The sequence below is a fragment of the Nostoc sp. UIC 10890 genome, from assembly GCF_054786515.1.
The window spans coordinates 4,222,202-5,144,947 of record NZ_JBSGKF010000001.1 but is presented as its reverse complement, the minus strand read 5'-3'; the positions used below and the strand labels follow the sequence as shown (position 1 = coordinate 5,144,947).

The 922,746-nt window shown below is 41.5% G+C and carries 764 protein-coding genes, 11 tRNA genes, 3 rRNA genes and 17 pseudogenes (1 of these 795 running past the window's edge); 403 read left to right on the top strand and 392 right to left on the bottom strand.

Annotation, left to right across the window (positions count from 1 at the left end; translation table 11 throughout):
- Nucleotides 1–27: 27 nt before the first annotated feature.
- The gene (uvrA, locus tag ACWATR_RS21230; RefSeq protein WP_460336673.1) at nt 28–2,988 is read right to left on the bottom strand and encodes an excinuclease ABC subunit UvrA; all 2,961 of its coding nucleotides are present in this window, start codon (nt 2,986–2,988) and stop codon (nt 28–30) included.
- Nucleotides 2,989–3,170: 182 nt separating this feature from the next.
- Between uvrA and ACWATR_RS21225 the strand changes: the two genes are divergently transcribed.
- Nucleotides 3,171–3,938 (top strand): Uma2 family endonuclease, encoded by a 768-nt coding sequence (locus ACWATR_RS21225; RefSeq protein ID WP_460336670.1) that lies wholly within the window; start codon nt 3,171–3,173, stop codon nt 3,936–3,938.
- Between the two features lie 109 nt (nt 3,939–4,047).
- Nucleotides 4,048–4,176 (top strand): hypothetical protein, encoded by a 129-nt coding sequence (locus ACWATR_RS21220; protein ID WP_460336668.1) that lies wholly within the window; start codon nt 4,048–4,050, stop codon nt 4,174–4,176.
- Here ACWATR_RS21220 and ACWATR_RS21215 read toward each other — a convergent pair.
- From ACWATR_RS21215 to ACWATR_RS21200, 4 genes are all read right to left on the bottom strand, one after another.
- Complete coding sequence (locus ACWATR_RS21215) at nt 4,142–4,531, bottom strand: VOC family protein (RefSeq protein ID WP_420759842.1); 390 nt, start codon at nt 4,529–4,531, stop codon at nt 4,142–4,144. The two genes, ACWATR_RS21220 and ACWATR_RS21215, sit on opposite strands and share 35 nt — an antisense overlap.
- Nucleotides 4,532–4,665: 134 nt before the next feature.
- Nucleotides 4,666–5,202: a GAF domain-containing protein gene (locus ACWATR_RS21210; protein WP_460336664.1), complete on the bottom strand. Its 537-nt coding sequence runs from the start codon at nt 5,200–5,202 to the stop codon at nt 4,666–4,668.
- A gap of 1,190 nt (nt 5,203–6,392) precedes the next feature.
- On the bottom strand, nt 6,393–7,577 hold the full coding sequence (locus ACWATR_RS21205; protein ID WP_194041009.1) for an NAD(P)H-quinone oxidoreductase subunit H: 1,185 nt from the start codon (nt 7,575–7,577) through the stop codon (nt 6,393–6,395).
- Nucleotides 7,578–7,976: 399 nt separating this feature from the next.
- Nucleotides 7,977–8,792 (bottom strand): ester cyclase, encoded by an 816-nt coding sequence (locus ACWATR_RS21200; RefSeq protein WP_460336660.1) that lies wholly within the window; start codon nt 8,790–8,792, stop codon nt 7,977–7,979.
- A gap of 468 nt (nt 8,793–9,260) precedes the next feature.
- Between ACWATR_RS21200 and ACWATR_RS21195 the strand changes: the two genes are divergently transcribed.
- The 3 genes from ACWATR_RS21195 to ACWATR_RS21185 all read left to right on the top strand — a co-directional run bounded on the left by ACWATR_RS21195 (nt 9,261) and on the right by ACWATR_RS21185 (nt 10,967).
- Nucleotides 9,261–9,476, top strand: coding sequence for a hypothetical protein (locus tag ACWATR_RS21195; protein WP_460336657.1), 216 nt, complete (start codon nt 9,261–9,263; stop codon nt 9,474–9,476).
- A gap of 262 nt (nt 9,477–9,738) precedes the next feature.
- Nucleotides 9,739–10,632: a 16S rRNA (cytosine(1402)-N(4))-methyltransferase RsmH gene (gene rsmH / locus ACWATR_RS21190; RefSeq protein ID WP_460336654.1), complete on the top strand. Its 894-nt coding sequence runs from the start codon at nt 9,739–9,741 to the stop codon at nt 10,630–10,632.
- 128 nt (nt 10,633–10,760) lie between these two features.
- Nucleotides 10,761–10,967: a glycogen debranching protein gene (locus ACWATR_RS21185; protein WP_179065182.1), complete on the top strand. Its 207-nt coding sequence runs from the start codon at nt 10,761–10,763 to the stop codon at nt 10,965–10,967.
- Between the two features lie 282 nt (nt 10,968–11,249).
- Here the strand turns inward: ACWATR_RS21185 and ACWATR_RS21180 are convergent, their stop codons facing one another.
- Nucleotides 11,250–11,396, bottom strand: a complete 147-nt coding sequence (locus ACWATR_RS21180; RefSeq protein ID WP_460336651.1) for a hypothetical protein — start codon at nt 11,394–11,396, stop codon at nt 11,250–11,252.
- Between the two features lie 48 nt (nt 11,397–11,444).
- Between ACWATR_RS21180 and ACWATR_RS21175 the strand changes: the two genes are divergently transcribed.
- Together ACWATR_RS21175 and ACWATR_RS21170 are read left to right on the top strand one after the other, a co-directional pair.
- Nucleotides 11,445–11,999: a methylmalonic aciduria and homocystinuria type D protein gene (locus tag ACWATR_RS21175; RefSeq protein WP_460336648.1), complete on the top strand. Its 555-nt coding sequence runs from the start codon at nt 11,445–11,447 to the stop codon at nt 11,997–11,999.
- A 180-nt stretch (nt 12,000–12,179) separates the two neighbouring features.
- On the top strand, nt 12,180–13,133 hold the full coding sequence (locus ACWATR_RS21170; RefSeq protein ID WP_460340579.1) for a heme-dependent oxidative N-demethylase family protein: 954 nt from the start codon (nt 12,180–12,182) through the stop codon (nt 13,131–13,133).
- On the opposite strand, the gene ACWATR_RS21165 is transcribed toward ACWATR_RS21170, so the two are convergent.
- The 3 genes from ACWATR_RS21165 to ACWATR_RS21155 all read right to left on the bottom strand — a co-directional run bounded on the left by ACWATR_RS21165 (nt 13,043) and on the right by ACWATR_RS21155 (nt 16,338).
- Nucleotides 13,043–13,732 (bottom strand): leucine-rich repeat domain-containing protein, encoded by a 690-nt coding sequence (locus ACWATR_RS21165; RefSeq protein ID WP_460340576.1) that lies wholly within the window; start codon nt 13,730–13,732, stop codon nt 13,043–13,045. The two genes, ACWATR_RS21170 and ACWATR_RS21165, sit on opposite strands and share 91 nt — an antisense overlap.
- A gap of 286 nt (nt 13,733–14,018) precedes the next feature.
- Nucleotides 14,019–15,035, bottom strand: a complete 1,017-nt coding sequence (locus ACWATR_RS21160; RefSeq protein WP_460336645.1) for a potassium channel family protein — start codon at nt 15,033–15,035, stop codon at nt 14,019–14,021.
- A gap of 94 nt (nt 15,036–15,129) precedes the next feature.
- Nucleotides 15,130–16,338 carry an RNA-guided endonuclease InsQ/TnpB family protein gene (locus tag ACWATR_RS21155; RefSeq protein ID WP_460336641.1) on the bottom strand — a complete coding sequence of 403 codons (1,209 nt, stop codon included), beginning with the start codon at nt 16,336–16,338 and terminating at the stop codon, nt 15,130–15,132.
- Between the two features lie 478 nt (nt 16,339–16,816).
- On the opposite strand from ACWATR_RS21155, the gene ACWATR_RS21150 reads away from it, so the two are divergent.
- The 3 genes from ACWATR_RS21150 to ACWATR_RS21140 all read left to right on the top strand — a co-directional run bounded on the left by ACWATR_RS21150 (nt 16,817) and on the right by ACWATR_RS21140 (nt 20,290).
- Nucleotides 16,817–18,604, top strand: coding sequence for an ABC transporter substrate-binding protein (locus ACWATR_RS21150; RefSeq protein WP_460336638.1), 1,788 nt, complete (start codon nt 16,817–16,819; stop codon nt 18,602–18,604).
- Nucleotides 18,605–18,818: 214 nt separating this feature from the next.
- Entirely contained in the window at nt 18,819–19,211 is a 393-nt protein-coding gene (locus ACWATR_RS21145; RefSeq protein WP_435024248.1) for a carboxymuconolactone decarboxylase family protein, read from the top strand.
- Between the two features lie 263 nt (nt 19,212–19,474).
- Entirely contained in the window at nt 19,475–20,290 is an 816-nt protein-coding gene (locus tag ACWATR_RS21140; RefSeq protein WP_460336635.1) for an alpha/beta fold hydrolase, read from the top strand.
- Nucleotides 20,291–20,331: 41 nt separating this feature from the next.
- Here ACWATR_RS21140 and ACWATR_RS21135 read toward each other — a convergent pair whose 3' ends face one another.
- From ACWATR_RS21135 to ACWATR_RS21125, 3 genes are all read right to left on the bottom strand, one after another.
- Nucleotides 20,332–21,918, bottom strand: coding sequence for a hydantoinase B/oxoprolinase family protein (locus ACWATR_RS21135; protein WP_460336632.1), 1,587 nt, complete (start codon nt 21,916–21,918; stop codon nt 20,332–20,334).
- A gap of 89 nt (nt 21,919–22,007) precedes the next feature.
- Complete coding sequence (locus ACWATR_RS21130) at nt 22,008–24,128, bottom strand: hydantoinase/oxoprolinase family protein (protein ID WP_460336629.1); 2,121 nt, start codon at nt 24,126–24,128, stop codon at nt 22,008–22,010.
- A 580-nt stretch (nt 24,129–24,708) separates the two neighbouring features.
- Complete coding sequence (locus ACWATR_RS21125) at nt 24,709–25,149, bottom strand: Crp/Fnr family transcriptional regulator (RefSeq protein WP_069074674.1); 441 nt, start codon at nt 25,147–25,149, stop codon at nt 24,709–24,711.
- Between the two features lie 584 nt (nt 25,150–25,733).
- Here ACWATR_RS21125 and ACWATR_RS21120 point away from each other — a divergent pair.
- Nucleotides 25,734–26,405 carry a cadmium resistance transporter gene (locus tag ACWATR_RS21120; RefSeq protein WP_460336626.1) on the top strand — a complete coding sequence of 224 codons (672 nt, stop codon included), beginning with the start codon at nt 25,734–25,736 and terminating at the stop codon, nt 26,403–26,405.
- Nucleotides 26,406–26,675: 270 nt separating this feature from the next.
- Nucleotides 26,676–27,284 carry a pentapeptide repeat-containing protein gene (locus tag ACWATR_RS21115; RefSeq protein ID WP_460340573.1) on the top strand — a complete coding sequence of 203 codons (609 nt, stop codon included), beginning with the start codon at nt 26,676–26,678 and terminating at the stop codon, nt 27,282–27,284.
- A gap of 195 nt (nt 27,285–27,479) precedes the next feature.
- Here ACWATR_RS21115 and ACWATR_RS21110 read toward each other — a convergent pair whose 3' ends face one another.
- Nucleotides 27,480–29,165, bottom strand: a complete 1,686-nt coding sequence (locus ACWATR_RS21110; protein ID WP_460336623.1) for a SulP family inorganic anion transporter — start codon at nt 29,163–29,165, stop codon at nt 27,480–27,482.
- Nucleotides 29,166–29,502: 337 nt separating this feature from the next.
- On the opposite strand from ACWATR_RS21110, the gene ACWATR_RS21105 reads away from it, so the two are divergent.
- From ACWATR_RS21105 to ACWATR_RS21050, 12 genes and pseudogenes are all read left to right on the top strand, one after another.
- A complete protein-coding gene (locus ACWATR_RS21105; protein WP_334852939.1) occupies nt 29,503–29,667 on the top strand; it encodes a hypothetical protein in 165 nt (54 codons plus the stop codon).
- Between the two features lie 107 nt (nt 29,668–29,774).
- A complete protein-coding gene (locus ACWATR_RS21100) occupies nt 29,775–29,981 on the top strand; it encodes a type II toxin-antitoxin system HicB family antitoxin (protein WP_460336619.1) in 207 nt (68 codons plus the stop codon).
- On the top strand, nt 29,978–30,190 hold the full coding sequence (locus ACWATR_RS21095; protein WP_460336616.1) for a type II toxin-antitoxin system HicA family toxin: 213 nt from the start codon (nt 29,978–29,980) through the stop codon (nt 30,188–30,190). The genes ACWATR_RS21100 and ACWATR_RS21095 overlap by 4 nt, the downstream gene beginning before the upstream one ends.
- Before the next feature lie 154 nt (nt 30,191–30,344).
- The gene (locus tag ACWATR_RS21090; protein ID WP_190911601.1) at nt 30,345–30,554 is read left to right on the top strand and encodes a hypothetical protein; all 210 of its coding nucleotides are present in this window, start codon (nt 30,345–30,347) and stop codon (nt 30,552–30,554) included.
- 24 nt (nt 30,555–30,578) lie between these two features.
- Nucleotides 30,579–30,803, top strand: coding sequence for a hypothetical protein (locus tag ACWATR_RS21085; protein ID WP_322701757.1), 225 nt, complete (start codon nt 30,579–30,581; stop codon nt 30,801–30,803).
- Between the two features lie 182 nt (nt 30,804–30,985).
- Nucleotides 30,986–32,752, top strand: coding sequence for a DnaJ domain-containing protein (locus tag ACWATR_RS21080; RefSeq protein ID WP_460336612.1), 1,767 nt, complete (start codon nt 30,986–30,988; stop codon nt 32,750–32,752).
- Between the two features lie 133 nt (nt 32,753–32,885).
- Complete coding sequence (locus tag ACWATR_RS21075) at nt 32,886–34,049, top strand: NADH:flavin oxidoreductase/NADH oxidase family protein (protein WP_460336610.1); 1,164 nt, start codon at nt 32,886–32,888, stop codon at nt 34,047–34,049.
- 165 nt (nt 34,050–34,214) lie between these two features.
- Nucleotides 34,215–34,373 (top strand): annotated as a pseudogene (locus ACWATR_RS21070) (ATP-binding protein); the annotation flags it as partial.
- A 617-nt stretch (nt 34,374–34,990) separates the two neighbouring features.
- Nucleotides 34,991–36,442, top strand: a complete 1,452-nt coding sequence (locus ACWATR_RS21065) for a glycoside hydrolase 100 family protein (RefSeq protein ID WP_460340570.1) — start codon at nt 34,991–34,993, stop codon at nt 36,440–36,442.
- 386 nt (nt 36,443–36,828) lie between these two features.
- A complete protein-coding gene (locus ACWATR_RS21060; RefSeq protein ID WP_460336607.1) occupies nt 36,829–38,013 on the top strand; it encodes a HEAT repeat domain-containing protein in 1,185 nt (394 codons plus the stop codon).
- 420 nt (nt 38,014–38,433) lie between these two features.
- Nucleotides 38,434–39,867 carry a 16S rRNA (cytosine(967)-C(5))-methyltransferase gene (locus ACWATR_RS21055; protein ID WP_460336604.1) on the top strand — a complete coding sequence of 478 codons (1,434 nt, stop codon included), beginning with the start codon at nt 38,434–38,436 and terminating at the stop codon, nt 39,865–39,867.
- Nucleotides 39,868–39,924: 57 nt separating this feature from the next.
- Nucleotides 39,925–40,347 carry a tellurite resistance TerB family protein gene (locus tag ACWATR_RS21050; RefSeq protein WP_181928518.1) on the top strand — a complete coding sequence of 141 codons (423 nt, stop codon included), beginning with the start codon at nt 39,925–39,927 and terminating at the stop codon, nt 40,345–40,347.
- A gap of 69 nt (nt 40,348–40,416) precedes the next feature.
- Here ACWATR_RS21050 and psb35 read toward each other — a convergent pair whose 3' ends face one another.
- Both psb35 and ACWATR_RS21040 read right to left on the bottom strand, forming a co-directional pair.
- Entirely contained in the window at nt 40,417–40,644 is a 228-nt protein-coding gene (psb35, locus tag ACWATR_RS21045) for a photosystem II assembly protein Psb35 (protein WP_181928519.1), read from the bottom strand.
- A 444-nt stretch (nt 40,645–41,088) separates the two neighbouring features.
- The gene (locus tag ACWATR_RS21040) at nt 41,089–43,452 is read right to left on the bottom strand and encodes a transglycosylase domain-containing protein (protein WP_460336600.1); all 2,364 of its coding nucleotides are present in this window, start codon (nt 43,450–43,452) and stop codon (nt 41,089–41,091) included.
- A 270-nt stretch (nt 43,453–43,722) separates the two neighbouring features.
- Here ACWATR_RS21040 and folK point away from each other — a divergent pair, with 270 nt between their 5' ends.
- The 5 genes from folK (at nt 43,723) to ACWATR_RS21015 (ending at nt 47,075) form a co-directional block, all read left to right on the top strand.
- Nucleotides 43,723–44,238, top strand: a complete 516-nt coding sequence (gene folK / locus ACWATR_RS21035; RefSeq protein WP_460336597.1) for a 2-amino-4-hydroxy-6-hydroxymethyldihydropteridine diphosphokinase — start codon at nt 43,723–43,725, stop codon at nt 44,236–44,238.
- Between the two features lie 68 nt (nt 44,239–44,306).
- Nucleotides 44,307–44,855, top strand: coding sequence for an NUDIX hydrolase (locus tag ACWATR_RS21030; protein ID WP_069074689.1), 549 nt, complete (start codon nt 44,307–44,309; stop codon nt 44,853–44,855).
- Nucleotides 44,856–44,862: 7 nt separating this feature from the next.
- Nucleotides 44,863–45,708 carry an ADP-ribosylglycohydrolase family protein gene (locus tag ACWATR_RS21025; protein WP_460336593.1) on the top strand — a complete coding sequence of 282 codons (846 nt, stop codon included), beginning with the start codon at nt 44,863–44,865 and terminating at the stop codon, nt 45,706–45,708.
- A gap of 331 nt (nt 45,709–46,039) precedes the next feature.
- Nucleotides 46,040–46,843, top strand: coding sequence for a prohibitin family protein (locus ACWATR_RS21020; protein WP_460336589.1), 804 nt, complete (start codon nt 46,040–46,042; stop codon nt 46,841–46,843).
- Between the two features lie 58 nt (nt 46,844–46,901).
- On the top strand, nt 46,902–47,075 hold the full coding sequence (locus ACWATR_RS21015) for a hypothetical protein (protein ID WP_460336586.1): 174 nt from the start codon (nt 46,902–46,904) through the stop codon (nt 47,073–47,075).
- Nucleotides 47,076–47,170: 95 nt separating this feature from the next.
- Here ACWATR_RS21015 and ACWATR_RS21010 read toward each other — a convergent pair whose 3' ends face one another.
- Complete coding sequence (locus ACWATR_RS21010) at nt 47,171–47,632, bottom strand: hypothetical protein (RefSeq protein WP_460336582.1); 462 nt, start codon at nt 47,630–47,632, stop codon at nt 47,171–47,173.
- A 479-nt stretch (nt 47,633–48,111) separates the two neighbouring features.
- Between ACWATR_RS21010 and ACWATR_RS21005 the strand changes: the two genes are divergently transcribed.
- Complete coding sequence (locus ACWATR_RS21005) at nt 48,112–48,384, top strand: hypothetical protein (RefSeq protein WP_460336579.1); 273 nt, start codon at nt 48,112–48,114, stop codon at nt 48,382–48,384.
- A 90-nt stretch (nt 48,385–48,474) separates the two neighbouring features.
- On the opposite strand, the gene ACWATR_RS21000 is transcribed toward ACWATR_RS21005, so the two are convergent.
- On the bottom strand, nt 48,475–49,029 hold the full coding sequence (locus ACWATR_RS21000; protein ID WP_460336576.1) for a DUF1634 domain-containing protein: 555 nt from the start codon (nt 49,027–49,029) through the stop codon (nt 48,475–48,477).
- A gap of 1 nt (nt 49,030) precedes the next feature.
- On the bottom strand, nt 49,031–49,867 hold the full coding sequence (locus ACWATR_RS20995; protein ID WP_460336573.1) for a sulfite exporter TauE/SafE family protein: 837 nt from the start codon (nt 49,865–49,867) through the stop codon (nt 49,031–49,033).
- Nucleotides 49,868–50,061: 194 nt separating this feature from the next.
- Here ACWATR_RS20995 and ACWATR_RS20990 point away from each other — a divergent pair, with 194 nt between their 5' ends.
- Complete coding sequence (locus ACWATR_RS20990) at nt 50,062–50,970, top strand: peptidoglycan-binding protein (protein ID WP_460336570.1); 909 nt, start codon at nt 50,062–50,064, stop codon at nt 50,968–50,970.
- A 189-nt stretch (nt 50,971–51,159) separates the two neighbouring features.
- Here ACWATR_RS20990 and hemJ read toward each other — a convergent pair whose 3' ends face one another.
- From hemJ to psbQ, 6 genes and pseudogenes are all read right to left on the bottom strand, one after another.
- On the bottom strand, nt 51,160–51,741 hold the full coding sequence (gene hemJ / locus ACWATR_RS20985) for a protoporphyrinogen oxidase HemJ (RefSeq protein ID WP_460336567.1): 582 nt from the start codon (nt 51,739–51,741) through the stop codon (nt 51,160–51,162).
- Nucleotides 51,742–51,938: 197 nt separating this feature from the next.
- Nucleotides 51,939–52,790 carry an alpha/beta fold hydrolase gene (locus ACWATR_RS20980; RefSeq protein ID WP_460336564.1) on the bottom strand — a complete coding sequence of 284 codons (852 nt, stop codon included), beginning with the start codon at nt 52,788–52,790 and terminating at the stop codon, nt 51,939–51,941.
- Nucleotides 52,791–52,938: 148 nt separating this feature from the next.
- Nucleotides 52,939–53,679: pseudogene (locus ACWATR_RS20975) on the bottom strand (NAD(P)/FAD-dependent oxidoreductase); the annotation flags it as partial.
- An 85-nt stretch (nt 53,680–53,764) separates the two neighbouring features.
- Nucleotides 53,765–55,336, bottom strand: coding sequence for a group II intron reverse transcriptase/maturase (locus tag ACWATR_RS20970; RefSeq protein ID WP_460336561.1), 1,572 nt, complete (start codon nt 55,334–55,336; stop codon nt 53,765–53,767).
- A 563-nt stretch (nt 55,337–55,899) separates the two neighbouring features.
- Nucleotides 55,900–56,256, bottom strand: a pseudogene (locus ACWATR_RS20965) (NAD(P)/FAD-dependent oxidoreductase); the annotation flags it as partial.
- Between the two features lie 96 nt (nt 56,257–56,352).
- Nucleotides 56,353–56,808 carry a photosystem II protein PsbQ gene (psbQ, locus tag ACWATR_RS20960; RefSeq protein ID WP_460336558.1) on the bottom strand — a complete coding sequence of 152 codons (456 nt, stop codon included), beginning with the start codon at nt 56,806–56,808 and terminating at the stop codon, nt 56,353–56,355.
- 361 nt (nt 56,809–57,169) lie between these two features.
- On the opposite strand from psbQ, the gene ACWATR_RS20955 reads away from it, so the two are divergent.
- Nucleotides 57,170–57,598, top strand: coding sequence for a hypothetical protein (locus tag ACWATR_RS20955; protein WP_460336555.1), 429 nt, complete (start codon nt 57,170–57,172; stop codon nt 57,596–57,598).
- Between the two features lie 89 nt (nt 57,599–57,687).
- Here ACWATR_RS20955 and ACWATR_RS20950 read toward each other — a convergent pair whose 3' ends face one another.
- From ACWATR_RS20950 to ACWATR_RS20910, 9 genes are all read right to left on the bottom strand, one after another.
- Nucleotides 57,688–58,182, bottom strand: coding sequence for a hypothetical protein (locus tag ACWATR_RS20950; RefSeq protein ID WP_460336552.1), 495 nt, complete (start codon nt 58,180–58,182; stop codon nt 57,688–57,690).
- Nucleotides 58,183–58,277: 95 nt separating this feature from the next.
- Nucleotides 58,278–58,349, bottom strand: a complete 72-nt coding sequence (locus ACWATR_RS20945; protein ID WP_460340567.1) for a hypothetical protein — start codon at nt 58,347–58,349, stop codon at nt 58,278–58,280.
- On the bottom strand, nt 58,346–58,576 hold the full coding sequence (locus ACWATR_RS20940; RefSeq protein WP_460336549.1) for a hypothetical protein: 231 nt from the start codon (nt 58,574–58,576) through the stop codon (nt 58,346–58,348). The genes ACWATR_RS20945 and ACWATR_RS20940 overlap by 4 nt, the downstream gene beginning before the upstream one ends.
- A 301-nt stretch (nt 58,577–58,877) precedes the next feature.
- Entirely contained in the window at nt 58,878–60,371 is a 1,494-nt protein-coding gene (locus ACWATR_RS20935) for a catalase (RefSeq protein ID WP_460336546.1), read from the bottom strand.
- A 354-nt stretch (nt 60,372–60,725) separates the two neighbouring features.
- Nucleotides 60,726–62,099: an alkaline phosphatase family protein gene (locus tag ACWATR_RS20930; protein WP_460336543.1), complete on the bottom strand. Its 1,374-nt coding sequence runs from the start codon at nt 62,097–62,099 to the stop codon at nt 60,726–60,728.
- 15 nt (nt 62,100–62,114) lie between these two features.
- The gene (gene eboE / locus ACWATR_RS20925; RefSeq protein ID WP_460336540.1) at nt 62,115–63,341 is read right to left on the bottom strand and encodes a metabolite traffic protein EboE; all 1,227 of its coding nucleotides are present in this window, start codon (nt 63,339–63,341) and stop codon (nt 62,115–62,117) included.
- A 368-nt stretch (nt 63,342–63,709) separates the two neighbouring features.
- Nucleotides 63,710–64,642: a UbiA-like protein EboC gene (gene eboC, locus ACWATR_RS20920; protein ID WP_460336537.1), complete on the bottom strand. Its 933-nt coding sequence runs from the start codon at nt 64,640–64,642 to the stop codon at nt 63,710–63,712.
- A gap of 152 nt (nt 64,643–64,794) precedes the next feature.
- Nucleotides 64,795–65,757 carry a TatD family hydrolase gene (locus ACWATR_RS20915; RefSeq protein ID WP_460336534.1) on the bottom strand — a complete coding sequence of 321 codons (963 nt, stop codon included), beginning with the start codon at nt 65,755–65,757 and terminating at the stop codon, nt 64,795–64,797.
- Nucleotides 65,758–65,864: 107 nt separating this feature from the next.
- The gene (locus ACWATR_RS20910) at nt 65,865–66,746 is read right to left on the bottom strand and encodes an EboA family metabolite traffic protein (protein ID WP_460336531.1); all 882 of its coding nucleotides are present in this window, start codon (nt 66,744–66,746) and stop codon (nt 65,865–65,867) included.
- A 471-nt stretch (nt 66,747–67,217) separates the two neighbouring features.
- Here ACWATR_RS20910 and ACWATR_RS20905 point away from each other — a divergent pair, with 471 nt between their 5' ends.
- A complete protein-coding gene (locus ACWATR_RS20905) occupies nt 67,218–68,420 on the top strand; it encodes a 3-dehydroquinate synthase (RefSeq protein ID WP_460336528.1) in 1,203 nt (400 codons plus the stop codon).
- Between the two features lie 450 nt (nt 68,421–68,870).
- Here the strand turns inward: ACWATR_RS20905 and ACWATR_RS20900 are convergent, their stop codons facing one another.
- Nucleotides 68,871–69,569: a YdcF family protein gene (locus ACWATR_RS20900; RefSeq protein WP_460336525.1), complete on the bottom strand. Its 699-nt coding sequence runs from the start codon at nt 69,567–69,569 to the stop codon at nt 68,871–68,873.
- A 311-nt stretch (nt 69,570–69,880) separates the two neighbouring features.
- Here ACWATR_RS20900 and ctpB point away from each other — a divergent pair, with 311 nt between their 5' ends.
- Entirely contained in the window at nt 69,881–71,221 is a 1,341-nt protein-coding gene (gene ctpB, locus ACWATR_RS20895; protein ID WP_460336522.1) for a carboxyl-terminal processing protease CtpB, read from the top strand.
- Between the two features lie 108 nt (nt 71,222–71,329).
- Nucleotides 71,330–72,298 (top strand): glycosyltransferase family 2 protein, encoded by a 969-nt coding sequence (locus ACWATR_RS20890; RefSeq protein WP_460336519.1) that lies wholly within the window; start codon nt 71,330–71,332, stop codon nt 72,296–72,298.
- A 59-nt stretch (nt 72,299–72,357) separates the two neighbouring features.
- On the opposite strand, the gene ACWATR_RS20885 is transcribed toward ACWATR_RS20890, so the two are convergent.
- Nucleotides 72,358–77,754: a M10 family metallopeptidase C-terminal domain-containing protein gene (locus tag ACWATR_RS20885; RefSeq protein WP_460336516.1), complete on the bottom strand. Its 5,397-nt coding sequence runs from the start codon at nt 77,752–77,754 to the stop codon at nt 72,358–72,360.
- A 740-nt stretch (nt 77,755–78,494) separates the two neighbouring features.
- Here ACWATR_RS20885 and ACWATR_RS20880 point away from each other — a divergent pair.
- The gene (locus ACWATR_RS20880; protein WP_460336513.1) at nt 78,495–82,130 is read left to right on the top strand and encodes an NB-ARC domain-containing protein; all 3,636 of its coding nucleotides are present in this window, start codon (nt 78,495–78,497) and stop codon (nt 82,128–82,130) included.
- Here ACWATR_RS20880 and ACWATR_RS20875 read toward each other — a convergent pair.
- A complete protein-coding gene (locus ACWATR_RS20875; protein WP_460336510.1) occupies nt 82,113–82,688 on the bottom strand; it encodes a Uma2 family endonuclease in 576 nt (191 codons plus the stop codon). The genes ACWATR_RS20880 and ACWATR_RS20875 overlap by 18 nt on opposite strands.
- Before the next feature lie 278 nt (nt 82,689–82,966).
- Between ACWATR_RS20875 and ACWATR_RS20870 the strand changes: the two genes are divergently transcribed.
- Complete coding sequence (locus tag ACWATR_RS20870; RefSeq protein ID WP_460336507.1) at nt 82,967–83,662, top strand: response regulator transcription factor; 696 nt, start codon at nt 82,967–82,969, stop codon at nt 83,660–83,662.
- A 607-nt stretch (nt 83,663–84,269) separates the two neighbouring features.
- Here ACWATR_RS20870 and ACWATR_RS20865 read toward each other — a convergent pair.
- The gene (locus ACWATR_RS20865) at nt 84,270–84,554 is read right to left on the bottom strand and encodes an Npun_R1517 family heterocyst differentiation transcriptional regulator (RefSeq protein WP_012408225.1); all 285 of its coding nucleotides are present in this window, start codon (nt 84,552–84,554) and stop codon (nt 84,270–84,272) included.
- A gap of 868 nt (nt 84,555–85,422) precedes the next feature.
- On the opposite strand from ACWATR_RS20865, the gene ndhM reads away from it, so the two are divergent.
- From ndhM to ACWATR_RS20845, 4 genes are all read left to right on the top strand, one after another.
- Nucleotides 85,423–85,782, top strand: coding sequence for an NAD(P)H-quinone oxidoreductase subunit M (ndhM, locus tag ACWATR_RS20860; protein WP_229459698.1), 360 nt, complete (start codon nt 85,423–85,425; stop codon nt 85,780–85,782).
- A gap of 587 nt (nt 85,783–86,369) precedes the next feature.
- Nucleotides 86,370–88,661, top strand: coding sequence for a protein phosphatase 2C domain-containing protein (locus ACWATR_RS20855; RefSeq protein WP_460336503.1), 2,292 nt, complete (start codon nt 86,370–86,372; stop codon nt 88,659–88,661).
- 337 nt (nt 88,662–88,998) lie between these two features.
- Nucleotides 88,999–90,576: a CHAT domain-containing protein gene (locus ACWATR_RS20850; protein ID WP_460336500.1), complete on the top strand. Its 1,578-nt coding sequence runs from the start codon at nt 88,999–89,001 to the stop codon at nt 90,574–90,576.
- 148 nt (nt 90,577–90,724) lie between these two features.
- The gene (locus ACWATR_RS20845; RefSeq protein WP_460336498.1) at nt 90,725–91,372 is read left to right on the top strand and encodes a hypothetical protein; all 648 of its coding nucleotides are present in this window, start codon (nt 90,725–90,727) and stop codon (nt 91,370–91,372) included.
- 348 nt (nt 91,373–91,720) lie between these two features.
- On the opposite strand, the gene ACWATR_RS20840 is transcribed toward ACWATR_RS20845, so the two are convergent.
- Complete coding sequence (locus ACWATR_RS20840; RefSeq protein WP_460336496.1) at nt 91,721–93,103, bottom strand: PrsW family glutamic-type intramembrane protease; 1,383 nt, start codon at nt 93,101–93,103, stop codon at nt 91,721–91,723.
- A 440-nt stretch (nt 93,104–93,543) separates the two neighbouring features.
- On the bottom strand, nt 93,544–94,146 hold the full coding sequence (locus tag ACWATR_RS20835) for a DJ-1/PfpI family protein (protein ID WP_460336494.1): 603 nt from the start codon (nt 94,144–94,146) through the stop codon (nt 93,544–93,546).
- Between the two features lie 436 nt (nt 94,147–94,582).
- Here ACWATR_RS20835 and ACWATR_RS20830 point away from each other — a divergent pair, with 436 nt between their 5' ends.
- The 5 genes from ACWATR_RS20830 (at nt 94,583) to ACWATR_RS20810 (ending at nt 98,446) form a co-directional block, all read left to right on the top strand.
- Nucleotides 94,583–95,932: a PAS domain-containing sensor histidine kinase gene (locus tag ACWATR_RS20830; protein WP_460336491.1), complete on the top strand. Its 1,350-nt coding sequence runs from the start codon at nt 94,583–94,585 to the stop codon at nt 95,930–95,932.
- 249 nt (nt 95,933–96,181) lie between these two features.
- Nucleotides 96,182–96,619, top strand: a complete 438-nt coding sequence (locus tag ACWATR_RS20825) for an RrF2 family transcriptional regulator (protein WP_181928574.1) — start codon at nt 96,182–96,184, stop codon at nt 96,617–96,619.
- Nucleotides 96,620–96,681: 62 nt separating this feature from the next.
- Nucleotides 96,682–97,074 carry an Alr5209 family pentapeptide repeat protein gene (locus tag ACWATR_RS20820; protein ID WP_460336488.1) on the top strand — a complete coding sequence of 131 codons (393 nt, stop codon included), beginning with the start codon at nt 96,682–96,684 and terminating at the stop codon, nt 97,072–97,074.
- Nucleotides 97,075–97,175: 101 nt separating this feature from the next.
- Nucleotides 97,176–97,661, top strand: a complete 486-nt coding sequence (locus ACWATR_RS20815; protein WP_460336485.1) for a DUF2243 domain-containing protein — start codon at nt 97,176–97,178, stop codon at nt 97,659–97,661.
- Between the two features lie 176 nt (nt 97,662–97,837).
- Nucleotides 97,838–98,446, top strand: a complete 609-nt coding sequence (locus tag ACWATR_RS20810) for a DUF4129 domain-containing protein (protein WP_460336482.1) — start codon at nt 97,838–97,840, stop codon at nt 98,444–98,446.
- A 58-nt stretch (nt 98,447–98,504) separates the two neighbouring features.
- Here the strand turns inward: ACWATR_RS20810 and ACWATR_RS20805 are convergent, their stop codons facing one another.
- Together ACWATR_RS20805 and ACWATR_RS20800 are read right to left on the bottom strand one after the other, a co-directional pair.
- The gene (locus tag ACWATR_RS20805; protein WP_460336479.1) at nt 98,505–99,788 is read right to left on the bottom strand and encodes an acetylornithine/succinylornithine family transaminase; all 1,284 of its coding nucleotides are present in this window, start codon (nt 99,786–99,788) and stop codon (nt 98,505–98,507) included.
- A gap of 284 nt (nt 99,789–100,072) precedes the next feature.
- Nucleotides 100,073–100,499 (bottom strand): annotated as a pseudogene (locus tag ACWATR_RS20800) (IS110 family transposase); the annotation flags it as partial.
- A gap of 122 nt (nt 100,500–100,621) precedes the next feature.
- On the opposite strand from ACWATR_RS20800, the gene ACWATR_RS20795 reads away from it, so the two are divergent.
- The gene (locus ACWATR_RS20795; protein ID WP_460336477.1) at nt 100,622–101,041 is read left to right on the top strand and encodes a hypothetical protein; all 420 of its coding nucleotides are present in this window, start codon (nt 100,622–100,624) and stop codon (nt 101,039–101,041) included.
- 199 nt (nt 101,042–101,240) lie between these two features.
- Here the strand turns inward: ACWATR_RS20795 and ACWATR_RS20790 are convergent, their stop codons facing one another.
- From ACWATR_RS20790 to ACWATR_RS20780, 3 genes are all read right to left on the bottom strand, one after another.
- Nucleotides 101,241–101,903 (bottom strand): nuclear transport factor 2 family protein, encoded by a 663-nt coding sequence (locus ACWATR_RS20790; protein ID WP_460336474.1) that lies wholly within the window; start codon nt 101,901–101,903, stop codon nt 101,241–101,243.
- Between the two features lie 423 nt (nt 101,904–102,326).
- Nucleotides 102,327–107,753, bottom strand: coding sequence for a trifunctional serine/threonine-protein kinase/ATP-binding protein/sensor histidine kinase (locus ACWATR_RS20785; protein ID WP_460336472.1), 5,427 nt, complete (start codon nt 107,751–107,753; stop codon nt 102,327–102,329).
- 175 nt (nt 107,754–107,928) lie between these two features.
- Complete coding sequence (locus ACWATR_RS20780; RefSeq protein ID WP_460336470.1) at nt 107,929–108,465, bottom strand: nucleotidyltransferase family protein; 537 nt, start codon at nt 108,463–108,465, stop codon at nt 107,929–107,931.
- A gap of 194 nt (nt 108,466–108,659) precedes the next feature.
- Between ACWATR_RS20780 and ACWATR_RS20775 the strand changes: the two genes are divergently transcribed.
- On the top strand, nt 108,660–109,928 hold the full coding sequence (locus ACWATR_RS20775; RefSeq protein WP_460336467.1) for a plasmid pRiA4b ORF-3 family protein: 1,269 nt from the start codon (nt 108,660–108,662) through the stop codon (nt 109,926–109,928).
- Between the two features lie 414 nt (nt 109,929–110,342).
- Nucleotides 110,343–111,020, top strand: a complete 678-nt coding sequence (gene cobO / locus ACWATR_RS20770) for a cob(I)yrinic acid a,c-diamide adenosyltransferase (RefSeq protein ID WP_460336464.1) — start codon at nt 110,343–110,345, stop codon at nt 111,018–111,020.
- 292 nt (nt 111,021–111,312) lie between these two features.
- Here cobO and ACWATR_RS20765 read toward each other — a convergent pair whose 3' ends face one another.
- Nucleotides 111,313–112,143, bottom strand: a complete 831-nt coding sequence (locus ACWATR_RS20765) for a peptidoglycan-binding domain-containing protein (RefSeq protein WP_460336461.1) — start codon at nt 112,141–112,143, stop codon at nt 111,313–111,315.
- A 209-nt stretch (nt 112,144–112,352) separates the two neighbouring features.
- The gene (locus tag ACWATR_RS20760; protein WP_460336458.1) at nt 112,353–113,117 is read right to left on the bottom strand and encodes a hypothetical protein; all 765 of its coding nucleotides are present in this window, start codon (nt 113,115–113,117) and stop codon (nt 112,353–112,355) included.
- A gap of 459 nt (nt 113,118–113,576) precedes the next feature.
- Between ACWATR_RS20760 and ACWATR_RS20755 the strand changes: the two genes are divergently transcribed.
- Both ACWATR_RS20755 and ACWATR_RS20750 read left to right on the top strand, forming a co-directional pair.
- Complete coding sequence (locus ACWATR_RS20755) at nt 113,577–115,013, top strand: NB-ARC domain-containing protein (protein ID WP_460336455.1); 1,437 nt, start codon at nt 113,577–113,579, stop codon at nt 115,011–115,013.
- Nucleotides 115,014–115,404: 391 nt separating this feature from the next.
- A complete protein-coding gene (locus ACWATR_RS20750) occupies nt 115,405–121,527 on the top strand; it encodes a trifunctional serine/threonine-protein kinase/ATP-binding protein/sensor histidine kinase (protein WP_460336452.1) in 6,123 nt (2,040 codons plus the stop codon).
- Nucleotides 121,528–121,548: 21 nt separating this feature from the next.
- Here the strand turns inward: ACWATR_RS20750 and ACWATR_RS20745 are convergent, their stop codons facing one another.
- Complete coding sequence (locus ACWATR_RS20745) at nt 121,549–122,091, bottom strand: 2'-5' RNA ligase family protein (RefSeq protein WP_460336449.1); 543 nt, start codon at nt 122,089–122,091, stop codon at nt 121,549–121,551.
- 226 nt (nt 122,092–122,317) lie between these two features.
- Entirely contained in the window at nt 122,318–125,188 is a 2,871-nt protein-coding gene (locus ACWATR_RS20740; protein WP_460336446.1) for a choice-of-anchor D domain-containing protein, read from the bottom strand.
- Between the two features lie 1,046 nt (nt 125,189–126,234).
- Here ACWATR_RS20740 and thiD point away from each other — a divergent pair.
- The 3 genes from thiD (at nt 126,235) to ACWATR_RS20725 (ending at nt 128,666) form a co-directional block, all read left to right on the top strand.
- Complete coding sequence (gene thiD / locus ACWATR_RS20735) at nt 126,235–127,062, top strand: bifunctional hydroxymethylpyrimidine kinase/phosphomethylpyrimidine kinase (protein ID WP_460336444.1); 828 nt, start codon at nt 126,235–126,237, stop codon at nt 127,060–127,062.
- Between the two features lie 172 nt (nt 127,063–127,234).
- Nucleotides 127,235–127,843, top strand: coding sequence for a hypothetical protein (locus ACWATR_RS20730; protein ID WP_460336441.1), 609 nt, complete (start codon nt 127,235–127,237; stop codon nt 127,841–127,843).
- A gap of 484 nt (nt 127,844–128,327) precedes the next feature.
- Entirely contained in the window at nt 128,328–128,666 is a 339-nt protein-coding gene (locus tag ACWATR_RS20725) for a P-II family nitrogen regulator (RefSeq protein WP_012410794.1), read from the top strand.
- 125 nt (nt 128,667–128,791) lie between these two features.
- Here ACWATR_RS20725 and rdgB read toward each other — a convergent pair whose 3' ends face one another.
- From rdgB to ACWATR_RS20690, 7 genes are all read right to left on the bottom strand, one after another.
- Nucleotides 128,792–129,370, bottom strand: coding sequence for an RdgB/HAM1 family non-canonical purine NTP pyrophosphatase (gene rdgB, locus ACWATR_RS20720; protein ID WP_460336438.1), 579 nt, complete (start codon nt 129,368–129,370; stop codon nt 128,792–128,794).
- 86 nt (nt 129,371–129,456) lie between these two features.
- Nucleotides 129,457–130,893 (bottom strand): phosphoglucomutase/phosphomannomutase family protein, encoded by a 1,437-nt coding sequence (locus ACWATR_RS20715; RefSeq protein ID WP_460336435.1) that lies wholly within the window; start codon nt 130,891–130,893, stop codon nt 129,457–129,459.
- Nucleotides 130,894–131,135: 242 nt separating this feature from the next.
- Nucleotides 131,136–131,474 carry a hypothetical protein gene (locus tag ACWATR_RS20710; protein WP_460336433.1) on the bottom strand — a complete coding sequence of 113 codons (339 nt, stop codon included), beginning with the start codon at nt 131,472–131,474 and terminating at the stop codon, nt 131,136–131,138.
- Between the two features lie 167 nt (nt 131,475–131,641).
- A complete protein-coding gene (gene fcmC / locus ACWATR_RS20705; RefSeq protein WP_460336430.1) occupies nt 131,642–132,121 on the bottom strand; it encodes a filament morphology membrane protein FcmC in 480 nt (159 codons plus the stop codon).
- Between the two features lie 5 nt (nt 132,122–132,126).
- Complete coding sequence (fcmB, locus tag ACWATR_RS20700; RefSeq protein WP_069068970.1) at nt 132,127–133,284, bottom strand: filament morphology actin-like protein FcmB; 1,158 nt, start codon at nt 133,282–133,284, stop codon at nt 132,127–132,129.
- Between the two features lie 240 nt (nt 133,285–133,524).
- A complete protein-coding gene (locus ACWATR_RS20695; protein ID WP_460336427.1) occupies nt 133,525–134,148 on the bottom strand; it encodes a DedA family protein in 624 nt (207 codons plus the stop codon).
- 487 nt (nt 134,149–134,635) lie between these two features.
- Nucleotides 134,636–135,718 carry a Gfo/Idh/MocA family protein gene (locus ACWATR_RS20690; protein WP_069068972.1) on the bottom strand — a complete coding sequence of 361 codons (1,083 nt, stop codon included), beginning with the start codon at nt 135,716–135,718 and terminating at the stop codon, nt 134,636–134,638.
- Nucleotides 135,719–136,057: 339 nt separating this feature from the next.
- Here ACWATR_RS20690 and queC point away from each other — a divergent pair, with 339 nt between their 5' ends.
- Nucleotides 136,058–136,735, top strand: a complete 678-nt coding sequence (gene queC, locus ACWATR_RS20685) for a 7-cyano-7-deazaguanine synthase QueC (RefSeq protein ID WP_460336423.1) — start codon at nt 136,058–136,060, stop codon at nt 136,733–136,735.
- A gap of 126 nt (nt 136,736–136,861) precedes the next feature.
- Here queC and ACWATR_RS20680 read toward each other — a convergent pair whose 3' ends face one another.
- On the bottom strand, nt 136,862–138,256 hold the full coding sequence (locus tag ACWATR_RS20680) for a hemolysin family protein (protein ID WP_460336420.1): 1,395 nt from the start codon (nt 138,254–138,256) through the stop codon (nt 136,862–136,864).
- 114 nt (nt 138,257–138,370) lie between these two features.
- Nucleotides 138,371–139,072 carry a hypothetical protein gene (locus tag ACWATR_RS20675; protein WP_460336417.1) on the bottom strand — a complete coding sequence of 234 codons (702 nt, stop codon included), beginning with the start codon at nt 139,070–139,072 and terminating at the stop codon, nt 138,371–138,373.
- A gap of 297 nt (nt 139,073–139,369) precedes the next feature.
- On the opposite strand from ACWATR_RS20675, the gene ACWATR_RS20670 reads away from it, so the two are divergent.
- A tRNA-Ile gene (locus tag ACWATR_RS20670) sits at nt 139,370–139,442 on the top strand.
- 136 nt (nt 139,443–139,578) lie between these two features.
- On the opposite strand, the gene ACWATR_RS20665 is transcribed toward ACWATR_RS20670, so the two are convergent.
- Complete coding sequence (locus ACWATR_RS20665) at nt 139,579–140,013, bottom strand: hypothetical protein (protein ID WP_460336414.1); 435 nt, start codon at nt 140,011–140,013, stop codon at nt 139,579–139,581.
- 106 nt (nt 140,014–140,119) lie between these two features.
- Between ACWATR_RS20665 and pyrE the strand changes: the two genes are divergently transcribed.
- From pyrE to ACWATR_RS20650, 3 genes are all read left to right on the top strand, one after another.
- Nucleotides 140,120–140,743 carry an orotate phosphoribosyltransferase gene (gene pyrE / locus ACWATR_RS20660; protein WP_460336411.1) on the top strand — a complete coding sequence of 208 codons (624 nt, stop codon included), beginning with the start codon at nt 140,120–140,122 and terminating at the stop codon, nt 140,741–140,743.
- Between the two features lie 506 nt (nt 140,744–141,249).
- On the top strand, nt 141,250–144,381 hold the full coding sequence (locus ACWATR_RS20655; RefSeq protein WP_460336408.1) for a response regulator: 3,132 nt from the start codon (nt 141,250–141,252) through the stop codon (nt 144,379–144,381).
- Entirely contained in the window at nt 144,374–145,336 is a 963-nt protein-coding gene (locus tag ACWATR_RS20650) for a GGDEF domain-containing response regulator (RefSeq protein ID WP_460336406.1), read from the top strand. Before ACWATR_RS20655 ends, ACWATR_RS20650 begins: the two co-directional genes overlap by 8 nt.
- Before the next feature lie 85 nt (nt 145,337–145,421).
- Here the strand turns inward: ACWATR_RS20650 and ACWATR_RS20645 are convergent.
- Nucleotides 145,422–145,493 (bottom strand) — tRNA-Thr (locus ACWATR_RS20645).
- A gap of 396 nt (nt 145,494–145,889) precedes the next feature.
- Between ACWATR_RS20645 and argF the strand changes: the two genes are divergently transcribed.
- The 9 genes from argF (at nt 145,890) to ACWATR_RS20600 (ending at nt 155,783) form a co-directional block, all read left to right on the top strand.
- The gene (gene argF / locus ACWATR_RS20640; protein ID WP_460336403.1) at nt 145,890–146,810 is read left to right on the top strand and encodes an ornithine carbamoyltransferase; all 921 of its coding nucleotides are present in this window, start codon (nt 145,890–145,892) and stop codon (nt 146,808–146,810) included.
- Nucleotides 146,811–147,024: 214 nt separating this feature from the next.
- A complete protein-coding gene (gene lexA, locus ACWATR_RS20635; RefSeq protein WP_334986538.1) occupies nt 147,025–147,630 on the top strand; it encodes a transcriptional repressor LexA in 606 nt (201 codons plus the stop codon).
- 82 nt (nt 147,631–147,712) lie between these two features.
- Nucleotides 147,713–149,191, top strand: coding sequence for a DNA phosphorothioation system restriction enzyme (locus ACWATR_RS20630; RefSeq protein WP_460336399.1), 1,479 nt, complete (start codon nt 147,713–147,715; stop codon nt 149,189–149,191).
- A 327-nt stretch (nt 149,192–149,518) separates the two neighbouring features.
- On the top strand, nt 149,519–149,692 hold the full coding sequence (locus tag ACWATR_RS20625) for a hypothetical protein (RefSeq protein WP_460336396.1): 174 nt from the start codon (nt 149,519–149,521) through the stop codon (nt 149,690–149,692).
- Nucleotides 149,689–151,761: an AAA family ATPase gene (locus ACWATR_RS20620; RefSeq protein WP_460336393.1), complete on the top strand. Its 2,073-nt coding sequence runs from the start codon at nt 149,689–149,691 to the stop codon at nt 151,759–151,761. The genes ACWATR_RS20625 and ACWATR_RS20620 overlap by 4 nt, the downstream gene beginning before the upstream one ends.
- 65 nt (nt 151,762–151,826) lie before the next feature.
- A complete protein-coding gene (locus ACWATR_RS20615) occupies nt 151,827–152,396 on the top strand; it encodes a Uma2 family endonuclease (protein ID WP_460336390.1) in 570 nt (189 codons plus the stop codon).
- Between the two features lie 204 nt (nt 152,397–152,600).
- On the top strand, nt 152,601–153,080 hold the full coding sequence (locus ACWATR_RS20610; RefSeq protein ID WP_460336387.1) for a DNA phosphorothioation-associated protein 4: 480 nt from the start codon (nt 152,601–152,603) through the stop codon (nt 153,078–153,080).
- Between the two features lie 13 nt (nt 153,081–153,093).
- The gene (locus tag ACWATR_RS20605; RefSeq protein ID WP_460336384.1) at nt 153,094–154,824 is read left to right on the top strand and encodes a ParB N-terminal domain-containing protein; all 1,731 of its coding nucleotides are present in this window, start codon (nt 153,094–153,096) and stop codon (nt 154,822–154,824) included.
- Nucleotides 154,825–154,838: 14 nt separating this feature from the next.
- Entirely contained in the window at nt 154,839–155,783 is a 945-nt protein-coding gene (locus ACWATR_RS20600; RefSeq protein ID WP_460336381.1) for an HNH endonuclease, read from the top strand.
- Nucleotides 155,784–155,870: 87 nt separating this feature from the next.
- Here the strand turns inward: ACWATR_RS20600 and ACWATR_RS20595 are convergent, their stop codons facing one another.
- Nucleotides 155,871–157,469 (bottom strand): DGQHR domain-containing protein, encoded by a 1,599-nt coding sequence (locus tag ACWATR_RS20595; RefSeq protein ID WP_460336378.1) that lies wholly within the window; start codon nt 157,467–157,469, stop codon nt 155,871–155,873.
- Nucleotides 157,470–157,640: 171 nt separating this feature from the next.
- On the opposite strand from ACWATR_RS20595, the gene dndC reads away from it, so the two are divergent.
- The 3 genes from dndC (at nt 157,641) to dndD (ending at nt 162,138) form a co-directional block, all read left to right on the top strand.
- Nucleotides 157,641–159,263: a DNA phosphorothioation system sulfurtransferase DndC gene (dndC, locus tag ACWATR_RS20590; protein ID WP_460336375.1), complete on the top strand. Its 1,623-nt coding sequence runs from the start codon at nt 157,641–157,643 to the stop codon at nt 159,261–159,263.
- A gap of 75 nt (nt 159,264–159,338) precedes the next feature.
- The gene (locus ACWATR_RS20585) at nt 159,339–159,959 is read left to right on the top strand and encodes a Uma2 family endonuclease (protein ID WP_460336372.1); all 621 of its coding nucleotides are present in this window, start codon (nt 159,339–159,341) and stop codon (nt 159,957–159,959) included.
- A 193-nt stretch (nt 159,960–160,152) separates the two neighbouring features.
- Entirely contained in the window at nt 160,153–162,138 is a 1,986-nt protein-coding gene (gene dndD, locus ACWATR_RS20580; RefSeq protein ID WP_460336369.1) for a DNA sulfur modification protein DndD, read from the top strand.
- A 35-nt stretch (nt 162,139–162,173) separates the two neighbouring features.
- Here dndD and ACWATR_RS20575 read toward each other — a convergent pair whose 3' ends face one another.
- Nucleotides 162,174–162,530 carry a four helix bundle protein gene (locus ACWATR_RS20575; RefSeq protein ID WP_460336366.1) on the bottom strand — a complete coding sequence of 119 codons (357 nt, stop codon included), beginning with the start codon at nt 162,528–162,530 and terminating at the stop codon, nt 162,174–162,176.
- Nucleotides 162,531–162,635: 105 nt separating this feature from the next.
- Between ACWATR_RS20575 and dndE the strand changes: the two genes are divergently transcribed.
- The 7 genes from dndE to ACWATR_RS20540 all read left to right on the top strand — a co-directional run bounded on the left by dndE (nt 162,636) and on the right by ACWATR_RS20540 (nt 168,439).
- Entirely contained in the window at nt 162,636–163,022 is a 387-nt protein-coding gene (gene dndE / locus ACWATR_RS20570; protein ID WP_460336363.1) for a DNA sulfur modification protein DndE, read from the top strand.
- 70 nt (nt 163,023–163,092) lie between these two features.
- Nucleotides 163,093–164,550: a DNA phosphorothioation-associated putative methyltransferase gene (locus tag ACWATR_RS20565; protein WP_460336360.1), complete on the top strand. Its 1,458-nt coding sequence runs from the start codon at nt 163,093–163,095 to the stop codon at nt 164,548–164,550.
- Between the two features lie 242 nt (nt 164,551–164,792).
- Nucleotides 164,793–166,085 carry an AmpG family muropeptide MFS transporter gene (locus ACWATR_RS20560; protein WP_460336357.1) on the top strand — a complete coding sequence of 431 codons (1,293 nt, stop codon included), beginning with the start codon at nt 164,793–164,795 and terminating at the stop codon, nt 166,083–166,085.
- Nucleotides 166,070–166,492 (top strand): hypothetical protein, encoded by a 423-nt coding sequence (locus ACWATR_RS20555; protein ID WP_069068991.1) that lies wholly within the window; start codon nt 166,070–166,072, stop codon nt 166,490–166,492. The genes ACWATR_RS20560 and ACWATR_RS20555 overlap by 16 nt, the downstream gene beginning before the upstream one ends.
- 257 nt (nt 166,493–166,749) lie before the next feature.
- A complete protein-coding gene (locus ACWATR_RS20550; protein ID WP_322638745.1) occupies nt 166,750–166,941 on the top strand; it encodes a hypothetical protein in 192 nt (63 codons plus the stop codon).
- Nucleotides 166,942–166,957: 16 nt separating this feature from the next.
- Nucleotides 166,958–167,506: a GNAT family N-acetyltransferase gene (locus ACWATR_RS20545; RefSeq protein WP_460336353.1), complete on the top strand. Its 549-nt coding sequence runs from the start codon at nt 166,958–166,960 to the stop codon at nt 167,504–167,506.
- A gap of 174 nt (nt 167,507–167,680) precedes the next feature.
- Nucleotides 167,681–168,439, top strand: coding sequence for a HEAT repeat domain-containing protein (locus tag ACWATR_RS20540; protein ID WP_069068994.1), 759 nt, complete (start codon nt 167,681–167,683; stop codon nt 168,437–168,439).
- Between the two features lie 133 nt (nt 168,440–168,572).
- Here ACWATR_RS20540 and ACWATR_RS20535 read toward each other — a convergent pair whose 3' ends face one another.
- The 9 genes from ACWATR_RS20535 to ACWATR_RS20495 all read right to left on the bottom strand — a co-directional run bounded on the left by ACWATR_RS20535 (nt 168,573) and on the right by ACWATR_RS20495 (nt 181,977).
- Nucleotides 168,573–168,980 carry a phosphomannose isomerase type II C-terminal cupin domain gene (locus ACWATR_RS20535; protein ID WP_181928464.1) on the bottom strand — a complete coding sequence of 136 codons (408 nt, stop codon included), beginning with the start codon at nt 168,978–168,980 and terminating at the stop codon, nt 168,573–168,575.
- A 174-nt stretch (nt 168,981–169,154) separates the two neighbouring features.
- Nucleotides 169,155–170,498 carry a PQQ-dependent sugar dehydrogenase gene (locus tag ACWATR_RS20530; protein WP_460336348.1) on the bottom strand — a complete coding sequence of 448 codons (1,344 nt, stop codon included), beginning with the start codon at nt 170,496–170,498 and terminating at the stop codon, nt 169,155–169,157.
- 220 nt (nt 170,499–170,718) lie between these two features.
- Entirely contained in the window at nt 170,719–171,930 is a 1,212-nt protein-coding gene (locus ACWATR_RS20525) for an EAL domain-containing response regulator (RefSeq protein ID WP_460336345.1), read from the bottom strand.
- Nucleotides 171,931–171,956: 26 nt separating this feature from the next.
- Nucleotides 171,957–173,123 (bottom strand): ATP-binding protein, encoded by a 1,167-nt coding sequence (locus tag ACWATR_RS20520; protein WP_460336342.1) that lies wholly within the window; start codon nt 173,121–173,123, stop codon nt 171,957–171,959.
- 236 nt (nt 173,124–173,359) lie between these two features.
- A complete protein-coding gene (locus ACWATR_RS20515) occupies nt 173,360–176,125 on the bottom strand; it encodes a family 10 glycosylhydrolase (protein WP_460336339.1) in 2,766 nt (921 codons plus the stop codon).
- Between the two features lie 233 nt (nt 176,126–176,358).
- Nucleotides 176,359–177,492 carry a mechanosensitive ion channel family protein gene (locus ACWATR_RS20510; RefSeq protein ID WP_460336336.1) on the bottom strand — a complete coding sequence of 378 codons (1,134 nt, stop codon included), beginning with the start codon at nt 177,490–177,492 and terminating at the stop codon, nt 176,359–176,361.
- Nucleotides 177,493–177,497: 5 nt separating this feature from the next.
- Nucleotides 177,498–178,595, bottom strand: a complete 1,098-nt coding sequence (locus ACWATR_RS20505; RefSeq protein WP_460336333.1) for a mechanosensitive ion channel family protein — start codon at nt 178,593–178,595, stop codon at nt 177,498–177,500.
- A 1,141-nt stretch (nt 178,596–179,736) separates the two neighbouring features.
- Nucleotides 179,737–181,062: a TIGR03279 family radical SAM protein gene (locus ACWATR_RS20500; RefSeq protein WP_460340564.1), complete on the bottom strand. Its 1,326-nt coding sequence runs from the start codon at nt 181,060–181,062 to the stop codon at nt 179,737–179,739.
- 90 nt (nt 181,063–181,152) lie between these two features.
- Nucleotides 181,153–181,977, bottom strand: coding sequence for an undecaprenyl-diphosphate phosphatase (locus ACWATR_RS20495; protein ID WP_460336330.1), 825 nt, complete (start codon nt 181,975–181,977; stop codon nt 181,153–181,155).
- Between the two features lie 447 nt (nt 181,978–182,424).
- On the opposite strand from ACWATR_RS20495, the gene ACWATR_RS20490 reads away from it, so the two are divergent.
- From ACWATR_RS20490 to nadB, 3 genes are all read left to right on the top strand, one after another.
- Nucleotides 182,425–183,204 (top strand): DUF3120 domain-containing protein, encoded by a 780-nt coding sequence (locus ACWATR_RS20490; RefSeq protein WP_460336327.1) that lies wholly within the window; start codon nt 182,425–182,427, stop codon nt 183,202–183,204.
- Between the two features lie 557 nt (nt 183,205–183,761).
- Entirely contained in the window at nt 183,762–184,190 is a 429-nt protein-coding gene (psbU, locus tag ACWATR_RS20485; RefSeq protein WP_069069002.1) for a photosystem II complex extrinsic protein PsbU, read from the top strand.
- 150 nt (nt 184,191–184,340) lie between these two features.
- Entirely contained in the window at nt 184,341–186,017 is a 1,677-nt protein-coding gene (gene nadB / locus ACWATR_RS20480) for an L-aspartate oxidase (protein WP_460336325.1), read from the top strand.
- Nucleotides 186,018–187,291: 1,274 nt separating this feature from the next.
- On the opposite strand, the gene ACWATR_RS20475 is transcribed toward nadB, so the two are convergent.
- The 3 genes from ACWATR_RS20475 to btpA all read right to left on the bottom strand — a co-directional run bounded on the left by ACWATR_RS20475 (nt 187,292) and on the right by btpA (nt 192,169).
- The gene (locus tag ACWATR_RS20475; protein ID WP_460336323.1) at nt 187,292–189,496 is read right to left on the bottom strand and encodes a CHASE2 domain-containing protein; all 2,205 of its coding nucleotides are present in this window, start codon (nt 189,494–189,496) and stop codon (nt 187,292–187,294) included.
- Nucleotides 189,497–190,192: 696 nt separating this feature from the next.
- Nucleotides 190,193–191,176: a vitamin K epoxide reductase family protein gene (locus ACWATR_RS20470; protein ID WP_460336320.1), complete on the bottom strand. Its 984-nt coding sequence runs from the start codon at nt 191,174–191,176 to the stop codon at nt 190,193–190,195.
- 144 nt (nt 191,177–191,320) lie between these two features.
- Nucleotides 191,321–192,169, bottom strand: a complete 849-nt coding sequence (gene btpA, locus ACWATR_RS20465) for a photosystem I biogenesis protein BtpA (RefSeq protein WP_460336317.1) — start codon at nt 192,167–192,169, stop codon at nt 191,321–191,323.
- 758 nt (nt 192,170–192,927) lie between these two features.
- On the opposite strand from btpA, the gene rimO reads away from it, so the two are divergent.
- Complete coding sequence (gene rimO, locus ACWATR_RS20460) at nt 192,928–194,247, top strand: 30S ribosomal protein S12 methylthiotransferase RimO (RefSeq protein ID WP_460336314.1); 1,320 nt, start codon at nt 192,928–192,930, stop codon at nt 194,245–194,247.
- Nucleotides 194,248–194,521: 274 nt separating this feature from the next.
- Entirely contained in the window at nt 194,522–196,036 is a 1,515-nt protein-coding gene (locus tag ACWATR_RS20455) for a DEAD/DEAH box helicase (RefSeq protein WP_460340561.1), read from the top strand.
- A 300-nt stretch (nt 196,037–196,336) separates the two neighbouring features.
- On the opposite strand, the gene ACWATR_RS20450 is transcribed toward ACWATR_RS20455, so the two are convergent.
- Genes ACWATR_RS20450 through ACWATR_RS20440 form a run of 3 tightly spaced genes read right to left on the bottom strand, consistent with a single transcriptional unit; the run spans nt 196,337 to nt 197,776 of the window.
- On the bottom strand, nt 196,337–197,284 hold the full coding sequence (locus ACWATR_RS20450) for an aldo/keto reductase (RefSeq protein ID WP_460336311.1): 948 nt from the start codon (nt 197,282–197,284) through the stop codon (nt 196,337–196,339).
- Between the two features lie 20 nt (nt 197,285–197,304).
- Nucleotides 197,305–197,502 (bottom strand): hypothetical protein, encoded by a 198-nt coding sequence (locus ACWATR_RS20445; RefSeq protein ID WP_460336308.1) that lies wholly within the window; start codon nt 197,500–197,502, stop codon nt 197,305–197,307.
- 49 nt (nt 197,503–197,551) lie between these two features.
- Nucleotides 197,552–197,776 (bottom strand): hypothetical protein, encoded by a 225-nt coding sequence (locus ACWATR_RS20440; RefSeq protein WP_334769345.1) that lies wholly within the window; start codon nt 197,774–197,776, stop codon nt 197,552–197,554.
- Between the two features lie 510 nt (nt 197,777–198,286).
- Between ACWATR_RS20440 and ACWATR_RS20435 the strand changes: the two genes are divergently transcribed.
- The 3 genes from ACWATR_RS20435 to ACWATR_RS20425 all read left to right on the top strand — a co-directional run bounded on the left by ACWATR_RS20435 (nt 198,287) and on the right by ACWATR_RS20425 (nt 201,366).
- Complete coding sequence (locus ACWATR_RS20435) at nt 198,287–199,261, top strand: protein kinase domain-containing protein (protein ID WP_460336305.1); 975 nt, start codon at nt 198,287–198,289, stop codon at nt 199,259–199,261.
- Nucleotides 199,262–199,291: 30 nt separating this feature from the next.
- Nucleotides 199,292–199,960: a vWA domain-containing protein gene (locus ACWATR_RS20430; RefSeq protein ID WP_460336302.1), complete on the top strand. Its 669-nt coding sequence runs from the start codon at nt 199,292–199,294 to the stop codon at nt 199,958–199,960.
- Between the two features lie 119 nt (nt 199,961–200,079).
- Nucleotides 200,080–201,366 carry a PP2C family serine/threonine-protein phosphatase gene (locus tag ACWATR_RS20425; protein WP_460336299.1) on the top strand — a complete coding sequence of 429 codons (1,287 nt, stop codon included), beginning with the start codon at nt 200,080–200,082 and terminating at the stop codon, nt 201,364–201,366.
- 146 nt (nt 201,367–201,512) lie between these two features.
- Here ACWATR_RS20425 and ACWATR_RS20420 read toward each other — a convergent pair whose 3' ends face one another.
- Complete coding sequence (locus ACWATR_RS20420; protein ID WP_460336296.1) at nt 201,513–202,322, bottom strand: Rpn family recombination-promoting nuclease/putative transposase; 810 nt, start codon at nt 202,320–202,322, stop codon at nt 201,513–201,515.
- A 234-nt stretch (nt 202,323–202,556) separates the two neighbouring features.
- Between ACWATR_RS20420 and ACWATR_RS20415 the strand changes: the two genes are divergently transcribed.
- From ACWATR_RS20415 to ACWATR_RS20400, 4 genes are all read left to right on the top strand, one after another.
- Entirely contained in the window at nt 202,557–203,990 is a 1,434-nt protein-coding gene (locus ACWATR_RS20415; RefSeq protein ID WP_289798714.1) for a BCD family MFS transporter, read from the top strand.
- A 77-nt stretch (nt 203,991–204,067) separates the two neighbouring features.
- Nucleotides 204,068–204,874, top strand: coding sequence for an inositol monophosphatase family protein (locus ACWATR_RS20410; RefSeq protein ID WP_460336292.1), 807 nt, complete (start codon nt 204,068–204,070; stop codon nt 204,872–204,874).
- Nucleotides 204,875–205,090: 216 nt separating this feature from the next.
- The gene (locus tag ACWATR_RS20405; protein ID WP_322638754.1) at nt 205,091–205,663 is read left to right on the top strand and encodes a hypothetical protein; all 573 of its coding nucleotides are present in this window, start codon (nt 205,091–205,093) and stop codon (nt 205,661–205,663) included.
- Between the two features lie 245 nt (nt 205,664–205,908).
- Nucleotides 205,909–206,865 (top strand): MDR/zinc-dependent alcohol dehydrogenase-like family protein, encoded by a 957-nt coding sequence (locus ACWATR_RS20400; RefSeq protein ID WP_460336288.1) that lies wholly within the window; start codon nt 205,909–205,911, stop codon nt 206,863–206,865.
- A gap of 66 nt (nt 206,866–206,931) precedes the next feature.
- On the opposite strand, the gene ACWATR_RS20395 is transcribed toward ACWATR_RS20400, so the two are convergent.
- The 4 genes from ACWATR_RS20395 to petP form a co-directional block, all read right to left on the bottom strand.
- Nucleotides 206,932–207,219, bottom strand: a complete 288-nt coding sequence (locus tag ACWATR_RS20395; RefSeq protein ID WP_069069020.1) for a hypothetical protein — start codon at nt 207,217–207,219, stop codon at nt 206,932–206,934.
- 83 nt (nt 207,220–207,302) lie between these two features.
- On the bottom strand, nt 207,303–208,340 hold the full coding sequence (chlG, locus tag ACWATR_RS20390) for a chlorophyll synthase ChlG (RefSeq protein ID WP_460336285.1): 1,038 nt from the start codon (nt 208,338–208,340) through the stop codon (nt 207,303–207,305).
- 158 nt (nt 208,341–208,498) lie between these two features.
- Nucleotides 208,499–209,599 carry a Get3/ArsA fold putative tail anchor-mediating ATPase NosAFP gene (locus ACWATR_RS20385; protein WP_460336282.1) on the bottom strand — a complete coding sequence of 367 codons (1,101 nt, stop codon included), beginning with the start codon at nt 209,597–209,599 and terminating at the stop codon, nt 208,499–208,501.
- Nucleotides 209,600–209,719: 120 nt separating this feature from the next.
- Complete coding sequence (petP, locus tag ACWATR_RS20380; RefSeq protein ID WP_460336279.1) at nt 209,720–209,911, bottom strand: cytochrome b6f subunit PetP; 192 nt, start codon at nt 209,909–209,911, stop codon at nt 209,720–209,722.
- Between the two features lie 172 nt (nt 209,912–210,083).
- Here petP and ACWATR_RS20375 point away from each other — a divergent pair, with 172 nt between their 5' ends.
- The 26 genes from ACWATR_RS20375 (at nt 210,084) to rfbD (ending at nt 238,290) form a co-directional block, all read left to right on the top strand.
- Entirely contained in the window at nt 210,084–210,206 is a 123-nt protein-coding gene (locus ACWATR_RS20375) for a hypothetical protein (RefSeq protein WP_460336277.1), read from the top strand.
- Nucleotides 210,207–210,224: 18 nt separating this feature from the next.
- The gene (locus ACWATR_RS20370) at nt 210,225–210,980 is read left to right on the top strand and encodes a Uma2 family endonuclease (RefSeq protein WP_460336274.1); all 756 of its coding nucleotides are present in this window, start codon (nt 210,225–210,227) and stop codon (nt 210,978–210,980) included.
- A gap of 161 nt (nt 210,981–211,141) precedes the next feature.
- A complete protein-coding gene (locus ACWATR_RS20365; protein WP_460336271.1) occupies nt 211,142–211,987 on the top strand; it encodes an ABC transporter permease in 846 nt (281 codons plus the stop codon).
- 49 nt (nt 211,988–212,036) lie between these two features.
- Entirely contained in the window at nt 212,037–213,419 is a 1,383-nt protein-coding gene (locus tag ACWATR_RS20360; RefSeq protein WP_460336268.1) for an ABC transporter ATP-binding protein, read from the top strand.
- Nucleotides 213,420–213,447: 28 nt separating this feature from the next.
- On the top strand, nt 213,448–214,197 hold the full coding sequence (locus tag ACWATR_RS20355) for a class I SAM-dependent methyltransferase (RefSeq protein ID WP_460336265.1): 750 nt from the start codon (nt 213,448–213,450) through the stop codon (nt 214,195–214,197).
- Between the two features lie 8 nt (nt 214,198–214,205).
- Nucleotides 214,206–214,889 (top strand): acetyltransferase, encoded by a 684-nt coding sequence (locus ACWATR_RS20350; RefSeq protein WP_460336262.1) that lies wholly within the window; start codon nt 214,206–214,208, stop codon nt 214,887–214,889.
- A 4-nt stretch (nt 214,890–214,893) separates the two neighbouring features.
- Nucleotides 214,894–215,808 carry a hypothetical protein gene (locus ACWATR_RS20345; protein WP_460336259.1) on the top strand — a complete coding sequence of 305 codons (915 nt, stop codon included), beginning with the start codon at nt 214,894–214,896 and terminating at the stop codon, nt 215,806–215,808.
- A gap of 13 nt (nt 215,809–215,821) precedes the next feature.
- Nucleotides 215,822–216,829: a hypothetical protein gene (locus tag ACWATR_RS20340; protein ID WP_460336256.1), complete on the top strand. Its 1,008-nt coding sequence runs from the start codon at nt 215,822–215,824 to the stop codon at nt 216,827–216,829.
- Nucleotides 216,826–217,239 (top strand): sugar 3,4-ketoisomerase, encoded by a 414-nt coding sequence (locus tag ACWATR_RS20335; protein ID WP_460336253.1) that lies wholly within the window; start codon nt 216,826–216,828, stop codon nt 217,237–217,239. Before ACWATR_RS20340 ends, ACWATR_RS20335 begins: the two co-directional genes overlap by 4 nt.
- 5 nt (nt 217,240–217,244) lie before the next feature.
- A complete protein-coding gene (locus ACWATR_RS20330; RefSeq protein ID WP_460336250.1) occupies nt 217,245–218,339 on the top strand; it encodes a DegT/DnrJ/EryC1/StrS family aminotransferase in 1,095 nt (364 codons plus the stop codon).
- A gap of 1 nt (nt 218,340) precedes the next feature.
- Nucleotides 218,341–218,808 carry a hypothetical protein gene (locus tag ACWATR_RS20325; protein WP_460336247.1) on the top strand — a complete coding sequence of 156 codons (468 nt, stop codon included), beginning with the start codon at nt 218,341–218,343 and terminating at the stop codon, nt 218,806–218,808.
- Between the two features lie 5 nt (nt 218,809–218,813).
- Nucleotides 218,814–222,005, top strand: a complete 3,192-nt coding sequence (locus ACWATR_RS20320; RefSeq protein WP_460336244.1) for a glycosyltransferase — start codon at nt 218,814–218,816, stop codon at nt 222,003–222,005.
- The gene (locus ACWATR_RS20315; RefSeq protein WP_460336241.1) at nt 222,002–223,351 is read left to right on the top strand and encodes a glycosyltransferase family 4 protein; all 1,350 of its coding nucleotides are present in this window, start codon (nt 222,002–222,004) and stop codon (nt 223,349–223,351) included. The genes ACWATR_RS20320 and ACWATR_RS20315 overlap by 4 nt, the downstream gene beginning before the upstream one ends.
- Nucleotides 223,342–224,682 carry a glycosyltransferase family 4 protein gene (locus ACWATR_RS20310; protein WP_460336238.1) on the top strand — a complete coding sequence of 447 codons (1,341 nt, stop codon included), beginning with the start codon at nt 223,342–223,344 and terminating at the stop codon, nt 224,680–224,682. Before ACWATR_RS20315 ends, ACWATR_RS20310 begins: the two co-directional genes overlap by 10 nt.
- A gap of 220 nt (nt 224,683–224,902) precedes the next feature.
- Nucleotides 224,903–225,724, top strand: coding sequence for a class I SAM-dependent methyltransferase (locus tag ACWATR_RS20305; RefSeq protein ID WP_460336235.1), 822 nt, complete (start codon nt 224,903–224,905; stop codon nt 225,722–225,724).
- Between the two features lie 207 nt (nt 225,725–225,931).
- Nucleotides 225,932–228,169: a hypothetical protein gene (locus ACWATR_RS20300; protein ID WP_460336232.1), complete on the top strand. Its 2,238-nt coding sequence runs from the start codon at nt 225,932–225,934 to the stop codon at nt 228,167–228,169.
- A gap of 33 nt (nt 228,170–228,202) precedes the next feature.
- Entirely contained in the window at nt 228,203–228,961 is a 759-nt protein-coding gene (locus ACWATR_RS20295) for a class I SAM-dependent methyltransferase (protein ID WP_069069036.1), read from the top strand.
- A gap of 3 nt (nt 228,962–228,964) precedes the next feature.
- Nucleotides 228,965–229,702, top strand: coding sequence for a class I SAM-dependent methyltransferase (locus ACWATR_RS20290; RefSeq protein WP_460336228.1), 738 nt, complete (start codon nt 228,965–228,967; stop codon nt 229,700–229,702).
- Nucleotides 229,703–229,737: 35 nt separating this feature from the next.
- Entirely contained in the window at nt 229,738–231,183 is a 1,446-nt protein-coding gene (locus ACWATR_RS20285; protein WP_460336225.1) for a glycosyltransferase, read from the top strand.
- Between the two features lie 31 nt (nt 231,184–231,214).
- A complete protein-coding gene (locus tag ACWATR_RS20280) occupies nt 231,215–232,132 on the top strand; it encodes an NAD-dependent epimerase/dehydratase family protein (RefSeq protein ID WP_460336222.1) in 918 nt (305 codons plus the stop codon).
- Between the two features lie 193 nt (nt 232,133–232,325).
- A complete protein-coding gene (locus tag ACWATR_RS20275; RefSeq protein ID WP_460336219.1) occupies nt 232,326–233,354 on the top strand; it encodes a glycosyltransferase in 1,029 nt (342 codons plus the stop codon).
- Nucleotides 233,351–234,235, top strand: a complete 885-nt coding sequence (locus ACWATR_RS20270) for a glycosyltransferase family 2 protein (RefSeq protein WP_460336216.1) — start codon at nt 233,351–233,353, stop codon at nt 234,233–234,235. The genes ACWATR_RS20275 and ACWATR_RS20270 overlap by 4 nt, the downstream gene beginning before the upstream one ends.
- 51 nt (nt 234,236–234,286) lie before the next feature.
- Nucleotides 234,287–235,357 (top strand): glycosyltransferase family 4 protein, encoded by a 1,071-nt coding sequence (locus tag ACWATR_RS20265; RefSeq protein WP_460336213.1) that lies wholly within the window; start codon nt 234,287–234,289, stop codon nt 235,355–235,357.
- A 97-nt stretch (nt 235,358–235,454) separates the two neighbouring features.
- Nucleotides 235,455–236,531: a glucose-1-phosphate thymidylyltransferase gene (locus tag ACWATR_RS20260; protein ID WP_460336210.1), complete on the top strand. Its 1,077-nt coding sequence runs from the start codon at nt 235,455–235,457 to the stop codon at nt 236,529–236,531.
- A 104-nt stretch (nt 236,532–236,635) separates the two neighbouring features.
- Nucleotides 236,636–237,181: a dTDP-4-dehydrorhamnose 3,5-epimerase gene (gene rfbC, locus ACWATR_RS20255; RefSeq protein ID WP_460336207.1), complete on the top strand. Its 546-nt coding sequence runs from the start codon at nt 236,636–236,638 to the stop codon at nt 237,179–237,181.
- A 218-nt stretch (nt 237,182–237,399) separates the two neighbouring features.
- On the top strand, nt 237,400–238,290 hold the full coding sequence (gene rfbD, locus ACWATR_RS20250) for a dTDP-4-dehydrorhamnose reductase (protein ID WP_460336204.1): 891 nt from the start codon (nt 237,400–237,402) through the stop codon (nt 238,288–238,290).
- Nucleotides 238,291–238,374: 84 nt separating this feature from the next.
- Here rfbD and ACWATR_RS20245 read toward each other — a convergent pair whose 3' ends face one another.
- Nucleotides 238,375–239,109 carry a 2-phosphosulfolactate phosphatase family protein gene (locus tag ACWATR_RS20245; RefSeq protein WP_460336201.1) on the bottom strand — a complete coding sequence of 245 codons (735 nt, stop codon included), beginning with the start codon at nt 239,107–239,109 and terminating at the stop codon, nt 238,375–238,377.
- Between the two features lie 449 nt (nt 239,110–239,558).
- On the opposite strand from ACWATR_RS20245, the gene ACWATR_RS20240 reads away from it, so the two are divergent.
- Both ACWATR_RS20240 and ACWATR_RS20235 read left to right on the top strand, forming a co-directional pair.
- Complete coding sequence (locus ACWATR_RS20240; protein ID WP_069069046.1) at nt 239,559–239,978, top strand: BlaI/MecI/CopY family transcriptional regulator; 420 nt, start codon at nt 239,559–239,561, stop codon at nt 239,976–239,978.
- Nucleotides 239,978–240,817, top strand: coding sequence for a M56 family metallopeptidase (locus tag ACWATR_RS20235; RefSeq protein WP_460340557.1), 840 nt, complete (start codon nt 239,978–239,980; stop codon nt 240,815–240,817). The genes ACWATR_RS20240 and ACWATR_RS20235 overlap by 1 nt, the downstream gene beginning before the upstream one ends.
- 421 nt (nt 240,818–241,238) lie before the next feature.
- Here ACWATR_RS20235 and ACWATR_RS20230 read toward each other — a convergent pair whose 3' ends face one another.
- The 9 genes from ACWATR_RS20230 to psbD form a co-directional block, all read right to left on the bottom strand.
- Complete coding sequence (locus ACWATR_RS20230; protein WP_460336198.1) at nt 241,239–243,755, bottom strand: ATP-binding protein; 2,517 nt, start codon at nt 243,753–243,755, stop codon at nt 241,239–241,241.
- Between the two features lie 2 nt (nt 243,756–243,757).
- A complete protein-coding gene (locus ACWATR_RS20225; protein ID WP_460336194.1) occupies nt 243,758–244,834 on the bottom strand; it encodes an AAA family ATPase in 1,077 nt (358 codons plus the stop codon).
- Between the two features lie 285 nt (nt 244,835–245,119).
- The gene (locus ACWATR_RS20220; RefSeq protein WP_460336191.1) at nt 245,120–245,992 is read right to left on the bottom strand and encodes a 6-carboxytetrahydropterin synthase; all 873 of its coding nucleotides are present in this window, start codon (nt 245,990–245,992) and stop codon (nt 245,120–245,122) included.
- A gap of 139 nt (nt 245,993–246,131) precedes the next feature.
- The gene (locus ACWATR_RS20215; protein WP_069069050.1) at nt 246,132–246,833 is read right to left on the bottom strand and encodes a J domain-containing protein; all 702 of its coding nucleotides are present in this window, start codon (nt 246,831–246,833) and stop codon (nt 246,132–246,134) included.
- Nucleotides 246,834–246,848: 15 nt separating this feature from the next.
- Entirely contained in the window at nt 246,849–247,811 is a 963-nt protein-coding gene (gene cysK / locus ACWATR_RS20210; protein ID WP_460336187.1) for a cysteine synthase A, read from the bottom strand.
- A 77-nt stretch (nt 247,812–247,888) separates the two neighbouring features.
- The gene (locus tag ACWATR_RS20205; RefSeq protein ID WP_460336184.1) at nt 247,889–248,326 is read right to left on the bottom strand and encodes an Rrf2 family transcriptional regulator; all 438 of its coding nucleotides are present in this window, start codon (nt 248,324–248,326) and stop codon (nt 247,889–247,891) included.
- Nucleotides 248,327–248,667: 341 nt separating this feature from the next.
- Nucleotides 248,668–250,374, bottom strand: a complete 1,707-nt coding sequence (locus ACWATR_RS20200) for an iron uptake porin (protein WP_460336181.1) — start codon at nt 250,372–250,374, stop codon at nt 248,668–248,670.
- A gap of 562 nt (nt 250,375–250,936) precedes the next feature.
- Nucleotides 250,937–251,218 carry a 4a-hydroxytetrahydrobiopterin dehydratase gene (locus tag ACWATR_RS20195; protein ID WP_069069054.1) on the bottom strand — a complete coding sequence of 94 codons (282 nt, stop codon included), beginning with the start codon at nt 251,216–251,218 and terminating at the stop codon, nt 250,937–250,939.
- A gap of 773 nt (nt 251,219–251,991) precedes the next feature.
- Nucleotides 251,992–253,047, bottom strand: coding sequence for a photosystem II D2 protein (photosystem q(a) protein) (gene psbD / locus ACWATR_RS20190; protein WP_179066789.1), 1,056 nt, complete (start codon nt 253,045–253,047; stop codon nt 251,992–251,994).
- A gap of 351 nt (nt 253,048–253,398) precedes the next feature.
- Between psbD and ACWATR_RS20185 the strand changes: the two genes are divergently transcribed.
- The 4 genes from ACWATR_RS20185 (at nt 253,399) to ACWATR_RS20170 (ending at nt 255,390) form a co-directional block, all read left to right on the top strand.
- Nucleotides 253,399–253,671, top strand: a complete 273-nt coding sequence (locus tag ACWATR_RS20185) for a hypothetical protein (RefSeq protein ID WP_012410874.1) — start codon at nt 253,399–253,401, stop codon at nt 253,669–253,671.
- Nucleotides 253,672–253,684: 13 nt separating this feature from the next.
- The gene (locus ACWATR_RS20180; protein WP_069073620.1) at nt 253,685–254,362 is read left to right on the top strand and encodes an ABC transporter ATP-binding protein; all 678 of its coding nucleotides are present in this window, start codon (nt 253,685–253,687) and stop codon (nt 254,360–254,362) included.
- 260 nt (nt 254,363–254,622) lie between these two features.
- Nucleotides 254,623–255,174, top strand: a complete 552-nt coding sequence (locus tag ACWATR_RS20175; protein ID WP_069073619.1) for an NYN domain-containing protein — start codon at nt 254,623–254,625, stop codon at nt 255,172–255,174.
- Nucleotides 255,175–255,318: 144 nt separating this feature from the next.
- Nucleotides 255,319–255,390 (top strand) — tRNA-Asn (locus tag ACWATR_RS20170).
- A gap of 17 nt (nt 255,391–255,407) precedes the next feature.
- On the opposite strand, the gene ACWATR_RS20165 is transcribed toward ACWATR_RS20170, so the two are convergent.
- From ACWATR_RS20165 to ACWATR_RS20155, 3 genes are all read right to left on the bottom strand, one after another.
- Nucleotides 255,408–255,614, bottom strand: a complete 207-nt coding sequence (locus tag ACWATR_RS20165) for a hypothetical protein (protein ID WP_460336174.1) — start codon at nt 255,612–255,614, stop codon at nt 255,408–255,410.
- Between the two features lie 163 nt (nt 255,615–255,777).
- Nucleotides 255,778–256,773 carry a PrsW family intramembrane metalloprotease gene (locus ACWATR_RS20160; RefSeq protein ID WP_460336171.1) on the bottom strand — a complete coding sequence of 332 codons (996 nt, stop codon included), beginning with the start codon at nt 256,771–256,773 and terminating at the stop codon, nt 255,778–255,780.
- Nucleotides 256,766–257,686 (bottom strand): class I SAM-dependent methyltransferase, encoded by a 921-nt coding sequence (locus ACWATR_RS20155; RefSeq protein ID WP_460336168.1) that lies wholly within the window; start codon nt 257,684–257,686, stop codon nt 256,766–256,768. The genes ACWATR_RS20160 and ACWATR_RS20155 overlap by 8 nt, the downstream gene beginning before the upstream one ends.
- A 305-nt stretch (nt 257,687–257,991) precedes the next feature.
- On the opposite strand from ACWATR_RS20155, the gene mscL reads away from it, so the two are divergent.
- Complete coding sequence (gene mscL, locus ACWATR_RS20150) at nt 257,992–258,423, top strand: large conductance mechanosensitive channel protein MscL (RefSeq protein ID WP_460336165.1); 432 nt, start codon at nt 257,992–257,994, stop codon at nt 258,421–258,423.
- Nucleotides 258,424–258,636: 213 nt separating this feature from the next.
- Here the strand turns inward: mscL and ACWATR_RS20145 are convergent, their stop codons facing one another.
- The gene (locus tag ACWATR_RS20145; protein WP_460336162.1) at nt 258,637–260,316 is read right to left on the bottom strand and encodes a DUF3352 domain-containing protein; all 1,680 of its coding nucleotides are present in this window, start codon (nt 260,314–260,316) and stop codon (nt 258,637–258,639) included.
- A gap of 550 nt (nt 260,317–260,866) precedes the next feature.
- Between ACWATR_RS20145 and ACWATR_RS20140 the strand changes: the two genes are divergently transcribed.
- The 3 genes from ACWATR_RS20140 to ACWATR_RS20130 all read left to right on the top strand — a co-directional run bounded on the left by ACWATR_RS20140 (nt 260,867) and on the right by ACWATR_RS20130 (nt 266,208).
- The gene (locus tag ACWATR_RS20140) at nt 260,867–263,506 is read left to right on the top strand and encodes a M1 family aminopeptidase (RefSeq protein ID WP_460336159.1); all 2,640 of its coding nucleotides are present in this window, start codon (nt 260,867–260,869) and stop codon (nt 263,504–263,506) included.
- 574 nt (nt 263,507–264,080) lie between these two features.
- Nucleotides 264,081–265,805 carry an ABC1 kinase family protein gene (locus tag ACWATR_RS20135; RefSeq protein WP_460336156.1) on the top strand — a complete coding sequence of 575 codons (1,725 nt, stop codon included), beginning with the start codon at nt 264,081–264,083 and terminating at the stop codon, nt 265,803–265,805.
- A gap of 28 nt (nt 265,806–265,833) precedes the next feature.
- The gene (locus ACWATR_RS20130) at nt 265,834–266,208 is read left to right on the top strand and encodes a hypothetical protein (protein WP_069073612.1); all 375 of its coding nucleotides are present in this window, start codon (nt 265,834–265,836) and stop codon (nt 266,206–266,208) included.
- A gap of 335 nt (nt 266,209–266,543) precedes the next feature.
- On the opposite strand, the gene ACWATR_RS20125 is transcribed toward ACWATR_RS20130, so the two are convergent.
- The 8 genes from ACWATR_RS20125 to ACWATR_RS20090 form a co-directional block, all read right to left on the bottom strand.
- Nucleotides 266,544–267,578 carry an Npun_R2821/Npun_R2822 family protein gene (locus tag ACWATR_RS20125; RefSeq protein ID WP_460336151.1) on the bottom strand — a complete coding sequence of 345 codons (1,035 nt, stop codon included), beginning with the start codon at nt 267,576–267,578 and terminating at the stop codon, nt 266,544–266,546.
- A gap of 16 nt (nt 267,579–267,594) precedes the next feature.
- Nucleotides 267,595–268,485: an Npun_R2821/Npun_R2822 family protein gene (locus ACWATR_RS20120; protein WP_460336148.1), complete on the bottom strand. Its 891-nt coding sequence runs from the start codon at nt 268,483–268,485 to the stop codon at nt 267,595–267,597.
- Nucleotides 268,486–268,488: 3 nt separating this feature from the next.
- Nucleotides 268,489–269,469: an Npun_R2821/Npun_R2822 family protein gene (locus ACWATR_RS20115; RefSeq protein WP_460336145.1), complete on the bottom strand. Its 981-nt coding sequence runs from the start codon at nt 269,467–269,469 to the stop codon at nt 268,489–268,491.
- 3 nt (nt 269,470–269,472) lie between these two features.
- Nucleotides 269,473–270,432, bottom strand: coding sequence for a glycosyltransferase family 10 domain-containing protein (locus tag ACWATR_RS20110; protein WP_460336142.1), 960 nt, complete (start codon nt 270,430–270,432; stop codon nt 269,473–269,475).
- 56 nt (nt 270,433–270,488) lie between these two features.
- On the bottom strand, nt 270,489–271,700 hold the full coding sequence (locus ACWATR_RS20105) for a glycosyltransferase family 4 protein (RefSeq protein ID WP_460336139.1): 1,212 nt from the start codon (nt 271,698–271,700) through the stop codon (nt 270,489–270,491).
- 5 nt (nt 271,701–271,705) lie between these two features.
- Nucleotides 271,706–274,024, bottom strand: a complete 2,319-nt coding sequence (locus tag ACWATR_RS20100; protein WP_460336136.1) for an ABC transporter ATP-binding protein — start codon at nt 274,022–274,024, stop codon at nt 271,706–271,708.
- A gap of 167 nt (nt 274,025–274,191) precedes the next feature.
- Nucleotides 274,192–275,355, bottom strand: a complete 1,164-nt coding sequence (locus tag ACWATR_RS20095; protein ID WP_460336133.1) for a glycosyltransferase family 4 protein — start codon at nt 275,353–275,355, stop codon at nt 274,192–274,194.
- Between the two features lie 131 nt (nt 275,356–275,486).
- Complete coding sequence (locus ACWATR_RS20090; RefSeq protein ID WP_460336130.1) at nt 275,487–276,329, bottom strand: hypothetical protein; 843 nt, start codon at nt 276,327–276,329, stop codon at nt 275,487–275,489.
- Between the two features lie 405 nt (nt 276,330–276,734).
- Between ACWATR_RS20090 and gloB the strand changes: the two genes are divergently transcribed.
- The 3 genes from gloB to ACWATR_RS20075 all read left to right on the top strand — a co-directional run bounded on the left by gloB (nt 276,735) and on the right by ACWATR_RS20075 (nt 280,909).
- Entirely contained in the window at nt 276,735–277,508 is a 774-nt protein-coding gene (gloB, locus tag ACWATR_RS20085; protein WP_460336127.1) for a hydroxyacylglutathione hydrolase, read from the top strand.
- 203 nt (nt 277,509–277,711) lie between these two features.
- The gene (gene rplI, locus ACWATR_RS20080) at nt 277,712–278,170 is read left to right on the top strand and encodes a 50S ribosomal protein L9 (RefSeq protein WP_185585640.1); all 459 of its coding nucleotides are present in this window, start codon (nt 277,712–277,714) and stop codon (nt 278,168–278,170) included.
- Between the two features lie 108 nt (nt 278,171–278,278).
- The gene (locus ACWATR_RS20075; RefSeq protein ID WP_460336123.1) at nt 278,279–280,909 is read left to right on the top strand and encodes a replicative DNA helicase; all 2,631 of its coding nucleotides are present in this window, start codon (nt 278,279–278,281) and stop codon (nt 280,907–280,909) included.
- A 148-nt stretch (nt 280,910–281,057) separates the two neighbouring features.
- On the opposite strand, the gene ACWATR_RS20070 is transcribed toward ACWATR_RS20075, so the two are convergent.
- Nucleotides 281,058–281,579 carry an FKBP-type peptidyl-prolyl cis-trans isomerase gene (locus tag ACWATR_RS20070; protein WP_084227332.1) on the bottom strand — a complete coding sequence of 174 codons (522 nt, stop codon included), beginning with the start codon at nt 281,577–281,579 and terminating at the stop codon, nt 281,058–281,060.
- Nucleotides 281,580–281,657: 78 nt separating this feature from the next.
- Nucleotides 281,658–281,981, bottom strand: a complete 324-nt coding sequence (locus ACWATR_RS20065) for a phasin family protein (protein WP_069073600.1) — start codon at nt 281,979–281,981, stop codon at nt 281,658–281,660.
- Nucleotides 281,982–282,113: 132 nt separating this feature from the next.
- Between ACWATR_RS20065 and ACWATR_RS20060 the strand changes: the two genes are divergently transcribed.
- On the top strand, nt 282,114–282,422 hold the full coding sequence (locus ACWATR_RS20060; RefSeq protein WP_181928389.1) for a TIGR03792 family protein: 309 nt from the start codon (nt 282,114–282,116) through the stop codon (nt 282,420–282,422).
- 412 nt (nt 282,423–282,834) lie between these two features.
- On the opposite strand, the gene ACWATR_RS20055 is transcribed toward ACWATR_RS20060, so the two are convergent.
- A complete protein-coding gene (locus ACWATR_RS20055) occupies nt 282,835–283,245 on the bottom strand; it encodes a 2TM domain-containing protein (RefSeq protein ID WP_460336118.1) in 411 nt (136 codons plus the stop codon).
- Between the two features lie 502 nt (nt 283,246–283,747).
- Between ACWATR_RS20055 and ACWATR_RS20050 the strand changes: the two genes are divergently transcribed.
- Both ACWATR_RS20050 and ACWATR_RS20045 read left to right on the top strand, forming a co-directional pair.
- On the top strand, nt 283,748–284,632 hold the full coding sequence (locus ACWATR_RS20050) for a ParA family protein (protein ID WP_460336115.1): 885 nt from the start codon (nt 283,748–283,750) through the stop codon (nt 284,630–284,632).
- Between the two features lie 327 nt (nt 284,633–284,959).
- A complete protein-coding gene (locus ACWATR_RS20045) occupies nt 284,960–288,343 on the top strand; it encodes an EAL domain-containing protein (protein ID WP_460336112.1) in 3,384 nt (1,127 codons plus the stop codon).
- 73 nt (nt 288,344–288,416) lie between these two features.
- On the opposite strand, the gene ACWATR_RS20040 is transcribed toward ACWATR_RS20045, so the two are convergent.
- Both ACWATR_RS20040 and ACWATR_RS20035 read right to left on the bottom strand, forming a co-directional pair.
- Nucleotides 288,417–289,568, bottom strand: coding sequence for a histidine decarboxylase (locus ACWATR_RS20040; protein WP_460336110.1), 1,152 nt, complete (start codon nt 289,566–289,568; stop codon nt 288,417–288,419).
- Nucleotides 289,569–290,163: 595 nt separating this feature from the next.
- Complete coding sequence (locus ACWATR_RS20035; protein ID WP_460336107.1) at nt 290,164–291,948, bottom strand: ShlB/FhaC/HecB family hemolysin secretion/activation protein; 1,785 nt, start codon at nt 291,946–291,948, stop codon at nt 290,164–290,166.
- A gap of 157 nt (nt 291,949–292,105) precedes the next feature.
- Between ACWATR_RS20035 and ACWATR_RS20030 the strand changes: the two genes are divergently transcribed.
- Nucleotides 292,106–292,249, top strand: coding sequence for a hypothetical protein (locus ACWATR_RS20030; RefSeq protein WP_460336104.1), 144 nt, complete (start codon nt 292,106–292,108; stop codon nt 292,247–292,249).
- 131 nt (nt 292,250–292,380) lie between these two features.
- Here ACWATR_RS20030 and ACWATR_RS20025 read toward each other — a convergent pair whose 3' ends face one another.
- Complete coding sequence (locus ACWATR_RS20025) at nt 292,381–294,156, bottom strand: SWIM zinc finger family protein (protein WP_460340554.1); 1,776 nt, start codon at nt 294,154–294,156, stop codon at nt 292,381–292,383.
- 58 nt (nt 294,157–294,214) lie between these two features.
- Complete coding sequence (locus tag ACWATR_RS20020; RefSeq protein ID WP_460336102.1) at nt 294,215–294,460, bottom strand: hypothetical protein; 246 nt, start codon at nt 294,458–294,460, stop codon at nt 294,215–294,217.
- A gap of 587 nt (nt 294,461–295,047) precedes the next feature.
- On the opposite strand from ACWATR_RS20020, the gene lpdA reads away from it, so the two are divergent.
- From lpdA to ACWATR_RS20000, 4 genes are all read left to right on the top strand, one after another.
- Nucleotides 295,048–296,472 (top strand): dihydrolipoyl dehydrogenase, encoded by a 1,425-nt coding sequence (lpdA, locus tag ACWATR_RS20015; RefSeq protein WP_181928382.1) that lies wholly within the window; start codon nt 295,048–295,050, stop codon nt 296,470–296,472.
- 97 nt (nt 296,473–296,569) lie between these two features.
- On the top strand, nt 296,570–297,460 hold the full coding sequence (trpC, locus tag ACWATR_RS20010; RefSeq protein WP_460336099.1) for an indole-3-glycerol phosphate synthase TrpC: 891 nt from the start codon (nt 296,570–296,572) through the stop codon (nt 297,458–297,460).
- A gap of 251 nt (nt 297,461–297,711) precedes the next feature.
- Nucleotides 297,712–297,963: a DUF5340 domain-containing protein gene (locus ACWATR_RS20005; protein ID WP_069072137.1), complete on the top strand. Its 252-nt coding sequence runs from the start codon at nt 297,712–297,714 to the stop codon at nt 297,961–297,963.
- Between the two features lie 488 nt (nt 297,964–298,451).
- Entirely contained in the window at nt 298,452–299,120 is a 669-nt protein-coding gene (locus ACWATR_RS20000; protein ID WP_460336096.1) for a carbonic anhydrase, read from the top strand.
- A gap of 193 nt (nt 299,121–299,313) precedes the next feature.
- On the opposite strand, the gene ACWATR_RS19995 is transcribed toward ACWATR_RS20000, so the two are convergent.
- Nucleotides 299,314–299,472 carry a YqaE/Pmp3 family membrane protein gene (locus ACWATR_RS19995; RefSeq protein WP_069072139.1) on the bottom strand — a complete coding sequence of 53 codons (159 nt, stop codon included), beginning with the start codon at nt 299,470–299,472 and terminating at the stop codon, nt 299,314–299,316.
- A 141-nt stretch (nt 299,473–299,613) separates the two neighbouring features.
- Nucleotides 299,614–299,961: a translation initiation factor gene (locus tag ACWATR_RS19990; RefSeq protein ID WP_420760710.1), complete on the bottom strand. Its 348-nt coding sequence runs from the start codon at nt 299,959–299,961 to the stop codon at nt 299,614–299,616.
- 248 nt (nt 299,962–300,209) lie between these two features.
- Between ACWATR_RS19990 and trpB the strand changes: the two genes are divergently transcribed.
- The 6 genes from trpB (at nt 300,210) to ACWATR_RS19960 (ending at nt 305,558) form a co-directional block, all read left to right on the top strand.
- Nucleotides 300,210–301,445, top strand: a complete 1,236-nt coding sequence (trpB, locus tag ACWATR_RS19985) for a tryptophan synthase subunit beta (protein ID WP_460336091.1) — start codon at nt 300,210–300,212, stop codon at nt 301,443–301,445.
- A gap of 28 nt (nt 301,446–301,473) precedes the next feature.
- Nucleotides 301,474–302,613, top strand: coding sequence for a class I SAM-dependent methyltransferase (locus ACWATR_RS19980; RefSeq protein ID WP_460336088.1), 1,140 nt, complete (start codon nt 301,474–301,476; stop codon nt 302,611–302,613).
- A gap of 151 nt (nt 302,614–302,764) precedes the next feature.
- Nucleotides 302,765–303,052: a hypothetical protein gene (locus tag ACWATR_RS19975; protein ID WP_069072143.1), complete on the top strand. Its 288-nt coding sequence runs from the start codon at nt 302,765–302,767 to the stop codon at nt 303,050–303,052.
- 232 nt (nt 303,053–303,284) lie between these two features.
- On the top strand, nt 303,285–303,821 hold the full coding sequence (locus ACWATR_RS19970; protein ID WP_460336085.1) for a CAP domain-containing protein: 537 nt from the start codon (nt 303,285–303,287) through the stop codon (nt 303,819–303,821).
- Between the two features lie 469 nt (nt 303,822–304,290).
- Nucleotides 304,291–304,839 (top strand): CAP domain-containing protein, encoded by a 549-nt coding sequence (locus ACWATR_RS19965; RefSeq protein ID WP_460336082.1) that lies wholly within the window; start codon nt 304,291–304,293, stop codon nt 304,837–304,839.
- Nucleotides 304,840–304,928: 89 nt separating this feature from the next.
- Complete coding sequence (locus ACWATR_RS19960; protein ID WP_460336079.1) at nt 304,929–305,558, top strand: ribonuclease D; 630 nt, start codon at nt 304,929–304,931, stop codon at nt 305,556–305,558.
- A gap of 370 nt (nt 305,559–305,928) precedes the next feature.
- Here the strand turns inward: ACWATR_RS19960 and ACWATR_RS19955 are convergent.
- Nucleotides 305,929–306,375 (bottom strand): annotated as a pseudogene (locus ACWATR_RS19955) (rhodanese-like domain-containing protein); the annotation flags it as partial.
- A 315-nt stretch (nt 306,376–306,690) separates the two neighbouring features.
- Nucleotides 306,691–309,048, bottom strand: a complete 2,358-nt coding sequence (locus ACWATR_RS19950; protein ID WP_460336076.1) for an NACHT domain-containing protein — start codon at nt 309,046–309,048, stop codon at nt 306,691–306,693.
- Between the two features lie 545 nt (nt 309,049–309,593).
- Here ACWATR_RS19950 and ACWATR_RS19945 point away from each other — a divergent pair.
- Complete coding sequence (locus ACWATR_RS19945; RefSeq protein ID WP_460340550.1) at nt 309,594–310,313, top strand: response regulator transcription factor; 720 nt, start codon at nt 309,594–309,596, stop codon at nt 310,311–310,313.
- A gap of 148 nt (nt 310,314–310,461) precedes the next feature.
- Nucleotides 310,462–310,893: a protein rep gene (locus tag ACWATR_RS19940; protein WP_460336073.1), complete on the top strand. Its 432-nt coding sequence runs from the start codon at nt 310,462–310,464 to the stop codon at nt 310,891–310,893.
- Here ACWATR_RS19940 and pdxA read toward each other — a convergent pair.
- Nucleotides 310,788–311,867 carry a 4-hydroxythreonine-4-phosphate dehydrogenase PdxA gene (gene pdxA, locus ACWATR_RS19935; RefSeq protein ID WP_460336070.1) on the bottom strand — a complete coding sequence of 360 codons (1,080 nt, stop codon included), beginning with the start codon at nt 311,865–311,867 and terminating at the stop codon, nt 310,788–310,790. The genes ACWATR_RS19940 and pdxA overlap by 106 nt on opposite strands.
- Before the next feature lie 206 nt (nt 311,868–312,073).
- Between pdxA and petM the strand changes: the two genes are divergently transcribed.
- The 7 genes from petM (at nt 312,074) to ACWATR_RS19900 (ending at nt 317,245) form a co-directional block, all read left to right on the top strand.
- Nucleotides 312,074–312,178 (top strand): cytochrome b6-f complex subunit PetM, encoded by a 105-nt coding sequence (gene petM, locus ACWATR_RS19930; protein WP_069072151.1) that lies wholly within the window; start codon nt 312,074–312,076, stop codon nt 312,176–312,178.
- A gap of 261 nt (nt 312,179–312,439) precedes the next feature.
- Nucleotides 312,440–313,438, top strand: coding sequence for an SDR family oxidoreductase (locus ACWATR_RS19925; RefSeq protein ID WP_460336066.1), 999 nt, complete (start codon nt 312,440–312,442; stop codon nt 313,436–313,438).
- A 130-nt stretch (nt 313,439–313,568) separates the two neighbouring features.
- Nucleotides 313,569–314,486, top strand: a complete 918-nt coding sequence (locus tag ACWATR_RS19920; protein WP_069072153.1) for an NAD(+) kinase — start codon at nt 313,569–313,571, stop codon at nt 314,484–314,486.
- A 311-nt stretch (nt 314,487–314,797) separates the two neighbouring features.
- Nucleotides 314,798–315,484: a response regulator transcription factor NblR gene (gene nblR, locus ACWATR_RS19915; protein ID WP_460336062.1), complete on the top strand. Its 687-nt coding sequence runs from the start codon at nt 314,798–314,800 to the stop codon at nt 315,482–315,484.
- A 159-nt stretch (nt 315,485–315,643) separates the two neighbouring features.
- On the top strand, nt 315,644–316,150 hold the full coding sequence (locus ACWATR_RS19910; protein WP_460336059.1) for a DUF192 domain-containing protein: 507 nt from the start codon (nt 315,644–315,646) through the stop codon (nt 316,148–316,150).
- A 513-nt stretch (nt 316,151–316,663) separates the two neighbouring features.
- On the top strand, nt 316,664–316,891 hold the full coding sequence (locus ACWATR_RS19905; protein WP_460336056.1) for a DUF2949 domain-containing protein: 228 nt from the start codon (nt 316,664–316,666) through the stop codon (nt 316,889–316,891).
- 210 nt (nt 316,892–317,101) lie between these two features.
- The gene (locus tag ACWATR_RS19900) at nt 317,102–317,245 is read left to right on the top strand and encodes a hypothetical protein (protein ID WP_460336053.1); all 144 of its coding nucleotides are present in this window, start codon (nt 317,102–317,104) and stop codon (nt 317,243–317,245) included.
- A gap of 56 nt (nt 317,246–317,301) precedes the next feature.
- Here the strand turns inward: ACWATR_RS19900 and ACWATR_RS19895 are convergent, their stop codons facing one another.
- Entirely contained in the window at nt 317,302–318,453 is a 1,152-nt protein-coding gene (locus tag ACWATR_RS19895; RefSeq protein WP_460336050.1) for a pyridoxal-phosphate-dependent aminotransferase family protein, read from the bottom strand.
- A 569-nt stretch (nt 318,454–319,022) separates the two neighbouring features.
- Here ACWATR_RS19895 and ACWATR_RS19890 point away from each other — a divergent pair.
- A complete protein-coding gene (locus ACWATR_RS19890; protein WP_460336047.1) occupies nt 319,023–319,220 on the top strand; it encodes a hypothetical protein in 198 nt (65 codons plus the stop codon).
- Nucleotides 319,221–319,722: 502 nt separating this feature from the next.
- Here the strand turns inward: ACWATR_RS19890 and ACWATR_RS19885 are convergent.
- A complete protein-coding gene (locus ACWATR_RS19885; protein ID WP_460336044.1) occupies nt 319,723–320,121 on the bottom strand; it encodes an ankyrin repeat domain-containing protein in 399 nt (132 codons plus the stop codon).
- Nucleotides 320,122–320,265: 144 nt separating this feature from the next.
- Nucleotides 320,266–322,887, bottom strand: a complete 2,622-nt coding sequence (leuS, locus tag ACWATR_RS19880; RefSeq protein ID WP_460336041.1) for a leucine--tRNA ligase — start codon at nt 322,885–322,887, stop codon at nt 320,266–320,268.
- A gap of 156 nt (nt 322,888–323,043) precedes the next feature.
- Between leuS and ACWATR_RS19875 the strand changes: the two genes are divergently transcribed.
- Nucleotides 323,044–323,499, top strand: coding sequence for a gamma-glutamylcyclotransferase family protein (locus ACWATR_RS19875; RefSeq protein ID WP_460336038.1), 456 nt, complete (start codon nt 323,044–323,046; stop codon nt 323,497–323,499).
- A gap of 16 nt (nt 323,500–323,515) precedes the next feature.
- Here ACWATR_RS19875 and ACWATR_RS19870 read toward each other — a convergent pair whose 3' ends face one another.
- The 3 genes from ACWATR_RS19870 to ACWATR_RS19860 all read right to left on the bottom strand — a co-directional run bounded on the left by ACWATR_RS19870 (nt 323,516) and on the right by ACWATR_RS19860 (nt 325,465).
- Complete coding sequence (locus ACWATR_RS19870; RefSeq protein ID WP_460336035.1) at nt 323,516–324,130, bottom strand: anti-sigma factor family protein; 615 nt, start codon at nt 324,128–324,130, stop codon at nt 323,516–323,518.
- A 157-nt stretch (nt 324,131–324,287) separates the two neighbouring features.
- Nucleotides 324,288–324,944, bottom strand: coding sequence for a sigma-70 family RNA polymerase sigma factor (locus tag ACWATR_RS19865; RefSeq protein ID WP_181928358.1), 657 nt, complete (start codon nt 324,942–324,944; stop codon nt 324,288–324,290).
- A 368-nt stretch (nt 324,945–325,312) separates the two neighbouring features.
- Nucleotides 325,313–325,465 carry a hypothetical protein gene (locus tag ACWATR_RS19860; RefSeq protein ID WP_460336031.1) on the bottom strand — a complete coding sequence of 51 codons (153 nt, stop codon included), beginning with the start codon at nt 325,463–325,465 and terminating at the stop codon, nt 325,313–325,315.
- 696 nt (nt 325,466–326,161) lie between these two features.
- On the opposite strand from ACWATR_RS19860, the gene ACWATR_RS19855 reads away from it, so the two are divergent.
- Nucleotides 326,162–326,794, top strand: a complete 633-nt coding sequence (locus tag ACWATR_RS19855) for a L,D-transpeptidase (RefSeq protein ID WP_460340547.1) — start codon at nt 326,162–326,164, stop codon at nt 326,792–326,794.
- Between the two features lie 279 nt (nt 326,795–327,073).
- On the opposite strand, the gene ACWATR_RS19850 is transcribed toward ACWATR_RS19855, so the two are convergent.
- From ACWATR_RS19850 to ACWATR_RS19815, 8 genes are all read right to left on the bottom strand, one after another.
- Complete coding sequence (locus ACWATR_RS19850) at nt 327,074–327,613, bottom strand: late competence development ComFB family protein (protein WP_179068053.1); 540 nt, start codon at nt 327,611–327,613, stop codon at nt 327,074–327,076.
- 121 nt (nt 327,614–327,734) lie between these two features.
- Nucleotides 327,735–328,670 (bottom strand): M23 family metallopeptidase, encoded by a 936-nt coding sequence (locus tag ACWATR_RS19845; RefSeq protein WP_460336028.1) that lies wholly within the window; start codon nt 328,668–328,670, stop codon nt 327,735–327,737.
- 599 nt (nt 328,671–329,269) lie between these two features.
- Nucleotides 329,270–329,968, bottom strand: a complete 699-nt coding sequence (locus tag ACWATR_RS19840) for a DevA family ABC transporter ATP-binding protein (RefSeq protein ID WP_460336025.1) — start codon at nt 329,966–329,968, stop codon at nt 329,270–329,272.
- Nucleotides 329,969–330,036: 68 nt separating this feature from the next.
- Nucleotides 330,037–331,209 (bottom strand): ABC transporter permease DevC, encoded by a 1,173-nt coding sequence (gene devC / locus ACWATR_RS19835; RefSeq protein ID WP_460336023.1) that lies wholly within the window; start codon nt 331,207–331,209, stop codon nt 330,037–330,039.
- Between the two features lie 207 nt (nt 331,210–331,416).
- Nucleotides 331,417–332,613: an ABC exporter membrane fusion protein gene (locus ACWATR_RS19830; protein ID WP_460340544.1), complete on the bottom strand. Its 1,197-nt coding sequence runs from the start codon at nt 332,611–332,613 to the stop codon at nt 331,417–331,419.
- Between the two features lie 702 nt (nt 332,614–333,315).
- The gene (locus ACWATR_RS19825; protein ID WP_460336020.1) at nt 333,316–334,020 is read right to left on the bottom strand and encodes a DevA family ABC transporter ATP-binding protein; all 705 of its coding nucleotides are present in this window, start codon (nt 334,018–334,020) and stop codon (nt 333,316–333,318) included.
- A gap of 176 nt (nt 334,021–334,196) precedes the next feature.
- Nucleotides 334,197–335,372 carry an ABC transporter permease DevC gene (gene devC, locus ACWATR_RS19820; protein WP_460336017.1) on the bottom strand — a complete coding sequence of 392 codons (1,176 nt, stop codon included), beginning with the start codon at nt 335,370–335,372 and terminating at the stop codon, nt 334,197–334,199.
- A complete protein-coding gene (locus ACWATR_RS19815) occupies nt 335,369–336,676 on the bottom strand; it encodes an ABC exporter membrane fusion protein (RefSeq protein ID WP_460336014.1) in 1,308 nt (435 codons plus the stop codon). The genes devC (ACWATR_RS19820) and ACWATR_RS19815 overlap by 4 nt, the downstream gene beginning before the upstream one ends.
- Nucleotides 336,677–337,025: 349 nt before the next feature.
- On the opposite strand from ACWATR_RS19815, the gene ACWATR_RS19810 reads away from it, so the two are divergent.
- Nucleotides 337,026–337,640, top strand: coding sequence for a TetR/AcrR family transcriptional regulator (locus ACWATR_RS19810; protein ID WP_460336011.1), 615 nt, complete (start codon nt 337,026–337,028; stop codon nt 337,638–337,640).
- A gap of 265 nt (nt 337,641–337,905) precedes the next feature.
- Here the strand turns inward: ACWATR_RS19810 and infC are convergent, their stop codons facing one another.
- On the bottom strand, nt 337,906–338,418 hold the full coding sequence (infC, locus tag ACWATR_RS19805; protein WP_181928348.1) for a translation initiation factor IF-3: 513 nt from the start codon (nt 338,416–338,418) through the stop codon (nt 337,906–337,908).
- Between the two features lie 215 nt (nt 338,419–338,633).
- On the opposite strand from infC, the gene ACWATR_RS19800 reads away from it, so the two are divergent.
- Complete coding sequence (locus ACWATR_RS19800; protein ID WP_460336008.1) at nt 338,634–339,965, top strand: DEAD/DEAH box helicase; 1,332 nt, start codon at nt 338,634–338,636, stop codon at nt 339,963–339,965.
- A 184-nt stretch (nt 339,966–340,149) separates the two neighbouring features.
- Here ACWATR_RS19800 and dnaG read toward each other — a convergent pair whose 3' ends face one another.
- Nucleotides 340,150–342,114, bottom strand: coding sequence for a DNA primase (gene dnaG / locus ACWATR_RS19795; protein ID WP_460340541.1), 1,965 nt, complete (start codon nt 342,112–342,114; stop codon nt 340,150–340,152).
- Nucleotides 342,115–342,279: 165 nt separating this feature from the next.
- Between dnaG and tftA the strand changes: the two genes are divergently transcribed.
- A complete protein-coding gene (gene tftA, locus ACWATR_RS19790; RefSeq protein WP_460336005.1) occupies nt 342,280–343,632 on the top strand; it encodes a hormogonium tapered terminus morphoprotein TftA in 1,353 nt (450 codons plus the stop codon).
- 158 nt (nt 343,633–343,790) lie between these two features.
- Here the strand turns inward: tftA and ACWATR_RS19785 are convergent, their stop codons facing one another.
- Entirely contained in the window at nt 343,791–345,635 is a 1,845-nt protein-coding gene (locus tag ACWATR_RS19785) for a tetratricopeptide repeat protein (protein ID WP_460336002.1), read from the bottom strand.
- Between the two features lie 180 nt (nt 345,636–345,815).
- Between ACWATR_RS19785 and ACWATR_RS19780 the strand changes: the two genes are divergently transcribed.
- Nucleotides 345,816–346,478: a class I SAM-dependent methyltransferase gene (locus ACWATR_RS19780; RefSeq protein ID WP_460335999.1), complete on the top strand. Its 663-nt coding sequence runs from the start codon at nt 345,816–345,818 to the stop codon at nt 346,476–346,478.
- Nucleotides 346,479–346,544: 66 nt separating this feature from the next.
- Here the strand turns inward: ACWATR_RS19780 and ACWATR_RS19775 are convergent, their stop codons facing one another.
- The 4 genes from ACWATR_RS19775 to ACWATR_RS19760 all read right to left on the bottom strand — a co-directional run bounded on the left by ACWATR_RS19775 (nt 346,545) and on the right by ACWATR_RS19760 (nt 354,217).
- The gene (locus ACWATR_RS19775) at nt 346,545–347,951 is read right to left on the bottom strand and encodes a family 2B encapsulin nanocompartment shell protein (protein ID WP_460335996.1); all 1,407 of its coding nucleotides are present in this window, start codon (nt 347,949–347,951) and stop codon (nt 346,545–346,547) included.
- Between the two features lie 277 nt (nt 347,952–348,228).
- Nucleotides 348,229–349,632, bottom strand: a complete 1,404-nt coding sequence (locus ACWATR_RS19770; RefSeq protein WP_460335993.1) for a family 2B encapsulin nanocompartment shell protein — start codon at nt 349,630–349,632, stop codon at nt 348,229–348,231.
- A 96-nt stretch (nt 349,633–349,728) separates the two neighbouring features.
- Nucleotides 349,729–351,960 carry a family 2 encapsulin nanocompartment cargo protein terpene cyclase gene (locus ACWATR_RS19765; protein ID WP_460335990.1) on the bottom strand — a complete coding sequence of 744 codons (2,232 nt, stop codon included), beginning with the start codon at nt 351,958–351,960 and terminating at the stop codon, nt 349,729–349,731.
- Nucleotides 351,961–353,140: 1,180 nt separating this feature from the next.
- Complete coding sequence (locus tag ACWATR_RS19760; protein WP_069072181.1) at nt 353,141–354,217, bottom strand: PIN/TRAM domain-containing protein; 1,077 nt, start codon at nt 354,215–354,217, stop codon at nt 353,141–353,143.
- Between the two features lie 257 nt (nt 354,218–354,474).
- Between ACWATR_RS19760 and hemW the strand changes: the two genes are divergently transcribed.
- The 4 genes from hemW (at nt 354,475) to ACWATR_RS19740 (ending at nt 358,245) form a co-directional block, all read left to right on the top strand.
- Nucleotides 354,475–355,656 carry a radical SAM family heme chaperone HemW gene (gene hemW, locus ACWATR_RS19755; protein ID WP_460335986.1) on the top strand — a complete coding sequence of 394 codons (1,182 nt, stop codon included), beginning with the start codon at nt 354,475–354,477 and terminating at the stop codon, nt 355,654–355,656.
- A 10-nt stretch (nt 355,657–355,666) separates the two neighbouring features.
- Entirely contained in the window at nt 355,667–356,554 is an 888-nt protein-coding gene (locus ACWATR_RS19750) for a sugar phosphate nucleotidyltransferase (protein ID WP_460335983.1), read from the top strand.
- A gap of 109 nt (nt 356,555–356,663) precedes the next feature.
- On the top strand, nt 356,664–357,785 hold the full coding sequence (locus tag ACWATR_RS19745) for a THUMP domain-containing class I SAM-dependent RNA methyltransferase (RefSeq protein ID WP_460335980.1): 1,122 nt from the start codon (nt 356,664–356,666) through the stop codon (nt 357,783–357,785).
- 193 nt (nt 357,786–357,978) lie between these two features.
- Nucleotides 357,979–358,245, top strand: a complete 267-nt coding sequence (locus tag ACWATR_RS19740) for a hypothetical protein (RefSeq protein ID WP_069072185.1) — start codon at nt 357,979–357,981, stop codon at nt 358,243–358,245.
- A 292-nt stretch (nt 358,246–358,537) separates the two neighbouring features.
- On the opposite strand, the gene ACWATR_RS19735 is transcribed toward ACWATR_RS19740, so the two are convergent.
- The 3 genes from ACWATR_RS19735 to ACWATR_RS19725 all read right to left on the bottom strand — a co-directional run bounded on the left by ACWATR_RS19735 (nt 358,538) and on the right by ACWATR_RS19725 (nt 361,369).
- Nucleotides 358,538–359,185 (bottom strand): PEP-CTERM sorting domain-containing protein, encoded by a 648-nt coding sequence (locus tag ACWATR_RS19735; protein WP_460335976.1) that lies wholly within the window; start codon nt 359,183–359,185, stop codon nt 358,538–358,540.
- 383 nt (nt 359,186–359,568) lie between these two features.
- The gene (locus ACWATR_RS19730) at nt 359,569–361,173 is read right to left on the bottom strand and encodes an NAD(P)/FAD-dependent oxidoreductase (RefSeq protein ID WP_460335973.1); all 1,605 of its coding nucleotides are present in this window, start codon (nt 361,171–361,173) and stop codon (nt 359,569–359,571) included.
- A gap of 67 nt (nt 361,174–361,240) precedes the next feature.
- Complete coding sequence (locus ACWATR_RS19725; RefSeq protein WP_460335970.1) at nt 361,241–361,369, bottom strand: hypothetical protein; 129 nt, start codon at nt 361,367–361,369, stop codon at nt 361,241–361,243.
- 102 nt (nt 361,370–361,471) lie between these two features.
- Between ACWATR_RS19725 and ACWATR_RS19720 the strand changes: the two genes are divergently transcribed.
- Nucleotides 361,472–362,692, top strand: a complete 1,221-nt coding sequence (locus ACWATR_RS19720) for a hypothetical protein (protein ID WP_460335967.1) — start codon at nt 361,472–361,474, stop codon at nt 362,690–362,692.
- On the opposite strand, the pseudogene ACWATR_RS19715 reads toward ACWATR_RS19720, so the two are convergent.
- The 6 genes and pseudogenes from ACWATR_RS19715 to ACWATR_RS19690 form a co-directional block, all read right to left on the bottom strand.
- Nucleotides 362,689–362,943 (bottom strand): annotated as a pseudogene (locus ACWATR_RS19715) (hypothetical protein); the annotation flags it as partial. The gene ACWATR_RS19720 and the pseudogene ACWATR_RS19715 sit on opposite strands and share 4 nt — an antisense overlap.
- Before the next feature lie 62 nt (nt 362,944–363,005).
- On the bottom strand, nt 363,006–364,031 hold the full coding sequence (locus tag ACWATR_RS19710) for a S66 peptidase family protein (protein WP_460335964.1): 1,026 nt from the start codon (nt 364,029–364,031) through the stop codon (nt 363,006–363,008).
- Nucleotides 364,032–364,130: 99 nt separating this feature from the next.
- Entirely contained in the window at nt 364,131–366,572 is a 2,442-nt protein-coding gene (locus tag ACWATR_RS19705; RefSeq protein ID WP_460335961.1) for a dynamin family protein, read from the bottom strand.
- A 773-nt stretch (nt 366,573–367,345) separates the two neighbouring features.
- The gene (locus ACWATR_RS19700) at nt 367,346–368,329 is read right to left on the bottom strand and encodes a polysaccharide deacetylase family protein (RefSeq protein ID WP_460335958.1); all 984 of its coding nucleotides are present in this window, start codon (nt 368,327–368,329) and stop codon (nt 367,346–367,348) included.
- A 491-nt stretch (nt 368,330–368,820) separates the two neighbouring features.
- Nucleotides 368,821–369,705 carry an aspartoacylase gene (locus ACWATR_RS19695; protein ID WP_460335955.1) on the bottom strand — a complete coding sequence of 295 codons (885 nt, stop codon included), beginning with the start codon at nt 369,703–369,705 and terminating at the stop codon, nt 368,821–368,823.
- A gap of 52 nt (nt 369,706–369,757) precedes the next feature.
- The gene (locus ACWATR_RS19690; protein ID WP_460335952.1) at nt 369,758–370,813 is read right to left on the bottom strand and encodes a glutathione S-transferase family protein; all 1,056 of its coding nucleotides are present in this window, start codon (nt 370,811–370,813) and stop codon (nt 369,758–369,760) included.
- Between the two features lie 728 nt (nt 370,814–371,541).
- Here ACWATR_RS19690 and ACWATR_RS19685 point away from each other — a divergent pair.
- The gene (locus ACWATR_RS19685; protein WP_460335949.1) at nt 371,542–373,644 is read left to right on the top strand and encodes a vWA domain-containing protein; all 2,103 of its coding nucleotides are present in this window, start codon (nt 371,542–371,544) and stop codon (nt 373,642–373,644) included.
- A 222-nt stretch (nt 373,645–373,866) separates the two neighbouring features.
- On the opposite strand, the gene ACWATR_RS19680 is transcribed toward ACWATR_RS19685, so the two are convergent.
- Nucleotides 373,867–376,398, bottom strand: a complete 2,532-nt coding sequence (locus tag ACWATR_RS19680) for a VIT domain-containing protein (protein WP_460335946.1) — start codon at nt 376,396–376,398, stop codon at nt 373,867–373,869.
- A 290-nt stretch (nt 376,399–376,688) separates the two neighbouring features.
- Between ACWATR_RS19680 and ACWATR_RS19675 the strand changes: the two genes are divergently transcribed.
- The 3 genes from ACWATR_RS19675 to ACWATR_RS19665 all read left to right on the top strand — a co-directional run bounded on the left by ACWATR_RS19675 (nt 376,689) and on the right by ACWATR_RS19665 (nt 381,395).
- On the top strand, nt 376,689–379,394 hold the full coding sequence (locus ACWATR_RS19675; RefSeq protein WP_460335943.1) for an AAA family ATPase: 2,706 nt from the start codon (nt 376,689–376,691) through the stop codon (nt 379,392–379,394).
- A gap of 146 nt (nt 379,395–379,540) precedes the next feature.
- Nucleotides 379,541–379,885 (top strand): hypothetical protein, encoded by a 345-nt coding sequence (locus tag ACWATR_RS19670; protein ID WP_460335941.1) that lies wholly within the window; start codon nt 379,541–379,543, stop codon nt 379,883–379,885.
- A 4-nt stretch (nt 379,886–379,889) separates the two neighbouring features.
- Nucleotides 379,890–381,395: an NB-ARC domain-containing protein gene (locus tag ACWATR_RS19665; RefSeq protein WP_460335939.1), complete on the top strand. Its 1,506-nt coding sequence runs from the start codon at nt 379,890–379,892 to the stop codon at nt 381,393–381,395.
- Nucleotides 381,396–381,781: 386 nt separating this feature from the next.
- Here the strand turns inward: ACWATR_RS19665 and ACWATR_RS19660 are convergent, their stop codons facing one another.
- The 4 genes from ACWATR_RS19660 to ACWATR_RS19645 all read right to left on the bottom strand — a co-directional run bounded on the left by ACWATR_RS19660 (nt 381,782) and on the right by ACWATR_RS19645 (nt 387,068).
- The gene (locus tag ACWATR_RS19660; RefSeq protein WP_460335936.1) at nt 381,782–384,016 is read right to left on the bottom strand and encodes a glycoside hydrolase; all 2,235 of its coding nucleotides are present in this window, start codon (nt 384,014–384,016) and stop codon (nt 381,782–381,784) included.
- Nucleotides 384,017–384,094: 78 nt separating this feature from the next.
- The gene (locus tag ACWATR_RS19655; RefSeq protein ID WP_012408256.1) at nt 384,095–384,325 is read right to left on the bottom strand and encodes a NifU family protein; all 231 of its coding nucleotides are present in this window, start codon (nt 384,323–384,325) and stop codon (nt 384,095–384,097) included.
- A gap of 566 nt (nt 384,326–384,891) precedes the next feature.
- Nucleotides 384,892–386,658 carry an ATP-binding protein gene (locus ACWATR_RS19650; RefSeq protein ID WP_460335931.1) on the bottom strand — a complete coding sequence of 589 codons (1,767 nt, stop codon included), beginning with the start codon at nt 386,656–386,658 and terminating at the stop codon, nt 384,892–384,894.
- 173 nt (nt 386,659–386,831) lie between these two features.
- Nucleotides 386,832–387,068, bottom strand: coding sequence for a hypothetical protein (locus tag ACWATR_RS19645; RefSeq protein ID WP_181928319.1), 237 nt, complete (start codon nt 387,066–387,068; stop codon nt 386,832–386,834).
- Nucleotides 387,069–387,755: 687 nt separating this feature from the next.
- On the opposite strand from ACWATR_RS19645, the gene lepA reads away from it, so the two are divergent.
- The 7 genes from lepA (at nt 387,756) to ACWATR_RS19610 (ending at nt 401,436) form a co-directional block, all read left to right on the top strand.
- The gene (gene lepA, locus ACWATR_RS19640; RefSeq protein ID WP_460335927.1) at nt 387,756–389,567 is read left to right on the top strand and encodes a translation elongation factor 4; all 1,812 of its coding nucleotides are present in this window, start codon (nt 387,756–387,758) and stop codon (nt 389,565–389,567) included.
- Nucleotides 389,568–389,861: 294 nt separating this feature from the next.
- Nucleotides 389,862–392,528 (top strand): PAS domain S-box protein, encoded by a 2,667-nt coding sequence (locus ACWATR_RS19635; protein ID WP_460335924.1) that lies wholly within the window; start codon nt 389,862–389,864, stop codon nt 392,526–392,528.
- Nucleotides 392,529–392,688: 160 nt separating this feature from the next.
- Complete coding sequence (locus ACWATR_RS19630; protein WP_460335921.1) at nt 392,689–393,876, top strand: glycosyltransferase family 4 protein; 1,188 nt, start codon at nt 392,689–392,691, stop codon at nt 393,874–393,876.
- A gap of 596 nt (nt 393,877–394,472) precedes the next feature.
- Complete coding sequence (locus tag ACWATR_RS19625) at nt 394,473–397,010, top strand: 3-keto-alpha-glucoside-1,2-lyase-like domain-containing protein (protein ID WP_460335918.1); 2,538 nt, start codon at nt 394,473–394,475, stop codon at nt 397,008–397,010.
- A gap of 41 nt (nt 397,011–397,051) precedes the next feature.
- On the top strand, nt 397,052–397,336 hold the full coding sequence (locus tag ACWATR_RS19620) for a hypothetical protein (RefSeq protein WP_460335915.1): 285 nt from the start codon (nt 397,052–397,054) through the stop codon (nt 397,334–397,336).
- Nucleotides 397,337–397,558: 222 nt separating this feature from the next.
- Nucleotides 397,559–399,511, top strand: a complete 1,953-nt coding sequence (locus tag ACWATR_RS19615; RefSeq protein WP_460335912.1) for a LysM peptidoglycan-binding domain-containing protein — start codon at nt 397,559–397,561, stop codon at nt 399,509–399,511.
- Between the two features lie 869 nt (nt 399,512–400,380).
- Entirely contained in the window at nt 400,381–401,436 is a 1,056-nt protein-coding gene (locus ACWATR_RS19610) for a cyanophycinase (RefSeq protein ID WP_460335910.1), read from the top strand.
- A gap of 138 nt (nt 401,437–401,574) precedes the next feature.
- Here ACWATR_RS19610 and ACWATR_RS19605 read toward each other — a convergent pair whose 3' ends face one another.
- Entirely contained in the window at nt 401,575–402,315 is a 741-nt protein-coding gene (locus ACWATR_RS19605) for an SDR family oxidoreductase (RefSeq protein WP_460335907.1), read from the bottom strand.
- 308 nt (nt 402,316–402,623) lie between these two features.
- Here ACWATR_RS19605 and ACWATR_RS19600 point away from each other — a divergent pair, with 308 nt between their 5' ends.
- Entirely contained in the window at nt 402,624–403,580 is a 957-nt protein-coding gene (locus ACWATR_RS19600) for an aldo/keto reductase (RefSeq protein WP_460335904.1), read from the top strand.
- Nucleotides 403,581–403,658: 78 nt separating this feature from the next.
- On the opposite strand, the gene ACWATR_RS19595 is transcribed toward ACWATR_RS19600, so the two are convergent.
- Nucleotides 403,659–404,315 carry a class I SAM-dependent methyltransferase gene (locus ACWATR_RS19595; RefSeq protein ID WP_460335901.1) on the bottom strand — a complete coding sequence of 219 codons (657 nt, stop codon included), beginning with the start codon at nt 404,313–404,315 and terminating at the stop codon, nt 403,659–403,661.
- Nucleotides 404,316–404,884: 569 nt separating this feature from the next.
- Nucleotides 404,885–405,145 carry a hypothetical protein gene (locus tag ACWATR_RS19590; protein WP_069069950.1) on the bottom strand — a complete coding sequence of 87 codons (261 nt, stop codon included), beginning with the start codon at nt 405,143–405,145 and terminating at the stop codon, nt 404,885–404,887.
- Nucleotides 405,146–406,130: 985 nt separating this feature from the next.
- Here ACWATR_RS19590 and ACWATR_RS19585 point away from each other — a divergent pair.
- Nucleotides 406,131–408,182 carry a tetratricopeptide repeat protein gene (locus ACWATR_RS19585; protein ID WP_460335896.1) on the top strand — a complete coding sequence of 684 codons (2,052 nt, stop codon included), beginning with the start codon at nt 406,131–406,133 and terminating at the stop codon, nt 408,180–408,182.
- Nucleotides 408,183–408,213: 31 nt separating this feature from the next.
- Here the strand turns inward: ACWATR_RS19585 and ACWATR_RS19580 are convergent, their stop codons facing one another.
- From ACWATR_RS19580 to ACWATR_RS19570, 3 genes are all read right to left on the bottom strand, one after another.
- Nucleotides 408,214–408,972, bottom strand: a complete 759-nt coding sequence (locus tag ACWATR_RS19580; RefSeq protein ID WP_460335892.1) for a hypothetical protein — start codon at nt 408,970–408,972, stop codon at nt 408,214–408,216.
- Nucleotides 408,973–409,100: 128 nt separating this feature from the next.
- Entirely contained in the window at nt 409,101–410,633 is a 1,533-nt protein-coding gene (locus tag ACWATR_RS19575; protein WP_460340538.1) for a DUF1565 domain-containing protein, read from the bottom strand.
- A gap of 574 nt (nt 410,634–411,207) precedes the next feature.
- Nucleotides 411,208–413,403 carry a GUN4 domain-containing protein gene (locus tag ACWATR_RS19570; RefSeq protein ID WP_460335889.1) on the bottom strand — a complete coding sequence of 732 codons (2,196 nt, stop codon included), beginning with the start codon at nt 413,401–413,403 and terminating at the stop codon, nt 411,208–411,210.
- Between the two features lie 135 nt (nt 413,404–413,538).
- Here ACWATR_RS19570 and pip point away from each other — a divergent pair, with 135 nt between their 5' ends.
- Nucleotides 413,539–414,486 (top strand): prolyl aminopeptidase, encoded by a 948-nt coding sequence (gene pip, locus ACWATR_RS19565; RefSeq protein WP_460335886.1) that lies wholly within the window; start codon nt 413,539–413,541, stop codon nt 414,484–414,486.
- Nucleotides 414,487–414,598: 112 nt separating this feature from the next.
- On the opposite strand, the gene ACWATR_RS19560 is transcribed toward pip, so the two are convergent.
- Both ACWATR_RS19560 and mrdA read right to left on the bottom strand, forming a co-directional pair.
- A complete protein-coding gene (locus ACWATR_RS19560) occupies nt 414,599–415,036 on the bottom strand; it encodes an NUDIX hydrolase (RefSeq protein ID WP_069069944.1) in 438 nt (145 codons plus the stop codon).
- 269 nt (nt 415,037–415,305) lie between these two features.
- The gene (mrdA, locus tag ACWATR_RS19555; RefSeq protein WP_460335882.1) at nt 415,306–417,129 is read right to left on the bottom strand and encodes a penicillin-binding protein 2; all 1,824 of its coding nucleotides are present in this window, start codon (nt 417,127–417,129) and stop codon (nt 415,306–415,308) included.
- 291 nt (nt 417,130–417,420) lie between these two features.
- Here mrdA and ACWATR_RS19550 point away from each other — a divergent pair, with 291 nt between their 5' ends.
- Nucleotides 417,421–418,548 (top strand): ABC transporter ATP-binding protein, encoded by a 1,128-nt coding sequence (locus ACWATR_RS19550; RefSeq protein ID WP_460335879.1) that lies wholly within the window; start codon nt 417,421–417,423, stop codon nt 418,546–418,548.
- 263 nt (nt 418,549–418,811) lie between these two features.
- Here the strand turns inward: ACWATR_RS19550 and ACWATR_RS19545 are convergent, their stop codons facing one another.
- From ACWATR_RS19545 to ACWATR_RS19530, 4 genes and pseudogenes are all read right to left on the bottom strand, one after another.
- A complete protein-coding gene (locus ACWATR_RS19545) occupies nt 418,812–420,824 on the bottom strand; it encodes a PAS domain-containing sensor histidine kinase (RefSeq protein WP_460335875.1) in 2,013 nt (670 codons plus the stop codon).
- Nucleotides 420,825–420,954: 130 nt separating this feature from the next.
- Nucleotides 420,955–426,780, bottom strand: a complete 5,826-nt coding sequence (locus tag ACWATR_RS19540) for an AAA family ATPase (RefSeq protein ID WP_460335872.1) — start codon at nt 426,778–426,780, stop codon at nt 420,955–420,957.
- A gap of 497 nt (nt 426,781–427,277) precedes the next feature.
- Nucleotides 427,278–432,707, bottom strand: coding sequence for a trifunctional serine/threonine-protein kinase/ATP-binding protein/sensor histidine kinase (locus ACWATR_RS19535; protein ID WP_460340535.1), 5,430 nt, complete (start codon nt 432,705–432,707; stop codon nt 427,278–427,280).
- Between the two features lie 90 nt (nt 432,708–432,797).
- Nucleotides 432,798–432,947: pseudogene (locus ACWATR_RS19530) on the bottom strand (ATP-binding protein); the annotation flags it as partial.
- A 545-nt stretch (nt 432,948–433,492) separates the two neighbouring features.
- Here ACWATR_RS19530 and ACWATR_RS19525 point away from each other — a divergent pair.
- Genes ACWATR_RS19525 through ACWATR_RS19515 form a run of 3 tightly spaced genes read left to right on the top strand, consistent with a single transcriptional unit; the run spans nt 433,493 to nt 436,266 of the window.
- Nucleotides 433,493–434,578, top strand: coding sequence for an ABC transporter substrate-binding protein (locus ACWATR_RS19525; RefSeq protein WP_460335868.1), 1,086 nt, complete (start codon nt 433,493–433,495; stop codon nt 434,576–434,578).
- A 35-nt stretch (nt 434,579–434,613) separates the two neighbouring features.
- Entirely contained in the window at nt 434,614–435,507 is an 894-nt protein-coding gene (locus ACWATR_RS19520; protein WP_460340532.1) for an ABC transporter permease, read from the top strand.
- A 54-nt stretch (nt 435,508–435,561) separates the two neighbouring features.
- The gene (locus ACWATR_RS19515; protein WP_460335864.1) at nt 435,562–436,266 is read left to right on the top strand and encodes a Uma2 family endonuclease; all 705 of its coding nucleotides are present in this window, start codon (nt 435,562–435,564) and stop codon (nt 436,264–436,266) included.
- Nucleotides 436,267–436,394: 128 nt separating this feature from the next.
- Here ACWATR_RS19515 and ACWATR_RS19510 read toward each other — a convergent pair whose 3' ends face one another.
- From ACWATR_RS19510 to ACWATR_RS19475, 8 genes are all read right to left on the bottom strand, one after another.
- On the bottom strand, nt 436,395–440,021 hold the full coding sequence (locus ACWATR_RS19510) for a hybrid sensor histidine kinase/response regulator (protein ID WP_460335861.1): 3,627 nt from the start codon (nt 440,019–440,021) through the stop codon (nt 436,395–436,397).
- A gap of 62 nt (nt 440,022–440,083) precedes the next feature.
- Entirely contained in the window at nt 440,084–440,308 is a 225-nt protein-coding gene (locus ACWATR_RS19505; protein WP_460340529.1) for a four helix bundle protein, read from the bottom strand.
- 261 nt (nt 440,309–440,569) lie between these two features.
- Nucleotides 440,570–443,878 (bottom strand): GAF domain-containing protein, encoded by a 3,309-nt coding sequence (locus tag ACWATR_RS19500; RefSeq protein WP_460335858.1) that lies wholly within the window; start codon nt 443,876–443,878, stop codon nt 440,570–440,572.
- Between the two features lie 126 nt (nt 443,879–444,004).
- Nucleotides 444,005–444,478, bottom strand: a complete 474-nt coding sequence (locus ACWATR_RS19495; RefSeq protein WP_460335855.1) for a chemotaxis protein CheW — start codon at nt 444,476–444,478, stop codon at nt 444,005–444,007.
- Between the two features lie 125 nt (nt 444,479–444,603).
- Entirely contained in the window at nt 444,604–444,966 is a 363-nt protein-coding gene (locus tag ACWATR_RS19490; protein ID WP_460335852.1) for a response regulator transcription factor, read from the bottom strand.
- Nucleotides 444,967–445,474: 508 nt separating this feature from the next.
- Entirely contained in the window at nt 445,475–446,674 is a 1,200-nt protein-coding gene (locus ACWATR_RS19485; RefSeq protein ID WP_460335849.1) for a response regulator, read from the bottom strand.
- A 527-nt stretch (nt 446,675–447,201) separates the two neighbouring features.
- A complete protein-coding gene (gene murQ, locus ACWATR_RS19480; RefSeq protein ID WP_069074893.1) occupies nt 447,202–448,128 on the bottom strand; it encodes an N-acetylmuramic acid 6-phosphate etherase in 927 nt (308 codons plus the stop codon).
- A gap of 109 nt (nt 448,129–448,237) precedes the next feature.
- The gene (locus tag ACWATR_RS19475) at nt 448,238–448,666 is read right to left on the bottom strand and encodes a DUF3110 domain-containing protein (protein WP_435027334.1); all 429 of its coding nucleotides are present in this window, start codon (nt 448,664–448,666) and stop codon (nt 448,238–448,240) included.
- Between the two features lie 265 nt (nt 448,667–448,931).
- Between ACWATR_RS19475 and ACWATR_RS19470 the strand changes: the two genes are divergently transcribed.
- Nucleotides 448,932–454,868: a translocation/assembly module TamB domain-containing protein gene (locus tag ACWATR_RS19470; protein WP_460335843.1), complete on the top strand. Its 5,937-nt coding sequence runs from the start codon at nt 448,932–448,934 to the stop codon at nt 454,866–454,868.
- 129 nt (nt 454,869–454,997) lie between these two features.
- Here ACWATR_RS19470 and ACWATR_RS19465 read toward each other — a convergent pair whose 3' ends face one another.
- Nucleotides 454,998–455,927 carry a carbohydrate ABC transporter permease gene (locus ACWATR_RS19465; protein ID WP_460335840.1) on the bottom strand — a complete coding sequence of 310 codons (930 nt, stop codon included), beginning with the start codon at nt 455,925–455,927 and terminating at the stop codon, nt 454,998–455,000.
- 159 nt (nt 455,928–456,086) lie between these two features.
- Here ACWATR_RS19465 and ACWATR_RS19460 point away from each other — a divergent pair, with 159 nt between their 5' ends.
- Nucleotides 456,087–456,752, top strand: a complete 666-nt coding sequence (locus tag ACWATR_RS19460; RefSeq protein ID WP_460335837.1) for a GIY-YIG nuclease family protein — start codon at nt 456,087–456,089, stop codon at nt 456,750–456,752.
- A gap of 85 nt (nt 456,753–456,837) precedes the next feature.
- Here the strand turns inward: ACWATR_RS19460 and ACWATR_RS19455 are convergent, their stop codons facing one another.
- From ACWATR_RS19455 to ACWATR_RS19430, 6 genes are all read right to left on the bottom strand, one after another.
- Nucleotides 456,838–457,629, bottom strand: coding sequence for an ABC transporter ATP-binding protein (locus tag ACWATR_RS19455; protein ID WP_460335834.1), 792 nt, complete (start codon nt 457,627–457,629; stop codon nt 456,838–456,840).
- A 199-nt stretch (nt 457,630–457,828) separates the two neighbouring features.
- Nucleotides 457,829–457,946, bottom strand: a 5S ribosomal RNA gene (gene rrf, locus ACWATR_RS19450).
- Nucleotides 457,947–458,102: 156 nt separating this feature from the next.
- Nucleotides 458,103–460,992 (bottom strand): 23S ribosomal RNA (locus ACWATR_RS19445).
- Between the two features lie 253 nt (nt 460,993–461,245).
- Nucleotides 461,246–461,318, bottom strand: a tRNA-Ala gene (locus tag ACWATR_RS19440).
- An 88-nt stretch (nt 461,319–461,406) separates the two neighbouring features.
- Nucleotides 461,407–461,480, bottom strand: a tRNA-Ile gene (locus ACWATR_RS19435).
- A gap of 123 nt (nt 461,481–461,603) precedes the next feature.
- Nucleotides 461,604–463,092 (bottom strand): 16S ribosomal RNA (locus tag ACWATR_RS19430).
- Together the 16S, 23S and 5S rRNA genes with 2 tRNA genes alongside form the textbook arrangement of a ribosomal RNA operon.
- 314 nt (nt 463,093–463,406) lie before the next feature.
- Between ACWATR_RS19430 and glyQ the strand changes: the two genes are divergently transcribed.
- The 4 genes from glyQ to ACWATR_RS19410 all read left to right on the top strand — a co-directional run bounded on the left by glyQ (nt 463,407) and on the right by ACWATR_RS19410 (nt 469,029).
- The gene (gene glyQ / locus ACWATR_RS19425) at nt 463,407–464,306 is read left to right on the top strand and encodes a glycine--tRNA ligase subunit alpha (protein ID WP_460335831.1); all 900 of its coding nucleotides are present in this window, start codon (nt 463,407–463,409) and stop codon (nt 464,304–464,306) included.
- Nucleotides 464,307–464,798: 492 nt separating this feature from the next.
- Nucleotides 464,799–467,153: a ComEC/Rec2 family competence protein gene (locus ACWATR_RS19420; RefSeq protein ID WP_460335828.1), complete on the top strand. Its 2,355-nt coding sequence runs from the start codon at nt 464,799–464,801 to the stop codon at nt 467,151–467,153.
- Between the two features lie 42 nt (nt 467,154–467,195).
- Nucleotides 467,196–467,666 (top strand): NADAR family protein, encoded by a 471-nt coding sequence (locus tag ACWATR_RS19415; protein ID WP_460335825.1) that lies wholly within the window; start codon nt 467,196–467,198, stop codon nt 467,664–467,666.
- 262 nt (nt 467,667–467,928) lie between these two features.
- Nucleotides 467,929–469,029 (top strand): tetratricopeptide repeat protein, encoded by a 1,101-nt coding sequence (locus ACWATR_RS19410; RefSeq protein ID WP_069074244.1) that lies wholly within the window; start codon nt 467,929–467,931, stop codon nt 469,027–469,029.
- A 41-nt stretch (nt 469,030–469,070) separates the two neighbouring features.
- Here the strand turns inward: ACWATR_RS19410 and ACWATR_RS19405 are convergent, their stop codons facing one another.
- Nucleotides 469,071–469,757, bottom strand: a complete 687-nt coding sequence (locus ACWATR_RS19405) for a phosphoribosyltransferase (RefSeq protein ID WP_460335821.1) — start codon at nt 469,755–469,757, stop codon at nt 469,071–469,073.
- Between the two features lie 192 nt (nt 469,758–469,949).
- On the opposite strand from ACWATR_RS19405, the gene ACWATR_RS19400 reads away from it, so the two are divergent.
- Complete coding sequence (locus ACWATR_RS19400; protein WP_460335818.1) at nt 469,950–470,630, top strand: uracil-DNA glycosylase; 681 nt, start codon at nt 469,950–469,952, stop codon at nt 470,628–470,630.
- Between the two features lie 98 nt (nt 470,631–470,728).
- On the opposite strand, the gene ACWATR_RS19395 is transcribed toward ACWATR_RS19400, so the two are convergent.
- The 3 genes from ACWATR_RS19395 to hetZ all read right to left on the bottom strand — a co-directional run bounded on the left by ACWATR_RS19395 (nt 470,729) and on the right by hetZ (nt 475,538).
- Complete coding sequence (locus ACWATR_RS19395) at nt 470,729–473,032, bottom strand: transglutaminase TgpA family protein (protein ID WP_460335815.1); 2,304 nt, start codon at nt 473,030–473,032, stop codon at nt 470,729–470,731.
- A 330-nt stretch (nt 473,033–473,362) separates the two neighbouring features.
- Nucleotides 473,363–474,340, bottom strand: a complete 978-nt coding sequence (locus tag ACWATR_RS19390; protein ID WP_069074248.1) for a PatU — start codon at nt 474,338–474,340, stop codon at nt 473,363–473,365.
- Entirely contained in the window at nt 474,333–475,538 is a 1,206-nt protein-coding gene (gene hetZ / locus ACWATR_RS19385; protein ID WP_460335812.1) for a heterocyst differentiation protein HetZ, read from the bottom strand. Before hetZ ends, ACWATR_RS19390 begins: the two co-directional genes overlap by 8 nt.
- 204 nt (nt 475,539–475,742) lie before the next feature.
- Between hetZ and ACWATR_RS19380 the strand changes: the two genes are divergently transcribed.
- The 8 genes from ACWATR_RS19380 (at nt 475,743) to ACWATR_RS19345 (ending at nt 485,251) form a co-directional block, all read left to right on the top strand.
- Nucleotides 475,743–476,216, top strand: a complete 474-nt coding sequence (locus ACWATR_RS19380) for a hypothetical protein (RefSeq protein ID WP_460335809.1) — start codon at nt 475,743–475,745, stop codon at nt 476,214–476,216.
- Between the two features lie 519 nt (nt 476,217–476,735).
- Entirely contained in the window at nt 476,736–477,578 is an 843-nt protein-coding gene (hpsJ-B, locus tag ACWATR_RS19375) for a hormogonium polysaccharide biosynthesis protein HpsJ (protein ID WP_460335806.1), read from the top strand.
- Between the two features lie 90 nt (nt 477,579–477,668).
- Nucleotides 477,669–478,577: a glycosyltransferase family 2 protein gene (locus ACWATR_RS19370; protein ID WP_460335803.1), complete on the top strand. Its 909-nt coding sequence runs from the start codon at nt 477,669–477,671 to the stop codon at nt 478,575–478,577.
- A 533-nt stretch (nt 478,578–479,110) separates the two neighbouring features.
- Nucleotides 479,111–479,875 carry a DUF502 domain-containing protein gene (locus ACWATR_RS19365; protein WP_460335801.1) on the top strand — a complete coding sequence of 255 codons (765 nt, stop codon included), beginning with the start codon at nt 479,111–479,113 and terminating at the stop codon, nt 479,873–479,875.
- Nucleotides 479,876–479,994: 119 nt separating this feature from the next.
- Nucleotides 479,995–480,636: a transcription antitermination factor NusB gene (gene nusB, locus ACWATR_RS19360; protein WP_181928273.1), complete on the top strand. Its 642-nt coding sequence runs from the start codon at nt 479,995–479,997 to the stop codon at nt 480,634–480,636.
- Between the two features lie 253 nt (nt 480,637–480,889).
- A complete protein-coding gene (ftsY, locus tag ACWATR_RS19355; RefSeq protein WP_460335797.1) occupies nt 480,890–482,551 on the top strand; it encodes a signal recognition particle-docking protein FtsY in 1,662 nt (553 codons plus the stop codon).
- A 784-nt stretch (nt 482,552–483,335) separates the two neighbouring features.
- A complete protein-coding gene (locus tag ACWATR_RS19350; protein ID WP_460335794.1) occupies nt 483,336–483,503 on the top strand; it encodes a hypothetical protein in 168 nt (55 codons plus the stop codon).
- A gap of 356 nt (nt 483,504–483,859) precedes the next feature.
- Nucleotides 483,860–485,251, top strand: coding sequence for a PP2C family protein-serine/threonine phosphatase (locus ACWATR_RS19345; protein ID WP_460335792.1), 1,392 nt, complete (start codon nt 483,860–483,862; stop codon nt 485,249–485,251).
- Nucleotides 485,252–486,173: 922 nt separating this feature from the next.
- On the opposite strand, the gene ACWATR_RS19340 is transcribed toward ACWATR_RS19345, so the two are convergent.
- Nucleotides 486,174–487,457: an ankyrin repeat domain-containing protein gene (locus ACWATR_RS19340; RefSeq protein WP_460335789.1), complete on the bottom strand. Its 1,284-nt coding sequence runs from the start codon at nt 487,455–487,457 to the stop codon at nt 486,174–486,176.
- A gap of 298 nt (nt 487,458–487,755) precedes the next feature.
- On the opposite strand from ACWATR_RS19340, the gene ACWATR_RS19335 reads away from it, so the two are divergent.
- From ACWATR_RS19335 to mtnA, 7 genes are all read left to right on the top strand, one after another.
- Nucleotides 487,756–488,226, top strand: a complete 471-nt coding sequence (locus ACWATR_RS19335) for a DUF4079 domain-containing protein (protein ID WP_460335786.1) — start codon at nt 487,756–487,758, stop codon at nt 488,224–488,226.
- A 164-nt stretch (nt 488,227–488,390) separates the two neighbouring features.
- Nucleotides 488,391–488,696: a small RNA NsiR4-regulated ssr1528 family protein gene (locus ACWATR_RS19330; protein WP_069074763.1), complete on the top strand. Its 306-nt coding sequence runs from the start codon at nt 488,391–488,393 to the stop codon at nt 488,694–488,696.
- A gap of 257 nt (nt 488,697–488,953) precedes the next feature.
- Complete coding sequence (locus ACWATR_RS19325) at nt 488,954–489,916, top strand: aldo/keto reductase (protein ID WP_460335781.1); 963 nt, start codon at nt 488,954–488,956, stop codon at nt 489,914–489,916.
- Between the two features lie 290 nt (nt 489,917–490,206).
- Nucleotides 490,207–490,653 carry a hypothetical protein gene (locus ACWATR_RS19320; RefSeq protein ID WP_460335778.1) on the top strand — a complete coding sequence of 149 codons (447 nt, stop codon included), beginning with the start codon at nt 490,207–490,209 and terminating at the stop codon, nt 490,651–490,653.
- Nucleotides 490,654–491,347: 694 nt separating this feature from the next.
- Nucleotides 491,348–493,255 (top strand): 1-deoxy-D-xylulose-5-phosphate synthase, encoded by a 1,908-nt coding sequence (gene dxs / locus ACWATR_RS19315; RefSeq protein WP_460335775.1) that lies wholly within the window; start codon nt 491,348–491,350, stop codon nt 493,253–493,255.
- 357 nt (nt 493,256–493,612) lie between these two features.
- Complete coding sequence (locus tag ACWATR_RS19310; protein ID WP_460335772.1) at nt 493,613–495,943, top strand: beta strand repeat-containing protein; 2,331 nt, start codon at nt 493,613–493,615, stop codon at nt 495,941–495,943.
- A 358-nt stretch (nt 495,944–496,301) separates the two neighbouring features.
- Nucleotides 496,302–497,363, top strand: coding sequence for an S-methyl-5-thioribose-1-phosphate isomerase (gene mtnA / locus ACWATR_RS19305; RefSeq protein ID WP_460335769.1), 1,062 nt, complete (start codon nt 496,302–496,304; stop codon nt 497,361–497,363).
- A 148-nt stretch (nt 497,364–497,511) separates the two neighbouring features.
- On the opposite strand, the gene ACWATR_RS19300 is transcribed toward mtnA, so the two are convergent.
- The 5 genes from ACWATR_RS19300 to ACWATR_RS19280 form a co-directional block, all read right to left on the bottom strand.
- Nucleotides 497,512–497,955 (bottom strand): SRPBCC family protein, encoded by a 444-nt coding sequence (locus tag ACWATR_RS19300; RefSeq protein WP_069072798.1) that lies wholly within the window; start codon nt 497,953–497,955, stop codon nt 497,512–497,514.
- A 126-nt stretch (nt 497,956–498,081) separates the two neighbouring features.
- Nucleotides 498,082–499,521 (bottom strand): 9,9'-di-cis-zeta-carotene desaturase, encoded by a 1,440-nt coding sequence (gene zds / locus ACWATR_RS19295; protein WP_460335765.1) that lies wholly within the window; start codon nt 499,519–499,521, stop codon nt 498,082–498,084.
- Between the two features lie 278 nt (nt 499,522–499,799).
- Entirely contained in the window at nt 499,800–499,964 is a 165-nt protein-coding gene (locus ACWATR_RS19290) for a ribbon-helix-helix domain-containing protein (protein WP_460335762.1), read from the bottom strand.
- Between the two features lie 2,072 nt (nt 499,965–502,036).
- On the bottom strand, nt 502,037–503,662 hold the full coding sequence (locus ACWATR_RS19285) for a DUF6930 domain-containing protein (protein WP_460335759.1): 1,626 nt from the start codon (nt 503,660–503,662) through the stop codon (nt 502,037–502,039).
- 54 nt (nt 503,663–503,716) lie between these two features.
- On the bottom strand, nt 503,717–503,878 hold the full coding sequence (locus tag ACWATR_RS19280; RefSeq protein WP_460335756.1) for a hypothetical protein: 162 nt from the start codon (nt 503,876–503,878) through the stop codon (nt 503,717–503,719).
- Nucleotides 503,879–504,280: 402 nt separating this feature from the next.
- Between ACWATR_RS19280 and ACWATR_RS19275 the strand changes: the two genes are divergently transcribed.
- From ACWATR_RS19275 to ACWATR_RS19265, 3 genes are all read left to right on the top strand, one after another.
- Entirely contained in the window at nt 504,281–504,637 is a 357-nt protein-coding gene (locus ACWATR_RS19275; RefSeq protein WP_069072802.1) for an iron-sulfur cluster assembly accessory protein, read from the top strand.
- Nucleotides 504,638–504,729: 92 nt separating this feature from the next.
- Nucleotides 504,730–505,152: a tetratricopeptide repeat protein gene (locus tag ACWATR_RS19270; protein ID WP_069072803.1), complete on the top strand. Its 423-nt coding sequence runs from the start codon at nt 504,730–504,732 to the stop codon at nt 505,150–505,152.
- Between the two features lie 147 nt (nt 505,153–505,299).
- A complete protein-coding gene (locus ACWATR_RS19265) occupies nt 505,300–505,545 on the top strand; it encodes a hypothetical protein (RefSeq protein WP_181928257.1) in 246 nt (81 codons plus the stop codon).
- A 131-nt stretch (nt 505,546–505,676) separates the two neighbouring features.
- Here the strand turns inward: ACWATR_RS19265 and thyD are convergent, their stop codons facing one another.
- On the bottom strand, nt 505,677–506,597 hold the full coding sequence (gene thyD, locus ACWATR_RS19260) for a thylakoid membrane protein ThyD (protein WP_460335752.1): 921 nt from the start codon (nt 506,595–506,597) through the stop codon (nt 505,677–505,679).
- Nucleotides 506,598–506,962: 365 nt separating this feature from the next.
- Here thyD and ACWATR_RS19255 point away from each other — a divergent pair, with 365 nt between their 5' ends.
- Complete coding sequence (locus ACWATR_RS19255; protein ID WP_181928255.1) at nt 506,963–507,310, top strand: hypothetical protein; 348 nt, start codon at nt 506,963–506,965, stop codon at nt 507,308–507,310.
- 72 nt (nt 507,311–507,382) lie between these two features.
- On the opposite strand, the gene ACWATR_RS19250 is transcribed toward ACWATR_RS19255, so the two are convergent.
- The 6 genes from ACWATR_RS19250 to ACWATR_RS19225 form a co-directional block, all read right to left on the bottom strand.
- Nucleotides 507,383–507,823, bottom strand: a complete 441-nt coding sequence (locus ACWATR_RS19250; RefSeq protein ID WP_069072807.1) for an FHA domain-containing protein — start codon at nt 507,821–507,823, stop codon at nt 507,383–507,385.
- Nucleotides 507,824–508,098: 275 nt separating this feature from the next.
- Complete coding sequence (locus tag ACWATR_RS19245) at nt 508,099–510,606, bottom strand: heavy metal translocating P-type ATPase (RefSeq protein WP_460335749.1); 2,508 nt, start codon at nt 510,604–510,606, stop codon at nt 508,099–508,101.
- Nucleotides 510,607–510,997: 391 nt separating this feature from the next.
- Complete coding sequence (locus tag ACWATR_RS19240) at nt 510,998–511,081, bottom strand: hypothetical protein (protein ID WP_460340526.1); 84 nt, start codon at nt 511,079–511,081, stop codon at nt 510,998–511,000.
- A 296-nt stretch (nt 511,082–511,377) separates the two neighbouring features.
- Nucleotides 511,378–511,644, bottom strand: a complete 267-nt coding sequence (locus ACWATR_RS19235; protein WP_460335746.1) for a TM2 domain-containing protein — start codon at nt 511,642–511,644, stop codon at nt 511,378–511,380.
- A gap of 427 nt (nt 511,645–512,071) precedes the next feature.
- Nucleotides 512,072–512,347 (bottom strand): TM2 domain-containing protein, encoded by a 276-nt coding sequence (locus tag ACWATR_RS19230; protein WP_460335743.1) that lies wholly within the window; start codon nt 512,345–512,347, stop codon nt 512,072–512,074.
- A gap of 555 nt (nt 512,348–512,902) precedes the next feature.
- A complete protein-coding gene (locus ACWATR_RS19225; protein WP_460335740.1) occupies nt 512,903–514,477 on the bottom strand; it encodes a lysostaphin resistance A-like protein in 1,575 nt (524 codons plus the stop codon).
- A gap of 113 nt (nt 514,478–514,590) precedes the next feature.
- Between ACWATR_RS19225 and ACWATR_RS19220 the strand changes: the two genes are divergently transcribed.
- Nucleotides 514,591–515,289 (top strand): Uma2 family endonuclease, encoded by a 699-nt coding sequence (locus ACWATR_RS19220; RefSeq protein WP_460335737.1) that lies wholly within the window; start codon nt 514,591–514,593, stop codon nt 515,287–515,289.
- Nucleotides 515,290–515,385: 96 nt separating this feature from the next.
- Here the strand turns inward: ACWATR_RS19220 and ACWATR_RS19215 are convergent, their stop codons facing one another.
- From ACWATR_RS19215 to sufB, 8 genes are all read right to left on the bottom strand, one after another.
- Complete coding sequence (locus ACWATR_RS19215) at nt 515,386–516,129, bottom strand: hypothetical protein (protein ID WP_460335734.1); 744 nt, start codon at nt 516,127–516,129, stop codon at nt 515,386–515,388.
- A gap of 240 nt (nt 516,130–516,369) precedes the next feature.
- Nucleotides 516,370–517,011 carry a Uma2 family endonuclease gene (locus tag ACWATR_RS19210; RefSeq protein ID WP_460335731.1) on the bottom strand — a complete coding sequence of 214 codons (642 nt, stop codon included), beginning with the start codon at nt 517,009–517,011 and terminating at the stop codon, nt 516,370–516,372.
- Nucleotides 517,012–517,062: 51 nt separating this feature from the next.
- Entirely contained in the window at nt 517,063–517,695 is a 633-nt protein-coding gene (locus tag ACWATR_RS19205) for a Uma2 family endonuclease (protein WP_460335728.1), read from the bottom strand.
- Between the two features lies 1 nt (nt 517,696).
- Nucleotides 517,697–517,903, bottom strand: a complete 207-nt coding sequence (locus ACWATR_RS19200) for a hypothetical protein (protein WP_460335725.1) — start codon at nt 517,901–517,903, stop codon at nt 517,697–517,699.
- A gap of 59 nt (nt 517,904–517,962) precedes the next feature.
- Nucleotides 517,963–519,225, bottom strand: coding sequence for a cysteine desulfurase (locus tag ACWATR_RS19195; protein ID WP_460335722.1), 1,263 nt, complete (start codon nt 519,223–519,225; stop codon nt 517,963–517,965).
- A 32-nt stretch (nt 519,226–519,257) separates the two neighbouring features.
- Nucleotides 519,258–520,625 (bottom strand): Fe-S cluster assembly protein SufD, encoded by a 1,368-nt coding sequence (gene sufD, locus ACWATR_RS19190; RefSeq protein ID WP_460335719.1) that lies wholly within the window; start codon nt 520,623–520,625, stop codon nt 519,258–519,260.
- Nucleotides 520,625–521,416 carry a Fe-S cluster assembly ATPase SufC gene (gene sufC, locus ACWATR_RS19185; RefSeq protein ID WP_460335716.1) on the bottom strand — a complete coding sequence of 264 codons (792 nt, stop codon included), beginning with the start codon at nt 521,414–521,416 and terminating at the stop codon, nt 520,625–520,627. Before sufC ends, sufD begins: the two co-directional genes overlap by 1 nt.
- Before the next feature lie 112 nt (nt 521,417–521,528).
- The gene (sufB, locus tag ACWATR_RS19180; protein WP_460335713.1) at nt 521,529–522,968 is read right to left on the bottom strand and encodes a Fe-S cluster assembly protein SufB; all 1,440 of its coding nucleotides are present in this window, start codon (nt 522,966–522,968) and stop codon (nt 521,529–521,531) included.
- A gap of 238 nt (nt 522,969–523,206) precedes the next feature.
- On the opposite strand from sufB, the gene sufR reads away from it, so the two are divergent.
- The 3 genes from sufR to ACWATR_RS19165 all read left to right on the top strand — a co-directional run bounded on the left by sufR (nt 523,207) and on the right by ACWATR_RS19165 (nt 525,138).
- Nucleotides 523,207–523,890, top strand: coding sequence for an iron-sulfur cluster biosynthesis transcriptional regulator SufR (gene sufR, locus ACWATR_RS19175; protein WP_460335710.1), 684 nt, complete (start codon nt 523,207–523,209; stop codon nt 523,888–523,890).
- 67 nt (nt 523,891–523,957) lie between these two features.
- Nucleotides 523,958–524,218: a hypothetical protein gene (locus ACWATR_RS19170; RefSeq protein WP_460335707.1), complete on the top strand. Its 261-nt coding sequence runs from the start codon at nt 523,958–523,960 to the stop codon at nt 524,216–524,218.
- Nucleotides 524,219–524,679: 461 nt separating this feature from the next.
- The gene (locus ACWATR_RS19165) at nt 524,680–525,138 is read left to right on the top strand and encodes a YbhB/YbcL family Raf kinase inhibitor-like protein (protein ID WP_460335704.1); all 459 of its coding nucleotides are present in this window, start codon (nt 524,680–524,682) and stop codon (nt 525,136–525,138) included.
- 75 nt (nt 525,139–525,213) lie between these two features.
- Here the strand turns inward: ACWATR_RS19165 and ACWATR_RS19160 are convergent, their stop codons facing one another.
- Entirely contained in the window at nt 525,214–525,849 is a 636-nt protein-coding gene (locus ACWATR_RS19160) for a hypothetical protein (RefSeq protein ID WP_069072824.1), read from the bottom strand.
- Nucleotides 525,850–526,200: 351 nt separating this feature from the next.
- The gene (locus ACWATR_RS19155) at nt 526,201–526,539 is read right to left on the bottom strand and encodes a YbjQ family protein (protein ID WP_069072825.1); all 339 of its coding nucleotides are present in this window, start codon (nt 526,537–526,539) and stop codon (nt 526,201–526,203) included.
- Between the two features lie 775 nt (nt 526,540–527,314).
- Between ACWATR_RS19155 and ACWATR_RS19150 the strand changes: the two genes are divergently transcribed.
- Nucleotides 527,315–527,995 carry a tetratricopeptide repeat protein gene (locus tag ACWATR_RS19150; protein WP_460335700.1) on the top strand — a complete coding sequence of 227 codons (681 nt, stop codon included), beginning with the start codon at nt 527,315–527,317 and terminating at the stop codon, nt 527,993–527,995.
- Nucleotides 527,996–528,199: 204 nt separating this feature from the next.
- Here ACWATR_RS19150 and ACWATR_RS19145 read toward each other — a convergent pair whose 3' ends face one another.
- The gene (locus ACWATR_RS19145) at nt 528,200–529,102 is read right to left on the bottom strand and encodes an ABC transporter ATP-binding protein (protein WP_460335697.1); all 903 of its coding nucleotides are present in this window, start codon (nt 529,100–529,102) and stop codon (nt 528,200–528,202) included.
- Nucleotides 529,103–529,251: 149 nt separating this feature from the next.
- Nucleotides 529,252–530,580: a hemolysin family protein gene (locus ACWATR_RS19140; RefSeq protein WP_460335694.1), complete on the bottom strand. Its 1,329-nt coding sequence runs from the start codon at nt 530,578–530,580 to the stop codon at nt 529,252–529,254.
- Nucleotides 530,581–530,820: 240 nt separating this feature from the next.
- Between ACWATR_RS19140 and mfd the strand changes: the two genes are divergently transcribed.
- From mfd to ACWATR_RS19065, 15 genes and pseudogenes are all read left to right on the top strand, one after another.
- A complete protein-coding gene (mfd, locus tag ACWATR_RS19135; protein WP_460335691.1) occupies nt 530,821–534,432 on the top strand; it encodes a transcription-repair coupling factor in 3,612 nt (1,203 codons plus the stop codon).
- 120 nt (nt 534,433–534,552) lie between these two features.
- Entirely contained in the window at nt 534,553–534,765 is a 213-nt protein-coding gene (locus ACWATR_RS19130) for a hypothetical protein (RefSeq protein WP_460335688.1), read from the top strand.
- Nucleotides 534,762–535,025, top strand: coding sequence for a type II toxin-antitoxin system RelE family toxin (locus ACWATR_RS19125; protein ID WP_460335685.1), 264 nt, complete (start codon nt 534,762–534,764; stop codon nt 535,023–535,025). Before ACWATR_RS19130 ends, ACWATR_RS19125 begins: the two co-directional genes overlap by 4 nt.
- An 83-nt stretch (nt 535,026–535,108) precedes the next feature.
- Entirely contained in the window at nt 535,109–535,372 is a 264-nt protein-coding gene (locus tag ACWATR_RS19120) for a hypothetical protein (RefSeq protein WP_420760099.1), read from the top strand.
- Nucleotides 535,356–535,694, top strand: a complete 339-nt coding sequence (locus ACWATR_RS19115; RefSeq protein ID WP_460335682.1) for a type II toxin-antitoxin system RelE/ParE family toxin — start codon at nt 535,356–535,358, stop codon at nt 535,692–535,694. The genes ACWATR_RS19120 and ACWATR_RS19115 overlap by 17 nt, the downstream gene beginning before the upstream one ends.
- A gap of 44 nt (nt 535,695–535,738) precedes the next feature.
- Nucleotides 535,739–535,996: pseudogene (locus ACWATR_RS19110) on the top strand (TRCF domain-containing protein); the annotation flags it as partial.
- A gap of 35 nt (nt 535,997–536,031) precedes the next feature.
- Nucleotides 536,032–536,256 carry a DUF433 domain-containing protein gene (locus tag ACWATR_RS19105; protein ID WP_460335679.1) on the top strand — a complete coding sequence of 75 codons (225 nt, stop codon included), beginning with the start codon at nt 536,032–536,034 and terminating at the stop codon, nt 536,254–536,256.
- On the top strand, nt 536,253–536,495 hold the full coding sequence (locus ACWATR_RS19100) for a DUF5615 family PIN-like protein (RefSeq protein WP_460335676.1): 243 nt from the start codon (nt 536,253–536,255) through the stop codon (nt 536,493–536,495). The genes ACWATR_RS19105 and ACWATR_RS19100 overlap by 4 nt, the downstream gene beginning before the upstream one ends.
- A gap of 163 nt (nt 536,496–536,658) precedes the next feature.
- Nucleotides 536,659–536,979: pseudogene (locus ACWATR_RS19095) on the top strand (TRCF domain-containing protein); the annotation flags it as partial.
- 56 nt (nt 536,980–537,035) lie between these two features.
- Complete coding sequence (locus ACWATR_RS19090; RefSeq protein ID WP_460335673.1) at nt 537,036–537,296, top strand: hypothetical protein; 261 nt, start codon at nt 537,036–537,038, stop codon at nt 537,294–537,296.
- Nucleotides 537,297–537,305: 9 nt separating this feature from the next.
- Nucleotides 537,306–537,686, top strand: coding sequence for a PIN domain-containing protein (locus ACWATR_RS19085; RefSeq protein ID WP_460335670.1), 381 nt, complete (start codon nt 537,306–537,308; stop codon nt 537,684–537,686).
- Nucleotides 537,687–537,893: 207 nt separating this feature from the next.
- On the top strand, nt 537,894–538,499 hold the full coding sequence (locus ACWATR_RS19080; protein ID WP_460335667.1) for a hypothetical protein: 606 nt from the start codon (nt 537,894–537,896) through the stop codon (nt 538,497–538,499).
- 54 nt (nt 538,500–538,553) lie between these two features.
- The gene (locus tag ACWATR_RS19075; protein WP_460335664.1) at nt 538,554–539,543 is read left to right on the top strand and encodes a hypothetical protein; all 990 of its coding nucleotides are present in this window, start codon (nt 538,554–538,556) and stop codon (nt 539,541–539,543) included.
- A gap of 208 nt (nt 539,544–539,751) precedes the next feature.
- A complete protein-coding gene (locus ACWATR_RS19070) occupies nt 539,752–539,955 on the top strand; it encodes a type II toxin-antitoxin system HicB family antitoxin (protein ID WP_104908349.1) in 204 nt (67 codons plus the stop codon).
- A complete protein-coding gene (locus tag ACWATR_RS19065) occupies nt 539,952–540,161 on the top strand; it encodes a type II toxin-antitoxin system HicA family toxin (RefSeq protein WP_460335659.1) in 210 nt (69 codons plus the stop codon). The genes ACWATR_RS19070 and ACWATR_RS19065 overlap by 4 nt, the downstream gene beginning before the upstream one ends.
- Before the next feature lie 7 nt (nt 540,162–540,168).
- Here the strand turns inward: ACWATR_RS19065 and ACWATR_RS19060 are convergent, their stop codons facing one another.
- Nucleotides 540,169–540,639: a DUF29 domain-containing protein gene (locus ACWATR_RS19060; RefSeq protein WP_460335656.1), complete on the bottom strand. Its 471-nt coding sequence runs from the start codon at nt 540,637–540,639 to the stop codon at nt 540,169–540,171.
- 313 nt (nt 540,640–540,952) lie between these two features.
- Nucleotides 540,953–541,324 (bottom strand): hypothetical protein, encoded by a 372-nt coding sequence (locus ACWATR_RS19055; protein WP_420759781.1) that lies wholly within the window; start codon nt 541,322–541,324, stop codon nt 540,953–540,955.
- Nucleotides 541,325–541,861: 537 nt separating this feature from the next.
- Between ACWATR_RS19055 and ACWATR_RS19050 the strand changes: the two genes are divergently transcribed.
- Entirely contained in the window at nt 541,862–543,019 is a 1,158-nt protein-coding gene (locus tag ACWATR_RS19050) for an extracellular solute-binding protein (protein WP_460335652.1), read from the top strand.
- Nucleotides 543,020–543,200: 181 nt separating this feature from the next.
- Here ACWATR_RS19050 and ACWATR_RS19045 read toward each other — a convergent pair whose 3' ends face one another.
- Both ACWATR_RS19045 and ACWATR_RS19040 read right to left on the bottom strand, forming a co-directional pair.
- Entirely contained in the window at nt 543,201–543,749 is a 549-nt protein-coding gene (locus ACWATR_RS19045) for a hypothetical protein (protein ID WP_460335649.1), read from the bottom strand.
- Between the two features lie 68 nt (nt 543,750–543,817).
- A complete protein-coding gene (locus tag ACWATR_RS19040; protein ID WP_460335646.1) occupies nt 543,818–544,594 on the bottom strand; it encodes a class I SAM-dependent methyltransferase in 777 nt (258 codons plus the stop codon).
- 134 nt (nt 544,595–544,728) lie between these two features.
- Here ACWATR_RS19040 and ACWATR_RS19035 point away from each other — a divergent pair, with 134 nt between their 5' ends.
- Both ACWATR_RS19035 and ACWATR_RS19030 read left to right on the top strand, forming a co-directional pair.
- Nucleotides 544,729–545,616, top strand: a complete 888-nt coding sequence (locus ACWATR_RS19035) for a LysR family transcriptional regulator (RefSeq protein WP_460335643.1) — start codon at nt 544,729–544,731, stop codon at nt 545,614–545,616.
- A gap of 173 nt (nt 545,617–545,789) precedes the next feature.
- Nucleotides 545,790–546,413 (top strand): annotated as a pseudogene (locus ACWATR_RS19030) (Uma2 family endonuclease).
- Here ACWATR_RS19030 and ACWATR_RS19025 read toward each other — a convergent pair.
- Nucleotides 546,408–549,020: a U32 family peptidase gene (locus tag ACWATR_RS19025; protein WP_460335640.1), complete on the bottom strand. Its 2,613-nt coding sequence runs from the start codon at nt 549,018–549,020 to the stop codon at nt 546,408–546,410. The pseudogene ACWATR_RS19030 and the gene ACWATR_RS19025 sit on opposite strands and share 6 nt — an antisense overlap.
- A gap of 213 nt (nt 549,021–549,233) precedes the next feature.
- On the opposite strand from ACWATR_RS19025, the gene ACWATR_RS19020 reads away from it, so the two are divergent.
- Nucleotides 549,234–549,392: a type II toxin-antitoxin system TacA family antitoxin gene (locus ACWATR_RS19020; protein WP_460335637.1), complete on the top strand. Its 159-nt coding sequence runs from the start codon at nt 549,234–549,236 to the stop codon at nt 549,390–549,392.
- Between the two features lie 96 nt (nt 549,393–549,488).
- Nucleotides 549,489–550,850 (top strand): hypothetical protein, encoded by a 1,362-nt coding sequence (locus tag ACWATR_RS19015; RefSeq protein WP_460335634.1) that lies wholly within the window; start codon nt 549,489–549,491, stop codon nt 550,848–550,850.
- 44 nt (nt 550,851–550,894) lie between these two features.
- On the opposite strand, the gene ACWATR_RS19010 is transcribed toward ACWATR_RS19015, so the two are convergent.
- The 4 genes from ACWATR_RS19010 to ACWATR_RS18995 form a co-directional block, all read right to left on the bottom strand.
- The gene (locus ACWATR_RS19010; RefSeq protein WP_460335630.1) at nt 550,895–551,536 is read right to left on the bottom strand and encodes a Uma2 family endonuclease; all 642 of its coding nucleotides are present in this window, start codon (nt 551,534–551,536) and stop codon (nt 550,895–550,897) included.
- Between the two features lie 136 nt (nt 551,537–551,672).
- Nucleotides 551,673–553,481: an ABC transporter ATP-binding protein gene (locus ACWATR_RS19005; protein WP_460340523.1), complete on the bottom strand. Its 1,809-nt coding sequence runs from the start codon at nt 553,479–553,481 to the stop codon at nt 551,673–551,675.
- 193 nt (nt 553,482–553,674) lie between these two features.
- Nucleotides 553,675–554,805 carry an aldo/keto reductase gene (locus tag ACWATR_RS19000; protein ID WP_460335627.1) on the bottom strand — a complete coding sequence of 377 codons (1,131 nt, stop codon included), beginning with the start codon at nt 554,803–554,805 and terminating at the stop codon, nt 553,675–553,677.
- A gap of 152 nt (nt 554,806–554,957) precedes the next feature.
- Nucleotides 554,958–555,455 (bottom strand): bifunctional nuclease family protein, encoded by a 498-nt coding sequence (locus tag ACWATR_RS18995; protein WP_094349146.1) that lies wholly within the window; start codon nt 555,453–555,455, stop codon nt 554,958–554,960.
- 340 nt (nt 555,456–555,795) lie between these two features.
- Here ACWATR_RS18995 and ACWATR_RS18990 point away from each other — a divergent pair, with 340 nt between their 5' ends.
- Entirely contained in the window at nt 555,796–556,476 is a 681-nt protein-coding gene (locus ACWATR_RS18990; RefSeq protein ID WP_460335623.1) for a riboflavin synthase, read from the top strand.
- Nucleotides 556,477–556,569: 93 nt separating this feature from the next.
- On the opposite strand, the gene ACWATR_RS18985 is transcribed toward ACWATR_RS18990, so the two are convergent.
- Complete coding sequence (locus ACWATR_RS18985; protein ID WP_460335620.1) at nt 556,570–558,126, bottom strand: peptidoglycan DD-metalloendopeptidase family protein; 1,557 nt, start codon at nt 558,124–558,126, stop codon at nt 556,570–556,572.
- 90 nt (nt 558,127–558,216) lie between these two features.
- A complete protein-coding gene (locus ACWATR_RS18980; RefSeq protein WP_460335617.1) occupies nt 558,217–559,035 on the bottom strand; it encodes a biotin--[acetyl-CoA-carboxylase] ligase in 819 nt (272 codons plus the stop codon).
- A gap of 77 nt (nt 559,036–559,112) precedes the next feature.
- On the opposite strand from ACWATR_RS18980, the gene pgeF reads away from it, so the two are divergent.
- Nucleotides 559,113–559,943 (top strand): peptidoglycan editing factor PgeF, encoded by an 831-nt coding sequence (gene pgeF, locus ACWATR_RS18975; protein ID WP_460335614.1) that lies wholly within the window; start codon nt 559,113–559,115, stop codon nt 559,941–559,943.
- Here pgeF and ACWATR_RS18970 read toward each other — a convergent pair.
- The gene (locus tag ACWATR_RS18970; protein ID WP_460335611.1) at nt 559,876–561,219 is read right to left on the bottom strand and encodes a glycosyltransferase family 87 protein; all 1,344 of its coding nucleotides are present in this window, start codon (nt 561,217–561,219) and stop codon (nt 559,876–559,878) included. The genes pgeF and ACWATR_RS18970 overlap by 68 nt on opposite strands.
- A gap of 322 nt (nt 561,220–561,541) precedes the next feature.
- The gene (csaB, locus tag ACWATR_RS18965; protein ID WP_460340520.1) at nt 561,542–562,585 is read right to left on the bottom strand and encodes a polysaccharide pyruvyl transferase CsaB; all 1,044 of its coding nucleotides are present in this window, start codon (nt 562,583–562,585) and stop codon (nt 561,542–561,544) included.
- A gap of 128 nt (nt 562,586–562,713) precedes the next feature.
- On the opposite strand from csaB, the gene ACWATR_RS18960 reads away from it, so the two are divergent.
- From ACWATR_RS18960 to ACWATR_RS18940, 5 genes are all read left to right on the top strand, one after another.
- Nucleotides 562,714–563,049 carry a DUF2499 domain-containing protein gene (locus ACWATR_RS18960; protein ID WP_460335608.1) on the top strand — a complete coding sequence of 112 codons (336 nt, stop codon included), beginning with the start codon at nt 562,714–562,716 and terminating at the stop codon, nt 563,047–563,049.
- The gene (locus tag ACWATR_RS18955; protein WP_069072857.1) at nt 563,046–563,345 is read left to right on the top strand and encodes a DUF3593 domain-containing protein; all 300 of its coding nucleotides are present in this window, start codon (nt 563,046–563,048) and stop codon (nt 563,343–563,345) included. Before ACWATR_RS18960 ends, ACWATR_RS18955 begins: the two co-directional genes overlap by 4 nt.
- Nucleotides 563,346–563,399: 54 nt before the next feature.
- Nucleotides 563,400–564,173 carry a 1-(5-phosphoribosyl)-5-[(5-phosphoribosylamino)methylideneamino]imidazole-4-carboxamide isomerase gene (hisA, locus tag ACWATR_RS18950; protein WP_420759794.1) on the top strand — a complete coding sequence of 258 codons (774 nt, stop codon included), beginning with the start codon at nt 563,400–563,402 and terminating at the stop codon, nt 564,171–564,173.
- 662 nt (nt 564,174–564,835) lie between these two features.
- Nucleotides 564,836–566,101, top strand: a complete 1,266-nt coding sequence (locus ACWATR_RS18945; protein ID WP_460335602.1) for an MFS transporter — start codon at nt 564,836–564,838, stop codon at nt 566,099–566,101.
- 14 nt (nt 566,102–566,115) lie between these two features.
- The gene (locus tag ACWATR_RS18940; protein ID WP_460335600.1) at nt 566,116–567,075 is read left to right on the top strand and encodes an N-acetylglucosamine kinase; all 960 of its coding nucleotides are present in this window, start codon (nt 566,116–566,118) and stop codon (nt 567,073–567,075) included.
- A 26-nt stretch (nt 567,076–567,101) separates the two neighbouring features.
- Here the strand turns inward: ACWATR_RS18940 and ACWATR_RS18935 are convergent, their stop codons facing one another.
- The gene (locus ACWATR_RS18935; protein WP_460335597.1) at nt 567,102–567,842 is read right to left on the bottom strand and encodes a dienelactone hydrolase family protein; all 741 of its coding nucleotides are present in this window, start codon (nt 567,840–567,842) and stop codon (nt 567,102–567,104) included.
- A 571-nt stretch (nt 567,843–568,413) separates the two neighbouring features.
- Between ACWATR_RS18935 and ACWATR_RS18930 the strand changes: the two genes are divergently transcribed.
- On the top strand, nt 568,414–569,529 hold the full coding sequence (locus ACWATR_RS18930; protein WP_460335594.1) for an RRXRR domain-containing protein: 1,116 nt from the start codon (nt 568,414–568,416) through the stop codon (nt 569,527–569,529).
- A 96-nt stretch (nt 569,530–569,625) separates the two neighbouring features.
- Here ACWATR_RS18930 and ACWATR_RS18925 read toward each other — a convergent pair whose 3' ends face one another.
- A complete protein-coding gene (locus tag ACWATR_RS18925) occupies nt 569,626–570,972 on the bottom strand; it encodes an FGGY-family carbohydrate kinase (protein ID WP_460335591.1) in 1,347 nt (448 codons plus the stop codon).
- Nucleotides 570,973–571,171: 199 nt separating this feature from the next.
- On the opposite strand from ACWATR_RS18925, the gene psaM reads away from it, so the two are divergent.
- Both psaM and ACWATR_RS18915 read left to right on the top strand, forming a co-directional pair.
- Nucleotides 571,172–571,261, top strand: a complete 90-nt coding sequence (psaM, locus tag ACWATR_RS18920; RefSeq protein ID WP_040630342.1) for a photosystem I reaction center subunit XII — start codon at nt 571,172–571,174, stop codon at nt 571,259–571,261.
- 352 nt (nt 571,262–571,613) lie between these two features.
- Nucleotides 571,614–572,024: a slr1601 family putative cell division protein gene (locus ACWATR_RS18915; RefSeq protein WP_460335588.1), complete on the top strand. Its 411-nt coding sequence runs from the start codon at nt 571,614–571,616 to the stop codon at nt 572,022–572,024.
- A 226-nt stretch (nt 572,025–572,250) separates the two neighbouring features.
- Here ACWATR_RS18915 and ACWATR_RS18910 read toward each other — a convergent pair whose 3' ends face one another.
- A complete protein-coding gene (locus tag ACWATR_RS18910; protein WP_460335585.1) occupies nt 572,251–572,970 on the bottom strand; it encodes a tetratricopeptide repeat protein in 720 nt (239 codons plus the stop codon).
- Nucleotides 572,971–573,397: 427 nt separating this feature from the next.
- On the opposite strand from ACWATR_RS18910, the gene ACWATR_RS18905 reads away from it, so the two are divergent.
- Nucleotides 573,398–573,862 (top strand): hypothetical protein, encoded by a 465-nt coding sequence (locus ACWATR_RS18905; protein WP_460335582.1) that lies wholly within the window; start codon nt 573,398–573,400, stop codon nt 573,860–573,862.
- A 6-nt stretch (nt 573,863–573,868) separates the two neighbouring features.
- A complete protein-coding gene (locus tag ACWATR_RS18900) occupies nt 573,869–574,426 on the top strand; it encodes a glutathione S-transferase family protein (RefSeq protein ID WP_460335579.1) in 558 nt (185 codons plus the stop codon).
- A 63-nt stretch (nt 574,427–574,489) separates the two neighbouring features.
- Here ACWATR_RS18900 and ACWATR_RS18895 read toward each other — a convergent pair whose 3' ends face one another.
- From ACWATR_RS18895 to ACWATR_RS18885, 3 genes are all read right to left on the bottom strand, one after another.
- On the bottom strand, nt 574,490–574,981 hold the full coding sequence (locus ACWATR_RS18895; protein ID WP_069072865.1) for a YajQ family cyclic di-GMP-binding protein: 492 nt from the start codon (nt 574,979–574,981) through the stop codon (nt 574,490–574,492).
- 94 nt (nt 574,982–575,075) lie between these two features.
- Nucleotides 575,076–575,474 (bottom strand): MAPEG family protein, encoded by a 399-nt coding sequence (locus ACWATR_RS18890; RefSeq protein ID WP_460335575.1) that lies wholly within the window; start codon nt 575,472–575,474, stop codon nt 575,076–575,078.
- An 88-nt stretch (nt 575,475–575,562) separates the two neighbouring features.
- Nucleotides 575,563–576,066, bottom strand: a complete 504-nt coding sequence (locus tag ACWATR_RS18885) for a DNA recombination-mediator protein A (RefSeq protein WP_460335572.1) — start codon at nt 576,064–576,066, stop codon at nt 575,563–575,565.
- Between the two features lie 213 nt (nt 576,067–576,279).
- Here ACWATR_RS18885 and ACWATR_RS18880 point away from each other — a divergent pair, with 213 nt between their 5' ends.
- Entirely contained in the window at nt 576,280–576,411 is a 132-nt protein-coding gene (locus ACWATR_RS18880) for a hypothetical protein (protein WP_460335569.1), read from the top strand.
- A gap of 41 nt (nt 576,412–576,452) precedes the next feature.
- Here the strand turns inward: ACWATR_RS18880 and ACWATR_RS18875 are convergent, their stop codons facing one another.
- Nucleotides 576,453–577,547: a phosphotransacetylase family protein gene (locus tag ACWATR_RS18875; protein WP_460335566.1), complete on the bottom strand. Its 1,095-nt coding sequence runs from the start codon at nt 577,545–577,547 to the stop codon at nt 576,453–576,455.
- A gap of 497 nt (nt 577,548–578,044) precedes the next feature.
- Here ACWATR_RS18875 and ACWATR_RS18870 point away from each other — a divergent pair, with 497 nt between their 5' ends.
- Complete coding sequence (locus ACWATR_RS18870) at nt 578,045–579,025, top strand: aldo/keto reductase (RefSeq protein WP_460335563.1); 981 nt, start codon at nt 578,045–578,047, stop codon at nt 579,023–579,025.
- 80 nt (nt 579,026–579,105) lie between these two features.
- Here ACWATR_RS18870 and ACWATR_RS18865 read toward each other — a convergent pair whose 3' ends face one another.
- The 4 genes from ACWATR_RS18865 to ACWATR_RS18850 form a co-directional block, all read right to left on the bottom strand.
- A complete protein-coding gene (locus ACWATR_RS18865) occupies nt 579,106–579,483 on the bottom strand; it encodes a response regulator transcription factor (RefSeq protein WP_460335560.1) in 378 nt (125 codons plus the stop codon).
- Between the two features lie 160 nt (nt 579,484–579,643).
- Nucleotides 579,644–583,774 (bottom strand): PAS domain S-box protein, encoded by a 4,131-nt coding sequence (locus ACWATR_RS18860; protein ID WP_460335557.1) that lies wholly within the window; start codon nt 583,772–583,774, stop codon nt 579,644–579,646.
- 13 nt (nt 583,775–583,787) lie between these two features.
- A complete protein-coding gene (locus ACWATR_RS18855; protein ID WP_460335554.1) occupies nt 583,788–585,767 on the bottom strand; it encodes an ATP-binding protein in 1,980 nt (659 codons plus the stop codon).
- Nucleotides 585,754–585,999 (bottom strand): hypothetical protein, encoded by a 246-nt coding sequence (locus tag ACWATR_RS18850; RefSeq protein ID WP_460335551.1) that lies wholly within the window; start codon nt 585,997–585,999, stop codon nt 585,754–585,756. The genes ACWATR_RS18855 and ACWATR_RS18850 overlap by 14 nt, the downstream gene beginning before the upstream one ends.
- 334 nt (nt 586,000–586,333) lie before the next feature.
- Here ACWATR_RS18850 and ACWATR_RS18845 point away from each other — a divergent pair, with 334 nt between their 5' ends.
- Nucleotides 586,334–586,465, top strand: coding sequence for a hypothetical protein (locus ACWATR_RS18845; RefSeq protein ID WP_460335548.1), 132 nt, complete (start codon nt 586,334–586,336; stop codon nt 586,463–586,465).
- A gap of 6 nt (nt 586,466–586,471) precedes the next feature.
- Here ACWATR_RS18845 and ACWATR_RS18840 read toward each other — a convergent pair whose 3' ends face one another.
- Together ACWATR_RS18840 and ACWATR_RS18835 are read right to left on the bottom strand one after the other, a co-directional pair.
- Entirely contained in the window at nt 586,472–586,972 is a 501-nt protein-coding gene (locus ACWATR_RS18840; RefSeq protein WP_460335545.1) for a fatty acid hydroxylase, read from the bottom strand.
- Between the two features lie 1,115 nt (nt 586,973–588,087).
- Nucleotides 588,088–588,267, bottom strand: coding sequence for a CopG family transcriptional regulator (locus ACWATR_RS18835; RefSeq protein ID WP_460335542.1), 180 nt, complete (start codon nt 588,265–588,267; stop codon nt 588,088–588,090).
- A 440-nt stretch (nt 588,268–588,707) separates the two neighbouring features.
- On the opposite strand from ACWATR_RS18835, the gene ACWATR_RS18830 reads away from it, so the two are divergent.
- Nucleotides 588,708–592,307, top strand: coding sequence for a WD40 domain-containing protein (locus tag ACWATR_RS18830; RefSeq protein WP_460335539.1), 3,600 nt, complete (start codon nt 588,708–588,710; stop codon nt 592,305–592,307).
- Between the two features lie 7 nt (nt 592,308–592,314).
- Here the strand turns inward: ACWATR_RS18830 and ACWATR_RS18825 are convergent, their stop codons facing one another.
- From ACWATR_RS18825 to ACWATR_RS18810, 4 genes are read right to left on the bottom strand one after another with little or no spacing between them, the layout of a single operon-like run.
- Complete coding sequence (locus ACWATR_RS18825) at nt 592,315–593,064, bottom strand: SDR family oxidoreductase (protein WP_460335536.1); 750 nt, start codon at nt 593,062–593,064, stop codon at nt 592,315–592,317.
- A gap of 16 nt (nt 593,065–593,080) precedes the next feature.
- Entirely contained in the window at nt 593,081–594,082 is a 1,002-nt protein-coding gene (locus ACWATR_RS18820; protein ID WP_460335533.1) for an SGNH/GDSL hydrolase family protein, read from the bottom strand.
- A 48-nt stretch (nt 594,083–594,130) separates the two neighbouring features.
- Nucleotides 594,131–595,228, bottom strand: a complete 1,098-nt coding sequence (locus ACWATR_RS18815; RefSeq protein WP_460335530.1) for a 3-oxoacyl-ACP synthase III family protein — start codon at nt 595,226–595,228, stop codon at nt 594,131–594,133.
- 13 nt (nt 595,229–595,241) lie between these two features.
- Complete coding sequence (locus tag ACWATR_RS18810) at nt 595,242–596,999, bottom strand: ScyA-related TPP-binding enzyme (protein WP_460335527.1); 1,758 nt, start codon at nt 596,997–596,999, stop codon at nt 595,242–595,244.
- Between the two features lie 172 nt (nt 597,000–597,171).
- Between ACWATR_RS18810 and ACWATR_RS18805 the strand changes: the two genes are divergently transcribed.
- The 3 genes from ACWATR_RS18805 to ACWATR_RS18795 all read left to right on the top strand — a co-directional run bounded on the left by ACWATR_RS18805 (nt 597,172) and on the right by ACWATR_RS18795 (nt 599,210).
- Nucleotides 597,172–597,348, top strand: coding sequence for a hypothetical protein (locus ACWATR_RS18805; protein WP_460335524.1), 177 nt, complete (start codon nt 597,172–597,174; stop codon nt 597,346–597,348).
- 32 nt (nt 597,349–597,380) lie between these two features.
- Nucleotides 597,381–598,082: a haloacid dehalogenase type II gene (locus tag ACWATR_RS18800; RefSeq protein ID WP_460335521.1), complete on the top strand. Its 702-nt coding sequence runs from the start codon at nt 597,381–597,383 to the stop codon at nt 598,080–598,082.
- Nucleotides 598,083–598,340: 258 nt separating this feature from the next.
- On the top strand, nt 598,341–599,210 hold the full coding sequence (locus tag ACWATR_RS18795) for a DUF5895 domain-containing protein (RefSeq protein ID WP_069073730.1): 870 nt from the start codon (nt 598,341–598,343) through the stop codon (nt 599,208–599,210).
- Between the two features lie 113 nt (nt 599,211–599,323).
- Here the strand turns inward: ACWATR_RS18795 and mltA are convergent, their stop codons facing one another.
- Nucleotides 599,324–600,574, bottom strand: a complete 1,251-nt coding sequence (gene mltA / locus ACWATR_RS18790; RefSeq protein ID WP_460340516.1) for a murein transglycosylase A — start codon at nt 600,572–600,574, stop codon at nt 599,324–599,326.
- A gap of 3 nt (nt 600,575–600,577) precedes the next feature.
- Complete coding sequence (locus ACWATR_RS18785; RefSeq protein ID WP_181928189.1) at nt 600,578–600,832, bottom strand: hypothetical protein; 255 nt, start codon at nt 600,830–600,832, stop codon at nt 600,578–600,580.
- Nucleotides 600,833–601,165: 333 nt separating this feature from the next.
- On the opposite strand from ACWATR_RS18785, the gene ACWATR_RS18780 reads away from it, so the two are divergent.
- Together ACWATR_RS18780 and ACWATR_RS18775 are read left to right on the top strand one after the other, a co-directional pair.
- The gene (locus ACWATR_RS18780) at nt 601,166–601,489 is read left to right on the top strand and encodes a DUF4278 domain-containing protein (protein WP_460335516.1); all 324 of its coding nucleotides are present in this window, start codon (nt 601,166–601,168) and stop codon (nt 601,487–601,489) included.
- A gap of 164 nt (nt 601,490–601,653) precedes the next feature.
- Nucleotides 601,654–603,033 (top strand): protein kinase domain-containing protein, encoded by a 1,380-nt coding sequence (locus ACWATR_RS18775; protein ID WP_460335513.1) that lies wholly within the window; start codon nt 601,654–601,656, stop codon nt 603,031–603,033.
- A gap of 44 nt (nt 603,034–603,077) precedes the next feature.
- Here the strand turns inward: ACWATR_RS18775 and ACWATR_RS18770 are convergent, their stop codons facing one another.
- On the bottom strand, nt 603,078–603,992 hold the full coding sequence (locus tag ACWATR_RS18770) for a Tll0287-like domain-containing protein (protein WP_460335510.1): 915 nt from the start codon (nt 603,990–603,992) through the stop codon (nt 603,078–603,080).
- Between the two features lie 180 nt (nt 603,993–604,172).
- On the opposite strand from ACWATR_RS18770, the gene ACWATR_RS18765 reads away from it, so the two are divergent.
- Nucleotides 604,173–605,027, top strand: coding sequence for a phosphate/phosphite/phosphonate ABC transporter substrate-binding protein (locus tag ACWATR_RS18765; protein WP_460335507.1), 855 nt, complete (start codon nt 604,173–604,175; stop codon nt 605,025–605,027).
- Between the two features lie 138 nt (nt 605,028–605,165).
- Here ACWATR_RS18765 and ACWATR_RS18760 read toward each other — a convergent pair whose 3' ends face one another.
- Complete coding sequence (locus tag ACWATR_RS18760; RefSeq protein ID WP_460335504.1) at nt 605,166–605,936, bottom strand: hypothetical protein; 771 nt, start codon at nt 605,934–605,936, stop codon at nt 605,166–605,168.
- An 810-nt stretch (nt 605,937–606,746) separates the two neighbouring features.
- Here ACWATR_RS18760 and ACWATR_RS18755 point away from each other — a divergent pair.
- From ACWATR_RS18755 to ACWATR_RS18735, 5 genes are all read left to right on the top strand, one after another.
- A complete protein-coding gene (locus ACWATR_RS18755; RefSeq protein ID WP_460335501.1) occupies nt 606,747–607,928 on the top strand; it encodes an aldo/keto reductase in 1,182 nt (393 codons plus the stop codon).
- A 333-nt stretch (nt 607,929–608,261) separates the two neighbouring features.
- Nucleotides 608,262–609,863: an alkaline phosphatase D family protein gene (locus ACWATR_RS18750; RefSeq protein WP_460335498.1), complete on the top strand. Its 1,602-nt coding sequence runs from the start codon at nt 608,262–608,264 to the stop codon at nt 609,861–609,863.
- Between the two features lie 170 nt (nt 609,864–610,033).
- The gene (locus tag ACWATR_RS18745; protein ID WP_460335495.1) at nt 610,034–611,293 is read left to right on the top strand and encodes an AAA family ATPase; all 1,260 of its coding nucleotides are present in this window, start codon (nt 610,034–610,036) and stop codon (nt 611,291–611,293) included.
- 8 nt (nt 611,294–611,301) lie between these two features.
- Nucleotides 611,302–611,583: a hypothetical protein gene (locus ACWATR_RS18740; RefSeq protein WP_460335492.1), complete on the top strand. Its 282-nt coding sequence runs from the start codon at nt 611,302–611,304 to the stop codon at nt 611,581–611,583.
- A gap of 42 nt (nt 611,584–611,625) precedes the next feature.
- Nucleotides 611,626–611,826, top strand: a complete 201-nt coding sequence (locus tag ACWATR_RS18735) for a hypothetical protein (RefSeq protein WP_460335489.1) — start codon at nt 611,626–611,628, stop codon at nt 611,824–611,826.
- 54 nt (nt 611,827–611,880) lie between these two features.
- Here the strand turns inward: ACWATR_RS18735 and ACWATR_RS18730 are convergent, their stop codons facing one another.
- Nucleotides 611,881–613,269 carry an ATP-binding protein gene (locus tag ACWATR_RS18730; RefSeq protein WP_460335486.1) on the bottom strand — a complete coding sequence of 463 codons (1,389 nt, stop codon included), beginning with the start codon at nt 613,267–613,269 and terminating at the stop codon, nt 611,881–611,883.
- A 348-nt stretch (nt 613,270–613,617) separates the two neighbouring features.
- Entirely contained in the window at nt 613,618–614,841 is a 1,224-nt protein-coding gene (locus ACWATR_RS18725; RefSeq protein ID WP_460335483.1) for a sensor histidine kinase, read from the bottom strand.
- 571 nt (nt 614,842–615,412) lie between these two features.
- Here ACWATR_RS18725 and mutS point away from each other — a divergent pair.
- Complete coding sequence (mutS, locus tag ACWATR_RS18720; RefSeq protein ID WP_460335480.1) at nt 615,413–618,091, top strand: DNA mismatch repair protein MutS; 2,679 nt, start codon at nt 615,413–615,415, stop codon at nt 618,089–618,091.
- Between the two features lie 71 nt (nt 618,092–618,162).
- Here mutS and ACWATR_RS18715 read toward each other — a convergent pair whose 3' ends face one another.
- Nucleotides 618,163–618,732, bottom strand: a complete 570-nt coding sequence (locus ACWATR_RS18715) for a peptidylprolyl isomerase (RefSeq protein ID WP_460335477.1) — start codon at nt 618,730–618,732, stop codon at nt 618,163–618,165.
- A gap of 120 nt (nt 618,733–618,852) precedes the next feature.
- Nucleotides 618,853–620,835: a primary-amine oxidase gene (locus ACWATR_RS18710; protein WP_460335474.1), complete on the bottom strand. Its 1,983-nt coding sequence runs from the start codon at nt 620,833–620,835 to the stop codon at nt 618,853–618,855.
- 143 nt (nt 620,836–620,978) lie between these two features.
- Here ACWATR_RS18710 and ACWATR_RS18705 point away from each other — a divergent pair, with 143 nt between their 5' ends.
- On the top strand, nt 620,979–621,782 hold the full coding sequence (locus ACWATR_RS18705; protein WP_460335471.1) for a hypothetical protein: 804 nt from the start codon (nt 620,979–620,981) through the stop codon (nt 621,780–621,782).
- Between the two features lie 104 nt (nt 621,783–621,886).
- Here ACWATR_RS18705 and ACWATR_RS18700 read toward each other — a convergent pair whose 3' ends face one another.
- The 8 genes from ACWATR_RS18700 to ACWATR_RS18665 all read right to left on the bottom strand — a co-directional run bounded on the left by ACWATR_RS18700 (nt 621,887) and on the right by ACWATR_RS18665 (nt 630,761).
- Nucleotides 621,887–622,411, bottom strand: coding sequence for a tetratricopeptide repeat protein (locus ACWATR_RS18700; RefSeq protein WP_460335468.1), 525 nt, complete (start codon nt 622,409–622,411; stop codon nt 621,887–621,889).
- A 104-nt stretch (nt 622,412–622,515) separates the two neighbouring features.
- Nucleotides 622,516–623,331 (bottom strand): transporter substrate-binding domain-containing protein, encoded by an 816-nt coding sequence (locus ACWATR_RS18695; protein ID WP_460335465.1) that lies wholly within the window; start codon nt 623,329–623,331, stop codon nt 622,516–622,518.
- Between the two features lie 12 nt (nt 623,332–623,343).
- Nucleotides 623,344–623,700 carry a 50S ribosomal protein L20 gene (rplT, locus tag ACWATR_RS18690; RefSeq protein WP_179065135.1) on the bottom strand — a complete coding sequence of 119 codons (357 nt, stop codon included), beginning with the start codon at nt 623,698–623,700 and terminating at the stop codon, nt 623,344–623,346.
- Between the two features lie 19 nt (nt 623,701–623,719).
- Nucleotides 623,720–623,917 (bottom strand): 50S ribosomal protein L35, encoded by a 198-nt coding sequence (gene rpmI, locus ACWATR_RS18685; protein WP_069069782.1) that lies wholly within the window; start codon nt 623,915–623,917, stop codon nt 623,720–623,722.
- A gap of 608 nt (nt 623,918–624,525) precedes the next feature.
- Nucleotides 624,526–625,260 carry a hypothetical protein gene (locus tag ACWATR_RS18680; protein WP_460335461.1) on the bottom strand — a complete coding sequence of 245 codons (735 nt, stop codon included), beginning with the start codon at nt 625,258–625,260 and terminating at the stop codon, nt 624,526–624,528.
- 110 nt (nt 625,261–625,370) lie between these two features.
- Complete coding sequence (locus ACWATR_RS18675; RefSeq protein ID WP_460335458.1) at nt 625,371–627,827, bottom strand: ATP-dependent helicase; 2,457 nt, start codon at nt 627,825–627,827, stop codon at nt 625,371–625,373.
- 258 nt (nt 627,828–628,085) lie between these two features.
- Nucleotides 628,086–628,859, bottom strand: a complete 774-nt coding sequence (aqpZ, locus tag ACWATR_RS18670) for an aquaporin Z (RefSeq protein ID WP_460335455.1) — start codon at nt 628,857–628,859, stop codon at nt 628,086–628,088.
- Between the two features lie 813 nt (nt 628,860–629,672).
- Entirely contained in the window at nt 629,673–630,761 is a 1,089-nt protein-coding gene (locus ACWATR_RS18665) for a RuBisCO accumulation factor 1 (RefSeq protein ID WP_460335452.1), read from the bottom strand.
- A 341-nt stretch (nt 630,762–631,102) separates the two neighbouring features.
- On the opposite strand from ACWATR_RS18665, the gene ACWATR_RS18660 reads away from it, so the two are divergent.
- The 3 genes from ACWATR_RS18660 (at nt 631,103) to ACWATR_RS18650 (ending at nt 634,236) form a co-directional block, all read left to right on the top strand.
- Entirely contained in the window at nt 631,103–632,059 is a 957-nt protein-coding gene (locus ACWATR_RS18660; protein WP_460335449.1) for a response regulator, read from the top strand.
- An 84-nt stretch (nt 632,060–632,143) separates the two neighbouring features.
- Nucleotides 632,144–632,836, top strand: coding sequence for a bifunctional demethylmenaquinone methyltransferase/2-methoxy-6-polyprenyl-1,4-benzoquinol methylase UbiE (ubiE, locus tag ACWATR_RS18655; RefSeq protein WP_460335446.1), 693 nt, complete (start codon nt 632,144–632,146; stop codon nt 632,834–632,836).
- A gap of 164 nt (nt 632,837–633,000) precedes the next feature.
- Entirely contained in the window at nt 633,001–634,236 is a 1,236-nt protein-coding gene (locus ACWATR_RS18650; protein WP_460335443.1) for a DUF445 domain-containing protein, read from the top strand.
- 175 nt (nt 634,237–634,411) lie between these two features.
- On the opposite strand, the gene ACWATR_RS18645 is transcribed toward ACWATR_RS18650, so the two are convergent.
- A complete protein-coding gene (locus ACWATR_RS18645; protein WP_460335440.1) occupies nt 634,412–634,615 on the bottom strand; it encodes a hypothetical protein in 204 nt (67 codons plus the stop codon).
- A gap of 116 nt (nt 634,616–634,731) precedes the next feature.
- Here ACWATR_RS18645 and ACWATR_RS18640 point away from each other — a divergent pair, with 116 nt between their 5' ends.
- Nucleotides 634,732–635,202, top strand: coding sequence for a hydrogenase maturation protease (locus tag ACWATR_RS18640; RefSeq protein ID WP_460335437.1), 471 nt, complete (start codon nt 634,732–634,734; stop codon nt 635,200–635,202).
- 49 nt (nt 635,203–635,251) lie between these two features.
- Here ACWATR_RS18640 and ACWATR_RS18635 read toward each other — a convergent pair whose 3' ends face one another.
- The 4 genes from ACWATR_RS18635 to lysS form a co-directional block, all read right to left on the bottom strand.
- Nucleotides 635,252–635,626, bottom strand: a complete 375-nt coding sequence (locus ACWATR_RS18635; RefSeq protein WP_460335434.1) for a hypothetical protein — start codon at nt 635,624–635,626, stop codon at nt 635,252–635,254.
- A gap of 18 nt (nt 635,627–635,644) precedes the next feature.
- Nucleotides 635,645–636,931, bottom strand: coding sequence for a SagB/ThcOx family dehydrogenase (locus ACWATR_RS18630; protein WP_460335431.1), 1,287 nt, complete (start codon nt 636,929–636,931; stop codon nt 635,645–635,647).
- Complete coding sequence (locus ACWATR_RS18625; RefSeq protein WP_460335428.1) at nt 636,894–637,382, bottom strand: ankyrin repeat domain-containing protein; 489 nt, start codon at nt 637,380–637,382, stop codon at nt 636,894–636,896. The genes ACWATR_RS18630 and ACWATR_RS18625 overlap by 38 nt, the downstream gene beginning before the upstream one ends.
- A 327-nt stretch (nt 637,383–637,709) precedes the next feature.
- On the bottom strand, nt 637,710–638,849 hold the full coding sequence (gene lysS, locus ACWATR_RS18620; protein WP_460335425.1) for a homocitrate synthase: 1,140 nt from the start codon (nt 638,847–638,849) through the stop codon (nt 637,710–637,712).
- A 429-nt stretch (nt 638,850–639,278) separates the two neighbouring features.
- Between lysS and ACWATR_RS18615 the strand changes: the two genes are divergently transcribed.
- Nucleotides 639,279–639,488, top strand: a complete 210-nt coding sequence (locus ACWATR_RS18615; RefSeq protein ID WP_460335422.1) for a TOBE domain-containing protein — start codon at nt 639,279–639,281, stop codon at nt 639,486–639,488.
- A 50-nt stretch (nt 639,489–639,538) separates the two neighbouring features.
- Here the strand turns inward: ACWATR_RS18615 and ACWATR_RS18610 are convergent, their stop codons facing one another.
- From ACWATR_RS18610 to ACWATR_RS18545, 14 genes and pseudogenes are all read right to left on the bottom strand, one after another.
- The gene (locus ACWATR_RS18610; RefSeq protein WP_460335419.1) at nt 639,539–639,799 is read right to left on the bottom strand and encodes a FeoA family protein; all 261 of its coding nucleotides are present in this window, start codon (nt 639,797–639,799) and stop codon (nt 639,539–639,541) included.
- A gap of 102 nt (nt 639,800–639,901) precedes the next feature.
- The gene (locus ACWATR_RS18605; RefSeq protein ID WP_335195528.1) at nt 639,902–640,201 is read right to left on the bottom strand and encodes a 2Fe-2S iron-sulfur cluster-binding protein; all 300 of its coding nucleotides are present in this window, start codon (nt 640,199–640,201) and stop codon (nt 639,902–639,904) included.
- Nucleotides 640,202–640,444: 243 nt separating this feature from the next.
- Nucleotides 640,445–640,816 (bottom strand): HesB/IscA family protein, encoded by a 372-nt coding sequence (locus ACWATR_RS18600; protein WP_094327427.1) that lies wholly within the window; start codon nt 640,814–640,816, stop codon nt 640,445–640,447.
- Between the two features lie 114 nt (nt 640,817–640,930).
- Nucleotides 640,931–641,737: a HesA/MoeB/ThiF family protein gene (locus tag ACWATR_RS18595; protein ID WP_289794964.1), complete on the bottom strand. Its 807-nt coding sequence runs from the start codon at nt 641,735–641,737 to the stop codon at nt 640,931–640,933.
- A gap of 10 nt (nt 641,738–641,747) precedes the next feature.
- The gene (gene nifW / locus ACWATR_RS18590; protein ID WP_114083655.1) at nt 641,748–642,065 is read right to left on the bottom strand and encodes a nitrogenase-stabilizing/protective protein NifW; all 318 of its coding nucleotides are present in this window, start codon (nt 642,063–642,065) and stop codon (nt 641,748–641,750) included.
- On the bottom strand, nt 642,062–642,262 hold the full coding sequence (locus ACWATR_RS18585; protein WP_323229308.1) for a CCE_0567 family metalloprotein: 201 nt from the start codon (nt 642,260–642,262) through the stop codon (nt 642,062–642,064). The genes nifW and ACWATR_RS18585 overlap by 4 nt, the downstream gene beginning before the upstream one ends.
- Before the next feature lie 133 nt (nt 642,263–642,395).
- Nucleotides 642,396–642,872 carry a NifX-associated nitrogen fixation protein gene (locus tag ACWATR_RS18580; RefSeq protein WP_100900532.1) on the bottom strand — a complete coding sequence of 159 codons (477 nt, stop codon included), beginning with the start codon at nt 642,870–642,872 and terminating at the stop codon, nt 642,396–642,398.
- Nucleotides 642,869–643,282, bottom strand: coding sequence for a nitrogen fixation protein NifX (gene nifX / locus ACWATR_RS18575; protein ID WP_012407194.1), 414 nt, complete (start codon nt 643,280–643,282; stop codon nt 642,869–642,871). The genes ACWATR_RS18580 and nifX overlap by 4 nt, the downstream gene beginning before the upstream one ends.
- 303 nt (nt 643,283–643,585) lie before the next feature.
- The gene (gene nifN / locus ACWATR_RS18570; RefSeq protein ID WP_460335411.1) at nt 643,586–644,923 is read right to left on the bottom strand and encodes a nitrogenase iron-molybdenum cofactor biosynthesis protein NifN; all 1,338 of its coding nucleotides are present in this window, start codon (nt 644,921–644,923) and stop codon (nt 643,586–643,588) included.
- Nucleotides 644,923–645,081 carry a hypothetical protein gene (locus ACWATR_RS18565; RefSeq protein ID WP_420760121.1) on the bottom strand — a complete coding sequence of 53 codons (159 nt, stop codon included), beginning with the start codon at nt 645,079–645,081 and terminating at the stop codon, nt 644,923–644,925. The genes nifN and ACWATR_RS18565 overlap by 1 nt, the downstream gene beginning before the upstream one ends.
- On the bottom strand, nt 645,081–646,463 hold the full coding sequence (nifE, locus tag ACWATR_RS18560; RefSeq protein WP_114083659.1) for a nitrogenase iron-molybdenum cofactor biosynthesis protein NifE: 1,383 nt from the start codon (nt 646,461–646,463) through the stop codon (nt 645,081–645,083). Before nifE ends, ACWATR_RS18565 begins: the two co-directional genes overlap by 1 nt.
- 106 nt (nt 646,464–646,569) lie before the next feature.
- On the bottom strand, nt 646,570–646,917 hold the full coding sequence (locus tag ACWATR_RS18555; RefSeq protein ID WP_460335407.1) for a Mo-dependent nitrogenase C-terminal domain-containing protein: 348 nt from the start codon (nt 646,915–646,917) through the stop codon (nt 646,570–646,572).
- A gap of 125 nt (nt 646,918–647,042) precedes the next feature.
- Nucleotides 647,043–648,578: a nitrogenase molybdenum-iron protein subunit beta gene (gene nifK / locus ACWATR_RS18550; RefSeq protein WP_460335404.1), complete on the bottom strand. Its 1,536-nt coding sequence runs from the start codon at nt 648,576–648,578 to the stop codon at nt 647,043–647,045.
- 206 nt (nt 648,579–648,784) lie between these two features.
- Nucleotides 648,785–648,952, bottom strand: a pseudogene (locus tag ACWATR_RS18545) (nitrogenase molybdenum-iron protein alpha chain); the annotation flags it as partial.
- Nucleotides 648,953–649,062: 110 nt separating this feature from the next.
- On the opposite strand from ACWATR_RS18545, the gene ACWATR_RS18540 reads away from it, so the two are divergent.
- From ACWATR_RS18540 to ACWATR_RS18525, 4 genes are all read left to right on the top strand, one after another.
- A complete protein-coding gene (locus ACWATR_RS18540; RefSeq protein ID WP_460335401.1) occupies nt 649,063–650,481 on the top strand; it encodes a site-specific integrase in 1,419 nt (472 codons plus the stop codon).
- 89 nt (nt 650,482–650,570) lie between these two features.
- Entirely contained in the window at nt 650,571–650,834 is a 264-nt protein-coding gene (locus ACWATR_RS18535) for a hypothetical protein (RefSeq protein ID WP_460335398.1), read from the top strand.
- Nucleotides 650,835–651,299, top strand: coding sequence for a type II toxin-antitoxin system VapC family toxin (locus tag ACWATR_RS18530; RefSeq protein WP_460335395.1), 465 nt, complete (start codon nt 650,835–650,837; stop codon nt 651,297–651,299).
- Between the two features lie 34 nt (nt 651,300–651,333).
- A complete protein-coding gene (locus ACWATR_RS18525) occupies nt 651,334–651,774 on the top strand; it encodes a hypothetical protein (RefSeq protein ID WP_460335392.1) in 441 nt (146 codons plus the stop codon).
- Here the strand turns inward: ACWATR_RS18525 and ACWATR_RS18520 are convergent.
- A pseudogene (locus ACWATR_RS18520) lies at nt 651,771–652,424 on the bottom strand (Uma2 family endonuclease). The gene ACWATR_RS18525 and the pseudogene ACWATR_RS18520 overlap by 4 nt on opposite strands.
- Nucleotides 652,425–652,556: 132 nt before the next feature.
- Here ACWATR_RS18520 and ACWATR_RS18515 point away from each other — a divergent pair.
- A complete protein-coding gene (locus ACWATR_RS18515; RefSeq protein ID WP_460335389.1) occupies nt 652,557–653,354 on the top strand; it encodes a dienelactone hydrolase family protein in 798 nt (265 codons plus the stop codon).
- Between the two features lie 873 nt (nt 653,355–654,227).
- On the opposite strand, the gene ACWATR_RS18510 is transcribed toward ACWATR_RS18515, so the two are convergent.
- Nucleotides 654,228–654,875, bottom strand: a complete 648-nt coding sequence (locus ACWATR_RS18510) for a class I SAM-dependent methyltransferase (protein ID WP_460335386.1) — start codon at nt 654,873–654,875, stop codon at nt 654,228–654,230.
- A 281-nt stretch (nt 654,876–655,156) separates the two neighbouring features.
- Nucleotides 655,157–657,355, bottom strand: a complete 2,199-nt coding sequence (locus tag ACWATR_RS18505; protein ID WP_460335383.1) for an ATP-binding protein — start codon at nt 657,353–657,355, stop codon at nt 655,157–655,159.
- A 493-nt stretch (nt 657,356–657,848) separates the two neighbouring features.
- Between ACWATR_RS18505 and ACWATR_RS18500 the strand changes: the two genes are divergently transcribed.
- Both ACWATR_RS18500 and ACWATR_RS18495 read left to right on the top strand, forming a co-directional pair.
- Nucleotides 657,849–658,082, top strand: a complete 234-nt coding sequence (locus tag ACWATR_RS18500) for an EF-hand domain-containing protein (RefSeq protein ID WP_460335380.1) — start codon at nt 657,849–657,851, stop codon at nt 658,080–658,082.
- Nucleotides 658,083–658,632: 550 nt separating this feature from the next.
- Entirely contained in the window at nt 658,633–659,826 is a 1,194-nt protein-coding gene (locus tag ACWATR_RS18495; protein ID WP_460335377.1) for a calcium-binding protein, read from the top strand.
- 183 nt (nt 659,827–660,009) lie between these two features.
- Here the strand turns inward: ACWATR_RS18495 and ACWATR_RS18490 are convergent, their stop codons facing one another.
- Nucleotides 660,010–660,969: an orange carotenoid protein N-terminal domain-containing protein gene (locus ACWATR_RS18490; RefSeq protein WP_460335374.1), complete on the bottom strand. Its 960-nt coding sequence runs from the start codon at nt 660,967–660,969 to the stop codon at nt 660,010–660,012.
- Between the two features lie 627 nt (nt 660,970–661,596).
- On the bottom strand, nt 661,597–662,250 hold the full coding sequence (locus ACWATR_RS18485) for a TraX family protein (RefSeq protein ID WP_460335371.1): 654 nt from the start codon (nt 662,248–662,250) through the stop codon (nt 661,597–661,599).
- A gap of 169 nt (nt 662,251–662,419) precedes the next feature.
- On the opposite strand from ACWATR_RS18485, the gene ACWATR_RS18480 reads away from it, so the two are divergent.
- The 3 genes from ACWATR_RS18480 (at nt 662,420) to ACWATR_RS18470 (ending at nt 663,335) form a co-directional block, all read left to right on the top strand.
- On the top strand, nt 662,420–662,998 hold the full coding sequence (locus ACWATR_RS18480; RefSeq protein ID WP_460335368.1) for a hypothetical protein: 579 nt from the start codon (nt 662,420–662,422) through the stop codon (nt 662,996–662,998).
- Nucleotides 662,999–663,185: 187 nt separating this feature from the next.
- Nucleotides 663,186–663,261: transfer RNA gene (locus ACWATR_RS18475), tRNA-Met, on the top strand.
- Nucleotides 663,261–663,335, top strand: a tRNA-Met gene (locus ACWATR_RS18470). Before ACWATR_RS18475 ends, ACWATR_RS18470 begins: the two co-directional genes overlap by 1 nt.
- A 586-nt stretch (nt 663,336–663,921) precedes the next feature.
- On the opposite strand, the gene ACWATR_RS18465 is transcribed toward ACWATR_RS18470, so the two are convergent.
- Entirely contained in the window at nt 663,922–664,074 is a 153-nt protein-coding gene (locus ACWATR_RS18465) for a hypothetical protein (protein ID WP_176727130.1), read from the bottom strand.
- Between the two features lie 47 nt (nt 664,075–664,121).
- Between ACWATR_RS18465 and ACWATR_RS18460 the strand changes: the two genes are divergently transcribed.
- From ACWATR_RS18460 to ACWATR_RS18425, 8 genes and pseudogenes are all read left to right on the top strand, one after another.
- Nucleotides 664,122–665,645: a slipin family protein gene (locus ACWATR_RS18460; RefSeq protein ID WP_460340511.1), complete on the top strand. Its 1,524-nt coding sequence runs from the start codon at nt 664,122–664,124 to the stop codon at nt 665,643–665,645.
- Nucleotides 665,646–665,716: 71 nt separating this feature from the next.
- Entirely contained in the window at nt 665,717–667,609 is a 1,893-nt protein-coding gene (locus tag ACWATR_RS18455; protein ID WP_460335365.1) for a DUF4011 domain-containing protein, read from the top strand.
- Between the two features lie 39 nt (nt 667,610–667,648).
- Complete coding sequence (locus ACWATR_RS18450; protein WP_460335362.1) at nt 667,649–671,509, top strand: AAA domain-containing protein; 3,861 nt, start codon at nt 667,649–667,651, stop codon at nt 671,507–671,509.
- A 213-nt stretch (nt 671,510–671,722) separates the two neighbouring features.
- Nucleotides 671,723–672,646: a polyphosphate kinase 2 gene (gene ppk2, locus ACWATR_RS18445; RefSeq protein ID WP_460335359.1), complete on the top strand. Its 924-nt coding sequence runs from the start codon at nt 671,723–671,725 to the stop codon at nt 672,644–672,646.
- A 151-nt stretch (nt 672,647–672,797) separates the two neighbouring features.
- Nucleotides 672,798–673,220 carry a hypothetical protein gene (locus ACWATR_RS18440; RefSeq protein WP_460335356.1) on the top strand — a complete coding sequence of 141 codons (423 nt, stop codon included), beginning with the start codon at nt 672,798–672,800 and terminating at the stop codon, nt 673,218–673,220.
- Nucleotides 673,221–673,482: 262 nt separating this feature from the next.
- Nucleotides 673,483–673,800, top strand: a complete 318-nt coding sequence (locus tag ACWATR_RS18435) for a hypothetical protein (RefSeq protein WP_460335353.1) — start codon at nt 673,483–673,485, stop codon at nt 673,798–673,800.
- The gene (locus tag ACWATR_RS18430; RefSeq protein ID WP_460335350.1) at nt 673,797–674,222 is read left to right on the top strand and encodes a type II toxin-antitoxin system VapC family toxin; all 426 of its coding nucleotides are present in this window, start codon (nt 673,797–673,799) and stop codon (nt 674,220–674,222) included. Before ACWATR_RS18435 ends, ACWATR_RS18430 begins: the two co-directional genes overlap by 4 nt.
- Before the next feature lie 37 nt (nt 674,223–674,259).
- A pseudogene (locus ACWATR_RS18425) lies at nt 674,260–675,320 on the top strand (IS630 family transposase).
- On the opposite strand, the gene ACWATR_RS18420 reads toward ACWATR_RS18425, so the two are convergent.
- Nucleotides 675,317–675,457 (bottom strand): hypothetical protein, encoded by a 141-nt coding sequence (locus ACWATR_RS18420; protein WP_460335347.1) that lies wholly within the window; start codon nt 675,455–675,457, stop codon nt 675,317–675,319. The pseudogene ACWATR_RS18425 and the gene ACWATR_RS18420 sit on opposite strands and share 4 nt — an antisense overlap.
- 487 nt (nt 675,458–675,944) lie before the next feature.
- Between ACWATR_RS18420 and ACWATR_RS18415 the strand changes: the two genes are divergently transcribed.
- Complete coding sequence (locus ACWATR_RS18415) at nt 675,945–677,453, top strand: AAA family ATPase (protein WP_460335344.1); 1,509 nt, start codon at nt 675,945–675,947, stop codon at nt 677,451–677,453.
- A 316-nt stretch (nt 677,454–677,769) separates the two neighbouring features.
- Here the strand turns inward: ACWATR_RS18415 and ACWATR_RS18410 are convergent.
- Nucleotides 677,770–678,324, bottom strand: a pseudogene (locus ACWATR_RS18410) (nitrogenase component 1); the annotation flags it as partial.
- A gap of 397 nt (nt 678,325–678,721) precedes the next feature.
- On the opposite strand from ACWATR_RS18410, the gene ACWATR_RS18405 reads away from it, so the two are divergent.
- Complete coding sequence (locus ACWATR_RS18405) at nt 678,722–678,922, top strand: hypothetical protein (RefSeq protein WP_460335341.1); 201 nt, start codon at nt 678,722–678,724, stop codon at nt 678,920–678,922.
- Between the two features lie 846 nt (nt 678,923–679,768).
- Here ACWATR_RS18405 and ACWATR_RS18400 read toward each other — a convergent pair.
- Nucleotides 679,769–680,155: a HEPN family nuclease gene (locus tag ACWATR_RS18400; RefSeq protein WP_460335338.1), complete on the bottom strand. Its 387-nt coding sequence runs from the start codon at nt 680,153–680,155 to the stop codon at nt 679,769–679,771.
- Nucleotides 680,156–680,270: 115 nt separating this feature from the next.
- Between ACWATR_RS18400 and ACWATR_RS18395 the strand changes: the two genes are divergently transcribed.
- Complete coding sequence (locus ACWATR_RS18395; RefSeq protein WP_460335335.1) at nt 680,271–680,462, top strand: hypothetical protein; 192 nt, start codon at nt 680,271–680,273, stop codon at nt 680,460–680,462.
- 305 nt (nt 680,463–680,767) lie between these two features.
- A complete protein-coding gene (locus ACWATR_RS18390; protein ID WP_460335332.1) occupies nt 680,768–680,890 on the top strand; it encodes a hypothetical protein in 123 nt (40 codons plus the stop codon).
- A 29-nt stretch (nt 680,891–680,919) separates the two neighbouring features.
- On the opposite strand, the gene ACWATR_RS18385 is transcribed toward ACWATR_RS18390, so the two are convergent.
- Together ACWATR_RS18385 and ACWATR_RS18380 are read right to left on the bottom strand one after the other, a co-directional pair.
- On the bottom strand, nt 680,920–681,693 hold the full coding sequence (locus tag ACWATR_RS18385; RefSeq protein WP_460335329.1) for a KilA-N domain-containing protein: 774 nt from the start codon (nt 681,691–681,693) through the stop codon (nt 680,920–680,922).
- 1,177 nt (nt 681,694–682,870) lie between these two features.
- Nucleotides 682,871–683,161: a hypothetical protein gene (locus tag ACWATR_RS18380; protein WP_460335326.1), complete on the bottom strand. Its 291-nt coding sequence runs from the start codon at nt 683,159–683,161 to the stop codon at nt 682,871–682,873.
- A 73-nt stretch (nt 683,162–683,234) separates the two neighbouring features.
- Here ACWATR_RS18380 and ACWATR_RS18375 point away from each other — a divergent pair, with 73 nt between their 5' ends.
- From ACWATR_RS18375 to ACWATR_RS18365, 3 genes are read left to right on the top strand one after another with little or no spacing between them, the layout of a single operon-like run.
- Nucleotides 683,235–683,474: a hypothetical protein gene (locus ACWATR_RS18375; RefSeq protein ID WP_460335323.1), complete on the top strand. Its 240-nt coding sequence runs from the start codon at nt 683,235–683,237 to the stop codon at nt 683,472–683,474.
- Nucleotides 683,475–683,534: 60 nt separating this feature from the next.
- Entirely contained in the window at nt 683,535–683,789 is a 255-nt protein-coding gene (locus ACWATR_RS18370) for a hypothetical protein (RefSeq protein WP_460335320.1), read from the top strand.
- Nucleotides 683,789–684,190, top strand: a complete 402-nt coding sequence (locus ACWATR_RS18365; protein ID WP_460335317.1) for a hypothetical protein — start codon at nt 683,789–683,791, stop codon at nt 684,188–684,190. The genes ACWATR_RS18370 and ACWATR_RS18365 overlap by 1 nt, the downstream gene beginning before the upstream one ends.
- Nucleotides 684,191–684,578: 388 nt before the next feature.
- On the opposite strand, the gene ACWATR_RS18360 is transcribed toward ACWATR_RS18365, so the two are convergent.
- The 8 genes and pseudogenes from ACWATR_RS18360 to nifB all read right to left on the bottom strand — a co-directional run bounded on the left by ACWATR_RS18360 (nt 684,579) and on the right by nifB (nt 693,214).
- Nucleotides 684,579–685,985, bottom strand: coding sequence for a site-specific integrase (locus ACWATR_RS18360; protein ID WP_460335314.1), 1,407 nt, complete (start codon nt 685,983–685,985; stop codon nt 684,579–684,581).
- 98 nt (nt 685,986–686,083) lie between these two features.
- Nucleotides 686,084–686,998 (bottom strand): annotated as a pseudogene (locus ACWATR_RS18355) (nitrogenase component 1); the annotation flags it as partial.
- Between the two features lie 155 nt (nt 686,999–687,153).
- On the bottom strand, nt 687,154–688,038 hold the full coding sequence (gene nifH, locus ACWATR_RS18350) for a nitrogenase iron protein (RefSeq protein ID WP_190932650.1): 885 nt from the start codon (nt 688,036–688,038) through the stop codon (nt 687,154–687,156).
- Between the two features lie 349 nt (nt 688,039–688,387).
- A complete protein-coding gene (locus ACWATR_RS18345) occupies nt 688,388–688,744 on the bottom strand; it encodes a globin domain-containing protein (RefSeq protein WP_460335311.1) in 357 nt (118 codons plus the stop codon).
- A gap of 254 nt (nt 688,745–688,998) precedes the next feature.
- Complete coding sequence (gene nifU / locus ACWATR_RS18340) at nt 688,999–689,898, bottom strand: Fe-S cluster assembly protein NifU (RefSeq protein WP_460335308.1); 900 nt, start codon at nt 689,896–689,898, stop codon at nt 688,999–689,001.
- A gap of 162 nt (nt 689,899–690,060) precedes the next feature.
- Complete coding sequence (nifS, locus tag ACWATR_RS18335; RefSeq protein WP_460335305.1) at nt 690,061–691,269, bottom strand: cysteine desulfurase NifS; 1,209 nt, start codon at nt 691,267–691,269, stop codon at nt 690,061–690,063.
- Nucleotides 691,270–691,296: 27 nt separating this feature from the next.
- Nucleotides 691,297–691,650 (bottom strand): 4Fe-4S binding protein, encoded by a 354-nt coding sequence (locus ACWATR_RS18330; protein WP_460335302.1) that lies wholly within the window; start codon nt 691,648–691,650, stop codon nt 691,297–691,299.
- Between the two features lie 118 nt (nt 691,651–691,768).
- The gene (nifB, locus tag ACWATR_RS18325; protein ID WP_460335299.1) at nt 691,769–693,214 is read right to left on the bottom strand and encodes a nitrogenase cofactor biosynthesis protein NifB; all 1,446 of its coding nucleotides are present in this window, start codon (nt 693,212–693,214) and stop codon (nt 691,769–691,771) included.
- A gap of 1,260 nt (nt 693,215–694,474) precedes the next feature.
- Here nifB and ACWATR_RS18320 point away from each other — a divergent pair.
- Nucleotides 694,475–695,053 (top strand): Uma2 family endonuclease, encoded by a 579-nt coding sequence (locus ACWATR_RS18320; RefSeq protein WP_460335296.1) that lies wholly within the window; start codon nt 694,475–694,477, stop codon nt 695,051–695,053.
- A 22-nt stretch (nt 695,054–695,075) separates the two neighbouring features.
- Here the strand turns inward: ACWATR_RS18320 and ACWATR_RS18315 are convergent, their stop codons facing one another.
- Complete coding sequence (locus ACWATR_RS18315; protein WP_460335293.1) at nt 695,076–695,417, bottom strand: element excision factor XisI family protein; 342 nt, start codon at nt 695,415–695,417, stop codon at nt 695,076–695,078.
- Nucleotides 695,399–695,821 carry a XisH family protein gene (locus ACWATR_RS18310; protein ID WP_460335290.1) on the bottom strand — a complete coding sequence of 141 codons (423 nt, stop codon included), beginning with the start codon at nt 695,819–695,821 and terminating at the stop codon, nt 695,399–695,401. The genes ACWATR_RS18315 and ACWATR_RS18310 overlap by 19 nt, the downstream gene beginning before the upstream one ends.
- Nucleotides 695,822–695,962: 141 nt before the next feature.
- Between ACWATR_RS18310 and ACWATR_RS18305 the strand changes: the two genes are divergently transcribed.
- From ACWATR_RS18305 to ACWATR_RS18295, 3 genes are read left to right on the top strand one after another with little or no spacing between them, the layout of a single operon-like run.
- On the top strand, nt 695,963–696,910 hold the full coding sequence (locus ACWATR_RS18305; protein WP_460335287.1) for an NAD(P)-dependent alcohol dehydrogenase: 948 nt from the start codon (nt 695,963–695,965) through the stop codon (nt 696,908–696,910).
- Nucleotides 696,870–697,151 (top strand): DUF6888 family protein, encoded by a 282-nt coding sequence (locus ACWATR_RS18300; protein ID WP_460335284.1) that lies wholly within the window; start codon nt 696,870–696,872, stop codon nt 697,149–697,151. The genes ACWATR_RS18305 and ACWATR_RS18300 overlap by 41 nt, the downstream gene beginning before the upstream one ends.
- Complete coding sequence (locus ACWATR_RS18295) at nt 697,141–697,374, top strand: DUF6887 family protein (RefSeq protein WP_460335281.1); 234 nt, start codon at nt 697,141–697,143, stop codon at nt 697,372–697,374. Before ACWATR_RS18300 ends, ACWATR_RS18295 begins: the two co-directional genes overlap by 11 nt.
- A gap of 144 nt (nt 697,375–697,518) precedes the next feature.
- Here ACWATR_RS18295 and ACWATR_RS18290 read toward each other — a convergent pair whose 3' ends face one another.
- Nucleotides 697,519–698,328: a tetratricopeptide repeat protein gene (locus ACWATR_RS18290; protein ID WP_460335278.1), complete on the bottom strand. Its 810-nt coding sequence runs from the start codon at nt 698,326–698,328 to the stop codon at nt 697,519–697,521.
- A gap of 183 nt (nt 698,329–698,511) precedes the next feature.
- On the opposite strand from ACWATR_RS18290, the gene ACWATR_RS18285 reads away from it, so the two are divergent.
- The 5 genes from ACWATR_RS18285 to ACWATR_RS18265 all read left to right on the top strand — a co-directional run bounded on the left by ACWATR_RS18285 (nt 698,512) and on the right by ACWATR_RS18265 (nt 700,289).
- Nucleotides 698,512–698,736 (top strand): type II toxin-antitoxin system HicB family antitoxin, encoded by a 225-nt coding sequence (locus ACWATR_RS18285; RefSeq protein WP_460335275.1) that lies wholly within the window; start codon nt 698,512–698,514, stop codon nt 698,734–698,736.
- Between the two features lie 18 nt (nt 698,737–698,754).
- Nucleotides 698,755–698,982, top strand: a complete 228-nt coding sequence (locus ACWATR_RS18280) for a type II toxin-antitoxin system HicB family antitoxin (protein WP_460335273.1) — start codon at nt 698,755–698,757, stop codon at nt 698,980–698,982.
- Between the two features lie 32 nt (nt 698,983–699,014).
- Nucleotides 699,015–699,269, top strand: coding sequence for a hypothetical protein (locus tag ACWATR_RS18275; protein WP_460335270.1), 255 nt, complete (start codon nt 699,015–699,017; stop codon nt 699,267–699,269).
- 9 nt (nt 699,270–699,278) lie between these two features.
- Nucleotides 699,279–699,722: an HNH endonuclease gene (locus ACWATR_RS18270; RefSeq protein ID WP_460335267.1), complete on the top strand. Its 444-nt coding sequence runs from the start codon at nt 699,279–699,281 to the stop codon at nt 699,720–699,722.
- Nucleotides 699,723–699,812: 90 nt separating this feature from the next.
- Complete coding sequence (locus ACWATR_RS18265) at nt 699,813–700,289, top strand: hypothetical protein (RefSeq protein ID WP_460335264.1); 477 nt, start codon at nt 699,813–699,815, stop codon at nt 700,287–700,289.
- 726 nt (nt 700,290–701,015) lie between these two features.
- Here the strand turns inward: ACWATR_RS18265 and ACWATR_RS18260 are convergent.
- Nucleotides 701,016–702,362, bottom strand: coding sequence for an NAD(P)/FAD-dependent oxidoreductase (locus ACWATR_RS18260; RefSeq protein WP_460335261.1), 1,347 nt, complete (start codon nt 702,360–702,362; stop codon nt 701,016–701,018).
- Nucleotides 702,363–703,166: 804 nt separating this feature from the next.
- Here ACWATR_RS18260 and cysE point away from each other — a divergent pair.
- From cysE to ACWATR_RS18215, 9 genes are all read left to right on the top strand, one after another.
- The gene (cysE, locus tag ACWATR_RS18255; protein ID WP_460335258.1) at nt 703,167–703,907 is read left to right on the top strand and encodes a serine O-acetyltransferase; all 741 of its coding nucleotides are present in this window, start codon (nt 703,167–703,169) and stop codon (nt 703,905–703,907) included.
- An 80-nt stretch (nt 703,908–703,987) separates the two neighbouring features.
- Entirely contained in the window at nt 703,988–704,218 is a 231-nt protein-coding gene (locus ACWATR_RS18250) for an Asr1405/Asl0597 family protein (protein ID WP_460335255.1), read from the top strand.
- A 307-nt stretch (nt 704,219–704,525) separates the two neighbouring features.
- Entirely contained in the window at nt 704,526–704,723 is a 198-nt protein-coding gene (locus ACWATR_RS18245) for a DUF2949 domain-containing protein (protein WP_334897333.1), read from the top strand.
- Between the two features lie 371 nt (nt 704,724–705,094).
- A complete protein-coding gene (gene nifV / locus ACWATR_RS18240) occupies nt 705,095–706,228 on the top strand; it encodes a homocitrate synthase (RefSeq protein WP_181928103.1) in 1,134 nt (377 codons plus the stop codon).
- Nucleotides 706,215–706,502, top strand: coding sequence for a nitrogen fixation protein NifZ (locus ACWATR_RS18235; protein WP_069070441.1), 288 nt, complete (start codon nt 706,215–706,217; stop codon nt 706,500–706,502). Before nifV ends, ACWATR_RS18235 begins: the two co-directional genes overlap by 14 nt.
- Complete coding sequence (nifT, locus tag ACWATR_RS18230; RefSeq protein WP_181928102.1) at nt 706,477–706,680, top strand: putative nitrogen fixation protein NifT; 204 nt, start codon at nt 706,477–706,479, stop codon at nt 706,678–706,680. The genes ACWATR_RS18235 and nifT overlap by 26 nt, the downstream gene beginning before the upstream one ends.
- Before the next feature lie 132 nt (nt 706,681–706,812).
- Nucleotides 706,813–707,355, top strand: coding sequence for a (2Fe-2S) ferredoxin domain-containing protein (locus ACWATR_RS18225; protein WP_460335248.1), 543 nt, complete (start codon nt 706,813–706,815; stop codon nt 707,353–707,355).
- Between the two features lie 252 nt (nt 707,356–707,607).
- Complete coding sequence (locus tag ACWATR_RS18220; protein ID WP_460335245.1) at nt 707,608–708,765, top strand: PD-(D/E)XK nuclease family protein; 1,158 nt, start codon at nt 707,608–707,610, stop codon at nt 708,763–708,765.
- 51 nt (nt 708,766–708,816) lie between these two features.
- Nucleotides 708,817–709,401, top strand: a complete 585-nt coding sequence (locus ACWATR_RS18215; protein WP_460335242.1) for a Uma2 family endonuclease — start codon at nt 708,817–708,819, stop codon at nt 709,399–709,401.
- A gap of 45 nt (nt 709,402–709,446) precedes the next feature.
- On the opposite strand, the gene ACWATR_RS18210 is transcribed toward ACWATR_RS18215, so the two are convergent.
- From ACWATR_RS18210 to ACWATR_RS18195, 4 genes are all read right to left on the bottom strand, one after another.
- Complete coding sequence (locus ACWATR_RS18210) at nt 709,447–709,710, bottom strand: type II toxin-antitoxin system RelE family toxin (RefSeq protein WP_460335239.1); 264 nt, start codon at nt 709,708–709,710, stop codon at nt 709,447–709,449.
- Nucleotides 709,707–709,910 (bottom strand): hypothetical protein, encoded by a 204-nt coding sequence (locus ACWATR_RS18205; protein WP_460335236.1) that lies wholly within the window; start codon nt 709,908–709,910, stop codon nt 709,707–709,709. The genes ACWATR_RS18210 and ACWATR_RS18205 overlap by 4 nt, the downstream gene beginning before the upstream one ends.
- Nucleotides 709,911–709,950: 40 nt before the next feature.
- On the bottom strand, nt 709,951–710,172 hold the full coding sequence (locus ACWATR_RS18200) for a type II toxin-antitoxin system Phd/YefM family antitoxin (RefSeq protein WP_460335233.1): 222 nt from the start codon (nt 710,170–710,172) through the stop codon (nt 709,951–709,953).
- A 119-nt stretch (nt 710,173–710,291) separates the two neighbouring features.
- Nucleotides 710,292–711,674, bottom strand: coding sequence for a 1-acyl-sn-glycerol-3-phosphate acyltransferase (locus tag ACWATR_RS18195; RefSeq protein ID WP_460335230.1), 1,383 nt, complete (start codon nt 711,672–711,674; stop codon nt 710,292–710,294).
- Nucleotides 711,675–711,909: 235 nt separating this feature from the next.
- Between ACWATR_RS18195 and ACWATR_RS18190 the strand changes: the two genes are divergently transcribed.
- Together ACWATR_RS18190 and ACWATR_RS18185 are read left to right on the top strand one after the other, a co-directional pair.
- Entirely contained in the window at nt 711,910–713,724 is a 1,815-nt protein-coding gene (locus ACWATR_RS18190) for a proline--tRNA ligase (protein WP_460335227.1), read from the top strand.
- Nucleotides 713,725–714,006: 282 nt separating this feature from the next.
- Nucleotides 714,007–714,618: a GerMN domain-containing protein gene (locus tag ACWATR_RS18185; protein ID WP_460335224.1), complete on the top strand. Its 612-nt coding sequence runs from the start codon at nt 714,007–714,009 to the stop codon at nt 714,616–714,618.
- A 71-nt stretch (nt 714,619–714,689) separates the two neighbouring features.
- Here the strand turns inward: ACWATR_RS18185 and ACWATR_RS18180 are convergent, their stop codons facing one another.
- From ACWATR_RS18180 to efp, 3 genes are all read right to left on the bottom strand, one after another.
- Nucleotides 714,690–715,037, bottom strand: a complete 348-nt coding sequence (locus tag ACWATR_RS18180; RefSeq protein ID WP_190893788.1) for an ArsR/SmtB family transcription factor — start codon at nt 715,035–715,037, stop codon at nt 714,690–714,692.
- A 62-nt stretch (nt 715,038–715,099) separates the two neighbouring features.
- Nucleotides 715,100–715,657 (bottom strand): acetyl-CoA carboxylase biotin carboxyl carrier protein, encoded by a 558-nt coding sequence (gene accB, locus ACWATR_RS18175; RefSeq protein WP_420760816.1) that lies wholly within the window; start codon nt 715,655–715,657, stop codon nt 715,100–715,102.
- Between the two features lie 108 nt (nt 715,658–715,765).
- Nucleotides 715,766–716,323, bottom strand: a complete 558-nt coding sequence (efp, locus tag ACWATR_RS18170; RefSeq protein ID WP_069070428.1) for an elongation factor P — start codon at nt 716,321–716,323, stop codon at nt 715,766–715,768.
- 187 nt (nt 716,324–716,510) lie between these two features.
- On the opposite strand from efp, the gene ACWATR_RS18165 reads away from it, so the two are divergent.
- Nucleotides 716,511–717,617: a peptidylprolyl isomerase gene (locus ACWATR_RS18165; protein ID WP_460335219.1), complete on the top strand. Its 1,107-nt coding sequence runs from the start codon at nt 716,511–716,513 to the stop codon at nt 717,615–717,617.
- Between the two features lie 44 nt (nt 717,618–717,661).
- Here the strand turns inward: ACWATR_RS18165 and ACWATR_RS18160 are convergent, their stop codons facing one another.
- Nucleotides 717,662–718,249: a Uma2 family endonuclease gene (locus ACWATR_RS18160; RefSeq protein WP_460335216.1), complete on the bottom strand. Its 588-nt coding sequence runs from the start codon at nt 718,247–718,249 to the stop codon at nt 717,662–717,664.
- Nucleotides 718,250–718,338: 89 nt separating this feature from the next.
- Here ACWATR_RS18160 and thiL point away from each other — a divergent pair, with 89 nt between their 5' ends.
- A complete protein-coding gene (thiL, locus tag ACWATR_RS18155; protein WP_460335213.1) occupies nt 718,339–719,361 on the top strand; it encodes a thiamine-phosphate kinase in 1,023 nt (340 codons plus the stop codon).
- Nucleotides 719,362–719,429: 68 nt separating this feature from the next.
- Here thiL and ACWATR_RS18150 read toward each other — a convergent pair whose 3' ends face one another.
- Together ACWATR_RS18150 and nadD are read right to left on the bottom strand one after the other, a co-directional pair.
- Nucleotides 719,430–720,443, bottom strand: a complete 1,014-nt coding sequence (locus ACWATR_RS18150) for a type I glyceraldehyde-3-phosphate dehydrogenase (RefSeq protein WP_069070425.1) — start codon at nt 720,441–720,443, stop codon at nt 719,430–719,432.
- A 116-nt stretch (nt 720,444–720,559) separates the two neighbouring features.
- Nucleotides 720,560–721,186, bottom strand: a complete 627-nt coding sequence (gene nadD, locus ACWATR_RS18145; protein WP_435023967.1) for a nicotinate (nicotinamide) nucleotide adenylyltransferase — start codon at nt 721,184–721,186, stop codon at nt 720,560–720,562.
- A 403-nt stretch (nt 721,187–721,589) separates the two neighbouring features.
- Here nadD and murC point away from each other — a divergent pair, with 403 nt between their 5' ends.
- From murC to ACWATR_RS18125, 4 genes are all read left to right on the top strand, one after another.
- A complete protein-coding gene (gene murC, locus ACWATR_RS18140) occupies nt 721,590–723,053 on the top strand; it encodes a UDP-N-acetylmuramate--L-alanine ligase (protein WP_460335209.1) in 1,464 nt (487 codons plus the stop codon).
- Nucleotides 723,054–723,176: 123 nt separating this feature from the next.
- Nucleotides 723,177–724,178 carry a UDP-N-acetylmuramate dehydrogenase gene (murB, locus tag ACWATR_RS18135; RefSeq protein WP_460335206.1) on the top strand — a complete coding sequence of 334 codons (1,002 nt, stop codon included), beginning with the start codon at nt 723,177–723,179 and terminating at the stop codon, nt 724,176–724,178.
- 213 nt (nt 724,179–724,391) lie between these two features.
- The gene (locus ACWATR_RS18130) at nt 724,392–724,739 is read left to right on the top strand and encodes a YbaB/EbfC family nucleoid-associated protein (RefSeq protein WP_069070420.1); all 348 of its coding nucleotides are present in this window, start codon (nt 724,392–724,394) and stop codon (nt 724,737–724,739) included.
- A 90-nt stretch (nt 724,740–724,829) separates the two neighbouring features.
- Nucleotides 724,830–725,309: a low molecular weight protein-tyrosine-phosphatase gene (locus ACWATR_RS18125; RefSeq protein WP_460340508.1), complete on the top strand. Its 480-nt coding sequence runs from the start codon at nt 724,830–724,832 to the stop codon at nt 725,307–725,309.
- A 31-nt stretch (nt 725,310–725,340) separates the two neighbouring features.
- Here the strand turns inward: ACWATR_RS18125 and ACWATR_RS18120 are convergent, their stop codons facing one another.
- The gene (locus tag ACWATR_RS18120) at nt 725,341–726,024 is read right to left on the bottom strand and encodes a response regulator transcription factor (RefSeq protein WP_460335202.1); all 684 of its coding nucleotides are present in this window, start codon (nt 726,022–726,024) and stop codon (nt 725,341–725,343) included.
- A 443-nt stretch (nt 726,025–726,467) separates the two neighbouring features.
- Between ACWATR_RS18120 and smpB the strand changes: the two genes are divergently transcribed.
- Nucleotides 726,468–726,935, top strand: a complete 468-nt coding sequence (smpB, locus tag ACWATR_RS18115; protein WP_069070417.1) for an SsrA-binding protein SmpB — start codon at nt 726,468–726,470, stop codon at nt 726,933–726,935.
- A gap of 180 nt (nt 726,936–727,115) precedes the next feature.
- Entirely contained in the window at nt 727,116–727,394 is a 279-nt protein-coding gene (locus ACWATR_RS18110) for a WGxxGxxG family protein (protein ID WP_460335198.1), read from the top strand.
- Nucleotides 727,395–727,597: 203 nt separating this feature from the next.
- Here the strand turns inward: ACWATR_RS18110 and ACWATR_RS18105 are convergent, their stop codons facing one another.
- On the bottom strand, nt 727,598–729,016 hold the full coding sequence (locus ACWATR_RS18105; RefSeq protein ID WP_460335195.1) for an IctB family putative bicarbonate transporter: 1,419 nt from the start codon (nt 729,014–729,016) through the stop codon (nt 727,598–727,600).
- 453 nt (nt 729,017–729,469) lie between these two features.
- Nucleotides 729,470–731,023 carry a GAF domain-containing sensor histidine kinase gene (locus ACWATR_RS18100; protein WP_460335192.1) on the bottom strand — a complete coding sequence of 518 codons (1,554 nt, stop codon included), beginning with the start codon at nt 731,021–731,023 and terminating at the stop codon, nt 729,470–729,472.
- Between the two features lie 743 nt (nt 731,024–731,766).
- On the opposite strand from ACWATR_RS18100, the gene ACWATR_RS18095 reads away from it, so the two are divergent.
- The 5 genes from ACWATR_RS18095 to ACWATR_RS18075 all read left to right on the top strand — a co-directional run bounded on the left by ACWATR_RS18095 (nt 731,767) and on the right by ACWATR_RS18075 (nt 738,808).
- Nucleotides 731,767–732,960, top strand: a complete 1,194-nt coding sequence (locus tag ACWATR_RS18095; protein WP_460335189.1) for a DegT/DnrJ/EryC1/StrS family aminotransferase — start codon at nt 731,767–731,769, stop codon at nt 732,958–732,960.
- Between the two features lie 145 nt (nt 732,961–733,105).
- On the top strand, nt 733,106–733,999 hold the full coding sequence (gene crtB / locus ACWATR_RS18090) for a cyanoexosortase B (RefSeq protein WP_460340505.1): 894 nt from the start codon (nt 733,106–733,108) through the stop codon (nt 733,997–733,999).
- Between the two features lie 157 nt (nt 734,000–734,156).
- On the top strand, nt 734,157–734,879 hold the full coding sequence (locus ACWATR_RS18085) for a cyanoexosortase B system-associated protein (protein ID WP_460335187.1): 723 nt from the start codon (nt 734,157–734,159) through the stop codon (nt 734,877–734,879).
- 255 nt (nt 734,880–735,134) lie between these two features.
- Nucleotides 735,135–736,472, top strand: coding sequence for a polysaccharide biosynthesis/export family protein (locus ACWATR_RS18080; RefSeq protein WP_460335184.1), 1,338 nt, complete (start codon nt 735,135–735,137; stop codon nt 736,470–736,472).
- 152 nt (nt 736,473–736,624) lie between these two features.
- A complete protein-coding gene (locus tag ACWATR_RS18075) occupies nt 736,625–738,808 on the top strand; it encodes a GumC family protein (protein WP_460335181.1) in 2,184 nt (727 codons plus the stop codon).
- Between the two features lie 90 nt (nt 738,809–738,898).
- On the opposite strand, the gene ACWATR_RS18070 is transcribed toward ACWATR_RS18075, so the two are convergent.
- The 3 genes from ACWATR_RS18070 to ACWATR_RS18060 form a co-directional block, all read right to left on the bottom strand.
- A complete protein-coding gene (locus ACWATR_RS18070; RefSeq protein ID WP_460335178.1) occupies nt 738,899–739,570 on the bottom strand; it encodes a rhomboid family intramembrane serine protease in 672 nt (223 codons plus the stop codon).
- A 125-nt stretch (nt 739,571–739,695) separates the two neighbouring features.
- Nucleotides 739,696–740,415 carry a rhomboid family intramembrane serine protease gene (locus ACWATR_RS18065; protein WP_460335175.1) on the bottom strand — a complete coding sequence of 240 codons (720 nt, stop codon included), beginning with the start codon at nt 740,413–740,415 and terminating at the stop codon, nt 739,696–739,698.
- 94 nt (nt 740,416–740,509) lie between these two features.
- On the bottom strand, nt 740,510–741,298 hold the full coding sequence (locus ACWATR_RS18060; protein WP_460340497.1) for an SDR family oxidoreductase: 789 nt from the start codon (nt 741,296–741,298) through the stop codon (nt 740,510–740,512).
- 137 nt (nt 741,299–741,435) lie between these two features.
- On the opposite strand from ACWATR_RS18060, the gene ACWATR_RS18055 reads away from it, so the two are divergent.
- Nucleotides 741,436–742,056, top strand: a complete 621-nt coding sequence (locus ACWATR_RS18055; RefSeq protein WP_460335172.1) for a tetratricopeptide repeat protein — start codon at nt 741,436–741,438, stop codon at nt 742,054–742,056.
- Between the two features lie 3 nt (nt 742,057–742,059).
- On the opposite strand, the gene ACWATR_RS18050 is transcribed toward ACWATR_RS18055, so the two are convergent.
- Complete coding sequence (locus ACWATR_RS18050) at nt 742,060–742,656, bottom strand: hypothetical protein (protein ID WP_460335169.1); 597 nt, start codon at nt 742,654–742,656, stop codon at nt 742,060–742,062.
- A 649-nt stretch (nt 742,657–743,305) separates the two neighbouring features.
- Between ACWATR_RS18050 and ACWATR_RS18045 the strand changes: the two genes are divergently transcribed.
- The 3 genes from ACWATR_RS18045 (at nt 743,306) to ACWATR_RS18035 (ending at nt 745,822) form a co-directional block, all read left to right on the top strand.
- On the top strand, nt 743,306–743,818 hold the full coding sequence (locus tag ACWATR_RS18045) for a hypothetical protein (RefSeq protein ID WP_460335167.1): 513 nt from the start codon (nt 743,306–743,308) through the stop codon (nt 743,816–743,818).
- A gap of 63 nt (nt 743,819–743,881) precedes the next feature.
- Nucleotides 743,882–744,310 (top strand): hypothetical protein, encoded by a 429-nt coding sequence (locus ACWATR_RS18040; RefSeq protein WP_460335164.1) that lies wholly within the window; start codon nt 743,882–743,884, stop codon nt 744,308–744,310.
- 36 nt (nt 744,311–744,346) lie between these two features.
- On the top strand, nt 744,347–745,822 hold the full coding sequence (locus ACWATR_RS18035) for an ATP-binding cassette domain-containing protein (protein ID WP_460335161.1): 1,476 nt from the start codon (nt 744,347–744,349) through the stop codon (nt 745,820–745,822).
- Nucleotides 745,823–745,909: 87 nt separating this feature from the next.
- Here the strand turns inward: ACWATR_RS18035 and ACWATR_RS18030 are convergent, their stop codons facing one another.
- The gene (locus ACWATR_RS18030) at nt 745,910–746,452 is read right to left on the bottom strand and encodes a DUF4258 domain-containing protein (RefSeq protein WP_460335158.1); all 543 of its coding nucleotides are present in this window, start codon (nt 746,450–746,452) and stop codon (nt 745,910–745,912) included.
- Between the two features lie 464 nt (nt 746,453–746,916).
- Nucleotides 746,917–748,914: an excinuclease ABC subunit UvrB gene (uvrB, locus tag ACWATR_RS18025; protein ID WP_460335155.1), complete on the bottom strand. Its 1,998-nt coding sequence runs from the start codon at nt 748,912–748,914 to the stop codon at nt 746,917–746,919.
- 252 nt (nt 748,915–749,166) lie between these two features.
- Here uvrB and ACWATR_RS18020 point away from each other — a divergent pair, with 252 nt between their 5' ends.
- From ACWATR_RS18020 to ACWATR_RS18010, 3 genes are all read left to right on the top strand, one after another.
- Nucleotides 749,167–749,631, top strand: coding sequence for a hypothetical protein (locus ACWATR_RS18020; RefSeq protein WP_460335152.1), 465 nt, complete (start codon nt 749,167–749,169; stop codon nt 749,629–749,631).
- A gap of 351 nt (nt 749,632–749,982) precedes the next feature.
- A complete protein-coding gene (locus ACWATR_RS18015) occupies nt 749,983–750,165 on the top strand; it encodes a CsbD family protein (protein ID WP_069070399.1) in 183 nt (60 codons plus the stop codon).
- Nucleotides 750,166–750,718: 553 nt separating this feature from the next.
- Nucleotides 750,719–751,357 (top strand): histidine phosphatase family protein, encoded by a 639-nt coding sequence (locus ACWATR_RS18010; protein ID WP_460335147.1) that lies wholly within the window; start codon nt 750,719–750,721, stop codon nt 751,355–751,357.
- Nucleotides 751,358–751,398: 41 nt separating this feature from the next.
- Here ACWATR_RS18010 and ACWATR_RS18005 read toward each other — a convergent pair whose 3' ends face one another.
- Nucleotides 751,399–752,625 carry a cytochrome P450 gene (locus tag ACWATR_RS18005; protein WP_460335144.1) on the bottom strand — a complete coding sequence of 409 codons (1,227 nt, stop codon included), beginning with the start codon at nt 752,623–752,625 and terminating at the stop codon, nt 751,399–751,401.
- A 207-nt stretch (nt 752,626–752,832) separates the two neighbouring features.
- Between ACWATR_RS18005 and ACWATR_RS18000 the strand changes: the two genes are divergently transcribed.
- Complete coding sequence (locus ACWATR_RS18000) at nt 752,833–753,960, top strand: succinylglutamate desuccinylase/aspartoacylase family protein (protein WP_460335141.1); 1,128 nt, start codon at nt 752,833–752,835, stop codon at nt 753,958–753,960.
- Between the two features lie 136 nt (nt 753,961–754,096).
- Here ACWATR_RS18000 and ACWATR_RS17995 read toward each other — a convergent pair whose 3' ends face one another.
- Complete coding sequence (locus tag ACWATR_RS17995; protein ID WP_460335138.1) at nt 754,097–755,194, bottom strand: ATP-dependent 6-phosphofructokinase; 1,098 nt, start codon at nt 755,192–755,194, stop codon at nt 754,097–754,099.
- A 410-nt stretch (nt 755,195–755,604) separates the two neighbouring features.
- Between ACWATR_RS17995 and era the strand changes: the two genes are divergently transcribed.
- The 3 genes from era to ACWATR_RS17980 all read left to right on the top strand — a co-directional run bounded on the left by era (nt 755,605) and on the right by ACWATR_RS17980 (nt 758,075).
- A complete protein-coding gene (gene era, locus ACWATR_RS17990) occupies nt 755,605–756,579 on the top strand; it encodes a GTPase Era (RefSeq protein WP_460335135.1) in 975 nt (324 codons plus the stop codon).
- 97 nt (nt 756,580–756,676) lie between these two features.
- On the top strand, nt 756,677–757,354 hold the full coding sequence (locus tag ACWATR_RS17985) for a response regulator (RefSeq protein WP_460335132.1): 678 nt from the start codon (nt 756,677–756,679) through the stop codon (nt 757,352–757,354).
- A gap of 88 nt (nt 757,355–757,442) precedes the next feature.
- On the top strand, nt 757,443–758,075 hold the full coding sequence (locus tag ACWATR_RS17980; RefSeq protein WP_460335129.1) for a YdeI/OmpD-associated family protein: 633 nt from the start codon (nt 757,443–757,445) through the stop codon (nt 758,073–758,075).
- Between the two features lie 316 nt (nt 758,076–758,391).
- Here the strand turns inward: ACWATR_RS17980 and ACWATR_RS17975 are convergent, their stop codons facing one another.
- Both ACWATR_RS17975 and ACWATR_RS17970 read right to left on the bottom strand, forming a co-directional pair.
- The gene (locus ACWATR_RS17975; protein ID WP_238845542.1) at nt 758,392–758,631 is read right to left on the bottom strand and encodes a hypothetical protein; all 240 of its coding nucleotides are present in this window, start codon (nt 758,629–758,631) and stop codon (nt 758,392–758,394) included.
- A 334-nt stretch (nt 758,632–758,965) separates the two neighbouring features.
- Nucleotides 758,966–759,559 carry a DUF3611 family protein gene (locus ACWATR_RS17970; RefSeq protein WP_460335126.1) on the bottom strand — a complete coding sequence of 198 codons (594 nt, stop codon included), beginning with the start codon at nt 759,557–759,559 and terminating at the stop codon, nt 758,966–758,968.
- A 400-nt stretch (nt 759,560–759,959) separates the two neighbouring features.
- Here ACWATR_RS17970 and ACWATR_RS17965 point away from each other — a divergent pair, with 400 nt between their 5' ends.
- Nucleotides 759,960–760,433: a TspO/MBR family protein gene (locus tag ACWATR_RS17965; protein ID WP_460335123.1), complete on the top strand. Its 474-nt coding sequence runs from the start codon at nt 759,960–759,962 to the stop codon at nt 760,431–760,433.
- Between the two features lie 90 nt (nt 760,434–760,523).
- Nucleotides 760,524–760,997 (top strand): TspO/MBR family protein, encoded by a 474-nt coding sequence (locus ACWATR_RS17960; RefSeq protein WP_460335120.1) that lies wholly within the window; start codon nt 760,524–760,526, stop codon nt 760,995–760,997.
- Between the two features lie 5 nt (nt 760,998–761,002).
- Here the strand turns inward: ACWATR_RS17960 and ACWATR_RS17955 are convergent, their stop codons facing one another.
- Nucleotides 761,003–761,710 (bottom strand): M15 family metallopeptidase, encoded by a 708-nt coding sequence (locus ACWATR_RS17955; RefSeq protein WP_460335117.1) that lies wholly within the window; start codon nt 761,708–761,710, stop codon nt 761,003–761,005.
- Nucleotides 761,711–761,983: 273 nt separating this feature from the next.
- Here ACWATR_RS17955 and ACWATR_RS17950 point away from each other — a divergent pair, with 273 nt between their 5' ends.
- On the top strand, nt 761,984–763,498 hold the full coding sequence (locus ACWATR_RS17950) for an aminotransferase class I/II-fold pyridoxal phosphate-dependent enzyme (protein ID WP_460335114.1): 1,515 nt from the start codon (nt 761,984–761,986) through the stop codon (nt 763,496–763,498).
- Between the two features lie 172 nt (nt 763,499–763,670).
- Here ACWATR_RS17950 and crtH read toward each other — a convergent pair whose 3' ends face one another.
- On the bottom strand, nt 763,671–765,161 hold the full coding sequence (crtH, locus tag ACWATR_RS17945; RefSeq protein WP_460335111.1) for a carotenoid isomerase: 1,491 nt from the start codon (nt 765,159–765,161) through the stop codon (nt 763,671–763,673).
- Nucleotides 765,162–765,520: 359 nt separating this feature from the next.
- On the opposite strand from crtH, the gene upp reads away from it, so the two are divergent.
- The 3 genes from upp (at nt 765,521) to ACWATR_RS17930 (ending at nt 767,007) form a co-directional block, all read left to right on the top strand.
- Nucleotides 765,521–766,171: a uracil phosphoribosyltransferase gene (upp, locus tag ACWATR_RS17940; protein WP_460335108.1), complete on the top strand. Its 651-nt coding sequence runs from the start codon at nt 765,521–765,523 to the stop codon at nt 766,169–766,171.
- Between the two features lie 76 nt (nt 766,172–766,247).
- A complete protein-coding gene (locus tag ACWATR_RS17935) occupies nt 766,248–766,601 on the top strand; it encodes a ssl2009 family thylakoid membrane protein (RefSeq protein WP_069070458.1) in 354 nt (117 codons plus the stop codon).
- A gap of 127 nt (nt 766,602–766,728) precedes the next feature.
- Nucleotides 766,729–767,007, top strand: a complete 279-nt coding sequence (locus ACWATR_RS17930; RefSeq protein ID WP_069070457.1) for a YggT family protein — start codon at nt 766,729–766,731, stop codon at nt 767,005–767,007.
- 217 nt (nt 767,008–767,224) lie between these two features.
- Here ACWATR_RS17930 and ACWATR_RS17925 read toward each other — a convergent pair whose 3' ends face one another.
- The gene (locus tag ACWATR_RS17925) at nt 767,225–767,656 is read right to left on the bottom strand and encodes a biotin carboxylase (protein WP_460335104.1); all 432 of its coding nucleotides are present in this window, start codon (nt 767,654–767,656) and stop codon (nt 767,225–767,227) included.
- 327 nt (nt 767,657–767,983) lie between these two features.
- On the opposite strand from ACWATR_RS17925, the gene ACWATR_RS17920 reads away from it, so the two are divergent.
- Nucleotides 767,984–768,592, top strand: a complete 609-nt coding sequence (locus ACWATR_RS17920) for a hypothetical protein (protein WP_460335101.1) — start codon at nt 767,984–767,986, stop codon at nt 768,590–768,592.
- Nucleotides 768,593–768,657: 65 nt separating this feature from the next.
- On the opposite strand, the gene ACWATR_RS17915 is transcribed toward ACWATR_RS17920, so the two are convergent.
- Both ACWATR_RS17915 and ACWATR_RS17910 read right to left on the bottom strand, forming a co-directional pair.
- Nucleotides 768,658–769,887, bottom strand: coding sequence for an alpha/beta hydrolase (locus tag ACWATR_RS17915; RefSeq protein WP_460335098.1), 1,230 nt, complete (start codon nt 769,885–769,887; stop codon nt 768,658–768,660).
- 100 nt (nt 769,888–769,987) lie between these two features.
- Nucleotides 769,988–770,635 (bottom strand): Uma2 family endonuclease, encoded by a 648-nt coding sequence (locus ACWATR_RS17910; protein WP_460340494.1) that lies wholly within the window; start codon nt 770,633–770,635, stop codon nt 769,988–769,990.
- A 1,796-nt stretch (nt 770,636–772,431) separates the two neighbouring features.
- On the opposite strand from ACWATR_RS17910, the gene ACWATR_RS17905 reads away from it, so the two are divergent.
- The 4 genes from ACWATR_RS17905 (at nt 772,432) to ACWATR_RS17890 (ending at nt 780,142) form a co-directional block, all read left to right on the top strand.
- Nucleotides 772,432–773,031 carry a helix-turn-helix domain-containing protein gene (locus ACWATR_RS17905; RefSeq protein WP_460335095.1) on the top strand — a complete coding sequence of 200 codons (600 nt, stop codon included), beginning with the start codon at nt 772,432–772,434 and terminating at the stop codon, nt 773,029–773,031.
- A 79-nt stretch (nt 773,032–773,110) separates the two neighbouring features.
- Complete coding sequence (locus tag ACWATR_RS17900) at nt 773,111–776,212, top strand: peptidase domain-containing ABC transporter (RefSeq protein WP_460335092.1); 3,102 nt, start codon at nt 773,111–773,113, stop codon at nt 776,210–776,212.
- Between the two features lie 597 nt (nt 776,213–776,809).
- Entirely contained in the window at nt 776,810–778,357 is a 1,548-nt protein-coding gene (locus ACWATR_RS17895) for an HlyD family efflux transporter periplasmic adaptor subunit (RefSeq protein WP_460335089.1), read from the top strand.
- 1,002 nt (nt 778,358–779,359) lie between these two features.
- Nucleotides 779,360–780,142 carry a peptidylprolyl isomerase gene (locus ACWATR_RS17890; RefSeq protein ID WP_460335086.1) on the top strand — a complete coding sequence of 261 codons (783 nt, stop codon included), beginning with the start codon at nt 779,360–779,362 and terminating at the stop codon, nt 780,140–780,142.
- Nucleotides 780,143–780,669: 527 nt separating this feature from the next.
- Here ACWATR_RS17890 and ACWATR_RS17885 read toward each other — a convergent pair.
- From ACWATR_RS17885 to ACWATR_RS17820, 14 genes are all read right to left on the bottom strand, one after another.
- Entirely contained in the window at nt 780,670–780,975 is a 306-nt protein-coding gene (locus ACWATR_RS17885) for a HetP family heterocyst commitment protein (protein ID WP_435025608.1), read from the bottom strand.
- A gap of 104 nt (nt 780,976–781,079) precedes the next feature.
- Complete coding sequence (locus ACWATR_RS17880) at nt 781,080–782,183, bottom strand: T3SS effector HopA1 family protein (protein ID WP_460335083.1); 1,104 nt, start codon at nt 782,181–782,183, stop codon at nt 781,080–781,082.
- 115 nt (nt 782,184–782,298) lie between these two features.
- Complete coding sequence (locus ACWATR_RS17875; protein WP_460335080.1) at nt 782,299–783,465, bottom strand: phosphotransferase; 1,167 nt, start codon at nt 783,463–783,465, stop codon at nt 782,299–782,301.
- A gap of 277 nt (nt 783,466–783,742) precedes the next feature.
- Nucleotides 783,743–783,967, bottom strand: coding sequence for a hypothetical protein (locus tag ACWATR_RS17870; RefSeq protein ID WP_460335076.1), 225 nt, complete (start codon nt 783,965–783,967; stop codon nt 783,743–783,745).
- A gap of 388 nt (nt 783,968–784,355) precedes the next feature.
- Entirely contained in the window at nt 784,356–784,589 is a 234-nt protein-coding gene (locus ACWATR_RS17865) for a hypothetical protein (RefSeq protein ID WP_460335073.1), read from the bottom strand.
- 193 nt (nt 784,590–784,782) lie between these two features.
- Nucleotides 784,783–785,043 carry a hypothetical protein gene (locus ACWATR_RS17860; protein WP_460335070.1) on the bottom strand — a complete coding sequence of 87 codons (261 nt, stop codon included), beginning with the start codon at nt 785,041–785,043 and terminating at the stop codon, nt 784,783–784,785.
- A gap of 156 nt (nt 785,044–785,199) precedes the next feature.
- On the bottom strand, nt 785,200–785,433 hold the full coding sequence (locus ACWATR_RS17855) for a hypothetical protein (protein ID WP_460335067.1): 234 nt from the start codon (nt 785,431–785,433) through the stop codon (nt 785,200–785,202).
- A gap of 156 nt (nt 785,434–785,589) precedes the next feature.
- Nucleotides 785,590–785,823 carry a hypothetical protein gene (locus tag ACWATR_RS17850; RefSeq protein WP_460335064.1) on the bottom strand — a complete coding sequence of 78 codons (234 nt, stop codon included), beginning with the start codon at nt 785,821–785,823 and terminating at the stop codon, nt 785,590–785,592.
- Nucleotides 785,824–785,979: 156 nt separating this feature from the next.
- Nucleotides 785,980–786,213 (bottom strand): hypothetical protein, encoded by a 234-nt coding sequence (locus ACWATR_RS17845; RefSeq protein ID WP_460335064.1) that lies wholly within the window; start codon nt 786,211–786,213, stop codon nt 785,980–785,982.
- 156 nt (nt 786,214–786,369) lie between these two features.
- Nucleotides 786,370–786,603 carry a hypothetical protein gene (locus ACWATR_RS17840; RefSeq protein ID WP_460335064.1) on the bottom strand — a complete coding sequence of 78 codons (234 nt, stop codon included), beginning with the start codon at nt 786,601–786,603 and terminating at the stop codon, nt 786,370–786,372.
- A gap of 156 nt (nt 786,604–786,759) precedes the next feature.
- Nucleotides 786,760–786,993, bottom strand: coding sequence for a hypothetical protein (locus tag ACWATR_RS17835; protein WP_460335061.1), 234 nt, complete (start codon nt 786,991–786,993; stop codon nt 786,760–786,762).
- 604 nt (nt 786,994–787,597) lie between these two features.
- Entirely contained in the window at nt 787,598–787,846 is a 249-nt protein-coding gene (locus ACWATR_RS17830) for a bacteriocin (protein WP_460335058.1), read from the bottom strand.
- 367 nt (nt 787,847–788,213) lie between these two features.
- Entirely contained in the window at nt 788,214–789,773 is a 1,560-nt protein-coding gene (locus ACWATR_RS17825; RefSeq protein ID WP_460335055.1) for a M16 family metallopeptidase, read from the bottom strand.
- Between the two features lie 350 nt (nt 789,774–790,123).
- On the bottom strand, nt 790,124–791,767 hold the full coding sequence (locus ACWATR_RS17820; RefSeq protein WP_460335052.1) for a M16 family metallopeptidase: 1,644 nt from the start codon (nt 791,765–791,767) through the stop codon (nt 790,124–790,126).
- Nucleotides 791,768–791,918: 151 nt separating this feature from the next.
- Between ACWATR_RS17820 and ACWATR_RS17815 the strand changes: the two genes are divergently transcribed.
- Nucleotides 791,919–792,533: a TetR/AcrR family transcriptional regulator gene (locus ACWATR_RS17815; protein WP_460335049.1), complete on the top strand. Its 615-nt coding sequence runs from the start codon at nt 791,919–791,921 to the stop codon at nt 792,531–792,533.
- A gap of 149 nt (nt 792,534–792,682) precedes the next feature.
- Here ACWATR_RS17815 and ACWATR_RS17810 read toward each other — a convergent pair whose 3' ends face one another.
- The 4 genes from ACWATR_RS17810 to ACWATR_RS17795 all read right to left on the bottom strand — a co-directional run bounded on the left by ACWATR_RS17810 (nt 792,683) and on the right by ACWATR_RS17795 (nt 795,921).
- Nucleotides 792,683–793,129 (bottom strand): DUF4332 domain-containing protein, encoded by a 447-nt coding sequence (locus ACWATR_RS17810; RefSeq protein ID WP_460335046.1) that lies wholly within the window; start codon nt 793,127–793,129, stop codon nt 792,683–792,685.
- A 129-nt stretch (nt 793,130–793,258) separates the two neighbouring features.
- On the bottom strand, nt 793,259–793,495 hold the full coding sequence (locus ACWATR_RS17805; protein WP_420759671.1) for a 2Fe-2S iron-sulfur cluster-binding protein: 237 nt from the start codon (nt 793,493–793,495) through the stop codon (nt 793,259–793,261).
- Nucleotides 793,496–793,620: 125 nt separating this feature from the next.
- Nucleotides 793,621–795,105 (bottom strand): cobyric acid synthase CobQ, encoded by a 1,485-nt coding sequence (gene cobQ, locus ACWATR_RS17800; RefSeq protein ID WP_181928010.1) that lies wholly within the window; start codon nt 795,103–795,105, stop codon nt 793,621–793,623.
- 411 nt (nt 795,106–795,516) lie between these two features.
- Nucleotides 795,517–795,921 carry an Npun_F0494 family protein gene (locus ACWATR_RS17795; RefSeq protein WP_069072670.1) on the bottom strand — a complete coding sequence of 135 codons (405 nt, stop codon included), beginning with the start codon at nt 795,919–795,921 and terminating at the stop codon, nt 795,517–795,519.
- Nucleotides 795,922–796,114: 193 nt separating this feature from the next.
- Between ACWATR_RS17795 and ACWATR_RS17790 the strand changes: the two genes are divergently transcribed.
- Entirely contained in the window at nt 796,115–796,552 is a 438-nt protein-coding gene (locus tag ACWATR_RS17790) for a peroxiredoxin (RefSeq protein WP_069072671.1), read from the top strand.
- Between the two features lie 79 nt (nt 796,553–796,631).
- Here the strand turns inward: ACWATR_RS17790 and ACWATR_RS17785 are convergent, their stop codons facing one another.
- From ACWATR_RS17785 to ACWATR_RS17765, 5 genes are all read right to left on the bottom strand, one after another.
- On the bottom strand, nt 796,632–797,030 hold the full coding sequence (locus tag ACWATR_RS17785) for a hypothetical protein (protein ID WP_460335038.1): 399 nt from the start codon (nt 797,028–797,030) through the stop codon (nt 796,632–796,634).
- A 36-nt stretch (nt 797,031–797,066) separates the two neighbouring features.
- Entirely contained in the window at nt 797,067–797,954 is an 888-nt protein-coding gene (locus ACWATR_RS17780) for an ABC transporter permease (RefSeq protein ID WP_460340491.1), read from the bottom strand.
- Between the two features lie 164 nt (nt 797,955–798,118).
- Nucleotides 798,119–799,138 (bottom strand): ABC transporter ATP-binding protein, encoded by a 1,020-nt coding sequence (locus ACWATR_RS17775; protein WP_460335035.1) that lies wholly within the window; start codon nt 799,136–799,138, stop codon nt 798,119–798,121.
- 135 nt (nt 799,139–799,273) lie between these two features.
- On the bottom strand, nt 799,274–800,275 hold the full coding sequence (locus tag ACWATR_RS17770; RefSeq protein ID WP_460335032.1) for a choice-of-anchor A family protein: 1,002 nt from the start codon (nt 800,273–800,275) through the stop codon (nt 799,274–799,276).
- Nucleotides 800,276–800,851: 576 nt separating this feature from the next.
- Nucleotides 800,852–801,349, bottom strand: a complete 498-nt coding sequence (locus tag ACWATR_RS17765) for a pentapeptide repeat-containing protein (RefSeq protein ID WP_460335029.1) — start codon at nt 801,347–801,349, stop codon at nt 800,852–800,854.
- 263 nt (nt 801,350–801,612) lie between these two features.
- Here ACWATR_RS17765 and gcvT point away from each other — a divergent pair, with 263 nt between their 5' ends.
- The 3 genes from gcvT (at nt 801,613) to gcvP (ending at nt 806,381) form a co-directional block, all read left to right on the top strand.
- Complete coding sequence (gene gcvT / locus ACWATR_RS17760; RefSeq protein WP_460340488.1) at nt 801,613–802,749, top strand: glycine cleavage system aminomethyltransferase GcvT; 1,137 nt, start codon at nt 801,613–801,615, stop codon at nt 802,747–802,749.
- A 125-nt stretch (nt 802,750–802,874) separates the two neighbouring features.
- Nucleotides 802,875–803,264, top strand: coding sequence for a glycine cleavage system protein GcvH (gcvH, locus tag ACWATR_RS17755; protein ID WP_069072677.1), 390 nt, complete (start codon nt 802,875–802,877; stop codon nt 803,262–803,264).
- A 177-nt stretch (nt 803,265–803,441) separates the two neighbouring features.
- Entirely contained in the window at nt 803,442–806,381 is a 2,940-nt protein-coding gene (gcvP, locus tag ACWATR_RS17750) for an aminomethyl-transferring glycine dehydrogenase (RefSeq protein WP_460335025.1), read from the top strand.
- A gap of 159 nt (nt 806,382–806,540) precedes the next feature.
- On the opposite strand, the gene ACWATR_RS17745 is transcribed toward gcvP, so the two are convergent.
- The 8 genes from ACWATR_RS17745 to ACWATR_RS17710 form a co-directional block, all read right to left on the bottom strand.
- Nucleotides 806,541–808,130, bottom strand: a complete 1,590-nt coding sequence (locus ACWATR_RS17745; protein ID WP_460335022.1) for an alkaline phosphatase D family protein — start codon at nt 808,128–808,130, stop codon at nt 806,541–806,543.
- Nucleotides 808,131–808,356: 226 nt separating this feature from the next.
- Nucleotides 808,357–808,899 carry a PEP-CTERM sorting domain-containing protein gene (locus ACWATR_RS17740; protein ID WP_460335019.1) on the bottom strand — a complete coding sequence of 181 codons (543 nt, stop codon included), beginning with the start codon at nt 808,897–808,899 and terminating at the stop codon, nt 808,357–808,359.
- 596 nt (nt 808,900–809,495) lie between these two features.
- Nucleotides 809,496–810,368 (bottom strand): SDR family oxidoreductase, encoded by an 873-nt coding sequence (locus ACWATR_RS17735; RefSeq protein WP_460335016.1) that lies wholly within the window; start codon nt 810,366–810,368, stop codon nt 809,496–809,498.
- A gap of 78 nt (nt 810,369–810,446) precedes the next feature.
- Nucleotides 810,447–811,190, bottom strand: coding sequence for a tetratricopeptide repeat protein (locus tag ACWATR_RS17730; RefSeq protein ID WP_460335013.1), 744 nt, complete (start codon nt 811,188–811,190; stop codon nt 810,447–810,449).
- 689 nt (nt 811,191–811,879) lie between these two features.
- The gene (gene crtO / locus ACWATR_RS17725) at nt 811,880–813,628 is read right to left on the bottom strand and encodes a beta-carotene ketolase CrtO (RefSeq protein WP_460340485.1); all 1,749 of its coding nucleotides are present in this window, start codon (nt 813,626–813,628) and stop codon (nt 811,880–811,882) included.
- A gap of 50 nt (nt 813,629–813,678) precedes the next feature.
- Entirely contained in the window at nt 813,679–814,437 is a 759-nt protein-coding gene (locus tag ACWATR_RS17720; protein ID WP_460335010.1) for an LmeA family phospholipid-binding protein, read from the bottom strand.
- A gap of 102 nt (nt 814,438–814,539) precedes the next feature.
- Complete coding sequence (locus tag ACWATR_RS17715; protein ID WP_460335007.1) at nt 814,540–815,916, bottom strand: cytochrome P450; 1,377 nt, start codon at nt 815,914–815,916, stop codon at nt 814,540–814,542.
- A 489-nt stretch (nt 815,917–816,405) separates the two neighbouring features.
- Nucleotides 816,406–817,788 (bottom strand): cytochrome P450, encoded by a 1,383-nt coding sequence (locus ACWATR_RS17710; protein ID WP_460335004.1) that lies wholly within the window; start codon nt 817,786–817,788, stop codon nt 816,406–816,408.
- A gap of 343 nt (nt 817,789–818,131) precedes the next feature.
- On the opposite strand from ACWATR_RS17710, the gene ACWATR_RS17705 reads away from it, so the two are divergent.
- From ACWATR_RS17705 to ACWATR_RS17640, 14 genes are all read left to right on the top strand, one after another.
- Nucleotides 818,132–820,345, top strand: coding sequence for a phosphoketolase family protein (locus ACWATR_RS17705; RefSeq protein WP_460335001.1), 2,214 nt, complete (start codon nt 818,132–818,134; stop codon nt 820,343–820,345).
- Nucleotides 820,346–820,523: 178 nt separating this feature from the next.
- Nucleotides 820,524–821,234, top strand: a complete 711-nt coding sequence (locus ACWATR_RS17700; protein WP_460334998.1) for a hypothetical protein — start codon at nt 820,524–820,526, stop codon at nt 821,232–821,234.
- 3 nt (nt 821,235–821,237) lie between these two features.
- A complete protein-coding gene (locus tag ACWATR_RS17695; RefSeq protein ID WP_460334995.1) occupies nt 821,238–821,414 on the top strand; it encodes a hypothetical protein in 177 nt (58 codons plus the stop codon).
- A 5-nt stretch (nt 821,415–821,419) separates the two neighbouring features.
- Entirely contained in the window at nt 821,420–821,869 is a 450-nt protein-coding gene (locus ACWATR_RS17690; RefSeq protein WP_460334992.1) for a hypothetical protein, read from the top strand.
- The gene (locus tag ACWATR_RS17685) at nt 821,866–822,090 is read left to right on the top strand and encodes an ABC-three component system middle component 6 (RefSeq protein WP_174711759.1); all 225 of its coding nucleotides are present in this window, start codon (nt 821,866–821,868) and stop codon (nt 822,088–822,090) included. Before ACWATR_RS17690 ends, ACWATR_RS17685 begins: the two co-directional genes overlap by 4 nt.
- The gene (locus ACWATR_RS17680) at nt 822,090–823,841 is read left to right on the top strand and encodes an ABC-three component system protein (protein ID WP_460334988.1); all 1,752 of its coding nucleotides are present in this window, start codon (nt 822,090–822,092) and stop codon (nt 823,839–823,841) included. The genes ACWATR_RS17685 and ACWATR_RS17680 overlap by 1 nt, the downstream gene beginning before the upstream one ends.
- Nucleotides 823,842–824,038: 197 nt before the next feature.
- Complete coding sequence (locus tag ACWATR_RS17675; protein WP_460334985.1) at nt 824,039–824,260, top strand: hypothetical protein; 222 nt, start codon at nt 824,039–824,041, stop codon at nt 824,258–824,260.
- Between the two features lie 26 nt (nt 824,261–824,286).
- Nucleotides 824,287–824,880: a Uma2 family endonuclease gene (locus ACWATR_RS17670; RefSeq protein ID WP_460340482.1), complete on the top strand. Its 594-nt coding sequence runs from the start codon at nt 824,287–824,289 to the stop codon at nt 824,878–824,880.
- 27 nt (nt 824,881–824,907) lie between these two features.
- Nucleotides 824,908–825,159: a hypothetical protein gene (locus ACWATR_RS17665; protein ID WP_460334982.1), complete on the top strand. Its 252-nt coding sequence runs from the start codon at nt 824,908–824,910 to the stop codon at nt 825,157–825,159.
- A gap of 220 nt (nt 825,160–825,379) precedes the next feature.
- Complete coding sequence (locus ACWATR_RS17660; protein WP_190890700.1) at nt 825,380–825,967, top strand: LemA family protein; 588 nt, start codon at nt 825,380–825,382, stop codon at nt 825,965–825,967.
- A 6-nt stretch (nt 825,968–825,973) separates the two neighbouring features.
- The gene (locus ACWATR_RS17655) at nt 825,974–827,905 is read left to right on the top strand and encodes a M48 family metallopeptidase (RefSeq protein WP_460334978.1); all 1,932 of its coding nucleotides are present in this window, start codon (nt 825,974–825,976) and stop codon (nt 827,903–827,905) included.
- A gap of 334 nt (nt 827,906–828,239) precedes the next feature.
- Complete coding sequence (locus ACWATR_RS17650) at nt 828,240–828,959, top strand: hypothetical protein (protein ID WP_460334975.1); 720 nt, start codon at nt 828,240–828,242, stop codon at nt 828,957–828,959.
- Nucleotides 828,960–829,300: 341 nt separating this feature from the next.
- Entirely contained in the window at nt 829,301–830,068 is a 768-nt protein-coding gene (locus tag ACWATR_RS17645; protein WP_460334972.1) for a DUF1350 family protein, read from the top strand.
- Nucleotides 830,069–830,222: 154 nt separating this feature from the next.
- The gene (locus ACWATR_RS17640) at nt 830,223–831,359 is read left to right on the top strand and encodes a PP2C family protein-serine/threonine phosphatase (RefSeq protein ID WP_460334969.1); all 1,137 of its coding nucleotides are present in this window, start codon (nt 830,223–830,225) and stop codon (nt 831,357–831,359) included.
- Here ACWATR_RS17640 and ACWATR_RS17635 read toward each other — a convergent pair whose 3' ends face one another.
- The 4 genes from ACWATR_RS17635 to ACWATR_RS17620 form a co-directional block, all read right to left on the bottom strand.
- Nucleotides 831,360–831,686 carry an STAS domain-containing protein gene (locus ACWATR_RS17635; protein ID WP_069073387.1) on the bottom strand — a complete coding sequence of 109 codons (327 nt, stop codon included), beginning with the start codon at nt 831,684–831,686 and terminating at the stop codon, nt 831,360–831,362.
- A gap of 983 nt (nt 831,687–832,669) precedes the next feature.
- Nucleotides 832,670–833,335, bottom strand: a complete 666-nt coding sequence (gene grpE / locus ACWATR_RS17630) for a nucleotide exchange factor GrpE (RefSeq protein ID WP_460340479.1) — start codon at nt 833,333–833,335, stop codon at nt 832,670–832,672.
- 116 nt (nt 833,336–833,451) lie between these two features.
- Entirely contained in the window at nt 833,452–833,943 is a 492-nt protein-coding gene (locus tag ACWATR_RS17625; RefSeq protein ID WP_460334965.1) for a Dps family protein, read from the bottom strand.
- A 136-nt stretch (nt 833,944–834,079) separates the two neighbouring features.
- Entirely contained in the window at nt 834,080–834,343 is a 264-nt protein-coding gene (locus tag ACWATR_RS17620; RefSeq protein ID WP_012410090.1) for a ParB N-terminal domain-containing protein, read from the bottom strand.
- A gap of 115 nt (nt 834,344–834,458) precedes the next feature.
- Between ACWATR_RS17620 and ACWATR_RS17615 the strand changes: the two genes are divergently transcribed.
- Complete coding sequence (locus tag ACWATR_RS17615) at nt 834,459–836,207, top strand: SpoIID/LytB domain-containing protein (RefSeq protein ID WP_460334961.1); 1,749 nt, start codon at nt 834,459–834,461, stop codon at nt 836,205–836,207.
- 602 nt (nt 836,208–836,809) lie between these two features.
- Here the strand turns inward: ACWATR_RS17615 and ACWATR_RS17610 are convergent.
- The gene (locus ACWATR_RS17610; protein ID WP_069073385.1) at nt 836,810–837,109 is read right to left on the bottom strand and encodes a ferredoxin; all 300 of its coding nucleotides are present in this window, start codon (nt 837,107–837,109) and stop codon (nt 836,810–836,812) included.
- Nucleotides 837,110–837,836: 727 nt separating this feature from the next.
- Between ACWATR_RS17610 and ACWATR_RS17605 the strand changes: the two genes are divergently transcribed.
- The 4 genes from ACWATR_RS17605 to ACWATR_RS17590 are packed head-to-tail and all read left to right on the top strand — an operon-like array spanning nt 837,837 to nt 839,997.
- Nucleotides 837,837–838,853, top strand: a complete 1,017-nt coding sequence (locus ACWATR_RS17605; protein ID WP_460334957.1) for a Gfo/Idh/MocA family protein — start codon at nt 837,837–837,839, stop codon at nt 838,851–838,853.
- On the top strand, nt 838,853–839,629 hold the full coding sequence (gene map, locus ACWATR_RS17600) for a type I methionyl aminopeptidase (RefSeq protein ID WP_460334954.1): 777 nt from the start codon (nt 838,853–838,855) through the stop codon (nt 839,627–839,629). Before ACWATR_RS17605 ends, map begins: the two co-directional genes overlap by 1 nt.
- A 33-nt stretch (nt 839,630–839,662) precedes the next feature.
- Entirely contained in the window at nt 839,663–839,830 is a 168-nt protein-coding gene (locus ACWATR_RS17595) for a hypothetical protein (protein WP_460334951.1), read from the top strand.
- Nucleotides 839,800–839,997 carry a hypothetical protein gene (locus ACWATR_RS17590; protein WP_460334948.1) on the top strand — a complete coding sequence of 66 codons (198 nt, stop codon included), beginning with the start codon at nt 839,800–839,802 and terminating at the stop codon, nt 839,995–839,997. The genes ACWATR_RS17595 and ACWATR_RS17590 overlap by 31 nt, the downstream gene beginning before the upstream one ends.
- Before the next feature lie 369 nt (nt 839,998–840,366).
- Here ACWATR_RS17590 and ACWATR_RS17585 read toward each other — a convergent pair whose 3' ends face one another.
- The 3 genes from ACWATR_RS17585 to chlP all read right to left on the bottom strand — a co-directional run bounded on the left by ACWATR_RS17585 (nt 840,367) and on the right by chlP (nt 844,084).
- On the bottom strand, nt 840,367–841,698 hold the full coding sequence (locus ACWATR_RS17585) for a pentapeptide repeat-containing protein (RefSeq protein ID WP_460334944.1): 1,332 nt from the start codon (nt 841,696–841,698) through the stop codon (nt 840,367–840,369).
- A 181-nt stretch (nt 841,699–841,879) separates the two neighbouring features.
- A complete protein-coding gene (locus ACWATR_RS17580; protein WP_460334941.1) occupies nt 841,880–842,719 on the bottom strand; it encodes a GNAT family N-acetyltransferase in 840 nt (279 codons plus the stop codon).
- Nucleotides 842,720–842,863: 144 nt separating this feature from the next.
- On the bottom strand, nt 842,864–844,084 hold the full coding sequence (gene chlP, locus ACWATR_RS17575) for a geranylgeranyl reductase (protein WP_069074865.1): 1,221 nt from the start codon (nt 844,082–844,084) through the stop codon (nt 842,864–842,866).
- A gap of 396 nt (nt 844,085–844,480) precedes the next feature.
- Between chlP and ACWATR_RS17570 the strand changes: the two are divergent.
- Together ACWATR_RS17570 and ACWATR_RS17565 are read left to right on the top strand one after the other, a co-directional pair.
- Nucleotides 844,481–844,926 (top strand): annotated as a pseudogene (locus ACWATR_RS17570) (hypothetical protein).
- 267 nt (nt 844,927–845,193) lie between these two features.
- Entirely contained in the window at nt 845,194–845,592 is a 399-nt protein-coding gene (locus tag ACWATR_RS17565; RefSeq protein ID WP_460334937.1) for an endonuclease domain-containing protein, read from the top strand.
- Nucleotides 845,593–845,647: 55 nt separating this feature from the next.
- Here ACWATR_RS17565 and ACWATR_RS17560 read toward each other — a convergent pair.
- Nucleotides 845,648–846,532 (bottom strand): annotated as a pseudogene (locus ACWATR_RS17560) (ISAzo13 family transposase); the annotation flags it as partial.
- Between the two features lie 315 nt (nt 846,533–846,847).
- Here ACWATR_RS17560 and ACWATR_RS17555 point away from each other — a divergent pair.
- Complete coding sequence (locus ACWATR_RS17555; RefSeq protein ID WP_069073702.1) at nt 846,848–847,864, top strand: sulfate/molybdate ABC transporter ATP-binding protein; 1,017 nt, start codon at nt 846,848–846,850, stop codon at nt 847,862–847,864.
- 147 nt (nt 847,865–848,011) lie between these two features.
- Here the strand turns inward: ACWATR_RS17555 and ACWATR_RS17550 are convergent, their stop codons facing one another.
- On the bottom strand, nt 848,012–850,831 hold the full coding sequence (locus ACWATR_RS17550; protein WP_460334933.1) for a M16 family metallopeptidase: 2,820 nt from the start codon (nt 850,829–850,831) through the stop codon (nt 848,012–848,014).
- A gap of 228 nt (nt 850,832–851,059) precedes the next feature.
- Between ACWATR_RS17550 and ACWATR_RS17545 the strand changes: the two genes are divergently transcribed.
- On the top strand, nt 851,060–851,338 hold the full coding sequence (locus ACWATR_RS17545) for a hypothetical protein (protein WP_460334931.1): 279 nt from the start codon (nt 851,060–851,062) through the stop codon (nt 851,336–851,338).
- A 125-nt stretch (nt 851,339–851,463) separates the two neighbouring features.
- On the opposite strand, the gene hmpF is transcribed toward ACWATR_RS17545, so the two are convergent.
- Nucleotides 851,464–853,224 (bottom strand): pilus motility taxis protein HmpF, encoded by a 1,761-nt coding sequence (gene hmpF / locus ACWATR_RS17540; protein WP_460334928.1) that lies wholly within the window; start codon nt 853,222–853,224, stop codon nt 851,464–851,466.
- 384 nt (nt 853,225–853,608) lie between these two features.
- Here hmpF and ACWATR_RS17535 point away from each other — a divergent pair, with 384 nt between their 5' ends.
- From ACWATR_RS17535 to ACWATR_RS17515, 5 genes are all read left to right on the top strand, one after another.
- Complete coding sequence (locus ACWATR_RS17535) at nt 853,609–854,793, top strand: response regulator (protein WP_460334926.1); 1,185 nt, start codon at nt 853,609–853,611, stop codon at nt 854,791–854,793.
- Nucleotides 854,794–855,037: 244 nt separating this feature from the next.
- Nucleotides 855,038–855,403 carry a response regulator transcription factor gene (locus ACWATR_RS17530; protein WP_069073698.1) on the top strand — a complete coding sequence of 122 codons (366 nt, stop codon included), beginning with the start codon at nt 855,038–855,040 and terminating at the stop codon, nt 855,401–855,403.
- A gap of 13 nt (nt 855,404–855,416) precedes the next feature.
- Nucleotides 855,417–855,947: a chemotaxis protein CheW gene (locus ACWATR_RS17525; RefSeq protein WP_069073697.1), complete on the top strand. Its 531-nt coding sequence runs from the start codon at nt 855,417–855,419 to the stop codon at nt 855,945–855,947.
- 14 nt (nt 855,948–855,961) lie between these two features.
- Nucleotides 855,962–858,907: a methyl-accepting chemotaxis protein gene (locus ACWATR_RS17520; RefSeq protein ID WP_460334922.1), complete on the top strand. Its 2,946-nt coding sequence runs from the start codon at nt 855,962–855,964 to the stop codon at nt 858,905–858,907.
- Nucleotides 858,908–858,998: 91 nt separating this feature from the next.
- Nucleotides 858,999–864,911 carry a hybrid sensor histidine kinase/response regulator gene (locus tag ACWATR_RS17515; RefSeq protein WP_460334919.1) on the top strand — a complete coding sequence of 1,971 codons (5,913 nt, stop codon included), beginning with the start codon at nt 858,999–859,001 and terminating at the stop codon, nt 864,909–864,911.
- Between the two features lie 173 nt (nt 864,912–865,084).
- Here the strand turns inward: ACWATR_RS17515 and ACWATR_RS17510 are convergent, their stop codons facing one another.
- A complete protein-coding gene (locus ACWATR_RS17510; protein ID WP_460334916.1) occupies nt 865,085–866,362 on the bottom strand; it encodes a vanadium-dependent haloperoxidase in 1,278 nt (425 codons plus the stop codon).
- A 313-nt stretch (nt 866,363–866,675) separates the two neighbouring features.
- Here ACWATR_RS17510 and ACWATR_RS17505 point away from each other — a divergent pair, with 313 nt between their 5' ends.
- Nucleotides 866,676–868,745 (top strand): prolyl oligopeptidase family serine peptidase, encoded by a 2,070-nt coding sequence (locus ACWATR_RS17505; RefSeq protein ID WP_460334913.1) that lies wholly within the window; start codon nt 866,676–866,678, stop codon nt 868,743–868,745.
- A 139-nt stretch (nt 868,746–868,884) separates the two neighbouring features.
- On the opposite strand, the gene tilS is transcribed toward ACWATR_RS17505, so the two are convergent.
- Both tilS and ACWATR_RS17495 read right to left on the bottom strand, forming a co-directional pair.
- Nucleotides 868,885–869,880 (bottom strand): tRNA lysidine(34) synthetase TilS, encoded by a 996-nt coding sequence (gene tilS, locus ACWATR_RS17500; RefSeq protein WP_460334910.1) that lies wholly within the window; start codon nt 869,878–869,880, stop codon nt 868,885–868,887.
- A gap of 86 nt (nt 869,881–869,966) precedes the next feature.
- Nucleotides 869,967–870,320 carry a KGK domain-containing protein gene (locus ACWATR_RS17495; RefSeq protein WP_460334907.1) on the bottom strand — a complete coding sequence of 118 codons (354 nt, stop codon included), beginning with the start codon at nt 870,318–870,320 and terminating at the stop codon, nt 869,967–869,969.
- A gap of 388 nt (nt 870,321–870,708) precedes the next feature.
- On the opposite strand from ACWATR_RS17495, the gene nrdJ reads away from it, so the two are divergent.
- Nucleotides 870,709–875,199, top strand: coding sequence for a ribonucleoside-triphosphate reductase, adenosylcobalamin-dependent (gene nrdJ, locus ACWATR_RS17490; RefSeq protein ID WP_460334904.1), 4,491 nt, complete (start codon nt 870,709–870,711; stop codon nt 875,197–875,199).
- A gap of 184 nt (nt 875,200–875,383) precedes the next feature.
- Entirely contained in the window at nt 875,384–875,602 is a 219-nt protein-coding gene (locus ACWATR_RS17485) for a hypothetical protein (protein WP_069072094.1), read from the top strand.
- A 216-nt stretch (nt 875,603–875,818) separates the two neighbouring features.
- Here ACWATR_RS17485 and ACWATR_RS17480 read toward each other — a convergent pair whose 3' ends face one another.
- Nucleotides 875,819–876,334, bottom strand: coding sequence for a hypothetical protein (locus ACWATR_RS17480; protein ID WP_460334901.1), 516 nt, complete (start codon nt 876,332–876,334; stop codon nt 875,819–875,821).
- Between the two features lie 819 nt (nt 876,335–877,153).
- Between ACWATR_RS17480 and ACWATR_RS17475 the strand changes: the two genes are divergently transcribed.
- The 3 genes from ACWATR_RS17475 (at nt 877,154) to ACWATR_RS17465 (ending at nt 880,385) form a co-directional block, all read left to right on the top strand.
- Entirely contained in the window at nt 877,154–878,323 is a 1,170-nt protein-coding gene (locus ACWATR_RS17475) for a pyridoxal phosphate-dependent aminotransferase (RefSeq protein WP_460334898.1), read from the top strand.
- A gap of 291 nt (nt 878,324–878,614) precedes the next feature.
- Nucleotides 878,615–879,052, top strand: a complete 438-nt coding sequence (locus ACWATR_RS17470) for a secondary thiamine-phosphate synthase enzyme YjbQ (protein WP_460334895.1) — start codon at nt 878,615–878,617, stop codon at nt 879,050–879,052.
- A gap of 277 nt (nt 879,053–879,329) precedes the next feature.
- On the top strand, nt 879,330–880,385 hold the full coding sequence (locus tag ACWATR_RS17465; protein ID WP_460334892.1) for a Rieske 2Fe-2S domain-containing protein: 1,056 nt from the start codon (nt 879,330–879,332) through the stop codon (nt 880,383–880,385).
- 1 nt (nt 880,386) lies between these two features.
- Here ACWATR_RS17465 and ACWATR_RS17460 read toward each other — a convergent pair whose 3' ends face one another.
- The 4 genes from ACWATR_RS17460 to ACWATR_RS17445 form a co-directional block, all read right to left on the bottom strand.
- Nucleotides 880,387–881,085 carry an SDR family oxidoreductase gene (locus tag ACWATR_RS17460; protein WP_460334889.1) on the bottom strand — a complete coding sequence of 233 codons (699 nt, stop codon included), beginning with the start codon at nt 881,083–881,085 and terminating at the stop codon, nt 880,387–880,389.
- Nucleotides 881,086–881,474: 389 nt separating this feature from the next.
- Complete coding sequence (locus tag ACWATR_RS17455; RefSeq protein WP_460334886.1) at nt 881,475–884,177, bottom strand: type I secretion system permease/ATPase; 2,703 nt, start codon at nt 884,175–884,177, stop codon at nt 881,475–881,477.
- Entirely contained in the window at nt 884,126–884,908 is a 783-nt protein-coding gene (locus tag ACWATR_RS17450; RefSeq protein WP_420761997.1) for a peptidylprolyl isomerase, read from the bottom strand. The genes ACWATR_RS17455 and ACWATR_RS17450 overlap by 52 nt, the downstream gene beginning before the upstream one ends.
- A gap of 291 nt (nt 884,909–885,199) precedes the next feature.
- Nucleotides 885,200–885,997, bottom strand: a complete 798-nt coding sequence (locus ACWATR_RS17445; protein ID WP_460334882.1) for a TIGR00297 family protein — start codon at nt 885,995–885,997, stop codon at nt 885,200–885,202.
- 594 nt (nt 885,998–886,591) lie between these two features.
- Between ACWATR_RS17445 and ACWATR_RS17440 the strand changes: the two genes are divergently transcribed.
- On the top strand, nt 886,592–887,023 hold the full coding sequence (locus tag ACWATR_RS17440) for a VOC family protein (RefSeq protein WP_460334879.1): 432 nt from the start codon (nt 886,592–886,594) through the stop codon (nt 887,021–887,023).
- Between the two features lie 69 nt (nt 887,024–887,092).
- On the opposite strand, the gene ACWATR_RS17435 is transcribed toward ACWATR_RS17440, so the two are convergent.
- Nucleotides 887,093–887,728, bottom strand: a complete 636-nt coding sequence (locus ACWATR_RS17435) for an esterase/lipase family protein (protein WP_460334876.1) — start codon at nt 887,726–887,728, stop codon at nt 887,093–887,095.
- 505 nt (nt 887,729–888,233) lie between these two features.
- On the opposite strand from ACWATR_RS17435, the gene ACWATR_RS17430 reads away from it, so the two are divergent.
- Nucleotides 888,234–888,758 (top strand): hypothetical protein, encoded by a 525-nt coding sequence (locus ACWATR_RS17430; protein WP_420762000.1) that lies wholly within the window; start codon nt 888,234–888,236, stop codon nt 888,756–888,758.
- Between the two features lie 164 nt (nt 888,759–888,922).
- Here the strand turns inward: ACWATR_RS17430 and ACWATR_RS17425 are convergent, their stop codons facing one another.
- The 5 genes from ACWATR_RS17425 to ACWATR_RS17405 all read right to left on the bottom strand — a co-directional run bounded on the left by ACWATR_RS17425 (nt 888,923) and on the right by ACWATR_RS17405 (nt 894,298).
- Nucleotides 888,923–889,996 carry a tetratricopeptide repeat protein gene (locus ACWATR_RS17425; RefSeq protein ID WP_460334873.1) on the bottom strand — a complete coding sequence of 358 codons (1,074 nt, stop codon included), beginning with the start codon at nt 889,994–889,996 and terminating at the stop codon, nt 888,923–888,925.
- Nucleotides 889,997–890,060: 64 nt separating this feature from the next.
- Nucleotides 890,061–890,831: a 16S rRNA (uracil(1498)-N(3))-methyltransferase gene (locus tag ACWATR_RS17420; protein ID WP_460334870.1), complete on the bottom strand. Its 771-nt coding sequence runs from the start codon at nt 890,829–890,831 to the stop codon at nt 890,061–890,063.
- 13 nt (nt 890,832–890,844) lie between these two features.
- Nucleotides 890,845–891,489, bottom strand: coding sequence for a Uma2 family endonuclease (locus tag ACWATR_RS17415; RefSeq protein ID WP_460334867.1), 645 nt, complete (start codon nt 891,487–891,489; stop codon nt 890,845–890,847).
- 112 nt (nt 891,490–891,601) lie between these two features.
- Nucleotides 891,602–893,518, bottom strand: coding sequence for a sulfite reductase, ferredoxin dependent (gene sir, locus ACWATR_RS17410; protein ID WP_460334864.1), 1,917 nt, complete (start codon nt 893,516–893,518; stop codon nt 891,602–891,604).
- Nucleotides 893,519–893,758: 240 nt separating this feature from the next.
- Nucleotides 893,759–894,298, bottom strand: a complete 540-nt coding sequence (locus tag ACWATR_RS17405) for a hypothetical protein (protein ID WP_460334862.1) — start codon at nt 894,296–894,298, stop codon at nt 893,759–893,761.
- A gap of 394 nt (nt 894,299–894,692) precedes the next feature.
- On the opposite strand from ACWATR_RS17405, the gene ACWATR_RS17400 reads away from it, so the two are divergent.
- Both ACWATR_RS17400 and ACWATR_RS17395 read left to right on the top strand, forming a co-directional pair.
- Nucleotides 894,693–895,634, top strand: coding sequence for an ADP-ribosylglycohydrolase family protein (locus ACWATR_RS17400; RefSeq protein WP_460334859.1), 942 nt, complete (start codon nt 894,693–894,695; stop codon nt 895,632–895,634).
- Nucleotides 895,635–895,721: 87 nt separating this feature from the next.
- Nucleotides 895,722–896,663, top strand: a complete 942-nt coding sequence (locus ACWATR_RS17395) for an ADP-ribosylglycohydrolase family protein (protein WP_460334856.1) — start codon at nt 895,722–895,724, stop codon at nt 896,661–896,663.
- 91 nt (nt 896,664–896,754) lie between these two features.
- Here the strand turns inward: ACWATR_RS17395 and ACWATR_RS17390 are convergent, their stop codons facing one another.
- The 3 genes from ACWATR_RS17390 to ACWATR_RS17380 all read right to left on the bottom strand — a co-directional run bounded on the left by ACWATR_RS17390 (nt 896,755) and on the right by ACWATR_RS17380 (nt 899,427).
- Entirely contained in the window at nt 896,755–897,753 is a 999-nt protein-coding gene (locus ACWATR_RS17390) for a transposase (RefSeq protein ID WP_460334853.1), read from the bottom strand.
- Between the two features lie 21 nt (nt 897,754–897,774).
- On the bottom strand, nt 897,775–898,626 hold the full coding sequence (locus tag ACWATR_RS17385; protein WP_069072113.1) for a hypothetical protein: 852 nt from the start codon (nt 898,624–898,626) through the stop codon (nt 897,775–897,777).
- Between the two features lie 141 nt (nt 898,627–898,767).
- The gene (locus ACWATR_RS17380) at nt 898,768–899,427 is read right to left on the bottom strand and encodes an Npun_F0813 family protein (protein ID WP_460334849.1); all 660 of its coding nucleotides are present in this window, start codon (nt 899,425–899,427) and stop codon (nt 898,768–898,770) included.
- A 493-nt stretch (nt 899,428–899,920) separates the two neighbouring features.
- Here ACWATR_RS17380 and ACWATR_RS17375 point away from each other — a divergent pair.
- Nucleotides 899,921–899,993, top strand: a tRNA-Arg gene (locus ACWATR_RS17375).
- A 69-nt stretch (nt 899,994–900,062) separates the two neighbouring features.
- Entirely contained in the window at nt 900,063–900,719 is a 657-nt protein-coding gene (locus ACWATR_RS17370; RefSeq protein ID WP_460334846.1) for a group I intron-associated PD-(D/E)XK endonuclease, read from the top strand.
- A 30-nt stretch (nt 900,720–900,749) separates the two neighbouring features.
- Here the strand turns inward: ACWATR_RS17370 and ACWATR_RS17365 are convergent.
- From ACWATR_RS17365 to nadA, 3 genes are all read right to left on the bottom strand, one after another.
- Nucleotides 900,750–900,821, bottom strand: a tRNA-Thr gene (locus tag ACWATR_RS17365).
- A gap of 87 nt (nt 900,822–900,908) precedes the next feature.
- Nucleotides 900,909–900,994, bottom strand: a tRNA-Tyr gene (locus tag ACWATR_RS17360).
- 123 nt (nt 900,995–901,117) lie between these two features.
- Entirely contained in the window at nt 901,118–902,092 is a 975-nt protein-coding gene (gene nadA / locus ACWATR_RS17355) for a quinolinate synthase NadA (RefSeq protein ID WP_460334843.1), read from the bottom strand.
- 149 nt (nt 902,093–902,241) lie between these two features.
- Here nadA and ACWATR_RS17350 point away from each other — a divergent pair, with 149 nt between their 5' ends.
- A complete protein-coding gene (locus ACWATR_RS17350) occupies nt 902,242–903,162 on the top strand; it encodes a TIGR04168 family protein (protein WP_460334841.1) in 921 nt (306 codons plus the stop codon).
- Between the two features lie 131 nt (nt 903,163–903,293).
- A tRNA-Ser gene (locus ACWATR_RS17345) sits at nt 903,294–903,378 on the top strand.
- Between the two features lie 51 nt (nt 903,379–903,429).
- Here ACWATR_RS17345 and ACWATR_RS17340 read toward each other — a convergent pair.
- Nucleotides 903,430–903,783 carry a four helix bundle protein gene (locus tag ACWATR_RS17340; protein ID WP_460334838.1) on the bottom strand — a complete coding sequence of 118 codons (354 nt, stop codon included), beginning with the start codon at nt 903,781–903,783 and terminating at the stop codon, nt 903,430–903,432.
- A gap of 82 nt (nt 903,784–903,865) precedes the next feature.
- Nucleotides 903,866–906,172 (bottom strand): NACHT domain-containing protein, encoded by a 2,307-nt coding sequence (locus ACWATR_RS17335; protein ID WP_460334835.1) that lies wholly within the window; start codon nt 906,170–906,172, stop codon nt 903,866–903,868.
- A gap of 160 nt (nt 906,173–906,332) precedes the next feature.
- Here ACWATR_RS17335 and ACWATR_RS17330 point away from each other — a divergent pair, with 160 nt between their 5' ends.
- From ACWATR_RS17330 to ACWATR_RS17310, 5 genes are all read left to right on the top strand, one after another.
- Entirely contained in the window at nt 906,333–906,548 is a 216-nt protein-coding gene (locus ACWATR_RS17330) for a hypothetical protein (protein ID WP_460334832.1), read from the top strand.
- A 593-nt stretch (nt 906,549–907,141) separates the two neighbouring features.
- Nucleotides 907,142–908,722 (top strand): group II intron reverse transcriptase/maturase, encoded by a 1,581-nt coding sequence (locus ACWATR_RS17325; protein ID WP_460331435.1) that lies wholly within the window; start codon nt 907,142–907,144, stop codon nt 908,720–908,722.
- Between the two features lie 180 nt (nt 908,723–908,902).
- Nucleotides 908,903–909,172 carry a hypothetical protein gene (locus tag ACWATR_RS17320; RefSeq protein WP_099099929.1) on the top strand — a complete coding sequence of 90 codons (270 nt, stop codon included), beginning with the start codon at nt 908,903–908,905 and terminating at the stop codon, nt 909,170–909,172.
- On the top strand, nt 909,169–909,630 hold the full coding sequence (locus ACWATR_RS17315; RefSeq protein WP_460334828.1) for a type II toxin-antitoxin system VapC family toxin: 462 nt from the start codon (nt 909,169–909,171) through the stop codon (nt 909,628–909,630). The genes ACWATR_RS17320 and ACWATR_RS17315 overlap by 4 nt, the downstream gene beginning before the upstream one ends.
- 200 nt (nt 909,631–909,830) lie before the next feature.
- Nucleotides 909,831–910,277, top strand: a complete 447-nt coding sequence (locus ACWATR_RS17310; protein ID WP_460334825.1) for an acyl-CoA thioesterase — start codon at nt 909,831–909,833, stop codon at nt 910,275–910,277.
- On the opposite strand, the gene ACWATR_RS17305 is transcribed toward ACWATR_RS17310, so the two are convergent.
- The 3 genes from ACWATR_RS17305 to menA are packed head-to-tail and all read right to left on the bottom strand — an operon-like array spanning nt 910,270 to nt 913,566.
- On the bottom strand, nt 910,270–911,664 hold the full coding sequence (locus tag ACWATR_RS17305; protein WP_460340476.1) for a 2-succinylbenzoate--CoA ligase: 1,395 nt from the start codon (nt 911,662–911,664) through the stop codon (nt 910,270–910,272). The two genes, ACWATR_RS17310 and ACWATR_RS17305, sit on opposite strands and share 8 nt — an antisense overlap.
- A complete protein-coding gene (locus tag ACWATR_RS17300) occupies nt 911,649–912,656 on the bottom strand; it encodes an o-succinylbenzoate synthase (RefSeq protein WP_460334822.1) in 1,008 nt (335 codons plus the stop codon). Before ACWATR_RS17300 ends, ACWATR_RS17305 begins: the two co-directional genes overlap by 16 nt.
- Nucleotides 912,657–912,669: 13 nt before the next feature.
- Nucleotides 912,670–913,566: a 2-carboxy-1,4-naphthoquinone phytyltransferase gene (gene menA / locus ACWATR_RS17295; RefSeq protein ID WP_460334819.1), complete on the bottom strand. Its 897-nt coding sequence runs from the start codon at nt 913,564–913,566 to the stop codon at nt 912,670–912,672.
- Between the two features lie 310 nt (nt 913,567–913,876).
- Between menA and ACWATR_RS17290 the strand changes: the two genes are divergently transcribed.
- Both ACWATR_RS17290 and ACWATR_RS17285 read left to right on the top strand, forming a co-directional pair.
- Nucleotides 913,877–915,292: an isochorismate synthase gene (locus ACWATR_RS17290; protein ID WP_460334816.1), complete on the top strand. Its 1,416-nt coding sequence runs from the start codon at nt 913,877–913,879 to the stop codon at nt 915,290–915,292.
- Nucleotides 915,293–915,372: 80 nt separating this feature from the next.
- Nucleotides 915,373–915,501: a hypothetical protein gene (locus ACWATR_RS17285; RefSeq protein ID WP_460334813.1), complete on the top strand. Its 129-nt coding sequence runs from the start codon at nt 915,373–915,375 to the stop codon at nt 915,499–915,501.
- A 192-nt stretch (nt 915,502–915,693) separates the two neighbouring features.
- Here ACWATR_RS17285 and ACWATR_RS17280 read toward each other — a convergent pair whose 3' ends face one another.
- A complete protein-coding gene (locus tag ACWATR_RS17280; protein WP_460334810.1) occupies nt 915,694–917,001 on the bottom strand; it encodes a glutamate-5-semialdehyde dehydrogenase in 1,308 nt (435 codons plus the stop codon).
- A gap of 410 nt (nt 917,002–917,411) precedes the next feature.
- Here ACWATR_RS17280 and ACWATR_RS17275 point away from each other — a divergent pair, with 410 nt between their 5' ends.
- Nucleotides 917,412–919,400 (top strand): M48 family metalloprotease, encoded by a 1,989-nt coding sequence (locus ACWATR_RS17275; protein ID WP_460334808.1) that lies wholly within the window; start codon nt 917,412–917,414, stop codon nt 919,398–919,400.
- A gap of 355 nt (nt 919,401–919,755) precedes the next feature.
- Here ACWATR_RS17275 and ACWATR_RS17270 read toward each other — a convergent pair whose 3' ends face one another.
- Together ACWATR_RS17270 and ACWATR_RS17265 are read right to left on the bottom strand one after the other, a co-directional pair.
- The gene (locus ACWATR_RS17270; RefSeq protein ID WP_460334805.1) at nt 919,756–920,076 is read right to left on the bottom strand and encodes a hypothetical protein; all 321 of its coding nucleotides are present in this window, start codon (nt 920,074–920,076) and stop codon (nt 919,756–919,758) included.
- Between the two features lie 15 nt (nt 920,077–920,091).
- On the bottom strand, nt 920,092–922,380 hold the full coding sequence (locus tag ACWATR_RS17265) for a PAS domain-containing hybrid sensor histidine kinase/response regulator (RefSeq protein WP_460334801.1): 2,289 nt from the start codon (nt 922,378–922,380) through the stop codon (nt 920,092–920,094).
- Nucleotides 922,381–922,675: 295 nt separating this feature from the next.
- Here ACWATR_RS17265 and ACWATR_RS17260 point away from each other — a divergent pair, with 295 nt between their 5' ends.
- Nucleotides 922,676–922,746, top strand: partial view of an aldehyde dehydrogenase family protein gene (locus tag ACWATR_RS17260; RefSeq protein WP_460334798.1) — the beginning only. Its footprint extends 1,399 nt past the window's final position; only the first 71 of its 1,470 coding nucleotides appear in the window; the start codon lies at nt 922,676–922,678; its stop codon lies beyond the right edge, outside the window.

Genomic DNA, 922,746 nt, shown 5'->3' with positions numbered 1-922,746 from the left:
AGGTGCGTTAGCTTTCACCAAAGCATCCTACGACTTCTTCATTGCTGGATACTGCTGCAACACTTGCTGCAAATATTGCCCAGTATAAGACCTGGGATTTTTTGCAACTTCCTCTGGTGTTCCCACAGCAATTAATTCTCCGCCTTTATCGCCACCTTCTGGCCCCAAATCTATCACCCAGTCAGAACAACGAATTACATCTAAGTTGTGTTCAATGACTAATATTGAATTACCTTTATCTACCAATCGTTGCAACACATCTAACAATTTGTGGACATCGTAAAAAGATAACCCTGTTGTCGGTTCATCTATTAAATAAAGTGTCTTACCTGTGGCACGTCGAGATAGTTCTGTTGCCAATTTTACCCGCTGCGCTTCCCCACCAGATAAGGTTGTCGCAGGTTGTCCTAATTGGACATAACCTAACCCGACATCAAATAAAGTTTGCAAACGTGCGATCGCTTTGGGGATATTCTGAAAAAAGTCTAAACTCTCCTCAACTGTCATTCTCAGGACATCAGAAATAGACTTATCTTTATACTTCACCTGTAACGTTTCGCGGTTGTATCTTGCACCCTTACAAATTTCGCATTGCACGTAAACATCCGGGAGAAAGTTCATTTCAATAACATTCACACCCTGTCCACTACAAGCTTCGCAACGTCCACCTTTAACGTTAAAAGAAAATTGTCCCGGTTTGTAACCCCTAGCTTTGGCTTCTACTGTTTGGGAAAATACATCTCGAATGGCATCGAAAATTCCTGTGTAAGTTGCAGGGTTAGAACGTGGTGTGCGTCCAATGGGAGATTGATCGATAACGATCGCTTTATCAATGGCGTTTAATCCCTGAATTTTATCCAAATGTCTGGGTAAAGGAACTTTCTTTGTTAAATGGTGTTGCAGAGATGGGTACAGTAATTCGTTAATCAGGGTAGATTTGCCAGAACCAGACACACCAGTAATGGAGACAAGTTTACCTAGCGGAATGTCTACATCTATATTTTGTAAATTGTTGCGATGAGCATTTTTAATTCCCAAACTGCGCCCATTTCCTTCTCGGCGTTCTGCTGGCGTGGTAATTACTCGCCTTCCTGATAAATACGCACCCGTCAAAGAATCTTCCGCTGCTAATAACGCCTGAAAATCACCTTGGGCGATAATATTTCCGCCGTGAATTCCTGCACCAGGGCCAATATCAACTATATAGTTAGCGGCACGAATTGTTTCTTCATCGTGTTCAACGACAATTAATGTATTACCCAAATCGCGCAACTTAGTTAAAGTTTTGAGCAATCTGCCATTATCTCGTTGATGCAAACCAATACTCGGTTCATCTAAAACGTAGAGGACTCCCGTTAAACCAGAACCAATTTGCGTTGCTAGACGAATCCGTTGGGCTTCGCCACCGGAAAGGGTCATGGCGGGACGGTCAAGGGTAAGATAATCTAAACCTACATCCAACAAAAATTGCAATCTCGCTTTGATTTCTCTCAGAACTAAATCAGCAATTTGTAACTGGCGATCGCTTAACTTAAATTGCTCAATTCTCTCCCGACAATCCCGAATTGAGACGCTAGTTAATTCTAAAATTCCATATTGACCCAATTTCACTGCCAAGGCTTCCGGTTTTAACCGTTTTCCATGACAAACTTCACAAGGTTGATCAATTAAATACTGCTCTAATTTTTGCTTAACTAATTCCGAACCACCCTCATATTGTCGTTGCAAAATTGGAATAGCACCTTTAAAACTCTGCTTCCTCTGTGCTTCTGCGGCTCGTTCATCTTTCTCTCCAAACAAAATGATTTGCTGCTGTTCTTCTGTTAGCTTGCTCCAATTTGTCTGTAATTCAAACCCATAAATCTGTCCGACGCTATAGAGTAATTCCAGATAATACGAATTATCTTTTTCTGACCAAGGCGCGATCGCAGCATAAACTGGCGCTTCCCAGTCCGGTACGATCAAGTCTGGCGCAAATCTCCTCAAAGTCCCGATTCCGTGACAGTGCGGACAAGCACCATAAGGCGAGTTAAAGGAGAACAATCGCGGCGATAGTTCCTCCATTACCGCGCCATGTTCTGGACAAGCAAAATTTTCCGAAAATACTAATTCTTCTTCTTTGTCATTTGTCATTTGTCCTTTGTCATTTGTTGTTTGGTCTTGGTTATCACTAATGACAGATGACGTAGGCGCTTCGCCTTCCCGCAGGGTATGACTAATGACAATACTGGCAATCCCACCCGATTGCTTGAGACACGTAGACAGAGAATCAACCAAACGCTCCTGAATATCAGCCTTTTTCACCAAACGGTCAATTACCACTTCGATGGTGTGGGTAAAATTTTTATCCAATTCAATCGAATCTGACAGTTCGCGGATCTCGCCATTGATTCGCACGCGGACAAAACCTTGGGATGCCAGACTTGACAAAAGCTTACGGTGTGTGCCTTTTTTACCCCGAACAACGGGTGCAAGAATTTGGAAGCGGGTGCGATCTGGTAATTCCATGATGCGATCGCACATCTCATCGATTGTCTGGGGTGCAATACAGCGATCGCATATCGGACAATGGGGTTCGCCAGCCCGACCAAATAATAGCCGCAAATAGTCGTAAATCTCTGTCACCGTACCGACAGTGGAACGGGGATTATGAGACGTTGACTTTTGGTCAATAGAAATTGCTGGACTTAAACCTTCAATTGCCTCCACATCCGGCTTATCCAACTGTCCTAAAAATTGCCGTGCGTAGGCGCTGAGGGATTCTACGTAACGACGTTGCCCTTCAGCGAAAATGGTGTCAAAGGCTAGAGAAGACTTACCAGAACCAGAAACGCCAGTAAATACAATTAGGCGATCGCGTGGCAATTCCAAGTCAATATTTTTCAGATTATGCTGCCTAGCACCCCGAATCCGAATGGTATTCTGGCTGTTGTGGCTGGGGTTGGGAAGATGTCCATTCAAGGATGCTGCTAGCTGTTGGTCTGACATATTGGGCGGCAAAGAAGGAGTTTCTTATGAAACAGTCCTTAATAATACTATCTTTAATCAGTTTATAGTAGAACAATCGTACTGTTTTAATTAGTTATCATTCCAGATTCATGCCGCAGACATCCTTAAGAGTCTGCTAATTTGGAAGCATCCCGATTAAATATCCTTCTGAGGGCGAAGCTATGGTATTGCAAATCCAACCGCCGACCCAGCCAGAGGTCATCTACCCAGATAGTGACGGACAACCAATTGCTAACAGTACCATACAGTTTGGCTGGATTGTAGAAATTAAGCAGAATATCGAGTGGCTATTTGCTGACGATCCAAATGTATTTGTCGCCGGGGATTTGTTTTGGTATCCAGTAGAGGGACGCAACAAAATTGTTAACGCCCCAGATGTGATGGTGGTATTAGGTAGACCAAAAGGCGTAGGCGTAGCCCGTCGTAGACATCGCTTGTGCTACCAACAATGGAAAGAGGAGGGAATTGCACCGCAAGTAGTGTTTGAAATTCTTTCTCCGAGCAACACCCAAACTGAAATGGACAAGAAATTACTTTTCTACGATCGCTATGGCGTGGAAGAGTACTACATTTACGATCCTGAGAAAAATAATTTGCGTGGATGGTTGCGTAGCGAGGATGGGTTAGATGTCATCCCCCAAATGGAAGATTGGATGAGTCCCCGTTTAAAAATTCGGTTTGCTTTATCAACAGAGGGCTTACAGTTATATCGCCCTGATGGAGAACGGTTTTTAACTTATACAGAAATTTCTCGTCACGCCGAGCAAGAAAGGCAACGAGCTGAACAAGAACGCCAACGGGCAGAACTTGCAGAACAAGCTAGAAGAGATGCCATACCCCGATTATTGCAAATGAATTTGACCATTGAACAGATTGCCCAAGCTTTGGGATTGTCAGTGGAAGAAGTGCGAACCCTTGCTCAGGAGTAAAGCCGTATGCAATGATTAGCAGTTCAGTTAACAGCGTTGGCAGTAGAACCAGAGCCTTGACCAAACAATTTGCAATTCGCAATTCGCAATTCGCAATTGCGAATTGGAAATGACTCGGAACGGAGATTCAGAACTGCGATCGCGTTTTTTTCTGTATCAAGCGATCGTCAGCCCAATCAATCGTGTTCAAAGCAACTTACTACTTAGCCACTCACCAACGACACCAGCACGCCATTGAGATCGCGGACACGAGCAATAGTTTTTCCTCCAGGCTGGGTTTTAGGAGCATCTAATGCTTTTGCACCAGCCCCGATCGCTCTCATGTAAGCGCTACCAACATCAGGAGTGATAAATGATATTTGAATTAATGTCGGTGGTTGTGTAGCGTCGTTAGGATGGCAGCCACCAGGAAATAACTTTTGTGCTTCGCTACTAGAAGAGAAAGCTAATGTGGTGTTTCCGGTTTCGATTTCCGCCCACATAGATTGTCCTTTATCCTGGAGGGTGCGACGAACTAGACCAAAGGCTTTTTCGTAAAACTCAACGGTTTTAACTACATCGTCTACCCAAATAACCGTGTAACCAAATTTCATAATTCTTTCTCCTTATCTAGAAAAAATTGAGGGTTTCAAACCCACGGAGGTGGGTAAAGTCTCGTGTAGACGCGGTTTCTAACCGCCCTTTTAACTACGAATGACAAATGACGAATGACAAATGACGAATTATTTTAACTCTCCAAAATATTGCAATCCGTTGCTAGAGTTTGTGCCCCTGCTTGCATCATTTCTATATCTGATGGTGACCAATCATGAGGCCCTTGACAGTGATGTGCTACTAGCAATCCCCATAATCCTCTGGGGATGACAATTGGTGCAACCAAGTTGGCGCGAACCTGCATATTGCGGAGAAAATCTCGGTGACAAGGCTGGATTGGCTCTAATTCAATATCAGCGATCGCTCTTACCCGTCCTGCTAAGTATAAAGCAGCATACTCGTTGTTAAAACAATCATCTGGGCCAGTGGAACCAAGTATTGAGAATTCTTTAGAACTCAAAGATTCAAAAGTCACTTGTCCTTCCCACTGCCCGTAAAAATAATACAACACCACCCGATCAACCTGAAGCGATTCTCTGAGTTGATTGGTCGTTTGCCGGACTAACTCATCGCGCTGCATTGATCTAACAAGGCGATTGAGCAAATTTTGCAAACCCTGTTCACGGCGATCGCGGCTATGGTTAAATTCGGAGTGAGGATGAATTTGCACGGTTCTAAAATTACGACTAAGTAAATGCTGCTGGACTTATATGGTAATTTATTACACTTTATTTAAATACATTATTGTATTTATAGCAGCAATTCCATTTTAACGAAACATAATCGTAGTCAACCTTTTTAGTAAATTTAAAATAAATTATTAAGAAACTACAATTTTTAATTCGCACCAAAGATAATTCAAAATTATAAATTTAGTATTAAGAATTTTGGAAATTTACAAATAATATGTTTTGTCTTTCCCTAGCTTGAGGCAATAAATATACTTCAAACTCTAATGTAAGAATTTAGTTTGTATTCCTCGTTACAAATATTAGAGGATGTTTGAAAAATCTTTTTCAGGGTAGCAAAACATTTTAGATCCCCCTAATCCCCCTTAAAAAGGGGGACTTTGATTCTGGTTCCCCCCTTAAAAAGCTACGGTGTACACACAAGTCCTAAAAACCTTGTTTGATAGGACTTTCCTCCTTTCCTCGTTCCTCGTTCCCAGTCTCCGACTGGGAATGCATTCATTGAGTCTCTGACTCAATATCTGACTAGAGGCAGAGCCTCTAAATCAGGCATTCCCAGTCGGAGACTGGGAACGAGATCAAACGAGATCAACGAGAAAACAATGAATGGAAAATCAAGCTTTTTTCGACTTGTGTGTACACCGTAGCTTAAAAAGGGGGGGGATCAATAAGGTTAAGCTTCAGAGATACTACGGAAAGTTATTGAGTTATCTAAAAGCTGACTTATTTATATGCAAGTGAGATTTTTAATCGTCAAGTATATTTGCTGATTACTTTATCAAAATGCTTAATTACTTTCTTCAAATACCTAATTGCTTTCTCAAAATACTTAAATGCTTTCTCAAAATGCCTAATTGCTTACTCAAAAGGCTTAAATGCTTTCTCATTTCGGTAGATTTAGCAAGCAAAAGGAGATATTGCTTTCTCAAAAGGCTTAAATGCTTTCTCATTTCGGTAGATTTAGCAAGCAAAAGGAGATATTGCTTTCTCAAAATGCTTAAATGCTTTCTCATTTCGGTAGATTTAGCAATATAACAAAGACGCGATAAATCGCCGTCTCTACAAAGGGCTAATTATTGTAGAGACGGCGATTCATTGCGTCTTAAAAAATTATAAAAAAAGAGCAGTTGCATAATACAACTGCTCTAAAAAATGTTTAGATAGATATTTTCTACCTATCCACAGACCCCATAATTACGTCAACACTACCGAGAATCACCACAATATCTGCAACCTTCATCCCGCGGAGTAAATGTGGAACAATTTGGAGATTGTTAAAATCTGCGGCGCGAATCTTCCAACGTGCAGGGAAGACATTATCATCGCCAACCAAATAAATCCCCAATTCACCTTTACCACTTTCTACACGGGCATAGATTTCACCTTTGGGCATCTTGAAAGTGGGGGAAACTTTTTTACCGATGAATTGGTAATCAAATGCGTCCCACTCAGATTTTTTACCTGCGGCTAGACGTTTTGCTTCCAGATTTTCGTAAGGGCCGCCAGGAAGTCCTTTAATTGCTTGGCGAATAATTTTCACAGATTCGCGCATTTCCCGCATCCGCACTACATAACGGGCAAAGCAATCACCGGCTGTTTCCCACTGCACATCCCAGTCGAAATCGTCGTAGCATTCGTAATGGTCAACTTTCCGCAAATCCCATTGCACGCCAGATGCGCGTAACATTGGGCCAGAAAGTCCCCAGTTAATTGCTTCTTCACGGGTGATAGTCCCAATACCCTCAACACGTCGCCGGAATATGGGGTTATCGGTTACTAAGCGTTCATATTCATCAACTTTAGGTAATAGGTAGTCGCAAAATTCCAGACACTTATCTACCCAACCGTAAGGTAAATCCGCTGCTACTCCACCAACGCGGAAGTAGTTGTTATTCACCATCCGATAACCTGTGGCAGCTTCCCACAAATCATAAATCATCTCCCGTTCCCGGAACTGGTAGAAGAAGGGAGTTTGTGCGCCTACGTCAGCTAGGAAGGGGCCAAACCATAGCAAGTGGTTAGCAATGCGGTTCAACTCCAGCATGATGACGCGGATGTAGCTAGCGCGTTTGGGAACAGCGACACCTGCAAGCTTTTCTGGGGCGTTAACAGTGACAGCTTCGTTGAACATTCCCGCCGCGTAGTCCCACCGACTAACGTAGGGGACGTACATAACATTAGTGCGGTTCTCAGCAATTTTTTCCATTCCCCGGTGCAAATAGCCGATGACTGGTTCACAGTCAACGACATCCTCGCCATCCAGAGTCATGATTAGCCGCAAAACCCCGTGCATTGAGGGGTGGTGTGGCCCCATATTTAGCACCATCGGTTCAGTGCGGGTTTCTAGTCTGGTCATAGATTTCGTGTTCTCCTGTTGTATTCGTGTAGCGTGCCAAAGGCAAAATTTTGAATTGAACCGCGTAGATGCCAACCAGACCCGATTTATCTAGTCTGCCAAGCCAAAGTTAAGCTTGCAGGAGCAATACTTTTAAGAAAACGGCCCTTAAGGCGTCTATAATGTATTGCCCATACAGGGGTATGTTGGAGAGGGAGTGACAGAGGAGGGACTTTACTTGATGTTTAATTTTGTTGCACTTCTTCAACTATTATATGGAAGCTTGATCTGCACTTAATTAAGGCATCGGATTTTTTTATAAGGAAGATGCGGAGAGTGGGGGAGGCGGTGAAACTAGGAACCCAGCCTACCCTTCTTTACGGGAATGGGAAGGGCGAAGCCAAGGCTGGGTGGTTTACATTACCTCAACAAAGCAGCAAAAGGACAAGAACTGGCTGGAAAGTTTTTAGTTGCGAGTTCTTTTCTTTTTGTGAAAACTTGCTTGATGAAAGCCCAGAACTTTTGATATAGAGAACCAGGAGGTTGTATTCCGCCTTCTGGTTGTTTTGACTGAGATAAATTTGCTAATTTGCCACCAGATGTCAATTTGTCTAGAAAGTTATTATTGTCGTAATAGTGTTCTAAAGACAAAATTTTGAGATCATTTGTGATATGAACGACACTTATGCCAATAACCTCAATCATCTGGCCAGTCGGTGCATAATCTTTATATGCACCATGAAAATATCCCCAGTGTCGCCATTTGAAAGTAATGGTTGGTGGTGCTGAATAAATTTCTACTACTTCCCATAAGAAACCATCAGGGAATGCTGTATGAAATAGATTGGTTGAGGTTTCAAAATTTTCCTCAGAAGCTCGATAATGTTGTGTATTGCCAATCAACAGTTTATAAGTACCTGATTGGACTAAATCTGCAACTGTGTATTCAGTGCCACCATTGGTACTCATGCGAAACTTGTCTTGGACAATAGTCAACCATTCAGCAGGATTGGTTTTGAAATTTGCTTCAACATCAAAACTTCGCACTAAATTTTGTACAAGTGCTGCTAGTGAACCTTGAGGGTGATTGTATTTACTTTCACTAGCTAGCTTTTCATTAGAACGAGTGTAGTCTGGCTTTTTACCATAGCGCCATTGAACATTCTGACTATATTCCAGAACTGTATCTCTGTTCTGTAACCAAAGGGGAAGATTATTGTTGTCAATTGAACTCATAAATACCTCTGCCCAAATGTGACTGTGAAACAACTGTCAATACCGATACACACTCAGATTTCGCAGTGATAACCCCTCTAATTTTGCAGTAGTAACCCATACAGTTTTGAGTGCAAGTTGAAGAAATAAACAACTGTGGTATTAGAACTGCTTGCCATTGCATCTACAACAATAATTGCACTATAAAGCCAGTCAACACCAGGGAAGTTCTGGAAGTTAACGATTGTCAAGTTAACTTTGACAAAACAATATACTGCCAGCTTTTATTAGCAATTTTTTCAGCCTTCTCAACAAACAAAAGTATTGTGATTGGCAAAGTTAATTAAAATCACAAAAGATCCTGAAGTTCAGGATTTTTATATGCGTCTTTAGCTAGTGCTTTGAGAAATAGGCAACGAATGAAACAGACATATCGTTACTTCATAGCCGATTCTGTATTATGTGTTTCTTGCGAGTAATTACACCCTAATGAATCAGCAGCAATCAAGAAGTAAACGCAAAGTCATACTAACAACATTAGGATGGCAGCGACTCCAAGAGGCACAGCGAAACTGGGAGAATGAGAAAAATTTTGGTGTCACTTATACCATTGAAGCCTTAAGCGATCGCACAGGGTTAGATTCATCCACAGTTTCTAAGGTGACGGATCGAGAAGCAGGGGTGGATACAATACGGTTCGGATAAGCTTTTTCACTTTCCTTGTGGTCTGGGGAAAGGGGAAGGTGGGGCCCCCTCTGGGGATAAGGGGCGGGGGAAAAGGGTAAAGGATGTATTCAAAACCTTTCTCCTTTAACCGAACCGTATTGGGGGTGGGCAATAAGGCTATGAAGCCTCTCGTACTTAGTCTCTTAGTGGTTTAAAAACTATTTTTAATTAGGAACACACAAAGACACAAACAAAAGAATACATAATTAAAGTTCATCTGTGGTTTTTTGCCCTAAGTCTCATGAATCGTCAGCTAGCTATTGAAGAACCGATATTTTCCCATCTACCAGTGTTACCGCAAGAAGTGATTGCAGGTCTAGCGGTATCTCCAGGAGGTCATTATCTTGATACGACGGTAGGCGGTGGAGGTCACAGCCGCTTGATTTTAGCAGCCGCACCAGATGTAAAATTAACGGCAATTGACCAAGATGAGGATGCTTTAGCAGCAGCGAGGAAAGAATTAGCTGAGTTTGGCGATCGCGTACAATTTATTTACAGCAATTTTGCTGACTACGAATTTCCCCCCAACACTTTCGACGGTATCTTAGCCGATTTGGGGGTAAGTTCTTACCATTTAGACCAAGCAGAAAGGGGTTTCAGCTTTCGCCAAGCCGCGAATTTGGATATGCGAATGGATCGGGGGCGATCGCTAACTGCTGCTGATGTGATTAATAATTGGGATGAAGCAGAATTAGCAGATATTTTCTTTAAGTACGGTGAGGAGAGATTATCGCGGCGCATTGCTCGTCGTATTGTAGAACGGCGACCGTTGCACACGACTACAGAATTAGCTGATGCGATCGCTTCTTCAGTTCCCCCCAAATACCGTTATGGGAGAATTCACCCCGCTACTCGTGTTTTTCAAGCTCTGCGAATTGTCGTTAACGATGAGTTAAAATCTCTCGAAACCTTTTTAGATAAAGCACCAAATGCCCTTGTCCCTGGCGGCAGAATTGCGATTATCAGTTTTCACAGTTTGGAAGACCGTCCGGTGAAGCATGGTTTAAGAAATTCACCTTTATTAAAAGTCTTGACAAAAAAACCAATTATTGCTCAAGAAGAGGAAATTGGGAAAAATCCGCGATCGCGATCGGCCAAACTGAGAATAGCAGAAAAAGTTTTGAGTGTTGAGTAAGAGGAGTAGATTCGATAATTGGGATTAGTTCACTACTTGTTACCAATTTTACTCTATAACTTTTGACTCTAATAGTATTCTAAAATAACGAATAGCTTTTTTCGCTACAGTTTCCGAGGAAATATTCCATGACTATTTGGGTAAATGAGCAAATTGATCCGTCTGGGATGATTCATGCCTGTATTGCCACTTGTAATGAATCTCAAGCCAAAGATTGTCATGATTCTTTTGAGAATAATTTGACTGAGATGCAAAAGGCAGCAGGTTGGGTAGCGCGATTGCGGACTGTCGATTCTTGGGATGAAGTGCCTGTTAATTCTTTAAAACTCAATTAATTGAGTGCTATCGAAACTAGGCTAATAGCTCTAAGTTTTTCCCAGCAGATAAGATTGCCTTTGTCTTTTCTGCTCACCTTTAAGCGAAACTCCGACGCGCTTTGCTTCACCAGACGACTGTTTAACCCAACTTTGCTGACAGTTAGACCATTCTGGTTTTAACTGCAAATTCTCTGAGATGGAGGTCTTTTTTTGGGATTTTGATCGAAGATATTTTAAGAGCGTAAGCGTAGTCCGCCATAGGCATCGCTTGTCTAACACACGCTGCATCTATGCCAATACCTACAGCGATCGCAGCAAATCCCATGAGAACAGGTTAATAAAGGATAAAATTCGGATTAAAATTACCAAATTATTAGCAACTACTTCTAAAAAAAGTAACTTAATATATAAATTAGATGATTTTTCTGAACTTTTAAGAGGTATCATCTATACCGTAGATTAAATTAAAAAACTTGTATAAGCCGAATCAATTTAGTGAACTATCCCAAAGTTTACACTTCGGAGCAAGCCTGTCCCATTAATTTAGTTGGCGAAACAGGACAAGCGGTTCAAATTTCAATTCATGCTCCCAGTCAATATATCTGTGCCAACTGCGAACGGATATTACCAGATTGGAAACGGCAGCCATTTTTACGAGTAGTGATTGTCTTGCAACAATCGCGTTATCAATTAGTCGAAAAAACAGCAGAAGTAGAGTCAGAGAAAGAACGCCTGCGAGAAAAATTTATGAGATTTGGCTGTGATTTAGCATTTAATCTGCGCGATCGCGGCTATTTAACAGACCTAATCGACCCTCGTACAGGCTATCCTTTACTGTCTCATCCCGGAGCAATTCCCCACGATGACACAGCAGTTGTCAAAGCTTTGCTCAACTATCCAGTGATTAAAAATCAATGCCGTGTGTTAATTCATCCCGATTGGGGTGCAGCAGTTTATCCTAGCATCTTGATATCAGAAGCTCCCCCAATTGTGATCGAATGGGTTACAAAAGGCATAGCATCTATGCATGGGTGGAAAGAAATTGATTAGTCATTAGTCATTGGTCATTGGTCATTGGTCATTTGCATGGGTTATTTCTCCCTCATACCTTTATGTATGTTAGAAATGGGTATGTAAAGACGCATAGCAGCACCTGTGTCTCCAAACAAATTCTTCCAGGAAGCTAGGACAGTCGAAGCCTCTAGTAGTGCGGCTTGCTATTTCCCCCTCATGAGTGGACGCTACGAAGTCAAGCCGGGGATGATGGCTTTTGGTTCCTGTTTTGGTAACACTCCGGCTGATCAGCAGGTATTTCAAATTGATGATAATTTTACCCACTACCGTCAGATTAAACTTTTAGCCCGTGGGGAACGGTTGAACAAGTACTACCAAACCTGCAATTATTCTCAGGCTGTGGCAGGTGCGATCGCTCGTTTGATAATTAATCGCCTCACCCAAGAACACCCAAATCATTTTCAGTGCCAAAAGTCAATAGATAACACTGTGGTATTTCACAGCCAACTCACCAAAGAAACCATCTATTTAGATGCAGAGTTGCAGTTACAGAAAGTCGAGGGTAGTCCAGTTTTTCCCACTTACGTCTCTACTCTGGATGCTTTAGCAACGCAGGTACAGGAAGACCTGACAATTATTTGCCGTTCTGCTGATGGTAGCAACTGGCTGAGTGCAGTTCATCTCTGCTATCCTAACCACTGGTCAGCTGAGGAAAAAATTGGCAAGGATTTTGCGACGATACATGCACCTGTGGCTGGGATGGAAAAAATAAATCGGCGAGGGGGTGCGATCGCTCATACAATGATTACCCACAAACCAATGGTGCGCTTTGCTTGGGGTTTGAGTACCGACACTCGCCTTAACCACCATCCCGAACCACCGCCTGGTGTGTCAGTTAGCCAATGGGAAGGTAGAAGCTTTGATTCACAGCATCCCCAGCTTTATCTGCGAATTGAGCGCCAAGTTATTTGGGGAGTACCGGAGTATGCAGCAGCCCTGTTTAGTATTCGTACTTACTTTAGAGATTGTGGCGTAGTGAGAAAAGACCCAGTGTTACGGTCTAAGCTGTATGCTGCAATTCAGTCAATGACACCAGAAGCTTTAGTATACAAAGGTTTGGTAGAAAGTAAAGCTAGTATTTTGGAGTGGCTAGAGAATGCATCAAATTGACAAATAGACTTTGGTTTTACAGGACAATTTTGGGGTAAGATCGAGTTATTCTTAATATTAAGAAAAGTCAATTTTGTCAGAGCGGACAAAGGCTTGATATTGCTGATTTTATTTGAGCCGAGATCGAGAACAATTAAATTAGTCAGAGCAGACAAAGGCTTGATATCGCTGATTTTATTTGAGCCGAGATCAAGAAAAGTCAAATTAGCCAAAGTGGACAAGGGCTTAATCTCACTAATTTGATTCAAATTCAGGGGGAGAATAGTCAAATTATTCAGAGTAGACAAAGACTTGATATCGCTGATTTTATTTGAGCCGAGGTCGAGAACAATTAAATTAGTCAGAGTAGACAAAGGCCTGATATCGCTGATTTTATTTGAGTGGAGCAAAAGATGAGTCAAATTAGTAAGAGTAAACAAAGGCTTGATATCACTGATTTGATTTGATCTCAGGGAAAGAGAAGTCAAATTAGTCAGAGCAGACAAAGGCTTGATATCGCTGATTTTATTTGAGTTGAGGGAGAGAAAAGTCAAATTAGTCAGAGAAGACAAAGGCTTGATATCGCTGATTTCCTTTCCAAAGAGATCAAGATAAGTCAAATGACTCAGCTTTTGGTTAGCCTGATTGCAATTTTTAGTCTGGGCCTTTTCTAGCAGTACCTCAACAGTATGTTTTGTCTGGGGAGGTAAAGTTGATTTCTGCTCACACCAATCTGTAAAGCTTTTGGCAGTTGCCAGAGGAGCAGCAATAGTCTGTGTGGTGTAAAATCCCAAAGTAAAAGTGAATATTGTGGTGATGCTTAATGTAAGTTTTATTGCATGAAGTTATACTTTTAATGTATGCAATTACACTATATATAGATTATTTAAAGCTTGGTATAAAAAACTAGCTACTTTTCGGTCGTCGCAATTTCTGAGAACCAATTGGGCCGAGAATTTGGTTCAGGCTACGCAACTGTTCTGCTGTACCCATACCAATTAGCCGATCGCCTGGCATTAACACCGTATCACCCGTAGGGCCACCGATTAAAGTCCCATCAACACGGCGAATTGCCAGAACTAATGCCCCAGATTGCGATCGCAATCTCGCTTTTTGCAAACTCTGACCCACAAAGGGACAAAAAGCCGGGTCGAGTAAAAATTCTTCCATATACAACTGACGGTCTGCACCTGTCAAAATCCCGTCTACAAAATCCAACACTTGGGGTCTGAGTGCCGCAGCAGCCATCCGTTTCCCGCCAGTAATGTAGGGGGAAATCACTTCATCTGCGCCACCGCGTCGTAACTTCTGCAAAGCTTCTTCTGTACTTGCGCGGGCAATCACCCGAATTTCTGAATTCAGTGTTTTGGCTGATAAAACAATATATAAATTTTCGGCATCGGAAGGGAGTGCTGCAACAATACACATCGCCCGTTCAATACCAACTTTCAGAAGTGTGTCATCTAGGGTAGCGTCACCTTGGTATGCTGTATAACCTTCTAGTTGCGCCCTTTGTACCGATTCCATGTCCGAATCAATCACTACAAAAGGTACGTCTTCTGCCCGAAATTCCTTAGCAATTTGACGACCAGTTCGACTAAATCCACAGATGATGTAATGTTCTGATAGGGATTCCATTAACCGCCTCTGTTGTTGTAGCCGAATTCCTTCTTGAAAGTAGCCTTGAATAATCGCTTCTGTAAATCTATTGACAATGTAACCGATATTGACTACACCCAACAAAATCAGGGCAATTGTAAACAATCGTCCTCGACTACCCAGTGGATGCGTCTCTCCATATCCCACAGTTGCGAGAGTGATAACTGTCATGTAAGCCGCATCTTCCCATGACCAACCCTCCACTAGGCAGTACCACAAAGTGCCAATTAGCAGAACACCGCCAAGAGCGATCGCCCCAGCCATTAACTCCTTTTGGATACGTTTATATTTTTGCTCAAGTGTTGAAAATGACGTAACAATAGTACTTCTAGCCTAATTTTTCTAGTTTTCTAGTGAACTACCCACACTGACCTGACGGTACAGTGTGGGCTTCCTGTCCAGCAGAAAGCGCAGTAGTAGATTTCTTGCGTCCTCTATTACTCCGACTTACATCTGGGCGACAGGCTTTATCCCCCATTCCAGAGGTCAAAATCCGTAGTCCTTCATCTCGAAGGTTAATACTGGCGTTAATATCCCTATCATGCTTAGTTTTGCAATTCTCACAAGTCCAGAATCTTACATCAAGAGGTAAACTACCTTTCTTGTTTAGGCAAACATGACAGGTTTTGGAACTAGGGAAAAATCTATCTACTTCTTGGTAAATCTTTCCTTCCATTTCTGCCTTATATTTCAGCATTGTGCAAAACATTCCCCAACCAACCTGATGGATGGATTTAGCTAGGCAGTGGTTTTGCATCATGCCCTTAATATTAAGATTTTCGACCACAATTACTTGGTTTTCGTTAACTATCCTACGAGATAGTTTGTGCAGAAAATCTTCACGGCAGTTAGTAATTTTTCTGTGAACTCTAGCAACAATATTTCTAGATTTAATACGGTTATTAGAACCTTTCTGCTTTCTAGATAATTGCTGCTGTTTGAGTTTTAAATTTCTCTCATGTCTATTTAGTATTCTAGGATTGTCAAACTTAGATCCATCACTCGTAATAGCAAAATGAGCCAGTCCCAAATCAACACCTATAGCTTTACCATCCGTACTACCAACTGGTTTATCCTTGCCGTCATCAAATAGAATAGCTGCAAAGTATTGGTTAGAACAGTTTTTAGATATAGTTACAGTCTTAACTTTTCCTTCAATAGGTCTATGAATTATTGCTGACACATCCCCTATCTTGGGGAAGGTTAAGTAACTGTCAGCAATCCTTACATTTTGAGGATACTGTATTGACTGTTTATTATGCTTTGACTTGAAGTTCGGATATTTTGCTCTTTTTTCAAAGAAGTTATTAAAAGCCACTCCCAGATTTAAGCAGACTTGTTGTAAGCACTGCGAGTAAGTCAAAGCCAGCCAGTCATGCTCTTTTTTAAGTTGCGGAATTAGCTTTTTGACTTCATATCCAGATAGTCCAAAACCAGTTTCTTTGTATGTTTGGTTCATCAAGTTCAGGCAATAATTCCACAGCCAACGACAAGAACCAAAAGCTTGTGCTAGTGATTGCTGTTGTTGGGCATCTGGATATAATCTGACTTTAACTACCTTTAACATTTAGAGCAAAATCAATTTACTATAAATCATAGTAACACAATATTTTGCTCGTCTCCTCCATGTCCAAATCCATTGATTTCGCTTACGCTCAATATCAGTTAGAGGACTGTCGTCGTGTTTCACGCGCAATTCATCTCACGCTCCCCTGACGGGTGAGACGTGAGGCTTCTTGCTATTTCAGCTAAATAACTGGGCAAGAAGAAATCAAACTAAGTTACGCAACGTAAAATTAATGAAATAGTTACGTTAAATCATCACAAAGACGCGATTTATCGCCGTCAAGACGAAAGACTCATTATTGTAGAGACGGCGATTTATCGCGTCTCTTGCCTTAACCGCCCCAAAACAGCCTTTGTAAAACCAGCTGAAAACACTGCCCAGTGCGTAGGCCTTGCCCCCGCAGGCATCGCCCCAGCTATTAACTGTTCAATACCATACTGTACTGTGTAGATAGTAGCTGTAAGGTAGATAACTAGAGATGATCGCTGCTGTTGTTCGACCTCTGAATTTGGTAGTTGGTTTGCTGCTATCTTGTTGTTTCTTGCTCACAAGCTGTCACCCGACACAGATGAAAAGCAAAGTATCTCAGGTAGCTCAATTAGTTTTAGTTTCGCTAAGTGACCCGACTACTTTTAACTATGCCATTAATGACTCTCCCTACAGTGTTTTTCCTTTAATTTACAAGGGATTGATCGATGAGAATGTTATCACTACCAAATTGGAGCCAGGACTAGCAGAATCTTGGTCAATCTCTGCCGATCAAAAGAGAATTGTTTTTACATTAAAAACAGGTTTAAAATGGTCAGATGGTGAACCTCTCACGGCAGATGATGTAGTCTTTACCTATCGAGATATTTATCTTAATAAAAAAATTCCTACTTTATATAGAGATTTTTTACGTATTGGCAACACAGAAACTTTCCCATCAGTGCAGAAACTAGATGATCTGCGAGTTGAGTTTACTTTTGTGGAACCTTTTGCCCCTTTTTTGAGATATGCCGAAAGACTAGCAATTTTGCCCGCTCATGCCTTGCGTTCTTCTGTATTATCCAATGATGCCAATGGTAATCCTCAGTTTCTTTCAATGTGGGGAACCAATACTGATCCGCAAAAAATTATCTCCAATGGGCCTTACAAAATAGAAAGCTATACTCCTTCTGAACGGGTGATTTTACGACGTAACCCTTATTACTGGCGCAAAGATATTCAAAAAAATCCTCAGCCTTATATTGAACGTATTGTCTGGCAAATTATTGCTTCTACCGAAAATCAGTTACTCAGATTTCGCTCAGGGGAACTGGATAATTTAAATGTGACACCAGCAGTATTTGGCTTACTCAAGAAAGAGGAAAAGCGAGGCAAATACATTATTTACAATGGTGGAACCACTGCGGGTTTTAGCTTTGTGGGTTTCAATCTCAACCAAGCTCGCGATCGCAAAGGTAAGCCTTTTATAGATCCGATTAAATCTCGATGGTTTAATAACTTAGTTTTTAGGCAAGCAGTCGCTTATGCCATTGACCGCAACCGCATGAAAACTAATATCTATCGCGGTTTAGGTGAAATCCAACATTCGCCAATAGCTGTTCAAAGTCCCTATTACTTGTCCCCAGCAGCAGGGTTAAAAGTTTATGATTATAATCCCCAGAAAACCAGGCAGATGTTGTTAGAGGCTGGTTTTAGGTACAACTCCCAAAAAGAACTGTTAGACCAAGATGGAAATCGCGTGCAATTCAATCTCTTGGTGAAATCGGAAGATCAATCAAGAATCGATGCCGCAGTTCAAATCCAACAAGACCTCAGTCAAATTGGTATCAAAGCAAATATGCAGGTAGTCAGTTTTAATGTAGTCTTGCAAAAACTACTCTCTCGTCGAGATTGGGATTGTTATGTAGGTGCGTTTGGTGTTCCTGGTGCAGATGTTGAACCTAACCTTCTATCTTTATTTTGGACTAGTCAAGGCTCATTTCATCAGTTCAACCAAGGTGCTGCACCAGGAAAACCCCCACTCCAAGGATGGGTAGTTTCTGAATGGGAGAGAGAAATTGACAGTCTTTTTAGCGCAGGAGTCAAAGAACTAGACCAGAACAAGCGAAAGGCGATTTATGACAGATTTCAGCAAATCGTTGCTGAACAGTTGCCGATATTCTGCCTTGTGAATCCAATCTCATTTCAGGCAGTGCGTGAACGTGTCAATCCCATCAAGTTTTCTGCCTTGGGGCCAACTTTTTGGAATATTGATGAACTGAAAATCACAGAAAAATAACTAATTCATAATTCGTATAGATCACCCTCGATAACAAGGACGCTACGCCTCTGCAAATTGCCTGTCGCTCATACTCTTGCTCAAGCGTTGAGTACAAAATTTTTTTCACCACCGCCATGCCTTTGAGGTTATATAAGCGTTAGCCTAAGAAGAATTCCCAATCCCCAATTTATCTAGAGTCCCCATAAAAGTTTCAGTTACCCTGAATCAAAACATGACTAAGCTGATCGAATACGAAGAAGCCAGCGACGAAGTACGTGCAGTGTATGATGACATCCGCGTTACACGTCAAAATGACTATATCAATAACTTTTGGAAAGCCATAGCCAACCATCCCCCCACCTTACAACGAACATGGCAAACGCTAAAGGAAGTGATGACCAGCCCTGGTGAGATTGATCCACTAATGCGCGAACTGATTTATATTGCAGTCAGTGCGACCAATGGCTGTGAGTACTGCATTGCCTCGCACACAGCTGCGGCGCGTGCCAAGGGTATGAATGATACTATGTTTGGGGAACTAATGGCGATCGCAGCCACAGCCAACATGACCAATCGCCTCGCCAACGGCTATCAGATTCCGGTAGACGAGAAATTCAAGACATAGTAGTATCGCCTCCTCGGCCATTGGTGTCAACTTAGCGTAAAAGCCAGCCTAGAACTAGCTTTTAGTTTGCCTCGTTCCCAGTCGGAGACTGGGAATGCTCATCGTTGAGGCGGAGCCTCCCTGATTGGCGGCAGAGCCGCAATTGAAGTGCATTTCCAGCCAGAAGCTGGAAACGAGATTTGAAAAGGGTTTTAGCTTAAGTTGACACTAATGCTTCTCGTCTATACCCTACTTAAAAATAAGGTTTAGCAGAATTATTTATTATGCCCAAGGTTCAGATTAACGGGATTGATTTGTTCTACGACATTAAGGGAACGGGTGAGCCTTTGCTATTAATAGCTGGCTTTCTTTGTGATCATGCTTATTGGTCGCTGATTATGCCATCGCTGGTTTCGCAATATCAAGTCATTCGCTTGGATAACCGAGGTATGGGGAGAAGTTCTGCTCCCGAAAGTCCCTATAGTTTGGAACAGATGGCTGATGACATTGCAGGATTGCTTGACCACATCGGAATTAATCAGGTGCATCTAGCTGGTCATTCAATGGGTAGTCAGATAGCCCAAGAACTAGTGTTAGCGCACCCTGAAAAGGTAAAAAGTCTGATGCTACTTTCATCTTTAGCAAAAGGTGATGCATTATTCAACAGCATCATTGAGACTTGGGGCGAACTTCCTAGTAATGTAGACTTAAAACTTTATGAAAAAGTCGTATTGCCCTGGATATTTACAGATGCGTTTTACTCGATTCCTGGAATGATCGAAGGTCTGATTGAATTTGCCATCAGATATCCTTTCCCGCCTGCAACTCATTCGCTCTATCATCACAGCCAAGCCATCCTTGGTAGTGACACAACAAATCTTCTCCAACAAATTCATTGTCCTACCTTAGTTGTGGTTGGTAAACAAGATATTCTCACTCCCCTAAAGTTTTCTCAGCAACTTGCTCAAGGTATTCCCAATGCTGAACTTGTAGTCATCGAACGTGGTGGTCATGGCTTCTTGATTGAATCACCGGATGCTGTGGTTTCAGCTATGCTCAATTTTCTGGGGAAGTTGAAGCTAGCCTATAGCAATTTTTGATTATTTAAACCCAGTCCCCAATCCCTAATCCCCAGTCCCTTTTACGAGCATTTACCAAATCCACCACCGCCAGGAGTTTCTATTACAAAAACATCTCCAGTTTTCATCTCTACTGTTGCTGTGCTGTCTAAATTTTCTTCGGTTCCATTCTGACGTTGTATCCAGTTGCGTCCTACTTTTCCTGCTTCCCCACCATTTAATCCAAAGGGAGAAACGAGACGATGACCAGAAAGAATATTAGCTGTCATCGGTTCTAGAAATCGAATGCGGCGAACAACTCCATTACCACCCAAGTATTTTCCTTTACCACCGCTATCGGGACGAAGACTAAAGCTTTCTAAAAGAACAGGATAACGGGTTTCTAGTACTTCTGGATCGGTCAAGCGGGAGTTCGTCATGTGGGAATGAACACCATCAGTTCCATCAAAATTAATCCCCGCTCCAGAGCCGCCGCAGATAGTTTCATAATATTGATATTGCTCATTACCAAAAGTAAAATTATTCATCGTTCCTTGAGAAGCAGCCATGACACCCAAAGCACCATATAAAGCATCAACAATGGTTTGAGAAGTTTCTACATTACCTGCTACTACTGCTGCGGGATAGGTTGGGTTGAGCATACAGCCAACCGGGATAATAATTTCTAGAGGATTAAGACACCCAGCATTGAGAGGAATATTATCATCAACTAAAGTACGGAAGGCATATAAGACTGCTGCTTGAGTTACAGCTTTGGGAGCATTGAAATTACTATTTAGTTGTAGAGAAGTCCCAGTAAAATCGATGGTAGCGCTGCGGTTTTCTAGGTGAATCGTCACTTTAACTTGAATTTGTGCTCCATTATCCATTTTATAAGTAAATGAGCCATCCTTGAGAACTGCGATCGCACGTCTAACAGACTCCTCAGCATTAGCTTGCACAAATGTCATATAAGCCTGAACAGTATCAAGCTCATATTGTGAAACCATTTTACGAAGTTCTTGAACTCCCCGTTCATTTGCGGCAATTTGTGCTTTGAAATCAGCTATATTTTGGTCAGGGTTACGAGCCGGATAAGTATGATTTGAGAGGTGCTGTCTTACTGAGTTTTCTCGAAAATTTCCCTCTTCAACCAAAAGGAAATTATCAAAGAGAATTCCTTCTTCTTCTACTGTGGTACTGTTGGGAGGCATTGAGCCAGGAGAAATTCCACCGATATCGGCTTGGTGTCCACGAGAAGCAACGAAAAAGATGGGCATGGGGCATTGGGCATTGGGCATTGGGGATGGATTATTTTCACTACTTTCTAAAAATACAGGGGTAATTGCAGTGACATCAGGAAGGTGAGTTCCGCCATTATAGGGGTTATTAGATAGATAGACATTTCCCGGTTTTAGGGTGTCGCCTTTATCATTAATTAAACTACGGACACTTTCACTCATTGAGCCTAAATGTACAGGAATATGGGGGGCATTTGCTACTAATAATCCAGAAGAATCAAAAATAGCGCAGGAGAAATCCAGTCTCTCTTTGATATTCACTGATGTGGCTGTATTTTGTAACACAATTCCCATTTGTTCGGCGATAAATTGATAGAGATTTTTGAATATTTCTAAACGGATGGGATCTGGTTGAGATTTGATGTGCATTTTTGACTCCTTTTTCTAAAAAAACGCAAATATTTCACAAATATAACTGATATTTATTCTCCTCCAAATACAGATTAAGCCTGATGAATTCATCCATATTTACGCTTTACAATCAGATGATTACGTTCAGTTAATCTGGCGTTCCAGTTAGGTTCAACTACAATTGTGCCAATTTTTTCGACGACGATCGCAGGGCCATTAATACTATCTTCTGGTTGCAAATCTTCCCGTCGATAAATAGGAGTATCATGCCATTTGTTATGACTAAACATTCTGACTGTCTCAACATATACGGGAGCTTCATCTAGAAAACGGGTACGAGTAATTAATGCTTCTTCGGGAGTATCCATTTTCTGAATTACTTCTACTGAAGCTGATTCGACAATTAAGTTTTTCTCTAATTGAATAAAACCATAGCGAGATTGATGTTCAATTTCAAACTCTTGTCGCATCATTACCACATTATCGGCAAAATTAACAGTCATAGTAGAGTTAGTTCCCTCATATTTTAAGTTAATTTTTCGGACTATTTCTACTTGACTCAGTGTTTCATCTATTTCACTTCTAGCTTGAGTTTCTAAATATTTCATTAACTGCTGTAATTGAGGGATTAATGCTTGAACTAAAGGTTGTTCTACTCCCCCTTCTCTAATTGCCCGCACATCAGCTAATCCCATTCCATAAGCAGAGAGAACGCCAGCATAAGGATGTAAAAATATTGTTTTCATTCCCAAGGTATCGGCAATTAAACAAGCAACTTGCCCACCTGCACCGCCAAAACAACAAAGCACATATTGGGTAACATCATAACCTCGTTGCAGACTGATTTTTTTAATTGCATTCGCCATATTTTCCACTGCGATCGCAATAAATCCAGCGGCTACTTCTTCGGGAGTAGAATGATTTAATGTAGCGGCTTGAATATCTTGGGCTAATTGTGTAAATTTCTGAATGACAATATCTTTATCTAAAGGTAAATTTCCATCAATTCCAAAAACTGAGGGAAAATATTGTGGGTGAATTTTGCCTAACATCACATTAGCATCAGTAACCGCTAATGGCCCGCCACGCCGATAACAAGCAGGGCCAGGATTTGAGCCAGCAGATTTAGGGCCGACACGATAACTAGAACCATCAAAAAAGAGAATTGAACCACCGCCAGCAGCAATAGTATTAATTGCTAATACAGGAACTCGCATCCGCGCCCCAGCAATTTCCGAATCTAGTTGTCGTTCATACTCTCCTTTAAAGTGGGCAACATCTGTACTGGTTCCACCCATATCAAAGGTAATAACTAACTCGAAACCTGCTCTTTTACTAGTTTGAACTGCGCCAACAATACCGCCAGCCGGGCCACTTAAAATACTATCTTTACCTTGAAATTGTTCGGCTGCGACTAAACCGCCATCAGATTTCATGAACATTAATTTGACTCCGGGTAACTGACTCGCTACTTGGTTGACGTAGCGCCGCAGAATAGGAGTTAAATAAGCATCGACTACTGTTGTATCTCCTCGGCTAACCAACTTCATTAACGGACTAACTTGATGGGATACGGATATCTGCGTAAAGCCGATTTCTTGAGCAAGCTGGGCTATTTGTTGTTCATGATTGGGATAGCGATCGCTGTGCATAAAAACAATCGCACAACTACGAATTCCAGTGTGATAAACTGCTTGTAAGTCACTTTTGACTTGTTCAGTATTTATCGGTATTAATTCATTTCCTTTGGCATCATAGCGTTCATCTATCTCAATCACCTGCTCATAAAGCATGGTTGGTAAAATGATATGGCGAGCAAAGATATTAGGACGATTTTGGTAGCCAATTCGCAGCGCATCTTTAAACCCTTTGGTGATGAGAAGAACGACGCGTAGGACGGAGTCCTTGCCGCAGGCATCGCCTTTTCTTTCTAACAAAGCATTTGTTGCTACTGTTGTCCCCATTTTTACAACTTCTATCGTTTCTGTAGGAATGGGTTCGTTGTTAGCAATACCTATGATATCTCGAATACCTTGGATGGCTGCATCTTGGTATTGTTCAGGATTTTCTGAAAGTAGTTTGTAGACTATAATCCATTGATGATTAGACAAAGGGACAGTTAAAAAACGTTCAGGATGTTTTGAAAGTCCATCTATAATTGCTTGATTATTAGTAACAGCAACTATATCTGTGAATGTTCCACCACGGTCAGCAAAAACCTTCAACATTACTATGTTTCCTCGACACTATAGAGGTAGCATAACAATAGGCAGGAATATTGCTTGAAAGTTTTTTAAGGAAGAATACAGAATTCAGAATTATTTTCCCAGTCTCCAATCTCTAGTACAGCACGGCGTAAAAAAACCACCCATTCCCAATCAACAAAACCCTTACGCTGTCTTAATTTTTAATTTTTAATTTTTAATTCCGCCTTGCGGTACTAGTCCCTAGTTCAAGATTGACTTAACTGATCTCACGGCTACGAAAACATCGCAAGTCTTTCCGATAAGCTCCTGCATTCTCTCGTTTTCATGAATTGTCGTGAGGAAATATAGCGGTTCTCGCTTGGGTGCAGTACAGTTTTGACCTCTCTCCAAACCTCTCTCCTAAAAGGAGAGAGGCTTTGAATCTTACTCCCCTTTCCTTGAAGGAAAGGGGCTGGGGGTTAGGTCTGTATTTCATGCAATTGGGAACCGCTATATCATTAGTACCAAATGACTAATGACCACTGACTAATGACTAAATGGGCGGGTTGCTATACCTTCCACACCTTGAAATGATGGGATTACCGCCGATTTTCGTTGATTATTAACTCCGCAAAGAGGTCACATTCATATCATCATTCAATCTGCGAATCAGACGGGATAATTCACGAATGATATTCACTGCAATTTCGGGAGTTTCTTCGATCGCATCATACAGCTGCTCTTGCGTCAGTTCTAAAAATTCACAAGGTTCCAGAGTCGTTGCGGTGGCGGAACGAGGTTGAGTATCAAATACTGCCATCTCCCCGAAGTATTTTCCCTGTTCCACCTCTGCCAATTGTTTATTGCCAATGTGAACTTTAACTCGACCTGACACGACAATATAGAGCGATCGCCCTTCTTCTCCCTGTCGAAAGATGGTGTAATTAGCTGGAAATGACAATTCGTTCATCACTGAAGTGAGCCGCACAATAAAATCATCCCGCAATTCCTTAAAAATCGGGACTCGCCGGACAAATAATAAACGGTCAACACTGGTTAGCATAATTACAAGTTAAAATCAAACATTACTGTACATCTCAAAACTGAAGTTAGAGGGCGATTAGTCATATTAACCGATGTTGAATGCTAGCTGCCAAGAATATCCCAGGCTTTAGCATCTGACAAGGGTTCTCTTCAATAGGAGCGATGCCTACGGCGGTAAACTACGCTCTTAAACTTCTCAGATACTAACTCAGTATTAGGTATGACGAACTGCTACTTTCCTCCATACGGTTTAGTTGTCATCTAGAAAGCCCAAAACATATAGTCAATTTATTAATCACTTTTATTTATCGTTTTAAAAAACAAGAGTATTTGCTCTTATTTGGTTGAAAGCCATAATATTGACTTCATTAGCTCCCAAGGTACCTTGCTGAGAAAAAAATCACCAATTTGATTAGAGGCGTAGTTTAGCGCTATAGGCATCGCCTCCAAAACTCCTACAAATTGGAAAATTGACTGATTACTAGCGAACCTCGATTGGTTGTCGTTAAGTACAACAGTCACAAAATATCCTGAACTGCATTCACATTGAGAAGCAGAGAAGGATGTAAGACAAACAGCATTGAATTATCGTGAGCAACAATTATGAGTTGGCTAATTAGTACATTAATTATTGGAATTTCTGTCGCTTTTGCAACCACCTTTGACGACAATTTATACTTAACGGCCTTCTTTGGAAAAGTCAATCGCAGCTTTCGTCCTAAGCATATTGTTCTCGGTGAATTTTTGGGATTCACTACTTTAGTTTGTGCTAGTCTCCCTGGTTTCTTCGGCGGTATGCTTATTCCTAGCACCTGGATTGGTTTGCTAGGTTTGCTTCCCATTGCTATCGGTATCAGTAATTTCATCAGTCGAGAACAAGAAGAAGAAACAGTGCAAGCTGTGTCAGTTGACTTAACTCCTACTAAATCTGGACGCCAGAAGAAATCACTATTTGCAACCATCCGCGATCCTCAAACCTACCGCGTTTCGGCTGTCACCATTGCCAATGGAGGAAACAACATTGGGATCTATGTACCGTTGTTTGCTAGCTGCAATCTTCCAAGTTTGGGTGTAATTGTCTGTGTTTGCTATTTCACTGTTGGTACGTGGTGCTTACTCTCTTACAACCTGACTCGTAATCCTCTGATGACACCCGTTCTAACTCGTTATGGTCGGAAAATCTTCCCCTTTGTCTTGATTTACTTGGGACTCTCTATCTTGATTAAAAGTGAAACATATCGACTTTTACCTAGTTTGGCGATGCTTGGGAACTAAGTATGAGGCGATTGCCTACGGCGGTAAACTACTCCTCTAGTGGATGCTCCACGCGCAATTCTTGATGGGTGCAATGTCCCTGATGTAAGCAAAAAAATTCAGCGATCGCTTCCCATCCAAAAAGATTTATTAATCACTTCAATTTATCAATATGAATAACAATAATATTTGCTCTTATCAATCAAGTTATCTAAAGTGAGAATAAAGCAGATTATCGATGGCTCTTATAAAAGCAAGCCCACCAATAGGAATCAGATTATGAAGGAACTAATGAATCAATCAAACTCTAAAAAATTAACTCAGTGGCTCGTCAAAGCAGTGTTTCTGGTACTTGTCGCGGGATTTACTCTGCTTATCCAACCCAGCGCTAGAGCGCAAACACTAACAATACCTACGGAATCTGAACTAGCTCCAGTTGAATCGCCAATGGAGCCTGTGACAGCACCAGTCCTATCCCCAATAGTCTCTGTAGCAGATAACGTTAGACATTTATTACAAACCAATGAATGTGTCGGCTGTAATCTGACTGGAGCAATGTTAAAGGATGCAAACCTGCAAGCGGCAAACTTAGAAGGTGCTAACTTACAAAATGCAGACTTAGAAAGAGCTAACTTACAGCAAACAAACTTGCAAGGGGCTAACTTTCAAGGAGCAGATTTAGGCAAGGTAAACCTTTTGGGAGCAAACCTAGTGGGAGCGAACCTATTTGATGCAGACCTAGAGAAAGCCAACCTCCTAGGAGCTAACCTGCAAACTGCTAACCTACAAAACGCAGACTTGGAAAATACAAATCTGACAAATGCAAACATCCAGGGAGCTAACCTGATGGGTGTTGATTTGGAAGATGCTATCAGACCGGAAGGATTTGCTATTCAGTAATTAAACTGAAGTTGTCCGTACAAATTGAATAAAAGACCTCAAAAGCCTGATTCAATAATGAATACAGGCTTTATTTTAATATTTAAAGGCTCGCGGCGATCGCTCATGTAGAGATGCGATTTATCGTGTCTTGAGAGACCAATTACACCAATAATGAGTCTTTAACCGAACATGATATGATTTAGGACTGCTACATCAGTCATTTAATTCCATCAATTCTTTTGTTTTCAAATCAGTTGCTACAGGTTGAGAACATGCAATCTGAGGAGAGATAGAGCAAATCGCATCTGTGGTTGTTTCAAAACAATTTGATAACCCAATTGTATTTAACAATCCTGTACGTTCTAGTAGTTGTTGGACTTCGGGTTGTAACCCTGTGAGAATTAAGCGGCAATTGTGCCGTTCCAAGTCATGATAAATATCTTCTAAGGCTACTAACCCAGTTGTGTCCATATTTGGCACAAATCGCAACCGGAGAATTAAATACTTTACTTCCGGTTCATCGCGGAGGAAGGTAGCAAACCGTTCAGCAGCACCAAAAAATACGGGGCCATCTACTCGATAAACGGCAATTTCCTTACCTAATTCCAGAGGAGTACCAGGAGGAAATACTTCGGTTTCAGGTATTTTAACTAAGCTTAAATCGCTCATCCGTTTGATGAATAACGCTCCAGCTGCAATCAATCCCACTTCGACAGCGAGAACTAAGTCAAACAAGATTGTCACTAGCCAGGTGAGAATCATCACCGCAAAGTCTGAGTAGGTAGCACGCATCAATAAACCAATGGCTTCCCACTCAATCATCCGCAGGCTAACCACCATCAGAATCCCAGCAAGTGCTGCTAAAGGAATCTGTGCTGCTAGGGGTGCTAAAGTTAAAACGATTATCGCTAAGGCAACACCGTGAATGACCCCAGATAGTCGGGTTTTGCCGCCAGAACGGACATTGACAGCAGTCCGAGCGATCGCACCTGTGGCAGGAATGCCACCAAAAAATGGCACAATCATATTAGCCAAACCTTGACCAATTAATTCGCGATCGCTATTGTGTTTCTCGCTAACAGTCATACCATCAGCCACCACCGCCGATAGCAACGATTCAATACTTCCCAGTGCAGCTAAAGCCAAAGCCGGATTAATTAGTTCCCGAATCACACTAAAATCATTCCAGTGGGGAATACCTTGAGGCATCGGTAAAGATTGAGGAATAGTGCCTATTGTTGGTACATTCAGATGGAAAGAAGATGCGATCGCAGTTGCTAACACCAGCCCTACCAAAGAACCTGGTATTGTCGTATTAATCCTGGGCCATAAAACATTGGTTGCAATCACCACAACTGCTAAAGCAACCGCTGCCCAGTTTAGAGCTTCTACATGAGTTACACTTTGCCAAAGTCCGGGCAAAAAATGTTCGCTACGTGGTAATTTTAAACCAAAGAAATTATTTAACTGACCACAAAAAATAATGACGGCAATACCATTAGTAAAACCTGCCGTCACTGGATAAGGAATAAACTTTACTAACTGTCCAAGTTTGGCAACCCCCAAAGCAATTTGGATAATTCCAGCCATCACCCCAGCAATCCAAACCTTCTCAAGCCCGTACTTGGCGACAATTCCCACCAAAACCACAGCCATTGCACCTGTTGGCCCTGTAATCTGTACTGACGAACCACCAAAAATTGCGGCGACAATTCCCGCCACAATCGCGGTGTAAAGTCCCGCTTTTGGTTCCACACCACTGGCTACCGCAAAGGCTAAAGCTAAAGGCAATGCTACTACTGCTGCTGTTAGTCCTCCCGTGAAATCGCCACGCAGTCCACCAAAAAAGCGACTCAGACGCAAAAGCAGTGGTTCTTTGAGGATATTAGATGTTGCCATATCGTCATTTTCAACTCTTGTACACAATTTCTTGAAGCACACCCAAATGTTATTCTATATTTTCGGTAGAGTTCATCGAGATTGTCGAGAATTCCCCGATTGCGTGGGGGTTTTGGTTCAAGTTCGCCTATTTGCTGATTAATAAAAGCGCAGGCTTATTTGACATAATGGGTATAGTGTGTGTGTCAAGATGGCGATCGTCTCAGTTACAGAAATAAATTTCTGCCTTAATCCAAATAGATGCGAATTTCAGATCGAGATGCAAAGCATACAACCACGGTCGAGATCATTAGTTGAGAAAGCTATAATTTGCTTGGAGTAAAGGTGATGTATCCTTATGCTGACACTTGAGCAAATTGAGTCCGCGATTCTTCAACTGCCACCCAACGAGTATGAGAAGCTAATTCAATGGTTTGCTGATTTAGACTATCAACGGTGGGATGAACAATTAGAGAAAGACATTGCTGATGGCAAACTGGAAGCTTTTGCACAAGAAGCGTAGGCGTAGCCCGTCGTAGACATCGCTGAGTTCGAGGCGGGTAACTATCGAACAATTTAATGCATTTGTTTTATCGAGGAATCGCTTTTATTACAATCACTGGCTTACCTATGAACTTCACAATAGAGATTGAACAAGAAGAGGATGGACGCTTTTTGGCTGAAGTGATTGGTTTTCCTGGTATACTGGCTTACGGTCAGACACCAGAAGAAGCAGTTGCTAGAGTTCAAGCATTAGCTCTGCGTGTGTTAGCAGATAAGCTGGAACATGGAGAAGTAACTCCAGAGCTAGTCAGCGTTTCATTTGCCGCAGCATGAGTGAGTGGTCTAGCACAAAGGCAAAGCGTGTCCTAGCTGCTTTGCTGCGTATTGGTTGGGAGATTAAACGCCAATCAGGTTCGCATAAAATTCTGACACGTCCTGACTGGGTTGATTTTGTGTTTGCCTTTCACGATGGTCAAGAGATTGGGCCTAGGATGTTAGCAAGAATTGCTAAAGTGACAGGTTTAACACCTGAAGATTTGTAATAAAAGTTCTAATTTTAGATAAATAAGCTAGGTTAATTTGAGTATTTCGGCTTTACGAAAAATTCATTCAGTATTTCAGTAAAAGTACAAATGTAAACATAAAAAAAATTTTGTTAATTTGGTTCTAAATCTATTAACTGTAAGCGAAAAAATAATGGCTGAAAAGCGTAAAGAAGATGATATCAAAGAAGCTTCAGGATTCGCAGCAGGCGGAGCCGCAGCAGGTGCAGGAGTGGCAGCTGTGGTTGGTAACATGGGACTGGCAGGAGCATTCGGTGGTATTGCTATTGGAGCAGCCCCAGTCGTAGCTGCTGGTGCTGTAGTTGGACTAGCAGCTTATGGTTTGAAGAAGCTTTTAGACTAAAGAATACAGGAAAGAAATAAACAAATGCTAAACTCTGAAAACTCTAAGGCTATAGGTGCTATCGCAGCAGCTTCATCTGCTGCTGCTGGTCTAGGTTCAATTACAGTAGCTACAATTACTTCTACCGCTCCTGGAATTTTAGGTGTTTTGGGATTTACAACAACGACGGTTGTAGCATTGCCAGCAGCAGGAATTGTAGCTACAGCAGGACTTGCAGCTTATGGAGTAAAAAAAGTCTTTTTTGACTAAGCTGTAGATGGTAAAAATTTGTCAAATATTATAGATAGCCCTCCAGTAAGTTTACTGGAGGGTATTTGCTATTCTAAAAAGACTTTATCTCAACTGAGGAAGGATGAAAATGCGTAGGCGCAACCCGCCGTAGGCATCGCACTCTGCCTTCCTAGTTTGTTCCTCTGCAAAAACAAAAACCAGTGACACAGAATTTTAAAACAGGCGCAGCATTCATTGCAGGCGGAACCATAACAGGTGCTGGTGTTTCCGCAACAGTTGGCGGAATGGGGCTAGCAGGCGGATTTGGCGCTGTTGGAATTGGTGCAACTCCTGTAGTGGCTGCTGGCGCTGTGGCTGGTGCAGCTGCTTATGGCGCTTTTAAAGCCGTAGCAGAAGGAGATGCAGCTGCGATCGCTACAATGGGAATTGGTGCAGTTGGCGGTGCTGGTGTTTATAGCGTCGTCGGTGGTATGGGTTTAGTCGCACCTAAAGTAGGGCTGGCATTTGGGATTGGTGCAGTACCGATGGCAGGAATTGGTGCAATAGTGGGACTTGCCGCCTATGGTATTGCCAAACTATTAGACGAATCGGGAATTAGCGAAACTCCAGCACAGCTTTTTGAGCGGATGGAAGAAAAAGTTTTGCAGATGAGCTACTATTCCGAAGCAGTGATGGAATTAGACGCATTTTTATCTGGTGAGGATCTCAACCAAAAATTTGCTGTTTTGGAAATCGAGGATGAGTTACAAGCACTTAAGGCTAAATTCAAGAAAAAATCAGAATTTGTTACGCCTAAACCTTCTACTCCCAATATTGAACCAGAAAAAATATCTCCGACAACCCAGCTACCTGAAACCTGGAGATGTGTACGCACACTCAAGAGTCACTTAGCGGCAGTTAATGCGATCGCAATCAGTCCTGATGGTACTACCTTAATCAGTGGCAGTGATGACAGACAAGTTAATTTGTGGAACTTGAAAACCGGAAAATGGCTTTACACCTTCTCTGGACAAGCAGAAGCAGTTTTATCTGTTGCTATCAGTCCTGATGGACAGCAGATTGCAAGTGGTAGTGTCGATCGCAAAATCAGCAGTTGGCAGATAGACACAAAAAAATTTCTCCGCACATTCTTTTATTTAAACTCTGCTCATAGTCATAATTGTTTTGTTAACTCAGTAGCCTACAGTTCTGATGGGGCAATTCTTGCTAGTGGTGCTGCCGATAAAACGATTAGAATTTGGGGACGCTACACGGGAACAGTAAAACGCACCTTAAATGGACATTCAGATGCAGTTTTGTCTGTCAGCATTAGTCCCGATGGTAAAATCCTTGCTAGTGGTAGCGCCGATCAAACTATTAGAGTTTGGGATGTCAAAACTTGGCAACAGCGCTATATTCTCACTGAACATTTGGGTGCAGTTAATACAGTTGCCATCAGTCTTAACAGTCAAATTCTGATTAGTGGTAGCACCGACAGCACAATAAAGCTGTGGAATCTCCAAACTGGAGAATTACTTTCTACTCTGACTGGACACTCAAAGGCGGTTTTGTCTGTTGCCATCAGCCCTGATGGAAAAACCCTCGCCAGTGCCAGCCGAGACGGTACAATCAAACTTTGGAACCTGCACACTGGGGAACTACTACAAAATCTTTCTGGGTGTAATCCCGTTGCTTTCAGTCCTGATGGGAAAACGTTGGTAAGTGGCGGTAATGGCGGAAGCATCAAGATTTGGAATGAATTTACCCTCAATTCTGGATTATCTGGGGAATGGTGGGAAGTCTTGGGCGTACATCAGGGCGATCATCACAATGTTGTCAAAGTTGCTTATCTTCGATTAGCAAGGCTGTATCATCCTGATCTTAATAATTCTGCGATCGCAAAAAATTCTATGCAAGCAATTAATCAAGCTTATAAAGAATTCCAGGAGCATTTAAATGCTCACAAATATATTAATTTTGATAAATAAGTTGCCTTACATCCTTCGTTACGACTAGCCGATATAGTGGTGGGTGGTGCGAGAATTGCGATCGCGCCAGAGTTAAACAAGCGCCCTCAATTGCAGTCGTTTATGTTAGCAGTTTATTGATACTAGTCAGAATATGAATAATAATATTACCATCCTTAACCGACCTTTAAAACTAGCCTGTGGGGCAGAATTGCCAAATCGGATAGCTAAAGCTGCCATGAACGAACAGTTAGCTGACGATCAAAACAGCCCCACAAAAGAAATTATCCGCTTGTATAAGCGATGGGCATTGGGAGGAGCCGGTTTAATGATTACCGGTAATGTCATGATTGCTCGGACAGCTTTGGTTTTACCACGTGATGTTGTAATTGAAGATGAACGGGATCTGCCACTTCTCCAAGAATGGGCAGTTGCAAGCATTGCACAAGGTGGTCATATATGGATGCAGATTAATCACCCAGGACGGCAATCACCAATTTATTTATCACCACAACCTGTAGCACCATCATCAATTTCACTACAACTTTCTGATAAAGAATTCGCTCAACCCAGAGCATTAACTGAAGCGGAAATTAAACATCTAATCGAACGTCACATTTATACAGCAAAAATCGCGAAAAAAGCTGGTTTTACTGGTGTACAAATCCATGCTGCTCATGGATATCTAATTAACCAATTTTTATCGCCGCTTTCTAATCAACGTAATGATCACTGGGGAGGAACACCTGAAAAGCGAATGCGTTTCCTTTTAGAAGTATATCAAGGAATACGTAATTCTCTTGGTCAAGATTTTCCGATTAGTGTCAAACTCAACTCCGCCGATTTTCAACGAGGTGGTTTTACTGAAGAAGAATCTATTAATGTTGTCCAAGTTTTAGAACAAGTTGGTGTTGACTTGATAGAAATCTCTGGTGGAACTTATGAAAAGCTGGCGATGATGGGACAGACAGATATTACTCAAAAAGAAAGTACACGCCAACGCGAAGCTTATTTTTTGGAATACGTCCGCAAAGTTCGCTCCTCAATTTCTCTACCAATTATGTTAACTGGTGGTTTTCGTTCAGCCGATGCTATGGCACAAGCAATTGAAGAAAGAAGCGTAGATGTGATTGGTTTAGCACGACCGCTTGCAATTGCACCAAACTTGCCGATTGAACTTCTGACAAATCGAACTAGCGGTATTACGCTACAACCCCAAATAGCACAGACTAATGATCTAGATCAACAAGGAATGCTTGAGATTATTTGGTATACACAACAAATTCATCAATTGGCAGCAGAAGACAAGTCAGCATAAAAATATATACAGTCAAATAAACAACCAACAATATCAGTTTATAGATTAATACTGTTCAGATAAGACCAAAACACTTGTAGAGACGGCGATTTATCGCGTCTTTCAGAGAGCTAAATCTGACTGCTGAACAAGTTTTCAAGGCTGCTTTGGGAGAACAGTAATGAGCATCGCTTCTCTGTTAACTTAATTATCAATGCAATTCAATACACACCACAAACAGGAAAGGTGACTGTTTTCTTATACCGTAGTGACCATTATGCTGTGATTCAGATTCAAAATACTGGTATTGGTATTCCGCAACAGAATCTAACTCGGATTTTTGATCACTCTCGATAGCATTGGTGATCATTCCGTTTGCCGGGATTTGTTGACTTTACTCCCATGACTACCCCATGTCATCTGTCAGTAGGGTAATATATTTAACCCTTAAGAAGTATTGACATATTAAATTTTTTGAGCGCTCATCTTGCATATTTTGACAAAACGTTATAAATTATTAGGTTATAGGGGAATAATATGACTTCTTCGTGTCAAAAACTAATCTTGCTCAGGTAAATATACTGCAACCAGTTTTAACTTCACACAAACCCTAAACAGCACTGAAGATATGTTTTTGTTTCGTAAAGCAAAGATTCCGGGCATACAACGGAACAATAAATAATCTAAAAATATATCTTGTGTGACTGTTTTTAGGAATCATCTTACTACTTGTGGTGGAAAACAACAACTATAATTCACCAAAAAAGTAATAGATTATCAGCAAACTAACTAACAATAAAGTTGCATAAATCTCAGCATATTTATTCGTTATTAGTTGATGATTATTTTGCCAAATTATATTTGCTATTCAAAGAATTGTTTTTGTTATGCTGAGAATAGCAAAATAATAAATGAAGACGCATCTACCACAAATTCACAATCCCAATGGAGTTATTCTGGCGATGCACCTAAACGAATTAGAAACTACTGAAAATTTCAAAGAAGTGGAAGAAGCTTGGCTAGCACTAGAAAAATCAATTCTCTACTATCAGGGACGCCCCGTTGGGACAGTAGCCGCTTACGATGCCTCTGTAGAGGCGCTCAATTACGATCAGTGCTTTGTCCGGGATTTTGTTTCTTCAGCCCTAATTTTTCTAATCAAAGGTAGAACAGATATTGTTCGTAACTTCTTAGAAGAAACCTTAAAGTTACAGCCTAAAGAAAAGGCATTAGATGCCTATAAGCCAGGACGAGGATTAATCCCAGCTAGCTTTAAAGTAGTATCAGAAAATGGACAAGAATATTTAGAAGCAGACTTTGGTGAACATGCGATCGCTAGAGTTACACCCGTAGATTCTTGCCTATGGTGGATTATTTTATTGCGTGCTTATATAGTCGCCACAGATGATTTTTCTCTAGCCTATCAACCTGAATTCCAAAATGGTATCAGGTTAATCATGGAAATCTGCTTGGCGAATCGTTTTGATATGTACCCAACGCTGTTGGTTCCAGATGGCGCTTGTATGATTGACCGTCGTATGGGTATTTATGGGCATCCTTTAGAACTACAAGTTCTCTTTTACACGGCATTGCGTGCATCTCGTGAACTGCTAATTTGTCAAGGAAATTCTGATATTGTTGAAGCCATTGATAATCGTTTACCTCTTTTATGCGCTCATATCCGCCAGCATTATTGGATAGATATTAATCGCCTGAATGCAATTTATCGCTTCAAAAGTGAAGAATATGGCAAGGCTGCTGTTAATCTGTTCAATATATATGTAGATTCTGTTCCCTATTATGAATTAGATAAATGGCTGCCTAAAAAAGGTGGTTATCTAGCGGGTAATGTTGGCCCGTCGCAGCTAGATACTCGCTTCTTTTCACTCGGAAACTTAATGGCAATCATTTCAGACTTAGCCACAGAAGAACAGTCACAAGCGATTATGACTCTCATTGAGGAACGATGGGATGATTTGGTGGGAGATATGCCGATGAAAATTTGTTTCCCAGCTTTGGAACATGAAGAATACAGAATCGTAACTGGATGTGACCCCAAAAATATCCCCTGGTCGTACCATAATGCTGGTAGTTGGCCAGTTTTAATGTGGATGTTGGCAGCGGCGGCGGTGAAAACTAATAGAACAAGTCTTGCACAAAAGGCGATTGAAACTGCCCAAGGACGCCTCAGTACTGATGAATGGCCAGAGTATTACGACGGGAAGAAAGGGCGACTGATTGGGAAACAAGCTCGGAAATATCAAACTTGGACAATTACTGGGTTCTTATTGGCAAAAGAACTAATGGCAAACCCGACTTATTTACCATTAATCAGCTTTGGTAAATTACCAGCAGAACAGGTTTCTAGAGCGTGTGAGTTTGAAATTGCCAGCGTAGAACCATATATGTCTTGATCAGGAAGTTAAAATAATTCGTAATTTCTAATGACCCTTTCTACGAGAAGCTGCGCGTAGCTTGCTTCCCCGTAAGGATACGCGGACTTGCTAACGCTGCGCTAACGTCATTCGTAATTAAAGACACTTCCGGTCGCAATACTGTTCAGTTAAGCACAAAATCCTTGGTAGAGACGCGAAATTTCGCGTCTCTACAGGTCAAAAATCAGTACTAAAAATTCTTAACCCAAGCGTATTGGTTCCAGTCGGAGATTTAAACCCGGATTGAAATAAAACCAACTATAAACAACAATACCACTATAAAAATTTTGGCAAAACTGGCAAAATAACCCAATGTGCTAGTACATTTTATATTCCATTCTAAACAGCAATTATGGATTACTGCTATGTCATTACTAACTCAAGCGTTAGAAGGAATACTAAAATGGGAACAAAAACTTTTTCCATCACAAGTATCACTATTACAACCTGGTCTTTCGGATGCTGAGATAAACCAGATAACTCAAGATTGGCCAATTGAGTTACCAACAGAAGTTCGTGAGCTATATAAATGGAGAAATGGGTCTGGAGCAGATGATATTGGTCAATATAACGGGATTTTTGATGGTTTTACATTTCTTCCTCTACAAGAGATATCAGTAGAATATCAACCAGGTATAGAAGAAAATAGCTGGAAATATCCAAATGATTTTTACCCAAACTCATTGAAGATATTTCTTAGTCCTGAACCAGACCAAGGTTATATTATAGTTAGTAAAGAAGGAAAAATATATTGGATAGAGTTTGGTTGTTGGTGTGATGGATTTTGGGTTTCTCAGATGTATTACACCAGCTTGAAAAATATGATGCTGACTATAGCAGAATATAATGAAAAAAATGACTATGTATGCTCAATTTGGTATAAATCTAGAAAGACAAAGGATGAAGGTCTTAAAATTTGGTATAAATATAATTCATATCACTTTGAAGATTCTGAGATAAAAGATTTATTAAGCCAGCCATCGTGGGAATCAATAAGTCGAATAGTCACAGACTTGATTAAATTTAAAAATCCCAAAATGCGGGAACTTTTAGCACATTTAGTTCAAAAAATAGGCATTAATACTGAAAATTCAGATATTAGACTACTAACCGTAAAACTTATCTATCAAGAAGATGATTGTCAGAGAATAGGATTGAGTATTAAAAAGCTGGAGAATGAATATTGGCAAACTCGCCCAACAAGTAAACTCTCTTTATATCAAAAAGGGCTAATTGAAGTAGAAGATAACGAAATAGACTATTTTATAGATGCTTTAGAAAGTAGCGACGCAACAATTAAACGGACAGTAGCATTTTTACTTTTTATGTTGAATGCTGTAGAAGCATTAATCCAAGCCTTTAAAAATAATGATGCAGGTATTCGTAGAGAGTCTGTATGGGCATTAGGACAAATTGGAGATTCCAGAGCCGCAGAACAACTAATTGAAGCTTTGCAAGACAGTAATGTTGAGGTACGAGAGGCGGCAAGAGAAGCTTATGAAAAAATGATTTTAAAATTTCCAGAAATAGTTAACATATTACCTTTTTAGACAAATGTATGTAGTATTTGCATACAACATAATAACTGTAAGTTTGCTCATTTTGTGACATCTGTGACCATTCCACAAAACCTATATCGTAACCGTTCAGAGGGGTAGAAGAGTTATTTTTTTGGCTAAGGTATTGAAACAAGGGGTAATTAAACCCGGATTTCTCACCACACCTCTTAAAGCCTGCGCTTGTGCAGGGGAGAAGTAAGAAGTAAGAAGTAAGAAGTAAGAAGTAAGAAGTAAGAAGTTTTTACTCATTACTCATTACTCATTACTTCTCTTCTGCTCCATCAAACGCCTTGAGCTTGTGAGAAATGCGGGTTAAACTCGACAATTACAAATTACGAATTACGAATTACGAATTAGTAAAGAGTTAGGAGTTAGAATACAAAAGCTTTCTGACTCCTGAATTATGTTTCCATGACAAACCCCCGTCAACTAGCTTTTATTGCTCTGCGAGATGTTCACAAGGGGGCTTATGCCGATGTTGCCCTAGATAGAGTACTGCAAAAAGTTAATTTGCCTGATAACGATCGCCGCTTATTGACAGAATTGGTTTATGGGAGTGTCAGAAGGCAGCGCACTCTTGATACTCTTATCGATCAAATCGCCACAAAAAAATCTCATCAACAACCGCCAGACCTCCGCACCATCTTACATCTGGGTTTTTACCAGCTGCGCTATCAACAGCGTATTCCCGCCTCAGCTGCTGTTAACACCACCGTCCAACTCGCTAAAGAAAACGGTTTTTCTGGACTAACTGGTTTTGTCAACGGTCTATTACGCCAATATCTTAGAAAAGCAGGGGTGCAAGAGGGCAGAGGGGCAGAGGAGAAAAACTCATTGTTACTCCCCCACTCCCCACTCCCCACTCCCCAGTCCCCAATCCCCCATTTTGATCCGTTACAACTTCCAGAAAACCCAGTGGAACGCTTGGGTATTTTACACAGCTTTCCTGACTGGATGATTCAAGTTTGGTTAGAACAACTGGATTTTTCCGAGACAGAACAACTGTGTGAATGGATGAATCAATCACCAACAATTGATTTGCGTATCAACCCGCTTTGTACTTCCATTGAGGAAGTTGAGGCGGCGTTGCAATCTGCTGGTGTTTTGGTCAGACGGATTCCTCATTTACCCCAAGCTTTACGATTGATTGGTAGTGCAGGGTCAATTCAAAAACTACCTGGTTTCAAAGAGGGTTGGTGGACTGTACAAGATAGTAGTGCCCAATTAGTAAGTCATTTACTCGACCCGCAACCAGGTGAGGTGGTAATTGATGTTTGTGCCGCACCAGGCGGTAAAACAACCCACATTGCGGAGTTAATGGCAGATAAGGGAAAAATTTGGGCTTGCGATCGCACTTCTTCTCGTCTTCGCAAACTCCAAGAAAATTCTCAACGGCTGAATTTACAATCTATTCAAATTTACACTGGCGACAGTCGCCACTTCAACCAATTTCAAAACACCGCAGACCGCGTATTACTCGATGCCCCATGTTCTGGTTTGGGAACCATGCACCGTCATGCTGATGCACGTTGGCGACAGACACCAGAATCAGTCCGCGAACTTTCGGTGCTGCAAAAAGAATTATTAACACATACATCAACTTTTGTCAAACCTGGTGGTGTACTAGTTTATGCCACCTGTACATTGCATCCAGCAGAAAATGAAGAAGTAATTTCGGCATTTTTAACTAAGTCACCTGATTGGCAAATTGAGTCTCCTAGCGGCGTTGAGTTACCTGATTCTGCCCATAGCACGCCTCAAGGTTGGTTTAAAGTCTGGCCCCATCGACAGGACATGGATGGCTTTTTTATGGTGCGCTTAAGAAAAACCAATAATTCCGAGTGAATACTGTTTGGGATTGTACGATTTGGTGGAGGCCTGAATCTACCAGAGGAGGCAGCAATGGTTACCCCTTCCAATGTGAAAAACTTAGTTAAAATCCTGATTGGAGCAGCCTGGATTGATGGCAGAATCCAGCCAGAAGAACGGCAATATCTCCGCGAAATAGCTCAAGCAAAAGGTTTAGCTAACGACCCAGAAATTAAGCCTTGGCTGTACGAATTAGTTCCTGTACAGCCAAAAGAGTGCTATGAATGGGTGCGGGAGTATTTAGGCGATCGCCCCAGCCTGGAAGATTGCGAAAATCTGATTGAAGCTATCAGTGGCTTAATTTATAGCGATGGCGAAGTCGCCGTCGAAGAAGCCAGACTCCTAACGGAACTGCAAGATATAGCGAAGCCGAATGAGTCAACTCAACCGGCTCACACTACACTTCTCAAACAAATTCAAAAGCTTTACCGCCGTTGGGTTGAAGTGCAAAACTAAACAATAGTCAAAAGTCCATAGTCTAATAATTAATGACTAATGACTAATGACTAATAACTAATGACTAAATTATGACTTCGGTTTACCCACACCCGGAGTTTCTTCTTTATCAACTTTAGGCACAAAATCAGGGCGCTCTTTGCTTTCCCAGCCTGCGGGGCGTTTTGAGTTGTACCAAGCTATTGAACCAATGGTTACAGCGGCAATAAAACCAACGACATACACCAAGGTAAAAGCCAAGGGAAAGTGAGGGGCAGCGTCTATCGCTGGTGCTGCCGTTTGCATAAATACATGCATGAGTATATTCTCCAAGGTTAGGTAACAGTACTTAACACACTATAAAATGAGCGTATCACCTAACATCCCCCTGTAGTTTAGTTTGAGCAACTTCATATTGAAGAGAAAAAGGTAGAGGGAGAGAGAGTAGGGAGCAGTGAGCAGGGTGCAGGGTGAAAATTCCTCTCCTCAGCACCCCGCACCCATTGGTGTCAACTTAAGCTAGAAATAGCTTCGCTGTGGGCTTCATAACCCGCCAGAGAATTCATTCTCTGGCTCATAGCTAAAATCTACTGAAGTAGACTGAATATTTTTGGGGATATCTAGTCATCTGAAGATGACTTTCGCTATGATTCTTGGAACTTCAGTTCCTTGCGGGACATAGTTTTTGCGTTAAGTTGACACCAATGCCCCACACCCCGCCTCTTTGCCTCTTTTCAATGCCCCATGCCCATCTTTAACTAATTAGTTCGAAGGTCTAAGTCTATCCCGCCAGGATGGCTGTGACGATGAAGAACCTGAAGAACCAGAACTATTTGCAGGAGAGGAAGATCGCCGAGTTCTTCGAGGCGGGGGAGAATCAGATTCTACTCTTCTAGAGCGTCGCCGTGGAGTGGATGATTCTGAGGAAGAGTTACTAGAACTGGATTCTTCGCTGCGATTGCGCCTTCTCCGTCTTGGGGTATAGTTACTTGGTTGCTGATCTTCTTGAGAATAGCTCCTCCTGCTTCTACGTCTCCTAGATGATCTGCTGCTGTCAGCACTTTCTCCTGAGTCATCATTAGAGGAGATAGAACGATTTAGGATTTGTTTGGGCTTAATAGACTGGGCTTTGATAGTACCTTTGCGACCATCTAACTTGGGTCGTTTGGGAAACTTTTCTACTGGCATCTCCTCTACCGCTTGTTTCATAAATTCGCGCCAGGTGTAAGCCGCGCTACCACTACTGCCATAAGTGGGGCGGTTGTCATCGTTACCTAGCCAAACCCCTGTCACCATCTGGGGAATGTAGCCAATAAACCATAAATCGCGGGCTTCGTCGGAAGTGCCGGTTTTGCCAGCAACCTGTCTATTACCTAATTGAGCAGCAGCACCAGTTCCCGCTTCTACGACGTTGCGTAGCATCCAAGTCATGATGGCAGCACTGTCAGCATCAAGGGCCCGTTTAGGCTTGAAATTAGCTGACCAAATCACCTTACCTTGGCGGTTGAGGATGCGGGTAATGCCATGAGGTTCTGTATGCAAGCCAAGAGTAGCAAAACTGCCATAAGCGCTAGTCAACTCTAACAAATTGACTTCATTTGAACCGAGAGCCAAGGAGTAGGTGGGCTTGAGTTCAGATTTTATCCCCATATCATGGGCAAGTTTAATCGTTGGGGTAAATCCCATATCAATCAACACTTTCACCGCAATCACATTAATCGAACTGGTGAGAGCGTCTCGGATATTCATGGAACCTCGAAACCTTTCGCTATAGTTTTTTGGTTCATATCCATCTACGACAAAGGGTGCATCCTGGTAGGCATCGTAGGGGCTTTTACCGCTAGCGATCGCAGTGGCATAGACAAACCCTTTAAATGTCGATCCTGGCTGCCTTTGTGCCTGGGTAACTCGATTAAACTGGTTTTTGCCAAAGTCTTTTCCCCCCACCATTGCCTTAATTTCACCGTTACGGGGGTCAATGGCCACCATTGCTGCTTGCTTAAAGTTCTCCCAGCGTCCTTGATTTCGTAATGTTTTGGCAACTGCCTCTTCTGCTACTTTTTGCCAAGTCGGGTTTAGCGTGGTTTCTACTACTAAACCCCCACTCGCTAGGACATCAGAAGAAACATACTTCGGTAATTCTTTTTGGATGTAGCTGGTAAAGTAGGGTGATTCTACTTGCACTCGCTTAGGTAAACTACTTTTGAGGGTTAATGACTCCTGAACAGCTGCTTGCCTTTGTTCTGGTGTAATAACTCCATCTTCTTGCATCCGTAGTAATACTAAGTCGCGTCGCCGTTTTGCCGCTTCTGGATTCTTGTCTGGAGCGTACAAGCTAGGAGCAGGAGCTAATCCAGCAATCGTTGCCATTTCCGCTAAAGAAAGCTGGTCTGGCGACTTACTAAAGTATACCCAAGATGCATCTGCTACACCGTAAGCTCCAGCCCCCAAATAAACCAGATTCAGGTAACGCTCTAAAATCTGATCTTTGGTTAATTCTTGCTCCATTTTTTGGGCAAGGCGGACTTCTTTGAGTTTGCGCCAGATTGTCTGCTCTTGTTTCAAAAAGAGAATCCGCGTTAGCTGTTGGGTGATGGTGCTACCACCTTCAACCACACCTTGCGATCGCAAATTATTCAAACCTGCTCTGGCAATCCCTTGCAGATCAACTCCGTTGTGTTCCCTAAATCTTTTATCTTCTGAGGCAATGAAAGCTTTTTTTAAATTATCTGGTATTTGTTCTAGCTTTAGCTGTTCTCTGGTCGCTTCACCTTGTTGTTGTAATATGGTGCCATCGGCAGCTTTGATAGTGAGTGTTTGCTCTCTGAGTACAGCATTCAACTCGGCCTGATTTGGCAAAGTCTGGTCTATTGAATTAATGCCGTAGATCAAAGCAAATATCCCACCACCTATACCCAAGCCTGCCCAAAACCATAAGCGACGATAGAGTGGTTTCCCGCCAGTTGCCTGATTGGCCTTCATCCTAGATGGTAAAATTTTCATTTTGCTCAGTAACTGCCTCGCCTGCGCCAGATGTGCTGGTGGTAAGCTCTCATTTGTTCCTCCTTGTCCAGAGTCACTCAAATTGGTTGGTCTTCGCTTGAACCAGGAGGTAAGCTTCCCCACGTCAGTTCCTCGCTCAAAGTAGTAACTATATAACCACCATCAATCAACTTTGGGGTTAGCGCACCACCATTGTGTTAGTATAATATCCTATAAATAATTAACTAAATTCACCATAAAATAATGTTTTTTAGATTTGGTTAGTTTAGTTTTGTAAAAATGCCGCAATTTTGATAACTATTCTGAATACAAAAGCTATTGGCATTTTCTGCAACAAGCGCAGTAAAGTAGCCGCAAAAACAGCCAGAAAATGGCTCAATTAAGGAGAGTAGGATGCCAACGGCGAGCAACGCCTACACCAAATCCAGACGAAGCGCTCTTGCCCTTGGTAGTAATATCGGCGATTCACAGACGATTTTAGAAGCAGCTATAGAGATTTTAGCCCAAACCCCAGGTATTCTCTTAGAAGCCAAATCCAATTGGTATCAAACTAAAGCCGTCGGGCCACCACAGCCAGACTACCTAAATGGCTGCGTCACGTTGCAGGTAGAGATGCTACCTCAGCAGTTATTAGAAATTTTGTTAGGAATTGAACAACAATTTGGGCGGGTGCGACAGGAACGCTGGGGGCCACGAACCCTGGATTTGGATTTGTTATTATTTGATGACTTTATTGTAGATACACCAAATCTCCAGATTCCCCATCCCCGAATGCGGGATCGGGCCTTTGTGTTAGTACCACTGGCAGAAATTGCCCCAGATTGGGTAGAACCAGTTTCTGGGTGTGTTATTAAAGAACTGCTGAAAGAGGTAGACTGTTCAGATGTACATTTATGGATGGGCAATTAAAATCACCATCCTTAAACGCAGAAGAACGCTGATTTCGCCTCTGTATTCACAGATAATCAGATTTTATTATGCCATTAGGTAGAGAATTACCACAACTACTAAAACAACGCCTGTTTTATAAAGGACGCAAGTTTGATTTTGAAGTTAATCGCTTGCGTTTACCTAATAAATCGGAAGGAGAATGGGAATGTATTCGTCACCCTGGTGGTGCTTTAGCTGTACCGGTGACACCAGAGGGTAAACTTGTGCTGGTGCGCCAGTATCGTTTTGCAATTCAGGGACGAATATTAGAATTTCCGGCGGGAACTGTGGAAGCAAATGAGGAACCTTTAGAGACAATACAGCGTGAGATTGAAGAAGAAACTGGTTATAGTGCCAAAAAATGGGACAAACTAGGCGAATTTTTCTTAGCTCCCGGCTATTCTGATGAAATTATCTATGCTTTTCTGGCGCGAGATTTGGAAAAGCTGGAGACACCACCACCACAAGATGGAGACGAGGATATCGAAACTGTATTTTTGACTCCCGAAGAATTGGAGAAAGCGATTCTGGAGGGAGAACCGGTAGATGCTAAATCAGTTTCTAGCTTTTTTCTGGCGCGTCCGTTTTTAATTTAATACCAATATGCTGCTAGAGTTAGCGATCGCAGATGCTTACGGTGCAGGCTTTGAATATGCTGATGAGATGATTGTTAACAACGATTTGAGTCGATACGTCAAGCATCCGCGTTTTCGACTCATTCCTGGCAGCTATACTGACGATACCCAGATGAGCATTGCCATTGCCGAAGTAATTGTTGCTCAAGCACCGTGGACGCCAGAAGTTTTAGCCGATAGTTTTGTTAGAGCCTTCAAGCGCGATGAGAGGGAAGGTTATTCTCGAAGCTTCTACCATTTTCTGGGAGAAATTCAAGATGGGGAAGAGTTTTTAAGCAAAATTAACCCTGATAGTGACAAAAGCGGAGGGGCAATGCGTGCAGCACCCATTGGCATCTATCCCACACCAGAAAAAGTCATTGAGGCAGCAACAATTCAAGCAGCAATTACCCACAATACACCTGATGGAATCAATGCTGCCGTTGCGGCTGCCCTAATGTCACATTATTTTATCTATCGACTGGGAGCAAAACGCAAATTAGGACTATTTCTCAAAGGTTATGTATCTGGAGAGTGGTCTAAACCTTGGGAAGGTAAAGTCAAGTCCAAAGGCTGGATGAGTGTCAGGGCTGCAATTACTGCGGTGATGCGAAATGACAGCATGAGCGAACTTTTACAAGATTGTATTGCTTTTACCGGGGATGTAGATACAGTAGCGGCAATTGCACTGGCTGCTGGTTCTTGTAGCGAAGAAATTACACAAGACATTCCCCATAATCTTGTCACAGGCTTAGAGAATGGAGCTTACGGTAGAGATTACCTCATTGGGTTGGATAAGCAGCTAATGAGTTTGGTAAACAAAAAAACGAGCTAAATGTAATACATGAGTTAAGGGCAAACTTGCCTTTTCAATACTACGATTTTTCGATATGATTACAGTAATTTAGGTAAAAATAAAGCTAGCCTAATCTTCATTAGCTCCAAGTTGGGGTAGTAAAGTACACATTGGCGGCTTAACTATATACCTGTATATTCAATACATTAACTGCTCAGTCAGGGAGTTACTTATTGGTAATAGTGTTTTGTTACTTAGCTAGAGTGATATCAAAATTGACTTAGAGTCAAAGTTATAAGAGCATGACAGGAAGAAGCTTACAACTCCTAAATATGTGTCTCCATACAAGACGCATACATGTTTCACACAGATGAAAAAAAATACAACTTTTAATAGTGCTGGTAAACTGACTGCTCTTTTGTGCCTGATAACTCTTTTCCTCACGCCTTGTGTGATTGTAAATGCCGGAGAACGTGGTGTATTAATGAAATTTGGCGAAGTCCAAAACCAGATATTAGGAGAAGGACTTCACTTGATTATTCCTGTAGTTAATACTGTGAAAAAGTTGAGTATTCGAGTCCAAAAACAGGAAATTTCGGCTGAAGCTTCTTCCAAAGATTTACAAAATGTTTTCACAGATGTAGCTCTCAATTGGCATGTTATTCCCCAGGAAGTAAATGCCATTTTTCAACAAATTGGAGATGAACAAGATGTAGTTATTCGGATTATTAACCCAGCAGTTGAAGAAGTTCTAAAAGCAGTAATGGCAAAGTATACTGCTGAAGAAATTATTACTAAACGAGGAGAAGTCAAAAGTGGAGTAGATGATGCATTGTCCACACGACTGGGTAGCTATCACGTTGCAGTTGATGATATTTCTCTAGTTCATGTCCATTTTTCAGAACGATTTGGTGAGGCGGTGGAGGCAAAGCAGATTGCTGAACAGGAAGCAAAACAAGCAGAGTTTATCGCCCTGAAAGCAACAAAAGAGGCTGAGGCAAAAGTTAATTTAGCCAAAGGAGAAGCTGAAGCCCACAGATTATTACGCGATGGTTTAACTCCAGAAATATTACAAAGGCAAGCAATAGAGAAATGGAATGGTAAGTTGCCATTAATTGTAAGTAAGGAGGCTCCCAAATTGTTGAACTTAAGTGAAATTTTAAAATTTGATTAAAGTTGATATTGCTTTTTACGAAATATCTGCTAGATATACATAGTAGGGGTTCACAGATGTGCATTGGTGTCAACTTAAGCTAAAAGCCTTTTCAAATCTCGTTTCTAGCCTCTGTGCTGGAAATGCTGCTCTTGGCGGCTCTGCCGCCAGCAAGGGAGGCGGAGCCTCTAAGATGGCATTCCCAGCCGGAGACTGGGAACGAGACACGAACGAGACACGAGACAATATCTAAAAGCTTTTTCTAGACAGGCTTTTGGGTTAAGTTGACACCAATGACATCTGTGAACCCCCATAGTCAATTCCTTTGTAGAAAGGTGATAAACTAAATCAACTGTTAGAGAATAAAATGGGAGAATCGAGAATTTTCAACTGGATCAAGAGCATAATCAACAGGGTATAAACTGTTGAGGAAATTAGGCCAGTGAATAATTCTTTTTTGAGATTATGCTCTTGAGGTTCTTTTTGAAAAATGTCCTTAGAACCGAATTGCATCAAGAGAATTCCCACAATATTAGAGAGCCAGTACCCTATAATTGAACAAGGTAGAAGTAATTTTGGGGAAAGTAAACTACATGCATACCCAAAACCATAAGCTATTGGCAGATTGAATAGTAAGTCATTCCACCAACATAGTGGTGACAACAAATATCCCAGTACCAAGAAAAATCCACCTCTAAGTTTTTTGAAAATGTCTTTTTTGAACTCTTTTGGAGTAGATTGTTGTAATTGCTCTGGCGCTGTATCTCCTGTTACATTCAACTCTTGACTAACGTTTTGGACGCTTTCCATAAAAACCCACTATTCCTATCGTCTTAGTGTAGTTTAGTATATAAACGAAATCAAAGTCTAGTACAAGAGTGATAACATTTTGGCTTTTTGATGCTGAAAGTTTTACCAATGCATAGTTTCAGCAAAATAGAGGTTTAAATCAGCTACAAATTAACAATATCTGATTTCTACCAGAGTTGGATAAGTAAGTTCCCTTCTTGCCTAATCTGGGTTAGTCCTTCGCCACTTGAGCAAAATAAAAGTATTTATATACCATTGAGACAATCAACACTATTTTTAGCTCAATAGATTTGAAAATAAAAATATATCTTCAATAATTATAGCACACCATGAGATCCAACACTGATATTAGAATACCCAAAGCATCCTTATAGGTTGGGTGTTGATTAGTCAAAAGTTTATCTTTTTTAAGATAGACGAAGCCAAAAATTGAACTAATAATAGCTACAATAAAAGTACTGAGTCATCTTAATAAAGACATGACAGATTTTATTCCAAATAACACATTTTTAATAACAGCAATTGTTTTTATAACAATTGCTGTAATTGGGCAATCTAAATTAGGTTTTATTGAAATTAATCCCGGTTGTTTTGGGAGATTATTGGCTCTGTTTATTGGGATTTCGAGCCTATTATATGCTTTAGGATTACTCAATATTTCAACCGGAACCCTTGACGTATTAAGAACTTCTCTGACAGAACAAATTAAACAGAGTATAAGTTCAATAAATGATCTTTTACAAGGATCGTAATAAGGTTAAAAATTTTACTTTTAGGTGAATTTCAATATTCGTGGGTTAGGGGTAAAAACTTAATACAATACCTTAATATTGGAAATATTACTAATAATATGCTCCTACAAGACTGTAAATCAGACTAGCCATTACTAATAAAGTAACAATTACATAGATAAATTCTCGCTGTAGTAGGAAAGCCAATAGGGAAATAAAAACGCGAACAATCGGAGTAGCAATTAGTAGTAAAAGTCCAAGTTGAATAATGCCGCGATAGCTACCTGATATAACTGCTTTTACTACACCTGCTGGTGAGCAAAATTCCAATGGTTCTCCCTGAAAAAAGTGATATCCCGCAGGTTCATTACCGTGATGAATTAAGTAGAGTATACCGCCTAGCAAAACCACAGCACTAGCTATCAAAACGCCATATTTCATGAGGTTACTGAGCAAATTCTCTAATTGCTGTTCACTTAATGTTTTCGTCACGTTCTTGTTAGCATCAATTTCACAGCTATTAGGCAATTGTGCTACTGTACTAGTGCGCTGTTCTAATTGTTCGATATGAGAGTCTTTAACTTCCTGCGGTAAGGTTAGTGTAACCACTCCTTTATCAGGCTGTGCCAGAAATGTCCAGCGAAAGCTACTATTAAATTTATACATTTTACAACCCCCCTATTAAACTGTTGTAGACCATCTTCAAAGCCATTACCACTAGCACAAGACTGAAGATAATTCTCAAAATTTGCGTTTTAGCACCTGTCAGGATTCGTGCGCCCAAGAAAGCACCAGGTAATGCCCCCAACATTACTGGCATAGATAGTCCCGGATCGATGTAGCCTCGTGCTAGGTAAACTCCGGCTGATGCTGCTGCTGTGACACCGATCATAAAATTGCTAGTAGTGGTAGAAACTTTGAAGGGTAGACCCATAGCTTGATCCATCGCCAATACCTTGAATCCCCCGGAACCAATACCAAGCAACCCAGAAAGCACTCCAGCTATTAACATCACACCAAATCCCATTGGTACTGCATGAACTTGGTAAGACATCATTCCATCAGGAGTTGGATAACTGCTATTGAGTTTCAGATAATTTGCGATGGGATCTGCTACTTCAACTTCAGGATGTTCTACTCTGGGTCGTTGTGAAAGGTATGCTGAATAAATGAGGGCGATCGCTAGCACGATAGTTAGGGCTTTCACAGAGACAAGAGTAGCTATCATTGCTCCAGCGATCGCACCGATGGTTGTCGCTACTTCTAAAAACATTCCCAAACGCAAATTGGTATAGCCTTTTTTAATAAAGGTAGACGCTGTACCCAAAGAGGTAGCGATTACAGATACAAGTGAAGCACCAACGGCATATCGAATATCAACACCAAATACTGAGGTTAATAAGGGAACAATTACTACTCCACCTCCTAACCCAGTGAGCGCCCCTAACAAGCCAGCGCTAAATGAACCAATCCAAATTAGTAATGAAAATTCTAAAATAGTCAAATTTAATTCCTCTTTTTTTACATGTATACCAAGATGTAAGGATATTTTTTGTATTCTTTAAAACTTAATTTATAGGTTTGCTACTGACTACAGATATAGCGGTAGAGCTTTTTGGATAAGCGTATAGTTTCAAACATCGTCAATTTTTGTCATGATGTTTATACTTAGCTATAGGTAAATAAAGCAGGTGCAATATGAAACTACAAGATTTTTTGGGAAAAGAGGAGAAATGGGGATTTGAGGCGATCGCTGATGACGCAGACTTAGCTCGTCAGATTCAGATATTGTTAATTGGCTTAGGTTTGCTAGAACCCCCAGCCGATGGGAAATTTGGCCCTGTTTCTGTGATCTCTCTCAAAAAATTTCAAGAATTAATAAAGACTGAAGAGAGTGGCTTTTTAGGAGCAGTCACAGCCAAGAAACTGATTGAAACCAAACCAGATGATCTTCCTAAACCCCCTTTAAAGCTTGGTAATGACATTGCCAGCAAAATTGTAAAATATATGCTCTCCAAGAATTATGAGGTATTCACTAATCCAAAAGAATACAACATTGTTTATGTAGAGGGTATAAATGCAGACTGGACTCTCAACAATGATGCACCCAACGAATTTAATGATCGACGGATTCTCATTGAAGTCGTAAATGGTGTTCCTAAAATCGTAGATCACTGGGAAGCTACTACAGAACCAGGGAAGTACTACACTTATACACCAATGAATTCCAAAGGAGCAGCTAGGATTCAGTTTGGGCAATACAAAGCTTGGGCTGTTGGCACTCACGGTACAGCAGAACCTCACGAAGCATTAGTACAAGTTGGAGATATAACTGTTTGTAGAGATTTCAACAAAGATTTTAAACGGACTGGCGACAAACTTGATACAGGTGATAATTTTTATGTGAATCAGCACTACGGCTTTGATTTTCCCCGAAATGATATTCGCCTTGCTAGTGCGGGTTGTTTAGTGGGGCGTACCCGTGAAGGACATAGAGAGTTTATGGCGATTATTAAACAAGATCGTCGTTATGTCGCTAATCGCAAATATGCTTTCTACACTACCGTGATTCCTGGGGATGATTTACTGAAAACGTTTCCAGGATGAAGTAATTAGTGCTAGGGGCGCACAGTTATCATTTAGAGCTAGGGCGAAATAGAATTCACGGCTATACAAACATAGACGCTTTGCGTCTTCCCACAGGGTAGTCCGCGCAGCCGGACTGAAAAAAATTGAGGGTTTTAAACCCACTGAGGTGGGTTTTGCCTTGTGTAGTTGCAGTTTCTAATCGCCCTTTTAACTTTGTTCTTGTGGTTGCCCTATCTGTGCTGTCAGCTTCTCTTTATCCTGCCTGCGTTTTTTGGCGTAAAGTTGAATAGTGACTGCCATCAAAATAATCATGGCAAAAATAGCCCAAGCAGCGATATCTGTAGGTAGATTATTTTTAAACACAGCCAGCAGGACGATCGCTACTAACATAACTGTAGGCGCTTCATTTAAAGCACGTAATTGCTGACCACTCCAGCGACATTCATCTACTGCTAATTTCTTCATCAGCCGAGCGCAGTAATGATGGTAGCCAATTAAAATAGCGACAAACAGCAGTTTTATATGCAACCAACCCTCTTTTAAAACATCCGGTTCAGTACTTACTAAACCAATTGCCATTGCGATCGTCACGTACATTCCTGGGTTAGTGATGATGTAATAGAGACGCTTTTCCATAATTTGATACTGATTTTTCAGTATCGTTCGCGCTGGCTCAGGTTCAAGGTTCGCTTCAACGTGATAGATAAAAAGACGTACTAAGTAGAACAAACCAGCAAACCAAACTACAAATCCAACAATATGAAAGGCTTTAAACCATGAATAAGCCATGAACTCTAATCTCCTTTACTTGTACTTGTGATGCATTTTTAATGGTAATAAAAAGTTCACAAATGTAGGCGGGGATAACATTGATAAATCTAGCAAAAATCCCAAATTTATTTTTACCACAGATAAATATCTATGATTTATCTGTGTTTATCTGTGGGTTCATTTTTATAATATCGATTTTTGCCAAAGCTATATTATCAATGAGCATCTTTACGACGCACAAAGGGTAAAAGGTCTTCTAAAATCGTCTCGTGGTAGTGTTCTTGAGGATAATGTCCGACGTTATTAAGTTTTATTAATTCGGTATTTGGTGCAGAATTTGCAAAATTTTGAGCAATGTCTACAGGTAGCCAAGGGTCAATCATACCCCATTGAATCAGAATTGGCTGTTGCCATTCTTTAAATCCAGATTGTATTTCTGTCATGGCTGAGTCAAGCTGTAAATTGCGAATACTTGCTAAGAGACTTCGACCAGATGCAGAAGTTTTCAAAAATGGTTTTCGATAAATATCTAAATCTTTATCTTCTATGCGATAACGACTTCCACCTTCTAGCGTTCGGTCAACTAATAGGGGGTCTTGGGTCATTACTTCACCTGCCAAAGGTAAGCCCATTTGTTTAATTTTCCAAGGTAATTTGGCAGCAGTTGAAATTGGTGTATTTAAGATAACTAAATTGGCAATTTGTTCTGGATGACGTAAGGCATATTGTAGTCCTACAGAACCTAAAAAACCTTGGACAACTAAGGAAAAATTTTCCAGTTCTAAAGCTTTAATAAATCCTTCTAAAGCTGTGATAAAAGCATCAGGAGTATAAGCAAAATCTCGTTTTTCTGGTTTTGCAGAAAAGCCGTAACCAATCCAATCAGGAGCGATCGCTCTTGTACCCTGATTCGCCAATGCAGGTATAATATGACGCCAACTGTAACTTTGTGAAACTAAGCCATGTAGCAGCAACACAGGCGCTAAGTCACTTCTGCCGATTGGTAAAGATTCCCGATAAAACCATTCCAGTGAATCTACATTGATTTTATGTTCTGTTATTGACACGTTATTTTCCTATATTGGGCATTTGTCATTTGTCATTTGTCAGGAATTATTATTCTCCCCTGCTCCCCTGCTCCCCTGCTCCCCTGCTCCTCTGCTCCCCTGCTCCCCTGCTCCTCTGCTCCCCTGCTCCCCTGCTCCCCCTGCTCCCTCATCCCCCCATTCCCTGAGAAATAATCATCTCACGAATCGCATAAGCTGTAGCGGGTGCTAGTAAAACGCCGTTGCGATAGTGTCCGGTAGCTAGGAGGATGTTACTAAACCCTGGCAACTTACCAATAACTGGGGCTGGGCGTCCTTCAGGGCGGGGACGTAACCCTGACCAAGTGCGAAGAATACTTGCTGTGGCTAAGTCTGGGCAAAATGCGATCGCTTGTTCTCTAACAGATTCCAGCAGTTCTTGATTTGGCGGTATCTCATCGCCATTGCTGGGAAATTCCACTGTTGCGCCTACCCAATAATCTCCACCACCCACAGGAACAATATGGACATCGTTACCCGTTATCGCTGGCTGAAAATCAGGATTACCTAATGGATACCCGACACGCATTTGCAATGCTTGCCCAAGTACAGGGCGGATATCAATTATCTGATTTAATTTTGCTGTTAGGGGTGTTGAACCTAATCCTGCTGCAATGACAAACCAATCTGCGGTTATTTTTCCTTCTGTAGTCTCAAGTTGATTGCAAAATTCAGGTGTTGAAGTTTGGGCATCCAAAACAGTCACGCCAAATTTGAAAGTTACACCATTTTGCTGGGCAGCTTCAACTAAAGCTAACGTCAGCGCAGTTGGATCGATCTGGCGGTCTTGGGGAGAATAGACAGCGCCAGTAACTTTTTCGTTATTAATGTGAGGACAGATAGTCTGGAGTTTAGCTGTATCCCAAATTTGGTTGAGTCGATGGGGAGTATTATCTCCCGCACCTCTCAGTTAGATCCGGACATGCCCATTTCTGTGCATCCGGCTCCCGATGTTCTTAGCTTGCGCTTTTGCTCATATGCTTGTAATCGTGGCAACTCTCATGAATTGCTTCAAGATTATTTTTCTTCCAGTTGGCATGATTTCCGTCGATGTGATGCAGGTGAACCCGTTCCTCATCGATGAACTTTAAGCCGCAGGATGCACATTTATGGTTTTGCTTCTTAAGAGCTTTAGAGGTTTCGCCATCATAGAGTTTACTGTTGCGTTCGCTCCAGTAGGCTGTATTCCCGTCATAGGGGGATTTTATTCCTTTGACCATGACGTGTTTATTTTCGGAGTAAGGAATCGCCGGAAACGCTTTATCTAGTAATGTTTTGCTAGAATAGCGTGTTTGCTTGGTTTCCTTGTTAAATACCTTGTAAGCTCTTGTTTCGATGTGGTACAGGGAATTCCTGGAGCCGTCCATCTTGCAGTACTTATGGTAATTTCTCCAGCCTCTAACTATTGGAGCCAGCCTTGTGGCTTTTTCCTTAGCACCATAATTCGAGTTGTTGACGATGTGTTTTACTTTCTTACGAAATGCTTTGAAGTTATCCACTGAGGGAGTGCTTTTAAGCTTTCCGTTTTTCTGGACTTTGAAGTGCCAGCCGAGGAAATCAAACCCATCTGTCGCGGCGGTAACTTTGGTTTTCTTTTGGCTTACATTCATTCCGCGTTTGCGGAGGAACTCGCTGATTCTTTCAAGTATCTCTGTCGCATCATCTTCGGGTTGAAGTATAATAACCATGTAATCCGCGTACCGGACTGATGGTTCTTTGATATCATTGTCTGAAGTTTTTTCAGTGATTCTGTGTCCGTGTTTATGATATCTGTGTATACTTTCAATTCCATTAAGCGCGATGTTTGCTAATAGTGGGTTAACCACTCCCCCTTGAGGTGTTCCAAGTTCTGGGAATTCTGGGTTAACTCCAGCCTTGAGGCATCGGAATATTCCGAGTTTTAAGCCTTTTGGGGCAATGAGTTCGTCCATTATTGTTGAGTGGTTAATCCGGTCGAAGCACTTTTCAATATCGAGTTCGATTACTCGTTTTTCTTTTCCATTGCTGATGGAGCGGAGATTCAAGAAGATGTATCTTTGTGCATCCTGAGCAGAGCGCCCAGTTCTAAACCCGTAGCTCCTAGCGTGGAAAGTGGCTTCGTGTGCTGGTTCAAGTGCATATTTTGCTAGGCATTGCCAAGCTCTATCCGCGATGGTAGGTATCTTAAGCATTCTGGTAGTCCCATCTTTCTTAGGGATAGGGATTTCCCGTAGTCTTTGATGCTTCCAATTTTCACTATTCATTTTCAGTAGTTCTTCAAGGTTGAAGCGTTCTTCAAATGTGAGGGATTTCTTACCATCAATACCAGCCGTCTTTTTACCAGCATTTAGCTGAGATACAAGTCTAATTGCAAGAAATCGAGCCGAGGTGGATTTGAGAATAAGCTTTTGGAGTGACCTAGCTTTCCGCTTGTCTCCAACTTGAACCGCTTTGTACACGCGCTTTTGAAGGCGGAAAAGATTTCGGCGGAATTTCTTCCACGGTAAAGCTCTCCAAGATTCACTAGTTTTGCAACTGTGTCTAATCATTTTCTCTTCTGGAGTTTGTGTATTCTGAACACCTCAGACCAATTACGGTCTGTCCTACCCGAATTGTGGGGGTTAGTCCGCTCGTCTGGTCTACATGGGGAACGAATCCGCCCCTAGACCCACAACTCGTTTTTATTCGTTCCCTCGGAGAGATTGATTGTTCCGTTAGATGTAGCCAATTCGACTACTGGATTCCCTAGACTCTTACCGCTATTATTTAGAGATGCGGCGGGAATGAACTCCAGTGAGGTCAGGGGTTTTGGGTTGCGCCCTGTCTGCTGGTAAGTCGTTTTTCTAGGCTCTATTTCATCATGGGAACTCCCTGTTAGCGCCAGTGTCAACCCGCAACGGTTGTCTGATTGCGCCCTGTTCCCAGCTTCGCTCTACAAGAACCGAGCTTGTTCGGCGTGGGCAGATAAGGAGTCAATTCTGAGTCTGAATGGCAAGGCTTGCACTTGCATCTGACCGAGAGTTCAGTCTTTTTAATGACAGTAATCTGCTGTCGGACTGGTTTAGTTATGTACGGACTAGTTACCGTGATTCCCTAAACAACGAATCGCACCTAAATTCCAGCCTTGAGAGTGGCGAATTTCTACAAGCTTTTCCCATGCTGCTAAATTCTCCTCTTGCAAACCCAGACTGAGAATTCCCTGGCGATTAAAAGGAATTTTGCGACCTGTTAAAGCTTCTAACTCAGGAATCAAGGTTTCATAGCGCTGGATGCTAGTTTGTCGCATCTGCCAAGCTTTACCTTTGATTTTTTGGCTGATTACGCCCATCAAAACGCCAAGTGCAGCGCCCGTGGAAGCTTGGGCTGGTGGTTGCCGATCGCAAACTGTAATTTTCAGCCCTTTTACTAGACTCAGTTCGTAAGCGATCGCAGCCCCAACCACACCACAACCGATAATAACTACATTCATGACTTGTGTGCTTTAAGTGAGCAGTTAGAAGTTAGGAGTTAAAAATTCCTAACTCCTAACTCTTAACTCCTGTACAGACGCGATTAATCGCGTCTCCTAACTTTCTTCTGTTTTCGGAAGCAGATCGAGGAATTTGTCAATCTCTGCGAAAGCAGCTTGGGATTGATTCAAGGCAACTAGAGGATTGCTAGCACTAGTAGCTTTATCGAGTTTAACCAGGTCGTTAAAAAAATCTCGTGTTATTTGACGTGCTTTGGGTTGGTCTTTGGGTAGAAGGTTGGGAGTTACATAAGTCAGATTCAGCTTTGCTTCTGTTATCGGGCCATGTATAAAGTTACGCACATTGATCCAATCACCTTTTTTAATCAGGGTTGTCAATTCTTCTGAGCGATCGCGCACAGCTTGAATTTCAGGAACATAAGCCTGAATTTTTTCAAGTTGTACTGCTGTGTAAGTCGGGGGTGCGATCGCAACACCAGGGCCACCACAACTAATCAGGAATGTGGCCAATAGTACTAGAAAAAATGAAAAAATCGAGCGTTGACGCACCATATATTCAACTTAATTGCTTTTGGTTTACCGATTCACAGTGTCATTTTAGATCGCTAGCGCAGTCAATTGTTCTTGTCAGCCAAGGATTTTGCAGAAAATCTTGATATTTTTTCCAAAGGGCAGAGTTCCGTCTGCTTTTGAAGAATTTTTAAGTACAATTACTTAATAGGTGTTAGCCAGTCCCAAAAAGAAGTGATTTTTGGCATCTGTTTAGTAACGAGGATTGTTAGGGAAAGATGATTTAGAGTTGCTAAATATCAAAGCTCTTGATAAGCTGAAACACCAATAATATAAGCCTTCTGGCGGTTTTTCTGTCTTCACATCCTTGAAGATGCCGACGCAATTATAGGAGTGTTTTTTAGTGAACGCAGCTGAACAGGCAACGAACCTTGAACTCGCCAGCAACATTGCTACGGTAGTTAATTTGTTCAAATTCGAGTTTCCTGATGCCAAATCTGATCTCAAACCCTGGAAAAATGACCCGGAAACCAGGGAGTTAGTCGATCCAGATTCTATAGATATTGGCTTTCACTTTCCTGGTATTAGCAAATCTTGGCGAAGTCGTAGTATTTTGATTCAAATCCGATTTTATCAAGATCCCATCAATAATTCCCGGCGTGCGATCGGTGTGGAGATAGCTGGATTTGATCATCGCGGTGAAGCGTGGCGACTTTCTACGGTAGAAAACTGGAATGTTGTCGGCGCATCTTCGCCTTCTGGTGAAATCGAGGATAAGCTCAAACAAATTTGCCGACACATTTTAGAAGTATTTAATAAACCAAGTGGTTGAAGAAGGCAGGAGGCAGGAGAAAACCTCTCCTATTTTCGCGCAGTGTCTCGCTGAAAAGGGAAGAGGTTTTTGCATTTGGATTGGCGGGACTAGCCAAAATAAGAAAAGACTACCAATTTAAAGCTTGGAATAACAAGAATCTCTGCTTCGTCTTTGGAGGAGTAGTAGCTTCCTTTTTTAGAAGCAGCGAGAAGGATTTGAGAGAACAGTGAGCGACTTGCACCCGAACAACCTAAACCTGGCCAAGAGACTTCACTCGTCCATGAATTCGGAACTGGTGTTTCTTTCCATGAACTATAGGTGTAGCGGCGCTCTTTGCTTTTTCTTGAATAGATAGCGTCGTTAAAAAAATCAAGCCCTTCGCGGGAAATGGCATCCGCAGTTGCATTTGATAGTCGAAAGATAGCTGCGCCACAACCCTCTAGAAGACCACTCTCACCGCCAATGTGTATGGCGTAGGTTATCCCAATTTTCGCCGGAATCAAATCACGAAACCAATAGTAGTTAAAAGCCGACCATGCTAGATATACAGTAATAATTATTGAAAAAATGATTGAGATAATGATTTTTAAACCTTTTTTCATTAGCCAAGCAAAGGAGTTGAACAATTAAAAGGTAATTTCCTATCGTAGCAAAGCAAAATAAAGCGATCGCAATTACTGTAAATATTTTCGTTTATCTACTTAATGAGCCTCTGAACTCCGTCAACGAGTCTTTTATCTCCGTCAACGAGTCTTTTAGCTCCGTTCACGAGGCTTTTATCTCCGTTAACGGGTTATAGAGATAGCGATCGTGGTTAATTGCACCATCTGTTACATCACATTCCACAGGATTTGAACCTAAATCCCAAATAGAAGATGTTTGTTTGATGCTAGTAATAATAATTTTTTCATTTTCTTGAATAATCTCAAACTCTTGGTTTTCTCCTAATAGTTCTTTAGGGATTAATAATCCGTTTTCTGTTGCTGTTAATTTCATATTTAATTACCTCGATTTATTTTGTAATTTAATCAAATGAATTTGCTTTAGGGCGGGCAAGATGCCATTGATGTCAACTTAAGTTCAAACGCTTATCCCACAGCCGTTTTACCCCCCTTAATCCCCCCTTATAAAGGGGGGAAACAGGAAATTTTTTCCCTCCCCTTTATAAGGGGAGGGTTAGGGTGGGGTAACGCGGTGAGTGATGGGAAGCCAGAGAACTCAGTATCATATCTTGACAAGGGTTTCACGTTAAGTTGACACCTATAGCAAGATGCCCACCCCACAAAATTGGATAAGGCTACCAGTTTCCTACAGGTTGAGCATCATGAGAAAACATTGATGGATCGATTGAAATGCCCAATCCTTCAGCTACACGACGACCATAAGAAATATCTGCCCGGAAGAAGTGGCAAAGTTGGCGCATTTGGATGTCTTCCCTTGCTTGAGAGAGACTACCGACAATATTTTTAGCAAGACGCTCTTGCTGTTCAGGAGTTAGTAACCGATAGAGATTACCTGCTTGGGTGTAATCGTCGTTTCCTTCACGATGACTGTAACGATCGACTGTGACATCGCCCAAATGACTAGGTGGTTCTGCATAAGCTGGATTTTCTTTGGGCGTACCCTCAGCACTATTCGGTTCATAGTTAGGAACGCTACCGCCGTTGTTTCCCGATGCCATAAAGCCATCTCGCTGATAATGCATCACTGGACATTTGGGCTGGTTAACGGGTAGTTGCTGATAGTTACCACCCAAGCGATAGCGTTGAGCATCTGGGTAAGAAAAAATTCGAGCTTGCAGCATTTTGTCTGGAGAGAAACTAACGCCCGGAACCACTGCACTAGGGCTAAAAGCGGCTTGCTCTACTTCGGCGAAATAATTCTCAGGGTTACGATTTAGCTCTAATATCCCGACTTCAATTAAAGGATATTCCCCTTGTTTCCAAACTTTGGTTAAGTCAAAAGGATTGTCAGGATGTTTTTCCGCTTGCTCTTCAGTCATCACCTGAATACACATCCGCCACTTAGGATAGTCTTTGTTAGCGATCGCCTCAAACAAATCGTGAGTTGCATGATCGGGATCTTCGCCCTTAATCTTGGCTGATTCTTCCTCAGTTAAGGTTTGATGTCCTTGCAGAGTCTTAAAGTGAAATTTGCACCAGACGCGATCGCCTTCAGCATTAATTAAGCTAAAGGTGTGGCTACCAAAACCGTCCATGTGGCGATGGGTTTTGGGAATTCCCCGATCTGAAAAGAGGATCGTCACCTGGTGAAGCGATTCTGGACTGAGTGACCAAAAATCCCACTTTGCATTCTGGTCTTTGCAATTGGTTTGGGGATTGCGCTTTTGGGTATGGATAAAATCAGGAAACTTCAAAGGGTCGCGAATGAAGAAAATAGGGGTATTGTTACCTACAAGATCCCAGTTACCCTCCTCAGTATAAAACTTGAGGGAAAAACCTCTAGGGTCACGCTCGGCATCTGCTGAACCCTTTTCTCCGCCAACTGTCGAAAAGCGCAAGAGAACTTCCGTTTTCTTGCCAATTTCAGAAAAAAGTTTGGCTTTACTGTAGCGGGTAATGTCATTGGTAATAGTCAAAGTACCATGAGCAGCCGCACCTTTAGCGTGAACAACTCTTTCAGGAATACGTTCTCTGTTGAAATGAGCCAGCTTTTCTATGAGGTGGAAATCCTGGATTAATACAGGGCCACGCGCTCCAGCCGTGAGTGAGTTCTGGTTATCGCTAACAGGAATACCATCAGCAGTTGTCAAATTTTGGGGTTCAGTCATGGTTCAAGAAGCTCTCCATGTAAGTTACTCAGATTGCCCACAGTACATTTTAGTCAGTAGATGTATACCTACTGATATAACAAACTAATTCAACGTGAGTTCGATGAACCTCTCCCTCCCAGCCTCCCTCTCCGAAACGGAAAGGGAGGAGCAACGAAAAATTCAGCTTTTTGCTCCCCTCTCCGTGTCGGAGAGGGGTTGGGGGAGAGGTCAAATAAGACTTGTCGAACTCACGTTAATTCATAGTCATTACGAGTTTATATATAAATCATACTCGATATGATTATGAATTACCATAAATTTTTTTGCATTTTGGTAAGATGCAGAGGCAATATACAGCCTCTATGCTGCCTTTCAGGTATTTAAATGTTTGAGAATCAACGAACAAACATCTGTCGCCTCAATTTGATGTTCATTAACGAGGTGAGTTTGATGGGTGATAAATAGAGGCCCTTCATCTGGGGAAGTGGTGATATTACCGTGAGAGCCACGCACCAGGGAAGCATCCAGAGGGATCACATCCATTAAGTAGCGAAAACCTAGTTGTTTCTTAAGTAACTTGAGAGCAATTTTTCCTTGAGGAAATTTAATCTGTGGATCGAGGAAAAGTTCTACAGGATCGTAACCAGGTTTGCGGTGGATATCTACAGTTCTAGCAAAATCAGGCGCTTTTGCATCATCGAGCCAATAATAATAGGTAAACCAAGCGTCAGATTGTGCGATCGCCACTAACTCCCCTGATCTAGGATGATCGAGATGGTAGGCTTGTTTCCCCTCTTCATCCAATACCTGCGCTACGCCTTCAGTCGCTTCTAAAAGCGATCGCACTTTCGGGATATAAGCCGGATCGTTCACATAAACATGAGCAATTTGGTGATCGGCAACCGCAAAGGCAATGCTAGCACCAAAATCAAGCAGTTCTCGCCCTAATTCTTCTCGTATAGCAATTAGTCCATTTTCCCGTAGTACGCGGTTCAAATCTACCGCTTTAGAAACTGGGGTAATGCCATACTCAGAAAGAATAATTACCTGAGTATTACGTGCTTGAAAATATTCAATTAAATCGCCACAAACAGCATCAATTTCTCGCAAATCTGCTTGAATCTGTGTTTGATTGTTGCCGAATTTTTGCAAACAGTAATCTAAATGTGGTAAATAAACTAGTGATAATGTCGGGCTGTAACGTTCCTCAACCCATTTTGCGGAATTGGCAATCCATTGACTAGAACTAATGGTAGTTTTTGGCCCCCAAAAATCGAATAGAGGAAAATTTCCTAAATCAGATTGAATTTGCGATCGCACATCACTAGGATGAGTATAAATATCAGGTAATTTTCTCCCATCTGCGGGATACATTGGGCGCGGCGTAATGGCATAATCTACAGAAGAATACATGTTGTACCACCAAAAAAGGTTGGCACAAGTAAAGTTTGGATCGATTGATTTAGCTATTTCCCAAAGTTTAGGAGCCTGGACTAATTTATTAGATTGTCGCCAAAACTTCACTTCACATTCATCACGAAAATACCAACCATTAGCGACAATTCCATGTTCATCAGGCAATTTTCCTGTTAAATAAGTAGCCTGAACCGAACAAGTTACAGCAGGTAACACTTTTTTGATGGGAACCACTTGCCCTTTATCAGCCCAAGAAGATAAAAACGGCGTATTTTCTCCTAGTAAACTGGGCGTTAACCCCACGACATTTAGAACAACTGTTTTCTGCATAAAATTAATTTCCTCTTAATTTGCGACGAATTCTTTTAATACCCACTCAAATTCTCGCTGAATAGAAGTCAGCATATCTATCTTCATTTCTGACGGCAATACATCCCAAGTGTAAGTTTCAATTTCTAAATGTGAGCAAGCATTATTTGTCTGAAGTAGCTGTAAAACAGTAGAAATATCATCTTGCGTAGATTGCAAAATTTGATAATCATGAATAAAAATTGGCACATGAAAGTGAGTGCGCCATTCTTCAGCTAGAGATTGTTCTAAATATGGTAATGCAGCTATTAAGTCAGGATAGTGATGGAGTGTACCATCACTGCGACGTTCTATTACTTGGTGAAGATAAGTAGATTCTGCAAAAGGACGTAAGCGTTCAACTATTAAGCTACGTTTCTCAACCTCAGCAGGTATTTTTACTTGAATTGCGGCGCTGATTTGAATTTTGCCAATTTTAATTCCTGCCGATTGCAAACGCGCAAATACAGATTGCGGTTCCTCATATTCAACTGAAAAATGGCAGGTATCATAGCAAACACGAACGTGTTCTATAAATTTAGTCTCTGCTAAATGCTGCTCAATATTTAATTTTTCTGATAAGTAGTTACCGCCAATTGGCAATAACCAGTTTTGATAAAAATCAATTACTTCTGAGGTATTTTCAATTAATCCATCAGGCTCAGGTTCTAAATCAATATGTAGTATCTTACCTGTTTCTTCATGGATACGAATCATTTCTGCAACAACTGATGCTATGTTCAAACAACTCTTTTTCAGAACTATCTCGAAAGTTGCTTGGTCTTTTACCCACCAAGGTTTATAGGATAATGGTAATGTAGAAATTCCACCATCAAGTCCTTGAGGTAATAGACTAGCTAAAATATGTGCCAAGTTTAATGTATAATTAACGCGTTCTTGTGTAGACCAATCTGGTGCATAAACTTGATCTTTTACCACCTGCCGATGAAATCCGCCATACGGGAATCCGTTTAAGGTGAAAACATATAAATCTTGTTGAGTCAGCCAAGCTTGAAATTGAGCTAAATTATTACTTTCTAAAAGTTGTTTTGCAGCTAAATCTGATAACCTCAAGCCAATACCAAAAGGTTCTGTAGGCGATAAACGTGACTTGAGTTCGGGAATATAGTTTTCTAAATTGGCGAAAACCTCTAGCCAACTTTCACCAGGATGAATATTACTGCAATAAGTTAAGTGAAAATTATTGTTTTTTGTAATTTTCATTTTCTCGCTTTATCCCTTGTATATGTAATCTGTTTTCTTTGGCTTAAACTATTTCACAAAATACTTGCCACATATTCATGGGTAGGGGCGCACACTTATCATTGGTGTCAACTTAAGCCAAAAATGGCGTACTGATTAGGTGTTGTTCACCCGCCAGCCAGGGAATATAATTAAGAGACTAATTGCTCAAGTCTACTGAAGTAGACTAAAAATTTTCGCGCTATGAAGTCCTCTTCAGAGGACTTTAGCTATGAGACAGGGATTTACAATCCTTGGCGGACGTGAGGTTTCGCGTTAAGTTGACACCAATGCACATTTATATGCCCCTACAGCCGATTAATGGTATTACTGGGTGTGTACATTCAACTTCAAGTAACAGCAAATACTTTTGCTAACTTCATCGAAATTGGTAGCAAGATTAGAACTAATAAACCGTAATACAACCCAGCAAAACCAGATGCAACGGTTGCATCTAAAACTATTAGAGATAAAACGCCTATTCTCACGGCATTGCGGATGTTTTCGGCTATCGGTTCCCGCGCAGCTTTGATAAAGTTAGGTAAGATTCTGATAGCTAATAAAATAGCAAATGGTAGTGCTGCGATCGCAGTGTACTCTTCTAAGAATCCTAAAGCTAAAACTGCCGTCAAGACTATTGCAATTAGCAGTAGCGCTAGTACTCCCGTAATCTTCTTCCCTCCGTGAACTTCACCCTGACTAATTGCAGTGATCGCAGCAATGTAAAGAACAGGAATTAGCGCTAAATACCAACGTTCCCAAACTATTGTGGGTACTGCACTTACACCTAATAATAAGTTACTGCCACGACACAAACCCATATTTAAAGGGCCAAAAAAAGGATGATGTTTGGCAAGTGAATCATATAAAAGGGATGAAAGAGCAATAAATATAGCGATCGCAGCACTCAACCAGGATACTTGAAAAGCAGCTATAATCCCGATGGCAAATAGTATACTCCCCAACAAAGTAGCATTCTGACGAGATACGCGACCACTAGGAATTGCTCTATTTGGTCGCTCTTTTGCATCTAAGTCTGCATCGAAAACATCATTAAAAACTATACCGCCACCATATAAACCAGTTGTAGCCAATAACAACCAAGCTAATGGAATTAGTACAAGAAAATTTGATTCTCCATTAATTAATTGAACAAAAATAATTCCAGAGCCAGAAGCAGCAAAACCAAGAAGAATATCTGCCCAAGCAGTAACAATATTAGCAGGACGCATCAATTCCAGATAACCCCGCCAGCTATGAAAGTTTAAGCTTGCAACATTCACTTATCTGCCTCCGTGCCTATTAATTTCTCAAAACAAACCCGCATATTACAGATGAATCACCGAGAGACTCCATGAGTTACATTGACAACGCAAAGATGAAAATCTATCTTGCAATACCCAATCCCCAATTCCCAATGCCCCCTTATAATTTTCTACTCAATCAACACAAAATCTGAAACTGATTTGATTCCTGGTTCCTGTCCCCGCAACACAGAATTACCACTGAACAGCTGACGCTGATCTACAGATTGAGGATTGAGCCAGTCTGAAGCTTTCATCTGCCCAGTTTGACTGTAAGCCGCTAGGGCATTTTCATAACAAACTGCTTGCACATGTTCTTCGGGAATGCCTCTATCTAACATCAACTGAGCCGTTTTCGGGACTGCCAAAGGATCGCTGATACCCCAATCAGCACTACTATCTACAATGATGCGATCTTGCCCATACTTGCGGACAACTTCTACCATCCTGGCGTTACCCATCTTCGTCTGTGGATAAATCGTAAAAGCTGCCCAAAAACCTCGTCCTAATACTTCTTCAACGGTTTCCTCGTTGTTGTGATCAATAACGACTTGTGAGGGATCTAAGCCATATTCAATACAGCGATCCATACTCTTACTAGCACCAGCCTTTTTATTGCGGTGAGGAGTATGAATTAGTACTAACATATCGAGTTCTTTAGCTAATGCTAACTGTTGACAAAAGTACTTATCTTCTGCTTCTGTCATATCGTCATAGCCAATTTCACCAATGGCAACAACACCTTCTTTACAGGCGTAAAGTGGTAGCAGCTCCATAACTTCTGCTGCTAATGCTTCATTGTTAGCTTCTTTCGGATTTAGTCCAATTGTGCAGTAGTGTTGGATGCCAAACTGACTAGCACGAAACCGTTCCCAGCCCACAAGACTACTGAAGTAGTCTTTAAATGAGCCAGAATTGGTTCGAGGTTGTCCTAACCAAAAAGCTGGTTCAATAACGGCGACAATTCCATATTCCCGCATTACTAAGTAATCGTAAGTAGTACGGGAACACATGTGAATGTGAGGATCGATAAACATCATGGTTTTAATTATTGGGCATTGGGCATTGGGCATTGGGCATGGGGCATTGGGCATGGGGCATTGGGCATTTTCCTTGTCCTCCTCGTCTCCCACGTCTCCCTTGTACAGACGCGATTAATTGCGTTTCTCCCCGCTCTCTTTTATTTGTAAACTGACAAGCGTTAGCGTGCTTCGCCGCAGGTATCGCGGCTAAAACTGCTCCAAGTCAGATTACCTTGTTGAATGGATGACTTTAAATCTGGGTAACGAGAAAGTAATGCTTGTGCTTCGGGTAAAGGAGACTCAGCACAAGCTAAAGCTGCTGCTTCTTGCTCGTGTACATCCCCATTAGCTAGTACTTTTTCCAAATCTGTGATGATAGCGCTATCGGCAAACCGTCCTACAGGTCGCCAAAGTTCTGGCGTAACTGAGCGTTTGGCTGCCCAACGTTCATGGGCATAGGCTGCCAACATCCTTGCCAATTCTGGGTTAGCACGCCGATCTAGACCCCAAATTAGATGCAACGGACTGCCAACAAACACAGCCTTCAGCACCATCTGATTCCAAGCAGCATTGTCTAAATAATCTGCTGGATAAGGGTTACGTAATGCTATGGCTTGGAATACATTACTCATATTACTGCGAATTCCCTCAGCAGTACGGTGGCGATGTAACTCTGGATGTGGTAAGAGCGGCAAACTTTGATAAAGTACAACTAACTCCCCCATATCGGCAGTGGAGAAGACTTGATCAAGCGATCGCACATAGCTCTCAGCATCATCGTGAGGCAAAGCTAAAAGCAAGAGTGTGCGACCTGCTTGATCTACACTCCAATGACCAGGATACCAACCGGGAATCACATCCTGTGCTGCTTCCAAGTCCTGGAATGTTAGCTGCAAATCTTGTTTACCTAGATAACGCGGCACAGCACTAAAAGCTGTAAAAAACACTCGTTCAGCAGCGCCGCTAGCAATCTGTGCCTGCTTCTGTTCCAGCCAAGCCAAACCTTTCTCCGAAACAGATTTTAACAGCCAGTTATGCAGTAACTTGTTTACTTTACTCATGATAAATTCAGGACAAGTTGCCCAACTTTTTTGTGACAACCAAGTATAAAATCTACCACTAAACTTGATATTTTGGGATGAAGCAGTTAGAGAATATACTGATGAGATTATAACTTCACTGAATCTATAAAAATCTCCGAATTTTAAAGAAGCTACTGTAAAGATACCATTTTGATTAGATAAATTCTCAGATTATCTAACGGAAAAAACGTAGAATTCTATGTAATAATGATCTCCAGTGCCAACCTCATATATCAAGTCTAGGCATCAAAAAAATTGTAACCTAATATTATTTTGAACTTTATCTACTAAGTAAATATGCTTCAAATGCATGATTTATTTATTAGTTAATATTTTCTATTGGATAGTTTTATCTTGAAATGTTCAATAAATTATTTGTATTCATTTACTGTTAGCTTCTATTAAAGCTAGTGCATCATTTACAGTTACTTAAAAATCAATAATATTCAAATGGCTATTCAACAAAAGACTGCTCTTAATCTGCAACCAATTAACCAATCTGTCCGTGTGACCTTCAATTATGATGTTCACTTTACTAGAGGTCTATTTCAGTTAGATAATCCTTTACTCGCACAAGTGATCGCCGCAGATGGGGAGGCAACACCAAAACGAGTCCTAGCAGTGGTAGATGGAGGATTTTTACAGTACCAGGATGGATTGCTCAAAAAATTATCAGCCTACGCCCAGCGTTATGAAGATGTACTAACACTGAGCGGTAAACCAATAGTAGTTACCGGTGGAGAAGCAGTTAAGAATGATTCTAGATTTATAGAGCAAATTCATCAACAGATCAATGAATCTGGATTGTGCCGTCACTCCTACGTCTTAGCAATTGGAGGTGGAGCCGTCCTAGACATGGCAGGATACGCAGCAACAACGGCTCATCGAGGAATCCGACTGCTACGAGTACCGACAACAGTATTAGGGCAAAACGATTCGGGTGTCGGGGTAAAAAATGGAATCAATGCCTTCGGCAAGAAAAACTTTTTGGGTACATTCATGCCACCTTATGCTGTCTTGAATGACTTTGATTTTCTCACTAGCCTTGATGATCGAGATTGGCGATCGGGTATTGCAGAAGCAGTGAAAGTAGCGCTGATTAAAGATGCAGACTTCTTCGATTTCATTATGACTAATGCCGATAAATTGGCTAATCGGGACATGAACATAATGGAAAGGCTGATCTATCGTTGTTCACAGTTGCACTTAGAGCATATTGCTGGTGGCGGCGATCCCTTTGAAATGGGTTCATCGCGTCCTTTAGATTTTGGACACTGGGCGGCTCATAAACTAGAGCATTTAACTAATTACAGCCTACGTCACGGTGAAGCTGTAGCGATCGGCATTGCTTTAGATACGACCTATTCATATTTAACAGGTCAATTATTGCAATCTGAGTGGCAAAGGGTTCTAACTACGCTCAAAAAACTAGGCTTTACTTTGTACGTATCAGCACTGACAGAGCAGTTAGATCAACTAGATCATCCGCATTGTATATTTAGGGGGCTTACCGAATTCCGTGAACACTTGGGAGGAAAATTGACAATCACTCTTCTACAAGGAATCGGAGAGGGAATAGAAGTTAACCAGGTAGATTTGTCTTTGTATAAAGATGCTATTTTGATGCTGCAAGATTGGGAAATATTGCATTAATTATCCCTTGGATACAATCAGCAGAAGTGATGTTTAATGACAAGCCTTGTGGGTTCGTGGGTGACGATTGCCTATCGCAATCCTATTTTATTTGTGAAAATCACAAAACTCAGATACCCGATTTGTTAGAGAAGTCGGGTATCTCGTTGTTGACGAATTATTTAGGATTGCTATATTTCAACCTCTGATGCATCTTGGAGTGTTCATATAAAGCAAATTTGATATTGGTTATGAATCCAAATACTATGCAAATACACTAAATTAAAGTTATTGTGAGCTAAAAAAGTTATGATGTCTTCGCTTCCCGTTAACGATGCTCAAAATAATTTGCAAGAGATCATCGACCAAGTTGCAGAGCATATAACCCGCGTAGGCGGATTTTGTATGTGTAGTCGCGACTTCTAGTCACAAAGGCAAGTAATAATTTAGACTTTTCAAACAACCTCTAAGTTATCTCCCCAACCCACCTTGGTGTTCACAATGAAAACCTCGATTTTCCCAAGCTTGCATATCTACTTGGGTAAGTCTTGTCACATTTGAGCATTGCGGTTGAATAATTTGACTTAAAATCGCCCAAAATAAGCTGCGTGTTACATCTAATCCAGTTTTGACCCAAGATTCATTATTGCCAGGAACACCCACCTCTTGAACAATTTCTGGCTCTACCCAAATACCATGAGCGCCCAAAAGAATCTGTGCCATCCATAAGGCTCTGGGTAAGTGACTTTGCGAGGTAATCAACATGACTTTATGCACTCCCCAACGCCGCAGAATTGGAATACCATAATAAAAATTTTCAAAAGTAGAATTCGCGCACTTTTCTAACCAAACGTTTTGTAAACTTGCTAATTTCGCCTGAAAAATTAACAATATACAGGGATCTGGGGAACCATGAGAAATTAAAATTGGGATTTGCGGGTATTGTTTTGCTTGTTGGGCAACATAAGTTTCTCGGCTAATACTACCACCAAGCACAAAGAAGGCATCTACTGGCTGCGAAGAAGCAAAAACTAAGGTTATAGTAGTAAAAATCAGCCAAGCACCCAGGACAACATACAATATACCAGTTAGTTTTTGTAACAATTGCCACAAATTAGCCGATTTTTTTTTAATAGAAATTAATGATTTGATGGTAAATTTGCGTTTCATGACTTAAGTAAGAAAAGCTGATTTAATGACTGTCTAACAAGGCTGCAATTGAGTGAGCAAAGTGCTATCTTATAAAAGTAATCTAGAATGCAAACATGACGCTAACCAAAGTGTCACATAGTAAGTTTTGCCTTCCGGAGAAGGCAAACAAACTGAGAAATGATTGTTAATAACTAATGCAGTATTTCGGCATCATTCAACGATAAAAATGATGAAGGAACATAGTTGATTTTGGGGTATAAAAACTTAAAATTTTCTGGAAAGCCTGATTGCTAAACTGTCAACAACACAATTATTCCAGCTAATTATACATGAACCAATCTGCGAAAAGTTACTCACCGCTCCAAGTAGCCTTGATTGGTGGAGCGATCGCCACGACTGCTACGATGTCAGTGTTCGGCCCCGCTTGGACTCGTGCTGTCCGTGCCTCTCTAACCCTACAAGACAGCCCAAAAGCGATAGTTGACCAAGTTTGGCAACTGGTAAATCATGAATATGTTGATGGTAAATTTAATCAACAAAATTGGCAAGCAACCAGACAAAGCCTGTTGAGCAAAGACTACTCTTCTCGTGAAGAAGCTTATGCTGCCATCCGTGTAGCTTTGCAAACATTGGGAGATCCTTACACTCGGTTCATGGACCCCCAACAGTTTGAAGCCCTGACTAGCCAAACATCTGGGGAAGTCTCTGGCATTGGCATTCGGATGGAACTGAACGAAAAAACTCAGCGGCTAACTGTTGTCGAAGCCATAGAAAATTCTCCGGCGCTGAAATCTGGGATCAAAGCGGGCGATGAAATTTTGGCCATTGATGGCAAACCCACTCTTAAAATGAAAGTGGATGACGCTTCCAAGCTGATTCGCGGCAAAGCGGGTACTCCCATCAATCTCCGGTTGGGACGAAAAGGGCAAAATGCCTTTAATTTAAAACTGACCAGAGCAAATATTGAAGTGCCAACGGTACGTTATACCCTCAAGCAAGAAGGGAATCGTCGCGTTGGCTATATCCGTTTGCGGGAATTTAGCGCCCACGCCGCAGAACAAATGCAACGAGCCATCCGCGATTTGAACAGTAAGAAAGCTGATTCTTATGTCTTGGATTTGCGGGGAAATCCTGGGGGTTTGTTGCAGGCGAGTATTGAAATTGCTCGGATGTGGTACGATGACGGCGGAATTGTCAAGACAGTAGACCGTGTAGGCGGCAGTGAGGAAACTAAAGCCAATCGTACTGCTCTCACAAATCGTCCTTTGGCGGTCTTGGTAGATGGTAATTCAGCGAGTGCTAGTGAAATCCTCACAGGGGCACTCAAGGATAATAAACGCGCGGTAGTCGTTGGTGGTCAAACCTTTGGCAAGGCCTTAGTGCAGTCAGTTCATGAACTCGCAGATGGTTCAGGCTTGGCTGTCACCATTGCCCATTACTACACACCTGCGGGAACGGATATTAACCATAAAGGGATTACACCAGATATCAAGCTAGACTTGACAGAGGCTCAAGAGCGGCAGTTGGCTTCTAATCCAGATTTAATTGGAACTAAGAGTGATCCACAATATGCCCGTGCGATCGCAATTTTATCAAATAACAACTTCGCCCAGCCGCCGGCAAATCAACCCACTCGACCCATGAGCCGCGCTGGTGACTTGAAATTTTAGTATTCCCAAATCAAGATTTTTGGAGTTATAAAAACTCCTTAATTTACCAGTCCAGGATTTTTCTTTGGGAATACTAGGTAGTAATCCCATCTCCAAAATCTCAGATTTATGAATCATCAGCCAGTTGATGCAACCACCGCCACCAGCTTTTTACCAATGGTGTCGGTGGTTGTTCCTATTTATAATGGTGAGGCGGATTTACCAGAGTTAATCAATTGTCTGTTGTCTCAAACCTACCCAAAAGATCGGGTAGAGTACTTGTTGGTGGACAATAATAGTAGCGATCGCACTCTCACCAACCTCAAAACATCTGCCGAAAATTGCCCAATTACAATTCGCCCATTAAGCGAAAACCAAATTCAAAGTTCATACTCTGCTCGTAATACTGGGATTCGCACCGCTACAGGGGAAATTATAGTTTTTACCGATGCAGATTGCCGTCCCCAACCGCAATGGTTAAATGCATTAATTCAGCCTTTTGTCAATAAAGAAGTGGTGATTGTCGCTGGTGAAATTTTGGCACTACCAGGTACAACTCTGCTAGAACAACATGCAGAGCGTCAAGAAACTTTGTCGCAAAAGCATACCCTTAAACATTCCTTTCGTCCCTATGGTCAAACCGCTAATTTGGCGATTCGACGCATTGCCTTAGAAAAAGCGGGTTTATTTCGTCCCTATCTTACCACTGGTGGCGATGCCGATATTTGCTGGCGGATTTTGGGGGAAAATATTGGGCGTTTGGAATTTGCTCCGAATGCGATCGTTCAGCACCGCCATCGCGCTACACTTCAAGAACTGCAAAGTCAATGGCGGCGCTATGGACGCTCAAATCGCTATCTGCACGAACTGCATGGTGTAGATTTAATGCGAGATATGACACCCAAAGAATACGGCTATCGTTTGGCACGTTGGTTACTCAAAGAAATACCAAGAGATATTAAAAAGGCGATTGCGGGTCAAGCCACCCTAGTAGATTTATTAAATACTCCCATTGGTTTGTTCACAGCTAGGGCGCGTACTGCTGGGCAAAGAGACGCCAAGCTGCCAGAGAATGCCAAGATAATTGAGCGACTATGAATCAATACGCTTGGGTTCAGCAAAGCGCAACCCAAACGTATTGGAACAGACACTAATTATTATCCTAGATTTGCGAAATCCCACAGACCAAGGGTATTGGCTTCTACTCCAATGAGTGTGGCTAGAACTTCACCATCCTGTTTACTGATTAGAGTATCGCTGGTATTATTACCAATGCCTTGAGTAATGGTGATCTGTTCAAAGGTCAGACCATTCAATAATCCCAGATAATCGCTACCGACTGTAAAGTTGAAAATGGTGTCAATTCCACTCTCGCTAGCCAGCACGAACATATCACGACCGCTGCCGCCGTACAATGTATCTTCACCCGTTCCACCATTCAGGATGTTGTCGCCGCCTGTAAGATAGTCGTTGCCACCTCTGTTGTAGATCGGCTCCAAGAGATAATTATCTCCCTCCAACTGCGGGATATCGGCATAGAGCAGATCGTTGCCAGCACCACCCTCTAGTGAGTTGTTACCAGCACCACCGTAAAGACGGTCGTCACCGTCATTACCAAAGAGATAATCATCTCCATCCTCCCCTTGCAGGATATCGGCATCGTCGCCACCCTGAAGATTGTCATTACCATTGCCTCCAGCAAGAGTGTCGTTACCTTCTTGACCAAAGAGTTGGTCGTCACCTTCGCTGCCGATGAGTTGGTCATCGCCCAATCCACCTTCTAGATAATCATTATCAGCGCTACCATCCAGAATGTCGTTGCCGCCACCACCGTAGAGTTGGTCATTGCCTAATCCAGCTAAGAGTTGGTCATTACCTAACCCACCATCTAGGTAGTCATCGCCAGTACCTCCATCAAGAATGTCATTCCCTTCTTGACCAGAGAGTAGATCGTTGCCATCGCCTCCTAAGAGATTGTCATCTCCGATTCCACTATATAAGTTGTCATTATCAGCACCGCCGTTGAGGGTGTCGCTACCATCTTGACCGTAGAGGAAATCATTACCGTTACCCCCGGTCAGTTGGTCATTGCCATTTCCACCTTCAAGGTAATCATTGCCAACACTGCCATCAAGGGTATCATCGCCGTCTCGACCATATAGTTGGTCATTGCCGTCGCCACCATCTAATTGATCAGCGCCAGAACCGCCATCTAAGTAGTCATTGCCAGTCTGCCCTAGCAACTTATCAGCATCATCGCCCCCATAGAGGAAGTCTTCGCCGATACCGCCATCGAGGTAGTCACGCCCTTGCTGCCCGAAGAGTTGGTCATCGCCTGTGCCCCCTTCAAGGCGGTCATCGTCATTGCCGCCATCAAGATAGTCCTGACCTGCTTGACCGTAAAGGCGATCGCTACCATCTCTGCCATAGAGATAGTCATCTTCTAAGCCACCATCCACGAAGTCAGCGCCAGCACCACCATCCAGGATATCGTAACCTTGCTGACCGTAGAGGCGATCGTTGCCTTCATTACCATTGAGTTCGTCATTGTCTAACCCACCATCCAGGTAGTCATCACCAGTATTGCCGTTAAGTAAATCATCACCTTGTTGACCGTAAAGGCGATCGCTACCTTCGTTGCCATAAAGTCGGTCATCGTCCGCCCCACCATCGAGGTAGTCATCACCTGCTTGCCCTAAAAGGGTATCTATACCAGTACCTCCGTAGAGAGCGTCATTTCCCGCTCCACCATCGAGGTTGTCATCACCAGCTTGACCGTAAAGTTGATCGTTACCGTCGTTGCCATAAAGTAGGTCGTTATTGTCACCACCATCTACGAGGTCATTACCTAAACCTCCATATAGGGTGTCTTCACCAACTTGACCGTAGAGGCGATCGTTACCGTTGTCGCCATAAAGTTGATCATCTCCGTCCCCTCCATCCAGCAGGTCATTACCTAACCCGCCATATAGGGTGTCTTTATCGGATTGACCATAAAGTTGATCGTCCCCGTCTCCTCCAGTGAGGAAATCCTCGCCGATGCCACCATCGAGGAGGTCATCGCCTGTGCCACCTTCGAGATAGTCATCGCCTTCTTGACCATAAAGTTGGTCATTGCCATTGCCACCATCGAGGTAGTCATCGCCTGTGCCACCTTCGAGATAATCATTGCCAGCATCGCCATTTAAGGTGTCGCTGCCATCTTGACCGTAGAGTTGATCGTTGCTGTCTCCTCCATTGAGGTTGTCATTGCCAGCTTCACCTTTGAGGAGGTCTTCATCGGCTTGACCATATAGTTTGTCGTTGCCATATCCACCGTAAAGGCGATCGCTTCCTGTGCCGCCATCCAGCCAGTCGTCGCCAGCTTCACCATAGATGAGGTCATTGCCACCCAAGCCACTGATGATATTTTTTCCAGCATCGCCGAAGAGTAAATCTTCAAATTCTGAACCTTCTAGGTTTTCGATGGCTTGGAGGCGATCGCCTTTGGCATCTCCAGCCCAACCAGTACCCGTTGTGAGACTAACAGATACACGCGTCGCTGAGGTGAAATAGGAAGCCGTATCGTTGCCTTCTCCACCATTGAGGCGATCGGCATCAGTACCCCCAACTAGGAAATCGTCACCGTTTTCGCCAGAGAGAGTGTCTTTACCACCTTCGCCAAAAATGATGTCGTTGCCATTTCTGGCGTTAACAATGTCATTACCATCTCCAGCGTGGATAATATTGGCTTTGGCATCGCCGATGATTTCATCATTGAAGGCAGAACCGATGACATTTTCAATATTAAAGATTTGGTCAGTACCGCCAAAGCCATCTTTAGCGTAGTTTTGCTCTAAATTAACTATGACTCGGCTAGGATCGCGGCGATAGCTGACGGTATCAATGCGATCGCCTCCGTCAAGGGAGTCATTGCCAGCATTGCCAACTAACAGGTCATTCCCGACTAAGCCGGAGATGCGGTTATTTAGGCTGTTGCCAATTAGAACATCATCAAATCCAGAGCCGATGATATTTTCTAGATTTCGTAGGGTATCTATAGTGCCAAAGCCATCTTTAGCTGTGCCTGCTGCGATCGTAAAGCTTGGCTCTGTGTCGGTAGGTATGAGGCTGGTAGTAACTATGGTTGTGTGGAAAGTTCCGCCGGGATTTCCGTAGTTCTGTGCTTCATCAATATTTACAACTACACTACTGGGGGAGTTGTCGTAGCTGACGGTATCGACTTCAGTTCCACCGTCAAGGTAGTCATTGCCTGCTTCTCCCAGCAGTAGGTCATTGCCAGCATCACCAGACAGATAATCATAGTCAGCACCGCCGTATAGAGTATCAGCGTCAATACCACCGTATATAGTATCAACACCAGCACCACCCACTAGCTCGTCATTGCCAGCATCACCTTTTAGGAGGTCATTGCCATCTTCACCGAAGAGGTTATCATTCCCTGCACCGCCATAAAGACGGTCATTGTCTATACCTCCGTAGAGGCGATCGCTATCAGCACCACCTGTTAGTTCGTCATCGCCAGCATCGCCATAGAGAAAGTCATTCCCGCTTTCACCATAGAGGCTATCATTGCCTAGACCGCCATTTAGAGTGTCATTATCTATACCTCCATAGAGGCGATCGCTGTCGTCACCACCGCTTAGTTCGTCATTGCCAGCATCACCATAGAGGAAGTCATTCCCGCTTTCACCATAGAGGCTATCATTGCCTAGACCACCATTCAGAGTGTCATTATCTATACCTCCATACAGGCGATCTTTGTTATCGCCACCTGCTAACTCATCATTGCCAGCCTCACCATAAAGACTGTCATCACCATCATCGCCGAAGAGTTTGTCATTTGCTGCACCGCCATAAAGGCTATCATTGCCAGCTTTACCTCTCAGAACATCATTACCACCCAAACCTTTGAGGAGATTATTGTATGCGTTACCAGTCAAATTATCCGCAAAGGCTGAACCATCGACGTTTTCAATAGACTGAAGTATATCTCCCTGAGCATCTCCTCCGGTGCCCGTACCCTTGGTCAAGTCTACTGACACTCCTGCACTAGAGTTTGAGTAAGAAGCTGTGTCTAAACCATTTCCTCCATTCAAGGTATCGGCTCCAGCCGCACCAACAAAGTAATCATTTCCATCACCACCTCCAAGGACATTATTGACACCATTGCCAATTAAAGTGTCATTGCCTTTTCCACCGATCGCATTTTCAATCGTGACTCCAAAGGCGATCGCTAGATTATATCTTTCTAGAGGGTCATGGAACGTTTTTCCATCTTTGATGTAGGTAGTTGTGTTGATAGGACCAATTGAACTAAATTGGCCTGCGTTTAAGTTAATCTCAGTTGCTTTTAATTGCTTTAAAGCATCAATGGTGTCAATACCACCACCATCCCAAATCGTCTCCATAAAGGGATGGGTTAAATCATGATATGTATAAGTATTGTTACCACTGCGAGTTTTGAAATTAGCACCATAAAGCGACTGAATGGCAGCAATGTCATAGAGCATGAGAGTTTGAGGCTGGACATCTCTATCTCGCTTGATATTAGGGTCAGCATCTTTATAGTCATAAGACATGATGCTATACAGAACAGAATCTTTATCTTTTGGCAAATACGGTCCAGGGCTAGGAGAACCTCCTGCATCATAGTTTCCAGGATGCTTTAGACCTAGAGCGTGTCCAATTTCATGGGTTAGTGTGAGGAAGCCATAAGAACCTTTTTTTCCAATATTTTCAGGCTGGTTTTCCTTATAATTTTTGTTTAACCAAACATCTCCAAAAGGGAGAAGTTTGAGTGCAGGTAATTGCAAAATCACATCAGAGGCATTCGGTATTTTTGGAAGTTCAGGTAACCCAGGTAATCCAGGTAACCCAGGTATACTAGGCACATCAGGGATAGGAATACTAATATCAGGTACACCAGGTATAGCCAAATTTGCACTGAAGTTGAGAGATGATGAGTTATCATTAGTCAGCGATAAGCTGGATATAATAGGTATAGATTTGATGAACTGCTCAACAAATTCTACCAAAGCATCCCTAATAGCACGTCCAACACTTTCAGCAGTATAAGGCGGCAGCGCACCTCCTGAACCTCCTATATTTGCAGTTCCAAATCGGAGATCAGCGCCATCAACAAGCGGAGTTCCAAAAGTATTTTCTATGAACTTCGTTATTTTATTGGCAAAATCACCCCATAGCCCAACTGCATCTAAATAAGGTTTGATTGCATTAATGTTGACGAAATTACTTAGATTCAGAATGCTATCTGGCTTTTGTACAAATCGAATATCTGCAACCTCAGCCCATAAATTGAGTGCTTCAGCAGCAGCAGCCTTCTGACGAGAATCAAATGCTTTAAAACTAACTGGATCAGGAATACCTCCATCGAGAAATGCGTCTATTGGTGCGCCTAGAATATAGACTGCTGGGATCGCAGGCATAAAGTTGTAAGTAATGGTATTTGAAGACCAACTAGGCTTACCTGGAAAGAATAAATTCTGTATATCACCTTTATTTGCTTGGGGTGGCTTTAAATTATTATCCATTGATTCCATTCCTTGTCTATTTGTGTTTCTAGAATTTTGACTGTGATTGATAATATGCCACTTGCTAAACTGTGGCACTTAAACTTCTCAAACTTCCATTGCAATCATAGAAGTCAGGCTGATAGCACCTTTCCTATACTTTCTCGATCTACTGATCGCACCCCTCCCAAACCCCGATAACTTAAGTGCGATCGCATCGCATCCCGATTTCAAACCATGAGTCAGAAAAAAACAGCAAACGAATAAGCATCGTCGCTCACAACTGCTATGGCTCAACTAGATGAAAAATTTATCGCACTCGAAAATTTTCAGGATTTGGATAAACACTTTACCTGTGTTTAATCTTGGGTATATTTCCGTACTACAACTGAATCACATCAATACTCTACAACCTTGTATAAAATTTTATGGTGAGAAAAAGTCGGGAAAATGTCGGACTTTTTGGTAAATTTACGTAACCTTTCTGGAAAAAATCAACTTTATGGTGTAAATATCGTATCTAAACTGGTATTACCACGTAAATACATTGATAGTTGAAAAAGCGATACCTTCTGATGCATCCGCTACAGGTAGCTTGGTTCTACATCGAAATATGGTGTACCAACACACTGAAGAACTAGCCAAACGTGAAAAGTCAGGTAGAAATGTCAAGTCTTTTTGATAGATTGGCGTAAACTTTATGAAAACCATCAGGTTTATAGTGGGAATATTGTAGTGAACATGTATTACTACAGAAATAAATGACCATTGAAGAAGCGATCGCACTAGTTGAGCAATTATTGGAGCGAGGATGCTTAACGAAAGTACAAAAGATGGTATTTCGCTACGCCTGGGAAGGGAAAACTTACCTAGAAATGGCGCGAGAAGTCAGATATGATCATGGTCACATCAAAGACGTTGGTTCGCAACTATGGCGATCGCTCTCTCAAGCTTTAGATGAAAAAGTTACCAAGAATAATCTGCACGCAGTTTTGAAACGAGCTGCACAACAGCAGAGTGATGCAGATATCTCCCCAAGATTAAACCTCCAACCGCTCAGAAATCGCATCAATTGGGGAGAAGCGATTGACGTTTCCCGCTTCTATGGACGTACCACTGAATTAGAAACCTTAAGCCAATGGATTGTTGGCGATCGCACTCGTCTGATAACTTTATTAGGGATGGGTGGTATTGGTAAAACTACCCTTGCGGTTAAGGTTGCAGAAAATAACCAAGATGCCTTTGAATATGTTTTTTGGCGTTCTCTACGCAATGCACCGCCGATACAAAATATCTTGTTAGACCTAATTAAATTTTTATCTAATCAGCAGGAAGTAAATTTACCCGACACCGACGAAGCACAACTAGCGTTGCTAATAAAATATTTATCTTCATCACGGTGTTTGCTGATATTAGATAACGTTGAAACAATTCTCGTTAGTGGTGTAAATGCTGGCAATTATCGAGAAGGATATGAAAGTTACGGACAGCTATTTCGGTATATCGCCCAAGTATCTCATCAAAGCTGCTTATTATTAACTAGCCGTGAAAAGCTGAAAGGATTGACATTGCAAGAAGGGGAAAATTTACCCATTCGTTCTCTACAAGTTACAGGGTTAAGTCAATTAGAGATCCATGAAATTTTTACAGATAAAGGTTTCTCTGCTTCGCCAGAACATGAGCAGTTATTAACAGCAATTTATAGCGGCAATCCCTTAGCTTTAAAGATAGTTGCAAATACAACCCAAGAATTATTTGCTGGAAATGTCTTGCAATTCTTAGACTGTAATACCTCTGTTTTTGGTGACATTTGGGAACTTTTAGACCAACAATGTCAACGTTTATCTCCTTTAGAAAGGCAGGTTATGTGCTGGTTAGCAATTAATCGAGAAGCAGTTTCTTTAGCTGAATTACAAAACGATATTATACCACAGATATCGACACGAGAACTTATTGAATCACTAGAGTCTTTAAAAGGAAGGTCACTAATTGAAACAAGTCATCCTATTGCTAATCATAGTGTAACTTTTACTCAACAACCTATTGTTATGGAATACACAACAGAAAAATTAGTCGCGGCTGTATTTCATGAAATTACCACAAGTAATATTTCGATTTTTAATTCTTATGCCCTGATTAAAGCAACCGCTAAAGACTATATCCGAGACTCACAGATATGTTTGTTATTAAAACCATTAGCTAATAAACTATTTGCACATTTTGAAAATAAAACTAGACTAGAAAGCTATCTTTATCAATTTATTAGTAAATTACAAAATCATCCTCCAATTCAAACTGGGTATGCTGGAGGAAATCTTTTAAATATACTCTGCCATATCTCAGCAAATTTACAAAATGCCGATTTTTCAAACCTCACCCTTTGGCAAGCATATCTGAAAGATATTAATTTAAATTGCATTAACTTCCAAAATGCTGATTTATCAAAGTCGGTTTTTAGCGAAACTTTTGACAGTATTTTGGCAGTAGCATTTAGTCCCGATGGAAGAATTTTAGCGGCTGGTGGCGTTGCGGGTGAGGTGCAATTATGGCAAGTAGCTGACGGAAAACCACTTTCGAGATGGAAAGCACATTCCTCTTGGATTATTTCACTGGCTTTTAGTCCCAATGGTCAAATACTAGTTACTGGTAGCGATGATCAAAGTGTAAAGCTATGGAATGCTAACACAGGCATTTGCTTAGAAACCTTTCAAGGACATACAAGTTGGGTATTTGATGTAGCTTTTGCTTTGCAACACTGCGCGAACAGTTCAGATAGCCAAATACTTGCCAGCATTGGTGATGAACACACTATTAAATTATGGGATGTCGCCAAAGGTAAACTATTAAGAACTTTTACAGGACACAGCACCCAACCTCACTCCATCGCCTTTAGTCCTGATGGACAAATGCTAGTTAGTAGTGCGAATGACAGCACTATCAGGTTATGGAGTGTATCTACAGGTGAGTTACTCAAAACTTTCCTAGGACAAAGCAATTTTGTACAGGCTGTTGCTTTTAGTCCTGATGGAACAACTATTGCCAGTGTAGGCAATGACTATATTATCCAGTTATGGGATGCGAGAACGGGCGAACTACTCAATACTTTCATACAGGGACATGTTTCTTTTGTACAATCAATCGCCTTTAGCCCTGATGGGAAAACCCTGGCCAGTGCTAGTCATGACAAAATCATCAAGTTGTGGGATGTGGCTGCGGGTATCTGCAAGAAAATTTTGCAAGGACACACTAGCCAAGTTTGGTCAATTGCTTTTAATCCTGATGGGAAAATAATTGCTAGCAGCAGTCAAGACCACACTGTTAAGCTATGGAATACTACGACTGGACAATGTGTAAGAACTTTCAAAGGATACACTAATGCATTTCGATTAATTGCCTTTAGTCCCGATGGGAAAACTTTGCTAAGTGGTAGCGGTGACTGTCAAGTGCGATTGTGGGATATTCAGGCAGGTGCGTGTATGAGGACTTTGGCAGGACATACAAGTTTAGTTGTATCGGTTGCCTTTAGTCCCAATGGTAAAACCTTAGCAAGTGGCAGTACCGTAGTTAAGTTATGGAACTCAAGCACAGGTGAATGTCTCTTGACTTTGCACGGACATAGTAATTGGGTTTGGTCGGTAAATTTTAGTCCTGACGGCAAAACTTTATTGACTGGTAGCGCTGATCGAACTTTAAAATTGTGGGATGTGCAAACGGGTGAGTGTTTAAAAACATTACAAGGTCATACTAATTGGGTTTGGTGTGCTGTTTTTAGTCCTGATGGTCAAACTTTGGCAAGCGCCAGCGGAGACTATACGGCGAAAATCTGGGATATAAATACAGGTGTATGCTTAATCACTCTTAAAGGGCATTGCAATGGTGTATCGTCGATCGCTTTTAGTCCTGATGGTAAAATTGCAGCTACCGCCAGCGATGACCATACTACAAAATTGTGGGATTTAACGATAAATAATAGCGATCGCTTACCATCTGGTGTATGTATCAAAACCTTAGAAGGGCATACCAGTGGTGTTTATTTTGTAGCATTCAGCCCCGATGGTTCACAACTTGCTACAGCCAGTGATGACCATACAGTGAGGATATGGGACGTAAATACTGGAGAATGTCTCAAAATTTTAACAGGACATAGAAATCGGGTGTGGTCAGTGAAATTTAGCCCCGATGGTGAAATGCTTGCAAGTGCGAGTCACGACGAAACGATTAAACTATGGAATGTCAAAACTGGTGCGTGTTACAAAACGCTTCAAGCCCCACGACCTTACGAAGGAATGAATATTGCCGGAGTCAGAGGGTTAACTGAGGCACAGAAAGCTTCGTTAAGAATGTTAGGTGCAATTGAAGTTGAGTCCAAGATTAAGTTATTAGAGAATTCCTTGTAAATTCAAAGTAAAACCTGGTAACACATCTTCTCCCGATAACTGATTTGGCGACAGTAGCACTTCCTTCTCTTTTCCCTGGCGATAAATTTCCACCTGCTTACCTTTGGGGTCAATTAGCCAGCCTAACCGCGCACCATTCTTCATATACTCCTGCATTTTGTCTTGGAGGGACTTGAGGGTGTCGGAATCAGACCGCAGTTCTACTACGAAGTCTGGACAAATGGGAGGAAAAGTCTTTCTTTCTTCAGAAGCCAGTGCTTCCCATCGCGCTAAAGGAATCCAAGCTGCATGAGGTGAACGTAAAGCTCCATTGGGAAGTTGAAACATCGTTGAAGAGTCAAAAGCTTCTCCAGTCCCGTCTTCATCTGTCCAAGTTCCCAAGCGTTGAGTTAATCTGCGATTTCGACTACCAGTTTCTCCACCAGTCGGCGCCATAACTACTAATTCTCCTGATGCGGTGCGCTCTAGTTTAGCATCAGGGTTGACTTGACATAGCTGGTAAAACTGCTCAGAAGTGAGATTGATTAATGGTTCTAGGTTCAGGGTAATAGCAGTCACGTCGCTTCGCTCCGAATTCAAAATTCAAAATTCAAAATTAATGATTCCCATAAATAAATTTAGTTGCTCTGTATGCTTTTCGTTTTTGGTCATCTTGCAGTTTCTTCTGTCTTGATTATGACTATTATGGTTAACCTGTTACCAGATTGGAAGCCAACCTTCCCTAAGTGCGGCTGCAAAGTATCTGTGAGCATGGGTTTCACTTTTAAAACCATACTTTGCACAATGGTTGTCAACTTTCGCTAAATTGGAAAAAGGAAAACTCAAGGAAATCTTAAATGTCAGCACAATTGTTACTGGTGGATGATGAACCAGGGATACGGGAAGCCGTGAAGGATTATTTGCAAGAGAGCGGTTTCAGCGTTCAAGTCGCCAGTAACGCCCTTGAAGGTTGGGAATGGATGCAGATGAATACACCTGACTTAGTGATTTCCGATGTGATGATGCCTCAGGTGGATGGCTATCAGTTCTTGAAGCAACTGCGAGAAGATGCCCGCTTCCAAGCACTCCCAGTAGTGTTTTTAACTGCTAAAGGCATGACAGGCGATCGCATTCAAGGATATCACGCTGGTGTTGATGCCTATCTTCCCAAACCCTTTGATCCAGATGAGTTAGTCGCCATAGTCGAAAATTTGCTAGCCCGCCGCGCTTCTAAGACTACAAGTACAGGAGATGACTCTGAAACCCCTGATCTTGCTGAACTAGCCAATCAGATTGCCCAAATTAAGGCATTGTTAACTCAAAGAAATGCCATTTCTCAATCGCCAGCGCCTTTCAAAATTGATTTGACTCCCAGAGAACAAAGTGTTTTGAACTTGGTCGCCGAAGGGTTGATGAACAAAGAAATCGCCCGTCGCTTAGAAACCAGCGTCCGCAATGTGGAAAAATACGTCAGCCGTTTGTTTAGTAAAACCGGCACCAATAGCCGTACAGAGTTAGTTCGTTTTGCTCTAGAACACGGTCTTGCTAAATAGGTATTGGGGATTGGGTATGGAGAAGAGACAAGGTAGACAAGGAAGAGGGGGAAGACAGGGGAGAGAATTGTTCAATAATTCCCCCCTTGTCCCCCTTGTTCCCCTCATCTCCCCCCTGCTCCCCTACTCCCCTGCCCCTGGGTAATTGGTAATAGGTAACTGGCTGCTAAACCATAACCTATTACCAGTAAGATATAAAACATAAGTATTTCAGCAAACTAGGCACTTAGCTCAAGCAAAAAGCTAAAAGAAAGGTTATTTATTTTTACTTTGGTCTTTTAGGCTTCCATTTGATTCGCGCCTGTTGTCCAATTCCCCATCTGTAAAGACACAGGATTTTATTCTTCCTGCAATGTTTTTATAAAAACTCGGTAAAATGCACCCGGCTGAATTTGCTCTCAGATTCTACCAGTACCCTTTGCTACAAAGTTTTTAATAGCGGAAACTGTTCCTGGGACTTTGTGCTGCTAAATAAGACCTTCAAAAAGTAGAAACCACAATATTTAATGAATCCTACTAGCTGTTTAGTTTTTATGGCAACGGGGATATGGGATCAACATTTGATTTGATACCCAATTCACGTTTTTTCATTACTTAAATTACACCTTTAAGTTGGGGGATTTTCAGCAGCATTACGCAAGCGCATAAGCTGGCGTCGCATTTGAGGAGAGGCTTTAAACTCAGACACTTCCTGTGCTTTAACGGACGCTTGCAGCGTCTCTAGAAAGTCATCAGAACCTTCGGTTAAAGCATCAAGTAGCACCTGTAATAGTTGCTCGCGATCGCTCAATAAACTCTTTTCCTCAATCAACCTGAATTTGAGATGGATTTCGCACTCATAAACACCTACTTCGAGATTATTTATCTGGCGTGGTAATGCTTTGGAGTTCATAGCTATTGAGATTCCTTTACTTGGTTGTCATGAGGGTAAGGAGGTAGATGTCCAGCAAAATTCTTTATATCTCTTTTGAATCCAAAGTGCTTGAATTAAGAATTTTTCTTCATCAATCATCTTTGTATTCCATTTCACTCTCCTGTGTTGTATTTTCAAGCTAGATTTTCAGTGTCTAGATTTTGACGTTTCTGTGCCAGATGTAGCTTATGGTAAGCCATAACTATTATTCAGTTTTTAAGATTCTACACAATAAAGTTTCTGTAAGAAGTTGTTGAACCTTTTTAAAGGTTTTTACATCAACTTTATGTTAACGTCAACAACAGTTTGACTTGTTACTCTAATTTTGGTGTTTATACGTAAGTAAAACCGCTGAAGTTTTGGGAGTTTATTAAAGCCAGCAGTCGATGTAGCCCTATTCAGTGAAATTACTTGATGTACGTTTTTTGCGATAGAAAATTCAGGATAAATTGATGAGCATAATTATTGATTTCAAAACTTTTGTTCTCCACAAAAAAATGTACACAGATCAAATTATTACTGCCAAGTGCTTTCCCCTACTGTCTTTTGGGCTTGATTAGTAAAACAAAATTTAGCAGTAGGTAAGATTAGTACACCAAATAAAAATACTCAGCCCGGAAATTTTTACATAAAAATAATTGGACTACTGTCAGTACTAGCAGTTAACTTTGTCTTCAAGTCATAACAGAAGTAGCACGCTAATCAGTACAGGTGATATTTTTACTTATGCCTATTCAATATACTCTTTTGAAATTGTGTTCAAAGCTTGTAAATTGAGAGCATTCAAGCGCTGAATATAGCGTCTACAATAATTTCAGTGTAATTCACCCAAATCTTACACCCTTTTATGGATAACCCGATGCTGCTCAAGTCCACAACCCGGCATGTCCGCATTTTTGCAGGCGAGATTGACCGGGATGGCGAACTGGTTCCCAGTCAACAAGTCTTAACGTTAGATATTGACCCAGATAACGAATTTAACTGGAATGAAGATGCGCTGCAAAAAGTTTATCGAAAATTTGATGAACTAGTAGAAGCATCTAGTGGCGCAGACCTCACCGACTATAACTTGCGCCGTGTAGGGTCAGACTTAGAGCATTATCTGCGATCGCTCCTGCAACTCGGCGAGATCAGCTACAATCTTTCTGCCCGTGTCACCAACTACAGCATGGGAGTCCCCCAAGTTGCCATTGACGACAAACAATAAGCGAATGAGTTGATGGCAGGCTGGCTGAACCTTTTTAACAATTCAGTTCATCTGCAAAAGTCCACCAAAAACCTAACCCCCTAACCCTCTTACTGACCTGGAAAGGGGGAAAATCCCAAGTCTCTCTCCTACTAGGGGAGAGATTTAGAGAATTTAGAGAGAGATTTTCTTGATACGTCAGGTACTTTTGCCCAAATTATATTTGCTATTCTTAATTCTTAATTAAAGTTAATTGTTGCTATCCTACTTATAAACTAAATAAATACCAACATTATCTGCTTCTTGATGATGGGGTAATTCAGTAAAAGCAAATAGCACAGTTATGCTTGGGTTATGCTTTGGGAACAGGGTTGGAGTTAGTTGCCTTGGCGATGAAGAGTCACAGGGCAATAAAAGCTATGATGAGGCTGTAGGGTTGAGTTGGGAGCGTATTCTTTGGATAAGTAAGTATTAGCACCTGCTGATATCCGCCAGCTAAAATCATCATCTAAAGTCTGGGTATGTCAAGTTTAAGAAAGATGAGCGGTCTAGATTGTCCCTACTAATGTTATTAAAGAAATTGCCAATCGCTGATCGGTGCGAAAACTATGGAAAATGACGCGGCAACGCTCTACTGTCCAAACGAAAATTGTCAGGCTGCCAACCCCCTGACTCATAAGTTTTGCCAGCGATGTTCCACGCCCCTACCTAAAAATTACCTCTGGGCTGTGGTAGATGGCCCAAGTGTGGGTAGCCCTGGAGAAATATTAGCCGATCGCTATTTAGTCGTTGATAAATTTCTTCTTTTAGATACAAAGCCTGGTTTATTATCGCTAACGCCTGAGTTAGATAATTTACAGCCCCTAAGAGCTTACCTGAGACTCATCCCCTACCGTTTACACGTACCACAGGTATACGGTGTGCTTTTTGTAACTGACGGGCCGTCCCATCGAGAAATATTACTCCTAGAAAAACCGCCACTATTAGTAGATGACACTCTCCAACAAGTGCATTTGGGCAGCGAGTTAACCACCGCTTGGCATGATGCTACATCGATGCGCCAACTGAATTGGTTATGGCAAATAGCTCATCTGTGGCAACCTCTTGCGAGTGAAGGTGTCACCTCTAGCTTACTTGACTCATCTGTATTACGGGTAGAAGGATCATTAGTACGTTTGTTGGATTTGCGTTTCGATACCGAAGTATCACCAGAATTGCCCCAATTAGGTGAATTTTGGCAGCAGTTAGTCAAGAATGCTAAACCAGCCATAACTGAATTTGTCGAACGCATCAGCCTTTCCTTAATTCAGGGAGAGATAAACTCAACCGATCAATTAATCGGAGTTTTGGATCGGGGATTGGCACAATTAGGGCGATCGCAAACACCCACGATCAAAATTATCACCAAAACCGACACTGGCCCAAGTCGCCAACGGAACGAAGATGCCTGTAGCCCTCTTAGTGGGACTCTGGTAAGCAAACCACCCCAGCCAACAGCTTTAGCAATTGTCTGTGATGGCATCGGTGGCCACGAGGGTGGCAATGTCGCCTCAAATTTAGCCATTGAAACGATCCAGCAGCAGGTACAGCAACTCACAAAAGTTCCCTACGATCACATAGATCCATCACTGCTGCTGAATGACCTAGACAAGGCAGTGGCAATGGCCAATGACAAAATTAGTCAGCGCAACGACGTTGAAAATCGCCAAGGGCGTCAACGCATGGGCACGACTTTAGTCATGGCATTGCCTGTTGCTCACGAAATGTACATCACCCACGTTGGTGATAGTCGTGCTTACTGGATTACACGTCACGGCTGTTATCAAGTTACCCTCGACGATGATGTTGCCTCCCGCGAAGTGCGGCTAGGTTATGCTATCTACCGTGAAGCCATACAACAAAATTCTGCTGGCTCTCTTGTCCAGGCTTTGGGCATGGGGCCGAGTACTGCATTGCATCCCACATCGGCACGGTTTATGCTCGATGAAGATGCTGTTTTTCTGCTCACATCCGATGGTTTGAGTGATTTTGATCGGGTGGAGGAGTACTGGGAAACAGAAATCTTGCCGATTCTAGTTGGGGAAGCAAATATAGTAAATGTTGCGGATAGATTAGTCGAAATCGCTAATACGAAAAATGGACACGATAATGTCACCATCGCTTTAGTCCACTATCAAGTTCAATACTGGGAACCAGAAATCACCATCCAAGCAGTGATTCCAGAGAGTTATTCTGCTAAAACTGTTGATTTTGCTTCCAGAAAGCCTGACGCAACACTTTTAGGTGGCCAAAACCACAAAACTCAGGTCATTCCCGATACTGAGCCTGCCAAAACGCGCAGTTTACCGCTACAGTGGATAGTTCCGTTAATATTTGTGTTAGCAGCAGGTGCTCTAGGATTATTCGTCAAGCAATTGCGATCGCCATCAGGAGCCTCTCCAGTTTTTTCCAATCCATTACAAACTCAAAACCCTGCCATCGAAGCGACACCCGAAACGCGATCGCTTGCGAAACTTTCTCCTGGTTGGGTAATTAAAACCAACAATGACATCTCCTTGGGAAACAACCAATCACTTCCTCGTGGGACTTTTTTAGAAGTTATTGAGAGAAAATCAAATCCCCAAAGTACTCCTGGGAATTTTTCAGTGTTTATGAAAGTCTGTGCCAATAAAAGCACACAAGCTCCAGCTAATACTAATAACCCAGCACCAACTTCCTCAGTTCCAGCAAATTCAAAACCTTTGCCAGCAACAGTATTACTAGACTCCTCCCAACTGAACCGTTTTGGCGTCTCTGTTTTACAATCAGACGCACCAAGTCCATGTAAAACCGTCACACAACCACCAGATCCAGCCACTCAATCACCTAACACCAGTCCAACTTCATCAAATACTCGATAAACTGGTAAAAACCTGAAATAATAACAGGTAACAATCAGAGTAAAAACTTACAAGGTCAAAAAAGTAGAAAATTTTCACCTTGGAGAATTGTTATCAAAACAGAATTCAGGAGTCAGGAGTCAGAATTCAGAATGAATTATGTACGACTGGTAGATAAATAACCGAGTTTAAGACCCCACCATATTTCTAATTTGGTGCAAAACAATTAATATCGGGTTTAAATCCCCTACTCATTTATTCTGAATTCTGTTAGCGGATAGCTAAGGTTTAGCCCATTCTGGCTTCTGAATTCTTCTTCTATTGAAATTATTTTTGTAGCTTTTAGTTTAATGAATCCATGCCATCCCTGAATTTGGCGATCGCCCGTCTCCGAAATACTGGCACTGACAACTTCGCCATTTGGGTGGTCAAGGCTCCATATCCCAGTGGCTACGTCTTACGTGACTGTGTATGGCCTGTTGAACTCACCCAAGTTTGGCAAGAATGGCAGCAGATGTTTGCTGGTCACGATCGCCTAGATATCTCCCCAAACCCAACATCTCAAAAAGCCAACCCATTCCCCATAGATTGGATTTCCCCCCCTTCAGGTCAAACTACTGGCCCCTACAGCAGTCGTCTGATGCAATACTTGGGAATGAATTTATGGCGCTGGGTATTCGACGGGCAAATTCTTGGGAGTCTAGAACGCAGCCGTGGTATTGCTATGGGTCAGCATACACGTTTGCGCTTTCGACTAGAAATTCGCGACCCGGATCTCATTGCTTTCCCTTGGGAAATTATGCAACGTGAGCCGGGGCAATCGGCTATGTCTCTTTCCCAAGATTTGCTATTTAGTCGCACCAGCAGTGAAGTTGACGCCTTACCGTATTTGCGAACTGACCAAGCTTTAAGTATCCTGCTGGTTTTAGGTCATGATAACAAGAAGCTGCAACTGGAACAAGAAGCTGCTATATTACAGCAAATTCTTGTAGATACGCCTGGTAATTCCCAAAGATATGCACCTTGTGTAGTGAATCAACTCATCCAACCAACTCCACAACAGTTGATTGATCAATTAGAAACCAAAGCATACAATGTTTTCTTTTACGCTGGACATGGTTTGCCAGACCCAGATGGTGGGTTACTGTTTTTGCGACAAGACATGCCCCTCAATGGAATAGAATTGGCGCAAGTATTGACCCGTACAGGTGTGAAACTAGCTGTTTTCAACGCCTGTTGGGGCGCACAACCAGCTGCAATCAATCATCAAGCTATTCCTGCCAGCAGTTTAGCAGAAGTACTGATTCGTCATGGAGTGCCTGCGGTTTTGGGGATGCGCGATGAAATCGCTGACCACGAAAGCCACAGTTTTATTCAAGCCTTTACCGAAGCTTTGCGATCGCACAAGCCAATTGATGAAGCCGTAGCACAGGCTAGACAAGAGTTGTTAACACTGTATAAATTTAATCAACCTGCTTGGACTTTGCCTGTTCTCTACCTGCATCCAGATTTTAATGGCGAACTAATTAAGAATCTGGATGAAGGTATTACTGAACTACCAGATACAGCCATTCCTGATATAGGTTCCCCGCTTCCGACTGCAAGTTTACGATCGCTCACCCCAAAAGGTAAAACCTGGTTACTACGTAATGGAGTCACCCGCATCGGCCGCACGAAAGATAATGATATTGTCATCCCCGAACCATCTGTATCCAAACGCCACGCCGAAATCTTTTGCCGCAATACTCTTACTGATGCTACATTGGTGCGAACTTATTACTTGCAAGATTTTTCCACTTACGGAACAACCTGGTTTTTAGGGCCTAATGGCTGGCAACAAATCCTCCGAGAGGAAGTCCCATTGAAATCGGGAATGCAGGTAAAGTTTGGAAGTGCTAGAGGTGAAACCTGGGAGTTTGTAATTCAAGACTCCTAGCAGAGCTATTGCATAAATGGATTTTAATATTAATCATCAGCTTTTAAAATCTGCTTTTTTTTAGAGAAAAAATCAACAGTTTTTGCGGAAATCTCCTCTGAGAAATTGTAGCTGTCAATACCACCAAATAATCGTGAGATCAGAAAAAATGGCTAATAAAATTAACGGCTCAGACACTTTCTCTTCTTTGCCATCTCAAGTAGATTTAGAGTTATTAGAAACCTTACTCGAACCAGAGGATGCTAACTATCCCTGGAATCCAGGTGATGAAGAATCAGAAGCTTATTTTCAGGAACTAGAACAACAGTTCGGAATGGAAGATTTGCAGGGCGTTGAACTGACGAAGCGATCGCAAGATTTTTACAACCATCTAGATACACTTTGGTCTGGTATTACTGCTACGCCAGACGACAATGACAACCTACAACAGGCAGTAGTACTGAATCTTCAAGAAACATTACGCACTACATTTTCCGCCTGTGTCCCCCAAGCATTGCTCAATACCATCGCCACCAAAGCTGCTGAAATATTTGCTGCTCGCCAATTAATGAGTGAGCAACTAGTTGAGTGCGTTCAGACAGTACTACCAACTTGGGGAACAGAGGATCTTTTAGTTTTGGCTCGTCCTTTTGCTTACGCTATGCGAAGTAGTGAATCACACAATACTGCATCTGCACTCAGTAATCTTAACAATAGCGAATGGGCAGCTTTATCAGAAGTAGAGAAAGCCAAGGTTAGTTTAGCGATCGCTTCTTACGCTTTTACTCAACTCAATAATTCTCAGTCTGAACTATGAATGGGGAATGGGGAATGGGGAATGGGGAATGGGGAATGGGGAATGGGGAATGGGAAAAGAAAAAACTTTTTATCATACGTTGTGTTCGGACAACCCAGGCTTTGCGTTCACTCTGTTTAGACGCGTCTCTTGCAAAGATGTTGGTTTGCACGATGGAGAGGGGCAAAGAAAGAGTCGCAAGTCAAGAATTTTACAGCAGTTCTAATGACTTTTATTTTCGTAGGTATAATTACTCCATTATAGTAGCTAACATTACGCTAATTTTCAAACTAGGCCATCTATCCCAAGAGGTAAATATTTAAGCATTAGGCATTGGTTATTTCCCCATCTCCCCCATCTCTCCCTCTCCTATTTTGGGCCTAGAAATCGGGTAGCAAAATTTTGCGATCGCGTCGGTGACAGCGCCCGTGCTTTGAGAATTGCTGCCATCAAAAAGGCATAAGATAACACCCCAACAACTACCAACAGCAAAGCATTGATTGATCCTGTAGCATTCCAGAGAGCGTGGAGCGCAGAGGCACTAAGATAACCAATAGAAAGTATTTGCCAACTTCTACTGGGTTTAAGAACAGCCAACCCGATAAAATAACCCAGGTAGCCACTATAAGCCATGTGTCCGGCTACAGAGCCTAAAATTCGCGGAATTAGCAGTTGTAAACCCGCGAGTTGACCAGCTGCGCCTATACCCACCTGTGCAGTAACATTTTGAGTGATATCTGGCACATACTGTCCGAGGGTTTCCAAGAGAGTAAAGCCTACAGCAGAAGCCGTTCCCAAGAGAATACCATCTAGAGGTTCCAAGACTCCAATCCGTTCCCGCCAAGGTGAAGGTAATCCACTACCGATAAAATATGCGCCGATTACAGGTAATGCCTTGAGTAATTCCTCCATCAACCCAGCGCCAAAAAACATCCGTACCAACAACTCTGTGAAAGTAATAGATTCTTGGGGTGAGGGCAAGTTTCCAGGAAGAATGCCGCGAAACACGAAGATAAATAGATCCAACACCGGACTTATTAAAATCAGTGTCGTACTTAATGCCGCAGCCATTAGCACCCACCAAGGCTTCTGTTTGCCGCAAAGTTGGTAAACAAAATAGTAGGCAGCGAAGGCGATGTAAGTTGCGACGATCACTTGATTATCTTGGGGCCGACCGACTGTAGCAAACATCAGCACCACAAAAATTACGGTCAGTATTCCCGGTACAAGATAAGCCTTACTTGTTAAATCTTTACCAGTGGAAATAATCGGAAAAAGTTGGGTGAAGCTAACAGAATCTGGCTGCTTTAATTGTGTGTGACCGTGGTAGTTTGTCGCCGAAGGCAGTGGTGTAACTTGGTTCACTGTCGTCGCCGGGGTGAGTAAGGTATACTCGTACTCAAAAACGTATTGCGGCCCATCAGCACCTAGAGAAATGCGATCGCCTGGGTGCAATTCTTGACATTCATACAAGCGCTGTCCATTCAAATAAGTGCCATTAGCACTATTCAAGTCACAAAGCACCCAGCTAAATTTGCTATCTGGGGATACAGAGAGGGGACGAACCACTGCATGACGACGAGATACCATTCGGTATTTCATGGCATCCAAGACAACTTGGCAGCTGGGGTCGCGTCCAATTACCATTTCTTTACTGGGGGGCAGGGAGTAGCGAGATTCTGATCCAGAAGCTGCCCCATTACCAGACACTAGCCGCAGAAATGCATTATGTCTTGCGTTTTTGCCTGTCATCGATAAGAAGTGCGTTTCTAAACTAATTCTTCACATAATTTGGCAGCAGGACTAACCTTAGCCACATTAACAGCAGCATTGCTAAATCCACTATAGCTTCACTTACTGCTAAGAAATTTAAAATTCTAGAAGCAAAATTTCAAATTGTTTCACCCAATGTAAATAAGTATTCCATTTACTGAGAGTTTGTCCTAAACGTGGCTTGTCAGGTGGATAAATCAGATTGTATTGGTGCTTTGCTTTTGACATCCTAGCTGCAAATTCAACCCACGGCAATTTATTAAAAAATAGTAGTTTTTACTGCATTTAGTTCTATTCCAAAAATATATAATTTTCAGTCGTCTGTTGTGAATAAGTAAGGTCTTCTCCCTACGCAAATAGCGTCTCGTAGAGAAGGGGAGACGCTTTAGGGCATAGCGCAGCGTAATGCTACTGATAATTTAAACAACTGTACTCAGTTCTGGGTGTTCAATCTTAGTTCCAAGTACTTTGAGGAATTCTGCCAGCCAACGGGGGTGAGCAGGCCAAGCTGGTGCTGTCACTAAGTTACCGTCCACTATTGCCTCATCAACAGGGATATCGACATAAATTCCTCCAGCACTCTTAACATCTGGACTACAAGCAGGATAACCAGTACATTTCTTACCTTGCAATACATCAGCAGCTGCCAATAACTGCAAGCCGTGGCAGATGGCAGCAATCGGTTTGTTTGTTTGGGCAAAGTAACGGGTGATTTCTAGCACCTGCTGATTTAGGCGGATATATTCTGGTGCCCGTCCTCCGGGAATGATTAAGGCATCATAGGTTGCGGCTTCGACTTCTGCAAAGGTAGCATTCAAAGTAAAATTGTGACCAGGTTTTTCGCTGTAAGTCTGATCTCCTTCAAAGTCGTGAACTGCTGTCCGCACCTTGTCGCCAGCTTTTTTGTCTGGGCAAACTGCATGGACAGTGTGTCCCACCATTTGCAATGCCTGAAAAGGAACCATCACTTCATAGTCTTCTACATAATCGCCAATCAGCATCAAAAGTTTTTTTGCAGCCATATTTTTGTTACCCTCATCTATTAGTCAATAGTCAATAGTCTAAAGTCAATAGTTAATAGTTGTTTCTCACCGTTATACAGAATGAGAGTGCTATTGCTCAGGCTCATTCATGTTTTGGATGGAGAGCTTTTGTTAGCAATGCTTCAAAGAACATCTTATTCTATCGGGCAAGGTAAGAGACGCGATAAATCGCCGTCAAGACAAAGGACTGATTATTGTAAAGACGGCGATTTATCGCGTCTTTGCGAACTAGGGGGTGTCATCAAAAAACCTTATCTGAACCTGATTGTATCCTCTCCTTACGTCTTTGCATCAGCCTTAACTATAAGGGTTCATAAGAACTTGACATAACTGCTAAACTCCAAAAGCTAAGATCCTCTAAGTAGGGAATCTAAAAGAAAACCCAACTTTAGATATCCAAATTAGGAGCAAGAGCGTGAATTTGGACGATTTAGCCTTGCAAATACACAATATGCGGCAACGCGTTGCCCTTTTGCAACGCCAGAGTGAACAGCAAAAAGCACAGGAAGATATTGAACTCGTCACCGCAGTATTCAGAGAAGTTCACCTAGCTTTGGAAGAACTGCAATTAGTTAATGAAGACCTAAAGCAGCAGAATGAAGAATTATCCAACGCTCAACAGGCTTTGGTAGCACAGCGTCAACGCTACCAAGAACTATTTGAGGAAGTACCAGACGCTTATTTTGTCACTGATATAAAAGGGGTAATTCAGGAAGCTAACTCAGCCGCTACCACTCTACTCAACATTTCCAAAAGTTTCCTGTTGGGTAAACTTCTAGAGATTTTTGTGCTTGAGAAAGAAATAATAGCTTTTCATTTGAAACTGAATCATCTGCGCGATCGCACTGAAACCTCAGAGTGGAAAATACAAGAGTGGGAAGTAAACCTGCGACCGCGTGACAAAACACCCATTATTGCTGCGGTTAAGGTGGTTGCTATCCGTAATCAACAAGGTAAGTTAGTTGGTCTGCGCTGGCTAGTGCGGGACATTAGCGAAAGCAAGCGAACCCAAGCCAAGCTGCAATGGGCAGAAGAGGCGATGCGACAAGCACTTGCCAAAGAAAGGCAGTTTAGTGAACTGAAATCCCGCTTGCTCACCACTACATCCCATGAGTTTCGCAACCCTTTGGCTACCATCCACTCTTCTGCGGAATTACTAGAACATTATCGCCATCTCTGGAGCGATGAGCGACAAAATACCCACCTGCGTCGCATTCAAACATCCGTTATGCATATAACCCAGTTGTTGGATGATGTATTGGTGCTGAATCAGGATGAAACAGGCAAGTTAGAGTTTAATCCAACACCTCTGAATTTGGTGGAATTTTGTGGTGATCTCTTAGAAGAATTACAACAGAGCGATCGCTCACAACATGCGATCGCTTTTAGCAGTGAGTACCAATGCACATCAGCTAACTTAGACGCTAAACTACTGCGGCAAATCTTGAGTAATTTATTCTCGAATTGTCTAAAATACTCTCCCATTGGTAGCATAGTTAAATTTTCTGTCACCACTGCTAACGATCAAGCTATATTCCAAACTCAAGATTCTGGTATTGGCATTCCCGCTTCTGACATTGAACATATCTTTGAACCCTTCCATCGCGCTAGTAATGTAGGTAATATCCCAGGAATGGGATTAGGGATGTCCATCGTCAAGCAAGCTGTAGATTTGCATGGCGGCGAGATTATTGTCGAAAGTGCGATCGGCGTGGGAACTAACTTTACAGTCATTTTGCCATTTTCAATAAATTTGCATCTATAGCGGCATTGAGTTGAAGGCTAGACACACTAGGCGTTGAAGCCACTTTCCATTTAGGAAGACTGTACAATAATCAATCACTTTTATTTATTGAATTAAAAAATAAAAGTAATTGCTGCTATGCTGAAAGGTCTTTAAAGTAGAGTTAGCCGGTCAACAATAAGTTGATTGTAAAGTTTTCTTTAGCAATAGCTTAAAGAAACAGACTCAAAGACTTTGTATCTTTAAGTGTGAGTTAAAAATATTACACCTGTGGTGATATCTAATAAATCAGAATACGCGCTTCTCGCTCTGTTAGAGTTGGCAACCTGCTACCCTAAAGGTGAAGCTTTGCAAATTCGAGAAATAGCGGCATTGCAAGACATCCCGAACCGCTATTTGGAACAACTCCTCGCAACATTAAGACGTGGAGGTTTAATTAAGAGTATACGCGGAGCCAAAGGTGGCTATGTTCTGGCGCGAGACCCCCAGAAGATTACAGTATTCGATGCTTTTAGCTGCATGGAAGGGTCAGATATTGTTGTCTCTGATTGTGAGCCGACTCCCAACACGGTAGAAGGTGAACTAATTCAGGAAGTCTGGCAGGAAGCACGTCAGGCCGCTAACTCCGTTTTAGAAAAATATACACTCCAAGACCTTTGCGAACGAAGATCAATGCGACAGCAGAAGGAACTAATGTATTACATTTAAAAAGGATGGAGTGGGAAAATTTTTATCCTTAGTTATAACGACATAAACTGTGAGGCTGTTATATGCCTGAAGTCAATTCTCAACAGCCTATAAATAGTGCCCCTATTCTTGTGGAAAGTTATGCAGCAGGAAAACGGGACTTTAGTAAAGCAGAACTAGGTAATGCTGATTTGCAAGGCATTAACTTGAAAGGTTCTGACCTCAGTTATGCTGACTTGAGTGAAGCTAACCTGAGTGGCGCTAATCTTAGAGGAACTGACTTGAGCTTTGCTGATCTTAGTCAAGCTAATCTGAAGGATGCCGATCTTAGGGGAGCATTGTTGATGTCAGCTAATCTCCGCCAAGCTGATCTCAAAGGAGCGAACCTGGAAAAAGCAGACTACGATCGCAGCACCAATTTTCCCCAAGATTTCGACCCAGTTAAAGTGGGTATGCAGATTAAATCTGAAAATTGATTAAATAAAGTTCACTGCTCCTACTTGCCTCAAGATAGAAGATATTTCTCTCAAAAGAGTTGTATTTTGGTAAAAAAGCCTATCTATCTATGAGGTTGACAATGGAGGCAAAAAGTGAAAACCTCAACCGACGCGCACCACTAATTACTGCTGGAATTTTTCTTGGTGTGGGTCTTGGAGGGTTTATTGATGGAATTTTACTGCATCAGATCCTCCAGTGGCATCACATGCTTAGTCACATTCGACCTCTGACTAACATGGCGAATATAGATTTGAACATGGTATGGGATGGGTTATTTCATACCTTTAATTGGGTATTCACCGTGGTAGGACTTGTGTTGCTATGGCGTGCAGGAGGGCGTGATGATGTTCCTTGGTCATCACAGACCTTTATTGGGTCAATACTTATTGGTACTGGGTTGTTCGATTTGGTTGAAGGTTTAATTGACCACCAAATCCTCGGTATCCATCATGTGAAATCAGGGCCAAATGAGTTAGCTTGGGATCTAGGATTTCTGGCATTCGGTGCGCTACTTGTTGTTATCGGCTGGATAATGATAAAAAAGTCAAGAGTCATTAGTCATTAGTCATTAGTCATTAGTCATTAGTCATTAGTCATTAGTCATTAGTCATTAGTCATTAGTCATTAGTCATTAGGCATTGGGCATGGGGCATAAGCAATATTAATAGTTCTTCTTCCCCTGCCTCCCCTGCCTCCCCTGCTTCCCCACACTCCCCACTCTCCACTCCCCACTCCCCCTCTATGCCTACAGATACTTTTGAAAAAACTAGCTGGAGTTGGCAGCTTTCCCAATTTCAACAACAAGCGGGAGAATGGTGGGAATACCAGTTTTACCGCTTTGGACAGGCTTTGCCAGAATTGCCTACTGGATGGTCGATTAGCCCTTGGCTTGGTGAGTTGCTGAAATTCCTATTTTGGCTGGTACTAGGATTGTTTATAGCTTGGGTGGGCTGGCGATTGTGGCGAGAATTCAGTCCTTATGTATATTCTTGGCTGAATAGAACTGGCAATTTCACTGATTTTCGGGTAAAAACTCGCTCTAATGAGTCATCTATAGCCCTGTTGTTGGAGCGATCGCAACAATTTTACCGTCAGGGGAACTACCGTGAGGCTTGCCGTTGTGTCTATTTAGCGATGTTGCAGCAGTTAGATCAAAATGCGATCGCACCCCACAAACTCAGCCGCACCGATGGAGAATATCTGCAACTGCTGCGATCGGCAGTGACTCCCATACAGCCTTATGAAACTTTAATTACCACTCACGAGCAGTTATGTTTTGGTAATGCCGAGATTTTGCCAGATAATTATGAGCAATGTCGGCAAGCTTATCGGGAAATTTCCCCAGAATGAAAAAGGGGTGCACAGCTAGCTGTGTGCCCCTACTATCTATAATTTTTTTTCAGATTGCCTACTTTGTGAGAGTTGCGATCGCTTTTTCCACAGCTTCCAAGGCAGTCTTTACTTCCGCTTCTGTGACAATTAGCGGTGGTACAAACCGGACAACTTTTGGCCCGGCTGGTACAAGTAATACGCCCTCGTTGATGGCAGCATTGACGACATCGGCTGCGGTTAGCGCAATGTCGGCTCGCAACTCCAAACCGTTGATTAAACCCCAACCCCGAACTTCACTAATGTGTTGAGGATATTTGGCTGCGATCGCTCTCAATCCAGATCGCAATTGTTCGCCCCTATCTTGCACATTCTGCAAAATATTTTCCCGTTCCAATGTCTGGCAAACACTGAGTGCCACACCACACACAAAAGGATTGCCACCAAAGGTGCTGGCGTGTTCCCCTGGTTGAAAAACATCGCAGAATTTCTTGCTCATCATTGCGCCAATGGGGATACCGCCACCTAAGCCTTTAGCACTGGTGAAAATATCCGGTTCAACGCCGAGATGTTCGTAAGCCCATAATTTGCCGCTGCGCCCCATACCAACTTGCACTTCATCGAAAATCAATAAAATGCCAGTTTCATCGCAAATCTGCCGGAGCTTTTTGAAATAAGCAACATCTCCTGGACGCACACCGCCTTCTCCCTGCAATGGCTCGATCAGAATCGCTGCTACCCGATAATCACCTTCATCCAACTCGCTAATTGCCACTTCCACAGCGTTAATATCGTTGTAATTTACGTAGTGGAAACCAGGAACCAAGGGATCAAAATACTTTTGATACTTCGGTTGTCCCGTAGCGGTAATGGTTGCTAAAGTCCGCCCGTGGAAACTGGCATTGGCGGTTAAAATAATTGGTTTTTCAATGTCTAATACTGTGTGGGCATATTTCCGCGCCAGTTTAATTGCGGCTTCGTTAGCTTCAGCTCCAGAGTTGCAGAAAAATACGCGATCGGCACAGGAATGATCAACAAGCCATTTTGCCAATTCACCTTGCTCAGGAATGTAGTACAAATTAGAGACATGGTGCAGCTTTTGGATTTGGCGTGTCACCGCTTCTACCATAACTGGGTGGGCATGTCCTAAAGTACAAGTGGCAATTCCCGCTACAAAGTCTAAATATTCTCGTCCCTGTGTATCCCAAACCCGGCATCCAGCACCCCGTTCTAGGGCTAAGGGAAACCGGCCGTAGGTGGACATGACAGCTTCATTAAAGCTATCTGTATCAAAGGGACTAGATGCTACTGACCCTGAATCTGGGGGGATGGTGGCTTGGTCAACGAGAGTTTGTAGGCTCACTACCGCTCCTCCTGAAAGTTTTTCATTATATAGTTATTTACTAGTTTCCTAGAAATCCCTAAAAATTACTTTTTATTTAGCACAACTCGTACTTCACTCTAACAATTTAGAGGGCAGGGTGCAGGGAGTAAAATTAAATCACCCTGATAAACGCAAAGGTTTACCTTCCGCCTCTGTCAGGGCTAAATCTCCATTTCGTCACACTAGTACAGCACGGCGTAAATAAACCACCCATTCCCAATCAACAAAACCCTTACGCTGTCTTCATTTTTAATTTTTAATTTTTAATTTTTAATTCCGCCTTGCGGTACTAGTGATTTGACCAATTCTCTAAATAACAGCCGCGCTCCTTTGGCTGCAACACGATTCCTGACAAGTTTCACAGGATGGCCCGCAGCTTTTTCAGTGTCTAGCTGTTCACCCAGGAGTTTACCAATATCGTTTTTGAGCCGCGATCGCTTTTGGTTCAATTCTGGTAAACACCCACTGCCAGAGAGACTTACGATACAAATCTGAACCGCCTATGACCTTGGTTTTCTTGCTATCGCCGGAAGCTTCCATTGAGGGAGCAGCGCCCAAAGCTTTTTGGAATCTTCTCAATGAAAGGTGGCGTTTGGTAGGCTTTTTAGAATTTCGCCCCTGGCGTATCCTCACTTCTGGTTTACCATCTGCATCCAAAAATCCCTCAATGGGGTAAATCTGGGAGAGAAGGTGAAAATTCTCCATCATCTACAAACGACTTGGCATAGGCTAGCATTTCTTGGACGATCTACTAGAACAGACTAAACAGGAAATTTACACTATCCTGTCAGAGAAATAGGTGGGGGTCGTCCATGAAGAAATTGATCCAGCGTATTAAAGCGTTACTCCGACGTATGTTCAAGGAGTTTTCATCTAATTCTCAGCAACCATCGCCTGTAATAAATTCTCGCCCATTAGAAACTTCCATTCCAACTGTTTCTCCCCGATGGGAGTCTGGTTTGGTGCTTGTGTGTTCACAATGTGCAAACGAGCAGTCAGGCTCAAGTGCTTCCGAAGACTTAGAAAATTGGTTGAAATCTCGTTTGAAATTTGAGGGTTTATGGGGGGAATTTCGGGTGGTTAGCACCAGTTGCTTAGGGGTTTGTCCCCGAATGGGTATTACTGTTGCTCTTGTAAGTAATAGAAGTCATGGGAATAGTCCATGCTTAATTGTAAATCCTCGGAGCGATCGCGAACTTCTCTACTCATACATCAAGCAGAATAAAGGGTGATTCTAAAGGTCTGCTAACGCTTAAATTAGGATATTCTATGCTGTTTTTATCTCGCACTATGTTTCGGTTAGGTAGCAAAATAAAAAGGGGTGAATATTTAAATTCACCCCTTACTTTTTCTCCTTACCCTTTTCCTAGAACACAAGGGAGGTAAAGAATATTTATCCAAACCATATTAGTGCCATTCATGTCTGAAGAATTATTCTTTTAAATGAGGTATATTTGGTCTGACAAAAGTAGCTGAGGAATTAGTGCTTCTGGCATTAGTGCTTGAAGAAGAAGTAGTTGGGGAACTGAGATTCAAGAAATCGATAAGCTTGAGAGTACGATTACGAATTTTCCAGCGCCCATTTGTTTTGATGACTTTATCTTCATAAGTGCCATTAGCGACATCAATGCTGGTTTCCGAACGTTTGTGAGTCGCATGGAGATAAGAGGTTGCTGTTGCTTTATTATTCTCAACTGAAATGTTTATCGTACCTATTAGGTGTTGGGTAGCTTGATATCCATTTCCTTGAAATACTGAATAGACAAAATCTGCCCAAGAATCTGTCCCATAACGTGTTTCACTTGCGCCATCAGGAAAAATAGCAGTGAGGACTGAATCTTGAGTAAAACAATCCCGATAAATATTCTTTCCTTCTAGTAGATTTCCTCTACCAATAGCGTCAGTTCCCAGCGCATAACAAGATGTTAATTTTTGAATTTCTAATTCTGCATTAGGTTGAGTTGCACTTGCTATTTCAAACCTACCTCCAATAAACAGCACAAGAGCAACTGCAATCACAACTAGAGTTATTCGATTTAACAGAAACGAGATAGCATTTTTAACTATTCGCCCATTGTCTCTTCTTTTTTCCACAGGATAGCCACCTTAATTTTTACTATTTTCGCATCTTGCACTTTACCATAAACTAAATCTTTAGCTGATAGTTGTAGCTCATTAAAATAGCTAAACTATTTGCATAACTTTCTAGCAATTACATTTTGTATACGCCAGAAAATCTGTTTTATAGTGAATGATAAAACTAGGACACGATTTGATGTATACAATTAGTTATAGCAGGTATATGATCAATTTCAGGTATTAATTACAACTAAGTTTATGTAGATTTGATTAAGTAATAAACTTACTACTTACATGGTTTTATTAATAGAGGATAAATTTATGTTATCAATTGTAAGAAAGCAAATATAATAACTATATCAATCCTAAATTATTCGTGATAATTTACCCAAAATTTTAAAAAAATCGGGTTTCTGCGGCTACAACTATCAGAATTCTTTATTCTCCTAAAATAGGAATAGAAATTATAAATTGTGTTCCTTCTCCTAAGACAGATTCACAAGCCAAGCTTCCACCATGATTTTCTACTATAATTTGCCGACTAATAGATAATCCTAATCCCGTACCTTTTCCTACAGATTTGGTAGTAAATAAATTCTCAAAAATAGAGTTTTTAACTTCTTCTGTCATTCCCTTGGCATTATCTTTAATATTAATTACCACGTTTTCGTTATCTACTTGTAGATAAGTTTCTATAGTAATAATATTAGGATGAGTTTCTTGAATTTCTAAAAAACTACGACCTATATTTGCTTCTTCTAAAGCGTCAATTGCATTGGCAATAATATTCATAAACACCTGATTTAATTGTCCCAAATAACATTTTACTGATGGAATATATGCATAATTTTTAACTATTTGAATGGCGGGACGATTATGATCAGCTTTCAGACGATGCTGTAAAATCATTAAAGTACTATCAATACCTTCATGGATATTCGCTAATACTTTAGATGTAGTATCGGCACGAGAAAAAGTACGGAGAGATGTACTAATATTCCGAATACGCTGTGTCCCCACTGTCATACCATCAATCATTTTTGGTAAATCTTTTAGTAGAAAATCTATATCTATTTCTTCGGCTTTTTCTTCAATTTCTGCACCAGGATTTGGGAATTTTTCTCGGTATAGTTGCAGATAATCGATTAAATCTTTAACAATATCTTTTGCTTGGGCAATACTACCTGTAATAAAAGCAATGGGGTTGTTTATTTCGTGTGCAACACCTGCAACTAAATTCCCCAGAGAAGACATTTTTTCACTTTGGATAATTTGTAGTTGCGCCTCTTGTAAATCTTTTATTGACTGTTCTAATTCCTTAGATTTTTCTTGTGCTCTTGTGTATAAGCTGGCATTTTCGATGGCAATAGCCATTTGAGAAACTAAGACTTTTAATACTTCTACCCTTTCTGGAACAAAAGCTCCTGATGATAACTGGTTTTCTAAATAAATAATCCCAGTAAGCTGTGATTGGTACATAATTGGCAAACAAAAAATTGATTTTGTTTGAAATTTCTGAATATAGATATCAAGGTTAAAAGGTTCTGCGAGGATAGCATCATTTAATACAAGATATTGCTGAGTTCGGAAAACGTAATTAATCACAGAGAGCGGTAAATCCTGATAAGTTTCAACAGGAATAGAGCGTAAAACTGTCACCACATTATCAGCAGCATTTCCAGAAGCTTCGATATACAGATGATTGTCTTTAATTAGGAGTAGTACTGCTTTTTGCGCGGCAGCATTTTCTAGTAAAATTTTTATCAGCTTGCCTAACAAATTTTCTAAAACAATTTCATTAGTAATCGCTTGTGAAAACTTAATGAATGCATTAAAATCTAAAAAATCGCTCAAGCTGCTATTGGTAGTAGTGCTAGTGGTAAGATGAATTGTATCTATTTTTGAAGTACTGTTTTCTATAGGAGTAGTTTGTCCTACTAGAAAAACATGCTTTGATTCTAAGTGTTTAACTTTAGCGATCGCACCCCAACGAATATAGGCATAATAGGCTTTAGTTATGTACGTTTGATGAATTAATTCTTTACCTAGAGATTGATAAAATTTTCCAGCTAACTCATAAGCTAAAGCTTCTTCTTGAAGAAAACCGTTTTCTTGAGATTTGGCAATAGAGTGTTCATAGTAGTCCATTGCTTCCAGCTTTTGACCTAAAACCTGATACCGTTCTGCCTCAACGAGATAAAATCTGTGTAAGTGATTCGTAGGAGCATGAGTAGCCCAGAGTTCCATCTTTTGCTGATTAGCTCGGACTTTTTCTAGAATAGCTTGCTTCTCTGCCTCTTTAGCAGTATGATATATTGCCAAGTGAGCTAAAGAATCGTAGAAATAAAACAGTGGAACAACAAACAACCCTGTAACACCACCTAAAGATTTTTCTGCTATCGCAGCATTTTCTACAGCTTTAAAATACTCCCCAAATATATAAGAGAGCATTAGTTTATTAACAAATAAATGGTTAATTGTGTAAAGATCATTTACTTGCTGATGAATTGGTAGCATACTTTGCTCGTCGTAAGCTTCTCCAATTAAACAGTCTACATTTTCAAAACTTCCTTTCAAGTTCAGAACTGTTTGCAAATATACTGAGTTCCAAGTAAAAGCTACTTGTTGCTTGATTTTTTTCAGCGAATCACAATAAGCTATCAGTTCTTTTTCTAGAACCCAAAGTTCCTTACCCAGCCAAAATGAATGATAGGGATAAATGTAACCACAATAGCCAGCATATTCTAAATCTCCAGTTTCCAGACCACTAGAATATCCTGCCATTGATGATGTTAATGTCTCACGAATATGCTCTTTCCAATGCATAACATGAGCGCTAACAACCGTCAGAATTTTAGCCTTGAGTTCTTCAGCATTAAATTGTGATACCAAACGTGAAGCTAATTTACCAAATTCATAGCCAGAATCAATTTCTCCTTGAACTCCACAAAGAAGTAATCCATAAAGACTATAACCATAAGCAGATACAGCCGTATTTCCATATCTTAAGGACAAATTGACCATTTTACAGACAATAATTGGCATCATTGCAGGAGCAGTTTGAAAAGCTGCCGGGAGAACTCCCATTAAGATTCTCATAGCTGCAATCTTGTTAGGATCAGTCATTAATGGTAAGTTAATTAAATCTGCAATGGCTTTACATTTCAAAGAAGCAGCGATTTCATCCATCCCCTGCTGAATATCAGTTGATGTGGGTTCGTCTGGAAAACTTGTTCCTAACAATTGCAGAATTGATACAGCTATCTGAATGGCTTTCAGTTGCTTGCTTTGAATGATAGAAGCAATAATCTGTACTTCATAGACTTTCACTTTATCTAGAAGAACTTTGGCTTTTTGCTGCACCACCTCAGCCCATTGTTGCATCTGCTCAAAATCACCGCCCAGATAAGCTACCTCTGCGGCTCCTTCATATAAACCAATAGTTAAGGTATATTCAGTTTCCCAAGCATCTATATTTAAAAGTTTTATCCCATTTGTGAAGTATTTCAGAGCCGCTTCATAAGCTGTCGAAGCTTTAGCTTTTCGCCCTGCAATTAGATTTAATCGTGCCAATTCAGTTTTTTCAGATTGCTCTATCAGGTTAACAATACCTACATTCAACTGATTGACGATATCAAAAATGTTAGCTTCTATTTCCTCTTTAGGTATATTTTGGAGAAGCAATTGCCCAATTTTCAGGTGAGTAGATTTTTTGAGTTCTTCTGGAATCAATGAATATGCTGCTTGCTGTACTCTATCATGTAAGAACTTATAACCTACCCGTGAAGTGTCGAGATTTAAATTAACTGCTTCTTCTTGATTAAAAACTAAAGGAATACGGTAAGCTTCACTTAAAGGTAGAATTAATCCCGCTTGCAAAGCAGAGTGTAAATCATTAGCTGTCAAAGAAGGTGATTTTTCATTGACTATCGATAAAACATCCAGACTAAATCTGTCACCCACACAAGCTGCTAGTTTTAAAACATCTTGGGTGAAACTTGGTAGTTTTTCAACTCTACTGGCAACTAACTCAACTACATTTTTATCAGTAATTCCAATTGCTTGTATATCCTCTAGACTCCATTGCCATCTAGCATTGGCAAAGTCAAATTTTAGTAAATTTTCTTGATAAAGTGCCTGAATTAGTTGTGTTATGAAAAATGGGTTTCCACCTGTCTTGTTACAAATTAATTCGGCTAATTGAATAATTTTATTGTTAAATAATCTAATGTCGTTATCCTGTTTAGGTTCTCCTTCTTGGAGAGTTTCGGCAACTAGCTTAGTTACGTTTTCTAAATTTAAAGGTTGTAATATAATATTATTAACTACCGTGCCACTATCTTTAATTTCTTCTATTTTTTGAATTAAAGGATGTGCCGAATTAACTTCATTATCTCTATATGCTCCGATAAATAGAAAATATTTGCTATCGGTATCAGTTATGAGCAGTTGGATTAAATTTAATGTGGCTGAATCTGCCCATTGTAAATCATCTAAAAATATGACTAAGGGGTGTTCTTTTTGGGTAAAAACTTGGATAAATTCTTTAAAAACATGATTGAAGCGATTTTGTGATTCTGTTGCCCCAATTTCGGCAACTTCTGGCTGTGTACCAATGATTAATTCTACTTCTGGAATTACGTCAGTAATAACTTTACCATTTGTTCCTAAAGCTGATAGTATTTTATTCCGCCATATTTCTATCTGTTCATTATTTTCTGTCAGCAAATACCGCATCAAATAAGCAAAAGCTTGAATTAAAGAAGCATAAGGTATATTTCGCTTTAATTGGTCAAATTTACCAGAAATAAAGTACCCTTGTCTGCGAGTAATGGGCTTATTAACTTCATTCACTAGAACTGATTTGCCAATACCAGAATAACCAGAAACTAGCATCATTTCACTAGTTCCAGATGTAACGCGCTCAAATGCAGCTAACAGTTCATTGACTTGTTGTTCACGACCATATAATTTTTGAGGGATTAATAACTGACTCAAGATATCTAAACGACCGGGAACAAAATCAGTGATTATTCCCTTGTTTTCTAACTGATTGAGACATGATTCTAAATCTGCTAATAATCCTGTAGCACTTTGATATCTATCTTCCGCATTTTTTGCCATCAGCTTCATCACAATTTCAGAAACGGCGGTAGGAATTTGTGAATTTAATGATTGGGGGTTTATCGCTTGAACTGCAATGTGACTATAAACTACTTCTAGGGGGTCTTGGCTAAAAAATGGTGTTTTATCAGTTAACATTTCATATAAAGTCACACCAAGGGAATAAAAGTCAGTGCGATAATCAAGAATGCGATTCATTCTCCCAGTTTGTTCAGGAGACATATAGGCAAGTGTACCTTCAACGCAGTTAGGGTTATTAAATTGGGGATTTTCTTTATTGAGACGGGAGGCTATACCAAAGTCAGTGAGTTTAACAATACCTGTTTGGGAGTTAATTATGATGTTATTAGGTTTAATATCTTTATGAATAATCTGATTTTTATGTAAATAATCTAAAGCTTTAGTTAGTTGAATAGCAATTTTTAAATGGTTAATTAAGTCAAGTTTTATTGTTTGTAGCAGTTGAGCTAAAGACTGACCACCAAAGTCTTCTAATAATAGTCCTACACGGTTTTCAAAGGTTTCTAGACTGATAGCTTTAACTATATTAGGATGGTCTAAATCTTGCTGAATTTGATACTCATTTTTAATACGAGTAAAGGCTTCGAGAGTCGGATATTCATTTTTAAGCAGCTTGAGGATAACTCGCTGTTGCGTCTTTGGCGTTTGTGCTTGATAAATAATTGTTTGGATTCCTTCGTGGAGAGTCGAGTTGATTTGGTATCCAGTACGATTTGGCATTGATTTTCGACTATAAAGTTACAAAACTAGCATTAACCCCGTTCGGGGTTCTAGTTTAATTATTCCCAATACGTAGAAAATTATTAACATTGTGCTTCTGTATCCAAGGGTTATAAATTAAAAAGCGATTATTTCCTTGTCACCCAAACCAGTTGCTACAACCCGACTGTAACTTTTATGCCAACCGCAGATAAGGACACTTTTGCAAAAACCCAGAGGCTTTATTGTGGGCATCTAAGTTATGAGTATGCGTTGGCGTAGGTCGAATAATGCCACCAAATAGGTCATCTAATCCGTAGGGTGTGAAAAATTGCCATTGACCTTGGGTATCTAGTCGAACTCCCACAGCTGTAGCGGTGTGCAGCCAATCTGTGATGCCATCCTCTGTACTAATGTAGGGTCTGCTACCAAGGCGCCAACGAGCAAAACTGGCTTGATTTTTGACATCAAACTGGTCATGAGGAAATTGTTCTGTGAGAGTCGTCTTTGCTGCTAGTTCTTGAGAACGGTTCCCCTCTATATCAAAGAATGCAATATCAAAATCTTTAATTCCTAACCCACAGTCATTGCCAAAAATTGAAGACCAAACGGTGTTTCGGACTGCGCCACCAGCTAACCACCAGTTAGGTAGATTTAGTTGAGCGATCGCAGGTAATACTGTATTAATACGTGTATCAGCTAAAATTATCTGTAGGCGAGTGTTACTATTCATATCAAATTCCTGGGATTGTCAAGTAGAAGGTGAAAATATTATCATTCACATTTCATTAAACTTACGGTGTTAATAGCCCTGTTGTGATACTTGGTATGTCAATGTTTATCAGGTTAACTTCTGTAGTCATAGTATAAATAAAACAGGTTACACAGAAGGTTAAATTGTGAATTTAGAATTTAGAATTTTTATTTATGGAAGATTTATTTGCGCGACTAGAACGCACACTCAATCCTGAACTGCCTTCTATAACAGAGTCACAACAACAACTCCTACAAGAACTCAGTATTGATGAAAATAAACCCGGTACAATTCTGCATGACTTTCAAATTCTGATAGATTTCTTACAACCAAATGGAGTAGAAGTTAGTAGTGTTAATAACCTTCTACCGCTAAAAGTCCTATCAGAAGTTAATTCTCGGTTAAGTCACCCAATTGAAATTAAACTCAAACGCCCCGTACAGAAATCATACCCATACATTAATGGACTATATCTGTTATTACGCAGTTCTGGAATAGCCCAAATTAGATCCCAAGGGAAGAAGCAGTTTTTAGTTTTAGACGCAGCAACTTTACAATCCTGGTCAAGCCTCAATCCAACAGAACGCTATTTCAACTTATTAGAAGCCTGGTTGATTTGGGGAAATAACGAAGTTTTGGGTGAACATCAAGATTCATTAGGGAATTTATTTCGATGTATTCAACTTTGGCCTCGTGTCTCAGATAAAGGTTTAAAATTTACTAAATATGAAGATCAAAACAATATTAGTTATTATCCCGGTTTGCATAATGTTGCCCTGTTAGAGTTATTTGGATTTTTATCTATCAAACATGGGAAACCACAAGAAGGCAAAGGATGGCGCATAACTAGTTTACAACGCTTGCCCTTTGGAGATGCTCTGTTGCAATTACTATTTCCATTGGGGATACGAGGAGAACTACAGGATGATGTAAATGTGAATTTTGGAAAATTGCAGTCACATTTGCAACCTCTTTTTCCAGAATGGAAACATAATTTACTTGTTCCCAAGCAAGGCTTCACCGATGGGATTTATATTTTCAAAGTATCCCTTTTTAAGGCTTGGCGACGCATTGCTATCCCAGCAAAAAAACCATTAAGCTGGCTAGCAGAGATAATTCTCGATGCTTTTGACTTTGACTACGATCACCTGTACGAGTTTAGTTATAAAGACCGTTTTGGCCGCATAATAAAAATCGGTCATGCCTATATGGAAACACCCCCATTTGCAGACCAAGTGCAGATTGGTGATGTGTCTCTCGAACCAGGTGGTAAAATGACCTATCTTTATGATTTTGGTGACAATTGGAAATTTGATGTGCAGTTAGAAGCAATTAATCCACCTGATAACAAAATCAAAAAAGCAAAAATTTTAGAAGTTCACGGAAATGCACCTCAACAGTATTGGAGTGAGGATGATGAATTGGATGAAGACGAAGAATGAGGGAGATAACAAAGTTTGGGTGATAATTTCATACCAAAGCATCCATAAATCTATAACTACCGATATCAGATATCGTAACCCCTGATAGTTAAGCTAATGCCCTCAGTTTGTAGTTTAACTGATGACTGTATCCAAAGAGAAAATAACAAAGTTTTCTTGGGTAAAGTGCTTTAATTAACATATTAAAATATTTAAAACAGTAATATTAAACTCAAATTATAAGTTCAGTTTGTATATCATATAGTTTTACACACTTGTATGCAAATCATCTTAAAAATGACTAAGACATGATCAATATTTTCCTATAAAATATTAGTGGAGATATTCAACTTATATGATTTAGCTAAAATAAAATTATAAGCATAATTTCGCTTCCTTCTCAAGACTTTTAACAGTTATTTGCATACTAGCTTGATGAAAAACGATACACCACCAGAATTGAACCAAGACCAAGAGATTGGGCGCTTGATTGATGAGGTAATGTCTTCATCTTTGACTGATGAACAGTACCGCAAAAAGATGCAGCGACGCAAAGAAGTGCAAGACAAGCGGATAGCAGAAGCGGTACCAGAAAAAGGGTTAATTATTGTAAATACTGGTAACGGTAAGGGTAAAACTACTGCGGCTTTGGGGATGGTGTTGCGATCGCTCGGTCATGGATATAAAGTAGCGATCATCCAATTTATCAAAGGTAGCTGGGAACCTTCCGAAAAAAGGGTTTTCAGCTATTGGGAAGACCAGATAGAATTTCACGCAATGGGCGAAGGCTTTACCTGGGAAACTCAAGACCGCGATCGCGATCTTGACAAAGCTAGCGCCGCATGGGAAAAATCATTAGAATACATTCGCAACCCAGACTTTCATCTAGTGTTGTTAGACGAAATCAATATCGCCCTCAAAATGGCTTACTTACCAGTAGAAGACGTTTTAGCGGGTTTGGCGCAAAAACCAGCTAATAAACACGTTATACTCACAGGTAGAGGCGCACCACCTGCTTTAATTGAGCGTGCTGACTTAGTAACCGAAATGACTTTAATTAAGCACCCTTTCCGCGATCAAGGTGTTAAAGCGCAACCGGGAATTGAGTATTAAATCAGAATTCTGAATTGTTAAAAAACCAGGTTTCCGACTCAGCAGAGATCAGAAACCTGGTTTTTAATTTTCGGATGTCAAGCTAGTTTTGAGGGTTTGTAGTCAGCACTTAGCACTTTACTTTACATTCTATTTGTTTACCTGACTTTTCACGGAATCTGGAAAACCTCTCTCTAAATCTCTCTCCTAAAAGGAGAGAGACTTTGAATTTCCCCCTTCCCGCATCGGGAAGGGGGTTAGGGGGTTAGGTTAATCGTTACCTTTTCCACATAACGTGAAAAGTCAGATTTGTTTACTTCTTATTCCAGAGACTTAAAAATGCTTGAGAGATGGCTGGGGTAATCTGACTTTGTAAGTGATTGAGTGCATCACGATGATTTTGATTGTTGTCATCATAATAAGTGAATAGATTCGTCAGCTTGACAATCTCAGGATTTTGATCATTTGTTCCCCTCCATTTGTTAGTAACTTTGTGTAAAACGTCCTTGGGTAGATTTTGTTGTAAGTTATTTAGGGCTGCAATGTAAGAAGTATTTTGAGGATTCTTTTTGAATTGAAACAACAAATCTATCAGTCTGAGTTGTGTTTGGGGCTGGGGTTGGGGCTTATTTGTGAGAGTAGGTTGCTGTAGAATTTGACGCTGTTCAATAGTAGCAATGCCATTTTCAGTTAAACCCTGAGATTTCTGAAATTTTCTGACTGCTGTATAAGTAGCCGGCCCATAAAAAGGCCTGTCTGGAGGAATTTCGGCATTGGTTGCAAAACCGTGAAACTTCAATCTATTCTGAAGCCCTTTGACTGTATCTTCCATTACAGTTCGAGTTTCTGAATCAGCGTTACCATTAACCACAAGTTTTTGTGAGTACTGTTTCTGAAACTTTTTAATTGCTTCTTCAGTAGGATCATCTGTCAAGGAGTTGTTATTCCGCTTCCAGGGAGCAAATTTAGTCAGATCCGGCTTAGGATCAATTTCAGGAGCTAAATATCCCAGTCCAATCAATATATGACGGATGACTTCAGGGCTACTAACGGCCATGCTTTTTGGTTCCTTTGCTACTAAACTACCATTTAATGTATCTTGTCTTACAAAAACTAAGTAAGTAGAAATAACTAAATCTAACATTTCTTGTTTGCAAGGCTTTGCAAAAGTTAAGCGATGTGTGATGACAAGCTTCTTTGAGACGTTTGGGGTAGGCGATTACACACCGGGAATTAAAGAAAGAGCGATCGCGATCGCTTATTCTTAACCATTGATGATGATACTACGCAGCAAGGTAGCACAGCTAGCTGTGCTACCCACTAAGCACTTATCAAAATTAATCTGGTGGAGTACTAGCTAGGTAATTGTCTAGCATTAACAACGTATAAAAACTCATTTCCACTCTTAGGTAAGAAAACGAGTGGTTTGTTCTTTCCTGGCGACTGCAATTGAGGAGGAAGTAAAGGGTAAATATCTGGATCTTGGAAATCAACTGTAATCTTCTGAGTAGTACCGTTAACCAAGAAACAAGATGGATTATTACTTCCACTATATTGCTCATACAGAGCATCAAGAACTTTCTTGCGTAATTCCTTAACAGGAGAAACGTAGATAAAGTAACCTTGCTCATCTAGTTCTTTAGCTCTTTCAACTGCTTTGTCTGAATCTAGAAAGAAATCAATCTGAGTATCTTGAATTTTGAGAGGACATTGCTGTAAAGGCTTTCCAGCTACTACACTATATATTTTCTGCCCCAAAGGAGCATCAATACTAAACAATTCTTTGGTAGCAATTTGAGCTTCTCCAGCCTGAAAGTCAAACCAAGCTTTAGTAACTGAACCATCTCCAAGTACTTTGATTAGTCCTGGTACTACTTTTTGATCAAACTCTGCTTTAGTAGCAGGAATCTGAAAATCTGGAGGCAGAGAAAAAGGGGTAGCAATTCCGTATTGGAGTATATCCTTATAGACTTTAACTCCTTGTTCTTGTTGCTCTGAAGTACTGTAAAGACTGGTTACACCTAATACTGTTTTGTCATCTGCGAAAGCCGGACTCAGCCCACCTAGCCAGAGAATAAAAGTGAGGAGAACTATAAAAATGCGACTTAAATTTTTCACTGGATTTTTGAATTAGAAAACTTTTTGTATTTTGCACGTGTAACCCTGCCCTAACAACCGAAGTTAAGGAACTTAAGACATAAACTTAAACTTTTTTAGTCGTCAATATCTCAAAGCTTTAACCAGCAAGGATTTCATCTACCAATAACTTCAGCAAAACTTCTGCTTTCTCTCTGTTAATTCTGCAAAAAAGGTATTTTTAATCAAAATATTCATAATATTTAACAAACCTAATTTCAGGAAAAGCATATCTCATCTTTGTAGCACCCTCTTGAGTGGAGTAGATTTTTGGCGGCATATTATAGGCGCTAACTACTGACTATTACTTTATGAGGACTTACGCAAAACTATACGCGCTCTGGGGTATTCAGGAATTATACTTACCTAAGAATTAGGGTTTCGGCTGTTGTCTGCGTAAGTCCTGTTTATGAATGTATATACAAAACTGAAAGGACAGTAATGAATCCACTACAACGCAGGCGCAAACGGGGTGTTATTCTGACACCTCAAGGATTTCAGAAACTTCAAACGGCGAAATGTCAAGCACAAAGTTGGGAAAACTTAGATAAGCGTTACACTTTGGAAGATTTAAGCGATCGCACTGGCTTAGATCCAGATACACTGATGAAGGTATTTCACTGCCAAGTGGGAGTTGACAAGCAAACTCTAAACACCTGTTTCCGGGCTTTTAATTTATTACTTGAACCCAGTGATTATCAACTACCTCGCACTGATGAAGTAATTAGTAATCAGCATTCAATCCAAAATTTAACTGATTGGGGCGAAGCACCCGATATCTCTGCATTCTTAGGACGCACAGCAGAACTAACGACCCTAAAACACTGGATTCTCAAAGAACACTGCCGAGTAGTGACTTTGTTTGGTATGGATGGGATGGGTAAAACTAGCTTATCGGTAAAGCTAGCAGAGCAAATTCAAGATAAGTTTGAGTTTGTGATTTGGCGCAGTCTTCGCAATGCTCCACCAGTCGAAGATATGTTAGCCGATCTAATTCAAATTTTATCAGAAGGGCAGGAAAATAATTTACCAAAAACTTTAGACGGCAGAATTTCGCAGTTGATTCATTATTTAAAAAACGCTCGTTGTTTATTGATATTAGATAATCTAGAGACAATTTTACAAGATACTTTAGGTAAATATAATATTGGATATTATCGTCAAGGTTATGATGGTTATAGCGAACTCATAAGGCGAGTGGCAGAAACGTTTCATCAAAGCTGCTTAGTGCTTACAACTCAGGAAACACCAAGAAAAATTAGGCATCTGACAGGAGAAAAATTACCTGTTAGGACATTGCAACTAAAAGGCTTACAAGTAATAGAGGTAGAAAAATTATTTAAAGCCAAGGGTGCTTTTTGTGGTTCAAGCAGTGATTGGTATCAACTCACTGAGAGCTATGCAGGTAATCCATTGTTATTAAATTTAGTTTCTTGTAAAATTCACAAGTTATTTGATGGGAATATTTCGGACTTTTTGAACCAAAGAATATTAGTGTTTGGTGAGATTAGCCAGCTTTTAAAAGACTATTTTAACCACCTATCAGATCCAGAAAATATCATTATTAACTGGTTAGCAAGTAATTTTCAGCCAGCTTCATTTTCAGAACTGCGATCGCAAATATCATCTGCCATATCACCACAACAATTACTTGATGCTTTAGAATCTTTACAAGAACGCTGTTTAGTAGATAAAAATGCTACTCTTTTCTCTGTAGCACCGATGGTGAGAGAATATATAAATCATCAATTAATCCAAAACAAAATTAGCTCCAATATCAAATATCGCCAGCGTCCCTCACAAAAATATCGCTCAATGATGACTAGAAAGAAAAACAAACTCTCTTTTCATATTCCAGAGCTTATCCTTATAAAGTAGCAGGGTTAGTCATTAGTCATTAATCATTAGTCATTAGTCATTAGTAGCAATAACCACTGACTTCGATTTTCTCACGGCAATTACAGAAAACTAACTAGCGATCGCGGGAGTATGTTGTCGGACAAGCGATTTTTTCTAGCTGTGGGATGAGTTAATTTTAATTAAGAAGCTGATGAATGTCTCACAATTTATCCACGTAGTAATTTTTACTTATTGATTTTAATAGCTCTATTACTAAAAAAATATAATAGATAACTAATTTTAATCAAAAAAAACATACTCAAAAAAATTGTCCAGATAAATACATTATGATGTTACAAAAAACTGAGTATTGGGAATACTTAATTATTATAGCCATTGAGAATAGATTGTTGGAATGAGGTCAGCATATATGACAATAGAACTAGATTGGACAGTTGTAATCGAAGGATATCAAGTTGTTGAGCAACTTTACTTCAGTTCTAAGACTATTGTCTATCGGGGTATTCGAGATATAGACCTGCGGCCTGTGATCATCAAATACCTAAAACGTGATTATCCATCCTTTAGTGAACTGTTGCAGTTCCGCAATCAGTACACAATCACCAAAAATCTTGACTTACCTGGTGTTGTTCAACCCTACAGTCTAGAAACCTATCGCAATAGCTATGCACTAGTGATGCAAGATTTTGGAGGCATTTCACTTGGGCAATATACTAAAATACAGCCACTAAAATTAAGTGAATTTCTAAAGATCGCTATTCATCTAGCTGATATTCTCAACGGACTCTATCAGCACCGGGTAATCCACAAAGATATCAAGCCGGCCAATATCGTCATTCATCCAGAGACAAAACAAGTTAAGCTGATTGACTTCAGCATCGCTTCTCTGCTGCCCAAAGAAACCCAGGAAATTAAAAATCTTCAGGTCTTGGAAGGTACTCTTGCTTATCTTTCTCCCGAACAAACAGGACGAATGAATCGGGGTATCGACTATCGCAGTGATTTTTATTCCTTGGGGGTGACTTTTTTTGAATTACTCACGGGTCAATTGCCCTTCCAGTCTAATGATCCGATGGAACTGATTCATTGTCACATTGCTAAACAGCCAGAAAAATTAGGAGGCAGGAGGCAGGGGGCAGGGAGCAGGGGGGAAAAGGAGATTCCCGAAGTTCTTTGTGACATTGTAATGAAATTGATGGCGAAAAATGCTGAAGACCGCTATCAGAGTGCATTAGGGCTGAAATATGATTTAGAAATTTGTTTGGCTAAACTCAAGGAAACGGGTAGGATTGAAAGTTTCCCAATTGCCCAACGGGATGTGTGCGATCGCTTCCTCATTCCAGAAAAACTTTATGGTCGTGAAACCGAAGTCGCTACCCTACTGCAAGCCTTTGAACGGATTAGTAGTGGTACTAGAGAAATCATGTTAGTAGTGGGTTTCTCTGGTATCGGCAAAACAGCGATCGTCAATGAAGTCCATAAGCCGATTGTCCGGCAGAGAGGTTACTTTATCAAAGGTAAATTCGACCAGTTTGGGCGGAATATTCCTTTTTCGGCCTTTGTCCTAGCATTACGGGACTTGATGGCGCAACTACTTACCGAAACAGATGCCCAACTAGAACAATGGCAGACGAAAATTCTCTCTGCTTTGGGTGAAAACGGCCAGGTGATTATTGAGGTCATTCCTGAACTCGAACGGATTATTGGTAAGCAACCTCCTACACCTGAACTCTCAGGAAGTGCAGCTCAAAATCGCTTCAATCTGCTGTTCCAAAAGTTTATTCAGGTACTCACAACCCCAGAGCATCCCTTGGTGATTTTTCTGGATGATTTGCAATGGGCAGATTCGGCATCACTGGATCTGATGCAACTACTGATGAGTGAGGCAGAAAATGGCTATCTATTACTCATTGGTGCTTACCGAGATAATGAAGTCTCCCCTGCTCATCCCCTAATGATGGTATTGAACGATATTGGCAAAACTGGAGCGGTAATTAATACTATCAACCTAACTCCCCTCAAGCCATCCGACCTCAATCATTTGATTGCCGATACCCTTAGTTGTCCCCCAACACTAGCAGTACCCTTGGCGGAATTGGTATATCGGAAAACCAAGGGTAATCCCTTTTTCGTCACCCAGTTACTCAAGGCATTGTATGAAGAAAGATTGATTACCTTTGATATTGAGAAGGGTTACTGGCAAGGGGATATTGCTCAAATTCAAGAATTGACGCTCACCGATGATGTTGTCGAGTTTATGGCGCATCAAATCCAAAAGTTGCCTACTTCTACCCAATGTGTCTTAAAACTAGCTGCCTGTATTGGTAACTCTTTTGACCTGGCAACCCTGGCCATTGTCTATGAAAAATCCCCAGATGAAACCGCCGTAGACTTGTGGAGAGGGCTGCAAGAGGGATTGATTTTACCAACCAGTGAAATTTATAAGTTTTTCCAGAAGTCGGGGAATGGGGATTGGGGATTAGGGAATGGGGACTGGGATAATTTGATGGCGGGTCTAAATCCTGCACCAAATTTTGAGGAATTTATACCCAGTCCCGGAGCGTCTTGTCGCCAGACATCGCCTAGATCAGGTGAATCATGCCAATTACCAAATTACAAATTTCTGCACGATCGCGTCCAACAAGCCGCCTACTCTCTCATCCCAGAGGAGCAAAAACAAGCAACTCACCTAAAAATTGGGCAACTACTGCTGAAGAATACAACTCTGGCACAGCAAGACGAAAAACTTTTTGAAATTGTCAACCAATTTAATATTGGCAAAAATCTGATTAGTGAGCGATCGCAGCAGACTGAACTTGCTCAACTAAATCTGCAAGCTGGAAAGAAAGCAAGAGCCGCAACTGCATACACAGCAGCATTTGATTATGTCACCACCGGCATTACCTTACTGACACAGGAACGCTGGCAAACACAATATCAGCTAACTCTGGCTCTTTATGAAACTGCTGCCGAAACTGCTTATTTGTGTGGCAATCTAGAGCAGATGCCACAATTTGCGGCAGTAATTTTGGAAAATGCCAGCACTCTGTTAGATACAGTCAAAGTCTATGAAATCAGAATTCAAGCAGCTCAAGCCCAACATCAATTTCTAGAAGCAGTGCAAATTGCCCTGGAGATTTTGGAGTGTCTCGGAGTCAGTTTTCCTCAGCAACCGAGTGAATCGAATATTGCCCAAGCGTGTGCGGCAACTAACTCAATCTTGGCAGGTAGGCAACCATTAGATTTAATTACTTTACCCCAGATGACGGAGCCGGAAAAGATAGCCGCCATCAGGATTCTTGCAAATGTCTCTTCTTCTGCTTATGTTGTCGCGCCATCTCTTTTACCATTTATTATTCTTGAGCAGGTGAATTTATCGGTTCAATATGGCAATATCTCATACTCAGCAAATGGCTATGCCTACTACGGACTGATGCTATGTGGGGTAATTGGAGATATTGAGTGTGGCTATCAGTTTGCACAACTGGCGTACTTGTTGCTCGAACGGTTAAATGCCAAAGAAATGAAAGCCAGAACCTATGTCGGAGTTCAGTGTAGTGTGTGGCATTGGAAGCAGCCACTCCAAAACACCTTAGCATTTCTCAGAGAAGGCTATCAAAGTGGACTGGAAACAGGAGATTTAGAATCGGCTACCATTTGTGCATTCGTTTACGTCATGCACTCTTGGTTTGTTGGCAAAGAACTGGGTGATCTCAGGCGGGAAAGTGTTGCCTTCCGTGATCAACTGATTCATCTTAAACAGGAAGGTCTTCTCAGCCATTTAACTATTTTTCAGCAAGGGATTTTGAATTTAATTGGCGATGCTCCAAAAGCATGGGAACTGATTGGTAATGCCTTCGATCAAGAGAAAATGTTGCCAATCCTCCAGCGCTCAGGCGATCAAACAGCACTGTGCTATTTCTACGTCAGCAAACTAATCCTCTGCTATACATTTGGTAAGTTTGAGCTAGCAGTTGAAGCTGCGATCGCAATCAAAAATTACTTGGGTGGTGCTACAGGATTATTCCTAGTTCCAGTTTTCCACACATACCACTCTCTGGCACATTTGGCTATCTATGCTGAAGTTTCTCCAGCAGAACAACAATCCATTCAGCAACAGGTAATTGCCAACCAGGAAAAGATCAAAAAATGGGCTGACCATATTCCAGCAAATCACCTGCACAAGTATTATTTAGTGGAAGCGGAATGTCATCGCGTTTTGGGCAATAAAGTTGAAGCGGTTGAATATTATGATTTTGCCATTGCTTTAGCTCAGGAAAATCAATACCTCAATGAAGAAGCTCTAGCCAACGAACTTGCAGCCCGATTTTACTTGGGATGGGGCAAAGAACGAATTGCTCAGGATTATTTACTCAATGCCTACTATGCATACTCTCGTTGGGGAGCAAAAGCCAAGGTTGAGGATTTAGAACGAGACTATCCCCATCTTTTAGCTCCCATTCTGCAACAAGAGAAAATACAGATGATGGCTGATGTCACAATTAGCCCAGATGATAATGGCACTTTCAACTTAAATTATGTCAACTCCACGACATCTGCTAGTAGTGGTGTGTCAGTTGCACTGGATTTAGCAACACTCCTCAAAGCTTCCCACACACTCTCTAGTGAAATTCAGCTAGAAAAACTGCTTTCGACATTGCTGAATGTAGTAATTGAAAATGCTGGAGCAGATAAATGTGTATTGCTATTACTCGAAAAGCAAAGGTTGCTGATTGAGGCAATTACTACAGTTGGCCAATCATCAACAGTAATGCAATCGCTGCCTCTAGAAGACTCACAGGATCTACCGATTTCACTAATTAATAATGTTAAACGCACCTGGCAACCCTCGACTATTATCAATGCAACTACCCATCCTTTATTAATGGGTGATGCCTACATTATTCGTGAACAACCCAAAAGTTTGTTGTGTACACCGATTATTCATCAAGGCAAACTGTTGGGAATTTTGTATTTGGAGAATAGATTAACCACTGGGGTATTTACAAGCGATCGCGTCGAAATCCTGAATCTGCTCTGTACTCAAGCTGCGATCGCTCTGGAGAATGCCCGCCTTTATCAGAAGGCGCAGACTTATGCTCAACAATTGGAGCGATCGCTCGCCCAACAGAAGACCTTGTTTAATGTTGTTACCCAGATGCGAGAATCTTTAGACATGGATGCAATATTTTGTGCTGTCACCCAGAATATTCGTCCCATTCTGAACGCCGATCGAGTGGGAATCTATCAGTTTCATTGTGAATCGGGGTACGAATACGGCGAATTTATTGCCGAAGATGTACTACCTGCATTTCCTTCTGCCTTGGCGATCAAAATTCAAGATCATTGCTTCGGCGAAAACTACGCAACTCTATATAAAGAGGGACGTTTCTGTGCAATGGCAGACATCGAAGCAGATGAAGTGCTAGAGTGCCATCGGGTGATTTTGGAGCAATTCAGTATCAGAGCCTTGCTGGTTGTGCCAATTATGCAAAACAACGAACTTTGGGGACTGCTTTGTATTCACCAATGCGATCAACCTCGTCACTGGCAAACTTCCGAGATTCAATTTGCCCAACAAATTGCTGCCCAAATGGGGGTTGCACTCCAACAGACAGATTTACTAATCAAAACTCGTCAACAGGCAACCCAACTAGAACAGACACTCCAGCATCTCCAAGAAACCCAACTTCAGCTAGTTCAAAATGAAAAGATGTCAGCACTGGGGAACCTCGTTGCCGGAGTTGCCCATGAAATTAATAATCCCGTTGGCTTTATTGCTGGGAACTTGAAACCCGCCCAAGATTATGTGCAAGACTTATTTGGGCTAATTAACTTATATCAAGAAAAGTTACCCAATCCAGGACAAGATTTGGAAGACGAAATTGAGGCAATTGATTTGGATTATATACGGGAAGACTTGCCCAAATTAATCGACTCAATGCAGCTAGGAGTCAATCGCATCAATGAGATTAGTACTAGCCTCCGCACCTTCTCCAGGTCTGATAAGGATTACAAAGTTCCTTTCAACTTACATGATGGCATAGACAGCACCATCTTAATTCTCAAACATCGCCTAAAACCTCATGAACATTACCCCGCAATTGAGGTGGTGAGGGACTATGGCAATTTACCTCAAGTGGAATGCTTTGCAGGCCAGCTAAACCAGGTATTTATGAATCTGCTAGCAAATGCGATCGATGCATTAGAAGAGTCTCATCGGCAGCGCCATTTAGCAAATATTCAAGCAACCCCCCATCAGATTTTAATTCAAACTCGTCTCTCTGAAGATGGAGAACAAGTTTCAATTCGGATTGCCGACAATGGTATCGGCATGACTGAAGAAGTGAAGCAACGGGTATTTGATTACCTGTTCACCACTAAATCTGTGGGTAAAGGAACAGGGTTAGGATTAGCGATCGCTCAACAAATTGTCGTAGAGCGACATGGGGGAACGCTCAAGGTGGATTCTGTTTTAGGACAAGGAACAGAGTTTACAATAATTCTTCCTGTTACGGATGAAACTCACTGAAAGTTAAACCCTAAATTATCATCAAGTCAAAAAAGCAAACTCCGATTTAATATTCCAGCGCTTACCGTCGTGAAGCAACAGTGTTAATTTGTCGGCAGTAAACTCAAAATGCAATTGACGCTTTTCAAATTCTGGCCAAGCAGCTTTAAAGTTCTGCTTTGTTAAATCCCGAAACGCAACCGTTATATGGGGCGTAAAAGGGCGCGTTTTAGAAACCTGGTCAACAATTCCCAAGTTACTTTCTGTATAAGCCATTAAATTAGTTTGCAAAGTCAAAAGTTCTTGACTTCTGACGACATTAATGTATATGACGCGAGGCACAAAGGCATCAAACCCCCTGAGTGTAATTACTAGTGGCTGTTGTTCACGAGCAAACTCCTTCAAGGATGCTTCTAGTAGTGGTAAGTTAGCATCTGCCCATTCAAAGGGCGGTTGCAGGGTAATATGAGGCGGAGACTTTAGCGCTCCACTACTAGAATAGCGATCGGCAAAGTCTTGTTTAATCTGGTTGGCGTAGTCTTGAATGTCCTGGGATGGTAGGAGGGCAATGAAATAACGGCTCATCTATCTATAAATAGCTGTAATTCGTGTATATTGCTACTCAAAAGTACCATCTTTAATTAGATTTTTAGCGATCGCACTACTCAAATGCGACTCATTTAGTATTATCCAAATTGTAGGGGCGCAATATATTTATTGTGCCCCTATAGGTGCAGTCTATTGAATTGAAAACTATCTTGAAAGTGGGTTCATATTTGGATTACACTTCCACTCAGTTGACCGGGCCCAACTATGCTTGAACGATGAAATCGGAAGCAGTCAGAGTAGGCGCACTAGTGAGTTTTGCAAATTGACCCCCACTGCCTAAACCAGCAGCACTGCCATTTTGATTGTATAGTAAATTCCCAGTCAGAGGATCGTAGACAATCACAGCATTACTAGCCGCCCCTAGACTGGTGACTTGAAAATCATTGGCGTTACTAAAACCCGTTCCCACAACAGAAGTAATGGCACCAAAGGTGGTCTTATCCAGAACAATCTTATCTCCTTGAGAGCGGTTGAAGTCAGTGATAGTATCAATACCCACAGCAGCATTAGTAAAGGCAGCATTGGTGTTGTAAAGGAAAGAATCAGCACCTAGACCACCCACAAGAGCATCATTGCCTTGTCCACCAATGAGAAGATCATTGCCATTACCGCCCCGCAGCAGATCATCACCACTTTTCCCATCAATGATGTCATTACCTCCTTGACCATTAATCACATCGTTGGAGTTGTCAAAACCGACGATGTTATTGTTCAAATCATTGAGGAAGGTGACGGTGTTTTTGTTGAAAACGCTAGTTTGAGTGGAGTTGGCATTAATCACATCAAAGTTGTCGGTAAAGTTAGTCTGTCCGTCAAATAGGATATTACCGATGGCGGGTCTTGTTGGTAATGCAACTAAGTTCTCCAGGTTTTCTAACTTAAAGTTTTGCAGAGTGACTTTGGTATTAGCCACATCTTCAAAGGTGACTTCTAAATTGGTGCCGTTTTGAGTTAATTGCAGATTTCTCGCAGTCAAACCAGCCCCAATAAATTGCAAAGTGTCTATTTTCGCAATCACCGCAGCTGAAGGATTTGAGTTAGTACCTACACCACCAAAGTCCGTGATGATGTCATTGCCATTGTTTAATCGGGTGATAAAGGTGTCATTGCCGGCGGTACCATTGATAATTTTGGGTTTAACAGTGCCACTAATAACAAAGTCAAAGGGGCTTTCGTCACTATCGTTGTTGTTTAAACTGAGGCTGCCACTATAGGTACCTGGTGTAGTGGTGTTGAGTGCGACCGATATGGTGGTGGAAGCATTAGCAGCCACACTCGTCAGAAGAGTACCGACCAAACTAAATCCATCGGGAAGTTTGAGGTTACTCAGGCTGAGTGCAGATGTACCGGTGTTCTTGATGGTAAAGGTTTTAGTCAGGGTGTCACCAACAGTGGTGTCGCCAAAATTAATAGCGGTAGTGGTGCCATCTGCAATGTCAACAGTGCCATTGAGAACTTGAATTTCTGGGGCAGGAGCGGGTTTAACTGTGCCACTAATCGCAAAGTCAAAGGGGCTTTCGTCACTATCGTTGTTGTTTAAACTGAGGCTGCCACTATAAGTGCCTGGTGTAGTGGTGTTGAGTGCCACCGATATGGTGGTGGAAGCATTAGCAGCCACACTCGTCGGAAGAGTACCGACCAAACTAAATCCATCGGGAAGTTTGAGGTTACTTAGGCTGAGTGCAGATGTACCGGTGTTCTTGATGGTAAAGGTTTTAGTCAGGGTGTCACCAACAGTGGTGTCGCCAAAATTAATAGCGGTAGTGGTGCCATCTGCAATGTCAACAGTGCCATTGAGAACTTGAATTTCTGGGGCAGTAATAGTGATGCGAGGAGCTTCGTATGCGCCAATATCAATCAATGCAGTACCATTACCATCACCATCCAGAGGAATATTCCCAGTTATGGCATTAAAGACATTGGAACCAGCATCGATCGCAGGACTTCCAGCTTTGAGCGCAAAATTCTTTTTGGCCGCATCAACAAATTGAGGATCTTTACCCAAAATGTTCTGCAATCCCGTAGCTTTTAGATTATCTGAAGCTTGGAATAAATTCGAGTTATAAACAAGGTTGCGATCAAAGGTTATATTTTTGGCGAACTTAATGCTGTTCGCTTTTTGATTGTTGGTTGCGTACAAGATGTTGTTGTAGACACCTACTTTGTCTGAATAAGAAACACCAATCTCTCCATGCTCTTTAAGAACACGACCATTCTGGTAAACTGTGTTGTTGAGGACATCGACATTTGTAGCTTTAAAAATTTCAATGCCTGCACCCCCATTGTTGTAGCTTGTGTTATTTGCAATTAGTGCTTTACCGGTATAGGGTGAGCCGCCTTTAGTCTCCATAGTGGTATCAAGCATAATACCGTGCCCTTCAGTGATTTTGCCTACCACTATCCAGGGAACCAGACTTTGATTATCGTAGACAATGTTGTCTCGAAAAATTATCCTGTAGTCAGTAGTATTGTTATCGAAATTAAAACCGCGAAGTGCGGTGATTCCCTGATTACCATAAGGCGAATACCAAGCGTTTCCAGACACAACATTTTTCTCAACAGTGATGTAGTCTGTATCACTTAATGCAATGCCTCCACCTGCAAAGTTACGGACTGTATTCTCAGCAATGACAATGTGATGAGAATTAGTACCGCCCGCTCCCTGGCTATCTTTCCATGCTGATACATAAATTCCATTAGCATAGGTCAAGGGGTTGTTAACATTATCCTTTTGACTTAAGGCATATTCTAGAGTGATGTTTTCCCGATTGCCCTCTAGCTCAAGTCCTTCAATCCGCACGTAAGATGAACTAAATATATTAATCCCAGTTGTAGTTGTTTTTATCTTAGGCGTATGTCCTGGATAAGCTTTGATGGTTGTCCAGTTGTCTGGTGAGCCATTTTTGTTAAAAATGTTCCCTCCTTTGTCATAAGTGCCATTCATGACGTAGACTGTATCGCCTGTTTTCATCTCATAGAAGGCTTTACCCAAACTGCGAAATGCAGTATCTTCTTTCAAGCCATTATTTTTATCATTGCCTGTTCCAGAAACGTAGTATGTTTTGCCAGCCATTATCTTTACTCCGAATATTTTGTAAGGTGAATTGGTAATAAATTCTCAGCCACTTTCATCAGTTGCTAAGTAGTTATTTGAATGGGTTATCTGTCTGGACTTTTCAAGACAGTCACAGTTGTCCAATCGCGACTAGAAATCGCGTTGGTTCTAGAAACGCTGTTGTAAAATTGAAAATTTTTTCTCCTGTCAACCGTTGATAGTTAAACCAGGGATATCGATACCATCAATCGTCAGGGTTTTGTTGAGGGTAATCGGACGATTAGCGGGTAGACGCTTCGCCTCTTTTGCTTGTTGTCAGACATAGTCTGATTAGCAAGGCTGGATGGAGTCGAATTGAATCGTATCTTCATCTGGAGCAGATGCAATCGCTACTCTTTGCGAGCCAGCTTTAGCATCTGCCATATTCGATACAGCGATCATAATTTTGCATGGTAATTCCTCTGGACTTTATCCGTTGTCTTAGGTCAGGAGATTGCCAAATAGGCATGGTAAAATACACCCCTGACTGATAACTTGGGACTTAAAGTTACAGTGGCCAAAGTTAAATTTTGCTTGAAACTTTAGTAGGTTGACCCCTTAACTTAAGGGGATTAATGTAACAACTGAGTCGAACCTGTTTTTAAGCGGTGTAACTGATATCTTGTTGTGAACTTAGTTAAAAGTAACCTTTACAAACAGCACTTGATATCAGTGAATGCCCGTAATGTGGTAAGTTTTTTTACAACAAAAACAAAAACTCTATGGAAGTGTCGTGGTGAGTCCTGTTAATTTCCTGAGTGATATGGGAATAGAGAGCGCTTTGTGCAAGAATTTGATGAAGTTTCTCTAAAAATTTGAGGACTGGGGATTAGAGATTGGGATTGGGGATTGGGGACTGGGGACTAGTATTTTTTACTCAGCACTCTCTAGTCAGCACTATCAAGTCAGGTTGCCGTAAATGTTTATCGTTGCGATCGGGTAGGAGGGAATAGGGTTTTAGCCTAGAGAGCCAATCTTTGAGATAGTTTGGTTTGATGGCGTTAACTTACTTAATCTTCATAATTATGAATACTGCAATAAACTCCAGAATACCTGTTGCTTTAACCATTGCTGGTTCAGATAGCGGTGGCGGTGCAGGAATTCAAGCCGATTTACGCACCTTTGCTTTTCACTGTGTCCACGGTACTAGCGCTATAACCTGTGTCACGGCACAAAACACTCTAGGAGTGAGGAGGGTTGATGCTATGCCAATGAAGGCTGTTGTAGCGCAAATTCAGGCAGTAGTTGAGGATATTGGCGTACAAGCTGCCAAAACGGGAATGTTGCTCAATCAAGAAATTATCTTTGCTGTTGCCCAGCAGGTGGAAGCTTTACAAATCAATAATCTAGTAGTTGATCCAGTAATGGTGTCACGTACAGGAGCACAATTGATTGATGATGATGCTGTGAAGACTCTGTGCCATACCCTGATTCCCAAGGCGGTTATAATCACGCCCAATCGCTATGAAGCCCAGATTTTGAGCGGTTTACAAATTAATTCCTTGGAGGATATGAAAGCTGCTGCTGAAATTATTCACAAGACTTTAAGGACGAAGGCTGTTTTAGTCAAGGGCGGAGGTATGAAAGGAGATTTACGTGGCGTTGATATCTGGTTTGATGGCGATAAGTTGGAAGTTTTGACTTGCCAGCAAGTAGAGACAAAAAATACCCACGGTACTGGTTGTACACTATCGGCTGCGATCGCTGCTAATCTGGCTAAGGGAAAAGACTTGTGGCAGGCGGTGCAACAAGCAAAGGAGTATGTAACTACTGCACTCACTTACGCTCTAGATATTGGCGAAGGGCAAGGCCCTGTAGGACACTTCTTCCCATTGTTGGGGACTAGGGACTAGGGACTAGGGAAAAGTTTTCTTAATACCCAATCCCCAATCCCCAATCCCCCAATAAAAAATCTTTGCCCTTTCGATATTTTTCTATTATTCTTGGGCATAGTTTCAGGGGTGACTATCTCTGTTAGCATCTCTGTACGATCTAATTACCTTGATTTTTAATACCAAGCCCCCGATGCGAACAACCATAGGTTCTGTTCACAGAAATTCGCCAACACCGACTACTCAAGCCTACCCTCCCTCTGTACCACTATCTGTATACAGGGAATTGTCAACAGAGTTGCAAGCAGCACAGGCGAGGCTAAATGCACTCACCACCCAAAATCAGCAACTAGCACAAGAAAATCAACTATTACGTCAAGAAATTACCAAAGTCGTTGAGTCTTTTTCTCGCTTGCAAAATTTTGTGGATTCCCATGCTACACCTAATTATCATCAAGCTACCCAAGCTGTTAGCGACGTTAAAAATGCCGCCAAACAGCCTGTAACACAAGGGCGTCCACCTCAGCAGGTTTCTCGTTCACATCCACCCGTTGTGCCCAAAGCCGCACCCGAAAAAAGCCGCCGCCAAGACTTTTCTACACCTGTAATGGAAATGAATTTCCCGATACCAGAACAAGTTTTTATAGAAGAACAACAAGTAAGTTATTATTCCACTACTGAGCCAGATGCCAAGGGACTCAATGGTTGGTGGTTAATTATTACCATCTTGTTAATCATGCTTACTGCCTTTAGTGCTGGATATTTCGTTGTGCGTCCCTTGTTTGAACATCAGAAACGTTAGTTGACACTCCCACAGTCAGCAGCAGCAGTCTTTCGGGCTACTATGCAATTTGTCTACAATCACTCTCTAAATATCCAAACAAATCTGCTAAATAGTGGAGTTAATTTATTTTTAGGTTATAAAAGCTACATAAAATGCTAAATTGACAGAAACTTCTTTATGTTAGAAGCTCAAAGATTATCCAAGTTATTGGCACTCTCTGGTCTAAAAATCATGGTGGTTAAAACTACACGAGGCTTTGGCGAATGCTCAGTCGAGCCGTCGCTTATATCTCATCCCTAAAGGGACTGAGTTTTACGCTTACCTAGTGTTTCTCTAAATCTTTGCTGGTTCTCATGTCCCAAACCATCAAGCAAAGCATCTACATTTTAAAAAAGTGGCAATTATTACATATCTTTTAGGAAAAGCACTGCTAGTTACAGCTTCAGACAGCGGATCTGGTTAGATATATAAACGAAGCTAGTAGAAGTCAGGAGTAAAGAAGATGAAAAAAGTAGAAGCTATTATCCGCCCATTTAAGCTAGATGAGGTAAAAATTGCCTTAGTTAACGCTGGTATTGTCGGTATGACTGTTTCTGAAGTCCGGGGGTTCGGACGGCAGAAAGGCCAAACTGAACGGTATCGCGGTTCTGAGTACACCGTTGAGTTTCTGCAAAAACTCAAAGTGGAAATCGTAGTTGACGACAATCAGGTTGATATGGTGGTGGACAAAATTATTGCTGCTGCCCGCACTGGTGAAATTGGTGATGGTAAAATTTTCATCTCGCCTGTTGAACAAGTGATTCGGATTCGTACCGGCGAAAAGAACACTGAAGCAGTTTAAAAAGTTAGGAGTAGAGACGCGATTAATCGCGTCTGTACAAGAGTTATGAGTTGTGAGTCAGGACTAATGAATGAAGATTTAGCATAATTCATAAATCCTAACTCCTAACTTCTAGCTCCTAACTCCTAACTCCTAACTCTCTCTAGTTGCGGAAGTAAAGCTTTAAAAGCCTTCCCTCTATGGCTAATTGACCTTTTTAACTCTTTTGTCATTTCAGCAAAGGTCAATTGCAACTCTTGTACATAAAAAATTGGGTCATAGCCGAAACCACTATCACCACGAGGTGCATGGAGAATTTCGCCGCGACAAATACCTTCAGATTGTAATATGATCGCACCATCAGGACGAGCGATCGCTACTGCACAAACAAATTGAGCTTGCCGATTTTCCTCGTTGCCTAATTCGCTCAATATCCTAGCAATGCGTTCTGAGTCGGTTTTGGCGTAACGTGCAGAATACACCCCTGGTGAGCCATTCAGCGCATCTACTTGCAAGCCTGAATCATCAGCAATTGCCCAGTTTCCCGTAGCTTTAGCAATTTGTGACGCTTTCAGACAAGCATTGGCGGCAAAAGTTTCGCCCGTCTCTTCAATTTCCAATTCTTCAGGTTTGAGGGTTAATTCCCAACCAGAATTTTCCAGATAAGCTTGCATTTCCCGCAACTTACCTGGATTTCCTGTGGCTACTACAAGTAATTTAGTCATTGGTCATTAGTCATTGGTAATTGGTCATTAGTCATTGGTCATTTACCAAGGACAAAGGACAAAGGACTAATGACTAATAATGAATTTTACTCTGCCCACTGTTTCGCCCAAGCAAGAGTTTGATGCACTTGCTCAATTGTCGAGGCTTCGCAGTATAGGCGTAAAACTGGTTCAGTCCCGCTAAATCGAATCATTAACCAGCTTTTATCAGCGAGGCGATACTTGTAGCCGTCAATTGTTTGGCAATCAATCACTGCTTTCCCTGCGATTTCCGTCAATGGTTGGGTTTGCAGTTGTTGCAAAAGACGCGATCGCACTTCCATACTTGCTAAGGGTAAATCAATGCGATCGTATGCTGAGGTAAACCCTGTTTGTTTCTGCAAGTAGCGATAATATTCACCTAAATCCAAACCAGATTCTACAATCGCTTCTAGTACGTACAATGCTGATAATAGGGCATCACGTTCGGGAATATGACTACCATAGCCAATTCCACCCGACTCCTCGCCACCCAGTAAAACTTTTGCTACTAACATTCTGTCAGCGATATATTTATAACCAACTGCGGTCTCAAAGACTGACAGGTTATGTAGTGCTGCTACAAGCGGCATTAAGTCGGAACCACTAACAGTTTTAACTATTTCACCCTTAAAGTCGCGCCGCAGGGTTAAATGGTCGATTAATATCGGGATTAATACTTGAGAACTTAGGAAGTTGGCTTCTCCATCTACTGCTGCAATGCGATCGCAGTCTCCATCAAATACCAACCCCACCGTTAAACCTGATTTATCGGTTTCTCGGTGAGTCTTGATGACTTCAAATAGCTTTGAAAGGTATTTTGGTAAGGGTTCCGGCGCACCGCCACCAAATAGGGGATCGCGTTCTGAGTTGATTTCTTTGACTTGATTGCCTAGTAGTCTCGCCAATCCACTAGCAGCAGCGCCATGCATGACATCGGCAAATAACGTTAATTTACCAGATGCGATCGCTTCTCGAAGTTTGGCAATATCAACTTTACCTTCTAGCGCTTGGGTATAACTGGGCCAAGGATCGAATTTCTCTTGCTTACCTGGGGTAGCTGCTAATGGTACTCCAACCGACAACTGCGCTTCTATCTCTTTTGTGACTTCTGGTGGTACTGATCCACCAAAATAACCCTTGACTTTTAAACCCAAATATGAGCCAGGGTTATGGCTGGCTGTAATTACCAGTGCCCCTAAAGCATTGAGTTCTTTTGCTGCCCAACTATAAGCTGGGGTTGGGGCATAAGTTTCGCTCAGTAGCACATCAAAGCCGACAGCACTGACAGTATCGGCGACAGCACGAGCAAAGTCTTCTGCCATGAATCGGCGATCGTAACCGACAATTATTGTCCGGCTACCCACTGTAGAAAAATACGTATCATATAATACTTTTGCGGCAACTGGCGCGACCAGGGCTAGGCGTTCAAAGGTGAACTCGTCACCAATAACGCCCCGCCAGCCGTCTGTACCAAACTTGATTGAGTTAGCTACAACTGGCATCTAGGTATCCTAACTGTCTACTTGAGGATTCTAGCATTTATACAGTGTGCAGAGTAAAAAAAGAATCTAGTAAAAATATGTACTAATAATATTCAAGACAAAAGTGAGCCAATTTGTGTATTGTACAAATGCAATGTCTAACGATAAACCCGTTTAAGCCTCCCACATTTATAAAGCGAATAGCGTCTTTGTAACATACTGTTTCAAAAAGCTTACACTATTAGAATTGCAGGTATCTATCGTTAACATGAAGCAGACTTGAGGATTCTAGAAAATTGTATATTTAATTCAGGCTGTGTGTCGATAATTTTGTCAAAGACAGTGCCTATCTTCTTACTAGTTCGCTTTGAGGCTCGATTATTATAACCGCCAAAATACTTATTTAACCACTTAGTAATGTAATCTAAGCGAGAATTGCATACTTTTAAATATGGAAATAATTCAGGCGAATTACAACAGACGGATAAAACTGTTTTTACAGAATCATTCCAGAACATCCCAGCATGAAATTTGGCAATATTTTCAGTTTCGGACACGATCAGATTGGCATCAAAGTCCGGTATTTTTAGGTTATTGCTCACAGTTACTATTGGGTAAAATCTGCTGTTTCAGTTATGAGCGATCGCCCCATCTATACAAATCTCAATAATCCCAATATTTCCATATATAAACATTAATAATCCTTAATAGTATTAACTATTAAGGATTGTTAACATGAGCAAAAACTGCTCACAAACTTGATGGTTTCTTAAAAATCATCGAGAAACTGACTAAGGCGACTGATTACGGGGTCAACCTCTTGAGGAGGGGTAGCAACAGTATAAGAAGTATTATTTACTACTTCTAATTGAGTTGGAGACGGAACGAACGAGCGATCGTTGACTATGAGCGCCAGTTGTGCAACTTGTTGAGAAAGTTGCAATAGATGATGTTCCATCGCCTCCAAACGATTAGATCCCTTGGCAAAAAAACGTTCCTCAAGTCCAGCCACTTGACGTTGCAGTTCACCGATTTGTTGATCAATCGGTGTTGTTGCTGCTGTTTGTGGAGCAGGTTGTACAGATTCCGGTACACATAAAGATTGCCACAAGGCTTCTTTACAGAGATCGCTGAAAGTCTTGTCTGGTTGTTTTTCCAAATAACTTTCTACTTGCGCTAACAAGCTTTCATCAGCAAGCTCTGGGTTGAACGTGACGGATTTAACTACCTTTTTTGACCATTGGAACATCAGCTTTATGCCCTAGCAGCGCGATTGGAGGATAATTGTGCCTCTCCATAAATATACTGCCCCAAAGCATTCGCCTGACGGGAAGGTGCTGCTAAATGAGCATTAATCTTTGCTTCTTTGAGTAGACGTTGAACGTCGTCCCAGAAGAACTCACCACCGCCGCCAGTAAGAATCACATCGGTGACGCGTTCTGGCAACCAAGCTAGCACACGGCTACAGATTTCGCGGGAAAACATCTCTGTGAGGTTGGGAAGAAAATCATCTAGGTTGGTGGGCTTGCTAGCGCCTTTAGGACGGTAAAAGCGTTCACCTCTGGGTTTGTTGACTGCGGAAATCAGTGCTAGAGATTGACTATCTGCTCCCTCGATTTCGGCGGACACCAATTCATAAAACTTGTTCATCCCGAAGTCTTCGCTTTTAGAAGCACCTCTGGCAAAACGGAAGTTATCTACCATCAAAAGATCGACGGTTTGGTGTCCAATATCGACGATCGCCACCGATATTTTTGTAAAATCGGGGCTACCAGGACTTTTTTTCGGTTGAGCTTCAGACCACAGCAAGCTGCCGTAACCTTCTGGCATTACCCATACCTTATTGACGTTCAGCGACACAGATTCGCCTCGGAAGTTCAACACATGAGGGCCACCTACTTGGCTAATCAATTGTGCTTTTTCCTTTTCAAATTGCTCCAAGGAAAGAAAAGGCAGACCCAGTACTACTGAGATATCGTCTCTGAGTTTAAAGTAGCCAGCACTTGCTAACACTTTTACCAGTGCAGCTTCTACCTTAGATTGGCCAACTCCTAGATTCGCCCCAAAATCGGCTGCTAGTTGACCAACAGCATATCCATTTCCTTGATACTCCAGCCACAAATCCATTAAGGGATCAGTGGCTCTGGCTTCAAAAACACCACCGCGTACTTGCTCTATTGACATCTGCTTGACGTTGGCAGGTACGAACACCACATTACCGGGTTCGCGACTCACACAAGTTTTTGTGGAAGTTCTGCCTAAGTCAACACTGAGAATGGTTTTTCCCGGAACACCGCCTGTCTTGGGAGGATTATTATTAACAGCATTGATGGGAGTCGATGCTAACGGCTGCCTATTCATCGGTATAGCAGCGGCATTGATTGGGGTAGCGGCGGAAGGTTGGTCTGTCATGAAAGCTCCTAGTTCAAATTTAACTGTAAAAAGTTGTCATGCTCATCTTACAAAAATGCGAGCAACCAGAAATTCTAGGTTGCGTCAAGTGTAGCTAGAAATACGTCAAAAATGAATTCCGGCGATATCTCCGATAAGCTCATGCCTTCGCACATCTAGTATTATTTGGCATAGTGTAGGCGAATTTTGGTCAGATGTAACCCCTGCTTTCACTGCTTTCAAACCAAAAGCGTCCGTGTTTTATCTTCTAGTACGTCTTAACTGGCGCTTGAATATCCAGAAAACAAATGCTAGAGCCAAACCCCCAAGTACGATTTTGGATACAGGAGCAAGGTACTTGTCCACAAGTTCATACTGACTACCCAATATGTATCCTGAGTATGTTAGCAAACCCACCCAAGCAGCGCTACCGAATGTTGTGTAAACCAAAAATGGTAGCAAGGGCATATTGCTCATCCCTGCGGGAACAGAAATCAAGGTGCGGATTCCCGGTACAAGACGACCAATTAATACTGCTGTTCTACCTTGTCGATTAAACCACTCTTTGGCCTTGGTGATATCTTTACTAGATATACCCAACCATTTGCCATACTTGTCAGCCCAACGCTTTAAACGGATTTCGCCCAAAAACTTACCTGGATAGTACCAAATAAGTGCGCCCAATACAGAACCCAAAAGTCCTGCGAAAAACACACCAATGATATTTAGCTTTGCCCCTCCTGGTTGATATGGACTTGCTGTAAATCCAGCTAGTGGCATGATCAATTCTGAAGGAATGGGGGGAAACAGGTTCTCTAGGAACATCAGTAGGGCGATTCCCCAATAGCCAAAATAGTTGATAGTATTAGTTATCCATTCAAGCATTTAGTCAATTCCTGAAATTGCTGCATTATTAAAGTTGGCATCGCAACGGAGAAACAAAGCAAGACGAATGGAAGGTAGTGGTCTGTCCCATTAATTTTGCAAGGTTTGTAGTAAGCACTTAAGTGCTTAAAAATACAGGACTAAAGTCCTTACTACAAACTTTTATAACCCTTCAGAACTAATGGGACAGACTACTACTAGTACAGCACGGCGGAAATAAACCACCCATTCCCAATCAACAAAACCCTTACGCTGTCTTCATTTTTAATTTTTAATTTTTAATTTTTAATTCCGCCTTGCGGTACTAGGTTTTGTTTTCTAATTTTTTAGATCCCCCTTAGTCGCTTTTGTAATCAGGACTTGGGAGGATCTAAAGATTTGATGGCAAATTTAAAAACATATTTTAGATTTTTTTTGAGGTTGTGGCTGTGGGAGAGTAGGGAGAAAATTTTACCTTGTCCCCCTCATCCCCTCATCCCCTCTTGCTCTAGGCTGTCGGTGTCAATGATTGTACCCTTGGTTCCGATTGCCAGTCTAATGGATTCCAAACTCGATCTTCCAGCGCCATCTGTTCAATTAAACTTGCCAGTCTTAGGGCTTTGAGAGCTTGTTCACCACCTACTGAGGGTTGATTGCCACCATGCACACAGTTGACAAAATGTTCTAATTCTGCACTTAAGGGTTGAATGTTGCTGGTGTAGACTTTTTCAATCACACCATCTTGCCTATAAAGTACTTGTCGGTGGTCGGTGAGAGAATTGGCAGCCGTTTGTCGGTGAATCAAAATTTCATTCTTGAGAAAATCTGCCTCAGTAAATGAATTTTTGCAATGGGCGACAATCCGGCGAATTTTTCGGTGGGTGACTTTACTGGCAGTCAGAGTAGCAACAATACCATTGGCAAACCCCAAGGTGGCGGTTACATAATCTAAATAACCAGAGTCTAGGGAGCGAGTACCGCTAGCAGTCAATTTTGTTACTGGGGAAGCAGCTAATTCCAAAAGCAAGTCGATGTCATGGATCATTAAATCCAGTACAACTGAAACATCATTTGCCCGATCTGAGTAGGGACTCATTCTGTGGGCTTCTAGCGCCAGCAATTCTTCTGTTTTCAGCACTTGGCTCAGTTCTTTAAAAGCTGGGTTGAAACGCTCAATATGACCTACTTGCAGGATACACCCAGACTCAGCTGCGGCATTTACTAAAGACTCTGCCTCAGAAATACTGGCTGCGATCGGTTTTTCAATCAAAACATGAATTCCCGCTAACAGACAGTTGATACCCACGGCATAGTGCAGACGGGTGGGAACAGCTACACAAACTGCTTCCACAAGGGGTAGCAGGTCACAGTAATCTTCAAAAAAACGCACCTTGTACTTGCTGGCAGTTTCTAATCCTCGCTCGACGTTAATATCTGCCACTCCGACTAGTTCAACATCTTTCATTGAACTCAGCACGCGAGTGTGGTGTTGTCCCATGTTACCCACTCCAATCACGCCTATGCGGATTGGTCGTGGCTGGTTGCGCTGTGTATATGGATTCGGTTCTGCCACTGACATGCTATTTTGCACTATTATTCTCTCCTCAACCACCAAATTTAGAGACGCTACGGCCGTTGGCGTTTATACTCGAAAGCCGGTTACGATCCGTCTAAAACCATCCAGATGGTAACATAGAGCCTATGTTTATGAAGAATTTCAAAGTTTGTGATCGGTTCCCGTAATCCAAATATCTTTTGTATAGATATTTCGGGTTTGCTTGGGATTTTGCACTTTCTACAAAAAATATATGTCTTTTTATTAGCTTTAAAAAATTCAGTAAGACCTAAGTGTAAATTATCCTTAGTATTGCTTCCTGGGATCTTGTTAAGGTTTGATTTGGCGATTTGAAATCCAAAAGTTGCAATCGAGATGAAAGCTGTAATTCTGTTATCTGGGGGATTGGACTCTTCCACAATTCTGTATAAAGCTAAGGCCGATGGCTGTGAATGTCATGCTATTTCCTTTGATTACCAGCAGCGACACCGACGAGAGTTACAGTCAGCCCTTACTGTTGGTCAAAAGGCTGCGATCGCAAAACATCAGGTAGTTAATTTTGATTTACGACAATGGGGTGGTTCAGCACTTACCGATGACGCCATTGATTTACCCCAGGAGCGATCGCTAGATGAAATGTCTCAAAATATTCCTGTCACTTATGTTCCGGCTCGTAATACCATCTTTTTAAGCTTTGCTCTGGGTTACGCCGAAGCGATCGCAGCAGAGCGTGTCTATATTGGTGTCAACGCCTTAGATTATTCAGGATATCCTGACTGTCGCCCCGATTATATCCAGGCAATGCAGGAAGTCTTTCGCCTGGGAACCAAACAGGGGCGTGAGGGACAACCAATTAATATTGTTGCACCCCTAATAGATTTGAAAAAAACTGAAATCATCCAACTGGGGAACCAATTGGGAGTTCCTTGGGAACTAACTTGGTCTTGCTATGCCGGTGGTGATGTCGCCTGCGGCGTGTGTGATTCTTGTCGCTTGCGGCTAGCAGCTTTTGCCGAATTGGGACTTGTTGATCCAGTGGCCTATGCTTCTTGAGTGAGGAGTGAGGAGTTAAGAGTTAAAATCCAGTACGCTTGGGTTAAAACGCGATAAATCGCCGTCTCTACAAGTGTTTTGGTCTTATCTGAACTATATTGAGTTAAAATCCATAACTCCTAACTCTTAACTCTCAACTCCTAACTCTTCTAACCGTCGCAGTTGAATCTGATGCAGGCGTGGGCCAACAATTGATACCACAGTGAATTCGAGATTTTCATAACAGAAGGTTTCGCCTTTAACAGGAATTTTCTGTAACTGATACAGCAAAAAGCCTCCCAGTGTTTGGTATTCTCTTGTCACGGGTAAATCGAGATGTAAAACTTCGTTGAGGTCTTCAAGGTTAATTTGTGCCTGCACCAAAAATTTCTGCTCATCTAACATCTGAATCAGTAAATCGTCGCTGCTCTCAGGTTCGCCGGCGTCGCCAATGATTTCGGCAATGACATCTTTGATTGTCACTAGTCCCACAGTACCGCCAAATTCATTCACTACCATGACCATAGCGGGTTTCTCTTGCTGCATCATGGGCAAAAGTTCACTCAAGGGCGTATGTTCTGGAACAAACCGGGCGGGACGCATCCAAGGTTGGATCTGTGTCTCTAAACTTAGGTTTCCTACAGCCAAAGGTTGTGCCAAATCTTTAAAATAAACAATGCCGCGAACATCGTCCAAAGATTCACCAATCACGGGATAGCGAGAGTAACCAGTGGAAGCCATTTCCTTGAGTAATGTTTGGAAGGTAGCATCTTTTGGCAGTGTGATAATACTGGTGCGAGGGATCATCACATCTTGGGCCATGACATCCCCAAACTCAAAGACATTATTGAGCAGTTCTCGCTCCGCACGCTGTAAACCAGTAGATCCCCATTCTGTAGAAATAATCAGTTGCAATTCTTCAGGGGTTACAGGTGGTCGCCAGCCTTGACCTGTGTATTGAATGCCAAAAATCCGTAATAAAAAACGAGTTGATTGGTTAAGAATCCAAATGAAGGGGCCAAAAAAACGCACGATCGCTTTTACCGAAGGCCCCAAAAACCTCGCTAGCTGTTCTGAGTACAGCATGGCTAAGGATTTGGGACATAATTCTCCGATCACTATTTGCAAATAGGCAATTAAGAAAAAGGCAATGGGAATTGATAAGGAATGGGCCAGGAAGGTAGTCATCCCACTAGGTAAAGGCCAGGATTTAAACCATGCATTTACCAGCACGACAATCGTACTTTCGCCAATCCATCCCAGTGCCAAACTAGAGAGGGTAATGCCTAACTGGGTGGTAGATAGCAGTCGGTCAATACTGCGTTGTAGCATTTCTACTGCGATCGCTGGAATATCCCCAGCCTTAACTAGCTGGTGAATACGCGATCGCCGCACGCTCACCATCGAAAATTCCGCTGTCACAAAAAAGGCATTTATGGCAATCAGTAGTAGCACTGACAATAACCGTAGCGCCACATCTGTCCAAATTAAATTAGGAAAACCAATCACCACCAAAGCTCGTGTAAAACTCACGCCCTCCATTTAGGGGAATAGGGGAATGGGGAGTGGGGGATATGAGGGGGGACAAGAGAGAATTTACTCCCCTCTCTCCAAGTGCCCCATGCCCAATGCCCCATGCCCAATGCCCAATGCCAATTACCTTTCTACAGGAATATCCAATGCCTCTAGCTTCAATTGTTGAGCGGGATAATCAGTAAGAGCAAGTGATATTTTCTTGACATCATCAAGTAAAGCTGTGGGAATGCTCACTGTACCTGAAAATGCTGGCCCATTTACAGGCAATTCTGTTGGTAAACCCTCTGTACTGGCACTCAAGGTTCGTCCTTTATCATCGCTAACATCTAGAAAACTATAAAGGAAGCGCACAGAATCCTTACCTTTGTTCTGCATTTTCACTTTCAGTAGCAAATCACCACCGGAGTAGCGAAAAGATTCCACAGTCATGGTTACACCCTCACTTTGGGCAGTAACCGGAAAACCTGGCTGGGGTTTTTCTTCAACCACTTCTGGGGTTTTTTCCTCTGGCTTTTGTTTGCTGCTATTGGTTTCTTCATCATCTTCCTCTAGCTTTTCCGATTTAGCAGCCTTGGTCTTACCCTCAATTCGCGCCTTGACAATTTTCAGTATCTCTTCCTCTTTTAATAGCACTAGCCCTCCCTGTTGAGAGCTATTTGCCTTATTGCTGGCAAATTTGGTTGTGGGTCGCCCATCTGGTGTGGTAACGCCTTTAAGTGCTGAACTCCCCAGCTCAAACCCCAGAAGTGCGCTCACAGAACCTGCTCCCATCATCAGGATTAACAAAATCAAAGTAAGAAGTACAGTAGAATTTATTTTCATCGCTGACAAGCTATCACAATAGAATGCTGGTCTATTTAAGAATAGTGAAGCTTTTGACCTCAATCCTTAAAGGAACTTAATCAATATTAGTTTGCACTATATCTATGATCAAATTATGTAGTATAAAAATCTGGTAAACTCTTGTCCAGTATTCACACGTGATAAATTTGTGCTATATTCATGGAATTGGCTAAACTCAGTGCAATGAGGTATTTTCCTCATTCTAAAATTAGCAAATAAGGTTGACATCAGAGTTAAAGTAATTTACTCATAGCAACCCATAACCCAACAAAACAAGCGCCTTTGGCCGATTGGGGAGGCAACGAACTCATAATTCGTCTTCAGGCTGGTTCGATTCCAGCAGGGCGCACTGAATCTTTAAAAAGTAGTAACACAGGGCATTGGGCATGGGGGATAGGCATCGAAACTTGTACTGAGCGTTGCTGAAATGTTGGTTAGTAATTATTATCCCCTGCTCCCTACTCCCTACTCCCTACTCCCCAATCTTACCGAGATGGTAAGGTTTCAAACCTGAATTCAGTTCCTACTCTGAGTTTGTTGCTATTCAAACGAGGAGACATCATCAGTGATGTGTCATAAGGATTTGGTAAATCAGGGGTGCGAATATAAGGATCGTTGCCAACTTGCTGAGTCAAGACATCATGATATAAAGTGTTAACCAACTCAGCATCGCGGGCAATTTCATTTTCTGGGAAAGAACCACCGAAACCAGAACCAGATCCTAGAAATGAGTCTAGCTGGCGTTTGAGGCTGCTATTTTCGTAGAAATTGCGATCGTGACGAAAATAGGCTCGTTCAAATACATCACTCGTAGTTTCAGCTTTCGGTGTTTCCGTTTGGGCAGATGCAACTGAGGGAAAAGCAATACCAGCAGCAAGTAGCACTAATAAACCACCAAGGGGTTTGAATTTTATACGCACGTTTCCCACTCCTCAATTTTTGTTTTGGGCGAATCTTAATTTATGCTTAAGTTCAGAACTCTGATGAGTTCAACCTTTGGTGTAGCACAACTTTTAATGTTTTGTAATGACGTATCCTACTGAAACTCTTACCCACTCAGATATTTGGGCAACCACTGCTGATTTGACCACTTTGCGCCACAAGCTACTAGATTTATTTTGCCAACTTGCTTATCAAGAGGGTGATTTTCTCCTCTCTTCTGGGCTACGTAGTTCTTATTATGTCAACAAGACACAGGTGACACTACATCCTCAAGGGGCTTTGGCAGTTGGACGGCTACTGTTTCCTTTATTACCTTTAGATACACAGGCTGTAGGTGGTTTAACAATGGGGGCTGATCCAATTGTGACAGCAGTAAGTGTAGTTTCTGTTTATGAAAACCGACCGATACCAGCGCTGATTATTCGCAAGGAAGCCAAGGGTTATGGGACGAGAGCTTATATAGAAGGTCCCAGTTTACCAGAAGGTGCAAAAGTAGTAGTTTTGGAAGATGTGGTTACAACTGGACAATCTGCTCTGAAAGCAGTTGAGCGTCTTAAAGATGCAGGTTATAGTGTAAATCTAGTAATTTCACTGGTAGACCGACAGCAAGGAGGAGGTGAGTTGTACCAGTCTGCTGGGTTGAAGTTTGAAACTTTGTTTTCGATTCAAGAAGTTCAGGAACGCTTTCGACAACTTGCGAATTCATAAATAATATAACTTGTACTAATTCGTAATTCGTAATTCTTAATTACGAATTGGTAGAAGTCCTGAATATAAAATAATACGGTTCAGTTAGAGATTAAAATATAAAGTTTAGGACTTACCGCATTAATAAAATATAGCAACTTGAATTAATCGGGTAAAACTTTTTATCCACGTATTCATACACACTTATCCATTCATAAATTAAATGTCGCTATTTCACAAAATGATGTCGCATTTTTTGCTTATAACCCTTGTTATACAAGGGTTATATTTTTTTCAAAAATACTACAAATGGGCATTTTACATAGATGGAGTTAAGCAAAAATTTATATTTAGATAGGAATTTTTGTGTAAATGTAGCCCAACTAGACATCGCTATTTTGAAAAAGCTTTTCATTTACTGAGTATCATTTTTAGCAAATTATTCAAATGATTCAAGGTAATTCACCTTGTGAGAATTTTCAATTTAGATTTACTACTTTTGATTTCCAAAACCGCTTATCTTAGCTATGCAGTCACCAAATCCTATTTCACTCTCCTCGCTGACCCCTTCAGTACTTACGGCTTTAGAAGTGTGCAGTGATGAATCGGTGTATGCTCCGGGCTATATTCAGCCGCATGGAATCTTGCTGATGCTGCAAGAGCCACACCTTAGAATCTTGCAGATTAGTGAAAATGTGGAACAGTTTTTTGGGATTTCGGCAGAAGGATTGCTGGGTCAACCATTGCAACGATTGTTTTCTGGCGATCAAGTGCAACGACTTACTGGGTATCTAGCTCAAGAGAACCTGGAGCTTTGCAATCCGTTTCAACTAAAAACCCGGCGGAGGGTTGCCCAGACTGATTGGCAACGGAAAAATCAGACATTTAGAGGTGTGATGTACCGGATGGTAGATGGGTTGATCCTGGAACTAGAACCTCAGCAATCCAGCAACAGCAACCATTCAACCCAGTTTTATCACCGCCTGCAAGGAGCGATCGCCAATCTCCGTAATGCCACTAACCTAAAAAATATGGCTCAAACCCTTGCCAAAGATGTGAAAGCAATGACTGGGTTTGATCGAGTTATGATCTACCGCTTTAAGGCAGACGATAGTGGTGTGGTGATTGCGGAGCAGAAACAGAGGCATTTAGAAAGCTACTTGGGACTGCACTATATGGCGACAGATATTCCCACGCCAGCCCGCAAGTTGTTTTGCCGCAAGTGGATGCGATTCATTCCCGATGTCAATTACACCCCTATCCCTCTGATTCCCAGCAACCATCCTCTGACGGATACACCCCTCGATCTGAGTAATTCTCTGTTACGAGGAGTGTCTCACTATCACATTGAATACTTACAGAATATGGGGGTTGCTGGGTCGATGACGATTTCGTTGCTCAACGACAAACGCCTCTGGGGATTAATTGCCTGTCACCACTACAGCCCGAAACTAGTGGATTATGAAACTCGTAAAGCCTGTGAATTTTTAGGACAGTTTGCCTCGATTGAACTGGTGCATAAACAAGAACAACAATTGTATTTTTACCGAACACAGGTGAAAAGGATTCAGGATGAACTGCAACAGATGTTATTACAGGAGTCCAATTTTATTGAGCAAGTGTTGAGCCGAAATACTTTTCAATTACTGGAGCTAGTTCATGCTCAAGGAGCGGCGATTTCACTTGATGGTCATCTGACATTAGTTGGTCAAACGCCATCGATTACCCAAGTGCAGGATTTGGTGACGTGGTTGGTGCAACACCAGGAAGAACAAGTGTTTGCGACTGATTCCCTATCACGTTTATATCCAGAAGCGAAGGCATTTAAAGATCAAGCTAGCGGCATTCTCGCAATTTCAATTTTATTCAATCATGTTAAACAAAAGTCTTACCACATTATCTGGTTTCGACCAGAGCAAATCCAGACAGTGAATTGGGTGGGCAACCCCCAAGATACGGTGAAAATCAATGAAATTGGTGAGATGGAATTGTGTCCCCGAAAGTCCTTTGAACTGTGGAAGGAAACTGTGAAAGAAACTTCCTTGTCTTGGGAGATTGCGGAACTGGAAGCCGCTACCGAGATGCGAAATACGCTAATGTTGGCACTGCTGGAGTTTTCCCAGATAGCCCTAGAAGAAGCGGCAGAACAAGCCGCGATCGCCAACCGTGCCAAAAGCCAATTCCTCGCTAAAATGAGCCACGAACTGCGGACTCCTCTCAATGCCATTTTGGGATTTACTCAGTTGATGAACCGCAGCGATAAGATTCCATCTGAGTTTCAGGAAGATTTAGACATCATTAGTCGCAGTGGAGAACACTTGCTAACCTTGATCAACGATGTCTTGGAAATGTCCAAAATTGAAGCGGGTCAGTTACAGCTAACGGAAAATTGTTTCGATTTGCAGCAACTAATCCACTCTATCAGAGATATGGTTGCCCTTAAAGCTTTAGAGAAAGGAATTGATTTGATCGCAGAACAGCATACCAGCGTTCCTCGCTATGTGTATGGTGACGAATCAAAACTGCGCCAAATTCTACTCAACTTATTAAGCAATGCGATCAAATTTACGACAACAGGTAGTGTCACTCTGCGATTAGAAGCTTTGACTGGGAAAGTGGACAGCATCAACTCACTTGATTCAAGAGATACCAATGATTCCAAACCAATTATCACCCTTCATGTCGAAGTTGAAGATACTGGATGTGGTATCGCTCAGTCTGATCTGGAAACTGTGTTTGCAGCCTTTATGCAAACAGAACGAGGTCGCCATACTCAAGGTACAGGTTTAGGCTTATCGATTAGCCGTCAGTTTGCCCGTTTAATGGGTGGTGATATTACAGTGCGAAGTATCTTGGATCAGGGGTCAACTTTTATTTGTGAGGTTTTACTGAGTCTGGGCAACCCAGCAGATATCATCGCGCCGGAAACGACTCGCACTGTTATCGGTCTAGAACCCGGACAACCCACTTATCGCATTCTAGTGGTGGAAGATTTTCAAGAAAATCGTCAGTTGCTCATCAGGCTATTGGAATCAGTTGGGTTCGAGGTCAGTGCTGCCGAGAACGGAAATGAAGCGATCGCTCTCTGGGAAAAATGGCATCCCCACCTGATTTTAATGGACATTCAAATGCCCGTGATGGATGGCTACGAAATTACCCAGCAAATTCGCGGCAGGGAGGTAGGTGAAGAGGTAGTGATTATTGCAGTGACGGCTTATGCCTTTGAGGAAGACTACACCACCAGTATTCAAGCAGGCTGCAACGACCACATCAATAAACCATTTATAGAAGCTATCCTATTTGAGAAGATTGCACACTACTTAGGAGTCCGTTACCGCTACCGCGAAGAAGCTTTATCGGGGTTAGACCAGCAAACTTTAATTCAGAAATCCCTAACAGCCAAAGATTTACAGGTAATGTCGCCAGAGTGGATTATTCAGGTGCATCAAGCAGCTTTGGATCTCAATGATGGCGAACTCTACAATCTCATCGCTCAAATCCCCAACCAGGAGCAAGTTCTCGCCAATGCTCTGAAATATCTAGTAGATAATTTCGAGCTGGAGGCGATCGCAAAGCGCTGCTGCGTTGGCGAAGCCTCTCCGCAAGGAGAAGCGCAGATCGCAAATCTCACCCAAACTCAGTCAAAAGATTATGGCTAATTTACTTAAATCCCCTTCGGAAACGAATATCCTCGTCGTGGACGATACCCCCGATAATCTACGGTTGTTAGCCAAAATATTAGAGTTGCAGGGTTACATCATCCGTAAATCCATCAACGGGAGAATGGCATTACAAGCCGCCGAGCGACATCCACCGGATCTGATTCTGCTTGACATTAATATGCCCGAAATGAATGGGTACGAGGTTTGTCAACAGTTAAAATCATCAAAAACAACAGATCAAATTCCGATTATTTTTATTAGTGCCCTTGATCAAATCAATGATAAAGTGCAGGCTTTTGAATTAGGTGGACAAGACTATATCACTAAGCCATTTCAAGAACTTGAAGTGCTAATGCGAGTCAGAAATCAGTTACTTATCAAACAGCAACACCAACAACTTCTTGAGCAAAATCAACGCCTAGAGCATGAAATTCAGGAACGCTTGAAAGCTGAAGCAGAGGTAAGGCAGCTATCTTTAACTGATGAATTGACAGGGCTATATAATCGACGTGGTTTCTTTTGGCTGGTAAATCAGCAATTCAAAATTGCCCAACGCACACTAATGTTCTGCTGTCTTTTGTTTGTTGATTTAGATGGTTTAAAGCAGATTAATGATTCTCTAGGGCATGAAATCGGAGATAAAATGCTCGTTGACACAGCCGAATTACTAAAGCAATCCTTCCGTGATTCGGATATTATTGCTCGTCTAGGAGGAGATGAGTTTGTCATATTTGTTCCTGTCTGCTCCCGAACTACAGAGGAATTTTATCCTCGACTACAATCAAATATTGATCGCTTTAATCAAGAGCATAATCACTCATACCAACTATCTATAAGTGTTGGTGTGACACAATGCGTCTTAAATGAAAACGTTTCACTAGAACAATTGATCGAAGAGGCTGATAAGCTTATGTATGAGCATAAACGCGCTAAACGCTGGGTAAATCATTAATTGTTCTACTGACAGTAGAAATTATTGACATCCAATTCGTGAGTCTACCATTAATCCGGTAAAAGCTTTCCATTTTTTTAGTCCAAGCCAGCAGCGGGATTTGAACTCGCGACCTTCCGATTACAAGTCGGATGCACTACCACTGTGCTATGCTGGCAAATTTGGGGTTATCTTCAATTAGCAACCACAATTTATTATTGTACCATAAAGAATTTATTTGTCTAGGTGTAATCCCTAAAAAATATTTTCCTGTTCAGAAATTAGGTTAGAAGACCAGAGATTTTGGCAATATTGGGGTTTTTGTGCGTCAAATTTAGTTGCTCTCAAACCTTTGATTGCTGAGGTAAAAACTATTTTCTAAAACCTCTTGCCTCCTGCCCTCTGCCTTTCTTCGGTGATTCTGATCACTGATAAAATTGATAAATTCATAAAAAAAGCTAGCTCAAATCCTGGGCCGGAGGCAAAAATATCTAGTACAGTTCTAAAATTGTATTTTTTTGATCCGGCTGGTAAAGCAACAGAAATATATAATTGTTCTTTACACATCGGAAGCATGGCAGTGTTGATCGGACGAGATTTATTAAGTCTGGCGGACATCAGTCCAACGGAACTTCAAGAACTCCTGCAATTAGCAACTCAACTTAAATCACAACAGTTGAAGTTGCAATGTAATAAAGTTTTGGGGTTGTTGTTCTCCAAAGCTTCAACTCGCACGCGGGTAAGTTTTACAGTAGCAATGTACCAACTTGGTGGACAGGTAATTGATCTCAACCCTAATGTCACTCAAGTTAGTCGCGGCGAACCTTTGCAGGATACGGCGCGGGTGTTAGATCGATATTTGGATATTTTGGCAATTCGCACTTTTGCCCAGCAGGATTTGGAAACTTTTGCTCACTATGCCAATATTCCAGTAATTAATGCACTTACTGATGCAGAACACCCTTGTCAGGTATTAGCTGATTTATTGACGATTCAAGAAAGCTTTAACACCCTTGCTGGGTTAACTTTAACCTACGTGGGTGATGGGAATAATGTGGCTAATTCTCTAATGTTGGGCTGTGCTTTAGTGGGGATGAATGTTAGAATTGCTACCCCTAGTGGATATGAACCAGATTCTAGGATTGTAGAACAAGCAAGAGCGATCGCTAACAACAAAACTGAAGTCCTCCTCACTCACGATCCAGAATTAGCTGCAAAGGGTTCTGCTGTACTTTACACTGATGTTTGGGCAAGTATGGGACAAGAAGCAGAAGCCGATAACCGGATGCCAATTTTCCAGCCTTACCAAATTTCGGAGCAGCTATTGAGCCTTGCTGACCCAGAGGCAATTGTTTTACACTGCTTACCAGCCCATCGCGGTGAAGAAATTACCGAGGCAGTTATTGAAGGCTCCCAATCACGAGTTTGGGAACAGGCAGAAAATCGCCTCCATGCCCAAAAAGCTTTACTTGCAAGTATTTTAGGGGCAGAGTGAGGGAATAGGGCACAGGGGATAGGGTATAGTTTTCTTGCTTGTAACCTGTACCCTCTAACCTGTAACCTGTATGTAATATTCTTATTTGTCAAAAGGCAAAAGAGAAGAAAATAATTTTGCTTTTGCCTTTCATATTTTTACTTTTCTCTTGTTATGGGGAGTTTTTTGTAGTACTAATGTTCTAGAGACATTTATAATTACTTCCCACAAATTTATGGAACGTCTAACTGAAGCTCAACAAGAACTTTACGAATGGTTGGCAGAATATATCAGATCGCACCAGCATTCACCTTCTATTCGGCAAATGATGCAAGCGATGAACCTGAAGTCACCAGCACCAATTCAAAGCCGTTTAGAACATTTACGCACTAAAGGATATATAGAATGGACTGAAGGACAAGCGCGAACGATTCGGATTTTGCGTCCTGTTAAACAAGGTGTACCAATTTTGGGCACGATCGCGGCTGGTGGTTTAATAGAACCGTTTACTGATGCTGTAGATCATTTAGACTTTTCTAATTTTGAGTTACCTCCCCAAACTTATGCTTTGCGTGTAGCTGGCGATAGCATGATTGAAGATTTAATTGCTGATGGCGATGTAGTATTTTTGCGTCCAGTAGCAGAACCAAATCATTTAAAAAATGGCACCATCGTCGCCGCCAGAGTAGATGGATTTGGTACAACATTAAAACGTTTTTATCGCCAAGGCGATCGCGTCACCCTAAAACCAGCAAATCCCAAGTACAATCCCATAGAAGTCAGCGCTATGCAAGTGCAGGTACAAGGTTCACTCATTGGTGTTTGGCGTGGTTACAACTGAATTGGGAATGGGGAATGGGGAATGGGAAAGATAAGTACCAATGACCAATGACCAATGACCAATGACCAATGACTAAATAAATATGTACCTGACGCAAAACCCAGTGCAACAACTGCCCACTTTCCGGTTGAAATTACCTTATGCAAGGGAAAGTAAGGGCAGTTATTATACGCAACCATTACCAGGATGCCCAAGAATGCCTCCATCTCTGCAATTGCGGCAATATCAGCGCCAAGCGATCGCTAGCTGGTTTAGCAACAATGGCAGAGGGACGCTGAAAATGGCTACTGGTAGTGGTAAGACGATTACCGCATTAGCGATCGCTTGTGAATTATATCAGCAGATTAATTTACAAGTTCTGGTTGTGGTATGTCCCTACCGCCATCTTGTTACCCAATGGGCGCGAGAATGTGAAAAATTTAATTTGCAACCCATTTTAGCTTTCGAGAATTTACGCACTTGGCAAAGTCAACTTTCTACGCAAATTTATAATCTGCGTTCTGGTTCTCAACGGTTTGTCACCGTGATTACTACAAACTCCACTTTAATTGGAGATGGGTTTCAGTCTCAACTCAAATATTTTCCCGCCAAAACTTTAATTATTGGGGACGAGGCGCATAATTTAGGCGCACCTAAGTTAGAAGAAAGTTTGCCGCGTAGTGTTGGGTTGAGACTAGCTTTATCTGCCACACCGGAGAGGTATTTTGATGATTTTGGTACGCAATCTTTATTTGATTATTTTGGCCCAGTTCTCCAGCCTGAGTTTACTTTGAGAGATGCGATCGCTCAAGGTGCTTTGGTACATTATCTGTATTATCCGGTGTTGGTGGAGTTAACTGAAGCCGAAAGTATTGCCTATTTAAAGTTAACTAAAAGAATTGGGCGATCGCTACTTTATCGAGATAGAGAAAATGGACAAGCAGGAAGTTTTGAAGACAATGAAGATTTAAAGCCTTTATTGATGCAAAGAGCAAGATTAATTGGTGCGGCGGAAAATAAATTAAATGCTTTGCGGGATTTAATGATTACTCGCCGCGAAACTAGTCACACTCTTTTTTATTGTAGTGATGGTTCCCAAGATGCGGGACAACGTTCATCGCTACGCCAACTTAAAGCTGTTGCTAAAATTCTGGGAGTGGATTTGGGATACAAAGTAAGCACCTATACGGCTCAAACAACTTTACAAGAAAGGGAAATTTTGCGCCATCAATTTGAAAGTGGAGAGTTGCAAGGTTTAGTCGCAATTCGTTGTTTAGATGAAGGTGTAGATATTCCAGCAATTCAAACTGCCGTGATTTTATCAAGTTCTGGTAATCCTCGCCAGTTTATTCAGCGACGGGGGCGAGTTTTACGTCCTCATCCAGCTAAGGAACGCGCAACAATATTTGACATGATTGTTTTGCCACCAGATTTAGATAGAGAAACTATAGAAGTTGAACGTAATTTATTGAAAAAAGAATTACGGCGCTTTGTAGAGTTTGCTGATTTAGCTGATAATGCAGGGGAAGCAAGAATGAAGTTACTTGATTTACAAAAGTGCTATGGTTTATTAGATATTTGATGATGAACTATATAGTTGTATTATTTTGTAAAATTTTTCGAGTTTTGAAAAAAGAAGCATTAAATATGAAATAATAAAATTATGAGTTAGATCATAATGGGATGTAAGTTGCTTTAAAAATTTCACTTACATCCCATTATAATCTAGATTGTTAATATTAATAATAACAGAAGACAATTCAATAATAAAGTCTTTTTTCAAAGAAAATGATAAATTTGAAAAAATAGTGTTGGCAAAATTAAAGATAAGGCTAACAGTGGCTTTACGGAGGTAAATGCAATACTAGAGAAAGTTAAAATATAGAAAAACTAAATTTCCAAACCGAAGATGTCACAAGATGCGAATATCGATGATGTGCAGGAGCCAATAAATAGCGCTTCGCCGGAGGTACGGCGAATTATTGAGCGGGTATGGAAGCTGGAAAAAGGCAGGCTAGATAAGAAGATTAACAGCCATATAAATGATAATATTTTGGACATTATTAAGGAAGAGGTGCGATGAAGCTGACTTCAATCAAGCTATGCAACTTTCGCTCCTTTTATGGTACGACACCAGAGATGCTCCTGGCTGGAGGGGATGTTCAAAACACAACGATTATTCATGGCAATAATGGCTCTGGAAAAACCAGTTTACTAAATGCTTTTACTTGGGTATTGTATGATAAATTTAGTGCAGCATTTGCATCGATAGAGCAGTTAGTTAATAAGCGTGCGATCGCAGAGGCTCAAAAAGGTCAAGCTGTAGAATGTTGGGTAGAAATTGGCTGGGAACATGAAGGTAAACGCTATCGAGTTAAACGCGCCTGTCGGGGTTATAAAAACGAAGGTGATTTTGACGCTGGTAAAACTCAATTAACAATGTGGGTTGGTGCGGATGATGGTAAATGGAATATACCAACTCAGCAACCAGACGATATAATTAATCAAATTTTACCCGCTACTTTACATCAATATTTTTTCTTTGACGGCGAAAGAATTGAAGAAATAGTTCGTTCTGACAAAAAAGCTGAAATTGCTGAAGCGACAAAAATTTTCTTGGGTGTAGAAGTAATCAACCGTTCCATCAGACATTTGGGAGATGCTAAAAAATCTTTAGAAAATGAATTAAAAGCAATTGGTGATTCTGAAACCAAACAACTATTACGACAGCAAGAAAAGATAGAACGGGAACGCGAACGGATTACCAAACGGCAAACGGAAATTAAAGAAGAGTTAGAATATCAACAAACTTTTAAAAAAGAGACAAGTAACCGTTTACGAGAACTTAGCGCAGCTAAAGAATTGCAAGAAAGATGGCAAGATTTAGAATCGCAGAAGACGGCGAATCAAGAAGAATATAAAAAAACAAAGGAAGCGCTAAAAAAAGTTCTCTCTGCGCGGGGTTATACAGTTTTATTGTCGGAAACTACATCCCAGTTTCGAGGAATTATCAATGATTTGAAGCAGCGTGGCGAGTTAACATCAGGAATATCGCGGGAATTTGTGAATGATTTACTCAATTCTCAGCGCTGTATTTGTGGCGCAGAATTACACGAGGGTAATCATTCTCATACTCATGTGAGTACTTGGTTAAATAAAGCAGGTTCCTCAGCGGTAGAAGAAACTGCAATTCGGATGATAGCTCAAGTAGATGAAATTGATAAGCAAGCAATAGGATTTTGGGAAGAGGTTGATAGAGAACAAAGTAGAATTAATCAGTTAAGGCAAAGCATATCTCAAATTGAAGGTGATTTAGACAATATTCAAGAACGGTTGCGAAAAGATGCTAATGAAGAAATTAGCAGTTTACAAAAACGCTTAGATGAAATTGAAAGTAAAATTGATGAATTGAACCGAGAACATGGTGCAAATCAGCAGCAGATTTCTCAACTTACAACTGAGATTGAAGGTTTAAATAAACAAATTGCTAAACAAAAGCTGAATGAAGACAAGCAAACTCTAGCACAGCGACGAATTAACGCTACTCAAGATGCAATCGAACGATTAACGGAAGTTAGAAATCGTCAAGAACAGCAATTTCGTCTGCAATTAGAAAAACGAGTACAAGAGATATTCACAGAGATTTCTGTTACTCCCTATATTCCTAAAATTAGTGAAAAATATGAACTGACATTAGTAGAAAATACTACAGGTATAGAAGCACCAGTTGCAGCATCTACGGGTGAAAATCAAGTTCTCAGTTTATCCTTTATTGCCAGCATCATTGACAAAGTAAGGGAATGGAGTGAGAAACGAAAAATGATGATGATTCCCGATAGTAGCACTTTCCCAATTGTCATGGATTCACCCTTCGGTAGTTTGGATGAGAATTCGCGGCGACACATTGCGAAGACAATTCCCCAATTAGCGAATCAGTTGATAGTTTTAGTTACTAAAACTCAGTGGCGGGGTGAAGTAGAAGCTGAGATGACAAACAGAATTGGTAGAGAATATGTGCTTACGTATTATTCTTCTAAGCCAGATTGCGAACAAGATTATATTGAGTTGGGTGAAGAAAGATATCCTTTGGTGAAACAAAGTCCGAATGAGTTTGAATATACGGAAATTATCGCAGTTGAACGGAATGGGTAATTACTCACGGAGAGGCGCAAAGGTTTTTTCTTGGTTAAATTTGAGAAAAAGAGAGGAATAAAGTTATGGTTGCGAGTTCAGATAGAAATTATATGTCTCCCCAAGAATATCTGGAATGGGAAGAACGCCAAGAAATCAAATATGAATATATTGATGGTGAAGTTTTCGCCATGACTGGGGGTACTCTTCCCCATAATGATATTGCTTTAAACTTAGCTTCAGCGTTAAAAATTCATCTAAGAGGGAGTGAGTGTCTTCCCTTTATGGCAAATGCAAAAGTAGGTGTATCTGAGAAGGGGCCTTTTCATTATCCCGATGTTGTGGTGAGTTGCGATGAACGCGATAAACAAGCTATTCAATTTCTCCAATATCCTTGTTTAATTGTTGAAGTTCTTTCCCCTAGCACAGAAGCTTACGACAGAGGTAAAAAATTTACGCGGTATCGTCGCATTCAGACTTTGCAAGAATACGTCCTTATCGATGCTGAAAAAATTGGTTTAGATTGTTTCCGGTTAAATGATAGAGGACTCTGGGAGTTACATCCTTATGAAGAAGGGGATGAAGTTCATTTAACCAGCGTTAATTTCCGCTTTCCAATATCTTTGGTGTATGAGAATGTTCAATTTCCTATTTGAGTAGACTGTATGATTGTGTATTTTACGAACCAGTTTCGCAAAAAAGGTGCAGAAGACGCAGAGGGAAGAGAGGAAAGATGGACTATGTTAGTAGATAATTTGTTTGTTTAGCGATCGCCTACATACTAGTATAAAATAATGCGGTAAGATGTGCGATCGCTTCTAACTTTCGGTTAAGATAGCTACACCTTAAGTATTATAACAATGGCGGAAACTGGCAGAATCAGGGTTGCTAAAGATAAAGCTGAGTTAGTAAAGGATTTAACATTAACGTCTTCAGATGGTGGAACAGGGCCTTTTCAAACCTATGCTGATGTGATTGTGTTTGCAGCAGCTTTGGGTGTCAAGCATAAAAAGCGGGTGGCTTTGGGTGAAATTTCTAAAAGAGAACCGTCACCAATTGGACAAGAACATTTCTTAATTAAGGGATATGATTTGGTAATCAAACTACTAGCAATTGTTGAAGCTAAAGAACTTAATATTTTATCTTATGAAAACGAAAAATATGAAAATCAACGCATTCGTATGTTTGAAGAATATGCTAATGGTGGGCTTGAGATATTACAACAGGAATTACGAGGGGCAGTAGACTATTCAGAAAGACTGCTTCTAATTTTGATGACTGAAAGATTCAATGAAACGCTACAAGAAGAAACAAGTTTTGACTTAAGTCGTTTTATATAATACAGGAATAAATATGCATAACTTTAAATATAAAGCCGTTCGCATAAGACAAACAAATTCTGGTGATTGGCTGGTACTTTTTGCTGCTTCCGCTATAGAAATTGATATGTGGGCAGGTGTACCACAGAAAAAGAAAATTGGAGAGCAATCAAAAGAAACGACTGGTTTCCAACGGGAAGAAAATAAAAAACGCATCAAAGAAATTAGTGATTTTTATCGTAATGAACAGAATATAATTCAAAATCCTTTACTTTGTGCATTACGTCAAGCAAGTGAATTAGTTATTTTTGAACCAAGTGAAATTGATAATAGTATCACTGAGAGCATTCAACATGGTTTTCTAACTGTAAAAAGTGAATTTTTAGAGAAACTAAGCTTACTAGATTTACTAAGAAGAGTAAAAGCAGATTTAGAGCGTAGAGTCCCAGGACTAGTAACTCAAATAGTCCCTGATAAAATTATATTAGAACTTAAACAACGTGCAGAAATCTTGCATAGTTTTCAGGCTTCACAAGATGAATTTTATGAAAATGATCAAGACATTACTGAAGAATCAGATGATGATGGAGCTTTAGGTCTTTCATTAACTGATGAATCCCATATATTAGATTTTTGGCAAGAGGTTGCTGCTTATATTTCCGTTTTAGAAGAGATAAAAGATAGTTTTAATGAAGACAAATTTCTAGACTATTCAAAAGAAGCAATGATTTCATTTTTACGTCCTATAGTTGTTGTTGATGGACAACATAGGCTTCGAGCAGCGATTAAATCTGTTAAAGAACTAGTCATACAAGATGCATATAAGGAGTTAATAGAAAAAGCAATTATAGATGATAAAATTGAACCAGAAGAAGCTCAAAGAAAAATAGAAGCTGATGCAGCTCGTAAACTGCCAATTTCACTACTTATGAATACAGACCCAGCAGAACAGGTTTTTCAATTTGTAGTTGTAAATCAGAAAGCAACACCGATCAAAACCGCTTTGCTAGGAACAATTATATCTACCAGTCTTTCTAATGAAGAATTGACTAGAGTATCAGATAGGCTTGAGTTAGCAGGGATTAAACTTGAAGAATCAAGAGCAGTAACTTTTCTGACTCGATCTCAAAATAGTCCATTTTATGGTTTAGTTGAAAGGGGACTTGCTTCAGATAGTAAAGACCGTCTAAAATGGAATGTTCTTGCATCTATAGTAAAAATTTTTAGGGAACTAAAAGGAGGTAAACTTTTTCATGAAAGTGTTGATTACGCTGATAAATGGAGACGTTGTTACCTACCTGAATCAAAAATTGTTGAGAATTGGGAAGTTGAAGAGTGTGAAGATGCTTTCAACTACTGGCGTAAGCTTGATGGCTCTTGGAGAGAAGTATTTATATTATTTTGGACTTCAGTACGTGATAAACTAGCTTCTCGAAATAATGATGAAGCATCTCATTACTGGGGTTCTCCAGTTAAGTCAAATATTTTTAACCAAACATCATTGACTATTCTTGCATCAGATTTCTTTCAATTTCTATGTGAACGGGAGATTAAAATCGATAGTACAAATGATATCCCTATTCTTGTTAATCAATGGTTGAAAGATGTTGATCGTGATTACTTTAACCGAGAATGGAATTTAAAAGGAGTGAAAAAAGATGTACCTGGTATTAAAAAAAGGTGGTCAAAGCTTTGGGTGGAATATAGAAAAGACCCACAAAGACTACCAAGATCAACTCAATATCGTGACCCCCTTGGCAATTAAGTTTCATTATAGCTATGGAATTTGCAGAAATTAGCTCTTTTCTTGACACTACAGCAGACAAACTTGAAGCTTCTTGGGATATCACGAGTCTCAGTAATATTGCAAATCAGAGAGTGCCTGACTTTATCATGAGCGGTCGAGGAACTTTACTAAGAGCTGACATACATATATTGTGGACACAGTGGTTTATTGAGTCCATCTGCAATCCAGATATATTTGCTAATTCTTCTCAAGGCTACGCCTACATAGTAAAAACAGTTCAGAAAAGAGTACCTCTTATTTTCCCAGGAATTTCTGAAGATGAGCGAAATAAAATTACAAAATATATTGCGAGATTAGTAGATAAAGAAGTTCAACGGAGAAGAGAGAGAAAACGCATTTCTCTGAGTTTAGAAAATAGAAAAATGTTATGGGATATCTACGGAACAGAACAGCGTTGTTGGATTTGTGGATATACATTTACCACATGGGCTGAAAATAAGTTCTTGGGATATATCAACTATCAGGAAGCTCCTCTTCCTCAGTTTGTTGATTACATGACATTGCATGGTTTAACAGAACGGGATATTTCTGTTGAAGTTGACCATGCCGTACCCTTTTCAAAAGGTGGTAATGAAGAAGATAACCTTCGTATAGCATGTGGTTGGTGCAACTCTCACAAAAGTGATCGAACTTCTTTGTATGATGTTGCACTGAAACCACGTATATTAAATCATACAAAATTGGGAAAGCAAAGTATTCCTCATCCTTTTTGGATTGTTCGACTTTTGTCTGTACGTAGATGCTGCGAATACGAGGGAGGTTGTGAGCAGACTGTAGATAATTCACAGTTGACTGTATTTCCCAGGCATCCTGAAGGTGCAATGAACCCAACAAATCTACGTGTTATTTGCTCTGAGCATGATCCTTTAGGTTCAAATCGTTTTATGAGTAGAACAATTGCAGAACAAGGGCCTTAGAATTTAAGAACTATGATGTTGAATTTGGTTTTGTGTAACTCCACAAAATATTGACAGAATATTGGAAATTATCATTAGATTTGCTAGTTATAAAATCGTTGGAAGTCCTACAGCTTTTGGATCAACAAACTCACCATCAAAACTTATAGTTTTATCTTCTACAGTTCTAGCATCCGCCAAAGCCTTACGAAGTTCAGCACGTTCCATCTGTTCCTGAATTCCACCCAGAATGTAAACCAATAACTTTGCCGCTAAATCTCGTCCAGCAACCTGCACTCGCTTTTTATTTGGGTCATATAAAACCCCATACCAGAGAGATTGGGGATATTCCATACCACTAAAACCACCTTGCTGGTCAAACTTCCGCAGTTTCTTAAAAATATCTTCTAAAGAAAAACCTTTTTTAAAAACCAAAATTCCCAAAGCTTGCGCTAATGCAACTTGAGCAACTGGACGGAAAAGCATATTTCCTTCACCTCCATCTTTCTCAAAGCTGAAGCGCCGTAAAGCTGGTGTATCCTCGTGTTCTAAAATTTTATAACTAGAAAGACTAGCCAAAGAATCAAATAGCTTTTTAAATTCCTCAATTCCCTGCTCAATTTCTTCATCCTCTGGACGCATGGGAATTAAACCTTTCTCCAAGGGTTTCCAGTGAGGAAACTTATGAACTAAATATCGCTCAGACATATCTTGGAGAGCTTGCAAAGTGGTCAAAACTGTAGAATTGGAAGCGACTGTTGCACTATTCCAATTAACACGGGGATTGCGCTCTTGTCGTTGTTCTAATAGTGGATGTGTAACTGCAATTTTTCTAGCAACGATCGCAAAACCATCATCTTCATTCAACTGTGTTAGCTGACCTTTAGTCAAGGGTGCAGCCATCAGGTTGACATGAACAAAAATCGATCTCACCCTTCGCCTCGCCTCAGTGCGAGTTTCCCCAGCCGCTACCGCACAGATGAACTCAATACCAATTTTTTCCTTGGGTAAGTTTTGCAAGTAAGCAAGGTCTACTTGGTACTTTTCTATCAAATCATTGACTGTTATAAAACTGTCATCAGCACCTTTATCTTTTTTATAGCGCTGGAGTTTGCGAGTTTTAATTAACTCCATTAACCCCTGTACACCCATTAATCGGTGTTGACCATCCAGTGCATAAATAGTTACATCATCCTCAGAAATATTTAGCAGACCTACTTTAGCGTCTTTATCTAAGGGGATGAAATCTGTAGTAGACTTTGTGGCGCGTCCTTCACTATCCCACTCAGCAGCTTTAGGATTATCCACCCACGGTTGATTAATTACTACCAGCACTGGCGGAAACTTATGGTTGTGTCGAGCCGCCAAATACTGTACTAGTGGCGCTTGACGTGACCAATCAAGGGGACGTTGTTGAATTTCATCAATACTATCCGCATCAATCTCGACATTATCAGTCTCTGGATTATATTTTTTTTGAAACAGAGGTAAGCCAGAGGCGAAGTGAACCCGACCTGCAAACCATTCCAGTGTAACAGAGCTAACATAAGCCTCAGTACCACCCATTTCGGTTTTTTGAACGAGAATCTGATCTTTTCTCCCTAAAAACTTCTCTAGGAGTAAAGCTAGTACCTGTTTTTCCTTGTTTTCCCGTTCCAGGTATTCTCTAGCTATGTCAGCAGTTGGGTCAGATGCACTATCTTTCATGCTAAATTTTAAAAACAGAATCGTATTATGTAGTTTAATTTTCTAAAAAAGTATATATCACTTCTAAAGTTTTTAAAAACTTTTTTCAACCCACGGAAGTGGATTTTGTCTGTGTTACTGCAAATTCTATTTGTCCAGATATTAAACCAGTGTTTCTAGAGGTAGGGAGAAATGACTACAGCACAACAACCAGAAAATAAAAGTCAGCAAGCACGTACTGTAGCAGAGTTAGTGGACTATATCCAAGCTCTCACCACCGAAATTCAAGAATTGTATTGTTTAGACCAAGTACCTTGGGTTTTAGGCGTGTCTTGGGGAAAAGATTCGAGTGCTGTATTGCAACTTGTTTGGAATGCGATCGCTGCTCTTCCTCCAGAAAAAAGAACTAAAACAATCCATGTTATTACAACAGATACTCAGGTAGAAAATCCAATTGTTTCTGCTTGGGTTCGCACATCCATGCAGCAGCTGGCATCTGCTGCAAAAGAAAGAGAGATGCCAATTGAAACTCATCTGCTTTATCCCGCAGTCAAAGATACCTTTTGGGTAAACTTAATTGGCAAAGGCTATCCTGCGCCGCGTATGCGGTTTCGGTGGTGTACTGAACGGCTGAAAATACAGCCTGCGAATACCTTTATCCGTAATATGGTTCGAGATAATGGTGAAGTAATTCTCGTTTTAGGTATGCGTAAGGCTGAAAGCAACAAACGTGCGACCGTTATGGAAAAGCACGAAAAAGGACGGGTGCGCGATCGCCTGAGTCCTAGATCGAGTTTGATTAACTCTCTCGTTTATACTCCTATCGAAGACTGGCGTAATGATGAAGTATGGCTTTACTTGATGCAGTGGCAGAATCCTTGGGGAGGAAACAACAAAGACTTATTTACTTTGTATCGAGGTGCAACAGCAGATAATGAGTGTCCTCTAGTTGTTGATACTTCTACTCCTAGTTGTGGTGATTCCCGATTTGGCTGTTGGGTTTGCACATTGGTGAGTCAGGATAAATCGATGGAAGCGATGATCCAGAATGATGAAGACAAAGAATGGATGCAACCTCTATTGGATATTCGTAATGAACTAGACATTAAAGAGGACTGGGATAAGAGAGACTTTAGAAGAATTTGGGGTGAAGTCCAACTTTTTGAGCGTAACAAAGATGGGGAAATATCTGTTGAACCAATACCTGGCCCCTATACTAAATATTGGCGAGAACATTGGTTAAGACGATTATTAGAAGCGCAAACAAAAACCCGTCGGACAGCGCCAGAAAATATGCGCGATATCACCCTAATTACTCTAGAAGAAATGAGCGAAATTCGCCGCATTTGGCTAGAAGAAAAACACGAATTTGATGATAGCTTACCCCGGATTTATCAAGAAGTGACTGGCGAAGAATTTCAAGACCCCCGTCCTGGTGCAGACTATAGCCTACTAGGTCGTGATGAATGGATAGTATTAGAAGAAATCTGTGAAGGTGACGCGATGCACTTGGAACTCATGGCGAAATTGTTAGACACAGAACGCCAGTATCGCAAAAAAACTCGTCGCGTAGGAATATACGAAACCCTAGAAAAATGTTTTAATACGAGTTCACGTTCCCCTGAAGATGCGATTAAAAATGCTCGTTTGAAACGGGAATTAAGCGAAGCAGTTAGTCAAGGTGATGTTGCAAAAGTCAAGCAGATGACTTTGGGCGATGTTCCAGCAATCAATGAAGTAGATGAAGGTAAAACTGAAAATGATGAAGAGGTAACTTGGGCAAGTATGAAATTTAAAAAGAAAAATTCAGAATAATAGAAGACGGGAGTCAACCAAACTACTTAAAGAACGCTTGACAAAGTTGGGTTATCTTAAAAAAAGCGAGGTTCTATGATTCAAGCCATACACAAATTAGTAACTTTTGAAGATTTTGCAGCTTGGCGGCCTGAGGGTGGGAGATATGAATTACATGATGGCGTGATTGTTGAAATGGCACAACCAGTGGGAGATCATGAGGATGTTGTTGGTTTCTTGGCACTAGAGATATCTGCTGATATCAAGCGTCTAAATTTACCTTACTTCATTCCAAAAACTGTATTAGTCAAGCCATTTGAAAGTGAATCAGCTTATTCACCAGACATCTTAATAATCAATCGACCAAATTTAGTGAATGAGCCTTTATGGAAAAAAGAATCAACTGTATCTCAAGCTACATCTATTCCCTTAGTAATTGAAGTTGTTAGTACTAATTGGCGAGATGATTACTACAAAAAATTAGCTGATTATGAAGCTATAGGTATTCCCGAATATTGGATTATAGATTATGCGGCTATAGGTGCTAGGAAGTTTATTGGCAATCCTAAGCTGCCGACTATATCCATTTATCAATTAATTGATGGTGAGTACCAAGTTACTCAATTTAAAGGCGATACCCATATTGTCTCGCCTACTTTCCCAGAATTGAATTTAACCGCCGAACAGATTTTTCAAGCTGGAGGTGTGCAAATCTAGCCACGCTTACCAACACAGAGACAGATACAATCGCATTTCTTAACAGTTAGTGATGGTATTATCTATATTTCATAGACAATATTTTTTATCAATGCGTCAGACAAAACCATCTAATTAATTTTATTTGATTCCTTTCATCACAAGCTTTCTGCTTCTGCGATCGCTGTCGAACTCATGTTAATCTTAAAAACTAATGATATTTCTTGAACTAGTATTACAAAACTTTGGCCCCTACAGTGGGAAACAGGTAATCAATCTTAACCCAAAAATTGATGAGGAAAGCTCACACCCAATTATTTTATTAGGTGGGATGAATGGCGGCGGAAAAACCACGCTTATGGATGCCATTCGTCTCGCCCTTTATGGCCCCCGTGCCCAATGTTCTACCCGTGGGAATTTAAGTTATAGTGATTTTCTCAATCAATGTGTTAACAATAAAATAGATCCAGTTTCAGACACCCGAATTGAATTACTTTTTGAACATATTGAAAATGATAAGCCAATAAAATACCGTGTTGTGCGTAGTTGGACAAAAAATCCTAAAGATGGTAAGGATACATTAGGTATTTTAGGCGACAGTGATACATGGCCTGATGCTTTAGTTAATATTTGGGATGAGTATATTGAAAATCTCTTGCCATTAGGTATTTCCAACTTATTTCTCTTTGATGGTGAACAAGTTAAAGAACTCGCAGAACAAGAAACACCACCACCAGTTGTAGTAGACGCAATTCGCGGACTTTTAGGGCTAGAGTTAGCAGATCGTTTAGCAGTTGATTTAGATATCTTAGTTAATCGTAAACTTAAAGAAGTTGGTAATAGTAAGGATTTAGCAAACTTAGAGGAAATTGAAACTAGGTTAACCCAACAACAAGAAGATTATCAAACCACAGAAGAGAAAGTAGAAATTCTCAAAAATCAGGTAGAAGAGTTAGAACAAAAGCAGCAAGAAGCCTTTGATAAATTCATTTCTGAAGGTGGAAAGATTGCAGCAGAACGCAATCAATTAGAACTACAGCAAAATACAAAAACTGCGGAAATTGAACAAGTACGTCAGTCAATGTGTGAATTGGCGGCTGATGTTTTACCTCTAGCATTAATTCCCAATTTGCTTAATCAGGCGCAGACACAGGGAGAAAAGGAATTTCGCCATCAACAAGTACAAATTTCCAAAGATTTGTTACTTGAACGAGATCAGCGTTTACTCGCTTGGCTAAATCAAGTAGATATTTCTCCTATACAAGTTGAAAAAATCCAATCATTTTTAATCCAAGATGTAGATAGTTTATATGTAAAGACTCTCCAGACGGAAGCACCTTGGTTATTAGCTGATGATGAAACTTTAAGTCAGCTAGATAATCTTATATATCACTTACAAAATTCTAGACTTTCTGCAAAAGAGAAGTTAGCTATTCTCAAAAATAAAGAAGAAGAAATCCATACTTTAGAAAGACAAGTGCAAACAGCAGCAGCACCAGAAGATTATACAAAGCTGCGTCAAGCACTAGAATCGGCACAAAATCAAGTTGTTGAAGCTAAAGCAAATTATGAAACAATCCGCCGCCGTTTAGCTGAATTAGAAACTATTATTGCTAAGTCCAAAAAAGAATTAAGTGAATATACAGTAGAAAATATTAAACATAAAAATAGCGAACATATTATTACTTCTGCGGCTAAAGTTCAAAAAACACTCAAGATTTTTCGGGAAAAATTAACTCTGCGAAAACTCAATAAATTAGAGGAGGAAGTTAAAAATTGCTTCCTTTATCTCCTCCATAAATCAGATTTAGTGCATCGTATCACTATTGATACCAAGACTTTCAGTCTTTTGCTTTATGATTTAAATGGTAAACCTGTGCCTAAACATCGTTTATCAGCAGGTGAAAAACAATTACTTGCGATCGCATTCCTCTGGGGTTTAGCCAAAGTCTCTGGACATCGCCTACCAGTAGCAATCGATACGCCACTAGGTAGACTAGACTCTTCTCACCGCAGTAACTTAGTTGAACGTTACTTTCCATCCGCCAGCCACCAAGTGATTTTGTTATCTACGGATACTGAGATTGGAAAGAAAGAAGTAGAAACACTGCGAGAAAATGAAGCGATCGCCCGTGAATACCTGCTCAAATACAACTCCTCCACCCGCCAAACAACTATCCAACCAGGTTACTTTTGGTAATTCGTAATTCGTAATTCGTAATTCGTAATTCGTAGTTATTTACCTTTGAGTCGTTTGGTGGAAGCAACTAGAATTTTGCCAATTTCGTTTGCCTCTTGGAGAAGTAGTTGAAATTTGTGTCTATCCACTAGTTCGGATTCAATTAATATTTCCAACCAGTATTGTGTTTCTCTTGCTTCTTTAAAAGCAATTTCTAATTTATTGATAAAATCTCTATTAGATTGGGCAGACTGTGCTTCTCGAACATTTGCACCAATCGAAGTACCGGAACGAAGTAATTGTTTAGATAGAATTCGATAAACTCCAGGTTTTTCATCTAAAAAGCAACAAGCTTTAACAATTCTTACCGCAAAACTTCTTGTCCAGTCAGTAATGCTACTATTAGTTACCATATTTTTCTTTTAAATCATAATATCTATGTTTCCCGCATCTAAAAGAAAAACTAGAGTCTCAGTCTAAATCAATTACGAATTACGAATTACGAATTACGAATTATTATGGAATCCCCAATCGAAAGAATAAAGCTTTCCCAAACAGCCAAAGACCAACTTACCAAACTTAAGCGCAGCACCAAAATCGACCAATGGAATATCCTATGCCGTTGGGCGTTTTGCCGTTCCCTCGCAGAAGCAACCACACCTTCCCCCGTCCCAATTCCCCAAGATAGCAACGTCGAAATGAGTTGGCGCGTCTTTGGCGGTGAAATGTCTGATATACTCCTTCTCGCCCTCAAGCAACGCTGTCACAATGACGGCTATCCCACCGACAAAGAAACCCTCGCCACCCAATTCCGCTTACATTTACATCGCGGTATTGGCTATTTAGCAGGCGATCCAAATATCAAGAAAATTGAAGATTTAATTGAACTAGCTGTTAAACCTTGAAAGAATATTAGCTGCTAACTGTCTTAATTACGAATTACGAATTACGAATTACGAATTACGAATTAGTATTATGCCTGAAGCGCTAGAAATTGAGCGTCATAGAGCTGCGATCGCTCGCACTGACATATCTCGCCCCGTGCGATTGGCAATAGAAGGGTCAATCCTCAATCAAGACACCACTTTTTTTGACTACGGCTGCGGCTACGGTGGCGATGTCCAGCGAGTAAAAAACTTAGGCTACACCAGTGCAGGTTGGGACCCTTACTACTATCCCGATGTACCACGCACCCCCGCCGATGTAGTTAACCTGGGTTATGTCCTCAACGTTATTGAAGACCCTGAAGAACGCCGTCAAAGCCTCATCCAAGCTTGGGAACTCACTGAGAAAGTTTTAATTGTCGCGGCTCAAATCCTAATTAATGCTCCCAGCAAAACCCAACTTGCTTACAATGATGGCATTGTGACGCGCCGCAATACTTTTCAGAAATATTACGAACAACAAGAACTCAAAACCTATATTGATGAAGTCCTAAATGTAGATGCAGTACCGATCGCACTAGGCGTTTACTTTGTTTTTCGAGACGAAACGGAAAAAGAAAGTTACAAAGCTATCCGCTTCTTTTCTAGCACTTCTACACCGCGAGTCCGCATTCCCACTAAGCGGTTTGAAGACTATCAAGAACAGCTGCAACCATTAATGGCTTTCTTTACCAAGCGCGGTAGACTACCCGTGAAAGGCGAATTGGAAAATGAACAAGAATTACTGAGGGAATTTGGTAACTTCCGCCGTGCATTCGGTGTAGTTTTGCAAGCTACTGATGAGGCTGAATGGGATGCGATCGCTTATCGTCGTTCTCTCGATATCCAAGTTTATCTCGCCCTCACCCACTTTGATAAACGTCCTGCATGGCAAAAGCTAGCCCCAGAAATGCGTCACGATATCAAAGCCTTTTTCAGCAGTTATGAGGAAGCGTGTCTTGTAGCCGATCAAAAGCTTTTCAGTTTAGGTAAACCTGGGGTGATTCAAACTGCTTGCGAAAAAAGCAAAATTGGTAAACACACGCGTGGTGCGCTTTACGTCCATGTTTCGGCATTAGCAGCACTCGATCCCGTACTACGAATTTGTGAAGGTTGCACTAGTCGTACCATTGGGCGTATTGATGAAGCCACATTAATTAAGTATCACACTGATAAACCGCAAATATCCTATCTGTCTTACCCTGAATTCGACACTGATCCCCATCCGGCGTTAAAAGCCAGTATAGGTATTGATTTAAAAACCCTCTTTGTGACTCATCGAGACTACGAAACTAGGGCAAATCCACCGATTTTGCACCGGAAGGAAACATTTGTTACTAGCGACTACCCAGGCTACGAAGAATTTGCTAAACTCACCCAACAAGAACAGGAATTAGGGCTACTTAACCAAAAAAGCGACATTGGTACGCGTGAAGGTTGGGAAAAATGCCTTGCTGCACACAGAGTAGAAATCAGGGGACATCAGGTTTATCCAATTCAGGAAAGTTAAGAAAACGCTGACGCTATAAGGTTATCCTGAATTTGTATTTAACCCAAGTAAATCTTGGTAGTTTGTCATGTTTGGGTAAAATCACACAGCGATGGCGAGTTTCATTCCCTGATAGGGATTAATAGGAACTGCTGCCACTCCGATAATCCAAACCCTTATAGGTACTAGTTACATGATATACTTCTGGATTTCCTCGTTGTATTTTATTGATATTTCCTCAAAAGAGGCAAAAATTTGAAAATATGAGGAAAATTAAATCGCTGCTGGGAGTTTTCGGTAGTCGCAAGATGGCGGCTTTATTATTTTTAGGTTTTTCATCGGGTTTACCGTTATTGTTAATCGGTAATACCTTAAAGGCTTGGATGACTGTAGAAAAGGTAGATTTGGCCGCTATTGGTTGGTTTAGCCTTGCGAGTTTGCCTTATTCCTTAAAGTTTTTATGGTCGCCGTTGGTGGACAGGTTCACCTTGCCAGTTTTGGGACGAAGACGGGGTTGGTTAATTTTGACGCAGATTGCTTTGATTGTAGCGATCGCAGTCATGGCTTTTCAACAACCCAAACAAGCATTACAGCTACTAGCCATCAACGCCATAGTCATCGCTTTTATCAGTGCAACTCAAGATATTGCTGTTGATGCCTACCGTACCGACGTTTTAGAAAAACTAGAAATGGGGGCTGGTGCAGCAGTTTTTATCTTAGGCTATCGAATAGCCCTATTAGTCGCAGGTGCTTTAGCTTTGATACTTGCTGATAATCTGCCTTGGTCATCGGTTTACTTGTTTATGGCAGGGACAATGGTAATTGGTATTCTTGCCACCTTATTCGCACCAGAACCCAAGGAAATTAGCCCTCCAGGTTCTCTAGCTGATGCTGTTATCTTGCCGTTTCAGGAATTTTTTCAGCGTCAAGGGATTATCAAAGCTATTTTAATGCTTGCATTCATCACTCTATACAAGCTAGGTGATGCTTTGTTGAGCAATATGACCACGCCTTTTTTGCTGCAAACTGGTTTTACCAAAACCGACATTGGGGCAATTCAAGTGGGGATGGGGTTAATTGCAACGATTGTTGGCGCTTTAGCAGGTGGTTCAATTTTGAGTGCTATTGGCATCAATAGATCGCTTTGGGTTTTTGGTATTCTACAAGCAGTAAGTAATTTAGCTTACTTTTTTCTAGCATACATCGGTCAAAACTACCAAGCTATGGTACTTGCCATCAACGTAGAACAATTTTGTGGTGGATTGGGGACAGCAGCCTTTGTTGCCTTTTTGATGAGTCTTTGTAACCAGCGGTTTTCCGCAACCCAATATGCTTTATTATCCAGCTTAATGGCTGTCAGCCGCGATATTCTGGCGGCCCCTGGAGGCGCGATCGCTCAAAGCACGGGTTGGCCTATATTTTTCTTAATTACCATCGCCGCCGCTGTACCAGGACTACTTCTATTACCAGTATTTGCCCCCTGGAACCCTCAGCCAGTGGCAATATCCAGACCAGGACTTGAGGACGAAGAAGAGGATATATGGGGAATCAAGTAGTTATTGCTGTCGGCACATTCATCCTCTTACTTACCGGTTTATTACTGGGGTATGTTCTCTCGCAGTTAGTTCTGGGATTTCTAGCATTTAACCTCCTAACTTTTTTCGGAACACTCAGCCTAATTTTAATTTTTGGTACACTTTATTACGTTTTATTTTGGCAGTTGCGAAGAGAACAATCCCGACCATCAACTCCATCAACCATAAATCAAGGGATACCAACCCAGGTAGACGATGGTGGATCTGATAGCTATCTCAAAAACAGGCTAATCGCTAAATTATCTGGTGACACTGCCGCAGCCGAACGATTAATTGAACAGGCAAAGGAAACTTATCCTGGGATGCCGGAGAATTGGTATTGCGAAAGAGTTCTTGACGACTTGGAAAGCGATCGCCAGAGGGAGTAGGGGAAGCAACAAGAGAGGGGAAAAGGTTAAAGGTTAAAGGGAAAAGGAATAAATTTAATCTTTCCCTTTTTCCCCTTACCTTTTTCCCCTTACCCCTTTCCCTTTCCCCCTTACCCATTCCCCTTTACCCTTCTTACCCATGCCCAATTCCCAATGCCCCATTCCCATGTACAAAAAATTGCTAAAATCAATCAAGAATACTTCACAAATCTTCAGCTAGGTTCTCATAAAAGTTCTTAGCTTCTTGCAATTAAAATATGGCTATTTTTCGTCAATACATCGCTCCACTGCTTGTAGTACTGGTATTTGTCTTTGCCCTAGTGGCAGTCAGCGCCCGGATCTTTTTACCGTCCGATATGGCAGCACCCGCACCAATTGAAGAGGTACAAGTAACTTCTCAACGTACTCCAATTGATTTACCTCCAGCAGCACATAACTTAGCTAGCTAAGTCAATAAACATCAGCGTGTCTGAGCAACTATTACCTGGATATATTATTCGCCGTGGCTCCCTTTTGGAGCGATCGCTGCTGCTTAAATTCATGCAGCGAACTTACCAGGATCTTTTTCCCAATGAGGATTTTTCCCACCTAGAGCAAACAGTTAAGCAATACTTTTCTAGCGATACGCCCTTGTGGTGGGTAGAAGAGGAGGGGGAGCAGGGGAGCGGGGGAGCGGGGGAGCAGGGGAGCAATAAAAAATCTCTCTCCTCTGCCCCTCTGCCCCTCTGCCCCTCTGCCCCGATCGCCTGCCTCTGGGTAGGCAATGCTATAGATCAAGTACATGGTAATCGTCATGCTCACATCTTTATCCTCTACGTTGTACCAGAACATCGGCGGCGGGGTATTGGTACAGCCTTGATGCGATATGTGGAAAATTGGGCTATTCAAAGAGGCGATCGCCAAATTGGCCTGCAAGTGTTTCAATCAAACAAACCTGCATTGAATCTTTATAATCAGTTAGGTTATCAAACCCAATCCATCTGGATGGTAAAATTCCTGAGTGCAGAAAAATAAACTCAAGGATAGCGATAATATACTGTTGCATCTGAGTTATGAAGGTTCTCGTTTGGATAAAACTCAACGAGGAAGAAAGGAAAATGTATAAGAACCCAACTAATATATATAAAGCTTTAACTTATTAGCGCGGGGGATTATGTGTTAATCCCTTTTCGGGATTGAAATCAAATTATGTATGACGAAGACGATCTAAGCCTACTCGATATTGAGGAGGAGCTAGAAAGCCCCTTAGATAAAATAGAGCCGCTAACTGCCGAATCAGTTGTGGCCAAGCCCGATCCAGAAGTGATGCTAGCCTTGCTGGAAAATCCCCAGCCTCAGCAAAGAATGTTAGCGGCACGTGCTTTTTGTGATATAGAAGATGCCCGTGCTACCCCCCATCTGATTCGCCTGTTAACTGATACCTGTCCCTTAGTGCGGGTAAGTGCAGCTTATGGCATCGGACGCAATCCCAGTTTAGAAGCAGTGAGTCCGTTAATTGCTCAACTAAACAGTGATTGGAATGGCTACGTGCGTAAAGGTGTAGTTTGGGCTTTAGGAAACTGTCGCGATCGCCGTTCTTTAGCACCCCTAGCAAACGCCTTAAGAACAGACATTTCCGCAGTGCGTTTGTGGGCTGCTAGCGCCTTAGCACAAATGGCAGAAGTGGGTTATGAAGCAGTGATAGGGGCAACACCACCTTTAATCGAAGCCTTAGTCCAAGATCCCGTAGCAGCAGTGCGAAGTAACAGTGCTTGGGCAATTGGTCAACTGTGCCGCGAATTGCCTTCTAATGTAGTTTATGCCACTGCGATCGATGCCCTAATTCAAGCCTTTGCCGAAGATCAAGATTTGGGAGTCAGAGAAGACGCCAAAGCCTCACTATTAGGAGTAGGCGATCCCCGTGGCTTGCAGCTAATTGAAACCTTGGAACAAGAAGGGTGGTTTTGATTGGGCAAAACAGTTCTGAGTGCTGAGTGCTGAGTGCTGAGTGCTGAGTTAGGAGTTAGGAGTTTTCTTTTGTCCCCTTGTCCCCTTGTGTCCCTAATTTCCCCTGCTCCCCTGCTCCCCTGCTCCCCTGCTTTTACTGTCCTTCAGCTACAGGTTTGACTAAATTTAAGTCATAAGGGCGCTCAGTATCATCTTCACCCAGATATTCACCATTTTGAATTTCCAGAATAATTAGCGGAATATGTCCAGGATTTTCTACTTTATGTAGTGTTGCTGCGGGGACATAAGTTGATTCGTTTCGATTCAGTAATATTTCCGCATCGCCACAAGTCACCTTTGCCACACCTGAAACTACAACCCAATGTTCATTGCGATGATAATGAATTTGTGGTTTAATTCCATGCCTGGGCTTGATTTCCACACGACTAATTCTATAGGTTTCTCCCTCCTCGATTACCTCTACCTCACCCCAATATCGTGTACCTGAATGTGGAGACAATTCGTTGATATTTGACTGAGTATTATTTTCATTGGGAGTCATAATTCATTTCTCAACCAGATAAGTATTAGTATTTATCAGTAATTTACCGTAAACGAGATTAACCTGGATAGGGAGGTGCAGTCACAACATCTCTATCGATGACAACTGCTCTAACTTTACTTTAGGCAACAGATCCTATCCGTAAATTTCTAAATGTTTGAAGGCGTGAATTGTTCACTCCCCCGTATACTGAATCCGATAAATTCGATTATTGGCTTCTTCTGTTAGTAATAAACTGCCATCTGGCAATACGAGTAAACCTACAGGCCGTCCCCAAGTGGTTGGTACAGAAGGATTTAGCAAAAATCCTGTGAGAAAGTCTTCGTAGTAGCCAAGCGATCGCCCTTTAGCATCGAAGGGAACAAATACAATTTTATAACCAGTGCCGCGATCGCGATTCCAAGAACCACGAAAAGCAGCAAAAGCACCGTTCTGGTATTTTTTGGGAAACGTTTTACCATCATAAAACTGCAAACCCAATGCTGCGGAGTGCGCCTGGAACAGCACATCTGGCGTTTGAGTCCGGGCGACTAAATCAGGACGTTTACTTTTGTCATCCGTCTTTTGCCGCGGATCGAGGTTGTTGGGTGTTAGATAAGCATAGGGCCAGCCGTAAAATGCCCCTTGTTTAACCCGTGTCAAATAGTCTGGAACCAATTCATCACCGATTCCATCCCGTTCGTTGACAGTGGTATAAAGTTCCTTAGTTACAGGATGAAAGTCTAAACCAACAGGGTTACGCAAGCCGGAAGCGAAAGTTTGCTGCTGGGAACCATCTAAATTCATCACCTGTATTGAAGCTCGTGGCAGGGGTTCCTCGTCTACATTGGTTCCTGAACCAACTGAAACATATAATTTATTGCGATCGGGTGAGACAACGACATTGCGCGTCCAATGGTTGTTATAGCCTTGAGCGGGCAAATCGGCAATTTTTTCTCCCTTACCTGTAATCTGGTTTTGGCCTTGACTATAGGGAAAACGCACCACAGCATCTGTGTTCCCCAGAAAAAACGAATTATCTACGAAAGCCATACCAAAGGGTCTATTGAGTCCGTTTTCCCCACTAGCAAAGGTTTCTCGAACGTCAGCGACACCATCCCCATTGCTGTCACGCAACAGACGAATGCGATTTTGCCCGGTTTCAGTCACGAGTACATCGCCACTGGGGGTTAAAGCTAGCCAGCGTGGCGCATCTAAACCTTCAGCAAAGACGTTTACTGTAAATCCTGGTGGTACTCGCAGCACCGGATTTTGCGGAATCGGCACAACCTCTGGCCGCTTAGAGGCACTTTCTGTTGCGAAGGGTGCTGGTAAATTCTTCAGATTGATTCGGATGGGTGTAGGTGAAAGTGCTTCAGTACGGACAATATTTTTTGGCTGTGTAGGATTTTGTGACGGTTGGGTAGAAGGTACAGAGGTTTGTGGTGTGGGATTATCTAAGGAAGCGCGAGTCTGATTACAGGCTGCTGTCAAGGTCAGTAAAAAAACTGGCAGCAAGAAACGCGCAAGGACTTTCATGGCGGTAGAAACTATACACAATTTTCTTACTTTAGACTTGAGACTTAATAATTGTCGCCAGTCTAAAGTTTGATTTTTCTTAATTAGTTAAGGGATTGTGGATTCGGGACTGGGGAGATGGGGGACAAGAAGGAATTATTGAATAAGTCTCTTCTATTCTTTGTCTCCCTCTCTTCCTTGTCTGCCGTTTTGTCTCTTCTTCATTCACCATGCCCAATATTTAAACATATAAACATTTTTTAGTTAACAAAAAATTTTCAAACTCTGCTGCTGGCAAGGGACGACTAAATAGAAAACCTTGCATAGAGTTACAGTTGTGTTGGCGTAAAAAAGTCAGTTCTGCTTCCGTCTCTACACCTTCAGCAACTACATCTAAATTGAGATTGTGAGCCATTTGAATTAATGCTTTAGTAATGGCTGACTTCTGTGGATCGTTAGCAACATTATGAATAAAGTAACGATCAATTTTTAAGGTGTTAATTGGTAAATTTTTTAGATAAATTAAAGAAGAGTAGCCAGTTCCAAAATCATCGATCGCAATTTTCACACCCAATGATTGCAATTTGCTCATAGTAGAGATCGCACTATTTACATCTTGCATAATCATACTTTCAGTGAGTTCTAGTTCCAAGTAATGTGCTTCCAACTCATTGACAGCTATCAAATTGACGAGGTTATGAATAAAATCTGGTTGATTAAATTCAATTACTGACAGATTTACAGCAACAATCAAGGAATTTATTCCGACATCGCGCCAGCTTTTAATTTGTTGACAGACCCTTTTTAATACCCATTTACCAATAGGAACAATTAAACCTGTAGACTCTGCTAACGGAACAAATTCTGTTGGGTAAATCATCCCCAACTCCGGACTTTGCCAGCGCAATAAACTTTCAGCAGCTACTATCTTCCCAGAAGCAATATCAACTATTGGTTGATAATAAATTTCAAACTCTTGAAATTTATGTTGCTTGATAGCCCGATGTAAGCTAATTTCTAACAACTGCATCTTTGGAGACAAGTTGTTAATTACAGTCTGAGGAGATAAATACCTTTTTAAGGTAGCGTGCTTTTCCAGCCTGTTCATGATGGCACTTAATAACTCAGCCCGAGTGAATGGCTTAGTTATATAGTCATCAGCACCCATATCCATGCCTTGACGGAAGTCAGATTTGGCTGATTTGGCAGTTAGAAAGATGAAGGGAATTGTTGCCGTTGATGGATCTTGACGTAACGTTGTTAGCACGCCATAACCGTCAATTTCTGGCATCATCATATCACAGAGAATTAAATCGGGAACTTCAGAGATAGCCAAATTTACACCGATTCTGCCATTAGCCGCAGCAATAGTTTCAAAATCTTCAGCTTCTAGCAAATCTAAAATGTTTTCACGGACTGCTTCCTCATCTTCTATTATTAAAATTCTTGGCATAATTACCTCAATTTATATTTTATTTTTTAATTAAAAATGACAGTAGACTTTCTACTAAATTCCAGTTTACTTATTACAAAAATTAGCCTTTCTAGATATATGTACACGTTTTTTACAACTGCTATTCCTAATTCAGTACTTAGTATATTACCGATATTACTAGCGCGATCAAAGGATTCAAACAGATATGTTATATTTTCTTCTGGAATACCAATTCCCCAATATTGAATTTCAAATACTGCTTGCCTATGCTGACAAAGGAGACTAAACTTGACAATGCTATCATCTGAGGAATATTTAGTCGCATTTGAGAGCAAGTTAGTCGAGATGCGTCCCAGCAGTTTTTCATCCATGCAGCAGGTTACAGATTTATATTGACTGGTGAAATAAATCAAACGCCGATAGCCCAGATTCATCTGTACTTTTTCTAGTAATTGTCGGCTGTATTTGACCAAGTTGAAGGATGTTGGTCTATACTCTAATTTTCCCGCTTCTGACTTACCGATAATCAACACATCATTCAATATCTCAGTCATGATTATGTGATATTTGGGTGCATTCGTCTGCATTACCTTGGTATCACACTTACAGTAGAAGTCCAAATCCTCCTTAGAAACTCTAATTAGGCGAACAAGTTTGCCTGTCGTATCTTTACGTACTATAGCGCGTGCTAGTAACCATTTGTACTTGAGTAATTGTCTCTCAACGAGAATCTGATATTTTACCTCAAAGGAACCAATACTAGGTTTGTCTTTAGTTTTCTCTATTTTTTGTGCTAATCCTTGAGAGATACTTTCAGGGGTAATATTACCAAGAATCTGACTTTGGTTATCTGTAACTGGCAATAGATCACACTGCTGCTGGCGCAAACGTGAAAATATTGAGGCTATTTCCGAAAATTCTGACACGTCTAATGTTATGACCGAGGTATGGATAACTTCAAAAATATTGGCTGTTTTCAAGCTAGTTCCAGAAGCTACAAGCAGTACCATATCATGCTTGGTGAAGCACCCCACTATCTGCGAAGATGAAGAAATCAAGACACTCTTGCCCCGCGCTACCATCAGTGCGTAGGCGTAGCCCCTCGTAGAGATTGCATCTAATAGTGATGTTTCCGGTACAACCATTGGCAACGAACAGTCAATTATTGACTCTAAGCTTTGTAGCCCGATAAGCTGAGGTAAAGCTTGCATAAATTTTTACGATAGCTATTATCAAATAATAGTTATCTAAAGCTGGTTATCTAAGTATTTTCTAATATTTTGACGCTAAATAAGTAGTAATATTTGGGATAAAAACACTACAAAAAGTGTGTTAAGAATTACAAACCAGCTTATATCCAGCTAGTTGAGGATTGGGCACAATAGGCAGAGGGGCAGGGGGAAGGGTGTATAGGAGAGGAATTTTCCGCCTGCTCCCTGTCTCTTGACTAAGGACGCAGCTGCACTCGTCGTTCGCCGTAACGTAATAGCCTTTCTATGGTTACAAGCCGATTTTCCCAAGCTTTGACTTGATAGGAATTCGACTTAATTTCTTGGCTCATCAATACCCGAAATTGAGACTGGAAACGACTTAGAGAGGCTCTCGCCACTAGTAACTTACTAGGAGAAGGGGAAGCGGCAAGCTGATTTAAAGCACTGCGTAAAACTTCTGCCTGGTTGTTAAAATCTGATATTTTCTGAGCAGGCCTTTGTACTTGGTCATTTTGGAAAATAAATTTCCATTCTCGTTGCAGCGCACTGTAACGGATGGCAGCAGTTTGAAAAGGTTGGCGGTGAGGAATCGGTTCACTTTTTGTGGATTGAACCCTACCTTGGGTACTACTAAAAACTTTTTGTAGATCGTTGTTAAAATTTTCTGCGGCAAAAAGTGCATAACCACTAACTGGCAAATCCCTTACCAATTGGAGTTGATCGAATGCCCCGATTGTTGGCAAAGAAAGTAAGCGAATTCCCGGCACTAATAAGGTAGCTCCCAATTGTTTAGATGCAATCCAGGGTTGGGCCAGTCGTTGGAAGCGAGAAGTGTCTAGAGCATAAGTCATGGGAACAATTAAATCTACATCCCCACGCCTTGCCCAAGTTTCCCAGTTTTGTTGAATTTTCTGAATCCGTTCTGCTTCCTGCAAAGGAAATACTGCAACCGACAAAATCAAATTCGGTTGCTTTTGCCTTAACTGTTGTGATGCTTGGGCGACAAAACTATCAACTTGCTCGGTGCGAAATTTTGTCCACTTTTGCCACAAGTCTGCTTGGCTAGGGGAAATATTCACTGGATCTACGCCAGTAAGTTGCTGAAATTGCGCTCTTGCAGCTTTGCCATAGCCATAGATTCGACCTGCTGATGGGTCTTGGAAAGGATAGCGAATGTAGTCTAGCTGTAGACCATCCACTTTATATTTAGTGACAATTTCTTCATACAGTTTGAGCAAGTACTGCCGCACTTCGGGGTTGGCTGGATCGAAAAATGGCTTACCCTGACCAGCGGGAATCATGTTGCCAAGGTTATCGTAGTTTGCCCAATCGGGATGAGCCGCTAGTACTGGCCCTGGATAATTAGGATTAATGTTGAGAATTTCATTGTGACGTTGGTTCCCAGCAGCAAAAGTCCAAACCCAAGCGTGTAATTCCATGTCTCGCTCATGGGCTAATTTCACCGCCTCTTCCAATGGGTCCCACCCACGAATTAATGGGTTTTGCTCTTTTGCAACTTGGCTCGGATAAATAGTATAGCCAGCGTTAACAGTTTCAAAGAAGACGGTATTAATCCCAGCTTGGGCGAGGCGATCAAAAATCTGTGCCAGCCCCGCCTTGCTCCCAGCACGAACAATTGTGCCCCGATCTAACCAAACTGCGCGAATTTCTGGTTGAGCTAGTTTCCGATCAACAGGAAACTGTTGCCACAAGGTCGTTTTAGCGATTAGCCACTGCTGACGAGCCAGAGCGTAATTTTTTTGAGCAATCAATTGAGGTAAGTTTTTGGCAATTAGCCTTGCTTGTGCCAATGCTTGCTCTTTACTCGTGCCTAGCGATCGCAGTTGGGTTGAGGCTAATTGTAATGGCTGCTCTTTGACATTTGAAGACTGCTTTTCCTCAGATATCGTTTCGCCAACATTGGCTGCATCTGCTAACACTGCTAAATGGGCACTTTCCACCCGACCAATGAGATTTTCTAGCTCTTGCTGGAGGGCGATCGCTTGGTTGTTGTCAATCGGCTCATTGGAGTTGGGTGCCACATCTAAACGCACCGCTTCTTCCAATTGGTCAATAGCCTCCTGGGAAGTTGGGGGTTTGACCATTGGAATCGCTCTAGGGATGGGAGCAGTGGCAGTTTTAGGAGGAGGAGATGAGGGAGATAAATTGCTTCTCTGCCCCCCTGCCCCCCTGCCCCCCTGCTCTCTCGGCGCAGCTGCCACAGTCGTAGAGCAGTTTTGGGAACCTCCTGCTATTTTTTTCATGCGATTTGATGGTGCTGGCGCTGTCAGATAGTGATTGACAGCAGCTTTTAACCAGGCATTATCTAACTCGGCGGCTGAGGCTGTATCTGTTCCCCAACGCCAGCCCAAAAAGGTGGAACGCTCAGTTGTCACGACTGCGGCCGGATTATCTTTGGAATTCCAAACCGCGGGAGATTGAGTACCCATATCGTTAGGAATCACAACGCCGCCGCGCACTTTGCCAAAGAGTTCAGTTTGATTTGCCCATTCTGGAATCTTGGTTTTTGTGGGTTTAATCTGTTCTGTTTCACTGAGGCTGAATCCCCAATAACCTCCCAATAGCGATCGCAATAACTGTCGTACTCCTGGCGATGACAAACTACCTACGGGGCCACTGGCAATCAGGCGTCCTCCCTTACTCATCCATTCTTCGAGAGCGATCGCTTGGGTTGGTGTTAATGTCTCGACGTTTGGCAAAAACAATACTCGGCGATCGCCCCAATCTGCCATACTCTTGACATCATTTATGGGGATTACACAATATTTCACCCCTATTGCCTCTAAGCGATCGCTAATCCCTGTCCATTGATTTGCATTTTCTTGGCCATACACTACGCTTAATACGGGTTCTTCGATTGCTGCCGTTACTGGCAAAATACTCAAAAAATTTAAAATTACAATTTCACAACTTAAAATAAATAATCTTCTAGATTCTTTAATTTTTAAACTTATATCTTTTTGGTTTTCTTGATGCCTCACCAGTCACTCCTCATTTTATTATTAATTGAGTTATTAGTAAGAATTCATTAGTACATACATCTAGGACTCTGGCTTGATTCCTGGTAAGTTTACTGATACTATAGCCTGAATTCCGTAAACCTACTATTAGTCTACCTTTTCCTAAATAAAATAGGATTCCTATAGAAGTACTTAGTGAGTTACTTTCACCAATCTAGCCTATCAAAACCAATAAAAAATGCCAAGATTGATACTCAAATTGTCACGGGCGATTCTACATAAATTGTTGGCTCTTGCAGCGTGAATTTAATTCCATTAGTAACTAGCTTTTTAGAAATTTTTTCATTTGCTAATTCCAACAAGCGTTTGCGTAATTGCAAAGAGTTCTCACTGGAACCCAAAATAAAAAATGTCACTCTTGTTCTAGTTATCTGTTTTTCTGCATTGTTGTGGGTTAAAAAAGTAATACTGGTGCTGCCTGGATCGATACCAAATAGCGAATTAGTACTTTCGACAATTACCTGTTGAACCAGAGCTTGTTCTGGGTCTTGCAGCAAGTCTAAAAAATCGAGGTAGAGCAGCACCATAACTTTCTTGCCTCGTGTAATATTTTCAATTTCTAAGTTTGCCAATATTGAATTGGGAATAATAAACAACGTACTTTTAGCAGCAGCGCGAATTTTGGTTGAACGGATGCCAATTGACTCCACTCGGCCAAATAAACCTTCAGGAATTTGTTGAGATTTCTGTAAACGAATATATTCTCCAGGAACAAAGGGGCGATCTAAATACAACACAATTGTTCCCAACAATTGCTCTAGGGTTTTCTGAGCCGCAAAAGCTACAGCTAATCCACCAATTCCTAATCCAGTTAATAATCCAACTAAATTAAATTGTTGACTTTGGGCAAATGCCAGAACAGCAATAAATCCGATAATTACATTTGCAAAAGTTTCAAATACTAAAAGTAATTCATCTACTTCTCTACCAAATTTCCGTAATATTTCAATTCCATATACTCGAATAAATTGTCGGAATAAACGAGAACATAGCCAAGCGATACTGACAATAACAGCTAAATCAACGATGGGGGAAATAAGTCTGTAGATAGATTCATATTCTACAATCCACGCTAAAGATAATGAAATGAGAATTAAACTACCTGTGATTCTAAATAAGTTTCTAATTGGGTCAATTAAATTGTTATAAATACTGGCTACTTGCTGCGGTGCAAAACGTCGAATAATAATTCGTAAGAATGTAGGAGTATATCTTCCTATCAGTAAAGACAGCAAAATAAAAATTAGAAAGACTCCAAGTCTAGATAGCGCTGATATTGTGCTATCACGTTGAAGAAATTCTAGAATAATCCGTGAAATATTCGTCATTATCTCTAAATTGTAATGGGCGAGTCCACATAGATTGTTGGTTCTTCTATATCAAAAGCAATACCATATTCTTTTAAATACTGAGTCATGCTTTCAGTTGCCATATTTAACAATTGACGACGTAATTCCATAGAGACATCTCCAGAGCCTAAGATAAAGAAAGTAACTTGTGCTTGAGTTTTGTCTGGATCTATGGAATTATTTATGCTCTTAAAAGCCACTTCTGTATTCCGCGAATCAATCCCAAAAATACCATTTGTGCTGTCTAGAATAACTTGGCGAATTAAGGCTCGATCTTCACTACTGAGCGTTCGGTAGAAGGTCAAATACAGAATAGACATGACTTTCTTTGCACCAGTAAAATTTTCAATATTTACTTGAGTCAGGGAACTGTTGGGAACTATCATCACAGTTCCCTTACCGGATGTTCTAATTCGGGTGGATCTTAATCCTATAGATTCAACTCGTCCAAAAGTTCCATCGGGAAGACCAATATAATCATCAATCACGAAAGGGCGATCAAGATAAAGAACAATGCCACCCAAAACTTGCTCTAGGGTTTTTTGAGCAGCAAAGGCTACTGCTAAACCACCGATTCCTAAACTAGCTAGCAATCCTAAAAGATTAATTTGATGTGTTTGAGCATAGGTAAGAATCGCTAAAAAGATAATGATGAGATTGGCAACCCATTTGAAGAGAATCAGTAGCTCACTGCTGATTTTTTGCCCAGTTTTGAAAGCAGCATTTAATAAATAGAAATCAAAGAACTTTTGAAATAATTTAGAGGCTAACCAACTGACTGCGATCGCCAGAGTTAAACTCACAATAATTTCTAATGAGTTTGTCCACTGATTTCTAGGTAAAAAGGATGTAACAACCTCAAAAATTCCAATTACAGCTACCACAATTAATAAGTCTTCATTTGGCTTGATTAACTTTTGGTAAATATCGGTAATTTGGAGAAAACCCAAACGTTTCCAGAGTAAATTTGTCAATGAAATCATGAAACGACCAACTATGAAAATAAAAAGTCCGGCTACTAGCCCTAGTAACCCAATTTGTAAGTCTCTATTTGTGAAAATTTCTGACGAAAAAATATCCATTTCGGAAATTAATGTACAAGTTGCTATCAAGAGCATCCCAAATTGGTAAATCTACTTTCAATCTCTCTACGACACTCTGTCACCAGTTGCTAAGTTCAAACACATTCAGAAAACACGATTAATCATCAGGATTGTTGACCGCTGACCGTTGAAAATCAACAGGGAACAAGCTACATGATTAAATATGCAATCTTTTATGCGTAACAGCTTACAAGCTTGGTAACAAAAGCAAAGACAAAAAATATTGATGGTGGAGATTTATTCGTGTTTTTCCAAAATTGGGATGGTCCCTTGCTATCTGGCTGAACTCCTGGTATAAGTTTTCTCTAGCTGCCTTTTCCTGAGATATCCGCCCTATTTCTTGACAGATTAGATTATCAAATGATATGCTTATCTATGGTCTTAAAGACAAACTTATCACTTAAACTGTCCAAACTACTAAAATATTCTTTGGAGTGAATCTTTTAGCAGTTATTTTAATCGTTTGAATCCTGAGATAAAGATATCCAAAAATAGATGCTGGATAGATATGCTACTGCTATGATGCAGATATTTCGGATAAGGTTAAAATCAGTCATGAGATTTAATTAAGTGTAATAGTGAACAAGAAGCTTACAAATCAAAATTTGTAAACTTTGTGTGTTGCATCCAAATGTATGAATGCCAAAAATTTTTAGCCCAAAGACTTGGACTAGGCAAAGTTAATTTGGTCGGTGAATCGATGAAACTTCGTATTTAGGCTATTCCCTAAATATGACTAACCTTAGAAGCTATCTATCTAAAATTGACCACACAAACACGTGCAGTTTGTGGATTGCCCTCAATTCTATTGGGGCAGGTGGCTAAAGATGGTAAGGATTTAAATTTACCTTGTTTTTGATCAGCTTTTTACCAGAGCTATTTTTATGTTGCTAACCCTAAACTGCTGTACATACCAGCAGCAATGCCCAGTTAGCTAGCATTGGTTAGCTGATTAGCCTAATTGCCTGCACGCTATCGCTAAAATTTACCTGCTGATTTTCAGTCTACACCATAAGGGATCAAAAAACTAGGTTAAAAATGCGTTCTCCAAAGCACTAAGCAAGAAGCTCTTGCAGAACGTAGTTAAATTGTCTAGACTAAAGAGTTAGCAAAATCCAGTTTAAAGAATACAGGTATGGATTAAATCTTCAACTCCTGCTACTGGTAAGATTTTTGTATCTAATTTACACGCTAATTCTTCAATACTCATATCATCTAAAAATACCAATTCACCATGTTTGAGCATTACATTTGGCAGTAAAATTCCTTCTCCCAAATCTTGCCCTTGTAAGTTCAACAGCAAATCATGACCTGTTAGTAAACCCGTGACAGTGATATTTTGTCCCCAATAATCACTGCATAAAGCACGCATATTTACTTCTAAACCTTCAACAGAATTTAAACGTTTCAAGATAGGTTGAAATGCGTTTTCTACTGCGTTGCCTACTACCCAAGTTAATTTTCTCTGAGGATAAACTTTTGACGGTAGTAATTCTGTTGCGGCGGCTGCAAATTGTTTAATAAACAATTGAATAGAACCAACACCGTTATCAATTTGGGGATATTCTTCATACTCAGATTCGCTTGGCAATTCCTCACCTGCAATCAAAAACCATTCATCAGCTAACCAAGCAACGCTGGAACCAAATTTCTGGCGAAATTGCCCTGATAGTGTTTTGACTTGAGAAATCACTTCTTTAGCTTTTTCCCTGGTTACGGGTGTGAGTTCGTCTTCTTGGGGACGGAACCGTGTCAACCCGACTGGCACAACTGCCACCGATGCCACAGTAGGCACTTCACCAGTATGAAAGGACGCTAAATCTTTGAGAGTTTGCTCCAGATGTTTACCATCATTAATACCAGGACAAACAACTACTTGAGCATGAATTTGTAGCCGCCTTTTTTTAAACCACTTGAGTTGCTCTAAGATTTGTCCCGCACGCTGATTTTTCAGCAGCCTAATTCTAACTTCGGGTTCTGTAGCATGAACAGAAACATATAACGGAGACAAGCGCATTTGTTCAATCCGCTGCCATTCTCTTTCTGGCAAGTTGGTGAGGGTAAGATAAGAGCCGTACAAAAAGCTTAGACGGTAATCGTCGTCTTTAAAGTACAAGCTGGTGCGCTTACCTGGTGGTTGTTGGTCGATAAAGCAAAATGGACAGCGGTTATTGCATTGAATTAAACCATCAAATAGGGCTGTTTCAAATTCTAGCCCCAAGTCTTGGTCGTAATCTTTTTCGATTTCTAGGCTATGAGTTTTACCAGCAGCGTCTAAAACTTCTAGTTCCAAGATTTCATCAGCACACAAAAACTGATAATCAATTAAATCGCGGGGACGTGTACCATTGATAGCAACGATCGCATCCCCGGCTTCAAAGCCAATCTCTGCGGCTATTGAGTCTGGAAGAACCTTGGTAATTCGGGCAGGATGAATTGTATTCATGGGGCATGGGGCATGGGGCATGGGGCATGGGGCATTGGTCATTTAGTTTGGACAAATGACTAATGACAAATGACTAATGACTAATAACTATTATCCTTTCCAACCTGCTGCGATCGCAGCTAAAATAGCACTACCGAATGCTAATCTATACCAAACAAAAATCAACGTGTTTTTGGTTTGTAAGTATTTGATCAAAAATGCAATTGATAGGTAGGAAAAAATAAAAGTTGAAATAATCCCTACAATTAACAGTCCAACAATGTTATCTGGCAACTGTTGGGCTTGAAATAAATTGAATATTTTTAGGCTTTTATACAGGGTAGCAATAGTAAGCGTTGGAAACCCTAACAAAAATGAAAATTTCGCTGCTGTATCGCGTTCTAATCCTAAAAATAAGGCAGTTGTCAACGTTGAACCAGAACGAGAAACACCCGGAATCAAAGCAAGTGTTTGTCCCAATCCAACTAAAATACCATCCCGAATCTGCAATGAATCGAAACCTCGCTTGCGAGTGCCAATTTTTTCTGCTAACCCTAGTAAAATCGCCATAATAATTGACATTATGGCAATTATTAATGCACTTTCCGGTAGAATATCTTTTAAAATAAAGCCGGTAATTAAAGCAGGTATTGTTCCTACTGCAATACCAACAAGAATTTTCCATTCCTCACGTTGCCAGTCTTTCTCTTTTAGTGCTTTGATTCCACCTTTGACAATACTAGAAATCAGTGACCAAAAATACCAAACAATTGCTATAACACTGCCAAATTGAATTGCATCAACAAAATCTTTAGAACCTAGTTCTTTCCAACCAAATACCTTTGTCACAATCAGAAGATGTGCAGTGCTGCTGATGGGCAAAAACTCTGTAATCCCTTGAACAATACCCAAAATAAAAGCTTGGATAAACTCCATATACAATTAATACCTTTTTTCTGTTATAGACATAATTGTTTAGATGATGTTCTTTTATATACTCTCTCTTGCACCTACATCTTGTAGAAAATTCAATTTGACTGAATCAATAACATCATCGAAGACGCTGACTATGTTCTTACACCCACCTCAATAAGTCAACGCAATTTTGGTAATTCATCAAACTTTAATATTTAGCGGACTGATACCAGTTCACTTTTTAACTAGCATTCAGCACTGACTCAAAGCCCCACTATCGCTAACAGCACTCCTGAAAGAGGAGTTATGTATATAGTGCAAATTTAATGGATTCGTCTAGTGCAGAACGTTTTGTTTAGTTTGCGCCCGCGCTCCCCGAAATTTCAGTATAATTACAATGCCCCAGGGGGGGATTTTAAAGTGTGATATCTTAAATAAGATAAAGTTTAGTAACAAATATTAAAAACTTTGATTAATAATACATTGTCCTCCTACACTGCTTCTACCCCTTCTATTGATACCGAGTTGAATTTAGCTGACACTGGGCAGAATGGCATCAGGCAACTGGAATCTACACTTTCCTTGTCTCCTTCTCTCCCCTTATCTATTTCTGAGCGACAAACTTGGCTAGTGTTTGCGGCGGCAGTGTTTTTGGTATCAGTGCCAGTATTTATAGAAGCGCCAATAGTGCGATCGCTACCAAATCTGAGTTTAGCGCTTACAGCATTTTGGGTGTGGCTAAGTTTTAGCTTAATGTCACGGACTGCAACCTACGTCTGGGGAGATTTGCTCTTAGGATTTAGCGGTAGTTGGTTAGCAGGAGCGATTTACTGGGGCTGGTTACGTTGGGAACCTTTATGGCATCTGCCAGTGGAATCTATCGGTTTACCGTTTGCTTGCTGGTGTCTAATGAAGAATTGGGGCAAGGTGGGTAGCTGGTTTTATTTAGGTTCTTTACTCGGTACAGCTTTAACAGATGTATATTTTTATCTAGTAGATTTGATGCCCTATTGGCGGCAAATTATGAGAGTAGATGCAGATAGCGCACCGCAAATCTTACAAAATGCCCTCATGCAAGTACAAACACCCTGGGGACAAAGTTGGGCAATAATTCTTGCCTTAGTGCTACTAACAGTCGGGATTTTAGCTTTAGGTCGAAATCAAAGACACTGGTATGCCTTTGGTGGCGCAGTTTTAAGCACAATTTTGGTAGACAGCCTATTTTTGTTAGCTGCGATCGCAGCGTGAACCAGGCCAGAGGTTGTAATCATCGTGTAGCCTTCTCTTATCGAAACTTTTTCCAGCCCAGTCTACAGCACATCAAGAATGAGGCTGTAGATAATTAATTGGTTAAGAAATATTACATAACAGTTCATCACCATCAAGCCTTCTTACTAGGGTTTTCGGTATTAGATATCTGACGGTTTTGTGTCTGCTTGGCAGGTAGAATCAGCCACCCCGAAAAGATTTCGTCTAGCGGGGAATGCTACCAGGATCATGGATAGAAGACTATTGCAGCCATGCGGGCACTCTTCCTCGATGAAAATTTTTGGCAAAATTACAGTCAAACCCAGTAACGGTAAATATTGTGGATATTAATACGCTGTATATTAGTTTCTGATGACTGCTGTGTTAATTAAGCTATCAGCTTTTGTCCTTTGTCCTTTATCCTTTGTTCTTAGCGCTCTCACGTAGACGCATTAGCGACTTCCCGCAGAGTATGACTAATAACTAATGACTAATGACTAATGACCACTGTTAGCTTAAAACTTTTATTGCTGTTTGATGGAAAGAGGTAGAAAATCGTGAAAGGATTGGCGCGTTTATTAACAGTGTTTAGTTTGTTACTTGGTTGCTGGGGATGGTTGGGAACAACTCAGATAGCCCAAGCTGCTAGTTTCAACAGTTTTGCTTTTCCCCAAGTCCCAGTTTTGGCAATTGAGCGGCAGAATCGGGCAGATAAGAAGCTAGGAACGGAATTTGGTAAAAAAATTGATTTGAATAATACCAACGTCCGAGCTTTTCAGCAGTTTCCAGGACTTTATCCCACCCTGGCTAAGAAAATCATCATAAATGCTCCCTACAAAAATGTAGAGGATGTATTGGATCTTCCAGGATTGAGCGATCGCCAAAAACAAACCCTGCAAGCTAACCTCGATAATTTCACCGTGACAGAACTAGAGCCTGCCTTCAATGAGGGAGACGATCGCTTTAACAACGGTATCTACAGATAACTGTATATGCAGTTAATGTAGCAAATAGCAGCCCACTTCTGATTCTAAGAAGTGGGACATGATATGAGTTAGGAGTTAGGAGTTATGAGTTAAAAATTCACAACTCCTAACTCCTAACTTCTAAATACTCACTTCCCCCTACCCATTACCTTGTCTCAGATAGATATTCCTAGCCAATTTGATGTCTTAGTAGTCGGTGCTGGTGCCGCCGGACTCTACACAGCGCTGTGTCTACCAGAATCCCTGCGAGTCGGCTTGATTACCAAAGAAACTGTCACTTTGTCCGCCAGTGATTGGGCACAAGGTGGCATTGCCGCAGCGGTAGCTCCAGAAGATTCTCCTACCTTGCACATTGAAGATACAATCCAGGCGGGTGCAGGTTTATGCGATCGCACCGCTGTAGAATTTCTCGCCCAACATGCCCCTAGCTGTATTCAATCCCTAGTTAACTTGGGGGTAGCTTTTGACCGTCAAGGTCAAGCTTTGGCTTTAACTTTAGAAGCCGCCCATTCTCGCCGCCGTGTACTCCACGCTGCGGACACCACAGGGAGGGAAGTTACTACCACCCTCACCGCTCAAGTATTACGTCGCCAGAATATTCAAGTAATTCAGCAAGCTTTAGCTTTGAGTTTGTGGATTGAACCTGAAACTGGTCGCTGTCACGGAATTAGCCTGTTTTATCAAGGTAAAATCACATGGGTAAGAGCTGGTGCTGTGGTACTAGCAACTGGCGGCGGTGGTCAGGTATTTGCCCAAACTACTAACCCGGCTGTGAGTACAGGTGATGGAGTAGCGATCGCATATCGGGCTGGGGCCATCCTCCGTGATTTAGAATTTGTCCAATTTCACCCCACTGCCCTTACTAAACCTGGTGCTGATCGTTTTCTCATCAGCGAAGCGGTACGCGGCGAGGGGGCACATCTTATCGATAATGAAGGGCGGCGTTTTGCCTTTGACTACCACCCTGCGGGTGAACTCGCACCTAGAGATGTGGTCAGTAGAGCAATTTTCAGCCATTTACAACGTACTGCCCTTGATTTGGCTACTGCCCATGTCTGGTTGGATATGCGCCCCATCCCCGCCGACAAGATTCTTCACCGCTTTCCCAACATCATTAAAGTTTGTCAGCATTGGGGCGTTGATGTCTTCCATGAACCAATTCCAGTAGCACCAGCTGCCCATTACTGGATGGGTGGAATTGTCGCGGATCTAATGAATCGTACAAATATCCCTGGTTTGTACGCAGTGGGTGAAACCGCTAGTACGGGGGTGCATGGGGCAAATCGCCTTGCTAGTAATTCTCTGTTGGAATGTATTGTGTTTGGGGCCCAGATGGGCCAAATTGAGTTGGAAAATATTGGGTTGCCAGCAGAAACATCAGTGCTACCATTACGGAAATTTAGTCCTGATGCCAGTGAGTGGCAGATCCAGCAAGCACAGCTAGAAGTACTAAGAGAGAAGTTACCACGTCTAGTGTGGGAAAGTGCTGGTATTTGTCGGGAACAATCAAAGTTGGAAACTGCGATCGCTACTATTGAATCTTGGCAGCAAGATTTCGCTGCCTTGCCTTTAAGTCAATTCTTGCTTGCTTTACGTCCAGCAGAACCAGCTAGTTTTGACCTACCAGATGTTGAACGGCAATTGGGACTTTGGGCAGAAACCCGCAATTTATTAGATGTAGCTGATTTAATTCTCAAAAGTGCTGCTTTTAGAACCGAAAGCCGAGGCGGACACTACCGTTTAGACTATCCTCAACCAGACCCAAATTGGCAAGTTCACACACTTGTACAAACACATCATTGGTGGAAATCTCCACTATTGTCTTGATTTAAGTTTGCGGTATGTGGTTTCTAGTGAAGGCTTGTAATCTCTTCTATTGTGGTCGCTGCTGCGCGTAGACAGCTTTAAGACAAGGTGCGCTTAGACTCGCTTAAACTGTATATAACTCGCTAATTCTCCCAAAGTAAGAAGATTATATAAACACTATCAACAGAAGCCTGAGCCACTTTGATGCTAAGGGCGATGGAGTATCTCCAACTAAAGGAATGATGCTCAAGACAATAGTTACCTCATCACACTGCTTCACCAGAATCTAAAATTCAAAATTGCCATCAGCGAGTGCCGCTACCATGCTGACTGTCGGGACCACCATAATTTGGTGGAATATACGTGTCTTTTGAATTTTGAGAATTGACTTTGCGGGCGATTAAAGTTTTGTTACTAGTAGCGCCAAAAGTATTAGCACTTGCTGTACTGAATATACCTGTGCAAGTGGCAATTTTCGGTATTAGTATGTAAGCACTTATACAGAATATTATAAACTTTGTGATTCGGAAGTTAGTTTTCATAGCTGCCAGTAAATTTACTAGTTTTTCATTTCAAACGTGCTTTTCTGTCTGTCGTATATTTACTGATATTTTTGAAAAAAATATTTTAACTTTATTAAATTATTGCTGTTAGTGTACAAGTAATTATGGTATTTGCTTATAGATTAACCTTAATTAGCTGGTATTAAATAGTCTTTATACTTAAGTAGTATTCTTAATAAGCTGTTTTTACATCAGTCTAAAGTTAGATATGTTGATGAATGACTGTGAGCATTTTGCTCAATTCACTATTTATTAATAATATCTTAATCTCTTTAAGTATAAACACTATGTTTGCGAAATGAATGGTTTAGGAAAATATTAAATAATACTTATTTTATTGTATAGTTATGATTTTTCTAGAGTAAAGAACTGTAAAGATAAAATAACGTAATACTTATATTGCAAGGATTTTGCAAGCCATGAAATTATGAAATATCGCTATAAACCGAAACAGTACAAGTAGCATATTCACGTGTAAAAAATATTACAATGTGGATTTGTTTTTTTATTTAGCTCTGATGACTAACTCTTTTCTCACCGATGTTCTTGGGTTTAGTCTTCAGGCAGAAAAGCCTTGCTATATCTCTATCTTGGCTAAAAAAACACCTAGCATCAGATATCCCATACTTTTTCAAGATAGTGCTTTGGAGGTATCTCTAGTACACATTCCTAATAAGAAGGTAAAAATTGTAACTAAGTTGAAAATAAATTGGAGACTTGACTCTTGACTAATTAAGCAAACTCGTAGCGATTTTTACCCAGACGCTTGGCACGGTACATTGCTGCATCTGCCTGTTTCATCAAAGTTTCACTGTCTTGACTGTTGTACGGGTAAACACTAATGCCAATACTGGCAGAGACTCGGATTGTATAGCCGTCCAAAACAATTGGCTTGGTAATACTGCTTAAAATTTTCTCGGCGACTTTAGCAGCTATTTGAACATTAGGAATTGCCCGTAAAATCACAGTAAATTCATCGCCACCCAAACGCGAAACTGTATCACTAGAACGTAAAGAGTTGCTGAGTCTTCCAGCGATAGTCATTAGCAAGCGATCGCCCGTCTCGTGCCCCAGGGTATCATTGACTTGCTTAAAGCCATCTAGATCAATAAACAGCAGTCCCAGCAACAAGTTATTGTGTTGGGCCCAATGTAATGACTCGTAAAGTTGTTCAGCAAAGAATTTGCGATTGGATAAACCAGTGAGGGGGTCGTGATACGCTAAATAACGTAAGTGGTCTTCTTTGAGTTTTAATTCATTGTTAGAGCGAAATAGTTCAGCAGCAGTACGCTTCAGCTGATCCTCCATCAGCTTGCGCTGAGTAATATCTCGAATAACCCCAACTAAAAAGAAATTGCCAGCTGAGTCTTTGTGTAGCGATCGCTTAGTGGCAATTTGATGAGTCTGTCCATCTGCATTTGTAAATTCTTCTTCATGTTCCTGGGGCTGCTGAGTCCGAAAAACCAGATTATCCTGTTGTCGAAACACATCAGCTTCATGTTTAGAGAAAAAGTCATAGTCTGACTTTTCAATTAATAACTTTTTTGGATAACCGATAAATCGACAATATGCTTCATTTAAAACAATCCACTGGTGTTGTTCATTTTTCACAAAAATTGGATCAGGAATCGTGTTGATGACGTGATGCAAAAATTCCTTAGAACGTTTCCACTCTTCCTGCATGTGGGCAATATGACTGATCATCCAAATAGCTGAACTGCCAAAGCAAAACAGTGAGGGAATGAGTGGTATCCACCAACCATGCAAGAAAGCAACGTATGCACTTAGGGTAAATACAAAGCAAGAAACTAGGATACTAAGCAGGCTCCTAGTTGCATTTTGCATCCGCCATGTCGTCACGGCTCCTAGATAAGACCAGACAAAAATCCACAAGTATTCCACCAAGTCAGTCCAGACTTTGAGTAATGGTCTTCCATCAACAGCAGCAGAGATTAACTCACTAATAAAATAAGCTTGCAGTTGAATACCAGGTACAGGTTTTGCCGTACCCATTAGACTGCTGGAGTAAGGAATAAATACAAAATCCTGGAGACTGGGTGCGGTGGAGCCAATAAGTATAATCCGATCTTTGATTAAGTTTTCTTGGACTTTATCTGCCAGTACATCTTTCATCGATACCTGGCGAAAACTACAAAATTCTCCAGATGAACTTTGACATTTGGGTTTGGGAAAATTGGTCAAAATTTGGTAGCCTCTAGCATTAGCTCCCACATAAGCACCATCATTAGCCTCAAAACGAGTAAATGCTGCCTTACCCAATTGCAAATACTCAGGATTACTTTTTGCTTTGCTAGGAGTAATATCTTCTGACTCTAAATACAATAAAGCCAGCTTCAGGGCAAAACTTTCGTGTACTTTATTATTGATATGCCAATATAACAAGCTGCGACGTATTTTACCATCAGGGTCATACAGTACGTTATTAAAACCCACTTGGTGGCGACTCAGCCCAGGTGGAGGTAAAACTCCAATGCTTTTATTTTTATCATTTGCCAGTAATTCAATCCCAACCAAGTTAGGCATTGACTTATAAGCATTACGCAGTTCCTTATTCCCAGGCTCCACTGGCAAATTTCTGTAGATATCTAAGCCAATAGCACGGGGTTTGTGGACATTTAATTTTTGCAACAACAGGGCAATCTTCGCATCTGGAATCGGCCATGAACCTACTTCGTCTAAATAGGCTTCATCAATCACTACAATCGTAATACGTTCTTCTGGCGGTTCATTTGGACGTAAGTGAAAAAATTGATCCAAAGCTGCCAACTCCAAAGATTGCAATAATCCGATGGAGCGCAAAAGTAGGACGCAGGCTGCAACGCTGGCCGCAGTAATCAATTCTCTGTGTCCTCGACTAAGCGATTGTTTCAGTTCAAAGATTAACTTTACAAAACGCTTGCCTAGCTGTTGATTCATTCCCATTACCTAGTAGGCAGAAATATTCTCTATCTCCTATAGCTATTAACTATCGGACTAACATAGCTCAAAGAGGAGCTAAATAGAGTTTCTAAGAGTTTTTTCAACTCAGCAAGGTTATTTAAGACATCGTAGTATTTGTGATGTAACACCATACATTGAGGCCAATTATCTGACCAAACGGCAACCGGGACTTTTATAGCGATCAGCACAGATTAATAAATGCCGAAAACCTTGTCTGGTTAAGCTTACTCAATTAAAATTGCACATTTGTGATCAATTAGGTATTTTACTGAGAATTACGGTAACTCCCAACAGACACACCTTTGGGTTCGGCGCTGACATGATTACATCCCAAGGTGGCTCCCAAGTGCTGTAAAAAGAAATTAAAGTATACATTATCTTAAAGTAAATATACTTGATTAATTTCCTTTAGCGTCAGGTGTTTGCAAATAAAATCCGTAGGAAAATTGATAATTGGGTATTGGACAACACTTATTATCAGAGAAGGCAGGAGGCAGAAGGCATAGAGGAAAGAAGTATGAATGAACTATTACCAAAAACAAAAAAGCCAACTGGAAACAGACTTTGCTGTATTCATCCAGTTGACTATTAAATGTAAACTACACCGTACAGCTAGGTTTGTGTTGGCTTCCTAATGGATTGGTAACCACAGATGAAGTCTTTTCAAGTCAATTACTTGAAATACTTGAAGTTACGAGGCCCTGTGTAGGCAGAAACTTTCGCTAGTTCCTCTAAGTTTTGAACTCCGCTATAGCTTTTACCATTGATAATCCAAGTGGGAAAGCCTTCAATTTTTGCGGCTTGACAAACTTCGGGTTGAGCTTTGAGTCCATCGGCAGCGCACTCTACCTTAATATCATTGTTGACTATTTCCTCAGCTTCTTTACCAAAAAGCAGCTTTTGTTCATGACAGTGAGGACACCAGTAAGCACTGTATTGCTTCGCGCCTACTTTCGCTAGATGGCGTGCTAAAGCTATTTCTGCTTCACCAGAAGTAGTGGTAATTCCCCAACCAAATGCTGGGTTAGGTTTGACATTGGGAGTAAAGGAAATTTTTACAGGTTGTCCAGGAGTTCCAGGTGTAACCTGTGATTGATTCACACCAGCATAGACGCCTAAAGTACCAATCAGTGTCACCATGCCGACAATCAGAGCGGTAAATAAGATTTGTCCAATATCCTCCCAAGTCCGACCGATAATCGTCAGTACCAAAAGACTCACAGAGAACAAAGCTGAACCAATACAGTAAGGACAAACAGCTTTGATTTGAGATGCCAGCACGTACATTAAGTAGCCGCTAAAGACAGACATCGCGATCGCACCCACCAGCAGCAACCACCATGTCCAATTTTCCAATTGTTTGCGGCTATTGTTTTCCCCTGATTTAAATACCAAGGGAGCTAAAGCCAATACCACCATACTGATGTATGCCAAAAATCCAAACAAAGCTAACGGCTGACCAAAAACCGTTGCCCAAGGACTGGAAAGCACATCATTACAGCCCTTAGCACCAGCTTCTGCCACACAAGCGGCACTGCCTCCTGTTAACTTTTCTATGGTGAGATAACCTGTGATCAGGGCACCACATCCAGCGATCGCGGCAATCAATGGACGTGACCATTTATGAATCCAAGGAGTAGAACGACGGCGAATCATAAATATTGGGGAATGGGGAATGGGGAATGGGGAACTCGGGGCCCCCTCTGGAGATTAGGGGCAATGGGGAATGGAGAATTGCGGAATGGGGAATAATAATTGTTTGCTTGCTCTCCCTGCTCCCTACTTCCCACTCCCCACTCCCTAAGAATGTAACTTCACTTGTTCTGCTGATTTGCTTTCACCTTTGGAGTTCCAATTGCGACGGGCAGCTTCCACAAATTGACTGACGCGAATAGGGTCAATTGGTTGCTCTATACGTCCGTGACGTTTCAGGGAACTGGAAACTATTACACCATCTGCTGCCTGCATCAATGTATCAATATTTTCCCAATTGGCCCCGCTACCGATGAACACTGGTGTGCCGTTTGCTGCGCCACAAGCTAGTTCCAAATCTTCTAAGTTAGGAGGACTACCAGTAGCCCAACCAGATAAAATCACTGCGTCTGCTAAACCCCTTTCAATGGTGTCTTTCACGGCGACTGTGAGATTTGGAGAACTCAAAGGACGGGCGTGTTTCACCAACACATCGGCCAGGATTTTAACATCAGAACCTAACTCCCGTCGATAACGGAGTAGTTGATGGGCTTCTCCCTCAATTAATCCTTGGTCGGTTGCCATCACCCCTGTGAGGACATTGACGCGGATAAATTGCGCTTGCACACAGCTAGCGATCGCCATTGCACTTTTGCCATCATTTCGCAAAACATTTAAGCCTATAGGCAAAGTCACCAAATTCTGTATCCGCTCCACCACAATGGTCATGGCACTCACAACCACTGGATCGACTTGGTTTTTAGTAAACGGCGCATCGAAAAAATTCTCGACAATCAGCCCGTCAACCCCTCCACTTGCTAGGGCTGCGGCTTCTTGTTCGGCACGGTCAATCACCGCTTTTAGGCTACCTCCCCAACGGGGTGAGGTAGGCAGTGGTAGCAGGTGAACCACGCCAATAATTGGTGAGCGAGTTTTAAATATCTGATATAAGTCCACGTCTTTAATCCGCCTCGCGGAGTCCAGAGTCCAGAATTTTTTGACTATTGAACGCCAGTTCAACACCACTCCCCTGAACAGAGAAAATCTCTATAGGGAGGTGGCTCTTCAACGGGGAAAACCCCGCACGTGACTGGCTCCTCTTGACCCTTGACTCTTGACTTTTCATTAACTAGTCAAATGTGTTTTATGATAGTCGGTTTACTGCCTCCTTCCTAAGATGGAAATTGGCGTGAAACCTCCCATAAGATATGTTAAGATAAAACCTGGCTACAAGAGGAGTTTGCCACTCACTAGACGCAAGGCAGCTTTCCGTGGTTTAGGCGTCTCGTCCGCGCATTGTCGTAGGACTTGCCAATCGCCAGGGTAGCATTACTGCTTTATAGGCGTAGTCGCTTTCGTCGATTTCCCTGAGGGTAGCGACTTCTCACAACAAGCCCTTTGGGCGGCTTCCCGATGGGTAAATTAACAACGCACACGCTGTGGTAATGTAAAATACCAATAGGCGAATTGTTAAAAAAGATTACAAGTGTCAAATGTACCCAAAGACACTTCAATTTACCCTGGGGAACAGATTGATAAAAATATCATAACATGGCCTCTATTTTTATTTATTGATAGGGTCATAAGTCCACGGACAATTACTGACAGTGGAAATCTACTGCATACTGTTATCTGAAGGATAGTGATAGAAAAAAGCGAAATTAGCGCTGCAATGTTTGACTACAAGAAGAAAAAAATGAAGATACTTTCAAAATATGGGTGATAAGCCAACAATTGCCATTTCTCACCTGGGCTGCGAGAAAAATCGAATTGATACAGAACACATGCTGGGAATGCTCGTAGAAGCAGGCTACGGCGTAGATACAAATGAAGAGTTAGCAGATTACGTTATTGTTAATACTTGTAGTTTTATTGAAGCTGCGCGGCAAGAATCTGTCAGAACTTTGGTAGAACTGGCAGAGGCAAATAAAAAGATCGTAATCACTGGCTGTATGGCGCAACACTTCCAAGAACAACTTTTGGAGGAGTTACCCGAAGCAGTAGCCGTAGTGGGTACTGGCGATTATCACAAAATTGTAAATGTAATTGAGCGTGTTGAACTTGGCGAGCGGGTCAAACAGGTTAGTATCGAACCAACCTACATTGCCGACGAGACTACACCGCGCTATCGTACTACAACCGAGGGCGTAGCTTATCTACGGGTTGCAGAAGGATGTGATTATCGTTGTGCATTTTGTATAATTCCTCATCTTCGAGGGAACCAGCGATCGCGTACTATTGAATCTATCGTCGCCGAAGCGGAGCAGTTAGTTAGTCAAGGGGTGAAGGAAATTATTCTAATTTCCCAAATCACCACTAATTACGGTTTGGATATTTACGGTCAGCCAAAATTAGCAGAATTACTTCGCGCTTTGGGGAAAGTAGATATACCGTGGATCAGAATGCACTATGCTTATCCCACGGGACTAACCCCAGATGTGATTGCGGCGATCCAAGAAACACCCAACGTCTTGCCTTACCTGGATTTGCCCTTGCAGCATTCCCATCCAGATATTCTCCGCGCCATGAATCGTCCTTGGCAAGGACGCGTAAATGATGGGATTATAGATCGCATTAAAACGGCGCTACCAACAGCCGTTATGCGGACAACATTTATTGTTGGTTTCCCAGGAGAAACAAGCGAGCATTTTGAGCATCTACTAGAGTTCGTTCAGCGGCATGAATTCGATCATGTTGGTGTCTTCACCTTTTCCTCTGAGGAAGGAACCCCAGCTTACAAACTACCAAATCACTTGCCCCAAGAAGTGATGGACGATCGCCGATACCAACTGATGGAACTCCAGCAACCGATTTCTCAAAAGAAAAATCAACAGGAAGTAGGCAAAATCGTCGATGTCCTGATTGAGCAAGAAAATCCTGAAAGTGGTGAATTAATCGGTCGTTCAGGTAGATTTTCCCCAGAGGTTGATGGTCTAGTGTATGTCAAAGGCCAGGCAAAATTAGGAACCATTGTGCCAATAGCGATTCACCACGCTGATACATACGACCTCTATGGTCAAGTAGTCAATAACTAAATTGTCATTTGTCTTTTGTCCAAAGTCCATTTGTTAAATGACCCTTACAGATTCATCCTTATATTAAGGTCAATGCTGCATTAATAGCAGTTTTCATGAGGGTTTACCTGAAGTTCGGAGACTCACTCGTGAGCATAGTTTCTCCAAAAGTTGAGGCTTTGCTATCGCCCTTGGCTCACTAACTAGCCAATAACTAATGACTAATGACTAATGACTAATGACTAATGACTAAATGACTAATCCAAAAATCCTTACAAAAAATTTAGGAGAATTAATGACTCTTTCATTCCAAGAACTAGGCATTTCCCAAGAACGTGTCGCACAACTAGAAAAAATCGGTTTTACCGAACCCACCAACATTCAAGTCCAAGCAATTCCCCAATTGCTGAATGGTCGTGATGTAGTCGGTCAATCTCAAACAGGAACAGGCAAAACGGCAGCATTTTCACTGCCAATTTTAGAGCGGCTAGATATTAATCAAAGAGCCGTACAAGCCATAGTTTTAACACCAACTCGTGAATTAGCGATGCAAGTTCACGATGCGATAGCGCAATTTATCGGTAATGAAGGATTGCGAGTGTTAGCAATCTACGGTGGTCAATCAATTGACCGTCAAATGTTACAACTCAAACGTGGCGTTCACATGGTCGTGGGTACTCCCGGACGGGTGATCGATTTGCTAGATCGCGGCTGTTTAAAGCTCGATCAAGTGAAGTGGTTTGTGTTAGATGAAGCTGATGAAATGTTGAGCATGGGCTTTATCGACGATGTGATCAAAATCCTCTCACAAGCGCCCGTAGATCGCCAAACAGCTTTATTCTCCGCAACAATGCCACCATCAATTCGGATGTTGGTGAACAAGTTCTTGCGATCACCTGCAACTGTCACCGTTGAGCAGCCAAAAGCCGCTCCCAACAAGATTAATCAAGTAGCTTACTTGATCCCCCGCCACTGGACAAAAGCCAAAGCTTTACAGCCAATTCTGGAAATGGAAGATCCAGAAACAGCTTTAATATTTGTTCGCACCAGACGCACCGCCGCAGAACTCACCAGTCAGTTACAAGGCGCTGGTCATAGTGTCGATGAATACCACGGTGACTTGTCCCAACAAGCGCGGGAACGGTTATTAATCAGATTCCGTAACCGTCAAGTTCGCTGGGTGGTAGCAACTGATATTGCAGCACGAGGGTTAGATGTCGATCAACTCTCCCATGTGATCAACTTCGACTTACCCGATAGCGTAGAAACTTACGTTCACCGCATTGGTCGTACTGGTCGTGCTGGTAAAGAAGGAACAGCAATTTCTTTAGTACAACCATTTGAGCGCCGCAAACAGCAAACATTTGAACGTCATAACCGCCAAAGTTGGCAAGTACTGACGATTCCCACACGCGCCCAGATTGAAGCAAAACACATTCTGAAATTGCAAGAACTGGTGCGGGAAGCTTTGACAGGTGAGCGTTTGGCTTCATTCTTGCCCATTGTCAGCGAATTGATTGAAGAATATGATGCTCAAGCGATCGCCGCAGCTGCACTACAAATCGCTTACGATCAAACTCGCCCCGCTTGGTTAAGTTCAGACGTGGAAATTCCCCAAGAAGAATCCTCTGCTCCCAAACCCAGACTTGGCAAGCGTCGTGAATCATCTTCTAGCGATCGCCCTCGTGCTGCGTGGAAATCAGATAGCAGCAATGGAGATGAAGAAAGACATTCTTCACCCAAGCCCAAACTGCGGACAAGTGGAAGTGGTCGTGAATCTTCTGCATCCCCTAGTAAAAAGCTAGGTTAACCTACAGCTAGGGAATCAGCTTCTTAGTCAACAGTTAATCAATTTTGGATTTTAGATTTTTTCTTCAATCCAAAATCCAAAATTCAAAATCTAAAAATTAGCAGAGTTGAGAGTTAAGAGTCAAGAGTTAAGATTTTGACTTTATACTCTTGACTTTTTGGCTTTTTTAGACCAATACGCTTGGGTTAAGGGTTATTGGTGTAGGTAATTGGTCTTTGAAGACGCGATAAATCGCGTCTCTACATCAGGGTTTTGTTGCTCATTCTGAACTGTATTGTTTTTTGAGACAAATCAAAAATACTACAGCCAAGGACGACTAACTTGTTCTAACTCTCCAATTTCATCGTCGTTCAATCTCCAGCCCAAAGCACCAGCATTTTGTCGCACGTGTTCGGCTGTCTTCACCCCAGCAATGGGAATAACGTTTCCTTGAGAAATTAACCAGTTGAGAGCAACTTGGGCAGGGGTGCGATCGTATTTTTCTCCGAAATTGCGTAGCAAAGATATCACTGGGGCAATTTTTTGTAGACCTTCTTTCTTAAATCGCGCGTCTATTTTCCTCGCACCAGTGGGGGTTTCAGCATTATCAATACTGTACTTTCCAGTGAGTAATCCTTGTGCTAAAGGACTATAAGCCAAGATAGTCACACCCAACTCACGCGCAGTTGTGATAATACCTTGGCTTTCAACTTGACGACTGAGTAAAGAATAACGCACTTGGTTCACAGCTAAAGGTACTCCACGGGCCGCCAATATTTGATGCGCGTCTCGCATTTGCTCTGCTGAGTAATTACTCACACCGACTGCGGCAATTCTGCCCCGCTTCACTTCATCCGCGAGGGCATTCATCAAAGTTTCTTGGCTTAAAAAGAAGGCAAAAGGCCAATGCACTTGATACAGGGCGATTCGCTCTAATTGCAAGCGTTTGAGGCTGGCTGTTAAAGCATCAGAGACGGATTGGCCTGTAAATCGCCACGGTAGAGGGCCAAATTTTGTGGCAATTTGTACAGATTGTTGTGTCTGTTGCAGAAATTCTCCCAAAAATTTCTCTGATAGTCCCATTCCGTAGACTTCGGCAGTATCAAAGAAGGTAACACCAGCTTCTAAGGCTGCGGTAAAGGCTTCTTGTAACTGTTCTGGGCCATAGCGATCGCCATAATTCCAAAATAGTTTATCACCCCAAGCCCAAGTGCCTATGCACAAGGGTGTAACAACTGGGCCATTTTGCCCCAATGTGATGTTTTCCACGGTTGCAAAATTTAATTTATTTACATTTCTTTACTTTTATAGTGTATCGTTACAGACAAGATTGGGTGCGATCGCCACAACTTGGCTACAACTCGTGTTGTGTGTAGGCGTAGCCCGTCGTAGACATCGCGCCTTGCATAAAAATTTAAAACCTGAATCAAACTCGCATAAACAAGATCCCCGACTTCTCGAAGAAGTCGGGGATCTGCGGGTTGCAATTCTCACAAATCAAATAGGATTGCTATTTTTGAGTGTATTTACTTGTATTTATGAATTAGATGATTTATCCTGCTTGGGTTTTTTGATTAATTCCATGTAGACATTAATCTCACTAATTTCGATATCATGCTCAACTCTGGTTACTTTCCATCTTTCCTTTTTTAAGTAAACTTCCTCTCCTACTCTGGGAGTAAATTGGAGATCATAGAACTTTTTGAGAAAATCTTTTTGATTTTCTTCCCACAATATTACTTTGACTGGTTCTTTACTCATTGCTTATGCCTTTTTGATTACTAGATGAAGGTAAGTATTTTGATGACATACATACAGCAAGTTTATCTTACTAATTAAATTGAATAGCGTAGTTAAAACCACATTTTAATATTGATATTTTTATCTGGCTTGATTGCACCCAATAAAGTTACAGTGCAATACCATAGTCTCAGAACTTCATTAATTGCCAGTTGTTGAAGTCTGTCCTGTACAATAACTCTGAATAGTTGATGCAGTATTTTCGTAGCACGATCGTCATCACTCTCCAGAACTAGCTAGAAATTAAACATAAAACACATAGCACATCAGACCTGGCACAGGTGATAAATCAAGGATTTGGCTCATAATTTATAATTAAATGTTATAAAACCTCAGAAATGGGGAAAGATATGTAATAAGAGTGTTGCAGCAGTTCGTAAAACTATTCTGATATCAGGATACCCGTTTGTTAATAGCTGTTATTTTTTATGGTTGGGGAACACTTGCTTTTTTCGAGATAGGAGCTAATTTATGGATGTCTATGATGGAAAAGGTAACAGCCGTAAGTTAGGAGAAAAAGTTGGTGGAGGAGGTCAGGGAAATGTTTATTTAGTTGATTCTGAACCAAATAAAGTCGTCAAGATATTTCATCCAGACAAGTTAAAAGAAAAAGGCACAGAATTTCGAGAAAAAATAGAATTACAAAAAAGTATGACGGAATTAGCCGAACACTCCAATATTGCTTGGCCTAGAATTTTAGTTTTTGATCAAAATGCTCACTATATTGGATATGCAATGAAGAGGGTTGAAGGCATACCTTTGACAAAATTAGCACATCCAATGTTATATGAAAAATCCTTTCCGAATTTAGACCGAATCAACATAGTAAAAATGCTTTTAATATTATTAGATATTGTAGATAAATTACATAAAAATCAGGTTTATATTGGTGATATAAATTTAGGAAATATTATTTGTGATCCGCAGACATTTCAGCCTTCTTTAATCGATGCTGATAGCTATCAAGTTAAAAAAGATAATAAGGTTTATCGCTGTCCTGTTGGTAGACCTGAAATGACTCCGGTAGAACATCATGGCAAGGATTTCCAATATATAACGAGAACAATTGAAAGCGATCTTTTTTCCCTGGCAATTCTTATGTTTCAATGTTTGATGCTTGGCCGACATCCTTATGACAATATTGGTGGTGGAAATCCCGTAGAAAATTTAAAAAATGCTAGTTTTCCCTATGGTGAGGGAGGTGCAAGACCCGGATATGAAGGAGCGATTCCAAAAGGGAATTGGTACAACATTTGGAGTCATTTGACATATAACGTCAAGAGTCTATTTATTCAAACACTAAAGAATGGTGTTAATCAGCCATCGGAACGTGCATCTATTGCAGACTGGAAAGATGCCTTAGAAAAATACTTTCATGCAATGCAAAGAGGATATAATGCCAAAGAAATGAAGCCTAAAGATCCAAAGCAGAGTCAAAATTCCTAAATTTTACTATTAAAAATTGGAGATAATTCAATGCCTACTAATTATTATGACGATCTAATTGACAATCCAACTTCACGCTGCCCATGTATGTTAGTTCTAGACATTAGTGTGAGTATGCGTGGAGAACCAATCAACGAGTTAAACCAGGGAGTTAATCAGTTTATTCAAGCTGTTCTTGAAGATGATTTTGCATCTTATGCCGTTGATGTAGGTATTATTACTTTTGGCGGAACAGCACAAGAAATTGTCCCAATTCAATCTATTCAGAAAGTAGAAGTGCCTACCCTAACTCCTACTGGAAATACGCCTATGGGTGAAGCTATAAATAAAGCAATTCAGGTTCTAGAAAAACGCAAACAAGAATATAAAAAGTCTGGAGTTTCTTACTACCAGCCTTGGTTAGTACTAATGACTGATGGTGAACCAACTGATAATTATCAGGTTGCAGCAACTAAGCTGCGTAAGCTAGCTGAGATGAATAAAATGCTTGTAATTGCAGTTGGTATTGGTGAGCGTTGTAATCTTAGTAAACTTGCTGAATTTTGTTCCTCTGAAAACCCACCCAAACAACTTACAGGTCTAAAGTTTGAAGAATTTTTCAAATGGCTTTCTCAAAGTGTGGGGGAAGTAATTACTAAATCTACTCCCGGAGTGAGTTTTCAAGCAACGCAATCAACTGATGACTGGGAAAGCTTTTAAGTATGCTATTTGAATTTATCAACAGATTGTTTCAGAATCTAAAGACTTGCTTTACTAGGTTATTTTCTCAGAGTTTTCAGAATGTTGATGAGGAGAATTTAGTTAATGGAGATGAGTTAATGGCAGTAGAGCAAAAGATACTATTTAAAGAACCAGAATATAATGACTTTATAAATAGATTTCCCGGAGTTCGTCAGCACATAATAACAAATACGACAGTAGATGGTGTTACTACCTACTACTTAGAAAGTATGAAGCGTTTGAAGGAAATTCAAAAAAAAGAGGGCAAGGAGGTCATACCAGATGAGTGTATAAAATATGCTAAAGATATAAAAAATACAGGTTCTGGCACTGGTAGAAAAAAATCTCCTAAAAAAACGTCATCTCCAACTAAATCTTTATCGGCTGAAGTATCTATCTTGCCTGAGCAAGAAGATACTGAACTTATAAATTATCCTAACTTAAACATTGAACATTCAGATTCTCAAGGAGTCAGTGAGCAAACAGAGAAAACTATTACACAGGAATACGTTAAGCTTGAAAAAGCTACTTCAGAAACATCTGAACCTGCAAGCATTACGCAAGCATTAGGTGGTTCAGAAGAGTTTATAGATATTCAAGAGAATTTGACAACTTGGAAGAAATGGCGAAGGGTCTTTGATGCTGTTGTTGGAAGTTCGCATTTACGGGTCGATCCTCCTATCCCCTGCCAAGATTCAGCATTATCTGTATTGATTCCAAGACCTGTTCTTTTTGTCGCAGATGGCGCTGGAAGCGCAAGATTGTCTCATTTTGGCTCTAGTGCTGTAGTTAGATACTTAAATCGTTTTACAGCATCTATAGAAGATATTAACCAAGAAATATTAGATAAAGATCGACAAGAAGACAGAGAGATTGAAAAAAAATATGCTCATCGTTTTATAAAGTATGCCATTGAAATACTTAAGGAGTTGTCAGAGGAGAAACAGGAATCATTTGATTTGTTTAGATGTACATTGTTAATAACAATAATTGGTATAAATCAATTATTTTGGCTGAAAGTTGGTGATGGTTTTATAGTCGTTGAAAAAGGAGAAAATCTGGAATTGCTTGGGCCTTTAGGTAAAGGTGATTTTGCAAATCAAACTACTTTTTTGACTGAACATCTGACTGAGGAGGATATTCACTACGGTTTTATTGATGTTCAGAATGTTACAGGGGTAGCTGCTTTTACAGATGGTGCTGGGGAAAAGCTTGTTAGTAACGATGGGTTAAAAATATCAGGAGCTTTGAGTAAATTTTTTCAGGGTATCCGTACTAGGGAGTTTACCCAAACTGATCTCAATCAATTTTTGAGTAATAAAGAGATTTGGCAAAGAACAACTGGTGATGATAAGGGTATTGCGATTTTGTCATCTTTGCTGTAGCTCCAACTCCGATGAAGTCATGAGCATCTTAATTTGTCACATTTTGGCGCGATCGCTCTGAAAACCATAAAAAGGCAATGGAGGATTTTAATCAAGCTCTCCTCATTTTGCAAAAATATGACAACAGACGTGAAACGACCATTCTATTATGTGCTTGACTGTGCGGCAAGCTGAACATCTTCTATATCAACATTGAGGTGTTGAGCAATCTGCTCCACATTCATCCCTGTTTTTAATAACAAAGGCACGGTAAGTTTCAACATTTCAGCTTCCCGTTCTTCTCGACCTTCTTCTCGACCTTCGGCTTTCGCTTCTTGATAAACCCTTGTTTGTTCCAAAGTCAGTCCTAGCATAGCTTCAACTTCCTCTCTACTCAACGAAGAAAACTTATAAACGGCGATTGTGGTGATGATGTCTAGTATTTCGTTTTGCGGCAGTGTGTCCGTTTCTTCTAATTTTACTCGCTCAATTAATTGCTTTGCTTGCTGTGCCATCACTTCATCCGATGCTAGAGTCAACTGCATCAAGTTGATACCTATTGGCTGCTGATTAGTCGCGCCTAGCTCATCTAAATAGATTCGCTGCACTTGGTCGCTGTTAAGAAATATTCGATGAGTTTTTTGATCCCTTGGCTCCAAAGAGCGTGATGAAAAAATTACCACACAGAACCAGTCATCGTACTGAGAACGATTCCGGTTCAGGTACATCAGCGACTCAGTAAAGAACCGATGGTAGAGGGCTTCATCCTTTTGAAATTGAACTTCAGCAAAAAAGATTACCTTCGATGTTGCATCCTCTGGAGGTAAAAACACACCATCGATGCGAAAAGCGGTTTCTTTGACTTCAGGTGATTCAAATCGATAGTTTTGCCCTTGAAGAGGAGGGTGATCAACCAGTTCAAAGAGTAACCGAGGAAACCGCTTAAAAATTTGATAGTAAATGGAGTCTCGTTTCACTACTTCATCCTAAAAACCTGATTTCTCACAAGCCATCAAAATTAATCATAACTTGGCTGAAGCATACGCTAATCAAGGTGTTGGTATAACTGGCTGCTAAATAATTGCGATCGCCTCTGGCGGGGCAAAACGCCATCGCAACTTCAACTTTTCGTTCGCTGATTTCGAGCGGGTAGGGTTTATCTTTATTAAAAGAGAGAAATTAAATCCTATAAACTATACGAAAAAGTAGCTATGGCAAGCGGTGAAGTATTTGATACCAAAACAAAATCCCTATCTGTGCCAAGAGTAAACCTGCTGACCATGTTCCGGCTGGGTTTATTTCAGATGGGATTGAGCATGATGTCTATCTTGACTCTGGGGGTACTCAACAGAGTCATGATTCAAGAAATAGCAATTCCGGCGACGCTGGTATCAGTAGTTTTAGCACTGCCTTTATTTGTTGCTCCTTCACGGATCTGGTTTGGCCAGATTTCCGATGCTAAACCTTTATGGGGATACCACCGCACAGCTTATGTTTGGGTGGGTGCGGCAATATTTGCGATCGCAGCATTTTTAGCTGTACAAGTAATGTGGCAGATGAATCTTGCTGGAAATAGTGCAGGTAGTTGGGTATGGACAACCCAAACAATCGGCTGGACAGGACTTTTGGCTTTAGTATTTGCTGTCTACGGTCTAGGAATTTGTGCTAGCGGTACTGCCTTTGCTGCTTTATTGGTGGATATATCTGAAGAAGATAACCGTTCTAAAGTAGTTGGTGTGGTTTGGTCGATGCTAATGGTGGGGATTATTGTTGGGGCGATTATTAGTGCCAGCTTGCTGAAACAGTTAACGCCAGAAGCAACTGTAGAAACCTTGCAGCCAGCAATCAACAGATTGTTTACTATCGTCCCAGCAATTGTATTTGGTTTAGCGATCGCAGCAACATTCGGCGTAGAAAAAAAGTACTCCCAATACTCAACCCGTTCCACACTGGTGAATCGGGAAGATAGCATCACTCTAGGCAATGCTTGGAAAATCTTGACAGCTAGCCCACAAACAGGTATATTCTTCACCTTTTTACTGGTGATGACTATCAGTTTGTTTATGCAAGACCCGATTTTGGAACCCTATGCGGGTCAAGTGTTTAAAATGCCCCTAGCGGAAAGTACCAAATTAAACATTTTTTATGGAACGGGTCTACTGATTGCCTACGGCGTTACGGGCTTTTTTATAGTCCCGCGTTTGGGTAAGCGCAGAACTGCACGTCTAGGCTGTATGTTGGTAGCATTCTGTGCAATATTGCTCGGTATATCAGGATTCACAGCTAACGCAGCAGTTCTCAAACTAGGTTTGGTTTTATTCGGTTTAGCCACAGGTTTCTTAACAACGGCTGCAATTAGCTTGATGTTGGATCTTACCGCAGCGGAAGCCGCAGGTACATTCATTGGGGCATGGGGATTAGCGCAGTCTCTTTCTAGAGGTGTGGCGGTAGTAATCGGAGGTACAGTTTTGGATATTGGACGCCAGCTGTTACCTAGCCCAGAGTTAGCTTATGGACTGGTATTTGCTCTAGAAGCCTTGGGAATGGTGGCATCGATTTGGTTTCTGAATCGGGTGAACGTCACAGAATTTCAAACAAGTGCCAAACAAGCGATCGCATCTGTTTTAGAAAGCGATTTAGACTAAACTGTATAGGGTATAGGGCATGGGGCATTGGGCATGGGAAAAATGACAAATGACAAATGACAAATGACAAATAACCAATGAATGATTTTTGGACAACAATTCTGGATTTTGCCCAAACTACCACTACCAGAGTAGGCAAGCAACTAATGCAAGATTTTGGGCAAGTACAAGCTTCCCAAAAAGCTGATGGTAGTTTGGTGACGCAAGCAGATAAATGGGCAGATCAGGAAATTCGAGATGCGATCGCTTCTAATTTCTCTGGTTACGGTATTTTGAGCGAAGAGAGTGATCAGTCATTTCCCGGTACTGAGTGGTGCTGGGTAATTGATCCTCTCGACGGTACAACCAACTTCACACGCGGCATTCCTCTCTGGACAATATCTCTGGGTTTACTGTATCGAGGCACGCCCATTTTTGGGTATGTTTACGCACCAACCTTGAATCAAGCTTTTCATGGTTTCTGGGCAGGTTCATCTGGTTTGGCAACACCAACAGGAGCATTTCTCAACCACCACCCCATCCACACTAGTATTGATAGTCCCAGCAATAATCACTTTTTTAACCTTTGTTCTCGTAGCACCGCAGTTATCAAAAACGGCTTTCCCTGCAAAATTAGGATGTTGGGTGTAGCCAGCTATAACTTTTTGACAGTTGCCACTGGGGCTACTCTAGGTGGTATTGAGGCGACACCAAAAGTTTGGGATATAGCGGGGGCTTGGGTAATTGTCCAGGCGGCTGGTGGTGTGTGGTCATCACTTAAGTCAGAACCGTTTCCGTTGTCAGCAGGAGAAGATTATAGCGATCGCTCTTTTCCCACCCTTGTTGTCAGTCGTCCCGAATTAGTTCCGGTATTTCAACCTTTTCTCGAAGGTGTAAAAATTTAATTTGCAGATCGTCGACCTGGAAACAGTGATTTTGTCAACTAGCCTAGTGGACAATAGCATAACCGATATTAAACTTAACAAAACCCTAGTTCAACAAAGAATTGAGTATAAATAAAGCTGGTAATAATCCTGATTTAAGTGCAAAACCAGTGTAGTTATTAATTTAAGTAGTGTTGTGACTTTCATTACACTGGTTAATTTAGTATAAAAAATTTTATGTTGTCTAATCTAGATTTAATTCGAGAGTTTGTGCAAAACTCTATTCAAAAAAAAGATATTTTGTTGTCAAATCCTGTTTTGACAGCGCAAACAGTGTATAAAATCAACCAACTGACAGCAAAATCTGAAGGCGTAATTGCCACTGTTCAATTATCTAACACTTTATCTGAATTCTCGATTTCTCCAAAATCAACCCAGTGGGAATTGATCAATCAGGCATTAGCAGAATATAGTTATATCCTCAAAGGAGAAGTAGATAGTCGGGGTTTCTATCAGTATCAATACTGCGAAGTTCCCAAAGGCTATCAGATGAACTGTACTAAATGTGTCATTCTATGGCGAGCCTGGTGGAAATATTGCAAACATAGTTCAAGATCAGGGATTCCGTTAGAACTTCTGATTAGAACACGAGATTCATGGTATCCAATTAGAGATTTAATTATCAGTGATGGACTTCTCTATATCAAAACCTTGGGAAGTGAGATTGCACTTGGCTCAGAAGACTTAGTTACTTGGTTAAGCAAAGTTGATGTAACCAAAATTAAAGAAATACCTTCTACAGAGACATAGGTATGGGTATATCAGTACAAATGTTTGCCCTTATATTTGTAAACATTTTTCAAAGTGATTATGACAACATAATTAGGCAAAGGATTTGACATACTCACCGACCTAAAGGCGCTCTTAAGAAGGAGTAATGAGTAATAAGTAATAAGTAATGAGTAAATACCCATTTTTCATCCACTATGAAACTCATTACTTTAAAGCATTGCGTGAAGCTTTAGGATTCAGACCCAAATATGTGGTGAAAAAGAATGAAAGGACTTTGGCTCGAAAATAACCAGTTGCAATTACGTACAGATATTCCCGTTCCTGAACCGCCACCAGGAGAAGCTTTAGTACGCGTCTTGCGTGCCGGTATCTGTAACACTGACCTGGAATTACTCAGAGGCTACTATCCCTACACTGGTATTTTGGGGCATGAATTTGTCGGCGTCGTTGAACAAGGGCCAGAACACTTAGTTAATAAACGCGTAGTTGGAGAAATCAACGCTGTGTGTGGGCATTGTCGCTTTTGTTGCAGCGGACAATCAACTCACTGCGAAAATCGTACAGTTTTGGGTATTGTCAACCGGAATGGAGCCTTTGGTGAATATCTCTGTTTGCCGATAGAGAATCTGCATCCCGTACCTGAGAATGTGCCAACAGAAGTAGCAACATTTACTGAACCTGTAGCAGCAGCTTTAGAAATTCAGCAGCAAGTGCCATTACATCCAAATAATCGGGTGCTAGTGGTTGGAGATGGCAAACTAGGGCAGTTGGTAGCCCAGACATTAGCCTTAACCGGCTGTGAACTCTTAGCTGTGGGACGTCATCAAGACAAACTGGCTAACTTAGAGGCACGGGGGATTAAAACTGGTTTAGCTAATGCTGTGAAAGATGGATATTTCGATATCTCAGTAGAATGTACTGGCAACCCAGAAGGATTTGCGATCGCCCGACGCGCCCTACGTCCCCGTGGTACGCTTGTACTGAAAAGTACTTATTCTGGCAAACTCAGTCTAGATGCTTCTTCTTTAGTAGTAGATGAAATCACCCTCATCGGTTCTCGTTGTGGCCCCTTTGCCCCAGCCCTTCAGCTACTAGCTACAGGAAAAGTTGACGTGCAACCCCTGATTCATGCCACCTACCCTCTTATTGAAGGGCTTGCAGCTTTTGAACACGCTCAGAGTCGGGGTGTTTTGAAAATATTGTTAGATATTAGTCATTAGTCATTTGTCATTTGTCATTTGTCATTCTCCTTGTGCCCCCAGTCCCCAGTCCCCACTCCCCACTCCCTAATAGAGATAAGGATTGGTCTTCGGTTGATAGTCAGAACAATCGATCGCTTCTTCTGTATTGGCAATATATGGGCGTACAGTACATTTAAGACGATAATTGTCGGTAAAAAATTGGCAACCAGTACAAGGAATTTGATGCATTTGCTTGGCTGTTGTCAAACTATCTCGCGCCGCCGCACAGAGACTCCAAACAACGAGAATAATTACAGTCCAAGCTACAACAAAGCAAATCGGGACTAATAAAGGCTCAATCCCATGAATGAGGAAAGATATCAGTTTAAACACGGTATGTCCTGATACAAATTAGGAGTTAGAAGTATATTACCTCCTAACTCCTAATTTCTAACTTCTCACTATAGAAGTAGAAGTTAAACGCCAGCATGACCCAGCGCTAAACCAGTGACGAGCATTCCTAGAACAAGGAAAGGTTGGGCGCTAGCTTGGTACTTAACATCATTCTTCACGGGGTCGCGCAAGAAATACATATCTTGCAAGGTGATTTGCGGGATGATTAACAGTACTAGTATTGCTGCATACAAATTCTCATGGATGCTGACGAGATAAGCTGCAATCAATCCTTGAAATACATCAATTGTCACCACACAAATCCATGCTGCGGTGGTGATGCCAAACATTACGGGTAGTGAATTTAATCCTAGTTGGCGATCGCCTTCTACACTCTTGAAGTCATTGACAATGGCAATACCCAATCCAGCCAAGCTGTAGAACATTGTCAAAATCACAATTGTGGAATTTAGTTCGCCAAACAAAGCGTGTCCTGTAGACCAAGGTAGGGTGATATAGCTTGCACCCAAGGCATAGCTACCTAGCCAGCCGTTTTGTTTGAGTTTCAGGGGAGGTGCAGAATAAATGTAGGCGATGAAAGAACCGATAATTGCGATCGCTGTAATTGTCGGGAATTCATGACCAGACCACACATCCAGCGCAAATGCCAAACCATAGCCAGCAATCAGTAATACCCAAATCTGAATAATTACCTGGGGTAGGGGAATTGCACCAGAGGGAATCGGGCGATAAGGTTCATTGATGGCATCGATTTCGCGATCGTAGTAATCATTGAGAATTTGGGTGTAACCTGTCATCAATGGCCCAGCCAGTAACATACAGGCTGCTACCTTCAACACATTTTCCAGTGTCCAAGTATAGTTACCAGAAGAAGCCGCACCACAGACTACGCCCCAAATTAGGGGAATCCAGGTGATGGGCTTCATGAGCTGCAAACGGATTTTCCAAATTGAGGTTTCCCCAGCAGATGCACCTTTCATCCCCAGCAGTTGCCTAGTTTTCGCACTGCGATCGCTCGTTGCTATTGCTTGCTCACCGGGATTATTTGCTAATGCCTCAGTTGGGTTGGGGTCTGGGGTAATGGGAGTTGATTCTGACATAATTTTTACTAATTAATTGGGCATTGGGAATTGGGCATTTTGGGCATTGGGAATTGGGCATTTTGGGCATTGGGCATTGGTGATTAAGTTTCTTCCCTATTCCCCAGTCCCTATTCCCCAGTTCCCAGTCCCCAGTCCCCAGTCCCCATTCCCATAACTTAAAACGAAATTATCAAATAATTATTCTGAAACTTTGCTCCAGCAACGGGTCTACCACTCAGAGCCGGGGGTAAGGGGATATTGCGCCGCTGATCTCCTGCTTCCACAGTGACTTCTGGCCCATATTGAGTAAGCTTGACTTGCTTTTTGTCAAATCCTGGCAAGAATAAGCGTACCTGACGATTGTGGATGTCTATTTCAATTGGTTTAGGAGCCTGTAGCGCTTGTGCTTCAAAGTTGGGTAGGGCGTCTATCAATGGTTGCCAGTCACCTGTTGGCGAGTCGGGAACGACGCTCACAGGTAGAGGTATAAATTCCTCTGACAAGTTGACATTCGTTTCAGTAGAAACAAGCAGAACACCACCGACAGTTAAGCCGATTTGTTGAGCGCTACCCCACAAATAACGAGCATTTGCTACCTCAAGAGGATCTCCTGTGGTCACTAAGAAAGCAGCGAGACGCTTAGGATCGGCAAGAGCGGCTCTCCCTTTTTCTAAGAAATTATTGACTTGGTTAGTAGGCCCTGCAAAGTTATCTGCTGTCCAGTTGATATTGAAAAAACTGCTAATCAGCGGTTGAATCAAGGGCGATTCAGTAATCGTCTTCCCCAAATCGGAGTTGACAAACAATTGCCGAAATCGCCGGACATACCAACTCAGAGATTCTGGCAAGCCCAACATTCGCAAGGTTAAAGAGTCACCCGTGCCATCGTAGACGATCGCATCATATTTGCCACTGGCATCATATTCGCGGATAGCATTCAGTGCCAGGGCGTTGTCCATCCCTGGTAATACCACCAGTTCTTGACCAAAAACCTCTTTGAAGATGGGGGTGCGGAGATATTGCGCCTCAAGTTTCTTTACTTCGTCCCAGTTGCGCTCAAGCAGTACAGATGCTTGAAACTGTACCGCGTGTAACTTGGGAGCGATTTCTTGAGGATCGGCAGCAATGGGAGTACCCAGCAAGATTTGCAATGTTGGTTCTGCTTGTCCTGCTAGGAGTACACGCTTGCCTTGACTTGCCAATAATTTGGCTGCGGCGATCGCAATTTTGGTACGAGCGATGCCGCCTTTGCCCAAAAATGTCAATATTAGAGCCATTACTTGATTCCTATTTTCACCGCCGAGCTTTTCAACTCCAACTTAGCACTCAACAAAGACTCTCAGCCTGTGCTTGAGATTTCAGATGCCAAGAAAAACCTGGATCTAAGTTCTTCAAAACTACACAGGTTTAATTTCATCTTCAAAAAACCAAGTGGAAGTATTGTCGTCAAACAGCACCACTACACCGATCCCAGCACCATCGGTGACTTTGTAGCCTTGAATGATACCCACTTGTCCGAGTTTTTTCACAACTGGGGGAGAAACGCGATCGCGCAAACGAAAGACTTTAACCTTTTGTCCGATTTCCATGCCTGATTACACAATTCAGATAAACCAAGTCTCAGTGTAGCGGAATCCGTGACTCTGCTCTCACAAATTCAGTAGAGATGAGGGAGATGAAGAAGAAAATTCTAAACTTCTAACTTCTAACTCCTGACTTAACAGCTTAAAATTAAATCAACAACCAAGCAGGTCAATACCCATGTTTGTCAAGGTGCAACAGGTATCGGAAGCGCAATTGTCCTTGAAACAAGAACGGCTGCGATCGCAACGGTTGGCGGAACATTTGCGATCATTAGGAGTTAATCCAGATAGCTTGAGTTAAGCAACGAAGGTAGTAGTCATGTATCAAACAGATCCACCGCGTCCGCCACAAGAAACCATGCCTACGATGTATGATTTACCCAGTGAATTAGTTGGGGAATCAGGTTTGCCAGATGAATTTCACCGAATTCAGGCTGATTTGCTCAATGAAACTTGTCAACCTCTGACTTATTCATCTGAGGAAATTTTACTTGCTAGCGACTTAAATCTTTACTATGATCCCCGTCATCCTTTGTGGTACAAGCGTCCTGATTGGTACATGGTTTTAGGATTACCTAGTGCTAGCCAACAGCAAGACCTACGCTTAAGTTACGTCATTTGGCAAGAAGGAATTGATCCATTTTTAATAGTTGAATTACTTTCACCAGGTACAGAACAAGAAGATTTAGGAAAAACACTGCGGGAAGTAAACCGACCTCCAACCAAGTGGGAAGTATACGAACGCATTTTGAGGGTTCCTTATTACATTGTCTACGATCGCTATGAAAATCATTTGCGTGCCTTTAAACTCACAGGCACTCGCTATGAAGCAATATCTTTATCAGAGAACCGCTTATGGTTGGAAGAGTTAGAACTCGGATTGGGTCTTTGGCAAGGTTCTTATCAACAGACAACAGGTTTGTGGTTGCGTTGGTATAATGCAGCAGGTTGGGTGCCGACATCAAAAGAAAAAGCTGAACAAGAACGCCAGCGGGCTGAACAAGAATATCAACGGGCAGAGCGATTGGCAGAATATTTGCGATCGCAGGGAGTTGATCCAGATACCTTGAGTTAAGCAAAAAAAGAAAGCAGCGTTGCCAAGATAATTTCGGTACGATTTTATAGTTAATGATGTATTCTCCAAAGAAGACAACGTTACTCTCATGGCTATGAAGCCCTATAAAGAGAAATTTGGTGTATGAGTGGTGAACAAGGAAGCAGGATTTATTACAAACAATGCAAGGATTTGTACGTAAAGCAGCGAGACTGAAGCGCATACTGCCAATCAATCCAAAGTGGTGGACAAAGTTTGACTTGCTGAGAACTTTGGTTAGGCGAGATTTAGAATCACGATATAAGGGTTCTATTTTAGGAAATTTGTGGCCTTTGCTAAATCAACTCTCACAATTGTTAATTTACACTTATGTATTTTCAGTTGTGCTGAAGGTAAAGTTAAGTATCAAAAGCTTACCAGAAAATAACTTCACCTTTGGGTTATGGCTGTTTGCAGGTTTACTTCCTTGGCTTGCTTTTTCAGGGGGTTTAACACAGTCTGCTAGTTCAGTAGTAAAACAGCATAATTTAGTCAAGAAGGTGGTATTTCCCCTAGCTTTGCTACCATTAGTACCAATTTTATCAACATTTATTGAAAGTGCTTTTGGTTTAATAATGTTGATTTTTTTTGTAGCAATAAATGCTCATACTTTACATCCTACCTTGGCATTATTACCCTTGATCTGGCTCACACAGTTATTATTAACAGCAGGTTTAGGCTATTTAACAGCAGGACTAACGGTATTTTTGCGAGATATTCCCCAGACTTTAGCAGTGGTTTTAAATATTTGGATGTATTTGACACCGATTATTTATCCGGCATCGTCAATTCCAGAGGAATGGCGAAGTATGGTATTTTGGCTCAATCCCATGACAGCCATAGTTGAAGTTTATCGTGATTTAATTTTAGTTGGAAAGGTTGAACATTGGGGTGAATGGGGAGTGGCCTCAATAATTTCATTTGTGATGTTTTGTAGCGGATTTTATGTGTATAAACGTTTGCGAACAGCATTTGCTGATGTATTGTGAAACATTGGTGCTTTAATAACTAGAAATTTTGAGGATTGATAATAAAACTATGGGAGAAGAAATTGCAATTTCCCTCAAAAATGTCTCGAAATGTTACAAGCGATATACTCGACCAGCGGATCGGTTAAAAGAAATTTTATTACCAGAAAGAACCTATGCTCAAGAGTTTTGGGCATTGCAAGATGTTTCCTTCCAGGTGGTGAAGGGTGAAACTATAGGCATCATTGGACGTAATGGTGCAGGTAAATCCACTCTGCTCCAAATGATTTGCGGTACTTTAACCCCCAGCAGTGGAGTAGTTCAAGTGAATGGACGTGTTGCTGCCCTGCTGGAATTGGGCGCTGGCTTCAATCCAGAATTCACGGGACGAGAAAACGTCTATATGAATGGGGCAATCATGGGGCTTTCCAGACAAGAGGTGGATAAGCGCTTCCATCAAATTGCTGCTTTTGCTGATATTGGAGATTTTATCGACCAGGCTGTTAAAACCTATTCCAGTGGTATGTATGTCCGGTTGGCTTTTGCCTCAGCGATTCACGTTGACCCAGATATCCTAATTGTGGATGAGGCTTTGGCTGTAGGGGATATGTTTTTTCAGGCGAAGTGCATGGCACGAATGCGGCAGATGATGGAAACAGGGGTGACGGTGCTGTTTGTTAGCCATGATACTAGTTCAGTTAAAAGCCTTTGTCAGCGATGTGCGTTTCTCGAAAAAGGAAAACTGCTGAAAATTGGTAAAGCTTCAGAGGTGGTAGATACTTATATAAGTATTGTTAACAGTGAAATGAATCAGGAGTTGAAGCAACAAGTCGAACTAATAAATAAGAATATTCTAGCTATTAGTCAAAATGAAAAAGCAACGCAAGATAATACTTTAGATCGGCAATCTACTGTATCTGAAATATTTGTTTCTACTGTTCAGGAAGGCAAGTTTGCTGAAGGTGCTCACCGCTACGGTGATGAAAGTGCAAAAATCCTGGATATTAAGCTGCTCAACAGCAAGTATCGTCCTACTGAACAACTTGACTTTAAAGAAGACTTTACTATTCAGGTTTCTATTCTCTTTAAAAAAGACCTACCCTCATTTTGTGTTGGGTATTCATTGAGAGATTTAAAAGGGCAAATGCTGATTGCTTATGTGACTACCGCTAAGAGAATAGAAATGCCTTCAGCAAAAGCAGGAGAAGTTTATGTTATGGAAATAAAAGGTACAAATATTTTAAACTCAGGAGTTTATACGATTACAATCGGTATAGAATTACCTGTATTTATCAATCAACAACATATTTTTATAGATATTATAGAAAATGCTCTTGTTTTTCAATCCAATTTAGCACAAGATCCACTAGATCGTTTTCCAGGTATGGTGTATGCAAATGTAGAATTTGATTTTTTAAAAATAACCAATCCTTTGAATTACACTCACTCATGATCAATTCATAATATTAAATTACTTAAACATGAATGATTACAATAGATTTGCTAATTTGTCATTTGGCGATTTTCAGAAAATGGCAAAAGATGATTCGTTAAGCTGCTATGAAAAAATAGGTTTTCCTAACTCTTACCGACAAGGTAAAGAGCATTTGATATTTGAGGATATTATTAGGAAATTGCCCTTGTTATATACACAGAATAAGGTGGTTCTTGATATTGGGCCTGGTTGTAGTGAATTACCTCTCATGCTGATTGATTTATGTCAAAAAAATGAACACACTTTGATTCTAATTGATTCAGATGAAATGCTATCTCATTTACCCAATGAACCATTTATAAAAAAAATTATTGGTTATTACCCTGATTGTAATGATTTATTTAATAAATATAGAGGTAAAGTAGATGTCATATTAACTTATAGTGTACTACATTATATCTTTGTTGAGTCAAATATATGGAATTTTTTGGATAGCTCCCTTGAATTAATGTCTGATGGCGGGGAGATGCTGATAGGAGATATACCCAATATCTCTAAAAGGAAGCGTTTTTTTAGTAGCAAAAATGGAATTAAATTTCACCAAAATTTTACAGGTAAAGAAGAATTGCCAGAAGTATCATTTAATAAAATTGAACACCATCTAATTGATGACTCCGTAGTTTTAGCTTTAGTTACTAGAGCGAGAAATCAAGGCTTTGATGCCTATATTTTACCTCAAAAATCAGATTTACCGATGGCAAATAGGCGGGAAGATATTCTCATTAGAAAACCTTGATTTAAGTTATGAAAATAAATAAAAATCGCAAATTAATAATTGTGGGTGACAGTGCTTTTGCTGAAGTTGCTTATGAGTATTTTACTTATGATTCAGAATACGAAGTAGTAGCATTTAGCGTAGAAAAAGATTATCTCAAGAAAAATAGTTTATTTGGAATACCTGTAGTTCCTTTTGAATCCATAGAAGAAGTTTATAATCCCCGTGAATATGAGATATTTGTAGCCATTGTCTATACCCAGTTAAATCGGTTAAGAACTAGGCTATGCAAGCAGGCTAAAGATAAAGGATATAGCCTAGCAAGCTACATCAGCAGCAAAGCTTTTATCTGGAGAAATGTCAAATTAGGGGAGCATTGTTTTATATTTGAAAATAATGTTGTTCAAGCATTTGTGCAATTAGGAAATAATGTTGTTCTCTGGAGTGGAAATCATATTGGGCATCATTCAATTATTCAAGATAATTGTTTTTTTTCCTCCCATGTCGTTATTTCTGGTTTTGTTGAGGTGGGAAAAAATTGTTTTTTCGGTGTAAATTCAACTATTAGCAACAATCTCAAAATTGAGAGAGATTGCTGGATTGGGCCTAGTGTGACTATAAGCAAGGATACAAAAGTAGGAGAGATTTACCGTATACCACATATAGAACCTGCAAAGCTAACCACTTATCGCTTCTTCAAACTACCGGAGTAGGTTAATGATTTGGAAAAAGCTGGGATTAGTCTATGTAGCTAATGGGCAAAAGGATTGGGCTATTTCCCATGCTTATATTCCTACTTCCATGATGCTAGATGAGGAAAGGATCAGAGTTTATGTAGCATTTTTAGATAGTTATAAAGTTGGACGTGTTGGATTTGTCGATCTAGAAGCAAGAAACCCACTTCAGATATTAAAAGTTTCTGATAAACCTGTGTTAGATATTGGTCAACCAGGAACCTTTGATGATAATGGTGTCACACCTATTTGCTTATTAAAATATCAAGAGCGTTTGTATTTATATTATGTAGGCTGGCAGTTAGGTGTAAAGGTTCGCTACTTCTTGTTGATGGGTTTAGCAATTAGTGAAGATAATGGCGAAAGTTTTCAAAGATATTCTCAAGTACCGATTTTGGAGAGAAGCGATCGCGAACTTTTTGTACGTACAGCAGCTCATGTTCATCTTGAGGATGGACGGTGGAAAATGTGGTATATAGCTGGTAGCAAATGGATTGATGTTAATGGTAAACAAGTTCCTAGCTACAATATGCGCTACCTAGAATCTAAAAATCAAACCGACTGGGAGAAACAAGGTGCTGTCTGTCTAGATTTAGCTAATGAAGATGAATATGGATTTGGTAGGCCGTTTGTAGTTAAAGAAGATGGTCAATACAAAATGTGGTATTCCATCCGTTATATCAGCAAGGGCTATCGATTAGGATATGCTGAATCCCAAGATGGTCAAACCTGGCTTCGTAAAGATCAGCAAGTTGGTATTGATGTGTCTGATAGTGGTTGGGATTCACAAATGATTAGTATGGCGTGCATCCAAAAAACAAAATACGGCACTTATATGTTTTACAACGGAAATAACTACGGAGAAACAGGATTTGGAGTTGCAATCTTACAGGAGTGAGAGACAAATTACTATGGATATAGCTGAGGAGTATGTAGCAGACAATAGTTCTCTAAAAATTTTCCCTTACTCCGAAGATAACTTTGCTATGTGGGATGAATTTTTAGCTACCGCACCAATGGCTACATTCCTCCAAACTCGTCGCTATCTTTCCTACCATGCTGATCGATTTCAGGATGTATCCTTAATGATTAAGGATGAGAAAAATCGACTAGTCGGTTTATTTCCAGCAGCGGTAGATCCATCTAATAGTAAAAGAGTAGTTAGTCATCCTGGCATCACTTACGGTGGTTTGTTGCATACAGGCAATTTACGCGGTGCAAATATGCTTGAGGCTTTTAAAGCACTGTGGCATTACTATGCTAATTATGGATTTGAAGCACTTCGATATAAGGTAGTGCCGAACATTTACCATCAAGTACCAGCTGCTGATGATTTGTATGCACTTTTTCGTATGGGTGCAGTTCGCTATCGTTGCGATCTTTCCTGTGCTATTGACCTACTAAATCGACCAACATCAACTAAAAGGCGTAGAAGAGGATTAGAGAAAGCACTAAAATATGGAGTTCAAATTAAAGAAGGGGTTGACTTTGTTAAAGATTTTTGGAAATTACTTGAAGATAATCTTGCGAGAAAAATTGGCGCATTACCAGTTCATTCGCTCAATGAAATCATTTACCTTCATTCTCTGTTTCCCAAGAATATCGAGTTTGTCGTGGGATTATATGAGCATGAGGTTGTGGCAGGTATAGTTTTGTTTTCTGGGCCTAAGGTTTTACGCGCCCAGTATATTGGTTCGAGTCAGTTGGGCAATCAAATATGTGCATTAGACTTGCTTTTTGAACACTGCCTAAAAAAAGCGCAATTACAAAGTGCAAGTTATTTTGATTTTGGAACCAGCAACCAAAATGAGGGTCAATATCTGAAAGCTAGCCTTTACCAATTTAAATCAGAATTTGGAGGTGGTGGAGTGGTACAGGAGTTTTATGAAATTCCTCTCGTAGGTCAAGAAGTTATATGAGCCTTGAAAACTGTAAATTAATCGAATTACCCAAAATTACTGATCCCCGTGGTAATCTCACATTTATTGAAGAAAATAGGCATATTCCCTTTGAGTTTAAAAGGGTTTTTTATTTATATGATGTACCTGGTGGTGCTAATCGGGCTGGGCACGCTTTAAAGAATTGTAATCAATTTATAATAGCTATGTCAGGTAGCTTCGATGTAATTTTAAACGATGGATATGAGCAAAAGTGCTATCATTTGAATCGCTCTTATTACGGATTATATATTCCTGCACTAACATGGCGAGAAATTGATAATTTTTCTTCTGGCTCTGTATGCATGGTTTTAGCTTCTAGCGTTTATGATGAGGCTGACTATTACAGAGATTATCAAAAATTTTTAGCATCTGTCCGGGGTGAGCAATAATGAGAGTGTCTTTTCTCAATTTTGAGGCTTCCTATTTGGAACTTCAAGAAGAACTTGATGCGGCTTACCAACGGGTGATGAAAGCTGGCTGGTATATTCTTGGTAGAGAAGTCGAAGCTTTTGAAGCTGAATTTGCTGCTTACTGCCAAACAAAATATTGTATTGGTGTAGGTAATGGTTTAGATGCTTTGCATCTCATCCTGAGAGCAATGAACATCGGTACTGGTGATGAAGTAATTGTGCCAGCCAACACTTATATTGCCACGTGGCTAGCAGTTTCCTACGCTGGAGCAACACCTGTACCAGTGGAACCAGATGAGAGAACGTATAATATTAATCCTCAACTTATTGAAGCTGCAATTACGGAACGCACAAAAGCTATTTTGGTAGTGCATCTTTATGGTCAACCAGCAGACATGGATGCTATAAACACAATTGCACAGCGATATAATCTCAAAGTGATTGAAGATGCTGCTCAAGCTCATGGGGCACGATTTAAGGATCGTCGTGTAGGTAGTTTGGGGGATGCAGCAGGTTTCAGTTTTTATCCTACCAAAAACCTGGGAGCGATCGGCGATGGAGGAGCAGTAACAACGAACGATGTAGATTTAGCTGATAAAGTTCGCTTACTGCATAATTATGGTTCCCGAGTAAAGTATGAAAATGAAATTCAGGGTTACAATAGCCGACTGGATGAATTACAAGCGGCATTCTTAAGAGTGAAACTAACTAAACTAGATGAATGGAATTCTCGTCGCGTTTACATAGCGGAACAATACTTGCAAAGACTAGTCAAAACTGCTAACCTAACCTTGCCTTTTGTACCTAACTGGGCTGAGTCAGTATGGCATTTATTTGTTGTACGTCACCCCAAAAGACACAGCCTAGAGCAACATTTGCGCCAAGCTGGCATTGGTACACTGATTCACTATCCAATTCCACCCCATCTGTCAGGTGCTTATATTGGTAGTGGATGGCATGAAGGAAGTTTTGCGATCGCAGAACAACTAGCCAAGGAAGTTCTGAGTCTACCCTTACATCCCCATCTTACAGAGGAGCAACTATCAATAATTATAAGTTATTTCAACGAGGATTTTTAAAGTGAGTTTTTACTCGTCGTCATTAGTTACTAAAATTTTATCTGAAAAACAGCTAAACAACGTTCAATTCACTTTGCAACTATTATATGCAGATACATTAGATTTTCAGGAATCTCACAGCTTATTAGTTTCAACCATTGTTGGATTTGGTGAGTTTATTGATCTCAAAGTTAGGTTGTCAAAATCACCGCAATACTTACGGATAGACCCTGGCTTTTTATTTTCCCTCCATAAAAATCCTAACTTTGAAATTATCCGTCTTCAAAAAACAGAAGCATTGGAATTGGAGAAAATCAACTGTAATCCAGGGGATAGCTCAATTAATCGCCATCAGATACATATAGATTTTAAAAATCAAGAGACTTGGATGGTATGTGGTTACGATCCTTATTTTGTTTTCCAAAATCCTTTTATTGGGGATGATATTTGTATTAAATTTAGCAGTCAATTGATTTTAGCGATTTTGTAGGAGCTATGTATAATAATTATATTTTGAATATAGAATCTCAAGTAGCTGAATATATTAAATCGGGGGATTTAGAAAGTCCTCTGCGTTTGCTTGTTAACTTTGTCGAAAAAATTATTAGAGATAATCGAGCCACAGCTAAAGTATTTGGTTCGGCAACCTTAGATAAACTATGCCAGCAGATTGGTGCTAAAGCTTTAGAGTATCAAAAACAATTATTGACAATCGACTCACACTCTAATAATAACAACGAAAACATTATATATATAGCTACTGAACTTTATAAAACAGGTGGACACACCGCAGTCTTAGAAGATTTGATTAAAGCGCAGCCGCATAAAAAACACATCATTTTAATTACAGACATATTTAATACAGTTAATCGTAAAATTATTTTAAATAGGTTTTCATCCCTAAATGTACAAATCGAGTGGGCACCACAAAGTAGCTTGTCAGAGAAACTTGTTTGGTTGCAAGATCAGTTAGCAGAAAAGAAATTAAGTCAGGTTTTTTTGTTCAATCATTGGCAAGATGCTGTAGCTATTGCAGCTGTACAACCTAATCTCGTCCAAAAATTATTTTTTTACCATCACTGCGATCATCAACTGTGTTTAGGCTTATATTTATCTCACGCAAAACATATTGACCCACACGCTTTTGGTTTTTACAACTGTCGCCATAATTTGGGTGTTGCTAATACTAAATATATACCTTTGGTAGTTGAAGATTCCGGGACACGTTCAGATGAATTACCATTTATAGCAAATGCCAAACTAAGAACTTGCTCTTCAGGTAGTGGTAACAAGTTTGAGCAAAATTATCCATACAGCTATATTGAAGAAGTTCCAAAAATTCTAGATGTTACCCAAGGAACACATGTACACATTGGAGAACTATCGCATTACGGTTTAGAGCAAATTCGGCGAGGTTTAGAAGAAAGAGGTATTCCCCAAGAATCATTCATTTACATTCCTTGGGTAAAAAGTTTATGGCAGGCAATACATGATCAAAAGATAGATATCTATCTTAATTCTTTCCCTTTAGGTGGTGGGAGAGCATCTATTGAAATTATGGGTTCAGGTACACCATTTATTGGGCATAAAAACTATAATTCTCGTGTATTAAGTGGGATTGATATCGTTTATCCAGAAGCTTTTTTCTGGCAAAAACCTGATGAGTTATATAGTTATTTGCAAGCATTAACTCCTGAGATTTTGAAGGAACAAGCGGCTTATTCTCGAAGGCATTATGAACATTACCATACACCAAAAGTTTTACAACAATGCCTACAAAATTGTAATGAAGAAGAAGAAGGTATGTTTCCACCACCACTAAGAAATTATGCTACAGACGAACTACAAAATTTTATTGATAACGTCAATTCAGATTTAACAAAACAATTTCTAGATATAGTAGATTCGATGTATCCTATTTGGGACACGAGTCAATTTGAACTTGACAAAAGCAAGATATCAGAATTTCTTTACAAATTGACTATTTCTCAGTATGGAGAAGTAACTTCAATGTCTAAATTGCAACAGACTCAAGCAGAGGTAGAAAATTTAAAAGTCGCAATGCTGTCTAAACTGCAACAGACTCAAGCAGAGGTAGAGCAATTAAAAGCTACAATGCTGTCTCAATTACAACAACCTCAATTGCAACAGACTCAAGCAGAGGTAGAGCAATTAAAAGCTACGATGCTTTCTCTGCAACAAACTCAAACAGAGGTAGAGCAATTAAAAGCTACAATGTTATTTAAATTACAACAAACTCAAACAGAGGTAGAGCAATTAAAAGCTACAATGTTATTTAAATTACAACAAACTCAACCGGATATAGAGTACTTAAAAGCTACAATGCTTTCTCTGCAACAAACCCAACCGGATGTAGAGTACTTAAAAGCTACAATGCTTTCTCTGAAACAAACCCAACCGGATGTAGAGTACTTAAAAGCTACGATGTTGTCTAAATTGCAACAATCTGAAGCTGAAGTAGAACATCTAAAAGCTACTATTGCCGCAATACGAAGTAGCAAATTTTGGACAATCCGAACCCAGTGGTTTAAGCTAAAAAGTTTTTTGGGTTTTGTTAAAAAACCAGATAGTGTTGTAAATCTTATAAATCCCACTGTCTCATCAACAGCCTATCAAGTTAAAATATTGCATGATCCTCAGTCAAATCGACCTCGTATAGTTCATGCGATCGCAAATTTTATGACTGGAGGTTCCTCACGTCTTGTAATTGATTTAATTGAACACCTTGGTCATATTTATGAACAGGAAGTAGTTACAAGTTATATTCCTAATCCTCCAAGTTATACTGGATTAACTATTCATAATTTGACTGTAGAGCAAGACATTCTATCATATTTAAACCAGTTTCGCCCTGAAATAGTGCATATACATTTTTGGGGAGATTGTGATACTCCTTGGTATGAAAATGTATTTAATGCCGTTCAAAAATACAATAATTGCAGAGTCGTAGAAAATATTAATACCCCTGTCAAACCTTATTTAATTAAAATTTGTCATAAATACGTCTATGTAAGTAATTATGTTAAAAACACATTTGGACTAGATCATTCTCAACATTTGACTATTTATCCTGGTTCTAATTTTGATATGTTTTCTAGAGAGAACCAGAAAAGTATCCCAAAAGATTGCATTGGTATGGTTTATCGTCTAGAAGCAGATAAGCTAAATGAAAATTCTATTGATGTATTTATTAAGGTAGCTCAAAAAAGACCAAAAACAAAAATATTAATTGTTGGTGGTGGGCTTTTTTTAGAAGTTTATAAAGATGCTGTTAACAAAGCAAAAGTTGCTGATAAATTTACTTTTACAGGCTATGTTGCCTATGAAGAATTACCTTCATTCTACGAACAAATGAGTATTTTTGTTGCACCAGTATGGAAAGAAAGCTTTGGACAAGTTAGCCCTTTTGCGATGAATATGGGTATTCCAGTTGTTGGTTACAACATTGGAGGAATCGCAGAAATTATTAATAATAATGAATTACTTGCTCCTCCTGGGGATAGTAGTAAACTAGCTGAAATTATTATTGATTTATTAGAGAATCGTGAGAAACGATTAAAAATTGGTTCTGCAAATCGCCAAAGGGCACAGGCATTGTTTTCTGTAGAAGCAATGATTAGAAGCTATAGCAGCCTCTACAGTGAGCTTTTACAGGAGAATTTATGAAGGTTGCGATATTTGTTCATTGCTTTTTCCCAGAGCATTTCTATGGCACAGAGACTTACACGTTAGACTTGGCAATAAACCTGCAAAAGCTAGGACATGAACCAATAATAGTTTCTGCAAGATTTCCAGGTGAAGCAAAGATTGATAATGTCATTACATATTATGAATATGATGGTCTACCTGTTTATTGTATAGATAAAAACTATATTCCCAATACTCGAATTAAAGATACTTATTATCAACCAGAAATACGCCAATTATTACGACAACTATTAGTTGATATTCAGCCAGATATTGTTCATGTTACGCACTTAATTAATCATACTGCTATTCTTTTAGAAGTAATTAACGAACTGCAAATTCCTACAGTTGCGACATTAACAGATTTTTATGGTTTCTGCTTTAATAATAAATTAGAAGCAGCTGATGGTTCTCTATGCCTTGGCCCTAACCGTCAAAGGACAAATTGCTTGGCGTGTTTGTTGAAAGCAAGGAGTAGTTTTTCAACAGCAACTTTAGCAGAACGTTATGTAGGGCAATATCCTCAGTCTCTCATAACAGCAAAAGCACTAAATTTATTAATTAAAATTCCTGGCTTTCAACGGGGAGTAATTGCTGGAACCGTACTAGATGTAACTTGTAGACCTGACCTTTTAAGTTATTACTATCGTTATTATCGAGCTGTAATTGCTCCTACTGTATTTCTCCGTAAAGCTTATGTGCGGAATGGGCTAACGGCACCCATTTATGACATCAAATTTGGTATTGATTTGCCAATATTGACAAGATCAACTCGACCAATAAATGCACCGATAAGGTTTGGTTTTATTGGACAGATGACAGTTCATAAAGGAGTAGATATATTAGTTGATGCTTTCTGCCGTCTTCCTTATGGAGCAGCAGAATTATATTTATTCGGTTCAGAAAAGCAAGATCCAGATTACTCGCTTAATTTACACAAAAAAGCAAATGGCTATACTGTAAAATTTTGCGGGACTTTTCCGAAAGAAGAAATGTTAAAAATATTTTCTAATCTAGATTTCTTAGTAATTCCATCCCGTTGGTATGAAAATAGTCCGCTCGTTCTATTAAATTCTTTGGCAAGTCATACACCTGTAATAGTTTCAGATGTAGAAGGAATGACAGAATTTGTTGAAGAAGGCAAAAATGGATATACATTTAAAATGGGTAATGTCCAGGAATTAGAGCAAATAATGCAAAAAATTATTCAGAATCCAGAGACATCATTAAAAATGTCGCAAACAACTGAATACCCACGAACAACTAAGATAATGACTCAAGAAGTTATCAAAGTTTATCAAGATGTATTGCAATCATGCGTATAGCTATCTTGGTGCATCAATTTCTTCCTAAATACTCTGGCGGCACAGAAATTTTAACTTTGCAGATGGCGCGAGAGTTAATGCAAAGAGGACATGAAGTTGCAGTTGTTTGTAGTGAGCCATCTTTGCAAGTAGGAACTTCAGATAAGTTTAGCGTTGAAGATGAATATGAAGGTGTAACTGTTTTGAGGATTTGCATAACTCCTCAAAAAAAGTATCCCATTGTAGCTGACTTTAAGTCTGTAGGACAAGTGGAGATAATTTTGAGTTTTTTAGAAGCTTGGCAAGCAGATTTAGTACATATTAATCATTGCTTGCTTCTCTCCACTGAAGTGATTCCAGCAATTAAATCTATAGGAATGCCTGTAGTTTATTCTGCTACAGACTTTTGGCTGGTTTGTCCAAGCATTCAGTTACTTAAATATAATAATCAGTTATGTCAGGGGCCAGATGCAGATGGTATAGAATGCTTGCGCTGCTATCTGAATAATAGTTCTCAACCAGAAATTATCAAATGGAGTCGCCATTTGTCAGATGAGGTGTTGAAAGCAGGAATGGCGATCGCTTCTAGTTTACACTCAAAATTAGTAACATCTAAGGCTGTGAATGCTTTAAAAGCTTTACCTGAGCGCCAACAGAGGATACTTGAGCATGTAAATTTCGCAGACTTGATTATCGTTCCTACTGATTTAATGCGGGAAATATTTACTCGTAATGGTCTACCTTGTGATAAATTAATCAAATTACCTTACGGTATTGAACCCTTAGCAAAAATAGAGCGATCGCAACCAAGAGATATCGTAAATTTCGGTTTTATTGGTACTCTTTCTCCACACAAAGGTGCAGATTTGCTGATTCAAGCATTTCAACGACTCCAGCAGTCATCAAAAGCCAAACTAATAATTTATGGAAACCTAAGCCATTTACCCAGTTACAGTAAGCATCTTCAGCATTTAGCAGCTAGCAATCCTAATATATTTTTTGCGGGGACATTTCCAGCCTCACAAATGGCCAATGTGCTTGCAGAGGTGGACTTTTTAGTAGTACCATCCAGATGGTATGAAAACACCCCTTTAGTTATATATGCTGCATTGCATCTAGGTTTACCAGTAATCGCCACAGATTTGGGAGGTATGTCTGAGCTAGTAAAAGATGAACACAATGGATTATTATTTGCACTGGGTGACTATTGTCATCTTGCTCAACAAATGCAGCGATGTTTAGACGAGCCAGTGTTAATTGATAATCTACAACGTAATATTCAACTACATCCTAGCAAAACAATGTTTCAATATATTAATGATCTGGAGTATATTTATCAAAGCCTAAAATAGGCTTAAATAAATTTATACACTGCATAGTCACAAGAATGAATATTTTCATTACAGCTTCTAAGCTCGACTTTATCCATTTTTGTCGCAACAGGAATGCCTAAGCTGAAACCTTTGTGAGACAGCAGTTTTACTTTTTTAACTTCATTGATAATCGATGACGTGGAAAAAGTATTAAACCCGTGGATACAGACAACATTTGTAAAAATTACGATCATAAATTATGAATCAGATTGATTATAGCTTAGGCTGTCGTATTTCTGCTGAGGAATGGGCTTGGTTAAATCGTGTAGGTGTTTTTGAAAAGCCAGATTTAACATCTTACGTTGCTCCTTTTCCCCCTCAAGAACTGATGTATAACGTTTCTGGCTTACAGAACCAAAAAGATTTTGCATCCCACGGTGTTGATTTATTTCAAGCATATTCACAAGCTTCACCTATCCCACTAACTGAGTATCAAAATCTTCTAGATTTTGGCTGTGGTTGTGGTAGATTAGCGAGAATGTTCAAAGGACATCCTTATAAAGTGACTGGCTGTGATATCGATTCACGTCATGTAAAGTGGATTAACGACAATCTTAATTACATGACATCAGTAGTAACATCTGTCCATCCTCCCTTACCATTTTCTGATAATCAATTTGATGGAATAATTGCCAATTCTGTATTTACTCACTTGAATGAAATTAGCCAAGATGAATTTTTGAGTGAACTTCACCGCATTTGTATTCCTAATGGATATTTATTGCTATCTATTCACGGAGCGCGTGCGTTGGAGCGATCTGTCAATGAAAAAACGATCCGCGATATGATTTCTGTTGAAGAAAAACTATTCAACAAAGCACGTAATGCTTTTGCGGAAAATCAACATGCTTTTATTTTACAGCAAGGTCATTTAACCACTTCATCTTTTGAATACGGGATCACTTTCATTCCCGAATCATATATTTGGAATCATTGGAGCCGTTGGTTTGAAATAGTTGATTATTGTAAAGGTGCAATCCACTCATGGCAAGATATTGTAGTTCTCAAGCCTCTAAAATAGATACTTAAACTGTTATTAAATATAAATTACTAGTACCGCAAGGCGTAATTCGTAATTGATGGTTTGCAAGGGTTTCAAACATTTAAAATGGGTGGCTTCTTTACGCCGTGCGGTACTAGTTAATGTGGCATAACTAAAATCAATGGATTTTTAATCCTTGTTCAAAAAGATTATTTCTTTAAATGGGAATAAGGCTAAAAAAAAGTCATGGATAACATCTATTTATCCTTCCCCACGATGTATTTAAAAATGAAAAGAAAATATTTACCTTTACTAATTCTCGTTTTAACTTTAGCAACGCTAGGAATTTTACTATTTCAGCGTATTTCCTTAACAGAGCAAACCCCTATCTGGGACGCATTTACTTATGTACAGAAGGCTAAAAACTTTTGGGATACAGTTCATAAATTCCAATTTATTGAACCTCAGACTTGGGTTTCTCCGCTGAATATTGAACCAACAACAAGACCTCCCGGAACGATTCTAATGTCCTATCCGTTTGGTTTCTCGGATAATCCACATGAATTTTTCTTCCGATCGATTTTTTTACCCATTATTTTATTTGTATTAGCACTATGGATAATTGCAAAGCCTTATTGTGTAACTTTAAAAGACCAATGGTTATTAGTTGTTTTATGTTTAGCATTTGCTACGCTACCATTATTTTACCATTTTGAACCCAGTATAGACAGCAGACTTGTTTCACCGACGTACTGGGGACTTGTAGATAACTTTATTGCGTCTGTAGCAGCCCTAGCAACAGCCTTAGTTATACGGGGTGTTCAGAAAGCATCAATACCTTTGACATTTTCTGGAATTATTACCAGTACATTCTGTTTATTTATTAAGCCATCAGGTGGTTTGGTGATGGCTACCATTTTTTTTGTTTGGTCGATATATGGAATTGTGCGATATAAATCGCAACGAAATATTATTATTCGGAAGTATTTAATTTTCAGTATAGTTACATTTATTTGCATCTATGGAATAGGATTATTGCTGGCTTTTACATCTCATTATTTTTCTATTAGAAACATGGTGTATGGCAAGAATGCCGTAACAATATTAAAACAAGAATCAAATATAAATCAAGATTATTTACAATTTTTAATTGCACAAATACACATGTCCTTTGGTTGGCATTGGTTGACATTCATTTTTTTGAGTGTAATATTTAGTTTTTGGAGTATGAGCAAGCAGTCCAATATCAAGCCTTTCAAAGCATTACCAGTAGATTTAATCAGTGCATTGGGTGTTTTGTTAATTGGTTTATGGTTTTGGTTGCTGGGAACTCACCAATCGCAGATTCGTTATTTTTTCCCATTTGCTCTAATTTGTATTGTCTTATTATTTCCAAGAATCAAAAATTTATGTAGTAAAATATCTCATAAATATTTCAAAAGTATGATATTTTCATTGGTTTTTCCAATGTTATTATTGTTATTTTTACTTATTTCTAATCCGCCGATTGAGTTACAACGTATTTTAGGTGTTAACCTCACGTCTGGTTCTTTAGCTAATGAGATAAAGCAAGCTAAATCATTGATAGAAAATGCTAATCAAAAGAAAGTTGATTTAAATGTTTATTCTGTAGGCACAGGTTATGTCACTGGTCTATTTGGAGGTGTTGGTTTGTATGAAAAAATGTTGTATCCTCATCTGAACTCTTTTAATCTTCATTATCCACTAAATTGGATTACTGAATCTACTTTTAAATTTTCTGAGATACTTTCGAGCGATTATTTGCTGATAGATAAACCAATTAGAAATAAACTTAAATCAATTAACATCCTTGAAAATGTAGAAGTGCCAAACTTTGCTATCGAAACTAATCTTTTTCATGCTTGGTTAAGTACTATCAATTATGATGATGCTGGTTTAGCCCTTGAATCGGAGACATCCTTGAGATTGTTAAAAATTATTGACAAAGTAAAACTTGAAACGGCTTTGAATAAATTAAGAGGCAAATATAAATGGAGAAAGGTTTTCCTTGATGCTAACCCGGTCAAATGGATAGATGCTGAAACAGCAAAGGCGCTAATAACTAAAAGCTATCCTGTATTTCGAGATATTCGTTTTGGTAAGCAGTTTACTTTGTTGGGGGCTTTCACTAACCATACAGAGGATGGCTTAACAATTGAACTTGTTTGGCAAAGCCTAAAGGATCAGCCTCTGAAATATTTGAATTTTGTTCATATTCTTGATGCATCAAAAAATATCATATCTCAGGCAGACTATGAGCAAGATGATGCTAAGAGAATGGTCAATAAAGGTACACTATGGCATGACACAGTAAAAATTAAAGCTAATCAACTTAATGGCGCAAAAGCTATTGGTTTAGGCATTTATTTACCACAGTCTACATTATTGGTTACTGATCGTGGCCTAAGTGATTGGAACAAGCATCGTTTACTCCTTAACCTAGATATGAATCAAAGCCAATAAATAGTCAGAGTTAAGATATACAACAAATTAACAATGTCTAAGTTTTTTACAAGAGATCAAGACGATTATTTTGCTCAGTCTTGTCAACAACGATTTAGATGGCAAACCGAAAACGCATTTATTTCTAAGGCAGAACGAAAACTGTTAAACTATTTGCCCATTATCCCAGATTCTCAAGTTTTGGAAGTAGGATGCGGCACTGGTAGCAATTTATTTAACCTGAAAGCTATTGGTAACAATTTTGCCTTTACTGGTATTGATATTAATTATGAGGAAATTGAACTAGCTAAACAAAACTTTCTTGATGCTCATTTTATGGTAGGTGATGCGACTAATGTTCAGCTTCCTGATCAATCTTTTGATTTAGTTTTTTGCCGAGACGTAATTCATCATATTAATCCGTCTGAGCAAATTAAACTGATTCAGGAGATGACTCGGCTCACCAGAGTGGGGGGACAGGTTGTTGTTATTGAATCAAACGGTCTAAATTTTGTCGTTTGGGTTTTTGGCAAGTTGGTTAAAGCTGAAAAATATGTGATAAAGTCTACTCCAAAGCGCATTACTAGGTTAATTCAACAAATAGACAATCTAGAAACTTCTGGGCTTGCACCTAAATTTGTAGAACCTTGGAACTTCTTTCGGTTTATACTACATCATAATTTCGGCTTGCCAAAGCTGGCTGAGAGTAAACTAATTTGTGGTTTGCTTACACAGATGATTCGTTTGTTTAGCAAAATAACCCCTCCTCATAGGTGGGCTTATATGGTTTTCACAATGGTTAGGAAAGACTAAATTATGAGCGTGAATAGTCGGAGCGATCGCGAAAGAGAACATTTTAATGCTTTAGCGACAGATTTGGGAAGTGTTTGGTGGGGATCAATTACCAAAGCAGGACAGCTTCGCCTAGACGAACGAGCCAAATTAGCTATCCGTTACGGTGGTTTAAGCCCTGGTAAAGTTGTGCTGGAGCCTGGTGCTGGCAATGCTGAGTTTACAAAACGTTTGGCTACCTCTGGTGCTACTATCGTGGGGGTTGAGATTTCGCCTAATCAAGTGGCGATCGCCAACGAACGCTTAGTTGACTTTCCTAAAGCCAAAGTGGTAGTGGGAGATATTAACAAGCTCGACTTTCCTGATGGGACATTTGATGCAATTGTAGGGAATGCTGTTCTTCATCATTTTGATTTAATAACTGCACTCCCAGAAATGCTGCGAGTCCTGAAACCTGGGGGATCTTTCTTCTTTACCGAACCCAATATGCTCAATCCTCAAATTGCCGTAGAGAAAAATATTAAGTTTATTGGGCGTGCCTTGCAAAATTCTCCTGATGAAACAGCGTTTTTCCGATGGCAAATTGATTCTATTCTCAAACGCAATGGTTTTAGTCGAATATGGGTCAAACCTTTTGACTTTTTACATCCAGGTGTTCCTGACAGTTTGATTCCATTCTTTCAAAAATTTAGTCATTTCCTCAGCAATATTCCAGTGATTAAAGAAATTGGAGGTTCTCTCCAAATTTATGCTCAACGCTAATCCGAATAAATCAAAAAATTAACAATTGACTATCAATGAACTTTTTAACTTCAATTTCTCATAAAAATTTAAGCAAATCATCTCTTCAAACAAACAATTACAACCTTGAATATTGGCATAAAAAAAATCGTTATTACTATGAGAGTATTGAGTCTCTGTATCGATTTTTAGTACCATCAGGACAACGAGTTTTAGAGATTGGTGCAGGTACTGGTTCATTGTTAAATACAGTTCAACCGAGTTATGGTGTAGGTATTGAGATTGTCCCTGAAGTGTGTCAATCTGCCCAGGAAAAGTTTCCTCATTTATACTTTAAAACAGCTGACATAGAGGATACAGAAATAGAGGAAACTTTTGACTATGTAATCTTGTCAGATACTATTAGCTATTTTGAGGATATTCAAAAAGCTTTTAAGCAAATTCGCTCAGTTTGTACGGATTCAACACGTTTAATTATTAGCTTTCATAACCCTGTCTGGAATCCTATTCTCCAACTTGCCCTTTTTCTAAAGCAAAAAATGCCAACTGTTCCTCTTAACTGGTTAAGTTATCAGGATACAAGTAACTTATTAGAATTATCTGGTTTTGAGATAATCCAGCATGGTTCTAAAGTACTTTTACCTAAAAAAGTTCCAATAATAGCACCATTTTTGAACCGTTTTATCAGTCCCTTGCCAGGATTTAATAAACTCGGTTTAGTGAACTTTATTGTGGCTCGATTAAGTCCTTATGAGTCTAGAATTAAATATCAAACCAGACTAAAAACTTGTTCTGTTATTATTCCAGCACGGAATGAAGCAGGAAATATAGAAAGCTGTGTTACTCGCCTTCCTAAAATGGGTGAACATACAGAGATTATCTTTATTGAAGGTCACTCTCAAGATAATACTTGGGATGAAATTCAAAAAGTACAAGCTAAGTATGGCGAAACAATTGATATTAAAATTCTTCAACAAACAAAAAGAGGAAAAGGAAATGCTGTTAGAGAAGGATTTGCGATAGCTACTGGCGATATCCTAATCATTCTTGATTCTGATCTAACTGTACGCCCAGAAGACTTGCCACACTTTTTTGAAACTTTAGCCTCAAATCGATGCGAATTTGCTAATGGGTGTCGTTTGATCTATCCTTGTTCTAAGGAGGCTATGCCCTTATTAAATCTTTCGGCAAATCGTTTCTTTGCGTTTTTACTTTCTTATCTAATTGATAACCGGATTAAAGATTCCTTATGTGGAACGAAAGCTATATCCAAAGTTAACTATCAAAAAATTGCTGACAATCGCAAATACTTTGGCGATTTCGATCCTTTTGGAGATTTTGACTTGTTGTTTGGAGCATCTAAGCTAAATCTACATATTTCTGATATTCCTGTCCGTTATTACCCCAGAACCTATGGGCGCTCTAATATTCAACACTTTAAAGAAGGTTTATTGCTGTTAAAAATGTGTTTATACGCAGCCAAGAAAATTAAGTTTTATTGAAAAATAGCAAATTCTTAGATTAATTATATTTATGCCTGTTCTAATTATTGGAGGAAATGGGTTTATTGGTTCACATCTCACTAATTTTTTAGTGGCAAAAGAACAATCAATACGAGTCTATAATCGTTCACATAATCCTTACATAAAACCTCTTGATGAAGTTGAATATATTTATGGTGATTTCAACGATCAAGACTTATTAAAAATAGCTTTAAAAAATGTTGATATTGTTTACCAATTGGTTAGCCATACCATTCCTAGTACATCAAATGAAAACCCAATTGGAGATGTAAATTCAAATGTGATTAATACACTCAAATTTTTAGAAATCTGTGTTGAAGCTTCTGTAAGAAAGATTATTTTTCCTTCCTCTGGTGGAACAGTATATGGATTACCAAAGCAGCTTCCTATTTTAGAAACACATCCTACTGAACCAATTTGTTCTTATGGGATTACTAAACTAACTATTGAAAAATATCTCTATTTATATAACTATTTACATGGTCTTGACTATAGTATTCTTCGTATTGCTAACCCCTATGGTCCTGGACAAAATCCTACAGGTAAGCTTGGTGCTATAACCGTTTTTCTGAATCGTATCCTGAAACATTTACCAATTCAAATTTGGGGAAATGGAGAAATAATTAGGGATTATTTATATATTTTAGATGTTGTTCAAGCTCTTTATAATGTTCAAAATCCTAATTTAACTGAAAAAATATTTAATATTGGTAGCGGTCAAGGAGTTTCTCTTAATGATTTGCTGGACACAATTCGTAAAGTGATTGAAAATGACTTTAAAGTGGAGTATATAGAGGGAAGAAAAGTTGATATACCTACAAATGTTCTTGATATTACCAAGGCAAGTACTGTTCTTCAATGGCGACCTAGTGTTCAACTAGAAACTGGCATTCAAGAGACTTGGCAATGGTTAAAAACTTTATCATAATGATGTTGTATCCTCAGAATCTAAATATATTAGTTTAAAGCTTGAAAGAGAGAATAAAGAATAGCAGGGTAAATTAAGAGACTTTTAAATGTCAGATATTAATGATTTTAGAGATTTGGCAAAAAGTTATTAATATATCTGAAGAAAATGTTGTTTGTGCTATTAAAAGGTAAAACTTATATATTCAACTTAAATGCAGGATAAAGAAAAAATTGGTATTGTCTTAGCAACTTATAATCCTCAGCTTGAATATTTTCAGAAACAGATCCAGTCAATTCAAAACCAGACCTGGCACAACTGGGTTTGTCATATTGTTGATGACTGCTCACAACCTGAATATCAAACAGCGATTCAAAAAAATATCGAAAATGATTCACGATTTGTTTGTCATTTTCACAGCCATAACCTGAGACATTACCATAATTTTGAAAGGGGTTTACAATACTGTATTCAAGATCCTAAAATTACAGCGATCGCATTTTCAGATCAAGATGATATTTGGCAAGCAGAAAAATTAGAAATATTACTCAAAACTTTACGCTCAGAACATGCAGTATTAGTTCATTCTGATTTGGAGCTAATAAACAGTGATGACCAAACTATCAATAATTCTACTTGGGATTTTGAAGGACGCCAACCTGAAAAAGCTACGGTGGAATTATTGCTACTTCGCAACGTCGTCACCGGGTGTTCGTTGTTGTTTTGTAGTTCTCTGATTACCGATATTATACCCTTTCCCCAACAAAATGAAATTGGTTGGCATCACGACTGGTGGGTAGCATTGGTTGCAATTCAAAAAGGTAAAATTGGACATATCCGGCAACCATTAGTCTGCTATAGATTCCATACTTCTAATGTGGTGGGAGCAATGCAAAATGCTGGTAACTTTCACACTGAACTGATGCTGTGGTTCCAGAAAAAATATCGTATCGCAGGTAAAAGCTATTTAATTCATAGTAACTTGAGTAAAGCATTTCAAGCTAGATTTTACCAACAATTAAACTCAAGCTGGTCTAATCCTTTTGACGATCGCCGCTTAGATTTTGGTTTTGGTATTCTTAAACTTTGTTACCAAAGCTTCAAAACAGGATATCGTTCTGAAGGCATAGCACTACGAATTTTAATTTTTAAAATCTTATTCGATATCCAACGACTTCAAAACTCTATTTCCAAGGTGTTGCCCATGTTTAAAGTGGCTAAGAGCAATATCCAAAAAAAATGAACCAGCAACAAACTATTTCAGTATCGATTATTTTAGTTAACTATAATGGAGCAGAGATTCTACTAGATTGCTTAAACTCTATACAAAAGTTTATTGATATACCTAACTATGAAATCATTCTTGTAGACAATGCTTCTAGCGATGGTAGCGTTGAATTAGTAGCAGCAAATTACCCCCACATCCGCCTAGTTAAAGAGATAGAAAATCGAGGCTTTGGGGCAGGGAATAATATCGGTGCAAAATTTGCTACTGGAGAATTCTTGTTCTTATTAAATACTGATACTGTACTTATTAGTAATATTCTACCGCATCTAATTCAGTTGATGCAAGCAGACTCACAAGTAGGAATTATTGGGCCAAAATTGCTGAATCCAGACGGAAGCTTACAAATTTCAGTTTCACCAGCGTTAGGAATTAAAGGTGAATATGAAGCTCGTCAAATGCACCAAGCTTATCAAAATGTATCTCAGCAAAGTTTGATTGAGCAAAAATTCCAAGAAATTCAAGAAGTCGATATTGTTGTAGGGGCTGCTTTTTTTATTCGTTCAAGTTTATTTCATGATTTAGGTGGATTTGACGAAAAATTTTTCATGTATTTTGAGGAATCAGATCTATGCCAAAGAGCGCAGTATCGAGGATATAAAATTATCTACACTCCTGATGTATCTTTGATTCATTTGAAAGGATATTCGATTCAAAAGGCTGCTAATATAATGGCTATTGAATATAGACGTAGCCAGATTTATTACTATCAAAAACATCGCCCTTTGTGGGAACAATTAATATTACGTATATATATATTTTATAAATTTTTTGGTGAATTTATAACCACAGCTAATCCTAACAGTCTGAAAATTATCATTTTATTATTTGCCGTGTAAAAATCTGCTGTTAAAATATCTGTATCTAATTAATAAAAATTATTTTTTATTATGCCTGTTCTCGCAAATTTATCTTTTGCACCAACTCAACCAACAGGTTGGTTAAATTATAGCCTGAATTTATTAAAAGAGCTAAAAAATTTAGATATTGACGTATTAAGTCCATTAAAAATATCTGGCATTAAATGTTATTATTCTCCACCAGATATTACGACAGATTTTGGCATAAAAGGGCATTTAAAGCGCCTGATATGGACGCAATTTAAACTGCCGAATATATATCATAAAATGAATTCTACGTTACTATTTTCTCCTATTCCAGAGGCTCCTTTATTTTCTTCTTGTTCTTATATAGTTACTGTTCATGATTTAATTCCTCTTAGATTTCCACAATGGTTTTCTGTGACACAGCAGCTTTATTGCAGCTATTATATTCGTGCTGTAATCAGACAATCAAAACACGTTATTTGTAATTCAATCGCAACTGCTGAAGATTTAAGCAAATTTTTGGGAGTTTCCCAGGAAAAAATAACTGCAATTCCACTAGCTTATGATGTCAAAAATTTTTTTTGCTTGGATTTACCAAAGCAAAATTATTTCCTTTATTTAGGACGGCATAATCCTCACAAAAATCCTGAACGTTTAATTGCCGCTTTTGCGGCATTACCTAACTGTAAAGATTACGAGCTTTGGTTAGCGGGACCCAGCGATCGCCGTTATACTCCAGTTTTAACAGCGCAAGTTGAGAAACTAGGTATAACTAATCAAGTAAAGTTCCTAGACTATATTCCTTACAGCGAATTGCCAAAAATCATCAATCAAGCGATCGCTCTGGTTTTCCCCAGTCTTTGGGAAGGTTTTGGTTTACCTGTCCTCGAAGCAATGGCTTGTGGTACTCCTGTCATTACCTCCAATCTCTCCTCCTTACCAGAAGTGGCCGGAAATGCAGCGATACTTATCAATCCCTACAACGTCGGAGAAATTACAGAGGCGATGCAGGCGATCGCAACTGATTCGGCACTGCGATCGCACCTTTCTAGCCAAGGTATCACTCACTCCCAACAATTCAGTTGGGAAAAAACAGGAAAAGCAACCGTCGAAGTTTTATCCCGCTACTTATGAAAGACAAAATAACACCAGAATTAGATGCGAGAATTTAGGATTTTGTCCAGATTTCAGATTATCTTGACTAATGACTTACAACTAATCCTCAATCCTTATGAAAGCACTAATTCTCTCTGGCGGGAAAGGTACACGTTTACGTCCCCTCACCTATAGCGGAGCAAAACAACTCGTACCAGTTGCGAATAAACCTGTTTTATGGTATGGCATTGAAGAAATGGTCGCGGCTGGTATTACTGATATTGGCATCATCATCAGCCCGGAAACTGGGGCAGAAGTCCAAGGTAAAACCGGAAATGGAGAATACTTTGGAGCGAACATCACCTACATCGTACAAAAACAGCCAGCCGGACTTGCTCACGCCGTCCAAATCGCCCGTCCCTTTTTAGGAGATTCTCCCTTTGTCATGTACTTGGGCGATAACCTGATTCAACTAGGTGAGTTACGTTACTTTCTGCAACAATTTAGCCAACAACAACCAGATGCTTTGATTCTCTTGCGTTCGGTTGCAAACCCTAGCGCCTTTGGTGTGGCTCAGGTCGATGAAACAGGAAGGGTATTACAGTTAATTGAAAAACCCAAAGTTCCTCCTTCAAATCTGGCATTGGTAGGAGTTTATTTCTTTTCTCATCTCATCTTTGATGCGATCGCAAATATCCAACCTTCCACCAGAGGTGAACTAGAAATCACTGATGCTATTCAATACCTAATTAATCAGAATAAGCAGGTTGTAGCCCACAATCTCCAAGGCTGGTGGTTAGACACTGGTAAAAAAGATGACTTATTAGAAGCTAACCGATTGATTCTCGATACATATTTAACAGCATCAGTTATTGGTGAAGTTGATGCCCAAAGTCATATTATTGGGCGAGTCCAAATCGGTGCCAAATCTCAAGTAATTAACTGCACAATTCGGGGGCCAGTAGTCATTGGTAGCAATTGTCATTTAGAAAACTGCTTTATTGGTCCTTATAGTAGTATTGCTAATAACGTGACGCTCATTGATACTGATTTAGAACACAGTGTGATTTTAGAAAGTGCTAAAATTGCCGGAATTCATCAGCGGATAATCGATAGTGTCATTGGACAAAGGGCACAATTGACTCTTGCACCCCGTCGCCCCAAAGCCTTGCGATTTCTAATTGGCGATGACTGTCAAATTGAACTAACTTAAAAACAGGAAAAGCCACAGTCGAAGTGTTCCCTGCTAGCTGTAAAATACAAGCATTAAATTGCTCTCACAATTAACACTGTGGCAGATTACTCGAAATAATATTAATGAGCATTGTACATACCAAAATTCCCGAAGTTATAGAACTCGAACCCCAAGTATTTGCAGACGATCGCGGGTTCTTTTTTGAAGCCTACAACGATCGAAAATTTGCCCAAGAGACTGGTATTGTTACTAACTTTGTTCAAGATAACCACTCTGGCTCAAAACAAAACGTTCTGCGGGGATTACACTACCAAATCCACCAACCCCAAGGTAAACTTGTCCGAGCTATTGTGGGTACTATCTTTGACGTAGCTGTAGATATTAGAAAAAGCTCTCCTACCTTTGGTAAATGGGTAGGTTCTGAACTCAGCGCTCAGAACAAACGCATACTGTGGATACCACCAGGCTTTGCCCACGGCTTTCTCGTGCTTTCAGAAATAGCCGAAGTTCTCTACAAAGCTACAGATTATTACGCACCCCAAGGCGATCGCACAATTCTATGGAACGATCCAGATTTAGCTATAGATTGGCCTCTGAATGCATCACCGATTTTATCAGCTAAAGACCAAGCTGGGAAATCTTTGAGAACTGCTGAAGTATTTGATTAACGTAGTCATTGGTCATTGGTCATTGGTCATTGGTCATTGGTCATTGGTCATTGGTCATTGGTCATTGGTCATTGGTTTTCAGATACCCAGCCTATTGCTATACCCTAAGCTTACTTTTATAGTATGTGGAAAAACTTTGTCTTTCATCGAACTAATTCAAACCAAGTTAAAGAGTGGGCATGGCTTTTCTTGGACAAATGACAAATGACAAATGACTAATGACTAAATCAATTTTGCTGATTGGTAGCAATGGTCAAGTGGGTAAGGAACTAGAACAAATCCTCTCAAGCTATGGCGATGTGATCTCAGTAGCACGCCCAATAGTAGACCTTGCCCAACCCGATAACCTCCGCAACTTTATCAGAGCAAAGCAGCCGCAAATCATCATTAACGCTGCTGCTTATACTGCTGTAGACAAAGCAGAAAGTGAACCCGAACTTGCTACCGCGATTAATGCTACTGCACCCCAAATTCTTGCCCAAGAAAGCCAAAAATTAGGAGCTTTCCTAATTCATATTTCGACCGATTATGTTTTCGATGGTAATGGGTATCGCCCTTACCAGGAAACCGATGCAACTAATCCTTTGAGTATCTATGGTAAAACCAAATTCGCTGGAGAAGAAGCTATTCGGCAAACTTGCGCCCATCACCTCATTCTCCGTACTGCTTGGGTTTATGGAAACTTTGGCAAAAGTAACTTTGTTAAAACCATGCTGCGGCTAGGTGCAGAACGCCAAGAAATCCGTGTTGTCGCGGATCAAATTGGTAGCCCGACTTGGGCGCAAGATATAGCCGCAGTCATAGCCCAGACGATTCCCCAGCTAACTCCAGAAATTAGCGGCACTTATCACTACACTAATAGCGGCGTTGCTAGTTGGTATGACTTTGCTGTTGCCATTGTTGAAGAAGCCCAACAGCTAGGCTTCCCTTTAAAAGTTGAACGTATTGTCCCCATTACAACTGTCGACTATCCAACACCAGCCAGTCGCCCAGCCTATTCTGTGCTTGCTTGTGGAAAAATTTCAGCAATTCTAGGGACTTATCCCCCCCATTGGCGACAAAGACTCAGACAAATGCTCACAGATTTGAAAATAGGGCATGAAGATTAGGGGAGAGGTGACAGGTGACAGGTGACAGGTAATAATCTGTACCCTGTAACCTTTACCCTATTCCCTTCTTCAGTCCCCAGTCCCCTATCCCTTTTTTAAAACTCCCGTTTCATGTTGTATTGGCAAGACATCTAAAATATCAGTTTGAGAACAATATTTTAAATCATCTAAACAGTCAAGACGCAACAATCGTTGACCGTGACTAGCTTGGTGGAATAATCCTAATAAGTTATCTTGCCACTGAGAGTAAAGAGCGATCGCACTAACAACTTCATCATTACCAGCTAGTTCTTCTGGTGATAACTGGGTTTGCTGCAAAATACTATGAGCGATCGCACCTGCACAAACTGTATCCTCTAAAGAAAAACTACCTTCCCAACCAGAACCGACAATCCACACTGTCTCTGGTTGTTTCTCTAGGAGAAATTGCACCACCGCCGCCCGGTTAATCAAGGCTGCTGCTAATAGATTTGGGGAGTCTTGTACCCTTTGTAAGGCACGAGTACCATTGGTGGTACTGATAAATAAGCGACGCCCCTGCACTAATTCTGGTGTGCAGTCGAGGGGAGAGTTTCCTAACTCAAAGCCAGGTACTTTCGCACCGCCGCGTTCTCCAGCCCGCAGGCGTTTTTCAGGGGGCCATTTTTCGCTAACTTCAATTAACTGATCTAAATCGCTGAATACTTGTACAGCTTCGCCTCCAGATGCCAAAACTGTCGCAATTGTGCTAGTGGCTCGCAAGACATCGACTGCGATCGCACATTCTGGCGCTTTATCCGTTGGAGTCAATTCAGGAGTGTGATATACGAATAGCTTCACGCGCTGGATACACCTGCTTTAATACAACTGCCGCAAATAACATTCTACCTAGTTGGTGTCACTAACTATAGTCACAATTGATCTTGGAGCATTTTTTACCATCAAAATACAAAATGTATCTCATTCAATACATAGATGGGAGTCGGTAGAAACGCAATTAATCACGTCTCTACTGGGAGCCGGAAAGAAACCTGCTAGGAGTTTTAACTAAATCTTAAGAGTCCTTAATCCCTAATAAATACTCCAAAAGCCCATTTTTATGCTTTTAGACTTTCAGACTTGCTGCACTATCTTGTAACCTAAAACAAGAACAAAATTTTTAAATGGGGAAAATTTACAGCTTCAAAAAGTTACAGCCCAAAGAGACGGATATCCACTCATTCCCCATTCTCCAGTACAGACGCGATTAATTGCGTTTCTCCCATTCCCCACTCCCCATCGAAATTGCTATGGCACCTTTACCCGACTACCGCCCTAAACAACTATCTTTAGGCCCCTTGGAAGCGGAAATTTTAAATATTATCTGGGAACTTGGTTCAGCCACAGTCAAGGATGTACACGATCGCATCCTCGCCGATCCCAATCGCGAATTAGCGTATACTTCTGTCACCACCGTTTTACGTCGCCTCACTGATAAAGGTTGGCTGGCCTGCGATAAGAAAGAGCGGGCATTCTATTGGCGGCCAATGCTGAGTAAGCAGCAATCAGATGTCATCAAAGCTCATGAGCAGTTACAGCGATTTCTGGCGGTGGGAAATCCTGATGTTATTGCTGCTTTTGCAGATAGCTTAGATGAAGCAGCTAGTGAGCAAATAGCAGCGATCGCCAAACGTATTCAATCTGCACGCCAAGCCAGGGAGGAACAATGATGCATCTAATGATGATTTTAATTGCTTTGGCAGTTGCCTGGTTGTTAAGATCCGCTTGGAATCAACCCCAAGGCAATTGGAGTCTGCGGTGGCAGCGATCGCTATTTTTGTTTCTCTTCCCGCCCTTGCTAATTTTCATGACTGCGATCGCTGTGGTATTCATGGGGCCTCAAGGACAAATGGGCGGGATGTATACAGGCTCAATTAGCTATTTACTAGCATTCATTTATTTGGCATTTTTTGCCATTTCATGCATTAAACTTGCCTTCCAGGGTTGGCAGTCTGTAGAATCTGCCCGTAACTGCCCTTTAGTGAATGTTGGCGATAGACGAGCCAGACTGCTGCAAACGGGCGCGTTGTTTGCAGGTCAAATCGGTTTTTGGCAACCAGAACTCGTGGTTAGTCAAGGATTAGTGCAAACACTCTCACCGGTTCATTTAGAAAGCGTCTTAGCCCATGAGCAAGGGCATCACCATTACAGGGATACATTCTGGTTTTTCTGGCTGGGTTGGGTGCGTTCCTGCACTGCATGGTTGCCAAATACAGAGCCTTTGTGGGAAGAACTTTTAGCTTTGCGCGAACTCCGTGCCGACGGTTATGCAGCATTGCAAGTAGACCCTCTGGTATTAGCGGAATCACTTTTATTAGTAGTTAGTAGCGGCCCCGTCTTATCAGAAATTTGCTGTGCTGCATTAGGTTCCTCTGGTGCAGATCGTTTAGAACAAAGAGTAGAAGCTCTATTAGCACCACCAGAAGCAACCCCAGAAGCTCAATTGCAATCGTGGCATGGCTTTCTGTTGGCGTTTCTGCCTCTACTGACTGTGATATTTCATAGTTAAGTTGAATTTAGCAAGCTACTACAGCACGAAATCGTTATGTTTGTAACGAAAATTATGTTATTTGTAACCAAATCGTGGTGTTTGTAACAAAAATCGTTATATTTGTAACGAAAATCGTAGCGTTGCTAACAAAACTCGTAGTGTTTGTAACGAAAATCGTAGCGTTACTAACGAAACTCGTAGTGTTTGTAACAAAACTCGTAGCGTTGCTAACAAAACTCGTAGTGTTTGTAACGAAAATTGCAATCAAAACAAATTAACAAGCGGTAATTACGAATTACGAATTAAGCTTACTCGGCGTTGCTGAATTAAGGGATGATTCTTGTGGGGTGGGCATCCTGCCCGCCCGGAAATAAAAGGGACGGGCAAGATGCCCATCCCACAAAAATAATAAAATCATCCCGCAAATATGCAACCCCGCTTATTCTTCTTCTAGCAACTGTTCTATATATTTTTGTACCAAAGGCACTTGAAAAGCATTGCCTTCTGGAGTCAAGATTTCTTTTCGCGTTAGTTTGCGGACAACGCCTTTGTCTTGCTGCGTGGGAATTTCCCCGTGGATTATTCGGCGCAGGAGAGAGCGATCGCTCTCTGTTAAACTCTTCCATAATTCCCGAAAATACTGATCGCCTCGCTCCAGCACAACAGGTATAACTTCTTTAACATCCTGTGCAGTAGCTTTTGCTGTATCTGCTTCTCGCCTGTTTCTTCTGATATCACGGTTTAGCAACTCCACCACCTCATAACACACCAACTGAACAAGATAAGGTTGACAGCGAGTAACTTGAATAATTTCATCTACAGCCGTTAGTTCATAGATATCGCTGAAATTCTCTACTGGCTGTTGAATCAAATCGCGGGCTTCTGACTCGTGCAGGTAAGTCATTCGCAAAGCACGGGTGTTAATTAGATAGTCACTCCAGTAATCATCAAGTTCAGATAACTCCTGCGAACCACTAAAAAGTAAAATCCACTTGCGTTGATGTTGCAGCAGGTTACGAATAAAATTGAGTGGCGCACGGCTGCTTGTTGCTTCTACTACCTCACCCAGGCGTTCATATTCATCCAAACAAAGGAGAAATTGCTTACCAGAGTTGTTGCGTTCTATTTCTGCTAACCAAGTTTGCAGCGCGGGAAATGGATCTTCAGCTAGTTTATTCGCATCTGGATTAGGCAAGAATACTTTGCGGGGTAATCGCCGTGCAGCTTCGATAATTTGTTGAGCTAAATTTTCAGCCAATCCTTTTAAGGTTGTAGCTGCTGCTGCTCCTTGTAAATCTACCAGCAAAGGTACAATACCTGAGCCAATTCTATAAGGTAGATATTTCAGCGCTGAGGTTTTCCCTGTCCTCCGCCCTCCATAGAGTAACAGCACTGGCGGTTGCTCAGAAAGTGCCAAAGTTTCAATTTCCCGAAATATATCAATTCGCCCTTTAAAACGATTCTTTGCTGTTTCCGGGTCTAGTGAGTTACCAGCAATATAAACTTGTCGAATCTCTTGCGATCGCTGTGCCTGTTCGTTTAAAGTGCGCTGCGCCGTCTCTAGTATAGTTAGCCAGTTTTGTGCAGTGTTGCCAAAAGAAACAGCAACGCGAGCATCTTTTGCCAAAGCTAGACTTTGCCCCAGGTGGCGTAATGCCTTGATGGGAATGTTCAGTAACTCATATTTACGATAAAGTGAAGTTGCTTCCTCTGATGCCCGTACATTCTGACTAATATCCAAAAATTGGGGCACTACAATGCCAAGTTCTTTTGGTGGTGGTGAGGGAATCCACGCTAGTTGGTTGGCAATCTCCACAATATCGCTCAACCTCTGACAACGGTTGACAATATCTACAGCAATACCAGAAATTGCTTGTGCTGCAACTTTTTGCTGGTTGGTGGAAGAGATTAGATAATTAATAGTCTCACGGGCAGCGATTGGGTTCTTTCGATAAGCCTCTACAATCATCATATCCATAAAAGGCAGAGGCAAAATAATCAATTCATCAAAGCGAGGAGGCAGATATCGCAAACAATTTACCCGCTTTCCATTGCGAGACAATAAGAACAAGGTGAGTATCCACAGTAATTCTCCCAACCAAAAGTAAACCCGCAACACACCTAAAATAAACACCACGACAAACACCACGCTTACCGCCACGACAAACACCACGCCTAACGCCAAGCCTCCTGCCACGCCTCCTGCCACGCCTCCTGCCACGCCTACTGCCACACTTCCCGTCACGCTTCCCGCCATGCCTCCTGCCACGCCTCTCGCCACACCTCCCGCCACGCCTACCGCCACGCCTACCGCCACGAGGAACCCCACGTCTCCCGCCACGAGGAACCCCACGTCTCCCGCCACGGCTCCCGCCACGACGAACGCCACGGCTCCCGCCACGCCTCCTGCCACGACTACCGCCAAGACGAACGCCACGCCGAACGCCACGCCTCCCGCCACGACGAACGCCACGCCTACCGTCACGCCTACCGCCACGCCTACCGCCACGACGAACGCCACGACGAACGCTACGCCTGACAAAAATTGATATGCCAAAAATATGCTAAGGACAGCAGCAAGGAAAATAACTAACTTATTTTTATTACCGCCACGGTCAAAAAACCTTCCTATAAACCAGCCGACCAAAAAAACACAGCTTATAAACCAGTTAAATGACTCACCACTAACCAGAGTGTAAACTGGTGCCACCAGCAATACAGCAAACATTGGGACTACAGCAATTAGCCACCAAACTTGCCCAGCATAGCGATGCAAGCGTCGGTTAGTGCGAAACTCAGCTCGTTTATCAAAAGGGTTATCTCTCGGCTTCAGTTCTGGATGAATATCACGCAGCCAACGTTCAAAGGTAAAAGGTTTGAAGTAAATCCAATACAGCAGGCGCAAGCATTCAGCCACATAATTCCAAAAGCCTGATGCTGAAGACTTGTTACTCATGGCTACTTTATCCCCAACTTGTCACGCACAAAATCCCAAACTTCATCCCAGTGCAGCACACCCACTAAAACCAAAACGAGCAAAAGCAGAATTACCATCCCGATAATCCAGTTGCTCACATCATCAACAGCCCCACCAATAAACTTGGCTATTCTACCCAGGCGCACTGGTAAATCCCAAACTAACCAATGCAGCCATAATTGCCACCACTTTCCTTTTACTTTGGATTTAGAATTTGCAAGCTGTTGGTCAAACTGCTGTTTCGCCCACTTGATTGCCTTGCCTTGTTGACGTGCTTCCCACAAATAGTAACCGGCCAATTGCAACTTATAAGGATGACAATTACCCCATTGCTGGGCATGATTCTGTTCGTCTACACTCAAAGCTGCACCATTAGTAGAGCGACTTGGTAAGCGCGACAGTTCAATAGCCTCATCTGTAGTTAGTTCTTTCAAATAAATAGTGTTACCAAGATTGAAAAAACTAGAGACAAACCGATGCTCGTTAGCATAAACATCCAGTTGTTTACGCGAAGCCACAACTAGCATTAAGGCGTTGCTATCCATCAGCGATCGCAAATTGTCATAAAATCCATTATCAAATTTATCAGGATATTTCAAAAGGCTTTCAAAATCATCCAGACAGAGAACGGGTAGCTTTACTTGCTGTTTCCATTCCTTCACCGCATCTGAAAAAGCTTGACGATTAAGCGGTTTAGTCTTCCAACAATTTTGCAGACTGCGTTGTTGCCATCCCGGAACGTGATTCAGTAAACCTTCAGCTACAGCCTCATAAAAACCCGTTTCAGTTTGGCAATCTACACCCCGTAACGGTAAATAAATAACCACATAACGATCAGTGTTTTGTAATACTCGCTGCTCCCAAGTCCGAACAAAATAATGCAGCAACGAAGATTTACCAATGTGCTTCTCACCAACTATATTTATACTTGTAGGCTGATCGCCCTTCATCCGAGATGCGATCGCGTGTAATTCATCTTTACGACCGACAAACAGCCTGGGATCTTCAATCATCCCCGCAGCCACAAAAGGATTAGAAGGCAGCGCTCCAGAAGTCATGTAAAGCGTTATCCTAGTTTCAGCAATTTAAGTGCAATCACCTAAAACAATACCACTAGTCCCATAATCTCTTTGCAGATCACAAAGACGCGATAAATCACCGTACCAATTTGTAGAGACGGCGATTCATCGCGTCTTGTCTTAAACGTGGTATCTGAGAAAAATATTTATTTGGCAAATGGCCCAATGTTTACTGCTAAGAGTGTAGAACAAACTTTTCTAGCTTGGGCATGGGCATGGGGATGATATAAATTCCCTATGTCCTATGCCTGGATTTTAAATTACTTAAACGCTTGCCAATACTGGCTGATTCATGGTTGTACTGGCTGAGTCTAATTCTGACTCCGTGCAGTAAATTTCACAAGAGTTATTGGGACTTTCAATCAGTTTTACTTTGTAAAGTTTAGCTCCCAATTCCTGAATGGGCGATCGCAGTAAATGACTAATGTAAAGTGCGATATTCTCAGCAGTGGGCACAACTTCGCCAAAATAGGGAATATCTTTGTTTAAAAAGGTGTGATCAAATGGCTCTACCACATAATCTTCTACCACTTGATTCAGGGCACCTAAATCAATAATCATCCCAGTACGTGGGTCAATTTTCCCTTTGACAGTGACTTCTAGATGATAGTTGTGTCCGTGACCGTGGGGACGAGCGCACTTACCATAAATCTCAGTGTTTTCTTCGTTACTGAGCTTAGGATGAGCTAGCCGATGGGCGGCGCTAAAGTGAGTACTGATGGTGAGGTAGGCTTCCATTGCGTTTCCCATATAATCTGCCCAAAGTTCAGGATGTTCAAATAACTGCACACGGACTAAAGGCAAATGAGGTGCTAGCCGCTGCCAGATAATCCGTGCAATATTCTCAGTGGTAGGCAGAGTTTGTTGAAATTCTGCCCACACATCGTTGAGATAAGAGAAGTCCAATTGACTGGTAACTTCCCGTTTAATTACGTGTTTCACATCAGACAAGTTCAGCACCATGCCATATTCATCCAATTCCCCGGTTAGGGAGATAAATAAAACATAGTTATGTCCGTGTCCCGGAAATCTAGAGCAAGCACCAAATTTCTCAATATTCTCGGCTTCACTCAGTTCTGGCAACCAATAACGATGACTTGCTGAAAACTGGGCGCGGCGATTAACAATGCATTGCATGAGTACACTATGAGCAGAATTTAAAATTTCTTAATCTTTTTCTGTTTCCAGCATAAACTAATTTCTTAGTCATTTGTCATTGGTCATTTGTCATTTGTCATTTGTCATTGCCCCATGCCCCATGCCCCATGCCCAATTACTATGTAACAGACGCTTGTGCCTCACAGTGTAATCCCGTAGCTATGCGGAATAGTTCTTGACCTGTGTGCAAATAACGCTCATCGTAATTCAAAGGAAAGTAACCTAATTCTTCGAGTCCATCTGCTACCTGATCGAGGCTGTAGTATAGGTGAGCCGCTGTTCTTGCTAGACTAGGGGGATTTGGTAGGGAGCGAAAAGTACTTTGTGCCTGTTTAAGGTCATCTCGACAGGCTTGTAAGTATTCCTGGAATTCATCTAACAGCTCATCATCAAACGGATCAGCAGCTAATTGCTCCATTTGTTCTTCTAACGAATAAAGAATGTTACAAAGCAAACGATTAACTGGTTGGTAAACTTGGCGCAGCCATTCCTCAACTTGCTCATCAACATCGCGTCCGGTTTTTCGTCTTGTCTGGTGATGCCTTTGCGCTGATGCTGTACGCTGTTGGCGATCGCTATTTAATTTTTGAGAGTCATCTTGCAGTTCTTGGTCATAATTACGGCGATTTTGGTTATCGCCTAAGACCTCATAAGCTGCATTGATGCGGATAATCTGCTCATGATCGGCTGTATCCTGATTACTGTCAGGATGAAATAACTTAACCAAGCGGCGATAAGCAAGCTTAATCTCCGCTTGGCTTGCACTTGGACTAACTTTGAGAGTTTCGTAATGGTTAGAAACGTGCTTAGAATTGACCATTAATTCAATGTATCGTTAACTGACGCTAGTGGCTAATCTTGCCTCCAAGTCTTGGAACAACGGTGTACTCAAATACCTCTCGCCAAAACTGGGCTGAATCATCACAATTAAACGTCCCTTATTTTCTTGACGTTGGGCGACGCGAATTGCTGCACATAAAGCTGCTCCACTAGAAATACCAGATAGTAGCCCTTCTTCTTTTGCTAAACGCCGACTGTATGCGATCGCTTCTTCATCCGTGACAGTAATCACTTCATCAATCAATTTTATCTTTAATACTTGGGGAATAAACCCAGCACCAATTCCCTGGATTTTGTGTGGCCCTGGTCGTCCCCCAGATAAAACAGGGCTATTGGCTGGTTCAACAGCGATCGCTTTAGAATCAGGCTTGCGTGCTTTAATCACCTCCGCTACACCAGTGATCGTACCACCTGTGCCCACCCCTGCCACAATGATATCTACTTGTCCATCAGTATCTTCCCAGATTTCAAGCGCTGTAGTTTCCCGATGTACTTTTGTATTAGCTGGATTGCGGAACTGCTGCAACATATAGGTATTTGGCGTAGTATTAACTATTTGTTGTGCCCGTCCAATTGCTCCACTCATACCTTCCATACCTGGTGTTAGTTCCAGTTCTGCCCCGTATGCCCGCAACATTGCCCGACGCTCCCCACTCATCGTCTCTGGCATTGTCAAAATTAATCGATAACCCTTGGCTGCTGCTGCCATTGCGAGGGCAATTCCTGTGTTTCCAGATGTGGGTTCTACCAATACTGTTTTCCCAGGAGTAATCAGTCCCTCTTCTTCAGCAGCGTTAATCATACTCACCCCAATCCGGTCTTTAACTGATGCTGATGGGTTCATACTTTCCAGCTTGATCACAATTTCCGCAACACATCCTTCTGTTTGAGGAATGCGGTTCAACTGCACTAGGGGTGTACGACCAACCAGTTCTGTAATGTTACGAGCTATTCGCATAATTTAGTCCTTAGTTATTAGTTATTAGTTATTAATTATTGGTCATTCGTTATCAACAAATAACAAATGACTCTTGACTAAATGTAGTACATTATATCCAACTGCCGCCGGGAATCTCGTTTTTCACAAAGATCCTGGAGCGTATATTTTTGCAACACTGAATTTGCCGCGCGACTTGCTTCTTGCCAAATTTCTTCTATAACCGAACTGTCTACTGTTTTGGAATTAACCTTTTCTTCACCAGTCTGCACCTCTAACCCTTCTAAACATTCTAAAATCTCAAAAAGGATGATTTTTCGGGGTTCTCGCGTTAACAGATAGCCACCTTTTGACCCGCGTTGACTCTTGACTATACCCCCACGCCTCAAGGTCGCTAGTAGTTGTTCGAGATAACGATCAGGTATATTTTGTCGTGCTGCAATGTGTCGAATTTGCAGCGGTTCGCCACTTTCGTAATGAGCAGCCATCTCTAATAAGGCGAGAATTGCGTATTCCGATTTACAGGATAGTTCCACAAGTAGCAATAAGTTAGGGGTTATAAATTAGGAGTTAGGAATTAATAGTCATTCAATCTGAATTTTATATTTTTTCTTCAATATAAAATCCCAAGTTCAAAATCCGCAGAGTTAGGATATTAAGCAATATGTAACTTTAATAAAGCCAACTTTAATTAGAAAAGCTCGCTCAGAAAAAGTTACTCACGGCGTAAGTCACTTGTAGAATTCACAACTCCTAACTTTTCTAGTATACTCCGGTTAAATACTGGGGTTTATCCATTGCTGCTACTCAAAACAAAAAGCCCCGCCTGATGGCGGGGAGAAATAGAGTTCAAAATTGTTAGTGGATAGTCAACACTCTAGAAGGTGAAAGTTGTTCTGAGCGTACCGATAATTGCATCGTCATTATCGCTGTTTTGACCAGGAGAGGTCAACCAGATTACACCAGGGGTAACAGAGATGTTATCTGACACGCGATACTTGTAGAAGCCTTCAAAGTGATAAGGTACATCATTACCACTACCAGCAAAAGCTGCTCGGTTACGGGAATAAGGTTCTGCTCCAGCGAAAATACCTAAAACGTTACCCTGTTTACCAAAATCAACTAAAGCAACCCCAGCACCGTAGCTCCAAGCTTCATAATCATCACCTGCACCGAAGCCGGTGACATCATGGTAAGAGACGAAGCCACTAACTGAGAGCTTGTCGCTGGGTCTAAACGCAGCTGACAGACCGTAGGAATTGCTGGAACCTTCACCTAGTAAAGCGTTACCTTGTCCAGTACCTACTGCAACAAGATCTGCGTTTGACGTAGAACCGGAGTTAAATAAATTACCAGCTCCGCCATTATAAGCGTGGACGTAGGTAGCAGCTAAAGCCAAGCGATCGCCTACACTAAAGTTAAACTGTCCTAAAGCTGCATAGTCGCCGTTGGTAAGACCTTGACCAAGACCAGGATTATTCGCTTCTGATGCCAAGTAACCCGCAGTTATTGAACTATTTCCCAAAATACCGCTGTTTTGACCAAAGGGTATGTTGAGCGCTATACCTGCACCACCACCAATCCGATAAATGGGACTTTCAGAAGCAAAGCTAGACAGGGCACCATTACCACCGTCAGTTTGATCGAAAAAGTAGGGGTTGTTAACAGCAGCGTAATGGCTGTGTCGTCCGCCACTAGCTGCGAGGTAAACGTTGGCTGGGCCTATGGGAACTTCATAGGTTAAACGGTCTATTTTGACACTGTTGCCACCATCGCCATTACCGACTTGAAAGGTTTGTGTACCTTCAGCAGTTGCTACAGGAGTATCAAGTAAAAAAGCGTCTGCATTACCAGCAGCAAGACGGGTATGTAAAACATCTCTACCCGTAAAGCTGGTTTGCAAGTCTAAGCGTACTCTGTTTTGGAAGACAGTGTTGTTGTTGTCACCACTAGTACCGCCAAACACATCACTAACAGCAAAAATGGCTTCACCAACTAGTTTGGTGGTAGTGGAGAACTGATTAGCTTCCAATTCAGCAGTCCGCGCTTCTAGGGAATCAACACGACCGCGTAGAGTTGCCAATTCTGCGGAAAATTCTTCTTGTAACCGCTGCAAAGTAGCTAAATCTTGTTTAGTAACCAAATCAGCTGTTGCTGTGGCAATCAATTCGTTAACTCGATCTAAACAGGCATTCAAACCAGCAGCAAATTCATAACGAGTCAAGGCACGATTACCGCGATAAGTAGCATTTGGGTAACCTGCAATACAACCATAGCGTTCAACCAACGACTGCAATGCTTGGAATGCCCAGTCGGTGGGTTGTACGTCGGAAAATTGAGAAACCGATGTTACTTGAGACTGAGAGTTATTTTGATTGCCTTCGTTACTGTAGCGATTAACTTGATCTATAGTTGTTTGCGCCAATATTTCTGGCTGTTGGACAACTTCAGTTGCACTTACTTGTCCGGCTGGCGATACTTCAGTGGTTGTATTTGGGGCGGCAATTGCTGTTGCCGAAACTAACAATGTTGCTCCCAAAACTGCTGGGCTAACCACTAAGGATTTCCACAAAAGATTAGACATCACTTTACTCCTCACACCTTGTTTAGATAATTGGTTTCGTTGCACCTAATTCTCAAAAATGCGACATCTCATTGAAACCTGTGGATGAGGCATAGTAGCCACTACTACAATTTTAGTTTTTGCAAAGCTAATAAACGATTAACTTGAGGTTAAAAACTTATGTGATTAACTTATGCAAAAACATATCTTTATATCATAACATTATAAAACATCTGATCTAGATGGCAAGATTGGAGCGATCGGCTTAATAACTGTCACACATAGTTATCTAAATATCTAAGCAGGGAGTAGAGTTTAGGGCATTTGCTCCTACTTAGCTAAGTTGCTGAAAGCTTTAGACACTTAGCGGATTGTCATCAAAAACAACTTTTTCCACTTAGAGAAAAAATAAATCAACCTAAGTTACGCAATGTAAATTTAATTAAATTGGTTTGCAATAAGCGGCTCCAGCCTTGGAAATAGGGCTAGAGCCGCTTATTACAATCAATTATTCACGCTTACCTACTAAGTTCGCGTCTTGGTTACTTTCAGTCAGTTGGTGCAATATGTCAAAAAAAATTGCTTAGTGAATTTTGGAAATCGCCTGCGCTACATCAAAGTCTGTCTGCGTCAGCCCGCCTGCATCATGTGTTGTGAGTGTAATCTTCACTTTGTTGTAGGAAATCTCTATATCTGGATGATGTCCTGCTGACTCAGCCGGCTCCACCAGCTTATTCACAAATTCAATTGCTTCGATAAAATCTTTGAATGTGCGGGTAATCTGCAACTTAGAGTCTTCAACAGTCCAACCTGACAGAACCTTTGCCTGTTCTTGAATTTCCGCTTCAGTCAGTAGTTGTGCCATATCAAAAAATTCCTACTTATATATCTGTTATATTTTGCATCTGACAAAGGCAAATCCCTTTTATTCTCTACACAGAAAGTATTGGAGGATCGACTAAGGCATAATGCGTGTGTGCATATTTAAATCAGACTTGATAGATGCTGTTGCTCACATCTATTCATGCCCCAAGGTTTGATGCAAGATATTTTTCTTTTTAAGAAAACTTAAACCTATTGGTTTTACCCACAGTAGGCATCGCCATCTAAGTTTTCAAAAGCAAGCATAATAAAACAAAATTAACCTATAAAAAACTATCCGCCCTGATTTAGATCGGTTGGTCTAAGTCAGGGCGGTCTAGCGGGTCTTCAGGTTGCAACCAGACTGCCGGAAGGAACTCCGAGCTTGCCTAGCTACTTGAGCTAACTTAGTATCTCAAAGATAACTAAGGCTAACTTTTAGAGAACAGCCCCGGCACACAGCCGGCTAACTGCAACCTGATGACCCATGCATTTACTACTTTCTATCATGGGCATCACCTCCTTATTGCCTAAGCGGTCTTAGTTTCAAAAGGGCAGAGCATTTACTCTGGGTTTATAACCTTCACCTAACATAACATACAAATTTAGAGTATTAACCATATACATAAAAAAATCCCCCACCTTTTGGTGGGGGATTACTGGAGAATGGGGAAAATTGACGTTTTATTGGCTTATTACAAGAAGATTATTTAATTTGGGAGGTGTCAATTTTCGGCAACCACAACTCTTATTCAGTTTATGGTCGGCTTTTTATTCTTAGAGAGCGTTACCGCGAGGTAGAACTTCCTCAGGGAATACAAATTGTTCGTGGGGTTGATCTTGAGGAGCCATCCAAGCGCGGATACCCTCATTCAGCAAAATGTTTTTGGTATAGAAGGTTTCAAACTCAGGGTCTTCCGCCGCCCGTAATTCTTGGGAGACGAAATCATAAGCCCGTAGGTTGAGTGCTAAACCGACGATGCCGACGGCACTCATCCACAAACCTGTGACTGGCACGAACAACATGAAGAAGTGCAACCAGCGTTTGTTTGAGAAAGCAATACCGAAAATCTGTGACCAGAAACGGTTTGCTGTCACCATTGAGTAGGTTTCTTCAGACTGGGTAGGATTGAAGGCGCGGAAGGTGTTAGCACCATCACCGTCTTCAAACAAGGTATTTTCCACTGTTGCACCATGAATGGCGCACAATAGAGCACCACCCAATACACCCGCAACACCCATCATGTGGAAGGGGTTGAGTGTCCAGTTGTGGAAACCTTGCAGGAATAGTAGGAATCGGAAAATTGCCGCTACGCCAAAGCTGGGTGCAAAGAACCAGCTAGATTGTCCCAAGGGATACATCAGGAATACACTGACGAATACTGCAATGGGAGCAGAAAATGCGAGGGCGTTGTAAGGACGGATACCTACCAGACGGGCAATTTCAAATTGCCGCAACATGAAGCCAATCAAACCAAAGGCTCCGTGCAGTGCCACGAATGGCCACAAACCACCCAATTGAAACCAACGGGTGAGGTTGCCTTGGGCTTCTGGTCCCCACAACAGCAATAGGGAATGTCCCATGCTGTCGGCGGGGGTGGATACTGCCACTGTCAGGAAGTTAGCACCTTCTAGGTATGAGGAGGCTAATCCGTGGGTGTACCAAGAGGTGACGAAGGTTGTGCCGGTCAGCCAACCGCCTAGTGCTAGGAAGGCGCAGGGGAACAATAGTATCCCTGACCAACCTACGAATACGAAGCGATCGCGCTTGAGCCAGTCGTCTAGAACGTCAAACCACCCTCTACTGGGGGCGCGTCCAACTGCGATGGTCATGAGAGCAAATCTCCAAATGTTTATAAGTACAGGTTGTATCTGTATTATAGATGGCTAAATAAAAGCCTTCTATAAGCAGAAAGTTAACCAGGTTGTTAACCAAGTTTACAATTTTTTACACACCTTTAATCATATTAGGTGTAAATCGCTAATTTTTCTAGTGCTTTTGTCATAAAAATTAATTTTTGATTGAGATTGAGGTCGGAAGACAAGAAGGGAATAGGTTACAGGTAACAGATTATTCCCTATCACCTGTTACCTCTCCCCTAATCCCAATCGCCAATACCCATTTTCCTAGAATCAGTCAGCTGACGCTAAAATGAGTCCACAGTTAAATTTGATTATTGCTAAATGTTTACCATCGATTTAAGCATCAGAAACACTGCTTTCCCAATCTCAGTACAACGTAAGTCAGCAGAGGATGCTGAGGCTGTCTATCAGCTAATTTTGGCAGCAATCCGTTCTGGGAACCCTGACATTGTAGAACTCAAGTGTGAGGGCAAGACAGAGAAAAAAATTGCTGTCCGCGCTAGTGAAATTTCTGGGGTGCAGATTGTTCAGAAAGATGGTACAACCCCTGGTGGTGGAAGACCACCAGGCTTTTTCGCTGTAGCTGCTGAGTAACCAAGGTTGACAAATGGCTCAAGTGGGCATTGAGGTCAAGGATTTAAATTTCAGTTGGCCTAATGGAGAGAAAGTTATCAAATCTTGCTCTTTAGAAGTACCCAAGGGTGAGTTTTGGATGCTCTTGGGTACAAATGGCAGCGGAAAATCTACGTTACTGAAACTGCTGGCGGGGTTATTAGCTCCTGAATCTGGTGAAATTCGGGTTTTGCACCCCGTTGGCTTTGTTTTCCAAAATCCAGATCATCAACTAGTGATGCCAACTGTTGGTGCTGATGTGGCTTTTGGATTGGTAGAAGAAAAGTTACCACCTGCTGCTACCAGAGCAAGAGTTGAGGAGGCGCTAGGGGCGGTGAATTTGCTTACCCTGCAACGACGCCCTATCTATGCACTCTCTGGAGGACAGAAACAGCGAGTAGCGATCGCAGGTGCGATCGCTCGCCGCTGTGAAGTCTTATTATTAGATGAACCCACTGCCTTACTAGATCCAGATAGCCAGTTGGATTTAGTTGCTGGTGTTCGCCGCCTTGTCAAAAGCCGAGGTATTACAGCCCTGTGGGTGACACATCGATTAGATGAGTTAAATTACTGTGACGGCGCTTTTTTGCTAGAAAAAGGCTCTCTGGTGGATAGAGGTGAAGCTGAACGCCTTAAACAACGTCTGATGGAGGTACACAGCGAAGCCTCTTAATTGAGTGCTGAGTAACGAGTGCTGAGTGCTGAGTAAGTAAAATTCACTGTACTTAGCACTCCTGAATACTACTAAAAAAGAACTGTAACGCGCCTTTTAAACAAAGGCGCGTTTTAAGTTGGTGCGTCTATCTGAGGTTTGAGTTTTGTGAGGCTGCCGTATTTTTTATTCTGTGTAGCATAGTGTTACAGACTATGCATCAATTATTATAAAACTTATGAATGAATTTTGTTAACTCTAGAAAATTGTGATTAAAAACCATGCCCCGTTCCTTACTCCAAGCCGTTTTGTTAGTGGACGGCTACAATATCATAGGCGCTTGGCCTTGCCTTAAAAAAACGCGTGATAGCGTTGGATTAGAGGCTGCACGGGGCGAACTTGTGGAAGCAATGACCGGTTATAGTGCGTTTCAAGGTTACACAACTCAGATAGTTTTTGATGCCCAATATCAGAACACCTCTAGTAATAAAGAAATTATTACTGAGCTTTTATCTGTTTATTACACTGATTTTGGGCAAACAGCAGATACTTATATCGAAAAATCCTGCGCTTCTTTTCGCCAGCAAATAGCTCAATCTTTGATTTCGCGTGTAATTGTTGCTACATCAGATCGGGCACAGCAGTTGATGATACAAGGGTATGGGGCTGAATGGTTGTCGGCACAACAACTCTGTGGTGAAGTGGAAGCTACCGTCTGCCGGATGCGACAAAAGTATCATACGCGCAAACAATCTAAGAGTAGGTTTTTAGCTAATGCCATTGATGCTAAAGCGCGGCAACGTCTGGCTGAATTACGAATGGGATTACAGTGAATATTTAGTATTTAAGAGTCTCTGCTTAAGTTCCTGAATGGATTTTGGCTGCAAAAGTTATATAGATTAAGCATCTAAAAAAAATATTGGCGAAAGTACTTGCCAAATACTATTTTTAGCCCTAAGATTATAAATCGTGAGTGGTCCTCAGTAGCTCAGTGGTAGAGCGATCGACTGTTAATCGATTGGTCGCTGGTTCGAATCCGGCCTGGGGAGTTTATAAATTTTGAAGTTTAAATTTTCGATTCTAGATTATCCATCAGAAACGTCACTGTCGCTTGGCTGTGACGTTTCTGAATTATGTCTCTTTTGGTGCTTTTCCTAAATTTGGTATTCAAGATCACAAGTAGTTCTGGATCAATAATCTCATAGCGATTTCTGTGTTCACGAAGTGTCTTGGAATGAGAATCGCCACCAAATAGCTGTAGGTCAGCAGTCATCTAACCCACTGGAGTTGTTTGCACATAAACCCCCTAATACAGCACAGCGGAAATAAACCACCCATTCACAATCAACAAAACCCTTACGCTGTCTTAATTTTTAATTTTTAATTTTTAATTTTTAATTCCGCCTTGCGGTACTAGCCTTTTCCTGAATCATATTTTAAAAATATCGACGACGGGCGGAATGTCGCAAATAGCGATAAATGCCCCAAGCTAAAACTCCAAAAAGGAGATTTAGTAAACAGCGACTAAATATAAACCACAAAATATAAGTGTCAAAAAGCTTTGACGGACTCAAAGGACTAATTTTCCTCGCTAAGAGAAACAGACCAAAAATAGCATTTCCACCCAGCATAAGGGCAAAAATTACTAAACTCCTCTGCCAATAACGGCGCTGGATTGTACGGTCGGAAATTAGGGTAATTACGGGTTTACCTTGCACTTTTCGCAGTAATTGTTCCAGTCGCCAAAACATCCACAACAGAAATGGAAAGAAACCATAACTCAGGAAACGTAGGGGTAATGAGTAACCCCAAGCAATAGATAGGACATTAACTAGGGCATGACATATTACAGAATTTAGCCAAGCCCGAAAAATGAACTTTTTGTCTCGATTTAACCGAGTGTGGGAAGAAATATAAATTCCTAATGCGTATCCCCAAGGTGCAGAGAACATCGCGTGAACTGGCGTACCGATAGTACGGTCAAGAATTGATGCTGTACCGTGAAAAAGGTAAATCCAGTTTTCTTCGGCAGTGAATCCAAGGGCAACGGCTATGGTGAAGAGGAAAACCGTAGATGCAAGTAATCGATACCTGCGTTGCAGATAGTAGGTTGGGACAACAACCGCAGCCAATTTGCAGCCTTCTTCAATTGGACCTACTTCTACAAGCTGCCGCAACGCCACACCAAAAAACGTAGACGCGCATCGGCTTGGCGGTAGACATAGCTCAATGTGATACCAGTCTGAAACCCAGTTAGCTACAATTTCAAAAATCCATTCGAGGCTAAGGGCTAAAATACCAGATATTGCCCCGATGATAAAGAACATTAGTAACTTTAACAAAGGTGGGGCAAATGGCACCCGCAAGTAGTAGTAGCCTAGCAGCAGCAAGGGTGGTATTGCTGCCCACAATAGTAGAGATGAATCAACCACTCACCTGAGCGATCGCTGTGCGGTGACGGTGGGTATTGTTGGTGATAGTAGGAGTTTGGAAACCCGCCTCAATAATAGCTTGCTCAATGTCCAAAGCAAAATATTCATCTAAATACGGTTCAGTACTTTTGAGCAAAGTCAAAATGTAGGCTGGCATTTTCTTGTAAACTTCAGATTTAGGATTCATATCCATGATTGCCAAGTAGCCACCCGGACGCAGCACACGCCGCATTTCAGCGAAAATCTGTCTGGTTGCTGACTGGGGTAATTCATGGCACATCAGAAAAATCGAAACTAAATCAAAAGAGGCATCAGGTAGCCCAGTAGATTCAGCTTGGGCATGAAGCCAGTTTATTTTAGCTTGGCGTTGCCCAGCGCGGTAATGAGCAACAGCTAAGAAGTAAGGAGATAAGTCCAAGCCTGTGATTTTGGCATTGGGATAAATTTCTTGCATGGTAAAAGTACTCAGACCCACACCGCAAGCCAAATCTAGGATGTCTTGTGGTTGATTGGGAATTTGAACTTTGAGAATATCGTGATAACTTTGGCGTAGTTTAGCATCTCCTTGCGCTCCAGCATCCTGCCAAATTCCGGCATGGACAGTACGAGCAGCAACTTCTAGCTCCCAAGCGGCTTTCCAACTGAGGTCTCCACCTTCGTAGGCATGGAATGGCCGTAAGTAGTATTCTGGGTAGGAAAGCTGAGGATTTTCTACTTGAGCTAGATCAGCTTTCCAATCACGCGCCTGTAGTGTTTCGACTTCTTGCGTCCAAGGCACACCAATTCTCTCGGCACGTTTAATCATCATTTGTCTAGCTTGATGCTTGGCTAGGTTAGCTAAAGGTTGGATTGCCAATATGCCATTTACCAAGCGGGAAGCTAAACCAAGATTAGTGTTTACAGCAGCAGTCATAAATCAATTTGCATTTAACAGCCTTTTCTACTTATGACATACTTGCTGTACGGCAGTCTAGAAATGAATTGAATTATGTAACGGCAGTCTGCACTCCTTTGGCTTGCCTCAAGCAACAAATATTATAGAAGGTTGACATTTGCAGAGCAGCAAACTTCTGAGAAGATTTAAATGATGCTGGTTTACATTTTATATTTATCAGAGAATTTTATTCAAGACTGGTAAAATTTTGATACTTAGCAACATTTGTCTCAACAAGAATGGCAAAAAACTGAGTGTCAAAGTTCAGCTTATTGGAGTCAAATATGGCCAGAGCAAGAAGAAGATCAAGTGGCTTTTTAAAAGATTTTCAAGAATTTGCCCTTAAAGGCAATGTAGTTGACTTGGCGATCGCCGTCATCATTGGTAGTGCTTTTGGCAAGATTGTCACTTCCTTTGTTGAAGATGTGATCATGCCATTAATTAATCCCTTGGTTAGTTTTAGTGGCAAAGACTGGAGAACAATCACCATTAGTCCAGGAATCAAGATTGGTGAGTTTCTTGGCGCAATAGTTGACTTTGTAATCATTGCCTTAGTTTTATTTGTGGCAATTCAAGCTTTACAAAAATTCAAGAGACAAGAAGAAGTCGCCGATGAACCCCTAGCAGACCCTAACTTTGTAGCTCAGGAAAGATTGACTAGCGCCTTAGATAGGCTCAACCAAACCTTGGAATCTCGGAATAATCAAGTTTTGTGAGTAGGGGTGGGAGTGGGAGGATGAGGGAGCAGAGGAACAGGGAAGTAAGAATTTTAGATTTTGGATTTTAGATTGAAATTTAATCCAAAAGACGCTCTCTACAAAACGCTGCGCGTCGCGTCTTGTAGAGAGCTATGCGTAAAACCTTCTCTACGAGAGGCTTTACGCTACGCTATTGTCAATCCAAAATTTAAAATTGAATTGCCCCATGCCCTACTTCGCAGTAGGCTTGAGAGCTAACAACATTTCCAATTCACTGGTAGATTTATCAGGGCTAGTAGAGGTAAAACCAATACCACGAACAGAACTCAGAATGGTTATGGTATCGGGGTTAGACGAGATAAAACTATTAATCAGGGGTATAGTTTTAGTTTTATCCATATCTAGGTAAAAATAGCCACCATTAGGCTTTTGCAAAGAAGCAGTAACGGCTTTGAAGGCATCGCTATTGTCGAGAGATGGATTCTTGCTATTGGCAACTGCGTCAGCAACAGGGCCACCAACAGCTACAAATACGGTATCTTGATCCAGCCAACCATGTGCTAATAAAGCTCCTTGTCGGGGGATTTGCCACTCAGTTACGTCTTTACCACCGATATTCCTGTTAGCGACGTTAATTTGTTGGGTTTTGGCGAGGGTATCCAATTTTGTTAAGGTGGCTTCGGCAGTTTTGCGATCGCTAGTATCAAATACTAAAGCACCCCCAAAACCAACACTTGCTAATACTCCTTGATTTGATGGAATCGCACCAAAGGCAAATTCCCCATTCATCCAGCCAAAAATATCCTTATCCAGGTCTATATTGACAAATTTCAGTTGTCCTCGTACCTGTTCAAGACCTTGCTTCATTTCTGGATAATCTTTTGACTGTTCTACTAGTGCTTCCCAGCCACGGCTGATGCCATTTCCGCTAACCAAAGCAAAGGTATCAGTGGGAAATTTCCCGACTATATTCCCAGGACTTGATTGATACTGAAATTTATTTAGTTGCGGATCTAAATTAGCGATCGCTTTTACCCGCACTCCTGCATCATCAACACCAACACCCGCCACCACAGATTTTATCTGTTTCAGTTGTGTCAAGGTTTGTGGAGGTAACTGCTTTACCTGCGGATTTCCGGCTGCTAATTGCTGTACCATCCCTGCATAGTCTGGTACATAAATTTGGGCAAGGCTGTTTTTGACATCCACTCCTTTAAGAATGTTGCTTGCACCTTCTTTACTGGCAAAAGAAGACTGTCCCTTAAAGGTGTCAATTGCTTTTTCTACAGCTTGTTTTTCAGGCGCTAATACTAAGTGACTATTATTTAAAACTACACTATAAGTAGGCTTGCCATTTTCTGTAGTTTCGAGAATTTTTTGACCTTGATAGTCAGATTCCTGGAATTTCACCCCCTTTTGTGACTTCAATTTGTTAGCAAAATTCAAGGCACTCAGCTTGTCTTTGATTCCTACCACTATGAGGATATTCTGTTCCTGCTGTAAATTTGTTGGTACACTCGGTGCCCCAGAGGGGACGTTGAACTGTGCAGGTTTCACAGGATTTGGTGGTAATACAGCAATCATGACACCACCAGCCCAAGGCTTTATGTCTTTTTCATAAGAAACGTTACCATCACGGAACATTTGCTTATTGAAATTTTCCAGATTTTTTGCCACCAACTTTTGTGCTTCTGGAGTGCCAAACTGCTGTAATTTTGCCCAACTTTCAGTATCAGTAGTAATATAAGTTGCCATCAATGCTGTTGAAGGTACTACTTTAGCACTACCTAAAGCGTCTGAACTACTTCCTGATGGACCTTTAAAATACGTATAAGTCGCTATACTTCCTGCTACAACAACTACAGCAGCACCAATAGCAGGAATGAGAAACTTTGATTTACTTTCAGGCATTTTATTATCCTCTTTTGCTCAGATTGTCACCGAGATTTATACAAGTGTCATTGTAGAGTTTTCGGATTTATTAATAATTTCCGCTCATTGATCGGTATTTACTGATAAAATTAGTAGTCCTATAAGTTAGCAGTCTAATAATTACTCTCAAAAATACTTCAAAGAGATGATGAGCAAATCCGCAAATGATATGCTGTTCATCTCAAACAAAATAGCCTGATCAACAGCAGCAAGCTATCCTAAGTTATAAGAATAATTAGGAGTATTTGTACTTAATGAGAATCTATCGAGGTGCAAGAGACTCTTGACTCAGTGACAAAAAAGTGCAAAACATCAGAAAAAGTAAATGCGGTAGGGATATGGAAAAAAGTCCAAGGTTCGACAGGCGGACTTCGGAAATTCGGGTGAGATTAATTTCAATCCCCCAATCCCCAAGGTGAGTTATCACCTCTATAATGCCCTGTTAATTTGGGAAATACCACACCGCTATTTTGCCTAACAACATCCAGCCAAGCCAGACTTTTCAGGATTACAAGGTCAGTAAGGATCAATGTCGAAGTCTTATTTTGATACAGATAATAACGGACACAAACCTTTTGAGTTACCGGGAGCAAGACCACAGTACAACCCCGATCGCCCCGGACAGGTAGAGCATATTTTTCTCGATCTCAGCTTGGATATTCCCAAGCAAAGCTATCAGGGTAGTTGTAGCATTCGCCTCTTACCAATCCGTAATGGCATTGATCGTTTGACTTTGGATGCTGTAAACCTGAATATCGAGTCTGTGCAGGTGGACGAGGTGCCACAAAGTTTTGACTACGATGGGGAACAGCTTTCCATTCAACTTTCTGAGGCGACCCAAATTGGTAAACGCTTGCTAATTGCGATCGCCTATTCAGTGGCAAAACCGCAACGCGGTATTTATTTTATTCAACCAGACAAGCATTACCCAAACAAGCCTACGCAAGTTTGGACTCAGGGAGAAGACGAAGACTCTCGCTTTTGGTTCCCCTGCTTCGACTATCCAGGACAACTATCTACTTCGGAAATTCGCGTCCGTGTTCCCAACCCTCTCGTGGCTATTTCTAACGGCGAATTGATTGACACTACAGAAGATGGTGATTACAAAATCTACCATTGGTCACAACAACAAGTCCATCCTACCTACTTGATGGCCTTAGCAGTAGGTGATTTTGCTGAAATTCGGGATGAGTGGAAGGGTAAACCAGTCACCTACTACGTAGAAAAGGGACGGGAGGAAGATGCTAAACGCAGCATGGACAAAACTCCCCGGATGATCGAATTTTTGAGCCAAAAATATGGTTATCCATACCCTTTTCCGAAATACGCCCAAGTTTGCGTCGATGACTTCATCTTTGGCGGCATGGAAAACACCTCCACAACTCTGTTAACAGATAGATGTTTGCTGGATGAACGCGCCGCTTTAGATAACCGCAACACCGAAAGTTTAGTCGTCCACGAACTCGCCCACCAGTGGTTTGGTGATTTGGTGGTGATTAAGCATTGGTCTCATGCTTGGATTAAAGAAGGGATGGCTTCTTACTCTGAGGTGATGTGGACAGAAGAGGAATATAGTTCAGAAGAAGCAGCTTACTATCGTTTATTGGAGGCTCGTCGCTACTTAAGTGAAGATAGTAGCCGTTATCGCCGACCGATGGTAACGCACGTTTACCGAGAAGCTATTGAACTTTACGATCGCCACATCTACGAAAAAGGGTCTTGTGTTTATCACATGATTCGGGCCCAATTGGGAGATGAATTATTTTGGCAAGCTATCCAAACATTTATCCAAGATAATGCTCACAAAACCGTAGAAACAGTAGACTTACTCAGGGCGATTGAAAAAGCTACCGGACGTAATCTTTTGTTCCTCTTTGACCAATACGTTTATCGTGGTGGTCATCCCGATTTTAAAGTGGCCTATTCTTGGGATGGAGATGCTAAGTTAGCAAAAATTACAGTAACTCAAACCCAAGCTGCTGAAGGTAAAAATGGCAGTAAGGATTTGTTTGATTTAAAAATACCTATTGGTTTTGGCTATACGCAAGAAGAAGTTAGGAGTGAGGAGTTAGGAGTTAAAAATAATTCCAAACTCATAACTCCTAACTCACAACTCAAAACTTTCACTGTGCGAGTGAATGAACGTGAACAAAGCTTCTACTTTCCCCTAGAAAATAAGCCCCAATTTATCAGCTTTGATGTTGGAAATAATTACTTAAAAACAGTAGTTTTGGAGTATCCAATATCAGAGTTAAAAGCACAGTTAGAATTTGACCCTGACCCGATTTCACGTGTTTATGCAGCAACAGCTTTGGCGAAAAAAGGCGGGTTAGAAGCTACTATTGCGCTTTCTGCTTCGCTAAAAAATGACCCATTGTGGGGTGTGCGTGTGGAAGTGGCGAAACAACTGGCCAAAATCAACTTAGATCAAGCCTTTGATGGCTTAGTTCCGGCTTTAAAAGATAAAAATGCTTACGTGCGACGATCTGTAGTGGAAGCACTTGCTCAAATTAAAACAGCTGAAAGCTATAAGATTGTGAGAGGGGTTTTACAAAAAGGCGATCCTAGCTACTATGTGGAAGCAGCAGCTTCTCGTGCGATCGGGGCGATCTCATCGGCAAACTTGGAAGAAAAACCCAAAGAAGACAAAGTATTAAAGTTGCTGAAATCTGTTTTAGAAGAGAAGGCGGGTTGGAATGAAATCGTGCGGAGTGGTGCAGTTGCCGGTTTAGCTGAATTCAAAACCTCGGAAACAGCTTTAAATCTGCTCATCGAATACACCAAACTTGGTGTGCCACAACCTTTACGTCTAGCGACAATTCGCACTTTAGGAAAGATTTCTGTAGGTCAAAGTCCGGCTAATTTGGAACGTATTTTAGAAAAATTAACAGAACTAGCCAAAGAAACCTTCTTTTTAACCCAAATAGCTGTAGCCGCAGCGTTAGGACAAATGGAAACACCCAAAGCAGTGGGTATTTTGCGATCGCTCGCTGAACAAACGGCTGATGGGCGTGTGCGTCGCTATGCTGAGGAAGAAATTTCTAAAGTGCAAAAGAATATTGGTTCAGAAAAAAACCTGCGCCAATTGCGTGAAGATTTCGACCAACTCAAACAACAAAACCAGGAATTGAGAAGTCGTTTAGAAAACTTGGAGGCCAAATCTAAATAGCACTACATGATAATTAAAAGTAGCTAATTGGTAATTAGTAATTGTGAAAAATCACTATAGTAGTCCTAAATGATATGTGAGAAAGAATAAAGTCTGTAATGCTTGCAAAATTAGGATTTTTCTATTCGTAAATTCTCATAGATCAGATGGGATTGCTATACCAATTAGCAAGGTGTTAATTGACAGTGTAATTTCTTTGTAGACACATAGAATCTTTTATTTTTCACTGAAATCGCAAGGTATAAATAAAGATAACACCAAGATCCCCGGCTTCCGTGAGAAGCCGGGGATCTTGTATAGGTAAATATTTATATTTATATAAAGTAAAGTTAAGAAAAGATAAAATCATCCAAAACGTGGAAAATAAGTTGTAGTTTTATAAAGTATAATTAAGAAAAAGATAAACATATCTTAGGCAGTGTCAATAAGCTAAAATCGCCTCGAACACTATCCCTGAAGGGTAAGGTTCCAGTTGTTTTAGATAAAAGACTACTAGCTATCTTGAACTTGCAACTAACTTGTGGGTCAGGAAAAAAGCATTGTAAATTTTTCAGTTGAAGAGGCAAAAAAAGGCGTGGGTCAGTATCAACCTGCTCAACTAAAACTCTATAATCCAGATGCGATCGCTCGCTACTATAGTTACCGTCCTTGGCTAGCCTGGGGGCGATTGCTGAGAATTATCTCCTCCTTTGCAGGATTTATATTCAATCTGAAGTGGGACGAATGGCAAGATAAAGTTGAGCAGAACAAGGGTAAACGAGCTATCCAGTTGCGAGAACTGCTCACCCGCCTCGGCCCGACTTTTATTAAGGTTGGTCAAGCCCTCTCTACTAGGCCTGACCTGATACGCAAAGATTTTTTAGAAGAACTGATCAAGTTACAAGACCAGTTACCACCTTTCGATAATGCGATCGCTTACCAGATTATCGAAACTGAACTAGGCCGTCCAATCCACGAGAGCTTTAGCGAACTGTCACCTCATCCAGTAGCGGCTGCTAGCTTGGGTCAAGTATACCGGGGTCGTCTGGTCAGCGGCGAAGAAGTTGCCGTGAAGGTGCAACGCCCCAACTTACACCCGGTAATCACCCGCGACCTATATCTGATGCGTTGGGCAGCAGGTTGGCTAGCTCCTTGGTTGCCTTTAAATCTCGGTCACGACCTAACTTTAATTGTGGACGAGTTTGGCATAAAGTTATTTGAAGAAATTGACTATATTAATGAAGGCCGCAACGCCGAGAAGTTTGCCAGCAATTTCCACAACGACCCACAAGTAAAAGTTCCAGGTATTTACTGGCGTTACACCAACACCCACGTTTTAACCCTGGAATGGATTAACGGCTTCAAGCTGACGGACACTCAACGCATCCGCGAAGCAGGTTTAGACCCAGAAGCGATCATCCAAATTGGTGTTACATCAGGATTGCAACAGCTTTTAGAACACGGCTTTTTCCATGCTGACCCTCATCCCGGCAATTTGTTTGCTGTGTCCGATGGTCGTATGGCTTACATTGATTTCGGCATGATGGATCAGTTGGAGGAAAGTACCAAAGAAACACTGGTAGATGCACTAGTGCATTTGGTAAATAAAGACTACACCGACTTAGCCGAAGACTTTGTAAAATTAGGATTTCTGACTCCAGACACGAATATTTGCCCGATCGTGCCAGCATTAGAAGCAGTGCTAGGAAACGCTATTGGCAAGAATGTCAAGGATTTTAACTTCAAAACTATTACCGATGAATTCTCGGAACTGATGTATGAATATCCTTTCCGAGTCCCGGCAAAGTTTGCTTTGATTATTCGTTCCTTGGTGACTCAGGAAGGTATTGCCCTGAGCCTTAACCCGGATTTCAAAATTATTGAAGTGGGTTATCCCTACATAGCACGGCGGTTGCTGACGGGTGAATCGCCGGAATTACGGCGAAGATTATTGAATGTGTTGTTCAAAGATGGTAAATTTCAGTGGCAACGGTTAGAGAATTTAATTGCGATCGCTCGTACCGATAGCAACTTTGATGTATTGCCCACAGCCCAGATGGGATTCCAATATTTAATCTCGGAAGAAGGGAAGTTTCTGCGGCGACAGCTGGTGCTTGCTCTCACCGAAGATGACCGCCTCCACACCGAAGATGTCCAACGCCTGTGGAACCTGGTTAAAGATGACTTAAAACCAGATCGTTTATTAAATGTAGCGATCGAGATTTTAACAGATTTATCCAGAGAAGGTGCAGCCGCTATTCTCCCAAAATCTACATTCCTTGCGCCTTTTACTGGAAACCAGTCAGCAAGTAAAAACTAAAAACCTTTAATATAAATCAGGAGTTTTAATGTACTATTTTCCTCTACAACCACCCTATTTCCTCTTACTTGTTGGCTTTTTGACAGCATTAACATCTGGTTTGGCATTATCTGGCACTTTAAAAGTAATTGTGCAGAAATGGCCAAGCGAACGAGCAGAGAATACTAAACCACGTTCCTCACTGAAACAATTACTTGTGCCATTTATCGGCATAACTGGTGGCACTTGCCTATTTCTGTCTTCAGGCTTAGAAATATTTGGCTTTCCCTCCACCTTGGCTTTAGGAGTAGGTCTACCAATTAGTTTGTTTACTTGTTTATTAGTTTGGTTGCAGTTGGGAAGTATGATGACCTTTATCGAACGTGAAGGTATGCAATCTTTAGATTTAGATTCTTTTTCTTAGATATGTGAAAAGGTTAGATACCCGAATTATTTGATAATTCAGGTATCTAAAAACCACTAACTTTCAGAACCGAATGGCACTAAGAAAATCCCAAAAGCTTGTGTAGTCTCGTTCCCAGCCTCCAGGCTGGGAATGTATTTAAAGAGGCTCTGCCTCAATTAAAGCTACTGGAGGCGGAGCCTCCCAGAATGCTTTCCCAGCCTAGAGGCTGGGAACCAGTTAGAGCAGGGGATGTATCTTTTCTTAGTGCCATTCCTTTCACAAACTGGATAGGATTGCTTCAACTGAATTATATTAGTTAATCAAGAATGAGAAAAACTCTATTTTGACTTATTTTAACTAGTAATTCTATCCTTAAAATTGCGATAGTTTAGCTTAAAATTGTTGATTCTTTGCTGAATAAAACTACTAGTAGACTTTTGCAGAAGCATTATCTTGCTTGGACGCGTAAAGCTTTGAGGACGTTTTTCTGGTGATTTTAAATAGCGATAATATAAGAAAACATCGCGGTAAGGAATATCAACATCTTCACCCCCACAAAGCCTCACAAAATTTGAAGAAGATATACTCATATAATGTAAATATGTCAACCTCCGCCCTTGGTCGTAGAGGATATTATCTACCACATCAAATTGAGAACCCCAGTGATTACCAGTTGCCTGTTCGCAGTCATGAAAAGCAAAGTTATAATAGGAAATTTTGCTTCTCAACACCATGTAGTTAAATAAAGATTGGTCAGGCGCTAAGAAAGCCATGACATCGGCTTCACCTGCTGCTAATTTTTCAAGTATATCGGCTCTCATCGCTGGAGAAAAAATATTTTTCTTAGTAGCAAACCAACCAGCACAAAATACTTGAGACTGCAAATTATCTGAGTTGAAAATTTGTTGTATCTGCTCTAGCGAACCATCAAAAATAAATTTTAAATCAGACTTATACTGAAAATCATTGACTACCCAATCGTAGTTATCTAATTTTTCATATACATAATCTATAGGCCCCATTAACAAGGTATCTGCATCAAAATAAATAAATCTATCAAATGGGCCATCGATAGCACAAAATTTGCGGTGCATTGGTAGCTCATATAGTTCTGGAAAGCCCCACTCTCGCCAAGTTTTTTGTGCTCTGGGGTAATTTTTCCATATCTGAGTAGCAAAGTTATCCCAGTAAGCTATGGAATCAGAATCTTCAAATAAGGTGACATTATCTCTAGATGCAATCTCTACCTTTACTTTGTCTAATCGCTCATTATATGGAAGTATACAAATAGGAATTTTCCTACCAGCATTAGCTTCTATACTGTTGAGCAACGCAACTAATTGGTCATAGACAACATCATTCGCTAGGATGTAAATGCCATCAATCATTGGGATACTCCTAATATTAAGTACGAGCAGCAACAAAGGGAAATAAACGGCGAGTTAGCTTGGGGATGAAAGCAAATTTACCCTCATGAAGATAGCGATAGTGTTCCCACAATTGCCAATAGGGACTACCAGTTTTCATCCGCGTACCAGCCCAGTGAAGATATTTTAGTCGTTGTCCTCGGTCATAGAGGGCGTAATCTTGCTGTTGGAAATTTTGTGAACCCGCCCAACTACCAGGCCCACCCCCAGGAATTTTAACGAGATTCCCACGTTTTGCAATCAACTTAAGCACAAGATAATTTAAAATTGGTTGGTCTGTAACTCCTTCAGAAAAATCGAAATATTCACGATGTGCTGCACACTCTCGCAAAGTTTCATCCATTTGCTGTTCGGTAATAATTCCTTTTCTCGAAGCCCAAAAACCACTGTTGAAAACGTCTTGAAGTTGGACATCTGAAAAAATTTGCTGCTCTTTTACCAATGGTGAAAAAATATTTCGCAGTTTGTCATTGGCATGATGGTAGTCGCAACAGAAGAAATCAACTTCTGAAAGTTTGTCTAAATTGTCGGCGATTTTTTCAAAAACGACAATATCCGTATCAATATAAATAAACTCGTCTAAAGGGCCAAACCACGCTACTAGCTTACGCATTTTGTTGGGTAAGGCGAGAAAATCTCTATCAAAAATTTCTCCGATGCGTTTGGTAAATTTATCAATAAGTTCTAAATCTGGGAAAATTTGGACATTGTGTAAGGTAGCAAGTTGTTCTGCTACTTTGTGATAATTTTCATTAAATGGTATGAGATAAATGATTACTTCTGGGTCATAGTAACGAATGCTATTGAGTAAAGCGATCGCATTATCGATAACCCGGTCATTGGCAACTATATAAATTCCCCTACTCATAAATTATCCTTGGTTAATTAACTTAAATTTTCGCAAAGCTCTTGTAAATAAATTTGCTACTGGAGCGTCATTATAATTCTTAGGAGGATTTGTAAATACTGGGCGCTTTTCTGGTTCGTGTAGGTAACGATAGTAAAGAAATAAATCTCGATAGGGAAACTCAATATTCTCTCCAGCACAGACTGCTTGATTGATATTAGGAGGAATACCAATGTAATGAAGATAAGTTAGTCGATTACCTTTGTCATAAAGAAGATGTTCCCGTTCCTCAAAGTGCTTAGATGTGGCAGAACATCCTGTTTTTTGATTATCTGGCAGTTGACGAGCAAAGTTATAAATAGAAAGATTAGACCTCATTACCATGTAGTTTATCAATGGTTGTTCGCCAGCACCTTCATACAAAAGTTCCGCCTCACCATTTTGTAAATGGGATATCAGCAAATCTCTTTGTTCTGAGTTAAATATTCCCCGCTTTGCGCCATAGAAGCCGGAACAAAATATTTCGGAATCAATGCGTTTTTGCTCAAAAACTTCTCGTAATTTGGGAGAATTAACATTATATATTTTACTAACGTCTTTAAATTGAAAATCGTAGACAACAAAATCATAACTATCTAGCTTTTCAAACACTGTTGCTAGTGAGTTCATCACCAAAGTGTCTGCATCTAAATAGATAAACTTATCGAATGGCCCATCAAAGGCACAAAAACGACGGTGAGCACCATAAAGACGGGATTTACTGCGATTTAATCGTTCTGGTGCTGCTGAGAGCATAAACTGATCCCAGCGGTTGATTGATTCTAGATCATCGTAAAGAAATACATTAGGGCGTTTAGCTATTTCGTCAGTAATTCGCTGTGTTTGATCATCGAAAGGATAGATACAAACAGGAGTTTCTGGGCCTAAGATAACATCAATACTGTTGAGCAAAGCCACCAATTGATCGAAAACATAATCATTGCCAAGGGTACAAATACCATTCATAATTTATGAGTGTTGATCAACAAAGTTTGACAACCAGTTAAGTAGGTTTAATTTGTGTAAGATAATTTGACGTGCTTCTGCGATCGCATCTTTGGCTGCATACCAAGCATCAGGTGTAGCTGTGACTTCTTTGATGTAGGCAATGCCTTTTTCATCTAAACTGGGCAACCGCAAAAAACTACCCGGTGGCAATAATTTATCAGCAGCCGGGCCACCATAGTAAATTGGTAAACACCAAGCAAGCAAACTATCCCAAAGTTTCTCACTTACATACCAATTATTATCAGCATAATTTTCAATTGCCAGATTGTAATAGTATGGCGCCATGCCATACCATTTGTTACCTAGTTCTCCCGATTTTTTCGCCCATCCTGGTAAGTTACGCCCATACAAATCAAACTTAATGCCACTAGATTGTAGAGACTGCAAAAAGTCTAAACGCTGGCGATGATTAACTGTACGGCTAATTCCTGAAGTAATCCAACTACATGGTGCAACCTTTTGGGGTGGTGGCATTTCATTTAAATCTTGAAAAGAATTTGAGTGGTACCAAATAGCCGGCATATAGTCAGGGGTGGGAGCAAAATCATCGGGACCAGAAATGTAGCCAGAATATTTCTGGGCGTGTTGGTAATTATGATTAGTGATTTCGACAATTTCATCTAAAGGCGGTTCTCTTAGTAAATAAATAATCCGCTCTTTACTTACACCCCGTAGTAGAGAATCAACATTGACTACTGGTTTTTGCTGCTTTTTGCGAAAACTATCTAACCAAGATTTTTGTGGCGATGCTTGGGGAAAATCAAATTGATACATCAGCAGAAAATCTGGTTTTTCTGCTAGTGCTTGCATTTGCATATTGCCCCAAACTCCAAATTGATTCGGGGTTTGTTGCCATAGCCAATCGGCTCTAGTTTCTAAACCTCGATAGCTGCTAATCATACCTACAGTTTTCATAGTCATTTTAGTTATTTGTCATTTGTCATTTGTCATTTGTCATTTGTCATTTGTGATTTTTCTTACACAATCATTTGAGGTAGTAGAGATTCATCAACATAACTAAGGATTTTTGCCGCTCGATTTTCCCAAGAAAACTGCTTGACAAACTCGATGCTATCTGGATAACCATCTACTTTTCTGGGATGAGTTTCTAAAACCCGCTTTAGACTTTCGGCAAATTTGCTGGGGTTATCTGGTTCACACCAAGCTGCGATCGCTTGAGTATCTTGAAACTCAACTAATGAAGGAATTTCTGTCGAGACAATGGGAGTACCAGAGGCGAAGTAGTCAAACAGCTTTAAGGGAGATGTGAAAGTTGCCGCTTTTCCCGAACAATGAGGGTGAGCTAAAACATTGGCTGCTTGTAGCAAAGATGCTAACTCATTATGCAAGACATAGCCCAAAAACTTAATATTATGAATCTGTTTTTCTTTGACTAATTGTTGATAATATTCAACTTCTGTGGGCTTACCACCGGCACAGGCAAATTGCACATGAGGCATTTCTTTAGCTACATCAATTAGTACATCAATACCTTTAAATTGCTGTAGTGCTCCCGCATAAACTACCAATTGTTGGCTTTCATCTCGCAATAGTTTTTGACGCCATTCTGCTGCTTTTTCCGGTTGTCTCTCCATAAATAAGCGATTAAATCCATTATGTAACTTAATCACTTTCTCTGGTGGCATCCCATTTTTAATCATGCTTTCGCGGACAGTTTCTACAACGCTAACAGCAATTTGTAACAGCGGATTGTTGACAATTTCTGGTTCAAATGGCTTGTCTTCATGGTGGTGGTGTTCGTAAATTGCAGGAACGCCATTTCTGATGGCAGCTTTTACAAAATTCCAGTTGCGACTGTGGACAAGTTTAATAGTTGGAAGTATGTGAAATGGTAAATAATATTTGCTGGCAATGGTGTTAGAGTCAGTAAACTTGCTCCGAAAACGATCAATCGGCCAAGGCATGGGTAAGGGAGCAACTTTTAACTTGTCATGGAGATTGTAATATTTAACAAGTTCTGTTGGTGTTTGTCTCGGTTGAAAAGGATGAGCTAAATTAGCTAGATTAAAGGCTTTTGCTCCTTTGTCAGGATATACCAAAACTGTTGAGTATCCCAAGTTAGCGGCGGCGTTAGCTGCATTTGTAGACTGTACTAAGTGAGCCTCTGGCTGTGGCAACTCTTCACCAATAAAAAAAATGTAGTGTTTTTTTACAGCAGTATTTTTCATAAATTTTAGATATTAATACTATTTTCAAACTTTTCTAAATTATCTAGTAGGCTTATCGAATATTCATAACTTTCACTAATTAATTCATTTTGTTCTTCTGTGCTAGATATCAAATTATCAGCGAGAGAACGGAGAGAGCTAAGGATGAGGTTAAGAGAAGTCCGGAACTCAATAGAGATATGATTAAATGCTTCATAATAGGTACTTGTAATATCTTGATTTTGCTCAGGTATTGAGATTAATTGTCCTTTTTTTTGCAAGTTAATAACATCGTCAAAAACATCAATGGTGTTGAGAATTCTCCAAGCTGATTTGTAAGAGTCTTCAATTAATTCTTGGCGCTCTTGAGAATTGTCTACCAAATCATCAAGTAATAAGCGCAGTAACCCAATCATTGAGTTCATCTGCGTCCGAATTTCATGAGAGATGCGAAGCCAGCTTTGATTGTGTTTAGCAGCTTCCGGATATTCTGCAAATTTTTTGGAGTTTAGGCGAATTGCCTTGAGGATTTGTGTCTGAATCAAGTTTTTATTAGGGCGATCGCTAAATTGCATTGAATAAAGGCGTGAATAGTAAGCACCCTTTTTTAAAAGTTCTTCATGGGTTCCTACCTCTACCACCTGTCCTTGATCTAAAACGGCAATTTGATCGGCTTTTTGGACTGTAGAAAGGCGGTGAGCAATTACAAGGGTGGTGCGATCGCGACTCAAATCATCGAGTGCAGCTTGTACTAAACGTTCCGAAACAGTATCTAAAGCGCTAGTGGCTTCATCTAAAATCAGAATTTCGGGATTTTGGACGAGGGCGCGGGCGATCGCTAATCTTTGCCTTTGTCCACCAGATAACATGACGCCGCGATCGCCAATCAAGGTGTCAAATCCTTGAGGCAATTTACTAATAAACTCATAAGCATTTGCTCGCTTGGCTGCTGTAATAATTTCATCCTCAGTAGCCTCTGCTCGCCCGTATGCGATGTTATTCAGTACTGAGTCATTGAAAAGAAAGGTGTCTTGACTGACGATTCCCATCCGCTTTCGCAGGGATACAAGATCAAACTCCCGCAAATCAGTGCCGTCAATGGTAATACTGCCAGCGATCGGGTCATAAAATCTGGGTAAAAGGTCTGCCAAAGTGGATTTACCAGCACCAGAACCACCTACTAATGCTAATGTCGTGCCACGTGGTAAATATAAACTCACATCTTTGAGTACCAACTTTTCATGACCAGGGTAGGCAAAGCAAAGAGAATTAAAAGACACTCCCTCTTCTAATTTTGTGTAGGGAAGCTTACCTTTATCCATGAATGGCTTATCGTGCAGGCTTAAAAACTCATTGGTAACATCCACACTGGCTGCGGTACTGGCAAAGTTGCTGCGAATAGTATTTAACTGAGAAATTAATGGCAGCACTCGCAGCAGCACTAATAAATATGTCAGGAGTACAGTGGAAAGAGAAGAAACCTGGTCAGCAAAAAAGGTTTTGCTCAAAATTACAATTAGCAGTAAAGCTGTAATACCCATCACCTCACTCAGAGGTGTAATCGCTTCCGAATTAACCTGAGATTGGAAATCTGCTAACTCGCGATCGCGAATTAATTTTTTAATCCGTCGATATTCTTTTTCTTCATTTCCCGTAGCCTTTACTAGCCGAATTCCGTTCAGAGTTTCCAGTACAGAAATGGAGTATGCTTTAGACATCTCACTAAGCTGCTTCCCAAAATTTCTAGACCGGGAAATCGCATACTGATTTACTAAAGTCACCAATGACAGCAAAAGCGTAGCAGCAATTGTCAACTGCCAAGAAATTGACAGCAATAAACCAACAAAAACTAGAATTGTGATTCCCAGGATAACTATCCTGACTGTACTGCCGATAGCGCTTGCAGCCCGACCAATTTCTCCACCAAGACGGTTGATTAAATCACCAACTTTCGTTTTTGCGTAATAATCTATATCGATTTCTAATAATAGTCTTAACCCGGTTTCGCGCATATCTGATGTCAGCTTTCGGGTTAAAGAACTAGATGCTAAAGCGCTGGCATAAGTCGCTAAATTCTTTAAAATAATGGTAAATATAATTGCCCCAGCCATTACTCCTATCCGGTAAGGTTCTGGAGTATTATCAAAGGGAGATATCATCGTTTTGAGAATGGGAGGGGCCGTGCTTAAATCTACTTCTTGCCCCACAATTTTTAAAACCACTGGCACAATTAAAGCTGTGCTAATCCCATTAAATAAAGCTCCAGAAAATCCTAACAATATTGTCAGCAGAATCAAACCTGGATAGGGTTTAGCGAATCTTAGTAGTAGTTTTCTGGTAGACATTGGATATTTTTATGCCACTTTCACTTATTAATATTATTCACAAAATAATTGCCAACTAAAGCTAATCATTAAATAAACATGGGACAGGGTACTGGGTACTGGGTACTGGGAAAGAAAATATGATTAAGATTTGGTTGGGTTCCCAATCCCCAATCCCAAATCAAGATTCACAGCCTAGCAATTACTGACTTGAGTGTAGAAGCCATAGCCTCTATGCTATAGTGTTCCACACATCTTTTTCTAGCCTTGATACCTTGCTGATTTGCCGACTCTAAATTCTGAAAAATCAATTGAATTTGTTCAGCAATCTGTTCAGGACAAGCAGGCTCTACTAAATAACCAGTATCACCTAAAATTTTGGGAATATCTCCAACTCGCGTTGATAATACAGGTTTAGCCATTGCCATTCCATCTGTCAACTTCAGGGGAAATTGAGCACGAGTTTCTGGGGTGTCTCGCTGGGGAACGACTACAATATGAGCCGCTGCTACTAAATCAGGCATAACATCAGCTGGATACTTTGGTAATTTGATAATCCAGCGTCCCCACTTTTGTTGGAGTTGCTGATCATAATCATCATAAGGACTACCACCTACAATCACTAGTCTTAAGTCTGGCTGATTAATTTTATCGAGTGCTATAAGCACATCTTCTAGACCTTTATAAGGTCTTGGTGCACCAGGAAACATTAAAATACGATATTCAGATAAACCATAACGATTTCTGCTGGACTCAGCATCATATCGAGCAGGATCAAATAAAGAAGTATCCTTACCATTAGGAACAAATGTACCGCCAAAGCGCTGCTGCAAAAATTTAGTATGCACCGTCACAGCATCAGCGCTACTTACTAAACCTTCCATCCATTTGACGTACAAAGGATGATAAGGATTCCTGAGTGCACCGTCTGTTTTCAACAATTCCCTAGCTAATTGTTTAGGTGTGGGACGATAATGCCAATCATCGCCACCATACCAACTGAGTTCCCAATCATCTATGTCTAAAATTAACGGTTTTCGGCTAAATATTTTATTTAGTAGGGCAACTCCAAAACTCGCTATTTGTGGTTTTATAGCATAAATTATATCTCCATCAATTTTTGGGATAAATTTGCTGACTTCTCCAAAAAAATCTGGGAAATTTTTGCCCGGTAAACTATAAACTTTTAATTCTGATGGTAAATTTCGATATAAGTTATTTCCAAACAAAAACCCCATAATTTCAACTTCATATTCTAAATTTCTTAGGGCTGTTGCTATCAAGTATGCACGCAAAATAGCTGCACTTGATAAATCTGAAACCAATAGCGATATCTTGGAAAACTTTTTCACTATTTTTATACTTATTTTTATGAGGAAGGGGAAGGGGGAAAGGGGAAGGGGAAAAGGTAAAAACCTTGCCCGCAAGTGGCGCGACCTGTTCATCCCTTTCCCCTTTTCCCTTTAACCTTTTCCCCTCTTGTTTATTTAGTGCGCCAAGGATTTGTAACTTGATTCGGTAAAAATACTTTAGCGAATCTATCAAAGATTCTTGTATATAAGGAACGACTAATATTTTTAGCATATTGAGGTCGATAAGGATAGGTGCAGTGTAGAACTTTAATTTGATCCTGAATATTATAAGCATCCTGCCACTTACTGAGATAATTATAGGTGGGTGGTAGAATTTTCATGTGAGGTTGTACAGATGCGATCGCAGATGCAAAAGCCCCTTGATCTTTTAAAAGCAATTTATCTTGGTTATTTTTGACAATCTCAAAATAACGTTGAAATTCATCAAAAAATACCTTGATTACTTCTGTTTTTCTAAAAGCTATCAAACCGCTATTATATTGCACACTATCTGCTTGCAAAGGAAACCCTACAGATTGCAGAATTGGCAAAACATTTGGCAAAAGGTCTTCTTGCTTTCCGCGCAACAAATTTGTAGCTTTAAGAATAGAAGGTTGTACATCTTCAGTTAATAGCAAATCATATTCATCTAAATAGTCAAATACGTCGTTGATATCGGAAAGTAAACAAATATCTGAATCTAGGTAAATCGTTTTATCAAACTCAGAGGCCGCATATAGAGCCAGTTTTGCTTGCCTTGATGCTAAAACAGTATTTTCATTTGCCGGAGCCGGCTTTAAAATTACATTTTTAAAAGCCTTCAAAAAAGGATAAAGTCCTGTAGGAACTTGGTCAATTAGAATAATGATTGGATCTTGATGGAACTTTCTAATTGCCGCCAAAAAATGAATACAATCTTGAAAAGGGTAAAGTCCAGTTAAAATTGTAATAAATCCTCTAGTTTCTGTTGGCATAAATCAAATTAACAATTGTTGTTTAGTTTGGAAATTAGATATGTATTTATTTTTAGGAAATCTTACTCTATTTTTAGTTATAGCCAAATCTGATAGAGTAGAGATAAGCAAAATATAAACCTGACAATTTATTATTTTTAAGCAAAAAAACAATAAAATAAATCTAACTTTATATTTGTAGCTATTCCAGAGAAATTTTACTGATAATTTCATCTGAAGTTGACTTTATTTAAGTAAAAATACCGTCTAAGCACGGTTGTATAATATCATAGTGAATATTGCATATAGCTATAATAAACAAAGTATAAATACTTGATATAGTTTGTGGAAGTAGCACTATTATTCACTGGAATGTAGTATTGCTACTCAAGACCAAATATTTATGTTGTAAGGGAGGCAGAGATAATGCAGGTAATCCGTCTGGAAGCACTCTCAGACAACTACATATTCTTGTTACACGACTACAAACAAAATATTGCCGCTGTTGTCGATCCAGCGGAGGCTCAACCAGTTTTAAAGAAACTGGCAGAATTAAAAGCTGAGTTGGTAGCAATTTTCAACACGCACCACCATAACGATCATGTGGGTGGTAATAAGCAATTAATGGAACAATTCCCCCAACTGATAGTTTATGGAGGAGCCGAGGATCGTGGTAGAATTCCGGGACAGCAGGTGTTTTTGCAACAAGGCGATCGCGTCCAGTTTGCAGACCGCATAGCTGAAGTTATCTTCGTCCCCGGACATACCCGCGCTCACATCGTTTACTACTTTCCCCCCGAAAAAGCTGGTGAGACAGGGGAATTATTTTGTGGTGATACCTTGTTTTCTGGCGGTTGTGGTCGCTTGTTTGAAGGAACACCTACCCAAATGGTGGACTCTTTAAGCAAACTGCGCTCTCTACCCGATGATACGCACGTATGGTGTGCCCACGAATACACCTTAAAAAATCTGCAATTTGCCCTAACTGTGGATAGCGATAACGCCGACTTACAAAAACGCTTCAATGAAGTGAAGGCTTACCGTAGTCGAAGAGAAGCTACAATCCCCTCGCTGCTGGGAGTGGAGAAGCGAACCAATCCCTTTTTACGTTGGGATCAGCCATCATTACAATCAACTGTTAAGAGTAGCGATGGAGTGCAAACCTTCGCGCGGATAAGGGAAATGAGAAATAACTTTTAGGCATTTGGCATTGGGGATTGGGCGTTGGGCATTGGGCATTTCCCAATCTCCATCAATTTTCTCGCGCTAATAGTTGCGATCGCACCCTTCCTTTCGCTACGATCTGTAAGCTTTAGGGTGTAGGCAAAGAAGCTTGGAATACAGCAGTGACATTGTGAGCTATCAAGCCTTACCCAAATTAATCAGATTTTACAGGAAAAACGATGGCGAAACGCGTACAGTTAGTTTTAAATCAAGATATCAGCAAGCTGGGGAAATCTGGCGACTTAGTGGAAGTAGCTCCCGGCTACGCTCGTAATTATCTGATTCCCCAGAAATTGGCAACTAATGCCACTCCTGGTATTCTCAAGCAAGTAGAACGCCGTCGTGAGCAAGAACGTCAACGGCAATTAGAACTCAGACAACAAGCTCTTGAGCAAAAAGAATCTCTTGAAAAAGTTGGTAGCTTGACAATTGCCAAGCAAGTTGGTGAAAACGAAGCAATTTTCGGTACTATCACCAGCCAAGATGTTGCAGATGCAATTAAGGCAGCCACCGGTCAAGAAGTGGATCGGCGTGGAATTACCATCCCCGATATTAACCACCTTGGTACTTACCAAGCCGAAATCAAGCTGCATTCTGATGTAGCGGCACAAGTGGATATTCAAGTCGTCGCTAGTTAACTCAGAAGGGGGACGAGGGAGCAAGAGAAGTAAAAGTAAATCACATTTAACTCTTGTACAGACGCGATTAATCGCGTCTCTAGCAAAATCTCAAAACTAAAATCGTTTATGGCTGAAGAACTGAGTTTTAAAGGCGATGGTAGCGATCGCCTCCCCCCACAAAATATTGAGGCCGAAGAAGCGATTTTGGGGGGTATTTTGCTAGATCCAGAAGCGATTAGTCGAGTTAGCGATCGCCTTCTTCCCGAAGCTTTTTACATTAGCGCTCACAAAGATATTTATCAAGCAGCTGTAAGGCTGCACGCTCAAGGTAAACCCACAGACTTACTCTCAGTCACCAGTTGGCTGACTGACCATGAAATCCTTGCCCGAATTGGTGGCAGAAATAAATTAGCAACTCTGGTAGACCGCACAGTATCAGCCGTTAATATCGACGCCTTAGCAGGGTTGGTGATGGAAAAATACCTGCGGCGACAGTTAATTAAAGCTGGCAATGAAATTGTACATTTGGGTTACGAGACAGAAACCGAGTTACCAACTGTTTTAGATCAGGCAGAACAGAAAGTATTCGGCGTTACTCAAGAACGTCCCCAATCGGGTTTAGTTCATATTTCTGATACTCTAATTAATAATTTCCAGGATATTGAAGATAGAAATCAAGGTATTGCCTTACCTGGGATTCCCTGCGGATTTTACGATTTAGATGCCATGACCAGCGGCTTTCAACGTTCTGATTTGATTATTGTCGCTGGCAGACCATCAATGGGAAAAACAGCATTTTGCTTAAACCTTGCTCACAATATCGCTGCTTCTTATAAATTACCAGTTGCAGTTTTCAGCTTGGAAATGTCAAAAGAGCAATTGACGCAACGGCTATTAGCTAGCGAAGCACAAATTGAAAGTAGTTATCTGCGAACTGGTCGCCTCAGTCAAACACAATGGGAACCTTTAAGCCGTGCTATTGGTATCCTTTCCGAGATGCCAATTTATATTGACGACACGCCGAATATTACAGTTACACAAATGCGTAGTCAAGCAAGAAGATTGCAAGCAGAAGTTGGAACTGAATTAGGATTAATTGTAATAGATTATCTGCAATTGATGGAAGGAGCAGGTGATAATCGAGTTCAAGAATTATCAAAAATTACTCGTCAACTCAAAGGGTTAGCGCGTGAATTATCTGTACCAGTTATTGCTTTATCTCAGTTGAGTCGAGGGGTTGAAGCACGTACAAACAAGCGCCCGATGTTATCTGATTTGAGAGAATCCGGTTGTTTAGCAGGCGATAGTCTGGTGACATTAGCAGATAGCGGACTGCAAGTGCCAATTAAGGAATTAGTAGATAAATCTGGTTTTGCAGTTTGGGCATTGAACGAAGCTACAATGCAGCTAGAAAAAGCAATTGTTAGCAATGCTTTTTCCACTGGTGTAAAGCCTCTGTTTACTTTAACAACTAGATTGGGCCGGAAAATCCGTGCCACAGGTAATCACAAATTTTTAACAATTGATGGCTGGAAAAGACTTGATGAATTAACTCCTAAACAACATCTATGTTTACCCAGACATCTCCCCAGTCCTGGTAAGCAAACTATGACTTATGCCGAAGTCGCATTATTAGGGCATTTAATTGGCGACGGTTGTACATTGCCACGTCATGTCATACAGTACACTACCAGAGAGATAGATTTAGCTCAGAATGTTGCTTTCTTGGCAACAGAAGTTTTTGGAGATTCAATTGTTCCTAGAATTTCACCTGAACGTGGGTGGTATCAAGTTTACTTATCCGCAGCACAACATCTAACTCATCGTGTGAGAAATCCAATAGCCAAATGGCTAGACTCTCTCGGTGTTTTTGGTTTAAGGTCTTATGAAAAATTTGTACCTCAAGAATTGTTCTCACAACCTCAAGAGTCAATAGGTTGCTTTCTAAGACACCTTTGGAGTACAGATGGCTGTATAAAATTGGTTGCAGGAAAAAAGTTAAGACCTATTGCATATTATGCAACGAGTAGCCAGAGACTAGCTTTTGATATACAGACACTTTTGTTAAGACTAGGCATTAATGCAACACTCAGGAAAGTTCCTCAAGTTGGGAAAGGCAGAAATCAACATCATGTAATAATCACTGGTAAGCCCGATCTTCAGTTATTTATTATGCATGTTGGAGCAGTCGGAGAATATAAGCTACATTCACTCCAAGATATTTTTCAACATCTTCAAAACAGTATTCACAACCCTAATAAAGATATAATTCCGAAGGATGTTTGGAAAATAGAGGTTGTACCTGCGATGCAAGCTATTGGCTTCACCACACGGATATTACAAGCCTCCATTGGAGTTTCGTATTGTGGCTCTACTCTTTACAAAGTAAATTTAAGTCGAGAAAGAGCTTTAAAAGTTGGCAACATTGTTCAATCGTCTAAACTGGTTACTCTTGCCAAAAGTGATGTTTATTGGGATGAAATAGTTTCAATTGAATATAGCGGCGAGGAAGAAGTGTTTGACCTCACCGTTCCTGGTTTGCATAATTTTGTTGCAAATAATATTATTGTTCACAACTCCATTGAACAAGACGCTGATTTAGTAATAATGTTATACCGCGATGAATATTACTCTCCCGATACTCCCGATCGCGGCATTGCAGAAGTAATTATAGCTAAACACCGCAACGGGCCTACGGGTACTGCAAAACTTTTGTTCAATCCACAGTTTACAAAGTTTCAAAATTTAAAAATTTGAATGGGGAATTGGGCATTGGGCATTGGGAATGGGAGAGATGAGGGAGATAGTGGAGACAAGGTGACGAAGAGAAGCAGCGAGGCAAAGAAACGATCAAATACTATCTCTGTGTCCCCGTGTCCTCTTCCTCATGCCCCATACCCAATTTTTACTTAACTCCTAGCAATTCCACATCAAACAGTAGAGTGGCGTTGGGAGGAATCACGCCACCAGCACCACGAGCGCCATAACCTAACTCAGAGGGGATGATCAAATTGCGACGACCGCCTACTTTCATAGTGCTAAGTCCTTCATCCCAACCTTTGATTACCTGTCCAATGCCGATTTTAAAGCTGAAGGGTTGGCCGCGATCGCGTGAACTATCAAACTGAGTACCATCTTCTAAAGTGCCAACATAGTGAACTTCAACTGTTTGTCCAGGTTGAGGAGTCGCTCCAGTCCCCTCTTTTAACTCAACATACTTCAATCCAGAAGGAGTGGTTACGGCATTCGCATCAGACATAGTATTACTCGCAATTAAGATATTGTTTTCAGTTACAGTTGTGGGCGCTGACGGTGTTTGAGTTAATTCGGCAGCAATGGCAGTATTCTGTTTACTGCCTACTTGCCCCACAATCAACAGCACAACACACACCAGCATGAACGCCACGCTGAGGAAAATTGGTTTCAAAATCAGTTCTCCTTACTTAAGTATCCTGGCAAAAAGATTACCAACAGGACACATTTAGTTTAAATCACAAAGGGTATTCTAACGCCAAAGCTTATTTTCTAAATCGCGCACTTGCCGCTCTAAACGGTCAATTCTACCCCTTAATTCGTCCACCTCTGACTGGCGAGCCACCCCCAAATCCTGCATCATATTTCGCATTTGCCGCTGCATTTGGACATCCCAGTTTCCCTGTTCCGACTTTAACTGCTGGGCAATATCATCCATTACCGCCTTGGCTTGCTCAGGATTGAGTTTACCGTCTTTAACTAAATCATCGCTGACTTGCCGTAGTTTTTCTGCGACTAAAGACGTTGTTCCAAGACCCACCATCATTAGCTGTTGCAACCAATTGTTGTTGTCCATATTCCCTTCCTCTTACTTATTAACCAGCCGACCCTTGCTCCTGAGTTTAGGCAATCAAGCTATGCTTAAAGCGTAGTTACTCTAGCCTACATCTCTATTTTGGCAAATTAAGAAACACAGGGTTCAAAGGACGTGTTTATAGAACTTCTCAAGTTTAAGGTTGCCCCGGATTTACGGGAATATTTTATCCAGAAGGACGCACAAATTTGGACAACAGCGCTGGCTGAGTATCCAGGATTTCTCGGTAAAGAGGTTTGGATCAGCCCCAATGACTACACAGAAGTTATCCTGATCATTCGTTGGGCAACGCTGGAACAGTGGAAAGCCATACCCCAAGCACATTTGCAGACCATTGAAGACAACTTCATTCAAGCGCTCAGAGAATCATATTTAATTGTGGACTCAGGAGAATATCAAGTACGGAAATTTCCCCATTCATAGGTGAAAGATTACTGCCAACACCTATAAAAAGGCAAAAGGCAAAAGGCAAAAGGCAGGAGGTAGGAGGTAGGAGAGAAAAAGTATTAATTAAAACTGAGAACTAAATACTAATACAGTTAAGTTAAACTTTTTCTCTTTCCCCTCTGCTTACCCTGATTCTTTTTCCCCCTGAATGCTTCACCAAAAACTTGGGTCTGTTCGCGAAGCGTCTCGTAGAGAAGTCCCGTCCTTTGAGGACGGCTTTTTCTCATAGGTGACAGGACTTTAAATGAGTAATGAGTCATGAGTGGATGAGAAATGGCTATTTACTCATTACTTATTACTTATTACTTATTACTCCAGAATCACCGACCCTTCTTTCTCGGTGAGTATGTCAACTCTTAGTGTCTTTATTTTTCAAAGTAGGGAGAAGTTAAATCTGTGCCCGCCATTTCTGAAAGGCGATCTCGTAATCCTCTGATTTACTCTGAAAAACACTCCACCAATGAAAAAATAGTCCTAAACCCCATCCTAATGCTGGGAAAATAGCCCAAAAATAACCAGGACTAGTAATTAAATTCAAGAGAATGAGGAATAAATTCACTGCTAGGAAGGAAACCAAGTGTGTCCAAAAGGCTCTGCGTCGGAAAGTATTAAATGTATGTCGCAAACGTTCCTCTTCTTGTTGAGCCAACCACTTTTGTTCAGTTCTTTCCAAAATATCAGAAGAAATACCTAACTCAGATGCCATTTCTAAAAGCTGTTCTCGTGAAAATTCACCTTCCTGTTTACGAGTGAGTGCTTTTTGAAGGATTTGTTCTACATCTTCTGAATCGTAAGTCATTTTAATTACCTTATAAGTTTGTGTGTAAATGCGCCTTTGATTTCACGAATTTATTGATCGGCTTCGTTCAATTCAGTTAGCAAATGCATCCACATTTTGCACCCAATACTTAGTGATATTCACAACCTGATTATTTTCTCACAATTGATTTAGGGCTACTGTATTTGTCAATACCTCTATAATTGCTTTGATGAGAGCGATCGCTGTTACACCATTAAGCCAAACATTTGCATTATGGGGCACAGGAGCCTGGTAGCCCGATTTCAGCTAAAGATCCAACTACATATTGCTGCCTCAATCGAGTAAATATGGCTGAAATCACTCTTTTGAATTTCCGAAAATATTAAATTTAATGGAAGTTTTAAGATATCAAGAGGGGTGTACGCTACCTAGTAGTCTGTCAAGTTTTATTTAATAGGTTCATAGTTTGCGATTTAGAGCAAACTACGGACAATCCGCGACAGACCAGTAGATGGGAATGCGTCAATAGAGGACTCAATCAATGGGATATGTAATTTCTACTGCAAATATGAAAGGTGGCGTTGGTAAAACCACTCTCACCGTCAATTTAGCGACTTGTTTAGCTAAAAATCATGGCAAACGGGTGCTCGTCCTTGATTTAGACAGCCAAATTAGCGCCACACTCAGCTTGATGTCGCCTTTAGATTTTGCCAAGCGTCGTAAACAAAGCAAGACATTTAGGTATCTGATAGACCAAGTTATCAATCCAGATCCACAAGCAAAACTCACAATTCAAGATATCGTTCAATCCCAGGTTTGTAATCTTCCAGGACTAGATTTATTACCGGGAGATATCGATTTGTATGATGAATTTGTTGTTTCAGAAATGCTCCATAAACAAGCAACTGCTTTGGGTGAACAGGACTTTGAAACGATTTGGAATCGGTTTGAAAGGGTCTTGATTAACAACATCTTAAAACCAGTCCGTCAAGAATATGATTTTATCCTTCTCGATTGTGCACCGGGCTATAATCTATTGACTCGTAGCGCTTTAGCTGCTAGCGATTTCTACATACTTCCTGCTAAACCAGAACCATTATCTGTAGTAGGTATTCAACTGCTAGAAAGACGAATTGCCCAATTAAAAGACAGTCACGGACATGAAACCAAGATAGATATAAAAATGTTGGGAATTGTATTTAGTATGTCCAGCGCTAATCTTCTCACTGGCAGATACTATAAACAAGTTATGCACCGCGTTGTTGAAGATTTTGGTGTAGAAAAAATTTGTAAAGTACAAATCCCAGTTGATGTCAATGTTGCAAAGGCTGTTGATAGTTTTATGCCCGCTGTTTTAAATGCTCCCCAATCAGCAGGTTCAAAAGCTTTCTTTCAGTTAACTCAGGAGTTGTTGCAAAAACTATAGCCCTACTTAATCATTCATGAAAAACACGATTTCCGACTTATTAAATAGGTCGGAAATCTGAGCTTTTCGATTTTAATCAAGGTCTGAATAAAGATAATTTCTACTGGCTTCGTGAGAAGCAAGCTACATGGGAAAAATCTCAAATCTAAAATTCTTTATTCAAGAAAAAAACTTCAGGCATGGAGTCAATCTCAAATCTCAAATTTAAAATCCCAAATTCAGTAATAACTAAGTTGTTTTTTCCTAAAGTTCAGCAGTTATACGGAAGCTATAAGCAGTGAGATTCAGTTATTGAGTGAAAAGGTCAGTAAATCTCACTAAGAAAAAATGGTTAGTAACGATTCTGCACGGGCAGAGAAAAATCAGCACTTGCTAATGCGCCTACCACGGACTCTGAGTTATCTCGAAACCTGGGGCTTTGGGTTAACGGGTCATGTTGGATGGATTGGTACTGCGCCCATTATTCATGCAGCGTTAGGGCCTAAAGCTATCTTAGTTTGGTTTTTTGGCACGATCGTTTCCTTTTTGCTTAATTTGCAGGTACAAAGTCTAGGTAGATATTGGTCAGATGTCGCCGGAGGAACACCAAACTATACCACAAGGCTATTAGAGAACTTTCCTGCTTTAGGCCGTTACGTAGCACTAGGATATTTTTTTAGCTGGGCAGCAGCACCAGCACTATACGCAATTATTCTCACCAACCTCATTAAAGTCAATTTTGAACCATTAGGTATTTCTTTCCCAGAAAATTTATTAAAAGTTTTATTTACAGCGATTCCTTTTATTTTGGCATTCAGTGGCACGCGTGCTTTAGCACTCCTGCATTTATTTTTTGTATTCCCAGCAATTTTATTACTGTTATTATTTTGTATTCAAGGTGTACTATGGTTAGCCTTCTCAACTTCTAGTTTTAAATTTCTCCCAATTAGCACACATAGCCTGAGCTTTGAAGAATGGGCAAAGTGGTTTTTTCTAGGTAGCTACTCAATTTTTGCTTGTGAAACCACTTCTTCTTTTGTTGCTGATAGCCGCCACCCATATAAAACTTTAAGTTTCTTAACCGTAGCGGCTTGGTTAATTCCTCCAGTCTTTTTAGGTGGTTCTTGGGTATTAATGTGTTCGGCTCCAAATCCAACAATAGGTGATGATGCATTCTTAAATCTGGTAGAGGCTTCTAAACCTTTTTGGGGTGAATCTGCCTCCTTTCTAGTAACACTTCTAATTACTATATCTTGCCTTCTAAGTTCTGCTACAGCGGTTTCCAATTCTCCTCGAATGTTATACCAGCTTGCCTTAGACAGACAGATTTCTCCCATATTTGCATTAGTTTCCCGTCAAGGTGTCCTTGGCCCTGCTATTTTAGTTACCTTTCTACTCAGTTTGCTTTGTCTCAATTTGGGAAATATATCTCAACTTGTCACAGTAGCAGGTACTTGTTATCTCATGTCCATTATGGGACTACATCTGGGATTATGGCTGTGTCGGGGACAACCACACGTGTTATGGCCTTGGTGGTCACTTGGTTTTTTCTTAGTAGAACTAGTAGTTCTCATAGTGGGAGGTTTAGCTTGGAATTGGATAGATTTTTTAGTAGGATTATTATTACCCATTATTCTGATGATCGGAGATGTAGCCCTACGTCGCTTAAGATTTGCACCATTACACCCCAAATGGTGGACACAGCGTTACGACACTAGAGCTATTAAAAACAACTCAGACTTTGTGGTACTACAAGTAATTGTTTTAGTATCATTAATTTGTATTACTGCCACAATCAGTTGGGTTATCCGCGATTTATTAGATAGACTTTCTACTAATCCTCAAAACTCTTTACTAGCTATTCTGTTAGTGACACTATCTTTTACAGGGGTAGCGATCGCTTGCTGGACAACTTTACCACAAATTATTGCTATTGATGAGGCACGCAAACAAGCAAGAAACTTATTTATCACTACTCTCGATACTGTTCCAGATACGGTTTTAGTATTAGATGAAAAAGGTATAATTTGTCAAACCAATGCTGCTGCTGAAGAATTATTTGAAACAAGCATTCAACAGTTGCTTGGGAAAAACTTGAATCAACTCCTAATGTGCTATCGCGGTACACCGGAACAATGGTCTATTAGAAGTGAGCAAAGTTTAAGAATAAACCAAGGTTTACGAATTGTTGAATCGACTATTTCACAGCCATTTAATTCCCAGCTACGGGAATATATTGTAATTGTCCGTGATATCACTAAGCGGAAGCTAGCAGAGGAAGAATTAGTTCAGTACCGTTATCAGCTTGAGCAGTTGGTGCTAGAGCGCACCATTGAACTTATTAGAGTTAATCAACAACTTCAACAAGACATTATCAAGCGTCAAGAAGCACAAGAGCAATTACTACACAATAGTCTTCATGACGGACTAACTGGATTGCCTAACCAAAGATTATTTATGGAACGGGTGCAGCAGGCAATAGAACATAGTAAACAGCAAAATAATTATTTATTTGCTGTCCTCTTCTTAGACCTAGACCGCTTTAAAGTTGTTAATGACAGCCTTGGACATCTACAAGGAAATCAACTTTTGATTGCAATTTCTCATCGGCTAAAGTCAGTTCTGCGAGTCGGAGATATAGTTGCCCGTTTTGGTGGAGACGAGTTCACAATATTACTTGAGGAAATTGAAGATATCAGCACCGCTATACATGTAGCCGAGCGAATTAAAAAGGTGCTAGCTTCGCCATTTCAATTAAACGAGCATCGGGTGTTTACTAATGTTAGTATTGGCATCGCTTTAAGTAAAAGAGATTATGAGCAAGCAGCACAGATTCTACGCGATGCCGATGTAGCAATGTATTGCGCCAAAGCACTTGGGAAAGCGCGTTATGAGGTTTTTGACCCAAAGATGCACGAGGGTGCAGCTTTGCTCTTGGAGTTAGAAACTGCTTTACGTCATGCGCTGCTCAAGCAAGAAGATTTTCGTCTTGACTACCAGCCAATTGTTTCACTGACAACTGGCAAAGTTATTGGATTTGAGGCACTGATACGTTGGTATCATCCAGAGCGAGGACTTATTTCCCCACAAGATTTTATTCCCCTGGCTGAGGAAACGGGAATGATTGTTAGTATCGGGGAATGGGTGCTTTATGAAGCCTGCCACCAAATGCACAGATGGCATCAACAATTTCCTACTTCACCACCTTTGACAATTAGCGTCAATTTTTCTGGTAAACAAATCACGCAACCCGATGTATTTAAACAGGTTAAACATATTTTGCAGCAAACTGGACTGGAGCCATGTTGTTTGAAATTGGAGATTACTGAAACTTTGTTGATGGATAATTTTGAATTAGCTACCACTGTACTTTCTCAGTTAACAGCGCTGAATGTCGAGACGCACATGGATGACTTTGGTACTGGCTATTCATCCTTGAGTTATCTGCACCGCCTACCAATCAAAACCATTAAGATTGACCGCTCTTTTGTTACCAGTATAGGTAGTCGAGGAGAAAATTTAGAAATTATTCGAGCGATTGTGACATTAGCCCATAATTTAAATATGTCTGTAACAGCAGAGGGGATAGAAACTGTAGAGCAATTAGCACAATTGAAGGCTTTACAATGTGATTATGGACAAGGGTATTTTTTCTTATCACCGATGGAACGTGCAGAAGTAGAAAGACTACTTGCTGCTAACTTATGCTCCAAAAACTTTTTAAAGAGATAAAATCTTGGGATCAAATTCTGTTTAGAGAAACACTTTGTAAAATTGGGTGATCAATTTCACTTGAGAATCTATATTAGTGTAGTACTGACTGTAGCTGAAAATCATCTGCATTATTAACTAACCCTTCTTCTAATAAAAGTTCGCTCACAAAAATATCAATTTTCTTTCTATCGATATTCTGCATGACTACAATATGTACCCAATTTTCAGAAACTGCTAACTGCCACTTTTTAATTAACCTTTGGGAAGGTTTTTGAAAGACTACGGTATTGGAAAAATTATTGAGCATACATGGATATTCTCTGATTTGAAGTTGTTGGAAAAGATATTGGGCATTATCAATACAGGTCTTTGCTTCTCTAGCTAATCCATCATAGCCTCTTGTTTTCGTTGCATACCAGAGAATCAGAGGGGTATGACCGTTTCTAGACCCCAGAATTGTTGTATCTGTTGAACCAATATATTCAATTGCTGTTTCAACTTTTTCTACCCATTTCTTTTTAGTCAAAACTACACCGCAAGGCAAGGGAGAACCAATGAATTTAGCAGAAATGGCTACACTATCTATGGGTTTTTGAAAGTTAACTTGTGGAGCGCCATCTAGAAACGGTAATATTAATCCTGAAAGAGCGGCATCACAATGAATGTAGTAATCTTTAATCTGATTGCGCTCTAAAATTTCTAGAACTTTGTCTAAGTTATCAATCGCACCTTTGACAGTAGTGCCAATATTTAAATTGATGATCGCTGGATAACTACGATTCTCACTAATTAATTTTTCAAAATGTTCATAATTCATCTCTCCATTAATTTGTGAATTAACAACATTATGTTGAATGCGAAATAATCTGGCTGCTTTGGGTATGGAGTAATGAGAGTCTTCTGAGGAGTAAAGAATCCCATTAGGGTAGATTTCTCTTGCTAAAAACATTCCATATAAATTACCTTCAGTCCCGCCAGCAGTAATATAACCCCAAAACTGATTTTCTGGAATCTTATAGAGGTGAGCAAAAAAAGATAATACTTCTTGCTCAAACTTACGAGAATGAAGACCAAAATCTGGCTCAATATATGGATCTCCAGCATTATTTAACAGAAAATTAAAAAATTTTGCGATCGCACTGTAGTCAGAACTTAAATTATATGGATAACCTGCATGAAACTGCGATCGCTGTTCTATTTGCAGCAAAAAATCTGCCAACTCTTTAGCAACTTTATCTGACATATCTTTTCTTTAAATCTCTTGAATCTTAAGTTAATGGATGTTTTAGTCTAAATTCTACGTATTAATCCATACCTTTATATTTTCTTAATAATGTGGTAGTTCGGTTCTTTCTTTGACAAGAATACAGTGACAATACGTAGATATCTTCAGTATAAATACCCAAATTTTTTGTTCATAAGTCTATTACCCTTAGAATTAGACCTTTCAAGATGTTGTGTAATAGCTTGATTTATAGTTTGCTCAAAAGAGATGAAAATCTACTGGGTTGAGAATCGAGATGTTGCTGGGGCAGGTGTTTGAACGTTTTATAACAGAAAGTCCAGTTTCGGTGATGTTTTGTGGACTTTTAGAGAAAACACTATGTCCCTAGATACTGAATTAACTATTTTTGTTCGTAGTGCGAAAACTCAATACACTCGCGAGTTATTATTCTCGACATCCGTGAATTTAATGAGCCTAATTTTTTGTGGAGTCGAACTATCATACATCCAGCCCACCAAGCATCCTCTGAATCCCACGCCAGTTGCTTCAATGACGGGAATCTCCGTTAGTACAGACTTTTGTAGAGAAATGAAGGAGAATAAGCCTCTAAATTTTAAAAAGGATTATAGAGTAAACTAAAGTACAGACCGTTTTCTTGTAATGTTCTCTCATTTGAGTTAACAGATACTAGAGGAATTCCCCAGTCAAGACGAAGGGTGAAGCGATCGCCTTGTGACCAACGCAACCCCAGACCAACAGCAGCTAAAGTATTAGTATCGGGATTCTCTCTACCAGAACTATTCCAGCCAACACCAAAATCCACAAAGGGGACAACCTGTAAGGTGCTATCTATCTGGGGTAAGCGCAGAATCGGTACTTGAACTTCAGCAGAAAGAAAAGTACCATTATCCGTCAGTAAGTAATCTTGACGGTAGCCGCGAATGCTATCCTGCCCACCTAAGCCAAATTGCTCTAAAGGCAAAAGTGTTCTGGATGCGAGTTGCGTATTTAAACGAAGTAAAAATAAGGTTTCAGGAGCTAAAAGGCGGGCCCACTGCGCTTGTCCTTGCCAAGCAAAAAAACGGCTATCGGGAGGATTTTGATTAATCGTGGGATTCAATACATCTATGCCCAAACTGAATTGAGAACGCAGGGCGATGACTTCACGACTGTTACGACTCGTCCATTCTTGAAAAAATCGCAACGCAGAGACCCTGGTACGTCCTTGTTCATCAGCACCTAAACCGGGGAAAGGTAGTCGCTCTCCTTCAATATAAGAAGCTTCACTTTCCCGTCGCGAGGCTGTCAACCCAAGGGCAAATTCTTGTGTAGGAGTTTGAACTATGGGCTGGCGGAATGTTAATTCGTAATAGCGAGAATCCGATTGGATATCTAAAACGTTGAAAGGAGGTTCAATGACATTGCTGGATGTGATGCCATAGTTTAAGGTGAGGGTTCCATTGCGGGGATTGAGTGGTAATGTATAGCTGGCATCAAAGGAGTTGCTACCATCGGTATTAGTGTAAGCTACACCCAGAGAATCTCCCAGTCCCAATAAGTTGGCTTCATTTAATTGTAATCGGCGGCGGAAACTGCCAACACTTGGCGATCGCCCATTATCAAGAACTATTTGGCTACTAAAGGTTTTTGCCTCGCTGACTTTAACTTCTAAAAGACTTGCACCAGTCCGTGATCCTGCGGAGAGTTCCGCAGTCACATTTTGAATCAAAGGATTAAGTTGCAAAAGTTGCAGTGCCTCTAGTAGACGCTGGCGATTGAGAGGCGGTGATGTCGCTATTGCTAGTCGGCTGCGGACATAATTCTGATTTAACCGTCGAGTTCCAGTTATCTGGATGTCTTCTAATTTACCTTCGACTACCTGAATTTTGACAACACCAGATTGGATTGTTTGGGGTGGAATATAGGCACCAGAAGTAATGTAACCATTGTTGACGTATAACTCAGTAATTTTAGAACGTGCTTGATAAACTTCAGTCAGCGATATCGGTCGTTTGGTAAATTCAGCAGTGGCTTTAGCTAACTCTTCGGGACTGAAGACTGTACTACCAACAACTTCAAACCGTTCCACAACAATAGTTTGAGGAAAGTTGCCGGGGATTGGTTCTTCAGGTGTGGGAGTTGGGGCAGAGGGCGGAAATAATTCTGCTGGTGGGGGAAGTGGCTGTGGCAGTTCAGGTGAGGGAGTTGGCAAAGGTGCGGGTGGTTGGACATCCTGCGGTGGTGGGAATTGTTGTGACAGGATGAAATTACTAGTTGGTAATTGTGTAGTATCAACAGCCTGAGCTTGCAGTGGACTAGAAGATATGTTGCTGAGAAATACCAGCATACTCAGCGGTAAGCAGGACACTATAAGATTCTGAGGATATTTATCAATCATCGCACTGGACTATTTTTTGTCAGAAACTATGGGATTATACGGGGACTGCCTCAGATGTGAATCTTACTTCATCTTCTGTCGCTAAAGTTGATATCTTGGGTAAATCTCAATTTAAAAGCGAAATTATCTGGTTATTGCAGACTTAAAAGTATTGACAATGTTCAATCTGCATCAGCAAGCAGATATGTTGAAATTATCTATTGCTGCGGGAGAAATAGACCTCAAGTATTTAGAGGAATCAGGGCTTTGTGTATGGAAAAACTCAGGTTACACTCAATACTGCTTGGGTAAAGCATTTTGAACTCGGAATTGGGTTTGGGGAAAAGGTTAAAGGGTAAAGGTTTTTTCTTTCCCCTTTCCCCAAACCCAATTCCCCAAAACCCGACAAGTATTGAGGTTACACTTATGACTTTAGAAGGTAAGCAAAAACATTTAGTCCATATCTCGCTGCTTAAACATTCCCATCAATTTACGTTTACGAGCGTGGGTTTGCATCAAATTGTCCCGATAGCTTAACCAGTCAGCTTTCTTGCCAGATTTCAAGTAGGCATTACGTGCCTTTTTCAACCATTCAACCGCGTAATAGTAGTATTCGGCTTTACCTGCATCCATAATCTTTTCGGCACGGCGACGAGCATTAGCAATCACCCAACTAGGATTGTGAGAGATAGCAGCATCCATAACTCGGTGAATCAACTCTGAATCATAAGAACTGAGTTCACTAGCGATCGCAATTGCATCATCAATTAGCCCTTCATGCAAGAATATATCCACCTTGGCTGATTCTGTTCCCCAAACGCTATCAGTACGGATAATCCTCAGCAAGTCTGTTTTGACACTTTCCCAGTTTTCCCCAGCCAATTCTGCCATCTTTTGGTAGTCAGCAAAGGAGGGCTTCACTTGAAAAGCCGCCTTGATTGCTAATAAAGCAGCTTCATTATTACTTAACTCCAGAGCTAAATCACTTGTCCAAATCCCCAATTCGTACTGAGAATTACCTGGTAAATTTAATCCACTCTGGGCTATATCTAGTGCTTGCTGTAATGCCCCCTGAACACTGAGTGTTTTCGCTAGGGCAAAAGCCTCTTCCATTGAGATCATCTGGGTTTGAGCAGCATCAATTGCTTCTTCCACCCTACCTAAACGCCCTAGCATTGTCAGATATTGCTGGGTTTGCCCTTCTGCTTCTGCTAAATACAGGTATTCTTGAGAACGTTCCTGACGTTCAAGAATTTTCAGGCGAATTAGTGCCAAATCATCAGCGTAGTCTGGCACATCTTCTTCCCAAGCTCCCCTTTCAGTAATATTACCTTGGAGAACTTGTAGCAATGGTGGATAATCCCAACCTTGGCGTAAAGCTTCCATAACTAGACCAAAATCAACATTCCACTCATCTTGCCAAGCTTCTAAATTTATTTGAATATCAACTTTTTCTTCTGGAGTGAGTTCGGTGCTGAGAATTGCTTCACACCAAGCATGATTCAATTCCTCCACAAGTTCATCGTTTTCAGCACCGTATTCTGCAACATCATCCCAATTTTCCACACAGGTAGAAGTAATCGCTTCCAAAATAGCGATCGCATTTTCACCCTCTCCCCGTTCGCTAAAATTTACGGCAGTTTGCACTACACTCAGCAATTCCTCAGCAATTGGGTCTTCTTCGTAACCCTCCTCAAAGTAGCGCACGGTATTCTTGAGAATCTGCCGTACTTGCCGCCGAAACGGAATCGGATCAATAGTACTGCGGCGCAGGGATTTTATAGTTGTTAGCTTGTCAGCAGGATTCGTCATCCAACTTACATGGCGATCAATCGCCTCAATCATTGGTGGGTATTCAGCTACCAACTCTTGCAACAGCCTTTGAGTTTGGATATAATCCAGGCGATTTAGTAATTGTTCTAGGGTGGGGCGCTGCTCAATACTTTCTGAGTTACGCGCACAGACAAGCATCGTGGCTACAATGTGTTTGCACCACCCGTCAAAGTCGTAAGCACAGGTGCAGTTGACTGAAGTTAACCCACTGCTATCGAAATTCAGGTTGACATGATAAGGTCTAGCTTGAGTGCCCATAACATCTGCCTGAACCAGATGACCACGTTGGGTAATAGCATTGACAGCACCAGCCTTATAGTATGCCTCGCCCCGCTGGAAAGATTTGGCGTTGGCATGACGGCGGATAGTAAATTCACTAATTTGGGGAATAGACATCGAGCGATCGCCTGCGTAAATCTTTTGGATCAATCCTAAATCCAGCTTAGGTGTTCAGCTAACGCGCTGTAAAGAAAAAGGTGTGGGGATTGGGGATTGGAGATTGGGTATTGGGTACTGGGGATTGGGAATTGGAAAATAGTATTTTTGGCGTTGCATATTTATTTGCGGGATGGGCCGAAAAGCCACTGGTGTCTACTTTTGCCAAAAATAGCGTACTGATTGGGTGTTGTTCACCCGCCAGGGATTGTAAATCCCTGACTAATTGCTCAAGTCTACTGAAGTAGACTGAAAATTTTTGCAATCTTTAGTCCTCTTCAGAGGACTTTAGCTATGAGACAGGGATTTACAATCCCTGGCGGACGTGCTGGCGGACGTGCGGTTTCGCGTTAAGTTGACACCAGTGGCATCTTGCCCGTCCCTTGTATTTCAGGGCGGGCGAGACGCCCACCCTACAAGAATCATCCCTTGATTCAGCAACGCCGTATTTTTAATATTATTTCCTAGTCCCCAGTCCCCACTCCCCAGTCCCCAGTCCCCACTCTAAAGTCTAAAAAAATAAGTATCTAGATTTGACTATAATTACTGAAAACATCCATCTTTTCGCCAGAAGTGATTGAATCATAATCTAAGTTAGCAAAACCCGAACGTTAAATCAGTAAATAGTTATCAGGCGTATGGTAGGGATCTAAATCAGTTACCAGTTCCTAGTGTTCACTGATACAGCAGTTTGCAAATAAGTAAGGTACAAAATGCAGGACTCAAAATCAGATATAAAGAGTTTCTGCCCTCTGCCTCCTGCCTTCCTTGATAACTGATAACTGTTAAAGGGGTTGCGCTGATTGTCGGTCAAGTTGAGAATAAATAGGCGAAGCACACGGGGAAACTAACGTGAGTCAAGAATTTGATTACGATTTAGTAATTATCGGCGCTGGTGTAGGCGGACATGGCGCAGCCTTACACGCCGTAAGTTGCGGTCTGAAAACAGCGATTATTGAAGCTGCTGATATGGGAGGAACCTGTGTTAATCGGGGCTGTATTCCTTCTAAAGCGTTGCTGGCGGCCTCTGGACGTGTGCGGGAGTTACGTGATGCCCACCACCTCAAGTCGTTGGGAATTCAAGTTGGAAGCGTGGAATTTGATCGCCAAGCGATCGCTAACCATGCTGGTAATCTCGTCTCGAAAATTCAAGGCGACTTAACCAACAGCCTCAAACGTCTAGGAGTCGATATCATCAGGGGTTGGGGAAAAATTGCTGGGGCACAAAAAGTCTCTGTCACCGGAGACGGTGGTGAAAAAACCATCACAGCCAAAGACATCATTCTTTCCCCCGGTTCAATTCCTTTTGTGCCTCCAGGAATTGAAGTAGACGGCAAAACTGTCTTTACCAGCGATCAAGGTGTCAAGTTAGAGTCGTTACCAGATTGGGTGGCGATTATTGGTAGTGGTTACATCGGCTTAGAATTTTCTGATATTTACTCAGCTTTGGGTTGTGAAATCACCTTGATTGAAGCCCTAGATCAGTTAATGCCAGGATTTGACCGCGATATTGCCAAACTTGCTGAACGGGTGCTGATTACTCCTCGCGATATTGAAACGAAAGTGGGGATATACGCCAAAAAAGTCACTCCTGGTTCACCTGTGGTAATTGAGTTAGCAGATTTTAAAACCAAAGAAGATGTAGATGTCATCGAAGTAGATGCTTGCTTGGTGGCTACGGGACGCATCCCAGCGACCAAAAATCTTGGTTTGGAGTCTGTGGGTGTAGAAGTTGATCGGCGGAACTTTATCCCCGTTGACGATCGCATGGCCGTGCTGTCATCTGGCGAAGTAGTGCCGCATCTGTGGGCAATTGGCGACGCGAATGGGAAGATGATGTTAGCACACGCGGCTTCTGCTCAAGGCATCATCGCAGTAGAAAATATAGTTGGGAGGGAAAGAATAGTAGACTATCGCAGCATCCCCGCAGCAGCATTTACCCACCCAGAAGTCAGCTATGTGGGCTTAACAGAAACCGCAGCTAAGGAGTTGGGACAAACCGAAGGGTTTGAAATTGCCACAAGTCGGAGTTACTTCAAAGGAAATTCCAAAGCGTTGGCAGAAAATGAAGCCGACGGTATTGCCAAGGTGATATATCGCAAAGATACAGGAGAAGTCTTGGGCGTCCACATTTTCGGACTGCACGCCTCAGATTTAATTCACGAAGCATCAGCTGCGATCGCAAACCGTCAATCTGTCCAAAGCCTCGCACACCTAGTTCACGCCCACCCGACACTCTCAGAAGTCCTAGACGAAGCTTATAAACGAGCCATTTAGTCATTTGTCCTTTGTCATTTGTCCTTTGCTAATAAACAAGGACAAATGACCACTGACTAATGATCAATGACCAATGACCAATGACTAATGACTAATTATGCAAATTCGCCGCCGTTCACCTAACCCAGCTATTGATGTATCTATATTGCGTTATCAGGCTGTCGTGCCTGATGCCGCGCCAAAGCACATTTTGGAGGAAATTGTCTGGCAGAAAGAAGTAGAGTATGACCAAATGCGGGAAAAGGTTCCTTTGCAGCAATTGCTTAAGCAAGTACTTACTGCGCCGCCAACCCGTGATTTTGTCGCCGCCTTGCGCCAAGGTAAAACTAATCCAGCATTGATTGCCGAAGTCAAAAAAGCTTCACCTAGCAAAGGCATTTTACGAGAAGATTTTGACCCAGTAGCGATCGCCCAATCTTATCAGCAAGGTGGTGCCAGTTGTCTTTCTGTGCTGACGGATGTCAAGTTCTTTCAAGGTAGTTTTGATAACTTAGCAAAGGTTCGGGCAGCCGTAGATTTGCCCCTACTGTGCAAAGAATTTATCGTTTACGCTTACCAAATATACTTGGCGCGAGTTCAGGGTGCAGATGCTATTTTGTTGATTGCAGCTATTCTCAGCGATCAAGATTTGAAATACTTCCTCAAAATTGCTAACAATCTAAAAATGGCAGCCTTGATTGAAGTCCATAGTTTGGCAGAACTTGACCGTGTGTTAGCCTTAGATGGGGTTTCCTTGATAGGAATCAATAATCGCAATTTAGAAGATTTCTCTGTTGACTTGCAAACCACTTGCCAACTTTTGGCTGCAAGAGGTAGCCAATTGCAAGAGAAAAACATCCTTGTTGTCAGCGAATCAGGACTACACAACCCAGAAGATTTGAGTTTAGTGCTTACAGCAGGTGCATCCGCTGTACTCATTGGAGAATCTTTGGTAAAACAACCAGATCCCGGCGCTGCGATCGCCCGTATATTACCGAGGAATTTCTGAAAAATTACACCTCTCCTGCGCTAATAAGGGGCGCAGGGCAACTAACTGCACACAATAGTTGGGCAATTGGGCACACTATGCGTAGACACGCAACACTTTGCCATCAAGTATCATCAATATCTTTGCCAAATCTTCATTGCTAATCAAATCAAAGCCATAAGCAACTAGTTATTTATTATGTAACAATTCATTAATAAGAGACAAACTCTCATTAATACAAAATCCCAAATATGAAATCAAAATTTAACTTCATGGAGCAAATTCCTCTACCTTCACCTATTCACTACGAACTTATACTTCAACTTTTAGAAAGACAAACTATGTTAGCAGTCAATGATAATCCAGATTTAAGGCATCAGGTGAATCAGCTAATTATTACTCTCCGTAAAGCTGCTGTGCAGCAAAAGCGACTAGAAGAAATTTGCGAGTTTTCCTCTGTAACTATTGATCATCGTTGGTCGATCAACCACCATAACGATAGCAAAGTTGTTGCCCCCGATTGAAGCTGATAACTTACATATCTCAACCTCAAATTTGGCATCTTTAGTTAAGTTATATTACCATTATCAGAAAATGTCTCTGTGTATTGAAGGGGTAAGTACTCAAAATTTCCGCCACACTTGCTTGACCCAAAAGCAAGGTTTGGGGTGTGATTTTAAATCCTCTATATAGACTCTAGTTACAGAACTTTCTCTGCTTTGTAAAAATATATAGAAATGCTAAATTAGTATTTGAAATCGGCAGTCTTAACGCTTAAAGTTTAGTTGATATAGATTTTACTTGATTGAGCTAGTTCACTCAATTTATACATAGTTATTGTTGCTCTAACTACTAACTTAGCTGTTGACAATTTATACAATAATTATCTTAATGCTGTAGAAAAAATATCATCTTTACTAAGATTTTAGCTCTGAAAAAGTTCATCTTGATTTAGAAGAAATTGTAGATCAGTTAAAATATTGATGAGATTCTCTCTCGAATTTAACGAAAGATGAAATATAACAGCATTCACGAACTACTCAGAAATAATCAGGCTTGGGTTGCCGAAAAGCTAGCTATAGATCCAACTTACTTTGAAGAATTATCTAATGGACAAACACCACCTTTTCTATACATTGGGTGTTCTGATAGTCGTTTGGCATTAACAAGATTTACCCGTACAGAACCCGGAGAGTTATTTGTACATCGTAATATTGCCAATCAAGTTTCTCTAACGGATATAAATTTTTTAGCCGTTTTAGAATACGCAGTTTTACATCTTAAAGTAGAACACATTATCGTCTGTGGTCACTACGATTGTGGAGGAATTAAGGCGGCTTTAGAAGGGAGAACCATCGGAATTCTTGATAACTGGGTAAATCCGATTCGGGAACTGTATTTACAGAAACAAGAAGAAATTGATACCTTGCCAACAAGAGAAGAACGTCTCAATCGTTTGGCAGAAATCAATGTTGTGGCGCAAGTGAAAAATCTTTACCAAACTTCTATCATGCGTCAGGTACTATATGAACGAAAAGCGCCTATGGTGCATGGTTGGGTACTAGATATAAGCACTGGGTTGATCAAAGATTTGAATGTCTCAACTGTGCAATGGCAATTACACATCTGCCCCTTGCTTTTGGAGTTTAGACTTTATGCTATGTTAAAAAATGAGAGCTAATTCGGTATTTACCGCCAGATAAAACCTGAACCAATACGCTTGAGATTATTATAGATTTTTGTTTAATAAAACTTATAAATACAAAGCAGGTAATTTATTTACCTTCTTTCCATCCTCTGTATAGAAATGTACTCATTGAGGCCCTGACTCAATTTATCACTGGATGCAGAGCCTCCAACCTACCCTGCAAAGATTATTTCTTAGCAATTATCCACACTGCATGAATAATTCCAGGAATGTAACCAAAAAGCGTCAAAAGTATATTAATCCAAAAGTCTACGCCAAAGCCTACTTGTAAAAAAACTCCCAAAGGCGGCACGAAAATGGCACACAAAATCCGAACTAAATCCATTTAAACCTCCTATTAATCTCACAAAAGACAGCTTGTTGGTGAAGTTATTCATCACTTTTCAAGCATATTTGTACCTCTCAAAGATAACATTCTCTCTGTTCATCTAGGTCATGATTTAGATGCGGTAAACCGTACTTAACATTAGCCACCGCTGATTTTGGCTTTGTAACCTAGCTTGGTCAAAATATCGAAAATTTTCTGCTTGTGTTCGCCCTGAATTTCAATTTCGTTATCTTTAACTGTCCCACCTGTGCCGCACTGGGTTTTCAACTGCTTCACCAAATCTGCCAAAGTTTCCGGTTTGACTTGAAAACCACTAATTACTGTGACGGTTTTCCCTTTGCGTCCTTTGCGGGAAGCTTGTACTTTAAGATTTTGTTGTTGTGGGGGTAGTTCTGGAATTGGTCTTTCTATGGCCGCGGAGTTGTCGTTGCCAAATTCGCGGTAGACAAAGCCTTTGTCGGAAGATTTGGGATTGGAAGAAGACATAAAATGAATGTTAAGAAAAATTTCAAAGGCAGTGGAAACTTCTACGCAACCATTCTGCTGGGATATCAATTTCTAGGCTAACATCACAAATCCATTGCAAGGGATTAGGCATCGGGTATGGGGCATTGGGCATGGGGCATTGGGCATTGGTTCTTATCCCCCTGCTCCCCAGTACCCAATCCCCAACCCCCAGATATACCCCAGACTTTCTATAATAATTAAGTCATTCCCGTCATCAAAAACAGCCTGTGACTACCACTCCCCTATCTCCAAGTTCAACTGCTCAAGTTCCCGATATGCTAGGTCGCTTTGGGCGCTTTGGCGGTAAGTATGTACCTGAAACGCTCATGCCTGCCCTTGCTGAATTAGAAACAGCTTATGAGCAATACCGCAATGACCCTGGTTTTCAAGCAGAACTACAGCAGTTATTACGAGACTATGTGGGACGTGCAACACCATTGTATTTTGCTGAACGCTTGACTGCTCATTATGCCCGACCCGATCGCACGGGGCCGCAAATTTACTTAAAGCGCGAAGATTTAAATCATACTGGCGCTCACAAAATCAATAATGCCCTTGGTCAGGTATTGTTGGCGAAACGCATGGGTAAGCAAAGGATTATTGCCGAAACGGGCGCTGGACAACACGGAGTTGCTACAGCTACAGTTTGCGCTCGTTTTGGGCTGGAATGTGTAATTTACATGGGCGTTCATGATATGGAACGCCAATCTTTAAATGTGTTCAGAATGCGGTTGATGGGGGCAGAAGTGCGTCCAGTGGAGGCAGGAACAGGAACCCTGAAAGATGCCACTTCTGAAGCAATCCGCGATTGGGTGACAAATGTGGAAACCACTCACTACATCCTCGGTTCGGTAGCAGGGCCCCATCCTTACCCGATGATGGTACGTGATTTTCATGCAGTCATCGGCCAAGAAACTCGCGCCCAAGCAATGGAAAAATGGGGTGTATTGCCTGATATTCTCTTGGCTTGTGTGGGTGGTGGTTCCAATGCTATGGGACTATTTTATGAGTTTATGAATGAGCCTTCTATACGGTTCATTGGGGTTGAGGCAGCCGGGGAAGGTGTCAATACCGAAAAACACGCCGCAACCTTGACAAAAGGACGAGTTGGTGTATTGCATGGAGCAATGAGCTACCTGCTGCAAGATGAAGATGGGCAAATCATTGAGGCACACTCAATTAGTGCAGGTTTAGATTATCCCGGTGTGGGCCCAGAACATAGCTATTTAAAGGATACTGGTCGCGCTGAATACTATAGTGTGACGGATGCAGAGGCTTTGGCAGCATTCCAGCGATTATCGAAATTGGAGGGAATTATCCCAGCATTGGAAACAGCCCATGCGATCGCCTACCTCGAAACCCTCTGTCCCCAACTAACCGACAGTCCTCGGATTGTAATTAACTGCTCTGGACGTGGTGATAAGGATGTACAAACAGTAGCTAAGTTATTAAATCCTGCATAAATATACTTACAATTCTTGGGAGGAAGCAATGATGGATCAACAATTCCAACACGCGATGCTACCGCAACCCACTCACGACGAGTTGGCACGCCAAAACTTTGTGCAAAGTCTGAAAATGCACATTTTCAGGAATATCTCTCCTGGTAATAAGGTAGTTTATGAAAAACTAGGCAAGCCGAAGTTTGAACAAGAACATCAGCGTCCTCCCCAGAATCGTTATGAAATTCGGGAAGTAATGCAGCACGAACCCTACTATCGCTGGACTAGTGCCCTTAAGCGCATCAACCAGGAAATGTTATGGGATGCTGTAAATGCCAATGTTGACAGACAGCTACCAGAGTTAATTGAGCGTTCCAAGGACAAGGGTAATGAACTGGGTACTTTAACCCTCGACCCAAACTTTCAAATACCTACTCATCAAAAAGCTGTAGACATTCACTGTATGCCCGGAGGATATCACAGTGAATTCACAGATGATGATGTCGCTGCCGGCGCAACCTACGATCGCGGCGCTTACGTTTATGGTCTAGGTTGGTTGGGGCCGCTCAATGATGATATGGGGCTATCTATAGTCCAGAACTACCTCCTACCAGAGTATCCTGACTTTCGACCCCGAAAAATTCTCGACATGGGATGTTCTGTTGGAAATAGCACATTACCATACACAGATGGTTTTCCAGATGCAGAAGTCCATGCTATAGATGTAGGCGCATCTATGTTGCGTTACGCTCATGCAAGAGCCGAAGCCTTGGGAAAACGGGTACACTTCTCTCAACAAAATGCCGAACATACTAACTTTCCGGATGAATCATTTGACTTAGTGGTTTCTCACATTTTGCTGCATGAAATTCCCCCGCCATCTGTGCGTAAAGTTATGCAAGAATCTTATCGTCTACTGGCTCCTGGCGGCATGATGATCCATGTGGAAGCACCCCTATATCGTCACATGGATATTTATACACAATTTATTTATGATTGGGAAACCGCTAACAACAACGAACCCTTCTGGAGTGCTGTACGCGATTTGGATTTAGTGCCGCTAGCTACTGACGCTGGTTTTACAGCAGATAAGGTATTTGAGAAATTTGTCCCTAATGGGGCATGGAAAGCAAAAGTAAGTAACTCAGGCAGCCAAGGCAGTTGGTTTGTAGTTGCTGCAACTAAGTAAGAATTCGTAATTCGTAATTCGTAATTCGTAATTCGTAATTCGTAATTCGTAATGACGCTCCTGCGTCGCTTTCGTAATTGAGGAAGTCAGATTTTCTCTGAGTTTCCTTCTTTTCTATGTGTGGTCTGATTTTTGGAGAATTGGTATTAGGATGACAAAAATAGCCAAGGGTAAACGGCCTGTTTACTTAGAAAATCCGCAAACTGATAAATTGTTAGCGATCGTCATGGCTTTAACTGGCGAGGTATCCGTGCTGCATGAGCGGCTAGACACCATTGAACGGTTGCTAGAGGTTAAAGGTATTTTATCGGCTACTGAGATTGAAGCTTACGAGCCGGATGCCAAAGTAACTAAGGAACGGGAACAGTGGCGTGCAGAATATATTGCGCGGGTGTTGCGTGTGGTACAGGAAGAGTTAGAAACCCTCAACCAAAGCTAGGCACTCAGAGGTTTTAGTGGAGAAAGTTATGCCATTTGTACAGAAAAAATACTACTAGTGATAGATGTGAATTTTTCATGAACATTACAAAGTTTTCGTAAAGTCGTGAATGTAACCGTTTTTTGGTAGCTTTTGAACGAAAAACGCCAGAAACAGGAGTATATAGACTTATAAGCAATTTGTCACATTGGCAGTAGTTTGGTTAGATTGTCTGGAACTTTATTTTCAGCAAATGATTAAAACAACAATCTATGCCGTTGCTTTAGGCACTATTGCTCTTAGTAGTGGGGCGATCGCTACTCCTGTAACAAATCAAACTTTTACGCCGCTATCTTCACAACTATCAAATAATACTGTTAAAATTGCAGCATTGAGCTATGACACTGCCGCGATAGAACAGTCAGTTTTCAACCAAATTAATAGCTACAGAGTTTCCCAAGGGCGACTAGCGCTGACTCGAAATTCTTCCATCGATAATCAAGCCAGGATTCACAGTCAGAATATGGCTAATGGTAAAGTTGGCTTTGGACATACTGGATTTGCACAGCGTGTTGTAGCAACTGGTATTCCTTACAAAGCAGCTGGTGAAAATGTCGCTTACAACCAGGGATATGCTGATCCTGCTACGAAAGCTGTACAAGGTTGGCTCAAAAGTTCAGGGCATCTTGCCAATATCAGAAATCAGAATTATAGCTTGACGGGGATTGGTGTTGCTGTCACCAGTTCCGGCAAAGTTTACTTCACACAAATATTTATGACACCAAGATAGATCCCAAAAGTGTAGCAAAATTTTGGTTTTTTCCTTGTTAGCTAATCTTTTGTCAAATATTGAGTAATGTAGTTTCAATGACATTTGTCTATTGAATACTACATTATTTTTTTAGTAATGCATGAAAATCTGAAATTCTCAGCAAAAGTAAGCATGGTTTTCATGAAGTTGACCCAATACGGTTCGGTTAAAGGGGAAAGGGAAAAGGGGAAAGGTTTTGAATACATCCTTTACCCTTTTCCCCTTACCCTTTCCCCAGACCACAAGGAAAATGAAAAATGCTTATCCGAACCGTATTGGAAGTTGACCTATTGAAGTATTGACAATAACAAATGATTATTTGTGTTCCTCGTAAAGGATATAGCCAAATTGCCGAAATTCATCAATCCTTAATAGTATCGTGGTATATATCGTCGGAACAATGAGGTAGAGTATAAGTCTTATATCTCTACACATTACGCAATTCTCCATGTTCCGACAAACTGCTTTTGGCATCGCTTTAAGTGCGCTTGTCCTTGCTAGTGGATTAACGACTGTTCCGATACCAAATCACACTTCTACGAATACATCCACCCGTAATAAGCTGTTGTCACTTTTTTCCAGTCAGGCTGCAATATCGACTCCTACTTTTAAAACTACGGAGCTAGAAAAATCAGTATTTGACCAAATTAATCGATATCGGGCTTCTAAAGGACTGCCAAAGTTGACCCTAAATGCTAGTATCACTCGACAGGCAAGAATTCATAGTCAAAATATGGCTAAAGGTAAAACCCCATTTAGCCATCAAGGCTTTGAAGGGCGAGTCAAAGCTATCACTCTGCGCTACAACAGTGCGGCGGAAAATGTTGCTTTCAATCGGGGATATAGCAACCCCGTGGAGGAAGCTGTTACTGGTTGGATCAACAGCCCCGGACACCTAAAGAATCTTAAAGGAAATTACAACCTTACTGGAATTGGCGTTGCTACTAATAATCAAGGCGAAGTCTACCTTACACAACTTTTCTTTCGGGCTAGGTAGATTTAATTTTTAATTTGTTTGCACAATAATAATGTATTGTCTGACAATACTTTTGTCTGTTGGACACTGCTATTATTTTTGGACAATTCATGACATTACCAGATTTTCAGGTGAGCGATCGCGACCTTAGTGACGCAGCCCTTGAACAGTATTTAGAATCGACGGCGATCGCAGTTGATACAGAAACGATGGGATTATTGCCGTTGCGCGATCGCTTGTGTCTCGTCCAACTGTGCAACCTTGAGGGGAAAGTGACTGCAATCCGCATAGCCAAAGGACAAGCAGACGCTCCAAACTTAAAAAAACTCTTAGAAGCGGCGAATGTCGTAAAAGTATTTCACTTTGCTCGTTTTGACCTTGCCACTTTGCGAGCCAATCTGGGGATTCAGGTTGGGCCTGTTTTTTGCACCAAAATTGCCAGCAAGTTAGCCCGTACTTATACAAATCGCCACGGACTAAAAGATGTGGTGCAAGAATTAGAACAAGTGGAACTGGATAAAAGCTCTCAAAGTTCTGATTGGGGTAACGCCGCTAGTTTATCTGAAGCTCAATTAAGTTATGCTGCCAATGATGTGCGCTACTTACTTAGTGTGCAACAGAAGCTAATAGAAATGCTCAAACGAGAAGAACGTTGGGAAATTGCTCAAGAATGTTTTCAATTTCTACCAACTATAGTTTCCTTAGATTTGTTGCAATTTAAGGATTTGTTTGAACACTGATGAAATAGGGAATGAGAAGTAGGGACAATAAATTTTGACTGCTCGTCGCTCCAGACTACTGAACTGTCAAGTTTAAATTGATAGGTAAGCAAGCTCGTAGTAAGGACTTTAGTCCTTATTTTATTTTCTAAGCACTAAAGTCCTGACTACAAAACTTTAATTATTCACACCTACTTACTCAAGTGCTTTTTACCTAAGATCCAACGTTGGAATCATTAGTGTCTCTAGGAGTTTTAGATTCACTAACACCTTCTTTGAGATTACTGGCTCCCTCTTGAATGCCTTCTTTGAGGTTACTTGCTCCCTCTTGAATGCCTTCTTTGAGGTTACTTGCTCCCTTCTTAATGGCTTCCGTGGCGCTAGTCCCTCCCTTTTGCAGATTTTCTTGGTGATTTTGTAGCCGAGCTACAACATTGTAGTCATCTGCACCTGGGGGAGTTTTTGATTCAATAATGCCTTCTGTTGGACCACCAATCGCCTTCCATGCGCCAAGACCACCTTTGAGTTGGGAGACATGCTCAAATCCATTAGAACGTAGTTGCTGCGCGGCTTGAGCAGTTTCTTCTTCATTCGCACCGTAAACGTAAATATCACGGCTTTTATCCAAAGAAGGCACTGCACGTTCTACCAATTCATCTACTGGCATGGGCATCGCTCCCATAATATGACCTTGGTTGAAGGTGTTGCGATCGCGCACATCCAAAATTGTAAAAGCTGGTTCGCCCCATTCCAGGCGAGACTTCAAGACATGAGCATCAGATTGTGCTTCTATTGGTGGCTGTGGGGGAATGATCCCGCCTACTAAATTATTTGCCATAACTGCTCCTTGCTGACGATATTAATAGCAATTTAACTAACTCAATATATTTAATTGCTCTTTCGCTGGTATGAATATCCTCGAAATCTCTCCTCAGATAGACTGGGTAATTTAAATAATTTCTACCAATTAATCAATTGCGAATACAACCATTTAATACTATGGAAATACAAAATTTTCTATTAATACAATTAAATAGATTTAAAGTTTCTATTTCTGATGTTGTACTAATTTAGTCAAATTAGAATTGTTTGAAATCTTCAAACAATTCAGAAAACTAATTATTTGAAAAGGAAAAAATCAGCTTTTAATATATTAATTTTGTACCCTTTCAATATCAGCGATCGCTAATAATAATGTCTCTTCAATCTCCTGCCGTACTCTTGGACTTACATAAGCAGCGCTATTGAGACAATCTACCAGCAACTTATTGACATCGTAATATTGCTGAAGTAATTCTTTTTGCTGTTCGTTGAACTGCCAGTAATAACCAATATTGCGATATTTAATCAGTATATTTCTTAATTGTTCACCCCAGATTTTACCCTTAGCTTGCCACCAATCCCTAAATTTATCTAGATTGCTGTCTATAGGTGGCAGTTGTTTTTTAAGTTTTTGCAGCACTTGCTTCAATTTAAGATCAACAACAAGGTCAATAGCTTCATCAAAGGCAATGGCAAAGGCATGAACATGATCAAGGGCATCGTTAAGACTATGCTCAAAAGCAAAATCAAGTTCGTTAACACAGGCAACAGTACTAAACAGAAACTCATCAAGAGCAAGCTCAGGGTCAAAAGCTATGTTACCAACAAGGGCGTACTCAAGATCATAACCAGAAGTATAGACAAAGGTACGAGGTCTATTGCAAGAGCTTTGTTCAACGCAAACGAGGTAAAAAGCACGAACGGCTGCTGCTTTGTAATTAGTAGAGATTGAACTAGATTTTTGACGCAGCCAGTTTAAAAAATATTGTAATCTCTCGTCGCTAGCCATTAATAAATCAATTTTTTGTTTCATTATCTGTAGTATTTCATCAGAATTCGACAACATACTAACAGTTAGTAAAAATACTTCTTGCCAGTGCTTTTCGGTCATGTGACTAACCAGACTGTTCCAAGATTGGACTTGGGAAATCTCAACAATTTTTCTAGCTGTGAAATACTTTTGGAGCGTCAAATGAGAAAAAGAGTAAATTTCTTGTGCCCTTTGCACTAATAACCCATCTTGTACTTCAATTGCCTTCAAAACTGCTTCTCGATCTAGCTGCAATTGAGTTCCTTCTAAGTTAATTCCTTCTAATGTATCTAGATAGTCAGCAATAAGTTGCAGAATTTTTTCCTTTTCAAAGAAGTAATCTTCTTGCTCAAAAGTTATAAATGCAAGTTTACAAAGGAGCTTTTTTTTACTTAATGGAGTCAAATTACAACCAACGCGATCGCGTTTAACACCTCTAATTGCATCCCATCTGAACATTAAAATGTTCAGTGCTTGCTCATATAACTTGGCTGGACTTAAGGTGAATCCATCTTTTATTTGGAACCCTATGCAAATCCAATGTAACAGTATTGGAGTGACCGCTAATTCTCGGATATGCTGATTTTCTGGTAGATGTAACTGATTAATAAATAAATTTCCTATGGCTTCCCCATCTTCTCTAGAATTAAGAGCAACCGCAACAAACCATTTTTTGACAAAAACTTCCACTTGCTCTTGGTCAAAGTCTGCCACCTCAACTTCGGTAAATCCCTGAAATCTATATTTCTGGGCAGCAATTCGACTGCTAATAACAAACTTATTTTTGTAAAAACTCTGGGTAAATCTACGAATTTCTACTGTGACTTTATCTGCATTTTCTGCTGGTACTTCATCTAATCCATCTAGCAAAATCAGTAATTTGCCCTCAGTCAGCAGAATTTTAGTTGATTCTTTTTCAATACCGCAACTCAGAAATTCTTCGCTAATGTAGTTCAATATATTGAATTGGCTGTCACTTTTAGCATCTTCAGCAAGTTCTTTCAGCCTAATAAAAGTTGCGATGCGGTTTGGCTGAAACTCGCCTTTGTTACACTCAATTGCAAGATATTGTAAAAATGTGGTTTTACCTGACCCTGGTTTACCCAGCACTATTAGTTTTGAGTGTTGCAATACCGCCTCTAAGCCTGGTAATCGTCTCTGACGCTTATATCCTCCAAGTTGATTAAAGTTCGATTCAGATTTGAAGTCTTTCAACAGGTCAGAAATTTCTCGCCATTCCAGGCTAGTTATCTTCTCTAAGACATTAATATTAGTGTAAATATCCATCAGTTGGACTGTCTGGGAAATGTCCAACATTTGCATGGTATTGCACTGGTCTTGAATTTTGTCTTGGCGCTTTTGGCGCACTTCCCGCACCAATGTATCGAGGTCAGCACCTTTGAATTGCGCTTTAGGAGTTGCATCAAATGCTACATCTTCAGGTAGGCTAGCTACTTTTTGCCAAGATAATCCTAGCTGTTGACAAATTTGGACAAAACAAGAGCGGGAAACTGACTCACCTGCAAAAAATTTGGAAACTGGTTGACGTGTAATTCCTAAAGCTGTTGCTAATTTATGCTGACTCCAAGTTTTGTCTGTTAAAGCTGTTTTTGCTGCCCTTATACCTTCTGGTGATGCTCTCAGTCCTTGGCTTATCATAGTCTCAGGCTGAAACTTGTAGTATAGTATATGCTTAAGAGGGTAACTACATGTAAATGCACCAGGGTAGATTTTCGTAGACCTTCTTCAAGAAGACATAGTCGTTGGCTAAAATACGGTTGGGTTAAATAGGAGTTTAGAATCTAGATTGGCTTATGACTTCGTTTGTGAGCCTTTTGATAGATATCTAATTCATCAGAGAATGCGCTTGCTCTTCCAAAGTTATAGCAATTGCAGTGGTGTTTAGTGTTTCTTTGGACTATTTGCGGTTATAGAGATTGTCTTCAAGGACACTTATTTTAAGTATGAAAGTTTAAAAATATACAATCCAAATTCAAAATTATACAAAAATCATACAAGACTTATACATTTTATAAGCATTACAATGGCTGAAGTTTTCATAAACTTCATGGAAAATTAATTGTACACAAGTACTACAGTAGCGATCGTACTCAGCAGAGACGCGCGTGAATACACTCTCAACAGAAACACGTAAAGCAAAACTGACGCAACAGCGAATCGCCCAATCAATAATAGGCAGCATTATGGTTACAGTTCCCGCTACTACTCCTAAAATTCTGATCGTCGATGACGATTTCGGTGTGCGAAATCTCGTCTATCGTTTTTTAAGTCGGAAATATCAAATAGAGTCCGCAGCAGATGGTAAGACTGCCTTATCCTTGTTTGAGCAATTTAATCCAGCTTTAGTAATTCTGGATTGGAATTTGCCGGATGTTACTGGTTATAACCTCTGCCAAGAAATGCAGAGTCGTACTAATGTTTTAGTGCTGATACTGACTAGTAGGACTGACGAGGCTGATAAAATTAGAATCTTAAGCGCAGGTGCTGATGATTTCATGACTAAACCATTTAGTCTTGCAGAAGTTGAAGTGAGAGTAGAAGCTCTTTTGAGGCGGATACGCTACATCAACCCCTCCCCAACACAACGGATCGTTTTCAAGCAGCTAGCAATTAATCCAGAAGGTCGGGAGGTAACACTTAACGATAAACCTCTCGCCTTAACAGCCCTGGAATTTAATATCTTACATTTTTTGGCAAGTCATCCGAATCAGGCTTGGAGTCGCCCACAGCTAATCCAAAAAATCTGGGGTTGCGACTACGTAGGAGATGGACGGGTAGTTGATGTCCATATTGGTCAGTTGCGTAAGAAGATGGAAGTTGATACTAGCGTACCGGAGTTTATTAAAACTGTGCGGGGTTATGGTTATAAGTTTGAAGCCCCCGATGAGATTACTAATTCCTAAGTTTCCCGATTTCAGGAGGACTTTCTCACAAAGAATGACTTATCGTACTCAGTGTTAGTCTTAGTGTTTACCTAAATACTTTTACTGAGGCTTGACCCTATAACTTGCGTTAATTTGGAACGTTGATACAAACTTATTTGGTAATTTCGTGTCTGCTCAAGCCTCAGATGCTAACTTTCCAGAAATTCCTAATTATCAGGTGAAAGAGTCAGATTTGGTGGGTGATAGAGAATGGTTTTTAGAGTTAACCCGTCAACTACATAAAACTAGAGCGATCGCTGTTGGGGGTATACTCAGGCAGTATATGCGCGAATTAAAGGAGAAAAACCAAGACCTGATTGATGAAAGTGAAGAGACAAATGAGTTTGATAAAGCAAGTTTGTTTTTCAGGTGGAAGCACAAGTTACAAAAGTACAAAATTAAAAAATATCTTCGGGTTATAAAAATAAATAGGTTAATTGATTCTTTTAAGCATCATCTTTGCCTTTGGCTAACCAACTCAGCCGCTAAATGTATGGCTGCTTTCATACTTGTAGCATCAGCAATTCCTTTACCCGCAATATCAAACGCTGTTCCATGATCCGGTGAAGTCCGAACGAAAGGAAGGCCAATGGAAGTATTAACTGCCCGATCAAACGCCATCAGCTTCACAGGAATTAAGCCTTGGTCGTGGTAAAGTGCCAAGTAGCCATCAGCAGGATTTTGTCCTAAAGAATTTCCATACCAAGCTTGACCAGGTTTAACCCACATCGTATCTGGCGGTATTGGCCCATCTAGTTGCAATTGTGGACGATTTTGCCGCTCTTGCTCCAACCAGGGAATTAACCAATCCTGTTCTTCATGTCCCAATTGTCCCTGTTCGCCACTATGGGGATTTAAACCTGCGATCGCAATTCTCCCATTTTCTATCCCAAAATCTTTCTCTAAACACTCCACCAGTAAATCTAGTTTTTGTGTCAGCAATTGTGGTGTCAATGTATCGGCTACTTGACGTAAGGGAATATGTGTGGTGGCTAATAAAGTGCGGAGTATCCAACCAGTATGGGGCGATCGCGCCACAAATAACATCCCAAAGCGGTCAACACCTGATTTTTGCGCCAAAAGTTCCGTTTGCCCTGGATAATTATACCCTGCGGCTTTCCAAGCAGATTTAGCGATCGGCCCCGTGACAATACCATCAAATTTACCAGCGAGTGTTTGTGCGATCGCATATTCCATATAGGCAAAACTAGCCGCACCACTGGCCGCATTACCTATTCCTGAGATAATTTCACCTTTTATTTCCCCATCCAACTGCACATCGCTGATTGACAACTCATCTGGATTTGCCAAAACTACTAAATTCTCTGTTAAATTCAGTTTGCGATAAGTCTGTACCAGCAAATCCCCGTTACCCACCACTGTAACGTCATATTTTTTACTAATTTCCGTATCTGCTAAAGCTTTCAAAATCACTTCTGGCCCAATTCCCGCAGGATCTCCTAGCGTCAACACCAAGCGCGGACGATTCTCTTTAGCAAAATTTATTAAATTACCTTGATTATTTTGATACATAAAATTTATTCATAATAATTATCATCAAGTTTTCTCACATTTCCCTATTTCCACCACTCCACAGTAGGGATTACCCCCCAAACCAGTAGGGATTACTTGCTAAACTAGTTTAAAATTATTTACACAGGTCTAATTATAGAGTAACAATTCAAGAGCTTCTGTTAGACCTAGTTTACACACCACTTTGCATAAGGAGAATCACACCAATGGGCGGCGAAATTTTGAATGCAGCTCTATTGTCTTTCAGTTTAATCTTCGTAGGCTGGGCACTAGGCGCATTGTTACTGAAAATTCAGGGCGGAGAAGAATAATTAGTGCTGAGTTAGGAGTTAGGAGTTAGGAGTTATTTTATTCTCCCCACTCCCCACTCCCCATTCCCCATTCCCCATTCCCCATTCCCCATTCCCTTTTTCATCAAAATGAGAAAAAAGCTTGTCCGTTAACCGGACAGCTATTTTCCCATGAGTTTATCCAAATAAATTGATTTTCTGAGAAAAGATGTAAACTTTTGTTTGCATAGGTTATTCTGATAACATTCTTTTCATAAAACATTAAAATTTATTACAACCCTCATGACATTATTAATCGTCGGTGCCACTGGCACCTTAGGAAGACAAGTGGCTCGTCGGGCAATCGATGAGGGATATAAAGTACGCTGTCTTGTTCGCAGCAGTAAAAAAGCAGCTTTTCTCAAAGAATGGGGTGCAGAACTCGTACCCGGAAATTTGCGTTACCCCGATACCCTAGCAGAAGCTTTAGTTGGCGTAACCCAAGTTATTGATGCGTCAACATCCCGCCCAACAGATTCACTGAGTATTAAACAAGTGGATTGGGACGGCAAAGTAGCATTGATTCAAGCAGCAAAAGCAGCGGGTGTAGAGCGTTTTATCTTCTTTTCGATTTTAGATGCTGATAAATACCCAGAAGTGCCGTTAATGGAAATTAAGCGGTGTACAGAACTCTTCTTGACTGAGTCAGGCTTGAATTACACCATCTTGCGGCTAGCTGGGTTTATGCAAGGGTTAATTGGCCAATACGGGATTCCTATTTTAGAAGGACAGCCAGTTTGGGTAACAGGTAATTCTTCTCCCATCGCCTATATGGACACTCAGGACATTGCTAAGTTTGCAATCCGAGCATTGAGTGTACCAGAAACCGAAAACCAAGCTTTTCCTGTAGTCGGTACTCGTGCATGGAGTGCAGAAGAAATCATCAACCTGTGCGAACGCTTATCTGGAAAAGATGCCAGAATAACACGGATGCCAATAAACTTGTTGCGTGCTGTGCGGGGCTTAATGCGGTTCTTTCAGTGGGGATGGAATGTCGCTGACAGGCTAGCGTTTACAGAAGTATTAGCTAGTGGTAAACAGTTAAATGCTTCAATGGATGAAGTATATACAGTCTTTGGTTTAGATCCACAACAAACCACAACCCTAGAAAGCTATCTACAAGAGTACTTCAGCCGAATAATGAAGAAGCTCAAAGAGGTAGACTACCAGAAAAATAAAAATAAAAAGCAGAAACCTAAAAAAACACCTTTTAAACAGTCTTCAAAAGCCAATAGTCAATAGTCATTACAAAATAGACATTAGTCATAAAACTCTAGACTCTGGATATTTGACTCTAGATTAATGACTACATGACCAAAAATGTGTAAGGATTACATAATACAGAGCATCGCCTAAACTTGGATATTTGAGTGTGCCGAAAGCAGGCATTATCTACAATGACGTTAAACCGATAGCGGGCCGTGTCGCTATCGAGTTGAAAGACAAGCTAACCGCAGCCGGTTGGAATGTATGTATCACATCGAGTATCGGTGGAATACTGGGCTACTCTACACCTGAGAGTTCTGTATGCCACACCCCCATTGACGGTCTGACACCCCCTGGTTTTGACTCAGATATGGAGTTTGCAGTGGTGTTAGGGGGAGACGGCACTGTTTTAGCAGCGTCTCGTCAGGTAGCCCCCTGTGGTATTCCACTGCTAACAGTGAATACCGGCCACATGGGATTTTTGACAGAAACTTTCCTGAATCAATTGCCCCAAGCATTAGAACAGGCGATGGCGGGTGAGTATGAAATTGAAGAACGAGCTATGCTCACCGTCAAAGTGTTTCGGGGAGATTCAGTGCTATGGGAAGCTCTCTGCTTAAATGAAATGGTATTGCATCGGGAACCCTTGACCTCTATGTGCCATTTTGAAATTGCCATAGGGCGTCATGCGCCAGTAGATATTGCGGCGGATGGTGTGATTGTTTCTACACCTACTGGTTCTACAGCTTACTCGCTGAGTGCTGGTGGCCCAGTGGTGACTCCTGGCGTACCTGTTTTACAGCTGGTACCCATTTGTCCCCATTCTCTAGCTTCGAGAGCATTGGTATTTCCGGATACCGATTCGGTCAACATCTACCCAGTCAATATTCCTCGACTGGTGATGGTAGTAGATGGCAATGGCGGGTGTTATATCCTACCAGAAGATCGAGTATATATGGAGCGATCGCAATATAGTGCCAGATTTATTCGCCTGCAACCGCCGGAGTTTTTCCGAATTTTGCGAGAAAAATTAGGTTGGGGTCTGCCACATATCGCTAAACCAACTTCGGTAGAATTGCCGTAGTTCTTGGGCATTGGGCATTGGGCATTGGGGATTGGTTATTAATTCTTCTCCATGCCCTATTCCCTATGCCCAATACCCGATTTACTGATTTCCTTCCAGAATTACTGGTGTAGGGATGGTATTTGGAGTTAGTTATTAAGATTGCATCGGAGAATTAGATAGCTGACACCTGAACGTGCTAAAAGATTCTTAGCAGCGTGTCAAATCAGGATTGCTCCGTCACTAAAAACTCGTAATTGCACTTTATGACTGATGTAAAGATTTTCTCTGGAATATCTTTACGAATCCCAAATCCAATATCCCAAATTGTTATGACAGTTGCTTCAAGTCCCTGTGTTTTGGTGATTGAAACCGATGAGAGCCTAGCAAATCAGCTTGCTTGCGATTTGCAAGAAGCCGGCTATGAATCAATTTTGGCTCATGATGCGACCAGTGGCTTACAACACTGTCGCGATCGCCAACCTGCTTTAATTGTCTTAGATCGGATGCTAGCAGGAGAATCAGGACTCTCATTGTGTAAAAATCTGAGAAGCACTGGTATGCGATCGCCTGTATTGATTTTAATGGCAAGGGATACAGTCGATGATCGTGTAGCCTGTCTAGAAGCTGGAGCGGATGATTACATCCTCAAGCCTTACCGTTCAGAAGACTTTTTGAAGTTAATTCGCCTCTACTTAAAACCCGATGTGGATACCACGGAGCAATTGCGCTTTGGAGATTTGATTTTAGACATTGCAACTCGCCGTGCTATACATAGCGGACGGGCAATTGACTTGACAATGAAGGAATTTGAACTATTAAAATTCTTAATGGAACATCCCCGTGAGGTGTTAACCCGCGAACAAATTTTAGAAAATGTTTGGGGTTATGACTTTCTGGGTGAGTCGAATGTAATTGAAGTGTACATCCGCTACTTGCGCCTAAAAATTGAAGATGAAGGTCAAAAGCGCCTCATTCAGACAGTGCGCGGCGTAGGGTATGTTTTAAGAGAATCCTAATATACTGTGGTGAAAGTTTGCCTATCTTTAATAAGGGGATTTTGCCCTTGTCTAATTGAGATTGAAAACTGTGGTGTATTACGGGACAAATAAAAGCCGTGGGTTTTCCAGCTTAAATTCTGTAAAATTGAAATCTAAATTACAAAATCGAACAACTATATGAGTCGTCGGCTAAGTTTGCTCTCGATATTGCTGAGTATTTTTCTGATGGGCTGTTCTATGCCAACAACAGCTAAACCTCCCAGCCTCAACTCTAGTTCTCAAACTCCAGCACCAGAGAATTTAGGTCAAACACTACCAATTTCTGCTAAAGCCATTGTTCCTAATGGCACAATAATTAAATTAGAGGTGGCGCAGACCCCAGAACAGCAAGCGATGGGCTTGATGTATCGACCAGCTTTGCCAGATGACCGAGGGATGCTGTTTGGATTCCCTTCAGCACAGCCAGTAAGTTTTTGGATGAAGAATGTACCAGTGCCCTTGGATATGGTATTTTTACAGAACGGTGTCGTTAAATATATTCAAGCTTCTGCACCTCCTTGTGCAAGTCAGCCTTGTCCTACCTATGGCCCAAACACACCAATAGATAAGGTAATTGAACTTCGCTCTGGAAGAGCTGCCGAATTGAAGTTGAAAGTGGGCGATACTGTCAAAATCGAGTTTTGAGACTTCAGTGCTTTGCGACCATAAAGACTTAGGTAATTACTCTGTTGAGAAGCTACACGGTCGAAATATATGTTTTTTTTGTAAAAAAAATCACTTTATGTGGTAAAACAGTCACTTGTAACGCTAATATTTGAAAACTGTGGTAATGATGTAAAATTCTAATGTCTCCAACCTAAAATTGCGCTTTTGAGGTTTGGTTGCAAAAATATTCCCTTGGGCGTAAGTGTAAATAGTCGCCAATAAGAGAGTATAGGCTATGGAATCTTCGTTACTACACGTGTGATTAAATAAAGCACAAAAGTCAACGAGATGGAGTTAATTTAACTAAGCAAAAATACTGCTCGACTTTCAAGCAGATGGTTTGTAGTAAAATTTCTATTTCTTAGACCTTTTATGAGAAGCCTCTCTAAGGCAAATCAAAAAAAGCTGTGCTGGGGTGGGTGTATAGCCGATAACGGCACAGTGACAGATTAAATACTGGCTACTGTCTACCGAGCAATGGTGAACTGATATATGACAATACATTCTGCACAAGGAGGTGAGATACAAATGTCACCATCAAAATATTCTCGACTGATTCATTTTTTACAAGAAGATTTGGCGATTTCCACAGCCTCACTGGCGGTGGTGCTTAGACACCGTGAGCAAGACCCAGGCCCTTTAGCAATGATTCTTTGGCAGTATGGGTTAATTACTTTAGAGCAGTTAGAACAAATTTATGATTGGCTGGAGACGGCATAGGTCATACCAATTTTGGATTTTGGGTTTTGGATTTAAAGTCTTTACCAAAAGACCGTTAACGGAATCTCAAACAAACACTATTTATACCAATTTGGTATCATACTAAGTTGACAAAGTTAGTTTCTTTGGTGTCAAAGACGCAGTGCTACTGTTCCGGGAGCAAATTAATACTATCTAGGACAACTTGGTATGATTTAGGAGGATTGAGCCATGTCACATCAACTCTACGTTGTGCAAAAGTTGATATCTGAATCTATTGACTCTGGCGGTTTCTACTCATTTATATACAAATTAAAAGAGCGAGTTAAATTATCAACTCGCTCTTTTAATTTGTCCTTTACTAATGACCAATGACCAATGACCAATGACCAATGACCAATGACCAATGACAAATGACCAATGACCAATGACTATTGTGTAAACACTCTAACTGCTGCTGCTACACCAGAACCAGGGGTAAAGTCTTCGTAGCCAAGTTCTGAGAGGGTAACTTCTAAGGAGGCTATACAGCTGAGAATATCGCGATCGCTCACAAAACCCAAGTGACCAATGCGGAAAATTTTGTTGCTCAAATGGTCTTGACCACCTGCTAGGGCAATATCAAAGCGTTTTTTCATCACTGACCGAATCTTATCAGGTTCAATTCCCTGTGGTGCTACAGCCGTAATCGCTGGACTAGCGGAACTATCTGCTGCAAACAGGGGTAAATTTAACCCTTGAATAGCGGCGCGGGTAGCATTTTTCAGCCGTTCATGTCGAGCAAATATTGATTCCAAGCCTTCTTCTTTCATGATTCGCAACGTGGTGTGCAGCGCGACAATCAAGTTTACAGGCGGAGTAAATGGAGTTGTATTTTTGGCTGTGGCTTTACGATATTTGCCTAAGTCCAAATAATATTTTGGCAACTTCGCAGTTTTGTAAGCTTCCCAAGCCTTGGGACTAACAGAAACAAAACCCAATCCCGGCGGAATCATATAACCTTTTTGGGAACCGGAGGCGACTATATCCAAACCCCAAGCATCCACGGGTAGATTGAACGCACCCAAGCTAGTCACCGCATCAACGATAATTAAAGCTTCACCGTGTTCTTTAACGTGGCGGTTGATGGTTTCTAGGTCATTCAAGACACCCGTCGAGGTTTCGCTGTGGGTAATGATTACGGCTTTGATTTGCTTTTGGGTATCTGCTTGGAGTTTTTCAGCAAATACTACGGGGTCTAAGGGTTTTCCCCATTCCACCTTAACTTCTTCTACATTCAAACCGTAGGCTTGACCAACTTCTACCCAGCGTTCACCAAATTTACCATTAGAGCCAACTAAAATGCGATCGCCTGGAGACAGAAAATTAATTATTCCGGCTTCTACAGCACCCGTACCACTGACATTCAGCGTCAGCACATCACTTTGAGTTTGGTGCAACCACTTGAGATTTTCCGTCACCTCTGCCAATATGTTGCTAAATTCACTAGTACGGTGCCCAATCGGATGCTTGGCTAATGCCAGTAAGGCAGCTTCTGGCACCGGAGTTGGGCCTGGAATCATCAGCATCAGCTTATCGTTCATGTGTGTATCCTAAAAGTCAAATAAAAGTCAAAATTGTGGAAATTTGGTTAAGTCTGATAGCAAATCCTAGATATTCATCTACAAATTACACACAGTTTGTCACCAGCCTTGTTGTATATTTTCCAAATCTATAGGAAAAGTATCATGAGAGTTACTGATCGGTCAGCTTGAACTTTCCAATTTATACAGAGACTCCAACTCAGATAAAACCTTTGTTCCAGGCAATTTTACCACACACCTAGACGCCAGGTTAAGGCGTTTGCTCATAGGGGAGAGGCTATTTTAGCTAAGGCTGAAACGTCTATCTAGATGAGACACAGATATGATCAATTCTTAAATCTTACCTATAATTCGCTTCGCCTGTTTTGATAAAAACACATGAAATCGTTTTGAATATCGCGGGAATCGTCGGTGAAAAAGCAATGTTTTGCTTCCACGAAGGAAGTAACCACCTACACTATGCGGAAGACTTGGATGTTACCGTTTGCTAAGAGATAGAAGATACCTAACCCAAACTTTTCAATGTACTTGGGTCGAAAATTTGTTCTTGGGTTGCCATTCTTTAAAGAATGCCTCCGTCTATAAAGGAGGTGATGATTTATTTCAGTCCAAATTACTTCTATGCTAATATCCAAGACTTTTCTGGCTTACTCAATAGCGATTTATTTGCCACAGAAGTTGAGATATTGATGCTACTAATTGCTGTACGTTATGATGTTGAACTTAGTAGGAAGCGATGCCTACAATGGGCTACGTCTACATTATAACTTATAAGTTTTTATACTAACACTTACAAAATTGCTACAATCGTGCCTAGTCTTTTTAATTACTATTCATGGTGAGTCGTTTTTAACTAGTGTTCAGTTCATAAACTGTCACTCACTAGATCCCCGGTCTTCTTGCAAAAGAGATATTCTTAGTTAGTGCAAGGAGTGATACCATTTCACCACATGTTTGTCACAAGTTATCCCCGTAATGCTCCCTCCTCAGGGAATGTTGCAGATTTCAAATGTTGCATCAAACGAGTGAGTTGGTATAAGCTTTTACGGGAAAGCGCTTGAGTGAGCAAAACTCTCAAGCGCTTTTTCGTGTATAAATAAAATATTCCAACTCTCTGGACGATATTTAAAGATGTTTTTAAATACACATATATCAGAGAAGTCAACTGCTGGTAAAATAGTTTGTTTTAATATCTGTGCTGCATTGCACTTGCAAGAGATATTCAGACAAATGCTTTAACCACATTCTCATATCAGTGAATTCATCATGCTAATTCCTCCGATTTAGTGTTCTCTGTGCAATTGCTTGCAGTTCTGCCGAAGTTAGTGGAGCCAAGTAATCAAAAATCTTTTTATTCCCAGCAAATTCATTACTATGAGAAAAAGCATTCTTGCAAGCATAGGCAGATAGATTTAAAGGGAATTCATTTGGATTTGAGCCTCTGATATTGACATCTGCACCAGCCTTAACTAGCAATTTAACCATGTCTAGAGATTCTTCAAAAACTGCATACATTAAAGGAGTCCAATACAGTTCGCTACTGTCTCTTGCATTGATATCTTCTTGAACAAGAATAAGAGCGTGAACTTCTTCCAAGTAATGAAAGCGAATTGCTCGAATCAGCGCTTCGGCAAAATTTCCATCAGGTATGATGTAGTCTTCATACATGATCTTTTTCCTACTGGTAGTTTTTAGAACTACATTTCATTAATTCGTAGCGAATTTTCTGCCCCACTACCCTGCGGTAAGGAGAAGCGCATCTGCGTTTAAATTTCAACCCTCAATTCGCCACGATTTTATGCAAAGCTGTACTTAGCTGACTACAAAATTCACCAACTTTCCAGGCACCACAATTACCTTTTTAATCTCTTTGCCTTCGATGTAACGCTGGGCAATTTCTGACTCACGGGCGTATTTTTCCAACGCTGCTTTATCTGCTTGTGCTGGTACTTGAATCGAGCCGCGAGTTTTACCCATAACTTGAATCACTAAAGTGATTTCATCAGCTACCAAAGCCGCAGGGTCAAATAATGGCCAAGTTTGAGTGTGAACTGAATTATTTTCACCCAATAAATGCCACAATTCATCAGCAATGTGTGGTGCAAATGGTGCTAGTAAAACCACCAAAGTCCGAATACCTTCTGCATAAATTGGTGAATTTTTCCCGTCAGCATCAGTTAAGGCGTTACTTAGCTTCATCAATTCTGAAATCGCTGTGTTGAATTGATATTCATCTTCCACATCTTCCGTTACTGCTTGAATAGCCGTATGAATTGCCCGCCGTAATTCCTTTTCTGCCTTAGTTAAATCAGAGAGTTGAGCTTTCTTACGGGATACCCCAGCCGCAATATAATCTGTCACCAAACGCCAAACCCGATTTAAAAAGCGGGATTGTCCTTCCACATCGGCTTCATCCCATTCCAAGTCTTTTTCTGGCGGCGCTTTGAACAAGATGAACATCCGTGCTGTATCTACACCATATTTGGAAATTACATCTTCTGGTGCTACACCATTGCCCTTTGATTTAGACATGGTGGCATAGAGACGTTGCAGCGGTTCACCTGTCTGAGGGTCACGGGGGTCGGCTGAATTTACTAGATTAGAAGGAATCCATTTATCTTTACCACCCTTGTTAGGATTTGTGTAAGTTAAACCCTGTACCATACCTTGAGTTAACAGGCGTTGGAAGGGTTCGTCAAAGTTCAGTAACCCTCTATCCCGCAGAACCTTAGTAAAGAACCGCGAATACAACAAATGTAAAATCGCGTGTTCAATCCCACCCACATACTGGTCAACTGGCATCCAGTCGTTTATTTTATTAGAATCGAAAACTTGTTGTTCATTCTTAGCGTCAGGAAACCGCAAGAAATACCACGAGGAATCAATAAAAGTATCCATCGTGTCAGTTTCCCGCTTCGCCGGAGTGCCACAAGTCGGACAAGGCACATTTACCCAGCTTTCCAACTGAGTCAAAGGTGAACCACCACGTCCAGTAAATTCCACCTCTTCCGGCAACTCTACTGGCAAATCTTTGTCAGGAACTGGCACTATCCCACAGTTGGGACAGTGAATTACAGGTATCGGTGCGCCCCAGTAACGCTGCCGTGAAATCAACCAATCCCGCAAGCGATATTGCACCCGCACTTTACCAAAACCTTGTTGTTCGGCGTATTCAATTATTGCTTGTTTAGCCTCTGTGGAAGCCATACCAGTAAACGCCCCAGAATTAATTAAAATTCCTGGTTCAGTGTATGCCTGGTTATATTCAATTTGGATGAGTTGCGTGACTTCATCATTTTCTGATGTTGGAGTTAAGTCAAAACCTGCAACATCATCTGGAGAAACAATGACAAAATCAATTGGCAAATCGTAATTTTTGGCAAACTTAAAATCCCGAACATCGTGTGCTGGTACACCCATCACTGCTCCAGTACCATACTCGTACAGTACATAGTCAGCAATCCAAATAGGCACTTCCTCGCCTGTAAATGGGTTAACTGCCTTACCACCTGTAGGGATACCCCGCTTAGGTTTGTCTTCAGCGGTACGTTCCAACTCACTTTGATTGGAAACTTCTTTAATAAAGACTTCTACCGCCGCTTGTTGCTCTTTTGTAGTGACACGTTTTGTTAAAGGATGTTCTGGTGCTAACACCAAGTAACTGACACCATAAACGGTATCTGGGCGTGTGGTGTAAACACCGATTTTTTCGTCTATCCCAACGATAGGAAATTCTAAGTAAGCACCTGTAGATTTACCAATCCAGTTTGCCTGCATCGACTTGACGCGTTCCGGCCAACCTGTCAATTTATGCAAGTCATTGAGCAATTCTTCGGCGTAGTCGGTAATTTTGAAAAACCACTGGCGTAATAATTTGCGCTCAACTATTGCCCCACTGCGCCAGGAACGTCCTTCGTTATCAACTTGCTCGTTTGCCAGTACAGTTTGATCTATAGGGTCCCAGTTTACTGCTGCTTCTTTTTGATAAGCTAACCCCGCTTGCAAAAACTGCAAGAAAATCCACTGCGTCCACTTGTAATAATCTGGCGAACAGGTAGCAAGTTCACATTCCCAATCAATGGATAAACCAAGACGCTGCAATTGTTGCCGCATCAGGGCCATATTCTGATAAGTCCACTTTGCTGGCGGTACACCACGGTCAATGGCGGCGTTTTCTGCTGGCAAGCCAAAGGCATCCCAACCCATTGGGTGTATTACCCTATACCCTTGCATTCGCTTGAGGCGGGCAATCACGTCGGTAATCGTATAATTACGGACGTGACCCATGTGTAGGCTGCCCGATGGATAAGGGAACATGGATAAAGCGTAAAATTTTGGCTTGTTGCTAGCTGTGGGTGTCTTATCTAAGCCAAGTTCTACCCATGTCTTTTGCCATTTTTCCTCAATTGCTGCCGGGTTATATCGAGAATCCACCAAAAATGCTCCTACTGGGTCTGTCTAGGTTAACCTGCTAGGTTAACCTATATTGTAGGTCAAGTACTCAAAGATTTATATAATTAAGCATCAGCCTGATTATGCACAAACTACAGCCTTTCGGGTATAGCAAAAGTCATTTAAATGAAAGTTTAAATGGTTGAATCAAACATAAAATTTTCTGATTTGGTGCGGGTTTTTGTCTATGGCACGCTCAAACCAGGTGAAGCTAACTATAAAAGATATTGTGCTGGTAAAGTCGTTGATGTCAAATTAGCTTTTGCACAAGGTAAATTGTTTGCTCTACCAATGGGATACCCGGCGATGACGTTAGGAGATAGCCAAGTTCACGGATACTTACTTTTTTTTCCCAACCTAAAGATTTTAAATGAATTAGATGTGCTGGAAAGTTACCAGCCAACTAGACAACCAACAGCAAACCTCTATAATCGACAAATGATTGAGGTTTACGATTCACAGTCGCTCTCTCTGGGTTGGGCTTGGGTTTATTTAATGACTCTAGACCGAGTTGAGCAATTAAGAGGCTGCCTCCAACCTGACGGTTGGTGGAGTGGCTCAGGTTTAACTGCAAAATACAGTCATGAACTGTGAACTGTTAACTTTGTGATTAGTTTATGTCTTGTCTAGAGTCCTGGCGTTGCGGCTGTACCCGATAAACCGGATTTTCTGGAGAAGCTACTGCTGCTTTAGGTATTTCAATTACCGGGTTATTTAATCCCACCATCAGCGGCGAAGGGGGAACTATAGACGCTGACGATGTTTGTATCGGTTCTGTTTGTGGTCGTTGTGCCAGTTGTGGTACTCTCGAAGCACCAGGTACTAAGCTAGATACTGCGCCGATCACACAAGCAGCAACGGCTGCACTTCCCAGCATCCAGTTCAGACGAGAGCGGCGGCGCAAACGTGTCAAAACTTGCTGAACTGTTACTTCTGGTGATTGTTGGGCTGCTGGCACTGGGAGCGTCCGCAAGCCTTGGCGCAGCTTTAACAGTCGGGCATACAAGCATTGAACTGAGGCATCATTTGCCAGCCATTCTTCTACTTGCTTGCGTTCGGTAGCTGTGACTTCACCATCGAGGTAAGCACTCAATAACTCGAAGCGATCGCGCTTCACCATATCCATAAGACCCGTTGATTCATTGGTATGCTTGGCCATTCCATCTGGCAAATCTTGAGGAAGTTGCAAAGGTGAACGGTCGTAAAACTGAGAATCAGTAGTCATCTTAACATTATTACCAATTCATACACGGGTAAACTGGGCTGGAAATTCGGGAAAATTAGCCAATTTTCCTCCTTAGGGCAGAAGCAATCTACGTCTTTCTGGTAATTCTTAATCTATGCTTAAATTCTGCCATTCGACAGAGGCAAGATACTGTAAATTAGGAGTCTAGATAATTCTGCAAGTGAGCTTGCAATCTCGATCTAGCTCTGGCTATTCTTGACTTCACAGTTCCTAAGGAAACTCCAGTGATTTCGGCAATTTCTTCATAAGCCATGCCTTCGATTTCTCTCAGGACGATGGTAGTACGAAAAACTTCTGGTAAATCCGCGATCGCTTCCCGCAATTGCTCGTAAAATTCTCTAGTTGTCAGTTCTTCTTCAGGACCGGGAGTATCACCAGCGATTTCCCAATCCATCTCGCCGTCCTCTAAGGAGCGGGGAGCATCAAGCGACAAAGGACTCATAACCCGCTTGCGTTTCCGTAACTCGTCGTAAAACAAGTTGGTGGCAATGCGGCTTAACCAGCCCCGAAATTTAGCAGGTTCTTGTAATCGGTTAATATTCCGATACACTCGAATCCAAACTTCTTGAGCCAAATCGGCTCTGTCAGCCCAATCTGGAGCCAAGTGGTAGAGAACTCGATCAACTTGACTTTGATAGCGGCGTAATAGTTCTGCAAACGCAACACGATCTGGTCGCAGTCCCGCTTGACAGCGCAAAATTAAATCGTGGTTAGGGAGTTTGTCAACTTGCACTGATGCTTCTGGATACTTTGCATCAACCGTTGACCAGGATACAGTAATCGACTGACTCATAGATCGTACTGGCTCTAAATCATCCCTATCTATTAGACCTGCTAATGGGACATAAGTTCCATGCTAAGGTGACGGATTTATTACTGGAACACTGAAGCATACAATTTTGGATACATTTATAGCAATAAGGAGAGCCACTTTTTCCTTATACTGCTCACATAGTTGCCTTTGCACCCATCAACTAGCAAAGTTACTATAATATGCACATTTTAGTACTTTTCGCAACTGGGTATATACGCTTGATAAAAATAATTAAATTTGGTTATAAGGATGAAGATAAAAATTTTGTAATTCTAACTTCTTGATACCTTTAAAATTCAGGTAATAATTTCTGGAAATTGGGTTGCTGTGGTTGTTAAGATAGTGATTTATTTTTTTGATTTTGTTACCAGAATAGTTGCTGATTGTTCTGGTTGTGGGCCGTAGGCAGCACTAGAGTTATGTTGCTCTGGTACGCGAACTTGAAAAAAGAAATTGAGGGAAAATGTAACTGTGACTGCTAGCAATAGTTTTTCAAACATGGTTTTTCTTCCACCTACACCATTAATGATTGATTGCTACATTTCAAGAGTTCCACCAAAAAGTCCAAGTATTGGCTTACAATCCCCAGAACTTTTGAATAATCAGGTTTCTCACTTGAAGTTTTGCCGCTGGGACAATTCGCATAGTCTTAGTTTGCCCAGAGGTGTTGGCAGATTTATAGCAGAAATGATAAGTATTGATAAATTTTTGATAATAGGATGATGAACACATTCAATTGCTCGGCTGGATATGTCAGGGATAAACAATAGGCGATGGCAATGCTAAGAAATGAATCTGTAGGGCGGATGGTAATGTTGCTCTGTTTTGGCACAGCATTTCTATCTTTAGGTGTCCATTGGCGCATTACTACGGCGGGACAGCAGTTTGAGAAGACTGCATCTACTTCGATGCGGCGAGATTCTACCCTAAGCAATCCCAAGGGAAGCCGCCCAGAGGGAGTCTACAAGAATCTTTCTCAAGTGAGTTTAGGGGAAATTGCTATGGGCGCATCTTCTATGCCACCTGGTGAAGTGACCCAAGGCTCAACTGCCCAGAAGAGGGAATTTACACCAAAGCCCTATGCTCTTAAGCCTCAAACTAAGTCAAAAACAATTAAGAAGAATGTAGCGAAAGCAACGACTGGGAAGGCTTCTAGACTCAGGTCTTCTGCTGGTAAGTCTCAAACTAAGTCGAAAATAATTAAGAACCCTGTAGCGAAAGTAACTAATCAAAAGGCATCTACACTTAAGCCTTCTACTATTAAGCCTCAAACTCAGCCTCGATCCATTAAGAAAAATATTGCTAAAGCAACCGACCTACCAACTAAGACGCAGCTGGTGGCACAAGCAGAAAGACAAAATCCAGTTGCGGATAGCTGGCCAAAAGCTCTATGGTCTAAGGCTTCAGCCCAACAAGTAGCATCTAATAGGCTGACAGATGCCAAGACGCAAGTGGTGGTTGATTTAAGCGATCGCCGCACCTACGTATACGCAGGGGATGAGGTGATCGCCAGCTACCCAATTGCTATAGGTAAGAAAGGTTGGGAAACGCCTACAGGTTCTTTCCAGATAATCCACATGCGACACTATCCAATCTGGCGTCACCCAATTACGGGCAAAGTATTTGAAGCTGGTACGGATAGCCCTTTGGGAGACAGATGGATTGGTTTTTGGACAGATGGACGGAATGAAATTGGCTTTCATGGGACGCCGGAAATTGACCTGGTAGGAACGGCTGTATCCCACGGCTGCTTAAGGATGCGTAATTCTGATGTCCGATTGTTGTATGACCAAGTTAGTTTAGGTACAGCAGTGGTAGTACGTGATTAATTTATTAAGAGTCATTTGTCATTTGTCATTTGTCATTTGTCTAAAACAAATGACTGAGTGGCACTAATAAAAGCCTAAAGGCTTGTGTAACCTCGTTCCCAGTCTTCAGATTGGGAATTTATTCTAAGACGGCTGCTGCTCTCATTAAGAAAGAGGAGGCGGAGCCTCAAGGAATGGTGTTCCCAGCCTGGAGGCTGGGAACTAGGCAACGCAAAACTTTGTACTTATCTTAGTGGCAATGACTAATGACCAATGACCAATGACTAATGACTCTTAAAATTATAATTTTTGCTCAAAGTTAGGTGCGTATGTCTGGAGTAAAGCACTAACTTGGCGTACAACCTCATTGCCAGTGTTTTTGCCCAAGGCTTGCCGTTCTGGGAAGAAATTGGGTCGATCTAGGTAACGGTTGATCGCCTCACTTACTTGCTGAGAAATTAAGTCTTGCAGTTGTGCCTGAGCCGTTTGGCGCTGAAAGTTAGCACCCTCTTCTGTAGTAGCATAGAGAGGTGGTAGGCGATTGAGAGCATAAGCGGCAATATCCCCGACATCCAGAGAACTTTCGCTGGTAGCTTCAATTTCTGCGACTCGTGCGATCGCTTCCGTCAGTACCAATTCTTCCATAACGTTAATGAATTGTTTGCGAGGTACCGCCACTACCTCACCAGTCAATAGCGCACCCATCAGCCGATCCAGCGCCATATACTCTTCAATTGAGAGTTCCGAGGCATTGTCACAGATTCTACCGACTTCTGCTTCCATTGCTGGTGTCAAATAACCATCCTGGAGAGCTTGTTCTACAATTTTTTCGATACTCATAACGCTTATCATCATTTATGTTAGCCAAGCAAGGTAGGGACGGTATCAATCCAATTTGTTTTGCCTAATTCTCAGCAAAAAATACACAAATCATGCACAGACGTGATTAACTCCGCCTCTACTAGTTAAAGACCTTAGTTCGCCAAGGTGTTGGATCAACAGATTGTCCGTTGACATACAAACCCCAGTGTAAATGTGGCCCCGTAGAAGCACCTGTTGAACCTACTGCGCCAATTAGTTGACCAGCTTTCACAAAATCACCTTCTTTAACGTTAATACGACTAAGGTGCATGAAAATACTGGTTACTCCTTGACCGTGGTCAATGCCAACTACGTTACCATGAACCCGAAACCCTTGGGATACCCTACCTACCAAAGCAACTCGCCCAGCGGCTGGGGCAATTACGGATGAACCGGCAGCACCAGCGTAGTCAAGACCACGATGATAGTAGTCATTTGCAAATGTACCATTATAGTAGCGACGTACACCATAGGTTGTACTCATTCGCCCTGCATTTGGCCTCAGGAATATTCCATTCCAATACTTTTCTGGTGTTTGTAGTGCCTTAAAAGCTGCCACACGCTGAAGTTCATGCTCTGTAGCCTTCACTCCAGCTTTGCCAGGTGGCAAAGTAATGCGTTGTACGGGGAACTTGCGATTAAGCACATTCACTGCTAAGTTTTGTACTTGACCATCCCCTGCAACCCGAAGTGTTCTAGTTCCAGATTTTTCTAGTGGAGTTGTGGGAACAAAAGCCCGATACTGATTGGGTGCGATTTCAAAAGCTGGGTATGTATTATTACCACTAGCTACTGTTGGATTTGTACCATTATCTGGATTATCTAGATTGATCTCCACCGAGAGTGTATCCCCTAATTTAGGATTACTTGGAGTCACTTTTACTTCTAAAGCACTTACAGGCAATGCCAAAGCGATTGGGAGAACAGCAAATATTCCCTTTAACACATTTATTGCACGACGATTGGCTGTCAAGGTTTTGACATCAAAGCCGAGCAACTTTTTGTTTGAACTACTAGCGCTATTCTCAATAATCATAGAACTACAAAAAACCCCTTGCTTGTGTTGGAAAATAGACTAGCTTATTATTACTAGTGTTTCCTATTTAAAGCCGATGTTGTTGTAAACCATAAATGTTAAGAAATTCTCTAAGTATTTATGGATTGCAAGGGCGAATCATTTTATCTGTAATTATTAGTGAATCGGTATTAACTCTAATAATTAATGTGTATGACATCGATAATGAGCATAAAATTTAACTAGATTGATGGCAAAAACGCTCTTGTGGCTTGCTATATGTTTCACTTGTTAGGCAACAAAGGAAACTCGTTGTAATTATACTCATTACATAATGATACTTGAAGGAAATCTTGGAATCAACTGGACACTTTTTCAACTGGACACTAATATCACACTGTTAGGTTGAAATCGGTATGGGGAAATTACTTAAACTAGGTAAGTAAGTCCGCCAGGATAAATTAAACTATATTAAATAATGTAAATATCTTAAAATTTGCTATTAGTAGCGCTTTAACGCCAAAAAACCATAAAAATAATGCACAAATTTAGTATAGTCACGCCATAATTAAGATTTATTTTATAAATCAACTTTTAATGATGGAATACGCTGATCAATTTTAGGCTAATAGTATTATTTTTGACTTGAGTTTGCCATCTTCCATGTCAACGATGCGATCGGCAATATCTAGGATGCGGTTATCATGAGTAACCATCAAGATGGTACAGCCTTGTTCTTTTGCCAGTTTTTGCATGAGATTGACTACATCTCGTCCTGATTGACTGTCGAGGGCGGCGGTGGGTTCATCCGCGAGGATTATTTGAGGATGACTGACTAGGGCACGAGCGATCGCTACTCTTTGTTTTTGTCCCCCAGACAGTTTATCAGGATAGTAATGCAAATGATTTCCTAATCCTACCTGTTCTAACATCTGGGCTGACTTAGCTCGCATCTTTTTTAACCCAAGATATTTGTGCAATTCCAAAGCCATTTGGACATTTTGGATTGCCGTTAAACTACCATGCAAGTTATGTGCTTGGAAAATATAACCATTATGGCGTCGCGCCTGCACTAGTTGTTCAGCACTAGTGCCACAAAGTTCTCGTCCTAACACCCGCAAACTACCAGATTGGGCAGAACGCAATCCACCTACTAAGGTCAGCAGAGTAGTCTTGCCAGAACCAGAGGGCCCAGTCATGATAATAATTTCACCAGCGTTAATCTCTAAGTTGATGTTAAATAGAACTTGCTTACGGAGTGAGCCATGACCAAAATAGTGGTCGAGATTTTTAATAGAGATGACGGGTTGACTAGTCATAAATAACTCGATTACTCTTGATGACCGCCATTTGTCCTTTGCAAATGACCAATGACAAATGACAATTTTTAGAACATATCAGCAGGATCGGCGGCTTGGAGTTTGCGGGTGGCGATCGCACCGGAAATTGTACACATAATGATAGTCAGCACTAATACCTGTAATGCCCGAATCGCAGTCATGTACATGGGCAAATTTGTGGCACTGCGAGTCAGTTGGTAAAGTGCTAAAGATACTCCCAATCCAGGGAAGAAGCCGAGTGCTGCCAAGATCAACGATTCTTCAAGTACCACACCTAGCAGGTAGTAATTGCGATATCCCATTGCTTTAAAGGTGGCGTATTCCCGGACATGGGCATTAACATCGGTGGAAAGGACTTGATAGACGATAATCACGCCCACGACAAAGCCCATCGATACACCTAGGCTGAAAATAAACCCAATGGGTGAATTTGTTCTCCAGAAGTTATTTTCAAATTCAATAAATTCGGCGCGGGTTAAAATTCTGACATCATTTCTCAGGTAGGCTTTCAATGTTACTGCTACTTTTTTCGGGTCATAGCCTGGTTTTACCTTAATCAAACCTAGACTGACACTGCTGGACTGTCGCCCAGAAAATAGCCGCAAAAAATTCTGATCACTGGTAATCAGGTTGCCATCAGAACCAAAGGAAGCCCCGACTTGGAATAAGCCACTAATGGTAATTGTGCGCCTTTCTATTTCTGTAGTCAGGGTTTTACCTTGGTCAATTTGAGCGATCGCTTTTTGATAATCTCCTCTTGCACCACGATCAAACAAAACGGTATCTGGCATTTTGATCGTTTGTAGTTGCTGGTTAACATCTGGTAAGTCAAAGGCTGGCTTGTCTGGGTTAAAGCCAATAACTAACACCCCTGTCTCACGGTGTGTTTGGGGATTTTTCCAGATTGCATTATTGAAATACATTGGTTCGGCTGACTTCACCCCTGGTATATCCATTGCTTGATAAAGTCGCCGACGAGAAAATGTAGACAAGCTTGGCAAGTTACGGGCTTGGGGACTTGTTAAAACAATGTCTGCTTGCAAACTACGATGTAATCTGGTGTTACTGTCATACAACGCAGTTTGAAAGCCTAACTGCATAAACATCAGAAGATCAGCAAAGGCAATACCTGACAATGCCACGAAAAGACGGCTTTTTTCATGATTCAGTTGCAGCCACCCTAAAGGAGTTCGCCGTAGCAGTTGTTTGATCAATCCCATGATAAGAAGTGAGGAGTGGGGGGATGAGGGGACAAGGGAGATAAGGGAGTGAGGGAGTAACGAAGAAGAATAGACTTCTTGCAAAAGTCGGGGAAAGGGTAAAGAAACTCAAAATCCTTTCCCTTTAACCTTTACCCTTTTCCCTAAGAGTGCAAAAACATATTTTTGCAAGAGGTCTAATTAATAACCAATGACTAATGACAAATTTCACAATTCAATTACTGCCTTAACTTGCATATTGGTTAAAGTGGCAGCTTTTCGGCTGGAAGCTTCATCTAGTCGGATATGGACTTCTACTACTCTGTTGTCGATATTGCTGACGGGATCTGTGTTGATGACATTCTGTCGTCGCACTTGCAAGCCTTTGCGATCTACGATTCCCTGTAATTCAATCGGGAGGTAATCACCAAATACTCTTACTTGCTGCCCTGAATGCACTTTGCCGATATCGCTTTCGTAGACTTCGGCTATGACATACATCTGGCTGGTTTGTCCAATATCTGCAATGCCATCATTTGATACTAATTCCCCAGGATGGGTATGGATCTCAAAGACTTGTCCACTTTGAGGCGATCGCACCTCAGCCTGATTAAGATTAACTTTTGCCAGATTCATAGCTGCTACGGCACGATTGACTTCTGCTTTAGCTGCTTCTACATCCACTCCGCGCACTTCGGCGATTTCATCAAGTGTTGCTGTAGCTTGTTTAACTTGTTGCTGACTAGTTGATTGAGTACGATTTAATAGTGCCTGTGCTTCTTGCAAGCTTTTTTGGGCGGTTTCCAAGTTTAAACGCTTACTATCCCGTTGAGAAGCGGAAATTGCGCCTTGTTGATATAGTTGCTGATAACGTTCGTCTTCTGCTTGGGCGTTACGCACTTCGGCTTGGAATCGCTCAATTGTCGCGGCTTGGGCATTAAGATCACCTTGGCGTTCTGCCTCTAAACGAGCGATCGCAGCTTTTTGGGCAGCAATTTCACCACGTTTGGCACCTGCTTGGGTGCGGTTTAGATTTGCTTGGGCTACTTTTACCTGTTCCTCTGTCTCTTTTAATGCTGCTTGGAGGCGATCGCGGCTGTTCAAAATTGCGATCAATTGTCCTGCCTTTACTCTATCCCCCTCCTTCACCAACAACTTTTCTACCCGGCTTCCTTCCGCAGACACCGCAGCAGAGAGTTTAATTACTTTCCCCTGTGGTTCGAGCCGCCCTAAAGCTGTTACCGTTTTTAACTGTGGCAATTGTGTTGCTGGCACTTGTGTCTCTAGATTTGCATAATTTTGCCAGCGTTTTACTATATAAAAACTTATTCCGCCAATCAATAAAGATGCAATTATACCTATAGCAACAGATGGACGCAGAATAGATTTAGGGAACGTTCTGTACCCTAGCTTTGAGTTTCGCACCATAGATTACCTCTTAACTAGTGGCGCAGAAAAAAGAATAAATTAGGCTTATTTCAGTATTTATTTGCTAATTCCTACTTTTTGAGTCAGTTATTGTTGATTTATCAATTTCAAATCCATAAAATAATTTGAAAATTGTTGAGATTTAACTTGGATAAAGTGATTTATCTGGCTGGGATAACAACTAACATCTGTACCAAATTAGAGGTTTATGTTTTTAGCAAACTACTTTTGTTTGATGAAAGTACTCAAGTATAGTAAACCGTTTTAAAATTCCGGGTTGTAACAGCGCCAACAATCAGAATCAAATTAAGCCAATAAAATAAGTATTTTTTGTCAAAATTATGAATAATACCAACTTTTGATGATTAATTCTATATAAAAACCAGATCGCAGGTATAATAATTAATCTACAAAACATAAGTAGACACTAAATTATGTCTACTTAAAACTTAGAGTTATTTCCACTCAAAAATTATGATATTTTTATCCGATACTTTGAAAAGTTAAGGGATATTTAAAATCTATCATTTGGATGCAATACGGAGTAGTAAACTTAATCTAAAATCGGCCGTTAGAAATTTATTGGAAGACCTAGTACCGCAAGGCGGAATTAAAAATTAAAAATTAAAAATGAAGACAGCGTAAGGGTTTTGTTGATTGGGAATGGGTAGTTTATTTCCGCCGTGTTGTACTAGTAGCCTAACTGGCTGCAACAACAGCACGGTCATTTACTAACTTGCCATCTTCCATATAGACGATGCGATCGGCAATATCTAAAATGCGGTTGTCATGAGTAACCAAGAGAATGGTACAATCTTGTTCCTTAGCTAGTTTTTGCATGAGGTTGACCACATCTCGTCCCGATTTACTGTCAAGGGCGGCGGTAGGTTCATCTGCTAAGACAATTTTAGGACGACCAACCAACGCACGAGCGATCGCAACTCTTTGTTTTTGTCCCCCAGATAAATCATCAGGATAATAATTCAGGCGCTCTCCCAATCCTACCTCCTCTAACATTAGGGCTGACCGGGTTTTCATTTCTGCCGCCGAAATATTTTTATGCACTTCCAAGCCCATTTTGACGTTCTGGAGTGCTGTCAGGCTACCGTGCAAGTTGTGCGCTTGGAAAATATAACCATTATTGCGTCGCACTTGGGTAAGTTGTCCTGTACTAGCGCCACAAAGTTCTTGTCCCAATATCTGCAAACTACCGGATTGGGCAGAACGCAAGCCGCCTGCTAAGGTGAGAAGTGTCGTTTTACCAGAACCAGAAGGCCCAGTCATAATAATAATTTCGCCAGCGTTAATATCCAGGTTGATATCAAAAAGAACTTGCTTACGGAGTTGACCATTACCAAAATAGTGGTCGAGATTTTTAACAGAGATAACGGATTGACTAGTCATAAATAGCTCGATTATTCCTGATGATTGTCATTTGTCATTTGTCATTTGTCTTTAGTCATTTGTTATTACCAAGACTTGCGCCAAAATTGCTAATTTCGCTGTCGTAGAGAATAATTCCTAGAGTCTCCGTAAATCCTAATTACAAAGGACTAATGACTAATGACTAATGACAGTTTTTAAAACATATCTGCGGGGTCAGCAGATTGTAATTTACGAGTAGCGATCGCACCAGAAATAATACACATAATCATTGTTAGTATTAGCACTGTGGTGGCCCGCGCTACCGTCATATAGAGTGGCAAATTGGTGGCATTGCGAGTTAAAGCATAAAGTCCTAAAGGTGCGATCGCTCCTGGAATAAAGCCCAAGATTGCCAAAATTATCGCCTCTTCAAACACCACGCCTAATAAGTAGAGATTGTTATACCCCATTGCTTTGAAAGTGGCGTATTCTTTCATGTGGGAATTCACATCTGTAGAAAGGACTTGATAGACGATAATCACGCCCACCATAAACCCCATTCCTACACCCAGGCTGAAGATAAATCCGATAGCTGTATTTTTTTTCCAATAATCTGTTTCAAATTCTATAAATTCTGCTTTAGTTAAAACTTTAATATCATCATCTAAATGAGATTCTAAAGCTGCTTTGATTTGTTTGGGATCATAACCTGGTTCTAGTTGAATCAAACCTATACTGACACTACTTGCTTCTCGTTTAGGAAATAGCCGCAAGAAATTCTGGTCGCTGGTAATCAGATTCCCATCAGCCGCAAAGGAAGCCCCGATTGAAAATAAGCCGCTAATTGTAATCGTCCGGCGGTCAATTTCAGTCGTCACAGGTTGTCCTTGTGCAACTTGAGCGATCGCTTCTTGATAATCTCCTCTAGAGGCGCGATCGAACAGCAGGGTATCTGGTAGCTTCACCCGATCTATCTGGCTGTTCACATCCGCTAAGTCAAAGGCTTGCTTTTCAGGATTGATCCCGATAACTAGTACAGATGTCTTTTGGCGTGTTTTAGGATTCTTCCAATCGACAATGTTGACATACATTGGTTCTGCGGACTTCACCCCTTGTACATCCATTGCCTGATACAGTCGCCGCCGCGTAAAGGTGGACGCATTTAACACGTTACGGGCTTGAGGACTAACTAGAAAAATATCAGCCTGGATACTGTTGTGCAACTTAGTATTACTTTCAAACAAGGCGGTCTGAAACCCTAGCTGCATGAACATAAGAATATCAGCGAAAGCAATGCCTCCCAATGCCACCAATAGACGGCTTTTTTCATGGCTCAGTTGCAACCATCCCAGGGGGGTTCGCTGCCGCAGTTGTTGAATAAATCCAATCACAGTTCAATTACCGCCTTTACTTGTAGGTTGGTAAACTTTGCAGCTTTGACGCTAGATACTTCATCTAGTCGCACATGTACTTCCACTACTCTGGCGTCAATATTGCTAGAGGGGTCACTGTTGACGAGATTTTGCCGCTGTACTTGCATCCCGATCCAATCGACGGTTCCCTGTAATTCTCCGGGGAGGGAATCGCTGATTACCTTGACCCGTTGCCCCGATCGCACTTTGTTAATATCACTTTGGTAAACTTCTGCAACTGCATACATCTGGTCGGTTCGACCTAGTTCCACAATCCCCTCATTAGAAACGGTTTCTCCAGCCCTTGTATTAATCTTCAGAATTTGTCCCGCATCCGGTGCGCGGACATAAGCCTGATCAAGTTGCGCTTTAATTTTTGCCACAGTCGCTTGAGCGCTGTCTACCTCTGCTTGAGCGTTGGCAATATCTGTAGGACGGACTTCAGCGGTTTGGTTCAGGGTGGCTTTGGCTTCGTTAATCTGCTGTTGCAAGCTAGCGAGGGTTTGGTTGCGGTTCGCTTTGGCTTCTTTAATTTGCTGTTCTAAAGTAGCTACAGTTCTTGTCTTATTGGCTTGGTTTTCAATTACCTGCTGAGTAGAAGTTTCTGCACTCAAGCGTTTTTGATCGGCTTGCTGACTAGAAATTGCCCCTGCTTTGTATAAAGCTTCGTAGCGTTGCACATCTACTTGAGCGTTCCGCTTTTCGGCTGCGACACGATCCACCGTTGCTTGTAAACTCTCTCGTTGTCCTTGCAAGTCTGCTTCTAGGCGATCAATTGTGGCTTGCTGAGTTTTAACATTTCCCTCTAATTCGACTTGCAGACGGCTGACAGCAGCTTGTTTTGCTCCAATTTCTCCCTGTTTTGCTCCCGCTTTTACCTGGTCAAGGTTGGATTTGGCAACTTGAACTTGTTTTTGGGCTTCAACTAAACTTGCTTGTAAGCGATCGCGACTATCCATAATGGCAATTACCTGTCCAGCCTGGACGCGAGTGCCTTCTTTTACCAATAGTTGCTGAACCAGACTCCCCTCAGTAGAAGAAGTTGCAGACAGTTTTATCACTTCTCCATTTGGTTCTAAACGTCCCAATGCTGTAACTGTTTTTACTACTGGCTGAACAGCTACTGGCGCTATTTGCTTCTCATTAGCGGTAGCCTGAAACTTTAGTACCGTGTAAACACTAACTCCACCCATTAATAGAGATGTAATTATTGCTAGTGTAGTTGGCGATCGCAAAAGATTTTGGGGAGACTTTAAATCCTCTAGTTTCCAGTTCTGCACCATAGTGTTCACCTTTCCCCATTAGCAACTTGTACTAAACTGTTCAGTTCAATTCATGCTAAACTAAACGGAGTAGTTTAGTCAATAGCACAAAGGTAGAATTCTCAATTTAACGAACTGTGGGGGTTTAAGTCCTAGCCTTTGAAGGGCAGCGCGAATTGAAGCCTAAGCTAAATCTCCGGACGCTCGTAGACTCGCTAACATAAAACGTAATTGCGTTAGCGAGTCTGCGAATTAGTTTAATAAGCTTGCCTTGAGTTATAAACCAGAATGCTTGTCAGGACTGGGATTAATGACGTAGGGGAAATTGCCACATCTATTAAAATTGTTTATAAGAGAGGATGATTAATAAATGGTACGCATTAAATCTGACGAAGTTGATCGCGATAATTCCGTTGATAAAGTGGAGCAAATTTTGCAAGGGGCAATGCAAGAGTTTCTCCAAAATGGTTATGCTGGTACAAGTATGGATCGAGTAGCAGTAGCAGCAGGTGTTTCTAAAGCGACAGTCTACAGCCATTTTCAAGATAAAGAAGGACTTTTTAAAGTACTGTTAGAGCAACTGGCGAGCAAAAAGAATAACTCCATTTTTGGCACAGAACCTATTGCCGGAGAACCAGCCGCCGTACTGCATCACATAGGAACCAAGGCATTAGATTTGATGAATAGCGACCAAGAACATACTGCATTTATGCGAGTATTAATAGGGGAATCTGGTCGTTTTCCTGAGTTAGCTCAAATTTGTGTACGAGCAATGATTAAGCCAGTAGCAGAAACTCTCACTCAATACTTGGCCGCTCCTGAGCTAAATATACCTGACCCAGAGGCAACAGCAAGAATTCTTTTAGGAGCGTTAGTGCATTTTCATATTACTCAGGATGTGATGCATGGGAGAGACATTATACCAATGGAAAGCGATCGCTTGATTGATGCCTTGATACACTTAATCACTAAACGCGCCGATTGATTGGTTAGATCCCGGCGCGTGGCGCTTGTTTGGTCAGAAGGTCAAATTCACCTTGAGTAACAGTTGACTACACTCAGTGCTGATTGAATTAAAAAATTACTTAATACTTATGTATTTAGTAAATACCCCGACTATTATGGACGGTCTTTTAACTCAGCACTGAACAATCTTCATTATTTTTTCTATAGAAGTTACAGTACTGTCTCCGGCTTATTTGGTTTCTTACAAGCTGCCACAAATACATCCTCCAGCGATCGCAAGATAACTAGGCAGGAATGACTTGAACAATTAGTGCGCGTTTATCCAGCGACTGGATTTTACCTACTTGACTGAGGTCATTGGCAATTCGGTCTAGCAGTTCTCCTGCTTGGTCACGATATTGATGTTCTCGGCCTCGTAAACGGATGGCAAACTTGACTGAATCGCCTTTACTCAACCACTGAACTGCTTTCTCAATACGTAAATTGTAATCAGCGACACCCACGTTTAGACCGAATCTAACTTCCTTTACCGTGGGTCTAGCACTCTGGCTCTGACGTTTTTTCTTTTGATACTGAAGCTTCCCATAGTTGAGAATCTTCGCGATCGGAGCGTCTTTACCTTGGGAGACTACAACTAAGTCAAGCTCTAAGCTTTCGGCTAGCTGTAGCGCCTCATTGGTGTCGATCAGACCACGATTGTTATTCTCATGGTCAATCAAGAAGACACTAGGTGACTTGATTTGTGAATTAATCAGTTGCTTTTGGATTGCGATAATGAATTTCTCCCATTTGTTCAATACTTTGCTTTACAAGCAGGTAATGCCAATTTAACACAACACTGAATCAGAGCAACTTTAACAACACAATAGACAGCAATCTGTTAGGATTAAGTACTGCGGCACTCGCTCTCAGTCTTGGCGCTACTGCCGATCCAGCCTTTCAATAATTTTTTATCCGTCCGCCTAAGACTGACGCCTCATTGGCGACAGGCCGATGTTATTTTTGGAGTCTTATGTCTTTTTCTCATCTCGGCTTGTCCAATGAAATTATCCGTGCCGTTACCGAACGAGGGTACACGGAACCCACGCCAATCCAGATACAGGCGATTCCGGCTGTATTGTCGGGTAGCGATTTGTTAGCTGGCGCACAAACTGGCACTGGAAAGACCGCTAGTTTTACCCTACCGCTTTTGCATCGTTTGTCGTCTAACAAGAGCAAAGGTACGCCTAATGGATACCCACCAATCCGGGCGCTGATTCTCACCCCGACTCGCGAACTCGCTGCACAAGTGGAAGAAAGCGTGCGCGAGTATGGCAAGTACTTAAATCTAAACTCGATGGTGATGTTTGGCGGAGTCGGTATTAATCTGCAAAAACAGCGTTTGAGGGGTCGAGTGGATATTTTGGTCGCTACTCCAGGGCGACTACTAGACCACGTACAGCAGGGGACGCTGAACCTGTCGCACATTGAGGTTTTAGTGCTGGATGAAGCAGATCGGATGCTGGACATGGGCTTTATTCATGATATCCGCCGCATCCTTTCACTTCTGCCCAAACAGCGACAAAATTTGCTATTTTTCGCTACTTTCTCAGACAAAATTAAGGCACTAGCCGCCGGACTGCTCAATAACCCGAAGATGATTGAGGTAGCACGCCGCAACGTTACCGCCGAAACGATCGCCCAGAAAGTTTATCAGGTAGACCGTGACAAGAAACGTCAATTACTTGCTCACTTGATTCGGCGAGATAATTGGTATCAAGTGCTAGTGTTCACTCGCACTAAATATGGTGCTGACCGTTTGGTTAAGCAGTTGGGTGAAGACCGGATTCAAGCACTGGCAATTCACGGTAATAAGAGCCAGCCAGTGCGTACTAATGCTCTAGCAAAGTTCAAAAATGGCACATTACAAGTATTGGTGGCGACGGACATTGCTGCTAGGGGTCTTGACATCAGCGAACTGCCCCATGTAGTTAACTTCGATTTGCCCAATGTACCAGAAGATTATGTTCATCGCATTGGGCGCACCGGTCGCGCTGGCGCATCAGGTGAAGCCGTGTCGCTGGTGTGCGTTGATGAACAGCATCTATTGACAGATATTGAGAAACTGATCGAGCAGCGCTTACCAAAAGAAGTGGTTGCTGGCTTTGGCCCCAACCCCGACATCAAAGCTGAACCAATTCCAAATGGACGGCAACACAGAGCCAAGACTGGAGGTGATAAGCGTCCGGCTCGGACTGCTAAACCGCTACCACAGACATCGGCTAAACGTAAGGCAGCGCCACCTGCCACGAATGGCGATAATCGTTCTTCCGCATCGCGCCGTTCTGCGAAACGCGATCGCTGATCTTCGTTCTTAGGCATTATCAAGAAAGAAATTACCCAATCTTGTGGGGTGGACAGCGCTCAGTCGAACGCTATCCATCCCACAATAAATAATTTAAGCAATTAAAGTGGATGTGCTTGAGGCAATGAGTGATGCGGGGATACGTCGCGACACATCAAGAGTTAGCTTGGACGTGAGTGCAAAACTACAACAAGTCTGTGATCGAAAATAACCGTTGTCGGTCTATTTGCTGAAGCTTAATTTTTTCGGCGTAGAAAGCCTGATAATACGATTGATAGCGCTCTGGTTCAGTTTCGGGATCGGTTTGTTGCCATAGTTCCAAAAAGTGGCGATAACGTTTTTCAAGCATCACCAAATCCATGCAAGCGATCGCAGCTTGAACTACTTGCGGAGTCCGAAGTATTTCTTTCTGGTTTTTTTCATCCACATGAAATAAATGGGAAATTAACCCGATCTCGCTGTCAAATTCTAAGAACTGGTCTTGCAGTCGGGAAATTAAATCTGGTAGAGACGCAAAGTTTTTCGTTTCTCCATCACCCGATGAAATTTCTAAAATCTGTTGCCATAAAAATCGGTGGTGGGAAAGACTAAATTGCAAATCTCGCTCCTCTAGTTCGGCAATAATCGCTTGACGCTGTTCAGGACAATGCAAGTAAATCCGCAATAACAAGGCTTCTGCGTGTTCTAAAAGGCTGCGTTCTGTAGGGAGTGGAGAGACGCGATTAATCGCTTCTGTACTAGGGGATTTGCTACCTCCCCATGCTTTCTTCGCTGACACAGGTTTAGAGTATGTAGCCGCAGCCGGAGCAATTTGAGTTAGCAGATTTTCGACTCGCAAAGGTATCAGTCTGGTATCTCCCAAACTGAGTATTTCTGCACAGTAGGAAACGTAATAGTTGCGTGTATCGCTGTTAGCTATATTTTTAAGTAATTTGACTAATTGCTGAGTTACTTGCTGAAAATCAGTAGCCTTTTTTAAGTCGCGGTCTTGAATAATTTGCTGAATCTGCCAGTCTAGCCAAAGTGGGGCATTTGTTAGCAGTTCTCCATAATCTTCTGGAGTGTGGCTATGCAAATATTCATCAGCATCTTTACCATCGGGTAAATTGAGAATTTTTAGCTGAACTTCGCCTTTGTATGCTAATTCAGCAATTTCACCGATCGCCCGTTCAGCGGCATTAGTTCCGGCTTTATCAGCATCAAAGTTGAGTACTAATTGTTTCGATTCGGTGTAGCGTAATATTAACCGGACTTGTTCTAAGCTTAAAGCTGTACCGAGAGAGGCGACGGCATTATTAATACCAGCGGCGTGAAGAGCGATCGCATCAAAATATCCCTCTACCACCACCGCTTGATCGAGTCGAGAAATCCCATCTTTGGCTTGATCGAGGGCAAATAAGGTTTTACCTTTACTAAAAAGTTCGGTTTCTGGTGAATTCAAATATTTAGGCTGTTCATCAGTCAAAGTTCTCCCACCAAAGGCAATGACGCGCCCTTGAACATCACGAATGGGAATCATCAGGCGATCGCGAAACACGTCATAATAACCGCCCCCTTCCTTGCGTGGCTTAATCAATCCCGCTTTTTCTAATATTTGTGCTGGATAATGTTTGTCTTCCACTAGATAGCGATGAAGGGTTTCCCAACCTGCGGGGGCGTAACCTAAACCAAATTGCTGTATAGTTTCTTCTTTGAATTGACGGTTAGATTGTAAATATTGAAGTGCTTTTTGCCCTTGTGATTGTCTGAGGGCGTGTTGATAAAACTGTGCGGACGTTGCCAGAACTTCATACAACTGCTCACGCAAAGATAGCTGACGCTGTAATTCTTGGCGTTGTTCAGGTTCGAGAGTTTGTACAGGTACTTGGTAACGCCGTGCTAAATCCAGCACTACGTCAGCAAAAGAACGCTTTCCCAACTCCATCACAAACTTAATGGCATTTCCCCCAGCTTGACAGCCGAAGCAATAATACATCTGCTTGGTCTGGCTGACAGTGAAACTGGGAGATTTCTCATCGTGGAAAGGGCACAAACCGACGAAATCTTTCCCACGTTTGCGTAAAACTACGTATTCTGAGACGACATCTACAATATCAGCCCGTAGTTTAACTTCCTCAATTGTTTCTGGGTGCAAGCGGGGGATTTGCATGGCTTTGTCATTGGTCATTGGTCATTGGTCATTGGTCATGAACTTTGGAGAAATACCAAAGGACAAATGACTTTAGACTTCTGATAGCTATTATATTCTTGTTGCTAGACCAAAAATGATTTGTAGAATTGCTTACACTAAATTTTATCAGAGGAAATACTGAAAATGGGACGTATTTTTATATCAGCGGCTCATGGAGGCAAAGAAGTGGGAGGAATCGATCCAGGTGTAATCGCAGGTGGTACAAGTGAAGCAAAAGAAATGATTCTGCTGCGGGATTTAATTGTCACGGAACTCAGAGCGCGGAGTTTGGAAATTTTGGCGGTTCCTGATGACTTGAGCGCCGCCCAAACTATCACCTGGATCAATTCTCGTGGTCGCCGGGGTGATGTCGCCCTAGAAATTGAATCTGACGCAGCTAGCAGCCCTTCTGTGCGGGGGGCTAGCGTCTTTTATATTGCTAATAATAGCGATCGCAAAAGCAATGCTGAACAGTTGCTAGTGGGGTTATTGCGCCGCGTACCCCAATTACCGAATCGCGGAGTCAAGGCAGATACGAATAGTGGCTTGGGTAGTTTAGCATTCTGTCGCCAGACAACGCTTCCAGCTTTGGTGATGCAAGTGGGGTTTCTCAGCAATCCAGAGGATCGGGCTTTGCTGCAAACTCGACGCCGCGATTTTGCTTTAGGAATTGCCGATGGATTAGTCACTTGGAGTCGTGTGATTGACCCCACTCCTGGAACTCCAGCCGAAGCAAATTATCCGCCGATTAATATCAATATTAATGGGCAAAATTACTCGGAGCAAGGAGTTTTAGTTAATGGTAATGCTTACATCCCCATTGATTTAGTAGACCGCCTACGGATTGACCTTTCAAAAGCGGCTAATGTCAATCGGATTACCTATCGCAAAGTAGTTTATGTTAAAGCGATCGAACTGCGAGATTTTAATGTTGCAGTTAGTTGGGATGCGGCAACGCGTACTGTTAGCTTGCGCTCGAATTTGATGGTTTGCTCTGGTCAATTTGAGCGGGTGATGTCAAACGGGAATACTTCAGAAGTACAGTTACAATTATTTTTGAGAAACAATAATGAAAATGCTTTAGTAAAGTTCCCTGACATCCCAAAACTTTATCGGGAAGAAGCAGGTATAGAGGGAGTGAACTATGATATTGCCTTTTGCCAAATGTGTGTAGAAACTGGATTTTTACGGTTTGGTAGTGATATTAGACCTGAGCAAAATAACTTTGCAGGCTTAGGTGCAATTGGTGGTGGCTCGGAGGCTGCATCTTTTGCAAGTGCCAGAATTGGAGTTAGGGCACACATCCAACATTTGAAAGCTTACGCCAGTTTAGAACCTTTGGTACAAGAAGTAGTAGATCCCAGATTTCGCTTTGTCACACGTGGGATTGCGCCATTAATTGATCAGCTCTCAGGGCGCTGGTCAGCGGATTTGGATTATGGTACAAAGATTTCAGCAATGCTCAAACGATTATATGAATCAGCAGGACTTCTGTGAGTCTAAAAAAGAAGCAAACTTTCTGAATCTACAGCAAAATTCAGGTGTCTGTGTAATACTAATTCAATTAATGATTGCAACACATCCTTGGGTGAAGACGCGATGAATCGCGTCTCTACAAATGGTCTATTTGTCGCATTTCTTTTTTCAAATTGGTATCATATATCTTGCTTGTATACTTCTAATAATTTTGGAATGTAATCATACCCATCTACACCGATAATCGCAATAATTTTTGGGCGATGTTGCAGTAAGAACTTTTGGAAAGCTTCTGCCCCGATTTGTCCTTGCAAAATTGTCAGTAACCCTGCTGGTTGTCGCCATTCACTAGAAGCAATTTGCTCTAAAAGATACATTCCCAAGCAGCCTGTGTAAACAGTCTTTTCCGAATTTTGCAGATGATAATAAGCTTCTGCCAAATAAGCTAAGTTCCGCCCCTGTAGATACAAATCACCGGAAACTTGCGCTGTTTTAAAGCCATCTTCGAGATATTTAATTGCCGTTTGGTGTTGTCCAATTACTAGATAGGCAATTCCTAAACTGCTGACACATAAGGCTTTACTTTGAAGATCGCCTAATTTTTCTGATAATTTTAAACCTTGTTCTAAATAATTAATTGCGGCTTCATAAGTTTCTGGTTCTAGGTTTTCCAATTCTTGAGCTTGCATTACTTCGCTGTAACCTAAATTTACCAGCGCGTTTGCTTCTCCTGTGCGATCGCCTGCTTGCCGACTCAGTATTAATCCTCGCTGACTGTAGTTAATTGCCTCAGCATAATTTTGCTGTTGCACGTATGTGCGGCTGAGGTGGTTGAGATTGGCAATTTCACAAGCGCGATCGCCTGCATTCCTAGCGATCTCTAGCGCTTGCTGATGAAAGTCAATAGAGCGTTGATATTGTCCCAAAGCACGTTGGGAATAGCCTAAAAGAGTCAAAATTCGTGCCTTTTCTTGGGTTCCTTCGCCTTTTCGCAGCGGTTCATCCAAATAATCTAGGGCATCTCGCAAATAAGTGCCAGTGAAAGAGGCAAAAATCCCGCCGTAAAAGGGAAAATACGGACGCTGGGCAAAGGTTCGCAAAATCTGGAGCATGATTTGAGAACAGGCATCGCCGTATACTTTTCCAATGCTGCCAAAACCACTTGCTAACTGACTCCAAATCACTGCAAAGGTCAAGAAGGTGGAAATGGATAACTTTGGCCCCGCTTTCACATCGTAAGCTTGTTGGTCAAACCAGTTAATTAGTCCCCGTTGTAAATACTGTAAAATCAATGCCATTTCCACCCAATCTCTGAGGGTGATTCCTCGTTGTCGCTCGGCAAACTCTATTGCCGATTCTTCCCTAGCCAAGGTGCGAAGCAGTGCTTGGGGGAACTCACTATTGAGTTGTTTCGCCCAACTTGCCCAAGGGCCACGTTCTCCCGGTACGCCGCCAAATCCCAGAGATTCTTTTTGCTCGTACATCCAACTGAGTAAGTTATCTTGCAATCGCTGCCAAGAAGCTAAACCACGGGTAATCCCTTCAGACAATTGTTCTAAATCAGAATCTACCTGAGCAAATTGCTGTAATGATTTTGATAACTGCTGTAGCTGTTGCAAATTTAGGGGATACTTCTGATTGGGGTCAGTAACCCGGATAAATACCGCCAGACGCTCGTCAGCGGGGGCTGTGGTAATTTCTGTAACTGCCGAGGCGATCGCTTCTGTTGCTTTGTTTTGCTCTTGCCAGCGTTGCCATTGACTTTGAATAGTCTTAATGGCTCTCAAACTTCGAGTAGCCTTGGCTTTCTTGAGTTCGTCTTTTTCGCTATCTACTTGACTTTGGAGAGAATTCAGGCGATCGCTCAAAGCTAGCTCAAAAACTTCCCCTGTCCCGGAAGTGATTCCTTTAAGCAGCATTTGATACACCTGTTCTACAGAGCTTATTTTGCCCTTGAGGGTGGTTTCGACAATTTCATCGATTAAGGCAAGATAGCGATCGCTTAATGGCAGAGAGTCTGGCACTTTGGCTATTAGGAGAATGTCACGTCAATTCTAATTCTAATCTTGGCAGCAAAAGTTGGGGAATGGGGCATTGGGCATTGGAAATTGTTTAATGGTTATTCTTCCCTTGCTCCCCCTGCCCCCTGCCTTTCTTTGTAAAAGCCTAAATTATCTAGGATTTATCTAGCAGGAATACACGTTATGACAACTCAAACACTAGGACTCGAACAAAATCTCTATGACTATTTACTATCAATATCTCTCCGAGAACCGGAAATTTTAACCCAACTGAGACAGGAAACAGCCCAATATCCCATAGGTAAAATGCAAATTGCTCCCGAACAGGGGCAGTTTTTGGCGTTACTGGTGCAACTGTTGGGAGCGAAGAAAACTTTGGAGATTGGGGTATTTACAGGTTATAGTTCCCTGGTGGTGGCATTGGCGTTACCGAGCGACGGTAAGGTGGTAGCCTGTGATATCAGTGAGGAATTTACAACGATCGCTCGGCGTTATTGGCAGCAAGCAGGAGTGGCGGATAAAATTCAACTGCACATAGCCCCAGCTTTAGAGACTTTGGATCGGCTACTCGCAACAGGAGAAGCGGAAAGTTTTGATTTTGCCTTCATTGATGCAGATAAGAGCAATTATGATGGCTATTATGAGCGATCGCTGCAATTAGTGCGGCCGGGGGGACTGATTGCGATCGATAATGTCCTTTGGTCAGGTAGGGTTGCCGATCCCCAAGTGCAAGATAATAGAACTAAAAGAATTCGTGCCTTTAATCAAAAACTGCATCAAGACCAGCGAGTTAGTCTTAGTTTAATAGCGATCGCAGATGGCTTAACTCTGGCACTGAAGAAGTAATGTTTTTACGCCATATCCCGATCTTTGCAAATCGCTACAGATATTTTAGATGCACTAACCCTACCCTCAGCGACCGATTTCGACATCTTCGAGGATGCCGAGTGCGTCGGGGACGAGGACAGCTGCGGAATAGTAGGCTGTAACGAGGTAAGAAATGATCGCCTTTTCGCTGATGCCCATAAATCGGACAGACAAGCTGGGTTGGTATTCGTCCGGGATACCAGTTTGGTGTAGACCAATCACGCCCTGATCTTTCTCACCAGTGCGGAGTATAAGAATAGAACTGGTCTGATTCTTGGTAATCGGAATCTTGTTACAGGGAAAAATCGGTACATTTCGCCACGTGATTATTTTGCTCCCGTCCATATCGATGGTGTCTGGATAGATACCTCGACGGTTGCACTGGCGACCGAAGGCTGCAATAGTGCGGGGATGAGCCAGGAAGAACCTCGACTTCCGCCGACGGGTGACTAATTCATCAAGGTCATCGGGAGTTGGGGGGCCGCTGCGGGTGTAGATGCGCTGTTTGAGGTCGGCGTTGTGCAACAATCCAAATTCGCGGTTGTTGATCAACTCGTATTCTTGACGTTCTCGCAATGCCTCAATCGTCAGCCGCAGTTGTTCTTCCGTCTGGTTATATGGTTGATTGTACAGATCGGCAACGCGAGTATTCACTCGCAACATAGTCTGAGCAATGCTTAACTGATATTCGCGGGGTGAAAGTTCGTAGTCAACAAATGTTCCTGGTAATGTCGTCTCTGTACTATGACTGGTTGACAACGCGATCGCAGCTTCCCCATACTTGTTTTGTGGAAGTTCGGCGCGAATCCGAAATTGCTCAAGTTGAGCTTGCAACGCTTGCGACTGGTTGAGCAGTTCCCGAAATGCCTGTTGTGGTAGCACTAATACGGTGCATCGGGTCACAGCTTTGACTGTGAACTTCCAATTGCTTTCTGAATCCACCAACACGCGATCGCCAAAATAATCACCGTCAGCTAGCGTATCCAACAAAGGCTGCTCGTCATACTTGCCAATACCAATCTTGTTCGCTTTACCATGTGCGAGCAAAAAAAGCTGATTGGCTGGCTGACCTGATTGGACAATGATATCACCAGGCGCGAACTCCCGCTGAACAAACCGACTTGCTAACGCCCTCAGCACCTCAATGTCGTCAAACCCTCGCAGCAAGGGCAACTCACCAAGTTCCTGGGGAATCACCTGCACCTCGGCTCCGGTGTTGGAGAAACTCAACCGCCCATCACCCACGGTATAGGTCAACCGACGGTTCAGCCGATAAGTGCCACCCTTCGTCTGCACCCACGGCAACATCTTCAACAACCACCGAGAGGAAATTTCCTGCGTCTGCGGTGCAGATTTGGTGGTGGTGGACAAATTACGCGCAGCATTTTTACTCAAACTCAGTTGAGGTTGTCCACTCTCAACATTTAAATTTGATTCAATAAAATCCGTCATCAGCCGATCCTCATAGTTAGTAATAAAAGTGCCATTCAGTGCCAATACGGTTCGGTTAAGGTTTTTTGATGAAAATTCTAGATCCAAAGACGCGATAAATCGCCGTCTCTACAAGGAACAATCTTTTGTAGAGACGGCGATTTATCGCGTCTCTTGCCTTAATCAAACCGTATTGCATTCAGTGCTGAGTGCTGAGTTAAAAGACCGCCCACTTTCTTGCAGGGTATCAACAGTCAGCTATAATTTTTACTCACTCAACACTCAGCACTGCTGATATTTAGCGCCCAATTTCAACATCTTCGAGGATGCCAAGTGCATCAGGAGTGAGGACGGCTGCGGAGTAGTAAGCGGTGACGAGGTAGGAGATGATCGCCTTTTCGCTGATGCCCATGAATCGAACAGACAAGCTGGGTTGGTATTCATCAGGGATACCAGTTTGATGTAAGCCGATTACCCCTTGTTTTTCTACACCGGTGCGGAGCAAAAGGATAGAACTGGTGCGGTTATTGGTGATGGGGATCTTGTTGGAAGGAAAGATAGGTACGCCGCGCCAAGATGTGACCTGAACGCCGTTGACATCTACGCTTTGTGGATAAAGACCAAGGCGGTTGGCCTCACGACCGAAGGCAGCGATCGTCCGGGGGTGAGCCAGGAAGAATCCCGGCTCCTTCCATACCGTCGCCAACAACTCGTCCAAGTCGTCGGGGGTAGGTGCGCCGCTACTGCTGTAAATACGCTGTTTGAGGTCGGCGTTGTGCAGTAACCCGAATTCGCGGTTGTTGAGCAACTCGTGTTCTTGACGTTCTCGCAATGCCTCGATAGTCAGACGCAGTTGTTCTTCAGTCTGGTTGTACGGTTCGTTGTACAGATCGGCTACCCGCGTACTTACTCGCAACACCGTTTGAGCAATACTCAACTCATATTCTCTGGGTGTGAGTTCGTAATCGGCGAAGGTTCCTGGCAACTCAGCCTCTTGGCGATGATCGGCTGCCAGTTCAATAGCAGCTTCACCTTGGGGAGTTTGTGGCTGGCTCAGACGGGTGCGGAACTGTTCAACATGAGTTCCCAATTCCTCAGACTGAGCGATCGCCCTCTCAAACGCCGCTTGGGGTAGCGACAACACGATGGTTCTAGTAATCGCCTTGAGGGTGTACTGCCAAGTATCCTCCGACTGCACCACAGTTTCATCGCCGAAATGATCGCCGTCAGCTAGGACATCGAACACGATCTGTTCGCCATACTTGCCAACACCAATCTTGTTTACCTTGCCACGAGCAATCAGAATGACGCGATCGGCAGGTTGGCCAAGTTCAACGATTACATCATCTGGGGCATACTCCTGCTGAACAAACTGGTTTGCCAACCCGGTCAACACCTCGACGTTGTTAAACCCTCGCAGCAAGGGCAACTCAGTAAGTTCCAGGGGAATTACCTGCACCGTTGCTCCGGTATTGGTGAAACTCACCCGTCCATCACCCACGGAATAACTCAACCGACGGTTGACTCGATAAGCGCCACCTTTTGTCTGCACCCACGGTAACAACTTCAACAACCACCTCGATGTAATTTCCTGAGTCTGCGGTGCAGATTTGGTCGTTGTCGCCAAATTACGCGCCGCTGCTGTACTCAAGGTTAACTGAGGCTGCTGATCTTCCAAATTGGGATCGTTAGAATATGTCACAAATTAATCCTCCACTTTATTTAGTTACTAAAAAAAACTGATCTCACGCGATCGCATACTGACCTTGAACCAACTCACGGACAAAAAAACCTGACCTTAAACCCTCACCGATCCAATACGCTTGGCTGAAGTACCCAGCCCTCTGGGCCCGCTAAGTAGCCGCCCTGCTAACGAATTACGCAATTCAAATTCCTTATAGCGGTCTACCGCTATATGCCATTTGAGTACGCCGCACATCCACTGCTCTAGTTTCTTGACGTATCCGAGCAGTTTTTCACGGGTACTTGCATCCAAGTCGAAATCATCGAAAAGAACTGGCAGTTCGGTGGCAACGATGTGTTGAAACTGGAGCGCCCTAGCGGTCATCAGGTTGTTGACAACCTCAACGGCCTGTGGTTTACCGCAGTTGAGAAAATTCTGAACGACCAGCACGCAGTTATGGATTTCGCCCTCGAATTCGATTTCTTTCTGATAGGAGAAGATATCGTTGGTAAAACAGGCGAAGTCGGCGGCGGAATTATCGAGCGATCGCATTGTTCGGGTGCGGTAAATCTCCTGCGGGATCTCGTTGCCCTGAGCTAGTCGCGACAGGCTCATGGTCAGATCCGAGCCAAAGGTTTTACGGCGCATTTCAATATAATCTATCGGGTCGGGAATCCGATTTTGGATCTGGTTGGCGAGTTCCCACACCCAGCTGTCAGTCATATCTTGGATTGCGCGGCGGAACTGAGTCCGTGCGTTGGCAGACATGGAACCAGCTGTGCGAGACCAAATATCTGCCAAGCCGGCTTCCACCGGATTAGTCGGAACCTCGCTGGGGGTGGAGTCATCCAGAGGCATAAACGCCGACAGTCGGGCATTGAACACTTTCGCACCAGCCATGTTGCGGCTATTCCCGTAGAGTGCCGGGAAGTAATCGTCAGCATAGGTTCCCCAAACAAGCCAGCACGCTGTCAGATTCAGCTCGTGACCAGACCCATTCGGATGGATCAACGCACCGCAAAGAGCTACGTCCGCAACATCAAACTTGTGGTCATCCCAGATGACGGCATCAGGAATTCCAGGTAGTGATTCCAGCATTCCCATCTCACGCGCCCATTCCTTGGAATGCTTCCGCGCAGCATCCAGATGGGGATTCAAGCTTGTAGTGAAGGGCATGTAAAACTTCGGCAGTGTTACTGGCCCGACAGCCTGGTATGGAACGTGAGTAAAGCTCTTGAACCTTCCCAAACCCAAGGCGGCGTATAGCGATTCAATCCGCGCAGCCGATGTGCCTAACCCTGTGGGGCCTCCCAGAACTGTAGATGTCGAAGAATTGTCTCCTCCCTTGTTCATGTAACGGCTCGATCGCATGTGCCACTCGTGACCGCCCGATTGCCAGTCCTGGAGTCCTTTGATGTAAAGGAGAACATTCACACGAGCCACTGGGTCTAGTCCGTACTCCTCAAAGAGGGGGGGCAACTCGGTGACGGCAGTGTTATCAAACTGGTATAACCGCGAGGTCAGCAGTTCGTTGGTGAGGTTAGCTGCCTCCTGGGTACTGACATTTAAAAAGCGCTCCAAGACCAGCACGCAGTTGGCATTTTCGCCTTCATCCTCCACTTCTCTCTGGTAGGAGAATAAGTCGTTGCGAAGATGCACTCCATCGGCAAATGTGTCTTTGAGGATACGCATTGGCCGAGTCGAGGCGATTTGGGGCGGAATCTCTATAAACACGGCATGTTCGACGAGATCCGCTGACCACGGAGCGCCACCAACTTTGCGGCGCATCTCGATGTATTCGATGGGGTTGGCAACCCGATCCTGGTTGATATTGGCGAGTTCCCACAGAGACTCTTCTAAGAGGTTCTTGGTACTCTCAAAGAATCGAAGTCGCCAATCCACAGATTTAGTAAAGGCGGTGCGAGACCAGAGGTCAGCCAAGCCGCGCTCTACTGGGTTGGTCGGAACCGAAGGGGTATCAGTGGGATGGACTGGCATAAACGCTGGCAGTCGGTCAAGATACTCCTTTGCCCCAGCCATGTCTTGGGTGCGCTTATAGATTTCCAGGAAGTGATCGTCGAAGAAAAACACCCAAACATACCAGTCGGTTACTAGGTCAAGCTCCGCTCCCGGTGCATCTGGATGGGTATAGGAGCAAAGCAAGGCGTAATCGTGGGAATCAAATGTATGTTCATCCCAGATAATCGAGCTTTGCGCTTCCTCTTCTGAGCCAAGTATCCCCATCTCGTAGGCCCAGGCTTTGGAATGAACTCGTGCCGCTTCCAGATTTGGGTTCAGCCGTGCGGGCCAAGGCGTGTAAAATTCTGGCAGTTCAAAGGGTTGCATGATCTGCGCGTAATCTCCTCTTGGGTCTTCTTGCTGTCTTTATTTCGTGGCTGATCTGAGTACCGTTGCAGTTCATGAATATCCTCGCCAATCGGATTAAGTCTCAACATTGGTTTGCTTGTGATGGCTTGTGTTAAGGCGAGTATACAAGATACTGATAATTCAAATAACGAGCTATGTACGTTTTATTTGAAGTTCCCTATACCAAAGATAAGGCATTTCAAAAAGCTGTTTAAGTCATTACTTTTTTCCAATGCTGGCAGATTAATTTTTAGTAATTTATTATGGTGTTCTCATAACTTTTCATAGTTTAAAAAAAAAAGCAATCCGTAGATGAAAGCACTTAAACAGATAGTTAAATCAAAAATTTAAGGATAAGAAGACAGTTAAGACAGTTAAGCAGATATTTAAATCAAAAGTTGAAGAATAAAAAGACAGTTAAGACAGTTAAGCAGATATTTCAAACATTTAAGACAGTTATTAAAGAATAATTACTAATTGTTAATCCTTTACAAGTAATGTTGATTAACTGGTGTCAATTAACGAAACTCCAATCAAATCAATAAACCTCTGCTATGACTCAATACGGTTCGGTTAAAGGGGAAAGGTTTTAACCAAAACCAATTTCCAGAGCGCAAGGAAAGTGAAGAGTGCTTATCCGAACCGTTTAACGTGAAACTGCACGTCCACCAGGAATTGAAATTCCTGGCTCATAGCCGAAGTCATCTAAAGATGACTAAATAAAATATACCCAAAAATCTTGAGTCTACTTCAGTAGACTTTACCTATTAGGCGGGAACTTCAGTTTCCGACGGGTACTCAAGCCAAGTGAGAAGCCATTTCTAGCTTAAGTTGACACTAATACTCGTCGTCTACCCATTGAATTAGAGGAACTGCGATCGCTCGTTACTGTGGAAGTTTGGCCAGAACGCCAACCCCTCCCTACGAAATTTTACGAGAAAAAGTCCAGGAAATAGATGGATTGCTCTGTCTGCTGACTGACCAAATTGATCGACAACAGAGTTCTAAACGTGGTTGAAATAACGAAATTTTGTTCTTGGGTGGGAAATCAGAAATGTGATGCCTCAATAGTGAGGTTTATAAGTCTAATCAATAAATAATCGGTGCAGTCAACCTGCACCGATTACAAAGTTTCATTTGAATTAAACATCCCATTGTTTCACGCCAATGCTGAAGCTTGGGGTTTGGCAAAAATCATTCTTCCTGCTGTAGTTTGTAAAGCACTGGTTACTACTACTCGCAGTTCACCACCCACATAATTGCTGCCTTCTTCAACAACAACCATTGTGCCGTCGTCTAGATAGCCAATGCCTTGACTGGGTTCTTTGCCTTCCTTGAGGATTTTCAAATCCAGATTGTCGCCAGGTAAATAACTGGGACGGACGGCATTCACTAAATCATTCACATTCAAAACAGGTACTTTCTGAACGCTGGCGACTTTAGACAAGTTGTAGTCGTTGGTTAGCAGTGTACCGCTAATTTCTTGGGCGAAGCGCACTAACTTGGCATCCACTGTGGGAATATCTTCGTAGTCAACTGCATTGATCAGAATGCGATCGGGGTAATCTTCTTTAATGCGGTTGAGAATTTCTAGCCCTCGTCTTCCGCGCACCCGTTTTTGGTCTTTGCTAGCATCCGCTACTTGTTGGAGTTCTTGCAAGACAAACTGGGGTACAAGTATTTGCCCTTCCAGAAATCCTGTTTCTAGTAAGGCTTCAATACGACCATCAATAATACAGCTAGTGTCTAAAACTTTGGTATTGGCGGGTTTTAGGGTTCCTTCCACTACCATCGATTCGACGGTGTTGGGATTAATGAACCGCAATAAGCCTCGCCCGTGAGTATCTGCCAAATTCATGCCAGTGACAGAGAGGATAATACTACCGACAACTGCCACCAGTGGCTTAATAAATCCAAAATCTGCCGGGATAGGTAGCAAAAATAGTGGGGCTAGCATGAGGTTAGCTAACAATAGCCCAATCACTAAGCCAATGGCACGAGTTAAGATCACTTCCAGAGGCATTTCCTTGACTTGTGATTCTAGGCGACGATATGTCGTCTGGAAACTCAGCCCGATCGCACCACCAATAATGGCGGCAAAGACGGCAACAACTAAGCGTAGAGCTTCTAGATTCGTTACTTGATCTAGCGCCCCATTGGGTAACAGTTCAATGCTGTAGAACCCTATTCCCGACGCTGCCAAGATAAATGAGAAAATGATAATGGCGTCAAGCATGGTTGTCTTGTTTTCCTGAAATTGTGTTTACCGATAAAGTTAAGTATTTTTTATTTCATCGGTAAGATAAACTCATCAATAAGCAATATTGACTTACACTAAGGGTTTAGTAGGACAATATCTGCAATTATTATAACCAAAGGCTTTTATCTTAATATTTTTCATTGTTTCTTTGTAAAACGACAGAAATTTGTAAATAAACTACTCTTTTTTATTGTCTCTAATTCGCAGTTGGATTAACTCAATTCTTTCTCAACATGAGTCAAAAATTTAGTATTTCTGGAATTGCGAGTTCTGCTTATGTGCATATTCCCTTTTGCAGACGGCGGTGCTTTTATTGTGATTTCCCGGTGTCTGTTGTGGGCGATCGCTTGCGGGGCGAAACATCTGGTACTATCTCCCAATATGTTGAGGTGCTATGTCAAGAAATTGCCATTACACCAGCATTTGGTCAACCCCTAAAGACAATTTTCTTCGGTGGTGGTACTCCTTCCCTGCTATCAACTGAGCAGCTACAAAGGATAGTAGGAAAGCTAGAGAAGCATTTTGGTATTGCATCTGGGGTAGAAATTTCTATGGAAATTGACCCAGGTACCTTTGATTTAGCACATATAGCAGGATATCGCAGTGCAGGCGTGAACCGGGTAAGTTTGGGTGTACAAGCCTTTCAATCAGAATTATTGCAAAGGGCGGGGCGATCGCACTCAGTTGAAGATATTTTTGCAGCTGTGGAACTAATCCACCAAGTGGAGATTCCCGAATTTAGCTTAGACCTAATTTCCGGGTTGCCGCATCAGTCTTTGGTTCAATGGGAAGATTCTCTAGAAAAAGCGGTGGCGCAAGTACCCACTCACATTTCGATTTATGATCTGACCATCGAACCAGGTACAGCCTTTGGTCGTTACTACAAACCTGGCGATACTCCTTTGCCCACAGATGAAGCCACGGTCAAAATGTACCAAATGGGGCAGCAGATTTTGACTGGTGCAGGTTATGAGCATTATGAAATTTCCAATTATGCCCAACCTGGTCATCAGTGCCGGCATAATCGAGTGTATTGGGAAAACCGCCCTTACTACGGCTTTGGTATGGGTGCAGCGAGTTATGTTGAGGGAAAACGCTTCACTCGTCCGCGTAAAACTAAGGAGTATTACCAGTGGGTGGAAGCTGGCGGTGTGATTGATTGTGATCTGACTCCCCTAAAGGAAGTATTGTTAGAAACGTTAATGTTGGGGTTGCGTTTGGCGGAGGGTGTGAGTTTGGCGGCGTTGGCAGAAGCTTATGGGCAAGAGAAGGTGGAGGAAATTTGCAGATGTTTGCAAGAGTATTTTGATAAAGGTTGGGTAGAAATGGTAGAGGGAAGGTTGCGTTTAATTGATCCCCAAGGGTTTTTGTTTTCTAATGTGGTGTTGGCGGAGTTGTTTGAAAAGTTGGGGTGACAATCCATTTATGCAGAAAAATCAAGTTAGAAAAGCTGTGATTCCGGTAGCTGGTTTCGGTACTCGGTTGTTTCCAGCTACGAAAGTTGTGAAAAAAGAGCTTTTTCCGATTATTGATCGAGATGGTAGGGCAAAACCTGTGATTCTCGCAATTATTGAAGAGGCAATTAGTGCTGGAATTGCAGAAGTGGGGATTGTGGTGCAGCCCGATGACAAAGAAATATTTGAAGATTTATTGAAAAACCCACCTAAAAAAGAACTTTTAGAGAAACTTTCACCGCAAAATAAAGAATATAGCCAATATCTCGAAGATTTAGGCAGCAAAATTACCATCTTATTGCAAGAGGAGCAATTGGGCTATGGTCATGCGGTATTTTGTGCCAAAGATTGGGTGCAAGATGAGCCATTTTTACTAATGTTGGGCGACCATATTTATGCATCTGATATTGAAAAATCTTGTGCTAGTCAAGTTTTAGATGTTTACGAACAAGTGAATCAAAATGTTGTTGGTTTAACTACAATGCCAGCAGAGATTATTCATAAAGCTGGGTGTGTAACAGGAGTTTGGCAAGAGTTAAATTCGATTTTGTCAGTTAAACAACTCTATGAAAAACCTACCATTGAATATGCAAAACAGCATTTGCGTGTAGAGGAAATGGCAGAAAATGATTTTTTAGGTATATTTGGCTTATATTTGCTGACGCCGAAAATTTTTGACTTTCTAGCAGAGCATATCAACAAAAATTTCCGAGAACGAGGTGAATTTCAGTTAACATCCTGTCTGGAAAGATTGCGCCAGGAAGAGGGAATGACAGGATATGTTGTTAAAGGGAAATGTTTTGATACAGGTTTGCCAGATGCTTATCGTCAGACAATGATTGATTTTAGAAAAATCTAGATGAATCTTAGTTTCAAAACAAAAAGATCCCCGACTTCTTCAAGAAGTCGGGGATCTGAATAAATTGAGTTACTAGTAACCATTAATTACGAATTACGAATTACGAATTATGAACTATTTTGCAACAGTTGCTCGCGGATTAGAAACCCTGGCGGCTCAGGAGTTAGAGCAACTGGGTGCCCATTCTGTGGAGCCAGGGTTTTGCGGTGTCGCCTTTGAGGGCGATCGCACTTTGCTTTATCGCGTCAACCTCTGGGCTAGGCTACCGTTCCGAATCTTGGTGAATATCGATGAGTTTCCTTGCCAAAATGCCGATGATCTCTATCGCGGTATCCAGACTATCGATTGGGTAAACTATTTAACGCCAGACATGACCCTGGCGGTGAATGTCACAGGCAAAAACCAGCACCTCAACCACAGCCACTTCACATCTCTCCAAGTCAAAAATGCGATCGTTGACCAGCAGAAAGAAAATCTGGGTGAGCGTTCAAATGTAGAGCTTCATGACCCAGATGTGCGGGTCAATGTTCATATTGAGCGCGACTTTTGTACCGTTAAACTCGACAGTTCTGGAAATAGTCTGCATCGTCGAGGCTACCGTCCTGCGGTGGGAGCAGCCCCTCTTAAGGAATCTCTCGCTGCTGCGCTCATTCAGCTTTCGGGTTGGGAGCCAAACCAGATGTTCTACGATCCTCTGTGTGGATCTGGCACTTTACCTTTGGAAGCTAGCTTAAAGGCACTGAACATAGCACCAGGGCTATTTCGTGAGTCCTTTGGATTTGAAACTTGGCTCGATTTTGATTTGTCCCTTTTAGAAAAGCTACTTCAAGAAGCTAAGGACAGCCAACTAGATACCCTTCCCGCACCTATTTGGGGAAGCGATCGCGATGAAAATATAATCGAGCAAGCGATTAACAATGCTCAAAACTGCGGTGTTGATAACCATGTATGGTTTTCTCAAATGGAGTTAGCCGATGTTGTCGCCCCCGCAGACAGTGGGATTTTATTCTGCAATCCACCTTATGGCGAACGCCTGGGGCAAGATAGCGATTTAGGGGCGTTCTATAAACTTTTGGGCGATGTACTAAAACAACGCTTCAAAGGCTGGACTGCATTTGTACTGAGTGGGAATAAGGAACTGTCTCAATCGATTGGACTAAAATCATCGCGGCGGATTGCGGTGTATAACGGAGCACTGCCTTGTCAGTTAATGAAATATGAGTTGTATTAAGACAAAGACGCGATTCATCGCGTCTTACCTGTGATATTTTTAATACTCTTTAACAAATTTAAATTTAGTCAAAAAAGGCTTGAAACCACTTCTGAGTATATATTCTGGCCGTTATGATGACAACGGTTAAAAAAAGCGGCAGTATAATCGGTGACTGACAACCTGCAATTTATTTATAGCTAAGGGGCTATTTATGTCAGACCAATTCACGTTTACCGTTACCAATGACACCGAACAGGCAATTACAGAGTTGTGGGTATCTCTCGATGATGAAGATTGGGCTTCATTTACCTTGAGTGATTCAGGGATTCCATCGGGTGAAACAGTAACAATTGCTTGGGCTGAATATACGAATGATTCGCCCTGTGAATGGTACATATCTGCTGTATTTGAAGATGAATCAGAAAGTGAGTCAGCCCTATTTAACTTCTGTGAAGAACCAGCTTTAACGTTCGGCTAAATTCCCCAGTGCGATCGCCTACGGCGGGCATGTACGCCATCGCGCTTGATGCATGATTGCATATCTACTCCAGCGATAAAAGCAAAAGCCCTACCTCGAAAGTATCTAGGTGGGGCTTGATATTAGAGTTGATATTGGCAATACCAGATAATAGTGTAAGAGCAAAATCCGCGAGGTGAAATCATCTGATCCGTAACTTGTAGCCTCAAGGTTTTGATGATCAAGACTGAAACTACTTCAGAGGTTGAAGTAGTTTCAATCTTGTATTCCATGAAACCCTAAGAACGTGTAATCAGATAGCGCGACGGCGGCGAACCATTACCATTCCACTTGCTACTAAACCAAGACCTAACAAAGAAGCAGGTTCAGGAACGGAAGTTGGAGGAGGATTTTTCCCTATATTAGAGACGAATAATGAGGCATGAGATAAATCTTTCCCTGCCTTTCCACTGCCATCTAAAGCAACACCGATGGTATTGAATACTCCCGTTAAACCTTGAGAGAAATCATAATCTTTGAATAAGTAAGCAGTGTAAGCAGTACTTGTTTTGAGGCTAACTACAAACGTGTTGCTGGACAATGCTGTTCCCAAACCCCATGCGCCAGAATTAAAGTCATTGGCTGCTGTAATCGCAAAGGGATTCGGATCATCAGATTTGCCAGCTAAAGTCCATTGCACACCAGTACCAACAAAGTTGCTAAACATACCATTATTTAGCTCAGGGAGCAAAGTACCTTGTGCCCCTGTGTCATTACCAGCATTTGGGCCGTCACAAGCTGTAGCTGAAACTCCTCCAAGTGAAATATCGGCAAGGCTACATATTGCTGAAGAAGTTTTACCGCCACCTGGTGCAGCATATACTGGTGCAGCAATTGAAGCACAAGCGATTCCAGAAACTAATAAAACTGAAGCTGATATGAAAGAAAAATTGTTTTTCATTTTGGACTCTGCTTGAAACTTCCAACGAGATGGATTGTTATTGATGTCGGTAGTTACTAAATATTTACTTTGGAATAATAGTCCCTACTCTGATACTTTGAATCTTATATGTATTTCTTTTTACTCGTCTGTATTTTGGTATCATTTTTATCAGAGATTTAAACAATTGTCACTTATTTAATCTCCTGATAAAGTAGTGATTATATCCTCAGTAAAAACTCTCTAACTTTACAGAAACGGCACAAAAAGATATCAGCAATGATTAAAATCCAGTGATAACCTAGCCGATTGCTCTCAACTGTTTTTACTTTGTGCTAGGGCAGCTTACCGTAGGTATCCCATTGACTATTTCAGATTTGACGATGCCTACGGCACTAAACTACTCAATTCCTCAAAATACTTAAAGCCACCGCCTCCGCTACCTTAATCCCATCAATACCCGCCGAGAGAATTCCCCCTGCATATCCCGCGCCTTCACCAGCTGGATAAAGACCGACTGTATTCAAACTCTGATAATCCTCTTTGCGTTTAATCCGAATCGGTGATGAAGTGCGGGTTTCCACTCCAGTCAACACGGCATCATCCATCGCAAATCCTTTGATTTGTTTGTCAAAAGCGGGAAGGGCTTCGCGGATGGCTGCGATCGCATAATCTGGTAAACTCTGGCTCAAATCACCCAAATGTACCCCAGGTGTATAAGACGGTTTAACAGTGCCAAATGCTGTCGAGGGACGATAGTTAAGAAAGTCTCCCACTAACTGCCCCGGAGCTTCATAAGTTCCACCGCCCAACTCAAAAGCTTTTTCTTCCAAGCGCCGTTGAAAGTCAATTCCCGCTAACGCATTGCCCGGATAATCTTCGGGTGTGATACCCACAACGATCGCACTGTTGGCATTGCGCTCATTGCGAGAGTATTGGCTCATCCCATTGGTGACAAGTCGCCCTGGTTCTGATGCGGCTGCAACTACCAATCCTCCCGGACACATGCAGAAACTATAGACGGAACGACCATTTTGGCAATGGTGAACCAGTTTGTAATCGGCAGCACCTAAAAGCTTATGACCAGCTTGAGCGCCAAAACGACATTGGTCGATGAGAGTCTGGGGATGTTCAACCCGAAAGCCAATGGAAAATGGTTTCGGCTCGATGTAAACTCCACGATCAAATAGCATTTGGAAGGTATCACGGGCGCTGTGACCTACCGCCAGAACCACATAATCGCTGGTGATATATTCCCCACTAGCGAGGGTGACTCCCCGCACCTGTCCATTTTCGATGTTGATATCTTCAACTCGACTTTCAAAGCGAATTTCACCACCGAGGGATTCGATTTTAGCCCGCATACTTTGGACGATTCCCACCAGTTTGAATGTACCGATATGGGGTTTGTTGATATAAAGAATTTCCGGTGAGGCTCCTGCATTGACGAGTTCGGTTAGTACCTTGCGCCCGTAATGCTGAGGATCTTTGACTTGACTGTAGAGTTTGCCATCAGAAAATGTACCGGCACCACCTTCACCAAACTGGGCATTAGATTCTGGGTTGAAGTCTGATTTTTTCTTCCAAAAGCCAAAAGTATCAGCAGTGCGATCGCGAACTTTTTTGCCACGTTCTAAAATGATGGGGCGGAAACCCATTTGCGCCAGCATCAAACCTGCAAACAAGCCACAAGGCCCAGTACCAATGACGATGGGGCGAATTGTCAAATTGCTCGGTGCTTGTGCTACTGGGCGATAACTCATGTCTGGCGTGGACATGACATGGGGATCTTTTTTCAAACGCTTGAGTAGATGAGTTTCCTGAGTCGTTTCTACATCCAGAATATAGACAAGGGTGATATCTCCTTTCTTACGCGCATCGTAGCTACGCTTGAAGATGGAATAGCTGATCAATTCTTCGTCTGTGATTTGCAGCTTTTTGAGGATGGCAGACTTGATCTCATCTTCAGGATGATCAAGCGGGAGCTTTACTTCTGTTAGTCGTAACATGGCGAGGAGAAATGCATACTGTCTATCAAAATCTTAATCAAAATCTAATCAAAATCACTGTGGCGCGTTAGCGTAGCTCGCCGTAGACATTCACTAAATGTACTTGCTGCTGCACTAATACGATGCCTGCGGTGGGCGTAGCCAACGCCAGTGTTTGTACTGCTAGGCGGGGAAAAGGTCTTTCCGCTCTAATCATTAAGTTTATTTTTTAGTATCAGGAGATATTTACTCTTACTTTATAATACTGCGTACTACTATGTAATGCGCTTTGTAAAAGTAGCTTTTGGATATTTATAATATGGCTCTAAGTATCTCAAATGTGTTTGACGCCGGTTTCTATCGTGCTGCCAATCAAGACTTAGCTGGTTTTAATGATGCTCAAGCTTTGTCACACTTCCAAAGCTATGGTCTAAATGAAGGTCGTTCATTCTCACCACTGATTAATTTGAGTTTCTACCGAGCTAGTAATTCTGACTTGGCAAACTTCAACAACAGTGAACTATTAAATCATTTAGTGAATCACGGAGTAGCTGAGGGACGTAGTTTTTCGCCCAACGTTAGTCTTAACTACTATCGCGCTAACAATAGTGATCTCACAGGCTTTAACAATGAACAATTATTTAATCATCTCAAAGACTCTGGTATTTCAGAAGGACGTAATTTTGCTGCATTTTTTGGGTCAATCCAGTATAAAAACTATAACTCTGACCTTTCCTCTTTAAATAACTCTCAACTATTGAATCATTTTGAAATCAATGGGATAAATGAAGGACGTCAGTTTTCACCATTGTTTGATTTCAACTACTATCGTGCTAACAACCAAGACTTGACTAATTTAACTAATAGCCAGTTGTTACAGCATTTTGAAATAAATGGGATAAATGAGGGACGTAAATCTTCACCCTCTTTTGATGCCGGATACTATAAAGCCAACAATCCAGATTTAGCTTTTTTGCAAGGTATTAACTTAGTAGAACACTTTGATTCTAGTGGTGTATTTGAAGGGCGCCAAGCTGCTAATGACTATGGCGGAAATATATTCGGCACTGCTCGCCAACTTCCCATAGGTTCAAATTATACTCGTGTACTGGAAACCGTCGGCTCATCCGATCCTTATGACTACTATCGATTTGATTTGAATAAAACTAGCACTCTTAGAATAGCTAACTATAGCTTTTCTAGAAGTGTACTTGAGCAAGTATTGGATAGTAGTGGAAATGTTTTAAGTTCTAGAAATACTGCTGTATCGAATTCTGATAATGGTCTTGTAGGTAATCTGTTTAACAACCTTGTATTGCTTCCAGGTACTTACTATGTACGCATCCAACCAACAGCAGGGAATACTAATTACTTGTTAACGCTTTCTGATGGCACGAACAACAGTAACAATTCTAATGATGCGGCAATCTTAAACGAACTAAATATGGAGTTATTTCTACTTAACCTAGCAATAGAAACTCAACAAATTGGCTTGTCTAATCTTTTAGATATATCAAGAAATATGAGCAATTTAGTCTAGACAATACCATCAACGCTAAGGTTTGCAAAAATATGTTCACGTACAACTAACGTGAACATATTCCGTTGTATTTCGTGCCAATTCCTAATTATTTTTTCAGACCGCATAAACTCCAATCTAACAAAAGCTTGAAGTGAACAAAATATGTGAGTCTTGATTGCATAGGTATCTTTAACCCTTGCGGGTTCGCCAGTCGCTACAACGCGCTGGTTCACCATGAACCGACAAATTGCACATACTTGTTTTATGGCTCAATGAAAGGTTTCAAATCGCGTAAGTCCTATTTTAATAATCTTGAGTCGTCAAACTTGCATTAAAGCAAACTAACAGCCGCCTCTAACATTCGTATTGTCCCAAGTTCAGCATCTATTTCCACTTCTACACCGATTGGCAGGGTAAATTTATCTTTAATATGACCAATCATTGAACCATACCAAGCAGGAATTCCTAAAGGAAGTATGTGGTCTTGCAACACTTGCATTAAAGTAAATGATGGTTCATCCCCAAGACTACAATTAGTGCATTGCCCAAAGATAAAGCCAGCAATTTGATTCAGTATCCCAGCGGTTTTTAACTGCGTTAACATCCTATCTATACGGTAAACATCCTCGCCAATTTCTTCTACAAACAGGATACTTTTGTTCCAAGAAGGTAGGTAAGGTGAACCTACCATTGCTGATAAAACTGATAAGTTTCCACCTACAAGTTTACCTCTCACCTTTCCCGGTGCTATTGTCTCCACCCGCACTTCGCTAGGGTTGAGATTTTGCATAGTCACAGCTTCACCATTAAATAAGATGCGCTTGAAGTAATCCACTGTAAATTGATTCCAGGTAGATGTGGCAACTGGCCCATGAAAAGTAATCATTTGACTACGGGCATTAATTGCCAATAACAGCGTTGTAATATCGCTGTACCCGATGATAATTTTCGGATGGGAGCGAATCAGCGAGTAGTTGAGTAAAGGTAAAATGCGATTACAGCCCCAACCACCACGCATGGCGATAATTGCTTTGATGGTGCGATCGCTATACATCAAGTTTACATCCTGGGCGCGATCGCTATCTTTACCTGCTAAATAGCCGTAACGATCTAAAATATGCTTACCCAGCTTGACTTTTAACCCTAACTGTGAAATTGATTTCTGCGCTGCTTCGATGTCTTTAGTGTCAACAATACCCGCAGGGGCGATTAATCCTACAGTATCGCCCACTTGTAGACGAGGCGGCTTGCGGATGGTGTTTGTGGGTAGTTTACCTTGGGCGGTAAGTGGTGATATCTGGGTGGCTAAGGTAGCGAGTCCACAGGTTGTAAGAAATTGTCGGCGCTTGATAAGCATAACCATTAAGTTGGGAATTGGGATTATAAAAAGTTAGATCCCCGACTTCTTTAAGAAGTCGGGGATCTAAACACCGCTAATTTTCACAGATATGTAAAATTAAACCTCTTGTACCACATCTGAAATCACAAATCCATTATTAACAAACTTCCCATCAGTGTCAAACGAATCACCAATTACAGGCAAAAAATGATCATATAATTGCATCGCCTGCAAACAACTATTAATATTAGAAGCGACTGAATTATATGTTGCAATATTTTCTTCGACAATATTCAATAATCGGCGATTATTCGCAATTTTTTCTTCAGCCTCTTGTTGCAATGTTTTCTCTAAATAAGCACGCGCCTGTGGATATTGCTGCAAAATTTCATCGGCTTGCTGATCTGCCATTGGGATCAATTGAGTTTTGAGAGTTTGGTTGATGGTTTGGCGGAAAGATTTACGAATTGTTTGGGAAACTTTGGGTTCAAAATCTAACTTTAATAACTGCCTAATCGCTGGCTCTGCTTCTATGATACTTTCAGCGTCGTAACCTTGGGAAGTTTGTAATAAAGTTTGGCGAAATTGATATATAGAAAAAGTGCCTTCATCATAAAATCTTGGACTTTCTCGCACGAAGCGATCGCACTCTACACTAGCTGCACTAACTAATGCTTGAGTAACCTGCTTTTCTATATTTCTAATCTCTTGTTCAATGCCGCCATCATGATCTAATAAACGATACAACTGGCGATAATATTCGGACTTGCGAATCTTTTCAACCAACCGCTGAAAATAATTTGCAACTACTTGCTGAGAAGATTCAACCAAAATATCTTCTAATTGATTTGCTAAGTAATAAAATGCCTCGACTAAAATAGCAATCAAAGGTGCGGTAGCGTTGCGAGGATGGCTGATGGTTGCACGTCGATAAGCATAAGCTACAGAAAAAGTATCTAGCAATTCATCTAAACGGCGAATCATGCGTGATTGCAATTGCTTAAAATCTGCTTCAAAAGCATCACAAGAATTATTAATTACATGGTTAACTTCTTCTTTAATATGCTCACTAAATTCTCTCCCAACTTGCTGTAGTTGCTGATTTAGTTGTTGCAATTCTTGTGCCTTCATCATCTCAATTTCTTGAGGCTGACTATCTAACTCGCGTTGTACACTCTGATAATGTTTTTTCAGTTTAATACAAATATCTTCCAAATCATCAGCAAGATTTTTAAATAATTGTGGACGCTTTTCTTCTCTAAGATAGCGAGTAATAGCTGTGCGAAATTCATTAGTGCCACTATCTTTAATTAGCTTTTCTATCAGTTCATTTCCCCAATCTCCCAGAATCCGTACATAATTTTGATTTGGGGTTTCAATGGCGTTAACAGAGACATTGAATTTAGTAGAAGATAGCCTTCCTGAATTTACACAGTAGTTGTTAAATGCATAGACAAATTGCGGTGTTTCTTCATTACCATCTAAACCTTTAATACTTTCTGTGAAAACAGAATCTAAACCAAATCTATCTTGTTGGCTTGTCTGTTTAATTTGACTGCCGTAAAATCCTAATAATCCACTGGTTTTATAAACCTTGTTTGAATTGCTAAATTGCCCACTAATTAAGTTATCTAATCGTTGCCGTAGTTCTGTATTATACCAAGTTTCATCAATTCGGTTGAAGACATAGAAAACGCGATCGCGTACTCCCCTATTCTTCCGCATTAATTCCAAAAGTTCTGTTTCTTCTTTTGTCATATCACCCGCCGAAGCAGGTTTTAGCACACACACCACCGCCGAAGTATCAGGATGTTGAATTTTGGCATAAGTTAGCTGTGCATCTTTCTCTACTGGTGCATCGATACCAGGTGTGTCTATAATTACATTGCCATCTTGTAGCAAAGGATGATTACAGTAATATTCTATTCGCTTCAATACTGCACTATTGCTACCACGACGGGCATATCCAGCCGCTTCCTTGAGGTTGGAAAAGTGAAATTGCTCCATTGAGTATGTAGCATTATTAACCGTGTTGATGCGATCGCGGTTTGCCATATATCCCTCTAGCAATAACATTAACGCTTTCGCCTGTTTTGCACGTTCTGATTTACTCTCACCACCCTCTTGGTGAATAATCGCTTCAGAACCTTGACGTAACAAGTTAATTACATCAATTTGGTTGATATTAGCTACTGTCTTAAATCCTAGTTGCTGACACAAAGAAACTGCTTGTTCCCGAATCTCTGCTTCACTTAAAAACGTCAAAACAACACGTTCTTTATCTACTTCTGCATACTCGATTTTGCATTCTGTACCTGTAGCGTGTCCTTCTGCACTGTAGAGTAATTCTCTCTCCAATAGTGCATTGATTAGCATTGATTTACCAGCACTAAACGCACCCGCAAACACAATCTCAAACTTGGGAGAAATCGCCTTGCTTAAGGAAGTTTGTACAGGTGTAATATCTTGGGAACGTAGCGTTGGTTCTTGTTGTAAAAGTTGTAATATAGACTCAACCTGCTCTTTTAAATTTTTGCACTGAAGCGGTAAATCTGACATATTCAGCATCCTGACAATATTTATCTATATCTTAGTAATATTTATTGTCCTGATGGTTCAGTAAAATTCCTGAGAAATTTTTATGCGGTTTAATTGCTGGATATTACTTAAACAAATAATTAATGATTATTAACTAAGAGGATGTTTTAAAAGTGATTGGATGTAATTTTAGGCACTTGTTGATCCCCCAACCCCCCTTAAAAAGCAGGGAGGCAAAGTCTCTAAAAGTCCCCCTTTTAAGGGGGATTTAGGGGGATCTAAAACATTTTGCTACCTACCAAAGGACTTTTCAAACAACCCTATCGACACAACTGCTGAAATAGTTATCGATCCAAGTAAGGAGTTTACTTTTAATAGAACTTTTGACCAACAAACAAGTTATCAATAACTAGAAATTATCCCTGACGATTCATAATCGGATTTCTATATGACATTAATCGCATCTAAAAAAATAACCTCTAGGGAAGGGATATCACCAGAGGTTTTTAATAAAGACATTGGAATAGTGAACTATTATAAAAATAAATCTATCTTTTTGCCAACCCTATTACCTCCTTCTCAAGCATAGGTCAAAGTTAATTTTGCCTGTAATCAAGGATACGAATTGGACTGATAAGTAAGTGAGCGTAAATAATTAAAGGTTTGTAGTGGGGACTTTAGTCCTCTCTTAAGGGCTAAAGCCCTTACTAAGAGCTAATTCAATTGAATTTTACATTACTTAATATAGTTTGATTTATTCTTACCCACTTACTTAATTCGCATAGATGATATTTTTACCTCTTTTGAGGCACTAACATAGGCAGTTGACGCGCACCCGCTACGAATTTGGCGTGTTGTCCAACAGTCAAAACATTAAATTGACTGGATATAAGTTCTAAACTTTTGTTGACTATTGCTAGCTTTTTGTAGGTAGGCACGCTCATTCCAGGGAAAAATGATAGTTCTGGCACATCCTCTTGACTTACAAAGTCTGTGGGGTGGAGTAGCAAAGAAGGTTGAACGCGTGTAAGTTTACACAACCAGAGGGCAATTCGCAGGTAGAGTAAAGCCACTTCTGAAGAAAATGTACTTAGATACATGATGTAACTGAAGTGAATTGGCACTTTGAAAATTGGCATAGTGGTAACGGGAATCTCCGTCAGTTTATCTTTACCCATGTGCCATTGGTAAGGTTTTAGAGGCTGCAAACCCTCTTTGAAACCACCAAACAAGGCTTCCCGTTTCTTGCGTTCTTCCTTGCTCAATTTACAGGTCATTAAATAATAAGCTCGTGCTATTGGCCCCAAAAATGTGGGGAAAGTCGAAGCATCATATTCATATCCCCGTCGTGCTAGGACTTTTAATACCGCAGGAGAAAAGCTGTATCCCGGCCCCCGGAAGCCAATCGGATGTTGATGAGTGACGCGCTTGATATGTTGTTCGGCAAGTGCCACCTCTTGTTCAATCTCATCCTCTGAATACAGATGTAGCCAAGGATCATGGTAAAACGAGTGATTGCCAATTTCGTGTCCGGCGTTAGCGATCGCTTGTATTGCTTTAGAGTTCTTTTCCAGCGCTGCATCCTGACCCACAATAAATACTGTGATTGTCAAATTCCATTGCTGGAGAATATCTAAGAAACGAGGTACTGCGATATCCAGGTAAGAGGGGAAAGTCTCCCAACCCGGAGCGCCTTGATTTTTTAAATAAGACCAAATATTATCCAAGTCTAAAGAAAGACTGGCTATTGGTCTGTTTCCTTGTTGCTTGGTTTTCATTATAAATTCAAGTATTTGGACAATTTTAAGCGTAAATTATAGTGTTGATTTGAGCTTTATCGCTCAACTTTCGTACTTCGATTCAAGCCTAGTTTTAGGGTAAAATTCAAGCCAGAAGGTTTAAAACTCCTTATTTTGAAGATAAAGAGTGACTTTAAGAGCAGAATTTCGTAGGCGTAGCCAGTTGTAGACATCGCCCAGATTAGTGTCTCATATTTGTAAACAAATTCTGCTTATGTAAAAAATATTTTTGATGAATTAGATAATGGGCATTTAGATTTTTTGAATATCGACTTTATCAGCCCTGCGGACAAATTTCTACCCTGGTATTTAATTCCTGGTAATCAATATATCATAATCAAGAGACATTTACACTTAATATAAGTAGGTTTTAGCAATGGCGCTGTATATAGAAGCTATTAATGATTTGGATGCTCAATTTCTATCATTAGTTCCACTAAAAAGCAATTATACAAAAAATTTTCTACATCCTAGATATTGATTTGCTGCCTTTGAGTCAAACACATTGCAATTCCCTTTTCGTAGTAAGCTGCCTCATTAATAAAAATCGGCCAAACGGTAGATGTACCCTCATAAAAAATTGTTTTATCATCGAAAGTTATAAAAATTGGATCTCCTGGGTTCAATGCCTGATAATCCTTATCTTGAAACTCTGGATGAATCATCCCAAAAATTGTTCCATCTGGTTTTTTTGGATAGTCTACAACGGATAAGTGGTCGTAGATAATCAACGTTTCGTTAGTTGATAGAATTTCACCCTGGTTAAACTGTTCCAAATAGTCCAGAACTGCATGAACAAGTTCTTCTGTTTGTTGAAACAGCGTCGCTTTTAAAATACCTTGGGCAATCGGGCCAACCTCAATTGCAAAGCCTAATTCGCACAGAGAATTTACAAATGGGTTTTCTTCAATTGATTTAAAAGAGCAGCGATAAACCTTCACCAAAGGGCTGACATGGCTTAGATAAGCAGCCAATTTCAAGTTTAAGGGATGACTATTTACCAAAATAATTGTCAGACCCATATTAGCTGTACTGCTGTGTAAGTCTAAGATGAAATCTGCTTGTTTATCCCCGTTTGATGCTAGGGTGTCCTGGATTGATTTCGCTTGTAATTCTTCGTAACTGTTCAGAGTCGGATTTTGTAAATCTTGCTTGAGAAAACAGCGATTTAAATCCTTCTCTACATATCGCCTCCCTGCTGCAAAAGCATGAGGATTTGCTAACAAGGTGACTGTCTCAAAACTTGGTCTAGTAATTAAATTGGGAAACTGGGCAAATTTTTGGCTCAGGTAGGCCCCTGTAAACTCATTGCCATGAGTTCCGCCGACAATTGCAACTCGATTAATCTGGTTCACGATTTCACCAACTCTAGAATGCAGTCATCGAGGTATTAGTTTTCAATGTACCTTATAAAGCATTCATTTTGCCGATGCGATCGCGATCGTGTGGTTGATTAAGATAGGACATATCAGGCCCATCGGGAATAATCCCGCCAGGATTGAGTGGGAATAGGTTTCCGTAGTAGTCGTGCTTCACAGTTTCTATGTCGCAGGTGTCAGCAACACCCGGAAGCTGATATAAATCACTTAGGTAAACTCCCAAGTTCTGATAGTCTCGAATTCGCCGCCGATTACATTTAAACAAACCATAGTAGGCACTATCAAACCGAAATAACGTCGTGAATAAACGCACATCTGCGAGTGTGAGATTGTCTCCGCACAGATATCGATTAGTCTGCAATGCTATGTCAATCTCATCAAGAGTTGTAAACAATTCATCACAGGCTTGATTATATGCTTCTTGAGTCTGGGCAAAGCCGCAGCGATATACACCGTTATTTACCGCGTGATAAATCTTCTCATTCCACCAGTCAATTTTCTCTTTGAGTGCTTCTGGGTAAAGATCAAGCGTGGGATTGTTAGCGAACTCGTTAAACTGAGAGTTCAGCATCACGATAATCTCTGAACTCTCATTGTTGACAATGGTTTTGGTTTGGTTATCCCATAAAATGGGAACTGTAAAGCGTCCGCTGTAGCCTGGTTCTGCCCGCTGATAAAATTCCACTAGTGTGCGACAACCTTCTTCTTCTTCGTCGAATATCCAACCGCCTTCAATGGGAGAAGGAGAGACAATACATACTGATATTACCGCTTCGAGTTTTTTAAGCGATCGCACAACCAAAGTTCGGTGCGCCCAAGGACAGCCCAGCCCAACATAGAGTTTGTAGCGCCCAACTGCTGGTGGGTGTGGATTCCCTGACTCTGTACCAATGAACTTCCGAAACTGACTATTAGGACGAATATATGCTCCCGACTTATTGCTAGGAGCAAGCTGGGACATCATTATTTGCCACATAGTCGTCCAGACAAACTTTCCCAGCCAAATGATCAGTTTTGGAGGAAGTGTCCTGCCCTTCTTCTTGGGGAGATTTTTATCGTCATCCATTGGAGTTGAGTTAGTCATGGCGACACTCTTGCTTTAGGAGCGATCGACGTTACCACTGTATGTGGTGTTCAATTGATAATCGGTAGGTTTCCATGCCTACACGCACCTTGAGATTTCTTACTTTACTCTACTACGCTTTGCCTGAACTATTAGACCTCTTGCAAAAGTGCTTTTTGCAAGAGGGGGAAAAGGGTAAAGGTTAAAGGGGAATGGCACTAAGTAAAGATACAGCCCTTGCTGTAACTGGTTCCCAGCCTAGAGGCTGGGAAACCATTCTGGGAGGCTCCGCCTCCAGTAGCTTGACAAGAGGCAGAGCCTCTTTAAATGCATTCCCAGCCTCCAGGCTGGGAACAAGACGACACAAGCCTTTGGGCTTTTCTTAGTGCCATTCGGTTAAAGGGGAAAGGGGAAAGAAAAAACCTTTAACCTTTACCCTTTAACCTTTTCCCCAAACCCAATTCCGAGTTCAAAATGCTTTACCCAAGCAGTATTACCTCCTGCCCCTGCCTCCTTCAACAGATCCCGCTTTGGAACGTAGTCATATCCCCTGATGGTAGACAGGAATGTTTAGTGTTGTATCCGCTACAGTTACCAAAACTGCAACGGTTATGAAATCCCAGGCTGCTCAAGACTATTCTAGGTAAGTGGAAACTTGAAATATCAGCAATCCCGTCTAAAAAGACAGGGCTTCCACACATCCCACGAGGTTTTGAACTGATACACAAATTTAGTGTGAGGATTTAGCCATGTCTTACCCGATTCCGTCCAAAATGTGGCAGCGATTCAGTATTGTGACACTGTTATTATTGATACCGTCAGTAGGAATTGCGATTTTACGTCAGTCTGCTACGGTTGCGGTTCCAGCTAATCAGACACCTTCCAGTTCTACCCCAACAAGCTCCGTTCTACCCAATCACCCTGACTATCAAGCACTCCAGGCATTGGTACAAAAGTATAATTGTGTAGTCCCCGTCCAAAACTTTGGTACTCTTCCTGTAACCCGGACTGAGTTTGCCACCGTCTTGAATGCCTGTGTGAATCGGAGCAATGAGCTAATAGCGACTGACCCCAAGATAGTTACCCAAGGGGATATGAAAACTCTACAACGCTTGCAGTCAGAATTCGCACCGGAGTTAGCAATCCTCAGAAATCAGATAGATGAATTGGAAACTCGTAGTCCCATCACTCCAACTCAGGCTCCCAGAGAACGTACTCAAGCCGAGTCTACCCGAAAAACTCAACCCGTACCCACAGCCCCACTCCTTAGCATTCCCTCTGGCTCATCTCTCCAAGATCAGGTTTCTAACCGCCCTGTAAGCCCTACACGCCAAACTCGTGGCACTATTGGAAGGGTTGCCCCGGAACCACAAACAGGTAGCAGATTCAATACAGAAAACTACAATCGGATTGACGATAATCCTTTTCATCGCGTTGGTAATGAACCCCTTTCCACCTTTTCGATTGATGTAGATACAGCATCCTACAGCAACGTGCGACGGTTTATTACTCAAGGGGAATTACCACCCAAGGATGCAGTGCGAATTGAGGAATTGATCAACTATTTTACCTATAATTATCCCCAACCAAAAGGCGATGCCGACGCTAGGCAGAGCCAACGCCCTTTTTCCGTTACCACTGAAGTTGCTGCTGCTCCCTGGAATCCTCAACACAAGCTGGTACAGGTGGGTTTGCAAGGTAAACGCCTAGAGAGTGAAACCTTACCACCCAGCAACCTAGTATTTCTGATTGATGTCTCCGGTTCTATGGATGATCCCAACAAATTACCCTTGGTGCAACAGTCCCTAAAATTGCTGGTGAATAAACTGCGTCCTGAAGATCGGGTAAGTTTGGTAGTTTACGCTGGGAATGCTGGATTGGTATTACCTGCTACTCCTGGTAGTCAGAAATCAAAGATTCTGGCGGCGATTGACCGCTTGGAGGCTGGAGGCTCTACTGCTGGCGGTCAGGGCATTGAACTCGCCTACAAAATAGCTAAACAAAACTTCCTCAAGTCTGGTAATAATAGAGTAATTTTAGCTACAGATGGAGATTTTAACGTCGGGGTTTCCAGTGATGCCGACCTGACGCGATTAATTGAACAAAAGCGAGATCAGGGAATTTTCCTGACGGTGTTGGGATTTGGCACGGGCAATTATAAGGATGGGAAAATGGAGCAACTGGCTGATAAGGGTAATGGCAACTATGCTTACATCGATACCCTATTGGAAGCCAAAAAGGTTTTAGTTAACGATCTGAGGGGAACTCTGTTTACCATTGCCAAGGATGTGAAAATTCAGGTGGAATTTAATCCGATGAAAGTTCAGGCATATCGCTTGATTGGCTACGAAAACCGCCTGCTGGAAAACCAGGATTTCAATGATGATAAGAAAGATGCAGGAGATATTGGGGCTGGTCATTCTGTGACAGCGCTTTATGAAATAATTCCTACCGGCACGAAAAGCGATGTGAAACTACCAGAGATAGACCCCTTGCGGTATCAGCGTTCTGGTGAAACAGCTTCGGATGCTGCTGGTAATGAGTTGATGCAGGTGAAATTGCGCTATAAATTGCCCCAGGACAGCACCAGTCAACTAATTACCCAAACCATCCAAGATGTTGATTTGAGAGCCGATCAGATACCTTCCACAAACCTGAGATTTGCTGCTGCGGTGGCAACTTTTGGGATGCTGCTGCGTGACTCTGAGTATAAGGGGAATGCTAATTATGATTTGGTGATGAAGTTGGCAACCCAAGGGAAGGGAGAAGACCAGGAGGGCTATCGGGGTGAGTTTATTCGTTTGGTGGAGCAATCTAGGGGTTTGATGACGAGGACGGGAAGTAGGGAGTAGGGAGTAGGGAGTAGGGAGTCAATACTTTTTGGATAAACCCAGCAATCTCTCTTTTGGGCTGGGGAAAGGTTAAAGGGGAAAGGGTAAAGGTAAATTTAAACCCTTTCCCTTTACCCTTTCCCCTTTAACCGAAAAGTATTGAGTAGGGAGTGGTGTACAACCTACACCAAAAAAGCGATCGCCTGTTTGATTGCAGACATCAAAGGCGATCGCTCTCTACTATTATGGTTGAATGCGAAGTGTTAACAGCACTGTACTGGTGAAAGTTTGGGAAGGTAGCCAGGCTAAAAGCGATCGCCTAATTAATTCAATCACCGTCTGTTCCTTCAGCGATGAAGCCTGTTCATCCAGCACCAATTGTCTCACCCGTCCCTGACTAACCTGGAATTCAAACACCAAATCACCACCAAAACCTCTAGGAAGTTGAATTGCTTGCAAGTATTGAGTCAGCAGAGAAATCATCTGCTGATCCAATCCCGTGACGCTCACAATCTGTAAGTGAGGGACAGAAGATTCTTCTTTCAATAAGACCTTTAAATCTTCCAATTGATCATCCACACCCATCTCTTCAAACTGTGGCATCACTTGTTCAGAAAGTGATGACAAGCGGTCAAAATTACTAAACTCATCAACATCTGCAAATCCAAGTTCCGGCTCTGATGCTGGAATATCAGCTTCCATCACCAATGACTCCATATCTTCAAAGCGTGCCATCGGTTTTGCTGGAGCAGGTGCAGATATTGGTAATGGTGGCAGTGGTGCAGATTGTTTCTTCGCTTCTCGGCGACTGCTTACCATTCCACCCCCAGGAGCCGCGCCAGCAGAAATGTTACCAAAAATACCCTCATGGCTGATAGCTTCAGGTATTTCCACAGGTACTTGCACAGATACCGAATCCTCGTTGGGATTGACTCTAACATCATCACTGACGGCAACAAAAGCGGTATATTGCGATAACAGTTGATAAGCCAGAGCCGTATCTGTCACTGCTTCCACACCTCCCTTTGTGTCGCCACTGACCATTTGATTCATTAAATCCTTGATGCGGGAACGTCCCCAAAGTTGAGCAATTCCTTCGGAAAGCTTCTCTTCGAGACGCTGCGCGAACGCTAACGCAGGATTACCTGTTTGTGGAAAATTCAGGTGAAAACTGTGCTGATAACGCCTACCACCCGCAGCAATGCCAGTGATGTGCAACTTTCCAGAATGCGCGTCTGATTTGCGTCCAAATAGCACTAACGGTTGCTCTGCAAATAAATCTGGTGGTGTCGATGGATACATGATTGGGGATTCTCCATCACCTTCCCATTGCAATTGAATATTGGCGAGGACTGGATTATTGATTTTGCGGAAGAATTTTTCTACCACCTCATCTACAGGTTCATCGTGGCGAATAATCCGAGCAATACCCCGTCCTAATTCTGCAATCCGATTGAGTAAGAAACGATTCACCGAACTACCTGCACCAAAGCTATGAAGGCGGGTTCCTGGCTGGAGACGCTGTTTAACTTCTGCTAAAATTTGGTTTTCGTTGCCGATATAGCCATCAGTTAGTAAAACAATATTTCGCAAGCGTCCCGGATTTGTGGCTTTTAAGTTTAAGACAGTGCGAATACCGCCTAACATCTCCGTTCCCCCGCCAGCGTTTAAGCGATTGATATAGTTGATTGCTAATAAACGATTTTGGAAAGTATTGGGAAGAGGAACGGGTGAAAGCTGCTGTGTGGTATCGGAAAAATCAATAATGTTAAAGGTGTCGTCAGGGTTGAGTCCATTGATAAAACGACGCATCAATTCCTGACATTGCATCAGTGGTTCGCCACTTTGAGAACCGGAGGAGTCGATGAGAAACACCATATCTTTGGCGACAATCTCTTCGGGACGGTATTCAAGGGCGGGAATCAGGTATAGTGCAAAGTGTCCACCCCGTTCATCAGCTTGAGTCAGCGTAGTTGTTTGAGTGTTATTACTGCTAACTTGGTAGCGTAAAATTAGGTCTTTGTTGGGTATGGTGTCTCCACCTCCTAATTTGACATTTACTAACTCTCCTTCACGGATGATTTGGATTTGGTGAGAGGGTGAGTTAATATCTTGAATCTCAACGCCAGCATTAATTTCTATGGTGACATTAATATCATGACGCGATCGCATCCCCGACGGTAAAATAGGAGCATTCAAACGCGAAGCATCTGGAACTAAATCAGTATCTTGATTTAAAGTCATGGATGCAATAGCTGAACCACCCCCAACTGCATTTTCTGCAATGGTGATTCCGGGAATGTAACGGGGGCCAACAACCATCGGGAAAACAAATTCGTAATTTCCTCCCTCAAATTTTAGGCTGTCGCTATAGCGAATAATCACATCAATTTGTTCACCTGGCTTGATGTTCGCCAGGGATTGGGTGAAGATATTGTCTCGTTCTTGTTCGAGGAGTCCGGCTGTGTGTCCTTGTTTTCTGGCTTGTTCGTATATTGCTACAGCTTCTTGGCGTTTTTTGATGCTGCCTTGAATTGTGCGATCGCCTATGCGAATCAGCATATCATCAACGGCAGCTTCATCGGGTAAGGGGAAGACATAAACGGCTTCTAGGGTTGTAGTAAAGGGATTTTCAAAGCTTTGGGTAACTTCCACCCGTGAGATGTTACCAGCGATTTTGGCTTTTACTTCAGTGTGTTTAAGGGGAAAAGCAATCTGTTGGTTGGAGTTTTGCAGATATAAACCACTGGGTTGTTGTTCTAGGGTTTGAGTCATAATCTTTACCTGGCGCTTTTGTTTGCTGTCTCTAGCGTAGGTGTGTTTTTCAGTGAGATATGCTCAGTTTTATGCTCAGTTATTGGCTCAGTAGTAAGTTTAAGGTGAAATATTCAGTTTCGTTTAAGCGTATACTAATTTTTTTAGATACTACTTGCAGCCTGTATGATTTTAGTAATATACTCTTGTAATAAAAACTACCTAAAATAAATCAATTAAAATACTTTTTATAGTAAAAATACAGAAGTATACTGAGTAAATATTTATATATCTTAATAAAGATAAAACTTATGCGTCTCGATTCAGTTTTAGTTAGATTTTATAAGTCATTCAATGTTGACTATATGAAGCAACATGATCCTAGAGTGCATAAAAAGCCTTGGGAAATCATTAAAGCCGATGATACTGAAATGTGGTATCCCTATATTCAAGTACCAATAGATCCAAAAATCACAGCTATTGTAGGTGCAAATGAATCAGGCAAGTCTCATCTTTTAAGTGCCATTGAAAAAGCAATTACTGGCTATGCTATTGAATACGACTCTAAAAAACAACCAATTTCTTCAAGGGATTTTTGTCGCTATTCAGAGCGTTTTCTTGTAACTTCTGACAAAAATCGTCTGCCTGACTTTGGTACAGAATGGTCATGTTTATCTGAGATAGAGTGTAAGCACATAAAACAACTATCTGATATTTCTCCAAGCCGTTCATTAGATAGATTTTTTCTTTTTAGGACTAGTGGTAACTTGCTCAGTATATACCTTCCTGAAGATGAGGGAAAATATTCCTCTCATGAAGTTGATCCTCGAAAAGTAGATGAGTTTATAAAAATACTACCAGGAACTCGCAGGCTAAAGAGTAACATAGCACTTCCTTCAAGTATACCAATTCAAAAGCTTGTTCAAAAAGTCAAAGGAAAAGCTGATTGTACTAGATATGAAATACTTTCAAATACTCATCGTCAAAGAATTCGTAAGTTAGTAGATGAGTTTTATAAGAACCCAGAAATATTTAATAATTCTAAAAATCCATATACTTCTAATGAAAATAAAGCATTTAATAATGTAATACAAGAAATTATCAATATTTTATCTGATCCCGATAGTAATTTAAACGAAAAAGATAAAGATAGGCAAGAAGAAGAGGTTAATCTAACTTATCAATTACTCTGTACAATTGCTGAAGTTAATGAGATAAATTTGCTAGATTTAGCTCATTCAATGGAAGCTAATGATGTAGGGTATACACAGGCTATAATAGATAAAATAAATAGACAACTATCGGCAAATCTAAACTTTCCAAACTATTGGGTTCAAGATAGCAAATTTCGCTTACTTATGTCAGCAAAAGATCATAATCTTGAATTCACAATAGTTGACAGGACAGGGACAAAATATTCTTTTGATGAACGTAGTAATGGGTTGAAATATTTTCTTAGTTACTTCATTCAGCATCGCTCATATAAACCTCCAAATAATATCCCTGAAATTCTATTAATGGACGAGCCTGATGCGTTCCTATCCAGTCGAGCGCAGCAAGATTTATTGAAAATCTTTGAGGAAGTTGCAAATTCAGAAGATGGAAAATCAGCCTCTCAGGTAGTATATGTAACTCATTCACCATTTTTGATAGATAAAAATCACGGCGAAAGAATTCGAGTTTTAGATAAAGGAAGTGATTATGAAGGTACTCGTGTAGTAAAAAGTGTATCTAGAAATCACTATGAACCACTGCGTTCTGCATTTGGTGCTTTTGTAGCTGAAACTGTTTATATCAGTCATTGCAATTTAATGGTAGAAGGACCTGTTGATCAAGTCCTTCTTGCAGGAGTATCAACTTACTTGCGTACTTTTGATGTAGCTTCCAAGCGTGAATCACTTGATCTGAACGAAGTGACTATTGTTCCTGCTGAGGGAGCATCAAATATTCCATACTTAACTTATCTAGCTCGTGGACGTGACTCAGAACAACCAGCAGTAATTGTTTTACTAGATAGTGATGATTCCGGTAATAACGCTAAAAAAGAATTAACTAAGAAAGGTTATGGCCCTCGAAAAAAACCACCACTTAAAGAAGAATTTGTCCTGCAAATTGGTGATTTGAGGCAATTAGGTGTTCATTTTCCTGAAACACTTTCAAGTCCGGAAGTTGAAGATTTAATACCAATACCTATTAGTGTTTTAGCTGCTCAAAAATTTGCTTCAGAGGTGCGGGGTATTAGGGAGCGTGACACTAGAGATATTACGGAAGAATTTGTTCAGCAGAAAGTTGAATTAGGCGAAACAATGTTTGATGCGGTAGACGCTTGCGTTAAGCAATGTTCAAAAGATCCACACTATCTTGATAAAGTTGGGTTTGCACGCAGCGTTGTTGAAGTAATTAACTCTTTAAAGAGAGACACAAATCTAGAACTGAAATATACTGACGCTTTAGATAAATTTGAATTCAATTTCAAGATATTATTTCGAGAACTTGACAGACGAAAATCTTTAGCAGAACTTGAGCGGACTAGAGAAAAAGCTTCTCAAAAGCTGAAAGATATTGAAGAAAGTTTTTTCTCTAATCATCCAAATAATGCTAATCGGGAAGATGTTGTACAGTTCTTAGAAAAACTAGAAGCTCTTTTACTTTCAGATGATAGTTTTGATAGTGATGAAATTAGAAAAGGTATAGGATGTCTTAGAAATGATTACCAGCTTAATTTTAATTTGGGCGAACGTGTAGAAAATTATGAAAAATTCAAGCAAGATTTACAACGTCTTAAGTATTCAGGGAAGTTTGCAAGTCAAGAAAAACAGGAAAATTCCCAAATTATTCATGAAGGTAAATTAATTAATTCATCAGGCAACAATCAGAGTTTAGAGTCATCTAAACCTTCTTCATTAGATCATGATGATTCAAAGACTTCTTCATCATCTGAAGCAAAAAATATGAATATTAAAAAATCGAAGAATAAAAATAATATAGGTAACCCTGATTCTACAGCTTCTAGTTAACTTGAAAGCTTCTGTTATTACGTAGAGAGAGTTCAAATACAAATCTTTATCCTTTGCACGATACACAGGCATACTGTTATGAAGATCCAACATAACCCGTAGCTTTGGAAGATTGGCAAAACTGAAACAAAACATTGGTAAATAACATGAATTTGAAATATATCAAAGAAAAATTATTCCCCATAATTAAAGTAATATCTATAGTAGCGATCGCAACTGCAATAGGCTTAGAATTATGGAATATTCAAGCATTAACAACTAACAATCATCTACCTATTATCTTAAATCCAGTTTTGATAATTGCTCACTTGGCATTGTCGGCTCATTTCATTGAAGGAATCATTGCCGCTTTTTATGCACCTGGGAAAAATCATCAGCCAATTCAATATGGAATTTATACTTTTTTTGTGGGTACAATTGGTTTATTAGAATTGTTTGAAAATCATTCTCAGATCCCCGACTTATCTAAGAAGTCGGAATCTAAACCATAGATGTATGTCAAACTCGCTGAAAGCATCAACAGCAGGACTAGCAATTGTAGACAAATCTCGTCAACGTCTAGGTTGGACAAAAACTAGCACGGCGCGTTGGTGGCAAGATGCCCATACCTCTAGAGCTACTTTACGCCGATTTTGGCAAGGCGATCGCATTCAGCGAGAAATTTTCATCGCGATCTGTCAAGCTGTTGGTATTGTCAACTGGGAAGCGATCGCAGAATTATCCCACGCAGACTTAGAACCTATTGCAGACATCCCCACACTTTACCGAGACTGGAATGAAGCACCTGATATCGAAAGCTTCTATGGACGAAATCAGGAATTGGCACAATTAGAAGAATGGATCACCAGTCAAAACTGTAAATTAATCACCATTAACGGTATTGCTGGTATTGGCAAAACCGCCCTAGCACTGGCTTTAGTAGACCGCATTCAGTCAAAATTTGATTGTTTAATTTGGAAATCTCTACAAACTTCCCCATCTCTCATTTCCCTGCTCAATAGCCTCCTAAATTCCTTTGAGCAAGGCGTTGTCCAAAATATTCAACAAGGTACGGCAAAACTTATACAGCAGTTACAAAAACATCACTGTTTGTTGGTATTGGATGGACTAGATGCCATTTTCTCACAAGCAGAAAACCTTAGTTATGGTCAATTTATCCAACAATTAAGTCGGGAACGGCATCAAAGTTGTATTCTCATTACTAGCCGCGAACAACCAAAGAATATCGAAATTAATAGCAAAACATTTCGCTGTTTAAATCTCAAAGGGTTGCCAAAAAAAGCGGCTGTAGAATTATTACAATCAAGGAGATTTTCAGGCAAAGAACTGGGGTTATCAGCATTAATTCAACTTTATCGCGGTAATCCTTTGGCGCTGAAACTGGTAACACCATTGATTCAGTCTGTATTTGGCGGGAATATTGCTGCTTTTTTAAGTCAGAATACTCTAATTGTGGGCGATCGCTTGCGTGTGATTCTCAAACAGCAATTTGAGCAACTTTCTGGCTTAGAGCAAGACATTCTCTACTGGTTGGCTATTTGGCAAGAACCTGTCTCATTTTCTCGATTGCAAACCCATTTACTCATATCCGTTGACCCAGGGATGGTTTTAGAGGGGATTGTGGGGTTGGAAAGGCGATCGCTTTTAGAAAAATGGATCAGCGATTATGAACCCTCATTTACATTGCAACCTCTGGTAATGAAAATAGTGACAGATGAATTGGTGGAACATACTGCCCAAGAGATTCATCAAGTCGTCCAGAGTCATGATATTCGTCATTTCCAGATATTGCGAACCCATTGGTTGCTACGACCGGGTACTGACGATATTGCAGGCGATCGCATTTTAACCCAACTGGAGAAAAAGCTCTGGCGGTTGTATGGTGCAACTCTTCCAGAAATCCTGAATCAGATTTTGTTGTTATTAAAGGGTCAATCTCCTTTAGCAATGGGTTACATCGGGAGCAATCTAGCGATCCTCTCAGGAATAGACTTGGTATGACCCCCAATAGACCTCTTACATATAGCCGTAGCCACATAGGTTAGGACATTTTGAAAACCCCAAGGCTAGGAATAGTAATACTTTTACCTCCTGCCTCCTGCCTCCTGCCTCCTGCCATCAATCAAAAATAAAGAACCCCACCCCGCATTTGAGTAAAGCAAATGCTCCCCTCCCCTTACCAAGGCTACGGTGTACACACAAGTCTGAATTAGCTGATTAACCAGGATTTTACCCCACCCTAACCCTCCCCTTGTAAAGGGGAGGGAACTAGATTTCCTGTTTCCCCCCTTACCAAGGGGGGATTAAGGGGGGTAATTCGACTTGTGTGTACACCGAGGCCTTACCAAGGGGAGGGGTGTTAGAGACTTTTGCAAGAGGTCTAATTTCTAAGGCACTTCAATGGAAATCAAAGCATTTTCTGGCAAATAGTTGGCAAAACGTCCTTCATCCGCAAGCACCAAAATCAGGCGCAGGGAATAATCTGGCGGAACTTGCAAATCTGCCCACGGGACTGCCAATTCTAAACAACTATTTAAAGCTACTTGAGCGCGACTGAAACGGGGTTGCCATTGATAATTGTCTCCGGCTTCCCGAAACTGAATCGATTGTGTCAGCAAGTTAACTTCCAAAAGATGGTGGAAAAGGTAATTCAGTGGGGCTGCATCTGGTACATCTGCCAAGGGAACTGGGCTGTTGACCATTGTTTTTTCTGGATAAAACCACAGCAAATTCAACTCTGCTGGAAAACCCCGCCCTGGTGCAACGCCACCTTTAAAGTCCAGGCGCAAATAGAAATTGAGGTGATCCACCCCATACCAAAGTCGCTGGATGACGCTGCTATTGTGCATCGTCCCCCGCGCCCCGCCGATTTCTATGCGTCCAGCTTTGTCCCAGTCTTGCTCATCACCCTTACCATCAATGACAGGATGAATAAATCCTTGTGGAATGTGGCTTCCCTGTGCTTCATGGATTTCCACTGGTTGCTTGAGATAGGGCGGTACTGGTTCATTTAATGCCTTGTAAATGCCAAACAAGTGTTCTCGAAACAACTGGTCAAAGATGGCATCCTGATTTGATGAGTGTCCTGCACCAAACCACCAAAACCAGTCAGAACCCTCTGCGGCATACAATGCTTCCCACGCTTCTGGGTTGTTTTCTTCCGTCGCTTCGGGATGACTTGCCAGCATAACTCTAGCTTCTGTCAAGTAATCCCAAGCACGATTTTTGGCGGGATCGCCGATCCAAGTTGTGAAGCTCCCATCCACCCAAGAACCACTATGTAATTGTCCTCCGGGAATGGTGGCTGTGGCTGGAAATTCTTCGAGGAATTCGGAGACGGTAACAAGTTTCAGGTGGGGTTCATCACTCAAACTTTGATATAAAGCTTCTAGGAAAGGTTTGCCATCTTGGGGATAAAATTCCCAGCAATTCTCCCCATCCAAGGCGATGGTAACTAGCCAAGGTTGATCACTGTGACTATCTCTTTGCATTTTAGCGATCGCTTGCAAATGTCCCACTAAGTCCGCAGCTGCCTGTTTTGCTGGCATCGCACCGTAGGTAAAGCCAATCAAATCTGATAATCTGTGGTCACGAAACACAATTGACAAATCACCCTCGGCGGTTTGCAAGCGATAGGGTCGGTACAGTAGTTCTGGTTGCTGCACATTCCCCGCCCCATCCCGATGAAAAAAGTGTTTCAGCGTCCACCCTAAGACAGCTTCATCTGAGCATATCCACTTAAACCCTTGGTCAATAATATGTGGAAGTATTGCCGGACTTACTGACTGTTCCGAAGGCCACAAACCACGAGGGATCTGTCCAAAGCGGTCTTTATAAAAGTTCCAAGCTTTCCGTAAGTGGCGGGGAATATCTTCTGCCCACTCAAATCGCTGCTTAGGTAGTGTCATATTTGGCACAGCGACCCGACCGGAGTTAGTATCAGCGAGTAACGGTAAAATCGGGTGAGTGTAAGGCGTGGTGGTAACTTCTAGCTGTCCCGCCTCCTGCATTTTTCGATGTTGAGGGATAATGCGGCTGAGAATTTCTCGCTGTTTGGAATAAATGCGCTGGCGATCGCTTAAAGTAAAATTCCGCCCCTGTTTTAACCAAGTAGCAATTTCTGGGTCATCCCAAAACAGCGGATCGATCCAAGCCAAATTGTGCCAAGCTAGCAAATCGCCATAATCTGGCAACTCCCAATTTGCTAAACACCAAGCTTGCCCTTTTTCCTGCCTTTGCTGGTACAGTTCTGCATAGCGGGGATGGGGGTCAATCAGCGTGTGGTGATTGGCATCGAAAAAGTGTTGAATAACGAATTCCCGCTGTTCCTGGGTGAGTTGTTCATCCGGTGTCAAGCTGGCTGTGAGATAAGGGTCAAAAGCAGTACCAGCAATATAATCTTCCAGTTGCAATATCAACGATGGTACTAAATTCACCGTTTGGTGTAACTTAGGATACCGCTCTAATAGCAATACCAAATCCAAATAATCTTTAGTCCCATGTAAACGTACCCAAGGTAGACGGTACTGCTGACTTGGAGATAGCGAAACGCCGCTGCCAGGAGATTTGTACAGCGGCTGATGTTGATGCCAGATAAAAGCGATGTAAAGAGGATGGGACATAAGAATAGTTAGGAGTTAAGAATGAGGAGTTAGGAGTTGATTCAAAACTCATAACTCCTAACTCCTAACTCCTAACTTTTACACCACTTGTTCAATTTCTGCAATTTCGGGAATCATTTCCTTAAGGCGGCGCTCAATTCCCATTCTCAGGGTCATTGCAGAACTGGGACAAGAACCACAGGCACCTTGTAGGCGCAGTTTTACAACAGGCCCATCGAGTTCTACGAGTTCCACATTGCCGCCATCAGACATAAGATAAGGGCGCATTTCATCTAAGACTGTTTCAACGTTGTCAATTGTGAGTTCCATAGTTTAGACCTGCTAAGTGAATGATGGGCATTGGGAATGGGGCATGGGGCATGGGGCATTGGGCATTGAATAATAATGATCTCTGTGCCAGATGCGGCGTTGCTCATTAACCATTATCCAAAATATTATTTTCCAGCTTTGTTAAATCGATCCTAAATCTAATTGCCGCTAGATTGTCAGGTGTCAGTTTTTAATGACTTTTGACTAAACCACTGCTGGTTTTAGCAACTTGATATTAGATTAGCTGAACAATTTGTTGTGCAAGCCCTCCTACTCTACTTTAGCCTTTAAAGTACTGAGAGAACGCAAGGAGGTGAGAACAAGGAAGGTTTTTTCCCAATACCCCTCAAGAGTGCTGAGTAATCAGTGCTGAGTAATGAGTAATGAGTAATGAGTAGGATTCCTTACTCACAACTCGGAACTATTTTGCCCCATGCCTAATATGGTTATTAAACAATAATTACTAAATAATTACTAAAAAACTTTAAAGCTTAAAACTCAAAACCCAGTATTACCAAGTATCCAAACTCAGCACTCATTACTCATTACTCATTACTCATTACTCATTACTCAGCACTACTTATTGAGTCGCTATCACTAGATGAAACCATAACTGGTTGTTGATACAGTGGCACGGTGAATGTGACTGTTGAGCCAAGTCCTTCGCCTAGACTATAAAAATGTACCTCACCACCCATTGCTTCTACTAACTTCTGGGATATTGCCAGTCCTAAGCCTGTGCCGCCATATTGGCGAGTGCGGGAGCCATCCACCTGAGAGAATAATTGAAACAGTTTATCTTGTTTGTCTAAAGAAACACCAATACCAGTGTCTGCCACACGTACTCTTACCATGCCAGGAAATTCCTGACCTTGAAAGTTCGGCTTCGCTTTTTTCAGTACTAAATCGGCGCTGACGGTGATGCCACCCTCATGGGTAAATTTGATGGCATTACCTACCAAATTGAGCATCACTTGTAGCAACCGTTGGTAGTTACTTTGGACAATGATTTCATCGGAAGTGGCAGGCATTTGCATCCCAAAGCTGAGGTTTCTCATTTCTGCTTGGGGACGCATGAAACTTTCTACATCACTGAATAGCTCATTGAGCTTGACTGGAGCGTAAGCTAGCTCCATTTTACCAGCTTCAATTTTGGCAATGTCCAAAATGTCGTTAATGATATTTAGCAGATGTATGGATAACTGATGAGCTTCTGCCAAAAATTGGTTTTGTTCTTCTGGGTCATCTGCCATCCCTTCCAAAATCAGCTTCAAGAAGCCAATCATGCCGTTGAGGGGGGTACGAATTTCATGGGATACATTAGCCAGAAACTCGCTTTTGAGGCGGGAAGCTTCTTCGGCTTTTTGACGCGCTGCTTCTAATTCTTTATATAAAGTAGCATGTGCGATCGCAGTTCCCAATTGATCTGCTGCTTCTTTTGCTAGTTCTAATTCCGATTCTGTTAATGTGTAGCACTCATCCTGCCAATTCAAGGCAACCAATCCATTTGCTTGGTCTTGATAGCAAGTTGCAACCACTAAAGTTTTCTGCCGTCCAGACTCTTTATATCCAGGCACTTCCATCACAACTGGTTCTAGGGTTGCCAAGGCTTGAGCAAAAGCAGGCTCAGAAACTATATCTATTTCTGAGCCAAGCATTGATTTGAGTTCTGGCTGGCGATACTCAGCTTTCACCTGTACTTTTGAGCTAGAGGGCTGATAAGGACAAATAATACAGCGCTCTAGCCGCAGTGCTTTCCCCAAGCTGTCAACTGTTTGCTGCCAAATAATATCTAAATCCAACGTCCGGCGAATATTTCTGGTAATGCGATTTACCAGTTTTTGGTGTTGCTGTGAACGTAAAGCCAACTCTATTTGTGTGGGCGTTTTTGATGCCACGCGCACTTGTTTTTTGTTGAGTGTCGCTTGCACTAAGCGTCCCATCACTAAAACTGTAGTGGCAGTTGTTCCCAAACTCGGCATAATCGGACTAATCACTAAGTCCAACTCAAATAATTCCTGGTGATAGCTAAACCAGCACTGAAACCTTTCTGGTATCAAACCCGTCAAAATTCGGTGCAATCGTTCCAAATAAGTAACCTTATCCACCGGAGCAAAGGTTTGGGACTGGTTCAGCTCGTCAACTATTTTTTCAGTATTTAACCCCAGGAGTTCGCTGTGCTGCCAATAAAAGGTCAGATAGCGCCCTGCCCCATCTTGCGTATACACCAACTCTGCTCCTAGAGCTGGTAATGAGCCATCAGTCTTACTGGTAATAGATTCCAGATTTTGGGAAAATACATTTGGCAATTGGGAATTGGCAGTAATAGTCATTAATTGAGTTGGATAGACAAAGGGTGTCCGACCGTAATTTTACTAAAGCCGTTAAAATTTATGCATAAACTTTTACAGCTTTTTTGTTTTTGATTGGGTATTTCTTGGTGTTCTGGAAACCAGATTGACAAACTTTACTTTTTTTAATTTCTATTGACAGCTGACTAATAGCGTCAATCGTTCCATTCACCGCGAGGAGGAACGGGGGTACGCACAGGCGTGCGCGTCAATTCATCATCTCTGAGAATTTCACCCCGCAACCACTGGCGAATCGCCACCTCAATTACTTTACTTGGGTCATTGGTGAGATGCTGAATTTGCTCTAGTAACTCGGAGTCTAGGCGGACAGCAATTTCTACCTTATCGGTTCGTGTGTTTTCCGCTTCGGTAGTTTTCTCTTGCATATTCATAGGTTTGATATACTCTGAATTGGTTTTGTCTAAAGCTTTGTAAAGCAGTTATATTCATAGTTTGGGCTAATTCGCTGAAAAATCTTCAAAGGGACAGTTATATAGTTCCCTGAAATAGCACCAAAGTAACAGGCTTTAAGTTTCAAATCACATTTTTCATATAACTGACTAGACAATAGCTCTAGAAGTTTTGCCGATAAATCAGTGATTCTGAGTAATTACGGGTCGTAATTGCCCATCATCCCTACATGATCCCTACATGTACTTATTTACATTTATTGTACGCTCCTAGCTGTTGAATACTAGCAGCGACAAATAGACTTTCATAATATTCTTAAAAGTCCACCTATTTAGATCGAAAGTTGAAGATGGAGTGAAGAGGGGGAGGGGGCAGGGGGGGCAGGGGGGCAGGGGAGGCAGGGGAGGCAGGGGAGGCAGAGGGGCAGGGGAGGCAGAGGGGCAGAGGAAGAAAATAACTCCTAACTTTTAACTCTTAACTTTTAACTCTTAACTTTTAACTCTTAACTCTTAACTCTTAACTTTTAACTCTTAACTCTTAACTCCTAACTCAGCACTCAGCACTCGGAACTCAGCACTGAAAACGGAGCGTCTTGGCTAAGAAAGCATTAAAATACATTAAGTAAATTGCTCTTTTAACTTTGGTTGCTGCTAAGGCAAAGATAGTATATGACTGACGTTCCCGCAGTTCGCATTCGCAATTTTTGTATTATTGCTCACATCGACCACGGGAAATCAACCCTCGCCGATCGCTTGCTACAAGCTACTGGCACTGTTGAAGACCGGCAGATGAAGGAACAGTTTCTCGATAACATGGATCTAGAACGGGAGCGCGGCATTACCATTAAGCTGCAAGCTGCCCGGATGAACTACACAGCTAAGGATGGTCAGCAGTATGTGCTGAACCTGATTGATACTCCGGGACACGTCGATTTCTCTTATGAAGTCTCCCGCTCTCTTGTTGCTTGCGAAGGAGCGCTATTGGTAGTAGATGCGTCCCAAGGTGTGGAAGCGCAAACTTTGGCAAATGTATATTTAGCCTTAGAGAGTAACCTGGAAATTATCCCGGTTTTGAATAAAATCGATTTGCCGGGGGCAGAACCAGAACGGGTAATTAGCGAAATTGAAGAAATTATCGGTCTAGATTGCAGTGGTGCAATTCTGGCCTCTGCTAAAGAAGGAATTGGTATTGATGAGATTTTAGAAGCAGTTGTCGAGCGGATACCGCCACCGCCTAATACCATAAATGAACGCTTACGAGCGTTAATTTTTGACAGCTATTACGACAGCTACCGGGGAGTAATTGTGTATTTCCGGGTAATGGATGGCACTGTGAAAAAAGGCGATCGCATCCATTTAATGGCATCCGGTAAAGAATTTGAAATTGATGAGTTAGGTGTTCTTTCTCCGACTCAAAAGCAAGTTGATGAACTCCACGCTGGGGAAGTAGGCTATTTGGGAGCGGCAATTAAAGCTGTAGCTGATGCACGGGTAGGCGACACAATTACCTTAAGTAAGGCGAAAGCGGAGTCACCTTTACCAGGCTACGCAGAAGCGAACCCAATGGTTTTTTGCGGGATGTTCCCCATTGATGCCGATCAATTTGAAGATTTGCGGGAAGCCTTGGAAAAGCTGGAACTCAACGACGCAGCGCTGCACTACGAACCAGAAACTTCTAGCGCGATGGGGTTTGGCTTCCGTTGTGGGTTCTTGGGTTTGCTGCACATGGAAATTGTCCAGGAACGTCTAGAGCGAGAGTATAACCTAGATTTAATCATTACAGCCCCTTCGGTGGTTTATAAGGTGATTACCCTCAAAGGTGAGGAACTGTACATCGATAATCCTAGTCGCTTGCCTTCTCCCAACGATCGCGAAAGAATTGAAGAACCTTACGTCCAAGTCGAGATGATTACGCCGGAAACTTATGTCGGCGCTTTGATGGAGTTGTCACAAAATCGCCGTGGCATCTTCAAAGATATGAAATATCTCGCCCAAGGACGAACCACACTTACTTACGAACTACCCTTGGCGGAAGTTGTGACTGACTTTTTTGATCAAATGAAGTCGCGATCGCGCGGTTATGCCAGTATGGAATATCACATCATCGGCTATCGTGAAAATCCTCTGGTGAAGCTGGATATCATGATTAACGGCGATCCCGTAGATTCCTTGGCGATGATTGTGCATCGAGATAAAGCTTACAACGTCGGGCGGGCAATGGCAGAAAAACTCAAGGAACTAATTCCCCGCCATCAATTCAAAGTACCAATTCAGGCATCTATTGGCAGTAAAGTTATCGCCAGCGAACATATCCCCGCCTTGCGGAAAGACGTGTTAGCCAAGTGCTACGGTGGTGACATCAGTCGGAAGAAGAAACTTTTACAGAAGCAAGCAAAAGGTAAAAAGCGGATGAAATCTGTGGGTACTGTAGACGTACCGCAGGAAGCCTTTATGGCAGTACTGCGCTTGGATCAAAACTAATAGAATTCAGGAGCCAGGAGTCAGAATTCAGAATGAATGGGAGTGCAAGTGGCGGATAGTGCAGTGGTAGCAAGTACGCGATCGTCTGACTGTGATATTTTATATTCCCACACCATAGTTTCCCTATTCTGAATTCTGTATTCTTTAATTTTAATTACACAGGCTGTCAACAGCAGCTTCAAGTGCTTTCACAAAGCCAGACTGACTCACTGTTGGCTCAACCATCCTTGAGTGTGCCCCTAGTGCGGGATTTCTAACAGCAAAATATACTTTATTGTAGAAATTCAAAACATCATGAGTCGCAAGCGGGCCCAAGAAAAACTCTCTGAGGCAGAACAAAAGTATCGCACTCTGGTAGAACAAATTCCGGGCGTTGTTTATATCTCACCAATAAATACCACTGTAAAAGAAGCTTATATTAGTCCGCAACTGCAACAATTATTAGGCATTGCTCCCGAAGATTGGAATCATGGTTTTTTGAATAGTTGGTTAGATTACACTCATCCAGACGATCGCGATCGCTTTTGGCAAGCTGTAAACGCTACGATTGCTACCGGAGAGCCTTTGAGGATCGAGTATCGGATGATTAGGCGCGATGGCAGAATAATTTGGGTACGAAATCAAGCTAATCTCGTTCTTGATGCCGATGGACAAACTCAGGTACTTCAGGGTTTAGTGCTTGATATTAGCGCTCGTAAACAAGTAGAAGCTGCACTGCAAGAGAGCGAAGCGCGTTCTCGTGCCATTCTCGAAGACCAAACAGAACTGATTGCTAGAGGCTTACCAGATGGCACTTTTACCTTTGTTAATGAAGCTTACTGTCGATTTTTTGGACTGGAGCGAGACAAAATTATCGGTCAGCACTACAAACCTGTTGTGTTTGAAGAAGACCAAGAACGTGTGTTTAGTTTGGTAAGTTCCATCAGCTTAGAAAATCCCGTTATCACCATTGAAAATCGCGTCGTAGCTTGCCAAGGGGTGCGGTGGACGCAGTGGATTATTAGAGGGATATTTGATGACCAAGGTACGATTATAGAACTTCAATCTGTTGGACGAGATATTACTGACCGTAAACAGGTAGAACAAGCTCTAAGTGAAAATGAGCAAAAATTCCGGGCGATTTTCAATCAAACCATTCAGTTTATCGGATTGCTTGAGCCGAATGGAATAGTACTAGAAGCGAACCAAACAGCACTAGACTTTGCTGGGATTAGTCGAGAAGAAGTGGTAGGTAAGCCATTTTGGGAAGCAAAATGGTGGACAATTTCCTTAGAGACACAAGAGCAATTAAAAACTGCGATCGCTGCTGCTACTAACGGTCAACCTATTCGCTATGAAGTTGACGTTTTAGGTCGAGATCATCAAATTATCACGATTGATTTCTCACTACGTCCCATACTTGATGAAGCAGGGCGTGTATTGCTACTAATTTCTGAGGGACGAGATATTAGTGAATATCAAGCAGCGCTGCGCGAACGCCACAAAGCTGAAGAAGCATTGCGCTCAAGTCAAGACTTTCTCCAAAAGGTTGCTAATACCGTACCGCATATTTTGTATTTGTTTGACCTCTTAAAAGGAACAAGCATTTATCTTAACGAGAAAAGTGTGACAGTTTTAGGCTACTCCCCAGAGGAAATTTGTCAAGCAGATCCGCAGTGGTTCATAAATTGCTTTCATCCAGACGACCGACATCTCTGCTATGACGTACCAAGTCGCTTCGTCAATCTGCAAGACAATGAAGTTCTTTCCACCGAATATCGATTTCGACACAAAAATGGGGATTGGCGTTGGCTGAATACACGAGAAGTTGTATTTGCCAGAGATGCTAACGGTAGTCCGACGCAGATTCTTGGCTCAGTAGAAGACATTAACACTCGCAAACAAGCCGAAGCAATGCTGCGACAACAGGCAGAAGGGGAACGGCTAATTACTGAAGTAACTCAACAGATTCGGCAATCACTGGATTTGGAAGAGGTTCTGAATACAACAGTCAACAGTATTCGCCAGTGTTTGGGTTCAGATTCCGTAGCTATCTACCAGTTAGAACCTGACGGAAGTGGCAATTTTGCGGCGGAGTCATTGGGTGATGACTACCCCCAGAGATTAGAACTGACAATGCATCCATTTTCGCTCAAGCAAGATTTTAGCAACTATTACCAGGGATTACCTAAAGTCTTCCATGATATTCAGGAATCTGATTTTTCAGCCGATCTTTTTAAGTTATTACAACTCTATCAAATTAAGGCTGCTATAATAGTGCCGATTTTGAATGGAGAGCATCTATGGGGTTTACTGATTGCTCACCAGTGTGCCGCACCTCGTTACTGGCAAGCCTTTGAAGTTAATTTGTTGCAACAGTTAGCAAGTCAGGTAGCGATCGCGATTCATCAATCTGTACTTTACCAGCAAGTACAAGCTGCCAATGAAGAACTACACAGATTGGCTACCCTAGATGGTTTGACTCAAATAGCTAATCGCCGCCGATTTGATGAGTATCTGGAAGCTGAGTGGCAGCGACTCAAACGCGAGCAAGTGCCATTATCTTTAATTTTGTTCGATGTCGATTTTTTTAAACTTTACAATGATAGCTATGGTCATTTAGCAGGAGATGATTGTTTGCGGCAATTGGCAAGTGCCCTCAAAAATATTGTTAAGCGTCCAGCCGATTTAGTCGCCCGTTACGGTGGGGAAGAATTTGCTGTGATTCTGCCTAATACAGAGATTCAAGGAGCAATCCATGTAGCTCAAACTATTCGACAAGCAGTATGGGACTTGGCCATTCCCCATGCTCAGTCTCGTGTGTGCGATCGCGTTACCGTGAGTCTAGGTGTTGTCAGCATTGTGCCAAATTGCGAAATTTCGCCGCCAGACTTAATTAATGCAGCAGACAAAGCGCTCTATGTAGCCAAACAGCAAGGGCGCGATCAAGTTCATGCTGTCTGTGACGTCACCCCTTCTTAAAGCCTGAGTTACGAATTACGAATTACGAATTACGAATTACCAAAATTACTGTTAAAAAATCTCAAAATTTTAGTAAAAGTACTCACTGCATTCGCCAGACTTGTATTTTTAGGTAAATGTAGTTATTTAGATATTTATAAAGTGTTGGGGAGTCTAGTAGATGAAGATACTGGTACTGAGTTGGGAGTTTCCACCAAGGATTGTTGGAGGAATTGCGCGTCATGTAGCGGAGTTGTACCCGGAACTAGTAAAGCTAGGGCATGAAGTCCATATAATTACAGCGGAGTTTGGTCAAGCGTCGATGTATGAGGTGGTTGAGGGAGTACACATACATCGCGTGCCAGTTGGACATAGTAACGATTTTTTCCACTGGGTAGTTAATCTAAACTTGAGTATGGGAGATCACGGTGGTAAGTTGATCTTGGAGGAAGGGCCCTTTGATTTAATTCATGCCCATGATTGGTTAGTTGGAGATGCTGCGATCGCTCTCAAGCATAATTTTAAAATACCACTAATTGCCACAATTCACGCTACAGAATACGGACGCTATAACGGTATTCACACAGACATCCAAGGCTATATAAATGGCAAAGAAACCTTGCTCGCTTACAACGCTTGGCGGATTATTGTTTGTAGCGACTATATGCGCCAAGAAGTAGAACGAGCGCTACACAGTCCTTGGGACAAAATCGATGTCATTTATAACGGTATCCGAGCCGAAAAGAAACAACATCACATAGATTTTCATGCTCTGGATTTTCGCCGCCAATTTGCCACAGACCATGAGAAAATCGTTTACTACCTCGGTCGCATGACCTACGAAAAAGGTGTACCTGTATTACTCAATGCTGCACCCAAAATCCTTTCGGAACTGGGAGGTAATGTTAAATTTGTGATCGTCGGTGGCGGCAATACTGACCATCTCAAGCGCCAAGCTTGGGATTTAGGAATTTGGCATCATTGCTATTTTACCGGTTTTCTCTCCGATGATTACTTAGATAAATTTCAAACTGTCGCTGACTGTGCCGTTTTTCCGAGTCTTTACGAACCCTTTGGAATTGTGGCTTTAGAAAGCTTTGCTTCTCGTGTTCCTGTAGTAGTTTCTGATACAGGTGGTTTTCCAGAAGTGGTGCAACATACCAAAACAGGCATTGTGACTTGGGTGAACAATCCCAATTCTTTAGCTTGGGGAATTTTGGAAGTGTTGAAAAATCCAGGATATCGGCAATGGCTGGTGGATAACGCTTATGAGGATTTAGAGCGACGCTTTAGCTGGCCGAAATTAGCCAAGCAAACTGAAGAAGTATATCAGCGAGTGGTGCAAGAGCGATCGCAAATCGCCTGGTAGTCCAGAGAATACACTGTTTCATATATGACATCAGGGACAGCTAAATTTAGCTGTCCTTAACTATTGCTGAATCGAAGTGCATAAATGTAATGTTTTTGAACTTGCATAAATCTTCAATTAAGGGATGATAGTTCTTCAACGTTCATTGCGTCAGCAAAAAGTGAATAACTAATAACTGATTTAATTCCTTGAGCAGAGTAAATTTAGTGGGTTTACAGATGTGATTTTTTTCAATTACGTCATCATTAAGTGGCTAGGCAATCCTGATAAGGTAAAGAACTTTTGCCTCACTCCGATTTCCAAAATTGGAAATGTATTTTCCGCTCATAATGCTGCCTCCTAGTTGACTTGGACTTATTGTTTAAGTTGTAAGGCAAATAGGAAATATCGCAATCACAGAAGGTTGTGAGAAAGCAGATTACAGCTTATCTGCATAATTATCTTTCTGTCAATTTAAGTCCTAACTCTCTTGCGGCACTTATTAATAAACAGCCGCGTAGTAAACAATCAATGGAAAACTTCAGCCGAATTTAAATGCACAGTAAAAATTGCATTCAAATTTTGTTGAAAACAAATCATGATTAAGGAAAATTGTCATGCCTTTAAATAGACTTTTTGATTCAGGACAGGCCTTGCCAATACCTGATGTGCAAAGAACGACTTTTGCATTAGATGCAGTTGCTCGTTTGGTTTGCAATACTTGGGAAGAAATCCTCGCAGCACAAGCAGGTGGTCAATTTGACGCTGTGGTGATTGGTTCAGGGATGTATGGTGCATACACAGCTACCAAGTTGTTTGAGTTTGGTAAGGACTTACCAAACCAACAACCACGGATTCTAGTTTTGGAATCTGGGCCATTCCTGATCAGCGAACATTTTCAAAATCTGACTCGCGTTGGTAACTTATTTAACTCAGTTTTGGAACCACTGGTTGAGCCAAATTCCCAGGGAAGAAATATCAGCGAACCCTCAAACTATGCCGGTGCTAATAGGCTAAATGACCATCACCGTTGTGTGGGTGGCAAATCGCTGTTTTGGGGCGGCTGGACACCGCGCCTGGTCGAAGAGGATCTCAAACAGTGGCCCGCCGAGGTTGTAGAATATCTGCGGCTCAAAGGGCAGCCTGACGGCTATGAATATGTAGAGCGTGAAATCGGCACTTGGCCCGTCGCCGACTTTATCAATGGTGATCTGTTCGATATTCTCAAAGACCGTGCCAAAAGCGTGTTGAGCAAAGTGCCGTCACTAACAACAGTGCAAGATCCACCGATCGCTGTGCTAGGTCAATCGCCGGGGTCTGGCTTGTTTAGTATGGACAAGTTTAGCAGCTTACCTCTGCTGCTCGATGCCATCCGCGAAGCCAGTGATAAAAATGATGCCAACCGACGGCTGTTTCTCGTGCCCAACGCCGAAGTAATCAAGTTAGAAACTAGTAACGGCGTCGTCACCCAAATTGTGGTGGCTTTAAAAAATCCGTTTGACCCCAACAACAAGAGTCAAGCTCGGATCGTGCGTCTGGATGTCAAACCCAGCGCTGCGATCGTGCTGGCAGGGAATACCGTCAACTCAACACGCCTGGCTTTAAACTCATTCCCACGCCCCAAAGCGTTGCAGCCTAACTCCGAGTTGATCGGGCGAAACTTGATGGTTCACGTTCGTGGCAACTTCATTTGGAAGATTGCCCGCCCCGCCTTGGGTGTCCCATCAGAACTGGAAAAAGAGTTACAGACTGCTGCTCTCCACATCCCAGGCTCAACACAAACAACCAAAGGCCCTGGACAATTCCACTTTCAGTTTTATGCTGCCCCGAATGTATTCACCCCAGCCTTTCCTAATGCCCCCAATAATCCCGAAGAGTTCCTCTATCGGGTAGTACCGAACATTGAGGAGTTTGAGAAGATTCTCGCCGCTCAAACTACCGGGACGATTGAGAACAAGGTTGTGATCGGCATTCGCACCTGTGGCGAAACCTTTGGCGATCGCACAACCCCAATCGGTAATCCTAATAGTAGTTGGATCAGTGTCAATCCCTTCGGGGGTACTGGCGATGATGTGTACTTTGAGAACGGACGGGAACTGCGCGTACCTAAAGCATTTGTAAACCTAGTAGAAACGCCCGCAGACAAACAAGTTCGAGACGCTCAGTCTGAAGCAGCTTTTGCTTTCATTGAGGCGTTGGCTGGCCAACCAAAAGGCAGTGCCACCAAAAAAGACCCCAATGCACCGATTGAGTTCTTTAGTGGCGGGGAAGATGGAATCGGTACCACCTATCACGAATCAGGGACATTGTGGATTGGTAATGACTTCACCACATCGGTAACAGATGTAAATGGTCGTTTCCACCACGTATCTAATGCCTATTGCGTAGATCAATCTATTTTCACTACCGTTGGTTCAGCGAATCCTGTACCCACAGGTCTAACCCTATCTCGTAAAATTGCTCGCTCAATTATTGAACGCTACTCCCAAGTTCAAACGATTGACGACGAACCAGGTTTTGAAACCCTTTATAGCGGTAACTTCAAGGCTGATGGTTGGGAAATTGCAGCATCAGGTAGCCAAAACTTCTTTGATGTCCCAAATCAGAGTGGTGCTGTGCTTGGTGCAGGTGTTGGTAATAAGAATGTCGCCCTGGGTGTTCTCTGGTTTACTCGGAAAAAATTCCAGAATTTCATCCTGAAGTTGGACTGGAAAGCTTTCGACATCGAAGCTAACTCTGGTATTTTCCTGCGAACACCAGAACCCAAGGCTCTTGATGATAGCTTCTATAACTCCAGCACCGAAATTCAAATCGATGAGCGTGGTTACGACTTCCGCAATAACGTTTATGGTAGTCCCTTGCAAAAAACAGGTGCAGTATATGAAGTTTTCCCCGCTCAAAAATGGGCTGCTAAAGTTTTAAGTCCGCGCAACTCTGGTAATCAAGAATACTGGAACAGCTATGAAATCAGAGTGCAAGGTAATGAGATTGAGGTCAAACTCAATGGTCAATTAGTTAGTAAAGGAGCCTTCTCGGAACTCTTGGGATTTGCCGATCCCAGCGACGGTAAGAAGAAGCGTTCAGAAGGTTTCATTGGCTTCCAGTGCCATACCGAAGTAGTTCAGTTCCGCAACATTCGGATTAAAGAACTGTAATCCCAAACAAAGAGAAAACCAAAATTAGGAGATCAATAACCATGAGTAACAACATTACAGTGCAGCATGACAAACTAATTGCAAAGTGTGTTGAGGTCGCCTCAACAGCTCTCAGTGAGAACGAAGTCATCTTGGAAATCCGTCGAGCGCAGCCAGATTTCGGCAGGAACTACACAGTTGTTTATAAAGTTTATTTGGCAACTTTAGACCCCAGTGGAATAAATCCAACTAACAAACGCTGCGTGGTAGTTGGCATACCCATTTCCGATATCGAATCAGGAAGTTTACAACCGGACAGAAGTTGTGATTTGGTACAAGACCTCTGAAACGCGATCGCTTAGAGGATGTTTTAAAAGTGGTTGGCAGTAATTTTAGGCACTTGTTGATCCCCCCAACCCCCCTTAAAAAGGGGGGCAAAATCTCTAAAAGTCCCCCTTTTTAAGGGGGATTTAGGGGGATCTAAAACGTTTTGCTATCGACCAGAGGACTTTTAAAACATCCTCTTAGTAAGCACTGAATCGGAATCTTAATTTTTGAAGGAGTAAACAATGCCACTAGACCTCAATTCCAACAAAGAACCTATTGACCAGAACGACCAACAGTATCAAGATGTTCTTGAAGACTTGCAAGGCAACATTCTCAAATCACATGGAAGAAACAACTCTGTACATATTTTCTTAACTTTTCCCAATCCCAAAGACAATCTGGACAGAATCAGATCGCTTAAGCAATGGATTGCTCAACTTGCAAACAAAGATATTATCTCTACCAAGAAGCAATTAGATGATGCTGTTGCCTGGAGAAATGAAAAATGTGATGCAGGTGTATTTGTCCACTTCTCTTTATCTTCGTCAGGCTACGCAAAACTAGGTTTACCTAATTCTCAACAGCCGAAAAGTCCCAATCTTCAGGATCGAAAAACACCTGACGAAAAACAACTAAATGATGACTATAGTGATGTCTTCCAAGACAGCATGAAGACGCGACAGTATGCACTTCTAGATCCACCAGTTAGCGCTTGGGAAGGAGGATTTCAGAACGAGATTGATGCATTGGTCATCATAGCGGCCAATTGTTTAGAAGAGGTGGAAAAAAAACAATCAGAAATTACTAACCAGCTTCAAAACATTGCCACTATTGCTACTGTTGAGCCAGGACTCGTAATCCGTCGCAAGTTTGAGAATACTGACGATCTTCATGTTGTTGAGCCTTTTGGCTTCACAGATGGTGTTGGCAACCCGCTCTTTTTTCAGAAAGATGTAGTCGAAGAAGAAGGCAATATCGCCAAAAATCTGTTCAGCGCTCGACTCAATCTTGCCCTGGTTCAAGATCCGAATGGTACTCAAAATGTTAGCTTTGGTAGTTTTCTTGTCTTTCGCAAACTTGAGCAAAATGTTCAAGGCTTTAAAAAAGCCGAAGTTGCCTTGGGTAAAGCATTAGGCATCTCTCCTCAGCAAGCTGGAGCGATGGCAGTAGGACGTTTTGAAGATGGTACACCACTTGTCCAATCAGAAAAAGACGGGCAAAAAAACCTAAATGACTTTGACTATAGTAATGATGCTGCTGGATTGAAATGTCCATTCCAAGCGCATCTTCGCACAACTAATCCCCGACTAGAATCGGTGAGTAAAGACGGGCCTTTTGCTAAGAGCCAAGAACAGGAGCTTGGACATCGGATTACACGGCGCGGAGTCACCTATGGTACAGAGATCAGCGACTATAGCAATCTCGATCGATTACCTACAAGTGGTGTTGGGTTGCTATTCATGTGCTACCAATCTGATATTTGGGAACAATTTGAGTTTATTCAGCGGTTCTGGTCTAACAATCCCAGATTCCTTGAACCGGATATGTCCGGGTCGCGCGATGGTGTACCAAATAAAAATTACGACAGAACCGGATTGGATGCAGTTGGCGGTCAAAGCCAACCTGGTCAAAGCGATCCGGTGATTCAAGAAGTGCCACAGCCAGCCCAAAACTGGTTAAAAGAACGGGATCAACCAACCGCAAAATCTGATGTCAAATTTGCAAACTTTGTAACTCTCAAGGGGGGTGAGTACTTTTTCTCCCCAAGTATCAGTTTTCTGAAGAACTTGCCCAACCTACCTGAAGATTTCACCGCACCACAACTTCAAGAACCCATACCAAGCAAAACATACGTTGTGCGACAAGGTGACGATTTATCAAAGATAGCCCAGAGAGCTTACGGTGATGAAAGTATCTTCACGTTAATCTATGAGGCTAATAAAAATGTAATTGGGCCGAACCCTAACTCTCTTTTACTTGGGCAGATACTTTACATTCCAATACTGCCAACAAACAGACCTGAACCTGGGAAAGAATATGTTGTGCTACCAAATGACTATCTCTTTTTAATAGCCGAAAGAGCTTACGGTGATGGCAATAGGTTCAGAAAAATTTATGAGGCTAATCGAGATGTGATTGGGCCCGATCTTACCGTACTGGTGCCTGGGCTGCGAATTCAAATTCCGCAATTATAGGGAACAACACCTAAAGGCTCCGCCAAAGAAGGCGTTGACTTTAGAGATGCGATGAAGATATTAGGTCAATTTCAACAACTTAAACGTTACGCTCGATCGCGAAAATGACAAGTACGTTGGGCAAATCAACTGGGATTCAACAACCAACAATCCCTATCAAGAGTTAAGCGTATTATTTGAAAGCAGCGATCGCGATCGCCTCTCTCCTTCTTTGTTGAAAGACCCAATCAGCAAGCGTTTTAATTTCTTAATTTCGTTGCATAGCGAAAGCGTGAAGGCGTGTAATTCGGCTTAATGATTGGAAAATAACCAATATTTTTTGGTTAAGTAAAATTATTTGTTGAGGCAAGCAGTTCTTGAGTAGGGGGAGTTTTTCTTTTTTCTTTTTTCTCCTCCTACTTCTCCAGTTGATCCGAACCGTATTCAGAGTTACCTTTTTGGTTTTCAATTTTGGATTTCATCTGGTCGAAATTATAGCGGTTATCGCTCAAGCGATCGTAGGGCACAGCAATGCTGTGCCCTCACCGTGTATTGTGATGTATTGCTTCCATTGGAGAAGCGCTATAAAGGACACAAGCAATATGGAGATTTTCGCAGAGTAGTGTAGATAATTCATGATTATTCTGGGTTATGGCGTTAAAAAACAGTACAAGGTCTGTACGCTGGAAATTCTACCCTCTCTAGTGCCAGAGTTAAGCTAGTACGCGTCTAAGTTGTACATTTTTTCGTTAAAACTGTCATTTGTCATTGATTATTTACAAAGGACAACTGATAAATGACTAATGACAAAAGACGAATTTCACGAATAAATAAGCAACTAAAATGCGTAACAGCCTAGCAATAATTGCAGTTTGCTCCAGAAGTTTAGTATGACAAAGGCATTCCCAAGCATAGCAAGGCGCTTGAAAAGTACAGGAATCAAGTTGTTGAAGATGGGAACCTTCCTAATAACCCGTTTTATTGCAAGCTGGAAACGCTACTTCCTGGGTGACACTGTTGATGTCCGCCCCTCCCCCTCTCCTTCTCCTTCATCTGATGTCCGTCCCTCTTTAGGGGGCCCAGTCCTAAGCTTAGGTGGAGGAGGTCCCGATGTCGATGATGCTATCCAGTGGATGATTAACCAAGTTCGGGGAAGTAGCAATTCCAGTACTAAAGTTAATGTTGTAGTTCTCCGCACTAATGGTAATCACGATTACAATCGGCTAATTTCTGCTATGAAGGGTGTAAATTCTGTGGAAACTCTTCTGATTCGCAGCAGACAAGAAGCAAACAAAGCCGAGATTTTTGAAAAAGTCAGAAACGCTGATGTGATTTTCTTTGCTGGCGGCGACCAATGTCAATACATCCGCAACTGGAAGGATACCAAGCTTGAGGCTGCTGTTAAGTCAGTTTACCTTAAGGGAGGTGGTGTTGGTGGCACCAGTGCGGGTGCGATGATCCAAAGTGATTGTGTCTATGATGCTTGCGCTTCTTCTGAAAAAGGCATTGAAACTAGAGATGCACTCGAAGATCCCTACCGAGACATTACTTTTACTTACAACTTTTTCAATTGGAGTAATTTGAAGGGAACTATCGTAGATACACACTTCGACAGGCGAGAAAGAATGGGTCGAATTATGACTTTCATTGCCCGTCAAATTAAGGATGGTGTATCTAGCAGTGTTTTAGGCATAGCAGTTAGTGAAAGTACATCGGTTCTTGTGGATAAAAACGGTTTGGTGAAAGTTATGGGTAGGGGTGCAGCGTATTTTGTACTTGGCAATCATCAACCGGAAGTCTGTGAACCCCGAACGCCTTTAACCTTTTCCAATTACAAAATTTGGAAAGTTCGCAGTGGCGACACCTTCAACTTGAGAAACAGACCAACCTCTGGGTACTATCTCAGGAGTGTCAAAAGGGGACGGATTGATTCAAATCCTTATTGATGTTGGGCATGGGGCATGGGGCATGGGGCATAAAGAGTAAGATATGAACTTTTATCTTAAGAGGCTCAAAGTTTAAGTTTTAACTCTCCCTTTTCCTACCCAATGCCCAATTCCCAATGCCCAATTCCTCTCTACTTTCTACCAGGGAATCACGCCATTTTCATCAAAAAACCCTCCGCTAGAACCATCGTCAGGTAAAGTAGCAAGTCTCACTGCTGCGATCGCTCCTTGCTCAACAGTGCGATACCCTTGGTATTGATTAATGTCTGTTGCTGTGAAACCAGGGTCAGCAGCATTGACTTTAATCGGGGTATCTTTAAGTTCAGCAGCCAACAAAACTGTGATCGCATTCACTGCTGTCTTTGATGAGTTATATGCAAGAAGCTTAAAATCAAGGAACTCATAATTAGGATCAGAGTTTTGAGTCAGAGAACCTAAACCACTTGATAAATTCACTATTCGCCCTGCTGTTGACTTTTTTAAAAGTGGCAGCAGGGCTTTTATAACTGCAAACACTCCAAATACATTGGTTTCATAAGTTTTTCGCAGTGTTTGAATATCAACTTGACTAGGTGGAAGGCGATCGCTATCAAGCAATATTCCAGCATTGTTTACAAGGATGTCAAGTTTTCCGAATTCGCTCTCGATTTGTTTACTCACAGAATCGATTGTTTTTTGGTCGATGACATCAAGTTGAACTGATCGAGCATCGATCTGATTTAAACGAAGTTTATTCGCTGCTTCTTCACCACGTCCTATATCTCTTGAACCAACAAGAACAGTAGCACCTCTAGAACCTAATTGGCGTGCAATTTCATACCCGATACCTTTGTTTGCACCTGTTATCAGCGCAACTTTGCCTTTCAAATCTTCTGACATACTTCTTTATATATTTTAATGAACACTGACAACTTTTACTATCTTCGAGTAAATCTAGTGATAAACACAAGATTCAGGATTTAGTAATGCTACACAACTAGTACAGCACGGCGGAAATAAACCACCCATTCCCAATCAACAAAACCCTTATGCTGTCTTCATTTTTAATTTTTAATTTTTAATTCCGCCTTGCGGTACTAGTACTTGTCCGTTGTGTTTACACCAGTAGTAATTCACACCTCAGATAGCTGTTGAGAAAACTTTTGCAGATTAAACTAACATTTGACAGATTCTTGAAGAAAGTAGATATGCAAACCAAACAGCTTGGTAATTCGGAGCTTCACATTACCCCAATTGGCTTTGGTGCTTGGGCGATCGGTGGAGGTGGATGGGCTTTTGGTTGGGGAGCGCAGGATGATCAGGAATCGATTGAAGCGATCAATCGCGCTCTCGACCTCGGCGTTAATTGGATTGACACCGCAGCTATCTATGGTTTGGGACATTCGGAGGAGGTTGTGGCTAAGGCGCTCAAAGGTCGATCTAGTCGCCCCTACATTTTCACTAAATGCTCAATGATCTGGGATGAAAAGGGTGAAATTGGTCGCAGCCTGAAGGCGGATTCTGTGCGGCGGGAGGTTGAAGCTAGTCTACGCCGACTCGATATTGAAACCATTGATCTTTACCAAATCCACTGGCCTAACCCTGACTCAGAAATTGAAGAAGGTTGGACAACTCTCGCCAAGCTTAAGGATGAAGGCAAGGTTCGCTATATCGGGGTTTCAAACTTTAATGTAGAACAGTTGAAACGTGTCCAGAAGATTGCACCAGTAACTTCATTGCAACCACCTTATTCACTGGTGAAGCGCGATGTCGAAAAGGAAATTCTGCCTTTTTGTCAGGAAAATAATATAGGTGTGATTGTGTATTCACCGATGCAATCTGGCTTGCTCACAGGAAATATGACACCTGAGCGGATTGCCAATTTCCCAGATGATGATTGGCGTAAGAATAGCAGTGAATTTCAGGAGCCACGTCTATCTCGTAACCTGAAGCTAGTCGAGGTGTTGCAGCACATTGCTCAACAACACGATCGCTCGGCCGGTGAGGTAGCGATCGCTTGGACTTTAAACAATCCGGCGGTGACAGCTGCGATCGTGGGCGGACGCAATGCAAAGCAGGTAGAAGGAATCATCGGTGCTGGAGAATTTCGCCTCAATCAGCAGGAACTAGATCAAATTGGCACTTTCCTGCGCGAAAATCCATAAAATCTCTGATGTCAGAAACCCCACGGCTCAAACCTGGGGCTTATTCATCTTTTTATTCAAGAACTTTAAAAAACTGTTTCACTTTGTCGCTACGCCGATAATATGAGGGCTGACAATTGGCAATTGTGCATCAAATCGCTCATAATTCACACTAGTGAAACCAGCATTTTCTAAGGCTATCCAAGTTTCTCTATCTGGATGACAACCATCACCTATCACTTTCCAAATCGGACGAATTGTGCTTTGTAGTTGTCGTAATAAACTTCCTGGAGGTGCGGCAACATGTTCAATAAATAAGAAGCGTCCACCTGGTTTTAGGACTCTTAAAATTGCCTGTAATGTATAATCTATATTCGGCACTGAACACAAAACTAAGGTACTAACAACAGTATCTATGCTATTATCTTCAGCATCTAGCCATTCAGCATTACCAATGCGAAGGTCGATGTTTAAACCCAGCTTTTCTGCTTGTTTTTGCAGATAGGAATGCATGTGTGGGTTTGGCTCGATTCCTATCCAGTGGATATCTTTAGGATAGTAGGGAAGGTTAGGGCCTGTTCCTGGGCCTATTTCTAACACTTTACCTTGAAGATTGGCAAAAAGAGAACGTTTGCGATCGCCTACAATTTGATCATACTTGCTGCTACTTTGAGCCATCATCCAGGCAAAAAAACGTTTGCCAAAATTACCATAAATCTGTTTTTGTGAATCTCCAATAATTTGGTTTACAGTCATTATCTACTTCCTAACTTTTAAGGCTACAAATTGGTGTACCAAGCAATCATTGATAGCCTCAAGGTACGATATTTTTTGTTTCTTATACCTCACCCATTAGAATCACCTGATCGGGTGATTTCAATAAATATACATACATAGTAATTTCCCACAAGCTACCACAGAAAGAGCAAATCACAGAGGCAGAAGTAGAATTTGCCAATAATATAGGATTCATATTTGATTTCTGAAAAAACTCAGTACAACTAAGAAGCCTTCTTGACTGTTGCCTATTGCCTATAGCAATCCGATTTGATTTCTGAATCACTCGTAGAGGTAAGGGACTGGGGATTAGGGACTGGGGACTGGGAAGAAGGAATAAAGGTGTACTGAGTTTTGTTCAAAAATCAAATATGAGTCCTATATTGCCTATTGCCTATTGCCTATTGCCTATTGCCTGTCTACGCAAATTCGTTCAGAAATCAAAGCGGATTCCTATATAAAAAGCGTTCCGCAATTGGGAACGCTATATTTTGGTAAATTCTATTCAGATAAACTGAATTTAAATTGAAAATTGCTATTTGCTAAAATCAGGCATGAAGATTTGCTTGTTCTTGCAACCAAGGATCTACAGGTTGTCCATCTTTACGGCGTAATTCAATCTCCACTACCATGACTTCTTTTGAACCAGGAGGCGCAGGTTTTTGATGAAAAATAATCTCATAATCTAGCGGATTGTGTTTGCGTTCTTTTAACCAATCCTGCACCTTAGTTGTGGCAAATAATGATTGTCCCTGCTCAAACATTCTGGTAATCTGCATTTGCAGTGTATAGGGATTTATGCGACTCATTTCCTACCGCCTTTGTTAAATAAATTTTAGGTAAAGTAATCTGCTTATCTTACATAATCTGATGTTAGTTTAAGGATGGCAAGATGCCTACCCTACTATGAAAAGTGCTGAGTTCTTGAGTAAGGTAAAAAATTATCTGACTCAACCAGTGCTTATATGTAAATATGCTTGGTTTAAGGGTTATTGGTGTAGATAATTGGTCTTTGAAGACACGATAAATCGCGTCTCTACATGAGGCTTTTGGGCTGCTCTGAACTGTATTGGATTATATATTCTTTACATTCATTTGTACTTTTTACTACCAAAGTCTCAATTTTATCTAACTTGAACTTTGGTACTTTTGGGGCTAGTTCAGTCCTGAAGCGCAAACGATAAAATCCTCAATAATGATTGTGTTGTAAATGACTTTATTTGTAGGGTAGGCAATATGCCTACCCTTTATAATTATTACAGCTATTTTCAGGTAAATAGACTATGCGGTAGGGGCACAGCAATGCTCATTGGTGTCAACTTAACGTGAAAGCCAGCCCAGAACAAGCCTTTAGATATTGTCTCGTTCTCAGTCTCCGACTGGGAATGCCTGTCTTTGAGGCTCCGCCTCAAGACTTGCGGCAGAGCCGCTTTTGAAAAGAGTGGGAAACCATTCTGGAAGGGCTGCCGCCTCCAGTAGCTTGACAAGAGGCAGAAGCCCAGTTTAAATACATTCCCAGCCTGGAGGCTGGGAACGAGACTACACAAGCCTTTGGATATTTATTAGTGTCATTCGGTTCAAATACATGAAAAATGCTGTAAGCAATACGGTTGGGTTCAAGGGGAAGGGGGAATAAAAACCTTTAACCCAAACCCAGTAACCTTTTCTCCAAAGGTAATTCTGAGTTCAAAATGCTTATCCGAACCGTATTGAGTTATTAACTACTGAATTTTGTTATAGATTGGAGAGAGGCACGCCGCTTCAAAAACTGACCAAGAGACTGAGATGGTTGTTATGAAGAGCAAAAATCAAGCTATTTTCGCTTTAATTGTAAAAAGCACTATTGTTTTTTTCCCTTTAGTGCTAAATGCTACTATTGCCAGTGGACAATCTGCACCATCACCTTCCCCAGCACTAACTCCTACTCCAGTCTTATCGAATCAGGAACGGGAAGAATTGACGCGATTACGAGCCGAAAAGCAAGTTCAATCTGATTTAAAGAGGGCTTTTAGCCGTACAACTATTCTAATTAATATCTGGCTAGTTATATTAAGTCTATTTCCAGTCGCAATCATTGCTTTATTTTGGCTTCTACGACGGGCAGTAATCCGTGAAATTGTTGATAGAGCAATGCAACAAATGCAGGGAATGGAAAATTTGCAAAATCAGCTAACTACTGTTAAGCAAGAGGCTGAAAATGTTATTCAAGAATCTAAAAAAATCAATTATGAATTAGAGCAGGAAACGATTGCTTTAAAACAAAAAATTAAAAATGAACAAGAAGAAAATGTATCTATCCTTACTTCTGAGCTAGACTTAGCTAAAGCACAGGTATTAAGTAGATTAGAAACTGAACTCAAAAAATCTCAAGGAAATATAGAAGTTTTAGAGTCAAAATTTGCTTCGGCGCTGTCTAAGTTAGAGTTTGATGCTCAACAACAAAGAGATATTGCACTGGAGAATCTAAGTAAATTAGCATCTGTGATGGCAGCGGAACTGGCTAATTTAAAGTTAGGTGTGCAACAACAGCAAGAATTAGCGGTTGCTGATTTAGAAGTATCAAGGTCTGAATTCACATCTCAACTTTCTGGATGGCAGTCTGATGCTCAAAAGCAAAAGGATATAGCTATTGAAAGCTTAACAAAATTGCAATCAGAATTCGCTGAACAACTATCAGAATTACAGGTAGAAGCTCAAAAACAAAAAGATATCACATTTGAAAGTTTAGATAGAGAATTGAAGTTTAAATTATCAGAATTACAGGTAGATGCTCAGGAGCAAAAAAATAAGATTTTTGAGAGTTTAGCAGCATTACAGTCAGAATTTGCTGAACAGCTATCGGAATTACAAGTAGATGCTCAAAAGCGGAAAGAGCTAATTATTGAGAATTTAGAGAAATCTGGTTCTGAGTTTAGTTCGCAATTCTCAGAATTACAATGGAATGCTCAACAACAAAAGATTCTCATTTTGGAGAAGTTAGAAAGATTAGAAACTGAGTTTGTCTCTCAACTCTCTGAGTTACAATTGGATGCTCAAGAAAGAAAGGATCTCATCCTTCAAGAATTAACTGAAATTACACCTGAATCTACCCCAGAGGTAGTTAATTCTGAAGTTGAGGAAGAAATAAAAGAACAGCCACAACAACCCGAATTAACTGCTGATGAGTATGTAAAAGAGGGAGATACGCTATTTTCTAAAAGGCGCTATGAAGATGCGATCGCAGCTTACAACCAAGCGGTTAAAATCCAAGCTGATGAACCTGTGGCTTGGTTAAAACGAGGTCTAACTCTCGGAAGGTTGAAACGCTACCAAGATGCGATCGCTTCCTATGATAGAGCGATTCAGATTCAGCCAGATTATCATCAAGCTTGGTGCGATCGCGGCGTTGCTTTTGGGAACTTACAACAGCATCAGCAAGCCTTTGCTTCATTTGACAAAGCTACACAAATCAAGCCTGATGATGCAGTCGCTTGGTTAAATCGCGGTCTTTCCCTAGTAGCATTAGAACAATATGAAGAGGCAATAGCATCCTTGGATAAAGCTTTAGAATTCCAACCAAATTCTCCCAAAATCTGGGATAAACGCGGTTATACTTTGGTGAGACTGGGACGCGATGATGAAGCGATCGCTAGTTTTAACAAAGCCTTAGAAATTAAGTCAGATTATGCCAGTGCCCATTACAACAAAGCAGCCTGTTACGCACTGCAAAGACAAGTTGAACTATCTCTGCTATCTCTCCAACAAGCAATTGAACTTAATCCCAGGTATAAAGAAGACGCAACAACTGACCTAGATTTTGATGATATTGCCGATGATGAGCGCTTTAAGGAGTTAATTACAGTCTAAAAACCTTACCCCAATCCCCAGTCCCCAATCCCTACTCCCCACTCCCCACACTTCCATTCTGTTCGCCAGACATCGCTTTGAGTTTAGATGTAAAAGAGTCAGAGCGATCGCTTTTTTCTGGAGTAAATTGCCCGATAGGAGCATGAATAGCAGCCGGTGGTAGCAGTTTTGGCTGTCGTTGATGATGATTTGGTGATGGGGAAGGCGGTGGACTTTCTTGTAAAGTTTGCCTTTGGCTGACAGCAGATAATCGCTCAAGGGTTGCCGAAGAGGTAAATTTCCCAGAAAGCGGAGACTTCAAGACAGTTTTATGATCACTATCTACCTGCTTTTCTTCTTCACTCAAAGATGTCTTTGGTTCAGAACTTTTGAGTTGTAGGGTTGCAGTATTGCTGTATTGATAGCCATTGCGAATCTTCGCTGGTGGTAACTGAGGACTCGTCACTCTCTCGACAGTGGGGTTTTTCTTAGCTGGCGGTAAGGCTGTTACAGGCGACGAGGTTAAGCTTTGGGGAAACTTGCTACAAACCATGCGTTCAAATTCCATGTTGAAATGATATGTAGCCTGATCCCGGCGCTGCCAAAATACTAAGATTTGCTGCACGGAAACCGCTTTATAACGACCTTGATAGAGTGCCTCAATCACTGCCAGGTGTAGCCAATTCAGTGGGTATTGCGTTTGCCAACGTTCAACTAGCTCATTGGCACTATATCCACTGAGATCGAAACTATAGTTAATTAATAAAGCGATCGCCAAGTTGGCAGAGGTGTCTGGAAGTGTTGTTAACATGGGGCTATTAGCTTTAGGCAATAGGTCTAAGATTGGTCACCCATCGCATATTAGCCTAACGTGCTTTTAACTACATGGTTTTTTTCCAATAGTTACAAGCCGATAAGCAGTGTTTCCTATTCTACTTGTCAACTTCTAGAATGCAACCCCACATAGACTGATTTAATCGCAGGCGCTCGTCCAATAGCGACTAATGCCTGATAAACCATTGCTGCAACTTCGCCGCGTGTTGCAGGACGTGAAGGTGCAAGCAGTTTGGGATCTGGGTAATTAACGATAATTTTTTGTTGTGTAGCAGTAGCAACAGCTTTGCGGGCGTATTCGGAAATGGTATGACGATCGCTATATAGTTCTAAAACATCGCTATCAACAGCTGGTAGTCCCAGTCCGTTTACCAGGGAGACAATCACCTGTAGCCGCTGCACATTTTGATTGGGGCGGAAAGTGCGATCGCTAAATCCGCCCACAAAGCCACCGCTAGCGGCGATTTGGATCGCGCTATAAGCCCAAAAATCCTTGGGTACGTCGGTAAAATCAGGGGCCGGGATTTTGGGAAATGGGTTAAAAGCGATCGCCACTAGAACTGCATACTGGGCGCGAGTCATGGGTTTATCTGGCTGGTAGCTACCATCAGCAAAAGCATGAGTTAAATCCATCCTCACTAATGCCTGAATAAATGGTTCTGCCCAATGTCCATCTAGTTGGGGAAACGCGGGGAGTTTTTCAGATGGGGATTCTGTTGTGGCGTTAGAATCACTAGTGCTAACTGCTACTTTATTCTTTGGGATCAATTCGACTAAGCCCTTGACTAGAGAAGAATTTAATTGATTACCTACGGAAATCAGTTTTTTGGTAGTAGCATTTTGTAAATCAAATTCACTATTATCACGAAAAATATTATCAGCGGGATCTTGGGTATTGCCTAAATCGGGGACTGCATTGCCATTGATTAATAGACCACCTTGGGTATTTTTAGCAATGAGATTTTCACGCAGCACAGGTTGGGCGTTGCGAGAGAGTGCGATCGCCGTGCGATTTTCTGATAATTTATTATTTGCGATCGCCGGAGCGGCAAAGTCACTAATTGCTATACCTAAACGGTTTCTTTGAAATACATTCCCCAGTACTTCTCCCTGGCTATGACCTGCCATCACTAACCCGCTAGCAGTATTTTGCACAAATATGTTATCTAAAATTGTGGGTTTGGCAGTGCCAGTGGTAAACACACCTTCCCGCCCACAGTTGCTCAAAGTATTGTTAGCTAAAGTAGGTGCAGCCGATTCAATCCAGATACCAGTACCTTTGGGTGAAGGATTGGTAACAGTAACACCTAAAAGACTGGCATTATCTACCAAGAGCAGCGTAATATTTTGTATACCAAAGCTGGGACTTTGATACTCACCACTCCCAGAAATTAAAATCCCTGCACCTTTGTTCGCTTCATTACCCACCACTTTCGCCCCTTCAGGGATGATCAGTGGGAACACCTCACCACTAGCGGCGTTATAAGTCCCCGATTCCAGATAAATTATCGTCGGGATTTTGGTTACTTTTAAGGCACGGCTGAGGCTTTTAAACGGACTCAACCGTGAACCTGTATTGGTATCATTCCCCGTCATAGGGTTGACATAGAGTGTGACAACGAGGGTAGAGTTCACCATTGATAGTTGAGAGTCAATTGTTTTAATTATGACAATCATAAATAACACTACTTGTAGCAAACTTTTTGAAAGTAGTATCTTTGTGTGTAGAAAATATATCCACGTTACTCCTCATTGCAAGCGGATCGTGTGTACACACAAGTTATAGACTCTCACGCAACATTCCAGGTTCTCGTCTCGAAGTTCCGAATTTTGAGGGAGATGTCTAGGTACTGGAGCATGGGGACTGGGGACTGGGGACTAGAGAAGAAAATATGAGTACAGATTTGGTTGGGGTTCCCAATCCCCATTACCCCCAGCTACCGTGTATACACAAGTCAAAAAAAGTTTGATTTTTTATTGTTCTATCGTTTATCTCGTTATCTCGTTCCCAGTCGGAGACTGGGAACGCTCCTCATTGAGGCTCTGCCTCCAATCTGGCATTGAGTCAGAGACTCAATGAATGCATTCCCAGTCTCCGACTGGGAACGAGGAAAGTCTTATCAAGCTAGGTTTTTAGGACTTGTGTATACACGGTAGATTACCCCCAGAGGGGGCCCCACAATCCCCAATCCCCAATTCCCAATCCCCAAGCTTATTTAATTTGACAAGTTTCAATGCGAGAGAATAAAGCCACACATAATTGCCACCAAGAAGCTGTAGCGATCGCACTATGCCATTCCCAAACACCTAATAGCTTTAACCGCCAAACCTGCTCAAAAAAACCAAAGTATGGTAACTGCCCATTAGGAGCATCTTCTTCCACAATTAAGTTACTATAATCAATCCAGGAATCTTTTAAACGCCACCCAGCGCGATTGGCAAAATCAATACAAGTTTGGGAAGCAGCAACATTACCATTACCAATTATCAAAGCTAGTACAGGATCGCTGGCAGAAACATCTCGAATACTTTCCCAAATCCGCTTCTGGACGCTGAAACCGAAGCGTCCATGACTATACTTAACCCAGAGAGTATCAATAGTACATAAGTCGATGCAGGAAAAGTTTTCTACACTTTCTAAATCAAGATAGCGTTTTTCTTCTCTACCAGCTATCTTCAATATGAGAGTTGTAGTTTCCTGATCCGCCTCTAGCCATCTCCCAGCTTTAAGTAAATCCCGCAATTGAGTGTAATCTATTCCTACCCTTGAACTCAAATCATCTATATCTTCAGTTTTTTGTTCAGAGCGATCGCCCGAAAACAAAGTTTTTCCTGGTAAGACTTCAATCACACCTTGAGAACCAAATAACCAGAAATATAATTCGATATCGGTGCGTGATAATTCTACTTGTAATTGTGTAATCCAAGCTGCGGCGGTGAGTCCAGATGCTTGAATAGCAACATTGAGGGTATCTACCAAGGAAGAAGCAAATCTTTCACCCTCTGGAGGTGGCGCAGCAGCAGCAATTAAACATTGTTCAGAGTCGAGTCCCAATTGCAATTCTTCTACCCAATCGCGTAGAGATGCACATGTGTGCATTCCCACAGGGCAATCCAAGATGATAATTTGTTGCGATCGACATCGGCGCAGCTGTTTTCTCAACCAGGAACGATTAAGTACAACATTATCAGAAAGTACTAATACTGCTTCTCCTTGCTCAGTTTCTTGAATCTGCCCTCGCAAGTATAAAAATACAGTTGCGGTTTCTTCTATAGAATTGCTGCTAGTGGGTGACTCGGAAAAAGATTCAACTAACAAACATTTTTGAATCGCTTTGCGGACATCCGAAGCAGGGTTTTTTTCGCTAATAGTCCAATAATTTACCTCAAAGCCACCAGATGTACTGAGTATTTTTCCTAAAGCCAAAGCACTCTTGCTCTTAGGAAGTCCCTCTATAACTAACGCCTGTCGTGGATGTCGTGTGGACACTGTTTTGTCTGGTTTGAGTCCTAAAATTACTTCTCCGATTCCTTCGACAATTCGCTTCGGCGTTTGAGATGGATATTCTGGATGAATTTGATTTTCGCCACGACCTTTTTTTAGCTGATTAATCACCCGTAGTTGCTGATTAGCTTTATCTATATATGCGAGGGTTTGGTGATAAACATAGCGATAAAGTCCATCCGCTTCGATAATGCCTTGGGAATCAGCCGCTTCTCCCCTCAGTCCCCGAATTAAGTAATAAGTGAATACTCCATGTTTTAATTGCGGAAATTCCCAAGATTGTTGCCCTTGATCGCAAGATAGTAAGGCATAAAATCCTTTTCTCTTAGCAGCGCGTTGTCGCAGAACTTCCACTAATTCTTGTGTAGGGTTGAGTTGCGGATCTATTGGTGTTTCTCCCCTAGCACCCAATAACGTCATGCTACCGCTATGACAAGCATCCAGCCACACAAGTTGCTGCTGGGCGGCACAATTTTCCAATAATTGCAATAACTCTTGCAACTTCAAACCAGTTTCTATTAAGTTGTCTTTTTGAGTATCTTTGAGACACAATACCACCTGCTGACTCGATGGTTCTAGCATCCCATGTCCAGAAAAATAAAATAGAACGGTGTCAATAGATTTAGTAGCAGATGCTACTTGTTTGAGACTGGTACGGACATCTTCTAATAGGGGCTGCTGATTAGCAAAATCGTTGTGAATCTTCACATCCCTTTGCGGAAATCCCTGAGTTGCGGCGTTTAATGCTTCTCCTAAACCTTGGCAATCCAATGCTGAGTAACGCAAACAGGGTATTTGCTCGTCCTGATATTGGTTAACTCCCACTAATATGAGCCAAAGCTTTGCCAAGCCGGTTTCTAAGGCATGAGTTGAATGACTAGTACGAACACCGACTGGACACATCTGTTAAAATTCCTTGACAGGAAGAGTACGGTAGCTTTTATATAAATAGTATTCAATCGTACTGACATGAATTACTGAAGTTGGTTCCAAAAAGCTAGCGATCGCCATGACAACGTTACTGATAAAATATCGAAAATGCGAGAACTTTACCCAGCGATCGAGCCTTACTTAGAAGGTAGTTTACAGGTTTCTGACCTTCATACCATTCATTTTGAAGAGTCAGGTAACCCCCAAGGTCAACCCATCGTTGTGCTGCATGGCGGCCCTGGTGGTGGATGTCCAGCTTTTTATCGGCAATATTTCCACCCAGAAAAATGGCGGATAGTGATGTTTGACCAGCGCGGTTGTGGTCAAAGTACGCCCCATGCTGAATTAAGAGAAAACACCACTTGGGATTTAGTCGGTGATATTGAAAAACTGAGGCAACATTTAGGTATAGAAAAGTGGGCGGTCTTTGGTGGAAGTTGGGGTAGCACTTTATCATTAGCCTACAGTCAAACCCATCCCTCTCAATGCACGGGGCTAATTCTCCGTGGTATCTTCATGCTGAGGCAAAAAGAGTTGCGATGGTTCTACCAAGAGGGTGCTAGCTATATTTTTCCTGATGCTTGGGAAGAATATCTCAAACCGATTCCCATAGATGAACGTGATGATCTGATCGCAGCATATTACAAGCAGTTGACCAGTCCCGACTTAGAAATTCAATTAACAGCAGCGCGTGCTTGGTCAATTTGGGAAGGTAGTACAAGTAGACTTTTCTTAGACCCAGAACTTATGCAAAAGTTTGGCGAAAGTGAATTTGCTTCAGCTTTTGCCCGCATTGAATGCCATTACTTTATGAATAAGGGATTTTTAGAAACCGAAGATCAATTAATCTTAAATATAGACCGTATCCGCCATATTCCGGCTGTAATTGTTCAGGGACGTTATGATGTTGTCTGCCCAATGATATCAGCTTGGGAATTACATCGCGCTTGGCCAGAAGCCGAATTTATTGTGGTTCCTGATGCTGGACATTCGATGAGTGAACCAGGAATTCGTAGTGCTTTGATTCAAGCAACAGATAATATTAGCAATTCGTAATTACTAATTACGCTCTCTACGAGATGCTGGGTGTATCTTGCTTCCTATGCTATTACTTTAATTACGAATTACGTTAGCGCAGCGGTAGCGAGTCCGCGAGCGTCATTACAAATTATTGTTGAAATGCACAAAAGTAAGATTTGACCTGGAAAAAACCTTTCAGGATTCGTTTGAGTGAATTAAACTTAACCCGCCTGATAGCTTTATTCACTTCTACCCACTGCCGTTTTCTTTTACTTGCTTCTGGATAATCTTCACTCAGCATCTCGACTGGTAACAAATACATCTTGACCCGGTAAATTTTGCCTCGTTTGCGGTACTTATAAGTGCCCAATTCATTGGCATTTACTTGCCCAATCACCCCTGCTTCTTCCCACGCCTCTTTAGCTGCTGAAGCAGGCGGACTCATGCCATTAGGAATATCTCCTTTCGGAATCACCCAGTGTTGAAAGTTACGGGTCGTGATTAGCAAGATTTCAATTTTGCCATTGTTCACTCTATAAGGAATTACGCCAGACTGTTTAAAAACTTTGCTGACTTTTCGACTCATGTAATTTGCATCCTTTACGGTCTAGCTTTTTTGTACAATGTCTACTTCAAAAAGTCTAGAGCTGATACCGGATAAATTTTGATTAATTTTAGGTTATGAAAAGGTTAAAAATAACTTGTTAATCATAAGAGTTAATTATTGAAAGTTTTGATTAGTCATTAGTCATTGGTCATTAGCACCAATGACCAATGACTCGAAATCCCCCGGCTTGAAGCCGGGGGATGAGTTAACAAAACCCTTATGCTGTATTCATTTTTAATTTTTAATTTTTAATTTTTAATTCCGCCTTGCGGTACTGGTTTCTGATACTTCCCCGGATACTTGCGCTGAAAATATTCCTCCATAATTTGTAAAATCATGGGCGCAGCAATGCTACCACCGCCACCACCGGAATGTTCCGCAAATGCCACAATCAGAACTTCTGGCTGTTCAGCTGGTGCATAGGCTCCAAACCAAGCATGATTTTGCTTAACACGACCCTTCCAGGCTTCGGCGGTACCACTCTTACCCGCGACTGGGGGAATTGTTGGCTGCTTCAAAACTTTACCCGTACCTTCGGATACTACTTTCCGTAGTCCCTGACGGAGAACACTTATGGTTGTAGGCTTCATATTTAAAGATTCTCGCCAGCTTTTTGCTTCTTCATTGTCTTTAAGCAAATGTGGCTGGACTCGGTAGCCACCATTAGCAGGCACGGCAAACATGATGGCGACTTGCAGAGGTGTAGTTAGTAAAGCACCTTGACCAATTGACATATTAATGCTGTCGCCTACAGTCCAAGGTATCTTCCAAGCTTTCTGCTTCCATTTCTCATCTGGAACTAAACCTTCTGCTTCTTCGTTGGCAAATTCAAAGCCAGTTGTTTTACCAAATCCATACTTGCGAGTCCATTCAATTAAAGTTGGGCCACCGACTCCCCGACCAACTTGATAGAAGAAGGTATCACTACTCCACTGTAATGCTCCGACAAAACCCAATGGCCCAAATCCGGTGTGATTCCATTCACCAAATCGAGTACCGCCAAAAGTTAAGGAGCCGTAGGTTTGTAGGACTGTGTTAGGAGAAAATTTACCTGATTCTAGCCCGGCTGTGGTGGTGACAATTTTGAAGGTGCTAGCGGGTGGAAAGGCACTCAGGGCGCGATTCACCAAAGGATGGTCGGCACCTTGGACAAATTCCCAATCTTTTTGGGTGAGTTTCTGCTTCGAGAAAATATTTGGGTCAAAGGTGGGATGAGATACCATTGCTAAAACCGCACCGTTCTTGGGATCAAGGGCCACGATCGCACCGTCGCGATCGCCCAAAGCTTTTTCTGCTGTCTTTTGCATATCTAAATCTATAGTCAAGTGCAAATCGTTACCAGATTTTGCCTGTTTCTCCCCCAAAACCCGGAGCGGTCGACCTGCACCATCCACTTCTACCTGCTGACCACCCCATTCGCCCCGCAGACTTTTCTCATAAGCTTTTTCGGCTCCCATTTGACCAATCACATCACCCAATCTGTAGCCTTCCTGCTTCTTTTGTTTTAACTGCTCGGCAGTAAGTTCTCGCGTATAGCCTAATACATGTGCTAATTGCTTGCCGTGGGGGTAGTAGCGAACCGCTTCTGTAGAAATTTCCACGTCTTGGAGTTCGGCTTGATACTCCTTCAATGCTGTGATTTGCGCTTCGTTCAAGTCACGAGCGACCCGAATCAGTGAAGAAGAGTTAGCACCTGCCTCTTCTAATTTCTTTTCCATCTCTTCTTGAGGAACATCGAGAATTTCAGATAGACGTGATCCCACAACCGACCATGCTGGCTTGGTATGTGCCATCGGCCACAAATATACAGAGCGAGGATAGCGAGTACTGGCTAAAAGTTTGCCATTGCGGTCAAAGATATTGCCTCGTTCTGGTTGTTTGGGGATCATCCGAATTCGATTGGACTCGGCTCGTTTTCGGTGGCTTGCTCCTTCAGTAATTTGCAAATATGCCAAACGAACACTGATCCCAGTGATCATCAGTAGAGTAAATATAATTAAAAATATCGGCTGTAAACCACGTCCAACGGTACGTGTATCTTTTTTGCCGCCAATTGATGGGAATAAAGACATAAATAATTCAAAATTCAAAATGAATAAACACAATCTTAGCCAGCCTTTTAGCAATTGCTAATATGCAATTTTAATACTTATTAGCTTAATCAAAGAACGCCTGAGTACAAGTAAAGTGCTTAAGTTTGCTTTGTGTCAACGTTTGGTACTGAGCATAAAAGAATCAGGTGAGTATATTCTTGAACAATTGTTTTTGGCGGATACAATAAACCAAAGTGTCAAATCTAGTCTGCCCAAAAGACTACATTAATTGACAAAATCTCATAAAATCACGGCATTCTACTGAGGATTATGGCTCAAATTGTCATGCAGAATCAGAGGGGGATAACAAGTTTTCAGCCACTTGATGTTGAACTGCGTAATGTCTTCAAGTTTTTTAACCAAGAACCAGCAGTACATGGAATCGACTTGGATGTTAGACAAGGAGAATTTTTTAGTATTTTAGGCCCCTCCGGTTGTGGTAAAACAACAACACTGCGCTTAATTGCTGGGTTTGAAATCGCTGACGCTGGCAAGGTATTAATTCAGGGTCAGTCTATGACTAATGTGCCGCCTTACCGCCGACCCGTCAATACTGTATTTCAAAGTTACGCTTTATTTAACCACCTGAATGTCTGGGATAACATCGCCTTTGGACTGCGGCTAAAAAAATTACGCAAATCGGAAATTGAAAGTAGAGTCCAAGAAGCTTTAAAGCTCGTGAAAATGGAAAGTTTGCGATCGCGTTTTCCCAATCAGCTTTCTGGTGGTCAACAGCAGCGGGTCGCTTTAGCTAGGGCCCTAGTCAACCGTCCCACCGTCGTATTACTGGATGAACCTTTAGGGGCGTTAGATTTAAAACTGCGTAAGGAAATGCAGGTTGAGTTATCAAATTTACACAAAGAATTGGGATTAACCTTTGTGATGGTGACACACGACCAGGAAGAAGCATTGTCTTTGAGCGATCGCATTGCCGTGATGAATCAAGGCAAAATTGAACAAGTTGGCACTCCCAGCCAAATTTACGAACGTCCCCAGACATCCTTTGTTGCTGATTTTATTGGCGATACTAATTTATTCAGCGGTGAAATCGTCGGCGTAGACTCCTCTAATGTGCAAATTGCAACGAAAACAGGACTCTCAATTATTATTAGCCGCTCTGAAGATACACCATCTGAATTATCACAAGCTGTGGTGGTAAGTGTGCGCCCAGAAAAAATACAACTTTCGCTTTATCCACCCAATTTGCCAGCTAACTGCTTTGAAGGAAGACTGGTCAATGTTATGTATTTGGGCACACACGTTAATTATGTTGTGGAATTAACAAATGGCATTAGGATCAATGTGTTGCAACCTAATACTTTTGGCGCTTTACCTGACCGCGACACACCTATTTATGCCTGGTGGGCTGAAACTGATTGTTTAGCTATTAGTCAATAGTCAAACAATTTTAGATTTTAGATTTTAGATTTTAGATTGACTCCAACAATCAAGTCACTGGCTCCATGAAACCAATTCGCAATTGAGTAATTGAGTAAAAAAAAATTTTATACATCAATCATGACTTTTCAAACATCCTCTTAAGCAAGCTACGCTTTTAGCGTCTGTCTTTGCTACGCAACGCTACCGCGAACGACACCCTACGCGAACGTAGAGAGCGTCATTACGAATTACGAATTACGAATTACGAATTACGAATTATTTTAATGCTGAATCGGAATTGTAATGATAAACTCTGTTCCTTCTGCTGGCGTTGACTGACACTCCAGTTTACCAGCATGTGTTTCTGTAACTATTTGATAACTGATAGACATTCCCATACCTGTTCCCTTACCCACAGGCTTGGTGGTGAAAAACGGATTAAAAACTTGTTTTTGAATCTGTTCTGACATACCTATTCCGTTATCAGCGATCGCAATTTTTACCCAACCTGAATCTACCACTGAAGTCCGAATGGTGATAATCGGAGTTGACAATCTAGATGCTAAATTGTGCATTATCACTTGTCCATTTTTAATTGTCTCCCGCTCATCTGGGGTTGAATCCCCTCCCACCGACGCTCGCAGACTCGCTACTGCTACGCTATCCTGCCTTCTGCCTTCTTCTAAAGCATCAATGGCATTCCCCAAAATATTCATGAACACCTGATTTAGTTGTCCGCCATAGCATTCTACTAAAGGTAATGTGCCGTAGTTTTTGATGACTTGAATGGCTGGAAGTTTTGTTTTTTCTTGGAGGCGATGTTGCAATACCATTAGGGTACTGTCGATGCTTTCGTGAATGTCCACTGCCTTAAACTCAGCTTCATCCATACGTGAGAAGGTTCGTAGCGACAGCACAATCTGACGGATGCGTTGAGTGCCAACTTTCATCGAACTCAATATTCTCGGTGCGTCTTCCTGGATGTAATCTAGGTCAATTTCCTCACACAAAGCCTGAAATTCCGACTCATTAACAGACTGTTGCTGCTGATGGCGAATTATTCGCAGTAGGTCTTGAGTATATTCCTCAAGATGGCTGAGATTACCGTGAATAAAATTAACGGGATTGTTGATTTCGTGGGCAACTCCAGCAACAAGTTGACCCAGGCTGGACATTTTTTCTGCCTGAATCATTTGTGCTTGAGTTTGTTTGAGTTCTTGAAGAGTTTGTGCTAAGTTTTCTGTTTGTTGTCGCAGTTGGTCTTCCATGTGTTTGCGTAAGCGAAGCTCGTCATAGACATCGCTAATATCCCTGGCGACACAAACAACGGTGTTTTCGCTCATTGTGGCAAGACTCGCCTCAAACCAAACCTCTCGGTCGCCTATTGGCAAGCTATATTCTAGCTTCACAGTTTTTTTAGTTAATAGTGCTTCTTGAATAGAGTTGAGAAAATAGTCGGCAAAAGCAGGGGGGAAAACCTCATGAATTTTTTTGCCCACCAGTTCCGTAGGAGGTTGGTAGAGTAAGGGCGCACTACTAGGAGCGATTTTTAGGTATCGTCCTTCGGCATCTAAGACAAGAATCACATCCTGTATAGCGTTGAATAAGGCGAGTAATTCTGCTTGCGAGGCTTTGATTAATTCTTCGGCTTGTTTGCGACTGCTGATATCGCTGAGAGCACCATGAAAACCATTGATTTGACCGTTTAAGTCGAAAATTGGCGAAGCCACTGCCCTCATCCAGCACCAACTTTCATCCTTTTGCAGGTGGCGAAATTCTATTATGATCCGCTGCCCATTGGTTTCCATCATTTCTTGGATGCTTCTTTGGGCTAGGGGTAAATCATCAGGATGAACTAAGGGGGCAAAGGGTTGATCAAGTAGTTCTGAAGGTTCCCAGCCTAAAACATTTTTATACTGCGGTGAGACATAAGTAAAAGTGCCTTGTAGTGACATAGAAAAAATCAGGTCGCTGATATTTTCGACTAGCTGACGATACTTCGCTTCACTCTCAGCCAAGTCAGTTGCCTTCCCTTGGCGATGCCATTCGTGAATTTTCTCTGGCGATCGCACAAAGGTAGAATAATCCTCCAATTTCGACTGTAATTCTATCAGTCGTAACTTTTGCGATCCTGTTGATAGGGGGACTTCCTGAGTAACTAATTCCCAAATTTGATGCTGTTGGGCTAACAATGTAGTTGAATAAAGTTCTTGCAATGCTTCTAGCTGTTGCAGCAATTGAGCGTTTTGCTGACGTAAAAGCGATATTTCATGATTGAATGCTTCAGTACACATGATCACCTCCTATTTACAATACTGAGTGCTGAGTGTTGAGTAAATTAAGAAGTACTCAGTAGTTATGTAGTTGGGTTTTAGCCCCGCCCCTTGTGGGTGGTCTTTCTTTTAACTCAGCACTCAGCACTCTTCATTGCCGCACTGGAATTGTAATCACAAACTCTGTGCCTTGTCCTGGGCAGGAGTTGCAGTGTATCAAACCCCCGTGTTTTTCCACGACAATTTGACGAGCGATCGCCAACCCCAACCCCGTCCCTTTTCCGACAGATTTCGTGGTAAATAAATGGTCAAATATCTTTTGCTTAACTTCTTCACTCATTCCCTTAGCATTATCAGCAATCGTTATTTGAACCTGATTATCTTTCAATGAGGTTTGAATTGTAATCTTGTGAGGATTTTCCTGAATATCTAAAAAGCTCCGCCCATAATTCGACTCATCTAAGGCATCAATGGCATTGGCAAGGATGTTCATAAAGACCTGATTTAATTGTCCAGGAAAACATTCAACTTGGGGTAAATTGTCATACTCAGTTATTACTTCAATTGCTGGGCGTTGTTCGTTAGCTTTGAGGCGATGTTTGAGAATTAAAATCGTACTGTCAATACCTTCGTGGATGTTAAATGGCACTTTGTAATCTTTATCTGCACGGGAGAAGGTTCTTAAACTAGTGCTGATGTTTTTCAGGCGATCGCACGCCATCACCATTGCATCAATTGCCTTGGGTAAATCTTCTAAGGTATAATCTAAGTCGATTTCTTCAGCATGGTAAATAATTTCATCACCCGGATTAGGTAAACTTTCTTGATAAAGTTTCAAGTGTTTAACAACATCAGCAATAGTGGGTTTAGCTTGTTTGAGACTCACAGCAATAAAGCCCAAAGGATTATTCATTTCATGGGCTACCCCAGCAACTAAATTACCCAGTGCTGACATTTTCTCGCTCTGAACAATTTGTAATTGGGCTTGTTGTAAATCTTCTAAGGCTGTTCCCAGTGCTTGAGATTTTTCTGTGATCACTGACTCAGCTTGTTTGCGATCGCTAATATTAATAGTTGTCCCAACTATGCGATAAACTTTGCCAGTTTCATCTTTTAATGGGCTTAGTGTAGTTAACCACCAAGCTTTCTGGTCATTAAAGGTTAGACATTCCTCATAGGTGATAGGTATTTTGGTTTGGAAACAACGCAGATGATTTTGATATACTACTGCACCTTGATGACCATGTAATTCTTGCGGAGTTTTACCTAGCACTTGGGAAGCAGGTATACCAACTGCAAGTTCGCACAATTTACTCCATCCTGTGTACTCAAACTTACCATTATCCCGGATATCAAGCACAAAAATCAGACAGCCAATACCTTCGTAAATACTACTGAGAAACTTTTCTCGCTCGTGGAGATGATTATATAATTGGGCATTTTCCAAAGAAATTGCGGCTTGAGTGCAGAGGAAGTTTACAACAGAAAGGCGATCGCTAGTAAATACCCCTTGAGTCAGTTGATTTTCTAAGTAAAGAATTCCTACCAAACGCCCTTGATTAATAATCGGGGTAGATAGTACACTCTGGGGTTGCATTAGGTGCATATATTCCCCAATTAACCCAAGAATATCTGTTTTGCAATTGTCTATAACGACTGTTTGCTTGGTATTTTTGACATAATTGATAATATTTCCAGGAATATCTTGACAAGTATCTAGTGATTGTGGGTCAAGAATAGTTTGTATTTCCTGATGATTAATCGAGGTAATTGCCCTAACTTGCCAAGTATCATTGTGGGGAAGAATGAGTGCAACTTTTTTCGCGCCGGAGTTTTCGAGGATAATGCGGGTGAGGCTGGTAATGAGTTGATCTAATTCCAGAGAACTGGAAATAGCTTGAGCGGCTTTGAGGACAGAGGTAAAATCTAGTGTATCGGAAATACTGCTGCTGTCAGTGCTAGAAGTGCGAGTAGATGAGGAAGTCCCACGGAAGTTAACAGTTTCTAAGGGGTTGAGGCTGATTCGTTGGTGTTGCAGAATGGATTGGAGTAGTTGGGGATAGCGTTTTTCTAGGTTTTCTATTTTGGCTTTTGCGCCCCAACGAGCGTAGCAATAGTATGCTTGGTGCATATATGCTTGGGCAAGTTTTTCTTTACCCCAATCAAGGTAGAATTTGGTTGCTAATTCATTGCTAAGTGCTTCTTCGTTAACATATTCGTTTTCTTTGGCGAGGAAGATGGCGCGATCGTAATGTTCAAGTGCTTCTGCTTTATTGCCCAACACTCGTTGTTTTTCAGCTTCAACTAAATGCCATTTATGCAGATGATTCATGGGAGCATTTTGCGCCGAATGGTGCAGAGTGCTTTGATGAATTTTTACCTGGGCAAGAATTTCGGCCTGTTCAACTTTTGACTGGGTGGAAAATAGCGCCAGGTGCGTCAGGGCTGCATAGAAATGGAAAATCGGTACAAAAATCAATCCTGATACTGCGAGTAAATACTGCTGGCATTGTTCAATGTAAGCGATCGCAGCTTTGTAATTACCAAAAGAATAGGCAAGCAACAGTTTGTAGACATGGAGTTCGGCCATCACCGTCAGTTCATTAGCCTGGCGATGTTTGGGAATCATCACCGTTTCATCGTAGATAGTGCCGCTCAAGCAATCCGGTTGAATCTGGCTTTCCCTAAAGTTCTGTGCCGCTTGCCGCATTATACTTACATAGGTCTGGGCAGAATGTTGCTTCGCCTGAGTCAAGGCGGCGTTATAACTTGCTATATCTGACTCCAAATTGTTTAATTCAGAGCCACTCCAAAAGACTGCATAACTGTAACAACATAAGTTATAACCAGCGTGTAAAAAGTCGCCAGTTTCCATACCAGACGAAAAACCAGCTTTCACTGTCGGTATTGTTGCCGAGAGAGCTTTTTGGTGATGCTGAATAAAGCCGCCAAACAACATTAAAATTGTGGATTTGAATTCTGGCACATTGAACCTCTCCAGCAATGAGAGCGCCAATTGCCCAAAGCCATAGCCTGTTTCGACCTCTCCCAAAAAGGCACACAGCACCATTCCGTGAAGCCCATACCCCACCGTGGAGGCGGGCGTATTCCCAAACTGAAGCGATAGACTCACCATTTTGGAACTAATTAGGGGCAATAAACCCGGCATTCCTTGGAAAACGGGTGCAAACAACATTCCTAATAGCTTCATGGCTGGTTTTGCTTGGGGATCAGTCATCACTGGGAGATCAGCTAGTTCCTCAATTCGTTTGCCTTCGAGTTGACTGGCAAGGACTTGTAGAGATTTAGCAATCTCAGCATTGTTTGGCTCAATAGGTAGCTCAACCCCCAATTGTTTTAAGGCATCTCTACCCACTGCGATCGCTTCTAATATTCTGCTCTGGGCTGTCTGAGCAGCAATTTGAATTTCGTAAATTTTAACTTTGTCTAAAATCGTCTGGGCTGATTGCAACACCAGTACCGCTATCTGTTCCATGCCATCAAAGTCAGCATTTAAGTAGGCAGCTTCGGTGGCGGCAACGTAGAGACTCAGGGTCAATTTATATTGATCTTGCCAGCAGTTGACTGTGAGTAGCTCAATCCCAGTCTGTAAATAGACTCTGGCCGCAGTGTATGCAGTAGAACTTTTAGCTTTACCTGCTGCTGCCAAGTTCAGTTGAGCCAAGGCTTCTCGCTCGTTTGATTGGGTCATTAACTCTTGTCCTAAATTCAAATGCCCGACTATATCAAACAGTTTTTCCTCTTGTTCTATTTGAGAGGAATTTTCTAGAAGTAATTGGCCAATTTTGAGATGAGTTGCTTGTTTTTGGTTATCAGGAATTAGAGAATAAGCAGCTTGTTGTACTCTGTCATGTAAAAATTTATAAGAAACTGTCATTTGTCCATTGTCATTGGTCATTTGTTTTTGACTATCTACTAATGACAGATGACTAATGACTAATGACTCTTGTTGATAAAACTTATAAACATCACTAATCGGTAAAATTAAACCTTCTTGTAAAGCTTTCCATAAACTAGCAGCCGTTTCAATTTCTGATGATTCCGAAACAATTGCCAAAGTTGCTAAATCAAATTGATTGCCAATACAAGCCGCTAGTTGCAACACATTTTGAGTTGATTGATGCAGTCTTTTTAATTGAAATACCATGAACTTAACAACATCATCTGTAACCGCTTGTTGATTTGTTTGAGTAATATCACATTGCCAAAATCCTGACTCAAAGTTAAATTCGATTAAGCCATCCTGATGTAATGCTTTGAGAAACTGGATAGCGAAAAACGGATTACCTTGAGTTTTCTGAGATACTAGTAGAGAAAGAGGTAGTGCCAAATTTTCTGTACATTTAAGTGTATCAGCAACTAATTGATTCACTTGCCCTTGACTAAGAGGTGCTAAAGTAATCGTGTTAATTGTTGCGTCTGTTTTTTCAATATCATTCAAAGTCAACATTAACGGATGTGCTGGGTTGACTTCGTTATCACGATAGGCACCAATTAAGAAAAAATATTTTGTATCAGTCATTAATAACTGCATTAACATCAGTGATGCCGAATCAGCCCATTGCAAATCATCTAAAAACATCACTAATGGATGTGCATCACTGGTAAAGACTTGGGTAAATTTCTGGAATAGTAAATTAAATCTATTTTGTGCCGCCGTTCCTGATAATTCTGGCGCTGGTGGTTGTTTGCCAATAATTCTTTCTAATTCGGGGATGACTTCAATAATTACTTGTCCGTTATCACCTACAGCCGCTAAAATCTTGGTTTTAAATTGCTGGATTTGAGCATCGCTTTCTGCTAATAATTGCCCCATTAAATCTCGGAAGGCTTGGACAAATGCCGAAAAGGGAATATTTCGTTGAAATTGGTCATATTTCCCTTTGATAAAATAACCACGTTGTTTGACGATTGGTTTATGAACTTCGTTAACTACAACGGTTTTACCAATACCGGAAAAACCAGCTACCAACATCATTTCTGTTGCACCAAGACTAACTCTTTCAAATGCTTGGAGTAAGGTTAATACTTCGGTTTCTCTTCCATAAAGTTTGTCGGGAATAATAAAGCGATCGCACACATCTTGTTGAGCAATTGGGAAACGCTTAATTTCACCAGTTTCTTGGAGTTGAGATAAGCAATTTTCTAAATCAAATTTTAGTCCTAATGCACTCTGATAACGGTCTTCAGCATTTTTTGCCATCAATTTCATCACGAGATCACAGATAACTTTGGGAATCTCTTCTCTATCCCCTAACATTGGTGGAAGTTTTGCTAAATGACAATGTACCAACTCCATCGGATCATTTGATTGAAAGGGTAAAACTCCAGTGAGTAATTCGTAAAAAGTTACACCTAAAGAATATAAGTCAGTACGATAATCAATCCCCCGATTCATTCTTCCTGTTTGTTCTGGAGAAATATAACTAAGTGTTCCTTCCAACACATTGAGATTCATCAGAGTTTGAGTTTCCCGTGGTAGTAGGGATGCAATACTAAAGTCAATTAATTTAACTTGTTTGGTTTCTGGATTAATCAGGATATTGGCGGGTTTAATATCTTTATGAATAATGCGATCGCGGTAGAGTATATCTAAGGTATTGCACAGTGCGATCGCTATCTGTAAAAACTCCATCAAAGATTCTAGCCTTCCCCTTACTCCCCAATCCTTGAGAGAAATCCCCCCAAAGTCTTCCATCACTAACGCATAGCCATTTTGGTATGGTTCCAGGCTATAGGTTTGAATGATTAGAGGTGAGTTAAGATTTTTGGCAATGGTGTACTGATTGCGAAACGACAAGAGTTCGCCCAAACTCGGATAAGGATTTTTTAGTAGTTTAATTACTATAGGTAAAGAGTCCGTCTCTCGATAACCTCGATAAACCAGAGTTCTAGAACCATTGTAGAGTTCTTCGCTAATTTTATATCCAGGAATATTAACAAGAGTGCTAACCATACTATTAAATCCTAATCATTTACAGATATAGTGTTCCCAGATAGATAGTGAAGTTGTTTATAAACAAGAGCAAAAATTTACGCCGAAATTTCAATAAAAAATCCCGTATCATCACTTAGAATCGAGTTAAAACTCAACTTATTACTGTGGGTGTATTCGATAATCTGAAGAGCGATCGCTAATCTCAAATCTGTACTTTTACTGACAAATTTTGTAGTAAATAATATTCAATTAGTTTTAAATTTTAAATCCAAAATTCAAAATCGTTATCAGGAAATATTGACACGAGTGCTAACCATACTGTTAAATCCTAACAATTTAATTTACAGATATAGTGTTCCCTGATATAGGAATCCGCTTTGATTTCTGAACGAATTTGCGTAGACAGGCAATAGGCAACAGGCAACAGTCAAGAAGGCTTCTTAATTGTACTGAGTTTTTTCAGAAATCAAATATGAGTCCTATATATAAAGTTGTTTATAAACAAGAGCAAAAATTTACACCGGAATTTCAATGATAAATTCTGTACCTTCACCCATAACCGAGTTAAAACTCAATTTTCCGCCGTGGGTTTCTTCAACAATTTGACGCGCGATCGCGAGTCCCAATCCTGTTCCTTTACCGACAGCTTTTGTAGTAAATAAATGGTCAAATATTTTTGATTTGACTTGTTCACTCATTCCCTTGGCATTATCCGCAATAGCAATTTTAACTAGATTAGTTTCAACTGAGGTTGTAATGTTAATGCGGTTAGGATTGGCATTAACTTCTTCAAAGCTTTGCCCATAATTAGATTCATCTAGGGCATCAATGGCATTTGCAATCAGATTCATGAATACCTGATTTAATTGACCAGGGAAACATTCAATTTGAGGTAAATTACCATAATTTGTAACAACTTTAATAGCGGGACGTTGTTCGTTAGCCTTGAGACGATGTTTCAAAATTAAAATTGTGCTATCAATACCTTCGTGAATGTTAAATGGCACTTTGTAGTCTTGATCGGCACGAGAGAAAGTTCTTAAACTGGTGCTGATGTTTTTGAGGCGATCGCACGCCATAGACATGGAATCAATCATCTTGGGCAAGTCTTCTAAGGTATAATCCAAGTCGATTTCTTCAGCATGGTCTATAATTTCATCGACTGGATTTGGTAGATTTTCTTGATAGAGTTTCAAATGTTTAACAATATCAGCCAGGGTAGGTTTGGCTTGTTTGATACTAGCAGCAATAAAACCGAGAGGATTATTCATTTCGTGAGCTACACCAGCAACTAAGTTACCCAACGCAGACATTTTTTCACTTTGAACAATTTGTAATTGGGCGTTTTGCAAGTTGCGTAATGCCTGTTCTAATTCTTGGGCATATTGCTGCGATCGCTCATAAAGTCGAGCATTTTCCAAAGAAATCGCGGCTTGAGCGCAGAGTAAGTTGAGCAGTTCGACGCGATCGCTTGTAAACGCCCCCGTTGCTAGATTATTTTCTAGATATAAAATGCCTACCAACTTACCTTGATGCAAAATCGGGCTGCACAAGATACTTTTGGGCTGCTGACGGATGATATAGGGGTCATTGGCTAAGGTGCGATCGGCACTTGCATTCACCAGCACAGCAGTTTGCTTGTCATGCAAGACTTTGTAAATCACTCTGTGGGGAATGTCCTGGCTATCTTCAATGGGAATACGCTGCAAGACAACTGCCTTTGAACCTGTGGTAATTGACCCTTTGATTAACAGGCGCGAGTCTCGCAAGAGCATGAACACGCATTTATCAGCCCCCGCATTTTCGATGACGATCGAAAGTAACGATGAAAGTAGATTTTCCAGTTCGATTTCAGCGGAAATAGTATGAGAAGCTTTGAGAATAGTAGCTAAATCTAAAACCAAAGAAACATTACTACTGGATATGGCCGAACTGGTGGAGGTGACACTACCCAATGTGAACAGAGTCTCCTGAGTGGAGAAAGGAGAACGGGTTTGCTCTAATATAGGTCTAAGTAGTTGCGGATAGCCAGCTTCTAGGTCAGCTACTTTGGCTTTTGCACCCCAACGAGCGTAGGCATAGTAGGCTGCAATCATGTATTCTCCGGCTATGCGCTCTTTGCCCCAATCTAGGTAGAATTTTGCTGCCAGTTCGTTAGCAAGTGCTTCTTCTTGGGTATATTCGTTGGCTTTGGCTAGAGTTATCGCCTTGTCGTAAAACTCAATTGCTTCGGCTTTTTGTCCTAACACTCGACATTTTTCTGCCTCTACCAAATCAACTTTATGTTGATAATTCATGGGTGCATGATCCGCCCATTGCTGTAACTTGGTTTGGTTTTCTATTACACTCTGCAATGCTTCTGATGTTTCATCTAACTGTGGATTTAATTGTGCCAAAGTTAGCAGAGAATCATAAAGATAAAATACTGGTTCGGTGACTAATCCCGCACCAGCCATAAAATAGTGCCTGACTTCAATAGCATGATTTTTCGCTGGCTCAATTTCTCCAAACAAGAAACAAAGCATTAGTTTATACAAATGGAAAATATACAATCCATATCCATCTTTGGCAGACTCTAGCTGCTGGAGAAATTCCGTTTCTTCAAGGGCTTTCCCAGACAAAAGGGTGGTATGTTCTGCAAGACCTAGCAGATTTAAAACAGGTTGCCAATAGATCCGGCTATAATTTGCGGTTGTCAATTGATTTAATTGCATCAAACTATGGCAGTAGGCGCAAATATCCTGCTCTAAGGTAGCCAAGGATTGACCACACCAAAAAGAATTGAGACAAAAACTGTGGCCATTGTACCCAGCAAGTACCAAGTTCCCAAATTCTACGGCAGTGGTGTAACCTTCTTGCAAGAGGGGTAGTGTTTCTTGAATGTGAGATTTGCGGTGTACAACAAATAACCCCAAGATCATCAAAACATCTGTTTTACTTGCTTTGGCATCGAGTTTTGAAATAATCTGGAGTGCCAGGGAAGCAAACTGCGATCCTGTATCTACGACTTGGAAGAAATTGCAGAGAATATTGGCATAGTTCGCATAGCCGAAAGCAGAAGTCGATGTGTTACCGTACTGAATTGATAGTTTAACGGACAAACTATTCAGCAATGGGTACAGCGCAGAGCCAGTGAGGTAAGCTGCCGGGCTGATGATATTGACAATTTGAAGAGTACCGAGTTTTTCTGCATCGGTCATTTCAGGCAAGTGAAGCAAATCAGCGATTTCCCTATCTCCAATGAGTTCCTCAATCTCTTGGATTTCTTGTTGAATATCTGATGGTGCGGGTGTTTCAGGAAAGGTAACGCCAAGCTGTTGTAAGACTTGTTGGCCGATCGCGATCGCTGATGTCAGTTTACTTTGGGAAATATGAGATTGAATTCTAATACAGTAAACATTGACTTTTTCAGGTAAGGAGCGTGCCTGTTGAATCACAATATCAATGAACTGTTCCATCGCCTCAAAGTTACCGTTTAGCATTGCTACTTCCGCAGCTAATTCATATAAGGCGAGGGTCATTTCATACTGCTGCTGCCAAGTATTTTCTGCCAACAAAGACAATCCCACTGTCGCATATTCACGCGCTGCTTGATAGGCGGTTGAAGTTTTAGCTTTGCGACAGGCAATTAAATTGAGTCCAGCTAATTCTTCTCGTTGAGTTGGTTGGGTAATTAAAGCAGTTCCGTGATTTAATTGATTGACGATTTCAAAAATCCGGTCAACTCTAGCTTGTGCGGAAATCTGTTGTAGAAGGAGTTGTCCGATTTGGTAATGAGTCGTTTGTTTTTGGTCATCAGGAATTAGGGAATAGGCTGCTTGTTGAACGCGATCGTGCAAAAATTTATAAGAAACTGTCATTTGTCCATTGTCATTGGTCATTTGTTTTTGACTATCTACTAATGACAGATGACTAATGACTAATGACTCTTGTTGATAAAACTTATAAACATCACCGATCGGTAAAATCAATCCTTCTTGCAATGCTTTCCAGAAATTGGCTGCGGTTTCTACTTCTGAGTGTTCTGAAACAATTGCTAATGTTGTTAGATCGAACTGATTGCCAATACAAGCAGCTAACTTCAGAATATTCTGGGTTGCTAAGGGTAACTTCTCTAACTGCAACGCCATAAATTCTACGACATCATCGGTCAAGGCTTGTTGATTAATTTTGGACAGATCGCATTGCCAACAGCCTAACTCCAAGTTAAATTGAATGAGATTTTCTTCGTGTAGGGCTTTGAGAAATTGGGTGGCAAAAAATGGGTTGCCTTTAGTTTTTTGATAGACTAATTGTGAAAGGGGTAATGCCAAATTTTCTGTACTTTTTAGGGTATCAGCGACTAATTGATTGATTTGGGATTGACTCAGGGGTGTTAAAGTAATAGTATTAATGACTGCTTGTTTTTTTTGGATTTCACTCAAAGCCAGCATTAATGGATGGGCTGGATTGACTTCGTTATCCCGATAAGCACCAATGATGAAAAGATGACCTGTATCAGCCATTAATAGCTGCATCAACTTTAATGATGCTGAATCAGCCCATTGTAAATCATCTAAAAACATCACTAATGGATGTTCGGCGCTAGTAAAGACTTGGGTGAATTTTTGAAACAATAAATTAAAGCGATTTTGGGCTGCTGTTCCTGATAATTCTACTGCTGGTGGTTGTTCACCAATGATTTTTTCTAATTCGGGAATGACTTCAATAATTACCTGACCATTCTCTCCAACAGTTTCTAATATTTGATTTTTCCATTGCTCTAGTTGGACATCACTTTCGGTTAACAATTGCCCCATTAAATCCCGGAATGCTTGCACAAATGCAGAGAAGGGAATATTGCGTTGAAATTGGTCATATTTCCCTTTGATAAAATAACCGCGTTGCCTAACAATTGGTTTATGAACTTCGTTGACAACGGCGGTTTTCCCAATACCCGAAAAACCTGCGACCAGCATCATTTCTGTTGCACCAAGACTGACTCTCTCAAATGCTTGCAGTAAAGTTTCTGCTTCTGTTTCTCGTCCGTAGAGTTTGTCGGGGATGATGAAGCGATCGCATACATCCCGTTGTGCGATCTCAAAACTTTGAATTTCACCAGAAACTTGTAACTGATATAAACATTTTTCTAAATCCAATTTCAGTCCCAAGGCACTTTGATATCTGTCTTCCGCATTTTTCGCCATCAGTTTCATCACGATATCGCACAAAACTTGCGGAATTTTTATCTCCTTTATTTCACTTAAATTCGGTGGATTTTTGGCAATATGACAATGGACTAACTCCATCGGCTCTTTGGATTCAAAAGGTAACTTTCCTGCCAGTAATTCGTATAAAGTTACTCCCAAAGAATAAAAGTCACTTCGATAGTCAATCCCCCGATTCATTCGACCAGTTTGTTCCGGGGAAATATAAGCGAGTGTCCCTTCTAATCCATTAGGATTTATCAAAGTTTGTGTTTCTCGTGGGAGTAAAGATGCAATACTAAAGTCGATTAATTTAATTTTTTTGGTTTCGGGATTAATTAAAATATTGGCGGGTTTGATATCTTTATGAATAATCCGCTCTCGGTAGAGTACATCTAAGATATTGCAGAGTGCGATCGCAATTTCTAAAAACTCCTGTAGAGATTGCCCCCTTCCCTTAACTTCCCAATCCTTGAGAGAAATCCCCCCAAAGTCTTCCATCACCAGCGCATAGCCATTTTGGTATGCTTGGAGGCTGTAGGTTTGGACAATCAGAGGAGAGTTGAGATTCTTGGTAATGGTGTACTGATTCCGAAACGACAAGAGTTCGTTAAAATCTGGATATGGATTTTTCAGCAGTTTAATGGCTACAGGTAATGAGTCAGCCTCTCGATACCCTCGATAAACTACGGTTCTCGAACCATTGTAGAGTTCTTCGCTGATGCGATATCCGGGAATATTGACAAGAGTGCTAACCATATATACTGCTAAATCCTTAAGATTTCCAGGTTTAGTATTCCCAGATATCTGAAGCGTGTTTAACATTAAATACAAAACTTATACTGGGATTTAAATGATAAATTCAGTACTTAGACCCATAGCTGAGTTAAAACTCAATTTTCCGCCGTGGGTTGATTCGACAATTTGACGAGCGATCGCTAATCCTAATCCTGTTATTTTTACAACAGTTTTAGTGGTAAATAAATGCTTAAAAAGCTGACTATATTTTTTGATAAATTTAATTTCTGGTCTGGGCGAGTTTCTGAAGTTTTGAGGCAATGTTTGAGAATACTAGCTGAAGAAGCGATCGCTGCGCTGGAATATTCTGCAACTCAGGAATCTGTCGCAGCATCTCGTAGCCATCCATCTCTGGCATCATCAAGTCGTAATAATCTGGTCAGGATGAATCTTTCGCGCTTCCCGAGTTCCCCGCAAGCGAGGTGGGGTGTTAGGGACTTTTGCAAGAGACTCCATGAACACGGTGAGCGCAAAGCGCACGCTACGCGAACACAACGAAGGAATGAAAATATTTCTTTTCCAGTCCCCAATCCCCAATCCCTATTTTCAAGGCAGGTCTTTTATAGCTCAAGCTTGATTAAATAGATTAAAAATCGTGCCTTAAACTAGCCGATAACCGTAACTTATTAACAGTTGCACAAGTAGATACACTTAAGTTAATGTTTAAACTAGCTATGAGCACTCCAATTAAAGGCCTATCTAAAATCAATCGGCAACAACACAGAAGATGATTAACTATTAACTTCATGACTAACAGACGCCAATTTTTAAAAGGGGTGGCAGCGCTTTCTGGCTTATCTTTAGCTGGTTGTGGCTGGAGGCTAGCTGAAGTACGTGCTAATTCTAATACTAATGGTCAGCGTGACCAACTTTATATCTTTACCTGGACGCAATATACTGACAATCAATTACTGAAAAATTTTAGCACCCAAACTGGCATAAAAGTGCTAGCGGATGTATATGATTCCAATGATGTCATGCTAGCTAAGTTGCAAGCTGGAGGCGGTGGCACTTACAGCATCATCAACCCATCTGATTACATGGTGCAGAAGATGGTAGACAAAGGTTTGCTAACAGAAATAAATCACGATCGCTTAATTGGTCTAGAGAATTTATTTCCCCGGTTCCAGAATCCTAGTTATGACCCCAATAACCGCTACAGTATCCCTTTTAACTGGGGAACAACAGGTTTACTTTATAATTCCGAGAAAATCAAAAATCCACCACAAGACTGGGATTATCTTTGGCAAAATCAAGAGCAACTTAATCAGCGGATGACCTTGCTCAATGATGTTCGAGAGGTGATGGGTGCGACGTTAAGAATGCTAGGTTATTCTTACAACTCAAAAAATGAACAAGAAATCAAACAAGCTTATGAAAAGTTGAAGGAACTAAAACCTGCGATCGCACGTTTTGACACCGACGCTTGGCAAAATCAAATTCTGGCAGGAGATTTACTATTAGCAATGTGTTATTCAGCAGATGCAGTGAAAATCTCTCAAGAAAACCCTAAACTCAAATATGTGGTTCCTCGCAGTGGTTCTTCATTATGGACAGACACTATTGTGATTCCCAAAACAGCCCCAAACCAAGCTGGAGCCTATGCTTGGATTAACATGATTTTGCAACCAGAAATAGCAGCCCAAATCACTCAACGTCTAAATATTTCTACACCTAATAGCGCTGGATTTGAACAATTGCCAAAAATAATCCAAAACAACGTTAATTTGTTTCCGCCAGAGTCACTTTTACAAAATTGTGAACGTGTTACTCCTGTAGGAGAATTTGAAGAGGTTTATGATCGTTATTGGACTCAATTGACCAGCAGTTAAAACAGTTAGGAGTTAGGAGTTAAAAGTTAGGAGTGATTAATTTGGAAAAAAATGAGATTTCTAAAATAGAAGAATTGCATCGCCCCGTCAGAAATTGGCTCCAACCCTTGTTATTGCTTGCACCATCTGGCATTTGGTTATTGCTTTTGTTGGTGTTGCCAACTTTGATAATTTTCGAGTTAAGTTTAGTTGCAGACATTCGACCGGGAGATTTGGTCAATCCCAACGGATTCAAAAACTACATCCGAATATTTGACTCCCTTTATGTGCAAGTAATTGGGAGATCGCTATTTTTTGCGTTTGGCACCACAATAATTTGTTTAATTTTGGGCTTCCCCGTCGCCTATTGGATTGCTCAGATAGCGCCACAGCGTTGGCGAAATTTGCTGTTATTAAGCTTTGTCTTGCCTTTGTGGACTTCTTCTTTACTTCGCTCCTATGCTTGGATTACAATTCTTCGTCCTACTGGTTTATTGAATAGTTTACTCAGCAATTTAGGCTTGCCTACTTTGCAATTACTTAACCAGAGTCAAGCTGTATTGATTGGGATGAGTTACAGCTTGTTACCATACATGGTTTTGATTTTATATGCTTCTCTCGAAAAGCTAGACAAGCAGTTGCTAGAAGCCGCGGCTGATTTAGGTGCAAATCCTGTGGAAACTTTTTTCCAAGTAACTGTACCGCAAATTTTGCCGGGAATTGCAGCTGCTTCCATGCTTGTATTCATCACAGGTTTGGGGGATTTTGTCGATCCAGAATTACTCGGTGGTGCTTCTAGTATGACGGCGGCGCGGTTAGTTTATAACCAGTTTCTTGGAGCAACGCAAAATTGGGGATTTGGTTCAGCCTTGAGTATGACGTTAATTTTGCTTGTTAGTGTTGCGATCGCACTTTTAATTAAGTTTGGTGAAGCTACACCCAAACGTTAAACTTTTGTTCGCTCATTTATAATAAAAGCATTAAACGCCAGCGAGACAACGGTTATGCTCTCACCTGATCTCAAAAATGCGTTACCAACTACTGATGAACTTCCCTGTTCAGATGATACACCAGTGGATAACGAAGATCAAAACTTTTTGCCCAATATTTTACTCTTTTTACTTAACTCCATTTGGGCAAATCGTATGGATTGGTATTTCGGAGTAGATATGGGAGTGTATCACACCACTGGAGTAAATCCCAGAGTACCTGTAGTACCAGATGCTTTTTTGAGTGTGGGAGTAGAACGGAAAAAAGGTGGCAAATCACGCAAAAGTTACGCAGTTTGGGAAGAAAATGGGATAGTTCCAATATTCACATTAGAAATGGTATCCCATACCCCAGGCGGTGAATATGACGAGAAGCTAGATATCTACAGAAAACTCGGTGTATTGTACTACGTAATTTATAACCATGAGTTTTGGCGACGCGACCAACATCAACCCTTTGAAGTGTATAAGTTGATAGATGAAAATTACCAACTACAAATAGGTGAACCCTATTGGATGCCAGAGGTAGGGTTAGGTATTGGGCGACACCAAGCTGTAATTGCCGGGATACAACAGGAGTTTTTATGTTGGTATGATCAGCAAGGAAATCGCTATTTGACAGATGCAGAACAGGCACAACAAGAACGGCAAAGGGCTGAACAGTTAGCGCAGTATTTACGTTCTCTAGGTGTAGATCCAAATAATCTAACTGGTAATTAAGGCGATCGCGTCCCCAGGATTGATACACTACATAACTACACCATGCTTCTTTCACCAGTGTGGTATAACTGAACTTAAACTCTCACAGATAACTTACCAATAGCACTCAACTAAAATTCAGATTAATTTTAATGATTTGTCACCATGAGCAAATGATTTAAATCATCTGTATTGCTATTAATTAAACTTTTAATTGTAGACAAGAATTCATGCTCTAAATAAGGCTTAGTTAAGTAAGCTTTTGCACCCAATTCTTGGGCAAGCTGGCGGTGTTTTTCCGCACTACGAGAAGTCAGAATAACTACAGGTATTTTGCCTAAATTGGGGTATTGACGGAAATTACTCAACAACTCAAAACCATTCATTCGTGGCATCTCTAAATCGGAGACAACAACTTGAATTTCTGGATGTAAGTGCAACTTTTCTAGAGCTTCTACACCATTTTGAGCTTGTATTACTTGATAGCCAGCTTTTTGTAGAGAGAGAGAGAGAGTTTGCCGGAGACTAATTGCGTCATCTACTACTAAAACAACTTTTGGTGATTTATTATCTGGCTCTTGAGATTTATTTGGCTGGGTTTCTATAGTTGTTGTGGAAGTATATGCAGTAAGTAATGGTGTAGATGAAAAAATATGTCCCGATATCGGCAAGACTTTTTTATTTGAAGAAGAAGCTACTGGTAGCGCCCTAATATCAAGTGTTGTTTGTTGGATCTCGCTATATTTTACTAGCAAGGAAGCATCAATCACTAAGATGAGATTACCATTAGCTAAACTACTACAACCATAAATATATTTTGGCGGTGCGATCGCATTTCCTAAAGGTCTAATTACCAGTTCTTGTTCACCAATTATTTGGTCAACTTCTAAAGCAATTTTTCCCTGATTTCGTCGTAGTAAAAGCACCGGATTCTTCGTTAAATTAGGATCTTGAGTATTTGATGTGTTGTATGAAGTAGCACTATTAAAGAATGAACCATTATAAGCAATCAACTTTGAAAGTTGACGAAGGCTGACCATAGTCTCATCATTGTCTGTGTGCAAATGCAAGACTTTATTCCCTTCAATTTCTTTAATCTGTTGATCGGAGGGAATCAATATTTTTTCTACACTGTCCAAAAGGAGAGCATAAACAACACCTTTGGCTTGAACTAGCATTAATTTTTCTGTAGTCATAGAAAAAGGAATTTTGAGTATGAAGATTGTTCCTTGATTGGGTAAGGATTGAACTGAAATTGAGCCGTTGAGTGCGTGCATCTGAGTACGCACAATATCTAAACCCATACCGCGCCCAGAAATATCACTCACTTTATTAGCAGTAGAAAACCCAGGCGCAAATATCAAATCTAAAAGTTCAGATTCAGGCAGATTAGAAGCATAAGCTCTAGTTTTTTCTTGAGTTTGTATGGGATAAAGTTCAGCAGCTTTTCTCCGAATTCTGTCTAAATTTAATCCCTGACCATCATCCCGAACCTCAATAACAGTTTGGCTACCCTGATGATAGGCGCAGATTTCGATTAAACCTTGTTCTGCTTTACCAAGCTCTCGACGAAGTTGCGGAGCTTCAATACCGTGGTCAAAAGCATTACGCACTAAGTGTAACAAAGGATCGTACAGCTTTTCTGCGATCGCTTTATCTACTAGAACTTCACTACCAATAAGTTTCAATTCTACAAGTTTGGCATGAACATTCCCCAACTTATCTACCATGTGGGGGAAGCGATTCAGGATATTGCCCAAAGGTGACATTCGTGCTTCTACTAAGCTATCTATAATATTAAGAGTTAAATTCTCTTGTTTGTCACTAATTTGAGCAGCTTGGGTCAGCAGCAAGTCAAGAGACTCTGTGGTTTCTTGTAGTTGCAATGTCTCTTCTATTGCTTCATGCAATGTCATCTGAAATTCTGTATATACATCCATTTCTAGAGAGTCAAAATCCACTGCAAAACTTTGCGTTTGTTGTGAGCTTATATTTTGTATTTGTAAAGGTAAATCGCGTAATTCATTTAAAGTTATTTGATGTCTAGTGAGTTGCTGTATTAATTGCTCAATTATTTCTTTGACTTGTTCATCTTGCAATCCACGCCGTTTTTGGTAAATCAGCAATTCTCCTGCTAGATAATTAAGGTGTTGCAGTCTCTCTGTATCTACTCGAATAAATGAAGGTTGGCGAAAGTTTTTAGTTTGAACGTACTGTGATTTATCTTCTATTTCTTTGTTGATTTGTGTAGCTAAATCAGGCATGACTTCAATAGCTGTTTCAGAAACATTGATAACTACCTGTTCACTGACAGTTAATGAATCAAGCTTTTCTGAAAAATCGTCATCAGTCTGGAAAGTCACGATTTCAGCAGCAATATTTTGGTTAACTTCTTCTCCCCATATTGCTTCTAGGAAGTTATCAGTTGTTTGGGGTGATACAGATATCTCTTTAATAACTAAGAGTGTTTGTAGTCTGGGACTATCAAGCCAATTTTTCTCTTCGCTAGTAACAGGAGGATAATTTTTATATTCTTTTGCTAATTTATAAATTTGGTTTTGTAAAATTTTAATTACTGAGAGATAGGTATCAGATGATTTAAGAGAATATTGAAATTTTGCAACTGCAAATAGAATGATTAAGATGATACCACGTCTATAAATATAAAGACTTGGACTATCTTCTTCATCTTGGACAAAATCAAGAAACTTTTTCAGCCAGTTTTCGATATACTTAAGTAGACTTTTTCTTTCTAATGTGGGAACTAGTAAATTCAAACTGAGTTCTGCTTCTGGTATTTGCATCTGGTGATTGAACCAGCCAAAAATATAGCGAATTACCTTTAAATAAAACTTGGCAGTTGTTGGATTGACCGATTCATTTTTATTGTGATCCGATGTAGTGATAAACTGGTAAAATTGTTCTTCATGGGTGAAAAAACTGCCAGGAGATGAATTATTTTGCAATTCTTCAAATAACTCATGATTTTCCACAATTGTGAGTTTTAGTAAACTTAGAGAAGGTTTTCCACCAGATGTGCGATCGCCATCTAATACTAATTTTTGTGCTTGTTGTAAATCTGCAAGGGCAATTTCTGCAATTTTCTGCACCTGGATGGGATTTGCTTCCAAAGCCAGCAGAATCGTTTGAGAAATTTCTCCTAAACCAGGTAAGTTTAGAGATTCTGCCAATCCGAAAAACACTTCAGATTGAGATTTTAAAAATTCAATTAATTCGGCATCATTTGGTGGATTATTAACAGCATCAGCAATACTGTTTAGACGTTGCTCTACTCCCACTTCAAAAACTGACTGCACAATATCAAATCCCAATTCTTCAGAGGTGGGAATATGAGACTCAGCACCAAAAGCATCACCCAATTTTTCTTGTAACTGTGCAAAGACGGAAGTTGCTCGATGAAGCAATTCTTCATCATTAACAGTACTGCCGATTAGCTCAGTATTTAATGCTATACTCAGACATTCATAAGCTTGTAACAAAAGTGTTTGTAATTCAGCATCAATTACCACATTTGGATTATAGAGAGCCTTAAATACATCTTCTAAAAAATGGGCTATCATCTTAATTACTTCTAATCCAACATTAGCAGCACCACCTTTAAGTGTATGAGTAGCCCGCATTAAGTTGTGAATTTTAGCAGTGCTATAACCTTCCGATAAGCTAAATAGTTCTTGTTCAATAATTTGGACTAATTCCGGGGCTTCAGCCAGAAAGTAGATGTATCCTTGTTCGCGAATTTCTTTATCTGTAATCATAATTAGAGAGTGGGGAGTTAGAGTTAGGAGTTAGGAGTTGGGAGTTAGGAGTTGGGAGTTGATCAACTAATTGATTTTTCAGTTGTCTTGACTATTGAACTCAAAATCCGAATGATTTCGTCTGCATAGATTAGTTCATTGGTTAAATCAATATTTACTAGTTTTGACTGTTGTAGTAGACGTAGCCAGTATTTAGTTTCCCTAGCTTCTTTGTATGCAATATACATTTTTGCCAAAAAATCCTTTCTACTCTGACCACCGCTAGCCTCTTCAACATTCGCGCCAATACTTGTCCCACTTCGTAGAATTGCTTAGAAAGCACATATTCCCGTTGCTCTTGCAGTTTTATATATAAGTGAATAATTTCTAAAGCAAATTTAAAACTCTTCTGTTGAATAACACTCTCTGCCAATTACTCTTCTCCTCTCTTTAACTAAAAAGTTACAATTAATTAAGGTCAAAGCATTTTACATTTGCTCATAAAATAGTGCTTTATATAATTAATGCTTTGACCTAATAACTCCTAACTCCTAACTCCTAACTATTTTTCATTTCACTTTAAACTTGCTAGCAGTTGTTAACAACTCTTGCGCCATTCCTGATAAATCTTGGAACACAGTAGCAATTTCTTGAGATTCAGCAAAGGTTTTATTAGCAATTTCTGCTACATCTTGCATTGATTTAGTTACTGTTACAGATTGCGCCATTTGTTTTTGAGTTGCGGCGGTAATGCGCTCGATTAGCTGACTAATTTCGGCGGTTGCAGAAACGATCGCATTTAAGTTCTGGCGAGTGTCGCTAACAAGATTCGTACCTTCCACTACTTGCTGAATACCAGTTTCCATCGCTACTGCAACTTCTCCGGTTTCTGCTTGAATTTCCTGGACTAATTTTTCAATTTCGATGGTTGCTGCTGCTGACTGGCGAGATAAAGAACGGACTTCATCAGCTACGACAGCAAAGCCTTTGCCATATTCACCTGCACGTGTAGCTTCAATGGCTGCATTCAGAGCCAGTACGTTTGTCTGTGTGGCAAAATTACCAATCAAATTCACCACTTTGGAGATTTTTTGCGAAGATTCGCTGAGGCGTTTAATCTTTTTGCTGGTTTGAGCAACGGTTTCACGAATTCCTTGGATTGCTTTTACAGTTAGGTTCATGGCGGTATCGCCAGATTCTACAGTTTGATTTGCTTGTTGCACTGCTAGTTGCACTAACTCTGCGTTCGCCACCACAGCTTGAGTGGAGTCTACCATCTGTTGAATGTCACCTAAAGCTGCGGTAATTTCCTCAGATTGTTGTTGCGCCAGATTGGTTAGTCCAGCCAGTGAAGCGTCGCTATTACTAGAAGTTTGGGCAACTTGTTGAGCAGCCCCCTGTACCTGAATAACGATTTGCCGCAGTGCTTGCAGAGTATTATTGTAAGCATCTGCGATCGTTCCTAGTTCGTCTTCTGTAATTGGTGCGCGTACCGTTAAGTCGCCGTTGAGAGCGGGTCTAAGGGCTGTTAGAAGTTGAATAGATCGTTGTTGTAGTAACTCCTTAGCTGCCTTTTCCCGCGCTGCTGCTTCTGCTAATTTTGCTGACTGCGCTTGTACTTGTTGCAAATATTCGGTGTGTTGTAATGCCAGTCCTAACTGGCTACCAATACGTGCTAACAAAGTGACTTCCGATTCTTCCCAATCACGAGTTCCCGAATTTTGATAAGCTGCCAGCAAGCCCCACAATTGTTCCCCAGCAAATACAGGAACAATTACATAAGCTTTAACTTCAAATTGCTCTAAAATTTCAATGTGGCAAGGAGAATGACCTACCTGATAGATGTCATTTACAACAAAGCTTTCACCCTGGATATATCGACCTCCCTGAGTTTCTTGTAAATGGGTATCTTCCCAGACAGTTTTGATGTCGGGGCCTACCAATTTTACCCAAAGATGACCTGCTGATTCCGCTACAAATTCTCCACTCCAGTCAGGCTTGAAACGATAGACTGCGACGCGATCGCACCGCAGTAATTGTCTTACTTCTTGAGTGGTTGTTTTGAAGATTTCTTCTACATCTAGAGATTGCCGAATGCGGTTACTAATCTTGGTGATAGCTTTCTCTTGTTCCGCTATCTGAGCTAGTTTATCGGATTTCACCCGGACTAATTCTAAATAATCTATCTGTGATTTAGCTAGGCTAAATTGCAAGCTAGTCTGAACCAAAAAGTTCACTTCCCAGCTTTGCCACTCACGGGTGCTGGAATTTTGATAAGCTGCCAGCAAGCCCCACAATTTATCCCCGAAGAATATCGGAACAATCATGTAAGCCTTGGCTTCAAACTGCTCTAAAATCTCAATATGACAGGGAGCTAAACCTACTTCATAGATATTATTAACGATAAAGTTTTCACCTCTGACATACCTACCTCCCTTAGTTTCTTGCAAGTAGGTATCGTCCAAAACGGTTTTAATATCAGGGCCTACCAGTTTTGTCCAACCAGTACCTACAGACTCAGCCACAAATTCGCCACCCCAATCAGGGTTAAAGCGATAGACAGCGACGCGATCGCATTGCAGTGATTGACGCACTTCTTGAGTGGTTGTTTTGAAGACGCTTTCTACATCTGAAGATTGTCGGATGCGGTTGACTATTTTAGTGAAAACTTTCTCTTGTTCAACTATTTGAGCTAGTTGGTCAGATTTCGTCTGCACTTGTTCCAAATATTCCCCTTGTGAGATAGCCACACCAAATTGCAGTCCAATTTGAGTCACAAAGCTTTCTTCCCAAGGTTGCCAATCACGAGGCCCAGAATTTTGGTAAGCTGCCAGCAAACCCCATAGTTTTTCTCCAGAAAATATTGGCGCAATGACGTAAGACTTCATTTCATACTGCTCTAAAATGTCAATATGACATTGAGAATGACCCATTTGATAAATGTCATTGGCCACAAAGGTTTCACCTTTGGCATAACGTCCTCCTTGAGTGTCTTGTAAGTGGGTATCTTCCCAGACCATGTAAAAATCAGGGCCTACCATTTTTACCCAACCATTACCTACTGACTCAGCGACAAACTCGCCACTCCAGTCAGGTTTGAAGCGATAGACACCGACGCGATCGCATTTTAGTAATTGACGTACTTCTTGAGTAGTTGTTTGAAAAAGCTTATCGACATTTGATGCTCGCAGAATTTTGTCGATGACTTTAGCTACTGATTTTTTTGCTAGTATCCGCTGTTGCTGTTCTTTTTGGAATTCAAAGCTCTGCAATTTGTAGGTCAGTTCTGTTGTAATTTGAGATAGTAGACTAATTTCTACTTCTTGCCACTGTCGTGTTGAGTAGCAATTATTTACTGACAGTAATCCCCACACTTTACCTTCTACTAAAATCGGCAAACTCAAACTAGCTTTAATTTGAAATTTATCTAGTAGTTGCTTTTGATAAGGTGTAAGTTGTATCTGATTGATATCGTCAATAACTACAGATTCTATATAGTCTTGATTGGTATATAAGCCAAAAATAATTCCGGGAATATTTTCGCCTAAAGTCGGTGTCCAACCCAGTGTTCTGGATTCTGCTAAGACATTACCTGACTCCAGGGAAGTAAACTGATAAATTAAAGCGCGATCGCAGCCAATCTTTTCTCTAATTTGCGCTACAGTGATTTTGAGTAGTGTATCAAGGTCTGGCGCTTGGCGCATGTGAGTTGCGATGTCTTTCAACTGTCGCCGCCAAGTTTTAAATTCCTGAGCGATCGCATTTAATAAAGTTATTTCATTGCTAGCAATATTCGCTATATGAGCGTTACCATTCTGATTTTCTAATTCAGAGATTAGATGCTCATTTTCCTGGCTACTGTTATACAAGAATGTCATTTGATTAACCTCAAAACTTGTGATGGATAATAATTTGATATGTGGCAGCTAAAAATGATTTGGTATTTGGTAATTAAAGATTAAGTATTATCAAAATCCTCTACCTAATTAACCATTGCCCAATGTTCAATTATGAATCCCCCAGATAGGAGCTTGCATAATAGTTGTGGCATCTAAATTAAAAATCATGTCCTCCGAATCATTAATAAAGTATCCATGTAAAAAAGGTGATATTTTCGGATAAAATAATTCAGAAGTTGCGGGTTTCATTTCCTTAGTATCCAGCCATTCAATATCTATAAGCTGCCGCACCAATAAGCCCAAATATTTACCCTTGTTTTCCAGAACAATCGCCATCATTCTTGAAAGTAAATTTGGCCCTTCCGAAATTGGAGGATAACCTAACATTGCCTCTAAATCCACTAACCAAAGCATTTCACCACGCCAGTTATAAATACCCAAAACGCTACTAGGCATTTGAGGAACGGCACATATTTCAGGTAATGGCACTTGCAAAACTTCTGTAATATGTTGTAACGAAATTACGGCTGTATCACTTACTCCCAAATTAAAACTTAAAAACTTTTCCTGTGTTTCCAAAGTTATTGATCCTTATGTCCTTTATTATTTATCTTTAGCCACTATTTACAGTTATTGTTTGTTCTTATAGAGGTTTTATCTGAAAAATAGTAACTTCTAATGATTGTTGATTTATGACATTTTTACTAATTAATTAATCGCTTTAAAATTACCACTAGCTCGTCTCGATCAATCGGTTTTGATAGATAACCATCAGCGCCCAACATATTACCCCAAATTTTATCTACATCACTATTTTTTGTAGAGCAAAAAACCACAGGTATTTTGCTAGTGTTGGGATTATTTTTCAGTTCTCTGCAAATTTCAAAGCCACTCTTCCCCGGTAAAATTACGTCGAGAAATATTAGGTCTGGCTTATTTTTATCTATTTTGTCTTGAGCCTCTTCACTGCTAGTGGCGCTCATTACAGAATAACCTGCCTGTTGTAAGTAACGGCTGATTATTTCCATATCTGTTAAGCCATCTTCAACAACTAAAACAGTATTCATGGTAATTACTCGTTAATTTTTTTTTCAAAATGTAAACAAATTAGATATTCAAATCCTAAATGATTTCCCAAATAAGACATGGAAGGGACTAGAGACTAGCCCTAACCCCTTTGCCCTAACCAATATTTTACAAATCAAATAGGACTGCTATAAATACAAAAATTTGTATTTGTCTAATTTTGATTCAATCTGTTATGTATCAACCTCAGAAAAAGTACGTAATAAACATAACTTAATATGTATTTGAATATAAAAAATTTTATCATCGAATTTGGAATTTTTGATTGGAAATTCCAAATTTTAAAATGCCTGAGAGTAACCGAATCTAAATGCGATAATAAGTCTTAAATCAAAAATTTAAAATTAATTAACAGAGCCAGTGACTTGATTGCTGGAGTAAATCTGAAATATAAAATAGTTGAACCTCAATAATTTAATTTTTACTGAGGTGAAAAACTCTATAAATTTTGCAGAAGAATTCAGAGTAAAAAATAGCCTCTAATTCTTCCTAATTACAAACCTCTAAATTAGATTTACTCTTTTCGGTGAATACAGTCGGTGTAGGTAAATATTTACGTACTATACCCATTACTTTATCAGCCACTACAGGTTTGGTGAGAAAATCTGTAGAACCAACTACTTTGGCACGAACTCTATCTAAAAGACCATCACTGCCCGTTAATATAATTATTGGCGTGTTGGAAAAGGTAGATATTCGTCGCAACTGAGTACAAATTTCGTAACCACTAGCAACTGGCATAATTAAATCCAAGAAAATCAAGTCTGGTTTATCCTGAATGAGAATTGGTAGAGCTTGTACAGCATCTTGAATCTTGACAAACCTTAATCCATTGGAAGTGATAATATCCTCTAGCATTTTACATACTTGAGGGCTATCATCAACGCAAGCCACTAATGGAGCAATCCGCTTTTTTACTTGTGTGGTGGTAGAGTTATTGTTGACTTCAGTAATTCCTAAAGGCAAGTCAGGTACTTCCACCAATTCAATGATTCCTTTAAGGATATAGGGAAGCAAGGAACGCGTGAGTGGTAGTACACTCTGCTTCATTTTCATGGCTAAATCTCGCAGAGTGAACTTGCCATTGATTAAATTCACAAAGTTTTTGTAAACAGATGGACTTACCATCTGCTCAAGTTGCTCTGGTCGCCGCAGAATTGGTGCTAAGTCAGGAGAAAAATTTGCTAAACCAGCTTCTGACCAAATTTTCCATGAGTCTTGCATGTGCTTTACAGACATTTCTGCACTCGTGAAACTCATTGGAGTTTCTAAGATAACTTCTTGGCTGCGATTGCAACTTATAGATGCAAAGTTTCCTTGCAGAGCGAGGTCAAATAATAGTTCTGCTATCGTGTTATCGACAATAGTGTTGATTTGATCTCGCTGGATTTTCTGTTTTTTATACAAGATTTCTAGAAGGCGATAATCCCAGTAATCGCTTGATAGGTCTTGCAAACGCAACTGCAACTTATCAACATCAATCTGCGGACAATTTTGAGCTATATGTCTACGCCAACGTCGGAAGGGATGAGTTCCCCCTGTTGCCCAAACTATTCGTCCCAGGCGATAGTAAAAAGTCCATTGGCTGCCCTTTGAACTCTTAATATTTAATTTGCCATTATATTGTAACTGAGTACAAGTTTTAAATTCATTTACAAGATTATTTGAAATAAGTTCCCGATGGGACATAGTTTGTTCCTTTTGTAAAAAAGCCAACCCTTAAAAAACCCACGTTAGCTATATAGTGGTCAGCAGATATGTGAATAAGTGCAAATACATTTGTTATGTAGCAGTCTAAATCAAGATTATTAAAAGCAAGGAAGATGAGAAGATAGCAAAACTATGCTATGAAATAATTTATCTAGCATAGAGTTTTATTGGCAGACTTTAGTTTTCTGCTAATCTTTATGACTTAAGGGGGTTGCCATAGTCCTCATTGTGATGTAAGCAGTATTGATATATCATTTTAAGAATTTTCATACTGAATCATATCCGTATAAGTTCTGAATTTTTGTTTAAAAAAGATTAGCATCCTCTAGAGTGTTCTACTTTCGTTATTGAGATTGACAATAAATATTAAAAATATTTATTTAAGTTTACTATTCTTAATTATCCTAGCTAATATCAGGTTTTCTAGGGAATATTTTTCTAAAAAAAGGCGTGCTACTTCTCTTAGTAGCACGCCTTTTTTTAGAATATTTATTTAGGAATATTTTTCAAGGTTGCTTATGGTTTTGATAGCTGACAACAGCTTCCCTGAGATTACTTTGGTGTTCTGAAAGAAGCCGATCGCCTTCGTCTTTTTCTAAACCAGTCCAGTGCATTAATAGCGCTAGCTTCACCCATTTACCACTGCGTTCTAGTAAAAAACCAGAAGCTTCCCGACTTAAACCTGTGAGGTCTTGCAAAATTCGCAAAGCGCGATCGCGTAACTTTTGATTTGTTACCGCTACATCCACCATCCGATTGCCATAAACTTTGCCTAGTTTGACCATTACCCCGGTAGAAAGAATATTTAAAGCTAACTTTGTAGCTGTACCAGCTTTCAGACGAGTTGAGCCAGCAATGATTTCTGGCCCTGTCAATAGCCGAATGTCAATATCGGCATCAAAGCTAACTTGTTCAGCCGGAACACAGGCGATAAAAATAGTAATGGCTCCTCGCTGACGAGCAGCATGAAGCGCACCGTGGACATAAGGCGTTGTTCCACCAGCGGTAATACCGACTACGACATCTAACTGGGTAATATGTCGCCCAGCGATCGCAGCCTCACCATCTTCGATGCTGTCTTCTAAATCTTCGGAACTACGTACAAGCGCCCCAGCACCACCAGCAATAATCCCCTGTACCAACTCTGGGGGTGTACAAAAAGTAGGTGGACACTCAGCAGCATCTAACACTCCTAACCTGCCACTTGTCCCCGCACCGATATAAAATAGGCGTCCTCCGTGGCGCAAACGCTCTGCGGTGCGCTCAATTGCTTCAGCCAGCTGAATTTTCGCCGCTGCAACTGCTGCGACTGCCTTTTGGTCTTCGTTATTAAACAACTCCACTAATTCCAGAGAACTGAGTTGGTCTAAGTTTAGACTGTTAGGATTTACCAACTCGGTTAAAAGATGCCCACGTTCCTGCAAGTTTGTCATTTGTCCTCTGTCATTTGTCCTACAGTAAGCCGCCTACGTCTATTGTCATTAGTCAATTAGCGACCAATGACCAACGACCAATGACCAATGACTAATGACTAATGACTAATTACAGCAATCCTTCCAATTTGCGACGCATCTTTTCTAGTTCAGAATCAGACAATTCTGGTTCTTCTAGTGGCTGTTGATTGAGAGGGAAGGTGTCTTCAACAGTATCCTCCTTCTGGGCGTCTGCTTGCCAGTCAGTTTCTTCGACATTCAGTTCTGGGGGAGTGACAACTAAATTGCTGTTTTCTGGGATGATTTCCCATTCATATCCAGCACTTTCGCAAAATTCCTTGATTTCCTCAGCATCGATTGGCTCTGGTGTAGGTGCGGGAAAATCCTGAGCTTCCAGCATCAGAGCAAAGCGAGTGGCGTCGTCTTCTGACTCAAACATCAGAATTTTATTGCGATTGCCTTCCCGAATCGTGTGAATCCCCTCATTTTCCGTTCGAGCATTAAAAATTAATACAAAGACACGCATTGGTGTAATCATTTGTCTTTTTTAAGGTCTATTCATATTAAAGTTCTAGGTTGCGCCTGTGCGAAAGTCAAAGGAACAATTTTCACTCTATTGAGATCAGATTTTCCTGAAAACCCCAATATTATTAAGCATAAGTATTGGATCAAGCAAATACCGTAACTTAACCAATGAGGTCTTGGGTTTAGTTGGCGTATCCTGGAAATGGCATACTGAATGAATGTGTCAGTTAATGCTTGTGTGTGCCAGCGACATCTGGTAATTAATACAGTGAAAGCAAATGACTAAAACTCCCAATCAAGATATTCTCTCCCCGTCCCCTATCCGCAAGCGTCTGTGGTTGCTGGTGTTGAGTCGGGGTAGCATTACTTTGGGCGGACTTTTACTGTTAGGAGTTATCATCGGTATTTGGCGGTTGTGGACTTTTGTCCAAACAGAATTAACACCTTTGGCACAACAAAGTCTCACGACTACACTCAACCGTCCGGTAAAACTGGGAAGAGTCACACAATTTTCGTTGACGGGAGTGCAGTTTGGGGCTTCAGCTATTCCAGCCACACCCACAGATCCAGATCGGGCCGCAGTCGAAGCTGTAGAGGTGGGTTTTGACCTGCCACAACTAATCTTTAACCGCCACTTAAAGCTAGATGTTACCTTAGTCAATCCAGATATTTACATTGACCAAGATGAACAAGGGCGCTGGGTTTCCACTAATTTAGCGCCGTCAGGTGAAGGCGGCGCAATTAAAACCGATTTGGACAATTTGCGGTTTCGCAATGCCAAGCTGGCGTTGATGCCGCAGGAGAGGGCAGAAGAAGCAGGGGGCGGGGGGCAGGGGGCAGAGGAAGCAGGGGGAGATAAGGGAGCGACATTACCTTCATCGTCCTTATCTCCCATAACATTTTCTCAACTGAATGGATCTGCCCAACTTTTAGCGAATAACCAGTTGGTCAGGTTTGAAGTGGGGGGTCAGGCAGATAGTGGTGGTAATATTTCGATTCAGGGTGAGACGCGTTCTAAGGTTCTAGCGGGTAACTTTCAGTTGCGATCGCAAGATTTGCTGGCTGCGGATATTACTCGCCTAATTAAGTTACCAGTGAACTTAGTGACTGGTCGAGCCAATGGCGACTTGTTAGTTCGGTTGATGCCAGGACAGGATACTTTATTGTATGGCAGTGCGGCTGTGCAAGGGTTAACACTTCAAATACCCAAAGTCCCGCAACTGTTGAGCAATAGTCAAGGAAATCTCCGTTTTCAGGGAACGGAGTTGCAGTTAGATAATGTTACTACCAACTACGGTAAAATCCCCCTAGTGGCTACGGGAATTATCGACACTCAAGCAGGCTTTAAGTTAGCAGGGCGTGTAAATACGGTAAGTTTGGCTAATGCCCAAGAGACTCTCAAAGTAAAACTACCTGTGCCGATCGCTGGACAAGTACAAGCTTCTTTGCAGATTACCGGATCAACTAAAGCACCAATTCTCTCAGGTACAGTTGCAACAATTCAAACTGCCCGGATTGATAAAGTTGATTTTAATAGCATCAGTAGTAAGTTTGAGCTTGTTACTAGTTCCTCTTTAATTACCCTCAAAGATATTCAAGGTAAGGCCAAAGTTGGTGGTGACATCACAGGCGCTGGTAAAATTCAACTTGGTGAAACCCCGCGACTAGATTTAAATTTTGCTGCCAAGAATGTTCCAGGGGATGCGATCGCAAAAGTTTATGAAACAACTCCCGCTTTCCAAATCGGCAATGTCTCAGCTACAGCCCAACTAACCGGCGCTCCTACCAATGTCCAAACTGTGGTAAAATTCCAAGCTCCTAACGGAACTTACCCCGGAACTGGCGAAGTTGCGATCGCTCCAAATCGCACCGTCTCTTTCCGTAATGTGGCTCTGAATGTAAGTGGTGGTAAAGTCCGGGCAACTGGTAGTTATACCAATGATCGTTGGCAAGCTGTGGCTGTTGCCTCTGGGGTGAAATTGGAACCCTTTGTAGACAAAAGTCAACTGCAAAATGTCTCGTTGGCAGGGGCACAGTTTAATGGTCGTCTCATCCTCTCAGGCAGCACAGCACCATTTGAAATTGCCACGATTCGCAGTGATGGTGCAGGAGTTCAAATTGGTGGCGGCACAGTTGTAGTTTCTAATGTCCAACTACAAGACCAAGGCTTTTCTGCTCAACTTATAGCTAATGGTGTGCGGCTGGGGCGGATATTGAAACAGTCTCCCCCAGCTTTAAATAATCCATTGGCGGGTACGTTCCAAATCGCAGGTAACAGAGATAATTTCAGTCTGAAAACCCTCCGTGGCACTGGGGAAGGTCGCCTTACTATTGGTCGTGGCACGGTTACAGCCAATAATATTCAAGTGGGTAATGGTGTATATCAAGCGCAAGTTCAGGCTAAAAATGTGCCTGTGCAGCAGTTGGCAACATTACCAAAGCAGTTCCAAGGAGCGTTAACTGGTCAGTTTAACGTAGCGGGTTCTGTTGAATCGTTTCAACCACAAACTATTCAAGCCAGTGGTCAGGCGCGGGTCAATGTTGCTGGTGGAACTATTACAGCTAATAATATCCAAGTGGGTAATGGTGTATATCAAGCGCAAGTTCAAGCTAAGAATGTACCTGTGCGGCAGTTGGCAGCAGTACCACCACAGTTCCGAGGGACGTTAACTGGTCAAGTAAACGTGGCGGGTTCTGTTGAATCGTTCCAACCACAAACTATCCAAGCTATAGGTCAAGCGCGAGTGGATGTTGCAGGTGGAACTATTACAGCCTCTAATATCCAAGTCGGTAATGGTTTATATCAGGCACAAGTTCAAGCAAATAATTTACCGTTGCAGCAGTTGGCAGCAGTACCCCCGCAGTTCCGGGGAGCCTTAACTGGTCAAGCAAACGTGGCTGGTTCTATTGAATCGTTCCAACCGCAAACCATCCAAGCCAGCGGTCAAGGACGGTTGGATGTTGCAGGTGGAACGATCGCAGCTTCTAATATTCAAGTAGCTAATGGTCGCTATCAAGCTGTAGTTGATGCTTCCGGTGTGGAATTAAATCGATTAAATCAGCAATTGCGGGGTCAATTTGGCGGTCAGTTGCAATTAGCTGGCACGTTAGGATCATCCAAATTAGCTGATGTGCGTGCTGCTGGAAAGGTGCAATTATCCCAAGGTATCCCTGGCCTTGAACAACCTCTGACGGCTGCGATCGCTTGGAGTGGTGAAAGGCTGACCATTGAGCGAGCAACTGCTCCCGGTTTAAGTGTTACTGGTAATATATTAGCCAATGCCACAAAGGCAGGTGTACCGGAAATTACTGCCCTAAATCTCAACGTCCAAGCAGAGAATTACAACTTAAAACAGTTACCGATTAATCTTCCTAATCAGGTTGCTGTGGCGGGGAGAGTTGATTTTAATGGTCAAATCACTGGTAAGCTGCCCTTGCCAAATGTAGTAGGGCAAATTAATTTACGAGACTTGGTTGTTCAAGATATTGCTTTTGAGCCGTTGTTGACTGGAAACATCGATTCAGCACAGGGACGCGGTTTAAATTTGAACTTGGCAGGAAATAGCGATCGCCTGGCCTTTAATTTAGATGCCAATAATCGCCCGAAATCCTTCTTAGTAAAATGGCAGCAAGCATCAGCTACAGGCAACATTCAAGGGAATGATTGGGCGCTCAAAGTTGCCAATTTCCCCTTACAAATATTGAACTTGACTCCGCCGCCAATTACTCGCCTGGGTACTGGTAAGATAGCTGGATTGTTAACTGGGGATTTGCTGTTTAATCAGCAGACATTGGCAACAACGGGGAATTTTGCGATCGCTGATCCGCAAATTGGCCGAGTTAAAGGCGATCGAATAGCTGCTCAATTCCGTTACGGTGAAGGTAAAGCCACACTCGCCAGTAGCGAATTTGTCAAAGGCAAAAGTAGCTACGCTCTTGTCGGTACTTTTGCCCAAAGCCCTAAAGGGCCTCAACTACAAGGTAAACTGAACGTCAAACAGGGAGAGATCCAAGATGTTTTATCTGTAGCACAGATATTTGATTTACAAAATTTGCCAGGTGGTTCAGCAGAAATCTACGGCACAGCAGCGGATCTAACCACTACCTCCCAAGGAGCGCCAAATCAACCCTTATTAACCCAAATCCAACGGTTTTCTGAAATTGAAGCTTTGGTAGCAGAACAGGAAGAACAGCGGCTTAATTCCACTCCCATACCAGATTTGGCAGACTTAAAGGGGACTTTCAACGGGGAAGTGGCTGTAAATACAGCTACAGCCAATGGATTATCAGTGGATTTTAATTTGAATGGACAAAACTTTGCCTGGGGTAAAAAGGAAGAAAAAAATCGTTTTTATACTGCCGACAAAGTGATTGCCGAAGGCAACTTTGAAAACGGTGTTTTAAGTTTGCGACCATTACGACTCGAATCTGAAAACAGGCTGATTGCCTTCACGGGTAACGTTGGCGGTGATGAACAATCTGGCCAGTTACGGGTGAATAATTTTCCCGTACAACTATTGAATAATGTTGTCAAACTACCAGTTGGAATCACAGGGAATCTTAACGGTACAGCAGCTTTAGCAGGCAGCATTGCTAATCCCCAAGCTAGAGGGGAATTGCAAATTGTAGAAGGAATACTAAATCAGAATAAAATAGAGTCAGCGATCGCAAGTTTCAGCTATGCCAATGGACGCTTAAACTTTGGTAGTACTTTAGCCGTTGCCGGGCCAAAACCTGTTGATATTACTGGCAGCATTCCTTATAAATTGCCTTTTGCCTCCGTCGCACCAGACAGTGAGCAAATCAGTTTGGATATGAAGTTGGAAAACGAGGGATTGGCACTGTTAAACGCATTAACTAATCAAGTGGTATTTGAGAAAGGTGAAGGAGAAATAGACCTCAAGGTGCGCGGAACGTTGCAAAAACCCGAAGTAGATGGAATTGCTACTATTAGTAATGCTACTTTTTCAGCCCAGGCTTTGCCAGGTAAGCTGAGACGTGTAACAGGTAGAGTACTGTTTAATTTTGACCGCATCTTAGTAGAAAATCTTGAAGGTAGATTTAGCCGTGGAAAGGTAGAAGCTGCTGGGGAAATTCCCATTTTCAACAATGAGAACGCCACTATCAACAATCCCCTGACAGTTAATCTCGATCAGCTAGCGTTGAATCTGAAGGGACTTTACCAGGGAGGTGCTAGCGGCAATTTGCAGATTACTGGTTCTGCCCTTAGCCCAGTAATTGGTGGTAAAGTAAACTTATTTGATGGTCAGGTATTGCTGGCAGAATCTACTGACGCAACTTCATCTGTAAATGATACTGGTCTTGGTGTATCACCCACAAAAGAGAATAAGCAGAGTAAAGCTGAAATTGGGAATGGAATAGGAAATGCGATCGCTAGATTTAATAATCTAGATTTAGAACTAGGCAAAAACGTCCAAATTACCCGTCCACCTATTCTCAACTTCCGCGCCACTGGTAATCTCATAGTTAACGGCTTAATCAATCAGCCAATACCCGACGGCACTATCCAGTTAGAAAAAGGTGGCGTAAATTTATTTACTACCCAATTTAATCTTGCTCGTGGCTATAAGCATACCGCAACATTTAGTCCCACTCAACCCCGCGACCCCGACTTAGATATTCGGCTATTTGCCAAAGTACTAGACGTAACTCAAAGTAATGATTTCAGCCGGATAAATACCACAGGTTTATCATCCTTAGAAAGTGTTCGAGTCGAAGCCACTATCAACGGTTTAGCTAGCAAACTAAACGAAAATCTAGAATTAACAAGCAGTCCGTCACGTAGTCAAACCGAAATTGTTGCTCTTTTAGGAGGTGGATTTGTAGACACCCAAGGACGTGCTGACAGTACTTTAGGTCTAATTAACATCGCAGGTTCGGCTGTGTTCAACAATTTTCAGTCAGCTTTTAACCAGATAGGCAGTACTTTTGGTTTAAGTGAGTTACGGATATTTCCTACCGTGATTTCTGAAAATCCCGAAGCTGGAAGAAGCAATTCAACTTTAGAATTAGCAGCGGAAGCTGGGATTGATATTTCTTCCAAAATATCTGTTTCCAGTATCAAGATACTAACAACAAATGACCCCTTCCAATGGGGTGTTAATTACCGGATAAACGACGAATTTCGTGTGCGTGCTTCCACTAATTTAACCGATGATAGTCGTGCAGTAGTGGAGTATCAAACGCGGTTTTAAATAAAAAAGAATTGAAAGGGCGTAGGCATCGCTTTACCATTATCCAAAATTCATATCCTTGTTATTCCCTTTTCTCCTTGCTTCTAAATAGCTATGTCTTACCAAGTTTGATTTTGTGCAGTTTAAATATCAAATTGTAATATTATCTCCCTCCTGTTTATTAATAACTAATCGCAAAATTGATAACCCTAAAATTATCAAAAATAGCACTAGCCCAATTGTGCAAGCGTAGCTAATTTCCAAATTGTTGAAGGCTTGCTCATATAGATAATAAACAATCGTTTTCGAGCTACTGAGTGGCCCCCCTTGGGTCATAATGTATACCTCTTCAAATACTTTGGTTGCAGAAATAGCCGAAATTACCGCCACTAGTGCCAGATACGGTTTCATTAAAGGTATGGTAATATCCCAATGTTTGCTGATCCCATCCGAGCCATCAATTGCAGCGGCTTCATACACATCAGCGGGAATTGATTGCAACCCAGCTAAATAAATCACCATGTAGTAGCCTAGTCCTTTCCACACGGTGACAGCCATCACACTGGCAAGAGAAATTGGTACAATACCAAAAATTTTGTCTGGGCTAGTCAGCCAAGGAATACCTTCTGGAAAAAGACCTAAAGCTTTAAATAACTGATTAAGTAATCCGTTTTCTGCGTAAAGCCATTTCCAAGCTATTCCCGCAACCACCATTGAAATTACCACTGGAGTGTAGTATGCCGATCTAAACCAATTCATCCCCCGCAGTTTTTGATTTACCAATATTGCCAGTACTAAGGGAGCAATTACTAAAATTGGTACTACACCAACAAGATATAGAAAAGTGTTTTCCAAGGTTTTCCAAAAAACCGCATCTTTCCAAAGCTTGAGAAAGTTTGCGAAACCTATCCATTCTGGTGGCTGGGCAATATCTTCATAGCTAGTAAAACTGAGGTAAAACGCTTGGAGTGCAGGCCAAAAAACAGTTAACCCCAAAAGAACCAAAGCGGGTAGTAAAAATAAATAAGGAGTTAGTCTCTGTTTGATGAATATCCAATTTTTAGGTATCAATTGATTCATATAAATTCTAATAGTTGTTTTCACTTTGTCAGAATCCTTAAGAAAAAGAATTTGGGGATGTGAGTAGATTTAAGCTTCAATATTTTAAGAGCATATATTTACGTAGCGCTTCGCGCTTGCCATTGGCATCGCTAATTAATAACTCGGAGATCAACTGCAATGGAAACTCAGCACAACTCGTCGTCAATTGAACATCAAAATGTCCCCATAAACCACCGTGGACTACATGACTTTTTGTATAGTTCCGATGACGAACACACCGCCATTGAGGTGAGTATAACCCCTGAACTGGCAAACGATGGTACTGAAATCATTGATCTTGAGACTTGGAGTGCAGCTGCTCAGAATGCTAAAATTGCAGGTGTTTACGCAGTATTGGACGCAGTACGCTGTACACAGCACATTGGCTATTCTCGGAATGTATTGCTTTCCCTAAACGGTCATGTCACTAAAAATGGTAAGCAAAAGTGTGCTTTTGTCCGCGTGCAAGCATTCAAGTTCCCCAAGCGTCAAGAAATGGAAGATTTGCGAGATGCGTGGATAGCAGAACTCGAAAGTACACCACCTGGTAACGCAACTGATCGCGGAATGTGGGCTAGCACGGTAGGCGAAGCTGCAAAAGCGGTAATGTCAGAGGCGGAACGCCAAGCTTATGAGGAGAAAAAGCTAAAACTGCGGAAAGCAATGGCTGACACAACTCTTTCTAAAGAGTCAGAAACAATAGATGCGAGTGAAGTCGAACGTCAGCGTCAACTTGAAGCTGCTGTGACAAATGATGACTGGAGTGTAATTATCGACGCACAGACACAAGAAACCAAGTCTTAGGATGAGCGTTCAGCCCTCTGCTTATTTCCCCACTTGGATACCCTCATATCTTTACAGAATAGAGTATCCAAGTATTTAGATTTTGCTAGCTTGGCAGATTTTCAACAGCAGAAATGGCACAAACCTGTAATCCGACAGGCGTGTGAATAATCACTGATTCTACACCGAAGACTTGTGCGATCGCATTTGGTGTCAGGACTTGTTCCGGTGTACCAACTTCCCAAATATGACCCTGTTTTAATAATCCAATACGGGAACTATACCGTGCTGCCAAATTCAGTTCGTGTAAAACTGTAATAATAGTTAATTCCTGCTGCTGATTCAGTCCTTTGAGCAGTTCCAATAGTTGCAATTGATAGTTGATATCTAAAAAAGTTGTCGGTTCATCTAATAGTAAAACTTTTGGCTCTTGCGCTAGTGCTAGAGCTAAAAAAGCCCGTTGTCTTTCACCGCCTGATAGTTGTTCAACTAAGCGATCGCTCAGTTTTTCTAGTTGTGTCTTTTTAATTGCAGTTTCCACTTTGAGCCAATCTTCAGCCTTTAGTTCCCATTGCCACCAAGATTGATGCGGCGTGCGTCCTAAACTTACTAATTGTCGCACTGTTAACCCAACGGGAACCGTTTGTTGTTGCGGTAATAATGCCAGTTTTTGTGCAACTAGATTTGGGGGTTGAGAGTGAATTGCTTTACCATCAAGTAGCACTGTTCCATGTTGTGGTGAGAGAATACGACTCACCAATTTGAGTAAAGTAGATTTACCTGAACCATTAGCACCAACTAAACTCAACCATTCTCCTGTTTGCAGTGTGAGGTTAATATCTTGGACAATTGGTACTAAAGCGTAACCGCCTGTGAGATTTTGTAGTTCGAGTGGCATTTCAGAAAATCAAAAATGAGAAAAATTTAATCTTATAATATTTGAGTGGATTATTTGACAACCTTATACACAGTTCAATACACAGTTCAATTAAAAAAGAAAATATTTAAAATAATGTTGATGTTTTATAGATAAATCTCTGGAATAAATAGCAAAAGCCCCCTCATAATATTATGAGGGGGCTTGTTGTAAAAATAGAACCTGGCATCGAGCTATTTTTGCGTAGGGCTACCCCTAAACTATCGTGGCCGCAGCAGCGTTTCACCTCTGAGTTCGGGAAGGGTTCAGTGTGGTTCCACCGCGCAATAGACACCAGGAAAACTTGGAGAGTTATGAGTTAGGAGTGAGAAGTTAGAAATAAAAGAGTTTATTCATTGATAACTCTTAACTCCTAACTTTTAACTCCTAACTACTTCAAAACCCTGAAGACTGCAAGTAACGCGAATTATTAATAAGTAGAGCAAATGAGTTGTGAGGTCAAGCCCTCGGTCTGTTAGCACGGCTCGGCTACATACATTACTGCACTTCCACCTACCGCCTAAGAACGGGTGTTCTGCCCGTGACCTTACCCACTTATTGTGGTGAGAGCACTCATCTTGAGGTGGGCTTCCCACTTAGATGCTTTCAGCGGTTATCCGCTCCGCACTTGGCTACCCAGCGTTTACCGTTGGCACGATAACTGGTACACCAGCGGTGCGTTCCTCCCGGTCCTCTCGTACTAAGGAGGACTCCTCTCAATGCTCTTACGCCTGCACCGGATATGGACCGAACTGTCTCACGACGTTCTGAACCCAGCTCACGTACCGCTTTAATGGGCGAACAGCCCAACCCTTGGGACGTACTTCCGCCCCAGGTTGCGATGAGCCGACATCGAGGTGCCAAACCTCCCCGTCGATGTGGACTCTTGGGGGAGATCAGCCTGTTATCCCTAGAGTAACTTTTATCCGTTGAGCGACGGCCATTCCACTCTGCGCCGTCGGATCACTAAGGCCTACTTTCGTACCTGCTCGACTTGTCAGTCTTGCAGTCAAGCTCCCTTTATGCCTTTACACTCGTCGCACGGTTTCCAAGCGTGCTGAGGGAACCTTTGCGCGCCTCCGTTACCTTTTAGGAGGCGACCGCCCCAGTCAAACTGCCCACCTGAAACTGTTCCCTGACCGGATAACGGTCATGGGTTAGAATTCTAGCTTCGCCAGAGTGGTATCTCACCGTTGGCTCCATATTCCCCACAAGGAATACTTCATCGCCTCCCACCTATCCTGCGCAAGCCAAGCCCGAACACAATTCCAGGCTACAGTAAAGCTTCATAGGGTCTTTCTGTCCAGGTGCAGGCAGTCCGTATCTTCACAGACATTCCTATTTCGCCGAGTCTCTCTCTGAGACACCATCCAGATCGTTACGCCTTTCGTGCGGGTCGGAACTTACCCGACAAGGAATTTCGCTACCTTAGGACCGTTATAGTTACGGCCGCCGTTCACCGGGGCTTCGGTCGCTAGCTTCAAGGTTTCCCCCTGACCAACTTCCTTAACCTTCCGGCACTGGGCAGGCGTCAGCCCCCATACTGCGTCGATTTGACTTTGCGGAGACCTGTGTTTTTGGTAAACAGTCGCCTGGATCTCTTCACTGCGACCCACGTCTTAGGTGGGCACCCCTTCTTCCGAAGTTACGGGGCCATTTTGCCGAGTTCCTTAGAGAGAGTTATCTCGCGCCCCTTGGTATTCTCAACCTCCCTACCTGTGTCGGTTTCGGGTACAGGTAACTGTAAGTTAACGTGTTTAGAGCTTTTCTTGGAAGCTAGACTATGCCACTTCCCCACCGTAGTGGGTCGTACTCACGCCTCAACTCGAAACGTTTTCGCCGTCTCTCAACATCTTGACGCTTGAACCGGTAACCAACATCCGGCTGACAATTATCTTCTCCGTCCCTCTGCACAACCTACAATCAGTACGGGAATTTTAACCCGTTGTCCATCGACTACGCCGTTCGGCCTCGCCTTAGGTCCTGACTAACCCTCCGGGGACGAACCTGGCGGAGGAAACCTTAGGGTTTCGGGGTATTGGATTCTCACCAATATTTGCGCTACTCAAGCCGACATTCTCACTTCCGTTTCGTCCACAGCTGCTTGCCGCTACTGCTTCTACCTACGACGGAACGCTCCCCTACCGATTAACATAAGTTAATCCCACAGCTTCGGTACATCGCTTAGCCCCGTTCATTTTCGGCGCGAGAGCGCTTGACTAGTGAGCTATTACGCACTCTTTCAAGGGTGGCTGCTTCTAGGCAAACCTCCTAGTTGTCTGTGCACTCTCACCTCCTTTATCACTTAGCGATGATTTGGGGACCTTAGCTGGTGGTCTGGGCTGTTTCCCTCTTGACAATGAAGCTTATCCCCCACTGTCTCACTGGCAATGTGTGCTCTGGGTATTCAGAGTTTGTCTCGATTTGGTACCGGTCTCCCAGCCCGCACCGAAACAGTGCTTTACCCCCCAGATATAATCATTACCGCTGCGCCTAAACACATTTCGGGGAGAACCAGCTAGCTCCTGGTTCGATTGGCATTTCACCCCTAACCACAACTCATCCGCTGATTTTTCAACATCAGTCGGTGCGGACCTCCACTTGGTGTTACCCAAGCTTCATCCTGGCCATGGTTAGATCACCAGGGTTCGGGTCTATAAACACTGATTATCGCCCTTTTCAGACTCGGTTTCCCTTTGGCTCCAGCATTCTCGCTTTAACCTACCAGTGCCTATAAGTCGCCGGCTCATTCTTCAACAGGCACGCGGTCAGACTTTAAATAGTCCTCCCACTGCTTGTAAGCTAACGGTTTCATGTTCTATTTCACTCCCCTTCCGGGGTTCTTTTCACCTTTCCCTCGCGGTACTGGTTCACTATCGGTCACACAGTAGTATTTAGCCTTACGAGGTGGTCCTCGCTGATTCACATGGGATTCCTCGTGCCCCATGCTACTCGGGATTCAGCTACTATCCTTTGACTTTCGACTACAGGACTTTCACCTTCTTTGGTGCAGTATTTAGCTGCTTCGTCTAGCCTCTAGATTCGATCTCGCTGTCCCACTACCCCAATCGGTAAACCAATTGGTTTAGGCTCTTCCCCTTTCGCTCACCACTACTCAGGGAATCTCTGTTTTGATTTCTCTTCCTCCAGCTACTAAGATGTTTCAATTCGCTGGGTTGGCTCTCTCCTGCCTATATATTCAGCAGGTAGTATTAAGGGTTGCCCCATTCGGAAATCTCCGGATCTAAGTTTGCTTCCAACTCCCCGGAGCATATCGTCGGTAACCACGTCCTTCATCGCCTCTGTGTGCCTAGGTATCCACCGTTAGCCCTTATTAACTTGACCACTCAAACATTTGCTGTTCTACAATTTTGCATTCACAAATAGTTAGTCCTGCTTACCTCATCACTTTGCACTGATTTCACTCAGCACTCAGCACTCAGCACTCAGCACTCTCAATGTCTGTGTCTGCCTGCTAATTTCGCGTTACTATGCAGTTTTCAAGGTTCTGGCTGAGAACTAACTCAGCAGTCTGACTTAACATTAAGTCATGTTGCTGATTTCTCACTAGCTTTTCTGTTTTGGCAATCGCCACAGGTGGAGGTTAGCGGACTCGAACCGCTGACATCCTGCTTGCAAAGCAGGCGCTCTACCAACTGAGCTAAACCCCCAGATACAATTAAAAATTGATAATTTTAAATTAAAAATTGAATTTTCTTCATTTTTAATTTCTAATTTTACATTTTTAATTGATTCAGGTGGGCCATCCTGGACTCGAACCAGGGACCTCACCCTTATCAGGGGTGCGCTCTAACCACCTGAGCTAATAGCCCATATCGAACCAAATCATAGTTTGAAAGCTTTCAACAAATGTCTGCGACCGACCTAGGTTAGACCAACTTACTATCTATATAGCTGTATGCTTTTCGATATGTAAGGGGTATAGGTCTCCCTAAAAAGGAGGTGATCCAGCCACACCTTCCGGTACGGCTACCTTGTTACGACTTCACCCCAGTCACCAGTCCTGCCTTAGGCATCCTCCCCCCCGAAAGGTTGGAGTAATGACTTCGGGCACTACCAGCTTCCATGGTGTGACGGGCGGTGTGTACAAGGCCCGGGAACGAATTCACTGCAGTATGCTGACCTGCAATTACTAGCGATTCCTCCTTCACGCAGGCGAGTTGCAGCCTGCGATCTGAACTGAGCTCCGGTTTACGGGATTTGCTTGCATTCGCATGCTTGCTGCCCTCTGTCCGGAGCATTGTAGTACGTGTGTAGCCCAAGGCGTAAGGGGCATGCTGACTTGACGTCATCCCCACCTTCCTCCGGTTTGTCACCGGCAGTCTCTCTAGAGTGCCCAACTTAATGCTGGCAACTAAAAACGAGGGTTGCGCTCGTTGCGGGACTTAACCCAACATCTCACGACACGAGCTGACGACAGCCATGCACCACCTGTGTTCGCGCTCCCGAAGGCACTCCCAGCTTTCACCAGGATTCGCGACATGTCAAGCCTTGGTAAGGTTCTTCGCGTTGCATCGAATTAAACCACATACTCCACCGCTTGTGCGGGCCCCCGTCAATTCCTTTGAGTTTCACCGTTGCCGGCGTACTCCCCAGGCGGGATACTTAACGCGTTAGCTACGGCACGGCTCGGGTCGATACAAGCCACGCCTAGTATCCATCGTTTACGGCTAGGACTACTGGGGTATCTAATCCCATTCGCTCCCCTAGCTTTCGTCCCTCAGTGTCAGTTGCGGCCTAGCAGAGCGCCTTCGCCACCGGTGTTCTTCCTGATCTCTACGCATTTCACCGCTACACCAGGAATTCCCTCTGCCCCGAACGCACTCTAGCCATGTAGTTTCCACTGCTCTTATCTAGTTGAGCTAGACTCTTTAACAGCAGACTTACATAGCCACCTGCGGACGCTTTACGCCCAATCATTCCGGATAACGCTTGCATCCTCCGTATTACCGCGGCTGCTGGCACGGAGTTAGCCGATGCTTATTCCTCAGGTACCGTCATTGTGTTCTTCCCTGAGAAAAGAGGTTTACGACCCAAGAGCCTTCCTCCCTCACGCGGTATTGCTCCGTCAGGCTTTCGCCCATTGCGGAAAATTCCCCACTGCTGCCTCCCGTAGGAGTCTGGGCCGTGTCTCAGTCCCAGTGTGGCTGATCGTCCTCTCAGACCAGCTACTGATCGTCGCCTAGGTAGTCCTTTACACTACCTACTAGCTAATCAGACGCGAGCTCATCTTCAGGCAGTTAACCTTTCACCTTGCGGCACATCCGGTATTAGCCACCGTTTCCAGTGGTTGTCCCAGACCTGAAGGCAGATTCTCACGCGTTACTCACCCGTCCGCCACTAAATCCGAAGATTTCGTTCGACTTGCATGTGTTAAGCATACCGCCAGCGTTCATCCTGAGCCAGGATCAAACTCTCCGTTTTGTATTGGAAAGCTCTATAGCTCAATTAGCTGCTCTTTTAAAACTTCAGCTTAGTTCTCTTTATTTGCTTGACGCAGGCCACTTGTTGTATAATGGCTTTCAAACTATAATATTTTCAAGGTTCGGTGTCCTTCTGGCGTCGCTCTTTCGCGCTCCGCTTCAGGCACTTATTCAATATAGCGAACCTAATTCATTGTGTCAACTACTTTTTCCAAAATATTTTGGGATTGTTTCTTCGTCTCCTGAAACTATCTACAGTGTTGGGTTGTAGGCAACAATGGTTTATGCACTGTGTTAAGTAGAGAAGGAGGAAGCGTGAATTTTCAGTCAGTAATAGGTTTATTGCATCAGTTTTGGGGCGATCGCGGTTGTCTCATTGCCCAGCCCTACGATATTGAGAAGGGGGCTGGTACTAAGAATCCCCATACATTTTTAAGAGCATTGGGGCCAGAACCGTGGGCTGTTGCCTACATTGAACCCTGTCGTCGTCCTACAGATGGGCGCTACGGCGAAAATCCAAATCGTTTTCAACACTATTATCAGTACCAAGTTCTGATTAAGCCATCACCAGATAATATTCAAGAGATATATCTGGATTCCTTGAGGGCTTTAGGCATTCGTCCTGAAGACCACGATGTTAGGTTTGTGGAGGATAACTGGGAAGATGCAACGGTAGGAGCTTGGGGCACTGGGTGGGAAGTATGGTTAGATGGGATGGAAGTTACTCAATTTACCTACTTCCAACAGTGTGGAGGAATTGATTGCCGCCCGGTGTCGATTGAGATCACATACGGCTTAGAGCGGCTGACAATGTATCTCCAGCAAGTAGAAGCATTTACAAAGATTCAGTGGACAGACAACATTACTTATGGAGATGTTTTCCTGCAAAGTGAGATTGAGCAGTCTACTTATAACTTTGAAGCGTCGAATCCTGAGTTGCTACTGACGCTGTTTAGTTTGTATGAGCAGGAAGCTACCCAATTGACGGAGCGAGGATTGGTCTTGCCTAGCTTAGATTATGTAATGAAGTGTTCACACACGTTCAATCTGTTGGATGCTAGAGGTGTGATTTCGGTGACGGAGAGAACTCGCTATATTGCCAGAATTCGGCATTTGGCTAGGAAGGTAGCTCATTTATATGTTGAGCAAAGGGAAAAGTTAGGTTTTCCGTTGCTCAAAGATACTATGAGTTCAACAGGAAACCCAAGATCCTAAAGGGTGCGGCTACGCGAACCAAGTACAGCTTTGTGTGAAAGCATAGCGTTTTTAAACTCAGGGAAGGCAAAGTACGCAGAGTCTTGCCAAATTTAATTTGCTACGACTTTGTGTTCTGTTTATCCGTGCTGTGCTGAGGTTTAAGCTAGATATATCTTTAATAATTTGGCTTTTGCTAAAAGACAGAAATACGGTTAAATATTGAGTCTAGAACATTAAAGCTATAAGGATAAGGCCCGCCTGTGCGGGCTTTGTTTGTATAAACTTGATGGACTATACTTCACCAGAAGCATAAAAAATTTTCGCTGTTGCTAATTAAAGAGATGAAAAGCTCACCCAGAGACGCTTGAAGCGCAGATAATAAGAGTTTGGAATATTTTATTTTTGAATTTTATAGCCAAATTCAGAAATGCCGATTTTTCTCTATTGCTACCCTAACTATTTTTAAATCAGCGGCAAGTTCAGGTTTTCAGGCGCTTTTACAAAAATCTTATGATTCAAACTAGTGGTGTAATTATTTGTCTTGGCTACATTTTTGGGTTGCTGTTTACAGCAGTTCCTTGGGGTGGTGTGTGGATTTTGGTTCTGGGGATAGTAGGAGCAGTTATCTTTAGAAGACGCACTATCCTACGGCAATTTGCTCAGAAAGCAGAAAATGCTGGAAGTAAAAATAAGGCAGTGCCTAACACTTGGCAAACTATTCCCCATCCTCGAATATGGCTAGCTGCTGGCTTGGTGGGATTATTGGCAACTCTATATTTTCAATGGCGAGTGCCGCAACCAGGTGAAAAAGATATTAGTCAGTTCGTCCCGCCTGGAAATAGCAGTAATCAAGAACAACTTGTGATTATTCGCGGTGAAGTGGCGAGTAATCCTCGCTTAACTCGCAGTCAGCGAGGACAATTTTGGCTGGAAGCGACTCAGCTAGATGAGGTTAAAAATGAAAAAGGTTCCGCAGGTGTTCCAAAAGGGGTGACAGGCAAATTGTATGTGACAGTGCCTATACTTCAAGCTACTGGGTTATACCCTAGTCAACAAATCGCTGTGACTGGTATTTTGTACAAACCAAAAGCAGCTTCCAATCCTGGTGGTTTCGATTTTCAGAAGTTTCTTAAGCAGGAAGGAACGTTTGCTGGTTTGATTGGGCGACAAATAAATGTTTTAGAGCAGGAACGGAAATGGGGATGGTGGCAAATTCGGGAGCGAATTGTGCGATCGCAAGTTCGTTGGTTGGGTGTCCCTGAAGGCCCTCTTGTCAGTGCAATGGTTTTAGGTAGCAAAGCTGTTGATTTACCCTACGATATCCGCGACTTGTTTGTACAAGCCGGATTAGCTCATGCTTTGGCAGCTTCCGGGTTCCAAACTTCTTTGATTTTGAGTGTGATCTTACAATTAACAAGGCGGGCAAAAAAAGGAACGCAATTTACCCTTGGCTTTTTGGCTTTAATAATTTTTCTGAGTTTAACAGGTTTTCAACCAGCAGTACTCAGAGCGGTAATTATGGGTTTTGCGGCATTAGTAGGGCTGCTATTAAAAAGGAAGGTAAAACAGTTGGGTTCGCTACTATTAGCGGCAACTCTGTTATTAGTGTTTAATCCTTTATGGATTTGGGATTTAGGGTTTCAATTGAGTTTTTTAGCAACGCTGGGATTAGTCGTAACAGTACCCGCATTAGTCAATCGTCTAGCATGGCTACCTCCTGCGATCGCTTCTTTGATTGCCGTTCCCCTAGCTGCAACTATTTGGACTTTACCTGTGCAACTTTTTGTCTTTGGGGTTGTACCATCCTACAGTTTATTACTAAATATTCTTAGTACTCCCCTAGTTTCAATCATTAGTATAGGTGGCATCATTAGTGCCATAACAGCATTAATCTGGACTCAGGCAGGAAGCTTTTTAGCTACTGTGTTGCATTACCCGACTGATTGGCTAATTAAACTAGTGGAATTTTTTAGCAAGCTGCCAGGAAATTCTGTGGCTGTAGGTAGTATATCTACTTGGCAGCTTCTGACAATTTATTTACTGATTCTAATGGTTTGGCTAGTGCCGTGGTGGCAGCGGCGGTGGTGGTTTGCTAATGTAATTGCAATTGGTTTAGTATTCATCCCCCTTTGGCATTCTACAAATACATTGTTTAGGATAACGGTATTAGAATCTGGTACGGAACCAATTGTAATAGTTCAAGATCGAGGTACTGTAACTGTAATTAATAGTGGTGATGAAGGTACAGGACGTTTCACAGTCCTACCGTTTTTACAACAGCAGGGCGTCAATCAAATTAATTGGGCGATCGCAACTGATTTTCAAGGCAATGAAAGTAATGCTTGGTTTGAATTAATGCGACGTTTGCCAATCAAAAACTTTTATGAATATTCCCCCAAATCAGAAAATGCTATTACAATTCAGGCAATTCAACAAGAACTACAAAAAAATCAAGGAGTTTATCAACCTTTGGCTGTTGGTCAAGCTGTGAAAGCTGGTTCGATAGTAGCACAATTAATTAATGACCAATTACCCATCTTACAATTGCAAATTTTAGATCAGAATTGGTTATTAGTAGGTAATGTTAAGTCTAAAGAGGTTCAACAACTAGTTAAAAATGGAAGTCTGCCTCGCCCACAAGTACTTTGGTGTGCCCCTGAATCCTTGAAAGATTTAGTTATTGCTCTGCAACCACAAGTAGCGATCGCTTCTTCTGCAAGTTTTGATCCAAAAGCTTTATCTGAACTTAATCAAAGTAAAACAAAACTGTTCTTTACAGGACGAGATGGAGCTATTCAATGGACACCTAATGGTCAATTTGAAGCGTTTATTGAAGCAACAGAGAATAAATCATCTGTTTTATAAAAAGCTCACAAATTCAGTAAATTAAAACTGGTATCAAATTCTATGACAATCTATTTTTATAGCACTCGTGAAGAATATGGCTGTTTCTCTAACTTTTCGCCCCACGGCTTTGAATTAGATGAATTGTATTGGTCAACTAGCGAACACTACTTTCAAGCACAAAAGTTTGTGGGTACACTTCATGTAGAACAAATCCGTCTAGTTAAAACACCTAAAGATGCGGCAAAAATGGGACGTGAGAGAACCCGTCCCCTACGTCAAGATTGGGAACAAGTTAAAGATGACATTATGCGGCAAGCTGTGCTGTGTAAATTTCAAACCCATACAGATATTAGGGATATCTTACTTTCCACAGGCAATGCAGAAATTGTTGAAAACTCACCAATCGATTTTTACTGGGGTTGCGGATCTGATGGTAGTGGTAAAAATATGCTAGGAAAAATTTTAATGGAGGTACGCGAGATCCTACACCATACATACAATACAGATGTTGATAATAAAAATGTTAAATAATATTATTGCTATGAATATTTGCACCAGTATCGATTTCTAGAATCTAAATTGAAGAAGAGAGATAATTAAAGGTATAAAACTAAGATTACTAGGCTTAAATATTTAGTAGTCTATTGCTATAAAAAATATTTTTATTAGCGATCGCTTCATTGATAAACTCTTATCCATACTAAACTTAGGCTGTGGTAAACCAGTCTGATGAAAGATACATCCTGGTTTTGGGAACACTAAATTTATCACCAGACTTAATAGGAAGGGGTTGATGCCTAAAGGTGCATGGAATGATAGATCGAAAAATACAGTTCCCCTGCAATTACCCATAACATACCTAAAACCAGTGAAGCGTAATACGATTACCCATGAATTTGACTCTGGTTCACAAGCAGAAATACTACCTCCACAGGAAAGTGATGACCATTCATCGGAAGCGTCAAACCTACTAAGGCAAGGAATTCAACAGCAGCAAGCTGGTGAATTAATAGTGGCGATGAAGTCTTTACAACAATCTTTGGAGCTATTTCAAGCAGTTGGGGATTTGCAAAAACAGGCACAGGTGCTTTCTTTTTTAGCACTGGTAACTTACAGCGCTGGAGACTACAAAGGTGCTATTTCGTACTCCCAACAGTGTTTGTCTTTGCTCAATAACACCTCAGATTTAGCAGTGCAAATGCAAGCACTTTCCCATCTAGGCAATGCATACCGCCACCTGAATGAACATAAAAAGGCAATTGAGTTTCTGGAAAAGTGTTTAAAAATAACGAAGCAGCTGCAAGACAAACGGAGTCAAGTGGCAGCACTGAATAATTTGGGATTGGTATATAAAGCTTTGGGCAATTTTACACAGGCCATTGAGTATCAGCAGCAAAGCCTAGAGATTGTGCGGGAACTCAAAGATAACTGGGGTGAGGAACAGGTACTCAAGAATTTAGGTAATGCTTGGTATGCTTTGGACAATTACCCAAAAGCGATCGCTTATTATGAGCAGTGTGTATTACTAGCACGCTCCTTAAAAAATGTTCGCAGTGCTTCTCAGGTATTAAAAAATCTGGGAAATGCTTGTTATGCCTTAGGTGATTATGCTAAAGCCATTAAGTATTATGAAGATCGTTTGCAATTAGCCAAAGAAATTCAGGATAAGCGTAGCGAGGAACAATCTTTAGGTAGTTTAGGAGTTGCTTGTGAAGCTTTAGGTGACTATAACAAAGCAATTACATATTATGAAGAACGTTTAGTGTTAGCTAGGAATCTCAAAGACCGCCGCAGTGAAGAACAAGCTCTTGCCAGTCTGAGAGTCGCTTGCTACGCCTTGGGTGATTATGCCAAAGCTATGCAATACCAACAGGGAACATCTTTAAATAGTTAAAAAACAGAGATAGAGAAACAATTCAAAATTAATCGCACAGATCAATGTCTCTCGTTGTCTTTATGTTGCTGGAGATATAAGAGAACTTCTAATGTATCTACTTGGGGAAATTCGACATAAAAGTTACTCACACTCCGGAAGGGTTCTGGTGTTTCCAAGACTATTGTGCGATCGCCCCACTGTTCTAACCAGGGTAGCAATTTTTGTGGCGCTACTGGAGTACATAGCCAAACTGCTGCTGAAGAAAGCGTTTTGAGAGCAGTTGCCGCTACCGCTATTGTCATACCTGTAGCAATGCCATCATCAACTAAAATAAGTGTTGCATCCTGTGTATTCACTTGGGGACAAGCAGAAATTAATTGAGCCTCAAGAAACTTAGCTTGATTGATCGCTTTATTTAAAGCCATTTCCCGCCACCGCCCATCATGTTTAAAACGAAATAGCTTTTGATCAGTCCAAATAACATTTCCAGAAGTAGTCACTGCACCAATTGCTAACTCTGGGTTTTCTGGATGGCTAATCTTTTTTGCTACGAGGATTGTCAACGGACAATTCAAAAGACGTGCTATTGGTGCTGCTACTGGTATACCCCCTCTGGGCAAAGCATAAACAATTGGTACAGGCTTTACCCCAGAATCAATAGTTTGCTGAGTCAAAACATCATGGATTACTCGCGCTAATATCTCACCTGCATGGGTGCGATCAGCAAAAAGTGGGGTATGTGACATGGTTTTCCCCAGCATCTTAGGACGGCATTGCTTTTATCATGACTGAATTTTGTCTCAAATTAACTGATACAATAAGATTTGTATAAATAATTAAGTATTCAGCGATAGTCTATTTATTCTGATAAATCTCTAACCAGAGCGAGTATTTAACTCAGATAAACAGCTGGCGCTGATGCCAAAATCCTGATTTTCATGAGCAGCGAAACCCAACTCAGCCTCTTCGACGACTCAAGCTTTGACCAACGAGAACTGATTCCTACAGACGCGAAAATTGCGATCGCTCCGGGAACTTATTCTGGAATCACAGAGTTGACACAGGATTGCGATCGCTGCCACCGTTGTCCATTAGGGGACACTCGGACTCATGCGGTTGTCGGACGCGGTAATCTCAAAGCCCCAATTATGGTTATAGGAGAAGCGCCTGGTCAAAATGAAGATGAAACGGGTTTACCATTTGTGGGCAGATCAGGGCAGTTGTTGGAGAAAATTTTGGCATCAGTGAATCTGACTACTGATCATGATGTATACATTGCCAATATCAACAAATGTCGCCCACCAGATAATAGAGTTCCTACTCCTGTAGAAGTAGCGGCTTGTTTACCCTACTTACTAGAACAAATTCGCTTAGTTGACCCCAAAATAATTTTGTTAACAGGTGCAACTGCTGTCAAAGGTATCACTGGCGATAAACGAGGGATTACGAAAATTCGCGGTCAGTGGCTAGAGTGGGAAGGGCGGTTATGTATGCCAATTTTTCATCCTTCCTACTTGCTGCGTAACCCTTCTAAAGAAAGGGGTGCGCCGAAATGGTTGATGTGGCAGGATATCCAGGCTGTGCGTGCCAAGTTAGACGAAATCCAAAATAATAGCTAGTTTGCATCTTACTCGTTCTCGCTTGTTGGCTCAACAACAATATTAAGGTCGTGTTGAGAGAATAGTTTACTCTATCTACTTTTATACTAAGTCTTTAATTACTTCGCAGTCTTTTTCAAACCTTGCCATTTTTCTCGCAATCGCTTCAAGTTAGGCGTATGACCACCATAACGCCAGCCAACATAGGCTTGGCTAATCTCATCTATTACCTCAGCAGTTGCAGGGGCGTGATGTTGGTATGAGACTCTGGCATATTCCAAAGGTGTTTGTGCTGGATGCTTACCCAAACCTTTTTGGGTTGTCCATTGCAGCATTTGTTGATACAGGCTTTCCATTGCTGGCAATTTCTTTAACCATCGACGATTGCGCCACTGTCGCCACTGACCCCAGCCCAGCCAAGCGAAGAAAGCCGTTGTAGTACCCACAATTAAGCCAGTTAATACGCCAAACCAACCTTGAGAAAATAAAGCGATAAACCAAGCGATCGCTCTAATCACCCACCTAAATATTGTCTCAAATACATTATTCAACAAACCTGTCACCGGAGAAGGCAACCACCCAGCAACCCAGTGCCACAATTGGCGCAGAACACTAAAAGTCTGAGTGTCTTCAATAGATGGCGGAATCAGGGGATGATTGGGAATGGGGTCAAAGGCAAACCAACCATATTTAGGAAAATACACTTCCGTCATCGCATAAGCGTCAGTATTACGGACAATATACAGCCCTGTAAATGGATTAAACTGTCCAGGACTAAATCCCGCTACTAATCGTGCTGGAATACCAATAGAACGCAGCATCACCGTGAGAACTGTCGAAAAGTGGTCTGGATAGCCTCCTTTATACTTGAACAAAAAAGCCTCTACCAAGTCTTCTTTTTCGCTTAAATAAGGCAGTTCTAAGGGATTTTGCGGTACAGAGTAGTTTTGCTTGAGGTATTGAGCTAAGTAGAGAGCCTTTTCATAGGGTGAATCTAGGCTTTTAGAAGACTTTGCGACTCGTTCACGATTGTAGTTGGCGAGGATTTCTTCGGTGCGTTGACGGACTTTTTCAGAAATTTCGGGAGGAATTTGCAGATAATGCTTCTTAATCTGTTGCGGATATTTTGTAGAAGCTTGACCTAATAAAGTGCGATCGCGGTATGGTACTTCGGAAATTACAGTGTAGGTTAGTCCTTCTGATAATTCCACAGGCGATCGCAATCCGTCTTCTTTATCAACTGCGATCATCGGTGTGGGAAAGTAAATCTCTTTGGGATAAGCCATCGTTGGAATTAGGTTAGGCAAATCCGCTACTACTGTATAAGTTTGTACGATCTCCTGGGTTTTAGTAGTAATCAGAGGTGGGGGAAGAAAAATTTGGTAAGACCAAGGCGATCGCCTAATAGTCGTAACATCTTCATTCCGAGAAACTTCCCATCCCTTACCTGTATAACGGTCAAATCCTAGCACCCGCCAAAAACCCTCAGCTTGCGATCGCACCCGCATCACAACTTTAGGTTTCATCTCGCCACGCAAGTTTTGATTAATTTGGCTATTAAAACCGTAATAAAAGTTATTATCTACTTTTCCTGGTTGACCAGCTTGGTTTTGCCCTGTACCACCGCTACCACCGCCTTGACCATTACCATTGCCTTCGCGGACATAACCGGGATTAATAATACTACGTCCTGTGAAATTACCTTTTACTTGAATAGCAGAACTTACAGGAAAATTCCGTAATTGATAGCCAGGAAATCTCGGTAAAACAGCAAAAATTGCCAGTCCTAGACCGACAATTAGCAAAAAATTCAGAATTAAAAATTTAAAATTAAGAGTTGAGGAATTATTCTTATTGAATTTTTCCTTTTGAGTTTTTAATGGTTGCAAACCCAAACGTGAGCGGTAATCTAATACTAAAGTTGGTAAAGCGATCGCTAAAAACAACAGCAACACAGGTGCAAATGCTAAAGTCTGACTTAGCGTTGCTGCCACACCCAATAAAATCAGTCCTATAACAATTGAATAGCCCAAATTTTTGCGGCGGGGTGTATCAAAGCTATGCAACACCTGGAGTTGAATTAATAACTCTGCCAAACTCAACCGCGTATCATTTAACTCCCCCACTAATCGCCCAAAGAAAGCACCCAGTGCTACTAGCATTCCAATGGCGATGCAGAACTTAACTGCAACATTGCGATCGCAGCGACGATAGTAACTCCAAATCGCGCCTACTACACTTAAGGGTAATGCCCAAAAACTAAATGAAGTCTCAGCGGCGATATCCGTCGCTACAATTCCCAAAATAACCAACGCTAGCACCAACACCCGCAAGGAAATTGAATCTTCTACTTCTATCAAAAGCGACCCCTGCGGATTTTGTCGCCAAAAATTACCTACAGGGAGACGCCAAAACCGATTCATCCTGGATAAGTTAAACATTTGAGTCTAATGGAAGCAATGATGTAGATGCGACAGACACAATGCTAGGGACGTAATTGGCCACCTTACTACTGTGTCAAAAAAATGATAGATAGGGGGAGATCGGCGAAGCAAGAAGATACGGTGAGAGAGACGTGGAGACACGGAGAAATGATCAAATTTCCCCGTGTCCTTGTGTCTTTGTAATAACTGCTTCTCGTAGACACCCTAATGACCGCTTGTTGAAAAATAGGATGAGCTTCAAAACTAGGAAAATCCTCTTAATATATGTCGGCGTTGGGCGACGTAGTGTGCTAGCGGTGGTAATTTAAACTAAATCGTGGGATTAATGACGAACAACAATGGCTGTTGGTCTATTTCTGGAAACTCAACTTCTAGGGTATAAATTGGGTTAAGTTGCTCGCAGCTTAACTCTACACTTAAGTATTCTGAAGTTGAAGATGTTGCCATTGCTAATGTGCCACTTCCCCGCAGCGTTAAAGTTCCTTTAACGGGTAACTCAGCTTGAACAAGTAACTTTGTAAGTTTACCTAGAGACTGATACTCTACTCTGATGTTCAAAGTACCAACACTGGTTAGCCATTCTCTTTCAACCACTGGACTGGTTGCTGAAAGTGGTAGAGTCAGATTTTCCAGCAGTTGTTTAGCTGCTAGCAACGACAAAGCCATCTGTTGACGCGGTTGTAAATCTGAGTAATCGCTCTGAATAGTGGGCATTGTCTCCAGAGTATTTACAGAGCGATAGGTGCTTCTGAGCACCAGTCCAGCTATGTCATTTAGTGCTTGAGACTCGTTGGGAAAAAAGTTCTCCACCACTTGAACTAATTTTGCCCCCAACGGCACTGAAGATGTCACCAAAGCCTGACACTGTTCTAGCAATTGTTGGAAAACTCTTTCCGGTAAGCGAGTCGGTAAGTTCAACTTTGACTGTTGTACCATCCATCCCCACGTAGGAACGAGTGTCATTGACGGCTCATCAACAAAATCAGGATAATCGATTAATTGTGTTTCCCAGGGAAACAACGGTGGGTGGTCTTGGGCTTGGATTTGTAACCGATGCTTAAGGACGGCTTGAAAACGATCTTGCACAGTAGGAATTTCTCCCAATTGAAAGGCCTGGGGTGTTCCTCCCAATTTTGGCTCACTGCTTTTTGAAGCGGTGGCTTCCTTGAGGAGGTTTTTTACCCCGTCATTTTCCTCACATTCTACCGATTGCTCGTTATTTTTGACATCATCTGTCAATAACCAACCGAGACACTGGTGTTGTAAGGATTCTGAGTCACTATTCATGAGTAGATGCACCTGATCCGGAAACTAATGAGTTACGAATTTCCCAAGCTTGCTCAAGAATCTTAAACCATCGTTTTTGAAGTTGTGCCATTGACAGCCCTAAAGTTTTTGCTATTTTTTCATCAGCTTGTCCTTGTTGCTTCAACTCTAATAAAGACCGTTGCTTATTGTCCAGCTGTGCTGTATATATTTGCCATTGCTGGGGAGTTAAGCCCAAATTGGTGTGCAAAGAGGCTTCCAGCCACTCGTGAACTAATTCCCAACGGTGTAACAATGCAAACCGAATCAAATGATACTTAAAGCGCTGCTGCAAATAATCCCTCTGACGAGGAGTTAAACCCAAAACCGACTCAATTTCCTGTGCTGATAAATCCTGGAGGCGGAGGGAAAAGTAATCAGCGCAGTCAGATTGTTGGCGTTGTTCGAGATAATTCATTAATTCCGTAACGACAACGGAACGCAAGGTGTCTTCTTCGGGTTCGGGTTCGGCTTGCGTCGCCATTGTGGAGCGCAATTGATGCACTGCTGGTTCTTCCCAAGAACCGTCACCTTCATTATTGCTACCTTCTGCGGCTTGTTCTATATCTACACTAGTTTCTGGGGGCTGCTGCTGGGAAAAAGTTTGTGCCCGGAGGATAATTAGCTGCTGCTGACGGCCTGGTAAAGGAATGCGTCGCTTGCCGTAGCGCTCGGTAAATGCCATATACTCGGACAATTCCAAGAGTGTCTGAGGGCGATAAGTAGCACCAAGTTGATTTTCTCGCCGGAAAGCATTCAACGCTTCCAGATAAAAACTCTGGAGAAAATCTTCAATTATGGTCAGCCGCCCTTGATAGCTTAATTGTCTCTGAGGGGGATTAATGTATCGATAAATAATTGCACTCAGAGTACTGTGTAATTCTACCCTGCCCCGATTTGAACCCAACTGATAGTACCTGAGACATTGTTGCAGCCTATGCCGAGCCAGGGTCATTGCCGAGCTTTCTACAGACCCAGAAGCTTGAATGCGTTTGCTTTCATGACAAATCCGGTAGACTTCGGTAGTAATACGTGTTGCTACATCGTGGCAATTTTTTTCCGAAGCTTTCGTTGACTGCTGAAACTCCTTGGACAGGAGTTGAAAGATCACCTCCACGCCTTTAGAATTGTCTCCCAGAATAGTTGCAGATGGAATAGTTGCGGTTGCGGCTGAATTCATAGTCTCGGTTTTCAAAAGACCCTAAGTATTTAAATACAACCTGTACGACTGTGGGTATTGGCTTTTTGAGTTTTACGTATAAGCTAAACGCAGACCAATCCGACATTGAGGATGTGGCTGATTTTATTATTCCCAACTTTGATGGGATTGTTCACACTTTGATAGATGTTATTGCCATTACCCAGGAGCCGTATACAAGTCATTATGGATTTAGAAGCACAAATTCAATTGCTGATTGACAATGCACCCCGCGATGGTATAACACCAAATCTGATTGCAGCAATTGCTCCTGTTCTTAGAGCGATCGCTCAAAAATTACGCTACTCCCAGTACTATATTCTCCAAAGTTCGGAGTCAAGCTGGGTTTTAACTACGTTGAGCAATCGTGCTAATCCAGGATTGGAAAAGCGTGTGATTTACGCTTTCCCTACCATACAGGATGTCTCTCTAATTTCCCCTGCTGGGCTTGACCCTCAAATGCTAGCTAAAATTGTTCCTGTCACCCATATTTTGTTTCAATTGGTGGCATTAGAACCCGTAGATAGTATCGTTTTTTTGGAGACGCCGGGTAAGACCACTCATACCGTTGAAATTCGGCGTTCTGAACTAGAAAAACTCATGCAACAACAGTTGCGACAACAGCGATCGCCTAAACAGATACCCCCTGATATTGCATAGAAAAATTTTGGATGTGAGATTTTTTAAATACAATCCCACATCCAAAATTTTAAATATCAAATTCCTTGAGAAAAGTTTTCTAAGTTCAGGAAAAAAGAATTTTTTTCTTTCCCTTACACCATTCTACTGGCTCAATCTCGGTGAAACCTAAAATTGGTTAATAAACAGTTATCTGTGAACATTTTTTAGTTTTAGTTTTCCAGTAAACCAGAGTTCATTCGTGAAATGTCCTCGATCCACTCAAAAATCAAATATGAGTCTTATATAAGGTAATTCGAGTCATTGATGAGTTTTGCTTTCAGCACTGTATTAAGTCTGTATCTTAAAACACCAGGAATTTTCTGAAGACACTGTACATAACAAATGTTACTGTGGCCTAGTTGAAAACCAAGAGGCAGATAGCCTTTACCAGTATTGAATCTGCTTTGTGTTTCTACACAACAGTCACGGTCATGGGCACAATATTTAAGTAGCTTGAAATATGAAAATCACTCGTATTCACCGCCAGTTTGAAAAACTATGGTTAACCGTTTTACTTCCGTGAGTACTGCCCTCACAGTTAAGGTAGTTGGAATAATCTGCATTTTGTCCTTTTTCGTTGACTTTTTGATTCTATTGTTACCCTTTCAACCGACTGATCGGGTATGGCAAATCAATTTGGCAACAGCGCTAGTTGATCGGGGAATTGTTCCTCTGGTAGGACTAGGGCTTTTGTTTGCAGGGTATTGGTTTGATAGTGCTGATACTGGAAGCGATCGCCCCCAAGGTATCGATTTAAGATTGCCTGCTCTGATCATCTCAAGTATTTTAGGGTTGATGTTCTTGCTGATTTTTCCCCTACACCTCAATAACGTCAATCAAGCTAAGACTCAAACACTCAACCGAATCACCCAAGAAGCAGATCAGGCAGAAACTCAACTGAACACTCGGTTATCGCAATTGCAAGCACAACTGAATACTGAGCAAGGAAAAGCTCAACTAGAGCAGCTGCGAAACCAAACCAAAGCTCAGTTTAGTGAAATCCTCAAAGATGAGCAAAGATATAAGCAAGCACTTGAAAGCGCTCAAATTCCCGCAAACATCAAAGAGTTACTGAAGAAGGCGAAAACAGATCCCCAAGTACTTGAGAAAGCTATCGAGCAACAAACAGATATTCAAACGCTGCAAACTCAACAATTGAGCCAAGTTCGCCAGCGCAGAGACGAAGCACTGCAACAAGCTAAAGATACTGCTTGGAAGTCTGGACTGCGGATTGGGATTAGCAGTTTGCTGTTGTCTATTGGTTACATTATCATCGGCTGGACAGGCTTAAGAGGTAGGGGTGCTGTACAAGGTGGTAAACCTAGAGCTACTGCACGCTAATCCTTTCAGGAGTGGGGAGTAAGGAAGATTAACTTCTAACTCCTAACTCCTAACTCCTAACTTTTAACTTTTAACTATAAAACTTGGGTAATGTTCTCAATTTACATACTGACATATAACGAAGAGTTAGATATTGCTGCTTGTATCGAATCGGCGATGCTATCGGATGACATCATTGTTGTGGACTCATGCAGTAGCGATCGCACTGTAGAAATCGCTAGTCGCTATCCTATCCGCGTCGTTCAACACGCTTTTGAAAGCCACGGACGCCAACGCACCTGGATGTTAGAGTCTATCCCCCCAAAGCACCAATGGGTTTACATCCTCGAAGCTGACGAGCGCATGACACCAGAACTGTTTGCAGAATGTGAAAAGGCAAGTCAGAATCCAGACTACATCGGTTACTACGTGGCTGAACGTGTCATGTTCATGAATCATTGGATTCGCTACAGCACACAGTATCCCCGTTACCAAATGCGACTATTCCGCCACGGGAAAGTGTGGTTTACAGACTATGGTCATACTGAGCGGGAAGTTTGTGACGGTGCAACTAGCTTTTTAAAAGAAACATACCCACACTACACTTGCAGCAAAGGCTTGAGCCGTTGGATTGACAAGCACAACCGTTATTCTACAGATGAAGCTCAAGAAACATTGTATCAACTAGAACAAGGAAAGGTTAACTGGCAAGATTTATTCTTTGGTAAATCGGAAGTCGAAAAACGCCGCGCCCTAAAAGATTTGTCTTTACGTTTACCGGCTAGACCGTTGTTACGGTTCGTATATATGTATTTTATCTTAGGCGGCTGTTTAGATGGACGCGCCGGAATCGCTTGGTGTACATTGCAGGCATTCTACGAATATCTAATTTTGCTCAAAGTCTGGGAAATGAAGTATCTACCACAACCTAATTTAGATGCAACAGCAATTCTGGTACAAGAGAGTACACAACAGGTGCAGTGCGTAGATTCTGAAACTACACAGGCTGATGCGGCATAAAGAGGAATAGAGATTAGAAGGATTCCTAGAACAATAAACAAGCAGCGATCAGGCGAATATGCGATCGCAAAATCATAATTCAGAAGTAGGGACGCACAGCTAACTATGCGCCCCTACCGCCTTTTACATCTAAAAAAATACGACCATAATAAATTAATATTTTTAACAGAACATTTTCATAAAAGCCCCTCCTGCTCAAAGGTGAGTGAATGACCAGATAAAATAATTATTTAGGCTACTCTGTTGTACTTTCACAATCATGAGCAGCTTTTGATTGAGCGCGGTAGATTAGTAATATCTCAGGACTTGCAACAATCATTTACAAGTCTTGCAAAGAAAAGTAACATCCTCTGAAAATAACCAGTCGCCATCGTATTGGTTAAGGTCTATGTGTATGCTTATAGGAAAATAGCTGATTTACAGCAACAAGTGCGTGTTTTTGCGGCAGCACCAACTTGCTAGCGTTTTGGACAGTTACTTGTGGCAAAAACTGCCTAAAGTTAAAGTCTTCTGAATTTGACAAATCTGCTGGTATGGATACCAATAACAAAAGTTCCTCTAGCTTAAAACAGGAGAATCGGAGCTTGGTAATCGATCGCCTAAAACAGGACTTAAAAAACGACCTGATTGCTGGTTTGTTGGTAGTAATTCCCCTAGCAACCACTATCTGGCTGACAATTACCATTGCTACTTGGGTAATCAACTTCCTCACCCAAATTCCCAAACAACTGAATCCCTTTGATGGGTTAAATCCACTTTTAGTAAATCTACTGAATTTATTAGTAGGATTAGCTGTACCACTACTGTGTATCCTCCTGATGGGCTTGATGGCTCGAAATATTGCTGGGCGGTGGTTATTAGATTTTGGTGAGCGGTTTTTACAAGCAATTCCCTTAGCTGGGCAGGTATACAAAACTCTCAAGCAGCTTTTAGAAACAATATTAAAAGATTCTAATGGCAAGTTTCGGCGGGTAATTTTGATAGAGTATCCCCGCCGAGGAATTTGGGCGATCGCCTTTGTCACTGGTGCGATTAGCAGTGATATCCAAGCCCAAATGCCTCGCCCCGTGCTAAGTGTTTTTATCCCCACCACCCCGAATCCCACTACTGGATGGTACGCAGTCGTTCCTGAAGACGAGGTGGTGAACCTCTCCATGTCCATTGAAGACGCCTTTAAAATAGTTGTATCAGGTGGCATTGTCGCCCCCAATACACCCTTGGTTTTCCCCAAAGAGTCAACCTTGGAGGTTAAACACAACGAAATCAAGCAGCAGGCTATTCCCGTTGAAGAAACTTAAAATCAATCTGGCAAAGTCACAAGCAAATCCGTAATGTTGTTGTTTGACTGTGCCAAAATTGATAGACTTGTAAGTTTGTCCAGCCAAGTTAATCAGTTCTCGCACAATCACCAATTTTTATGCAACCTCGTAAACCCCAGCAAATTGCTCGTGAATTGGCGCTTTTAAGCCTTAGCCAATTGCCAGTCAACCCAAAGAAATTAGATAAATTGGAAGACGATCAACTAGTATCCAAGTTGGTGCTAGGAGCAGTACGCACTCTGACTACAGAAGTGCAAGATACCCTTGATAATGCCGCAGGGGAACTCCAACGCAGTAACGATCGCCTTTTAAGTAGCCAAACTCGGGCTTCCGACCTGAATTCTGCCAGAACAATGCTTCAAGAAGCGATCGCCTGCACCCAGACAGCAATCAATCAGTTAGGTACGGCAGTTGAGTTCCCAGTATTGATTCAGTTAGCTAATCAGGACAAGGGAGTTCGGAATTACGCTAAAGAGCTTGTGATTACCGTCCACGAAAATCGACACATTATAGATGAACTCATTTCTGCTGCCTTAGTAGATTGGCAAGTAACTCGCCTCGCCCAAATTGACCGCGACATCTTGCAAATCGCCGTTGCAGAAATGAAGTTCTTAGGAGTTCCAGACAGTATTGCCATCAACGAAGCTGTGGAACTAGCCAAACGCTACAGTGGAGACGATGGTCATCGATTTATTAACGGTGTTTTGCGCCGAGTCACTGAACAGAAAAAAACAGCATAGTACCACTGCGTAATTCGTAATTTCTATACTGCTATGGAGAAAAATTTATAGCCGCTTCTGCGGCTTCCTCCGAGCGGAATTTCTCCTTTCGAGACACTGCGTGAACGCAGGAAAACTTCTGTTGTAACGGATTTTCCGGAAACTGACGCCCAAAGGTGAGGATAACCCGGAAGTTTTCACCCCAAGAAAAAGTGCAAAGTTAAATTAAACTCATAACTTATAACTTATAGCTCATATAACTAATACTGCTGCAATGGTATTTAATTGGTTCCGTCGTCAACATAACGATTCCTCTAATCAGAAACAGGAAAAAACTCCTCCTGTACAAGAACCCCAACCAGAGACGGCCGAAACGTCAACACCAACTGCTGAAACTGCACCAGACTCGACGGCAGATTTGTTGGCGTTTGCTAAAGCTGCCTACAAGAATATTCAGCAAAAACAACAAGCTGAGGTAGTAGAAACCCCGTCTGATTCAGCAGATACCTCAGCACCATCAGTACAACCTGAAACCCCAGAAACGGCAATTGCAGAAATTACCGAGCCAACAGCAACTGAGGAACTTGTTAATACAACCCCAGAAACAGCACAACCAGAAGTTATCCAAGCTGCTACTGAGGAAGAAATTACAGAAGATTCCTCAGTCGCGGCAATTACTGATCAGCCAAATGTCGCTAGCCCAGAAGTAACGCTAAGTGAAGTTGAACCAACACCCACCGAATTACTAGCGACGCCAGAGGCAACACAGCCAACACAGCCAACAGCACCATCCTTCTTAGAAAGGGCGGCGGCGGAACGGCAAGCCAAGCTAGAACAACTAATAGCTACCGCCATTGAAGTTCCAGAACCGGAGGTAGTACAGCCAGTAACTACAACCTCAGAAACAGGAGAGGAAATTCCCGGACTGCTATTTGATGATGGGTTTGTTTGGTCGGCGAAAGTTTTAGCAGCTCAAGGTAGAAATCCAGAAGACGTTTCTATTGAAGAAATTACCTGGCTGAAAAAGCTCCGGCAAGGGTTAGACAAAACCCGTCGTAGTATTCTTAACCAACTGAAGGCGATCGTCGGTCAAGGGCCTCTTAACCAGGCTGCTGTGACGGAAATTGAGGCATTGCTCTTACAAGCTGATGTGGGTGTAGAGGCGACAGACTTTATTATCAATGCCCTACAGACAAAACTTCGAGAAGAAGTCACCGCACCTGAAGAAGCGATCGCTTACTTGAAAAAAATCCTGCGGGATATGCTGGATGCACCGAGCAAAAAATCCCACAAAACTAGCTTTACCCCAGAAAAAGAAACCTTAAATATTTGGTTAATCACTGGGGTGAATGGTGCCGGCAAAACCACCACCATCGGCAAAATTGCCCATCTAGGACAAAAATCTGGTTATAAATGCTTGATTGGGGCGGCAGACACCTTCCGCGCCGCTGCTGTGGAACAGGTGAAGGTTTGGGGTAGTAGAAGTGGCGTCGATGTAATTGCCAATCCAGGAAAGAATACAGATCCGGCAGCAGTTGTCTTTGATGCGATCGCAGCCGCCCAAGCGCGTCAAACTGAATTACTTCTGGTAGATACAGCGGGGCGACTGCAAAATAAGAAAAATTTAATGGACGAACTCGGCAAAATCCGGCGAATTATCGACAAAAAAGCCCCAAATGCCAAAGTAGAATCTCTTTTGGTTCTAGATGCCACTTTAGGGCAAAATGGACTACGGCAAGCCGAAGTTTTCTCCCAAGCGGCTCAACTGAGTGGCGTTGTCTTAACCAAGTTGGATGGAACTGCTAAAGGCGGCGTTGCCCTTGCAGTTGTGCAGCAACTAGGTTTACCCATTCGCTTTATTGGTGCTGGCGAAGGAATTGAAGACCTGCGTCCCTTTTCTAGCTATGAGTTTGTCGAAGCTCTCTTGAGTGGCTAATTGAAAAATTTGAAGTTAAAAATTTTTCTTGACAAATTGATAAATTTAGGGATAACTGATCTGGTATTATCACTTGAACTAACTAGAAACAGTTGAAGTCCTAAAACCATGAGTTTCTTACAACAAATGGGTGACTTTTGCTAAAATTTCAAGCTAATGTCCTTTTTCCATGCCCTGAATGGGCTTTTTAAATGTAGCAACACGGGCATTTAGTTGCGACACTGCGGGAGGGTTCTCCTCCCTCGGTGACTGTTGCTAGCTATGGCTACTTGTACTCCTACGGAGAAGCAATATGGCAGGCTGCATATAGCTGAATCAAGAGTAGAGTTACGAGCGTCATTTGTTTGCCCAACGCTTATCTCTAAAAAAGGACGGTTTCTGAACATTAGCATTTCGGAGAATCGTTCACTGTGGACTCAAAAAGAGAATTGGTGTAAGTAAGCTGGTTCAACACTCTCAGGTGTATTCTCATCTCCTACTTGCGAAAGTATCTACAAATCTTTTTAGTAAATTGAGAGGTTTGAATTCTCATGGTTAAACAAGAACACTCTTTCTGGTTTTTGACTTAAAGTTATTGGAGGATATTTTTTTAGATTTAGTGTCATCTTTTGTATTCATATCCTACACTTACCAAATGGCTTAACCCTAAAATCAATTACAGGCTAATGTTTTAAGTGTGTTACTGCTGGCTCACGAGATTGGGTTATCTTATTTTTATTCCGTTTCAATGCGTTTAAGTTTTGCATCTTCAGCAACTCAAAATTCGCAAAACGAGAAAATTAAAATGGAAAAACTCGATTTTGGCAATTATCCCAGCAATTATGGTATACCAATTAAGTATTTGAAGACTTATTTACATATTCTCAGGTTTGGGAATGAGTGTAAGTCGGTTTTTTACCAAACCAAGCTTGATTGGAGAACTACTAGAGGTTTTGACTCAGAAGACTTATAGTCTCCTAGTTGCATCTTTCCAAACAGTCATTCTGAATTATTCTTTGAACAAAGTATTTTTATGACTTTAGAGATATGCTTTGGAAATTAAGTTATGGAAAAATGAAAATCTTTATGAACTATCATCCAAACTAGTAATTTTTACTGGTTGGGTTTGGACTAAAAATACATGATTTGGAATTGCTAATATTCCATCATAAATACAATAACCAAATAAAATACTTATAAAATTTGTCTGCTACGTCTTTATACTCTTGCTAAAATGACAAGTCTTGTCTAAATATGGTTTAGCAATGCCAAAGCCAAAAAGTTTATAAGTAATCTAATAATCTGCCAATATAAAGTGCAATAGTACCTGTGCCTGTGTCTCAACTGCCCTCTCAACCCACTGACAGCAATAGTAGTGCCGCGACAGATGTCACACCAGTCGTAGCACTTAAAGAACTCGTGGCAAGGTTGCACCGGGAACAGAACAAAATTCAAGATTTGCTAAGTTCTTTAGGATTTGCCCTGAGAAGTTTCAATAATTTGAATCAGTTTTTGGAACTGATTCCGCTGATGGCAACAAGAGTGACAGATGCAGACGGCAGCGCCCTGTTTCTCTATAAACCTAATGGTCAAGTCAGGTTAGAACAGTTACATTGGCAAGATAGTGGTCAGCGCAAGAATATTCGCAAAGCGCTAGAAATAGCTAGTAGTCAAATCACGCTTTTACCGAATACTGCACCTCTAGCCAATGCCACGGGGATTTTGGATGACCAGATGCATCGCTATTTGGGGCCAGATGTGCAAATCTTTGGTACGGCGATTCTGGTGAAGCATACAGAACGTGGATGGCTCTACGTTTTGAGCCGCGATCCAGAATATAGTTGGACAGAAACTAGGCAAAAGTTAGTTCGGTTAGTGGCAGACCAAACAGCAGTAGCGATCGAAAACGATGAACTAGCTGTAGAACTCAGAAAAAAAGAACGTCTAGACCAAGAATTAGAAATTGGCGCAGAAATTCAACGGCGGCTTTTGCCACGTCAATGTCCCACAATCCCCGGTGTAGTCCTAGCGGCACGCTGTAAACCTGCCAATCGCGTTGGCGGAGACTACTACGACTTTATTGCTACCAATCACAATAAGATTCAGTCCAAGACCAAAGGCGGCACGGAAAATAGTCGCTGGGGTTTGGTTATTGGAGATGTTATGGGCAAGGGTGTACCCGCTGGGCTGATTATGACGATGATGCGGGGAATGTTACGGGGAGAAGTGTTACATGGTAATTCCCCAGCAGGAATTCTGCAAAACTTAAATAGAGTTATGTATGCGGATTTGGAAAATTCCCACCGCTTTGTAACGCTATTTTATTCAGAATATAATCCCCATAACCGAATTTTGTCTTATAGCAATGCGGCACACAATCCTCCGTTGTGGTGGCACGCAGCTACAAAAACTGTCAGCCGTTTAGATACTCTCGGAATGCTAATCGGTTTGGATGCTAACAGCCAATATGAGGATGCCCAGGCACAGTTAGAACCTGGAGATACAATTATCTACTATACAGATGGTTTGACTGATGCTGCTGCCGCTGGTGGCGATCGCTTCGATGAAGATAATTTTGTCGCTAGCTTCAATACTGCTTGTAAGTACTGCAATGGGCCAGAGGAGATTGTGGATTACCTATTTGACCAAGTTCAGCAATTCATTGGTGATGGGAAGCAAAACACTGATGATATGACACTAGTTGTTCTGCAAATTTTATAAAAGAAGGCAGGAGGCAGGAGGCAGAAGGAAATACTTTCTTTCTCTAAGAGAGACTGCGCCAATGACAAGCTCAGGAGCCATAGTTCTGGATATTTATTACCCAGTTCAAAAGGAAGAATTGTTAAAAGCTGAAAGTGCAGCGAGATACAAAGCTTCCATAGCCTATAAATCAATACGGTTCAGTTAAGGTTACTAGTGTAGATAATTTGTCTTTGAAGACGCGATGAATCGCCGTCTCTACAAGTGTTTTGGGCTTATCTGAACTGTATTGGCCTATAAATCCCGCGCTTTCAAATATGGGTTACTCAAGCTGGACTACTTCCTGAAAGTCATCAGCCATTTTTGCTTGGTCAAGTCATGATTAAAATTATGGTGGCTGGGGATTCACTACAGTAATTTTACTAAATTTAATTTTTTATTTATTTTTCTTTGATTTTCCGTAACTATTGCCAAAATTGTTGCATATCAAGCTTTTTTGGCAAATTGTTTGTATTTAGCCTTTTGGATAATACACAAAAAATGATCGTTAGAATACTTTTCTGTTGAAGCAAAAACTATATATTTTGCACATCTAGCACAGTAGGAAACGTCAAGGGAGAGAGCAGGTAAAAGGTAAAAGGTACAGGGTAAAAAGTAAAAGGTAAATTTACTTCTTCATTTTTGCTTTCTTTCTATCCTTGTGACGCAAGCATTTAGCCTGCTCCCTCTTGGCGTTTTAATTTTTCTTTTCTCCGCCGTAGCAAGTTCACAACAGCTACGACGGGGTTTTGCTTTCTTTGTTTCTTAGGTCTAGACTTGGTTGTTTTAAACTTCCTTGGTATTTTTGGTTGTTTTAAACTTCCTTGGTATTTAAGTAAATAACCTTCATTTAATGATTTGTCAAGATATTTCTGAAAATATTTTAGATGAAGAATTCAGATCGCTATTCTTGTGCCCCAGCTTTTTGCAGACTCCGCACTACATTCTTATAACCATTAAATTCTGCAATCATTAAAGCAGTATAACCACCCCGGTTTTTCAAATTCATATCTGCCCCAGCTTGGAGTAATAACTGCACAATTTCGCCATAACCTGCTGAGGCAGCCCACATTAATGATGTTGCCCTCGCTGAGTCTTGAAAATTTACATCTGCTCCCTTTGCCAGCAGCAAATGTATAATCTCTATGTGTTTGCGTTCGGTTGCCTTGATCAAAGCAGTTTTGCCATCGTCCCCCGAAGTGTTGGCATCAGCACCATACTCTAGCAACACTTTCACTGTTTGGGTGTGTCCTTGTGATGCAGCCAATGTCAAAGGTAATTCACCAAGATTTTTCCCATTAATATCTCCGCCAGAATGCAGCAATGCCTCAACAATTTGGCTATGTCCCTGTAATGCTGCTACAAGCAGTGGTGTATCACCCAGGTGGTTCCTAATTTGGACATTTGCACCCCTGTTAAGTAAGACTTGCACGACATCAATGTAGCCTTCCACAACAGCAAGATGTAGGGCAGTTTCACCATCTTGATCTTGGAGATTAATTTCGGCACCTCGATCCAGTAAAGCTGCTGCGATCGCACTGTGTCCAGCGGCGGCGGCGGCCGATAGGGCACTTCCACCATCAGGATTTTTCACATTCACATCAGCCCCCGCTGCTAGCAGTGCTTCCACAATTTCCAGATGTCCTAAGTCTGCCGCTAGCATTAAGAGTGTCTCACCCTCCTCATCTTGGATGTTGACATCAACACCAGTTTGGAGAATTGCTTCTAAAACTTCTATTTTTCCCTGCTTAACGGCGATTTTCAATGCAGTATCATTATCTTGATCTGCGATATTTACCTTGGCACCAGCAGCCAATAAAACTCGCACTATATTTATATAACCTTTGAGGACTGCTGCCATTAAAGCTGTGCTGCCATCTTCATTTGTGGCATTGACATCAGCACCTCTAGATAGTAGAAGCTGCACAATGTCAAGCTGTTTAGCACTAGCCGCCAACATCAAAGCTGTCAAACCATAGAGTTTTCTGGGCAAGTCGATATTTGCCCCAGCATCTAGCAGCGATCGCACAATTTCTGTGTAGCCTAAATTAGCAGCAAACATTAACGCCGTCGTACCTTGGCGATCGCACGTGTCCACCCTTGCACCAGCAGTCAGTAGCCCACGCAACCCTTTAATATCGCCGCTTTTAGCAGCTTTTAACAGCAAAGTATCGTTATTTTCAGTCATGGATGAGATCCCATACAGGGGATTTTGTTCGTCTACCCTCAAAATTTAGTCTGAGATTGTTTATCCACTTTGGCAAGAGGGTTATGCAATTAAAAATTCAAAATTCAAAATTCAAAATTAAGAAATGCAGTCTTGGCAAGCATTCTATCTATTGACTGGATGCAAATTAAAGCTAAGGGAGGCTTCACTCTTGTCTTCTCTCCTCATCCCTTAGTCTCTTTTTATTTGTGCAACTTTAAGCACAGAAAATAGAGTTATGCTAATTTTTATGAAGATTTAATAATTAGGCGAGAACACCATGAGTCTAGAACTTTCTGCGTCGGTGAAATATTGGCTGAACTTCTTCCATCCGGTGCTGATGTGGGCGCTATTAGTACTCTCAATTTATGCCGCCTATTTGGGGCTGCAATTACAGCGTACCAGAAATGCTCAGGGGGAAGAAAAGAAAGAACTGATTAAAGGTAGATATAACGTCAGACACTACCAAATCGGGTCTATACTCCTAGCTTTGATGGTGGCAGGTGCGATCGGCGGGATGGCCGTCACTTACATCAATAACGGTAAGTTATTTGTGCAGCCTCACCTGTTAGCAGGATTAGGTATGACAGGTTTAATTGCATTTTCTGCTGCTTTGTCTCCTTATATGCAAAAAGGAGCAAATTGGGCGCGTGCAACGCACATTTTAATAAATTTCACGCTTTTGGGACTTTTTGCTTGGCAGGCTGTTACTGGAGTGCAAATTGTCCAAAGAATTCTCACTAAAGCATAGTTAAGTAAGTCGGAATCATATCAAGCCTAGTACGTGGCGAGTGGCGATCGCCACGTTAAAACAGTAATGAACCACAGTTTATCAGGAGAGGCAGAGAGCAGTAGACAGCTTTGGTGTCAGCAAGGCTGGTAAAATCTACCCATAGCGAAGAAGAGAAAATTACCATGCCTACCGAAACTAACTCAGGGAATCAAACCACTACAGGTGCCGATGCTATTGATGAAGCGATCGCACAGGGAATTGATTTTGATGGTTCTCCCATTCCGCCTGCCAAGCTAGAACTCTATGGTAAAGTCATGGCGCTAGAAGGCAATAGACAGCGTAGTGGTGTATCTAATACTATGCGATCGCGCATTGTGCGAATTGGCGCAAAGCATATTCCCCAAGCAGAACTCGACCAATTACTTGTAGATGCTGGTTTCGCACCCCTAAAAGAGAAAGAAATTGCCTTTTTCTATAGTGGCAAATAAATGTTGAACTAGGGATTGGGGACTAGGGATTGGGAAGATTTAACTCGTTCCCTGTCTCCGACTAGGAATGCCGGTCATAGAGGTACACAATTGTTTACCTCACAAATCCTAAATTGCCATCAGTATTTTGGCTTCTTGAGTCTTTTCCTGATTGGATCAAAAAGTGTCTCTTCAGCAAGATATTGTTAAATTTTCCTTGTGTTTCAATTAGCACAGCTATATGTACTTAAGTAATAGCTGATAGACTTGGAGAATACATGTCAAGAAGTACGTCAAATTCAGAAATGCCATACCGAGTTCTCGGCAATACGGGAGAAAAAGTTTCCGCTATTGGATTGGGTGGTTGGCACATCGGCTTGAAGCACATAGATGAACAATTGGCTATCCGCATTGTTAGAACAGCCATTGATCGTGGCATCAACTTTATGGATAACAGTTGGGATTACAACGGTGGAGTCAGTGAGATTCGCATGGGAAAAGCGCTGCGCGATCGCTATCGAGACAAAGCCTTCCTAATGACGAAAATCGACGGTCGTTCTAAGAAAGAAGCAGCAAGACAGCTAGACGAATCACTTCAACGTCTGCAAGTTGATTACATCGATCTTGTGCAGCACCATGAAATTATTCGATACGAAGATCCCCATCGAATTTTTGACCAAGAAGGGGCAAATGCTGCCTTAATTGAGGCGCAAGAAGCTGGTAAACTCCGATACATCGGCTTTACTGGGCACAAAGATCCCCATATTCATCTGCATACACTGGAAGTTGCAGCTACTTATGGCTTTAAATTTGATACAGTGCAGATGCCGCTAAATGTGATGGATGCTCACTACCGAAGCTTTGCAAAACTAGTTCTACCAGAACTGGTTAAACAAAACATTGGTGTTCTGGGGATGAAAAGCTTGGCGAACGGTATTCTTTTGAAATCAAACACTGTAACGCCAATTGAATGTTTACACTATGCTTTGAATCTGCCTACATCGGTTGTGATTACCGGAATTGACAGTATGGAGATTTTAGAGCAAGCCTTTGAAGCAGTGCGGACGTTCCAGCCAATGAACGACGAACAGGTGCGATCGCTCTTAGCAAAGACAGCAGAAGTAGCATCAAGCGGCGAGTTTGAACCTTTCAAAACCTCATCAATTTTCGACAGCACTGCCCAAAATCCAGATTGGCTAGGAGACGAGCCACAGCGCATCCAGCAATTGATGCCAGCGTGATGGATGCTTCAGCAGGCAGCCGAAAAGTCGCTGCTACACAGGCAAAATACACCTGCATGGGTTTGAAATTCTTGATTTTGCATTAGTCCATGCCGGTGGACTTTGCTTTTGTAGTAGTGAATTCCATCCGCCAATACTTGTCAAAAATCTTCCAAGCTGAAAATTCAATCTATCAAAATAGTGAATTCATTTAATAACTAATGACGCCAGAACCTCTATCTAGGGATCGATATGGCTAATAAGCTAAATGAAGTAGAAATAGTATACTAAATCACATGAGATTGTATTGTATGAAATCAAATTATGTTGCAAAACAGCTTTCCACCGTAAAACGCTGGATGGCTACAACACTGTTTTGTATGTTAGCGATCGCTTTCGTTTGGCAAGGTGCATTTTTCTCGAACACTTCAGCAATGGCTGATCCCGCTGCAACCTTGATTGCATCGTCAGATGCAGGCGATCGCGCTCAAGAAAAAGCCAGTAAAGATGCTGGACGAACCAAAAATTTCATCGAAGATACGGCAGATAAAGTTAAGCAAGCTGCCAAGAGTAATGCCAATAAAGTTGACCAAGCAACAGACAATGGTAGTTTTGTTGAGCGCAAGGCAAAGAAAGATGCGGCTACAATTCAGAAAAGAGCAGACGAAGATGCCGCTCGGACTAAAAAAGCAGTAGACGACACCAAGAATGTTGTAGAACGTACTGTTGACAACATCAAAGATGCTTTTGGTCAATAGAGAATAGATATAGCAATCCTATTGGATTTGTGAAAATCGAAAACTTCAGATTTCCGATTTCTTTAAGAAATCGGAAATCTTGTTATTTAGGAAAGTCTAAGGTTATATAAATAAGACTACTAGAGGGGATTGTGGTTAAAACCTCATTTTCAGTCAGAGACTCTTAACGAGACATAGGAATATTAATTTACTAAATACTGAAATTAGATAAAACAAGTGAGTTGTTTAATATACATATTTATCGCGTCCGTATGAACTAGCGATCGCTGATAAAATTATCTGATGTTACCGAATAACAGAAGAAACAATTGTTAAATATTTACCAGTAAATATGCTAAATATATAGTTAGAAATAAAATATTTAACTTTGTTTATTTACTAACTTTAAAGGGTGAAATTGAAGAATATGCTTAGGGAATTTCCGCAAACTACTCTTAAAAAAGTTGTTTTTCTATACGGATTACAGACTATATTTAAGTAGCATTACTTATTGACAAATGTGTTATAACTTTAACTGATTACAGCCTCATTTGACGAATTGTTAATGGTTAACAAATTTTTCACCATTATCAATTACGAAGTTATACTTTCCACTACAACTTAGTAACAATGTAAGAGTTTGATTCTGTGGACAACCCGACCGTGGGAAAATCAAAATACCGAGACTAGAAGTTAGAGAGGAAAACCCTATAATATGCATCTGAGCGAAATCACCCATCCTAATCAGTTGCACGGTTTATCTGTTCGCCAACTGCAACAGATTGCCCGTCAGATTCGAGATAAGCATCTCCAAACGGTAGCGGTTAATGGTGGACACTTGGGGCCAGGATTGGGTGTTGTCGAATTAACACTAGGACTTTACCAAACACTGGACTTAGATCGGGATAAAGTGATTTGGGATGTAGGACACCAGGCTTATCCCCACAAACTGCTTACAGGACGTTACGATAGCTTCCACACCCTCAGACAAAAAGACGGAGTTGCAGGTTATCTCAAACGCGGTGAAAACAAGTTTGACCACTTTGGGGCTGGACACGCTTCTACTAGTATTTCAGCGGCATTAGGCATGGCTTTGGCGCGAGACTTGAAAGGCGAAAAGTTTAAAGCCGTTGCTGTTATTGGCGATGGGGCGCTGACTGGGGGTATGGCTTTAGAAGCCATCAACCATGCTGGACACATGCCGAAAACTAACTTATTGGTTGTTCTCAACGACAACGACATGTCTATATCTCGCAACGTCGGCGCAATTCCCCGCTATCTCAACAAAATGCGTCTCAGCCAACCGGTGCAATTTATTAAAGATAATCTTGAGGAACAGTTTAAGCAAATTCCCTTCGTGGGTGAATCTTTGTCTCCCGAACTCGGACGCATCAAAGAAAGTATGAAACGCTTGGCTGTTCCCAAGGTAGGTGCAGTTTTTGAAGAACTCGGCTTTACCTATATTGGACCCGTGGATGGTCATAATCTTGAAGAATTGATTGCCACCTTCCAACAGGCACATCAGATACAAGGCCCAGTCTTGGTACATGTAGCAACAGTCAAGGGCAAAGGCTATGAAATTGCCGAACTAGATCAAGTTGGCTACCACGCCCAAAGCCCCTTCAACGTAGCAACTGGCAAAGCCATTCCTTCCAATAAACCCAAACCTCCGGCTTATGCCAAAGTTTTTTCTCACACTCTGGTAAAACTTGCTGAACAAAACCCAAAAATCGTCGGCATTACTGCGGCGATGGCAACGGGAACAGGCTTAGATAAACTTCAGGCAAAACTACCCAATCAATATATTGATGTCGGCATTGCTGAACAACATGCAATCACCCTAGCAGCAGGACTTGCAACCGAAGGAATGCGCCCCGTTGCGGCTATTTATTCCACCTTCCTGCAACGTGCTTACGACCAGATAATTCATGATGTCTGCATCCAAAATCTGCCAGTGTTCTTCTGCTTGGATCGGGCAGGAATTGTCGGATCTGATGGCCCCACCCACCAAGGTATGTATGACATTGCCTATCTGCGTTGCATTCCCAACATAGCAATCATGGCACCCAAAGACGAAGCAGAACTGCAACGCATGGTAGTAACTGGTGTTAATCATACCAGTGGCCCCATCGCCATGCGCTATCCGCGTGGCAATGGCTACGGCGTTCCCCTGATGGAAGAAGGTTGGGAACCTTTGGAAATCGGCAAAGGCGAGATTCTGCGTACAGGCGATGACGTGTTAATCGTCGCTTATGGCACAATGGTCTATCCAGGAATGCAAGCTGCTGAAATTCTCAGCGAACACGGCATTGAAGCAACTGTAATTAATGCTCGTTTTGTGAAGCCTCTGGATACCGAGTTGATTTTGCCTTTAGCGAAGAAAATCGGCCGGGTTGTCACCTTAGAGGAAGGCTGTGTGATGGGTGGCTTTGGTAGTGCGATCGCTGAAGCTTTAATGGATGCAGAGATTCTAGTTCCTGTAAAGCGATTCGGTGTACCAGATGTGTTAGTAGATCATGCTGAACCCAATGAATCTAAGACAGAACTTGGTTTAACTAGCCATCAAATAGCAGAGAGAGTATTGCAAGCTTTCTTTAAGCAGCAAGTATCGGCTGTGGTTTAGCTAATTCTTTGTAGAATGAATCGCCCACACTTGTGACTCAGGTGTGGGCGATTCCCTTTTGAAAACGACAAGTTTAATATCCGTAATATGATGTTCGGTTAAACCTTAGTCAATTACCGAAAACTATCAGGTATTAAATAATTACTTAAATTAAGTTTTATCGCTTTATTCTCTGTATACTTAATCTAGTTAATTACTACGATTCTTATACCATCAATTCACTAGCAGTATCAATTTAGTGGCAAGCGATCGCTTTCTAGTTTTCATGGGTTTAACTTCAATCGTTGAACCCCTTCTTTTGTCGTGGTCTTTTTCAACAATCAAACCGAATTCCAATATTCAAAGGACTGTAAAAGTATGGCTATTGTAGGAACAAACAATAACGATAATTTAGTCGGCACTTCTGGAAATGATACGATTGAAGGCTTAAATGGTAATGATACCCTTTCTGGGCTAGGTGGAAACGATCAATTATCAGGTGGTGCAGGAAGTGATACCTTATATGGTGGTGCTGGTAACGATCAATTTGTCTTAGAGAACTTTCGTGGTTCTGTTGGTGCTAAAGACCTAGACATCGTAACAGATTTTCAAAAAGGAGCAGACAAAATTGACCTCAGAACTCTTGGCATCAGTGACTTCAATACTATCTCACTTCTGACAAGTGAGGATACAGATACTAATGCCATAATTAGCACTCGCTATAACTTCTATAACGGCGATTATTATTATCGACTCAAAATCAATGGCATTCGCAAAAGTCAATTACAAGCCAGTGATTTTATTTTCAATAGTGCAGTTGTGAATGACACCATCAGCGGAACTGGTAATAATGATGATTTGTTTGGTGGTTTAGGTAATGATAGCCTGTTAGGTGGTGACGGTAATGACCGTTTGTTTGGTGAACAAGGAGATGATAAATTATCAGGTGGTGCAGGAAGTGATACCTTATATGGTGGTGCTGGTAACGATCAATTTGTCTTAGAGAACTTTCGTGGTTCTGTTGGTGCTAAAGACCTAGACATCGTAACAGATTTTCAAAAAGGAGCAGACAAAATTGACCTCAGAACTCTTGGCATCAGTGACTTCAATACTATCTCACTTCTGACAAGTGAGGATACAGATACTAATGCCATAATTAGCACTCGCTATAACTTCTATAACGGCGATTATTATTATCGACTCAAAATCAATGGCATTCGCAAAAGTCAATTACAAGCCAGTGATTTTATTTTCAATAGTGCAGTTGTGAATGACACCATCAGCGGAACTGGTAATAATGATGATTTGTTTGGTGGTTTAGGTAATGATAGCCTGTTAGGTGGTGACGGTAATGACCGTTTGTTTGGTGAACAAGGAGATGATAAATTATCAGGTGATGCAGGAAGTGATACCTTATATGGTGGTGGAGGAAATGATACCTATTCTTTCCTAGCTAATAGTGCTTTGGGAACCGACACAATTATAGAAACTACAACAGGTGGTACTGACACTATTAACTTTAGCGGTACTACAGTTGCCGTCAACCTAAATCTAGATTTAACCACCTCACAAACGGTTAATAGTAATCTCAAACTCATTCTCTCTGCCAATAATGTTATTGAAAATGCAACGGGTGGCACAGGCAATGACACTCTCACTGGTAATACACTGAATAATACTTTAATTGGCGGTGGCGGAAATGATAGACTGCAAGGGTTAGCAGGAAATGATACTTATTCTTTCGTTGCTAATAGTGCCTTGGGAACCGACACAATTATAGAAACCACAACAGGTGGTACTGATACTATTAACTTTAGCAGTACTACAGTTGCCGTCAACCTAAATCTAGGTTTAACCACCTCACAAACGGTTAATAGTAATCTCAAACTCATTCTCTCTGCCAATAATGTTATTGAAAATGCAACGGGTGGCACAGGAAATGACACTCTCACTGGTAATACATTGAATAACAGTTTGATTGGCGGTGGCGGAAATGATCAACTTCAAGGGTTAACAGGAAATGATACTTATTCTTTCGTTGCTAATAGTGCCTTGGGAACCGACACAATTATAGAAACCACAACAGGTGGTACTGATACTATTAACTTTAGCAGTACTACAGTTGCGGTCAATCTAAATCTAGGTGTAACAACTTCGCAAACAATTAATAGCAATCTCAACCTCATTCTCTCTGCCAACAACGTTATTGAAAATGCAACGGGTGGCACAGGTAATGATATTCTCACTGGTAATACACTGAATAATACTTTAATTGGTGGTGATGCAAATGATCAACTCCAAGGGTTAGCAGGAAATGACACCCTCTTGGGAGGTAATGGTAATGATACTCTTACAGGTGGAATTGGTAGTGATAAATATCTGTTCCAAAGTAATAGTGTGTTTAACACAAGCTTAGGTATTGATACCATCACTGACTTTGAAGCCGGACAAGACCAGATTGTGCTGAGTAAAACCACCTTCAATACTGTTACTAATACTGTGGGTCAGGCTTTAACTGAATTTGCAGTTGTCAGTGGTAATCAATTCGTCAACGGTAGTAATGCGCGTATTGTGTTTAGCCAAAGTAGTGGCAGCTTATTCTATAACCAGGATGGCAATGTTTTGGGCACAGGAACAGTGTTTGAGTTTGCCCGTTTAGGGAATCCTAATATTACTTTGAGTAGTAGCAATTTTAGTCTGATTGCTTAGTACTCTGTCAACTTTGAATTGATAGATAATCAAGTTCGTAGTAAGGACTAAAGTCTTTACTACAAACCCTCAAAACTAGCTTAAAAAAGTACTAGTATCACCTTGCCTTAATTAGAAAATCTAAATGCTTAGGAATTTCTAATACTATTTTGGATTTACAATTTTGGATTTTGGATTGTTAAAGAGTTAGTGGCGATCGCTCGCAATCATCCTGAAGTTGCTATGATTATTGCCTACTTTCCCAAATAGTCCCAAGATGAGGAAGAAGTAGGGGAAGAGGTGAAAATGTCCAATCCTCAATACCCAATATCTTCCTATGACTTTTAATTTTTGAATTTTGAATTCGGAGCGAAGCAACGTGACACCTACTACAAACCAAGTTTATCCCGTTATTTGGCACAACAACTCAGTGTCACTAATTGACCAAACTCGCCTACCCAACGAATATACATTTGTGGAGATTCACCGCAGTGAAGATATGGCGCGGGCGATTAAAACCATGATTGTCCGGGGTGCGCCTGCAATTGGTGTGGCTGCGGCTTATGGAATGTATCTTGGTGCAAGGGAAATTGAAACAAGCGATCGCCACGATTTTTTGCAAGACTTAGATAAAGTAGCCCAGTTGTTGCGTTCTACTCGTCCGACGGCGGTAAATTTATTTTGGGCAATTAGCCGAATGATCAAAGCCGCCAACGAAACTCTAGGAACAGTAGAAGACATTAAGCAAACCCTTTTCCAAACAGCCCAAGCGATTAATATTGAAGATTTGCAAACTTGTCAAGCGATCGGCGACAATGGTTTGACAGTCTTGCCCACTACTCCAGAAAAACTGACGCTGCTTACCCACTGCAACGCTGGGGCACTAGCTACTGCTGGCTATGGCACTGCTTTGGGTGTGGTGCGTTCTGCTTGGAGGGAAGGACGTTTAGAACGTTTATTTGCCGATGAAACCCGTCCCCGCTTACAAGGTGCAAAACTCACCACTTGGGAATGTGTGCAAGAAGGTATTCCAGTTACATTAATTACTGATAATATGGCAGCCAATTGCATGAAACAGGGTTTGATTCATGCTGTAGTTGTGGGTGCTGATCGAATTGCCGCTAATGGTGACACTGCCAATAAAATTGGTACTTATAGTGTAGCGATCGCAGCTAAAGCACATAATATACCCTTTTTTGTGGCTGCACCCCTTTCCACCGTTGATTTTGAATTAGCTGATGGCAGCAAAATTCCCATTGAAGAACGCGAACCAACAGAAATCTATCAAGTTGGTGATACCATTCTCACACCTGCGGGTGTAGATTTTTACAACCCAGCTTTTGATGTCACTCCGGCTGAGTTGATTACAGCAATCATTACAGAGAATGGAGTATTTGCTCCTGGAGAATTAGTGAAATCTCAGCCACAGAAAGTAGCCTAACATCAATCCCAATACTGCTGGAGTTTTGAATTTTAAACTGGAATTTAGTTTGGGGAAAAGGTTACTGAGTTTGGGTTAAAAGTTTTTTCTTTCCCCTTTCCCATTCTCCTTTTCCCCTTAACCGATAAGTATTGATATCAATCCTGTATCAATTAGCTTTAATATTCAGCGCATATTCTTTAAACCTTTCCAAATCAGCTTGAATCGTCGATTCAACTATCCGTCCCAAAAATAAGTTATCCATAATTTTGCCAATAATGCCGGGGATGGCGTAGGAAATGGTCATTTTAACAATGCTACTATTGTGGCGATCGTAAAAGCGAATTGCTCCTTGATTAGGCAAACCATCAATTGATTCCCATTGGATGATTTGATTGGGAATAACTTTAAGAATTCGGGATTGCCAATTAAATTCTAGACTGCCAGTTTTTAATTTCCAAAGAGATATATCTGGATTCTCTGGGGGAATTTTCACCGAATCAATCCATTTCATCCACCGAGGCATTTGCTCTAAATCAGACCAGAGGCTCCATACTAAATCTATAGGAACTTCTACTTCTACCTGCACAGTATGCTCTAACCAATCTGACATGATCTCTTTTTCCTTCTCTACGAGACGCTTTGCGTAGCTTGCTTGTTTGCAGGAGTACGGGTTGCCCTTTGCGCCCTTCCCTTTACGCGAACGCGGTAGCCTGCGGCAAGCCACTCCGTGTCTATGTCAATTTTTCAAACTCTCCAAAATCACTTTGGCCGCACGCCGTCCAGAAATAGTGGCTCCTTCCATACTGTCGATGTAGTCTTGCTGAGTATAACTCCCTGCAAGGAAGAAATTATCCACTGGTGTTTTTTGGTTGGGACGGTACGCATCCATCCCTGGCGCTTCTCGGTAGAGAGACTGAGCAAGTTTTACCACGCTATACCAAGTCATATTTAGTTCCCGCGACGAGGGAAACAGTTCATGAACTTGCTTGAGGACATGCTGTGCGATCGCCTCATTACTTTGTGCAATAAAGGGATCTCCCGGTGTGAGCACTAGTTGTAACAAAGACCCCTGTCCTGGGCGATAATAATCAGCAGGGCTAGTCAACGCCAAATCGGCAAAACAAGAAAAGTCAGCATCGGCTGTATAAAGCAAATTATCGATTCCAGCTGCATGATTTAGCTGTTTACGTTCCTCTCCATCGTTCAATTCTGTTACCCAACCATCGAAGCGTAACTGCACTGTAGCCACTGGCACTGCATCCAGTTTGTAAATATTGTCAAATTCAGACCACTTACGCCACTCGTGGGGTAGGATGCGTTGAATTCCTGGAACATCACAGGCAAAAACGTAAGCATCAGCGGTGATATTTTCTACTGTATCACCTTGGGCAACTATTATACCAGTGACACGGGTTTGTTCGTCTGACTCTGTAAACTGAATTTCCCGAACTTGTCGGCGCGTGTAAATTTTGGTGCCTCTAGCTTCCAGATATTCCAGAATGGGCTTGTGTAAATATTCAGATGGAGAACCTTCCAGCATTCGCAAAACTGAAGCTTCAGTTCTAACTGCAAATAGCTGGAATATGGTTAACATACAACGGGCAGACATATTTTCGCAATCAATAAATCCCAATGCATAGGCAATGGGGTTCCACATACGCTTAATGCTGCCATTGCTCCCACCGTGACTGCGGAACCAGTCGGCAAAGCTAACTTTATCTAAATTGCGGATAGTTTTCATCGCCCCATTAAAGTCTACCAATCCGCGAACTATCGGACTAGTACCCAAAGCGATCGCATTTTGCAATTTATCCTGCAACGATAGTTGAGAAGTTGTAAAAAATGCCTTTAAGCCATTGAAAGGCGCACCTGTGAGGAAGCGAAAATCCAAAGCACCGGTGCGCCCCCCTTTATTAATAAAAGTGTGGGTATGTTCTTTGAGGCGTAAGTTTTCTAACACCCCCACTTTCTTCATCAAGTCAAAAAGTTGGTAGTAGCACCCGAAAAATACATGCAACCCCATTTCTAGATGGTTGCCATCTCCATCAACCCAACTGCCAACTTTACCACCCACAAACGGACGAGACTCAAAAATCTCTACTTCACAACCAGCATCAGCTAGATCTACTGCGGTTGCTAGTCCAGCCAGTCCCGCACCTACGATTGCAACGCGCATTCCGTCGTTCCTTTTCAGTTTCTTTACAGATTGTAACTGGGTTGGTGTCGGAATTTGCTACTTAATATCAACTCCACCAGCATATTAAGTTATGGCAATGTTGATACTAAAACCTCTTTGATCACTTTTTTAGTCCCTAAAAATTACCAGACGCGAGAAAAACGCGTCTGTATCAGCTAGACAAAGTATTGTCCATAGCGGTGGACTCAAAAAGGTATGATAGCTATTTTTTGGTGGCAAAGCAGTTATCTGGATAAGTACTTAAAGCATCCTCTTACCTATTTGCCGTCGTCGGAAACAGGCAAACTTCTAATCAGTTCACGAATCACATCGGTTGCGGGTCTACCTGTTTGTTGGCAATATTTTTCCAGTTTTTCCGCTTCCTGTGTTGCGAGATTGACTGTTATACGTTTAACCGCCCATTTTTTATTTGTCATTATCATGCTATCTGCTGTATATTTTAGATTGTCGAAAGAGTCTAAGTAAAGAGGGAACCGATAAGATTATCAGAGTTTGTCTCAGGAAACAAGTCATATCATTAATATTAAAAATGTTCGTTTTGTCAAAGAATTCATCATTTTCTAAACAAATCAAAAAACTACACTTTATTGGTTACGATTGTGACAGCAGAAAAAGCACATTGTTGCTTGTGAAGATAATAACCCTACTAACAGCATGAGTAAAGCCTGAGAATGAAATTTGATAGATGAATTGAGACACCTAATGTTGACTCAATTAAGATTTCCAAAGTTATTCTCCATTTAAAGCATTTGACCTTATTTCTTAAGCAAGTTCGCCAAACCCACTTAGAGAGAATATCTGCTACAACACCATAAAATAAAGCTTTCAGAATCATTATTATGCTGAAATGCTACCTTCCGCACAGGTTAGAGTGGTATTTGTAGATCGTGAATAATCCCCAATGAAGTAGGCAAATGAGCGATAGCTCCTTAACAAACACCCATCTGCACCATTACTGCACCCAATAAGTTAAGAGCTACTTGAACGGTGATGATTTTTGGCTTACCTCGATCAAGCTCATTGCTTTTACGTGCCAATATAGTAACCAGAAAAAAGAGGATAAGACTCAGTTTATTGGGTGTCAATAGCCCAGAATAGTGGTAAAATTTTACAGCATTATCTGTAATTTCACACAGATGAATTAGCCCGTAAATAGATATGATGTTACTTGACTGTTGCCGATAATAATATTTTAGTTTTGTTTCATGCTTTTACACTAAACTTCCCGTAAAGATACGATGAAATTTTGCCTATTTTTTATCTTCCCTCTAGCGATATAGTTTGATTTCAACCCAGAGATTTTTTCCATTGTTTGTATTCATCTATCTAGAGGTTAAAAAATCATTTTTAGCCAATTATGTAGCTAAAAAATGGACAATAAACCTTCTTATTAGATTTAAACCAAGAGATAAATTATCGGCAAAAAACTATTGATTTACAAGCATTTTGTATTTGGTAAGTATACCTGTAAAAATAATTGTATATTTCAATCTTTTTTGCTGGTGTGTTTATTATAGCCATTATTTACGCACTTTAAATAATCTTCATTTAGAGACTAAATAATCTCATTTTTATCCTTTATAAAAAAATTACAAAGAAAAAGATATACATTTGAACCTTTGCTTAATGATATTGATATATAACAAGATGCTAAACTCCAAAACTTCTAAAAAAAAATATTCCGATATCTAAGGGTGTCAGCGAGGTTTGCTTAAACCAAACTTTGCAGATATTTTTTCAGGAGTCCGTAGTTATTTATACTGAAAACATCGCAGTAAAATAACTGGAAAACGATGAAAATATAGGTACTTCATGAAATTTAGGTAAAGTTAACTTCTAACCATTGGTCGCCTAAAACACCATTTCAATAATCAAAAACCTAACTCCTTCACCTTCCTCGTTATCTGGCTCCGACAGGTAAGGTGTACACAAAGGTTCTATTCCCGTCTGCATAAAACTGGAGACAGAGCCGACAGAGCGTCTCTAACTTAATTCCCAGGCTGAGACTGGGAAAAAGTCTCAGACCCATAAATCAGTGTTCTAATATAGGACTCCTATTTGGTTTTTGAAAAAATTCAGTACAACTTGAAGAGGCTTGCTGCCTGGATGAAAAAGAATGCTGAACGGAGCAGGAGACGCTCTAATACCAATATGCAACACATAGATAATAAGCTTCCCCAACCCTACCCTTACTTTGGGAGGATGCGCGTCGTGCGGATGGGGTTATTCGTCCAAACATTTTTTAATTTGGTATAACTCTGGTTAAAAGACCACTTACAAGAGATAAGCTATCTACAAATGCGATAATCCTGAGTACTTTTACTTCACTCAACACCAGTAGGTAAAAAGAAGAGGGGTAAATTTTAAAAGGTAAAGCCTTTCCCTTTTCCCCTCCCAAGTGCAGTTTCAGTTAACATGTAAATCAAATACACATTAACTTAATTTCTCATACCCATAATTTGAGATTAAGGATTGCAGGAATTGGTGCAACTATTCAAAGTTTAAGTTGGGGCATCAGTTGGAGAGTGCCAATACCTAAATCTTTTGGTGAAAGCGATCGCGCTTCAAACAAAGCCATCATATCTCGTAACTGAGGATTACCACGGGAAGCTCCCGTTAGTCCTTTGGCAATAATTAAGCCACAGTAGCCCTTAGTATTTTTACACCGTTGATTCCATTTCTTTCGGGCTTCTACATGAATCGGATCTTCGTCTAAAAATTCACCGAATAGGAACAATTCGCCATTTTGAGTTTGTAATAAACCCAGATCGTAGCGATCGCCATCGAAGGGGTCGGCACCTGGATTAAAGCAAATTGCTCTCAATCCACCTGCTGTTTCAATTCTTTCAATTACAGTCTTCGCCTTGGGCCGAGAAGTTTGAATTAAAATCACCGGCAAACCATCACCCACGTGTTTGATTTCACCAGCCGGATGGTAGCTGACTCCCTTACGCAGGTGTTCCAACATTTCCCAAGACACCACACCTAAGCTAAGGAAGGAATCTTCTGGTATCAAGTCATCTTGCAATGATTGGAAATTAGGGTTGTCAATCTCTTGATCATCAACACCAAAGCCTGCCATTTCCTCTAATTCTGCTGCTAACTGCGGCATGGTAGAGACTGTCACAGGTACAGATTTAGTTGATTCTTCCGACTGTGGCAGAGCAATCCGATAGCGACGGCTGAGGGTAGGGAAGATATCTTCATGAAGCGGGCGACGGTGATCGCGAAGAAAACGGATCAGGCTTTCGATCGCAACCAAGATTACCAATGCTTCTTCGTCATACAAAACAGAACGTAGTCCTTCTAAGGGGTGGATATTACCGAAGGTGGGGTCAATTTCTGATAATGGCAGATCGGCCAAATCTTCTTCATCCTCATCTTCATCATCTTCATCAGCAGTCTCAAAAGTGAGAAACAGGCAATCTTGCTTAAGGAATGCTTCTTCTAGATGCTCCGTTGATTCTTCATCTCTTAAAACTGCGGCACGAAACTGTTTTAAAGACTCTTCTGAGCGATAAAACAAAATTCCATACTCCATTCCCAGCATTCCCATGATTGAGGCGTAGAGTGTGCCAACATCCCACTTATTAATTTCAATGGACAAAATTTGCTGTTCTTCCAAAAATTCCCAAGGTGCTGCTTGCCAAATTGCAAATGCTTTCTCTCGCAAGATTTGTGCATACTGTGGGGGTAAGTCGGGCGTTTGACTATCGAGGATGTCGGCGAATCCACGAAATAGTTCATCAATTAAAGGCAGTTCTGGTGCGTAATCAATGGCAATATCCAAATCTTGTAGCACTCCCCGCAGGTAAAACTGGATCTCGCGGTCTTTGACTACAATTCTTTGGGGTCTGGCAGGTCTTGCCGGACTCTGGGGATGCTCCATTGCTTGCATTAAGGTGCGAACAATTGCTTCTGGGCCGATATCTGAAGCTACCACGTCCATTCCTCGGACAACACCTTGGGAGTAATCTACCCAAAGAATGCATTCTCCCTTTGCCTCTGAGTCTGAGAACTGGTTTGGTGATGACAACGGACGGCGATCGCCCTCCCATACAGAAGGAATTTGAGTTAATTTCTTCAACCGACGACTGGTAGAGCGATTAAAACTTGTCATAGAGATCAAAAGAAGCAATTTGGAAGTAAACTTTGGGAGATAGCTAGCCTCAGATTAAATTTTTATGGCTGCACCTGAAGGTGGTTGCTTTTCAGGTTGCCACAAGGCTTGAACTTCAAAAATACCGAATGTTTCAGGAGGCAGGAGTAACCCATATTTAAAAGCGTGAGACTTAGGCTGTGGACAACGATGCCAAATAATCCATTTGGAATGCATCCTAGACTCTCTCTAGGAGACACTGCGCGTAGCTTACTTCCTTGTAGAAGAAGGGGAGACGCCAATAGAGAAGACTAGATCGGCTACGAATGTATTTTCCGCTATATGTCTCGATACAATTCATCTTTTTAAAATGAATCTTATACCGAGAATTAAAACTTTCATTCATAATTATTTCCTCCTGCCTCTTGCCTCTTGCCTCCTGCCTTCTCGTATAAACATACTGAGTCTCTCAATTCTAGAATAAAAATTTTTGGCTGCTTTTAACGGAGTGTTTACAATTTGGCATCTAGCGGCTTAGATGCCGCTAGAATGAATACAAAAACACCAAGGGCAACCTACAGGCATTAACAAGCTGATATAGGGTAAAGCTTAAACTAAGTTAAGGAGTTGAAAAAGCAGATGACACAAGCAATTCAGGCTCAACAACGCGGAATTCTGTTGAGCGAAGCCGCATTGAAGCAGGTAAAATCCCTCCGGGACAAGCAAGGCACAGACTTCTGCTTACGGGTAGGAGTCCGTCAGGGTGGCTGTTCTGGGATGTCTTACATGATGGACTTTGAAGACACTAGCAAGATCACCCCTCAGGATGAAGTTTTTGACTATGATGGCTTCAAAATTGTCAGCGATCGCAAGAGCCTGTTATATCTCTACGGTTTAATGCTCGATTATAGCGATGCCATGATTGGCGGTGGCTTCCAATTTACTAACCCCAATGCCAGCCAAACTTGTGGTTGCGGTAAGTCATTTGGGGTGTAATATTGTCATTTGTCATTTGTCCTTTGTCTTTTGTCCTTCACAAATGACCAATGACTAATGACTAATGACTAATGACCAATGACTAATGACAAATGACTAATACAGTTGAATCCCTGTTTGATACAGGTTTAGAACGCTATAAAGCTGGAGAATCAGTAGAATCTTTAATCCCTGTGTTTAAAGAAGTATGCGATCGCGCTCCTAAAACTAGTGCTGCTTGGATTTGTTTAGCGTGGTTGTATCTACTCGATAGCAAACCCAACTTGGCATATAAAGCCGCACAAAAGGCAGTCAAGTTAAACCCACAAGATCCACAAGCTAGAATCAATCTCGCCTTAGCAATGCTAGAAACGGGTCAAAAAGGTTTGCGAGAACACATTGACATAGCACAGCAGTTGATATTTGTCAATGAAGAATGGAGTGATGAAATAAAAAATAGTATTGAAGACGGTTTAAGTAGAAAACCAGATTGGCAGAGTTTGACAAAAGTCAAAAATTGGCTGTTTGAAAAATGATGATTGGGGACTGGGGACTAGGGACTAGGGACTAGGGATTAGGGGGAATTTATTGAAGTAAGTCTCTAAATTGTCTCTTCCCAATCCCCAATCCCCATTCCCCATTCCCCATTTCCCATTCCCCATTTCCCATTCCCCAATTCAATCATGAAAGATAAATTGTTAAATTGGCTAAACATGGTTTTAGTCGCAGATGTTTTTTTGGTTTTGTTTGGCTTTGGCTGGTTAGCGATCGCTGCGATCGGTGATGCTGTGGGAATAAACCTGGGTTTGGATTTGTGGCATCAACTGTGGCAACCTGTGTTTAACCCAGCAATTGGTATCCTCATGGGCGGTGCTATTCTTAGCGGTATTATCAGTTGGGTTTCCAGGAAATTTCTCTCTAGTCAATAGTCAAGAGACTGGGGACTAGGGACTAGGGACTGGATACTGGGGAATAGGGAATAGGGAATAGGGAACAGAGAACAGGGAAAAGTTTTTAAATGCCCAATGCCCAATGCCCAATCCCCAATCCCCACTCCCTTTTAATTAAGAATTTGTGTTAATGCGGATTGCAAATTAGGATATTTGTACTCAAAACCTGTTTCTAACGTGCGTTTTGGGATGACTTGCTGACCTTCTAAAACTACTATAGCCCCGTCTCCTAAAAGGGCTTCGATCGCAAAAGCAGGAACAGGCAACCAAGAAGGGCGATTCATAACTTGTCCCAAAGTGTGGCTTAAATCTGCCATCCGAACTGGTTTAGGGGCGGTTGCATTATATACGCCTTCTATTTCCGGTTTAGTTAAAGCTTCCAGAATCAGGCTAACTAAATCGTCTACGTGAATCCATGAGAACCACTGCCGACCACTACCAATAGGCCCACCAGCGAAGAGTTTGAAAGGTGGAATCATTTTACCTAAAGCACCACCATTGCCCAGAACAATCCCAAAACGTAGAATTACCAGGCGGACACCAGCATCTTTTACCTTTCTCGCTTCAGCTTCCCAGGCTTGGCAGACTTGGGCAAGAAAATCGTTACCAGATAGATTTGTTTCGTCAAAGATTGCCGTTTCACTGGTGCCGTAGTAGCCAATGGCTGAAGCATTAATTAACACAGTTGGTTTGGGGTTAGCGTTGGCTATTGCTTCAACTACTTTTTGTGTACCAAACTTCCGACTATTGAGGATTTCTTGTTTCCGTTCTGGTGTCCAGCGTCCTTCACCAATAGGTTCTCCTGCCAAATTAACTACGCCATCACAACTAGCAATGACACTTTGCCAAGAACCAGATGCATTTGGTGTATAGGCAACAATTTCGAAATTGGGGAAAGCCTCAGATGGAAAAACCTTTTGAGCAAAGGTGGTATTCCGAGTTAATACTACTATTTTGTGACCTTTTCCGTGGAGTCGTTGTACCAAACGGCTACCAACAAATCCTGTTGCTCCAGTAATTGCGACTTTCATTTTCTACCTCAGCCAAACCTTTATTGTAAAGTTTTTGATCAAACTTTCAGCTTACCAAAGAAGGCAGGGGGCAGGAGGAGAACTGCCCTTTGTTTCCTACCGCGACCAGACGAGTCTTGGGTTTAAGACCCATTCCAAAATCTCTGCCACAGGTGTCCTGCAATCAGTGTAGGTCTGAAGCCTACACTGCCTTCTGCCTTCTGCCTTCTGCCTTCTGCCTCCTGCCTTCTTCACAAAATTGGGTAAACTGTATATCTTGGTAATGCCTAACCTCAAAACTCAAAAACTTTGCTTTTATAATGACTTTCCGTTTAGATGCTTCGGTATTATAGGATGGACGGAGTGTTGCAAGGCGTGGGGCTATTATGGCTCGCTATACCTGTTCATTTATTGTTTCTGTTCCTAGTGACCATCTGTTGCCGTTACTTGTAGAACTTCTACAGGACTGTCAGTTGGATATTCAATACAATACGGCCGATTACATTATCGCTCGTGAGGTTCCTGGAAATGTTCCTTTTCCTAAATTGGTAACAGTAGAAGTACTGATTGATAAATCAAAATCTACTGAAGCAGAAACCCGGATGAGTATTGTGCTTAAAAATGAAGAACTACCACTCCAACTAGATAATTACTGCCGACAAATGTTTGAATTTATCAAGCAGGCTATTGAAAATAGCCGCCATTGGCATTTGATTGAAAGTCTTGCAGGATAGCTTTGGTAGTTGAATTGACACTCCCACAGCTTTAAGTTGCGGGAATGTCAAACTTTGATTGGTAGTTATAATTCAGTCTTCTATATCCTCTAAATCCTCGGCCATACCGGGGTTTATTAGTGTAATATCGTACTCGCTCGAATCCGTTTGTCCCAAACGCTGAGTGTTTCTTAAAAGGTAATAAATGGCACGTACTTGAGGCCCAAAAACGATCTCGTCTTCATTTCTGAGATCGTGAGATGGTATCTTGCGTCCATTAATCATTAAACCGTTAGAACTAGACTTACCTTTAGCATCGCCATCTACAATCCGGTAATAGTAGCTATGACTATTATGCTCACGTGGCAATCTCACTAATGTGGCATGGCGTCGGGAGACAAACTGCGACATCAAACGGATATTACATTCGCGATCTCTACCAATAGAGTAGACGGGTTGCTCCAGAGAAAATTCTTTGCGACCTTGATCGTCTTCAATAATCAGTAGATGGTTTTCATTATTTTCTGCTGCCATTGACAAATTTGTGAAACTGTGATTCAAGATTTTTTAGTATCGTATTTTTTCATTTTCGCGCACCATAAGTATGTGGTGCCGGTCTAAATAAGCTTTAAAATTGCATGATACCTTGAAAGAGTAGAACATATCCGTTCTACTCCAGTAGCTATCATAGCTTTGGTAAGTGTCTTAAAAAGCTTTTTGGGCTGCGTAAAAACTGAATACGACTCAGTTTAACTTTATATGGGAATAACCAAGATTTGTGCTTGGAAATTTACCTGTAAAAGAGTATTCTACGAGTGATGAGCTAATCGCCTTAATAATATTGAGTTTGTGACGACGCTAACAGAGCTAAAAGCCATTAGTGCAGCTGCACCAGATGGGTTAAGGACAAAACCCAGACTAGGGAACAAAACACCTGCTGCTAAAGGAATGCCAACAGTATTATATGCAAAAGCCCAGAATAAATTTTGGCGGATTTTGTTGAAGGTGGCGCGACTAAGCTGAATAGATTCGACGACATCATTTAAGCGATCGCGCATTAGGATAATTTCAGCAGTTTCCATCGCCACATCTGTCCCTGAGTGTAAAGCAATTCCTACATCTGCTTGCGATAAAGCTGGAGCATCGTTGATTCCATCTCCTACCATTGCCACAACGGATTGGGGATTGGGGATTGGGGATTGTGGTGCCCCCTCTGGGGATAAGGGGTGATGGGGATTGGGAAGAATTTTTCCTAGTCCCCAGTCCCTAGTCCCCAGTCCCTCTTTCTGGAGAGACTGTATTGCGGCCGCTTTTTTGGCTGGGGGGACACCTGCTATTACATCAACGCTATCTATTCCTAGTTGTTTGGCTATGGCGCTAGCTGCTTCTTTGCGATCGCCACTGAGCAACATTACCCGTAATCCCATCTGACGTAATTTGTCTACGGTAGAACGGGCATCTGGTCTGAGGGTATCAGAAACAGCAATTAGTCCGGCCAAATTTCCTCCAACTGCTACGCAAACGACTGTTTTACCATCTGTTGCTAAATCCTGTGCTACCTGCTGTGCGGTTTCACTACTTGAAATACCGTGCCAACTCAACCAGTCCCAGTTACCCAAGAGTACAACTCTACCCTCCACCACAGCAGACACCCCTAATCCTGGTTCTGTGTGAAAATCCACAGCATTTGGAATAGATAACTGTTGCCGTTGTGCTTCTTGCTGAATCGCTTTTGCTAGAGGGTGGTGAGTACCGCTTTCTACGGCTGCTGCTAGTTGTATTAGGGATTGGGAATTTTCAGTCCCCATTTCCTCAATTAACAGACAATCTGTGACGATGGGATTACCTGTGGTCAAAGTGCCGGTTTTATCAAATACTACGGTGTCTAACTGGTGTACTCTTTCTAAAACGTCGCCGCCTTTAATTAATAAACCCCGTTCTGCGCCCATAGCAGTCCCGACAAGAATGGCTGTTGGGGTGGCAAGTCCCAAAGCACAGGGACAGGCGACTACCATAACTGCGATCGCTAGTTTTAAACTAATTAATAAAGGGGAGTGGGGAGTGGGGAGTGGGGAGTGGTGAGCATTATGTGTAGCGTGGCTCATCATTTCCATGCCACCAGACATGGTGATATCAGTCCAGATGTGAGTACCGAAAAAGTACCAAAATACAAATGTCAATATGGATGCTGTCAGTACACCGTAGGTAAAGTAACCAGCTACCGTATCTGCTAATTTTTGTACTGGTGCTTTCCGAGTTTGGGCGGCTTCTACTAGGGTGACAATTTGAGCTAGAGTTGTATCACTTCCAATACGGGTTGCCTGAATAGCGATCGCTCCTGACTGGTTTAGTGTGCCCCCTGTCACCGTATCTCCAGGTTGCTTAATTACTGGTACGGCTTCCCCAGTTAGCATTGACTCATCAACCGTTGTTTGACCAACCATCAATTCACCATCAACGGGGATTTTATCACCTGGCAGCACTTGTAACCATTCACCAACACGCACCTGTTCAGCGGGAATTTCTACACTAGAAGACCCCACCCCTCCTTTCTCTGGGTTGGCAATCAATCGCGCTACTTGTGGCTGGAGTGCTAGTAATTTCCTAAATGCGGCAGCGGCGCGACCTCTAGCTTGTTGTTCTAATGTCCTTCCCAAAAGAATAAAGCCCAGCATCATTACTGGTTCATCAAAGAAACACTCCCAACCCAATTGTGGAAAGAGTAGCGCTACCAAACTAGCAATGTAGGCTGTCAGCGTTCCTAATCCCACCAGAGTGTTCATGTTAGGTGCATTTCGCCGCCAGCCCAGCCAACCATCGACTAAAATCGGGCGACCGGGAATTAATAGTGCCACTGTCGCCAATCCACAGTGAAACCAGATGTTATTCAGCACTGGCAGCACTGAGCTACCAAGATTACCAAAATGCCCACTTCCCGACAATATTAGCAACATTGCTGCGATCGCCAACTGCCTAAAAGAAGATCGCATTTCTCGGCGTTGTCTTTCTGCTGGGTCTGGTAAGGTAGATATTTCGCCTGCGACTGTGCCGCTAGCTTTTCGGGGTTGAGTTGGGAATCCAACGGCTGTTAATTTCTCTGCCAGTGCATTTACATCTACTGCACCAACTTCTGACTCTACAACAGCTACCTCTGTGGCCAGGTTCACACAAGCACTCTTGACTCCTGGATGTTGGGTTAGCTGTCGCTCTACTGCATTCACACACCCAGCACACTTCATACCCCCAACATCGAGAATAATTTTCTCTAAGATTGGGTCAAGTTCTGGGGCTAGCTTAGTTTTCGGGACAAGTTGCATGGCAAGTGTTTAGATTCGCTACAGAAATTCAACGCCTGACTAAAAGCGTCTCTAATTTGAGCGTAGGCTAAATATGGAACTACGACTGTATGTCAACCCTATTAAATTTCTTAATTTATCGTACTCTGCTGAGGGTCACTGACGGCTCCATCGTAGGTAAGTTACATAAACAATAGCTCCAACCTGCATTGGCATAAGTACAATTAGGCTTTTCCAAAAATTGTGAATTTCCAAATTAGACATAGCGCTGAAATAGCCCAAGCCCAACAATAAGAAGAATATCCAGATTAGCTGTTTACGTTTGATAGTTGGCATAGAAGTAAGATTGAGAATTTTTTAGAAAAAATTTCTAGTAATACTTAGAAATACTGTACAAAAGACACAATAAATTTTAAATTTTCTGCCACTGCTTGAACCAAATTTCTTGGGAAATAGCCATAAAAGAGCAAGTCACGCCACAAGTTTGACATGAAATTCCAGTTAAATTCCGTATTGGGCAAACTAAGAATCCTACTCTATAACCTTGGTGATCAAAATATAGAATTTCCTAATCATACAAGGAACATCATAGTCTCCTATCGAATAGCAAGGAGGGGTTCTTGTATCTCACCCAAGTGAGAACGGCTACAAGTACCAAGTAGGGGTGTACAGGAAAATCCTAGTAAACCCCAGCGAACTAATTTCCCTTGGGATGAAAAAAGATTAAAGAGATAATTCAAACACCAATGAACATTGAATTAAAACGGCAAACAAAACTTCAGAGGCAGGTAATCAAAACCAGCCTTTCTTTTCGACAATGTAAGCATTGAGGAATTGTTCATCAGTCTTAGTTAAGTAGATGATACCCTCAACCAAACCGATAATCCCCATTATTGCCCCACCCAAACCAAATGTAAGTAGGGTAACAAGCAGCATGATCAGACCTTCAGTATTGTAACCAAGAATAAACTTGTGAACACCTAAAGCTCCTAACAAAATAGCGCAGATGCCAGCTGCAACTTTTTTGCTGTTAGTATCACTGGGGCTGATATTAGACACTATGAGTCATACTCCTCAACTATAAATGACAGCCTCAATTTTAATGTAATTATTCTTACTTGGCATCTCCATATCTCTCGCAGTAATAAATTGTCAAATTTTACCCAATTTAGAAGATATATAGAAATCTGGTTTTATTCGGAGAGTTTACTCACTTGGGTAGGGAACTCTTAACAGGAAATAAGGGATAGATGAGTACTGAGTCTTGTTCAAAAATCCGACAGAAGTTCTATAAATTTACACCTAATTTTTCCGCTAGATGTAAGCATTAATTGAATAATTTATAATTAAAGAATGAGTACAGAGTCAACACTAAATCAAAAATTCAATGTTAGCTCTGTACTCTGACAGGTTAAAATTATTAATTATTTTGACAAATTCGTTATATGTAACTTCACGCAATAATGCAAACGTGAAATATAAGTTTCTAAAACCAACCCTGCTTATTCACAAAGTAGGTATTTACAAATCCTTCAGGAGACTTATTCAAGTAGATCATGCCTTCAATTAAACCTACAAGTTGCATAATTAACAAGGCAATACCGTAGGTGAAAGAACCCCCAACTACGGAAATCACCAACATGATAAAGCCTTCCGAAGCGTATCCTAGAATAAACTTATGAACCCCAAATGCTCCAAGGATAATGCCACAGTAACCAGCTAGAAGTTGTTTGGTAGGGTGACTGGGGTTGAGATTTGACATAATTGAGTCCTGCTCCTTTATAAGTGAGTATAAAAATAAAGTCTTTATTGTAATGAAAGCAAGTAAATATATTTGCTTAATCAATAGATTTTTAGGTAAGACATTTATCTTGAGAAAAATGAACCTCAGTAATCAGCAAAAGCTGCTACATACACTACTTTTTACAAGTCCATCAGTATTATTTCCGGATTTTTTTGCGTAGGCGTAGCACATCATAGACACCGCTTCCAGTGGGCGTGAAACGCCATCGCATCATTACGAGACTAGTTAAATATAGAAGCGCAAGAGACATCTTCCATATCTTTCTAATCTGTTTTTAGTTGCCAATCCCTACTTCCATAAGCGCAAAACGGAATTGCAATCAAATTTATGACAGCTAAAACGGTTTGAGAAGACAATTAAAATAATTCGTAATGACGCTTGCGGACTCGCTACCGCTACGCTAACGTAATGCCGCTTTCTACGAGACGCTGCGCTAACGTAATTCGTAAATTGTCCCCACTTATGCAGATAAAAGCAAATATTTTAGTCTTAGGCAACAGTAATTCTTTTGTGCTAATTGCTACCTAAAATGAATAGACTCAACAGTGTACCACTATTCCAAAGGCTATGGAGGAGCATAGGAGCGAGGAGGTTTCGCGATCGCGTGTAAACTACCCCTAAAACGATCCCCAATGCGGTGAGGGGAAGAATTTCCGATAAGCTGAGGTGAGCGATCGCAAACAACAAACTACTAATCAGAATTGATCCCCACACGGGTAAGTAGCGAGTCAGAGAAGGTAACAAAAAGCCGCGAAATAAAATTTCTTCAAAAAATGGAGCTGCGATCGCTGCTGTAGAGAAAAATATGCCAAGTGCTACACCATCTTGACTTTCCAGCGCTAGTTGTAACAGTGGGTTACTACCACCCTGTCCTTGCCATAGCTGTTGATTGATCAAAGATACCACCACAACTATAGGTAAAGCCGCACAATAGCCTCCCAGTCCCCACAAAAACCACTTATCTTGAAAACGAAAGCGAAACCAAAATTCTGGTAGTGGAAAAAAGCGCTTAAGAGAGAAATACAGCACTGACAGCGCACCCGATGCTACCAGTAAGTAACTAACCAAAACAGAAAAAGCCTGAAGTCGCACATCAGAGACGGGACGCGGGATAGGGAGTAAGGATAGGGCTAAAGGGACAAAAATTTGCCCCATGAAGAAAAAGCCGACGACAAAAACCTGCAAAATCGTTTCACCATCCCAAGGTGTTGACCAAGGGATATCAGCATTTTGAGCTAGTAATGAGGCTTTTCCTTTTAACAAGCGTTGAGCAAATAAGAAAATCAGCAATATTAGACCACTTAAAGCTGCCAATGTAGGAATAGTGCCAATAACCGCTAATTTCAACACTGCTTGAGCAGCAGATTCTTGTTGTGCAGCTTTAACTGCTGATAAAGCATCTTGTCGTTGCTGGAGTTGGTATAGTTGAACCAAAGTAGTAGAGCGAAACCAACCTTCTAAATTCCTTTGAATTCGTTCTTGAGCATTTTGGAGCAGACGGGGAGGATTGCTCCACAGTCCACTCAATACAGCTGCGGTTTCTCCAAACTCTGGATTAATATCTGAGCGTTGTTGTAATTCGCTCCAAGTTTTGAGAGCTGTATCCGTCTGTCCTTGCTGTGCTTGTAAAATTCCCAGCCGCAGGTCTAATTCAGCTAATAATTTTTGTAATTGCTTAAAAGACTGCTCTAACTGTTGCTGTCCCTGTTTAGAGGTTTTAGTCGTGGGAGAAACATCAGGTAGAGGTTTCGGAGGTGTGGGAGTTATTTCAGGTTGAGAGCGTAATTGTGTAAGTTGATTGTTGACTTTGTCCAAATTAGCTTGAACTGATTGACGCGCCTCCTGATACTGCTTTGTAGCGCCCTCCAGGGGTTGCTCACCAAGTATTGCTTCCCGAATTCCTTGGAGATTGTCATCGCTGCTATCTTCTGATTGCCAAGCTTGAGCTTGTAAAGCAATATTGGTTTGATATAGTTCCAGGCGACTTTGAAATTGAGGTTGTTGCCAACTACTGAATAAAGAGGAAACCGCCAACAGAACTGCTATCGGCGTCAGCACAAAAATTAAAACTAACCGCTTGAGTGTCATCTATCCACCTTTGACTAACCTGTGGGGAGCGCGTCCCCCTTGGGAATTATCGCAAGAAAAAGTCAGAGGTGGATAGATATCATCAATATTATAAGTTTGCGCTTGCACCCACCATGTTAAATTACAACCCATTGCACTGCTTACCCTCCGCCGAGGATCTGCCCGATTCGGACGATGAACCTGTGGATAATCAACTACAACATTTGATTCCTGGTTTGCTAGAAGCCATATTAGCTTGGCTGTGGACAAACCGGATGGATTGGTTTTTTGGCGTTGATATGGGGATATATTACAATCCCGAATTACCGCCGATTGTGCCTGATGGGTTTTTAAGTTTAGGAGTCGAGCGAGTTTTTGATGAGAACTTGCGTTTAAGTTATGTGTTGTGGGAAGAAAAGGTGATGCCGATTATGGCATTAGAAGTTGTTTCTCACAGACGGCGTGGAAAATACACCAGCAAAAAGAAACTTTATGCTGAGATGGAGATTTTGTATTATGTTGTTTACAATCCCCAACGCCGGAGAAAACCACCTTTAGAAGTTTATCGCTTTGTAAATGGTGAATATGTATTGCAGCCAGGAAATCTCGTTTGGTTGTCAGAGATAGGTTTAGCAATTGGTTATGAACGGGGAACCTATCAGGGAATTACGCGGGATTGGTTGTATTGGTATGACACACAAGGAGTCAGATATTTAACACCAGAAGAACGAGCGATCGCTGCCGAAGAACGCGCTATCACTGCTGAAGAACGCGCTCAAAGACTGGCAGAAGAGTTGCGAAAGTTGGGGATAGATCCAGATTCTTTGAGTTGATTTTGTGGAGTGCGATCGTACTTAAGTTTAGGTTGTAGTTGTAAGCTACGATAGCTTATTGAGAGGTTACTCAAGATCAATAAACTAAATTCACTATTAACTTGACCGTACAGCAATATCATTTTGGATAGCCTGTTCATCATAAATAGTTACTTTACCAGACCTTAATTTTCCAAAATGCCATCTACCAACATCTAAAACAAACTTTTTAGCAGTTATATTATCTGGATTTTTTTCTAATATTTCTAGCGCCTTGGTATAAGCTATTTGACTTAAATTATTACCTGCCAATATTATTTTATTTATTCCTTGTATAAATATTGTATGTACCCGCGGATCTGTAGGATATTTGTCTAAATATTTAAGAATTGGCTCAAAAATCACAATTGTTAAAATTGGCGAATTATTAATGCATTGTGCAAATCTCTCATTTGCTGAAGGATCATCAGAGTTTCTTTCTAGATGTTGGATTAATAATTTAAACCCAGGTTCACTTATCTGATTTGATCTCTCCACAATACTCATAAAACGCTCATGTGCCAATGTGTCTGTGGGATACTTATCTAAATGCTTGATAAGTAATCCTAAGATATTTTCACTTGGTGAATATACAAGCTTACTTTCTTTAAATTTATCTAACTTCGCATCTATCTTTTTCAATTTAAATAAAAATTCTGTATGCTGTGAGGCAATTCTGGGATTATTGTATAGATTTTCAAGAATTGGTTTTAAGTGTTCATTTTCTATTGTATTAATTTCTTTGCCTTGTGTAACTTGTACTGCAAATGTATATATAATTACAACAAATATACACCCAAAAAATATAAATATTATTTCCATAGTTAGTTTTGACTAAAAATTTAATAAAAGTTAAATAGCGTAAGTAGATATTTGTAAACACTATTTCTAGCAATTACAATTTTAATCAATAACTAAATTTTAAAATCAGTAAATTCTAGGAATTAATATCCAATTGACAAAAAAAGCTAAATTTATTCAGTAAAAATACTGTTATATTTTTAAATTTAGAGTTTCCATAATAAGTTTTCATAATAACTGTAAGATAGTAGGATTTGAGCATTAAATATCTATTTTTCTTTTATTCCTTACCCAAGCGCGAAATGATTTAAGCAAAGCAATTTCTCCCATACTTTTACTTTGCTCAATAAATCTACTTATCTCACTTACTGATACTATAGGGAAGGCAATACTAAAGTTACACTCTACATATTGCCCCTCTATCAACTGATAAAATTTTAAATCCTGCCCATCATATCTCCAAAGTTCAGTTACACCCAACGCTGAATAAATCCCAAACTTGTTAACTGAACTACTGGTAATGTCAATCTCAATTGCTAAGTCAGGCGGCGGATCTGTTTCTAAATCTAAAGTTTGCCTACCCCTAATAGCTAGTTCATTCTGGATATAGTAGCAAGTATCTGGTTCTATTCCCCGCTTTGATATTTTCCGCTTCAATGTTGTAGAACCAGCACTTCTCACTTCAATCCCTAATTCTTCAGCTAAAGCAATAATAAAATTACCAAAATTACTTTTGGGGTTTTCGTGTTCAAAAAGTGGAGTCATGATTTCTAAAACACCGCAATCATAAGCAAACCGAGAACCTCTATCTTCACCTGTATCTCTCAACAAGGCTTCAAAGGTTTCCCAGCTAATGTTATGTAGCACTGTTCTTTGTTCACCAACCGTTGACTTGACAAGCATATTAAAATAATTCGTAATTCGTAATTCGTAATTCGTAATTAATTCATAATTTTAAGCTATCTTTCCCTGCACCCAAGCATGGAAGGATTGAACCAAATCAATTTCATCCATAGTTTTACTTTTCTGGATAAATCTATTCATTTCACTAACAGAAATTAGAGGGAAAGCAATACTCGACTTAATTTCAATATATTCGCTTTCTACTAATTGATAAAATTTTAAAATTTCACCGTTATATCTCCACAATTCTCCGACACCTAAAGCTGCATAAATATTAAATTTATTAACAGAGCTGCTAGTAATATCAATTTCAACTGCTAAATCTGGTGCTGGATCTGTTGTTAAATCTAATTCTTGTTTACCTCTAATTAGTGGCTCATTTTGAATATAATAGCAACTATCGGGTTCTATTCCCTTTGCTATTGGTTTACGTTTTAATGTTGTAGAACCAGCACTTCTAATTTTAGTTTTTAATTCCACTGCTAAAGCGAATATCAATCGGTCAAACTGAATTTTAGGATTTTCGTGTTCAAAAAGTGGAGTCATGATTTCTAAAACACCGCAGTCATAAGCAAACCTAGAGCCTCTATCCTCACCTGTATCTCTCAGTAAGGCTTCAAAAGTTTCCCAGCTAACGTTGTCTAAGACTGTTCTTTGTTCTGCAAGGGTTAACTTAACAAGCATATTACAATCCTTTTTCCATCAGGATGTTAGATAAAATCCTAATGATTTTACCTATGTCATTAATATAATACTCGCCCAAATCAATTTCAAGCACTTGCCCAATCAGCTTGAGAAACTTACAGTTAGTTTTAGTGATGACAATACCATAATTTTTTTGAATGTTATCGCCCTTGCGTTCATTAAAGTCCAGATAATTAAATTGTGCCAACTATTAGCAAGATATGTTGCTGATATTTGGCACAATTAGTATCTAAATATTTTGTAACTTTAAGCAAGAAAACCTGCAAAAAAGTCGAGAGTTTCTTTCAGTACTTTGATGAAAGTATCAATTTCTTCGCGGGTGTTGTAGAAAGATAGACTTGCTCGTGCGGTTGCAGGAAGACCTAAGTAACGGTGTAATGGTTGTGTGCAGTGGTGTCCAGAACGGATAGCAACGCCTTCTTGATCTAATAATGTAGATAAATCATTAGCGTGGACTTCTCCGGCGGTGAATGACGCAAGAGCGGCTCTCCCTTCACCTTTAGCATTTGGTTTGGGGCCGTAAATTCTAATTTGGGGAATTTGCTCTAATTGTTGGAACAAATAAGCTGTTAATTCTGCTTCGTAGGCGTGGATTTTATCCATGCCGATATTGCTAAGATAATCTATTGCAGCACCAAGTGCGATCGCTTCCCCAATTGCAGGTGTACCAGCTTCAAATTTATGCGGTAATTCTGCGTAGGTGGAATGGTCTAAATACACCTCTGCAATCATCTCACCACCACCGAAAAATGGTGGCATTGATTCTAACAATTCCAACTTGCCATACAGAAATCCTATCCCAGTTGGCGCACACATTTTATGACCAGATGCTACCAACCAGTCACAATCTATCTGCTGCACATCAATGGGGTAGTGAGGAACACTTTGGCAAGCATCAACTAAGAATTTAGCACCATATTTGTGAGCGATCGCAGCAATTTCTGCTACTGGGTTAATGCAACCCAACGTATTGGAAATATGCACCACCGACACCAATTTTGTTTTGTCAGAAATCAGCTTTTTAAACTGTTCTAAATCAAAAGTTTCTTCTGGTGTTAATTCTACAAATTTCAGGACTGCACCCGTTTTTTGTGCCACCAATTGCCAAGGCACAATATTACTGTGGTGTTCCATTACCGAGAGAATAATTTCATCTCCCGGCTGCAAATTATTCATTCCCCAACTGTAGGCTACTAGGTTAATCGCCTCAGTTGCGTTGCGGGTGTAGACGATTTCCTGACGCGATGCAGCATTGATGAATTTGGCAACTTTATCTCTAGCACCTTCATAAGCATCGGTAGCTTTAGCACTCAGGGTATGGGCACCGCGATGCACATTAGCATTATATTGCTCGTAATAATCCCGTAGGGTATTTAATACGGACAAAGGCTTTTGCGATGTCGCAGCATTATCAAGATAAACCAAGGGTTTCTCATTGACTTCCTGATGCAATATCGGGAAGTCAGTGCGAACTTTATCAGCAAGGGTTTTGGTAGAGGTGAAAGTCATTGGTAGATTAGTTATTTGTCATTTGTCATTCGTCATTCGTCATTCGTCAGAGATTTAAGATTATTGACTGTGTTTAATAGGATTTCTCGGAGAGATGGAACTGGTATTTTGTTGATGACTTCAGCAGCGAAGGCGTTAATTAACAATTTCCGAGCATCGTTTTCATCAATTCCTCGACTTTGCAGATAGAATATTTCATCATCTTCCAATTGGCTAACGGTAGCACCGTGAGCGCATTTGACATTATCGGCTGTAATTTCTAATTGGGGTTTGGTATCAACTCTGGCTTTCGATGATAGCAGCAAATTGCGATTCAACTGGGCTGCATTTGTCAACTGCGCTGGTTTGGGGACAAAAACCTTACCATTGAAGACTGCGTGAGCGCGATCGCCTACAATACATTTATGCAATTGCTCACTTGTACCGTGGGGATAGTTGAGTGCGATCGCACTGTGAGTATCAGCCAACTGTTTACCAGAGATTATCGTCAAACCATTGAGAGTAGTTTGTGTCTGCTCACCAGTTTGCAAAATCTCCAAATTGTGCCGAGACAGCTTTGCACCTAAAGTTATGGCATGACTTGTATATCGACTATCACGAGCCTGTGCGATCGCAGTCTTGCCAATATGAAAAGCCTCTGCACCTTCCCACTCAACTCTAGTGTGGCTCACTTGGGCATTGTCAGCAATCCAAATTTCCGTAACTGCATTGGTGAAATATACTCCCTCTTTCTCTGCACCTTTGCGGTTCGTATACTCTTCAATCAAACTCACCTGCGAACCACTTTCCGCCACCACCAAACAACGCGGCTGCGAAATCGTCGCCGTCTCCCCCGCAACCGAAATAAACACCAAATGAATTGGCGTTTCAACTACCACATTCTTCTTCACCCACACCACAGCTGCATCAGTTATCCCAGCCGTATTGAGAGCAGTAAAAACTTCCTGCGCTCCTTCAGCTTGAGCTAAATATTGCTGTACACCTTCCTGCTCAACCGCAGATAAGCCAGCCAAATTACTCACCACAATTCCAGATGGTAAATCTGTAACTGCTGATAACTCTGGCGCATAAACGCCGTTGACAAATACCAAACGACTATTAGCCGCTTCTGGCAAAATATCAAATTGCAAAGACGCATGATTTACCGTCTCTACGTTAAATTGCACCTTTCGCAGAGACGAAAAATCAGTAAATCGCCATTCTTCCTCGCGGGTAGTCGGAATAATCGAGTGACGTACCCAATTAGCAGCACTTTGGCGTAATTCCTGCAACCAACCTTCTGTTTTATTTGCCGTTACTTGATTTAACAACCCAGCCAGATAATCATCTCTATCTAACATCGATGTCAAACTGACTGCATTTGAATTAGGTATTGGACTAGGAGATACTTGAATACTCATTACACACCCACCCCAGCAGCTGCAAATTCTTCCAGCACCCAGTCATAACCGCGAGACTCTAATTCCAACGCCAGTTCTTTACCGCCACTGGTGATAATCTGCCCTTGTGCCATCACATGCACAAAATCAGGCACAATATAATCGAGTAACCGCTGGTAGTGAGTAATCAAAATTGTGGCATTTTCTGGACTTGCCAATTGATTTACCCCATTCGCCACAATTCGGAGCGCGTCAATATCCAAACCCGAATCTGTTTCATCCAAAATTCCCAACTTTGGTTCTAGCAGCGCCATTTGCAGGATTTCATTCCGCTTTTTCTCACCACCAGAAAACCCTTCATTCAAACTGCGACTGAGAAAACTAGGATTCATCTTCACCACATCCAGCTTTTCTTCAATCAAATCGTCAAAATCAAAGGCGTCTATTTCCTCTAAACCTTGCGCCTTGCGACGAGAATTGTACGCCACCCGCAAGAAATCCAAATTGCTCACACCCGGAATTTCTAAGGGATACTGAAACGCCAAAAATACACCACTTCTAGCGCGTTCTTCGGGTTCCAATTCCAGGAGATTTTGTCCCTGAAAAATTACCTCACCGCCAGTTACCTCATACGCCGGATGTCCAGCCAACACCTTAGAAAAGGTACTCTTACCAGAACCATTCGGCCCCATAATCGCATGGATTTCACCCGATCGCACATCCAGATTCACACCTTTAAGAATCGGTGTCCCATCAACATTAGCCGTCAGATTCTTTACTGACAGCACAATTTCACTATTTTCAATAATCATGTTTTCTCTCTTCTTTTTGAGTTCGTAGTCAGCACTTTAGTGCTGGAGAAAAGCGTTAAAGTGCTGACTACAAGCGTTAATTTTTTCGGTTCCTAGCAACTGACTACAAGCACTATCCAACACTGCCTTCCAACTTCAAACTCAACAACTTATCAGCTTCCACTGCAAACTCCATCGGTAGCTGATTGAAAACATCCTTGCAGAAGCCGCTAATCATCATCGAAATCGCATCTTCTGAAGAAATACCTCGTTGAGCGAAATAAAATAACTGATCTTCCCCAATCTTGGAAGTAGAAGCTTCATGCTCCACCTTTGCAGTGTTGTTTTGCACCTGGATGTAGGGGAAAGTATTCGCGTGAGCATTATCCCCAATCAGCATTGAGTCACACTGGGAATAATTTCTCGCCCCTTTCGCCGTCGGATTGACTTTCACCAAACCCCGATAGCTATTACTAGAATTACCTGCGGAGATTCCTTTAGAAATAATTGTGCTGCGGGTATTCTTGCCTACATGAATCATCTTGCTGCCGGTATCGGCTTGCTGCTGATGATTTGTCAGCGCTACCGAGTAAAACTCACCCACAGAGTTATCACCCACCAACACACAACTGGGATATTTCCAAGTAATTGCCGAACCTGTTTCTACTTGAGTCCAGGAAATCTTGGAATTTACGCCCTGACATAAACCGCGCTTGGTGACAAAGTTGTAAATACCGCCTTTACCGTTAGCATCGCCAGCGTACCAGTTTTGGACGGTGGAATATTTAATTTCGGCGTTGTCGAGGGCGACGAGTTCCACAACAGCGGCGTGCAGCTGGTTGCTGTCGTACATTGGTGCGGTGCAACCTTCGAGGTAAGAAACATAACTACCTTCTTCGGCGACAATCAAAGTCCGCTCAAATTGTCCCGTGTCACCAGAGTTGATGCGGAAGTAGGTAGACAGTTCCATTGGGCATTTCACGCCTTTAGGAATGTAGACAAAGGAACCATCGCTAAATACGGCGGCGTTCAAGGCGGCAAAATAATTGTCAGCGATGGGAACAACGCTACCTAGATATTTTTTAATTAATTCTGGGTGTTCTTGTAACGCTTCGGAAAACGAGCAGAAAATAACACCGTCTTCCGCTAGTTTTTCTTTAAATGTAGTGGCGACAGAGACGCTATCGAAAATTGCATCAACGGCGACGTTTGCCAGTCGCTTCTGTTCAGATAGGGAAATGCCTAATTTCTCGAAGGTTTCTAAAAGGGTTGGATCAACTTCATCCAAGCTGTTTAGTTTTTCTTTCTTGCGTTTTGGCGCTGAGTAGTAAATGATATCCTGATAATTAATTGGCGGATACTTGACATTTGGCCAAGTTGGTTCCGTCATTTTTTGCCACTGGCGATAAGCTCTGAGGCGAAAGTCCAGCATGAACTGCGGCTCGTTCTTTTTAGAGGAGATCAAGCGAACAACGTCCTCGTCTAGTCCACGCGGAATAGTGTCGGCTTCAATGTCGGTGACAAAGCCGTACTTGTAGGGTTGGTTGACTAAGGTTTTGACAGTGGCACTCATCAGTAATAATCTCTCGTGTTCGGAACTCTTTTAGGATGGGAGACGGGCTGTGGCTAACCGATTCCCATCTCCCGTTACGGAATGGTTACACGCCTGCTAGAATAGTGGTGGAGAGTAAAACAACAGCCTTGTTGTTTAATGTATCTTCATTTTACGCTAAATTAACAACAACAATGTTGTCAAAGTCAAATTTTCAAAGAAATTTTTGGGGCGTTCGCTGAACGTCTCGCACCCGAAGATGGCGACTACCCACCAGTCCTCAACCAAGCAAGATATCCTAGAGTATCTGCACAAACACGAAAAAGCAACGGCTTTGGAGCTAGCTGAAGTTTTAGACGTTACCCCACAAGCGATTCGTCGCCATCTCAAAGATTTGGAGACGGAGGAGCTAGTTTTGTATGCGACATCAATGCAGGCGGCGGGGATGGGGCGTCCGCAGCACATTTATGAACTGAGTCGTCAAGGACGCGATCGCTTGCACCGCACAATGAGCGATCGCTTTGGTGATGGCCACGGCAATTTTGCGGTTTCGCTGCTAGACACCTTAGCCGAAACGGTGGGACACGACCAATTTAAATCGATTTTAGAGAAACAGTGGCAGCGCAAAGCTCAAGAATACCGCGATCGCTTGGGTAATGGTTCACTGCGGGAACGAGTAGCTAACTTAGTAGAGTTCAGAAAAGCCGAAGGCTTCATGGCAGAGTATCACTCTGTTGATGTGAATGACTCCTTCGAGTGCGATCGCTTTATCTTAATGGAGCATAACTGTGCCATTTCTAACGTTGCCGAGTCTTTCCCCAGCATTTGTGGTCACGAGTTAGAAATGTTTGCTGCTGTGTTACCAGATTGTACTGTAGAACGTACCCACTGGATTATTGATGGTGAACATCGTTGTGGGTATTTGGTACAAGTTCGTCATTAGTGATTTGTCCTTTGTCGTTTGTCCTTTTTTTAATAACTAATGCCCAACTAAATTTGAGATAGCATTTATGGATATACCACCACAGCAACCATCAGCACAATTTTTAACCCTGGAAGAGTCAGCAAAAGTTGACGCGGCTTTGTTATCTTCGCCAGAAAAATTTTTAACAAGATTGACAATTTCATCACTTAAGCTTTTGAAGCATATCGCCCAAGAATACGGTGTTGCTATTGAAGATTTGACAACGCAACAAGTAATTGCTTGGTTTGAAAAAGATGGCAAAATTCGCCGTGAAGAGGGAATTGAGGGTTCATATCTGAAATGGTAATTTGTGATAGTAAAGTTTGTATTTCATTGAATTTAAAAAAATAGCCATGTAAAATATCCCGCTTCTAACCAACGGAAATGTCTTTTAGAAGCGGGATATTAACAGATAAGATATGTTCCAAATCGATATAGAAAACCGATATCAGTTTTCGATTTAATCAATTCATTGACTTTTCAAATTTAGCTATCAAATCTTCTATATTCATGGCTCTTTAGAAAGAAACATTAAAGGCTAATGCTTAACTTTGGATATACAACTAAAGTTACTATTTGCTATATAAAAAAGGAGGAATTAATGAATAATGGAGAATGAATATATGAATTAAAGCCCGCGTAGTAGTACTTTGCTTGCTAGTTTTGGGAGTTTTTAGTAAGGACTAAATTACTTACTAAAAACTGGCTCATCCAGCAATTTCAACTTGACAGACTAGTAGTGGTAAATCCAAAAAAGAGGTGAAAACCATGAAATTGAAAAGCACTGCCTTTGACGCGAATGATTTAATTCCTGCTAAATACACCTGTGACGGTGAAGATATTTCCCCACCCATCCTCTGGGATGAAATTCCCATAGGAACAGAAAGCATAGTATTAATTGTTGATGACCCTGATGCACCTGAACAGACATTTGTTCATTGGGTTGTTTACGACATTCCAGCTACAGTTCGCCAATTACCAGAACATATAGCGACTGTAAAAACTCTAGCCAATGGCGGAGTCCAGGGAAAAAATGATTTTGGCAAGTTTGGTTACGGTGGGCCATGTCCACCCAGTGGCATTCATCGCTACTTTTTCAAACTTTATGCCATAGATAAAAAGTTGGGTTTATCAGCAGGGGCTAACAAAAACCAACTTTTAGCAGCAATTGATAATCATATTTTGGCAACGGCAGAATTAATTGGACGCTACAAACGCCAGGCTTAAATAATCAACAAAAAGCACCTTTTTTCAAGGTGCTTTAATTTAAAATAAATAACATTTGATTTTTCAAACAATTCTTTAAGCAGTGTAATTGTTAGTCCGGGGGCTGCGAGCACCAGCTACGGCTCCCATCATTGCAGCTACTAAACCCAATAACGAACCAAACACAAACCACCATAATCCCGAACGCACATTTGCTGCAATCTCACGAGCTTGTTGAGCAGTTACGTTTGTTTGCGGAATATTGGGGGCAGCACCTTGCTGTTGTACCTGGTTTATCACTTCCCCGGCGTTGGAAGCCGCAACACCAAAAGCACCCGATACTCCACTTGCAAATAGCCATGAGCTAACTGCCAAAGTTGTTGCCCAAAGAATTGCGCCGTTAAGAAGCGCTGTATTGCGATTCATTGGCCCACAAGCACGGGCTGTAACCCAACCACCAACAAATAGGGAAATTAATAAAGCGATCGTTGACCAAAGCCCCGCACTACCTGCAACGTTAGGGGCAATTGATCTGGGTGCACCTGAACCTTCCACTGTACCAGCTGCGATCGCACCAATTATAGAACTCAAAATTAGTTGTGTAGCTAAAGAAACCAACAAACCAGCAATAATTGGCCCCCAGCGAACACGGTCATGATATTCGGCTACTCGACCTGCTACCACAGTGTCAGTAGGAATAACGTCATTGCCTGTTCGATTTACGTATGACATAGTTTATGTTCTCCAGTGCTTTTTCAGCAAAGTTCCTGCTCAGGTATATTCATCTTTATGCTTAAGATTAAATAACTAAATCACCTGCTTTTATCTCTATCAATAGAAAGAGTTAATACCTCTATCTTTAGTGATAAAAAACAGACTTTTGTTTAACAAGTTTTAATAAAATTTAGTATTTTTTAATGTCTGAAATAATGATTTAGAAATTATCAATATGAGAATTTTTAAATTAGGATTAAATTATTAACTTTTACAAGAAACTAGCTTTAATTGTCTATGCAATTAGACTTAATACAAAACTGAATTGCCAATTAGTAAATCCGGGAGCGTCATTACGAATTTTACAAATTACGAATTATTTGAACGCATCCTCACAGCTGTGCCTGTGGCAGTAATCAGCAAAAGAACTCCTGACTGGTCAAGATTGATTGTGCCAGTATCAATTTCAATCCCGATCACAGCATTAGCTCCTAAACGTTGTGCTCGTTGTTCTAATTCTTCTAATGCCTTGCGTTGACCCTGCTCAAATAGACGCTCATAGCTAGCAGTGCGTCCACCGATAATATCTCGAATACCAGCCAAAAAGTCCCGCAAGAAATTGCTGCCGTAGACTACTTCTGCTGTCACAATGCCTAAATACGACTCAATCATGGCTCCTTGAATTACATCAGTGGTAGTTATAATCATAAATTAGCCTCCTAGATAGAATATAAGTTGATATTTATTATCAAAGTGTTTATCCAAATACTTTAGCGATTGTAACTTCGATTACAGAAGATAAGTGTGAGAGAATGTTTTTCACACAATTTCAGATCGCGTTTGCATCTGTAATATTTTCCTCAACAGAAACTAGGACATAATGGAACATTTGACTGATTAAGTTTATCTTACCGTGTAATGACAAAAAAAGGATGTTAACGCCTGGATCATTACTTCTCAAAGAGTAGTATCAAAGACTAAAAAGATGAGCCAAGTTTGATACAGAGTCAGCAAATTCTTAAACTCAATAAAAAACAGGAATGAATCTCAAAGCCTGTAAGCTTGGCAAATCAATATCTAGAATTAAGTCAGATGGCTGTTGGGATTTCTAGGAAACACGTATAACTACTGACGAAAAACAGTGTCATTTCGCGTTTGTACTGATTTATATGTAGGGTAACTTCATCTGAAACTTGATATCTTATACCAATTCTCTATGAAGATGCATAGAATATTAAACGAACCGCCAAGTATGCCAAGAGCGCCAAGAATAGAGAGTTACTCATTTAGTGCAGCTTCACATTAAATTGGTATTACACTTTATCCTTCAGTAAAAACTCTGTTATGTAGTGCTGATTGTAAAGGAAAGAGTGGATGAAATATTGACATCTTAATTAATACGAAGAAATACAGTTTTCAAAAGTCCATATTTTTGTTTTAATGTACAAGAAAAAAAGTCCTCTAAAATTTCAGGAAATTTACTGTGTACAAGCCAACATCATTCGTGTTTAGTGTGGTGTTACTAGGATGTTTTACCTTCACCATACCTTCAGTAGCTCAGGCTGAGGTATTAGTGGCGCAAGCCAAAAACCCAGAGTTAAAGCAACTACTAGAAGAAGGACGGAGGTTAGTAGATGGTGGTGATTATGGTGGTGCGATCGCGGTTTATCAGCAAGCAGCTAGGCTAGATCCCAAAAATGCGAAAATCCATTCAGGTATTGGCTACTTATACGCTCAACAGGGAAATTACCAGGCAGCATTAACAGCTTATCGTCGTGCGATCGCCATCAACCCTAACAATAGTGATTTTTTCTACGCTGTGGGTTACATCAAAGCCAATTTGGGCGACACGCCTGGGGCAAAGGAAGGCTACCGTCGTGCTATACAACTGAACCGTAACAACGTTAACGCCTATTTAGGATTGGCTGTAACGCAATCGCGCATGGGAGACTACACTGCTGCTACCTGGGCTTATGAGCAAGCAATCAACTTGGATAAAAACAACGCCCAGACTTATGAATTGATGGGTTCAATGTATAAACAGCGACGACAAGCCAAACAAGCAAACAGCTTGCTTCAGAAAGCCCGTGACTTGTACAAGCGACGCAATGACTCAGATGGCGTAGAAAGGGTAGAAACCATGCTGCGACAGTTAGGAGGATGAGGTTAAAACAATTCGCAATTCGCAATTCGCAATGGGCTAACGCCCCGCTCCGCTAACGCAATTACGTTTTGCGGTAGCGAGTCCGCGTACTCTTTCAGAGAAGCAAGCTACGCTTTTAGCGTCTCGTAGAGAGCGTCCGGGGATTTAGACCCCGACCCAAAACGGTCTGCCTGTCTTGTTGGGGACTTAAACCCCCAAAGTTCGTTAATCTAACTGGCGTCCCGTTAATTCCACAAAAATATCTTCCAGGTTAGAGGGACGCACCATCATTCCGGTTTTATCGGGCTGTTCATTCAAGTAGATATTTGCTGCTTCCAAGGATGGGAAAAACAGATATTCCCAACTACGAGCGCCATCACTTCCCACATCAGACACACCTAATTGTTTCATCACCAAACCTTCACCGTGAGCAGAACGCAGTTGTTGTAAAGTTCCCAAAGAAATCAGCTTACCGCTATCCATAATACCGATGCGTCCTGGTTTGGTAGAGCCGAAAGCATCGCACAAATATTCGACCTCATCCATATAATGAGTCGTCAGTAGCATCGTCATCCCTTGTTTATTCAAATCCCGAATAATTTCCCAGAGGCGTCGCCTGGTTTGGGGGTCTAGTCCTACCGTTGGTTCATCCAAAAACAAAATTTGTGGTTGATGTAATAAAGCTCTCGCAATCTGCAACCGTCGTTTCATACCCCCAGACAGGGTTTTTACCAAATCATCGCGTTTTTCTGTTAGCTCAACATACTCTAGCCATTGATTAATCAATTTTTGTCGCTGCGGGTTACTAATGTGATGTAGTCTTCCGTGCAGTTCCATATTTTCCCAGACGGTTAAATCATTATCCACACTGACTTGTTGCAAGACTACGCCAATACTCTGTTTTGCCAACATTCCTTGGCTCATCACATCATATCCACCTACTTCTATCCGTCCTTGGGACGGTTTCGTGAGTGTAGTCAACATCCGAATTGTGGTTGATTTACCCGCACCATTCGGGCCAAGTAGAGCAAATATCTCTCCCGCTTCAATTTTGAATGACAGGTCATTGACTACAGGTACATTGTTGTAAAACTTGTAGACGTTTTCTAAAAAGACAGCAGCAGTCACGTCGCTTCGCTCCGAATTCAAAATTCAAAATTCAAAATTAACAATCCCTATAAATCAATGTAGGGACTTGTATCCGTTTAAGTAAAAGTTGCACACAGCATGACTTGATAATCGTCAAACGCCCAATGCCCAATGCCCCAAGCCAATCGCTAGTCAGATTTTCTCGTATCCGCTGATTTACTTGCCTTTGGTACGACTAGCACTTTATCAACGCGGTTACCATCCATATCCATCACTTCAATTCGCATCCCCTGCCATTCAAAATGATCTGCGGCGGCAGGAATACGTCCTAAATGGGTGATGACAAAACCGCCTAGTGTTTGATAACTGCCGCGTTCGTCAGATTCCCACTCTTCCATACCGAAAAGTTCCAAAAACTCCTCTACAGGTAACATCCCATCCAAAAGCCAGGAACCATCTTCACGTTGTACAGCTTGTGGTTGATCCTGTCCATCTGTTGAAGGAACATCACCCACGATTTCGCTCATGATGTCGTTAAGAGTGACTAATCCTTGAATCACGCCGTATTCATCCACTACCAACGCCATATGAGTAATGGTTTGCTTGAACAATTCCAAAACTTTCAAGCCACGGGTGCTTTCTGGCACAAATACGGGCTGGCGCAATCCGATAGTTAAGTCGAGTGGTTCTCCTCGGAAACTCCTAGCTAATAAATCGGTGACAGGGATAACACCAAGCACATTGTCAAGTCCCCCCTGACAAACTGGATAACGAGAATAGGCACTATCAACCATTTTTTGGCGATTTTCTTCGGCAGAGTCGTCTAAGTCGAGCCAAACAATATCGGGACGGGGTGTCATTAAGTAGCTGACAGGGCGATCGCCTAAACGAAAGACTCGCTCCACCATATCCTGTTCAGCTTCCTCAAAAGTTCCTGCCTCAGTGCCTTGCTCAATTAAGATTTTAATTTCTTCTTCGGTGACTTGCGGCTCCGTAGAAGCTGTAATTCCCAGCAATCGCAGGATCAAATCTGTAGAAGCACTTAAGAGATAAACCATTGGAGAAGCGATCGCCGATAAGGCACGCATTGGAATAGCTACAATCGATGCAATCCTTTCTGGGTTATTTAACGCCAGACGCTTCGGTACCAATTCGCCAATAATGAGTGATAAATAGGTAATAATCAAAACCACTATTCCGAAAGATAGCGGTTCACTATAAGGTGCTAACAAGGGTATAAGTCGCACATAGACTGCCAGTCGGTTGGCAATTGTTGCTCCTCCAAAAGCACCAGTCAGGATACCGATCAGAGAAATACCCACTTGAACAGTTGACAGGAAATGATTTGGAGACTCTGCTAGTTTCAATGCTGCCTTTGCCTTGACATCTCCTTGATTAGCAAGCTGCTGTAGCCTAACTTTCCGTGCCGAGACGATCGCCATCTCAGACATAGAAAACACGCCATTGGCAATAATTAGCACCAAAATGATTAAAATTTCAAAAGTGATGGAGGACATGTTTAAAATTGCCGCTTATCAGAGCGAACGTAGCTCAATCCCTAGTATCTAGTATTAAAGGTGTTTTGATAAATGCTTTGACTGTACACAAAGTAATAGTTATAGTTCTTAAGTTTATTAGTCGCTGTAGATTATTCTTCCACCGAAGGAATAAGAAGGCTGTTAACACTTTTAAAATAGTTGACATAAACTGCCTCAAGACTTGCTGATCCACAAAGACTCCCATCGCTAGTAGTACTTATGTCATTTTCTTCTATTGTGCGTGCCTTAGGCCGATCGTCGCTCACTACTGAATTTATTTCTAAGCTGAATCGACAACAAGAATTGCGGTTAAATGGCATTCCCCGACTGCCCAAATCTCTGGTGGCTTCGGCATTAGCACAGGCTCAGGGCAAGGATTTGTTCGTAGTTTGCGCCACTCTGGAAGAAGCTGGACGCGTTTACGCACAACTGGAGGCAATGGGATGGCAAACAGTACATTTTTACCCCACCTCCGAGGCTTCTCCCTACGAACCTTTTGACCCGGAAACTGAGATGAGTTGGGGGCAAATGCAGGTATTGGCGGATTTACTCAAAATTCAAGAGTCATTAGTCATTAGTCATTTGTCATTAGAAACAAACCAAGAACAAATGACAAAGGACAAGGGACAAAGGACAAATTTAGCAATTGTGGCTACTCAAGGGGCGCTGCAACCTCATTTGCCACCACCAGAAGCTTTTGAGCAATTCTGTCTTACCCTGAAAAAAGGGATGGAATTAGACTTGAATGCCTTCAGTGAGAAAATAACTATTTTGGGGTACGAAAGAGTTCCTTTGGTGGAAATGGAAGGGCAATGGAGTCGGCGGGGCGATATTGTTGATGTGTTCCCGGTTTCTTCTGAGTTTCCAGTCCGGTTGGAATGGTTTGGTGATGAAATTGAGCAAATACGGGAATTTGACCCCGCAACCCAACGTTCCGCCCTCGACAAAGTTGACCAGTTAATTCTTACCCCCACTAGCTTTACTCCCATCGTCATGGCTGCACTGAAAAATAGTGCTGAGTTTGGAGTGCTGAGTGCTGAGTCAGAATTTAACTCAGCACCCAGCACTCAGCACTCATCGCTGATTGAGGGTAGCCGTCGCTTTTTGGGGTTAGTGTTCGAGCAACCAGCATCTCTGCTAAACTACTTAGCAGAAAATACCCTGATTGCCATTGATGAGCCAGAGCAGTGTCATGCTCATAGCGATCGCTGGGTAGAAAATGCCCAAGAACAATGGGGAGTAGGGAATAGGGAATGGGGAATGGGGAACTCGGGGCCCCCTCTGGGGATTAGGGGCAATGGGGAAGAATCTACGTCTACTCCCGTAACATTGCCGAAAATCCACCGTTCGTTTGATGATTGTTTGGCTGATGTTGCCAAGTTTAAAACATTATATTTATCGGAACTTTCAGAAGAAAATAGTGGGATAAATCTTGCTAGCCGTCCTGTTCCAGCCACGCCACACCAGTTTGCTAAACTAGCTGAAACCATCCGCCAAGAACGCGATCGCAATTTTTCTATCTGGCTGCTTTCTGCTCAACCTTCGCGTTCCGTCTCACTGTTACAAGAACATGATTGTCCGGCTCAGTTTATCCCGAATCCCCGCGACTACCAAGCGATTGATAAGCTGCAAATCAACCATATTCCCATAGCCCTAAAATATTCTGGGCTTGCAGAATTAGAAGGTTTTATCCTGCCTACGTACCGTTTAGTAATCGTTACAGATCGGGAATTTTTTGGGCAGCATTCCTTGGCGACTCCCGGCTATATCCGCAAGCGCCACAAAGCTACTTCTAAGCAAGTTGATCCCAATAAGCTGCGTCCAGGCGATTATGTAGTTCACAGAAATCATGGTGTTGGCAAATTTGTCAAGCTGGAAAGTTTGGCGATTAATAACGAAACCCGTGATTATTTGGTGGTGCAGTATGCTGATGGGTTACTCAGAGTTGCAGCCGATCAAGTAGGTGCTTTATCCCGGTTCCGCGCCGCAGGTGATAAAGCACCGGAACTGAATCGGATGACTGGTAAAGCTTGGGAAAATACCAAGAATAAAGTCCGCAAAGCCATTAAGAAACTGGCGGTGGACTTGTTGAAACTGTATGCAGCGCGATCGCAACAACAAGGTTTTAGCTTTCCAGGTGATATGCCTTGGCAAGAGGAACTGGAAGATTCTTTCCCCTACCAACCCACAACGGATCAACTCAAAGCTGTCCAAGATGTAAAAAGAGACATGGAAAGCGATCGCCCAATGGATCGCTTAGTTTGTGGCGATGTCGGTTTTGGGAAGACAGAAGTGGCGATTCGTGCTGTTTTTAAAGCAATTACCGCCGGTAAACAAGTGGCACTCCTTGCGCCGACGACTATTTTAACCCAGCAGCACTACCACACACTTAAAGAACGTTTTGCACCCTACCCTGTGAATGTCGGTTTACTCAACCGTTTTCGCTCCGCTGAAGAACGCCGTGATATTCAAAAGCGATTGGCAACTGGTGAATTAGATGTAGTGGTTGGTACACACCAAATTTTAGGTAAAGGTGTGACATTCCGCGATTTAGGACTATTGGTAGTAGATGAAGAACAGCGGTTTGGGGTGAACCAGAAAGAGAAAATTAAAAGCCTGAAAACTCAAGTGGACGTGCTTACCCTCTCAGCCACTCCCATTCCCCGGACTTTGTATATGTCCTTGTCGGGAATTCGGGAAATGAGTTTGATTACCACGCCACCCCCAACCAGACGCCCGATTAAAACCCATCTGTCACCGATTAATTCCGAAAGTATCCGCACTGCGATTCGTCAAGAATTAGACAGAGGTGGACAGGTATTTTATGTAGTTCCACGAGTAGATGGAATTGAAGAGACAACAGCAAATTTACGAGAAGTGATACCGGGAGCTAGATTTGCGATCGCTCACGGTCAAATGGATGAAAGTGAGTTAGAGTCAACCATGCTCACTTTCAGCAATGGCGACGCAGACATCCTTGTTTGTACGACAATTATTGAATCTGGCTTGGATATTCCGCGAGTCAACACTATTTTGATTGAAGATGCTCACCGCTTTGGGTTATCACAGTTGTATCAGTTACGCGGTCGTGTGGGACGTGCAGGTATCCAAGCTCACGCTTGGTTATTTTATCCGAAACAGCGGACGTTATCTGATGCGGCACGGCAACGATTACGAGCAATTCAGGAATTTACTCAGTTAGGTTCTGGATATCAGCTAGCGATGCGCGATATGGAAATTAGAGGCGTGGGTAACTTGCTAGGTGCAGAACAATCTGGTCAAATGGACGCCATCGGCTTTGATTTGTATATGGAAATGCTAGAAGAAGCAATTCGGGAAATCCGCGGACAAGAAATTCCGAAAGTGGAGGATACCCAGATTGACCTCAACCTGACAGCATTTATTCCCGCAGATTACATTACCGATTTGGATCAAAAAATGAGTGCTTACCGGGCGGTAGCTACAGCCAAATCTAAATCAGAATTAAAGCTAATTGCAGCCGAGTGGAGCGATCGCTATGGTACTTTACCTGTCCCTGCAAATCAACTTTTGCGAGTCATGGAACTCAAACAGCTAGCGAAAAAACTCGGATTTAGCCGAATAAAACCGGAACAAAAGCAGCACGTTGTTTTAGAAACACCAATGGAAGAACCCGCTTGGAATTTGTTGGCGGCGAATTTACCAGACAATCTCAAGACGCGTTTTGTATATTCTCCTGGGAAAGTGACGGTGCGTGGGTTAGGAGTTTTTAAAGCAGATCAACAATTGCAGAATTTGATTGATGCTTTCGGGAGAATGCAGGGTGCGATTCCAGAGGCGCCTGTTCTTTGATCAGTAGAAAAAGATTAGTCATCAAGTGAAAACATATCTCAAACTGACTGAGAAGTATTTTAGAGTAAAATAAGGTGTTCAAAGCATAGACAATGACGATCAGTTGAAAAGAGTGGAAACATGGAAACTACAACTAAAAGGCAAGCATTAATCAAGGCTATTAATGAACAATTAGAACTGGCTTATGACGATACATTGCAAGAGATTTTATCACTGTTGAAAATCCGTAAACAGGAAGACGAGTCCGACGAAAGAGAATTTGAAGAGGGATTAAAAGATATAGCAGAAAATGGTACTTTAACTTGGTCAGAACATCAGCAAAAAACTGCATGATCTACCGAGTAGAGATTTCCAAAAATGCATCTAAGCAACTCAAAAAGCTACCCATAGATATTCAAGAAAGGCTAGAGAGCAAAATTCAACAATTAGCTCTTGATCCTCGCCCTGATGGTGTCGGCAAATTAAAAAATGGTGAAAATCGTTATCGCATCAGGGTAGGAGATTATCGGATTTTGTATCAGATTTATGATGATGTCCTAGTCGTAACTGTTGTCAGAGTAGGGCATCGTAGAGAAGTTTATAAAGATGCTTGACACTTGAGTAGGCAAGAATTTCAGACCTAGCCCTTTGAGTATAGTTAGTATAATTAAAGGAAATACCAACCCAAATTCAATTCATGATAAAAACTATCGAAGGCATTTATCAGGATGGACAAATTCACCTCACCCAGCTACCACAAGATATTAGCGATCGCTCTCAAGTTCTTGTTACCTTTCTAGATCCTGGCAAAATTGACCCTACCAAATTACGCCAACTGATTGATCAGTTGGAGACAATTGCTGGAATTGGACAAGGTTTCGAGGAACTCAACGCTGGTCAAACTCGCCCCATTGGGGATTTTTTCCAAGAAATGCAGCAAAAGTATGGCATTTCAGGTTGAGATTACCCCAATCGCGGAAACTCAGATTGAGCAAACTTATCGCTGGTATCGAGAGCGGAATCCTGAATTTGCTGATCGTTGGTTTCGAGGATTGATGAATGCTATTGCTACCTTACAAGAGAAGCCCCAACGTTGTGCTTTAGCAGTCGAACATGAAATTTTTCCAGAAGAAGTACGTCAACTCCTTTATGGGAAAGCCAAAAACTTATACCGAATACTTTTTACGATTCGAGGTACTACAGTTAATGTGTTGTATGTGCGCCACAGTGGCCAAGCACCACTGACAGCAGATGACCTAGAGGAGTTAGAAGGCGGAGTTTAGCATTTCAAGGCGTAGCCTCTCGTAGAGAAGTCCGTCGCAAACATCGCTATGGTACTTTACCTGTCCCTGCAAATCAACTTTTGCGAGTCATGGAACTCAAACAGCTAGCGAAAAAACTTGGATTTAGCCGAATAAAACCAGAAAACAAGCAGCACGTTGTTTTAGAAACACCGATGGAAGAACCCGCTGGTAAAGTGACAGTGCGCGGGTTAGGAGTTTTTAAAGCAGATCAACAATTGCAGAATTTGATTGATGCTTTCGAGAGAATGCAAGGTGCGATTCCAGAGGCGGCTGTTGTTTGATCAGTAGAAAAAGATTAGTCATCAAGTGAAAACCTATGTCAGACTTACTTAGAAGAATTACAGTTAATCCCAAACAATGTGGTGGTCGCCCATGCATTCGGGGCATGAGAATTCGGGTATCAGATGTACTGGACTTGTTTGCTGCTGGACTTAGTGCAGAACAAATTTTAGAAGAAATGCCTGATCTTGAAGCCGACGATCTCAAAGCAGCACTACTATATGCTTCGCGGAAGCTTAATCATCCAGTGTTAGTAGCATGACAATCTGGGTAGATGCACATTTATCCCCTGCGATCGCAACTTGGATCAGCAATACTTTTGGTATAACAGCTTTAGCTTTACGTGATGTTGGTCTGAGAGATGCTGAAGACCTTGAGATTTTTGAGGCAGCAAAAGCTCAAGGAGTTATCTTGATAACCAAGGATAGCGACTTTGTTGACTTGGTTGAGCGTTTGGGAACACCACCGCAGATTATCTGGTTAACTTGCGAAAACACATAATCTGCTCGGTTGCAAGAAATTTTGAATGTCACTTTGCTACAAGCACTAGAACTTTTACGAACAGGTGAAACGTTAGTCGAAATCAGCAAAGACTAGCAATTGTACTGCCACATAAGTTAACAGCCACCCAACACTGCGACGTTTTGATTAAAATGCAAAGTGCGATCGCTATGGTACTTTACCAGTCTCTGCAAATCAACTTTTGCGAGTTATGGAACTCAAACAGCTAGCGAAAAAACTTGGATTTAGCCGGATTAAACCAGAAAACAAGCAGCACGTTGTTTTAGAAACGCCAATGGAGGAACCTGCTTGGAATTTATTGGCTGCTAATTTACCAGAAAATCTCAAAACGCGCTTTGTGTATTCGCCTGGTAAAGTTACGGTGCGCGGTTTAGGAGTTTTTAAAGCAGATCAGCAATTGCAGAATTTGATTGATGCTTTCGGGAGAATGCAGGGTGCGATTCCAGAGGCGGCTATTGTTTGATAAGTTTTGCTCAAGTTTCTATCAATTAAGAACCAAACCTACAGAGGACAACCAGAGTGAGTATTAATCTTGATTTGCCACCAGAGCTAGAAAACGAGCTTTTTACTGAAGCTTCTCGGCTGAACCTTCCTATTTCTGAATACATTCTTCGGATTCTTTCTGTGAGACAGGTTGTAGCAAATCCTCCCAAGACAGGAGCCGAACTCGTTGCTTATTGGCAGAGCGAAGGTGTGATAAACTCACGACCTGATATTACAGATAGTCAAGCATACGCTCGCAAGTTACGTCATGAGTCCCAAACCCGTGAGCGAGAATAGGTAAAGTTGATGTATTTGCTAGATACCGACGTTTTGATTGATATTCAACGAGGTCATGCTCCTGCAATAACTTGGTTTGCCAGTTTATCAGAGTTGCCCAGTGTGCCCAGCTTTGTAGTCATGGAACTGATTCAGGATTCTCAAAACAAGCAACAATTGAGTAATGCTTTAAAACTGGTTGCGCCGCTACCTGTAGTCTGGGCTACTGAGGCTGACTTGACTCGCGCCTTGTCTGACTTTACGACCTACCATTTATCTCACAGTTTAGGGTTGTTAGATGCGCTGATAGCTGCTTGTGCTGTTGGGCAAGGTGCAACACTTTGTACATTCAATGTGAAACATTACCGTGTTGTTCCCAGTCTTGTTATGGCACAGTCCTACACACGTTAACAGCCAATCAACACTGCGATGTTTTGAATATAAATGCAAGATGTGATGCCTACAGCAAGCTACTGAACGTCTACGTTGTGTAGCTGTGGTTTGATTAGTTGTTTAACTAACAAACTTGTTTAACTAAATAAACTTTGATATACCTATTTTGTTTTTTATTTGTTATGCTTGTTTTGAAAACCAGTATATTTGTTTAGGGGCAAGCTTATGAGTTACGATACTGCCCGTCAACAACACATTAGTTGGTTAAACAAGCAAATAGAAGAGAAAATGTCTGCCCTGACTGAAGCTGAAGTACGTGTATTTCAGCTACAAGCTGACATTGAGTATTTTAAGTTGATATTAAACATACACGAGAAGGCTAATACCGATGCCCTGAATCAAGATACCTCTATAATGCTTAACTCTGATGACAGTTCTAACGGAGAGTCCAACCAAAGTCAAACAAACAACAATACATTTACCGACAATGCCAAATATGGGGTTGGAGATGATAACAAGCGTTCTCCGAAAGAAATGCTACGGACTGAATTTGCAAACAAAACGTTAGCAGAGGTAGCTGAAATTGTTTTGAATAGCCGTAAAGAGGCTCTGACTGCTGATGACATTGCACGAGCGGTATTTATTACAAAGAACAATGATGAGTATGTGCGTGCTAGAAATTCTTTATCTACTGAATTGCGTCGAGGAGCTAGAGAAGGCAGATGGCAACAAATAGGACGTGGTTCTTTCGCTTCAATTCAAGCAGAATATTTGAGCGATAAAAATGTAGTTACTTCACATTTTTTAACCAATGGAAACCGCACAAATTAAGGTTTAGCTACCCGTGTCATCAATCAAAGTTAATCAAATACAAGGAGAATCCCCATGCGTCAACTTGCAGCACAACTTGGTGGCAGAGATAGCCGCTCAGATGACCTACTGCGCCATATAGATCCTGATGGTGCAGAGTACTTTGCAGTTAAAGCCACAGGTCAATCTGGGATGTCTCAGTCTGGACTAGCGAGGTTTGTAGGGGTTCGACAGCCAAGAATCTCAAGATGGGTGAAAAGAGTGCAGCAGGCTGATCCTTTGAACAATTCTTTGCCAGTATGCCTAAAACCATTTGCTGGATACGATCTAACTCTCCCAGGGTACTTTGATTTTGAAAAGCGAAATATTCTGTCAGATGGTTTTTGTGCAGCGATTATTAAGTACTATGCCTCATACTCAAAACAGGTAAACAAAGAAAGTCAAGCCAAAGCTCAACAAACATTGGGTACGATCGAACATCTTGGGATGCGACTTTTCATCCATAAAAAAACTGGATGGAAATCTAGCGATCGCTCTTCATGCCCAGTAGAAACTAACTTTGAGCTAGAATTTGAGGCGCATAGAGTGCGTCTAAGCGTTAGAGAGATTCTACGGCTTGAGGAATATCCTGAACTAAAATCCGCAATTACAGAATACGGTCAAAAGCATCATTGTCTATGTCCGAAGCTTTTTTCCGATACTCATGATGCAATGAACAAGCTTTTGCAAGGTTTAAAGGCAAGAGAGATCCGAGAACAAAACAAATTATCTCGGAATGTATCGCTTCGAGACCACTATGATACTCGTCCGTTGATGGATTACTCAGCCATCAGCCGACTAACAGCTAATCAGATTCGTTATCAAGAGAAGCATCCAGTGGAAGCTGTTCGTATTGCTTTCGAGCTTTTACTCCCTAAACACACACCACAATCAGTACCCATAATTGAGAATGTGTACAGAGCAGATAAGCGACTTAGAAATGTAGGAAACCAGAGAAGGCTTAAGGTAGGAGTTCAACTGTCTTTATTCACTGACGATCTTGCAATTAACCCTCAACTTTTATAATAATTAGTGCGATCGCCTTTGCCTGAGATTCGGTTGATAACAGGAAGCCAAACATTTGTTTATACTCAAACCTAACTACTTCTGCTATGGAGAGCGATCGCAGAAGCAGCTATTTTTTGAACCGTAGCAACATTAATTTGAATAGCCACAGTTAAGAGCAAACAGGTATCGTCGTTAGAATATTCTCACAAACTAGCTCAACAAGTTTATGAAAATTAGAGCAATCATTCATCCAGCAGAAGAAGGCGGTTATTGGGCAGAGGTTCCCGCGCTTCCCGGTTGTATTACCGAAGGAGACACTATAGAAGAAGTAATGGCTAATTTAAAAGATGCTATTGAAGGTTGGCTTGAAGTTGCCAACAGTCGTAATGCAATTGAGTCAACAGATCAAGTTGTTGAAATTGCTGTATGAAATCGATTTCTGGCAAGCAACTTTGTAAGATTGTGGAGCAAAAAGGTTGGGTTTTGCAAAGAATTACTGGCAGTCATCATATTTACGAAAACCCTGAAGCACAAAAAATTCTGTCAATTCCTGTTCATCGTAATCAAGATTTGAAAGTTGGAACCTTGAAAGCCTTGATGAAAATAGCCCAGCTATCTGAAGAAGATTTACTTTAATTTCAAACTACTGTTCTGATTCATCTACTAACTTGCTTGGTTCACCGGGGTAAAAATCATAGTCTACAATCTCTGGCAAACTGTAAGGACACTCTACCGGAAAAGTCCGCTTGGGCAAATCTGTTTCTCCAACAGCTAATTCGACACCTTTAAGGTAGGCTTTGCGAAGTGCTTCTTCAAGGTAGGGTTTGAGGCTAGGATTGTCTTCGAGCAGTTCAGCAATATCTAAGCGTTGAATACGGAGTGTTGCTAACAAGCTACGGCTACGGCGTTGAGACTGGTACTGCCATTTTAATAAATGTCCAATCAACACACTTAGACGGTTTCGCAATTCTTGACGTTGCTGTTTACCCAAAGATTGAATCTCCTCAATCAGATTTTGCAGATCAATCTGACTCCACTGCTCATTACGAAGTAAAGTTACTTGTTCCTGTGTCCAAGCGTAAAAATCAGTTTCGTAGAGGCTTGGTGAAGGCATTGGTATCTTTGGGTTTATTTCAGGTACACCCATTAGGTTAGTTCAACGTTGATGTCTTTACTTTTATTGTAGAACTGTCTCAAATAGAGGCGAGCAATAAGATGCTTAACTGAACTGTATTGGTTTATAGGTAGATATATCACACTATTACGTAGATATATGTAATAGTGTGTTTAACTTGTTTATCAATTGGATGGCTGAATTAGTTATTTATACTTAATATATTCCTACAAAGCCATCACTCGACATTGAGCCTAAAGGCTTGTCTTCCCGACCTCTAGACATTTTTTAATTCGTCAAACTCAGGTTAAATTCAATGAATTCTCTCTCTAAGTAATTGTTCTTCTAAAGCAGCAATACGATTGTATGCTGCTGTTAATTGCGCTGTCAGTCGTTGTATTTGAATTTCTGGTGTTATGTTATCTCCAGCTTGACGATGCATGTCTAGATAAATGCCATCTGTCAATACATCCTTGTGTTCCATTTCTGGATTTAAACTGATACGTCCTTTGAACTGGTAGCCCCCAATCGAGCCATTTTCCTGATAATTATCCTTTGCTTGTGTATTCGCTAGAGAACACTCTGAGAAAGCTTGAGTAACTTTAACATCAAGTTGCTCAATCACTTGGCAGAGGGCATCCAGTTTTTCGCTTAAAGTCAGGATCTGCTGTTGTAATGGCTCCATTTAATACCCTGTATCCGTACATTTTCTCTATGTTATTCAATTTGCTCCCAACCTTAACAATACTTATGGATTATTTAAGTATTGATAATTTTTGGTGGAAATTTTAAATATAAGTAAAGTTTGACCATGAGTACCACTAAGGAAATTTATGGAGAAAAATTAATCTTTAGGTAGTGATTTGCTGACAAACTTGCTAAGTTGAGTAAAATCTTCAAATTTATACGTATTACCAATAAAAAATACTGGTAATTTTCCAACTCTACTTTTCAGCTAATCAGCCTCTGGTAAATCTCTACTTAATCAGGACTTACGCAAACAATAGCTAAAAAGAATGATTTTCAGGTAGGGGTAATTCATGTAGACGCAAAGCGGCTACTCTGACGATAACGCTTTCAGTGTTAGCGCAGCGGTAGCGACGTTCGCGCAGCGTCTCGCAGAGAAGGAGCATCACCCGCAGGGTATTGCCCCAGAGCGCTTATAGTTTTGTGTCACTCCTATTAATATTAGGTATAATCAAAAATTTTAAATCCAAAATCAATGGATCGACGGTCTTTTTTGCTAAGTACAAGTACGCTGGCACTTTCACAACTGCTTTTTGGCTGTGGTGGAAACAAGCAGACACAACTAAAAGTGCAGTTATTAAAAGGTTCTATACCTGGTCAGGTGGTGAATCAGTTCCACAACGGTTTGCAGCAACAGGTGCAGTTAAAGTTTTCCCCAGTCGAGCAGTTACAGGATTTATTTCAGCAATTACAAAATTGGCAGCAGAAACCGAAAAGTACTGATGAGCAGGGATGGAGTCGTTTTATACCCTTTAGGCAAGGTCAAAAAGCAGCTGAGGCAGACCTAGTGACATTGGGAGATTACTGGCTAAAAGCAGCTATTGAGCAGAAATTGATTCAACCACTCCAAGAAGTACAGGGAAACCAATTAAAACAGTGGTCTGCTTTAGATGAAAGGTGGAAGAAATTAGTAACGCGCAACGACCAAGGTAACTTAGATACTCAAGGAAAGGTGTGGGGTGCACCTTACCGCTGGGGTAGCACGGTGATTGTTTATAACCGTGACAAGTTCCGAAATTTGGGATGGACACCCAATGATTGGAGTGATTTGTGGCGAGATGAAATGCAGCAGCGCATTTCCCTACTCAATCAACCACGAGAAGTTATTGGCCTGGTCTTAAAGAAGCTAGGAAAATCCTATAACACAGAGAATCTTGACCAAGTACCAGACTTGGAAAAAGAATTACAGATATTAAATCAACAGGTGAAATTCTACAGTTCCAATCACTATTTGGAACCCCTAATTATGGGAGACACTTGGCTAGCGGTTGGTTGGTCAAGCGATGTACTGCCAGTTTTGGGACGTTATCCGCAACTCGGCGCAGTTATCCCCCAGTCAGGAACAGCAATGTGGGCAGATTTGTGGGTACGTCCGACAGGTATTACTAAGGATACTTTATCAGATCAATGGATTGATTTTTGTTGGCAACCAAGTACAGCTAAACAAATTTCGGTGCTGACCAAAAGTAATTCACCAATTTCTACAAGTATTGCCGCTTCCGATATCCAAGAACCATTATTGAGCATCTTACAGAGCGATCGCAAAGTTTTCGATAAAAGTGAATTTTTACTTCCCTTACCTCCATCAGCAATAAAACAATACGAGTCTTTATTCGCCAAAATTAAGGTTTAATTGGGCATTGGGAATTGGGCATAGTTATTCTCCTTGTCCGTTTCATCGAACTTTGGGGGTTTGAGTCCCCAGCAAGATAGGCAGCACGTTTTGTGTCGGGGTTAAATCCCCGTTACAAAACATAATTGCGAATTGTTTCATCTCTCCCAGTCCCCAGTCCCCAGTCCCTAGTCCCCAATCCCTACAAAGAATGCTGTAACCCTATCTTGCTCTTAAGATTTGTTTGGATACTGCATAAAGCTGGACTTGTACTAAAGTTACAGGTGTAGGTTGCCAAGGGTTCTTTTTGATAGTTAAATACCCTGACGTTGTAACCAAAATTCCGTGCAGCGCTACCCAAGCGATTTACGAAGTCGTAGCGCTCCACATACTCTAGTAAGCTCCAAATTTGCTGATTCACGATCAAGTCTACTCGTGCAGGTTCTTTGTTATAAGCTGGATATGCTATCCAATTATCCAATAGCTTTTTCTCAGAGTTTTGTTGTGCCCACCATAAGCTAGGAACGGTTAATTGTACTGGGTTAATGGTGTTAGCTGTAATTACATAGTCTTTTGGCTTGGTTAATAAATCTAGTTCCAGAGGCGCACTAGAAGGTGACGGTATTGAGGAAGTTTGCGCTAGTGAGGGCGGGACTAATAAAGCTGAGAGGGTAATGGTTAGTAGTAATGAAAACGATATCTGGCGTTGGCGCAGCCCGCCGCAGGCATCGCACAATTTAGGTATATGCATAGCTGATACTCATTCGTAATTCGTAATTCGTAATTCGTAATTAAGGCACAAGTCAAAATTCGTACAAATTAAAGTTTAATGGCAACTATACGAATTCTTCGATAGTCTGCTGTCCAATTTCCCTGTTGATACAGTGTTGGCTTAAGATATTCCTCGATGACGCGAATTACTTGTATTTGTTGCTCATCAGAAAGTCCTGCTAAAAAACTGCTGGCGAACATCCGAAGCCAGTTTGCCATACCAGGTTCTCCTTCTGCTAATGGAGTTGGACGAGCAAACAGAGTGCTATAGATGACATCAAAGCCTTGCTGTTCTAATAGGGTGGCGTATTCACCAATACTAGGGAAATACCAAGGATTTAGGGCTTGTGCAGGGATATTAATTGCTTCTAAGGCGTTAGATAAAGCTGTGGCGATCGCTTGCACATTTCCCTTACCCCCAAATTCTGCGATAAAACGCCCTCCAGGTTTTAGGGATTGATGCACAGAAGCGATCGCGCTATCTGCTTCTTTCACCCAATGTAATACAGCGTTGGAAAACACCGCATCCAATGGCTTGTCTATTTGAAAGTTCCTAGCATCAGCAACATCAAAGCGGATATGGGGATAGTTTTGTCTGGCCTTTTCGATCATCGCGGGTGCAAAATCAACTCCCATGACTTCAGCACCAGCTTGGGCAATTTTTTCTGTAAGTTGTCCCGTACCACAGCCTAGATCCAATATGGATTCTCCTGGCTGAGGGTTGAGGAATTTTAGCAAGTCCTCACCATACTGCCAGACAAAGGCGTGTTTATCTTGGTAAAGAGCAGCATCCCAAGAATTTTTAGGTATTGAAAGATTATTCATAAGTAGTGAAATTACAGTGTGTTGATTTGCCGATTGATGGCTGGCTGATCCTCACAATAAAAAAGATTTTTAATTATGTCCAATATATATTTTCACCTTAACTAATATTTTAAAGATATGAGTTTAGGAAACTGATGGAACTACGACACTTGCGCTACTTTGTCACCTTGGCCGAAGAATTGCACTTTGGACGGGCGGCGGAACGATTACACATTGCCCAACCTCCCCTAAGTCAACAAATTCGGCAGCTAGAAGAAGAATTAGGTTTTGAACTGTTTCACCGCACGAAACGAAAAGTACAGTTAACAGAAGCTGGGCAAGTGTTTTTGGGTGAAGTGCAGCAAATTATGAGGCAATTACAACAGGCAATCGAAATCGGGCGGCAAACTAGTCGCGGTGAAATTGGACAGTTGGTGGTCGGCTTTGTCAGTTCTGCGGCGTATAATATTTTGCCTATTATTTTGCGAACCTTTCGTAGTTGCGTTCCTGGTGTGAGCATTGAGTTGCATGAACTCACTACAGATCAGCAGTTAGATTGGTTACGAGAAAGTCGAATGGATGTTGGATTATTGCGTCCACCTGTTGAAGAAAATAGATTTAGCTGCGAAACAATTTTTCAAGAGTCGCTGATGGTGGCACTACCGGAAGCGCATTTGCTAGCGAATCAATCTAATGTGTGTTTAACAGCCCTTGCCAATGAACCGTTTATTTTATTTCCCAGGATATTAGCACCAGGACTTTACGACTTAATCATTAGTCTCTGCCAGCAAGCAGGCTTTAGTCCCAAGGTTGCCCAAGAAGCTATCCAGATGCAAACGATTGTTAGCCTAGTAGCAGCCGAGATGGGTGTGGCGATCGTGCCTGCATCTTTACAAAACCTGCAACGGACTGGGGTAGTTTATAAAACTTTAGAAGAAGTTACCCCAAAAGTAGCCATTGCAATGATTTGGCGAAAAAATGAGACATCGCCAACTGTGTTAAGGCTTGTGGAAATAGTTAGACAAGCTGCCCAGCAGTGGTAAATGTAACAGTTACAACCTAAGTGTTAACCTGATTTTTTATAGTATTTGGAAAAGGTCTTTTTAAGGTTTTTCCAAATGCGATCGCCTGCACTCGGCACAGGTTCAAGTCATTTCGGGTCAAGTGAGTAATACCAAGTTTGCTAAACTCTGAATCATCAGCAGGAGTAAGTGTAATGTTTCAAGCCTTACCAAAAACGATCGCTTTTGAATAATTCCTCAATTGGAAGCCAGACGGCGGATGCTATGAACTACACGACGGGGTAATTGTTGAAATGCAGCCAGTAGGCGATCGTGAAGAGATTAATGGTTTTTTAGCTGGCGAAGTAACTTTAGAGTTCAAACGATTAAAACTTCCATACCTCATACCCAAGCAAGCACTAGTTAAGATTCCTGACAAAGAATCAGGTTATTCGCCTGATGTGATAGTGATAAATCAAAATAATCTTTCAGCAGAACCGATGTGGAAAAAGTCTTCAACGGTTACTCAAGCTGCATCGGTTCCCCTAGTTATTGAAGTCGTCAGCACTAATTGGAGGGATGATTATGCATCTAAGCTGGTTGACTATGAAACTTTTGGCGTTCCTGAATACTGGATTGTTGACTATTTAGCTTTAGGTGGTAGAAGGTACATAGGTAATCCCAAACAACCGACTATTTCGGTTTATTATTTGGTGGACGGTGAATATCAAGTTAATCTGTTTCGGGGAAATGACTGCATCATATCCCCTACATTCCCAGAATTAAACTTGACCGCCGAACAGATTTTTCAAGCTGGGCGATCAGAAAATCAATTATGATCGCAGTGCTGACACTCCCATCGGGCCACGAGTTACGCCTAATTGATTTTGCAACTTCAACTCTCGCCATAGTTGGGAACCTGTAATCTCACCTTGCAATAATTGACTATAACAATGTATTGTTTTACTCACTTGCTCTGGTGTTTCATTCACAAATTCGATGCGAAAGTGTCGTAACCCCAGTTCTATAAGACGCTGTACGTACTCGGCTCCCGTTTGAGCAGTACCGTTAAATACAGTATTGCGGCAACCTACATCTGCTTTGAGAACGTGTTCGCTACCTACACGGTCTTTTAATTTCACTTCCTGCTTTTCACAGGGTCGTCCACAGTTTGTATAGTCAGTACCCGTTGATAGAAAGGCACAGAAAACACAATGTTCCATGTGGAACATAGGCATGTGTTGATGGATTGTCACCTCAAACCACTGGGGTGGACAACTGGTAAGTAGGTCTTGCAGTTGGGTAATATTCAGGTCGTATGATGCCGTCAGCCGTTCTAAACCAAAGCGTTGCTGAAAGTAGTCTGCTGTTAAGGGATTCGCAACGTTGAGCGAAAAATCTCCAATGCAACGGTCTGCTGCAAAGAATTGCAATTGGTCATAGTTCCGCACCAGATAGCCATCTGCTTCACAGGCGCGTACCTGCTGCAAAATCCAATTTTCGCCCGGTTTGGTAATTCGGGGAGGTGCAACCCAGATGGTGGGGATTGGGTATTGTTGTCTTGGTTGGCGTACTAGCTGTACTGCTTCTCGGTAGGCACGGGGGTCTTCAAATTCACAGTACAGTGTTTCAACACCAGCTTTGAGGGCGGCTTGGAGTTGCTTGAGGTTTCGTACTAGGACAATGAGTGAGGGGGATGTAGCTTTAGCTTCCCGCAGGGTGGGGGATAGGAAAGATGAGGAGGGAAGTAGGTCTTGGAAAGAGACATCAGAATGTAATTGCCAGCGTTTGGGATGACTTCGCAATTCTTCCAACTGTGCTACGATTTCCCGCCGCATCCGGTTTAATTCACTTACGGGTAGCATAATAGAACCGCTGAGGTGGTTGGTTAGCTGTCCCAAACAGAAAGGGGTGTTACCCAAACGACCGAATTGTTCTTTTAAACGGTCTGTATCTAGGGGTTTGGTGTGCGCTTCAACTAGTGAAATTGCGGACTCTACCTGTATAATATTACCGAGTTGATCACGAGCGATCGCAATCAACGCCTGACCAATTTCTCCATAAACCTCTACATCAATCGGACGCTGAAATTGTGGGTTCTTACCAGCAAAACTTTGACGTAGTTGCTTATCTAATTCTGGATCATTGGTTTTCCAAATGCGATCGCCTATATGCACTCGGCGTAGGTTCAAGTCATTTCGCCCAAAGGACAGCATGGTTTCATTACCTTTGGATACCACAGCATAAACCCGGCCACCTTCTTCCTTCGCTTCTGGATGACCGCAGTCAAACACAATTCCATCCCCTGGTTTTACAGGCGCTTCCAGTTTGACTGTTACCTGTTCGTTGTGAATGCGGCTGACTTCACCTAAATAAACCCCACGTTTTTTACCAAAGCGGGCGTGAACTAGTTCCTGATTATTAATCCCGCCAAACCAACCCGTGTAGAGTCCACGAGAAAATGCCATCTCTAGGTTGTAGTGTTCTTGATCTGATTGACCTCTCCCCCAACCCCTCTCCGTTTCGGAGAGGGGAGTTTTTATTCCCCCTTCCCTTGTAGGGAAGGGGGTTAGGGGGTTAGGTCTTTCCAATTCCGCCATCACCCGATCCAAAGCTTGCCGATAAACACGGGTGACATTGGCAACATACTCTGGAGCTTTCAAACGACCTTCAATCTTGAGACAAGTTACTCCTGATTTCACCAAATCTGGCAAAACATCCAACCCTGCTAGGTCTTGAGGACTGAGTAAATATTTGCGTTCTTTTAAATTTACAACTTCCCCATCGGCGATTAAATCGTAGGGCATCCGGCAAGCTTGGGCACATTCACCTCGGTTAGCAGAACGTCCGCCTAAAGCCTCACTAGTCAAACACTGACCGGAATACGCCACACACAAAGCACCGTGAACAAAGACTTCCAAGGGCAGCGACGTTTCTTGTAGGGCAATCTGCTGCTGAATTTTATTGATTTCCTGAAGAGAACATTCACGCGCCAACACCACTAATTGACAACCAAGGGATTTAGCAAATTCCACCCCAGCGGCACTGGTGATGGTCATTTGCGTGGAAGCATGGATGGGAAAATCAGGTGAGAGGTGGCGGATGAGACGGCATATACCAATATCTTGGACAATCACCGCATCTACACCTGCGGCAATAATTGTGCGGAGATATTGCTGTGCTTCTGCTAGTTCTTTGGGAAATATTAGTGTGTTGACAGTGACATAACCCTTTACGCCGCGATGATGCAGAAATGTCATCAATTGAGGTAAGTCCGCCTCAGTAAAATTTTCTGCCCGCATTCTGGCGTTGAAGCGATCCAAACCAAAGTAAATCGCATCTGCCCCATTTTCCACAGCAGCTTTAGCACATTCCCAATTACCTGCTGGCGCGAGTAGTTCAGGACGTTGAGGGGAGGTTTGGGAGAAAGGGCGATCGCTTTTCATCAGATTTGGGGTTAAGTAGCACCATAGTGATTTTATCGAAGTTATTGGAGGATGGTGCGATGTCTAACGACAAGCCGCTTTGCGTCTACACTATCTCCTCCGTAGCAATTTAATTCCTCTTTAGAGAGGACAAAAACAGGATGTGATGCTCAAAATAAATATTGTGTATATATTGCACACTAAGAATAACTACGCTGAAGGCGGAAATTAACTATGTTGAAAGAATCTAAAAATTTAGTGCTATCTGATCGTGACAGAGATTTGTTTATGTCAATAATGCAAAATCCGCCAGAACTGAAAGGAAAACTTAAATCTGCTATTCACAAATATAGACAGAAGTATGACAAGGGATTGAAGGCTGGTAAAGCTTAGACGTGTAAGTTAGGCGATCGCTCTTTTGTATAGAAGGAATGATACAACAAGATTAGTCCTGGGAATACTGAGATTAAGTCTATTTTGACAACAATTATGGTTAATCCTTTTACTCAGCGACCAGAACCACATTTGTTTAAGGGAGGAGATGCCTCAGAATATGAGGTAATTGAAGGTGAAGCAGGTACTTGGGGTACCCGCCATAGAGCGAGTGGAAAGACAATTCAATCCGTTAGACCAGCTATTGATATGTTTAACATTGCTAATCTGGGATTAAATATACTCAATCTTGGTGTAGGTCTTTACAATTCTGTTCAACTTCACAAGGTCAAAAATAAATTAGACCGGAATCAAGATCAAATTCAATCATGTGTTGAAAAGTTAGACAGAAATAATGAACAAGTTCAAGTAGTCTCAGATAAATTGGACAGAAATCATGAACATATTCAAACTTATTTGAACAATATTAAAAATGCTCTTACTGTTCAACACCGCACTCTTGAGTTATTAGTTTGTAATCAGTCTAAATTAGCACAGCAAATGAATATTCTCCGTGAGGAGATGCGTACAGGTTTTCAAAATATTGTAGAAGAAGTTAAAGATTTAGAAGCTCGTAGCCGTAGAGATGAGTTTCAGACTCGAACTTTTCTACTACTCAAAACCTATGAACGATTTACCTATACACTGCCTAAGTTACTAGAAGCAGATCCCCTTATTCAAAGAGCCGAGGAATTAGAAGCTTGGCTGCGAACTCAACTTAATCGTATTGATCTAGGCAAACCGGAAAGATTACCACTAATGGTAGCCCTTGCCTTTAGTGTCAGAGCAAAAGCTGATGCCTTTGAAGCTAAAGGAGGAGATTACACAAATTTTGCTACTAAAGATATTGGTCTACTAATAAATCAACTGCGTGATGAAGCTCGTGCATTCTGTGAGGGACGCAGTTTATATACTCTTGGAGTAGAAATGCCAGAAATACTCTACCAGTATGCCTTTTTGAATCGAAGTCTTTGTAAAGGGTATGAATTTCAGAAAAAAGTTAAGCAAGTTGATTGTGAATTTATTTTTTCAGAGGAGGAGTTGAAATGGGATGATGGAATGCAGGAATTAAGAGAATTATTTAGACCCAACATTGAATATACTGAATTTTTGGGTGGAAACCAAGATATTAAGCTAAATACTATGGCAGACTACGATTGGTACATAGGTTTTGCAAATCAAGATAGATTAACTTTCAACGTTCATTCTCATCCCTCGATAAAACTTTCTCATATTCTCCAAAGGATAGGTCATCCAGAACCTCAGACTGGGGGGATTGGAAAAACTAAACTCAATACTCTTATGGCTTTTGCTCTGCCTGAAACAATAAATAATATTTCTCAGCTTATAAAAAAGGAGTTTGAGTTGGAAAGTTTTCCAAAACTTCGTGGTTTAAAGAATTTGGATATACAAAAATAATCAGTGATCGCTTAAGGTGTTTAAAGGACTTAGGTGATAGCACTTTACCCCAATCCCTCAACATCAGCACTTTTCCCTTCCGACTCAACAGGTTCAAACTTTACCTTGTTGTATAAATCCTGTAGAGAAATCTCAAATGGTACAGTTACAAGTGCGATCGCTTCATCTTCTTCATCATATTCACGAAGCGACCATTGCTTTTTCCCAATTTTGGAAAATTGATCTACATGAATCCGAGTTTGGTCAATTAATAGATATTCTTGAAACGTAGAAATAGTTCGGTAAGCCTGAAATTGATCTTCGCGTTCGCATAGCGTCTCCGCAGGAGAATCGTACCCTTTGGTAGATTTTGATAAAATCTCAACAATGATTTGTGGGTTCAGAATTATATCCTTTCGGTTGTTAAAAAACTCTGGTTCACCTGCCAGAATCATTACATCTGGATATGTGTAGGTAAGCTTTTGGGGTATCCATAGACGAACATCACCCATAAATACTCGGTAGTTCTGCTTTTTAAAAGCAAAATTCAACTCAGTACTTAAATTAAGTGCTATTTGATTATGATTTATTGTTCCACCCGCCATAGGAATTATTTGCCCATCAATATATTCACTTTTGTAGTCAGCAGCTTCTTCTAGCTCTAAATATTCCTCTGGGGTATAGTATCGCTGTTTTGTGATTTGCATAATTTTATCAGGTAGCAATGTTTAACGATACGGAGCGTCTAGTGACCCATATTTACTGAACAGTTTAACGTGGTTAGATAGAGATGTTGCTTTGTACAAAGTGAGCATAGACGCAGTGCAACCTAGGCATCGCATCCTATTGATAACCAGCGGCTTGTAACAGAAACAACTTGGCATAACGTTCTCCTAGCTGTAACAACTCTTCGTGAGTTCCCTGTTCTATAACTTCGCCGTTTTCTATAACTACGATTTTGTCAGCCATTCTTACCGTTGAGAAGCGATGGGAAATCAAAAGTACCATCTGATTTTGAGTAATAGCGCGAAAATGATTGAAAATCTCAAACTCAGCTTGAGCATCTATTGCTGATGTTGGTTCATCCAATACCAAGATATCTGCTTGCGATCGCATAAATGCACGAGACAAGGCAATTTTCTGCCACTGTCCCCCAGAAAGTTCCTGTCCTCCCTTAAACCAACGGCCAAGCTGAGTCTGAAAGCTTTGGGGTAATTGGTCAATAAAAGATTGGGACATGCCTTTTTCAGCAGCAGTTTGCCAACGGGTTTTGTTTTCGAGATGTTCTACATCACCCACGCCAATATTCTCACCCACAGTAAATTGATAGCGGACAAAGTTCTGAAAAATTACCCCAATCCGACGACGTAGCACATCCACATCCCATTCCTGTAAGTCCAAGCCATCTAAGAAAATTCGCCCAGAGTCCGGCGTGTAGAGTCGGGTAAGTAGTTTGATTAAGGTAGTTTTACCAGAACCGTTTTCACCGACGATTGCCAGTTTCTCTCTGGGTTTCAAGTGCAGCGAAATGTTTGTCAAGGCTGGCTTGGAACTTCCTGGATAAGTAAATGATACGTTCTCAAAACGAATACCATCTTGAGGATTTAAACCAATGGTTGCATTACCCCAAGATTTTGGTACTTCCTCTTCGAGGAAATCATAGAGATTTGATAGATATAGGTTGTCCTCATACATCCCTCCAATAGAAGTGAGGGCATTGGAGAAAGTAGACTGTCCTTGGCGAAACACAGTGAGATACATTGTCATATCTCCCAAGGAAATCTTACCTAGCACCGTTTCCAGTACAATCCAAGCATAAGCTAGGTAAAAAGCACCAGTACTAACTAAACTCAGCAGATACCCCCAAAACCCTCGCCGCAGAGTTAAATCGCGGTCTTCGCCATAAAGTTGCTCGAACAGGTTACGGTAACGTCCTAGCAACATCTCTCCCAACTGGTAGAGTTTGACTTCTGTGACAAAATCTTCTCTTGCTATGAGATTTTCTAAATAGTGCTGTTGACGAGTTTCTGCTGCACGCCAACTAAATAAGCGAAAGCCTTCCCCAGCAAATTTCGTTTCGGCAATAAATACAGGTATGGCAGCCAAAACCAGTACCACCACCGCCCAAACTGAGAAATTTACTAGCAAAATACCGTAGGTGAACAGAGAAAGAGCATTTTGTACCAACCCAAAGGTGCGGTTTACTAGGGAAAGGGGACGAACTGATGCTTCTCTTCGAGCATTGGTCAATTTGTCATAAAACTCTGAGTCTTCAAACTGCCTAAGATCCAGTGTCAGCGCCTTTTCTAAGATGAGTACATTTACTCGTTGGCCCATTAGCGCCCGCAATAATGACTGACAAATGATGATTCCTCGCTGACTGCCTGCTAGTAGAATTACAGCGATCGCTTCCAATCCTACATAAAATAGGGAGGGATAGATATTGACAGAAGCATTGCTGTCTGAGTTAACTTGAGATGCAAATACCACTGCATCAACAATTAACTTGCTTATGTAAGATATCGCTGCCGGTAAAAGACCAGCCACTAAAGTTAAACTCGCCAGAAAAATAGTCAGCGATCGGCTAGTAGTCCATACCAAGCTGACAGCCCGTCCACTGTACCGGAAAACCGTCAGTGATTGACGTAGGATATTTCTTTTTTTTTAAATTTCATCTTTACTTTCCGCGAGATACCCCAGCTTGGGCGGATCTTCCTAACTCTATTTAATCTTTATAAATTTTACCAATAAAGAACTCAGAATTCGGGAGCCAGAATAACGAGTGTGTGACTGGATGGTGACTTCCATGCTTCAGAATACTGAATACTGACTTCTGTTTACATTTTTATCCCCACAATCTCCGGCCTGCTTTCCCACTTAATTTTTGGTGAGTATCTTCCAATAAAGCTGGAATATCTAAATTTTCTGGACATCGAGGCAAACAGTCACCGCATTCTGTACAGCGGTTGCCTTTCATTCCAGGGAACCAATGACCAGCATTTTCAAACATTCCATAACGATATTGCCCGTAATCTTTCATGTCGTATGCCACTGCGAGATTTCGTAACCGCAATACCTCTGGAATATTGATATTTTCTGGACAGGGTAAACAAGCATAACACTGGCTACAATTCTCAGTTTCCAACGCAAGTTTTTGGTGATTTTCTAAACGCCAGAAAGCAGAAATTTCTGCTGATGTTAACTCTCCATCATGGTCAGCAACTTGCAAAGGTTCCCTTAATTCTTCTGGGTTTGCTGGTCCTATACTCAAAGTAGTAATACGGTGATCAGCAAGTAAAAATCGATAATTCAATTCTAGGGGTGAATACGGCTGACACAGGTCTTTTAAGATTTTGGGTGGCGTGTACAGGCGTCCTCCCTTGTCAGCAGGGGAAATAATGAAAATGCCCATATCCTTTTCGGCAGCTAATTGAATCGCTGCTGCGTGCCGTTGAAAAAAATAGTAATAATGCAGATTGACAAATTCAAATAAATCTGTATTAATTGCTGCCTGAATTACCTCTAGTGGCCCGTGGGTAGAAAAACCGACGTGTCGCACTCGACCATCAGCAACAGCTTCTTCCACGGCTTGCATACAGCCATTTTTGGCTTGCACCCACTCTAAATGTTGCCAAGTATTCAAACCATGAACGCCTAAGCAATCTAAATAATCTAGCTGTAATCGTTCTAGGGATTCGTCGATGCACCGACGCATGGTGTCAGCATCTGCTGTGGCTGAGATTTTAGTAGTGACATAAAGCCTCGTCCGGGGTACTGACAACCCAGCTTTTAGCGCCCTACCAAGATACTCCTCACTTTTGCCGTAACCTCTGGCGGTTTCTAGATGATTAATTCCTAGCGCTAAGGCTTGTTCGATCGTCTGGTGAGCATTTTCAAAATCAGCCAAGTAGCGCATTGTTCCCAAAGAAAAAACCGAGAGGCGCAGATTCGTTTTCCCAAAGCGTCGGTATTGCATTTTTAACAAAGAGTTAGGAGTTATAAGTTAGGAGTTAGGAGTTGAAGGAAGTAAATCATAGCTCTTAACTCCTAACTTTTTTGCTTACAAGTTAGAAGTTGAAGCAAAATCACTCATAACTAATAACTCCTAACTCATAACTCCTAACTTTCCTAGCTGTCGCCATTACCAAAGCGCTTAATCAAATCTTCAGGACGGAGATTGGAAATAAATTCACGAAAGGCTTGCTGTTCGGCTTCATCTGCATCACGGTCAACAGGGATAGAAGCATCGGCAATGACTTCTTCCATTACCCAGATGGGGGTATTTGTACGGAGGGCGATGGCGATCGCATCGCTAGGACGCGCATCAATTTCCTTTTTGACTTCGCCTTGCTGGACAATTAAAGCTGCATAAAATGTATCCTTTTGCAGGGAATGAATAATTACCTTTTCTAGAGTCATGTTCCAAGTCTCTAGAATATTCACAATCAGATCGTGGGTTAAGGGTCTGGGAGGCTTCTGATTCTCCAGTGCGCCCATAATTGCCCTAGCCTGTTCCTGACCGATGTAAATTGGCAAAGCCCGCCGATCTGAGGAATCTTTCAAAAGGACGATCGGGCTACGGGTTATGGCATCTAATGCTATGCCAGCGACTTTCATTTCAATCATTGGCTAGGCCTCTACAATACTTTGAGAACCTTGGATGCTGTGTAACAAATAGTACCCCTTTTTGGGCGGTTTGGCGACAGTAATAAACATAAGCATTCGTTCTCTATAATTGCTTCTATTAAACTCCGAACTTGTGGTGAAAACCAGAGTAAGTCAAATTGGTCTTCTTAGACAATAACCTTCTTACCCAAGTATGCCTTGTGAAGGATGCTAATGTGTTAATATCCCTATACGAAAAAAAGTCAGAAAATATACTTGGATGTTCGAGATTTATGTGACAATTACCAATTGATTTCAGCCAAGTTTAGGCAATAAATAGAGATAGTTTGACAAAAAAGCCGTGTTTACAGGATTAATCCAAGCATTAGGAAAGATGGAACCCTTAGGGGGCGATTCTTGGCAAATTACTTGCGTCAGCCAGTCGGGTGAAGTAATTATGCAAGATTTGGCTTATGGTGACAGTGTTGCAGTAGATGGTGTTTGCCTGACAGTGGAAAAAGTTTTAAAAGACGGGTTTATCGCCACCGCTTCACCAGAAACTCTCCGCCGCACGACTTTGGGAGGCGAGCAAACGCAACAGAGATATGTCAATTTAGAAGCGTCGCTAAGGGTGGGAGGCAAAGTTGGCGGTCATTTTGTGATGGGTCATGTAGATGGCATTGGTCGATTGCTAGTGGCAGAACAAACGGCTAGTTCTTGGGAAATGACGTTTATTGCTTCCGTTGCGATCGCACGTTACATTGTCTCCAAAGGTAGCATTGCCGTCAATGGCATCAGCCTCACAGTATCGGCTTATGACCCAGAACTATCCCAATTCAAAGTGGCGGTAATTCCCCTCACATACGCCGAGACAAATCTTCGCTACTTGGTTCCGGGGAGCTTGGTGAATCTAGAAGGGGATATTCTTGGCAAATACGTCGAAAAATTCCTTTATTCTGGCAACCCACACACCATAGCTACTGATGAAACTAGTATAGATAGCATTACACCCGCATTCTTAGCAGAACACGGGTATTTGTAACTAAAAGAGTTAGGAGTTAGGAGTTAGGAGTTAGTAGTTAGTAGTTTTAAATTCATAACTCTTCACTCTTCACTCTTCACTCCTAACTTTCTTCTAACTACCTGGTTTCTGGCTTACCTGAGTAGTTTGTGAGCCTAGTACTAACTGGCTGAGGCCGCTTTGTAACTGTACGCCTGGGTCAGTAGCAACCCAGCCATTTGGTGACAGGTGACGGACTTCAAAGTGCAGGTGAGGGCCTGTGGAGTTGCCGGTGCTGCCAACTCGACCGATGACAGTTCCAGGCTCTACCCACTGACCGGGTTGAACAAAGATTTCTGACATGTGACCGTAGAGGGTTTGTTGAGCCGATTTATGATTCAGGGTAACGGTTAAACCATAACCGCCCAACCAGTTAGCAGTCTCCACTTGACCAGCAGCAGCGGCCAAAACTGGTGTACCCGCAGGCGCACCCAAGTCTGTACCAGCATGGAAGCGTTGATTACCTGTGATTGGATGAACTCGCCAACCAAATACAGAAGTGATGGAAGCGGGAATAGACAAGGGGTACATCATTCCCGTACCACTATATGCAACTCTCCCCGTATAGGGGATTTGCGGCAATACTGATGCTAGTGAGAAGTCATAAGCTACGTTGCTGGGGCGGGGTGCAATGTTGCCATCTGCCATTGGTGGTGGTAAAGTTCCGCCGCTGGGTGCGATGGGAGTTGCACTTACTGTTGTGGGACTAAACTCGCCGGGAGTGGGAATAAACCGATTAGGGCGAAATCCGCTCTTGGTAACACCGCTAGAACCACTTTGAGCAGCACGCCATCTGCTGGTGTTGCCAGTAGTTGCAACTTGCCGCACGGGTGGAACGTTTGCTAATTGGGAATTTTGACTTCTTTTGAGCCAATTAGGTGCTGCTTTCCCATTAGAATCAGCTACACTCCTTTGGGGTACTTTGGCGCAAACGCCGCCTAATACGCTTTGCCCTGAAGGCAAGATGGCTCGACAACCACTGGAACGTTCTGTGAGAATTACGGAATTTGGTGCTTGATAAGTACCTGTTGCACCACTGTCATAACTATTAGGATCAATATAGGCGTTATTATAATCCTTGGTTTTCCCCGCCGTTGCCCTAACAGTATTGTTCGAGTTATTTGATGGTTGAGCAACTTCTGGGAGTTTTTCAGGTAAAGAGCGGGCAGGAGTATTGGGTTTTTCCTGTCTCACCCTTGTAGGAGTAACCTGGGAGGCTTCTACCTTGGGCTTTGACTGTCTGATAATCACAACAGGTTCAGCAGCTTCAATTTTGGGTGTAGACTGCCTAACTGGCTCTTTTGATTGAGCAACCTCTGGCTGGCGTAATCTTTGTTTGAGTCTGGCTCGCCGTTGGGAAAATTCCGGTTGTGCTGGCGCGGCTTGGGGCGCAACAGTCTGCTTTTTAACTGGATTTGTAAATGCTGAAGGCTTGGAACTTTCAACAGTGGGAACGATGTTGTCTATTTGTGTTTCCGTTTGGGCAAACACAAAGCCGCCGCTGAGGAGGCTAACGCTACTGAGCCAACAGAGGCTCTGGGCTGGTAGGGTTGAGGCAAAACGTTTTTTAGTCAAACCTTGCTGCCATAAGTAATGCAAACGATGAGGGGCAGAATTATTGCGCTGCGTCATTTGTTCTCTCAGTTGTGTGTAATTAGCCTAAAGAGATGATGCTAGTGGTTTGTCTTGCCCAAAGAGCGAAATTTTGAACAAACCTCAAATTTAAACGGAAGATTTATGGTACCCCAAACTGATTGTACCGGGTTCAATATAAATTTCCGGTGTAATTAGTTCCTTTGTATCATGTGTTTCTAAATCAACTCGTAAATTTCCTTGAGATGTCACCCCAACTACTGTACCTGAAAGATTATTAACGTACACCCGATCGCCCATATTTGTAAGCAAGTCTAAATAGCGAGACAAGAGTATGCTTACTCCTTCTTGACAAAGGCACTGCATACCGGATTCTATTCCTCGCAAGACGATAGAGGTTAGCATTTCCAGACAAGAAATTGGTCTGAAATCTTGGGATGTTTGCCACGATTCCAGATTAATTCCAGTTTCCGGTACTGGGTTTCTCCAGTTAATGCCAACACCAATTACTGCTTGGGTGATTTGTCCTTTGTTTACTTTGGTTTCTGTCAAAATGCCGCCTAGTTTGCGACCATTTAAAACTAAATCATTGGGCCATTTTATCCCAACATCTATACCGGATTGGCGCAATTGAGACGCAATTCCCCAAGCGGTGGCGAAAGTTAGCTGGTAGCTATCAGTAGCCTCTATTTTGTGGTCAAAAGAAATTCCCACGGAAACATATAATCCGCCAACCGGAGAAATCCACTGGCGTCCCCATTGTCCCCGCCCAGCGGATTGCACAGTTGCGATTACTACTGTTCCAGAAATAGCCCCTTGATTGAGTAAGTCCCAAAGGGTTTGGTTCGTTGAGGAGACGCTTTCAAAAAAGTGAAGGGAAAATGGTAAATATGTATACTGACGCCCTGCTTGCAAGGCTGCTTCCAAGTTTTGCAGATTAAATCCCACAGCAGTTAACCCAAATTCCGTTGTTCAAGTTAGCATTGATTGGCTGATGAGTGATTTCTGTTTAGGTTTGGTTGAAGATGCACACTTGGCACTGGCGCAATTCGGAAGGACTGCCTTATCTAACTTGTAGTATTCTGGAACATTGGCATCACGGCTTCTTTACCCAGCAGTTTTGGCCGCGATCGCCACAAGTTATCACAGAAGTATTGCAACCAGAGGCATCAGTCTATCGCTTAAAGCAGGTTCATGGCAATACTGTTCTCACCCCCCAAGAAGTTGAAAGCTTCTTAAGCTCTGCTGAGGAGGATTTAGCATCGGCGGATGGTTTAATGAGTGAGCAGCCTCTACAAGCTGTTTGGGTTGCTAGTGCAGATTGTACACCCGTGCTGATTGGGGATGTGAAAACTGGACGAGTGGCAGCATTACACGCAGGCTGGCGGGGAACTGCCAAGAAGATTGTCCCCCTAGCGATCGCTCGATTACAATCTCAAGGCAGTAAACTCGATGATTTGAGAATTGCGATGGGGCCAGCGATCGCTGGTGATGTTTATCAAGTCTCGATTGAAGTGGCTGCTGAAATCGGGGCTAGTATTATATCACATAATGACGAAGAAAAAATTGTAGCAGCATTACATGAGTTACCAAATTCACCTTTGCAAGAAGACCCAAATCCTGGCAAGGTACGGCTGGATGTTAGGCGAGTGAATAGCTTACAACTGGAAAATTTGGGGATTAGTGCAGAACAAATTGCGATCGCACCTTATTGTACTTTCCAAACTCCAGAGCATTTCTTTTCTTACCGCCGAGAGAAAGAGAAAAAAGTTCAATGGTCAGGTATTGTTAGCGGTAAATTGACACCCGATTCAAAGGTTGAAATTTCAGAATCGGTTTTTGACGCAGGGAGCTAATTGCTAAAACTAAAATACTGACGGTGATTGCTAAAATGGCATAACTCGGTAGGGCGAAAATAGTTACTTTTATAATGTATGGCAATTCCCCTGCTTTCACCTTCCAGTGCTTTGCTATAGAGCCGATAAGCCAGCCATGAATTACCGCTGTTTGCACTGCTAGACAGCAAACTCCTGCTAACCAAACAGACATTCTTGTTCTAGAAAATTTACAATGCCTAATCTGATACAGCAAATCATTTAGCAAAAAAACAACAGCAGGTATTAACATCACAGAACTAGTTTGCTGTGAATAATTGATTGCAATACTCAAGCAAGAAACTAGTACCAATTCTGCTAAGTATATTTCCTTTGCCCAGGCTATAAGAGATTGTTGCAAATACCAATACCAACCCACTAAACCAACAAGTATCAGAACAATTAAGTCTGAAAATAGCTTGGCAAAAAGTGGGTTATTGGGAAATAATCTTGGGCCCACCACCATCAAATCGATGCGACTAATCGAAAGATAGGGACTATTCGATGGATCATTTAGCCAGAGTGAAAATCCACGAGATGCATCTGGTAAAAATTGTGTCAAAGAATTGCCTGTCAAGGCTAGACCTAAAAATACAAGAGAAGTTCCTGTGACAACAGATACAAAAACTAAAGAAAACCGTCTTTTAAGTAGAAAATACAGAATGAATAATGCAGCTAATGTTGGTTTACAAACAGCAATACCTAAGCAAATTCCTGCTGGAATATCCTGATTTTTTTTAGCCCAGATAAACATCCATAAGATCAAAACTGCAACGAATATGGCAATATTACCAACTTGAAGATCGCGAACTAAACCATAAATCAATGCAACCGAGATTGTACAAATAGTTCTGAAAGCTCGCGACTTAGACTCCAGCAGGATATTAGCTCCCCATAAGGCCAAACCGATTGCTAATATATGCATTCCAATCCAGATACTAAATGCAGTACTGCTCGAAAAATAACCGACAAACCAAATAAGAGGAATAATATTAGGTGGATAGACAAAGGGTGGAATAAATCCACACACATTAGTTAGGGTACAGAAGCTTTGATTAAAAATCTCGACATTAAAGGGACTCAAATGCTGATGAGCTAATTTACTCGCCACATAAAACCACTTAAAATCCCATAATGGTGGATCTGGTTGATTTAGTAAATAAACTAGCCAACCTGTATAACAAAGAAATCTTGTAACGACTAAGACAACACCTGCTTGGATCAGAAAGCTAACAATTGGTTGACGAAAAAATTGCATCAACCGTTGGATTATAGGGGATTTTAAAAATAAAGAATTTTTCCAGGCTACTTTTTCATCATCTAATCGCCAATTATTTTTTAGAACTAAAGCAACAATAGTTATTACAAGTAGGTTCCAAAAGCCAAAGCTGATCATTAGCAACAATTATTTATGTATCTTCTACATAATATCCCTGAAGTTTTTCGTAAGAAAGGATACTTAAGTATTTTCATAATCAATTTACAAAATTTTGACAATTACTCCCTTCTAAACCATAAAACAATGTTTGAAAAATATTAAAGTATAACAAAAACCCCACTTCTTGAGGTTTTGGTCTTAATTATTGCAAAAAAGCTTGGATTAATAACTCGCGGTGTATTAATGCCCTATCTACTAAAAATTTTATTTGCTCTGGTGATAACGGATCACCGTTAGCATAATGCTCCATCCAAGTCAGACTAATTAAATTGGGGTCATCGGGTAAACTCGCCAAATCCCACCCAGGCATTTCCAAGTCTTCCATAAGACGATTTACCTTGGGGTCATAACTAAGAGCAAAACAGCGACAACCTTCAGCAGCAGCCATAATTAAGCTGTGCAAACGCATCCCAATTGCCATTTCGACACCGCGAAACACACCTTTTAAAAGTTGCGGATCTTCCAGACATAAAATCTTGCTGACATCTTTAAGATGTGGTTGAATAGCTTCGGCAATACTTAAATCTTCACTTTTTTGAAATGGCAATAGTAAAATAAAAGTTTGCGTAGCTTTTTGAAAGTCAACCAAAGCACGAGTTAAGTTTGCTAAACGTGTTTCTGTAAGTTGGGGATGCGATCGCAACGTTACCGCAACTCTCGGCGCAGGTAAATCCCAAAGTCCTGGAACTGGTTTAGATTCCAACGCCCAAACCGGGTCAGGAGCTATGATACAAGGAATCTGCCAATCAGATAATAAAGCAGCACTGGCGCGATCGCGGACACTGATTTTGGTACAATTACCAAAGGTTTGCCTTGCCAACCAACGAGTTTGCGGACGCACTAAGGGGCCAATACCCTGCGCCCAAGCAACAGTTTTCAAACCCATTTTCTGTGCCAACGCCATCAATCCCCCATAATAAAATGGGCTGATGGTACTGGTAACATCTTGAATAAGACTGCCGCCGCCCCAAATCAAAGCATCACTTGAGCGTAAAGCTTGCAGTACAGCTAAAGGAGCCATGCGATCGCAGGTTTCTACATTATTGTAGCGATCGCGGGTTTCCTCTGGATTACCAGAAAGCACCACAGGCGTTACGTGAGATGGTAACATTTGCAAAAGCGTTGCCAACAAAGCTTCATCACCACCATTACCTTTACCGTAATACCCAGACAATAATGCCCGCATCTTGACCATTTTAGATTTTAGATTAACAACTTTTTTAACGTAGCTATATCTATATAAAGATGTGAAAACTCCTAACTCCTAACTCCTAACTCCTAACTCCTAACTCCCCACTCCCCACTCCCCACTCTATGCACGTCCTATCGATTCCCACCTGGATTATTCATGTTTCTAGCGTTATTGAGTGGATTGTCGCCATTTGGTTAATCTGGACTTACGGCGAACTCACTAATAACCGTAATTGGTGGGGATTGTCCCTTGCCATGTTACCAGCTTTAGTCAGTGCTATGTGTGCCTGTACCTGGCATTATTTCGACAACGCCGAATCTCTAGAATGGATGGTAACGCTTCAAGCTACCATGACCTTAGTTGGTAATTTTACGCTTTGGGCAGCGGCGTATTTGATTTGGCGTTCTACCAAATCTGCTAACACTGTTGAACCAGAACCTATCAAATCAGAGCAATGATTTCTAAAGAAACCCTGTTTGCACTTTCACTGTTTCCCTATTTGGGTTTCTTGTGGTTTATCAGCCGCAGTCCGCAAATGCCGCGTTTAGCGCTGTATGGATTTTACGGTACTCTCGTCTTTGTTGCCATCACCATCCCCGCCGGAATTTATGCCCAATTGCATTATGGCGAGTCTTTGGCCAATGTAGATTGGTTGCACGGTGGTGCAGAAGTATTTTTGACGCTTTCAAATATCTTGCTTGTGCTGGGTTTTGGACAAGCTGTACGGCAATTACAAATAAAAAATGAAAAATAGTAAATTCAGCTATAGCTAGCGTTTTGATTGCATTGAGTTTAGAGGAAAAATTAAATGGACGTAATTCCAGCGATTGATTTACTAGAAGGTCACTGTGTGCGACTGTATCAGGGAGACTACGATCGCTCGCAAGTTTTTAGTGAAAATCCTGCTGATGTTGCCAAACAGTGGGTAGATGAAGGTGCTACCAGATTGCATATAGTTGATTTGGACGGGGCCAAAGCAGGTAAAGTAGTAAACCTGGGGGCAATTGAAGCGATCGCTCATGCGGTGTCAGTGCCCATTGAAATTGGTGGAGGATTGCGCGATCGCACCAGCGTGCAACAAGTATTCAATCTGGGTATACAGTGGGCAATTCTTGGCACTATCGCCGTAGAACAACCCCAGCTAGTACAAGAACTCTGTCAAGAATTTCCCGAACAAATTATCATCGGTATTGATGCCCGTAACGGCCTAGTAGCAACTCGTGGTTGGTTAGAAACCTCAGAAGTTTTAGCAACCCAATTGGCTGTACAAATGCAAGAATTGGGTGCAGCCGCCATAATTTATACAGATATCCACCGAGACGGTACACTGACAGGCCCGAATTTGGAAGCTTTGCGAGAACTTGCAGCAGCAATTTCCATCCCAATAATTGCCTCTGGCGGGGTAAGTTCTGTCACCGATTTGTTGAGTTTGTTAGCGTTAGAACCTCAAGGCGTGACTGGCGTAATTGTTGGACGTGCTTTGTATACTGGGGATATTTTACTCAAAGAAGCATTACGAGCGATCGGGCCTGGGCGGATTCAGGATATTCCACCGAATCTAGATTTTTCTACCTTTGCTTGACATTTGCTGTCAGACTTTACACGCCTACGCGGGTTTCCAATTTCTTAAGTCCGCGCAGGCGGACTTCGTTTGTGTAGCCGCTTTTTCGTTCAAAATACCCAACTGAATTCTGACTCCTGAATTCTGTTTCGATAATCCTTAACCCAAGCGTATTGCATTATGGAAAGTGGGAAAGCATAGCAACAAGGTTTTACTGGTGACGCTCTCCCGCTAATTGCAAGCAATGTGGCGGGAGCATCCTATCCTCACGGAATAGGCTTACTGCTTCACAGGACTAGCAACCTAGTATCCTCCACAGTCTGCGGCGATGCGTCCACACCGCCGTTTGTACAAGAAACCAAAGTTTTGTACAACCCAAGGTAACTGATTTTACGCAACCAACCTGACAGATTTTATCTGTACTTTTGGATGCAACCCCCTATCAGAATTCATCGGTTCGGATTTTCTCGGTGCAAATTACTGCCACTCCGAGATACATATATTTTACCTCTTATGCTTACTCCACAAAGATTATTAGCTATGAAGATTAAACTCATATTGGCAACCATTGGGGTATCGAACCCCAATGGTTGCCCTCCTATCCCCCATCCCACCACACCGCAGGTTGGTGGGAGTACCCCGGAGGCTTAGATGCCAAAAAGCCAGAGTTTGGAACCAAATCCATGAAAAATCAAACAACCTCTCCTTGGACTTTCATCCCCACCTTATATTTCGCCTCCGGCATACCTTACGTCATCATCAACACAGTTTCCGTAATCTTTTACAAAAAACTGGGAATAGATAATACACAAATTGCCTTGTGGACAAGTTTTCTCTATCTGCCTTGGGTAATCAAAATGTTTTGGGGGCCAATTGTCGATATTTACTCTACCAAACGTCAATGGATACTTTATACCCAATTTGCCATGTTTGGTTGTTTAGGTTTGATAGCTTTCTCCTTACAACTGCCAAATTTCTTTTTCATTTCCCTCGCAACATTAACAATAGGAGCATTTATTTCTGCAACTTATGATATTGCCACAGATGGCTTCTACCTGCTGGCTTTATCTCCAGAACAACAAGCATTTTTTGTTGGCATCCGCTCACTATTTTATAGAATGGCTGTTATTTTTGGCTCTGGAATATTAGTGGTTTTAGCAGGTCAGCTTGAAGTATCTCTCAACAATATTCCTTTAAGCTGGACTATAGCTATTGGTTTCTCAGCTTTAATTTTAGCAATCCTGTTTATTTCACATCGCTTAATTTTACCCTTACCTGAATCAGATGACCAACGGCAAATAAAAACTAGAGAAAATATCCCTTTTTGGTCAATTATTAGTTCATATTTTGCTCAGGATAAAATTATAAATATTTTAGCATTTATCTTGCTTTACAGACTTGGCGAAGCAATGCTTGTCAAGATAGCTTCTTTATTTTTATTAGACAAACCAGAAGTAGGGGGCTTAGGGCTATCTACATCAGATGTTGGATTAGTCTATGGAACATTTGGGGTAATTTCCCTGATTTGTGGAGGGATATTAGGAGGTTTACTAATTTCCAAATATGGATTAAAAAAGTGTCTGTTTCCTATGGCTTTAGCTTTGAATTTACCTGATATATTTTATGTATATATGGCTTATAGTAAACCTTCACTAACATTAGTGTATCCCTTAGTTTCCTTAGAGCAATTTGGATATGGTTTTGGATTTACCGCTTTTAGTGTTTATTTAATGTATATTTGCCAAGGCGAATATAAAACTTCTCATTTTGCTATTTCCACTGGCATTATGGCTTTAGGAATGATGTTGCCAGGTTTAATTAGCGGTTATCTGCAAAAAGCATTTGGCTATCCATTATTTTTTATTTTGGTTTGTTTGCTGACTATTCCTGGGATGATTGCTCTCTTTTTCATCCCTTTAAAAGAAGAACCCAAGCGTCAGAATAATTAACATAATTACAGATCATGAGTTATGTTTTAGGAATAGATGGCGGCGGTAGCAAGACTATTTGTATCTTGATGGATGATTTGCATCAAGTTATAGGTCGTGGTGAAGCTGGCCCGTCTAACTATCAAAGTATAGGTATTGAAGCCACTCTAGAATCTATACAATCTGCAATTCACAACGCAGTTGAGGCAGAAATAATTGCAAATACTGTGAATATTGAAGCGATATGTTTGGGTTTAGCAGGTGTAGGTCGTATAGCAGATATCGAAGTAGTAAAAGGTCTAGTCCAAGAGTTACAGAATAACAAATATCTACCTATAACTTGGGCGTTACAGCCAGCTAATATTGTAATTTGTAACGATGCTTTAATTGCTTTAGTTGGTGGAATTGGTCAACCTGTAGGAATTGTGGTTGCAGTCGGTACTGGTTCAATATTTTTCGGGCGAAATCATCAAGGAGATACCAAACGAGTTGGCGGCTGGGGGTATATTTTAGGAGATGAAGGTAGCGCTTATAAAATTGCTGTGGCTGGTATGAATGCAGCATTAAAATCTTATGATGGACGAGAGATGTCAACTAACTTGGTAGAGAGTTTCAAACAGCATCTTAATTTGGAAAGTATAGAAGATTTAATAGAAGTAATATATCGGCGAGAATGGGGAGTTAAACAGATAGCAGCTTTAGCACCAGTTGTAGATTTTGCCGCAGCTTCAGGTGATGTCTTAGCAAATATGATAATTGATGATGCTGTCAAAGAATTAGTGAAAGCTACATCTACAGTAATTGATGCAATTTTTAGTGCTGACTCAGTTTTAGAAGTAGTCACCACGGGAAGTGTGTGGCGCAGTAGATGCAAGATGTATGAGAGATTTGCAGCGTCTCTTGTTAACAAGTTTCCTAATGTAAACGTAATTTTTCCGAGGTATGAGCCTGCTTATGGTGCTGGTTTGTTAGCGTTGCAGACAACTCAAAATTGACGCGAAGAAAGCAATAATAGGAGTTTTCAGCCTGTAAATATGCGCCCCAAGAAAGTTACTATTTCAGACCAAGCAGCGGTGGTAGCACTAGAATCATAACGATAACCGTCGTCGCGCATGAATGTATGCTCTGCTTCATAGGAGACAACTTGGTGAGGTATATTAGCATTCTCCATTGCTTTTATTATGGTTTGGCGATCGCTATCTGGGATATGAGGGTCAAGAGTACCGAACACCATGAGCATCTCACCTTGGATTTCACTTACCCGCTGGATTGTATCGGCTACCTCCTTACCAAGTTTGCCACTGGGAATACCAGTCGGGTAACAGCAGACAGAAGCCCGAATTTCGCTTTGAAATGCTGCGCGGAAAGCTAAATGTCCACCAATACAAAAGCCGAGAGTGCCTATTTGATTTGGAGAAACCGCACTCTCTGTTTTCAGAAATTCAATCACAGCAAGGCAATCAGCATCATATTCAGCTACTGAGGTTCGACGAGCATCGTCATTACCCCGCATCCTTCCCAGATCATCTGGCTCAATTACTGAACCAACTGGCTCAATTCGGTGAAAAATTTCTGGGGCTGCTACTACATAGCCGTATCCTGCTAAGTAGTTAGCTAGACGAATCATTGGCTCACCCAACTGATAAATATCACTGTAGAAGACGATACCAGGGTATTTTCCTGCTGCTTTCGGAGCCGCTACATAAACACGCATTAAGCTACCATCTACTCTTAATTCAACATTGCGCTTAGTGATTTGCACTTTTTAGTCTCCGTGTTCCGCTTGCTGTCATTAGCTTCTACACTGTAGCGCTGCAACATCCGGTTACTTTCAACCTATATGGCGTTTTTCTGCCATGATTGCGATATCCGTTACCTTAGCGAAAAAATCAAATATGAGTCCTATACCAATTAATTAATAAAGGGGATAGATGACATTCGCTTGTGGCGAAGCACCCATCCCCGAATAGCTGCCCAGATGATCAACCTGGAATCCTATAGTCCGGTATCTAATCATTTCAGTATCGGCCGAGATATGCCGATTGTCACTGGGATACATACGGATTTAGAAGATATCTGCGAAAAGAGGGTCAATAACTCAGGGCTGAAGCCACTGAGCTTGTAAGAAGCAGGTCTTACGTGTTTGACTAGCTCACTGAGACGCAGTTTGGTACGAACTTCCGAATGTTTCCCTAGTTCGGATTATCTTCAAACTATCTTGTTAATAGTGTTGGGTTGAGCCAAGACATCTTAACTGCGTTGAGCGATAGCGCAGCGTTAGCGAGTCTTCGAGCGTCGGGGACTTAAACTTTTACTCCAAGGATTATCTCTTTATGCGAGTACCAGTCATATCTAAAAACGATCAACCATTAATGCCGACAAAGCCAAGTCGCGCTAGACGATGGATTGAACAAGGCAAGGCAATTGGTAAATTCAATAAGCTAGGCATTTTTTATGTTCAGCTATCAATTGAACTGTCTGATGCACAAACACAAGAGATAGTTATTGGACTAGACCCAGGTAAAATGTTTTCTGGCGTGGCTGTTCAATCAAGAAAATATACTTTGCAAATATTGCACCTAGTTCTCCCGTTCAAAACAGTTAAAGACCGGATGGAACAACGAGCTATGATGCGGCATGGTAGACGGGGGAGACGAATTAAACGTAATTTGGATTTTGCAAAACGTAATCATCGTCAAGCTAGATTCGATAATCGCCGCAACTCAAAACTTCCTCCAAGTATTCGAGCAAACAAAGACTTAGAATACCGCGTAATTAGTTTGTTACTTCAACTTTACCCAGTTGAAACTATCGTAATCGAGGAAGTAGAAGCGATAGGCAGCAAAAGTTTCAGTCCCGTTATGGTGGGACAACGATATCAAATCAATCGACTTTCTCAACTAACAAACGTTGTTTTGAACAAAGGATGGGAAACATCAAAGCTCCGTAAACATTTAGGGCTGCATAAAGAGAAATCGGATAAGTCTTTGCAAATACCAGAAACACACGCGGTTGATGCAGTCACCCTGGCAACGTCCGAATTTGTTAAATACCAATCATGGGAAGGAACTAAAAATCATGGTGCATCTTGGGTAGGAGATGTAAATGTCACAGAGTCTCAATTTACTATTGTGCGTCGTCCTCCTATGTCTAGGAGACAATTACATTTGATGGTTTTTAGTAAAGGAGGTAATCGTCGAAAATACGGTGGAACTACAACAAGACATAGTTTTAGAAAAGGTGATTTTGTTGAAGCTACCCAAGGCAAGAAAACATTCTTTGGTTGGATTAGTGGCGACACTGAAAAACAAGTTTCAGTTAGCGATGCTAGCTGGAAAAGATTAGGGCAATGTTCAGTTAAAAAAGTCAAGTTAATACGACGTTCAACAGGGCTAATTGTCACTGCGGTTAAAACCGCTCGTGTCGCAACCCTGGCAGCACTAAAGTGACTGAGTTTCCCGCATACCGCGAGGTCTTATGAAGATTGGTTTAAGCCTATGCAATGCCACAAAAAGAAAATTCACTTTTATACCCAAACAACTTATCTACGTTGATTCACAAGATAAGTCATTTGTACAGTTAGTAATTCCTAGAATTTTTGAGCACTTTCCCACTACACACCCATCCCCATGTCCTTTTTTCACCCCCCGCATCGCCAACAGCGCCGTCCCGTAGGCAGCTTCTGTATACACTGACGCTACTACAGGAACCTGCAAATTACGCGCCCTAATTGCAGTCCAAGTATCATTCGCCGCGCCACCGCCAGCAGTATAAACACGGCTCACCTTGTCTGCACCCATTTGCTGTAATAATTCATATCCTCGCGCTTCTATGCGGGTAATACTTTCTAACAACCCATGCAGAAATTCCACTGGATGATCTGGGCGTGGTTCCAAACGTGGGGGTAGATTGGGATCATTAATGGGAAAGCGATCGCCTGCTTTCAACAACGGATAATAATCTAACTCACTAGCTTTTGATGGATCAATCTCACGACTAAGGCTTGCTAACTCAGTGCTTGTGAAAAATTGCTTAAGTACTGCACCTCCAGTATTAGAAGCACCACCAGTCAGCCACAGATTACCCAAGCGATGGCTATAAATTCCATATCTAACATCTTCTACACGGGTACGACTTAACAACTTTAGTACCAACGTTGAACCAAGGGAAGTTACAGCTTCACCAGGTAATTTTGCCCCACTGGCGAGAAAAGCGGCAATACTATCTGTTGTACCAGCACATACCAAACAATCACTGCGTAAACCGAACTTATCTGCAATTTCAGGCTGTAATTCTGCAATCGGAGTCCCAGGAGGTAAAACTTTGGGTAGCTGAATTTGTATTTGTAAATTTTCTAGCCATTCTGGGTATTTCAACTCTTCCACGTCATAACCAAGCTTTAAAGCATTGTGGTAATCGCTAATACCTAAATACCCATGCAGGAGAAACGCCAGCCAATCTGCTTGATGCAAGAAATATCTAGCTTCACTAAAAGCAGGTAATTGTCTCATCCACATTAGTTTGGCTAGGCTGGAGGTGGCACTCAATACGGTATGATTGGGGGGTACTATGCTTCTCAAATCCTCTATTACCAGTGATCCCCGTGCATCGTTATACAGCAGTGGTGCATCTACAGGATTGCCAGCAGCATCAACCAGCAAGACGGTGGAAGAAGTACCGTTAATTGCGATCGCTTTAATTTCTCGCCGCAATTCTTCAGGTATTAGTTCCACTAGCGCAAACAAAGCCTCCTGCCAAAAACTTGGCTTAACAGCGTCTCCTGAGTCCTGGAAGGGATATCGCACCTCAGTCTGGATAGAAGAAGCTTCCTCGTCAATTACTATGCCGCGTGCGCCAGAGGTGCCGAAGTCGATACCCAAATATAAATTCATATTTTTATAAATTTTTCTCAGGTCGAATAACTAATGACTACTGATTAATAACTGCTTTTGTTGCATCTTGTTACAAGATATTCCACAATTTTGGCAAAACAAGGAAAAGTAGTAAACGAACTGTTCAAAATCTATTCTGGTTAGGAGGTTTTCAGCCATGCCTATCTTAGATACTCTGTACATCGCTCAGATATCTTCCATCTCAGATACTCAAGTCTACATCGCTCTAGTTGTGGCGCTGATCCCAGGAGTTCTAGCTTGGCGATTAGCCACAGAACTTTACAAATAACGTTCCGATGTGACACAGTTGAAAAGCTAATAATCCTGGCAGTACGGGGTGCAATTTCTACACCTTGTGGTTTTATACCATAAGTAGCTAGAAACCTTGCACTTACGTAAGCCAGGTTATTTTTTAACTAGTGCAACACTTGTAGCTATTTCAAAAAAATGAAGTAATATGACAGCTAAATCAAGCATTCAGGAGTGCTGAGTGCTAATTCAGTTCCGAGTACTGAGTGCTGTTAGCGGTAGCTGGGCGTTGAGCCAGTGCTGAGTAAGATTTCCCACTTAGCACTCATAACTCATAACTCAGCACTCTTCATAGTGCTTCCCTTCACTAAGCGAGGTTATCTTTTAGCATCATGAACGCGATTCAACCGTCCAGACCACCGTCACAACCTATACAAAAACGCCGGGTCATTCCTCGACCAAAACGGCATCTTCGTCAACGTTCTTACCAGATGATGGCACTGGAAAGTACAGCCAAGATAGCGGTTAATCTTGTGATTACAGCCGTTGCGGCATCTGCTTTAGCACAACTTCTGCCTTATCATTGGTCACAGCAAGGAAAGTTGCGAGAAATTGGTACTGAAGTCAAGTTAATGCAAGGACACGTCAATGGTTTGCAGGCGGAATTTAGCCGCAACTTCGATCCTCAGCAAGCTAAAAGTATTAGACAACAACAAGGATATCGATTTGATCCCAGTCAGCGTCGCGTGGTCTTGATGAATCCGGATCGCCGAGAAAATGAAAAAACAGAGTCATTACCCTAAGACAAATAGCGAATTTAGGATTATTTCGGTTTCTTGTAATTCAGGCTACGTATAAACCGGGTGTTAATTTATATTATTGCTAATAAATAATGGTTAATAGCTAATTTTTGAATAGCTATGTAGTTATCATCTATTAGTCATTAGCGATACAGCGTCACTAAATTCTAATTCAAAATTTAATCAATTATTTTGAATTTTGAATCCCCCAGAAGGACTAATCTACCAACTAGGACGCTGATTCAGATAGCAGCTCGTTTAGCCAATTTTCGAGTTGTAAACGCAAGCGATAAGCAGTAATATTCTTACTGTTGTCGAGAGAGGGCAGTTGAGTGAGGGCGCGACGATAATCAGCGATCGCACAATTCCAGTCGCCCCAAAGATGGTAAGTTCTGCCACGTTCAGCCCAAATATGACCTTCTAGTTGACCGAAAAGCAGTACTACCTCAAAATTCTCAATTGCCTCCTCATATTGCCCCAAATCACGCCAGGTAATGCCTCGGTTAATCCACGCCCGGACATGGCGAGGATTCAAATCAATGGCTTGATCGTAGTCGGCAAGTGCTACTGCTAATTCTCCACAAGCCGCGTAGTAATTTGCTCGATTATTATAAGCACTAGCCAAATCAGGATTAAGTTTGAGGGCGGTATTATAGTCGCAAAGCGCTTTTTGCCTTTCACCACTTTGGAAATAAATCAGCCCTCGGTTGTTGTAATCAATGGCATTGTGGGGATGGCGGAAAATTAGTTGGGTTAAAAGTGCGATCGCCTCAGTATAATCTCCTTGTTGAGCCAACCTCAAAGCACAAGAGCGGAAGTAGCTATCTCCTAAAGTCGATTCGCTGCGATCGTTTTTCCTCTCATCTTGGACTTGGTTTGTACTATTTACAACATAGTTATATTTCTTATTTTGCTGGTTATCGTCAGCTAAAAATGAGTGAATATTCATCTTTGCCTGCCTGAAATAACTGCTTTGTGAAATCAAATTCTAGTTTTTTGCTGCTAGTGGTTTTACTCCTTTGTTTATTCTTAGGGTATTTATGGTTACTTGAAAGCCATCCCAAGACTGAATTTTAACTACTCACACCAGTAGAAATCTATGCCCTAAAGAAGCGATCGCTCCTCAACCCTAATCATGGATACTTGATCCCGAAGGTGAATTCCAGAAATGGCAGATGTTAATCTCAAAGACTAGTCAAGTAGTGAGAGCGACAAATTGGTAGAATGCCAACAAGCCGTTCGTTAGAGAGGGGAATGGGGACTGGGGACTGGGGACTAGGAAAGAATTCTTTTGATTCCAATACACCTAATCCCCAATCCCTAATCCCTAATCCCCAATCCCCACTCTCTGCATTTAATTTTTGAGAAATTTTCTGATGACAACTGCAATTTCCTATCCCAATGCCCCAGATTTAGCAACCGATGATTACATTGTTATCGGCTTGGCAACCTGCTTCGTCAAAGAAGATGGAGAAGTTTATCAAATCGAAGTTATAGAACCAATTCCCTCTGCGGCTTTAGAAGCGCTGTTAAAGGGCATTCCTACCTCCTATAAGCTCGCTCATGCAACAACTTTGGGATCTTTGCTGGATGGCGATTCACAACTACTGCCAGAGGGCTTCCCAGAGTCGGCTCAGTTTGGAGAGGAATTTGTGCCACGGGCATTTGCAGCGGCTCGTACCTACAAGCGTCGTGAATCTGCAAAATCTTTAATTCCCTTAGGTACAAACTACACTGAATTCAAGTATTCTATTGAGCGCAAGCGAGTATTAAATGCCGCTAGAGTTGTCACCAAAGAAGACAACGTTAAACAGCATTCTCACACTCACAAAGTTCTTTAAGTAATTATGCTAAAACTTTACGGCGGTGCTCGTAGTCGAGCCTCAATTGTTCACTGGTATTTAGAGGAACTAGAAGTTCCTTACGAATTTGTCAAGCTTGATATGCAGGCGGGTGAACATCTCAAGCCTGAATATTTGGCAATTAACCCAGTTGGTAAAGTTCCAGCAATTGTTGATGGGGATTTTCAGCTTTGGGAATCTGGGGCAATTTTGCTGTATCTTGCCGATAAGTACAGTAAAAGTACACTTTCACCCCAAGAACGTGCTGTATTTTCCCAATGGGTGTTGTTTGCCAATGCTACCCTTGGGCCAGGAATTTTTATAGAAGCAAATCGGGAGCGGGAAATGCCCCGCTTGTTGACTCCGTTAAATGAAATTTTCAGTAAGCAACCTTTTTTGCTTGGTGATGAGTTCACTGTTGCTGATGTGGCAGTCGGGTCTATTCTGAATTACATTCCCATCATGTTGAAGCTAGACCTCAGTTCTTACCCAGCGGTGTTGAGCTATATGAAGCAGTTATCTGAGCGTCCGGCATTTCAAAAAAGTATTGGCGGACGGGCTTAAAATAATTCGTAATTCGTAATTCGTAATTCGTAATGGAATTCTTAACTACGAATTACGAATCTGTTAACGGTAATTTGTAAATTGCAAAGCAACTGGATAGTCTTCTTGTTTTAGCCGTTGCATAACAACTTGTAAGTCATCTTTAGATTTGGCAGAAACTCGCACAGCATCACCTTGAATTGAGGCTTGTACCTTTTTGAATTCGTCGCGAATCAATTTGGAAATTTGTTTGGCAATTTCCTGACTGATGCCTTTTTGGAGTTTGATTTCTTGACGCACGCGATTACCACTGGCTGATTCCACTTTGCCAAAATCAAAGATTTTCTGGGAGAGGTTACGCTTGGCGGCTTTTTCCCGCAGAATGGTATGTACAGAATCTAAAGTAAACTCGCTGTCAGTACTAACGTTAATACTTTCTTCGACTAACTCGACAGTAGTTTGAGTGTCTTTGAGGTCATAACGACCTTTGATATCTCTTACAACTTGATCGACAGCGTTAACCAACTCTTGTCGGTCAAAGTCGCTCACAATGTCAAAGGAAAAAGTAGAAGCCATAAAATATTTTGGATTTTAGATTTTGGATTTTGGAATTGGGCATAAAACATTAATAATAATTCCCATGCCCAATGCCCCATGCCCAATGCCCCACTTAATTAGTAGCTTGGATGATGCTCAAGATGATGAGAGCGCTAGAGCTAAGTATGCCAATGCCAAACATCAGCGATCGCAAAAGGGGTATATTCAAAATATAAAAAATTGAGTATAGCAAACGGGCCATTACAAAGGCGATCGCAGCTACTTGTGCTGTAAAAGAATTTACACCAGTTACATACGCCATGAATGCCGCTACGGCAAATATCATAAATGCTTCAAAAGCGTTCTGATGTGCCCAAGTAGCTCGTTGGGCATAAGGTGGCAATTTATCAAACATAGCGCGAGGAGTAGAAAACATTTCATACCCAATACGCACACGGGCATAAGCTACCACCAAAAATGGCACATAAATTAGAATGGCAGCAGCAGCGATCGAGTACAAAAAAATTATCATTACTTAATTAGTTATTGGTTATTAGTCATAGTCATCAGTCATTAGTCATTAGTCAAATACCAAATGACAAAGGACAAATGACAAATGACTAATCAAAGTAGAACAGGGTCACTACTTTTCTTTGTTCTTCTGCATCTTGACAGGTTTGCAACAGGGTGCGGCTGTCATGAAACGCAAAACAGATCAGTTGTTGGCAACGAGAGACAATTTCCTTGTTGCACAGGTAACTAGCTTCAGCAAGGGACAGATTATCATTACTGGCATTTTCCACCAGATGCATTACCTGTTCTAGTTGCTGGCGCGATTCTAAAGGCTGGCGTTCCAGACTTTGGGGGAGAATCACCGTTAGCAAATTCGGATCAGCCCGCGTTGCTCCCTTGATGGCAGCGGAATTTGTACCTGTAGCACCAGAAGTAATGATGCGATTACCCGATAAAACTAGGGCATAAGTCATCATTTCAATAAGATTCTGATGCGTAATCGGGACGTGACGAGAACCCAGCAAGGCGATTCTTTTAGAACCCGTTTGCTGGATTGTCGCTAGTTCTTGGGCTAATGTATCGAGGTTAATAAGGTCTGTTGATTGGCTCAAAGATGGACATAATCCGAATTAAACGACCCAGATATTTTACCAAACAGCGTGTAGATGCGAGAAAAACTTGAGCTTAACATTGCTACTAATTTTCGATTGTTTGGTTCAGTAACTCCATTACTTGGTAACATCAGGCTAGCGAAGGTGTTTCATAAGTAATGCCACGAAACTTATTTAATAGAACCGGGAAGATATAAGGCGATTTACGGAAATATGCCTGTCTTTGGATTAGCTGCTGCAACTAAGCACGTCCCAGCTATGGGGTGGAAGGAAACAGCAGGCCGTCGCCTGGGAGGTGACGGCGAACCAGCTGCACCCTCACCAGTAATACAGCTTCGTAACTGATAACTGGTGATAGATGCTCTTAATTGTCAAGGCTGAGGAATCTAAGACAATGCCGCTGCGGGAGTCAAACCCAGTTTAGATAACAGGCGATCAATGTCAAAATGCTCAGACATCAACTGGCGAACGCATTGAACCTTAATCGGCTCGTGGAGGCGGACTTGTCCGAAAGTGCGGTCAACAATTTCTACAGTGGTGAGGGTGTCTAAGTCAACAGATAAAATGGGGATTTCTAGTTCTTCAGCACGATTGAGAATGAACGGCGGCGGGGGTAGTTGCCCGGTAAGAATTAAGCATTGGGTAGAAGTTTCCAAAGCCGCTTGCTGAATTTCCACGCGATCGCCTCCTGTTACCACTGCCATATTCCGGCGTTTGCGGAAATATTTCACAGCGGAGTTGACATTCATCGCTCCAATTGCCAGACTTTCCACCAACAAATCTAGGCGATCGTTGCGACAGAGAACATCAGCCTTTAACTGCTTGACTAGTTCGCCAACACTCACGCTGCGGAGCAAAGCATTGTTCGGCAGCATTGCTAGCACCGGAATTCCTTGCTGTTCCAAAAATTGGCGCAAGAGAGTGTCAACTGTTTCTAGTTGGGTAACAGGAACATCATTAATTACAACTCCAATCAAGCGATCGCCCATACGCCCTTTAGCAGCCAATAACGCCTCAACCGAAAGCAACGATTTATAGCGGGCTACTAACAGCACACCAGCATCCAATACTTCAGCCATTTGCAGCAAAGATAAGTCAAACAAATTGCCCTCGGATAAATCACCTGGCCCCTCCAGTAACACCAAATCTCCTTGGGACTTATGTAAATATTGCTGTATTAGGGACTGCTGATAATCGGTTTTGTCTTCCCCCCGCAAGCGCTTTTGCACGTTTGGTTCATCCAAAGCCAGCATTGTCGGTGCAATGCGGTTTTCCGGCAAATTGAGGCTAAGAGCGATGAACTGGACATCTTCCTCAACTACAGTTCCACTAGACGAATTAAAACATGTACCAAGCGGTTTACCGTAGGTAATATCCAGTCCTTTTTGCTGTAGCTGATGAGACAAACCCAGAACAGTTGCAGATTTACCGCTGTAAGTCTCGGTTGATCCAATCAGCAAATATTTAGGGGATTTTGGCACACATGCACTCCTAATTTCAAAAGTCAGAAGAACCCAGCTAGGTGTTTCCTAATTCTAGTTCCTTCTGGCAAAAGCCTCTCGCTCTCACAAATTAAGCTTTCCCAGAATTAGCTTCTGAATAAGCAGAGTTACGCGGACTTGCTCTCCCTCTGTTATCCGCTTTTTCGGTCAGAATTTATTCTGAGTGAAAACGAAAAGGATACAGAGCAACTAAATTTATTTATGGGGTGATTAATTTTGAATTTTGTTAGCGCAGCGTCAAGCCTGCGGCATAGCTTCTCTACGAGAGCCTGCACCAATGCTTACCTTGCTCTTAAACAAGCTAGCAAGAGCGTCTCATAGAGAGCAGTTTTTTAAATTCGGAGCTTTGAGCAATATATTTTTTAACTGCTTTTATCAGTAAATACTTCTAAGTGTAGATGACTTGATGAGAGGAAAAGGGATAATTCTGAAAGACTTGATTTCCTCTGACCAATTACTGACTAGGAGATTGTTTTATGAGAACCAGAAAGCTAGGTAAACAAGGGTTAGTAGTTTCAGCTATCGGACTTGGTTGCATGGGAATGTCTGAATTCTATAGTGGCCGTGATGAAATTGAGGCGATCGCTACAATTCATCGAGCATTGGAACTTGGAGTTAATTTTCTTGATACTGCTGATATGTATGGGCCGTTTACTAATGAGCAACTAGTAGGTAAAGCAATTAAAAATCGCCGTGATCAAGTAGTATTAGCAACCAAATTTGGCAATGTTCGCACTGAAGATGGTGGTTGGAAAGGGATTAGTGGCAAACCCGAATATGTCCATCAAGCTTGCGATGCCTCACTAAAACGTCTGGGAGTGGAAGTGATTGACCTCTATTATCAACATCGGGTAGATCAAACTGTACCCATTGAAGATACTGTAGGAGCAATGGCAGAGTTAGTTAAGCTGGGAAAAGTTCGTTATTTAGGGCTTTCAGAAGCCGCTCCTGCTACGATTCGACGGGCTGTGGCAGTTCACCCCATTGCGGCACTGCAAACCGAATACTCTCTTTGGAGTCGAGAGCCAGAGGATGAAATTCTACCTACTGTGCGAGAATTAGGAATTGGGTTTGTTCCCTATAGTCCATTAGGAAGAGGGTTTTTATCAGGTGCGATCGCTAGCCCTGATGATCTAGCACCTGATGACTATCGCAGAAATGCTCCTCGCTTTCAAGGTGAGAATTTCTCTAAGAACCTGCAATTAGTCGAGCAAGTGAAGGCAATTGCCACCGAAAAAGGAGTAACTGCGAGTCAGCTTGCACTAGCATGGCTATTGGCTCAAGGGGAAGATATTGTCCCAATTCCTGGTACAAAACGCCGTACCTACTTAGAGGAGAATGTTGCAGCTACCGAAATTACCCTTACGGAACAAGAGTTGAACCGACTGGAAGCAGTTGCACCAAAAGGTGTAGCAGCAGGTGAGCGCTACCCTGACATGAGTACTGTTAACCGTTGATCGATGAACGAAGTGTAACCAGATTTGTGCCGATTATTCTAAGTACTGCGAAAGCAGGTGAAAAGCATTTAAGACTTTCCTCAAAAACCCAACACCTGCATTGATTTTTCAAGTACTTCTTTGGGGCGAAATGGTTTAGTTAGATATAAGTCTGCACCCACCTCAATACCTTTTTGTTTATCAAATTCTTGTCCCTTAGCTGTCAATATCACAATGTAAACATCAGTCATTTCCAGGTCGTGTTTTACAATATGGCAGACTTGCAGACCATTCATTTTAGGCATCATCACATCAAGAAAAACTAGGTTTGGTTTTTCAGTTTTAATAGTTTCGAGAGCTTCTTCTCCATTTCTAGCAGTTAGAAGTTCAACACCCTCGTCTTCTAATGCTTCTAAAGCTTGTTCCATCAAAATCAAGATATTGGGTTCATCGTCAACAATCAAAATTTTCTGGGTCATAGGGATTGGGGATTGGGGATTGGGGATTGGGGATTGGGGATTGGGGATTGGGGATTGGGGATTGGGTATTGGGTATTGGGTATTGGGTATTGGGTATTGGATTTTAGAAAAACTCTTCCCTAGTCCCCAGTCCCTAATCCCCAATCCCCAGCCTTGGCAATTACTGTTCGGATAACATAATAAAAAACACATTTTCCAACTCCTTCTCAAAGCGTAGGGTTTTCACCAAATCGGCTTCTTGAGAGAAGATAGAATCGATAATGATCATGTCAGGTTTGGCTAACAGGGCTTTATGGATGCATTCTTGCGGATCGGAGGCTTCAATCACGCTGTATCCCTGAGTTTGCAGTACATCTGATAGGGTTTTTAAGGCTGATGCATTTTTATCTACAACCAATACCTTTTTACTAGAAGTGCCCTGGTAAAGTAGTGAGCCAATTTCGCCCAGGAGTTTCTCGGTGTCAATGGGCTTGGTAAGATAGCGATCAATGCCAATGTGGTAGCCCCGTTCTTTGTTTTCAATAATTGACAGAATAATGATCGGAATGTCTGCGGTCTGAGGATCATTTTTGAGGACGGCTGCTACATCAAAGCCGTTGATTTGGGGCATCATCACATCCAAGAGAATCAGATCGGGACGGGCTGTTTTGATTTGATGAATTGCATCCATGCCGTCTTTCCCTTCCCGAACGTTGTAGCCTTCATTTTCTAATTGTTGACGCAGCAGTTCCCGAATGTTAGCGTCATCATCTACAACCAAAATAGTTTTACGGTTTTGGTTCACCACAGTGTTTTTGGTGATGACGTGTTCCTTGAGTTGTTTGACTAGGGTATCCAGATTCAGATTAGCAGTGGTTTTTTGATCGCTGGCGTAGGTGGGAATGATGAAGGAGAATACGCTGCCCTTACCTGGTTCACTCTCAACCCAGATTTTACCGCCGTGGTGATCGACGATTTGCTTACAGATGGGCAGTCCTAAACCTGTGCCCTTGGGTTTGTCCGTGAGGGTGTCACCAACTTGGCGGAATTTCTCGAATACTTTCGGCTGGTCTTCAGGTGCAATCCCAATGCCTGTATCGATGACGCTAATACAAACACCGTCGTTGCTTTGTTTGACGCGACAGGTCACGCAACCAGATTCGGTAAACTTAACGGCATTGGAAATCAGGTTGATTAAAACTTGCAGCAGACGGTTGCGATCGCCTACTATCTGAGGCAGTCCAGGTTCAATCTCGCTGACTAACTGCAAGCCATTGGTTTCAAACAACCCGGCGGTTGAATTGGTTGCCCAATCCAGTAATTCACTAGGATCAAGGGGCTGCATCTGCCATTCCACCTTACCTGCTTCCATTTTGGCGATGTCCAGGACATCGTTAATCAAAGACGTGAGCCGTTCTGCTTCCGATACAATAATGTTGAGATTGTCAGCCACCCGCTTAATCGTTTTCTGAAGCTTCCGGTCTTCGGTAGAAAGCATTGGGAACACATCGCTTTCCAGCTTTTCTTGAATGATGGACGCAAAACCAAGAACAGAAGTTAGTGGCGTCCGCAGTTCATGGGAAACTGTTGAGATGAAGTCGGTCTTCATCTGGTCGATTTCCTTTTCTGCCGTCACATCTCGAATCAGCAGCGCCGAACCGAAGCAGGCTGCGGGTTCTTGATCTGCTGTTTTTTTGAAAATGGCGGTGGCCACTGCCTGACCAATGCGTTCCTTCGTCAGTACAACTTCGGCAGAGAAAACTTCTTTGGGATGAGACTGAGTTTGTGCAATCAGTTCTGCTAAACCAGATAGCGACAATTCTCGGTAGTGACCATTGAGGGCGCTAGCTGTCAATCCATACATAGCTAAAAAGGCAGGATTGAAGTGGGTAATTTGTCCTGCGGTGTCTGCCACTAACAAACCATCTGCTAAGTTATCTAAAATGGCATTTAATCCCTGCGCTTCAGCTAAGGTATTTTGCAGGGCAGCTGTCCGTTCTATAACTCTGGCTTCCAGTTCTTGATTCAGTTGCCGCAGAGATATTTCTGCTTGTTTACGGGCAGTGATATCGGTATTGATTTCCAACACTGCACAGGGCTGACGGTCGATATCCCGTTGCAACGTCCATCGGCTCTGGACGGTAATCAGTTTGCCCTCATGGGTGAGATGTTCCACTTCTCCTTCCCAATTACCTTCCTCTAATAACTCTGCGACAATTTCTTCCTTTGGTTTGAGAAAGGTTTTTTTGATAAAAGTCTGAATGCATTTGTCTTTCACTTCCTCCCGTGTCCAACCGTAGAGCCTTTCAGCACCCTGATTCCAATGAGAAATTTTGTCGCTCATGTCACGGACGATGATGGCATCACTGGAATGATTTAACATGTCCATTAAACGCTGATTTTCGGCTTCTGCCTGTTTGCGATCGTGAATATCGCTGCAAGCACCAATCCATTCCCGAATGCTGCCATCTTCTTCCAGGACGGGGGCACCACAAACAGAGAAGTAGCGGTATGTGCCATCCTTGCCACGCAGTCGATATTCGGTTTGGTAGATACCTCGGTTTGCCACAGCAATATTCCAAGCTTCAGTGGAACTGGCACGGTCATGAGGGTGAATCGGATCGAGCCAGCCCCAACCCTCAACTTCAGCTTCGCTCTGCCCCGTATAGGCCATCCAGGTGAGCATTTCCCTGCTGATTCCCAATCCTTCTGGGGTAGCTCCCCAGATGATCTGTGAAGTAGCAGTTACTAAGGAGCGATATCGTTCTTGAAGACGCTGATTTTCGGCTTCTGCCAGCTTGCGATCGTGGATATCGGTGCAGGTGCCAATCCATTCTCGAACGCTGCCGTCTGCTTCTAGGATGGGGGTACCACAGACAAAAAAGTGGCGGTAGCTGCCGTCTTTGCCACGTAACTGATATTCAGTTTGAAAGAGACTCTGATTCGCCACAGCATTACTCCAGGCTTGGGCGGTTCGAGCGCGGTCATCAGGGTGAATCGGATCGAGCCAGCCCAAACCCTCGATTTCATCTGCACTCTGACCTGTGTACGCTAACCAGGTAGACATTTCACAGCTCACCGCCCGTCCTTCAGGGGTAGTCAACCAGACAATTTGTGAGCTGGCAGTCACCAAAGAACGAAACCGTTCTTCGCTCTGTTGTAGAGTTTGTTCTGCCAGCTTGCGATCATGAATATCAGTACAAGTACCTACCCACTCCCGGATACTACCGTCTTCCTCTAAGAGAGGAACACCACAGACCCAAAAGTAGCGATAAGTGCCATCTTTGGCACGAACCCGATATTCAACTTCATATAGGCTGCGATTATCCACAGCGGCACTCCAAACTTCGGCAGTGTGGAGGCGGTCATCTGGATGAACGGCATTAATCCAGCCCCAACCATCGGCTTCGGCTACACTCTGACCTGTATAGGCTCTCCAGTTCGACATATCTGCCTTTTGCATTCCTTCAGGAGTGGTAATCCAAACCATTTGGGAAGTAGCTGTCACCAGAGAGCGATAACGTTTTTCCAGATACTGCTTTTCGGTTTCTGACAGCTTGCGATCGTGAATATCAGTGCAGGTGCCAATCCACTCCCGAACATTGCCATCTTCTTCGAGAATGGGGACACCCCAGACCCAAAAGTAGCGATAGTTGCCATCCTTGCCACGAATTCGGTATTCAATTTGATACATCCTTTGGTTTGCCACCGCAGCACTCCAAACTTTTTCGGTATAGGCGCGATCTTCGGGATGAACGGCATCAATCCAGCCCCCATTCTCCGCTTCTGCTAGACTCTGACCTGTATAAGCTATCCAGCTTCCTAGTTCAAAACAAATTCCATCTGGTGTGCTTACCCAGACAATTTGTGTAGTAGCTCTCACCAGAGAACGATATCGAGCTTCACTTTGTTTTAGGATTTGTTCAGTATGTTGGCGTTCCTGCTGAACGCGTCGAAGGTTGCTGATGTCCTCCACACTAGACCAAATCAGTTGCTCTCCATCTTTCTCAATCATCTGTCCAGAAATTCTGACTGGAACCAGATGCCCGTCTTTGTGGATTAACTCTTTCTCATAAGGGCCATAGCGACCAGTTTGTTCTAGGTTCTTTAGCGTAACTTGGTCTGCGATCGCATAGTTTTCAGGAGTAATCTGGTGATAGTTGAGATTTAGGGTTTCTGAAACAGTACGTCCCAAAATGGCAGCATAGGCGAGGTTGATGTTAATTAGCGTCCCATCTGTTCGGCATAATACTAGCCCAACAGGACATTGTTCAAATAGCTGACTGTTGTATTCATCAAATTGCTTAAACATGGTTGAGGTTTCTTTAGTGGTTTATTTGGGTAGGGTTAGAACAACAGAACCAAGACAACAAAGTGGCGTAAAGCTTTAACGAAATTGGGTGGTGTTGAAACATCTGGTAAATTTGATCAGGTGATGCACCTTCTACATCTGGACTGTGTTGTGAAAGTCGCTGGATCAATTGAGTGTGGCGGATCAGCAAATCCGTCGGTTTGAGCATTGGAACTGTTGATGAAATGAAGCCGTCGATATCGGGAATATGAGATAATTCTGTGGTGTGAGTTGGCGAGGCAGAAGCGCAATTCTGTTCTTCAGTAGCTTCTGCAAATGCACAATTTAACGGAATCTGAATCCAGAATTCTGTCCCTTCACCTGGTTGAGAACGACATTTGAGCATTCCCCCATGTTTGTCTACAACAATTTGGTAGCTGATTGCCATGCCTAACCCGGTTCCCTTACCAATATCTTTCGTGGTGAAAAAGGGATCGTAAATGCGGCGAATGACCTCCTCCTTCATTCCTGGGCCGTTGTCAGCAATGCGAATCACAACCCATTGTTGGTCAAGTACTTTGGTACGAATAGTGATTTGGGAATTGGGGATTGAGGATTGGGAACTACTCCTGACTCCCGAATTTTCGATACCTTCTTCCAAAGCATCAATGGCATTTGCCAGGATGTTCATAAATACCTGATTCAACTGTCCGGGATAGCATTCAATTAGGGGAAGTTTTGCATAGTCTTTAACGATTTCAATTGCCGGACGATGAACATCTGCTTTCAGGCGATGGTGAAGAATCATTAAGGTTCCATCGATGCCATCGTGGATGTTAACAGCTTTCATTTCTGCTTCGTCATGGCGAGAGAAGTTTTTCAGGGATTGGACAATTTCAACAATGCGACTTGTGCCCAATTTCATTGAATCTAGCAGTTTGGGGAGATCCTGCATAATAAATTCTAGGTCTATGTTGTCTAACTCTGATTCCAGTTCTGGAGGAGCAACAGGTAGGAATTTCTGATACTTTTCCAACAGGTGCAACAAGTCTTGGGCGTATTCGGCAACATACTTTAAATTGCCGCAAATAAAGTTAACTGGGTTGTTGATTTCGTGGGCAACTCCAGCAATGAGTTGACCGAGACTGGACATTTTTTCGCTTTGGATCAACTTAGTTTGGGCCAATTGCAACTCATGGAGAGCTTGCTGAAGCTTCTGTGTTTGGGCTTTTGCCTGGATAGCGGCTTGAGTGCTTTGCTCGTAAAGCACAGCTTTGTCAATAGCGATCGCTGTTTGAGAGGCAAAGATACTCACAAGTTTCAGGTGTTCGGCCTTGTATGAGTCAGTTTTGGGCGTTCCAATGGCGATCGCTCCCAGTACCCGCTCCTTAGCTCGTAACGGTACACAAATCATTGCACTAACGTTTTTTTGCCCCTCTAATCGCGGATCAGCTTGCACATCATTGACGAGTTCTGCGCGGTTGAATTGCACAATGTTGCCAATAATTCCCTTGCCCGGTTCTGGCTGATTGTGGTCAAAAAACACACCAAATTCGGCAATAATTTCAAAGGTAGTTGCATCTGGACTAAGGAGCAAAATCATCCCCGCAGATGATTCAATTAATTGACTCAATTCCTGAAGCACCAGTTGGCCAATCTGTCGCGTATCTAAACTTGTTGTGAGTTGAGTCGAGATATCGTCAAATAAATCAATTTCCTGATATCGCTCCAGCAATTCTTTAGCGAGTACTTTCTTCTCAGCTTCCTGCTTTGCCAGAAATGAGAGCAAAGTCGCAAGTAGAGTTGCCTGTTCTTCCCCAACAACCCAACCGATGATTTCTCCTAAAACCTCGATTGGATATCGGTTTTCTACAGTTTTCTCCCCAATGCTAATCAGTTTCGTGCCGTCCACCAGTTCAACATCAATGGCAATATTGAATTGGTAAACTAAGTTATGAATAAGAGATGGCAACTCTTTTTTATTGAGCAGCTTTCTGAGGCTAACTGCGGACATGAAACACCTCATCTAGAGCAGGTTGCAAATTTCTGGCAATCAGTGTGAGTTTGTTCGCGTAGCGTCTCCAAAAGTTACCTAGACTGTATTTCAACCTTCTGCATCCTGCCACCGCTTGCGGACTCGCCATTGCTACGCTATCCTGCCTCCTGCCTTCATCACCGTAGCTATCCGTACCCCTTCGGATAAGCAAGCTACGCCCAGCATCTCTAGAAAAGAGAGGAATTGTCATAAAGTCTAGGGATATAATATTTTACTAATTAAGACTAGTCTTCCCAAAAATATTGGTGATATAACAGCGAAGTTGAGCAGTCGCAAATACCTTTAAACTCCCTAGCAGAGGCAGGCTTCTGTCTGTGTAACTCGCTTGCCTTGTAATGAGTTATAGAAAAACTATAAGTAAAGCTTTTATATTTAAAGAAACTTATGTAGCGTTTCTCGCTTGAGTGAAGTACAAGAATCCCACCTGCAAGCGAGTAGGGGACATGATGTACCTTATATGATTAGGAAATGATATAGGTTTAAATTATAATCAATTAATCTCTCTTATTGCTACTACTTGCAAATTGGGAATCAGCTTTTTTGAGTATGTAGGTGAACGCATTTCTGACACTGGAATAATCCCCTTGATTGTACAAAAAGAAGCTGCGATCGCAGCTTCTTTTGGTAATTTGAAAAAATATTGTGGTACGTGGTAGCTTCAGTTAGATCCGAGAGTAGCGAAAACGAATTCTAAGCAGTCGAAGCCAGCGTAACCACATTTGTGCAGGTTGTTCAAAGAAAGTGAAAATATCACCGAAACCTAAATTAGTTTTGTGATGATGTAACCAGTGTCTCTCAGGAGTAGTAATAAATAGAATTTGGCATAAAATATTTACAGGCTTTGGAGTTTGCCAACCCAGTACACTTATGTGTCTCCACCATACATGAAACTGACCAAGTAGTAATCCAGAAATCACGCCAATGGGAGAGAAAGACCATAAGACTACTGCTATGAGTACATAAGGCAAAGCTCCCAAGATACCATCTAAAAGAACCTGGCGATTAAAAGTCAAAATAGCGTAGTGACGAAAATCCTTCTTCCAGGAGTGGTGCGTTTTTAAATGAAGGCTACCAAAAACGTGCTCGGGTACGTGGTAAAAGAATGTAGATAAAAAATCGCCAATAAACAGTAATAACCAAGCAACAGCGATAGCCTCAAGCATTTTTACTCCTCAAGAATAGTTAAGAAAACTCCACAGAAAATATGCAATGTCATGCTGTCAGCGTAGACACTTAGTTTTACGCTATGCCAGCAGCATGTGTGCATTTCATGTGTCTACGCTTCAGTTAATTTGGCTCAGAGTATATGTAATTGGGTTAGTTGCAGTTTCATGAATCTCCAATCCTTAATGCAGTAAACAGCAACTCGCAAGAACCTCCAATTTGACTACTAGCTCTGGGTTAATGGTAAAAATACATCTAAAACTCGATTGGAATACAGTATTTTGCCATAGTTACTACACAATCTTCTTACTAAGACATACAGCGTAAGCAAAGGTTGAGTTAAAGTTAGTACAAATTTAGGTTAAGGCTTTCTTCAACATTGTTAATTATAAGTTGATTGTAATTAAGCTTCAATTATGAATTTAATTACAATGATAGAAATAGGCATTACGACAATGGATATTGAGTGATTGAAGTGAACTAAAGCGGGTTTCAATCAAATTAAGATGCAGCACAATTTGGAGTAACTATAATTTCACTTTGTTCATTCTCAAGATATAAAACTTTGGTTTAATTAATGAAACCTTTTACAGATAAAATCATTAATGGATAAAGATTTTAGACTCAGTATATTTTCACCATTCAAGTCAGATTCCTATACAAGCATTAGAATTTGGTTAAATTAGAGGTGTTAAATTAACTGGTGATAATTGAGAGAGATGTAATAATTTAGTGAAGGCGTGCTACGCCCGTAGTAAACGAGTGCAGCACGCCGGAAAAAGATGATATAATTACCTCTTATTGAGTTGCAACAATAATGAGGAGTAAGAGACTATTTCTTTGGTTTGGCGACTATCCTTTTTCTGTCACCACTTTGGTCAAAGAGTAATTTCTAAACCTTGTTTTTTAGTGTTTTCGCAACAAACAACAGTATAGAAATAGCAAATATTTAATCGTGACGATCTAATATATAGAGTCTAATCTATGATTACCACTCTGAAATTACTCTCGTCAAAGTAAAGTTGAAAACATTTGTCCAAATCTGCAAGACTTTCTACTTTTAGCTATGACTCTTCTGGACTAATGCTTTTCACCCTTGGGAGGAAAAGTTAGGTCAAGGCAAGGCTTGAATGAGTTCCCGAATCACATCTATTACTCGTCTGCCTGTCTGTTCACAATACTTTTCAAGGTTCTGAGCTTCATCTAATGTCAAGTTTAAAGTAATTCGCTTAAGCGCTCTTTTTTTACTGGAGGTTGCCAAACGGGGAAATTTAAGTGCAGCAGTTTTATTCATTGATTGATAGGCTAGATATATACAAACTTTCTTTATCAAGATTGCCAATTCAGAACTGTCTTTACCAGTGAAAATCGAGATTTTAAGATTGAACTTAAGCTTTACACCCCAAATAAATTACTGAAAGATTAAAGTATAAAATGCAAAAATATACGTAGTGACTCTGCCATTACGCAAGTGCAAGAAGGTTGCGGCTAAAAAGATGATGTTAACAATGCTCTCACAGACCAGATTGTTTATTGAATAAGCGGTGTGGAATTACCAAGATGAATAGATTGCCAAAGGTGGTTTTCATCTGTGAATATTTCGGTAATATATCTGCTTTAAATCCTTTGCAATATGAGATTATTCGTTTGTGATGGCTATCACCTCATATCTATAGCAACCTAGTAGATAATTCCTTTTAGTCAAAGGTGATTACACGAACAGTGAGTTAATACATGACTTTACAGAATTGGAGACGCAAGCGTGGCGTTGCACTTACTACCAAGGGTTTACAAAAAATTAAGGAAGCAAAGCATCAATCAGAAGCAAAGGAAAACTTTGGAAACAGGTATACTCTTGAAGAAATGAGTGCACGCTCTGGGTTATATTCCGCTACCATCTCGAAAGTATTGAATCGGGAAGGTGGTGTTGACAAACAGACTATTGAGAAGCTTTTTTCAGCTTTTCAATTAAAAATAGATAAAAGTGATTATTCAAGCTCAAATACTCGTCTAAATTGGGGAGAAGCGATCTTTAACTCAGCTTTTTATGGACGTACAGAAGAACTGACTACCCTAGAGCAATGGATTCTCAATGAGCACTGCCAATTGGTGACACTATTGGGAATAGGAGGTATTGGTAAAACCGCACTGTCTGTAAAGCTTGCTCAAAAAATTCAGGACAACTTTGAGTATGTGATCTGGCGATCGCTACGAGAAGCACCGCCTGTTAAAATTATTCTAGGTAATCTAATCCAATTTCTATCCGACGAACAGGAAACAGAAAGTAACTTACCAGAAAGTTTTAGCGATCGGGTATCGCGACTACTTTATTATTTACAAAATTATCGCTGTTTAGTGATCCTTGATAATGCAGAATCAATTCTCCGCAGTGGTAGCCGCGCCGGACTTTATCGAGAGGGATATGAGGAGTATGGTGAGCTTTTAAGACGGGTAGGAGAAGCAACTCACCAAAGCTGCTTGATGTTGACTAGTCGTGAAAAACCCAGAGAAATAGCATTTTTGGAAGGACAAGCACTACCTGTTCGCTCATTGCCGCTGAGTGGATTGAAGGTGGCGGAAGGGCAAGAAATCTTGAAACTCAAGGGACTATCGGCGGCAGAAGATCAATGGAAAGTAATGATTGAACGTTACGCAGGCAATCCATTAGCCTTAAAGATAGTTGCCACGACTATTCAAGATGTTTTTGATGGTAATGTGACTGGATTTTTACAACAAGACACGGCTGTTTTTGGAGACATCCGCGATATTTTAGAGCAGCAGTTTGAACGCTTGTCAGATTTAGAAAAGGAAATAATGTATTGGCTAGCGATTAATCGTGAGCCAATGGCGCTTCCAGAATTGCGAGATGATATTATATCACAAGTACCGCAAGCAAAATTAATGGAGGCTGTGGAATCTCTGGTAAGGCGATCGCTAATCGAGAAAACATCTCTACGAGACGCTGCGCGTAGCTTGCTTCCCCGTAGGGGTACGCTAATGCCAACGCCGACACTGATTGAGAAAAGTGCAGCCCTCTTCACATTTCAGCCTGTGGTCATGGAGTATATAACTAGTAGATTAATAGAACAGGTCTGTGAAGAGATTGTCACTCAGAATATTCATTTGTTTAGGTGTCATGCTTTGATGAAGGCGACGGCTAAAGACTATGTTAAGGATACTCAAGTTCGTCTCATCATCAAACCAGTTATAGATGGCTTGCTTCATGGCTTAAAAAGTAAAAGAAAAATTGAAAATCAGTTAATTCAAATTCTTACAAAACTGCAAGAAGAATCTCCTTTAGAACCAGGGTATACGGCTGGCAATATTCTCAATCTGCTTTCTCATATAGAAATTGATATCAGTGGTTATGATTTTTCTCACCTAACTGTTTGGCAAGCAGACCTACGCAACGTAAATTTACGCAATGTAAATTTCACTTACGCCGATCTAGCTAGGTCTGTTTTTGTTGAAACCCTGGGAGGAATTCATTCGGTAGCATTTAGCCCTAATGGAAAACTCTTGGCTACGGGAGATACTAGTGGTGAGATTCGCCTGTATCAGGTTGCGGATGGAAAACAATTGCTTATCGTCAAGGGGCACACAGGTTTTATCTGGCCAGTAGCTTTTAGTCCCGATGGTCATATTTTTGCTAGTGGCGGTGATGACCAAAAGGTCAAGCTATGGGATACTAATACGGGGCAATGCCTTGCAAATTTGCAAGGTCATAGTGGTGGGATCTGGTCAATTGCTTTCAGTCCAGACGGTCACCTGCTTGCAAGTAGCAGTGAAGACCATACCGTGAAGCTGTGGGATACTAGGAGCGAGGAATGCCTTAAAACTCTGCGGGGACATAGTAATCGCATTACATCAGTCGCCTTCAGTACTCAAGGTACTATGCTTGCCAGTGGCAGTGACGATCAAACTGTGAAGTTGTGGGATACTAGCAGCGGTCAATGCCTCAAAACTATGGAGGTTGAGAATAGTGGAAGTAGGTCAGTTGCTTTCAGCCCGGATTGTCAAACTTTGGCCAGCGGCTGTCATAACCAAATTGTCAGGCTATTTGATGTCAGTACAGGTCAATGTCTTCAGACTTTGTATGGTCATACTGATTGCGTAAATTCTGTTGCCTTCAGTTATGATGGTCGGACGCTGGCAAGTAGCAGTGATGACCAAACGGTTAAGCTGTGGGATACAAGTACTGGTCGCTGCCTTACTACTCTACAGGGACATAATAGCAGGGTTTGGTCAGTTGCTTTTAATCCAGAAGGTAAGACTTTAGTAAGTGGCAGTGATGACCAAACGGTCAAGCTGTGGGATGTCACTATTGGTCAATGCCTTAAGACGTTTCAGGGTTATTGTAATGGTATCTGGTCAGTAGCCTTCAGTCCTCAAGGTACTACACTTGCTAGTGGCAATAATGACCAAACGGTAAGGTTATGGGATGCTAATACTGGTCAGTGCCTCAAAACTTTGCGAGGACATAGTAATCGGGTCACATCAGTAGCCTTCAGTCCTCAAAGTACTATACTTGCCAGTGGCAGTGAGGATCAAACAGTGAAGCTGTGGGATACCAACACTGGCGAATGTCTCAAAATTTTGTTGGGACATAGTAATCGGGTTACATCAGTTGCATTCAGTTCCCAAGGTAGTATGCTTGCCAGTAGCAGTGAAGACCAAACAGTGAAGTTGTGGGATACTAAGACCTGGCAATGCCTCAAAACTTTACAAGGTCACAGTCATTGGGTATGGGCAGTCGCTTTTAGCCAAGATAGTAAGATGCTGGTCAGTGTTAGTAACGACCAAACAGTAAGACTGTGGGATGTCAGCACTGGTCGTTGCCTTCAAACTATGTACGGTCATACTGACTGGATTTGGTCAGTCGCCTTAAGTCCAGATGGTAATACAGTGGCGAGTGGCAGCTTTGATCAAACGGTAAAACTGTGGGATGTCAGCACAGGTCAATGTCTTGGAACTTTGTATGGGCATACTAGTGGCGTATACACAGTTGCCTTTCTGGATAATTGCACGCTGGCAAGTGGCAGTGGCGATCAAATGGTGAAGCTATGGGATCTGCACACAAGCAGTTGCGTAAAAACTTTGTTAGCACATACCAAGTTAGTGTGGTCGGTCGCTTTTAGTCCCGACGGTCAAACCTTGGTTAGTAGCAGTGAAGATGAGACTATTAAGCTTTGGGATGTCAATACTGGTATCTGCCTGAAAACTTTGAGAAGCTATAGACCCTACGAAGCTATGAATATTACCAAGGTGACAGGTTTAACTGAGGCTCAAAAAATTACTCTGAAAGATTTAGGGGCGGTTGAGAAACAGGAGTAGACCACACTTACTGCGCGGTATATCCCCCATCAATTATCATATTATGCCCTGTGACAAAGGAAGCTACGTCCGAACACAACCATACCACAGCTTCTGCAACCTCCTCTGGCTTGCCAATACGTCCTACAGGATGCCCATCTGTAACTTGAGCGAGTAGGTCTGTGGGTACAGTTGCTAACATATCGGTTTCAATACTACCGGGACTTACAATATTAAGTCGGATGCCAGATTTAGCGTATTCTATTGCCGCTGATCGGGTTAAGGCAATAACTCCACCTTTAGTGGCACTATAGGCGGCAGTACCTGTGGCACCTATCACACCACCAACTGAAGCAACGTTTACAATTGCACCGCCTTCTTGTTTGAGCATCGTGCTAATCTCGTACTTGAGGCAGAGCCACATTCCTTTGAGATTTACGTCGAACATTTGGTTCCAGTCTTCTTCTGGCATTTCAATGAGTGGTCTGAAAATTGCGCGTCCGGCATTGTTACAAGCGCAGTCCAAACGACCATAAGTATCCACTGTCTTGTTAACCAACGCTTCCACTTCACTTGCCCTTGATACATCGGTTTGAATGAAAATAGCCTCTCCTCCTGCCTCTTGTATGCGGCGTACAGTCTCCTCCCCCTCGGCAATTCTACGGCTGGCAGCTACAACCTTTGCTCCAACACGTGCAAATGCGATCGCTGTTGCCCGACCAATGCCTGATGAAGCCCCAGTAACTAATGCTACTTTTCCATCAAATTGACTTGTCATGGATGTAACTTTCCCTCTAAATTGCTTTGTTCTGCATTAACTGATAACGGCGTTGCAGTACCGAAACTGCACCAAAAGCACTAAAAGCTAACACCCCTAACACATTAGAAGGTTCAGGGACAGACACTGGCTTCAGTACTGAAAATGCAGATTCTCCAATAAGCCGATGAGCTGCGGCTGTAGGATGAACTGGGTCCCAAAATAAAAATTCGTCTGGATTACAGGCGACTGGTTGGGTGGGCAAATTTAAGGGCACTACTGATAAGTCTTGTATGCAATAGTTGGTAGCATTTTTCAGACCGAATTTCCTTGGTTCGGCGATTATCCTACTAAATAAGTCATTAACATTAAAAGATATAATGTCGATATCAGGGTCTAGTTGCTGGTTCAAAAAGTTGATGGTCGCGTTTAAGCCAGAATTATGTGCATTGCTCAATGTACTGAACAAGCTGGGTATTTGACTGTTGAAGTCTGCAACCGGAAACTTTCCCAAATCTGGTAGGTTAACTACCATAATATCTTGAGCACCTATGGCAGCAAGGGATGTCACTGCTGCTGATATATTTGCGACTGTCTGATTAGGGTTAGGAACACCTCCCCCAAAGTAACTGAAGTAATCATTAGCACCAACCCACACAATATAGAGGGCGTTGGGATGAGCAGACGGATTTTCTGCTGTAAAGCTAGTGATTTGCTGTTGCAATCCGGTGAACCCAGGAACGCTAATGTTATTGACTCCAGTGGTAGCACCTCCAAAGGCAAAGTTAGTGTGAGGATTGAAGGTTAATCCCAGGTCTTGTGCCAGATATTCTACCCAAACTGAACCATTAGAAAAACGTCCATTAAAGTATGTTGAGCTTGGAGGAAAAGTTTTATTTGTGGCATTGAATGCATTTCCTGTGTCAGAAAAGCTGTCACCAAAAACATAAATATCCTCATAATTCTGTGCCGCTAAGATTTTAAGCGGAAACATGAAAGACAACAGGAAAAATCCTGTCGTCAAAATTGTTTTTTTCATTTAATTATTGACTTTTAAATCATGGTGTGGATCTTAGCAGGAAACGAACTATTCAGATTCATTGACCGGAACAGGGCCTAGTGCCACACTGCCCCAGCGGATTACGCTTGCAGAGGCAGAACTGGCTGCACCAAAGCCATAGAGCAAAACCAAGTCATTTTCGCGAATTTTGCCAAGTTGAGCAGCATGGTACAAATTGGCTAGGGTTAGTGCTGGTCCAATGTTTGCATAAAGAGGGTAGACATTGATTGTGCGCTCTGAGTCAATGCCCAATACACGCGTACAAAAACTTGCAAACCAAGCAGTGGGAGTATTAAAAATAAAAAAGTCAATTTGCTCCAGGGTAACACCAGCAGTAGCAATAGCCCCCTCACAACAAGTAAGCAGCAGATCCGCAGCTGTTTCGCCGATCACTTTATTCGTATCCTTGGGTATCTGCATTTGAAACCGTTGATTGCCTTCTTTGTCCTCAGTAAGTTTAAAAGACATTTGATCGCATAAAATACTGGTATTAACTGTCTTTGTACCAAGAATACCTTGGTTTGGTTTTAGTGAACTAACTAGGAAAGCTCCAGCACCATCACTAAAAAACCATGAAAGAGTATCATCTTTATCGAAGAAGCGAGAGTACGTACAAGAGATCGCCACTAGGACATTGCGGTGCATTCCTGCTTGTACTAAAGCACAAGCAGTTTGAAGGGCAATTAGGGTACTAGCACATGATCCATCAAGATTCCATGCACCACACTGTAGTCCCAGTTTACGAGCAAGAAAGGCGGCATTGCCAAATCCGATTTGTTCAGGTAAAAAAGAGGCGACGAGCAGGATATCTACGTCATTGACAGAAAGCTTTGCCGCTTTGATGGCATCCTTGGCTGCCCGATACTCCAAAGTCAGCGACGACTCACTAGGAGCAAGTATCCTCTGTTCAAAAGTGCCCCGAAAAGGATCTGACAGATAAGGCATCATTTCTAACTCAAACTTGTTGCTCGGCGTGGAATTATTTAGAGAGATCATTCTTGCCAAGCTTTTTTGCTCTACTTGAGCGACTATCTCAGGGTATTTTTCTTTGTAGTAATCTTTTGTACGTCTAATGCTAGGAAAGCTAACTGCTAGTGAGCAAATGCCTACGGAAGGATACACCATGTTTAAGGTTATTTCAATAATTTGTAGTGCTTTGAGAAATTAAGTTATTAATACGATTTGAAATTGGTGCCTTCCAACTTGGGTCGATTATGACATCAACAACGAACGGATTAGTTGAAACAAGCGCTTTTTCTAGTGCAGCCTGAATATCAGACTCCTTTTCGACACGAATGCCATCGGCTCCCATCCCGCAGGCAATCTTAACGAAATCCGTCTGCGGAATCTCTACATTTACACCCTTGAACCCTTGCATTGTTGTTCCCTGCTCGCACATGTTATAGCGTGAGTCGTTGAGTACAATCCAGACAGCAGGGATCTGGTATTGCACTGCTGTACTTATCTCGTTATTCATGAGCATGGCACCATCCCCAACAATTGCGACAGCCTTGCCATTTCTTGCCAGTGCCGCACCTACAACACCCGTAACGAAATGCCCCATAGACCCGAAGCCAGTGCTGACCCGAAAGCGGCCTGGTTTAGTAAATCGTAGATGATGAATTCCCCAGGCAAAGGAGTTACCTGATTCAGCCATTACTACTGCATCGCTTCCTTCAACAATCACCTGTTGAATCGCATCCATAAGCACTTTGGGACGCACTAAACTGCCTGTACATGGCTTGATTAAATCAAGTTCAGGTCGAGGCAGCGTTACTGCTGTTGGGCGACTATTACTTTCAGAAAAATGCTTAAACAGCTCCTTCATGAACACTTTTATGTCAGACTGGATAGCAAACGTCTTTGCGTCTGGATATGCTGCTCCTGACACATCTCGGTCAATATCAATATGCAAAAATCCCCGCTGAGGGATCATTGTAGGGTTCCAGAACGAGGTAAACTCACCAAGGCGCGTTCCCAGAACCAAAGTATGCAAAGGATAGTACTCTTGCATATATGTCAAAACAGATTTGTGTCCAGCAAAGCCCGTGACTCCTACAAATTGTGGGTGATCTTCGGGAAAAATCCCCTTACCACGCGGCGAACACATTACCGCAGCCCCTGTTCTCTCTGCAAGCTGGCGAATCTCTTCGGCAGCATCACGTGCACCGAAGCCAACCCAGATCGCAAAGGGACCTTCAGACAGTAACCGGACACATTCTGCAATTGCTTCTTCACTTGCTGTTGCTACAGCATGAGACAGAGTTACTCGTGGCAACGAAGTTGTTAGTGAACTTGTCTGGATATTTGTAGGGATACTTAGATACGCGACGAATCCTCCTGGTTGTGCTAGCCCGAGGGCAAGCCTTTGAGATATCTCTGTGAGTTCATCGCTAGATTCGAGATTAGTCGCGTAATGGAATATTTGCTCCGAATTAAAAATACTAGTGCTGGGCATAGTATATGGGCTGGTTTCCTGGAAAGCCCAACGTCCCCGCTGTGGTGCTGAGGTTGAAGCTGACACGAGGATCACCTTTGCTCCCTCCCAACGGGCAGCTAACAATCCTGTCAAAGCGTTGGTGATCCCCGGTCCTGTGGTAGTGAATACCACAACCGGGCGATCGCTAGCAAAGTGTGCCTCAATGGCTGCAAAAGCTGCTCCGGCTTCATGCCGAAAGTGCAGCACCTGGATGGAACTTTGGTGTAATGCTGCCCACACTGGGGCGATCGCACCTCCCGAAACACCAAAGGCATACTGCACTCCCATATCTTCCAGAATTTTTACCACTGCTTCCGCTACCGAAAAAGTTTCGGATGGCTTGCTATTAGATGGCTGTTTACTTGAGTTTAATTGTTTAGTGGTATTCGCTTGTGTATCCTGAAATTTCACATCCATACAAACTATACTTAGGAATAATTTCCTCTGTGGGATAACATTATCCCACACTCAAAGTAGGCCGGTGTAAATATTCGTCGTTATAAATAAGGTAGCAAGCAGCTATGCTGAAAGCAAGAAACTACAGGGTTTTAGCCTACTTTATCTTTGATTGAGATACCTTAATTTTATTGTGCCAATCTACCTGCTTATCTTCACACAGTTTGGTACTTTATTGTCTACCTACTTCAACTCTGCTTTGATACCGAAGAAATGTTTAGAGACTTTAAGAGTAGTAAATGTGGCGATGCCTGCGGCGGGCTGTGCCAATACAAATGGGTTAACCCATGTTTTAGTTTATGAAAACTGAACACCATTGATCAACCACTGGGGTATAAAAAGGTGATTGAATTAAATCAGTATAAGACTTTAACTTTCGATTGTTATGGAACCTTGATTGATTGGGAAAATGGTATTTTAGGGGTGCTAAAGCCACTTCTGCTGGTACATAACACTAATCTGGATGACGAAGAAATTATCAAAATTTTTGCGGAATTTGAAGCAGAACTGGAAACAGGAGAATATCTCAAATATCGAGAAGTTTTAAAGAGAGTAGTCCAGAAATTTGGTGAGCGATTTGGCTTTGAGCCAACTGCTGACGAACTAAATTCACTGGCTGATTCGATTCAGCATTGGCTGCCTTTCCCCGATACAATTGAGGCACTTAGAGCTTTAAGCCAAAAGTTTAAGTTGGTAATTATCTCAAATATAGATGACGATCTCTTTGCTTTCTCGGCAAAGCACTTACAGGTGGAATTTGACCAGATAATCACAGCAGAACAGGCAAAAAGCTATAAACCCTCCTTAAACAACTTCAGACTGGCTATTCAAAGAATTAATTTGCCGCTAGAGCAGATATTACACGTTGCTGCTAGCGTATATCACGATATCGTTACAGCCAAATCTCTGGGACTATCAACAGTTTGGGTAAACCGTCGAGCAGACAAAAACAAATTTTATGCCACAGACCCGCAAATAAGTCAACCCAACTTAGAAGTGCCTGATTTAAAGACTCTCGCTGCTATGAGTTCACCGAATCCCTAGTGAGTAATAAATGCTAGATACTCAGTACTGTTTCGATGAGGATATGTTGTTACAAAACGAAACAGGAATTGCAACATAGATTGATTCTGCCTTAATCTGGAAAAACTACTACACCAGTTTGACGGCACTTTCGCCCTTCTTTTGAGAGCGACGCGCAAGGGACGGGTAACGCTCGTACCAACGCTCTGCTTCTGGTTCTCCAGGATCAGCGCCTTGCCGATAAACTTGTTCAATAAAACACTTTGATAGCCTAAAACGATGAAAGCATCTGCTAATTTCGACTTTGAAGACGAGAAATTTAATGCACCGCCTTCTCAAGTCATCCCTTGGTGTCAGATGATTAATCCTCGGTATGGCACAGATGGGATGCAATCCCACGGTTTGGCGATTAAGCTAGATAATGCTAATGCTGTCGGCTTTGTGCCAGATGATAATTGGCAGCAGGTAGAGCATGAATTTAGTTCTGGAGTTGAAACAGTCTTTATTACTACTACTCCAAACTTGGTGTTAGTGCGTCGGGGCCCATTGTCTGTTAAAGACCGAGAAAGTGGTCTAAAACTGGGTACGCTCAAAGAGAATTATGATGCTTTTTTAGCCGACAAACTTAAATTTAAAACCTTTACTCGCTATCTAATTTTTATAGTGGGAGAGAATAAAAAGTTTTTACATGAATCACCACTACAACTAACTCTTAATGGTGCCGCCGGAGCGAGTTTCAGCAAAACCTACTGTGAATATCAACAAGGCAAAGTAGTTAGTGGATTCGTTGCTGAACTCGAAAAAGCTTATGCTGTCTACCGCAAGCAACCTTTGACACCAAAAGGCCCTTTGTTCCACGCCCACGGGATTTTTTGCCCGATAATTGAGTGTGAAGAAAGAGGTATTGAACCAAATACAGTTCTGGTAGCTTCAACTGTGGATTACAAACATCCCACGGTAGGGACTTTAACACAATACTTAATTGCTTCCGATTCTCTTGAGTCTGCAATGATTTGTAAGACTTTTGAAGAATACAAAGATTTTGGAAAGGAACCTGTAAAATCAGAAACGCCGAAATTGGCAATGGCAGGAGTTTCCAACTCTTACGTTTATGCTGATGAAGATGATTTTGCTTATCCGCCGTATTAAAAAAAGTGAGGAGTGAGGGGTGAGGAGTGAGGAGTGATGAGTTTTGAATTAATAACTCCTAATTTCTAACTTCTAACTCCTAACTCCTAACTTCTAACTCCCAACTCCTAACTTTATTTTTTGAGCAGTAAATAATATAGTGAACCATTACCGCCTGTGATACCAGCGCGATCGCCTGCTAGTTTCCCAGAACCCATGAAATAATCCACCCGGCCCGGGCCTTTGATGGCGCTTCCTGTATCCTGGTCAAGTACATAGCGGCTGACAGTACGCCTCTCTAGTTTGCCGCCAGTGGCGGGATAGGGAAACGAGTTGTAAATCAGCGCTAGCGCTCCTGGTGGCATGAGAGACTTATCTGTAGCAATGGAACGTTCTGCTGTTACTGGCACATGAATACTACCAGTAGCCGCTCTACCGCTTGTTTCTTGGAAGAAAACAAATCGTTCCCAGCGGGGCAGATAATTGCTCAACTCTTGGGGCTTGCTTTTGAAATAACTAATTAGACGTGGCATTGTCAATCCTTCCAGGGGAAGTTTGCCATCTTTGGCTAGTTCTTTGCCGATACTAGTCCAGGGATAATCAGTTCCACCTGCATAGCCAATTGATGTTGTCTTGCCATTAGTTAATTTAATTTGAGCAGAGCCTTGGATATGTACCATGTATGCGTCTAGGCGATCGCGAAACCAAAGCATTTCTAAACCGCGTAACTGGCTCTTATTCCCTTGTAAACCATCCTTCCCTTCCAAATCAATTCGTTTTGGGTGGGGTTTCGGCCATTGGTTGAAATCAGGTGGTAGCCGATACAGAGGATACTTATATGTTGCAGTCTTGACTCGGCTAGCAGTGTAAATAGGTTCGTAGTAAGCAGTGAATTTCACAGTACCCTTGCCATCGTTGCCTACGGACTGGTAGAAGACAAACTCACGGCGGACAGCGGCTTGTAATTGCGCTGCTGACTTAGAACTGACAACTAGTTGGCGAAAACGGATCAAACTCCGGCGGACGCGATCAAGGGTAATTTCCTTAACTGGATAATTTTGATATGCTGCGATCGCCCCACTCTTATTTAGGTAAAGCAGGCTGTTGTCAATGGAAGCTAACAGCGCTTTGCGATCGCCCTTTTGACCCCAAAGTTGCTCATCCCAACCCAAGCAAGCGTGCTGGGGCTTACAATCGCTTCCTATGGCTATTGGTTTTAACGGTGGCGTTATCTCAGGAGTGATTGGTATTGGTATTGGCGACAGATCAGGAGTAGTCGGTACTGGCAACGGCAGTACATTAGGAACCTGAGCAACAGCCAACCAGAGAGGATTTATAAAAGCAATTCCCAGACTCAAGGAAAGCAAAGCAAGGGTTTTTCTCATCATTTAGTTGAATCTTTCAACACTGGAACTAAAAACGGGTTCTACCCGGATTGCCACGATCCGAGAAGGTCTTACTACCATATACTCCCCTTGAATATTTTTGATTGGCACACTAATAAAGTCATTAGAAGCAGACTTTGGCACAAGTTCGCCGCTATACCACTTCTGAAACTCTTGAATAGTAGGAAAACGTACTTCTTCCCGGTGGCCGCTTTCCAGTAGGAGGTATACGGCATATTCATTTGGAGTTCTAGCCATAAAGTTGAATCATTATAAAAAACATTCAACCCATTGTTAACCACGTAACCCCCGAATGAAAAGAGTAAGCATACGGGAGGTGGGGAGCAAAGAAGTAGGGGAGCAGGAGGAGACGAGGAAGATAAAGCGGACAAAGGAGAATTATTGAACAAGTTTTTTCCCAATGCCCAATGCCCCATGCCCTATTCCCAATGACTCTTCACTCTAGACGCCTAATCCTTTAAGCAGTTCCTTAAAAAGTGTAAGTTTACATTAGCTCTTGCATAACTCTCCAATCAACCTCTGATAAGTCATTGACATTGTTGAACAAAAGTTATTCAGGAAGCGAAAATTATGAAACTTTACTATCGTGGTCTGAGCTATGAATACGACCCAAACAAAGTTGGCAGCAAAAAAATAGAACAGCCGTTTCAACCAGTTCCTCAAATTGGGTCAGCTTATAATCTGATGTACCGTGGCGTTAACTATCGTGTTAATCCAAATTCAAAATCGGCAGCAGTTCCTTTAGCACCAATAGCCTATAAATTGAGCTTTCGGGGAATCACCTACTTTGTAAATAAAACTCCATTAGGAGAAGTTAGTGTAGTCTCTCAACCAATAACTACTTCAAGAATTGAGGGACTGCTGATTTCTGACGAATTAAAGCTTCAAAAATAATATCGCTGTAAGCCGATCTGGGGTCTAGGAAGTCATAAACTTGTAGTAAAATTCTTAAAAAACTTGAAATCTCAGCACTACCTACCTACTTTCCCTCTCCACAAACCTTACTAAAGCTGGTAGTTGTGCCAAGATGAATTTGAGGAATTAAGGCTTTTGACACAATGTTAGGACAATTATTAGACGGTCGTTACCAAGTCCTACAGGTTTTAGGTGGAGGAGGATTTGGTCAAACCTACATAGCCCAAGATACTCATCGGCCAGGTTTCCCAAAATGCGTTGTCAAACACCTTAAGCCTGTCACTCGTAGCCCTGAATTTCTTGAAACTGCCAGACGGCTATTTAGCAATGAGGCAGAAACACTAGAACAACTGGGCAACCATGACCAGATTCCTCGGCTTTTAGCCTATTTTGAAGATAACCAAGAGTTTTTCTTGGTGCAAGAGTTCATTGAAGGGCAAACTCTGAAAGCAGAACTGTTCCCCAATCAACATTGGACGGAAGATCGAGTAATTCAACTCCTCCAACAGGTTTTGGGTATTCTGCAATTTATTCACAGCCACAATGTTATCCATCGAGATATCAAGCCGGACAATATAATCAGACGGCAACAAGACGGCAAGTTAGTGCTGATTGACTTTGGCGCAGTAAAACAAGTCCAAACTCAACTGCTTACAGTTCCAGGGCGCACGGGGGCTACTATTATCATTGGCACCCCAGGATATATGTCTACAGAACAAGGGCAAGGTAAGCCCCGCCCCAACAGTGATATTTATTCCTTGGGTATTATTGCTATTCAATCGCTAACGGGGTTACATCCTATAAACTTTGAGGAAGACTCAGATACAGGAGAAATTTATTGGCAGCATCAGGCTAACGTCAGTTCTGAGTTGGCATCTGTGCTATCTAAGATGGTGCTACACCACTTCAAACAGCGCTATCAGTCTGCGGCTGAAGTTCTACAGGTGCTTAAACATCTCGATACGAAAGTAGAAGCGCCATTACCTCAACCAGCATTTTTTACACAACCGCCTCAAGCTTCACTTTCTCAAGAAAACTCAATTGGGTATCAGCCTGCTTCTATCCTGTCTGCGGAAAATTACAACCGCTTAGAAACAATTCTTTTAGAATTTGTAGGCCCCGTTGCCTCAAGATTACTACGACAAGTTGCGGCATCAGCACCTAACCTTGAAGAATTAATTAATCAATTGAGTCTTTATCTCAGAGGAAATCAACAAATTGATTTTAAGAAGAAAACAACCTTCCTTCTAGAGAAACCTACTCTACTACAAGAACTTACTGTTATATCTGAAATTAAGTCAAATAATTTACCAAGCCAAGAACCTCAATTAATCAGCGACAGCTTTGTGAATCAGTGTGAGCGAGAGTTGGCTGATTTAATTGGCCCAATAGCTAAGTTCTTAGTGCAAAAAGCTGTTAAATCTTCTGGACAAATTTCTCGTGCAGAATTTGTGAAACTTTTAGCATCACAAATTCCCGAACCTCAAAAAGCTTTACAATTTCAGCAACGCCTACTTTCTTGAATTTTAACTTATAACTCTTTCATAATCCAAAATCCAAAAGGGTATCAGTTTTGGTTATTCAGCATCTCCATAGCTATTTTTAAGCTAGCTTTCATCCGATTAAATGCTTCTGCTAACCCACCAATTTCATCATTAGAGGTTTCTTCAAAATCAGCGCTCATATCACCAATGCTAACCTTTTGGGCTATTTTCTCTATTCTTCTGATGCGCTGAATTACATATTTTTTGATTAAGAAGTTAATTAAGAAAACTACGATCGCAAAGATCGTAATTAAAAGTCCCATTATCAATATCCAAGTCCGTTTGGCATTGGCAAAAATTTCTTCAGAGGGAACAGAAATGATTTGAGCAGAAACAATCTGATTGAGTTGCCAGCCAAAACCATTTTCTGAGCCATAAGTTGCCAACTGACTCTTAGGAGCCTGATCTGGTGTAGAATGACATCGCAGACATTGCTGCTGTGTAATCTTTAATGGTCGCGCAATGTAAAATACCTCGTTTTCTGACAAGTTACGAAAGCCCGTAATTTCTAGAGTGTTGGGTTCGTTGCGAAAACGCTCTACAAGTTGAGCTTCAAAACTATCAGCTTTATCCGCTAAGTTAGTAGGATTAAGTGTTGCATCTTTATGAAAAAAGTTTTTATATTCAGGCTTTTTCCGAAAATTTTCAAAAACCTCTTTAGAGGAAAAAGTTGGTACTGTTTCAGGGATAAACGTTGGATTAGTTTCTAGTCTAGGCGATAATAAGGGATCTATGCGATCTTGTGTATAGTTTCTCACTGCGTTCACCATTTGGATGAGAATCTGCGCTTGAGAAACCACTTCATTTTGCGCTCTCCCTTGAAGTACACTGGATAAGGCAACGCCACTTCCCAAAATACTGACTATGAAAACTAATATTAAAAGTAAGTTAAATTTAGCACCTATTTTCAAGTTTTTTAACGTAATGTTGTTCAACATAACCTAAGCAACGAAGGTGGTATCTGAGTTTGTCTGATATTTATTTATATCTGTTAGAAAGCATCTTAACAAGATTTAAATAAATATTAATTTTTTGCCTTAATATAAGCTATTTAGGCAGTATTCAAACTTATCTAAATTAGTCTTGAAAGCCAATTTACTTTCTTACCATAATTAGTGATGTTTTTGCGATTTCCCCGTCGTTTCTTTCTGTTTAATCTGCTAGGCTTAACATTTACTGCCTGCCAATCACCAAAGAAGTTTGAGGGTGCCTTAACTGTTGGTGTTATCAATTATGGTGGTGGCGAACAGATAATTAACCAATATGCTAGATTTAATAGTTACTTAGGTGAAAACACAAAGTCATATATTCAGCTAGAGCCTGTTTTTAATGAAAATAAAGCGGTTGAGCGCCTTGAAGCTCGTGCTTGGTCATTGGTATTTGCGCCACCGGGTTTAGCGGCTATTGCGATCGCACGGTATCAATATCTTCCTCTATTTCCTTTAATAGGTATTAATAATTTGCGCTCAATTTTCGTTGTTCGCAAAGAGAGTCCGATCACCGAGTTGAAACAGTTACAAGGTCAAATAGTAGCTTTAGGGCAGTTAGGTTCAGCAACAGGATACTATTTTCCACTTTACAATCTTTATGGTACAACACTAGCTGACATACTATTTGCACCCACACCCAAAGCTGCGCTGGAGTTGGTCGCCCAAGGAAAAGCGATCGCCTGTGCTGTCTCGGAGGCGGAATTGAGTCTCCATGCTTCGCAGTTGGCCCCAACCGAATTCCGCATACTATTTAAAGACCCTCACTATGTACCATTAGGTGTGGTCTTGATTGGGCCAAATATAGAGCGGAACCGTCAAGAGTTTATTCGCAAAGTAATGAGTGATGCGCCTTCAGATTTAGCTCAAGAGGTGGGCTATGTACCTAATGGACAAGTACCAGATTACAGATACATGATTTCTGTGGTTGATCGAGTAAGTTCGATTACTTCTCAGCTAGAAAAAAAACCTGTTCGTTTATTTTAAGATTTGTTATTTGTCATTTGTCATTTGTCATTCGTCATTTGTCATTTGTCATTTGTTATTTGTCATTTGTCATTTGTCATTTGTCATTCGTCATTTGCCCCATGCCCCATGCCCAATGCCCAATACCTATCATCTTGCTCAAAAAAACAATTTAAATCGTGCTAGCTGGCTTTCAATTGTCCCTGTCAGGATTTTATTCAGTTCTGTGGTGTCTTGGAATTGCAAAATCTGCTGTGTGGGTAAGTCGAAGGGAAATTGTCCTTCAAAGTCTGGACGTTGCATTTGTCCTAGTAGAATCTGTTCAGAACGCTTACTTTGAATGGCATAGCCAATTTCAATACAGACATTCGGACTGGGAATTAATTGAGGGGTTTCTTTGCCATCAATACTAGCAATGGGCGTGGTGTCAGCGATAAATAATAAACTCTTACGGATTTTTCGCATGATTGTGCGGTTAATTCGGAAAGTAGCACCGCTGGGACGAGATGATTCTATTAATGTTAAGGGAAGGCGCGATCGCAAGTTTAAACTTTTCAAACTTTCTCGCAGTTCTTCTCTAAGAACATTTGTCGCTTCGGCATACTCAGTTTGACAGGATAAAAAAATCGTTGGTTCTAACTGAGCCAACACCGCCTGCTTGGTAAAATAAATTTCATGACTAATTAAGTCAATATTAGAGACGCAATAGCCACCACTACCTTCTACATAAAATTCAATATTTTCCCCTTCCAGATAGCGCCCAAACCAAGTTGATTTTTTAACTTCGTCACTTTCTTCCAAAAAGTCTGCTCGCAATGCTGATTTCAGCAGGCTTTTTTTGCTTAAGCGAATGTCTGGCGGACGTTTTTCCAGTTCTGGAATCGGCTCATAATCCTGTAGATACCACGCTCTGAGCGCAATAATTGACATAAGGCGCTATTTAAACTGTTTCTCGTTATTAAAATTAGTATAATCTTACACCAAGAGTAGTCACTATTTCAGACTTCTCTTTAAACACAACAACACCCAAACCTCTACTCGCTGAACCATCTCCTCTCGTTGTTTATCATAGCCAGGGATGTACTAACTTTCACCGCTTGTGTAAACAAGTTATGATAATCAGTTACAGCGCCCCCTAATCTTCCATATTTGAGGAAATAGCAGTTTTCGCGTTGGGTGTTGCTGTTTTTTGACGAGACAGATGTAAGTTAAACAGCGTCTTTTACCTCTTATTACATTTCATACGCAGCTGTTATATCTGCCAGGGAAGCTTATTTAGTAGCTTCTATTATTAATTTATCACTTATGGATGGGAGGGATTCTTTTTGCAACTAAACTTTACGATGGGTGAGGAAGGTAAGTTCACTAGAACCCCTTTGATTCAAGAATCCGACGGCTTTTTCTCTAAATGAGCGCTTGCGCGATATTTGGGCAGTCGTGGGAATGTCAATTGTGTAAATTCTAGCTAAGAACTTGGTTGTGATTATTGAACAAAGGAGGTTGACCTATTCCCTCTTCACTGCCCACGCAAGTAAATTCAGGAATTGTTATAGGATGAGATAATGACTCTGTGGAACTGGAATACTGATCACAGTCGAATATACAAAAGACTTGACCGATTTAATGATGCGATGAATCTTGCTTGGTCACAGATTGAACAGAGGTAATTATTGTGCCACTAAAAGCTCGAATGGCTGTCGTTTTTAGATTTGAAGTTGATAAGCAATCCACAATCCACTGATGTTATATAGACGATTTGGACGTACAGAATTACAGATGCCAGTGTTTTCTTGCGGTGGCATGAGATATCAGTTTAAATGGCAGGATGTCCCCAATGATGAAATTCCTGCCGATAACCAGGCGAATCTCGAAGCGACTATTAGAAGGGCTATCGAGGTTGGGATTAATCATATTGAAACTGCTCGTGGTTATGGCACTTCCGAAATGCAATTGGGAAGGATTCTACCTCAATTTCCTCGTGAAAAGTTGATTGTTCAGACTAAAATCAGTCCAACAGCAGATGCGAAAGAATTTCGCCAGACATTTGAACAATCATTGAAAAATCTCCAGCTAGATTATGTTGACCTTTTAGGGTTACACGGCATCAATCATGCGGAGTCGTTAGATTATAGCATTCGTCCTGGAGGTTGTTTAGAAGTAGCGCAGCAGTTGCAATCTGAGGGAAAAGTTAGATTTATTGGTTTTTCTACGCATGGCTCAACAGAGTTAATTGTGGAGACAATTAATACCAATCTATTTGATTACGTGAACCTGCACTGGTACTACATTAATCAATGGAATTGGGCGGCAATTGAAGCAGCCAAACGCCACGATATGGGAGTGTTTATCATTAGCCCATCCAATAAAGGAGGTTTGTTGTATGAACCTCCACAAAAATTAGTAAATCTTTGTGCGCCTTTGAGTCCAATGGTGTTTAATGATTTGTTTTGTTTGAGTCATCAAGAGGTGCATACTCTAAGTTTGGGAGCAGCCAAACCACAAGATTTTGATGAACATCTGAAGACTTTAGAATTAATAGATCAGGCATCGTCAATTTTGCCACCAATTTTAGCAAGGTTGGAGTCAGAAGCGATCGCTACTTTGGGAGAAGATTGGGTAAAATCCTGGGAGACAAATCTACCAACCTTTAAGGAAACCCCTGGTGAGATAAATATTCGGGTGATTTTGTGGCTACGGAATCTAGCGATCGCTTACGACCTGGTAGATTATGCTAAAATGCGCTACAACCTGCTTGGTAATGGCAATCACTGGTTTCCTGGCAACAAAGCTGAACGCCTAGAGGAATTAGACTTGCGCCAATCTCTCGCCCGCAATCCCCACGCTGATAAAATACCAAAAGTTTTGGCACAAGCCCATCAGATGTTAGTGGGTGAAGAAGTGCAGCGTTTATCTCAGCAGTAAATGTGAAGTTAGGGACTTTGAATGTTTCTATGCAATTCTATCCCTAACTTGACGGCTCATTACAGTACCTATCAATTAAATTGAGATGGTAAGTGGATTTACATCAATTATGCAAGACAAACACATCTAGAGTTTAGATGTGTTTGTCTTATTGGCAAAGCTTATAAATTACGCAGTTGAGAATAAACCAGACTAAGCAAAGTTTGATAAATATTTTCTAAGCTTAAATCGTTTTATTAACCCTTAGATAACTCAATCTTTACTTATTACCATAACAAAATATGGTAAACACTTATCCTGTAATACTTTAGTTTAAGCTTGCTATTATTTAGTATGGAATCTCATCACCCATTAAAGCTAAACCGTCGCCAGTTTTTGCTACGTTCGGCTATCACAGCAGGTGGAATTATTTCCACAAATCTTGTATCAAAATCACCCGTTTTTGCCCAAGCACCTGCAATTATTACCTCTGATAAAATGCGTCCTGCCATACCTTATGGCGTAGCTAGCGGAGATATATCTAACGATAGCATTGTCATTTGGAGTAGGAGCGATCGCCCCGCAAAAATGATCGTAGAATATTCTAACAGCGAGTCTTTTCGCAACGTGCAGCGAGTTGTGGGGCCTAATGCTTTAAAAAATAGCGACTTTACAGCACGACTTTATCTGAAGAATCTACCGCCAGACCAAAAATTATTTTATCGGGTGATTTTCCAAGATTTAGATTATCAAGGTACTTACAGCGCTCCCTTTCATGGCACTTTCCGAACTCCCCCCAAATATGGACGAGATATATTCTTTGTTTGGGGTGGCGACACAGCCGGTCAAGGATGGGGGATTAATCCTGATTTTGGTGGGATGAAAATTTATGAAACTATGCGCCAACTTAATCCCGACTTTTTTATCCATTCTGGCGATAATATTTATGCCGATGGCCCAATTCAATCAGAAGTTATCCTAGACGACGGCACTATTTGGAGAAATATCACCACACCAGAAAAATCAAAAGTAGCAGAAACTCTCACCGAATTTCGTGGAAACTATATTTACAATTTGCTGGATGAAAATATCAAGCGTTTCAACGCTGAAGTTCCCATATTGGCACAGTGGGACGACCACGAAACCACAAATAACTGGTATCCTGGTGAATTTCTTTTAAACGATAATCGCTACACAGTTAAGGATGTTAACTTGCTAGCCCAAAGAGGAAGACAAGCATTTTTGGAATATTTACCTATTGGGTATCCAACCAATAATCCAGAGCAAGCAAGAATTTATCGCTCTTTCAACTATGGCCCATTACTAGACATTTTCATGCTGGATGAGCGCACCTATCGAGGCCCAAATACTCCCAATCGTCAGCCAGTACCAAGTGAAGAAACAGAATTTTTAAGCAGAAAACAATTGCAATGGTTGAAAAGGCAATTGCTGTCATCAAAAGCAACATGGAAAGTGATTGCTAGTGATATGCCTTTGGGTTTGATAATTCGAGACGGTAGCACTGATTTTGAAGCTTGGGCAAATGGAGACGGCCCGGCTTTAGGAAGAGAATTAGAACTTGCCGATTTATTACGATTTATCAAAAACAAAAATATCCAGAATGTTGTTTGGTTAACTGCTGATGTACATTACGCAGCAGCCCACTATTACAACCCCGCCAAAGCACAGTTTACCGACTTCAAGCCTTTTTGGGAGTTCGTCGCTGGGCCTCTTAACTCTGGCACATTTGGCCCCAACCAATTGGAAAATACCTTTGGCCCACAATTGGTATTTCAAAGCCTTCCTCCAGGTACGAAAGCAAATCGACCCCCAAGTGAAGGTTTACAATTTTTTGGAGGAGTCAAAATTAATGCAAATACAAAGGTGATGACGGTAACATTGCGTAACTTGGCAGGCGAAATTGTTTACAGCCTAGATTTACCGCCAGAAAAATAAATCGCCAAAATCACAGCAAAATATAGCCAGTTGGATAGAGTAATGACACAATTTTTTACTCTGTCTGCTGGCTTTGCTGTTTTTTAGTGAGATATTGAGGGATGAAAAGACTTTGTGCGATAGCCATTGTTAGGAGCTAAATTTAAGTAGGTAGAGTTTTGGAGTTGATCATGCTTAAGCAACTCATCTTAGAAAATTGGAAAAGTTTCCGTTATGCGGAGCTTCCACTTGACCCATTGACTGTTCTGATTGGGACAAATGCAAGTGGTAAATCTAATGTAGTTGAGGCTTTGGAATTTTTACAAAGAATTGCTAGAGGTGAGAATATCGAGGCAGCTTTAGCGGGAGATAAAACACTTACATCTATCAGAGGTGGCTTAGAGTGGGCTGCACTTAAACCTGAAACTCAATTTACATTAAATGCTCTAGTTCAGGGTGAAGATGAAAAAACAGACTACTTGTATGTTATACAAACAGAAATAATAAGAGAAGTCAAAGTTATAGAAGAATATATTGAACGTCAAAACTTAAATGAAGATCATACTATTAAGTCTGTAGAAAAGTTTACTGTAAAAAAAATAGATTTAAATACAAGAAGTGGCATGAAAGAGGCAGGAACTTATTTTGATTTTAAGGACATTATATCTAATCATACATATTTAAGCACGGACGAAGATGGAAGGCTCATTTTTGAAAAAGGACTTCAAAAAAGATATTTTCCCTTAAAAATTAAAGCTATCAATTGTGTTGTTTCCACCCTGAAAGAAATTTTGATTCTGAATCCTATTCCCTCTAAAATGCGTGAGTATTCACGCCTATCTGACACTCTTGAAAGTGATGCCTCCAATATTGCTGGTGTATTAGCAGCATTATCTGAAGAACATAAAACTGAAGTAGAATCCACTCTGTCTAACTACATCAAAGATTTCCCAGAAGGTGATATTCAAAAACTATGGGCAGAAAAAGTTGGCAGATTTGGTACTGATGCAATGCTTTACTGTCAGGAAGAATGGAAACCTGGTCATATTACAGAAATTGATGCTAGAACTATGTCCGATGGGACTTTACGATTTATAGCAATTATTACAGCACTACTCACTAGACCAGAAGGCAGTCAACTAGTAATTGAAGAAATAGATAATGGGCTTCATCCCTCACGTGCAGAATTACTTGTAAAAATACTGCGAGAAATTGGCAGCAAAAGAAAAATTGATATTTTACTTACTACGCATAATCCAGCTTTACTTGATGCTTTAGGCCCAGAAATAGTTCCTTTTGTGGTTGTCGCACACCGCGATTCTGAAACTGGAGAAAGCAAGCTTACACTTTTAGAAGATATTGATAATTTTTCTAAGTTATTTGCATCATATTCTTTGGGTGATATGACAACCAAGGGTGCAATTGAAAGAAGCCTTTCTCATAATGAATAGTTAATAATATGATAAAGGTGCTACTCATAGATACATCACTTTTATGCGTTTGGTTACAAGTTCCAGGTAGAGAAACTGCTGGTAATAATGATTGGGATTATCAGCGTGTAAATCATAAAATTGAGGCAGAAATTGCTAAATCAACAACGCTGGTACTTCCTTTAGCTGCTGTTATAGAAACAGGTAATCACATTGCACAGGCTAAAACAGCAAATTCAGAAAGTAAACGTATAGCGGCTCAAAAATTTGCCGAAATCATAACTTATGCCGCTGATGAAACAACACCTTAGGCTAAGTTCCGTGAGCAAATTGTTCTTTGGGAAGAGGAAGAATTGAAACAGTTAGCCGCTAAATTTCCCAATCAAGCTGTAGAAAAGACTTCTATGGGTGATGCCAGTATTGTAATCTTGGGTTGGCACTACCACCAAAAAGGTTTCCATGTAGAGTTTTTGACTGACGATGACAAGCTAAAATCTCAAGAACCACCTCCACCACAGCCACCTACACGTCGTAGCAGCCGAACAAAAGGGTAAAATATTCTTAAGCGATTACTATTTACCCAAAATAGAGATTTTTTTACTAACTTGTCATGAATTAATTTGGATAGGAATTGTGATAATAAACTCCGTTCCTTCTTTTACATTAGATATGAATTGCAGTTGTCCACAATGTTTTTCCACAACAATTTGATAGCTGATAGATAGTCCCAATCCAGTACCTTTACCGACAGGTTTTGTCGTGAAAAAGGGGTCAAATAATCGCTTTTGTATATCCTTGGGAATTCCCATACCGTTATCGGCAATGCGAATAACTACTTGCTGATTATCTGTGACTTCAGTCTGAATACGAATTAAGGGTAATTTGAGAGTTGAAGAAGCTGATTCAAAACTCAATTCTGACTCATCATCGCTCTCAAATATAGCATCAATTGCATTGGCTAAAATATTCATAAATACTTGATTTATTAACCCAGCATAGCATTCTACCAGTGGGAGATTTCCATATTCTTTAGAAATAGTAATTGTTTGACCTGTTTCCTGATTTATTAAACGGCTTTGTAATATTATTAGAGTACTATCAATACCTTCATGAATATCAACGACTTTTTTCTCAGATTCATCGAGACGAGAGAAATTGCGTAAAGAAAGAACTATCTCTTGGATACGCTCAGTACCAAACTTCATAGAATTAAGAAGATTGAGGAAATCAGTAGTTAAAAACTCTAGTTCGATTTCTGCGATCGCAGCTTTAATTTCTGCTACTGGTGTAGGATAATGGTGTTGGTATAGGCTAACTAATTCCAGTAAATCTTCAGTGTAGTTGATTGCATGAACAAGGTTGCCGGCAATAAAGTTGACAGGGTTGTTGATTTCGTGGGCAATGCCAGCAACTAGTTGTCCCAAAGCAGCCATTTTTTCATTTTGAATTAATCGAGTATAGTTATTCTTAAGGTTCCGAAAACCTCTTTTAGCGATTCTAGATTGTTCTTCCACTTGCTCTAGTTGAGCTAGTGTTAAAATATGAATTTGGGAGTGGGCTAAAAGTAAGTGATGGAAATCTAGGAGCTTATAGCTACCTAACTGAGTTTTTATTAAAATCGGCTCATATACAAATTGAGGTTCTCGTTGCAAGGCTACCTTATTTGCTTCTACAATGAGCGTATCTTCAGAAATTACACACACATCTGACTGAATAAAGTTAATCAGATTGATCACAGGTCGTTTAGAAAATAGTGGAAAACTATAGGGGCGACTCATGTGTTCAAAAAATCTTTGCCGGGAAACCATCCCTACATAGTTATGATTTTTCACCAGGATAATTCCTGGTAGTAAAGGCTCTTGCTTAAAAAGTTTATTCAAATCATTTGCTGGACTATCTGCATCGAAGTAAACAGACCAAAGTGGTAATTCTTGCAAAGTAGACTCTAATCGCAAGTTCAGATTATTAGCGTTTGTGATGCTATGTATAGCCAACATATTTTCAATCCTTTACCTTTAAATAACCTTTCTGCTAACACCCCGAACAAGCATTGCAATAATTAAGAAGTCAATCAAACTTATATTTCCCTGATTACTGCTTAAAATCACAGTTGTGTTATAAAAATATTGGTATTAGGGCATCCCATAGTTTTCTAGACTGGAGAAGTGATACCAATTAAGAATTATGCAAAAATTGCTAAAAAGCTTTATTTATCAGCTTTGAAGGAACCTTATGCAAAGTTTAAGGAGGTTACAGAGGATAAACATCAAGGCACAAGCCTATAAAAAAATATCCCACAGGATATTTTATTTTGTACAATGGACATTATTACAATAATTGCTACTTTATACTTGTTTAATCGGAAGTATAATATCGATTTTAGTTTCCTGGTTTACAACGGAAGTACATTTGATAGAGCCACCATGTTGCTCAACGATAATTTGATGGCTAATAGACAAACCTAAACCAGTTCCTTGACCAACGGGCTTAGTAGTAAAAAAAGGTTTGAAAATACTCCGGCAAATCTCTTTACTCATGCCACAACCATTGTCAACGATTGAGATAGTGATTTGATTTTCCTGAGAATGAAATGTACGAATCAGAATAGTTGGTATTTCATCTGTAGTTTGACTGAGAGTAGCTGCTTTTTTAATCAATGCATCAATTGCATTATTAATTAAATTTAGAAATACTTGATTTAAAGAGCGAGGATTACAAAAAATCTTAGGAATATTTCCGTACTCTTTAATCACTGAAATAGGTTTGCTATTACTAGCAGAAGTATTAAGCCGATGCTGCAAAATGACTAGTGTACTATCAATCCCCTGATGAATGTCAGCTTTTTTATAGTCAGCTTCATTCAAACGTGAGAAATTTGAGAGCAATTCTACAATCTCCCCAATACGAGTAGTGCCAACCTGCATCGAGTTCAGTAACTTTGGCAAGTCACTCTGGATAAAGTTCAGGTCGCTGTTAGCAAGAGCCTTGACTATTTTGACATCTGGATTTGGATACACAGAAGCATAAGTTGCTAAAAGGTTTAGTAAGTCATGGCTATACTGATGTAGATATTGTAAATTCCCATGAATAAAACTCACTGGATTATTAATTTCGTGGGCAACTCCGGCAACCATTGTTCCCAAAGCTAACATAGTTTCGCGTTGAATTAATTGTATTTGAGCTTGCTGAGTTTCTTGTAATTTAAATAAAGCTGACTCTGCATTTTCTTTTGCTGTGCGGTATTTTTCCTGTATTAGAAACAATCGTTGCAGTGTGAGGTAGTAGATAGTAACGCTAAAAAAAACAAATAATGATCCGAAAAAGAAAACCATGCCAGTGAGCAATGGTATCCATTCAATCAGCCTCTCAATTGTTAAATAGATGCATAACAAATAACCAGCAAGAAAAAAAATCATTAATAAAAACATGATTCTCCAACTCAGCTTCTCTGGTTCTGTCTTAAATAATTGAAGAATTTTTTGAGTCTTGACAATTGATAGTCCCATTATCCAAGCGCCAAGAGTAATCAGGATGATAATCAAAGATAGAACAATTGAAGAACTTAACATGGTATTGAACCAGAATAAACGTAAAAACTGATAAATGGTCTATAAAATGTTGCTATATCTACGTTTTATCATTTTTTGGGTCAAAATTATTTTGTGCATTCATACACTGCCTCTTTTCACTCTATAATTGCTTTTTGTCTAGAAAACAGAAGTCAAATAGTGTTGAGTTGAATGTCTTATAGTGTTAGGGCATAACATGCTTTTCTAGCCTAGGTAAGTGATACCAAATTAAAAATTATGTAAAATTGCCAAAAAGCTTAATTTATCAATTTGTAAAGTGTGCATAAATCTTATATCAATTCTTTATGAACACCCCTAGAAATAACCCCACCGCCTGCGACATCCCCCCTTATCAAGGAGAGATTGGGAGGGGTCAAAATAATGTACAGCTTCACATAGAATTGGTTATTAGTTCTAGCAATGTTAAGCAAATATCTCAGCACCATTTTTCAGATAAAGGTAAAATATCCTTGAGCGTAGGCGTAGCCCACCGCAGGCAATCGCCATTCAACTTTCACATCACGTTATCATCGGATATTGTGGAATTTTCGTGCGTAACCCAATAGCATCTATGACCGCTTCTCACTCTGAAACTCCATCTACCAAACCCGACGCGAGTACTTTTATTTCTGACCATCGACAGGTAGACCGCAGTAAGCTAAGTCAAATGTACCTGCACTATGTCGAGACGAAGGATAAATATCCTCACGCCGTATTGCTGTATCGGGTAGGAGATTTCTTTGAATGCTATTTCCAAGATGCTGTAAAACTAGCGCAAGAATTGGAATTAGTCCTCACTAGCAAGCAAGCTGGGGAACAGGGACGGGTGGCGATGTCTGGTGTTCCGCATCACGCTTGGGAACGCTACGCGACGATGCTTGTAGAAAAAGGCTACGCGGTGGTAATTTGCGACCAAGTGGAAGATGCTTCCGAAGCTGCTGGGAGATTAGTGCGGCGGGAAGTAACGCGCATTCTTACACCTGGCACTTTGCTAGAAGAGGGAATGCTGAAATCAAGTCGCAATAATTACTTAGCAGCAGTGGTAATTGCCGCAAATCATTGGGGTTTAGCTTATGCAGACATCTCTACAGGAGAATTTCTTACCACTCAAAGTAGTGATTTAGAACATTTGACACAGGAATTAATGCGTTTGCAACCTTCAGAAGTGCTGGTTCCGACAAATGCGCCCGATTTAGGTAGTTTGCTGCGTCCGGGAGAGACTTCACCACATTTGCCGGAGTGTTTGCCACCATCATTTTGTTATAGTTTACGATCGCAACTACCTTTTTCTCAAGGTGAAGCTAGACCTAGATTATTGCAGAAATTTAAGGTGCGATCGCTCGAAGGACTCGGTTGTGATCATCTTCCCCTTGCCGTTCGCGCGGCTGGTGGGCTTCTAGAATACTTGGAAGATACTCAAAAAGAAAACCCTGTAACCCTTCAAAGACTCCGCAGCTACACCGTCACCGACTACCTAATTGTTGACAATCAAACCCGCCGTAACTTGGAAATTACCCAAACCGTCCGGGATGGAACTTTTCACGGTTCGCTACTCTGGGCGTTAGATAAAACTAGTACGGCGATGGGTGGACGGGCTTTGCGGCGGTGGTTATTGCAACCGCTACTCGATATTAAAGGCATTCGGGCGCGACAAGATACCATCCAAGAATTGATGGAAAATACGCCTTTGCGTCAAGATTTGCGGCAGTTATTACGCCAAATTTATGATTTGGAACGCCTCACCGGAAGGGCGGGTTCTGGTACAGCTAATGCTAGAGATTTAGTAGCTTTGGCAGATTCCCTCTCACGCTTACCGGAATTATCCAATTTAGTAACTGAGGCGCGTTCCCCATTTCTAAAAGCTTTGCAGAAAGTCCCAAGTGTGTTGGAAGAATTGGCACAAAAGTTACACACACATCTTGTAGAGTCGCCACCCATACTAATTAAAGAAGGCGGATTAATTCGCCCCAGCGTTAATCCCCTGTTGGATGAAAGAAAGGCGACTGTAGAAGCAGACCAGCAATGGATTGCCAACTTGGAAGTTGATGAAAGAGCCAAGACAGGAATTTCCACACTGAAGGTAGGATTTAACAAAACTTTTGGTTATTATATCAGTATTTCCCGCAGCAAAGCTGACCAAGTACCCGCTAATTATATCCGCAAGCAAACCCTGACTAATGAGGAACGTTACATCACCCCAGATTTGAAGGAACGAGAAGCCCGGATTTTGACGGCGCGAGATGATTTAAATCAGTTGGAATATGAGATTTTTACGGCGTTGCGGGAAGAGGTAGCACAAGAGGCGGAAGTAATTCGCAATTTATCTCGTGCAGTGGCGGCGGCGGATGTGTTGTGTGGTTTGGCTGAGTTGGCGGTGCATCAAGGTTACTGTCGTCCCGAAATGTTGTCAGGAAGAGAGATAAACATTGTTGATGGTCGTCATCCGGTGGTGGAACAGTCTTTACCTGCGGGTTTCTTTGTACCGAATTCGACTCAATTGGGTCAAGAGTCATTAGTCATTAGTCATTTGTCATTAGTAGATGACCAAGGACAAAGGACAAATGACCAAGGACAAAGGACTCTTGACCAAGGACAAAAGACAAATGACCAAGGACAAAGGACAAATGACAATCCAGATTTGATTATTCTCACCGGGCCAAACGCCAGTGGCAAAAGTTGTTATTTGCGTCAGGTGGGATTAATTCAGTTAATGGCGCAGATTGGTAGTTTTGTACCAGCGAGGTTTGCCAGATTGGGAATATGCGATCGCATTTTCACCCGTGTAGGTGCAGTAGATGATTTAGCAACTGGTCAATCTACGTTCATGGTGGAAATGAATGAAACCGCAAATATTCTCAACCATGCCACATCTAGATCATTAGTATTATTAGATGAAATTGGTCGCGGCACAGCCACATTTGATGGTCTTTCTATAGCTTGGGCGGTGGCGGAATACATAGCCGTTGATATTCGGTCACGCACAATTTTTGCCACCCATTACCATGAGTTAAATGAACTGGCTAGCATTATCCCGAATGTGGCTAACTATCAGGTGACAGTGAAAGAATTACCCGACCAAATTATCTTTTTGCACCAAGTTCAACCAGGAGGTGCTGATAAATCCTATGGAATTGAAGCGGGAAGATTGGCGGGTTTACCAGCCGTAGTTATTCAACGCGCAAAACAAGTTATGGGGCAAATTGAAAAACACAGCAAGATTGCGATGGGACTACAAAATCTCGATGGTTAAGCAAGTTCGTAGTAAGGACTTTAGTCCTTATTTTCTAAGCACTAAAGTGCTTACTACAAACTAGGTGTTAATTACTGGCGAAAAATTTCTACTTTTTGTAAAACTACCTCTTGATTCGGACGATCTCTAGTTGTACGCACATTAGCGATCTTGCTGACTATATCTAGACCTTCGACAACTTCACCAAAAACACTATGTTTGTTGTCAAGGTGAGGCGTTGCTGCTTCCGTAATGAACCATTGCGAACCATTAGTACCGCGTCCAGCATTAGCCATTGATAGAATACCTGCACGAGTGTGTCTCAATTCAGGATGAAACTCATCCTCAAATTGATATCCTGGGCCACCAGTACCCCATCGGCTGGCTGTATCTAGATAACGACTTAGAGGATCGCCACACTGAATCATAAAATCAGGGATGACGCGGTGAAAACGAACCCCATCGTAAGCTGGAGTTCCCTTGCCAGATTCACCAGTTTTAGGGTCTTTCCAGTCGATTGTTCCGGTTGCTAGACCGACAAAGTTTTTGACGGTATTAGGAGTTCGTTCTTCCTCCAAACGAACTACAATTTCACCCAAGGAAGTAATTAAACGAGCGTGCAGCTTGCCATCACCGGGAATATTAATTTCTGGAAAGTTCATTAGATATCCTACTTTTAACAAGTGCCAGTATTTGAACTATATAAGTTTATCAGCATTCAAGTTACCGCCTTTAGACATAACAAAAAATCTGAAGTCAGGAAACTTGAGCCAACAAATATTTTATTCAGGCAAATTTATCGCTGGATTCCGGCTAAAGAATCCTCTAGGGACTAGCTTAAAGCCAACTCGGTGAACGGGCATCACCGGCCAATCTTCCGATCGCGGAATATGAGTTACGCCCATTGTGTACCACAGTACGATATCTTCACCCATCAAGGCTTCATCGTCTGCAATATATTTTGGTAAACCCTGTCCTGGTTGAGTTTGGTTGGGATAATCTCCCCCAGCATAAAGTTCAGTAGGTTTATATTTTGTTACCCAAAGGTGATGAGTCGCAAATTCTGCCCGTTGACGGATGCTTGAGCCTTCCACAGGGAAAAATATCGAGTTTCCTTCAGGCATCAGCATATATCCTGGTGCAGCATCCAGAACATTCTTTTTGTCTGCGCTAACAATCATCCACTCTCGACTGCTTTTCAGATCCAAATCGCGCACAGCAGCCGTTTCTTTGCCTAATGGGGTTTCTGTAACTGCGATCGCATTTCCTAAAGGATTTTTCTCATCCATCGGCAAAGCTTTCACATTCATTTCCATCACAGAATTAGCCTGACCATCGACATCGAAATCTAGGCGATAGTTGAAAAAATGCTGGTGATTTACTCCGAAGATATTTTTTGCAATTAGCCGACCAGATGAATCATCCTCAGATTGCTTTTGGGAAGCTGTTCCCTGCGCCAGTACGATACCTGTTAACTCATTTTGGACTTCCAAAGTCCCATCCTGGTGAAAGATCCAATTGATGCTGTAATCATAGTTATCAATGGCCGCATTCATCGTCATGATTAATTCTCGACTGCGACGGACATCATTACGCTGCGTACCATAGTCATAGTGCTTCCAGAGCATACCGTTATTTCGCTCGTATATGCCGATCGCTCCTGGCATCACATAAGGTTCTCCGTCGCCATTAGCAAACACAGCATCTAGCAAAAGACCGTTTTCCGGAATCTCTTTACCTAATTGCATCGTAGTTGCTAGGGAACCAAAATTGTATTCCCCAACATCAAAGGCATTTCTGAATGACCAAGTGGGATTTGGATCACCGTAAGGCACTACCGTTTCTGATAGGCTAGCGCGGTACAGCACTGGTCTGATATTTTCCCCATCGCTGTGTGTCACTTGGTACAACACCAATCCACTGCGGGGATGCATTACATAGCGAAATTTCCAACCTTGCCAGCTAATTTCATTGTCTTTGATCTGGAAACTTGCACCATTTGGTTGGAGAATTTTTAATGCTTTAAGTGGTGAAAGTAATTTACCCAAGGATTTTACATCGTAGTTCCAGTTCTCTTGAGAAAAAGGAACTATCCCTCTATCCACGAAACTGGAAATTTTACCTGTATTCAAATTAACAGTTGCCAGTATTCCTTCAATTGGACTGCCGTAAGAATTCCAGTGTTCGCCCTTGTAGTAAAATAAGCCCCGACAAAGACGGTTTCCTGCTGCTTCTTCCTGTTTACTCAGGATTCCGGGGGCCCAACAACTAATTTTGACTTGGTTGAAGTCTGTAATTCCCCGTTTTTGCATCGCTGTTTGCCATCGGGGATCGGATTTAAAAGCTTCAGTTGCCAATTGATATTCTGAAGCGACGATCGCAGGTTGGACAGACGGTATTTCTTTCCAAGAACTTAAGGTATTGCTTGTCAGGTCAACGACACCCTCAAAGGTTTTGTTTTGCGATCGCTCATAGACTACCAAAAAAGCTTTTCGCCCAAAAGCTTTACCAGGTGTAAAATTTAGAACTTCTGCTTTATCTGGTTCTTGTAAAGCAATAAGTGGAAAAGCTGCCATTTCGCTCAAAGTTTTTTCTCTTTGAATGACCGAAACAGCTGTATTAATTTCTGCCTCAGTTAGCGACGTGAGAGGATGGGAAATAGAAGGCTGTTGAGCCGTCAATGTTTCTATTAATCCGATTGAAATAGAAATGATGGAAATGATCGCAATCGATAACCACAAAAAACGCTTTAACCGCTTAATCATCTTTTACATTTTTACAAAAGACTTATAGTTATCTATTTCCAAGCCTAAGATTGAAACCCGATAAAATATAGAAGCTAAAGCCAAATTAATTTGCTAACAGTGTCCCCGATTGTGAAACCCAATATATTCCTGGATTTAGTAGTATGGACGAGCAATTTATCCGTGAAGCAGTGGAGAATTTTACACGCCCTTGGCCCCAAAGGCGAGGTATTGAGTCAATTGATCGAAATGCTGCCGTTGTACTTGTGAAAGTACCATTAAATCAGCTATCTGATGCCCTTGCGGAAAAAGCGATCGAATCCCAACGCAATGTCATAGGATCGGAAATCGAAGTTTCAGGTGCTTTTGTATTCGCGTATCAACTAGTTGGACACCCTTGGTCAATTATGATTTCTGGCGATCTGTCTTATCCATCAATTTTGGAATCAAGCGAGTTAGCTCTACTTTCAAAACAGTTAGAACAAACAGTGATCATGCTGCTTGTAAGCGACAGTGCAGGCGAAATCGGCTATGACTTATTTGAGGGTGGAGAATTAGTTGAATACTTCAGGGGGTCAGATGGTGAGTTAACTGACGACTCTAATAAATATGGCATTCAGGCGCAGCGATATCTATTGTTTCCGTACCCAGACGAACTCGAAGAAGATGAGGACTCTGAAGCTCAACAAACAGCATACTTCTGGTCGCGTCGTCGCCAAGTAACAGCCGAAGAAATTGGCAATGTGTGGAATTTTCCATGTCAGCTTATGCTTGATTACGATGCGTTTGATCCTGCAATTGACTCTGAATATTTATTAGGAGAATACTCTTTGAAGCGTGGCGATCGCTATCGAGTTCAAAATCCAGGATTCACTTTAGTTCTTGGTTATGAAGCAGATGGTCGTAGGCAGGAAATCACTTCTGTACCTGATTTAGTTAGGGTCGATTACTTTAGATTTGGAAAATAAATAGGCTGTGCTATCATCAATCCAAAATCAAAAAGAGCAAGCGCATTCATCTTGCGTTGCTCAATCTAAAATCCAAAATTCAAAATTATTTGATACCTCAGCAATTACGCTGAAACCAAACGGCGTAAAGATTCAGCACGACGTTTAGCAATAGGGTTATTTGGAGACAATTTGAGTGCTTCTTCGTAACTTTGTAACGCCTGAGTAGTTAATTTTTTCTTTTCGTAGGCGTGACCGAGATTATTCAATCCTGTCACGTAGTCAGGTTTTGATTTGAGAGCTTCTTTGTACTGACGAATTGCTAAATCATATTGCTCTTGGATAAAATAAATATAGCCCAGCCCGTTGTAAATGGGGGCGATATCTTCTTCTTCCTCTTCTTCAGCAGCTTTGAGAGCTTTTTGAAATAGCGCGATCGCTTGAGAGTACATTTTTTTTTCTGAATAAATACTGGCTAACTCATAATATTCTTGAGTCGTACCCTTTTCTTTCTCTAACTTCTTTCGCAACCTTGCAAAAGCGCCTTCAATCTTGCGAGTTTTGAAAATCTGGCGAAAAACACTCACGGCTGCAATTGTGAGTATAACCACCAAAATTGAGAGATAAACAACGGCTAGACTGTTATCCATTGCTGCAAATACAAATATTATAAAGTTTGTTATTTGTCATTTGTCATTTGTCCTTTGTCCTTTGTTATTCGCTAATGACCGATGACTAATGACCAATGACTAATTTATGGTAAACCCCAGTATTGAGAGCGTTGCTGGAGCCAACCTTCTTCTAAATAACGAGCGATCGCTTGATTGATGCTTCGTCTAAACTCATCATATTGCAATCCCTTGGGCGTTACTACAGACAAGGGTTCAGTTGATAGCTTGGTTGGTAGTAGGCGATATTGGGGATATTCTTGCACCCAACCGCTTAGAACGCTAGCATCTGCGGCAAAGGCGGCGACGACATTATTTTCTATTTCGTCTCGCGCTTCTTGATATGAATTCACCCCTACTAACTCGGAATTTGGCACATAGTACCGCACTTGAGCAATAGTGCTGGAGTTGTTGAGTACGGCAATTTTTTGTTTTGCCAAATCACTCAACTTCTGCACGGAGGTATCTTTCGTAACTAATACAGTGCCATCCAAATAGTAGGGAACACTGAAACTAACTATGCGGCTGCGAGATTCGGTTGCTGTGATTCTAGCGATCGCAAAATCAACTTTCTTGTCTAAGACTACAGATAAGCGATCGCGATTCGCTACAGGTTTAAATCTGATAGCCTCGGCTTTACCAACCAAGTCACCTGCCAAACGCTTTGCCAAGTCAATTTCTAAGCCTTGTAAGTTACCCTTAGCATCTTTAAATCCCAAGGGACGCAAGTTATCTTTAACGGCAATATTTAAATAGCCCCGCTGCTGAATTTCTGACATTTCGGCAGCAGATGCAGTTAATCCCGTCCCCACTAAGGAAAAGCAAAAAATCCAAAAGATAGTGGCGGATAATACCAGATGTAACCGAGTAATTGCTTGCCATCTGTTACATCTGTTATACATCCCTTACCACCTTTATCCTTTAGCTTGAATTGCCAATTCAGCAACTTTGCCGAAGCTGGCTGGATCGAGGACTGCCAATTGCGCCAACATCTTGCGATTTAGTTGGATATCAGCTTTTTTCAAGTTACCGATCAACTGGCTGTAGCTCAAGCCGTGTTGCCTGGAAGCAGCGTTGATGCGGGTGATCCAGAGGCGACGAAAATCGCGCTTTTTCTTTTTGCGATCGCGGTAGGCACTCCGTAGCGCCTTCATCACTTGTTGGTTAGCAGTTCTAAACAGAGTTGAATGGGAACCGCGAAAACCTTTAGCTAGTTTGAGAATTTTATTGCGGCGCTTCCGAGCTACATTACCGCGTTTTACCCGAGTCATAACTTATTTCCTAAAATACTTACAAATATGGGAGCATCAAGCGAACGTTAAGTTCATCACGTTCATGTACAAGCGCACTTTGGCGCATACCACGCTTTTTGTCAGAAGATTTGTGCTCTAAAAGGTGGCTTTTGAACGCTTTACGACGGACGATTTTGCCGGTACCGGTGGCACGGAATCGCTTTGCCGCTGCTTTACGAGTCTTTAGTTTAGGCATGGTATAGCTTTGATTCGACACGATCCATTATTATATACTATTAAAATTGCTATAACTGCAATTAAATAAAGGATTTAATCGACGGCGATCGTTATTTAGGAGTCAGGAGTCAGGAGTCAGTACAAATAGTGGATACCGTAATATAAAGCCTCTCTTCTCCTTTGGAGACGCTAGGGCGAACGCTTAGAGGATGTTTGAAAAGTATTTTTGATAACTTCTAAGCCTCAGAAAACTAACCCGCCTAGCCCCCTTCCCTACAAGGGAATGGGTTTCCAAGCCTCTCTCCGCTTGCCTAACGCAGGCCATTGGTGTCAACTTAAGCTAGAAATAGCTTCGCTGCGGGCTTCATAACCCGCCAGAGAATGAATTCTCTGGCTCATAGCTAAAGTCTACTGAAGTAGACTGAATCTTTTTGGGGATATCTAGTCATCTGAAGATGACTTTCGCTATGATTCTTGGAACTGAAGTTCCTTGCAGAACATAGTTTTTGCGTTAAGTTGACACCAATGAACGCAGGCTGACGCCAACGGGGAGAGGTTTGGAGAGGGGTTTATTCTGAATTCTGACTCCTGAATTCTGACTCCTGAATTCTGCATTCTGATTCTTCTTCAATAACTTTTTCCAGTGGCGCCGACTTTGGGATCTAAAACTATTTGCGAACCGGATTTATTCACATGGTAAGTCCAAGATTGCTCTTTAACCTTGACAATCACTTCCCAGCCTTCAACGGGGTCGTACTGCTGGGTGCAAACTTCGCCAAAGTTAAATTGACAGGGGTTTCCAAAAGTTTTTGATGTGGCTTGAGTGATTTTTAAATCAGCAATTCCCACCCCAGAACGCTTTGAGGCATCGCTTAAAACTGCATCTGCGATCGCTTTCGGCAATGTCTGTAAAGCACTCACCTGCGGATCTAAAACGATTTGCTTTCCAGATTTATCTACACGGTAAGTCCACGAATCTTTGCGGACTCTGACAACTACTTCCCAACCTTCAACGGGGTTATATTCCCTAGTACAAATTTCTCCAAAATTGAACTCACAAGGATTCCCAAAGGTTTTCGATGTGACTTGAGTAATCTGTAATTGCCGTTTAGGTATGCCGGAACGCTTGGAAGCATCCTGTAAAATTTTATTAGCGATCGCTTTCGGTAACTTATTTCCTTGCGATTGGGGTCTTTGAGACAATTGAGTGCTATCTGGGCGAGGAATAGCCCCAGCGAAGTTGTTTTCAGCAAGTCCAAACCCATAAGATAGCAAGCTTGTCAACGCCAATGTCAATAAAACTCCTCTGGGTGACTGAAAGGTGCTTTTGAGTAAAGCAGATACTTTGATGATTGATTTCATATATTTTTTTTAAATTGAATAGTTTGTTTGACGTTGCACTATCAATTCAGTTTCTTTGTAACAAGTAGGGATAAGGAGAACAACGAAGATTTCTTCCCAATGCCCAATCCCTATTTGATCATTGCCGCTAAATTCATCACACATTCAGGAAACTGGCGTTTTAATGCCGGAAACACGGGACAAGGCGCTTGTTCTTGTAAATTATCTGGTTTACTCCAAGTAAAGGGCGCTTTCTGCGCCGCAGACATCCACAACAGAAGTTTCGCTCGTGTCATGGCAACATAGAGTAAACGATATTCTTCAGATGTTTTCAAATTCTTTGCCACCTCCCATGCTTGACTAACATCCGGTATGGTAGATTCTTCGTGGAGAGTAGCGCGAATTTGGGCGCGGGCTACTTCTGATAAGGTAAAGTCGCCTAAAAATTGGCTTTGGGGAGGAACCCAAAATCTGCCAGGAATCAAGTTTTCGTGGAGAAAGGGAAGAAACACATAGTCCCAATCTAGCCCTTTGGCTTTGTGCATGGTAATAATTGTCAGTTGGCCGCGACGAGTGTAACGTTCTTCCGAATCCTCGGTTTCCACTGGTTCAAACCGTTCAGAACTGACGATTTCACTTAAGGCTGAAAGCATCCCACTCATTGAACTATTGCCAGCTATCTGCTGGTTTACCCGTTCTGCGAGTTTGTCAGCAGTTGCCAATTCGGCCTGGTCGTAATTTAAGGTCAAGGCGAGAAAGGAAATTAGCTGGTATAGGGGCAGTTCTAAGCGGGCGCGAAGTAAATTGCGACACAATTTTGCAGCTTTTTGTACTGTTTCTGATTGGGGTGCTGCTAGGGGGCCAGGATACAAAAATTCTTCTGGTAGACTAGCAAGGGCGTTGAGGTCTTGGGTAGGAATTAATTGGCGCTGGACTAATGCTTCTAGGGCAGCTTTAAGGTAATCGGGGGAGTGGGGGCGATCGCAAAATTGCAATAATGCCAAAATTTCTTGGGGGACATGGGAACGGCGATCGCGTTCTCCCACATCGTAAAGTGTAATATTATGCTCTTTGCACACAGGTGCTAAAGCCTCTCCTAGCCAGCGTCCTTGGCGATTTTCTCTGACTAAAATCGCTGCACTATTTTTTGTTGGGTCTTCGCCAAATAACTCAATCACCCTTTGAGATAACAATTCAACGGTCTGATGAATATCACGCGGTGTATAAAGTTCTAAACCTCGTCCTACTGGTGCGGGGTTGGCGTTAGTTTGCGGATCACCAGCATTAACAGGGCGAATTGTCTGCAAGCGAAATGGGACTTGTCGGTTGTCAGAAATCTGTTGTCCGTTATTGGTTTTTGCTAACCACTGATTATTAATCCATGTGAGGGCAAAGTTAGCCGCTTCAATGATAATTCTAGTACTGCGACCAGCTTGATCCATCGTTGCCAATCGTTCAATGCGATCGCACTCTTCGCAAAATTGGCGAAAATAAATCGGATCGGCTGGAGTAAAGGTAGAGTTAATCGCCTGGTTAGGGTCGCCAACTCGGACTAGGTTGAGTGGGGAGTTAGGAGAGACGCGATGAATCGCGTCTGTACAAGAGTCAGCAGTAGAGACGCGATTCATCGCGTCTATTAGGAGTGAAGAATTATCTCCCGCATCACTTGCCAAAATTTCTAATAATTGCGTCTGAAGCGGACTAGAATCTTGGGCTTCGTCTTCAAAGACGGCGAATACTTGGTTTTGCTCGATGCGACGGGCGCTGTCATTTTCTAAAACCCGCAGTGCGGCTAAAATCATATCGTCGTAGTCAATGAAGTCACGCGATCGCATTAAGTTTTGATATTGCTCATACAATCCCGCCGCTACACTCAAAATTGCATATTCGTCTGTGGTTTGTTTACTCCACTCCCGCAACAATTCTGGCGATATTCCAGAACTTTTTGCTTCATGAATTACCGTATTAGCTAATTCTGGCAAGACTTCTGTTCGCAGCACCGATTGACGACGTAACCTTTCTGTCTCTTCTCCGTCAAATTGATGACCTTCTAATAACCGCAAATATCTATCTTGATTATTTCCAATCCATTGTTCTACGGCAGTTCTGATAAAGCGGTGGCTTTGGGTTGGTGTAATTAATGTGACATTTTCTAACTCCAAACCCGACAAATTAGAATGGCGGCTGGCAATGTTCAATGCTAGACCATGTAAGGTATAGACAAAAAAGCCCATCTGGGGTAAGGATAAATCATCTCGTAAGAATTTACGAATCTTGGCTTTAATATTGGCAGCAGCAGAGCGAGTAAAAGTAACGACTACCAACTGACGGCGCGAGGATGAACGTTCATATTGACGGGCGATCGCGATCGCCGCAGCCGCCGCCATACCCGTAGATTTTCCTGCACCAGGAACGGCGGAAATCGCCAAAGGGCCAGATTGCCAGTCAGCCATTTGCTGTTGTCCAGGGCGTAAACTGTTGCGGATTGCGAGAATTTTCTCTTGTAAAGAAGGAAAAGGCGATCGCTCCAACAATTTTGAGTAGAGTAATTCTTGAGCCACAGGAGCAGTAAATTTAGAGTCAGACATATAAAATTTTAGATTTAGGATTTAATTCTAAAATCGCAGATATGAATAATTTTAAGTGATTTATAAATCCCAAATTACTAGATTGCCGATATAGCAATCCTAAATGAGTTATGAACAAAAAGATCCCCGACTTCTTCAAAAAGTCGAGGATCTGAGCCTCTCGATGGAGAGTAGTCTGTCAAGTTTGATTTGATCGGTTTGTAGTGTGCGCTGTCTTTGCTAAAGTGCAAACTACAAACAATTACTAGAAAATGAATCTTAGACTAGTTCTTTGATATTTTGCCGTTCTTCCACAGTTGATTCACTAAAAACAGCTACATACAACCATCCGGCTAAAATAGCCCCCAAGATAGGAGCTATCCAGAACAGCCAGACTTGGGAAAATAGTTCTACACCTGCAAATAGAGCAACTCCAGTACTACGGGCAGGATTAACCGAGGTGTTGGTTACAGGAATGCTAATTAGGTGAATCAAGGTGAGTCCAAAACCAATTGCCAATGGTGCAAATCCTTTAGGAGCGCGGCTATCAGTCACACCCAGAATAATCAACAGAAACATGAAAGTCATCACAACTTCACTAATAAAGCAAGCAAATAGCGTGTAACCACCTGGAGAGTGAGTACCATAGCCATTGGTAGCCAATGGGTTGGAGCCAGTCAGGGCAAATCCAGTTTTGCCGCTAGCAATCAGATAAATAATACCCGCACCAACAACTGCACCGACTACTTGAGAGGCAATGTAAGGTAATAAGTCAGATCCCGGAAAGCGCTTACCTGCCCACAATCCAAAGGAAACAGCTGGATTGAAATGCCCACCAGAAATATGACCAAGAGCATAAGCCCCTGTGAGGACGGTAAGCCCGAATGCCAAAGATACACCAACCAATCCAATACCCAATGGAAAGGAGGTACTTTCGCTGATTTTTGCAGCATCAGCTGTGTAGGCTGCGGCTATAACAGCACTACCACAACCACCTAAAACAAGCCAGAATGTGCCAATAAATTCGGCCAAACAACGTTTAGTTAGAGACATTTTTGGAAAACTCCTTGTTCAGCTACAAATGAGCGATCGCTATGTTGGACAATGCTTGAGTCATGACATCATCAACAGGGAATCTTTGGGTTTGTTTCATGCCCATCAAATTTTCCCTGAATCCCTGACTAATTGATTCTGACTTCTGAAATTCTTTAAGAAACTAAATCGAAAAAATAGGAATTTGTTTTTTACTCAATAATTGTGGTAATAAAAGAAGATACAGGAAAAGTTAAAATAATAAAAAAAATACTTAATTTCTTAAGTATTTTGCTCGGATAATGCATCTTTTGAGCAATTAAAATTGTTGGAAAATTTATTTAAATTTTGCAATATAAATTATAGTTTATACATTTTAGGCTGAAAAAATGAGATTGTTTTCTCTTAAGGTTGTTGCTCGGTAACTGTTCAGAGCATGTGATCATCCCTGAAAATCTGGACTTACACAAATTAATAGAACAATGAAAAATAAAGACTTCAAGCAGGGCATTGGGGAGCCAGTGGCTTGCTCTGGTTAATAGAGTTAAAGCAACTGGCGACATTGTCCAAAGATAAAATTCAACTAATGCCCTATTTCCTATGCGCTATTGGAGGATATCAACTGGTCGCGGCGTTCCTCCCCCACCAACTTTTATGTATAGTGGCTACGGTACTGGGTACTGGATACCAGAAATTGTTTTTTAAAATTTGGTGGTGGGTAAGAGCAAGCACCATAATTTTTCGATTTTACACCCAGTCCCCAATCCCCAATCCCCAGTCCCCAGTCCCTTTTACCAAATCACATCACGGAGTTAGTCCTTTTGAAAATTGAAATTATTCATCAATCTGCCAAGAATCCTTAGTTAATTCTTCATCCAGAATTTTCTTAGGACGAACAATAATGATAATTTGTCCTAATAAAGGAATTTCTGGTTCAGTTTCAAACCACTGAAAATCTAATTCACCACCATTTTCAACAACAAAGTAGCTAGAGGCATCCCATTCTCGTTGGGCACGATCTATCACTACTACGACTGGCCCTATTTGGCTTTGAGTTTGGATGGGGAAGCGATCGCTATTCGCTAAAATTACAACTGGATCTTCTGCCGCCAACAGCACTTGCCAACCTGGTAAAGGTACCCAAGCTTGTTCTCCAGAAAACTTGACTAGGCGAAATGGTTCAATTTCTGTGAGTATAGGCACTGCTTGTAAGTCTTGCCGTGACAATGGCAATTCACCGACTACGGGCAAGATTCGGGGTAATTGTTCTTCAAACTCCAGGCGGTAAAAGGGTAAAATTGGCGCTGGACGCTGGGGAACAGTAGTAAAATCAGTCAGTAGTTGTTCAATTTTTTGCCTTGCTCCTGGTGTGTGAGCAAAACGCAAACCTTTGGCGATTAGGCGCGATCGCTGTTGTAAATCTGCATTTTGGCGTGCTAGTTTCCAAACTTGGTGAGCAACGGCATCCCCAGGATGGGCAGAAAACCCTTCTGGTAAACTGCGGTAATAAGAGAACTCTTTCAGGGCTTTGGCTATTTCCCGTGCCTCATCGGCATCAACATTGTGGACGAAGATGAGTTCGGCGGCGGCAGCGCGTTCTTCTTGGGTGAGCAAACGCAGTTCGTATAAAACATCACTTCCACGTGTGGTGTAGTGCGATCGCGTTGCTTCCGATACTCCAAACTTTTCCAAAGAATTGTAAACTTGAGAACCAACAACCACCTGATTTTGTTGAATCGGCTCAAATCCAGTTGCCTCAAAAATTTCTTGGGGGTTATAACCGATTTTTAGCAACGAGGCGATCGCGCCTCCCCATTCCACCCAGTTGCCTTGTTTTTGCCTCAGCCTTCGCAGTAATTCTTGTGCTACATCGTTAGTAGTATTGTCTTCGGGATTCTGAGCGTTGGGTGGTAGATCAGTCATAATCGGAGTGCAAGCTTCAACTTGAGAGGTTGGTTAATACCTCATGAGCAAGTCTTATTCTAATCTATGAACTACCCAGACAGACTGCCTTAAGTTCATCTGTGGAAACTTACAGCAGTTTTCTTTGACATGAAGTACAAAGTTACGGGTTTTGAGGCAGGAGGTGGGAGGTAGGAAGCAGAAGGCAAGAATTCCGCAGCAAATTTGCTCTGTAGCGCCCACTATTAGCGTTTTAAAATATGCAAAATAACTCCGTATAAACCCTTGGCAATTTTCGGCTATTCTCAACTAAACTTGGTATGGAATATAACAAGAGTGTGAATATTTAAAGGAAATATCTTATGGATAATCCCGGTGTCGAAATTGATAAAGTCCAATATCAAGTAATGACTCTCGAACGACCAAAAAAGCTGAAAATCCTGGTAGTTGACGATGAACCAGATAATCTCGATCTACTTTATCGCACATTTCGACGCGACTTTAATGTTCTGAAAGCTGATAGTGGAGTGAACGCCCTACAAGTTTTGGCAACAGAAGGGGAGGTAGCGGTGATTATCTCCGATCAACGGATGCCAGAAATGAAAGGAACTGAGTTTCTCAGTAAGACTGTACCTCAGTTTCCCGATACGGTGAGAATAATTCTCACCGGATTTACTGATATTGAAGACTTGGTAGAAGCAATTAATGCTGGGCAAGTCTACAAATATATCACCAAGCCTTGGGACCCAGGGGAACTGAAGGCAGTGGTGCAAAGAGCAGCAGAAACTTACGACTTGCTCAAGCAACGTACAGAAGAATTACGCCGCGCTCATGCTCAAATGGCGCTGCTGAGTGTTTTAGTACAGGTAACTCAAGCTGCTTCTAGCTTAGAGGAAACTCTTGCTCCCATTGCTAGGGCTGTGAGTGAGACTTTTGGGGCAGAAGGCTGTATTTTACAACTTACAGATGGAAATACTCTGATTGCGACTCAAGGAACTTACAGCGAAACAGGTACAATAGAAAATTGGTTATCCGAAGACCCACTAACAAAGGAAGCGATCGCCACTGGGCAAATCCAAGTTTCCTTAAATGTAGTTAAAGACACTAAATTAGTTGATGCTATTCACTACCAAAATACGGGTGTGCAAGCACATTTAGTGATTCCGATTAGCTACCGGAACGAACTTTTGGGCGTATTATCACTACAGTGGAAGCAACCCTGCACTTTGCGGGAAGATGAATTAACCCTAATTAATTTATCAGCGCAACTGGTAGCGATCGCTCTCACTAGTAGCCGCTCTCATCAAACCATTGTGTAGTTGTCCTTTGTCATTTGTCCAAAGTCCATTGGCAAATGACGAATGACAAATCACGAATGACTAATGACCAATGACCAATGACTAATGACTAACGAAATTCAGTCCATTTTTAACCGTATTGCTCCAGTTTATGACCAGTTGAACGATTGGTTGAGTCTGGGACAGCATCGAATCTGGAAGGAAATGGCAGTAAAATGGAGTGCAGTTAAACCCGGCGATACTGCATTAGATTTGTGTTGCGGCAGCGGTGATTTAGCCTTACGTTTGGCGAGGCGTGTGGGAGCGACAGGACAAGTGTATGGAGTAGATTTTTCCCCAAACCTCCTAGAAACTGCTAAAGAACGTTCCCAAAAGCAGTATCCCCAACCTGCGATTGCCTGGGTAGAAGCGGATGTGCTAAATTTACCCTTTGAAGATAACCAATTTGATGCCGCAACAATGGGCTATGGTTTAAGGAATGTTAAAGATATTCCTCGCAGTCTCCAAGAGTTACACCGCGTTTTGAAGCCGGGTGCTAAAGCTGCAATTTTAGACTTTCATCGACCGAGCAATCCTCAGCTACGTGCCTTTCAGCAGTTGTATCTGGACGGTTTCGTGGTGCCAGTTGCCAATTATTTAGGCTTAAAAGAAGAATATGCTTACATCAGTCCTAGCTTAGACCGTTTTCCCATCGGCAAAGAGCAAATAGAGTTAGCTTATCAAGTTGGTTTTGCTATTGCCACACACTACCCCATTGTGAACGGTATGATGGGAGTGCTGGTAGTCAGCAAATTTTAGATTTGGGATTTTGGATTGGGGACTGCGGAATCGGTAATGGCTAATGGAAAATCGTTAGTAGTTAGTGGGCAAATAAATCATAACTAATAACCGCCAATTACCAATCCCCAATCCCTAATTTCTAATCTAAAATCCAAAATCCAAAATCCAAAATCCAAAATCCTGTGGACTGGTTTCATCTTTGGTTTTATGTCGCTCCCCCGGTACTGGGTGGAATTATTGGCTATTTCACAAATGATATAGCCATTAAAATGTTGTTCCGTCCTTACCGAGCAATTTATATTGCTGGACGAAGAGTACCCTTCACCCCTGGATTGATTCCCCGCAACCAGGAACGTTTGGCTAAGAACATTTCCAATACAATCATGGGGTCACTGTTGACACCACAAGAATTGCAAAATCTGGCCCGGCGTTTGTTGCAAACAGAACGCGTACAAGCAGCAATTATCTGGTTGTTGCGGCTGGCAATTGAACAAATCAAAACAGATAAAAACCAGAAAAGTACCAAAATTGTAGCTGGAATTTTGCGGGATTTACTAGGGGAATCCTTACCACGGTTACTCAAGGTTTTGGCGCGACGTGAAGACTTTTTAGAAGCGCAGATCAATCAAATTTTTGACCAGATATTGCTGGAATTTCAACTGAGTGAAGAACAAGCCACGCGGCTTGTTGATTGGTTGTTGGAGGTAGTTTTACCGCCGGATCTGTTGCGCCAAGCGATAGTTGATTTTTTGACCGATCGCACGATTCAAATTATTGATGAAGGATTCCGCGAAAAAACCAGTGGGACTTATTGGGTAGTAGCAAATTTGTTTGGCTTACGTAACACTCTTACACGGCTACGGACTTTTTGCTTGGATGAAAAGGAGGCTACCAATACTCGCTTGCAGGAATTGACTCAAGATTTGCAGGTGCGCGATCGCATTAGGAAATTCTTGCAAAATTTATCATTACAAAACTTGCCAATTGGTACGGTACGACAACTACGAAAAACCACCCGCGAAAGTGTCCGCCATTACCTGCAAAACAGTGGTAGCGATTTTCTCCAAGGATTAACTGATTCTGTGGATTGGGAAAATATTGCTGTAGTACTGCTGAATCGTCTTAGTACTTCACCCGTTGTCAGTACTTCTTTAGAAGTAATGAGTCAAGAATTGGCTCTAATTTTAGAGAAATATTTGGAAAAAGATTTAGAAGCAATTGTGGCACAGGTAATTCCAATTTTGTCAATAGATGAAGTGATAGTTGACCGAGTGAAATCAACTTCACCAGCTGATTTAGAAAATGCGATTGAGGGAATTGTCAAAAATGAATTACAGGCAATTGTGACTTTAGGTGGTGTTCTGGGTTTTGTTATAGGGTTATTGCAGACAGTGTTTTTAATATTAAGTCAATCTTAATTGACTGTTTTTGTCTGTAAATTTATCAAATTATAGTGAGAAATTACTTATATTTTGAAGCAAGTGAAATTGAGCGATCGCCTTCTGAGAAAAGGTGTAAATAAGAAGCGATCGCGATCGTTTTTATTCAGAGCCACCCTAATTTATCCGCAGCGTAATAATTACGAATTACGAATTACATTGACTCACTCTCTATCTCTGTTTGCAACAACTGTACATCTTCAATTGATAACCCAGTTAATTTTGCCACTTCCTCTAAAGGAATTTGGCTTTTGAGTAGATTTGCCGCAACCCGCCGAATCCCCTCTTGTAAGCCTTCGGCTCTACCTTTGGCTTTAGCTTCAGCCTCAATCTCTTGATAAATTACAGATTCGCGCATAACGTGGATTATTCAAGCCAGGGGTTACCAAAAGTATTATTATGTTAGCTTTTAAACCTCAAAGTGAACGTGCTTTAACTGAAATTACAACTGTTTAAATAATTAAATATCATTTTATGCTAACTATCATTGGTTGCGGAAATCTCAATCGCAGTGACGACGCAGTAGGCGTAATCATCGCCCAACGCTTACAGAAATATCTAGCTGAAAACCCTCATCCTGATGTGCGAGTTTATGACTGTGGCACCGCAGGGATGGAAGTAATGTTTCAAGCTAGAGGTAGTAAACAATTAGTAATTATTGATGCAAGTTCAACTGGTTCTGAACCGGGTGCTGTGTTTAAAGTTCCAGGAAAAGAACTGGAAGCAATGCCCGAACCTAGTTATAACTTGCACGATTTTCGTTGGGATAATGCTTTAGCCGCCGGAAAGAAAATCTTTCAAAATGACTTTCCCGAAGATGTAACAGTTTATTTAATTGAGGCGGCAAATCTTGGTTTTGGACTAGAGTTAAGTCCTGCTATTAAACATTCTGCTGATTTGGTTTTTGAAGAGGTAGCTGCACTTATCAGCCAGAATAATAAGTAAAAATTCCTAACTTCTGTACAGACGCGATTAATCGCGTCTCTCCAATCTTTTATGCCCAATCCCGATAAACAGAAAGTTCATCTACTCTCATTTCAAAAGGTATACCTTGACTTTCTGGCGGACAAACACGGATTTTTGCACTGTTAACAATTCCATATAGTAATGTCCCCATTGGCACAATTTTTTGCAAAACACGCCAATTAATAACTTGATCGGGACATTCAATTACCAATGTCAGAGCATTGGCGTGGGTTGTGACATACCACCGACAATCAGACAGAAGATTTTGAATGGTGCGATCGCACGCTTCATAAAAGTATCTGCTAATAGAATCCTCTAGCTGTTGCCGCAGTATAATATCCGCAGATGTCGGTTGCATAGGATGTGAGTCATCACTATTAAAGTAATACATCTTTTTAGCCATCTCTCTTTAGTTTCCTACTTATATTCCAATTACCATCCCATAAAGTACATCTTTATTTGTCTCTAATAATTCTTGGATTTCGTCATCATAATAAGCACCAATTCCACTACACTGAATTCCCAAATAATTACTAGTTAAATAAAGTCTCTGTCCCAGAAAACCAGCTATTTGCATAGCAGTTTGATAATTTAAATAATCTGACACAAAAAATAAAGTTACAGCGCCATCTCTAGCAATAGCCTGATTAATACATAAGTAACCTGTCTTTTCACTAAAATTACCTGTCTTAATCAGATTTGTTCCTTTATATAACCCAGGTGTCATTCCATTTACTCGATGCACCACTGAGTAAATTTCTATTTCCTCATAGTTTTCTGTCGGTATTGATTGTTGAAGTTGTTGCACTACATATAAATAATCTTCTTGAGAAATAGCCTCTTTCCGGAAACGTCTAATAGAACGTCTATCCCAAACAGTTTGATAAAATTTATCCCGATCAAAATCAAATTGAGGATACTCTAATTTTTGCTGGCGACTCTTTTGTAGAGTAGTTGCTTGATAGGCATCTTCAATGAATTGATTGGATTCAAAATAATCAGTACCACAGACAAAAGGAATTTTCAGCCTTAAGTGTCTGATTTTCTTGTCTTGTACTTCTCCTGACACCACACAAGCAGTGATAAACTCTTTATTCTCAAATCCTAAATCTGAATTGAGCGAAAGTTTATCAAAGTCGAAAACTAGTTGTATATTTCGGTTGTGGAGAAAAGCTGAAGCTGCGATCGCACCTAAATGGTGTCCGCTATCTAATAAGCAATATCTTATGCTTCTATTTTGATATTTCCAGCTAGACCTATAATAAACACAACTAATTAAAAAGATGAATCCGTTGATACTTTTACCCGGTATAATATAACTCTCTAATCCATCATCAATTAATTCATAGATAAGAGTTAGACAATTATTCTCAACTTCTAGATGGTATATACCATCTACTATTCCCTCAATCCCGCGAACCTGTACGTAAACTTCTGTAGGATACAGAGCGCCTGCTGATGGATTCACCCGTAATTTATAAGGGCCATCTTTATATACTTTTTCTAGTGTTATCGCACTGGTTAATGAGATAAAAGAGTGAACAGGATTATTGAGATTTAATTTCACTCTCCGATAAAACTTGGGATAAACTTTAAATGAAGATGGCTGTGTTGAAGCATCTACATAATTTGGATCAAGTTGTACCGATAAGTAAGAATGCTTGGTAGCGTCATGATAGGCTTTTCCCGATATCTGACTTGATGGCATTTTTAAGTATCCTTAAAACTTCTACATTGCTAGCAAAATCTATCGCTTTATAATCGTCTAAGTTTTTTAAATATAAATTAGGATGGTGTTGTAAAAGTAACTTGACGACTTCTGTCTTTCCGGCTGATGCTGCGTACATTAAAACAGTTGCACCATTATCATTTTGGTTATCGATGTTAATGTTGACAGCCAGCAGCAAATTAATTAAATCGTAGTGATTAGCAAAACAAGCAAACCACAAAGCATTATTGCCATCGCTATTTCGAGCATTGATATCCGCACCTGCATCAATTAGTTCTTTGACTACTGCATAAAGTCCTTCTCTTGTAGCTTTCATCAAAGCTGTGTCACCATTTTCACCTGTCTGATTTAAATCACCAGGATTATAGCCTTTTGCTATTAGCCATTGGGTTGTTAAGTCACTCAATTTTTGACTGTTGGTTCGATTCATAACTACTCCTCAGTTAACTTTTTTACTAATATAAATTTGCTTGGCAAATAGAATGGTGAGCAATGCTCACCATTTTTGCAAAAACGTTATTTAAATTCTTTTAACTTACATATATGCTATCAATTTTATAAGTTTAAATTATGAATCATTTATAAAGAACAGCAAACATTATTCTTAAAAAAGCCTGAAAAATAATGGAAAAGCAGTAATTTTTACAGTTTTATTCCATAAGACAGATTAATAGCAGATATAGGTGTATTTAGATCCCCGACTTCTTGAAGAAGTCGGGGATCTGCACTTGAACAATAAGTGTGTATATTTTAAAATTTACTGGCAATGATAAGAATATAAGATATTGTCTACATCTTCGATGGTAAGACTTTGTTTATCAGCTAAAGCTTTCAACCTATGAGTAATATCTTTAAGCTGGGATAAATTAAAAGAAAGTCCTAATTCATTAGCTCGGTGATTAATCGCTTGTTTACCAGCTAATTTATGATTGATTAAAATTGAGCGCGTTACACCAAAACTCCGGGGGTTAATAGCTTCATAAGTCTCAGAACTATTGAGCATAGCTTTAGTATGAATACCAGCTTTATGACTGAAAGCACTCTCCCCAAAAATACAGTGATTAAAAGGAATAGAAATTCCAACTTTTCTTGCAACTAATTCATGCAAGTAAGCCAGTTCTTCTAAGCGATATTTATACTTAATCTGTTCTGGATTTGTAGCATATAACCTAGCGATAAATCCGGCTAGTGAGGTAATGCCATTGCGTTCACCAATACCAAGCACACAAGTATCGATATGAGTTGCTCCTGCTTCCAGTGCTGTATAACTGTTAGCATTTGCACATTCTGTATCATTATGGCCATGAAACTCAATATCTAAATTGGTAAACTGGCGCAAAGTCTTTACTAATTCAAATACTTGCATTGGGGTACTAATTCCTACCGTATCAGCAATTCCTATGCGTTTGACAACTCCTAATTTCTCAATCGCCGAGTAAATTTTGATTAAATCTTCTGTGGAAGTACGTGATGAATCCTCAGCAGAAAAACGTAACTCAATATTGGGAGCTTGCTGATGAATAAAAGTTAAAACTTCCGATGCTAAATCAATAATTTGATTAATATTTTTACCATGACTGAACTGACGCATCAAAGAAGAACTACCTATGGTTAAATTAATCCCAGCTACACCTGTGGCTAAAGCGACTTTAGCATCTTCTAAGTGACAGCGAATGTGAGTTAAGATTTTGGAAGGTAATCCTAACCCAGCTAATCGTTCACAGTCTTGTCTAGATTGAGGTGAAGCGATTGGTGAAGTTAACTCTATATATTCAACTCCAAATGCACCAAGCGCCTCAGCAATTTCGACTTTATCATCTGAGGAAAAATTGGCTTTTATAAATTGTTCACCTTCACGGAGAGTACTTTCTACAATTGCAAATTCAGATAGCGACATTGAGCAATCCTTGTGTTAACTATTGCTAAAGATATTTATTTATTGATTTTTATATTAACAGATTTACATAATCGAGAAATAATTACTTTTGCTGATTCTTGGGGACTGGCTATAATAGCAATTATAAGAGAGCGATCGCTTGTATCCATCGCTTCTAAAATCTGTTTCCTAGAAACTGAATTATAATAAGAACAGCTATACTAATATTGATAATAATATCCATCAATATTAGTTTTGTTTAAATTGTTTTATTTTACGCTTTGCAGTAAATAACCACGCATTTTTGTAATACTCGTCAAGTAGAGGCATCACCATTAGATAAATGATAATTATTTCAAAAATATTAAGATATCTTAAAGAAAGCTAGTTTTAAAATCAAAGCTTGCTACTTTACTAAAGTAAAAATAGTTAAGTTTGGTAAGTAAAAACATGGAAATTAGCGCTCGTAATTCTCTTAAGGGTACTGTCAAACAAGTTGTACATGGTTCAGTTAATACTGAGATAACTTTAGAACTAGCACCAGGAGTAGAGCTAGTGTCAATCATCACAAAATCATCGGCAGAAAAGCTAGGGCTTGCAGAAGGGAAACAAGCTTATGCCGTAATTAAATCATCAGATGTAATAGTTGCTGTTGATTGAAAAATAGAGTGGCTTACTTTACAAGCCACTCTATTTTTAATATCCAAATATTAATTAATTTTATTATCAACAATACGAACGTAAATGGCGCGAACACTTTCTATATCTAGTGCCAAATCTGTGTTTCCAATTGTGATAATCAAAGAGGGTAATTTTTGTTTTAAAGTGATAGTAGTCCCTGAGATTATTCCCATTGATATAAGTTGACCTAAGATTTTTTTATCCTGACTTTTACAGAAGGTGACAATTCCTTGCTCTCCTATTCTCAATAATTCTAATGAACAGCCAGTTACACTAAAACGGGTAAACATTTTAATTATAAATTAGGAATTGGGAAGGGAAGAAGGAAGTATATTTTCATCCTTCATCCTTCATTCTCTTTGGTCGCTAAAGGCATCAACCAAAGTAATAGTTTAAACGAGATACGCTTCTTGATGAGTCTTAATTGTGCAATTAGAACGAGGATAAGTTACACAAAGTAGAGCGTATCCTTTAGAAACCTGATCATCATCTAAAAAGTTTTGATCATCTTGATTAACTTCACCTTCGACAACCTTGCCAACACAGCTAGAGCAAGAACCTGCATGACAAGAAAAGGGCAACTCAATACCATTTTCTTCTGCTGCTTCTAAGATGGTGGTCTCTTCGTCAACTTCAATTGTGGCGTCGAGGTCTTCTTTTTTGTTGATTAATCTAACTTGGTAGGAAGCCATTTTCCGATTCTCCTCAAACGTTATACAGTTGGTCTAATTTCCGAAGTTTTTGAGCAACCTATCCTACTTTTTGCTTCTTTTGTTCTTACAGAGATGCTAAGTTTATTCAGCTTCTGTATGAGGGTGAGAGATGCAAAGCGAACTAGAGGCTAATAAGCTTGCGGCATGGCTTCTCTAAGAGACGCTCCGCGATCGCTTACCGCATCTATAGAAAGCCTCTACAATCAGACTTGGCGCTAGATGTTAGCTGCAAGGTACACCAGTAGGCGTACCGTCGTCTGTTTTGAAGGATTTTCCACAACCGCAGGTATCAGTTGCATTGGGGTTGATGAATTTAAAACCGCTTTCCATCACACCCTCAACGAAGTCAACAATAACTCCGTCTAATAACGGCGCACTTTTGGCATCAACGTAAACCAGCACTTTGCCTTGCTGACTTACTAAATCATCTGGTTGGGGCTTGCTGGTGATATCAATTGCATATTCATAGCCACTGCAACCACCATCTTTTACCGAGATGCGAACACCTTTAGTTGCGCCATTAGCGTCGGGTGCGGAACCTTTGAGGAATGCTCGCAGATGGAATTCTGCTTTTTCTGATAAGATAACGGCCATTAAGTCTCCTGATTTGTAGCGATTAGTTGTTCTGATTTCAGGTGTGGGTTGTCATTTGTTAGTTGTCATTTGTCAGTTGTCCTTTGTTATTCACTAATGACCAATGACTAATGACTAATGACTATGTTGTGTAATACCAGTGGGTTCCATCGAATTGGATTGTGCGTGTCTCCAAGGCGCACTATTGCCGCATACTGGACAAGAGCGATCGCGGTGAGAACGGCGTTTAGCAAATTCCATCCGATTTAGGTCGATTGTCAGCAATTGCGACAATAGAGGCTGACTAAACCCGGTGATCAGCTTGATAGCTTCCAAAGCTGTTAAACAAGCTAGGGTTCCAGAAACAGCGCCTAGAACTGAAAAACCGCGCTGATCCCACTCAGGCTTTTCTGGAAACAGACAAGACAAGCAAGGAGTCACACCAGGAATAATCGTTGTCAGGTAAGCCTCCATGCCATTCATTGCAGCTTCCACCATTGGCTTACGCGATCGCACACAGGCTTCATTTAACAAATTGCGCTCTGTAAAATTGTGGGCGCAATCAAGAGCCATATCAGCAGATTGCACTAACGAATCTACATTTTCCGGGGTGATGTAATCATGAACAATTTCCACTTGGACATCAGGATTAATCGCGTCCAGAGTTTCTTTAGCTTTGAATACCCTTGGCTTACCTACCCAATCATCAGTCATGAGAACCTGACGATTCATATCATCTAGCCGCAAGTCACCACCCCGGACTAGGATTAGCCGCCCAACGCCCGCTACTGCTAAGTAAAGCGCCGCTGTACCGCCTAATCCTCCCACACCTGTAACCAAAACTGTCGCTGACTTTAGGCGTTTCTGTGCTGTTTCGCCAAAATTTGGAAGCATCATTTGGCGACGATAGCGTTCTAATTCGGTAGGCGTTAGGTTAACCAATTTATACCTCCTAATCAGAAGTGATTTCTGTCAGTGTGACTACATTTTTCGGCTTATCGTTAAACACTTTGAACAGCTTTTGTTCATAAGCTGTCGATTCGATAAATAACTGATAAGCTTTTTGCAAAGCCAAAGAATATTGATTTAATTTCTCTTCTTGACTTAAGTCAGGAGAATTATCATCAATTTCCTGCATGTGTTGAGAAAACTTTTTCAGAATATGTAGACGATGTACATTTACAACTTCTAAGTCGTAGGACATATTAAAGAATTGAAAAAATTCTTCTGCATCTACGAGCTTCTTGAATTCATCAATAGTTCCAGTCATTTAGCATTCTCCAATTGTTTCAGATGTTGCTTAAGTTCATCTAACTGGCGATAGATTTCATAAGTTGCGGCGGCAACATCCATAAGTTGTTTGTAATCTGTTGGTAGACCTTCAGCTAAATCATGCAGATCCATTTTCATTTGACCTGCTTTGCTGTTGAGTCGTCTGATTTTTGCTTGTAGTTCCTCAATTGTCATTTGTCCTTTGTCCTTCGTCATTTGTCCTTTGTCCGTTGTCATTAGTCAGTTGTCTTTTGTACTTTGTCAGTAGTTACTTACCAATGACTCATGACTAATGACCAATGACTAATGACCAATGACCAATGACTAATTAAATTTTGCCAACTTCAGGAAAGCGCTTCGCCAAATCAAGACCTTTTTTGACGTAGTTCTCTCCCTCTTCTGCTAATTTCTCTAGCGAGTCAAAGCCAAAGCGATGAGCATCTCGCAGAGTTTTCACAGTTAACAAAAGACGACCAGAAAAAACTAGCGCCCAGCCAAATCCTTCATGGCTCAAATCAACTACAACCTGGGATATCAAACCTGTTTCTTGTTCAATCCCAGCCGCTACAGCCCGAAAAAATGCCATAATCCGGGCTTGAGTTACCGCATCAACTTCGCCCTCAACGGAGATTTCCCGTTTCTTTTGTTTGGTAACAATAAAGGGTTTGAGAATCAACTCATCCGACCAAGTACGATACACTCCATAACTGTCTTGACCACGGATTTGTTTGATTAATACCTTCAGAAAAGGTGAGTTCAAGACTTCAGTTGTAGCGGTTCCGTTAACACTATTATTTGCGGTCATACTGTTGCTTCGTCTTCAATTTCATCAGCAAAGTTTGTGGTTTTTGGCTGCAAAGCTTTACGCAACCAAGGTGGAGGATTACCTTTGAGCGTTTTCACTAGCTTATTTAGCACTTCACTAATTTCTTCTTCTTCTGATCGCGCCTTCACTGGGGTGACACCTTTCTTGATTAACCGAGCGGCGGCACTACCACCAATTGCTGTTACATAAACAATCGTACAGTCGCCTATTGCTTCAAGTTTTGGGGTGATTTTGTCTTCATTACCATCTTCTTTGAGTTCGCCTTCAAAGGTGAGGGTTTCTACGAAGTGATATCCCTCATCGGTAATTTCGTAAACATCAATCATTTTTGCCCATCCGAAGTGGGCGTTAATATGAACTCGGTCGCTCGTCGTGAAGGCTATTTTCATTGTAATTCTCCTCTCTAAAGTTTTGAATTTTGAAGCAATACGGTTCAGTTAGTAATATTTAGTCTCGGAAGATCCCCCTTAAAAAGCTACGATATACAAGTCGGAAATAGCTGATTACTGATTAACCAAGGTTTTACCCCACCCTAACCCTCCCCTTTATAAGGGGAGGGAACTAGATTTGATTTATTGTTTCCCCCCTTTATAAGGGGGGATTAAGGGGGGTAATTCGACTTGTGTATACACAAAAAGAGGGTTAGGGAGGATCAACTCTTAACTGAACTGTTTTGAATTTCAAGTGTGAATTCAAAACTCTGCGCTCACAGTTCCGAACTCTTGGAACTGCTTAACTCTCGCTTCTTCTGCCTCTAAAAATAGGTTGCCGATGCCAAACAAAAGTTCCATCGTGCCTCGATAGCCAATTTTGGTAAATTGACCATTACCTAAGCGGTCATAAATGGGCAATCCTAAACGATAAAGAGGAATCGAAAGGCGTTTTGCGATCGCACCCACATTCGAGTTACCAATCAGCAAATCAGAACCGCCTGCTAGACTCTCAAAGTCTTCTAAATCGCCGATGGTGATGCTTTTAACTGGGAGTTTTTCTAAGAGGTGCGATCGCGTGGTTGTCACCACAGCATGAATTTGCGCTCCCATCGATTGCAGGAAATGCACGGTTGACCACAACAAATCTGGTTCCAGTGCGAGAGAAACTCGTTTTGCACCGAAGTAAAAATGAGTGTCCAACATCGCATCTTGCAACTGACGACGTTGGCGGCGGTATTTTTCGGGTACGCTGTTACCGCTCAGAATCGCCAATGCTTGGATAAATTCATCTACTGGTTCTAATCCTGTCAGTTCGCCAAACACCTCATAAGGTGTGCCAAAGCGTTCTTCGAGAATCTTGGCAGCCCCCCGCATACTTTCACCCAATGCCAGGGTAAAAGCAGAACTACCGACTTCTCGTAACTGTTTTAAGGTCGTGCCACTGACTGTAACCGCACTATAATTATCCTCTAAATGACCATCTAGAGAAGCACCAAGGTCAGGTACAAAGATTGGCACTAGTCCAAAGGACGTTACCATCTCTTTAATTTCCTGTACATCTCCAGGTGTGAAAGCAGAACCCGCCAAAATTGTGACTTGTTCAGTTCTGAGTCCACCCGCGCGAGGAATTTCCTTAACTATGCTTTCGACAGCAACAGCAAAGCCATCTTGCAACGCACCTTTAAAATCTGGGGTAGGTGCAAAAACGATCGCTAAGTCATTCAATTCGGGATGGCGATCGCGGATTTCCTTAAGAAAGCCTTCAATGTCATCGCCTCTAGTTTCCGTTAACCCAGTGGTACATAAACCAATAATTTCTGGGTTAGCTTTTTCCACCAGAGTGAGAATTGCTTGCTCCACATTTTCTTCGCCACCCAAAATAGTAGTGACTTCCGTCATCGCTGTCGTAGCTAGGGGAATCGCTTCCCGGAAATGCCGCACTAGGACAACTTTGGCGAAAGCAGTACAACCTTGAGAACCGTGGAATAAGGGCATCGTCCCTTTCAATCCCAGAAAGGCTAAGGTTGCACCCAAAGCTTGACTTTGCTTGAGGGGATTAACTGTCAGTGCTTTGTTAGAAGCGGTAACGATCGCCATTAAACTTCCTCCTCATTCCACAGGGCGGACTTTCTCGTTCCCTGGCTCCGCCGGGGAATGCTGACAGTGAGGCTCTGCCTCATCTGCTCTATAAAGAAGGCAGAGCCTTCAGGAGTGCGTTCCCAGCCTGAGTCTGGGAACGAGGGTACAGCCACCATTAAACTTCCTCCTCTTCTTCCCAAGGAGCGGGTTTGCGTATTTGTTCCCAAATCGGGCTATACAAAGCTTCGTACAGTTCCCGCGCCATCTCAATCATTCCTACATAACCTGCATAAGGATGGTGACGTTCTTGGTTGATATCAAGGAAAGGAATTCGAGCTTTCAAAGCTGTATATTGGTTACGTCCACCAGCAATCAGCATATCTGCGCGAGTGTCTTTAACCAGTTGTAGCAATTCTTGAGCATTGCCTTTCTCTAGCATGATGCCATCGTTGCCAATCAACTTTTTGATTTTAGCTTTATCTTCTTCAGTACTTTTCCGAGTACTGGTAGCAACAACTTCAATGCCTAAGTCTCTAGCAGCCGAGATAATCGACCAACTCTTGACACCACCTGTATACAAAACAACCCGCTTACCTTTGAGTCGAGCGCGATAAGGAGCTAATGCCAAATCTAAAGCAGCAGTTTCTTCTGCAATTAGCTTTTCTGTCCGCTCCTGTAAATCAGCGTCGCCTAATTTAGCGGCGATGTTTCGCAGACAGCGATTCATATCATCGATGCCGTAGAAAGACTCTTCAATGTAAGGGATGTTGTAACGCTCCTCCATCTTTCTCGCCATATTGAGCAACGCTCGTGAGCAGATCATGACGTTGAGCTTGGCGCGGTGGGCGTAGCGAATTTCATTGTAGCGAGCATCGCCCGTAATTTTAGACAAAATACGGATGCCTAATTTTTCTAACAGTGGTGTTACTCCCCACATTTCACCGGCGATGTTATATTCACCGATTAAGTTAATATCATAGGGCGTTGTATGTTCCGGTTCTGCTGTGCCGACAACATATTCTAATAAAGATTCACCGCCAAAACGGTTGCCTAGATTTTTACTGCCAATGAATCCTGGAGCAATGACGGGAACAACAGGAGTACCAATTTTCTCAGCCGCCGCTTTGCAGACTGCATCGATATCATCGCCAATTAAGGCTGTAACGCAAGTGGCATAGACAAATACTGCTGCTGGTTGGTAGCGCTCGTGAAGTTCCAAAATTGCTTTGTAAAGCTTCTTTTCGCCACCAAAGATGACATCATTTTCACCCAAGTCAGTCGTAAAGCCCATTTTGTAGAGTTGAGGGCCAGACGACAAACTACCACGACTGCCCCAGGAATTACCAGCACAGGCGATCGGCCCGTGGACTAAATGAGCAGCATCTGCGATCGGCACTAGAGCAATCATTGCACCATCAAAGGCACAGCCCCCTTGAGCCGCGCCAGGTTGTGCCTGTTGAGCGCATGATTTATTTTTCTTTTCCGCTTGTTTGTGCTGATTATGTTCGCATCCTGTCTCAGTCAGCAGCTCGTTGATTTTGCCTTGGGTGCTTTTCATCTCTCTTCTCTTAATTGTTAATTGTCCTTTGTCATTTGTCATTTGTCCTTTGAATAACTAACAACTAATGACCAATGACCAATGACTAATGACCAATGACTAATGACTAACAAATGTATTTTGTGACATCCTCTCCACATACATCAGCGAGGTAAGATAGAGCGCGGAAACGCAATCCTACAAATTCGTCATATAAAGGATTGAGTTTACATAGTGGTGGGATATCAATAGTCTTCCCAAATAATTTAATTTGTCGCTCAAAGGGACAACAACAAGGAATTGTTTGACAAATTAGATGAGCGATGCGATTATTTTTAACCTGAATTCCATCCACCACACGGCGCAACGGATTAAGAAGATTGTGGAACCATCCTGGTTTTTTCTGGTTAGGTGGATGGTAATTAGGATGAGGATGAGTGTGAGTGTGTTCGTGAGTGTGATTGATGGTTTCCATTTATCAATTCCTTGGGTAAATGCTATCAAGAAAAAGGGGGGAATAATTCATAATTACGAATTACGAATTACGAATTACGAATTATTCCCCGCCCTTAATTAACACGTTGTGTTTCTACGCAATTTCTAACGAATCAAGTCGTAGGAAATATCTGTCTTAGAAGGAATGTTGGTGTTGCGATCGATTTCTTCAAACAGGGTGTTTACAGTCCAGTTGAGGAGGTTGATCACGCCTTGATAACCAATGGTGGCATAGCGGTGTAAGTGGTGGCGATCCATGATGGGGTAGCCGATTCTCACGAGGGGAATCTTGGTGTCGCGCCACAGGTACTTACCGTATGTGTTACCAACTAAGAAGTCTACTGGTTCGGTGAACAACAGTGAACGCATGTGCCACAAGTCCTTACCAGGCCAAACAGTTGCATGTTGACCGAAGGGGCTAGAAGCAAGCAGTTCTTTCATTTCTGCTTCAAATACTTCGTTGCTGTTGTGAACCAAGATATGCACAGGTTCAGCACCCATTTCTAGCATAAAGCCAACTACGCTGTATACTAAATCTGGTTCGCCGTAGATAGCGAAGCGCTTGCCGTGAATCCATGAGTGGGAGTCAGTCATGGCATCAACTGCACGACCGCGTTCGATTTCCAATTCTTCAGGAATGGGGATACCGCTCAATTCGCTGAGTTTCATCAAGAACTCATCAGTACCCTTAATGCCCCAAGGACGGGAAACTGAGGTTGGTTGCTTCCATTCTTTTTCGATGTACTCGCGGGTTTTGGGGGTAGAGTGTGCTTGCAGAGCGATCGTAGCTTTCGCATTGATTGAATCTGCCGCATCTTCTAACTTTGTACCACCTGGGTACATATCGAATTCACCTGTGTTTGGTGAATCCAAGTAGTCGCTGTTGTCGGCTAGAATTGTGTAGTCAAAGCCGAACAAAGAAGCAATCCGCTTGATTTCGCGGTTGTTGCCTACGTAGGTGTCAAAACCTGGGATGAAGTTGATTTTACCATTGCTGGTTTCTTTCTTATGACCTGCGGTCAAGTTAGAAAGAATTCCCTTCATCATGTTGTCGTAACCAGTGATGTGGGAACCGACAAAGCTAGGGGTGTGAGCGTAAGGTACTGGGAAATCTTGAGGAACTGAACCAGCACTCTTAGCGTTGTTGATGAATGCTTGTAAGTCATCACCGATTACTTCTGCCATACAGGTGGTGCAGACAGCGATCATCTTGGGCTTGTAGAGTTGGTAAGAGTTCGCCAAGCCGTCGATCATGTTTTGCAAACCACCAAACACGGCTGCATCTTCAGTCATTGAAGAAGATACACCAGAGAATGGTTCTTTGTAGTGACGGGTTAAGTGGGTGCGGAAGTAAGCAACGCAACCTTGAGAACCTTGAACGAAAGGTAGAGTACCTTCAAAACCAACAGCAGCAAAGATTGCTCCTAGTGGTTGGCAGCCTTTAGCAGGGTTAACGGTTAAAGCTTCACGAGCGAAGTTCTTTTCACGATAATCCCAACCCTTTGTCCACTCTGAAACCCGTTTTACTTCTTCGGGATCGTGACCGTTTTCAAACTGCTTTTTGTTTTCAAATAGCTGTTGGTACTCAGGCTGGTGGAATAACTCTACGTGATCTTGAATTTTTTCTGGATTCTGAGGCATTTCTGGATCTCCAAGCTTACTGAATTCTTTTACTGATTGAGGAATAAGGATTTGAAGCGGGGGTGGGAGATGGGAATATGATTCAAAATTCAAAATGCAAAAATCAAAAGAAATTTTTAATTTTTCAGTTTTGAATTTTGGATTCCCAACTCCCCCCTGGGGTTTTAGCCCCAGGTTATCCTTACTTATCGCTCTCTCCCATTTCCCTAGACGGCAGCCTTAGCCTTAGCTTCAGCCTTCTTAGCCTGAGCTTTTTCATTCCAAGGAGCGCCAATTAATGACCAGGTTGGGCTGTTAAGTGCCAAGTCCATGTCGCGAGCGAAGATGGCAAAGCCGTCGTAACCATGATAAGGGCCGGAGTAATCCTTTTTGTGGTTTAATTCTTTTCAATAGCCTAATGTTTGCAGTAAACAGTGTGAGAGACAAACATTGTTCGCTGATAACACATTTATTTTTAGGCTAAATATAGGCTAAAAACACAGCGATGCATAATCAGGGTCAAGACAAGTATCAACAAGCTTTTGCAGACTTAGAGCCTGTTTCATCTACCGATGGCAGTTTTCTTGGCTCAAGTCTGCAAGCACAGCAGCAAAAAGAACACATGAGAACGAAAGTACTACTAGAATTAGAAAAAGTTAATCTGCGTTTGAAGTCTGCAAAGGCAAAGGTGACAATTAGAGAATCGAATGGAAGTCTTCAATTACGGGCGACGTTACCAATTAAACCGGGTGACAAAGATAGCAACGGTACTGGGAGAAAGCAATACAATCTCAGTTTGAATATTCCTGCTAACTTGGATGGACTCAAGACGGCTGAGGAAGAAGCCTATGAATTAGGAAAGTTAATTGCTCGTAAAACTTTTGAATGGAATGATAAATATTTAGGTAATGAGGCAATTAGAAAAGATTTTCAATCTATAGGTGAATTACTGGAAAAGTTTGAAGAAGAGTATTTTAAAACTCACAAACGCACAACAAAAAGCGAACATACTTTTTTCTATTATTTTTCTCGCACCAAGAGATTTACCAATCCTCAAGATTTAGCAAATGCTGAAAATTTGATCAGTTCAATTGAACAAATCGATAAAGAATGGGCTAAGTATAATGCAGCTAGAGCGATCGCAGCATTTTGTGTGACATTCAATATCGAAATTGATTTATCTAAATATTCCAAAATGCCTGAGAATAATTCCCGGAATATACCGACCGATGCAGAAATATCTGAGGGAATTATCAAGTTTGAAGATTATCAAAACAACAGAGGGAATCAAGTTAATCAAAACGTTCAAGATAGCTGGCAACTTTGGCGCTGGACGTATGGAATGTTAGCAGTTTTTGGTTTACGTCCACGGGAACTTTTTATTAATCCTGATATTGATTGGTGGTTGAGTCAAGAAAATCTAGATTTGACATGGAAAGTTCATAAGGATTCTAAGACTGGTGAGAGACAAGCATTACCATTACATCGGCAATGGATTGAGGATTTTGATTTGAGAAATCCTAAATATTTGGAGATGTTGAGGAGTGCAATCGCTAAAAAAGATAACACAAATCATGCTGAGATAACGGCATTAACACAGCGAGTTAGTTGGTGGTTTCGTAAGATAGGATTGGATTTTAAACCTTATGATTTACGTCATGCTTGGGCAATTCGGGCGCATATTTTGGGAATACCAATTAAAGCGGCGGCGGATAATTTAGGGCATAGTGTACAAGTTCACACGCAAACTTATCAGCGTTGGTTTTCGCTAGATATGCGAAAGTTGGCAATGAATCAAGCTTTGAGTAAGAGGAATGAAGTTGAGTTGATTAGGGAGGAGAATGCAAAGTTGAGGATGGAGAATGACAAGTTGAGATTAGAGGTTGAGAAGTTGAGAATGGAAATGGTTTATAAACAAAGTTAACTTTCCTGATAAATCATACCAGTTTTAGATAATTTGCTATGATTTATAGGTGAAAAATCATCAACAATAGAAATATACATTACAAAAGTATGGCAATAGAAACTCTGAACCAAATACTTAAGCAGCTTGAGACACTTGAACTAAAAGAGCTTCAGCAGCTTAATCAGACAATTCAAAAGTATCTTTCTGATAATGAAGAAACTGTTAAACAAGCAGCATTTCACCAAGCCCTGATCGATTCTGGCTTAGTGAAGCAGATCAAGCATCCTGCTTACGAGCCAATAACTGAGCGACGACTAATTCATGCTGAGGGAAAGCCTGTTTCTGAAAGTATCATTGAGGAACGCCGTTAGATGGCAGTTTATTTTCTGGACAGTAGCGCATTAGTTAAGCGTTATATTAGCGAAACTGGATCAGTTTGGGTTCTGGGGCTATTTGATCCGGCTCTCAACAATGAAGCATTTATTGCTGCAATAACTGGTGTGGAAATTATAGCGGCAATTACTAGGCGATCGCGCAGTGGAAGTATTAGCATTACAGATGCGACAATAACACGTAATCAGTTCAAAATTGATTTACAGAAAGACTATCAAATTGTTGAAATCACAGAAAATATCATTAATTCTGGAATGGTATTATCTGAAATTTATGGTTTAAGAGGTTATGATGCTATCCAACTAGCAGTAGGTCGTGTAGTCAACACCATTTCCATTGCTAATGGATTACCTCCTATTACCTTTGTGTCCGCAGATAATGAGTTGAATTCAGCAGTTGTAAGTGAGGGACTAATGATTGAAAACCCTAATAGTCACCCATAATGCAAACTCAGATGCTACAATTATTAAATCAAAGATGATCGCTCAACCTGAAAAATCTGAAAACAAAGCCAGTAAATTAAACGCCAAAAAAGATAATGAACCTTGGAATGGTCGTGATTTTTATGTCAATCTTGGCGAAGGCAAACATAGAAACTGGAATGACTGCCAGAGATATCGTTTTATCTCTGGTGGTAGTGAGGAAAAGTATAACCGACCCATAATAAAGTTGCTGTCTCCTGGGTCGCGTGTATTTGTCTACATACCCCAAACTGGTTATGTGGGCGTTGGTCTAGTAACACATCCTGCTGTACCTGTAAGAGATTTCAAGGTATTGGTCAATTGGATAAAAACAGTGTCTAAAAGTGAAGCATACCGCTACGAAACAGGGCTTTTTACAAACCAGAATATAGTATGTCAAATGAAAAGCCATTTTACAATAGAAAGGCTATCTCAATATTTTGAGTTAGACGATTAACCGTAATTTAACAATTGTGTTGCAGTATAGTAACATCTTTCCCATAGTGTGCATTCTGGAAAAACAACGCCGCGATAAATTTCTGTCATCGATAATGCGATCGCAACTGAATCTAAAGAAATAGATACCTCTAAGCTGCTAAAATCACTGAGCAACCAACCTTCAGCTTGTTTACTATAGCGTTCCACAAAAGGTTCATCCTGCTCGACTAACAAATATTCCTTAAAACTCGCAATTGAGCGATACATCCGAAATTTACTGAGTCGGTCGTAATCTGCGGTGGAAGGAGATAAGACTTCAACAATCAGCACGGGATTTAAGACTTCATCTAAACGTAGACGCTCCTACGGCTTGTCGTAGACATCGCCATTTAGTTGTGGTTCGCCGTCAAAAACCATTATATCTGGATATACTCCGCGTCGATGTTCGGGAATCCACAGCCGTAAATCGGTGTTAATTGGCTCGAATTGAGTATCGCGGAGCAAAAACTTCAGAAAGGCAAAAATATTGCCACCGATGCGGCTGTGTTTGAGCGTTCCTCCGGCCATAGGTACAATTTCTCCATTTCGATATTCGCTGCGTCCTTCGGCTTTTTCTTCGATCGCACGATATTCATCCAAGCTGTAGCGGCGCGAGATGGTAGAAATCATAGGTCGTAAGCGATCGCATTAGCCATAATACAACAATATTATCTTGTCACAGATTTGGTTGTGAGGTGATGTCATATCTGTGTCAAAAGCAGTCAAAATAGACAAGTTGGTATAAAAGCAGCCGAAACAAAGATGCTAGAAACAACAAACATCGAAATTAACACTTGCTATGTCAAAGTACCTAACAATGACTTAGAAATCGATGCTTACTTAGCTCAACCAGCACAAAAGGGAACCTTTGGAGCGGTTATAGTTTTTCCAGAAATTTTCGGAATCAACAGTAATATTCGAGATATCACCGAACTAATCGCTAAACAAGGTTATGTAGCGATCGCACCCGCGCTGTATCAACGTGTTGCTCCCGGTTTTGAGGTTGACTATAGCCAAGAAGATGCTGGCTATAGTCCAGAAGGCTATCAGCTTGGTTTACAATACTATCAGCAAGTTAAGTATCAGGAAATTTTAAGCGATATTCAAGCTGCGATCGCGTACCTGAAAACTTTACCCAATGTCAAAGATGATGCGATCGGTGTTATTGGTTTCTGTTTTGGTGGTCATGTTGCTTACATGGCTGCAACTTTACCCGATATCAAAGCAACAGCTTCGTTTTACGGTGGCGGCATTACCAGTTCCAGTTATGGTGAAGAAACTCCAACCGTCAATCGCACCTCGCAAATTCAAGGTACTATTTATGCATTTTTTGGTACAAGAGATGCATTAATTTCCCAAGAGGAAAATCAACAGATAGAGGCAGAATTAAAGAAATATAACATTAATCATCGTGTATTTCGATACGACGCAGGACACGGATTCTTCCACGGATTCTTCAAAGACAAGTACCCATTCATCACCCAGAATCCGAGTTACAATCCCGCAGCGGCCCCTGATGCTTGGAAACATGTTCTAGAACTGTTTCAAAATCACTTGTAAAACCTAAAAATTCAGGAGTAATAATTCAGAATGTTTAGAAAATTAAGGATGCTATAGCTTTTTAATTATTAAGCTTTAGCCTCAAAATATTCTGATTGTTTCTGTAAAACTAAATGATATAGATTGTGGTGTCTTGTCGCCAAGTGCAATACACCACAATTTCAGAGATAATTCGTAAATAAAATCTAAAGATAACTGAATCTGATTTTACTCATAATATAGACTAAATCAGTGTATTTATACAGTCATGCTGCCATAATAGTTCATAAATTTAATCAACATTATATGGTTAGTAGACATTTTCAAATACTCTAAAAAAAGGATTTATAAATGATTGATTCTCTTATTGTATTCTTTATATTATTGCTAACTATTCCTTTTATTATTGCTCAGATTATGCCTAATATAAAGTGGCTAATAGCTTATACTATTTTTTTTGGAGCCTTAGCTATTTGACTGTATTATGAGCATATAACAACGCCAACCTATCGGCAAGGAAATGGTTTCTCCTACGCGTTTGGAATAGCAGGTGCTTGTTTATTTGATACATCGATAATTGTAGGAATTATTAATAGAGCTATTGTATTATACTTTCGGTCAATAGGTTATACAATCAAAATCTGGTTTATAATTAGCTTATTTTTCCTTGATCTAATGCTTATTGCACTTATTTTTCCTGCATTGTTAACAGTCTATTGATAAAGTAAATATTAAGTAGAGTATGTTACGGCTATACAAGGATTTGAGAGTTTGAGAAAGTCATGATTAGCCGTAACACACTAGATATGTTGGTGCGTTAAGCGTTGCTATAACGCACCCTACTGTTTAAGGTTTAATACAAAATAAAATTCCAAAACTGCGATACTATTAGCTTTAAGCTTTGGAATTTTTAAGCAGGAATTGACAACCACATAAAAACGGGTTTGGACTGTCTGTGCGATCGTCCGCAAGCACTTCAATGGGAAGCTTACTGTTGTAAATCAATTCGTCATAATCCATCAATGCATCCCATTTGATTTTGCCAGTGGGGAAGCCTAGCTGTGAAGCTGCATCGGCTATTAACTCTTGCCATTTCTGAATCTCTGGATCTTGCGATTTGGAATAATCTAGAATGGCAATAAATGCACCAGGCTTGGTAACTCGCAGGATCTCTGCAAGAGCGCGGACTGGATCGTTAACGACACAGAGCGTATATCCTGACGCTGCTGCATCAAAGCTATTATCAGGAAAATCAAGATTGCAGAGATCCGATACTTTGAAAGTGATGTCTGCGGATACGCGTTTTTTACGTGCTTCATCCATCATCTTTTCAGAAAGATCAACACCGACGACACTTACACCTTCAGGATAAGCTGAAAGATTAAGACCTGTTCCTACCGCAGCATCTAGTACAGTTTGTCCTGGCTTCAGCTGCAAAGAAGCAATTAGAGGGTTGCGCTCAATGTGCCAGTAACGCTTCATAATTGCGTCATAATCCACTGAACCCTGATCGTAGGTTTCAATCACTTGATTTATCTGCATAGCTTTCATAACAAATAGGACTACTGGTTTTAACTATCTGTTCAACTGTATAATATGTTGGCGTCCAAACCTCGTGTATTTTACTACTAGCTAAATAACTTGACAATTTAAAATTAAGTAAGTGGGTGAAAATAAACTAAATTATGTTATGAAACGTAAATAGGCTTAAAACTTTTAGTCAATGACCAATAACATAGACGCGCCAACGGCTTCCCGCAGGGTAGGACAAATGACAGCCCCCACGAGTTAGCTTTAATTGCGCCAACTTACTTGGTATGAAATTAAACCACTCCATGAGCTTTTAGCCGCAGAGGAATCTGAATGATAAACTCGGTTCCAACTCCCGAAGTTGAGATGCACTCCAGTTTACCGCCGTGTTTTTCCGTGATGATTTGGTAGCTGATGGACATACCCATTCCGGTTCCTTTGCCAATGGGTTTGGTGGTGAAAAAGGGATCGAATATTCGTTGCTGAAGTTCTTGGGAAATCCCGACTCCGTTATCAGCGATCGCTACTTCCAACCATGTTAAATTAACCACAGATGTGCGAATCTTGATTCGATTGGGGTTATCCTCGATCTCCTGATAGGTGCGCTTGGCATTATTTTCTTCTAATGCATCAATGGCATTCACTAAAATATTCATAAACACCTGGTTGAGTTTTCCGGCATAACATTCTACTAGAGGTACAGTGCCGTAGTCTTTAATCACCTCAATTTCAGGTTGTTCTGGTTTAGCTTTGAGACGGTGTTGCAAAATCATCAAGGTACTGTCCATGCCTTCATGAATATCGACGCTTTTGAATTCTGCTTCATCGATGCGAGAGAAGTTCCGCAGCGACAGTACAATCTGGCGAATGCGTTCAGTGCCTACTTTCATCGAAGACAACATTTTTGGCAAGTCTTCTTGCAAAAACTCTAGTTCCATGTCTTCAGCAGCGGTTTGAATTTCAGCACTAGGGTTAGGATTATATTGCTGATACAACTGCACAAATGCTAATAAATCTTGGGTATATTCCTGCACATGGACAAGGTTGCCATGAATAAAGTTGACTGGATTATTAATTTCGTGTGCGACTCCAGCAACTAATTGTCCCAGACTAGACATTTTTTCACTTTGAATAACTTGAAATTGAGTCCGCTGCAATTCTCCTAATGCATTTTTGAGTTCTGTGGTGCGTTCTTCTACTCGATCTTCTAGTTCTTCTTTGCTTTTCTCTAAGGCTGTAAAGGATTCGTGTAGTTGTCTTGCCATCTGGTTGAAAGAGTTGGACAGGGTATTAAGTTCTTGAATGCCGCTACTTTCCACTGTCTGAGCTAAATTGCCGGATGCCATCGCTTTACTTGCCCAATTCAGGCGCAAAATCGGGCGTACAATCCAATGGGAGGTAAACACGCCCATCACGGAGGCAAGAACTAATGCCCCAATACAAAGGGCGATCGTGGTGTTGGTGTTGGCGTTAATTTGCGCCATGAATGCATTTTCTGGCAAACTCACTACCACCAGCCAATCTAAACCATACTTGTCACGCCAAGGTACAACATCAACAAAATGCCGTTTTCCTTGCAGTTCAAGCTGAAAATCTGTGTCTTGAGTGATGGATGTAAACCCGTTGAAGCTTTGGAGGTGTTTGGCAACGTTCTGGATGATTGCATCAGAACTGTCAATCGCCCGCACTCGCCGGATCTCTTGATTGACGAGGACAAAAGGCTTCTCTGTACCGGAACTGGCGATTAATGTACCATCCCGCTCTAAAAGGAACACCCGTCCAGATTGACTAATATTCAAATTGCGTAAAAAATCGCTGAGTTTCAATAGATGAATATCAGAGGCAATCATTCCTAGTAAGCGATTTTGCGAATCATAGATTGGACGACTAGCAGAGGCGGCAATGTAGGGGCCTGTTGGAAAATTTGCAGTATAAATCTTTGTCCAGATCGGTTTACCAGCAGCAATGGGTTGGGTGTACCAAACTTCGTTGAAGTTGTCCCAAGTAAAACGATTATTAACTTGAGTCCGATTGCCCTGATTATCCGTGGCGTAGTTGGTAGTGTTATTGGGAAGCTTGGCAGTCCAATCATCAATGGTGATCGTTTTGCCATCATAACGAGCGGCTCCCATTCCCTCACCCGTCGCTAGTCCAATACCAATATAAGTCAGGTCATAGGCCTGCATTTGATCCCAGAAATACTTGCCAAGGGTTTTGCGATCGCTCACATCCAATAATCCCCTGCGGATAGTATCTGCGTTGATCTGATTAAGGGTTTGCGGAATGGAAAGACGAGACTTCAAATGTTCATCCACTACCTCGCTGGTGCGATCCATCAACTGTTCTGCCAGATCGTTAACTGCTCTTTGTCCATTTTTGAAGGACAAATAACCCACTAAACTAACCGCTCCAAAAATTTGAATAACAAAAGGAATAACAAGAACAATCTGTAATGGGAACGCCTTACCTTTGCCTAGATAGTGAGTCTTCATTGCTGTAAGCTGGAACTTTATGCTGATTTGATTTACTTCTATAGTTCCCAAGATGCTCACGCACTTACCTTTGTCTAAATTTTTTGTTAAGTCAAAGGTACGATAAGGCGTCTTGTCGCAAAGCGCAACACATCATCATAAGTAGGTAAACATAATTAATTACACAATGTCATTGCAAATGCAGCGTTCGCGGTGGGGTACGCTTAGAGCGAGTCCGCGTACTCTTACAGAGAAGCAAGCTATGCGTAGCGTCTGTGTGCGACACGCTCCGCGAACGTAGAGAGCTTCTTCATTCTGACTTCTGAATTCAGAATAGCTGAATTCTTCTTTATTTTCATCGTCAGACTGTAAACCCTGTAACCCACAGCGTACAACTGATCTAAGCCCAGCGATAGCCGTTTCTATGTCCAAAGATACAAGTTTATTGATTTTTGAGAGATTAGTCAGAGATTAATGAGATATTAAGTTGAAAAACTAATTCAGATAGAAACTTATGGCAACCGAGCAAGAGCTTCAATCTCTTTTTAATACCTTAGATAGCGATCAAGACGGCAAAGTATCCATTAATGATCTGTTTTTAAGTCCTGGCTTAAGTGCAATCATTTCATCAGAAACAAATACCACTAGTCCCCAGGAATTGCTAGTAAATTATGATTCAGACGGAGACGGCAGTATTACCTTTGAAGAGTTAAAGGAAGCAGTTGAGAAAGCAAATAATTTAAACTAGCAACCCAATCCCTAACACCCAATACCCAAAAATCCCTCTCTAGCCCCTGACTTTTCACGTCATGTGGAAAAGCCAACGAAAAACCTAACCCCCTAACCCCCTTCCCTTGTAGGGAAGGGGGAAGATTCAAAGTCTCTCTCCTTGTAGGAGAGAGAAATAGAAGTGAGGTTTTCCAGATCCCGTGAAAAGTCAGAACTAAGAAGTGCTAATCAAATATCCTAAACATTCGACAAAAGCTGAACCTTACCATCGCTAGACTCAATCTGGCATTCCCAGCCGATGACTGGGAACTAGTACCGCAAGGCGGAATTAAAAATTAAAAATTAAAAATGAAGACAGCGTAAGGGTTTTGTTGATTGGGAATGGGTGGTTTATTTCCGCCGTGCTGTACTAGGTAAATATATTAAAAGATATTTGTAAAGTCTAATTTATGATTCGTAGAAAGAATTTTTTGGGATTCACCGGATTCTATTGAATTTTTCAGAATAATGGCTCATCTACATCATTTTTTGTCTTCACTGAACTGGATTGAGCTATAAAGGAAATATTTATGACATCACAATTTTTTCGTGGGATTAATTATACTGAAAAAGTTATTTCAGATAGTGATCAGAAAGTTTTAGGAACTGCCAATCCAGACTGGTTTATTGTAGAAGGCAACAACAATGTTGTGAACACGGGAAATGGTAACGATGTTGTCTTACTAGGAAGAGAACTAGACTTAATCTTTCATTTTGATACTAGCATTTTTAGTGGTCAGGTTTTGCAAACTAGTCCAATGTCTTGCAATTCTAATGTGCTTGATGCGATCGTTCGTACTGGAGCAGGAGATGATTATGTCAGTTTAGGATCAGGCAATTACACAATTTCTTTGAGCAGTGGAAACAACTTTTTAGACGATTACGGTGGGAAGTATCTATTCGATGCTGATGGTAATATTATTGGATTAGAGCCAATTTCAACATTAGTTGCCTCAGCAGGATCAGGCGACGATATTTTCTCTTTAAGTGGATTCGCCAACCGAACCATTAATGCGGGAAATGGGAACAACTTAATTTTGCTGGGAAGCGGAGATGCCAATATCAATGCAGGCTCAGGAAATGATATTATCACCAGTGAAATTTCAATATTGACTTATATTTTTGATGCAAAATTGTCATCCTACAACCAAACTATAAAAGCTGGAAATGGTGATAATCAAATTGCTGTTGTTCCCTATGGCGAAACCACAATTAAAGCTGGCAGCGGCGATGATTTTATTTTGGCTGCTGGAACCTCTAATTCAAGTTTTGCAGAGATTTTTGCAGGTAATGGTAACAACACAATTATTACAAGTGATACAAACAGCACAATTAGGTCTGGCTCAGGTGATGACTTAATTTTTGCTGGGTCAGGTAATGACACTATCTATGGGGGAAATGGGAACGATGTAATCAATCTGCGAGGAGAAACGGTTTGTCTTCCTAACCCTTTAAGTACGGATACAAACCTGTTTGGTTCATCTATTGAGGTAACAGGCGGGGGAAATGATACAGTCTACTTGGGTCAAGAGAAAGACACAGATACAGTAGTTTTAGGGAGCAGTGGCTTTGCTGCTATCTATGGCTTTGGTTGCAACGATCGCTTAAATGTCAGCGGCTTAAATGCCAGCTTCAGCCGGGTAGGAAATGATACGTTGATTAGTTCATGTGGTGGTTCTTTGGGAATTCTCAAAGGATATACAGGTTCAGTAAATTTAGTGTAGGAGTTGGAGTCAGTGCGATCGCCTAACTGCATAGAATATGTTAGGACTTACGATCTGAAAACCTGAAACCTAAATTCCCCCTAACCCTTGAAAAATAATGGGTTGGGGGATTTTTGCGTGTAGTCGTATGTAACGTATTATCTTAAACAAACGCAATTGCTTTTGTATTAAGACAAAGAAATTTTACTTGCGAGTTAGGTTAAGCAGTTCTTTGGGAGAAGCAAGTAAGTCAATAGCCACAAAGTAAATTTGACCTTGAGGATCGAGTAAAAATCGCCAAGCAATGTTCATCCCAACATTACCTCCAAACCAAGGAGTTTCTACCGTACCAGTAATCTTATGCTGTGTATAACCATCTTCTATGGTTTCCGAAATGCCTTTGGTTGGCTTCATCACTAACCCTTGTCCCTCATCTCTTAGGTAGGCAGTGATTGCTTCTCTACCAACAATTGGTTTTTGGAAGGGTGGTTGCAGCGCACCGTTGTTAGCAAATAAAGCAACAGCAGCTTCAAAGTTATCTGCATTCATCGCTTCAATGTATTTCAGCACTGTCGGTTCTGTAACTCCCTCGATCGTAAATTGGGGACTTAGGGATGTACGTGGGAAGTTAAAGTTTATGACTTCTGCCTGTTTATTATCAGCCAGAGATGGATCGAAGCCCATATTTACTACAGTATTACGTAGTACAGTAATTTGCTGACTCTGATCGATTTTCTGAACAGCTTCTAGCACTGCTTTAACTTCAGTTGACATTTGATAGCCAGCAGGCATAGGAGCGACGATACCCTCTTTCATCCACTCTCCTAACTGCCACCAGAATCCTAATTTGGCGTTGACACCAAAGTATGCATAAGAACGGCTGATGGGAGTATCAGCATTACTCGCTAAATCTCTCATTAACTGCGTTTGTTCTTCATGAGACATCTGCTTAATGTCGTTGAATATACCTTCCATTAATTGGAGATTTGCTTTTCCGGGAGCAGCTGGAGTAATTGTACGACCTAGTTCAGCGTAGGCATACCAGAGAAATGCTAGTTGATCGTCAACATTGAGTTTAGCAAACATTGCTGTAGTGGCTGGAACTGCATCTGCCACTTGAGTGCTAGAGAAAATATTGCGTGCGGACTCGATACTATAAGTCATGCTTATTACCTTAAAGATTTACCTATTTAGTAGTTGCTTTTAACTACATTTTGTAGCTAGAAGGGTAAATCTAGGGCATTTTTATTGGATGACATAGTTATCCCTAGATTTTCAAATTTGATTCATTTTTATTTACTACTCTGGCATCATAGCTGGTAAAGATTAACAAAAGACTAAGATTTTTAAGATTTATCTGATGAATATCATTGAATGAAATGTATATCTACTATTTATTTCAAATTTCTAGTTAAATCAAAGTATTTTTTTGAAAAAGATATCCTTCTAAAGAAAGATATTTAACTATATATTATCTATCTATGGAAACAGATATCTACGTTTTCACTTTTTTGACACTACAAATAGAATTTGGTAATTGCTTCAATTAGTTTTTTTAATTACTGGCAGATTTATCTCTAGCCGTAGGTTGGGCTAAATCAAGTGAAATCCGTCTGATGTAAGTCCTCGCTTTGTTTATTAGTAAGACACAACTTACAATTTTTTGCGATCGCCATTTAGTTACGAGATGGCTGTATGTGGTTTGCAAGGATGGAATGCACTATAATTTGCCTATGATCAAACCTTAGCGTAAGCGTAGCCCTTCGTAGACATCGCTGATCAATCATGAATCTATCTGGAATATATTAAATAATTGATTATTCCTAAGATTATTAAATGAGCCGGGTAAAATACATAGAACCATCTAGTTCGTGAACCTTGTTTACCATTGAATTGAAAAACAATGAGTCCTGCAAAAATTGCCCAACCTTGAAATATATTAATCATAGATAGGATTACTAAAGTAAAAAAGTGAAAGATGCACCAGTAGAGCAACCATATTTTGGGCTTTAGTTTATCTGTAAGGGACATCAAGAAAATTACTCCAATCCCATAAGCTCCATAGGAAAAGTCCAAGTTCTCGGCAACTACTGCACACAATCCAATAATTATTGATTGCTGCCATAATTGCGGATAACGCTTTACTAAGCGCAACATCACAAGTCCAAGAACAAGCGTGTAAAGAATATTAAATGATAACCTCTGGAAAATAAAACTATAGATTGGCTGAGATATAATTGCTGTAATTAATAGCCTGCTTCCATAGCGGTACACATTTTTGGTGTGTTTTTCGCCTTTTGCCAAGAGCCATGCAAAAAGGGGAAAGCTCAATCGCCCAAAAAAGTGCAAGATTAGAAACTCTGGCATTAGCAAATAGCACACATGATCCATAACCATGAATACTACTGCTAAGATTTTAATGTTAAAAGCTGAAACTTTAATCACAACGTTACAGTTACCTTATTAGATTCGTTAATATAAAATATCTAAAACTTTATTTATTTAATATAAGAGTTATTCAAAATCCTAGCAATTTGATAACATTAACAAAAAGGGCAATATCTACGAAGGGCTGTTTAGTGACACCCTCTTTAGCAGAAATAACAAAAACACTATGGCAAAGCGTAAGAAAAGCAATCTCCAGTGGATTAAAGAAACGCTTGAACTAAAACCTGACCATCGCTGGGAATCTCCATCAGGCTACAAAATATTTGTTGCAGATAGAGGCGCTGTTCGCTTCAATGTTCCCCAGAATTGGGTTTTTGAGCCACAAGAGAAATCCTTCAAGTTCATGGATAAAAAACCGCCCAACGATGATTGCTGCTTAGAAGTATCTTTTAATCGTCTGCCACCCAATGACTGGAGCCAGTTTCCGCTAAAATCCACGTTGAAGAAAGTCCTGGAAGATGACAGTCGCAACATCATTTCCAAGGGGGAAATTATTACTGTCAAGCGTCAAACCGCCAGAATTGTCTGGACAGAGATGAAGTTCATTGATGTTCAAGAAGAACCACGGGAAGCTTTTTCGCGGACTTGCATTGGTTTGGGGTCGAATGTTCAGTGCTTGATTACATTCGATTATTGGGCAGATCAAGCAGAACAATTAATACCCGTTTGGGATGAAGCGATGCGTAGCCTGACACTAGGGTTATATATTCGTGACCCCATGACTGGTTTAGCTTTCCCAGACTGAGTTACAACAAGGAATTGAGGCGATATTGACGATGGGCGTAGTTGTAGCACCTCACAATTTCTATATGCTAAATTTGGAGCGGGATAGTAACAAAGTTACAAAGCTATTGTTTAGGTTCTATATGCCTAGCTGGTGCGCCAAGCTTTTGCATAAGCGTATACCGCCGAGTCCTTTAAACTATACCATCGTTTGATTAGCTCAGTTGGTAGAGCGATCGACTCATAATCGATGGGTCACAGGTTCGAGTCCTGTATCAAACTCCAGGAAGTTAGCTCACTGGTAGAGCAATCGACTCATAATCGATGTGTTGTAGGTTCGATTCCTATACTTTCACCCAAAACCCTGTCCGGGTCAAAAGACACTACCCTTTTAAGGTAGCCAATATGGTACGGATCTTAACAGATTCGAGACCCCTCATTTTCTCAACTCTGCGTGCAAGTGTTTTGCTGTCGGTCATCACTCGTAAGGGTGATGTTCGGTAGCCACAGTTAAGGAGTAAGCGCAACTGCATTTCTCTCTAACTTGAGTATGTTCCTTCCTTTCCTACATCTAGTTTTCCTGCGGGATTCTAGATTGGCAAACGAACGGCATATTTGAGCGCGGTTATTTTTTTCTAGATTGCCATTGAGTAGTCGGGGAAAAATAACAGCAATCTTAATCCAGCTTTGGAGAAGCTTTTGCCCACACCTGAACTGTAAACACTTGCACTAGCAGAGTTAAAAAACATTTTGTAGTATTATAGTAGTACAAATAGCTAAAACAAATCCTTGAGCCTTTTTCTACAAGGTTGCAAACTTCAATAATTCCTATATTCAAGCTGTAATATGGTATCTGTCAAATCACCCATAATAAGCAGTTTGTAGTAGGGGCTTCAGTCCTCAAAGCTAGGACTAAATTCCTTACTACGAACTAACATTTTTATTCTATTTGATTAATCCAGACATCGTAGAAGATGACAAGTTTTCTTGCAGGTGGTATTTAAGTTTAAAGAAGGTTATAAATGTCTTGACTAAATATTCTTGACTAGTTGCGTTGGCGTAGCCCGTCGTAGACATCGCTACGCCAGTCGCAAGCATCGCCTAGCTTATCTAAAATATCGTGCAAATTCTCTATGCAAATTACTATGTGGCAAACGTTTTATATCAAACCTAACGAAATCGGCATCTTATATCACCGCAGTGACTTTAAGAAAATTTTGCAACCTGGTACGCATACATATTTTGGTCGGCATTGGCAAGTAAAAATTTATGATCTCAATCAGCCACTAACTCAGATTGAAAATCTAGAACTGTTGTTGCGAAATCACGAAGCCGAACTGCAAGAACATTTATTGATTATCAGAACTGCATTCAACCAAGTTGCGTTAGTCCGCTATGGTCAAAATTGGGTAAGCGTTGCACCAAATAAATTGATTGCTTTTTGGCGTGGTTTTATTGAGGTAGAGTCTCATATATTCAATTTGGAAGAAAGCTTAGAATTACCTAGTTCCTTTGTACAGCAATTGCGCTCAGTTGCGTTGAATGGACTGAAAAAGTTCCAAATCTCCGAGTATGAGATTGGTTTATTATATCTGCAAAACAATTTTGTGCGACCTCTAGAACCAGGAGAGTATGCTTTTTGGTCGGTAGATAGAGATGTTACAGTCCGAATTCTCAGCCGGATTATCCCTAACCCAGATTTTCCCCTGGAAGATGTACTCATTGAAAAACATCCCGACTTTATTGCTGCTTACTGTGAAACCGTGCAATTACTGGCTTCGCAAGTTGCAATTGTGCGCTATCGAGGGAAAGTGATTTCTATTTTGCCGCCCACAAGCCGCAAACTATTTTGGCAAGGTGTTGCAGTGGAAATTCTCGACATCAGCGCAGATGCTCAGTTACAGCCTAACTTAGTAGCTGAGTTAGTTGAAGGTTCAACAGAAGTAAAATTGCTCAGTCGCAACTGTTTGCATATTTGCCAAGTTCCCGCACAACACGTTGGACTAGTATACATTAATCAAGAGTTTCAAGGATTGCGATCGCCAGGGGTACATGCTTGGTGGTTATTTGGACGCTCTTTTCAAACCGAAGCCATCGACCTGCGACTACAAAATATGGAAGTATCCGGTCAAGATATCCTCTCTAAAGATAAAGTACCTCTGCGGTTGAATTTGACGGCTGGCTTTCGCATACTCGACCCATTGAGGGCAAAAAACGGGTTATCAGATATTTCTGGTTATTTGTACAAAGAATTACAGTTTGCTTTGCGTGGTGCAGTTGGCGAACGCAACTTAGATGCTTTATTAGAAGATAAAGGTGCAATTGATAGAAGCATCTCTGAATACATTCGCCAGAAAGCCGCAGACTATGGAATTGAAGTCGATTCTGTAGGTGTCAAAGATATTATTTTACCTGGTGAGATTAAGGCTATCTTGAGCAAAGTAGTGGAGGCAGAAAAAACCGCTCAAGCTAACGTAGTCAGACGTAGAGAAGAAACTGCTGCGACTCGCAGTATGCTAAACACTGCCAAGGTGATGGAGGATAACCCCGTTGCGTTGCGTTTAAAGGAACTCGAAGTATTAGAGCGGATTGCAGAGAAGATCGATCGCATTCAAGTTAATGGCAGCTTAGATAGTATTTTAACAGACTTGATTCGGATGAATCCGTAGCGATCGCGGCAAATACTCACGCAGTAAAAGACCAGTATAATAACAGTAGGTCTATCTACGAAAAAACGAGTATGCGACAGTCAGCTTCAGACTCTCAACAAAACCTTGCTCAAAAAATTGCAAAGTGGAAAGCTGGGCTGGCTGACTTAGGACGACGAAATCCTCTCATCAAGTTTCGGCAAGATAGTCCTCGAATATTAGAAATTCTGACAGAAGAACCAGATGTTCTCTTCAAAAATCTGACAGAAGATAAGAAATCGCTTTATTTTCAAATACTTGATGGCGAACATCAAGATATTATTCAGTCCAGAAATACCAAGGCATTATCAGCACAAAGAAATCCTCTTGAATTAATTACTCGTCAAAGAGGCAGTGAACAACTGAAACGACTGAATAAATTGCGTCTTGAGTCGCGACGCTCATTTGAAGAACGAGGGGTAAACAGCCTATTCTTGGCGCTGGGAACGTTGACTTGGTATGACAAGGACAAGGATAAGCCAGAAGATATTTTGGTATCACCACTAATTTTAGTTCCTGTAGAGTTAATTAAAGAACCTAGACGAGATGTTTATAAAATATCTCTATTAGATGAAGATGTTGTATTAAATCCAACGCTGACACAAAAGTTAAAGCTAACTTTTGGGATTGAGCTTCCAGAGGTAGAAGCTATACAAACACTAACTTATGACGAAATTATTGCTGAAATTGAGGAGCTACTAGCAGAACAGAAGACATGGCAAATCAAAGAGAATGTATTTCTCTCACTGTTCTCTTATGCAAAAGCTGCAATGGTTCGGGATATTATCGAAAATGAAGCTTTAATTTTTGATCACCCAATTTTACAAGCAATTAGTGGTGATTTAACTACTTATCAGTCTAACTATAAAGAACCCCTACCTGCATCTGCTCTAGATTCACAAGTTAAACCTGAGCGAATATTTCAAATTCTTGATGCTGACTCTAGCCAGCAAGTCGTGATTGAAGCAGCAAAATCTGGTTCTAGCTTTGTTGTCCAAGGGCCACCAGGAACGGGCAAAAGTCAAACTATTGTAAATATAATTGCTGAACTAGTTGGCGATGGCAAATCAGTTTTATTAGTTGCAGAAAAGGAAACAGCGCTAAGTGTAGTTTATAAGCGTATGGCTGAATGTGGTTTAGACCATATATGTCTTAATCTCCACCATAGTGGAACAACAGATAAGCGGGAGCTTGTAAATAATTTATCAAAAACTATTGAATATATCAAACAAATTTACGGAGCAGAAAATTATCACGGTTTGTTTGAACAGCTTATTTCTACTCGTCAATCGCTAAAATTATATCTGACAAGTTTACATACTAAAGAACAGCCTCTAGATAAATCGCCTTTTGAGATATTTGGTGAGCTTTTGAAAAAAGAACGCGAAGCAGTTCCCAATATTAATGTCATATTTTCCAACTTTAGCCAATGGAATGTTAGTAGATTACAACAGGCAGAAGACTTATTAAATCAATTAGCAAAATTTGTTCCTTTCTTTACAGGAGAAAAAACAACTATTTGGGAAAAAAGTTCTCTAGATTCTTATTTTTATGAAATGGAATTGCAAATTACACAAAAAATAGAGGAATTCCAGCAAGCAATTTTTTCAGTCCAAAAGATTAATCAAGAATTACAACAGACTCTCCAAGTTCAACCTTTATTGAATTTAGAGTCTTTAGATAAGTGTTATCCAGCCATAGACTATATACGAAAAGCGCCATCCAATCTTCCAGAAAACTGGACTGGAGTAGATGTAGCAGTTGCTCACAATGCTTTCACTATTCTGCAAACAGACGTTCAAGAGATTGAAAAAAATAAGCTTTCGCAAGAAGCACAAAATTTGCTGAGTCGGCTTTCTTCATTTCTCCCATTTTTAAGAGGAGAAAAAACAACGATTTGGGCACAAAGTACTTTAAGTTCTTGCTCTGAAATGCTGGAGTTATAAATAAATAATAAAATCAATAAATTTCAACAAGCAATTTCTTTGATTCAGACAGCTAGCCAACAGATTGCAATTATTCTAAGGATTAAACCTTTATTGAGTTTGGAAAATGTAGAAACTTACTTTCCTGCTATTCAGCATATATTGAAAGCTCCACCTAATTTACCTGATAACTGGACTGGAGTAAATATAGCAATTGCTCAGTATGCTTTCAGGATTCTAAAAACAGACATTCAAGAGATTGAAAAAAATAAGCTTTCGCAAGAAGCACAAAATTTGCTGGCTCGGCTTTCTTCATTTCTCCCATTTTTAAGAGGAGAGAAAACAACTATTTGGGCACAAAGTACTTTAAAATCTTGCTCTGATACACTGGAATTAGAAATAAATAATAAATTTAATAAATTTCAACAAGCAATTTCTTTAATTCAGACAACTAGCCAACAGCTTCAAAGAACTATTAATATTCAGCCTTTATTGAATGCGGGAGATATAGAAGCTTGCATTCCTGCTCTTAAACATATATTACAAGCTCCATCTAATTTACCCAATAATTGGACTGAATTAGATATTTCTATCGCTCAGAATGCCTTCAGCAAAATGAAAGCAGATATTAAAACTCTGGGAGACAAGGAGCCACTTTTAAAACAAAAATATCATCCTGAATTATTCTCTTCAGAATTACCTGCTTTAGCTAATAGATATCAGAAATATAGCCGCTTTTGGCTGATTAGAATTTTTAACTCCAGATACAGACGAGATGTCAAGCTTTTGAATAAACTCAGTACTAAAAAAGGGCAAGTTTCTCACAACGAATTAAAACGTGATTTGGCGCAAGCGGTTCAAATACAAGCTGCACGGAACGAACTATATCAAAGCAATTACCCAGCACGTCAAGTTTTTGGCTCTTTATTTAACCCGGAGGTTTCTAGTGAAGCAGAGTTAAAAGAAATCGAGCAAGCTTTAAGTTGGTTGACTGGCTTACAGAAGTATTCGCTTCCTACAAATTCAGTCCAGCAGCTTCTAAATTCTCCCTCTACACGACGCGAATTAGCTGAATTAGTTAAGAAGCTTGAATCCCTTCCTGAAGATATTAGCCAGGGTATGGATTTCTTATTTTCATACTTTAATGAGAATGATGTTATTGGGCAATATCAGCCTCATAATCAAATTTTATTTACCGAACTGGCAACTTTTTTAAACATAGCTCAATCCGACTTACCCAATTTCCGCCAATGGTTGACTTATAAAGAAATCTATAGGCAACTAGAAAATTTAGGAGTCCTAAATTTCTTAGATGCATTGCGCGACAACAAACCTAATCCTATTGAGTCTGTAAGAAATAAGTTACGTCAAATTGAGTACCAGCCTCGTCAGATTTTTGGATCTTTATTTAACCCAGAATTTTCTAGTGAAGTAGAGTTAAAAGAAATTGAACAGGCTTTAAGTTGGTTGATTTACTTACAGAAGTATTCGCTTCCTGTTGATTCAGTTCAACAACTTCTGAATTCTTCCTCCGGACGACGCGAACTGGCTGAATTAATTAAGAAACTTGTATCCCTTCCTGAAGATATTAGCCAGGGCATGGATTTCTTATTTTCATACTTTAATGAGAATGACATTATTGGTCAATATCGACCTCACAATCAAATTTTATTTACCGAACTGGCAACTTTTTTAAGTCTAGCTCAATCCGACTTAAGCGACTTACGCAAATGGTTGACATATAAAGAAATCTATAGACAACTAGAAAGTTTAGGAGTCCAGGATTTCTTAGATGCTTTGCGCGATAACAAACCTAATCCTATTGAGTCTGTACAAAATAGGCTACGTCATACTGACTACCAGCCTCGTCAGGTTTTTGGATCTTTATTTAACCCGGAAGTTTCTACTGAGGCAGAGTTAAAAGAAATCGAACAAGCTTTAAGTTGGTTGACTGGCTTACAAAAGTATTCGCTTTCTGCTGATTCAGTCCAGCGCATTCTAAATTCTCCTTCTAAACGGCGCGAACTGGCTGAATTAGTTAAGAAATATGAGTCAGCCCATCACCGTATTAGGCAAGGATTAGATTTCCTGCTATCACACTTTGATGAAAGTGACATCACAGATTCTTACTTACCTGGCAATCAAATTACTTTTGTCGAGCTAGAAAGATTCTTAAACTTGGCTCAATCGGAACTGCCTTATTTTCAAGAATGGTTGACTTATAAAGAAACTTATCAGAAACTCGAAAATCTGGGTAATAATAAGTTTTTAGATGCTTTACGTGAAAATCAAATCAAACCAGAGCAATGGTTCCCTGTTTTAGAAAAGCGAATTTATCAAATATGCCTTGATGCTATTCTTGCCAAAAAACCTGAGTTAAAGAATTTCAACCCAGAAGTACATGAACGACAAATAAAGGAGTTTTCTAAACTCGATTTTAAGCAACTAGATACTGCTAGAGAACGTTTAAAGCAGCTTCATGTCCGACGCTGGCAAAACTGGGAAAAGACTTCACTTGCTCTAGCTGAGTTGCAAAATTTGAAAAAAGAAGCGAATAAGAAAAGCCGACATTTGCCCATTCGTAAACTCCTCAATGATACACAAAAGGGAATACCAAATATTGCTAAAGCTTTAAAGCCTTGCTGGATGATGAGTCCACTTTCTGTTAGTCAATATATCAATCCAAATGTAATTCATTTTGATGTTCTTATCTTTGATGAAGCATCTCAACTTCGGACTGAGGATGTTGTTCCTTCAATTATCCGTTCTAATCAAGTGATTGTAATTGGGGACAAAAAACAACTTCCTCCCACATCATTCTTCTCAACCGGAGACAGCCAAGAAGATATCGGTGATGAGGATGATGCAAGCTATGAAAGCGTTTTAGATGAATGTTCAAAGTTTATGTTTGGACGCACACTGAAATGGCACTACCGCAGTGAAGATGAGCGTTTGATAGCTTTCTCTAACCATCATTTTTATGACGACAATTTAGTTACATTTCCAAATCCAGTTCAAAACCCAGATTTAGGAGTGTGGTTTAAGCACGTTCCTGATGGCGTTTACGATCGCAGTGGACGCACAGATAATCGACGCGAGGCTCAAGTGGTTGCTCAGTTGGCATTGGAGCATTTTCAACGGTTTCCAGAACAATCCCTTGGTATTATTGCCTTTAGCGAAAACCAAGCCGACGCGATTCGGGAGCAAATTGAGATTTTGGGAAAAGAATATCCTAATCTGGAGACGTTTTGCAGGGATAACACGCCTCAGTTTTTTCTGAAAGCATTAGAAAACGTTCAGGGTGATGAGCGAGATGCCATTATACTCAGCGTTGGGTATGCTCGTGATTCTCAAGGTAAGCTTTATCTCAACTTTGGCCCCCTAAATCGGCAAGGTGGAGAACGACGGCTCAACGTCGCTGTGACGCGGGCAAAAAGTAAAATTACACTTGTTTCTTCTATTGTGGCTGGTGACATCGACAAAACACGCGCCCAAAGCAAAGGTGTAAAATTACTACATGATTACTTGGAATACGCAGCAAGTGGTGGAGAACGACTACAAGGTAACTCTTACACAGATACGCTTAAGTTTGACTCGCCATTTGAAGAAGATGTTTACCATACCTTAGTCCAGCAGGGGTACACTATCCGCACCCAAGTTGGATGCTCAGGATACCGGATTGACCTTGGTGTAGTTAATAGCGATCGCCCTGGTGAGTTTTTACTGGGGATTGAGTGTGATGGTGCATCTTACCATAGTTCACCTACTGCCAGAGATCGCGATCGCCTCAGACAACAGGTACTTGAAAGGCTTGGTTGGAAAATTCACCGCATTTGGTCAACAGACTGGTTTCGTAACAAACCTGTTCAAGTTCGTCTGTTGATAGAAAAAATTAAACAACTACAACAAATAAATAGCTAAAAGGTTTGTCCGCGATCGCTTTTCAATGTATTTTGCTCAATTGCGCCATTAAACTAAAAATTGAAATTGATTATAACGGGGATAGATAAAAATTTACATCTTTGTGTAGTAATACTTGCGAAGGTGTATGTTTACACTCAGTCTGCATTAATAAAACATATACTTGATAGATAAGCTTTAATTATGCCGATTAAACAGCATGGAGTCCCTACAATGTCAATTGATGAAGTGAAAAACCAGCAAAATAATGGTCTAGTTCAACCCTCTACAGACTTAATAGAAAACCTAATGAAGGCAAAACACAAGAACAAATCTAAAAAATCAAAACGGATTTTTGATGGTAGTACTGAAGCTTTTGCCAAGAAAATTCCCAAAAAGACTTTTGAAACGGAACTAAAGCAACTCCAGATTGAGCTAGTCAAAATGCAATACTGGATTAAGCACACTGGCTATCGAGTTGTCGTCATCTTTGAAGGGCGCGATGCTGCCGGCAAAGGAGGAGTAATTAAACGCATTGCCGATCCACTCAATCCTCGTGGCTGCCGTGTAGTGGCTCTGGGAACTCCCTCTGATCGCGAGAAAACTCAGTGGTATTTTCAGCGTTACGTGCAACATCTTCCCACAGCTGGCGAAATAGTCCTTTTCGATCGCAGTTGGTACAACCGAGCCGGAGTTGAAAAAGTAATGGGCTTTTGTACTGAAGCAGAATATCAAGAATTCATGCAATCTTGCCCTGAGTTTGAACGAATGCTGGTGCGATCGGGCATTGTTTTAATCAAGTACTGGTTCTCCGTCAGCGATGAAGAACAAGAGAAACGCTTTCTCTCTCGCAGTCACGATCCAGCAAGGCGCTGGAAACTCAGCCCAATGGATTTAGAATCACGCGATCGCTGGGTAGAATACTCTAAAGCAAAAGATACTATGTTTGCTTACACAAATATTCCAGAAGCTCCCTGGTTTACGATTGAAGCAGATGATAAAAGACGGGCACGGCTCAACTGCATTCATCATTTGTTGAGCAAAGTTCCTTACGAAGATATGACACCTCCTCCCTTAGACCTTCCATCTAGACCCGTGGCTGAGGATTATGTTCGCGCCCCCCGCAATGAGCAGTTTTTTGTCCCTCAAGTGTATTGAGCAACATTCCTGAGTCGAAACTATGGAGTACAGCGACTTTACTCTAGAAAAAGTTTCGGCTATTTTGGGAATCATCACCCAAGAAGCTAAACCTAATGATTCATAACGTATTTTTTGGAACAATGATAACCACAATTTAACGTACTGAAAGATGAGCCATTTTCTAACACTTGTGATTGTTGATCGCACAGAAGCAAACCCAAGCAAAAAGGCGAAAGAATTGATGCTGCCATATTTTGAAACGGATGAAGATAATCCATCTTTGCAAGCAAAATGTGACGGATTTGCTATTGGTGGTCAGTATGATGGCTTAATTTGGGGTAAGGAGCAGCATTACAATCTCAACCCAGAAGAATTTCAACGTCGATACGGGCTAGATATTGTGCAATCAGAAGACAATATTCGTCCTATCTCTGCCCTAATGTCTGACTTAGTTTCATACGCTATCGTTACGCCTGATGGAAAGTGGCACGATCGTGAAGGAAAATCCAATGAAGAATGGCTAGAAAAGTTCCGAAGTCTTTTACGCCAATATCAAGACAATATAGTGGTTGCGATTGATTGTCATTATTGATTAAAGGGATTTTGGCAAAGTACCCGGATTGTTAATAGAGGATTGGACGGTTTAATGCGACACCGAACAGCCCGTCGTAGACATCGCCTAGTTTATTGTCGAGTGAGGGCGATGCCCTATAGTCCGTCGCAGACATCGCAACAACAGTCTACTTCTTGTGCATCTGACACATAATCCCTAAAAGCGATCGCTTAAAATATTATTAGTGATGGTAGTTAAACTTAATAGTAAAATTTCAAGTATTTGCTTGAGGGTATAAGCAATGACGGCGAAAGAGCAACTTCTTCGAGAAATTGAGCAAGCACCAGAGGAACTGATAGAAGCAATTTTGTACATTTTACAGTCTGTAAAGGCACAATCTAGCAGCTTGCAAAGTTTTAATCAAGATAGTATTCAAGAAGCAGATAACACCCAAGTAATTGCTTCTCCTGTTCAAGCAGATAACTCTCTGCTAAATCTCTTCAACGAGTTCGCGCAATTTGCTCAGAGTATTCCTCCTGAAGAACTGGTTAACTTGCACACAGATAGTGCAGAGCAGCACGACCAGTATCTCTATGGAACTTCTCAAACATCAGCATGAATCCTGTTTTCGTAGACACGTTTTACTGGATAGCGCTTGCTAATCCACGAGATACATGGCATGTCCGCACTCAAGACATACACAAATCGCTGGTGCAAACAAAACTAATTACAACCGATGAAGTGCTGACTGAGTTTGTGAATTATTTCTCAACTGCTGGTAGATACACCCGAAGCGGAATATTTCAACTAGCACAAAGCATTTTACAAAATGATCGGGTTCAAGTTATTCCCCAAACACGCGAATCCTTTTTAGGTGGTCTAGCTCTGTATTCTCAACGTTTTGATAAAGGCTACAGCTTGACAGATTGCATTTCTATGCACACCATGCGCCAACTGGAGATCATAGAGGTACTGACACACGATAAACACTTCACCCAAGAAGGCTTTGCAATCTTGTTGTCTGATATCATGTCCGGATAATCACTTATGATAAAAGAGGTGAGTGCAAAGATGACCAATGCCGAAACGAATTAGTGTAGCCACACATCTAAGTATTGAAGAGCTAGAACAACGTTACCGTCAGGCTAAAGACGGCATAGAAAGCCGTCAGTACCAGATTATTTGGTTAGTAGCCCAAGGCAAAAAAACGGAAGAAATCGAGGAAATAACGGGCTACAGCAGAACCTGGATATACGCATTAGTAAAAAGATACAACGAGTTAGGAGTGCAAGGATTAGGCGATCGCAGAGTATTCAACCAAGGTACACAGCCACTAGTGGATGATATCGAGCAGGCACAGTTATGGCAAGCGTTACAAGAAAAAGCACCGGATGGAGGATTATGGAATGGCAGGAAGGTGGCAGATTGGTTAAGTGAAGTAACAGGAACTCATATTAGCAGACAGAGGGGATGGGAAATATTGCGGCAGATGACATTTAGGCTCAGAGTACCCCGTCCGTCTCACACAAAAAGTGATCCTTTTGAGCAAGAAGTCTGGAAAAAAAAATAGCTACAGAAGTAGAAGAACTTCAAGCCAACTACCCAGATGCGGAAATTCAGTTGTGGTGCGAAGATGAACATCGCTTGGGACTCAAACCAGTTTTGCGACGAGTTTACGTCCCAGAAGGAGAAACACCAATTGCTGATGTAAATTGGCGGTTTAAATGGCTCTGGTTGTATGCTTTTGTACATCCGAAAACAGGAGTTACTTATTGGTGGATTCTTCCTTATGTCAATACAGAGCTATTTAACAAGGTTTTAGCGGATTTTGCTCAAGAATTTGGTTTAGGTGCTGATAAACGTATTTTGTTAGCTGTTGACCAAGCAGGATGGCATACCAGCAAGGGTTTGGAGATTCCTGAAGGGCTGCACTTAATCTTTTTGCCATCTCACTCACCCGAATTACAGCCCGCAGAAAGGCTGTGGACTTTGGTTGACGAACCAATTGCTAATCGCTCTTTTGAGACACTCAATGATTTAGAGAATGTCTTGTTTCATCGGTGTCAATCTTTACTCCAACAGACAGAGTTAATTCGTGGCTTAACTGGTTTTCATTGGTGGCTTCAAATTGGTGTTTAATCGTAAGTCATTACCCGGACATGATATGATTGAGTGTCGCAAGTAAGCAAAACGCTATTGAAGCTGCGATCGCAACAATAGTCTACTTCTTTTACTGCGATCGCACTATCTCGTAAATTAGTTTTATTAACACGCAATCATCGGGATTTCAGCAAAGTACCTATATTGTTAATTGAGGATTGGACGGTTTAATGCGATCGCCTAGTTTAGTGTCGAGTGAGGGCGATCGCAACAACAGTCTACTTCTTTTACTGCGATCGCACCATCCCATAAATTAATTTTATTAACACGCAATCATCGGGATTTCAGCAAAGTAGCCGGACTGTTAATAGAGGATTGGACAGTTTAATGCGATCACATCCCCTCATCACGCTATCGCAAGCTGGTTTTCAAAGAATGTGATCGCACCAACAGTCTAATTCTTATGCATCTCACACACAATCTCTAAATATGAGGATTGATGAATGCTGTTGCTACTCTGCAAGAGAAGCCTCAACCCTGTGCCTTAGCAGTAGAACATGAGATTTTTCCATAATAAGTACGTTAACAAATCATTATGGTTAGTCTAGAATAGGCAAGCTTAACATATTTCATAAGTTAGGCTGGTAAAATACAGAAAAATGTATGCAGATTTCTCAACAACGCTTGCATAAGCTAGAGATTAGAAAGCTCAAGAATATCAAGGATCTTTGTATCTCATTTGAGATGAAAAATATAACTGGTATTCTTGGCCCAAACGGTTATGGAAAATCAACTATTCTTCATGTGCTAGCATCTTGTTTTCAACCACCAAATGAAGAGCAAGAAAACTATAAATTTAGTAATTTTTTTCTACCAAATCCTGATGCGCTATGGGAAGGTAGCGAACTAACACTATTCCATACCTACCGACAGGCATCTCAATTACATGAAAATGTAAAACAGCCTTATGGAAAGAGTAGTGATAGATGGAAGCCAATATATAAAAGACGACCTACAAGAAACGTACATTACTTCGGTGTAGATAGTTGTGTTCCACTTATTGAAGCAGAAAAACGAAATGTAAAAATTAATTACTCGACCAGTAATCTAAGTGAAGATATTATAACTACAATACTAAAGAAGGCATCATATTGTCTTAATAAGCAATATACAGCTTATAATATTCATGATTCTGGTAGAGGGAGAAAGTTTATTGGTGTTGAAGCTAACGGAATAAGATACTCTGCACTGAGTATGAGTGCTGGCGAGCAAAAAATATTTCTACTACTAGAAAGAGTTTTTAGAGCCATTAAATATAGCCTTATTTTAATAGATGAGCTTGATCTTCTGTTGCATGACTCAGCAATGAAAAACCTGATTAAAGTTATCTCTGAAAGAGCGCAAAGCCATAATTTACAAGTGGTATTTACAACACACAGAGAATCAATTATTGAGTTGTCAGATTTAATTAATATAAGACATATTTTTGGTACATCAGAGAAAACGTTTTGCTTCAATGAGACAAAACCAGATGCAATAAATCGTTTAACAGGAACTCAGCCTAGACTAATTGAAGTCTTTGTTGAAGATGATCTTGCCGTGGCAATCATCAAGAAAATCGCAGGTCAATTAGGTATTTCTAGACATGTATCCATACAAAGATTTGGAGCAGCTATCAATTGTTTCACAGTTTTAGCTGGATTACTCCTATGTGGTGAAAGTTGCGAGAACAGTATTTTTGTGTTGGATGGGGATGTGTATAAAACTAAAGAAGAACAAGAAGAATGTTTAAAGACAGTTTTAACAGGAGATGATGAAAAGGCAAAACTACTTCGACAGTCTAGCTTGGAGAAAATAAAATGTTTAAATCTTCCAAAAAACATTAATCCTGAAAAGTATATTCACAGCATTATAATTGATTTAAAAGAAATTATTGATGACGAGTGGAATGAAATAATTGGAGTTGCAAAAGAGATTGTCGCTGTTGATAACAGCCATAAGTATGTAGACGACATCATCAGTAGGCTTGATTGGGATAGAGGCGCTGGATTATCAAAAATAATTGATCTGGTTAGCTCTAGTCAAGACTGGGCTAACTATGTTGCTAATATAAAAGATTGGTTAACCTCACAAATACCATTGGTGCAAGAGATTACATCACAAGAGGTCTAACAAATCAAATACAGCTTACAGTTGCAAGGCGCTGATGCTGAGTTTAAGACTATTGCTGCTGCTGATTTGAGTTGTTTAGGTGTATTTAGATTAGACAGATATACTCCCAGATGAATTACTCCTGCTTTTGGTGGTGTCTACGACGGGCTACGCCTATGCACCATTTAATCTAAAAAATCACCATTAAAAATAGTCTTTTCTCTTACAGTTTTTCTTTGAGCAAAATGCAATAAAAATCTAAAAACCAGACTCCATAAGAGTTATACTATCTAAAGCATAAAAACGGATTCTTCCTAGATAACCCTGCAACTTGCATTTAGGCTAGAAATAGACTCTTTTTTCTACCGCCGCGAAAAAACCTTGCATTATATGATGTTGAGGAGCGATCGCTAGGTTCGGAGTAATCCCAAGAGTGCATTTGACGGAAAGGAAGACCCATCTTTTGGAAGACATACTTCTCTTTCACACCAGAAGCTACTAGGTCAGGCTTCAGCGCTTTGATAAATTCCTCGAATTCGTAAGCGGTAACGTCGTCATAAACGATGGTGCCGTTTTCGATGTAGTGAGTGGTACGTTTGTAGTCGTCATTATGAGCGAACTCATAACCTGTACCAATCATCTTCATGCCCAAGTCTTGGAAGGCTGGGACAACGTGGCGAGGACGTAGACCACCAACCATGATGGCAACGGTCTTACCATCCAAACGGGGGCGGTACTTAGCAACTACCGCTTCCATTGTGGGCTGATACTTGGCGATAACTTTCTCAGCGTTTGCTTGGATTGTTTCGTCAAACTTAGAAGCGATTTCCCGTAAAGATTCAGCAATCTTGGTGGGACCGAAGAAGTTGTATTCCAACCAGGGTATACGGTAGATTAAAGCCTATAATGCTTATATATCAGGGGTTGTGCAAGTCTGCGTTTCCCGTGGCTTGTTTTTGTCTTAAAGCTTGTGATTTAAACATCCAAAACCCCACTGCAATGGTAATCTGATTTGCAAATTGTGGCTTAAGGGCTATGAAGTTTTAGCTGTGTACCCAACAGAATTAGGAATCGAGCCTTAACCCTCGACTAGAGATGCACCACTGTTGCATGAGTCAAAATTTGCAGCCGGATAACATATGTTGTTCGATAAATTTTCGTCAAAATTCGCTGGCGGATAACTTAAAGTAGTCCAGCAAATTTTTGCAACTGCTTGCAGGATATCTGTCAAAGTTTATACACTTGTTTAAAACGCGAGTGTGTTGGACATGGATTTACTAGGAAGGCCAATGAGCCAAAACAAGGCACTGCATCTAATGGATAATGAGAAACCGGGTCAAGCAACTTGGTTTACTTTGTGCGGTCGCAAGATTCGCGCTGCTCATGCTCTACCGTTGCAAAAGTTTGATGCTGGCGAGAACTGTTGCACAGTTTGCGTTCGGATGCAACGCGGTAACTCGCTGCTGCACTCTCGAATAATGGCAGCTTGATAAGAGAATCATTTTAAGTCGATTTTATATGGAACCCTATAGGGTTCCTGTGGAAAAAATTAGTTGAAATGTACAAGGAAACTCGTTGCAATTTCAGGAAGAATTAAACCAGTGACAAGTATACTTGCCGAAGAAGAATTAGCTTGTTTTAGGGTGGTTTGTTTTTCGGAGATATTAATATGTCCTTTGTTTTTAGCGTGGTTTAAAATCCTTAGAACTTTCTGGCGAAACCTATTAGGTTTTTATCTTTATTGTTCACCAATCTTTTCTGCGGGAACATTAGATGTTTCCCCTAAGTTTCATCGTGAGTACGGGACATAGGGAAATGTATAACATTTCCAAAGCACGGAACATTTGTTGATGTTCTCCAACGCCGGGGGGTTAAGACTCAGGAAGCGCAATCGCTTTACGGCTAGAGCCGCTCAAAAACAGTGCATTACTCACGCTAAGGAAACCTTAAGGGTTCCAGTTTTAGTTACGCGAGAATTACCTTGATCGCCCGACCTTTTTGTACATAATCGGCGGCGGCGGCTCTTGGCGCTGCACGTTGCCCCAACTTCCAACTTCAACTTACAACTTCACCAACTAGTTGTGGAAGTCGGAAGTCAAAACCGGAAGTTACATCTATTCAATTGCGATCGTAGAAGGTGGGCGTGTACGCCATCGCACTGCGCTGTGACTGCGTTGCAATTTTCATTGCATGAAACAAGTTTGCAAGGAACTTGCAAATATTGAAACTTTTTACTGAAAGTCTCTCAGAAATTTAGGTGGTGGCTTTACTGACTCCGCCAATTTCTTTACAAAAGTTTTTAGATTATCAAATGGCACAACCGCACAGAAACCTTGTCAGTCGGTGAACTCAAGGCTAGTGATTTTAACGCCGTTTCCGTGCGGGCAAACACGGGTATGAGCAACGGCGTTTCTGAGCCGGTAAACAAATTCCATCAAAGTGCAATGTTCTTCAGGTTTGAAGTCGGAGGGATGTTTTCCCCAATTTTGGATGAAGTCGGACGAAAGTCCCCATTCTTCTAGTTCGTCAATAGGTTTAGCAGGAATACTCTTATAGCAACGTTCTTGGGGTAAAACCAAAAGACCGAGTAAGCAATTGATGAGTAGCGTAACTTCAAATTGCTGGGTTTCCGAAACAGATTCCATTATGTACTTTTCATACTGCTCAACAATTTCGAGAGTTCGAGCGATAAAATTGCGTTCAAAGATTTCGTCATATTCCATTTTGCCTTCCACTTTTGAAATAGCTACTTTTACCGTGATCCTTTTGCAAAGTGATGTTAAACATGGCTTCCTATCGGGAATTATAAACCAAGACTACTTAAACAAAAGGGGCAATATGTCTTTAGAATTAGAGAATCTGAAATCAAAGTCTGACAACGCCAAGCAAAAACTTATGACTTCCGCTCGTGAAGTTTTAAAATTAGAACTACAGGTTTTTGTAGAAAACTTTGACAAGCTTACTGAAAGCGAATTGATAACAAGTATAGAGAAAATCTATAACTATAAAGAGTATTTTTCTGCAAAGTAACTCACTTAGCCAATGTCGCGCTAGAACCTTGTGCAGTATTGGCTCGATTTTGTACATAATCGGCGGCTGCTGGTGGCAGCGCTGCGCGTTGCAGTAACTTCCGACTTCAACTTACAACTTCATTGACTAGCTCGTGGAAGTTGGAAGCCAGGAGTTGGAAGTTAGCGATCGCTGAATTGTCATCGACTTGTCGTTGAGTGAAACTCACTTAAGGGTTAAGTCCCAATCGGGAGAGTTAGCACTCTCGCGCTGTAACTGCGTTAAAAATTGCATCGGCAACCATTGCAATTTTCAGTGCAGCCAGATTGCAACTACTCACCTTTTTAAAGCTGAAGGCGATCGCACTTCCTGAATCAGGGATGATAATTCATGCATCATCTGTAGGTAGCGGTGAACGATCGCGTACAAAAACGACCCCCAGTCGTTGACCAGGGGTCATTTTTGTAGTCCACGGGCACTACCTCAAAAAGCTACAATCACTGCTACCTTTCTCTCTTACCCAATCATTAATTTCTAGAATGAAATAGCTAAATAAAGCAACATCATCTTCTATCGATGCAAATGAACACGGTTTTGAAAGTCCCTCGACAACCGTATACGCACTCTGATAAATGTTAGGGTATTTCTCTTTCAAAAAGTCTTCTAACAAGTTGAAGGTATCTTGACAGAGTGGAATACTGAAAACAAGTTTTTCGCAAGGCAATCCAAACTTTTTGTTTAAGAGAGACACTAAATTAGACTCAGAAAGCTCCTCTCCCCACTCAGGTTGTTTTCTGAAGTGATCAAGCGCAATTGGATTTGTGAAACAGATCCAATCGCGCTTATAAATGAAGCTGTACTGCTTCTGAACTGCCTCGTTGATGATATCCAGCCCTTCTACTGTGTTTTGGCGTGAGGCAATATCAGCAGCAAGCGTTGGGTCGGACTCGGCATACCTGAGAAAAGTCTTGGCTACATAGTTGGCGAAGGCTGGATCGAGGTAGCTGGCTAGATGAACTGCCATGATTGGGTGAACCCAAGTTACCCAAGTTTTACCTACGCGCTCAACAATCCAGGGTTCAGCATTTGACTGTGTATTTTTCAAATGCTCGAATCTAGCTTTGGTTTCTGGGAATCGCTTCCACTTATCAAGTCTACCTTCAAAATGCTTACACCACTTGGTAGCGTTGATGTAGTCGTCATCTCGCCGTGCATCTTGCACCAAATTACCAAACTGCTCTATGTTTGACATATATTATGTTTGACATATATAAATTTTTCATTGTTTTGAAAATCTTAAACGACTCCGGCTCAAGCAGGGGTTGTTTTTTTAGCCTACAGACACTAGCACCACACAGTGGAAACAAGTAGCTATTGGAAGCTACAAAATAAAATTTGATACACATTTTGATACACCCGTTTGGGTGAGTCAACTTCAAAATTCGGGTTTGACACACCCAAATGGGTGAGTCAACTTCAGAGTTCGGGTTTGACACACCCATTTGGGGTGAGTCAACTTCAGAGTCAGGGTTTGACAACGTGGATTCACGTTGTCAACTTTCTCAGTAAATTACCCCCCTAAACGGCTCAAATACTTGCCCAGAACAATCAAGCACTCAAACGGAAGATGTGTATCAATTGAGAACCAGCACCCCACCAGCACCCCACCAGCACCCCCCACCAGCACCCCATCGACCTAAGCACAGCAAGCGATGTAGAGGTTGGTGATTATCTAAGTACAGAAAAATCGCTAGAAAAAAAAGTTGAGTCAGCAGAAGAAAATAACGGGCAATTTTCAAGCTTCAACAATCAGCAACAGCTAGAAGCCTTGCCAGGGAATAACTCTGGGGGTGCTGGTAGGGGTGCTGGTAGGGGTGCTGGTGGGGTGATTGTCATCGACGACGATCACCCCAGGATCACCCCAGGATCACCCCAGGATCACCCCCAGGATCACCCCCAGAACCGTTATCTGGCAAGGTGTTCGAGCAAAGGTGATCCTTGATCCTTGAAAATTGACGTTTTCAAAATTTCTGGATTTGGAATTTTTTTGGAAATTGCCAGAGGCACTAAAAGGATCACCTTTGGCTGTATTCCTTGCTGTATATACGTTGATAGGGTGATCCTGGGGGTGATCCTTGGGTGATCCTTGGGGGGTGACACCTCGATGACGATCACCCCCGATCACCCCCCACGATCACCCCCTCGGTCTAGACACAGTAAGCAATACAGCCGAAGCTGATCGTCTAAGTACAGAAAAATCACCAGAAAAAAATCTGAACCAGAAAAAAATAATGGGCATTTTTCACAGGTTGACGATCACCAATCGCTAGAAGCCTTGCCAGATAATAACTTTAGGGGTGATCGGGGGGGGTGATCGTGGGGTGATCGTCGTCGATGACGATCACCCTTAGTAATAGATGTTTAATTAATTACATTGGCTCTAACTCATAGTCATCGACCCAATCCCATTCGTTGTCGTCTACCTCAAACCAGGGGTGTTCTTCTGGCAAGGAAACCATGTACTGCCAGTCCACGCCAGTCCAGGAAAGACCAAGCACTGTTACCGGGTACAAGATTTCACCCTGCTTCACTTTTGTCTTGTGCAGCACGGTTTGACCAATGTAATATTCGGGCTTGCTGAATTCTTTACTCACTCGCAAACGCCAAAACTTTGACGCTTGACGAAAATTGCCCAATGTGGGCGCATCAGACGCTAACATACTATTGCCTCCTTAGTGGCTGTCAACTGGTAAGGGGGAAGTCGTGCCGGTGGGGGAGAGGCAAGAGACTCTCTTGCCGGGGCGCATTCAAGCGCTGACTTCATTTGTCGTATCTGAAATCATTGAAGCAGATTTCGCAACTTATTGCGATCGCACTCCTCAATTGGGGATGATCATTTATCCATCAGATGTGGGTAGTCAACTTGGGAGCGACACGACGCTACGATTTACTCGCTACTACCTGTATATATCTGTCCACAAACTGCATACAACTAATATACAAAGCAATAACTCACCTGTCAACAATCTGTAGGCAGTGTGTATGCGAATAGGTTAATCTTGTAGACAGATGTATACAGGATACTTGTTAACTATGGCCAGTAAATCGTTTTCATTCCGTTTGCCAGATGAGATTGTTCAATTTGTGGAGTCTTCACAGTTAGAGGGTGAAACTCTCAACCAAACAGCCCAAAGGCTTTTTATTGATTTCGTCAAAAGAAACAATCCTCTGCATACAGACTTGCCTACAATTGCAGACATCAATGAATTCAAGCAACAAGTAGAAGCAAGTCTAACTGAAGTGCGATCGCAACTGGAGGAACTGCGGGGAAAATTGAAAGCCCGGTAGTGGACGAGAATAGCACTACCGGGCAAGAAAGCAATGAAGACTCAACTGTAGCGAACAGCGAAACCATCGACCAGTTGCAAGCCGAAGTTGAAAGCCTAGAAACTCGTCTCAAGCATTCCCGCAAGGAAAAGAAGGAGCTAGAGCAGCAATTGGCTAACGTTGAGCGAGAGAAAAATATCTTGAAAGATGGAACAGTTCTCAACAGGAGATTAGAACAGATTAGGGAACTGGAGAGAGAAAACCAGCAACTCAGGCAACAACTACAGACAGCAGATGCATCCCTTGCACCAGACTATGAAGCAACCCGCGATCGCACTTTGAATAAGCTGAAAGTGGGCAAGCAATCAACGGCAGGAAAGGCGATTGAGGCTTTTATCAAGGAACTAAAGCACGGTTTATAGTCAACTTATGCACGGTTTCAACTCGGTTTCAACTCGTCTACAGTTCGCCTACACCCCAACAACAGACGGTGACAAGTGCGCCTTGTGTGTCACGATCGACGGTGACAAGTACGGTTACACTGCCACGATCAACGGTGACAAGTGCGGTTGCAGTGCGTCTACACTCTCTACAGGTGTAGACGCACTGTAGGCGTTTAAAACTCGCTCTGGATGCCGTTTTTAGGAACTGTAGACATTTTTTGACTGGCTATTTTTTAACAAGAATTCCCAAAGAAATAGCCTTTTTATCTAATATATTGCTCAAAAATATATCAGCGCTATTTTAACAGTTTCAAAAGCTAAACAGATAGAGATGCACCTCTGCCAATAAACCACACTTTGCAGTAAGTTAAGTAGACAGTACCTCACTAATTTGATGCCGTGCCAGAGCTTGCCTGAGATATTCCACCTCAGCCCTTAGTCGTGCATTCTCCTGTATTAACGTGTCCATGTCATCTTTTTTATCCACTGCCTGCTTAATTACCTTTCTCCGGTTCTCCAGGCTGAACCACTTCTGATAAATCTCAGTGTGAATCTCTACAGAATGCCCCAAATTATCAGCAGCAGCTTTAATTGGAATGCCCATCATGTGCGCTCTAATCGCCCAAGCGTGGCGTAAGTCATAGGGCGTAAACGGAATATTTACGCGCCTAAACCAGGATGAACAATTAACCCGAATAGTATTGATATCTGCAAAACTAGTTCTGTGATCAGTTTGAGCTTTTAACAGTTCCAAATACTCTACGTTTTTTAAATCAAACAAGTAAACCCATTCAGGACGTAGCGGTAAAGCTTCTCTGTAACCAGTCTTAGTATCTGGGTGAACCTTCCATGTATTATCTTTATTTTCAGGACTCAACCACCAATCAATTTCAGGGTTTACAAACAGTTCTCTTGGGCGTAGTCCATAAGTAGCAAGCATTCCATATACCCATTCCCACATTTTCCAACTGTCTAAACAACTCTTTTTGATTGTTAGGCTTCTAGTCAAAGAATAATGATGAAAAGATTCCTGATATTTGATGATATCCTCATCACTGGGAATATCCCTAACCTGACTTTTGGGTTGTGTAGCTTTAAAATGTTCGAGGGTGAAACCAGTTAAATTAAGAGTTGATTTTAAAACCTTCAACGATTTAACGGCGCTGTATTTGGCAGAGTCTCCCGTCAACTCTGCAAATTTTTTATCAATCTCCGATTGAGTCAATAAAGTATCTAGCCCAATCAATCGCCGTAAAAACTCCTTGTAATAGAAAAAGGTGTGTTTACTTTTTTCTGTTGACTTGCGTGTTTTGAAATACTCAGTTTCAAACTCTTCTAAAACATCACCAAGGGTTTGGGATCTGTTGGCAACCTTAGCGATTTTACCCAGATATTTGTCAGTCCATTCAAACTGTTTACGGGCAAGCAGCTTGCCTAGCTCGTTTGCCTCCTCCTCTGCTGTTCTCAACCCGTCCAAGCTTGCAGGGATATTTAGCGAAATCTTGTACTGCTTAAAACCAGTTCCTTTAGTGTCGCGATCGCCCGGCTTGATGGGTAGGGATGCTTGCAATTGAATAGTTTCCCGTGCCACGACTAATCCCACTTTGACCTTAGCGGCTTTTAGACGGGCCCTAGTGTCTGTCAAACCTTTTTCAAATTTGCGTTCCAGATGCTGCCGAGTAGCTTTCATGTGTTTCTGCGTTCCTAAATAGCTGCCATCGGTAGATGCTGGCGGAGTGAAATCCTCAAAAACGTCCTGTGCCTTGCTTTTCATTGTGTCTTAAATGTGTCTTAAAATTTAGTCCATTTAGAACAATGTTTAAATTGAGCAAAGTTAGACGTGGACTAAATCCTGGTATCACATAAGATTAAATCATACTTCGTACAGGGTATACCATAAGCTTCTTCCATGTGACGGCTGATGTAGTTCATCGACCGGTAACAGTGGATGAGGTTCATCTTCACATTGGGGGTCATCAACATTTCGTTGATGGTGCCATCACCTGACCACTGAGCGACTACGCGCAAGCCGATTTCTTCTAACAGGATGCGGCTAGCCCAAGCATCTCCACCAATGTTGTAGTCACCAATGATGGCTACATCATAAGGAGTACCTTCAAACTGAAGTGTACCGTCTTTTTTCGCTTTGTCTGCTCTGGTGAAAACCCAGTCACGAACCATGTCGTTGGCAATGTGGTGTCCCAAAGATTGGGAAACACCCCGGAAGCCTTCGCAACGCACAGGTACAACTGGCTTACCAATTTCTTTGGATGTCTTACGAGCAACAGCTTCGATGTCATCCCCAATTAGACCGATGGGGCATTCTGATTGAATGGAAACACCACGGTTGAGGGGGAAAAGTACATCTAGTTCTTGGATGAGCTTGACAAGTTTCTTGTCACCACCAAAAACGATATCTCTTTCTTGGAAGTCAGAGGTGAAGTGCATGGTACCAAAGGTATCAATACCTGTGGTGCCGATGTAGTAGTTACGACGACCAGACCAAGACCAGTAACCGCAACCTACAGGCCCGTGGCTGATGTGGATCATGTCCTTAATAGGACCCCAAACCACACCTTTAGAACCAGCATAAGCACAACCACGAGCGGTCATTACCCCAGGAAGGGATTTGATGTTAGACTTAACGCCGCAATCGGACTTACCTTCTTCGTATACGCCTAAGTGCTTTTCGCGCTTTTTAGCAGCTTTTTCTGGGTAAGCACTGAGAACTTCTTTAATTAGTTCTTTTCTTTCTTCGATGATGTTTTGATTTTCTGGAGGTGTCATACTTAGCCTCTGTGACTCGTAAGGATCGGGGCATAGGGGGACTAGGAGTCCCCTCTAAGATTAGGGGGGAGATGCAAGGGAGAGGATAAAAGGAAAGATATGAAACTCTTCCTTTTTCCTTGTGCTAAATCGTTATTTCTTAGCGGCTACTTAGACTAAGCTTGAGCAGCAGTCTGACCAACCAACTTGGCAGCATTTTCTTCGCTTTCGAGAATACCAAATTCAATCAACAATTCTTCTAGTTCTTCCATTTCGATGGGTGTAGGAATAGACAGGTTTTTGTTGTTGATGATCTTGGTAGCCAATGTCCGATATTCGTTAGCTTGGTTGCTTTCTGGTGCGTACTCGTTAACAGTCATGCGGCGCAATTCTGCGTGTTGAACAATGTTGTCGCGAGGTACGTAGTGAATCATTTGGGTGTTCAACCGTTTTGCCAAGGTTTCGATCAATTCGATTTCTCGGTCTGTGTTACGGCTGTTACAAATCAAACCACCCAAACGCACGCCACCGGTGTGAGCATACTTAAGAACACCACGAGCGATGTTGTTAGCAGCGTACATCGCCATCATTTCACCTGATGTAACGATGTAGATTTCTTGTGCCTTACCTTCGCGGATAGGCATAGCGAAACCACCACACACAACGTCACCTAATACGTCGTAAGATACGAAATCTAGGTCTTGGTAAGCACCATTTTCTTCTAAGAAGTTGATGGCGGTGATAATACCACGACCAGCGCAACCTACACCGGGTTCTGGACCACCAGATTCTACGCAACGAACGTTACGGAAACCGGTCAGCATTACTTCTTCGATTTCGATATCTTCTACTGCACCACGTTCTGCGGCGAGGTGAAGAACGGTTGTTTGAGCTTTGCTGTGTAGCATCAAACGGGTGGAGTCAGCTTTAGGGTCGCAACCGACGATGAGGATGCGTTGACCCATTTCTGCCATAGCTGCCAAGGTATTTTGAGAGGTGGTAGATTTACCGATACCGCCTTTACCGTAGAAAGCTATCTGTCTAATGTTTTCTTCTGTCATTGTTCGTGTTTCCCTGCAATTGGTTGGTTGGTGGGTCTTTGCGTTTGTCAGTTGCGTTCACGCCAGTTGAGCGACAGTAGTGAGCGCGTGTAGAGCATCGTTGGTACCGTTGGCATAAATGCCTGCTGGGGGCGATCGCTCCACAGCCAAAATTATTGACAGTAAGTTCATCGATCTTCCTCGTTAAAATTTTTTTCTTTTTGTTGTTTGTCCTTTGTCCTTTGTCATTTGTTTTGACAAAGAACAAAGAAAATTACGCAATTTACAAATACGTCATAATGTGTTTCAGCTTGCAAGATTCAATAGGACTTGATGTTGCTATTTGTCAACAATCAATGCATAAGTCCTATTACTTGTTCAAAATAGCGCCCTTCATATTTGTGACGCGATCTAGTGCAGCTTTGGTGTCTTCTGCTGACACTCCACGCACAGCCATTGCTTCACCGAGATGCTTGGCGATCGCATCGAAGTGTGGTTGCTGTAAATTCAATCCTGCGTGGGTTTTGTCCATTGGACGACCGCCGTATTGCTTTGGCCCTTCAAATATTTGAGCTAAGAAAGCAACTAGATGATTGCGTTGCTTCACCATGTCTGTACCAGCAAAAACGGGAGCGAGGAGGCTGTCAGTGGCAATGCGTTTGTGGAGTTCATCTACTACTTGTTCAATAGCTGGTTGTCCACCAATGTTGTCGTACAATGTGCTCATATCCTGTTCCTTTGAAGCGAGTTGGATGATGAAAGAAAGCAAGTAGGCACTTAATCTCTTTGCCTATATGCTGTTAGCCGTCATAGTGGTAGGAGTACCAATTCGTAATTCGTAATTCGTAATTCGTAATTAAGAGAGAATTGGTATGAAGCATTGATGTGGAGACAATTATATGGTTCAAATCCTACTTTCTGTTCCTGGCTGAATGCATATTAGGGCGTATTTGTAGAGTACGTTAAGTCCTACAGCAATTCCTAAACTGCTTCGACTACAAGGCTCTTGCTGACACGATCTTGTAATCTGGCTTCGATCGCAATTTTCAGAGTTGCTGTACTACTTGAACAGGAACCGCAAGCACCTTGCAGTACAACTTTAACGCGATCGCCTTCTACATCATAGAGTTCTACATCTCCCCCGTCTGCAATGAGTACGGGTCTGACTTCTTCATCAAGAACTTTTTGAATTAGAGCAATCTTTTGGACGTTTGTTAGCGCTCGTTCCTTAGATGTAACAATTTTTGTGGCAACTTGTACGCCGTAATTGTTGAGAGCAGGTGAGGCGTATTCCTGTTGAACTGATCTAATAATATCATCGATATTAGCCAGACAGGAACCGCATCCGCCACCAGCTTTTACATAATTTGTTACTTGCTCGGCATCCGTGAGATGATTTTCTAGAATCACGCGACGAATCTTAGACTCGCTGATGCCAAAGCAACTGCAAACCAATGCACCTTCATCATCATCATCGTGGGTAGCTAGAGGAATGCCACGATAATTGTAGATAGCGGCTTCTAGGGCTTCTTGTCCCATCACAGAGCAATGCATCTTTGCTTCTGGTAAACCACCGAGGTAATCTGCAATGTCTTTATTGGACACTTTCAAAGCTTCGTCTAAGGTTAAACCTTTGACCATTTCGGTTAATGCACTAGAAGATGCGATCGCACTAGTACAACCAAAGGTTTGAAAGCGAGCATCTAGAATCTTATCAGATTCTACTTCCACTTTCAGGTGCAATCTCAGAGCATCGCCGCAAGCAATGCTGCCGATTTCACCCGTTGCAACCTTAACTCCAGCTTCGCCCGTTTCTTCAATTTCTCCCTGATTTTTGGGATCGTAAAACAGTTCTAATACTTTATCGGTGTAGTCCCACATATTATTAAGTGCTGAGTGCTGAGTACTGAGTTATGAGTGGGGGGATTGGGGAAGGGGTAATGGGGAAGGTGGGGCCCACTCTGGGGATAAGGGGCAGGGGGAAGGGGAAAAATCATTTCTTTACCCTTTACCCTTTAACCTTTTCCCATTTTTTCCCAGTCCCTAACGATGCGCCAGTGCTTGTTCTTGTCCTTGCAACCAACCTGCATCATCATTTTTGAAGGGTGAGAGGGCGCGTAAACGTTCTACAATACTGGGCATTACCTCTATCACTCGATCGATTTCTGCTTCGGTGGTGTAGCGACAAAGACTGAAGCGAATTGAACCGTGCAAAGTTGTGTAGGGTAAGCCCATTGCCCGCAGGACGTGGGAGGGTTCCAGAGAACCGGAGGTACAAGCAGAACCGGATGATGCACAGATACCGTATTTGTTCAATAACAGTAGAATTGCTTCACCTTCGATGTACTTGAAGCCGATATTGGTTGTGTTTGGCAATCTCTGCGTAACGTCACCGTTGACGACACAATCGGGAATTTTAGCTAGTAAAGTTTGTTCGAGGCGATCGCGCAGTTTTCTTTCTCTTGCCGTCGCTTCTTCTAAGTGTAACAGTTCTAGTTCAGCAGCTTTGCCCAAGGCGATAATTGCTGGAACATTCTCAGTTCCCGCCCTACGTCCGCGTTCTTGGTGTCCCCCAATCATGAAGGGACGGAACCGCACCCCGCGCCGAATATATAAAGCACCAATTCCTTTCGGCCCGTGCAGCTTGTGACCAGACAGAGTTAACATATCTACGGTGCTAGTCTTCATATTCAACGGGATTTTTCCCACTGCTTGCACCGCATCTACATGGAAGATAGCGCCATATTCTTTGACGCGCAACCCAATTTGTTCAATCGGGAAAACCGTTCCGGTTTCATTATTAGCATACATAATTGTCACCAAGGCGGTGTTACCCGTCAATGAAGCTTCTAGTTCATCTAGATCCAGCTGCCCTTGATTATTTACTGATAGATAGGTAACACTATAACCTTGGGTTTCTAATTGTTTGCAGACATTGAGTACTGCTGGATGTTCAACTTGGGTAGTGACGATATGTCGCTTTTCAGGCTGCGCTAACAGTGCGGCTCGAATCGCGGCGTTATCTCCCTCAGTACCGCAACTTGTGTAGACAATTTCAGACTCATCGGCTCCCAGCATAGCTGCAAGTTGTTCTCTTGCTGTTCTCACTGCTTTACCGACTTGCCCACCAAAGGTATGCATACTGGAGGGATTGCCGTAATAATCCGTCAGGTAAGGTAGCATTACCTCTATAACTTCTGGGTCTACCTTAGTGGTGGCATTATTATCGAGATAGATGCAGTTATTTTGCATTGTTGTCTTCTAATTACGAATTACGAATTACGAATTACGAATTATTTGGGGTTGGTGCTTTTGCAACTGCTCAGAGTATTTCTGAGAATAGGTTTGAAACCAACGTTCCCAGTAATCTTGTTTATTTGTTAATTTAGCAACTACGCGGTTGTAATTGGCAAACCAGCCTTCCCAGTAATCGTTAGGCTGCTTAATGCAACCGTCGCAAGTGGGACAACCAGCTTTACACTGAGGGACGGTATGAATACTACCAACACAATTTGTACAAAGTTCAGGGTCAATCCAGTGCTGTCCGTCAACTACTTTAACTGCATTTGTGGGACATACCGTTAGACAGAGATTGCAGGAAATACACTGGCTAGTAAGAATTTTGTAAGCCATGATTTATTCTCCTTTTGGGGATTGGGTACTGGGGATTGGGTACTGGGTACTGGGTACTGGGTATTGATTGGGAAAATTCTTCCTTAATTCCCAGTCCCTAATCCCCAGTCCCTAATCCCTAATTCCCTAATTCCTTAACGTATTGCTCGTAGAACTCCAAAGCAACCTTTTCAATTACGTCGTAAGCTTCAATAGTCTTGATTCCAGCTTCTTGCAATTTTTCTTGAGGACAGTTACCAATCTTGGAGACTAAAACTGCTTTGCAATCTGCGATCGCTTTCATAATATGCTCAAAGGAAGCTTCTTCGCCGTATCCACCTTGGCAGTATTGGTCAATTTTGCGGTGACTGACAAAACGAACTTCGTCCCCACCCACTTCGTAAATTTGGAATTCTTTCGCATGACCGAAGTGTTGGTTAACCAATCCGCCACCTTTGGTTGCTACTGCAACTAAGATTTTAGGACTGTTGGCAAATTTCTTGCCGGCTAGCGCTTTATCTTTGGCTACTTTAAGTTCTTCTTTAAACTTCTCAATCCCTTCGTGAACAGTAGCGCGTTGTTCCATGTCATATTCGGGAGCCATTTCCAAGAATTTCTCTTTGGAAAACTCTTGGCTGCGGTCTTCTCCCAACAATCCGACTGCATCGGCACGGCACTGGCGACAGTGACGCATCATTTTCATGTTACCAGAGCAGTTGTCTTGAACTTCTTTGAGTTCTTTGGGTGTGGGGCCGCGTTGACCGGTTAAACCGAAGTGTGTGCCATGTTCTGGTGCAGAAATCAATGGCATGATGTTGTGCAAGAATGCACCTTTTTCACGGATGACTCGATTCACTTCGACTAAGTGATGGTCATTAATTCCGGGAATCATCACGGAGTTGACTTTGCACAAGATATCAGCATCTTTTAGGGCTTGCAATCCTTCCATCTGTCTTTCGTGGAGGATTTTTGCACCTTCAAGACCTCTGTAACGCTTGCGTCTGTAGTGAACCCAAGGATAAATCTTAGCACCGATCTCTGGATCTACCATGTTAATGGTGATCGTCACGTGATCTATATTTAATTGTTTAATGCGATCGATGTAGTCAGGCAGCATTAAACCATTGGTTGATAAGCAAAGCTTGATATCTGGTGCTTGCTCTGCAATCAACTCAAATGTGCGGAAAGTCTTTTCTGGGTTCGCCAATGGGTCGCCAGGGCCGGCAATTCCCACAACTGTCATTTGCGGAATCTTACCACCAATGACCAAAGCTTTGTGTGCAGCTTCTTCTGGTGTTAGCAATTCGCTAACTACTCCAGGACGGCTTTCGTTAGCGCAATCATATTTGCGGTTGCAATAGTTGCATTGAATGTTGCAAGCTGGTGCAACTGCAACGTGCATCCGGGCGTAGTGGTGATGAGCGTCTTCGCTGTAGCAGGGATGTTTAGCAATGCGTTCTTGGAGCTTTTCGTCCCTTTCCACGGTGGTGCTGGTGGTGCTGTCACAGCCGCAACCACCTGATTTTGCTTGGGTTGGCGATTCCGTAGCGTTGGAGTTGAGGAGTCGTGTAGACGGTGATGTCATTGAGTTTCGCAAAAGGTCGGTGGACTTGGCTGCCACTGTGGGAGATGCTGTTGCTACTCTTTCATGCCCAGAATTGAAGTCGCGTCTTCCACACGGCCTGCAAACCCTTGGGTGAGGGCGACTTGTTTTCAAGCCAGGCAGGCGATAGATATCTGATGTTCGGCTGGTGTGTGTCAACGTTCGGTTCTTGGGTAGAATTTGTGCTTACAGCCGCGACTTCTCTTCACTTCAGGCATGGTGCTATGTCATCCCTCCACTCACCCTTCGCTTTGTTTTGTTTCAGAGCGTTAGGTGATTGGCGATATAAGATTTATAGCAGCCGTCTCCCAGCCAGATGTTGCGTCTCTCTAGGATAGAATTTATTGGATTTATTACTTTTGTACTCAAATACTAAAAACTCTAATTCTTCAAGCATTTCAAGAATTAAAAAAGTTTTTTTCAGGTAGGGGTTCTAGTCTTTTTTGGTTGGGGTTCTAGTGTTTATAGATGGGGGTTCAGGATTTCTTTGTACTCAGTCAAAACCCAATCCCAGCAATAACTTTAACTAAATTGAAACTAGGTTTGGGTTATTTAAATGTGTACTCAGATTGCCCTCAAGTTTCGTCAAAAGCAAGAAATGACAAGGGTTTGAGGGTGAAAAACTGGAGTAGTCTACATCGTTCTACTCCAGAAACGTGCGAAATTCAATTCTGTATCTAACATATCATTTTTTTGAGGGTAAAAATGCAATTCATATTTATTTAATTTTTGCTTTGACAATGATATTCAATTGTGGTTCTAAGTCTTGTCTGATAAGCGATATGAGGTAATGAAAATAGGTGTGTTGCTGCATATCATTTTCAAAAAACTTAACTTTTAGCTTCTTTTTTTCATTCCCACAATGAGGAGATGGGTAGAAAACTCTCAGATTTTGTGTTTAAGAGAAACAACAAACTATAATCTAACATGATTGAGCGATCGCAATGAATTTTCTGAATTGCTCACTACAAACCTTAGCAAAAAACCCCATTCCCAACACGGGAAGGGGCAAAATTTAAAATATTTCTTCTTATAGGAGAGAGGTTTTCGAGATACCGCTCTTTATTAGACCTCTTGCAAAAGTGCCTTTTGCAAGAGGTCGGGAAAGGGAGAAAGGTTAAAGGGGAATGTTAATTCTATCCTTTTTCCCTTTAACCCTTACCCTTTACCCGACTTATGCAAAAAGTCTATTGCTGATACTATTTAGCTACAATCAAACCAAGCGTGAAAAAATCTTAAGTTATGATCGCCATCCCCCAACAACCGCCAAAAATGACCGTTGAGGAATATCTGGAATGGGAACCTCAGCAAGACCTTCGCTACGAATATGCAAATGGCGAAGTGTTTGCTATGACAGGCGGTACAATTCCCCATAACGACATTGCACTTAACTTGTACACTGCCTTACGCCCTCATTTGCGTTCCAGGGGTTGTCGAGTGAATGTGTCAGATGTGAAAATGCAACTCACTCCCCAGAGTCGCTACTATTATCCTGATGTTATTGTCAGTTGCGACCCTGAAGACCTGAATGCCCGCAAATTTATTCAACATCCGAAGTTAATTGTCGAAGTTCTTTCGCCAGGTACAAGCGCGAAGGATCGGGGTGAAAAATTCACTTATTATTTGACAATCCCCAGTTTGCAAGAATATATCTTGATTGACTCGGAACAAATCTCCGTTGAGCGTTACTGTCGGGGTGAGGGTAGGATGTGGCTTTACTATCCCTACACGGCTGGAGATATGGTCACTCTATCGAGCATTGAGTTTGAATGTCCGATTGAATTGCTGTATGAAGGTGTTGTATTTACCACTGAAGAATAAAAAGAATGTTCCGTGTTAACTTTTAAGCAACTGCATAGCCAGTGTAGGGTCTTAATTCCGGTGGACGAAAGCCAAGGACGATATGTTCTTTAGGAATTCCAGCCCGTTCTAAATCGGCGGCAATGCCTTCTTCAGTGCCATCCCGTTGAATCCAGATTTTGCCATCAATTAGGTCAATATGAACCAGACAGCCGTGAATGCGGCGATCGCCATCCCAACCTATATCCATCCATAAATAGCGATCGCGGTTTCGATCAAACACCACTTCTGATTGAATCTTGGCATAAGAATAAGGTAGTGAAGCATATTCACTGAGGATAGTTTCAATTACCTGGCGATAGTCGTCTAATTTGGTATAATCCATTGTTTAATAACCTCCTGTTTTGGATCAAAAGTAATCAGCTTTAAACGATGATTTCTGAGTAATAGCTTGCCGATGGGTTCTTCAAACAAATCATCAAAAACTCTGTTAGGCACTGCAAGATATAATATTCGCTCTGGCTCTAACTCAATTAATATATCCTGATATAAAATATACTGACCCAACGCTTTTTCTAAATCATCAACATCTGATCTGCCGCTAAAACTTTTAATCTCAACTGCAATTTTGGATTCTGCTTTTTGCGCCGCCAACAGTTGTTTAGCACCTAAATCAACATACAAATCTTTTTTACCAAACTTAAGAGTCAGTGGGTCATGAGTAATTGTCCATTTGTCTTTAATCAAAGCATTTTTGACATTATTGTGATAGATGTCTCTAGCTGGCATACAGGTGTAGTCTTAGACTGATATTGATATTTTAGGAAATTTCTCTAGCATCTTCGTTAAATGTCAATCGTAGACATCGCTACACTGTAGTCATAAGCTGTCTAAGTTCATTCACGAAAACAGGGTAGCAGGAGGAATGCAATGAAAGCAGTGGTTATCCGTCGGTATGGCGCGGCTGAGGTGTTGCACTATGAAGATGTGGAACAGCCGAAAATTGATTCAACGCAGTTACTTGTGAAAGTTCATGCTAGTAGTGTTAATCCCATTGATTGGAAAATCCGTAAAGGGATGTTGAGTTTGATTGCCGGCAGCAATTTTCCAAAGATTCTGGGGTTTGATGTGGCGGGAGATGTGGTAGCCGTTGGCTCTGGTGTCACCCGCTTTAAACCAGGAGATGCTATTTACGGCAGTACTAGCTTCCCTGGAGGAGGTTATGCCGAATTTGCAGCTGTTCCAGAAAATGTGGTGGTTCTCAAACCAACGAACTTATCTTATGAAGAAGCTGCGGCTGTACCTCTAGCAGCGCTTACGGCTTTGCAAGCGTTGCGAGATCAGGGAAATATTCAAACAGGACAAAGTGTTTTGATTAATGGTGCTGCTGGTGGTGTGGGGATTTTTGCAGTGCAAATTGCCAAGGCTTTAGGAGCAATGGTGACGGGAGTTTGCAGTACTAAAAATTTGGATTTGGTGAAAACTCTAGGAGCAGACCGCGTGATTGATTATACGCAGCAAGATTTTGCCGAAGATACAGCGCAGTATGACATTATCTTTGATGCAGTGGGTAAGCGATCGCTCTCTCAAACCAAAAGAGTCCTCAAACCCAACGGAATTTATATCACCACACTACCCGGCCCTGAAGTCTTCTTAGAGAGCGTCTTAACAGCGTTCCTTCCTGGTCAAAAAGCGAAATTTCTCTTTGAGAAGCCTAACACTAAGGACTTGCTTTTTCTCAAAGAATTGATTGAAGCTGGTAAGATTCGTGTGGTGATTGATCGCACATATCCCTTGCAAGAACTAGCGGCAGCTCATAGTTATAGCGAAACTGGGCGTGCAGTGGGTAAAATTGCGATCGCCATTTCGGGCAACTGAGATTTTTCACCCTCTAAGGCTTAATATTATTTGTGTCACAATTGAGGAAAATAATATATATCCTACGACCCGGCAAGCCCTTATGTGTGTGATTATTTGCCAGTACTTGTCTAATTTCTATCGGGAAATTCAGCTATTCCGTTTTAGTGACACAACTGGCAATGTGTTTATTTTGGCAGGTGATGAACTGCAAATCCTTATATTTCGTGATGGAACTTGGAGATTTGTCAATGAAACCTAATTTTGCCCAAATGTCCACAAAAGAGTTGAGGGCGTATGTGCTTGCTAATCGGGAAGATATAGAAGCGCTGGAAATCCTATTTAGTCGCCGCACTCCTGACTCAGAAGCAATTATATATCCATCGATGTTTACTGAAGATGGTAAACCTATAGAAGAGAATAATCGGATAATTGCAGAAGCGATCGCTCAAAGAATCCAGCAAGAGAATAATCATCAGGATTAGCTGTGTGGTTAGTACATTTTACTGAAAATCTTGGCGATCGCTCGGCATAGATCCAGATAATCTTGATTAATCTATGATCGCCATAATTTTTCCATTTTGCGAACAATAAATATTACTGACTTTTTGAACAAGTTGGCGATCTGGTTATTCCTCAAGCTGTTTAATGCGGTTTAGAGCATTTTGATAGTTGCTTTCTTCTCCTTGTTGCTTATAAAAATTGGCAGCTTTACGAAAATCTACAATTGCAGCTTGCTTATCTCCCAATTCATAGTGAGCTACACCCCGGTTGTCGTAAGCATATGCATTGTTGGGATTAATTTTAATGGCTCGGTTGTAATCTTCAATTGCAGCTTGGTCATCTCCTAAAGCAGAGTGAGCTAGACCACGGATGCAATAAGCATTTGCATAGCTGCGAGCCATTTTAATGGCTTGACTGTAATCTTCAATTGCTGCTTGGTTATCTCCTAAAGCAGAGCGAGCTAGACCACGGATGCAATAAACATATGCAGCATATCCATTGTTGGGATTAATTTTGATGGATTGAGTGTAATCTTCAATTGCTGCTTGGTTATCTCCTAATTCATAGTAAGCTAGACCACGGATGATATAAGCAGATGCATCGTTGGGATTAATGTTGATGGCTTGGGTGTAATCTTCAATTGCACCGCGAAAATCTTTTTTGTTGTATTTTTCTAATCCTTCCTTATAGTAAGTATCAGCACTTTTTTGTTCCATTCTTACTGAATTTGTCAGTCCTAGCAAATAAACAGACTGTAAATTTAACGCTTTTAAAACTTCCTCAGCCAATTGATAACGCTGTTGGTGTTCTTCTTGCAACAATTTATCCTGCATTCGGCCAAATTCTTTACTCACTCCTACACCGCAGTTGAAGCAAAACATTGTGCGATTGGGATTCGGCGGATTGTGGCAAGCTGGATTGAGGCAGCAGGTCATAAACTGTGCTTTTATTGGCAAAATGTAATTATTATCGCTTCACTATAAGCTATTCATCTCAGAAATCGCAAAATAGTAGAGAACTGGCAAAGATGGTAGCGATGCCAAACCTTATTTAGAAAAGCAAGTCAATGAAGCACTAGAAGAACTAAATAAAATTAAAGAAGACGAGGAGACAGAAGAATGAAATATACAATAATGATTCAATGGTCAGAAGAAGACCAATGTTATGTGGTTTTGCTACCTGAGTTTACGCATATAATGCAGCCTTGCACTCACGGAGAGACTTACTATGAAGCTCTGAAAAATGCTCAAGAAGTTTTAGAAATGCTGATTGAATCATCTTTAGCTGATGGTGAAACTCTACCGGAGCCTAAGACGCTAGGAAAGTCTTTGGAAGTTGCATAGATAAGCAAGAGAAAAAGAATGAATTATCACTACACAATAATTATTCAGTGGTCTGATGAAGATGAGTGTTTTATTGTCAGTCTTCCTGAATGGGGAGAATTTTGTCACACTCACGGAGAAACTTATGAAGATGCTCTTAAAAATGCTCAAGAAGTTTTAGAAATGCTGGTTGAATCATCTTTGGCTGACGGTGAACCTCTACCAGAGCCTAAAACGCTAGGAAAGTCGTTAAAAGTAGCGTTGTAAATCAGTAAAATTAAATAAAAAGAGATAATCTCATGACTACATCTATAAATACCACCAAAGTCTACGACGAAATTATAGAGTTTATTGCTGCTGGAACCACCCCCCAAAGTGTTATCGATTTCAAACTCTCGGATGCAGCCAAAGACCGTTTAGAGGATTTGGTTTATCGCGCAAAAACTGAAGGTCTTACAGGAAGTGACCAGCGAGAGTTAGATCATTTCCTCACGCTAGAGCATATTATGCTACTAGCAAAAGCAAAAGCTCGTCAGTACATCAGCGCGGAGTAAATATTCAAAGTGTCTCGTCCATATATTAATGCAGAATTGCGGCGTTTAGTTAGCGATCGCGCCGAGCATATTTGCGAGTATTGTCTCGTTTCTGAAGTAGACAGATCATCGGGTTGTCAAGTTGACCATATAATCAGTGTCAAACACGGCGGCGCTACAACAGCAGATAATCTCTGCTATGCCTGTATTTTCTGTAACCTGCAAAAAGGGACGGATTTAGGGTCAATTAATTGGCAAACTGGCGAACTTGTGCGGTTTTTTAATCCACGCAGAGACTTTTGGGGCGATCATTTTCGGCTAGATGAGGCTGTAATTCAGCATCAAACAGATATCGGTGAAGTGACTGCACGCATCCTAGATTTTAACGGCGACGAAAGGATTGTAGAACGACAAGCTTTGATTGCATCTGGTCAGTATCCCTCAGCATCAGCGCTAAAACAGATAAATAAATAAGTTATGATGTGCGATCGCACTTACCAATGGGAATTCTATACTTAGCAACTATTGCTACTTCATCATTAGAACTCCCAAGGCAAATATACAATGTCCTATCAAAATATTGCAGCCACCCTTTCGCCACAAGATATCCAAGAAATTAAAGCCGCGCTACAGACAGTCCAACACAAGATGCCCTTTTTAGTCACTCTTAGCACTGAAGAACGGCGTAAGTTAGTAAAAATGGGCGATAAAAGCCTAGCCTTTGTAAACAATAGCGTCACTGCTGCTCAGTCTAACCGCGAAATTCTTCCAGCCACTTTTGACGTTGAAGAACTTGTCCGGGATTATCAATTAGCCACTGCGCTTACTGAACTTTTAATCTCAGTGCAGCAACTCACCGAACAGGTAGATGATACCCTAATGGCTGTCGGTAGTGAAGCTATGACTAGTAGCTTGACAGTTTATGACTACGTAAAGACAGCATCGAAAAAGACTCCAGGCTTAAAAATCGTTGCTGAACAGTTGGGCGAACGTTTTAAAGCTATCAAAGGTAGACCGACTAAAGCTGTGTCTGGTTCTTGAGTCTTTGATACTCATTAATGAGCCTTTGAACTCCATTAATGAGTCTTTGAACTCCATTAATGAGTCTTTGAACTCCATTAATGAGTCTTTGAACTCCATTAATGAGTCTTTGAACTCCATTAATGAGTCTTTGAACTCCATTAATGAGGCTTTGAACTCCATTAATGAGTCTTTGAACTCCATTAATGAGGCTTTGAACTCCATTAATGAGTCTTTGAACTCCATTAAAGAGGCTTTGAAGCAATTATAGAGTTTCTCTGTTAAGTACAATACAGACCTAACCCCCAGCCCCTTCCCTACAAGGGAAGGGGAGTAAAATTCAAAGCCTCTCTGCTTTTAGGAGAGAGGTTTGGAGAGAGGTCAAAGTGTATTGCATCAAAATGAGAACCGCTATATTTGGTTTTGTTGATTTCTAGCCAGTTGCAGAGCGGGAACTGAACTCTGTTAAGCGCTGTATCATTTATGTAGAGCATTTCTACAGCACTCATTTGACAACTGGCATAGCTGGGACATGAGAAGCGGAAAGTTTTACCTTATCCCTCGTACAACTTCTTTACTGTCCCTTTGTGTTGATATCTCCATTAAAACTGCAACTCGAAGTCATGATATGCCAAATTGCCAAAATTGCTGAGGGCGGTATTTCATCCCCATATTCTTTTACTGGAACAGCTAATCTTCGCCCAAGATTTGCCTCTATACACGTTAACTAAGCTCTGATAACTGAAGTTACAGAGTTGTCACAGAAGGCTCTTGCACGCTATCGTTAACAGTTTTTGGTTCTACAAAAGCTTCTCGACCTGTAATCAATCTAGAGCGACGATTACGAGTGATATAATTCCACGCCCATTGAAATACTACTAGTAATTTGGTGTCAAACTCGATTAAGAAGTAGATGTGGACTAATAGCCAAAATGCCCAAGCAATGAAACCTGTGAGTTTGATTAAGCTTAAATCTACAACAGCTAAATTTTGCCCAATCATCGCCAAACTACCCACATCGTTGTAATGAAATTGTGGCAAAGTCTTACCTTGAAGCCGTCGTCGAATTAGTTTACCTACATACTCTCCTTGTTGTTTAGCTACAGGTGCGACACCAGGTAAAGGTTTAGCATCTTGATGGGAGAAGTTGGCTAAATCTCCAATTACGAAAATGTTGTCATAACCCTCGATAGACAAGTCAGGTTCTACAATTACACGCCCAGAGTAATCGCGCTCTACACCTGTAGTTTCTGCTAAGACTTTCCCCATTGGGGAACCTTGAACACCTGCTGCCCACAAGATAGTTTTTGAGGCAATTTCTGTAAATTCATTGTCTTGCTTGAAAGTAACAATATCACCTTCAATATTTGTCACCCTGGTGTGAGTGTGGAGTTCTACACCCAACGTTTGCAAAGATACTGCTGCTGATGCCGATAACTCTGGCACCATGTGTGGGAGGATGCGAGGGCCCCCTTGTAATAGTAAAATTTTCGTTTCTGAGGTGTCGATGCTGCGGAAATCTTCTTTGAGAGTTTTGTATGCCAATTCTGCGATCGCACCTGCTAATTCTACACCAGTCGGGCCACCACCCACAATCACAAAATTCAAGAAAGCACGGCGTTTTTCAGGATCAGTTTCTTTTTCTGCTGCTTCAAATGCGCCAAATATCCGGCGACGCATTTCTATCGCATCTTCCACAGTTTTCAAGCCAGGAGCAACTTTTTCCCAGTGATCTTTACCGAAGTAGGAATGGTTCGCACCTGTAGCAATAATTAATGTATCATAAGGTACTACTTCATCACCCAAAATAACTTGTTGAGCTTTTGGATCAATTTCACTTACTTCTCCCAACAACACCTTTGTATTCTTGCTTTTCTTAAATACAGATCGCAATGGTGCAGAGATATCAGAAGGTGATAGCGTACCTGTGGCAACTTGATATAAAAGCGGCTGAAATAGGTGAAAGTTGCGTTTATCAATGAGAGTAACATTTACATTCGCTGCATTCAGACCCTTTGCTGCATACAGTCCACCAAAACCACCACCAACGATTACAACCTGATGTGGTGCATTCTTATTAATTCCAACTGCCATAGGAAATATTCCCTTGTGTTAAGAAGCTGTAACTATTCTTAACAAAGATGTAACAGCATTATGATGTAGGTTGCTGTTTATTTAGAACAATTGAAGAAATACTAAAAGTAGCCAAAGTTAGTTCTTAGTCCTCAGTTTCGGATTGTCCTCAGAAAAGATTTGGCACACTTCGCAAATTTGATAGGTACATTTGTCCATTCTATAATTTGCTGCACAAGGAAAAACCCTGTTGTTTTACTCGAGTGATTTCAGTAATCAAATCGGATTCCTATATTTGCACTCATTGAAATGCTTTCCTTCAACACATCTATATAATAAGATATTCACCATGAGCGATAACTATATTTGGAAACGTATACATACATACAGACAGCAAATCCTAAAAGAAAATAAAGAAACCTGTCTTTCGCCTATCCAAATAATAAGATACTAATAGTAATAGGAGATACAGAATATTGGTTTGTAGTCTCATCTAAATCATATTTGAGTGCATCTGAGTACAGCTTAATATATTGCAAAATATCTTGATAAAATCTTAGCAAATGCTTACGGGTAAAGTTTCTTGTAGCGTGAACAGAAATTCTTAACCCCTGCCCGAAAAATACTAGTACCCCCATCATTAAACACTAGCGCCCCTACCCCAAGATAAATTTTAAGTTTATCTGGAGTCGGGGTTTCGGCGTTTGAGTACAACCTTAATCAATCCAATAAATCCAATCAGCATTGGGTTTTGTATCGAGTTGGATGTCACCTGATATAAGCATAAAAATAGCAGATGAATCTTTTACCAGATAGACATTACCGATGCAACAGTCTTTAGACAGTATTAGCGATACCCCAAGTACCAAAACCCAGGATTCTACCCGTATATCCATGCTGAAAAATTTACTCTCTGGCGTTTTTTTTGAGCCATTATTGAGTGACTTTCGCATTATTTTTGAGCGCGATCCCGCAGCACGTAATTGGCTAGAAGTGGTGTTTTGCTACCCTGGATTACACGCGCTATGTTTGCATCGTCTTGCTCACTGGTTACATTGTCGAGGTGTGAGTTTTATCCCCCGCTTAATTTCTCATTTGGGACGATTTTTGACGGGTATTGAAATTCACCCAGGTGCAGAGATTGGTCAAGGCGTGTTTATCGACCACGGAATGGGAGTAGTCATTGGCGAAACTGCGATTGTGGGCGACTATACACTGATTTACCAGGGCGTCACCCTTGGCGGAACTGGTAAAGAAACTGGAAAGCGTCATCCCACAGTTGGCAAAAATGCAGTGATTGGGGCGGGTGCGAAAGTTTTAGGTAATCTGCAAATTGGCGATCGCGTCCGTATTGGTGCAGGTTCCATTGTCTTGCAAAATGTCCCCAGCGACTCCACAGTTGTGGGAATTCCCGGCAGAATTATTTCTCGCAACGAAAGCGCCAGCCTTTCTCCTTTAGAACATGGGAAGCTACCCGATGTGGAAGCAACCGTGATTCGTTCTTTGCTCTCGCGCATCGAGCAACTCGAAAAACAACTGCAAACTTTAAAAGTCAAGAGTCATTAGTCATTGGTTATTTGCAAATGACAAAGGACAAAGGACAACTGACAACTGACAACTGACAAAGGACAAAGGACAAAGGACAAATGACAAATCACGTTTTGCAGATTCCTTTGAGCGATCGCTGGCGAATCTATCACCGTTTGCAAGAGTTAAAAATTAATTGCTCTTGTCCCCCCGATGGTTCTTTACGAGTGAAAGTGAACAATTTGCTGGAAGTAATTCTAATTCGTAGTACAGTTATGCAACTTCTTGCTTCTCGTCACGAATTATTAGAATGGCTAGAGCGTTGCTGGCATTACAGTGATGAGTCATGATTATTTCAAAAAGACCTAATTCAGAGATGATTAATCTTGAATTCATGACGCAAGTACTGGACTTTATCCTTTTTGTCCATAGATGCACAAAGCTCAAATAGGTTTAGAGTTTGAAGCTACTGTCCGCTAGCAGAATTTGTTGCAGACTGAGATGGATTAGATGGGTTTTAGATTTTGTTGGGTCTACTAAATCTGAAATTTTCCTGACATATAGCAACAATTAAAAATACGAAATTCTCAAACAAAGATTGGAGTTTCTTATTTTTAATTATTTTCCCAAATTAAGAAATTGAAAGTTCAATCAATTATGGCGACTCGGAACAGAGATATAAAACTACTCAATTTTTTGCACAATGAACTTGAACTTTCAAATGCTGATATTGCTGTAGCTCTGCGACACCGTGAATTAGAAAATGGCCCACTACCGATGCTCCTATGGCAGTATGGTTTCGTTGATTTGGAGCAGCTAGGAAAGATATTTGATTGGCTAGCAGACCACAGTTAGCTAGTTTGTACCCCTTAGCTTTAAGTAGCATTATCTGCCTAAATTACACCCAAATGCACTAGAAAAGATGAGGTTACGAAGATGATTACATCCTTAATTGCTGGATTTTGTGTATTACTTTGTTCGGGATTTGCTAATAGTTATATTAGCTCATTGCTACTCGAAGACATTTCAACTGACATCGGTAAAAACGATTAGTAATTTATACATTGATTTAGTTCCTTGCCATACAGATGTGATGCTAATAATGGGGCAATAATTAAGGATCATGTATCCTACATTATGAATTGTGATATTTTTAGCATTTACCATCACGAGGGATTGTAGAGGGAAAGGATATTAAGAATACTTCCAAGAGAGGGATATTTGCAATGAATCAAATCATAATTAATGACACTACACTACGTGATGGTGAACAAGCAGCAGGTGTTGCTTTTACCCTAGAAGAAAAAGTAGCGATCGCTAAATTTCTCGATGCTATTGGTATACCGGAATTAGAAGTGGGTATACCGGCAATGGGCGACGAAGAAACCCGTGCGATCGCCGCAATTTCTAACTTGGGTTTACAAGCAAAACTCTTGGGCTGGAACCGTGCTGTCATCTCAGATATCAAGGCTTCCATCGCCTGTGGTTTGAACCGGGTGCATATTGCCATTCCCGTCTCTGGTATCCAAATTGCCACTAAATTTCATGGTCAGTGGCGAGTAAGTTTGCAAAAACTCAAAGACTCAATCCACTTCGCCCTCGATCAAGGTCTTTGGGTAGCAGTCGGCGGAGAAGATTCTTCCAGGGCTGATGAAAACTTCCTCTTAGATGTAGCGCTTTATGCCCAGGAATGGGGTGCATCCCGTTTCCGTTTCTGCGACACCGTAGGAGTTCTCGACCCCTTCACCACCTACACCAAAGTCCAAAGGCTGGTTTCTGCGTTGACGATTCCCCTAGAAATCCACACGCATAATGATTTTGGTCTGGCAACTGCCAACGCCCTTGCGGGTATCAAAGCCGGAGCCTCATCAGTAAATACCACGGTCAACGGATTGGGTGAACGGGCAGGAAATGCCGCATTAGAAGAAGTTGTCATGGCAATCAAACGCATCTACGGCGTTGATTTGGGCATTGACACACCCAGTTTGCTGGAACTGTCTCAACTAGTAGCAGCCGCATCAGGAGCCGATGTACCACCTTGGAAAGCGATCGTTGGCGAAAACACCTTTGCTCACGAATCTGGCATCCATGCTCACGGGGTATTGCAAAATCCCATTACCTACGAACCATTTGCACCCGAAGAGGTGGGTTGGGAACGGCGTTTAGTAGTAGGTAAACATTCTGGACGGCATTTGGTTGCTAACTTGCTAGAACAGCATGGAATTTTCTTGAACTCTCAAGAAACCCAATCTGTTTTAGACGCAGTGCGCCATCAATCGGTACAGAAAAAACGTAGTTTGACGACAGAAGAATTGTTGAATTTGGTCAGAGAACAGAGGTACTCTCATGCAACGCGATGAATTAGAACTAAACTTGCCACCTGCTTTTGAAATTGGTGAAAAAGTCAGAGTTCGTAAACTGCTAAAAAACGATGGTACCTTTCCCGGTAAGGAAGTCGGCCAAGTTTTGGTAAACAAGGGAGATATCGGTTACATAGCGAGTATAGGCACATATTTGCAGACTTCCTATATATATGCTGTGCATTTCTTAGAGACAGGGTTTGTCGTCGGCTGCAAGAAAAAAGAACTAGAATCGGTTGAGGAATCTCATGAAAGTAATGCTACGGATGAATGATGCCGGCACTTTAGTAGTTTACGTTGCTAAAAAAGACCTGGAAGAAGAAGTCGTCAAACAAACCGATGGAAGTGATGGCAAGATTCTCACCCTAGCAAATGGTTGGGAATTAGAATTTCGTGATTTGCCAGACACAGCAAATTTACCTCAAACAGTAGAAGCTAAACGCCTCGCTTAAAAATAGTTAGGAGTTATGAGTTAGGAATTATGAATTATGAATTATTAACTCTTAGTTCCTCATTTTTAACTCCTCACTCCTAACTCCTCACTCCTAACTCTTCATCCCCCCACTCCTAACTTTTTATCAATCATGGGTAACAAGTATTTGACGTTATCAGAATTGAACCTTGAGGGACATTTACTAGGTTTTGTTGGTGGTGAACCAGGAAAATATAAATACTTGCAATTGGCAGTTCCATCTGGAAATATAGACATTAAACTGCCTAAAGAGTTACGCCGTTTACTAAGTTCATCCTTAGTTCCTGGTCAGCAACTTCGCATTTGTGGTCATAGTAAGATAGACTCACGCACAAGTAAAATTAAAATTAAAGCCTATAAGGTGACACCAATCAATACTTGTCCAAAACAAGATTTACCACCTCAAACCAAAGCGAGGATTATGGTATGTCAAAAGGGCGGTTGCCTGAAACGTGGTGGTAAAGGGTTATTATCAGAATTAGAAAAAACTTTGTGCGATCGCGGTTTGTCAGACAAAGTTACTATTGAATATACTGGTTGCCAAAAATGCTGTGGCAGCGCTCCCAACTGCGTTTTGCAGCTTGGTAAAAAGAAATACAAGAATATTCATCCTGATGCGATCGCATCTTTGCTAGAAAGTCATTTAACTCAGTAGTAGTAAACTTCTCTAGCAATTCTTAAAATAATACACAACTTTTTAGGGGTAAAATTTTTACCCCTATTTGTTGTAAATATCATACAGTAATCTTGTCAAACTGCGATCGGCTAAGTTATAACTGCTGCAACGCTAGTAATAACGAATACAAACAGAACTTATAAAAATTTCCAGTAGTCTTGTTCCATCAGGACTACAAGCTGAATTATTGTGTGTAACTTTTTTGAAATTACCTTAAATACTTAAAAATAAATGTCTTTGTTCACGAATTTACTCAATCTGCATTCAGGAAACAAACCGCGTGAAGATTTTTTTACTGAGATTGTTGCTTATTTTTTATCCTTGAATCAGGATATTTTAATTGATTGGCTAAAACATCACTCAATCATTAGTGATGATAATTATTCCAGCATCAAGATTTCAACTCAACAAGAACATCAAGCATTGGCGATCCATACTGAGGATAGTAGACTTGATATTGTGGTTGAACTTTCAACTGGTTTAAATACAGATGTAATATTTATTGAATCAAAAATTGGCGCGAAGGATGGAAATAATGCTTTAAAAAAATATGCTGATATTTTGAGTAATTTACCAAATGTCAGACATCGAATTTTAATTTACATCACCCGTGATTATGACCCAAAAGAAGAAATTAGGACTTACGCATTTAATTTAGAGCTAAAAGTAAATTTTTATCAATTGAGGTGGCATCAATTTTATGACCACTTACTACAAGACTCCACTGATATATTAGCCCAAGAAATATTAATTTTTATGAGGAAAAATGGAATGTCTACCACTAATCAATTTTCATCAGTTGACTTATTGACAATGGTAAATTTTAACAAAACTCTCCATTTAATGGAATCAACTCTCAATGAAGAAGTACAGCGTGAATTCAAGCTAGCTTTTGGAGGTGTTATCAAAGGCGCAGCAAGTATGACTCAATGGAGATGGTGTAGTAGATATATTATCTATACTAAGTTTTCAGGCGGTAATTTTTGGTGTGGTCTTGGATACTTCAATTTAAATCCAGATAGTTTCACGGAATATCCATATCTAGGTATATGTTTAGAAGTTTCTCCTGGTTTTGGAGAACACTCAAAAGTTATTAAATCCATGCAGAAAGTAATTAACGATAAACCCAATATATGGACTCCTGACAATTTAACCATTTTGCCATCATGTTCAGCTATTTTTTATCGAAAAAGCCTACAAGAATTTTTATCTAAAAAAGACCAGTTATCTGCTATTAAATTATTTTTCCAAGAATCAATAAAGGAATTAAAAACGGTTCAAGAACAATATTTTGACTTTATTTGGAAGGGTGTAACTATCGAAGCAGCTACAGAACCGGATCAAGAAGAAGATCCAGATATATTATTATCTTCTATCGGTGGAGTTTAATTAGTTACGACTATATTAAGATAAAAATAACTCTGCATTCTCGTAGTTGTTATGAGCCTTACCACTGCTAAACGCTTTACTATAGCTGAATATCACCGTCTAGCTGAACTCGGCTTCTTTGAAGAGAATGACCGAGTTGAGCTAATTAAGGGTGAAATAATCCAAATGGCAGCAAAAGGTACAGCGCACTCTGCTTGTAAAACACGCCTAGAGAGAGAATTATATAAGCTAGTAGGCGATCGCGCAACCCTGCGAGGACAACAACCAATTACTTTATCTAACAACAGTGAGCCTGAACCAGATAGAGTAATTGCAAAAAATAGAGATGATGACTATCTAGCGAATCATCCCAGTCCATCTGATATTTTACTCTTAATTGAGATTGCCGATTCCTCCTTAAAATATGACCAAGAGGAAAAGCTACCTATTTATGCAGAAGCAGGTATCTCTGATTATTGGATATTTAATTTAGTAGATAATTATTTGGAGTGCTACAGCGAATATTATCAAAGTTTACAAGGTAAATTTGGTTATCGTCGCAAGTTGATTTATCTGCCAAATGAATCAGTTAATCTGCCGTTTTTTCCTGACTTTTCGCTAGATTTATCTAAGATATTTTCTGGAATGTTATTTTAAGATTGCTGCAAAAATAGATTGACGGCTTAGTATTAACTTGGCAATCTACTCATCTCGATAAACATCTCTTCGATGTCCTACTCTGACAACTTTAACTATCAGTACATCATCTTGAATCTCGTACAAAATCCGATAATTGCCAACACGAATACGATATTTATTGCCGGTATTTTCTAGCTTGACAACGCCGCTAGGACGGGGATTGTCAGCTAGTTCTAAAATTTTCTCATTAACTCTATCTCTAATATCAGCAGATAATTTTTTTAATTGTTTCGTAGCCCTGTTAGAAATTTCTATTTGATAAGTCACGATTCTAATTCTTGTTTGTACTGTTCCCAAGTAATAGTAGGTTCATTTTCATCTTCTTCAAAGGCTTTAATATCTTCCTCGTCTTCTGCTTTCCTAATATCTAACAGTTCTAGAACATCTTCTAAAGTGTCTTCATAAGCCTGTTCTAGCCTTTGATTGATTGCTTTTAACAGTTCTTGTCTTTTAGTCGTAGTTTCCATAATTAACCTCTACAATTGCAAAACTTTTAATTAATTTCCGCTAATAGTGAAACTCTTCTAATGGCTCATCAAAGTCATCTGTTATAGTAATCAAACCTTTGGCACTACCAAATAAAGGAGAGCGTTTTTTCTCAGAAATCACCGGAGTCAGCTTAATTACTGGTTGCTCATCTTTGGTGATGATAATTTCTTCGCCATTGATTGCTGCTTCGATTAATTCGTGTAAGTGTTGTGATGCTGCATCGATAGTAATTTGTTGCATGATTATCACCATTTAATTAACTATTTCAAGTATGAATTTACTTGAGTTTTTTGTCAGTTATTTGCCTTTAAATTATCTTCCTTAGTTCTATTCCTCAATCGCTTATTTTACTATAATAGTCAAATCAATCCTTCTAACGCGTGTTGCAAATCATTTGTCACATCAGCAACCGCTTGTCTAGAACCTAAACGATTTTCCTTATATGCTGGGTAACGCTCAGAAATTGATATGGGTTCACCCACAGTTATTTTTACTTTTTGCTTACCCAATTGCGGACGCTGTGCAGATTTATTTCCTTTGATTTTAGCAATCATTTGCCATAAAATTAAAGTCGTCTCAGCAAACCTTTCTACTGTTGGATTTTCACGAATATAATTACCAGAAACAGCCACAAAACTTTCTACTAAACGCATGTGCCACATCCGCGCATTCGCTTCTTCGGCAACGCGATCGCCTAAAGCTCTTTCAACAGCAGATACTCCTTTGACATCCTTAAATTCTTCTCTAAATATATAATTCCAACCTGCTTGTTCTACTCGCCGACAACGATCGCTCAAACTACCTTTTGACTGCAAATTAAAATACTGTTCTGAGATTAATAGGGCTGCATTCAACAACGCTTGTAAACGAACTGCTAATGCTTCGTTTCTATCGGGAATTTGCCCGTTGACAATCTTCGCATCTGGCAATTTTTGATGATAAAACCGGGTGTAAAATTCTTCCATTAGCAAAAGTAAATGTTCTGCCAAAGTCAACAACCGGGGATAAAGCGACTCTATAGAAGCATTTTCTGCTGAATTCACAGGTAAACCACTAGCCGCTTCCAATTCACTTAAAAGATTTGCGATCGCACCCCAAGGAGCATCAACGTAACTATATTTAATCCCAACTGGTACAATTAGAACCTGTTCGGGGCGTTCAGCTTTGTACAAATCTTCAGCACACCAAAAGCCTAATTGGGCGATACCGGGTTCCAGAGGGCTGATATTCTCCGATAAACCATTGGTTGCACCCTCTGGCGCAGCCGCCATCGGGAATTTCCCATTGGCGAACAAGTCACGCGCCGAACGTAACCCCGTCCAGTCAGCCTTACCTCGCTGAATCGGAGTACCACCTAAATGAGAAGCAATCCAGCCAACGTGGGAACCTGCCCATAGAGGAATGCCGCGATCGTAGATAAAATGAGCGTGAATGGGATGTTGTAGTGTTGTACCTTGCGATCGCGCTACCTTTGGTACAAGTTGAGATAACAAGTAAGCCAAACAAAACGGGTCGTCTGTTTTCGGATGGCGAAATGCCAGCATAAAACGTATCTTACCCTCCTGAAACTGGCGATAGAGATCCACCAGAACCTCTACGTTGTCTGCTTCAATTTGGGTAATAGATGTTTGCCAGTTTATCCAACTGGGTAGCAACAGATGGACAACTCGTAGCAATAAGGGGTTAAACGCCGGAGGAATAAATTCTAAGGGTGCTTGTGCTTGATAAATTACATCTGCCAAGGTAGTTTTCTCCTAAAGTGATTGGGGATTGGGGACTGGGGATTGGGGACTAGTGTTTTTTATTCAGCTACTTCTTAACATAAGGAAGGATGAAAATCTCTGTTGTTTAGCCTCTAGTCCCTAACCTAATAAGTAAAAATGAAAAATAAATAACGCTGTGTACTTTGTACTTCATCCTTAATACTTCATACTTTAGTTGACATAGAAATTAGTGATCAAAGAAAGGCTATAAACGATGCGACTGTCACAAATGTTATTCGTTACACTCCGGGATGATCCAGCTGATGCTGAGATTCCCAGTCATAAATTATTACTCCGTGCAGGCTACATCCGTCGCATCGGTAGCGGTATTTATGCTTATCTCCCCCTAATGTGGAGGGTACTGCAAAAAGTTTCCCAGATTGTGCGGGAAGAAATGAACGCTACAGGCGCACAAGAATGTCTCCTACCACAATTACAACCTGCTGATTTATGGAAGGAATCGGGACGTTGGGACACTTACACCAAAGCTGAGGGGATTATGTTTTCCCTAATTGACCGCCGTGAGCAACAATTAGGATTAGGCCCAACCCATGAAGAAGTAATCACAGCGATCGCTCGTGATATGATTCGCTCTTATCGCCAGCTACCACTACACCTCTACCAAATTCAAACCAAATTCCGCGATGAAATTCGTCCCCGTTTTGGTTTGATGCGCGGACGAGAATTTATCATGAAGGACGGCTACTCTTTCCATACCGATGAAGCCAGTCTCAAAGAAACTTACCAGGATATGTATAAAGCCTACAGTAATATGCTGCGGCGTTCTGGTTTAGCTTTTCGCGCAGTGGAAGCTGATTCTGGTGCAATTGGTGGTTCTGGTTCCACAGAATTTATGATTTTAGCAGAAGCTGGCGAAGACGAAGTTCTCTACACTGAGGATGGTAAATACGCCGCTAACGTAGAAAAGGCTGTTTCTTTACCAATTGACGCTGAAACCTCACGGTTTACAACTTACGAAAAACGGGATACACCTGGAACAGAGACGATTGAAAAGGTCTGTCAACTCCTCAACTGTTCTCCGACTCAATTGGTGAAAAACGTCCTTTATCAAACCGTTTATGATAATGGTATAACGGTGTTAGTTTTGGTAAGCATTCGAGGCGATCAGGAAGTTAATGAAGTCAAATTGCAAAATGAATTGACTAAATTAGCTTCTGAATATGGTGCTAAAACTATTATTAGTTTGAATGTACCAAACGTAGAAGCCCAGCAAGCATGGACAGCTAAATCTCTACCTTTAGGCTACATTGCGCCAGACATCGCAGATGAGTATATTACCGCCAATAAACAGATCCATCCCAAGTTTTTGCGCTTAGTGGATCAAACAGCGGTTGATTTAAAAAACTTTGTTACAGGGGCGAATGAAGCTGGCTATCACGTAGTTGGCGCTAATTGGGGTGAGCAATTTCCACTACCAAGCGGTGTAGTAGATATACGAAAGGCAAGACCAGGCGATCGCGCCATCCATAACCCAGAACAAACCTTACAAAGCGCCCGTGGAATCGAAGCAGGTCACATCTTCCAATTAGGCACTAAATATTCCCAAGCGATGGGAGCAACTTATACCAATGAACAGGGTGAAGAAAAGCCGCTATTTATGGGTTGTTTTGGTGTAGGTGTATCACGATTAGCCCAAGCTGCCGTAGAGCAATCTTACGATAAAGATGGGATTATTTGGCCAGTTGCGATCGCACCTTATCACGCGATCGTCACAATTCCCAACATTAAGGATGCTCAACAAATCGAAATCGCCCAAAAACTTTACACAGAACTCAATTCCAGGGGAATTGAAACCCTACTCGATGATCGCGATGAACGGGCAGGAGTGAAATTTAAAGATGCTGACTTAATTGGCATCCCTTATAGGATTGTAACCGGACGAGCGATAGCCAATGGCAAAGTTGAAGTTGTAGAAAGAGCGACCCGCAAATCTCAAGAAATAATTATTGAGGAAGTTACAACAACGCTCCAACAGTGGATTACGGAAGCAATAGGACACAGGGCATAGGGTATGAGGCATGGAGAAGAGACAAGGAAGAGAAGGGAGTAAATTCTTCCTTTTCCCCTTTGCCTCCCCTGTCTCCCTCATCCCCCACTCCCCAAAATTTACATAATTTGGCAGGTGACGGACTAGAAGTAAAAATTCTAGAATTGAATTATAGACTTGCGGAGTTAAAAGGCATAAAATCTCTTCCAAGTTGCGGGAAACTCTCTACTCGTAAGTATCGTCTTTAACCAGGCTGCTCCTCACATAACTACCATATCAGCCCTAGTCAGGAAGGTTTTGAACATGAAAGACCAACAAGGATCTAATCGTATTTCTTCAGGCGTAATTGCAGCCGTCTCAGCGGCGGTTGTAGCGGTAGGTGGCGGTGTGGCTTGGTTTACTTCACAATCTGGCAATACTCCCACACCGTCAAACCCCTCTGGGCGAATCGCTCAACCAGCACAGCCATCAACTAGGCAGCCAGCTAACGAGCAAACCCCTAATGTTTATTGGCTCAGATCAAATGACAAAAATGTTGCTTTGGTTCCCCAACCTGTTAAAGTCGCTTCTATAAGACCCAATCAGCCTTTAGAGTCAGCTTTTCAAAGTTTGTTAGCAGGCCCAACAGAAGGAACAGATTCAACAACCATCCCCAAAGGAACAAAGCTATTGGGGCTGAAGACAGAAAAAGATGAAGTTCGCGTTAATTTATCGGAAGATTTTACCAGTGGTGGTGGTAGCACCTCAATGATGGGCCGCGTGGGACAAGTTGTTTACACTGCGACAAGTTTAAATCCCAAAGCCAAGGTATACATTGACGTAAACGGCAAACCGTTAGATGTTTTAGGCGGTGAGGGTGTAGAGTTACAACAACCACTAACTCGTGAAAGCTTTCAGAAAAATTATCCACTTTAGTCATTGGTCATTAGTCATTAGTCATTGGTTTTTCACAAATGACAACTGACAAATGACAAAGGACAAAAGACCTAACGTTTGCTATTTAACACACGAAAATTACGGGCTTGCTCCTCTAACCTTGTGGCGAGGCGATCGCAAACCCGGTTACACAAATCAAAAATCATTTGATCTTCCACCCGGTAATAGGCGCAAGTTCCTTCACTGCGGCGGCTAAGGATACCTGCTTGCCACATTACCTTCAGGTGTTTTGACACATTTGCCTGAGAAGTCTGTGTTGCCTCTACCAACTCTTGCACGCATTTTTCTTCATCCCGTAATAAGTGGAGCAGCCGCAGGCGCATTGGCTCACTTAACAGACTGAAGTATTCAGCTACTTGTTGCACCACTTCTGGTGGTAAAGGCAACGTTTGTTTCATCAGGATTAACCCGCAAAGACTGAAAGTTTTAACAATTACTCACTTGATATATACATTAATACTTAATCAGGGTTAATTCGCATCAAAGGTTGGCCATATTCTACGGCGTCACCATTTTGGAGAAGAATTTCCATTACCTGTCCAGAGACTTCGGCTTCAATTTCATTCATCAGCTTCATGGCCTCAATGATACAGACTGTTTGACCTTTGCGGACGCGATCGCCCACTTCCACAAATGCCGCTTCCCCAGGTGCGGGAGCGCGATAAAACGTTCCCACCATTGGAGAAGGCACTTCTACTAATCTCTGGTCAATGGTTGAGGGAGGATTTACTGACAACTGCAATTGTGTGCTAGTACCAGTATTTTCAAACACGCGAGATGTGGATACCTCCGTTACCTGACTGGCGTTCAACTGGTTTCCCCCAGATGAACCCGATGTCAAGCCCGAACCTACCACACTGCCTAAAGTCCCTTGACCTACCGACAACATCTGATTGCTGAGGCTCACAGCCTTACGGACTGTCAGTTCAAAATCATCGCTTTTGAGCGTGACTTCTGCAATATCTGTTTGTGCGATAGTTGCCAGTAATTGGCGAATTTCATTAAAGTCCAATGGCACAGTTTTTATTACCTCGACCTATCCGTAAATGAGCATCTTAAGTGTGGCAGGGATTTAATCCCTATATAGGGATTTCAATCGGGACTTGCATCTCCGTAGAGATGAAAGTTATTCCCTGCTGATATATTTATCTTCCTGAGTGTCAACTTTGATGCGTTCTCCTTGAGAAATAAACAAAGGAACCATCACAATTGCACCAGTTTCCAGAGTTGCTGGTTTTGAGCCACCTGTGGCAGTGTCACCTTTTAAACCTGGATCTGTTTGTACAATTTCCAGAACCACAGACTTAGGCAATTCTACTCCTAGAACCTGCTCTCCCCATTTAATAACTTCAGCTTCCATACCTTCCTTAAGGTACTTGACGCGATCGCCAATTTGCTCGCGAGTCAATCTGCCTTCTTCGTAGGTTTCCATATCCATAAAGACAAACTCATCGCCTTCTTTATAGGTATGTTGCATCGTGCTTTTTTCTAGAGTGGCTTGCGGCACTGTTTCCCCTGCGCGGAACGTTTTTTCCATAACGCTCCCACTCTGAACATTTTTTAGCTTAGTGCGTACAAAGGCAGAACCTTTACCTGGCTTGACGTGTAGGAATTCAAGCACTCGCCATACAGACCCATCCAATACAATTGAAACACCGGGTCGAAAGTCGTTACTGGAGATCATGAAACTTTCAAATTTTGGAAGACAATCGGCATTTATTGTACCCTTCTAGGGTCGTCATTGGGCATTTGTCATTAGTTAGTTGTCATTTGTCATTAGTCATTTGTCATTTATCCTCCGCCCTTAACGTGGGAAGATTATTTATGGGTTACGTCCAGTCAACAATTTAATGCTGCATTTGAGTTATCCCATGCTTAACTTATTAAAATCCTGGCTGAAGAACAGCCTAATAGCAATACTGCTGGTGACAATATTTTTAGGCATAACTACAGCTGGGTGGACTCCCTCCAGTAGCGCCGCACTGCCATCGGGCAATGCAATTACCGACGGTAAGGCTTTGTTGCGGTATGCACTCCCGATAGATAACAAACCTGTGCGGCAACTACAAGCCAGTTTAGAGGACATCTCTGCCCAACTGCGGGCGAATCGACGTTGGGGTGCTATTTCCAAAGACATCAGCCAAGCATCCCGCATTCTCGATAAACCTTCCCAAATCTTAACAAGCGTTCCCGAAGAACGCCAACCCCAAGCCGAAGCTTGGATTACCGAGTTGAAATCTGGGGTGGGTAAGTTGCAAGAATTGGCGAACAGCAAAGATAAAGAACAAATTCTGCAAGAGAGAACTAAACTGCTAAATCTCGTTACTCTTCTAGAAGAGTCAATGGTGAAACAATTCCCCTTTGAAGTGCCTGCCCAGTACAGCAATCTGCCGCAACTTAAAGGTCGTGCCACTATAGAATTGAAAACTAACAAAGGCGATTTAACCTTTGTAGTAGACGGTTATAGCGCCCCTGTTACTGCCGGGAATTTTGTAGATTTGGTACAGAGGGGTTTTTATGATGGCTTAGAATTTACCCGTTCTGAAGAATCTTACTTTCTCCAAACTGGAGATCCTGCTGGAAAAGACGTAGGTTTCATTGACCCAAAAACGGGCAAATATCGCGCCATACCCTTAGAAGTCTTAGTTGAAGGCGATAAAGAACCTACTTATGGCATTACTCTAGAAGAAGCTGGCCGTTACGTTGATATGCCAGTTCTGCCTTTTTCTGCCTTTGGTGCAGTGGTAATGGCTCGTCCCGAAAATGAAGTAAATGGTGGTTCATCACAATTTTTCTTCTTTCTGTTTGAACCAGAACTCACTCCCGCCGGACGCAACCTATTGGATGGTCGTTATGCCGTTTTTGGCTATCTCACCGAAGGCAGAGAAGTTTTGGATAAACTGAAGGCTGGTGACAAAATTGAATCGGCAAAAGTGGTTAAGGGAATAGAAAATCTGGTTGAGCCGCAAGCTGCATAAGAAGACACAGGGGTAGGAGAAGAGTAATTCTTGTACAGACGCGATTAATCGCGTCTCCCCTGATTCAGATTCCCGGCGGTGAATATTTGATCAACTATGATCCTTAACTCTGGAAAAGTTCGTGATACTATTTGCTGGCTATCTGTAAAAACTGTTTCTTCGTAAAATCCATCTTCCAGTAGTAACACCGAAACTTTTGCTTTCAGTGGGTCTACAATCCAATATTCAGGAACCTCTAAGGCCGCATATTCTGAGCGTTTATAACGATAGTCCCGTTTCATCGACTCTGGACTGACTACCTCGACAATTAGTAACGGTGGTGACTCAAATACTGCTGAAGCATTCAACAATTCTCTAGCTTGCTCCAGTGTCACTACACACAAATCAGTCAACCTAGATTTATTTCTACCCGTTCTCACCCCACTTTCCCGAAAACACAACCAAGTAGAGTTACAACGTTTGATTTCTGCTTTCAAGGCAATATCCAAAAAATCGACAATCAGGAAATGTTCGATAGTAGGTGGATTCATTAGTTCTAGCTTCCCATCCACCAGTTCATAATGGAAATCGCTACCATCATCATAGGTTAAGTACTCTTCAAATGTGATGCTGGTTACTGGTGTTGTTACCATTCCAACTGACTCCTAGACGATACCCTTATCTTAAACAGTAAAGTAAATCATCAGTTTTCTTCGTAATTTTGCAACACGGAAAACCGATTGTGAACAGTGAGTTATCTTCTCAACAAGTAAAAGACATTGGCGAACAAGGTCTTTTAGAAAGATTACAACGCTTCTGTCCTCCAGAAATTATCGGCGATGATGCAGCAGTACTTGAGACTGCACCAGGACAATCTTTGGTAGTGACTACAGATGTGCTGGTTGATGGTGTGCATTTTAGTAACCTCACCACTTCCCCAGAAGACGCAGGTTGGCGAGCTGCTGCTGCCAATTTATCAGATTTAGCAGCAATGGGCGCTTCCCCATTAGGAATCACTGTCGGGTTGGGACTACCCGGTGAACTTAGGGTTAGTTGGGTAGAACGCTTGTATCAGGGAATGACAGAATGCCTACAAAAATACAATACTTCAATTGTCGGGGGTGATGTAGTGCGATCGCCTGTTACTACTCTGGCAATTACCGCTTTTGGTCAAGTTAACCCTAGTCAAATTATCCGCCGTTCTGCTGCCGTTGTTGGAAATGCGATCGTCGTTACAGGCGTTCATGGAGCCTCCCATGCAGGCTTAGAACTCCTCTTGCACCCCGAATCAGGACAAAACCTCAACAACCAAGAAAAGACGGCTCTAATCCGCGCACACCAACGCCCACAGCCACGATTCGATGTCTTACCAATCCTCTGGAAAATTTTAGCATCCCCATGCCCCATGGCCATTGCTGGTATGGATAGCAGCGATGGTTTGGCAGATGCGATTATCCAAATCTGCCGTGCCAGTTGTGTTGGCGCTGTCCTAGAACGCAGACAAATTCCCGTACCAAAAACTTTTAACCATTGGTTGCCACCAGAGCAAGCGCTAAAATATGCTCTATACGGTGGCGAAGACTTTGAATTAGTGCTCTGCTTACCACAAAAATTAGCATCAGCTTTAGTGCAACATCTTGGAGAAGGTGCTGCGATCGTAGGCAAAATTACAGCCGGATCAAGAGTACTATTGCACGACGAACAAAAAAAATTCCCTGACCAAGTTCTTAATCTTAGTCAGGGATTTCAACATTTTGGTCAATAGTCCTTTGTCCTTTGTCATTCTTCCAATGAACAATGACTAATGACAAATGACCAATGACTAATGACAAATTATTGCCACTTCTGGGCTACTAATTCTGCCAAATCCAAGACTCGTTGGCTGTAACCCCACTCGTTGTCATACCACGCCATAACTTTTACTAAGTCATTGCCCATAACCAAAGTCAAGCTGGAATCGACAATCGAAGAAGCATCGCTACCTTGATAATCGGAAGATACCAATTCTAGTTCGCTATAATCCAAAATGCCTTTCAATGGGCCTTCAGCAGCATCCTTGAGAGCTTGGTTAACTTCTTCAGTAATAGTACGCTTCTCAACCTGAACTACGAAATCTACCATTGAGACGTTCGGGGTCGGTACGCGTAAGGCAACGCCATTAAGTTTGCCTTTGAGGTCTGGGATAACCAGTGCCACTGCTTTTGCTGCACCAGTAGAGGTGGGTACAATGTTTATCGCTGCTGCCCTCGCCCGTCGCAAATCCCGGTGAGAAGCGTCTAGCAAGCGTTGATCACCTGTATAGCTGTGGGTGGTGGTCATCGTACCTTTAATGATGCCGAACTTATCGTTCAATACCTTGGCGATTGGTGCCAAGCAGTTGGTAGTACAGCTAGCGTTACTGATAATGTGGTGTTTGTTGTGGTCATAGTCATGATGATTCACACCAACCACAAAAGTACCATCCTCGTTTTTACCAGGAGCGGTAATCAGGACTTTCTTGGCTCCAGCATTTACGTGCTTGAGCGCTCCTTCTTTGCTAGTAAATACCCCGGTTGCTTCGATAATTAGGTCAATTCCCCAATCTTTCCAGGGCAAGTTTTCTGGGTTGCGATCGGATACGCACTTAATGGTCTTACCGTTAACGATGATAGAGTTATCATCGGCACTAATCTCAGCACCTTTGATCTTCCCTAGCATTGAGTCATACTTGAGCAGGTGAGCATTGGTTCTAGGGTCTGAAGTGTCATTAATAGCGACAAGATCGATTTGACTGTTCTCTCTACCCACCCAGCAACGCGCAAAGTTACGTCCAATCCGCCCGAAACCGTTGATTGCAACTCTAATCACAGTGTCTTGCCCTCTGTATTTATGCTTATATGTTGATATCGTTGACCCCAATCATATCGCAAAGGGGGGGGGCACTTTTAACCATAAAGTGTTAGATCAATAAAAAAACACATAATTTATTCAGATTTGTTCGAGTAGAGATTGTTGTTAGTGATATATGATCTGACCGGTTCCGGTACTAAATAACGAATTGACTGGCGTTCGCGGCAAAATTTGCGAATTAGACTTGACGAAACTCCTACTAAAGGTATATTTAAGAGTTGCCAGTGAATGGTATGTAACTGCTCCCTGAGTTGCTGCTCCACTTGCTTGCAGATTAATTTGCTTTGAGTTATAGTCTCACCACCTAGCAGTCGGGGTGCGATTAACCAATCACACATTTGTGCTAGTTCGTGTCCACGGTACCAACGGGGTAAGGTTTGGAAAGTATCCAAGCCCACAATCCAGTACCAGTGAGTATTTGGGTAACAAGCAGATAAGTCAATCAGGGTGTTAATGGCATAGGAAGTTCCAGAGCGATTTGTCTCCACTAATGAGACAGTAAACCCTGGGTTATCTTTTGTAGCTAATTGCAGCATTTGCACACGATGCTCAAACAAAGCTGCTTCTTTGTGAGGAGGATTTAGGGATGGCACCCAAATTACCTTTTCAAGGGATACTTGATGCAAAGCTGTCTCGGCTACGAGCAGGTGTCCCCAATGAATTGGATCAAATGTGCCACCAAAAATTGCGAGTTGCTGCATCCAGTTATGCCTGGGTTTTATGCAATCGAAAAATAGTTTCATTACCAATGTACTATTGTACTCAATTCACGCCTAGACTTGATGCAATTTCAAATCAGTTTCACTAAACAATGTATTATGTAGCCAATTCCAGTAAGATAGCCAAAAATATGTATTTGACATTACAAGAATTTCTTTCCCGATGCGTCCAAAATTTTCAGAATAATCTTAAGAACAGTTCAGAAATAGCAAAAACCTCCAACCAAGGTAAAATCATTCTGAACAAAGAAAACCAGAGCGGAAAAGTCATTCGGGCATCAAATATAAACATGATATAGGAGCAGTTACGGTAAAAATCAAATTCCTGTTATGATACGCGTGTCATTTGTGATTATGGTGTGGTGTGGTGTAAGAGGAGTAATAAATGACTAATTCTGTAGATTTTAGTGGTAGACCATTTCATTTCATTGGCATCGGTGGTATAGGTATGTCTGCTCTGGCATACGTTCTCGCAAAGCGCCAATTTCCAGTATCAGGTTCGGATCTTCGTCCAAATCATATTACGCACAAGTTGGAATCTATCGGTGCTCATATTTTTGGTAAACAAGAGGCAAGCAATCTCGAATTCTTTCGCCCTCAGGTATTGGCGAATACAGTAGTATTAAATTCACAAGAACAATTACCTGCTGATACTAAGTCAAAACTGCCTCAAGTCATTTGTTCAACAGCAATAAACACTAATAATTTAGAATACAAAGCAGCACTAGAATTAGGCTGTCCAGTTTTACATCGTTCAGATGTGTTAGCCGCATTAATTGCCGATTACCATAGTATTGCAGTGGCAGGAACACACGGCAAAACTACAACCAGTAGCATGATTGGCTATATGCTTCTAGAAGCTGGTCTAGACCCAACGATTTTAGTGGGTGGCGAAGTCAATGCTTGGGAAGGCAATGCTCGATTGGGACAAAGCCAATATTTGGTAGCCGAAGCAGATGAATCTGATGGTTCCTTGGTAAAACACGCTCCAGAGATTGGCATCATCACCAATATTGAACTCGATCATCCTGACCATTACGATACATTAGAAGAAGTTATTGACATCTTCCAGACATTTGCCAAGGGTTGTAAAACGTTGATAGGTAGCATTGACTGTGCTACAGTGCGCGATCGCTTACAACCCACAATTACCTACAGCTTACATTCAGATACCGACGCTGACTACACCGTTACTAATATTGATTATCGTGCTGATGGCACCACAGCTTTAGTTTGGGAAAGAGGCAAAGCTTTGGGCGTGTTGAAGTTGCGGTTGCTCAGTCGGCACAATCTCAGTAATGCCTTAGCAGCGGTGGCTGTTGGTCGCGCTTTGGGCTTAGAATTTGGAGCAATTGCTAAAGGTATCGCCACCTTTGAAGGAGCAAGACGCCGCTTTGAGTTCCGAGGTGAAGTCAATGGCATTACCTTTATCGATGATTATGCTCATCACCCTAGCGAGATTCGCGCTACTCTCGCCGCAGCACGTTTACAGGCAAGACCAGGGCAAAGAGTAGTTGCTATCTTCCAGCCCCATCGCTATAGCCGGACACTGACTTTTTTAGAAGAATTTGCCGAGTCCTTTACCCATGCTGATTTGGTTGTGCTGACTGATATTTACAGCGCAGGTGAACCCAATTTAGGGCAGATTAGTGGTGAACATCTAACGGCGGAAATTGCTAAACAGCATTCGCAAGTAGTTTATCAACCAACTTTATCCTCAGTATGTGAGTACTTGCTACAAACACTACGCCCAGGAGATTTGGCGCTGTTTTTGGGGGCTGGGAACTTGAATCAGGTGATTCCTGAAGTAATTACGACACTTTGTGAGCCTGCTAAAGCTACATCCTAAATGGAGACTTTGCGAAGTTTTATTTCTGAGCAAAGTACCCCTTTAGCAACGGTTTCATTTGTGAACTCTGTTACCGTATCTTTGCGGTAAATAAATGTAAAAATTTTACCAAAAAAAGTAAAGATGACCATTTCCCAGGCAGTTGGAAACGTCTGCAAAGTTTCTGCTTTGAATACAAAGAAACACCAAACAGCTAATTCAGTGGACAGTGAAGTAATTTACTTACCCAGTACTGATTGTGCGATTAAGTCCCAGGCTTCTTTGTCAGCGTTTACTTCCTATAGAGTTGGAGGAGCAGCTGATTTGTACGTTTCTCCCCGAAACTTAGAAGCACTGCAAGCAAGTCTGAAATACGCAAAAGAGCGTGATTTAAAAGTGACAACACTGGGAGCAGGTTCTAACCTGTTGGTGAGTGATGGCGGTATATCAGGCTTAGTCATTGCTACTCGTCATCTCCGCTTCAGCCATTTTGACCCAGAAAAAGGTCAATTAACCGTTGCTGCCGGAGAATCAATTCCCAGCTTGGCATGGGCCGCAGCAGAATTAGGCTGGCAAGGATTGGAGTGGGCTGTTGGTATTCCCGGAACAGCAGGAGGTGCCGTGGTGATGAACGCAGGGGCACATAATAGCTGTATCGCAGATATGTTAGTTAGTGCCGAGGTACTTTCACCCGATGGGACGCTAGAGACTCTTACCCCAGAACAGTTAGGTTATAGCTACCGAACTTCATTATTGCAAGGTGGCGATCGCATAGTCACCCAAGCCACCTTACAACTCGCGCCAGGTGCAGACCCAGCAAAAGTTGTAGCAATCACCAAAGAACACAAAAAGCATCGGTTAAGCACCCAACCATACAACTTCCCTAGTTGTGGTAGTGTGTTCCGCAATCCTAAACCTTACAGTGCTGGCTGGTTAATTGAACAAACTGGTCTGAAAGGCTACCAAATTGGTGGAGCACAAGTAGCATTACTTCATGCTAATTTCATCGTAAATCGGGGTGGGGCAAAAGCTAGTGATATTTTCTGTCTCATTCGTCACATTCAACATCAAGTACAAGAACGTTGGTCTATTAGTTTAGAGCCAGAAGTCAAAATGCTCGGAGAGTTTCAAGGTGCTTGTGGATAAAGAATGGGGAATGGGGAATGGGGAATGGGGAATGGGGAGATGAATTAATAACCAATATGCAATGCCCAATGCCCAATGCCCAATTCCCTAATCCCTACTCCCTACTCCCGATGATCATGACGCATTAATTATTGGTAAAAAAAGAGTCAAATTACTTACCGCATCTATAATTGAATTTGATTTGTTATTCAACGCACACGCGTACAAATAATTATGACAGGAAAAGGACAGGGATTTGGCTTTGGCTTAGGAAAAATGAAGGAACTTGCCGAAGCTTTTAAGAAAGCACAGCAAGTTCAAGAAGGCGCAAAGCGACTCCAAGAAGAATTGGAGCAAATGGAGATTCTAGGAGAATCTGGCGGCGGTCTAGTGAAGGTAATTGTCAGTGGCAACCAAGAACCCAAGCGGGTAGAAATTTCTCCAGATGCTTTGGGAGAAGGTGCAGAAGTACTTTCCGATCTCGTCACAGTGGCAATGAAAGAAGCCTACAACAAGTCCACAGCAACCATGCGGGAACGTATGGAAGAATTAACCAGTGGGTTGGAGTTACCTGGATTTTAGTCATTGGTCATTAGTCATTGGTCATTGGTCATTGGTCATTGGTCATTCGACAAAGGACAAATGACTATTGACAAAGGACAAATAATATCTATGCCTTACAAGTTGCTGTTTGTCTGCTTAGGTAATATCTGCCGATCTCCATCGGCAGAAAACATCATGAATCATCTAATTGAGCAGGCTGGCTTGAGCGAACACATCCTCTGTGACTCTGCTGGTACATCTAGCTATCACGTTGGTAGCCCACCTGACAGACGTATGAGTGCTGCGGCTGCTACTAAATTGGGAATTAAACTGCGTGGCCAAGCACGACAGTTTCTAAGGTCAGATTTTCAAGAGTTTGATTTGATTTTGGCGATGGATCAAGAAAATTATGAGAACATCCTCACTCTTGATCAAACTGAGCAATATCACCATAAAGTGCGTTTGATGTGCGAGTTTTGCTCTCGACACACTCTAAAGGAAGTTCCAGATCCCTATTATGGTGGTCAAGAGGGATTTAATCAGGTTATTGATTTACTGGTCGATGCTTGTGAAGGTCTGCTAACAAAAGTTAAAAGTGAGGAGTTTTAATTCCTCACTCCTCACTTTTAACTCCTAACTTTTATTCCACTAAACCATGCTTCATCGCAAAACGCACTAATTCCGCTCGGTTGCTGGTTGAGGTTTTTCTCAATAAACTGCTAACGTACTTTTCCACTGTGCGAGGACTCAAGTGTAGCTGATGACCCATATCGGCATTAGAAAGACCATGAGTCAATAACTCTAGGACTTCTTGTTCTCTGTGAGTTAGGGCTGAGTGCAGATGGGATTTCTGAATTTGAGTGAACAGAGAATTATGGGCATCCCCCGTTTTTGTTGAGGTGGGAATGCCCAAGCTCTCTTTATGAGAAAAGCGATACTCTGATTGAATGATTTGCGATCGCTCCAAAAGATTGCGAATTGCTGCTGCTAACTCTTCCAGTTCAAAAGGCTTAGGTAAATATAAATCACACCCTGACTGGTAACCCATAATTCTTTCTTGGGTCTTAGTTCTGGCTGTTAATAAAATTACAGGCAATAAACGAAACACTGGCTGTTGACGCACTCGGCGCACCAGTTCATAGCCATTCATCTGTGGCATGACAATATCCGTGACAATCAAATCAGGATGATAGTCATCTACCATAACTAAAGCTTCTCGACCGTCATTAGCCGTGATCACCGAGTAGCCAGACAGTTCAAGATAGTCGCTAACAGACAGACGAGTGCCCAAATCATCATCCACTACAAGGATCGTCAAGGGCATGGATAGTACACCCCTAGCATTTTTTTACTCAGAAATTTGCTTCTACGTGCTCCATCAGTGAACACAGATAATAATAGTGTTCTTATGTTTCATACTATGACAGGATTACCAACTAATGACTGTCTTCAGGGTTTATTTATAAAGAAAATCTTAAATCTTTAGGATGAGTTAACGAAGTCTAACTCACCTTTGACTCCCTCTGCTTGAGAGGCATAGAGAGCTTTGTAATTTGTAACAACTCATCAATAAGGCATAGTAAATGCTTATCATAGTATAAATTATTAACTTAATCAATATTGCCAAAAAACTCTTAATTGTGAACTTAGAAAAGCTAAATTAGTGATATACAGTTCATAATTTATAGCGGTTCTAAGATACACCCTATAATTCACAAGCCAATCCAAATAACTTTTTAGGTACATTTAAAGCACACAAAATTATCAATGAGCGACAAGAACGACGGTTACAAAGTTATTAGCGACAACCGCCAAGCCCGTTATTTGTATGAAATTCTAGAAACTTACGAAGCTGGAATTGAGTTGACAGGAACCGAGGTGAAGTCGATTCGTGCGGGTAAAGTCAATCTCCAAGATGGCTATGCTTTGCTTCGCAATGGCGAAGCATGGTTGATCAATATTCATATCTCGCCTTACAACGCTAGTGGACAGTATTTCAATCATGAGCCACGGCGTACACGTAAGCTACTATTGCATCGTCAAGAACTCCGTAAGCTAATTGGCAAAGTAGAACAGCAGGGTTTAACTTTAATCCCTTTGAAAATGTATCTCAAACGAGGCTGGGTAAAAGTGAGTATAGCCCTTGGCAAAGGTAAAAAGCTCCACGATAAGCGAGAAGACTTGAAACGACGCCAAGACCAGCGTGACATTCAACGGGCAATGAAAAGCTATTAACGGTTAGTGTAAGCAAACTACCACACCAGAGGGAGAAACAGATTGCTGTCAAAGTATGTTGTCTATCCATAGCGTTAGTTGTGAAAATGCCTAGTTTATAGCCGCAGATTGATTTTGTTAAGGTTGGAACTCGATACAGTTGTGAGTAACTTCGGATGGCATCAGGAATTTTCACAACTTATGAAAAGTAATTTCATTAAAGCTATTGGCGCTGGCGTTCTCACCTTGAGTATGGGAATTTTACCCTTAACTCTATCTGCACAAGCTCAGACAACTAATGATCCCGGAGTCAATACTGCTCCAACAACGACCACTTCTGATCGCAACGATTTTGATTGGGGTTGGCTTGGATTAATTGGTCTATTCGGTCTAGCCGGTTTGGCTGGCAAAAAGCGCGATAACGAACCGACCGCTTATCGCGACCCTAATTCGCCAAGTGCCACTACCTATAGAGACTAATAGCATTTTAGATTTTGGATTTTAGATTTTGGATTGGGAATCCTCTATTGCATCTGGATTTTGTGAATCTATCTGTCGGAATAATTTTAAAAATTGGTGCAAGCAACTCAAAATAACCTTTGGCAAGTTGCTATTCGTCTACAAAATTCAAAAATGTGAGTTGTCAGTTGTGATCAGGAAAACAACTGACAATTTACTAGTGATTAGTTTACTGTTGGTTCTGAGTGAGATGAATTTGTCTGGTTTTGAGCTAAAGGTGTCCAGTAGCTAGCAATTAAGGCAACGATGAGCCACCAGAGGGTATTGACTTCAGGACGATACCAGACAGTATCTACGGTTCCGTGAGCTAGCATACCCAACAAAGTAGCGATCGCTCCAATTAACCAAAATCCCTCTACACTTCTAAATTGTCGCAGTCGTTGGATTTGTAGAAATGCCGTATTAAATGTGACAATTATTAGCCAGAGAAAACAGCCTAAACCAACAAAGCCAGTTTCTACAGCCACCTCAAAGAAAATCGAATAGGCACTCAGAGCAGTGTAACGAGGGCGTTGGTAGAGAGGATAAACTTTATTAAAAGAGTTGTGGCCGGGGCCGATGCCGAAAATCGGGCGATCGCGAATCATCTCAAAGACAGCATCCCACACATTTCGGCGAAAATTATTACTGCTATCTTTACGGTCGGCAAAAATACTGAATACTCGCAGGCGCACTGGCTCTAGAAATATTACTGCTAGCAGCAATATGCCAAGCAAACCTCCCAAGACAATCGGCAGCGACCAAGTACGCCAAAAAGGAGGCATTTCCACGCTTTTCCAATAAACTAGCAATGCCATCACAGCTAAAATTGCTACTACTAGTCCAATCCAACCACCACGACTAAAAGTGAGGATCAGGCAGGCAGTATTAACAATTAACATTGTTAATGCCAAAGATTTTTTGAACCAGCTTTGCCATGCAAAAATTGCCACTAAGCTAAAAATTACTGCTGGTAAGAGGTATCCTGCCAATAAGTTGGGATTGCCTAAATAACTATAGACCCTTGTAGTCTTAGATAGAGGAGATTCTGGATCAACCCAAGTTGCTAGTGCTGTGGCTCCGAAAAACCATTGCCGCAACCCATATACACTAACAATTAACGATACATGCAGATAAAGGATGATAATCCAAGACCGGAGGCGAGGCGACCTTAATACCCTGGCACAAAGGGTAAATAGTAGCAAATACAAGGTCAAAGTTCCTAAGTCGTTAAGTGCCGCCTTTTTTACAGGGGATAATGCTGTTGCAATTGCGGCAACTCCCCAGTAGAGCAATACCAGCAGGTGAATGGGAGTGACTGACGAGACATTTGCCGGTATTACTTCATCAGATAAAGTCAACAGCAGCCAAAATCCTGCACAAGCTACCAGCAACAAACCCACCAACGTACTCGAAGCAAAAGGTGCAAGGGCATATATTAAGCTGAGTAAAGCCGCTGCGATCGCATCTCCCCACTGAAGCAAGATGCTGGTTTGCCGCCAAGAACTCAACAGTCCCACCAGAGAGCGGTGTACGTAACTGGTAGCAAGATATTCTTTGAGCGGTAAAGATGATAAAGTAAATCGTTGCCAGACTAAATTCATAAAAAACATTGAGATCAATTAGCCTGCCGACGCAGAACTTGGAATTGATCATAATGCTTATAGCTATAAAAAGGTAATAACGGAGATTGCACATCGCATGATGGCGCTCTTATTCCTAGCCATCAGCTAATACAAAGTTAAGATAGGCTTTCATGTACTTAGTACAGCTTTACGTAAAATCATGGCGAATTGAGGGTTGAAAATTAAACGTATAGGTAAGCGCAAAAGCACGCAGAGAATTCGCATTTAATGAAATATAGATATAGGACTCATATTTGATTTTTGAAAAAACACCGTACAACTCAAAAAGCCTTCTTGAGTATTGTCTATTGCTTATTGTCTGCCTATCGCGCTTGCGCTGCACTTCCCGCACCATTCAAGTAAGTTCAAAAATCAAAGCGGATTCCTATAGAAAATACGTCTTTCCCAGTCTCCAATCCCCAATCCCCAAGATTAGACATCGCTAACTGCTTGTGAAGGAGTTGCCAGTTGCAGTGGCAAAGAAAGCACATAACGATATCCTGATTCTGGTGAACCTTGAATCAAAATGTGTCCACCATGCAATTCTGCCAGTTGACAACTTAATAATAGACCCAAGCTTTCACGAGAAAGACTTCCATGTGATTTAGCTAAATTTATACCTGAACTACTAGCAAAGAAATTTGAGTGGGAATCACTCAAATTTTTGGAATTGTCTACTGCCACTGATAAATTATCTAGTTGCTCCTGGTTTTCTGCATGAGTATTGTAAGTTGCTACCTCACCTGTCAGTTCCAGCAGTGACAAAGAATTGAGACGGAAGTAAGGATCAACCTCAGTTATGCCGTCCCCTAGCCAGGGATGGGAAACCCAAATAGTAATGTTGAGCGTATCTTCCTTGTAAGAAACATGAATGCGAACAATGCTACCTGTAGCCGCAAGTTGAATTACACTGAAAACCAAGTGATACAGCATTTGCCGCACCTTGTCTTTATCTAAAGGCCAAATGCGATTGCGTCCCGGTTCTATAGACAGGCGAATATCTTGCTCGCGGCGATTCGCTACTTCTTCTAGGGTATTGATAGCTTGTTGGCATAGCATTTCGATATCCACAGGAGCTAGATTTAGCACAGTTGAGTTTTCATCCATAGCTCCTAGTTCGGTAATTTCGTTTACTAGGGAAAGTAAGTACCGACCACTGTGTTGGATAATTTCTAAATATTCTCTCTGCTTAGTCGTCAAAGGCCCATATATCTCACGTCCTAAAACACTAGCCATACCGAGTACAGATGTTAAGGGCGTGCGTAACTCCTGAGTTAGCTGACCCAAAAGTTCTAGTTTCAGTTGCTTGGTAGAAACAGAGTCGTTATCTTTAGTGGGTGCGGTAATTTTAATCTCTGTGTTACGTTCGTCATTGAGTGAAAATATAGGAGCATTCTTAGGAGTGCTTGATTCGAGTTTTCCTTGCAAAAGTCGGTTACGTTCAAATTCACTCATGCTCCAACGAGCTATGATTTGTAAAAACTCAATGTCTCGGGTTGTAAAGTTGCGCGGTACTAAATCCATCACCGCCAATGCACCCAAACAATGTCCCTCAGCATCAATCAGTGGCGCTCCCAAGTAAGCACGAATACCATAATCTTGCACCAGCTTGCTGCTAGCAAGTACGGGATCTGTAATCTTATGTGTATCATTAATTACAAATATTTGATAGCTATCTACTACCTGAGTGCAGAAAGATTCCCGGCGTGACAGTTGGCGGCTTTGTGCCAAATGATTCATTAATCCCAGCCTAGATAAGCCCACCGCCGACTTGAACCAGTGCCGTTCTTGATCCACAAATCCCAATATGGAAATTGGTGCTTCCAAAAAGTGGGCAGCAGTCTGTGTGGCTTCTTCAAAAACTGGAATCGTTTCTGGTTGCCGCAAACCTAAATCTGACAAAGCTTTGAGGCGTTGTTGTTCTCTTGATTCATGAGAATCCCAACCATCCTTTAGGGCAAATAATTTGTTTTCAGGCTCTATCATTGCCACTGCTACCTTAATAATTTCTCGATACTGTAATTGATATAAGCCCTATTACTGGGTTATCAATTGCTATTTTTAAGCATTCCCTAATTTTGCCTCTGACAAACAAATTTAGGGCAAAAATTTTTTATTCCTTCCATTAAGCCGACAATGTGGTATCCACCAGTTACTATTTACTGGTGCTGAATGTTCTTTATTTACCACTGGTGTAGTCTTTATTGCTTGAGATTTTGCAATCAGACTGCGTTAGATTTGGATTCAGCCAGGGTAACCTAATGCTAAGGATAGAATACAAAGGGACTGTCATTATTTATGTATATAAGAGAAAATTTTCATTGGTATATTAAAGGTAAATTTACTTAAAATGACTGCTATGTTAGTGTGATTATTTGTAGCAAGTTTTACTGATGACAGTTAGCACCCAGGGCTGACAATCCTAGTAAAGGATGACGTAAATAGAGCAACCATATCCCTACGAGTAAGCAAGCTACAAAATTAGTTAAAAGCTTATTTTATCAGCTTTTTGAGTTTTGAAAGAAGTCGGAGTGGCGGCTGCAAAGAAGTCTGATGGCAACTTCGGACGATCAACAGAACAGGGTGTGGTTTTGAATTACCCATAACGTACTCGATAGTTGATACAAGTCTCCATCCAATAGATTAAATCTATTACAATTTCACGCCGAAAATTGTGCTGGCTTTTCTATTTTTTGCATACGAGAAAATATTTTTAAGGACAACTGGTAATGAATAAAATGACTATTAGAGTTCCTTTTGTAGATCTGAAGTTACAACACGAACCAATTCAAACACAATTGCAAAATGCAATCCAATCTGTATTGGAACAGGGAGATTTTATTTTAGGACAAGCACTCTCAGATTTTGAAGCTGCATTTGCAAGAGTGTCTGGGGCAGAATATGGAGTTGGTGTTGCATCAGGAACAGATGCGATCGCTCTCGGATTGCAAGCGTGTAATATTGGTGCTGGCGATGAAGTGATTTTACCCGCAAATACTTTTGTCGCAACGTTGATTGGGGTAATCCGCGCTGGTGCCAAGCCAATTCTGGTAGATTGCGATCCCCAAACAGCTTTAATTGACTTAGAAGCCGCAGCAAAAGCAATTACGCCTCAGACTAAAGCAATTATTCCTGTACATCTCTATGGTCAGATGGTATCACCACGCGATCTAGTGAACTTTGCCGATACCTACAGACTATTAGTTTTTGAAGATGCAGCCCAAGCACACCTCGCCCAAAGAGATGGATATCACGCTGGTTCAGTAGGAATAGCAGCAGCTTTTAGTTTCTATCCCAGCAAAAATTTGGGCGCATTTGGGGATGGGGGAATGCTGTTGACACGAGATTCAGATGTAGCCCAGAAGATGGTGCGTTTGCGAAATTATGGTGCATCGCAAAAGTATTTTCATACTGAACCAGGTACAAATAGTCGCTTGGATACTTTACAAGCAGCAGTTTTGCTCCAGAAATTACCATATTTGCCACAATGGAATCGCGATCGCCTGACTATTGCCCAGCAGTATGATAACGAACTAGCACCCTTGGCATCTGCTGGCATTATCCCTATGGAAAACCAAAGTGATACAGGACACGTTTATCATCTTTATGTCATTAAAGTTGATGATTCTTGCCCAATAGAACGCCAGCAACTCCAGGAAAAACTCACAGCGGCGGGAATTCAAACTGGCATTCACTACCCAATTCCTTGTCATCTCCAGCCAGCATTCACCAACTTAGACTATCAGCCTGGAGATTTTCCCCAAGCAGAAAAACTCTCAAAGCAAATATTATCATTACCGATGTATCCTGGTTTGAGTAGTAGCCAAGTTAAAGAAGTTGTAGCAGCGATCGCTCATGCAGTCTCAACAATTTATCAGGTAGATAATCTATCTCCTGCTGACCTGGGCAGCGTGGTAGCCTGAAGTTAATTCATACTTAATGTACATCTAAAAATTAGACATTTGTCCTTTGTCAATAGTCATTTGTCCTTTGTTAAAAACTAATGACCAATGACCAATGACCAATGACCAATGACCAATGACCAAAGTTTTTAAATTACTGAAAATCATGGCACTCCGGCAACAGGTTAAAAACATAAACGCATCAGGCTTGTTAAATCTAGCCGTATTAGGCGTTTTGCTGCTGCTTTATGCTCCTATATTGCTACACTGGTTGGATGGTTGGCTGCACAAAAATATTAGTACAGAACACGAATATTTCAGCCACGGGATTATTGGTCTACCATTTGCGGCTTATCTGGGCTGGATGAACCGGAAAAAGTGGAAACGTTTGCCAGATACCATCCATCCTTTAGGCGCTGTTTTCTTACTATTAGGGGCAGTTTTTTATCTTAGCGGTGTTACAGAGTGGGTTAACCTTTCCTTGCCCGTTATCTTAGTGGGATTATGCTTGTGGTTTAAGGGAATATCAGGTTTGCGATCGCAAGGATTTCCCCTGCTACTAGTATTTTTGGCAACCCCAACAGCAGTACCTTATCTGATTGCTCCCTATACCTTGCCTCTCCAAAGCTTCATCGCTGGTACAGCAGGCTTCATACTGAATCAATTTGGTATGGAAGTAACTGTAGATGAGATAAATCTCTACGTAGGAGGACGGATTGTGGAAGTTGCCCCCTATTGTGCGGGGCTAAAAATGTTGTTTACGACTCTCTATGTCGGCTTAATGCTGCTGTATTGGACAGATGCTTTGTCTTCACGGCGCACAACTATATCGTTTTTATCTGTTGCTGCGATCGTTAGTACTACTGCCAATATTATTCGTAATACTTTACTAACTTTCTTTCATGGCACAGGTCAAGAAGGAGCTTTTAAATGGCTGCATGACGGATGGGGCGGTGATCTCTACTCTGCTTGTATGCTGGTGTCATTAGTACCCTTACTGAATTGGATTAATAGCTATTTTTCAGCATCTCTAGAAACTCAGCAAGAAGCAGAAAGTTAGAATCTGGGCATTGGGCATGGGGCATTGGTTCTTCTCCCCTTGCTTCCCCTGCTACCTCATCTCCCCATTCCCTGCTCCCCATAAGTCCTAAATATTACTGAACTCACAATGTTATTTTATAAAGTAAAATTTTGCCTAAGTACTGCAAATTTTACTGATGACTTCCTTCTCCAAGTTTTTTAAAGAAAACCAATTGAGTCAAGTAGCAGCACTTTTGTTATTGCTAGTGCTGCTGGCAATTGGAGGGGTTCCCGGATACCTGACAGGACAATGGCAATGGAAACAGCCGCCCCCTGTTACTACCCTCAACGAGTTAAGACAGATCCGCAAGACTGGGTTAACCCTTCCTGCTTGGCAAACTACTGAACAAGCAGAACAGCAAATTGGCGAACATAAATGGTCTTTGCAGGTAATAAAAAAAGAAGGTTCCGAATCTCAGGCAATCCTGCTTTTATTGCCCCAAAATGGGCCTATGGATCAACCAGAGGTGGAGTGGACAGACGTTAACGGCTGGGGAAGGTCACGCTGGGGCAAGTGGGATGTAGCTCAATCTCGTTCTGCTGAATTTACCGTGAAACCACCTGCAAAGTTGGCATCTAATCTCAAAACTCAAGTAAAAGCTAGGTTCTTTCGCGCCTCCACACCACAGCAAACCTTCGCTGTCTTGCAATGGTACGCTATGCCAGATGGCGGAAATCCATCACCTTTCCACTGGTTTTTGGCGGATCAATTGGCACAATGGCATCAGCAACGCATTCCTTGGGTGGGTGTAAGCATTCTAATTCCAATGGAACCTTTAGGGGAGGTAGAAACATCTTGGCCTTTAGCCCAGTCGATTGGGGAAACAGTACAAGCTGCATTGATGGCAGGCCCTTTATAGAGTCTGTTATCTATGCCTTTGGGCAAAAATTTACCAAAAGTATCTCTATAATTACGTTCACCCTAAAACTCAGCTAAAAGATGTTGACAATATGAAGTTAGAAATTAAATTTAGTAAAATTATTCTCTTTCTCTTAGTAAATACTTGTAGATAAAAGAGACATTTAGGACATTTTTAGAGTAAAATAACCACTCGGCGCGACTAATTTCTATATCAGTATTTTCTGCACCGATGTTTATAGATGCCAGTTATTATATGCGTGGATTCAGCGCCTTGTGTTGTGTCAGTCTTCAAGTAGGAGTTTTCTTAACAACACCTATCCAACTAGTTGTTGCCCAGCCCTTTCCACCTCAAGGACAATCACCAAGGCAACCCCCTTCGCCTGTTCCAGGTACTGAATTTGTACCTCCAGGTGCAAATGACGAAATTTCCCCTCAACTTAGCCGCTATCTCTTGGGCCCAGGAGATATAATTGGCGTTGTGCTTCAGCGTCCTCCTGGCCCATACCGCTTAGGGATAGGAGATGGAATTAGCGTTTCGGTTCAGCGCTTTCCAGATTTGAGCTTTCAAGCTTTAATCAACCCAGAAGGTAATATTGTGGTGCCATTACTGGGAACAGTTTTCTTACAAGGTTTAACTTTGCAAGAAGCTCAAGAAAAAATTCGCTTGGGTTTAAATCGTTATGTGGTTGATCCAGTAATAGTTTTAGCTTTAGCAACGCAGCGTCAAGACTTCGGTTTTCAAGCTGTAATTAGTCCAGAAGGCAACATTGTAGTGCCGCAAGTGGGAACGGTATCATTACAAGGTTTAACCCTGGAAGAAGCTCAAGAAAAAATTCGCTTGGGTTTGAGTCGCTTTTTCCCAGATCCAATCGTGGTAGTATCCTTGGCAGGGACGCGACCAGTTCAAGTTACCATTAGCGGGGAAATATTTAGACCAGGAATTTATCCGATTAATTCAACAACACCCCGTGTTGCTGATGCTTTGCTAATATCTGGTGGTTCAACGTTGAATGCAGACCTGCGACAAGTGCAAATACGTCGGAAGTTAGTGGATGGTTCTGTGATTTCACAAACTATTGACTTATATGCAGCACTGCAAAATGGTGGTTCAATCCCTAATTTACGCTTACAAGACGGAGATGCAATCCTCGTGCCCCGTCGTGAAGTTGGTAATGATGACGGTTATGACCGGAATTTGGTAGCACGTTCATCCTTGGCTGTGCCACAAATTAGAGTCAGGGTTTTAAACTATGCTGCGGGAGGTATTTCTATTCAAGCGCTGCCTAACGGCAGTACATTTGTAGATGCTTTAGGAGGAGTAAATCTCGACACTGCTAATCTTCGAGATATCGCTCTGGTTCGCTTTGATCCTGAACGAGGTAAAGCTGTTACTCAGAAACTTGATGCTAAAAAAGCTCTGGGCGGTGATGCATCCCAAAATGTAGCGCTTCAAGATAATGATGTTCTTGTTGTTGGTCGAAACCTCATCGGTAGAATTACTAATTTCCTGACTACCATTACCCAACCTTTCTTTAATGTTCAATCCTTTCTCAGATTTTTTGACAACTTCGGTGGTGGTGGTTCAAATTAGTGAGTCTCACTTGTTTGCTGATTGTTGCTAGATGAACAGAGATAATTGTGATGAGAGAGATAGAGAAGATAATGGTGAAAAATAACAAATCAAAATTGACAGCTGATAACTAAATAACTGACAACTGATTACTGATTCTATATGCCCCTGCCATGACCCCACCAATTGTTAAGCGCTATCTTATTGCTTTTGATAAGTACAAGTGGATTGGACTAGCTAGTTTTGCTTTAGTTGTAGCAGGGTCAACTGTGGTGGCTATGCAACCAGAGCCACCTACTAGCTATATAGCATCTGCTGCACTTACATATAGTGGCCCACCAGTTTCTTTCTCTGCAACTGGTAGTGAAATCCAACAGCAAGGAAAGGAACTGAATGAGGAAGTTTTACTCTCAAACCAAATAATTGCAGCAGTGGCAGAAAAAGTTGGTGTCAAACCGCAAAAGCTCGGTGCCAGTGTTGTCCTTTCTGTACCTAAAAAAAATCCCAGGAGTGGAGAATTAGAATCTAGTATCTTGGAATTGAAATATGTAGATAGTGACGCCAAACGAGGCATACAGGTATTGACGGAATTGATGCAAGCAATGGTCAAGTTGAGCAGTGATATCAATACTGGACGATTACAAGCAATTATTGAAAAGATTAACGATCGCACACCACAAGCTAAACGAGAACTGCAAGTTGCTGAACAGAAGTTGGAACAGTACGATCGCATAGAGCGAACAGCAATATTAGCAGCGGAGAATGGCAGCTTGTTAAGCGCTATTACTGCTAGCCAAAATCTCCAACGGCAAATTCAATTAACCATTTCTGGAGTTGATGGGCAACTTCGTAGTTTACAAAATAAGTTAGGCTTAACAGTCGGACAGGCTTATATTTCTTCTGCTTTGAGTGCTGATCCCATAATTGGTAACTTGCGAGCGCAAATTTATCAAAGTGAGTCGCAAATCGCCGTACTCAGAAAAGATTTGCGGCCGGAACACCCAACGATGGTTCAGTTGCTACGTCAGAAACAAGCTGCGGAAGAATTGCTGCAACAACGTGCCTCTGAGGTATTAGGTGGTGATGGTACGGCCGCTCCGCTTCAGGGTAGTGTTGCAGGTATTCGCACCCAAAGCAGCTTAGATCCAGCCCGCCAGCAATTGGCAAACCAAATGGTGTCTTTGCAAACCCAACGAGAGACGCTACAACAACAACTAACTCAAGAAATCCAACAAGAAGCGCGACTACGGCAAGAGTATTCTCTGATACCTAATAAGCAATTAGAGCGATCGCGTTTAGAACAGGAGGTTGCGCTCAAAAAAGCTATCTATGATCAAATGCAGGTGAAATTAACCGATGCTAAAACCGCAGAGGCAGAAACTACCAGCAGCCTCAGCATTGCCAGACGCCCCACTGTTACTGTCGATCTCAAACCTCCGAAGAGTGTGCCTATTACCCTTGCTGTGGGTGGTTTCTTGGGTCTGGTAATTGGTGGCGGGGTGATATTTTTGTTGGGAGCGCTGGAAGGAACTTTCAAAACCAGAGAGGATATCCGCCAGAGTCTCAAGCAACGGGAAGTGGCAGTGTTGGGAGAATTGCCTTTAATGCCAGTTGATGATTTGGATCAAGATGCTGTGCCGGTGTTATTTTCCCAAGATTCTCCTTATTTAGAATTTTATGAGAAATTCCGTAGTAATCTGCGCCGGATTGGTGGTAAAAACTTAAAGGTGGTGTTGGTTACTAGCACCAGTAGCCTAGAGGGTAAAACAACAAGTGCATATAACTTGGGTGTAGCTTCAGCCCGCGCTGGTAAAAGAACCTTAATTATCGAAACAGATTTGCGATCGCCTTCCCGTTGTACATCCCTGAATGTAATTCCTGATCCTGAAGCAACTATTGAACCCCTGCGTTATTACGCTAACTTGAGTGAATGTATTCGTTTAGTGCCTGATGTAGAAAATTTATACATTGTCCCCAGCCCCGGCCCTGTACGGCAATCCGCTGCGATTCTTGAATCTAGTGAAATGCGGCGGCTGATGGAGGATGTGCGGGAACGTTTTGATTTAGTAATTTTAGATACTAGTCCTCTCAGCATATCTAATGACCCTTTATTAATCCAACCCTACAGCGATGGGATCGTACTAGTGGCGCGACCACACTATACACAAGAGAACATGCTAGGTGAGGCTATTGATCAATTAGTGGAAGCTGAACTGGGGTTATTGGGAGCAATTATTAATGGTGCTGATATCATCGTTTCTGCACCTGAACAAGTTGTACCATCAGCAACATCATCAACATTTACATCTGAGGTGGAAGAATCTGAAGAAGTTTCAGCGAGTGCCAACAAAAACTAATAGTTTCCAAATATGGAAATTTTAACGCAGAGGGACGCAGAGGATACGCAGAGCTTTGATAGGCATTACGAGTTTTAGGAAATGCTGTATTTAGTCGCGCCTAAATAAGCCAAATAGGGGAGCGAGAATTACTCCAAAAACAAAACCACCAATGTGGGCCCAGTAAGCAACTCCACCAGTTTGTACAGCCATATTAGCCGCTGTTTGAAGAGTAGCAAGACCAGATATTACATTTTGCACAACAAACAGTCCAATGATTACTAGTGCTGGAACTCTGATTGTGGTGATGAAAATCCCCAAAAATACTAAGGTCATGACTTTAGCGTGAGGAAAGCGGATAATGTACGCACCCAAAACCCCAGAAATTGCACCACTTGCCCCCAAGGAAGGAATCTCAGAATTCGTGCCAATAAACCATTGGCACAAGGCAGCTAAAGCACCACACGCCAAATAAAAAATCAGATATTTTAAATGACCCAATCGATCTTCAATATTGTTGCCAAAAACCCAGAGAAACACCATATTTGAGATTAAGTGCCACCAACCACCGTGTAAAAATTGCGACGTAAATAACGTTATCCATTCTTCACCCAAATTAGTGGTTAATTCTTGAGGTACTACTGCATATTGATTGAAAAACTGACTCAATTGTGCATTTGACAGGCTCACCTCGTGAAGGAAAACTAAAATATTCATGCCAATTAACCCGTAGGTGAAATACGGGGTGATTCGCGTCGGATTTTCATCGTAGAGGGGAAACACAGGTGTTTTTCCTAAATTATTGACTAACTGCAATATAGCTTGTAAGGCTAGCAGTTGCGAAGGCTAGGCAATTTCACCTATTAAATTAATCAGTATGATTGAGGGACACGGTATAACATGAAGAGTTACTTATACCAAGATTCTTCCTGGGATTTATCGCTAAATAAACCTAGCAGGGGGCCGAGAATTGCCCCAAAGATAAATCCGCCTGCATGGGCCCAGTAGGCAATACCGCCGCTTTCCATGCCGATGTTGGTACGTGTTTCAAAACTAGCAAGTCCGTAAAAGGCTTGTTCGAGAAACCAGAATCCTAAAAAGAAATAGGCGGGAACGCGGAAAGTCGGAAAGAAAAATCCTAAAGGTACAACGCCTAGAACTTCAGCGTTAGGGAAGCGGAGAATATATGCACCCATTACGCCTGCGATCGCACCACTCGCACCCAAAGAAGGAATGCTAGAATCTTGAGCGAAGAACCATTGAGTTAAGGATGCCAAAATACCGCAAGATAAATAAAACAGCAAATATTTGGCATGACCTAACTTATCTTCAACGTTGTTGCCAAAAATCCAAAGAAACAACATATTGCCACCTAAGTGCAACAATCCCCCATGTAGAAATTGTGAAGTAATCAAAGTTGCCCACTCTGGCACTGGTTGATGTACAGAAACACCGGCAAAGCTTAAGCTGAGTTCTCGTGGAACTACAGCTGCAAGGTGCAAAAACCCATTTAATGCTTGTGGGGGAAGACTTGCTTCATAAAGAAAAGCGAGGACGTTAGCAGCAATCAGTCCATAAGTTACATAAGGCGTGATTTTTGCAGGATTATTATCGCTAATTGGAACCACGGGCGTTTTTCCTGATTTGTTAAGACAGCGATTCTACAATACTGAATTTTGCAAGTAGTTTCTTCTACCTCATGGATAAATCTCGCTTTGAGACTTAAAAACCGAAAGCCAAAAATCCACCATCGACGGTGATACATTGTCCAGTGATGAAAGATGCCGCAGGCATACAAAGAAATGCTACTAAACCCGCTACTTCTTCTGGTTGACCAACCCTTCCCATAGGTGTTTGTGATAGAACTAATTTGAGAAAATCTTGATTATCGAGTACAGACTCGGTTAAAGGGGTGCGAATAGCCCAAGGTGCTACGGTATTTACCCTAATATGATCGCAAGCCCATTCAACTGATAGCGATCGCGTCAGTTGATTTATAGCCGCTTTAGTCATACCATAAGGAGCGCCTGTACGGTTCGAGACTAAACCCGCCACAGAACTTATATTCACAATGCTGCTATTTTCCCCATTTTGCAGCAGAGGGTAAAACAGACGGCACATCTCAAAAATTGATGTCTGATTTGTCTGGATGATGAACTCATACTCAGCAGCCGTGTAGTCTACTACTTTTTTGCTAATATTAGTTCCTACATTATTAACCAGGATGTCTAATTGATCCCAGGTTTTGTTAATCTGCTCAAAAATAGCTTGTCGCCCATCTGGGGTTGCAACATCTGCGGTAATCCCATAAGCAGGTAATCCTGATTGTTGCCAGATAATTAGTTGTTGTTCAATATCTTGAGAATTCCGTGCCACAATTGCGACTTCTGCGCCCAGAGATAAAAACTCATTGGCAACAGCTAGTCCAATGCCTTTGGTAGCACCTGTAATCAGTGCTTTTTTTCCTGTCAGTGTCCAGCGTAGATGTAGCCCCCGGTAGGCATCGCTCATTTGTAATTTTGCGGATTTTTTATTTAATAGTTTATCTTGCAGGTGTCCGATGCGATCGCTTTTTATAGTAATGTAGGCGATCGCAATCCCTAAACCATTTACTGCATCTGATTCCAATTCAATAGCTGATCAAACCCATGTTTTTTTCAAATTCTCTGGAAAATCAACTCCAGCGCTGGAACGAAACCATTCGCAATCAGCCGAAAAATCCCAATGCTTACATTCGCCGAGGCATGGTTAACTTTCAACTGGCCAAGATTGATGAATCTATTCAAGATTTTGATATGGCGGAGCAATTGGACACCCGTATTAAACCGTACCTCTGGCAACGGGGATTATCGTACTATTATGCAGAAAGATTTGCTGAGGGCGCTGAACAGTTTGAAATAGATTTGACAGTGAATGCTCAAGATGTAGAAGAAACGGTATGGCGATATCTCTGCATAGCTCGTTCGTTAGGTGTTGAAGAGGCACGTAATTCTTTACTAACTGTGAAAAATGACCCTCGACGTATTATGCAGTACGTATATGATTTGTATGCAGAAAATTGTACACCAAATGATGTTTTAACTGTTGGTCAATCAGAAGGAATAAAAGGGAATTTTTACAGTCATCTTTACTTGGGATTATATTACGAAGTTGAGAATAATGTTGATTTGGCTCACGAATATATAGTTAAAGCTGCTGATAATTACAAAATTGATGATTATATGTGGTATCTAGCGCAGGTACATAAGAAGTTACGAGGGTGGATATAGTCCTTATAGTGACAGATATGGCACTCTTCGACGAATGTTTGCTATCCCATGTACAATTCCTAACACTGCACCGATGTAAAGTCCAATATGGATTCCCCAAACCAACATAAATCTAGAAACTTCTGCTGGCTGAACGACTGGCTTAATCTGCTCGGCAAAGAAGGGAAATTGAAAATAATAAAATATGAATCCTGTGATTTGAGCAACTACAATTGCCCAAATAATCGGATACCGTGCCATTTTAAGTAATTGACGATAAGACAAAGGTAACTTTCGTCTCTGATTAACCAATAGAAATATGCCGTAGCTTAAAAAACCAGCAAAAAACCCTGCCTGAAATCCAACCTCACTCACTTCCCAGCGAAAATTAGAACCATAAGGAACATTTTTGAAGTAATAAAAGTAAGCGGGTGAGAGAGTACAGGTAATCTGATCGTTAACGATACCAAACCCAGCACCGATTAAACCGGACACGATCAAAAACGAATATTCATGAAGTTTTGTTGGTCTTGTTGGATTACGCCAGTAGTCTACCGCTACAACCAAACCCATCAGCAAAAACAAAATCAGCAGTCGATATTGATATGGAATACTTTGCATAAGACAACTGGTTTAATTCAAAATTAGCCTTTCAGGAAGTGTAATTATTTACAAATTCTCCAGAATTTTCACCATTGTATGCGAAGCATCTGTGGAGATAGGATGAAATTCAAAAATTGACTATACTATTAGGTCAATTTTCGGTTGCTTCAGTTTCAAACTGCACTTGGCGGTACAAATGGGCGATGTCTACAATGGTCACTGAGCTTGCCGAAGTGTGGGCTACGCCTATGCACACTGTTCCAGAATCGCAATTTTAGACGATTATGCTGGTTAAAAGTGGTATTTGCTTTTCAGATGTGTAGCAAATTAAGCGATCGCCTCGAAACGAAAACTTTCTGGTGACGCGGTGGCTAGTAACCTTGAACTCTCACCGATAAACTATGTTCCGTCTGCACCAACGCAGTGTTCAACTGCGGTCGCTACTATGCAGAATCGTTTATCTTTAAATCTGATTTTGAATCTAAAACTGTTACTTCGATAGATTTTTCGGGAAATCTACAAATATGGCTCTTTATATTTCTCAGTCCAATTAGGAGGAGGAAGATAGAAGAAGCTGGAGAGATAAAGGAGGTGAGATATATGCGATCGCATATTTCAGTAGAGCAGATAAATAACGCACTTTAAGCAAAATATCGCAAATTAAATCATGCAAAATCTCACAAACTTTCCCAGTTTAATCGACCGATGGCTTCGCTATAAGTTCCAAACAATCCTAGTTGTATGTTTTTTACTTTGGACACCGCTTCTAGTCATAGAAACTTTGCAGATTCAACATTCTTGTCATCCCATGATTCACTGGTCTGGTACACTCCCGGCAGAGTGCCAACCTAAAGCGCTGCAATTTAATTCTAGTTCATCTAAAAAACCTGAAACTCGGCGCGATCGCTCTCAAGAACAAAAACAAATAGCAAAGAGCGATCGTAGTCCATCACCTCAACCTTCGCCTACTCTTCAACGTCAAACACCTGGCATATCTCCACCATCTCAATCGCCAGAGATAGAAGATGTTCTCAAGATAGTAAAAGAGCATCCAGACATCACAGGCGGTGTTATTGGAATTGGAGTTGCAACTCTTGTGGCTATTATTGGCGGTGTTCCCCTAGCTGCCGCCGTAGTAGTTGGTGCAGCAGTATGGCTTGCAATTCAGACAACGCCTTAGTAACACTATCTTAATTTCCAACTTTGTCGAATATTTCACTAAATAAAGGAGTAATCAACCAAAATGCAACCTTCTAACAACCCTCAACAATCTCCCGACATTGTGCAATCCTCCTCTAACAATCCGCAAGTCGTTCCCAGTTCAGACGGACAAATACAATCTCATCCCAATCCTATAGAAACTCCAGCCGTTTCCTTAAAAATTCTCGGTTCAGGATTTTCATTACACCTGAATAAATGGGTTGTTTTAGGAGTTTTAGGAGTTGCAATCCTTGCTACATTCTTTCTGATAACGAAAGGAAGTGAATTTTGCTTATTCAGCACTTGTATACCACCAATTGATTCCACCAACTCACTTGCTATCAACTTTTGGGGATTTGCAGGAGGAACAGCAGCACTGGTAATTTTAACCACTTTTTTCGGTGTTTCGTTAATGCCTGCTGTTGCCGCTTCCTTTGCGGTTTGGTTTCTAATGCAAATGACACTCCATTAACTTTAAATCTTATCTATATTTTCTCTCAGACAAGCTATGAATATTATCGAACTCAAGCACGTTTCCAAAGTAGTTCCCGAAGGATTCCAACAAAAACCTATCTTACAGGATATCAATCTGATTGTAGAGCGAGGCGAATTCATCTGGTTGCGCGGGGAAAATAGTGCTGGCAAGACTACTCTACTGAACCTGATTTTAGGGTTACTCAAACCCAGTAGTGGAGAAGTTGAGCTAATGGGGCTTTCACCACAGAATGCTAACTCAAAAATCCATGTTGGAGTAGCTTTCCAAGATGTACAGTTTCCAAGAAATGTTAAGGTAAAGGAACTTATTGAATTGTTTAGAAGCTACTACCCTAATCCACTTTCAACTGAAGAAATATTGAACAAAGTTAAGCTGAAAGATAAAGAAACCGATTGGGCAATTAAATTAAATGGTGGGCATCAACAGCGGCTTAATTTTGCCCTTGCTCTAGCAGGTAATCCCGAACTACTCGTCCTTGATGAACCAACTACAGGTCTAGATGAACCGGGATATGAACAATTTTGGCAGGAAATAAAACTCTGCCGTCAACGAGGAGTCACTATTATAATGGTGACGCACTATAAACCAGATTGGGATAGATTAAATACCTTAGCGACTCGCCGTGTCACTGTTCATAAAATTACTGAAAGTCACCCTGAAGGACAGTTAACTGAGGAGCTAATAAATTTAGAAGATAAAGCTTTATTAGATCAGGCTGAAAATACTATAAATACAGAGAATTTACCTGAAACTTCTTCTCAGAACATCCAACATATTTTTCAACAACAACTGTGGTTTGAAATCCTTCAACTACTTCGCACTCCAGTCTTTTTAATTGCAACACTCGCACTGGTGGGATTCGTCCCGTTGTTAAAATTGCAAGGATTGAAAGGAAAAGGGGCAATAGAAACAGTGGTTTACCTGTCTGGTATCATACTTTTCACGATTGTCATCGACCGACTGGGTAAACGAATTGCAGTAGAGCGATCGGAAAAATGGCTGAAGCTTTTGAGAGCCACACCTTTACCACCAGCAGTATATATGGCGGCTAAGATTGCTACCTCGCTTCTTATTTGTACTGTGAGCCTTTTATTAATCTTCGGATTAGGAAGCTGGCAACTTGAGATGAGAATGGATTTGACTCAAGGGTTAGCTCTGATATCAAGTCTAATCTTAGGAATTATCCCTTTTGCGATTCTCGGTCTTGCATTGGGGTACTTGCTCAACCCCAAAAGTGCTGATTCTATTCTTAGCCTATCGCTAATTGTTATTCCTGTTGCTTGCGGTTCAATTCCACTTCCAGTACCGCAAATCGTCCAAGATTTAATTGCATTCTCGCCGTTCTACCACTTTCGGCAATTAATTCTATCGGCGGTTAACTTGAACCACGATAACCACCTAATTTTACATTTACTTTGGCTACTTTGGGCTTGTGGTGCTTTTGGTTTATTGGCGGCTTGGTCTTATCAGCGCGATCGCACCGTTTAGTAGCTTCAACAGAATTGACAGAAGAGATATTTTTGGTGGCTTCGATTTTAAACTGCACTTGGCGCTACAGATGAGCATCTTCAATAATTATGCTGCATAGTTATAGACAGGAACTTCAGTGAAGCGATCTGGCTGTTGTCCACTAAGAACAATTTGCTGTAAATGCTCTACAGTTGATGGAGAAAAAAATTGTTCTCCTGTTTCTTCATTCACGCGAGCAGGTACGTTCTCAATCATGAAGACCTGTCCATTTAGCTCTAAGGTGTAAGTTACCTTTTTTTCAACTAGTGTTTCTTGCTCATAAGTCATCGCCACGGTTTCTCCTTTGTGTAAAGTCTTGATCCATTTCTGTGGGTCAGGTTGATACAGAGTAATAATTCTGACTAATGGACGAGAGGGATAGCTACATTGAACGTGAATGGGTCTTCGAGCTTGGGTTAAACCACTAATGAGACAGCTTGGGCCGTACTTATCATTTGGATAGTCTTCAATAACCTGTCCGTTGGCAATTATCTCTCTGATTTCTTGAACCTGAACTTGTCGCAAGATGGATTGATCAACGGCGTGCTTGGAAAACTCAAATTGTTCATCAGCAACTTTCTGACGGATTTCTTCAATCAGTGAGTTCATATAACTATTTTTTCACATCCGTCTGGCTCAGGATAGATGTATCTTCCATGTAGACTCTTATTTGCTACGCATCTTTTACATTGTACTTAGCGGTACAAATCAGCGTAAGGGTAGCCTTTCGTAGACATCGCTATTTCTACATCCACCGAATTGCTACCCTTACCAAGCACTAATGCTCTAGCATTTTATCTCACAGATGCTTTATGGCGATCGCCTCTCAGATTTTTCGCAACAATTCCCAAATAGCGATCGCACAATCACCAAAAGCTAAAGGTGAAATTGTCACATCCTCTGCAAGTATGCTCTCACTGTAATATCCATCTAGTCATATTCCCGAATAGCTAAGTTGAGTCCGGCACGTCTGGCGATCGCACGGACATAGGCGCGGCTTAACGCTTCAGCAATATGTTGGTCAGTTAACACAGTTGAATTCAAGCCCTATCAAGCACAAGTACTCTTTTTTGTTAATGTCCTAGCATTTTATCCCGCAGGTGCTTAATGCGATCGCGCAATTTACCCGCTTCTTCAAATTCTAGTTTCTTCGCCGCCTCTTTCATCTGCGCTTCTAACACAGTAATCAACCCTGGAATCTGTTCTAATGGCAGTTCATCTAGATGTTCATCTACAACTTTCAAATCAGTTGCATTTAACCGCCGAGATACATCTAAAAAAGCCAAAATCGCATTACTTGATTTTTTCACAATTGGTTGTGGTGTAATCCCATACAGTCGATTATGTGCTGTTTGAATACCACGCCGTCTATCTGTTTCATCAATGGCTTTAATCATACTACCTGTCATATTATCGGCATACAAAATCGCTTGTCCCTGGACGTGACGCGCGGCTCTACCAATAGTTTGAATTAAGGAACGCTCGGTTCTTAAGAAACCTTCTTTATCTGCATCCATAATTGCCACTAAGGAAACTTCGGGTAAATCTAAACCTTCCCGCAGCAAATTAACACCAACTAAAACATCAAATTTTCCTTCGCGCAAGTTCTGCAAAATTTCAATGCGCTCAATAGAAGTAATCTCGGAATGTAAATACCGTACTCTTATACCGTGGTCTTGCAAATATTCGGTTAAATCTTCCGCCATGCGTTTAGTTAATGTGGTAATTAATACTCGTTCATGGCGATCGGCTCTATCTTTAATTTCTCCTAACAAATCATCAATTTGTCCTTCTGTGGGACGCACAGAAATTTCTGGATCAACTACCCCAGTTGGTCGAATCACTTGCTCAATTACATTGTCTTCAGAAACTTCTATTTCCCAATTTCCGGGAGTTGCGGAAACAAAAATACACTGATTAACCTTTTGCCAAAATTCCTCAGCTTTCAAAGGACGGTTATCAGCAGCGCTAGGAAGACGAAATCCATGTTCAATTAAAACTTTTTTTCTCGCTTGATCGCCGTTATACATACCGCGAATTTGGGGCACGGTAACGTGAGATTCATCGATAATTAATAGCCAATCTTTGGGAAAATAATCAATTAAACATTCTGGTGATTCTCCAGCTTTTCTTCCTGCTAAGTGACGGGAATAGTTCTCGACACCGTTGCAATAACCTACTTCGCGCAGCATTTCTAGGTCATATCGTGTACGTTGATCTATGCGTTGCGCTTCTAATAGTTTCCCAGCTTGTTCTAAGTCTAGTTTTTGCTGTTTTAACTCGGCGGCGATGTCGTGACAAGCTCCTTCTAAGCGTTCTTCTGGGGTGACAAAGTGACGCGCAGGGTAAACATTCACCGCTTCCAAACTTTTGAGAATTTCCCCTGTCACCGGGTCAATGTAGCGAATTGCGTCAATTTCATCGCCAAAGAATTCGACACGAATAATTCGGTCTTCATAAGCTGGGCCAATTTCTAACACATCACCTCGGACGCGAAATTTTCCCCGACCCATTTCGATGTCGTTGCGGCTATATTGAACATTTGCCAAATCTCGTAAAATTTGGCGTTGATTTACTTCCATACCTATCTGAAGAGGGATGGCAGCTTTCAGATATTCTGCTGGCATTCCTAAACCGTAGATGCAGCTGATGGAAGCAACGACAATGACATCACGGCGTTCAAACAGCGATCGCGTCGCCGAATGCCGCAACATATCTATTTCATCATTAATCGCCGCCGTTTTTTCAATATAAGTATCGGTAACGGGAATATACGCTTCTGGCTGATAATAATCGTAGTAGCTAACAAAGTACTCGACTGCGTTGTTGGGAAAGAAATCTCGTAACTCGTTACAAAGCTGTGCAGCCAGGGTTTTGTTATGGGCCAGAACTAAAGTAGGCTTGCCAATTTTCTCAATAACTGCTGCTACCGAAAATGTCTTGCCTGTTCCTGTGGCTCCTAGTAAAGTTTGGTAGCGATTACCCGATTGGATACTAGTGGTTAATTGTGCGATCGCTTGTGGTTGATCGCCTGTGGGACTAAAGGGAGCTTGAAGACAAAATTCTGTCATACAGTTTTGCTGGAAATACCCTATCTCATGGTGACAATTTCGCCCTGTATCCATTCTAGCTGGCTTCTTAGACCAAATAAATGTAATATTTTTTCACAAAAGTTAATGATTAAAATTTACTTATGTATCAGTTTTAAAGATACTTATATCTATGTGAGGTTTTTTAAGGTTAAACTCTAAGATATATGGGAAAAAATTTCATCTTTCCTTAATTATTGTAAAATTCAATTAACAAACCAGAGGTCTTCGTTTATGACTATTAGCAGCGCTGGCAAAGCAATCAATTCTCGGCAAAAGCCTGCCAAGTCTCCAGGGGAAACTACAGAGGAAGTTGAAAATCAACAAGACCAGAGCTTGAATGCAGATAAAGTCGAGGAAGTTACTGAACTGCCAGTGGGAGCTTCTGGAACACTCGCCATTTCTGGAATTCGTCCCATAGGCGCTAGCGACTTAGAAGTTGCTGAACACCTGTCAATTGCTGGAGTGCGCCCTGTTAGCATCAGTACCTTGGAAGTAGTAGAAACCTATAACTCAATGGGTATTCGTCCAATTGGCGCTAATACATTCCAAGTCGTTGAAAGTATCAATCTTTCTGGGATTCGTCCAATTGCCTCAAGTTCATTGGTGATTTCTGACAGCTATTCAACATTCGGTAATCGTCCGATAGCACCAAATGAGATTGACAATTCTGAAAGCCTGATGGGTTTTCTAGATTAGACAAAAAATATCATCATATACTTTATTAACCCAGTTTCTTATAGAAACTGGTTTTTTTATTTAAACAGTCAAAAGTAGAAATTACTATATTTACATTTTTTCTATGTCTTTTAGCATAGGTAACTAAACTATTTTTACTTTATTTTATATTCAATCAACAGCCAGAACACTTACTACAACTACCTTTATTAATTACGAATTACGAATTACAAATTACAAATTATTTAATATGCCTTGTGGTGGAAGGCTTTAGCAAAAAGTTTAAGCTACTGTGTAAAAGTAATAACAAAAAGATTTCAAAGTTATTTCACAACTTTGAAAGCAATTTTTCATTAAAATCAGGAGTACAAAATGAGCATAGAAGATCGCGCTAAAGCTGCTGCTAAAAATGTTGAAGGCAAAGCCCAAGAAGCATTAGGAAATATCACTGGAGATCCAGAAGATAAAGCCAAAGGTAAAGCAAAGCAAGCTGAAAGCGAAGTACGTCACGGAATTGAAGACGTAAAAGATAATGTGAAGAAAAATATTGACTAACAATTCATAACCTTTTTGCAGAAACTCTAGGGATATCAATGGGGTGGATTCCATTTTTGCAAAAAAGTATGGAGTGTTAGAAAATCAATGCTATACACCTTTATTCTCTTTTTAGAAAGTGTAGAAAAATAAAGGACTAGCTTGATTTGTTGAACTTTTGTAGAGGCGTAACCAAATACGTCTCTACATTACATAAAAATTTTGACTTTATAAATAAATACAATTAGTTTAAATTTACGACTTATTCTATCTGTTATTTAAAATATTTTTTCAAGAGGTAAAACGCAAGTAACTTCTGAATCTTAAGTTTTGAGGATGAGATAAGAGATCAGGTGGGTAACACCCACCTTTATTTTTTGCTTATTAAAATGACCCAGATAAGCGAAGCGCGATCGCACAATGGCAATATCTACAACGGGCGTAGCTACGGCAATTCTGCCCTGAAAATTATTCAAAATCTCAAAAAATTGTAGTAATATACCACATGCAGTAACTATCTTCAGCAACATCTGATTGTTCGCGCTCTTAAATTTACAATCGATGGGAATATACCGTGAGCCTAACTCTTTATCTCCTCCGTCACGGACAGACAGAATGTAGTCGCAATAATTCCTTTTGCGGTTCCATAGACTCAGAACTTACCCCAGAAGGGTTGGATATGGCAAAGGCTTTTGCTGACGCATATAGTTATATGGATTGGACAGCAATATTTTGTAGTCCAATGCGGCGAACTGTATTGACAGCAAAACCCTTATGTGCAGCAATAGGGATGGAACCACAACTCAGGGAGGGTTTAAAGGAAATCAACTATGGTCAATGGGAAGGAAAAACGCCAGAAATAATTAGCCGTGAATATCACGATGATTATATTCGCTGGTCAGCAGATCCGGCTTGGAATGCTCCAACTGGTGGAGAAATGGCAGTTACAATTGCTTCTCGCGCTTTGCAGGTAATTGAAGAAATTAAGCAAAATTACACTAGTGGGAATGTTTTAGTGGTTTCACACAAGGCAACTATCAGAATTATTCTGTGTAGTTTACTTGGGATTGATGTGGGACGCTTCCGTTTTCGTTTAGGATGCCCTGTTGCTTCGGTCAGTATTGTAAAATTTACTTCGCATGGCCCGCTATTAAAGGTTTTGGCAGACCATAGTCATTTGGATGAACGTTTGCGAAATTTACCAGGAACGTGAAGGAGTCACTTGTATCGCATTGCTTTCGCTAGGGCAGCATTTTATAAATTGAAAGCTACAGGCATTGATTTCATACCTCGCAAGGATGGGTTTTGATGCCATTCAATCCGATCTGTATCCAAGTGGAGGTTACTAAGGCGGCGCACAATAGTGTCGATGGCAATTTGTGCTTCAAGTCTGCCAAGAGATGCACCGAGGCAAAAGTGGGTTCCTTTTCCAAATGCCAAGTGTGGATTTTCAGAGCGTGTAATGTCTAATTTATCGGGGTCTAAAAATTGCTCAGGGTCACGGTTGGCAGCACCAATTACCAGAAATAGGCGTTGCCCTTGGCTAATTTGTTTGCCATCAATTTCGAGATCGGTAACTGCTATGCGGGCTTGACGTTGTACTGGGCTGTCATAGCGCAAAAACTCTTCTACAGTAGTTGTAATTAGCGAGGGATCATCCTTTAACTTTTGCATTTGACTAGGATTTTTGAGTAAAGCAAGTAAGCCGTTAGCAATTAAGTTGGTGGTAGTTTCATGACCCGCAAAAGTTAAGAAAACGCAATTGGATAAAATTTCGTCGTCATTGAGAGAATTTCCTTTTTCTTGTGCAAAGATGAGGCTACTCATGAGATCATCTTGAGGATTCTGACGACGTTCTTCAAGGATGCGGCGGAAGTATTCGGTCATTTCGATAATACTTTGTTGAGCGGTGGTCAAAATTTCTGGCTTCATGCGGAACATACCAAAAAATCTTGCCAAATCGTTAGACCATTTCTTAAACTGTTCGCGGTCTTCGGACTTTGCGCCCAGCATTTGGGCGATGACGATCGCGGGCATTGGATAAGCTAAATCATGAATAATATTCATGTTACCCCGCTCATAGACACCATCAATTAGTTCGTCTACTAGCGTCTGAATTTGCTCTGCCATGCTGCCAATGATACTAGGAGTGAATGCCTTGTTAAATAACGGACGCAGACGTGTGTGTTCTGGAGGGTCGCAAAATAGAATCCATTTTGATAGAGTTTCCAGAAGGGGAAGTATCTTCTGTTGCTCTGATTCTGGTATTTTACTAATAGGTGGACGCTTGGACGAAATCCGTTTATCTTGCATAGCTGCGGCAACGTCCTTATAGCGCATTAGATACCAGCCCCCAAAAAAATCACTCCAGTAAACAGGATCTTCTAATAAAATACGGCGGTAGGTAGGATAGGGATTGTCCAGTACTTCCTGGGCAGATAGATTGTATCGGTCTTGTTCTAGATTACTGGGTGACGACATGAGTTAGGAACGATTAAGGATATAACTCAATAATTCTATATGTGGTGGCATCCCCGATCAAAAGCAAGATTCAGCTTGCTTCGTCTGTACTGCGACACTCTAGCTCAAATAATTGCAACTGCTTCCCTTACGAAAATACTTGGTATGATTTGGGTTTGTGTGGATTTTGATTTAGTACAGATACAGTCATAATTTATTCAAATTTTTATGCAGCCAGTTATTGAAACAATTTTATTACGTCAAATGGCTTCAGGCGATCGCCTATACTTACAACTATACAAATTCATCGGCGCTAAACCTGGTAAAAAGGTATACATTCAATCTAATCTGCACGGTGCAGAAATTGCTGGTAATGCCGTTATTCACCAGTTAATTGAGTTTTTACTAACAATAAATGATACAAATTTAACTGGAGAAATTTGGTTAGTTCCCGTTTGTAATCCAATGGGGACAAATGAACGCGCTCATCATTTTTCTCCTGGGCGTTACTGCATTTACGAAGCTAAAGATTGGAATAGGATATTTTGGGATTACGAGAAAGAAGCTGATGATTTAGTAGCTTTTACTAAATCTCAACTTCATAGTGATCTAGAGGTCGTTCGACAAAATTATCTAACTATAATTAAGCAAAATTTTGCAAAAATTTTAGAAAAAATTAATTCTTCTAATGGTGTTCCCTACACTGAACTTTTTAGCTATAAGCTACAAAATCTGAGTTTAGATGCAGACTACTTAATTGATTTACATAGTTCTAGCAATCAAGCTTTAGATTACGTTTATTACTTCCAAAATCGAGAAGATAGTGCAAAATACTTCCTGCTTGATTTCGGAATATTGCTTGATAAATATGATGGTGATGCTTTTGATGAAGCTTTTATCAAACCTTGGTTAGCACTGGAAGCTTGTTTTAGAGAGTTTGGTAGAGAAATCAAGTTTGATGTGGAAGCTTGGACACTAGAATTAGGAACAGGAATGCAAATAAGCCCTGATTCAGTCGCCAAAGGTGTACGGGGTGTGAAAAACTATTTAGTGCAAAAAGGTGTACTACAAGTTTCTAATTTATCAGAAGACGCAAAAACCCATGAGATGACTTTTGCATCTAGCAGCAACCGGAAAAAATATTATGCGATCGCAGGTGGTATGATTCAATCCAGAATAGAATTGGGTAGCACAGTCAAAGCTGGAGACAAACTCTATCAAATTCTCAGTTTTAATAAAGAAGGTCAACTACCTAGTGTAATTGATGTCTGCGCTCAACATAATGGATTAGTTTATGATGTTGCAACAAATCAAGCTGTGAATGAAGGCGAGTTTGTACTGGGAATTGTGAGTTAGAGCATGGGGCATTAGGCATAGATATTCATGTAATTGTCATCACAAAGACGCGATAAATCGCCGTCTCTACAAAATACTAATTATTGTAGAGACGGCGATTCATCGCGTCTCTTCCCTTAACCGAACAGTATTGACTTCAGTCTCCCAAATAAATACCCATACCACGAGCAGTTTTAACTAAAGTCCCATTGGGATCGACAGCGCTATATTGAGCGATCGCTTCGGTAATTGGTACACTTAATACTTGGCGATTTTGCCAAGTCACCATGCGATCGTATTTACCTTCGGCAATCAGATTAACCGCCGCTACGCCAAAGGCTGTTGCAACTAATCTATCTAGTGGTGAAGCAGTTCCACCACGTTGAATGTGTCCTAAAACTGTGACTCGCGTTTCTACACCAATGTGTTCAATAATTTTATCTGCCAAATATTCGCCAATTCCACCATATCGAGATTGACCTAAACGATTTGTAATCGTCACATTTTCCCCATCGTGGGTACGAACCGCTTCGGAAACAATTATCAAACAATAGTTTTTGCCTTTCTCTTGGCGTTCTTTGATTTTGTGACAAATATGCTCAACTGTGTAAGGAATTTCGGGAATTAAAATTACATTTGCTCCCCCCGCGATTCCCGCAGCTATAGCTATGTGTCCAGCATCACGCCCCATTACTTCTAAAATCATGACTCGGCTATGGCTTGCAGCAGTAAAATGCAACCTATCTAATGCTTCTGTGGCAATATTTACTGCTGTATCAAAACCGATAGCATGTTCAGTAACGCCAATATCGTTATCAATGGTTTTGGGAATACCTACTAGATTAATGCCACCTTGTTGGGCGAGGCGACGCAGAATTGCCAAGCTACCATCACCGCCAATACCTATCAAAGCGTCTAAACCTAGCTCATGATAACCTGCAATGATTTCTTCGGAGCGATCGCACAAACTTCCATCCGCCATTGGAAAAGCAAAAGGGTCGCCTTTATTGGTTGTCCCCAACATTGTGCCACCCGCAGTTAACAGCGAGTCAACTTGATCTACTTCCAGCTTGGTGAATTGTGGCGGACGCGCCATTAATCCTAGAGTCGCTTGACGAATTCCCAAAACCTCCCAGCCGTAAGTATCCACAGCACAATTTACTACAGCCCTAATCACAGCATTTAAACCAGAACAATCACCTCCACTGGTAAGAATTCCTATACGTTTGCGTTCTTCCGTCTTTTTTATTGACATTTTGATTCAAAGATATTGAGTAGTCGATGAAACTTAAGCCAAAGTTACCAAAAGATTAAACCTAAGCAAAAAACTTCCCTGTAAATGCCAAAGTAATTTTATGTTTATTTTGTGTCTAAAAACAAAACATAAGTTTAAGAATTTAGAACTCAGCAGCCAAAAGTTAGAAATTATCTGGATTTGGTATGATTACCGACGCAATAAGGTAAATTTAGAGTTTAATTTTTTAACATTCTGACTACTGAATTGTGACTCCTGAATTCTACAACTAAGGTTATCTCAGCTGTAAAATGTTAAGTGTAGACCCAGTAGTAGATTAAACCTAAGCAAAAGCAATCCCCGAAAATGCTAGGGTGTTTTTATGCTTGTTTTGTGTCTAAGAAAAAATCAAGTTATCCCAGATGTAAAATATGAGGGTGGAGCCAAAGGTGTCTAGTATTGAAAATTACAACTTCTCTTTTTCAGGAGAAGTAACAATCCCACAGGCTCCTCCTGAATTTAAGTCAGGTTTTATCGGCATTGTTGGTCGTCCAAATGTCGGTAAATCTACTTTAATGAATCAATTGGTAGGACAAAAAATTGCCATTACTTCCCCTGTAGCACAAACTACACGTAATCGTTTGCGCGGTATATTAACTACACCAGAGGCGCAGTTAATATTTGTAGATACACCAGGAATTCATAAGCCCCATCATCAATTGGGCGAAGTATTGGTGCAAAACGCCAAAATTGCCATTGAATCGGTAGATGTAGTGTTATTTGTGGTAGATGGAGCAGTAGCTTGTGGAGCAGGCGATCGCTATATTGCCGAATTGCTCAGTCGCAGCAAGACCCCAGTGATTCTGGGCGTGAACAAAACCGACCAACAACCGCCCGATTCTCAGTTTTTAGATGATAGTTACGCCCAGATGGCTCAGGCCCATGAATGGGAAATCGTAAAATTTTCTGCCAAGACAAGTTCAGGATTACCCCAACTTCAAGAATTATTAATTGAACATTTAGAAATTGGGCCATTATATTATCCACCAGACTTGGTAACTGACCAGCCAGAACGCTTTATTATGGGCGAATTAATCCGAGAACAAATTTTATTATTGACTCGTGAAGAAGTACCCCATTCAGTAGCGATCGCTATTGATCTAGTAGAAGAAACTCCTAGCATTACCCGTGTACTTGCTACCATCAACGTTGAGCGCGATTCCCAAAAAGGCATACTCATTGGCAAAGGCGGAGCAATGCTCAAAGCAATTGGTAGTGAAGCTCGCGAACAAATCCAAAAGTTAATTGCTGGTAAAGTTTACCTCGAATTGTTTGTCAAAGTCCAGCCAAAATGGCGACAGTCGCGGATTAGTTTAGCAGAGTTAGGCTATCGCGTGGAAGAATAATAATTAGTCATTTGTCATTAGTCATTAGTCATTGGCAAGCAAAAGACAAATGACAAAGGACAAAGGACAAATGACAAATGACTCTTAATTAATAAAAATGTCTTTAGATATTCGCTATCCCTTAAATTTACCAGCCAATGCTCCGCCGTTGCGCGTGTTAATTGTCGAAGATGATCCGATGATGCAGCTGGGATTAGAACAATCGTTAATGGCTCATCCTCAGTTGGAGATAGTTGGACAAGCCGAAGATGGTTATTTGGGAGTTCAAGCTGCACTGCAACTGAAACCTGATTTGGTGGTTATGGATATTGGCTTGCCGCGATTGGATGGCATTGCAGCGACACAGCAAATTAAGGCGGCTTTGCCAGCAACTCATGTGGTGATGCTGACATCTCATCAAACGGAGACAGAAATTATTGCAGCACTATCTAGTGGTGCAGATGCGTATTGTATCAAAGGCGCAAGTGTGGAACGATTGTTAAGTGCGATCGCAGCCGCAGTTGATGGTGCAGCCTATCTCGATCCCCAAATTGCGCGGCGAGTGATTGATAATCTCAAACCACCTGCACCCACCAGCAATAATGCCAACTTATCTGGGCGCGAGTTAGAAGTGTTGAAACTTATGGTAGACGGGTTGAGTAACCCAGAGATTGCCGAAAAACTCTATCTCAGCCCCAACACCATCAAAACTCATGTCCGGGGGATTATGAATAAATTAGCAGTAGATGATCGCGTGCAAGCAGCAGTTGTAGCACTACGTTCTGGGTTGGTTTAATGTCAGAAGAAATTCAATGATTTTTATGGCAAAACGATTTTAAAGTAGATGGAAGTTTTGCATAAATTGCGAATTGAACTTAAAACAAATGCAGCAAAATACAGAAATCAACCTCAGCAAAAGTAAGATTACTGGTGCATCCAAACTTAAAAATGAATTTCTCACTTTCTGCCCTACAAGCCGTGAAGAGTGGCGGAAATGGTTAGACACAAACCATCGCACCTGTTTCGGTGTCTGGCTCATTTACTACAAAGTAAAAAGTGGTAAACCAAGTGTTCGATATAGCGAAGCGGTAAAAGAAGCCTTATGCTTTGGCTGGATTGATAGTAAAGTCAAATCATTAGATGAAGAAAGTTACATGCAAATCTTTACACCTCGAAAGCCGAAAAGTGTGTGGTCAAAATTAAATAAACAATATATTGAAGAACTTATAGAACAAGGTTTGATTAGTACAGTTGGACTAGAAAAAATCGAAGCTGCAAAACAAGATGGATCATGGAATTCCTTAGATGCGATCGAAGCCTTAATAATTCCCTTAGATTTAAAGCAAGCCTTAGAAGCAAACACAACTGCCAAAGAGTATTTTGAAGCATTTAATAACTCATCCAAAAAGAATATCCTTTTTTGGATTGACAGTGCAAAACGTCCAGAGACAAGGTTGAAGAGAATTGAACAAACCGTCAACTCAGCAGCAGCGAACAAAAACCCATTGGTACGATAACAAAGACGCTGAAGTTCGCCGAATGCTCAACTTTTCTTCCCGTTGGCAAACCTACGAATTTCTCAAGCGTGAAAAAGCCTACTTACTTACCTTACGCTAAAGACGACCTGGAACAAGATGTTTAAAGTATCCCCATCATTTGAGCTATAAAAATTTGATAAACTTGCTCATCTGCTGTATCTTTGCCTTTAAAGTCCACAGGAATTTTTAATCCCATTTACAATTAGAGGCGTACATATATATGTACGCCTCTATAACCGATTGATTTGTTGCCAAGATTTTTGAAAAATATAAAAATAGTCTACCTCAATGCATTTTAGTTAAAAGAGTTTGAGAATTGATTAGGGTCTAAATCAGGAGGAAATAATAAAATTTCCTTGCCTTCTAAATTTGCTTTTTGGTGAAGTAAAATTGCTTTTTCCAAAGAACAATATTTAATCGGAACCCATCTGTCGCTATAAAAGTAGACAGTTACTCGGCTCATTGCATACTCTTTCAACGGCAGTGGAAGAGACCAGGACGAGTCCACAGTTTGAACCTTACCTGTTGAGTCCATGCTTTGAACCTCAGTTATTAAGTATATTTACTTTCACTCATTAGGATGATTTAAAGTAACTGTCATAAGTAATAATAATTTGTCTTTCAATTGTATCTTTAGATAAAAATTCAAATCATTAGAATAGACATTCCCAGTCTCGGACTGCGAATGAAATAATCTATAAAAGCTTTGTATAGACTGGCTTTTAAGTTAAGTTGACATTTCTGAACAGCGGTTCACCCCTACGTTTTAATTCTCTCATATCGACCCTTTCCCTGAAATTCTGATTCTCAATTATGGAGTTCAAAGACTGATTAATCGACTTGAAAATTACGAATTATCCAAAACGGTACTAGTGTTGATGCACTCGTTCTAACAACCATAACGATGCGACAGTACCCACAAAGTGAGCAGCAATCCCAGTGATATCTGCCACAGCCACAAAAACATCCATCGGTCGAATAATCCTGTAGGGGTCGCTGATTGCCACTCCTGGAGTTTGGGATACAGATTTTGCCATTAGCACGAACATAGTTGAACTAGCACCTAAGAGAGTTAACAATATTCCTACTAAACCCACAATTATCCCCAAACGAAGGATTTTAGTTGTATCTGGCTTACTAGGATGCAAAGCTGGATTGTGATTTTCTAGAGCTTTGCCTATGCGAGTGTAACGAAAATCCCAATAGAGACTGAATAACAACAGTACAATTCCGCATACGGCCCAAAATATGCCAATGCTAAGACCGGCATTCTGTTGCTGAACAAAACGACGACCAGTCAAGGCAAACAACAAAGCAAAGACCGAAACTACTCCAATTGCCAATTGTGCCCACAAAGTAATCCAGCCTGTAAGGCGAATAGTATTACCAATTCCTCGTGTTTCTGGTGCTAGCGATGACTGCGCCAACGTCTTCGACGAACGCGTTTCTGGTTCTATTTGCATATCAATTACCATTAAATCTAAAATCCCCCTATTACCAAGCTTATTTCCAGAATTCGCCTCATACCCCCACCCCTAGACATAATCACCTCAAAATCTTGGGGAATAAAATTTTAATGAGATGGGGCATTGGGCATTGGGGATTAGGATAAGATTTGTTTTTCAGTCCCTAGTGGTCTATCGCATTAGTTCTGAAGGGTTATAAAAGTTTGTAGTAAGGACTTTAGTCCTGGATTTTTAAGCACTGAAGTGCTTACTACAAACTCATCATATTTAAAATCCTGCCAAACGATTTAAAGGTTTCAAACTCAGGGATGATGAGTAATTAGCAATTAAATTGACAAAATCACACTATAAAGAGTGATATTAAGCGATAGATAGCGCTTATAAAGGACTAACGGGCATGATTAAATCTTGGATGGTGATTGGGGGTGTGGCTTTTTTGGTTGCTTTAGCAGCTAACGTGATTACGCCTAGCGATCGCCAGTGGTTCAAGCGCTTACAACGACCAAGATGGCTAACTTTTGAGGGTGCGATTCCAATTATCTGGACTGTAATATTTATTTGCGGTGCTTGGTCGGCTTATATTGTCTGGGAGAAAGACCCAGGAAGCACCTCAACCTGGTTAATCATGGGTTTATATCTGCTTTTAGAAATTATCACCATTGCCTATACGCCTGTAATGTTTAAGCTTCGCAGTCTGAAAGTTGGTACAATTCTCGGTGGCACGGGTTTGATAATTTGTGCTTTATTGATACTTGCAGTCTTAGGCTTTTCTGGTTGGGCTGCACTATTACTAGTTCCTTATTTGCTCTGGAGTCCCATTGGTACTTATACCACTTGGCAGATGGCGAGTCTCAACCCTCAAGATGCCTAAGATTCGCACCAGCGAATGATTCAACATATTCCCTAAATTGCCAAACTTGCAGTGTATGACTTGACAAAATACACAAAGCTTGAGTGCAATATGATTCCATCTTGGATAATAATTGGGGCTGTAACTTTCTTCATCGCCCTTGGTAGTTTCTTGATTACGCCGCGTGATGTTAAATGGTTTGCACTGTTAAGTCGCCCTCGCTGGCTAGTTTTTGAGCCGTTGATTCCCCTCATCTGGACTGTGATTTTTATTTGCGGTGCAGCTTCAGCTTATATTGTTTGGGAAAAAAATCCAGGAGGCATAATTACTTGGCTACTAATGGCTTTGTACCTCTTGGTGGAAATTATCACCGTCGCTTACATACCTATAATGTTGAGGTTTCGCAGTCTCAAAGCTGGGGAAATTCTTGGACTAATAGGTTTGATTTCAGGCGTTGTTCTTGCAATCTGCGTTTTGCCGATTTCTCTAACGGCGGCGCTGTTACTCCTTCCCTATCTAGTTTGGACTCCCATTGGTACTTACACTACCGACGAGTTAAGAGAGTTAAATCCTCAAGATGCATAACGCATCTATGCGAGACGCCCATAACGTGCAGTGACAGGATTGGCTGGATTGGCTTGATTATTCAGCCAAGCCCACATTTGATCGCCAACAGAAAAATGCCACCACTCTCTGGGATTGTGTTGAAAGCCGGCTTTTAACATTACATCTTGCAATAGCTGACGGTGAGCATGATACTGTTGTGCTTCTGGGTCGTCATTATTCGCATAATAATCGGGATGCGATCGCTCTGACATTTCATCAATTGGCGAACCCATATTTATTATTTCCCCTGCATCATCTACCAGCGTTACATCCACCGCCGCACCCGTACTGTGAGGAGGCGGAGTTTTTTCATCCAAACTTGGTACAGCCCAAATTGCATAAACCGCTTCCCAAATCTCTTGGCGTTGGTTTGGTGATAACTCTACCTCAGTTAATCCCCTATCCTGCACTGCTTGGGCGAAGCTGTAATCTACCATAAACTGCTGAACTGCTACTGGGCGATAAGCATCAAAAATTTGGATACGCCAGTTAGGATGCAGAACATCAAGATAATTTTGCGCTTGGATCAAATTTTCAATTACGCTTTGACGGAGATAATAAGGGGAGCGATCGCCATAAGGCGCACCTAATTTTTCATAAGGATGGGGAGATTCCACCGCAAACAATTCTAAAGGAATCGCTATTAACGGTTCACCAGACTCGAAAATTGGGATTTGATGATAAGGTCTCATGTGAATAATTCGTAATGACGCTCCTGTGTCGCTACCGCTTCGCTAACGTAATTCGTAATTCGTAATTATTACCCCATGCTGTACATTAGGCAATTGCCAAATCATAATGTAAAACTAAGATGTAATCAAACATGGATAAAGATTTTTAGCGGTAGTTTCCCATATTGTCCGTAGCCTGATTTCGTCTGCATCAGGTAATATTCAATCTACCTTAAGCTGTTGACCAAATTTACAGTTTTTTTAATTACGAATTACGAATTACGAATTATTTTAATGCTCAATCAAAACCAAACACCCTTATTAGATGCCTTAAAAAACAATGCAGCAAGACCTCATGCGCCTTTTTACACCCCAGGACATAAGCTAGGTAAGGGAATTTCTCAACCCTTAGCTGATTTATTTGGTAAAGCCGTGTTTCGTGCTGATTTAACCGAATTAGCAGATTTAGATAATCTCTTTACACCCCAAGGCGTTATTCAAGAAGCACAACAACTGGCGGCTGAAGCATTTGGCGCTTCGCAAACATGGTTCCTTGTCAATGGTTCTACCTGTGGGATTGAAGCGGCAATTCTCGCTACCTGCGGCACAGGCGATAAAATTATTTTGCCTCGCAATGTCCATTCTTCTGCGATCGCTGGTTTAATTCTCTCAGGTGCAATACCAATTTTTCTCAATCCTGAATATGACCCAGTTTTAGATATTGCCCACAGTATTACACCTGAAGCTGTGCAAGCTGCACTCCAACAACATCCAGACGCTAAAGCAGTATTGACAGTTTATCCAACATATTACGGCGTTTGCGGAGATTTGAGTGCGATCGCTAACGTCACACATCAATACAATATTCCTCTACTTGTAGATGAGGCACATGGCGCACACTTTGCCTTTCATCCAGAATTACCCACTCCAGCTTTAGCCGCAGGTGCTGATTTAACTGTACAATCCATCCACAAAGTACTTGGTGCAATGACACAAGCATCGATGCTGCACGTCCAAGGTAATAGGATAGATTGCGATCGCATCAGTAAAGCTTTGCAACTTGTACAATCTACCAGTCCAAGTTATTTACTTTTAGCTTCTCTAGATGCAGCGCGTCAGCAAATGGCACTCCACGGAAAAATGCTGATGTCTCGCACTTTGCAACTTGCTGACGAAGCTAGAACCCGAATCAGTCAAATTCCTGGATTATCTGTCTTACAGATTCTTAGCCCCCCTTCTCAAGGGGGGTTGGGGGGATCTTCTTCTAGAGGTGGGCTGAGAGGATATCCCAGCTTTATAGCTTTGGACAAAACGCGATTAACTGTCACTGTTTCTGGTTTAGGTTTAACCGGATTTGAGGCAGATGAAATTCTTGATGAAAAATTAGATGTCACCGCTGAATTCGCCTCACTGGAACATCTCACCTTTATCATTAGTTTGGGCAACACCCCAGATGATATTGAGCAACTGGTGCAAGGTTTTACCACTCTTGCCGAAAAATATCGTCGAACCAATTTGACTATTAAAAGCCATCTGTGGCAGGATCTTTTCACTACACAGACTCATGCTTTATGTTGTTCTCCCCGTGAAGCCTTTTTTGCTATTAGTGAAATACTACCTTTGACACAGACCAATAAACGCATCTGTAGCGAAATTGTCTGTCCCTATCCTCCAGGAATTCCCTTATTAATGCCGGGAGAAATTATCACAAAACCCATCCTTGATTACCTGCAACAAATCCAGACAATGGGGGGATTTATTAGTGGTTGTGCTGATACTAGTCTAAAAACTTTGAAAGTTGTGAAATAACCTCCTAACTCCTTTTCTTAACTTCACACCATTGGCATGATGCCCACACTACATGATTGAATAATTTATCGAACAGAATTCTTTCTGGATTCAGAATTCTGTATTTGATTCTGACTCCTGAATTCTGAATTCTTTTTCATTTGTTGGAAGTTTCTAACTTGATTGATGTACGTTAAAATCCTAAATCTACAGCAATGCGATGGGCACAAGCAAACCCAGAAAAAGCTACTGCATTCAACCCTTGACCTGGAAAGGTGCTATCCCCTACACAATAAAGTCCTGGAATAGCTGTGCGATTAAACGGCATATTCAATAAACCCCACAACTTGCGCCGGGGAATTGGCCCATAAGTGCCATCTTTACGACCCAAAAAGCGCCGATGAGTGCGCGGTGTCCCCACCTCCAGATAATCCAATCCGGCATCTAAACCTGGAAAAATCTTCTCTAGGCGGTCAATAATTCGCCAAGCCGCCTCTTCTTTCTTCGCTTCGTACTCACTCACAGAAAGTTTTTGCCAATCATCAATCCAGTGAGGCGTGAAGGCGTGAATGATGTGATATCCATTTGGTGCTAAATCTGGGTCAAGCAATGTAGGAATCGAAACAAAAACTGTACCCTCTGCTGCTGTCATCTTTTCCCAATCTTCCAGCAAAATATGGTGACACTCTGTCCCCGCAGGTAAAACCGACTCCTTTACCCCGATGTGCAAACTCAAAAAGCTTGGAGATTTTTGATAATTTTGTTGCCACTTTTTCTCATTAGGTGGCATTGCTTCTGCTGGTAATAATTGTTCAAATGTATCCCAGCGTGTAGCATTTGAAACTATGCGTTTACCCCGATATTCTTCACCATTAGCCAGTTGTACACCTACCGCTTTTCCCTGTTCTGTGAGAATTTTCGTGACTCTAGCTTGGTACTGAATCTTACCCCCAGCCTTCTCTAGACCTTCCACCAGTTTTTGGGCAATTTGTCCCACTCCGCCTTTGGGATAATTAACTCCGCCATAATGCCTGTCAGAAAAGACCATCCCAGCATTAATCATTGGTGTCATATCTGATGGAACCACCGACCAGCAATAACATTCCATATCGATAAATTTCAATAATTGCGGGTCTTTGATGTAACGCCGTGCCACATCTCCGGCATTTTGGGGCAGATACTTAGCTAAACCGAGACATGCCAAAGGATGCTGCAAAAAGACTCGTAGTAGATACCGAGGTTCTTCCAGCGACAGCAAATCCATGCTGTTGAGATACTTGAATACTTTTTGGCATTCGTCATAAAAGCGACGAATCCCCTGTTCTTCATGGGGAAAATGAGCAATAAGATTTTGCAAAAATTTTTCATAAACCCGGTCAACCTTCAAGTCTAAACCTTGGGGTAGATGATAGTGAATCTGCACCGGATCTGCGATCGCTTCTTGGCTGACATTTACACTTGATAATGCACGGGTGAGTAAGTTAGTAGTACCATTCTGTCCCAGTCCAAAAATCATTGATGCGCCAACATCAAATCGATAGCCTTGGCGTTCAAAATAACCAGCGCTACCACCTGGGATCAAATAACGTTCCAGTACCAGCACTTTCGCTCCCTTCGCTGCTAACTGGGTCGCTGTTACTAATCCGCCAATCCCAGACCCAATTACGATCGCGTCATTTGTCATTTGTTATTTGTCCTTTGTTATTTGTCCTTTGTCATTTGTCCTTTGTCCTTTGTCCTTTGTTATTTGTCTTGAGTCAATCAATATTTACCAATGACCAATGACCAATGACCAATGACCAATGACTAATCAAAAAAAAGAGGGACGAGCCTGCTGCTGCTGGCTAATCCCGTCTGCCGATCCTTAAAAGAGAGGAGAACACTGTATAACAATATAGCCTTGATTGAGAATTTATGTCAACTGCTAATGAAAAAGTTTATCAATAAAATTTAGAGTGTTAATTTTTAGCTGTCAGCCTAATGCAGGAAAGAGTATTATGGTGTTTCAGTTCTTATACAATAAAAAGGCGCTTGTTTCTGGCTATGACGCTACAATTGCGCGTTTATGTTCCACCCCATCCCCTGATCAAACACTGGCTAGCAGTTGCCCGTGATGCAGGCACACCTTCAGTATTATTTCGCAGTGCCATGACTGAGTTGGGAAGATGGCTAACTTATGAAGCTGCACGAGACTGGTTTCCGACCCAAGAAACAACGGTACAGACTCCTTTAGATATTTGTCCAGCAACGGTGATTGATCCACAAGTGCCTATGGCAGTAGTACCGATTCTGCGGGCTGGACTAGGATTACTTGAGGGAGCGCAGACTTTATTACCTTTAGCATCGATTTATCACTTTGGCTTAGTGCGAGATGAAGAGACGCTGCAATCTCATTGTTATCTGAACAAGTTACCAGAAAAGTTTGACCCCCAAACACGAGTGTTAATTACCGATCCAATGTTGGCAACAGGAGGGTCAATGATGACGACAATGGCAGAATTAACACAACGGGGTGTAGATCCAACCCTGACTCGGATTGTTTGTGTAGTAGCGGCTCCACCAGCTTTGCAAAAATTGAGTGAAGCTTATCCAGGTTTAATAATTTACACCGCCACTATTGACGAAAAACTGAATAACCAGGGGTATATTGTACCGGGATTGGGAGATGCAGGCGATCGCATCTTTGGGACTTAAGCTAGTATGCAGCTAGGGTAGGAAAGTAGCATAACTACTATAAAAGTTGCAAGGTTTGTTGAAGGCGGTAAAGATTATGAGTCAGCGAGATGGTTTTGGTAGTGGTTTTATAGCAGGGGCATTTGTCGGTGGCGTATTTGGCGGTGTTATCGGAGCATTGATTGCTTCTCGACGCGAGCCAGAATTGCTAGGTGAAGAGGAAATAGAACTGACAGATAGCCAAGCCGAAGCTAAAAGAATAGCAGCAAAGCGGCGTCAGATGAAAGCCTCAGAAAGTGAGAGCATCGGCATAGAAACGGCCAGGCGATCGCTAGAAGATAAAATTGCCCAGCTAAATGCCACAATTGATGAAGTGCGGAAGCAACTAGGAAATGTTAATGGCGGTGCATCCCAAGCAACCAGTGACCGTTCCCTCACTAAAGACTCCTGAAGTTTGTTCAGGCGTGGTGAAAGTGTCAAGTGTGGTAAACGTGAAATCCGCAAACAGCATGACATGGACTAAATTAAAATTAAAAGATAAGACCGCGTTTGACACTTAGTAGGAAACACAGCTATCCATGAGTTTACTGATTACGACACTAGTAACCTTTGTCACCTTTTATAGCTATTTGCTAATTATCCGGGTTTTGTTGACCTGGTTCCCGACAATCAACTGGTATAACCAGCCATTTGCCGCTTTAGCCCAGATAACCGACCCTTATCTGAATCTATTCCGCTCAATTATTCCCCCATTGGGTGGTATGGATTTTTCTCCGATTTTAGCTTTCTTAGCACTCAACTTAGCTGGAGAGTTTCTGAGAACCCTAACTCGTCTGCCATTCGTCCAGGGATTTTGATTAGTACCCCAATAAAAACTTTTGTAGAGACGCTTTCACAATTGGCGTCTCTACAATTTTTATCAGAAGAATTCAGAACTCAGGAGTCAGTATTCAGTATTAATTCTGTACGACTGAGTATTATATAAATACTGCTCAGGTTTTGGATTTTAAATTGGAATTTGTTTTTGGGAAAAAGGTTACTGGGTTTGAAACCCGACAAGTATTGAGTATTATATTATCTACGCACTTGACCGCTAAACCCAGCAGCCTTGAACTGCTTCAGCTTCAACGGAGTCGGCTGATTAGCAGGTACAGAAATTCTTAATTCAAAATCGCTAATTCCTGGTGGCACTTCGGTAATAGAACCTAAGCGAGTCCGGTTTTGCATCACTGAGTCATTATTAGCATCATAGATGCGTCCAAAAATATCTGCGTCGTAAACTGTTTTATTAGTGCCATTTTCTGCTTTGCCAATGACAATAAAACAATTGGCTGCTGCGCTACCACTACTGATAACAGCCCCTTCTGCTAATTCTGGTGGACAATCTTTATAAGATACGTCAAATAGCTTAATCTGTGTCAGGGCTACAGCTGAGGGAATAATCACCCACGATAGAAAGGTGATGATACAGGAAATAAAAACGACCGTGAGTGAACGCAACCGCATAAAAGACCCCGTGACTTAATTTACAAACAATATGTAACTTACAACCTCAGCTTACCTTGAATTTAACTACAGGGTAATTAGACCTGCCTTGAAAATAGGGATTGGGGATTGGGGACTGGGAAAGAAATATTTTCATTCTTTCATTGTGAACTGCGTTCATGGAGTCTCTTGTAAAAGTTCCTTTTGCAAGAGGTAGGGAAAGGAGAAAAGGATGGAACTTTCCGTTTCCCCCTTTCCTTTTTCCCCACTTCTGCAAGAAGTCTATTGGAGACTTGAATTTAACTTTTGTAATAATTAGGGAAATAAACCCTCAATTGCTATTAAATTATGACTCCAGATGAGATTGAAGCAGCTATGCTCGCAGCCTTTAATCGTTGTGATGTCGCAAGCTGTCCTCTCACTGACGCGCAGAAACAGATATTACTGCAAGTGGTCGAGCAAATTCAGGGAAATTCTACCTCTGGAACGTCAAATATTGCTAATCCCTTAGACGAACTTACCCCAGAAGAGTTAGAAGCATTTTTACAGTTTGTTAAGAATGAAGAACAACGCAACCGCACTTGGAAAGTGCAATTACTCAACGACTGGTTGCTAGAAAATGACTCTGGAACAGTACAATTCATTCGCCAACGCTATGGTTTACAGTGGTTGAATCGTGTTGAGTCATGCCATTTTGATAAGTATTATTATTTTGAGGACGCATTAAAGTTAAGAGTAGGCGATCGCATTGAAGTTTCCAATGCACTATGGGAATGGGTGCAAGAAGATGGCCCTTGTCAGCGCGAATGGTTTCCCTGTATGGTGATTCAGGTCGAAGAAATTAGCGATGACTCCTCTACTAATTGCCTCGTCCGCTTCTTCAACGGCGCTGAGTATGAAATTCAAGGCATTTACGAATGGAATCGTTATAACTGGCGCTGGCCTCAAAAGGAGTGAGGAGTGAGGAGTGAGGAGTTAGGAGTTAGGAGTTCTGATAAAGCTCAATGAGTCTTTAAACTTCGTTAATGAGCCTTTATACTCTGATTGCTGCTGTACTTGAACAACGCCCAAGCCAAAAACCTTTCGGTATGATACAACGCTAATTGATTGCTCACACCGTTGAAAACGGCATCAAAAGCGTGTTCTGCCCAAGGAATTTCTAGAAAAACCGCAGTATTACCAGAATCATGTAAACGTTGATACATCTTTCTGCCAAATCGTGCTTCTACCAAATGGTCACGGCTACCGTAAATTAATAAAGTTGGCGGTAAAGGATGCGTCAGGTAATTTATCGGTGAAGCAATTTGATACTGATTAGGTAATTCTTCTAAAGAACCACCGAGAAATGCCTTTAAAACAGCACGGGTGTTAATTGGATCGGGATTTGGCGGTGTTTTGTATCCTCCAGGTAAGTTAACAGGCCCGTAATAGTTCACCACAGCACGAATAGGTGGTGCATCTGGTTGATAAGCCGCTAGCATTGCTAAGTGCGCTCCCGCTGAACGTCCTAAAAGTACCATCCGTTCAGGATCGGCTTCATATTCAGCTGCATGTTGGCGAATAAAATTCAAGGCTGTACGCACATCATCTAACTGAGATGGAAACCGATATTGAGGTGCGTGTCGATAAGCGATCGCAAATACCGTATATCCATGATTAGCAATATACTGATTAAACTCAGAATTAGCGCCAGGATTGCCATATTGCCAAGCTCCACCATAAATTACTACCACTGCTGGATATTTCCCTACCTCTAAAGGTTGGTAAACTTCCATTTTTAAAGGCACTCCCGCAGGCGAAGCAAAGAGAATATCTTTTTGATGACGCGTTTTACCTAATGGAATACCCCGGAAGAAATTAACTAAGTCAAAGGGATGGGTTTGCATCTTAGCCCTTACTTGGACTGGAATTTTCTCTAGATAATTTGCTCCCAATCCTTGCTTCATTGCTTTAGCCATCTGCATTTGAGTTAGTGGGATATTCACTAGCACCGATCCACAAATTACCAATCCGATTAAACTGAAAATGCAAACTAAACGCTGTATTTTACGGCGACGGATGTATAATAAAGAAAGCAATAAAAAGATCAAATTTGATAATAATAACCAAGGACTGATTTCTGGTGCTCCCACTGCTAGCGTGAGTAAAAACATATTTGGGGCAGCAAGAATAATCCAAGAGCTAAGAAATAGACTTGTAAAACTTAGAAATAAGATAAGCCATGATAAAATTATTTTGGGTTTAGCAAACATAGATAAAGTGCGGTAATAACGACTCCGAAGAAGTACAATTTATCCGCTAATGCTAAGGTTGGCAATAGTTCTATATTTTAAATGGCGATGACAGCATAACTCATTGCTGTTGTATTTGCTGTTGTACCCAAAGACGAAAAGCTTTGAGCGTTGCATTTCTGCCTGCTGTTGTACTTTGCTCTAGATATTGGGGAATCGCTACAATTAGTGGGAATAGAGGAAAATTTAAGCTTTGCTGAGATTCTACATAATGCCCATTTTGTAAAACATTAATTTGGAGCTTTCCTCGCTCAAAACGCCAAAGTTCAGGTACTTTTAGCGCTTCATAAATATTAGGATGAGTACGAGAAGTAATATCAATTTCTAGAGCTAAATCTGGAGGAGGATCTACTGCTAAATCTAGCCGCTTCTTGCCGCGAATCTTGGATTCATTTTTTATATAGAAACACTGATCGGGTTCTATACCTTGAGCCATCGCTTGGTTTTTGAAAGTGGTAGAACCGAGGCTGATGAACTCAGTACTTAGCTCTTCTAGAAGCGCTTTAACTAAATCACCAATAATTTCTTTGTCATATTCATGTTCTGGCAGTGGTGCCATAATCTCTAGTATTCCCCTGTCATAAGCAATTCGTGCTGCCCGGTGTTCCCCTAAATCCTCTAGAATTGCTTCCAATTCCTGCCAGGTTACATCTCGCAGTAGCACTCTTTGTCCCGGTGGAATATAGATGCGCTTTAATTCCAACAACATCATCTCCACTCCTAATAGCTCAAACCTAAATTTAGCTTACTCCAGTTGAACTGACGGGGCGACAATTCTTGCTACTTCATCGCTATGCTTGGATGCACTCGTCAAACATCGCCTACTCAAAGAACCCCCTCATAGAAGTGTACACGGGGGCGATCGCTCTTACATTGCCATTCCCCATTCCCCACTCCCTCATTGTCTAGAGTGAAGAAAAAACCTCTGGAGTTCCCAGAGGTTTTGGTTCCTGATTTAGTTTCTATTTGTTACTACAATTTGTCCTCAGTCATTTCCCGATAATCAAGGAAATTATTTGATTTGAGTACTTACTCCAGCACTTATGACTCAATGGCGATTACCAGGAAATGCTGAAAGGGATATTTTTTTGATAGCGTAATCAGGTTCAATTAAGACTTTTTCCTCCCCAATAATCTTTAAAAGGAAGGTATTAAACCTAAAATATACTGAAAATTAAGTATCAGAATATACTTTGTGCAAAGAAATACTTATGAATGATTAACTCAAGCTAGAGCTAATTCGTTGCAAACACGTTTACACATATAAATATTCTATAGTAATCATAAATTTTTTTTGGAAAAAACCCAGTAGTCTTGTAGGATGCATGACGCTCTGCTAACACACCCTATGCATAGTTCAAAAATCAAATACTAGTCCTATATTTAATTTTTGAACTATACGTAAGCTGGGCACTTGTCTTAAATTATATTTTACTATAGTTAATTTTTTAGACTGTAATCTCAATAAATATTGGCAATCTTTTACGCCAACCTAGATTATTTTCATACTATAGATAGATATCAATATAGTAATTTTGGACGATAGTAATGTATGTAGTTTTCTTACTATGGACAGATGTAAATGTGGGATAAATTAATAAAAATCCTATTTTTTTAGAAAACAATAAGTGATGTGTCCTAAAATTTATTACGATAAGAAAAATTAAATCGTGAATGATTATTTCAAAAGAAAAAACAATAACTAAATATTTACTTTTTCAACAAGATAATTGTAAGATTTTGATAAAGATATTGTTAAGATTCAATGATATTTTCTTGTTTGTTGTAAAAACTATTGACTAGATGTAGGATTATTCTTAAATAAAGAACAGTGGACTAAGGAAAAGATTAAGTAAGTGTCACTTTGTGATTGCACTTTTATTTCAGATAGGTTCAACTTTCTTACTACATGCTGATGACAAACTAGCTAGTTTGTAGGATAGTCTAAGGACTAAATTTCTACTCATGCCTGACCTTGACTGTTTTTAGTTTCCAAGTCATTGAACAAGATTTAAACTCTTGTTGGTAATCAGAAATTAACCTACCTAAATATTAGGAGGTTAATCTATAAACCCGTATTGTATAATTCAGTAAAATCATCCATATAAGGGCTACCCGAAGCCTCGAAAGTGTTTGCCTATTACCATCAACCAGGGGCAATGGTCTTAACCAAAACCATTATTGCACCGGGCTTCAGGAAAGTCTGTCAAATTTTAGCGGCTAGCCAGTGAGTAGTTTACTGGTCTTAAGTATTTTTATTCCAAGTGAAAACCATTAACGTCGAACTTTGATTTATTAAAATCTGAGCGAATGCAACAAATCCCTAAAATTTCCGAATACTAGGGGAATAATACCTAGCGTTATTTGCACACCACGTCAATATTTAATCAACCTTCTAGGACTAATTAATTTTGCAGTTGTATATCCTGATATATCAGGATTAATAAACAATTGTAAAAGACATATTTGCCCACATTTGACAGTTGGCGGCAACTGATAAAAATTATGCCAGAATACTCCAATCAAGACAGAGCTTTTGAATGCTATGACATGCACGAGAGCAAATTTTTAACGCCTTTTCAACGGAAGGCACTTTTGAAAAATTTGCAAGCGAATTTACAGCCAGAATACCGTCGGCGGATTGAAATTATGTTGCTGGCGGATATGGGTAAATCTCAAAGCCAAATCTGTGAAATATTAAGTTGTTCTCAGGAAATGGCACGTTACTGGATTGGTGTGGCAGAGGCAGGTCTGGCGCACAAATGGAATGAGCGCCCAATCGGTAGACCTAAGACTGTTAACGATCAATACATTGAACGACTGAAAGAATTGGTAAGTAATAGCCCGCGTGAATATGGCTATGCATTTACTTATTGGACAGCCCAATGGTTAAGCAAGCATTTAGCAAATGAATTTGGGATTGCAATTACCGATCGCCATGTTAACCGCTTGCTCAAAAAAATGGGACTTTCCACTAAGCGCAAAAATCCCTGTCCACAAGAAACTGACCCAAATAAGGATGCTGGCATTACGATTGGTGACTTGCAATCCAACTCCGAACCGAGTTTGCATTGGTCATTTAATCTAATTCAGACCAATAACTAAATTTATTAGTCATTTGTCATTTGTCATTTGTCATTTGACTAATGCCCCAATGACCAAATACTGTTTTGGAGGTCAGAAAATGCCATCAGCGTTTTCTCAGCAATATTTAGCTGAACAACTCACCCAAATCTTGGGTGAGTCGCTGTCAGACGGGGAACTTGACAGGTGTCTCAGAGGGCTGGAAATTGTCGAACCATCAGTAGCAAAGCAGTTTTGGCACGCAACTACAGCCCAGCCTGGAATTTATATTGTGCTGACTGGTAAAGTCAGACTGTTGGATAGCTCTAATAACTTAATTACCACTCTGTTATCTGGAGCATCATTTGGCGAATTGACTTTATTTCCAAGAGAGGAATTCAGTCCTTATGTTGCTAGGGCTTCGGTAAACTTACAGCTTTGCTATATCAACCAAGAGATTTTACAGGAGATTATTCGCACACATAGCAGCATCCGCGATCGCCTTTTAAGACGTGCAGAGGTTTGGGATTTGCTGCTGTTATGTTGCCAGAACGCCTTAATTGGGCGCAATGGATCTGTGGAGGAGATGTTTAGAGCTTTATCCCTATTTGAGCGGCACAATCTGGAAAGTGGTTCACTGAGTGCCAATCTCACCAGAGATAACAAACTTTGGTTACTGCATCGCGGAGAACTGCTGGATTCTAACGGGCGAAGATTGACACCTGGAAACATCTATGTAAATCCAAAACAAGGAAGTTGGGAGGTAGCGCAACCAGCGATCGCTTACAGTTTAAGCAATGCTGATTGGCAAACAGCATTACAGCATTGGCCGCAATTGGCAGAGTTAATAGATTTCCAAGAGAGATTGGGGACAGGGGACAGGGGATTAGGAAAGGCTTTTGACAATACCCAGTACCCAATCCTCAGTACCCAATCCCCAGTACCCAGTACCCAATCCCCAATACCCAATCCCCAATCCCCAGTACCCAGCATTGAGCCAAAGCAAAGGAGACAACGGGCGTACTTTCCCAGCCCAACAGTCAGGGCGGGGCATTGGTTGGGACGCTTGACTAAACGGTATCCGTTCTTTGAACAACAAAGCGCCTCTGACTGTGGTGCAGCTTGTTTGGTGATGATTAGTCGCTATTGGGGTAAGCGCTTTAATGTCAACCGCATAAGGGATTTAACCAACATCAGCCGGAGTGGGGCGTCAATGCGGGGTTTAACAGCCGCCGCAGAAAATATCGGTTTTGCTACCCGTCCAGTGAAAGCCAGCTTTGATAAATTAGCCCAACAACCTTTACCTGCGATCGCTCACTGGGAAGGTAAGCACTACATTGTTGTCTATGAAGTCAATAAAAAACGTGTGATTGTTGGCGATCCCGCTATCGGTCAGCGCACCCTTACCCCTAGCGAATTTAAAGCTGGTTGGACTGGTTATGCACTGTTATTACAACCTACAGACCTACTCAGAGAAACCGAGGAAACGATTACACCATTTTGGCAGTTTTTTGATTTAGTTAAACCTCACTCGCAAGTACTGCTAGAAGTGTTTGTCGCTTCGGTATTAATTCAGTTATTTGGATTAATTACACCCCTATTTACTCAGTTGCTCTTAGATAGAGTAATTGTTCAAGGTAGTACCCTGACTTTAAACGCCATTGGTTTAGGGTTGCTGATTTTTGGTTTTTTCCGGGTTGCTCTCAGTGGACTACGGCAATATCTCCTGGATCACACAGCAAATCGCTTGGGATTAACACTGATGGTAGGTTTTATTAAACATACCTTTCGTTTGCCCTTAGCTTTTTTTGAGTCACGATACGTTGGCGATATTGTATCTCGTGTCCAAGAAAATCAAAAAATTCAGCGCTTTCTAACTGGAGAAGCACTATCAATTGGTTTGGATTTAATGACGGTGTTTGTCTATGTAGCATTGATGTTTTGGTATAGCTGGCAAATGGCATTATTCAGTTTAGCGATCGTGCCGCCTTTTGTATTACTAGCGTTCATAGCTACACCTTTCTTGCGCCGCATCAGCCGCGAAGTTTTTAATGCTTCAGCTAAAGAGAACAGTTATCTGATTCAATCCCTCACAGGTGTTCGCTCAGTTCGCTCTATGGCGATTGAGCAAACAGTCCGCTGGCATTGGGAAGAACTGCTGAATAATGTCATTAAAAAGACCTTTAGCGGACAGGTAATTAGTAACCAACTGCAAATTCTCAGTTCTAGTATCGAATCGCTAGTAACCACAGGATTACTTTGGTTTGGTGCATGGCAGGTAATTCAAAACCAATTGACAATTGGACAATTAGTAGCCTTCAATATGTTGTTAGGAAACGTTATTCGACCTTTCCAACGGTTGATTGTTCTGTGGAATCAATTACAAGAAGTGATTATTTCTACTGAGCGAATTAATGATGTCTTAGAAGCAGAGCCAGAAGAAGATTTACAAAATCAGCCCCGCCAGTTTTTAAGTACTTTACGTGGTCATATTTTATTTGAAAATGTGACTTTTCGCTATCACCCAGAAAGCGATATTAATGTGTTAGAAAATCTCAGCTTTGAAATCAAACCTGAGCAAACTATAGCAGTTGTGGGACGTAGTGGTTCTGGCAAAACTACCCTTTCTAAACTGATTTTGGGACTATATCTGCCGACGGATGGCAAAGTATTGATTGATGGTCAAGATGTGACTAATATTGCCCTGCGATCGCTCCGTTCTCAAATTGGCGTTGTAGACCAAGATACATTTTTGTTTGGCGGTACAATTCGCGAAAACATCAGTATTGCTCATCCAGAAGCTTCCCTAGAAGAAGTTATCGAAGCGACGCGTCTAGCAGGAGCAGATGAGTTTATTAAACAAATGCCAATGGGCTACGAAACCCAAATTGGTGAAGGTGGGGGTATGTTATCGGGTGGACAACGCCAACGCCTAGCGATCGCTCGTGCTTTGTTAGGAAATCCCACCTTCTTAGTATTAGATGAGGCAACCAGTCACTTAGACGCCGAATCTGAGCGGATTATTCAGAATAACCTCAAAAAAATTCTCCAAGGACGCACAAGTTTAATTATTGCTCATCGTCTCTCTACTGTGCGTCATGCTGATTTGATTTTGGTTTTAGATCGGGGGATTTTAGTCGAAAGCGGTACTCACGATCAATTAATCACCAAAAAAGGTCATTATTTCTATCTCAATCAGCAACAACTAGCGCAAACAGGTTGAAAGGGAATTGGGAATTGGGAATTGGGAATGGGGCATGGGAATTAAGAGATAAGGACGATTAAACACTTGTTCATCTCTCTTAAAGACTCATTAATGGAGTTCAAAGCCTCATTAATGGAGCTAAAAGCCTAATTAACGGAGTTAAAAGACTCATTAATGGAGCTAAAAGCCTCATTAACGGAGTTAAAAGACTCATTAATGGAGCTAAAAGACTCATTAATGGAGCTAAAAGACTCATTAACGGAGCTAAAAGACTCATTAACGGAGCTAAAAGACTCATTAACGGAGCTAAAAGACTCATTAACGGAGTTCAGAACCTCAATCCCAATGCCCAATCATACCCAGCCAATGCCCAATTCCCAATGCCCCATGCCCGAATGGCACTAAGAAAAGGGAAAATCGTTGAGGCAGCAGGGGAGCAGAGGAGCAGGGGAGAAAGAAGAAATTTTAGGCATTGCGTTCAGATATTTAGAAATTCCCCTCTGCCCCCTGCTCCCCTGCCCCTCTGCAATCCCTACGCCGCTTACCTTTCAGCTTAACTTAGTGCCATTCGCCCCATGCCCAATTCCCATATCCAGTTCCCAATCCCCAATTCTTATGCCAAACCCATCTAATAATTCATCATCTGCCTTTGCCATAGAAAAGCCGACTGAATTTCACCTGCCTGAAGACGCAAATGCCACTATTGATTCTCAGACGCAGAAAACATCTGAAGCAAACGATTGGTTTTACGGCACTGAGGAACTACTAGACGCCTTACCAAAAATCTGGACGCGCTCCATGTTGTATTTACTGGTAGGCTTTGCTGCGATCATCTTACCTTGGGCAATGCTTTCTAAAGTTGATGAAACAGGAAGTGCTAGAGGGCGAATGGAACCGGAAGGAGCAACCCAACAATTGGATAGTCCAGTTATTGGTAGCGTTACTGCTGTCAACGTCAAAGAAGGCGCAACCGTAAAAGCAGGAGAGGTTTTGCTGGAATTGGAGTCTGATGTGCTGCGAACAGAATTGCAGCAGGTACAGACAAGACTAGAAGGTTTATTGAATCGGCGATCGCAACTCGATCTCCTCAAAAATCAAATTCTCTTGACGATTAATACCCAAGAGCAACAAAATAAATCCCAAGAATTGGAAAAAATTGCCCAAGTTAGTCAAGCGCAGCAAAACCTTGATGCTAAACAGAGTACTTACAACTTACAACGACTGGAAAAACTGGCTCTAGTAGAACAGGCTAACCAGAACATCAGTTCTACCCAGATTGCTCAGAAGTTAGCTAAGAGTCGTTTAAGGCGAGATTTTACAGAAGTTGCGCGTTATCGCAAACTTTTGCGAGTGGGTGCGATTCCCCAAACCAAACTTGTGGAACTGGAAAAAACAGCGGAAGAAAGCCAACGCTTGCAAGAGCAAACAAAATCTGATATTACACAAGCCCAGTTGCGTTTAAAAGAAGAATTGAACCGCTATCAGTCGTTGATGAGTCAAGCTCAATCAGATATTCAGCTTTTCAAACTTCGCTTGCAAGAGCAGCAAAGTAGCTATCGTAGTGTAGTGCAAGCAGGTAGACTGGCGGTGCTGAGAAATCAGGAACAGCTTAAAGACTTACAAACACAAATTAGTAACCTGCAATCAGAAATTGCTCAAACTGGAAGCCAGGTGACATCCTTACAGCTACAGATGCAGCAACGAATAGTGCGATCGCCAATTGATGGGGTAATTTTTGAGTTACCTATCGAAAAACCAGGCTCAGTAGTCGAACCGGGACAGATGATTGCCCAAATTGCACCCAACAATACCCCCTTGATTTTAAAAGCGCAGATGCCCAGCCAACAAAGCGGTTTTTTGAAAGTGGGAATGCCAGTTAAAATCAAATTTGATGCTTATCCCTTCCAAGATTACGGGGTAGTGCAAGGGCGCGTTAGCTGGATTTCACCTAACTCGAAAGTTCAGACGACTAATCAAGGTAACATCGAAACCTATGAGTTAGAAATCTCCCTAGATCAACCCTATATCCAAAATGCCAACAGACGTATTCCCCTAACACCAGGTCAAACAGCAACCGCCGAGGTGATTATTCGTCAACGCCGCGTGATGGACTTTATTTTAGATCCGTTTAAGAAGTTGCAAGAAGGTGGTTTAGAGCTTTAGCAATTAGAGGTTGAAAAGTAGTTACCTATGATTTTAGGCACTTGTTGATCCCCCCAACCCCCCTTAAAAAGCTACGGTGTACACACAAGTCTGAAATAGCTGATTAACCAAGGTTTTACCCCACCCTAACCCTCCCCGTATGTATTGGCTACGGTGTATACACAACTCGCAAAAAGATCAATTTCTCATTGTTCTCTCGTTTATCTCGTTCCTATGCTCTGCATAGGAATGCCTGATTAGAGGCTCTGCCTCTAGTCATACCAATTTGAAAAAAGAATGCGACAAATAGACCATTTGTAGAGACGCGATGAATCGCGTCTTTGTGTTGCAATCATTAATTTAACTGGTACAGATATTGAGTCAGAGACTCAATGAATGCATTCCCAGTCGGAGACTGGGAACGAGGAAATGCTTATCAAACTAAGTTTTTAGGACTTGTGTTTACACCGTAGCTTAAAAAAGTGAGGAACCGGAATTAAAGTCCCCCAAATTATCGGGAATTTAGGGGGATCTAAAACGTTTTGTTACCAAATTCCTTTGTAAGCAAAGATATCCTCGAATTTTTTAAGGATTCGGGCTTCTGAATCTTGAGATTTAATATGTATAAAAGATTGCTAAATATTCATCCGATGAATATTGTGTTTTGGTTGTTTATTTTTAGCTATTTACATTCTTTTGCTACACCCAATATTTTTCGGTAAAGGGAAACCAAAAACCTTTCCCACTTCCCCCTTCCCCTTTACCCTTTCTCCCAAACTAATACCCTCTTTTGAAAATGCTTAACCGATAAGTATTGTTACTACACCTATTTATCAAAAAAATAAATATAATTTATATTTTATAATATATACCTTCTGATTACATCAGATAAAATATTCGAGTTACTATTATATAAAGGCAATAATAATTGCATCTAAAAAATAGCAAAGACACAATTATTATTGTCTAAATAAAATTGAAAACACCCTATTAATTTAGGTTACTAATTGGAGGAATTGGAATATGTCAAAACTATTGACTGTTTCTCCTGATGATATTCTTGACCACATCAAGCTTTCTTGCCAAATCCCTAGCGTATTGGAGGCGATCGCAACTCGTAAAATTGTTAAAGATGAAGCTAAAAAGGTAGGCATTGAGATTGGTTTAGAAGAACTGCAAAATGCAGCAGATAGCCTGCGTTTAGCCAACCAACTTATCAAAGCAGAAGATACTTGGGCATGGTTAGAAAAATATCATCTTTCTTTAGACGACTTTGAAACAATAGCCGAAACAAACCTATTATCTGCTAAATTGGCAAATCATTTATTTGCAGAAAAAGTCGAATCATTTTTCTATGCACACCAACTCGATTATGTTGGAGCAGTGACATACGAAGTTGTATTAGATGATGAAGATTTAGCTCTAGAAATGTTTTATGCCTTGCAAGAAAATGAAATCAGTTTTCAAGAAATTGCCCGCCAATACATTCAAAATACTGAAATACGCCGGGCTGGAGGATATCAAGGAATACGCCTCCGCACCGATTTTAGACCAGAAATTGCAGCAGCAGTATTTGCCGCTAGTCCCCCACAAATTCTCAAGCCAATAACTACTCCCAAAGGAGTGCATATAATTGCAGTTGAGGAAATCATTAAACCTCAACTAGACGAACAGCGGCGGCTGCAAATAATGGGAGACTTATTTGCTAATTGGTTAAAAGCACAAATCGCTGCCTTGGAAATAGTGACCAATCTGACGAAGGTTGTCATTCCTCAACCATCTAAAGATATCCTAATACAGGCTTAACCTCTAATTCCCTCCTTTTTAAGGAGGGTTAGATAGGACTGTAAATAAAATAGACCATACGGTAAGGGCACAGCATTGCTGTGCCCTTACGACAGATTTGGTTCAAATACATGAAAACTGCTGTAATACCATTTCACGAAAATCTTGATACATATAGATTTTTCGTAGGGGTTTAGCAGTGCTCATTAGTGTCAACTTAAGCTAAAACCCTTTTCAAATCTCGTTTCCAGCCTCTGGCTGGAAATGCACTTCAATTGCGGCTCTGCCGCCAATAAGGGAGGCGGAGCCTCAACGATGAGCATTCCCAGTCTCCGACTGGGAACGAGGCAAGCTAAAAGCTAGTTATAGGCTGGCTTTTACGCTAAGTTGACACCAATGAGCAGTGCTAAACCCTTACCCCGGATTTCTCACCACACCTCTCAAAGCCTGCGCTTGTGCAGGGGAGCAGAGGAGAGTTCAATGTGCCAAGTTCAATCCCCTCTGCTCCTCTGCTCCATCAAAGGCCTGAAGCTTGTGAGAAATGCGGGTTACCCACTACCTTTACCGATACCTATTTGAATCCAGCTTGATTCTAGTTTAAAAAGTCCTAAATTCTGATTATCAGTTTGACGACGATTTGCTTTGCTAAGTAGCCAGTTATTTTTCATTAATCGAAGGTAGGTGCGCGAGGGTATATATTCTAGAGGATTGTAGCCACTAAAACGGAGGAGTAAAACACAAGCCCAGGAATACTTGCCCGCAGAAACAGCTTTGACGATCTGTTTTAATTCTTCATGATTGAAGTTGAATTTGTTATCTAATGCTTTATGAGACTCGGAGAGTTTTTTAGTCATATAATTACCTCGTGAGCGAAAATATGATCTTGGTTAGCACAGTTTTAGGTAGCAGAGATCCTCAACCCCCGGCAATTCGGGGGCTTTGAATGCTTAACCGTATTTCATAGATTCAAAGAAGTATAGATATCATCCGAGTTAGGATTGAGGTAGGGACGTTGCAATTCAATTTTGCACAAAGAGAAATGTCGAAGAATTGATGTCATCCGTCCTGCTGGTGTATCATCTCCTTCATGCCAAGCCTCAAGTAAAGCATTGGCAACAATTTGACAGCGGTTTGTACCAAAACTTTCTTTATCAGCAAATTTGCGGTCTGGTTCTTCAGCGATCGCCATCCCTGGTGCTACCATTTTGGTAAACAAAGGCACTTGCTCGCCAAAATGGGATTGATGTTCTGCATACACCCTCTCTAACACTGGGTGAACAGTTTCGTAGTTGCTTTTGCCAAAGTAAAGCACTGCTGAGTCGTAACGCTCATAGTCGGAAGGATTATATAGTGCTTTGAATGAAAAGAAAATGGGGATAGCGTTGAGTTGGGCAGTTAAACTGTCCATGACTGCAACTGCACCATCTGAAGTTAAATTGAAATAAACGCGCACCAGATTTTCTCGATTTGAGGGAGTTCCGGCATTAGCAACCGCCATATAAAATCCGTTTTGCACCAGATTTTTGGGCATTTTAATCGTCACTAAATTACCGACAGTAACAGGTTGGTCTGTTGGTTGCAAATGGATATCGCGTTCAATGTGCAGTATTAAAGCATTTTTCTCAACTGCCAAAGTACCATCAGTTTCTTCTTTCACTACCAGCCAATCAGGACTCCAGTAGCCTTCGCCTCTGTTGCTTTCATGCAAGCGATCGTAAAATGCTAAATCTACACCCAACAAAGTGTTATTTTCTATATTTTGATTCAGTGCCAAATTTGTTACCTCTGCATCGGGTGCGAGGACACTTTTCAAAGAGCCATTGTAATAGATGCCGTAGAGAAAATTACGCAGTTGCACGCTTAAAAAGCTATTCTGGATGTCTAAGGGTAATTGCTGAAAACGAGCAACTGCTGCCTCTGGTAATTCCAAGGGTTTATAGTCTGGGTGTCTAATACAATAGTGAGATTCAATTTGAAGTTGATTAATGATGTCTTGTAGTGATGTCTGCAATGACTCTGAAATATCTGGTAGTTGAGTTTCTAGCGAATCTAATAGTTGCATAGGTATCTGTTTGGGAATTGGGCATTGGGAATTAGGAATTGGGCATGGGGGATGGGGATGGGGCGTTAATTATTCTCCTCCTCCGCTCCCCTTGCTCCCTCATCTCCCTCATCCTCTAAACGGGGGCAAGGTCTGATATTTGCATTCCGAAAATTGTTGGAATTGATGCTTCTGGACGGCACAACAAACTTTTAGCAACTTGGAGCATACATATACCAGAATTACCAAAAGTTTTTTCGTGCTGGAGTGCCGCTTGAATGGCTTGAATCAAAGCTAAACCAGAAAATTGCACGACTCGTTGCAAGAAATCAGGACGATGCTCTAAGATTTCGGGAAAGTAAGCTAAATAAGTAGTAAGTAGGGCCGAGATGGAAGGCTGAAGTAGTTGTAGAGGGGTTGTTGCTAGACGTAAAGATTCTTCGATCGCAATGGATTTACTGGTAATTAAACTATACAGCCAAAATTGCAAATAGCTAGCGATCGCTTTTCCTAAATCACTAGCGGGATCTCCCCAACCAGAGCGTTCCCAGTCAATGAATCGAACAATGCTCTCATCTGAGAACGATTCATCAAAAAATACTTCTTCCCAATTGAGTAATAGAAGAATATTGTTTAACTTCAGGTCATTATGCGTTAGACAGCAAGGAGTGAAAGCCTTGCTCAAATTTGCGATCGCTTGTCCCAGACTGTCGTAACGTTGATAAAGGGTAAAGAATTTCAGTCCATCAGCAGGAACCTTACCAAAAATTTCCGGAGTAATCCTATCCAATCCACGAATTAGCTCAGGAGTTTTTTGATTAGATGCATCCTCAGACTTTTGAAAAAATTCCCGATAGTTTTGACGGTCAAAAGTTAGACGATGAATTGATGCCAGAGTCGCACCAACAGCCGCCGCAATCTTAGTTGGAAAAAAATTCTTCTTCAGGTAGAAATCATGCAAATCGCAATAATTGCTCAGATAATTAAACACAATGATGGAATTTTCCGCATTAAAATGCAATGCTTCCGACAAATAAGGTCGAACATGGCTGATTTCTGGAAATGTTTGGAAAAAATCGTGAATTCGCCATTCTTGCAAAAACTCTCCAGCAGTTTTGCCTTCTCGGTTGAGACGTTCTTGCTTCACTAAAAGTTGTTGTCTTTCTGGAAAAGTCAGCAACAAGTTAAAATTTTTAGCAGGTTTTAGCTCAATTTTGGTCAAAGACTGCTCCTGTTGAGTACACAGACTTTGAGAAATCAGGTAGCTAAAAACATTTTGAGAACTTAATAAAAATGGAGGCATAGGGTCAGAAAATTTCCAGCTTAATCACTAAAGTTTGCTGCTCATACCAATTCCCTATAAACTTGCATTAAATGATTGCCTAACCCTTTTTTGATGTACTTCTCGCGTTGGCAAAGCCTCTGTCTCAGACACACTACGCGAACGCAGAGAAAGCGTACTTGGCGGTTAGTTTGTAAATATTATCTGCATCTTCATGGAGAATTGGTATCAGTTCAAAGATATTAATGGCAAATCAATACATTGCAAATTTACCATCAGGTTGTAATGCAATCATTATTTAAGTCACGTTCTCACCAGGATTAAATGACTTTGCTAGTAACGTATTATTGTAGATTGCAAAGGACAATAACATAAATTCAAGGTTTTTTACACCAAACTTCAGCATTTGAGCAAATTCATCTTCTTCACCACCATATACAAATATAAAATCCATATCAGTCAGATCGGTCAGGTAATTTTCTGAATCAGCAAGGTGCAGTTCAGAAATTGTGATGTGTGGCATTTACTTCATTCCAGCGAATCATCTATTCATCGCTAACCGGAAGTTAGATTCAATTAGAGATTGCTTAACCTAGCTCGGTAGCGAAGAACTAAAAATTCTGAATAATTATTGAGAAATATTTTCTCGGCTCTCCTGGCTTCTTAGTAGTCAATAAGTCTCATGTGTTATATCATTTCACGAAACACCTGATACATTCATTTTCCAAGGAGGCTCAATTTCCTCCTGAAAAAAGAGGGTTAGAAAGTATCAATCATTGACCTAATTCTAGTGACTTTAGTTGCATCTACATGTCGCTGATGTTAAACTAAAAATGATAATTTTTGCACATGAGTTACTTCTTTCCTCTTAATCCCAGAAGAGCCATTTAGCTGAGGAAACAAACTACAAATTAAACACCCTCGCTGAATGACTTAGCTAAAGATACAACGTTATTGATGCCAAAGCCTAATACAGAGAATTCAAACCCCTTGATGCCATATTCCAGTAACCGTTCATATCCATGACCTTCACCACCATGTAAAGATATAGAATTCATATCGCTCAACTCGGTTAGGAAGTTTTCGGAATCTTGGAAGAATTCCGAGCCAAGAGGACGCAGTTTGGAAATTGTGATCTTAGTCATAATTAATTCCCCAAAATAATTGTGGTCGTCCAGTAATATTTGTGCGTAATAAAGCTTTTCATAGCCTAATTTAGGCGGAGTCCTGGCTTTTGATAATTCAAAAAATCTTGCTATTATTAACTGCACAAATATTGTTTTTCCTGCAATTAGAGGAAAGTAAAATCGCTTTGTATCGCACTATGAATTAATATTTTTAATCACAAGTGCTGTTGGCAGAAGCACCGCTACCTTGGCTGAATGACTTGGCTAGAGATACAACATTATTGATTGCCAACCCTAAGATTGAGAACTCGTATCCCTTAATTCCATAATCTAGGAACGGATCAAATCCATCGCCATGACCACCATAGACAGAGGTGGAATTTACATCGCTCAATTCGGTGAGAAAGCTTTCGGAATCTTGGAATAGTTCTGAGCCAGCTAGATACAATTCAGAAAGTGTAATAGTAGCCATGATTTACTCCTAAAAATCTTGTGATCATTTATCTGTAGATTGCTGAATTTGGCTCTTTTAGGTTTTTGATGTTCAAGAAACCTGATGTTTATCACATATATTTCTTTTTGCTTCTAATCCCAAAAGAGCTATTTAGCTCATTAGCGAACTATGCTATTAATCTGCATCGCTGAATGACTTAGCTAGGGATACAACGTTATTGATACCCAGACCTAAGATGGAGAATTCAAATCCCTTTTCGCCATAGGTCAAGAAGTCATCGTATCCTTCGCCTTGTCCACCATGCACGGAAACAGAATTCATCTCGTTCAATTCGGTGAGAAAGCTTTCGGAATCTTGGAATAGTTCTGAGCCAGCTAGATACAATTCAGAAAGTGTAATAGTAGCCATGATTTACTCCTAAAAATCTTGTGATCATTTATCTGTAGATTGCTGAATTTGGCTCTTTTAGGTTTTTGATGTTCAAGAAACCTGATGTTTATCACATATATTTCTTTTTGCTTCTAATCCCAAAAGAGCTATTTAGCTCATTAGCGAACTATGCTATTAATCTGCATCGCTGAATGACTTAGCTAGGGATACAACGTTATTGATACCCAGACCTAAGATGGAGAATTCAAATCCCTTTTCGCCATAGGTCAAGAAGTCATCGTATCCTTCGCCTTGTCCACCATGCACGGAAACAGAATTCATCTCGTTCAATTCGGTGAGAAAGCTTTCGGAATCTTGGAATAGTTCTGAGCCAGCTACATACAGTTCAGAAAGTGTGATATTAGCCATGATTTACTCCAAAAAAGTTGTTGTAGTTAATGAAATTGCTGAATATCAATAGCTCTTTTGGGTTTTTGATGTTCAAGAAACCTGATGTTTATCACATATATTTCTTTTTGCTTCTAATCCCAAAAGAGCTATTTAGCTCATTAGCGAACTATGCTATTAATCTGCATCGCTGAATGACTTAGCTAGGGATACAACGTTATTGATACCCAGACCTAAGATGGAGAATTCAAATCCCTTTTCGCCATAGGTCAAGAAGTCATCGTATCCTTCGCCTTGTCCACCATGCACGGAAACAGAATTCATCTCGTTCAATTCGGTGAGAAAGCTTTCGGAATCTTGGAATAGTTCTGAGCCAGCTACATACAGTTCAGAAAGTGTGATATTAGCCATGATTTACTCCAAAAAAGTTGTTGTAGTTAATGAAATTGCTGAATATCAATAGCTCTTTTGGGTTTTTGATGTTCAAGAAACCTGATGTTTATCACATATATTTCTTTTTGCTTCTAATCCCAAAAGAGCTATTTAGCTCATTAGCGAACTATGCTATTAATCTGCATCGCTGAATGACTTAGCTAGGGATACAACGTTATTGATACCCAGACCTAAGATGGAGAATTCAAATCCCTTTTCGCCATAGGTCAAGAAGTCATCGTATCCTTCGCCTTGTCCACCATGCACGGAAACAGAATTCATCTCGTTCAATTCGGTGAGAAAGCTTTCGGAATCTTGGAATAGTTCTGAGCCAGCTACATACAGTTCAGAAAGTGTGATATTAGCCATGATTTACTCCAAAAAAGTTGTTGTAGTTAATGAAATTGCTGAATATCAATAGCTCTTTTGGGTTTTTGATGTTCAAGAAACCTGATGTTTATCACATATATTTCTTTTTGCTTCTAATCCCAAAAGAGCTATTTAGCTCATTAGCGAACTATGCTATTAATCTGCATCGCTGAATGACTTAGCTAGGGATACAACGTTATTAATACCCAGACCTAAGATGGAGAATTCAAATCCCTTTTCGCCATAGGTCAAGAAGTCATCGTATCCTTCACCTTGTCCACCATGCACGGCGATAGAATTCATCTCGTTGAGTTCAGTTAAGAAGCTTTCGGAATCTTGGAACAATTCTGAGCCAGTTAGATACAACTCAGAAAGTGTAATTTGAGCCATGATTTACTCCTAAAAGGTCTTGTTGGATATGAACAACTAAGCTGGATATCGCTTAACTGTTAATGCAATTTTTATCCATAACTTTCATGAAAATCAAGGCAATTAACCTGCTAAAAAAGACATAAATAAATGATATAAGTCTGTTTTGGGCATCGATTTTAAATACAAAAAATCAGAGTCCGATATTTATTTGAACTAAAGATTAACGAGAATTAAACATCTTGACAGATTCTATATAGCAGTTTTTAAATGCCTGAAAGATACGAAGTGTTATGGTATATCCCTACTTCATACATGATTAAAATCTTGTTTGCAGTTATAGCATTAGATTGGGCTTTGGCAATGCTTGTCGTTCTCTCACAATATAAAAATTACATTGTGTGCAATGTCTACCCTACAATAAACTTTAGATATAGCGGTTCTCGCTTGAGTGAGATACAAGAATACCACCCCTAGCCCCATTCCAGCAATTGATTAGGGGATTATGATGTACCTCATGTGATTAGAAAACACTATAATAATTACCATAAAAATTGTGCGCTCTAAGATGAATTCAGTCTTAGAACGCACAATTTAAATTAATTTCAAAATTAATTGCAAAAAATTAAAGGCTCTCAACAATTTCTGTTTGGACTTCTCCTAGCTTGTCATTTAGTACATCCAGCCAATTATCAAATCGATCATTTAGTTCACTGACTATACCTGACGGATCTTTGACTGAGGTTCCTGACCCTCTTCTTCTTCTTCTTTTTCCATAACCACCTTCTATAGCCTTCATTTCCTTATCGGTTAGCTCATCATATTGATTTTCTTCCCCGATAGGATGTAGGTCAGATATTGTTATCCTAACCATGTGGTCGCCTCCTTAAATACATTGCTATACATTTATATTCAGCTACACAGCCTTGGATAGGATTCAACTAAACCTCACATCCAAAACCCTTCTCTTATATTTTGCTATGCAATTAAAGAAAATCAAGTTTTATAGATGAATTTTCGAGACTGAATTAAGGGAGTTGTGTCTAAAGAAGAAACGATTTTATAGGAGCGCATTTTTGATTTTGTTGAGTATCCCATACAAATAGAGACGCGATTTATCGCGTCTCTATTTTTAGTTTGACTGCAATTTGTTATGAATGAGGGCTGTGTTCAGATGCTACACATTCAAAATGATCCCTCCGCCTAACGGTGACCCCCTTAAAAAAGGGTTAAAGATGAAATTAATTCTTCGCCTGTGGTTGTGAACCAGGAATCGTTACATCTATTGGTGTCACCTGTGCTGCTAGTTGCGTCAATGGTGGTTGAATAGCGGTTTGATTTCCCACTACTAAAGTCACGATCTTTTCTGGTTTGAGGTATTCTCGTGCTACCCGTTGCACATCTGCGGCGGTGGTGGCGGCGACAGCTTTTTGATAGCGAAAGAGGAAATCAGCAGGATAGCCGTAATATTCGTATCGCATCAACCGCGATAAGGTTTGACTGGGGTCTTGAAAATTGAACACAAAGGAGTTGAGTGTAGACTCTTTTGCAAAAGCCAGTTCTTTTGCTGTCACTCTTTGAGTTTGGATGCGCTTGATTTCACTTTGTAAGGCTTTGACAAACTGGACGGTAGCATCCGATCGCGTTTGTCCACCAGCAATAAACATGCCAGGATAGTCGAAACGGGGACTCCACTGGCCATAGACCGAGTAAGCTAAACCTTGGCGCGATCGCAATTCATTAAATAAGCGTCCACCAAATCCATTTAACACTCCATTCAATACATCTAGCGCCGCATAATCGGGACTGTCAAACCGTCCGCCTAAATGGCCGATAAGCACACTACTCTGCGTCAGTTGTGGCTGATTGACAAAAAATACTCCACCTGTATTAGCTGGCAAAACCTTTGGTAATGTCGGTTTAGCAACACCTGGGTTGCGGTTCCAGTCGCCCAACTTAGCTTGAACGAGCGATCGCATTTTCTTAGAATCAAAATCCCCTACAATCCCCAAAATCATATTATTGGGGTGGAAATATTGCTGATAAAACTTGAGTAAATCCTCACGCTCAACCTGATCCACCGTTGCATACTCTATGGTGCGAGCATAAGGGCTATCTTTGCCATAGATCAATTTCTTAAATTCTCGACTAGCAATCCCATTTGGATCGTCATTGCGACGGGCAATGCCACCCTTAGCCTGAGTTTTCGCCAAGTCTAGCTTTTCTTGAGCAAATGCTGGCGATCGCAAAACCTCAGCAAATAGCCCAAATACCGTTTCTAAATCTTCACTGAGGGCGTCAAAGCTTGCACCACCAGAAGTTTCACTAATACTAGTTTCCACCGAAGCTGCCCGTTGTTCCAATATCTCGTTGAGTTCATCAGGCGAATGCTTCTTGGTTCCTCCAGTCCGCATCACCGCGCCTGTAAAACCAGCTAAACCAACTTTTTCCATTGGTTCCAAGCGATTTCCTGTCCGCACAAATGCCGTCCCATTCACCAACGGCAATTCGTGATCCTCCATCAAATAGACAACTAAGCCGTTTTGAAGCACAAACCGCTCATACTTGGGTAACTTAATCTCAGGTAGCGGTGGCAGTTGCAACTCTGTGTAATGCTTCGCCTCAGCTGTCGCCGCCAGAGAAAAGTTACAAGTTAAAAGTAAACACGCAAAAACAGCAACTAAAGCATAAATCAACCCCTGCCTCTTTTGAATTTTGAATTTTGTTAGCACAGCGTTAACGAATCCGCGAGCATCATTTTGAATTTTGAATTGTTTACCCTTCACCTTGTACCTCTTCATATCTCTCCTACCTTTGCGCCCTTTGCCGTTCTTTTCTCTTAGAGGATGTTTGAAAAGTTTTGAGCGAATATAATTCGCTACTACACAAGCTAAGTCCACCTACGTGCAATACTTTTCGGGTTTTGGGGAAAAGGGTAAGGGGTAAGGGGTAAGAAAAAACTTTTAACCTTTACCCTTTAACCTTTACCCGAAACCCAATTCCGAGTTCAAAATGCTTATCCGAGCAGTATTGCACCTACGTGGACTAGCAGAAAATCGAGTTTTATAACCTGCGTCGGCGGGTTTTGTATGTGTAGCCGCGACTTCTAGTCGCAGAGGTAAGTAATAATTTAGACTTTTCAAACAACCTCTTAAGCTTGTTTCGACAACAGCTTACCAATCGTGCGATTTTTCGGTGTAAACGTCTCCTTTGCCACCCGCACAATATCAGTCGTCGTCACCACCGAAATGTCATCCAACTGCTTAAACAAATTCCGCCAAGAGCCAGTTTTCACCTCATATTCCAACAATTGTTGAGCCATCCCCATATTGGAATCGAGGGTACGTAACAAACTCGCCCGTGCTTGGGTTTTCACCCGTTCTAAATCAGTCACCGCTACAGGCTCAGTTTTTAATTTGTCAATTTCTTGACGCAAAGCCACCGCCAACTCATCAACTGTATGACCAGGAGCCGTGAGAGCATAGAACAACATCAGGTTTGGATACTTATCTCCAGGAAATCCGCTAAAACCTTGGGCATTTAGCGCCAAACGCTGCTTTTCTACCAAAGATTTATACAGCCGCGATGTGCGCCCATCACTTAATAAACTGCCAATGATTTCATAGACTGCATTATCTGGATGGGTAATTGCCGGACGATGATAACCTTCTAAATACCAAGGTTGAGAAGGTAGTTGTAAAGTAACTTCCCGTGTTTGTTGTTGTGGCGGTTCCACCGGGATTTGTTCAACAGCTTTGGTTTTGGCTTCATAGCGGCCAAAATAAGTTTGCGCCAGTTTTTTCACCTCAGCCGGATTAACATCTCCGACAATGGCAATGGTCAAATTACTTGGTACGTAGTGAGTATCAAAAAACTTTTGGACATCTTCTGGTGTCAGATTGCGAATATCTTCGTCATAACCAATCACTGGACGCCTGTAAGGATGGGCTTTGTAAGCAGTATCGATAAACTTTTCCACCATCATGCCAATGGGTGAATTATCTACCCGCATCCGTCGTTCTTCTAAAATTACATCTCTTTCTTTATAAAACTCACGACGAATTACAGGATCAAGAAATCGCTCCGACTCCAACGACATCCAAAGTTCTAGCTTATTAGCAGGAAAGCTGTACAGATAACGGGTGGCTTCAGTTGAAGTATTGGCATTTAAACCCACGCCTCCCGCTTGTTCAACAATTTGCCCCAATTCATTTTGTTTGACAAGCTTGGCTGCTTGCGATTCCACTTTCTTAAACTCAGCTTCTAACCGTGCAACCTCATCTTTTTTGCCATCGGCTTTTGCTGTTTGAATTTGAGCATCTAACCTTTCTAAAGCTTCAAGTAGTGGTTTTTCTTTTTTGTAGTCTTCTGTACCAATGCGCGTCGTACCTTTAAATGCCAAATGTTCCAGAAAGTGAGCTACGCCAGTTTTGCCATCTGGCTCATCCACGCCACCGACATTTGCATAAGTAAGAAAAGAAACTACGGGCGCTTGATGCCGTTCCAAAACAATGAATTTCAGACCATTTTCGAGGCGAAACTCCGTTAACTGCTTGATGACTCGATCCAGATAAGGTTGGATTGAACTTTGAACTGGCGGGGTTTGAGTTTTGGTTTCTTGAGGAGGAGGTGCTGTCTGAGTTTGAGCCAGAGCAATTTCTGGTAGTAATCCCCACCAGAGAATGATCAAAGCTAACAAAGTGACAAACAACCGCCGCAATATGACAGATACTTGATCTGACCAATCCAAAATCCCCAATCTAAAATTTAAAATTGACCGACTGATCTGGTTCATAAGCGAAAATTAAGATAAAGTTACATTACCTAAATAACAGGATACTTAGCAAAAGGGCGTTAATCTTGTATTAAGCTTTCAGTGGGTCTTTGTACTTGACATTAGACAATAATGCTACAAGTCCTGTTCCGGATATCTAACCATAACTGTTATGCGAGTTTTTAATTCTTCCCCGCCTTCAGAGGCTCAGACGCGCACCCGGATTTTGCAGGCAGCACAACGGTTGTTTGCCTCTCAGGGATTTGATGGTACTACCACCCGCGACTTAGCACAAGCAGCAGGTGTAGCTGAAGGCACTCTGTTTCGTCATTTTCCCAATAAAAAAGCGATTTTGGTGGAAGTAGCCACGAATGGTTGGGTAGAGATTCTCACCGATTTGCTAACAGAATTGAGTGAAATGGGCAGCTATAAAGCCGTAGCTCAGGTGATGCGCCGTCGGATGTGGAATTTTCAAAAAAATGCCGATTTGATGCGCGTTTGTTTTATGGAAGTGCAGTTTCACCCCGACTTGCGCGATCGCATTCAATTAGAAGTCATTAACAAAATGACCGATGTCGGCGAAGCATTCTTTCAAACAGCTATGGATAAAGGCATTTATCGTCAAACTGACGCCAAGCTAGTTGCCAAAGTTTTTTTAGGAATGTTTGCGATCGCAGGTTTTTCCAACAATACCCTCATAGAACCTGACGCCTCCCCCCAACAAATGCAGGAAATGGCCGAAGGACTCGCTGATATCTTCCTTAATGGTGTTTTAGCAAAAGAGTAGGGAATTGGGCATTGGGCATAGAAGATTATGAAAAAGGGTAAAGGGGAAGGGGGAAAGGGTTTATTTCTTTATCCTTTTCCCTTTAACCTTGTCCCTTTGTCCTCTCATCTCCCTCATCTCCCCAGTCCCCAGTCCTCAGTCCCCAGTCCCTAATCCCCAGTCCCTAATGTTTTCGCTTGCTGACTCCACTGTTGTACTAACTCAATTGCTGGACACAAATCTCGTCGCTGCATTGTTGCTACTTGCAAGCGCATAATTTGTTGGTGCAATCTGTGAGTGGGAGTTTGAGCTAACTGCACTACAGAACCAATACCCGCATGGAGTAATAAACCACAATATTGTGTACCTACACTAGGAATACGTGCCAAGTCTGCTAAAGCCATCCATTTATTTATATGCTGAAGATGAATCTGTAGTTTATTTGCTAAGGCTAGTCTTTCTTCTAGAGTTTTCCCTTGTTTGAATAGTACAAACGTGCTACTAATCCCACAATTTTGCAGTTGACATTGTTCCTCGTGGCTCAACCCAGGTAATTGCTCAATTGGCCAGTCACGAGATTGCATAGTACTTCTACTATCTTTGTGTTTAGCAGACATTTTTCTAAAATATAGGCTTCTTGAAATATTGTGACGCGATCGCGCAAACTACGTTCAAAGTCTTTTACCCCTTTGAACTTGGCAAATGACTCCTGAATTCTGAATTCTACTGTATTTGTTGGAAGTCCCTTACCAAGTTGGATCGCTAAACAAATTAATTGTTAATTCCTTCCGTGGCGGTACTGCGGTGATACAAGCGCGGATGATCTCTCCATCTTCTAACTCCACAGTGCAAGCGTGACAAGACCCCATGAGACAACCGGTGGGAATAAATACCCCAGCCCTCTCTGCTACATCTAAGAGGGCTTCTCCCACCTCAGCATCTACTGTGACATCATCTGGTAAAAAGCGGACACGAACAATCATCAGTGTTACGCATTTAATTTAGTCTTGTCATTCGTCCTTTGTCAGTCGTCCTTTGCAAATGACCAATGACAAATGACTAATGACGCGGTCTTAACGAAAAAATCTGCATTTCAATGTATTTTAGCTTAAGACAAAAACAGACTTAAATCTAAATGGCTTTCAACTTCAGTGGCTAGGGAGTCCAAAATCTGCTCTCGCTGTTCTCGATAGTTAGCAACACCTGTGGGCAAAGATTTTAAACCCCGCTGTTGACGGAGGCGATTTAACCAAGCCCGTCGCCAAGGCCCGTTATCAAACAGCCCGTGAAGATAACTTCCCCACACCGATTGACAACTATCCACTAATCCTAAATTAATATCGTCAAATAGGGCATGGTAGGATTGGGGGTCGATGCCTTGTTGTTCGATGCGCGATCGCCCTTGGTGGATTTCAAAGCCATTGACTGGCAAGCCCTGTTGTGGATAATTTGAGCTAACTTGGCGCTGGCGGGCGATTTTTTGCCCTGTAATTACAGTTCTGATTGGTAAAAGATTTAACCCTTGAAATCTGCCAGCTTGTCCTTCTATCCCTTCTGGATCGGCGATGATTTGACCAAGCATTTGATAGCCACCGCAGATACCTAAAACCGTCCCACCAGAAGCAGCATAGTTTTGGATGGCTTCTGCCATACCGCTTTTTTGCAGTAGTAGTAAATCAGCAATCGTAGTCTTTGTACCTGGAATAATTACGGCATCAGGATGTCCTAAATCTTGCTTAGGACTTAAGTATTTTACTGAAACTGTACTTTCTGATTCCAGTGGGTCAAAGTCGGTGAAGTTGGCAATTCTGGGTAAGCGGATAACGGCAATGTTGAGATCCGTTTGGGCTTTATTCGAGGACGATTGACGTTCTAGCAGATCAAGGGAGTCTTCTGCTGGAAACATTTCTTGCAAGTAAGGTATAACACCGATAACCGGGATACCTGTCCGTTCTTCTAACCATTTTATCCCCGAATCTAGGAGCGATCGCTGTCCTCGAAACTTGTTAATTACTACACCCTTAATTAGGGCGCGTTCATCCGGTTCTAATAACTCTAGAGTGCCTACCACGTGGGCAAAAGCACCACCTCGGTCAATATCAACTACTAACATTGTTGGCGCATTCAAATATTTCGCCACCCGCATATTAGTTAAGTCGCGGTGCTTGAGGTTAATCTCCGCTGGACTACCAGCACCTTCACAAACCAGCAAATCAAATTCTGTTCCTAAATGCTGTAGCGATTCTTCAATTGTCCGCCACCCCAGTTCAAAATATTGCTCGTAGTAATCTGAGGCACTCACTTTACCTACAGACCTACCTTTAATAATTACTTGGGAGGTCATATCTCCTTGGGGTTTGAGTAAAATTGGGTTCATTTCTACCCAAGGCACTACTCCTGCCGCCCAAGCTTGTACTGCTTGGGCATAGCCAATTTCTCCACCACTAGCAGTGACATAAGCATTTAAAGCCATATTTTGACCTTTAAAAGGAGCCACTCGCCAACCACGCCGCGACAGAATACGACAAATAGCTGTGGTTAAAAGTGATTTCCCTGCATGGGATGTTGTCCCCACTACCATAATTGATTTCATAGTTGCTATTTAGTTAGTTTTTCTAGATAAGGGTGAATTTTAGGAGTGAATAGTCACCAGACAATCCATCCATCATTTAAAAAGCAGAAGCAGGGAACAGGGAGAATGGAGCAAAGGGAAAATTCCTCTCCTCTATACCCTTCACCCTACCTCTCTGCCTCTTTTCCATGCCCAATGCCCCATGCCCAATTCCCAATGCCCCATGCACAAATTTAAGTCAAATGATTATGGTAAAGACTTCATGAATAGATGTGATGTTTCCGTATATATTGTTCCCTTTGATTCCCTAATCCTAACTCTTTGGTTTTTTATTCTCAGAACTTACGCAAACAATAGCCGAAACACTGATTTTCATGTAGGGGCAATTCATGAATTGCCCCGACAGCGTATAGTTTTGCGTAAGTCCTAATTCTAAAAAGGTATCCGTAACCAACGAATCACAATATCGGACAAACGATCGCGCCATGAAGCAGTCCGCCAATTTTTTCCCTGGTACTGTTCCACCAATTGGCGTCCCAGGGGAGTGAGGCGAAAACTATCTGTAATCCCCTGACCATCGACTTCTCGACGCAATACACCCACTTGAATCAGCCAGCCCAGGGCGTTATCACACGCTAATTCTGATAAAGGGCGCTTAGTATAGCCCTGCTTGAGTCCATTTTCTAAGGCGATCGCAGCTAATGACACACTCTGGTGTCCCATGACTTCAAATAAAGATACATTGAAGGGTGAACACACTAGCGATCGCTCGGCTCTTTCTACTGTGCTTTGAGGATAGACAAAAATATTTGGGTTTTGGGAATCAACAGCAGGCATTGTGTATGGGTAGAAATTTTTCTTCTCAAAAAGATTAATTTTAGAATTGATTTTTTTTGTAGCAGATATCTAATTTAACCAAAATTAGTTACCTAAAGTATAGTTGCGCTATTTTTTGATAATTATATTTAATCATTATAAATTAATGTAAAATTTCAAGTGCATCAACAATCTGAAACAGGAAAGGTTAATTATGCCTCTAGCAGTTGGTACGGATGCACCTGCATTTACCACCAAAGATACAAACGGCAACACAGTCTCTTTATCTGATTTTGCCGGAAAGACAGTCGTTTTGTATTTTTACCCCAAGGATGATACGCCAGGCTGCACCAAACAAGCCTGTAGTTTTCGGGATGCCCAGTCTCAATATCAAGGAAAAGATATTGTAATCTTGGGAGTCAGTGCAGATGATGAAGTTTCCCATCAGGCATTCACCCAAAAATATAATTTGAATTTTCCTCTATTGGCTGATAGCGACAAATCCCTCATTAAAGCTTTCGATGTGGATGGCGGCGGTTATGCGAAGCGCGTTACTTACGTAATTGACCCTAGCGGTAAAATTACCCATGTTGACACTAGTGTAAATACCACCACCCATGCTAGCGATGTTTTAGCTGTACTAGGGTTGTAGTTTTTTACTTGAGAACTAAGAATTTTTGAAATATGTATTTAGCCCCAAGCCTTTAGGGCTTGGGGTTCTTTGTTTGATTTCAGTTACCTGATGATGGTGTAGCCGGTGGTGGCGTAACTGATGGTAGTGTAACCGTTGGCAAACTGGGGGTTGCTTGCTGTTGCTGACCTTGAATTAGTTTTTGTTGCCTTGCTTTAAATGCTGCTGCTGCTGAGTCTAATTTTTCGTTTTGCTGGTCAGAATTCCAGTTGAGAGTCCCAAAATTCGCCCGATGAATCAGATCAAACATATTGAAATTATCTGAGTTCGTGCGGGAGAAAGGGTCGGTATTTTGGTCTGTTGTACTATTACTGGGAAAAGCATCGGCTGGGCTGCTGATTTGAGCCGAACTGGGTTGAGCCATGAGCAAGGAAGCAAAGCTCATTCCTGCCACGCTGGCTACAAAGAGTCTAGTAATTTGTAAAAATGGTTTTTTCATGGGATTTTGACGCTAAAATTGCTCTATTTTATCTCTTTAAGCAAGAGTCCGCCGCAGTTGGGGTTGAATACTCAGCAAGGCGACAAGGGCAAAGCCAAACAACACCAGCAACGCTCCCCCAAAGGTAACATCACCCCAAGGAGCCTGCATTACTACACTACCTAGTCCCCAATCACTGTGGAGATAGAGATAGCGAATTGGTTCGATCGCATAGCTAAGAGGATTCAAGGTAGCGATAACCTGCAACCACTGAGGCATGAAGGATAAAGGTGCCAAAGCAGTACTAGCAAACAATAATGGCAGGTTCGTAACGAAAATTACTGCAATCAATTCAATGTGTCCCGGTAGAGCGAAAGCTAAACCAAGGGAGATAGCTGTAACACCCAAAGCTAAGAGTAAGACAATTAGAGCGATCGCACTTAAACCTATTGCATCTGGTAGTCCAGCCCCCAAGAATGCCGCTGCCGCTACAATCACCGCTGCTTGCAGCAAACTTTGACTGATGATGAAGATGGCTGAGGCAAAGACAATAGAAAACCGCGATGCTAAAGGTGCTACCAGCAAACGATTCAAAAAGCCAAACTCACGGTCAAACATTACCGGCAAACCAGCATTCAGCGCCCCAGCAAAGGCTGTAAACACAATGATGCCAGCAGCCAAAAATTGACCGTAATTTGTTGTATTGCCAAATATACCCTTGGGAGCATTTTGGAACAAAGCGCCAAATAGTATCAACCACATTACTGGCTGAATAATTCCGGCAACCAAAGATGAGGGACGGCGTTGCAATTGAATAAACAAGCGACGAGTTAAAGCCAGCGTCTCTTGTACCAATTCACCGAAAAAGTTAGGTGCAGTATTAGCATCTGCTTGCGGCGATGCTAGCGGCTGCCAATTGATATCAGATTTAGGAGTAACACTCATGATTGGGGATTGGGGATTGGGGATTGGGAAATTGGGGATTGGGGATTGGGGATTGGGGATTGGGGATTGGGGATTGGGGATTGGGGATTGGGGATTGGGGATTGGGGATTGGGAAATTGGTAAGTATTTCCATGCCCCATGCCCCATTCCCCATGCCCCATCCCCTATCTCATATTTTGCTTCTTCTCAGCCTTGGGATCGCGAGTGGCAACGGCTGCGAGTTCTGCATCCATCAGGGTGCGTCCTGTGGCGGCGAGGTAAACGTCATCGAGGCTGGGGCGAGATTGGGCGATGCCAAAGATGGGTAAGCCAGCATTATTCAACGCTTGCTGTATGTTAATCAGAACATCGTTTTGAGGTGTCACCACCAAGTTGAGGGAATTCCCTTGAGCGCTGTTGATGATTACTTCTTGGACAAAGGGCAAAGTTTGCAAGAGATTTTTGGCTTTTTCTGCTTCCTCAATGGGAGAAAACTCGCGGATTCGTAAGGTGATGCGATCGCCACCGACTTGATCTTTTAATTGTGAAGGTGTCCCACTTGCAATCACAACGCCGCGATCTATAATTGCCACGCGATCGGCTAGGGCGTCAATTTCTTCTAAATAATGGCTGGTAATTACTACCGTCGTTCCAGAGGCACGTAATTTTCTCAGGAAATCCCATACCACAAAGCGGGTTTCTATGTCAAGTCCCACAGTTGGCTCATCCAACACCAAAACATCCGGTGCATGGAGCAACCCAGCAGCCAAGTCTAGGCGCTTGCGTAAACCGCCAGAGTAGGTTCCTGTCTTTTTATTGGCGTATTCTTGCAAACCGAGTAAATCTAAGACTGTCTCAATGCGCTGTTTGGCTATTGCGCCTGGGAGGTGATAAAGTGCTGCTTGCAATTGCAGTAGTTCTTTTCCAGTCAACACTTTATCTATAGCGACTTCCTGAGCTACATAGCCTAATCGTTGTCTTGCCACTCTCGGATTATCTAACACAGAGATGCCAGATACTTCGATTTTGCCAGCATCCGGTGTGGTGAGTGTACACAAGGCACGCAAGGTAGTAGTTTTCCCAGCACCGTTGGGGCCAAGTAAACCAAAGATTTCTCCTGGTTCTACCTGAAAGGAAACATCCTGAACAGCAACCACTGTACCGTAGCGTTTTTGCAGATTTTGAATTAAAACGGCGGGAGCCATGACAGCCTATCCCCAACTATACAAATCTCAATAAAGTCTATCCTTATTGTAGAAGGTAGGGAGCAAGGAAATAGCGCATGAGCGAAAATCTGTAAATAAGTTCGCGTCATGCGCTATGCTGCCAAAAATTTTTAATTATTTTAGGCAAGTTGTTTGATTACGTTTGTAGCGAAATAAACCAAATGCTACAGCAATTAATCCTAATCCTGGAAGATTTGCTGGTTCTGGAACCGGAGTAGGAATAACAGTCGGAGTCGGAGCCGGAGTCGGAGGCTGAGTGTAGTACTTAGTTGGGACATCTGGCAGATCACCATTAAACAGATAGTTGTGAGACTCGCCATTTCCTGTCAAGGAAGCTACTACCACATTGCCGTTAACTTGACCGTTATTGAAATTGAAATTAGCCAAAGGAGCAAGAATACTACCTTCGATGCCAATCCCACTAGCAGTTAGGTTTGTTGCTTCATAGAAGTTGTAGATCACCTTTTGTTTATTTGTGCCAATGATATTGAAACCAAAGTTTTGCAAGGACACATCCTTACCGCTGATATTGACAACGATAGTCGAATTTGCATCCCCCTTAATTTCAAAATAGTTTGTCTTGGAGACAGATGAGCCAGCAAGATTAAAAACATTGAAAGCAGTACCACTGCCACTCAGGTTAATAGCACCCCAAGGTTGAACTGTTGTGTTACCAGTAGGAGTCAAGGTTGCTAAATATTCAGATAGCGATCGCAATTCTTCCCCTGCTGCATCAAAGTCGATAGGATTACCCTGGCTGAGGGTTCCCTGTGGAAATCCCACATTACCCGAAACATTAGCGCTACCTCCGTAGACAGCATTACCGTGGTAGACTTGACCGTTGCTTAAAGATAAGTTTTGCCCAGCTACTACTACGTTACCGCTATTGCCAGAAAGTCTACTTCCGAGTCCGCCAACGAAATTCACGTTACCGCCAGCAGCAAGTTTTCCTTCAATATCTGTATATTTTTGAGAGATATCTCCCAAAACAAATACATTGTAATCAGAGGCAGCGCCTAACTCAACTGCATTCGCTCTTGCTGAGAAACCCAGCGCCAGAGTAACTACAATTGGAGCGGCTACTAGTCCCCAAACATAATAGGTTTTGGATGTCATCTTTTGCTTTAGGAATCATCAACATGATCCTATGGGTATAAATTAAAGATGGCATTAGTCTGCTAGCTCTTTTCATTGAAGTTTCATATCTGGCAGAATACTGTATATTTTTACCTAAAATATTTATTCAACCGCAGATTTACTGTTGACTAAAACGCCTAAAAAACTATCAGCAATGGCGATCGCATTTGAGGTGGTTGCTACTGCCAGTGTGAGCTAATTTCCTCACAATACCTATGTTAATCGACACTTTATTTGATGTCATTAATGCGATAGGACTCATTTTTTATTTTTGAAAAAACACCGTACAGGTCAGAAAGCCTTCTTGCCTATTGCCTACTAATGGTATGACTAAAATTGGCGAGACGGTTACTCAGCAGGTTAACATTTCCTGGCAAGTTATACAAATTTGAGAAAAGAATGCGACAAATATACCATTTGTAGAGACGCGATGAATCGCGTCTTTACCCAAGGATGTGTTGCAATCATTAATTTAATTGGTATTATTTTTTAAATTTTGGATTTGGGATTGAAGATTCAAAATCCAAAATTTAAAATCTAAAATTCGTTGACAGTCTACTTACATCCTAAAGAATTGCGAGTATCCACACCAGTTTTAGAATTCACACCACTTGCCTTAACACAAAGTTTTTTCACTTGTATCCCATCTAAAATTGCATTCGTAAAATCAGCACCCGTGACATTTACATCATCAAAAGTGGAACGCAGCATCATTGCATCAGTCAACACAGCATCACTTAAATCAGCATTTTTAAACCTTGTTAGATAGGCTATGCCTTCACTAAAATCAACACCATGCAGATTTACTCCCTCCAATACACTACCGTTAAACACACCGCCACGTAAGTCAGCATTGCTAAAATTAGCATTCTCTAATTTGAGATTAGTAAACTCAGTGCCAATTAAACTTTGACCAGAGTAATCTTTGCCCTTAAGTTCATCATTACCCACAGAACGGGTAATACTGGAAGAACTTGCAGCTTGCGCCGATAGAGGAAACCAAAAAAGAACCATAGCTAAGACAAAGCTCGCTAACAGTCGCCAATATTTCATAATGTCTTCTTAATAAATCTCAACACTTGCACCATTAACTATTAAACCTCACAGAAGGCGACAAAGGGATGAGGAAATGGGGAATGGGGAATGGGGAAGAATTTTCCCCTCTGTCTCTTTTCAATTGCCAATGCCCAATTCCCAATTCACCATGCCCTAATTTGATACACAAGGCTGTAAAACCATAAAGCATCTCTTAGGATGATAGATGTTGAGGTGCGATGCCTAACGGCAAGTTGCTCCGCATCTACGCAAAATTACCTGTGGCTAATCAAGAAGACAACGCCCAATCTCTGGCGCGAACCCCTTTATATCAAGTGGGTGTAGAACTCAAAGCTCGCTTTACTAGCTTTGGCGGCTGGGAAATGCCTGTGCAATTTAGTGGCATTAGCCGCGAACATGAGGCTGTAAGAAATACAGCCGGAATGTTCGATATTTCCCACATGGGCAAATTTACCCTCCAAGGTAAAAACCTAATTTCCCAACTCCAACCATTAGTGCCTTCCGACTTGAGTCGTTTGCAACCCGGTCAAGCACAATACACCGTATTGTTAAATCCCCAAGCCGGAATTATTGACGACATCATTGTTTATTATCAAGGTGAAGACGCTGCTGGTATACAGAGAGCATTCATCATAGTCAATGCGGCAACCTCCAATAAAGATAAAGCATGGCTATTGCAACACCTTGACCTTGATAAGGTGCAATTCCAAGACCTTTCACCAGATAAAGTCTTAATTGCCGTCCAAGGGCCAAAAGCGATTAAATATCTCCAGCCCTTAGTGCAAGAAGACCTACAACCAATCAAAGCCTTCGGACATCTAGAAGCAACCCTAATAGGGAAACCTGCCTTCCTAGCCCGCACAGGTTACACCGGAGAAGATGGCTTTGAGGTAATGGTAGACCCGGATGTAGGAGTAGAATTGTGGCAAACCCTCAATAAAGCTGGTGTTATCCCCTGTGGACTCGGTGCGAGAGACACTCTACGCCTAGAAGCGGCGATGGCACTTTATGGACAAGATATCGATGACATCACCACACCCTTAGAAGCAGGTTTGGGCTGGCTAGTTCACTTAGATACCAAAGGCGAATTTATTGGTCGGGAAGTTTTAGCACAGCAAAAAGCCAGTGGAGTGCAGCGCCGATTGGTAGGTTTGCAAACCCAAGGACGCAACATTGCTCGTCACGGCTATCAAGTGTTATCCGCAGGTAAAATCGTGGGGGAAGTTACCAGTGGAACTCTGTCACCCACACTTGGTTATCCCATTGCTTTAGCCTACGTTCCCACCCAGTTAGCAACTGTTGGTCAGCAGCTAGAAGTTGAAATTCGTGGCAAAGCTTATCCAGCAGTTGTGGTTAAACGTCCCTTTTATCGGTCAAAAAATCGTGTCACCAACTAACAAGCGCCAAGGTTTTTGAGGAATAATGTGTTGTGAGTTACTCAATCTACAGTAAGGTTCATTACCAGATATGGCTTGGATGACTGTTAGGGCAATAATTTTTTTGATAAGGGAGAGGAAGTGATATGTCTTTTGAATATCCTCAAGATTTCAGATACCTGGATTCTCATGAATATGTGCGAATAGATGGCGAAATTGCCACTATAGGCATTACTGAGTTTGCCGTACATGAATTGGGTGATATCGTCTTTTTGGAACTGCCAGAAATTGGCGATGCTCTTACCAGAGGAGAAAACTTTGGCACAATTGAATCAGTAAAAGCTGTTGAAGAACTGAATTCACCAGTAACCGGCACAGTTATAGAACGCAATGAAGCCTTAATTAATTCTCCCGAAGAAGTATCAGAAGACCCCTACGGTGAAGGATGGTTTTTGAAAGTGCGCGTCAATGACCCTGGTGAAGTTGAGGATGCGTTGACAGCAGATGAGTATCGCGCCCAAGTAGAAGGCGAGTAGGGAGTGGGGAATGGGGAATAGAGAGGAAAAGGTAAAATTTTCTCCCTAATCTCCCCCATCTCCCTTGTCTACCCTCCCGAAGAGAAGTCATGAAATTTAGATGAACTGAAAAGTTACACCTACTTCTCATGAGTATTTATTGCAAAATATGAAATAGTACCATCTGGAGAGTAATTTGTGGTATTGAACGCCCCTATTCTCAAGTCTCATGAGCAGCAAGTGCTGGACGAAAAAAGTCAAAAGTTAAGTAGTTTTGTACCAAGACACATTGGCCCGAACTCCGATGACATCCAGCTTATGCTTAAGGTTTTGGGGTTTCCCAGCCTGGATGCCCTAATCGACCAAACAGTTCCACAGACAATTCGGCTGAAGCAACCGCTAAAGTTACCAGCAGCAGAAAGTGAGTATGCAGCACTGGCATCGTTAAAAAAAGTTGCTGCCAAAAATCAGGTTTTCCGTTCATACATTGGTATGGGCTATTACGACAGTATTACCCCACCTGTGATTGGGCGTAATATCCTAGAAAACCCCGGTTGGTATACTGCTTACACTCCTTATCAGCCAGAAATTGCCCAAGGGCGATTAGAAGCGTTGCTGAATTTCCAAACCCTGATTATTGATTTAACAGGTTTGGAAATTGCCAATGCTTCATTACTGGATGAAGCCACAGCCGCCGCTGAAGCGATGAGCCTAAGCTATGGTGTCTCCAAAAATCAGGCAAATGCCTATTTTGTCTCCGGTGACTGCCATCCCCAAACCATTGATGTGTTGCAAACACGCGCTAAACCATTGGGGATTAAGATTATTGTTGGCGATCATCAAACATTTGATTTTGATCAACCAATTTTTGGGGCTGTTCTGCAATACCCTGCAAGTGATGGCACTATTTACGACTACCGCGCTTTTATAGAAAAAGCCCATGCTAAGGGTGCATTGGTGACGGTAGCAGCAGATCCTTTAAGTTTAACTTTACTGACCCCTCCTGGGGAATTTGGCGCTGATATTGCTGTAGGAAGTACTCAGCGGTTCGGTATTCCTTTGGGGTTTGGGGGGCCTCATGCAGCATACTTTGCTACGAAGGAAGAGTATAAGCGGCTGGTTCCAGGGCGAATTGTGGGAGTATCAAAAGATGCTCAAGGTAAGCTTGCATTACGTCTCGCCTTGCAAACTCGCGAACAGCACATCCGCCGCGAAAAAGCAACTAGTAATATTTGTACTGCACAAGTGCTGCTGGCGGTGATGGCAAGTATGTACGCGGTCTATCATGGCCCTACTGGACTGAAGCAAATTGCCGAAAATATCCACTCTTTGTCAGTGTTGCTGGCGGCAGGTCTGAAGCGTTTGGGTTACAGCATCGCTTCCAAAGATTTCTTTGATACGCTGCGAGTCGAACTGGGAAGACACAATTTAAAAGATATTTTGACAGCTAGCGAACAGCTTCAAATTAACCTGCGGGTTTTTGATGCAACTACTGTTGGTATTTCGCTGGATGAAACAACTACACCAGAAGACTTAATCGACCTTTGGAAGATTTTCGCTGGTACAGATGATTTACCCTTCACTATAGAAGAATTAACTTCTTCCTCATCCTCCCATCTTCCTCTCTCCCGTACAAGCACTTATCTCACCCACCCAGTTTTTAACCGCTATCACTCAGAAACGGAGTTGTTGCGTTATCTGCACAAGCTGGAAAGCAAGGACTTGTCGCTAACGACATCGATGATTCCCTTGGGTTCTTGCACAATGAAGTTGAATGCAACTGCTGAAATGATTCCGGTAAGTTGGGAAGAATTTGGCAAGATTCATCCATTTGCCCCGGCGTCGCAAACGCAAGGTTATCAAATCCTATTCCAGCAGCTTGAGACATGGTTGGCTGAAATTACTGGTTTTGCTGGTATTTCTCTACAACCAAATGCTGGTTCTCAGGGCGAATATGCCGGACTTTTAGTAATTCGCCAATATCACGAAAATCGGGGTGAAGCACACCGCAACGTTTGTTTGATTCCCACTTCTGCACATGGGACAAACCCAGCGAGTGCGGTGATGTGCGGGATGAAAGTGGTGGCTGTTGCTTGCGACTCACAAGGTAATATTGATGTTGCTGACCTGAAGGCGAAGGCAGAAAAACACAGCAATGAATTAGCCGCCTTAATGGTGACATATCCCTCAACTCACGGTGTTTTTGAGGAACCAATTCAGGAAATCTGCGCTGTTGTCCACAGTCATGGTGGACAAGTTTACATGGATGGGGCAAATATGAACGCCCAAGTGGGAATTTGCCGTCCTGGAGATATTGGCGCGGATGTCTGCCATTTAAATTTGCACAAAACCTTCTGTATTCCTCATGGTGGCGGTGGCCCTGGTATGGGGCCCATTGGTGTTGCATCTCATCTTGTGCCTTTTCTCCCAGGACATCCTGTGGTAGGGATTGGGGACTGGGGACTGGGGACTAGGAAAGAAGAAATTTCTAATACCCAGCATATTGGTGCGGTTGCGGCTGCGCCTTGGGGTAGTGCGAGTATCCTGGTGATTTCTTGGATGTACATTGCAATGATGGGTGCAGATGGTTTAACCCAAGCTACTAAGGTGGCGATTCTCAACGCTAACTACATGGCTAAGAAACTGGAATCGTACTATCCAGTTTTGTATCAGGGGAAAAATGGTCTAGTTGCCCATGAGTGTATTTTAGATTTGCGATCGCTAAAAAAATCCGCTGCGATCGAAATTGATGATGTTGCCAAGCGTCTCATAGACTACGGTTTCCATGCGCCGACTGTCTCCTGGCCTGTAGGGGGTACAATCATGGTGGAACCTACAGAGAGTGAATCTAAACAAGAGTTGGATCGTTTCTGTGATGCGTTGATTTCTATTCGCCAAGAAATCGCCGAAATAGAATCAGGTAAGGTAGATATCCAAGATAATGTTTTGAAGAACGCACCCCACACTGCCGAAAGTCTTATCACCGGAGAATGGTACCATTCCTATTCTCGTGAACAAGCTGCCTACCCTGCACCTTGGACTCGTGAATATAAATTCTGGCCGGCTGTCGGTCGCATTGATGCAGCCTTTGGCGATCGCAATTTTGTTTGTTCTTGTCTGCCAATGGATGCTTATTAAACTGAAGTTAGGAGTTAGGAGTTAGGAGTTAGGAGTTAGGAATTAAAACTTTTAACTCCTATTTATGAAAATGAAAATACAGATAGAAACAGATAAACACTGATGATTTACCTGTTTCTATCTGTTTTTGTTTGGTTCTAATACCTGGGAATTAGACGATTAGGCTTGTTGTATTTCTGGACGACCATCTTCAACCACAAATGAAGCCCGCTTACTAATCGTGCCAAATGGGGTTGTAACGTTTGACATAACCAAATAGTCTGTCTTCCAGGTTGTGGGAGTCAGGGCACAGCGAACATATCCCCGTTGATTATTGTAGAACTTAATGTGTGGGTTATCGGGTAAGTAAGCTTCAACGTTGGGGTTGCTGTCTGCCCCATCGCCACCGGAGCTAATTGAGGTAGCGACAAATTCACTCCCAAGTGTGGGGGATTCTGGTTTATCAAAGTTAGCTTTCAGGTTCATCGCCCAGTTAGAATGCACATCGCCTGCTAAGGATACTGGATTAGAGGGCTGGCGCTGTCCGAGGAAAGCCATGAGGCGATCGCGCGAAGCCACATAACCATCCCATTTATCCATGCTGTAAGTTCCGCCTTCCCCTGGTGTTGTGTCTCTTTGAGCAATTGGTACTTGCTGCGCCAAAACATTCCACTTCGCTTTTGAGTTATTTAGACCATCGAATAACCAATCCTCCTGTGCCTTACCGGTAATCGTTGCATTCGGATCTAAATTTTCTGGGCAACGTTCTTTAGTACCATCACCACAGGGCTGATCGGTGCGATATTGGCGGGTATCTAAAACATGGAAGGTGGCTAAGTTACCAAAGGAGAGCCGACGGTAAAGTTGCATATCAGGGCCAACGGGACGCGAGAAGGGGCGTAGTGGCATGTGTTCGTAGTAAGCCTGATAAGCAATAGCTCGCCGTTGGAGGAAAATTGCCCGATCCTGATCTGGTTCAGTATCAATTTCTGAAATATCGTTGGCGTAATTGTTTTCTACTTCATGGTCATCCCAGGTGACAATCCACGGAAACGCTGCATGAGCTGCTTGCAGATTGGTATCGGTTTTATAGAGGGCGTGACGGTTGCGGTAATCTTCCAAAGTCACAATTTCTGCACTGTTGTGCTGTCTGGGGCCATTATTTGAGATTCCCCCTTCATAGATGTAATCGCCAACATGGACTACTAAATCTAGGTCTTCCTGTGCTAGATATTTGTAGGCGGTATAGAATCCCTGCTGATAGTTTTGGCAAGAGACAAGGCCAAAGTTAAATTTATTCAAATAGCTATTTGCTAAAGGCGCTGTACGAGTGCGACCAATGGGGCTAGCGTCTTGACCGACAAGAAACCGATACCAGTACCAAGTATCGGATTGCAGTCCTTCTACCACAACTCGAACTGAATGAGCTAGTTCTGGAGTTGCCAATACCGTACCTCTAGAGACAATCCGCCTCATATTAGAATCAGTTGCAACTTCCCAGCGAATTGGTACATTCAGAGGTGGCATTCCTCCTCCGTTCAGGGGTTCAGGAGCAAGACGAGTCCAGATCACTACGCTGGTAGGATAGGGTTCACCCGAAGCTACACCCAAAGTGAAAGGATAATTGGAAAATCTGCTTCTTGCGATCGCTCTTTGCTGAGGAAATTGATTCGCGATCGCTAAACCAGATAATGCTCCTGCTCCGATAATTAAGTTGCGTCGTTTGATTCGACTGTGCAGGAAATGCTCAAAATTCCGGTAATCTACCATTCTCTACTCCTGACTAACAGGTAAGTTAAAGTACAGCAACAGCTAACACAAAGAAGGTAGGGTAATCGGAGGAAAACTTCATCACTAATTCCCTGACCAAAATGAGATTTTAATTCCCAATTTTTTCTTCTGCTATCAATGTGTTAGATGTTGTTTTCCCACATAAAAGCCTACTAACAAGAGATTAATTCTTGGCAAAGAAATTGTTAATATCAACTTAACCAAGTTAGATTTTCACCTTTTTTATTGATGCTACTTTTTTCTTCATCATCCAGCCAAGGCTACAAACAAAGAGAGTGCCAACTAAAGGTGTAGGTTCAGGTACTTGTCTATAAGAAACTGTACCTGATATCAATTCAGCGTCTGGAGAAGTTTTAGAGAAAATTGTAAAATCCTCACCAATAATTTCATAACTGATAGGATTAGCTTTATCATCGAACTGATAATCTAATGCAAAATATGTTTGTCCTGTTAAGGATATGGTTGGAAAGACAAGAGGAAAATCTGGGTAGTTGGCATCATCTTGTTCAGTGTAAACAGTAGAGTCGCCATCAAATTTGAAAGAGAGTGACTGAATGCTAGCTTCAGGATTATAGTCATTACTGAAGGTTGAGTCATCAAAGCTAAAAAAGCCACTTCCCTTAGTTACTGGACTATCAACTGTGAAAGTGTAATTAAGAATTGCAGCAGATGCAGATTTTGCATCTACGGTAGCAAAACCTAAAGTCAGAGTAGTAGCAGCAACCAATAATTTTGAAACCAATTTCATCTCAGTTTTCCTCACTATAAATTTCTCTAAGCAATTGCAACTACAAGTTATAAAAATAGCTTGTTTCTAAATTGCTTATTTTCCAAACAGATTATTCATAACTAGTTAGAACAGTTATGAAATCAATGGTTTTCTATTTCTCAAGAAAAAGAAACAAGTCTCCAATTGTTTAGAGACACCCCATTTTAGGATTATGAGTTTAAGCGGACTTTAATCAAAGGTAAAAATAAAATTTAATTTAAGTTTGTCGATAACCACAGGTAAAACGCATCTAAATAAAGACTTACGCAAACAATAGTCTGCCGCATATACCTTCAGTAAGGAGGTTGGGAGGGGTTCAATACTTCTCGGTTAAGCACTTTTAACTCGGAATCGGGTTTGGGGAAAAGGTTAAAGGATAAGGGTTAAAGGTTTTTTCTTTTCCCTTTCCCATTCCCCTTTTCCCCTTAACCGAAAAGTATTGGGGAGGGGTTAAATTATCAATTACATTACTAAATTATCAATAAAGCCAGGTTTTCCGTTGCGTTCATGTAGCGTGCCGGAGATAATCGTATCCCAAAATAGCCTATTTCCGTTTTTAGTTTTAACACTTAACCTTAACTGAATTGTATTGCCTCTAATTCTTCTTTTACAGATAAAGGCTGATACCCCAATATAAAAGCTTTGGAACTATCCAAAGAAACATCTGCTGGTCTAGGTGCTGCCATTTTCACATCTTGTTGTCGGCAGGATTTGAGCTTGGTAGCAGAAAGTTGAAATACTTTCACTAATATCTGTCCAAAATCATAACGTGAAATCCGCTCTTTACCACCTAAGTGAATGATGCCATTAACTTTTTCTAATGCTAATAAAAGTCCTTTTGCGGCAGTTGTTCCACTTACTGGTGTGCGAAATTCATCTATAAATAAACTTAGTTCTTCTTCGGCTTTTAAAGTTTCAATAAATGGCTGAATAAAGCTTTTGGCTGTGGGTGTTGCTGCACCAAACATCAATGGCATTCGACACACTGCGGTCATGGGATATCTTTCTAGCATATCTGCTTCTGCGATCGCTTTTTGCTCACCGTAAAGATTGACAGGACACACGGCATCTGTTTCTCCATAAGGGGCATTTAAGCCATCAAAAACTAAGTCGGTTGAGGTAAAAGCACAACGAATAGAATTATCCGCGCAGAGTCCGGCAATATTGCAGGATGCGATAACATTAATTGCGTGTGATTCTTTAGGGTTAGTTTGACAGAAATTTGGTTGCGAATGTGCAGCAGTATGAATAACTGCTTCTGGTTTAACATCATTAAAGATACTTTTCAATTCCTGAAAATTTGTTAAGTTCGCTTTTAACATTTTCATGCCAGGAATCTCTAAAGGATGGGATAAATACGTGCCATAAATCTCCCATTCTTCTTTTGCAAGCTGGCAAAGATGCCATCCCAAAAAACCACTTGCTCCGGTGATTAACAATTTTTTCATGTTTAATCGTAAACCGCTCAAGAAAAAATCTTTGCTGTAGCACGCTTATATTCTACACTGAGCGGTGGTGACAAAATACTATTGCAGTAATTCCTGAAACTGCTTTTTACTACGCACTTTGCTAAAGTCTGGGTCAGTTTTTGCTAATTTCTTATACTTCTCAGGAACAAGCTGGATTGCTTTGTCTAAATTCTTAATTGCTAATTCCAGATTGTTTTGTAAAGCATAAGAACAAGCTTTGTTGTAATATGCTTGGTGTAAATCTTGCTTAATGGCGATCGCTCTATCATAAGATGCAATAGCATCTTTGTAGCGGTGCAGCTTTGTCAGAGCTATGCCTCGGTTGATTAAGGCTTCGTATTTGTCGGGTTTGATAGCGATCGCTTTGTCGTAAGATGCGATCGCATCTTTGTAGCGTTGCAATGATGTCAAAGCTATACCACGATTGTACCAGGCTTCATATTTGTCGGGTTTGATAGCGATCGCAGTATCGTAGGATGCGAGAGCGTCTTTGTAGCGTTGCAACGATGTTAAGCCAATGCCACGGTTAATCCAAGCTTCGGGACTCTCAGCTTTGATAGCGATCGCTTTATCATAAGCTTTTATTGCATCTTCGTAACGCTGTCCATCTAATAAATTATTACCTTGATGAAAGAAATCTTCTGCTTTTTGCGTAACCTTTGCTTCTATGAAAAGTTGAGTTACATTACTTTCTTGCACAACTTGTTTGGTATTTTGTGTAGATGAGTTTGCCCCACCACTACAGCCAAATGCTAAGAAAACTATTAAGTTAGATGCAACTAAGTAGCGCCGAAAAACCATGCTGTACCTACAAAATTTATAAGATTATGTTAAAAGTTGTTTATTTTTTGATCATTATCAAAATACACTACTTTTTACCCATTAATTTCCTTATTTTTTGAGAAATAACTTGGTTTACGATGCATATAAGCTTATGAAAATCAAGCGTACATTACATTATCATATTAAATACACTTAAAGCAATTCCTTAGAACCTATTTCACTCAAAAACTATAATTTGTGTTGCTTTAAGTTGCCGCAGCTACGCCCGTCGTAGGCATCGCACTCATCTGGTAAATTCCTCATTTGATGAACAAGGGTGCGATCATACTAGCTTTTCACTAAACAATGATGTTAATTGCTTCATTATGTCAAGCAATTATCTTAACTAATCATCATTCAAATTTCGTCTTTGCATCTTTATTTCGATTGAAACTATGCAACTTCAAAGCGCATCAGCTTATCATTTGTCGGTGGGAGGATGCCAACTATTGGTTAACAATGGTGGATATCGGCGTTACATTTATAAATGTTAAAGTTAAGTAATATTTTCCAAAAAATTATCGACTACAGCAGATGAGAGAATTCCTGAAAGTGCAACTTTTAGGCGTGACAGAATGCCTTCATGTCTTTGTGATACCGAAATCATATTTTCAGTATCAAGACACAAAGGCACAAAATAGATTATGATAGGCTCTATTTTGCAAATTTTAAATGATACCAAATACTGACTCGACAGTTGACTTAATCGAATCACGAGCATCCTTTAAAGTTTGGCTAATAGGATGTTTCGCCTGCAAAAATACACGCGCACAATTGCGTCCCGGCATTCCCGAAATTGAACCACCTGGATGAGTCCCTGCACCAGTCAAAAATAAGTTTTCAATTGGCGTTTTGTAGTTGGCTATTTCTGGCAAGGGACGGAAAAATATCATCTGATCTAAAGTCATGTCAACATGGTAATAATTCCCTTTGTACGCACCTAATCTTTCTCCTAGTTCTGCTGGACTTTCTACACGACGGGCGATAGTTGCGTTCTTGACATTGGGTGCATAGTCCGCCAACTTATCAATCACTCTATCTGCAACTTTGTTTTTCAATTCATCCGTCCAACCAGTACCTTTTAAACCAGTACCTTCTGCACCGGCAATTTGATAAGGGGCGAAATACTCAATCCATACAGTGTGCTTGCCAGGTGGTGCTAATGTGGGGTCTAAATAACTAGGCATCACCACATACATTGATGGGTCAGCATCAGGTATCTCTCCCAAGGTGCATTTACTATGAGCTTGTTCTACATGAGCTACGGAATCGGCAATTAAGATAGAACCGACGAGATATTCGTCTTTGTGGGCGTGGTATGGAAAGCGCAGTGGTTCATCTAAAGCCAAATCTATTTTGAGGATGGTTTCGTTATTGTTCACGATGCGGCGTTCTAATCTTTCCCATAAATCTGGGTCGGCTCCATCAACATCGCTTTTATCAGTCATTTGTAAGAATAATCGCTTGGCATCAATATTAGAAATAACCCCGTATTTAGCGCGATATTCTTTACCACCGGCTACTCGCACACCAACAGCTTTCCCATCATCAATTAAAACTTTTTCCACGTGTTGATCTGTGAGAATAACGCCACCTTTACTTGTGACTAAATTCACCAAAGCTTGCACAAGTGCGCCAGTTCCGCCGCGAGGTCTAGCCATCCCTGGATTATGACGCATCGCCATCATAATTGCACCAATGGCAAGGGTTTTTTGTGATGGCGGCGCACCCAGTTCTGATGCTAGTCTGGCTAGTGGCGCTTTCAAAAATTCCTCATCAAACCACTCGTTAAGTAAATCCTCCGCGCTGGTTAACATTGTGCGAATAAAGTCCAGCGTTTTGTTAGGGGAACCAATAACTGAAACTAAATCTTTCAGTTTGGTAATGTCGTAGTTGCCAAGGATGTCTATAATTGACTTTGGCGGTGCATTAAACATGGGAATCATTGCACCTAGCGATCGCTGCCAAAAGTCTACAAATTCTGCGTATTTTTTGGCATCTCGTTCATTGTAACGAGCTATTTCTGCACAAGTCTTTTCCACTGACTTATGTCCTAAGAAATACTTGCCATCAGGATGAGGACAGAAAACAACTGGATCACACTCCAAATAATGCAAGCCGTATTTTTCTAATTCTAATTCTTCAACCACTGGCCCTAAGTGAATAAACTCATGGTCAATAGCACACAAATTGAATTTAAATCCAGGTGCTTCTTGGGGTAAACACTCTTCAGTTGTTGCTGCACCACCTGGTACAGAACGCTTTTCTAGTAACAGAACGCTATAACCAGCTTTTAGCAAATAAGCTGCACAAACTAGTCCATTGTGTCCAGCACCAATAAGCACAACATCATACTCTTGCATAGTTGTTATTTCAAAATAAGTAGCCTTTAAAAGCTTATAAAACTTTTCATAAATTTACATCACTCCCTAGTTACAAAAATTATCTTTATCCAGTGCAAATACTACTAAGGAGATAGGAAACTTGACGATGATGGTATTTGTCGCACTTGAGTTTCTATCATAAGTATTAAACTACCGATTTCTACTTCTATATCTTTAATAGAAAACGCGATATCCTCCCATTTAAAAGATGGTATGTTCATCAGTTCTTTAACTTTCTGAATGAATGCTGTAATTAATTCTATTGAAACACCATCTCCCTCAGTGCAGTTAAAACTTTCCAGCATGGCGGGTTGGAAATGAGTCCGTGGACGAGCGATCGCAGTGTAAGCTAAAAGGCGAGTGTTTCCCATTTCCTTTAATAACACTTTTCCTTTACATTCTATTTTGCCATCGCCAGGTAAAAATACCTGAATTTCTTCCGGCTCAAAACTCACAATTTCACCATCTACATTCAACTCAAAATTTTGCATCCAGTTACGAGCAAAGTCTGATGCCAAAGCGCGGTTAATATCTACTTCTGTAACTATAATGCGAGCTATGGCATTTACTGGCTCATTGAGTTCTATTTGACCGAAAAGAGCGCTTAAAGGATTGATGGCAATACTATCTGTTTGCAGTGTTATTTCTTGTACGCGAATATCTTCTTGGATTACTAACCCCTGGCCTGCAAAGGAAACTCCATCTACTTGTCCTTGAACTATTTTCAAGAGATCGGTTTGTACATCTATTTCTATTTCTTCTACTTCATCTAGCTTTTCGGATATTCTTTTTTCAGCTTCTTGAGATATAATTTTCTCTTCAAATCCATGCTGATCAGGCATTAATTAGTAGTCTCCTAAATATCCTCTTACTATTTACTGTAAAGGCTGGATGCTAAGGAGCGGATCTACATTGCGGTATATACAAATTGGAGGATTGAGTAATCAACTAGAAAGTATTGTTTGTCTTTTAAGTTTTGCTTTTTTGGTAATAACCATTTTTACACCGCCGCTAGGGACAATGGTAATACCACGACGGACTGGATGCACTGGACGTTTATCAGTAAGGGTTAGTTCAAAATGGGCTAATATTATAGCTGTCACTAATTTTAGTTCATACATGGAAAAGGCTGCACCAATGCAACTGCGATAACCTCCACCAAAGGGTAAATATTCGTAAGGTGAAAATTTTTGGTTGAGGAATCTTTCTGGACGAAACTGTTCTGGTTCTGGGTAAGTCTCGGCTCGGCGATGTGCTAAATAAATACAGGGAACTAAAACTGTTTCTGATGTAAATTTATGCTCCATAATTTCCACTCTATCTTTTACCATTCGCGGCGTGCAAATTAAAGCAATAGGATGAATTCGCAGCGTTTCTTGACAGACGGCGGTGAGATAAGGTAATTGTATAATTGCTTCAGGATTTGTGAGACCATTTAAAGTGTTTAGTTCTTGCATTAGCCGATGTTTCACCTCTGGGTGAGAGTGAATTAGATAAAATATCCAGGCTAATACGCCAGATGTAGTTTCGTAACCCAACAGCAATAATGAAACTAGCTGATCGCGTAATTCCTCATCTGTCATTTGTTGCCCATTTATGTCACGCGCTGACATTAGCATACTGAGAATATCTGTACGCATAGCAGTATTTTGCAAACGTCTTTCAGAAATTTCTGCATAGATGAGTTTGTCAATTTGCTCTCGTCTTTTTAAGAAAATTCCCCAAGGACTCCATGCACCTAAATCTTGTTGCAGCAGAGGAAAGAAAAACAGGCTAGAATACCAAGGTTTAGTTACGTCTTCTAACAAAGAACTCAATTTTTCTTTTAATTCTTGGTAACGCACACTATGAGTAATACCAAATACTACCTCTAGAATAATTTCTAAAGTGATATTTGACATTAAGTTGTGTATACAAATATCTGTACCTGATGTCCAATGTTGTGTAACTTCTTCAGTAATTTGGCAAATTGCTTGTCCATAATATTTTAAATTATCGCCATGAAATGCTGGTAATAATAACTGCCGTTGTTGTTGGTGCGATCGCGCTTCTTGAAATACAATAGAATTCTCTCCAAACAAGGGTTTGAATACATGGGTTGCTTTCTTAAAATCTAACTTGTGTGCAGGTATAGCAAAACAATCACTAATTGCTTGGGGATGGCTCATAAATAGTATTGGTGGTGACTTTAAACCCATTACCCGCATTGTGAAAATGTCACCATACTTGGCAGAATACTTTTCTAGAGTTTTTGTGGGTTGAGCAATTAATTGCAGAGTTTGTAGCAGTTCTGGTGTGCTGATATTATCAAGTGCTTTCATTCTTGTTTCGATAATTTTAGAATTTACTAAGCTGCAATTAATACAATCTGCTTGGTATAAGAAGTAATCATCTCTAGCCCTCCTTAAAAAGTAGGGAATTAGAGCAAGCTTGAAAAAGTGTTTATGGTAATCTTCTAGAGTAGAATACCACTAGTTAAATTGTCTTAATAAATAAACACTATTAGCTTTTACAATGATAATAATAATATTTTTGCTGAATATTTGGACGCATTTATGGAAAAAAATCTTAAAAATATTTAGGGTGCACACCCACTTAAATTACGTCTTTTGGTGATGTAAAAATGCCCTATATTAGTATATACATTCAGTCTTAAAACCCATTCTTTTTACAGTTGCAATATATTAAAATGCCCTATAGTCCTGATTAAAAGAGGACTATAGGGGATTATGTAAAAACATTGAAAATCTATCTAAATGTATAGATGGAAGTTTAAAATTTGCTGAACGCAACCATTAAACCCCCCAGCATCAAGCAGTGGTTGTCTGTAGAATGGGAGACTTCACCTGACGTTGACTCGTGACAACCATCTCAATAGGACGATCTGGCCCTGTCACCAAACCACGGCGTTTAGGTCGCACTTCACCATTATCAATTAGCTCTAATTCCAGGCTAGAAAGGATTTGAGCAAGTGCTAGCTTCATTTCCAACTGGGCAAATGCTAGACCAATACAACGTCTTGCACCACCCCCAAATGGCAAATATTCATAGGCAGAAAATTGCCGTTCTAAAAAACGTTCTGGCTTAAACTGCTTAGGTTCTGGATAAATATCTTCCCGTTGATGGGTCAAATAAATAGAACCAAGTAGGACTGTACCCGGTTCTAGTTGGTAACCGCCCAGCGATATCGGTGTTCTTACTTTTCTGGGAAAAGTTACTATACCTACTGGGTAAATCCGCAATGTCTCGGAACAAACAGCATTGAGATAGGGTAATTTGAAAACGGTGCTGGGGTCTGGGTTATCGCCCAAGCCATCTAATTCTTGCAGTAACTTTTGGCGCACTGACGGTACTTTGTGAATCCAATAGAATGCCCATGCTAAGGCTGTTGCTGTGGTTTCATGACCGGCGACTAACAGAGTCATCAATTCATCGCGCAACTCTTCATCAGTCATGGGTTGGCCTGCTTCATCTCTAGCAGCCATGAGTAAGCTAAGAATATCTGTGCGTGATGAATCTGGTTGTTCTCGACGTTCCCGAATTTCCTCGTAGATGAGTTCGTCAGCTTCTTGCTGAAGGCGTATCTGTTTTCCCCAGAAGTTAATCGGGCCAAAATCCCTTTGCAAAGCTGGAAAATAAAGCAAAGCCACACTTAACCGGGAACTAGCTTTTTCTAAAAGATCGCCCAAAAAGTTCTGTAGTTTTTCGGCGCGAGGCCCTTCATATAGCCCAAATACAGCTTGCATAATCACCCGCAAGGTAATAGCTTGGGTTGCAGACCGAATATTAAAGGGTTTACCTATCTGGTATTGGCTAATGACTTGCTTGGTGACATCGGTAATCACCTGACTATAATTCCGCATTCTTTCGCCGTGAAAGGGAGGCATTAACAACTGGCGTTGACGCTGGTGTTCTGCGCCGCTAATGCTAATCACAGAACGCTTGCCCAGCAAAGGTTCAAACACCTTATTCAGATCGCCAGGGGCTTCTAATTCCTTGGTATCAGTTGTCAAAATCTGCTGTTGCGCTTGGGGGTTGCTGACAATCACCATAGGAGGAAGATTTTTATCTAATCTGAGAGTAAAAATCTCGCCATAGCTTTTGGCACAATCCTCCATAAATGACATCGGATTAACAATCCAGCGCGCCATCTGTAAAAAAGCTGGAATTTGTGGCCCATTTGGTAATTTCATAATTTTTTTTGCTACTTAATATTTTTTTGCTACTTAAACTAACCGAAACTCTGGTTGCCTAATCATTTAAAGTACTTATTCTAACGTTGCAAAAAAGCAATAAACTGTTACAACCTCGAAGATGTAAAATTTTTGTTAAATTCAACGAGCATCTACAGTTTCATCTGAATTTTCATGTCATCTGGAAAAGCCTACGAAAAACCTAACCCCCTAACCCCCTTCCCGACGCGGGAAGGGGGAAAGTTCAAAGTCTCTCTCCTTTTAGGAGAGAGATTTAGAGAGAGGTTCCCCAGATACCGTGAAAAGTCAGACAGTTTCACCTAATCGTTACAAGGTACTCAGCATGACTGCAATCTCCGCAAAGGCATCTTCAGCGCTTCCCAATTTTTCTGAAGGGATTCAATATTTTGGTGAAGCGTTACCAGATTTTGAAACTTATGGTGCAAAACCTGCTATTGAGTCGGGAAAAATAGCGATCGCATCTACCACAGACAAAGCAGCTGTATATCAAACTTTACTAGCTGCCGATGCCTTACGCTACCTGACTTTACAAGTTACTGGTAGTAAAGCCTCTGGGCATCCCGGCGGATTCGCCAGCCAAGCAGAAGCTTATGCATCTCTTGTCATGCTGGGATACAAGAACATTATTACTGAAGTTGGACACCACGCCCCTGGATTTTATAGTGCCATGTTCTTGGATCGTTCGCTAGAGGACATGGGAATTTTTACAGTCCAACAATTGCGCGATCGCTTCCGAGAAAAGCACGGACTATTAGGACACCTTTCTGGTTACATCCCCGGTATTCTCGCACCTGCGGGGCCTTTGGGACAAGGGCAACACTTTGCAATGGCGGCTGCACTGTTACACAAAGATAAGTTGTTCCCCTTTACAGTTGGGGATGGTGGATTGGGTGAGCCTTATATTGTAAGTGCGATCGCTCACTTCCATACTGCTTATCCTGCTGCCACCAACTTCTTGCCGATACTGGTGTGGAACGGTTACAGCCAAGAACATCACAGCATGGTTTCCCTCAAAACCAACGAACAGATGCAAGCATATTGGCAGGGTAACGGTTTTGATGAAGTGGTATTAGTAGATGCCAAAGATTTCGACGATCAAAACCAGCCAGGGGATTACGTTGATAGTACCGTCTTTTCTTTTGAGAAGCGCCTAGAATTTACGCAAGCAGTACTTTCGGGTGTAGATAAAGCAGCGCGTTTTGCACTCGGTGGTAAACTTACCGTTTTTATTATTAAACAACTCAAAGGTGCAGGAGTCCACGCGCGGGGTGCTAAATCTCACAACTTATATCCTAAAGATACGCTGGATGCGCCGCATATTATTAGTGCATTGCAAACCCGTGCTTTGTCTGCGGATGCTTGGCAATTAGTCAGAACAAATGCCGAACGCGCCGGTGGTGGCCCAGCCGCAAAAACTGTGGTGACAGAATTTGAATTCCCATTGCCAGAATTAGGCGAATTACCTTTAGAAGAATATGCAGTTGGTGGTGAAGCCAAAGTTTCCACAACCGCGATGGGACGATTGGTAGGAATAGTTGGAAAAAGAGATCAGAATTTCCTCGTCACCAACGCCGACGGTAACGAAGCATCTGGAATTGCCAACATCAACCAAGCATTAAAGATTATCCACCCTACAACCGACGATTTATATAACCAAGCACCAAACGGACAAGTTTATGAACCATTGAGTGAAGATGCTTGTGCCGGTTTAGCTGCGGGTTTGGCGTTAATGGGTGCGAGAACATTGTGGTGTTCTTACGAATCTTTTGCCATCAACGGATTACCAATTTGGCAAACTGTAACCCAATCAATGGCAGAATTGCGCCGTCAAACTCCCTCAACTATTACTTTATTCACAGCAGGTGCATTAGAGCAAGGGCGTAACGGTTGGACTCACCAACGTCCAGAAATTGAAGCTTACTTTGCTTCGTTGATGCGAAATGGAAATGTTTTCCCATTATTTCCGCCTGATGCTAATAGTATTCAAGCTTGTTATGACTGGGCGTTGAAAACTAAGAATAAGGGAGTTGTGATTACAGCCAGTAAATCGCCGTTACCAATTCGCACAACTTTAGAACAAACTCGTCAAGGGTTGCGCGATGGTGCAGTGTTATTACATGAAATCGCTGGTGATAAACAAGTTGTATTTGCTGTAATTGGTGATATGACATTGATGCCAGTATTTGAGGCTGCGGCTTTTTTAGAAACTGAAGGTATTGGTGCGAAGATAGTTTCTGTCATCAATCCTCGGCAATTGTATCGTCCTCATGATACTGCGTGGGATACCTGTTCTGAACCCTATAGCGATTTCTTGGATGATGCCAAATTTGCTGAATTATTTGATGGCGATGCGCTAATTGCTGTGACAGGTGGTGCTGCGGCGATGCTAGAACCAATTTTGTTGCGGAGTACAGCCAAGCGCGACACCTTCGCTTGGAAGCGTGGGGAGACTACAGCCAGTGCTGGCGAGTTGATGGCATTTAATGGATTGACTGCTGAAGCGTTGACGAAACGTGCGATCGCGTTAGTGCATTAATATTCTATGTAGTTTAGATGTAATATTCCTATCTAGTCTAAAACTGGGTAGGAATTTTTACGTTTAAAAAAACTGGGATTATTACTTAAGTTAACTATTACAATTAACTGTTTGTGAGTCTAAAATGCTACAGTGCTTTTTATGCCTAACTTCATCAAGTAACAACTCTTAGACAGTGATGCCTTCAAACTTCGACTTGAGACTCCAACATTTAGAAGACAACATTAAACAAGACCAGGATTTACTCAAAGACTATGAAGATTCCTTGCGGTATGAAGATGATCCACGTCGCAAGGCTAAGTACACACGAGAAATTGATAAATTGCGCGAATCTGCTAATCGTTATCAGAAGGAATATGATGAATTGCGAATGCAGATAACTGGTGAATCAAATGTACAAATGCAGAATGTAGCTATCGAGTTGCAACAAATGAACACCAGATTAGATAGATTATATGCTGGGCAGAAGGTTATATTTGAAAACATTAATCACTTGCGTAAAGGACTATTAGCTCGTTATAACGCTGGTGAACAGAACATAATTGTAGCCATAACCGAACAATTAAATCAAGCTCAAATGGTTATGATTTCTACTGTTTTAGATGCAATAGAAACCGACCAGGTAACAGAGCAAGAAATGCAGCTTATTTTACAAGGAATACAGCAAAATATAACTAAACTGCAACAAAATGGGACTGCTTTGCCTCCTAGTCAAGCAGCCTTAGCGGAAGTTATCAATGCCCCTGAATTAGATTTCAAACATAGATTGAAGGTTGGTATACCTCTTATTCCTTTTATTTTGGACTATGAAGGTGAATTAGAACTAGGAACAGGAATAAACCTTAAAGGTGCTTGGCAAGCCTTGGTGCTGCGATTCAGAGGAGAATAGAAAGTGAATATGCACCAGCAAAGAAAAAATGACATAGAAAAACACATAAATGAGGAATTAATACTACAAAAGGAATTAGAAGACGATTTACGCCTTGCTCAAGAGCCACAGCAGAAAACCAAATTTAAAAAGCAAATTAAGGAAGAAAAGCAAGAATTTCTGAATATAAAACTGAGCTAGATTCCTTGTCTGACCATCCACAAAAACAAGAATCTCTCGTTAGTGCAATGACAACTCTGACATTCAGGGAATTAGATATGGTAACGCAGGGAATTCTTTGTATGCCTATATCGGCTGAAGTTAACTATACTGTTCTTCCTCCAGTACCAAAAATGTTGAAAAATGAACTAACTGGGGTTGCTCAATCCAGACTTATGACAGGGGTAATTCAAGCTAGGATGGTTGGTAACTTTGTTGAGAATATGGTTAACATAATCCCTGACTTTCCAGAGAGACTAAAAGCAGGGTTTGTAAAGGAATATCAAAGACTCCAGGCAACCGGATTAAAAGGAAATGCTTTATTGGATGCTTTGCATGAGTTTTCTTGCAATAGTAGTTCAGACTATGATCTACAAGCAGCTGGTTTAGCTGTGCTGTACTATCTCTTTGAGAAGTGCGAGGTGTTCGAGCGATGATTCTTCCTACAAAACATATCTCTACTAGTCACTCTCTATTGGGGGTAGGTGCTACAATACTAGAACAATTGTACCAACCAAGAACAGTTTCATCACTTTGGAGTGCTGTTGCTACCATGCCAGAAGTTGCCACATTTGAACGTTTTGTTTTAACTCTTGATCTCCTATACGCTATAGGAGCAATTGAGATGAATGCAGGATTACTTCATAGGTGTCACTGATGATTCATGCTGTTCGTTGTAATCGTGCATCATTCAAAACGGTAGAGTTTAGACCTGGCTTTAACGTAGTTTTAGCAGATCGCACAGAAGACTCTGGCAGAAGAGATTCTCGTAATGGATTGGGTAAATCTACTCTCATTGAAATAATTCACTTTTGTCTTGGAGGCACTATTCCAACTGCCAAAGGGCTTGGTTCTAGAACTCTTCGTGGTTGGGCTTTTAGTTTAGAGCTTACACTTGCAAATCAAATTATCACTGTTACAAGAAATACTGACGATAGGTCTCAGGTAGTAATTGATGGAAATACTGCTAACTGGCCTATTCAGCCAAGAGAACAAGAAGATCAAAAAGTTCTCAGTTTGGAAGACTGGAAGACTGTTTTGGGAAATCTAACATTTGGATTAAGCATTGATAATGAAGCTAAGAAATATAAACCTACTTTTAGAGGACTAATTTCTTATTTTATCCGTCGTGGAAGAGACGCATTTTCTACACCATTCGAGCATCATCCAAAGCAACCTGGATGGGATAAGCAAGTTAATAATGCTTTTTTGTTAGGTCTTGCTTGGGAAGAGGCAAGAGATTTACAACTTTTAAAGGATAAACAGAAATTAATCGCAGATATTAAAAAACTTAAAAAAGATACAGAACCTGGAGTTGCAATTGCAATTTTTGGTTCTCTAGGTGAGCTTGAAGCTTTAAAGGTTCAAGTAGAAGCACAATTACGTGAAAGAAAAGAAACTCTTAACAATTTTAGGGTAGCGTCTCAATACCATGAATTAGAGGCAACTGCTAACCGTTTAACCTCAGAAATTCACGAAGCAACAAATAAAAAAATTATTGAAAATAAATTACTGGAGTTTTATCAATCTAGTCTTGACTCGGAGGATGAACCCAGACCAGATCAGGTTGTTCGTATATATGAGGATGCAGGTGTTGAGTTACCAGGTTTAGTAATTAGAAGACTAGAAGAAGTAGAACTATTTCATCGCAGACTAATAGAGAATCGCCGTGAGTTTTTAGCAAGTGAAATTCAACGTATTAGAAGGCAAATATCTTCTAGAGAAAGTTTTATTAGAGAGAAAACTAATGAGCGTGCCGAACTTTTGGAAGTGCTAAAGACGCATGGAGCTTTAGAAGAATACACAATGCTACAAGAAATTTATCTTGATGAAGTAGCTAATCTCAATGAAATTAATAAACGTATCGAAGAATTAAAACAATTTGAGGAGCAAAAAAGTACCTTAAAAATTGAAAAAGAACAGTTACTACAACGCGCACGTCGTGACTATGGAGAACGGAATGAGCAAGCAGAACGTGCTATTAATTTATTCAGCATTAACTCTCGATTTCTTTACGACGTTCCAGGAACACTTGTTATTGATGTAGGAAGCAATGGCTTTAGTTTCCGAGTAGAAATTAGACGTGATGGTAGTGAAGGGATCGATAAGATGAAGATATTCTGTTATGACTTAATGTTGGCACAACTTTGGTCAGAGCGTGACCCTTCACCGCGTATATTAATTCATGACAGCACAATTTTTGATGGTGTAGATGAGAGACAGGTATCCCTTGCTCTACAATTAGCTGATAGAGAGTCAAGAAGGCTTGGCTTTCAGTATATCTGTACATTGAATTCAGATATGGTTCCACGTTCAGAGTTCCCACTTGATTTTAATTTTGATTCTTTTGTGAGACTAAGACTTACAGATGAGAATGAGGAGGGAGGACTACTAGGCATTAGTTTTTAGGTAACAATGAAGATTTAAATATTAAGAATGTACTTAAGGTTTTACACAAGGATGGAACCATGACTGACGCTCAAAAGATGGTTCGCCTAAACTTAGATTTGTCACCTGAACTAAATTAGATACTAGACGAACTAGCAAATAAAATAGGCACAAATAAAAGTGATGTTTTGCGTCAGGCTATAACCTTGATACAAATCATGGTTATAGCTAAAGAGGAAACCAAAAAATTAGGAGTTCCAGAAGCAAATCAATTGATAGTTAATGAAATAATTGTCTCATCTGAACAGCAGTCAAAACCGCATCCACTAGAAACATTTATGAAAAGGCTTGATCCTTGGGAAGATGAACGTACTGCTGAAGAAATAGTCAAAGATATTTATGATAGCCGTACTATTTCTAACAATGACATTAGTTTATGACTTATTTACTTGATACCAATATCTATATGACCCCACAAACCCTAGACAAAATCAATACCCTCGAAGAACAGCGTTTTCTCTTACCTGGCCATTACACTTGGGAAGAATTTGAGAAACTTGAAGCCTTAACAGCAGATGCGCCAGGTTTGCGGATAACTTATCTTGATGGGTGTGTGGAATTTATGACTCTTGGTGAACAACACGAAGCTATTAAAAGTGTGATTGCTATATTTTTAGCGCTTTACTTCTTTGAAAAAGGTATAAATTTTATCCCTGTAGGTAGCGCTACTCGTCGCGCTAAAGAAAAGGGAACTTCTTTTGAACCTGATGAATCTTATTATATAGGGGAAAAGAAAGAAAATCCTGATTTAGCAATTGAAGTAAATATTAATAGTGGCAGTATAAATAAGTTAGAAAAATATAAGCGTTTTAACATTACTGAAGTCTGGTTTTGGGAAAATAATCAGATATCTGTATATCACCTCACTAATGATAACTATGAGCAAATTTTTCAAAGCCAATTACTGCCAGACTTAGATATAAATTTGTTAGTGCGTTGTATTTTAATGCCTTCAATAATTGAAGCAAGGACAGAGTTTATTAAAGGGATTCGGCAGTAATATTTTAATTATTGGCGTTTAAACAACATGACAGATAGAACAGATTTATCAAAAATAATTGCTAGCAAAAGCGACAATCAAATAATTCTGCCACCTGAAAATTTGCAATTGCAAGAAGACGTAGAACTTGAGCTAAAGCTGAGAGAACTTAAGTTTAGGCAAGAACTAAGAAAAGATTGGATTTTATTTATTGTCAGGGATGTAGTAATTTTTCCTGTGGCTATCCTTTTTATTTTTGCTGCCAGTGGTTATTCCCTATTTCTTCATATTCATGGGTAAATTATCTGATGACATATAGCAATTTTATCTGATTGGTGAAAATCGCAAGACTTAGATCCCCGACTTCTTAAAGAAGTCGGGGATCTTGTGCATTATCAGTAAATCTGCGTAACTAATTTTACAGACGACGAAGCCAACTTGCTACAAGTAGACTCATCTTTATATCCACAGAAATTTTGCTGGATATAAAGTAACTACCTAATGTAAATCATCTAAAAATATGGGGCTTTTAATATTTTCTGTTGCTTTAGTTGCCATTGTTGCTGTAATTATCATTAATAGCTACAACGATTTAGTCAAGTATCGCAACCGTTACAAAAATGCTTACTCTCAAATCGATGTTCAATTACAACGCCGCTATGATTTAATTCCCAACTTGGTGGAAACTGCCAAAGGGTACATGAAACATGAACGAGAAACTCTAGAAGCAGTTATTGCGGCTCGGAATTCTGCAATTAATGCTAGCAGTAGTGCCGCCCAAAATCCTGGCGATCCGCAAGCGATGCAACAGTTGGGCAATGCTGAAGGAGCGCTGACGGGTGCGTTAAGTCGGTTGATGGTACTTTCAGAATCTTATCCAGAATTGAAAGCCGATCGCAGCATGACTCAGGTTATGGAAGAATTATCTTCCACTGAAAACCGGATTGCTTTTGCCCGTCAGGCTTTTAATGACGCGGTGACACTTTATAACACCAAGAGCGAATCTTTCCCCAGCAATCTTGTGGCAAATACTTTTAACTTTACTGTCGCAGAATTGCTTGCCGAAGCTACTCCAGAAATAAGAAATGCTCCACGCGTGTCTTTTTAGGTGTCTATGAATTTCTTTGAACATCAGGATCGGGCACGCCAAAATACGCAACAATTAATCGGGTTATTTTCCCTGTCGATCGCAGCCATGATTATGGCGATTTATATTGCCACTTTATTTATGTTCGGCATGGCTCCCCGTGTTTGGTGGCATCCAGGGATATTTCTCTACGTGGCTGGGATTACAATAGTTGCGATCGCAGTGGGAAGCCTCTATAAAATTGCCTGTCTCCGTCAAGGAGGAAGCGTAATTGCCCAGGAGTTGGGGGGAAGACTCTTACTCCCAGATACAGCCGATGAACAAGGGCGACAACTATTAAATATTGTCGAGGAAATGGCGATCGCTTCTGGTATTTCCGTCCCACAAGTTTATCTCCTTGAGAGAGAAACCGGGATTAATGCCTTTGCTGCCGGATTTACGCCCAATGATGCTGTAATTGGAGTTACCCGTGGAACTTTGCAACACCTGAGCCGGGATGAACTACAAGGAGTCATCGGCCACGAATTCAGTCATATTCTCAATGGAGATATGCGGCTAAATTTGCGTTTGGTGGGACTACTCCACGGGATTTTGTTCATTTACATAACCGGGGAATTGCTGTGGCGCCTTCGTGATACCTTCCGTTTAGGAAAGGAAGATAAGGGTTTACCTATCTGGGCTTTTGGTTTAGCACTAATGGCAATTGGCGGTATCGGCTTACTCTGCGGACGCTTGATTAAAGCCGCAGTCTCTCGCCAACGTGAATTTCTCGCCGATGCTTCGGCTGTACAGTTCACTCGCAACCCTAACGGACTTACCGGAGTCTTCCAAAAACTCCAACAGATGGATTCACGCTTAATTTCGCCGGGTGCAGAAGCCGCCAGCCACATGTTTTTTGGCAATGCTCTCAACCCCTCTTTCTGGGAAGATATGTTTTCTACCCACCCACCCCTCGCAGAACGTATCCGCCGGGTTGGGGGTTTGAACGTCAGCAATTTGGCAGCAATGCCATCTCGCAATCAGATGCGTTCCCCTTCCCAAGAATCCCTAACAATGGGCTTTGCTGGTGGTTCCAGCACCACGCCAGCAAAGGTTGTAAACCAAGTTGGAAGCGTTACACCAGAGCATTTTGCCCATGCTCAAGGGCTGTTATCGCAGTTACCAGAATCCCTGCACTTGGGTGTGCGGGAGCAGGAAAGTGCAATGGCGATCGCTTTTGCGCTAGCGTTAGATACAGAAAATATCGAGATCAAAGAACGTCAAGTTGCTTGGTTACGCGAGGTGCAGCCTACTGAGTTGGTAGAAAAAACCCTGGAATTGAGCAGTGAAATTAGCCAGTTAGATCCCAGCATTCGCTTGCCACTTGTGGATTTGGTAGTACCCGTATTGCGTCAAAATTCTGCCAAAGAATGCCAAAGGCTGTGCAAATGCGTCCACGGTTTAGCTGTAGCCACCGGAAGTTTATCACTGTGGCATTTTGTGTTGCAGTTAATACTGTGGCATCGGCTTCAACCTAGTATAAATCCCACATCTACTACAACGGTAGAATTCACCTCCATCGAACAGATTTGGCCAGATAGCCTATTAGTACTGTCCGTAATTGCCCGCGTTGGAAACTCTCAACCAGATGCATCCACCGAAGACATCGCCTATGCTTTTCGCTCAGGGGTTTTTCGACTTCCCAAAGCTGGAGAGCAAGAAAAACCAGAAATACCACTAACCTGCAATTTCACTGAACTCAAGAAAAGTATTGAGCGTCTGCGCCTTGCCAGTCCTAAACTCAAGCAAGCTATTGTTGATGCCTGCGCCCACACGGTACTATTGGATAACAAAGTTACACAGTCAGAAGCAGATTTACTCAGAGCGATCGCGATGACGTTAGACTGTCCCATCCCTCCATTTTTAAACCTTCAGCGTGGCATTTCAAAACAGAAACAATCTTCTCCAAAACGAACTTAATGTAATTAGTGAGACACAATTATTTATAACTAAACAAATAAAGTCCGTTTTTGCGGACTTTTGCATTAATTTTTCTTATAGTTGTAAATGTTTGTTTACTAGGACAATAACCTGTTGCATTTACATTACATTTACAGGCAATTGATTTATTTTCCTTCTAGTTACTCTTATAGTATAAATAGTCATCTTGACAAAAGAGTATAATATTGTACAAAAAAAATACATTGACTAGAAGTATTAACTTGCCTGATAAAGTTTGGACAAAATGCCAGCATTCCAGAAATTTGATTGCTATATTAGATTAAATAACTATTCTGGCAAGGGTTAAAAAGCTGTGCGGGATGATTTACAGGGCTTGGAAATTAGTCAGGATGATCTGCAAAAGCTGACTAATTTACCTGTTAATGAGGATCTTTTAATCATTACAAATCCTCTGAAGATATTAACAAAAATATATATACAAAAAATCAAAAGTTCTGAAGGAGCAACTGTTGTTTTTATTGGGTTTTCTACATTTGTTTTTGTCTATATTTTATTTGATATAATCATTAAATTATTTGTAAGATGGGTAACAATTCCATCTTGGATATTGTTAATTATCTTAAGTTTTTGGGTTGGTGGTCTTACGCAAACTATCTTGTATTTAATATGGAAAACTAGAAATAAAATTGTCAAAAATAATATGACAAAGTCTCTACAAATCCTGTTAAATGAGGTTAATAGATATAATACTGTGATTAGAGTAATAGATATCAACGACCAAATAGAAGAAGCTGGTAATCCAGAAGTTCTTATAAAAGAAAGAGAGGGCGTTATCGAAGCACTTAAACTCACCAAAAGCGATTTAGTTCGCGCTTTGAAAACAGAAAGGATTTTGAGGGAGAATAAAAGCTTTATTCTTAGTAATACAGAACTATTCGTCAACAATTTAGCAACTTTAACAGCCATGCAAGTAACGGAACAGGCTACTGAGCATGGAAGGTTACTCAACGAAGCATTACAGATTGCATTAGATGTACAACACGAAATGAAAAGATTACAAACTCAGCGTTAAGATAATTCGTAATAACGCTCTCTACGAACGCGAACAGCGTGTCGTTCGCGGTAGCGTTGCGTAGCAAAGACAAACGCTAAAAGCGTAGCAAGCTTTAAGAGTAAGAGTACGCGGACTCGCTACCGCTGCGCTAACGTAATTCGTAGTCGCTACTGCTATGCTAACGTAATTAAGTTTTGTAATGGGGATTTAGAAAGAGTTGGCAAAAGTATAGATGCTCTAGATAAGTCCATAGACGCTGTTGGATAGAGACATCCTCAATAGCTTTTTCCATACTCCTTCCCACGGTTGCGATCCCCGGTCTAACATAAAGAATATTCCTAAAGCGATCGCTCATTAGCATGGACTGGAAAGAAGTCAGAGGCAACTGGGTAATCATTCCCCGAAATCCCATAGGTATCGTTCATTTTTTGGGAGGTGCATTTGTCGCCACTGCACCACACATCACTTATCGCTGGTTACTCGAACAACTGGCAAGTAAAGGTTATGTTGTAATTGCTACGCCTTTCGTCAATACATTGGATCATACTGCGATCGCAAAATCCGTGCTGCTAAATTTTGACCGCACCCTCGAACGTTTACAAGACTCTGGGGCATTACGCAAGCTTTACTTCCCCATCTACGGCATTGGACATAGTATGGGCTGTAAACTTCACTTGCTGATTGGTAGCCTCTTTAAAGTAGAACGTGCAGGCAATATTTTAATATCCTTCAACAACTACGCCGCTAAAGAAGCTATTCCCTTAGTAGAACAGTTCAATTCTACTTTGAAAATCGAGTTTACCCCCTCACCCTTGGAAACTAACAAGCTTGTCCAAGATCGTTACAATATCCGGCGCAATTTATTAATAAAATTTAGTAATGACACCATTGATCAATCAGCAGCTTTAACCAAAATCTTACAAGAACGTTTTGATGATATGGTGACAGCACAAACGTTACCAGGAACTCATACAACACCTCTAGGTCAAGACATTAAATGGCAAACTGGAACATATTTCACCCCCTTTGATGCATTAGGGCAATGGTTTAAGCAAGAAGCATACCGTGACTTAAACCAGCTAAAAAGCACCATCCTCTTGTGGTTAAATCCTTTGGCAGCGCCATAGTTTTTTATGACTCTTAAACAGTCATTTATTCGGCGCGAAAAGAAAAAATAGTTAGTAGTATAATCCAGATGTACTACTAACTAACTAGCCCATATAGTATTTTTATTTTCTATTTTTACAGCAAATTATTAATGAGTGTTTCTTATAACTTTCTATGTTTCAAATACTAATAATTGATGACGATTATTCAATAAAAATACTCCTGAAAAGGATGTTGGAAAAACAGGGTTATGAGGTAGTTACAGCCAGTAGCGGCGAGGAAGGAATAGAAAAGGCACTGGCTTACCGTCCTGCACTAATTATTTGTGATTGGATCATGCCGGGTTTGACCGGGCTGGAAGTTTGCCACCACATTAAGACAGACCCCAAATTTTTTACCACATTCTTTATTTTATTAACATCCTTAGATTCCGTTGCCGATTGCGTCAAAGGTTTAGATGCTGGTGCCGATGATTTTATCTCCAAACCTATTGAGCATAATGAATTACAAGCACGGGTAAGAGCAGGATTACGCCTGCATCAGTTAAGTAGAGATTTGCAGGCTCAAAAGTTGCTTTTAGAATCAGAAATGTCAGAAGCAGCAGAATATGTGCGATCGCTGCTGCCTCTTTCGATGACTGAACCCTTCTATATAAATTTCCGATTTATTCCCTCGCGACAACTCGGCGGTGACTGTTTCGATTACTATTGGCTCGATGATGACTATCTGGCAATTTACTTACTCGATACCGCCGGACATGGACTCAAAGCGACTCTTCCCTCTGTCTCAGTGCTGAATCTGTTGCGTTCCCGTGCGCTCAAAGGTCTGAATTATTATCAACCTAGTGATGTATTGAAGGCTTTGAATGATACCTTCCAGATGAATTATCAAAATGACAAATATTTTACTATTTGGTACGGAGTTTACAATCGAATCAATCGCCAGTTAATTTATGCTAGTGCAGGTCATCCACCAGCAGTTTTAGTAACTGGCACATCTCCAAGGAAGTCTGAAGTTAAACTCTTAAAAACCCCCGGTATGCCAGTCGGCATGTTTCCAGAGGCAAAATATGTTGATGGTTTTTGCAATATTGAAAAATTCAGCACCCTTTACATTTTTAGTGATGGCGCTTATGAAATCACTAAATCCGATGGTACACTTTGGAGTTTAGATGCTTTTATCCAGCTACTAGTTAGCTTACAAAATCCTATTGATAGCCAACTTGATCACGTACTGAGTTATTTAATCGCCCTCAACTCCAAAGATGCTTTCGATGATGATTTATCGATTTTACAAATGAAGTTTGATTAGTTATGTCTTGGAAAGTAAAACCTGATTAAATGCATCTTGACTGGGAAATATTTCAAATACTTTATCCATGTTAGTCAGTTCAAATAATATTCTGACCTGCTCATTAATTGAGCATAGAACAAGCTTTGTATCCGCTGCTCTCAAGGTTTTGAAAGCTAAGACTAAAGCTCCCAAACCTGAACTATCCATAAACGTTACATCTTTAAAATCAACTAACACAATTTTCGCGCCATTTTCTATAACATCAGTGATATTTTGTCGAAATTCTTGCGAAGTTGTGGCGTTTAAATTACCACTGAGCTTAATAACTTTTACTTGTTCTCTCATGATTATGTCACGTTGATTTGTGTAAATGATGCTCTGATGTCGCTATTATATACCCATCATAGAACATTTAAAAATGCCTGCAAAATAAAATCTAAGATTACATATTGAGTAATCATTGATAATTACTTCGGATATATAAAGATTAATTATAAACATTTTTATTTGATTTTTTGTAATGACAAAAAAATTATTAGCTCAATAGAAGTATAGTTTTTCTATTAGGAACAGACCAATTATAAATAAACAAGATAAGTAAGTCGGTATAGTAAAACTCATGTATGCTTATTTTTGTCAAAAAGATGGGATGACCGATTTTTAAGTTGTTTGCTGATTTGATGTTTCTTCATATAGGTTGATTTTTTCATGCCCACTTGCTTGCATCTCATTGACATAGGTACATACTGATCTACAAGCTGAAGTTACTGCTTTTCAGATTATTTCTCAAATATTTTTGCAAAACTGAGGTTCTCCAATAAACCTCATAATGATAGTCATGATTAAACAATTCAAAATTCAATGGGTTGCAGCGATCGCATTGCTTAGGTGGTAGGTATCGATTATTCTCCAATTTAGCGACGGGTCTGCATCACCCACCAAATTTTCCCCTGCTCTAACCCCCAATTCAGTACTACAAGCAAAAATACTATGAAAATTACTCAACTATCGGGGTTTCATATCAGAATCATTAGTGGATATAATCCTTTGTTGAATACTGAATACTTATGATAGTAACTAGCATCTACGTTTATTTATGTCCAATTACTTACATAATTGAAATAATTTACCTCTAAACTGCCGCTCTAGAGCCAAAAGTTTCGGTTTCAACAGCGCCAAGCAAGCTCGAAACTAAACCAATGCCCTAAAAGAAGTTCTCTGAGGCGATCGCCTCTGCTATTTTAGTATTCCCAATATCTGTCATTTCTCAACAGACAATACAAAAAGTAAAGAGTTATGAATTTCTAACTCCTAACTCCTAACATCCCTCAAACCGGACTCACTTTGGCTCTGTAGAGCAACTTTTCACCTTGAAGGTAGCCAGTGTAGCGTACTTTGACTTTTTCTCCAGGTTGTGCTGTTCCCTCCATCAATTGGTGCAGTTGGGGGTCATAAGATAATTCTGCTCCCACAGGTGCGATCGCTTCCACTCCCCACGCCTGTAAAAGCTTTTCCAAGGGTTTCTGCACCAACGGGACTATTTTGACTGCTGCTAGCTGGGGATTCTCCTGGGCTTTCTGTGCTGCTGTTGGCCATTGCAATAATAAAGACTCCAGCAGTTGCAAACTCGACTGCTGGAGTTCTTGTAGTAATATCTCTCGTTGCTGTTCTAATTGAAGTTGAGAGCGATCGTACTCTCTTCTTAAATCTGCAATCTCTTGTAACAATTCCTGAGTAGGCGCTTTTTGCTCTTGTAACAACTCTACGGTTGAAAAAGTTGTGATTAATTCATTCAATGACATCTGTAGCACTGACGACAGCTTGAGCAGCACCTCTACCCGCATCTGCTCAAGTTTTCCTTGGCGTAACCGCAAAATCTGACGCTCTGAGACACCAGCAGCACGACTCAGCGCTTTAAAACTAGAAATACCCACCTGTTGCATTAAGTTTTGCAACTTTTGGGCATGGGGCATGGAGCATGGGGCATTGGGCATTGGGCATTGGGTATTGGGCATTGGGCGTTGGGCATGGGGCATTGGGCATTGGTATTTAGTGATCAAGTTTCTTCTCTATTCCCTATTCCCTATTCCCCATTCCCCATTCCCTCTTCCTATTCTTCCAGTAAACTTCTCAACATCCAAGCTGTCTTCTCATGTACTTGCATCCGCTGAGTCAATAAATCGGCGGTAGGTTCGTCGTTAACTTCCTCTATCACAGGAAAAATAGACCGTGCAGTTCTGACTACGGCTTCTTGTCCTTCAACTAGTAAACGAATCATCTCTACAGCTTTAGGAACTCCAGGGGTTTCTGGAATCGAACTTAGTTGGGCATATTCACTGTAGGTTCCTGGTGCGGGATAGCCAAGCGCTCTAATTCTCTCGGCTATTAAATCAACTGCTAAGGCTAATTCTGTATACTGGGTTTCAAACATCAAATGCAATGTTTGAAACATCGGCCCCGTTACATTCCAATGGAAGTTATGAGTTTTCAGATACAGTGTATAAGTATCAGCCAACAGGCGAGATAAACCCTCGGCAATTTTAGCCCTACTCGCCTCGTCAATGCCGATATTTACATTTTTGACTGTTACTTTCGATGACATAATTTTCTCCTAATTAGGTTATATGTAATTGGGGATTGGGAATTGGGCATTGGCAAGAAAATAAATTAAGTACTCATTCCCCATTCCCCATGCCCTATGCCCCATGCCCCATGCCCCATGCCCCAATCCCCATTATCTATGCCAAGTGCATCTTCAAAACGCTGCGGGGTGCTTTACGGACTCTGGCTAAAACGGTTTCTTTGCCTAAACGCTGGCAAGCTTCATACCGATGGCAACCAGAAAAGCCATAATATTGTCCATCTACTTCTAGGACATCAATAGGTTCTTGTTGCCCAATCTCCGCAATCGATTCCATTAAGGCTTGCACTTTATTTGGATCGTTTGCACGGGGCAATGGACGTTTTATCTGATTTAATGGAATTTCTTGGACTCTAACCATAAAAAGTTTATCCAACTAGTTCTGTTTTTTACCTATAAATAAATCATAGTCATTATGACTTCGTTTTGCAACTAGTATTTGGGGCAAAATTGGTAATGGTATCATTGGAGCACTCATGCGACAAAAAAACCGCGCTACAAAGCAATTGGAAAATCAGCTCCAACGAAGCATTAAGGGGCAAAAGATGCTCTCTAAGAGAGATTACTTGCTATCGCAACTTTTGGAGACGCTTCGCGTAGCTTGCTTCCCCGTAGGGGTACGCTATCAGGTAGCCATGAAATTTTTGTTTTGGCGTTTTTCCCACACTGTGCTGACAACATTTTGTTTATTGGGTCTGACTGCGGCATCTGGGCCTGAGAGCAACATCCCGGATATGGAACTTAAAATTGGGATTGTGCAGCGATTTGGCTCACAACCTACAGCCAAGTTGCAACTGGAACCCATAAAAGGCGATCGCTTAAAGCTAAAATTTAAAGCGGGCAATAAGCAGCAAACCCTAGTTACCAATAACCCTGTAAAGCTGGAAACAGTCATGCAAGCTTTACCCCAGCCAGCAGTCGAAGAAGTGGTAGTTTTGGGCACATACCGCACTTTTGAAACCGCAGAAGACAGTGCGAATAAATGGCGTTCTCAGGGAATGGAAGTAGAAATAGCCCAGCCAGAACGCTGGCAAGTTTGGGCAAAACGAGATGTTTACAGCACTCCTTTACTGCGACGCTTGTTATTACAAAACATCCAAGCTTCTACCAAAGAGAAAGTATATCTTGATACTCAAATTTTAAAACAAGTGCCGCGAGTCAGTTGGGTGGTGGATGGCAATCGCTACAGCCCGAATGATTTGGAAATTAGCACTGAGAAAAACTTGATTCGGGTGAATAAAAGCGAAAAACCAGAAAATGCTCGTCTTTATGCCGGGAGGCTGAATTTGCAGCCAAATGCATACGGCACATACACTCTAGTTAATCAAGTACCTTTAGAAACTTATTTGCGTGGGGTTGTGCCTTACGAAATAGGCACGGATGCACCAAAAGCGGCGCTAGAAGCCCAGGCAATTCTCGCCCGGACTTATGCCTTGAGAAATTTACGCAGGTTTGCCGCAGACAACTATCAGTTATGTGCTGATACTCACTGCCAAGTTTATTATGGGCTGAAGGGAGCAGTTAGCAAAACAGACCAAGCGATCGCCTCAACCAGGGGTAAAGTACTAACCTATAAAAATGAACTAGTAGATGCCCTGTATTCTTCCACCACTGGTGGTGTCACTGCTTCCTTCAGTGATGTCTGGAATGGCGATGATCGTCCCTATCTCCGCCCTGTACTAGATGCTGCAACTAATTTTTGGGATTTGTCTAAGCAGAGTTTAGCAGATGAAAAGAACTTCCAAAAATTTATTAATACGCAACAAGGATTTAATGAAAGCAAATGGAATGTGTTTCGTTGGCGCAAGGAAACCCGTCTAGAGGATATTACCAAAGACTTGCAGAAATTTTTGCAGGTGAAAAACAGTCCCCATGCCAAATTTAAGACAATTCAGGCTATGGCAGTAGTGAAGCGAAGCCAGAGTGGACGTATCCTTGAACTTGCTGTTAAAACTGATCACAGCACCTTTGTTCTGCACAAAGACGAAGTTCGCAGCGCCTTCGCCGCTCCTACAAGTACGCTTTTTTACATAGAACCTCTGAACAAAGGCAAACCGGAACTCTGGGGATACGCTTTTATTGGTGGTGGATTAGGGCATGGAGTTGGCTTAAGTCAAACAGGCGCTCAAAATTTAGCGAAACTAGGTTGGTCAAGTCCAAAAATTCTCCAATTTTACTATCCTGGTACTGAGATTCAAATTCTTAGTAAAGAGATTAAGCTGTGAACTACCTACACTGACTTGGAGTATGAAACCAATTCGCAATTTGCAATGACGCGACGCTCCTGCGTCGCTAACGCTTCGCTATCGAAGACTCGCTACCGCTACGCTAACGCAATTCGCAATTTAATCAAGACAGACACTCCGGGGTGGGGTTTCTAACTACCTTGGGATACAAGGACTGTTTCGCGCCACTTGCGGGCGTTAGCGTAGCGGGACGAGTACGGTTTTAAACCTTCACTTTTTTCATAAACCGCAACGCGAAAGTCATTCATTAGTCCAACAGATACCACACTTAGTATTTAACGTGGTTCATATTAGTCCGATGCATAAAAAGCTTTTCCGTCCACAAGAAAGAGGATATGCACCAATGACCAATGACTAATGACCGTCTCAGTCGTGGTCTAAATACCTAAAAATTTCTGTCAAAAATTAAGCAGGAACACAGCAAATGTTGTGTTCCTGCTCAACATGAAAATTAGGCTTTTTGTCAAAGTCGTTTCGAGAGGCACAAACGGCACTGGTAAAGTATTTACCCTAGATGCCCTGCTTCTATTTTTTCAACATTAGTAACTCTTGCAAGAGGTTTATGGTTGAGTCGCTGACTCTTAGTAAAGATCTTCTTCTTTGTGAGTTTCGATTGTTACGTCAGAGGTTGGGTAGGCGACACAAGTCAGTACATATCCCTTTTCGATTTGTTCATCATCTAAGAATGATTGGTCGCCCTGATCGACACTACCTGATACGATTTTACCTGCACAGGTCGAACAAGCACCAGCGCGGCAAGAGTAAGGCAAGTCAAGACCAGCTTCTTCAGCAGCGTCCAGAATATAGGTATCGTCATCAACGTCAAGTGTCTTATTTAGTCCTTCGGCCTCGTTGATTAGTGTCACTTTATAAGTTGGCATTGAGTAATCCTCTCTTTTGCAAACGGCAGTATAAGTTATCTTAAGGCAAAGGTAACGGCTGTTCTGTGGAATTAGCCGCTAGTTCAAATTTGCTTCAATTCTGATACTACGAGAAAAATTAAACGATGTAACTGGAAATTGAACCCGATTAGTAATGAAATTTAGTTGCTTAATCCCGATAAGTTTTATTTATATTATTTCATACCCTAGTGAGGTTGTGATTAGTAAAAATTATCTTATGGAGAATAAAACATGAATAAGATTAATATTACCTATGTTTTTTAGGATTTACGCAAAAGAGATCCTCCAACTCCCATAAAAAACAGGGCTGTTTCATTTCCTGAAACGCGCTGATTTACAAGCGTTATGAGCAAAAAATCATTAAAAAATCTGATTAGACAATTAGCTTATTTGCGGCAATACCCTAGAGAAGCACTGAAATTTTCTGGTTGAAGCGGTAATTTTTCTTGTTCTCAATTTTTTTGTTCATTGTCTTGACAAAGAACTTAATTTATGATTTTTGATAAACCTACCCTAAATAAAAAAGGGGGCTTTTCTTTTCAAGTTTTCTCTTTTGAGCATACGTACTTCTGACTAGCTTCAAATACCTTGAGGGGTTAGGACGAATGTTGTAGAGTCTAGACTGGTGAAGTCATTGGATTCTCCATGAAGAGAGAATCTCACCACTATAAACGTGGGAGACTCAAAAACAGAACTAGTGAGGATCATGTATAATTCAGGAGCAGCTTTGGAAAAAGCAATAGTGCGTGTAGGTTTGGTAGGTACTGGTTATGCGGCAAAGTTTCGATCTGAAGCGTTGCTTAATGATGAGCGATCGCATTTAGTCGCAGTTGTTGGTCATATCTCAGAAAAAACAGCAGCCTTTGCCAGAGAATACCAGATTGAAGCGTTGAGTTCTTGGCAAGAGCTAGTAGAGCGGGAAGATATAGACCTAGTAGCGATCTCCACCATTAATCGAGATCATGGTGCGATCGCTCGTGCAGCACTTACCAACGGCAAACATGTGATTGTAGAGTATCCTCTTTCGTTGGATGTAATCGAAGCTGAGGAACTGATTGTCTTAGCCAAAGCACAACAAAAACTCCTGCACGTTGAACACCTGGAACTTTTGGGTGGTTTGCATCAAGCCTTGAAGCAAAACTTAGCCAAAATTGGTGAGGTGTTTTATGTTCGCTACAGCACTATTAATCCCCAAAATCCTGCACCCCGCAAATGGACTTATAACCACGAGATGTTCGGTTTTCCCTTAATGGGGGCGTTGTCTCGCCTACATCGTCTCACGGATTTATTTGGTAAAGTATTTACAGTTAACTGTCACCAGCGATATTGGGAAATAGAACCGGAATATTACCAAACTTGTTTCTGCACTAGTCAACTCTGCTTTACCAGTGGAATTTTAGCCCAAGTAGTCTATGGCAAAGGTGAAACTATCTGGCAACCAGAACGCAAGTTTGAAGTTCATGGGGAAAAGGGTGGTTTAATTTTTGATGGCGACACAGGATTTCTGATCCAGCCAGGCGAAACAACACCTGTAGAGGTTGGCCCTCGCCGGGGTTTGTTCGTCAAAGACACGACTATGGTGTTAGACCATCTTTTTGATGGCACTCCTTTGTACGTGAGTCCAGAGGAGAGCTTATACACCCTAAAGGTTGCGGATGCTGCACAAAAAGCTGCAAAGACAGGGTTAACTATGTTTATGAAAGATACTTTAGATAAAAGTTGATGAAAACTGAACTAATTGTTATTTTATCCCAGCGAGAAATAGATAAAATGCGTCAAGCTGGGCGTTTAGCAGCCAAACTTCTCCAGCATCTAGAACCGTTTGTGAAGCCAGGGGTTAGCACTCTCGAACTCAATGATGAAGCCGAACGTTGGACGCAAGCTCATGGAGCAAAAAGCGCACCCCTTGGCTATAAGGGCTATCCTAAATCGATTTGCACCAGTGTAAATGAGGTGATCTGTCATGGTATTCCCAATGCCAAGCAAATTCTGAAAGAAGGTGACATCATTAATATTGATGTGACGCCGATTGTTGAGGGTTATCACGGCGATACATCCAAAACCTTCTTTGTTGGTACTCCTTCCCCAAAAACCAGAAAGCTAGTAGAGGTAACAGAAGAGTGTCTCCGCCTTGGTATTGCGGAAGTTAAACCTGGGGGACGCATTGGAGATATTGGTGCAGCCATTCAAGAGTATGCTGAAGGACAAGGCTTTTCTGTGGTGCGAGATTTCGTTGGACACGGCATCAGTAATATTTTCCATACTGCGCCGGATGTTCCCCACTATGGGACACGCGGTAAGGGCAAGCGCCTCAGACCAGGGATGGTTTTTACTATTGAGCCAATGATTAATGAAGGTACTTACGAAGTCGAGGTTCTCAGCGATAAGTGGACTGCGGTAACGCGCGATCGCAAGCTTTCTGCTCAATGTGAGCATACCTTAGCTGTAACTGAAGATGGCGTTGAAATTCTCACCCTACCTGAAGGCGAGAATTACTAAACTGGTAGATTTTTCTACTCCTTGATTAACATAATGGTTCAAACTATTGCTGCGGAAAACGTCACACTTGAGCAACTAATATTGCTCTACGGATTAGAGCTAGTTGATTCGGAAGAATTCTTTCGAGAGTGGCAAGATGACCTACTAGAACTGACCAAATTCTGGCATATATGCTGGCTGCTCCCCAGTCACAAGATGTAGTATTTGGCATAATTACTTCTGGTGGTAGTTTTATTTTCATTAAACTGCTCAAAGGTTATCCTCCTCGCTATGCCACTTCGGATATTTTTGATGTCCGTAACCGTGGTAATGAGTTATATAACTTACTCCAAATTTTGAAGCGTATTAGTCAATTGACTTTTGCCTAATTAAAGCTAGTTAAAATAATTAGGTAGAGTTAGAGATTGGGGAACACGTAGCACTCTCTAGAGAGAAGTATAGCTGAGTGCTGTTAGCGGAAGCGGGGCGTTTAGCCCGTGCTGAGTAAAAACCCAGTTGTTTCAAGACTTTGAGCAATCAAGACTGTCCTAATCTGACGTGAGTTCGACAAGTCTTATTTGACCTCTCCCCCAACCCCTCTCCGACACGGAGAGGGGAGCAAAAGGCTGAATTTTTCGTTGCTCCTCCCTTTCCGTTTCACAGAGGGAGGCTGGGAGGAAGAGGTTTATCGAACTCACGTTAATCTGTGTGACTACGGCTATATTTAAACTGTGTTTTACTCCTGAATTCTGTTGTAACTATCTTCCCAACTTATTGGGAATACCTTCACACCCACCAGGAATAGTACCTCTGGTTTTTTCGCCACCCCAACTGCAACAGTAGTAACGTGTAGAATCAGACATCCTTTGTACATTGCTGAAATCGGCATTTTCCACCACAGCACCAGTGTGTTCACCGGTTTCATAATCTGGTGGTTCAGTGCGACTGCGGGGTGATGCTTTATCCACTACACCATAGAATAGGCGAATCCCGTTCAGGTCAGCATCGCTAAGATTAGCACTATATAAAATTGTGCGAGAAAGGTTGGCTTTTACTAAGTCACAACCGACCAGATTAGCGCGGACAAGATTAGCTTCGCTCAGATCAGTCCAACGCAAATCAGTACCAGAAAGGTCTGCTGCGGCTAACATTACGCCTAAATCAATGACGCGCACACCTTCTAGGCGGTCTTCTGCATATCCGCCACTTCCGTTGAAAATGGCTCGACCTAATCGGCCATCGCGTTTTAGAGGTGAGAGCAACTTAGAACGTGAGAGAAAACGGAGAATTTTCGCTTTCCCACTAGCATCGACACTACTTAAAATGGCCGCAGTGCGTCCTTCCGCGATCGCTCTTTCTTGGGGCCAATCTTCTAATAATCCTTCTTCATCTAATACCAAGTCGGATACGCCTTGGAAATAAGAATCAATTGTCTGCTGCTGGGTAATAATATTTTGCTGAACCGTAAGCATATTTTGCTGAATTGTCAAGTCTTTAGAAATGACATATTGTCGCCACGCCACATAAACGGCGATGATAGCGATGAGAATTTGCCCCAAAGCGCCAAACCATTCTGCTAGGCTACCAGCAATATCCCAGTTAATCTGGCGTCCTAAAAGCAGTAAGCGATCGCCTGCACCTGTGAATCTGATCAAGCCAATGATGGCTACTATTAGTCCCAAAAAGGCCACAAACAGGGTGCGTTCTTGGGGTGAAAACCACTCGTTTAAAACTTCTTGCAACCAAGGCAATAATATCGCCAGGGATAACAGCAAAGCTATTAGCGTTCCGATAATGCCAACGATCCAGTTATTAAGGATAACTCCAACGAGGGTGATGGCGATCGCGATTAGAGTAATCAGCAATGCCCTCGGCTTAACGGTAAATTGCTTGGTAATGGGTTGCTTGAAGTCAGAACGGGCTTGTTGTAAATGCGGAGATTTTAAAGACGCTAATGCTTGTTGCGTCGCTAGTGCTTCTGAGCTTAGGTTTTTCTCCGTTGCACCACCGTCAAAGTCATCTGGCTGCAAATCGTTTTCGGGGGCTGGTTCTGGGGTTGGTAGATTAGAGGAATTGGATTCAATCGTCATGTTTTCTATTTTGCCCTCTCAATCCAGGTTATGCAGCGTTCCTACCGCAGTAAATTGTTAAAAAACAGGCCGAAGATTATCCTGCTTGTCCTTCTGAAAACTACCATTATTGCCCTAACAGTCATTACTAGACCAGTTGCTCACCTGAATTTAACAGCTTGGAGCGATCGCTTTATTCTGCTTACTCCTTCGAGGTGAATGAGTATTCGTGCCAATCACAAATGGGGCAATACCCAATCGCTTGATAAATATGATTGGCTGTGGGATTGGCTAAATCTGCTATGAGGAAACAATTGCGGCATCCCTGGTCTAGCAATTTTTGGCTTAACGCTGCGACACAGGCAGTAGCATATCCTTTGCGACGATACTCTGGTGGTGTATAAGCTAAATTGATCCGACCAATTGTAGGTAAAACTTGTTTACTAGACGCAACTGAAACTGGAGTGCTATCAACCCAAAAATAAATATTCTGCTGTTTTAACCGATTATCTACTTGGTATTCGACATCCTCGCTCACCGCCTCATCGATCTCAGATAAAAATGCAGAAAGCCACTTGATCAAAAGAGAGCGATCGCCTTCAGTTGCCAGTCTAAGATATCCTCTGGCCGTTGAGACTCTTTGCACTGCGGTTAATTGGTAAATTTTCATTACCACCGACCGTTGATAGAATTCTCCTGTCAGCGCTTGCCAAGTCTGCGAGAAGATTTCTGCTTCAGTTGCCAGTCCCATGCTTCCTGGCAGTTGCTCTTGACGCAAATCTTGAGCAATCAACCGCAAGGCATCAATATTCTGGGCTTTGGATAGGATCAATTTTTGGGGTGGGGTGCGGATGGCAACAGCTACAATCTCGCCACTTGTTTGGACAATTGCTAAATAAGGCTTACCCAGATAACGTTCTGGATTATGCAACAAGGTATGCAAAATACTGAGTAAAACATTATTTTCTACCTGATGCTGGAGTAAGTAAGCCTGAGTGCAGTGCCAGAATTCCTGAATTTTGTCGAATCGATTTAGTTGCATGATTAGCCTTCCTCACTAACCATCAAATGATAAAAATATTGTGGGGTGGGCATCTTGCCCGCCCTGATTAATTAAGCGTGCAAGATATCCACCCCACAAAGTTGAGTAATTTATTTGTTGGAATTCCCAGTCATTTGCCCTCAATTAAGGTGCAAGGGCATTACCCCGAATTAGGCTACCAATGGTTTTGGCAGTAATTTTCAGTTGGGTGATGGGATTAGCAGGGACAACCGTTTTATACAGATAGCTATCAAATGTTAGCCGCTGCACATCGAGGTCATCACACATTTCCACAAACGCCTCACGGGTAGCATCGGAACGATAGAACACGGTTTGCAGAATGTCCAACACCTTGTAAGTGAGTCCGTATCTCTTATCCCAACGCTTCAGGTAAAGCTTGAGGTCGCCTTCTGTAGGAATACGGCTACCACTGTTAGATGTTTCGACAATGGTTTCGGCACACATCCGCCCAGATTTAGCGGCAAAATAAATACCTTCGCCAGAGGACTTAGTAACGTAACCAGCAGCATCTCCCACCAAAGCGATGCGACCAACAACACGACGGGGACGGGGATGTTCAGGAATGGGGTGGGCTTCTACTTTGATGATTTTACCGCCTGCCAACTTCTCGGAAGCACGGGCGCGGATACCAGCTTGTAACTGTTTGATGCTGGCTTTATTGATGTGCATCGTGCCAGTACCGACAGCTACGTGATCATATTTGGGGAAAACCCAAGCGTAGAAATCGGTCGAAACGTCATCACCGACATACATTTCGGCGAGGTCGTTATAGTAGGCCATTTTGTCTTCGGGTAAGCGAATTCGCTCTTGGAAAGCGATCGCATAATTGTAATCCCCAGCGTCCATTTCTTTGGCAACGCGAGAATTAGCCCCATCGGCCCCAATAATTAGATCCACCTTCAGGGTTTTGGCAATCCCCTGTGATATACCATCTGTATGGTCAATGTAATGGATGGTATAGGGATCAGTATTGTTTCCTGGTATATCAAGTTTATGAACAGTGGCATTAATTAAATTTGCGCCGACTTTTGCCGCGCGATCGCGCAAAAAGCCATCCAGGACTTCCCGGCGGCACATTCCTATATATTCATCTTCATTTATCAGATTGATATCAACCTCGCGATTGGAAGGTGAAATCATTTTCATCTTCCGTACCCGGCGATCGATAATCTCTGGTGGTAAGTCAAATTCACTCACCATACATAGGGGAATTGCACCCCCACAAGGCTTTGCATTGTCTAGCTTCCGCTCAAACAGGTAGGTTTCAATCCCAGAGGCTGCCAGTGTTTCAGCGGCAGATGAACCAGCAGGGCCTGACCCAATAACAGCAACCCGTAGTGTCAAAGGTCTTTCTCCCAATCTTCACATTTACCGAGAGCATACTACCACGGTCTTTCTAGTGATTTGGCGGTTTTCCTCCAGGTTCCTGCACAAATGCAATATTCCTTAATGTTTCGATACGAAAAACGAGATGGGGAATAGATTGCATTTACCACTGGGAATCATCACAACTCATTTAGTTTGAAGCATAAGTTTTACCCCACCCTAACCCTCCCCTTATAAAGGGGAGGGAACTAGATTTTCTTGTTTCCCCCCTTTATAAGGGGGGATTAAGGGGGGTAATTCGACTTATGTGTACACCAGAGAGGTTAATTTCCCTACTCCCCCTTACTTAAATACTGTGCGATCGCATTTACCAGTGGGAATCATAACAAACAGATTTACCACAGTAAATATCCAATGGCTTACCAAAACATTACCGCCTCCCTTTTCCCAGCAGATATCCAAGAAATTTGCCTTTTCTCGTTACCCTGAGTGCAGAAGAACGACGCAACTTATTTAAGATGGGCGATAAAAGACTAGCTTTTGTCAACAATAGCCTGATTGCTGCCCAATCCAACCGAGACATTTTACCAGCCAGCTTTGATTTAGACGAATTTGTGCGGGATTATCAACTAGCCGCTAACCTCACCGAAGTTTTGATTGGACTGCGACAACTGACAGAACAAGTAGATGATACCTTAATGGCTGTTGGTAGCGAAGCAATGGGTAGCAGTTTGACAGTTTATGATTACGTCAAGACAGCTGCTAAGAAAACTCCAGGGTTAAAAACTATTGTTGAACAATTAGGCGAACGGTTTAAAGCTATTAAAAGTAAACCCGCGAAAGCTGCTGTCGATTCTTAAAGGCTTTTTAAAAGCTTTTAGTGATGTAGCCAATACTTTGAGATCCCCCTAAATCCCCCTTAAAAAGGGGGACTTTAATTCTGGTTCCCCCCTTTTTTAAGGGGGGTTAGGGGGGATCAAAACGTTAACTGAACCCTATTTATTGCCTTAAAAAGGGGGACTTTAATTCTGGTTCCCCCCTTTTTTAAGGGGGGTTAGGGGGGATCTCCAATGACTATGCACCAAAACCCACGCAGTATTGGGTAGGGGGCATAACTACCAGAAACTATGACAAACAAACTCAATAGCAGCAATCTCTATCTACCTTACAATCCAAAGCTTGTAGAAAGAGAAAAAGAACTTCGTAAAAATATGACCCCAGCAGAAAAAAAGCTGTGGCATGAATATTTGAGAAATTTCCAATATCGGGTTTTAAGACAACGACCGATTAATCATTTCATAGTTGATTTCTACTGTCCTACTTTACAAACAGTGATTGAAATTGATGGGGATAGCCATTTTACAGATGAAGGTCAAGATTATGATCTGGAGAGAACAAACATTTTGGAAGGCTATGGTTTAAAGATTATTAGGTTTACAAATAATCAAGTTTTAAATCACTTTGATAGTGTGTGTGAGCAGATACAGCAGATGATCCCCCCTAACCCCCGGGGGAACTGGAATTGAAGTCCTCCTTCTTAAGGGGTATTTAGAGCTTGTCAAGAAACAACTTTTACAAGTCTCAGAGAATATTGAGGTTTGGTGAGATAGTGTAATTCCATTCGCCATGAAATTCATGTGGCGTAATTTGCACAGTTGCTAGTTCTTCATCTGAGACTTTCACTTTTGTCGGATACAGCCCTGTATATAGTTGTGCTTGTACATTTAATCCAGTTTTTGTTTTGGTCGCACTAATTAACTGAACAATGACCTCGTGACTCGTTAACGGATAGCCTCGCCAATTCATGCTGATATGTGAAAATAACCGATGCTCAATCTTATTCCACTTGCTAGTTCCAGGAGGCAAATGACAGACAGTGATATCTAACCCTGTAAGGGTAGCAAATTTTTGCAGTTCGAGTTTCCATAATCGAACACGATAGCCATTGCTGCCACCACAATCAGCATTGATAAGCAACTGTTTAGCATTAGCATAAGTTACACTACCGATAGTTTCCCACCAACGTCGTAAGGTAGTAACAGCAAAACTAGCAGTATCATGATCTTGTCCAACTGATACCCAGGCATTATTTTGTCCAATATCATAGATTCCATAGGGGATAGCTTTACCTAACTCTGGGTCAGGAAAATCATGAACATTCACTTCAATGGGTTGCTTTTGGGGCTGCCATTCTTGACCTGGATTTTTAAAATTTCCGACTAATTCCTTCTTTTTGGCATCCATTGAAACGACAGGTAATTCCTGTGCTAAGAAGGTTTTGGTCTGCTCATTAACATACTGAAACTGAGCATCTCTGTCTGGATGCTGGTTGCCTTCACGGGTTTTGACATTTGCTTGGAGGCTGTAGTGTTGGGCGTGAAGCAACTGAGACACAACTTTATGACTGACTGGGTAACCTTGTTGCTTCAAAGCAGTTGCTAACTGACGAGTACTTTTATAAGTCCACAACATGTAAAAGTTGTTTCTTGACAGGCTCTAAGTTGGCAATACGGTTCGGTTAAGATCCCCCCGCCTGCGGCGACCCCCTTCAAAAGGGGGTAAAAGAGGATTATTAGCCCCCCTTCAAAATTGGGGTTGGGGGGATCTTAACAAGATTAAAACGTTAACCGAACCGTATTGGGTAAGTTGGCATGGGGCATTTATGCGAACTGAAAAGTAAAGCCTAAATCTTGTTCATCTATAAATAATTATGTATGGTATATGTAAGACACAGTAATCCTACCAAGGATCTGTAGATTTAGTTGCAGAGGTATAGCAGCAGTGGGCATAGTAGTTGAGAATGTCTCCAAACAATTCGGGAGTTTCAAGGCAGTTGATGAGGTTAGCCTGGAAATTAAGAGTGGTTCGCTAGTTGCGTTGCTAGGGCCATCGGGATCAGGTAAATCTACGCTACTACGGTTAATTTCAGGTTTAGAAATGCCAGATAGTGGCAAAATCCTGCTGACTGGTAAGGACGCCACATACCAAAGCGTGCAACAGCGGAATATTGGATTTGTATTTCAGCACTACGCCTTATTCAAGCATCTGACTGTCAAGCAAAATATTGCCTTTGGCTTAGAAATTCGTAAAGCACAGCCAAAGAAAATTAAGGGAAAGGTAGAACAATTACTCGAATTGGTGCAATTAACTGGATTAGGCGATCGCTATCCATCACAACTTTCTGGTGGTCAAAGACAACGGGTAGCTTTAGCAAGGGCACTGGCAGTAGAACCGGAAGTATTGCTGTTAGATGAACCCTTTGGCGCACTTGATGCTAAAGTCCGCAAAGACTTACGGGCATGGTTACGTCGCCTCCATGATGAGGTTCATGTTACCACGGTTTTCGTCACTCACGACCAAGAGGAAGCAATGGAAGTCTCCGATGAGGTTGTGGTGATGAATAAAGGGCGTGTAGAACAGGTGGGGACACCATCTGAAATTTACGATAATCCTGCCACTGCATTTGTGATGAGCTTCATCGGCCCAGTGAACGTATTACCTAGCACCTCGAAGATTTTTCAAAGTAGCGGATTTGATGCACCACACCCACAAGTGTTTTTGCGTCCGCAAGATGTGATTTTTGAAAAAGTTGCTAACGGTGCTACTACGGCTGCGACAGTGAGCCGATTGATCCATTTGGGTTGGGAAATTCAAGTGGAATTAACTTTCGATGATGGGCAAGTGGTGATGGCCCATTTAACACGCGATCGCTTTAATGATTTAGAGTTAGAACCACAACAGCGAGTGTATGTGAAGCCCAAGGATGCGAAGTCCTTCCCAGTGTCTTATTCAATTTGAAGTAGGCAGGAGGCAGGAGGCAGAAGGTGAATAAAACTCCATACAAGTCAAAAAGCTTTATTGCCTATTGCCTATTGCCTATTGCCTATTGCCTCCCTACGCAAGTAAGTCCAAAAATCAAAGCGGATTGCTATGTATCAGAGGTAATTAACTGCCCTTGGGTACTGTATTTCCAGGCCCGGCGGTGACAATCACCAGATTTTCTGGCTTAATTAAATCTTCAATTGCCTTTTGCATATCAGCCATAGTTACTGCTTGAATCCGCTGAGGAAATTCTCGGATTTCCGATCGCGAAAGTCCCAAGACAGCATTATCCAAAATGATGCTGGATACATTACTGGGATTGGCTAAATCCACTGGGTAGCTATTGCTAATTGAGCGTTTTGCTGTGTTAAATTCAGCCTCAGTCACACCTTGTTCGCGCAACTGTTTGAGTAAAGCGAGAGTACTGGCGATCGCTTTTTGGGCATCAAGAGGAGCAGTTTGCATTTGAATCAAGAAGGGCCCAGGATTGACGCCGGCGGCAAAACCACTGTATATACCGTAAGTCAAACCCTGGCGATCGCGTACTTCCGTACCCAGTCGGCTCGATAAGGTATCACCACCCAAAATTTGATTTAGCACCAGTGCTGCATAATAACGTGGATCTTTCCGAGAAATGCCATTGTAGCCAATGTAGGTAACAGCCTCAGATTTACCGGGAATTACTTTGTTTAAACGTGTCAAAGTTTGCGGTAATGGTACGGACTGTATTTTGAGAACAGGTGGCTTACCTGTGGCCTGCCATTTACCAAACACCTGATTCAGCAAAGCTTTTAGCTTAACTGAATCAAAGTCTCCAACTATTGCGATCGTTGTGGTATCCGGTCGGTAGTGTGTCTGGTAAAAACTCAGCAAATCATCACGAGTAATGCTCTTTAAACTCTCGGCTGTAGGAAAGCTGTGGAATGGATGATTTTCGGGGTAAATTGCCTGCTGGAATACTTGCCGTCCCAATCCTCTAGGATCATCTAGCTGGACTTTCAGACTTGTCAATGCCCGCTGGCGACTCAGTTCTAACTGGTCGGCTGGAAAAGTGGCATTTTCTAACACATCTGCCAGAGTTTGAATCAATATCGGCAGATTTGCTGAAAGTCCCTCACCGCTGACGTTAACTCCCTCGCGGCTAGCACTAAAGTTCAAACCGGCTCCCTTGTCTTCCAAGGTTTTAGCTAGGGTGAGAGCATTTTTAGTCTGCGTCCCATTCATTAAGTTGTTTGCAGTCAGATTTGCTAATCCAGCTTTTTGATTGCCGTCAAATTCAGTACCAGCGTCAATTTGTGCGCTTAGGTTAATAGTGGGAAGATTGCGATCGCGCAAGAGCAAAACCTTCAAACCATTATTTAAGGTAAACTCCTCTGGTAGTGATTGTTTGGTTGAATCTGTCGCTGATGTGGCAGGTGGCAGATATTTCGCCAATTCTGCTGGATCTACAGGCTTACCGGGGCTGAAATTTTCCACCGTGCGACCAGAATCAGTACCGGAAGCCCCTGGTTGACCATCTGGTTGAGTTGGCTCAAAGAAGCCGATGGTTTGTTTAGTCGGATTGAGGTAAGTTTTCGCTGCTTGCTGCACTTGAGCAGGAGTGACTTTTGCGATCGCTGCGAGATACTTTTCAATAAAATGATAATCTCCCGCGATCGTTTGGTTATACCCCAGTTGACTGGCTTGACTAGTGATGTCTTGGTTCCCCAAAATATACGAGGCTTGCATTTGCGTCTTCGCTCGGTTCAACTCTTCTGAGGTGACTGGTTGCTGTTGCAATTTTGCTAAAGATTCCTGGAGTACCTGGGCAATTTTCCCTAACTCTTGACCTGGAGCCGCCGTAGCATTAATTTCATACCAACCCGGTTCAATAAGTTCGACAGCACCGCCACTTACTGAACTGGCAAGCCCAGATTCCACCAAAGCCTGATAAAGCCGAGAACTACGTCCACCTGTGAGAATGGCATCCATCACATCAATTGCCGGGACATCAGGATGTTTGATATCTGGCAGAGGATACACCGCTTGCAATAGTGCTGCACTTCCAGGTTGCTTAAGGACAATGGTTGCTTTTTTAGCAACAGGACTAGATGGGGAAGCGTCGGCGAGGGAAGAAGATGCTAAGAAACGATCAAGTACTCTGGTTGCATTATCAACTGCCTCATTAGACCTCTGCTTTTCTGATCGTTGCGATAACTTACCAAAAGTTTCTTTCACAACTTCGAGTACGGGTTCTGTGGCAAAATCTCCGGTAATCACCAACGTGGCATTTTCTGGGCTGTAGTAGGTTTGGTAATAATTCCGCACCTGCTCCACCGTGAATTTTTCTACATCTGCTTTTGTCCCTCCCACAGGTAAACCATAGGCTCTGCTGGGGAAAGCATCTCGCATCACTGCCCGATTCAGACGATAGTCTGGTGAATTTTCGTACCCTTGTAACTCGGAAATCACCACCCGCTTTTCACTTGTCAGTTGCTCAGTCCCAATTAAGGAGTTTTCCATGCGATCGGCTTCCAGCGTCAGCAGTGCTTCCAGTTTGTCTCGCTGCACAGTGCCAAAGTAAGCTGTTTCGTCATAACTAGTAAAAGCATTGAACTGGCTACCCAAGGCACTAAACAACCGTCCAAACTGTACTGGACGGTCATTTGTCCCTTTGAACATCAAATGTTCTAGCTGGTGAGAAATGCCATTCTCTCCCTTAACCTCGTTGCGTGAACCAACTTTATACCAAACTTGCACACTTACCACTGGAGCAGTATGGACTTCCTTAGTTAATACTGTTAAACCGTTGTCCAATACCGTTTTTTGTACCCCTTGGGTGAATGAGGATACAGGTGCTACTGCTGTTGGTATTGCAGCATTGGTAAAATTGCCAGGTATTGGCACGATAGTTAGGAGAAGGCTGAGAAAAAATCCTATAAGCATGTATGGTCGCCGTTTCATAAGCAATGCAAAATTTCCAATTTTTAAATAAAACCCCAAAAGGTATTTCAAAATTTAAATCTAACTTAAGTTGCTAGTTATGGAGGGAAGCAGACAAAATTTAAAAGCAAGCTTGCAGCACAGATTAAAAGTGAATTTTCGTTTGGTGCGTCTTCATGTCAAATTGGTATCACTTTTGATCAGTTTAATTAGCGATCGCCTTTGTAGACTCGTAATTCCTGCTAAATCATGTCTCAAGTTCCAATCAGACTGGAAACACCACAGTTACTACTACGTACATTTCAAGATAGCGATATCAGCGCGTTTTTAGCTGATGATGGACAACAGGCGGAAATGCTCGCTAAAGCGATGGGATATTTTTTTAGTTGGAAGTCCCTAAACTGCTGGGCGAGTTGCGATGAGACTCGAAGCAATACGGTTCGGTTAAGGCTTTTTGATGAAAATTTTAGATCACAAAGATTCGATAATTTATCACAAAGACGCGATAAATCGCGTCTTTTGCCTTAACCGAACCGTATTGAGACTCGAAGGAAACTAGACATCTGGTGAAAATGAATTAGGGACAATTCATGAATTGTCCCTAGCAAGGATTTCGAGCAACGCAGAATTAATTTTCGCCAGATGTCTACTTCTTAAGAGGCTAACAATTCGGGCTGAGGCATTAAACCCTGGAGGATATGGCGCAACTGTGCGATCGCTTGGACTTGAGAATCACCAGTTTCCTGGAATTGATCCAAAGATTCTCCAATTCCTTGCAGCTTTTGCCGTAATCCATCTAGAGAATCCTGAATTGGTTGTAGTGCTTCTTGATAAAGATTTACTCGACCACAACATTCAGCAGTTGTTCTTCGTAGAGATAGCAAGTTTTCCTCGATCGCTTTCAGTTCTTGGCGCTTTTCATCTAGATCGTGAGTTTGATTGTCAATCATTCCCTGATTTAGCTCAACACCAGAACGAATCTGGTCAATCTCACGTTCCAGCTTTTGAATTTCTTGTGAATGTTGTTGTCGCTGGGTTTCAATTTGTAACAGAATTGGTTCTAAATTAATTTTGTTGTTACTTTCTTCTTCAGTAACAGTATGTCCTTGGCGTCGCAGCATTACAGCTTGGTGTTGCTTGAGAAACTTCTGATGCTGTAGCATATTGCGGCGTTGTCCTACCAAGCTGGAGTTTAGCATCTGATAAAGGTCTTTTTCATCAGTTAGTTCTAGTTCCAAATTGATGTGATCATGGTCAGATGCGTTATTTAATTTAGTTTGGAGTTCTTCTATAGCTTCTTGTTTATATATCAGTTCTTGTTCTTGATCGTGAACAAAGCTAGCGTCTATTTCTAACTTATGCTGCAAGTCTTGTACTATCTTTTGTAGTTCTTCTAAAGGCATTTTCTCCAAAGATTCTACATCAGCTTGTTGGCCGAGAACTACATCACCAGATGTAGCAGCTAAAGAATGCATCTGTTGATATAACTCTTCGGCGCTTCGTAACTGCTCTTTAATTATCCGAGCATACTCTTGCTTGCTGGTAAGGTCTGCTGTATTTATTTGCAATTGGGCTGTTTGCTGAACTAGAGAATTTTGTGCCTCTTGCAATGCATTTTGGCGATCGCTAAAAGTTTGTGATAAACGCTCAACTTCTTCTTGCTGTTGTGCGATCGCACTTTTATTCTCCTCCAGTTTTTGCCAGTGCGGGGTGAGAGTAGCTTGTTGCTTTTCGACCAATTCAAAAGCCAGATGCAGGTGTTCTCTTACTGTTTCCGTGGGAGCAACACGACTAGACAAGCGATCGAGTAACTCACTCATTACTCGACTTTGCTCCTCATCCAAAACCGTCCCTGGTTGAAAATCTGCTTGACGTTCCTCTAGGCGACGCTGCTCACCGCGTAAATGCTCCCAAGCACCTTCCAACTCTTGGCGGTTGCGCTCAACTTCTGCTTGCAACCGTTCAATTTCCTGGCGCGAGGTGTCAACTTCCTGTTTTTGCTCCTCTAGTTGTTGTACTTCATCCTCCAATTGTTGCAACTGTTCCGAGCGCACCTCCATGTCCATTTCACGGCGATTCAACTCTTGCGCCTGAAACGTTAACGATTGTTTCCACTGATCAATCTCATCTTCCTTGAGCTTAAATTTCTCCAACTGGCGGGAAAAATTCTGCAAAATGTTGACGAGTGGCCGCCCTGCTTCTTGAATCCGCTGCACTTGACGATTCGGATTCAGTTCAGCCAGTACCAAAGCACCATCATTTAATTTGCTTGCGTCCTCAGCGGCAATCACTTCTTCCGACACAGTACTCCAATTCTGGTCAGTTCGCTGACAAGCTAGCAGTTTCAGTTCGGTTTTAGCACCGCCACTGAGTAAACCACCTTTCTGTTTTTGTACTTCTGCTAAATACAGCACACCGTTAGTCCTTTATTGATGCACTTCAAGTTCGTGTTTTGGGATATACCTTAAATAATTCTGTTAACTTGTCTCACTGAACCGAAGTTAAAGAGAACAAGACAGACAAAACTATAGACGCGAGATATTACGTCTTGATACTTATAGAAGCGACCTAGTCGCGCCTTTATATTTTGTACTGATGACAGTGATGATGACTTCCGTGTTAACACTAGCTTTGTCAAAGTGTATTACGAAAGATGAAGGTTCTTAGCTGAATGTATTCCCTAAAGACAATCAGAACAGAGTAAAAATCTTTTCAATACTCCATAATCAATACTGAAACAAGAAGTCAGAATTCACAATTCCGAATTCAGCAATACTTAAGGAGTAATTTTTAGATAAATGCAGGGAAATTTAAATGAAATTGATATTTGCAGTATCCTGCAATTGATTGAATTGGGACAGCGAACTGGGCAACTATGGGTGGAAGCTTATAGCTCTCACCATAACAACAAACTGGGTGGAGAAGGAGCAAGTATTTATCGCTCTAAACAACAGTCTTGGTTCGTCTTTTTCCTAAATGGGCAAATTATCTATTGCCAAGAAGGCGAGAGTAGTTTATCCAGAATTAGCGATTATTTACGTCATTACCGAGTTGAGACGCGACTCACCAACAAACAAATTGCCTCCCTACCACCAACTGACGCGCCAGAGTATGCCTATCTTTGGGCACTCTTGGAGCGGAATATTATCAACCCAAAGATCGCTGGTAGTATCATTCAGGGCTTGGTGCATGAAACTCTCTTTGACCTGCTGAGTTTACGTCAAGGTAACTTTATTTTCCATCAGGGTATGGCACTTGCCCCGCAATTAAACACCTTTGAGATTGCTCCATTTGTTACAAAAATTACGAAGCAGGTGCAAGAGTGGAAGCAACTCTATCCACATATTCAGTCTCCAGAACAATTGCCAGTGCTATCTGACAAAGTTCAGCTACAATCTTCCCTACCAGAAGCAACCGTAAATAAGCTACAACATTGGGCTGATGGTAAAACATCCTTGCGACAACTGGCTCGCCATCTCAACCGAGACATTTTGACAGTCGCTAAGGCAATATATCCATACGTGCAACAGGGTTGGCTACAACTAGTATATTCAGCCACTGTTAAACCAGATATCCACACGGATAGCTGGGAATTGAAGGAAAAACAAAAGGGGCGGATAGTATGTATTGACGATGCGATCGCCATCGGTGAGACTATAAATTCCATCTTAGAACCACAAGGTTATGAAGCGATCGCGCTCACCAATCCTTTAGAGGCACTTAGTCTGGTGTTTCAACTCAAACCAGATTTAATTTTATGCGACATTGCCATGTCGGAATTGGAGGGGTACGAGGTTTGCGCCATGCTGCGACATTCAACAGTATTTCGGCTCACACCAATTATCATGCTTACTGGGAAAGATGGGTTTATCGATCGAGTCAAAGCTAGGATGGTCGGGGCTACAGATTATTTAACAAAACCATTTACAGATACTGAGTTACTCATGCTCGTGGATAAATATATCAACAAGCAAGGAAAATAGGGCATTGGTTATGGGGCATTGATTATTTCTTCCTCATCTATGGGACATATAAAGAGATCGAAGATTTGTTGATCTACTAAAAGATGAGTTAAAAGATGTTATCACAGAGTCAGCCAACTTCGTGAAACGTCAATCACCGGGAAAATAGTGAAAACATAGAATTAATTTATACAGTTAATACTTGCGGAGGAATCAGGGAATGTTCCAAATAGGAACGTCTACATCAGGAGGTAAATAGACACTTATGAGCACAGTTCTGATTGTGGAAGACAGTATCGCGCAAAGGGAGATGATTACAGACCTCCTGAAAGCAACTGGCCTAACAGTTACCCATGCCAGTGACGGATTAGAAGCATTGGAGGCAATTCAAATAGCACCTCCAGATTTAGTGGTATTGGATATTGTCATGCCCCGGATGAACGGCTACGAAGTTTGTCGGCGGTTAAAATCCGATCCAAAAACCCAAAATGTCCCAGTGGTTATGTGTTCTTCCAAAGGCGAAGAATTTGATCGCTACTGGGGGATGAAACAGGGTGCAGATGCCTACATAGCCAAACCATTTCAACCAACCGAGTTGGTAGGAACAGTCAAACAACTGCTGCGAGGATAAGGATAAAAACAACATGGTCAGCAAACCGGACTTTTTAAGTGGCAGCGGTCAAGACCACTTCCGACCAGAATTACAAGTAGAAAGTCCTGAAGGTGAGTTACATTTGAGGTTTTACATTCCCTCGCATCAGGAGTTTGCACTACAAGCAACTGGCATCCGGGAGGTAATTGAACTAAGTCCTGATAGAATCACCCCGATTCCTAATGCTTCTCCTTTACTTTTGGGTACTCTAAATTTACGAGGTCGAGTTATTTGGGTGGCCGATTTGGGTCAATTTCTTGGGGAAGCAAGTGCATTAAACACGGATAGAGCTGAAATTTCGGTGATTGCCATTGAGGAGCAAGACACAATAGTGGGTTTAGCAGTAGAGGAAATTGGTGGTATGGATTGGCTGGATGTCCAAAATCTCATGCCACCAACTAATGTTCCAGATACTATGGCTCCTTTTTTACGTGGAGAGTGGTCATTAAGTGCTAAAAAAAACCAGTGCCTAAGACTGCTCGATCAAATGGCAATTGTACGGAGTGCTAGGTGGGCAGGATGAAATTGGAGGAGGAAATGGCAGCAAGTATTGATAATTACGAGCCAACATATCAACAGGCGATGACCGCCTATGTTCAAAGGAATTATGAGGTTGCAGCCACTTTAGTTGACCAAGTGGTGCAAAATTTACCAGATGACCCCAACTCCCATTTGTTGCGGGGTCACATCTACTATGTTTTACAGCAGTACGATGTAGCAAAAGAAGAATATCAACAGGTATTAGGCTTGACTAACGATCAAGAAATTATTGGTTTTGCCAAGAATGGAATTGAAAATATCAATCAATATTTACAGTCATTCGGTGGGCAGGTTGATACATCCGGAAGTCAAGAGCAAATAAATTCCTCAGAGATGTCTGATCCACTGGCATATAGGGAACCAGAATTAGAAGATTTGGGCGCTAGTGAGGAGTTTGACAGCAATAACCTTGATTTGAACTTTTTTGGAGAGCATCAAGAAACTGTGGATGGCGTTGAAGAAGTATCTTCAAAAAGTCCATTTGACCTACCCACAGAAGACAGCATTGGAACGGTCAAAATCTCAGATTCTTCTCCAGCTTTTGGTGACGATCCTTTTGCCTTAAATTTAAATGACGAATCACGGGAACAAGAGTCAAATAGTAACTGGGAGGAGAATACAGAATTAGAGTTACCTGCTTTTTGGCAGGAAGATGTGTCAGGAGATATTCTGGAAGAATCATTAGTAAATAGTCAATTTTCAGATAATGGGATAAATTCTCTTCAAGAAAATTCAACTATTAACAATAATAACTCTTCATCTTCTAAGTCAGAAATTGGTAATAGCGAGAATAATTTTCCTGATTTGTTGAGTGAGCCAAAGTCCCCAGAACTTAGTATTGAAAATTTAGAATATAAAAAATCTAGTTTTGGAGACGAAACTTTACTAATTGTTGAAGAAGAACTAAGAAATGGTTCGGCAACAAAAAATAAGTTGGAATACGGCAGTCAAGATAATTTGCTTGAAACCGAAGCACATAGTTGGTTGGAACCACAAGATTTTGCCGCAGAGGAAGCTTATCAGCCAGATTTATCTGAGAATTCTTCATCTTTTAGTAGCAATCTACCTCAAGAAGAAAAGCCGTTGAAATCAGGCGAATTCATCAGTCAAAATAGCTTTGATGACGATGAAAACTTTGATATGGAAGCATTTGAGTCTGCTTTTGGCTCAGAGGGTTTAAGTTCTTATGAAGACTCAAGTACTATACTGAATGGAGAAAATTCTAAGAGTAATATCGAGTTTTTAGATGATTTTGAGGAATTTGACGATTTAGGCAACATTCCAGGGTTTGACCTGATTGAAGGAGATGCTAACTTCGGTGATCTAGCAATGCATTCTGCTCCAGCAGAAAATAGTGACACTGGACGCGCTCAAGTCGCGGAGGCTTTTCCAAGTAATACAGCCGATCGCGAAGAAGAACTATTTTCGATGACTGGTTCCCATGAAGGAGTTCCAGTCTTTAGCCAAACAGATGTCTCGAAACTAGAACCCAACGTCAGCATCGAGCAAGGATGGTTAGCACCATTAGAAAATGCCTCCATCGAACAGAAACAATGGTTAATTGCTGGAAGTGTAGGCATTGTCTCGGCGCTGGTTGTAGCTACAGTTAGCTTTGTCGCCACCACATTTTCGCCACCCCAACAACGAGAAACAGTACGAAACACAGGTTGGGCAATGTCACTCGCATCTGGGATTGCAGGTTTTGCTACCGCAGGCTTTATGGGGAATTTGGCGCTGAAACAAATTCGGCGCACAACTAATGATCTCCAAGCTCAGTTTGAGGCTGTACGTCAAGGAAATCTGAATGCTCAAGCTACAGTGTATTCCGAAGATGAATTGGGGCATTTATCCACTGGCTTTAATGAAATGGCGCGGGTAATTTTCACAACCACAAGTGAAGCCCAACGGAAAGCCGATGAACAAGAGGAAGCCAAAGAAAATCTCCAACGCCAGGTGATTCGTCTCTTGGATGATGTGGAAGGAGCTGCTAGAGGTGATTTAACAGTCCAAGCTGAAGTGACAGCCGACGTATTAGGAGCTGTAGCTGATGCTTTTAACCTGACAATTCAAAACCTGCGGGATATTGTGCAACAGGTAAAAGTAGCAGCGAAGGATGTAACAAAAGGTGCAACCAACTCTGAAACCTTTGCTAGAGCATTATCTAGTGATGCCTTGCGCCAAGCGGAAGAGTTGGCAGTAACGCTGAATTCTGTACAGGTAATGACCGACTCAATTCAGCGGGTAGCAGAAGCGGCGCGGGAAGCCGAAACCGTTGCTCGTGATGCTAGCACGATCGCTCTCAAAGGTGGCGAAGCAGTAGAAAATACCGTGGCGGGGATTTTAGAAATTCGAGAAACCGTTGCCGAAACCACTCGCAAAGTAAAGCGGTTGGCGGAATCTTCCCAAGAAATTTCTAAAATTGTGGCGTTGATTTCCCAGATTGCTTCGAGAACAAACTTGTTAGCACTCAACGCTAGTATTGAGGCGGCAAGGGCAGGAGAAGCGGGACGCGGGTTTGCGATCGTAGCAGATGAAGTGCGCCAGTTAGCAGATAAATCTGCTAAATCCCTGAAAGAAATTGAACAAATTGTGATGCAAATCCAAAGCGAAACAGGCTCAGTAATGACCGCGATGGAAGAAGGTACACAACAAGTAATTAAAGGGACAAAATTGGCAGAAGAAGCCAAGCGATCGCTCGAAAACATTATTCAAGTGGCGAATCGCATCGATATTCTTGTGCGCTCTATTACTACCGACACTGTGGAACAAACGGAAACCTCCCGCGCCGTCGCTCATGTAATGCAATCAGTAGAACTGACCGCCCAAGAAACTTCCCAGGAAGCACAGCGAGTTTCAGGTGCCCTACAACACTTAGTAGGTGTATCCCGTGACTTAATCGCCTCCGTTGAACGTTTCCGAGTGGAAACTATGGAAACCAGATAAATAGTCATTTGTCTTTTGTCCTTTTTTATTTGCTAATGACTAATGACTAATGACCAATGACCAATGACCAATGACTAATGACTAAAAAACTATGCTGCCGGAACAACAACAGCGGATTTTGGGTTACTTTATTGAAGAAGCCAGGGATCACCTGAACACCATTGAGCAGGGCTTGCTGAATTTAGAGGGTACTCTGAACGACCCGGAAATGATCAGTGAAGTCTTCCGGGCGGCTCACTCCATCAAAGGAGGAGCGGCGATGCTTGGATTGACTAGCATCCAGCATACCTCCCACCGTCTGGAAGATTGTTTCAAAGTTCTTAAAGATAATCCGGTTCAGATTGACCAAAAGTTAGAGTCTTTATTTCTTGGTGTATCTGATACCCTAAAATCGCTGTTAGAGCATTTGAGCGGGCCTTATGGTCTTTCCGAAGATGCAGCCAATACTTTGATGTCAGAAACTGAGCCAGTCTTTCAATGGCTGTATCAGCATTTGGAACTACTTGTAGAACAAGCAAAGAGTGGAGTAGCCAGCAATCCTGACGCAACAGAAGTACACACAACCTCTGTAGAGAATGTCTCCACACTTACAGAACTTTTCCTGCGGCGAGATATTCCCGATTTGGCAGAAGACACCCATCAGGAATCTCCAGACTCAGTAGCACCCCAGGAGGTATCTTCGCCAGTCATTGCTAAAGAAAATAATAATTGGGGTGAGTTTCAAGCCCAAGTGTTGCAAACACTGCGGGAAATGTTGCAACTATTTAAGCAAACTACAACACCCTCAACTCGGCAAAACCTCCAGCAATGCTGTCAGCAGTTAGTCAAACTTGGTAAAACTTGGAATTTGCCCAAGTGGTGTAGTTTGTGTCAAGCAGCAGCCAGTGCGATCGGCAATCCCGAAAATACTTATCTGACTTTAGCTAAAATTGTCATTACCGAAATCAAGCAAGCTCAAGAATTAGTCCTGCAAGGTAGGGAAACTGAAATTGCAATTAGTCAGCAACTAGAAGCGCTTTTGAGCTTTGCAGAAATTGAGTTATTAGCGGTTACGCCTGATTTGTTTGATGAACAGTCTGCGGCTTTGACAGAATCAGAGCCAATTCTATCTGGTAATACCGATCAGACAAATGAAGAATTGAATCTAGACGAAGATACTAGCGATCGCGCAGCTTTAGCGAGTCCACGAGCACCTGGCTACACCAACGTCTCCAACGAACTCCCCTATCTTGAGTTCCAAGGAACACAACAAAATGCTGCGACTCACACCAGTCTTACTTTCAACACACATGAAGAAGCACATCCAATCAGTAACAATCTTGACCCTAATGGCCCAGAGGTAGGAATAGCTGAGTTAAATACCCTTGCCGATTTATTTGAAGGTGAGACTCCCGAACTAGATGAAAGCTGGCATCAAGAAGAAACTTTAGATATTGTTTCCACCGATGACTTTGGAATTGATTTCAGTAGTACTGACACTGAGGCTACTGATGGCGATTTATCTGATTTACTCTCCTTTGATGAAGACATAAGCAACACACAGCACCCAACAATCACAGCCACTACAGAAGATTTATCCCTACTATTTGGCGATAATTTCCTAGAAAAGGAAAATTCAGAACTACAAAATCAACAAACAGCTGCTACGACTCTAGAGTTGAGTGATATTAACATACTTGATATAAATTTAGACTCTTCTTCTGAAGATTTACAAGAATTTATTGATATTTCTAGTGATACAAACCAATCTGCTGATGTCAACAAAAATAATGTAGTAGAAGATTTATTGACACTGGCACTAGATGATGATGAATTATTGCCAATAGGTGAAGTGACTCAACTAGAAACTGAGCCATTCCCCAGTGTGGAATTATCTACCAATCAACACAACAGTTTTGACAACTTATTTTTAGAACCTAGAAATGCAAATTGGGTAGAAGAGATTACCCCTAGTGACTACATAGAATTACCTCAGCCAACAGGCTTGTCTTTGGACAACCTGTTTGGTGAAATGGAAGAACAGATACTACCGCCTACAAGTGAACCAGAAATCGGTGATTTATTTGATACTTCTCCAGGAACAGCGCCTGAATTTTCTCAATCAGAAAATGATCTGAGCAACTTTTGGAGTCAGGAAACCACAGAGGAACAGGACGAGTTCGATTCCTTAATTGATCAGAATGTGGAAAGGGCGTTAGATGAGAGTTTGTTTACTGGTTCGACTGATGATATTTTTGGCGATAGTCAGTCGCTTATACCTTCTCCTGTAGCTAGTTTTGACATAGAAGAAGATTTTGATCTTAATTTCCAGCAACAAGAGCAGCTAGATTTGATACTCTCATCAGATTCTGGAGATGATTTATTTGATGAGTTAGTACCAAGTAGTTCAACTATTTCCCCTGCAATCAACGATATCTCTACGCCTGAAACGCCATTGTTTGCGCTGCATCCAGAGGAAGAAATTCTCAGGCCGCAACAACCAGAAGCTTTAGATTTTATTCCAGAATTTACTAATCAGTCCCCAGAAATATCTGCTGTTAATCTAGAACTTAATGAATTAATCTCTTACGATGAAAATCCGCAACTGCTGTTTGAAGATGTTGCGGCAAATGATTCTACCTATATTCAGATGGAAACCACAGAGAATACTGTGGATGAATTATCAGAAACGATTAGTTTTGGGGAAAATTCAGATTCAGAATTAACCCAAGCACAGCCAGATGATTTGTTCGGCTCTTACGATGAAAATCCGCAACTGCTGTTTGAAGATGTCGCGGCAAATGATTCTACCTATATTCAGATGGAAACCACAGAGAATACTGTGGATGAATTATCAGAAACGATTAGTTTTGGGGAAAATTCAGATTCAGAATTAACCCAAGCACAGCCAGATGATTTGTTCGGCTCTTACGATGAAAATCCGCAACTGCTGTTTGAAGATGTCGCGGCAAATGATTCTACCTATATTCAGATGGAAACCACAGAGAATACTGTGGATGAATTATCAGAAACGATTAGTTTTGGGGAAAATTCAGATTCAGAATTAACCCAAGCACAGCCAGATGATTTGTTCGGCTCTTACGATGAAAATCCGCAACTGCTGTTTGAAGATGTCGCGGCAAATGATTCTACCTATATTCAGATGGAAACCACAGAGAATACTGTGGATGAATTATCAGAAACGATTAGTTTTGGGGAAAATTCAGATTCAGAATTAACCCAAGCACAGCCAGATGATTTGTTCGGCTCTTACGATGAAAATCCGCAACTGCTGTTTGAAGATGTCGCGGCAAATGATTCTACCTATATTCAGATGGAAACCACAGAGAATACTGTGGATGAACTATCAGAAACGATTAGTTTTGGGGAAAATTCAGATTCATCCCAGACAAGCTTAGAAATTTTAGATACTGAAGAAAATAATTTAGAAACTACCTTTGACTTTGCAGAAAACACAGCTTTTGAAGAGACAGAACTGGGTTTTGATAATGATTCATTGTTTGCAGAAACTGCTCTGCCAGCAGCAGAAAAACAGGAAAAATTAGAAGAGAATGCAGCAACAATTGACTCACAAGCTGTCCATGACTTCACACAAACGGTTATTCAGGAAGATGTCAAAGCCGATTTGTGGGATTTAGGAGAGACATCTGAAACGGTACCAGTGTTAGAGGGAGAAAATGCAATTCTTGCTCCGAATGAAGAATTGGCAACTACAGAAATCGTTGAAGAAATTGCTCCAGAAGATGAATTTGCAGATTTGGCAGCATTACTAGGAGAGGAAGTAGCACCCATCCCTAAAGCCAAGGAGATACCAGAAGTAGATTTTGCTGCCCTGGAAGAATTGCTAGGTACAGATAATGAAAGCAATGTCTACGACGGGCTACGCCAACGCCAGCCCTTAGACATTCAACCAGTCTTGGGTAAAAATCCCATTTCATCACCAGCGATCAAAGATGAATTCGGTGACTTGGAGAAGTTGCTGGCAGAAGCAGATCAAACAATATCCCATTCACCTTCAGTAAAATCGAACACCAGCAAAACTCCCCGCCCCTCTACTCGTCGGGCTGCGAGATTTGAAGAAACGATGAAGGTTCCAGTTAAGCAACTGGACGATATGAGTAATTTAGTTGGGGAGTTGGTGGTAAATCGCAATACCTTAGAGCAGGATCATGAACGGCTGCGGCAGTCATTAGATAACTTGCTGATTCAGGTACAACAACTCTCAGATGTGGGCGCAAGGATGCAAGAGTTGTATGAGCGATCGCTACTAGAAGCTTCTCTGTTAGCTGGACGTAAAAAGAAAGATCCCGGCTTCCAAGCTCCAGATTCCAATGCCGATAGGGGTTTTAGCGAGTTAGAAATGGATCGTTTTACACCCTTCCATACACTCTCACAGCAGATGATTGAGCGGATTGTGCGAGTGCGTGAGTCGGCTAGTGATATTGATTTCGTTACCGAAGAAACCGAGCGAGTCGCAAGGCAGTTCCGCCAAGTAACCACCCAGTTACAAGAGGGATTAACAAGAGCGCGAATGGTGCCTTTTGCTCAAACTATTGATCGCTGGCGGCGAGGAGTGCGCGACAATGCTATCAAGTGTGGCAAACAAGTCGAGTTGGTGATTGAAGGTGGTGATACCTTAATTGACAAGATGATTTTGGATCATCTGACCGATCCATTAACTCACATGTTGAATAATGCGATCGCTCACGGCATTGAAACGCCAGAACAACGCCAAGCTGCTGGTAAACCACCTGTGGGAATCATTACCATCCGCGCCTTCCACCAAGGCAACCAAACCATCATTTCTGTAGGCGATGATGGCGCAGGTATCGATTCAGCAAAGGTTAAGGCGAAGGCGGTGAAAATTGGCATGATTACAGAAGCGCAAGCAAAAGCCATGTCTCGTCTGGAAGTCTACGATCTGCTATTCCAGTCTGGTTTTACGATTAAAGACCAAGCAGATGAAATTTCCGGTCGTGGTGTGGGTATGGACGTAGTGCGTTCTGAGATTAGCGAAATTCGTGGGACAGTTAACACCGATTCTGCGATCGGCAAGGGAACCACCTTCACCATTCGCTTACCACTGACTCTGAGTATTTGTAAAGCTCTCTGCTGCGTCTCCGATCGATCCAGAATTGCCTTCCCGATGGATGGTGTAGAAGATACGCTGGATATCCCAGTCAAAAATATTCAGCACGATGCCAATGGGCAATCATTTATTTCTTGGCGCGATACGGTGCTGCCATTCCGACCTCTGAAGGAACTTTTAACTTTCAATCGCCAAATCAGTCGTGGTAATGTCTATGGCGGTACGCGAGATGATGATATGGTTTCTGTGGTTGTGGTGCGATCGGCAAATACCCTGATTGCTCTACAAATTGACCTGGTGTTGAGCGAACAAGAAATTGTAATTAAGCAATTTGAAGGGCCAGCGCCTAAACCCATTGGTGTTGCTGGTGCTACAGTCCTGGGTGATGGTCGGATTATGCCCATTGCTGACGTGCTGGAAATAATTGACATCTTCCAGGGACGGATTTCTACACAAACTGGTGGCAATTCTTGGCAACAAAAAGCTACTCCTCCAGACACCTCTCCTGCGAAGATTGACCCGACAGTACTAATTGTCGATGACTCAATTACAGTCCGAGAGTTGCTATCCCTAACGTTTAACAAGGCAGGTTATCGCGTAGAACAGGCGCGTGATGGGCAGGAAGCTTGGGATAAACTTCGCTCCGGTCTGCCCTGCGATATCGTATTTTGCGACATCGAAATGCCCCGTTGCGATGGTCTGGAATTACTCTCTCGCATCCAGAAAGACTCTAACCTCAACCACTTACCGATCGCGATGCTCACCTCACGAGGTGCAGATAAGCACAGACAAATTGCATCTCAACTCGGTGCTAGTGGCTACTTTACCAAGCCTTATCTCGAAGAAGCTCTCCTCGAAGCCGCAGCGCGAATGCTGAAAGGGGAGAAACTCATTACTACTACAAGTAATGCTTAGTTTCACGATTTTGAAAAACACCTTGCAGGGCTGCTGTCAAGGTAAATTAACCTGAGTTCGACAAACCTCTCCCTGCCTTGAACTTTAGTTCAAGTCTGTCCCTCTCTGAGTCGGAGAGGGACAGGTTTTGCGTAGTAAAACCAGGGAGAGGTCTTTTGGGCGTCGAACTTACGTTAAATTGGTGTCAGTAAGTTTTCAAACACAAAGTCAGCCAATTGAGTGCCAGACACATAAGCTGCATCTGCATCCCATTGATAATGGACACCGAGATAAACCCGGCTGCGTCCATTTTCTAAGGCTGCTGAAGAGAAACTGTTGAATGTCCGTGTGATTCTAATGCCATTATTGCCCCTGGCCGCTGGATCTTCAGATGTGGCTGTGAAAGTAACATTGTCAGTACCAAAAAAATTCCGCAAGATTCCAGAATGGGTTGCTCCGAAAGTTGCGTGACCAGAGACATACGCCGGGAATGCAGGTGAAAATCGGGTGCCATCAAGATTGGGCGACAGAGGTCTCCAAGTGGGATCGGCGGTAGTTCCAGAGTTTCCGTCTGTATCTGCCAATTGAATTGCACTTTCCGGTCTCCACAAGTCCAAATTGGTGTCGTACTTCGCATCCCAAGCCAAGATTGCTGCATCACCCAAAGCTAACCCTACAAGGGCAAACAGTCGTGCATTCTCGGAAAAGCTTAATCCTCTCAATTTAGACAGAATCTGGGTTATGGTATAAAGTTGTCCAGGTGGCTTGTAGGTTCCATCGAGATCATTTGCCCAGAACAGAGCAATATCAGTTTGCTCTTGAGTGCGATCGCTAGAGTTATCAGAACCAAGCCGTTTTACTTCATTGACTTGAGCAGCATATTCAACACTAGCGAGTAAATCTTGCTTGCTGTAGAAACCCCCTGGTCGAGTCGGACGGAATTTCTTAATCTGTGTTGGCGAGAAAGGTTTAACTTTGCCCCAATTGGGAGTCACTGGAGCGCCAGAACCTGTTGGACGCCAATCACCAGGCTGATTTCCTGGAGTGTAAGGGGTGTTGTCGTTAAAACCGTCCCCTTGTCGATTTTGGATAATTGCTTGAGCTGCTGCTATCCCAAGTTCTTTACCATCATCAATGCTCTGTAGTGACAATCCACTGTTTTCAAGTTCTTTACGGGCTTTTTTGAGTTCTGTGTCGAAGAAGCTTTGGCTTTTCTCCTTGGAATTGGGATAAACACTGACGCTGCTCAATACAGTATAGGCAGCGTAAACAGCTGCCGCTTCTTTAGAAGCTCCGAACGCCGCAGGGATAATTCCTAAATATGGTTTGTAGGTCTTCTCAATAGAATTAACAGCATCAAAGATTGCAGCATGTAATATAGCACCAGTACGAGCGATTGGACCGGGAGCGCCACCGTTTACACGGATTGCTTGTAAATATACATTGTTCCAATTTATAACTTGGTCTAACATAAAATCCTTTGTCTTTATTCTGTATCAGATATTGCATATTGAATTTTTCAAATAGAAGTAGACCAGTTAAAGAGTTCAGCTTCCAAATGAGGCAAATTAAAAAATTAAATGCGCGACGCCCAATAGCCCCTGGGAGACATCGCTTATCTACATTTACTTGCTTATTGAAAGCCTAACGAGACTGCTTATTGCTTACTAGTACCCCAGAGGGTACTCTTTCCCATTGGAATTTTCCCGGAAGTTTGGTCAGTGTATGCTCCACGTCTTGGGTCTATTTTTGTAGTATGTAAAGAAGAACTTTTGACCTAAAATTATGCCTTTTTCTGCAAAATCTCTTACCTACCCATCAAGCTACAAGAGCAATCAAGTCGATAACTACCACGGTACTTCAGTTGCAGATCCTTATCGTTGGTTAGAAGATCCTGACTCTGAAGAAACAAGAACTTGGATTGAGGCACAAAATCAAGTTACTTTTGGCTACCTGAGTGAAATTTCTGCTAAGGAAAAAATTAAACAGCGTCTCACCAAACTTTGGGATTATGAAAAATATGGTATCCCTTTTAAAGAAGGTGAACGCTACTTTTATTTTAAAAATGACGGGCTGCAAAACCAAAGTGTCCTTTACACTCTAAAAACCCTCGACGACCAACCCAAAGTTTTACTCGACCCTAATAAGCTCTCAGAAGATGGGACTATTGCTCTTGCGGGATTGTCTATTAGTGAGGATGGTAAACTTTTAGCTTATGGTCTATCGTCCTCTGGTTCTGATTGGCAAGAATGGAAAGTACGTGATATTGAAACTGGTGAAGACCTCCAAGATCATCTGAAGTGGATTAAATTTTCTGGTGCATCATGGACACATGATAACCAAGGCTTTTTCTACAGTCGCTACGATGAACCGAACGAAAAAACTCAATTAGAAGATGTTAACTATTATCAAAAACTCTACTATCATCAACTAGGTAAACCCCAATCAGAAGACATACTAATTTATCATCGTCCTGACCAAAAAGAATGGGGTTTTAGCGGTGGAGTTACTGAAGATGGACGCTATCTAATAATTTCAATTTGGTTGGGTACTGACTCTAAAAATTTGGTTTTCTTCAAAGATTTAACTAACCCTAATTCTGAAGTTGTAGAACTAATTAACCAGTTTCAGGCAGATTATAGCTTTATCGACAATGATGATAGCATCTTTTATTTCCGCACAGATTTAAATGCACCACGGGGAAGAGTTATTGCTATTAACACGAAAAACCCTTCGCCAGAGAATTGGCGAGAAATCATTCCTCAATCTGCGGAAACTTTGGAAAGTGTTGGCATACTCAATAACCAATTTGTTGCTGATTATCTCAAAGATGCTCACAGTCAAATCAAGATTTTTGACCTCAATGGTGCATTTGTACGCGAAGTTGAATTACCGGGACTCGGTTCAGCCGGAGGTTTTGGTGGTAAGCGTCATGATACCGAAACTTTTTATAGCTATACCAGTTTCACCACACCAGGAACTATCTATCGCTACGATATGATAACTGGAAAAAGTGCCCTTTTCCGTCAGCCGCAGGTAGATTTTAATCCAGATGATTACGAGACAAAACAAGTTTTTTATCAGAGCAAAGATGGTACTAGAGTGCCAATGTTTATCACCCATAAAAAGGGCATAAAATTAGATGGAAATAACCCAACTTATCTCTATGCTTATGGCGGTTTTAATGTCTCAATGACACCTGGTTTTTCTGTGAGTCTTTTGGTGTGGATGGAGATGGGTGGTGTCTATGCTATGCCAAATATACGCGGCGGTGGAGAATATGGCGAAGAATGGCATCAAGCAGGAATGAAGGATAAAAAGCAAAATGTCTTTGATGACTTTATTGGTGCTGCTGAGTGGTTGATTGCGAATAAGTATACTAAGACTGATAAGTTGGCGATCGCAGGTGGAAGTAATGGCGGTTTATTAGTCGGTGCTTGCATAACGCAACGTCCCGATTTGTTTGGTGCAGCTTTACCAGCAGTCGGTGTCATGGATATGTTGCGGTTTCACAAATTTACCATCGGTTGGGCTTGGACTCCCGAATATGGTTCAGCAGATAATCCAGAAGAGTTTCCAGGGATTTATGCCTATTCGCCATTGCACAATCTCAAACCCGATACAGCTTACCCAGCAACCTTAATTACCACAGCCGATCATGACGATCGCGTTGTTCCTGCTCATAGTTTCAAATTTGCCGCAGCTTTGCAAGAGGCCCACGCTGGGAATGCACCAGTTCTAATTAGAATTGAGACGAAAGCAGGACATGGCGCGGGTAAACCCACGGCTAAAATTATCGAAGAAGCCGCAGATAAATGGGCTTTTTTGGTACGTGCTTTGGATGTTGAAGTTTAGATTAATATGATTGTCTCACGCAAAGGCGAGGACATTTGCGTGAGATTTTGTCAGCAATGAGACAAGAAGACTCAGTATTGAGATAGGCTTCTATTTGAGTAAAAAAACACCGTACAAAGTCTTAACTCATCACTCCTAACTATTTCAAACAGATCCAGTCGCCTTCTACTTGAGCGATCGCACCACCAGGAAATGGATCGGTTTGCGATCGGTTGGGCGCTATAATTAAAGCCGTTAATTTTTCGATGTGTTCAAAACTAGGTGCATCAGTCAGTATTTGCTGCAAAATCTGACGCATCACCCGACGTTGCAACGCCAATGGTGCGTTCTGCAATACCCGACGATTTAACCTCAAGGGAAGAAAATGAGTCAGAGAATCTTCTTCATCTCCAATCCCCAATGCCCCATCCCGCAACTCCTGGGCAGCTTTTTCTAAATATTCCACTTCTGCTTGGAGAAGTTCTGCTGTTTGAGCTAAGGCTGATTCTACTTGTGGATTAAAATTATCTCGCAAATATGGTAATAACTCTTGGCGAATGCGGTTGCGAGCGTATTGCAAATCTTGATTGGTGGAATCTTCCCAAATTGGTAATTTAAATTCTTGACAAAATTGCTCTGTTTGTGAGCGAGTAATTTCTAAAAGTGGGCGCACTAGCATAATCCCTGTAGTTAGAGGGCGTTGCCAAGTTAGGGCTTGTAAACCATCAGCACCAGTACCGCGAATTAAATTGTAGAGGAGAGTTTCGGCGCGATCGCTGGCGGTGTGTCCTGTAACTATATATTGATAATTATTTGCCTGTGCGATCGCACTTAAAGCTTGATAGCGCCAATCGCGTGCAGCAGCTTCACTATTTATCGGTTTGTTTGCTGTTTCTAAATAAAAGGATATACCCCAAGTTTTCGCTAAGTTTTCGACGTGTTTAGCATTAGCCTCAGAGTCAGAACGCCAGCGATGATCGCAGTGCGCGATACCTAAATCCCATCCCCATTTGGATTGTAAATCTAAAAGTAATTTTATTAAACACAGAGAATCTTGTCCGCCGGAGACAGCGACTAATAGCCGTTGGTTGCGCTCAAATAAGTGGCGCGATCGGATGGTGCGATGTATTTTTGCATGTAGCGGAGTCCATACCATTTTATTTTTTTCAGCGCACACGGACAAAGACAATTTTCTATTATATAGGTGTCTACCAACGTGCATCGAAGGTTACAATTTTGGGATTAATTTTCACTTTCATTGAGTTGCTGCCGAAGGTCATCGAGGGGAGAGATTTCCTGTTTTATTTCTAATCCATTTTCTTCTTGTTTATCTTCAATTTCAGTTTTATCAGGGCAAAATTCTAGGCGCAATCTAATTTTGCCTGTCCGCCATTGTTGACCAGGTATTAAAAGATAACATTCAAATCCTTCGTCAAATACTCTTGATCCTGACGATGTACAGTGTTTTGCCCAAATTTGTTTTACTTCGTCTAAAAGCTGAAAGATTATTTGAGTGCGGGGTAAATTTTCAAATTCTTCTTTGTGAAAATGCACAACATCATCATCAGGATTTAGAAGTTCCCATTCATCATTCATAATCAATTTCCTGTAACTCAATTTATAGTTCCCAAAACTTCGGAATTAATTGTTTAGATTTAACTTGCAGCCACAACTTGTTTAACTGTCACCACTGAGTTGGGGGAAAGTAATGAAAAGTCCTGAGTCCCAAGTGTTGAGTAGTTATAATCAGCCTGAATATGAGGTGATAGAGGTAATTTACTTATAACTTAATCTGTGCTAATTAAAACTTAGTATATGTCTCATACCCAAGGGTGAAGGACATTATACATCATAAATCTCTGTTGTAATTAGTGCAGGGTAGAGCTAGCGTAAAGTGGACAATTTGACAATCTTTAATACTCAAACTACTTGGCGTATAGTCATAATCTGTCCGCACGCAACAAGAACGCAAGACACTTAATATATGGTTCAAAATCTCGAAAGAACACGCCAGAGTGCAAGGTTTCCAGAAACAGCACCGGCTGCAAATCCCGTATTTTTTAGAACCTATAGCCGCCGTACAAAGGCGGGACTAAGGGAAACATGGGATGAGGTATGCGATCGCACTCTACAAGGCTTAGTGGAGTTGGGAAAGCTAACTCAAGAAGAAGCTGCCACACTGGATAAGATGCAGCGCAACTTGAAAGCTATGCCCAGTGGGCGCTGGCTATGGGTTGGTGGTACAGATTGGATCACCAAGCCCAAGAACTTTTCCGGGGCATATAATTGCACCTCTACCAATCTCGAAGACTGGAGTGCCTTCGGCTTAATGATGGATCTGGCAATGATGGGCTGTGGTACTGGAGCCGTCCTAGAACCGCAATTTATTAACCAGTTGCCCCCCATCCGTAATCAATTGAATGTCACTGTAAAAGGTGAAATTGGCAGCACTCCTGTCCAACAGCGACGTGAATATACTGAAACTCATATAGAAGGCAATAACGTCACTATTCACGTTGGAGATAGCCGTGAAGGTTGGGTTGAATCATATCAAGCCTTATTAGAACTCTCTACTGATGAACAATTTTCAGCAGAAGTTGAAGTATTAGTTGATATCAGCGATGTCCGCAAAGCAGGAGAAACTCTCAACGGCTTTGGAGGAGTTGCAAATCCGGTGAAATTGCCCGGACTTTATCAGCGTTGTGCATCTATTCTGAATAAAGCTTTAGGACGACAATTAAATTCAGTTGAATCCTGTCTATTAATCGATCAAGCTGCTGTCACAATTGTTGCTGGTAACATTAGGCGCTGTCTACCTGAAGATGCCTTGGTTCATACTTCCAAAGGTCTTGTTCCCATTTGCGATGTCCAAGTGGGTGATCTGGTACAAACTCCTTTAGGATTTCGGCGAGTTGTTGATAAATTCGACCAAGGATTTCAAGATGTCTATGAAATTGAAACTAATGCGACTTACCCTAGAGCAACTTTAAACCACAGACAAGCAGTTCTTGCAGATGCTCAAGGGGGAATTACCTGGAAGTCAATTGCAAATCTAGTTGAAGGCGATCGCCTACAGCACAATACACAAATTCTACCTGGTACAGTTACCCATCTCCCCCCTGATTTTACTGAATCTCGACCGTCAAACAGTCGCACAGTTAAATCCTTTATAATTCCCGAATTGACATCTGAGGTTGCTTGGCTAATTGGGTTAACCCACGGTGACGGCTATATTGCTCTCGGTCGCAATAAATATGATAAGCCCTACGGCCGGGTTGAATGGGCAATGAACAGCTTAGATACAGAACTCACAGCTAAAGTTCAAGCCAAAATAGATGCTGCTTTAGCTTTATTTGGATTGACTGCTACTCATGGGATCATCAAGGGCGAAAACACTGCCAAATCAATCTGCTCATCTATTCGACTAGCTGAATACTTCCATCGCTATATCAAGCAACCTAATATTTCCCTAGCAATTCCTAGTTTTATTTTGCAAGGTTCAGTAGATATCAGGGCGGCTTACCTAGCTGGATTAATGGACAGTGATGGTGCTGTTAATAACCGACCCCCTCACTTAGTTACCTCAGTCTATCGCTCATTTATTAGACAAGTGAGTGCCGTTTTATCCAGCTTAGGTATCGCTGGTAGAATTAGCATTACCCATCCACAGCAGCCAGGATGGCAGGTTAAGTACAACCTCACAATTCCAGCCCTCAAAGAGCGTTATAACGCCCTGATTGCACCTCACTCACTCAAGCGAGAACTGCGTCAAGGACTCAAGATGTATGGTTTCACCGTCCCTGGTGCAATCATGCGGGAAGCTTACACCTATAGCGAGATGCGAGATATGGGCTTCCAAGGTTCTCGCACTGTTGATGCCAATTATGAGCGCTATATCGTTGAAGCTGATATCTCGTTAGATATTCCAGTCAGTGTTAAAGGACTGGGCAGTTACGATCATGTCCACACTTACGATATTGAAGTCGAAGAAGCTCATTGTTTCTATTGTGATGGCTATCTGACACACAATAGTGCTGGCATGAGGCAAGGTTCTAGCGAAGATAGTTTATTTGCCGATGCCAAAGATAACTTATGGCAACAAGATGAAAATGGCAACTGGCGAATCGATCCAGAGCGTGATGCACTCAGGATGGCAAACCATACCAGAGTTTTTCACCGCAAGCCGACCTTAGAAGAATGTGTTGGTGCTGTCCGCAAACAATATTACAGCGGAGAGGGAGCGATTCAATGGGCTGGTGAAGCCGTAGCGCGATCGAATATTGATTTGCTACCAACACAAGCTTTGAAAGTTAGTTTTTTGCAAGCTTATGAACAAGGAACAGCAAAAGAGTGGTTAAAAGAACATGATCCAAATCTTGATGCTAATGAGCTAGAACATCGTTTGCAGCGATATGGTTTAAATCCATGCGGAGAAATTATAGGTGCTAATTTCCACTGTGTAAGTGGTGATACTTTACTCATCACTAGAGATGGAATGCATAAAATCAAAGATGTTGTTGGAGATGACATTGAGATTTGGAATGGTCAAAAATGGAGCCAAGTAACACCTTTTAAAACTGGTAGCGATCGCCATCTATATCGAGTCAAATTTGCAGATGGTACTTACTTGGATGCAACTGAATATCATCGCTTCTTTGTAAAAGATAGATTTGATAAAGAATACAAAGAAGTGCAAACCAAGGATTTGATGGATGTTAGTAGATATGCCATTCATACTGAGCCTTTTATGATTCAGTATGAAAGTGGGTTAAATATCGATCCAAGTTATGCCTATACTTTGGGGATAGCTGTAGGAGATGGAACTACAGATCAAAATGGTAATGCCAAAGTTAGACTCTATGAACAAAAAGCAGCTTTATCTGTAATCGGAAGTAAGTCTCCTGAAAGAAATTATGACTACTTACCAACTTTTATAGATGTAACAGACTTAGGTTTTTCTGGAGAATTTTTAAAGAGTTTAAAAACAAATCCAGAGTCACTGAATGTAGTTGCTAGTTGGAATCGCCCAGCAATTTTGCACTTTATCGCTGGTTTAGCCGATACAGATGGCACCAATACACATAGCAATGGCATTAGGATTTACATTTCTGATTACGAACGTGCGTATCGAGTGCAGTTATTACTAACTAAATGCGGTATCCGTTCTTCTTTAAATCTCTGCGCTCATAAAGGGTCAGTAACTAACTATGGTGTTCGCAGTCAAGATTTATACTACTTGCAAATTACTGACTGTGGACAAATTCCTTGCCAGCGTTTGGATGTGAGCAAAGGGTGTGACGCCAAATACAAAGGTAAATGGCAAATAGTCAGAGGTGTGGAAGAATTACCAGGTTTACACGATACTTATTGCTTCAATGAACCGGAACATCACAAAGGAGTATTTGGTAATACTCTTACTGGGAACTGCAATTTGTCTGAGGTTCACCTCAATCAAATTGACCCACGTAACTACAAAGAACAAGAGGAGGCTTTCACCGCTGGGGCGTTATCTGTAGCAGCACTTTTAAATCACAAATTCCTGGAACCACGCTATCAATACAGCCGTGAATTAGACCCAATTGTGGGAGTTTCTTTTACAGGTTTATTTGATTTCTTTGTCCATGCTTTTGGTGTTGATTGGCTGCGCTGGTGGGAAGAAGGAAGACCTGCAACTCCACAAGGATTAGCTTTCAAGCGTGAGGAAGAAAAATATCTAAGTTCTTGGAGAGATATTGTACATCGGGTAGTTTGGGATTATTGCGATCGCCACAATTTCAAGCGTCCAAATCGCTGTACCACAGTGCAACCCAGTGGTACTAAGGCTTTGTTAACTAATGCTAGTTCAGGATGGCATCCCCCAAAAGCCCAAAGATTCATTCGCCGAATCACTTTCGGTAAAAATGACCCAGTAGCCTTGGCTTGTATTGACTATGGTTACAACGTCATTCCCTCCCAATCAGACAAAGACGAACAGGGCAATTTACTGAACGATCCCTTTGATCCACGGGTGAGTGAATGGTTGGTGGAAATCCCTGTTTCTGTAACTTGGGCTGATTTACCAGGAGCTGATGAAATTGATGTTTCTAAGTTTTCAGTCTTAGCCCAATTTGATTTTGTCCTTCAGGTTCAACGTTGGTACGTGACTCACAACACATCAGCAACTTTAGAACTCCGCTCCGATGAAATCGAACCTTTGGGACAGCGCATTTATGAAACCATCCAGAATGATGAGGGATATATTTCAGCCGCTCTTTTAGCCCGTTTTGACGATTTGCAATCATTCCCCCGTTTGCCCTTTGAACCAATAGACAAATCCACCTACGATCGCTTAACTCAAGAGGTGAAAGCGCGGCGTAAAACAGATGATTTCTGTGCAGTCCTAAGCCGCTATGATTTAGGCGAAATGTCAGAGGCCGGCCCTAGTGGTTGTGATTCTGATAAGTGTATGTTTCCCGATCAGCAACCAAGCTCATAAGGTGAAATGACTGGGGACTGGGGACTGGGGAAGAAGCAATGGGGCAGGGAGCAGGGGGCAGGGGGAGACAAGAAGAATAACCGATGCCCAATCCCCAATCCCCAATCCCCAATGCCCAATCCCTTAACACGTTACGATCAATTAAGAAGTAATAATTTTTTACGGCAGTGCCAGGAGTCTCTTAATGTTCATTAATGAATTGTCACCTATATTCAGAGAATTTACTCAGCATCCAGTCTCATTTGTGGGTGGGTTCTTCTCTGGTGTGCTTCGCCTTAACCTTGCCGACGATCCTGTTAAAAGCTGGCTGGATAAGCAGATTCGCTCAAATAGTTACACCAGCAACACAACGGACGCGCATAATGGCAAAGCCACTGGCCCTCAGCAGATTTCGATTGACTAAAAACTCCCAGAATACATAGTTGAATTTACTACAAGACAGGAAGTCAGTGCTGCCGACGGCAGCGCTGACTCCTACTTTATATAGCCGTAGTCACACAGGTTAGGACAGCGTTGATTGCTCAAAGCCTTGAAAAAACAGGGTTTTTAATCAGCACAGGCTAAACGCCCCGCTATCCATGTACAGCACTCAGAACTTATTGTATTGTTTGGAAGTTCCTTAATCCTTGATTGGCACTCTGAGCATGAGTGCCCCCACAAAGTCAGATGTAGGGCCGGCAGGATAATTGATGTGGCAAAGCGCACACTCCGCTCTAAAGTTGCTGAGGGGGACTGAGCGTCGATAGTACCATTTTCTATCCACGCGCTGGACAGACGTGTATGCCTGTCCCGCCAGTGCCAGCGCGTTTGCCTGACGCTCGAAGTTGTCGTAGGGGCGATCGCTTTGCCGAAGCGGGCCAACGGTGCCGACTAACCGCATATCCTTGTTCTGATCATTAAATATCAGCGAGATGGAATGCTTACCCTGCTCCACGTTATCCACTGTGGTTTCGTCGAATTCCTGCGTCAGCGCCGCGAACAACGTGTTGAGCATGAGATCGCTCGTCTCTTGGGCAAACTCAATCTTCGGAGTTGGGGGTGGATAGTCAAAACCACGAGCAATTGATGTGAAACCGAATCCAATGACGAAGATCAGCACAAAAATTCCATAGCTGACTAGCTTTTTCAGACCCATTCTCTTATTCCTTTGGTTTTATATGGTTCCTGACTTATACCAATCCTGTGTGAAGATACACATAATTAATACCCCGATGTAGTATTCCCGTGATAAGAGGGAACGGCGTAGCCGGGGAATAAATATATACAACTTCACAAAGAAACGATATCAGTAACTCTGCATAACAGATTGAACCTTTACCGAAGAAAAGTAAGGAGAAGAAGGCAGAAGAGAAGAATTTATTTTCTACCTGCCAAAGAAGTATGTTCACGTAGTATTTTGTAGAATCTTATCATATTGATCAGGGAAAATACTAGTACAGGACTACGTAAATCTAAGTACCATCCCAATTAAGAAGACAAGTAGGGGCAATTCATGAATTGCCCTTACTTGAGCAACTTGTTAAACATCGTTCGTAGTGAGCGATTCATCGCTCAAAATCAGGATTATCAGAACTAAAGCAATACAGTTCAGATAAGCCCAAAACACTTGTAGAGACGGCGATTCATCGCGTCTTCAAAGACAAATTATCTACACCAGTAACCTTAACTGAACCGTATTGAGGACTAAAGTTCTTAATACAAAGTTTAATTTATTTACGCCTAGCTACTTAAGTGGGTGAATAATAAGAAAACAACTTGATAGAACTACGCGCGACCAGTTGTGATCAATAAATTAATATCACGACTAGTACAGCACGGCGTAAATAAACCACCCATTCCCAATCAACAAAACCCTTACGCTGTCTTAATTTTTAATTTTTAATTCCGCCTTGCGGTACTAGTCGGTTTTTATCCTATAAAAAGATACTAAAACCAGGTCTATAGGCATCAAAACATGGAATCCCTAACCTCTCGTATGCACGCCGTACAGTCACCGATTATTCCTGTGGTTGGGGAAATGATTAAAAATTCTCCTGGAACAATCTCTCTGGGACAAGGTGTAGTTTATTACAGCCCACCACCTGAAACCAGAGAATTTTTGCCCAAATTTCTGGACGAGCCAACTAATAATCTATACAAATCAGTTGAGGGAATTCCCCAATTACTGACAGCACTTGCAGAAAAATTGCAAGCCTTCAACGGCATTGAAATCAATGGGGAAAACTCCATCGTCGTGACAGCAGGGAGCAATATGGGATTTATGAATGCCATTCTTGCTATTACTAACCCAGGCGATGAAATTATTCTGAATACGCCCTACTATTTCAATCACGAAATGGCGATCGCAATGGCTGGTTGTCATCCAGTATTAGTGGCGACGGATGAAAATTACCAACTGCGTCCAGATGCCATCGCTCAAGCAATTACTCCCAAAACACGGGCTGTGGTTACAATTTCACCGAATAATCCGACTGGAGTTGTCTATTCTGAAGCAGCATTGCACCAAGTAAATCAAATTTGTGGCGATCGTAGTATTTACCATATCAGTGATGAAGCCTATGAATACTTTACCTATAACGGGGTAAAACACATTTCACCTGGTGCATTTGATCATAGTAGCGAGTACACCATTTCTCTCTATAGCCTTTCCAAAGCATACGGTTTTGCCAGTTGGCGTATTGGCTACATGGTAATTCCCAAACACTTACTTGTCGCCATCAAAAAAGTCCAGGATACAATTTTGATTTGTCCACCAGTCATTTCTCAATATGCAGCTTTAGGAGCATTGCAGGCAAAAGAGGAGTATTTGCAGAGTAATATAGGAGCGCTTGCTCAAGTACGCCAACTAGTATTAGACTGCCTTAACCCGCTACAAGGCTTATGTAGTATTATCCCCGCCAATGGCGCTTTCTATTTTTTCCTCAAAGTTCATACCCAGATGGATGCTTTTGAATTAGTTAAAAGACTGATCCAAGAACATAAAGTAGCAGTCATTCCAGGTACAACCTTTGGCATGGATAATGGATGCTATCTACGCGTTGCTTATGGGGCGCTGCAAAAAGAGACGGCAAAAGAAGGTATAGAAAGATTAGTGCAAGGTTTGGAAACTATAGTTAGGAATTAAAAGTCATTCAATTTTGGATTTTATACAAATTTTAAAAAAGAATGCGACAAATAGACCATTTGTAGAGACGCGATTCATCGCGTCTTTACCCAAAGATGTGTTGCAATCACTAATTGAATGGTATTAGATTTTTTCTTCAAAAATCCAAGTTGCGCTGGAAGCGCACCAAAGGCGCGACCCAAAATCTAAAATTGACAGAGTTAGAAGTTGATATTGTTGATATTAAATTGATGAGTGCGTTAGGCTGTTTTAGCGTACCTCATCTGTAATCTAAAATATAAAATTCCCCAGATGCAAATTATTAATAAGTTAATTGAAATTGAAACTGAGCCAAAAATAAATATTCATAATATCACTCCACAAATCCAAGATTTTATTGCCTCAACATCAATTAAAAATGGACAAGCCTTAGTATTTTCTCGACACACAACAACAGCATTAGCTATCAACGAAAATGAAGTCCGATTGCTAGAAGATATAAAAGTGTTCTTGCAAAAATTAGCACCTGAATCGGACAGCTATTTGCATAATGATTTGCATTTAAGAGATGTCCCGGAAGATGAACCGATTAATGCCCACTCTCATTTAATGGCAATGATGCTGACCACTAGTGAGATAATTCCCATTGTGGATGGTAAATTAGCTTTGGGAACCTGGCAATCTGTGTTGTTTTTTGAGTTGGATGGGCCGCGTAAAAGAACGGTATTTGTCCAAATTTCTGGTGAATAATGCAACTTCACCGCTAAAATCCTCCCAGAACAACCCAAATCTTAGAGAATTACGAACATGACCAACAATTGTATCAGTTGAATTTACTTACAGTAATTAAAAACCTGAAATAATGTTTTCAAACATAACCTTCCTCTCCACAAACCAGGACTTTTGTTGCGTCAAAAGCAGACGTAATCATACCAATTTTAGATTTTGAATTTTAAATTAAAAGTCCTTACCAAAAGTCTGTTCCAGTAATGTCCAATATACTATCTATTTCAATTCGGTATTAGTTATGAAAAATAACGATAATTTTTTCTTGCGTAATACTTGGTACTATGCTTTGCCTAGCGATCAAATCAAGCCAGGTATGATGATTAGCCGCATTTTCTTGGGTGAACCAGTGCTGCTAGTCCGCAGCCAGGATGGGAAAGTCTCTGCGATGCGGGACATTTGCCCCCATCGTGGTGTGCCCTTGAGTTGTGGTAGATTCGATGGGCAGGAAGTGGAATGCTGTTATCATGGTTGGCGCTTTAACCCGGTTGGAAGTTGCACTGCAATTCCGTCTCTTGTAGAAGAACAGCAGATGGATTTGAGTCGCTTCGATGTACAGTCTTATGAAATTCGCGAAGTCCAAGGAAATATTTGGATATATATGCCTGATCCAGATAACCCTCAACCTCCTGCTTCTGAGATGGAAATTCCGTTAATTCCAGGGTTTGATGAGCGTTCCCCCCAGTTCGTAGAGGTTGTGAAATTCCCCTGTTTTGTGGATCATGCAGTAGTCGGTCTGATGGACCCTGCTCATTCACCTTATGTTCATCGCGCTTGGTGGTGGCGAAATGAGCAACTGCACGAGGAAGTGAAACAATTTGATGCTTCGCCCTACGGCTTTACGATGCGACGACACCGATTACCAGAGAATGGGGGTCGATTATACTGGCTGATTGGCGGTGGTGTACCAGAAACGGAAATTTCTTTTCGTTTACCTGGAGTCAGAATAGAAGAAACCACTATTGGCAAGCATCGAGTCGTTAATTTAACGGCAGTTACACCCATTTCAGACACAGAAACTGAGGTAACTTTTGCTCTTTACTGGACACTTCCTTGGGTGGGATTTTTCAAGCCACTGCTACATGTGCTGGCGCGCACTTTCCTTGACCAAGACCGAACGGTTGTGGAAAAACAGCAGATTGGTCTGAAATATAATCCTGTACTACGGCTGATTAAGGACTCAGATATGCAGGCGCAGTGGTATTACCAGTTAAAGCGGGAGTATGCTCGGTCTGTCGCTGAAAAACGAGAATTTGTGAATCCTGTTAAGGGTCAGATACTCCGCTGGCGTGCTTAAATTACTCCAAACTAAATTCTGCAAATTCTCTTTGTCCGAATAGCATATTTCGGTCTACGGCTGACAAGATTTTATTATTGGTGCGTTGGCGCAGCCCGCCGTAGGCATCGCTATTTAAACAGCGACTAACTAACTGCGCCACATCTGCACGATTGATGCTACCAATAATCTGCGGATCTTCAGTCAAAACGCCATTACCCGTTGCTGGTTCTGACTTGAGTCCACCTGGGCGGATGATTGTATAGGTAAGTCCACTGGCGATTAAGTGTTGTTCAGCTTTGTCTTTCTCAACTAAAACTGTTCCCAGTGCTGCCAAAACTTGGGGTGACAGAGCAACAACACTATTGCCAGCACCAATGGAAGATATGAGAATAAACTTTTGCACTCCAGCTTTAACTGCTGCATCGATCAGATTTCTATTACCAGGGTAATCTGCTCTTTCTCCGTCTGTCGGTAAACCGCCAATTGTACTGATAACGGTGTGAATCGGTTCATCTGTCAGGATTGCGCGTTCTACATCCTCAACATTCAAAGCATCTCCCACAACTGCTTGAATACCTGTTTTCTCTAGTTCAGCCGCAACTGCTGCTGTTCTCAGGAGTGCTTTGACCTTTAGCTGTTGTGCTGTCAGATATTGAGCAATTTCTCGACCAACACCGCGACTTGCTCCAGCCAGAAAAATATAAGATGCACTTGTCATAATGAATTTAACTACTTACGCTCCAAGGATTTTATCAGAGGATTGGCAGTACTTAATAATTCCTCAAGCAACTGAGTTCTTCTGGTTGGTGGCGAACATAATACCCATTCAATTAATGATTGCAACACATCATTGGGTAAAGACGCGATGAATCGCGTCTCTACAAATGGTCTATTTGTCGCATTCTTTTTTCAAATTGGTATAAGCTTCGACAAGTACTGCCATTTGCCTAAGAGCATCCTTATGCTACTTTCCAGGCGTTTATCTTTTATTTAGTAGACTGTGACGGAAGTTTACCTACTTTTAACAAATTGCTCAAGTAGGGGCAATTCATGAATTGCCCCTACTTGTCTGTGCTGTACTAACCACAAGTTTTGAGCTAGTTCATGCTAGATATTTGCTTGCTGACGTTGATATAGTGACCAGTACAAACCCTTTTGTTGCAACAACTGTGCATGAGTACCACGCTCGGCAATCACACCTTGCTCTAATACCAAAATCAAATCAGCACGTTTGAGGGGAGCAAAGCGGTGAGCAATTAGAAACACGGTACGATTAGCAGAAATTTTTTGCAGGTTTTGCAGTACTTGTTGTTCAGTTTCACTATCCAAAGCGCTGGTAGCTTCATCCAAAACCAAAATCGGTGCTTGGGAAAGAAATAGCCTTGCTAGGGCAATACGTTGTCTCTGTCCACCAGATAAAGCTGTACCGCGTTCACCAACATTGGTTTCGTAACCGTATGGTAATTGACTGATGAAGTCGTGTGCTACTGCTAGTCTTGCTGCCTCTACTACTTGCTCTGCGGTAATGTCGGGACTACCGAGAGTGATATTTTCCAAAATGGAACCGTTGAATAAAAAGTCTTCTTGAAGAACTACACTAACTTGTTGCCGCAGTGAGGCTAAATCGGCACTTTTTATATCAAAACCATCAATAAGGATGCGTCCTGATTCAATTTGATAGAGGCGTTGCAATAGTTTAGATAGGGTACTTTTCCCAGAACCGCTACGTCCGACAATGCCGACAAATTGCCCTGGTTCGGCATTGAAAGAGATTCCCCGCAGAATGGCTTCAAAGTTTGGCCGATAGCGGAAAAATACTTGCTCAAAAGTGACTTGTCCTTTCAGGGGTGGTAAAACTAGACCAGTTCCCAGTTCTGCTTCTGGGGAGACGTTGAGAATATCACCAATGCGATCTACAGAAAGTAGCACTTGTTGAAGGTTTTGCCACAACTGTACTAAGCGCAAAAGTGGGCCTGTGACTCTACCAGACAGCATTTGAAATGCTACTAGCTGCCCGATTGTGAGCTTTTGTTCAATGACTAATTTGGCTCCAAACCAAAGAATCAGCATGGTGGAGAAATTGGTGAGAAAGTCACCAATATTGCTGCTGATATTGGAGGTGGTAGAGGCTTTAAAACCTGTGCGAATGAAGCGAGCAAATAAGCCTTCCCAGCGATCGCGGGCTACTGGTTCGGCTGCATGGGCTTTAACGGAGTGAATTCCTGTAATTGTCTCTACTAGAAACGATTGACTATCGGCAGAACGGTTGAAAGTTTCGTTTAGCCAGTTACGCAGAATTGGTGTCGCAACTATAGTTAATGTGGCAAATAGCGGCAGTACTGCTAAAGCGACAAAGGTGAGTGGGACGTTATAGTAAAACATCAATGCCAGATATACCACAGCAAAGATGCTATCTAGAATTACAGTTAATGCTGTACCTGTGAGAAACTGACGAATTTGTTCGAGTTCTTGGACTCGTGCTACTGTGTCTCCGACGCGCCGTGACTCAAAATAAGCCAAAGGCAGACGCATTAGATGGCGAAATAGCTGTGCTGATAAACTCAAATCCAGACGACGAGCTGTATGGGTAAAGATGAATAGGCGGAGAATGCCAAGTATGGACTCAAATATGGCTACGCATAAAAGTGCGATCGCCATGACATCGAGAGTCGGCAAACTCCCTTGCACCATCACTTTATCAATGACAACTTGTGTAATTAGCGGTGTTGTTAACCCCAAAAGCTGCAAGGTAAAAGATGCCAACAATACTTCTGTGAGCAATCCCTTATACTTCCAAACTGCTGGGGTGAACCAACTCAGGTTAAATGTTTCTTGCTTAGATATGAGTTCTACTTGCCACAATTGTCCATCCCAAGACGCCTCAACTATGGACTGCGGCAAGGTTTCACAAGTCCGTTCGGGATTTAAAGGATTAGCGATAATTAAGCGATCGCCTTTAACTCCATAAGCTACCACCCAGGATGGACTCTGGGGTGAGTCAGAATTCCACAGTAATAAAGCTGGAAATGACAGCTGTCGCAATTCACCCCAACTCACTTGTAAGCGCCGCAACACTAACCCTAATTTTTCTCCTGCTTCCACAACCTGTTTTGGGCGTTGTCCTCTGAGTTGACGCTGCACCCATTCCAGTTGCACAGAATTTTCTAACTGTTGCGCCACCATTGTTAAACAAGCAGCAGCGGTGTTCCAACTGGCAACAAACGGATAATTTGAGACGATTAAATTGGCGCCTGGGAGTCCTCTTTGGGGTTGAAGGCTGTGGGGACTGGAAGTCCCTTCTGAGGCTGGTGCTAGTGAAGGAGTGGAAGAGAATGAAAATGTCTCTCTTTCTCCCTCAATATTCACTGGTAAGACTTGCCAGAACTCCTGAATTTGGGGGTTAGAAAATTCTGTCCACAGCGCAGTATCCCAATAAACTACTACCACTTCTTTACTGGCGGCTACAGCTTTAAAATCCGCAGACAGCTTTTGTAAATCACCAAACCAATCCCCCGCATCTAGAGCAGCTATTGGTTTACCAACGCCCTCTTCTCGCAAGCGGACTTTTCCAGCCACAATTAAAAATTGATAACCACCGACATCGTTTGACCAGATTTTTTCTCCAAGACGATATTGACGGGTTTGGCACTCATTTTCTAATTGGGACTGTTGTTCTGGAGTCAGCCAGCATAGTGGTGTCTGATTCCAAGGCAAAGAAGCTAGCACTTTTAATCGTAAAGATTCATTATCCAGAATTTTTAACTCACTTGTAACTTGACTGTCAGTTTTTGAATTTTCTCTGCTAGCCATTTTTCAAATAACTCATTTTGTAGTGCTTGCTTTAGTTGAGTATCTTCTAAAGACGCTGGCAGAAATTGTTCTACTCGAAACAAACCATAAGGTCCTTCTCCTTGGGGAGAGTCTTTGCCAACGATTTCTATTGGTCCTACTAATTGTCCAGGACTTGCCACATCAATAGCTGCCCGTAATATATCTGGCATACTTCCTCGGCTGACTATTCCCATCATGCCGTTCACAATTCGGTCATCTGAAAGTGAATACTCTTTAGCTAGTTGCTCAAAACTACCTCCTTCTTCAATTTGCGTGTGTAGTTCGTCTGCCAATTCTCGATTATCAACAACAATCCGAGAAAGTACTACCCGATCCAAAAAAATCTTGCGCTCAATAAAATATTCTTGGAGTTTTGTTTCCGTCACTACAGCTTTCAGCTTTTCTAGCTTGTAACCAAAAGTAACTGATGTGTGAAAGGTAGCGTAATCTGTGTTGTTGGTCTGTAACCATTCTTGAAAACTTTGGGGATCAGTCAGTTGATTTTTCAGCCTAAAGTCAATAATTGACTGTTCAGTTATTGCTGTGCCAATTTCAAGATCGTCTCGTGTTCGGATTTCTTCCTCAATCACGTACTGGCGGAGAATATCCCCAATGAATTGTCCCAATTTTCCAGAGGCTTGCAGGTACTTTACTGCTTCCTCAATAGAAATTATTTGGTCATTAATTGTCAAAAATGATAAAGATTCCATGAACTAATTATGTGAAAATGGTTAAACACTTATAGGACTTTTAAATCATATAGAAATCATCTGGTTGTTGATTGATAAATATGATAAAGATTCCATGAACTAATTACGTCTGGATGGTCAAAAAATTATATAGCTAGCAAATAATATAATTTCCCACGATCACTTTTACAGTCTAGCGGGGACAAAACAGGATTGAAAATGTCAACGGTAGGACAGTAGTAAGGTAGATTACTGATTTTCTCCCAATGGCCAATGCCCCACCTAAACGAGTAATTGTTTATTCTAGCTGGTCTACTTAATGAAACTTATCCATGTCCAAGCAAGTAGCATAGCCGCGATCGCACCGATTAATGTATTAAAAATATTTACTACTTCATTAGTCAGCCAAGTATACTTAGATTGCAGTGTTGCCCCGATTACACTTTCTAAGTTGGTGGCAATAAATGCTGCCAGTACACACCAAACGACTCCTAATAGATCAATTAAACCAACTCCCCAACCAATAAATGCGATCGCCACAGAAGCGACAATCCCAGCTAGAGTTCCTTCCAAGCTTATCGCTCCTTCTGTACCCCGTGGCACTGGTTGGAGTGTGGTAATCAAAAAAGTACTTTTACCATAAGCTTTACCAACTTCGCTGGCGGTGGTGTCAGCCAGCTTGGTACTGAAACTCGCTACATAGCCTAATAATAATAGGGACTGGGGATTAGGGATTAGGGACTGGGAAGTAGGTACGAGGAATCCTGAATTTATCAACCCTACTCCCAAGGCACACAGCGCCCCAGTCAAAGCCGAACCCCAAACATTTTCTGGGCCTCTTGCCCCAGAACGCTTTTCGGCAATTCCTTCTGCCTCCTTCTGCGCCATACCGATGCGGGTAACGCCAGAACCAACCAGAAAATAGAACATTACTACTGCGTATCCTTGCCAGCCTAGAGTTACCCAAATTAAAATGGCTAGGAACCAGGCGTGGAATAATCCAGCAGGGGTAAGTAACTTTTTCGGAGCAATCCAAGCTACACCCAATAAAATTGTGTTTAATACAACTGCTACTAACCAAGGATTAACAGAATCAATTAAGGATGACATCAGCAATTAATCATGAGTAATTTTGTCTGAATATCAACAGAATAACGAATTTGTCACACTTCGTGCTTAATTTCTGAAACCTCTCTAGCTCAAGTAATATGTTTGTATTATTAACTAAATTGCGTAGGCATCGCGCTAAAAGCTGAGTTTAAAACTAAAAACAATGTCTTAGATATACACTGCAATATTGAATCAAGAACGTGGATTAAACAAAATGCAAAACTTCTGTTTAGTTGCGTGGACTCTTCGAGTGCGTTATGTACTCAAAGTACTTTCATCGGGCGCGTTAAATTCCCAAAACACCTTATGAAAGTGGTAAGTTATTAAATATACTGTTCCTAAGCATCTGCATATACAAACCCCAATTATTATAACTACACAATACAAAGCAGTTACCTAAAAAATTAAGTGTAAATTATCTAAATTATGCAGATAGAGTGCGAAGTCAGTAGCCGCAGAGTTCAGCAGTTGAAAGTTATAAGGATAAAGAATATAAGTTAATGTCAATTAAAACTGTGTTCAAGTTGACCACAATCAAGATTTAACAGCATAAATTGTAGATAGCATCAACTACAAATCTTTTTCATACAAGCTATGAGCCAAACTTTATTCCATCTGGCTTTTCCTGTAACTAATATTGCCCAGACAAAAGCATATTATGTAGATGGCTTGGGCTGCATTCCTGGTCGTGAAAACCACCATGCCCTGATTCTCAATCTCTACGGTCATCAACTAGTGGCTCACGTCACCAAAGAACCCTTGACACCGCAACATACCATATATCCCAGACACTTTGGGCTAATTTTTACCCAAGAACGTGACTGGCAAGACTTACTCGAAAGGGCGCAACAACAACAGCTACTTTTTCGCGAAGAAACCAAAAATCGCTTTGTTGGTTCTCCTCTTGAGCATCGCACTTTCTTTTTAGAAGATCCCTTTTATAACCTCATGGAGTTCAAGTATTATCGTCACCCAGACGCGATTTTTGGGAGTTACGAACATACACAAATTGGGGATAAGACTTAAGTAATTCGTAATTCGTAATTCGTAATTCGTAATTAAAGATGAATAAATCCAGCGTGGCGATTATTCTAGCTACTGACTGGATTTTTTCTTCAGCAAGGGCAGCTTAATACCTTCTGTTAAAGCTGCTTGCACTACTGCTAAACTTCTGGAGTCTGTCAGCATCCACGGGTGTAGAGCAACTGGTACTATTACTTCACTTCCTACAGACATTTGTGAACTATTAGCTGGGACAATCATCAAATCATAAGGTGTCCAGATAGATGTAAAATCTAGCTGCCCCAATATTACAGCATCAGAATTTAAATCCTTGAGAAAAAGGCTGTCAGGGCGCATTTGTACGCAACCAGGACGCCAAGAACCATAAGCAACGACAGTTCCATGATGGGGCGAAGAGATGGTGATAAACCGCTGCACGCGGTTAATTCCTCCTAGTCGCTGAACATAGTAACGGCTGACAATTCCTCCCATACTGAAGCCTACTAAATCTAGGCGTTGTTCTGATGCAAAGGTAGCTGTAACATAATCGGCTACCTGCTTTGCCAATTCATCAAGACCCACATCACCATTATTAGGAACCAGATTCAGGCTATATACAGACCAACCCCGTTGTATGAGGTATGCCCTCATTTTATGGAAAACTGCCTCTGTATCGTCAATGCCGTGTATTAACAAAACGGGATTGCGCTGCTGATTTTCAGTGTTCATTTACAAAATCTGGCTGAATTAAGGGGTGTATTTCACTTTCGTAGATACATACTGCTCTACAAACTGAAGCTATTGCTTTTCGGATTCTTTAAAAAATGTTTTTGCAAAACTGAAATGCACTCAAAAATAATTTGTATAAAATTTAACCAATTAAGCTCACCATCTGCCAATAGGCTATGACAGTTCTCCCACTGGTTGAGAGTAAACTGCTTATTTCAATTGAATAAGTATTTACTAAAAAAATAAATGTTAATTTTTGTAAAGCTTGCTTTCAGAATCTTGCTCTTAGTTACAGTAAAATTTAATAATTAGTTCTCGGTGTATGCAGGTTGCAAATGCTTGTAAGAGAACATTTGTCCTGTAGTTTTACTACAATGTTAATTAAGCACAAACCTATAAGGGTTGTCACCAGAACGGGGTGACGCAAAGTAGAAAATGTAACATTTTGTCGTAATTTTTAACAATTACGGTTGAGTTCCAACTATAACAGGCAGGAGTAATTGTAGTGGATTTTATCAAAAAGTTAATTTCGGGTATTTTGGGTTTCATTACCGGACTGTTACCAGGGAAGAAGAAAAGCAACGGCTACTTCTTAGAACTGGACGAAGCCAAAGATGCTGCCAAAGATGCTGCTAAAGAGGTAGCATCGAACGCGAAGAAAGTAGCAGAGACAGTTGCATCGAATGCTAAGAAAGTAACGGCAACAATTGCTTCAGAAGCACCAACTCCATCCAAGCCAGATTCATTGAACGGAACAAAAACTGCCGCAGCTAATGGTAAGGCAAAATCAGCTAAAAATCCCAAACCAGCTGATGTTCAACTAGTCCAGACTGCTGAGGGCCTTAAAGTTGAACCTGGCAAAAATGCAAAAGCCGCAGCAGCCAAAGTAATCAAAGAGCAGCCAACTGAAACAACCTTTGCGCCAAAATATCTTGCTCCTTCGACTACTAGCTCTAATGGTCGTCGGCGTCCAGGGGCGAATATGAGTGCTTATTTAGAGATGGCACGTCAGGTTAAAACGCCTAAATAATTTTTTATAGAGACCGTAAATTTACGGTCTCTGTAGATTCAATGTGAAGATGTAAGGTTAAGATAACTTTGCTAGTTGTAGATGGATGAACTCTCCAAAGTAGAAGCGATCGCTTAATTTTCTCCACTACAACTACATTTTTTCAGGTTGGTTTATTTGCACAACTAATTAGTATTTTTAAGCAATATCAGTCCACTATATAGCTGAAAAGCTGAGTCCCAATTAGTCTGTTCTCTACGCAACAAATGAATGTGAGACTTGATATGACTCAGCATTTCTGTTTGATCTAATGTTGTATCCGCAAAGGACGTGAAATCTGACCAAATTTTGACTTGAGGTAGTTGCTGGTCAATCCAACTCGACAAAATATTCCAATTAATTCTGATTGTATTTTGGCTAGCTTGAGGAATGATTTCTAAACCTTCCTGAAATTCATAGCCGCTATCATCAAATCGGAGAATGGAACGTCTACCAGGTATGTGTAAATCACAAAACTGGGCATAGTCTTGTGTTTGAGTTTTCCGTTCCAGTTTACCGCGCACATCTCGATCTACCACTTCCTCGAAAATGGGCAACAGTCCTACTACCCTTGCTGTGACTTCTGACCAGTCAAAGGTGAGAGAACCGAGTTGATTTGCCTCATTGCGGCAAACAACAGTAGTTTGTGGGGTACATTCTTGAAAATATTTGACTTGATAAACTTGAATTTGTTGAATTTGAGCTATCGTTGCCCAAAAGCAAGGAATACCAGCTTGCTGTAACTGTTTGCCGTAAAATTTTAGTTCTCCCACTTGTCCAGTGCGGTACAACCTCCAGCCACGACTTGGTAGTAATAGCCGTGCAGTGTAGGGGTCTAGTTGCATAATCTGGGCGAATTTCCGAGATGCTTCTGCTTTCATCTCGTTACTGAGTGGTTCTAAGACTAGTACGCCAAGTTCGGTATTATTTGGTTCAGATTTTGCTTGGGAAATGGCTCTTTGTCTTTCTTCAAGCTCCATTTCTTGTAGTCGTCGCAAACCTTCGCGTGCGAGCGTTACTATTTTGGCGTTCCTTGTATCTCGCAGCAGTTGCCGATAAATTTTTTCTGCATCTTGGTGTTTTTCAGATACTTCATGTAGCCGACCGAGATAATATTGTACCCAAGGATGTTCTGGCGATTCTACTAGCAGCTGTTTGAGTAATTTAGCAGCTGTTTGATAATCTTTATGCTCAAAGGCGATCGCAACTTGCTCAATCATCACTTTAAATAGACAGTGGAGTGATGTCTCATGCAAAATTATTTTTGCGTGAGCTATACATCATTTATACTTCACAAGCTGCGGTAATCAAGGATAATGCTACTACTGGGGCCGTAACTGCTCTCAGAATGCGGCGACCAAGGGAAACAGGTTGAAATCCAGATGCGATCGCATTCTCAATTTCTGGTGTTGTCCATCCTCCCTCTGGCCCAGTAGCAATGACAATTGTTTCTTGTCCTATGTCATTTGTCATTTGTCCTTTGTCATTTGTCATTTGTCCTTTGTGCTGTAAGCAATCTTTTAAATGTGGAAACTCGCCACGCGCTACACAGATATATTGCTGACTGGTTGCAAATGATGAATGACCAATGACTAATGACAAAGCAGTATTAAAAGTAACAGGCTCTAAAATTGTCGGTACAAACGAGCGCTCTGATTGCTCGGCGGCTTCCGCAGCGATGCGCCGCCAACGTTCAAGCTTTTGAGGACTAGGATGAAGTAAAGTGCGATCGCTCAATACTGGTGCAATACAAGTTACTCCCAACTCTGTACAACACCTCACCACTTCATCAAATCCATTACCTTTGGGCAACGCCACCATCAGCGTAATTGATATAGGTAATTCTGTTTCCACTAAAAGCGGTTCTAAAACCTGTGCTTGTTCCCCTGCTAGCTGTGCTAACCATGATTTTCCCTTACCATCCATTGCAATAAAGCGATCGCCTTCACGCAAACGCAGCACACGGGCCAAATAATGTTGTTGTTCTTTTGTGAGCAAAATTTGCCCTTGTTGGAGTTGAGAAGGTGCGATCGCAATTCTTTGCAGTTGAGACATTTTTCTTAATAAATTATTGCCCTGCTGTAGACATCTGCTGTCTAACCCAGGTACGGAAAGCACGAGTTACTGCTATTTGTCCAACTTTCTTGCTTTCTTGGATAAATCGGGGAATCTCTGTCACCAACACGGGCGCAAAAGTTGGACTGCGATCGCTTTGCGAGTATTGTCCATTGTTAAGGGCGTAGATTCTCAAGACATTTCCGTTATACCGCCAGAATTCTGGGACTCCCATTGAAGCATAAAGGCTTAACTTGTCTATCTTGGGTCTAGAATATTCCACTTCCACTACTATGTCTGGTGGTGGATCTGTATTTAGGTCAATATTTTCTTTGTTGCGGACTAAGAATTCGTTTTGGATATAGTAACTACTGTCCGGTTCGCCTCCTTGCTCCAAATCATCCCGCGTCATAGTCAACGAGCCAGCGCTTTTGACTTCTAAACCAAATTCTTCACACAGCACAAGAACAAAACCTTCGATGAGACGGTTTGAGTTCTCATGCAGCATTAGCGGAGTCATAATTTCTACTATTCCGTTGTCATAAGCAAGCCTTTTATTTCGCTCACATCCCATATCTGCCAGCATAGCTTTGAATGTTTGCCAGCTGATGTTTTGCAACACATCCCTAGTTTCTGCGAATTTTGCTGTCGTTACCATAGTTCAGTCTTCCTGTGGATGTGTTACCTAACCGTATTAGGATTTACGCGAGAGAGACACAGATGGATTTATCTGTGTCTCTCTTTGATTTTATGATTTTAAACTTTTCGGCTTACGAAAGATTCTGGAAGTAAGCTTCTAGTGCTTCAGTCACTAACTGAGTCATCGGCTTACCTTGGCTTTCTGCTACTTCCTTCAACTTGCCATAAACCTCTTCTTTCAAATTTACCCGATGGCGTGATTTGTTTGCACCATTGGCTGTTTGGGGATCGTAGCTAGCAGCAAATTCGCGGATAGCATCAAAACCAATGCGATCGCAAAAATCACCAAAGCTTTCCTTTGATTTCCGAGATTTCTTAAAGTAAACAAAAATCGGCTCTAAGAAGCTTTCTAAATCATTATGATGCAGCTTTTCTATGTAAGGTTGTGCCAGTCGAGTCTGATTTGGCGAACCCCCTAACCATAATTGGTAAGATTCTGGAGCGCTACCAACAAAAGCCAATTCAGCCAAGTAAGGACGAGCGCACCCATTGGGGCATCCTGTCATCCTTACCACAAAATGTTCTTTTTGTAAACCTAGTTTATCCAAGAGAGCGCGAACTCGCTCCAAAATCCCTGGTATTGCCCGTTCTGATTCGGTGATTGCCAAGCCGCAAGTGGGTAAAGCCGGACAAGCCATTGCATACCGCACCAAAGGTTCGATTTTACTAGGTTCGTCTCCCACACCGTAACGGCTAAGAATGTCTTGAATAGCTTGCTTGCTATCTGGTTCGATATCGTAAAAAATCACGTTTTGGTTCGATGTCAGGCGGATGGGTAAGTTGAACTGTTCGACAATTTCCCGCAAGGCGGTTTTCAGTTGAAACGAACCTTCATCCTTGACTCGACCATTTTCAATGGAAATTCCTAAGAATAGCTTGCCATCACCTTGTTCATTCCAGCCGAGGAAGTCGTAAAATTTAAACTCTGGCAGTGGTTTGAAGGCTTCAATTGATTTACCGAAATATTCTTCAACTTGGGTACGGAATTTTTCTACGCCCCAATCGTTGATTAGATATTTTAGTCTGGCATGACGACGGTCAGTGCGATCGCCATAATCTCTCTGGGTAGCAACAATTGCTTTGACGATGTCGTAAATGTCATCCTTCGCCACATAACCTATCGGGTCTGCTAACCTAGCGAAAGTTTCTTCTTTACCGTGGGTTCTACCCAAGCCACCACCAGCAAAAATATTAAATCCTTCCAGCTGTTTCTTTTTATTGGTAATTACTACCAATGTCAGGTCTTGGGAATACAAATCAACCGAATTATCTCCTGGCACCGTTACGCAAATTTTAAACTTGCGGGGCATATAGTGAGTGCCATAAATCGGTTCTTCGTTGTCATGGATAATTGTGCCATTCCCATTGCGCTGTCGAGCTGCCTTCACCTCTGGGTCTTCTTCAGCACTAATTGCTTTTTCCCCATCTAACCAAATTTCGTAATAAGCACCCGTTTGTGGTGACAGCAAGTCAGCAATATTCTGGGCATACTCCCAAGCATATTGATAGTCTGGGCGATTCTTAAAGGGGGCTGGTGGTGCCATCACGTTGCGATTAATGTCGCCGCAAGCACCTAAAGTCGAACCCAGATTATTGACAATGGTGGCGATCGCTGATTTTAGATTCTTCTTTAAAATTCCGTGCAGTTGGAAACCTTGACGGGTAGTTGCTCGTAACGTATGGTTGCCATACTCATCAGCTATTTTATCTAAAGCCAGATATAGCTCTGGCGGTACTAAACCACCCGGATTTTTTGTCCGCAGCATAAACTGGTAATCTTTTTCCTGTCCCTTGGTGCGGTTGTCGCGGTTATCCTGCTGGTAAGAACCATGAAACTTCAAAAGCTGCACCGCATTTTCGGTAAAATGGGTAGTATCTTCAAGGATCTCAGTTGCTACAGGTTCACGCAAAAAATTACTATTTTCCTTGATTCCTTCTACTTTGGAAGGCTTACGGCTAGCGATGGGGGAAGGAGCAGATTTAACCATTAGACTTGTATAGGATTCTCAATAAAGCATTAAGTAGACGCCGAATCAGCACCCTTTGACTACTTGATCCCCGGTAATCCGGCCGGAATAATGAGGAATATTTTAATTTTACCACGGCAAAAGCTGGCTTTGTCAGTAATGTAACACTTAACAAAACCAGCTTTTGGGAGTAGTGATTTTTTAGTGCTGAGTCCTGAGTACTTAAATAAAGTATAGAGTGACTGAGGACTCAATAATCTTTTATTTGAAGCGATAGCCAATACCACCATTAATGCTAACAGCAGAAGCATCGCTATTTTGGTAAGCACCAATTCCGACTTTGGCATTAGTGTAGACGAGGAAATTGTTAGCAACTTCCGATTCAACACCAGCACCTACCACTACTGAATCTTTGTTACCTATAGGAGTTGGTGAGCCATCTTTTTCTACAAAAGAATAACCACCAGTTAAATAGGCGTTAGTTCTATTCGCAATGGGTACATCCACAGAAAGTTCTGGGATAATGGCACTTGTTTTATCACTCCAGAGGACATTACCGCGTGCAGAAAATGGCGTAGTTCCTAATTTCACACGACCTGTAACATTACCACCAAATGTGGCATCATCGTTGATACCTTGTCCGCCACTGGTAACGCCAGCTGCAACACCAGCGCCAACATAACTAGCATCAGTACCCTTTTTGATTTCAGCAGAAGCTTGACCAGCTGATAGAACAAAAGGAGCAACTATTAAGGAAGACAATGCAGAAATTGTCAAGAAAGACTTGAGTAAGCGTTTCATAATTTTCACCAAAATTTGTATTTTTTACTTATATATTCAAGGTCGAAAATCATGCGAGAATGTTCCAAATGATTCTCAAATTTTCTTAAATGACTGTTGTTATTGATGCATAGCGCTTACAGGGTAGCTAATCCTGAAATTTATAAATAAGTTGTTATAATTACATTTAAATGTATTTTAATCCTGCTTCTTTATCTCCAGATAGACGCTTTTAAAACTGTCACAATATTTGGAACTAAAACTAAGTTGGGACATGGCAAATAAAATATCCGGTTAACATTTTTTTGCCGAGCTTTTCACAGAGGATGAAAAAGTAGGCTGTAGCATCTGTTGCAACAAGCTATAGAGGGAATCTATAAAGTTAATTTTGAGCAATTCTTGTGGAGATTGAATAATGCTAACCGCTGCAAAAACGTTGTCTGGTTTGATGGGTTTATGTGTCGGTGATGCGTTGGGTGTGCCGGTGGAGTTTACTAGCCGTGCTGAACGAGTAAAATCTCCAGTGACAACAATTCTTGGTTATGGCACATGGAATCAACCACCAGGAACTTGGTCAGATGACAGTTCCTTAAGCTTTTGCTTGGCGGAATGCCTTTGTAGGGGGTATTCGTTGGATGCCATAGCCAATTCCTTCTGGCGCTGGTACAAGGAGGCTTACTGGACTCCCCGTGGCGATGTCTTTGATATTGGTCAAACTACCCACACAGCAATTATGCGCCTGAAACAGGGAGTGGTTCCCCATCAGGCGGGTGGTAAAGTTGAAAATAGTAATGGCAATGGTTCGTTGATGAGAATCTTGCCAATGGCTTATTGTCACAGAAGCTTCACTTTAGCTGAATTGCTGGCGCGGGTGCATGATGTTTCGGCGATTACTCATGCTCACGCGCGATCGCAAATGGCCTGTGGCATTTATATTAGTATTGCAGTGGCACTCTTAGAAGGGGCTGACCCGCAAACAGCTTATTTACAAGGATTGCAAGACATCCAAACAATTTATTCTGTGCGGGAATTTTTATTAGAGAAGCCCCATTTTGGCAGAGTTTTCAGTGGTGAGATTGCCAAAGTACCAGTAGAAGAGATTAATTCTGGCGGCTATGTGATTGACACCTTGGAGTCATCCCTCTGGTGTTTATTAAATAGCTCGTCTTATTCTGAAGCAGTATTGAAAGCTGTGAATTTAGGCGGAGATACCGACACTACCGCCGCCGTCACCGGTGGGTTAGCGGGAATTTACTACGGTGTGGAAAATATTCCCAGACAATGGATGAACCAAATTGCTCGTAGACAAGACATTATCTACTTAGCAGAACGTTTTGCAAGGGCTGTCTATAGCTAGTTTGGAATTAGAAATTATACCAAGTGTTTGATGAGCGCCTTTTCGCAAGTAAAATCAGTAGTAGAAAAGTTTCATACTGGTTGAAAAATGCTAACCGATGCAAAAACATTGTCTGGTTTGATGGGTTTATGTATTGGTGATGCATTGGGTGTGCCGGTGGAGTTCACCAGCCGCGCTGAACGAGTAAAATCTCCAGTCACATCAATGCTGGGTTATGGAACTTGGGATGTTCCTGCTGGTACGTGGTCAGATGACAGTTCGCTGACCTTTTGCTTGGCAGAATGTCTTAGTGAGGGATTTTCACTAGATGCGATTGCTAATTCCTTCTGGCGCTGGTATCACGAAAGTTACTGGACTGCTCAAGGTGAAGTATTTGATATCGGTAACACCACGTTTTTAGCAATTGTCAACTGGAAACAAGGAACTCCACCTCTGAAAGCAGGTGGTAGTAGTGAATATAGTAATGGCAATGGTTCTCTGATGAGAATCTTGCCGATGGCTTATTGTCACAAAAGTTTAACTCTGGATGAATTGATTGCACGGGTACATCAAGTTTCTTCCATTACCCATGCTCATCTCCGTTCGCAAATGGCCTGTGGCATTTATATTAGTATTGCAGTGGCACTCTTAGAAGGGGCTGACCCGCAAACAGCTTATTTACAAGGATTGCAAGACATCCAAACAATTTATTCTGTGCGGGAATTTTTATTAGAGAAGCCCCATTTTGGCAGAGTTTTCAGTGGTGAGATTGCCAAAGTACCAGTAGAAGAGATTAATTCTGGCGGCTATGTGATTGACACCTTAGAGTCATCCCTATGGTGTTTATTAAATAGCTCGTCTTATTCTGAGGCGGTGCTAAAAGCTGTCAACTTAGGTGGAGATACAGATACTACCGCCGCCGTCACCGGTGGGTTAGCGGGAATTTACTACGGTGTGGAAAATATTCCCAGACAATGGATGAACCAAATTGCTCGTAAACAAGACATTATCTACTTAGCAGAGCGTTTTGGAAGGGCTGTCTACAGTTGAGGGGAGTAGGGAGTAGGGGAAATTAGAGAGACAAGGGAAATAAACAATGCCCCATGCCCCATGCCCCATGCCCCATGCCCCATGCCCAATCTTAAACCGTAGACAAGGAATAGACTTGACCATCAATCAACAGTCGCGTAATGCCCTTGGCTTCTAAATGAGTACGAGCCTTATGGAGCATTTTACTATCTGGAACCTTAATCACGCGATCGCGCTTCGTAGAAAAACGCTTGGCGACGCGATGGTTATCAAACACTGGTAGAGTTCTTTGCTGGGTTTCCAAGCTGGGAATTTGCCCCAAATCACCAAAGTCCTTCAGAGGTCGGGTAATTAATTCTGAGGAACGGTCAATTACCAAATAACAAGTTTTTGGCAAATTGGCTATCGACAGAGGTAAAACTTGAACTGATGCTTCACCTGGTCTTCTTTTTGTGACTAAAGGTCTGTCCTCATCCAGGTCATCGTCATCAAAGTCTTCTTCCTCAAAATCGTCGTCATCTAAATCATCATCATCTAAATCATCTAAATCCTCTGATTCATCTAGCAAATCATCGCCCAGCATGTGCGCGATGACGGCCGCTCCTGGATGTTCATTCTTGAGGGGTGGGATGGGGATGCTGACTATTTCCGGCAGCTTTGGCTCTGGAGTTTCTAATTTCTCTGTGACTCGGAGCTTGGGTTTTTCCGCCGCCGAAGGGCGTCGCCGTACCCGTCTACTAGCGGCGATTGACTCCGCTGTTTCCTCTGAGTAAAGTTCCTGCTCTACACGAATTATCTTACGTGGTAGTGGCTCAACCTTTGGCAATTCCACAGGGTGGCTCTCGATAGGTGGAACTTCTATCTCTGGCTCTGGTTGACTTAGCAGTGGTAACTGCTCATAGCTTACCTGTGCCCTTCCCTCAGGAGTTCTCGCAGCTCGTTTCAAAGAGACTAAGTATTCATACTCATCTTCTGGCAACGTGCTTTTGAGCAGGCGACTAATTGTCGAATTACTCACACCATAGCGGTCTGCCAAAGTTGAGGTTGTTTCGGCAGTCTCTCGATATAACTTAAGAATTTCTTGCTTGTCAGAGTCTGTTAATTTTCTCACGGTAGATACCAAAAATCTTTACTAAGCTCGTTTACGTCCACTGGTACGCCGCGTTCGTCTTAGTGATGCGTCATATTCTAAGACAGCGCCCAGTCCAAATAACACTCCACTAAACACCCAAAACACTTCTAATATTTCCCCACTTTGATAATTGGGGTCTTGGGCGTATTTAAACCACATATCTGCAATGTAGAGCGAAAAGGCCGCCGCCGCAATCATTCGCCAAGACTGAGAAACTCTTCCCCCCCAAAAGGCTAGCAACAGAGTGGTAGCAATAATTAACAAAACCACATCGCTAACTACATAAAACCAATTCAAAATAGCGACTAGCAATTCTGAGGGTGTTTCTTGTTGCATAGAAATCCACCATGCCAACAAACTACCGAACATTGCAATTGCTAACACAATTAGCCACTGCCATTTTTCTAGATTGATTCGCCTGGAAGCCACAGCTAAAATCATTCCTGCGCCAAGTAATAGATAACTAAGTACAAAAAATATATCGCCTAAAGACACATCCGGTTCATCTTTCAAAATTATTTCGGTATAGCCGAAAAATATCCCCCCAACGAAATAGGAAAGCATACCTAACCCAATTAAGAGCCAAACATTCCGTCCACTGACGATTTGCGGACTCAGCCAGTTCCTCAAGCATAAGATACTGGCACCCAAATAAGCTAAAGCTTCAAAAATATTTGTGCCAATCACATACCACTCGGCTCGGCTTTCTATGCCATCCGCTCCGGGAACTTTGGCACTAAACAATAAAAAGTATAGCAGCGCCAGTACAGCCCAGCCAATATTAGCTAAGACAATGTTCTGAGTGGTAAAAATTGATTTAGAAAGGAACGAATTCTCGTAAGAGTTATTCATAGGACTTGACTTATGTAGATGCACTCTGGCAGTATTTTGAGTTAAATGACTGTATATCTAGCAGTGTGTCTATTAGGTAATACACAATCTGACACCAAAAGCAAGTGCCAGCGGCAGGAATTTTGTTAAAAAATTTCCATGCTACTGCCATAGTTTACCCAGAGGCGATTGATTTAGCCAATTGATAAACAGCGATCGCTCGGCTTCTGGCATATCTTCTAGCTTATAAATCACTTGTTTGGTAAAATTGGCATTGCCAAAATAGGCCTTTCCTAATCGATGCAGTTCTTGTAACAAGATAACTACATGATTTTCTTGCCAATCAGGTATTTTGGCTGCCGGCAAAGGATTAGTAGATACCAAATATTTAACCGCTTCTAGGGATGATGCTTGGGGAAATTGTTTTTGCTTGAACACTTCCGCAATATCTTTCTCAAATAATGCAGCTTGCCTAGCACCTAAAAACTCTTCAATGTCGATAGAAACACCCTGCAACAGCAAAATACCGGCTTGGATTAAAATCGCCGTTTTGCCATGACCACCTGTGTCACTATCCAGCTGCTCTAAACGTATTTTACCCCAAACACTAAAGCGTTCGGGTTCTTCCAGCAAAACACAGGCTTTACCTCGGTTATCCGTTAATTCTCTCCATAAGGCTCTAGCTTCTTCCTCTTGACTAGCTTTGAAAACACTAATCAAGCGAAAAGTCTGCCCTTGATAATTGAGAATCGGCACCTGCTGATCCTTTTTTGGGTGCTGAATGCTTGATATTTCAACATCCTGCCGTTTGAGAATAAACATGGCACTAGCAAATAACTCCTCACAGGGGCACTCTTAATATGGAATATATAATGGGATTTGGCAGTATCGCCAAGGCTGAAATTACCTAGCATACTTTGGAAATGAGTCTAGCGATCGCCAAATCCTTCCCGAAGGTAGCCGCCCAGAGGGCGTTGGCGCTAACGGGCAAATAACCCCTTGACAACACAATATATCTAAACCAATACCCCATCCAATACTGCTCGGATAAGCATTTTGAACTCGGAATTGGGTTTTGGGAAAAGGTTAAAGGGTAAAGGTTAAAGGTTTTTTCTTTCCCCTTACCCCTTACCCTTTTCCCCTTAACCGACAAGTATTGATACCCCATCTGTTTCGTTTTCGGTGTAGATTGCACTAACTAGCGACTAGCATCTTAGCCTTGCTAGTGGTAAATCTGCAATTTTTGATTGCTTCTTGGTAGGTGAAGACGATATAATAGTTTAGGTGACTCCTTCAGGAGCCATGGTTTTGTTTTGGGCGCGTAGCTCAGTGGATAGAGCAATTGCCTTCTAAGCAATCGGTCGCAGGTTCGAACCCTGCCGCGCTCGTTTTAACTCAATATGAACCCTCAAGCATTGTGAAGTGATATAATTACTTTCACATTTGAGGGTTCGTTATTGCTGCATCATACCAAGAATAAGGGCGATATTGCTGCGACCAAAGCGATCGCGGATCTAACGCTTAAAGGGTATTTAGTCCTCACGCCACTTGTTTGTGAACATTTACCTTTTGATTTTGTTGCTTACAAAGACGATAAATTTTACAAAATACAAGCTAAATACGCGGGAGATAACAGGGTAGTAAATAAAACTATTTGGGTAGATAAAAATGGGACTCATCAGAAGAAGTACAAAGTAAATGACTTTGACTTTTATGCTGTTTATCTGCCTGACATAGATCAGGTTGTTTATCCATCAATCAACTTTAATGGTTGCTACATAACTACCCAGATACCTAATTCAGCTACACCTTTTTACTGGTGGGAAGATTTTACAGATTTAACTGAAGTAGCACTTAAGAGAACCTACAAGGAGTTTGGCGTTGACTTAACAACTAGAAAGGTTAACCCAGACTCTAGAATTCATACCAGAAAAGTTGAAAGACCATCAAAAGAAGAACTAGGAAAACTAGTTTGGGAAAAGCCAACTGCACAAATTGGGAGAGATTTTGGCGTGTCTGATAAAGCTGTAGAAAAGTGGTGTAAGGCTTATGGCTTAGAAAAGCCACCTAGAGGATATTGGGTTAAGAAAGCTCATGAAAAAACCGAAACTTAATGCTTCTCTTTCGTTTGTATTCATTTAAAAAGCCCGTGACGAGGATTGAACTCGTGACCTCACCCTTACCAAGGGTGTGCTCTACCACTGAGCCACACGGGCGAAATTTGATTTCGATTTTTCAGCTAGAAGTTAAAATGCTGGGAGTTTTGATGCTTTCCCAGACATTATAACTTATAACTTCGTAAGTGGTGGGCCGGGCTGGATTTGAACCAGCGTAGGCGCAAGCCAACGGATTTACAGTCCGTCTCCATTAACCACTCGGACACCGACCCGATTTGTCTCACGATTTAAAATCTTAGCACCACCTTTTATAAATTGCAAGTGATTAGAAAAAATAACTTGTGGGTAGAGATCGCAACAAAACTGCGTCTCTAGCATCTGGATAAAAATACTGGTTACACGCTCATCTCCAGCATTCGTTGCATTGGTCGCAGTGCCGCAAGACGGATATCCTCTGACATGGTAATTTCGGGAGTGCGATTTTTCATTGCCCAGTAAAGCTTTTCTAGGGTGTTTAACCGCATAAACGGACATTCGTTACAAGCGCAATTATTTATCGGCGGTGCAGGGATGAAGTGCTTGTCAGGAGCTAGTTTTTGCATTTGGTGAATGATTCCCGGCTCTGTCGCAACGATAAATTCTTTGGTGGGGCTACTTTGACAATACTTGAGCAAAGCGGCTGTGGAGCCAATAAAGCTGGCGTGGCGCAATACACTACTTTCACATTCTGGGTGTGCGATCGCCTCTGCTTCTGGGTGGGCAATTTTTAACTGGACAATTTTCTTTTCTGAAAAGGTTTCATGGACAATACAGCTACCTTGCCATAGCACCAAATCTCGTCCAGTCTGTTCCATCACATAGCGCCCCAAGTTCCGATCTGGGGCAAAAATAATCGGCTGTTCTTTTGGTATCTGCTGCACAATTTTCACAGCGTTGGAACTGGTGCAAATAATATCACTCATCGCCTTGATATCAGCAGAACAGTTGATATAAGACACCACCAGATGATCTGGATGCGCTGCTTTAAAAGCTGCAAACTCCTTTGGTGGACAACTGTCGGCTAAAGAACAACCAGCATTCAAATCTGGTAAAAGTACTAATTTATCGGGATTAAGTATCTTTGCTGTTTCTGCCATAAAATGGACACCAGCAAAGACGATCACATCCGCATTGGTTTTTTCGGCGGCTCTTGCTAGTTGTAATGAATCCCCAATAAAGTCTGCAATATCCTGAATATCTGGCTCTTGATAATAATGCGCCAGGATAACTGCGTTGAGTTCTTTTTTGAGACTCTCAATGGCGGCAAACAAATCTAGTGGTAGTTCACCCGGTTGGGTTTTTTCTCGTTGAGCTAGTGCAGTAGTAAACACAGTTAGGGGGTGCTTTAAATTGCAAATTTATGTCCTGTGGAATCAATTATAGTAGTTTTTACCAAAAATAGTGGACGGTTGATATTTTGGGGTTGTGTCCAAATCCGGCTGAGTTTCATATCCTGGAGATAGACGGCAAGGAAAGTGGCATGACCAGTCAGAAAACTCAATCGATAACCCTCAAAATTGCTGTAATTGGAGATGTTCACGACCAATGGGAAGTGGAAGATGGTATTGCACTCAAGCATCTGGGTGTTGACTTAGCGCTGTTTGTCGGGGATTTTGGCAACGAGTCGGTGGAAGTGGTCAGAGCGATCGCTTCTCTCGATATTCCCAAAGCAGCCGTAATGGGCAACCACGATGCCTGGTATACCGCCACCGAATGGGGACGCAAAAAGGCTCCTTATGACCGCTCTAAGGAAGACTGGGTACAGGAACAACTCGATTTATTAGGTTCGTCCCATGTTGGTTACGGTAAATTGGATTTTCCCGCTTGGAATTTAACTGTAGTGGGGGGTCGTCCCTTTACCTGGGGTGGCCCAGAGTGGAAATTCGCGGAAATCTGTAAAGAACGTTACGGTGTGACGAGTTTGGAAGAATCCGCCGATCGCATCTTCAAAGCAGTCAAAAGTGCCGCTTACGAGACAATTATATTTTTGGGTCACAACGGGCCTAGTGGGTTAGGCGATCGCCCCGAAGACCCCTGCGGCAAAGACTGGCATCCAATTGGCGGCGATTTTGGCGATCCAGATTTAGGCGAGGCGATTTCTCAAGCCTTGACTGCTGGTAAAACCATTCCTCTGGTAACATTTGGTCACATGCACCGAGATTTACGCCATACCAAGAAGGTGCAGCGCAAACCCATCTTTAGAAGTCCAGAGGGGACAATTTACTTAAATGCGGCTAGTGTCCCCAGGATTGTGGAAAATGACAGCGAGAAATTGCGTAACTTTTCCATTGTTACCCTAGAGGCAGGTGTGGTTTCGCAAGTTTCCCTAGTTTGGGTGGGGAATGACTTTCAGGTGGCTAAGGAGGAAATTTTGTATGAGCGATCGCGGATTGTGTCGTAGACATTCGCATCCAGTAGTGCAATCTGCGTAAATAATAGGGTATAGTATTATCTGTCAAGTTTAGTGCTAACCAACAAAAGCGCCTAAATAGCGTCTGAAACTAGGATCAGCACAAGTTTGACAGATTTACTGGAGAGGTGGCAGAGTGGTCGATTGCGTCCGACTTGAAATCGGATGAGGCTAAAACCTCCGGGAGTTCGAATCTCCCCCTCTCCGTTTAGGAATTAAAAATTGAAAATTAAAAATTAAAAATTGAAGAGGATGAGGTTAGGTGGGGCTTTTGGTGGAGATAATTATGGCACCAAGAATTTTTGTTATTTCTTCGGCTTCGGTTTGAAGTTGACTAATTCTTTCTTGAGGTACTATTTCGGAAGCAATAAGCAATCTTAACCAATACCGGGTTTCACGGGATTCTTTTAGTGCAATCATGAGCTTGCTGATAAAATCTGCTTTGCTTTGAGCAGCTTGTGCTTCTTCTACATTAGCTCCTATCGATGTTCCTGACCTTAATAACTGTTGAGCAAGAGTTCGCGCTACTCCTGGTTTGTCATCTAAAAACTGGCACAATTTGACTATGCGAACTGAAAAAGTAAAAGTGCGATCGCAAATATCTTTCTTCATTAGTCAAAATTAAAAATTAAAATAAATTACTATACTGTTTTTCTCCTTTGTGTTTGGCATTGTCTCAGTTTTTACTAAATTCTTAACTTTTAATTGGTAAAAACAAGGTATCTTCAATTTCCTGCCTGACTTCTCGGCTAACATAACAATCACTATTTAAGCAATCCACCAAGAGTTTATTTGCATCATAATACTGGTTTAACAGTTTCTTCTGTATGTCGCTAAATTGCCAGTCATGCCCAATATTACGATTTTTTATTATTACAGAGCGAAGTTTTTCAACCCAAATATATCTATCGGTAACTGCCCACTGTAAAAGAACTTCTCTATCTTGAGTTAAACTAGGTAGTTCATTCTGAATCTCTCTAATCTGTTGCTGAAAATCTGAGTCTGATATATCTTCAACAAGACTACATAAATTTTTATGATAGAAATCAACCTCTAATGAGTTACTAATCAAGAAAGACATTAGATTATCAATAGAAAATTCATTATTTTGATGTTTTTTAAATAATCTTTGATCTATTTTTTTGGCTAAATCAGAATAACATATATATTTACCATTCACGTTAGAAATAGTAATATTATTCATAATCTCATCTGTAAAGACAAAGTATGAAGCTCGAACTGCCCCTGGTTTGTAAATAGTTACAACTGAAATGGCCTTCTCATTTACCCATACTAAAAATTGCTGTATTTTCTCATCTTGTGCTAAAAGTTTATCAATTTGTATCTTCATCATCCACACCAGATCATCAGCCTTCCTCATCATCCCTGTTATGAGCAAAAAAACTTCCCGCCAGCGTTTCTCTGTGATATGCTCTAGCAAAGTTTCCCAGTCAGAGTTGGCAACTATTTCTCTTGCGGCAAAATACTCGTGAAACGTTAAGTGAGAAAAGGAATAGATGCCCTTTGCTCGTTCTACTAATAGACCATGCTGTGCTTCAATAGACTTTAAAACGGCTTCACTATCGAGTTTCAATACTTCTGGATCTGTGTCAGCATTGCGTAAGTTGCGAATAAAATTAGCAATGTATGCTTCGACAGTTTTCTGCTTAAAGAAATAGTCTTTCTGCTCAAAGGTAGTTAAACCTATTTGACTCAGCAAGTCTTCCTTACGCTGTAAAGATAGGTTTTTATACGCCTGCTCTCTCTCAATGTTGCGTTTGGCATCCCATTTTTTCAGTAATACATCTAATCCTTCTTGATAAAGTTCAGAACGGTTTCCTGGAAAATCTCCACTATCTCCAAACACCAAACACAATAATGTTAGAAGTAAAGGACTACTTGCTAGTTCTTGGATTGGTTCATTCTCTTTTAGTTTTTCAATGAATCTTTTACTTTTAACTGGATCAGTTAACTGGAACCAATTTTGAGTAAAAATTGCTATTTGTTTTTCGTCAAAATCTGCCATTTCCACTTCTGTGAAACTTTCAAAAGTGTATTCTTTGGCAGCAATACGACAGGTAATTACAAACTGATTAGTATGAAACAAGTTAGAAAATTCCCGAATTTGTTGTAAAACACGCTTGGTGTCTTCCTCTCGTACTTCATCTAACCCATCCAGTAATACCAATGCCTTACCCTGTTTCAACAGTTTCTCTACTACTACACTGGTATGAGTTACCCCACAGCTTGATAATAGTTGAACAATAAATTTCAAAATATCTGGTTTTTTAGGTGCTTCTGCAAAATCTTTTAATGTGATAAACAAGGGAACTCTGTTTGCTTGAAATCCCCCTTCAATACAATGCATTGCTAGATATTTTAAAAAAGTGGTTTTTCCTGCTCCTGGTTTACCTAAAACCATCAGCTTACTATAACGCTGTACAACCTCTAATCCTGAGACTCGTTTCTGTTTTACTCCGCTAAGTCCAAGTCGCTCAAAGTTATCATAGTCACAGCTTTGCATTAGTTCTGCAACTTTTAGTCGTCTTCGTCCTGTTATTGCCTCCAGAATATTGACATTTGTGTAAATACCTTGTTTTCCTGTTAACTCAATTGGCTTAGACATATCTAATACCCGCATGGTTCCGCACTTTTCTTTGATGTAGGGTTTGATTTGTTTGCGGATTTCTTGCACTAAGGTATCAATAGAATCATCTACGTCATCTGTAGTTAAATCGCCAGAGGGTTTTTGTTGTGCATACCTTTTGCTCAGATACTCTCGTAAGCGGCTTTCTTTAACAGGGCCATTACCAGTGATGCAAAATTTTTTGTAAATACCTGTGAGGCAAGTGCTGAGGTTACTTTCAGAAATGTTTAATTCTTGAGCTACGTTGACTCGATTCTTACTACGACCGAATATTTCCAGAAAGACTTCTTTCTCTCGGTGCGACAATTCACTGTATTGCTCCAGTTGCTTAAGAAAGTCCTCTGATATAGACATTGACCACTCCCACAATTACTTATAAGCCAGTGTAGCCAAAGTTTTTATCAAAATGTGGAGTTAAATCAGTGTAAGTCAGGCTAAGTCAAGGTAAGTCAGATAAATAACTACAAAAGAAAATTGCGACATTGAACTCAGTTAAGCTACTGAGGCAATCGCAATGCTAGAAACACTACTCCCTCTGGTTGTAAATAAGTCTCTTGAAGTTGTTATTGGAATACTGCTGGAAAAGTTTTGTAAATGGGTGCTGAGTGATGCAAATATCAAAAGTGCTAACAACTTTCTGAAAATGCAGATTCTTGTACTTTATCTTGATTGGGTTTTACGAAAAACATCACTAAAATCTCTATCAGAGGAGTCAGAAGAGAAGGATTAAGAAACAGATGGGTAGTAGAGATAATAAAGCGGTGCGATTCGTTGATTAGTGAATCACGGTAATCATCCCGTAAATAGCTAATCCAGCCCGACAGCAGATTACTGTCATTAAGGGCTGAACTCTCGGTCAGATGTAGGTGAAAGTCCTACCATTCAGACTCAGAATTGACTCCTTATCTGCCCACACCGAACAAGCTCGGTTCTTGTAGAGTGAAGCTGGGAACAGGGCGCAATCAGACAGCCGTTGCGGGTTGACACTGGCGCTAACAGGGAGTTCCTACGGCGAAACCGGGTCTAGAAAAGCAACTTATTTTCAAGCAGGGCGCAACATAAAAACCCCTGACTTCACTGGAGAAACAATTCCCGCCGCATATCGCCTTTAATAACGGTAAGAGTCAAGGGAATCCAGTAGTTGAATTGACCACGCCTAACGGAACAATCAATCTCACCGAGGGAACGAATAAAAACGATTTGTGAGTCTTGGGGCAGTCGAACCCCAGGTAGGCTAGACGAGAAGCGGAACTCTCACAAGTCGGGTAGGACAGACCGTAATTGGTCTGAGGTGTTCAGAATACACAAACCAGAGAAGAGAAAATGATTAGACGCAGTAGACATACTAGTGAATCTTGGAGAGCCTTACCGTGGAAGAAATTCCGCCGTAACCTTTTCCGCCTTCAAAAGCGCGTGTACAAAGCTGTTCAAGTTGGAGACAAACGGAAAGCTCGGTTACTCCAAAGGCTTATTCTAAAATCAACCTCGGCTCGATTTCTTGCAATTAGACTTGTATCTCAGCTAAATGCTGGCAAAAAGACGGCGGGTATTGATGGCAAAAAATCCCTCCCATTTGAAGAACGCTTCAACCTCGAAGAACTACTGAAAATGAATAGTGGAAATTGGAAGCATCAAGGGCTACGGGAAATCCCCATCCCCAAAAAGGACGGGACTACCAGAATGCTTAAGATACCAACCATCGCAGATAGAGCTTGGCAATGCCTCGCAAAATACGCACTAGAACCAGCACACGAAGCCACTTTCCATGCCAGAAGCTACGGGTTCAGAACTGGGCGCTCTGCCCATGATGCACAACAATACATCTTTGATAACCTAAGCTCACGAAGCAACGGAATAGATAAAAGAGTTATAGAACTCGATATCGAAAAATGCTTTGACAGGATTAATCACTCAGCAATAATGGAAGAACTCATTGCCCCCAAAGGCTTAAAACTCGGTATCTTCCGATGCCTCAAGGCTGGAGTCAACCCAGAATTTCCCGAACAAGGGACACCCCAAGGGGGAGTGGTCAGTCCTCTATTAGCTAACATCGCGCTCAACGGGATAGAAGATATACACAGATACCACACCGAATACAAATACGGTAAAAGTATCACAGGCAACACTTCCGAAAAGAAAATTGTCAAGCCATCAATCCGATACGCGGATGACATGGTTATTATACTCCGACCCGAAGATGATGCGACAGAGATACTTGAAAGAATCAGCGAGTTTCTCCGCAAACGCGGAATGAATGTAAGCCAAAAGAAAACCAAAGTTACCGCCGCGACAGATGGGTTTGATTTCCTCGGATGGCACTTCAAAGTCCAGAAAAACGGAAAGCTCAGAAGCACTCCCTCGTTGGACAACTTCAAAGCATTTCGTAAGAAAGTAAAACACATCGTCAACAACTCGAATTATGGTGCTACTACAAAGGCTGAGAAATTAGCCCCGATAGTCAGAGGCTGGAGAAATTACCATAAGTTCTGTAAGATGGACGGTTCTAGAAACTCCTTGTACCACATCGAAAAAAGAGCTTACAAGGTATTTAACAAGGAAACCAATCAAAACCGCTACTCTAGCAAGAAATTACTAGACAAGGCATTTCCAAATGTTTCCTACTCCGAAAATAGTCACGTCATGGTTAAAGGAATAAAATCCCCCTATGACGGAGACATTACCTACTGGAGCGAACGTAATAGCAAGCTCTACGACAGTAAAACCTCTAAAACTATGAAAGAGCAAAGCCATAAATGTGCTTCCTGCGGTCTGAAGTTCATTGATGAGGAACGGGTTCACCTGCATCACATCGACGGAAACCACGCCAACTGGAAGAAAAGTAATCTTGAAGCAATTCATGAGAGTTGCCACGATTACAAACACATGAGCAAAAGCGAAAGCTAAGAACATCGGAAGCTGGGTGCGGTGAAAGTCGCACGCCCAGATTTAACCGAGAGGTGCGGAGAATAATATCCCCCATCGACTCAACCATCGCACCCACAAACCAAAGGCGATCGCTCCCTAACCTCTCCCCCTACTGCGATCGTGCTACCATTACCAATAAATTCTTTTGGGAGTTCAATCATGGCTACCCTTAATACGCTAAACATACCTGATGAGTTATACGAACAACTGCAAGAGTTAGCTAAAGCTGAAAATAGCTCAGTTGATGCTCAAGTTATTACAATATTGCAGAACGCTTTGCAGAAGACAAAAACACAGTTAACTGAAGACGAAAGACGAAAAAATGTTCCAAAACTGCTAGAGGAAATTCGCCTTCGTCGTGAGAGTCGCCAGACTGATGTGGAATGGCCTGATAGTACTGCGTTAATCCGAGAAGACCGAGATAGATGACTATCCCTCTCAGGTGTGTTGTAGACGCAAGTGTAGCTATTAAGCAATTTATACCAGACGATCCACTAACTCCGAAAGTTAATCAACTGTTTGCTCATCTTGCCAATCCCCAAACTGCGATCTTTGTCCCAGACCTGTTTTACATTGAGTGTGGCAACATCATTTGGAAGTATGTCCGTGCCAGACTTTATGCTGTTGCTGATGTGCCAGCAGATTTAGCAACTCTCAAAAGCTTCCCGTTGCGTGTTGTCTCTACGGCTGATTTGATGGCGGATGCAGTTGCGATCGCATTAAATTATGGAATCTCCGCCTACGATGGCTCTTATGTAGCACTTTCTCAGCAGGTAGGTGCTACTTTGCTGACTCTAGACGGCAAGCTGGTAAAGGCTTTAGCTGGTTCGTCTTACAATGTTTCCTCGTTTAATGACTTCGAGGTTCCGCCGTTAGAGTCTATGTAGAAGCGATGTCTTCGACGGGCTATGCCTACGCTTTCCTGACCATATATTTAACCCCAAAGCATTGAATGAGGCTAAACAAATCGATACAAACTCAGAATTGGGGAAATTAAATTTTTATCACTGACTTATCTTAGTTGCAATAAAATTAGTTTGTAAAGCAGGGAATAAACCTGCTGTTTTTTAATATTCAATTGTCAAAAATGTCTTTTACTTATAACCGCACGGTTCGTTTTCAAGATACTGATGCTGCTGGGGTAGTTTATTTTGCTAACGTTTTGGGTATTTGCCATGAAGCTTATGAAGAATCTTTAGAAGCATCAAGTATTAATCTCAAAGATTTTTTTACTAATCCGTCTGTGGGGTTTCCCATTGTTCATGCTAGTGTTGATTTTTTGCGCCCTATGTTTGTAGGGGACAAGTTGCTGATTAGTTTAATTCCCCAAAAAATAAGTGTTGATAAGTTTGAAATTACTTACGAGATTATAGTGGGTGAGGTGGTAGTTGCTAAGGCTATTACTCGTCATGTTTGTATTGATGTGAGTAGTAGAAGTAAGCAGGAATTATCTGAAGAGATAATCCAATGGTTAGAAACCAACCGCAGAGATGCTGAAGGCTTAGAGAGAAGAAAGTCGAGAGAGATTATGTGATGGCATTATGGAGAAATTCTGTGGCTATTTGTTGTAACTTTTGGCGGTTAATTTTACCTTGAGAGTTACGGGGTAAGTTTTCCTGTGGAATCCAATATTTAGGGATTTTAAATTTGCTGAGTTTGTCTTTGAGTAGGGTTTGGATTTTTAAGGCAGAGATATTTGATTTTTTGGGAATGTAAATCGCTGTTAAAGCTTGTCCCCAGTGTTTATCTGGAATGCCGATAACACAAATATCAGCAACCATTTGAGTTGATTGTATAGCTGATTCAATTTCTGCTGGATAAATATTTTCTCCACCTGTAATAATTTTGTCGCTGTTACGTCCGACTATATTTAAATGATCTTGTTCGTCTAAAAAACCTAAATCATCTACTTGGAGATTATCTTGATTTTCTCTGGTTATCGGATAGTAACCAAGGGCTAAAGATTGAGCGTAAATGGTGATATTTCCAATTTGATTGGAATTTAAAATTTCGCCTTGCTGATTGCAAATAGTTACTTTTGCATGAGGGAGAATTTGACCACTGCTAATTTTACCACTCAGAAAATCATCCGGTTTGAGGGTAGCAATTTGAGAGGCGGTTTCTGTCATACCATAGGTAGGTGCTAATCGGATGTGGTGAAATCTGGCTTTTTCTAGGAGTTCGTTCCATGCTGGCGCACCTCCCAAAAGTACAGTATTAAATTGGGATAGCCATTCAGTTAATTCTGGATTTTGCAGGAGGCGTTGTAACTGCGTTGGTACTAAAGATATGAAAAATTCTGATTGTTTAATATTTAATATTTGACTAGATTCTACAGCTTTAAATGGTTGAATAGATAGTTTACCTGCGGTAGTGAATGAGCGCATAAATTGCATTAAACCGCTAACGTGATATAAGGGCAACACGCAAAACGAATTGACTTGTTTTAGTTCAAAGTATTCTGTAAATCCTTGTACCGATGAGATGAGAGTTTCCCAAGTGTGAATGGCAAATTTAATTTGTCCTGATGAACCACCCGTAGGAATCATAATCAGTGGGCATGGGGCATTGGGAATTGGGCATTGGTAATTATTTTCATTCTCTATTCCCCATTCCCTATTCCCCATTCCCAAAATAATATCTGGTTGTACTAAATCAAAGACTTGTTGCCATTCTTGTGTTCCCCAATCGGGGTTACAAAGAAAAACTGGACAATTCGCTGCACAAGCGGCAATAAAACTGGCTAAAAATCGTAATGGTTCACGTTCAGCTAAGATGATTTTTGGTGGTGTTCCACACGCTGATAATTGTGTTAGTTCTAAATATAATTCTTGAGCTATTTGATTAAATTGATGGCTGCTATAATCGATAAGCCAATCATTTTGAGCCAGGTTATTAAGGCAGTCTAAAGGTCGTTCCATAAAGTTTGAAGCCATGTATCTTCTTGTTCAAAAAAATGGTCGATGCCAAAACCAACTGCCCTGTTGTTTTGGGATAATTCGGCTGCTAGTTGGAGTGCTGCAAGTCTAGCGATCGCAGTTTCAAATACTGATGAGAATACAGTATCAATTTGATGCTGGTGGCAAAACTTTCTCAGACGAGATGGCGATCCGACTATCCCAGGCTTGATCACAAAAATTCCTCGCCAACCTTGTTGATGACAGGCGGCGAGTTGTCCAAGTGTGGCGACAGATTCATCTAAAGCGATCGCAGTTTCATAACTCATACTCAATTCCAACATCTGCTGAAATTGCTCCACGGGTAGCGGTTGTTCGATAAATTCAATTTCTAGGGGTACTTCTGGATTTGCCTTAAAATTGTCGCAAGTCCGCAGCCATAAGTTAACTTCTTCATAACTGAGTCCACCGTTGGCATCTAATCGTAGTTTGGTAAAGGCTGGTAAGGTGTGTATGAGTGATTCAAAAATTTCTAGTTCATCAGCGATCGCATACACACCAATTTTCCACTTAAATGTGCGATATCCTTGCTGCCATAGAGTTTCCCATTGATTTAAAGCAGCTTCCCCAGATGGTAATAAGCCGCTGTAGAGGAGTGAAGAGTTAGGAATTAGGAGTGAGGAGTTAGAAGTTATCAAATTATCTCCCTCATCTCCTCCACTCCCCATTTCCCACGCTGACTCAAAGCCAAATTGACAAGCTGGTAACTCATCTGGTACTGAGAAAATTATCTCGTCTGTAATTTCTCGTGGGAGTTGGCTACAAAAATCTAAGGCTTGTTCTAGGGTTTCGGAACCAAACCAGCTAATGGGGGCGATTTCTCCCCAGCCGACTTTACCTGATTCATCAGTGAGACGGAGGATAATACCTTCACGAATATCCCAATTACCATGATTAGTGGTAAGCGATCGCAAAAACTTTCGCTGATATGGACGAAATTTAAATTGATAACGCATCAATTAGTAATTGCTAAAGCATAAATCCCAGTCCGAACAGCAAGCAAGCCCAAAAATGCACGGCTACAGCGATGAATTTACAGTTACTAACTTTGTCCGGCTGGTTGTGATTTTCTTGAACGTGGCGACATAATTTGACAGCAAAGGGTAAACTTACCCAACTCAGTAATGTCCAAACTGGAGAAATTCCCAATAGTACAAACAGCAAGGTGAGGGGATAAATGCTAGCAGTGAACCAAACTAAGACTTGGGCCCCTTTTTGGGTTCCGAGACGAACAATAGGCGATCGCTTGCCTGCGGCTATGTCATCCTTAACTTGGTGAAAGTGCGAGCAAAACAAAATTAAGGTTGTGGCAATCCCGACAATTACTGAAGCTGCTAAACTTGTCATTGACCAAGTTTGGGTTTGGCTGTAGTATGCTGCCTCCACTGCTAAGGGGCCAAAGGCAAAAAAGCAAAGAATCTCGCCTAAACCCTGATATCCTAAGCGAAAGGGAGGCCCTTGGTACATATAGCCCAAACCACAGCATAGTAGAATGATGCCGATAACAGTTAGGTCTTGTTGCCAAAATGCGATCGCTAGTATGCCCAGCAATCCCAAACCTAAACATAAATTTCCTATCCAAAATATCAATGGCTTATTGCCTGTTAAGTTCACCAGAGAATGGTGCTTATTTTGATCGATACCTGTTTCAGAATCAAACACATCATTAGTGATATTTTCCCAGGCAAGAATTAAGATTGCCGCAGCTACAAAAGTAGAAAATACTACACCATTGAAAATTTTAGTTTCGGCAAATGCTACTGCTGTTCCTACCCAAATGGGCATAATGGCAACGCTATACATTGGCGGTTTAATCGCTGCCATCCATAACTTAGTGTTGGGATATAAAATTTGCTTGGTAGTCATCAGTCGTGATTAATTAAATTGCCGGAATATTACTCACACTTTAGATTTTATGATTTAAAGAGACGCTAGATATGGGCGATATACAAATAACTGTCACTTTTATGATGGCTTGTTAACCTTGTGTTGTTAACACTCACACTTACGTTGCAGTCTCAGTCCAAAACTGTCTTATCATGGTCTGGGAACACCACAAATAAGCCAAACCCTACGCTGGTGAAATAGCAACTTAATATGTTACCTGTAAAAATACGACCACGATTAATTACACTTTAGGAAGTTAACTTAAAAAAAATTTACTATCGTTAGATCCATGACAGTTTCACCATGTCGTAGTAACTTGTTTGTAAAGCACAAAGATTTATATCAATTTTTGTTATCAGTCCAAGAAAAGTGCCTCCAAAATAATGACAAGCAAATTGTCAGTATCTCCCAAGAGATCGATTTAGCTGATCCTTTACTTGTATTGGATCAACTTACACAAGCAAATGAAATAAATTTTTACTTTGAGGACAGAGGTAAAGGAGAAGCGATCGCAGCAATTGATGCTGTAGCAAAATTACAGATTGATGGCTCAGACCGTTTTAATCAAGCGGAATATTTTATCAAATCTTGTCTAAAAAATATAATTAATTTTGGTAACGCAAACCAACCTTTTTCTGGGCCTCACTTTTTTTGTTATTTCAGTTTTTTCGATAAAAACGCCCAAGTAGATTATCCATTTCCATCTGCTACCATTTTTCTTCCACGTTGGCAAGTAGCCGTAAAAAATCAGCGTTGCATATTAGTAACAAATATAATTATCAATCCAAATGTAAATATTGAAAGATTGTTGGAGAATATTCAAAATAAAATTGAATTTATCCAAACTTTAGAAAATTACTCTGCTAATATTGATTATTTCCCTACAAAGTTATATAAAAAATCTGTCACAAACTCTGCCCAATTTAAACGTTCAGTAGTATCTGTTTTGGAAAAAATTCGGTCTACCTATTTAAGTAAGATTGTCCTAGCAGATATATTAGATGTAAAATCAAGTAACCACTTTAGCTTAGTTAAATCATTAAATAATCTTAGACAAAACCATCCTAATTGTTATATTTTTTCTACAAGTAATGGCAAAGGACAAAATTTTATTGGTGCAAGTCCAGAAAGATTAATTAGTATTAATAATCAACAATTAATCACTGATGCTTTAGCTGGTTCTGCACCACGAGGTAAAACCCCTGCTGAAGATGCGGCTAATGCCAATCGCTTACTAAATAGTGAAAAAGAAAAGCATGAACATTCACTAGTGCTTGATTTCATTACACAACGACTATGCCAGTTAGGTTTATTACCGCAAATATTAGCACCCCGACTGCGACAATTATCGAATATCCAGCATTTATGGACACCAATCAGTGCTATGGTTCCTGCTGACATACACCCATTAAAGATTGTTGGACAATTGCATCCTACCCCAGCCGTTGCCGGTGCAGCCCAAGATGTAGCTTGTGCCGAAATTCGTCGTTACGAAAGCTTCGAGAGAGGTTTATACGCTGCGCCTCTAGGTTGGATAGATTCTCAGGGAAACTGCGAGTTTATTGTGGGAATTCGTTCAGCATTGATTGATGGCGATCGCGCGAGATTGTATGCTGGTGCTGGTATCGTGGATGGTTCCGATCCTGACAAGGAGTTTGCAGAGGTACAACTTAAACTTCAAGCTTTACTGAGAGCATTAGTTTAAAGAGACTTCCAAATTAAAAAACCTCCAAAGATTTCTCTGCATGAAAGCATATCTTTTAGTTTCAGTATCGTAGATGCTTTATGAAAATTGAAGTGGTAAAAGCTACTCAACAACAGAAATCAGTGCTGGGTAATTTAATGGAACTATACCAGTATGACTTGAGTGAGATAGAAGCTAAAGATGTAGATGCCTGCGGCTTATTTGGCTAAAAGTACACAGGATTAATCGCTGTATTTCTAACATTACTAGAGCATATAATTTTGACGATGTTTTTTACTAAATCCTAATGAGTAAAGGATTTAGCATTCGCCCCAGTGTAAGTAGCTACAATGAAAAGTTAGATCCCCGACTTCTTAAAGAAGTCGGGGATCTGGACACTACGAATTTTTACAAAGAATATTTTACACTAAATCCTGATGAGTAAAAGCTTTAGCATTCGCCCCGGTGTAAGTAGCTACAATATGTCCATCGCCAGTCATTTGATATTTGTATGTCACCAATCCTTCCAAACCAACGGGGCCGCGGGGAGGCATTTGTTGCGTACTAATTCCTACTTCTGCGCCGAAACCATAGCGGAAGCCATCAGCAAATCTGGTAGAACAATTGTGGAATATATTCGCTGAATTGACTAGTCCAAAGAAAGTTTCAATAGATGTTGAATCTTCAGTAATAATTGCATCGGTATGACGAGAACCATATTCGTTAATATGTGCGATCGCATCTTCTATAGAGTCTACAATCTTTATCGACAAAATAAAATCGCTGTATTCTGTTTCCCAGTCTATTTCTGTTGCAGCTACAATATTAGGTAAAATTTTCAAGGTGCGTTGATCGCCTCTTAATTCTACATGGCGTTCTTGCAAAGCTTCAGCAACTTTCGGTAAAAATTCTGTAGCAATTGATTGGTGAACTAACAAAGTTTCAATCGCATTACAAACAGCAGGATATTGCGCTTTTGCATCGACTGTAATCGGAATTGCTTTAGAAATATCGGCGGCTTTATCTATATAAAGATGACAAATTCCGTCGGCGTGACCTAGTACCGGAATACGAGTATTTTCCTGTACAAATCTGACAAAAGAATTAGAACCTCTAGGAATAATTAAATCTACATATTTATCTAACTTCAAAAGTTCTAGAGTTTCTTCTCTAGTTGTTAGTAATTGCACTGCATCAGGGTTAACAGCAGTCTGCGATAATCCCTGTTTAATTGCCTTAACTATCGCTTCACAAGAACGCACTGCTTCCTTTCCACATTTAAGGATTACACCATTTCCCGATTTGATTGCTAAAGAAACAATTTGAATCGCCGCCTCTGGACGGGCTTCAAAAATAATCCCCAAAACCCCTAAAGGACAAGTAATTCGTTTGAGAATTAAGCCAGTGTCAAGTTCGCGGTGAATCTGCACTTTACCAATTGGATCGGCTAGCTTACCAACATCTCGTACCCCAACGATCGCATCTCTTAATTTATGTTCATCTAACTGCAAGCGCTTATAAAGCGGTTGGGGAATACCTTCGGCGCTAGCAGCTTTACAATCAGCAACATTTGCTTGTAAAATTTCATCTCTAGCTGATTCTAAAGCTTGCGCGATCGCAACAATTGCCTGATTTTTTGCCTCAGTAGAGAGAATCGCTAGCTTACTTGCAGCTTGGCGGGTTTGTCCGGCGATCGCAATTAGGGGAGAAGCAATGTCAAGAATAGTCATAGCACAAATCTTTACCTTTTCTTCATCTTATCAATCTCAGGTGATGTTCATCATTCGTCTTCCTCCAATCGGGTGAACCATCTGGGTAATCAATAATTACTCTGATCGGGTGAAGTAAGACTTGGTTCAAAACATTTATTCTGTGATTATTAAACACAGATAAGTGAGATGTGCTAAATTTACATCTTAAGTAAATTACTAAGTATTATCACGGTGACTATTTGAAATCTTAAATATGATTTATGCGTTCCCCAGGCTAGAGAAACATAGTAATTTATGTTTCTCTAGCCCTTTACTTAAGTAGATAATTTATACTGCTGTTATTTGAATTTTTACGAAATTGCAGTGACGATTGCTGGATCTATTGAGTATTGATAGATCAGATACTACTCCTTTACTAGGGAGATCCTATGTCATTGCAATCTGGATTAGACGCTTTAAAACAAAAACGTTATCAAGAAGCGGTTGAATTACTCGAACAATTTTGCCGTGATTGTGTAGAACACGATTCCTCAGATTATCTTTCAGCACAGATGTGGCTGATGAAAGCCTATCAAGCCACAGGCGAAATCGAAAAAGCCAAGGCCCTGTGTCAAAAGTTAATGATGAGTGAAAATCCACAGGCTCGTAGTTGGGCAGAACAAGCTAGTCAATCCTTCCGCCAAACGCCAACTAACGCCAGCCAAAAAGCTGGTCGCGCCGCTACCACTGGGATGAAATTAGCTATGGGAGGTGTGGGTGGTAGTTTGGCATTAGCTTCTGGTGTCACCATGACCTTGCTGTTTGGCATGGTCTTGGCTTTAGGTTTGAGCTTGGTATTTATTATAGGTAGCGATGATCCACTCCAAGGATTAGCGATCGCTATTGGTATTACCCTAGTTTTTAATATCGCCGCCTTTTTCATATCTCCATTCATCATGGACTTAACCCAAGGCTGGCTTTACCAAACTCGCTGGGTAGAGTTAGCAGAAGTTGAAACCCTCAGTCCAGAGACAGCTAAAGTTATTCAGCAAATCTGTGAGCAGAAAAAGCTGAAAATGCCACGTTTGGGAATCATTAACGACCAAAACCCCACAGCTTTTACTTATGGTTCATTGCCGAACAGCGCCCGTTTAGTCGTCAGTCAAGGACTTTTCACATACTTGGATGACGATGAAATTGCTACTGTTTACGCCCACGAACTGGGGCACATAGTCCACTGGGACTTTGCAGTGATGACAGTAGCTTCTACCTTAGTGCAAATTTGCTATCTAATTTACATTACAGCCAGAAGATTTGGGCGTGGCGGTGGCGATAGCAAAATCAAAGATGCGATGCAAACTGCTGGTCTAGTTGCCTACGTGTTTTATATCATTGGTACTTATCTAGTACTGTACCTCTCCCGCACACGGGAATACTTTGCTGACCACTTTGCAGCCGAAAGTACAGGCAATCCCAATGGATTATCCCGCGCTTTGGTGAAGATTGCCTACGGAATTTTAGAAGAAGGTTCGCGCACACAAGAACCCAGCCGTTTAATTGAAGGAACTCGCGCCTTGGGTATCTATGACCATAAAGCCGCCGCTTCCACAGGAACCGCCTACCGCATTGCATCTGATACCCAAAAAATTGGTCGCGTCTTTCTGTGGGATATGTTTAACCCCTGGGGCTGGTGGATGGAGTTAAATTCCACTCACCCATTGACAGGTAAACGAGTTCGTGCATTAAGCAACTATGCCGAACAATTGGGTTTACCGACCGAGTTTGATATGGGGCGAGTTATTGGAGAAGGTAAAAGTCTTAATAAAAGTAGGCTTTACGGCAACTTCTTTTTAGATGTTGTACTGTACGGCGCTGAAACAATTGGTTTTTTAGTTGGCTTGGTAATAGGTGTAATTTTGTTGTCAAGTTCGCCAAACACAGGTTTGGTAATTGGTGCGCCACTAATCGGCTTAGGGATCGGAATTTTGGTCAAAGCCTTGGTGATGTTTCCTGACTACAAGCAAGCAGCAGAAACCGATATTCTCACCTTAATGTCAGACCCCTACGCCAGTCCGTTGCGTGGACAACCTGCAAAACTGGAAGGTCAACTCATTGGTCGTGGCGACGCTGGTTATAAATTTGGTTCCGATTTAAAAATTCAGGATCGTAGCGGAATGCTTTATCTGCATTACGCCTCACGCTTTGGCCCCATTGGTAATTTTCTGTTTGGGATGAAGCGAGTCCAAAGCTTGATTGGCGAACAAGTTGGCGCTGTGGGTTGGTTCCGTCGAGGTGTTGCGCCTTGGATGGATTTAATTCAACTCCAGAGTAAAAATGGCACCATCGTCAACAGTTACCATCGCTTTTGGTCATTCATCCTTGGCGGTGGATCGATTATCCTGGGAGTGGTCTTGACTATGTTTTTGAGCAGCAGATAGCTGAGTTTCTAGGCTGCTGTCAAAGCATTTCTCAGTCCATCCAAGCTTTAATTTGTCAGGAGGTAGTTAGTAACTGCCTCTTTTTTTAATGCAACGTGTATACACAAGTAAAATTACCCCCCTTAATCCCCCTCCCCCCTTGCCAAGCTACGGTGTACACACAAGTCCTAAAAACCTAGCTTGATAAGACTTTCCTCGTTCCCAGTCTCCGACTGGGAATGCATTCATTGAGTCAGAGACTCAATGCCAGATTGGAGGCAGAGCCTCCACGAGGAGCATTCCCATGTAGAACATGGGAACGAGATAAAAACGAGGTAAACGAGGTAAACGAGATAAACGAGAGAAGAATGGAAAATCAAGCTTTTTCGACTTGTGTGTACACCGTAGCCAATGCATCGGGGAAGGTTAGGGTGGGGTAAAACCCTGGTTTTGCATTTGTTGATTCGGGGTTCGCATTTGTTACTTCGGCGATCGCATTTGTTATTTCGGTGTTCGCATTTGCTATTTCGGGGTTCGCATTTGTTATTTCGGTGTTCGCATTTGCTATTTCGGGGTTCGCATTTGCTATTTCGGGGTTCGCATTTGCTATTTCGGGGTTCGCATTTGTTATTTCGGTGTTCGCATTTGTTATTTCGGTGTTCGCATTTGCTATTTCGGCGATCGCATTTGCTACCAAAAGCTTAATTGTGTATTAAACTTGTTTGCTGCCTTTAACAAGGTTTGCTACCACTGTCACCAACTCTTCTGGCTCGATTGGCTTGGATACATGAACTTGGAATCCAGCTTGCAGAGCGAGTCTGCGTTCTTCATCTCTAGCAAATGCCGTTAGTGCTACAGCTGGAATCTTCTCCTCTTGCTCTGCTTCCTGCGCCCGTACTTTGCGAATCAGAGAATAACCATCCTCATCTGGCATTCCGATATCACTGACTAGAACATGTGGTCTTAATCGTCCTAACGCTTCCAGGGCTTCACCTACTGAGCTAACCGCCCTCACCTGCGCTCCAGACTGTTCAAGAACGAAAGCAATTAACTCACGCGTATCGGCATTGTCATCTACAACAAGTACTTGCAAGCCGTCGAGTACTAAGAGGTTATTGACTTTTACTTCACTTTCTTTAATTAGCTGTTCTGGTTGCGGTTCTAATAAAGGTAACAGCACTGTAAATGTTGCTCCCTTTCCTTCCCCCTCGCTAACCGCATAGACTATGCCTGAGTGCATTTCTACTAAATGGTGCACAATTGCTAACCCCAGCCCCAAACCACCATCTGCTCTAGTCGTTGTGCTATCAGCTTGACGGAAGCGCTCAAAGATATAAGGTAGAAAGTCAGCACTAATTCCCTTACCTGTGTCAGAGACAGTTATCTGGGCATTTAAGTTTACCTGTTCCAGATGTACTTCAACTCGCCCCCCGCTAGGTGTGAACTTGACGGCATTAGAAAGCAAATTCCAGAAGACTTGTTGGAGGCGTTCTGCATCACCCATAACCTGACCAACTGAAGAGTCAAGATTAGACTCAACTTGAATACCCTTAATTTCAGATGTGGGATGTATAGCTTCAATTGCTGCCTGAATTACAGGTACAAGGTCAACTTTACAGATATTTAGGCGGATTTGTCCTTGTACAATGCGTGAGATATCCAGGATATCTTCAATCAGTTTTTTTTGAAGTTTGGCATTCCGTTCGATTGTCGCCAGTGCTTTAAAGGTAATTGCCTCGTCCAATTTTCGATTACGTATTATTTGAACCCAACCCAACATAGAATTGAGAGGTGTACGAAGTTCGTGGGAAACGATCGCTAAAAACTCTTCTTTGATGCGGTTAGCTTCCTGGGCTTGTCGATAAAGCTGTGCATTGTCAATGGCGAACGCTGCCCGTTGAGCAAGTTCTTCAGCCATTTCTAGGTCTACGATAGTGTAATGGCGTCCTGGTTGTGCAGATGCAAATAGAATTGTCCCCAACTTACGTTCACGCACCAACAGCGGCACAACTATATGAGACTTAACTTGGAGTTGGCGCAGCAAACAGAGGTGTTCCTGGTTCGATGCCTTTCTCTCTAATGAAGACTCAAGAATATTTGTAACTAATTCCGGCTTACCAGTCCGTAAAACCTTTGGTGGGCCATAATCAGCATCAACAGGAATTGGATAGCGTTGTTGGAGTTCTCGTACTAGTGCTTCTTTTGTTGGTTCAGATACAGCGATGACTGGGTTACTGAAAACTGCCAAATTATTTTCAACGACATCCACAATACACCAATCGGCGAGGGTAGGCACTGCCAATTGCGCGACGCTGGTGAGGGTAGTGCGGTAATCCAAGGAAGATACCAATATACGACTTGCTTCAGCCAAAAAATTAGAGCGCCTCTCTGCTACTTGGGCTGCAATTCGGGCGGCTTGCTCATTGGCAAATAACTGCTCGCGCTGCAACTCTAAACGCCTACGCTGGCTAATGTCGCGCATTAGCCAGCGTAGAGCAACTGGCTCACCTGTTTGGTTTCGGACGGTAACTACTGTCAAAGCAACATCAAAACAGATTTTTTCCCGTGGTTGTAAACACACTTCCCATTCCCCACCCCGGTCTAGATGCTGCAACTGAGTTAGGTAATTAAAAAAAGGTTGATGATCTGACTGAGCGATGAAACTAAGCAGCGGTTTGCCAACCAAAAATCGCTGTAAAACATTGAGATGTATGGTAGCAGTACGATTAGCTTCGAGGATAGTGCCGAATGTATCAGTTACCAAGTAACCATCAGGCGCAAAATCAAATAATTCTTGGTAGCGCTGACGCTCTTTCTCTACTACGATTCGTGTTGCTTGTAGTTCCTCGGAGGCGATTTTCAGTTCTTCCAAGGAGATTTGAAGTTCTTCAAAAGCTTCTGCGGTTAGCTCTTGTTGCGAGTATCCCTCACTTGCACTACTTTGCAGTAATCCTGTCACCCGTGAGCGCAATTTCTCTATTTGTTGACTAAAATCATCCATATTGCTCACTTTGCTAAGATATAACAAGCGCACGTGAGAGAGAAAATCAAGCAGCTATAAGCCCAACTGTACGCTAAAAGCTGATCTCAAAACTTATTGCTCAAACATAGAAGTTTGTCTTGCCAACGCGACTTCTACAAAGTGAATTAGACACAATATAGCTATCTCAACCTCTAACTCTTATCCTAAAATAAAGAATTGATAAAGAAATCCATCTAGGGTGCTGTACAGCAACAAACATAATAAGTAGATTTAAGCGATTTAAGCAATTTTTTTATAGCTTAAGGAGGGCCTGATGGTTATAGCAACAGTATCAGGACAACAGGTCAAAATTGGCCCAACCAAGTTGCTGATTAACAATGAGTG

Coding starts and splice junctions, on each gene's coding strand:
- ACWATR_RS17900 (WP_460335092.1), top strand. CDS start 773,111: ATGCCATCAGCGTTTTCTCAGCAATATTTAGCTGAACAACTCACCCAA.
- ACWATR_RS17440 (WP_460334879.1), top strand. CDS start 886,592: ATGAGCCAAACTTTATTCCATCTGGCTTTTCCTGTAACTAATATTGCC.
- ACWATR_RS18130 (WP_069070420.1), top strand. CDS start 724,392: ATGACAGGAAAAGGACAGGGATTTGGCTTTGGCTTAGGAAAAATGAAG.
- ACWATR_RS19390 (WP_069074248.1), bottom strand. CDS start 474,340: ATGAATAGTGACTCAGAATCCTTACAACACCAGTGTCTCGGTTGGTTA.
- ACWATR_RS20030 (WP_460336104.1), top strand. CDS start 292,106: ATGTTCAATCTGCATCAGCAAGCAGATATGTTGAAATTATCTATTGCT.
- ACWATR_RS18430 (WP_460335350.1), top strand. CDS start 673,797: ATGAATCCTGTTTTCGTAGACACGTTTTACTGGATAGCGCTTGCTAAT.
- ACWATR_RS17660 (WP_190890700.1), top strand. CDS start 825,380: ATGGGGCTTTTAATATTTTCTGTTGCTTTAGTTGCCATTGTTGCTGTA.
- ACWATR_RS20950 (WP_460336552.1), bottom strand. CDS start 58,182: ATGAAAAAAGGTTTAAAAATCATTATCTCAATCATTTTTTCAATAATT.
- murC (WP_460335209.1), top strand. CDS start 721,590: ATGACTAATTCTGTAGATTTTAGTGGTAGACCATTTCATTTCATTGGC.
- ACWATR_RS20305 (WP_460336235.1), top strand. CDS start 224,903: ATGAATCAGATTGATTATAGCTTAGGCTGTCGTATTTCTGCTGAGGAA.
- ACWATR_RS19995 (WP_069072139.1), bottom strand. CDS start 299,472: ATGGATTTAGTTCGGATTTTGTGTGCCATTTTCGTGCCGCCTTTGGGA.
- ACWATR_RS19585 (WP_460335896.1), top strand. CDS start 406,131: ATGAAGAGCAAAAATCAAGCTATTTTCGCTTTAATTGTAAAAAGCACT.
- ACWATR_RS17880 (WP_460335083.1), bottom strand. CDS start 782,183: ATGCAACTATTAGATTCGCTAGAAACTCAACTACCAGATATTTCAGAG.
- ACWATR_RS17730 (WP_460335013.1), bottom strand. CDS start 811,190: ATGGTTTTTCGGCGCTACTTAGTTGCATCTAACTTAATAGTTTTCTTA.
- ACWATR_RS19780 (WP_460335999.1), top strand. CDS start 345,816: ATGACAACTCAAACACTAGGACTCGAACAAAATCTCTATGACTATTTA.
- ACWATR_RS17835 (WP_460335061.1), bottom strand. CDS start 786,993: ATGGCTCAAATTACACTTTCTGAGTTGTATCTAACTGGCTCAGAATTG.
- nifK (WP_460335404.1), bottom strand. CDS start 648,578: ATGCCTCAGAATCCAGAAAAAATTCAAGATCACGTAGAGTTATTCCAC.
- ACWATR_RS18225 (WP_460335248.1), top strand. CDS start 706,813: ATGGGTAACAAGTATTTGACGTTATCAGAATTGAACCTTGAGGGACAT.
- eboE (WP_460336540.1), bottom strand. CDS start 63,341: ATGAAAATTACAAAAAACAATAATTTTCACTTAACTTATTGCAGTAAT.
- ACWATR_RS19080 (WP_460335667.1), top strand. CDS start 537,894: ATGAGTTACGATACTGCCCGTCAACAACACATTAGTTGGTTAAACAAG.
- ACWATR_RS19220 (WP_460335737.1), top strand. CDS start 514,591: ATGTTAAATTACAACCCATTGCACTGCTTACCCTCCGCCGAGGATCTG.
- nifS (WP_460335305.1), bottom strand. CDS start 691,269: ATGCAAAATAACTGCATCTATCTCGATAATAATGCCACCACTAAGGTA.
- ACWATR_RS19195 (WP_460335722.1), bottom strand. CDS start 519,225: ATGACTTTCACCTCTACCAAAACCCTTGCTGATAAAGTTCGCACTGAC.
- ACWATR_RS18480 (WP_460335368.1), top strand. CDS start 662,420: ATGGCAAAGCGTAAGAAAAGCAATCTCCAGTGGATTAAAGAAACGCTT.
- ACWATR_RS17735 (WP_460335016.1), bottom strand. CDS start 810,368: ATGAAAAAATTGTTAATCACCGGAGCAAGTGGTTTTTTGGGATGGCAT.
- nifE (WP_114083659.1), bottom strand. CDS start 646,463: ATGAAAAGCACCCAAGGCAAAATCAACGAGCTGCTGACTGAGACAGGA.
- ACWATR_RS17640 (WP_460334969.1), top strand. CDS start 830,223: ATGTTTCAAATACTAATAATTGATGACGATTATTCAATAAAAATACTC.
- ACWATR_RS19605 (WP_460335907.1), bottom strand. CDS start 402,315: ATGTCAGAAGATTTGAAAGGCAAAGTTGCGCTGATAACAGGTGCAAAC.
- ACWATR_RS19525 (WP_460335868.1), top strand. CDS start 433,493: ATGACTAACAGACGCCAATTTTTAAAAGGGGTGGCAGCGCTTTCTGGC.
- ACWATR_RS17980 (WP_460335129.1), top strand. CDS start 757,443: ATGCAGCAAAATACAGAAATCAACCTCAGCAAAAGTAAGATTACTGGT.
- ACWATR_RS17810 (WP_460335046.1), bottom strand. CDS start 793,129: ATGTCTGCTAAACACAAAGATAGTAGAAGTACTATGCAATCTCGTGAC.
- ACWATR_RS20125 (WP_460336151.1), bottom strand. CDS start 267,578: ATGATTGATGGCATTTACATCCTAGCGAATGATGTTGTCTATGACCAA.
- nifN (WP_460335411.1), bottom strand. CDS start 644,923: ATGGCGATCGTTACCGCTTCTAACAAAGCACTGACAGTTAATCCCCTC.
- ACWATR_RS17605 (WP_460334957.1), top strand. CDS start 837,837: ATGTATAATTCAGGAGCAGCTTTGGAAAAAGCAATAGTGCGTGTAGGT.
- ACWATR_RS17455 (WP_460334886.1), bottom strand. CDS start 884,177: ATGGCTAGCAGAGAAAATTCAAAAACTGACAGTCAAGTTACAAGTGAG.
- ACWATR_RS18775 (WP_460335513.1), top strand. CDS start 601,654: ATGTTAGGACAATTATTAGACGGTCGTTACCAAGTCCTACAGGTTTTA.
- efp (WP_069070428.1), bottom strand. CDS start 716,323: ATGATCTCCAGTAACGACTTTCGACCCGGTGTTTCAATTGTATTGGAT.
- ACWATR_RS20900 (WP_460336525.1), bottom strand. CDS start 69,569: ATGAAACGCAAATTTACCATCAAATCATTAATTTCTATTAAAAAAAAA.
- ACWATR_RS20100 (WP_460336136.1), bottom strand. CDS start 274,024: ATGTCTACCAGAAAACTACTACTAAGATTCGCTAAACCCTATCCAGGT.
- ACWATR_RS18050 (WP_460335169.1), bottom strand. CDS start 742,656: ATGCAAAGTATTCCATATCAATATCGACTGCTGATTTTGTTTTTGCTG.
- ACWATR_RS19245 (WP_460335749.1), bottom strand. CDS start 510,606: ATGCAACTTGTCCCGAAAACTAAGCTAGCCCCAGAACTTGACCCAATC.
- ACWATR_RS19275 (WP_069072802.1), top strand. CDS start 504,281: ATGACACAAGCAATTCAGGCTCAACAACGCGGAATTCTGTTGAGCGAA.
- ACWATR_RS18110 (WP_460335198.1), top strand. CDS start 727,116: ATGAAAAGTAATTTCATTAAAGCTATTGGCGCTGGCGTTCTCACCTTG.
- ACWATR_RS20560 (WP_460336357.1), top strand. CDS start 164,793: ATGAGGAAAATTAAATCGCTGCTGGGAGTTTTCGGTAGTCGCAAGATG.
- ACWATR_RS17320 (WP_099099929.1), top strand. CDS start 908,903: ATGGCTACCCTTAATACGCTAAACATACCTGATGAGTTATACGAACAA.
- ACWATR_RS18780 (WP_460335516.1), top strand. CDS start 601,166: ATGAAACTTTACTATCGTGGTCTGAGCTATGAATACGACCCAAACAAA.
- ACWATR_RS19870 (WP_460336035.1), bottom strand. CDS start 324,130: ATGACTACTGATTCTCAGTTTTACGACCGTTCACCTTTGCAACTTCCT.
- ACWATR_RS18040 (WP_460335164.1), top strand. CDS start 743,882: ATGCAACCTTCTAACAACCCTCAACAATCTCCCGACATTGTGCAATCC.
- ACWATR_RS18080 (WP_460335184.1), top strand. CDS start 735,135: ATGCGTGGATTCAGCGCCTTGTGTTGTGTCAGTCTTCAAGTAGGAGTT.
- ACWATR_RS17910 (WP_460340494.1), bottom strand. CDS start 770,635: ATGTTGTTGGAATTAAAGCGCATCTATATTCCACCGGGACAAAGAGTG.
- chlG (WP_460336285.1), bottom strand. CDS start 208,340: ATGTCAGAATCAACTCCCATTACCCCAGACCCCAACCCAACTGAGGCA.
- psb35 (WP_181928519.1), bottom strand. CDS start 40,644: ATGCATGTATTTATGCAAACGGCAGCACCAGCGATAGACGCTGCCCCT.
- ACWATR_RS20575 (WP_460336366.1), bottom strand. CDS start 162,530: ATGGTAACTAATAGTAGCATTACTGACTGGACAAGAAGTTTTGCGGTA.
- ACWATR_RS19455 (WP_460335834.1), bottom strand. CDS start 457,629: ATGCCACTCGAACTACAAAATCTCACAGGCGGTTACGCTTTAGTACCA.
- ACWATR_RS17815 (WP_460335049.1), top strand. CDS start 791,919: ATGCGAGTTTTTAATTCTTCCCCGCCTTCAGAGGCTCAGACGCGCACC.
- ACWATR_RS19365 (WP_460335801.1), top strand. CDS start 479,111: ATGGATACCAATAACAAAAGTTCCTCTAGCTTAAAACAGGAGAATCGG.
- ACWATR_RS20035 (WP_460336107.1), bottom strand. CDS start 291,948: ATGATTGATAAATATCCTCAGAATCTTATAGTGTCCTGCTTACCGCTG.
- ubiE (WP_460335446.1), top strand. CDS start 632,144: ATGACTAACGAAATTCAGTCCATTTTTAACCGTATTGCTCCAGTTTAT.
- ACWATR_RS20740 (WP_460336446.1), bottom strand. CDS start 125,188: ATGGCTGGCAAAACATACTACGTTTCTGGAACAGGCAATGATAAAAAT.
- ACWATR_RS19925 (WP_460336066.1), top strand. CDS start 312,440: ATGACATTATTAATCGTCGGTGCCACTGGCACCTTAGGAAGACAAGTG.
- ACWATR_RS17530 (WP_069073698.1), top strand. CDS start 855,038: ATGAGCACAGTTCTGATTGTGGAAGACAGTATCGCGCAAAGGGAGATG.
- argF (WP_460336403.1), top strand. CDS start 145,890: ATGGCAGTGTTGATCGGACGAGATTTATTAAGTCTGGCGGACATCAGT.
- ACWATR_RS19335 (WP_460335786.1), top strand. CDS start 487,756: ATGAGTCTAGAACTTTCTGCGTCGGTGAAATATTGGCTGAACTTCTTC.
- ACWATR_RS17420 (WP_460334870.1), bottom strand. CDS start 890,831: ATGTCTCAACTGCAAAGAATTGCGATCGCACCTTCTCAACTCCAACAA.
- ACWATR_RS19905 (WP_460336056.1), top strand. CDS start 316,664: ATGACAATACATTCTGCACAAGGAGGTGAGATACAAATGTCACCATCA.
- ACWATR_RS18995 (WP_094349146.1), bottom strand. CDS start 555,455: ATGATTGAAATGAAAGTCGCTGGCATAGCATTAGATGCCATAACCCGT.
- ACWATR_RS17935 (WP_069070458.1), top strand. CDS start 766,248: ATGAGTCAGCGAGATGGTTTTGGTAGTGGTTTTATAGCAGGGGCATTT.
- ACWATR_RS19500 (WP_460335858.1), bottom strand. CDS start 443,878: ATGACATTCTTGTATAACAGTAGCCAGGAAAATGAGCATCTAATCTCT.
- ACWATR_RS20785 (WP_460336472.1), bottom strand. CDS start 107,753: ATGCCAAATCGTACTGGATACCAAATCAACTCGACTCTCCACGAAGGA.
- folK (WP_460336597.1), top strand. CDS start 43,723: ATGCCAACGGCGAGCAACGCCTACACCAAATCCAGACGAAGCGCTCTT.
- ACWATR_RS17580 (WP_460334941.1), bottom strand. CDS start 842,719: ATGCAACTAAATCGATTCGACAAAATTCAGGAATTCTGGCACTGCACT.
- ACWATR_RS20425 (WP_460336299.1), top strand. CDS start 200,080: ATGGCAGTAGAGCAAAAGATACTATTTAAAGAACCAGAATATAATGAC.
- ACWATR_RS19205 (WP_460335728.1), bottom strand. CDS start 517,695: ATGCTTGTTAAGTTAACCCTTGCAGAACAAAGAACAGTCTTAGACAAC.
- ACWATR_RS19980 (WP_460336088.1), top strand. CDS start 301,474: ATGATGGATCAACAATTCCAACACGCGATGCTACCGCAACCCACTCAC.
- ACWATR_RS20335 (WP_460336253.1), top strand. CDS start 216,826: ATGAGCCTTGAAAACTGTAAATTAATCGAATTACCCAAAATTACTGAT.
- ACWATR_RS18020 (WP_460335152.1), top strand. CDS start 749,167: ATGACTATTAGCAGCGCTGGCAAAGCAATCAATTCTCGGCAAAAGCCT.
- pyrE (WP_460336411.1), top strand. CDS start 140,120: ATGACGTATCCTACTGAAACTCTTACCCACTCAGATATTTGGGCAACC.
- ACWATR_RS18820 (WP_460335533.1), bottom strand. CDS start 594,082: ATGAAAAAAACAATTTTGACGACAGGATTTTTCCTGTTGTCTTTCATG.
- ACWATR_RS18455 (WP_460335365.1), top strand. CDS start 665,717: ATGCGACAGTCAGCTTCAGACTCTCAACAAAACCTTGCTCAAAAAATT.
- ACWATR_RS20905 (WP_460336528.1), top strand. CDS start 67,218: ATGGCTATTCAACAAAAGACTGCTCTTAATCTGCAACCAATTAACCAA.
- ACWATR_RS18200 (WP_460335233.1), bottom strand. CDS start 710,172: ATGCAACAAATTACTATCGATGCAGCATCACAACACTTACACGAATTA.
- ACWATR_RS18510 (WP_460335386.1), bottom strand. CDS start 654,875: ATGCAGATAAATCAAGTGATTGAAACCTACGATCAGGGTTCAGTGGAT.
- ACWATR_RS18330 (WP_460335302.1), bottom strand. CDS start 691,650: ATGGCTTACAAAATTCTTACTAGCCAGTGTATTTCCTGCAATCTCTGT.
- ACWATR_RS19700 (WP_460335958.1), bottom strand. CDS start 368,329: ATGAAAACCAAGCAACAAGGAAACAGACCAATAGCCAGTCTTTCTTTA.
- ACWATR_RS20620 (WP_460336393.1), top strand. CDS start 149,689: ATGAAGCTGACTTCAATCAAGCTATGCAACTTTCGCTCCTTTTATGGT.
- ACWATR_RS17685 (WP_174711759.1), top strand. CDS start 821,866: ATGATTCTTCCTACAAAACATATCTCTACTAGTCACTCTCTATTGGGG.
- ACWATR_RS19580 (WP_460335892.1), bottom strand. CDS start 408,972: ATGTTAACAACACTTCCAGACACCTCTGCCAACTTGGCGATCGCTTTA.
- ACWATR_RS20235 (WP_460340557.1), top strand. CDS start 239,978: ATGCATCTAATGATGATTTTAATTGCTTTGGCAGTTGCCTGGTTGTTA.
- trpC (WP_460336099.1), top strand. CDS start 296,570: ATGCAAATTCGCCGCCGTTCACCTAACCCAGCTATTGATGTATCTATA.
- ctpB (WP_460336522.1), top strand. CDS start 69,881: ATGAACCAATCTGCGAAAAGTTACTCACCGCTCCAAGTAGCCTTGATT.
- ACWATR_RS19850 (WP_179068053.1), bottom strand. CDS start 327,613: ATGAGTATCGAAAAAATTGTAGAACAAGCTCTCCAGGATGGTTATTTG.
- ACWATR_RS17505 (WP_460334913.1), top strand. CDS start 866,676: ATGCCTTTTTCTGCAAAATCTCTTACCTACCCATCAAGCTACAAGAGC.
- ACWATR_RS19815 (WP_460336014.1), bottom strand. CDS start 336,676: ATGGTGCAGAACTGGAAACTAGAGGATTTAAAGTCTCCCCAAAATCTT.
- ACWATR_RS19255 (WP_181928255.1), top strand. CDS start 506,963: ATGGCTCGCTATACCTGTTCATTTATTGTTTCTGTTCCTAGTGACCAT.
- ACWATR_RS20520 (WP_460336342.1), bottom strand. CDS start 173,123: ATGCAAGCTTTACCTCAGCTTATCGGGCTACAAAGCTTAGAGTCAATA.
- ACWATR_RS20850 (WP_460336500.1), top strand. CDS start 88,999: ATGCCATCCCTGAATTTGGCGATCGCCCGTCTCCGAAATACTGGCACT.
- ACWATR_RS18165 (WP_460335219.1), top strand. CDS start 716,511: ATGCTTAACTTATTAAAATCCTGGCTGAAGAACAGCCTAATAGCAATA.
- ACWATR_RS20535 (WP_181928464.1), bottom strand. CDS start 168,980: ATGACTCCCAATGAAAATAATACTCAGTCAAATATCAACGAATTGTCT.
- nifH (WP_190932650.1), bottom strand. CDS start 688,038: ATGACAGAAGAAAACATTAGACAGATAGCTTTCTACGGTAAAGGCGGT.
- ACWATR_RS18725 (WP_460335483.1), bottom strand. CDS start 614,841: ATGTTAAGTTCTTCAATTGTTCTATCTTTGATTATCATCCTGATTACT.
- nifX (WP_012407194.1), bottom strand. CDS start 643,282: ATGAAAATAGCCTTCACGACGAGCGACCGAGTTCATATTAACGCCCAC.
- ACWATR_RS21050 (WP_181928518.1), top strand. CDS start 39,925: ATGGTTACCCCTTCCAATGTGAAAAACTTAGTTAAAATCCTGATTGGA.
- ACWATR_RS17850 (WP_460335064.1), bottom strand. CDS start 785,823: ATGGCTAATATCACACTTTCTGAACTGTATGTAGCTGGCTCAGAACTA.
- ACWATR_RS20885 (WP_460336516.1), bottom strand. CDS start 77,754: ATGGATAATAATTTAAAGCCACCCCAAGCAAATAAAGGTGATATACAG.
- ACWATR_RS19745 (WP_460335980.1), top strand. CDS start 356,664: ATGAACTATTTTGCAACAGTTGCTCGCGGATTAGAAACCCTGGCGGCT.
- ACWATR_RS20285 (WP_460336225.1), top strand. CDS start 229,738: ATGAACTTTTTAACTTCAATTTCTCATAAAAATTTAAGCAAATCATCT.
- ACWATR_RS19655 (WP_012408256.1), bottom strand. CDS start 384,325: ATGGAACTCACAATTGACAACGTTGAAACAGTCTTAGATGAAATGCGC.
- ACWATR_RS21215 (WP_420759842.1), bottom strand. CDS start 4,531: ATGAAATTTGGTTACACGGTTATTTGGGTAGACGATGTAGTTAAAACC.
- ACWATR_RS20340 (WP_460336256.1), top strand. CDS start 215,822: ATGGATATAGCTGAGGAGTATGTAGCAGACAATAGTTCTCTAAAAATT.
- mscL (WP_460336165.1), top strand. CDS start 257,992: ATGGCCAGAGCAAGAAGAAGATCAAGTGGCTTTTTAAAAGATTTTCAA.
- ACWATR_RS19140 (WP_460335694.1), bottom strand. CDS start 530,580: ATGTCCTCCATCACTTTTGAAATTTTAATCATTTTGGTGCTAATTATT.
- ACWATR_RS19765 (WP_460335990.1), bottom strand. CDS start 351,960: ATGCAACCCTTTGAACTGCCAGAATTTTACACGCCTTGGCCCGCACGG.
- ACWATR_RS19970 (WP_460336085.1), top strand. CDS start 303,285: ATGATTAAAACAACAATCTATGCCGTTGCTTTAGGCACTATTGCTCTT.
- ACWATR_RS19035 (WP_460335643.1), top strand. CDS start 544,729: ATGGAACTACGACACTTGCGCTACTTTGTCACCTTGGCCGAAGAATTG.
- ACWATR_RS19840 (WP_460336025.1), bottom strand. CDS start 329,968: ATGACTAGTCAACCCGTCATCTCTATTAAAAATCTCGACCACTATTTT.
- rfbD (WP_460336204.1), top strand. CDS start 237,400: ATGACTAAATCAATTTTGCTGATTGGTAGCAATGGTCAAGTGGGTAAG.
- ACWATR_RS21095 (WP_460336616.1), top strand. CDS start 29,978: ATGAGTGAGTGGTCTAGCACAAAGGCAAAGCGTGTCCTAGCTGCTTTG.
- ACWATR_RS18125 (WP_460340508.1), top strand. CDS start 724,830: ATGCCTTACAAGTTGCTGTTTGTCTGCTTAGGTAATATCTGCCGATCT.
- ACWATR_RS18940 (WP_460335600.1), top strand. CDS start 566,116: ATGAGTTATGTTTTAGGAATAGATGGCGGCGGTAGCAAGACTATTTGT.
- ACWATR_RS19775 (WP_460335996.1), bottom strand. CDS start 347,951: ATGACGGATTTTATTGAATCAAATTTAAATGTTGAGAGTGGACAACCT.
- ACWATR_RS20370 (WP_460336274.1), top strand. CDS start 210,225: ATGTATCAAACAGATCCACCGCGTCCGCCACAAGAAACCATGCCTACG.
- ACWATR_RS20530 (WP_460336348.1), bottom strand. CDS start 170,498: ATGAAAGTCCTTGCGCGTTTCTTGCTGCCAGTTTTTTTACTGACCTTG.
- ACWATR_RS21010 (WP_460336582.1), bottom strand. CDS start 47,632: ATGGAAAGCGTCCAAAACGTTAGTCAAGAGTTGAATGTAACAGGAGAT.
- ACWATR_RS19615 (WP_460335912.1), top strand. CDS start 397,559: ATGCCACTAGACCTCAATTCCAACAAAGAACCTATTGACCAGAACGAC.
- dndC (WP_460336375.1), top strand. CDS start 157,641: ATGACTACAGCACAACAACCAGAAAATAAAAGTCAGCAAGCACGTACT.
- ACWATR_RS21000 (WP_460336576.1), bottom strand. CDS start 49,029: ATGTATAAATTTAATAGTAGCTTTCGCTGGACATTTCTGGCACAGCCT.
- ACWATR_RS19075 (WP_460335664.1), top strand. CDS start 538,554: ATGCGTCAACTTGCAGCACAACTTGGTGGCAGAGATAGCCGCTCAGAT.
- ACWATR_RS17700 (WP_460334998.1), top strand. CDS start 820,524: ATGCCTTCAAACTTCGACTTGAGACTCCAACATTTAGAAGACAACATT.
- ACWATR_RS17545 (WP_460334931.1), top strand. CDS start 851,060: ATGTCTCAAGTTCCAATCAGACTGGAAACACCACAGTTACTACTACGT.
- ACWATR_RS18840 (WP_460335545.1), bottom strand. CDS start 586,972: ATGCTTGAGGCTATCGCTGTTGCTTGGTTATTACTGTTTATTGGCGAT.
- ACWATR_RS19685 (WP_460335949.1), top strand. CDS start 371,542: ATGTCTTACCCGATTCCGTCCAAAATGTGGCAGCGATTCAGTATTGTG.
- ACWATR_RS20820 (WP_460336488.1), top strand. CDS start 96,682: ATGCCTGAAGTCAATTCTCAACAGCCTATAAATAGTGCCCCTATTCTT.
- ACWATR_RS21115 (WP_460340573.1), top strand. CDS start 26,676: ATGAATCAATCAAACTCTAAAAAATTAACTCAGTGGCTCGTCAAAGCA.
- ACWATR_RS18770 (WP_460335510.1), bottom strand. CDS start 603,992: ATGTTGAACAACATTACGTTAAAAAACTTGAAAATAGGTGCTAAATTT.
- rimO (WP_460336314.1), top strand. CDS start 192,928: ATGGGTGATAAGCCAACAATTGCCATTTCTCACCTGGGCTGCGAGAAA.
- ACWATR_RS21135 (WP_460336632.1), bottom strand. CDS start 21,918: ATGCACATCAAATCTCAACCAGATCCCATCCGTTTAGAAATATTCAAA.
- ACWATR_RS20000 (WP_460336096.1), top strand. CDS start 298,452: ATGAAATATAACAGCATTCACGAACTACTCAGAAATAATCAGGCTTGG.
- dndE (WP_460336363.1), top strand. CDS start 162,636: ATGGAATCCCCAATCGAAAGAATAAAGCTTTCCCAAACAGCCAAAGAC.
- ACWATR_RS20410 (WP_460336292.1), top strand. CDS start 204,068: ATGAATGATTTTTGGACAACAATTCTGGATTTTGCCCAAACTACCACT.
- ACWATR_RS20215 (WP_069069050.1), bottom strand. CDS start 246,833: ATGGTCAATTCTAAGCACGTTTCTAACCATTACGAAACTCTCAAAGTT.
- ACWATR_RS20025 (WP_460340554.1), bottom strand. CDS start 294,156: ATGTCTATTCCCCAAATTAGTGAATTTACTATCCGCCGTCATGCCAAC.
- ACWATR_RS18310 (WP_460335290.1), bottom strand. CDS start 695,821: ATGCCAGCTAGAGACATCTATCACAATAATGTCAAAAATGCTTTGATT.
- ACWATR_RS18280 (WP_460335273.1), top strand. CDS start 698,755: ATGAATTATCACTACACAATAATTATTCAGTGGTCTGATGAAGATGAG.
- ACWATR_RS20400 (WP_460336288.1), top strand. CDS start 205,909: ATGAAAGGACTTTGGCTCGAAAATAACCAGTTGCAATTACGTACAGAT.
- ACWATR_RS17475 (WP_460334898.1), top strand. CDS start 877,154: ATGGAATCCCTAACCTCTCGTATGCACGCCGTACAGTCACCGATTATT.
- ACWATR_RS17670 (WP_460340482.1), top strand. CDS start 824,287: ATGACCCCACAAACCCTAGACAAAATCAATACCCTCGAAGAACAGCGT.
- dxs (WP_460335775.1), top strand. CDS start 491,348: ATGCATCTGAGCGAAATCACCCATCCTAATCAGTTGCACGGTTTATCT.
- ACWATR_RS17970 (WP_460335126.1), bottom strand. CDS start 759,559: ATGCAAATAGAACCAGAAACGCGTTCGTCGAAGACGTTGGCGCAGTCA.
- ACWATR_RS19510 (WP_460335861.1), bottom strand. CDS start 440,021: ATGATTACAGATAAAGAAATTCGCGAACAAGGATACATCTACTTTCTG.
- ACWATR_RS20845 (WP_460336498.1), top strand. CDS start 90,725: ATGGCTAATAAAATTAACGGCTCAGACACTTTCTCTTCTTTGCCATCT.
- ACWATR_RS17350 (WP_460334841.1), top strand. CDS start 902,242: ATGACCAGTCAGAAAACTCAATCGATAACCCTCAAAATTGCTGTAATT.
- ACWATR_RS19965 (WP_460336082.1), top strand. CDS start 304,291: ATGTTCCGACAAACTGCTTTTGGCATCGCTTTAAGTGCGCTTGTCCTT.
- ACWATR_RS19560 (WP_069069944.1), bottom strand. CDS start 415,036: ATGAGTCGAAAAGTCAGCAAAGTTTTTAAACAGTCTGGCGTAATTCCT.
- crtH (WP_460335111.1), bottom strand. CDS start 765,161: ATGACAAATGACGCGATCGTAATTGGGTCTGGGATTGGCGGATTAGTA.
- ACWATR_RS17515 (WP_460334919.1), top strand. CDS start 858,999: ATGCTGCCGGAACAACAACAGCGGATTTTGGGTTACTTTATTGAAGAA.
- nifV (WP_181928103.1), top strand. CDS start 705,095: ATGAATCAAATCATAATTAATGACACTACACTACGTGATGGTGAACAA.
- ACWATR_RS18185 (WP_460335224.1), top strand. CDS start 714,007: ATGAAAGACCAACAAGGATCTAATCGTATTTCTTCAGGCGTAATTGCA.
- ACWATR_RS17705 (WP_460335001.1), top strand. CDS start 818,132: ATGACTGCAATCTCCGCAAAGGCATCTTCAGCGCTTCCCAATTTTTCT.
- ACWATR_RS20320 (WP_460336244.1), top strand. CDS start 218,814: ATGTATAATAATTATATTTTGAATATAGAATCTCAAGTAGCTGAATAT.
- ACWATR_RS20815 (WP_460336485.1), top strand. CDS start 97,176: ATGGAGGCAAAAAGTGAAAACCTCAACCGACGCGCACCACTAATTACT.
- ACWATR_RS17830 (WP_460335058.1), bottom strand. CDS start 787,846: ATGGTTAGGATAACAATATCTGACCTACATCCTATCGGGGAAGAAAAT.
- ACWATR_RS18275 (WP_460335270.1), top strand. CDS start 699,015: ATGACTACATCTATAAATACCACCAAAGTCTACGACGAAATTATAGAG.
- ACWATR_RS17785 (WP_460335038.1), bottom strand. CDS start 797,030: ATGAAAAAACCATTTTTACAAATTACTAGACTCTTTGTAGCCAGCGTG.
- ACWATR_RS17380 (WP_460334849.1), bottom strand. CDS start 899,427: ATGTTTATTCTCAAACGGCAGGATGTTGAAATATCAAGCATTCAGCAC.
- ACWATR_RS17285 (WP_460334813.1), top strand. CDS start 915,373: ATGAAAATTGAAGTGGTAAAAGCTACTCAACAACAGAAATCAGTGCTG.
- ACWATR_RS20615 (WP_460336390.1), top strand. CDS start 151,827: ATGGTTGCGAGTTCAGATAGAAATTATATGTCTCCCCAAGAATATCTG.
- ACWATR_RS17665 (WP_460334982.1), top strand. CDS start 824,908: ATGACAGATAGAACAGATTTATCAAAAATAATTGCTAGCAAAAGCGAC.
- ACWATR_RS18900 (WP_460335579.1), top strand. CDS start 573,869: ATGCTAAAACTTTACGGCGGTGCTCGTAGTCGAGCCTCAATTGTTCAC.
- ACWATR_RS18405 (WP_460335341.1), top strand. CDS start 678,722: ATGAGCCAAAACAAGGCACTGCATCTAATGGATAATGAGAAACCGGGT.
- ACWATR_RS19065 (WP_460335659.1), top strand. CDS start 539,952: ATGAAATCGATTTCTGGCAAGCAACTTTGTAAGATTGTGGAGCAAAAA.
- ACWATR_RS18045 (WP_460335167.1), top strand. CDS start 743,306: ATGCAAAATCTCACAAACTTTCCCAGTTTAATCGACCGATGGCTTCGC.
- ACWATR_RS18505 (WP_460335383.1), bottom strand. CDS start 657,355: ATGAAGACTCACTATCTAGGCAAAGGTAAGGCGTTCCCATTACAGATT.
- ACWATR_RS19810 (WP_460336011.1), top strand. CDS start 337,026: ATGGTACGCATTAAATCTGACGAAGTTGATCGCGATAATTCCGTTGAT.
- ACWATR_RS18630 (WP_460335431.1), bottom strand. CDS start 636,931: ATGCCATCAAGTCAGATATCGGGAAAAGCCTATCATGACGCTACCAAG.
- ACWATR_RS18490 (WP_460335374.1), bottom strand. CDS start 660,969: ATGACTTATAGTATCGAGTCCGCACGCAATATTTTCTCTAGCACTCAA.
- upp (WP_460335108.1), top strand. CDS start 765,521: ATGACGCTACAATTGCGCGTTTATGTTCCACCCCATCCCCTGATCAAA.
- ACWATR_RS19485 (WP_460335849.1), bottom strand. CDS start 446,674: ATGTCCCATCGGGAACTTATTTCAAATAATCTTGTAAATGAATTTAAA.
- tilS (WP_460334910.1), bottom strand. CDS start 869,880: ATGGTATGGACTCCGCTACATGCAAAAATACATCGCACCATCCGATCG.
- ACWATR_RS20430 (WP_460336302.1), top strand. CDS start 199,292: ATGCCTACTAATTATTATGACGATCTAATTGACAATCCAACTTCACGC.
- ACWATR_RS20940 (WP_460336549.1), bottom strand. CDS start 58,576: ATGAAATTAACAGCAACAGAAAACGGATTATTAATCCCTAAAGAACTA.
- ACWATR_RS17480 (WP_460334901.1), bottom strand. CDS start 876,334: ATGGGTCTGAAAAAGCTAGTCAGCTATGGAATTTTTGTGCTGATCTTC.
- thiD (WP_460336444.1), top strand. CDS start 126,235: ATGAATACTGCAATAAACTCCAGAATACCTGTTGCTTTAACCATTGCT.
- ACWATR_RS18285 (WP_460335275.1), top strand. CDS start 698,512: ATGAAATATACAATAATGATTCAATGGTCAGAAGAAGACCAATGTTAT.
- ACWATR_RS19250 (WP_069072807.1), bottom strand. CDS start 507,823: ATGGCAGCAGAAAATAATGAAAACCATCTACTGATTATTGAAGACGAT.
- ACWATR_RS19895 (WP_460336050.1), bottom strand. CDS start 318,453: ATGAACGATAAGCTGATGCTGATGATTCCAGGCCCAACTCCGGTGCCA.
- ACWATR_RS21100 (WP_460336619.1), top strand. CDS start 29,775: ATGAACTTCACAATAGAGATTGAACAAGAAGAGGATGGACGCTTTTTG.
- ACWATR_RS19860 (WP_460336031.1), bottom strand. CDS start 325,465: ATGTTTGAAAAACTATTGCTAGCAGTCACAGTTACATTTTCCCTCAAT.
- ACWATR_RS18495 (WP_460335377.1), top strand. CDS start 658,633: ATGACATCACAATTTTTTCGTGGGATTAATTATACTGAAAAAGTTATT.
- ACWATR_RS19475 (WP_435027334.1), bottom strand. CDS start 448,666: ATGATTACACCAATGCGTGTCTTTGTATTAATTTTTAATGCTCGAACG.
- aqpZ (WP_460335455.1), bottom strand. CDS start 628,859: ATGTCTCTAACTAAACGTTGTTTGGCCGAATTTATTGGCACATTCTGG.
- ACWATR_RS17620 (WP_012410090.1), bottom strand. CDS start 834,343: ATGGTTAGAGTCCAAGAAATTCCATTAAATCAGATAAAACGTCCATTG.
- ACWATR_RS17305 (WP_460340476.1), bottom strand. CDS start 911,664: ATGGAACGACCTTTAGACTGCCTTAATAACCTGGCTCAAAATGATTGG.
- ACWATR_RS19665 (WP_460335939.1), top strand. CDS start 379,890: ATGTCAAACTCGCTGAAAGCATCAACAGCAGGACTAGCAATTGTAGAC.
- mfd (WP_460335691.1), top strand. CDS start 530,821: ATGTCATTTTCTTCTATTGTGCGTGCCTTAGGCCGATCGTCGCTCACT.
- ACWATR_RS19215 (WP_460335734.1), bottom strand. CDS start 516,129: ATGGAAATAATATTTATATTTTTTGGGTGTATATTTGTTGTAATTATA.
- ACWATR_RS17845 (WP_460335064.1), bottom strand. CDS start 786,213: ATGGCTAATATCACACTTTCTGAACTGTATGTAGCTGGCTCAGAACTA.
- ACWATR_RS20155 (WP_460336168.1), bottom strand. CDS start 257,686: ATGACTGCTGCTGTAAACACTAATCTTGGTTTAGCTTCCCGCTTGGTA.
- ACWATR_RS18530 (WP_460335395.1), top strand. CDS start 650,835: ATGGCAGTTTATTTTCTGGACAGTAGCGCATTAGTTAAGCGTTATATT.
- ACWATR_RS21140 (WP_460336635.1), top strand. CDS start 19,475: ATGCCCAAGGTTCAGATTAACGGGATTGATTTGTTCTACGACATTAAG.
- nifU (WP_460335308.1), bottom strand. CDS start 689,898: ATGTGGGACTACACCGATAAAGTATTAGAACTGTTTTACGATCCCAAA.
- ACWATR_RS20550 (WP_322638745.1), top strand. CDS start 166,750: ATGGCTATTTTTCGTCAATACATCGCTCCACTGCTTGTAGTACTGGTA.
- ACWATR_RS17275 (WP_460334808.1), top strand. CDS start 917,412: ATGTCATTGCAATCTGGATTAGACGCTTTAAAACAAAAACGTTATCAA.
- hisA (WP_420759794.1), top strand. CDS start 563,400: ATGGACGTAATTCCAGCGATTGATTTACTAGAAGGTCACTGTGTGCGA.
- ACWATR_RS18765 (WP_460335507.1), top strand. CDS start 604,173: ATGTTTTTGCGATTTCCCCGTCGTTTCTTTCTGTTTAATCTGCTAGGC.
- ACWATR_RS20145 (WP_460336162.1), bottom strand. CDS start 260,316: ATGCCTGAAAGTAAATCAAAGTTTCTCATTCCTGCTATTGGTGCTGCT.
- ACWATR_RS21185 (WP_179065182.1), top strand. CDS start 10,761: ATGACTATTTGGGTAAATGAGCAAATTGATCCGTCTGGGATGATTCAT.
- map (WP_460334954.1), top strand. CDS start 838,853: ATGAAAACTGAACTAATTGTTATTTTATCCCAGCGAGAAATAGATAAA.
- ACWATR_RS20405 (WP_322638754.1), top strand. CDS start 205,091: ATGTTGTCTAATCTAGATTTAATTCGAGAGTTTGTGCAAAACTCTATT.
- ACWATR_RS18005 (WP_460335144.1), bottom strand. CDS start 752,625: ATGTCGTCACCCAGTAATCTAGAACAAGACCGATACAATCTATCTGCC.
- ACWATR_RS19570 (WP_460335889.1), bottom strand. CDS start 413,403: ATGTGTCCAGTCGGTGTTCGTACTAGTCATTCAACTCATGCCTTAGAA.
- ACWATR_RS18535 (WP_460335398.1), top strand. CDS start 650,571: ATGGCAATAGAAACTCTGAACCAAATACTTAAGCAGCTTGAGACACTT.
- ACWATR_RS20915 (WP_460336534.1), bottom strand. CDS start 65,757: ATGCCCAATGCCCCATGCCCAATGCCCAATGCCCAATGCCCAATAATT.
- ACWATR_RS18385 (WP_460335329.1), bottom strand. CDS start 681,693: ATGTCAAACATAGAGCAGTTTGGTAATTTGGTGCAAGATGCACGGCGA.
- nblR (WP_460336062.1), top strand. CDS start 314,798: ATGACAGTTGCTTCAAGTCCCTGTGTTTTGGTGATTGAAACCGATGAG.
- ACWATR_RS18835 (WP_460335542.1), bottom strand. CDS start 588,267: ATGAATAAAACTGCTGCACTTAAATTTCCCCGTTTGGCAACCTCCAGT.
- ACWATR_RS19040 (WP_460335646.1), bottom strand. CDS start 544,594: ATGAATAATCTTTCAATACCTAAAAATTCTTGGGATGCTGCTCTTTAC.
- ACWATR_RS19130 (WP_460335688.1), top strand. CDS start 534,553: ATGGAAACTACAACTAAAAGGCAAGCATTAATCAAGGCTATTAATGAA.
- ACWATR_RS19545 (WP_460335875.1), bottom strand. CDS start 420,824: ATGTGTACTGAAGCATTCAATCATGAAATATCGCTTTTACGTCAGCAA.
- petM (WP_069072151.1), top strand. CDS start 312,074: ATGGGCGGCGAAATTTTGAATGCAGCTCTATTGTCTTTCAGTTTAATC.
- ACWATR_RS20315 (WP_460336241.1), top strand. CDS start 222,002: ATGAAGGTTGCGATATTTGTTCATTGCTTTTTCCCAGAGCATTTCTAT.
- lexA (WP_334986538.1), top strand. CDS start 147,025: ATGGAACGTCTAACTGAAGCTCAACAAGAACTTTACGAATGGTTGGCA.
- ACWATR_RS20290 (WP_460336228.1), top strand. CDS start 228,965: ATGAGCGTGAATAGTCGGAGCGATCGCGAAAGAGAACATTTTAATGCT.
- ftsY (WP_460335797.1), top strand. CDS start 480,890: ATGGTATTTAATTGGTTCCGTCGTCAACATAACGATTCCTCTAATCAG.
- ACWATR_RS20140 (WP_460336159.1), top strand. CDS start 260,867: ATGTCGAAGTCTTATTTTGATACAGATAATAACGGACACAAACCTTTT.
- ACWATR_RS20300 (WP_460336232.1), top strand. CDS start 225,932: ATGGATAACATCTATTTATCCTTCCCCACGATGTATTTAAAAATGAAA.
- ACWATR_RS18960 (WP_460335608.1), top strand. CDS start 562,714: ATGCACGTCCTATCGATTCCCACCTGGATTATTCATGTTTCTAGCGTT.
- ACWATR_RS18585 (WP_323229308.1), bottom strand. CDS start 642,262: ATGACAATTGAGGAACTACAAGCAAAAATCAGACGACTCAACAGCAAA.
- ACWATR_RS20440 (WP_334769345.1), bottom strand. CDS start 197,776: ATGAGTAAAGAACCAGTCAAAGTAATATTGTGGGAAGAAAATCAAAAA.
- nadD (WP_435023967.1), bottom strand. CDS start 721,186: ATGCAGCAACTCGCAATTTTTGGTGGCACATTTGATCCAATTCATTGG.
- ACWATR_RS19270 (WP_069072803.1), top strand. CDS start 504,730: ATGACTAATACAGTTGAATCCCTGTTTGATACAGGTTTAGAACGCTAT.
- ACWATR_RS19340 (WP_460335789.1), bottom strand. CDS start 487,457: ATGACTGAAAATAACGATACTTTGCTGTTAAAAGCTGCTAAAAGCGGC.
- ACWATR_RS19635 (WP_460335924.1), top strand. CDS start 389,862: ATGAGTCGCAAGCGGGCCCAAGAAAAACTCTCTGAGGCAGAACAAAAG.
- ACWATR_RS19845 (WP_460336028.1), bottom strand. CDS start 328,670: ATGATTATTGAGAATAGCGCTAGTAGTTCAAACAAAAAGTTGCTCGGC.
- ACWATR_RS20195 (WP_069069054.1), bottom strand. CDS start 251,218: ATGGCACAACTACTGACTGAAGCGGAAATTCAAGAACAGGCAAAGGTT.
- psbD (WP_179066789.1), bottom strand. CDS start 253,047: ATGACCATCGCAGTTGGACGCGCCCCCAGTAGAGGGTGGTTTGACGTT.
- ACWATR_RS17745 (WP_460335022.1), bottom strand. CDS start 808,130: ATGGTAGATTACCGGAATTTTGAGCATTTCCTGCACAGTCGAATCAAA.
- ACWATR_RS21120 (WP_460336626.1), top strand. CDS start 25,734: ATGAGTTGGCTAATTAGTACATTAATTATTGGAATTTCTGTCGCTTTT.
- ACWATR_RS18415 (WP_460335344.1), top strand. CDS start 675,945: ATGCAGATTTCTCAACAACGCTTGCATAAGCTAGAGATTAGAAAGCTC.
- ACWATR_RS19725 (WP_460335970.1), bottom strand. CDS start 361,369: ATGATTAGAGCGGAAAGACCTTTTCCCCGCCTAGCAGTACAAACACTG.
- ACWATR_RS19370 (WP_460335803.1), top strand. CDS start 477,669: ATGTTCTCAATTTACATACTGACATATAACGAAGAGTTAGATATTGCT.
- ACWATR_RS20835 (WP_460336494.1), bottom strand. CDS start 94,146: ATGGCTGCAAAAAAACTTTTGATGCTGATTGGCGATTATGTAGAAGAC.
- dndD (WP_460336369.1), top strand. CDS start 160,153: ATGATATTTCTTGAACTAGTATTACAAAACTTTGGCCCCTACAGTGGG.
- ACWATR_RS19630 (WP_460335921.1), top strand. CDS start 392,689: ATGAAGATACTGGTACTGAGTTGGGAGTTTCCACCAAGGATTGTTGGA.
- ACWATR_RS19705 (WP_460335961.1), bottom strand. CDS start 366,572: ATGTCAGATTTACCGCTTCAGTGCAAAAATTTAAAAGAGCAGGTTGAG.
- ACWATR_RS17975 (WP_238845542.1), bottom strand. CDS start 758,631: ATGGACTCAACAGGTAAGGTTCAAACTGTGGACTCGTCCTGGTCTCTT.
- lysS (WP_460335425.1), bottom strand. CDS start 638,849: ATGTCGCTATCTGAATTTGCAATTGTAGAAAGTACTCTCCGTGAAGGT.
- ACWATR_RS20795 (WP_460336477.1), top strand. CDS start 100,622: ATGAAGAAATTGATCCAGCGTATTAAAGCGTTACTCCGACGTATGTTC.
- ACWATR_RS20265 (WP_460336213.1), top strand. CDS start 234,287: ATGCCTGTTCTCGCAAATTTATCTTTTGCACCAACTCAACCAACAGGT.
- ACWATR_RS18610 (WP_460335419.1), bottom strand. CDS start 639,799: ATGTTTACCCGTTTTAGTGTAACTGGCTGTTCATTAGAATTATTGAGA.
- ACWATR_RS19085 (WP_460335670.1), top strand. CDS start 537,306: ATGTATTTGCTAGATACCGACGTTTTGATTGATATTCAACGAGGTCAT.
- ACWATR_RS17905 (WP_460335095.1), top strand. CDS start 772,432: ATGCCAGAATACTCCAATCAAGACAGAGCTTTTGAATGCTATGACATG.
- ACWATR_RS17405 (WP_460334862.1), bottom strand. CDS start 894,298: ATGAAACGCTTACTCAAGTCTTTCTTGACAATTTCTGCATTGTCTTCC.
- ACWATR_RS19620 (WP_460335915.1), top strand. CDS start 397,052: ATGAGTAACAACATTACAGTGCAGCATGACAAACTAATTGCAAAGTGT.
- devC (WP_460336023.1), bottom strand. CDS start 331,209: ATGGGATTGATCAAACAACTGCTACGGCGAACTCCTTTAGGGTGGCTG.
- ACWATR_RS20005 (WP_069072137.1), top strand. CDS start 297,712: ATGGAGCAAATTCCTCTACCTTCACCTATTCACTACGAACTTATACTT.
- ACWATR_RS20355 (WP_460336265.1), top strand. CDS start 213,448: ATGAATGATTACAATAGATTTGCTAATTTGTCATTTGGCGATTTTCAG.
- ACWATR_RS20350 (WP_460336262.1), top strand. CDS start 214,206: ATGAAAATAAATAAAAATCGCAAATTAATAATTGTGGGTGACAGTGCT.
- ACWATR_RS17495 (WP_460334907.1), bottom strand. CDS start 870,320: ATGAATGATGAATGGGAACTTCTAAATCCTGATGATGATGTTGTGCAT.
- ACWATR_RS18305 (WP_460335287.1), top strand. CDS start 695,963: ATGAAAGCAGTGGTTATCCGTCGGTATGGCGCGGCTGAGGTGTTGCAC.
- ACWATR_RS20865 (WP_012408225.1), bottom strand. CDS start 84,554: ATGAACTCCAAAGCATTACCACGCCAGATAAATAATCTCGAAGTAGGT.
- mutS (WP_460335480.1), top strand. CDS start 615,413: ATGACCGCTTCTCACTCTGAAACTCCATCTACCAAACCCGACGCGAGT.
- ACWATR_RS20555 (WP_069068991.1), top strand. CDS start 166,070: ATGGGGAATCAAGTAGTTATTGCTGTCGGCACATTCATCCTCTTACTT.
- ACWATR_RS19160 (WP_069072824.1), bottom strand. CDS start 525,849: ATGTCATACGTAAATCGAACAGGCAATGACGTTATTCCTACTGACACT.
- ACWATR_RS20750 (WP_460336452.1), top strand. CDS start 115,405: ATGACAATAGAACTAGATTGGACAGTTGTAATCGAAGGATATCAAGTT.
- ACWATR_RS17920 (WP_460335101.1), top strand. CDS start 767,984: ATGACTCCAGATGAGATTGAAGCAGCTATGCTCGCAGCCTTTAATCGT.
- ACWATR_RS20200 (WP_460336181.1), bottom strand. CDS start 250,374: ATGTCTAATCTTTTGTGGAAATCCTTAGTGGTTAGCCCAGCAGTTTTG.
- ACWATR_RS18910 (WP_460335585.1), bottom strand. CDS start 572,970: ATGAATATTCACTCATTTTTAGCTGACGATAACCAGCAAAATAAGAAA.
- ACWATR_RS17790 (WP_069072671.1), top strand. CDS start 796,115: ATGCCTCTAGCAGTTGGTACGGATGCACCTGCATTTACCACCAAAGAT.
- ACWATR_RS20360 (WP_460336268.1), top strand. CDS start 212,037: ATGGGAGAAGAAATTGCAATTTCCCTCAAAAATGTCTCGAAATGTTAC.
- ACWATR_RS18380 (WP_460335326.1), bottom strand. CDS start 683,161: ATGTTAGCGTCTGATGCGCCCACATTGGGCAATTTTCGTCAAGCGTCA.
- ACWATR_RS17335 (WP_460334835.1), bottom strand. CDS start 906,172: ATGTCTATATCAGAGGACTTTCTTAAGCAACTGGAGCAATACAGTGAA.
- ACWATR_RS18930 (WP_460335594.1), top strand. CDS start 568,414: ATGCGAGTACCAGTCATATCTAAAAACGATCAACCATTAATGCCGACA.
- ACWATR_RS18905 (WP_460335582.1), top strand. CDS start 573,398: ATGACAACTGCAATTTCCTATCCCAATGCCCCAGATTTAGCAACCGAT.
- ACWATR_RS20185 (WP_012410874.1), top strand. CDS start 253,399: ATGTTTACCATCGATTTAAGCATCAGAAACACTGCTTTCCCAATCTCA.
- ACWATR_RS20540 (WP_069068994.1), top strand. CDS start 167,681: ATGTATGACGAAGACGATCTAAGCCTACTCGATATTGAGGAGGAGCTA.
- ACWATR_RS20605 (WP_460336384.1), top strand. CDS start 153,094: ATGCATAACTTTAAATATAAAGCCGTTCGCATAAGACAAACAAATTCT.
- ACWATR_RS17820 (WP_460335052.1), bottom strand. CDS start 791,767: ATGAACCAGATCAGTCGGTCAATTTTAAATTTTAGATTGGGGATTTTG.
- ACWATR_RS20050 (WP_460336115.1), top strand. CDS start 283,748: ATGGGATATGTAATTTCTACTGCAAATATGAAAGGTGGCGTTGGTAAA.
- ACWATR_RS18755 (WP_460335501.1), top strand. CDS start 606,747: ATGTTATATAGACGATTTGGACGTACAGAATTACAGATGCCAGTGTTT.
- ACWATR_RS19825 (WP_460336020.1), bottom strand. CDS start 334,020: ATGACTAGTCAATCCGTTATCTCTGTTAAAAATCTCGACCACTATTTT.
- ACWATR_RS20260 (WP_460336210.1), top strand. CDS start 235,455: ATGAAAGCACTAATTCTCTCTGGCGGGAAAGGTACACGTTTACGTCCC.
- ACWATR_RS17825 (WP_460335055.1), bottom strand. CDS start 789,773: ATGAAGAGGTACAAGGTGAAGGGTAAACAATTCAAAATTCAAAATGAT.
- ACWATR_RS18100 (WP_460335192.1), bottom strand. CDS start 731,023: ATGATAGAGCCTGAAAACAAATTATTTGCCCTAAAGGATGGTTGGGAT.
- ACWATR_RS21085 (WP_322701757.1), top strand. CDS start 30,579: ATGCTAAACTCTGAAAACTCTAAGGCTATAGGTGCTATCGCAGCAGCT.
- ACWATR_RS17525 (WP_069073697.1), top strand. CDS start 855,417: ATGGTCAGCAAACCGGACTTTTTAAGTGGCAGCGGTCAAGACCACTTC.
- rdgB (WP_460336438.1), bottom strand. CDS start 129,370: ATGACTAAATTACTTGTAGTAGCCACAGGAAATCCAGGTAAGTTGCGG.
- ACWATR_RS17995 (WP_460335138.1), bottom strand. CDS start 755,194: ATGTCAATAAAAAAGACGGAAGAACGCAAACGTATAGGAATTCTTACC.
- ACWATR_RS17300 (WP_460334822.1), bottom strand. CDS start 912,656: ATGCGTTATCAATTTAAATTTCGTCCATATCAGCGAAAGTTTTTGCGA.
- ACWATR_RS17870 (WP_460335076.1), bottom strand. CDS start 783,967: ATGCCACACATCACAATTTCTGAACTGCACCTTGCTGATTCAGAAAAT.
- ACWATR_RS17765 (WP_460335029.1), bottom strand. CDS start 801,349: ATGAAATATTGGCGACTGTTAGCGAGCTTTGTCTTAGCTATGGTTCTT.
- ACWATR_RS20655 (WP_460336408.1), top strand. CDS start 141,250: ATGCAGTCACCAAATCCTATTTCACTCTCCTCGCTGACCCCTTCAGTA.
- ACWATR_RS18075 (WP_460335181.1), top strand. CDS start 736,625: ATGACCCCACCAATTGTTAAGCGCTATCTTATTGCTTTTGATAAGTAC.
- ACWATR_RS20990 (WP_460336570.1), top strand. CDS start 50,062: ATGAAACTACAAGATTTTTTGGGAAAAGAGGAGAAATGGGGATTTGAG.
- ACWATR_RS20475 (WP_460336323.1), bottom strand. CDS start 189,496: ATGAATCAACAGCTAGGCAAGCGTTTTGTAAAGTTAATCTTTGAACTG.
- ACWATR_RS18880 (WP_460335569.1), top strand. CDS start 576,280: ATGCCTGTCTTTGGATTAGCTGCTGCAACTAAGCACGTCCCAGCTATG.
- ACWATR_RS20365 (WP_460336271.1), top strand. CDS start 211,142: ATGCAAGGATTTGTACGTAAAGCAGCGAGACTGAAGCGCATACTGCCA.
- ACWATR_RS17930 (WP_069070457.1), top strand. CDS start 766,729: ATGAGTTTACTGATTACGACACTAGTAACCTTTGTCACCTTTTATAGC.
- ACWATR_RS18870 (WP_460335563.1), top strand. CDS start 578,045: ATGAGAACCAGAAAGCTAGGTAAACAAGGGTTAGTAGTTTCAGCTATC.
- ACWATR_RS19165 (WP_460335704.1), top strand. CDS start 524,680: ATGAAATTGAAAAGCACTGCCTTTGACGCGAATGATTTAATTCCTGCT.
- ACWATR_RS19025 (WP_460335640.1), bottom strand. CDS start 549,020: ATGAAAAGCGATCGCCCTTTCTCCCAAACCTCCCCTCAACGTCCTGAA.
- ACWATR_RS17280 (WP_460334810.1), bottom strand. CDS start 917,001: ATGACTATTCTTGACATTGCTTCTCCCCTAATTGCGATCGCCGGACAA.
- ACWATR_RS18235 (WP_069070441.1), top strand. CDS start 706,215: ATGCAACGCGATGAATTAGAACTAAACTTGCCACCTGCTTTTGAAATT.
- ACWATR_RS18220 (WP_460335245.1), top strand. CDS start 707,608: ATGTCTTTGTTCACGAATTTACTCAATCTGCATTCAGGAAACAAACCG.
- ACWATR_RS18955 (WP_069072857.1), top strand. CDS start 563,046: ATGATTTCTAAAGAAACCCTGTTTGCACTTTCACTGTTTCCCTATTTG.
- ACWATR_RS20840 (WP_460336496.1), bottom strand. CDS start 93,103: ATGACAGGCAAAAACGCAAGACATAATGCATTTCTGCGGCTAGTGTCT.
- ACWATR_RS20715 (WP_460336435.1), bottom strand. CDS start 130,893: ATGCCAGTTGTAGCTAACTCAATCAAGTTTGGTACAGACGGCTGGCGG.
- ACWATR_RS18095 (WP_460335189.1), top strand. CDS start 731,767: ATGAATAAAATGACTATTAGAGTTCCTTTTGTAGATCTGAAGTTACAA.
- ACWATR_RS20180 (WP_069073620.1), top strand. CDS start 253,685: ATGGCTCAAGTGGGCATTGAGGTCAAGGATTTAAATTTCAGTTGGCCT.
- ACWATR_RS20385 (WP_460336282.1), bottom strand. CDS start 209,599: ATGGCTCTAATATTGACATTTTTGGGCAAAGGCGGCATCGCTCGTACC.
- ACWATR_RS19300 (WP_069072798.1), bottom strand. CDS start 497,955: ATGTCAGATTGGTTAGAGCATACTGTGCAGGTAGAAGTAGAAGTTCCT.
- ACWATR_RS17315 (WP_460334828.1), top strand. CDS start 909,169: ATGACTATCCCTCTCAGGTGTGTTGTAGACGCAAGTGTAGCTATTAAG.
- ACWATR_RS19975 (WP_069072143.1), top strand. CDS start 302,765: ATGACAAAAATAGCCAAGGGTAAACGGCCTGTTTACTTAGAAAATCCG.
- ACWATR_RS17715 (WP_460335007.1), bottom strand. CDS start 815,916: ATGAAAGCACTTGATAATATCAGCACACCAGAACTGCTACAAACTCTG.
- ACWATR_RS21075 (WP_460336610.1), top strand. CDS start 32,886: ATGAATAATAATATTACCATCCTTAACCGACCTTTAAAACTAGCCTGT.
- ACWATR_RS18860 (WP_460335557.1), bottom strand. CDS start 583,774: ATGTTTAAGCAATTTGATGAATACAACAGTCAGCTATTTGAACAATGT.
- ACWATR_RS20280 (WP_460336222.1), top strand. CDS start 231,215: ATGCCTGTTCTAATTATTGGAGGAAATGGGTTTATTGGTTCACATCTC.
- ACWATR_RS20510 (WP_460336336.1), bottom strand. CDS start 177,492: ATGACGAATATTTCACGGATTATTCTAGAATTTCTTCAACGTGATAGC.
- ACWATR_RS21110 (WP_460336623.1), bottom strand. CDS start 29,165: ATGGCAACATCTAATATCCTCAAAGAACCACTGCTTTTGCGTCTGAGT.
- ACWATR_RS17960 (WP_460335120.1), top strand. CDS start 760,524: ATGATTCCATCTTGGATAATAATTGGGGCTGTAACTTTCTTCATCGCC.
- ACWATR_RS18680 (WP_460335461.1), bottom strand. CDS start 625,260: ATGAAATCAATCATCAAAGTATCTGCTTTACTCAAAAGCACCTTTCAG.
- ACWATR_RS18740 (WP_460335492.1), top strand. CDS start 611,302: ATGATAAAGGTGCTACTCATAGATACATCACTTTTATGCGTTTGGTTA.
- ACWATR_RS19885 (WP_460336044.1), bottom strand. CDS start 320,121: ATGTATGAAGACTACATCATACCTGATGGAAATTTTGCCGAAGCGCTG.
- ACWATR_RS19170 (WP_460335707.1), top strand. CDS start 523,958: ATGGATATACCACCACAGCAACCATCAGCACAATTTTTAACCCTGGAA.
- ACWATR_RS20600 (WP_460336381.1), top strand. CDS start 154,839: ATGGAATTTGCAGAAATTAGCTCTTTTCTTGACACTACAGCAGACAAA.
- ACWATR_RS19400 (WP_460335818.1), top strand. CDS start 469,950: ATGAGCAGCGAAACCCAACTCAGCCTCTTCGACGACTCAAGCTTTGAC.
- ACWATR_RS21180 (WP_460336651.1), bottom strand. CDS start 11,396: ATGATACCTCTTAAAAGTTCAGAAAAATCATCTAATTTATATATTAAG.
- lepA (WP_460335927.1), top strand. CDS start 387,756: ATGACTGACGTTCCCGCAGTTCGCATTCGCAATTTTTGTATTATTGCT.
- ACWATR_RS17460 (WP_460334889.1), bottom strand. CDS start 881,085: ATGACAAGTGCATCTTATATTTTTCTGGCTGGAGCAAGTCGCGGTGTT.
- ACWATR_RS18825 (WP_460335536.1), bottom strand. CDS start 593,064: ATGACAAGTCAATTTGATGGAAAAGTAGCATTAGTTACTGGGGCTTCA.
- ACWATR_RS19230 (WP_460335743.1), bottom strand. CDS start 512,347: ATGTCAAATCTCAACCCCAGTCACCCTACCAAACAACTTCTAGCTGGT.
- rfbC (WP_460336207.1), top strand. CDS start 236,636: ATGAGCATTGTACATACCAAAATTCCCGAAGTTATAGAACTCGAACCC.
- nifW (WP_114083655.1), bottom strand. CDS start 642,065: ATGACTGGAACTATTGATGAATTCAAGAAGCTCGTAGATGCAGAAGAA.
- ACWATR_RS20745 (WP_460336449.1), bottom strand. CDS start 122,091: ATGAGCCGTTATTTCATTGCCCTCCTACCATCCCAGGACATTCAAGAC.
- ACWATR_RS19735 (WP_460335976.1), bottom strand. CDS start 359,185: ATGAAAAACAATTTTTCTTTCATATCAGCTTCAGTTTTATTAGTTTCT.
- dnaG (WP_460340541.1), bottom strand. CDS start 342,114: ATGCAAATCCCCCGCTTGCACCCAGAAACAATTGAGGAAGTTAAACTA.
- ACWATR_RS21130 (WP_460336629.1), bottom strand. CDS start 24,128: ATGTTGAAGGTTTTTGCTGACCGTGGTGGAACATTCACAGATATAGTT.
- ACWATR_RS17680 (WP_460334988.1), top strand. CDS start 822,090: ATGATTCATGCTGTTCGTTGTAATCGTGCATCATTCAAAACGGTAGAG.
- ACWATR_RS17985 (WP_460335132.1), top strand. CDS start 756,677: ATGTCTTTAGATATTCGCTATCCCTTAAATTTACCAGCCAATGCTCCG.
- ACWATR_RS20505 (WP_460336333.1), bottom strand. CDS start 178,595: ATGGATATTTTTTCGTCAGAAATTTTCACAAATAGAGACTTACAAATT.
- ACWATR_RS21170 (WP_460340579.1), top strand. CDS start 12,180: ATGAGTGGACGCTACGAAGTCAAGCCGGGGATGATGGCTTTTGGTTCC.
- ACWATR_RS17565 (WP_460334937.1), top strand. CDS start 845,194: ATGACAAACAAACTCAATAGCAGCAATCTCTATCTACCTTACAATCCA.
- ACWATR_RS20075 (WP_460336123.1), top strand. CDS start 278,279: ATGGCTGAAGAACTGAGTTTTAAAGGCGATGGTAGCGATCGCCTCCCC.
- ACWATR_RS18320 (WP_460335296.1), top strand. CDS start 694,475: ATGATCGCCATCCCCCAACAACCGCCAAAAATGACCGTTGAGGAATAT.
- ACWATR_RS19460 (WP_460335837.1), top strand. CDS start 456,087: ATGGAAACTCAGCACAACTCGTCGTCAATTGAACATCAAAATGTCCCC.
- ACWATR_RS17385 (WP_069072113.1), bottom strand. CDS start 898,626: ATGAATAACTCTTACGAGAATTCGTTCCTTTCTAAATCAATTTTTACC.
- ACWATR_RS20495 (WP_460336330.1), bottom strand. CDS start 181,977: ATGGAGTTTATCCAAGCTTTTATTTTGGGTATTGTTCAAGGGATTACA.
- ACWATR_RS20695 (WP_460336427.1), bottom strand. CDS start 134,148: ATGCTTGAATGGATAACTAATACTATCAACTATTTTGGCTATTGGGGA.
- ACWATR_RS19125 (WP_460335685.1), top strand. CDS start 534,762: ATGATCTACCGAGTAGAGATTTCCAAAAATGCATCTAAGCAACTCAAA.
- ACWATR_RS17775 (WP_460335035.1), bottom strand. CDS start 799,138: ATGGCTCCCGCCGTTTTAATTCAAAATCTGCAAAAACGCTACGGTACA.
- ACWATR_RS19225 (WP_460335740.1), bottom strand. CDS start 514,477: ATGACACTCAAGCGGTTAGTTTTAATTTTTGTGCTGACGCCGATAGCA.
- smpB (WP_069070417.1), top strand. CDS start 726,468: ATGAGCGACAAGAACGACGGTTACAAAGTTATTAGCGACAACCGCCAA.
- era (WP_460335135.1), top strand. CDS start 755,605: ATGAGGGTGGAGCCAAAGGTGTCTAGTATTGAAAATTACAACTTCTCT.
- ACWATR_RS18625 (WP_460335428.1), bottom strand. CDS start 637,382: ATGAATCGAACCAACAGTCAAAAATTGAGTGACTTAACAACCCAATGG.
- ACWATR_RS18945 (WP_460335602.1), top strand. CDS start 564,836: ATGAAAAATCAAACAACCTCTCCTTGGACTTTCATCCCCACCTTATAT.
- ACWATR_RS18605 (WP_335195528.1), bottom strand. CDS start 640,201: ATGGCTTCCTACCAAGTTAGATTAATCAACAAAAAAGAAGACCTCGAC.
- nrdJ (WP_460334904.1), top strand. CDS start 870,709: ATGGTTCAAAATCTCGAAAGAACACGCCAGAGTGCAAGGTTTCCAGAA.
- ACWATR_RS20415 (WP_289798714.1), top strand. CDS start 202,557: ATGGCAAGCGGTGAAGTATTTGATACCAAAACAAAATCCCTATCTGTG.
- ACWATR_RS19465 (WP_460335840.1), bottom strand. CDS start 455,927: ATGAATCAATTGATACCTAAAAATTGGATATTCATCAAACAGAGACTA.
- ACWATR_RS17425 (WP_460334873.1), bottom strand. CDS start 889,996: ATGATTGAGCAAGTTGCGATCGCCTTTGAGCATAAAGATTATCAAACA.
- ACWATR_RS17445 (WP_460334882.1), bottom strand. CDS start 885,997: ATGTCATCCTTAATTGATTCTGTTAATCCTTGGTTAGTAGCAGTTGTA.
- ACWATR_RS17655 (WP_460334978.1), top strand. CDS start 825,974: ATGAATTTCTTTGAACATCAGGATCGGGCACGCCAAAATACGCAACAA.
- ACWATR_RS19960 (WP_460336079.1), top strand. CDS start 304,929: ATGACATTACCAGATTTTCAGGTGAGCGATCGCGACCTTAGTGACGCA.
- ACWATR_RS18120 (WP_460335202.1), bottom strand. CDS start 726,024: ATGCCCTTGACGATCCTTGTAGTGGATGATGATTTGGGCACTCGTCTG.
- ACWATR_RS18640 (WP_460335437.1), top strand. CDS start 634,732: ATGCTAACTATCATTGGTTGCGGAAATCTCAATCGCAGTGACGACGCA.
- nifB (WP_460335299.1), bottom strand. CDS start 693,214: ATGACATCACCGTCTACACGACTCCTCAACTCCAACGCTACGGAATCG.
- hemJ (WP_460336567.1), bottom strand. CDS start 51,741: ATGGCTTATTCATGGTTTAAAGCCTTTCATATTGTTGGATTTGTAGTT.
- ACWATR_RS20870 (WP_460336507.1), top strand. CDS start 82,967: ATGTCAGCACAATTGTTACTGGTGGATGATGAACCAGGGATACGGGAA.
- ACWATR_RS21055 (WP_460336604.1), top strand. CDS start 38,434: ATGACAAACCCCCGTCAACTAGCTTTTATTGCTCTGCGAGATGTTCAC.
- ACWATR_RS20970 (WP_460336561.1), bottom strand. CDS start 55,336: ATGATTAGACACAGTTGCAAAACTAGTGAATCTTGGAGAGCTTTACCG.
- ACWATR_RS19720 (WP_460335967.1), top strand. CDS start 361,472: ATGGCTCTAAGTATCTCAAATGTGTTTGACGCCGGTTTCTATCGTGCT.
- hetZ (WP_460335812.1), bottom strand. CDS start 475,538: ATGAATTCAGCCGCAACCGCAACTATTCCATCTGCAACTATTCTGGGA.
- ACWATR_RS21155 (WP_460336641.1), bottom strand. CDS start 16,338: ATGTTAAAGGTAGTTAAAGTCAGATTATATCCAGATGCCCAACAACAG.
- ACWATR_RS18105 (WP_460335195.1), bottom strand. CDS start 729,016: ATGAATTTAGTCTGGCAACGATTTACTTTATCATCTTTACCGCTCAAA.
- ACWATR_RS17520 (WP_460334922.1), top strand. CDS start 855,962: ATGGCAGCAAGTATTGATAATTACGAGCCAACATATCAACAGGCGATG.
- ACWATR_RS20310 (WP_460336238.1), top strand. CDS start 223,342: ATGCGTATAGCTATCTTGGTGCATCAATTTCTTCCTAAATACTCTGGC.
- ACWATR_RS20525 (WP_460336345.1), bottom strand. CDS start 171,930: ATGCCAAGAATTTTAATAATAGAAGATGAGGAAGCAGTCCGTGAAAAC.
- uvrB (WP_460335155.1), bottom strand. CDS start 748,914: ATGACAGAATTTTGTCTTCAAGCTCCCTTTAGTCCCACAGGCGATCAA.
- ACWATR_RS17340 (WP_460334838.1), bottom strand. CDS start 903,783: ATGAAGAAAGATATTTGCGATCGCACTTTTACTTTTTCAGTTCGCATA.
- ACWATR_RS19100 (WP_460335676.1), top strand. CDS start 536,253: ATGACAATCTGGGTAGATGCACATTTATCCCCTGCGATCGCAACTTGG.
- ndhM (WP_229459698.1), top strand. CDS start 85,423: ATGGATAACCCGATGCTGCTCAAGTCCACAACCCGGCATGTCCGCATT.
- ACWATR_RS17290 (WP_460334816.1), top strand. CDS start 913,877: ATGACAGTTTCACCATGTCGTAGTAACTTGTTTGTAAAGCACAAAGAT.
- ACWATR_RS17840 (WP_460335064.1), bottom strand. CDS start 786,603: ATGGCTAATATCACACTTTCTGAACTGTATGTAGCTGGCTCAGAACTA.
- ACWATR_RS17915 (WP_460335098.1), bottom strand. CDS start 769,887: ATGTTTGCTAAACCCAAAATAATTTTATCATGGCTTATCTTATTTCTA.
- ACWATR_RS19800 (WP_460336008.1), top strand. CDS start 338,634: ATGTCTTTTTCTCATCTCGGCTTGTCCAATGAAATTATCCGTGCCGTT.
- ACWATR_RS18345 (WP_460335311.1), bottom strand. CDS start 688,744: ATGAGCACATTGTACGACAACATTGGTGGACAACCAGCTATTGAACAA.
- ACWATR_RS17780 (WP_460340491.1), bottom strand. CDS start 797,954: ATGAGTGTTACTCCTAAATCTGATATCAATTGGCAGCCGCTAGCATCG.
- murQ (WP_069074893.1), bottom strand. CDS start 448,128: ATGACAAACTTGCAGGAACGTGGGCATCTTTTAACCGAGTTGGTAAAT.
- ACWATR_RS19575 (WP_460340538.1), bottom strand. CDS start 410,633: ATGGTGAACTCTACCCTCGTTGTCACACTCTATGTCAACCCTATGACG.
- ACWATR_RS18675 (WP_460335458.1), bottom strand. CDS start 627,827: ATGTCTGACTCTAAATTTACTGCTCCTGTGGCTCAAGAATTACTCTAC.
- ACWATR_RS20755 (WP_460336455.1), top strand. CDS start 113,577: ATGAATCCACTACAACGCAGGCGCAAACGGGGTGTTATTCTGACACCT.
- ACWATR_RS21065 (WP_460340570.1), top strand. CDS start 34,991: ATGCACCTAAACGAATTAGAAACTACTGAAAATTTCAAAGAAGTGGAA.
- sufC (WP_460335716.1), bottom strand. CDS start 521,416: ATGATTATTGAAAATAGTGAAATTGTGCTGTCAGTAAAGAATCTGACG.
- ACWATR_RS19055 (WP_420759781.1), bottom strand. CDS start 541,324: ATGGAGCCATTACAACAGCAGATCCTGACTTTAAGCGAAAAACTGGAT.
- ACWATR_RS20130 (WP_069073612.1), top strand. CDS start 265,834: ATGTACTATTTTCCTCTACAACCACCCTATTTCCTCTTACTTGTTGGC.
- ACWATR_RS18000 (WP_460335141.1), top strand. CDS start 752,833: ATGCAGCCAGTTATTGAAACAATTTTATTACGTCAAATGGCTTCAGGC.
- ACWATR_RS20055 (WP_460336118.1), bottom strand. CDS start 283,245: ATGACTTACGATTCAGAAGATGTAGAACAAATCCTTCAAAAAGCACTC.
- ACWATR_RS19625 (WP_460335918.1), top strand. CDS start 394,473: ATGCCTTTAAATAGACTTTTTGATTCAGGACAGGCCTTGCCAATACCT.
- ACWATR_RS18295 (WP_460335281.1), top strand. CDS start 697,141: ATGAAACCTAATTTTGCCCAAATGTCCACAAAAGAGTTGAGGGCGTAT.
- ACWATR_RS20585 (WP_460336372.1), top strand. CDS start 159,339: ATGATTCAAGCCATACACAAATTAGTAACTTTTGAAGATTTTGCAGCT.
- grpE (WP_460340479.1), bottom strand. CDS start 833,335: ATGCCCAATGCCCCATGCTCCATGCCCCATGCCCAAAAGTTGCAAAAC.
- ACWATR_RS18465 (WP_176727130.1), bottom strand. CDS start 664,074: ATGCTTGCGACTGGCGTAGCGATGTCTACGACGGGCTACGCCAACGCA.
- mltA (WP_460340516.1), bottom strand. CDS start 600,574: ATGAGAAAAACCCTTGCTTTGCTTTCCTTGAGTCTGGGAATTGCTTTT.
- ACWATR_RS19680 (WP_460335946.1), bottom strand. CDS start 376,398: ATGACTCAAACCCTAGAACAACAACCCAGTGGTTTATATCTGCAAAAC.
- ACWATR_RS19595 (WP_460335901.1), bottom strand. CDS start 404,315: ATGACTGTAAACCAAATTATTGGAGATTCACAAAAACAGATTTATGGT.
- ACWATR_RS20630 (WP_460336399.1), top strand. CDS start 147,713: ATGTACCTGACGCAAAACCCAGTGCAACAACTGCCCACTTTCCGGTTG.
- ACWATR_RS18580 (WP_100900532.1), bottom strand. CDS start 642,872: ATGACCGCAAATAATAGTGTTAACGGAACCGCTACAACTGAAGTCTTG.
- ACWATR_RS17465 (WP_460334892.1), top strand. CDS start 879,330: ATGAAAAATAACGATAATTTTTTCTTGCGTAATACTTGGTACTATGCT.
- ACWATR_RS20225 (WP_460336194.1), bottom strand. CDS start 244,834: ATGACTTCTGGAGCGCTGCCTTCTAATCCTTTTGTGGCTGCGGGGATG.
- ACWATR_RS21090 (WP_190911601.1), top strand. CDS start 30,345: ATGGCTGAAAAGCGTAAAGAAGATGATATCAAAGAAGCTTCAGGATTC.
- ACWATR_RS18540 (WP_460335401.1), top strand. CDS start 649,063: ATGCATAATCAGGGTCAAGACAAGTATCAACAAGCTTTTGCAGACTTA.
- ACWATR_RS19675 (WP_460335943.1), top strand. CDS start 376,689: ATGCGTCTCGATTCAGTTTTAGTTAGATTTTATAAGTCATTCAATGTT.
- ACWATR_RS18460 (WP_460340511.1), top strand. CDS start 664,122: ATGTGGCAAACGTTTTATATCAAACCTAACGAAATCGGCATCTTATAT.
- ACWATR_RS18190 (WP_460335227.1), top strand. CDS start 711,910: ATGCGACTGTCACAAATGTTATTCGTTACACTCCGGGATGATCCAGCT.
- ACWATR_RS20595 (WP_460336378.1), bottom strand. CDS start 157,469: ATGAAAGATAGTGCATCTGACCCAACTGCTGACATAGCTAGAGAATAC.
- ACWATR_RS19330 (WP_069074763.1), top strand. CDS start 488,391: ATGCCTACCGAAACTAACTCAGGGAATCAAACCACTACAGGTGCCGAT.
- ACWATR_RS20675 (WP_460336417.1), bottom strand. CDS start 139,072: ATGAAAATAAATTCTACTGTACTTCTTACTTTGATTTTGTTAATCCTG.
- ACWATR_RS18030 (WP_460335158.1), bottom strand. CDS start 746,452: ATGAACTCACTGATTGAAGAAATCCGTCAGAAAGTTGCTGATGAACAA.
- gloB (WP_460336127.1), top strand. CDS start 276,735: ATGCAGGTAATCCGTCTGGAAGCACTCTCAGACAACTACATATTCTTG.
- ACWATR_RS18830 (WP_460335539.1), top strand. CDS start 588,708: ATGACTTTACAGAATTGGAGACGCAAGCGTGGCGTTGCACTTACTACC.
- ACWATR_RS17860 (WP_460335070.1), bottom strand. CDS start 785,043: ATGGCTACTATTACACTTTCTGAATTGTATCTAGCTGGCTCAGAACTA.
- ACWATR_RS19515 (WP_460335864.1), top strand. CDS start 435,562: ATGCTCTCACCTGATCTCAAAAATGCGTTACCAACTACTGATGAACTT.
- sufD (WP_460335719.1), bottom strand. CDS start 520,625: ATGAGTATTCAAGTATCTCCTAGTCCAATACCTAATTCAAATGCAGTC.
- ACWATR_RS21005 (WP_460336579.1), top strand. CDS start 48,112: ATGACAGATTTTATTCCAAATAACACATTTTTAATAACAGCAATTGTT.
- cobO (WP_460336464.1), top strand. CDS start 110,343: ATGAAAAACGATACACCACCAGAATTGAACCAAGACCAAGAGATTGGG.
- ACWATR_RS19710 (WP_460335964.1), bottom strand. CDS start 364,031: ATGCTTATCAAGCGCCGACAATTTCTTACAACCTGTGGACTCGCTACC.
- ACWATR_RS20065 (WP_069073600.1), bottom strand. CDS start 281,981: ATGGACAACAACAATTGGTTGCAACAGCTAATGATGGTGGGTCTTGGA.
- ACWATR_RS21030 (WP_069074689.1), top strand. CDS start 44,307: ATGCCATTAGGTAGAGAATTACCACAACTACTAAAACAACGCCTGTTT.
- ACWATR_RS18060 (WP_460340497.1), bottom strand. CDS start 741,298: ATGAGCGATGCCTACCGGGGGCTACATCTACGCTGGACACTGACAGGA.
- ACWATR_RS19105 (WP_460335679.1), top strand. CDS start 536,032: ATGTCAGACTTACTTAGAAGAATTACAGTTAATCCCAAACAATGTGGT.
- ACWATR_RS18850 (WP_460335551.1), bottom strand. CDS start 585,999: ATGACAATTCCTCTCTTTTCTAGAGATGCTGGGCGTAGCTTGCTTATC.
- ACWATR_RS20730 (WP_460336441.1), top strand. CDS start 127,235: ATGCGAACAACCATAGGTTCTGTTCACAGAAATTCGCCAACACCGACT.
- ACWATR_RS18705 (WP_460335471.1), top strand. CDS start 620,979: ATGGACGAGCAATTTATCCGTGAAGCAGTGGAGAATTTTACACGCCCT.
- ACWATR_RS18985 (WP_460335620.1), bottom strand. CDS start 558,126: ATGACGCAGCGCAATAATTCTGCCCCTCATCGTTTGCATTACTTATGG.
- ACWATR_RS20880 (WP_460336513.1), top strand. CDS start 78,495: ATGACCATTGAAGAAGCGATCGCACTAGTTGAGCAATTATTGGAGCGA.
- ACWATR_RS18440 (WP_460335356.1), top strand. CDS start 672,798: ATGAGCCATTTTCTAACACTTGTGATTGTTGATCGCACAGAAGCAAAC.
- ACWATR_RS19900 (WP_460336053.1), top strand. CDS start 317,102: ATGTCACATCAACTCTACGTTGTGCAAAAGTTGATATCTGAATCTATT.
- ACWATR_RS20765 (WP_460336461.1), bottom strand. CDS start 112,143: ATGTTAGATTTAGTTATTTCTACTTACTTAGTTTTTGTAAGACAAGAT.
- ACWATR_RS18515 (WP_460335389.1), top strand. CDS start 652,557: ATGCTAGAAACAACAAACATCGAAATTAACACTTGCTATGTCAAAGTA.
- ACWATR_RS21125 (WP_069074674.1), bottom strand. CDS start 25,149: ATGCTAACCAGTGTTGACCGTTTATTATTTGTCCGGCGAGTCCCGATT.
- ACWATR_RS21145 (WP_435024248.1), top strand. CDS start 18,819: ATGACTAAGCTGATCGAATACGAAGAAGCCAGCGACGAAGTACGTGCA.
- ACWATR_RS20680 (WP_460336420.1), bottom strand. CDS start 138,256: ATGGAGGGCGTGAGTTTTACACGAGCTTTGGTGGTGATTGGTTTTCCT.
- ACWATR_RS18525 (WP_460335392.1), top strand. CDS start 651,334: ATGATCGCTCAACCTGAAAAATCTGAAAACAAAGCCAGTAAATTAAAC.
- ACWATR_RS18395 (WP_460335335.1), top strand. CDS start 680,271: ATGTCTTTAGAATTAGAGAATCTGAAATCAAAGTCTGACAACGCCAAG.
- ACWATR_RS18015 (WP_069070399.1), top strand. CDS start 749,983: ATGAGCATAGAAGATCGCGCTAAAGCTGCTGCTAAAAATGTTGAAGGC.
- ACWATR_RS17435 (WP_460334876.1), bottom strand. CDS start 887,728: ATGAACACTGAAAATCAGCAGCGCAATCCCGTTTTGTTAATACACGGC.
- ACWATR_RS19670 (WP_460335941.1), top strand. CDS start 379,541: ATGAATTTGAAATATATCAAAGAAAAATTATTCCCCATAATTAAAGTA.
- ACWATR_RS19540 (WP_460335872.1), bottom strand. CDS start 426,780: ATGGTTAGCACTCTTGTTAATATTCCTGGATATAAAATTAGCGAAGAA.
- ACWATR_RS20930 (WP_460336543.1), bottom strand. CDS start 62,099: ATGCAGAAAACAGTTGTTCTAAATGTCGTGGGGTTAACGCCCAGTTTA.
- ACWATR_RS17450 (WP_420761997.1), bottom strand. CDS start 884,908: ATGGAATCTTTATCATTTTTGACAATTAATGACCAAATAATTTCTATT.
- ACWATR_RS20775 (WP_460336467.1), top strand. CDS start 108,660: ATGGAAGATTTATTTGCGCGACTAGAACGCACACTCAATCCTGAACTG.
- ACWATR_RS17805 (WP_420759671.1), bottom strand. CDS start 793,495: ATGATTGTTCGTGTCCGCTTTTTACCAGATGATGTCACAGTAGATGCT.
- gcvH (WP_069072677.1), top strand. CDS start 802,875: ATGTCTTTTGAATATCCTCAAGATTTCAGATACCTGGATTCTCATGAA.
- ACWATR_RS18710 (WP_460335474.1), bottom strand. CDS start 620,835: ATGATTAAGCGGTTAAAGCGTTTTTTGTGGTTATCGATTGCGATCATT.
- ACWATR_RS18645 (WP_460335440.1), bottom strand. CDS start 634,615: ATGCGCGAATCTGTAATTTATCAAGAGATTGAGGCTGAAGCTAAAGCC.
- ACWATR_RS19590 (WP_069069950.1), bottom strand. CDS start 405,145: ATGAGTCGCATAAATCCCTATACACTGCAAATGCAGATTACCAGAATG.
- cysE (WP_460335258.1), top strand. CDS start 703,167: ATGCAACAGTCTTTAGACAGTATTAGCGATACCCCAAGTACCAAAACC.
- ACWATR_RS17400 (WP_460334859.1), top strand. CDS start 894,693: ATGCTAACCGCTGCAAAAACGTTGTCTGGTTTGATGGGTTTATGTGTC.
- ACWATR_RS20910 (WP_460336531.1), bottom strand. CDS start 66,746: ATGAGTAAAGTAAACAAGTTACTGCATAACTGGCTGTTAAAATCTGTT.
- nusB (WP_181928273.1), top strand. CDS start 479,995: ATGCAACCTCGTAAACCCCAGCAAATTGCTCGTGAATTGGCGCTTTTA.
- ACWATR_RS19730 (WP_460335973.1), bottom strand. CDS start 361,173: ATGTTACGACTAACAGAAGTAAAGCTCCCGCTTGATCATCCTGAAGAT.
- ACWATR_RS19890 (WP_460336047.1), top strand. CDS start 319,023: ATGCCTCCGTCTATAAAGGAGGTGATGATTTATTTCAGTCCAAATTAC.
- ACWATR_RS19210 (WP_460335731.1), bottom strand. CDS start 517,011: ATGCTTGTCAAGTCAACGGTTGGTGAACAAAGAACAGTGCTACATAAC.
- ACWATR_RS19120 (WP_420760099.1), top strand. CDS start 535,109: ATGATAAAAACTATCGAAGGCATTTATCAGGATGGACAAATTCACCTC.
- ACWATR_RS19290 (WP_460335762.1), bottom strand. CDS start 499,964: ATGATAATGACAAATAAAAAATGGGCGGTTAAACGTATAACAGTCAAT.
- ACWATR_RS17875 (WP_460335080.1), bottom strand. CDS start 783,465: ATGCCTCCATTTTTATTAAGTTCTCAAAATGTTTTTAGCTACCTGATT.
- murB (WP_460335206.1), top strand. CDS start 723,177: ATGACCATTTCCCAGGCAGTTGGAAACGTCTGCAAAGTTTCTGCTTTG.
- ACWATR_RS18865 (WP_460335560.1), bottom strand. CDS start 579,483: ATGACCCAGAAAATTTTGATTGTTGACGATGAACCCAATATCTTGATT.
- ACWATR_RS18500 (WP_460335380.1), top strand. CDS start 657,849: ATGGCAACCGAGCAAGAGCTTCAATCTCTTTTTAATACCTTAGATAGC.
- ACWATR_RS19750 (WP_460335983.1), top strand. CDS start 355,667: ATGCAGAAAAATCAAGTTAGAAAAGCTGTGATTCCGGTAGCTGGTTTC.
- rplI (WP_185585640.1), top strand. CDS start 277,712: ATGGCGAAACGCGTACAGTTAGTTTTAAATCAAGATATCAGCAAGCTG.
- ACWATR_RS17950 (WP_460335114.1), top strand. CDS start 761,984: ATGCTCAATCAAAACCAAACACCCTTATTAGATGCCTTAAAAAACAAT.
- ACWATR_RS19945 (WP_460340550.1), top strand. CDS start 309,594: ATGGTTACAGTTCCCGCTACTACTCCTAAAATTCTGATCGTCGATGAC.
- ACWATR_RS20120 (WP_460336148.1), bottom strand. CDS start 268,485: ATGAGTAGGGGAATTTATATAGTTGCCAATGACCGGGTTATCGATAAT.
- ACWATR_RS17720 (WP_460335010.1), bottom strand. CDS start 814,437: ATGCCTGATCAGCATGGATTTGAAGAGAAAATTATATCTCAAGAAGCT.
- ACWATR_RS19910 (WP_460336059.1), top strand. CDS start 315,644: ATGAGTCGTCGGCTAAGTTTGCTCTCGATATTGCTGAGTATTTTTCTG.
- ACWATR_RS18600 (WP_094327427.1), bottom strand. CDS start 640,816: ATGGCCGTTATCTTATCAGAAAAAGCAGAATTCCATCTGCGAGCATTC.
- ACWATR_RS17485 (WP_069072094.1), top strand. CDS start 875,384: ATGTTCATTAATGAATTGTCACCTATATTCAGAGAATTTACTCAGCAT.
- ACWATR_RS19490 (WP_460335852.1), bottom strand. CDS start 444,966: ATGAATACTGTTTTAGTTGTTGAAGATGGCTTAACAGATATGGAAATA.
- ACWATR_RS17925 (WP_460335104.1), bottom strand. CDS start 767,656: ATGCGGTTGCGTTCACTCACGGTCGTTTTTATTTCCTGTATCATCACC.
- ACWATR_RS21200 (WP_460336660.1), bottom strand. CDS start 8,792: ATGAGTTCAATTGACAACAATAATCTTCCCCTTTGGTTACAGAACAGA.
- ACWATR_RS18700 (WP_460335468.1), bottom strand. CDS start 622,411: ATGGATAACAGTCTAGCCGTTGTTTATCTCTCAATTTTGGTGGTTATA.
- ACWATR_RS18250 (WP_460335255.1), top strand. CDS start 703,988: ATGACAAATCACGTTTTGCAGATTCCTTTGAGCGATCGCTGGCGAATC.
- ACWATR_RS18160 (WP_460335216.1), bottom strand. CDS start 718,249: ATGGTAACAACACCAGTAACCAGCATCACATTTGAAGAGTACTTAACC.
- ACWATR_RS18665 (WP_460335452.1), bottom strand. CDS start 630,761: ATGACTGATCTACCACCCAACGCTCAGAATCCCGAAGACAATACTACT.
- ACWATR_RS19070 (WP_104908349.1), top strand. CDS start 539,752: ATGAAAATTAGAGCAATCATTCATCCAGCAGAAGAAGGCGGTTATTGG.
- ACWATR_RS19350 (WP_460335794.1), top strand. CDS start 483,336: ATGGAAAAACTCGATTTTGGCAATTATCCCAGCAATTATGGTATACCA.
- sir (WP_460334864.1), bottom strand. CDS start 893,518: ATGGTTAAATCTGCTCCTTCCCCCATCGCTAGCCGTAAGCCTTCCAAA.
- ACWATR_RS17965 (WP_460335123.1), top strand. CDS start 759,960: ATGATTAAATCTTGGATGGTGATTGGGGGTGTGGCTTTTTTGGTTGCT.
- ACWATR_RS19395 (WP_460335815.1), bottom strand. CDS start 473,032: ATGAATCGGTTTTGGCGTCTCCCTGTAGGTAATTTTTGGCGACAAAAT.
- pgeF (WP_460335614.1), top strand. CDS start 559,113: ATGCACACTTGGCACTGGCGCAATTCGGAAGGACTGCCTTATCTAACT.
- ACWATR_RS20275 (WP_460336219.1), top strand. CDS start 232,326: ATGCAGGATAAAGAAAAAATTGGTATTGTCTTAGCAACTTATAATCCT.
- ACWATR_RS20105 (WP_460336139.1), bottom strand. CDS start 271,700: ATGAAAAATACTGCTGTAAAAAAACACTACATTTTTTTTATTGGTGAA.
- ACWATR_RS18925 (WP_460335591.1), bottom strand. CDS start 570,972: ATGAATTTATATTTGGGTATCGACTTCGGCACCTCTGGCGCACGCGGC.
- ACWATR_RS18795 (WP_069073730.1), top strand. CDS start 598,341: ATGAAAGCATCTGCTAATTTCGACTTTGAAGACGAGAAATTTAATGCA.
- ACWATR_RS20045 (WP_460336112.1), top strand. CDS start 284,960: ATGGTTAGTAACGATTCTGCACGGGCAGAGAAAAATCAGCACTTGCTA.
- ACWATR_RS20175 (WP_069073619.1), top strand. CDS start 254,623: ATGCCCCGTTCCTTACTCCAAGCCGTTTTGTTAGTGGACGGCTACAAT.
- ACWATR_RS20220 (WP_460336191.1), bottom strand. CDS start 245,992: ATGCAATGCATTGTTAATCGCCGCGCCCAGTTTTCAGCAAGTCATCGT.
- ACWATR_RS19600 (WP_460335904.1), top strand. CDS start 402,624: ATGCAAACCAAACAGCTTGGTAATTCGGAGCTTCACATTACCCCAATT.
- nifT (WP_181928102.1), top strand. CDS start 706,477: ATGAAAGTAATGCTACGGATGAATGATGCCGGCACTTTAGTAGTTTAC.
- ACWATR_RS18205 (WP_460335236.1), bottom strand. CDS start 709,910: ATGGAAACTACGACTAAAAGACAAGAACTGTTAAAAGCAATCAATCAA.
- ACWATR_RS18715 (WP_460335477.1), bottom strand. CDS start 618,732: ATGAACTTTCCAGAAATTAATATTCCCGGTGATGGCAAGCTGCACGCT.
- ACWATR_RS17890 (WP_460335086.1), top strand. CDS start 779,360: ATGTCAAAACTATTGACTGTTTCTCCTGATGATATTCTTGACCACATC.
- ACWATR_RS17395 (WP_460334856.1), top strand. CDS start 895,722: ATGCTAACCGATGCAAAAACATTGTCTGGTTTGATGGGTTTATGTATT.
- ACWATR_RS19325 (WP_460335781.1), top strand. CDS start 488,954: ATGTCAAGAAGTACGTCAAATTCAGAAATGCCATACCGAGTTCTCGGC.
- ACWATR_RS19650 (WP_460335931.1), bottom strand. CDS start 386,658: ATGACTATTACTGCCAATTCCCAATTGCCAAATGTATTTTCCCAAAAT.
- ACWATR_RS17770 (WP_460335032.1), bottom strand. CDS start 800,275: ATGACATCCAAAACCTATTATGTTTGGGGACTAGTAGCCGCTCCAATT.
- uvrA (WP_460336673.1), bottom strand. CDS start 2,988: ATGTCAGACCAACAGCTAGCAGCATCCTTGAATGGACATCTTCCCAAC.
- ACWATR_RS17265 (WP_460334801.1), bottom strand. CDS start 922,380: ATGGATGATTTTAGTCAACAAATAGAGAAATTGCGCTCACGGGTGACA.
- ACWATR_RS18555 (WP_460335407.1), bottom strand. CDS start 646,917: ATGGAAACCATCAATCACACTCACGAACACACTCACACTCATCCTCAT.
- ACWATR_RS20230 (WP_460336198.1), bottom strand. CDS start 243,755: ATGAGTAACAAGTCTTCAGCATCAGGCTTTTGGAATTATGTGGCTGAA.
- ACWATR_RS20470 (WP_460336320.1), bottom strand. CDS start 191,176: ATGATTCGCCGTCGTTCTACTCCTTGGATTCATAAATGGTCACGTCCA.
- ACWATR_RS19045 (WP_460335649.1), bottom strand. CDS start 543,749: ATGCATATACCTAAATTGTGCGATGCCTGCGGCGGGCTGCGCCAACGC.
- ACWATR_RS19865 (WP_181928358.1), bottom strand. CDS start 324,944: ATGAGTCAGTCGATTACTGTATCCTGGTCAACGGTTGATGCAAAGTAT.
- rplT (WP_179065135.1), bottom strand. CDS start 623,700: ATGACTCGGGTAAAACGCGGTAATGTAGCTCGGAAGCGCCGCAATAAA.
- ACWATR_RS20375 (WP_460336277.1), top strand. CDS start 210,084: ATGTTTGTCAAGGTGCAACAGGTATCGGAAGCGCAATTGTCCTTGAAA.
- ACWATR_RS19645 (WP_181928319.1), bottom strand. CDS start 387,068: ATGAATATGCAAGAGAAAACTACCGAAGCGGAAAACACACGAACCGAT.
- ACWATR_RS17885 (WP_435025608.1), bottom strand. CDS start 780,975: ATGACTAAAAAACTCTCCGAGTCTCATAAAGCATTAGATAACAAATTC.
- ACWATR_RS20040 (WP_460336110.1), bottom strand. CDS start 289,568: ATGTCAGATAAAGTTGCTAAAGAGTTGGCAGATTTTTTGCTGCAAATA.
- ACWATR_RS18785 (WP_181928189.1), bottom strand. CDS start 600,832: ATGGCTAGAACTCCAAATGAATATGCCGTATACCTCCTACTGGAAAGC.
- ppk2 (WP_460335359.1), top strand. CDS start 671,723: ATGTCAATTGATGAAGTGAAAAACCAGCAAAATAATGGTCTAGTTCAA.
- ACWATR_RS19115 (WP_460335682.1), top strand. CDS start 535,356: ATGGCATTTCAGGTTGAGATTACCCCAATCGCGGAAACTCAGATTGAG.
- ACWATR_RS19015 (WP_460335634.1), top strand. CDS start 549,489: ATGGTTAATCCTTTTACTCAGCGACCAGAACCACATTTGTTTAAGGGA.
- ACWATR_RS19020 (WP_460335637.1), top strand. CDS start 549,234: ATGTTGAAAGAATCTAAAAATTTAGTGCTATCTGATCGTGACAGAGAT.
- ACWATR_RS20565 (WP_460336360.1), top strand. CDS start 163,093: ATGCCTGAAGCGCTAGAAATTGAGCGTCATAGAGCTGCGATCGCTCGC.
- ACWATR_RS19740 (WP_069072185.1), top strand. CDS start 357,979: ATGTCAGACCAATTCACGTTTACCGTTACCAATGACACCGAACAGGCA.
- ACWATR_RS18915 (WP_460335588.1), top strand. CDS start 571,614: ATGAACGCGATTCAACCGTCCAGACCACCGTCACAACCTATACAAAAA.
- ACWATR_RS20725 (WP_012410794.1), top strand. CDS start 128,328: ATGAAAAAAGTAGAAGCTATTATCCGCCCATTTAAGCTAGATGAGGTA.
- ACWATR_RS19875 (WP_460336038.1), top strand. CDS start 323,044: ATGGTTGAATCAAACATAAAATTTTCTGATTTGGTGCGGGTTTTTGTC.
- ACWATR_RS17645 (WP_460334972.1), top strand. CDS start 829,301: ATGGACTGGAAAGAAGTCAGAGGCAACTGGGTAATCATTCCCCGAAAT.
- ACWATR_RS21225 (WP_460336670.1), top strand. CDS start 3,171: ATGGTATTGCAAATCCAACCGCCGACCCAGCCAGAGGTCATCTACCCA.
- ACWATR_RS18815 (WP_460335530.1), bottom strand. CDS start 595,228: ATGGTGTATCCTTCCGTAGGCATTTGCTCACTAGCAGTTAGCTTTCCT.
- ACWATR_RS19690 (WP_460335952.1), bottom strand. CDS start 370,813: ATGACTAACTCAACTCCAATGGATGACGATAAAAATCTCCCCAAGAAG.
- tftA (WP_460336005.1), top strand. CDS start 342,280: ATGGGACGTATTTTTATATCAGCGGCTCATGGAGGCAAAGAAGTGGGA.
- ACWATR_RS18565 (WP_420760121.1), bottom strand. CDS start 645,081: ATGGTGGCTGTACCCTCGTTCCCAGACTCAGGCTGGGAACGCACTCCT.
- mrdA (WP_460335882.1), bottom strand. CDS start 417,129: ATGTCTTTATTCCCATCAATTGGCGGCAAAAAAGATACACGTACCGTT.
- sufR (WP_460335710.1), top strand. CDS start 523,207: ATGGCGACTACCCACCAGTCCTCAACCAAGCAAGATATCCTAGAGTAT.
- ACWATR_RS18360 (WP_460335314.1), bottom strand. CDS start 685,985: ATGAAAAGCAAGGCACAGGACGTTTTTGAGGATTTCACTCCGCCAGCA.
- ACWATR_RS19610 (WP_460335910.1), top strand. CDS start 400,381: ATGACAAAGGCATTCCCAAGCATAGCAAGGCGCTTGAAAAGTACAGGA.
- ACWATR_RS17895 (WP_460335089.1), top strand. CDS start 776,810: ATGCCAAACCCATCTAATAATTCATCATCTGCCTTTGCCATAGAAAAG.
- ACWATR_RS20810 (WP_460336482.1), top strand. CDS start 97,838: ATGCCTACAGATACTTTTGAAAAAACTAGCTGGAGTTGGCAGCTTTCC.
- ACWATR_RS19950 (WP_460336076.1), bottom strand. CDS start 309,048: ATGATAAGCCAAGGACTGAGAGCATCACCAGAAGGTATAAGGGCAGCA.
- ACWATR_RS18745 (WP_460335495.1), top strand. CDS start 610,034: ATGCTTAAGCAACTCATCTTAGAAAATTGGAAAAGTTTCCGTTATGCG.
- ACWATR_RS17310 (WP_460334825.1), top strand. CDS start 909,831: ATGTCTTTTACTTATAACCGCACGGTTCGTTTTCAAGATACTGATGCT.
- ACWATR_RS17625 (WP_460334965.1), bottom strand. CDS start 833,943: ATGTCATCGAAAGTAACAGTCAAAAATGTAAATATCGGCATTGACGAG.
- ACWATR_RS19535 (WP_460340535.1), bottom strand. CDS start 432,707: ATGGTTAGCACTCTTGTCAATATTCCCGGATATCGCATCAGCGAAGAA.
- ACWATR_RS18890 (WP_460335575.1), bottom strand. CDS start 575,474: ATGATAATTTTTTTGTACTCGATCGCTGCTGCTGCCATTCTAATTTAT.
- ACWATR_RS19380 (WP_460335809.1), top strand. CDS start 475,743: ATGGATTTAGAAGCACAAATTCAATTGCTGATTGACAATGCACCCCGC.
- hpsJ-B (WP_460335806.1), top strand. CDS start 476,736: ATGGTTAACCGTTTTACTTCCGTGAGTACTGCCCTCACAGTTAAGGTA.
- ACWATR_RS20110 (WP_460336142.1), bottom strand. CDS start 270,432: ATGACTATGAAAACTGTAGGTATGATTAGCAGCTATCGAGGTTTAGAA.
- csaB (WP_460340520.1), bottom strand. CDS start 562,585: ATGCGGGCATTATTGTCTGGGTATTACGGTAAAGGTAATGGTGGTGAT.
- ACWATR_RS17590 (WP_460334948.1), top strand. CDS start 839,800: ATGCTGGCTGCTCCCCAGTCACAAGATGTAGTATTTGGCATAATTACT.
- ACWATR_RS17675 (WP_460334985.1), top strand. CDS start 824,039: ATGGTTATAGCTAAAGAGGAAACCAAAAAATTAGGAGTTCCAGAAGCA.
- ACWATR_RS17585 (WP_460334944.1), bottom strand. CDS start 841,698: ATGACGATTGAATCCAATTCCTCTAATCTACCAACCCCAGAACCAGCC.
- ACWATR_RS17610 (WP_069073385.1), bottom strand. CDS start 837,109: ATGCCAACTTATAAAGTGACACTAATCAACGAGGCCGAAGGACTAAAT.
- ACWATR_RS20240 (WP_069069046.1), top strand. CDS start 239,559: ATGGCACCTTTACCCGACTACCGCCCTAAACAACTATCTTTAGGCCCC.
- ACWATR_RS20890 (WP_460336519.1), top strand. CDS start 71,330: ATGAATCATCAGCCAGTTGATGCAACCACCGCCACCAGCTTTTTACCA.
- crtB (WP_460340505.1), top strand. CDS start 733,106: ATGGCACTCCGGCAACAGGTTAAAAACATAAACGCATCAGGCTTGTTA.
- ACWATR_RS17325 (WP_460331435.1), top strand. CDS start 907,142: ATGATTAGACGCAGTAGACATACTAGTGAATCTTGGAGAGCCTTACCG.
- ACWATR_RS18970 (WP_460335611.1), bottom strand. CDS start 561,219: ATGCAATTTTTTCGTCAACCAATTGTTAGCTTTCTGATCCAAGCAGGT.
- ACWATR_RS19470 (WP_460335843.1), top strand. CDS start 448,932: ATGACTAAAACTCCCAATCAAGATATTCTCTCCCCGTCCCCTATCCGC.
- ACWATR_RS18855 (WP_460335554.1), bottom strand. CDS start 585,767: ATGTCCGCAGTTAGCCTCAGAAAGCTGCTCAATAAAAAAGAGTTGCCA.
- ACWATR_RS19405 (WP_460335821.1), bottom strand. CDS start 469,757: ATGTCACATACCCCACTTTTTGCTGATCGCACCCATGCAGGTGAGATA.
- ACWATR_RS17470 (WP_460334895.1), top strand. CDS start 878,615: ATGCAAATTATTAATAAGTTAATTGAAATTGAAACTGAGCCAAAAATA.
- petP (WP_460336279.1), bottom strand. CDS start 209,911: ATGGAAATCGGACAAAAGGTTAAAGTCTTTCGTTTGCGCGATCGCGTT.
- ACWATR_RS18370 (WP_460335320.1), top strand. CDS start 683,535: ATGGCCAGTAAATCGTTTTCATTCCGTTTGCCAGATGAGATTGTTCAA.
- psbQ (WP_460336558.1), bottom strand. CDS start 56,808: ATGGTGCGTCAACGCTCGATTTTTTCATTTTTTCTAGTACTATTGGCC.
- ACWATR_RS20345 (WP_460336259.1), top strand. CDS start 214,894: ATGATTTGGAAAAAGCTGGGATTAGTCTATGTAGCTAATGGGCAAAAG.
- ACWATR_RS18660 (WP_460335449.1), top strand. CDS start 631,103: ATGGATAATCCCGGTGTCGAAATTGATAAAGTCCAATATCAAGTAATG.
- pip (WP_460335886.1), top strand. CDS start 413,539: ATGCGAGAACTTTACCCAGCGATCGAGCCTTACTTAGAAGGTAGTTTA.
- ACWATR_RS17855 (WP_460335067.1), bottom strand. CDS start 785,433: ATGGCTACTATTACACTTTCTGAATTGTATCTAGCTGGCTCAGAACTA.
- queC (WP_460336423.1), top strand. CDS start 136,058: ATGAAAGCTGTAATTCTGTTATCTGGGGGATTGGACTCTTCCACAATT.
- ACWATR_RS21160 (WP_460336645.1), bottom strand. CDS start 15,035: ATGGCTGGGGCGATCGCTCTTGGCGGTGTTCTGCTAATTGGCACTTTG.
- ACWATR_RS19320 (WP_460335778.1), top strand. CDS start 490,207: ATGAAATCAAATTATGTTGCAAAACAGCTTTCCACCGTAAAACGCTGG.
- ACWATR_RS18315 (WP_460335293.1), bottom strand. CDS start 695,417: ATGGATTATACCAAATTAGACGACTATCGCCAGGTAATTGAAACTATC.
- ACWATR_RS18615 (WP_460335422.1), top strand. CDS start 639,279: ATGGAAATTAGCGCTCGTAATTCTCTTAAGGGTACTGTCAAACAAGTT.
- ACWATR_RS18265 (WP_460335264.1), top strand. CDS start 699,813: ATGTCCTATCAAAATATTGCAGCCACCCTTTCGCCACAAGATATCCAA.
- hemW (WP_460335986.1), top strand. CDS start 354,475: ATGAGTCAAAAATTTAGTATTTCTGGAATTGCGAGTTCTGCTTATGTG.
- cysK (WP_460336187.1), bottom strand. CDS start 247,811: ATGCGAATAGCTCGTAACATTACAGAACTGGTTGGTCGTACACCCCTA.
- ACWATR_RS19280 (WP_460335756.1), bottom strand. CDS start 503,878: ATGCATTCCAAATGGATTATTTGGCATCGTTGTCCACAGCCTAAGTCT.
- ACWATR_RS20610 (WP_460336387.1), top strand. CDS start 152,601: ATGGCGGAAACTGGCAGAATCAGGGTTGCTAAAGATAAAGCTGAGTTA.
- ACWATR_RS21220 (WP_460336668.1), top strand. CDS start 4,048: ATGACTCGGAACGGAGATTCAGAACTGCGATCGCGTTTTTTTCTGTAT.
- ACWATR_RS19285 (WP_460335759.1), bottom strand. CDS start 503,662: ATGACAAGTTTTAATCGCTCTACCAGTCGTCGGTTGAAGAAATTAACT.
- ACWATR_RS18435 (WP_460335353.1), top strand. CDS start 673,483: ATGACGGCGAAAGAGCAACTTCTTCGAGAAATTGAGCAAGCACCAGAG.
- ACWATR_RS17595 (WP_460334951.1), top strand. CDS start 839,663: ATGGTTCAAACTATTGCTGCGGAAAACGTCACACTTGAGCAACTAATA.
- ACWATR_RS17415 (WP_460334867.1), bottom strand. CDS start 891,489: ATGGTAACGACAGCAAAATTCGCAGAAACTAGGGATGTGTTGCAAAAC.
- ACWATR_RS21025 (WP_460336593.1), top strand. CDS start 44,863: ATGCTGCTAGAGTTAGCGATCGCAGATGCTTACGGTGCAGGCTTTGAA.
- ACWATR_RS21105 (WP_334852939.1), top strand. CDS start 29,503: ATGCTGACACTTGAGCAAATTGAGTCCGCGATTCTTCAACTGCCACCC.
- ACWATR_RS17550 (WP_460334933.1), bottom strand. CDS start 850,831: ATGAAACGGCGACCATACATGCTTATAGGATTTTTTCTCAGCCTTCTC.
- ACWATR_RS19760 (WP_069072181.1), bottom strand. CDS start 354,217: ATGCTTGACGCCATTATCATTTTCTCATTTATCTTGGCAGCGTCGGGA.
- ACWATR_RS18750 (WP_460335498.1), top strand. CDS start 608,262: ATGGAATCTCATCACCCATTAAAGCTAAACCGTCGCCAGTTTTTGCTA.
- ACWATR_RS18895 (WP_069072865.1), bottom strand. CDS start 574,981: ATGGCTTCTACTTTTTCCTTTGACATTGTGAGCGACTTTGACCGACAA.
- ACWATR_RS18810 (WP_460335527.1), bottom strand. CDS start 596,999: ATGGATGTGAAATTTCAGGATACACAAGCGAATACCACTAAACAATTA.
- ACWATR_RS20270 (WP_460336216.1), top strand. CDS start 233,351: ATGAACCAGCAACAAACTATTTCAGTATCGATTATTTTAGTTAACTAT.
- menA (WP_460334819.1), bottom strand. CDS start 913,566: ATGACTACCAAGCAAATTTTATATCCCAACACTAAGTTATGGATGGCA.
- ACWATR_RS18215 (WP_460335242.1), top strand. CDS start 708,817: ATGAGCCTTACCACTGCTAAACGCTTTACTATAGCTGAATATCACCGT.
- ACWATR_RS19050 (WP_460335652.1), top strand. CDS start 541,862: ATGGATCGACGGTCTTTTTTGCTAAGTACAAGTACGCTGGCACTTTCA.
- ACWATR_RS19420 (WP_460335828.1), top strand. CDS start 464,799: ATGATTCAAACTAGTGGTGTAATTATTTGTCTTGGCTACATTTTTGGG.
- ACWATR_RS18760 (WP_460335504.1), bottom strand. CDS start 605,936: ATGTCAATTATTGCGCTCAGAGCGTGGTATCTACAGGATTATGAGCCG.
- ACWATR_RS20090 (WP_460336130.1), bottom strand. CDS start 276,329: ATGCCAACAGAAACTAGAGGATTTATTACAATTTTAACTGGACTTTAC.
- ACWATR_RS17955 (WP_460335117.1), bottom strand. CDS start 761,710: ATGAGACCTTATCATCAAATCCCAATTTTCGAGTCTGGTGAACCGTTA.
- ACWATR_RS20165 (WP_460336174.1), bottom strand. CDS start 255,614: ATGACTGCTGACCTACAGCTATTTGGTGGCGATTCTCATTCCAAGACA.
- ACWATR_RS20500 (WP_460340564.1), bottom strand. CDS start 181,062: ATGAATACAATTCATCCTGCCCGAATTACCAAGGTTCTTCCAGACTCA.
- ACWATR_RS17510 (WP_460334916.1), bottom strand. CDS start 866,362: ATGTTAGACCAAGTTATAAATTGGAACAATGTATATTTACAAGCAATC.
- ACWATR_RS19550 (WP_460335879.1), top strand. CDS start 417,421: ATGGCTCAAATTGTCATGCAGAATCAGAGGGGGATAACAAGTTTTCAG.
- ACWATR_RS21020 (WP_460336589.1), top strand. CDS start 46,040: ATGAAAAAAAATACAACTTTTAATAGTGCTGGTAAACTGACTGCTCTT.
- ACWATR_RS18055 (WP_460335172.1), top strand. CDS start 741,436: ATGTTTTTTTCAAATTCTCTGGAAAATCAACTCCAGCGCTGGAACGAA.
- ACWATR_RS17535 (WP_460334926.1), top strand. CDS start 853,609: ATGCAGGGAAATTTAAATGAAATTGATATTTGCAGTATCCTGCAATTG.
- ACWATR_RS19310 (WP_460335772.1), top strand. CDS start 493,613: ATGGCTATTGTAGGAACAAACAATAACGATAATTTAGTCGGCACTTCT.
- rpmI (WP_069069782.1), bottom strand. CDS start 623,917: ATGCCTAAACTAAAGACTCGTAAAGCAGCGGCAAAGCGATTCCGTGCC.
- ACWATR_RS17635 (WP_069073387.1), bottom strand. CDS start 831,686: ATGAGAGAACAAGTAAAAGTTATTAAGCTCAGTGGTAATTTAAACGCC.
- ACWATR_RS20780 (WP_460336470.1), bottom strand. CDS start 108,465: ATGAATAGTAACACTCGCCTACAGATAATTTTAGCTGATACACGTATT.
- ACWATR_RS19415 (WP_460335825.1), top strand. CDS start 467,196: ATGACAATCTATTTTTATAGCACTCGTGAAGAATATGGCTGTTTCTCT.
- fcmB (WP_069068970.1), bottom strand. CDS start 133,284: ATGACAGACCAACCTTCCGCCGCTACCCCAATCAATGCCGCTGCTATA.
- ACWATR_RS19155 (WP_069072825.1), bottom strand. CDS start 526,539: ATGATTATAACTACCACTGATGTAATTCAAGGAGCCATGATTGAGTCG.
- ACWATR_RS20435 (WP_460336305.1), top strand. CDS start 198,287: ATGGATGTCTATGATGGAAAAGGTAACAGCCGTAAGTTAGGAGAAAAA.
- ACWATR_RS20935 (WP_460336546.1), bottom strand. CDS start 60,371: ATGACTGAACCCCAAAATTTGACAACTGCTGATGGTATTCCTGTTAGC.
- ACWATR_RS21060 (WP_460336607.1), top strand. CDS start 36,829: ATGTCATTACTAACTCAAGCGTTAGAAGGAATACTAAAATGGGAACAA.
- ACWATR_RS19265 (WP_181928257.1), top strand. CDS start 505,300: ATGAAAGATAAATTGTTAAATTGGCTAAACATGGTTTTAGTCGCAGAT.
- ACWATR_RS19990 (WP_420760710.1), bottom strand. CDS start 299,961: ATGTCTTCTTCCAATCCCAAATCTTCCGACAAAGGCTTTGTCTACCGC.
- ACWATR_RS18260 (WP_460335261.1), bottom strand. CDS start 702,362: ATGGCAGTTGGAATTAATAAGAATGCACCACATCAGGTTGTAATCGTT.
- ACWATR_RS17865 (WP_460335073.1), bottom strand. CDS start 784,589: ATGACTAAGATCACAATTTCCAAACTGCGTCCTCTTGGCTCGGAATTC.
- rsmH (WP_460336654.1), top strand. CDS start 9,739: ATGAATCGTCAGCTAGCTATTGAAGAACCGATATTTTCCCATCTACCA.
- fcmC (WP_460336430.1), bottom strand. CDS start 132,121: ATGTTCCAATGGTCAAAAAAGGTAGTTAAATCCGTCACGTTCAACCCA.
- ACWATR_RS19000 (WP_460335627.1), bottom strand. CDS start 554,805: ATGCAATACCGACGCTTTGGGAAAACGAATCTGCGCCTCTCGGTTTTT.
- ACWATR_RS17795 (WP_069072670.1), bottom strand. CDS start 795,921: ATGCCTGCTGTTGATTCCCAAAACCCAAATATTTTTGTCTATCCTCAA.
- ACWATR_RS17330 (WP_460334832.1), top strand. CDS start 906,333: ATGCTAGAAACACTACTCCCTCTGGTTGTAAATAAGTCTCTTGAAGTT.
- ACWATR_RS20855 (WP_460336503.1), top strand. CDS start 86,370: ATGGAAAATGACGCGGCAACGCTCTACTGTCCAAACGAAAATTGTCAG.
- ACWATR_RS18085 (WP_460335187.1), top strand. CDS start 734,157: ATGACTTCCTTCTCCAAGTTTTTTAAAGAAAACCAATTGAGTCAAGTA.
- ACWATR_RS21195 (WP_460336657.1), top strand. CDS start 9,261: ATGAATCAGCAGCAATCAAGAAGTAAACGCAAAGTCATACTAACAACA.
- ACWATR_RS18635 (WP_460335434.1), bottom strand. CDS start 635,626: ATGGCTAAAAAGATGTATTACTTTAATAGTGATGACTCACATCCTATG.
- ACWATR_RS18695 (WP_460335465.1), bottom strand. CDS start 623,331: ATGTATAACAGATGTAACAGATGGCAAGCAATTACTCGGTTACATCTG.
- ACWATR_RS21205 (WP_194041009.1), bottom strand. CDS start 7,577: ATGACCAGACTAGAAACCCGCACTGAACCGATGGTGCTAAATATGGGG.
- ACWATR_RS20455 (WP_460340561.1), top strand. CDS start 194,522: ATGACTCTTTCATTCCAAGAACTAGGCATTTCCCAAGAACGTGTCGCA.
- ACWATR_RS17710 (WP_460335004.1), bottom strand. CDS start 817,788: ATGAAATTACCAAATGGGCCACAAATTCCAGCTTTTTTACAGATGGCG.
- ACWATR_RS19410 (WP_069074244.1), top strand. CDS start 467,929: ATGCCTAAAGGTGCATGGAATGATAGATCGAAAAATACAGTTCCCCTG.
- ACWATR_RS18180 (WP_190893788.1), bottom strand. CDS start 715,037: ATGAAACAAACGTTGCCTTTACCACCAGAAGTGGTGCAACAAGTAGCT.
- ACWATR_RS19010 (WP_460335630.1), bottom strand. CDS start 551,536: ATGCAAATCACAAAACAGCGATACTATACCCCAGAGGAATATTTAGAG.
- zds (WP_460335765.1), bottom strand. CDS start 499,521: ATGCGCGTTGCAATCGTAGGTGCGGGACTGGCTGGACTAGCAACCGCA.
- ACWATR_RS20295 (WP_069069036.1), top strand. CDS start 228,203: ATGTCTAAGTTTTTTACAAGAGATCAAGACGATTATTTTGCTCAGTCT.
- ACWATR_RS19060 (WP_460335656.1), bottom strand. CDS start 540,639: ATGCCTTCACCAAGCCTCTACGAAACTGATTTTTACGCTTGGACACAG.
- ACWATR_RS21150 (WP_460336638.1), top strand. CDS start 16,817: ATGATCGCTGCTGTTGTTCGACCTCTGAATTTGGTAGTTGGTTTGCTG.
- ACWATR_RS20650 (WP_460336406.1), top strand. CDS start 144,374: ATGGCTAATTTACTTAAATCCCCTTCGGAAACGAATATCCTCGTCGTG.
- ACWATR_RS18400 (WP_460335338.1), bottom strand. CDS start 680,155: ATGGAATATGACGAAATCTTTGAACGCAATTTTATCGCTCGAACTCTC.
- ACWATR_RS18730 (WP_460335486.1), bottom strand. CDS start 613,269: ATGTTGGCTATACATAGCATCACAAACGCTAATAATCTGAACTTGCGA.
- ACWATR_RS20625 (WP_460336396.1), top strand. CDS start 149,519: ATGTCACAAGATGCGAATATCGATGATGTGCAGGAGCCAATAAATAGC.
- thyD (WP_460335752.1), bottom strand. CDS start 506,597: ATGAAAGTCGCAATTACTGGAGCAACAGGATTTGTTGGTAGCCGTTTG.
- ACWATR_RS18290 (WP_460335278.1), bottom strand. CDS start 698,328: ATGACCTGCTGCCTCAATCCAGCTTGCCACAATCCGCCGAATCCCAAT.
- ACWATR_RS18245 (WP_334897333.1), top strand. CDS start 704,526: ATGGCGACTCGGAACAGAGATATAAAACTACTCAATTTTTTGCACAAT.
- ACWATR_RS19660 (WP_460335936.1), bottom strand. CDS start 384,016: ATGTCCCATCCTCTTTACATCGCTTTTATCTGGCATCAACATCAGCCG.
- cobQ (WP_181928010.1), bottom strand. CDS start 795,105: ATGAAATCAATTATGGTAGTGGGGACAACATCCCATGCAGGGAAATCA.
- ACWATR_RS20115 (WP_460336145.1), bottom strand. CDS start 269,469: ATGAATGGTATTTGTACCCTTGGCAATGATTATGTTTTCGATCAATTG.
- ACWATR_RS18035 (WP_460335161.1), top strand. CDS start 744,347: ATGAATATTATCGAACTCAAGCACGTTTCCAAAGTAGTTCCCGAAGGA.
- sufB (WP_460335713.1), bottom strand. CDS start 522,968: ATGAGTGCCACTGTCAAAACCTTAGTCAACCAACCCTACAAGTACGGC.
- ACWATR_RS17740 (WP_460335019.1), bottom strand. CDS start 808,899: ATGAAATTGGTTTCAAAATTATTGGTTGCTGCTACTACTCTGACTTTA.
- ACWATR_RS17615 (WP_460334961.1), top strand. CDS start 834,459: ATGCGACAAAAAAACCGCGCTACAAAGCAATTGGAAAATCAGCTCCAA.
- pdxA (WP_460336070.1), bottom strand. CDS start 311,867: ATGTATCAAAATAATCAAGGTAATTTAATAAATTTTGCTAAAGAGAAT.